Annotated in this window: 841 protein-coding genes, 17 tRNA genes, 1 other RNA gene, 4 pseudogenes and 3 riboswitches (2 of these 866 only partly in view); of the genes and pseudogenes, 454 read left to right on the forward strand and 409 right to left on the reverse strand. The window is 61.5% G+C overall.

Annotated elements, in window-relative coordinates:
- The 6 genes from AC1DU8_RS03205 to AC1DU8_RS03230 form a co-directional block, all read right to left on the reverse strand.
- Positions 1-130, reverse strand: the 5' end (the start) of a protein-coding gene (locus AC1DU8_RS03205; protein ID WP_457281066.1) for a ribonucleoside-diphosphate reductase subunit alpha. It extends 2,780 nt beyond the left edge of the window; 130 of the gene's 2,910 nt are visible here — the first part of the coding sequence; the start codon lies at positions 128-130; its stop codon lies beyond the left edge, outside the window.
- A 443-nt stretch (positions 131-573) separates the two neighbouring features.
- Positions 574-1,191 carry a 1,6-anhydro-N-acetylmuramyl-L-alanine amidase AmpD gene (gene ampD, locus AC1DU8_RS03210; protein ID WP_457281065.1) on the reverse strand — a complete coding sequence of 206 codons (618 nt, stop codon included), beginning with the start codon at positions 1,189-1,191 and terminating at the stop codon, positions 574-576.
- Complete coding sequence (locus AC1DU8_RS03215; protein WP_457281064.1) at positions 1,160-2,608, reverse strand: sigma-54-dependent transcriptional regulator; 1,449 nt, start codon at positions 2,606-2,608, stop codon at positions 1,160-1,162. Before AC1DU8_RS03215 ends, ampD begins: the two co-directional genes overlap by 32 nt.
- Positions 2,609-2,613: 5 nt before the next feature.
- On the reverse strand, positions 2,614-4,329 hold the full coding sequence (locus AC1DU8_RS03220; RefSeq protein WP_457281063.1) for a two-component system sensor histidine kinase NtrB: 1,716 nt from the start codon (positions 4,327-4,329) through the stop codon (positions 2,614-2,616).
- A gap of 265 nt (positions 4,330-4,594) precedes the next feature.
- Positions 4,595-4,837 carry a PP0621 family protein gene (locus AC1DU8_RS03225; RefSeq protein ID WP_477702075.1) on the reverse strand — a complete coding sequence of 81 codons (243 nt, stop codon included), beginning with the start codon at positions 4,835-4,837 and terminating at the stop codon, positions 4,595-4,597.
- Positions 4,834-5,634 carry a cytochrome C assembly family protein gene (locus AC1DU8_RS03230; RefSeq protein WP_457281061.1) on the reverse strand — a complete coding sequence of 267 codons (801 nt, stop codon included), beginning with the start codon at positions 5,632-5,634 and terminating at the stop codon, positions 4,834-4,836. Before AC1DU8_RS03230 ends, AC1DU8_RS03225 begins: the two co-directional genes overlap by 4 nt.
- A gap of 102 nt (positions 5,635-5,736) precedes the next feature.
- On the opposite strand from AC1DU8_RS03230, the gene ffh reads away from it, so the two are divergent.
- Positions 5,737-7,095 (forward strand): signal recognition particle protein, encoded by a 1,359-nt coding sequence (gene ffh, locus AC1DU8_RS03235; RefSeq protein WP_457281060.1) that lies wholly within the window; start codon positions 5,737-5,739, stop codon positions 7,093-7,095.
- Between the two features lie 142 nt (positions 7,096-7,237).
- On the opposite strand, the gene mdoH is transcribed toward ffh, so the two are convergent.
- The 9 genes from mdoH to AC1DU8_RS03280 form a co-directional block, all read right to left on the reverse strand.
- Entirely contained in the window at positions 7,238-9,238 is a 2,001-nt protein-coding gene (gene mdoH, locus AC1DU8_RS03240) for a glucans biosynthesis glucosyltransferase MdoH (protein ID WP_457281059.1), read from the reverse strand.
- The gene (locus AC1DU8_RS03245) at positions 9,214-10,824 is read right to left on the reverse strand and encodes a glucan biosynthesis protein G (protein ID WP_477666636.1); all 1,611 of its coding nucleotides are present in this window, start codon (positions 10,822-10,824) and stop codon (positions 9,214-9,216) included. The genes mdoH and AC1DU8_RS03245 overlap by 25 nt, the downstream gene beginning before the upstream one ends.
- A gap of 266 nt (positions 10,825-11,090) precedes the next feature.
- Positions 11,091-12,452, reverse strand: coding sequence for a sigma 54-interacting transcriptional regulator (locus AC1DU8_RS03250; RefSeq protein WP_457281057.1), 1,362 nt, complete (start codon positions 12,450-12,452; stop codon positions 11,091-11,093).
- Positions 12,449-13,138 (reverse strand): hypothetical protein, encoded by a 690-nt coding sequence (locus AC1DU8_RS03255; RefSeq protein ID WP_457281056.1) that lies wholly within the window; start codon positions 13,136-13,138, stop codon positions 12,449-12,451. Before AC1DU8_RS03255 ends, AC1DU8_RS03250 begins: the two co-directional genes overlap by 4 nt.
- Positions 13,122-14,543 (reverse strand): sensor histidine kinase, encoded by a 1,422-nt coding sequence (locus tag AC1DU8_RS03260; protein ID WP_477666637.1) that lies wholly within the window; start codon positions 14,541-14,543, stop codon positions 13,122-13,124. The genes AC1DU8_RS03255 and AC1DU8_RS03260 overlap by 17 nt, the downstream gene beginning before the upstream one ends.
- Positions 14,544-14,575: 32 nt before the next feature.
- Positions 14,576-15,919 carry a tRNA (N6-isopentenyl adenosine(37)-C2)-methylthiotransferase MiaB gene (miaB, locus tag AC1DU8_RS03265; protein WP_477666638.1) on the reverse strand — a complete coding sequence of 448 codons (1,344 nt, stop codon included), beginning with the start codon at positions 15,917-15,919 and terminating at the stop codon, positions 14,576-14,578.
- Positions 15,920-16,034: 115 nt separating this feature from the next.
- Complete coding sequence (locus tag AC1DU8_RS03270) at positions 16,035-16,499, reverse strand: hypothetical protein (protein ID WP_457281053.1); 465 nt, start codon at positions 16,497-16,499, stop codon at positions 16,035-16,037.
- An 89-nt stretch (positions 16,500-16,588) separates the two neighbouring features.
- A tRNA-Met gene (locus AC1DU8_RS03275) sits at positions 16,589-16,665 on the reverse strand.
- Positions 16,666-16,790: 125 nt separating this feature from the next.
- Positions 16,791-17,588 carry an enoyl-CoA hydratase gene (locus AC1DU8_RS03280; protein WP_477690271.1) on the reverse strand — a complete coding sequence of 266 codons (798 nt, stop codon included), beginning with the start codon at positions 17,586-17,588 and terminating at the stop codon, positions 16,791-16,793.
- 104 nt (positions 17,589-17,692) lie between these two features.
- Here AC1DU8_RS03280 and AC1DU8_RS03285 point away from each other — a divergent pair, with 104 nt between their 5' ends.
- On the forward strand, positions 17,693-18,511 hold the full coding sequence (locus AC1DU8_RS03285; protein ID WP_457281051.1) for an enoyl-CoA hydratase-related protein: 819 nt from the start codon (positions 17,693-17,695) through the stop codon (positions 18,509-18,511).
- Between the two features lie 32 nt (positions 18,512-18,543).
- Here AC1DU8_RS03285 and AC1DU8_RS03290 read toward each other — a convergent pair whose 3' ends face one another.
- The 3 genes from AC1DU8_RS03290 to AC1DU8_RS03300 all read right to left on the reverse strand — a co-directional run bounded on the left by AC1DU8_RS03290 (position 18,544) and on the right by AC1DU8_RS03300 (position 22,373).
- Positions 18,544-20,346 (reverse strand): M61 family metallopeptidase, encoded by a 1,803-nt coding sequence (locus AC1DU8_RS03290; RefSeq protein WP_477666768.1) that lies wholly within the window; start codon positions 20,344-20,346, stop codon positions 18,544-18,546.
- A 161-nt stretch (positions 20,347-20,507) separates the two neighbouring features.
- Positions 20,508-21,224: a DsbC family protein gene (locus AC1DU8_RS03295; protein ID WP_457281050.1), complete on the reverse strand. Its 717-nt coding sequence runs from the start codon at positions 21,222-21,224 to the stop codon at positions 20,508-20,510.
- Between the two features lie 27 nt (positions 21,225-21,251).
- A complete protein-coding gene (locus AC1DU8_RS03300) occupies positions 21,252-22,373 on the reverse strand; it encodes an FAD-dependent monooxygenase (RefSeq protein WP_457281049.1) in 1,122 nt (373 codons plus the stop codon).
- Between the two features lie 105 nt (positions 22,374-22,478).
- Between AC1DU8_RS03300 and AC1DU8_RS03305 the strand changes: the two genes are divergently transcribed.
- A complete protein-coding gene (locus tag AC1DU8_RS03305) occupies positions 22,479-23,378 on the forward strand; it encodes an MOSC domain-containing protein (RefSeq protein ID WP_457306712.1) in 900 nt (299 codons plus the stop codon).
- Here the strand turns inward: AC1DU8_RS03305 and AC1DU8_RS03310 are convergent.
- A complete protein-coding gene (locus AC1DU8_RS03310; RefSeq protein WP_477666639.1) occupies positions 23,366-25,213 on the reverse strand; it encodes a sensor domain-containing diguanylate cyclase in 1,848 nt (615 codons plus the stop codon). The two genes, AC1DU8_RS03305 and AC1DU8_RS03310, sit on opposite strands and share 13 nt — an antisense overlap.
- A 64-nt stretch (positions 25,214-25,277) precedes the next feature.
- Here AC1DU8_RS03310 and ychF point away from each other — a divergent pair, with 64 nt between their 5' ends.
- From ychF to AC1DU8_RS03325, 3 genes are all read left to right on the forward strand, one after another.
- Positions 25,278-26,369, forward strand: a complete 1,092-nt coding sequence (gene ychF, locus AC1DU8_RS03315) for a redox-regulated ATPase YchF (RefSeq protein WP_457281046.1) — start codon at positions 25,278-25,280, stop codon at positions 26,367-26,369.
- A gap of 192 nt (positions 26,370-26,561) precedes the next feature.
- Complete coding sequence (locus AC1DU8_RS03320; protein WP_457281045.1) at positions 26,562-26,918, forward strand: RidA family protein; 357 nt, start codon at positions 26,562-26,564, stop codon at positions 26,916-26,918.
- 41 nt (positions 26,919-26,959) lie between these two features.
- On the forward strand, positions 26,960-27,697 hold the full coding sequence (locus AC1DU8_RS03325; protein ID WP_457281044.1) for an rRNA pseudouridine synthase: 738 nt from the start codon (positions 26,960-26,962) through the stop codon (positions 27,695-27,697).
- A 15-nt stretch (positions 27,698-27,712) separates the two neighbouring features.
- On the opposite strand, the gene AC1DU8_RS03330 is transcribed toward AC1DU8_RS03325, so the two are convergent.
- The gene (locus AC1DU8_RS03330) at positions 27,713-28,195 is read right to left on the reverse strand and encodes a YqaA family protein (protein WP_457281043.1); all 483 of its coding nucleotides are present in this window, start codon (positions 28,193-28,195) and stop codon (positions 27,713-27,715) included.
- Positions 28,196-28,338: 143 nt separating this feature from the next.
- Here AC1DU8_RS03330 and dusB point away from each other — a divergent pair, with 143 nt between their 5' ends.
- The 3 genes from dusB to purH are packed head-to-tail and all read left to right on the forward strand — an operon-like array spanning position 28,339 to position 31,302.
- Positions 28,339-29,427 carry a tRNA dihydrouridine synthase DusB gene (gene dusB, locus AC1DU8_RS03335; protein WP_457281639.1) on the forward strand — a complete coding sequence of 363 codons (1,089 nt, stop codon included), beginning with the start codon at positions 28,339-28,341 and terminating at the stop codon, positions 29,425-29,427.
- Positions 29,424-29,660: a Fis family transcriptional regulator gene (locus AC1DU8_RS03340; protein WP_348047983.1), complete on the forward strand. Its 237-nt coding sequence runs from the start codon at positions 29,424-29,426 to the stop codon at positions 29,658-29,660. The genes dusB and AC1DU8_RS03340 overlap by 4 nt, the downstream gene beginning before the upstream one ends.
- Positions 29,661-29,718: 58 nt before the next feature.
- On the forward strand, positions 29,719-31,302 hold the full coding sequence (gene purH, locus AC1DU8_RS03345) for a bifunctional phosphoribosylaminoimidazolecarboxamide formyltransferase/IMP cyclohydrolase (protein WP_457281042.1): 1,584 nt from the start codon (positions 29,719-29,721) through the stop codon (positions 31,300-31,302).
- A 242-nt stretch (positions 31,303-31,544) separates the two neighbouring features.
- Here purH and hemL read toward each other — a convergent pair whose 3' ends face one another.
- Both hemL and thiD read right to left on the reverse strand, forming a co-directional pair.
- A complete protein-coding gene (gene hemL, locus AC1DU8_RS03350) occupies positions 31,545-32,885 on the reverse strand; it encodes a glutamate-1-semialdehyde 2,1-aminomutase (protein WP_457281041.1) in 1,341 nt (446 codons plus the stop codon).
- Entirely contained in the window at positions 32,866-33,831 is a 966-nt protein-coding gene (gene thiD, locus AC1DU8_RS03355; RefSeq protein WP_457281040.1) for a bifunctional hydroxymethylpyrimidine kinase/phosphomethylpyrimidine kinase, read from the reverse strand. Before thiD ends, hemL begins: the two co-directional genes overlap by 20 nt.
- Before the next feature lie 82 nt (positions 33,832-33,913).
- On the opposite strand from thiD, the gene AC1DU8_RS03360 reads away from it, so the two are divergent.
- The 6 genes from AC1DU8_RS03360 to AC1DU8_RS03385 all read left to right on the forward strand — a co-directional run bounded on the left by AC1DU8_RS03360 (position 33,914) and on the right by AC1DU8_RS03385 (position 44,050).
- A complete protein-coding gene (locus AC1DU8_RS03360) occupies positions 33,914-34,087 on the forward strand; it encodes a rubredoxin (protein WP_092131853.1) in 174 nt (57 codons plus the stop codon).
- A 73-nt stretch (positions 34,088-34,160) separates the two neighbouring features.
- The gene (locus AC1DU8_RS03365; protein WP_457281039.1) at positions 34,161-34,559 is read left to right on the forward strand and encodes a response regulator; all 399 of its coding nucleotides are present in this window, start codon (positions 34,161-34,163) and stop codon (positions 34,557-34,559) included.
- Positions 34,559-34,924: a response regulator transcription factor gene (locus AC1DU8_RS03370; protein ID WP_007864987.1), complete on the forward strand. Its 366-nt coding sequence runs from the start codon at positions 34,559-34,561 to the stop codon at positions 34,922-34,924. The genes AC1DU8_RS03365 and AC1DU8_RS03370 overlap by 1 nt, the downstream gene beginning before the upstream one ends.
- 21 nt (positions 34,925-34,945) lie before the next feature.
- On the forward strand, positions 34,946-35,476 hold the full coding sequence (locus AC1DU8_RS03375) for a chemotaxis protein CheW (protein ID WP_092131850.1): 531 nt from the start codon (positions 34,946-34,948) through the stop codon (positions 35,474-35,476).
- Positions 35,477-35,507: 31 nt separating this feature from the next.
- Complete coding sequence (locus AC1DU8_RS03380) at positions 35,508-37,799, forward strand: methyl-accepting chemotaxis protein (protein WP_457281038.1); 2,292 nt, start codon at positions 35,508-35,510, stop codon at positions 37,797-37,799.
- A gap of 68 nt (positions 37,800-37,867) precedes the next feature.
- Positions 37,868-44,050: a hybrid sensor histidine kinase/response regulator gene (locus tag AC1DU8_RS03385; RefSeq protein ID WP_457281037.1), complete on the forward strand. Its 6,183-nt coding sequence runs from the start codon at positions 37,868-37,870 to the stop codon at positions 44,048-44,050.
- 83 nt (positions 44,051-44,133) lie between these two features.
- On the opposite strand, the gene AC1DU8_RS03390 is transcribed toward AC1DU8_RS03385, so the two are convergent.
- Positions 44,134-45,606: a cryptochrome/photolyase family protein gene (locus AC1DU8_RS03390; RefSeq protein ID WP_457281036.1), complete on the reverse strand. Its 1,473-nt coding sequence runs from the start codon at positions 45,604-45,606 to the stop codon at positions 44,134-44,136.
- A gap of 109 nt (positions 45,607-45,715) precedes the next feature.
- Between AC1DU8_RS03390 and AC1DU8_RS03395 the strand changes: the two genes are divergently transcribed.
- The 6 genes from AC1DU8_RS03395 (at position 45,716) to AC1DU8_RS03420 (ending at position 50,338) form a co-directional block, all read left to right on the forward strand.
- Positions 45,716-46,303, forward strand: a complete 588-nt coding sequence (locus AC1DU8_RS03395) for a YqgE/AlgH family protein (RefSeq protein WP_457281035.1) — start codon at positions 45,716-45,718, stop codon at positions 46,301-46,303.
- Positions 46,300-46,722: a Holliday junction resolvase RuvX gene (gene ruvX, locus AC1DU8_RS03400; RefSeq protein WP_457281034.1), complete on the forward strand. Its 423-nt coding sequence runs from the start codon at positions 46,300-46,302 to the stop codon at positions 46,720-46,722. Before AC1DU8_RS03395 ends, ruvX begins: the two co-directional genes overlap by 4 nt.
- Positions 46,719-47,222 carry a bifunctional pyr operon transcriptional regulator/uracil phosphoribosyltransferase PyrR gene (gene pyrR / locus AC1DU8_RS03405; RefSeq protein WP_457281033.1) on the forward strand — a complete coding sequence of 168 codons (504 nt, stop codon included), beginning with the start codon at positions 46,719-46,721 and terminating at the stop codon, positions 47,220-47,222. Before ruvX ends, pyrR begins: the two co-directional genes overlap by 4 nt.
- 66 nt (positions 47,223-47,288) lie before the next feature.
- Positions 47,289-48,251 carry an aspartate carbamoyltransferase catalytic subunit gene (locus AC1DU8_RS03410; RefSeq protein WP_457281032.1) on the forward strand — a complete coding sequence of 321 codons (963 nt, stop codon included), beginning with the start codon at positions 47,289-47,291 and terminating at the stop codon, positions 48,249-48,251.
- 17 nt (positions 48,252-48,268) lie between these two features.
- Positions 48,269-49,576, forward strand: a complete 1,308-nt coding sequence (locus tag AC1DU8_RS03415; RefSeq protein ID WP_477726430.1) for a dihydroorotase — start codon at positions 48,269-48,271, stop codon at positions 49,574-49,576.
- A 15-nt stretch (positions 49,577-49,591) separates the two neighbouring features.
- Complete coding sequence (locus tag AC1DU8_RS03420) at positions 49,592-50,338, forward strand: lysophospholipid acyltransferase family protein (RefSeq protein WP_457281030.1); 747 nt, start codon at positions 49,592-49,594, stop codon at positions 50,336-50,338.
- 4 nt (positions 50,339-50,342) lie between these two features.
- On the opposite strand, the gene AC1DU8_RS03425 is transcribed toward AC1DU8_RS03420, so the two are convergent.
- Positions 50,343-51,437 carry an ABC transporter ATP-binding protein gene (locus tag AC1DU8_RS03425; protein WP_457281029.1) on the reverse strand — a complete coding sequence of 365 codons (1,095 nt, stop codon included), beginning with the start codon at positions 51,435-51,437 and terminating at the stop codon, positions 50,343-50,345.
- Positions 51,438-51,561: 124 nt separating this feature from the next.
- Here AC1DU8_RS03425 and AC1DU8_RS03430 point away from each other — a divergent pair, with 124 nt between their 5' ends.
- From AC1DU8_RS03430 to AC1DU8_RS03445, 4 genes are all read left to right on the forward strand, one after another.
- A complete protein-coding gene (locus AC1DU8_RS03430) occupies positions 51,562-53,172 on the forward strand; it encodes an ABC transporter permease (RefSeq protein ID WP_457281028.1) in 1,611 nt (536 codons plus the stop codon).
- A gap of 482 nt (positions 53,173-53,654) precedes the next feature.
- Positions 53,655-53,876 (forward strand): CsbD family protein, encoded by a 222-nt coding sequence (locus tag AC1DU8_RS03435; RefSeq protein ID WP_457281027.1) that lies wholly within the window; start codon positions 53,655-53,657, stop codon positions 53,874-53,876.
- 69 nt (positions 53,877-53,945) lie between these two features.
- Positions 53,946-54,518 carry a hypothetical protein gene (locus AC1DU8_RS03440; RefSeq protein WP_457281026.1) on the forward strand — a complete coding sequence of 191 codons (573 nt, stop codon included), beginning with the start codon at positions 53,946-53,948 and terminating at the stop codon, positions 54,516-54,518.
- Positions 54,519-54,855: 337 nt separating this feature from the next.
- The gene (locus AC1DU8_RS03445) at positions 54,856-56,271 is read left to right on the forward strand and encodes an MFS transporter (RefSeq protein ID WP_457281025.1); all 1,416 of its coding nucleotides are present in this window, start codon (positions 54,856-54,858) and stop codon (positions 56,269-56,271) included.
- Here the strand turns inward: AC1DU8_RS03445 and AC1DU8_RS03450 are convergent.
- The 5 genes from AC1DU8_RS03450 to hutU all read right to left on the reverse strand — a co-directional run bounded on the left by AC1DU8_RS03450 (position 56,268) and on the right by hutU (position 62,213).
- Complete coding sequence (locus tag AC1DU8_RS03450) at positions 56,268-57,077, reverse strand: ABC transporter ATP-binding protein (protein ID WP_477666642.1); 810 nt, start codon at positions 57,075-57,077, stop codon at positions 56,268-56,270. The two genes, AC1DU8_RS03445 and AC1DU8_RS03450, sit on opposite strands and share 4 nt — an antisense overlap.
- Positions 57,074-57,853, reverse strand: coding sequence for an ABC transporter permease (locus tag AC1DU8_RS03455; RefSeq protein WP_457281023.1), 780 nt, complete (start codon positions 57,851-57,853; stop codon positions 57,074-57,076). The genes AC1DU8_RS03450 and AC1DU8_RS03455 overlap by 4 nt, the downstream gene beginning before the upstream one ends.
- Positions 57,854-57,865: 12 nt before the next feature.
- On the reverse strand, positions 57,866-58,822 hold the full coding sequence (locus tag AC1DU8_RS03460) for an ABC transporter substrate-binding protein (protein ID WP_477726431.1): 957 nt from the start codon (positions 58,820-58,822) through the stop codon (positions 57,866-57,868).
- Between the two features lie 53 nt (positions 58,823-58,875).
- On the reverse strand, positions 58,876-60,420 hold the full coding sequence (gene hutH / locus AC1DU8_RS03465; protein ID WP_457281021.1) for a histidine ammonia-lyase: 1,545 nt from the start codon (positions 60,418-60,420) through the stop codon (positions 58,876-58,878).
- 86 nt (positions 60,421-60,506) lie between these two features.
- Positions 60,507-62,213, reverse strand: coding sequence for a urocanate hydratase (gene hutU / locus AC1DU8_RS03470; RefSeq protein ID WP_457281020.1), 1,707 nt, complete (start codon positions 62,211-62,213; stop codon positions 60,507-60,509).
- 234 nt (positions 62,214-62,447) lie between these two features.
- Here hutU and hutC point away from each other — a divergent pair, with 234 nt between their 5' ends.
- From hutC to AC1DU8_RS03495, 5 genes are read left to right on the forward strand one after another with little or no spacing between them, the layout of a single operon-like run.
- Positions 62,448-63,158 carry a histidine utilization repressor gene (gene hutC / locus AC1DU8_RS03475; protein WP_457281019.1) on the forward strand — a complete coding sequence of 237 codons (711 nt, stop codon included), beginning with the start codon at positions 62,448-62,450 and terminating at the stop codon, positions 63,156-63,158.
- Positions 63,155-63,733, forward strand: coding sequence for a HutD/Ves family protein (locus AC1DU8_RS03480; RefSeq protein ID WP_457281018.1), 579 nt, complete (start codon positions 63,155-63,157; stop codon positions 63,731-63,733). The genes hutC and AC1DU8_RS03480 overlap by 4 nt, the downstream gene beginning before the upstream one ends.
- Positions 63,730-64,944 carry an imidazolonepropionase gene (gene hutI / locus AC1DU8_RS03485; protein ID WP_477726432.1) on the forward strand — a complete coding sequence of 405 codons (1,215 nt, stop codon included), beginning with the start codon at positions 63,730-63,732 and terminating at the stop codon, positions 64,942-64,944. Before AC1DU8_RS03480 ends, hutI begins: the two co-directional genes overlap by 4 nt.
- Positions 64,941-65,759 carry an N-formylglutamate deformylase gene (hutG, locus tag AC1DU8_RS03490; protein ID WP_477726433.1) on the forward strand — a complete coding sequence of 273 codons (819 nt, stop codon included), beginning with the start codon at positions 64,941-64,943 and terminating at the stop codon, positions 65,757-65,759. Before hutI ends, hutG begins: the two co-directional genes overlap by 4 nt.
- A complete protein-coding gene (locus AC1DU8_RS03495; protein WP_477726434.1) occupies positions 65,749-67,152 on the forward strand; it encodes a formimidoylglutamate deiminase in 1,404 nt (467 codons plus the stop codon). Before hutG ends, AC1DU8_RS03495 begins: the two co-directional genes overlap by 11 nt.
- 92 nt (positions 67,153-67,244) lie before the next feature.
- On the opposite strand, the gene AC1DU8_RS03500 is transcribed toward AC1DU8_RS03495, so the two are convergent.
- The 8 genes from AC1DU8_RS03500 to AC1DU8_RS03535 all read right to left on the reverse strand — a co-directional run bounded on the left by AC1DU8_RS03500 (position 67,245) and on the right by AC1DU8_RS03535 (position 77,248).
- Positions 67,245-67,319 (reverse strand) — tRNA-Arg (locus AC1DU8_RS03500).
- A gap of 65 nt (positions 67,320-67,384) precedes the next feature.
- Positions 67,385-71,371 (reverse strand): translocation/assembly module TamB domain-containing protein, encoded by a 3,987-nt coding sequence (locus AC1DU8_RS03505; protein ID WP_477726435.1) that lies wholly within the window; start codon positions 71,369-71,371, stop codon positions 67,385-67,387.
- Complete coding sequence (locus tag AC1DU8_RS03510) at positions 71,371-73,377, reverse strand: autotransporter assembly complex protein TamA (RefSeq protein WP_477726436.1); 2,007 nt, start codon at positions 73,375-73,377, stop codon at positions 71,371-71,373. Before AC1DU8_RS03510 ends, AC1DU8_RS03505 begins: the two co-directional genes overlap by 1 nt.
- Before the next feature lie 49 nt (positions 73,378-73,426).
- Entirely contained in the window at positions 73,427-74,641 is a 1,215-nt protein-coding gene (locus AC1DU8_RS03515) for a vWA domain-containing protein (protein WP_457282252.1), read from the reverse strand.
- Between the two features lie 25 nt (positions 74,642-74,666).
- Positions 74,667-75,254, reverse strand: a complete 588-nt coding sequence (locus AC1DU8_RS03520; RefSeq protein ID WP_457282251.1) for a GNAT family N-acetyltransferase — start codon at positions 75,252-75,254, stop codon at positions 74,667-74,669.
- A gap of 28 nt (positions 75,255-75,282) precedes the next feature.
- Positions 75,283-76,062 carry a hypothetical protein gene (locus AC1DU8_RS03525; protein ID WP_457282250.1) on the reverse strand — a complete coding sequence of 260 codons (780 nt, stop codon included), beginning with the start codon at positions 76,060-76,062 and terminating at the stop codon, positions 75,283-75,285.
- Between the two features lie 27 nt (positions 76,063-76,089).
- Positions 76,090-76,308: a hypothetical protein gene (locus AC1DU8_RS03530; protein ID WP_457282249.1), complete on the reverse strand. Its 219-nt coding sequence runs from the start codon at positions 76,306-76,308 to the stop codon at positions 76,090-76,092.
- 85 nt (positions 76,309-76,393) lie between these two features.
- On the reverse strand, positions 76,394-77,248 hold the full coding sequence (locus tag AC1DU8_RS03535) for an AAA family ATPase (RefSeq protein WP_457282248.1): 855 nt from the start codon (positions 77,246-77,248) through the stop codon (positions 76,394-76,396).
- Positions 77,249-77,383: 135 nt separating this feature from the next.
- Between AC1DU8_RS03535 and AC1DU8_RS03540 the strand changes: the two genes are divergently transcribed.
- On the forward strand, positions 77,384-78,052 hold the full coding sequence (locus AC1DU8_RS03540; protein ID WP_457282247.1) for a c-type cytochrome: 669 nt from the start codon (positions 77,384-77,386) through the stop codon (positions 78,050-78,052).
- Positions 78,053-78,136: 84 nt separating this feature from the next.
- Here the strand turns inward: AC1DU8_RS03540 and AC1DU8_RS03545 are convergent, their stop codons facing one another.
- From AC1DU8_RS03545 to AC1DU8_RS03555, 3 genes are all read right to left on the reverse strand, one after another.
- Positions 78,137-79,240, reverse strand: coding sequence for a S8 family serine peptidase (locus tag AC1DU8_RS03545; protein WP_457282246.1), 1,104 nt, complete (start codon positions 79,238-79,240; stop codon positions 78,137-78,139).
- Between the two features lie 320 nt (positions 79,241-79,560).
- Entirely contained in the window at positions 79,561-80,256 is a 696-nt protein-coding gene (locus AC1DU8_RS03550; protein ID WP_457282245.1) for a hypothetical protein, read from the reverse strand.
- Positions 80,249-80,887, reverse strand: a complete 639-nt coding sequence (locus AC1DU8_RS03555; RefSeq protein ID WP_457282244.1) for an RNA polymerase sigma factor — start codon at positions 80,885-80,887, stop codon at positions 80,249-80,251. Before AC1DU8_RS03555 ends, AC1DU8_RS03550 begins: the two co-directional genes overlap by 8 nt.
- A gap of 211 nt (positions 80,888-81,098) precedes the next feature.
- Between AC1DU8_RS03555 and AC1DU8_RS03560 the strand changes: the two genes are divergently transcribed.
- Positions 81,099-81,557 carry an outer membrane lipoprotein gene (locus tag AC1DU8_RS03560; protein WP_457282243.1) on the forward strand — a complete coding sequence of 153 codons (459 nt, stop codon included), beginning with the start codon at positions 81,099-81,101 and terminating at the stop codon, positions 81,555-81,557.
- A 557-nt stretch (positions 81,558-82,114) separates the two neighbouring features.
- Here the strand turns inward: AC1DU8_RS03560 and AC1DU8_RS03565 are convergent.
- The 3 genes from AC1DU8_RS03565 to AC1DU8_RS03575 all read right to left on the reverse strand — a co-directional run bounded on the left by AC1DU8_RS03565 (position 82,115) and on the right by AC1DU8_RS03575 (position 83,569).
- Positions 82,115-82,840 carry a CARDB domain-containing protein gene (locus tag AC1DU8_RS03565; protein WP_457282242.1) on the reverse strand — a complete coding sequence of 242 codons (726 nt, stop codon included), beginning with the start codon at positions 82,838-82,840 and terminating at the stop codon, positions 82,115-82,117.
- A 39-nt stretch (positions 82,841-82,879) separates the two neighbouring features.
- The gene (locus tag AC1DU8_RS03570; RefSeq protein ID WP_457282241.1) at positions 82,880-83,149 is read right to left on the reverse strand and encodes a hypothetical protein; all 270 of its coding nucleotides are present in this window, start codon (positions 83,147-83,149) and stop codon (positions 82,880-82,882) included.
- Between the two features lie 156 nt (positions 83,150-83,305).
- A complete protein-coding gene (locus tag AC1DU8_RS03575) occupies positions 83,306-83,569 on the reverse strand; it encodes a hypothetical protein (protein WP_457282240.1) in 264 nt (87 codons plus the stop codon).
- 228 nt (positions 83,570-83,797) lie between these two features.
- Between AC1DU8_RS03575 and AC1DU8_RS03580 the strand changes: the two genes are divergently transcribed.
- Entirely contained in the window at positions 83,798-85,468 is a 1,671-nt protein-coding gene (locus AC1DU8_RS03580) for a hypothetical protein (RefSeq protein WP_477726437.1), read from the forward strand.
- Between the two features lie 180 nt (positions 85,469-85,648).
- Here the strand turns inward: AC1DU8_RS03580 and AC1DU8_RS03585 are convergent, their stop codons facing one another.
- A complete protein-coding gene (locus tag AC1DU8_RS03585; protein WP_477702232.1) occupies positions 85,649-86,083 on the reverse strand; it encodes a DUF1841 family protein in 435 nt (144 codons plus the stop codon).
- 193 nt (positions 86,084-86,276) lie between these two features.
- On the opposite strand from AC1DU8_RS03585, the gene AC1DU8_RS03590 reads away from it, so the two are divergent.
- Entirely contained in the window at positions 86,277-86,498 is a 222-nt protein-coding gene (locus tag AC1DU8_RS03590) for a hypothetical protein (protein ID WP_457282237.1), read from the forward strand.
- A 115-nt stretch (positions 86,499-86,613) separates the two neighbouring features.
- Here AC1DU8_RS03590 and AC1DU8_RS03595 read toward each other — a convergent pair whose 3' ends face one another.
- Positions 86,614-87,405 carry an IclR family transcriptional regulator domain-containing protein gene (locus tag AC1DU8_RS03595; RefSeq protein ID WP_457282236.1) on the reverse strand — a complete coding sequence of 264 codons (792 nt, stop codon included), beginning with the start codon at positions 87,403-87,405 and terminating at the stop codon, positions 86,614-86,616.
- A gap of 112 nt (positions 87,406-87,517) precedes the next feature.
- Here AC1DU8_RS03595 and AC1DU8_RS03600 point away from each other — a divergent pair, with 112 nt between their 5' ends.
- The 6 genes from AC1DU8_RS03600 (at position 87,518) to AC1DU8_RS03625 (ending at position 94,513) form a co-directional block, all read left to right on the forward strand.
- Positions 87,518-88,234 (forward strand): 3-oxoacid CoA-transferase subunit A, encoded by a 717-nt coding sequence (locus AC1DU8_RS03600; RefSeq protein WP_477666654.1) that lies wholly within the window; start codon positions 87,518-87,520, stop codon positions 88,232-88,234.
- Positions 88,231-88,881 carry a 3-oxoacid CoA-transferase subunit B gene (locus AC1DU8_RS03605; protein WP_477666655.1) on the forward strand — a complete coding sequence of 217 codons (651 nt, stop codon included), beginning with the start codon at positions 88,231-88,233 and terminating at the stop codon, positions 88,879-88,881. The genes AC1DU8_RS03600 and AC1DU8_RS03605 overlap by 4 nt, the downstream gene beginning before the upstream one ends.
- A 32-nt stretch (positions 88,882-88,913) precedes the next feature.
- Positions 88,914-90,116 carry a 3-oxoadipyl-CoA thiolase gene (gene pcaF, locus AC1DU8_RS03610; protein WP_477666656.1) on the forward strand — a complete coding sequence of 401 codons (1,203 nt, stop codon included), beginning with the start codon at positions 88,914-88,916 and terminating at the stop codon, positions 90,114-90,116.
- A 163-nt stretch (positions 90,117-90,279) separates the two neighbouring features.
- On the forward strand, positions 90,280-91,035 hold the full coding sequence (locus AC1DU8_RS03615; protein WP_457282232.1) for a sulfite exporter TauE/SafE family protein: 756 nt from the start codon (positions 90,280-90,282) through the stop codon (positions 91,033-91,035).
- 211 nt (positions 91,036-91,246) lie between these two features.
- Positions 91,247-92,137 carry an adenylate/guanylate cyclase domain-containing protein gene (locus tag AC1DU8_RS03620; RefSeq protein ID WP_457282231.1) on the forward strand — a complete coding sequence of 297 codons (891 nt, stop codon included), beginning with the start codon at positions 91,247-91,249 and terminating at the stop codon, positions 92,135-92,137.
- A gap of 135 nt (positions 92,138-92,272) precedes the next feature.
- A complete protein-coding gene (locus AC1DU8_RS03625; protein WP_477726438.1) occupies positions 92,273-94,513 on the forward strand; it encodes a serine/threonine-protein kinase in 2,241 nt (746 codons plus the stop codon).
- A 77-nt stretch (positions 94,514-94,590) separates the two neighbouring features.
- On the opposite strand, the gene kefC is transcribed toward AC1DU8_RS03625, so the two are convergent.
- Both kefC and kefF read right to left on the reverse strand, forming a co-directional pair.
- Positions 94,591-96,429, reverse strand: a complete 1,839-nt coding sequence (kefC, locus tag AC1DU8_RS03630; protein ID WP_477726439.1) for a glutathione-regulated potassium-efflux system protein KefC — start codon at positions 96,427-96,429, stop codon at positions 94,591-94,593.
- Position 96,430: 1 nt separating this feature from the next.
- On the reverse strand, positions 96,431-97,234 hold the full coding sequence (gene kefF / locus AC1DU8_RS03635) for a glutathione-regulated potassium-efflux system oxidoreductase KefF (protein WP_457282228.1): 804 nt from the start codon (positions 97,232-97,234) through the stop codon (positions 96,431-96,433).
- 71 nt (positions 97,235-97,305) lie between these two features.
- Between kefF and AC1DU8_RS03640 the strand changes: the two genes are divergently transcribed.
- Together AC1DU8_RS03640 and AC1DU8_RS03645 are read left to right on the forward strand one after the other, a co-directional pair.
- Positions 97,306-97,923, forward strand: a complete 618-nt coding sequence (locus AC1DU8_RS03640; RefSeq protein WP_457282227.1) for a nucleotide-binding protein — start codon at positions 97,306-97,308, stop codon at positions 97,921-97,923.
- A gap of 71 nt (positions 97,924-97,994) precedes the next feature.
- Positions 97,995-98,450: a MaoC family dehydratase gene (locus tag AC1DU8_RS03645; RefSeq protein ID WP_457282226.1), complete on the forward strand. Its 456-nt coding sequence runs from the start codon at positions 97,995-97,997 to the stop codon at positions 98,448-98,450.
- A 14-nt stretch (positions 98,451-98,464) separates the two neighbouring features.
- Here the strand turns inward: AC1DU8_RS03645 and AC1DU8_RS03650 are convergent, their stop codons facing one another.
- The 3 genes from AC1DU8_RS03650 to AC1DU8_RS03660 form a co-directional block, all read right to left on the reverse strand.
- The gene (locus AC1DU8_RS03650) at positions 98,465-98,785 is read right to left on the reverse strand and encodes a hypothetical protein (protein ID WP_457282225.1); all 321 of its coding nucleotides are present in this window, start codon (positions 98,783-98,785) and stop codon (positions 98,465-98,467) included.
- 190 nt (positions 98,786-98,975) lie between these two features.
- A complete protein-coding gene (locus AC1DU8_RS03655; RefSeq protein WP_457282279.1) occupies positions 98,976-99,458 on the reverse strand; it encodes a tRNA (cytidine(34)-2'-O)-methyltransferase in 483 nt (160 codons plus the stop codon).
- 191 nt (positions 99,459-99,649) lie between these two features.
- A complete protein-coding gene (locus AC1DU8_RS03660; RefSeq protein ID WP_477726440.1) occupies positions 99,650-100,429 on the reverse strand; it encodes a ComF family protein in 780 nt (259 codons plus the stop codon).
- 76 nt (positions 100,430-100,505) lie between these two features.
- Here AC1DU8_RS03660 and AC1DU8_RS03665 point away from each other — a divergent pair, with 76 nt between their 5' ends.
- The 8 genes from AC1DU8_RS03665 (at position 100,506) to AC1DU8_RS03700 (ending at position 107,113) form a co-directional block, all read left to right on the forward strand.
- Positions 100,506-101,408, forward strand: a complete 903-nt coding sequence (locus AC1DU8_RS03665) for a biotin synthase (RefSeq protein ID WP_477726441.1) — start codon at positions 100,506-100,508, stop codon at positions 101,406-101,408.
- Between the two features lie 169 nt (positions 101,409-101,577).
- The gene (locus AC1DU8_RS03670; RefSeq protein ID WP_477666659.1) at positions 101,578-102,078 is read left to right on the forward strand and encodes a DUF2244 domain-containing protein; all 501 of its coding nucleotides are present in this window, start codon (positions 101,578-101,580) and stop codon (positions 102,076-102,078) included.
- A 136-nt stretch (positions 102,079-102,214) separates the two neighbouring features.
- The gene (coxB, locus tag AC1DU8_RS03675) at positions 102,215-103,390 is read left to right on the forward strand and encodes a cytochrome c oxidase subunit II (protein WP_477727028.1); all 1,176 of its coding nucleotides are present in this window, start codon (positions 102,215-102,217) and stop codon (positions 103,388-103,390) included.
- A gap of 97 nt (positions 103,391-103,487) precedes the next feature.
- Positions 103,488-105,122, forward strand: coding sequence for a cytochrome c oxidase subunit I (gene ctaD / locus AC1DU8_RS03680; RefSeq protein WP_477726442.1), 1,635 nt, complete (start codon positions 103,488-103,490; stop codon positions 105,120-105,122).
- Positions 105,123-105,145: 23 nt separating this feature from the next.
- On the forward strand, positions 105,146-105,259 hold the full coding sequence (locus tag AC1DU8_RS03685; protein ID WP_457282220.1) for a cytochrome oxidase small assembly protein: 114 nt from the start codon (positions 105,146-105,148) through the stop codon (positions 105,257-105,259).
- A 40-nt stretch (positions 105,260-105,299) separates the two neighbouring features.
- Positions 105,300-105,911, forward strand: a complete 612-nt coding sequence (locus AC1DU8_RS03690) for a cytochrome c oxidase assembly protein (RefSeq protein WP_477666770.1) — start codon at positions 105,300-105,302, stop codon at positions 105,909-105,911.
- Positions 105,912-105,913: 2 nt separating this feature from the next.
- Positions 105,914-106,117, forward strand: a complete 204-nt coding sequence (locus AC1DU8_RS03695) for a DUF2970 domain-containing protein (RefSeq protein WP_457282218.1) — start codon at positions 105,914-105,916, stop codon at positions 106,115-106,117.
- Between the two features lie 78 nt (positions 106,118-106,195).
- Positions 106,196-107,113, forward strand: a complete 918-nt coding sequence (locus AC1DU8_RS03700) for a cytochrome c oxidase subunit 3 (RefSeq protein ID WP_457282217.1) — start codon at positions 106,196-106,198, stop codon at positions 107,111-107,113.
- A gap of 84 nt (positions 107,114-107,197) precedes the next feature.
- Here AC1DU8_RS03700 and AC1DU8_RS03705 read toward each other — a convergent pair whose 3' ends face one another.
- Positions 107,198-107,437: a twin transmembrane helix small protein gene (locus AC1DU8_RS03705; RefSeq protein WP_457282216.1), complete on the reverse strand. Its 240-nt coding sequence runs from the start codon at positions 107,435-107,437 to the stop codon at positions 107,198-107,200.
- Positions 107,438-107,455: 18 nt separating this feature from the next.
- Here AC1DU8_RS03705 and AC1DU8_RS03710 point away from each other — a divergent pair, with 18 nt between their 5' ends.
- From AC1DU8_RS03710 to AC1DU8_RS03730, 5 genes are all read left to right on the forward strand, one after another.
- Positions 107,456-108,208, forward strand: a complete 753-nt coding sequence (locus tag AC1DU8_RS03710; protein WP_457282215.1) for an SURF1 family protein — start codon at positions 107,456-107,458, stop codon at positions 108,206-108,208.
- 101 nt (positions 108,209-108,309) lie between these two features.
- Positions 108,310-108,942: a hypothetical protein gene (locus tag AC1DU8_RS03715; RefSeq protein WP_477727029.1), complete on the forward strand. Its 633-nt coding sequence runs from the start codon at positions 108,310-108,312 to the stop codon at positions 108,940-108,942.
- Positions 108,943-109,190: 248 nt separating this feature from the next.
- Positions 109,191-110,315, forward strand: coding sequence for a COX15/CtaA family protein (locus tag AC1DU8_RS03720; protein ID WP_477666663.1), 1,125 nt, complete (start codon positions 109,191-109,193; stop codon positions 110,313-110,315).
- A gap of 17 nt (positions 110,316-110,332) precedes the next feature.
- Positions 110,333-111,250, forward strand: a complete 918-nt coding sequence (gene cyoE / locus AC1DU8_RS03725; protein WP_457282213.1) for a heme o synthase — start codon at positions 110,333-110,335, stop codon at positions 111,248-111,250.
- A gap of 9 nt (positions 111,251-111,259) precedes the next feature.
- The gene (locus AC1DU8_RS03730) at positions 111,260-111,898 is read left to right on the forward strand and encodes an SCO family protein (RefSeq protein WP_477726443.1); all 639 of its coding nucleotides are present in this window, start codon (positions 111,260-111,262) and stop codon (positions 111,896-111,898) included.
- An 89-nt stretch (positions 111,899-111,987) separates the two neighbouring features.
- On the opposite strand, the gene rpoH is transcribed toward AC1DU8_RS03730, so the two are convergent.
- The 8 genes from rpoH to AC1DU8_RS03770 form a co-directional block, all read right to left on the reverse strand.
- Entirely contained in the window at positions 111,988-112,917 is a 930-nt protein-coding gene (rpoH, locus tag AC1DU8_RS03735; protein ID WP_477666772.1) for an RNA polymerase sigma factor RpoH, read from the reverse strand.
- A gap of 455 nt (positions 112,918-113,372) precedes the next feature.
- Positions 113,373-113,666: a hypothetical protein gene (locus AC1DU8_RS03740; RefSeq protein WP_457282211.1), complete on the reverse strand. Its 294-nt coding sequence runs from the start codon at positions 113,664-113,666 to the stop codon at positions 113,373-113,375.
- Between the two features lie 69 nt (positions 113,667-113,735).
- Entirely contained in the window at positions 113,736-114,200 is a 465-nt protein-coding gene (locus AC1DU8_RS03745; RefSeq protein ID WP_477726444.1) for an Mpo1 family 2-hydroxy fatty acid dioxygenase, read from the reverse strand.
- Between the two features lie 135 nt (positions 114,201-114,335).
- Positions 114,336-115,310 (reverse strand): Bug family tripartite tricarboxylate transporter substrate binding protein, encoded by a 975-nt coding sequence (locus AC1DU8_RS03750; protein WP_477694361.1) that lies wholly within the window; start codon positions 115,308-115,310, stop codon positions 114,336-114,338.
- A gap of 26 nt (positions 115,311-115,336) precedes the next feature.
- A complete protein-coding gene (locus tag AC1DU8_RS03755; RefSeq protein WP_477702239.1) occupies positions 115,337-116,347 on the reverse strand; it encodes an Ldh family oxidoreductase in 1,011 nt (336 codons plus the stop codon).
- Positions 116,348-117,280 carry a hydroxyacid dehydrogenase gene (locus AC1DU8_RS03760; protein ID WP_477702240.1) on the reverse strand — a complete coding sequence of 311 codons (933 nt, stop codon included), beginning with the start codon at positions 117,278-117,280 and terminating at the stop codon, positions 116,348-116,350. It lies immediately after the preceding gene.
- A gap of 191 nt (positions 117,281-117,471) precedes the next feature.
- Positions 117,472-118,647, reverse strand: coding sequence for a UxaA family hydrolase (locus tag AC1DU8_RS03765; RefSeq protein ID WP_477666665.1), 1,176 nt, complete (start codon positions 118,645-118,647; stop codon positions 117,472-117,474).
- A 148-nt stretch (positions 118,648-118,795) separates the two neighbouring features.
- Positions 118,796-119,077: a UxaA family hydrolase gene (locus AC1DU8_RS03770; protein WP_007862870.1), complete on the reverse strand. Its 282-nt coding sequence runs from the start codon at positions 119,075-119,077 to the stop codon at positions 118,796-118,798.
- 158 nt (positions 119,078-119,235) lie between these two features.
- Between AC1DU8_RS03770 and AC1DU8_RS03775 the strand changes: the two genes are divergently transcribed.
- The 3 genes from AC1DU8_RS03775 to AC1DU8_RS03785 are packed head-to-tail and all read left to right on the forward strand — an operon-like array spanning position 119,236 to position 121,835.
- Entirely contained in the window at positions 119,236-119,988 is a 753-nt protein-coding gene (locus AC1DU8_RS03775; RefSeq protein ID WP_477726445.1) for a GntR family transcriptional regulator, read from the forward strand.
- Positions 119,985-120,815, forward strand: coding sequence for an inositol monophosphatase family protein (locus tag AC1DU8_RS03780; protein ID WP_477666666.1), 831 nt, complete (start codon positions 119,985-119,987; stop codon positions 120,813-120,815). Before AC1DU8_RS03775 ends, AC1DU8_RS03780 begins: the two co-directional genes overlap by 4 nt.
- A gap of 6 nt (positions 120,816-120,821) precedes the next feature.
- A complete protein-coding gene (locus AC1DU8_RS03785; RefSeq protein ID WP_457282203.1) occupies positions 120,822-121,835 on the forward strand; it encodes a YeiH family protein in 1,014 nt (337 codons plus the stop codon).
- A gap of 24 nt (positions 121,836-121,859) precedes the next feature.
- Here AC1DU8_RS03785 and ftsY read toward each other — a convergent pair whose 3' ends face one another.
- Positions 121,860-123,005: a signal recognition particle-docking protein FtsY gene (gene ftsY / locus AC1DU8_RS03790; protein WP_477702241.1), complete on the reverse strand. Its 1,146-nt coding sequence runs from the start codon at positions 123,003-123,005 to the stop codon at positions 121,860-121,862.
- A gap of 70 nt (positions 123,006-123,075) precedes the next feature.
- Between ftsY and AC1DU8_RS03795 the strand changes: the two genes are divergently transcribed.
- The 5 genes from AC1DU8_RS03795 (at position 123,076) to AC1DU8_RS03815 (ending at position 127,496) form a co-directional block, all read left to right on the forward strand.
- Positions 123,076-124,554 carry a M16 family metallopeptidase gene (locus AC1DU8_RS03795; protein ID WP_477726446.1) on the forward strand — a complete coding sequence of 493 codons (1,479 nt, stop codon included), beginning with the start codon at positions 123,076-123,078 and terminating at the stop codon, positions 124,552-124,554.
- 34 nt (positions 124,555-124,588) lie between these two features.
- A complete protein-coding gene (locus AC1DU8_RS03800) occupies positions 124,589-125,989 on the forward strand; it encodes a M16 family metallopeptidase (RefSeq protein WP_477702242.1) in 1,401 nt (466 codons plus the stop codon).
- Positions 125,986-126,642 (forward strand): 16S rRNA (guanine(966)-N(2))-methyltransferase RsmD, encoded by a 657-nt coding sequence (gene rsmD, locus AC1DU8_RS03805; RefSeq protein WP_457282199.1) that lies wholly within the window; start codon positions 125,986-125,988, stop codon positions 126,640-126,642. Before AC1DU8_RS03800 ends, rsmD begins: the two co-directional genes overlap by 4 nt.
- Before the next feature lie 82 nt (positions 126,643-126,724).
- Positions 126,725-127,225 (forward strand): pantetheine-phosphate adenylyltransferase, encoded by a 501-nt coding sequence (gene coaD / locus AC1DU8_RS03810; protein ID WP_477666670.1) that lies wholly within the window; start codon positions 126,725-126,727, stop codon positions 127,223-127,225.
- Position 127,226: 1 nt separating this feature from the next.
- The gene (locus AC1DU8_RS03815; RefSeq protein ID WP_457282197.1) at positions 127,227-127,496 is read left to right on the forward strand and encodes a YfhL family 4Fe-4S dicluster ferredoxin; all 270 of its coding nucleotides are present in this window, start codon (positions 127,227-127,229) and stop codon (positions 127,494-127,496) included.
- 158 nt (positions 127,497-127,654) lie between these two features.
- On the opposite strand, the gene pth is transcribed toward AC1DU8_RS03815, so the two are convergent.
- The 7 genes from pth to AC1DU8_RS03850 form a co-directional block, all read right to left on the reverse strand.
- A complete protein-coding gene (gene pth / locus AC1DU8_RS03820; RefSeq protein WP_477690314.1) occupies positions 127,655-128,269 on the reverse strand; it encodes an aminoacyl-tRNA hydrolase in 615 nt (204 codons plus the stop codon).
- A 154-nt stretch (positions 128,270-128,423) separates the two neighbouring features.
- Positions 128,424-129,119 (reverse strand): 50S ribosomal protein L25/general stress protein Ctc, encoded by a 696-nt coding sequence (locus tag AC1DU8_RS03825; RefSeq protein ID WP_431098044.1) that lies wholly within the window; start codon positions 129,117-129,119, stop codon positions 128,424-128,426.
- 111 nt (positions 129,120-129,230) lie between these two features.
- Positions 129,231-130,205: a ribose-phosphate pyrophosphokinase gene (locus tag AC1DU8_RS03830; protein ID WP_457282195.1), complete on the reverse strand. Its 975-nt coding sequence runs from the start codon at positions 130,203-130,205 to the stop codon at positions 129,231-129,233.
- A gap of 228 nt (positions 130,206-130,433) precedes the next feature.
- Positions 130,434-130,510 (reverse strand) — tRNA-Gln (locus AC1DU8_RS03835).
- Positions 130,511-130,596: 86 nt separating this feature from the next.
- Entirely contained in the window at positions 130,597-131,532 is a 936-nt protein-coding gene (gene ispE, locus AC1DU8_RS03840) for a 4-(cytidine 5'-diphospho)-2-C-methyl-D-erythritol kinase (protein ID WP_477726447.1), read from the reverse strand.
- An 87-nt stretch (positions 131,533-131,619) separates the two neighbouring features.
- Positions 131,620-132,159, reverse strand: coding sequence for an outer membrane lipoprotein LolB (locus AC1DU8_RS03845; protein WP_477666673.1), 540 nt, complete (start codon positions 132,157-132,159; stop codon positions 131,620-131,622).
- Positions 132,156-133,928: a tetratricopeptide repeat protein gene (locus AC1DU8_RS03850; RefSeq protein WP_477666674.1), complete on the reverse strand. Its 1,773-nt coding sequence runs from the start codon at positions 133,926-133,928 to the stop codon at positions 132,156-132,158. The genes AC1DU8_RS03845 and AC1DU8_RS03850 overlap by 4 nt, the downstream gene beginning before the upstream one ends.
- 118 nt (positions 133,929-134,046) lie before the next feature.
- On the opposite strand from AC1DU8_RS03850, the gene mutM reads away from it, so the two are divergent.
- The 3 genes from mutM to mutY all read left to right on the forward strand — a co-directional run bounded on the left by mutM (position 134,047) and on the right by mutY (position 138,044).
- Positions 134,047-134,862, forward strand: a complete 816-nt coding sequence (mutM, locus tag AC1DU8_RS03855; protein WP_457282192.1) for a bifunctional DNA-formamidopyrimidine glycosylase/DNA-(apurinic or apyrimidinic site) lyase — start codon at positions 134,047-134,049, stop codon at positions 134,860-134,862.
- 71 nt (positions 134,863-134,933) lie between these two features.
- A complete protein-coding gene (locus AC1DU8_RS03860) occupies positions 134,934-136,910 on the forward strand; it encodes a dynamin family protein (protein WP_457282191.1) in 1,977 nt (658 codons plus the stop codon).
- A 54-nt stretch (positions 136,911-136,964) separates the two neighbouring features.
- On the forward strand, positions 136,965-138,044 hold the full coding sequence (gene mutY / locus AC1DU8_RS03865; RefSeq protein WP_477726448.1) for an A/G-specific adenine glycosylase: 1,080 nt from the start codon (positions 136,965-136,967) through the stop codon (positions 138,042-138,044).
- A gap of 49 nt (positions 138,045-138,093) precedes the next feature.
- On the opposite strand, the gene rapZ is transcribed toward mutY, so the two are convergent.
- Genes rapZ through AC1DU8_RS03880 form a run of 3 tightly spaced genes read right to left on the reverse strand, consistent with a single transcriptional unit; the run spans position 138,094 to position 141,497 of the window.
- On the reverse strand, positions 138,094-138,960 hold the full coding sequence (rapZ, locus tag AC1DU8_RS03870; protein WP_477726449.1) for an RNase adapter RapZ: 867 nt from the start codon (positions 138,958-138,960) through the stop codon (positions 138,094-138,096).
- A complete protein-coding gene (gene recN / locus AC1DU8_RS03875; RefSeq protein ID WP_477690315.1) occupies positions 138,960-140,603 on the reverse strand; it encodes a DNA repair protein RecN in 1,644 nt (547 codons plus the stop codon). The genes rapZ and recN overlap by 1 nt, the downstream gene beginning before the upstream one ends.
- Positions 140,604-140,621: 18 nt before the next feature.
- Positions 140,622-141,497, reverse strand: coding sequence for an NAD kinase (locus AC1DU8_RS03880; RefSeq protein WP_477649604.1), 876 nt, complete (start codon positions 141,495-141,497; stop codon positions 140,622-140,624).
- Positions 141,498-141,546: 49 nt separating this feature from the next.
- Here AC1DU8_RS03880 and hrcA point away from each other — a divergent pair, with 49 nt between their 5' ends.
- Together hrcA and AC1DU8_RS03890 are read left to right on the forward strand one after the other, a co-directional pair.
- Complete coding sequence (gene hrcA / locus AC1DU8_RS03885) at positions 141,547-142,566, forward strand: heat-inducible transcriptional repressor HrcA (RefSeq protein WP_457282186.1); 1,020 nt, start codon at positions 141,547-141,549, stop codon at positions 142,564-142,566.
- A 24-nt stretch (positions 142,567-142,590) separates the two neighbouring features.
- A tRNA-Ile gene (locus AC1DU8_RS03890) sits at positions 142,591-142,667 on the forward strand.
- Between the two features lie 484 nt (positions 142,668-143,151).
- On the opposite strand, the gene AC1DU8_RS03895 is transcribed toward AC1DU8_RS03890, so the two are convergent.
- The 5 genes from AC1DU8_RS03895 to AC1DU8_RS03915 form a co-directional block, all read right to left on the reverse strand.
- Positions 143,152-143,511, reverse strand: a complete 360-nt coding sequence (locus AC1DU8_RS03895) for a hypothetical protein (RefSeq protein WP_477702244.1) — start codon at positions 143,509-143,511, stop codon at positions 143,152-143,154.
- 80 nt (positions 143,512-143,591) lie between these two features.
- Positions 143,592-143,954 carry a hypothetical protein gene (locus AC1DU8_RS03900; RefSeq protein WP_477702245.1) on the reverse strand — a complete coding sequence of 121 codons (363 nt, stop codon included), beginning with the start codon at positions 143,952-143,954 and terminating at the stop codon, positions 143,592-143,594.
- The gene (locus tag AC1DU8_RS03905; protein ID WP_477702246.1) at positions 143,951-144,337 is read right to left on the reverse strand and encodes a roadblock/LC7 domain-containing protein; all 387 of its coding nucleotides are present in this window, start codon (positions 144,335-144,337) and stop codon (positions 143,951-143,953) included. The genes AC1DU8_RS03900 and AC1DU8_RS03905 overlap by 4 nt, the downstream gene beginning before the upstream one ends.
- On the reverse strand, positions 144,334-144,879 hold the full coding sequence (locus tag AC1DU8_RS03910; protein ID WP_477702247.1) for a GTP-binding protein: 546 nt from the start codon (positions 144,877-144,879) through the stop codon (positions 144,334-144,336). Before AC1DU8_RS03910 ends, AC1DU8_RS03905 begins: the two co-directional genes overlap by 4 nt.
- Positions 144,876-145,565, reverse strand: coding sequence for a hypothetical protein (locus AC1DU8_RS03915; protein WP_477702248.1), 690 nt, complete (start codon positions 145,563-145,565; stop codon positions 144,876-144,878). Before AC1DU8_RS03915 ends, AC1DU8_RS03910 begins: the two co-directional genes overlap by 4 nt.
- A gap of 780 nt (positions 145,566-146,345) precedes the next feature.
- Here AC1DU8_RS03915 and AC1DU8_RS03920 point away from each other — a divergent pair.
- From AC1DU8_RS03920 to greB, 3 genes are all read left to right on the forward strand, one after another.
- A tRNA-Arg gene (locus AC1DU8_RS03920) sits at positions 146,346-146,422 on the forward strand.
- A 192-nt stretch (positions 146,423-146,614) separates the two neighbouring features.
- A complete protein-coding gene (locus AC1DU8_RS03925; RefSeq protein WP_457282185.1) occupies positions 146,615-146,869 on the forward strand; it encodes a hypothetical protein in 255 nt (84 codons plus the stop codon).
- A gap of 44 nt (positions 146,870-146,913) precedes the next feature.
- Positions 146,914-147,480 carry a transcription elongation factor GreB gene (greB, locus tag AC1DU8_RS03930; protein ID WP_477702249.1) on the forward strand — a complete coding sequence of 189 codons (567 nt, stop codon included), beginning with the start codon at positions 146,914-146,916 and terminating at the stop codon, positions 147,478-147,480.
- Here the strand turns inward: greB and AC1DU8_RS03935 are convergent.
- The 4 genes from AC1DU8_RS03935 to AC1DU8_RS03950 all read right to left on the reverse strand — a co-directional run bounded on the left by AC1DU8_RS03935 (position 147,477) and on the right by AC1DU8_RS03950 (position 151,660).
- Positions 147,477-149,723, reverse strand: coding sequence for a RelA/SpoT family protein (locus AC1DU8_RS03935; protein WP_477667766.1), 2,247 nt, complete (start codon positions 149,721-149,723; stop codon positions 147,477-147,479). The genes greB and AC1DU8_RS03935 overlap by 4 nt on opposite strands.
- Before the next feature lie 109 nt (positions 149,724-149,832).
- The gene (gene rpoZ / locus AC1DU8_RS03940) at positions 149,833-150,036 is read right to left on the reverse strand and encodes a DNA-directed RNA polymerase subunit omega (RefSeq protein WP_011482283.1); all 204 of its coding nucleotides are present in this window, start codon (positions 150,034-150,036) and stop codon (positions 149,833-149,835) included.
- 42 nt (positions 150,037-150,078) lie between these two features.
- The gene (gene gmk / locus AC1DU8_RS03945) at positions 150,079-150,699 is read right to left on the reverse strand and encodes a guanylate kinase (protein WP_457282182.1); all 621 of its coding nucleotides are present in this window, start codon (positions 150,697-150,699) and stop codon (positions 150,079-150,081) included.
- A 43-nt stretch (positions 150,700-150,742) separates the two neighbouring features.
- The gene (locus AC1DU8_RS03950; protein WP_457282181.1) at positions 150,743-151,660 is read right to left on the reverse strand and encodes a YicC/YloC family endoribonuclease; all 918 of its coding nucleotides are present in this window, start codon (positions 151,658-151,660) and stop codon (positions 150,743-150,745) included.
- Between the two features lie 70 nt (positions 151,661-151,730).
- Between AC1DU8_RS03950 and AC1DU8_RS03955 the strand changes: the two genes are divergently transcribed.
- The 6 genes from AC1DU8_RS03955 (at position 151,731) to AC1DU8_RS03980 (ending at position 156,783) form a co-directional block, all read left to right on the forward strand.
- Positions 151,731-152,738, forward strand: coding sequence for a serine/threonine protein kinase (locus AC1DU8_RS03955; RefSeq protein ID WP_457282180.1), 1,008 nt, complete (start codon positions 151,731-151,733; stop codon positions 152,736-152,738).
- A complete protein-coding gene (locus tag AC1DU8_RS03960; protein ID WP_457282179.1) occupies positions 152,735-153,637 on the forward strand; it encodes a PP2C family protein-serine/threonine phosphatase in 903 nt (300 codons plus the stop codon). Before AC1DU8_RS03955 ends, AC1DU8_RS03960 begins: the two co-directional genes overlap by 4 nt.
- 129 nt (positions 153,638-153,766) lie before the next feature.
- Entirely contained in the window at positions 153,767-154,495 is a 729-nt protein-coding gene (gene rph / locus AC1DU8_RS03965; protein WP_477667683.1) for a ribonuclease PH, read from the forward strand.
- Positions 154,496-154,540: 45 nt separating this feature from the next.
- A complete protein-coding gene (gene rdgB, locus AC1DU8_RS03970; protein ID WP_457282177.1) occupies positions 154,541-155,152 on the forward strand; it encodes an RdgB/HAM1 family non-canonical purine NTP pyrophosphatase in 612 nt (203 codons plus the stop codon).
- A gap of 157 nt (positions 155,153-155,309) precedes the next feature.
- Positions 155,310-156,494 carry a radical SAM family heme chaperone HemW gene (gene hemW / locus AC1DU8_RS03975; RefSeq protein ID WP_477726450.1) on the forward strand — a complete coding sequence of 395 codons (1,185 nt, stop codon included), beginning with the start codon at positions 155,310-155,312 and terminating at the stop codon, positions 156,492-156,494.
- 61 nt (positions 156,495-156,555) lie between these two features.
- On the forward strand, positions 156,556-156,783 hold the full coding sequence (locus tag AC1DU8_RS03980) for a hypothetical protein (RefSeq protein ID WP_477690318.1): 228 nt from the start codon (positions 156,556-156,558) through the stop codon (positions 156,781-156,783).
- Positions 156,784-156,852: 69 nt separating this feature from the next.
- On the opposite strand, the gene AC1DU8_RS03985 is transcribed toward AC1DU8_RS03980, so the two are convergent.
- From AC1DU8_RS03985 to AC1DU8_RS03995, 3 genes are all read right to left on the reverse strand, one after another.
- Complete coding sequence (locus tag AC1DU8_RS03985) at positions 156,853-157,935, reverse strand: hypothetical protein (protein WP_457282174.1); 1,083 nt, start codon at positions 157,933-157,935, stop codon at positions 156,853-156,855.
- Positions 157,936-157,946: 11 nt separating this feature from the next.
- On the reverse strand, positions 157,947-159,089 hold the full coding sequence (locus tag AC1DU8_RS03990; protein ID WP_477690319.1) for a DUF4034 domain-containing protein: 1,143 nt from the start codon (positions 159,087-159,089) through the stop codon (positions 157,947-157,949).
- Positions 159,090-159,358: 269 nt separating this feature from the next.
- Positions 159,359-159,667, reverse strand: coding sequence for an I78 family peptidase inhibitor (locus AC1DU8_RS03995; protein ID WP_477726451.1), 309 nt, complete (start codon positions 159,665-159,667; stop codon positions 159,359-159,361).
- A gap of 116 nt (positions 159,668-159,783) precedes the next feature.
- Between AC1DU8_RS03995 and AC1DU8_RS04000 the strand changes: the two genes are divergently transcribed.
- Positions 159,784-161,007 carry a DUF1444 domain-containing protein gene (locus AC1DU8_RS04000; RefSeq protein WP_477726452.1) on the forward strand — a complete coding sequence of 408 codons (1,224 nt, stop codon included), beginning with the start codon at positions 159,784-159,786 and terminating at the stop codon, positions 161,005-161,007.
- Between the two features lie 81 nt (positions 161,008-161,088).
- Here AC1DU8_RS04000 and AC1DU8_RS04005 read toward each other — a convergent pair whose 3' ends face one another.
- The 20 genes from AC1DU8_RS04005 to AC1DU8_RS04100 all read right to left on the reverse strand — a co-directional run bounded on the left by AC1DU8_RS04005 (position 161,089) and on the right by AC1DU8_RS04100 (position 177,831).
- On the reverse strand, positions 161,089-161,652 hold the full coding sequence (locus AC1DU8_RS04005) for a phospholipase D family nuclease (protein WP_477726453.1): 564 nt from the start codon (positions 161,650-161,652) through the stop codon (positions 161,089-161,091).
- A gap of 92 nt (positions 161,653-161,744) precedes the next feature.
- Entirely contained in the window at positions 161,745-162,617 is an 873-nt protein-coding gene (locus AC1DU8_RS04010; RefSeq protein WP_477726454.1) for a DUF2971 domain-containing protein, read from the reverse strand.
- 16 nt (positions 162,618-162,633) lie between these two features.
- Positions 162,634-163,200, reverse strand: a complete 567-nt coding sequence (locus tag AC1DU8_RS04015; protein WP_477726455.1) for a hypothetical protein — start codon at positions 163,198-163,200, stop codon at positions 162,634-162,636.
- A gap of 27 nt (positions 163,201-163,227) precedes the next feature.
- Positions 163,228-164,307, reverse strand: coding sequence for a hypothetical protein (locus AC1DU8_RS04020; RefSeq protein WP_477726456.1), 1,080 nt, complete (start codon positions 164,305-164,307; stop codon positions 163,228-163,230).
- Positions 164,308-164,865: 558 nt separating this feature from the next.
- A complete protein-coding gene (locus tag AC1DU8_RS04025; protein ID WP_477726457.1) occupies positions 164,866-165,246 on the reverse strand; it encodes a hypothetical protein in 381 nt (126 codons plus the stop codon).
- A 346-nt stretch (positions 165,247-165,592) separates the two neighbouring features.
- Positions 165,593-165,880, reverse strand: a complete 288-nt coding sequence (locus AC1DU8_RS04030) for a hypothetical protein (protein WP_477726458.1) — start codon at positions 165,878-165,880, stop codon at positions 165,593-165,595.
- Between the two features lie 529 nt (positions 165,881-166,409).
- The gene (locus AC1DU8_RS04035) at positions 166,410-166,784 is read right to left on the reverse strand and encodes a hypothetical protein (protein WP_457282167.1); all 375 of its coding nucleotides are present in this window, start codon (positions 166,782-166,784) and stop codon (positions 166,410-166,412) included.
- 512 nt (positions 166,785-167,296) lie between these two features.
- Positions 167,297-167,683, reverse strand: coding sequence for a hypothetical protein (locus AC1DU8_RS04040; RefSeq protein WP_457282166.1), 387 nt, complete (start codon positions 167,681-167,683; stop codon positions 167,297-167,299).
- 97 nt (positions 167,684-167,780) lie between these two features.
- Positions 167,781-168,131 (reverse strand): hypothetical protein, encoded by a 351-nt coding sequence (locus AC1DU8_RS04045; protein ID WP_457282165.1) that lies wholly within the window; start codon positions 168,129-168,131, stop codon positions 167,781-167,783.
- Between the two features lie 110 nt (positions 168,132-168,241).
- Positions 168,242-168,610: a hypothetical protein gene (locus tag AC1DU8_RS04050; RefSeq protein WP_477667676.1), complete on the reverse strand. Its 369-nt coding sequence runs from the start codon at positions 168,608-168,610 to the stop codon at positions 168,242-168,244.
- Between the two features lie 81 nt (positions 168,611-168,691).
- Positions 168,692-169,111: an LIC_13387 family protein gene (locus AC1DU8_RS04055; protein ID WP_477690328.1), complete on the reverse strand. Its 420-nt coding sequence runs from the start codon at positions 169,109-169,111 to the stop codon at positions 168,692-168,694.
- Between the two features lie 547 nt (positions 169,112-169,658).
- Complete coding sequence (locus AC1DU8_RS04060; protein WP_477726459.1) at positions 169,659-170,003, reverse strand: hypothetical protein; 345 nt, start codon at positions 170,001-170,003, stop codon at positions 169,659-169,661.
- Positions 170,004-170,358: 355 nt separating this feature from the next.
- A complete protein-coding gene (locus AC1DU8_RS04065; protein WP_477690329.1) occupies positions 170,359-170,682 on the reverse strand; it encodes a hypothetical protein in 324 nt (107 codons plus the stop codon).
- Positions 170,683-171,302: 620 nt separating this feature from the next.
- Positions 171,303-171,521: a hypothetical protein gene (locus AC1DU8_RS04070; protein ID WP_477667673.1), complete on the reverse strand. Its 219-nt coding sequence runs from the start codon at positions 171,519-171,521 to the stop codon at positions 171,303-171,305.
- 211 nt (positions 171,522-171,732) lie between these two features.
- Positions 171,733-172,404, reverse strand: a complete 672-nt coding sequence (locus tag AC1DU8_RS04075; protein ID WP_477690330.1) for a hypothetical protein — start codon at positions 172,402-172,404, stop codon at positions 171,733-171,735.
- Between the two features lie 2,119 nt (positions 172,405-174,523).
- The gene (locus AC1DU8_RS04080) at positions 174,524-174,829 is read right to left on the reverse strand and encodes a hypothetical protein (RefSeq protein ID WP_457282158.1); all 306 of its coding nucleotides are present in this window, start codon (positions 174,827-174,829) and stop codon (positions 174,524-174,526) included.
- A gap of 75 nt (positions 174,830-174,904) precedes the next feature.
- On the reverse strand, positions 174,905-175,435 hold the full coding sequence (locus tag AC1DU8_RS04085; RefSeq protein ID WP_457282157.1) for a hypothetical protein: 531 nt from the start codon (positions 175,433-175,435) through the stop codon (positions 174,905-174,907).
- Entirely contained in the window at positions 175,432-175,839 is a 408-nt protein-coding gene (locus tag AC1DU8_RS04090) for an immunity protein Imm33 domain-containing protein (RefSeq protein ID WP_477702819.1), read from the reverse strand. Before AC1DU8_RS04090 ends, AC1DU8_RS04085 begins: the two co-directional genes overlap by 4 nt.
- 108 nt (positions 175,840-175,947) lie before the next feature.
- The gene (locus tag AC1DU8_RS04095) at positions 175,948-176,652 is read right to left on the reverse strand and encodes a hypothetical protein (protein WP_457282156.1); all 705 of its coding nucleotides are present in this window, start codon (positions 176,650-176,652) and stop codon (positions 175,948-175,950) included.
- A 153-nt stretch (positions 176,653-176,805) separates the two neighbouring features.
- Entirely contained in the window at positions 176,806-177,831 is a 1,026-nt protein-coding gene (locus tag AC1DU8_RS04100; protein WP_457282155.1) for a hypothetical protein, read from the reverse strand.
- 326 nt (positions 177,832-178,157) lie between these two features.
- On the opposite strand from AC1DU8_RS04100, the gene AC1DU8_RS04105 reads away from it, so the two are divergent.
- Both AC1DU8_RS04105 and AC1DU8_RS04110 read left to right on the forward strand, forming a co-directional pair.
- Entirely contained in the window at positions 178,158-178,427 is a 270-nt protein-coding gene (locus AC1DU8_RS04105; RefSeq protein WP_457282154.1) for a hypothetical protein, read from the forward strand.
- A gap of 25 nt (positions 178,428-178,452) precedes the next feature.
- Positions 178,453-178,851, forward strand: a complete 399-nt coding sequence (locus AC1DU8_RS04110) for a hypothetical protein (protein ID WP_457282153.1) — start codon at positions 178,453-178,455, stop codon at positions 178,849-178,851.
- 322 nt (positions 178,852-179,173) lie between these two features.
- On the opposite strand, the gene AC1DU8_RS04115 is transcribed toward AC1DU8_RS04110, so the two are convergent.
- Positions 179,174-179,263, reverse strand: a tRNA-Ser gene (locus AC1DU8_RS04115).
- A 353-nt stretch (positions 179,264-179,616) separates the two neighbouring features.
- On the opposite strand from AC1DU8_RS04115, the gene AC1DU8_RS04120 reads away from it, so the two are divergent.
- Positions 179,617-179,925: a hypothetical protein gene (locus AC1DU8_RS04120; protein ID WP_457282152.1), complete on the forward strand. Its 309-nt coding sequence runs from the start codon at positions 179,617-179,619 to the stop codon at positions 179,923-179,925.
- Positions 179,926-180,159: 234 nt separating this feature from the next.
- On the opposite strand, the gene ureG is transcribed toward AC1DU8_RS04120, so the two are convergent.
- The 7 genes from ureG to AC1DU8_RS04155 are packed head-to-tail and all read right to left on the reverse strand — an operon-like array spanning position 180,160 to position 185,174.
- Positions 180,160-180,828 (reverse strand): urease accessory protein UreG, encoded by a 669-nt coding sequence (gene ureG / locus AC1DU8_RS04125; protein ID WP_457282151.1) that lies wholly within the window; start codon positions 180,826-180,828, stop codon positions 180,160-180,162.
- A gap of 30 nt (positions 180,829-180,858) precedes the next feature.
- Complete coding sequence (locus AC1DU8_RS04130; protein WP_477727030.1) at positions 180,859-181,560, reverse strand: urease accessory protein UreF; 702 nt, start codon at positions 181,558-181,560, stop codon at positions 180,859-180,861.
- 13 nt (positions 181,561-181,573) lie between these two features.
- Positions 181,574-182,194 (reverse strand): urease accessory protein UreE, encoded by a 621-nt coding sequence (gene ureE / locus AC1DU8_RS04135; RefSeq protein ID WP_457282150.1) that lies wholly within the window; start codon positions 182,192-182,194, stop codon positions 181,574-181,576.
- A 6-nt stretch (positions 182,195-182,200) separates the two neighbouring features.
- A complete protein-coding gene (ureC, locus tag AC1DU8_RS04140; RefSeq protein ID WP_457282149.1) occupies positions 182,201-183,919 on the reverse strand; it encodes an urease subunit alpha in 1,719 nt (572 codons plus the stop codon).
- Positions 183,919-184,224 (reverse strand): urease subunit beta, encoded by a 306-nt coding sequence (locus tag AC1DU8_RS04145; RefSeq protein ID WP_477690334.1) that lies wholly within the window; start codon positions 184,222-184,224, stop codon positions 183,919-183,921. The genes ureC and AC1DU8_RS04145 overlap by 1 nt, the downstream gene beginning before the upstream one ends.
- 8 nt (positions 184,225-184,232) lie before the next feature.
- A complete protein-coding gene (locus AC1DU8_RS04150) occupies positions 184,233-184,850 on the reverse strand; it encodes a HupE/UreJ family protein (protein WP_477667668.1) in 618 nt (205 codons plus the stop codon).
- Between the two features lie 21 nt (positions 184,851-184,871).
- Positions 184,872-185,174 (reverse strand): urease subunit gamma, encoded by a 303-nt coding sequence (locus tag AC1DU8_RS04155; protein WP_007874763.1) that lies wholly within the window; start codon positions 185,172-185,174, stop codon positions 184,872-184,874.
- A gap of 166 nt (positions 185,175-185,340) precedes the next feature.
- Between AC1DU8_RS04155 and AC1DU8_RS04160 the strand changes: the two genes are divergently transcribed.
- The 4 genes from AC1DU8_RS04160 to infA all read left to right on the forward strand — a co-directional run bounded on the left by AC1DU8_RS04160 (position 185,341) and on the right by infA (position 190,912).
- Positions 185,341-188,871, forward strand: a complete 3,531-nt coding sequence (locus AC1DU8_RS04160) for a hybrid sensor histidine kinase/response regulator (RefSeq protein ID WP_457282272.1) — start codon at positions 185,341-185,343, stop codon at positions 188,869-188,871.
- Positions 188,855-189,886 (forward strand): response regulator, encoded by a 1,032-nt coding sequence (locus tag AC1DU8_RS04165; RefSeq protein WP_457282146.1) that lies wholly within the window; start codon positions 188,855-188,857, stop codon positions 189,884-189,886. The genes AC1DU8_RS04160 and AC1DU8_RS04165 overlap by 17 nt, the downstream gene beginning before the upstream one ends.
- A 469-nt stretch (positions 189,887-190,355) precedes the next feature.
- On the forward strand, positions 190,356-190,592 hold the full coding sequence (locus AC1DU8_RS04170; RefSeq protein ID WP_457282145.1) for a hypothetical protein: 237 nt from the start codon (positions 190,356-190,358) through the stop codon (positions 190,590-190,592).
- Positions 190,593-190,654: 62 nt separating this feature from the next.
- Complete coding sequence (gene infA / locus AC1DU8_RS04175; RefSeq protein ID WP_092132708.1) at positions 190,655-190,912, forward strand: translation initiation factor IF-1; 258 nt, start codon at positions 190,655-190,657, stop codon at positions 190,910-190,912.
- Between the two features lie 100 nt (positions 190,913-191,012).
- Here the strand turns inward: infA and AC1DU8_RS04180 are convergent, their stop codons facing one another.
- Both AC1DU8_RS04180 and AC1DU8_RS04185 read right to left on the reverse strand, forming a co-directional pair.
- Positions 191,013-192,368, reverse strand: a complete 1,356-nt coding sequence (locus tag AC1DU8_RS04180; RefSeq protein WP_457282144.1) for a dicarboxylate/amino acid:cation symporter — start codon at positions 192,366-192,368, stop codon at positions 191,013-191,015.
- Between the two features lie 120 nt (positions 192,369-192,488).
- Positions 192,489-193,106, reverse strand: coding sequence for a DUF502 domain-containing protein (locus tag AC1DU8_RS04185; protein ID WP_457282143.1), 618 nt, complete (start codon positions 193,104-193,106; stop codon positions 192,489-192,491).
- Between the two features lie 269 nt (positions 193,107-193,375).
- On the opposite strand from AC1DU8_RS04185, the gene AC1DU8_RS04190 reads away from it, so the two are divergent.
- From AC1DU8_RS04190 to AC1DU8_RS04215, 6 genes are all read left to right on the forward strand, one after another.
- Positions 193,376-193,540, forward strand: coding sequence for a hypothetical protein (locus tag AC1DU8_RS04190; RefSeq protein ID WP_457282142.1), 165 nt, complete (start codon positions 193,376-193,378; stop codon positions 193,538-193,540).
- Entirely contained in the window at positions 193,537-193,908 is a 372-nt protein-coding gene (locus AC1DU8_RS04195) for a hypothetical protein (RefSeq protein WP_457282141.1), read from the forward strand. Before AC1DU8_RS04190 ends, AC1DU8_RS04195 begins: the two co-directional genes overlap by 4 nt.
- Complete coding sequence (locus AC1DU8_RS04200; RefSeq protein WP_477667666.1) at positions 193,905-194,078, forward strand: hypothetical protein; 174 nt, start codon at positions 193,905-193,907, stop codon at positions 194,076-194,078. Before AC1DU8_RS04195 ends, AC1DU8_RS04200 begins: the two co-directional genes overlap by 4 nt.
- 281 nt (positions 194,079-194,359) lie before the next feature.
- A complete protein-coding gene (locus AC1DU8_RS04205; RefSeq protein ID WP_457282139.1) occupies positions 194,360-194,599 on the forward strand; it encodes a hypothetical protein in 240 nt (79 codons plus the stop codon).
- 116 nt (positions 194,600-194,715) lie between these two features.
- Complete coding sequence (locus tag AC1DU8_RS04210) at positions 194,716-195,528, forward strand: hypothetical protein (RefSeq protein ID WP_457282138.1); 813 nt, start codon at positions 194,716-194,718, stop codon at positions 195,526-195,528.
- A gap of 354 nt (positions 195,529-195,882) precedes the next feature.
- Complete coding sequence (locus tag AC1DU8_RS04215) at positions 195,883-196,605, forward strand: hypothetical protein (RefSeq protein ID WP_457282137.1); 723 nt, start codon at positions 195,883-195,885, stop codon at positions 196,603-196,605.
- 483 nt (positions 196,606-197,088) lie between these two features.
- Here AC1DU8_RS04215 and AC1DU8_RS04220 read toward each other — a convergent pair whose 3' ends face one another.
- Complete coding sequence (locus AC1DU8_RS04220) at positions 197,089-199,467, reverse strand: ATP-dependent DNA helicase (protein ID WP_457282136.1); 2,379 nt, start codon at positions 199,465-199,467, stop codon at positions 197,089-197,091.
- A 250-nt stretch (positions 199,468-199,717) separates the two neighbouring features.
- On the opposite strand from AC1DU8_RS04220, the gene AC1DU8_RS04225 reads away from it, so the two are divergent.
- Positions 199,718-200,656 (forward strand): DedA family protein/thiosulfate sulfurtransferase GlpE, encoded by a 939-nt coding sequence (locus tag AC1DU8_RS04225; RefSeq protein ID WP_457282135.1) that lies wholly within the window; start codon positions 199,718-199,720, stop codon positions 200,654-200,656.
- A gap of 366 nt (positions 200,657-201,022) precedes the next feature.
- Positions 201,023-206,578, forward strand: a complete 5,556-nt coding sequence (locus AC1DU8_RS04230) for a PAS domain S-box protein (RefSeq protein WP_477726460.1) — start codon at positions 201,023-201,025, stop codon at positions 206,576-206,578.
- 109 nt (positions 206,579-206,687) lie between these two features.
- Here AC1DU8_RS04230 and AC1DU8_RS04235 read toward each other — a convergent pair whose 3' ends face one another.
- Entirely contained in the window at positions 206,688-207,137 is a 450-nt protein-coding gene (locus tag AC1DU8_RS04235) for a VOC family protein (protein ID WP_457282133.1), read from the reverse strand.
- Between the two features lie 287 nt (positions 207,138-207,424).
- On the opposite strand from AC1DU8_RS04235, the gene AC1DU8_RS04240 reads away from it, so the two are divergent.
- On the forward strand, positions 207,425-208,426 hold the full coding sequence (locus tag AC1DU8_RS04240) for a transporter (protein ID WP_477726461.1): 1,002 nt from the start codon (positions 207,425-207,427) through the stop codon (positions 208,424-208,426).
- Positions 208,427-208,476: 50 nt separating this feature from the next.
- Here AC1DU8_RS04240 and AC1DU8_RS04245 read toward each other — a convergent pair whose 3' ends face one another.
- The gene (locus AC1DU8_RS04245) at positions 208,477-208,878 is read right to left on the reverse strand and encodes an EF-hand domain-containing protein (RefSeq protein WP_457282131.1); all 402 of its coding nucleotides are present in this window, start codon (positions 208,876-208,878) and stop codon (positions 208,477-208,479) included.
- Between the two features lie 265 nt (positions 208,879-209,143).
- Here AC1DU8_RS04245 and AC1DU8_RS04250 point away from each other — a divergent pair, with 265 nt between their 5' ends.
- From AC1DU8_RS04250 to AC1DU8_RS04275, 6 genes are all read left to right on the forward strand, one after another.
- The gene (locus AC1DU8_RS04250; RefSeq protein ID WP_457282130.1) at positions 209,144-209,614 is read left to right on the forward strand and encodes an ArsR/SmtB family transcription factor; all 471 of its coding nucleotides are present in this window, start codon (positions 209,144-209,146) and stop codon (positions 209,612-209,614) included.
- Entirely contained in the window at positions 209,497-209,970 is a 474-nt protein-coding gene (locus AC1DU8_RS04255) for an SRPBCC family protein (protein ID WP_477726462.1), read from the forward strand. Before AC1DU8_RS04250 ends, AC1DU8_RS04255 begins: the two co-directional genes overlap by 118 nt.
- A 54-nt stretch (positions 209,971-210,024) precedes the next feature.
- A complete protein-coding gene (locus AC1DU8_RS04260; RefSeq protein ID WP_477726463.1) occupies positions 210,025-210,402 on the forward strand; it encodes a VOC family protein in 378 nt (125 codons plus the stop codon).
- 57 nt (positions 210,403-210,459) lie between these two features.
- A complete protein-coding gene (locus AC1DU8_RS04265; RefSeq protein WP_477726464.1) occupies positions 210,460-211,278 on the forward strand; it encodes a DUF899 domain-containing protein in 819 nt (272 codons plus the stop codon).
- Positions 211,275-212,798, forward strand: a complete 1,524-nt coding sequence (locus AC1DU8_RS04270) for an MFS transporter (protein ID WP_477727031.1) — start codon at positions 211,275-211,277, stop codon at positions 212,796-212,798. Before AC1DU8_RS04265 ends, AC1DU8_RS04270 begins: the two co-directional genes overlap by 4 nt.
- A gap of 227 nt (positions 212,799-213,025) precedes the next feature.
- The gene (locus tag AC1DU8_RS04275; protein WP_477726465.1) at positions 213,026-214,471 is read left to right on the forward strand and encodes a DHA2 family efflux MFS transporter permease subunit; all 1,446 of its coding nucleotides are present in this window, start codon (positions 213,026-213,028) and stop codon (positions 214,469-214,471) included.
- Between the two features lie 121 nt (positions 214,472-214,592).
- Here AC1DU8_RS04275 and AC1DU8_RS04280 read toward each other — a convergent pair whose 3' ends face one another.
- Entirely contained in the window at positions 214,593-214,835 is a 243-nt protein-coding gene (locus AC1DU8_RS04280) for a hypothetical protein (RefSeq protein ID WP_477648985.1), read from the reverse strand.
- 127 nt (positions 214,836-214,962) lie between these two features.
- Here AC1DU8_RS04280 and AC1DU8_RS04285 point away from each other — a divergent pair, with 127 nt between their 5' ends.
- The 5 genes from AC1DU8_RS04285 (at position 214,963) to AC1DU8_RS04305 (ending at position 217,009) form a co-directional block, all read left to right on the forward strand.
- A complete protein-coding gene (locus AC1DU8_RS04285; RefSeq protein WP_477702394.1) occupies positions 214,963-215,139 on the forward strand; it encodes a DUF3606 domain-containing protein in 177 nt (58 codons plus the stop codon).
- Positions 215,140-215,225: 86 nt separating this feature from the next.
- Entirely contained in the window at positions 215,226-215,672 is a 447-nt protein-coding gene (locus AC1DU8_RS04290; RefSeq protein WP_477726466.1) for a hypothetical protein, read from the forward strand.
- Complete coding sequence (locus AC1DU8_RS04295; RefSeq protein WP_477668189.1) at positions 215,669-216,043, forward strand: GFA family protein; 375 nt, start codon at positions 215,669-215,671, stop codon at positions 216,041-216,043. Before AC1DU8_RS04290 ends, AC1DU8_RS04295 begins: the two co-directional genes overlap by 4 nt.
- An 83-nt stretch (positions 216,044-216,126) precedes the next feature.
- Positions 216,127-216,510, forward strand: a complete 384-nt coding sequence (locus AC1DU8_RS04300; protein WP_477668188.1) for an ArsR/SmtB family transcription factor — start codon at positions 216,127-216,129, stop codon at positions 216,508-216,510.
- Positions 216,497-217,009 (forward strand): SRPBCC family protein, encoded by a 513-nt coding sequence (locus tag AC1DU8_RS04305; RefSeq protein WP_477726467.1) that lies wholly within the window; start codon positions 216,497-216,499, stop codon positions 217,007-217,009. The genes AC1DU8_RS04300 and AC1DU8_RS04305 overlap by 14 nt, the downstream gene beginning before the upstream one ends.
- Positions 217,010-217,022: 13 nt before the next feature.
- Here AC1DU8_RS04305 and AC1DU8_RS04310 read toward each other — a convergent pair whose 3' ends face one another.
- The gene (locus AC1DU8_RS04310) at positions 217,023-217,253 is read right to left on the reverse strand and encodes a SlyX family protein (RefSeq protein ID WP_477726468.1); all 231 of its coding nucleotides are present in this window, start codon (positions 217,251-217,253) and stop codon (positions 217,023-217,025) included.
- Between the two features lie 340 nt (positions 217,254-217,593).
- Between AC1DU8_RS04310 and AC1DU8_RS04315 the strand changes: the two genes are divergently transcribed.
- The gene (locus AC1DU8_RS04315; protein ID WP_477726469.1) at positions 217,594-220,341 is read left to right on the forward strand and encodes a hypothetical protein; all 2,748 of its coding nucleotides are present in this window, start codon (positions 217,594-217,596) and stop codon (positions 220,339-220,341) included.
- Positions 220,342-220,489: 148 nt separating this feature from the next.
- Here the strand turns inward: AC1DU8_RS04315 and AC1DU8_RS04320 are convergent, their stop codons facing one another.
- The 6 genes from AC1DU8_RS04320 to AC1DU8_RS04345 all read right to left on the reverse strand — a co-directional run bounded on the left by AC1DU8_RS04320 (position 220,490) and on the right by AC1DU8_RS04345 (position 226,079).
- Entirely contained in the window at positions 220,490-221,470 is a 981-nt protein-coding gene (locus AC1DU8_RS04320; protein ID WP_477726470.1) for a lysylphosphatidylglycerol synthase domain-containing protein, read from the reverse strand.
- Between the two features lie 105 nt (positions 221,471-221,575).
- Positions 221,576-223,015 (reverse strand): amidase, encoded by a 1,440-nt coding sequence (locus AC1DU8_RS04325; RefSeq protein WP_477726471.1) that lies wholly within the window; start codon positions 223,013-223,015, stop codon positions 221,576-221,578.
- Positions 223,012-223,698, reverse strand: coding sequence for an amino acid ABC transporter permease (locus AC1DU8_RS04330; RefSeq protein WP_477726472.1), 687 nt, complete (start codon positions 223,696-223,698; stop codon positions 223,012-223,014). Before AC1DU8_RS04330 ends, AC1DU8_RS04325 begins: the two co-directional genes overlap by 4 nt.
- Entirely contained in the window at positions 223,695-224,351 is a 657-nt protein-coding gene (locus tag AC1DU8_RS04335; RefSeq protein ID WP_457282114.1) for an amino acid ABC transporter permease, read from the reverse strand. Before AC1DU8_RS04335 ends, AC1DU8_RS04330 begins: the two co-directional genes overlap by 4 nt.
- The gene (locus AC1DU8_RS04340; RefSeq protein ID WP_477694295.1) at positions 224,351-225,139 is read right to left on the reverse strand and encodes an amino acid ABC transporter ATP-binding protein; all 789 of its coding nucleotides are present in this window, start codon (positions 225,137-225,139) and stop codon (positions 224,351-224,353) included. Before AC1DU8_RS04340 ends, AC1DU8_RS04335 begins: the two co-directional genes overlap by 1 nt.
- 73 nt (positions 225,140-225,212) lie before the next feature.
- Positions 225,213-226,079 carry a substrate-binding periplasmic protein gene (locus AC1DU8_RS04345; protein ID WP_457282112.1) on the reverse strand — a complete coding sequence of 289 codons (867 nt, stop codon included), beginning with the start codon at positions 226,077-226,079 and terminating at the stop codon, positions 225,213-225,215.
- 102 nt (positions 226,080-226,181) lie between these two features.
- On the opposite strand from AC1DU8_RS04345, the gene AC1DU8_RS04350 reads away from it, so the two are divergent.
- A complete protein-coding gene (locus tag AC1DU8_RS04350; RefSeq protein WP_477726473.1) occupies positions 226,182-227,330 on the forward strand; it encodes a GlxA family transcriptional regulator in 1,149 nt (382 codons plus the stop codon).
- Here AC1DU8_RS04350 and AC1DU8_RS04355 read toward each other — a convergent pair.
- From AC1DU8_RS04355 to AC1DU8_RS04380, 6 genes are all read right to left on the reverse strand, one after another.
- On the reverse strand, positions 227,254-228,702 hold the full coding sequence (locus AC1DU8_RS04355; protein WP_477726474.1) for a sensor histidine kinase: 1,449 nt from the start codon (positions 228,700-228,702) through the stop codon (positions 227,254-227,256). The two genes, AC1DU8_RS04350 and AC1DU8_RS04355, sit on opposite strands and share 77 nt — an antisense overlap.
- Before the next feature lie 739 nt (positions 228,703-229,441).
- Positions 229,442-230,110 (reverse strand): NADAR family protein, encoded by a 669-nt coding sequence (locus AC1DU8_RS04360; RefSeq protein WP_477702405.1) that lies wholly within the window; start codon positions 230,108-230,110, stop codon positions 229,442-229,444.
- Entirely contained in the window at positions 230,088-231,260 is a 1,173-nt protein-coding gene (locus tag AC1DU8_RS04365; RefSeq protein WP_477707201.1) for a phosphoribosyltransferase-like protein, read from the reverse strand. The genes AC1DU8_RS04360 and AC1DU8_RS04365 overlap by 23 nt, the downstream gene beginning before the upstream one ends.
- A gap of 189 nt (positions 231,261-231,449) precedes the next feature.
- Positions 231,450-232,769 (reverse strand): hypothetical protein, encoded by a 1,320-nt coding sequence (locus AC1DU8_RS04370; protein WP_477707200.1) that lies wholly within the window; start codon positions 232,767-232,769, stop codon positions 231,450-231,452.
- A 147-nt stretch (positions 232,770-232,916) separates the two neighbouring features.
- Positions 232,917-233,537 carry a hypothetical protein gene (locus AC1DU8_RS04375; RefSeq protein ID WP_477701807.1) on the reverse strand — a complete coding sequence of 207 codons (621 nt, stop codon included), beginning with the start codon at positions 233,535-233,537 and terminating at the stop codon, positions 232,917-232,919.
- 93 nt (positions 233,538-233,630) lie between these two features.
- Positions 233,631-234,089: a hypothetical protein gene (locus tag AC1DU8_RS04380; protein WP_477707199.1), complete on the reverse strand. Its 459-nt coding sequence runs from the start codon at positions 234,087-234,089 to the stop codon at positions 233,631-233,633.
- 293 nt (positions 234,090-234,382) lie between these two features.
- On the opposite strand from AC1DU8_RS04380, the gene urtA (AC1DU8_RS04385) reads away from it, so the two are divergent.
- From urtA (AC1DU8_RS04385) to AC1DU8_RS04415, 7 genes are all read left to right on the forward strand, one after another.
- Positions 234,383-235,654 carry an urea ABC transporter substrate-binding protein gene (gene urtA / locus AC1DU8_RS04385; protein ID WP_457282107.1) on the forward strand — a complete coding sequence of 424 codons (1,272 nt, stop codon included), beginning with the start codon at positions 234,383-234,385 and terminating at the stop codon, positions 235,652-235,654.
- Between the two features lie 233 nt (positions 235,655-235,887).
- Positions 235,888-237,471: an urea ABC transporter permease subunit UrtB gene (urtB, locus tag AC1DU8_RS04390; RefSeq protein ID WP_477701805.1), complete on the forward strand. Its 1,584-nt coding sequence runs from the start codon at positions 235,888-235,890 to the stop codon at positions 237,469-237,471.
- A 13-nt stretch (positions 237,472-237,484) separates the two neighbouring features.
- A complete protein-coding gene (gene urtC / locus AC1DU8_RS04395; protein ID WP_477694287.1) occupies positions 237,485-238,603 on the forward strand; it encodes an urea ABC transporter permease subunit UrtC in 1,119 nt (372 codons plus the stop codon).
- Entirely contained in the window at positions 238,600-239,484 is an 885-nt protein-coding gene (gene urtD / locus AC1DU8_RS04400) for an urea ABC transporter ATP-binding protein UrtD (protein WP_477688406.1), read from the forward strand. The genes urtC (AC1DU8_RS04395) and urtD (AC1DU8_RS04400) overlap by 4 nt, the downstream gene beginning before the upstream one ends.
- A 696-nt stretch (positions 239,485-240,180) precedes the next feature.
- Entirely contained in the window at positions 240,181-240,873 is a 693-nt protein-coding gene (urtE, locus tag AC1DU8_RS04405) for an urea ABC transporter ATP-binding subunit UrtE (protein ID WP_477726475.1), read from the forward strand.
- A gap of 156 nt (positions 240,874-241,029) precedes the next feature.
- Positions 241,030-241,875: a DUF817 domain-containing protein gene (locus tag AC1DU8_RS04410; protein ID WP_477727032.1), complete on the forward strand. Its 846-nt coding sequence runs from the start codon at positions 241,030-241,032 to the stop codon at positions 241,873-241,875.
- Positions 241,862-242,311, forward strand: a complete 450-nt coding sequence (locus tag AC1DU8_RS04415; protein ID WP_477726476.1) for a ribosomal maturation YjgA family protein — start codon at positions 241,862-241,864, stop codon at positions 242,309-242,311. Before AC1DU8_RS04410 ends, AC1DU8_RS04415 begins: the two co-directional genes overlap by 14 nt.
- Here the strand turns inward: AC1DU8_RS04415 and AC1DU8_RS04420 are convergent.
- Positions 242,292-243,491, reverse strand: coding sequence for a cation:proton antiporter (locus tag AC1DU8_RS04420; RefSeq protein ID WP_477726477.1), 1,200 nt, complete (start codon positions 243,489-243,491; stop codon positions 242,292-242,294). The genes AC1DU8_RS04415 and AC1DU8_RS04420 overlap by 20 nt on opposite strands.
- Before the next feature lie 187 nt (positions 243,492-243,678).
- Between AC1DU8_RS04420 and alaC the strand changes: the two genes are divergently transcribed.
- Complete coding sequence (gene alaC / locus AC1DU8_RS04425) at positions 243,679-244,914, forward strand: alanine transaminase (protein WP_477726478.1); 1,236 nt, start codon at positions 243,679-243,681, stop codon at positions 244,912-244,914.
- A gap of 73 nt (positions 244,915-244,987) precedes the next feature.
- Here alaC and AC1DU8_RS04430 read toward each other — a convergent pair whose 3' ends face one another.
- The 3 genes from AC1DU8_RS04430 to AC1DU8_RS04440 all read right to left on the reverse strand — a co-directional run bounded on the left by AC1DU8_RS04430 (position 244,988) and on the right by AC1DU8_RS04440 (position 247,210).
- Positions 244,988-245,335, reverse strand: a complete 348-nt coding sequence (locus AC1DU8_RS04430) for a hypothetical protein (protein WP_477671965.1) — start codon at positions 245,333-245,335, stop codon at positions 244,988-244,990.
- Between the two features lie 301 nt (positions 245,336-245,636).
- Positions 245,637-246,122 carry a hypothetical protein gene (locus AC1DU8_RS04435; protein ID WP_477726479.1) on the reverse strand — a complete coding sequence of 162 codons (486 nt, stop codon included), beginning with the start codon at positions 246,120-246,122 and terminating at the stop codon, positions 245,637-245,639.
- A 257-nt stretch (positions 246,123-246,379) separates the two neighbouring features.
- Positions 246,380-247,210 (reverse strand): urease accessory protein UreD, encoded by an 831-nt coding sequence (locus AC1DU8_RS04440; RefSeq protein ID WP_477726480.1) that lies wholly within the window; start codon positions 247,208-247,210, stop codon positions 246,380-246,382.
- Positions 247,211-247,246: 36 nt separating this feature from the next.
- Between AC1DU8_RS04440 and AC1DU8_RS04445 the strand changes: the two genes are divergently transcribed.
- From AC1DU8_RS04445 to AC1DU8_RS04455, 3 genes are read left to right on the forward strand one after another with little or no spacing between them, the layout of a single operon-like run.
- On the forward strand, positions 247,247-247,594 hold the full coding sequence (locus tag AC1DU8_RS04445; protein WP_477726481.1) for a hypothetical protein: 348 nt from the start codon (positions 247,247-247,249) through the stop codon (positions 247,592-247,594).
- A 28-nt stretch (positions 247,595-247,622) separates the two neighbouring features.
- The gene (locus AC1DU8_RS04450; RefSeq protein WP_477726482.1) at positions 247,623-247,889 is read left to right on the forward strand and encodes a hypothetical protein; all 267 of its coding nucleotides are present in this window, start codon (positions 247,623-247,625) and stop codon (positions 247,887-247,889) included.
- 51 nt (positions 247,890-247,940) lie between these two features.
- Entirely contained in the window at positions 247,941-248,189 is a 249-nt protein-coding gene (locus AC1DU8_RS04455) for a hypothetical protein (protein ID WP_477726483.1), read from the forward strand.
- A 44-nt stretch (positions 248,190-248,233) separates the two neighbouring features.
- On the opposite strand, the gene cphA is transcribed toward AC1DU8_RS04455, so the two are convergent.
- Both cphA and AC1DU8_RS04465 read right to left on the reverse strand, forming a co-directional pair.
- Positions 248,234-250,849 carry a cyanophycin synthetase gene (cphA, locus tag AC1DU8_RS04460; protein ID WP_477726484.1) on the reverse strand — a complete coding sequence of 872 codons (2,616 nt, stop codon included), beginning with the start codon at positions 250,847-250,849 and terminating at the stop codon, positions 248,234-248,236.
- Positions 250,849-253,056 carry a cyanophycin synthetase gene (locus AC1DU8_RS04465; protein WP_477726485.1) on the reverse strand — a complete coding sequence of 736 codons (2,208 nt, stop codon included), beginning with the start codon at positions 253,054-253,056 and terminating at the stop codon, positions 250,849-250,851. Before AC1DU8_RS04465 ends, cphA begins: the two co-directional genes overlap by 1 nt.
- A gap of 321 nt (positions 253,057-253,377) precedes the next feature.
- Between AC1DU8_RS04465 and AC1DU8_RS04470 the strand changes: the two genes are divergently transcribed.
- Together AC1DU8_RS04470 and AC1DU8_RS04475 are read left to right on the forward strand one after the other, a co-directional pair.
- Positions 253,378-255,720, forward strand: a complete 2,343-nt coding sequence (locus AC1DU8_RS04470; protein WP_457282267.1) for a cyanophycin metabolism-associated ABC transporter — start codon at positions 253,378-253,380, stop codon at positions 255,718-255,720.
- A gap of 14 nt (positions 255,721-255,734) precedes the next feature.
- Positions 255,735-256,223, forward strand: a complete 489-nt coding sequence (locus AC1DU8_RS04475; protein WP_457282094.1) for a cyanophycin metabolism-associated DUF1854 family protein — start codon at positions 255,735-255,737, stop codon at positions 256,221-256,223.
- 646 nt (positions 256,224-256,869) lie between these two features.
- Here the strand turns inward: AC1DU8_RS04475 and AC1DU8_RS04480 are convergent.
- From AC1DU8_RS04480 to AC1DU8_RS04490, 3 genes are all read right to left on the reverse strand, one after another.
- A complete protein-coding gene (locus AC1DU8_RS04480; protein WP_457280952.1) occupies positions 256,870-257,637 on the reverse strand; it encodes an ABC transporter permease in 768 nt (255 codons plus the stop codon).
- Positions 257,638-257,639: 2 nt separating this feature from the next.
- Positions 257,640-258,461, reverse strand: coding sequence for an ABC transporter ATP-binding protein (locus AC1DU8_RS04485; RefSeq protein WP_457279814.1), 822 nt, complete (start codon positions 258,459-258,461; stop codon positions 257,640-257,642).
- A 111-nt stretch (positions 258,462-258,572) separates the two neighbouring features.
- Positions 258,573-259,574, reverse strand: a complete 1,002-nt coding sequence (locus AC1DU8_RS04490) for an ABC transporter substrate-binding protein (RefSeq protein WP_477668908.1) — start codon at positions 259,572-259,574, stop codon at positions 258,573-258,575.
- Positions 259,575-260,343: 769 nt separating this feature from the next.
- Between AC1DU8_RS04490 and AC1DU8_RS04495 the strand changes: the two genes are divergently transcribed.
- From AC1DU8_RS04495 to AC1DU8_RS04505, 3 genes are read left to right on the forward strand one after another with little or no spacing between them, the layout of a single operon-like run.
- Entirely contained in the window at positions 260,344-261,231 is an 888-nt protein-coding gene (locus tag AC1DU8_RS04495; RefSeq protein WP_477726486.1) for a phosphate/phosphite/phosphonate ABC transporter substrate-binding protein, read from the forward strand.
- A gap of 3 nt (positions 261,232-261,234) precedes the next feature.
- Positions 261,235-262,320 carry a hypothetical protein gene (locus AC1DU8_RS04500; protein WP_457279816.1) on the forward strand — a complete coding sequence of 362 codons (1,086 nt, stop codon included), beginning with the start codon at positions 261,235-261,237 and terminating at the stop codon, positions 262,318-262,320.
- Entirely contained in the window at positions 262,317-263,195 is an 879-nt protein-coding gene (locus AC1DU8_RS04505; protein ID WP_477689159.1) for a phosphate/phosphite/phosphonate ABC transporter substrate-binding protein, read from the forward strand. The genes AC1DU8_RS04500 and AC1DU8_RS04505 overlap by 4 nt, the downstream gene beginning before the upstream one ends.
- 115 nt (positions 263,196-263,310) lie before the next feature.
- Here AC1DU8_RS04505 and AC1DU8_RS04510 read toward each other — a convergent pair whose 3' ends face one another.
- The 6 genes from AC1DU8_RS04510 to AC1DU8_RS04535 form a co-directional block, all read right to left on the reverse strand.
- Positions 263,311-264,033, reverse strand: coding sequence for a GntR family transcriptional regulator (locus AC1DU8_RS04510; RefSeq protein ID WP_477689160.1), 723 nt, complete (start codon positions 264,031-264,033; stop codon positions 263,311-263,313).
- A gap of 95 nt (positions 264,034-264,128) precedes the next feature.
- Complete coding sequence (locus tag AC1DU8_RS04515) at positions 264,129-265,448, reverse strand: C4-dicarboxylate transporter DctA (protein WP_477689161.1); 1,320 nt, start codon at positions 265,446-265,448, stop codon at positions 264,129-264,131.
- 222 nt (positions 265,449-265,670) lie between these two features.
- A complete protein-coding gene (locus tag AC1DU8_RS04520; RefSeq protein ID WP_477689162.1) occupies positions 265,671-266,924 on the reverse strand; it encodes a M20 family metallopeptidase in 1,254 nt (417 codons plus the stop codon).
- The gene (gene uraD, locus AC1DU8_RS04525) at positions 266,921-268,696 is read right to left on the reverse strand and encodes a 2-oxo-4-hydroxy-4-carboxy-5-ureidoimidazoline decarboxylase (protein ID WP_477726487.1); all 1,776 of its coding nucleotides are present in this window, start codon (positions 268,694-268,696) and stop codon (positions 266,921-266,923) included. The genes AC1DU8_RS04520 and uraD overlap by 4 nt, the downstream gene beginning before the upstream one ends.
- A 2-nt stretch (positions 268,697-268,698) precedes the next feature.
- Positions 268,699-269,634 carry an allantoinase PuuE gene (gene puuE, locus AC1DU8_RS04530; RefSeq protein ID WP_477689164.1) on the reverse strand — a complete coding sequence of 312 codons (936 nt, stop codon included), beginning with the start codon at positions 269,632-269,634 and terminating at the stop codon, positions 268,699-268,701.
- Between the two features lie 8 nt (positions 269,635-269,642).
- On the reverse strand, positions 269,643-270,308 hold the full coding sequence (locus tag AC1DU8_RS04535) for a GntR family transcriptional regulator (protein WP_457279821.1): 666 nt from the start codon (positions 270,306-270,308) through the stop codon (positions 269,643-269,645).
- A 197-nt stretch (positions 270,309-270,505) separates the two neighbouring features.
- Between AC1DU8_RS04535 and uraH the strand changes: the two genes are divergently transcribed.
- A complete protein-coding gene (gene uraH, locus AC1DU8_RS04540; protein WP_477665493.1) occupies positions 270,506-270,859 on the forward strand; it encodes a hydroxyisourate hydrolase in 354 nt (117 codons plus the stop codon).
- 84 nt (positions 270,860-270,943) lie between these two features.
- On the forward strand, positions 270,944-271,993 hold the full coding sequence (locus tag AC1DU8_RS04545; RefSeq protein ID WP_457279823.1) for a tripartite tricarboxylate transporter substrate binding protein: 1,050 nt from the start codon (positions 270,944-270,946) through the stop codon (positions 271,991-271,993).
- Positions 271,994-272,151: 158 nt separating this feature from the next.
- On the opposite strand, the gene AC1DU8_RS04550 is transcribed toward AC1DU8_RS04545, so the two are convergent.
- Positions 272,152-272,667, reverse strand: coding sequence for a hypothetical protein (locus tag AC1DU8_RS04550; protein ID WP_457279824.1), 516 nt, complete (start codon positions 272,665-272,667; stop codon positions 272,152-272,154).
- Positions 272,668-272,837: 170 nt separating this feature from the next.
- Between AC1DU8_RS04550 and xdhC the strand changes: the two genes are divergently transcribed.
- Both xdhC and AC1DU8_RS04560 read left to right on the forward strand, forming a co-directional pair.
- Positions 272,838-273,674 (forward strand): xanthine dehydrogenase accessory protein XdhC, encoded by an 837-nt coding sequence (gene xdhC / locus AC1DU8_RS04555; RefSeq protein ID WP_477665495.1) that lies wholly within the window; start codon positions 272,838-272,840, stop codon positions 273,672-273,674.
- Positions 273,675-273,876: 202 nt separating this feature from the next.
- Entirely contained in the window at positions 273,877-275,106 is a 1,230-nt protein-coding gene (locus AC1DU8_RS04560) for a urate hydroxylase PuuD (protein ID WP_477726488.1), read from the forward strand.
- A 12-nt stretch (positions 275,107-275,118) separates the two neighbouring features.
- Here AC1DU8_RS04560 and AC1DU8_RS04565 read toward each other — a convergent pair whose 3' ends face one another.
- Entirely contained in the window at positions 275,119-276,054 is a 936-nt protein-coding gene (locus AC1DU8_RS04565) for a LysR family transcriptional regulator (RefSeq protein ID WP_477665497.1), read from the reverse strand.
- A 101-nt stretch (positions 276,055-276,155) separates the two neighbouring features.
- Between AC1DU8_RS04565 and AC1DU8_RS04570 the strand changes: the two genes are divergently transcribed.
- Positions 276,156-277,244, forward strand: a complete 1,089-nt coding sequence (locus tag AC1DU8_RS04570) for a tartrate dehydrogenase (RefSeq protein ID WP_477665498.1) — start codon at positions 276,156-276,158, stop codon at positions 277,242-277,244.
- Positions 277,245-277,323: 79 nt separating this feature from the next.
- Positions 277,324-278,304: a tripartite tricarboxylate transporter substrate binding protein gene (locus AC1DU8_RS04575; protein ID WP_477665499.1), complete on the forward strand. Its 981-nt coding sequence runs from the start codon at positions 277,324-277,326 to the stop codon at positions 278,302-278,304.
- 89 nt (positions 278,305-278,393) lie between these two features.
- Here AC1DU8_RS04575 and AC1DU8_RS04580 read toward each other — a convergent pair whose 3' ends face one another.
- Complete coding sequence (locus tag AC1DU8_RS04580) at positions 278,394-278,729, reverse strand: DMT family transporter (RefSeq protein ID WP_457279830.1); 336 nt, start codon at positions 278,727-278,729, stop codon at positions 278,394-278,396.
- A gap of 133 nt (positions 278,730-278,862) precedes the next feature.
- On the opposite strand from AC1DU8_RS04580, the gene AC1DU8_RS04585 reads away from it, so the two are divergent.
- Entirely contained in the window at positions 278,863-280,221 is a 1,359-nt protein-coding gene (locus AC1DU8_RS04585) for a glycerate kinase type-2 family protein (RefSeq protein WP_477665500.1), read from the forward strand.
- Between the two features lie 65 nt (positions 280,222-280,286).
- On the opposite strand, the gene AC1DU8_RS04590 is transcribed toward AC1DU8_RS04585, so the two are convergent.
- The 3 genes from AC1DU8_RS04590 to AC1DU8_RS04600 form a co-directional block, all read right to left on the reverse strand.
- A complete protein-coding gene (locus AC1DU8_RS04590) occupies positions 280,287-281,804 on the reverse strand; it encodes an amidase (protein WP_477665501.1) in 1,518 nt (505 codons plus the stop codon).
- Between the two features lie 375 nt (positions 281,805-282,179).
- Positions 282,180-283,178, reverse strand: coding sequence for a Bug family tripartite tricarboxylate transporter substrate binding protein (locus AC1DU8_RS04595; protein WP_457279833.1), 999 nt, complete (start codon positions 283,176-283,178; stop codon positions 282,180-282,182).
- Between the two features lie 63 nt (positions 283,179-283,241).
- Positions 283,242-284,375, reverse strand: a complete 1,134-nt coding sequence (locus AC1DU8_RS04600) for an NAD(P)/FAD-dependent oxidoreductase (RefSeq protein WP_477689167.1) — start codon at positions 284,373-284,375, stop codon at positions 283,242-283,244.
- 75 nt (positions 284,376-284,450) lie between these two features.
- Here AC1DU8_RS04600 and AC1DU8_RS04605 point away from each other — a divergent pair, with 75 nt between their 5' ends.
- Positions 284,451-285,062, forward strand: coding sequence for a helix-turn-helix domain-containing protein (locus AC1DU8_RS04605; protein WP_457279835.1), 612 nt, complete (start codon positions 284,451-284,453; stop codon positions 285,060-285,062).
- Positions 285,063-285,165: 103 nt separating this feature from the next.
- On the opposite strand, the pseudogene rtcR reads toward AC1DU8_RS04605, so the two are convergent.
- Positions 285,166-286,695: pseudogene (gene rtcR, locus AC1DU8_RS04610) on the reverse strand (RNA repair transcriptional activator RtcR); the annotation flags it as partial.
- Positions 286,696-286,894: 199 nt separating this feature from the next.
- On the opposite strand from rtcR, the gene AC1DU8_RS04615 reads away from it, so the two are divergent.
- From AC1DU8_RS04615 to AC1DU8_RS04635, 5 genes are all read left to right on the forward strand, one after another.
- Entirely contained in the window at positions 286,895-288,448 is a 1,554-nt protein-coding gene (locus AC1DU8_RS04615) for a vWA domain-containing protein (RefSeq protein ID WP_457279836.1), read from the forward strand.
- Between the two features lie 608 nt (positions 288,449-289,056).
- On the forward strand, positions 289,057-290,289 hold the full coding sequence (locus AC1DU8_RS04620; RefSeq protein ID WP_457279837.1) for an RtcB family protein: 1,233 nt from the start codon (positions 289,057-289,059) through the stop codon (positions 290,287-290,289).
- Positions 290,276-290,917, forward strand: a complete 642-nt coding sequence (locus AC1DU8_RS04625) for a hypothetical protein (RefSeq protein ID WP_457279838.1) — start codon at positions 290,276-290,278, stop codon at positions 290,915-290,917. Before AC1DU8_RS04620 ends, AC1DU8_RS04625 begins: the two co-directional genes overlap by 14 nt.
- A 19-nt stretch (positions 290,918-290,936) precedes the next feature.
- The gene (rtcA, locus tag AC1DU8_RS04630) at positions 290,937-291,995 is read left to right on the forward strand and encodes an RNA 3'-terminal phosphate cyclase (RefSeq protein WP_457279839.1); all 1,059 of its coding nucleotides are present in this window, start codon (positions 290,937-290,939) and stop codon (positions 291,993-291,995) included.
- 119 nt (positions 291,996-292,114) lie between these two features.
- A complete protein-coding gene (locus AC1DU8_RS04635; protein ID WP_457279840.1) occupies positions 292,115-293,083 on the forward strand; it encodes a hypothetical protein in 969 nt (322 codons plus the stop codon).
- Between the two features lie 26 nt (positions 293,084-293,109).
- Here the strand turns inward: AC1DU8_RS04635 and AC1DU8_RS04640 are convergent, their stop codons facing one another.
- The 5 genes from AC1DU8_RS04640 to AC1DU8_RS04660 are packed head-to-tail and all read right to left on the reverse strand — an operon-like array spanning position 293,110 to position 297,275.
- Positions 293,110-293,736 carry a hypothetical protein gene (locus tag AC1DU8_RS04640; RefSeq protein WP_457279841.1) on the reverse strand — a complete coding sequence of 209 codons (627 nt, stop codon included), beginning with the start codon at positions 293,734-293,736 and terminating at the stop codon, positions 293,110-293,112.
- Complete coding sequence (locus AC1DU8_RS04645; RefSeq protein ID WP_457279842.1) at positions 293,733-294,365, reverse strand: SCO family protein; 633 nt, start codon at positions 294,363-294,365, stop codon at positions 293,733-293,735. The genes AC1DU8_RS04640 and AC1DU8_RS04645 overlap by 4 nt, the downstream gene beginning before the upstream one ends.
- A gap of 35 nt (positions 294,366-294,400) precedes the next feature.
- The gene (locus AC1DU8_RS04650) at positions 294,401-295,000 is read right to left on the reverse strand and encodes a c-type cytochrome (protein WP_457279843.1); all 600 of its coding nucleotides are present in this window, start codon (positions 294,998-295,000) and stop codon (positions 294,401-294,403) included.
- An 18-nt stretch (positions 295,001-295,018) separates the two neighbouring features.
- Positions 295,019-295,621, reverse strand: a complete 603-nt coding sequence (locus tag AC1DU8_RS04655) for a cbb3-type cytochrome c oxidase subunit II (RefSeq protein ID WP_457279844.1) — start codon at positions 295,619-295,621, stop codon at positions 295,019-295,021.
- The gene (locus AC1DU8_RS04660; RefSeq protein WP_477665504.1) at positions 295,611-297,275 is read right to left on the reverse strand and encodes a cbb3-type cytochrome c oxidase subunit I; all 1,665 of its coding nucleotides are present in this window, start codon (positions 297,273-297,275) and stop codon (positions 295,611-295,613) included. Before AC1DU8_RS04660 ends, AC1DU8_RS04655 begins: the two co-directional genes overlap by 11 nt.
- Positions 297,276-297,659: 384 nt before the next feature.
- Between AC1DU8_RS04660 and AC1DU8_RS04665 the strand changes: the two genes are divergently transcribed.
- The gene (locus AC1DU8_RS04665; protein ID WP_457279846.1) at positions 297,660-298,922 is read left to right on the forward strand and encodes an Nramp family divalent metal transporter; all 1,263 of its coding nucleotides are present in this window, start codon (positions 297,660-297,662) and stop codon (positions 298,920-298,922) included.
- Here AC1DU8_RS04665 and soxR read toward each other — a convergent pair.
- On the reverse strand, positions 298,919-299,395 hold the full coding sequence (gene soxR / locus AC1DU8_RS04670; protein ID WP_457279847.1) for a redox-sensitive transcriptional activator SoxR: 477 nt from the start codon (positions 299,393-299,395) through the stop codon (positions 298,919-298,921). The two genes, AC1DU8_RS04665 and soxR, sit on opposite strands and share 4 nt — an antisense overlap.
- A gap of 102 nt (positions 299,396-299,497) precedes the next feature.
- On the opposite strand from soxR, the gene AC1DU8_RS04675 reads away from it, so the two are divergent.
- Positions 299,498-299,836 carry an antibiotic biosynthesis monooxygenase gene (locus tag AC1DU8_RS04675; RefSeq protein WP_477665506.1) on the forward strand — a complete coding sequence of 113 codons (339 nt, stop codon included), beginning with the start codon at positions 299,498-299,500 and terminating at the stop codon, positions 299,834-299,836.
- Positions 299,837-299,980: 144 nt separating this feature from the next.
- Here the strand turns inward: AC1DU8_RS04675 and AC1DU8_RS04680 are convergent, their stop codons facing one another.
- The 3 genes from AC1DU8_RS04680 to xdhA form a co-directional block, all read right to left on the reverse strand.
- Positions 299,981-300,400, reverse strand: coding sequence for a hypothetical protein (locus AC1DU8_RS04680; RefSeq protein WP_477726489.1), 420 nt, complete (start codon positions 300,398-300,400; stop codon positions 299,981-299,983).
- Positions 300,401-300,449: 49 nt separating this feature from the next.
- A complete protein-coding gene (xdhB, locus tag AC1DU8_RS04685) occupies positions 300,450-302,801 on the reverse strand; it encodes a xanthine dehydrogenase molybdopterin binding subunit (RefSeq protein WP_477666025.1) in 2,352 nt (783 codons plus the stop codon).
- Between the two features lie 80 nt (positions 302,802-302,881).
- Positions 302,882-304,468 carry a xanthine dehydrogenase small subunit gene (gene xdhA, locus AC1DU8_RS04690; protein ID WP_457279850.1) on the reverse strand — a complete coding sequence of 529 codons (1,587 nt, stop codon included), beginning with the start codon at positions 304,466-304,468 and terminating at the stop codon, positions 302,882-302,884.
- Between the two features lie 70 nt (positions 304,469-304,538).
- Between xdhA and AC1DU8_RS04695 the strand changes: the two genes are divergently transcribed.
- From AC1DU8_RS04695 to AC1DU8_RS04725, 7 genes are all read left to right on the forward strand, one after another.
- On the forward strand, positions 304,539-305,471 hold the full coding sequence (locus AC1DU8_RS04695; protein ID WP_477665507.1) for a LysR family transcriptional regulator: 933 nt from the start codon (positions 304,539-304,541) through the stop codon (positions 305,469-305,471).
- 77 nt (positions 305,472-305,548) lie between these two features.
- Positions 305,549-307,132, forward strand: coding sequence for an ABC transporter ATP-binding protein (locus tag AC1DU8_RS04700; RefSeq protein ID WP_457279852.1), 1,584 nt, complete (start codon positions 305,549-305,551; stop codon positions 307,130-307,132).
- Positions 307,129-308,238, forward strand: a complete 1,110-nt coding sequence (locus tag AC1DU8_RS04705; protein ID WP_457279853.1) for an ABC transporter permease — start codon at positions 307,129-307,131, stop codon at positions 308,236-308,238. Before AC1DU8_RS04700 ends, AC1DU8_RS04705 begins: the two co-directional genes overlap by 4 nt.
- Positions 308,238-309,158 carry an ABC transporter permease gene (locus AC1DU8_RS04710; RefSeq protein WP_457279854.1) on the forward strand — a complete coding sequence of 307 codons (921 nt, stop codon included), beginning with the start codon at positions 308,238-308,240 and terminating at the stop codon, positions 309,156-309,158. Before AC1DU8_RS04705 ends, AC1DU8_RS04710 begins: the two co-directional genes overlap by 1 nt.
- Positions 309,159-309,257: 99 nt before the next feature.
- Positions 309,258-310,406, forward strand: coding sequence for a BMP family ABC transporter substrate-binding protein (locus tag AC1DU8_RS04715; RefSeq protein ID WP_457279855.1), 1,149 nt, complete (start codon positions 309,258-309,260; stop codon positions 310,404-310,406).
- A 108-nt stretch (positions 310,407-310,514) separates the two neighbouring features.
- Positions 310,515-311,567, forward strand: coding sequence for an adenosine deaminase (locus AC1DU8_RS04720; protein ID WP_457279856.1), 1,053 nt, complete (start codon positions 310,515-310,517; stop codon positions 311,565-311,567).
- Between the two features lie 59 nt (positions 311,568-311,626).
- Positions 311,627-312,913 carry a YbfB/YjiJ family MFS transporter gene (locus AC1DU8_RS04725; protein WP_457279857.1) on the forward strand — a complete coding sequence of 429 codons (1,287 nt, stop codon included), beginning with the start codon at positions 311,627-311,629 and terminating at the stop codon, positions 312,911-312,913.
- Positions 312,914-312,925: 12 nt separating this feature from the next.
- Here the strand turns inward: AC1DU8_RS04725 and AC1DU8_RS04730 are convergent, their stop codons facing one another.
- The gene (locus tag AC1DU8_RS04730) at positions 312,926-313,330 is read right to left on the reverse strand and encodes a tautomerase family protein (protein ID WP_457279858.1); all 405 of its coding nucleotides are present in this window, start codon (positions 313,328-313,330) and stop codon (positions 312,926-312,928) included.
- Positions 313,331-313,463: 133 nt separating this feature from the next.
- Here AC1DU8_RS04730 and AC1DU8_RS04735 point away from each other — a divergent pair, with 133 nt between their 5' ends.
- The 4 genes from AC1DU8_RS04735 to guaD all read left to right on the forward strand — a co-directional run bounded on the left by AC1DU8_RS04735 (position 313,464) and on the right by guaD (position 317,011).
- A complete protein-coding gene (locus AC1DU8_RS04735) occupies positions 313,464-314,348 on the forward strand; it encodes a LysR substrate-binding domain-containing protein (RefSeq protein ID WP_477665508.1) in 885 nt (294 codons plus the stop codon).
- Positions 314,349-314,608: 260 nt separating this feature from the next.
- Entirely contained in the window at positions 314,609-315,244 is a 636-nt protein-coding gene (queE, locus tag AC1DU8_RS04740; RefSeq protein WP_477726490.1) for a 7-carboxy-7-deazaguanine synthase, read from the forward strand.
- A gap of 23 nt (positions 315,245-315,267) precedes the next feature.
- Positions 315,268-315,630 carry a 6-pyruvoyl trahydropterin synthase family protein gene (locus AC1DU8_RS04745; RefSeq protein WP_457280955.1) on the forward strand — a complete coding sequence of 121 codons (363 nt, stop codon included), beginning with the start codon at positions 315,268-315,270 and terminating at the stop codon, positions 315,628-315,630.
- Between the two features lie 88 nt (positions 315,631-315,718).
- Positions 315,719-317,011 carry a guanine deaminase gene (guaD, locus tag AC1DU8_RS04750; protein WP_457279861.1) on the forward strand — a complete coding sequence of 431 codons (1,293 nt, stop codon included), beginning with the start codon at positions 315,719-315,721 and terminating at the stop codon, positions 317,009-317,011.
- On the opposite strand, the gene AC1DU8_RS04755 is transcribed toward guaD, so the two are convergent.
- The 8 genes from AC1DU8_RS04755 to urtA (AC1DU8_RS04790) all read right to left on the reverse strand — a co-directional run bounded on the left by AC1DU8_RS04755 (position 317,008) and on the right by urtA (AC1DU8_RS04790) (position 324,614).
- Positions 317,008-317,694 carry a hypothetical protein gene (locus AC1DU8_RS04755; protein ID WP_457279862.1) on the reverse strand — a complete coding sequence of 229 codons (687 nt, stop codon included), beginning with the start codon at positions 317,692-317,694 and terminating at the stop codon, positions 317,008-317,010. The two genes, guaD and AC1DU8_RS04755, sit on opposite strands and share 4 nt — an antisense overlap.
- A 254-nt stretch (positions 317,695-317,948) precedes the next feature.
- Positions 317,949-318,290: a zinc ribbon domain-containing protein gene (locus AC1DU8_RS04760; RefSeq protein ID WP_457279863.1), complete on the reverse strand. Its 342-nt coding sequence runs from the start codon at positions 318,288-318,290 to the stop codon at positions 317,949-317,951.
- A gap of 18 nt (positions 318,291-318,308) precedes the next feature.
- Complete coding sequence (fmdA, locus tag AC1DU8_RS04765; RefSeq protein ID WP_457279864.1) at positions 318,309-319,538, reverse strand: formamidase; 1,230 nt, start codon at positions 319,536-319,538, stop codon at positions 318,309-318,311.
- 43 nt (positions 319,539-319,581) lie between these two features.
- Positions 319,582-320,271, reverse strand: coding sequence for an urea ABC transporter ATP-binding subunit UrtE (gene urtE / locus AC1DU8_RS04770; RefSeq protein ID WP_457279865.1), 690 nt, complete (start codon positions 320,269-320,271; stop codon positions 319,582-319,584).
- Between the two features lie 25 nt (positions 320,272-320,296).
- Positions 320,297-321,040 (reverse strand): urea ABC transporter ATP-binding protein UrtD, encoded by a 744-nt coding sequence (gene urtD, locus AC1DU8_RS04775; RefSeq protein WP_457280956.1) that lies wholly within the window; start codon positions 321,038-321,040, stop codon positions 320,297-320,299.
- A 33-nt stretch (positions 321,041-321,073) separates the two neighbouring features.
- On the reverse strand, positions 321,074-322,261 hold the full coding sequence (urtC, locus tag AC1DU8_RS04780; protein WP_457279866.1) for an urea ABC transporter permease subunit UrtC: 1,188 nt from the start codon (positions 322,259-322,261) through the stop codon (positions 321,074-321,076).
- Positions 322,262-322,306: 45 nt separating this feature from the next.
- Entirely contained in the window at positions 322,307-323,221 is a 915-nt protein-coding gene (gene urtB, locus AC1DU8_RS04785) for an urea ABC transporter permease subunit UrtB (RefSeq protein WP_457279867.1), read from the reverse strand.
- Between the two features lie 130 nt (positions 323,222-323,351).
- Positions 323,352-324,614 (reverse strand): urea ABC transporter substrate-binding protein, encoded by a 1,263-nt coding sequence (urtA, locus tag AC1DU8_RS04790; protein WP_457279868.1) that lies wholly within the window; start codon positions 324,612-324,614, stop codon positions 323,352-323,354.
- A gap of 232 nt (positions 324,615-324,846) precedes the next feature.
- Between urtA (AC1DU8_RS04790) and AC1DU8_RS04795 the strand changes: the two genes are divergently transcribed.
- On the forward strand, positions 324,847-328,221 hold the full coding sequence (locus AC1DU8_RS04795; RefSeq protein WP_457279869.1) for a hybrid sensor histidine kinase/response regulator: 3,375 nt from the start codon (positions 324,847-324,849) through the stop codon (positions 328,219-328,221).
- Positions 328,214-329,107, forward strand: a complete 894-nt coding sequence (locus AC1DU8_RS04800; protein WP_457279870.1) for a response regulator — start codon at positions 328,214-328,216, stop codon at positions 329,105-329,107. Before AC1DU8_RS04795 ends, AC1DU8_RS04800 begins: the two co-directional genes overlap by 8 nt.
- A 47-nt stretch (positions 329,108-329,154) precedes the next feature.
- Here AC1DU8_RS04800 and AC1DU8_RS04805 read toward each other — a convergent pair whose 3' ends face one another.
- Entirely contained in the window at positions 329,155-331,371 is a 2,217-nt protein-coding gene (locus tag AC1DU8_RS04805) for a PAS domain-containing protein (RefSeq protein ID WP_457279871.1), read from the reverse strand.
- Between the two features lie 297 nt (positions 331,372-331,668).
- Between AC1DU8_RS04805 and dcd the strand changes: the two genes are divergently transcribed.
- Positions 331,669-332,241, forward strand: coding sequence for a dCTP deaminase (dcd, locus tag AC1DU8_RS04810; protein WP_457279872.1), 573 nt, complete (start codon positions 331,669-331,671; stop codon positions 332,239-332,241).
- A 72-nt stretch (positions 332,242-332,313) separates the two neighbouring features.
- Here the strand turns inward: dcd and AC1DU8_RS04815 are convergent, their stop codons facing one another.
- From AC1DU8_RS04815 to AC1DU8_RS04825, 3 genes are all read right to left on the reverse strand, one after another.
- Positions 332,314-333,210 carry an alpha/beta hydrolase gene (locus AC1DU8_RS04815; RefSeq protein ID WP_477726491.1) on the reverse strand — a complete coding sequence of 299 codons (897 nt, stop codon included), beginning with the start codon at positions 333,208-333,210 and terminating at the stop codon, positions 332,314-332,316.
- 117 nt (positions 333,211-333,327) lie between these two features.
- Positions 333,328-333,750, reverse strand: coding sequence for a universal stress protein (locus tag AC1DU8_RS04820; RefSeq protein ID WP_457279874.1), 423 nt, complete (start codon positions 333,748-333,750; stop codon positions 333,328-333,330).
- Positions 333,751-333,875: 125 nt separating this feature from the next.
- Positions 333,876-334,781 carry a delta(1)-pyrroline-2-carboxylate reductase family protein gene (locus tag AC1DU8_RS04825; protein WP_457279875.1) on the reverse strand — a complete coding sequence of 302 codons (906 nt, stop codon included), beginning with the start codon at positions 334,779-334,781 and terminating at the stop codon, positions 333,876-333,878.
- A 177-nt stretch (positions 334,782-334,958) separates the two neighbouring features.
- Here AC1DU8_RS04825 and AC1DU8_RS04830 point away from each other — a divergent pair, with 177 nt between their 5' ends.
- Positions 334,959-335,375, forward strand: coding sequence for a hypothetical protein (locus tag AC1DU8_RS04830; RefSeq protein WP_457279876.1), 417 nt, complete (start codon positions 334,959-334,961; stop codon positions 335,373-335,375).
- A 52-nt stretch (positions 335,376-335,427) separates the two neighbouring features.
- The gene (locus AC1DU8_RS04835) at positions 335,428-335,691 is read left to right on the forward strand and encodes a hypothetical protein (RefSeq protein WP_477701809.1); all 264 of its coding nucleotides are present in this window, start codon (positions 335,428-335,430) and stop codon (positions 335,689-335,691) included.
- Here the strand turns inward: AC1DU8_RS04835 and pcp are convergent.
- The gene (pcp, locus tag AC1DU8_RS04840; protein WP_477665516.1) at positions 335,684-336,364 is read right to left on the reverse strand and encodes a pyroglutamyl-peptidase I; all 681 of its coding nucleotides are present in this window, start codon (positions 336,362-336,364) and stop codon (positions 335,684-335,686) included. The two genes, AC1DU8_RS04835 and pcp, sit on opposite strands and share 8 nt — an antisense overlap.
- Before the next feature lie 148 nt (positions 336,365-336,512).
- The gene (locus AC1DU8_RS04845; protein ID WP_457279879.1) at positions 336,513-337,235 is read right to left on the reverse strand and encodes a DUF4136 domain-containing protein; all 723 of its coding nucleotides are present in this window, start codon (positions 337,233-337,235) and stop codon (positions 336,513-336,515) included.
- A gap of 154 nt (positions 337,236-337,389) precedes the next feature.
- Between AC1DU8_RS04845 and ypfJ the strand changes: the two genes are divergently transcribed.
- The 3 genes from ypfJ (at position 337,390) to AC1DU8_RS04860 (ending at position 341,171) form a co-directional block, all read left to right on the forward strand.
- A complete protein-coding gene (gene ypfJ, locus AC1DU8_RS04850; protein ID WP_477665517.1) occupies positions 337,390-338,265 on the forward strand; it encodes a KPN_02809 family neutral zinc metallopeptidase in 876 nt (291 codons plus the stop codon).
- A gap of 345 nt (positions 338,266-338,610) precedes the next feature.
- Positions 338,611-340,056: a DEAD/DEAH box helicase gene (locus AC1DU8_RS04855; protein ID WP_457279881.1), complete on the forward strand. Its 1,446-nt coding sequence runs from the start codon at positions 338,611-338,613 to the stop codon at positions 340,054-340,056.
- Between the two features lie 194 nt (positions 340,057-340,250).
- Complete coding sequence (locus tag AC1DU8_RS04860) at positions 340,251-341,171, forward strand: YihY/virulence factor BrkB family protein (RefSeq protein ID WP_457279882.1); 921 nt, start codon at positions 340,251-340,253, stop codon at positions 341,169-341,171.
- Here AC1DU8_RS04860 and AC1DU8_RS04865 read toward each other — a convergent pair.
- Positions 341,168-342,034, reverse strand: coding sequence for a symmetrical bis(5'-nucleosyl)-tetraphosphatase (locus AC1DU8_RS04865; protein ID WP_477726492.1), 867 nt, complete (start codon positions 342,032-342,034; stop codon positions 341,168-341,170). The genes AC1DU8_RS04860 and AC1DU8_RS04865 overlap by 4 nt on opposite strands.
- Positions 342,035-342,057: 23 nt before the next feature.
- Between AC1DU8_RS04865 and AC1DU8_RS04870 the strand changes: the two genes are divergently transcribed.
- Positions 342,058-343,395: a hemolysin family protein gene (locus AC1DU8_RS04870; RefSeq protein WP_477665519.1), complete on the forward strand. Its 1,338-nt coding sequence runs from the start codon at positions 342,058-342,060 to the stop codon at positions 343,393-343,395.
- A 173-nt stretch (positions 343,396-343,568) separates the two neighbouring features.
- Complete coding sequence (locus AC1DU8_RS04875) at positions 343,569-344,411, forward strand: DUF2726 domain-containing protein (RefSeq protein ID WP_477665520.1); 843 nt, start codon at positions 343,569-343,571, stop codon at positions 344,409-344,411.
- 42 nt (positions 344,412-344,453) lie between these two features.
- Here AC1DU8_RS04875 and AC1DU8_RS04880 read toward each other — a convergent pair whose 3' ends face one another.
- From AC1DU8_RS04880 to AC1DU8_RS04915, 8 genes are all read right to left on the reverse strand, one after another.
- A complete protein-coding gene (locus AC1DU8_RS04880) occupies positions 344,454-345,359 on the reverse strand; it encodes an amino acid ABC transporter substrate-binding protein (RefSeq protein WP_477665521.1) in 906 nt (301 codons plus the stop codon).
- 196 nt (positions 345,360-345,555) lie between these two features.
- On the reverse strand, positions 345,556-347,646 hold the full coding sequence (locus AC1DU8_RS04885) for a tetratricopeptide repeat protein (protein WP_477665522.1): 2,091 nt from the start codon (positions 347,644-347,646) through the stop codon (positions 345,556-345,558).
- 253 nt (positions 347,647-347,899) lie between these two features.
- Positions 347,900-347,975 (reverse strand) — tRNA-Thr (locus AC1DU8_RS04890).
- Positions 347,976-347,998: 23 nt separating this feature from the next.
- Positions 347,999-349,006 carry a class 1 fructose-bisphosphatase gene (locus tag AC1DU8_RS04895; protein ID WP_477689190.1) on the reverse strand — a complete coding sequence of 336 codons (1,008 nt, stop codon included), beginning with the start codon at positions 349,004-349,006 and terminating at the stop codon, positions 347,999-348,001.
- A gap of 58 nt (positions 349,007-349,064) precedes the next feature.
- Entirely contained in the window at positions 349,065-349,922 is an 858-nt protein-coding gene (locus AC1DU8_RS04900) for a tetratricopeptide repeat protein (protein WP_477726493.1), read from the reverse strand.
- 18 nt (positions 349,923-349,940) lie between these two features.
- Entirely contained in the window at positions 349,941-352,664 is a 2,724-nt protein-coding gene (pepN, locus tag AC1DU8_RS04905; protein WP_477726494.1) for an aminopeptidase N, read from the reverse strand.
- A 68-nt stretch (positions 352,665-352,732) separates the two neighbouring features.
- Positions 352,733-353,837, reverse strand: a protein-coding gene (gene prfB / locus AC1DU8_RS04910) for a peptide chain release factor 2 (RefSeq protein ID WP_457279890.1) whose coding sequence is annotated in 2 segments (ribosomal slippage) — positions 352,733-353,755 and positions 353,757-353,837 — 1,104 coding nt in all. Because the reading frame shifts where the segments join, the coding sequence is not laid out codon by codon here.
- Positions 353,838-353,910: 73 nt separating this feature from the next.
- Positions 353,911-354,846: an alpha/beta fold hydrolase gene (locus AC1DU8_RS04915; RefSeq protein WP_477726495.1), complete on the reverse strand. Its 936-nt coding sequence runs from the start codon at positions 354,844-354,846 to the stop codon at positions 353,911-353,913.
- 8 nt (positions 354,847-354,854) lie between these two features.
- Here AC1DU8_RS04915 and AC1DU8_RS04920 point away from each other — a divergent pair, with 8 nt between their 5' ends.
- Positions 354,855-356,660 carry an acetate--CoA ligase gene (locus AC1DU8_RS04920; protein ID WP_477726496.1) on the forward strand — a complete coding sequence of 602 codons (1,806 nt, stop codon included), beginning with the start codon at positions 354,855-354,857 and terminating at the stop codon, positions 356,658-356,660.
- Between the two features lie 147 nt (positions 356,661-356,807).
- Here AC1DU8_RS04920 and AC1DU8_RS04925 read toward each other — a convergent pair whose 3' ends face one another.
- The gene (locus AC1DU8_RS04925; protein WP_457279893.1) at positions 356,808-357,473 is read right to left on the reverse strand and encodes a YiaD family glycine zipper/OmpA-like lipoprotein; all 666 of its coding nucleotides are present in this window, start codon (positions 357,471-357,473) and stop codon (positions 356,808-356,810) included.
- Positions 357,474-357,736: 263 nt separating this feature from the next.
- Between AC1DU8_RS04925 and AC1DU8_RS04930 the strand changes: the two genes are divergently transcribed.
- The 4 genes from AC1DU8_RS04930 to plsY are packed head-to-tail and all read left to right on the forward strand — an operon-like array spanning position 357,737 to position 361,682.
- Positions 357,737-358,798: an aldo/keto reductase gene (locus tag AC1DU8_RS04930; RefSeq protein WP_477726497.1), complete on the forward strand. Its 1,062-nt coding sequence runs from the start codon at positions 357,737-357,739 to the stop codon at positions 358,796-358,798.
- A gap of 8 nt (positions 358,799-358,806) precedes the next feature.
- On the forward strand, positions 358,807-360,498 hold the full coding sequence (locus tag AC1DU8_RS04935) for an OmpA family protein (RefSeq protein ID WP_477726498.1): 1,692 nt from the start codon (positions 358,807-358,809) through the stop codon (positions 360,496-360,498).
- Entirely contained in the window at positions 360,495-361,007 is a 513-nt protein-coding gene (locus tag AC1DU8_RS04940; protein WP_477726499.1) for an aminoacyl-tRNA deacylase, read from the forward strand. Before AC1DU8_RS04935 ends, AC1DU8_RS04940 begins: the two co-directional genes overlap by 4 nt.
- A gap of 36 nt (positions 361,008-361,043) precedes the next feature.
- Positions 361,044-361,682, forward strand: coding sequence for a glycerol-3-phosphate 1-O-acyltransferase PlsY (plsY, locus tag AC1DU8_RS04945; RefSeq protein WP_477665531.1), 639 nt, complete (start codon positions 361,044-361,046; stop codon positions 361,680-361,682).
- Positions 361,683-361,707: 25 nt separating this feature from the next.
- Here the strand turns inward: plsY and AC1DU8_RS04950 are convergent, their stop codons facing one another.
- Positions 361,708-362,385: a retropepsin-like aspartic protease family protein gene (locus AC1DU8_RS04950; RefSeq protein ID WP_477726500.1), complete on the reverse strand. Its 678-nt coding sequence runs from the start codon at positions 362,383-362,385 to the stop codon at positions 361,708-361,710.
- Positions 362,386-362,392: 7 nt separating this feature from the next.
- A complete protein-coding gene (locus AC1DU8_RS04955; RefSeq protein ID WP_348050062.1) occupies positions 362,393-362,878 on the reverse strand; it encodes a YajQ family cyclic di-GMP-binding protein in 486 nt (161 codons plus the stop codon).
- A gap of 45 nt (positions 362,879-362,923) precedes the next feature.
- Here AC1DU8_RS04955 and murB point away from each other — a divergent pair, with 45 nt between their 5' ends.
- From murB to AC1DU8_RS04995, 8 genes are all read left to right on the forward strand, one after another.
- A complete protein-coding gene (murB, locus tag AC1DU8_RS04960; RefSeq protein WP_477726501.1) occupies positions 362,924-363,988 on the forward strand; it encodes a UDP-N-acetylmuramate dehydrogenase in 1,065 nt (354 codons plus the stop codon).
- Positions 363,988-364,845 carry a glycine-rich domain-containing protein gene (locus tag AC1DU8_RS04965; RefSeq protein WP_477726502.1) on the forward strand — a complete coding sequence of 286 codons (858 nt, stop codon included), beginning with the start codon at positions 363,988-363,990 and terminating at the stop codon, positions 364,843-364,845. The genes murB and AC1DU8_RS04965 overlap by 1 nt, the downstream gene beginning before the upstream one ends.
- Before the next feature lie 214 nt (positions 364,846-365,059).
- Complete coding sequence (locus AC1DU8_RS04970; RefSeq protein WP_477726503.1) at positions 365,060-365,656, forward strand: restriction endonuclease subunit S; 597 nt, start codon at positions 365,060-365,062, stop codon at positions 365,654-365,656.
- Between the two features lie 34 nt (positions 365,657-365,690).
- Complete coding sequence (locus tag AC1DU8_RS04975; RefSeq protein ID WP_477726504.1) at positions 365,691-367,295, forward strand: type I restriction-modification system subunit M; 1,605 nt, start codon at positions 365,691-365,693, stop codon at positions 367,293-367,295.
- Entirely contained in the window at positions 367,288-368,334 is a 1,047-nt protein-coding gene (locus tag AC1DU8_RS04980; protein ID WP_477726505.1) for a virulence RhuM family protein, read from the forward strand. Before AC1DU8_RS04975 ends, AC1DU8_RS04980 begins: the two co-directional genes overlap by 8 nt.
- Positions 368,334-369,560, forward strand: coding sequence for a restriction endonuclease subunit S (locus AC1DU8_RS04985; RefSeq protein WP_477726506.1), 1,227 nt, complete (start codon positions 368,334-368,336; stop codon positions 369,558-369,560). The genes AC1DU8_RS04980 and AC1DU8_RS04985 overlap by 1 nt, the downstream gene beginning before the upstream one ends.
- Entirely contained in the window at positions 369,557-372,856 is a 3,300-nt protein-coding gene (locus AC1DU8_RS04990) for a type I restriction endonuclease subunit R (RefSeq protein ID WP_477726507.1), read from the forward strand. The genes AC1DU8_RS04985 and AC1DU8_RS04990 overlap by 4 nt, the downstream gene beginning before the upstream one ends.
- Before the next feature lie 2 nt (positions 372,857-372,858).
- Entirely contained in the window at positions 372,859-373,608 is a 750-nt protein-coding gene (locus tag AC1DU8_RS04995; protein ID WP_477727033.1) for a M48 family metallopeptidase, read from the forward strand.
- Between the two features lie 74 nt (positions 373,609-373,682).
- On the opposite strand, the gene argG is transcribed toward AC1DU8_RS04995, so the two are convergent.
- Both argG and ppnP read right to left on the reverse strand, forming a co-directional pair.
- Positions 373,683-375,014 carry an argininosuccinate synthase gene (gene argG, locus AC1DU8_RS05000; RefSeq protein ID WP_477726508.1) on the reverse strand — a complete coding sequence of 444 codons (1,332 nt, stop codon included), beginning with the start codon at positions 375,012-375,014 and terminating at the stop codon, positions 373,683-373,685.
- 84 nt (positions 375,015-375,098) lie between these two features.
- The gene (ppnP, locus tag AC1DU8_RS05005) at positions 375,099-375,425 is read right to left on the reverse strand and encodes a pyrimidine/purine nucleoside phosphorylase (protein ID WP_477726509.1); all 327 of its coding nucleotides are present in this window, start codon (positions 375,423-375,425) and stop codon (positions 375,099-375,101) included.
- A 219-nt stretch (positions 375,426-375,644) separates the two neighbouring features.
- Between ppnP and AC1DU8_RS05010 the strand changes: the two genes are divergently transcribed.
- Positions 375,645-376,220: an RNA polymerase sigma factor gene (locus AC1DU8_RS05010; RefSeq protein WP_457279905.1), complete on the forward strand. Its 576-nt coding sequence runs from the start codon at positions 375,645-375,647 to the stop codon at positions 376,218-376,220.
- A complete protein-coding gene (locus tag AC1DU8_RS05015; protein ID WP_477702741.1) occupies positions 376,220-376,990 on the forward strand; it encodes an anti-sigma factor in 771 nt (256 codons plus the stop codon). The genes AC1DU8_RS05010 and AC1DU8_RS05015 overlap by 1 nt, the downstream gene beginning before the upstream one ends.
- A 75-nt stretch (positions 376,991-377,065) precedes the next feature.
- Here the strand turns inward: AC1DU8_RS05015 and AC1DU8_RS05020 are convergent, their stop codons facing one another.
- Positions 377,066-377,773, reverse strand: coding sequence for a glycine zipper 2TM domain-containing protein (locus tag AC1DU8_RS05020; protein WP_457279907.1), 708 nt, complete (start codon positions 377,771-377,773; stop codon positions 377,066-377,068).
- A 206-nt stretch (positions 377,774-377,979) separates the two neighbouring features.
- Positions 377,980-378,324 (reverse strand): ArsC family reductase, encoded by a 345-nt coding sequence (locus AC1DU8_RS05025; RefSeq protein ID WP_477668075.1) that lies wholly within the window; start codon positions 378,322-378,324, stop codon positions 377,980-377,982.
- A gap of 190 nt (positions 378,325-378,514) precedes the next feature.
- Between AC1DU8_RS05025 and pip the strand changes: the two genes are divergently transcribed.
- The 10 genes from pip (at position 378,515) to AC1DU8_RS05075 (ending at position 386,985) form a co-directional block, all read left to right on the forward strand.
- Entirely contained in the window at positions 378,515-379,486 is a 972-nt protein-coding gene (pip, locus tag AC1DU8_RS05030) for a prolyl aminopeptidase (RefSeq protein WP_477665545.1), read from the forward strand.
- A 132-nt stretch (positions 379,487-379,618) separates the two neighbouring features.
- Positions 379,619-380,929, forward strand: coding sequence for a bifunctional tetrahydrofolate synthase/dihydrofolate synthase (gene folC / locus AC1DU8_RS05035; protein WP_477726510.1), 1,311 nt, complete (start codon positions 379,619-379,621; stop codon positions 380,927-380,929).
- Between the two features lie 91 nt (positions 380,930-381,020).
- Positions 381,021-381,812, forward strand: coding sequence for an SPOR domain-containing protein (locus AC1DU8_RS05040; protein ID WP_477726511.1), 792 nt, complete (start codon positions 381,021-381,023; stop codon positions 381,810-381,812).
- A gap of 22 nt (positions 381,813-381,834) precedes the next feature.
- Positions 381,835-382,320, forward strand: a complete 486-nt coding sequence (locus AC1DU8_RS05045) for a CvpA family protein (RefSeq protein WP_457279912.1) — start codon at positions 381,835-381,837, stop codon at positions 382,318-382,320.
- A gap of 34 nt (positions 382,321-382,354) precedes the next feature.
- The gene (gene purF, locus AC1DU8_RS05050; RefSeq protein ID WP_457279913.1) at positions 382,355-383,875 is read left to right on the forward strand and encodes an amidophosphoribosyltransferase; all 1,521 of its coding nucleotides are present in this window, start codon (positions 382,355-382,357) and stop codon (positions 383,873-383,875) included.
- Positions 383,876-383,877: 2 nt separating this feature from the next.
- A complete protein-coding gene (locus AC1DU8_RS05055; protein WP_477665549.1) occupies positions 383,878-385,092 on the forward strand; it encodes an O-succinylhomoserine sulfhydrylase in 1,215 nt (404 codons plus the stop codon).
- A gap of 8 nt (positions 385,093-385,100) precedes the next feature.
- Positions 385,101-386,495 carry a glutamate--tRNA ligase gene (gene gltX / locus AC1DU8_RS05060; protein ID WP_477702736.1) on the forward strand — a complete coding sequence of 465 codons (1,395 nt, stop codon included), beginning with the start codon at positions 385,101-385,103 and terminating at the stop codon, positions 386,493-386,495.
- 74 nt (positions 386,496-386,569) lie between these two features.
- Positions 386,570-386,645 (forward strand) — tRNA-Ala (locus AC1DU8_RS05065).
- 83 nt (positions 386,646-386,728) lie between these two features.
- Positions 386,729-386,804: transfer RNA gene (locus tag AC1DU8_RS05070), tRNA-Glu, on the forward strand.
- A 104-nt stretch (positions 386,805-386,908) separates the two neighbouring features.
- Positions 386,909-386,985: transfer RNA gene (locus AC1DU8_RS05075), tRNA-Asp, on the forward strand.
- 122 nt (positions 386,986-387,107) lie between these two features.
- Here AC1DU8_RS05075 and AC1DU8_RS05080 read toward each other — a convergent pair.
- Both AC1DU8_RS05080 and AC1DU8_RS05085 read right to left on the reverse strand, forming a co-directional pair.
- Positions 387,108-388,238: an ABC transporter substrate-binding protein gene (locus tag AC1DU8_RS05080; RefSeq protein ID WP_477689435.1), complete on the reverse strand. Its 1,131-nt coding sequence runs from the start codon at positions 388,236-388,238 to the stop codon at positions 387,108-387,110.
- A gap of 137 nt (positions 388,239-388,375) precedes the next feature.
- On the reverse strand, positions 388,376-389,362 hold the full coding sequence (locus tag AC1DU8_RS05085) for a Bug family tripartite tricarboxylate transporter substrate binding protein (RefSeq protein WP_457280958.1): 987 nt from the start codon (positions 389,360-389,362) through the stop codon (positions 388,376-388,378).
- A gap of 270 nt (positions 389,363-389,632) precedes the next feature.
- On the opposite strand from AC1DU8_RS05085, the gene AC1DU8_RS05090 reads away from it, so the two are divergent.
- From AC1DU8_RS05090 to AC1DU8_RS05140, 11 genes are all read left to right on the forward strand, one after another.
- Positions 389,633-390,127 carry an Lrp/AsnC family transcriptional regulator gene (locus AC1DU8_RS05090; protein WP_457279917.1) on the forward strand — a complete coding sequence of 165 codons (495 nt, stop codon included), beginning with the start codon at positions 389,633-389,635 and terminating at the stop codon, positions 390,125-390,127.
- Between the two features lie 301 nt (positions 390,128-390,428).
- Positions 390,429-391,007, forward strand: coding sequence for a sigma-70 family RNA polymerase sigma factor (locus AC1DU8_RS05095; RefSeq protein ID WP_457279918.1), 579 nt, complete (start codon positions 390,429-390,431; stop codon positions 391,005-391,007).
- 99 nt (positions 391,008-391,106) lie between these two features.
- Positions 391,107-392,174 (forward strand): FecR family protein, encoded by a 1,068-nt coding sequence (locus tag AC1DU8_RS05100; protein ID WP_477665553.1) that lies wholly within the window; start codon positions 391,107-391,109, stop codon positions 392,172-392,174.
- A gap of 175 nt (positions 392,175-392,349) precedes the next feature.
- Positions 392,350-394,743 carry a TonB-dependent siderophore receptor gene (locus AC1DU8_RS05105; RefSeq protein WP_477726512.1) on the forward strand — a complete coding sequence of 798 codons (2,394 nt, stop codon included), beginning with the start codon at positions 392,350-392,352 and terminating at the stop codon, positions 394,741-394,743.
- Between the two features lie 92 nt (positions 394,744-394,835).
- The gene (locus AC1DU8_RS05110; RefSeq protein ID WP_477726513.1) at positions 394,836-396,149 is read left to right on the forward strand and encodes a lysine N(6)-hydroxylase/L-ornithine N(5)-oxygenase family protein; all 1,314 of its coding nucleotides are present in this window, start codon (positions 394,836-394,838) and stop codon (positions 396,147-396,149) included.
- A gap of 21 nt (positions 396,150-396,170) precedes the next feature.
- Complete coding sequence (locus AC1DU8_RS05115; protein ID WP_477689214.1) at positions 396,171-397,409, forward strand: MFS transporter; 1,239 nt, start codon at positions 396,171-396,173, stop codon at positions 397,407-397,409.
- The gene (locus AC1DU8_RS05120) at positions 397,399-398,010 is read left to right on the forward strand and encodes a GNAT family N-acetyltransferase (protein WP_477689215.1); all 612 of its coding nucleotides are present in this window, start codon (positions 397,399-397,401) and stop codon (positions 398,008-398,010) included. The genes AC1DU8_RS05115 and AC1DU8_RS05120 overlap by 11 nt, the downstream gene beginning before the upstream one ends.
- Entirely contained in the window at positions 398,007-399,890 is a 1,884-nt protein-coding gene (locus AC1DU8_RS05125) for an IucA/IucC family protein (protein WP_477726514.1), read from the forward strand. The genes AC1DU8_RS05120 and AC1DU8_RS05125 overlap by 4 nt, the downstream gene beginning before the upstream one ends.
- Positions 399,887-400,711 carry a siderophore ferric iron reductase gene (locus AC1DU8_RS05130; protein WP_477726515.1) on the forward strand — a complete coding sequence of 275 codons (825 nt, stop codon included), beginning with the start codon at positions 399,887-399,889 and terminating at the stop codon, positions 400,709-400,711. The genes AC1DU8_RS05125 and AC1DU8_RS05130 overlap by 4 nt, the downstream gene beginning before the upstream one ends.
- Positions 400,712-400,786: 75 nt before the next feature.
- Positions 400,787-401,941: an aromatic ring-hydroxylating oxygenase subunit alpha gene (locus AC1DU8_RS05135; RefSeq protein WP_477726516.1), complete on the forward strand. Its 1,155-nt coding sequence runs from the start codon at positions 400,787-400,789 to the stop codon at positions 401,939-401,941.
- Positions 401,942-401,973: 32 nt separating this feature from the next.
- The gene (locus AC1DU8_RS05140; protein WP_457279927.1) at positions 401,974-402,633 is read left to right on the forward strand and encodes a DUF1345 domain-containing protein; all 660 of its coding nucleotides are present in this window, start codon (positions 401,974-401,976) and stop codon (positions 402,631-402,633) included.
- A gap of 50 nt (positions 402,634-402,683) precedes the next feature.
- Here AC1DU8_RS05140 and AC1DU8_RS05145 read toward each other — a convergent pair whose 3' ends face one another.
- The 4 genes from AC1DU8_RS05145 to AC1DU8_RS05160 form a co-directional block, all read right to left on the reverse strand.
- Positions 402,684-402,854 (reverse strand): hypothetical protein, encoded by a 171-nt coding sequence (locus AC1DU8_RS05145; RefSeq protein WP_457279928.1) that lies wholly within the window; start codon positions 402,852-402,854, stop codon positions 402,684-402,686.
- Positions 402,851-403,804, reverse strand: coding sequence for a DMT family transporter (locus AC1DU8_RS05150; RefSeq protein WP_477701837.1), 954 nt, complete (start codon positions 403,802-403,804; stop codon positions 402,851-402,853). The genes AC1DU8_RS05145 and AC1DU8_RS05150 overlap by 4 nt, the downstream gene beginning before the upstream one ends.
- Positions 403,801-404,322 carry a methylated-DNA--[protein]-cysteine S-methyltransferase gene (locus tag AC1DU8_RS05155; protein ID WP_457279930.1) on the reverse strand — a complete coding sequence of 174 codons (522 nt, stop codon included), beginning with the start codon at positions 404,320-404,322 and terminating at the stop codon, positions 403,801-403,803. Before AC1DU8_RS05155 ends, AC1DU8_RS05150 begins: the two co-directional genes overlap by 4 nt.
- Positions 404,323-404,537: 215 nt before the next feature.
- Positions 404,538-406,046 carry a DNA-3-methyladenine glycosylase 2 family protein gene (locus AC1DU8_RS05160; protein WP_457279931.1) on the reverse strand — a complete coding sequence of 503 codons (1,509 nt, stop codon included), beginning with the start codon at positions 406,044-406,046 and terminating at the stop codon, positions 404,538-404,540.
- 243 nt (positions 406,047-406,289) lie between these two features.
- Here AC1DU8_RS05160 and AC1DU8_RS05165 point away from each other — a divergent pair, with 243 nt between their 5' ends.
- The 3 genes from AC1DU8_RS05165 (at position 406,290) to AC1DU8_RS05175 (ending at position 410,435) form a co-directional block, all read left to right on the forward strand.
- Entirely contained in the window at positions 406,290-407,675 is a 1,386-nt protein-coding gene (locus AC1DU8_RS05165) for a phosphomannomutase/phosphoglucomutase (protein WP_457279932.1), read from the forward strand.
- A 325-nt stretch (positions 407,676-408,000) separates the two neighbouring features.
- Complete coding sequence (gene waaC / locus AC1DU8_RS05170; protein ID WP_477701836.1) at positions 408,001-409,059, forward strand: lipopolysaccharide heptosyltransferase I; 1,059 nt, start codon at positions 408,001-408,003, stop codon at positions 409,057-409,059.
- Positions 409,056-410,435, forward strand: a complete 1,380-nt coding sequence (locus AC1DU8_RS05175) for a 3-deoxy-D-manno-octulosonic acid transferase (RefSeq protein WP_477701835.1) — start codon at positions 409,056-409,058, stop codon at positions 410,433-410,435. The genes waaC and AC1DU8_RS05175 overlap by 4 nt, the downstream gene beginning before the upstream one ends.
- On the opposite strand, the gene AC1DU8_RS05180 is transcribed toward AC1DU8_RS05175, so the two are convergent.
- The 10 genes from AC1DU8_RS05180 to AC1DU8_RS05225 form a co-directional block, all read right to left on the reverse strand.
- Positions 410,432-410,875, reverse strand: coding sequence for a hypothetical protein (locus tag AC1DU8_RS05180; RefSeq protein ID WP_457279935.1), 444 nt, complete (start codon positions 410,873-410,875; stop codon positions 410,432-410,434). The genes AC1DU8_RS05175 and AC1DU8_RS05180 overlap by 4 nt on opposite strands.
- Positions 410,876-410,952: 77 nt before the next feature.
- The gene (locus tag AC1DU8_RS05185; RefSeq protein WP_477726517.1) at positions 410,953-411,969 is read right to left on the reverse strand and encodes a cupin-like domain-containing protein; all 1,017 of its coding nucleotides are present in this window, start codon (positions 411,967-411,969) and stop codon (positions 410,953-410,955) included.
- A 62-nt stretch (positions 411,970-412,031) separates the two neighbouring features.
- Positions 412,032-413,393: a TolC family outer membrane protein gene (locus AC1DU8_RS05190; RefSeq protein WP_477726518.1), complete on the reverse strand. Its 1,362-nt coding sequence runs from the start codon at positions 413,391-413,393 to the stop codon at positions 412,032-412,034.
- 66 nt (positions 413,394-413,459) lie between these two features.
- On the reverse strand, positions 413,460-413,822 hold the full coding sequence (locus AC1DU8_RS05195; protein WP_477665565.1) for a rhodanese-like domain-containing protein: 363 nt from the start codon (positions 413,820-413,822) through the stop codon (positions 413,460-413,462).
- A 63-nt stretch (positions 413,823-413,885) separates the two neighbouring features.
- The gene (locus tag AC1DU8_RS05200; protein ID WP_457279939.1) at positions 413,886-414,569 is read right to left on the reverse strand and encodes a protein-L-isoaspartate O-methyltransferase family protein; all 684 of its coding nucleotides are present in this window, start codon (positions 414,567-414,569) and stop codon (positions 413,886-413,888) included.
- A 62-nt stretch (positions 414,570-414,631) separates the two neighbouring features.
- Complete coding sequence (locus tag AC1DU8_RS05205) at positions 414,632-417,862, reverse strand: efflux RND transporter permease subunit (RefSeq protein ID WP_477726519.1); 3,231 nt, start codon at positions 417,860-417,862, stop codon at positions 414,632-414,634.
- Between the two features lie 12 nt (positions 417,863-417,874).
- A complete protein-coding gene (locus AC1DU8_RS05210; protein WP_457279941.1) occupies positions 417,875-419,068 on the reverse strand; it encodes an efflux RND transporter periplasmic adaptor subunit in 1,194 nt (397 codons plus the stop codon).
- Positions 419,065-419,766: a TetR/AcrR family transcriptional regulator gene (locus AC1DU8_RS05215; protein WP_457279942.1), complete on the reverse strand. Its 702-nt coding sequence runs from the start codon at positions 419,764-419,766 to the stop codon at positions 419,065-419,067. Before AC1DU8_RS05215 ends, AC1DU8_RS05210 begins: the two co-directional genes overlap by 4 nt.
- A 173-nt stretch (positions 419,767-419,939) precedes the next feature.
- Positions 419,940-420,716 carry a YdcF family protein gene (locus tag AC1DU8_RS05220; protein WP_457279943.1) on the reverse strand — a complete coding sequence of 259 codons (777 nt, stop codon included), beginning with the start codon at positions 420,714-420,716 and terminating at the stop codon, positions 419,940-419,942.
- A gap of 74 nt (positions 420,717-420,790) precedes the next feature.
- The gene (locus AC1DU8_RS05225) at positions 420,791-421,987 is read right to left on the reverse strand and encodes an acyl-CoA dehydrogenase (RefSeq protein ID WP_457279944.1); all 1,197 of its coding nucleotides are present in this window, start codon (positions 421,985-421,987) and stop codon (positions 420,791-420,793) included.
- A 149-nt stretch (positions 421,988-422,136) separates the two neighbouring features.
- Between AC1DU8_RS05225 and AC1DU8_RS05230 the strand changes: the two genes are divergently transcribed.
- The 3 genes from AC1DU8_RS05230 (at position 422,137) to msrA (ending at position 424,103) form a co-directional block, all read left to right on the forward strand.
- Complete coding sequence (locus AC1DU8_RS05230; protein ID WP_457279945.1) at positions 422,137-423,030, forward strand: LysR family transcriptional regulator; 894 nt, start codon at positions 422,137-422,139, stop codon at positions 423,028-423,030.
- A 135-nt stretch (positions 423,031-423,165) separates the two neighbouring features.
- Positions 423,166-423,444 carry a hypothetical protein gene (locus AC1DU8_RS05235; protein WP_457279946.1) on the forward strand — a complete coding sequence of 93 codons (279 nt, stop codon included), beginning with the start codon at positions 423,166-423,168 and terminating at the stop codon, positions 423,442-423,444.
- A 116-nt stretch (positions 423,445-423,560) separates the two neighbouring features.
- The gene (msrA, locus tag AC1DU8_RS05240; protein WP_457279947.1) at positions 423,561-424,103 is read left to right on the forward strand and encodes a peptide-methionine (S)-S-oxide reductase MsrA; all 543 of its coding nucleotides are present in this window, start codon (positions 423,561-423,563) and stop codon (positions 424,101-424,103) included.
- Between the two features lie 300 nt (positions 424,104-424,403).
- Here msrA and AC1DU8_RS05245 read toward each other — a convergent pair whose 3' ends face one another.
- The gene (locus AC1DU8_RS05245) at positions 424,404-425,387 is read right to left on the reverse strand and encodes a M14 family metallopeptidase (protein WP_477726520.1); all 984 of its coding nucleotides are present in this window, start codon (positions 425,385-425,387) and stop codon (positions 424,404-424,406) included.
- 198 nt (positions 425,388-425,585) lie between these two features.
- Here AC1DU8_RS05245 and AC1DU8_RS05250 point away from each other — a divergent pair, with 198 nt between their 5' ends.
- The 5 genes from AC1DU8_RS05250 (at position 425,586) to AC1DU8_RS05270 (ending at position 429,228) form a co-directional block, all read left to right on the forward strand.
- Positions 425,586-426,002: a hypothetical protein gene (locus AC1DU8_RS05250; RefSeq protein WP_477726521.1), complete on the forward strand. Its 417-nt coding sequence runs from the start codon at positions 425,586-425,588 to the stop codon at positions 426,000-426,002.
- A gap of 128 nt (positions 426,003-426,130) precedes the next feature.
- The gene (locus AC1DU8_RS05255; protein ID WP_477726522.1) at positions 426,131-426,640 is read left to right on the forward strand and encodes a carboxymuconolactone decarboxylase family protein; all 510 of its coding nucleotides are present in this window, start codon (positions 426,131-426,133) and stop codon (positions 426,638-426,640) included.
- Positions 426,641-426,701: 61 nt separating this feature from the next.
- The gene (locus AC1DU8_RS05260) at positions 426,702-427,682 is read left to right on the forward strand and encodes a DUF3644 domain-containing protein (protein ID WP_477726523.1); all 981 of its coding nucleotides are present in this window, start codon (positions 426,702-426,704) and stop codon (positions 427,680-427,682) included.
- Between the two features lie 229 nt (positions 427,683-427,911).
- Positions 427,912-428,871 carry a restriction endonuclease gene (locus AC1DU8_RS05265; protein WP_477726524.1) on the forward strand — a complete coding sequence of 320 codons (960 nt, stop codon included), beginning with the start codon at positions 427,912-427,914 and terminating at the stop codon, positions 428,869-428,871.
- An 87-nt stretch (positions 428,872-428,958) separates the two neighbouring features.
- Positions 428,959-429,228, forward strand: a complete 270-nt coding sequence (locus tag AC1DU8_RS05270) for a hypothetical protein (RefSeq protein ID WP_477726525.1) — start codon at positions 428,959-428,961, stop codon at positions 429,226-429,228.
- A 27-nt stretch (positions 429,229-429,255) separates the two neighbouring features.
- Here the strand turns inward: AC1DU8_RS05270 and AC1DU8_RS05275 are convergent, their stop codons facing one another.
- The 4 genes from AC1DU8_RS05275 to AC1DU8_RS05290 form a co-directional block, all read right to left on the reverse strand.
- Positions 429,256-430,170: a metal ABC transporter substrate-binding protein gene (locus AC1DU8_RS05275; RefSeq protein WP_477726526.1), complete on the reverse strand. Its 915-nt coding sequence runs from the start codon at positions 430,168-430,170 to the stop codon at positions 429,256-429,258.
- 36 nt (positions 430,171-430,206) lie between these two features.
- Complete coding sequence (locus AC1DU8_RS05280) at positions 430,207-431,037, reverse strand: metal ABC transporter permease (protein ID WP_477727034.1); 831 nt, start codon at positions 431,035-431,037, stop codon at positions 430,207-430,209.
- 71 nt (positions 431,038-431,108) lie between these two features.
- Positions 431,109-431,903, reverse strand: coding sequence for a metal ABC transporter ATP-binding protein (locus AC1DU8_RS05285; protein ID WP_477727035.1), 795 nt, complete (start codon positions 431,901-431,903; stop codon positions 431,109-431,111).
- Positions 431,900-432,055 carry a hypothetical protein gene (locus AC1DU8_RS05290; RefSeq protein WP_477665569.1) on the reverse strand — a complete coding sequence of 52 codons (156 nt, stop codon included), beginning with the start codon at positions 432,053-432,055 and terminating at the stop codon, positions 431,900-431,902. The genes AC1DU8_RS05285 and AC1DU8_RS05290 overlap by 4 nt, the downstream gene beginning before the upstream one ends.
- 174 nt (positions 432,056-432,229) lie before the next feature.
- On the opposite strand from AC1DU8_RS05290, the gene AC1DU8_RS05295 reads away from it, so the two are divergent.
- The 11 genes from AC1DU8_RS05295 (at position 432,230) to AC1DU8_RS05345 (ending at position 441,780) form a co-directional block, all read left to right on the forward strand.
- Complete coding sequence (locus tag AC1DU8_RS05295; protein WP_477726527.1) at positions 432,230-432,790, forward strand: Fur family transcriptional regulator; 561 nt, start codon at positions 432,230-432,232, stop codon at positions 432,788-432,790.
- A complete protein-coding gene (locus AC1DU8_RS05300; protein WP_477726528.1) occupies positions 432,787-433,443 on the forward strand; it encodes an ATP-binding cassette domain-containing protein in 657 nt (218 codons plus the stop codon). Before AC1DU8_RS05295 ends, AC1DU8_RS05300 begins: the two co-directional genes overlap by 4 nt.
- Positions 433,440-434,657, forward strand: coding sequence for an ABC transporter permease (locus tag AC1DU8_RS05305; RefSeq protein ID WP_477726529.1), 1,218 nt, complete (start codon positions 433,440-433,442; stop codon positions 434,655-434,657). Before AC1DU8_RS05300 ends, AC1DU8_RS05305 begins: the two co-directional genes overlap by 4 nt.
- Before the next feature lie 7 nt (positions 434,658-434,664).
- A complete protein-coding gene (locus AC1DU8_RS05310) occupies positions 434,665-434,949 on the forward strand; it encodes a hypothetical protein (RefSeq protein ID WP_457279955.1) in 285 nt (94 codons plus the stop codon).
- Between the two features lie 79 nt (positions 434,950-435,028).
- Positions 435,029-435,610 (forward strand): DUF3299 domain-containing protein, encoded by a 582-nt coding sequence (locus AC1DU8_RS05315; protein ID WP_457279956.1) that lies wholly within the window; start codon positions 435,029-435,031, stop codon positions 435,608-435,610.
- The gene (locus AC1DU8_RS05320) at positions 435,591-436,022 is read left to right on the forward strand and encodes a hypothetical protein (RefSeq protein WP_457279957.1); all 432 of its coding nucleotides are present in this window, start codon (positions 435,591-435,593) and stop codon (positions 436,020-436,022) included. The genes AC1DU8_RS05315 and AC1DU8_RS05320 overlap by 20 nt, the downstream gene beginning before the upstream one ends.
- A gap of 79 nt (positions 436,023-436,101) precedes the next feature.
- On the forward strand, positions 436,102-438,192 hold the full coding sequence (locus tag AC1DU8_RS05325; RefSeq protein ID WP_457279958.1) for a TonB-dependent receptor: 2,091 nt from the start codon (positions 436,102-436,104) through the stop codon (positions 438,190-438,192).
- Between the two features lie 60 nt (positions 438,193-438,252).
- On the forward strand, positions 438,253-439,215 hold the full coding sequence (locus AC1DU8_RS05330) for an AEC family transporter (protein ID WP_477726530.1): 963 nt from the start codon (positions 438,253-438,255) through the stop codon (positions 439,213-439,215).
- 21 nt (positions 439,216-439,236) lie between these two features.
- Complete coding sequence (locus AC1DU8_RS05335) at positions 439,237-439,599, forward strand: DMT family protein (RefSeq protein ID WP_457279960.1); 363 nt, start codon at positions 439,237-439,239, stop codon at positions 439,597-439,599.
- Between the two features lie 368 nt (positions 439,600-439,967).
- Complete coding sequence (locus AC1DU8_RS05340) at positions 439,968-440,615, forward strand: DUF47 domain-containing protein (protein WP_457279961.1); 648 nt, start codon at positions 439,968-439,970, stop codon at positions 440,613-440,615.
- Between the two features lie 127 nt (positions 440,616-440,742).
- A complete protein-coding gene (locus tag AC1DU8_RS05345; protein ID WP_457279962.1) occupies positions 440,743-441,780 on the forward strand; it encodes an inorganic phosphate transporter in 1,038 nt (345 codons plus the stop codon).
- Positions 441,781-441,920: 140 nt separating this feature from the next.
- Here AC1DU8_RS05345 and AC1DU8_RS05350 read toward each other — a convergent pair whose 3' ends face one another.
- Complete coding sequence (locus AC1DU8_RS05350; RefSeq protein ID WP_457279963.1) at positions 441,921-442,397, reverse strand: hypothetical protein; 477 nt, start codon at positions 442,395-442,397, stop codon at positions 441,921-441,923.
- Positions 442,398-442,404: 7 nt separating this feature from the next.
- A complete protein-coding gene (locus tag AC1DU8_RS05355) occupies positions 442,405-442,941 on the reverse strand; it encodes a GNAT family N-acetyltransferase (protein ID WP_457279964.1) in 537 nt (178 codons plus the stop codon).
- A 210-nt stretch (positions 442,942-443,151) separates the two neighbouring features.
- On the opposite strand from AC1DU8_RS05355, the gene rpsP reads away from it, so the two are divergent.
- From rpsP to hisC, 7 genes are all read left to right on the forward strand, one after another.
- Positions 443,152-443,412 carry a 30S ribosomal protein S16 gene (rpsP, locus tag AC1DU8_RS05360; RefSeq protein ID WP_457279965.1) on the forward strand — a complete coding sequence of 87 codons (261 nt, stop codon included), beginning with the start codon at positions 443,152-443,154 and terminating at the stop codon, positions 443,410-443,412.
- Positions 443,413-443,447: 35 nt separating this feature from the next.
- The gene (gene rimM, locus AC1DU8_RS05365; protein ID WP_457279966.1) at positions 443,448-444,056 is read left to right on the forward strand and encodes a ribosome maturation factor RimM; all 609 of its coding nucleotides are present in this window, start codon (positions 443,448-443,450) and stop codon (positions 444,054-444,056) included.
- Positions 444,057-444,114: 58 nt separating this feature from the next.
- Positions 444,115-444,894 (forward strand): tRNA (guanosine(37)-N1)-methyltransferase TrmD, encoded by a 780-nt coding sequence (gene trmD / locus AC1DU8_RS05370; RefSeq protein WP_457279967.1) that lies wholly within the window; start codon positions 444,115-444,117, stop codon positions 444,892-444,894.
- 142 nt (positions 444,895-445,036) lie between these two features.
- Positions 445,037-445,402, forward strand: coding sequence for a 50S ribosomal protein L19 (gene rplS, locus AC1DU8_RS05375; protein ID WP_077595343.1), 366 nt, complete (start codon positions 445,037-445,039; stop codon positions 445,400-445,402).
- Between the two features lie 66 nt (positions 445,403-445,468).
- On the forward strand, positions 445,469-446,176 hold the full coding sequence (locus AC1DU8_RS05380) for a CoA pyrophosphatase (RefSeq protein WP_457279968.1): 708 nt from the start codon (positions 445,469-445,471) through the stop codon (positions 446,174-446,176).
- 294 nt (positions 446,177-446,470) lie between these two features.
- Positions 446,471-447,499, forward strand: coding sequence for a CobD/CbiB family protein (locus AC1DU8_RS05385; RefSeq protein WP_457279969.1), 1,029 nt, complete (start codon positions 446,471-446,473; stop codon positions 447,497-447,499).
- Positions 447,496-448,590: a histidinol-phosphate transaminase gene (hisC, locus tag AC1DU8_RS05390; protein ID WP_477701823.1), complete on the forward strand. Its 1,095-nt coding sequence runs from the start codon at positions 447,496-447,498 to the stop codon at positions 448,588-448,590. Before AC1DU8_RS05385 ends, hisC begins: the two co-directional genes overlap by 4 nt.
- A 37-nt stretch (positions 448,591-448,627) precedes the next feature.
- On the opposite strand, the gene rsgA is transcribed toward hisC, so the two are convergent.
- The 3 genes from rsgA to AC1DU8_RS05405 are packed head-to-tail and all read right to left on the reverse strand — an operon-like array spanning position 448,628 to position 451,214.
- Positions 448,628-449,611 (reverse strand): ribosome small subunit-dependent GTPase A, encoded by a 984-nt coding sequence (rsgA, locus tag AC1DU8_RS05395; RefSeq protein WP_457279971.1) that lies wholly within the window; start codon positions 449,609-449,611, stop codon positions 448,628-448,630.
- Entirely contained in the window at positions 449,608-449,928 is a 321-nt protein-coding gene (locus tag AC1DU8_RS05400; protein ID WP_457279972.1) for a 4a-hydroxytetrahydrobiopterin dehydratase, read from the reverse strand. The genes rsgA and AC1DU8_RS05400 overlap by 4 nt, the downstream gene beginning before the upstream one ends.
- Complete coding sequence (locus AC1DU8_RS05405; RefSeq protein WP_477726531.1) at positions 449,925-451,214, reverse strand: M48 family metallopeptidase; 1,290 nt, start codon at positions 451,212-451,214, stop codon at positions 449,925-449,927. Before AC1DU8_RS05405 ends, AC1DU8_RS05400 begins: the two co-directional genes overlap by 4 nt.
- 35 nt (positions 451,215-451,249) lie before the next feature.
- Between AC1DU8_RS05405 and orn the strand changes: the two genes are divergently transcribed.
- Together orn and AC1DU8_RS05415 are read left to right on the forward strand one after the other, a co-directional pair.
- Positions 451,250-451,813 (forward strand): oligoribonuclease, encoded by a 564-nt coding sequence (gene orn / locus AC1DU8_RS05410; protein WP_477726532.1) that lies wholly within the window; start codon positions 451,250-451,252, stop codon positions 451,811-451,813.
- 380 nt (positions 451,814-452,193) lie between these two features.
- A complete protein-coding gene (locus AC1DU8_RS05415; RefSeq protein ID WP_457279975.1) occupies positions 452,194-454,137 on the forward strand; it encodes a DEAD/DEAH box helicase in 1,944 nt (647 codons plus the stop codon).
- A gap of 112 nt (positions 454,138-454,249) precedes the next feature.
- Here the strand turns inward: AC1DU8_RS05415 and AC1DU8_RS05420 are convergent.
- Positions 454,250-454,481, reverse strand: a pseudogene (locus AC1DU8_RS05420) (oxidoreductase); the annotation flags it as partial.
- A 20-nt stretch (positions 454,482-454,501) separates the two neighbouring features.
- Between AC1DU8_RS05420 and AC1DU8_RS05425 the strand changes: the two are divergent.
- Together AC1DU8_RS05425 and AC1DU8_RS05430 are read left to right on the forward strand one after the other, a co-directional pair.
- A pseudogene (locus AC1DU8_RS05425) lies at positions 454,502-454,654 on the forward strand (TolC family protein); the annotation flags it as partial.
- A gap of 126 nt (positions 454,655-454,780) precedes the next feature.
- The gene (locus AC1DU8_RS05430; protein WP_431095608.1) at positions 454,781-455,212 is read left to right on the forward strand and encodes a VOC family protein; all 432 of its coding nucleotides are present in this window, start codon (positions 454,781-454,783) and stop codon (positions 455,210-455,212) included.
- Between the two features lie 133 nt (positions 455,213-455,345).
- Here AC1DU8_RS05430 and AC1DU8_RS05435 read toward each other — a convergent pair whose 3' ends face one another.
- From AC1DU8_RS05435 to AC1DU8_RS05455, 5 genes are all read right to left on the reverse strand, one after another.
- Entirely contained in the window at positions 455,346-456,242 is an 897-nt protein-coding gene (locus AC1DU8_RS05435) for an NAD(P)-dependent oxidoreductase (RefSeq protein ID WP_477701819.1), read from the reverse strand.
- Positions 456,243-456,311: 69 nt separating this feature from the next.
- Positions 456,312-457,670: an NAD(P)H-dependent oxidoreductase gene (locus tag AC1DU8_RS05440; protein WP_477665579.1), complete on the reverse strand. Its 1,359-nt coding sequence runs from the start codon at positions 457,668-457,670 to the stop codon at positions 456,312-456,314.
- 19 nt (positions 457,671-457,689) lie between these two features.
- A complete protein-coding gene (locus AC1DU8_RS05445; RefSeq protein ID WP_477707189.1) occupies positions 457,690-458,277 on the reverse strand; it encodes a hypothetical protein in 588 nt (195 codons plus the stop codon).
- Positions 458,278-458,280: 3 nt separating this feature from the next.
- Positions 458,281-459,183, reverse strand: a complete 903-nt coding sequence (locus AC1DU8_RS05450) for a phytanoyl-CoA dioxygenase family protein (RefSeq protein WP_477665580.1) — start codon at positions 459,181-459,183, stop codon at positions 458,281-458,283.
- 30 nt (positions 459,184-459,213) lie between these two features.
- A complete protein-coding gene (locus tag AC1DU8_RS05455; RefSeq protein ID WP_457279980.1) occupies positions 459,214-459,900 on the reverse strand; it encodes a GntR family transcriptional regulator in 687 nt (228 codons plus the stop codon).
- A gap of 136 nt (positions 459,901-460,036) precedes the next feature.
- On the opposite strand from AC1DU8_RS05455, the gene AC1DU8_RS05460 reads away from it, so the two are divergent.
- Positions 460,037-460,927 (forward strand): alpha/beta hydrolase, encoded by an 891-nt coding sequence (locus tag AC1DU8_RS05460; RefSeq protein WP_477701817.1) that lies wholly within the window; start codon positions 460,037-460,039, stop codon positions 460,925-460,927.
- Here the strand turns inward: AC1DU8_RS05460 and AC1DU8_RS05465 are convergent.
- The 4 genes from AC1DU8_RS05465 to AC1DU8_RS05480 form a co-directional block, all read right to left on the reverse strand.
- Positions 460,924-461,313 (reverse strand): tautomerase family protein, encoded by a 390-nt coding sequence (locus tag AC1DU8_RS05465; protein ID WP_477701816.1) that lies wholly within the window; start codon positions 461,311-461,313, stop codon positions 460,924-460,926. The genes AC1DU8_RS05460 and AC1DU8_RS05465 overlap by 4 nt on opposite strands.
- Before the next feature lie 73 nt (positions 461,314-461,386).
- Positions 461,387-462,364, reverse strand: coding sequence for a GMP reductase (locus AC1DU8_RS05470; protein ID WP_457279983.1), 978 nt, complete (start codon positions 462,362-462,364; stop codon positions 461,387-461,389).
- Between the two features lie 216 nt (positions 462,365-462,580).
- Complete coding sequence (locus tag AC1DU8_RS05475) at positions 462,581-465,595, reverse strand: VIT domain-containing protein (RefSeq protein ID WP_477689238.1); 3,015 nt, start codon at positions 465,593-465,595, stop codon at positions 462,581-462,583.
- Between the two features lie 78 nt (positions 465,596-465,673).
- Positions 465,674-466,399 carry a hypothetical protein gene (locus AC1DU8_RS05480; protein WP_477689239.1) on the reverse strand — a complete coding sequence of 242 codons (726 nt, stop codon included), beginning with the start codon at positions 466,397-466,399 and terminating at the stop codon, positions 465,674-465,676.
- Between the two features lie 233 nt (positions 466,400-466,632).
- Here AC1DU8_RS05480 and AC1DU8_RS05485 point away from each other — a divergent pair, with 233 nt between their 5' ends.
- From AC1DU8_RS05485 to AC1DU8_RS05495, 3 genes are all read left to right on the forward strand, one after another.
- Entirely contained in the window at positions 466,633-467,982 is a 1,350-nt protein-coding gene (locus tag AC1DU8_RS05485; RefSeq protein ID WP_477726533.1) for an NAD(P)/FAD-dependent oxidoreductase, read from the forward strand.
- A gap of 154 nt (positions 467,983-468,136) precedes the next feature.
- Entirely contained in the window at positions 468,137-470,581 is a 2,445-nt protein-coding gene (locus AC1DU8_RS05490) for a UvrD-helicase domain-containing protein (protein ID WP_477726534.1), read from the forward strand.
- A 50-nt stretch (positions 470,582-470,631) separates the two neighbouring features.
- Positions 470,632-471,033 (forward strand): hypothetical protein, encoded by a 402-nt coding sequence (locus tag AC1DU8_RS05495; protein ID WP_457279988.1) that lies wholly within the window; start codon positions 470,632-470,634, stop codon positions 471,031-471,033.
- Here the strand turns inward: AC1DU8_RS05495 and AC1DU8_RS05500 are convergent.
- A complete protein-coding gene (locus AC1DU8_RS05500) occupies positions 471,026-472,183 on the reverse strand; it encodes an ABC transporter substrate-binding protein (protein ID WP_477689241.1) in 1,158 nt (385 codons plus the stop codon). The two genes, AC1DU8_RS05495 and AC1DU8_RS05500, sit on opposite strands and share 8 nt — an antisense overlap.
- 185 nt (positions 472,184-472,368) lie before the next feature.
- Here AC1DU8_RS05500 and AC1DU8_RS05505 point away from each other — a divergent pair, with 185 nt between their 5' ends.
- Positions 472,369-473,205, forward strand: coding sequence for an IclR family transcriptional regulator (locus AC1DU8_RS05505; protein WP_477665588.1), 837 nt, complete (start codon positions 472,369-472,371; stop codon positions 473,203-473,205).
- A gap of 21 nt (positions 473,206-473,226) precedes the next feature.
- On the opposite strand, the gene AC1DU8_RS05510 is transcribed toward AC1DU8_RS05505, so the two are convergent.
- The 4 genes from AC1DU8_RS05510 to AC1DU8_RS05525 form a co-directional block, all read right to left on the reverse strand.
- Positions 473,227-473,946 (reverse strand): FecR family protein, encoded by a 720-nt coding sequence (locus AC1DU8_RS05510; protein ID WP_457279991.1) that lies wholly within the window; start codon positions 473,944-473,946, stop codon positions 473,227-473,229.
- Positions 473,943-474,779, reverse strand: a complete 837-nt coding sequence (locus AC1DU8_RS05515; protein ID WP_457279992.1) for a BPSS1780 family membrane protein — start codon at positions 474,777-474,779, stop codon at positions 473,943-473,945. The genes AC1DU8_RS05510 and AC1DU8_RS05515 overlap by 4 nt, the downstream gene beginning before the upstream one ends.
- Before the next feature lie 137 nt (positions 474,780-474,916).
- Positions 474,917-475,867 carry a homoserine kinase gene (locus AC1DU8_RS05520; RefSeq protein WP_457279993.1) on the reverse strand — a complete coding sequence of 317 codons (951 nt, stop codon included), beginning with the start codon at positions 475,865-475,867 and terminating at the stop codon, positions 474,917-474,919.
- A gap of 50 nt (positions 475,868-475,917) precedes the next feature.
- On the reverse strand, positions 475,918-476,265 hold the full coding sequence (locus AC1DU8_RS05525) for a hypothetical protein (RefSeq protein WP_457279994.1): 348 nt from the start codon (positions 476,263-476,265) through the stop codon (positions 475,918-475,920).
- Positions 476,266-476,418: 153 nt separating this feature from the next.
- Between AC1DU8_RS05525 and polA the strand changes: the two genes are divergently transcribed.
- Together polA and AC1DU8_RS05535 are read left to right on the forward strand one after the other, a co-directional pair.
- The gene (gene polA, locus AC1DU8_RS05530; RefSeq protein WP_457279995.1) at positions 476,419-479,250 is read left to right on the forward strand and encodes a DNA polymerase I; all 2,832 of its coding nucleotides are present in this window, start codon (positions 476,419-476,421) and stop codon (positions 479,248-479,250) included.
- A 33-nt stretch (positions 479,251-479,283) separates the two neighbouring features.
- Positions 479,284-480,297, forward strand: coding sequence for a M28 family peptidase (locus AC1DU8_RS05535; protein WP_477689243.1), 1,014 nt, complete (start codon positions 479,284-479,286; stop codon positions 480,295-480,297).
- 55 nt (positions 480,298-480,352) lie between these two features.
- Here the strand turns inward: AC1DU8_RS05535 and AC1DU8_RS05540 are convergent, their stop codons facing one another.
- From AC1DU8_RS05540 to AC1DU8_RS05555, 4 genes are all read right to left on the reverse strand, one after another.
- Positions 480,353-481,291: an SAM-dependent methyltransferase gene (locus tag AC1DU8_RS05540; RefSeq protein ID WP_457279997.1), complete on the reverse strand. Its 939-nt coding sequence runs from the start codon at positions 481,289-481,291 to the stop codon at positions 480,353-480,355.
- A gap of 25 nt (positions 481,292-481,316) precedes the next feature.
- Positions 481,317-481,739 (reverse strand): hypothetical protein, encoded by a 423-nt coding sequence (locus tag AC1DU8_RS05545; protein WP_457279998.1) that lies wholly within the window; start codon positions 481,737-481,739, stop codon positions 481,317-481,319.
- Between the two features lie 52 nt (positions 481,740-481,791).
- Positions 481,792-482,313, reverse strand: a complete 522-nt coding sequence (locus AC1DU8_RS05550; protein WP_477665591.1) for a thiol-disulfide oxidoreductase DCC family protein — start codon at positions 482,311-482,313, stop codon at positions 481,792-481,794.
- A 79-nt stretch (positions 482,314-482,392) separates the two neighbouring features.
- The gene (locus AC1DU8_RS05555; protein ID WP_477689244.1) at positions 482,393-482,965 is read right to left on the reverse strand and encodes a GbsR/MarR family transcriptional regulator; all 573 of its coding nucleotides are present in this window, start codon (positions 482,963-482,965) and stop codon (positions 482,393-482,395) included.
- A gap of 97 nt (positions 482,966-483,062) precedes the next feature.
- Here AC1DU8_RS05555 and AC1DU8_RS05560 point away from each other — a divergent pair, with 97 nt between their 5' ends.
- The 7 genes from AC1DU8_RS05560 (at position 483,063) to AC1DU8_RS05590 (ending at position 489,816) form a co-directional block, all read left to right on the forward strand.
- Positions 483,063-483,971, forward strand: a complete 909-nt coding sequence (locus AC1DU8_RS05560) for a helix-turn-helix transcriptional regulator (RefSeq protein ID WP_477689245.1) — start codon at positions 483,063-483,065, stop codon at positions 483,969-483,971.
- Positions 483,972-484,126: 155 nt separating this feature from the next.
- Positions 484,127-484,927, forward strand: coding sequence for a fumarylacetoacetate hydrolase family protein (locus AC1DU8_RS05565; RefSeq protein ID WP_477689246.1), 801 nt, complete (start codon positions 484,127-484,129; stop codon positions 484,925-484,927).
- A gap of 137 nt (positions 484,928-485,064) precedes the next feature.
- Complete coding sequence (locus AC1DU8_RS05570; RefSeq protein WP_477689247.1) at positions 485,065-485,976, forward strand: dienelactone hydrolase family protein; 912 nt, start codon at positions 485,065-485,067, stop codon at positions 485,974-485,976.
- A gap of 378 nt (positions 485,977-486,354) precedes the next feature.
- Complete coding sequence (locus tag AC1DU8_RS05575) at positions 486,355-487,200, forward strand: ZIP family metal transporter (RefSeq protein ID WP_477665596.1); 846 nt, start codon at positions 486,355-486,357, stop codon at positions 487,198-487,200.
- A 159-nt stretch (positions 487,201-487,359) separates the two neighbouring features.
- The gene (locus AC1DU8_RS05580) at positions 487,360-487,584 is read left to right on the forward strand and encodes a hypothetical protein (protein ID WP_477665597.1); all 225 of its coding nucleotides are present in this window, start codon (positions 487,360-487,362) and stop codon (positions 487,582-487,584) included.
- Positions 487,585-488,000: 416 nt separating this feature from the next.
- Entirely contained in the window at positions 488,001-489,263 is a 1,263-nt protein-coding gene (locus AC1DU8_RS05585; RefSeq protein ID WP_477665598.1) for an FAD-dependent oxidoreductase, read from the forward strand.
- 370 nt (positions 489,264-489,633) lie between these two features.
- A complete protein-coding gene (locus tag AC1DU8_RS05590; protein WP_477665599.1) occupies positions 489,634-489,816 on the forward strand; it encodes a hypothetical protein in 183 nt (60 codons plus the stop codon).
- Between the two features lie 130 nt (positions 489,817-489,946).
- Here AC1DU8_RS05590 and AC1DU8_RS05595 read toward each other — a convergent pair whose 3' ends face one another.
- From AC1DU8_RS05595 to AC1DU8_RS05610, 4 genes are all read right to left on the reverse strand, one after another.
- A complete protein-coding gene (locus tag AC1DU8_RS05595; RefSeq protein WP_477665600.1) occupies positions 489,947-490,354 on the reverse strand; it encodes a hypothetical protein in 408 nt (135 codons plus the stop codon).
- A gap of 55 nt (positions 490,355-490,409) precedes the next feature.
- Positions 490,410-491,309: a sulfurtransferase gene (locus AC1DU8_RS05600; protein WP_477665601.1), complete on the reverse strand. Its 900-nt coding sequence runs from the start codon at positions 491,307-491,309 to the stop codon at positions 490,410-490,412.
- Between the two features lie 10 nt (positions 491,310-491,319).
- Positions 491,320-492,315: a DMT family transporter gene (locus AC1DU8_RS05605; protein WP_477665602.1), complete on the reverse strand. Its 996-nt coding sequence runs from the start codon at positions 492,313-492,315 to the stop codon at positions 491,320-491,322.
- A gap of 96 nt (positions 492,316-492,411) precedes the next feature.
- Positions 492,412-493,530: an aromatic ring-hydroxylating oxygenase subunit alpha gene (locus tag AC1DU8_RS05610; protein ID WP_477665603.1), complete on the reverse strand. Its 1,119-nt coding sequence runs from the start codon at positions 493,528-493,530 to the stop codon at positions 492,412-492,414.
- 278 nt (positions 493,531-493,808) lie between these two features.
- On the opposite strand from AC1DU8_RS05610, the gene AC1DU8_RS05615 reads away from it, so the two are divergent.
- From AC1DU8_RS05615 to AC1DU8_RS05640, 6 genes are all read left to right on the forward strand, one after another.
- Positions 493,809-494,069 (forward strand): exodeoxyribonuclease VII small subunit, encoded by a 261-nt coding sequence (locus AC1DU8_RS05615; protein WP_477665604.1) that lies wholly within the window; start codon positions 493,809-493,811, stop codon positions 494,067-494,069.
- A 70-nt stretch (positions 494,070-494,139) separates the two neighbouring features.
- The gene (locus AC1DU8_RS05620) at positions 494,140-495,060 is read left to right on the forward strand and encodes a polyprenyl synthetase family protein (protein ID WP_477665605.1); all 921 of its coding nucleotides are present in this window, start codon (positions 494,140-494,142) and stop codon (positions 495,058-495,060) included.
- 65 nt (positions 495,061-495,125) lie between these two features.
- Complete coding sequence (dxs, locus tag AC1DU8_RS05625) at positions 495,126-497,027, forward strand: 1-deoxy-D-xylulose-5-phosphate synthase (protein ID WP_477665606.1); 1,902 nt, start codon at positions 495,126-495,128, stop codon at positions 497,025-497,027.
- A 259-nt stretch (positions 497,028-497,286) separates the two neighbouring features.
- The gene (locus AC1DU8_RS05630) at positions 497,287-498,366 is read left to right on the forward strand and encodes a TRAP transporter substrate-binding protein (RefSeq protein WP_457280015.1); all 1,080 of its coding nucleotides are present in this window, start codon (positions 497,287-497,289) and stop codon (positions 498,364-498,366) included.
- Positions 498,367-498,627: 261 nt separating this feature from the next.
- Positions 498,628-499,707 carry a TRAP transporter substrate-binding protein gene (locus AC1DU8_RS05635; protein WP_457280016.1) on the forward strand — a complete coding sequence of 360 codons (1,080 nt, stop codon included), beginning with the start codon at positions 498,628-498,630 and terminating at the stop codon, positions 499,705-499,707.
- A gap of 224 nt (positions 499,708-499,931) precedes the next feature.
- Positions 499,932-501,011, forward strand: a complete 1,080-nt coding sequence (locus AC1DU8_RS05640) for a TRAP transporter substrate-binding protein (protein WP_457280017.1) — start codon at positions 499,932-499,934, stop codon at positions 501,009-501,011.
- A 205-nt stretch (positions 501,012-501,216) separates the two neighbouring features.
- On the opposite strand, the gene AC1DU8_RS05645 is transcribed toward AC1DU8_RS05640, so the two are convergent.
- The 5 genes from AC1DU8_RS05645 to AC1DU8_RS05665 all read right to left on the reverse strand — a co-directional run bounded on the left by AC1DU8_RS05645 (position 501,217) and on the right by AC1DU8_RS05665 (position 507,067).
- Positions 501,217-501,714 (reverse strand): hypothetical protein, encoded by a 498-nt coding sequence (locus tag AC1DU8_RS05645; RefSeq protein WP_457280018.1) that lies wholly within the window; start codon positions 501,712-501,714, stop codon positions 501,217-501,219.
- Positions 501,715-501,818: 104 nt separating this feature from the next.
- Positions 501,819-503,360, reverse strand: coding sequence for a TRAP transporter large permease (locus tag AC1DU8_RS05650; protein ID WP_457280019.1), 1,542 nt, complete (start codon positions 503,358-503,360; stop codon positions 501,819-501,821).
- Positions 503,361-503,407: 47 nt separating this feature from the next.
- Positions 503,408-503,947: a TRAP transporter small permease subunit gene (locus tag AC1DU8_RS05655; RefSeq protein WP_457280020.1), complete on the reverse strand. Its 540-nt coding sequence runs from the start codon at positions 503,945-503,947 to the stop codon at positions 503,408-503,410.
- 165 nt (positions 503,948-504,112) lie between these two features.
- Positions 504,113-505,174, reverse strand: a complete 1,062-nt coding sequence (gene selD / locus AC1DU8_RS05660; protein WP_457280021.1) for a selenide, water dikinase SelD — start codon at positions 505,172-505,174, stop codon at positions 504,113-504,115.
- 126 nt (positions 505,175-505,300) lie between these two features.
- A complete protein-coding gene (locus AC1DU8_RS05665; RefSeq protein ID WP_457280022.1) occupies positions 505,301-507,067 on the reverse strand; it encodes a FimL-related protein in 1,767 nt (588 codons plus the stop codon).
- A 392-nt stretch (positions 507,068-507,459) separates the two neighbouring features.
- Here AC1DU8_RS05665 and senA point away from each other — a divergent pair, with 392 nt between their 5' ends.
- Positions 507,460-508,716, forward strand: coding sequence for a selenoneine synthase SenA (senA, locus tag AC1DU8_RS05670; RefSeq protein WP_457280023.1), 1,257 nt, complete (start codon positions 507,460-507,462; stop codon positions 508,714-508,716).
- Positions 508,717-508,751: 35 nt separating this feature from the next.
- Here the strand turns inward: senA and AC1DU8_RS05675 are convergent, their stop codons facing one another.
- Positions 508,752-509,864, reverse strand: a complete 1,113-nt coding sequence (locus AC1DU8_RS05675) for a substrate-binding domain-containing protein (RefSeq protein ID WP_477665609.1) — start codon at positions 509,862-509,864, stop codon at positions 508,752-508,754.
- A 333-nt stretch (positions 509,865-510,197) separates the two neighbouring features.
- Here AC1DU8_RS05675 and AC1DU8_RS05680 point away from each other — a divergent pair, with 333 nt between their 5' ends.
- The 7 genes from AC1DU8_RS05680 (at position 510,198) to AC1DU8_RS05710 (ending at position 515,313) form a co-directional block, all read left to right on the forward strand.
- On the forward strand, positions 510,198-510,944 hold the full coding sequence (locus tag AC1DU8_RS05680; RefSeq protein WP_457280025.1) for an ABC transporter permease: 747 nt from the start codon (positions 510,198-510,200) through the stop codon (positions 510,942-510,944).
- Positions 510,941-511,630: an ABC transporter ATP-binding protein gene (locus tag AC1DU8_RS05685; protein WP_457306875.1), complete on the forward strand. Its 690-nt coding sequence runs from the start codon at positions 510,941-510,943 to the stop codon at positions 511,628-511,630. The genes AC1DU8_RS05680 and AC1DU8_RS05685 overlap by 4 nt, the downstream gene beginning before the upstream one ends.
- Complete coding sequence (locus tag AC1DU8_RS05690) at positions 511,627-512,472, forward strand: ABC transporter substrate-binding protein (RefSeq protein ID WP_457280027.1); 846 nt, start codon at positions 511,627-511,629, stop codon at positions 512,470-512,472. The genes AC1DU8_RS05685 and AC1DU8_RS05690 overlap by 4 nt, the downstream gene beginning before the upstream one ends.
- A gap of 137 nt (positions 512,473-512,609) precedes the next feature.
- On the forward strand, positions 512,610-513,383 hold the full coding sequence (locus AC1DU8_RS05695) for a molybdate ABC transporter substrate-binding protein (RefSeq protein ID WP_457280028.1): 774 nt from the start codon (positions 512,610-512,612) through the stop codon (positions 513,381-513,383).
- 224 nt (positions 513,384-513,607) lie between these two features.
- Entirely contained in the window at positions 513,608-513,988 is a 381-nt protein-coding gene (locus AC1DU8_RS05700; RefSeq protein WP_457280029.1) for a DUF2946 family protein, read from the forward strand.
- A 209-nt stretch (positions 513,989-514,197) separates the two neighbouring features.
- Complete coding sequence (locus tag AC1DU8_RS05705; protein WP_457280030.1) at positions 514,198-514,770, forward strand: YcnI family copper-binding membrane protein; 573 nt, start codon at positions 514,198-514,200, stop codon at positions 514,768-514,770.
- Positions 514,771-514,827: 57 nt separating this feature from the next.
- On the forward strand, positions 514,828-515,313 hold the full coding sequence (locus AC1DU8_RS05710; protein ID WP_477726535.1) for a copper chaperone PCu(A)C: 486 nt from the start codon (positions 514,828-514,830) through the stop codon (positions 515,311-515,313).
- 15 nt (positions 515,314-515,328) lie between these two features.
- Here the strand turns inward: AC1DU8_RS05710 and AC1DU8_RS05715 are convergent, their stop codons facing one another.
- Both AC1DU8_RS05715 and crcB read right to left on the reverse strand, forming a co-directional pair.
- The gene (locus AC1DU8_RS05715) at positions 515,329-516,492 is read right to left on the reverse strand and encodes a helix-turn-helix domain-containing protein (RefSeq protein WP_477689255.1); all 1,164 of its coding nucleotides are present in this window, start codon (positions 516,490-516,492) and stop codon (positions 515,329-515,331) included.
- 127 nt (positions 516,493-516,619) lie between these two features.
- Positions 516,620-517,006 carry a fluoride efflux transporter CrcB gene (gene crcB, locus AC1DU8_RS05720; protein WP_477689256.1) on the reverse strand — a complete coding sequence of 129 codons (387 nt, stop codon included), beginning with the start codon at positions 517,004-517,006 and terminating at the stop codon, positions 516,620-516,622.
- 48 nt (positions 517,007-517,054) lie between these two features.
- Between crcB and AC1DU8_RS05725 the strand changes: the two genes are divergently transcribed.
- Positions 517,055-517,771: an aspartate/glutamate racemase family protein gene (locus AC1DU8_RS05725; protein ID WP_457280034.1), complete on the forward strand. Its 717-nt coding sequence runs from the start codon at positions 517,055-517,057 to the stop codon at positions 517,769-517,771.
- Between the two features lie 12 nt (positions 517,772-517,783).
- Here AC1DU8_RS05725 and AC1DU8_RS05730 read toward each other — a convergent pair whose 3' ends face one another.
- From AC1DU8_RS05730 to AC1DU8_RS05740, 3 genes are read right to left on the reverse strand one after another with little or no spacing between them, the layout of a single operon-like run.
- The gene (locus tag AC1DU8_RS05730) at positions 517,784-519,079 is read right to left on the reverse strand and encodes a TRAP transporter large permease (protein ID WP_457280035.1); all 1,296 of its coding nucleotides are present in this window, start codon (positions 519,077-519,079) and stop codon (positions 517,784-517,786) included.
- A 20-nt stretch (positions 519,080-519,099) separates the two neighbouring features.
- Positions 519,100-519,609, reverse strand: coding sequence for a TRAP transporter small permease (locus AC1DU8_RS05735; RefSeq protein ID WP_477689258.1), 510 nt, complete (start codon positions 519,607-519,609; stop codon positions 519,100-519,102).
- Positions 519,610-519,611: 2 nt separating this feature from the next.
- On the reverse strand, positions 519,612-520,595 hold the full coding sequence (locus tag AC1DU8_RS05740) for a TRAP transporter substrate-binding protein (protein ID WP_457280037.1): 984 nt from the start codon (positions 520,593-520,595) through the stop codon (positions 519,612-519,614).
- Positions 520,596-520,716: 121 nt separating this feature from the next.
- Here AC1DU8_RS05740 and AC1DU8_RS05745 point away from each other — a divergent pair, with 121 nt between their 5' ends.
- The 11 genes from AC1DU8_RS05745 to AC1DU8_RS05795 all read left to right on the forward strand — a co-directional run bounded on the left by AC1DU8_RS05745 (position 520,717) and on the right by AC1DU8_RS05795 (position 533,501).
- Positions 520,717-521,670 (forward strand): LysR family transcriptional regulator, encoded by a 954-nt coding sequence (locus tag AC1DU8_RS05745; RefSeq protein ID WP_477726536.1) that lies wholly within the window; start codon positions 520,717-520,719, stop codon positions 521,668-521,670.
- Positions 521,671-521,791: 121 nt separating this feature from the next.
- Positions 521,792-523,057, forward strand: coding sequence for an ABC transporter substrate-binding protein (locus AC1DU8_RS05750; RefSeq protein ID WP_457280039.1), 1,266 nt, complete (start codon positions 521,792-521,794; stop codon positions 523,055-523,057).
- A 35-nt stretch (positions 523,058-523,092) separates the two neighbouring features.
- Complete coding sequence (locus AC1DU8_RS05755; protein ID WP_457280040.1) at positions 523,093-523,959, forward strand: branched-chain amino acid ABC transporter permease; 867 nt, start codon at positions 523,093-523,095, stop codon at positions 523,957-523,959.
- A 2-nt stretch (positions 523,960-523,961) separates the two neighbouring features.
- The gene (locus AC1DU8_RS05760; RefSeq protein ID WP_477665613.1) at positions 523,962-524,978 is read left to right on the forward strand and encodes a branched-chain amino acid ABC transporter permease; all 1,017 of its coding nucleotides are present in this window, start codon (positions 523,962-523,964) and stop codon (positions 524,976-524,978) included.
- Positions 524,975-525,685, forward strand: coding sequence for an ABC transporter ATP-binding protein (locus AC1DU8_RS05765; protein ID WP_457280042.1), 711 nt, complete (start codon positions 524,975-524,977; stop codon positions 525,683-525,685). Before AC1DU8_RS05760 ends, AC1DU8_RS05765 begins: the two co-directional genes overlap by 4 nt.
- 2 nt (positions 525,686-525,687) lie before the next feature.
- A complete protein-coding gene (locus AC1DU8_RS05770; RefSeq protein ID WP_477665614.1) occupies positions 525,688-526,392 on the forward strand; it encodes an ABC transporter ATP-binding protein in 705 nt (234 codons plus the stop codon).
- Positions 526,393-526,443: 51 nt separating this feature from the next.
- Positions 526,444-527,211, forward strand: a complete 768-nt coding sequence (locus AC1DU8_RS05775; protein WP_457280044.1) for a putative hydro-lyase — start codon at positions 526,444-526,446, stop codon at positions 527,209-527,211.
- Positions 527,212-527,260: 49 nt separating this feature from the next.
- Positions 527,261-528,223, forward strand: a complete 963-nt coding sequence (locus tag AC1DU8_RS05780) for a TRAP transporter substrate-binding protein (RefSeq protein ID WP_477689260.1) — start codon at positions 527,261-527,263, stop codon at positions 528,221-528,223.
- Between the two features lie 18 nt (positions 528,224-528,241).
- Positions 528,242-528,844, forward strand: coding sequence for a nuclear transport factor 2 family protein (locus AC1DU8_RS05785; protein ID WP_477726537.1), 603 nt, complete (start codon positions 528,242-528,244; stop codon positions 528,842-528,844).
- Between the two features lie 68 nt (positions 528,845-528,912).
- Entirely contained in the window at positions 528,913-532,545 is a 3,633-nt protein-coding gene (locus AC1DU8_RS05790) for a hydantoinase B/oxoprolinase family protein (RefSeq protein WP_477665615.1), read from the forward strand.
- A gap of 410 nt (positions 532,546-532,955) precedes the next feature.
- A complete protein-coding gene (locus AC1DU8_RS05795) occupies positions 532,956-533,501 on the forward strand; it encodes a DinB family protein (protein ID WP_477665616.1) in 546 nt (181 codons plus the stop codon).
- A gap of 117 nt (positions 533,502-533,618) precedes the next feature.
- Here AC1DU8_RS05795 and AC1DU8_RS05800 read toward each other — a convergent pair whose 3' ends face one another.
- From AC1DU8_RS05800 to gyrA, 13 genes are all read right to left on the reverse strand, one after another.
- Entirely contained in the window at positions 533,619-534,179 is a 561-nt protein-coding gene (locus AC1DU8_RS05800) for a ComEA family DNA-binding protein (RefSeq protein WP_477726538.1), read from the reverse strand.
- A gap of 129 nt (positions 534,180-534,308) precedes the next feature.
- Positions 534,309-535,313, reverse strand: a complete 1,005-nt coding sequence (rfaD, locus tag AC1DU8_RS05805; RefSeq protein WP_477702419.1) for an ADP-glyceromanno-heptose 6-epimerase — start codon at positions 535,311-535,313, stop codon at positions 534,309-534,311.
- A 27-nt stretch (positions 535,314-535,340) separates the two neighbouring features.
- A complete protein-coding gene (rfaE1, locus tag AC1DU8_RS05810; protein ID WP_477665618.1) occupies positions 535,341-536,288 on the reverse strand; it encodes a D-glycero-beta-D-manno-heptose-7-phosphate kinase in 948 nt (315 codons plus the stop codon).
- Between the two features lie 101 nt (positions 536,289-536,389).
- Positions 536,390-537,535 (reverse strand): lipopolysaccharide assembly protein LapB, encoded by a 1,146-nt coding sequence (gene lapB, locus AC1DU8_RS05815; protein WP_477665619.1) that lies wholly within the window; start codon positions 537,533-537,535, stop codon positions 536,390-536,392.
- On the reverse strand, positions 537,525-537,809 hold the full coding sequence (locus tag AC1DU8_RS05820) for a LapA family protein (protein WP_457280053.1): 285 nt from the start codon (positions 537,807-537,809) through the stop codon (positions 537,525-537,527). Before AC1DU8_RS05820 ends, lapB begins: the two co-directional genes overlap by 11 nt.
- A gap of 63 nt (positions 537,810-537,872) precedes the next feature.
- The gene (locus AC1DU8_RS05825) at positions 537,873-538,187 is read right to left on the reverse strand and encodes an integration host factor subunit beta (RefSeq protein ID WP_348043247.1); all 315 of its coding nucleotides are present in this window, start codon (positions 538,185-538,187) and stop codon (positions 537,873-537,875) included.
- A 63-nt stretch (positions 538,188-538,250) separates the two neighbouring features.
- Positions 538,251-539,936 carry a 30S ribosomal protein S1 gene (rpsA, locus tag AC1DU8_RS05830; protein WP_457280054.1) on the reverse strand — a complete coding sequence of 562 codons (1,686 nt, stop codon included), beginning with the start codon at positions 539,934-539,936 and terminating at the stop codon, positions 538,251-538,253.
- A gap of 150 nt (positions 539,937-540,086) precedes the next feature.
- Positions 540,087-542,075, reverse strand: coding sequence for a bifunctional 3-phosphoshikimate 1-carboxyvinyltransferase/cytidylate kinase (locus AC1DU8_RS05835; protein WP_457280055.1), 1,989 nt, complete (start codon positions 542,073-542,075; stop codon positions 540,087-540,089).
- An 11-nt stretch (positions 542,076-542,086) separates the two neighbouring features.
- Positions 542,087-542,965, reverse strand: a complete 879-nt coding sequence (locus AC1DU8_RS05840; RefSeq protein WP_457280056.1) for a prephenate dehydrogenase — start codon at positions 542,963-542,965, stop codon at positions 542,087-542,089.
- A 33-nt stretch (positions 542,966-542,998) separates the two neighbouring features.
- The gene (gene pheA, locus AC1DU8_RS05845; protein ID WP_457280057.1) at positions 542,999-544,081 is read right to left on the reverse strand and encodes a prephenate dehydratase; all 1,083 of its coding nucleotides are present in this window, start codon (positions 544,079-544,081) and stop codon (positions 542,999-543,001) included.
- 83 nt (positions 544,082-544,164) lie between these two features.
- Positions 544,165-545,271 (reverse strand): 3-phosphoserine/phosphohydroxythreonine transaminase, encoded by a 1,107-nt coding sequence (serC, locus tag AC1DU8_RS05850; protein ID WP_457280058.1) that lies wholly within the window; start codon positions 545,269-545,271, stop codon positions 544,165-544,167.
- The gene (locus tag AC1DU8_RS05855; protein ID WP_457280059.1) at positions 545,268-545,843 is read right to left on the reverse strand and encodes a DUF2059 domain-containing protein; all 576 of its coding nucleotides are present in this window, start codon (positions 545,841-545,843) and stop codon (positions 545,268-545,270) included. The genes serC and AC1DU8_RS05855 overlap by 4 nt, the downstream gene beginning before the upstream one ends.
- Entirely contained in the window at positions 545,843-548,491 is a 2,649-nt protein-coding gene (gyrA, locus tag AC1DU8_RS05860) for a DNA gyrase subunit A (protein ID WP_477726539.1), read from the reverse strand. Before gyrA ends, AC1DU8_RS05855 begins: the two co-directional genes overlap by 1 nt.
- A gap of 251 nt (positions 548,492-548,742) precedes the next feature.
- Here gyrA and ompA point away from each other — a divergent pair, with 251 nt between their 5' ends.
- The 6 genes from ompA to AC1DU8_RS05890 all read left to right on the forward strand — a co-directional run bounded on the left by ompA (position 548,743) and on the right by AC1DU8_RS05890 (position 552,792).
- Positions 548,743-549,381 carry an outer membrane protein OmpA gene (gene ompA, locus AC1DU8_RS05865; RefSeq protein ID WP_477665622.1) on the forward strand — a complete coding sequence of 213 codons (639 nt, stop codon included), beginning with the start codon at positions 548,743-548,745 and terminating at the stop codon, positions 549,379-549,381.
- A 66-nt stretch (positions 549,382-549,447) separates the two neighbouring features.
- Entirely contained in the window at positions 549,448-550,155 is a 708-nt protein-coding gene (gene ubiG / locus AC1DU8_RS05870) for a bifunctional 2-polyprenyl-6-hydroxyphenol methylase/3-demethylubiquinol 3-O-methyltransferase UbiG (protein WP_477726540.1), read from the forward strand.
- A gap of 28 nt (positions 550,156-550,183) precedes the next feature.
- Positions 550,184-550,849 carry an HAD family hydrolase gene (locus AC1DU8_RS05875; RefSeq protein WP_477665624.1) on the forward strand — a complete coding sequence of 222 codons (666 nt, stop codon included), beginning with the start codon at positions 550,184-550,186 and terminating at the stop codon, positions 550,847-550,849.
- Positions 550,850-550,861: 12 nt separating this feature from the next.
- Positions 550,862-551,248, forward strand: a transfer-messenger RNA (tmRNA) gene (ssrA, locus tag AC1DU8_RS05880).
- 124 nt (positions 551,249-551,372) lie between these two features.
- Positions 551,373-552,119 (forward strand): pseudouridine synthase, encoded by a 747-nt coding sequence (locus AC1DU8_RS05885; protein WP_477665625.1) that lies wholly within the window; start codon positions 551,373-551,375, stop codon positions 552,117-552,119.
- Positions 552,120-552,198: 79 nt separating this feature from the next.
- Positions 552,199-552,792 (forward strand): putative pterin-binding protein, encoded by a 594-nt coding sequence (locus tag AC1DU8_RS05890; RefSeq protein ID WP_477665626.1) that lies wholly within the window; start codon positions 552,199-552,201, stop codon positions 552,790-552,792.
- Between the two features lie 119 nt (positions 552,793-552,911).
- On the opposite strand, the gene AC1DU8_RS05895 is transcribed toward AC1DU8_RS05890, so the two are convergent.
- Positions 552,912-553,718: an alpha/beta fold hydrolase gene (locus AC1DU8_RS05895; protein WP_477665627.1), complete on the reverse strand. Its 807-nt coding sequence runs from the start codon at positions 553,716-553,718 to the stop codon at positions 552,912-552,914.
- Between the two features lie 141 nt (positions 553,719-553,859).
- Between AC1DU8_RS05895 and AC1DU8_RS05900 the strand changes: the two genes are divergently transcribed.
- The 9 genes from AC1DU8_RS05900 to ntrC all read left to right on the forward strand — a co-directional run bounded on the left by AC1DU8_RS05900 (position 553,860) and on the right by ntrC (position 563,857).
- Entirely contained in the window at positions 553,860-554,876 is a 1,017-nt protein-coding gene (locus tag AC1DU8_RS05900; RefSeq protein WP_477665628.1) for a YVTN family beta-propeller repeat protein, read from the forward strand.
- Between the two features lie 151 nt (positions 554,877-555,027).
- Complete coding sequence (locus AC1DU8_RS05905) at positions 555,028-555,876, forward strand: polysaccharide deacetylase family protein (protein ID WP_477727036.1); 849 nt, start codon at positions 555,028-555,030, stop codon at positions 555,874-555,876.
- Positions 555,877-555,881: 5 nt separating this feature from the next.
- Positions 555,882-556,838 carry a sterol desaturase family protein gene (locus tag AC1DU8_RS05910; RefSeq protein ID WP_477665629.1) on the forward strand — a complete coding sequence of 319 codons (957 nt, stop codon included), beginning with the start codon at positions 555,882-555,884 and terminating at the stop codon, positions 556,836-556,838.
- A gap of 122 nt (positions 556,839-556,960) precedes the next feature.
- On the forward strand, positions 556,961-557,887 hold the full coding sequence (locus AC1DU8_RS05915) for an EI24 domain-containing protein (protein ID WP_477665630.1): 927 nt from the start codon (positions 556,961-556,963) through the stop codon (positions 557,885-557,887).
- A gap of 24 nt (positions 557,888-557,911) precedes the next feature.
- Positions 557,912-558,736, forward strand: coding sequence for a competence/damage-inducible protein A (locus AC1DU8_RS05920; RefSeq protein WP_477665631.1), 825 nt, complete (start codon positions 557,912-557,914; stop codon positions 558,734-558,736).
- 227 nt (positions 558,737-558,963) lie between these two features.
- Positions 558,964-560,379, forward strand: a complete 1,416-nt coding sequence (gene glnA, locus AC1DU8_RS05925; RefSeq protein WP_431097519.1) for a type I glutamate--ammonia ligase — start codon at positions 558,964-558,966, stop codon at positions 560,377-560,379.
- Positions 560,380-560,560: 181 nt separating this feature from the next.
- Entirely contained in the window at positions 560,561-561,091 is a 531-nt protein-coding gene (locus AC1DU8_RS05930; protein WP_477665632.1) for a hypothetical protein, read from the forward strand.
- A gap of 41 nt (positions 561,092-561,132) precedes the next feature.
- Positions 561,133-562,242, forward strand: a complete 1,110-nt coding sequence (glnL, locus tag AC1DU8_RS05935) for a nitrogen regulation protein NR(II) (RefSeq protein ID WP_477689267.1) — start codon at positions 561,133-561,135, stop codon at positions 562,240-562,242.
- 94 nt (positions 562,243-562,336) lie between these two features.
- A complete protein-coding gene (gene ntrC / locus AC1DU8_RS05940; RefSeq protein WP_477665634.1) occupies positions 562,337-563,857 on the forward strand; it encodes a nitrogen regulation protein NR(I) in 1,521 nt (506 codons plus the stop codon).
- A 229-nt stretch (positions 563,858-564,086) separates the two neighbouring features.
- On the opposite strand, the gene xth is transcribed toward ntrC, so the two are convergent.
- From xth to AC1DU8_RS05975, 7 genes are all read right to left on the reverse strand, one after another.
- Positions 564,087-564,863: an exodeoxyribonuclease III gene (gene xth, locus AC1DU8_RS05945; protein ID WP_477702184.1), complete on the reverse strand. Its 777-nt coding sequence runs from the start codon at positions 564,861-564,863 to the stop codon at positions 564,087-564,089.
- Between the two features lie 42 nt (positions 564,864-564,905).
- On the reverse strand, positions 564,906-565,496 hold the full coding sequence (locus AC1DU8_RS05950) for a DUF4337 domain-containing protein (protein ID WP_477665636.1): 591 nt from the start codon (positions 565,494-565,496) through the stop codon (positions 564,906-564,908).
- Positions 565,497-565,552: 56 nt separating this feature from the next.
- A complete protein-coding gene (locus AC1DU8_RS05955; protein WP_477702185.1) occupies positions 565,553-566,035 on the reverse strand; it encodes a dihydrofolate reductase in 483 nt (160 codons plus the stop codon).
- A gap of 5 nt (positions 566,036-566,040) precedes the next feature.
- Positions 566,041-567,930: a M48 family metallopeptidase gene (locus tag AC1DU8_RS05960; RefSeq protein WP_477726541.1), complete on the reverse strand. Its 1,890-nt coding sequence runs from the start codon at positions 567,928-567,930 to the stop codon at positions 566,041-566,043.
- Positions 567,927-568,757, reverse strand: a complete 831-nt coding sequence (locus AC1DU8_RS05965) for a thymidylate synthase (protein ID WP_477685196.1) — start codon at positions 568,755-568,757, stop codon at positions 567,927-567,929. The genes AC1DU8_RS05960 and AC1DU8_RS05965 overlap by 4 nt, the downstream gene beginning before the upstream one ends.
- 70 nt (positions 568,758-568,827) lie before the next feature.
- Positions 568,828-570,249, reverse strand: coding sequence for an FAD-binding oxidoreductase (locus AC1DU8_RS05970; RefSeq protein ID WP_457280086.1), 1,422 nt, complete (start codon positions 570,247-570,249; stop codon positions 568,828-568,830).
- A gap of 16 nt (positions 570,250-570,265) precedes the next feature.
- Entirely contained in the window at positions 570,266-570,658 is a 393-nt protein-coding gene (locus AC1DU8_RS05975) for a DUF2069 domain-containing protein (protein ID WP_457280087.1), read from the reverse strand.
- Between the two features lie 58 nt (positions 570,659-570,716).
- Here AC1DU8_RS05975 and AC1DU8_RS05980 point away from each other — a divergent pair, with 58 nt between their 5' ends.
- The 4 genes from AC1DU8_RS05980 to AC1DU8_RS05995 all read left to right on the forward strand — a co-directional run bounded on the left by AC1DU8_RS05980 (position 570,717) and on the right by AC1DU8_RS05995 (position 573,067).
- A complete protein-coding gene (locus AC1DU8_RS05980) occupies positions 570,717-571,931 on the forward strand; it encodes a YihY family inner membrane protein (RefSeq protein ID WP_457280088.1) in 1,215 nt (404 codons plus the stop codon).
- A 145-nt stretch (positions 571,932-572,076) separates the two neighbouring features.
- On the forward strand, positions 572,077-572,313 hold the full coding sequence (locus tag AC1DU8_RS05985) for a hypothetical protein (RefSeq protein ID WP_457280089.1): 237 nt from the start codon (positions 572,077-572,079) through the stop codon (positions 572,311-572,313).
- Positions 572,314-572,651: 338 nt separating this feature from the next.
- Positions 572,652-572,840 (forward strand): DUF3606 domain-containing protein, encoded by a 189-nt coding sequence (locus tag AC1DU8_RS05990; protein ID WP_457280090.1) that lies wholly within the window; start codon positions 572,652-572,654, stop codon positions 572,838-572,840.
- Positions 572,837-573,067: a hypothetical protein gene (locus tag AC1DU8_RS05995; RefSeq protein WP_457280091.1), complete on the forward strand. Its 231-nt coding sequence runs from the start codon at positions 572,837-572,839 to the stop codon at positions 573,065-573,067. The genes AC1DU8_RS05990 and AC1DU8_RS05995 overlap by 4 nt, the downstream gene beginning before the upstream one ends.
- A gap of 63 nt (positions 573,068-573,130) precedes the next feature.
- Here AC1DU8_RS05995 and AC1DU8_RS06000 read toward each other — a convergent pair whose 3' ends face one another.
- The gene (locus tag AC1DU8_RS06000) at positions 573,131-573,499 is read right to left on the reverse strand and encodes an Mpo1-like protein (RefSeq protein ID WP_457280092.1); all 369 of its coding nucleotides are present in this window, start codon (positions 573,497-573,499) and stop codon (positions 573,131-573,133) included.
- Positions 573,500-573,658: 159 nt separating this feature from the next.
- Here AC1DU8_RS06000 and AC1DU8_RS06005 point away from each other — a divergent pair, with 159 nt between their 5' ends.
- Positions 573,659-574,036 carry a thioredoxin family protein gene (locus AC1DU8_RS06005; protein WP_457280093.1) on the forward strand — a complete coding sequence of 126 codons (378 nt, stop codon included), beginning with the start codon at positions 573,659-573,661 and terminating at the stop codon, positions 574,034-574,036.
- On the opposite strand, the gene AC1DU8_RS06010 is transcribed toward AC1DU8_RS06005, so the two are convergent.
- Genes AC1DU8_RS06010 through AC1DU8_RS06020 form a run of 3 tightly spaced genes read right to left on the reverse strand, consistent with a single transcriptional unit; the run spans position 574,029 to position 577,441 of the window.
- The gene (locus AC1DU8_RS06010; protein WP_477689270.1) at positions 574,029-575,321 is read right to left on the reverse strand and encodes a cytochrome P450; all 1,293 of its coding nucleotides are present in this window, start codon (positions 575,319-575,321) and stop codon (positions 574,029-574,031) included. The two genes, AC1DU8_RS06005 and AC1DU8_RS06010, sit on opposite strands and share 8 nt — an antisense overlap.
- The gene (locus tag AC1DU8_RS06015) at positions 575,318-576,124 is read right to left on the reverse strand and encodes an alpha/beta fold hydrolase (RefSeq protein ID WP_477726542.1); all 807 of its coding nucleotides are present in this window, start codon (positions 576,122-576,124) and stop codon (positions 575,318-575,320) included. Before AC1DU8_RS06015 ends, AC1DU8_RS06010 begins: the two co-directional genes overlap by 4 nt.
- A 3-nt stretch (positions 576,125-576,127) precedes the next feature.
- Entirely contained in the window at positions 576,128-577,441 is a 1,314-nt protein-coding gene (locus tag AC1DU8_RS06020) for an O-acetylhomoserine aminocarboxypropyltransferase (RefSeq protein WP_477726543.1), read from the reverse strand.
- A gap of 171 nt (positions 577,442-577,612) precedes the next feature.
- Here AC1DU8_RS06020 and AC1DU8_RS06025 point away from each other — a divergent pair, with 171 nt between their 5' ends.
- The 5 genes from AC1DU8_RS06025 to AC1DU8_RS06045 all read left to right on the forward strand — a co-directional run bounded on the left by AC1DU8_RS06025 (position 577,613) and on the right by AC1DU8_RS06045 (position 581,141).
- On the forward strand, positions 577,613-578,068 hold the full coding sequence (locus AC1DU8_RS06025) for a CBS domain-containing protein (protein ID WP_457280097.1): 456 nt from the start codon (positions 577,613-577,615) through the stop codon (positions 578,066-578,068).
- 161 nt (positions 578,069-578,229) lie between these two features.
- Positions 578,230-579,420: an MFS transporter gene (locus tag AC1DU8_RS06030; RefSeq protein WP_477726544.1), complete on the forward strand. Its 1,191-nt coding sequence runs from the start codon at positions 578,230-578,232 to the stop codon at positions 579,418-579,420.
- A 66-nt stretch (positions 579,421-579,486) separates the two neighbouring features.
- The gene (locus AC1DU8_RS06035; RefSeq protein WP_477726545.1) at positions 579,487-580,254 is read left to right on the forward strand and encodes a hypothetical protein; all 768 of its coding nucleotides are present in this window, start codon (positions 579,487-579,489) and stop codon (positions 580,252-580,254) included.
- Positions 580,255-580,329: 75 nt separating this feature from the next.
- Positions 580,330-580,725 (forward strand): hypothetical protein, encoded by a 396-nt coding sequence (locus AC1DU8_RS06040; protein WP_457280100.1) that lies wholly within the window; start codon positions 580,330-580,332, stop codon positions 580,723-580,725.
- Positions 580,722-581,141 carry a hypothetical protein gene (locus tag AC1DU8_RS06045; protein WP_477726546.1) on the forward strand — a complete coding sequence of 140 codons (420 nt, stop codon included), beginning with the start codon at positions 580,722-580,724 and terminating at the stop codon, positions 581,139-581,141. Before AC1DU8_RS06040 ends, AC1DU8_RS06045 begins: the two co-directional genes overlap by 4 nt.
- A gap of 114 nt (positions 581,142-581,255) precedes the next feature.
- Here AC1DU8_RS06045 and AC1DU8_RS06050 read toward each other — a convergent pair whose 3' ends face one another.
- The gene (locus AC1DU8_RS06050; protein ID WP_477726547.1) at positions 581,256-582,476 is read right to left on the reverse strand and encodes a polyhydroxyalkanoate depolymerase; all 1,221 of its coding nucleotides are present in this window, start codon (positions 582,474-582,476) and stop codon (positions 581,256-581,258) included.
- Positions 582,477-582,645: 169 nt separating this feature from the next.
- Here AC1DU8_RS06050 and AC1DU8_RS06055 point away from each other — a divergent pair, with 169 nt between their 5' ends.
- Positions 582,646-583,302 carry a glutathione S-transferase gene (locus AC1DU8_RS06055; RefSeq protein WP_457280103.1) on the forward strand — a complete coding sequence of 219 codons (657 nt, stop codon included), beginning with the start codon at positions 582,646-582,648 and terminating at the stop codon, positions 583,300-583,302.
- Between the two features lie 226 nt (positions 583,303-583,528).
- On the opposite strand, the gene AC1DU8_RS06060 is transcribed toward AC1DU8_RS06055, so the two are convergent.
- On the reverse strand, positions 583,529-583,951 hold the full coding sequence (locus AC1DU8_RS06060; RefSeq protein ID WP_092130677.1) for a cupin domain-containing protein: 423 nt from the start codon (positions 583,949-583,951) through the stop codon (positions 583,529-583,531).
- A 309-nt stretch (positions 583,952-584,260) separates the two neighbouring features.
- Here AC1DU8_RS06060 and AC1DU8_RS06065 point away from each other — a divergent pair, with 309 nt between their 5' ends.
- The 3 genes from AC1DU8_RS06065 (at position 584,261) to aroC (ending at position 586,555) form a co-directional block, all read left to right on the forward strand.
- Positions 584,261-584,707 carry a hypothetical protein gene (locus AC1DU8_RS06065; protein WP_477726548.1) on the forward strand — a complete coding sequence of 149 codons (447 nt, stop codon included), beginning with the start codon at positions 584,261-584,263 and terminating at the stop codon, positions 584,705-584,707.
- Between the two features lie 34 nt (positions 584,708-584,741).
- Positions 584,742-585,344 carry a hypothetical protein gene (locus tag AC1DU8_RS06070; protein WP_477726549.1) on the forward strand — a complete coding sequence of 201 codons (603 nt, stop codon included), beginning with the start codon at positions 584,742-584,744 and terminating at the stop codon, positions 585,342-585,344.
- Positions 585,345-585,457: 113 nt separating this feature from the next.
- The gene (aroC, locus tag AC1DU8_RS06075; protein ID WP_457280106.1) at positions 585,458-586,555 is read left to right on the forward strand and encodes a chorismate synthase; all 1,098 of its coding nucleotides are present in this window, start codon (positions 585,458-585,460) and stop codon (positions 586,553-586,555) included.
- A 130-nt stretch (positions 586,556-586,685) separates the two neighbouring features.
- Here aroC and AC1DU8_RS06080 read toward each other — a convergent pair whose 3' ends face one another.
- Positions 586,686-587,570: a DMT family transporter gene (locus AC1DU8_RS06080; RefSeq protein WP_457280107.1), complete on the reverse strand. Its 885-nt coding sequence runs from the start codon at positions 587,568-587,570 to the stop codon at positions 586,686-586,688.
- 144 nt (positions 587,571-587,714) lie between these two features.
- Between AC1DU8_RS06080 and AC1DU8_RS06085 the strand changes: the two are divergent.
- Positions 587,715-587,873, forward strand: a pseudogene (locus AC1DU8_RS06085) (short-chain dehydrogenase); the annotation flags it as partial.
- 271 nt (positions 587,874-588,144) lie between these two features.
- Here the strand turns inward: AC1DU8_RS06085 and AC1DU8_RS06090 are convergent.
- Positions 588,145-588,957, reverse strand: coding sequence for an IclR family transcriptional regulator domain-containing protein (locus AC1DU8_RS06090; RefSeq protein WP_457280108.1), 813 nt, complete (start codon positions 588,955-588,957; stop codon positions 588,145-588,147).
- Positions 588,958-589,150: 193 nt separating this feature from the next.
- Here AC1DU8_RS06090 and AC1DU8_RS06095 point away from each other — a divergent pair, with 193 nt between their 5' ends.
- The 13 genes from AC1DU8_RS06095 to arfB all read left to right on the forward strand — a co-directional run bounded on the left by AC1DU8_RS06095 (position 589,151) and on the right by arfB (position 600,448).
- Complete coding sequence (locus tag AC1DU8_RS06095; RefSeq protein WP_457280109.1) at positions 589,151-590,119, forward strand: shikimate dehydrogenase family protein; 969 nt, start codon at positions 589,151-589,153, stop codon at positions 590,117-590,119.
- A 27-nt stretch (positions 590,120-590,146) separates the two neighbouring features.
- Positions 590,147-591,358 (forward strand): ABC transporter substrate-binding protein, encoded by a 1,212-nt coding sequence (locus tag AC1DU8_RS06100; protein ID WP_457280110.1) that lies wholly within the window; start codon positions 590,147-590,149, stop codon positions 591,356-591,358.
- 117 nt (positions 591,359-591,475) lie between these two features.
- Entirely contained in the window at positions 591,476-592,351 is an 876-nt protein-coding gene (locus AC1DU8_RS06105; protein ID WP_457280111.1) for a branched-chain amino acid ABC transporter permease, read from the forward strand.
- On the forward strand, positions 592,348-593,355 hold the full coding sequence (locus AC1DU8_RS06110; RefSeq protein ID WP_457280112.1) for a branched-chain amino acid ABC transporter permease: 1,008 nt from the start codon (positions 592,348-592,350) through the stop codon (positions 593,353-593,355). The genes AC1DU8_RS06105 and AC1DU8_RS06110 overlap by 4 nt, the downstream gene beginning before the upstream one ends.
- Positions 593,352-594,110, forward strand: a complete 759-nt coding sequence (locus tag AC1DU8_RS06115) for an ABC transporter ATP-binding protein (protein WP_457280113.1) — start codon at positions 593,352-593,354, stop codon at positions 594,108-594,110. The genes AC1DU8_RS06110 and AC1DU8_RS06115 overlap by 4 nt, the downstream gene beginning before the upstream one ends.
- A gap of 127 nt (positions 594,111-594,237) precedes the next feature.
- Positions 594,238-594,999 (forward strand): ABC transporter ATP-binding protein, encoded by a 762-nt coding sequence (locus AC1DU8_RS06120; protein WP_457280114.1) that lies wholly within the window; start codon positions 594,238-594,240, stop codon positions 594,997-594,999.
- A 31-nt stretch (positions 595,000-595,030) separates the two neighbouring features.
- Positions 595,031-595,933, forward strand: a complete 903-nt coding sequence (locus AC1DU8_RS06125; protein WP_457280115.1) for a VOC family protein — start codon at positions 595,031-595,033, stop codon at positions 595,931-595,933.
- Positions 595,934-595,946: 13 nt separating this feature from the next.
- The gene (locus tag AC1DU8_RS06130) at positions 595,947-596,840 is read left to right on the forward strand and encodes a sugar phosphate isomerase/epimerase family protein (protein ID WP_457280960.1); all 894 of its coding nucleotides are present in this window, start codon (positions 595,947-595,949) and stop codon (positions 596,838-596,840) included.
- A 124-nt stretch (positions 596,841-596,964) separates the two neighbouring features.
- A complete protein-coding gene (gene pcaB, locus AC1DU8_RS06135) occupies positions 596,965-598,203 on the forward strand; it encodes a 3-carboxy-cis,cis-muconate cycloisomerase (protein ID WP_457280116.1) in 1,239 nt (412 codons plus the stop codon).
- A gap of 3 nt (positions 598,204-598,206) precedes the next feature.
- Complete coding sequence (locus AC1DU8_RS06140; protein ID WP_477726550.1) at positions 598,207-598,599, forward strand: carboxymuconolactone decarboxylase family protein; 393 nt, start codon at positions 598,207-598,209, stop codon at positions 598,597-598,599.
- Positions 598,600-598,646: 47 nt separating this feature from the next.
- A complete protein-coding gene (locus tag AC1DU8_RS06145; RefSeq protein ID WP_457280118.1) occupies positions 598,647-599,429 on the forward strand; it encodes an alpha/beta fold hydrolase in 783 nt (260 codons plus the stop codon).
- Positions 599,430-599,566: 137 nt separating this feature from the next.
- Positions 599,567-600,016: a type II 3-dehydroquinate dehydratase gene (gene aroQ / locus AC1DU8_RS06150; protein ID WP_477726551.1), complete on the forward strand. Its 450-nt coding sequence runs from the start codon at positions 599,567-599,569 to the stop codon at positions 600,014-600,016.
- An 18-nt stretch (positions 600,017-600,034) separates the two neighbouring features.
- Complete coding sequence (gene arfB, locus AC1DU8_RS06155; RefSeq protein WP_457280120.1) at positions 600,035-600,448, forward strand: alternative ribosome rescue aminoacyl-tRNA hydrolase ArfB; 414 nt, start codon at positions 600,035-600,037, stop codon at positions 600,446-600,448.
- A gap of 28 nt (positions 600,449-600,476) precedes the next feature.
- Here arfB and AC1DU8_RS06160 read toward each other — a convergent pair whose 3' ends face one another.
- Together AC1DU8_RS06160 and AC1DU8_RS06165 are read right to left on the reverse strand one after the other, a co-directional pair.
- Positions 600,477-601,088 carry a DUF6198 family protein gene (locus AC1DU8_RS06160; RefSeq protein WP_477726552.1) on the reverse strand — a complete coding sequence of 204 codons (612 nt, stop codon included), beginning with the start codon at positions 601,086-601,088 and terminating at the stop codon, positions 600,477-600,479.
- Between the two features lie 204 nt (positions 601,089-601,292).
- Positions 601,293-602,306 (reverse strand): LLM class flavin-dependent oxidoreductase, encoded by a 1,014-nt coding sequence (locus AC1DU8_RS06165; protein ID WP_477665652.1) that lies wholly within the window; start codon positions 602,304-602,306, stop codon positions 601,293-601,295.
- Positions 602,307-602,777: 471 nt separating this feature from the next.
- Between AC1DU8_RS06165 and AC1DU8_RS06170 the strand changes: the two genes are divergently transcribed.
- Positions 602,778-603,653, forward strand: coding sequence for an alpha/beta fold hydrolase (locus AC1DU8_RS06170; protein ID WP_457280123.1), 876 nt, complete (start codon positions 602,778-602,780; stop codon positions 603,651-603,653).
- Positions 603,654-603,656: 3 nt separating this feature from the next.
- Here the strand turns inward: AC1DU8_RS06170 and AC1DU8_RS06175 are convergent, their stop codons facing one another.
- The gene (locus tag AC1DU8_RS06175; RefSeq protein WP_457280124.1) at positions 603,657-604,067 is read right to left on the reverse strand and encodes an FKBP-type peptidyl-prolyl cis-trans isomerase; all 411 of its coding nucleotides are present in this window, start codon (positions 604,065-604,067) and stop codon (positions 603,657-603,659) included.
- A 283-nt stretch (positions 604,068-604,350) separates the two neighbouring features.
- Here AC1DU8_RS06175 and AC1DU8_RS06180 point away from each other — a divergent pair, with 283 nt between their 5' ends.
- The 9 genes from AC1DU8_RS06180 to AC1DU8_RS06220 all read left to right on the forward strand — a co-directional run bounded on the left by AC1DU8_RS06180 (position 604,351) and on the right by AC1DU8_RS06220 (position 613,551).
- Positions 604,351-605,058 (forward strand): FadR/GntR family transcriptional regulator, encoded by a 708-nt coding sequence (locus AC1DU8_RS06180; protein WP_477665654.1) that lies wholly within the window; start codon positions 604,351-604,353, stop codon positions 605,056-605,058.
- A gap of 235 nt (positions 605,059-605,293) precedes the next feature.
- The gene (locus AC1DU8_RS06185) at positions 605,294-606,868 is read left to right on the forward strand and encodes a sugar ABC transporter ATP-binding protein (protein ID WP_477727037.1); all 1,575 of its coding nucleotides are present in this window, start codon (positions 605,294-605,296) and stop codon (positions 606,866-606,868) included.
- 31 nt (positions 606,869-606,899) lie between these two features.
- Entirely contained in the window at positions 606,900-607,883 is a 984-nt protein-coding gene (locus tag AC1DU8_RS06190; RefSeq protein WP_457280126.1) for an ABC transporter permease, read from the forward strand.
- 68 nt (positions 607,884-607,951) lie between these two features.
- Positions 607,952-608,896, forward strand: coding sequence for an ABC transporter substrate-binding protein (locus AC1DU8_RS06195; RefSeq protein ID WP_457280127.1), 945 nt, complete (start codon positions 607,952-607,954; stop codon positions 608,894-608,896).
- 50 nt (positions 608,897-608,946) lie between these two features.
- On the forward strand, positions 608,947-609,954 hold the full coding sequence (locus tag AC1DU8_RS06200) for an aldo/keto reductase (protein WP_457280128.1): 1,008 nt from the start codon (positions 608,947-608,949) through the stop codon (positions 609,952-609,954).
- 132 nt (positions 609,955-610,086) lie between these two features.
- Entirely contained in the window at positions 610,087-610,416 is a 330-nt protein-coding gene (locus AC1DU8_RS06205) for an L-rhamnose mutarotase (protein ID WP_457280129.1), read from the forward strand.
- Between the two features lie 22 nt (positions 610,417-610,438).
- Positions 610,439-611,449 carry a zinc-binding alcohol dehydrogenase family protein gene (locus AC1DU8_RS06210; RefSeq protein ID WP_457280130.1) on the forward strand — a complete coding sequence of 337 codons (1,011 nt, stop codon included), beginning with the start codon at positions 610,439-610,441 and terminating at the stop codon, positions 611,447-611,449.
- 13 nt (positions 611,450-611,462) lie between these two features.
- Positions 611,463-612,611, forward strand: a complete 1,149-nt coding sequence (locus AC1DU8_RS06215; protein WP_457280131.1) for a mannitol dehydrogenase family protein — start codon at positions 611,463-611,465, stop codon at positions 612,609-612,611.
- Between the two features lie 172 nt (positions 612,612-612,783).
- Entirely contained in the window at positions 612,784-613,551 is a 768-nt protein-coding gene (locus tag AC1DU8_RS06220; protein WP_457280132.1) for a transglutaminase-like domain-containing protein, read from the forward strand.
- An 11-nt stretch (positions 613,552-613,562) separates the two neighbouring features.
- Here the strand turns inward: AC1DU8_RS06220 and AC1DU8_RS06225 are convergent, their stop codons facing one another.
- The 10 genes from AC1DU8_RS06225 to AC1DU8_RS06270 all read right to left on the reverse strand — a co-directional run bounded on the left by AC1DU8_RS06225 (position 613,563) and on the right by AC1DU8_RS06270 (position 625,315).
- Positions 613,563-614,318: a sulfite exporter TauE/SafE family protein gene (locus AC1DU8_RS06225; protein ID WP_457280133.1), complete on the reverse strand. Its 756-nt coding sequence runs from the start codon at positions 614,316-614,318 to the stop codon at positions 613,563-613,565.
- Position 614,319: 1 nt separating this feature from the next.
- Entirely contained in the window at positions 614,320-617,214 is a 2,895-nt protein-coding gene (gcvP, locus tag AC1DU8_RS06230; RefSeq protein WP_457280134.1) for an aminomethyl-transferring glycine dehydrogenase, read from the reverse strand.
- 58 nt (positions 617,215-617,272) lie between these two features.
- Positions 617,273-617,638, reverse strand: coding sequence for a glycine cleavage system protein GcvH (gene gcvH, locus AC1DU8_RS06235; protein ID WP_457280135.1), 366 nt, complete (start codon positions 617,636-617,638; stop codon positions 617,273-617,275).
- A 54-nt stretch (positions 617,639-617,692) separates the two neighbouring features.
- Positions 617,693-618,853, reverse strand: coding sequence for a glycine cleavage system aminomethyltransferase GcvT (gene gcvT, locus AC1DU8_RS06240; RefSeq protein WP_457280136.1), 1,161 nt, complete (start codon positions 618,851-618,853; stop codon positions 617,693-617,695).
- Between the two features lie 55 nt (positions 618,854-618,908).
- Positions 618,909-619,012, reverse strand: a riboswitch (glycine riboswitch).
- Between the two features lie 21 nt (positions 619,013-619,033).
- A riboswitch (glycine riboswitch) is annotated at positions 619,034-619,149 on the reverse strand.
- Positions 619,150-619,176: 27 nt separating this feature from the next.
- The gene (locus AC1DU8_RS06245; RefSeq protein WP_477665657.1) at positions 619,177-619,746 is read right to left on the reverse strand and encodes a hypothetical protein; all 570 of its coding nucleotides are present in this window, start codon (positions 619,744-619,746) and stop codon (positions 619,177-619,179) included.
- Between the two features lie 72 nt (positions 619,747-619,818).
- A complete protein-coding gene (locus AC1DU8_RS06250; RefSeq protein ID WP_477665658.1) occupies positions 619,819-621,096 on the reverse strand; it encodes a TRAP transporter large permease in 1,278 nt (425 codons plus the stop codon).
- 202 nt (positions 621,097-621,298) lie between these two features.
- Positions 621,299-621,793 (reverse strand): TRAP transporter small permease, encoded by a 495-nt coding sequence (locus tag AC1DU8_RS06255; protein WP_477665659.1) that lies wholly within the window; start codon positions 621,791-621,793, stop codon positions 621,299-621,301.
- A gap of 111 nt (positions 621,794-621,904) precedes the next feature.
- Positions 621,905-622,876, reverse strand: a complete 972-nt coding sequence (locus AC1DU8_RS06260) for a TRAP transporter substrate-binding protein (protein WP_457280140.1) — start codon at positions 622,874-622,876, stop codon at positions 621,905-621,907.
- Positions 622,877-622,968: 92 nt separating this feature from the next.
- Positions 622,969-623,994, reverse strand: a complete 1,026-nt coding sequence (denD, locus tag AC1DU8_RS06265; protein ID WP_477726553.1) for a D-erythronate dehydrogenase — start codon at positions 623,992-623,994, stop codon at positions 622,969-622,971.
- A gap of 307 nt (positions 623,995-624,301) precedes the next feature.
- Positions 624,302-625,315: an acyltransferase family protein gene (locus AC1DU8_RS06270; RefSeq protein ID WP_477726554.1), complete on the reverse strand. Its 1,014-nt coding sequence runs from the start codon at positions 625,313-625,315 to the stop codon at positions 624,302-624,304.
- A 375-nt stretch (positions 625,316-625,690) separates the two neighbouring features.
- On the opposite strand from AC1DU8_RS06270, the gene epsA reads away from it, so the two are divergent.
- From epsA to epsG, 6 genes are all read left to right on the forward strand, one after another.
- Positions 625,691-626,479, forward strand: a complete 789-nt coding sequence (epsA, locus tag AC1DU8_RS06275; RefSeq protein ID WP_477665661.1) for an XrtB/PEP-CTERM-associated transcriptional regulator EpsA — start codon at positions 625,691-625,693, stop codon at positions 626,477-626,479.
- The gene (locus tag AC1DU8_RS06280) at positions 626,472-627,899 is read left to right on the forward strand and encodes an undecaprenyl-phosphate glucose phosphotransferase (protein ID WP_457280144.1); all 1,428 of its coding nucleotides are present in this window, start codon (positions 626,472-626,474) and stop codon (positions 627,897-627,899) included. Before epsA ends, AC1DU8_RS06280 begins: the two co-directional genes overlap by 8 nt.
- A 20-nt stretch (positions 627,900-627,919) precedes the next feature.
- Positions 627,920-629,119, forward strand: a complete 1,200-nt coding sequence (epsL, locus tag AC1DU8_RS06285) for an XrtB/PEP-CTERM-associated polysaccharide biosynthesis outer membrane protein EpsL (RefSeq protein ID WP_477726555.1) — start codon at positions 627,920-627,922, stop codon at positions 629,117-629,119.
- 106 nt (positions 629,120-629,225) lie between these two features.
- Complete coding sequence (gene epsE / locus AC1DU8_RS06290) at positions 629,226-630,110, forward strand: polysaccharide export protein EpsE (protein ID WP_457280962.1); 885 nt, start codon at positions 629,226-629,228, stop codon at positions 630,108-630,110.
- A 3-nt stretch (positions 630,111-630,113) separates the two neighbouring features.
- Positions 630,114-631,511, forward strand: a complete 1,398-nt coding sequence (epsF, locus tag AC1DU8_RS06295) for a chain length determinant protein EpsF (protein ID WP_477689283.1) — start codon at positions 630,114-630,116, stop codon at positions 631,509-631,511.
- Positions 631,508-632,407: a chain length determinant protein tyrosine kinase EpsG gene (gene epsG / locus AC1DU8_RS06300; protein WP_457280147.1), complete on the forward strand. Its 900-nt coding sequence runs from the start codon at positions 631,508-631,510 to the stop codon at positions 632,405-632,407. The genes epsF and epsG overlap by 4 nt, the downstream gene beginning before the upstream one ends.
- Here epsG and AC1DU8_RS06305 read toward each other — a convergent pair.
- Positions 632,394-632,798, reverse strand: a complete 405-nt coding sequence (locus AC1DU8_RS06305; protein ID WP_477689284.1) for a VanZ family protein — start codon at positions 632,796-632,798, stop codon at positions 632,394-632,396. The two genes, epsG and AC1DU8_RS06305, sit on opposite strands and share 14 nt — an antisense overlap.
- Positions 632,799-632,839: 41 nt before the next feature.
- On the opposite strand from AC1DU8_RS06305, the gene AC1DU8_RS06310 reads away from it, so the two are divergent.
- Entirely contained in the window at positions 632,840-633,607 is a 768-nt protein-coding gene (locus AC1DU8_RS06310) for a WecB/TagA/CpsF family glycosyltransferase (RefSeq protein WP_457280149.1), read from the forward strand.
- Here AC1DU8_RS06310 and AC1DU8_RS06315 read toward each other — a convergent pair.
- The 12 genes from AC1DU8_RS06315 to AC1DU8_RS06370 form a co-directional block, all read right to left on the reverse strand.
- Positions 633,566-634,246, reverse strand: a complete 681-nt coding sequence (locus AC1DU8_RS06315; protein WP_457280150.1) for a serine acetyltransferase — start codon at positions 634,244-634,246, stop codon at positions 633,566-633,568. The two genes, AC1DU8_RS06310 and AC1DU8_RS06315, sit on opposite strands and share 42 nt — an antisense overlap.
- Positions 634,234-635,262 (reverse strand): NAD-dependent epimerase/dehydratase family protein, encoded by a 1,029-nt coding sequence (locus AC1DU8_RS06320; protein ID WP_477689285.1) that lies wholly within the window; start codon positions 635,260-635,262, stop codon positions 634,234-634,236. The genes AC1DU8_RS06315 and AC1DU8_RS06320 overlap by 13 nt, the downstream gene beginning before the upstream one ends.
- Positions 635,259-636,950, reverse strand: a complete 1,692-nt coding sequence (locus AC1DU8_RS06325) for an FAD-dependent oxidoreductase (RefSeq protein ID WP_477689286.1) — start codon at positions 636,948-636,950, stop codon at positions 635,259-635,261. The genes AC1DU8_RS06320 and AC1DU8_RS06325 overlap by 4 nt, the downstream gene beginning before the upstream one ends.
- Positions 636,947-638,125 carry a glycosyltransferase family 4 protein gene (locus AC1DU8_RS06330; RefSeq protein WP_457280153.1) on the reverse strand — a complete coding sequence of 393 codons (1,179 nt, stop codon included), beginning with the start codon at positions 638,123-638,125 and terminating at the stop codon, positions 636,947-636,949. Before AC1DU8_RS06330 ends, AC1DU8_RS06325 begins: the two co-directional genes overlap by 4 nt.
- Positions 638,126-638,127: 2 nt before the next feature.
- Complete coding sequence (locus tag AC1DU8_RS06335) at positions 638,128-639,147, reverse strand: acyltransferase family protein (RefSeq protein ID WP_477689287.1); 1,020 nt, start codon at positions 639,145-639,147, stop codon at positions 638,128-638,130.
- 80 nt (positions 639,148-639,227) lie between these two features.
- Positions 639,228-640,307, reverse strand: a complete 1,080-nt coding sequence (locus AC1DU8_RS06340) for a glycosyltransferase family 2 protein (RefSeq protein WP_477689288.1) — start codon at positions 640,305-640,307, stop codon at positions 639,228-639,230.
- A gap of 3 nt (positions 640,308-640,310) precedes the next feature.
- Positions 640,311-641,279, reverse strand: a complete 969-nt coding sequence (locus AC1DU8_RS06345) for a glycosyltransferase family 2 protein (RefSeq protein WP_457280156.1) — start codon at positions 641,277-641,279, stop codon at positions 640,311-640,313.
- Entirely contained in the window at positions 641,276-642,643 is a 1,368-nt protein-coding gene (locus AC1DU8_RS06350) for an O-antigen ligase family protein (RefSeq protein ID WP_457280157.1), read from the reverse strand. Before AC1DU8_RS06350 ends, AC1DU8_RS06345 begins: the two co-directional genes overlap by 4 nt.
- A 126-nt stretch (positions 642,644-642,769) precedes the next feature.
- A complete protein-coding gene (locus tag AC1DU8_RS06355) occupies positions 642,770-644,293 on the reverse strand; it encodes a lipopolysaccharide biosynthesis protein (protein WP_457280158.1) in 1,524 nt (507 codons plus the stop codon).
- Between the two features lie 2 nt (positions 644,294-644,295).
- Positions 644,296-644,628, reverse strand: a complete 333-nt coding sequence (locus AC1DU8_RS06360) for a hypothetical protein (RefSeq protein ID WP_457280159.1) — start codon at positions 644,626-644,628, stop codon at positions 644,296-644,298.
- A gap of 144 nt (positions 644,629-644,772) precedes the next feature.
- Complete coding sequence (gene galE / locus AC1DU8_RS06365; protein ID WP_477665663.1) at positions 644,773-645,885, reverse strand: UDP-glucose 4-epimerase GalE; 1,113 nt, start codon at positions 645,883-645,885, stop codon at positions 644,773-644,775.
- A gap of 460 nt (positions 645,886-646,345) precedes the next feature.
- Positions 646,346-648,031 (reverse strand): electron transfer flavoprotein-ubiquinone oxidoreductase, encoded by a 1,686-nt coding sequence (locus AC1DU8_RS06370; RefSeq protein WP_477726556.1) that lies wholly within the window; start codon positions 648,029-648,031, stop codon positions 646,346-646,348.
- A 125-nt stretch (positions 648,032-648,156) separates the two neighbouring features.
- Here AC1DU8_RS06370 and AC1DU8_RS06375 point away from each other — a divergent pair, with 125 nt between their 5' ends.
- From AC1DU8_RS06375 to AC1DU8_RS06390, 4 genes are read left to right on the forward strand one after another with little or no spacing between them, the layout of a single operon-like run.
- Positions 648,157-648,939 carry an SDR family oxidoreductase gene (locus AC1DU8_RS06375; protein ID WP_457280162.1) on the forward strand — a complete coding sequence of 261 codons (783 nt, stop codon included), beginning with the start codon at positions 648,157-648,159 and terminating at the stop codon, positions 648,937-648,939.
- A gap of 38 nt (positions 648,940-648,977) precedes the next feature.
- Positions 648,978-649,628, forward strand: coding sequence for a LysE family translocator (locus AC1DU8_RS06380; RefSeq protein ID WP_477726557.1), 651 nt, complete (start codon positions 648,978-648,980; stop codon positions 649,626-649,628).
- Between the two features lie 3 nt (positions 649,629-649,631).
- The gene (locus AC1DU8_RS06385; RefSeq protein ID WP_477726558.1) at positions 649,632-650,534 is read left to right on the forward strand and encodes a DMT family transporter; all 903 of its coding nucleotides are present in this window, start codon (positions 649,632-649,634) and stop codon (positions 650,532-650,534) included.
- Positions 650,535-650,548: 14 nt separating this feature from the next.
- The gene (locus AC1DU8_RS06390; RefSeq protein WP_457280165.1) at positions 650,549-650,971 is read left to right on the forward strand and encodes an acyl-CoA thioesterase; all 423 of its coding nucleotides are present in this window, start codon (positions 650,549-650,551) and stop codon (positions 650,969-650,971) included.
- Between the two features lie 105 nt (positions 650,972-651,076).
- On the opposite strand, the gene AC1DU8_RS06395 is transcribed toward AC1DU8_RS06390, so the two are convergent.
- On the reverse strand, positions 651,077-651,979 hold the full coding sequence (locus AC1DU8_RS06395; protein ID WP_457280166.1) for a metal-dependent hydrolase: 903 nt from the start codon (positions 651,977-651,979) through the stop codon (positions 651,077-651,079).
- 81 nt (positions 651,980-652,060) lie between these two features.
- A complete protein-coding gene (locus AC1DU8_RS06400; RefSeq protein ID WP_477665666.1) occupies positions 652,061-652,684 on the reverse strand; it encodes a peroxidase-related enzyme in 624 nt (207 codons plus the stop codon).
- 315 nt (positions 652,685-652,999) lie between these two features.
- Here AC1DU8_RS06400 and katG point away from each other — a divergent pair, with 315 nt between their 5' ends.
- From katG to AC1DU8_RS06415, 3 genes are all read left to right on the forward strand, one after another.
- Positions 653,000-655,210, forward strand: a complete 2,211-nt coding sequence (gene katG, locus AC1DU8_RS06405) for a catalase/peroxidase HPI (protein ID WP_477726559.1) — start codon at positions 653,000-653,002, stop codon at positions 655,208-655,210.
- A gap of 103 nt (positions 655,211-655,313) precedes the next feature.
- Positions 655,314-655,703 (forward strand): carboxymuconolactone decarboxylase family protein, encoded by a 390-nt coding sequence (locus tag AC1DU8_RS06410; RefSeq protein ID WP_457280169.1) that lies wholly within the window; start codon positions 655,314-655,316, stop codon positions 655,701-655,703.
- A 90-nt stretch (positions 655,704-655,793) separates the two neighbouring features.
- On the forward strand, positions 655,794-656,309 hold the full coding sequence (locus tag AC1DU8_RS06415) for a GNAT family N-acetyltransferase (protein WP_457280170.1): 516 nt from the start codon (positions 655,794-655,796) through the stop codon (positions 656,307-656,309).
- Between the two features lie 34 nt (positions 656,310-656,343).
- On the opposite strand, the gene AC1DU8_RS06420 is transcribed toward AC1DU8_RS06415, so the two are convergent.
- On the reverse strand, positions 656,344-657,369 hold the full coding sequence (locus AC1DU8_RS06420; protein WP_457280171.1) for a zinc-binding alcohol dehydrogenase family protein: 1,026 nt from the start codon (positions 657,367-657,369) through the stop codon (positions 656,344-656,346).
- A 135-nt stretch (positions 657,370-657,504) separates the two neighbouring features.
- On the opposite strand from AC1DU8_RS06420, the gene AC1DU8_RS06425 reads away from it, so the two are divergent.
- Together AC1DU8_RS06425 and AC1DU8_RS06430 are read left to right on the forward strand one after the other, a co-directional pair.
- Positions 657,505-658,410 (forward strand): LysR family transcriptional regulator, encoded by a 906-nt coding sequence (locus AC1DU8_RS06425; protein ID WP_477726560.1) that lies wholly within the window; start codon positions 657,505-657,507, stop codon positions 658,408-658,410.
- A gap of 198 nt (positions 658,411-658,608) precedes the next feature.
- Entirely contained in the window at positions 658,609-658,965 is a 357-nt protein-coding gene (locus tag AC1DU8_RS06430; RefSeq protein ID WP_457280173.1) for an HPF/RaiA family ribosome-associated protein, read from the forward strand.
- Between the two features lie 8 nt (positions 658,966-658,973).
- Here AC1DU8_RS06430 and AC1DU8_RS06435 read toward each other — a convergent pair whose 3' ends face one another.
- Positions 658,974-659,459, reverse strand: a complete 486-nt coding sequence (locus AC1DU8_RS06435; RefSeq protein WP_457280174.1) for a GNAT family N-acetyltransferase — start codon at positions 659,457-659,459, stop codon at positions 658,974-658,976.
- 262 nt (positions 659,460-659,721) lie between these two features.
- On the opposite strand from AC1DU8_RS06435, the gene AC1DU8_RS06440 reads away from it, so the two are divergent.
- Positions 659,722-660,474 (forward strand): metallophosphoesterase family protein, encoded by a 753-nt coding sequence (locus AC1DU8_RS06440; RefSeq protein ID WP_477726561.1) that lies wholly within the window; start codon positions 659,722-659,724, stop codon positions 660,472-660,474.
- Complete coding sequence (locus tag AC1DU8_RS06445) at positions 660,471-661,943, forward strand: protein kinase domain-containing protein (RefSeq protein WP_457280176.1); 1,473 nt, start codon at positions 660,471-660,473, stop codon at positions 661,941-661,943. Before AC1DU8_RS06440 ends, AC1DU8_RS06445 begins: the two co-directional genes overlap by 4 nt.
- 83 nt (positions 661,944-662,026) lie before the next feature.
- Here the strand turns inward: AC1DU8_RS06445 and AC1DU8_RS06450 are convergent, their stop codons facing one another.
- Complete coding sequence (locus AC1DU8_RS06450; RefSeq protein WP_457280177.1) at positions 662,027-662,584, reverse strand: helix-turn-helix transcriptional regulator; 558 nt, start codon at positions 662,582-662,584, stop codon at positions 662,027-662,029.
- Between the two features lie 97 nt (positions 662,585-662,681).
- On the opposite strand from AC1DU8_RS06450, the gene AC1DU8_RS06455 reads away from it, so the two are divergent.
- Both AC1DU8_RS06455 and AC1DU8_RS06460 read left to right on the forward strand, forming a co-directional pair.
- Positions 662,682-663,389: a CoA transferase subunit A gene (locus tag AC1DU8_RS06455; RefSeq protein ID WP_457280178.1), complete on the forward strand. Its 708-nt coding sequence runs from the start codon at positions 662,682-662,684 to the stop codon at positions 663,387-663,389.
- A gap of 1 nt (position 663,390) precedes the next feature.
- A complete protein-coding gene (locus AC1DU8_RS06460) occupies positions 663,391-664,026 on the forward strand; it encodes a 3-oxoacid CoA-transferase subunit B (protein ID WP_457280179.1) in 636 nt (211 codons plus the stop codon).
- Positions 664,027-664,068: 42 nt separating this feature from the next.
- Here AC1DU8_RS06460 and AC1DU8_RS06465 read toward each other — a convergent pair whose 3' ends face one another.
- From AC1DU8_RS06465 to AC1DU8_RS06485, 5 genes are all read right to left on the reverse strand, one after another.
- The gene (locus tag AC1DU8_RS06465; protein ID WP_457280180.1) at positions 664,069-664,947 is read right to left on the reverse strand and encodes a DMT family transporter; all 879 of its coding nucleotides are present in this window, start codon (positions 664,945-664,947) and stop codon (positions 664,069-664,071) included.
- 102 nt (positions 664,948-665,049) lie between these two features.
- On the reverse strand, positions 665,050-665,205 hold the full coding sequence (locus tag AC1DU8_RS06470; RefSeq protein ID WP_477689298.1) for a hypothetical protein: 156 nt from the start codon (positions 665,203-665,205) through the stop codon (positions 665,050-665,052).
- A 66-nt stretch (positions 665,206-665,271) separates the two neighbouring features.
- Positions 665,272-665,853 carry a MarR family winged helix-turn-helix transcriptional regulator gene (locus AC1DU8_RS06475; RefSeq protein WP_457280182.1) on the reverse strand — a complete coding sequence of 194 codons (582 nt, stop codon included), beginning with the start codon at positions 665,851-665,853 and terminating at the stop codon, positions 665,272-665,274.
- Positions 665,850-667,049, reverse strand: a complete 1,200-nt coding sequence (locus AC1DU8_RS06480; protein ID WP_477689299.1) for a Gfo/Idh/MocA family protein — start codon at positions 667,047-667,049, stop codon at positions 665,850-665,852. The genes AC1DU8_RS06475 and AC1DU8_RS06480 overlap by 4 nt, the downstream gene beginning before the upstream one ends.
- The gene (locus tag AC1DU8_RS06485) at positions 667,046-668,041 is read right to left on the reverse strand and encodes a PDR/VanB family oxidoreductase (protein WP_477689300.1); all 996 of its coding nucleotides are present in this window, start codon (positions 668,039-668,041) and stop codon (positions 667,046-667,048) included. Before AC1DU8_RS06485 ends, AC1DU8_RS06480 begins: the two co-directional genes overlap by 4 nt.
- Positions 668,042-668,186: 145 nt before the next feature.
- Here AC1DU8_RS06485 and AC1DU8_RS06490 point away from each other — a divergent pair, with 145 nt between their 5' ends.
- The 4 genes from AC1DU8_RS06490 to AC1DU8_RS06505 all read left to right on the forward strand — a co-directional run bounded on the left by AC1DU8_RS06490 (position 668,187) and on the right by AC1DU8_RS06505 (position 672,758).
- Positions 668,187-669,494, forward strand: a complete 1,308-nt coding sequence (locus tag AC1DU8_RS06490; protein ID WP_477689301.1) for a Rieske 2Fe-2S domain-containing protein — start codon at positions 668,187-668,189, stop codon at positions 669,492-669,494.
- 79 nt (positions 669,495-669,573) lie between these two features.
- On the forward strand, positions 669,574-670,563 hold the full coding sequence (locus AC1DU8_RS06495; protein WP_477665672.1) for a Bug family tripartite tricarboxylate transporter substrate binding protein: 990 nt from the start codon (positions 669,574-669,576) through the stop codon (positions 670,561-670,563).
- Positions 670,564-670,718: 155 nt separating this feature from the next.
- Positions 670,719-671,711 carry a substrate-binding domain-containing protein gene (locus AC1DU8_RS06500; protein ID WP_477665673.1) on the forward strand — a complete coding sequence of 331 codons (993 nt, stop codon included), beginning with the start codon at positions 670,719-670,721 and terminating at the stop codon, positions 671,709-671,711.
- 81 nt (positions 671,712-671,792) lie between these two features.
- Positions 671,793-672,758: an EamA family transporter gene (locus tag AC1DU8_RS06505; protein WP_477665674.1), complete on the forward strand. Its 966-nt coding sequence runs from the start codon at positions 671,793-671,795 to the stop codon at positions 672,756-672,758.
- Between the two features lie 171 nt (positions 672,759-672,929).
- Here the strand turns inward: AC1DU8_RS06505 and AC1DU8_RS06510 are convergent, their stop codons facing one another.
- Complete coding sequence (locus tag AC1DU8_RS06510; protein WP_477665675.1) at positions 672,930-673,547, reverse strand: TetR/AcrR family transcriptional regulator; 618 nt, start codon at positions 673,545-673,547, stop codon at positions 672,930-672,932.
- A gap of 122 nt (positions 673,548-673,669) precedes the next feature.
- Between AC1DU8_RS06510 and AC1DU8_RS06515 the strand changes: the two genes are divergently transcribed.
- The 9 genes from AC1DU8_RS06515 (at position 673,670) to AC1DU8_RS06555 (ending at position 681,720) form a co-directional block, all read left to right on the forward strand.
- The gene (locus AC1DU8_RS06515; protein ID WP_477727038.1) at positions 673,670-674,968 is read left to right on the forward strand and encodes an NAD(P)/FAD-dependent oxidoreductase; all 1,299 of its coding nucleotides are present in this window, start codon (positions 673,670-673,672) and stop codon (positions 674,966-674,968) included.
- Entirely contained in the window at positions 674,965-675,774 is an 810-nt protein-coding gene (locus AC1DU8_RS06520; RefSeq protein ID WP_457280190.1) for a DUF1365 domain-containing protein, read from the forward strand. The genes AC1DU8_RS06515 and AC1DU8_RS06520 overlap by 4 nt, the downstream gene beginning before the upstream one ends.
- Positions 675,775-675,816: 42 nt before the next feature.
- Entirely contained in the window at positions 675,817-677,094 is a 1,278-nt protein-coding gene (locus AC1DU8_RS06525) for a class I SAM-dependent methyltransferase (RefSeq protein WP_457280191.1), read from the forward strand.
- A 50-nt stretch (positions 677,095-677,144) separates the two neighbouring features.
- Positions 677,145-677,672 carry a chalcone isomerase family protein gene (locus tag AC1DU8_RS06530; protein WP_457280192.1) on the forward strand — a complete coding sequence of 176 codons (528 nt, stop codon included), beginning with the start codon at positions 677,145-677,147 and terminating at the stop codon, positions 677,670-677,672.
- Entirely contained in the window at positions 677,669-678,982 is a 1,314-nt protein-coding gene (locus AC1DU8_RS06535) for an MFS transporter (protein WP_457280193.1), read from the forward strand. Before AC1DU8_RS06530 ends, AC1DU8_RS06535 begins: the two co-directional genes overlap by 4 nt.
- A complete protein-coding gene (locus AC1DU8_RS06540) occupies positions 678,979-679,527 on the forward strand; it encodes a DUF3833 domain-containing protein (protein WP_457280194.1) in 549 nt (182 codons plus the stop codon). The genes AC1DU8_RS06535 and AC1DU8_RS06540 overlap by 4 nt, the downstream gene beginning before the upstream one ends.
- Positions 679,528-679,533: 6 nt before the next feature.
- Complete coding sequence (locus AC1DU8_RS06545; RefSeq protein ID WP_457280195.1) at positions 679,534-680,325, forward strand: SDR family NAD(P)-dependent oxidoreductase; 792 nt, start codon at positions 679,534-679,536, stop codon at positions 680,323-680,325.
- A gap of 6 nt (positions 680,326-680,331) precedes the next feature.
- Positions 680,332-680,769 (forward strand): nuclear transport factor 2 family protein, encoded by a 438-nt coding sequence (locus AC1DU8_RS06550; RefSeq protein ID WP_457280196.1) that lies wholly within the window; start codon positions 680,332-680,334, stop codon positions 680,767-680,769.
- A gap of 120 nt (positions 680,770-680,889) precedes the next feature.
- Complete coding sequence (locus AC1DU8_RS06555) at positions 680,890-681,720, forward strand: alpha/beta fold hydrolase (RefSeq protein WP_477726562.1); 831 nt, start codon at positions 680,890-680,892, stop codon at positions 681,718-681,720.
- Positions 681,721-681,822: 102 nt separating this feature from the next.
- Here the strand turns inward: AC1DU8_RS06555 and AC1DU8_RS06560 are convergent.
- Positions 681,823-681,896 (reverse strand) — tRNA-Gly (locus tag AC1DU8_RS06560).
- Between the two features lie 214 nt (positions 681,897-682,110).
- Between AC1DU8_RS06560 and AC1DU8_RS06565 the strand changes: the two genes are divergently transcribed.
- Genes AC1DU8_RS06565 through AC1DU8_RS06575 form a run of 3 tightly spaced genes read left to right on the forward strand, consistent with a single transcriptional unit; the run spans position 682,111 to position 685,113 of the window.
- Positions 682,111-682,791: a methyltransferase gene (locus tag AC1DU8_RS06565; protein WP_457280198.1), complete on the forward strand. Its 681-nt coding sequence runs from the start codon at positions 682,111-682,113 to the stop codon at positions 682,789-682,791.
- Positions 682,791-684,464 carry a transporter substrate-binding domain-containing protein gene (locus AC1DU8_RS06570; RefSeq protein ID WP_457280199.1) on the forward strand — a complete coding sequence of 558 codons (1,674 nt, stop codon included), beginning with the start codon at positions 682,791-682,793 and terminating at the stop codon, positions 684,462-684,464. The genes AC1DU8_RS06565 and AC1DU8_RS06570 overlap by 1 nt, the downstream gene beginning before the upstream one ends.
- On the forward strand, positions 684,457-685,113 hold the full coding sequence (locus AC1DU8_RS06575) for an ABC transporter permease (RefSeq protein ID WP_477689308.1): 657 nt from the start codon (positions 684,457-684,459) through the stop codon (positions 685,111-685,113). Before AC1DU8_RS06570 ends, AC1DU8_RS06575 begins: the two co-directional genes overlap by 8 nt.
- A gap of 21 nt (positions 685,114-685,134) precedes the next feature.
- On the opposite strand, the gene AC1DU8_RS06580 is transcribed toward AC1DU8_RS06575, so the two are convergent.
- From AC1DU8_RS06580 to gabT, 12 genes are all read right to left on the reverse strand, one after another.
- Positions 685,135-685,584 carry a DsrE family protein gene (locus tag AC1DU8_RS06580; RefSeq protein ID WP_477689309.1) on the reverse strand — a complete coding sequence of 150 codons (450 nt, stop codon included), beginning with the start codon at positions 685,582-685,584 and terminating at the stop codon, positions 685,135-685,137.
- Between the two features lie 139 nt (positions 685,585-685,723).
- The gene (locus AC1DU8_RS06585; protein WP_477665683.1) at positions 685,724-687,271 is read right to left on the reverse strand and encodes a tripartite tricarboxylate transporter permease; all 1,548 of its coding nucleotides are present in this window, start codon (positions 687,269-687,271) and stop codon (positions 685,724-685,726) included.
- On the reverse strand, positions 687,271-687,693 hold the full coding sequence (locus AC1DU8_RS06590; protein ID WP_457280964.1) for a tripartite tricarboxylate transporter TctB family protein: 423 nt from the start codon (positions 687,691-687,693) through the stop codon (positions 687,271-687,273). The genes AC1DU8_RS06585 and AC1DU8_RS06590 overlap by 1 nt, the downstream gene beginning before the upstream one ends.
- A gap of 265 nt (positions 687,694-687,958) precedes the next feature.
- Positions 687,959-689,461, reverse strand: a complete 1,503-nt coding sequence (locus tag AC1DU8_RS06595; RefSeq protein ID WP_477665684.1) for a sensor histidine kinase — start codon at positions 689,459-689,461, stop codon at positions 687,959-687,961.
- The gene (locus AC1DU8_RS06600; protein WP_477665685.1) at positions 689,442-690,137 is read right to left on the reverse strand and encodes a response regulator; all 696 of its coding nucleotides are present in this window, start codon (positions 690,135-690,137) and stop codon (positions 689,442-689,444) included. Before AC1DU8_RS06600 ends, AC1DU8_RS06595 begins: the two co-directional genes overlap by 20 nt.
- A 37-nt stretch (positions 690,138-690,174) precedes the next feature.
- On the reverse strand, positions 690,175-691,653 hold the full coding sequence (locus tag AC1DU8_RS06605) for an NAD-dependent succinate-semialdehyde dehydrogenase (protein WP_477665686.1): 1,479 nt from the start codon (positions 691,651-691,653) through the stop codon (positions 690,175-690,177).
- 149 nt (positions 691,654-691,802) lie between these two features.
- Entirely contained in the window at positions 691,803-692,906 is a 1,104-nt protein-coding gene (locus AC1DU8_RS06610) for an ABC transporter substrate-binding protein (RefSeq protein WP_477726563.1), read from the reverse strand.
- Between the two features lie 62 nt (positions 692,907-692,968).
- Positions 692,969-693,793 (reverse strand): ABC transporter permease, encoded by an 825-nt coding sequence (locus tag AC1DU8_RS06615; RefSeq protein WP_457280207.1) that lies wholly within the window; start codon positions 693,791-693,793, stop codon positions 692,969-692,971.
- Between the two features lie 39 nt (positions 693,794-693,832).
- Positions 693,833-695,086 (reverse strand): ABC transporter permease, encoded by a 1,254-nt coding sequence (locus AC1DU8_RS06620; protein WP_457280208.1) that lies wholly within the window; start codon positions 695,084-695,086, stop codon positions 693,833-693,835.
- 20 nt (positions 695,087-695,106) lie between these two features.
- A complete protein-coding gene (locus AC1DU8_RS06625) occupies positions 695,107-696,135 on the reverse strand; it encodes an ABC transporter substrate-binding protein (RefSeq protein WP_457280209.1) in 1,029 nt (342 codons plus the stop codon).
- Positions 696,136-696,202: 67 nt separating this feature from the next.
- Complete coding sequence (locus AC1DU8_RS06630) at positions 696,203-697,288, reverse strand: ABC transporter ATP-binding protein (RefSeq protein WP_457280210.1); 1,086 nt, start codon at positions 697,286-697,288, stop codon at positions 696,203-696,205.
- 27 nt (positions 697,289-697,315) lie between these two features.
- Positions 697,316-698,608 carry a 4-aminobutyrate--2-oxoglutarate transaminase gene (gabT, locus tag AC1DU8_RS06635; protein ID WP_457280211.1) on the reverse strand — a complete coding sequence of 431 codons (1,293 nt, stop codon included), beginning with the start codon at positions 698,606-698,608 and terminating at the stop codon, positions 697,316-697,318.
- A gap of 200 nt (positions 698,609-698,808) precedes the next feature.
- Between gabT and AC1DU8_RS06640 the strand changes: the two genes are divergently transcribed.
- Together AC1DU8_RS06640 and alaS are read left to right on the forward strand one after the other, a co-directional pair.
- Positions 698,809-700,224 carry an aminotransferase-like domain-containing protein gene (locus tag AC1DU8_RS06640; protein WP_457280212.1) on the forward strand — a complete coding sequence of 472 codons (1,416 nt, stop codon included), beginning with the start codon at positions 698,809-698,811 and terminating at the stop codon, positions 700,222-700,224.
- A 92-nt stretch (positions 700,225-700,316) separates the two neighbouring features.
- A complete protein-coding gene (gene alaS / locus AC1DU8_RS06645) occupies positions 700,317-702,977 on the forward strand; it encodes an alanine--tRNA ligase (RefSeq protein ID WP_477726564.1) in 2,661 nt (886 codons plus the stop codon).
- Positions 702,978-703,080: 103 nt separating this feature from the next.
- Here the strand turns inward: alaS and egtD are convergent, their stop codons facing one another.
- The gene (gene egtD / locus AC1DU8_RS06650) at positions 703,081-704,109 is read right to left on the reverse strand and encodes an L-histidine N(alpha)-methyltransferase (protein ID WP_477701769.1); all 1,029 of its coding nucleotides are present in this window, start codon (positions 704,107-704,109) and stop codon (positions 703,081-703,083) included.
- A gap of 245 nt (positions 704,110-704,354) precedes the next feature.
- A complete protein-coding gene (locus AC1DU8_RS06655) occupies positions 704,355-704,861 on the reverse strand; it encodes an N-acetyltransferase family protein (protein WP_477701768.1) in 507 nt (168 codons plus the stop codon).
- A 147-nt stretch (positions 704,862-705,008) separates the two neighbouring features.
- Here AC1DU8_RS06655 and AC1DU8_RS06660 point away from each other — a divergent pair, with 147 nt between their 5' ends.
- Positions 705,009-705,554 carry a TlpA disulfide reductase family protein gene (locus AC1DU8_RS06660; protein WP_477726565.1) on the forward strand — a complete coding sequence of 182 codons (546 nt, stop codon included), beginning with the start codon at positions 705,009-705,011 and terminating at the stop codon, positions 705,552-705,554.
- A gap of 143 nt (positions 705,555-705,697) precedes the next feature.
- Positions 705,698-706,819 (forward strand): transglutaminase-like domain-containing protein, encoded by a 1,122-nt coding sequence (locus AC1DU8_RS06665; protein WP_457280217.1) that lies wholly within the window; start codon positions 705,698-705,700, stop codon positions 706,817-706,819.
- Positions 706,820-707,242: 423 nt separating this feature from the next.
- On the opposite strand, the gene AC1DU8_RS06670 is transcribed toward AC1DU8_RS06665, so the two are convergent.
- A complete protein-coding gene (locus AC1DU8_RS06670) occupies positions 707,243-707,500 on the reverse strand; it encodes a hypothetical protein (RefSeq protein WP_457280218.1) in 258 nt (85 codons plus the stop codon).
- 117 nt (positions 707,501-707,617) lie between these two features.
- Between AC1DU8_RS06670 and AC1DU8_RS06675 the strand changes: the two genes are divergently transcribed.
- From AC1DU8_RS06675 to AC1DU8_RS06695, 5 genes are all read left to right on the forward strand, one after another.
- Positions 707,618-708,016: a GFA family protein gene (locus AC1DU8_RS06675; RefSeq protein WP_477727039.1), complete on the forward strand. Its 399-nt coding sequence runs from the start codon at positions 707,618-707,620 to the stop codon at positions 708,014-708,016.
- An 82-nt stretch (positions 708,017-708,098) separates the two neighbouring features.
- Complete coding sequence (locus tag AC1DU8_RS06680; RefSeq protein WP_457280219.1) at positions 708,099-708,566, forward strand: hypothetical protein; 468 nt, start codon at positions 708,099-708,101, stop codon at positions 708,564-708,566.
- Positions 708,567-710,032: 1,466 nt separating this feature from the next.
- Entirely contained in the window at positions 710,033-710,758 is a 726-nt protein-coding gene (locus AC1DU8_RS06685) for a hypothetical protein (RefSeq protein ID WP_477726566.1), read from the forward strand.
- A gap of 147 nt (positions 710,759-710,905) precedes the next feature.
- Positions 710,906-711,388 (forward strand): hypothetical protein, encoded by a 483-nt coding sequence (locus AC1DU8_RS06690; RefSeq protein ID WP_457280221.1) that lies wholly within the window; start codon positions 710,906-710,908, stop codon positions 711,386-711,388.
- Between the two features lie 496 nt (positions 711,389-711,884).
- Positions 711,885-712,463, forward strand: coding sequence for a class I SAM-dependent methyltransferase (locus AC1DU8_RS06695; RefSeq protein ID WP_477726567.1), 579 nt, complete (start codon positions 711,885-711,887; stop codon positions 712,461-712,463).
- A 61-nt stretch (positions 712,464-712,524) separates the two neighbouring features.
- Here AC1DU8_RS06695 and AC1DU8_RS06700 read toward each other — a convergent pair whose 3' ends face one another.
- The 5 genes from AC1DU8_RS06700 to AC1DU8_RS06720 all read right to left on the reverse strand — a co-directional run bounded on the left by AC1DU8_RS06700 (position 712,525) and on the right by AC1DU8_RS06720 (position 717,495).
- Positions 712,525-713,445, reverse strand: a complete 921-nt coding sequence (locus AC1DU8_RS06700) for an RluA family pseudouridine synthase (RefSeq protein ID WP_477726568.1) — start codon at positions 713,443-713,445, stop codon at positions 712,525-712,527.
- Positions 713,446-713,463: 18 nt separating this feature from the next.
- On the reverse strand, positions 713,464-714,204 hold the full coding sequence (gene trmB / locus AC1DU8_RS06705; protein ID WP_477701761.1) for a tRNA (guanosine(46)-N7)-methyltransferase TrmB: 741 nt from the start codon (positions 714,202-714,204) through the stop codon (positions 713,464-713,466).
- A complete protein-coding gene (gene gluQRS, locus AC1DU8_RS06710) occupies positions 714,201-715,181 on the reverse strand; it encodes a tRNA glutamyl-Q(34) synthetase GluQRS (protein WP_477726569.1) in 981 nt (326 codons plus the stop codon). The genes trmB and gluQRS overlap by 4 nt, the downstream gene beginning before the upstream one ends.
- 112 nt (positions 715,182-715,293) lie before the next feature.
- A complete protein-coding gene (locus tag AC1DU8_RS06715) occupies positions 715,294-716,367 on the reverse strand; it encodes an NAD(P)/FAD-dependent oxidoreductase (protein ID WP_457280226.1) in 1,074 nt (357 codons plus the stop codon).
- Positions 716,368-716,547: 180 nt separating this feature from the next.
- Positions 716,548-717,495 carry a LysR family transcriptional regulator gene (locus AC1DU8_RS06720; RefSeq protein WP_477685307.1) on the reverse strand — a complete coding sequence of 316 codons (948 nt, stop codon included), beginning with the start codon at positions 717,493-717,495 and terminating at the stop codon, positions 716,548-716,550.
- Positions 717,496-717,619: 124 nt separating this feature from the next.
- Here AC1DU8_RS06720 and AC1DU8_RS06725 point away from each other — a divergent pair, with 124 nt between their 5' ends.
- From AC1DU8_RS06725 to AC1DU8_RS06750, 6 genes are all read left to right on the forward strand, one after another.
- Positions 717,620-718,321: a pirin family protein gene (locus AC1DU8_RS06725; protein WP_477665702.1), complete on the forward strand. Its 702-nt coding sequence runs from the start codon at positions 717,620-717,622 to the stop codon at positions 718,319-718,321.
- A 126-nt stretch (positions 718,322-718,447) separates the two neighbouring features.
- Positions 718,448-718,843, forward strand: coding sequence for a DoxX family protein (locus AC1DU8_RS06730; RefSeq protein WP_457280229.1), 396 nt, complete (start codon positions 718,448-718,450; stop codon positions 718,841-718,843).
- Positions 718,844-718,939: 96 nt separating this feature from the next.
- Entirely contained in the window at positions 718,940-719,494 is a 555-nt protein-coding gene (locus tag AC1DU8_RS06735; protein ID WP_477665703.1) for a flavodoxin family protein, read from the forward strand.
- 40 nt (positions 719,495-719,534) lie between these two features.
- Entirely contained in the window at positions 719,535-719,942 is a 408-nt protein-coding gene (locus AC1DU8_RS06740; RefSeq protein ID WP_477665704.1) for an OsmC family protein, read from the forward strand.
- A complete protein-coding gene (locus AC1DU8_RS06745) occupies positions 719,939-720,823 on the forward strand; it encodes a pirin family protein (RefSeq protein ID WP_457280232.1) in 885 nt (294 codons plus the stop codon). The genes AC1DU8_RS06740 and AC1DU8_RS06745 overlap by 4 nt, the downstream gene beginning before the upstream one ends.
- 49 nt (positions 720,824-720,872) lie before the next feature.
- Positions 720,873-721,568: a DUF599 domain-containing protein gene (locus AC1DU8_RS06750; RefSeq protein WP_457280233.1), complete on the forward strand. Its 696-nt coding sequence runs from the start codon at positions 720,873-720,875 to the stop codon at positions 721,566-721,568.
- A 14-nt stretch (positions 721,569-721,582) separates the two neighbouring features.
- Here the strand turns inward: AC1DU8_RS06750 and egtB are convergent, their stop codons facing one another.
- Together egtB and AC1DU8_RS06760 are read right to left on the reverse strand one after the other, a co-directional pair.
- Positions 721,583-722,926, reverse strand: coding sequence for an ergothioneine biosynthesis protein EgtB (gene egtB / locus AC1DU8_RS06755; protein ID WP_477689324.1), 1,344 nt, complete (start codon positions 722,924-722,926; stop codon positions 721,583-721,585).
- Positions 722,927-723,039: 113 nt separating this feature from the next.
- Positions 723,040-723,846, reverse strand: coding sequence for a sulfurtransferase (locus AC1DU8_RS06760; protein WP_477689325.1), 807 nt, complete (start codon positions 723,844-723,846; stop codon positions 723,040-723,042).
- Positions 723,847-723,932: 86 nt separating this feature from the next.
- Between AC1DU8_RS06760 and dnaE the strand changes: the two genes are divergently transcribed.
- Positions 723,933-727,415 carry a DNA polymerase III subunit alpha gene (gene dnaE, locus AC1DU8_RS06765; RefSeq protein ID WP_477689326.1) on the forward strand — a complete coding sequence of 1,161 codons (3,483 nt, stop codon included), beginning with the start codon at positions 723,933-723,935 and terminating at the stop codon, positions 727,413-727,415.
- A 70-nt stretch (positions 727,416-727,485) separates the two neighbouring features.
- On the opposite strand, the gene tolA is transcribed toward dnaE, so the two are convergent.
- The 20 genes from tolA to AC1DU8_RS06865 form a co-directional block, all read right to left on the reverse strand.
- The gene (tolA, locus tag AC1DU8_RS06770) at positions 727,486-728,364 is read right to left on the reverse strand and encodes a cell envelope integrity protein TolA (RefSeq protein WP_477665707.1); all 879 of its coding nucleotides are present in this window, start codon (positions 728,362-728,364) and stop codon (positions 727,486-727,488) included.
- Between the two features lie 16 nt (positions 728,365-728,380).
- Positions 728,381-728,821 carry a biopolymer transporter ExbD gene (locus AC1DU8_RS06775; RefSeq protein ID WP_457280237.1) on the reverse strand — a complete coding sequence of 147 codons (441 nt, stop codon included), beginning with the start codon at positions 728,819-728,821 and terminating at the stop codon, positions 728,381-728,383.
- Positions 728,822-728,839: 18 nt separating this feature from the next.
- On the reverse strand, positions 728,840-729,532 hold the full coding sequence (gene tolQ / locus AC1DU8_RS06780; protein WP_457280238.1) for a protein TolQ: 693 nt from the start codon (positions 729,530-729,532) through the stop codon (positions 728,840-728,842).
- A gap of 13 nt (positions 729,533-729,545) precedes the next feature.
- Positions 729,546-729,992: a tol-pal system-associated acyl-CoA thioesterase gene (gene ybgC / locus AC1DU8_RS06785; RefSeq protein WP_477689327.1), complete on the reverse strand. Its 447-nt coding sequence runs from the start codon at positions 729,990-729,992 to the stop codon at positions 729,546-729,548.
- A complete protein-coding gene (locus AC1DU8_RS06790; RefSeq protein WP_477726570.1) occupies positions 729,989-731,185 on the reverse strand; it encodes a pyridoxal phosphate-dependent aminotransferase in 1,197 nt (398 codons plus the stop codon). The genes ybgC and AC1DU8_RS06790 overlap by 4 nt, the downstream gene beginning before the upstream one ends.
- 25 nt (positions 731,186-731,210) lie before the next feature.
- Positions 731,211-731,726, reverse strand: coding sequence for a transcription antitermination factor NusB (nusB, locus tag AC1DU8_RS06795; protein ID WP_457280241.1), 516 nt, complete (start codon positions 731,724-731,726; stop codon positions 731,211-731,213).
- A 38-nt stretch (positions 731,727-731,764) separates the two neighbouring features.
- Complete coding sequence (ribH, locus tag AC1DU8_RS06800; protein ID WP_457280242.1) at positions 731,765-732,229, reverse strand: 6,7-dimethyl-8-ribityllumazine synthase; 465 nt, start codon at positions 732,227-732,229, stop codon at positions 731,765-731,767.
- A 38-nt stretch (positions 732,230-732,267) separates the two neighbouring features.
- Positions 732,268-733,374 carry a bifunctional 3,4-dihydroxy-2-butanone-4-phosphate synthase/GTP cyclohydrolase II gene (gene ribBA, locus AC1DU8_RS06805; RefSeq protein ID WP_457280243.1) on the reverse strand — a complete coding sequence of 369 codons (1,107 nt, stop codon included), beginning with the start codon at positions 733,372-733,374 and terminating at the stop codon, positions 732,268-732,270.
- 3 nt (positions 733,375-733,377) lie between these two features.
- The gene (locus AC1DU8_RS06810) at positions 733,378-734,028 is read right to left on the reverse strand and encodes a riboflavin synthase (protein WP_477726571.1); all 651 of its coding nucleotides are present in this window, start codon (positions 734,026-734,028) and stop codon (positions 733,378-733,380) included.
- Between the two features lie 240 nt (positions 734,029-734,268).
- Positions 734,269-735,369, reverse strand: a complete 1,101-nt coding sequence (gene ribD, locus AC1DU8_RS06815; RefSeq protein ID WP_477665713.1) for a bifunctional diaminohydroxyphosphoribosylaminopyrimidine deaminase/5-amino-6-(5-phosphoribosylamino)uracil reductase RibD — start codon at positions 735,367-735,369, stop codon at positions 734,269-734,271.
- Positions 735,370-735,411: 42 nt separating this feature from the next.
- A complete protein-coding gene (locus tag AC1DU8_RS06820; RefSeq protein WP_477689330.1) occupies positions 735,412-735,960 on the reverse strand; it encodes a hypothetical protein in 549 nt (182 codons plus the stop codon).
- A gap of 105 nt (positions 735,961-736,065) precedes the next feature.
- Positions 736,066-736,572 carry a type IV pilin protein gene (locus AC1DU8_RS06825; RefSeq protein WP_457280247.1) on the reverse strand — a complete coding sequence of 169 codons (507 nt, stop codon included), beginning with the start codon at positions 736,570-736,572 and terminating at the stop codon, positions 736,066-736,068.
- 5 nt (positions 736,573-736,577) lie between these two features.
- On the reverse strand, positions 736,578-741,653 hold the full coding sequence (locus tag AC1DU8_RS06830; protein WP_477689331.1) for a pilus assembly protein: 5,076 nt from the start codon (positions 741,651-741,653) through the stop codon (positions 736,578-736,580).
- Between the two features lie 8 nt (positions 741,654-741,661).
- Positions 741,662-742,345: a pilus assembly PilX family protein gene (locus tag AC1DU8_RS06835; RefSeq protein WP_477665716.1), complete on the reverse strand. Its 684-nt coding sequence runs from the start codon at positions 742,343-742,345 to the stop codon at positions 741,662-741,664.
- On the reverse strand, positions 742,345-743,346 hold the full coding sequence (locus AC1DU8_RS06840; protein ID WP_457280250.1) for a PilW family protein: 1,002 nt from the start codon (positions 743,344-743,346) through the stop codon (positions 742,345-742,347). Before AC1DU8_RS06840 ends, AC1DU8_RS06835 begins: the two co-directional genes overlap by 1 nt.
- Complete coding sequence (gene pilV / locus AC1DU8_RS06845; protein WP_457280251.1) at positions 743,343-743,942, reverse strand: type IV pilus modification protein PilV; 600 nt, start codon at positions 743,940-743,942, stop codon at positions 743,343-743,345. Before pilV ends, AC1DU8_RS06840 begins: the two co-directional genes overlap by 4 nt.
- Positions 743,933-744,559 carry a GspH/FimT family pseudopilin gene (locus AC1DU8_RS06850; RefSeq protein WP_457280252.1) on the reverse strand — a complete coding sequence of 209 codons (627 nt, stop codon included), beginning with the start codon at positions 744,557-744,559 and terminating at the stop codon, positions 743,933-743,935. The genes pilV and AC1DU8_RS06850 overlap by 10 nt, the downstream gene beginning before the upstream one ends.
- Before the next feature lie 107 nt (positions 744,560-744,666).
- Positions 744,667-745,116: a transcriptional regulator NrdR gene (gene nrdR / locus AC1DU8_RS06855; RefSeq protein ID WP_457280253.1), complete on the reverse strand. Its 450-nt coding sequence runs from the start codon at positions 745,114-745,116 to the stop codon at positions 744,667-744,669.
- A gap of 100 nt (positions 745,117-745,216) precedes the next feature.
- Positions 745,217-746,461, reverse strand: coding sequence for a serine hydroxymethyltransferase (gene glyA, locus AC1DU8_RS06860; protein ID WP_477665717.1), 1,245 nt, complete (start codon positions 746,459-746,461; stop codon positions 745,217-745,219).
- A gap of 44 nt (positions 746,462-746,505) precedes the next feature.
- Positions 746,506-746,635, reverse strand: a riboswitch (ZMP/ZTP riboswitch).
- Between the two features lie 139 nt (positions 746,636-746,774).
- The gene (locus AC1DU8_RS06865) at positions 746,775-747,659 is read right to left on the reverse strand and encodes a lytic transglycosylase domain-containing protein (RefSeq protein WP_477701956.1); all 885 of its coding nucleotides are present in this window, start codon (positions 747,657-747,659) and stop codon (positions 746,775-746,777) included.
- A 786-nt stretch (positions 747,660-748,445) separates the two neighbouring features.
- Between AC1DU8_RS06865 and AC1DU8_RS06870 the strand changes: the two genes are divergently transcribed.
- From AC1DU8_RS06870 to trhA, 3 genes are all read left to right on the forward strand, one after another.
- Positions 748,446-752,642 carry a DUF748 domain-containing protein gene (locus AC1DU8_RS06870; protein ID WP_477726572.1) on the forward strand — a complete coding sequence of 1,399 codons (4,197 nt, stop codon included), beginning with the start codon at positions 748,446-748,448 and terminating at the stop codon, positions 752,640-752,642.
- A gap of 455 nt (positions 752,643-753,097) precedes the next feature.
- On the forward strand, positions 753,098-755,935 hold the full coding sequence (locus AC1DU8_RS06875) for a DUF349 domain-containing protein (RefSeq protein ID WP_477726573.1): 2,838 nt from the start codon (positions 753,098-753,100) through the stop codon (positions 755,933-755,935).
- The gene (gene trhA / locus AC1DU8_RS06880) at positions 755,932-756,702 is read left to right on the forward strand and encodes a PAQR family membrane homeostasis protein TrhA (RefSeq protein WP_477726574.1); all 771 of its coding nucleotides are present in this window, start codon (positions 755,932-755,934) and stop codon (positions 756,700-756,702) included. The genes AC1DU8_RS06875 and trhA overlap by 4 nt, the downstream gene beginning before the upstream one ends.
- Positions 756,703-756,809: 107 nt before the next feature.
- Here the strand turns inward: trhA and AC1DU8_RS06885 are convergent, their stop codons facing one another.
- From AC1DU8_RS06885 to AC1DU8_RS06925, 9 genes are all read right to left on the reverse strand, one after another.
- Positions 756,810-757,988: an ankyrin repeat domain-containing protein gene (locus AC1DU8_RS06885; protein WP_477726575.1), complete on the reverse strand. Its 1,179-nt coding sequence runs from the start codon at positions 757,986-757,988 to the stop codon at positions 756,810-756,812.
- Positions 757,985-758,584, reverse strand: a complete 600-nt coding sequence (locus AC1DU8_RS06890) for a sigma-70 family RNA polymerase sigma factor (protein WP_457280260.1) — start codon at positions 758,582-758,584, stop codon at positions 757,985-757,987. Before AC1DU8_RS06890 ends, AC1DU8_RS06885 begins: the two co-directional genes overlap by 4 nt.
- 164 nt (positions 758,585-758,748) lie before the next feature.
- Positions 758,749-759,660 carry a hypothetical protein gene (locus AC1DU8_RS06895; RefSeq protein ID WP_477726576.1) on the reverse strand — a complete coding sequence of 304 codons (912 nt, stop codon included), beginning with the start codon at positions 759,658-759,660 and terminating at the stop codon, positions 758,749-758,751.
- A gap of 194 nt (positions 759,661-759,854) precedes the next feature.
- The gene (locus AC1DU8_RS06900; protein ID WP_457280262.1) at positions 759,855-760,622 is read right to left on the reverse strand and encodes a M90 family metallopeptidase; all 768 of its coding nucleotides are present in this window, start codon (positions 760,620-760,622) and stop codon (positions 759,855-759,857) included.
- 37 nt (positions 760,623-760,659) lie between these two features.
- Positions 760,660-761,436, reverse strand: coding sequence for a UDP-2,3-diacylglucosamine diphosphatase (locus tag AC1DU8_RS06905; protein ID WP_477701959.1), 777 nt, complete (start codon positions 761,434-761,436; stop codon positions 760,660-760,662).
- Between the two features lie 63 nt (positions 761,437-761,499).
- Complete coding sequence (locus AC1DU8_RS06910; protein ID WP_457280264.1) at positions 761,500-762,009, reverse strand: peptidylprolyl isomerase; 510 nt, start codon at positions 762,007-762,009, stop codon at positions 761,500-761,502.
- A gap of 26 nt (positions 762,010-762,035) precedes the next feature.
- Positions 762,036-762,752 (reverse strand): peptidylprolyl isomerase, encoded by a 717-nt coding sequence (locus AC1DU8_RS06915; RefSeq protein WP_457280265.1) that lies wholly within the window; start codon positions 762,750-762,752, stop codon positions 762,036-762,038.
- A complete protein-coding gene (locus AC1DU8_RS06920; protein ID WP_457280266.1) occupies positions 762,752-763,996 on the reverse strand; it encodes a L,D-transpeptidase family protein in 1,245 nt (414 codons plus the stop codon). Before AC1DU8_RS06920 ends, AC1DU8_RS06915 begins: the two co-directional genes overlap by 1 nt.
- 86 nt (positions 763,997-764,082) lie before the next feature.
- Positions 764,083-765,126 carry a L,D-transpeptidase Cds6 family protein gene (locus tag AC1DU8_RS06925; RefSeq protein ID WP_457280267.1) on the reverse strand — a complete coding sequence of 348 codons (1,044 nt, stop codon included), beginning with the start codon at positions 765,124-765,126 and terminating at the stop codon, positions 764,083-764,085.
- 322 nt (positions 765,127-765,448) lie between these two features.
- On the opposite strand from AC1DU8_RS06925, the gene cysS reads away from it, so the two are divergent.
- The 6 genes from cysS (at position 765,449) to AC1DU8_RS06955 (ending at position 771,190) form a co-directional block, all read left to right on the forward strand.
- Positions 765,449-766,825 (forward strand): cysteine--tRNA ligase, encoded by a 1,377-nt coding sequence (gene cysS, locus AC1DU8_RS06930; protein ID WP_457280268.1) that lies wholly within the window; start codon positions 765,449-765,451, stop codon positions 766,823-766,825.
- A 76-nt stretch (positions 766,826-766,901) separates the two neighbouring features.
- The gene (locus AC1DU8_RS06935) at positions 766,902-767,609 is read left to right on the forward strand and encodes a DNA-3-methyladenine glycosylase family protein (protein ID WP_457280269.1); all 708 of its coding nucleotides are present in this window, start codon (positions 766,902-766,904) and stop codon (positions 767,607-767,609) included.
- 27 nt (positions 767,610-767,636) lie between these two features.
- Positions 767,637-768,617: an acetyl-CoA carboxylase carboxyltransferase subunit alpha gene (locus AC1DU8_RS06940; RefSeq protein ID WP_092131429.1), complete on the forward strand. Its 981-nt coding sequence runs from the start codon at positions 767,637-767,639 to the stop codon at positions 768,615-768,617.
- Positions 768,618-768,649: 32 nt separating this feature from the next.
- On the forward strand, positions 768,650-769,663 hold the full coding sequence (tilS, locus tag AC1DU8_RS06945) for a tRNA lysidine(34) synthetase TilS (RefSeq protein ID WP_477726577.1): 1,014 nt from the start codon (positions 768,650-768,652) through the stop codon (positions 769,661-769,663).
- 130 nt (positions 769,664-769,793) lie between these two features.
- Positions 769,794-771,062, forward strand: a complete 1,269-nt coding sequence (locus tag AC1DU8_RS06950; RefSeq protein WP_457280272.1) for an aspartate kinase — start codon at positions 769,794-769,796, stop codon at positions 771,060-771,062.
- 35 nt (positions 771,063-771,097) lie between these two features.
- Positions 771,098-771,190, forward strand: a tRNA-Ser gene (locus tag AC1DU8_RS06955).
- 216 nt (positions 771,191-771,406) lie between these two features.
- Here the strand turns inward: AC1DU8_RS06955 and AC1DU8_RS06960 are convergent.
- Positions 771,407-771,733, reverse strand: a complete 327-nt coding sequence (locus AC1DU8_RS06960) for a hypothetical protein (RefSeq protein ID WP_457280273.1) — start codon at positions 771,731-771,733, stop codon at positions 771,407-771,409.
- Between the two features lie 296 nt (positions 771,734-772,029).
- The gene (gene bla, locus AC1DU8_RS06965; protein WP_477726578.1) at positions 772,030-772,938 is read right to left on the reverse strand and encodes a class A beta-lactamase; all 909 of its coding nucleotides are present in this window, start codon (positions 772,936-772,938) and stop codon (positions 772,030-772,032) included.
- Between the two features lie 109 nt (positions 772,939-773,047).
- On the opposite strand from bla, the gene AC1DU8_RS06970 reads away from it, so the two are divergent.
- Both AC1DU8_RS06970 and AC1DU8_RS06975 read left to right on the forward strand, forming a co-directional pair.
- Positions 773,048-773,911: a LysR substrate-binding domain-containing protein gene (locus tag AC1DU8_RS06970; RefSeq protein WP_457280275.1), complete on the forward strand. Its 864-nt coding sequence runs from the start codon at positions 773,048-773,050 to the stop codon at positions 773,909-773,911.
- A 53-nt stretch (positions 773,912-773,964) separates the two neighbouring features.
- Positions 773,965-774,888: a LysR family transcriptional regulator gene (locus AC1DU8_RS06975; RefSeq protein WP_477726579.1), complete on the forward strand. Its 924-nt coding sequence runs from the start codon at positions 773,965-773,967 to the stop codon at positions 774,886-774,888.
- A 3-nt stretch (positions 774,889-774,891) separates the two neighbouring features.
- Here the strand turns inward: AC1DU8_RS06975 and AC1DU8_RS06980 are convergent, their stop codons facing one another.
- Positions 774,892-776,103: a D-amino acid dehydrogenase gene (locus tag AC1DU8_RS06980; protein ID WP_477665726.1), complete on the reverse strand. Its 1,212-nt coding sequence runs from the start codon at positions 776,101-776,103 to the stop codon at positions 774,892-774,894.
- Positions 776,104-776,357: 254 nt separating this feature from the next.
- On the opposite strand from AC1DU8_RS06980, the gene AC1DU8_RS06985 reads away from it, so the two are divergent.
- A complete protein-coding gene (locus AC1DU8_RS06985; protein ID WP_457280278.1) occupies positions 776,358-777,251 on the forward strand; it encodes a transporter substrate-binding domain-containing protein in 894 nt (297 codons plus the stop codon).
- A gap of 161 nt (positions 777,252-777,412) precedes the next feature.
- Entirely contained in the window at positions 777,413-778,171 is a 759-nt protein-coding gene (locus AC1DU8_RS06990) for an aspartate/glutamate racemase family protein (RefSeq protein ID WP_457280279.1), read from the forward strand.
- Between the two features lie 126 nt (positions 778,172-778,297).
- Here AC1DU8_RS06990 and AC1DU8_RS06995 read toward each other — a convergent pair whose 3' ends face one another.
- The 3 genes from AC1DU8_RS06995 to AC1DU8_RS07005 all read right to left on the reverse strand — a co-directional run bounded on the left by AC1DU8_RS06995 (position 778,298) and on the right by AC1DU8_RS07005 (position 780,929).
- Positions 778,298-778,699: an RNA-binding S4 domain-containing protein gene (locus AC1DU8_RS06995; RefSeq protein ID WP_477726580.1), complete on the reverse strand. Its 402-nt coding sequence runs from the start codon at positions 778,697-778,699 to the stop codon at positions 778,298-778,300.
- A 71-nt stretch (positions 778,700-778,770) separates the two neighbouring features.
- On the reverse strand, positions 778,771-780,234 hold the full coding sequence (locus tag AC1DU8_RS07000) for a sensor histidine kinase (RefSeq protein WP_477701949.1): 1,464 nt from the start codon (positions 780,232-780,234) through the stop codon (positions 778,771-778,773).
- Positions 780,231-780,929, reverse strand: coding sequence for a response regulator (locus AC1DU8_RS07005; protein WP_477689345.1), 699 nt, complete (start codon positions 780,927-780,929; stop codon positions 780,231-780,233). Before AC1DU8_RS07005 ends, AC1DU8_RS07000 begins: the two co-directional genes overlap by 4 nt.
- Before the next feature lie 408 nt (positions 780,930-781,337).
- Between AC1DU8_RS07005 and AC1DU8_RS07010 the strand changes: the two genes are divergently transcribed.
- The 5 genes from AC1DU8_RS07010 to AC1DU8_RS07030 all read left to right on the forward strand — a co-directional run bounded on the left by AC1DU8_RS07010 (position 781,338) and on the right by AC1DU8_RS07030 (position 786,673).
- Positions 781,338-782,297: a Bug family tripartite tricarboxylate transporter substrate binding protein gene (locus tag AC1DU8_RS07010; RefSeq protein ID WP_457280283.1), complete on the forward strand. Its 960-nt coding sequence runs from the start codon at positions 781,338-781,340 to the stop codon at positions 782,295-782,297.
- Between the two features lie 145 nt (positions 782,298-782,442).
- Positions 782,443-782,961, forward strand: a complete 519-nt coding sequence (locus tag AC1DU8_RS07015; RefSeq protein WP_457280284.1) for a tripartite tricarboxylate transporter TctB family protein — start codon at positions 782,443-782,445, stop codon at positions 782,959-782,961.
- Entirely contained in the window at positions 782,961-784,466 is a 1,506-nt protein-coding gene (locus AC1DU8_RS07020; RefSeq protein ID WP_457280285.1) for a tripartite tricarboxylate transporter permease, read from the forward strand. The genes AC1DU8_RS07015 and AC1DU8_RS07020 overlap by 1 nt, the downstream gene beginning before the upstream one ends.
- A gap of 24 nt (positions 784,467-784,490) precedes the next feature.
- Positions 784,491-785,516 (forward strand): Bug family tripartite tricarboxylate transporter substrate binding protein, encoded by a 1,026-nt coding sequence (locus tag AC1DU8_RS07025; RefSeq protein WP_477726581.1) that lies wholly within the window; start codon positions 784,491-784,493, stop codon positions 785,514-785,516.
- A gap of 161 nt (positions 785,517-785,677) precedes the next feature.
- Entirely contained in the window at positions 785,678-786,673 is a 996-nt protein-coding gene (locus AC1DU8_RS07030; RefSeq protein WP_477726582.1) for a tripartite tricarboxylate transporter substrate-binding protein, read from the forward strand.
- A 22-nt stretch (positions 786,674-786,695) separates the two neighbouring features.
- Here AC1DU8_RS07030 and hemH read toward each other — a convergent pair whose 3' ends face one another.
- Positions 786,696-787,826 carry a ferrochelatase gene (gene hemH, locus AC1DU8_RS07035; protein WP_477726583.1) on the reverse strand — a complete coding sequence of 377 codons (1,131 nt, stop codon included), beginning with the start codon at positions 787,824-787,826 and terminating at the stop codon, positions 786,696-786,698.
- Positions 787,827-787,859: 33 nt separating this feature from the next.
- Between hemH and AC1DU8_RS07040 the strand changes: the two genes are divergently transcribed.
- Both AC1DU8_RS07040 and AC1DU8_RS07045 read left to right on the forward strand, forming a co-directional pair.
- Positions 787,860-788,555, forward strand: coding sequence for an HAD family hydrolase (locus AC1DU8_RS07040; RefSeq protein ID WP_457280289.1), 696 nt, complete (start codon positions 787,860-787,862; stop codon positions 788,553-788,555).
- Positions 788,556-788,583: 28 nt separating this feature from the next.
- Entirely contained in the window at positions 788,584-789,216 is a 633-nt protein-coding gene (locus AC1DU8_RS07045) for a glutathione S-transferase family protein (RefSeq protein ID WP_477701947.1), read from the forward strand.
- 95 nt (positions 789,217-789,311) lie between these two features.
- Here AC1DU8_RS07045 and hpnE read toward each other — a convergent pair whose 3' ends face one another.
- The 4 genes from hpnE to hpnC form a co-directional block, all read right to left on the reverse strand.
- Complete coding sequence (hpnE, locus tag AC1DU8_RS07050; RefSeq protein WP_477726584.1) at positions 789,312-790,583, reverse strand: hydroxysqualene dehydroxylase HpnE; 1,272 nt, start codon at positions 790,581-790,583, stop codon at positions 789,312-789,314.
- 151 nt (positions 790,584-790,734) lie between these two features.
- On the reverse strand, positions 790,735-791,577 hold the full coding sequence (gene hpnD / locus AC1DU8_RS07055) for a presqualene diphosphate synthase HpnD (protein ID WP_477665732.1): 843 nt from the start codon (positions 791,575-791,577) through the stop codon (positions 790,735-790,737).
- 39 nt (positions 791,578-791,616) lie between these two features.
- Positions 791,617-792,351: a hypothetical protein gene (locus tag AC1DU8_RS07060; protein ID WP_477726585.1), complete on the reverse strand. Its 735-nt coding sequence runs from the start codon at positions 792,349-792,351 to the stop codon at positions 791,617-791,619.
- A 60-nt stretch (positions 792,352-792,411) separates the two neighbouring features.
- On the reverse strand, positions 792,412-793,275 hold the full coding sequence (gene hpnC, locus AC1DU8_RS07065) for a squalene synthase HpnC (RefSeq protein WP_477689350.1): 864 nt from the start codon (positions 793,273-793,275) through the stop codon (positions 792,412-792,414).
- A 134-nt stretch (positions 793,276-793,409) separates the two neighbouring features.
- Here hpnC and AC1DU8_RS07070 point away from each other — a divergent pair, with 134 nt between their 5' ends.
- From AC1DU8_RS07070 to AC1DU8_RS07120, 11 genes are all read left to right on the forward strand, one after another.
- Positions 793,410-794,597 (forward strand): efflux RND transporter periplasmic adaptor subunit, encoded by a 1,188-nt coding sequence (locus AC1DU8_RS07070; protein ID WP_477689351.1) that lies wholly within the window; start codon positions 793,410-793,412, stop codon positions 794,595-794,597.
- A gap of 7 nt (positions 794,598-794,604) precedes the next feature.
- The gene (locus AC1DU8_RS07075) at positions 794,605-797,850 is read left to right on the forward strand and encodes an efflux RND transporter permease subunit (protein WP_457280296.1); all 3,246 of its coding nucleotides are present in this window, start codon (positions 794,605-794,607) and stop codon (positions 797,848-797,850) included.
- A gap of 118 nt (positions 797,851-797,968) precedes the next feature.
- Positions 797,969-798,055: transfer RNA gene (locus tag AC1DU8_RS07080), tRNA-Leu, on the forward strand.
- Between the two features lie 108 nt (positions 798,056-798,163).
- Positions 798,164-799,474, forward strand: coding sequence for a trigger factor (tig, locus tag AC1DU8_RS07085; RefSeq protein WP_477726586.1), 1,311 nt, complete (start codon positions 798,164-798,166; stop codon positions 799,472-799,474).
- A gap of 157 nt (positions 799,475-799,631) precedes the next feature.
- A complete protein-coding gene (gene clpP / locus AC1DU8_RS07090; protein ID WP_477689352.1) occupies positions 799,632-800,288 on the forward strand; it encodes an ATP-dependent Clp endopeptidase proteolytic subunit ClpP in 657 nt (218 codons plus the stop codon).
- A gap of 121 nt (positions 800,289-800,409) precedes the next feature.
- Positions 800,410-801,675, forward strand: coding sequence for an ATP-dependent Clp protease ATP-binding subunit ClpX (gene clpX, locus AC1DU8_RS07095; protein WP_457280299.1), 1,266 nt, complete (start codon positions 800,410-800,412; stop codon positions 801,673-801,675).
- 116 nt (positions 801,676-801,791) lie between these two features.
- Positions 801,792-804,221 carry an endopeptidase La gene (lon, locus tag AC1DU8_RS07100; RefSeq protein WP_477726587.1) on the forward strand — a complete coding sequence of 810 codons (2,430 nt, stop codon included), beginning with the start codon at positions 801,792-801,794 and terminating at the stop codon, positions 804,219-804,221.
- Positions 804,222-804,295: 74 nt separating this feature from the next.
- Positions 804,296-804,371, forward strand: a tRNA-Gly gene (locus AC1DU8_RS07105).
- Between the two features lie 99 nt (positions 804,372-804,470).
- A tRNA-Cys gene (locus tag AC1DU8_RS07110) sits at positions 804,471-804,544 on the forward strand.
- An 82-nt stretch (positions 804,545-804,626) separates the two neighbouring features.
- Positions 804,627-804,719: transfer RNA gene (locus AC1DU8_RS07115), tRNA-Leu, on the forward strand.
- Between the two features lie 63 nt (positions 804,720-804,782).
- Complete coding sequence (locus AC1DU8_RS07120) at positions 804,783-805,418, forward strand: DUF6806 family protein (RefSeq protein ID WP_457280301.1); 636 nt, start codon at positions 804,783-804,785, stop codon at positions 805,416-805,418.
- Here AC1DU8_RS07120 and AC1DU8_RS07125 read toward each other — a convergent pair.
- Entirely contained in the window at positions 805,415-806,086 is a 672-nt protein-coding gene (locus AC1DU8_RS07125; RefSeq protein ID WP_457280302.1) for a TetR family transcriptional regulator, read from the reverse strand. The two genes, AC1DU8_RS07120 and AC1DU8_RS07125, sit on opposite strands and share 4 nt — an antisense overlap.
- Before the next feature lie 174 nt (positions 806,087-806,260).
- Here AC1DU8_RS07125 and AC1DU8_RS07130 point away from each other — a divergent pair, with 174 nt between their 5' ends.
- From AC1DU8_RS07130 to oppF, 8 genes are all read left to right on the forward strand, one after another.
- Complete coding sequence (locus AC1DU8_RS07130; RefSeq protein WP_457280303.1) at positions 806,261-807,538, forward strand: efflux RND transporter periplasmic adaptor subunit; 1,278 nt, start codon at positions 806,261-806,263, stop codon at positions 807,536-807,538.
- Positions 807,539-807,550: 12 nt separating this feature from the next.
- The gene (locus AC1DU8_RS07135) at positions 807,551-810,730 is read left to right on the forward strand and encodes an efflux RND transporter permease subunit (RefSeq protein ID WP_457280304.1); all 3,180 of its coding nucleotides are present in this window, start codon (positions 807,551-807,553) and stop codon (positions 810,728-810,730) included.
- Positions 810,723-812,228 (forward strand): efflux transporter outer membrane subunit, encoded by a 1,506-nt coding sequence (locus tag AC1DU8_RS07140; protein WP_457280305.1) that lies wholly within the window; start codon positions 810,723-810,725, stop codon positions 812,226-812,228. The genes AC1DU8_RS07135 and AC1DU8_RS07140 overlap by 8 nt, the downstream gene beginning before the upstream one ends.
- Before the next feature lie 611 nt (positions 812,229-812,839).
- Positions 812,840-814,462, forward strand: a complete 1,623-nt coding sequence (locus AC1DU8_RS07145; protein WP_477726588.1) for a peptide ABC transporter substrate-binding protein — start codon at positions 812,840-812,842, stop codon at positions 814,460-814,462.
- 165 nt (positions 814,463-814,627) lie between these two features.
- Complete coding sequence (oppB, locus tag AC1DU8_RS07150; RefSeq protein WP_477701940.1) at positions 814,628-815,548, forward strand: oligopeptide ABC transporter permease OppB; 921 nt, start codon at positions 814,628-814,630, stop codon at positions 815,546-815,548.
- 12 nt (positions 815,549-815,560) lie between these two features.
- The gene (locus tag AC1DU8_RS07155; protein ID WP_457280308.1) at positions 815,561-816,484 is read left to right on the forward strand and encodes an ABC transporter permease subunit; all 924 of its coding nucleotides are present in this window, start codon (positions 815,561-815,563) and stop codon (positions 816,482-816,484) included.
- Positions 816,485-816,492: 8 nt separating this feature from the next.
- Positions 816,493-817,497 (forward strand): oligopeptide/dipeptide ABC transporter ATP-binding protein, encoded by a 1,005-nt coding sequence (locus AC1DU8_RS07160; protein ID WP_477665741.1) that lies wholly within the window; start codon positions 816,493-816,495, stop codon positions 817,495-817,497.
- A complete protein-coding gene (gene oppF / locus AC1DU8_RS07165; RefSeq protein ID WP_457280310.1) occupies positions 817,490-818,476 on the forward strand; it encodes a murein tripeptide/oligopeptide ABC transporter ATP binding protein OppF in 987 nt (328 codons plus the stop codon). The genes AC1DU8_RS07160 and oppF overlap by 8 nt, the downstream gene beginning before the upstream one ends.
- Before the next feature lie 66 nt (positions 818,477-818,542).
- Here oppF and AC1DU8_RS07170 read toward each other — a convergent pair whose 3' ends face one another.
- From AC1DU8_RS07170 to AC1DU8_RS07190, 5 genes are all read right to left on the reverse strand, one after another.
- A complete protein-coding gene (locus AC1DU8_RS07170; RefSeq protein WP_477726589.1) occupies positions 818,543-819,559 on the reverse strand; it encodes a YeiH family protein in 1,017 nt (338 codons plus the stop codon).
- Positions 819,560-819,681: 122 nt separating this feature from the next.
- Positions 819,682-820,887: a cystathionine beta-lyase gene (gene metC, locus AC1DU8_RS07175; RefSeq protein WP_477726590.1), complete on the reverse strand. Its 1,206-nt coding sequence runs from the start codon at positions 820,885-820,887 to the stop codon at positions 819,682-819,684.
- A gap of 26 nt (positions 820,888-820,913) precedes the next feature.
- Positions 820,914-821,909 carry a Bug family tripartite tricarboxylate transporter substrate binding protein gene (locus AC1DU8_RS07180; RefSeq protein WP_477689357.1) on the reverse strand — a complete coding sequence of 332 codons (996 nt, stop codon included), beginning with the start codon at positions 821,907-821,909 and terminating at the stop codon, positions 820,914-820,916.
- Between the two features lie 67 nt (positions 821,910-821,976).
- The gene (locus tag AC1DU8_RS07185; protein WP_477689358.1) at positions 821,977-823,569 is read right to left on the reverse strand and encodes a rhodanese-like domain-containing protein; all 1,593 of its coding nucleotides are present in this window, start codon (positions 823,567-823,569) and stop codon (positions 821,977-821,979) included.
- 58 nt (positions 823,570-823,627) lie between these two features.
- Positions 823,628-824,215, reverse strand: coding sequence for a cysteine dioxygenase family protein (locus AC1DU8_RS07190; RefSeq protein WP_457280315.1), 588 nt, complete (start codon positions 824,213-824,215; stop codon positions 823,628-823,630).
- 131 nt (positions 824,216-824,346) lie between these two features.
- Here AC1DU8_RS07190 and AC1DU8_RS07195 point away from each other — a divergent pair, with 131 nt between their 5' ends.
- Both AC1DU8_RS07195 and AC1DU8_RS07200 read left to right on the forward strand, forming a co-directional pair.
- Entirely contained in the window at positions 824,347-825,252 is a 906-nt protein-coding gene (locus AC1DU8_RS07195) for a LysR substrate-binding domain-containing protein (protein ID WP_457280316.1), read from the forward strand.
- 287 nt (positions 825,253-825,539) lie between these two features.
- Complete coding sequence (locus tag AC1DU8_RS07200) at positions 825,540-826,535, forward strand: Bug family tripartite tricarboxylate transporter substrate binding protein (RefSeq protein ID WP_477689359.1); 996 nt, start codon at positions 825,540-825,542, stop codon at positions 826,533-826,535.
- A gap of 79 nt (positions 826,536-826,614) precedes the next feature.
- On the opposite strand, the gene murI is transcribed toward AC1DU8_RS07200, so the two are convergent.
- Complete coding sequence (gene murI, locus AC1DU8_RS07205) at positions 826,615-827,418, reverse strand: glutamate racemase (RefSeq protein ID WP_477689360.1); 804 nt, start codon at positions 827,416-827,418, stop codon at positions 826,615-826,617.
- Positions 827,415-828,965: a fumarate hydratase gene (locus tag AC1DU8_RS07210; protein ID WP_477665742.1), complete on the reverse strand. Its 1,551-nt coding sequence runs from the start codon at positions 828,963-828,965 to the stop codon at positions 827,415-827,417. The genes murI and AC1DU8_RS07210 overlap by 4 nt, the downstream gene beginning before the upstream one ends.
- Before the next feature lie 182 nt (positions 828,966-829,147).
- Here AC1DU8_RS07210 and fumC point away from each other — a divergent pair, with 182 nt between their 5' ends.
- The 3 genes from fumC (at position 829,148) to nhaA (ending at position 833,821) form a co-directional block, all read left to right on the forward strand.
- The gene (gene fumC / locus AC1DU8_RS07215) at positions 829,148-830,539 is read left to right on the forward strand and encodes a class II fumarate hydratase (protein WP_457280320.1); all 1,392 of its coding nucleotides are present in this window, start codon (positions 829,148-829,150) and stop codon (positions 830,537-830,539) included.
- Between the two features lie 609 nt (positions 830,540-831,148).
- On the forward strand, positions 831,149-832,483 hold the full coding sequence (oxlT, locus tag AC1DU8_RS07220; RefSeq protein ID WP_477726591.1) for an oxalate/formate MFS antiporter: 1,335 nt from the start codon (positions 831,149-831,151) through the stop codon (positions 832,481-832,483).
- A 144-nt stretch (positions 832,484-832,627) separates the two neighbouring features.
- Positions 832,628-833,821 (forward strand): Na+/H+ antiporter NhaA, encoded by a 1,194-nt coding sequence (gene nhaA, locus AC1DU8_RS07225; protein WP_457280323.1) that lies wholly within the window; start codon positions 832,628-832,630, stop codon positions 833,819-833,821.
- 18 nt (positions 833,822-833,839) lie between these two features.
- On the opposite strand, the gene AC1DU8_RS07230 is transcribed toward nhaA, so the two are convergent.
- Positions 833,840-834,454, reverse strand: coding sequence for a YqhA family protein (locus AC1DU8_RS07230; protein WP_457280324.1), 615 nt, complete (start codon positions 834,452-834,454; stop codon positions 833,840-833,842).
- Between the two features lie 149 nt (positions 834,455-834,603).
- Between AC1DU8_RS07230 and acs the strand changes: the two genes are divergently transcribed.
- Positions 834,604-836,601: an acetate--CoA ligase gene (gene acs / locus AC1DU8_RS07235; protein ID WP_457280325.1), complete on the forward strand. Its 1,998-nt coding sequence runs from the start codon at positions 834,604-834,606 to the stop codon at positions 836,599-836,601.
- Positions 836,602-836,786: 185 nt separating this feature from the next.
- Here the strand turns inward: acs and AC1DU8_RS07240 are convergent, their stop codons facing one another.
- Positions 836,787-837,101, reverse strand: coding sequence for a c-type cytochrome (locus AC1DU8_RS07240; protein WP_457280326.1), 315 nt, complete (start codon positions 837,099-837,101; stop codon positions 836,787-836,789).
- A gap of 124 nt (positions 837,102-837,225) precedes the next feature.
- Here AC1DU8_RS07240 and AC1DU8_RS07245 point away from each other — a divergent pair, with 124 nt between their 5' ends.
- Positions 837,226-837,471 (forward strand): TIGR04438 family Trp-rich protein, encoded by a 246-nt coding sequence (locus AC1DU8_RS07245; RefSeq protein WP_457280327.1) that lies wholly within the window; start codon positions 837,226-837,228, stop codon positions 837,469-837,471.
- Between the two features lie 127 nt (positions 837,472-837,598).
- Here the strand turns inward: AC1DU8_RS07245 and ilvD are convergent, their stop codons facing one another.
- A complete protein-coding gene (gene ilvD, locus AC1DU8_RS07250; protein ID WP_457280328.1) occupies positions 837,599-839,299 on the reverse strand; it encodes a dihydroxy-acid dehydratase in 1,701 nt (566 codons plus the stop codon).
- 133 nt (positions 839,300-839,432) lie between these two features.
- On the opposite strand from ilvD, the gene AC1DU8_RS07255 reads away from it, so the two are divergent.
- Positions 839,433-840,404 (forward strand): LysR family transcriptional regulator, encoded by a 972-nt coding sequence (locus AC1DU8_RS07255; RefSeq protein WP_457280329.1) that lies wholly within the window; start codon positions 839,433-839,435, stop codon positions 840,402-840,404.
- Here AC1DU8_RS07255 and AC1DU8_RS07260 read toward each other — a convergent pair.
- The gene (locus AC1DU8_RS07260) at positions 840,391-840,984 is read right to left on the reverse strand and encodes a DUF4124 domain-containing protein (protein WP_477669055.1); all 594 of its coding nucleotides are present in this window, start codon (positions 840,982-840,984) and stop codon (positions 840,391-840,393) included. The genes AC1DU8_RS07255 and AC1DU8_RS07260 overlap by 14 nt on opposite strands.
- Positions 840,985-841,075: 91 nt before the next feature.
- Here AC1DU8_RS07260 and lgt point away from each other — a divergent pair, with 91 nt between their 5' ends.
- The 7 genes from lgt (at position 841,076) to AC1DU8_RS07295 (ending at position 849,943) form a co-directional block, all read left to right on the forward strand.
- Complete coding sequence (gene lgt, locus AC1DU8_RS07265; RefSeq protein WP_457280331.1) at positions 841,076-841,912, forward strand: prolipoprotein diacylglyceryl transferase; 837 nt, start codon at positions 841,076-841,078, stop codon at positions 841,910-841,912.
- A 303-nt stretch (positions 841,913-842,215) separates the two neighbouring features.
- A complete protein-coding gene (locus tag AC1DU8_RS07270; RefSeq protein WP_457280332.1) occupies positions 842,216-842,884 on the forward strand; it encodes a GntR family transcriptional regulator in 669 nt (222 codons plus the stop codon).
- Positions 842,881-844,359, forward strand: a complete 1,479-nt coding sequence (locus AC1DU8_RS07275; RefSeq protein ID WP_457280333.1) for a malonyl-CoA decarboxylase domain-containing protein — start codon at positions 842,881-842,883, stop codon at positions 844,357-844,359. Before AC1DU8_RS07270 ends, AC1DU8_RS07275 begins: the two co-directional genes overlap by 4 nt.
- 61 nt (positions 844,360-844,420) lie before the next feature.
- Positions 844,421-846,547 (forward strand): alpha/beta hydrolase domain-containing protein, encoded by a 2,127-nt coding sequence (locus AC1DU8_RS07280; RefSeq protein WP_457280334.1) that lies wholly within the window; start codon positions 844,421-844,423, stop codon positions 846,545-846,547.
- Positions 846,548-846,602: 55 nt separating this feature from the next.
- A complete protein-coding gene (locus AC1DU8_RS07285; protein ID WP_457280335.1) occupies positions 846,603-847,586 on the forward strand; it encodes a Bug family tripartite tricarboxylate transporter substrate binding protein in 984 nt (327 codons plus the stop codon).
- Positions 847,587-847,593: 7 nt separating this feature from the next.
- Positions 847,594-848,424 (forward strand): enoyl-CoA hydratase/isomerase family protein, encoded by an 831-nt coding sequence (locus tag AC1DU8_RS07290; RefSeq protein ID WP_457280336.1) that lies wholly within the window; start codon positions 847,594-847,596, stop codon positions 848,422-848,424.
- Positions 848,411-849,943 (forward strand): malonate--CoA ligase, encoded by a 1,533-nt coding sequence (locus tag AC1DU8_RS07295; RefSeq protein ID WP_477726592.1) that lies wholly within the window; start codon positions 848,411-848,413, stop codon positions 849,941-849,943. Before AC1DU8_RS07290 ends, AC1DU8_RS07295 begins: the two co-directional genes overlap by 14 nt.
- Positions 849,944-849,952: 9 nt before the next feature.
- Here the strand turns inward: AC1DU8_RS07295 and AC1DU8_RS07300 are convergent, their stop codons facing one another.
- Positions 849,953-852,088 carry an acyl-CoA dehydrogenase gene (locus tag AC1DU8_RS07300; protein ID WP_477726593.1) on the reverse strand — a complete coding sequence of 712 codons (2,136 nt, stop codon included), beginning with the start codon at positions 852,086-852,088 and terminating at the stop codon, positions 849,953-849,955.
- 512 nt (positions 852,089-852,600) lie between these two features.
- Here AC1DU8_RS07300 and AC1DU8_RS07305 point away from each other — a divergent pair.
- The 4 genes from AC1DU8_RS07305 (at position 852,601) to AC1DU8_RS07320 (ending at position 856,838) form a co-directional block, all read left to right on the forward strand.
- The gene (locus AC1DU8_RS07305) at positions 852,601-853,764 is read left to right on the forward strand and encodes an extracellular solute-binding protein (RefSeq protein ID WP_457280339.1); all 1,164 of its coding nucleotides are present in this window, start codon (positions 852,601-852,603) and stop codon (positions 853,762-853,764) included.
- Positions 853,765-853,864: 100 nt separating this feature from the next.
- Positions 853,865-854,968: an ABC transporter ATP-binding protein gene (locus AC1DU8_RS07310; RefSeq protein ID WP_457280340.1), complete on the forward strand. Its 1,104-nt coding sequence runs from the start codon at positions 853,865-853,867 to the stop codon at positions 854,966-854,968.
- A 36-nt stretch (positions 854,969-855,004) separates the two neighbouring features.
- Positions 855,005-855,946 (forward strand): ABC transporter permease, encoded by a 942-nt coding sequence (locus AC1DU8_RS07315; protein ID WP_457280341.1) that lies wholly within the window; start codon positions 855,005-855,007, stop codon positions 855,944-855,946.
- Positions 855,947-856,007: 61 nt separating this feature from the next.
- Positions 856,008-856,838 carry an ABC transporter permease gene (locus tag AC1DU8_RS07320; protein ID WP_457280967.1) on the forward strand — a complete coding sequence of 277 codons (831 nt, stop codon included), beginning with the start codon at positions 856,008-856,010 and terminating at the stop codon, positions 856,836-856,838.
- Here AC1DU8_RS07320 and AC1DU8_RS07325 read toward each other — a convergent pair.
- Positions 856,783-857,730: a DMT family transporter gene (locus AC1DU8_RS07325; RefSeq protein ID WP_477726594.1), complete on the reverse strand. Its 948-nt coding sequence runs from the start codon at positions 857,728-857,730 to the stop codon at positions 856,783-856,785. The genes AC1DU8_RS07320 and AC1DU8_RS07325 overlap by 56 nt on opposite strands.
- 172 nt (positions 857,731-857,902) lie before the next feature.
- On the opposite strand from AC1DU8_RS07325, the gene AC1DU8_RS07330 reads away from it, so the two are divergent.
- The 12 genes from AC1DU8_RS07330 to AC1DU8_RS07385 all read left to right on the forward strand — a co-directional run bounded on the left by AC1DU8_RS07330 (position 857,903) and on the right by AC1DU8_RS07385 (position 868,857).
- Positions 857,903-858,337 (forward strand): gamma-glutamylcyclotransferase family protein, encoded by a 435-nt coding sequence (locus tag AC1DU8_RS07330; RefSeq protein WP_457280343.1) that lies wholly within the window; start codon positions 857,903-857,905, stop codon positions 858,335-858,337.
- Between the two features lie 321 nt (positions 858,338-858,658).
- Positions 858,659-859,978, forward strand: a complete 1,320-nt coding sequence (gene aceA, locus AC1DU8_RS07335) for an isocitrate lyase (RefSeq protein ID WP_457280344.1) — start codon at positions 858,659-858,661, stop codon at positions 859,976-859,978.
- A 167-nt stretch (positions 859,979-860,145) separates the two neighbouring features.
- Positions 860,146-860,325 carry a hypothetical protein gene (locus AC1DU8_RS07340; RefSeq protein WP_431095808.1) on the forward strand — a complete coding sequence of 60 codons (180 nt, stop codon included), beginning with the start codon at positions 860,146-860,148 and terminating at the stop codon, positions 860,323-860,325.
- Positions 860,326-860,613: 288 nt separating this feature from the next.
- On the forward strand, positions 860,614-862,521 hold the full coding sequence (gene thrS / locus AC1DU8_RS07345) for a threonine--tRNA ligase (RefSeq protein WP_457280345.1): 1,908 nt from the start codon (positions 860,614-860,616) through the stop codon (positions 862,519-862,521).
- 95 nt (positions 862,522-862,616) lie between these two features.
- The gene (infC, locus tag AC1DU8_RS07350) at positions 862,617-863,216 is read left to right on the forward strand and encodes a translation initiation factor IF-3 (protein ID WP_457280968.1); all 600 of its coding nucleotides are present in this window, start codon (positions 862,617-862,619) and stop codon (positions 863,214-863,216) included.
- Between the two features lie 207 nt (positions 863,217-863,423).
- The gene (rpmI, locus tag AC1DU8_RS07355; RefSeq protein ID WP_007870723.1) at positions 863,424-863,627 is read left to right on the forward strand and encodes a 50S ribosomal protein L35; all 204 of its coding nucleotides are present in this window, start codon (positions 863,424-863,426) and stop codon (positions 863,625-863,627) included.
- 25 nt (positions 863,628-863,652) lie between these two features.
- Positions 863,653-864,012 carry a 50S ribosomal protein L20 gene (gene rplT, locus AC1DU8_RS07360; RefSeq protein ID WP_348046678.1) on the forward strand — a complete coding sequence of 120 codons (360 nt, stop codon included), beginning with the start codon at positions 863,653-863,655 and terminating at the stop codon, positions 864,010-864,012.
- Positions 864,013-864,187: 175 nt separating this feature from the next.
- A complete protein-coding gene (gene pheS / locus AC1DU8_RS07365) occupies positions 864,188-865,252 on the forward strand; it encodes a phenylalanine--tRNA ligase subunit alpha (RefSeq protein ID WP_457280346.1) in 1,065 nt (354 codons plus the stop codon).
- A gap of 31 nt (positions 865,253-865,283) precedes the next feature.
- The gene (gene pheT, locus AC1DU8_RS07370) at positions 865,284-867,710 is read left to right on the forward strand and encodes a phenylalanine--tRNA ligase subunit beta (protein ID WP_477726595.1); all 2,427 of its coding nucleotides are present in this window, start codon (positions 865,284-865,286) and stop codon (positions 867,708-867,710) included.
- A gap of 48 nt (positions 867,711-867,758) precedes the next feature.
- On the forward strand, positions 867,759-868,085 hold the full coding sequence (locus AC1DU8_RS07375; RefSeq protein WP_457280348.1) for an integration host factor subunit alpha: 327 nt from the start codon (positions 867,759-867,761) through the stop codon (positions 868,083-868,085).
- A 171-nt stretch (positions 868,086-868,256) separates the two neighbouring features.
- Positions 868,257-868,745 (forward strand): MerR family transcriptional regulator, encoded by a 489-nt coding sequence (locus AC1DU8_RS07380; RefSeq protein ID WP_457280349.1) that lies wholly within the window; start codon positions 868,257-868,259, stop codon positions 868,743-868,745.
- Positions 868,746-868,780: 35 nt separating this feature from the next.
- Positions 868,781-868,857, forward strand: a tRNA-Pro gene (locus AC1DU8_RS07385).
- A 176-nt stretch (positions 868,858-869,033) separates the two neighbouring features.
- Here the strand turns inward: AC1DU8_RS07385 and AC1DU8_RS07390 are convergent.
- The 3 genes from AC1DU8_RS07390 to AC1DU8_RS07400 form a co-directional block, all read right to left on the reverse strand.
- Entirely contained in the window at positions 869,034-870,227 is a 1,194-nt protein-coding gene (locus AC1DU8_RS07390) for an amidohydrolase family protein (protein ID WP_457280350.1), read from the reverse strand.
- A gap of 30 nt (positions 870,228-870,257) precedes the next feature.
- Complete coding sequence (locus AC1DU8_RS07395) at positions 870,258-870,956, reverse strand: TetR family transcriptional regulator (RefSeq protein ID WP_457280351.1); 699 nt, start codon at positions 870,954-870,956, stop codon at positions 870,258-870,260.
- A gap of 102 nt (positions 870,957-871,058) precedes the next feature.
- Entirely contained in the window at positions 871,059-871,832 is a 774-nt protein-coding gene (locus AC1DU8_RS07400) for a ferredoxin--NADP reductase (protein ID WP_457280352.1), read from the reverse strand.
- Between the two features lie 363 nt (positions 871,833-872,195).
- On the opposite strand from AC1DU8_RS07400, the gene AC1DU8_RS07405 reads away from it, so the two are divergent.
- The 10 genes from AC1DU8_RS07405 (at position 872,196) to AC1DU8_RS07450 (ending at position 885,082) form a co-directional block, all read left to right on the forward strand.
- Complete coding sequence (locus tag AC1DU8_RS07405) at positions 872,196-873,833, forward strand: 6-hydroxynicotinate reductase (protein ID WP_457280353.1); 1,638 nt, start codon at positions 872,196-872,198, stop codon at positions 873,831-873,833.
- 11 nt (positions 873,834-873,844) lie between these two features.
- Positions 873,845-874,753: a UPF0280 family protein gene (locus AC1DU8_RS07410; protein WP_457280354.1), complete on the forward strand. Its 909-nt coding sequence runs from the start codon at positions 873,845-873,847 to the stop codon at positions 874,751-874,753.
- 22 nt (positions 874,754-874,775) lie between these two features.
- On the forward strand, positions 874,776-875,417 hold the full coding sequence (locus AC1DU8_RS07415) for an amino acid synthesis family protein (protein ID WP_457280355.1): 642 nt from the start codon (positions 874,776-874,778) through the stop codon (positions 875,415-875,417).
- A 46-nt stretch (positions 875,418-875,463) separates the two neighbouring features.
- On the forward strand, positions 875,464-876,048 hold the full coding sequence (locus AC1DU8_RS07420; RefSeq protein ID WP_457280356.1) for an amino acid synthesis family protein: 585 nt from the start codon (positions 875,464-875,466) through the stop codon (positions 876,046-876,048).
- Positions 876,049-876,141: 93 nt separating this feature from the next.
- Positions 876,142-877,329 carry an ABC transporter substrate-binding protein gene (locus tag AC1DU8_RS07425; RefSeq protein WP_457280969.1) on the forward strand — a complete coding sequence of 396 codons (1,188 nt, stop codon included), beginning with the start codon at positions 876,142-876,144 and terminating at the stop codon, positions 877,327-877,329.
- A gap of 151 nt (positions 877,330-877,480) precedes the next feature.
- Positions 877,481-879,376 (forward strand): ABC transporter permease, encoded by a 1,896-nt coding sequence (locus tag AC1DU8_RS07430; protein WP_477665750.1) that lies wholly within the window; start codon positions 877,481-877,483, stop codon positions 879,374-879,376.
- A complete protein-coding gene (locus AC1DU8_RS07435) occupies positions 879,373-880,152 on the forward strand; it encodes an ABC transporter ATP-binding protein (protein WP_457280358.1) in 780 nt (259 codons plus the stop codon). Before AC1DU8_RS07430 ends, AC1DU8_RS07435 begins: the two co-directional genes overlap by 4 nt.
- Positions 880,152-880,889 (forward strand): ABC transporter ATP-binding protein, encoded by a 738-nt coding sequence (locus AC1DU8_RS07440; protein ID WP_457280359.1) that lies wholly within the window; start codon positions 880,152-880,154, stop codon positions 880,887-880,889. The genes AC1DU8_RS07435 and AC1DU8_RS07440 overlap by 1 nt, the downstream gene beginning before the upstream one ends.
- A gap of 57 nt (positions 880,890-880,946) precedes the next feature.
- Positions 880,947-881,441: a (2Fe-2S)-binding protein gene (locus tag AC1DU8_RS07445; protein ID WP_457280360.1), complete on the forward strand. Its 495-nt coding sequence runs from the start codon at positions 880,947-880,949 to the stop codon at positions 881,439-881,441.
- Positions 881,438-885,082 (forward strand): molybdopterin cofactor-binding domain-containing protein, encoded by a 3,645-nt coding sequence (locus AC1DU8_RS07450; protein ID WP_457280361.1) that lies wholly within the window; start codon positions 881,438-881,440, stop codon positions 885,080-885,082. The genes AC1DU8_RS07445 and AC1DU8_RS07450 overlap by 4 nt, the downstream gene beginning before the upstream one ends.
- Before the next feature lie 6 nt (positions 885,083-885,088).
- Here AC1DU8_RS07450 and AC1DU8_RS07455 read toward each other — a convergent pair whose 3' ends face one another.
- The 12 genes from AC1DU8_RS07455 to AC1DU8_RS07510 form a co-directional block, all read right to left on the reverse strand.
- Positions 885,089-885,799: an aspartate/glutamate racemase family protein gene (locus AC1DU8_RS07455; protein WP_457280362.1), complete on the reverse strand. Its 711-nt coding sequence runs from the start codon at positions 885,797-885,799 to the stop codon at positions 885,089-885,091.
- 19 nt (positions 885,800-885,818) lie between these two features.
- Positions 885,819-886,805, reverse strand: a complete 987-nt coding sequence (locus AC1DU8_RS07460; protein ID WP_457280363.1) for a recombination-associated protein RdgC — start codon at positions 886,803-886,805, stop codon at positions 885,819-885,821.
- A gap of 147 nt (positions 886,806-886,952) precedes the next feature.
- The gene (locus AC1DU8_RS07465) at positions 886,953-887,507 is read right to left on the reverse strand and encodes an NUDIX hydrolase (RefSeq protein WP_457280364.1); all 555 of its coding nucleotides are present in this window, start codon (positions 887,505-887,507) and stop codon (positions 886,953-886,955) included.
- Between the two features lie 130 nt (positions 887,508-887,637).
- Positions 887,638-888,606: an MBL fold metallo-hydrolase gene (locus AC1DU8_RS07470; protein ID WP_457280365.1), complete on the reverse strand. Its 969-nt coding sequence runs from the start codon at positions 888,604-888,606 to the stop codon at positions 887,638-887,640.
- A 279-nt stretch (positions 888,607-888,885) separates the two neighbouring features.
- Complete coding sequence (locus tag AC1DU8_RS07475; RefSeq protein WP_457280366.1) at positions 888,886-889,938, reverse strand: TRAP transporter substrate-binding protein; 1,053 nt, start codon at positions 889,936-889,938, stop codon at positions 888,886-888,888.
- Positions 889,939-890,020: 82 nt separating this feature from the next.
- Entirely contained in the window at positions 890,021-891,340 is a 1,320-nt protein-coding gene (locus AC1DU8_RS07480; protein WP_457280367.1) for a TRAP transporter large permease, read from the reverse strand.
- Positions 891,337-891,846 (reverse strand): TRAP transporter small permease, encoded by a 510-nt coding sequence (locus tag AC1DU8_RS07485; RefSeq protein ID WP_457280368.1) that lies wholly within the window; start codon positions 891,844-891,846, stop codon positions 891,337-891,339. The genes AC1DU8_RS07480 and AC1DU8_RS07485 overlap by 4 nt, the downstream gene beginning before the upstream one ends.
- A gap of 192 nt (positions 891,847-892,038) precedes the next feature.
- Positions 892,039-892,734 (reverse strand): fumarylacetoacetate hydrolase family protein, encoded by a 696-nt coding sequence (locus tag AC1DU8_RS07490; RefSeq protein WP_457280369.1) that lies wholly within the window; start codon positions 892,732-892,734, stop codon positions 892,039-892,041.
- Entirely contained in the window at positions 892,731-893,825 is a 1,095-nt protein-coding gene (gene gtdA / locus AC1DU8_RS07495; RefSeq protein ID WP_457280370.1) for a gentisate 1,2-dioxygenase, read from the reverse strand. Before gtdA ends, AC1DU8_RS07490 begins: the two co-directional genes overlap by 4 nt.
- Before the next feature lie 36 nt (positions 893,826-893,861).
- Positions 893,862-895,226 carry an FAD-dependent oxidoreductase gene (locus tag AC1DU8_RS07500; RefSeq protein WP_477689367.1) on the reverse strand — a complete coding sequence of 455 codons (1,365 nt, stop codon included), beginning with the start codon at positions 895,224-895,226 and terminating at the stop codon, positions 893,862-893,864.
- Between the two features lie 16 nt (positions 895,227-895,242).
- Positions 895,243-896,241, reverse strand: coding sequence for a Bug family tripartite tricarboxylate transporter substrate binding protein (locus tag AC1DU8_RS07505; RefSeq protein WP_457280372.1), 999 nt, complete (start codon positions 896,239-896,241; stop codon positions 895,243-895,245).
- A 26-nt stretch (positions 896,242-896,267) separates the two neighbouring features.
- On the reverse strand, positions 896,268-897,461 hold the full coding sequence (locus AC1DU8_RS07510) for a 3-hydroxybenzoate 6-monooxygenase (protein WP_477726596.1): 1,194 nt from the start codon (positions 897,459-897,461) through the stop codon (positions 896,268-896,270).
- Between the two features lie 102 nt (positions 897,462-897,563).
- On the opposite strand from AC1DU8_RS07510, the gene AC1DU8_RS07515 reads away from it, so the two are divergent.
- On the forward strand, positions 897,564-897,566 hold the beginning of the coding sequence (locus AC1DU8_RS07515) for a MarR family winged helix-turn-helix transcriptional regulator (RefSeq protein WP_457280374.1). Its footprint extends 441 nt past the window's final position; 3 of the gene's 444 nt are visible here — the first part of the coding sequence; the start codon lies at positions 897,564-897,566; its stop codon lies off the right edge, out of view.

The raw sequence follows: 897,566 nt of genomic DNA on the forward strand, positions 1-897,566 counted from the left end.
CCACGCCGCCATTGCGGCGAATGATCTGGTAATGGGCGAGCGGGTTGCTTTGCGCGTTGGTATCGCCGGTTGCTGGGTTGCTTGCCAGAACGCTCGACGTGACGGGCACCGCGTGTTGTGCAGTTTGCATGACTTCCTCTTTGCTTTGTTTTATGGGTGGTTTGATGTGCTGTTCGGGGGTCTCTGGATATATTGAGGTATTGCACAGGCCTATCAACCTGCTCCTTCATTTCCTGACCCAAATTACATCAAACTGAATTAGGGCTTAGACACTATACCTAGGGTATGGAGGGAATACAAGCCACTACAGGTAGTGTATCGCTGACTGAATGCACCGTTACGTTTTGTGGCTTTTTAGGCCCCATTCCAGACGCCTCGATCAGGGCTTGATGGTGGCTCGTTCAACTTCGCTGAAAGCCTGATGCCATCAGGCTTGTGAAGCTGATGCGGCGTTGTGGCGCGGCTTTTCGCGGGCTTGGGTTGAGAGCGCCGGCCACTGCTGGCGCGGTAAAAATAACCGGAAATTTCAACAGCAAGACGCACCGCAATGGTGAGTGCGTGCAGGTGCACCAGTCACATGATTTCGGGAAAACACCTAGCCGGTGACGACAGCGAGTTTTGCAGCAGAGGCCAGTTGAAGCCAGGGCCCGGGTCCTGCTTGCGGCCGGGTGCAATGTGCTCGTGCCCGGCGATGTGCTCAATGGGGTAGCGCTGCAGAAGCGAGGCGCATAGCCCGGTCAGGGTTTCATACTGGGATGCTTCAAAGGTATCTCCCTCAAGGCCTTCCAGTTCGATGCCGATGGAATCGTCGTTGCAGTTGGTGCGTCCGCGGTAGCTGGATTCCCCGGCATGCCAGGCGCGGTCGTCACAGCTCACAAACTGCCACAGAGCGCCGGTTCGGGCGATGAAAAAGTGCGATGAAACCTGCAGGCCGCGAATGCCCTGAAAGTAAGCGTGTGCCTCCCAGTCGAGCTGGTTGGTGAAAAGGCGTTCGACGTTGCCATTGCCGAACTCACCTGGCGGCAGGCTGATGGAGTGGATGACGATCAGGTCGATTTGCGCGCCGGGAGGGCGTGGACCAAAGTTGGGCGAAGCCAGTGCGCGTGCACAGCGGTACCAGCCGTTTTGCCACAAAGGCCGGGGAAGGGCATTGGGGCTCTCAGGCGGGGTCATCAGCAGGGTCAAGTCCATCGGCCAGGTCGTCATTGCCCGGCGTGGCGATATTCAGGCGTGCAATGCGGTAGCGGATCTGCCGCAGGCTCAAACCCAGCCTCGCGGCGGCGGCGGTACGATTGAAGCCGGTCTCCAGCAAAACCTTGGTCAGGATGTTTCGCTCCTGCCCGTCCAGATAATCCTGCAGGTTTTCCGGGACGGCGACGTGCTCTTCGACCGGCGCATCAAAATGCAGCACGCTTCCTTCGCCGAGCGCCACGGCCCGGTGCAGGATGTTTTCCAGCTCCCTGACATTGCCGTTAAAGGGCCTGGACTGCAGCTGCTCCATCACGGCATCCGTCAACTCGGGCATCTTGAAGCCGGACTCCTGGCAGATTCTTGACAGCAGGGCATTGCAGAGTGCCGGCAAATCCTCCCGGCGTTCGCGCAAGGCCGGCACGGCAATTTCAATCACATTGAGCCGGTAATAAAGATCCTGGCGGAATGTTCCTTCCTGGGCTTCCGCCGCCAGGTTTTTGTGCGTTGCGCTGACGATGCGCACGTCAACGGTGTCCTCCTGCGGCGAACCCAGCGGCCTGACGGTGCGCTCCTGGATGGCGCGCAGAAGTTTGGATTGCATGGCCAGCGGCAGGTCGCCGATTTCATCGAGAAACAAGGTGCCGCCCTTGGCTGCCTGGAAGTAGCCTTGCCGGTCCTGCGCTGATCCGGTGTAAGCGCCCTTTCGTGCACCGAAGAACTCCGCTTCGAGGAGGTTTTCGGGTATGGCGCTGCAATTGACGGCTACAAAAGGCCCTGTCGCGCGGTGGCTGCAGCCGTGTACGGCGCGTGCAACCAGTTCCTTGCCGGTGCCCGATTCCCCCTGAATGAGGACCGGCGCCATGCTTCCCGCCACTTTGACGATGCGCGACTTGACGGCGCGCATGACGGCAGATTCACCCACCAGTTTTTGCAGAATCTGGGTGCCGTCCCCGCTTTTTTTCTGGGCGGAGGGGGCGGTGCCGTGTTCCGGTGCGCTTCGATCGCTTTTGGCCTGTAGTGCAGGATGCTTGGCACCCTGCACGGCGGATGCCACGACACTGCGGAATTGTTTGAGGTCGACCGGTTTCGTGAGGTAGTCAAACGCGCCGGCCTTGAGTGCTTCCACCGCATTTTCGGCCGAGCCGTGGGCCGTAATCACCACGCATCGTTCGGGCCTTTGCTGGTCTATCATGTCTCGCAGTAATTCGAGGCCAAGGCCATCTGGCAGGCGCATATCGGTGATCACAGCATCGAAGTGATGCGCCTTGAGCTGCTCCCGGGCCTGCAGCAGGTCACCGGCTGCCTCCACCCGATACCCTTCCCTGAGCAGCGTCAGTTCATACAGGGTGCGCAAATCCGGTTCATCGTCAATGACGAGGATACGTGCCTGCTGGGGAACGGGAATGGGGGTGCTCATGGTTTTCAGGTTGGCATTGTGGCAAAAGAAGCCGCAGGCAAGGTCATAGACGGACTGGAGGGTGCGAATATGACAAAAAATTCGTTTCCCTCAATGCCGCTGCGCTGCACGCGCTGGTAGCCGATCAGGGCGCCATAGCGTTCGCACAATTCACGGCAAATGTACAGGCCCAGCCCGCTTGAGCGGCTTTCAGAGGAGAAAAATGGTTCGAACAGGTGTGTTTGCACGGTTTGCTCCATGGGTTGGCCATCGCTCCATACGGACAGACGGGCCTGCCCGGGCGTAACGAGCTGGGTGGAGACTTCAATGGCGTGAGAAGATGTGCTGGCATAACGCAGGGCGTTGTCCAGCAGATTGACCATCAGGCGGCGCAAATGCTCGGGCTCAAAGCACACAACGGCATTACCCGAATCTGCCGTGATCTTCATGCGTCGGGACGCTTCAGTCTGCCCTGCCCAGTCCGCGGTAATCTTGTGAGCGGTTTCGTCCAGTGCCAGGGTGGTGGTTTGTGGCGAGGGCAGGTGCGCCTGGGCACGTGAAATGTTCAATACCTCATCGACGATTCTGGCGAGACGTTGCGCATTTTGCCGGATCATGCCTGTGAGCTGGCGGTGCGGCTCGTCTTGCAGGTCTTCTTCCAGCAAGGCATTGGCTTGAGAGATCGCCGCCAGCGGATTCCTGATTTCGTGTGCCACTGCGGCCGACATGCGTCCCATGGCTGCCATCTTCTCGGTCCTCACGCGGGCCTCCATTTCACGCAGGTCCTCCAGGAACATTACACAAAGGCTTTCGTGGGTGCCATTTTTCGAGGCGGCAAGACGAGTGCGTACATGAAGCCGCCGGGTATTGCTGCCCGGGTATTCAAGGCTGATGTCCGCTTCCTGGGGGGTTTGCGTGCTGAACGTGCTGTGCATCAGTTCCGCCAGGGGCAACCAGGCCGCCTCCATGACGAGGATGAAAGGCGCGCTGCGAACTGAATCCCGGGCTCCCAGCAGGCGCCTGGATGCCGGATTGGCCGACCGGACGATGCCGTTGATATCGACCACCAGCACGCCGTCGGCCAAGGTTTCAATGACCAGTTCGTTCACCTGCGTCTGCATGCGCGCGGCGGACTGGCTGCGTTTTGCCAACTGCTCTTCACGGGCCAGCCGCAAGGCGAGGTGGTTCGCAAGCAGCGCGACCAGGAAAAAACCGGAACCGCTCAAGCCCGACTGGAGGAATCGGGCATTGAAGTCGCCCAATACCTGAAGTGAGCTCCACCAGGCGTCGGCCAGAAGCAGCAAGGTCACGCTGGCTGCGGTTCCGAAGGCCAGCAAAATCGGTCCAAGGATGGAGGCAAGGAGCACCGGCAGGGCAAACAGCGGCGTGTAGTTGATGCCGCTCGATTGCAGGAAATTGAGTGTGGAGAACGTGATGACGTCCACGCCGATGGTCAGTAACCACTGTGCGTCAAAGGTGCTTCGTGGTGGCCGCGGTTTGGCCCACAGGCGCACGGCCAGTGTGGCGCACAGGTAGGCGATGCATACCCCAATCGACCAGCGGTTGGTGATGTTGCCCAGCGCGTAGATAACCGCCTGAAGGATGACGAGTACCGTGGCGATGGCAACGCGTGCCGTCATGAAGACACGCCACAAACGGCCGAAGGAGCCCAGTTCGGGCACGGTCTCCCACGCGCCTGATGCCTTGCCTCCCGTTTCAAACCAGTGGGATGGCGTGCTCATTGGGGCCTGCTAACACTATGTTTGCAAGATGCGCTGCGCTCAAAAAGGCCTTGAGCAAGGCGCAAAACGCAGGCGGGGTAGACCCCGTCAAGGCTTTGCAACGCCGCGCAAGGCCTTTTTGATCGCAACCCGGAGGGAATGGGGTGAAAACGGCGCCACTCGGCGTTGCGCTCCTCACCCAGACTCCCGGTCTGGGATTCGTCGCGCGCCTTGATTGGCGCCGTTTTCACCCCATTCGCATTTGTAAACATAGTGTTAGCAGGCCCTAGTCTCCTGCCTGGTGGCGATGCGCGTCACTGCAATAAATCCCCTTGCCGCCTGTCAGGGCGTCGGACTTCGGCAAATGCACGTGGCAGACATCGCATGCGATCATCTCCGCAACGGCCGTTTCGCGGCCCGGTGCCTGGCGGGGACGGGCAGCCGCCGCATCGTTTCTTTCCGCATCGCGGTTGTGACGCCAGAGCCAGAAAACCACCAGCACGAATCCCAGGACCAGAAGGTATTTCATGCCCGCCTCAGAATGACTTCAAGTACAAAGCGCGAACCGGCGTAGCCCAGCAGCAGCAGGCCGGAGCCCAGGTACAGCACACGGACGGCCTTGCGGCCACGCCATCCGAGGCGCGCCCGGCCGATCAGCAGGCCGGCAAACGTCAGCCAGGCCAGGACCGAAAACACGGTTTTATGGTTCCATTTCCAGGCCAGGCCGGGCCCGTAGAGTGTTTCGGCGAACAGCCAGCCTACAAACAGCGTGGCCGACAGCAATACAAAGCCGGCCTCCACGAAGCGGAAGGTGAGCCGCTCCAGCGTCAACAGCGGCACACCCGCATCGGTTTGTGCGGCCAGCCGGATGGAGCGCTCGGAGCGCGTCATCAGCCAGCCGTGCACCACTGCGGCGGCAAACAGCCCATAAGACGCGATGCCCAGGGCCCAGTGCAACGGCAGCCAGGGGGACGCGATGGCGTGATAGGTGGTACCGGGGAAAATGACCGTCAGGATGACAGCTGCGCTGCCCAGCCCTGCCAACGCCCAGTGGGCCTGGAGTTGTGGAAACAGGCGGCTTTCGATGGCGTAAACGGTCAGCACCAGCCAGACCGTCATGGACAGCGCCGGTGCAAAGCCGAAACGCGGGGGCTCGCCCAGCAGGCCATCGGCCAGCGCCAGCGCGTGCAGCAGCCAGGCCGCCAGCAGCAGGCCGCGGATGGCGGCGGGGCCGAGGCGCGGGGAGCCCAGTGCCAATGCAGCGTAGGCGACGGCAGCACCGGCTGCCGCTGCAAGACCCCACCAGTCGCTCAAAGCTAAAATCATGGCTAGAGTTTAGCCTTTACTGCCTCTTTCCCCCCTTTCTGGCAGCCTTCCGCTGCAGCCTTTCTTTTCCACCTAACTGCGCCGCGTTTGTGGCGCCTTCCCATGGCCTCAGCTCTTACCGACAAGTTATCCCGTCTCGTCAAGGAAATGCGAGGCCAGGCCCGCATCACCGAATCCAACGTGCAGGACATGCTGCGCGAGGTACGCATGGCCTTGCTCGAGGCCGACGTTGCGCTGCCGGTGGTGCGCGACTTCATTGCCCGGGTCAAAGAAAAAGCGCTGGGCCAGGAAGTGATGGGTTCTCTCTCGCCGGGCCAGGCGCTGGTGGGCATCGTTAACAAGGAGCTCGCCGCTACCATGGGCGAGGGGGTGAGCGATATCAACCTGGCAGCCCAGCCGCCGGCGGTCATCCTGATGGCCGGCCTGCAGGGCGCGGGTAAAACCACCACTACCGCCAAGCTGGCCAAGCACCTGATCGAAAAGCGCAAGAAAAAGGTGCTGACCGTTTCAGGCGACGTCTATCGCCCGGCCGCCATTGAACAGCTCAAGACGGTCACCAAACAGGCCGGCGCCGAATGGTTTCCCAGCACGCCTGACCAGAAGCCGGCCGACATCGCGCGAGCCGCCATTGACTACGCCCGCAAGCATTTCTTTGACGTGCTGCTGGTCGATACGGCTGGCCGGCTGGCCATCGACGAGGCCCTGATGGCGGAAATCAAGGAGCTGCATGCGATCCTGAACCCGGTTGAAACGCTGTTTGTGGTCGATGCGATGCAGGGCCAGGATGCGGTCAACACCGCCAAGGCCTTCAAGGAAGCCTTGCCGCTCACCGGCATCATCCTGACCAAGACCGACGGCGATTCGCGCGGCGGTGCGGCGCTCAGCGTGCGCCAGATCACCGGCGCCCCCATCAAATTCTCCGGTACCAGCGAGAAAATCGACGGCCTGGAGGTGTTCGACGCCGAGCGCCACGCCGGCCGCATCCTCGGCATGGGCGATATTCTGGCGCTGGTCGAGCAGGTGGCCGCCGGGGTGGACATGGCCTCTGCCCAGAAGCTCGCCGCCAAGATCAAGTCCGGCGACGGCTTTGACCTCAACGACTTCCTGAGCCAGTTGCAGCAAATGAAGAACATGGGCGGGCTCTCCAGCCTTCTGGAAAAGCTGCCCGCGCAAATGGCGGCCAAGGCTGGCCAGGTCGACATGGACAAGGCCGAGAAAGACATTAAGCGCAAGGAGGGCATCATCCAGAGCATGACGCCGCTGGAGCGCCGCAAGCCCGAACTCATCAAGGCCACCCGCAAGCGCCGCATTGCTGCCGGTTCCGGCGTGCATGTTCAGGAAGTCAACCGCCTGCTCAATGAATTCGAGCAGATGCAGGGCATGATGAAGAAGATGAAAGGCAGCGGGATGATGAAAATGATGAAACGCATGGGCGGCATGAAAGGCATGCCCAAGTTTTGATTGATTCGATCTTTAAGTGAAAAATGGCTGCAGCCCAATAAAGACGGGCGCAACCAGCTCCTGAATTAATAGCGTTTGCCTGTCATGAAAAAAGCCGCTTCAAGCGGCTTTTTTCATGGGTTGCCCTGAAGTCAGGCCATTCTCAGGCCGCCTTCAGCCGTGGCTTGGCCAGCCGGCTTGCATGCAGCCAGGCGCGTCGCAGCACCGCCGGCGAACGGGTTTCTTCCGGGATCAGCAGGTAGTTCTGCGCACGCAGGGCCGTGCCCACGCCTACCTTGCTGGTGAGCACCGTCATCGGGATCGCCAGCAGCAGCGGCAGGCCGACCGGGATCAGCCAGATCAAAGCCCGTGCATCGATCACGGCAATGCCGACAGCCAGCAGCGCGATCACGCCGGACATGGGCGCCAACTGCGCCAGCGCATGGCGCCAGGGCACAGCGGCCGCTTCGCGCGGGGGCGATTTCCATTCCAGCTTCAGGCCGGTGAGGGCCACCACCACAAACAGCGAATGCGCGAGCATGCGGATGGGTGCCTGCAACAGCGCGATCAGGGTTTCAAGCAAAGCGCTGCGCAGCAGGGCGACGGTGCCGCCATAGGATTGCTGCTGGCGGTTGACCAGCACGGCCACGATGCCCAGGATGCGCGGCAGGAACAGCATGCACAGCGTCCAGGCCCAAAGCGACATCAGCTCGCCGGGAAGCAGCGTCCAGTCGGCAATCATCGGCGAGCCGGACAGCCACAGCGCCGTACCCAGCGTGAGAAAGCACAGCCACAGCGGCGCCGACAGATACGCCATCGCGCCCGTGCCGAACATGGAGCGGTGTACCGGGTGAATGCCCGGCTCGGCGATCAGGCGCGAGTTTTGCAGGTTGCCCTGGCACCAGCGGCGATCGCGCTGCAGCTCGGCCAGCAAATCGGGCGGCTGCTGCTCGTAGCTGCCCACCAGGTCACCCACCAGCCAGACGTGGTAGCCGGCGCGGCGCATCAGCGCGGCCTCGACAAAATCGTGCGACATGATGCTGCCCGCCATGCCGCCCGTGCCCTTGATATGCGCCAGCGCGCAATGCTTCATGAAGGGCTCAATACGGATGATGGCGTTGTGGCCCCAGTAGTGGGACTCGCCCATCTGCCAGAACTGCATCCCCAGCGTGAAGAGGCGCCCGGTCACGCGTGAGGCGAATTGCTGCGCCCGTGCGTGCAGCGTGACGTGGCCGATGGCCTGGGTTGCGGTCTGGATGATGCCGGCCCTGGGATTGGCTTCCATCAGCTTGACCATGGAAACCAGGCAGTCGCCGCTCATCACGCTGTCGGCGTCCAGCACCACCATATAGCGGTAATCCTTGCCCCAGCGGCGGCAGAAGTCGGCCACATTGCCGGCCTTGCGGTCGGTGCGGCGTTTGCGCAGGCGGTAATAGACCTCGATCTGCGGCTGGTCGGGGTGTCCGGCCAGCTGGGTGCGCAGGTCTTCCCAGGCGGCGCGCTCGGCCTGGATGATGGCCGGGTTGCTGCTGTCCGACAGTACGAAGACATCAAAGCTCTGTACATGGCCGGTCATCGCGACCGACTCGCAGGTGGCGCGCAGGCCGGCGAACACGGTGCGTACGTCTTCATTGCAGATCGGCATGATGATCGCGGTGCGTGTGGACGCATCCAGCGGGTAGTGCTGAACCTTTTTCGCGGACAGCGCGTGTTTGTCACCAAAGATCGTGACGTAAAAGCCCATCATCGCCGTCATGAAGCCGGTCACTACCCAGGCTGACAGAAGGGCAAACAGGCTGATCTGGCCGTACTGCAGCCAGGCGTTGTCATAGTCGGGCTGCATGTCCGCAAAGATGCTGGTTGCCAGCACGGTGCTGATGACGGTCAGCAGCAGGAACACCGTGCGCCGGCGCCGGGCAGCCTGCTGCCAGCGCTCAAGCCGGGGGGCAGGCAGGCGATGGGATGGTGCCGGCGCGGAAACCCGGAATATCGACAGCATGGGCAGCAGCAGCGCGGTGGCCATGCTGTTCCAGAAGCCACGCCAGGGCCGGGGCACCATGGAGCCGCGATTCAGCGGTGGCGCCGTCACCGAATTGGGGTGGCGTTCCTCGCGCAGGGCGCTGCGTGCAGCGGATGGAATCAGAGTGTGATCAGGTTGGTCCATGTTTCGCTCACAGTGTGGTTGTCATGTTTGAGGAAGGCGCGCAGCTCAACAGGCTGGGCCGGGTTCAGCCGCAGCACGCGCAGCGTCATGCGCCATGCGCCGGTGGCGGGATTCTTGTAGGCCATGCTTTCGAGCACACGGCCATTGGCGTTGGCGCTGGAGATGGCTTCGACCTTGGCATCCTCGGGCAGCGCGTCCAGCGCCGGGCCGGCAAAGTCGATGACGTACTGGACCTGGCCCGTGAGATCGGTTCCGGCCTTCGAGTACCCGGTGCCGCGGCGTGATTGCGTGACCCAGCTGTTGGGCGGCAGTTGCTGGTTCTTGCCCTGCCAGCTGATTTGCCAGGCGATGTCCAGCGACTGGCCAGGTGCTGGCATTTTTTCGGGTACCCAATAGGCCACCACGTTGTCATGGGTCTCATCCGGCGTGGCAAATTGAAACAGCTCGACCCGGCCGGCGCCCCAGTCGCCCACGGGCGTGACCCAGGCGCTGGGCCGCGTCTCATAGCGAGCTTCGGTGTCTTCGTAGTTGGCAAAGGCGCGGTCGCGTTGCATCAGGCCAAAGCCCTTGAGCGACTTCATGGCGAAAGACGTCACCAGCGGGGCGGACGGATTTTGCAGGGGCCGCCAGAGCCATTCACCGTCACCCGTAGCCATCATCAGGCCGTCGGAGTCGTGCACTTCGGGCCGGAAATCGCCGGGGCGGGGCTGGTTTTCGCCAAAGAAAAACATGCTGGTCAGGGGCGCGATGCCCAGCGAGGTCACGGGCGCGCTGTTGCCGGAGGTTGTGGCCGGGCGCATGAAGATGCGCGCCTGTACATTCGTGGTGGTTTGCTCGCCGGCCTGGATGTCGAACCGGTAGGCGCCTGTCATGCGCTCCGAATCCATCACGGCAAAGACGGTCAGCTGCTTGCTGTCGACTGCAGGTTTTTGAAGCCAGAAATCCGTGAAACGGGGAAACTCTTCCTTGGCTCCGCCCGCACCGCCTGCGGTGTCCACCGCCAGGCCGCGTGCCGAAAGGCCGTAGCGCTGACCCGATCCCAGCGCCCGGAAGTAGGTGGCACCGGTGAATACCACCAGTTCATCCTTGTAGGTGGGTGAGTTGAGGTTGCTGAAAAAGCGCGCGCCGCCGTGGCCCAGGTCACCCCAGGTCTCGGGTGACAGTTTGTTTTTTCCGAAATTGAATGTGGCGGGGTCGTAGGACAGGCGCTTCACGCCCGCTGTCGTGATTTCGTGAATGCGAACCGAATCACCGTGCCGGCCGACATGGAAAAAATTCGCTTCAAAGGGAAGTTTGTCGGTACGCCACAGCGTGCTGGCGGCGTTGAACCGGATGTCGCGGTAGTCGTCGTACGCCATCCTGGCGAGCTCGGTGGGCACCGCGTGGGACGCTTCGCGCCAGGGCGCTTGCGAGCGCTGGCGCGCGATAGCGGCCACATCGTCCAGATCGAAGGCATGCGCCTGGCCCGCCGCGAGCGTCAGTGCTGCAAGGCTCGCGCAGGCCGCGATACGGGCCCGCAGGAGAAAATTGAAGCGGCGCTTGGGGCCGCCGGAGGATGCCAAAAAAGGCAGGAAAAAAGCTGGCATGCCATGACTAGGGCAAACCCTGTGCCAGCTTCGAAAAATTGTTTTAAATCAACAAGTTGGGCGTGATACTTGATTTAACCAAATGTAATCCGGCTCAAAAGCGCCCAGAATCGCGGGTTTTGTCGCCGGTGAGCGACAACTTCCGCAGATGGCTCGATTAAATCCTTTTAAATCAAAGGCTTAAACCTGTCGCCAACGAGCGACGGCCCACGGCGGCACAGCGACAAACCCAGGTCGAACCGGAGCTCCTGGGACCTTTTTACGGTCTAAACCTTGAAGTGTCCCGGCGTGAGCCCGTGCTTTTGCATCAGGCGGTAAAACTCCGTGCGGTTCCGGTCGGCCAGCCGGGCCGCATCGGCCACGTTGCCGTCCGTCAATTTGAGCAGCCCGACCAGGTAATCCCGCTCGAAGTGTTGCCTGGCTTCCGCATAGGTGAGCACTTGCACGCTGGGTGAGCGCAAGGCCCGCTGCACCAACGCCAGCGGCACCAGCGGGGTGGTGGACAGGGCACAAACCTGCTCCACCACGTTGTAAAGCTGGCGCACGTTGCCTGGCCAGGCGGCCGTGGTCAGGGCCTTGAGGGCCTCGGGTGCGAAACCGCTCAGGCGCTTGTCGTACTTGGCCGCCAGTTTGAGGAGAAAGTGGTTGGCCAGCAACGGGATGTCTTCGCGGCGCTCCGACAGCGGGGGCAAGGTCAGCGTGACGACGTTGAGCCGGTAATAAAGGTCGGCGCGGAACTGGCCCTCAGCCATGGCAGCGTCAAGGTCGCGATGTGTGGCCGAGATGATGCGCACATCCACCGGAATCGACTGGCTGGAGCCCAGCGGCCGCACTACGCGTTCCTGCAACACGCGCAGCAGCTTGACCTGGAGCGCGGGCGGCATGTCACCGATTTCATCGAGCAGCAAAGTGCCGCCGTCTGCGGCCTGGAAAAGGCCTTTGTGATTGGCCACTGCGTCGGTGAAGGCGCCCTTGACGTGGCCAAACAGCTCGGATTCCAGCAAAGCCTCGGGGATGGCGCCACAGTTCACGGCAATAAAGGGCTTGCTGGCCCGTGCGCCTGCCTGGTGGATGGCCTGGGCCAGCAGCTCCTTGCCGGTGCCGCTTTCACCGCGCAGCAGCACGCTGGCGTCCGACTGCGCCACCATGCGCGCTTCAGCCAGGGCTTCGGCCATGCGGCTTGAGCGGCTGATGATCTGGTTTTGCCAGGCTTCGGGGCTGCCCTGTTTGGCCGGGTTCGCGGGGGCACTCAGCGCCAGCGCCTGGGCAATCTTGTCGAGCAGGCTTTTGCCGTCAAAGGGCTTGGTGAGATAGGTGAACACGCCGCGTTCGGTGGCTTCCACGGCATCAGGAATGGTGCCATGCGCAGTCAGCAAAATCACCGGCAGCGAAGGATGCTGCTGGCGTATGTCGTCGAACAGCGCCAGGCCGTCCCGGCCGGGAAGCCGCACATCGCTGAGTACCAGCTGCGGCCGTTCAATATGAAGCTGCGTCAGCGCCGCTTCGGCCGACGTGACCGCAGTGACGCGATAGCCCGCTGCAGTGAGCCGCATGGTGAGCAGGCGCAGCATGTCGGCGTCATCATCAACGACGAGCAGGTGGGGCGCTGTCAGGGCGGAGTCGCTCATGGCGCGGTGGGGCGGGCCCGGCTGGCAGGGGGGATGGGCGCCGAGGCTGTTGCCGCCGGCTGCCGGCTGGTGAGGCTGCGCTCAATGGCCTTTAGCGCCTCCAGCCGCTCGTTGGTCTGGTCCAGCCTGCGCTGCGCATCGCGCAGTTGCTGGCCTTGTTTGTCAAGCTGCTCTTCCAGGCGGCGCTGTTCGGCATAGCGTGACGCCAGCAGCCTTGCCAGCGGATGCAGCGGCTGGGCATCGGCATTGCCCAATACGCGGGCCAGCAGCTCCTGCGCACGTATCAGTTCGGGCAGCTGCCGCAGTTGGGCCAGCACCAGTGAGAGCTGGAGTTGGGCCTCGGGGCTGGCGGCGTCTCCGAGCCGCCCGGTTTCCTGGGTGAGTTCCGGCGGCTGCATGAGGCGTACGCGCTCGGCGTAAGCCAGCATGCGCAAGGTCATGCCGCTGGCAAAAACGACCGATTCCGGGAGCGGCGCAGGTTGGCTGGCGCTGGCCCGCGCGGCTTCGGCAGCAGAGGCCGCAGCCCGGGCTGCCAGGACGGCTGCGGTGTTGGTGCCACGCTCGGGGGCGGGGCCACCGCTGCTGCACGCGGCCAGCAATGCCGACGTCACCAGGGCCGGCAGCAGGCCGCGCCCGGAGAGGCGGGTCGCAGGCGGAGGGGGAAGAAAATCAGTACTTGGAAACATGAGGAAGCTCTATTCTGAAGTGTGCGCCAGGTTGATCGGGCATCAGGACGATGTTTCCGCCATGTGCGGCAATGTATTCGTGAACGATGGACAGGCCGATACCGCTGCCCCGAACCACGTCGACCGGCTGGCGTTCACCGCGGTAAAAGGGCTCGAAAATCCGTTCGCGGTCGGCCTGCGCCACACCGACGCCCTGATCGTGGATGTCGATGCGAACGAAACCCCGCAGCGGACTCAGTTCCAGCCGGATCTGCCCTTTGGGTGGTGAATAGCGGATGGCGTTGGACAGCAGGTTGGCCAGCGCAGTGCCGATTTTTTCGGGATCGATTTCCATCACAACGGGTTCACCGACGACGCTGACCGTCAGTTCCCGTGCGCGCCACTGCAGGCGCTGCGCGTACACCTGCTCCTCGAGGAGTTGCAACAGGTCGACATTCTGGCGATTCAACTGGCGCGCCTCGAACGCGGCCGTATTAAAGCGCAGCAGGTCTTCAATCTGGCTTTGCAGTACGCCGGTGTTGTGCCTGAGGATTTGCGCTATTTCGCGCTGGTCATTGCTCAGCGTGCCGGCTACGCCGTCTTCCAGCAGCGACACCCCTTCGCGCAGCGATGCCAGCGGTGTTTTGAGTTCGTGCGAAATATGGCGCAGGAAACGCGATTTGTCGGCGTCCAGCTCCACCAGCCGCAGGCGCAGCCAATTCAGCCGCTGCCCCACCAGGGCCAGGTCGGCCGGTCCCTGGATGGTGATGACCTGGTCGAGCCGGTTTTCCCCCAGGCCCACGATGGCGTTCTCCAGGCGCCTGAGCGGCAGCGTGAACCACACGCCGAATGCCAGCGCCATGGCGATAGCCAGCACGATGGCCCAGGTTACCTGCTGGGTCAGCCGCTGGCGGCTGGCCTCAAGTTTGCCTTCCAGCGACCTGTTGCGTTGCTGAATCGCCTGTTGCACCTGCACGGCGATGGCGGCATTGACACTTTCCAGTTCACGGAATTCCTGCGCCAGCTGGCGCTCCCGGTCCAGCGCGGTACCCGCCGGGCCGGTCAGCAGATCGCCGATGCTCTGCATGTGCGCGCGCCATTGCCGGGCTTTGGCAACCGGTACGTCTTCTCGCGCCAGACTGGTCAGGATGCTCGCGGCTTCACGGGCCTCGTCACCGAAGCGCTCACGCAATACCCGGTCATCGAGGACGACCGACTGGCGGGATGTGCGCTCCATCGATACGCTGCGCTCAGCCAGGGACTGCGCCGCGCTGCTGAGTTCGAGGGCACGTGCGGCATTGCTGCGGCTTTGCAGCGAAAGGTCTTCCAGGGTAAACAGCGCCCGCAGCGAGGCGGCGCCCAGCAGGGCAGCAATCAGCAGGAAAGCGATCACCAGAAGTTGCCGGAACGAAAATCGTTGCAGCATGCGTGTCGAGTGCTTGAGCAACGCGGGCGGTCTCAGGCCGCCACGGCGACGTCCTGCGTCAGGACTTCGCCGCGCAGCGAACGCTGCGTGGCCTGGGTGATGGTGATGTCCAGCATCTGGCCGATGAGGCGCGGTTGGCCCTTGAAGTTGACCACGCGGTTGCACTCCGTGCGGCCCATGAGTTCGGTCGGGTCCTTGCGCGAAGCGCCTTCAACCAGGATGCGCTGCACCGTGCCCTGCCGGCTGGCGCTGATGGCGCGCACGCTGTCGTCAATCGTGGCCTGCAGGTGTTGCAGACGCTTGAGCTTGACCTCGTGCGGTGTGTCGTCATGCAACGCGGCGGCGGGGGTGCCGGGGCGCGGGCTGTAAATGAAGCTGAACGAGGTGTCGTAGCCGATCTCGTCGATCAGCTTCATCATCTTGCCGAAGTCGTCTTCGGTCTCGCCGGGGAAACCCACGATGAAATCGCTGCTCATGGCCAGATTCGGGCGGATGGCGCGCAGCTTGCGGATGGTGCTCTTGTATTCCATGGCGGTGTAGCCGCGCTTCATCGCCATGAGGATGCGGTCGGAGCCATGTTGCACCGGCAGATGCAGGTGGTTTACCAGTTTGGGCAGCTTGGCGTAGGCGTCAATCAGGCGCTGCGTGAACTCGTTGGGGTGGCTGGTGACATAGCGGATGCGTTCGATGCCGGGGATGTCGGACACGTATTCGAGCAGCGTGGCGAAGTCGGCGATCTCGGCCGTGCCACCCATGGGGCCGCGGTAAGCGTTGACGTTTTGCCCGAGCAGCGTGACTTCCTTGACGCCCTGGTCGGCCAGACCGGCGACTTCGACCAGCACGTCCTCAAAGGGCCGGGAGACCTCTTCGCCACGGGTGTAGGGCACCACGCAGTAGCTGCAGTACTTGGAGCAGCCTTCCATGATGCTCACGAAGGCGCTGGCGCCCTCGACGCGCGCCGGCGGCAGGTGGTCGAATTTTTCGATCTCGGGAAAGCTGATGTCGACCTGCGGCTTGCCCAGCCGGGTCCGGTTGGCCAGCAGCTGCGGCAGGCGGTGCAGGGTTTGCGGGCCGAAGACCACGTCGACATAAGGTGCGCGCTGGATGATGGCCGCGCCTTCCTGGCTGGCTACACAGCCGCCGACGCCGATCAGTACGCCTTTTTCTTTCAGGTGCTTGACGCGACCCAGGTCGCTGAAAACCTTCTCCTGGGCTTTTTCGCGCACGGAGCAGGTATTGAACAGGATCAGGTCGGCCTGTTCCATGTCCTGGGTAGGCTCGTAGCCTTCGGCGGCATGGAGCACGTCGGACATCTTGTCCGAGTCGTACTCGTTCATCTGGCAACCGAAGGTTTTAATGAAGACTTTTTTGCTCATGATACTGGCCGATTTGCGGTTTGTCCGCGGGCTGATGGCGATTGCTATTAAATTAATAGCTGCTTGCGCCCATGTTTAAAGGGCATCAGACTGATTTTGCTTAAGGCTGTGAGCGTTACTGCTTGTAGGCAGGTAACTGGTCGTACGGCGTCTTGCCGTTGTCCACTGCCTTGGCAGGGGTGCCGCTGCTGAAATTGAACACCGTGCCGGTGCCGCCCGCCCGCTTTTCCTTGGCCTCTTCCGCGTTGAGGATCCAGACCTCATGCACCTCGCCGGTGTTGCTGCGCAGGTAGTTCACCACCAGCTTCTGGTTCAGGAGTGCGCCGGACAACACGAAATTGTTGTTGATGTCGCGTATGCGTGAGCCTACGGAGAGCCTGTCCTGCTTGCCGTCCATGGAGATCACCGGCGGCGCCACCACCACCATTTCGCCGCGGACGGCCTTGGGAGGGAATTTCCGGATGTTGGGTTTGACAGCCTCGGCGGGATCGGTCTGGGCCAGGGCTGGCAGGCTCATCAGGCCGGCAAAAGCAGCCAGCATCATCAGGAGTGCGGCCAGGCGGGAAGTGCAGCGGTTCATGGTATGTGTCCAGAGGCTGTTAATAAATAGGAGAATAACAAAGAACAAAGCCTCAGGGGGAAGGACCCTCTGAGGCTTTGACGCATTCTTGGTGGTCGTAGGTGGACTTGAACCACCGACATCAGCATTATGAATGCTGCGCTCTAACCAACTGAGCTATACGACCGAAACCCAAGATTATAACTATAAAAGCACCCCCGTCCAGGCTCACTGCGTGTAGCCTGTTCCCCCCTCAAGGGGCGGCGCCTGCGGTCTGGCAAAGCCAGTCCCGCGGCCCCTACTGGTTGGGGCTCACTTGTGTTTAAACAACGGTTTGCGCTTGTTCACGAAGGCGTCCATGCCTTCTTTCTGGTCTTCGGTGGAGAACAGCGAATGAAACAGGCGCCGCTCGAACATCACGCCGTCGCTGAGGCCGCTTTCAAATGCCCGGTTGAGGGCTTCCTTGGCGGCCATGACGCTGGTCTGGCCGTAGCTGCAGATCATCAGCGCGGCGCCCAGGGCCTCGTCCATGAGCTTTTCCAGCGGCACCACACGGCTGACCAGGCCTGAACGCTCTGCCTCCTGGGCATCCATCATGCGGCCCGTCAGGGTCATGTCCATGGCTTTGGCCTTGCCCACGGCACGGGGCAGGCGCTGTGTGCCGCCAGCACCGGGGATGATGCCCAGCTTGATTTCAGGCTGGCCGAACTTTGCGTTGTCGGCAGCAATGATGAAGTCGCACATCATGGCGAGCTCGCAGCCGCCGCCCAGCGCAAAGCCGCTGACGGCGGCAATCACTGGCTTGCGGATGCTGCGGATTTGCTCCCAGTTGCGGGTGATGTAGTCGTTGTTGTAAACATCGGCAAAACTGTAGGTGGCCATGGCGCCGATGTCGGCGCCTGCGGCAAAGGCCTTTTCGCTGCCGGTCAGGATGATGCAGCCGACGGTCTCATCGGCATCAAACGCCTTGAGGGCCCGGCCCAGCTCATCCATGAGCTGGTCGTTCAATGCATTGAGTTGCTTGGGCCGGTTCAGCGTGACAATGCCCACCTTGCGGGAGTCCGGGCCTTCGGTGCGGGTCTCAATGGTTTCGTAGGTCGTGGAAGACATGAAATAGGTCCTTTGGCTGGAAATGCGTCCGGCAATGATGCCACGGGCTCGTGGCCGCCCATGGCTTGCCGCAATGCTAGATTCGGGAACAGGAGACCGCCGCCATGACTGCTTCCCATCCCGGCCCCGCTGCCGATCCCACCGTGCTGTATGCCATCGATGGTGCCGTGGGCATCCTTACGTTGAACCGCCCTCAGGCGCTGAACAGCTTTACGCGGCAGATGCACCGGGACTTGTGGGTCGCCCTGGACAAGGCGCACTCTGATCCACAGATTCGCGCCCTGGTCATCACTGGCGCCGGCCGCGGGTTTTGTGCCGGTGCCGACCTGTCCGAATTCGATTTCGCGCCCGGCCCCAACCTGGTTGAGCGGGCCAACCCAGGTCCCGTCATTGACCAGGCCTTCAACCCCACGGCCCGCAAACTGCTGGGGCTGCGCATGCCGACGGTGGCAGCCGTCAACGGCGTGGCCGCAGGTGCCGGCGCATCGTTGGCCATGACGTGCGACATGGCCGTGGCCGCCCCGGGCGCCAGTTTCATTCAGGCATTCAGCAAGATCGGATTGGCGCCCGATGCGGGCAGCAGCTGGCTGCTGGTGCAAAAGCTGGGGCTGGCGCGCGCCATGGGGCTGGCGTTGACAGGGGACAAATTGCCGGCGGCGCAGGCGCTGGAGTGGGGCTTGATCTGGCAGGTAGCGGACGACCCCGTGGCGGCGGCTGTTGCCTTGGCGCAGCGGCTGGCCAGCCTGCCGACTCTGGCGCTGGTGGCCACCCGTCAGCTGATGCGTGAAGGCGCCACACGCACGCTGCATCAGCAACTCGATGCGGAACGCGACATGCAGGCCGCCCTGGGGCGCAGCCACGATTACATGGAAGGCGTGACGGCCTTTCTTGAAAAGCGTCCCGCGGTATTCAAGGGCGAATAACCTTCTGAAGAAGTGAGTCGCGCCAGGCCGGGTCAGGTCTTCTGGCCGAGCCAGTGGTCCATCAGCGCGGCATCCCGTACCGCCAGGCGCCAGGTGGTCAGTGCGGGCGGCATGGACAGCTCCAGCCGCAGCAGTCGTTTGTCGCGTGCGACCAGGGCAATGACTTTTTTGGCCGTGCCTGCGTAGTGCAGCAGGTCATCGAGCCGGTTCATGCGCCAACCGCCCTCCGGCTGCCGTGCGCCTGCGGCAATGGGTTCCACCGCCAGCCATTCATCTCCCGCCGCAAACCCGGCACGCTCGGCAACGCCGCCGCGCAGCACGGTCTTGACCTGCACCACGCCCTGGTTTTCGCTGGCGCGCAAGCCCAGCCGCTGGGCCAGTTGCGCAGGTTCTTCGGCGACTGTCACGCCATGCTGTTCCAGCAAGGCCTTGAGCGGGAGTTCTTCGCGTCCGTGCACCCATTGGGCCAGCTCGGCGGCAAACGGGCGGTGTCCTGCGGCTGCAAGCTCCTCTGCAAAATCTGCCTCGCGCAGGGGGCCGGCTTTACAGCGCTGCCAGAGTGCGCGCATCACGTGGTCCAGTGTCGCGCCCCCGGCAGCTCCGCCTTCTGCCCGAAGCGTCAGATCAAAACACAGCGCCACCAGCGCTCCCTTGGTGTAGTAGCTCACGGTGGCGTTGGGCGTATTTTCATCCTGCCGGTAATACTTCACCCAGGCATCGAAGCTCGCCTGGGCGACGGATTGAACCAGCCGGCCCGGGGTCTGCATGACCTGGTTGATGGTCTTGTTGAGCAGCTTGAGGTAGCCGGCGTTGTCCAGCAGGCCGGCGCGACGCAGCAGCAGGTCGTCGTAGTAACTGGTGAAGCCCTCAAAAAACCACAACAACCCGGTGTAATTCTCGGCGCCGTAGTCGTAGTGTTCAAACTCCGCGGGACGCAGCCGCTTGACGTTCCATGTGTGGAAATATTCGTGGCTGATGAGGCCGCGCAGCGTGGTGTAGCCTTCTGCCGTGCGGGATTCACCCAGGCGCGGCAAGTCCTTCCGGTTGCAGATGAGTGCCGTCGAGTTGCGGTGCTCGAGCCCGCCATAGCCGTCGTCCACCGCGTTCAGCATGAAGAGGTAACTCTTGAAGGGAGGCTTTTTCGCGCCATGCCAGAAACGGATCTCCGTTTCGCAAATCTTCTGGGTGTCCGCCAGCAGCCTGGCGCCGTCGAAGCTCGGGGCCGCGCCCGCTACCACCATGCGGTGCGGCACGCCGCGCGCCGTGAAAGTACCGCTCCAGAAAGCGCCCATTTCCACGGGGCAGTCCACCAGTTCGTCGTAATCGGCCGCCAGGTAGGTACCAAACCCATGCTTGTTGACTGCCTGCGGCGTGAGCCCTGTGGCCAGTGACCAGCCCTTGGCGGCTTTCGGCGCAGGGATCTCCAGTACATGCACGGCTTTTTCCTGGCCCTGCACTTTCAGGCACAGGCTGGTGCCGTTGAAAAAGCCGCGATGGGCGTCCAGCCAGGCGCTGCGCACGGAGTTATCGCAGGCGTACACCTCATAGCGCAGTACCAGCGGTCTGGCAGGCGAGCACTGAATCTCCCAGGTGCATTTATCGAGCTGCTCTGCCCTAAGCGGCGTGCGGCCTGTCTGGCGGGCTTCCAGATTCTGCAGATTTTTGGAGAATTCCCGCACCAGGTAGCTGCCGGGGATCCACACAGGCAGCGAGACCCTTTGCAAGGCGTCAGGCTGTGCGATCGTGAGGGTCACGCGAAAGAGGTGGGCGTGTAGATCGCCTGTTTCGACGCGGTAGTGAAGGGGAGGGGGAGTGTTTTTGGGGGTGCCTGGCATCTTGCGCAAAGAATACTCCACGTCTGCCGCCAGCTGCATGGCGGCGCCCGACGGATCGAGTCGATCGGGCTGTAAGTGCTATGAAAAAAGGAGCTGCTCGCGCAAATGGTGTGCGGGCTGGAGGTCGATTTTGTGTCTAAACAGGGCCTTCTGGCCCGTTTTCAGGGAGTTTTTGCACTGAGCAGCATTTTTTCGACTTCCTGGGCGCTGACCGCGCCTGGCGCGCGGGATCCGTCAGCAAAAATCAGGGTGGGCGTGCCGGTGATATTGTATTTTTGGCCAAACTCGCGGTTTCGCTTGATGGCCGAGATGTCGCATTCGGCAGCCGCAGGCACGGTGTTGCGCAGCATCCAGTCGTTCCATGACTTTGCCTTGTCCTTGGCACACCAGATGTGGCGCGACTTGGCGACGGAGTCCGGTCCGAGCACGGGGTACAGGAAGAGATAAACGGTGACATTGTCGACGTTGGTCAGGTCCCGTTCGAAGTGTTTGCAGTAGCCGCAATTTGGGTCTTCAAACACCGCCAGCTTGCGTTTCCCGTCACCGCGGACAATCTTGAAAGCGTCCTTCAAAGGGAGTTTGTCGAAATCGACTGCGCTGAGTTTCCCGATGCGTTCCTCGGTCAGGTTTTTTTTGTTTTTTACATCGAGAAGTTGACCCTGCAACAGGTAGTTACCTTGCTCGTCGGTATAGAAAATTTCGAAGCCAATACGTACCTCATAGAGGCCGTTCATCGGTGTTTTGGTGACTTCATCGATTTTTGCAAAAGCCGGAAATTTCTCGGACAGGTTTTTGCGGATGACGGCTTCCTGCGCAAAAACAGGAACCAGGCTGAACGCCGCCAGACTGAGCAGGCCGATCAATTTCACTATTTTCATTTCAGTTCCAGTCTGTTTCTCAGTCGTTCATAAACCCGCTGCTTGCCGCGTCAGCCAGGCCTTGAGCAAACCGCTGCGCTCGAACCCCTTCATGCCCCAATTGCGCAGGGCCTGCCAGCGCCCATCGGTTTGCGCAAAAATGCCGTGCAAACCGTCGGTGACCGCGCCCATTGCCGCTACGTCGGCCTTGCGGGCCCTTTCGTAGCGCCGCAGCAGTTTTTCATCACCCAATCCGCGCCAATACTCACGTTGCGAAATCACCTCGGCCAGGCAAGCCGCATCGGCCAGGCCCAGGTTCAAACCTTGACCGGCCAGCGGGTGCACCGTATGCGCTGCATCGCCCGCCAAAGCCCAGCCGGGGCCGACCCAGTGCCCGGCGCTTGACAGGGAAAGCTGCCAGCTTGCCCGCTCGCTCGTCAGGCGCAGGTTGCCTGTCTCTTCGCCGCACACGGCCTTGAGGGTGTTACAAAATTCTTCCGCGGGCATTTTTTCGAGCATGGCGGCCCGCTGTACAGGGACAGACCACACCAGCGCCGCCAAGTTCCCGTTGGCACCCGATAAAGGCAAAAGAGCCAGTATGTCGCCGTGGGTAAACCACTGGCGGGCAATGCCGCCATGGGGCTTGTCCAGCTCAAGCCGTGCTGCGACGGCCTTTTGCGGATAGGGCTTGATGGTCCAGTTGACCGGCCGGATCTGGGCGAACTCATCACGGCTGGCGCTTTTCTGGCCTTCGCAGATTACGTTGAGCGCGGCCTTGGCAGGCGCGTCCACCGTCTCGATTTGCGGCTGGTAGCGAACCGCCTGGCTCAATTGCTGCTCCAGCGCCGGGACCTCCACAATCCAGGCCAGCGCTTCCTGGCCGACACTGCGCGCCGTGAAATCCAGCTTGCCGCCGTTGTCTCCCCAAACCTGCATTTCGACCACCGGCGTGGCAAAGGCCGCGTCGGGCCAGGCGCGCAGGGTTTCCAGCACGCTGCGAGACGCGCTGTTGAGGGCGTAAGCACGCACGTCGGGCATGGTGTGCATCCCCGGCGGCCTTTCAGGCCTGGTGACCAAAGCTACGCGCAGGCGCTCGCGCGCCAGCAGCAGGGCCAGCGTGCGGCCTACCACACCATCGCCGCGAATACAGACATCAAAGGTCTTGGACATGGCCCATTTTAGGAGGCAGGGCAAAATTGACGTCTTGGGCAAACAATTACTGCGCGGTTTCTGGCCGTGCATCTGAACCTAAAGGCTTGAAAAGTGAGCGATCCATTGAACGAAACATTACCGGCCGACGCACCTTCTGACCTCAGGGCCGTGATTTCGCGCCTTTATGTGTATCCGGTGAAATCCTGTGCCGGCGTGCAGGTGCAGGAAGCCCTGCTGACTGAAACCGGGCTGGAATTTGACCGTGCCTGGATGGTGGTGGACAGCAAGGGCGAATTTCTGACCCAGCGTGAATTGCCGCGCATGGCATTGATCAGGCCCCAGCTGAGGTACCACGACATGGTGCTGCGTGCGCCCGGCATGCTGGCCCTTCACATTGCGCTGGACCAGGTGGAAGAGCCCGTTCGCGTGCAGGTCTGGAAAGACGAAGTCCAGGCGTATGACATGGGTGCCATCGCGGCGCAATGGTTCACCGACTTCCTGGGCCAGACTGCACGCCTGGTGCGGTTTGACCCCGAACACAAGCGGGTTTGCAGTCCGCAGTGGACCGGCGATGTGGAAGCGCTTAACCAGTTCAGCGACGGTTACCCGTTGCTGGTACTCAGCGAAGCCTCATTGGTGCATTTCAACGAAAAGCTGGTGGCCGCCGGCACTTCCGCGGTGGGCATGGAGCGCTTTCGTCCAAACATCGTCCTGGGCGATGCCGCTGGTGCCGACAGTCTGGCGCCGCACGATGAGGACCGTATTGAGGTACTGCAGGTTGCCACGGCGCAAGGCGTGGTCCAGCTCAAGCCGGTCAAGCCCTGTCCGCGTTGCCCGATTCCGAATATCGATCCCGCGACGGCTGTCAGCAGCCCGGAAGTGGGCGACATGCTGCAAACCTATCGCCAGGATGCGCGGGTGAACGGTGCGCTGACGTTCGGCATGAATGCCATTGTGCTGACGGGCATTGACCACCAGCTCAAGGTGGGCCAGCCGGTGGGTGCGAGTTATCAGTTTGAATGACTTTTGACCGCCCGCAGGGGCGGCGTGGCGTGGGCGGCCGTGGACGCAGGGAGCGCCTCCGGCGCCTGCGGACCGCTTGAGAGGCTGTCCAGCGTTGATTCGGCGTCCAGCGGCATGGGGTGTGTCAACTCCGGTTCGAGAAAGCGGATGGGGCGGCGGGTGCGAGCCGCCATGCTGTGCAGCAGGTCGGCCAGGGCCGTGGAAATTTCCTCGTGGCTGCCAAGGCGCTCGCTCAACAGCACGCCCGCGACATGAAATTGCAGAACGACCTCCGGTTTCAGACCCTTGAGCGGCATGAGGCCGGCCGCGATCAGGCGTGCCGCCAGGTCGGTGACTGGTGGGCGTGATGCGACGCCTTCAAGAATGAGGCCGAAGCGCGCCTCGTCGATGCGCCCCACGGTGTTGACATCGCGCAGAAGCCGGCGCAACTTGATCACGCTTCGCAGCAGGCTTTGCTCGGCCACCGCTGTGCCCCAGGTTTTCTTGATATACCGGTAATTGACCAGCTCGATGTACACCACGGCCGCCGGCTCCTTGTGGCGCTGTGCCCGGCCCACCACCTGTTTGAAGCGGTCGTGGAAAAGATGTGCGGCAAGCAGGCCGGTGAGGGCGTCCTGGCTGGACATGGCCTGCTCGCGCGCTTCCACTGCGTGGCGCTCATGTGAACGCGTGTTCAGCGCCACCAGCAGCAGGGGCACCTCAATGGTCAGCGCTGCCATCAGGCCGTAATGAGACAGCCACGACAGGGAAAACAGGCCCAGGATGCTGATGACGGTGAGGAGCGTTACCAGCCCCAGCGGGGAAAAAGCCGCCAGTACCCAGAAACCCACGACATCGTGGCGCCGCCACGTCATGTAGGCCCGGCTTGTTCCCAGTGCGACAACGGCAACCAGGTAAGTCGCGAGGAGGCCTATGCCCAGGCCGCGCTCCAGCACGAGATAGGCCAGCGCCAGCGGCGCTCCGGCCATGCCTGTCCAGTAGGCCAGCCGCTCAAACCACTTGTGGCGTGAACCGGTGCCGCACAGGTGATGCACGACCAGCAGCGCCGAGCCGCCGCCCAGGATGGCGAGGAAGCCCTGCGCCATGTTGTTCCAGGTGCTGAAGTTGCCCCAGAGGAAATGGCCTGCCACTCCCGTCCACGCCGCTACGACGAGGGCCATGATGACGGCGTACACGGAATACCACCCATAGGCCCGGTCGCTGTAAACCCAGCTCTGGACAACGCAGGCAATGATCAACAGCACCAGTGCGCCGAATACCACGCCAATCGCGAGGTATTCCAGCTGAAGTCGCTGCGTCAGGTTGCCTCGCGTGCTGACCCGAACCGGAATGCTGACCTCCGTCTGGTGCTGTATACGCACATACACGTCATGCACGCCGTTGTCCGGCAGGTTCAGGCGGAAATGCCCGTAACGGCCGGGTTCCGGCCAGCTGGAGACAGGCACGGTGTCCCCGGCAGTTTCGGCAATCCACCCTCCCGACGGTGCACGCTGGTACACCGTCGCCAGGTCCAGCAGGGGCAGGGGAAACTCAAGCAACCAGTCCTGGCGCGAGCCGGATGACCTGGCAAAACGGTAATGCAGCCAGAGCGCCGCGTGCGGGCCGAGCGAATGCACCGTATCGGCAACCGAGGGGACGAACAAGGCCCCTGGATGGCCGCCGGCCAATTGGTCGATGCCGGCCTGGCCGTCGCTGTCAATCCATGTCAAACTCGCTGCAGCCACGTCCAGGGTCGGCTTGGCGTCGTTTAAAGCCACGATGGGCTGGGCCTGCGCAGGATGCGCCAGAACACCCAAAAAACCGGCCAGCACAAAGATGGCGAATGCCTGCCACAAAGCGCTCCAACCCCGGCCGGGCGCGCATCGAATACACTTCTCAGCCTGTTTTTGAAGGTTTCTCATGAGTTTGAAGTGCGGCATTGTAGGCTTGCCTAACGTCGGTAAATCCACCCTTTTCAATGCGTTGACCAAAGCGGGGATCGCGGCTGAAAACTACCCCTTTTGCACCATTGAGCCCAATGTTGGCATCGTGGAAGTGCCCGACCCGAGGTTGGCGCAATTGGCTGAAATCGTCAAGCCTGAACGCATTGTTCCGGCGATCGTCGAGTTTGTGGACATTGCAGGCCTGGTGGCGGGCGCCAGTACGGGCGAGGGACTGGGAAACAAGTTCCTGGCCCATATCCGCGAAACCGACGCCACAGTCAATGTGGTGCGTTGCTTTGAAGATGACAACGTGATCCACGTTGCCGGCAAGGTGGACCCGATTTCCGACATCGAAGTCATCCAGACGGAGCTTTGTCTGGCCGACCTGGCAGCAGTTGAAAAAGCCCTGCACCGCGTGACCAAGACGGCTCGCTCGGGCGACAAGGAGTCTGTCAAGCTGGTTGCCATCCTGGAGAAATGCCAGGCCGCGCTCAATGAAGGCAAGCCGGTGCGCACTGTGGACTTCAGCAAGGAAGAACTGCCGCTGCTCGGCCAGTTTTTCCTGATCACCGCCAAGCCGGCCATGTTTGTGGCCAACGTGGCCGAGGACGGGTTTGAGAACAACCCCTTCCTGGACCGCCTCAAGGCTTACGCGGCAGAGCAAAAGGCGCCGGTCGTGGCGATCTGCGCCAAGATGGAAGCCGAGATGGCCGACATGGAGGAAGAGGACAAAAAGATGTTCCTCGCGGAGATCGGCCAGGATGAGCCGGGGCTCAACCGCCTCATCCTGGCGGCATACAAGCTGCTAGGCCTGCAGACCTATTTCACCGCGGGCGTGAAGGAAGTGCGCGCCTGGACCATCCACGTGGGCGACACCGGCCCGCAAGCCGCGGGCGTCATTCACACCGATTTTGAAAAGGGCTACATCCGCGCCCAGACGATTGCGTTTGCCGATTTCATCGCCTACAAAGGCGAGCAGGGCGCCAAAGATGCCGGCAAGATGCGCAGTGAAGGCAAGGAATACGTTGTGAAGGATGGCGACGTGATGAACTTCCTGTTCAGCAGCTGAGTTGCCAGGGCCCCCGGGTAACCTGGGGCCGATTTACTGCGAGGCCTGGACATCACGGTGGCGGCATCATGGAAGAAGTCGCGCCACAATACCTCACGACGACCCGCACCATCGGGTGGCGGCCCCGTTACCGGCTTGCCAGAGCAGGCCATCCCCCCCGAAACCCTCGCTTTGAGAAAGAAAGAGAACACCATGTCCATCCAGCGCATCGAAACCGGCCCACGCATGTCCCAAGCCGTTATCCATAACAAAACCGTTTACCTGGCAGGCCAGGTGGCCGGCAACGATGCCGGCTCCGGCGTGTACGAGCAGACTCTCAGCATCCTGGCCAATATCGACCGCCTGTTGGCAGCAGCCGGCAGCGACAAGTCGCTTCTGCTCAGTGCCACCATCTGGTTGACCGATATGGACAGCTTCGGTGAAATGAACCGTGCCTGGGAAACCTGGGTGGTGCCCGGCGCCACGCCCGCACGTGCCACGGTCATGAGCCCGCGCCTGGCTGCGCCGCAGTACCACGTGGAAATCGGTGTGGTGGCGGCCCAAGGCTGATCTCTCATCCACGCTTGACCCGCCATGAAGGCCACGCCGCGATGACAGAACCCGTTCGCCTTGCCAAACGCCTGGCTGAAATGCTGTCCTGTTCACGCCGCGAAGCCGAGCAGTACATCGAAGGCGGGTGGGTTACTGTTGACGGGGTGACTGTCGAAGAGCCCCAGTTCCGGGTGTCGGACCAGGCCATCGTGCTGGACAAGGATGCGAGCCTGCTGGCGATGACGCCGGTGACTTTGCTGCTGCACAAGCCGGCCGGTCAGGACGCGAGTTCCGATGGCGGCGCGGCGCAGGTGGCCCGGTTGCTGTCGGCCGCCACGCAATCGCCCGACGACCGCTCCGGCATCCGGCCGCTCAGGAAGCATTTCTCCACGGCGGAACTGGTGACGCCGCTGGCAACACCTGCCAGCGGATTGGTCGTGCTGACGCAGGACTGGCGCGTGGTGCGCAAGCTGCGCGAAGATACGCGCGTGATGGAGCATGAAGTGATCGTCGATGTCAGCGGTGACATCAAACCCGGCGGGCTGGACCGGCTGAACCGGGTTGACCACGGGTTTACCTTCAAGGGTGTTTTGTTGCCGCCGGCCAAGGTGAGCTGGCAAAGTGAAAAGCGCTTGCGCTTTGCCCTCAAGGGTGAAGTCCCGGGGCAGATTGCCTACATGTGCGAGAGCGTTGGCCTTCAGGTGCAAGGCATGAAACGGCTGCGTATCGGCCGTGTGGCGATGAGCCAGCTGCAACCCGGTCAGTGGCGCTACCTGCTGCCACATGAGCGCTTCTGATCCTTCTTCTGGTGCCTAGCCGGTCACCACGCCTGGGAAGGCCCAGATCAGGCTGCCGGTCATCAAAAAGTAGCGCAAAAATTTGCCGACCGCCATGTAAGCCAGGCAGGGCCAGAACGGAAACTTGAGCCAACCCGCGACCGCGCACAGCGGATCTCCGACCACCGGCAACCAGGCCAGCAGGCAGGCTTTCGGGCCGAGTTTCTCCAGCCATCGCACTGCACGGCCGTGATGCGATGAATGCTGGTATTTGTCCACCACCTTGTGGGCGCCGTAACCCATCCACCAGTCCAGCGCGCCGCCCAGCGTGTTGCCTGCAGTTGCTACCAGCACCGCGGGCCAGAACATGGCGGGGTTGAGCTTGACCAGGCCGAAGACCACCGGCTCCGAGCCCAGCGGCAACAGCGTGGCCGAGATGAAGGAAACCACAAATACCGTGCTCAAACCGTATTCGGGCAGGGCCAAAAGTTCTATCAGGCGGTGAATCCAGGCTTCCATATATCTATTTGAGTATAGGCAAGACGGGCCAGCCACCGTGTCGGGAAGACGCTTACAACTCCGTGTGCAAATTTCAATTGCTGAAATTTTGAGCAGGTACAATCGTGCCTCCTTTTTCAGCAACCTCGCAGCGCTCACTTCCCATGAACATCGGCCCCTACGCTTTGGCAAACAATTTGTTTGTCGCGCCCATGGCCGGTGTCACGGACAGGCCGTTCCGCCAGCTCAGCAAGAAGCTCGGTGCGGGCTATGCGGTCAGCGAGATGGTGACCTCTCGCCGCGACCTGTGGAACACACTGAAGACCTCTCGTCGAGCCAACCACGAGGGTGAGGCCGCGCCGATCGCTGTGCAGATCGCCGGCACCGACGCGCAGATGATGGCCGAGGCCGCCGCCTACAACATCGACCGCGGCGCGCAGATCATCGACATCAACATGGGCTGCCCGGCCAAGAAGGTTTGCAACAAGTGGGCGGGCTCGGCGCTGATGCAGGACGAGCCCCTGGCGCTGCAGATCGTGGAGGCCGTGGTCGCCGCCTGCGTGCCGCACGGCGTGCCGGTCACGCTCAAGATGCGCACCGGCTGGTGCCAGGCTGAAAAGAACGCCCTGGCGATTGCCCGCGCCGCCGAAAGCGCCGGCGTGCAGATGATCACCGTGCATGGCCGCACGCGCGAGCAGGGCTACAAAGGGTATGCCGAGTACGACACGATTGCCGCCGTGAAAACCGCGCTGCGTATTCCGGTGGTGGCCAACGGTGACATCACCAGCCCTGAAAAGGCCCGCGATGTGCTGGCTTACACCGGCGCTGACGCCGTGATGATCGGCCGTGCAGCGCAGGGGCGTCCGTGGATTTTTCGCGAGATTTCGCATTTCCTTTCAAGCGGCACGCATCTTGCGCCGCCGCTGGTGGCAGAAGTCGAACGCCTGCTGCTGGACCATTTGCGCGACCACTACGATTTGTACGGTGAATACACCGGCGTGCGCACGGCGCGCAAACACATCGGCTGGTATGTGAAGACCTTGCCCGGCGGTGAGGGGTTTCGCGCGCAGATGAACCTGCTGGAAGACTGCGAAGCGCAACTGAAGGCGGTGAGTGCTTTTTTTGAGGAGCTGGGCGCGCAGATGGACCGGATTCCGGCCGCTGCCGCCGAGGTGGATGACGAGGGTGCGCCTATGCAGGCACGGGCGGACAAAGATAAAAATCAGGAAAATCAGGAAGAAGCTGCTGCATGAGCAAAAAACATATCGAAGAGTGCGTACGCACCAGCCTGGAAGGCTATTTCAAGGACCTGCGTGGCACCGAGCCCGACGGCATGTACGAGATGATGGTCAAGGTGGTGGAAAAACCGCTGCTGGAAGTTGTCATGCAACATGCCGAGCAAAACCAGTCGCGCGCCGCCGAATGGCTGGGCCTGAACCGCAACACCCTGCGCAAGAAGCTGGTTGAGCACAAGCTCATCAAATAAAAAACACGCTCCCATGGTCCGGCCCTTTCGCCGGCCATCCTCTTTAGAGAAGACAAAAATGAACGCACTGATTTCCGTTTCGGACAAAACCGGCATCCTCGAATTCGCGCAGGCGCTGCATGCCCTGGGCATCAAGCTGCTGTCCACGGGCGGCACGGCCAAGCTGCTGGCTGACGCCGGCCTGCCTGTGACCGAAGTCGCCGACCACACCGGGTTTCCGGAAATGCTCGACGGCCGTGTCAAGACGCTGCACCCGAAGATCCACGGAGGCCTGCTGGCCCGGCGCGATGTGCCGGAGCACATGGCCGCGCTGAAAACCCACGGCATTGACACCATCGACTTGCTGGTGGTCAATCTTTATCCGTTTGAGTCGACGGTCGCCAAGCCTGGCTGCACGCTGGAAGATGCGATTGAAAACATCGACATCGGCGGCCCCGCGATGGTGCGGTCGGCGGCCAAGAACTGGAAGGATGTCGGCGTGCTGACCGATGCCTCGCAGTATGAAGGTGTGCTGGCCGAATTGAAAACCGGTGGAAAACTGACCGACAAGACCAAGTTCGCCTTGTCGGTAGCGGCATTCAACCGCATCAGCCAGTACGACGGCGCGATCAGCGACTATCTCTCGGGCATCCAGGCCGACGGCAGCCACGGCATGTTCCCCGGCCAGGCCAACGGGCGTTTCGTGAAAGTGCAGGACCTGCGCTACGGCGAAAACTCGCACCAGCAAGCTGCGCTGTACCGCGATCTGTATCCCGCACCCGGCTCGCTGGTGACGGCCAAACAACTGCAGGGCAAAGAGCTCTCTTACAACAACATCGCCGACGCCGACGCCGCCTGGGAATGCGTCAAGAGTTTTGACCTGCTCAAGGACGGTGCGGCCTGCGTGATCGTCAAGCATGCCAACCCCTGTGGCGTGGCCGTGGGCAAAGACGGCCTGGAGGCCTACAGCAAGGCCTTCAAGACCGATCCGACTTCGGCCTTCGGCGGCATCATTGCCCTCAATTGCCCGCTCGACGAGCGCGCCGCGCAGCAGATTTCCAAGCAGTTTGTTGAAGTATTGATGGCGCCCGCCTTCACACCCGAAGCGCTGGAAGTATTCAAGACCAAGGTCAACGTGCGGATTTTGCAGATTGACCTGCCGCCCGGCGGCGACACGGCCTGGAAGCAGGGCCGCAACCTGATGGACGTCAAGCGCGTTGGCTCGGGCCTGTTGATGCAGACCGCAGACAACCACGAACTGGCCATCGGCGACCTGAAAGTCGTCAGCAAGCTGCAGCCGACGCAGGAGCAGCTGCATGACATGCTGTTTGCCTGGAAGGTCGCGAAGTACGTCAAGTCCAACGCCATCATCTTTTGCAAGGACGGCATGACACTGGGCGTCGGCGCCGGCCAGATGAGCCGCATCGATTCGGCGCGCATCGCCTCCATCAAGGCCGCCAACGGCGGGCTGACGCTGCAGGGCTCAGCAGTGGCGAGCGACGCTTTTTTCCCTTTCCGCGACGGCCTCGACGTGGTGGTGGACGCCGGCGCGACCTGCGTGATCCAGCCCGGTGGCAGCATGCGGGACGACGAGGTTATCGCGGCAGCCGACGAGCGCGAAGTGGTGATGGTGCTGACAGGGGTCCGGCACTTCCGGCATTAAGTCACGTTTTAAGGGTTTTTGATCGATAGCTCAATGGGAATGGGCGCGAGCAGCTATCAAATTGATAGCAATTGGTGCTTCTTTCCCGTTCTTGTGAGCGGACCAAAGGCGGGGCAAGAACCTGCCACGCGCCATCAACCCTCATGTCAATGAATACTTGCTATTGATTTAATAGCTGCTTGCGCACGTCCCCATTGGCCTAGAGCCCGAGTAGGCAAGAAATGGCCGGCGTGAAGCCGGCTTCAGCCAGCAGCAAAGAACTTCGCTGCTGCGGCCACGGTGGCCTCTATATCCGCGTCCGTATGCGCCGAACTCACAAAGCCCGCTTCATACAGCGCCGGCGCGTAATACACCCCGCTGTCCAGCATCGCATGAAAGAAGCGATTGAACGCAGGGCTGTCGGTCGTCATGACCGTGGCGTAGTTCTGCGGCAATTGGCCGAGCAGGAAAAAGCCGAACATACCGCCTTCGCTGTCACCGCAAAACGGCACACCGGCCTTGCCGGCAGCCTGCGTGAGGCCGGTGACCAGGCTGCGGGTTCGGGCGCCCAGGGCTTCGTAAAAGCCGGGTTTGGCGATCTCGCGCAAGGTTGCCAGGCCGCAGGCGGTGGCCACGGGGTTGCCTGACAACGTGCCCGCCTGGTAGACCGGCCCCAGCGGTGCCAGTTGCTCCATCACGGCACGCGTGCCGCCAAAGGCGGCCAGCGGCATGCCGCCGCCTATCACCTTGCCCATGACCGTCATGTCGGGCTTGAAGCCGGGAATGCTGCGGGCGTAAACGCTTTGGGCGCCACCCAGCGCCACGCGAAAGCCGGTCATGACCTCGTCGAACACGAGCAGGGCACCGTGCTGCGTACACAGTTCGCGGCAGCGTTTCATGAAGGGCACGCTGGCTCGCACAAAGTTCATGTTGCCGGCAATCGGCTCGATCATCAGGCAGGCGATGTCCTTGCCGTGCAGGGCGAAGGCTTCTTCGAGCTGGGTGAGGTGGTTGTACTCGAGCACCAGGGTGTGTTGCACCACTTCGGGCGGCACGCCGGCGCTGGTCGGATTGCCGAAAGTGGCCAGGCCCGAACCGGCCTTGACCAGCAACGCATCGGCATGGCCGTGGTAGCAGCCTTCAAATTTGATGATCTTGCTGCGGCCCGTGGCGCCGCGCGCCAGGCGGATCGCGCTCATGGCCGCCTCGGTGCCAGAGCTCACCAGGCGCACCATTTCGAGCGAAGGCACAAGGCGCACAATTTCTTCGGCGAGCTCGACTTCGCGTTCGGTCGGTGCGCCGTAGGAAAAGCCTTCCAGCACGGCTTTTTGCACGGCTTCTACCACCGCCGGATGGCCGTGGCCCAGGATCATGGGACCCCAGGAACCGATGTAGTCGATATAACGCTGGCCGTCCGCATCCCAGAAGTAGGCGCCCTGTGCGCGCTGGATAAAACGGGGTGTGCCGCCTACCGCCTTGAAGGCCCGAACCGGGGAGTTGACGCCGCCGGGGATCAGTTTTTTGGCGCGCTCAAACAGCGCGTTGTTGCGGGAAAGTTCGGCGGAAAGGGGTTTGGCAGGGGGCTTAGTGTTTGGTTGTTCCATTGGGGGGCAGGTCAATTTCAGTCTTCAAAACCAGGGCGGCGTCATCGCCAGTCTCGGCATCGGCCGCTTCGTCTTCGGATTCATCGACATCAGCCTGTGCCCAGAACAGGCGGTCCGGCACGATATTGCCCATGCCGGGATGAAAGCCGGCATCCAGGCTGTGGTCCAGGTAAGTCAGTGCCTCGGAGGTGGCCGCCTGCAGGTCATGGCCGTTGGCCAGCAGTGCGCAAAGGGCCGCAGACAGCGTATCGCCTGCACCGGCAAAGACCGCCTCGAAACGTTCGAATTTCTCGCTGTAAAGCACGGCTTGCGGCGTGGCCAGCACGTTGTCGATGAACTGGTCGGGCATGGGGATTCCGGTGACCAGCGTGTAGGGAACACCCAGGTCGGCGGCGGCCTTGGCAATGTCCCGAGCCGAGGGATTGCGCTCCCCGGACCAGTCCGGCAGCAGCCAGCGCCACAGGCTGCTGTGGTTGCCGACCAACACTGTGGTTTGCGGCAGCATCAGCTCGCGAAAGGCGTCCAGATAGCTGTCGATTTCGCTTTCTTCCCACCACGACAGGTTGGGCATATAGGCGATCAGCGGCACATCGGCATAGTCCGAGGCGATCTCGGCAATGGTGCTGATGTTCTCGGGGCTGCCGACAAATCCGACCTTGATGGCGGATACCGCCATGTCTTCCAGCGCCGAGCGGGCCTGGTCGGTTACAGCCTCTTCGTCGAATGAAAAATGGTCGAAAATTTCGGCCGTGTCGCGCACATAAGCACCTGTTACAACTGCCAGCGCGTGGGCTCCGGCAGAGGTGATCGATGCAATATCCGCAGTCAGTCCGCCCGCTCCGCTGGGGTCGTTGGCGTTGAATGTCATGACGCAAGCCGGCGATGCGTCGGTATCCTCGATTTGGAGTTGTCGGCTGTCCAGTTGAGGATTTTTGGGGTTTGCCATAGGCTGCGATTTTGCCTTGTACGCGAATAAGCAACGCCGCCTCGATACAATTGTTGCATTCTATTCGAAGGCAACTTAAGCTGTGACTCAATCAATGACGTGGATGTGTTTAATTTGTGGGTGGATTTACGACGAAGCTGCCGGTGCGCCCGAACACGGGATTGCCGCCGGGACGCCATGGGCGCAAGTGCCCATGAACTGGACCTGTCCCGAATGCGGAGCCCGCAAGGAAGACTTTGAAATGGTTCAGATTTAAGCGTCTTAGGCACTTGCCTGGACAATCGCAGGCCGGCAGTTGCCGAGGGCCTGCAACATGAGGAGCATAGGCAGTGAGTATTCCCAGTTCCGGACTGAAGGTTTTGGTCATCGATGACAGCAATACCATTCGGCGCAGCGCCGAGATATTCCTGAAGCAGGGGGGGCATGAAGTATTGCTGGCCGAAGACGGGTTTGATGCCCTGTCCAAGGTCAACGACTACGAACCCAACCTGATTTTCTGCGACATTTTGATGCCCCGCCTGGATGGCTATCAAACCTGTGCGATTATCAAGCGCAACGCAAAGTTTGCTGGTGTCCCGATCGTCATGCTGTCCTCAAAAGACGGCGTTTTCGACAAGGCGCGGGGTCGTATGGTGGGTTCGCAAGACTACCTGACCAAGCCTTTTACAAAAGATCAGCTGCTGCAGACCGTACAGGATCTCGGCAGCGCTAAACAAGGAGTAGTGTGATGGCAATCAAGAAAATACTGGTAGTTGACGACTCCAAAACCGAATTGATGTTCTTGACCGATCTGCTGGTCAAAAATGGTTTCACCGTCAAAACTGCTGAAAATGCAGAAGACGCATTTCGCCGCCTGGCGGAAGACAAGCCCGAACTGATCCTGATGGATGTGGTGATGCCGGGGCAAAACGGGTTCCAGCTGACGCGCGCCATCACGCGCGACCCGTTGTACTCGGATATCCCCATCATGATGTGCACCAGCAAGAACCAGGAAACTGACCGTGTCTGGGGTATGCGGCAGGGCGCCCGCGACTACATCACCAAGCCGGTGGATGCTGATGAGCTGATGGCCAAAATCAAGGCCCTTGGCTGATTTACGGCGTAAAACCAAAGCATGGCGAACAGACAAGCACTTAGAGAGCTACAAACCCGGCTGGCCGACAGGTTGCAGATTGCGCGGACGCAAGGCGTTGCCGCGTCCTGGCTGGCCGTGGAGGCCGGCGGGAAGAAATACCTGTTTCCCCTGAGCCAATCCGGTGAGATTTTCCCTTGGGTCAGTACGCAGCCTGTTCCGTATACGCAAGCCTGGTTCGCCGGTGTTGCCAATTTGCGCGGTGGCCTGTTTGGCGTCGTGGATCTGGCGAGTTACGTCAGCGGCAAAGCACCCCCTCCCAAAAACGAACTTGCACGCACGGATTCCAGGCTTGTTGCACTCAACAGCGCCCTGGAAGTTAACTGCGCATTGCTGATCGACAAGCTGTCCGGGCTGCGCAATCAGGAGGCGTTCAGTGATTTTTCCGAAAAAGCGCCCGACGCGCCCGATTTCTTTGGCAACCAGTACGTTGACCTCAATGGTGCAACCTGGCAGGAAATCAACCTTCAGTTGCTTGCCCAGCAAGCGCATTTTTTGACGATAGGCGCATAGCGCACACTGTTTCTCTCCCGGAAGGCTCACCATGTCTGTTATTGAAAATATCCAGAAGCTATTTAAAACCAAGCCCGATCAGCCTGAGGACAGCATGGACATGGCTTCCGTCGGTACGCCAGATCCTCTTGCGACCGGAGCCATGGATCAGGCTTCGCTTCAGACCGCGGCGGTTCGGCAGCCGGGCGGTAGTGACGATGCTTTCGCGCCCAGCCGCATGGCGACCGCCGAGGACGGCGCACCTGCGGTAAATCAAGAGCTGCTGCGTCTGCCTTTATTGGGCCGCAGGACCATCGGTCAGCATCAGCGGGTGCTGGTGTTTTTCCTTGCCGTCGCGGTGGCTGTCCTGGGTACGGTGACTTTTCTGGCGCTGAGCCAGGCGGACAAAGTAGCCCAACAGGTGGCGGCTACCGGACAGTCATTGATGCAGTCGCAGCGTCTGGCGAAATCGGTGTCTCAGGCGCTGGTGGGCAGTGCCCAGGCCTTCCCTGACGTGCGTGAGAGTTCTGATGTACTGGCCAAAACCGTGCGTGGCCTGAAATCCGGTGAAGAAACTCTGCGTCTGGCGCCTGTGAGCGATGATCTGCAATCTGACGTGGAAAAGGTCACGCCTTTCATGGAGCGCGCTGAAAAGAACGCGAAAACCGTGATGGGCCAGCAAAATATTCTGACCCAGGTGGGCAACGCCCTGCGCACCATTAACCGCCAGTCTTCGGATTTGCTGGAAATTGCAGAAACTGTGTCATCACTCAAACTCCAGCAGAATGCGGCGCCGGCTGAAATTTCGGCATCCGGTCAGCTGGTGATGTTGACCCAGCGGATTGGTAAGTCTGCCAATGAGTTCCTGACCATGGAGGGCGTGAGCCCTGAAGCCGTGTTCCTGCTGGGCAAGGATTTGAACTCGTTCAAGGAAATTGCTCAGGGTTTGCAAGAAGGCAGCCCCGAGTTGCGCCTGGCCGGCTCCAAAGATCCGCAAACGCGCGAGCGGCTGGAAGCCCTGATGGCGCTCTATGAGCAAACCCGTGTGCAAGCCGGTGCCATTTTGGGTAACTTGCAGGGTCTGGTGTCTGCTCGTGAAGCGCAATCTTCGATTATTGCGGACAGCGAGCCCCTTCGTCGAGGCCTTGAGGATTTGCAGGGCAAGTTGTCGTTGCAGACCGGCCTGAGCGTTTTGTCGCTGGCCATCCTTGCGGGTGCTGCTACCTTTGCGCTATTGTGCGCAGCCGGCCTGGCCAAGCTGCAGGTGGAGGACAGCAAGCAGCGCCAGGCGGTTGCTGAAACCCAGCGACAGGAAGCTAAAGGACAGGAGCAGGACGCCAAGCGCGTCAACGACGCCAACCAGGCCGCCATTTTGCGTTTGATGAATGAGTTGCAGACAGTGGCTGAAGGTGACTTGACGCAGGAAGCGACCGTGACCGAAGACATTACCGGCGCTATCGCCGACTCGGTGAACTACACGGTTGAAGAGTTGCGGCAGCTGGTGGGTAACGTACAGAACACGGCGACCCGCGTTGCGCAAACGACGGCCCAGGTGGAAAGTACCTCGACCGAACTGCTGGCAGCGTCCACTGAGCAGCTGCGCGAGATTCGTGAAACCGGCCAGTCGGTGCTTGACATGGCATCCCGAATTAACGAGGTGTCCACGCAGGCGCAGGAATCTTCCCAGGTGGCGCGCCAATCGCTGACAGCCGCCGAATCCGGCCTGCAGGCTGTGCAGAACGCCATCGGCGGTATGAACTCCATCCGCGACCAGATTCAGGAAACCTCCAAGCGGATCAAGCGACTCGGTGAGTCCTCGCAGGAGATTGGTGAAATTACCGAACTGATTTCAGACATTACCGAACAGACCAACGTGCTGGCACTGAACGCCGCCATTCAAGCCGCGTCGGCCGGTGAAGCCGGGCGAGGCTTCTCCGTGGTTGCGGAAGAGGTGCAGCGACTGGCTGAACGTTCCGCAGATGCTACGCGCCAGATTTCGGCCCTGGTGAAAGCCATTCAGACCGACACGCAGGATGCCGTGGCCGCTATGGAACGCTCCACGCAGGGTGTGGTTGAAGGGGCCAAGCTGTCCGATAACGCGGGTACCGCGCTGACCGAGATTGACCAGGTGTCACGCCGGCTTGCTGACCTGATTGAGCAGATTTCAAACTCCGCCTCCCGCGAAGCCGCATCGGCGAACGTGGTGGCCGGCAACATTCAGCACATTTTCGCAGTGACGGAGCAAACGGGAGAAGGTACCCGTTCCACGGCACAGCAGGTGCGAGACCTTTCCCGCATGGCTGAAGAGCTGCGCCAGTCGGTGTCCCGATTCAAGATCGCCTGATGCCAGCTTGTCGTGCGCTGAACGCAGCTTTCGCCCCTGACACCGATTCCTGAACCGGCCCGTTATCTATGCAATCCAACGTCCCGAACTCAACAGCTGCCGAGCTCGACCTCGCTGTCAATGACCTGGGCCCCCTGGCCTGGGTACTTGACGAACTTCGCAAGTCACTGGACGGTGCTGCCAAAGCGCTGAAGCGTTTTGTGCGGGACGCGGAAGCCGCGCGTGGGTCCGATCTTGCGGCGCTTGATGCCAGCCAGTTGCGCATCGCACGGCAGCAACTGCATCAGGCCGTGGGCGCGCTTGAAATGGTGGGCCTTGCCGGGCCAGCGTTGGTGTTGCGGGCGATGGAAGCTGCGGTGCAGAAATTTGTGCAGCAACCTGAGCAATGCAGCCAGGACGCTGCCGGCAAAATCGAACGCGCCAGTTTTGCGCTGACCGAGTATCTGGAAGGTGTGCTGGCCGACAAGCCCGTGTCGCCCGTTTCGCTTTTCCCCCAATACCGTGATGTGCAGGAATTGGTGCGGGCCGACCGCATTCATCCGGCTGACTTGTGGCCGCTTGAGTGGCGCTGGCTGGAGCCGGAACTGGCGACGACAGCGGAGCCCCGCAATTACGATGATGGTGCTCGCGCTGTCATGGATCAATCGGTGCTTCAAATCATGAAGGGTAAGGCACCGCAGGCAGCCAAAAAAATGAAGGAGCTCAGCCTCGGATTTGCGGCCAGACAGGCGGACCGCCAACCCAGGATATTCTGGAAGATCGCGGCGGCTTATTTCGAAGCGGTCGCGCATGAGTTGCTCGGGTCGGACATCTATGTACGGCGAGCTGCATCACGAATCCTGATGCAGTATGCCTCGCTTGCCAAGGGTGATACGGGGGTATCTGATCGGCTGGCGCAGGATTTGCTCTTCTTCTGTTCACAGGCTGTTTCTCCCCGTGCCAGCGACACGCCTGCGCTTTCGGCAGTCCGGTCAGCCTATGGTCTCAACCGCTTCAAACCGGTGGACTATGAGCTCGTTCAGTTCGGACGTTTTGATCCGGCTCTGCTCGCCCAGGCCCGCAAGCGCATCACGTCTGCGAAAGAAACCTGGTCGTCGCTTTCCGCCGGGGACGCCAATAAATTCAAGTCCGTGACGGACCAGTTCAGCCTCGTCACGGATTCTCTGCTCAAGCTTCATCCGCCCAGCGAACCACTTGCGCAGGCATTGACTCGCGCCGTGGATACGACGGTCCGGTCTGGTCAGGCCCCTGGAATAGAACTGGCCATGGAAGTGGCCACCTCCGTGCTTTACCTTGAAGCCGCTTTTGATGACCTGGATCCCAACGATCCCCAGCTGGCTGTGAGAACAGCCAATCTTGCTGAGCGGCTGGAAGGCGTCCGTGCAGGCGGTGAGCCACAGCCCCTGGAAGGCTGGATGGAAGAGCTGTATCGCCGGGTCAGCGACAAGCAGACCATGGGCAGCGTAGTCGGTGAGTTGCGTGTGTCGCTGGGTGAGCTTGAAAAATCACTTGATGTGTTTTTTCGCAACCCGCAGGACAAAGTCGCGCTTCAATCCGTGCCCGGCCAGCTTTCACAAATGCGTGGCGTGCTGTCGGTACTGGGGCTTGACCAGGCCTCGCACGCCGTGCTGCGCATGCGAGACAGCGTCGAGCAGATGCTGGTCACTGAAATTGATGAACAGCTCGCGCGTGCGGCTGGAACATTCGAGCACCTCGGAAACAACCTTGGCGCCTTGAGTTTCCTTATCGACATGTTGAATTACCAGCCGGCGCTGGCGAAAAAACTGTTTGTTTATGACGCGGAAAAAGGCGAGCTCAAACCTTTGATGGGCCGTACCCAGAACGCCGCCAGTGCGGCGACCTCTGTCACGGTCAACAATGATGTGCTGTCACAGGAAGTGATTTCTGTTGTGCAGGATGCGGGTCTTGGCGAAACTGACCACAACCTCACGCTCAAACTTGACACGCTGGCCACGCATGCGGCGCTGGCCGAACAGCCTGCGCTTGCCCAAAGTGCGCGCGAAGCCGCCGTCGCTGTTTCCGGAAGCAACGCGAGTGTTGCCGCGGAGGCGCTGACGACCTTGGCATTTGCCGTAACGCCGGTGCAGGCGGCGCCTGAGAGCCCGGCCGCGTCGGATGATTTTGAAGAAGACGATCTCCGTGACATCTTTCTTGAAGAGGCACGCGAAGTTGTCGGCAACGGCCAGCAAGCTTTGGCTGCACTGGTCAATGATCCGGCCGATGTATCTCAACTCACGGTTTTGCGGCGTGCTTTTCATACGCTCAAGGGCAGTTCCCGCATGGTGGGGCTCAACGAGTTCGGCGAGGCGGCGTGGTCGCTTGAGCAGATGCTCAATAGCTGGCTGGCGGACCAGAAGGTTGCCACGGATGAATTCCGGGCTTTGTCGCTGGAAGCCATGGGCGGTTTTGCAAAGTGGATTGAAGACATTGCAGGAAATCGCGATGGCTCGTGGTCGGCGTCTACTTTCCGTGCCAGCGCCGATGCAATGCGCACCGAGGGCCGTTACAGCCCCCTGGTGACTGCCGTAGTCGATATTGCCGAGGTTCCTGTGGTCGCCGTGGCGGCAGCAATGCCAACAGCGCTGGCACCTGAGCTGGAGCTGGATTCAGGTGTTCCCGAGACTGCTGGTGCTGAACCTGTTGCCGACCCGGCCGTCGTGACGGATTTGGATTTTGACCTCATGTTTGAGTCGGAAGGTACAGCTGCGATCGCGAGCCCTGTGGAGCCTGCAGGTCCGTCTGTGGCAGAAATTGAAGGCATTGATTTCGGCAGTCTGTCCGCGGTTTCTGCGACGGCTGGTACAACACCTGCGTCAACGCAGCCCGCTGCGGCGGAGCCGTTCGCGTCCCCGGAGATGGATGCAACAGAAGCGATCGAACTGTCGGACGCGGATTTCGACAAGCACTTTCAGGCAGAGCCTGTGGCGGCCGAACAGTCGGCGCCTGTGGTTTTTGACTTCACCCCTGAGGGGCAGCAACAATTGTCGACAGCGGCCGAAGGCGCCGATCTGGCCGGGCAACCGCAACACCTGCAGGCTGCCGAAGTTCTGAAGACGGATGATGTCGATGCAACTGACAGTGTGCTGCCATTGGATGGCAATGGTGACGAACAGGTCAAGGTCATCGGTGCCTTGCGCATTGGAATTCCGCTTTACAACGTCTATCTGAATGAAGCTGATGAATGGTCACGCCGGCTTGTGACTGAAGTGGCCGAATGGGCGCTCGAGCTGAACCAGCCGGTCAGCGACTCTACCGTCGCCCTGGCCCATTCCCTCGCGGGAAGTTCCGCGACTGTCGGGTTCCATGCCCTGTCCGGAATGGCTCGGGCGCTTGAACAGGCTTTGCAGCAGTCCAGCGTTCATCACAGCAATGGCGCTGCCAGGTATGGCCAGGTATTTGTTGATGCAGCGGAAGACATCCGCCGGCTTCTGCACCAATTTGCCGCCGGGTTTCTCAAGGAGGCGGATGCAACCATCCTTGACAGGCTAAAGCAACTCGATTTCTCTGATTCGGTTTTGCCCCCGGGTAACGATTTTTCCGACTTTGACTTCTCCCCCGAATCGGTGGAGGTTGAAACGGTCTCTGTAGAGCCAGTGCGCTCACCGGAGCCAGAACCAGAAGTGATCCTGGCTCAGGCAATTGAAATGCCGGTCCCCGCTCAGGTCACGCCGGTGCCTCCCCCTGCGGCTGTCGTCTCCCCGCCTGCCCGGCTGGTAGCGACCATGGCTGCACCAGTGAACTCGAACTTCGAGGAAGACGAGGACGACGAAATCGATGCGGTCGATGCGATTGATCCCGACCTGTTCCCGATTTTTGAAGAAGAGGCTGCAGAACTCATGCCCCAGCTGGGGGGCGCACTGCGGCAGTGGTCTTCACGTCCTGATAATCAGGGCGCACGCATGGAAGTCCTGCGCGCACTTCACACGCTCAAAGGCAGCGCCCGGCTGGCAGGTGCATTGCGGCTAGGCGAAATGGCTCACCGGATTGAGTCCGAAATCGAACATCTCGGCTCTGATGCGGCTTCAACCCAGGAATTCGAACCCCTGATGACGCGTTTTGACGCCATGGAAGCGACATTTGAGGCCTTGCGCCGAGCTGATGCGGCTGCTGCGGCTGCCCCCGTCACGCTTACGCCTATTACGCCTGTTGCGCCTATTGCGGCCGTTGAGCCCGTACTGAAGTCGACCACGCAGGACAAGCCCGCCCCAATTGTGGATGCACAGGAAACTCCAGCCGAGAGCGCCGCTCCGGTTGCCGTGGGTGCGGGCCGCAAGCTCACGGTGCCTGCGCCGCAGACCATGGCCATGCAGCCGCTGCGACAGGCGGCCAACGCCTCGATCCGCGTGCGCTCCCAGTTGCTTGACCGCATGGTGAATCAGGCTGGTGAGGTCATGATCACGCGCTCCCGGCTGGAAGCCGAACTCAGCCAGCTCCGGGGCTCGCTGAACGACATGAGCGGTAACTTGAACCGCTTGCGCCAGCAGCTGCGGGACATTGAGTTGCAGGCTGAAACCCAGATGCAGTCGCGATTGGCTCAGGCCAAGGAAGCCCAGGCAGGGTTCGACCCGCTGGAGTTCGACCGCTTTACCCGCGTGCAGGAACTGACGCGAATGATGGCCGAGTCGGTGAATGACGTGGCAACCGTGCAGCGCACCTTGCAGCGCACGGTGGAAGCCACCGAAGACGACTTGATCGCTCAGGCTCGCCAGACCCGAGAGCTGCAGCGCGACTTGCTCCGTACCCGCATGGTGGAGTTCGAAGGCATCTCCGAGCGTCTGTACCGCGTGGTGCGCCAGGCTTCCAAGGAAACCGGCAAGCAGGTCCGCCTGGACTTGCTGGGCGGCACCATGGAAATGGACCGCGGCATGCTGGACCGTATGACGCCGGCCTTTGAGCACTTGCTGCGTAACTGCGTGGCCCACGGTATTGAAAGTACGCAGGTTCGCACCGATGCGGGCAAGGACCCGGTCGGCCTGATCACCGTTCACTTGCGCCAGGAAGGTAACGACGTTTCGGTTGACTTCAGCGATGACGGCGCCGGCTTGAACCTGGCACGTATTCGCGAAAAGGCCGTCAGCCTCGGGATGATCACGGCTGATCAACCGCTGGAAGACGGCGACGCCGCGAACCTGATTTTCATGCCCGGCTTCTCTACGGCCGCGCAAGTGACCGAGCTGGCAGGACGCGGCATCGGTATGGATGTGGTCCGCTCTGAAGTCAACGCGCTCGGTGGCCGGATCGAAACCTCCACCGTCGCCGGTCAGGGAACGCACTTCAAGCTGGTACTCCCGCTGACTACTGCTGTGACGCAGGTGGTGATGATCCGCTCGGGCAATCTCTCAATCGGCGTACCTGCCAACGTTGTGGAAACCGTCAGGCGCGCTTCGGCCAAAGAACTGCAGCAAGCCTATAACACCGGCACACTGGAGATTGCCGGTGAGTCGATGCCCTTCTTCTGGTCCGGCGCATTGCTGCAGGCCTCGCACCACAGCGCCGAAGCCCAGGGCAAAACCACACCGGTCGTGATCTTCCGAAGCGCCGCACAGCGCATTGCCCTGCACGTCGATGAAGTGTTGGGCAACCAGGAGGTTGTGGTCAAGAACCTGGGCCCCCAGTTGTCCCGTTTGCCTGGCCTGGCCGGTATGTCAGTGCTGGCTTCCGGTGCGGTCGTGCTGATTTACAACCCGGTTGCGCTGGCTTCCGTGTATGGCCAGCAGGCGCGCGCATGGAGTTCAGACCGGGCCGAGCCGCACATGCTTGAAGGCTCTGGCGCTACCGCGGCAACCACCGACGGCGGCAGCGGCAGCGTCGCGAAAACGACGATGTCGGCACCTGTCGCCCCGCAGATCCCGTTGATTCTTGTGGTCGATGACTCCATTACGGTTCGCCGGGTTACGCAACGCCTGCTTCAGCGTGAAGGCTACCGTGTCTCCATGGCGGCCGACGGTCTGCAAGCGCTTGAACGCCTGCAGGAAGAGCGGCCAGCCGTGGTGCTGTCAGATATCGAAATGCCGCGTATGGATGGTTTTGACCTGGCGCGCAACATCAGGGCTGACGTGCGCCTCAATAACCTGCCCATCATCATGATCACGTCCCGCATCGCCGAGAAGCACCGTGAACATGCCAAGGAGCTGGGCGTCGACCACTATCTGGGCAAACCGTTCTCTGAAGAAGAGTTGATGAGTCTGGTGCGCCACTACTGCGCCGCCGAAACCGCCGCTTCTGCCTGAGAAAAACAGCCAAATCAGGCTGTAGTCCAGGCAGAACGTGCGCAAGCAGCTCCTAAAATAATAGCAAGGCCTGAGAGTTCCTCTCAGGCCTTTTTTACGACCGCATAGCGCTGCAGCGTAAGCGCCCGCGCTTCGTCGTGCTGCACGATGGGCGTCGGGTAGTTTTGGCCCAACACCACGCCCGCGGCGGCCAGCTCCAGCGGGTTCGCTAGCCAAGGGCTGTGCAAAGCCTTGTCTGGCAGCTGTGCCAGCACCGGCAGGTATTTGCGAATAAATTTACCCGCGGCGTCGAACTTCTCGCTCTGGCTGACCGGGTTGAAGATGCGAAAATAAGGCTGCGCGTCACAACCCGTGCTTGCCGCCCACTGCCAGCCGCCGTTGTTGGCCGACAGGTCAAAGTCGTTGAGCTTTTCGGCAAAGTAACGTTCGCCCCAACGCCAGTCGATGCCAAGGTCTTTCACCAGAAAACTGGCAGTCACCATGCGCAGGCGGTTGTGCATATAGCCCGTCTGGTTGATCTGGGCCATTGCCGCGTCCACCAGCGGGTAGCCCGTCCGGCCTTCGCACCAGGCCTGGAAAAGCACTTGGGCTTTATCGCCGCTCTCCCACTGTATCGCGTCATAGTCCGGCTTGAACGCGTTGCCGACGGCGTGCGGAAAATTGGCAAGGATCTGCGCGTAAAAATCACGCCAGATCAATTCGCTGAGCCAGGTGGCGGCACCTTCATTCCCTCGCTTTGCAGCGTTTAAAGCGAACGCAGCCATGTGCCGTATCGACACTGTGCCGAACCGAAGGTGCACGCCCAGGTAGCTCGGGCCCTTGACGGCAGGGAAGTCGCGTACCTCCTTGTACTGCGCCATGCGGCCAACGAAATCCCCCAAAAGCTGGGCACCGCCTTCGCTGCCCGTGGGAATTTTCAGCGCCGTCAGGTTGTTGACCTCAAACCCCAGGTCACCCAGTGATGGGACCGGACGTCGGCTTGTCGATACGGACGCCAGGGCCGCAGCATACTTTTCGACGGGATAAGGCTTGAGATAAAAGTCGTCCACCTTCTTCAGCCAGGCATTTTTGTAAGGCGTGAACACGGTGTAAGGCTTGCCCGCCTGGGTCAGCACCTCCTGGCGTTCAAAAATAACGTGGTCCTTGAAGCTGTAAAAGCCCTTGCCCCCGGCCTCGAGCGCCGCTTGTACTGCGGCGTCGCGCGCCAGCGACCGCGGCTCGTCATCGTGATTGGCAAAGACGGCATCGGCGCCCAGCTCTGCCGCCAGCCGCACCACCGCGTCCACGGCATCGTGATGGGCCGTCAACAGGCCGACGCCTAGGCTGCCAGCCGCTGCGCCCAGCTTCTCCAGTTGACCATCCAGGCTCAGTGCCGATTCCCGTATGAATTCCACGCGGCGGTCAGTTCGAGGCAAAGCCTCCAGAATGGCTTTGTCAAAAACAAGTGCGCAATACACCTGCTTACATGACTTCAGCGCGTGGTACAGAGCGGCGTTGTCCTGAACCCGCAGGTCGCGCCTGAACCACATTAACCCCGTTTCATACTTCTTGTGCATCCGGCCATCGTAGCGAAAAGCGGCTATCCGGCCTTAGATCCCCCGCGGATTGGCGGGCGGCTGGCAGGGTGGGCTCCCCGCGCCGTCCCGTCCGGCGTAAAATCCCGCCATGGCCACGGATTCTGCATCGATCAACCTCACGCACCACTTCCTCATTGCCATGCCGGGGATGGATGATGAAGCTTTTGCCAAGAGCGTGGTGTACATGTGCGAACATAGCGACCGGGGTGCGCTGGGGCTGGTCATCAACAAGCCCAGCGATATCAATCTCAAGAACCTGTTCGACAAGGTCGAGTTGCCTCTGCGGCGCGACGACCTGACCCAGTCCCCGGTATTCCAGGGCGGCCCGGTCCAGACCGAACGGGGCTTTGTTCTCCACGAATCCATGATGCCGGGCAACGAATCGGTCTATGCCTCGACGATGACGATCCCCGGCGGCCTCGAAATGACCACCTCCAAAGACGTGCTGGAAGCGCTCTCCACGGGCGCCGGCCCGCGCAGGGTGTTTGTCTCCCTCGGATATTCGGCCTGGGGTGAAGGCCAGCTGGAATCGGAAATCTCGGACAACAGCTGGCTCACGGTCGCTGCCGACGTCGGTGTGATTTTCGACACACCGGTAGAGCAACGCTACGACAAGGCGCTCATGCTGCTGGGCCTGCAAAGCTGGATGCTCTCTCCCGAGGCCGGTCACGCATGAGCCTTGCGGCCATGCCTTCCCCTCGGGCCACTGGCCTCCAAACCTTTCTGGCTTTCGACTTCGGTCTCAAGCGCACCGGCGTTGCCACCGGCAACGTGCTGACCCGTACCGCCACCCCCCAGCCCACCATCAACGCTGAAGGTGGCGACGCCCGCCTCAAGGCCGTCGAGACGCGCATCAAGGAGTGGCAGCCCGACGCCCTCGTCGTCGGCGTGCCCTTTCACCCCGACGGTGCCAGCCACGACAATACCGCGCGGGCGCAGAAGTTCGCCCGCCAGCTTCGCGGGCGCTTCGGTCTGCAGGTCTTTGAGGTGGATGAGCGCTACAGCACCACCGAGGCACTCGCCGGCGGCGCAGTCGATGCCGACGCGGCCTCGGCCTGCATCATTCTCGAGCAGTTTTTAAGGAGTTTCCCATGAGCAGCCTGACCCTTGACGCCGAGGCGCTATACAACGACCTGCTGCGCGGCATGCGCCAGCAACTGGCGTCCTATCCCTTGCCGCCCAAGCTGGTCGGCGTGGCCTCCGGCGGCGCCTGGCTGGCACAGCGCCTGCAAAAAGACCTGGGTCTGGAGGGCGAAGCCGGCGTGCTGTCTTCCTCCATGCACCGCGACGATTTCTCGCAGCGGGGCTTGGCCTCCAGCGGCCAGACCCTGCTGCCCTTTGACGTGAACGGCGCCCACCTGGTGGTAGTCGACGACGTGCTCTACACCGGCCGCACCATCCGCGCGGTGCTCAATGAGTTGTTTGACTACGGCCGGCCCGCCAGTGTCAAGCTGGTCGTACTGGTGGACCGCGGCGGGCGCGAGCTGCCGGTGCAGCCCGACCTGGCGGTGGCGCGCGTGGCCTTGCCCGCCTCGCAGTCGCTTGAGCTGGCCCGCGCAGAGGACGGCAAGTTCAGCTTCCAGGTTCAGGGCTGATCGTCACCATCACTATTACTGCCAGGCCACCCCCAAAAAACCAAGAGACCCCAAGGAGTCCATCACATGCTGTATCGACGAAATCCGCAACTCAACAAAAACGGCGAGCTGATCCACCTGCTGTCGATTGAAGGCCTGCCCAAGGCCACCTTGACGCAGATACTCGACACCGCCGCCAACTTCGTCAGCGTCAACAACCGCGAAGTCAAAAAAGTCCCGCTGCTGCGCGGCAAGAGTGTCTTCAATCTTTTCTTTGAAAACTCCACCCGCACCCGCACCACCTTCGAAATCGCCGCCACGCGGCTGTCGGCCGATGTCATCAACCTGGACATCGCGCGCTCATCGGCCTCCAAGGGCGAGTCGCTGCTCGACACCATCGCCAACCTGAGCGCCATGGCCGCCGATCTTTTTGTGGTGCGTCACAGCGAATCGGGCGCACCCTACCTGATTGCCCAGCACGTCGCACCGCATGTGCACGTCATCAATGCCGGCGACGGTCGCCACGCGCACCCCACGCAGGGCCTGCTCGACATGTACACCATCCGGCACTACAAGAAAGATTTCAGCAAGCTCACGGTCGCCATCGTCGGTGACGTGCTGCACTCGCGCGTGGCGCGTTCCGACATCCATGCACTCACCACGCTGGGCTGCCCCGAAGTGCGCGTGGTCGGCCCCAAGACCCTCGTGCCCGCCGACATGGCGCAGATGGGCGTGCGCGTCTGCAATACGCTCGAAGAAGGTATCAAGGACGCCGACGTAATCATCATGCTCAGGCTGCAGAACGAACGCATGTCCGGCGCGCTATTGCCCAGCAGCCAGGAGTTCTTCAAGAGCTTCGGCCTCACCACCGAAAAATTGAAACTGGCCAAGTCAGACGCCATTGTCATGCACCCGGGCCCCATCAACCGCGGTGTTGAAATTGATTCCGCCGTGGTCGACGGAACGCAAAGTGTGATCCTGCCGCAAGTGACTTTTGGTATCGCGGTCCGAATGGCGGTGATGAGCATCGTCGCTGGGAATGAAGCCTGAACGCGGAGAAAAAAAGAATGAAGATACTCATCAAGAACGGCCGCGTTATCGACCCGGCTTCCAAGTTCGACGAGATCTGCGACGTGGCAATTGCCGCGGGCCGTATCGTCTCGCTCAAAGGCACGCCTGCTGATTTCGCGGCCAACAAGACGATTGATGCCACGGGCTGCATCGTCGCCCCCGGTCTGATCGACTTGTCCGCCCGCTTGCGAGAACCTGGGCACGAGCACGAAGGCATGCTCGAAAGCGAACTGGCCGCGGCCGTCGCTGGCGGCGTGACCAGCCTTGTCTGCCCGCCTGATACCGATCCGGTGCTCGACGAGCCCGGCCTCGTTGAAATGCTCAAGTTCCGCGCTGAAAAGCTGCACCAGTCGCGCGTGTTCCCGCTGGGCGCGCTGACGCGTGCTCTCAAGGGTGAGACGCTGACCGAGATGGTCGAATTGACGGAATCGGGTTGCGTGGGCTTCAGCCAGGCAGAGGTGCCGCTGGCCAACACGCAAGTCATGATGCGCGCCCTGCAATACGCCTCGACCTTCGGCTACACCGTCTGGCTGCGCCCGCAGGAGATGTACCTGGGCAGCGGCGTCGCCGCCAGCGGCCCACTGGCCACACGCCTGGGCCTGAGCGGCGTATCGGTTGCCGCTGAGACCATTGCGCTGCACACCATCTTCGAACTGGTGCGGGCCACCGGCGCGCGCGTGCACCTGTGCCGCATCAGCAGCGCCGCGGGTGTGGCTCTGGTGGCCAAGGCCAAGGCAGAAGGCCTGGCCGTGACCTGCGATGTCAGCATCAACAGCCTGCACTTGACCGACGTGGACATCGGCTACTTCGACAGCCGGATGCGGCTGGACCCGCCGCTGCGCCAGCAGCGCGACCGCGACGCCATCCGCCAGGGACTGGCCGACGGTACTATCGACGCACTGGTGTCAGACCACACGCCCGTCGACGAAGACGCCAAAACCCTGCCCTTTGCCGAGGCTGAGCCCGGCGCCACGGGGCTTGAATTGCTGCTGGGCCTGGCCTGCAAATGGGGTACTGACAGCGATGCTGGTCTGCAGCGCGCGCTGGCAGTGCTCACGAGTGAACCCGCGCGAGTGCTGGGCAACGCGCTTGGCACGCTGCAGGCCAGCGCGGGGCAGCTCGTTAAAGGCGGCGTGGCCGATATCTGCGTGTTTGACCCCACCGGTGAATGGACAGTCGAGCCCGCCGCCTTGCGCAGCCAGGGCAAGCACACACCGTTCTCGGGTCACCAGATGCCTGCGCGTGTGCGCTGGACCATCGTAGGCGGGCAGCTGGCCTATGAAGCCCCCGAAGCCTCGCACTGAGGTGCCTGCTCATTTATGAAATGGCTTCACTTTTGCGGAACCTTGCTGCGCGCCGCCGTGCACGCCGTAACGGGGTTCTGGACCATCAAGACTGTTTTCCCCAAGCTGCCCCAGGCTGAGCAGGAGGCCCGCGTGCAGGCATGGGCCGGGGCCATGCTGCGCATTGTGGGCATTGAGCTGGTGGTCAACGGTACGCCCCCGGCAGGTGGCCCGGTGCTGCTGGTGGCCAACCATATTTCGTGGCTGGACATCCTGGTGATGCATGCCTCGCGGCACTGCCGTTTTGTCTCCAAAGCGGACGTGCGGGACTGGCCCTTTGTCCGTACGCTGTCCGACGGCGCAGGTTCGCTGTATATCGAGCGCGAGTCCCGGCGCGACGCCCATCGCGTCGTCACGCAAATGGCGGACCGCCTTCGCGCGGGCGACATCCTGGCGGTGTTTCCTGAAGGCACCACCGGCGACGGCATCACCCTCAAGCACTTTCACGCCAACCTCATCCAGGCGGCCATTGAAGCGTCTGTGCCGGTGCAGCCGGTGGCTCTGAAGTTCGTTGACGCCGCCAGCGGCGCGACCAGCTTTGCGCCCAGTTATGTGGATGACGAAACCTTGGTCGGATCAATCTGGCGGACCCTGACAGCGCCGCCGCTCAAGGCGGTCGTCACCTTTGGCCAGGCGCAGGCCCCGCAAGGCCAGACCCGGCGGGTGTGGGCACAGACGCTGCGCGAGGACATTGAGCGTCTGAGGCAGACGCAAGGACGCTGAAACGTCAGGCTGGTGTTATAGCCGGCGCCGCGCCAACTTCGCGCGGAAAGGTCACCACATGGTCGACCTCGGCACGTATGCCTATCCACTCGCCCAGCGCGTGGTTGTGGTGCGACGGCACATGCGCCATCACCGTCTCGCCAGTCTGCAGCTTGAGCGTATACAAAAACTCCGAGCCGCGAAACGCCTTGCGCACGATCTGCGCCTTCACCGGGGCGTTGTCATCATGCACGATGTCGTCGGCACGCAGCAGCACATCGCACAAGCCGCCGGCGTACGCCCCGGGCAGCGGGCACTCCAGCATGTCCGTCAGGTCACCGAGCGCGGTATGCACCACCACGTCGTCACCGTGTTGCTCGATATGGGCTTGTGCGAAGACCCCATGGCCGATGAAGTCAGCCACAAATCGGGTGGCAGGGCGGTGGTACAGCGCATAAGCCTCATCCCACTGGTGCAGTTTGCCCTGGTGCATTACGCCGATGCGGTCGCCGATGGCAAAAGCCTCCAGCTGGTCATGTGTGACGAACAGCGCTGTGGCGCCAGCCGCCTTCAGGATGCCGCGCACCTCGTGCGCCAGGCGCTCGCGCAGGTCCACGTCCAGGTTGGAAAAAGGCTCATCCAGCAGCAGCAGGCGTGGCTGCGGCGCCAGCGCGCGCGCCAGTGCCACGCGTTGCTGCTGGCCGCCTGAAAGCTCATGCGGAAAGCGCTTGTGCACATTGCCCAAGCCGACCAGCTCCAGCACGTCTCCGACGCGCTGCTTGCGCTGAGCGGGTGTTAGATGAGTGAGCCCGAAGGCCACGTTGTGCGCGGCATCCAGATGCGGAAACAGCGCGTAGTCCTGAAACACCATGCCAATGCGGCGGGATTCGGCCGGCACATGCAAGGCGGCGGTGCTCACCACATCCTTTGCCAGCGTAATGCTGCCGGCATTGGCCCGTTCAAGGCCAGCCACTGCGCGCAGCAAGGTGGTTTTGCCGCAACCTGAAGGCCCGATCAGAACGCCGATTTCCCCTGCCTGGAGGCTGAACGACACGCCGTCCACGGCGGGTTTTGAGCGGCCGGCGTAGTGCACGCCCAACTGGGAGATATCCAGAAACATGCAGACAATTGTAGATGCTTACAATTCTCATTTGCAGTGACTGACTGCAAAAGCGTGGCGAACGCAGGCGGGGGCAGGGCTCCTTCCCGCGAGAGGCCTTTTTGCTGAGGCTTTCCGGGGCTCCATGTTTCGCCGATATTTCCCTTCTGTTGTGCTGTTTTTGCTGGTTGGGCTGCTGACGCTGCCGGTGCTGGCCGTCGCCTTGTCCTGGCTGCAGTTCAACAGCGATGCGCAATCCATCCTGCTGCAGATGCTGCAGACCGTGTTGCCCGATTACACGCGCACATCACTGCTGCTGTGCCTGTGCGTGGCCTTTGGCGTGGCGGTGGTGGGAATGGCCACCGCCAGCATGGTCACGCTGTTTGATTTCCCCGGGCGCCGGGTGTTTGAGTGGGCCTTGCTGCTGCCGCTGGCCATGCCGGCCTATGTGCTGGCCTATGCGTATACCGACTTTCTCCAATACGCCGGCCCGCTGCAGACCTGGCTGCGTGCCAGCTTCGGCCTGCAGGGCCGGCTGCTGCCCGAGGTGCGCAGCCTGGGGGGTGCCGTACTGGTCTTCACCGTCGCGCTCTACCCCTATGTGTACCTGCTTGCGCGCACGGCCCTGTCTGAGCGCGCCGTGCACCTGATGGAAGCGGCGCGCCTGCTGGGCGCACCGCTGTCGCGCCGCATCCGCGGTGTAGCGCTGCCGCTGGCGCGGCCTGCCGTGGCCGCTGGTGTGGCGCTGGCGCTCATGGAAACACTGGCCGACTTCGGCGTCTCCAGCTATTTCGGCATCCAGACCTTCACCGCCGGCATCTACAAGGCGTGGCTCTCGATGGACAACCGCATCGCTGCGGCGCAGCTGGCGACCGTGCTGCTTTTCTTTGTCGCGCTGCTGCTGTGGATAGAGCACAGCGCGCAAAAGCGCATGCGCTTTGCCACCGGCCGCGGTGCACGCGCGGGCGCGCAAGACGCGGCCCCCGCGCAGTTGCGCGGCCTGCGCGCCGTTTCGGCCTGGCTCGTGTGCGCCGTGCCCATCGCGCTGGGCTTTGTGCTGCCGGTGCTCTTTATGCTGCGCCCGCTGGCGCTGGGCTGGGACAACCTGCTTTGGGACAAATTCATTGGCTGGACGCTCAGCAGCATTGGCCTCGCAGGCTTGAGCGCGCTGTTGGCCACCGCGCTTGCCTTGGGCTTGGCCTTTGCGGTGCGCCGGCAACCGGGCCTGCTCACCCGCGCTGCCGTGCACCTGGCGGGTCTGGGTTATGCCGTGCCCGGCGCGGTGATTGTGGTGGGCCTCTTGCTGCCTGTGAGCTGGCTGCAATCCGCCGCGCCGCAGACAAGCGCGGGCTACTGGGTCACCGCCACCATCCTCGGCGTGGTCTGGGCTTACCTGGTGCGCTTCAGCGCCGTGGCACTGCAAAGCCTGCAAAGCGGCTACTCGCGCATCCCGGCCAGCTTTGACGACAGCGCGCGCATGCTGGGCACCAGCGGTATGGGCATCCTCAGCCGCGTGCACTGGCCGCTGCTCAAGCGCTCGGTCGCGGCGGCCGGCTTGCTGGTGTTTGTCGATGTGATGAAAGAGCTGCCCGCCACGCTGGTGCTGCGGCCCTTCAACAGCGACACCCTGGCCGTGATCACCTACCAGCTCGCGCGCGACGAGCGGCTCGGTGAGGCCGCCTTGCCCGCGCTGGCGCTGGTGCTGGTGGGTTTGCTGCCCGTCGCGCTGCTCAGCCGCACACTGCGGTCTAAGTAAACGCAACCAGCCTGTCCCCGTCACCCGCACTCAGGCCTTGGCCTTGATGTAGCGGTATTCCTGTGTCGGGCCACCAAGCCGCAGGCTTCGGCGCGCACATCGTGCACATTGCCCAGCAGCTTGCAGAAGGAGGAAAAGGCTTCGCGACGTACTGCGCTTTTTCATCTTTGGTGTTGGCACCTCGCACCCCCTTGATGTCGAAAGAAAAACCGTTCTTGCCTTGGCTGGCCAGCGTGCTATGCAACTATGTTCCGGCCAGGAAGCCGTTGCGAATTTTGTTGCTTTCCTTCGCGCAATGGCGCGCTCTCGCAGCGCGGCACACAGCCCTGTAAGCATGAACCTACGCTCATCAAATACGGGGACCTACGGTGGGAGAAAAAGAACGAACTTATGGTGTGAATATGCCGCCCGGGAAGTAGCACGCAGCGAATAGGACATCAGTGCCACGGGCGAATTTATCAATTGACGTTCAGGAGGACACCATGAACAAAGACCGCGTGGAAGGCAACTGGCTTCAATTCAAAGGCAAGGTCAAAGAACAGTGGGGCAAGCTCACTGACGACGACCTTGATGTGATCGCCGGCAAACGCGACCAGTTGCTGGGCCGCATCCAGGAGCGCCACGGCCTCAGCAAGGATGAGGCTGAGAAGCAGGTCGCCGCCTGGAAGGACCGCAACCCGACCGATTTTTTTGAGCGTTATTGATCCGCCGTTGAGCGCTCCAGGGTCCATCCCCAACCAATCCATAACTCCAACTCATCCAAAGGAAAATCCATGAAAACCAAATTGCTGATGCTGACAGCCGTGATGTCTTGCGCTTTTGCCGGCCAGGCCCTGGCTATGACCAAAGAGGAACATAAAGCCCAGAGCGACCGCATCTCGGCCGACTACAAAGCCGGTCGCGACAAGTGCGCCACCTTGAAAGACAATGCCAAAGACATCTGCGTGGCCGAAGCCAAAGGCGCTGAAAAAGTCGCCAAGGCCGAACTGGAAGCCCAGTACAAGCCCAGCCCGCGCAACACCGAAAAGGTGGCTCTGGCCAAAGGCGATGCCGCCTACGACGCCGCCAAGGAAAAGTGCGACGACCTGAAAGGCAATGACAAGGACGTCTGCGTGAAAGATGCCAAAGCGGCCCACGTCAAAGCCAAGGAAGACGCCAAGGTCGCCAAGACCTCAGCCGACACCAGCAAGAACAAGACTGAAAAAGTGACCGAAGCCAGGAAGGACGCCAACGCCGAAAAGCGCGAGGCCGATTACAAGGCCGCCAAAGAGCGCTGCGATGCCCTCACCGGAACCGCCAAGGACAGCTGCCAGAACGATGCCAAGGCGAAGTACGGCATGAAGTAAGCTGCCCACCGGTTGGCCTCGGCAAGGCCTGTCGGAATGGCAACCCCAATCCCGGTCCTGCATTTGCAGCCCGGGATTTTTTATTCCTTGCTATCAAATGAATAGCTGCTTGCGCACGATGCGAATGATCTGTCGGCAATTTGTGCAAAAAATGGCACGAAGACCGCGAAAAGCCACCGACCGCAGGCCATGCGCCTGAGCCCGCGCGCGGCATTTTCCCTCAGCGGCCCCCGCGCTGCGCATCCCATCCTGCGCCCGTAAAATCGGGGCCTTTGGGATTCAGCGGCTGCCTTCATGGCGACTGCCCTGATCCCCATCAGTTCCAGCAAAGGTACGCATGATTGTTCAGGATGGTTTGCCCGCTCGCGAACGCTTGCGTGCGTTGCTGGTCATCGTTCTCGGTATTGTCATGGCGGTGCTCGACGGGACCATCGTCAACCTGGCGCTGCCGGACATCGCCCGAGAACTGAACGCCGCGCCCGCCCAGTCCATCTGGGTCGTCAACGCCTACCAGGTCGCCACGCTGGCGCTCTTGCTGCCGCTGGCCACATTAGGCGACATCATCGGTTACCGTCGCGTTTACCTGGCGGGCATGGCCGTGTTCACGCTGGCCTCGCTGCTCTGTGCGCTGGCTGATTCATTGACCACACTGGCGCTGGCCCGCGTGCTGCAGGGCTTGGGCGCGGCTGGCCTCATGAGCGTCAACACCGCGCTGGTTCGGCTCATCTACCCCAAACACCTGCTCGGCCGCGGCATCGCCATTAACTCGCTGGTGGTGGCCACCGCCTCGGTGGCCGGCCCGTCGATTGCGGCCGGCATTCTTTCCGTCGGTTCGTGGCCGTGGCTGTTTGCGCTCAATGTGCCATTCGGCCTGATGTCGTTGTGGTGGGGTCGAAAGGCCCTGCCCGAGAACACCGCCAAGGCAGAGAGCCTCAAGCTCTCACTGGTCGATGTGGTGCTCAACGCCCTGATGTTCGGCCTGGTGTTCCTGGGCGTAGACGGCCTGGGTGTACGTGTGGAAGCTGTACCGGGTGCTGCATCATCCTTGTGGCTGCCGCTGGCCGAGCTGGCCGCCGGAATCGTCATCGGCGTGATCTACGTGCGCCGCCAGCTGGCCATGCCCGTGCCGCTATTCCCGCTTGATTTGCTGCGCATTCCCGTGTTCGCGCTGTCCATGGGCACGTCGATAGGCGCCTTCTGCGCGCAGACGCTGGCCTATATCTGCCTGCCCTTTTTGCTGCTGGGCAGCTACGGCTTCAGCCACCTCGAGGCGGGCTTGCTGCTCACCGCCTGGCCGCTGGCGATTGTGGTGACTTCGCCGCTGGTGGGCCGGCTCATAGGGCGCTATCCAGGCGGCCTGCTGGGCGGCGTTGGCATGGCCATGCTCTGCCTGGGGTTGGTGTTGCTGGCCGTGTTGCCCGTGCATCCGGCGCAGGCCGACATCGTCTGGCGCATGGCGCTGTGCGGCATCGGCTACGGCCTCTTTCAGTCACCCAACAACCACACCATCATCACCTCGGCGCCCGCACACCGCAGCGGCGGCGCCAGCGGCATGCTGGGCACGGCGCGTTTGACGGGACAGACATTGGGCGCGGTTTTGCTGGCGATGATTTTTGCCGTGTCCAGTCCCGGCGAAGGTGGTCAGGGTCCCTTGATTGCCCTTTGGCTGGCCGCTGCCTTTGCCGCCACGGCCGGTGTTTGCAGCGCCTTGCGCATGACGCAGGCAGCACGAACCAAAACTCAGACGGATTAAACGACGGGCGCCTGCAGGCCCGCCGCCCGGTGCACCTCGACGCGGATTTCTTCGGTAAGTTTCGCCTTGAGATCCGTGAAAACCGGCGTCGTCTTCACCGAGTAATGCCGTGGATGCTCCAGGGGCACCGCAATGTCGCACTTGATGCGGCCCGGTCTTGCGCTCATGACGACCACGCGGCTGCCCATAAAGATGGCCTCATCGATGTCATGCGTCACGAACAGCACGGTTTTCTGCTCGGCCTCCCAGATGCCTTGCAGCAGCTCCTGCATCAGCTCGCGCGTCTGATGGTCGAGTGCGCCGAAGGGCTCGTCCATCAGCAGGATGCGCGGGTTGTTGGCAAGGGCACGAGCGAGTGCTGTGCGTTGTTGCATGCCGCCCGAGAGCTGCTTGGGGAAATGGTTCTCAAATCCCTGCAGTCCGACCTTCTTGATGAATTGGTGCGCGATATCGTGCTGCTTTTCCAGTGGCATGCCTTTTTCCCGCAGGCCAAAGCAGACGTTTTGCAAAATCGTGAGCCACGGAAAGAGCGTGTAGCTCTGGAACACCATGCCGCGGTCCGCGCCAGGGCCCGCTATGGGTTTGCCGTCCAGCACGATGGTGCCGCTTGTGGGGATGTCCAGCCCGGCGACCATGCGCAGCAGGGTGGACTTGCCGCAGCCTGAAGGGCCGAGGATGGTGATGAAGTCGTTCTCGGCAACCGCCAGATCAGTTGCTTGCAGCGCGACGGTGCCGGGGCCCTTGTTGGCGGCAAAGGTTTTCGACAGCTGGTTGACGGTCAGGATCGGTGTGGAGGAAGAAGTCATCGGCCTAACTGAGCCCACGGGAAAAGTTTTCTATTGAGCGCTTTAAATACCAGGTCGGTGACCAGGCCGAATACACCAATGACGATAATGCCGAAGATGATCTGGTCTGTCGCCAGCAGTGCCTGGCTGTCAGTGATCATGTGGCCGATGCCGCTGGACGCGCCTATCAGCTCCGCGACGATCACATAGGTCCAGGCCCAGCCCAGTACCATGCGCAAGGTCTCGGCAATCTCGGGCGCTGCACTGGGCAGCAGCACGCGCACCACGATGCCGCGGTCGGCCGCGCCCAACGTGTAGGCCGCCTCGACCAGGTCGCGCCGGGTATTGCCGACGCTCACGGCAATCATCAACACCAGTTGAAAGAAGGAGCCGATAAAAATCACGGCGAGCTTCTGTGCCTCTCCGATACCTGCCCAGAGGATGAGCAGCGGAATAAACGCAGAGGCGGGCAGGTAACGCGCAAAGCTCACAAAGGGTTCAAAGAACGCTTCAACCGGTTTGTAGGCGCCCATCATCACCCCCAGCGGAACGGCCAGCAAGGCGGCAATCGCAAAGCCGCCCAGTACCCGCCAGACTGTCATGCCAATGTCCTTGGCGAAACCCTGGTTGGCCAGCAGGTCGTAACCTGACTTAACCATGGTGATGGGGTCGGCCAGAAATGTCTTGGAGACATAGCCGCCCAGCGTGAAGATGGCCCACACCACGAAGAAGAGAACGAAGAAACTCACACCCAGCGCGATGCGCGCGCCGGGCGAGACGGGTTGTAGTGGCCGCATGCTTTCGCGTGCTTACTTGAGAAAACGCGTGTCGGCGAGCTTGCTCATATCAGGCAGCGCCTTGATGATGCCGGCTTCCAGCAGCAGGTCAGCCGCTTCCTTGCTGAAGGCGGCATGTTCGCCGGCAAAGAATTTCTGGTTGGCCGCGCGGTCTTGCCAGCGCAGGTATTTGGACGAGGCCTCAAAGGCTTCGCCGGTCTGCTTCACGTCGGCGCCCATGATTTCGAAGCTCTTTTTCGGTTCTTTCTGGATCATCTCGACGGCCTCAAAGTAGCTGTCGGCCAGGGCCTTGGCAGCCTTGGGGTTTTCAGACAGGAACTTGGGCGTGCAGCCGAAGGTGTCCATCACCATGGGGTAGTCAAGTGTGGTGGCGAGGATCTTGCCGGCCTCTGGCTTGGCGCGCACTGCGCCCAGGTAGGGCTCGTAAGTCATCGCGGCATCCACGCCGTCGGTGCCGGCAATCATGGCGTTTGCCGCGGCCTGCGGCTCAAGGTTGACTACCTTCACGTCCTTGGTGCTCATGCCGTTTTTCTTCAGCATCCACGCCAGGGCGAAATAGGGCGAGGTGCCGGGCGCGCTGGCGGCCACGGTTTTGCCTTTGAGGTCAGTGATTTTGGTGATGGCGGGCTTGACCACCATGCCGTCTGCGCCGTAGCTCTTGTCGAGCTGGAAGATCTGCGTGGTGGCCACACCGTTGGCGTTCCACACCACCCAGGTCTCGACTGTGGTGGCGGCGCACTGCACGTCACCTGAAGCAATCGCCAGGTGGCGGTCTTTTTGTGGAATCTTTTTGATCGACACATCAAGCCCGTTCTTCTTGAAGATGCCGGCTTCTTTGGCCAGGGTCAGCGGGGCAAAACCTGTCCAGCCGGAGATACCGACGGCGACTTTGGTTTCTTGCGCGTGGGCGTTGCCCATGGCGAGAGCTGCGACGCCGGCCAGCATCGAAAGGGCGAGTTGTTTCTTCATGAAGTTGCTCCTGTTGGGGGTATCGACTGAGGTATTGCTAATGTATGCAGGCTTCATGCCAGCCGCAAGGCGGTCAACTCGGTGATTTGGGCTTCTCCGGCCAGGCCAATACGTCCACCCGCTACCAATTGGTGCACCTTCTCCATGTCGGGTGCAAGGCTGCGGTCATGCATCATGGCCGGAGAGGCCTGGCGCACCAGTTGCAGCACGCCTTCCAGCACAGCGGAGCTCTTGAGCGGGCGCAAGAATTCAATGCCCTGCGCGGCGGCCAACAGTTCGATGGCGACGATGTATTCGGTATTGCGCAACATGGGCTGAAGCCGGCGCGCCGCGAAGGTGGCCATGCTCACATGGTCTTCCTGGTTGGCCGAGGTCGGCAGGCTGTCGACGCTGGCGGGGTGGGCCAGTGATTTGTTTTCAGAGGCCAGCGCGGCGGCTGTGACATGCACGATCATGAAGCCAGAGTTGAGGCCCGGCTCGGGTGTGAGGAAGGCCGGCAAGCGCGAGGCCACGGTATCGACCAGCATGGCGATGCGGCGCTCGGTAATCGCGCCGATTTCGGCAATGGCAACGGCCAGTGCGTCGCAAGCCAGCGCAACCGGTTCTGCGTGGAAGTTTCCCCCTGAGAGCAGCGTTGCGTCATCGGCAAACACCAGCGGGTTGTCGGTCACGGCGTTGGCTTCGCGCATCAGCACCTGCGTGGCATAACGCATCTGGTCCAGGCAGGCGCCCATCACCTGCGGCTGGCAGCGCAGGCAGTAAGGGTCTTGCACGCGGTCGTCGCCCTCAAGGTGCGAGCGGCGGATCTCGCTGCCCACCATGATGGCGCGGTAGGCGGCGGCGCAGTCGATCTGGCCCGGCTGGCCGCGCACCGCGTGAATGCGCGGATCAAACGGTCCGTCGCTGCCGCGGGCGGCGTCCAGTGTGACAGCGCCCGAGATCACGGCGGCTTCAAACAGTCGGTCGGTGGCGAGCAGCGCATCCAGCGCCAGCGCGGTCGAGACCTGCGTGCCGTTGATCAGTGCCAGGCCTTCCTTGGCCGACAGCTTGACCGGCGTGATGGCGGCTTGCTTGAGTGCCTCAGCTGCGGCGATGCGCTGGCCCTGATAGAAGACTTCGCCTTCGCCAATCAGCGGCAGGCACAGGTGAGCCAGTGGCGCGAGGTCGCCCGAAGCGCCGACCGAGCCCTGGCAAGGGATCACGGGTGTGAGGCCCTTGTTGTAGAGCGCCATCAGGGTGTCGATGACGACCTCACGCACACCTGAGAAGCCGCGCGCCAGGCTCGCGGCCTTGAGCAGCAGCACCAGGCGCACCACGCGTTCGGGCATGGGCTCGCCCACACCCACGGCATGTGAGCGCAGCAGGTTGAGCTGCAGTGTTTCAAGATCAGCCTGAGCGATGCGCTGGTTGGCCAGCTTGCCGAAGCCGGTGTTGACGCCGTAGACAGCGTCGCCGCCCTGCGCGGCCTTTTGCACCAGCGCGGCGCTGGCGCGAATGCCTGTCGTGGCGGCTGGATCAATGGCAAGCAGCGGGCGGCTGGTATGGATATCCCGCAGCTGTGCCAGCGTCAGCAGGCCGGGTTGGATGGTGATCTTCATGGTGTTGTATCTGGAAAAGGAGGAGGTTGCGGTGTCATAGGTGCCTGGCGGCGCTATGGATATGACTACCGCTATCGCGCATCTGTTCAGTCGCCCAGCATGGGCAGGTTCAGCCCGTTGTCTTTGGCGCATTGTTTGGCGATGTCATAGCCTGCATCGGCATGACGCATCACACCGGTGGCCGGGTCATTGAACAGCACGCGGCTTAATTTTTCGAAGGCCTCGGCAGTGCCGTCGCACACGATGACCACGCCCGAGTGCTGCGAATAGCCCATGCCGACACCGCCGCCATGGTGCAGGCTGACCCAGGTCGCTCCGCTGGCGGTGTTGAGGAGCGCGTTTAGCAACGGCCAGTCGCTCACGGCATCGCTGCCGTCTTTCATGGCCTCGGTCTCGCGGTTGGGCGAGGCGACGGAGCCGCTGTCCAGGTGGTCGCGGCCGATCACGATGGGGCCTTTGAGCTCACCGTTTTTCACCATCTCGTTAAAGGCCAGGCCCGCCAGGTGGCGCTCGCCCAGTCCTATCCAGCAGATGCGCGCCGGCAGGCCCTGAAAAGCGATGCGCTCTTCGGCCATGTCCAGCCAGCGGTGCAGGTGTTTGTTGTTGGGGAAGAGCTCTTTCATCTTCGCGTCGGTTTTCTGGATGTCCTCCGGGTCGCCTGAGAGTGCCACCCAACGGAAGGGGCCGACCCCACGGCAGAACAGCGGGCGAATGTAGGCGGGCACAAAGCCGGGGTAGTCAAAGGCGTTGTCGACGCCGAAATCCTTGGCAACCTGGCGCAGGTTGTTGCCGTAGTCCACCGTGGGAATGCCCATTTCGTGGAAGGCCAGCATGGCTTTGACGTGCGCCACGCAGGATTCGCCGGCGGCTTTTGTCAGTGCGGCATGCTGCGCAGGGTCTTTTTGCGCGGCGCGCCATTGCGCCACCGTCCAGCCGGCGGGCAAGTAACCATTGATGATGTCGTGGGCCGAGGTCTGGTCGGTGACGATGTCGGGGCGAATGCCGCCCGCCTTGGCGCGCTTGACCAGCTCGGGAACAATTTCGGCCGCATTACCGCACAGGGCGATGGAAACGGCCTCCTTGCGTGAGGTGTGGTACCTGATCATCTCCAGCGCTTCGTCAAGGTCTTTGGCCTGCTTGTCGACATAACGTGTGCGCAGCCGGAAGTCGATGCTGGACTGCTGGCACTCGATGTTGAGCGAGCAGGCGCCGGCAAAGGTAGCAGCCAGCGGCTGCGCGCCACCCATGCCGCCCAGGCCGGCAGTCAGCACCCAACGGCCGGCCAGGTCGCCGTTGAAATGCTGGCGGCCCGCTTCCACAAAGGTTTCATACGTGCCTTGCACGATGCCCTGGGTGCCGATGTAGATCCAGCTGCCGGCCGTCATCTGGCCGTACATCATCAGGCCCGCGCGGTCCAGTTCGTTGAAATGCTCCCAGGTCGCCCACTTGGGTACCAGGTTGGAATTGGCGATCAGCACGCGCGGCGCGCCCGTGTGGGTGCGGAACACGCCAACCGGCTTGCCCGACTGCACCAGCAGGGTTTCGTCGGCTTTGAGTTTGCGCAGGGAATCAAGGATGGCGTCAAAGGCCGGCCAGTTGCGGGCCGCCTTGCCGATGCCGCCGTATACCACCAGCTCGTCGGGGTTTTCGGCGACTTCCGGGTCCAGGTTGTTCTGGATCATGCGGTAGGCCGCCTCGATTTGCCAGTTGGCGCAGGTAAGGGTGCTGCCGCGGGGCGCACGCACGGGGCGGGCCTTGCTATCCAGAAAAGGGGTTTGGGAAAGATCGGACATGAGATTGCTCCGGAGAAGACGGGATAACAGGGGAATTTCACAGCGCCAGAAAAAGGAATCAACCAGGAATCAACCGGCGATGGGATAAATCGTAGTTGTCTATACAACTTGTGTCAACTGCGGTAATCTATGGTTTGTGCGCAAAAGCCGGCCCGGCAACCCTGACTGGCCGATGAAGGGTCGGACTTTTGCGGTGACAATGTTTTTTTACACACGCGAGCATTCCGCTGAACCATGGCCACCACACCACTGCCTGCCTACGGTCAGGTCAAGGCATTCATCAAAAAACGCATCAGCACCGGCACCTGGAAGCCCGGCGACCCGGTGCCCAGCGAAGCTGTACTGATGGAGCAGTTCGGCGTGAGCCGCATGACGGTCAACCGGGCGCTGCGCGAGTTGATGGGCGAGGGCATGGTTACGCGCATCCAGGGCTCCGGCACTTTTGTGGCGGAGCTGCACCGCATTTCTTCCACCCTGACCATTCGTGACATTCACGAGGAGGTTGTCGAACGCGGGCATGTGCATACCTCGCGCGTGCTGCTCGCTGAATCTGAAAAAGCCAGCGCCGACCTGGCGCGCACCCTGGGCCTGCGGGCGGGCGGGCGGGTGTTTCACACCATATTGATTCACCTGGAGAATGGCGTGCCGATTCAGTATGAAGACCGCTATGTGAACCCGGCAGCGGCACCCGACTATTTAAAGACCGACTTCACCCAGACCACACCCACCCATCATTTGCTGGAACAGGCGCCGCTCACCGAGGCCAGCTATTCCATTGAGGCCTGCCTGCCCTCGGCGTTGGAGGCCAAACACCTGGACATCAAGCCGGCAGAGGCGTGCCTCGCCATGATGCGGCGGACCGTGAGCGGCAGCAACATCGCCAGTGTGGCGCGCCTGGTGTACCCGGGATCGCGCTACAGCTTTGCGGGAAAGTTTCAGGCGTGACATCTTCGAATGGTTCCGGCTGGAACGTCGTGCGGCTGGCCGACATTGCGGCGACGCCGTGGCGCAATGGCGGCGGTGTGACGCGCGAGCTGGCCATGTGGCCCAATGCGGGTGACTGGGTCTGGCGCATGTCGGTGGCCGATGTGGACAAGAGCGGGCCTTTTTCGAAGTTCGATGGCATCGAGCGATGGTTTGCGGTGCTCGAAGGCGCGGGCGTGCAGCTGGATGTGGCGGGTGTTCCGCACCGTGTGACGGCCGAGGATGCTCCGCTCTTCTTTGATGGGGCTGCTATAACGAATTGCGAGTTGATAGACGGCAAGACGCGGGATTTCAACCTGATGGTGCGCCGTGGGAGCGAGCTATCCCGCATGGTTCGAGTGGCCGGGCGTTTCTCGGAAACGTTACGTGCTATGAAAATGATAGCTGTCTACGCTCATCAATTGGGCGCTACCGTGCTATTTGATGAAGAAGTTTTGCAGCTGGAGCCCGCCAGCCTGGCCTGGCGCACGGTGACGGGCAGTGCGGCGGTGCGAATTTCCGCACAGCACGCCCTCTGGATGGAGATCCCCGCATGAGCCTGAAACTCTGGACAAACTGCCGCGTGGCCACGCTGCAAGCCGGTGCTGCGCAGGCTTATGGTTTGATAGAAGACGCTGCATTGGTGGTGGACGGCGAATCCCTTGCGTGGGTTGGCCCGCGTGCCGATGTGCCCCCAGATCTTCTGGCTCGCTGCACCACGCAGCACGATGCCGACGGTACATTGATCACGCCCGGCCTTATCGATTGCCACACCCACCTCGTTTATGGCGGCGACCGCGCCCATGAATTTGAGTTGCGGCTCAACGGCGCGACCTATGAAGAGATAGCCCGCGCCGGCGGCGGCATCGCCTCTACCGTGAAAGCGACCCGGGCTGCCACTGCGCAGCAGCTGCAAGCGCAGAGCGCAGCCAGGCTGCAGCGCCTGATCGCCGAAGGCGTGACCACACTCGAGATCAAGTCCGGCTACGGCCTGGCGTTGGAGCACGAACGCAAGACGCTGTCAGTGGCGCGCGCGCTGGGCCGGACCCATGCGGTGGATGTTCGCACCACTTTCCTGGGTGCACATGCGGTGCCGGCTGAATTTGCCGGCCGCACAGACGCCTATGTCGACGCCGTACTGGAAATGCTGCCAGTGCTGCATGCCGAAGGACTGGTTGATGCGGTCGACGCGTTTTGCGAGCGCATTGCTTTCAGCCCCGCGCAGACCGAGCGGGTCTTTGCCGCGGCCAAGGCCCTGGGCGTTCCTGTCAAGCTGCATGCCGAGCAGCTCAGCGACAGTGGTGGCGCGCAGCTGGCGGCGCACTATGGCGCGCTCAGCTGCGATCACCTGGAATGGTTGTCGGCCGAGGGCGCGCAGGCGATGGCAGCGGCTGGTTCGGTGGCAGTGCTGCTGCCCGGCGCGTTTTACTTTCTACGTGAAACCAAGCTGCCGCCCGTGCCTTTGCTGCGTGAGCACGGCATACCGATGGCGATCTCTACCGACTGCAACCCGGGCAGCTCGCCTTGCACCTCTTTGCTGCTGATGCTCAACATGGCGTGCACGCTGTTCCGCCTGACGCCTGAAGAAGCATTGGCCGGCGTCACACGCCATGCGGCTACTGCACTGGGCCTGCGTGACCGCGGCGTGCTGGCCGCCGGCATGCGGGCTGATTTTGTACTGTGGGGCGTTGAGCGGCCGGCGGAGCTGAGCTACGCCTTTGGTGCGAACCCGCGCCTTCAAACAGTTTTCAAGGGACAGGTCTTATGAACGAACGCTCGAGCGAAGTTTTTACATTGCACCAGGGTATGGTTCCCCTGCTGGTCAGCATGCCGCACATCGGCACCGAGATACCGGCCGAACTCAAGGGCGCCTACACCGATGAAGCCCTCCGGGTCGAGGACACCGACTGGCATCTGCATCTGCTTTACAACTTTCTGCCGGCGCTGGGCGCCAGCGTGTTGCGGCCGCGTTATTCGCGTTATGTGATTGATCTGAACCGCCCGCCCGACGATGCGCCCATGTACCCCGGTGCATCCAACACCGAGCTGTGCCCCACGCGGTTTTTCAACGGTGCGTCGCTCTACAAACCTGGCTATGAGCCAGCGCCCGCTGAACGCGCGCGCCGTCGCGAGGCCTACTGGCAGCCCTACCATTCGGCGCTGGCCGGTGAGCTGGCGCGGCTGAAAGCCCAGCACGGCTTTGCCTTGTTGTGGGATGCGCACAGCATCCGTTCGCAAATTCCCTGGCTGTTTGAAGGCAAGCTGCCTGACCTCAACATCGGCACGGCGAGCGGCGCGAGTGCGAACGCAGCCATCACCGATGCGGTGGTGAAAGCCTGCGCCACGGCGCCCCGCATCACCACCGCCGTTAACGGCCGCTTCAAGGGTGGCTACATCACGCGCCACTATGGCCAGCCGGCCAGCGATGTGCATGCCGTGCAGCTTGAGATGTGCCAGAGCCTCTATATGCAGGAAGTGCCTCCCTACGCGTACGACGAAATTCTGGCATCAAAAGTTCAGCCCTTGTTAGAGAAAATGGTCTCCAGCGCGCTGCTGGCATGCGTGAGCAGCTATGAAAAGTAAAGCAAGGCGTTTTTTCGCCGAAGCAGCCTGGGTGAAAGGTGCGTGGTCCAAAGACGTTTTACTGACGGTCGCCGGCAACGGCACCTGGCAAAGCGTGGAGCCCGGGGCTACGGCGCAGCAGCAGGAAGGCGCCACGCGTCTGTCTGGCCCGGTCCTGCCTGGTCTGGTCAACGCGCACAGCCATGCCTTTCAGCGCGCGATGGCGGGCCTGACGGAGCGCCGCAGCGCGGGCGCCCATGCATCCGACGATTTCTGGAGCTGGCGCGACCGCATGTATACCGCAGCCAACCGCATCACGCCCGAACAGCTCGAAGCGATTGCAAGCCAGCTCTATGCCGAGCTGCTGGCCGGCGGCTATACCCAGGTCTGTGACTTCCATTACCTGCATAACGACGTCAGCGGAACGCCCTATGCCAACCCAATTGAGATGTCGCTGGCGCTGGTGCGCGCCGCGCAACGCACGGGTATTGGCCTCACTTTGCTGCCCACGCTCTACATGCGTTCGGGCTTCAAGGCTAGCGGCCTGCGTGAAGACCAGCGCCGGTTTTCATCCACGCCCGAGAGCGTGATGCGCATGGTCGAAGACATCCAGCGCCAGACAAAGGGCGATGCGCGCATCAATGCGGGTGTGGCTGTTCACTCATTGCGTGCCGCCAGCCCGGCCGCGCTGCACGAGCTCACAGGCGCGGTCAAAGCAGCGGGTCTTCCGGTGCACATCCATATCGCCGAGCAGACGCAGGAAGTTGAAGACTGCATGGAGCACACCGGCCAGCGCCCGATTGAATGGCTACTCAACAACGCCGATGTCGATGCCCGCTGGAACCTGGTGCACGCCACCCATGCCACGCCGGCCGAGCTGCAAGGCGTGCAAGGCAAGGGCGCATCCATCGTGATCTGCCCGGCGACTGAAGCAAATCTGGGCGACGGCGTGTTTGATTTGCCGGCCTACGCAGCCGCAGGCGGCAAGTGGTCCATAGGCTCCGACAGCCACGTCACCCGCAGCTGGCCCGAAGAGCTGCGCCTGCTCGAATATTCGCAACGCCTCACGCTGCGCCAGCGCAACATTGCCGCCCGCATCCTGGGCCACGAGAGCAGCGCGGCCGGCTTGTTCGAAGCCGCACTGGCGGGCGGTTTCCCCGCAACTGGCCTGATGCAGGGTGGTTTCGCGCCCGGGCATCGGGCGGACTTCATGACGCTGGATTCCGGTTCGCCCGCGTTGCTGGGTGTGCCGGTTCACCATCTGCTGGATGCGCTGGTGTTTTCGAGCCCAGGCGGAGTGGTTGGCGAGGTATTTGTAGCCGGGGAGCGTGTACTGGCCAGCGGGCCAGGTGCAGAGAAAAGGCGGCAGCTCGCAGAAAACTTCAGCCAGACCATGCGCGAACTATGGCGTTGAAAGGCCAAAGGTCGCCAAGTGCACCGTTATGTGCGAAATAGCGTTCCGGGCCAATAGTGACGGGCGCAAGCAGCTATTAAAACAGGAGCATGTGGTACCACCAACAGGAATCGAACCTGTATCTAGCGCTTAGGAGGCACTCGTTCTATCCATTGAACTATGGCGGCACTTCTCTTGGAGAAGCTGCAATTGTATTCGGTGGCGAACGCCGGCCTCGCCCTCAGGAATCACCTCAGTCGTAAGGCACGGTGAAGATCAGGTCCACCGCGCTTTGCTGGCCGGCCTGGGCGCGCACGGTGAAGCGTTGCGAGAGGTCGTAGAACACGTAGAGCGTGCCCAGTGCGCCGGTCACGGTGCGCTCATAGGCGGCGTAGAAATTGCGCGAAAAGCGCTTGCCCAAGGTGACGGCGCCTTCTGTCGTGGTGCCGTCCGTGTTGCTGGAGGCGCCGCGGTAGGACAGCTCGTCCAGTCCCAGCGAGGCAGCCAGGCCGCCCGACATGCCGCCGCCTTTGCTACCCAGCAGGGCCAGGGCAGCCTGCTGCAGCAGCGCGGCTTCGGCGCCGCCCGAAGCCGACGAGCGGCCCACCACCAGCCACGAGAGTTTTTCGGCATCGGGCAGCTCGGGTTGCGCATACAGGCGCACACGCGGCAGCAGGGCGGTTCCGGTAATTTGCACGCCGACGCGCTGCGTGAGGTTGGGGCGAATCGCCAGGATGTCGAGCGAAGGGTTGTCGATGGCGCCGGTAAAGCGCAGCATGCCTTGCTCCACATCCAGACGCTGGCCGTAGGCGCGGTACTGGCCGCCTGCCGTGTTGATGGTGCCGTTGAGCCGGGGCTCGCGCAGCGTTTCACCGCTCAGGGCCAGCGTGCCGCGCACACGCGTGTCTATGCCCTTGCCCTGGATGCGGAAGTCGCGGCCCAGGTCGAGCTCCACCGCCAGTTTGACGGGGCGCGCGTCGCGGTCGGCGATTTCGTCGCTGGTCTGCGCGGGCGCCTTTTGGCCCGCCGCCGCGCCGCGGGTGGTGCGCACCACCACGTCGTCGCCAAGTTGCGGCGTACCTTCGTCGGGCAGGATGATGCGGGCCTGGTCGATCACCAGCTTGCCGGTGAGTTCAGTCTGTTGTCCCTTGAGGCCGGCCTGCACCTCGCCCGATACCGTCAATTGCCGGTCGGTACGGATGCTGGCCCGCAAGCGTTCGAGCCTGGCCGTGAGCTGCACCTGCGGCTTGCCCTCTACCCAGCCGGCTTCGCCCTGGGCCGTGAGAACGCCGCCCGTGCCTTTGTCGCCTGCGCCCTGCAGCGTGAACTCGTTGATGCGCATGCGCGTGCCGTCGAGTTTGGCGCGCAGGCGGCCGTTGCCGAATTCGATGCCGTCTACCACCGAACGCAGCGCCAGGTCGTCGGCCTGCAGGTCGCCGGCCAGTTGCGGCGCGGCGCGGGTGCCGCTGATGGCGACGTCAGCACCCAGCGAGCCGCGCAGCCGCCAGCCCGGCGGCGCCAGCACTGACCACACGCCGATGCGCGGCAGCTGGGCGCGCAGCTGGCCGGCCAGCGGTGCATCGGCCGGCCAGAGCCAGCCACCGCCGGCGGTGGCTGGCGCGCGGGCCAAACGGGTCCTGAGCTGGCCGTCGGCAGTGCCCGCGCGTTCGCTGTCCCAGCGCAGCGCCAGCGTGACGGCCTCGCCTTCGCTTTGCAGCGAGAGGCGAGCTTCCTTCACGCCGGCCGCCACGCGCGCCGCCATGCCTTGCACGGTTTCGGCTTGCACGGTGATGTCGCCGCTGCTGCGTGCGAGGCTGACTTTCAGGCGCAGCGTGTCACCCAGCGTGGCGTCCCAGTCGCCATCCAGCAGCAGGGTGCCGCCCAGGCCTGCGCCGGCCATCTGCGGGCCGGCCAGCAGTTCTATCCAGGCCAGCGGCAGGCCACTGAGCTTGCCTGCGGTGATGAGCTCACGGCCTGGCCGCCAGCGAACCGGTTGCCAGGCCAGCGTGGCCTGCGAAGGTGCACTGGTGGATGCGCCCGAAGGCGGCGCGACCAGAAGGGCTTCTCCCGCGCCGCTTTCAAACAGGTCGCCATTGCGCGCGGGCGTCCACTTGAGCGGCACGGTGCTGCGGGTCTTGAGCTGCCAGGTCCCCTTGCCCAGCGTGGGGTCTTCCACACTCACACTGAGCTGCTTGACCAGGCCTTGCCACGCGGATTCAGCGAGCGGGGCGTTGCGCGCGGCGCCGTTGTTGAGTCGCCCGCCTTCTGCCGCCAGCTGCAGGGTGTAGCGGCGCTGGCCTGCTTCCATGCGGCCTTGCGTGGCCAGCTGTGCCTGGCTCAGGCGGCCGGAAAGCGTGGCCTGGAAGGCGCGGATTTTCAGGGCCTCTGCGGTAGCGACTGGTGCTGTTCCTGCTGTGCTGGAAGTCGTCGCAGCGGCAGGCGCAGGCGTCCCCATACGCCAGTCAAGCGACGGCAGGTCCAGCCGTGCCTGCAAGGCCGGGTCTTGCCAGCCACCTTGCCAGCTGGCTAGCAGCTCAGCGTTGCCGCTCGCCGATGCGCTCTTCAATGATGTGGGCAGTCCCGGGAGTCTTTGCAGCCAGCGCAGGGCTTGCGCCATGTCGCGGCCGCGCAGGCTCACGTCGCCTTTGCCGCTGGTTTGCCGCAGTTCCCCTTGCAGTTGAGCGTCCAGTCCGGGGGCTGTCAGTGTGAGTTTTCCCTTGCCGCCTTTTGCACTGGGTTGGGCCTCAAGCTGACCTGCCAGCTCGGCGTCGTCGGTGCGTACGCGCAGAGCCGACAGCACCAGCGTGCCGCCGGCCTGTTCGGCATTCCAGCTGCCGGTGGCACTGGCATCGCGCAGGCGCAGCTGGCCCAGCGGATTGTTCCTGGCGCTGGCGTCATTGCGTGCTGCCTGCACGTTTGCGTCAAAGCTTATGGCCGGGCCCTGGCTGCGGATGTCGGCTTTGCCGTCCAGCGGCAGGGGCGCCAGTTGGCTGTGCAAGAGGGCCGGGTTGACGTGTTGGAGCGTCGCCTGCAGCTTCCACGCGGGTGCTGCAAGGGATGTGGCGGGCGCATCAGCCCACTCGCCGCTGGCCAGCAGCTCGCCGCCGCCCAACTGAGCCTTGAGCGTGCGCACCATGGCTATGCCGCTACGCCACTCGCCTTGGATTTCCAGCCGATCCAGGGGCAGCTTCTGCTGGTCCCAGGGGCCAGGCAGGGAATTGGCCAGTTGCAGTTGCAACTGCCAGGCGGATGTCGATGAAGCGCTTGCCGGTGAACTTGCAGAGGGTGCAGGCCGTACGTTGGCGCTGCCCGTCAGCAAGGTTTGTGGGCCTTCGGGCCAGAAGGCCGCTACATCCAGGTCGCGAAAACTCGCATCCGCTTGCGGCAGGGGTTGGGCGGCCCAGGGCATCACACGGGCAGTGGCAGTTGCCTGTGGTTGCCGCTGGTTTTTGGGGGGTGATGTGGCGGAAGGCTGAGCGCTCATTTGCAGCTCGGCCTTCACCAGCAGTTCGGTGAGGGGGCCGTGGGCCGTGGCTTTGAAAGCCAGCGGCAAGGGCGCTTTTGTGCCGGGAATCTGCGTATCCAGCGCACCTGCCAGGCTGGCATCAAGCTTCAGGGGGCTGTGTGACGATAAGGTCGCGCGCCCGTTGTAGCGGCCGTGCGCTACCTGCGCGCTGAGCAATTCCAGCTGGTGGTCTATGCCCTTGAACGAATAATTGCCCGTGATGGCGGAGGCAAAAAATGCCGCGCCGCCCGTCCATTGAAACTGCCCGATGGAAAACCCGTCAAGCACCACCGGCAGCGGCAAGCCCAGCGCTGAGGGCGGCACTGACGGTGTTGTTGAAGGCGCGCGTTGGTCGGTGACCTGCACGCTGGCCGCGGCCAGCCGGTTGACCTCCAGCGTGCCGTGCAGCAGCGACCACGGTTGCCAGGCGAGGGTGACATCCCTCACATCCACACGCAGGCCATCTTGCTGCCACACCAGTTGGTCAACATGCCCGCCCGCGCGTAACGAACCTGTCACGCGTTCGGCGCTCAGCGGCTGGGTTCGGGCGATCCAGTTCAACGCGGTGGCCAGTGAACCGTCGGTGCCGGCCCACCACCAGGCGCCTGTCGTGGCGGCTACGGCCAGCACCACCATGCTGCCGGCGGCCCATGCAATGGCGCGCAGCCAACGACGTGACGGGCGCGCCGGTTTGGGCACGGCAACGGGCGTGACAGGGGTATCAGGCGCGTCCATCAGAAAACAAATCCCACGCTGACGTGCAGACGCAGCTGTTTGACTTTCTCGCCATAGGCCAGGTCAATCTGCAGTGGCCCGATGGGGCTTCTCCAGCGCACGCCGGTGCCGATGCCGACGGAAGGTTTCATGTCTTTGGGGTTGTCTGCCACGGCGCCTGCATCGATGAAGAAAGTGTTCTCCCATTCGCTGGGCCGGCCGTCGCGCAGCATCGGGCGCTGATATTCCACGCTGCCCACCGCCATGTAGCGGCCCGGCCCAGTCACGCCGTTGTCCAGTTTGATGCCGATGTCGCGATAGCCGTAGCCGCGTACGGTGGTGTCGCCACCGGTGCGGAACAGCAGGGTGCCGGGAATGCGCGCCGAGTCTTTGGCCAGCACGGCGCCGCCCTCGGCGCGCATGGCGATGCGGCCCCGCTCCAGCGCCACAATGCCGAGCCAGCGGCCCACGGCGCGGGTGAGGGGCAGGTGCTGCGACCCCATGGTGCTGCCGGCGCCGAGTTCAAAGCCCAGGCCGTAGCCCTTGTTTGGGAAAGGCAGACTGTCGAAGTAACGCCCGGTCCAGACGTAGTTGGCCGTCAGGGCCGAGCCGTCGCCGATGTCGGCGGCGGAGCTGTTGATCTGGCCGCTGCCACTCACGCTCGCCCTGTCGTATTGCAAATAGATGTTGCGGTCTATGCGTTCGCCGGCCTGCGTGCGGCCAAAGCGCAGGCGCCCGGAGCGGGTGACGAGCTCGTTGTCGTCGACACGTTCGGTGCGCGCCAGGGCCACCCAGCGCCAACTGGCCTCATCGGGAATCGATGTCCATTCGGTCTGGGCGAAAGGTGATTTCTTTTCGAGCTGCAGTTTGGTGACGGCGCGCCAATTGGTGCCCGGCACGCGCAGGTGTGTGTGCTCAATCGAGGCGCGCGGCCCGCTGTCGGTGGTAACGCCCACGCCCAGGATGATTTTTTGCAGTTTGGCTTCGCGCACCTGTACCTGGACGGGCGCTGCCTGCGGATCGCTTTCGGGATCGACAAAGATGTAAGCCGAATCGAAATAACCGCTGGAAGCCAGCCGCTGCTGTGCTTCGGTCAGCTGCTTCTGGTCGTACACGGCACCGGCACTGAGGCGTGCCAGGCGCGGCACCAGCACCGGGTCGTAGCGCTCGACACCTGTGACCTGCATGGGGCCCAGGCGGTAGAGGGGGCCGGAGTCGAGCTTGAGGCTCAGGGCTGCGCTGTGCTCCGGTGCGTCCACATCGGCCAGGCTGCCTGCCAACTTGCCGGCCGGGTAGCGGCGGGCAACCAGGTCGCGCAAGGCCTGTGTCTTGGCGCTGTCCCAGGCGTCCTGCGTAAAGCGTTGGCCCGTGGGCAGACGCCAGTCGCGCTGGATTTCCGCGCGCTGGGCCTGCGCATCCGGGTCGGGGGATTCGGCAATATCGCCTGCAAAGTCGATTGCCACCGGCCCGACCGTTGTAGCCTGGCCCGGCTCCACCGCGACCACAATGGTCGGCCGCTGGCCTGACCCCGCGGCAGTGCCGCCTTCTCGCGTAATGGCGATGGTCGGGCTGAAATAACCCAGCGTGCCTACCAGATTGCGCACATTGCGCTCAGCCAGAACGATCAGGCGCGTCAGCTCGGCTTCGTCCAGATCGGTCACGGCGCGGTAGCGCTGCAGCTCAAGGTGTCTTTCGAGCAGCTCCTTGATGGGCTGCGGCGCGCGCACCGCGATGTCAAAGGCCGTAACTTCAGGCTGAGCGCCGGTTGGGCCGGTGGAGCCCTGCGGTGTGGGCTCCGGCGTGACTTTCTGAGGGGGCGGAGGTGGGGCTGGCGCGGTTTGTATGACGCCGGAAGGCGGTGTCGCTGTGTTGCCGGACTGTGCAGGCGCAGCTGTTTGCGCGGCGGCGAAAGGCGCCAGAAATATCGCAAAGAGGGCGAAAGCAGGGATGAAGCCGGCGCTGGTCGGCAATCCTGCCGGGGTGGCCGTCCGTGCGCAGTGGGTACTGTGGGTACTTGGATGGGTCACGAGGGCAGTTTACTTGAGCGCCCCAGCGCTCAGGCGTAGGAGGCGAACGCTACTTCGAGAGCATTCGCATGGCCTCTTCCAGACCCTTGATGGTCAGCGGGTACATGCGCTGGTTCACCAGTTGCTGGATCACGCTGATGCTCTGGCGGTATTGCCAGACGCCCTGCGGCTCGGGGTTGATCCAGGCGAACTTGGGGAAGGCGTTGGTCAGGCGCTGCATCCATTCGGCGCCGGCTTCTTCGTTGTTGTATTCCACACTGCCGCCCGGCTGCAGGATTTCGTAGGGGCTCATGGTCGCGTCGCCGACGAAGATGAGTTTGTAATCCTTGTTGTACTTGCGGATGATGTCCCAGGTCGGGAATTTCTCGCTGAAGCGGCGGCGGTTGTTCTTCCACATGAAGTCATAGACGCAGTTGTGGAAGTAATAAAACTCCAGATGCTTGAACTCGGCTTTGACGGCAGAGAACATTTCCTCGACGCGGTGGATGTGCTCGTCCATGGTGCCGCCCACGTCCATCAGCAGCAGCACCTTCACATTGTTGTGACGCTCGGGCACCATCTTGATGTCCAGCCAGCCGGCATTGGCCGCCGTGGAACGTATGGTGTCGTCCAGGTCCAGTTCTTCGACATTGCCCTGGCGCGCGAACTTGCGCAAGCGGCGCAGCGCGACCTTGATGTTGCGCGTGCCGAGCTCCTGGGTGTCGTCGTAGTCCTTGTAGGCGCGCTGGTCCCAGACTTTCACGGCGCTTTTGTTGCGGCTTTTCTCCTGGCCAATGCGTATGCCTTGCGGGTTGAAGCCGTTGGCGCCAAAGGGCGAGGTGCCGCCTGTGCCTATCCATTTGCTGCCGCCTTCGTGGCGTTCTTTCTGTTCTTCAAAGCGCTTTTTGAGCGTTTCCATGAGTTCGTCCCAGCCCATCTTCTCAATCTTGGCTTTTTCTTCGGGGCTGAGTTCCAGCTCGAGGTTTTTGCGCAGCCATTCGAGCGGGATGTCTTTCGTGAAGTCAGCCAGCATCTCCACGCCCTTGAAGTAGGCAGAAAAGGCGCGGTCGAACTTGTCATAGTTTTTCTCGTCTTTCACCAGCACCGTGCGGCTGAGGTAATAGAAGTCGTCGATCTTCCAGGCGCCTTCGCCCTCATGGGCGTCGAGTTTGTCGCTGTTCGGGCCGACAACGCCGGCCTGCAGCGCCTCGAGCAGCATCAGGTATTCCTTGACGGAGACCGGCAACTTGGCCGAACGCAGGGTGTAGAAGAAATCGATCAGCATGAAAAACTCCTTGGCGACGCACGCCTCAGGCTCTTGGCTTGTCGAGCAGGTACAGCAGCTGTGCTTTCACCTCGGGCCATTCGCCGGCAGCCAGGCTGTACATCACCGTGTCGCGTATGGTGCCGTCGCGACGCAAGGCATGGCCGCGCAGTACGCCGTCTTTGCGGGCGCCCAGTCGCTCGATGGCGCGCTGGGAGGCGTGGTTGAAGTTGTCGGTGCGCCAGCCCACGATGTTGCAGCCCAGGGTTTCAAACGCATGCGTGAGCATCAGCAACTTGCAGGTGGTGTTGACATGGGTGCGCTGGCAGCGTGCGGCGTACCAGGTGTAGCCAATCTCGACGCGCTTGAGGTTGGGCACGATGTCGTGGTAACTGGTGGAGCCGAGCACCTCGCCGGTGCCATCGTCGGTGACGGCAAAGGCCAGGCGGTTGTTGGTGGCCAGCGCAGTTTCGATGTAGCCGCGGGTTTCGTGAGGCTCGGGCACCGAGGTGATGCGCAGCTTCCAGAGCTCGCCGTCGGCGGCTGCGGCCTTCAGGCCTGCTTCATGGTCGAGCGTGAACGGAACTAGCTTGACGCCGCGCGTCGTGAGGGTGACGGGTTCTACGAAGGCCATCCGGCAATCCTTTTCATATTTAGCGTGTTCACGTGGACCGCAGCGTGGCGCAGGCTGTGGCGGCCTGGCCGCGCGGATTGTCCCGGCACAGCTTGTTCAGTTCATTTCTGGCGCCGGCGTGGCCGGCATGGGCCGCGCGCACCAGCAGCTCTACGGCATGCCAGGGAACGTCTGCAACAGGGCGGTGCGGCGGCACCGGCCGCGCGGCGGCAGCCTTCTCGGATTCGATCGAGGCCTTGGCGCGCAGACGCGGCGGCCCGGCGGCGGGCCGGCCTTCCAGCAGCTTCACGTAGTCATGGACCATCAGGTCGGCATCCGTCGCCGTCAGCTGCTTGCGCGGGAGCGACAGCCAGGAGCGTGTGCCGGCGTCAGGCACATCGCTGAGTTTTCGGCCCGGCGCCGTCAGCATAGCGGCGACGTCGTCGGGCACGGCCTTGCCCAGGCCTGATGCGCGCGACAGTTCGTCGGCACTCATCGCGCCGGTCGCCGCGTTGCGTTCAGCGGCACCGGCTGCGGCAGCGACGTCGCCCGCGCCGAGCTCCGCCGCGCCGGCGGCTTTGGCTGCCTTCGCCGCCGCATTGGCGCCCTGCGTTACCTCGACTGCGCCAGCCACGCCCGCTGCGCCAGCGGCGCCTTTACCCGCAGCACCTGCCGCACCGGCAGCGCCTTTGCCTGCAGTGGAGCCCACCTTGCCGAGGAGGCCCCAGAAGGCATATGACGGGGCGGGGAGCAGTGTCAGGGCCAGCAATGCGGCCAGGCAACTGCTGTGCAGGGCTGCACGGTGGAAGGGGGCGGTTGAGCGTTGCATGGGCGTATCCCAGTCAGGTGTTTGCGGTCAATCGGCTTTCTTACGGCGGCGCCAGGCCCGCGCAAGTTGCAAGCCGCCGCCGCCGCCCAAGCCCACCAGCACGATGCCGGCGATGGCGCTGTTGCCGTAGCCGGCTTCAAAAATATCGAAGCCGAGCAGATGGCCGGCCCAAAAACCAAGGAGCGCACCGCCGACAAAGCCCACCGCGTCTGAAATACCCTCGATCAACAGTGATTTTTGGTTCATATGAGTTAGCTCTAACTGACAACAATAATTTTGCGGATTGGCTGCAGAGTCTTTGGATCTAGCAGTTCTGTGATGTACATGTTGTTCAACGATTGTTGCGCTGCATGAAAACCAGCTTCTCGAACAGGGTCACGTCCTGCTCGTTCTTGAGCAGCGCGCCCACGAGCGGCGGCACGGCGACCTTGTCGTCCTTGCTTTGCAGGGCGTCCAGCGGGATGTCTTCGGCGACCAGCAGTTTGAGCCAGTCCAGCAATTCGGAGGTCGACGGTTTCTTCTTCAGGCCAGGCAGGTTGCGCACGTCGTAGAAGGTCTTCATGGCTGCGGTCAGCAACTCTTTCTTCAGGTCGGGGAAGTGCACGTCCACGATCTGCTTCATGGTGTCGGCGTCGGGGAATTTGATGTAGTGGAAGAAGCAGCGGCGCAAAAACGCGTCGGGCAGCTCTTTTTCGTTGTTGGAGGTGATGAACACCAGCGGCCGGTGCTTGGCCTTGATGAGCTCACGCGTTTCATACACGTAGAACTCCATGCGGTCAATTTCACGCAGCAGGTCGTTCGGGAACTCGATGTCGGCCTTGTCGATCTCGTCGATCAGCAGCGCGACCGGCGTTTCCGAGGTAAAGGCCTGCCACAGCACGCCCTTGACGATGTAGTTGTGGATGTCCTTGACCTTTTCGCCACCGTCCACGGTCGACAATTGCGAGTCGCGCAGGCGCGACACCGCGTCGTATTCGTACAGGCCCTGCTGCGCCTTGGTGGTGGATTTGATGTGCCATTGCAACAGCGGCAAGTTGAGCGCTTCGGCCACTTCCTCGGCCAGCATGGTCTTGCCGGTACCCGGCTCGCCCTTCACGAGCAGCGGCTTTTTCAGGGCGGCAGCGGCATTCACGGCCAGCATCAGGTCCTGGGTGGCGACGTAGTTCTTGGAACCTAGAAATTTCATGTTCTTGGGGAGAGGAGGTGAAAATTGAAAGGGCGTTTGCGCGGGTTGCCGGCAAGGGGTGCCCGGTCTCGGCAGGCCCAGATATAATCCAAGGTTGTTTTATACGATGAATTCCCACCTGATTGTGCGCGCAAAATGAATAAGCTGTTCACCACGATATTCGCCGTAACTGTCTCTTGCGTGACGGTTGCAAGCCTTGCCCAGGAGATCAAGGGCGATGCCAAAGCCGGCGAAACCAAGAATGCCATGTGCATCGGTTGCCACGGCATCAAGGGCTACCAGGCCTCTTTCCCCGAGGTTTATAAGGTCCCGATGATTTCAGGCCAGGGCGCCAAATACATCATCGCCGCGCTCAACGAATACAAAAAAGGCGACCGCAAACATCCCACCATGCGCGCCATTGCCGATTCGCTGACCGACCAGGACATGGCTGACCTCGCCGCGCACTACAGTGCTGACGGTGTGGTTGCCGGCGCCGCAGAGCTGCCGGCCAAGCCGGCCAAAGAACCAAGCGCGGAAGTCCAGGCCCTGTTGAACAAGGCCAACTGCGCGTCTTGCCATGGCGCCAACTTCAGCAAACCGATTGATCCGGCCTATCCCAAGATTGGTGGTCAGCATGCTGACTACCTGTTCGTGGCGCTCAAGGCCTACAAGACAGAAAACAACCCCAAGGTTGGCCGCGGCAATGCCATCATGTCCGGCATGGCCAAGCAGTACACCAATGTTGAGCTGAAGCAATTGGCCAACTACCTGTCGTCGGTAGACGGTGACCTGAAAACCGTTCCGCAGAGAAAATTCCGTTAGACCGGGTCGCTCCTGCAAAAAGGCCACTGGGAGCAGCGACTTTTTTGTTGGCTTTGGGGGGGGGCAGTACCGTTGGCGGTTTGGCTACGTGCCGGGTCGCCGGAGCGCCGCGTTAACTTGAAGCAGCCCGCAACCGAATGCATCGTCGCGCCCCGTGGGGCCCAGGTCTTTTGCGGTTTCGCAGAAATGGTAAGGCGCGGTCACGCTCACTTTTCTCTTGCTCAACCAGTACGCAACGGCGCCTGCGGCATGGGCACTGGCGTAGGAGGTACCGCTGACATAGCGTGCAGCAACACCCGAGGGCAGGTGTGGCGCGGGCGGCGCAAGGGGTACCCAAATATTGACACCGGGGGCCGCCACTGAAATGTAAGCGCCGTGATTGGCCTGGCTATAAAGCTGTCCTTCAACATCGATCGCAGTAACCGCCAGCATGCCCGTGTAGCTGTTTGCATAGGCCGCGGGGTAAGCGGGTGGTGCACTGCTGCCGTGGTTGCCTGCGGCGGCTGTCAGCAAAACATCCCGCTGCATAAGTTCGGCGATTGTCATTGCGACGTTTTTATCGTACCGGCCAGACAGGCTCATATTGATGATTTGCACACGCTGTTCCAGCAGCCAGTCGACCCCTTGAATCAACCGGTAGCTGGTGGTAACAGTTTGTTCCCCTTTTGCCGACATGACGACAGCATTAAAAAGACGTATTGACGGCGCAACACGTGCAATAAGGCTTGCGATAGCGGTGCCGTGGGCGGGATGAGCTGGCAGATCCAGGGCGGCGGTTGGACTTTCTGCTGCGAAGGGCTTGTTGGCGAGCGTGACGTCACGCAGCCACGCGGTGGGCATTACCTCGGTGTCGAGCATGCCAACGCGGACGGACCGGAGGGCTTGATAGCTGGCTTTGGATGCTGCACCGGTTTTTGCGGGCTGAGGCGGCAAATCCAGCATGCCCACCGCATATTCCCTGCCGGTGGCACCCGCCTGTGTACGGTACAGATAGTTGAAGTCCACACTAAGCTGCGAAAACCGTTGTTGCCATTGGGTTACCCGCTGTGCAGCCGCGGCATGGTCGGCAAACTGAAACAGCGCAAGGCTCCATCCCAGTGTGTTCAACCTGGTGGAGGCAATTGGCTGCGTATTTTCGTTAGCCAGAGCGTTCAGTACATTCTGCATGGCCGCCAGGTCTTTCGACACAAGCAATACCTGGCCCGTCTCAACGTCGCTGGGTGATATCGGAGCGACGCTGGGCGTGGCTCGCGGGGACGGTAGTGCCGGGTATCCTGGAATATTGATTTCACGCCCAGGTGGCGTGACGGTGCCTGGGGGGTTCCCGGGCGCCGTAGTTATTGGCGGTGAGCTTGGAGGTGGAGTTATGGAGCCCCGGTTCACCAAACCGGGGTTGGGTATTGCTGGAGCTGCCCTGAATGAGCCGGGGTCAGGGGTGCGTTGAGCCAAAGACCCGGATACCCAGGCTGTTTGCAGCAGCACGATGAATATCGCAATGCGGAGCATGGTCAACGGTCTCCAGCGGGCGTGACAGTCTCAAAAACGGTGGCTGCCTCGCGTTGTAAACGTTGTGCCAAAACCGCCGCATTGCGCGATTCGGGCTCGCCATCGCCAGCGGGTTTGATTTGCAGGGTGTAGATGCCCAGCGCTGTGGGGCCTTGCACGATAGTTGCCTTGTGGCGGTGCAGTGTCTCGGTCAATTGTGCTTGTGTCACCGTTGGAGCAATGGTGGCGTGCAGCAAAACGCCCGATGAAGTGCTCAATACCGGCTCAGGCGCGCCTGCCGCGACATAGCCTGGATCTTGCTGCACCAGTGTTGCAATTACCACTGCCTGCGCCACCAGCACGGCACAGGCGGTTGCCATGATAGGAATGAGGTTGCGTTGCAGCCATGTCCGCAGCATTTCAGGCCAGGCGGTGTCGGCTGAGCCAGGGCGGGCCAACTTGGGTTGGCGTTGCGCCTCGATGCGCGCAGCAAGCGTTGACCACCCAAGATCGCCGGCGGGCAGAGGGTCCAGTGGCAGGTCTTGAACAGTCCTTCGCATGCCTTGCAGCCAGGCCAGCTCAGCCGCCAATTCGGGATACCGTTGCAATCCGGCACGTACTTGCTCTGCTTGCGCTTCATCCAGCGTCTGGTTCGCATGAAACGGCAACAGTTCGCGCAACTGTTGCTTGTTAACTGCATCAGTGTCGTGTTCAGTCATGGCGGACTCCGGTCATTGGACCTTCGACATCTTTGAACAAACGCTGCAAACACTCTTTCATTTTGCGGCGCGCATGAAACAGGCGGGTCTTCACCGTGTTCTGCGGGCAAGCTTGTACGTGGGCGATATCGGCCAAAAGCATGTCCTCGTACAAGGCCAGGTGAAGTGCTTCTCTTTGGTCCGGCGGTAACTTGCTCGCACAGTGCGCAATCATGTCGTGGTGTTCGCGCTGTACCACGCGCTCGAACCCCGTGGGGGCATCGGACTCTGGTTCCACATGGTTGTCAGACTGCGAATCCAGTTGCTCATCAAATGAGACATGCTGATGGCGATAGCGTTCACGCAATTTGTCGAGCAGCTTGTAACGGGCAATGCCCAACACCCATGTACGAATGCTTGACTGCCCCGCAAAACTGGCGGCATGGCACCACACTTCATACAGCGCCTCCACAACCACTTCCTGGGCTTGCACCGGGTCACTCAAGCGGCGCATGGAGAACTGGTAGACCGACGGTGCCAGGGCTTGGTAAAAGCGCTTCATGGCTTGCTCGTCGCGCCGAACAATGGCGGCAAGGTCGGCTTGCAGGGCCTGCGCTTCCGGGTCGGTCGATGGATCAGAACGATCTCCCACAATACCTCCCGAATTGATGTCCGTATGGCGAGCAAATCAATGGCGCCGAAATTTTGGGAAGTATAAACCTGCATGGCGTATTTTGTGTATGGAGAAGTCAACGTGTGATGAGTCGGCAGTTGGCGGTGAAAGGTTCAATGAATTTTGTGTTTGAACCGACCGCGCAACAACTCCGACTCATTGGTGACCCATCACCTGAAAGGAAAACACCATGAAACGCCACCTTCTGGTTACTGCCGTGCTGGCCAGTGTGCTGTCTACCCAGGGCTGCGCCTGGCGCAGCTACTCCAATGATGTCTACACCGACGCTGATACCCAAAAGGCCCACAGCATTGTCATGGCCACGGTGACCGATGTACGCGTTGTAACCATTGAACGTGGGGTCAGTGGCGCTGGTGCTGCAGCCGGGGGCAGTGTTGGTGCAGCACTGGGGAGCACCAATACCAATAGAAATGGACAGCTTGCGGCGTCAGTCCTGGGTGGCGTTGCTGGCGGCTTTGCCGGGCAGGCCGTAGAGGCCCATATGTCGAAAGCCAAAGGACTCGAGATAAGCCTGCGACTCGACGATGGCCAGCGAATTTCCGTCGTGCAGGCTGGCGACGAAGTTTTCCAAAAAGGTGATCGTGTGCAGGTACGCACCGCAGAAGGCAAGAGCCGCGTCACGCGCTGAGTGCAAATACTTTGAACCATTGTGCGGCGGTGTCTGACTCACTGGAGTCACCGGGCAATGTGCCCGGTGGCGCTTAACCCAACCATTGGAAGACATATGAAACCAATCACCTCGCAAGTTACTGCGTCAATAGCTATCTCCATACTGCTTACCTTGGGGAGCGTAAATCTTCAGGCTAGGGCCGCCTCGTCGATCGACGACTTTGAGCATTGCACCTGGGGGGATTTTGGCTGCACCAATCCGCCCCCGGAGGCAGCGTCGCCTGGTGTGAAGTCCGATGCGAAGACGCCTCGCGCGCTTTCCTCAGGTTCGTCTGGCCGAGGTTCCTGACCTACTGCCAGGGCAGGCGCACTCAGCGCCTCGCTTGACCGCTGTCAGCGCGCATCACCCTGAATGTGGCTGGTGATGGGGAAACTGGTAGATGCCTCGATGCAAAAATTAAACTGCGGCCCGATTGGCATTGACAATCGGGCCGTCGCTTTCCTGTTCTTCTCAGCGTCCTGGCTCGCCGCCTCCAGCCGGTGCCAGTGTCCGTACGCTGTCTTGATGTCCGCGCCTCAATTCGTCGGGCCAACGCAAAATGCACTTTGCACATTGTTATTTTCAAAGCGCTCTGCTATTTGTGTGTCGGGATCTGCGGTGATGGTGAAATTGCATTGCGCATTCGAGCCTGCTGAATAACATCCTTTGGGAATGGTCACCTTCTTTGCCACATGCGAGTGGGCCGTCAGAGCCTGAACCGACACATTCACCGTCTGCGCCTGTTGCGTGTTTGGATTCACAAACCGCACGCGGACCTTGCTACTCGGAGAGGGCACGGTGCCGCGGTTATGCACTTCAAAATAGACGCGCCTGGAAGGCCCGCCCTGGCCGTCGTTGGAGCCGCAAAACTCGACGAACGGAAAACCTGCCGGCAGACCTGCCTCTTGTGGGGCCTTGTAAAAACGGTAAATGAAAAGATCCGGCAAACCATTTGCCTGCAGTGATTCAACTGCATTCGGATCAACCGGCGCAGCATTATTTCCGCCGGCTGGGTGCACTGTTGGAGGAGGCGGTAACCCCGGTGTCTTGAGTGGCAGATTGGTCGCCGGAGATGTGACAGCCCTTGCTGGTTCTCCGGGTGAGGCATAGCGGCGGTCGCAATCGCCAATTGTGCCCGGTGGGCATGGCTTCAGGTGCTGGGTGCCGGCCGGATTGGCAGCATAGGCTGCAGGCAGGCAGCCCGCACCGAACAGGAATGCCAGCGCCACGGGCGCGGTATGGAATACAGCGGATTTTTTCATGATGGTCATCCTTGATGAGGGGATTGAAACTTGCTTCAGTCAGTTGATGGTGCACGTGATGGTGCCGTCAGGATTGGTGCTTATGACGCCCTTGGAGTGCCCGCAATGAATGATGAAGTCGCCCCAGCACCACTGTGGCGATGCCGCTGTATTGCAGACGATTGCACGGCGTTGCGGATCAGGTCCGATTTGGGCTTTGTCTGCGATTGGCATAAGAGGACTGGGATTTTTTGCTGCTGCGCAGCTGATGGATCCTCCCCAAAAGGCGAACAGTAATCCGGCGAGTAAGACAGAGAACGGCTTCTTCATGATGGATCTCCTTGAGGAAATTGTCTCGCCGCGTCACCGTGAGCGAGAGGGCTGGGAAAATCCCGCGCCCTCTCTGAGTCGATCTTGACGGCAGGGGAGTTCAAAGTTCTTTGACGCGCACCTTGCCAGGCGTTGTGATTGCAGTCTGTGTGGTGTTTATTTGCCACCGCTGCTCGTGAGCGTTCCGTAGCAGTCTGGCGGAAAGAACTCGTCCAGGTCATCGACGCCGTTGTGATTGCAGTCAGACATCTCAAGCGATGGTGCTGATTTTTGAGTTGCTGATTTCCGAGGCATGTCAGATCTTGGTGGTACCTCAACGGCGTTCGATGTTTCGCCCATCGCGTAACAGGAGCCCGAAGTGGCAGCGCCTGCGATGGTCAGCGCCAGACCTGCAAATAGAGCTGTGGCTTGTTTTTTCATGATGCGTCTCCTTTAGAGAAGCTTTCAACCAACCCGGTTGAATGGGGTATCCGGCGTCCGCCCGATGCAGGTGAGTCGGAATACGTCGGTATGGGGTTCAAAAGAACTTTTTGAACCCTTTTGGTACACATCCCGACTCATGTTTCAGAAGGCAGTCAAGCCTGCTTTCGAAACAAGCCACTTCGCGTTGGTGCGAAGAATTCGAGCGAAGACCTTAAGGAGTTCATCATGCAAACCCTCATTTCGAGCCAAGCCGGAATTCGCAACGCGCCTGCCTGGCACCCTGCATTCATGTTGTTGCTGGTTGCGGCAATTTTGTTCACCGTGTGTACACCGCTGCGGGCCAAAGATGTGGATGTCTGGGTCAGATATACCTCGGCCCCAACAATCTACGTTGAGTCCAATGGTGCGAGTTACACCCGGTTATCCCCTGCGAAACACGGGAGCCAGCCGATTCAGTTCGATGCGCATTTGCAAATGGCGGCCGGACAGGATCGCATCAGAAACTGGAATGTTGCGCCGCGCTTCAGCGCCCTTGGCAAAACCCTGGGCTGGGAGTTCGGCCCCGGCCGTCCACCCGGGGCGGAGTGGGGCGTTGTGAGCAAGAGCTATGGATACGGTGACCGGCCCACCAACGTCGACAAGTTCATTACCATGAACGTCGGCCGGTATCTCATTGAACTCTTCGCTGTTGAGGTCTGTAACGCGCGTGCCGGTACCCTGCGTAACCAGGGAAAAGGCAATACCGCAATCTTCGACAAGCCTTACACGCTGAACATCAAAACCACCAGCAAATACAAAATCACCTATACCAGTATTGCCGACACCGACACCTCACAAATTTTTGAATCACCACCAGATGCGGAAGCGTTTGCCAAAGTCGTCTGCATGCAGTGGGCGGGTGCGCAGGTGCCCCAAGGCATCAGCGACTTGCAAGCGGGCGTTGGTGTCACACAATCGTCGCTCACCATTATTGAAACAGCGACTGCCAACGGTGCATGCAAGGTGAATCTGTCTGGTGTGATTGAAACCAACGTCACGAACGCGCAGGTGAAATTCCGCTACGAACATACCAACGGGAATAAAAGCGACATCAAAACGGTGACGACCGACCATTCGAAAACCGCTTTCTTCTCGTACAAATACGATGTTCCTAACAACCCGAATGGCGGCGAAGCAGGCAGCATCCGCATCGTCGGCGTGTCGCCCAAGTTCGAGTCGGCCTGGAAGACCTATGACATGGAGTGCAGCAAACCCGCCCCACAGGGCTTGCAGGCCGCCACGGTTCCCAAGGTCAACATGAATATCGAACCCGCCTCCACTGTTATGGTCGATGGACAAATCTGCCCAAGTGCTGTGCTGCTGCACACCACGATCAATGCGGGCAGTGCGTTTCACGGCAAGGGCTTGTTTCTTGGCGATCTTTTTTTGACGGCCTTGCAGGATATTGAAGTGCCTGCTAATCAGGTCAAGCATGTGTTCGGCAAGCGCGAGCTCGACTGGAAACCGACGGGAGGCGGATTTGCCGATACGCTGGCGGGACCGCCTGCGGGAGGCAAGCCACCCATGAAGACGCAGAAAGTGCGCATCGGTTTCAACCTCACCAACCTGGAAGGCAAAGTCGTCGCCCAGGCAGAGCAGAAGTTTTACACCATTACCTGCAAAGAGCCCGTTCTGAATCCGGGCATTCCGCATTCGGATAAGCCCTTGAGCCCCGCACCGAGAAATGATTCCAGCAACAACCTGCCGTTGCCGATTCTGCAAAACCCCGGCGTTCTCAAGCAAGCGCCGGTACGCAGCGCGCCCACCCATTCCAGGCCAGTGCCGCAGAACAACAGCGGAGCGCAGCGTGCGCCCGTATCGTCCGCGCCACGGGCGCAGCCTTTGAGGGCACTCTGAAACAGAAGGCCGCTGACCAAGCGGCGTTTTTTTGTGGTCAATTACCAGACGCGAAATCGGGAGGGGGGAAGGGGATCCTTTTCTTTTCAAGCAGAGGCCGCGGATCCTGCTTTGCCAGCCCGCAGGCGCAGCGACCCCCTCGGGGCAGGGCGCTACACGCGCAATGAGGAACTGTGGGGGCTAATCCCTAGTGGCGTGGCGCTGCACGCAGTCGATGTAGGCCGCGCCGTCGGGCGGGCGTCCGGCGCGTTGGCTCTCCCAGACCATCTGCCCCAGGCAGTCCATGGTTTCGTGGTGCGCATCGTGCAGTGAGTTGCGTTTGGCCGTCAGCAGCTCGACGGCCTGGCGAATGCCGCGAGGCTGGTCGATGGAGCATTGCTCGCTGATCGACAAGTGCATGGACAGGTGCAAAAAGGGGTTGGTCTTGCCCGCTTCCACGTCGTACATTTTTTCGAGCGCACTGTCGGCGTCGGCAAAGTCCGCATGGTATTCGGGATGCTCTTCAATCCATTGACTTGCTATGGTTTCGATAGCCTCCATCGGTTGACCGGCGCGGGCCTTGGCATAAACAGAGCAGAAAAAACGGCGTACGTCGGCTTGCGAGGGGGTGAACATGGTGAAAGGTTATCACGCAGGCGTTTTCCGTTGCCGGCGTGATGGTTTGCTTATCAGCGCTTGGGCCACAGCGCTCGCTGGTTGCGTCCTACAGACAGTTTTCCTGTTGCTGCCTACATTACGAGGCACGGTGGCGCAGTTCCGGGGTAAGGCCATTCCACAACCATCCACAAGCCCGGCGAGGAGATTTCACATGAACGCAGCACGCATCACAGGCATTATCCTGATCGTTTTGGGCCTGGCCGGCTTTTTCACCGGCGGCTTCAGCTTCACCAAGGACACAACGGCCGCCAAGCTCGGCCCCATCCAGCTGACCGTGAAAGAAAAAGAGTCCGTCAACATTCCCCAATGGCTCAGCCTGGGCGCCATCGTGCTGGGCGCCGTCGTACTCGTCGTCGGCTTCAAAAAGTCGTAACCGACGGCCCCGTCTCACACCAGCAGGGGCCGCGGAACCGGCTTTGCCGGGCCGCAGGCGCCGCCCCCTCGAGGGGGGAACAAGCTACACGAAGTGAGCCCGGACGGGGGTGTGTCTAGATCAACATGCGCGATATTGCCTGCGCTGCCGCCAGCAGTTGCGGCAGCATTGTTTCCTGCATGGCTTTGGCGCTGGTGCGGTTGGCCTGGCCGCTGATGTTGAGCGCTGCCACTGTCTGGCCGGCGCGGTTGGTGATCGGTGCGGCCATCGACACCAGTCCTTCCTCCAGCTCCTGATTCACCAGCGACCACCCCTGCTTGCGGGCTTGCGCGACCTTGACCATCAGCTCCTTGATGTCGGTCACGGTGTACTTGGTGCGTGCCGTCAGCTCTGAGGCCTGCAGGCATTTCATGATTTCGGCCTCAGGCAGGGCCGACAGCAGCATCCGCCCCATCGACGTGCAGTAAGCCGGCAGGCGCGAGCCCACGCCCAGGCTGATGCTCATGATCTTGTGCGTCGGCACACGCAGCACGTAGACGATGTCCGTTCCGTCCAGAGCCGCGGCTGAACACGACTCCTTGACCTCCGCGACCAGCGCTTCCATCACCGGCTCAGCCAGGTTCCAGATCGGCATGGAGGACAGATAGGCAAAGCCCAGGTCCAGGATGCGTGGCGTGAGGCTGAACAGCTTGCCGTCGTTGTGCACGTAGCCCAGCGTCTCCAGCGTCAGCAAAATGCGGCGCGCGCCCGCACGGCTCAAGCCACTGCGACCGGCCACTTCAGTCAGTGTTTGCCGCGGTGCTTCGGTGCTGAACGAGCGTATAACCTCCAGCCCGCGCGCAAACGACTGGACGTAAGCGTCTCCGGGCCTGGGGCCGGTAATGGGCGTGGATGCGGCGTTTGCCATGGTGATCAAAATCTCCTAGAATTCATTATACGAACTCTTGTTCTTATGTCGAACAATATTTAAGTGGTGGCTGGATGATTTCTGCAAGCCGCCCGCAGCTGGAGACTTTGGAATGATCAACAAAATTGCCGCCTCCGTCGCCGACGCGCTGGCGGATGTGAAAGACGGCTCAACCGTGCTGATTGGCGGCTTCGGCACCGCCGGCATCCCCAATGAGTTGATCGACGGCCTGATAGAGCAGGGCGCCAAAGACCTGACGGTCGTCAACAACAATGCAGGCAATGCCGAAATGGGCTTGGCGGCGCTGCTCAAGGCCGGGCGCGTGCGCAAGATCATCTGCAGCTTTCCGCGTCAGGCCGATAGCCAGGTGTTTGACGGCCTGTACCGTAGCGGCAAGCTGGAACTGGAACTGGTGCCCCAAGGCAATCTCGCGGAACGGATTCGCGCTGCGGGCGCAGGCATAGGCGCCTTCTTCTGCCCCACGGGCTACGGCACCGAACTGGCGCGCAACGCCGACGGCACTGCCAAGGAAACCCGTGAGATCAACGGCAAGCACTACGTGCTGGAAATGCCGATTCATGGCGATGTGGCCCTCATCAAGGCCGAGCGAGGCGACCGCTGGGGCAATCTCACCTACCGCATGGCTGCGCGCAATTTCGGTCCTGTGATGGCGACCGCCTCGAAGAAGACGATTGCCACCGTGCATGACATCGTTGAGCTCGGCAACCTGGACCCTGAAGCCGTCGTCACGCCCGGCATCTTTGTCCATCACATCGTCAAAATCCCTCGCACCGCCACGCAAGCCGGCGGTTTTAAAAAGGCGGCATGACCATGACCTACCAACGCCGTACCAAAGACCAGCTCGCAGCCCGCGTCGCGCAAGACATTTTTGACGGGGCCGTCGTCAACCTCGGCATCGGCCAGCCCACGCTGGTAGCCAACCATTTGCCGGCCGGACGCGAGGTCATCCTGCAAAGCGAAAACGGCATTCTCGGCATGGGCCCCGCACCTGCCGAGGGCGAGGAAGACTACGACCTGATCAATGCAGGCAAACAGCCGGTGACGCTGCTCAGGGGCGGCTCCTTCTTTCACCACGCTGACAGTTTCGCGATGATGCGCGGGGGGCACCTCGATATCTGCGTGCTGGGTGCCTTCCAGGTCTCGGCCACGGGCGACCTGGCCAACTGGAGCACCGGCGAGCCGGGCGCGATTCCCGCAGTAGGTGGCGCCATGGACCTGGCCATAGGCGCGCGGCAAACCTGGGTGATGATGGATTTGCTGACCAAGCAGGGCGCCAGCAAGCTGGTGCAGCAATGCACTTATCCGCTGACCGGCATCGCCTGCGTCAAGCGCGTGTACTCCGACATCGCCACGCTGGAATGCACACCGCAGGGCCTGAAGCTGATCGACACCGTCGAAGGCCTCACGCACGCCGAACTTGAAAAACTGGTGGGCCTGCCGATTGCGGCCGCCTGATCGTTGATCTCACTTCTTTCAAAGCACACACCATGACCCAAGCTTTTATCTGCGACGCCATCCGCACCCCTTTCGGCCGCTACGGCGGCGCCCTCAGCAGTGTGCGCACCGACGACCTGGGTGCGATCCCGATCAAGGCGCTGATGGCGCGCAACCCGAACGTGGATTGGCAGGCAGTCACGGATGTGCTCTACGGCTGCGCCAACCAGGCCGGGGAAGACAATCGCAACGTGGCACGCATGGCGGCGCTGCTGGCCGGCCTGCCCATGGACGTGCCGGGCTCCACCATCAACCGCCTGTGCGGCTCGGGCCTGGATGCCTTGGGCAGTGCCGCACGTGCCATCAAGTCGGGCGAGGCCACCTTGATGATCGCAGGCGGCGTCGAGAGCATGAGCCGCGCACCCTTTGTGATGCCCAAGGCCGAGAGCGCCTTCAGCCGCGCTAATGCGGTGTATGACACCACCATCGGCTGGCGTTTCATCAACAAGCTGATGAAAGAAAAATACGGCGTTGATGCCATGCCCGAGACGGCCGAGAACGTCGCTACCGACTACAAGATCAGCCGCGAAGACCAGGACAAAATGGCGCTGGCCAGCCAGCTCAAAGCCGTGGCCGCACAAAAGGCCGGCTACTTCGACGCTGAAATCACGCCGGTGACGATTGCCCAGAAAAAGGGCGACCCCATCGTGGTGAGCAAAGACGAACATCCGCGCGAAACCTCGCTCGAAGCGCTGGCCAGGCTCAAGGGCGTGGTGCGGCCCGACGGCACGGTGACCGCCGGCAATGCCAGTGGCGTGAACGACGGCGCTTGTGCGTTGCTGCTGGCCGACGAAGCCACCGCCGCAAAAAACGGCCTTACGCCCAAGGCGCGCGTGGTCGGTATGGCCACGGCCGGTGTGGCGCCGCGCATCATGGGCATCGGCCCTGCCCCGGCCACACAAAAAGTGCTGGCGCTCACCGGTCTCACGATAGCGCAGATGGATGTGATCGAACTCAACGAAGCCTTCGCCGCACAAGGCCTGGCTGTGCTGCGCATGCTGGGTGTGCGGGACGACGATCCGCGCGTCAACCCCAACGGCGGCGCGATCGCGCTGGGCCATCCGCTGGGGGCTTCGGGAGCGCGGCTGGCCACCACGGCCGTCAACCAGTTGCACAAGGGCGGTGGCCGTTACGCGCTGGCCACCATGTGCATCGGCGTAGGCCAAGGCATCGCGGTGATTCTGGAGCGTGTCTAGCCCAGACCGGTGACTGGGCATCCCCTCGCGCGGGGGCGCCTGAGGCAATCGCCATTGCATGGACGGCCTGTGGTGAAATACATCCCTGGTTCCGGTTTGCTATTGTTTTAATAGCTGCTTGCGCCCGTCCCTTTTGGGTAACCGATGTTTTTTACATAAATCCATGGATTTCCCGCTGATCACCGACGCCTTCTTCTATGCCGTGGCAATTCCCGCCGTGCTGATGTTGGGCATCAGCAAAAGTGGTTTTGGGGCCGGCTTCGGGTCTCTTGCGGTTCCCGTCATGGCGCTGACGGTCACCGTGCCGCAGGCCGCCGCCATCCTGATGCCGGTGCTGCTGCTGATGGACTTGCTGGGGCTGGCGGCTTTTCGCCGGGACTTCGATGTGAAGTTTCTGAAATTCCTGATCCCTTTTGGTTTGGTGGGAACCGTGGTGGGGGCGCTGTTGTTCAAGGTGCTGGACGCCCGAGTCGTGGCAGGGGTGGTGGGAATATTCACCTTGTTGTTTTTGGCGCAGCGCCTGTTGTTCCCGCCCCGGCCCGACAGCCCGCCGCCGCCCAAGTGGCTGGGCGCCATTCTGACGGTGACCTCGGGCTTCACGAGCTTTGTATCTCACGCAGGTGGCCCGCCGCTGAGCGCCTATGTGATCCCCATGCGCCTGAGCCCGGTGAAGTTCACGGCTACCATGGCCGCTTTCTTTTTTGTCATCAACCTTTCCAAATGGATTCCATACGCCTGGCTGGGTCTGCTGGACCTGCGCAATATGGCGACGTCGCTGGTTTTGCTGCCGCTGGCGCCACTGGGCGTGTGGATAGGCGTGCGCATGGCCCGGAGCATCAGCCCGGTGCTTTTCTATCGTCTGCTGTATGTCGGCATGTTGCTGACCGGGTGCAAGCTGCTCTGGGACGCTTTCCGCTAGAAGCGTGAAGTGGCCGGCACGGATTGCCATGCGAACCTCTGCAATTGCTTTACCGGTATTTCCCTTTCCCGTCTACTGCGGCTTGTGAAACCCGGCGCATCCGCTGGTCTCTTGCGGGGAGCCCGGGAATTTCACCGGCCTCTTCACTGCAAATTTCTGTGAGAATCGCTGGCATGAGAACAAGAAGCGCGCACCGCGGCTAACGCCCTTCATGACCACAGTCGTTTTTGCGGATCTTGTGGGCAGCACCAGCATGTTCGAACGGCTGGGCGATGAAACAGCATCGCACTTCGTGACCCAGCTCATCGGCGTCCTGAGCCAGGTCTTCCAGCAACACCAGGGGCGTGTGGTCAAGTTGCTGGGTGACGGCCTCTTTGTGGTGTTTCCCAACGAGGGCGACGCGCTTTCCGCCTGCATCAGCATCCAGAAGCGCCTTCAGGAAAAACCGATCAAGCCGGGCGGCAGCGGCACCCCGGTACAGATGCAGATGGGTATCGAGTCGGGTGAAGTGGTTGAAATCGACGGCGACTGTTTCGGTGACACCGTCAATTCCGCCGCCCGGCTCGCAGACCTTGCGGGTGCCGCCCAGATCCTCACGACCGAAAACGTCTGGACCGCCCTGTTGCCCGCCCAGAGGGCATCCCTGCGCAGCATGGGCCCCATGTACCTTCGCGGCAGGGCTGAAGCCAGCCATGTCTACCGGGTCGAATGGCAGGCTGGCCGCGACGAGGATGCCACGATGGCCGGGCGTTCGATGTTCTCTTCACCCAGCCAGGCCTTCCTCGAACTCAGCTTTGCGGAGCAAACTGTCAGGCTGGATTCGAAAAGCAGCAAGCTGGCGCTGGGCCGGGCCGCCGATGCGGCGCTGACATTAAACGACCCCCGTGTTTCGCGCATGCATGCCACCCTCGAATGGCGTGGCGGGCATTTTGTGTTGACGGACGCTTCCAGCTACGGCACCTGGGTGTACCTTGGCAACCAGAGTGAGGCGGTGGTGCTGCGGCGCACCGAGTGCTACCTGGTTGGCAGCGGCCAGATCGTGCCGGGCTGCGAGCGTACCGACGAAAATGCCCCGCTTGTCACGTTTTCCATCAGGACCTGATCCGCGGAAGAGGGCGGATTCCGGACCTTTTTCGCTGCATGATGCAGGCTAGAATCGTTTTTTGTTTCAAGACGTAGGCGTCCCCCTCAGGCCCGCAGCACGGTTTCCGCCAGTTACGTCCATTTCCATTCCCTCATGAGTCTCAAGAAACTTGGCCGTTACGATCTCATCCGCGTCCTCGGCAAGGGGGCGATGGGGCTGGTGTATGAGGGGCGGGATCCCAACCTTGACCGTCGCGTGGCGATCAAGACCATCAAGGTCGAAAATCTTTCGGAAGAAGCCGCCGCAGAGTACGAAGTGCGTTTTCGCACCGAGGCCCGGTCTGCGGCGCGCCTGCAGCATCCGCATATTGTCAGCGTCTATGACTCCGACCGTGACGGCGACATTGCCTTCCTGGTCATGGAATTCGTCGACGGCGACGACCTCAAGCACCACCTGGACAAGGGCAACCTCTACACCCTGGAGCAAACCCTGGGCATCATGGGTGACCTGCTTTCGGCGCTGGATTACGCGCACAGGCAAAGCATCGTCCACCGCGACATCAAACCGGCCAACCTGCTGATCGAGACGAGCGGGCGTGTCAAGCTCACCGACTTTGGTGTGGCGCGCATCCAGGATTCCGGCGAAGCCACCCGTACGCAGGGTTCCATGGTTGGAACGCTGAAATACATGTCGCCCGAGCAGGTACAGGGTCGGCCGATTGATGCCCGTGCCGACCTGTTTGCCGCCGGCATCGTGCTGTATCAACTGCTCACCGGGAAGCGGCCGTTTGACGGTGACACCGACTTCGCCACCATCCAGCAGATCGTCGGGCATACCCCGGTCATGCCGGGTGCGTTCAATGCCCGATTGCCCGCTGCGCTGGATGCCGTGGTGGCCAAGGCCCTGGCCAAATCGCGCGACCAGCGTTATGCCAGTGCGCAGGAGTTCCTTGCTGCGCTGCAGGCCGCGGCACGCGAGGCGCCCGATATCTCGGTGGTTCCGACCGCCGTGCCGCCCGGGCCCGGCAGCAGTTCAACCTGGACTTCCACGATGCTGTCCGGCGAAGCGCTGGTTGACCAGCCGTCGGGCACAAGCGCCAACATCTCGGTCGTGACGCAGGAGCTCGAGCTCGTCTACTGGAAAGACATCAAGGAGTCCATGGATGTGGAAGACATCCAGGGCTTTCTGGCCAAGTTCCCGTCGGGTATCTATGCCGACCTGGCGCGCCGCCGCCTCAAAAAACTCGGCGTGCCTGGCGCAGACGACTCGGACATCGGCCGGCGCCTGGGTACCGGAACGCTGATTGTTCCGCGTCCCGATACACAACCAGCCCCGCCAGCCCCTCCAGCCCCTCCAGCCCCGCCAGCCCCTCCAGCGCCGGCCAGCGCATCCGCCTCCGCGGCCGACACCGACATGGCCTGGAAGGCCCTTGAAGAGGCGGCAGCCAAGGCGCCTTTGCCGCCTCATGTGCCGGCGAAACCCGCCGCCGATGACCCGGATGCCACGCGCTTGGGGACACCGGTGGTGGTTGCGGCGGCTCAACCGGACCAGGAAGCGCATGACGCATCCACCGACTGGCCGGAGACCGTGTTCAGCGAGGCAGCCGTGAGCCCGGCAGCACCTGAGCCTGCCAGCGGCCGGCCAACGCAAGGTGCAGCTGCAATTCCCGCCAGGAGCCCAGCCGCGAATACCAACGACGCCGCACTGCCGCCGATAAAGTCAAAATCGGCACGGCGGCGCAGTCCCCTGGCGTCGCCCGGGGTCGCAACGGCACCCGCAAAGGCAGCTTCACCTGCACCCTACCGCTACCTGGTGTGGGGTCTGGCGGGCCTGGTGGCGGTGACCGTGATCGGCCTTGGATGGAAATCCCTTTCCGGCCGCGCTGCCCCTGCCGCCCCGTCTGCCATACCGGCCAATATAGCGGCCAAGGCAGCGCCCGGCGCGGCGAGGGTGGCACCAGCAGCTTCCACTTCGCCCGTGGTGTCTGCGGCGCCTGCTGCAGCTGCACCCGCAGTGCCAGCTGCGCAGGCCCAGCCTGCGGCCTCGGCTGCTTCCTCTTCTGTGGCGAAGGCACCCCTGTCTGCAGCCTCCAGGGCGGCGCTTGCGGCTGCGGCCGCCACCCGAAAGGCTGCATTGGAAAAAGAGCGGCAGGCCAAACAGGCTCAGCCCAAATCCGCCGCTACCCCTTCCCCTTCGGCGACCGACCACGCTGCCACACCGGCGCCGCAGGCAGCGGCCGGCAATCCGCGGCAGGCCTGTGAAGGGCGCATCCTCCTCGGTTTCCAGATCTGCATGTCTGAGCAGTGTGCCAAGCCGGGCTTCGCCCAGCACCCGGTGTGTGTGGAACGGCGGGTCATGGAGCAGCGGCGGCGCGAGGATCAGTCGAACCGGTAGGCCGCCGACTGCCTCATTTTTTTTGCTATAAAAACGATAGCTGCTGGCGCCCGTTGCTAAAGGGCTGGAGCGACATTTTATTCAGATTCCTGGCCCTGCCAGGCAACTGGCCGGCGCTGCGCCTGTTGCTGGCGTTCCTGGGCCAGCTGTTCTTCCAGCTGCAGGCGTCCCTGGGTGGCTACGGCGATGACCTTGGTGCGGTCCTTGCGATGCGGGTACATGCGTTCGAACAGCTCCAGGTTGTGCCGGCGAAAGCGCATCGCCGCCTGGCGCGCTTCGTGCGGCGGCTGGCCCAGCAGCTCCAGCACCGTACGCGCGCTGCGCAGGCTGGACTCGAACACCTCACGTTCCACCTGCATCACGCCGCGGTCACGCAGCGCGTTCCAGTGTGTCACGTCGCGTGCGCGGGCAACGATCTGCATTTGCGGAAAATGCTCGCGCGCCAGGTCAACGATCTTGAGCGACTGCTCCATGTCGTCGACCGACAGCACCAGGATTTTGGCCGTGGCCGCGCCGGCAGTGCGCAGCAGGTCCAGCCGCGTCGCATCGCCGTAAAAAACCCGGTAGCCGAACGCCCTCACGGTTTCGACCATTTCCGCGTCGTGGTCCAGCACGGTGGCCGGAATGCCCTGGGCCAGCAGCATGCGGCCGATGATCTGGCCGTAGCGGCCGAAACCGGCAATGATGATCGGGGCCTCTTGCTGCTCGGAAATTTCTTCGAGTTGCGGCGTGTCGCAGCCGGCCCAGCGCGGCAGCAGCAGCTTGTCGACGGCCACCAGCAGCAGCGGGCTCAGCAGCATGGACAGCGCCACCGCACCTATCAGCAGTGAGGCGATCTCAGCGGAAAACACATGCGCCCCGGCCGCCGCCTGGAACACCACGAAGGCGAACTCGCCGCCCTGAGCCAGCAGCACCGCGAACACCGGGCGTTCCTGGAAAGGCAGCTTCATGAGGCGCGCCAGGCCGTAGATCACGACCAGTTTCAGGCCGAGGAAGCCCACCAGGATGGCGGCCATCAGTCCGGGCGATTTCCAGAGCACGCCGAAGTCGATGCTCATGCCGACGGCAATGAAGAACAGGCCCAGCAGCAGGCCCTTGAACGGCTCGATATCGGTTTCGAGTTCGCGGCGGTATTCACTTTCCGCCAGCAGCACACCTGCCAGAAAAGCGCCCAGGGCCATCGACAGGCCGACGAACTGCATCAGCGCCGCAATGCCCACCACCAGCAGCAACGAGGCTGCGGTGAAAATTTCGGGTGTACCGCTGTTGGCGATCCAGCGCAGCAGGGGCCGCAGCAGCAGGCGGCCGCCCAGGATAATGCCGACGATGGCCGCTACGATTTTGATAGCTTCCAGCGCACGACTGGTATGCGCTACAGCCTCATTTTCTCCACCGATTGCGCCCAACAGGGGCAACAGCGCGAGAATCGGGATGGCCGCCACGTCCTGGAACAGCAGGATGGAAAACCCGGCCTGGCCGCTCGACGTCGGCATCAGGTGGCGCTCGCCGATGGCCTGCAGCGCGATGGCGGTAGACGACAGCGCCAGCCCGAGGCCGGCCACCAGCGCAATCTGCCAGCTCACGCCAAATGCCATCGCGACGCCCATGAGCAGGGCGGCGCAGCCCAGCACCTGGGCACTGCCCCAGCCGAAGATGGGCCGGCGTAAATTCCACAGGCGCTTGGGCTCCAGCTCCAGCCCCACCAGGAACAGCATCAACACCACGCCAAACTCGGCGAAGTGGAGGATGTCCTGCACATTGGTAACCAGCCCCAGGCCCCAGGGGCCTATGGCGATGCCGGCGGCCAGGTAGCCGATGATGGAGCCGAGGCCGAGTTTTTTGGCCAGCGGCACGGCAATGACGGCGGCGGCCAGGTAGATAAAGCTGTTGGTCAGCCAGGCGGGTGCGTGCTCCATGTTATCTAGCCCCCACGCTTTTCACTCCGTGTGCCTTCGGCGTTACGCTGCCCCTTTCACTTTCAATAGGGGCTGCCTGGCCTTGGGGCGGCCCGACGGCCAGCCGCGCAGCGTGTCCGTTCGGCAAGTCGGCCGCAGCTTCTGGCGCAGGCCGATCCTTCATCGGAACCACGCAGGCGGCGCATTGCTCCAGGTCTTCCAGCTCGGGCCAGTCGGGGTAGCTTTGCAGGCGCTGGCGGAAGGTTGCGATGTGATCGGCAACGGTTTGCCTGTCAACGCTGTGGGCGCCGTGCAACACCAGAGGCGGCAAAAATCGCATGCCGCACAGCGCGGCGCTTTGCTCGTACGGCGGCAGGAAGGCATCAAAAAAGTAGCGGTTGTAGCCTTGTGGGTGATAGGACGTTTCGGGGCCGCCTGTGGTGGCGACCAGCCACAGGTCCTTACCCTGCAGTGCCCGGCCTTTTGCGCCTTCCTCCTCACCTTCGCCGTAGGCCCAGCCGTAGGTGAGTACATCGTCCAGCCAGAGCTTTTGCAGCGCGGGCATCGAGTACCAATGCATGGGGTGGAGCAGTACCACCAGTTGCGCGCGTTCCAGGGCGGCCTGCTCTTTGGGCACGTCGATGGCGTAGTCGGGATAGCTCGAGTACAGATCCTGCACCTGGACACGCGGCAGGGCCTTCGCGGCCTCCATCAGCGGGCGGTTGACCCGTGATTCTCGCCAGGCAGGATGGGCCGCAATGACATAAATATCTGGATTTGCCGTGCTGCCCGCCGATTTATCAGTGGTTGTGAGAACTGTGTCCATGCCGTTACCATAGCGGAAAAGCAAGACCAAGAGTTCCCAGGAACGACAAGTTCCAAACCGAGGAGATTCGCATGCCCGTGGTTGTGATCGCCAATCCGAAGGGGGGCGTCGGCAAAACGACGCTGGCCACCAACGTTGCCGGATACTTTGCCAGCCAGGGCCATGCGGTCATGCTGGGAGACGCCGACCGGCAGCAGTCTTCACGGTTGTGGCTGGGGCTGCGGCCGCCCGCCGCCCGGCCGATTGCCACCTGGGATGTGAATGCAGACCTGATCGTCAAACCCCCCAAGGGCACGACGCATGTGGTGCTCGACACGCCCGGCGGGTTGCATGGCTCGCGCTTTAACGATGTCTTGAAGCTGGCCGACAAGGTCATCGTGCCGCTGCAGCCCAGCGTCTTCGACATCTTTGCCACGCGCACCTTCCTGGACCAGCTGGCCGAACACAAGCACGCCGGCAAGATGCAGGTGGGCATTGTCGGCATGCGCGTGGATTCACGCACGATTGCCGCCGACAAGCTGCGCAGTTTCGTTGAGGGGCTGGGTTTGCCGGTGCTGGGCTACCTGCGCGACACGCAGAACTACATTCACCTGGCCGCGCGGGGGCTCACGGTGTTTGACGTGGCACCCAGCCGTGTTGAAAAAGACATGGAACAGTGGCAGGGCATCTGCCGGTGGCTTGACCGCTGAACCTCTGAGCATCGCGCCGGTTTGTCGCTGAGCCGACATGCCGTGCCCCTATGTGTCGCTACAGTGGCGGCATGAAAACCTTTGAAACCCTGGCCGACCTGGCCGCCTGCACCGGCCAGGAAGTCGCCGTCAGCGACTGGATCACCATCACGCAGCAACAGGTCAACCTGTTTGCCGAAGCGACGGGCGACCACCAGTGGATTCATGTGGACCCTGAAAAGGCGGCGGCCGGCCCGTTCGGCGGGCCGATCGCCCATGGGTTCCTGACCTTGTCACTGCTGCCGCGTTTTTTCGAGTCGTCGTTTGAGATTACCGGCTCGCGCATGGGCGTGAATTACGGGCTCAACAAGGTGCGATTTACCGCGCCGGTGCCCGTCGGCAGCCGTCTGCGGGCACGCATGAAGCTGCTGGCTGCCGAGGCGATTGACAACGCCGGCATGCAAATGACCTGGGAAGTGACCGTGGAACGCGAAGGCTCGCCCAAGCCGGTGTGCGTGGCGGAATCGCTGGTGCGGCGATACCCCTGAATGTGCCGCTGGCGCTAGATGCGCGTCAGCTGGCTGGCCGGCAGCCAGCCCTCAAAAACACCGATCAGGCCATTGATGCGTTCGGCGGCTTCCGTCTGGGAGTGCGCATGTGCGATGCATTGGTGCAGGTCGCTGCGCAGCAGCCACAGGTCGGAGGGCGTTTTGGCCAGGTTGATCTTGTAGATCACCCGCGGGGTGCGCGGATCTTCGCAATCATGCAAAAGGGTGCGCAGGCTTTCCTGGATCTGTTCGACCGAGAGCCGGTTGGCTGCTTTGGCGGTGCTGGAAAGGCGGGACGTGCTGTTGCCGAAAATACGCTGGATGACCATATTCACTGTGTTTTTCCTTCCAGTCTTGTGGACTGGGCGGTGGGAAGGGATAACGCAGGAAGGGCCGGGTAGTGGCAATCCGCACGTTCGGGCCTGCAGCGAGAACTTTAGGCTTGAAGGATTGGAGTTTAGGGTTTTTACTTAGATCCTGGCAAGGGGGGGCCAGTCCAAAGGTTGGCAAAAGCGGACATATGTCTCATCCAGGCATGCCGGGCGACCCTGAAAACCCGTTTTGCCGCCAGGCCTCAAACACGGTAACGGCCACGGTGTTGGAGAGGTTCAGGCTGCGCTGGCCCGGCAGCATGGGCACTTTGAGGCGCTGCGGTGGCGCAAAGGATTCACGTAACTCTGGCGCCAGGCCGCGGGTTTCGGCGCCGAAAACCAGCCAGTCGCCGGGCAGGAAGCGCGCGTCGTAGACGCTGGCGGAGCCGTGTGTGGTCATGGCGAAGAGCCTGTCGGAGGGTGGTTGCTCACTTTCGAGGAAGGCTTGCCAGCTGAGATGCCGCAGGACCTGGGCGTACTCGTGGTAATCGAGCCCCGCCCGGCGCATGTGTTTGTCGTCCATCGAAAACCCCAGCGGTTCCACCAGGTGCAGCCGGCAGCCGGTATTGGCTGCCAGGCGGATGACATTGCCGGTGTTGGGAGGGATTTCAGGCTCGACCAGAACAATATTGAACATGGCTGGATTGTCGTGCGGCGGGCGCAGGTTTTCTGTCGGACCGCCAGCTTCTCTCCTACCGATACCGCCGGGCGACCGAAAGCTGCTTGGAGTTTTACCAGCCGGGGCCGCGGAACCGGCTTTGCCGGGCCGCAGGCGCAGCGCCCCCTCGGGGGGCAGCGTATTACACGAAGTGAAAAGCGTGGGGGCTTTTATTCGGTTCGCGCAAGGACAACGGCGCTAACGTGTGCGGCGCCCGCATCCCGCAAGGCCTGTGCGGCCGTATACAGCGAGGCACCGCTGGTCATTACGTCATCCACCAGCACCACGCGCCGTCCCTGCAATTCCCCCGTGCGCAGCGGATCCACCTGGAAAGCGCCCTTGACGTTGGCCAGCCGGTCCTTGCGTTTGAGCTGGCTTTGCGGGCGCGTGTGCTTTACCCGCAGCAGCAGCCTGGCATCGGTCTGGCCTTGCGTGCGTGTTCGTCGGGCCAGTGCCACACACAACTCCCAGGCCTGGTTGAAGCCGCGCACCTGCAGGCGCTCCGCCGACAGCGGCACCGGAACGATCCAGTCGCCGGGGGTCAGTTCTGCCATGAGCCCGGCTACGCCCGGCGACTGGGCCAGCAGGTTGGCAAAAAAAGCGGCCCAGCCGTGCTGCTCGCCGAATTTGTAGCCCGCAATCAGGGCGGACCAAGGGTAGGCATAGTGCACCGCGGCAAAGGCGCCGTCCAGAGGCGGCGGGTGGCTGACGCAGGCGCCGCAGGGCTGCGGCCCAACCCGAAGACCCATGGAAAGGTCGCCGGGCAGGGCGAGAGCGCAGCGGGGGCAGCGTGGGACGGCAAAGGCAAACCGGGCCACGCAGGCGCCGCACACCTGGCGCGCCGGCCAGCTGCGGCACACAGCGCACTGGCTGGCCAAGCCGGGGAAGGCGCCAAAGCGGCCGGTCGGCCGGGACAGGAATGTGGCGGGAGCAAGCAGGCGTGTGAACACCGTGTCAATATACTCGCGTACCTTCCTCGCTTGCCTCGGCGGGCCCCGCGCTTCCTTTGCCCTTTTTGCTCTTTCCATGACCTCTACACAGCGCCCACCCACGCTCGACCCGATTGCCGTCAGCCGCTGGGACCGCACCGCTCCACTGGCCTCGCCGTGGCTTCATGAAGAAGTGGCGCGGCGCATGATGGACCGGTTGCAATGGATCAAGCTGCAGCCGCGTGCGTGGGTGCACTGGGGAGCATTGCGCGGAGGGATCCAGGCGCAGGAAAAACTGGCCGGGGCCTACCCAAAATCAAGGTGTTTTGTGGTTGAAAGCAGCTCTGGACGTGCGCAAGAAGCTATCAAAAATATAGCAAAACCGTGGTGGAATCCGCGCCGTTGGCTGGCGGCTCCCATACGCTTTGAGGCGCCACCGGCAGGAACTGCCGACATGCTCTGGGCCAACATGGCGCTGCACGAATCGGCCGACCCGCAGGCCCTGCTGGCGCACTGGCACCAAACGCTGAAGGTAGACGGTTTCCTGATGTTTTCCTGCCTGGGCCCGGATACCGCGAAGGAATTGCGCGAGGTTTATGCGCAACTGGGCTGGCCGCCGGCCGGGCATGAACTGACAGACATGCATGACTGGGGCGATATGCTGGTGCAGACGGGGTTTGCCGAACCCGTGATGGACATGGAGCGCATCACCCTCACCTATGCGACCTCGGCGCGGCTGCTGGAAGACATCAGGGAGCTGGGCCGCAACTTTCACCCGGCGCGGTTTTCTTCCCTGAGGGGCCGGGCCTGGAAGGCGCAGCTTGAAAGCGCGCTGTCCCGCCATCTCGTCAGGGGCGAAGACGGGCGGCTCTGCCTCACCTTTGAAATCATTTATGGCCACGCGCTCAAGGCGCCGCCGCGGATCAAGGTCAGTCCGCTCAGCGCGGTGTCGGTCGCCGATATGCGCAGCATGCTGCAGGGCCAGCGCTCCGGCGGCTAGGTGCCCGGCAGGTGTTGCGCAGGCGCTCCCAATCCCTGGTGTTGACGGGTTTTCAGAAGGGGCGGCAAGGTAAACCCGGCTACAATTCAAAGCTGAATTTTTGGGTATGTTCCCAAGCCTCATGCGGTCAATGCCCAGCGTTAACCGCAGTTTTTTTGAGGGTTGCCACATGCTGCAGCCAACACCAGCGTTTCGTTTTGCCACCTTGCCCGCACAGGGCGCCCACAGCCACGATGCTGTGCTGTGGCTTCTCAAGCGTCACTGTTCACTCACACCGGCCCAACTGGGCTGGCTGTATGTGTCTTTGTGCGGTGTTTCACTGGGTATTGCCGGATTTTTCTGGCTGCAGGGTGCCACCATGGTGATGCCTTTTGCCTGGATCGAGCTGATAGCGGTGGGGGCTGCTTTTGTGGCGTATGCCAGGCATGCGGGCGACGGTGAAAAAATCGTCCTGCAGGGCGAGCGGCTGGTGGTGGAGCTGGAAACGGCAGGGCGCACGGAGCGGGCTGAATTCAACCGCGAATGGGTCCGGATCGAGCCCAAGGATGGGGATGGGTCGCTGATTGAGGTGTCCGGGCAGGGGCGGTCTGTCCAGGTCGGGCGGCATGTGCGGCCAGAGCTGCGGCCCGCGCTGGCCCGAGAGATTCGCATGGCGTTGCGGAGTGTTTGACAGTTCCTGAAAGACTTGTGTCAGTTCAGGTGCGGCAGGAGGGCTTGCCGCTAACTTTATAATCAGCCGGTTAATTTGGTCGGTAATTGAAGCAGAAAAAGTGATCACGATGAACGTAAGCAACACCATGAGCAAAATGACACGGCTTGGCATGCAGCATGCAGGCGCAATTCTGGCATCTGCGGCCGCCTGGGTCAGCACCGCCGCTTACGCCGTCAACGACCTGAAGGGCGGCCCGGCCGTCAATCAGCTGAATTTGCACCCGGCCGTGACCAAAATTGCCGAAGAGCAGCAGTGGCTGCATTGGTTCATGATGGCCATCTGCCTCGTGATTTTTGTGGCTGTTTTCGGGGTGATGTTCTATTCCATCCTGAAACACCGCAAGTCGGTCGGCCACAAATCGGCCAATTTCCACGAATCTACCGCTGTTGAAATTGCCTGGACCATCGTCCCCTTCATCATCGTGATCGCCATGGCCCTGCCGGCCACCAAGGTGCTGGTCGCCCAGAAGGACACCACCGCCGCCGACCTCACCATCAAGGCCACCGGCATCCAGTGGAAATGGGGCTACGACTACATCAAGGGCGAAGGCGAAGGCATCGGCTTTGTCTCCACACTCGACAACACGCACCGCGAAATGTCCGACAACGGCGGCCCCAAGGCCGGCGAAGCTCCCGACAACTACCTGCTCAAGGTCGACAACCCGCTGGTTGTTCCCGTCAACAAGAAAATCCGCATCATCACTACCGCCAGCGACGTGATCCACGCCTTCGCGGTGCCGGCATTCGGCATCAAGCAGGATGCGATTCCCGGCTTCGTGCGCGACACCTGGTTCCGCGCCGAGAAAGAGGGCGACTACTACGGACAATGCCAGGAACTCTGCGGCAAGGAGCATGCGTACATGCCCATCCATGTGAAGGTTGTGTCCGCAGCCGATTACAGCGCATGGGTGGCTGTCAAGGCCAAGGAAGCCGCAGCCAAGGCGGATGATCCTTCCAAGGTCTGGACGCTGGTTGACCTGAAGGCGCGCGGCGAAAAAGTGTACGCTGCCAATTGCGCTGCCTGCCACCAGGCCAACGGCAAGGGCGCTGGCCCGATCAAGCCGCTGGACGGCTCGCCGATTGTTCTCGACGCAGACCACAAGAAGCAGATTCAGACCGTGCTCAATGGGGCCGCCGGTGGCGCCATGCCTTCCTGGAAGGCGCTGAGCGACACCGATCTCGCCGCCGTGATCAGCTACTCCAAGAACAACTGGTCCAACCAGACCGGCCAGATCGTCCAGCCCGCTGAAATACAGGCGGCTCGCAAGTAAGCCTCAGGCGTTACCCGCAGATTCCATCATTTCGCCGGCGTGACCTTGCCGGCCGCAAAAGACAAGCTACAGGCACAAGCCACCAAAGGAAGCCAAGATGAGTGCAGTTCTAGACCATCACGATCACGCACATGATGACCACGATCACCATGCCCCGACGGGCTGGCGTCGCTGGGTCTTTGCGACCAACCACAAGGATATTGGCACGCTGTACCTGTTGTTCAGTTTCTTCATGCTGATGTTCGGTGGCGTGCTGGCCCTGCTGATCCGCGCCGAGCTGTTCCAGCCCGGCCTGCAACTGGTCAACCCCGAACTGTTCAACCAGCTCACCACCATGCACGGCCTGATCATGGTGTTCGGCGCCATCATGCCGGCCTTCGTGGGTTTTGCGAACTGGATGATCCCGCTGCAGATCGGCGCGGCCGACATGGCTTTTGCCCGCATGAACAACTTCAGCTTCTGGCTGTTGATCCCGGCCGGCATCATGCTGGTGGGGTCGTTCTTCATGCCTGGTGGCGCACCCGCCGCGGGCTGGACGCTCTACGCGCCGCTCACGTTGCAAATGGGCCCGTCCATGGACGCCGGTATTTTTGCGATGCACATCCTGGGTGCTTCGTCCATCATGGGTTCGATCAATATCATCGTCACCATCCTCAACATGCGCGCTCCCGGCATGACGCTGATGAAGATGCCGATGTTCTGCTGGACCTGGCTGATCACCGCCTACCTGCTGATCGCCGTGATGCCGGTGCTCGCAGGCGCCATCACCATGACGCTGACTGACCGCCACTTCGGCACCAGCTTCTTCAACCCCGCCGGCGGCGGCGACCCGGTGATGTACCAGCACATCTTCTGGTTCTTCGGCCACCCCGAGGTTTACATCATGATCTTGCCGGCCTTCGGCATCATCAGCCAGATCATCCCGGCTTTCTCGCGCAAGCGCCTGTTTGGCTACGCCTCCATGGTGTACGCCACCGGCTCCATCGCCATCCTGAGCTTCGTTGTGTGGGCGCACCACATGTTCACCACCGGCATGCCGGTTACGGGCCAGCTGTTCTTCATGTACTCCACCATGCTGATCGCCGTGCCCACGGGCGTGAAGGTGTTCAACTGGATCGCCACGATGTGGCGCGGCTCCATGACCTTTGAAACCCCCATGCTGTTTGCAGTGGGCTTCATCTTCGTGTTCACCATCGGCGGCCTGACGGGCGTGATCCTTTCGGTCGCACCGATCGACACGCAGCTGCAGGACACCTACTACGTGGTGGCCCACTTCCACTACGTGCTGGTGGCCGGTTCGCTTTACGCCCTGTTTGCCGGCTATTACTACTGGTCGCCTAAATGGACCGGCGTCATGTACAACGAAACCCGCGGCAAGATCCACTTCTGGTGGTCGCTGATTTCCTTCAACGTGACCTTCTTCCCGATGCATTTCCTGGGCCTGGCCGGTATGCCGCGCCGCTATGCCGACTACCCCATGCAGTTCGCGGACTTCAATGCCGTGGCCAGCGTGGGTGCCTTTTTCTTCGGTTTTGCCCAGCTGTACTTCTTCCTGTTCATCGTGGTGCCCACGATGCGCGGCCAAGGTGCACCTGCCAGGCAGAATCCCTGGGTGGACGAAGGCGGCAAGGGCGCCGAAGGTCTCGAGTGGGAAGTTCCTTCTCCCGCGCCTTTCCACACCTTCGAAACGCCGCCCAAGCTGGATGCCTCGGCAACCCGCGTGATCGGCTGATTGAACTCAACGGTAATTGCGCCATGACGACACCCGAACAAAAGAAGAGCAACCTGAGGCTGGCCCTGATACTGGCTTCGGTCGCTCTGGTCTTTTTTGCCGGCTTCATGGCCAAGATGATTTTCCTGAGCCATTGAGCCGCCAGGTCGACCTCAATCTCAAACCAGTACCGATGTGATGCGGCTCAAGCGCGAAAACTTCAACATGATGGGCAAGCTGGCCGTGATCGTGCTCGGCATGTTCGGCTTCGGTTATGCGCTGGTGCCCATCTACAAGGCGATTTGCGAGATGACCGGCATCAACGTGCTGGCCCTGTCCGACCGCCAGATCCCTGGTGCGACGCCCAATTTGCCGGCCAATACGCAGGTAGACCGCACGCGCACCATCACGGTTGAGTTTGATGCGAACACGCGCGGCCCCTGGCATTTCAAGCCCGCGCAGAACACGCTGCAGGTTCACCCGGGCGAGCTGACCACTGTGATGTACGAATTCCAGAATGTGCAGGACCGAACCATGTCCGCCCAGGCCATCCCCAGCTACGCTCCCGCGCAGGCCGGTGCGCATTTCAACAAGCTTGAGTGCTTCTGCTTCAGCCAGTACACCCTGGCGCCCGGTGAGAAAAAGCAGTGGCCCGTGGCCTTCGTGATCGACCCGAAACTGTCGAAAGACGTGAGCACGATCACGCTGTCCTACACCTTCTTTGAAGTGGGCGGCAAGACGCCGGCTGCGCCCGTCACGCCCAAGGCAACGACTGCCGCCGTGCCACCTGAAAAACAGGCAGGCGCATGAGCATGGCCGCAACCCCCCGCAAACCCTCTTTTTGGCGCACAGTCAAGGCTGTGGCCTGGTCCTTTGTAGGCCTGCGTGCACGCGGCGACTACGAAGAAGACGTGAAGAATTTGAGCCCTCTCCACATCATTGTGGTGGGGCTGATTGCCGTGGTCGTGTTTGTCGCAGTCCTGGTGCTGCTGGCGAAGTGGATGGTCGCGCGCTAAAGCGCGGCATCCTCACAATGCCCCACGGTACAAGTTAAAAGATTATTGGAAATTCGAGAGAAAAACAGGAGTCGAGCGATGTCATCAGCAACCCACGGGTCAACCCCCCACTACTTCGTCCCCAGCCCATCGAGCCATCCGGTGATGGCATCTATTGGCCTGTTTTTTGTCATCTTGGGCGCCGGCCAGTGGATCAATGGCGCCGACTGGGGCAAATGGTCGTTGGCCTTCGGTATGGTGTGGTGGTTGGTCACGTTGTTTCGCTGGTTCAGCCAGTCCATCGCCGAAAGCGAAGGCGGCATGTACGGCCGCAAGATCGACATGTCCTTCCGCTGGAGCATGAGCTGGTTCATTTTTTCGGAAGTGATGTTCTTCGGCGCTTTCTTCACTGCATTGTGGTGGGCCCGCTCGCACTCCTTGCCCGCACTGGGCAGCCTGGAAAACGCGCTGCTCTGGCCTGATTTCAAGGCGGCCTGGCCCTCTATCGTGCCCGGCGCCACGACATCGCCCGCCGACATCGTCGAAGCGTTTACCGCCATGAAGCCGCTGGCGATAGGCGGCGGCATCTGGGCCAGCATCATGGGCTCCCTGCCAACGGTCAATACGGCACTGCTGCTGAGCTCCGGTGTCACCATCACCATCGCCCACCACGCGCTGATTGAAGGCAAGCGTGCCCGCACCATCGCTTTCATGTGGGCGACGGTTGCGCTCGGCGTGGTCTTCCTGTTCGTGCAGGGCTATGAGTACTTCCATGCCTATCACGAGATGAACCTGAAGCTGTCGTCCGGCGTCTACGGCTCGACCTTCTTCCTGCTCACGGGCTTTCATGGCTTCCACGTGTTTGTCGGCATGCTGATGCTGCTGTTCATCACGCTGCGCCTGCACAAAGGCCATTTCACCCCTGAAAAGCATTTCGGCTTTGAAGGCGCTGCCTGGTACTGGCACTTTGTGGATGTGGTGTGGCTGGGCCTCTACATCCTGGTGTACTGGTTGTAAGGGAACCAACAGCGGCTCAGGCCGCTCAACCAAAGGCCGCTTGATGCGGCCTTTGTTCTTTATTCCGCCACCCGCAGTGGTTTTTTATTTACCAGCGGGGATGCCGGTAGGCTGGATATAACCGAGCTTCCACGCAATCAGAATGCAGACAAACAGCAAAACCGAAAACCCGATACGGAACGCCAGTGCGCGCGCCATGTTGCTGTTTTTGCGTTTGCTGCTTTCGGCGCCTTCACTGCCCTTGCCGCCCCTGAGCATGAAAAACAATGCGGAGGCCAGGCTGGCAAAAATGGCGATAAACGCCAGTGCGATCAGGTAAGTCATGAACAGGATTATCGGCTCATGACACGTGCTTTGCACTCCCCGCGCTTCTGGATTCTCACGGTGGCCGCACTGGTGGTTGCCGGCACGACTTTTTCGCTGGGGCAATGGCAGCTGCGCCGCGCCGCGCAAAAAGAAGCGCTGCAGGCCGCCGTCGATTCCAAAGGACGGCTTCCCGCGCTGGATGTGCGTTCACTGCTTGCCAGCCAAAACCTCGCTGATGACATTCACCGGCCCGCCATGCTCAAGGGAAGCTGGCGCGCCGAGCACACCGTGTATCTCGACAACAGGCCCATGAGCGGCAAGACGGGTTTTTTGGTGGTAACACCGTTGCTGCTGGAAGGCAGCCAGCAGGCCATTCTGGTGCAGCGTGGCTGGGTGCCGCGCAACTTTGCCGACCGCACACGCCTGCCGGATGTTTCAACGCCGCCAGGCATCGTGACGGTTGAGGGCCGTATGGCCCCGCCGCCTTCCAGGCTCTATGAGTTCCAGGGTACCGAGAGTGGGCGCATACGGCAAAATCTCGACTTGCCTGCTTTCCGGGCGCAAACCGGCCTGCCGCTGCTGGATGTCTCATTGCTGCAGACCGGTGCGCCCAGTGAAGGCCTGCTGCGCGAGTGGGCTGCGCCCAACCTGGGCGTGGACAAGCACTACGGTTATGCCTTCCAGTGGTTCGGCCTTTGCGGCCTGGTGGTTCTTTTGTATGGCTGGTTTCAGCTGGTCCTTCCTTTTCGTACCCACATGCGCGGCAAACGCCGCGATCAATTGCCGTGACAAACGATACGCCTGCTACCCCTCATAGCCCTGATACTCCTCCCGTCCACGCTGCTGCAGCCGGACTGCAAGACCAGCCCCTGGGCCTGACCGTGCATGCCATGCCCGTGTTGGACCAGTCCAGTACGCGCGCACCCAGCACCGTGGCAGGCCGCTGGAAAATGCTGGCCGTGCTGCTGGTGTGCGCGGCACCGGTCATCGCGTCTTACGTCACCTACTACCTGATCCGGCCCGAAGGCCGCCGCAACTTTGGTGAGTTGATTGACCCGCAGCGTCCGCTTCCGCCGCTGGCCACGCGCTCGCTCGACGGCCGAACCGGCACGCTGACGGCGCTGAAGGACCAGTGGCTGCTCATCAGTGTGGCCGGCGGCGCCTGCGGTGCGCGGTGCGAGCAGAACCTGTATTTCCAGCGCCAGCTGCGCGAGTCCCTCGGCAAGGAAAAAGAGCGCCTGGACCGTGTCTGGCTGGTGGTGGACGAAGCGCCGGTGCGTGATGCCTTGCTCCCCGCGCTGGCTTCGTCGGCGGTGCTGCGTGTGGCGCCAACTGAACTCGCGAAGTGGCTGGAGCCCGCTGCGGGTCAGCGCCTGGGGGATCACTTGTACCTGGTCGACCCCATCGGCAACTGGATGATGCGTTTCCCGGCCGACATGGACGTCGCCGCCGCTGCCAAGGCCAAGCGCGACCTGGAGCGCCTGTTGCGCGCCTCCAGCAGCTGGGACAAAGAGGGAAGGTGAATATGGCCCCCACGCTTTTCACTTCGTGTAATGCGCTGCCCCCCGAGGGGGCCGCTGCGCCTGCGGTCCGGCAAAGCCGGTTCCGCGGCCCCTGCTTGTGTGAAGAGCCCCCACGGTCGCTCACTGCGTGTAGCTCCCTGCCCCCCGAGGGGGCCGCTGCGCCTGCGGTCTGGCAAAGCCAGTCCCGCGGCCCCTGCTTGGTTGGATACCTCCAGGGCGTTGCGGGCTCCAGTTTTCATTAATCAATCATGGCCGCGCAAAATCTTTACGACTTGAGTCCTGCCCTGCGCCTGATGATCATGGGGCTGGTGGTGGCGCTCGGGCCGCTGGCCTGGGTGTGGGTACACAACAAGAATGCCCCGGTGGCGCAACGCTTGCGGGTGCTGACGCTGGTGACGCTGTTCCTCACGTTTGATCTGGTGATCTTCGGCGCGTTCACGCGGCTCACTGACTCCGGTTTGGGATGCCCCGACTGGCCTGGTTGCTACGGCAGCGCGAGTCCGGTTGGCGCCCAGATGCACATCGAAGCTGCGCAGACTGCGATGCCGACCGGCCCCGTGACGCATTCCAAGGCGTGGATCGAGATGATCCACCGCTATCTGGCGACTGGCGTTGGCGTGCTTATTCTTACGCTCGCGGTGACAAGCTGGCTGGAGCGCAAGCGCACACCGGTCTCATTCTGGTGGCCTGCTGTCACGCTGATCTGGGTGTGCCTGCAGGGCGCGTTCGGCGCGCTCACTGTGACCATGAAGTTGTTTCCGGCCATCGTCACGTTGCATCTGTTGGGCGGCCTGGTTCTGCTGGCCTTGTTGCGCGCGCAGGCGGTGCGTTATGCGCAAGCGCAGGGCGTCAGCGCCACGGATATTTCTGCCGGCCTGCGGCGTGCTGTGATCGCAGCCTTCGTGCTGCTCTGGGTGCAGATTGCTCTCGGCGGCTGGGTCAGCACCAACTACGCCGTATTGGCCTGCACGGACTTTCCGGGTTGCCAGGGATCGCTGTGGCCGGCCATGGACTTCCGCCAGGGCTTCACGCTGTGGCGCGAACTCGGTGCGGGCCATGACGGCGCCAATATCAGCTTTGAGGCGCTCACCGCCATTCACTATGTGCACCGCCTGGTGGCCTATCTCGTGTTTGCCGTGTTTCTGGCGCTTGCCTTGTGCCTGCACCGCGTGCCCGCATTTCGCACATCGGCGCGCTGGCTGGCCGGGCTCATACTGCTGCAGGCCGTCACTGGCATCAGCAACGCCGTGCTGGGCTGGCCTTTGCTCGCCGCGGTCATGCATACCGGCGGTGCCGCGGCCCTTGTCATTGTGCTCAGCGGCGTGGTCTTTTCCAGCCGCAGCGGCCCCCTACGCCATATGCGTCAAAATTGAATGCCTAGCGACTTTCCATGAACCCCAGTACTCCCTCCGCCGCACCGGCTCCGGCCTTGCCCCGCGCGCCCTCCCGTTTCGCGCAGTTTTATGCGCTGACCAAGCCGCGCGTGGTGCAACTCATCGTGTTTTGCGCGTTGATCGGCATGGTGCTGGCCGTTCCCGGTGTTCCGTCGTGGCCGGATGTCCGGCTCGCGCTGATCGCCTGCGCCGGCATCTGGCTGGTGGCTGGGGCTGCCGCCGCCTTCAACTGCCTGGTCGAGCAGCAGATTGACTCGCGCATGCGGCGCACCGCCTGGCGGCCCACCGCCAAGGGCGAGCTCAGCAATCCGCTCACGCTGTCTTTTTCGGCCGCACTGTGCGCCCTCGGTTCGTGGATTCTTTATGTGTGGGTGAACCCGCTCACCATGTGGCTGACTTTTGCCACCTTCATCGGTTATGCGGTGGTCTACACCGTGATCTTGAAGCCGTTGACGCCGCAGAACATCGTGATCGGCGGCGCTTCAGGCGCCATGCCGCCGGTGCTGGGCTGGGCTGCCATGACGGGTTCGGTCGGCCCGGAGGCGTTGATCCTCTTTTTGATCATCTTCCTCTGGACGCCGCCGCACTTCTGGGCGCTGGCCCTCTACCGCGTGGAAGACTACCGCAAGTCAGGCCTGCCCATGCTGCCCGTGACGCACGGCAATGAGTTCACGCGCCTGCAGGTGTTCCTCTACACGCTGGTATTGTTCCCCGCCTGCCTGATGCCGTTTATCTTCAAGATGAGCGGCTGGCCTTACCTCGTTGCCGCTGTCGCGCTCAGCATCGGCTTCAGCTGGTATGGCTTTCGCCTGTGGCGCAACTACTCCGACGCGCTGGCACGCAAGACCTTCCGGTTTTCACTGATTCATCTTTCGGTGCTGTTCGCAGCGCTGCTGCTTGACCACTATCTCTAGGCTCCCACCATGAAGTCCCACAGCACGCCCCGGGCTGCCTCACCCGTTCGCCGATCTGCTATTAAAACAATAGCTGCCTGCGCTTTTGCAGTGGGTGCTGCAGGCATTTTTACTGCATGCGCACCGGACAAACCTCAGTTCAAGAGCATTGACCTCACCGGCGCCGACTACGCGCAGGGCTTCACGCTGGCCGACCACAATGGCCAGGTGCGCACGCTGAAAGACTTTGCCGGCAAGGTGGTGGTGGTGTTCTTCGGCTTCACGCAGTGCCCCGACGTCTGCCCGACCTCCATGGCCGAGCTGGCGCAGGTCAAGAAACTGCTGGGCACCGATGGCGACAAGCTGCAGGCAATCTTCATCACGGTCGACCCGGAACGCGATACGCCCGAACTGCTCAAGGCCTACATGGGCAATTTCGACCCGACCTTTGTGGCGCTGCGGCCCACGCTCGACCAATTGCCCCAGGTCGCCAAGGACTTCAAGGTGTATTACAAAAAAGTCGACGGCAAAACGCCGGGCAGCTACACCATGGACCATTCCGCCGGCAGCTATATCTTCGACGGCCAGGGGCGCATCCGTCTTTACAACCGCTACGGCAGCGGCGCTGAGGCGCTGGCGTCCGACATCCGCCTGTTGCTCAAGTCCTGAGCGAATCCGTTCCGCACGGCTGGAACCGGAAAAGGAAAAAGCCCGCACATTGCTGCGCGGGCTTTTGAAAGAGCGTAAGCCTGCGGGTTTTACGCGTAGGCGGCCAGCACCTTCTTCATCTTCTTCATGGCCGCCACCTCAATCTGGCGGATCCGCTCGGCGCTGACCTTGTACTCGTCGGCCAGGTCGTGCAGCGTCATGCCGCCTGAACCGTCGTCGTTCACCTTGAGCCAGCGCTCTTCCACAATGCGGCGTGAACGCGGGTCGAGATCTTCCAGCGCAGCAGTGATGCCGTCTGACGCCAGGTTGTCGCGCTGGCGCGACTCCATCAGTGCCGTCGGCTCTTGCGTGGCGTCGGCCAGGTAAGCGATCGGGCCAAAGGCGTCTTCGCCGTCGTCACTCGGGCTTGGGTCCAGCAGCACGTCGCCGCCCGACATGCGCTGCTCCATCTCGATGACTTCCTCGCGCTTGACGTTCAACGTCTTGGCCATTGAGTCGATCTGGCCTTCGGTCAGCGTGTCGCGGTGCGTCGCCACGTCGGCGTCGTCCTTGAAACCCTGCTTCATCGAGCGCAGGTTGAAAAACAGCTTGCGCTGGGCCTTGGTGGTCGCGACCTTGACCATGCGCCAGTTTTTCAGGATGTACTCATGGATCTCAGCCTTGATCCAGTGCATGGCGTAGCTCACCAGGCGCACGTTCTGGTCCGGGTCGAAGCGCTTGACCGCCTTCATCAGGCCGATGTTGCCTTCCTGGATCAGGTCGCCGTGCGGCAGGCCATAACCCAGGTATTTGCGCGAAATCGAAACCACCAGACGCAAGTGAGAGAGCACTAACTTACCTGCGGAATCTAGATCGTTGTTTTCCTTGAGATTTTTGGCAAATTCCTGCTCCTGCTCCAGGGTGAGCATGGGGAGACGGTTCACGGCGGAAATATAAGCGTCCAGGTTGCCCAGCGGGGGCACCAGCGACCAGGGGTTGACGGCTGTGGACGCGCCCGATTTCGGCACGACAGCGGTCAGGGAAGCGGGGGAAAGAGCATAAGACACAGCAAGACTCCTTTCGTCTGGTGCTAAATATTAGCACTCTGTTGGAGAGAGTGCTAAGCAATAGGTTCAATGACTCGGATAGCGCAAGGCTAATAAGTGAAAACCCTTGGTATGAGCCGCATTGTGGGCCATTGGTTCAGGGGGATTGGTTTCTGCCTTGTAAATGCGCGGTATCGATTTGTACGGGGCTGCAGCCCTTCCAAAGGCGGGTTTGCTATCTATTTGATAGCTACCTGCGCAAGTTCTTGTTGGGTTGAAGCCATATTTGACGCCAAATCCAGGTGGGCTGTGCATCAGCTTTATGGCCAATTTTATGGAATGAAATTGGCCTTTTATCCAGGTAGGACGGGCGCAAGCAGCTACGAATTTAATAGCGGTTCCGTACTTTTCGTTCCCAGCCACCTGAACCGGCGCTTGCAGGTATGGATTTACGGCAGGCGCTTGTCGTCACGCACTTCGCGGACTTCGACGTCCACCACGTCGCCGGCACGGGGGCTGGCCGGGTTGCCTTGGGCGGCCCCACCCGGCCACATGCCCTGGGGCGAATAGCGCTGGAAGCGGCCAAACACCATCGCAGGCGCCGGCTTGCGGCCGGTGACGAGCGACTTCAGGAGGCTCAGCGCCACGACGATCAGGGCTGCGACCAGCAGGCTGACGGCAAACACAGCCGCGAAGATGCCAAAGAGGAGCTTGAGGAAAAAACGCAGAATTTTGCTGATCAAGCGAGGTACCTGTGAAAAGGTTTAAACCTCCAAGATGGAGGCCGCCCGGGTGTTTTCAAGCTGGATGGATCACCAGCGTATACCCAGCTTGCCAAACAGCTTGCTGAGCACAAACAGCGGCCCGACCCAGAGGTACTGGATATCTTCAAAGAAAGAAGGCTTTTTGCCCTCGATCTTGTGGCCGATGAATTGCAGGATCCAGGCGCCCACAAAAATGCCGATACAAATCGGCAATACCAGCGGCCCCATGGCGAACACCAGACCCAGAAACAGCACCGACCAGACCGCCATGGTCATAAAGAACATCGCCGACAGGCGCGCGTAGTAGACCATGCTGGCCGCGACGAACACATACGCGATATAGGGGTGAAGCGCAAACAGCATGCCGACCAGGCTCAGCATGATGAGCGGGATGGCGATGAAATGGATCAGTTCGTTGCGCGGGTTCTGGTGGCTTTCGCCGTAGTGCGCCAGCAGCTGGTCAACCTTGCGCGGCCCGGTAACGGTATCGGGAATATCCGCTATGTCGTTCATGTATGTCTCCAGTGGCGGGGATCGCCTCTGGACGGATTTTCCGCCAGGCCACCAGAACCGGAGCGGTGTTTTACAAAACGTAACGCAGACCGCGAACGGCCTGCGGACTTTGTGCTTACCGGGTGTGCTTGCCGATCAGGTCGGCGTGATTTTCGCGGTCTTGATAATCCGGCTCCAGCGGTCTATTTCGCTTTTCAGGAAGCGGCCGAACTCTTCTGAACCCTTTTGTGAGACACGAAAGCCTTGTTGCTTGGCGCGCTCTTCCACGTCAGCGCTGTACATGATCTTGATGATCTCGCGCGAGTATCTGTCGACAATGTCATCCGGCGTCTTGGCCGGGAGCATGGCCCCTGTCCAGTTCTCGACAAAGAGGCCAGTCATACCGGCCTCGAAAGCAGTCGGGACATCAGGCACCCCCGGGTGCCGGCCCAGGCTGCAGATCGCGATCGCGCGCAGTTTTCCACCTTTGACGTGAGCGATCGATTCCGGATAGTTGGAAAAAATCACGTCCAGCTGGCCACCGATCAGGTCGACCATCGAGGGCGCGCCGCCGCGGTAGGGCACGTGGATCATCTTCGTTTTGTTCAACTCGCAGAACAAAGCCATGGTCAGGTGTGCTGGGGTGCCGTTGCCGCTCGAGCCCGCGCTCAGCTGCTTGGTTTTGGACACGGCCATCAGGTCCTTGAAGTCCTTGATGGGACTGGCGGCGGGAACCACGACCAGCATCGGCGAATTGGCCATCAGGGCGACCGGGCGCAGGTCTTTGGTGAAGCTGTAAGCCGCATTCGGATACAGGGATACGTTCGCGGCATGTGTCAACGTGATGGCCAGCAGCGTATTGCCGTCGGGCGTTGATTTGGCGACCTGCTCGGCGCCGATCTGCGCGTTTCCGCCAGCCTTGTTTTCGACAATCACGGGAGTCTTCCACGCCTCGGACAGCTTTTGGGCGACCGTGCGGGCCATCATGTCGGTCAGGCCGCCGGGCGTGAACGGGACCACATACTTGATGGTGCTGCCTGGTTTGGGAAAGGTCTGCTGGGCCAGCCCCAGACCCGGAATGCCCGTCAGGGCTGCACCTGTTGATGCCAATACGATGTCACGACGTTTCATGCCTACTCCTCTTGATTGAATAACTGTTAACCCACTAACTGATCCAACTGCGATTTGAGTGCGTCGGGAATGTTGATTCCCGTCTGTAGTGCTTTCGTTTCAAGTGCGATGCGCCGCGTACCGGCCAGACGTACACCTTCGTCCAGCAGCATTTCGGCGATCACGGTTTCCATGCGTTCAAAGTAAGTGTCTGTGCCTGCAAGCGCGCCCGGGTCGATCAGGATGAAAGCCTGGCCGATTCGCGGCTGATTGCCCTCATCCACAAAAAACGATGATGCCTCAAAAGCAAACTGCGCGCCAATCACGGCTGTCACCAGCAGCTCAACCATCAATGCCAACATGGAACCTTTGGGGCTGCTCACGGCGCCCAGCGGCAGCATGGAGCCTTCCAGAGCCGCCTGTGCGTCCGTTGTGGGCCGGCCTTGCGTGTCCAGCGCCCAGCCCAGCGGAATGGATTTGCCTTCCTTGGCCGCAACCATCACCTTGCCGCGCGCAACTTCGCTCAGAGACAGGTCAATCAGCAGTGGATCGGCGTTTCTGCGGGGAAACGCGGCAGCAATCGGGTTGGTTCCAAAGATCGGGTGCTTGCCGCCTGCCGCTGGCATGGCCGCCGGTGCGTTGGCAAAACCAAGGCCTACCAGGCCCGCATCGGTTGCGGCGCGCAGATGATCCACCAATACCCCGCAATGGTGGCTGTTGGTCACGCCGACAAAACACACGCCCAGTTCCCGGGCGGTTGCAATCGCTGTGGAGATCGCCAGGTCGCAAGCGGGAAAAGCCAGGCCCTGCTTTGCATCCACCAGCACCGCCGCACCTTTTTTGTGCGCCACGACGGCGACGGCATGGCCATCGGCCCGGCCATTGCGAAGATGGGTGGCATATTGGGGCACGCGGCTCAGGCCATGCGAAGCGAGTCCTTGCGCTTCGGCGCGAACCAGTGCTCTCGCGGTGGTGGCCGCCATGGCTTCTGCCGCGCCCGCCTTGCGCAGCGCCTGCGTGGCAAGACGTGTTGCTTCTTCAATAGACAGTTGGACCATTTACTTCAGGCTCTCCAGCACCTTGTCGGCAATCATGAACGATACACGTTCATTTGACTGCATGCTGAGACCTGAAATGTGTGGCGTAAGCAACAGGTTGGGGCATCCTTGCAACGCCGCGCTCGCGGGCAGGGGCTCGGCATCGAATACATCAATGGCCGCACCGCCCAGTTGCCCCGACCGCAGTGCCGCACTGACTGCCGCGATGTCCACGATGTGGCCCCGCGAGGTATTGATCAGGACTGCGCCTTTTTTCATCTGGCCAATGCGTGCCGCGCTGAGCAGCCCGCGCGTCGCATCCACCAGGGGCACATGCAATGTGACGGCATCTGCGCCGCTGATGAGGTCGTCAAGGCCGGCGTACTGCACACCGGTCTGCGCGAAAACCGGGGCATCGGGTGCAAGCGCGGGGTCATAGGCAATCACGTGCATGCCCAGGCCACGTGCCAGGCGCGCGGTGGTCTGGCCTATGGAGCCAAAACCGATGATGCCTAATGTTTGTCCGGCAGCTTCACGGCCGTTGCTCAACGCAGCGCGCGGCCACTGGCCGGCTGCCACGGCTTCGGTCGAAGCAAACGCACCGCGCAACAGCAGCAGGGTGCTGGCAACGACGTATTCGGCGACGCTGAGCGCATTGGCGCCCGAGGCGGGAATGACCTTGATGCCGCGGGCTTCGCAGGCCGGCACGTCGATGTTGTCCAGCCCCACGCCGAGCCGGCCCACCACCTTGCAGCGGGCCATTGCGGCGAGCAGTTCGCCGCGCACCTGCGTCAGGTTGCGCACGATCAACACATCGGCTTGGCCCGCCTCGGCCCGCAGGCGGGTGGCGTCGCCCACCAGCTGCGGGTCATAGAGCACGTCATGTGCCGCTTCAAGCTGCGCCACTGCGCGCTCGTCCATGAATTCACAGATGACAATGCGCGCCCGCGTCATGACAGTGCCACCAGCATGTGAGCACAATTTTCCGCCGGGCCGCCCCAAGGAAAATTAGCCCCCTCGGGGGGCAGCGTATTACACGAAGTGAAAAGCGTGGGGGCCAAATTTTCCGCCGGGCCGCCCCAAGGAAAATTAGCCCCCTCGGGGGGCAGCGTATTACACGAAGTGAAAAGCGTGGGGGCCATGTTCTAGGCTGATTCAAAGAGGCGCGTCAGCACGAACTCGCGGTGGCCCAGCGCTTCTGCAGCGGTCAGGCGGCCGTTGGCGGTGCGCAGCATGTTCTCCAGCAGCTTGTCGCCGGCCTGGTCGAGCGTGATATCGCGCTGCAGCAGCCCGGAGGTGTCCACGTCGATGTGTTCGCTCATCAGGCGCACGGTGCGCGGGTTCGAGCAAATCTTGATCACGGGAACAATCGCATTGCCGATCACGTTGCCCTGGCCGGTGGGGAAGAAGTGCACGGCGTAACCGGAGGCGGCGCACAGGGTCACCATTTCGGCGGCGGCACTGGACGAGTCCATGAACCACAGGCCCGGGTGCGTGGGCATCTCGGCCTTGTCGATGACGCCGTCGACCGTGCAGACCTTGCCGATTTTCTGGATATTGCCCAGCGCTTTTTCCTCGATGGTCGTGAGGCCGCCGGCGATGTTGCCTTTGGTGGGCTGCGAGTCCGACAGGTCGCTGGTCTTGTGGCGGTTGATCATGTCCTGGTAGCGGTTGAACATGAACATGAACTGGTCGCGCACGGCATCTGTGGCACAACGGTCGGCGACGATCTTTTCACCACCGGTGATCTCGGAGGTTTCACCGAAGCACAGGTAGTTGCCGAGCGGGTGCAGCTTGTCGAAGGCGTTGCCGACGGTGGGATTGGCGCCGCAGCCGGACGTGGTGTCCGATTCGCCGCACTTGGTGGACACCCACAGTTCGGAGATGCCGCAGACCTCGCGCTGCTTTTCGCTGGCCCACTGCACATACTCACGTGCGGCTTTGGAGGCCTTCATGATGGTCTCATGGTCGCCGTGGCCTTCAATGCCGAAGCCCACGACCGGTTTGCCAGTTTTGGCGATGCCGTCCACCACTTTTTTGGTCCAGCTGTCTTCAATGCCGATCACCACGACGGCGGCGACATTGGGGTTGCAGCCGGCACCGATCAGGGTGCGAAAGTGCAGCTCCAGGTCGGCACCGAATTGCAGCCGCCCATAGGGGTGCGGAATCGCCATGCAGCCCTTGATGTTGTGGGCCACCGCCTCGGCGGCTGCATTGGAAAGGTCGTCCAGCGGCAGGATGATGACGTGGTTGCGCACGCCGACGCGGCCGTTTTCACGGCGGTAGCCCAGAAATGTGGTGTTTTTATCGATGACTGACATGGGGGATCCTTTTAAAGTTTTTTGAGTTGATGGTTTGGATGGCGTAGCGAACGGGCGGCAGGCAAGGCGCAAACCGCAGGCGGGCTCCTGCCCGGCGAGGATTTGCAACGCTGCATCCCGCCCGCGCAGTAGCCAGGCAAGCCATCAACTACCAGCGCTTGGTTTTGATGTTATGGACATGGGCGTGCTGGCCGGCCTTGATGTTGGCAACAACCTTGCCCATGTCGATGCCGTACTTCAGCACGGTGTCGCCGACAGCCATGTCCTTGAGGGCCACCTTGTGGCCGATCGGGATGTCCTGTTGGGCCTGCACATTGATCATGCGGTCCTCGTCCATGATCCAGCCGGTCATGGCGGTTCCTGCCTTCACACCTTCCACCACCACAACGGCCACGGTGTCTTTGGCGTCATGCAATACAAAATGAATCATGGGGTCTCCGAATGGCGTGAGTTGAATTGAGTTGCCAGTTTTATGGGCCGGCAACCGCTTGTCAATTCACTCATATATATGACTTGTACGACTCGCCCGTTGGTGTTTCAATGGCGGCCGTGAATGTCAAAAACACATCGGCTCCATTGCGTCCGTTGATGAGCGAAGAGGCCATGCCGCTCTACCGCCAGGTCAAGCGCGAGCTGCAAAAACTCATCGAGGCCGGGCATTGCGGCCCGGGTAAACCCTTGCCCAGCGAGGCGAATATTGCCGCGAGCCTGCAGGTGAGCATTGGCACCCTGCGCCATGCCGTTGACGAGCTGGTACACGAGCATGTGCTGGTGCGGCGGCAGGGCAAGGGAACTTTTGTGGCGCCGCACAACAATGCCCGCTTCATGTTCCAGTTTTTTCACGTGGAGCCGCACTGGAACTTCGGTGACGACGATGCGGCGCGGGACCGCGACTACCCGGAAATTGACTGCATCGCTTTTGGGCGCGAGCGGGCCACGGAGCAAGAAGCCGCCGCGTTGCGTATCAAGGCGGGGGAGTCCGTGTTCAGGGCGGAAAACCGCCTCGCCCTGCAGGGCAGGGTGGTCATGCATGACCGGCTGACCATTGCGGCGGCTCTGTTCCGCAACCTCACCGAAAAGCGTTTTGTGGAAAGGCCCGGCACGATCTATGCCTTGTACCAGACGGACTTCGGCATCACCGTGCTGCGGGCACAGGAACGTGCACGCGCCGCGGCGGCCGACCGGACCCAGGCGCGCCTGCTGGGGCTGGCGGTGGGCTCCCCGGTGCTGGAAGTGCATCGGCTGGCCCTGACGTTCGGCGACAAGCCCGTGGAATACCGGGTCTCTACCATCAATACCCAGGCGCACGACTATGTCAGCGTGCTGTCCAAGAAGGCATGAACATGGACCTTGTTGTGGTGCTGGAGAAAACCCGGCTCGCGGGCATGGAGGCTGCCGCCCGCATCAGGAAAGCGCAGGCTGAACTGCAGCCGGCGGATGTCCGTCAGAAAGCGCCGGGTGACTGGGTCACGCGCTTTGACCGCGAAGTGGAAGAGGGCTTGCGCGGCGCATTGCTGCAAGTCTTGCCGCAGAGCGGTTTTGTCGGCGAAGAAAGCGGCGGCGAATTGACGGAGCAGCCCACCTGGCTGGTCGACCCGATTGATGGCACGGCAAACTTTGCGCGCGGCTACCCTCAGTATGCGGTATCGATTGCACTGTGTGTGGACCGGCAGCCGGTGCTGGGCGTGATCGTGGATCCGTCCCGCCACGAAATTTTTACTGCGGCATCGGGCCTTGGTGCATACCTGAATGGGGAGCGCCTGGCCTGTGCTGCCGCGCGCCCTGCTGCGCAATGCCTGGTTTCGACGGTGTTTCCCAAGCCGGGTGCGCCTTTCATGGACGACTACCTGCGTGAATTTGGTGATGTACTGAGAACGTTTGGGCAGGTTCGGCGAAGCGGGTCCATGGCGCTGGAACTGGCTTATGTGGCGGCCGGGCGGGCTGATGCCTTCTGGGAACGCGGCATGGGCGCGTGGGACGCTGCGGCCGGGTTGGTGCTGCTGCGCGAGGCCGGCGCCACGATGCGGTCCCTGGACGGCTTGCCCCTGCTGCAAAGCCGGATGCTGGTGGCGGGAAGCCCTACCGGTGCGGCGCTGCTGGAAAAAGTTCTCACGCATTACCCCGGTGGTCCAAACCCTCCGTCCCATTCATCCAACAAGTCTGTCTGATATCCCATGATTTTTAAATGGCGCATGGCGCTGGCGTCCCACTTTCCAGGTGTGCTGGTGTGCATGGTGATTGCACTGGCCGCGACTTTCATCTCCGAGCACTATGGCGGTCCCCAACTGCTCTATGCCTTGCTGATCGGCCTGGCGTTCCACTTTCTCAATAGCCACCCCAAGGCGGCCAAGGGCATTGGTTTTTGCGGCCGCGTGGTGCTGCGCGTGGGGGTCGCGCTGCTTGGTGCCCGCATTACGTTTGCGCAAGTGGCCCAACTGGGCGCCGGAACCGCCGTGGTTATCGTGCTGGCGGTGGTACTGACGATTTTGCTGGGCGTGCTGCTGGCGCGCTGGCTGAAGTGTTCGCGTGATGAAGGCCTGCTGTCGGGCAGCGCGGTGGCCATCTGCGGTGCATCGGCGGCGCTAGCCGTGTCTTCCGTGCTGCCCCAGACGAAAGAAAACGAACGCTTCACACTGCTGGCCGTGGTGGGCGTCACGGTGCTGTCGACGCTGGCGATGGTGGTTTACCCATTCAGCCTGCAGGCCATCGGGCTCTTGCCGGGGCAGGCCGGTATTGTGCTGGGCGGCTCGATTCACGACGTGGCGCAGGTGGTAGCGGCCGGCATGATGCTCGGCCCGCAGGCGGGTGACACGGCCACCGTGGTCAAGCTGTTTCGCGTCATGATGCTGATGCCCATCGTACTGTTCATTGCGGTGCTGTACCGCAACCATCCGGCCGTCAAGGTGCCGGAAACAGAAGTGCCGCTGGTACCGGGCTTCCTGATCGCTTTTGTCGTGCTGGTCATGCTGGCCAGCGCCGGCCTGATCGCGGCGCCGGTGGTTCAACTGGCCAGCGATGCATCGCGCTGGATGCTGGTAACGGCCATTGCCGCTGCGGGTGTGAAGACCAGTTTTGAAGACTTGCTCAAGCTGGGCTGGAAGCCTGTGGCGCTGTTGCTGGCCGAGACATTCTTTATCGTGGCCTTCGTGGTGATCTCGGTACTGCTGCTAAAGCTTGGGGTGCCTTGAGCGGCAAGCGGCGAATCTGCCGGTTCAGCCCAGAAGAGCCTGCGCGAATTCACGCGCGTTGAAGGTTTCCAGGTCTTCCAGCTGCTCACCCACACCGATGAAGTACACCGACACCGGACGCAGTGTGGGTGAGGCAATGGCACGTTCACGGGCCCACAGCGCAATGGCCGCCAAAACGCCGCCCTTGGCTGTGCCGTCCAGCTTGGTCACGATGAGGCCGGTCAGCTGCAGCGTGTCATCAAAGGCCTTGACCTGGGCCAATGCGTTTTGCCCGGTGTTGCCGTCAATAACCAGAAGTACCTCGTGGGGTGCTGTGGCGTCTGCTTTCTGCACTACACGTTTGATCTTGCGCAGCTCTTCCATCAGGTGCAACTGCGTCGGCAGGCGGCCGGCCGTGTCGACCAGCACCACATCTTTGCCGCGCGCCTTGCCTGCGCTCACGGCGTCAAAGCTCACGGCGGCCGGGTCGCCGCCTTCCTGGCTGACGATCTCGACGGTGTTGCGGTCGGCCCAGACGCTGAGCTGCTCGCGCGCCGCGGCGCGAAAGGTGTCAGCTGCTGCCAGCAGCACCGAGGCGCCTTCGGTGGCCAAGTGCCGTGTGAGCTTGCCGATGGATGTGGTCTTTCCGGCACCGTTGACCCCGGTCACCATGATCACGGTGGGCTGGTACTGGCCGATCACGAGGGGCTGCTCCAGCGGCTTGAGCAGTTGTGCGATGGAGTCCACCAAGGCATTCTTGACGGCGACGGGGTGCGTCATGCCGCCTTCCTTGACGCGGCGTTTGACATCGGCCAGCAGGTGTTCGGTGGCCTTGCTGCCGGCGTCGGCCATCAATAACGCGGTCTCCAGGTCTTCGTAGAGTGCATCGTCGATGCGGCTGCCGGTGAACACGGTCGAGATGCTGGAGCCGGTCTTGCGCAGCCCGGCCTGCAGCTTGCCGAGCCAGCGTTCCCGCTCGGGGGCCACAGCGCCGGGAACCGGAATGGCAATGGGGGTTACAAGCGCGCTGCCAATCAAGCTGCCACCCGCAGGAGCTGGCGCGGGCACGGGTGCAGCGGGCACAGGTACTGCCGGGTCCGGGGTGGATCCGCCGGCCGGGGAGGGCGTATCGGGCGCAGAAGACGCCGGTGGGGCAGGGGGAGGGGATTTTTTCTTGAAAAAACTGAACATTGGGTATGCTTGTGGAGTCCTAGTGGGCAATTGCACTCTGCAGTGCCGTGCGGCGCCACCCAGCTATTCTATGAAACACCCCAGGCCAGCCCTTTTGACACCCCCAGTACCCCTATCTTCCATACTTCGCCCGTCGGCCGCCTGGCGCCTGCCCGCCTTGGTGCTGACTCTGTGCCTGGGCACGGCGGCCCTTGCGCAGGCGCCCGCGCCCGCACCGGCAGTGGAGCAGTTCACGCTGGCCAACGGCCTCACGGTCATCGTCAAGCCCGACCACCGCGCGCCCACCGTGGCCCACATGCTGTGGGTGCGCGTGGGCTCCATGGACGAGGTCGACGGCACATCGGGCGTGGCCCATGTGCTGGAACACATGATGTTCAAGGGAACGGCGAAGGTCAAACCGGGTGAGTTTTCAAAGCGCGTAGCCGCCCTGGGCGGACGCGACAACGCTTTCACCAGCCGCGACAACACGGCCTACCACCAGCAGATTCCGGCCGGCAAGCTGGAGGACGTCATGCGCCTGGAGGCTGACCGTTTCACCGGAAACCAGTGGGCCGACGACGAGTTCAAGCGCGAGATCGAGGTCGTCAAGGAAGAGCGGCGCCTGCGCACCGAAGATTCGCCGCGCGCCATGCTGTATGAGCAGATGACCGCGATGACGTTTACTGCCTCGCCTTACCGGCGCCCGGTGGTCGGCTGGATGAGCGACATCGAGGCCATGACACCCGACGATGCGCGCGACTTTTACCGCCGCTGGTATGTGCCTGCCAATGCCGCCGTGGTCATTGCCGGTGATGTAGATGTCGCGCAGGTCAAAAAGCTGACCGAAAAATACTACGGCGGGATTCCGGCGCGTGCCGTGCCGGTGCGCAAGCCGCGTACCGAGCCCGTGCAGGCCGGTGTGCGCCGCATGGACTTCAAGGCACCGGCCAGCCAGGCCTATGTCAGCATGGTTTTCAAGGTGCCCAAGCTGGAGCCGGCAGACCTGGCCGCGCCGGTCGCCGGCGCCGGCCGCGACGCGCTGGCGCTGACGGTGCTGGCCGCCGTGCTGGACGGTTACAGCGGCGCCCGGCTTGACCGCGCGCTGGTGCAGCAGTCCCGTGTGGCCGACAGCGCCGGTGCGTCCAATGGCCTGATGGGCCGGGGGCCGCAGCTCTTTTCGCTTGACGGCGTGCCCGCTGCCGGTAAAACCGCCCAGCAGGTGGCCGACGCGCTGCGCGAGCAGGTGGCCAAGGTGGCGCGCGAAGGCGTGAGCGAGGCCGAATTGAACCGCGTCAAGACGCAGTGGGTGGCCAGCGAGACCTACAAGCTCGACTCGGTCTTCAACCAGGCGCGCGAGCTCGGCTCCCACTGGGTGCAAGGCCTGCCGCTGGATGCCAGCGAACGCATCATTGCCGCCCTGCGCAGCATCACGGGCGCCGAGGTGCAGGCAGTGGCCGCGAAATATTTTGGTGACGACCAGATGACGATGGCAACGCTGTTGCCGCAGCCGCTGGATCCGAACCGCAAGCCGCGCCAGGGCACTGCGCCTGCCGGCGACCTGCAGCGTTGAGCTGCCCTACTCATCCAGAATTGTTGACAACATCATGATTGCTATAAAAACAATAGCGGCTCGCGCAAGGTGTGTAGGGGTCGCAGGCCTTTTTGGTTTGTTTTTTCACTCGCTGGCGCTGGCTGCCCTGCCGATCCAGCACTGGACGCAGCCCAATGGCGCCAAGGTTTACCTGGTCGAAAGCCCGGCGATTGCCATGCTGGACGTGCAGATCGACCTGGACGCCGGCAACCGGCGTGACCCTGCTGACAAAGCCGGCCTGGCCAGCATGATGGCCGGCCTGCTGGAAAAAGGTGTGCGTGCCAGCAATGGCTTGGGGCCAGACGGAATTTGTGGAGGGCTGTGTGTTCCCGAGCCGGCGCTCGATGAAAACGCACTCAGCGAAGCCTGGGCGGATCTGGGCGCGCAGTTCGGTGCCGGCACCACGTCCGACCGCCTGAGCTTTTCACTGCGCACCCTGACCGACCCGGCGCTGCTGGACAAAGCCGCAGCGCTGGCCGCACGTGAGATCGCCGAGCCGGCTTTTCCCGAAGCTGTGTGGCAACGCGAGCGCGCACGCCTGCAGGCCTCGATCCGCGAGTCCTATACCCGCCCGGCCAGTGTTGCCGGCCGCGCCTACACACCGGCGGTATACGGCACGCATCCCTATGGTTATGAAGTCACGGAAGAAAGCCTGACGCGCATCAGCGTGGGCGACATGCGCGCCGCGCACGCCACTGGCGTGACGGCTTGCCGCGCGCGCATCAGCATGGTGGGCGCCGTGACGCGCGCGCAGGCTGATGCCATCGCTGCAAAATTGCTGTCACGCCTGCCGAAAACGGCTTGCGCCAGCCTGCCGCCATTGCCGGCCGTGGCCGAGGTCGCGCCGCTGGCCGCACCGGTTGAAAAACGCATCCCCTTTGCTTCAGCGCAGGCGCAGGTACTGATCGGCCAGCCGGGCTACAAACGCTCGGACCCGGACTACTTCGCCCTGACGGTGGGCAATTACATCCTGGGCGGCGGCGGTTTTGTCTCGCGGCTGGCCAGTGAAGTGCGTGAAAAGCGCGGCCTGACGTATGGCGTGTCGAGTTATTTCTCACCCGCCTTGCATGCGGGCGCCTTCACCATCAGCATGCAGACCCGGCCTGACCAGGCTGCGCAGGCCGTGGACCTGGTGCGCAAAGTGGTGGCTGACTTTGTCGCCAATGGCCCGCTGGAGACAGAGCTCAAGGCCGCGAAGGACAACCTGGTCGGCGGCTTTGCCTTGCGCATTGACAGCAACCGCAAGCTCCTTGACAACGTGTCGAGCATTGCCTGGAACGACCTGCCGCTGAACTACCTCGATACCTGGACGCAGCAGGTCGACAAGGTCACGGTGGCCGATGTCAAGGCGGCTTTTGCACGCAAGCTGCAGCCCGAAAAAATGGTCACTGTTATCCTTGGCGCCGCACCATGAAGTACACGCCCGCTCCCACCCCAGCTCCCGCCACCCCCAAGAACCCGCGCGCCAAAAGCGGCAAGGTGGTGGGCCGAAAAACCGTGCCGCCGGGTGAGATCCGCATCATCGGCGGCTTGTACAAACGCACAAAATTGCCGGTTCCCAGCAAGCCGGGCCTGCGTCCCACGCCCGATCGCGTGCGTGAAACCCTTTTCAACTGGCTGGGCCAGGACCTGACGGGCTGGCGCTGTATCGACGTGTTTGCCGGCACCGGCGCGCTGGGCTTTGAGGCCGCGTCGCGCGGCGCGGCCGACGTGCTGCTGTGCGAGCAGGACCCGGCGCTGGCGCAACAGCTCAAGACGGTGCAGGCCAGGCTCAAGGCCGACATGTGCCGTATCGAGCGTGGCGACGGACTGAGCGCCTTGAAACGCGTTGCGCCGGGCAGCCTGCAACTGGTGCTGCTCGACCCGCCTTTTGAGTCCACCCTGTACGAATCCACGCTCAAAGCCGCAGCGCAGGCCATCGGTCCGACCGGCGTGGTTTATCTGGAGGCGCCCAAACCCTGGACGGATGAGGAACTGCTGCCGCTGGGTTTACAGGTGCACCGCAGCGGCAAGGCAGGCGCCGTGCATTTCCACTTGCTGGCCGCTCTGGGTACGCCAGCGGGCTGAACCGCCGGCCAGGCCTTGCCTGCCTCGTGGTTACAGGGCGGCAATTGGCGGCAAAAAGGGTGGGGCGGGCATAATTCCTCCTATGGCCACCTCCCGCACCGCTGTTTATTCCGGCACGTTTGACCCGTTCACCTTGGGCCATGACGACGTCGTGCGCCGTGCTGCCGGGTTGTTTGACCGGCTTGTCATTGCCGTGGCCACTGCCCACCACAAGAAAACCCTGTTTTCACTGGAAGCGCGTGTGGCGCAGGTACAGGCGGCAACCCAGGGCATCGCTGGCGTCACGGTGCTGCCGTTTGACGGCCTGATCATGGATTTTTGCACGGCGCAAAAGGCCTCAGCCGTGGTGCGCGGAATCCGCAACATCACCGACTTTGACTACGAAGCGCAGATGGCGGCCATGAACCGCAAACTGCGCCCCGAGGTGGAAACCGTGTTTCTGTTGCCCGACGCACCGCTGCAATGCATCAGCAGCACGCTGGTGCGCGAGATCAGCAAGCTGGGCGGCGACATCAGCCAGATGGTGAGCCCGGCGGTGGCGTCGGCACTGGCGGCGGCGCACGAAGCCGCAAAGGGGCGCTGACATGGCCCTGATGATCACCGACGAGTGCATCAACTGCGACGTCTGCGAACCCGAATGCCCCAACCAGGCGATTTACCTGGGCAAGGAAATTTACGAGATCGATCCGCACAAATGCACGGAATGCGTGGGCCATTTCGATGAGCCCCAGTGCGTGCAGGTTTGCCCTGTGGCCTGCATTCCCATCAACCCGCAGCACATTGAAACGCGGGAAACCCTGTTTGAAAAATACCAGCGGCTGCAAACCATTATTCCGGTGGTCACGGCCCGGTGACCTGATTCCGTCGGGGACATGGGTTTTCGAGCCTGGTACCTTCCCGGCAGCACAAATTTATAGCCAAACAGGCCTCTGGACTAACAGGGGTGAGCGCAAGCAGCTATAAAAATAGTAGCACTCCACCTTTTGCGTGGTGTGCCCGGCTCGGCTGAATTTCAGTCTTCGATATCCACTTTGCGCGGCGGTTTCGGCCGCGGTGGCGTGCTGGTGTGGATCATCATCGTGGCTTTTTCCATCTCGCCCTTGAGCAGTTCCGGCACGGCCTTGATGCAGCGGGCAATGCAGTCTTCAATCGCCACGCGGTGCTCTTGCGAAGGTTTTTTCAGCACCCAGTTGACCACCTCGGCCTTCACGCCCGGGTGGCCCACGCCGATGCGCAGGCGCCAGTAGTCGGCCGTGCCCAGCTGCGCATGGATGTCGCGCAGGCCATTGTGGCCGGCATGGCTGCCGCTGAACTTGAGCTTGACCTGGCCGGGCACGATGTCCATCTCGTCGTGCGCCACCAGCACTTCCTCGGGTGCGACCTTGAAGAACCGCGCCAGCGCCGCCACCGACTTGCCGGACACGTTCATGAAGGTGAGTGGTTTGAGCAGCCAGACGTTCTGGCCGTTCACCGTGATGCGGGCCACCTGGCCGTGGTAACTCTTGTCCAGGCTCAGCGGGGCTTTCAGCTCCTGCGAGAGGGCGTCGATAAACCAGAAACCGGCGTTGTGGCGGGTGGCTTCGTATTCAGGGCCAGGGTTGCCTAACCCGACAAACAATTTGATCATTTGGAGATTTCCATCCGCCCAATTCTAGGGGCGTGTCTGTCGTGCTTCGCATCCCTGGGGTTGAAGGGATAAGGCTGGTCAAGAAAAACGGCCCTTGTCCTGCGGGAGGACAAGGGCCGCGAGCCTTTTCAGGCCTGAGCGTGAAGTGGGTTAATTACTTCTTGGCGGCAGGCTTGGCAGCGTCGGCCTTGGCGCCGGCTTTGGCTTCCTTGGCGGCCGCAGCTTTAGCGGCTTTCGGATCCACCGGTGCGGCTGCTGCAGCGGCTGCTGCGGCATCGGCCTCGGCTTCTTCGGAAACGGCAGACACCGACACCAGAACCGGGTTGTCCTGGCCCTTGGCCACGAACTTCACGCCCTTTGGCAGGGTGATGTCCTTGATGTGCAGCGGCGAGCCCTTCTTCAGGCCCTTCAGGTCGACGGCGATGAATTCGGGGATGTCTGCAGGGAAGCAGGACACGGTCAGCTCGGTGATCACGTGGTTGACCAGGCAGTTCTCCGTCTTGACGGCTGGAGACTCTTCTTCACCGCTGTAGTGCACAGGCACTTTCACGGTCATCTTGGTCTTGGCTTCCACGCGCTGGAAGTCGATGTGCAGGATCTGCTGTTTGTACGGGTGCATTTGCAAGTCGCGCAGCAGAACCTTGTGTTCTTTGCCTGCCAGTTCCATCTGGAGGATGGAAGCATGGAACGCTTCTTTCTTGATGGCGTGGAACAACGCGTTGTGATCGATTTCGATCAGCGTGGGTTCACCGGTGCCACCGTAAACAATACCGGGCGTACGGCCGGTGATGCGGAGACGGCGGCTCGCACCCGTGCCCTGCTTTGCGCGCTCAAAAGCGACGAATTTCATAATCAACTCCAATAAAGAACGGACCGCGACCAGTCTCGTTCTGGTTTAAAAAGCTGCTTTTTCCTGACGATGAACATCGTGAGGCGAGGGCAGCTACCTTTTTGTTTCAGATCAGAACAGGTTGTCCTGGTCCGAAAACAAACTCATGACCGACTCTCCCTTGGCGATGCGCTGAATGGTTTCAGCGATCAGCGGCGCCACGGAGAGCTGGCGAATCTTCTTGCAGCTTGCTGCATGGGCGCTCAGCGGAATGGTGTTGGTGATCACCACTTCATCGAGTGCGTCGCCCTGGGCGATGCGGTCAATGGCCGGGCCCGAAAAAATCGGGTGCGTGCAATATGCGTAAACCTTCTTGGCGCCGCGCTCTTTCAGCACTTCAGCCGCCTTCACCAGCGTGCCGGCCGTGTCGATCATGTCGTCCATGATGACGCAGTTGCGGCCTTCAATGTCGCCGATCACGTGCATCACTTCAGACACGTTCGCCTTGGGGCGGCGCTTGTCGATGATCGCCATGTCGCAGCCCAGCTGCTTGGCCAGCGCCCGGGCGCGCACCACGCCGCCCACATCGGGCGACACGACCATCAGGTCGGCGTAATTCTTCTGGCGCAAGTCGCCCAGCAACACCGGCGACGCATAAATGTTGTCGACCGGAATATCAAAAAAGCCCTGGATCTGGTCGGCATGCAGATCCATCGTCAAAACACGCGACACGCCCACGGCCTGCAGCATGTTGGCGACCACCTTGGCTGTAATCGGCACCCGCGCCGAACGTGGGCGGCGGTCTTGCCGGGCATAACCGAAATACGGGATCACCGCGGCGATGCGCTCGGCCGAAGCCCGTTTCAACGCATCAACCATGATCAGCAGTTCCATCAGGTTGTCGTTGGTCGGCGCGCAGGTCGACTGCACCACAAACACATCACGGGCCCGGACGTTCTGCTGGATCTCGACGGTAACCTCACCATCCGAAAAACGGCCGACATGGGCTGCACCCAGTGAAATGCCCAGGTGCTGGGCGATGTCGGAGGCCATGCTCGGATTGGCATTGCCGGTGAAAACCATGAAGTCGGGATGGTGCGTTTGCATGTGGGGCCCAGCTGCTACAAGGACTTGAACGTGGCTGAAATTTTTATCGAAGCAAAATACGCACGGGACAACACGTTGCAACGGGCTTGGCAGTGAGCGCCGCTTGCCTGGCGTGTTTCCAAAAACACACAGACCCGCTGATACACATCACGCGGGTCTGTCAGGAGTCACACGGGCCCGCTCCGGGCGGGACCGCAACACCGGGGCTACGGCCCACGGCGAGTAATTTGGCAGGGGTGGAAGGATTCGAACCTGCGAATGCCGGAATCAAAATCCGGTGCCTTAACCAGCTTGGCGACACCCCTACACAGGACAGTTGTTGTTGCCAACAACAGACCTATAAACTTTTCCATTTAGGTCGCTTGAAAGCGCATTTCAAAGAGCGGTTATTTTACCAACCAGCCAGAGGATGCGCCTCCAAATTGCTGCATGTCCGGACTATCCAGTCATCAGGCAAACCTGAAAGATCCGTCAAATCCGTGCCATGCGGCAGTTGCGCAAATACAGCACTTCCGGAGCCGGTCATGCGCCCTTGAAGATGTTTCGTTTTCAGCCAGTTGATCGACTGGCCAATCTGCGGGCACATCTCCTGCGCTACCGGCTGCAAGTCGTTGCGGCCGAATCCGAAATCAACCGATCTCAAAGGGCCTTCAGCATTTGCAGCAAAGCCTTGGATTGTAGCAGTTTCTGTGTCGCGTTTGAGCCCCGGCGCACCGAAAATTCCTGGTGTGGAGACACCGGCAGGGGGCTTAACCACCACAAAACGGGCTGGCGGCAAGGCCAGCGGCGTGATTTTTTCACCAATGCCTTCCACCCAGGCGTGGCCACCGGACAGGAAAAAGGGGACATCGGCGCCCAGCGACAGGGCGATGGCTTGCAGTGTTGGGGTCGGCAGGCGCGCACCCCAAAGCCGCTGCAGCGCCAGCAGGCAGCTGGCTGCGTCGGATGAACCCCCACCCATGCCGGCTTCTGAAGGGACGCTTTTTTGCAGGCCGATGTGAACGCCCAAAGACGTGCCGCAAGCCGCTTGCAGCGCCCTGGCTGCCTGTACACACAAGTCCTCGGCGGGCAAGGCCTGGGACTCGCCGGGGTTGCCCTCGTTGAGTTGGCGAAGGTCTTCCCGGGTGATCTGGCCATCGGCGCGCAGTTCAAAGTGCAGGGTGTCGCACCAGTCGATCAGCATGAATGCGGATTGCAACAGGTGGTAGCCGTCGGGCCTGCGTCCGGTGATGTGCAGGAAAAGGTTCAATTTGGCGGGCGCCGGCACGTCATACAGGGCTTTGAGCGGCTGCGCGGCGTGTGGGACGGGGGCGGTATGAGTCGTCATGAACTGGTGTCGCCAAAGCAATAACAGGAACCGGGAGCGTGAAAGTACGGGAGGCCTTGCGGCGAAGCCGGGGCATTCACCCCGGAATTATTGGTCAAGGACAACACGCAGGTCGGCTGGGGGCGCTGGCTGCACCCGCCTGGCCGTGATGCGGCCTTCGGCGTAACGGGAAAGGTCTGCAGACCAGCCGCTGACGCTGGCATTGTCGCCCTGCAGCCAGGCAAAGAGCGCGGTCACCGGGACGGCCGCACCTGTCGCCTGGGCCATCAGCTCATCCACCGAAGAAAATCGCTGGATCTTGCCATTGCCTGAGTCGAGTACGGCTTCACCGGGCGACCAGCGGAGCACACCCAGCACGCTGCCCAAAGGACTGATCAGCGAGAGTTCGCCGCGCTCGGGTTGGCCCTTGAGCTCGAAGCTCGCCGAAAAAGACTGCACAGGTTCGCTTTGGACCTGCAGGCTGATACGGCCTGTCCGAAGCTCATTTTTTGAGTCATTTGTGCCCGCAAGCCTTTGTGGTTGAGCGCAACCAGCTATCAAAAAAGGAGCAATAGCGCAGGCGCACACCAGACCCAGACGGGTCAGGTGGATACGCAGTACAGGCGGCAGGACGCGAATTCCCGTCACAGCTTCACGCGCAGGCGCTTGAGCGTCTCGAGCAGGGTCTCGTTTTCGGGACTCAGCAGCCGGCCTTCTTTCCAGATGGCCACGGCGCGGTCACGCTGGCCTGTTGTCCAGAGCACTTCACCGAAGTGGGCCGCGATTTCGGCGTCCGGTTTGGCTTTGTAAGCGGCTTCAAAGATCTTGATGGCTTCCGAGGTGTTGCCCATTCGGAATTCGACCCAGCCCAGGCTGTCCTTGATGAATGGATCGGCGGGCGCATATTCGAGCGCTTTGCGAATCAGATCACGCGCTTCCGGCAGGCGCACGCTGCGATCCGCAAATGAATAGCCCAGGGCGTTGTAGGCGTGGTGGTAGTCGGGCTTGAGCTGGATGACGCGCCGCAGCAGACGTTCCATTTCATCCATCGAACCCAGCTTTTCAGCCATCATGGCCTGGTCGTACAGCAGTTCGGTTTCGTCGGGGTTCCTGGCCAGGGCTTGCGCCAGCACATCATGGGCCAGCTGGTACTGCTTGAATTCGCGGAGCAGGCCTACTTCCGCGTTCAATTTCAGTCTTGCGTCTGCAGCGTTGCGTTCGGGGAGCTTGCGGATCAGCTGGCGTCCTTCTTCCAGTTTGCCCTGGCTGGCCAGGATAGAGGCGCGCCGGGTTTGGGCCTGGGTCAGGTCAGCGGAATTTTCAATCCTGGCCAGCCAGCTTTCTGCCGCCGCATAGTCCTTGCGTTTTTCGGCCAGTTGGGACAGCGAGAGGTAGGCCTGGGCCAGGCCGCGGTTGCGCTCGCCTTCGGCTGTCTGCTGCTGGGCCAGGGTGACGTAGCGCTCCAGCGAGGTTTGTGCCTGTGCCAGCTGGTTGTCCTGCAATTGCAGGGAGCCCAGTACCAGCCAGCCTTCGGGAAGCTCGGGTTTTTCGCGGGTCACCACTTGCAGCTGGGCGGCGGCTTCGGCGTAGCGCTGGGCATCCAGCAGCGCGCGCGCATAGGCCATCCGCACTTCGGGCAGGGCTTTGGCGTTGCCTTCAAAGTATTTGCGGACCAGATTTTCTGCTTCAGGCTGTTTCGGGTCCATCAGTTCCAGCCCGACCAGGGCCGGGCCTTCGGAGAGCGGGCCTGCAGCCTGTGCGCGCCTGGCTGCCGCAAGCGCGCCGTTGCTGTCGCCGGCGGCCAGCCGCATACGCCCCACCGTGGTCCAGGCGGCGCTGGCGGTGGCGGGACTGTTCAGGTAGGTGGCCAACGCTTCTTCGGCCACCGTGCTGGCCAGCTTTTTGTCGGGAACACGCGCGTAAATCCGGGGTACCGCAGTCAATGCCGCAGCGCGTTCCATTTCCGGAGCAAGCCGGATTTCGGTTTGCAGCGGTTCGGTCGTGTCGGCAATCCGGTTCAATGCCACCAGGATCTGCAGGACATAACGGTTTGCCTCGCGCGAGGCGGGCTGCTCTGCCTTCCAGGCCTGGGCTGCCTGCAGTGCGGCATCGCCAGAGCGCGACTGCAGTGCGATGTCCGTAGCGCGCTGGTAGAGCTGCGCATCGCCGGTTTTGCGGGCGGCGTCCAGCATGAGCGCAAATCCTGCGGCGGGCTCGCCTTCCTGCAGGGTCATTTCACCCACCAGCAGCTGGTAAAAAAGGGCCCCATCCAGCTGCGATGATGGAGTCGCTTCCTGTGCGGCTTTGGCCTCGACAAGCGTTGAGGGCGCAGCCAGGAGCGGTTCTTCGGTCTGCGCCAGGACCAGGGGAACAGCCAGCCACAGGCCGCTGATGGCAAGGCCAATTTTTTTCTTCATCGAACCATGATAATTGAAGCTTCCCGGCTGCGCTGCCGCTTTACGCCGCGGCCCTGATCTTCGGCTGGCCCACCGCTGCCTTCTTGCGCCATGCAGCAGCGCCCTTATTTACAAAACCATGCCTGAGCTGCCAGAAGTTGAAGTCACCCGGTTGAGCTTTGCGGACCGTATCGCCGGCGCCGTCATTGAGCGCGTCCAGATGGGCAAGCCCCTGCGCTGGCCGCTGGGCTGCGCGCCGCACAAGCTTGCCGGCCAGAAGGTGCTGGCAGTTCGCCGTCGCGGCAAGTATCTTTTGGTGGACCTGAGCAACGGGCTGCTGCTGATCCACCTCGGAATGTCCGGCAGTGTGGCTTTTGGCGACGGTTTCCCCGCCTTGGGCAAGCACGACCACTTTGAAATGGCCACCAGCCAGGGGACTTTGCGTTTGAACGACCCGCGCCGGTTCGGGGCTGTGGTGTATGCCAGCGATGAAGGCGCGGCTGCCGCCCAAAAGCTGCTTGGCCGGCTCGGCGTCGAGCCGCTGACTGACGCTTTTGACGCGGAAAGCTTTCACCAGGCGCTGAAACTGCGGCAAACGGCGATCAAGCAGGTGCTGTTGGGCGGGGAGGCCGTGGTTGGTGTCGGCAATATTTATGCGTCGGAAGCCCTTTTCCTGGCTGGAATCCGGCCGACCACCCGGGCAAACCGGATCAGCAAGCCCCGCGCGGCCTTGCTTCACGGGGCGATCCGCCAGGTACTGGCCCAAGCTGTTACAAAGGGGGGGAGCACCCTGAGAGACTTTTCGAATGCACAGGGTGAATCGGGCTATTTCCAGCTGGAAGCCATGGTTTATGACCGCGCCGGCCTGCCCTGCCGGGTGTGCGCAGCACCCGTGAAGACCCTCCGGCAGGGGCAAAGGTCCACTTTTTACTGTGCGAATTGCCAGAAACCTTGAGTCCGTAGACGCGCCAATGGTTCTTTCGGGTTTGCGATGCTATATTGACCGACACACTTTACGGTAGACCGATGTCTTTTAACGAACAATTTGACCAGCACGGCACGTGGCGGCGCGAATTCGCATTGCGCCTGAAACTGCTTGCAGAGTGGATGAAGGACCATGACCTGCTGGATGCAGCGGTTGAGGAGCGCCTGCAGCGGCTCGAGTCACAGGTACGTTCCGACAAGGTCATGGTCGCCTTTGTGGCCGAATTCTCGCGCGGCAAGTCCGAGCTCATCAATGCGATATTTTTCGCCGGTTATGGCCGCCGCATCATGCCGGCGAGCGCTGGCCGCACCACCATGTGCCCGACCGAGCTGGGCTACGACGCGGATGTGCCCCCCTGCCTGCGCCTGTTGCCCATCGAAACGCGCCTGCAGAAGCAGGCCCTCATGGAGTGGCGCGCGGTACCCGAAAAATGGACGCGGATCGACCTCGACGTGAATGACCCGGCGCAACTGGCGCAGGCGCTCGAAAAAGTGGCCGAAGTCCGCCATGTCACCCAGGACGAAGCCCGCTCTCTTGGTTTCTGGCATGACAGCAGCCCGGAGGACAACCCGCGCGTAGGCGCTGACGGCCTGATAGAGGTGCCCAAGTGGCGCCACGCGCTGATCAATATTGCGCACCCGCTTCTCAAACAGGGCCTGGTCATCCTGGATACGCCGGGTCTCAATGCCATTGGCGCAGAACCCGAACTGACGGTGAGCCTGATCCCCCAGGCCCATGCCGTGGTGTTCATACTGGCCGCCGATACCGGTGTCACCAAGTCCGACCTGGCCATCTGGCGCGAGCATTTGATCACCGACGGTGATGGCACCGATGCACGCCTGGTGGTGCTCAACAAGATCGACACCCTTTGGGACGCGTTAAGCACGCCCGAACAAGTACAGGCGCAGATCGACAAGCAGCGTGCAACATCTGCCGAAATCCTGGGCCTGCCTGAATCCCAGGTCATTCCCGTATCGGCCCAAAAAGGGCTGGTGGCCAAGGTCACGCGAGACAAAGCCTTGCTGGAGGCCAGCCACCTGCCTGCCCTCGAGCTGGCGCTGGGGCAGGGCGTGATGGGACAGCGCCAAAAAATCCTGCGTACAGCGGTGTCGGGCGGTATCAGCGAACTCCGGACCGAAGCGGGGCGGGCCATGCACATCCGCCGGCGCGATCTGGCCGAACAGATGATTGAGTTGCGTGGCCTGAGAGGAAAGAACGTCTCGGTCATCAAGCACATGCGCAGCCGCATCGAGCAGGAGCAGGCTGAGTTCGACACCAGCGGCTCGAAAATTCACGCGGTACGTTCTGTCCACCTCAAATTGCTCCGTGACGTATTCAATCTGCTCAGCACGCCGACGCTCAAGGCAGAACTGGCCGAGCTGACGCATGCCCTGAAGCAGCCGGGCATCAAGCTGGGCGTCAAGAAGGCTTATGGCCAGACTTTTTCCCGCCTTCGCGAGGGACTGCAGAAGTCGCAGATCATGAGCAGTGAAATCCAGTCCATGTTGACTGCCTCCTTTCGCCAGCTCAATGCCGAGTTCAGTTTTTCGCTGCAGGCGCCAAAAGAGCCGGAGCTGATCCGCTATGAACACGACCTTGAGCAAATTGAGCGCAGCCATTTGCAATATCTTGGTGTGGGCAATGTTCTGAAACTTTCCCAGCCGGAATTTTCCGAGAGGCTGGTACGTGCCCTCGCCACGCGCCTGCGGGTGGTCTACGAATCCGCCCTTGGCGAAGTGGAGCTCTGGAACAAGTCAGCGGCATCGCAGCTTGATGCGCAGTTGCGCGAGCGGCGGCGCAATTTCGGCCGCAGGCTTGAAGCTATCGAGCGCATCCAGCAAGCGGCGTCTGGTCTGGATGAACGGATCGCTGAAATCGATATCCAGGAGCGCGTACTCGATGAGCTGGACAACAAGCTCACGGAGCTGACTTCCCATCTGATGGGCTCTTCAACGCAGTCCAAGACGCCGGATGGTGCCGCTACTGCAGAAAATGCCGCGGTGCCCGAGGCTGCCTGAGCGTTGACGCGGTCGCGACCCACCAAGACCCCTTCGGGGCGGAAATCGGTTGCTGTGAAGCAAACGGCCTCATGCCAGTTGCCCGGATTTTCCGGGAAAATTGTGCGCTGGCAGGCTTCGCACGGACGCAATAGCCTTCCCTGGCAAAACACACGCGATCCCTACCGCGTGTGGCTGTCTGAAATCATGTTGCAGCAGACTCAGGTCGCAACGGTTCTGGATTATTACGCGCGATTCCTTTCACGCTTCCCGACGGTGAAGGAGTTGGCTGCGGCTTCCGAAGACGATGTGCTGGGGCTATGGAGCGGGCTGGGTTATTACAGCCGTGCGCGCAATCTGCACCGCTGCGCTCAGGATGTCGTGGCATTGCATGCTGGGCAATTTCCGGAGACGGCCGAGCAGCTCCAGACCCTGCCAGGCATAGGCCGTTCAACCGCCGCGGCCATCGCCTCGTTTTGTTTTGGTGAACGTGTTGCGATTCTGGATGGCAACGTCAAACGGGTGCTAACGCGGGTGCTGGGTTTTTCCGCTGATCTGGCTCAAAGTGCCAATGAGCGGGCGCTTTGGGACACCGCCGCAGAGCTGCTGCCTGAGCAGGACCTGCCCGAAACCATGCCGCGCTATACGCAGGGACTGATGGATCTGGGTGCCACGATTTGCGTGGGCCGCCAGCCCCAGTGCCTGTTATGCCCCGTACAAAACCTGTGCCGCGGTTTTGCCGCCGGCGATCCCGGCAAGTATCCCGTGAAGACACGAAAGCTCAAGCGCAGTGCGCAGGCGCTGAGTCTGTTGTGGGCGCAGAAGCCGGATGGTTCGGTCTGGCTTGAAAAGCGCCCCGGCCGGGGAATCTGGGGTGGGCTTTATTGCCTGCCGGTTTTTGAGAGTGATGAGGCACTGACTGCAGATTTGCCGGCTTCCTTGCGGGAAAGGCTCGATCCACTGCCAGGTTTTGTCCACGTGCTGACACACAAGGACTTGCACCTGTCGCCGTGGATCGCAGGTTTTCGGGCCGGGCAAACCATGCCCAGGTCTCTGGTTTCGGATGAACGGCCCGGTGCGTGGTTCGGCCCCGCCGAATGGCCTGCACTGGGGCTGCCCGCGCCCATACGCAAACTGTTGGAACGGGACGCCTAGGCCTGCCCGCTGTACTGGAAGATGAGGCCGTGCCCAGCCTTATCTGGACTCAAACGGCGTCGAGCTCGCGATGCCGCTTCAGCGTTCGCCATTGTTGGCCGAAAGCTGCGGCCAATTCCTCGACAAGGTAGACGGAACGGTGTTGGCCACCGGTGCAGCCGATGGCCACGGTCACATAACTCCGGTGGTCACGTACCAGTGCATGCAGCCAATGGCTGAGAAACTGCTCGATATGGCGGAACATGTCGTCCACTTCCGTGTGGGCCTTGAGATAGCTTGCCACGGCCTCATCAAGCCCGGTCAGGTGGCGCAGACCCGACTCATAGTGCGGGTTGGGCAGCATGCGAACGTCAAACACGTAATCCGCGTCCAGCGGCACGCCCCGCTTGAAGGCAAAGGATTCGAACACCAGCGTGAGCTGAGTGCTGGGAGCGGAGATCAGCGACTTTACATAGCCCTGTAGCTGTGATGAGCGGATCATGCTGGTGTCAAGCACGTGGGCCTGCTCGCGCATTTCGCCCAACAACTCCCGCTCCAGCTCTATGGCGTCTACCAATGCCCGGTGCTGGTCGGAAGCGTCAATGCGCGACAGAGGGTGAAGCCTGCGCGTTTCGGAAAAGCGGCGCACGAGAGTTTCCGTGTTTGCATCCAGGAAGAGGGATTGCATCGTCACGCCGGAGGCGCGCAACTGCCGCAGCTGCTGGGGTACCAGGGGAAGCGAGACTGCGCTTCGCACGTCCATGGCAATGGCAACTTTCTGGGCGCCGTGCTGCTGCTCCAGTGCGACGAAGGGCGTCAGCAATTCCGGTGGAAGGTTGTCGACGCAGTAATAACCGGCGTCTTCCAGTGCATGCAGGGCAACCGATTTTCCGGAACCCGACATGCCGGTGATAAGAACCATTTCCAGTGCTGCCATCACTGTCCCAGCATTTCCTTGGCGTGGGCCAGCGTAGTGCCGGAAAGCCGCTCACCGCCGAGCATGCGGGCGATTTCAGCCACGCGCTGTTCCCCGTTGACATGGTCTACGGTGCTGAGGGTGGTGCCGTTTTCGGCCCGCTTGGCAACGACAAGGTGCTGGTCGGCACAGGCGGCTACCTGGGGCAGATGGGTGACTGCCATGACCTGCCGGTCTTTACCCAGTTGTTTCATCAGCCGTCCGACGGTTTCGGCCACGGCACCCCCCACGCCCGAATCAACCTCATCAAATATGAGCGTTTGCGCCTGCCCCAGCTGGCTGGTGGTGACGGCGATGGCCAGCGCGATGCGCGACAACTCGCCGCCGGAGGCGACCTTGCCCACGGGGCGAGGTGTGCTGCCGGCATGGCCTGCTACCAGGAATTCGGCTTGCTCCAGCCCGTGCTGGGCTGGTTGTTCAAGTTTGCTGAGAGCAACGTCAAATTTGCCGCCCTGCATGCCTAGGCCCTGCATGGCCTGGGTAATGGCCTTGGCGAGTTTGGGTGCAGCTTTGCTGCGCGCCTTCGACACCTGCCCGGCTTCGTCCAGGTAGGCTGACTTTGCCTGGCTTTCGTTTTTTTCCAGTTGAGCCAGATCGGCGGCTTCGTCGAGCTTGTGCAACTCGGCCCGCCAGGAGGCCAGCAATTCAGGCAGTTCGGCTGGGGTGCGCTTGTAACGTCGCGCCAGGCTGACCCACAGCGAAAGACGTTCGTCGAGTTCGGCCAGCCTTTGGGGTTCCAGCTCGGCGTGCCGCGCATAGCCATTGAGCGAATGCACTGCATCTTCCATCTGGGCCAGAGCGCCATTTAACACCTCGAGGATGCCCTTGAACTCGGGTTCGATGTGTTCCTGGCCTTGCAACGATGCAATGGCTCGCCCCAGCAGTGCGGTGGCGTTCTCGTCGGACTCCTGCAATGCGTCGACGGCGGCCTGTACGGCATCGCGCAGAGCTTGCGCGTTGGACAATCGCCCATGCTGGGCATTCAGCTCGTCCCATTCGGCGGTCCCGGGTGCCAGCTTGTCGAGTTCGCCGATTTGCCACGCCAGCCGCTCGCGTTCGCGCTGCAGGCTGTCTTGCGCTTCGCGTGCGTCATTCAATGTTTTCTGGGCGAGCCGCCATTGTTGCCACAGGCGTGACAACTCGCCGGTAGAGACTTCTGCATAGGAGTCGAGCAAGCCGCGTACTGCGTCGGGGCGGGTCAGACTTTGCCACGCATGCTGGCCGTGGATGTCCACCAGCTGGTCGGCGATGTCCTTGAGCTGGGTGGCCGTTGCCGCGCTGCCATTGATCCAGGCGCGGCTTTTACCCTGCGCGTCTATCGTGCGCCTGAGCAGCAGGGTTTCGCTGCTGTCGAAGCCGGCTTGTTCCAGCCAGGGGGCCAGGCCTGCGGGGCTGTCAAACTCTGCGCTGATTTCGCAGCGTGCGGCGCCTTCGCGAACCACGCCGGCATCGGCTCGAGCGCCCAGCGCCAGTTGTAGTGCATCAATCAGGATCGATTTACCCGCACCGGTTTCACCGGTGAGCACCGAGAAGCCGCCGGACAAATCCAGCTCAAGCTTGTGGACGATGACAAAGTCGCGAAGCGATATGGTTTTGAGGCTCATAACTTGAATCCTGGCCGGTCAGGCCACGCCTTCGTTCCAGTGCAGCTTTCTCCGGAGCGTGTCGAAATAGCTCCAGCCTTTGGGGTGCAGGAAACGCATTTGGTGTTCGGAACGCCTGACGGTGATGCGGTCGCCATGCAGCAGGCTGGCCAGCGACTGCATGTCGAAGTTGGCGCTGGCGTCGCGGCCAGAGACGATTTCAATGGTAATTTCGCCCGAGTCCGACAGCACAATGGGCCTGTTGGACAAGGTATGCGGCGCAATCGGCGCCAAGACCCAGCCGGCAATCGATGGGTGCAGCAAGGGCCCGCCCGCTGAAAGGGCATAGGCCGTGGAGCCGGTCGGCGAGGCGATGATCAGGCCATCTGCGCGCTGGTTCGCCACAAAGCGGCCATCCACCTCCACACGGAGTTCCACCATACCGGCGGTCGCTCCGCGGTTCACGACAACGTCGTTCATGGCGGTGGCGCTGAAGACGCACCTGCCGTCACGCACGACCTCGGCCTGCATCATCCAGCGTCGATCTTCTTCATACTCGCCACGCAACATGGGAATGAGTGTGTTCTGGTAGTCCTCAAAGGCGATGTCAGTGATAAACCCCAGCCTGCCCTGGTTGATGCCCACCAGGGGGATGCCGAATTGGGCCAGTAGCCGGCCTATGCCCAGCATGGTGCCGTCTCCCCCCACGACGAGGGCGAGGTCGCACTGGGCCCCTATGCCGGCTGCATCAAGGGTCGGGAACCGGGTCAGGCCGGTGTTGCTGGCGGTGTCCTGCTCGATCGCCACATCGCAACCCTGGGTGCCCAGGAAGTGTGCGATCTCCTCCAGTGCTGACCGGGAACCTTGTGCGTGGTACTTGCCGATCAATGCGACATGGCGAAATTGCGACTTCATCGGCAAATTACATCACAACATGGCAACCGAAGCTTCGTAGAATGGCACCATGCTTGATGATCGTGCCCGATTGCTGCTGAAAGCACTCGTTGAACGCTACATTGCCGATGGACAGCCGGTAGGTTCGCGTACGCTCTCCAAAGCTTCCGGCCTTGAACTGTCTCCGGCCACCATACGCAATGTGATGAGCGACCTGGAGGAGCTTGGCCTGATTGTCAGCCCGCACACCTCGGCAGGGCGTATTCCCACAGCGCGGGGTTACCGGCTCTTTGTCGACACGATGTTGACTACCCAGCGCGACTCCTTGTCGTCGTCGGGCCATATCGGTGCGCCGCGGCTGGCACCTGATCAACCCCAAAAAGTACTCAGCAATGCGGCACACATGCTGTCAAGCCTGTCGCAATTCGTGGGTGTCGTCATGGCGCCACGCCGGACGTCGGTATTTCGCCATATCGAGTTTCTGCGCCTGTCCGAAAAACGCTTTCTTGTGATCATCGTCTCGCCCGACGGCGATGTGCAAAACCGGGTTATCTTCACCGAGGCGGACTACACGCAGTCCCAATTGGTTGAAGCGGCCAATTTCCTCAATTCACATTACGCCGGCATGGCGATCGAAGAGGTGCGGGAGCGCCTGAAGAACGAGGTGGAAGCCCTTCGCGGTGAAATCGCTACGTTGATGCAGGCGGCGGTGAAGGTCAGCTCGGAGGCCATCGAATCGCGCGACGAGGTGGTTATTTCCGGCGAACGCAATTTGCTGGCCGTCAGCGACTTCTCCAGCGATATGGGTAACCTGCGCAAGCTCTTTGATCTCTTCGAGCAAAAGGCGCAGCTGATGCGGCTCCTTGATGTTTCGAGCCGCGCCGAGGGAGTCCGGATTTACATCGGCGGCGAAAGCCAGGTCATTCCGTATCAGGAGCTGTCTGTGGTGACGGCCCCTTATGAAGTCGACGGACAGGTAGTGGGAACCCTAGGCGTGATAGGGCCCATGCGTATGCCCTACGAAAAAATGATCCAGATTGTCGACATCACCTCCAAGCTGGTGAGCACCGCGCTCAGCCATAGCAAGTAGGCCCTTACAATCGATCCCTTGAGTGGGGCGTTAGCTCAGTTGGTTAGAGCAGAGGACTCATAATCCTTTGGTCGAGTGTTCAAGTCACTCACGCCCTACCATTTATCTTCATGTGCACCTCGGCGTCCGGTTTCGGGCTCTGGGGTGTTCCCCCATCTGAGATCCTAAAGAACTGGAATCCAGGAGGGCCGGGGGAATATCTGCCGGTGCCGACTTACATCGGCTTCAAAAGACTCGAAAAATAGTTGCGTTCACCCCAGCTTACGGCGCATGTGCCTGAAATCACGTACCAACGCCCCGCAGGATGGCCCGTGCCTTGGTTTTCACCCATACAAGAGCATTTGCAGGTCACTCCTTGGGCACTCTAGCAGTGCCGGCGCGCACTTTTGCTGCACTCTCAGCGCTGAATTACGTAGATTGTGTTGAATTGCGCTGAAGTCTGACTCGAGTTTGGAGTGAACCCCTCGAGCTGGATCGGAGGGGTTCACTCCAAGTATGGCTTCAATAATTATCCGACAGAGCTAAAAAAGCATTGCTCGTGGCCCAAAGGCCGCCGCGTGGGTGCTTGCCCTTTAAACGGCAGCCTTAAAAGCTCAAGTCTTTCTCTATGTCCTGCATCTTGCGCCGGGCGATGGCCAGGTTGGATTTGGCCTTGTCCAGCACGAAGTAGATAAAAACGCCTTCCTTTCGCGAGAGCGGGCGAATCAGGTGGTATTGCTTGCCCAGTGTGATCAGGATGTCTTCGATCACGTCGTTCAGGCCCAGCGAGCGCATGGTCTTGAGCTTTGCGCGCATGACTTCCGTGTTGCCGGCGGCGGCCACTTCCAGGTCCACCCCCGTGCCGGCGGAGCCCAGCATCATGCCGCTGGAGGAGTCGACGACGGCGGCGCACAGCGCTCCGTCCAGGGTGAGAAGTTCATCGAGAGATTGTTTGATGGTTGTCATGTTGGGTAAGTCCTAGCGCGCATGCTTTGAGAAGGGATACGGGAAAGGCATGCGCGCCATCATTCCCGTTTCCCATGAATTCATCCCTGCCCTATCAGTCTGCCCAGGCGGCCGACCTTCTGGAACCAGGCGCCCATGTCCAGCGCCATGCGCCCGGACAGGGTGGCCATCACAATGCCCTCGCCGCACGGCATCAGGCTGAGCACTCCGTCACTGTGGATCATCGAGATGGCCTGGAGCGGCCCCAGATCGGCGAACGGAATGCCGCTGCGTGCGTGCAGCCGCCAGTAGTCGCTGGCCGCCTCGGCGATTGCATCGATCCGGGGATGGTTTCCCGCCGACAGGTACACCATGCCCGTGGCCGAATCCACCAGCGCGCAGGCGCTCACGCCCGGCGTCAGGGCCATGCATGCCAGTTCGGCGGAGACGTGCTGCGTGTTCACGCGGCTTCCAGTGCCCGGACGCACTCGCCCGAGCGGTAGGCCACCTGCCCGAGGATGGCGTGTTCGTTGGCGATGACGTTCACCACGAGGTCGACGTCCTTGCGGTGGATCGCGCTCAGGAAGGCAAAGCCCGCGTCCGTGTTGATGGTGACGCTGCGGCTGCGGCCTAGCCGGGCCTCCTGCGACACCACGGCTCCTATGGCCGAGATCGAACTCGCCAGTGCCGCCACGCGCACCGGGTCGATGTCACGCGTCACCGCGCTGGCAATGTCGAAGCCATCGGTCGTGGCGACCACCACGGCCACCACACCGTTCACCTCTTCAAGCATCCTGCGTGCCTGGTCCTGGGCCGCGCTGCGGACCGTCTCGCTCACCATCGTCATGTTGTTTCATTCCCTGTCATGAAGGATTCCACCTGCGACAGCAAGGTGTCGATCAGCAGCACCACGTCTTCGCGCCGGCGCACGTCCACGGCCAGAACCGGCAGCACCAGCCCGTGCTGTTCAAGCCGGGCCGAAAAGGCGTCCAGGTCGGGCTGCGTGTGCGAGTCCATTCTTCCGACGCCCACGGTGCAGGGGGTGTGCGCCAGCACGTCTGCAAAGCCCTGCAAATAAGCATCCAGGTCGGCCAGGGGATCGGGTCGGGAGTTATCGATCAGGATGATGATGCCTAGCGCGTTCTGCGCCAGGATGCGCCACATGAAATCAAAGCGCGCCTGGCCTGGCGTTCCGAACAGACGCAGCCTGTCGCCGGTGTCCAGCGTGAGCTGCCCGAAATCCAGCCCGACCGTCGTCTTCGCTTTGCCGAGCGACGCGTCGTTATTGGCCACGTCAGTGACTACCGGCGGTGTCTCGCTGATGGCTGCGATCGCGGTGGTCTTACCCGCACCCATGGTGCCGGTGAAAACGATTTTGTGTTCTCTCATCCGGCGCTCCGGCTGTTCCAGCTCAAGCCCAGGCGGCGCCGTATGCTGCCCAGGAAGCCCGGCACGCCGTCGATCTGGCCCGCGGCTGCGGGGATGGGCAGGGGGGCTGCTGCTGGCTGGAGGGGGGCGGATTGGCCGGGTAGTTCCCAGCTCAGCAGGCCATGCTCTTCAAGCTCCAGCATGAAAGCACCGCACGCCGATTCGGGATAGCCGGCGACCGCGCTCAACTCACACGCCGACCGGGAGCGCCGCGACAACAGCGTCGCCAGCTGGATGCGTTCGCGGCTGGAGCCGATCAGATAGGAAGGCGGCCAGCGCTTCAGGCGGCCTCGCCTGTTGGTGGGAGCCGCGGCTGCCGGGGAAGTTTCAAGCCGGTGCGCCGGCAGGGTGTCGATCTTCAACGCTGGTGCGAGCCGTCCCAGCAAGGCCACAAAATCTTCCGCCCTGAAAGGCCGCTCAAGACACTCGCCGCCTGTGCTTTCCCCACGCCGCACGATGGGCACCATGATCCGGGCTGCGGGGCCGGCATGAACGCGCTCGGGCGGGACGGGAAGCGCCGTCAACAGCACGTCGCAGTGGCCTTGCTCACTCAGGGTCCAGTCGATCACCAACTGCGTGCTGAGCTTCAGAATGGTCCGCAGCAGACTGACTTCCGCTGCTGACAAACCCTCGACGCCGATAATCATGATTGGTTCTTTGTGATTAGTTTTAGTAGGATCCTGCTTGTTTTATAGTAGTTATGTTTCAAAATGTAAATGACTTTGGGCGCCGCGCGCAGGAATTATTAAGTGTGCTAATAATTTTGTGACATTAATCACGCAACGTGGCGCAGGGCGTCTCGCTTGGCAACACTGCTGCCCCGGCGGTCCCACAGTGCGGGCCATGATTCAGCGCAATTCAAGGCCTCAATGCGCACAATTGACCCGGTTACCTGACTATGAATTCGAGTCCCAGGCCGCCGCGCCTTGACGAGTGGGTAGCCTATGAGCGATGGAACTGGAACTCTCTCTCTCAGGGCAACCGATATAGCCGAACGCATCACTGACGTCGCCCCTATGCTCTTCTTCTTGTCTTTTGGCTCGCCGTGTCTGACATGCGACGCCGGAAGGTGATTTCCATGTCGATTAATACGTGGTCGTCTGCAAGTAGACCCTGTACGGCCCGAATCGGAGACGGCGCGGGATGCCCCAAGGCTAGGTAAAGAAAAACTGTCGCTTGAACTTTCGGTGTCGATCCGGTCGGGCTCAACATAACTTGTTGGACGTGTTTAAAAGAAAGCAGTAAGCCCTAAGCAGCGGTTCGATAGTCTCGGTTTGTAGAGCAGCAGGGCCGGACCTAACAAAAAGTACTTTAAGTTTCTTCAGCTAAAAAAAGTGACGCCGAATCTACCTGTCCTAATAGTCCTTTGGTCGAGTGTTCAAGTCACTCGCGCCCTATCATTTAAATAAGCTATAATTTGAGGCTTAGCGGCTGTAGCTCAGTTGGATAGAGTACTTGGCTACGAACCAAGGGGTCGTGGGTTCAATTCCTGCCAGCCGCACCACTTTCTTAAGTGATTTCAATAGCTTAGAGGCTCATCCCTCTAGGCTATTTTTCTTTCCGGGGGCCGCTTCTGAGGTCCTTTTTATACCGTTGCCATCGCGATAGTGGTTTTCCTGGGACTCGGCAGCGCCGGACGGGCTGTACGTCCAACAAGAGCTCCGCTATTCTGGAAGCCTAATTCCGGAGGAGAAACATGGGATCACTGAATGTCGAGGACCACGGCGAGTGGCTCAGTTTTGGCTTGTCGTACGCGGGCAGCACCATTCCCGTCAGGATTTCGCGCGAGGCGATGGAGGAGTTCTTCGGCGCCGTGCCTGGGCCGGATTCCCTGAAAAAAGCGTATGAACAGGATGCTGAAATGATTCACGCCCGGGCCGCTGATCTGGTCGTGGCGGGTGTGAGCTACACGCCTGAAAATCCCCTCGTGCTGAAAATGGAAGATTTTTAGGCGCATTCACGGCCGGCAGCCATGAATGCTATGGTGGCCGGAGCATGAACAAAGCGTTTACCAAAGAAACCGAGCCGGAGGATGACGAGCCGACGCTCGTGCCCCTGCCTGCAGGCGGCAAAAATTACATCACACCGCAGGGCTATGAGCATCTGCGCAGCGAACTTTTGGACCTGATCGACAGCGAACGACCCAAAATGGTGGAAATCGTTCATTGGGCTGCCAGCAATGGGGACCGCTCCGAAAATGGCGACTACCACTACGGTAAAAAGCGGCTGCGGGAAATCGACCGGCGAATCCGGTTTTTGACGCAGAGACTGGAAATTGCGGAAATCAGCAACCCGTCGGTGCATCATGGCAGCGGCCAGGTTTTTTTCGGCGCGACAGTTGCCTATGCCGATGGCGACGGAGTTGAGCGAGTCGTGACCATTCTGGGCATTGACGAAGCCAACAGCGCCCAAGGACAAATCAGCTGGATATCACCTGTCGCCAGAGCGCTGCTCAAATCGCGTGTTGGCGATGAAGTCAGTCTCGTGACTCCGCAGGGTGTACAGGCGCTCGAGGTACTGAAAGTGGACTATCCCGCACCGGACAAATCGACAGCTGATTAGCCGGACGATTTGGCGCGTTGCACCCGCAGTACGGAAGGTGTGCGTTTCACGCTGCGCAAGGCGGAAGCCAGGTGGATGCGGTCGCGCACGGCCACGCCGAAGCGCAGGTCCGTGGCGTCATGCGAAGGCTCTTGGCCCATGTCGACATGGGTAATGTCCGCCTCGGCACTGGCCAATGCAGCCGCCACTCGCGCCAGGACCCCTTTCCCATTGGAGACGGTGACCAGGAGGTTTGTTTCAAACGTCCGCACAGGCTCGTCGGACCAGTCCACGGCGATAAAACGCTCGCTGTCACGGTGCTGCAGTCGCTTGGCGACAGCGCAGTCATCAGTATGTATCACCAGACCTTCACCGCGGCCCAGGTAGCCCACGATGCCGTCGCCAGGAATCGGGCGGCAACAGGGGGCAAACTGTACGGAGGCGCCTTCACTCCCATCGATCACCAGCGCGCCTTGCGACACAGACTCATGGGCGGTGTAGCGCTCACGGCTCATGAGCAGGGCATTGGGTTTTTCACCGGTTTCGGCAAGCAGGGTGACGATGCGCTTGGCCACCATGCTGGCGATCCGTTTGCCCAGCCCGATGTCGGTCAGCAGATCGGCACGTGACCGGTTGCCGGTAAAACGCAGAATCTTTTCCCAGGTGGCGTGGTGGGCTTCATCGTCGTCGGGGAGGCGTTCGCGTTCGATGCCCTCGGCACGCAGCGCCTGCGCGAGCATTTTTTCGCCCAGGTCTTGCGACTCGGACAGCGCCATGGTTTTCAGATGGTGGCGTATTTTGGAGCGGGCTTTCCCCGTGCGTACAAATCCCAGCCAGCCGGGGTTGGGGCTGGAGACCGAAGCCGTGATGATTTCGATCACGTCGCCGTTATGCAGCTCGGACCGAAGCGGCACCTGTTCGCCGTTGACTTTGGCCGCTACGGCGCGGTGCCCCACGTCACTGTGAATGGCGTAAGCAAAATCCACGATGGTCGCGCCACGCGGCATGGCCATGATCTGGCTTTTCGGCGTGAACACATAGACCGCCTCGGGAAACAGGTCAATCTTGACGTGGTCCCAGAACTCGGCCGCATCGCGTGTTTCCTGCTGGATGTCGAGCAGCGATTGCAGCCACTGTGTCCCCAGCCGCTGCGAAGCGTCGCCATCCGGGTCGGTGGCCTTGTAAAGCCAGTGCGCCGCGACCCCGGATTCCGCCACCACATGCATGGCTTCGGTGCGCATCTGGAACTCGATATTGGTACCGAAGGGGCCAACCAGCGTGGTGTGCAGGGACTGGTAACCGTTGATCTTCGGGATTGCGATGTAGTCCTTGAACTTTCCGGGCAGGGGTTTGTAGAGCTGGTGCAACACCCCCATGGCCGTGTAGCAGGCCGTCAGGTCTTTCACGATCACCCGAAACCCATAGAGATCGGTCACCTGGGCAAACGAAAGGTGCTTTTCATCCATCTTGCGGTAGATGGAATACAGCGTCTTTTCTCGTCCCGAGATCATCACCGGCACATGGGCACCGGTAAAGGCCGATTCGACCTCTCCCTGCACCCGCTTGATCACGTCGCGTCGGCGGCCGCGGGCCTTCTGCAACGCCTTGGTCAAGGTGGCGTAGCGCCAGGGGTGCAGGTGCTGGAAGGAAAGGTCCTGCAATTCCCGGTAAGTCGTGTTCAGGCCCAGGCGGTGGGCGATGGGCGCGTAAATGTCCAGGGTTTCGCGCGAGATTCGGGTCCATTTGGCGCGCGGGACATCGCCCAACGTGCGCATGTTATGCGTCCGGTCAGCCAGCTTGATCAGGATGACCCGCACGTCGCGTGCCATGGCCAGCAGCATCTTGCGGAAAGACTCAGCCTGGTTTTCTTCCCGGGTATTGAATTCCAGCTTTTCGAGTTTGGTCAGCCCGTCCACCAGTTCAGCCACCGGCGCGCCGAAACGCTCGATCAGCTCGGGCTTGGTGACGCCGCAGTCTTCAATGGCGTCATGCAGCAGGGCGGCCATGAGCGCCTGTGCATCCAGCTTCCACTCGGCGCATTGTTGCGCGACGGCGATAGGGTGGGTGATATAGGGTTCGCCGCTGTTGCGCAGCTGGCCCAAGTGGGCCTCATCTGCAAAGCGATAGGCGCGGCGGACATTGTCAATGTCGGCAGCGCTCATGTAGTCGAGTTTCGCCGTGAGCGCAGCAAAGCTTGCCGCTGCTGCGTTGGCGGCGGCGGGGGTCGACTTGCTGGAAACAACAGGCGAAAGCATGGCGCTCATGCCTTAAATGTATCGCGGCATGAATAAATCATGAAAAAAATGGACTTTATGAGGCCATAAATGAAAAAAGCACCGCATTGCGGTGCTTTTTTGCGGTGCCAGATTTGACTCAGGATGGCACTTTTTTCAGCATTTCGAGGCCAATCTTGCCTTCTGCGATCTCGCGCAGAGCGGTAACGCCAGGCTTGTTCTTGCTTTCAATCTTGGCGGCGTGCCCCTGGCTGAGCATGCGTGCACGATAGGTGGCAGCCAACACCAGCTGGAAGCGGTTCGGGATTTTTTCGAGGCAGTCTTCAACGGTAATGCGGGCCATGGTGATCTCCGGTGTGATCGATAACGGGGAAAGCGGGTGAAATCAGGGAATTTGAAGGGCCTGGAAGGTTTCGGCGCGGGCTCGCCGCTGGGCCGAAAACTTGAGCCTTTGGGCATGCACAATGGTTTTCAGGTCGAAAACTGCCCGCTCAAATAACTCGTTAATTATAACGAAGTCGAATTCCCGGGCCTGGGCCATCTCGGTGGCCGCGTTTTTGAGCCGCAATTCGATGACTTCGGCACTGTCTTCGCCACGCCGCTGCAGGCGCGAGCGCAGCTCTTCCCAGCTTGGCGGGAGTATGAAAATCAGCACCGCATTGGAAAAAATCCGTTTGATGTTGATCGCCCCCTGAAAGTCTATTTCCAGAATCACGTCGGCGCCGGTGGCTATTCGCTCTTCAATGGTCTGCCGCGAGGTGCCGTAGCGATGGCCGTGCACATGTGCCCATTCCAGGAAGGAGTCGCGCAGCACCATGCCGTCAAAGTCCTCGGGCGAGAGAAAAAAGTACTCCCTGCCGTGCTTTTCCTGGCCGCGTGGAGGGCGCGTGGTGTGCGACACCGCGGGCTGGATGCGTGAATCCAGTTCCAGAAGGGCCTTGACCAGGCTGGATTTGCCGGCCCCGCTGGGGGCGGCTACAACAAAGAGGTTTCCGGGGTAGTCCATGCGTTCTGGGCGGTGATTTCGGTGTTTTAGGCTAGGGGCGGGGCTATTCGACGTTCTGGACCTGCTCACGGATCTGCTCTATCAGCACTTTCATGTCGACGGAAATGCGTGTCAGTTCGAGGGATGCCGATTTGGAGCCCAGTGTATTGGCTTCGCGGTGCAGCTCCTGGATCAGGAAATCCAGGCGCTTGCCCAGTTCCCCGCCGTTTGCCAGAAGGCGGTCAATTTCATCCAGGTGCGAGGAGAGGCGGGTGATTTCTTCCGCGACGTCAATGCGGATGGCAAAGGCTGTGGCCTCTGTCAGCGCCCGGTCCTGTGCAACTTCCGGCAGCGTGGCGCCGTCCGACAGCGCCATGGCTTCTTTCCAGCGTTCCAGGAAGCGGGTTTTCTGCTGCTCAACCAGTTTGGGCACCATGGGCACCGCCAGCGCTGCCAGCGCACGCAGCTGTCCCGTGCGGTCAAGCAGCATGTCGGCCAGCCGGGCGCCTTCGCGTTCGCGGGCCGCCATCAGCTCTTTCAAGGCTTTTTTGGCCAGCTTGAGCAGCTCATCGCTGTAGTCGTGTGGTTTTTTGTCCTCATTGGTGGCGATCCGCAGAATATCTGCCACGCTGAGTGCGGGTGCCTGCGGCAGCCAGGATTTGATACTGTCTTCCAGCGACCCGAGCCGTTGCAAGGTTGCCGAAGATGGCGCGCGCAGGGTGCTGGCCGAGGTACTTTCCAGCGAAACCCGCACTTCCACCTTGCCGCGCTTGAGCTTGCCGGTGAGCAATTCGCGCAATGCGGGCTCGGCCTGCCTCAATTCGTCGGGCAGGCGAAACGCCAAATCAAGAAACCGGCTGTTGACAGAGCGTATTTCGACGCCCAGACGGGAGCTGGCATCCGCGCCCGATTCAGTTTCCGGGGCGGATTGCGCCATGCTCGATTGCACGGCTGCATAACCCGTCATGCTGTAAACTGACATTTAAAAATACGCTTTACTAGAGAGAGAACAAGACCCAGACTGACCAAGTCATTCTGGCTCATCCCAAATTATGTCAAAGGTCAAGCCCGCACCATTGCCGCCCGACACCGTGATTGGTGGCTATCGTGTTGTGCGAAAGCTTTCAGCCGGTGGCTTTGGCGTAGTTTACTTGGCCGTCGACAACGAGGGCCAGCAGGTCGCCATCAAGGAGTACCTGCCGTCGTCCCTGGCTGGCCGGGCCCCGGGGGAATTGCTTCCGCAGGTCCAGGCTGAAAAACTCTCGCTGTACCGCCTGGGACTCAAAAGTTTCTTCGAAGAAGGCCGTTCACTGGCCCAGATTTCACACGGCTCCGTGGTCAGTGTGCTGAATTTCTTCCGTGAAAACGAGACCGTTTACATGGTCATGAACTACCTGGAGGGCGGAACCCTGCAGGATTTCATCATCACGGCCCGTGAGCTGAAAAAGCAGAAGGTCTTCCGCGAGTCGACCATCCGTTCGCTTTTCGACGAAATCCTTCGGGGATTACGCATCGTGCACCAGCACAAGATGCTCCACCTGGACATCAAGCCCGCCAACATCTTCATTACCGACGACAACCGCGCCGTCATGATCGACTTCGGCGCAGCCCGAGAGGTGCTGAGCAAGGAAGGCAACTTCATCCGCCCCATGTACACCCCGGGCTTTGCTGCCCCCGAGATGTACCGCAGGGACTCCTCCATGGGTCCGTGGACCGATATCTATGCGATCGGCGCCTGCATTTACGCCACCATGCAGGGCTATCCCCCCAATGATGCGCCGCAGCGCCTTGAAAAAGACCGTTTGTCGCTAGCCCTGTCCCGCTTGCGTGGCGTGTATTCCGACAACCTGATTGAGGTCGTAGAGTGGTGCATGTCCCTTGACCCCTTGTCACGGCCGCAGTCGGTATTTGCATTACAAAAAGAATTGAGCAGGGAAGGTGAGCGTCGTTACACCAAACTCACCGTCAGCGAAAAGGTTCGCCTTCAGTTTGACAACATGGTGTCTGACACGAAAAAAACAGCGCGCAAAGCCACTGGCTACGCGACTAAATTCAAATGAAATTCTCAGTCTTTCAGGTAAGCCGAAAAGGCGGGCGCGAGAAGAACGAAGACCGCATGGGCTATTGCTACACGCGAGAGTCGGGCCTGTTTGTGCTGGCAGACGGCATGGGCGGCCATCCTGAAGGCGAAGTGGCGGCGCAGCTTGCGCTGCAGACCATTTCCGCGCTGTACCAGAAAGAAGCGCGCCCTGTCATTGAAGACACCACCGAATTTCTTTCAACCGCGCTGATGGCGGCGCACCACCAGATCATTCGCTACGCCAGCGAAAAAGGCATGCTGGACACGCCCCGCACCACGCTGGTCGCGGCGATTTTGCAGGGCACCGGAGCCACTTGGGTCCATTGCGGCGATTCACGCCTGTATGTGGTGCGAGACGGCGAACTGCTGACACGCACCCGCGACCACTCCTACCTGGAGCAGCAGAGCGCCGGCGTCATCAAGCTCGAACGCATCAACCGCAACATCCTGTTCACCTGCCTCGGTTCTCCGACAAAACCTGTTTTTGACGTTGCCGGGCCCGTGACCCTGCAGCAGGGCGACAAACTGCTGCTCTGCTCCGACGGTCTCTGGGGCAGCCTGAGCGACGAGGAAATTGTCCGCCAGCTGGCCGGCAAAGGGGTTTCGGATGCCGTCCCCGACCTGGTCGAAAATGCCTTGCGTACCGGCGGCGAACACAGCGACAACGTCACCGTGCTGGCCATGGAGTGGGAAACGCCCGACGCCTTCGAATCCACCCGGGGGGTGTCTACCGACAGCATCATGGACGGCGTTTTCGCCTCGACCATCCAGGCCGGCGTGCTGGATACCGTGGTGGACGACCTTGACGAAGCGACCATTGAACGCTCCATCGCTGAAATCAACGAAGCCATTCGCCGCTCAGCCGCAAGAAAAGCCTGATACCCCGGCTTAGCCGTTTCGGTGGCTGCGCCTTCGGCGCCGCTTGCCTCTCCCGTTCCCGCTCCATTCCAGTTCCATCCCCCTCAATTCCGCCATTCAATCCGGCGCCTTGCCAGAAAGCCATCCACCATGAGTCAGTTTGAACGAAGCGGCGCGCGTGCGGCCGACGCCCTGCGCCCCGTACGCATCACCCGCCACTACACGGCCTACGCCGAAGGCTCGGTGCTCATCGAGTTCGGCGGCACCAAGGTGCTGTGCACCGCCTCCGTTGAAGAAAAAGTGCCCGGCCACAAAAAGGGCAGCGGCGAAGGCTGGGTCACAGCTGAATACGGCATGCTGCCCCGCGCCACGCACACCCGCGGAGACCGCGAAGCCGCCCGCGGCAAGCAAAGCGGCCGCACGCAAGAGATCCAGCGCCTCATCGGCCGGTCGATGCGGTCGGTGTTTGACTTGAAGAAACTCGGCGAGCGCACCATCCATCTTGATTGCGACGTGATTCAGGCTGACGGCGGCACCCGCACCGCCAGCATCACCGGCGCTTTTGTGGCCGCGCAGGACGCCGTCAATACCCTGCTGGCCAGCGGCAAGCTCCAGCAAACCCCCATCATCGACCACGTCGCCGCGATCTCGGTCGGCATCGTGCAAGGTACGCCCCTGCTGGACCTGGAATACACCGAAGACTCCGCCTGCGACACCGACATGAACGTCGTCATGACCGGCGCCGGCAATTATGTGGAAGTGCAGGGCACTGCCGAAGGTGCGGCGTTCTCACGCAAGGAAATGGACGCGCTGCTGGTTCTGGCCGAAAAAGGCATCGTCGAACTGGTCGGCATGCAGAAACGGTCGCTATCAAATTAATAGCTGCTCGCGCAGACCCCTATTGGCTTGGAGCATTTTTTCGTTATGAAGATCGTACTTGCGTCGAACAACCAGGGCAAACTCGCCGAGCTCAAGGCCATGCTTCTTCCCCTGGGCCTGACGCTGGTCAGCCAGGCCGAGCTGGGCCTGCCGGAGGCTGACGAGCCCTTTCGCACCTTTGTGGAAAACGCACTCGCCAAAGCCCGCCAGGCGTCGCGCCTCAGCGGCCTGCCCGCGCTGGCCGACGACGCCGGTTTGTGCGTGGACGCTTTCGGCGGCCTGCCCGGCGTGGACACCGCGTTTTACGCCACGCAGTTTGGTTACGCCAAGGGCGACGACAACAACGTCAAAGCCTTGCTCGAGCAGATGGCCGGCCTGACCCAGCCCGCCCAGCGTCGCGCCGCGCTGGTCAGCACCCTGGTGGCGGTCCGGTCTGCAGAAGACCCGGAGCCACTGATCGCCTCAGGCCGCGTGGCCGGAGAAATCGCACCCGCGCCCGTCGGCAGCAACGGCTTCGGCTTTGATCCGGTGATGTACATCCCCGAGTTCGGCAAAACCTTTGCACAGTTGCCCGTTGAAGTCAAAAACGCCAACAGCCACCGCGGCAAAGCCGCACAGCAAATGATCGAACTCCTGCGCGAGCGCTGGAGAATATGAAACACCCCGTGGCTTCGCGCACTTCGTGTCGCGGCCTCCCCCTCAAGGGGCGGCACCTGCGGTCCGGCGAAGCCGGTCCCGCGGTGTCCACTGGCCTGAGCATCAACGGATGTGAGGCTTCGTCCCTACCATATTCGTTCAGCGATCAGAACCCATCATGAAAGACATCCAGCACTACATGCGCAGCGGCACGCTGCAGCTGGCCGCGTTGCCGCCGCTGTCGCTGTACGTGCACCTGCCCTGGTGCCTCGAGAAATGCCCTTATTGCGACTTCAATTCGCACGAGGTCGCCGGTGAAATGCCAGAGCAGCGCTACATCGACGCCGTGGTGGCCGACCTGGAGGCCGCGCTGCCCCTGATCTGGGGCCGCATGGTGCACAGCATCTTCATTGGCGGCGGCACACCCAGCCTGTTTTCACCACAGGCCATAGATCGCCTGCTCGCCGACATCCGGGCACGCCTCAGGCTGGAAGCCGACTGCGAAATCACGCTCGAAGCCAACCCCGGCACCTTTGAGAAAGACCGCTTCAAGGCCTTTCGCAGCGCCGGCGTCACGCGCCTGTCCGTCGGCGTGCAAAGCTTTGACGACAAGCACCTCAAGGCCCTGGGCCGCGTGCACGACCGCGCCCAGGCCATCGCCGCGGTAGAAGAAGCCGCACAGGCCTTCGACACCTTCAACCTCGACATCATGTACGCGCTGCCCGGCCAGAGCATGCAAAGCCTGGAGCAGGACATGCGGCAGGCGCTGGCGCTGCAGCCGCCCCACATCTCGATTTACCACCTCACCATCGAGCCCAACACCTACTTCGCCAAATTTCCGCCCGTAGTGCCTGAAGAAGACACTGCCTACGCCATGCTCGACAAAATCACCGAGATCACGCAGGCCGCCGGGTTGCAGCGCTATGAAGTGTCGGCCTACGCCAAGCCCGGCCACCGCTGCTTTCACAACCTCAACTACTGGCAGTTTGGCGACTACCTCGGCATAGGCGCCGGCGCCCACAGCAAGCTCAGTTTTGCCCACCGTGTCGTCCGCCAGGTGCGTTACCGTGAGCCCAAGCTCTATATGGAAAAGGCCCTGGCCGGCGAAGCCGTCACGCAAGAAACTGAAGTCAGCCGCGCCGACCTGCCGTTCGAATTCATGCTCAACGCCCTGCGCCTGCGCGACGGCTTCAAGCTGCAAGACTTCACCGAAAAGACCGGCCTGCCAGTCACCGCCATCCATCGCGGCCTCGAAGAAGCCGAACGCAAAGGCCTGATCGAACGCGACTTCGTACGCGTCAAGCCCACCGAGCGCGGCTTTGATTTTTTGAACGACCTGCAGACATTGTTTTTGGCCGACTAGCACCCACGTCAACGCCCAACGCCAGCGCCAACGTCAACGCAACACCTCGTCTACAAGATCTATGGAAACATCCGCCGTTGTTTTTCTGGTTATCAGTTGCGCCGTCAGCTTCGGGCTGGGCCGGCTGTTTGTGCACTTCCGCGACAAAAAGCGCAAAGAAAAATCACAGGCCCGCGAAGCCGAAGCATTGCGCAATCGCCCCCCAGAGCCCGAGTCCCTCAACAAGGCCAAGCGCAAGCGGCAGCTTCAGCAACAGAGCAAGCTCAGCAAGGGTCGTGATAGCCGTTAAGCCGGGTGCGCAAGCCGTATCTTCCGGCGCGATTGCGTCAGAAGATCCAGGGTCGTATAAGTGTTCGGCTTATCTGGCCACCCATTTCGCGCAAGCTTCATACGATTTTCCGGCCAGCCAATAGCTGCTGTTCAATTCTTCCTTCGGCAATTGCTTCATGGCTTTCAGAAACGTGGGCTTGTCTTGTTTGGCGCATGCATAGCTCGGATAGAGGTTTTTAAAATACGGATCTGGGTAGCGCGCAATCAGGTCTTCAAAACTTGCTTTCATTCGCGGCCAGTTCATTTTTGATCCGGGCAGCAAAGCTCGAGTCCGGTGAATATAAAGTCGTGCATACATTGAGCTTCCTTCGGTAGCCCGTTGCTGCTCACTCCAGTAATTGATAAAAGCATCAATGGCTTCCCAGTTCCCGTCCTCCGCTTGAGCCATGCTGTCCAGCGTATTTCTATAAAGATAAAAATCCCTCGGCCAACGCTTGACGGCATTCTTTAAGGTCGCTGCAATATTGGCATTGGCAGATCTTGAGTCAAGAGCAATGGCGAGCGTCAGCATGTCCCACATCGGCGTAGCTTTCAACTCGGTGGGCGCGTCATCAAGTATTTTTTGTGCGGCAGCAAGCCTGCTGTCATAGAGCTCCCAAGCCTCGGGAGATATCGAGTTCGGTCCTCCCGAGCCGCGCGCGTTCCACGCATTGGCGTATTGGTAGCGGGCTTCAGCAAAAACTGCAAAGTAAGAATTCGGAACAGCAGATTTCCAGCGTTTGATTCGGTCTTCTTCCAGAGGCAACGTTCCAGGTGCGGGCATTGCCAAGCGGAACCCCATATACGGCGCGGTGGCCATGGGCTCACCTGCGGGGAAATTCTTGCCCGATGCAATCAACTCCTTAAGCGACCGTTCCAGTGCTTTAAAGCTTTCCAGTGTGTATAGCAGCTTCAGGTTTGACGCGGCAGTCTGAAAATTGGGCCAATAGTCGTTGTTGCATGGCGGGCTTCCAGGTGGGCTATGGCAACGCCAGGGAATTTCATCGTCGGATGCAGCAGATGCCGTAGCAGCCAAGCCAACCCCCAGCACGGCAAGAATGCATCCCTTCTTCAGATGGCTGCGCCAGTTTTGGAAAACCGGGGTCATTTTCAAATCGATGAGTTTCAGCATGCGGTGGTGCCCTATTTTGAAGCCCATAACGTACAGACATCGTAGGAGTTGCCCGGCAGCCATAAATTGACACGAAGCTGCTCTTTGGGCAGCTGGCTAATGGCCTTGGCATATGCCGGCTTGTCCCTGGCGAAACAGGTATACGCGGCATAAAAGTTTTTAAACTGGGGATCGGGATAGCGCGCAACCAGATCCTCAAGACTCGCACGCATCCTCTGCCAACTCATCTTTGTGTCGCTCGGAAGTGCGTATTCTCTCAAGTCAATATACAGGCGTGCATACATCGACAATCCTTCGGTAGCCTGTTGTTGCTTGCTCCAGTGATCGATAAAGGCCTCAACGACCTCCCAGCTGCCACCCCACTTTGGGGTCAATCGCGAGGCTGCAGTTGAGTAGAAGTCGAATTGCCGCGGCCACTGCGTCACTGCCGCCTTGAAGACAGGCGCTACTTTTGCCTTGTTCGATCTTGAGTCAAGCGCAACATCAAAGGCCACGCTATGCCAAAGGGGCGTCTTTTTTGCTTCTGCTGGCGCGCTGTCGAGAAGTTTCTGCGCAGCCCGAAGTCTGCTGTCGAACAGCTTCCAGGATTCGGGTGAAACGGTGTTGGCATAGCCGCCGCCTCGTGCATTCCACGCATCCGCATGCTGGTAGGCCGCCTCAGCGAGGACGACAAAATGCGAATTCGGAAACGCGGTTTTCCAGTGCGCCAGTTGCAGACGCTCAGGTTCCCCCGCCCCTGGCGTCAAAAAAATTTGGCGAAACGCAAAACCGGGCGCACTTGATAACGGCTCACCCGTAGGAAAGTTTTTGTCAGAGCCTGATAGCTCTTTGAGCGCCCGCTCAAGCATGGCGAAATTTTTCAGCTGATGGTTCAAGTAATAGAGCAGCTTCAGGCGATCTTTGGTGGTTGCAAGGTCTGGCCAATCTTCACCTTTGCAGACGTCACCCTGGAAGCCCCAGCAACTCCACGGGTACATGCCCAGTTTCTTGAATTCCCGTGGCCTGGGGCCACTGGCTGATACCGCTTCAGAAGCAGCCAATGCAGCGGCTGGTGCCGTTTCAGAAGCAGCTACTGCAACGGTCAGAAACCCGCCAAATAGCAAGACGAACGCGCAAACTTTCTTCAGGAAGGCGTTCCAGTTGTTGATAGACATTCGCAGCCTTTGATAAGTGGAGCAGATGGCCAGCAGAGGCTGCCGAACGAAGGAAGAATATCAGCAACGGGTCGCTTTGCGTCCTTCAAATTAAGGGCTTGCGTGGGGAGGCAACAACAACATTCAGGTTGATATGTCGGCCTGCCAAACCTGGCAATCCATCGAACGTAGTCTGCTCAGCAAGGCCGGGCGCAAGCAGCCGCAGCAACTTGAAAACAAAAGAAGTCAAAAACCACAAACGCTAGCCGGCTTCCGTGCCGGCCTTTTTTTTAACCGCAGCTGACGTGCGTCACGCGCCCGGCAGCATCCACCGTCAGGCTCAGCCGATCAGCATTGAACTCCATCGTCACGACCTGCCCAGGCTTGAGAACCCGGACGGTTTTGGTGCCGGCGCGTGTGCGGGCTTCTTCTTGAAGCGCTGCGCTCACATTGCGGCCCACGGCAAATTGGGCTGGTGCGGCGTTGCAAGGTCCGCTTGGCGGCGCAGATGCTGGCGTTGATGCACCAGGGCCTCCTGCGCAGGCGGAGAGGGCTATCAGCAGGGCTAGTGCAAGAGCGTTAGAGAAAAACGTGCGCATGGCAAGGTCCTTTCGTTGAAATTTTTTAGCTTATCTCACGACACTCTGCTGCATGTGGGATGAATTGATTAAATATCGCTCTGATAGAGTTGCACAAACTTATTGGGAGAGACTCTTTGTTCGGTCTAGAAAAAATATTCAACAAGCCACCTACCAAAAACAAGTTCGCCGATCTGGCAACTGAACGGCTCAGGCAAGACCTCCCTCATCGAAGTTTCACTTATGACGAGGGACAGTTCTGCCTCCGCGGTGATAACGGCCAGACGCTGTACCTCACCAATTTCTACGAAGACTTCTTGAAGAGCGACAAAGCAGCCCGCGCTGATCTGATGTCTCGATTGAGCAAGGTTGCTGAGGTGCCTGCGATACCTAGCGATTTTGCCGAGGCGCGAGACAAGCTGCTGCCTGTCTTGCGGTATATACCGGGCCTGGAATTAACCGTACTGGACGCGATGGACTGTGCGCTTGCGGAAGCGGATAGCTGGAACATGCGCCCATTCGGATCAATTTTGGGGATTGGCGTTGCCTTCGATACAGAAACGGTGGTTCAACAAGTCGGAGCTACGGCCTTCTCCGATTGGGGTGTGTCTGCCGATGAGGCACTTGCTATCGCCACAGATAATCTCCGGCACAAGGCGCCGCCATCTTTCATGCAGGCCACTCCAGGAACTTATGTCTCCCAATATGGCGATCTTTACGATGCCGCACGCATACTGCTGCCAGAACTCGCGTGGCAGCTGGAGCTGAATGGCAATCCAGTGGCGATGGTCCCCACCAGGGAATGTCTGTTGATCACAGGCGACAAGGACGAGGCTGGTCTGGCCTTGTTGATGGCGCTGGCCAAGGACCGGATGGAGGCGACTTCTCGCCATCTTTCACCGGAGATGTTCCGGCTGGACGGGTCGGAATGGACTTCCTGGCAGCCTGAGGGCTCCAACCTCAACGAACTCCGTACCATGATCCTATCGCACCGCTCGGGTGACTACGATGCGCAGAAAGAGGCACTCTGCCGGTTGTTTGAGAAGAAGGGCAATGACGCATTCGTCGCGAGCTTCCAGGCCATGAAAAGCGCAAGCGGCGAGGTACTGACCTATTCAACCGTGAGTTTTCGCCTGCCAACTGTCTTGCCCCAGTCCGAACTGGTTGCACTTGTCGATCCAGGAGCGATTGGCGACGATCCAGACCACCAGCCGTTTGTTGTTAAATGGGAAACATTGGCGGAAGAGCTTGGCGCAGATTTGGTGAAGCTCCCCTATGTCTTGCCGCGCTATAGCGTTCTATTTGACCCCGCGCCTGACCAGATCGCCAGGCTACGGTTGAAAGCGGTAAGTTTTTCCTGATGAGTCAACAAGCTTCAGCGCGCCATCGGCCGCCAGTCAGATCGATGCCTTCTGATGCGCGATCAGTTTTGACTGGCAACGCTAGTAAGCTTTATCAATCTCAATGCCTTGCCGCCATCTGCTTTCCCAGTGCGCCAGATAGCGGTTAGCCACGCCGGGGTTGTCCCACACAACGAGTACGTTTTCTGAGTTCGATTTTGCGGCCGCCTGGCTGAAGTTAAACGATCCAGTCTCCGTATGCCGGCCATCGACCACGATGTACTTGTCGTGATGGATCGCATAGGTTGATATCACCCGGATAGGGATGTCTGCGCCAGCGATCAAATTCATCGCGGCTAGGCTCGCCTGTCCGCGGTTTCCTTTGTCGTCCACCAGAATCTTGACGTCGACACCACGGCGCTTGGCTTCCATCAAGCTCTTAACAATGGCCGGCGACGTGAAAGAGTACCCGGCCAATCGAACGGATTGATGGGCACTGGCAATGACTTTTAGAACCAGCGCTTCCGAGCCGGCCTCTGGCGAAAATGCAATTTCTATCTGCTGGGTGAGATTACCAGGAGCCTGCTGGACTGCACACCCCATTGGGAGTGCGAGCAGGAGGCAAACGAGAAAACGGCATAGCTTTGGATGCACGGTGTATTCCATTAGAGATCTTTAATGCTCATCCTTCGAGTATTAAGCGTTCCATATACAGAGTGATCAAACCCGGCCATTCAAGCCTGAGATAGATTCCGAATCTACCATTCTCGATAAGGTATCGCGCTATTTGAGGTGCTATTGCAAAGCCTCTTATTGCTAAGAAACATCGATAACGTAGAGTTCGATAGATTTTCATGTGGAGTAGGTCCCAGCACTACTTCATCGAAACATGGGCGGCCCGTACCAAGCGAAAGTTCGATATACGGAACTAGTAGTGAGGCTCCTTCTCGAAACTGGATATCAGGAACAACATAGCTTGGGTAGTAGCGTGAAATCAATCGCCATTCCTGCTCTTCTTGAAATGCTTGATGCTTAATGATTGCCAGAACCTGCAATACATTCCCACGGAATTTCTCAAAAAAAGGATGAAATCCGATGCCTCCCGAAAGAGATTCGTCCGGCATCAAATTTGTCTGCCTAAAAGTAACTAGTAGCTTGTCAAAAAGGCTATAGAGCAGTTGCTGCTGCTCGTTGTAGTCATAGACGCAGCGCGCAATCTTCAAATCATTTATTTGGATTACCTCCTGAAGAAACGAGGGGCCGCAACCGATGCTGACGCCTTTGCCGTGAGGTGTGTAACTTCGCCACTGGCTTAGCAGCGATTTTTCCTCTGATAAAGAGAAAACGAATAGGCAATACTGATTTGAATAGAACGTTTTTGCCCACGTTAAGAATTGCTTTCCGAATTCCCGTTCTACATCAGTGAGCTGATTGTCAAAAGTTAGCCTCGGCTCTAGGGCTTCTTGCAGGACATCACAGGCATGAAGAATTTCCTTGGAGTCATTGAGGTAGTAGATATGGCTCGCCCAAATGGTGTTGGATTTCGCAATACCTACCAGTGATCCAATACCGGTGTAGTGGAAGAGAGGGTTATCAATGTGGAGAGAGAAATACTCATCGACTTGGCGCATATGGAGGGCTAGCCGGTTACTTAAACTGTGATTTGAGAAACCATACAAATAGCCCTAGGATCACTGCTAATGGGATGATTTGTGCGGAACTGAGAATAAGCACCGAATAAAAAGTCGAGCCATTTTCGAATGGCACTGTTTTTAGAAATCCCACTATCAGTGCGAATACTCCTATGAAAGCACCAAACAAAGTAACGACGTTGGCCCAATACGACTTCAACTTTTCATCGAGCTTTTGTTCCGCGTCGCTCTCAATCTGCAACATACGCAGCGCAAGCACTTCAAAGAAAATATTAAGGTCTTCGGGGCGGGCTGTGTCATTCGCAAGAAGGCGTGGAACCTTTATGCCACTAATGCTGACGTACTCACGGATTGGCAATCCTTTATAAGAAGGAAGCATGTAGTCGGGAGTCCTCGTATGAGCTCGGACAACGATCAGACCTTCCGTTGACATGCTTTGGAGCTCTCTCTGCAATGCATGCACGTCTGTCTGCTTCAGAACGGTGAGTAAGTTTGCCGTCGTTAGTGAGTTAGGCGCACGCTCAACAAGACAGGTGAGAATGCTATTACGAAGGCTTTCCATGCTGCTCTCCAAGATACTGCAAGTCGGTTAGCGCTTTTTTCGCGGAGCACTTCCCAATGATGGCGGTTGTGCGCTTGGGTGGCCGAGCCTTGCTTTTCCAAGTAATCGAGTCAGTTCCGCGATATCTTCTTCCGACAGAGCATCAGAATTTCCGTCACGCCTGGAGGTGCTATGGACGCTGCCGTCATTTGTTGGCGTGGTGGGAGCGGGGGCTGCCAAAAGCTTTGGTTCGGGCCGCATAAGCTGTCGAGGTGACTGGCCCTGGGAAACCATATCTTGGATGTATATACCCGATTCAAGAAATTGCGTTGCGCCAAGCAAAGTTTTACGCTTTAAAAGTTCGGCCTGCTCAGGTTCAAGGGCACGAGATTGTTTGAGAGTTTCAATTTGCGCTATAACGGGCAGCGATTCTGCAATAAGAGCAATGCATTGGCTGGCGTGCATATGGCGATAGAAAACCCGTCTATCCCAGATTGCTACGACGAGCTTTCGAACCTCCTCCATAAGCTTGGCGACGCCGAGAAAGTCGAACGATTTGTCGCTTCCAGAATCACACGCCAATACGATGAGGTCGCCTTCAGACTGGTTCTCCAACGTGCAGAACACACCGTACAGGTTTGTGATGGCCTCCAGCGCCGCGATAAGACGGGCGGGAGAAGAGTATTCGTGCTCTTCCTCTGGAAGAATAAATGTGATCCCAGTCTTTCCTCGAAGTTCTACTGGCAGGTTTTCCCCTGTTTTTGCTGCCGCAACATGTTCCTGTTCGAGTAATTTCACGATCTTAGGAAGATCATTTCTTGCAAAGAAAACGTTTCGACGCAGCTCGAAGATCACCGCAGGGTCTGAATTCACCGAGAGTCTTTGCCAAGTCTCTGCTGAAAATAGTGGGCTAATCCCCATAATCGCCGCGATGGCATGTTCCGCTTCACCATAGCTAGATGTCGCGATTGAATACTTCTGAAAGACCTCGAAAGAGACAAAGTCTCGGTCTTCTTTGCTGGCTTGCCGAGCACGATTTGAGGCCTCTTCAAACATGGTTTCGACACCACTCGATACTAGGTCATCGATGATCCTCTGTGTTGCGCGAGTTATGACTTCTCTTCTCATTGCCTCTCCTCAGGTTATATTTAATATAGACGGCTTTAGCGATTCCGCCCCGCGTAGGATTCTAGGCAGCAAGCTCTCGCAGCGCATCCTCAGTATGAACTAGTGGAGTCACTGGTTCCTTTGCGTTCTACAGGGGTTAACGCTAGCCCGGCCCGGTTGCACCCTTGGATGCCATTCGCTGCGCTTGGTGTCACGTCGACTGCGGGCGCCAGGCCTGCCCCTGTGAAAAAACCGCGCTGCCCCGGTCGCCGCTGAATCCCCCACAAGACCCCGACCCGGTGTGAGGGGCACTTGTGGGGGGATTTTCAATACAGCGACAACCGGGTCATCCCGGTTTTTTCTTGTTGATCGACCAGCATCCTTCCGCCGCCTACTCTGAGGAACGAGGAAGCCCGAGCGAGAGGATGTTTTAACCTCCCTCGTCTGTCAACTTCCTTTTGGAGGTTCACATGAGTGCGGCTGTTATCGAGACCGTTTCTGTTGCTGCGGATGCAGGTGTTTCGCATGCGAAACCGGTGCTGGAGAAATGAAGACTGACCCAACCTGGGCTCTTCACCATCAGGAAGGACTTCTTTTCCTCAATGCATTGATTACATACAACCAAGGCAGCAGCCACATTGCAGAAAAAACCACGAATGCCCATGGGATTGGGTCAGACGAAGGAAGACTGGGTCCAAGGTAAGCCGTATAGAAATCGACACTCCAAAGTACGTTCAGCACACCGAGGAGCGGAGCCAACGCCACCACCCATGCCCCGGACGCCTTTGCCCCTTTCACAAACAGGAGTAAAGCGATTGGTACTGCTGCGCCAACGATGGGAGTCCAGAATAAAAGTGAATCAAGAGCGCGCAGGGGAGAACCCCATCCACCCAGTGCTAATGCTGCCGGCCAACTCACGAGTCCAATACCAATCGCCAATACGATTCCGACAATTTGCATAACGCTCATCCCCATAACTTAGGGCATGGTATCGCACGCGATATCCTGGTCGGGATGACAATTCGAAGCGGTCGGCTTCCGGTCACGGCGGTTTATTGCAACGCATCGTGATCTGTGGGGTGTCACATGTCAGGGCTCTGCGCTCTTTCTTTCCACTGGATGGAAGCCGCGTAGTCCGGCAGTGCTGTCCACTTTTAGCCCGCCGTCGTTACCGGCATCAGTACGCGGCTGGTGCTGGGAAATGCGCAGGCTGGCGTCCAAACAGCGGATCAAGCGTGAAGAACGCGATTCATAAATGTTGGCCCATTACAGGCTACAGAAGACTGCAATGAGTCCAAAACTGTCATCAAGAATTCTTGGATTGCGCTCGATTTTCCCGGATGGCACGAATGTCTTTGCGTATTGATCTGGGAGTCACCGCAACAACGAAAACCGCCAGGGCAAATTGAAACCAGAAGGCCAGCCAAAACACAGTTGGCTCGCTTTCCAACCGAATCCATCGATTAGCTTTGCTGAACTTGATTTCGCCCGCGAGCATCGCATTGAGGCAAACCCATCCCAGAATAAGCCCGAGGCAAAGACCGGCAACGTTGCCAATCAGGGAAAAATAAGGGCCGTGCCACCAACGCTTCACGATGCTGATTCCATGTCCGTTTTTAGCCGATAACGAAGTAACCTACCAAAGCGTTATGGCCAGCGTCACGATAGCACCGACAACGATAAGGGCCGCGAAGATCAGCCCGCAGATCCAGGGTTTCATATATGTCTAGACAAAAAAATGAAAACGACGCCGCGAGAGTTGCAGCATACCGTGTCGGGCACGAACTGGTGACGCTATTGAATTCCGCGCTAACGGAATCAGATTTCGACGGAATTCAAAAGGCTAGAGCAAGGATGCTCCCGAAGCCTGGTTTTTCGTTAGCCATGGAGCAATATTCGTTTGAATTCAGCCGACCGGCCAGCGCAGCTGGCTAGGGTCGGCTGCAATGAAGGGTGAGCGTCTTAGTGACGACGAATTTTCGTAAAGAAGTTCTCCCTATACGTCGAGGGGCGGCTGTCTTGAAAAGTTCGAACAACATCTGAGGGGCTGACGTTTGACATGAGCGGTGACTGGAAGCGTGCGAAGCGCTGGAAGGTGTCCGCTCGTTGGAAGGGTTGGCGCCTCAGCCCTCATGGAACCACCTTAAGCGCTTGTGTAGCAGGCGCTCGAATGTGGCACGGCCTTCTGCTACGCCGCACGAGCGTGACCATGGGTCGGTTTCATCGGGGCGCTGTGAGTAGGTGAACGAAAATGTTTGGGCCGCGGCGTTGAACGCGACTTGGAGTTCATTGTCGTGGCGCACAAAGTTGGCGACCCGACCAATTAGCAACACTTCATGCGACGTGGCAGGGAACAAGCCGTTCGCGTAAGTCGAAGACGCAATGAAGCGCACGAGTTCAAGCATTGGCACAAACGGCCACGCACTGTCGCTCACGAGACGCTCATAGAAGCGCTCCACTTCAGTCCAGGTGCAGGTGCCAACGCGGCTCGAAAGCATGGGTGCCTAACGCCTGAGTTAAGGCCGCCCGCGAAGCGGCGTCGACTTGAATGAATTGTTAGAGTGCATGTCGAAAGAACTTGTATGCAATTGGTATGACTATTAGTGGCTGAGCAGCAAGAAACACCAGCAAGTACTTAAAGACTCTCGCTTGGGTAGATCTCCCGCGAAGAATCCTAGGGGGTGTCATGCAGCAAACAACGATGGAAGCTGTCGCGACCAAAATGGCCACTTTGGATATTTCGATGGCAAGGCGCGGCGCGTAGATGCTGCTGCCTGTAAGCCCAATGATTACAAGCAAAAGTAGACCAATAAAAACTCCGATTGCTGCAATCACGACTCGGAGCAGCACAGATAAAGAGGTTAGCTTGGTGGAGTTGTGATCAGTCATCATATGCGCTCTAACGTTTGAGATGAGAGGCGTGACCCGGCTTGCCCGGATACGTCCTCTCGATTGAAAGGTTAGGCGCTTCCATGCAGACCAGCCTTCCTTTCTCACAGCAAAGCCTTCTTTATGCGCGCTGCCAGGTTTTTAGGGTCCCGACCAGCTTGTAGTCCGTGAATCCATAGAGCTTTTTTAGCAACGCATCAATGGTTTTTGACAGCGTGACAGCATCTGCCGCCTTGTATTGAACAGTCGCCAGTCTTCCAGGGCACCAATCGATAATCTGAGCGGATTGCAGCGACGCAAGAACTTCGGCCAAGAGCGTTTCCGGCGGGGCCTGCTCAGCGTAGGAAAAGTCCATGTAGTCGCCATAGATCTGTACCCATGCCTCGGGATGGTAGAGGACATCCAGTGTTGCGTAGTGCTCGCTTGGGGGAAGCTCTCCGTGGAGAGCCAGTGTGCCGAAAGCTGCTTGCAGAATTCGACGAACTTCTTCCTCAGATTCTTGTTGCACGAAGACCTTTCTTGAGGCGCCTAAGGTAGAGGTGACCGGCGACCGACAGAAGCGCGAAGCACACGTACGGAGTTGGGTTTCCGTGTCGACCGCCAAGTTAGACATCACCAGCTTTGGGCCATTTTAAGTTCGCGAGAAGATAGACACCGATCAGGGTGCCAATGGGGACACCAAGCAGCAACAAGCAGGCAACCACGATGGAGGACGTGCGCGCCCAAGGTCTGGATCGCGCAGCTCCAAATGCGATCACACCGTGAACGGTGCCAAAGGCCAGGACCAATAAGCCCGGGCCAATAATTGACTCGCCGTCTACGCCGTCCCAGAGCAGCACGAACAGGGCCACACCAAAGAGCCCATAAAAAACACAGAGACCACGATGAACACTCATGCTTCGAATGTTGTCCGTTATCGGCGCCTTCTTGGGCTGATCCTTTCCTCCTGTTCCCATGTACTCCTCCAGTGCTGATTTGTGATGTCTAACGGTTGAGATAAGCGGCATGACTTGGTTTGCCGAGGCATGTCTGGTTGAGGGACGGGTTAGGCCTCGCGCGCACAGGTCTATGCAACATATGCGCCCACGACAACGCAGAACGCGGAGGTGAAGATGATGCGGATGAGAAAGGTGATTTGTGACTTCTTGAAGACTCGAACATCAATGAGATATCCAACCACTCCTGCCAGCCCGTATGCTCCAGCGGCAACCAAATAAGGCGTCTCGAACTGCTGACGGAACAGATGAACTGTGATGACGATCCAGACAAGAACTTCGACGGCTCCTTCTGAGAACTCGAGGACGAGCCGAGACCGCCGACTTAGCGGTTGCTTCCTGACCTCCAGGAAGCCGTTAATAAAGCCCAGGGGGAATGAGACGACATTTGAGGCAACAAAGATTGCCGCGGCATATGCGATCGAGAAGGCTAGCTCCATAGTGGCGGGGCCTAACGTTTGAGATGAGGGGCGGCCGACGGACGGCGAAGCCGGCTGCTGGCTGCCCCCTCGATGGAAGGGTTAGGCCCAGTGTGCGAGTACACCAGAGACATAGAGCGCCGTGGACAAGACGATGCCTCGAAACGGGGTGCTGAACCAGTAGCGCCAGCCGAGAAAGAGACAGCCAGCGAGTAAGGCAAGGCCGACAGCTAGCAGGAACCACGATGAAAACAGGACTGAAGGCTGCGCCAGAGCAAGATAGCCATAGACAAGGCCGAACAGCATTGCGCCGAAGCTATGACTCGCATTGAACCCGACCCAGGCCTTCCACATTGACATCTTGCCCGAAATGACAGGTGAGACTTCCTGCATTCGAGCCATTAGCGCGGGGTCGCGAGGATAAAACTTGTTCCCGCGAAAGGTGAATAGAAGATGAGCACAACCGAGGCCGAGGATCACAAACGCGCTCGCGGCGAGAAGCAGGGAAGCGATACTTGGCATACGTTGTTCCTTCTGGGCCTAACGTTGAAGGTAACCGGCCCACAACACTTGCGGCGAAGCCGCCTTTTGCAGTTGCGGGTCCGTGTCGAGCAACATGTTAGGCAGCATCTTCATGCGACAGAGTCGCTGGATCGAGCACGAACAAAGACCGTCCTCCAACCGATTCGACACCCCATGGGCGTTCCGTGGTCACACGTACCAGGGCTCTCCCATTCGGCTCCATCCAAGATGCCTCAACCTCGCAAGCGATCACGCCCGCTGCCGGGTACACACTGTGCTCGGTCAAGTGCTCCAAGGTCACAACAGGCACCTTCTCCATGAATAGATGCCGTGTCCCCTCAGCATCGACCAACTCGCACTCAACGAAGCCGGGGAAATCCGGGTTGACGAAGCGAAATATCTCAACTGGGATGAGCAGCATTGGTGATGCCTAACGTCAAAGCTGCCCGGCAGGCAGCAAGCGCCGCGCAGCGGCATTCTGTTGCCGCGTGTCCGCGCCGAGCGAAATGTTAGACAGCATACTTGGCATTCTTGTTTTGTCGCCCCGTCAAACGGTGCGGTCTGCGATAAGGTTAATCCGAGGCCACTTTGACAAAAAGCGAACAACCACTATGTCTTTGGGCCGAAAACCGTAACTCATCAATTGCCTACCGCGGTACATCAAGGCATTTCCGCCGGAGCTCGTGGCCGAAAATTCATACGACACGACGAACATCTTGCCGCCGTGACTGTTGCCCAACTCCACGGCACTAACCACCCTGCCTCGGGTAATTGTGCCGCGACGCATTAGCATGAGCTCAGCTAAATAGCGGTAGACAAGCCATCCCACCAAAGCGAAACCCGCAATGGCGGCAGCAGATGCAACGAAGGGCAGGAGTTCCATACGGGCCATTGAGATGCTGTCTAACGTAATGTATACCGCAAGGTCTGCGGTATAACATCGCCCCTGCCGTATATCCTGGCCACTGAAAACCCGGCCAAGTGCTTGTTATTCAAAGACTTATTGCCCATTTTGAGTTTCACTCAGGTCGATAAAAAAGGGACCAAACCCCGCAAACCATTTCTAGGCGGGCAGTGTGGGTACCGCCTCCCCAATATGGACGAGCACCTCGGTTGTGACTTTGGCGGCGTGCCATAGGCACGTCCGCTTGAAGGAAGGGCTGGCCGTCATCGTGTGAATGTCCCGATGTGACGCCTGAGAAATGACGACTCGCCGCAAGGTAAGTCTCATTGACGGTGGCACGCGTTCACTCGGGCACCACCTTCCTGAAGTAGAAGACCTCGTTCTTGAGACCTGACAGGAGGGAGAGGTCAAAAAAATCCAATAGAGTCCAGTTGTTCGCGCCGCATTCAAGGTGTAAATCGGAAGACAGACGAGATATCTCGATTGTTGGGCTGCCAACCATTTGCTGCATTCGTAGTTCCAACTTCGCTGGTATGTCAGCTTGCTCAAGTTGAACGTGCACGGTTTCTTTCTCTCGAATGTACGCGAGGCGCCGGCCGTTGCAAAGGATATCCATCGATACAAACTTGCCATACCAGCCGGGGTTCCGCGTGACTACGACCTTCATGACGGCTAACGTAAAGATGCGCGGGAAGCGCGCTGACGCCCTTGGGCGTTCGTGTTAATCGACAAGTTAGGCCGCTGTCCCGTTACAGGCATCATCTGAATACTCCAGGAGATCGGAACGCCTTGCGTAGCCTCACGGAACGTGCGTCCAGCGGGCCTCCAGACCCTGATAGTACTTCGCAACGATCGACGCAACCTCCGAAGGGGAGGACGGTGCATCCGTACCCACCATATTCCATCCCTGGATCCCAAGCACATTCCAGGACTCGTCGCAATGGAGGACTACCAGCTCCGACGCTTCGCCAAAGGCACAGATGGCAAGGCACGGCACACGACCCAACCAGTCGCCGCCGACGTTCAACCGCAGGAGCCCGGTAAACACGGCATCATCGGTTCGGACGTACGCCAGCACACGACAGCCATTTAGGTTTTTAGGAGGTCGGTCCATGATATTGCGAAGCGGTCTAACGTTGGACATGAGGGGCGGGCCAATAGGCGCGAAGCGGCCATTGAAACGTCCCCTCGGTGGAAAGGTTAGGCGGCATTCTCTCCGGGCAACCAGTTCTAGCCAACAAGCAGCGGGCAACATTGGCGATGGTGACTCGGTCCGATGTAAATATCTCAGCTCGCAAAAGGAAAGCGTAGAGCGAAGATGATGTAAAGGCCTATAGCGATCTCGCCCAGACCGATGAGGATTGCCGGAATCCCTTCAACGACACGCTTCTCATCGCTATCTCCATTCCATGTGAATTTGGCTTCTCGTCGCAGAACACTCTTTACGCCCGCTGCGATCGATGCGAGGCCAAACAGTACGGTGATGATTTTTAAAAGTAGTGCCATGAGACGCCTAATGTTAGAGATGACCGAACCACGATAGTAGCGGTGGAGCGGCCTTTTTGCTGTTGTGAGTCTGTGTTGATTGACGGGTTAAGAATTTCTATCGACCCTCAAACCTGACGGTGCCGACGATGCGTCTGGCGGTGGGTACATGCTTGTTGTTCTCGGTCACGGCTACGGCCGCCAGAATTAGGCCCCTTTTCTGTGCGCACAGTTATTGTTCCGTACCTTGAACGAAAGCACTCAGCGTGGGCATAGTGGTATTCGTACGTTTAGCGGAAAGCATACGATCGCCGGGAAGGAGGTAATACCAATTGAGAACCGGGGCCTCGGCTGGAAATGGTGGGGGAACAAAATCGAACGACCCGTCGATGGTCGTAGCAGCGTCACCAAGCAGGCGAAGTGAAAATGTCACAACGGAAGCAGAGGTACGGGCCACCGTTCCCTCAACCATCAGCCTACGCATACCAGGAGGCGAGTAATCGCCCAGGTCGATGGAACCATGAAAGTGTTGCTCGCCGGAAATCCCACACAATCCGGCAAACCCAAATTTTTCCAAAATCATGGTTGGCAAAAAAAATGACTGCCTGGGGTCAAAGCCAACAGGGTGATTGAACGTTTTTTCATCAAGGCCGTGAAACAGGTGTCGCCCGCCAGAAAGCCGGTAAGACTCGGCGACCGCAACACCCTGGATGACGCGCGAAAACATTTGCGCGTTACCCAAGTGGCGTACCTCTACCTCAAAAGATTCTTTCGGGTTTTGTCCATTGGATGAGATTAGGCGCAATGACTTTGCCGCCATCCAACTTTCTTTGTCAGAGCACGCGGCATGACTGGATGTGACCTGAAATAGTGCAATGGCAATTGAGATATAAAAAAGACGCATGGTCAAGATACTCAACGTTGAAAGTGAGCCGCACATAGAGGCTTGGCGCTATCAGTCGCGCCGAAAATCATGCGCTTCGCGGAGCCGCGGCGTTGTGTGCCGGTTTCGATCGGCCTGTTAGGCAACATGGCCAGGCCGTTCCTTGTTCCGGTGCGCAATCCAATAGGCCAACACCGCGAGCGCAATGACCAGTGCCTGAGCTGGAAAAAGAAGCACCCATGCGATTTCGGTGTCCCTGTAGCCTCTCGCCAAGAGACTGGCCATCCAAAAACAGAATGCAATAAGAGCTGCATTCCCCGCGGCGAGAGTAGCAAGCCATAGCGTAACGCTCGCGCGGGCTCCCATCAAAATCAACGCGGAGCAATACAAGACTGCAGAACACCAAGCGTAGTTCGCTAGAAGGTGTTTCCACTCAAAGCCCGTGTTGCCAATGAATTGTGAGTAGGCCAGGAATATCGGACCAGGCAGAACGAGAAGCGAAACAATTGCAATGACTCGCATGGTGCGGCCTAACGTTGGAGTTGATCGGCGAGCGGGAGGCGTGTGCACGGAGCGCATTGAAGCACTCGGGCGTCAGTGTCGAACGGCTTGTTTGATGCCATTGCCACTAGTGGTTCCTCAGATAGTTCCGGGCAGTATAGATACCAGCCGTCGCGCACAGCCCGCCAACTAACCACGCTAGCGTCAGTCCGAACCACGCAAGCCCTAAGGCCACTCCGATGCAACTGCCGGGGGGACAAAGCTTTTCGTTCGCAAGGTGCAGCAGTGCACCGCAGAGGATGGTCCATCCAATCCACCCGGACCACAGAAACCTACGAAGTCGGTGCGGCGGGAGTTCGTCTGGATGATTCAAGAATGCACCAACCGCGAAGCCAACCGCAAAAAGCGCGAGCACCAGAACGAGCAGTGTTTCCATGGTATCTAACGTAGAAGTCACCGGCGCTGCGCGGCTTTGCCGCACGGCGTCAGTGTGGACTGCCGTGTTAGGAACTCTAGGGCGAACATACGTCTTCCTTTTCTTGCCGACTGACACAGACTTTCACGGTACCTAGGTAATTTGCTGCCGCTGAAAGCCAGCTAACCGGGTCCTCTTCCTCTGCAGAGAACACAAACGCCCCGGGTGCACGGATGTCAAAGGGCCTTACCCTCTTGATCATTGATATGACATATGTGCGCTGAGCAGAAGAAATGGCTTTGACGAAGGTAAGTTCCCCCACGTTCTTGTCCTGGAATCTAGAGCAGTAGAACTGTGCATAAGCAACAGTAAAGATGCCTTCACTACGCGGCTTAGGTGGCACAACATTGGAGTTGGGACAGGCCTTGGCCGTCACACCAAGAGTGAGGCGGATGGCGTTCGTTACAGCATCTTCCGGGGGAGATGGCTCCAGAATGGCTAGAGTGATTGATTCTTTCCATGCAGACCCCTGCTGGTCCAGAGGGACCCACGCCGTAAATTCGAGTCCGTCTTTCTTTTCTTCCGCTGCCTTCTTCCATCCCGCCCAAGCGGGTGGGGCATGAATTCGTAGGCCTTCTCGTTCCTGCCCAAATGCATTGCATAGAGGAAGAGCTGCGACTAGCAGTAGTACTAGGCGAACACGCATTTGGAGTTCTTAACGCAATGTATACCGCAAGGTCCGCGGTATAACATCGCGCTTGCGGTATAACCTGGCCACCAAAAAATCAGCCAAGTGCTTGTTATTAAAAGACTTATTGCTCATTTTGAGTTTCGTTCAGATCGATAAAAAGAACACCAAACCCCGCAAACCGATTCTAGGCGGGCAGTGTGGCTACCGCCTCCTCAATATGGACGAGCTAAGCCTAAACAGCCGATTCCGTTGTGTTTGATCATCCTCGCCCATAAACCGGTGAAAAAACCGCGCTGCCCCGGTCGCCGCTGAATCCCCCCACAAGACCCCATCCCGGTGTTGGAGTGAATCCCCTGGTCCAGCCCGAGGGGTTCACTCCATAACTAGATCAGATTTCGACGGAGTTCAGCACGCTAGAGCAAGGGTGCGACTGAAACCTGGTTTTTTGTTGGCCACGGAGCAACCTGCGTTTGAATTCAGCCGACCGGCCAGCGCAGCTGGCCAGGGTCGGCTGCGATGAAGGGTTGGGCGTCTTAGTGACGACGAGTTTCCGCAAAGAACTTATCCCTATACGCCGAGGCAGACTCTGGCAATTCCATGACCTCTGCGGCCGCTTCGAGCCGCTTCCAGAATGCCGCCTTGCATGTGAAATCTTCCGCAATGCTGGCAATCTCTTGCAGTGCCAAGCCAAGTTCATTATGGGCAAGGTATTCATCGAACTGAACCAATGAATACTTCTCTGAGTCCGCATCGGTGGCCGCCTCGACAAGGTAGCGACGAGCATCTTTCAGGTTTGCTTCAGCAATACCCCAGGTCTTCCATAAACGCGGATTGGTCATGACGCCCAACGTTTGAGCTCAGCGGATCGCGGCGGGAGCCGAAGCCCCTCAGAATTAGTCCGCTGGAGAGACAGGTTAGATGTGCCCATGCTCTATAGCTGCCCCACATTCGGGACAGAACTTATCGAGTGGTGCGACCTCATGGCCTCGAATGCATTTTCGGCCTTTCAGCAACCTGGAGTTGTTGATCGCGGAGTAGAGCGTTGCAAACGCCGCGCCGTAGAAAACCATCCAATGCCCAGAGAAGAGACGCACTTCGGCGCCGGAATTGGCAGCATTGCTCCCGTCTCTATGGCTGGGTACGTCGCTCATACCCAGAATGAAATTGAGCATCGCGTATCCGAAGAGCCCGTAGATCGCATAGCGTGCCCAAGTTGGGCAGCCCGATAGGGCCAGCTTCCAAAAATCAGCGCGTCTTCCGTGGCGCGACATACGATTGGCGACCAAGACCGTCGGAAGCCACACTACGAAGATGCCGGCGTGCAAACCCCAAACCAGATGTCCACCTGGAATTGGCAGGCCAATCAGGGCTGCCAGGTGACTTCCTACGCTGAGAAGCAGACCAACTGCCGATAGCAGCATGAAGGGATACAAGAGGACGTTCATGGTGTCAAAAGAGGTCTAACGGTGGAGGTAAGGGGCGGCTTGTGCGATGCGCAAGACGTCTCATTGACTGAGGGGTTGGGCCACAAGCAGCGTTTATCGAACCACACATCTTCATGGTTGGAGCCATCTATCAGCAAGCGATACCCTGGCGGCAACTCAAGATACTCGACAACCCATGGTAGGGTCTCTGCCAGATTCTCCACATGCAGGAGGGCAAAGAAGTCGCTGGCTTCTGACGGTTCACCTCCGGACCAGAAGTACCAACCGTTAGTACTTGTCGTGGGCTTGTGGCGAAGGCCGTGGATTGGTTCAGTTCCGATCGTCGACAACGCGATGCCTACTTTTGAACCGGCTACAGGTGGCAACGGCGATGCGCCCACCCATTCACAAAGCGGACTTCTCACGGAGCACTCGCATTGTGTTTCCTCGGGGTCTATCGTTTGAGACCACCGGCACGTAGCAAGCGCCGCGCAGCAGGAATCTGCTGCTGTGTGTCCGAGTGGGCCGACCAGTTAGCTTTTAATTGCTGCAACACTTAGCTTTTTCCTGAGTATCAAAAAAGTAATTGCGCCGATCGGAAGAGCAATCGCAACGGTCCATTGCCCGTACAAGGGGGCAAACGCTCCCGCACTAAATAGCTGTAAGGACAAGGGCGCGAAACTCCATTCGCCAGTTGTCCAGTTCACTGCAAACTTTCCAAACCCAAGCATAACGAACAGTACCCACGGCCACTTTCGGCCTTTGAGTTTAGACCTGCCGCAAACAACAAGCGCCCAGAGGGTAAGCAACGGAAAGACTATGGCCAACGCAAAAACAAGGTATTGAATTGGCGTTTTTTTTGCTAACGTGAACCGATTCTGTTGTTCAAGTGAAGCTGGCTGGGGAGCGACACTCAGGCCAACTATGGTGGCCTTACCACCATGATTCCTTACGGCGACGCTCGTCAAAATCCATTTGCCTGAAAAGCCATATTCAAACGTGAGATTGACGGTCGAAGAGTCATCCCTGTTCATCCGATGAGCGCCAACCAGCATAATTGTTGAGGGCTCTCCAGCGGGGATCAATGCCGCCATTTGAACAAGCGCGTCATGAAGTGCCGGCCCAGCTATGCTTGGGTCAGCCGCCTTCTCAATATCCTCAAAGCGCTGCTGTCGCAGAAGATCAATGTAACTTTTGGCCAGCGTCTGATCGGCAGGCGAAGCAAATTTTTGAATCATGTCCGCTTGATTGCACCCCACAAGTGCGAGCAAGAGCAAAGACATAAAGAATTGGCGAAGAGATGAAGTAGTCATTGGAAGCTGGGGGCGAGTACTCTGTCGAGATACATGCTGGCTGATGCGACTTAATGTGCCGGAAACGCTGGGAAAGACTCAAAGTAGGCTATTTGGTCGCAGCTTTCCGGCGTATTCTTTGCATTTCTGGAAGTAGTCGCCGGGCCATGCGTCTTTCATGGGCGTGCCATTAAAGCTGCGGGTCATGGCTATAAACGTATCCACATCACCGGCTTGGCATGCGAATTTCGCGTACGCATTCCTATTCCAATCGGCTGGGTATTTTTTGAGCACGTCTTCAAAGCCGGCTTTCATCTGCGACCAAACTGCGCTCCGATGCGACTCTGCAAAGAAAGCTTCCCCTCCCATGCGCCCTGCTGCGACCCAATAGATACGTGCATACATTCCCTGGCCTTCTGTTGAGGTCGTTCGTCTCACGGCATCCGCAGCAAAATCCTGGATTTGCCGCATGCTCCCTCCCCACATTGGGAGAAAACGCTCTGCCGCCACAAAATATGTCTGGTAATGAAGAGGCTCTTTCGACACTGCTTCTTCGTACAACGCCCAATGTTGGTCTCTTGTCCAGTTCTGCGCAAGCGCCACATCCAGCATCACGATATACCACTGCGGATCATCACTGCTGATTTTTTTGTTCACATCGAGGGTGTTGCGAGCAATCGCCATGTAGCTCGCGAAGCCTTTCCAGCCTTCAGGGGTGACGGTACTTGCATAGCCAGAACCGCGAAGAGCCCAGGCATGCTGCTTCTGTGCGGTAGCCAGTGCTATTGGCGCCATAGCCGATTGAGGAAAAGCTGCGACCCAACGATTCAGTTTGCTTTCTATGGCCGCCCATTGCGCCTCCGAGTTCTTTTCCTTTTCCCCAACAATAGCGTAGCCTAGGTTGCCATAGAAAACGGTGAGATTCCAAACTCCACTGGGGGTTCGACTTCTTTCTGTACGAAGCTTGGTAGCCAACTTATCAAGCGCAACAAAATCATCTGCCTTATAAGCCTTGGTAACGATTTCGTTTAACTCGTTGGGCCCGTAAAAATTTTCCGCATTGGTGTATGTGTTCGTGAAAATTGCCAACAGAATCACACCAAGAGTTCGAATCCAGGTTCTCATAAATTCCTCCCGTTTTGTTGGATGGAGTTTAAGGTCATTGGTTTCGCATGCGAAACGAAAACAAACCCCAGGGGATACTTTTTACAGTGCTCGCGGCTGGTTCGACGTTGCAGTGTTCTGCAATGCCATCGTGATCTGCAGGCTGTCACACGTCAGCGCTCTAACTTTCTCTTTCCATTGCACTGACGCCGCGCAATCCTTGAGAGCTTTTCACTTATAGCCAACCTCCTACAGCTCCAGACTGGCGACAGTCTTCACCGGCATCCTGGTCTGACTCACCGTGATCACATACACGGTTCTGCCTGCATCGTCATCCGCCCAACCACATGCAGACCTTTGAGCCTTTAAGGCTCCGAGCAGAGGGCCGCCTCGCAAGCGAAACAAGGAGAGGTCCTGAGGGGGCTTTTTATTGCTACGATGCCGCGATGACAAAGCTATACCTGCTCATCGTCGCGCTCGTGCTCTGCATTTTGCAAATGTACTGGCCGATCTCCGCCTGGCGCAAAGACGGCTTCATCGCGGCACTCAGGCTATTCGCTTTTGGCGCCTTAACCGTCAGCATGGTCGCGATGAGCGAACTGATCGAGCAGTTTTAATGGCAGCTCTGGCCTAGGGGATTAGATGAATATCAGTAATCTTTTTAACATTAGGTGGATTAGCTGGGGACTCTGCCTCGTTATGTTTCGCATGTACCGAGAAGATTCATATCCCCTGTCACTGTATTTGGCCTTGAGCTTGCCGGTTCTCTTGACCGCAGCCCATCTTGTATTTTCAGTATTCGAATCGACAAAAGACGAATTTGTGAAAACGTCGATTGAGTTCTTGTGGATGATGGGCTTCGCTACTTTACTTGGTGCGGCTGCAATTTATTTCGACGCAGATTTTGTGAACAGAGGCGTGCGTTATGACGCCAATGGTTTTTGGCCACTTGTTCAAGCTAGCGTGCTGCAGGGGGCGGTAACGTTGGTCTGCTTGGTGATTCGCAGGTTTCTTCCGCCGTACCAAGCCACGCGCAGTTAAATTTACCTCAATGAAAGGACTATCTTTCCTCCCGAACTTGCAGGTCAGCGCGAGGAAATGTATGGGCTTGAAGACAGCAATCACCTGCGAGAATCGCTGGATTGAAACTTCCCAAACCCTTTTTGTGCCGGAATCGGTGTCTTGCAAGAGCTGCGTGGTCTTTCACACGTCAAGGCTGATCGCTATCAGTTCAGTTTCACGGTGCAGCGGCCGTTTTCTGTAGCGCCATCGTGATCTGCGGACTGTCACAGGTCAGCTGCGACTCTTGAGGCAGAGTCGGATCGTACGGCTTTTGGAGCAGCTAAAAGCCAGTGCCAACAAGTGGCGGAAGCGGTGAGATTCGAACTCACGGAGGACTTGCATCCTCGGCAGTTTTCAAGACTGCTGCATTCAACCGCTCTGCCACGCTTCCGAGCCGCATAGTTTAACCGCTAGTCGGCGGTCATCTGGCGCGTTGGCGGGTCGCTGTCGATAAATGCGGTCTCGCAGCCTGGACAACAGGCGCGCCGGGCGCATCGGCTGCCTTCCATATGTTGAATTACTCACGAGGGCAGGGCACTGCCAAAAATAGAGGGCTGAAGTCCCCCTCTTTTGGTTCGTCATTGGTCACTTTGTGACTGTCAAGCAAATAGAGCCAAAAAAACGGACTTATTTCCTGGAACTATTTCCTCTCCGCTTCCCAAACGTTTTTTGGAACGGTGACTAAAGGCGCTGGCGCAGCCATGATTGAAACATTCAGTTACAGCACTTTTAGAGGACACAAATATGACTGCTCCAGCATTCCCCCCCGAGGCGGCAGAAAAGGTTACTACGGCATTTGTGCATGCCACCGGCGCCCGCTGGTCGTTTCCGCGGGTCGAAGTCCAGGACCGCGGAACCTTCATGTTGATCAGCGTGGACTCACTTTCCCCGGAAATCCGGGAAATTGAGTTACCCGTCAAGAAATCCATTGCACATGCCTTGAACCAGGTCATTCCGGCGCACCCTACGCAACGGTTTGGTAACTGGATGGTTGTTTTCTTCCGGGACGGAAGGATGTTCGAAACTGTTCACCCCAGCGAGTTTGAGCTGTAAGGGCGTCAGAGTGGTCTGCTATGTGCCTGCTATATATATGAGTCAGCAGCCCGTCGTGGCCAGGGCTTGTCGCCGGAACGCTGTCCGCAGGCGGCATTCACGACCTTGTCCTACACACCGCCAGCCAGCCGCTGGCTAAACTTTCCTTGCGGCCCGTCCCGGGTCGCACCTCCCTCCACTGGCGAAGCCAGTTTTACTGCCCGGTCTTCCGGGCTTTTTTTTGCCTGCTCGCCGCTATGCGGCTTCAGGTTGGGCCAGCAGCATTCCTTTTGTCTCGATAAACGCAATGACTTCCGCAAGGCCGGCATTGGTCTTGAGATTGGTCATGACAAAAGGCTTCAGGCCCTTGGCCGTGGTGCGCATGCGTATGGTGTCCGCCTTCATCACGCCCAGGTCGGCGCCGACGTGGGGAGCCAGGTCGGTTTTGTTGATGACGAACAGATCGCTTTTGGTGATGCCGGGCCCGCCTTTGCGCGGAATCTTCTCGCCGGCAGCCACGTCGATCACGTAGATGGTGAGGTCGCTCAGCTCGGGGCTGAAAGTGGCGGCCAGGTTGTCGCCACCAGATTCGACGAACACGATGTCGGCATTGGGGAAATCCACCAGCATGCGGTCTATGGCTTCGAGGTTGATCGAGGCGTCTTCGCGTATGGCGGTGTGCGGGCAGCCGCCGGTTTCCACGCCCATGATGCGTTCGGCGTCCAGCGCGCCGCTGACGGTCAGGATGCGCTGGTCTTCCTTGGTGTAAATGTCGTTGGTGATGGCGACCAGGTCGTATTTGGCCTTCATGCCTTTGCACAGCATTTCAAGCAATGTGGTTTTGCCGGAACCGACGGGGCCCCCAATGCCGACGCGCAAGGGGGGAAGTTTTTTGGTACGGTTGGCGATGTGATGCAGGCTCATGGGGGGCTTTGTTGAATTTGCGGTGAGAAGTCAGGAGCGGAACAGCCGCGAATACTGGGTTTCATGCTGTGACGAAAGAATGGCCAGCATGGGGGAAAAGGCCTGGCGTTCCTCATCCGGCAACTGCATGGCGGCCTCGACCGCTGCAGGTATGCCGCCGGCAAGGCGCGCCAGCATGCGCTGGCCGGCGCTTTGCCCGAAAGGCACGGATTTGATGGCGGCTTGTGTCATGTTTTCGGCCCAGCCGAAAGCATAGGCCAGCAGGCAGTCGCGCACGCCCGCCTCGGTTTGTGAAACGGCCAACGCAAAGGCAACGGGGAAGGTCGGCTGCATCTGCGCACAGGCCTCAATGTGCACTGCGTTGGCATCGTCATGGTTGCGCAGCCAGTCCAGCAGGGATCTGCCCATTTGCTCGGCCTGGGCGCGCAGCTCGCTGGTTTCCCGGGTTTGCAGCACCCAGGCATTGAGTTGCTGCACGCGCTGCAGGTCGCCCGAGCGCCAGGCGGGAATAGCCTGGGCAATCACCGCCAGGTCACCGCGCGCCAGGCTCAGCTGAAGCTGGTCGGTCAACCAGTTGCTTGCTATCATTTCTGTAGCCGGTTGCGCCCGTTCCATGGCTGTTTCAAGCCCTTCCGAGTATGAAAATCCGCCTACAGGCAAGGCCGGGGAGGCCAGCCAGATGAGCTGGAGCAGGCTGGCGGCCGGTAGCTGCCCTGCAGGCGCGGCGGACATGTCCATCAACGCCCTAGTGCGGCTTGTGCCTGTGGATCTGGATGGCGACCGGCTGGGCTTCGTGGGTGTGGTCGTCATGCCCATGGTTGCAGTCCGGGCCATGCACGTGTGGCGCGGGGGCGGGCTGCGCATGGCCATGAGAATGGTCAGAGGAATGGTCATGCCCATGGCTGTGTCCGCCAGCGCTGTAGGCCCCGCCTTCGGGCTCGAAAGCTTCTTCAACTTCGTTCACGATCAGGTGCATGGCACGCAGCATGTCGGCCAGCACATGGTCGGGTTCAATTTTCAGGTGGTCGGGCTTGAGTTCAATCGGCACATGCCGGTTGCCCAGGTGGTAGGCGGCGCGCGTCAGGTCGAAAGGGGAGCCGTGCGACGGGCACGCGGTGATGCGGAGCACGGCCTGCGGGGCGGCGATCACTTTGACCATGGAGCCGTCTTCCGCCACCAGCACGTCGCCGCCACGCACCAGCGTGCCGCGCGGCAAAAAAATACCGAGCTGCCGGCCCAGCGAATCGGTACCGTCAAACCGGCTTTTCTGGCGAACATCCCAGTCAAGCTCGATGCTGGAGGCGCGCTTGACGAGAACAGGCGCAAGGCCGGCGCCCTGCGAAATGACTTTGGAAACCTGGAGCATGGAACCTTAAAACAGGAAATAGCGTTGCGTCATCGGCAGGCTGGTGGCTGGCTCGCAGGTCAGCAGCTGGCCGTCTGCGCGCACCAGGTAGGTCTGGGCGTCAACCTCCATCCTGGGCAGATAGGCATTGTGGACCATGTGCTGCTTGCGCACGCCGCGCACGTTCTTCACCGCACTCAGGTTTTTGGCCAGGCCAAAGCGCTCCTTGACGCCGGCGTTCAGCCCGGCTTGCGAGACAAAGGTCAGCGAACCTTTGGCAATCGCGCCGCCGAAGCCGCCGAACATGGGGCGGTAGTGCACTGGCTGCGGCGTGGGGATGGAGGCGTTCGGGTCGCCCATGGCCGCCATGGCGATAAATCCACCCTTGAGGATCACCGAGGGTTTGATGCCGAAGAAGGCCGGCTTCCACACCACGAGGTCGGCCCATTTGCCTAACTCGACTGAGCCGACTTCGTGCGAGATGCCATGGGCAATCGCCGGGTTGATGGTGTATTTGCTGATGTAGCGCTTGGCGCGGAAGTTGTCGTGGCGGTCCGTGTCGCCGGGCAGCTTGCCGCGCTGCTGTTTCATCTTGTGCGCGGTCTGCCAGGTGCGGATGATCACTTCGCCGACGCGGCCCATGGCCTGGCTGTCACTGCTCATCATGCTGATGGCGCCCAGGTCGTGCAGCACGTCTTCGGCTGCGATGGTTTCCTTGCGGATGCGGCTTTCGGCGAAGGCCAGGTCTTCGGCGATGCCGGCGTCCAGGTGGTGGCACACCATCAGCATGTCGACGTGCTCGTCAAGCGTGTTGACGGTGTAGGGCATGGTCGGGTTGGTGGAGGAGGGCAGGAAGTTCTCTTCGCCCACCACACGCAGGATGTCGGGTGCATGGCCGCCGCCAGCGCCTTCGGTGTGGAAGGCGCAGAGGCTGCGGCCTTTGGTGGCGGCAATCGTGTTCTCGACAAAACCCGACTCGTTGAGTGTGTCGCTGTGGATGGCGACCTGTGTGTCGGTTTCTTCCGCCACATCCAGGCAGTTGCTGATGGCCGCGGGCGTGGTGCCCCAGTCCTCGTGCAGCTTCAGGCCGATGACACCGGCGTTGATCTGCTCGTGCAGCGCGGCGGGCAGGCTGGCATTGCCCTTGCCGAGGAAGCCGAGGTTCATGGGGAAGGCGTCGGCTGCCTGCAGCATGCGCTCAATGTTCCAGGGGCCGGGCGTGCAGGTGGTGGCAAAGGTGCCGGTGGCCGGGCCGGTGCCGCCGCCCAGCATGGTGGTGATACCGGCCGTCAGCGCTTCCTCGATCTGCTGCGGGCAGATGAAGTGGATGTGCGAGTCGATGCCGCCGGCCGTGACGATCATGCCTTCGCAGCTGATGATCTCGGTGCCGGGGCCGATGATCATGTCGACGCCGGGCTGGGTGTCGGGGTTGCCGGCCTTGCCGATGGCGGCGATGCGCCCGCCCTTCAGGCCGATGTCGGCCTTCACGATACCCCAGTGGTCGATGATGAGCGCATTCGTCATCACGCAATCCATCGCGCCTTCGGCCCGGGTTTTTTGCGACTGGGCCATGCCGTCGCGTATGGTCTTGCCGCCGCCGAATTTGACTTCCTCACCGTAGCTGCCGGCGCGCAGGGTGTAATCGGCTTCGACTTCGACCACCAAATCCGTATCGGCCAGCCGCAGCCGGTCACCGACGGTGGGGCCGAACATTTCCGCATAGGCGCGGCGTCCAATTGTTGCCATCAAAGTGCTCCCTGCACGAGTCCGCGAAAGCCGAACACTTTTCGGTCGCCGGAAAATTCCACCAATTCCACCGTGCGCTGCTGCCCCGGCTCGAAGCGCACGGCCGTGCCCGACGCGATGTTCAGGCGCATGCCGCGCGCGGCCTCGCGGTCAAAGCCAAGCGCGCCGTTGGTTTCGGCGAAGTGGTAATGCGAGCCGACCTGTATGGGCCGGTCGGCCGTGTTCTGCACAACGACGGTCAGCGTGCGGCGGCCTGCGTTGAGTACGTGGTCGGGGCCGTCGGTGATGAGTTCGCCGGGAATCATGGTGCGCCTCAGGCCAGTTGGGCGAGCAGGGTCACGCCGAAGAGGGCGACGGCGGCGCCAGCTATGCGAGGCAGCCAGACGCTGGCGCTGCGCAGCGCCCAACCCGCACCCAGGCCCGCCAGGTGCAGCAGCAGCGTAGCGGCCAGCATGCCCGACAGGGTGGCCCAGGCGCCGGGCGCTCCGGCCAGTTCATAGCCGTGGGCCAGGCCATGGAAAACGGCGAACACACCGGCGATGAGCGCCGCCGCAATGCCGGGTACATGCCAGCGCGTCACGACCAGCAGGCCGGTGACCAGCAGCGAAGCCGCGATCATGGGCTCGACGGCGGGAATCTGCAGACCCTGCAGGCCCAGCAGGGCGCCTGCCAGCAGCATGCCGGCAAAGCCCAGCGGGCCCCACAACAGTTCAGGCCCGGCGCGCCGCGCGGCCAGCGCGCTCCACAGGCCCACGGCCACCATGGCCGCCAGGTGGTCCATACCCGTCAGCGGGTGGAAAAAGCCGCTGAGGAAGGCGCTGGCGTGGTCGTGCACCGCAGCGCCGGATTGATGGTCAATATGGGCGCTAGCACCCGTCGATACTGCGCAAGCAGCTATCAAAAAGAGAGCGTTTTTGGTTTTGATTTGCATGGTGGCGATCTCGGGTAATGCTTAAACAATCGGCTGGTGCACGGTGACCAGCTTGGTACCGTCGGGAAAAGTCGCTTCGACCTGGATGTCGGGGATCAGCTCGGGGATGCCGTCCATCACGTCGGCGCGGGTCAGCACCGTGCGGCCCTCGCTCATCAGCTGGGCGACGGATTTGCCGTCGCGCGCACCTTCCATGACGGCGGCGCTGATGAGGGCGACGGACTCGGGGTAGTTGAGCTTGAGGCCGCGGGCGCGGCGCCTTTCGGCGAGCAGGGCAGCGGTAAAAATAAGGAGCTTGTCTTTTTCTCTGGGCGTCAATTCCATGGGGCTCTCTCAGGGCAGGCTGCCGGCTTGGGGATGCTTGCCGGGGTGCAAGAATGGTGCCATAAGAAACGTGAGCCACCAAGGCCGCCCCGGGGTAGAACGCATGGCACAGAACATGCACCTGGAGACGGTCAATCACTCCGCGCCCGGCGCATCTGCCCACTCCATGGACGCCCCGCTCACGCCCCAGCTGCCGCCACTGCCGCCCGAAGCGGCCGGGGCCGCGCCTTTGGCGGCCGAAGCGCCGCCGCTGCAGCGCATCATCAAGGTCAGGCGCGACTACAACAGCTGGGTGGCAAGCGAAACCATGGAAGACTATGCGCTGCGTTTCACGCCGCAGCGCTTTCGCAAGTGGTCTGAATGGCGGGTGGCCAACACCGCGTTCGGCGCGGCTTCTTTCCTGATTCTGGAAGCTGTGGGTGCCACGCTGCTGGTGAAGTACGGGTTTACCAACGCCTTCTGGGCGATCATGGCCACCGGGCTCATCATTTTCATGGCGGGCCTGCCCATCAGCATTTACGCAGCGCGTTATGGCGTCGACATGGACTTGCTGACGCGCGGCGCTGGTTTTGGCTATATCGGCTCCACGCTGACCTCGCTCATCTACGCCTCGTTTACCTTTATCTTTTTCGCGCTGGAAGCGGCGGTCATGGCTTACGCCCTGGACCTCGCCCTGGGTATCCCGCCCAGCTGGGGTTACCTGATCTGCGCGCTGGTGGTCATTCCGCTGGTAACCCATGGCGTCTCCGCGATCTCCCGCCTGCAGGTCTGGACACAGCCTTTATGGCTGGTCATGCTGGTGGTGCCTTTTGTTTATGTCTTCCTGCGCGATCCCGGTGCGTTTTCGGGCGTTTTGCACTACGGAGGGGAGACTGGAACGAACGGTGAATTTAATTTGCACCTGTTTGGTGCCGCTTTAACAGTCGGAATCGCGCTGATCACCCAGATGGGTGAGCAGGCCGACTATTTGCGCTTCATGCCGGTGCAGACTGACGCCAACCGCTGGCGGTGGTGGGCCGGTGTGCTGGCGGGCGGGCCCGGCTGGGTGCTACTCGGCGTGGTGAAGATGCTGGGCGGCGCTTTCCTGGCCTATCTGGCCATCTCCAACATGGTGCCGCTGGACCGGGCGGTAGACCCCAACCAGATGTATCTTGCGGCCTACGAGTATGTCTTTCCGAATTACGGCATGGCGGTGGCGGCCACGGCGCTGTTCGTGGTGGTGTCGCAACTGAAGATCAATGTGACCAACGCGTACGCCGGTTCCCTCGCGTGGTCGAATTTTTTCTCGCGCATCACGCACAGCCACCCCGGGCGGGTGGTGTGGGTGGTGTTCAACACGCTCATTGCCTTCATGCTGATGGAGATGAATGTGTTCCAGGCGCTGGGCGACGTGTTGGGGCTGTATTCGAACATCGCCATCGCATGGGTGATGGCTGTCGTCGCCGACCTGGTCGTCAACAAACCGCTGGGCCTTTCTCCCAAAGGCATTGAATTCAAACGGGCCCACCTGTACGACATCAACCCGGTCGGCGTGGGCGCCATGGCGCTGGCTTCGCTCTTGTCGGTCACAGCGCATCTGGGGCTTTACGGCGAAACGGCGCGGGCTTTTTCCGCGGTGATCGCCATGGGCACCGCATTTGTGACCGCGCCCCTGATCGCGTGGGCGACCCAGGGCCGTTACTACATTGCGCGCAGCTCCGGAGCGACTGCTTCCGACGGTTCTTACAAGCGCTATGCGACGCAGCAGTGTGTCATTTGCGAACGCGCCTACGAAGGCCCGGACATGGCGCACTGTCCCGCCTACCAGGGGCCCATCTGCTCGCTGTGCTGCACGCTGGACGCGCGCTGCGGCGACCTGTGCAAGCCGCACGCCAGCCTGTCGGCGCAGTGGTCGGGTGCGCTGCGCTGGCTGCTGCCGCGCCGCACCTGGCCTTACCTTGATACGGGCCTGGGCCATTTCCTGCTGCTCATGCTCATCATCGTGCCGCTGCTGGCCAGCGTGTTCGGCCTGCTGTACCACCAGGAAATCAGCGCGCTGGCGGACATCGAGCCTTCCGAGCCGGCTTTGCGTTCAGGTTTCATGAAGGCGTACATGGCCTTGCTGGTCATTGCCGGCCTTGTGGCCTGGTGGCTGGTGCTGGCGCATAAAAGCCGCCAGGTGGCCCAGGAAGAATCGAACCGCCAGACCCATTTGTTGATGCGCGAGATCGAGTCGCACCGGCAAACAGACGAGGCGCTGCAACAGGCCAAGCTGGTGGCAGAAGAGGCCCGCCGCCATGCCGACCAGGCCAACCAGGCGAAAAGCCGCTATATCAGCGCCATCAGCCACGAATTGCGCACGCCGCTCAACAGCATCCTGGGTTACGCGCAGCTGATGGGTGAAGACAACGCCATACCGCCGCACCGCAAACAGGCTGTCAGCGTCATCAAGCGCGGGGGCGAACACCTGCTTTCGCTGATCGAGGGAACGCTCGATATTGCCCGCATCGAGGCGGGCAAGCTCACGTTGAATGTCAAGCCCATGCATTTCGCCGACTGTGTGCACGAGATGGCCGGCATGTTCGAGCTGCAGGCCGCCGCCAAGGGTCTCGGGTTCCGCTTTGAGACCAGCGGTCATCTGCCGGAGCTGGTGCGAGCCGATGAGAAACGCGTTCGGCAGATTCTCATCAATTTGCTGGGCAACGCCATCAAGTTCACGGCGCAGGGCCAGGTGATTTTCAGGTTGCGCCATGCGCGCGAGATGGCCTACATCGACATTGAAGATACCGGCCCGGGCATGGGTGAGGCGGAGCTGTCCCGGATTTTTGAGCCTTTTGCGCGAGGGGCTACAGCCGGCCAAAGCGCGGAAGGCACACCGGGCGCCGGTTTGGGCTTGACGATTGCCAAGATGCTGACCGACCTGATGGGTGGCGAGATGACGGTGGTCAGCACCCCGGGCGAAGGCTCGATTTTCCGTATCCGGCTGTTTTTGCCCGAAGTGCACATGGCCGCAGGAGCCGTCAAGGATGCCGCCACCAAACCAGCCAGGCGCCAGCCGCGCGGCTATGAAGGGGTTCGCCGCAAGCTGCTGGTGGTCGACAACGAAGAGCCCGACCGTGAACTGCTGGTGCAACTGCTTGAGCCCATGGGATTTGAATTGCGTACCGCCGCCAGCGGTCACGATTGCATGGATCTGCTGGCCAGCGGGTACCGGCCCGACGTGATCTTCATGGACCTGGCCATGCCGGGGATCGATGGCTGGGAAACCCTGCGCCGTGTGCGTGCGTCAGGGCACGAGGACATTCATCTCGCCATTGTTTCCGCCAACGCATTCGACAAGGGCGCCGAGAACGATGCCGGCATCCTTCCCGAGGATTTCATCCTCAAACCGGTGCGCCATACCGAACTGATCGACTGGCTTGAACGGCGGCTGGCCCTCAAGTGGCGCTATGACCTTGCTGCGGATGACGGCGACCCTGTGGTCCAGGCCGTGCCACCGCGTGTACTGCCCGATGCGTCTCAACTCGCGGCCCTGCTCGAGGTCGTCAATCTCGGGTTTTACCGGGGCATCATGAACAACCTGGCAGAAATTGAACGGCAGCGGCCGGAGGCCGCGGCCTTTGTGGACGAAATGCGCGTGCTGGCGCGGCAATTTCAGTTTGAAGCCATGGGCCGCCAGCTAGCCAACAAGGAGACGGGCCATGAGCAGCGTGCTTGACGACGGACCAACGCTGGATCGAAAGCTGGACCGCACACTGGACCGGGCCAACAGCGATATCGTGCTGATTGTGGACGACGTGCCCGACAACCTGTCGGTCCTGCACGATGCGCTCGATGAATCGGGCTATACCGTCCTTGTGGCCACCAGTGGCGAGGCAGCGCTGCAGCGTGCGCTGCAGGCTTTGCCCGACATCGTTTTGTTAGACGCCATGATGCCCGGGATGGACGGCTTCGAAGTTGCCAAGCGCCTGAAGGCCATGGCTGAAACGGCGCACATTCCCATTATTTTCATGACCGGTCTCACGGAAACCGAGTACCTCGTGGCGGCCCTGGAAGCCGGTGGAGTGGACTACGTTACCAAACCGATCAAGCCCAAGGAAGTGATGGCACGCATGGGCGTGCATTTGCAAGGCGCCCGCCGTGCCAGGCAGGAAGCGCGGCAGGCAGGGCAAGCACGCAATGCGCTGGACGCTTTCGGCTACGCCAGCATCACGGTGCGCATGGGAGGTGAGGCAGACGGGAAATTGATCTGGCAAACGCCGCTGGCGCGCGACCTGCTCATGCGCTATTACGGTACGTCCGCGCCGCAAACACCCGAACCTGTACTCAACTGGCTGCGCCGCCACATGGCGGAGGCCGAGCGCCAGGTTGAGCCGCCGCGCCTGGCGGTGGAGCTTGGTCCGCGGCGCCTGACCTTCCGGCTGCACCAGCAGACCGGCGACGGCGACGGCGGCGGTGACTGGTTGATCGTCATGCGCGAAATTTCCGACGACGCAGTGGTGGAAGCCATGAGCCTGAGCTTCAAGCTCACCGCCCGAGAAGCTGAAGTGCTGTATTGGGTGGTCAAGGGCAAGACCAATCGCGACATTGGAGACATCCTGGGCTCTAGCCCAGCCACGGTCAAAAAGCATCTGGAACGGGTGTATGCCAAGCTGGGTGTGGAAACCCGCACCGCTGCCGCAGGTATGGCCATGAACCGCATACGGCAGCTGCATCCCCAGTTTGAGGGCTAGAGATAGAGCCCCCACGCTTGTCGCTTCGCGTACTGCGTTGCCCCCCGAGGGGGCCGCTGCGCCTGCGGCCCGGCAAAGCCGGCTCCGCGGCCCCTGGTTGCTAAGAATGAGCGGTTTGCGATGGCCGTATCAGGTAAAAAGCGTGATTTCCGCTGGGCGGTTACAATAAGAGCTTCGGTAAAGCATCAGCTTTTTTCATCGAGGCCTTTTCCCAACAGGCTTCCTTCTCAATTGCGGCGCTTCCCAGAGCCCGAATCCACAGTGTTTTCAGTGCCCATACAGCCCTGAACCCTCTCAACACTGTTCCGTTTTTCCGGCGAGCACTATTCCCGACAGTGCCACGCATGGCTCAACCAGCCCAGCCCCTGACAAGGGCCAGGTGGGTGGACACCGAACACCCGCCGGCTTGCTCGCAAGCCGATTACTCCTTATTTATCAAGCCGGGACACATACCCGGCACGGACTTTTTATGAACGTAGATCACACCAAAATCGCGGTGGGCAAGTACCTTGTCTCACCACTGGCCAAGCAGCAAGGCGAACGCTACGCTGCATCGGTCTCCATCCGCTCAGGCAGCGGCAGCGCCACGCACGACCGCGTGATGCGCTTCAGCGGCCTTTTCGACAGTGCGGCCGCGGCCGTGCATTACGCGACGGAACATGCCCTCGGCTGGATCCACGAGCGTTCGGCGCCGGCCTGCGCATAAGCCTTGCCAGCCCTTACAACAGACATCACTGACAATTTTTCCAATTCCCTAGGAGTTACATCATGGCCAAAGAAGAACTGATTGAAATGCATGGGCTGGTAGACGAAGTGTTGCCTGATTCGCGCTTTCGCGTCACGCTCGACAACGGCCACAAGCTCGTGGCCTATACCTCCGGCAAGATGCGGAAAAACCATATTCGTATCCTTGCCGGCGACCAGGTGTCGCTGGAACTCTCGCCCTATGACTTGAGCAAGGGCCGCATCACCTTCCGCCATATCGCTGGCCGTGGCCCAGGCCCGGCGCCGCGCCAGGCTCGCTAAACCGGCGGCTCGTCGCGCCCCAAAAAAGCACAAAGCCCGGCAGGCGGAGAATCCTCCGTTTGCCGGGCTTTGTTGTTTTCCCCTGAACTGTGAACAGGCCCTAGCGCCGGCCGGTCGCCATGTGCTCGGTCTTCTTGTTGATCAGCACTTCGGGCTCCTGGGCCTCGACCCAGGTTTCATGGTTGAGCCCGGCCTGGAGCCGCTCAGTGTCCAGATCATTCGTCCATTTGGCGACCACTATCGTGGCCACGCCATTGCCGATCAGGTTGGTCAGCGCCCGCGCTTCCGACATAAAGCGGTCAATCCCCAGAATCAGCGCCAGCCCGGCCACAGGCACGGTACCCACCGCCGACAACGTGGCGGCCAGCACAATGAATCCGCTGCCGGTGATGCCTGCCGCGCCTTTCGAAGTCAGCAACAGCACCGCCAGCAGCGTGAGTTCCTGCGTGAGGGTCATGGGCGTATTGGTGGCCTGCGCGATGAACACCGCCGCCATCGTGAGATAGATCGAGGTGCCGTCCAGGTTGAACGAATAACCGGTCGGGATCACCAGGCCGACGGTGGTTTTCTTTGCGCCCAGGTTCTCCATCTTTTCCATCATGCGCGGCAGCACGGACTCGGAGGACGAGGTGCCCAGCACGATCAGCAGCTCTTCCTTGATGTATTTGATGAACTTCCAGATACTGAACCCGTGCAGGCGCGCAATGGTGCCCAACACTACGAAGATGAAGATCAGGCAGGTCGCATAAAAAGCGGCCATCAGCTTGCCGAGCGACACCAGGCTGTCCACGCCATAAGCGCCTATGGTGAAGGCCATTGCGCCGAAAGCGCCTATGGGCGCCACCTTCATGATGAAGCCGACAATGGTGAACAGCACATGCGAGGCTTTTTCGACGAAGTCGAACACCAGCGTACCGCGCCCGCCGAAACGGTGCAACGCGAAGCCGAACATCACCGCGATCAGCAGCACCTGCAGAATTTCACCCTTGGCGAAGGCATCCACCACGGTGGACGGAATGATGTTCATGATGAAGTCGGTCGTGCCGACCATTTTCCCGGGGCCGGTATAGGCCGCGATGGCCTTGGTGTCCAGCGTGGACACGTCGACATTCATGCCTTCGCCCGGCTTGAACACGTTGACCAGGACCAGCCCGATGATCAGCGCGAAGGTGCTGACGACTTCAAAGTACAGCAGCGCCAGGCCGCCGGTCTTGCCGACCTTCTTCATGTCCTCCATGCCGGCGATGCCGATCACGACGGTGCAGAAGATGATGGGTGCGATCATCATCTTGATGAGCTTGATGAAGCCGTCGCCCAGCGGCTTCATGAGCTTTCCGGCCTCAGGGTAAAAATGCCCCAGCAGCACACCGGCGATCACGGCGCAGATCACCTGGAAGTAGAGCGATTTGTAAAGGGGTGGCTTGCGGCTTGTCTTCGTTGTCGTTGTGCTTGTCATGGCCGGGTCGCATCAGCGAATGCGCGGGTTGTGGGGGACGGATTCAATATAGCCCCGCCACGCGATTTGTCCATGTGGGAAACCACAGATAACAAATCTTTACGCCGCCCCGGCGCAAGCTCAGCCGGCCGGGCTGCCGCTGCCACTACCCGCGGCCGGCGGGCGGGCCATCCACGCAATCAGTGACGAGCGCATGGCTTCTTCCACCGACATGTCGATAGGCTGCACCCACTCCGTCGGCACAAACACCGTGTAGCCACCGATCATGTAGCCCATGGGTAAATAAACCGCGACACGCTCACCCGGAAGGAATCCGGAGGGCAGGTCGGCAAAGCTGCGGCGGGTGATCAGGCCCACGATTTCCATCGCGTGCCCAGGCATGCGCAGTATCACCACGCTTTGCTCGCCCTGCTTGCCCGAAGGTGAAAAGTAGTCGGCAAAACTCTTGAGCGACGAGTAGATGCTTTTGACCACCGGCAAATTGGTAAACGGCAATTCCGCAAAAGACAGCACTTTGCGCACACTTTGCTGGGATACCAGGAAGCCAATCGCCAGGATGGTCAGGATGCCGAACGCCAAGCCCATGCCGGGCAGGTAAAAACTGCCGATAAGAGGGCGCAGGATCCACAGGGCGGCAGTTTCCATCCATGCCAGGAAGATATAGAGGAGGTATACCGTCAGTGCCACCGGCAGGATGGTGATGAGGCCACGAAAGAAATATTTATAGAGGCTTTTCATGGGCTTTTCGTTGGCTTTTCGTTAAGGCGCGCTGCGCATGGTGCATTTTTCTGGCTAGCCTGCAATATAACCATTTCGCATGACACACCTCGCCAGGGAGGGTGTCGGCTTTCTCCTACATTTTCACGGTACTAATCACTGCCGGGTGTCACAGTCTCTTGCTTAAACTGTCGCAGTGCAGCCAATGCCCAACATTCGCCAAATTACCCGCAGCTGCTTTGACGCGATAACAAAATCAATCAACCCACGGCCCCAAGCCCAGCGCTGACATGAACCCGGACCCAGGTCTTCTTCCCGCTCACATCGTGCTTGCACCTGAGCAAGCGCCGATGCTGAAAGTTACCTTTCATTCCCTTGATATTTTTCGGCTGCGCTATCAACTGCGCAACAACGTCATGCCCGGCCATCACGGCCTTTTTCTAGGATATTTATGAGCCAATCCACGCTGGTCAATGCGCAACTCAATGTCCCCTTGCGTTCCCTTGCCCTGACAGTCGAAGAACCCGCGCCAGGCGAATTTTGCTGGCGCATCCTGGAGAGCCACGCGGATCCTCGGGTGTTTGAATCGGTGTCCTGCTCCGATATCAGTTTTGCCGCATATGACACTGCATTGGCCACCGGTTACGGCGAGTTGCAGCGCCTGATCGGTCCCGACCTGCAATACGGCCCGCGCAGCGATGAGCCTCAGCAGGTCGATCTTTTCGGTGCTGCCAGTTCTGCGAAGAAAAATACGGCGGCGGGCAGCCCGGAAATCCGTGCGGCGAGAGACACCGGCATCAAACCGGGTGCGGTACCTGCGTGAAACCCGATCTGCAAGCGGAGTACGTGCGGCTCCGCGCACAGCTTGAGGCCCTGGAGGCGGCGCCGGTAAAAGATTTTCCACGCATGGATCAGCTCATCGATGAGCTTGAGAAAATTCAGCTGGCCATCAAGGCCGAACACGGCCTCAAGGGCAACAATCCCAACGAATAGTCCGCCGGATAGATATGCAGGAACGGCAGCACCGCAGCATGGCAAGTGCGGCCCCACTCAGCGCAGAACGCGCAGGGAGCATGGGCGATTCTGAATCAGGCCCAGGTGTTTATATTGGTTCGGTGCGTAGCATTTTGTGACCTCGCTTGTCCTACACGACAGGCCGTACCGGACCGACGCCGTGTCCCAGTCTCCCCTCGTAAATTGGAATTAGCTGGCAATACGGCCAGCCATTTACCAACCCTGATTGCCTGTGATGGGCATGACTTAAGGAGCAAGACATGAAGTTTTCCAAATCCCTGGCCTCTGCCGTAGCCGCCGCCGCTGTTGTGAGCACCATTGGCCTGGCATACGCCCAGACCGAAACCCCAACGGCACCAGCTGCGCCTGCAGAGTCGTCCGGCCAGACCATGCAAAACCAGGACACCACCACCCCTAGCAGTGCGGCACCTGCCACCACGACTGAAAGCAACACGGCTGGCTTCCAGACCGAGCGCCCAGCACAAGCTGACCGCAACTAAACCCAGACCGTCATGCACCTTGGTGTGACACCGCTCCGGTTTGCCATGTCTTTTAAGGCGCGGCTTCCGGAGCGTTTTCACATGGCTGCCGGATCGTCATTGTTTTAGCGCAGGCCATGCGTCGTATTTTCATGAACATGTTTGCGTCGCCCACGCCCTCGGCCGGCGATGGGCCCGGCACCAGCCGCGCAGACGTTCTTGACGGCATCAAGCAAGGCATCTTGCTGGGCTCGGCACTGCTTGTCCTGACATTGCCGCTTTTTCATGCCCGTCCGGTTTCTTCTCCGGCCCTGAACCCCATCCCTTCCAGCGCCTTGCAGCTGGCGCCGTCTTTGCGCTTTGCCGATTTTGGTGAAGAGCCTGCGTCGGATGAGGCGCGGCAGGTTGCCAATTGGGTGGTTGCCTCGGGGGACAACCGCAGGCTTTTCTTTGTCATCCTCGACAAGATAAATACCAAGGTTTTTGTTTTCGAACCCTCCGGCAAGTTGCGCAGCGCCACGCCCGTGCTGATCGGTGCGGCGGTCGGCGATGATTCCGTGACCGGTATCGGCGGGCGGCCCATTGCGCAGGTGCAGCCCCACGAACGCACCACACCGGCGGGCCGGTTTATGGGGGAGCCTGGCCGCAACACCTTGGGCGAAGATGTTGTCTGGGTGGATTACGAAGCAGCTGTTTCCATGCACCGCGTGCGAACACTGGAGCCCAAAGAGCGCCGGCTGGAAAGGCTTGCGTCTCCCGGTACCGAGGACAACCGTATTTCCTACGGGTGCATCAACATGCCGGTGGCATTTTTCGAAGATGTACTCAAGCCCGCGTTCAATGCGAGCTATGGCGTGATTTACGTTTTGCCGGAAATCAAACCACTGGCTGAGGTTTTTCCTGCCGCCCATGCGCTTGCCGCAAAACAGGGGCTTCGCCCCGCCGCCTGACACCCGCCTGTTCGCTCCTTCGATCACCTCTCGCGAAGAGTGAGTTGTAACAACCCCCTGCGTACTGTTGCGCGCTCGCATCTTCAATGCGAAAAATGCCCGCATGTGGCCGCTGTTACCAAATTCCTGAGTAGCTAAATCTGGATGCAAAAAAAGCATGAATGACAATACGGCAAACGATTTATTGCTATTAAAAGCATAGCAAAAATCCAGAGGATTTCAGGGTTTTTCCGTTGTGAACATTTGCTTGCATCGCTAACATGGTGCAACCACAGCCGGGCTCCTACCCCAAAGGTTCGAGGCCGGCTTTTTCATGTGCTCCGCACATGGCAATGAATTCAACCCAGGATCAGGATGTTGTTCAAAGGAAAGGCACTGCGCGCAAAAACCGTCTGCACGGCGGCCCTTGCCTTTCTCGCTGCGATCCCTCTGTGGGCATCTGCCATTCCCGTAGATCCGCCCTTGGTACGCGGCCCGGAACCCGTGATGGCGGTGCCGGGCGCCGGCAGTTCCGCCGACATGACACTGGTCGCGGCATCGGCCGATGCACGCTACGCCCTGCGCTGGATCATGAACGCGCGCGATAACCAGGGCCTGCCATTTGTGGTGGTCGATAAAAAGGGTGGGCGCATTTTTGTGTTTGACGCCACGGGGCAATTGCGCGGTGCATCGCCGGCATTGACCGGCCTGACAGCCGGCGACCACACGGTGCCGGGCATGGAGCAGCGCAACGTTGCCAGCCTGCGCGCAGACGAACGCACCACGCCGGCAGGCCGGTTTGTTTCCGAACCCGGCCACAACCTTCACGGCGAGGCTATTGTGTGGATCGACTACACGGCCAAGCTGGCAATCCACCGTCTTCGCCCTGCGGCTCCGGCAGAACGCCGCGCCGAGCGGCTGGCTTCTGAAACACCTGACGACAACCGCATTTCGCTGGGATGTGTCGTAGTGCCCGTCAATTTCTACGAAACCGTCGTGAATCCCGTGCTGGGAAAAAGCCATGGCGTGGTGTATGTCCTGCCTGAAACCCAGCCCGTGCAGCGCATGCTGGGCGCGCTGCAATTCAGCCAGCGCTAAATCCTTATAAACAGCTTCGCTGACGCCTCTGCGCGCGTGGATGCTGCTGGCACCTGGCCTGTGAGTTGTGGCAACCGCCAAAATGGCGGACCGTATTCCTTGCTGATTGAGGTGGTAGGGTTGCTATCATTTTCGGAGCTTCTTGCGCCCGTCCCGATTGACCTGCAGGCCGATTTTCCTTGAGTTCCGGGTGTTTCCCTGCTGGACTTCAGGCGGCCGAGCCGCACAACTACACGCGCGTCAGCGATTCCTTACTTGCAGCAAGCCTTCAGGCTGGCATGGCCGCCCCCGGACGCAATCTACATTGAAGTTGTCTTCAATTTGACAACTTTCAGGAGAATCAAATGCCTCTCATTGCCTGGTTACTGGGTGTCCCCCTTAGTGTGGTTCTTATCCTCATGCTGCTGGGCGTGTTTTAGGCCCCGCATGGTGAGCGGCCTTCATGGCCGTGCAGGCAAAAGCCCGCGGACGCGGGCTTTTGCTTTAGTGATTCAGTGGGTGGGGCTCCGACAACGCCGCGGCCGGTTCCCGCCGCCTGGCGCGTAGCCGCGCCACCTTCCACCAGCCCGGCAGCAGGCTTTGTACTTCGGGCCGGGTGAAGCGGTCGTCCATGAGATAGACCACGCCGCGGTCCGAGGTGGTGCGTATGACCCGTCCGGCCGCCTGCACGACTTTCTGCAGGCCGGGATAGAGATAGGTGTAGTCGTAGCTCTGGGCCGCGCCGAAGTTGATGCCCATGCGTTCGCGGATCTGCTCGTTCACTGCATTGACCTGCGGCAAACCCAGTGTGGCGATGAACGCGCCTATCAGCCGGTCGCCCGGCAGGTCTATGCCTTCGGCGAACGAGCCGCCCAGCACCGCAAAGCCGATGCCTTGCGAGGCTGGCGTGAAGCGTGCCAAAAAGGCGTCGCGCGCGGCTTCTTCCATGCCGCGCGTCTGTTCCCACACGGGAATATGCGGGTAGCGCCGCCGGAACAGCGTGACCAGCTTTTGCAGGTAGTCATAGCTGCTAAGGAACGTCAGGTAATTGCCGGGCCGGCCCTCATACTGCCGAGCCATCAGGTCGACGATGGGCGAAAGCGAATCGTCACGGTGTTGAAAGCGTGTGGAGACGTCGCTTACCACCGAGACCTGCAATTGCTCGGCCAGGAAGGGCGACTCCACCTCTGTCCAGACCGTGCCGGCCGGCAGGCCCAGCGTGTCGGCGTAGTAGTTTTGCGGGCTCAGCGTGGCGGAGAAGAGTGCCGTCGACTGCGCGGCGGCAAAACGCGGCGCCAGGAAGGGCGCAGGCACCACGTTGCGGATGTTGAGCACCGCGAGCTGCTGGCCGAGTACCTGGCCCAGCGCGTCGCGGCCGGCTTCCTGCTGCAGCGTCACGTCAAACAGCGAGTGTTCGCCAAAGTCTTCAGCCATACGCGAAAAGTGCAGTGCCTCGAAATAAAAATCCTGCAGTTCGCCGTCCATGCGGGTCGGGTTGGCCAGCAGGAAGTCGGTGATCTGGGTCAGCGCCTGCGCCAGGGTTTTCAGAAAAGGTACGGGTAGCTCGGGATGGACCTGGTAGGCCTCGCCCCGCGCCTGCTGCGCCTCCTGCAATTCCAGCAGGCTGCGGTTGAGCCGCTCCAGTGCGCCGCGAACGGCGCGGGGCGCGGTAGCGTGCACCTGTTGCAGCTGCGCCTGACTCAGCGTGGCTGAGTACATCTTGCGCGCGCGCTCCACCAGGTTGTGCGCTTCGTCCACCAGCACGCCTACGCGCCACTGGTTGCCCACGGCCTGGCCGTGCAGCAGCGCGCTGGTGTCGAAGTAATAGTTGTAGTCGCCCACCACCACGTCTGCCCAGGTGACCAGTTCCTGGCTCAGGTAGTAAGGGCACACATGATGGGCCAGCGCCAGTTCACGCAGTGCTGCTTTATCGAGCGGGCCTTGTGCGGCGGCATGCTGCACCGCAGCGCTGCGCGCCTGGGGTAGCCGGTCGTAAAAGCCCTTGGCCAGCGGACAGGCGTCGCCGTGGCAGGCCTTGTCCGGGTGTTCACACGCCTTGTCACGCGCCACCAGCTCCAGCACGCGTAGCGGCAGGGCCGCCGTGCTGCCTTTGATGCGGTCCAGCGCATCGAGCGCCAGCCTGCGGCCCGGCGTTTTGGCCGCCAGGAAAAACAGCTTGTCGAGTTGCTTTTTCGGCACAGCCTTGAGCAGCGGAAACACCGTGCCAATGGTTTTGCCGATGCCCGTGGGCGCCTGTGCCATCAGGCAGGTGCCGGCCTGGGCTGTCTTGTAAACCGCTTCGGCCAGTTCACGCTGACCCGGCCTGAATGCAGGGTGCGGAAATGCCAGCGTGGCCAGCGCAGCATCACGCGCCTGGCGGTGTGCCAGTTCCTGGTTGGCCCAGGCCAGAAAGCGCTCGCACTGCGTTTCAAAGTATTCCTTGAGCGACGCGGCGGAAAAATGTTCGGTCAGCGGTGTTTCCTGCGTGCTGGCCACGTCAAGGTACACCAGTGTCAGGTTGACGTCCTGCAGCTTTTTGGCTTCGCAAAGCAGCCAGCCGTAAATCTTCAGCTGTGCCCAGTGCAGGTGCCGGCGGTTGTCGGCCATGGCGTGCAGGTCGCCCCGGAAAGTCTTGACCTCTTCAAGCTGGTTGCGTTCAGGGTCGTAGCCATCGGCACGGCCGCGCACCTTCAGGGTCTTGTACTCGCCCTCCAGGCTGACTTCGGCCTGATAGGACTCTGAAGACTCTGCACGGCGCGACGCCACCATGGCGTGCCCGGCCATGCCTTCCTGTGCGGAAGGTGATGGCGTAAAGCGCAGGTCCAGGTCGCCATGCTTGGCGGTGAACTCGCACAGGGCCCGGACAGCCACAAGGTATTTCAATCGGTAGTCGCTCTCTGAGTCACATGAACAGGGGAAGGGTTCATGGTAGCGCAGGCGCCGGGCGCCGCCTCCCAAAATCAGCCCAAATAACCCGAATTGCCCGAATTGTTCTCCCCATGGAAAAAGAACATTCACCGGGCCACCATTTACTGCTGCGCTGTAGCCGTCTACATTGCATCAATGGGCAACAAAAGCGGAGCTGAACGGCTTTGCAGCCCGCAACGACCCCCGCAGAAAGTAACGCGACTCCATGGAACAGATCATTGTGTGGCTCGAGCACTACGGGCTCGCCGCCGTTTTCCTGAATGTCGGGCTGGAACAGCTCGGCTTGCCGATTCCGGCCTATCCGGTGCTGATCCTCACCGGCGCGTTGAGCTTTAACGGCCAATACTCCGCAGCAGGCCTTATCTTCACCGCCGTGCTGGCTTGCCTGGCCGCGGACAGCGTCTGGTACTGGGCCGGCCACCGCTACGGCAGCCGTGTGCTGAAAACGCTGTGCCGCATTTCGCTGTCGCCCGACTCCTGCGTGCGGCAAACCGAATCCATCTTCACGCGCTGGGGTGTCAAGTCGCTCATCCTGGCAAAGTTCATTCCCGGGTTTGCTTCGCTCGCCACAGCGCTGGCCGGACGCACCGGCATTCCCTTCGGCCGCTTTCTGGTTTTTGATGCGCTGGGCGCAACGCTTTACGCCGGTGCCGGTGTGGGGATCGGCATGATTTTTCATGACGCGGTGGCCGACGTGCTGGCCATTTTCGAGCAGATGGGACGCATCGGGCTGATGGTGCTGCTGGCTGCGTTTGCGCTCTTCCTGGCGCACAAATGGTGGCAGCGGCAGCGCTTTTACCGGCAGCTGCGCATGGCCCGCATTTCACCGCAGGAGCTGCTGCAGCTCACACAGCAGAACAAGCCTGCCGTCATCCTGGACGTGCGCACGGAACTGGCGCGCGCCGGCGGCGGCATCATTCCCGGCGCGCTGGTCTGGTCGGACCTGGACCGAACCCGGGCATCGCTTGACATCCCGCACGATGTCGCCGTGGTCGTTTATTGCGCTTGTCCCAACGATGCTTCTGCAGCCCTGGTGGCCAAGCGCCTGATGGCGGCCGGGTTCAGCAATGTCAGGCCGTTGCACGGCGGGATTGATGCCTGGCAGGCGGCGGGGCTGGCGCTGGAATACCCCCAGACTGCCTGAGTGGAGTGGTGGTAATAATTGCCAAATACCGAACCGGCAATTCATGTAATTCCGAGGACCTATTAACTGCCGTCATAGGAGGTCTTAAGTATGCAAAAACCAGGCCAATCTAATCGAAGGCACGGCCAAAAGAAATCAGGGTGTTGTCCTATAGTGCAATTAAATGCAGCATTACACACTTGCAGGGCGGCAGCTACGGAAAGCGGGTCTTGATGGAGCCGCTCACCTTTGCAAAGAAAGTCACCACCGGCGGATGAACCCCAGTTTGCCAAGCGCATTCACCGCAGTCCACCGTGAGCCTGGCCTGATGGGGGCGCCCGTGCCCCTGCCGCGTCGGCCCGGCACGGTTACAGGTCAGGTGCCGCGATGAAACGCGACGAGACGGCAGAGCAGTCCCAGCAGCGCATACAGGCCGAAGCGCTTGCGCTGGCGGCCGCCAATGATGCGCTGAAGCTTGAAATCGTGGAACAGCAGCGCCTGGTCCAGGCGCTGAAGGACGACATCAGCGGGCTGCGCAGCCTGGCCACCATCTCGGCGGACTGGTACTGGGAGCAGGACGCGGAGTATCGTTTTACCGACTTCACTGCCGAGTACAGCAACAAGTCACAAGATGAGGATCTCGACAGTTCCGTCGGCAAATGCCGCTGGGAACTGCCTGGCGCCCTGCCGGTCACCATGTCATGGGAAGACCACCGCGCCGTGCTGGCTGCACGCAAGCCCTTCCGCGATTTCGAATACATCCGCGTTCTGGACGACGGCGTCGCGCATTATTTTTCCATCAGCGGTGTGCCGGTGTTCAACAAACATCAGGAGTTCGTGGGGTACCGGGGCATCACACGCGATGTCACGGCGAGCAGGCGTGCTGAAGAAAAAGAACGCAAGGTCGCCCGCCTGCTCGATGACATCGTTGAGAACCTCCCGGTCGCTCTTCACCTGAAATCCGCCACGGACCACCGCTTCCTGGCCTGGAACCGGGCCGCAGAAGAGCTGTACGGTGTCACCAGCGCAGAAGCGCTGGGCCGCACGGTTCATGATCTCTGGCCAAAGGCCCATGCTCACAATATGTACGCGGCGGATCTGAGCCTGATTGCTTCAGGCGAGAAGCAGGAGTTCCCTGACCGGCTTACCTACACAAGACACAGGGGCGCTATTCATGTCCACATGCGCAAGGTCCCGCTGAAGGATTCCAGCGGTGCGGTGACGCATGTCCTGGTCATCGCTGAAGACATCACCCAGCAGCTGGCCGACGAAGCGCGCCTGCGCAGCAGCGAGCGCCAATTCCGCAGCCTGACCAGCCTTTCGTCCGACTGGTATTGGGAGACGGATGAAAAATTCCGGTTCACCAAGTTGTCCGGTGGCAACACGGACGAAGCGAAGCGCGCGATCAATGAGCATCTTGGCAAGACACGCTGGGAGATCGACCACAGCCCGGTCAACAAGGAGCTCTGGGCCAACCACCGGGCCCTGCTGGAACGCCACGAAGTCTTCCGCAACTTTGAATACGAACGCGAAGAAAAAGACGGCAGGCGTGTGACCTTGTGTATCAGCGGGGAGCCCATGGTGGATGCCAACGGCCGCTTCACCGGCTATCACGGCGTGGGCACCGACATTACCGCGCGGCTTGAGGCCGAGGCCAAACTGCGTCGCAGCGAAGAGCGCTTTCGCAGCCTCACCGGTCTTTCGTCCGACTGGTACTGGGAACAGGATACAAATTTCCGCAACGTCTTTGTCTCCAATGATCCGCAACGCTTCTCCCTGGGAACCCAGGTCATTGGAGAGGGGCAATGCCGATGGGACCTCCCCAATGCTGCGCCGCTTGTCGGTACATGGGACGAGCACAAGGCGGTGTTACAGGCGCATTTGCCGTTCCGCAATTTTGAATACCGGCTGACCAAGGAAGATGGCAGCGTCGTTTACCGCAGCGTCAGCGGGGAACCGGTGTTTGGCGACGAAGGAACCTTTGCGGGTTATCGGGGTGTGGGCGCCGACATCACGTCGCGCAAGGAAGTGGAGATGGCGCTGCGGGTCGGCGAGGCCCGCTTCCGGGCGGTTGTGGGTGCGCTGGCCGAAGGTGTGATCCTGCGGGACGCCCAAGGGCATATCGTTGATTGCAATGCCAGTGCAGAGCGCATCCTCGGCCTGGCCCTGGCCCAGCTCAAAGGCCAGACTTCGGTCGAGCCGGAATGGCAAAGATTCCGCGAAGACGGCACGCCAATGCCCAGGGAAGAGTGGCCCAGTGTTGTCGCCGTGCGTACCGGCCAGCCACAACTGAACCGTGTGGTGTGCCATCGCAGGCCCGACGGCAGCGAGTTCTGGGCACTGATCAACGTGCAGCCCCTGGTGGACGGGAACGGCGCTCCGTCGGGGTATGTCAGCACCATTACCGACATCAGCAAACGCCGGCAGGCGGAGCAGGAAATCGTCCGGCTCAACGTCAACCTGGAAAAGCGCGTGCTGCGCAGGACCGCCCAGCTGGAAGTCGCCACCCGGGAGATCGAGGCCTTCTCATACTCCGTGGCGCACGACTTGCGGACACCGTTGAGCACCATCGACGGATTTTGTGCGCTGCTTGAAAAAGCGGTTCCACCTGAATCGGGGGAGCGCGCGCATCACTTCATGGGCCGCATACGCAGCAGTGTGCGCCGCATGGGTGAGCTGACCGACGGTTTGCTGTCCCTGGCCCAGTTGTCGCGGACCAGCCTGAACTGGGAGTCTGTCGATATCAGCACCGAGGCGGCCAAGATCATCAAGCAATGGACGGAAAACGATCCAGACCGGCGGGTGCGGATCACCGTCGAGCCCAACCTGTGGGGCCGGGCGGACGTTGCCTTGCTGCGTCAGGTGCTGGAGAACCTGATCGCCAATGCATGGAAGTTCACCTCGAAAAAACCGCACACCGAAATCCTGGTCGGAAAAGAAGCAGGGGCCGAGGACCAGGTGGTCTACTTTGTGCGGGACAACGGTGCCGGCTTCGACATGGCCTATGCCGACAAGCTTTTCGGCACCTTTGAGCGGCTGCATTCACCGGAAGAGTTTGCCGGCAGCGGCATCGGGCTGGCCACGGTCAAACGCATCATTACCCGTCACGGCGGAAAAATCTGGGCCAGGTCGGCGGTGGGTGAGGGCAGTACCTTTTATTTCACGCTCGGAGGCGAGCAGGCCGGGGCCATGCCGGCTGAGGGGGACGTGTTTGACGACTCAGGCGTTGCGCTGACGGACGGCGGCGCCAGTGCGTTCGAGGACGCCGGAGAAGTAAGTCCCAAGGGGGCCGGCCCCATCAGCACGGACAACGATGTCTTCACGGTCAGTGACCAGCAATTCAGCAATGCGTTTGAACATGCGGCCATCGGGATGACGCTGATCGGCATCGACTCGCGCCGGCTGAAGGTCAATACCGCTTTTTGCCAGATGCTGGGGTATTCAGAAGCGGAAATGCTGTCGCGCACCATCCATGACCTGACCCATCCCGACGACATTGCCTGGGACCTGGAGCAGCGCCGCAGGGCATTGGCCGGTGAAATCGAATCGTTCCACGTCGAAAAGCGCTACATCCACAAGTCCGGCCGCACTGTCTGGGGCTACATGAGCTGCTCCCTCGTGCGCGATGCGGACAGAAAGCCGCTTCAATTCATCGCGCAGATCCAGGACATCACCGAGCGCAAGCAGACCGAGCAGGTTCTGCGTGAAAGCGAGGAGCGCTTTCGCGCGCTCACCTCGCTGGCCTCCGACTGGTTCTGGGAGCAGGACGAAAACTTCCGCTTCGTCGAAGTTCCCGGCGAAGCCCCAAGCACCTCGGGCATCCCGAAAGCGGCCCATGGCAAGACTGCCTGGGAGCTCGACTACATCAACATCGAAGCCGGTGCGTTGGCCGAGTACAAGGCCACGATAGCCCGGCACGAGGTTTTCCGCGACCTTGAAAGTACCCGGCGCGACTCCAAGGGTCGGCTGCACTACTTCAGCATCAGCGGCGTGCCCAAATTCGACGCCAACGGAAAATTCACCGGTTACCGCGGCACGGGACGCGAAACCACCGAAATCCGCCGTGTCACCGAGGCCCTGCGCACCAGCGAAGCGCAGCTGCGCGAAATCACCGACACCGTGCCGGCCTGGATCACTTACGCCGACGCCGATCAGCGCTTGCGCTTCCATAACCGGGCCTACGAGGAAGTCTTCGGCATGACGCAAGCGCAGCTCGAAGGCAAGACCATCCGGGACATCGTGGGCGATGAGATGTACGCCCTGATCAAGCCCCGGGTGGAAGAGGTGCTGCAGGGCTACCCGGTGGTCTACGAGCGATCGCAGAAAACCGCCCGCGGCGGCACGCGCGACTACGTGATCAATTATTTCCCGCGCTACGGCGACGGCGACGACGAAGGCAAGGTGATCGGTTTCTACACGCTGGCCAATGACGTCACTGAACTCAAGCGCATTGACCGCATGAAGAGTGAATTTGTCTCGACGGTCAGTCATGAGCTGCGCACGCCGCTTACCTCGATCCGGGGCTCGCTGGGCCTGATCTCCGGTGGTGTTGCCGGCCAGCTGCCCGACGCCGTCAAGACGCTGGTGGGCATCGCGAAGACCAACTGTGAGCGCCTGATCCGGCTGATCAATGACATCCTGGACATCGAGAAGATCGAGTCCGGCAAGATGACCCTGGATTTCCAGGCCATCGAACTCAGGCCTTTGCTGGAGCAGGCGCTGGCCGCCAACGAAGGCTACGGCGCGGCGAAGAATGTGCATCTGCAGCTCGAATTTCCCGATGAAGACCTGCAGGTCAGGGTCGACAGCGACCGGCTGACGCAGGTGGTGACCAACCTGCTGTCCAACGCGATGAAGTTCTCCCCCGAAGGCGGCACGGTGGACATTCACGTGGCACGCAGCGAGACGGGCATACGCGTCGAGGTACGGGATCACGGGCCCGGTATTCCGGAGGAATTCCGCAACCGTATCTTCCAGAAATTCTCCCAGGCCGACTCCTCCGATACACGGCAAAAGGGCGGCACGGGCCTGGGCCTCAATATTTCACGGGCCATCATCGAGCGCCTGGGCGGCAGCATCGGTTTTAATACCGACGCCGGCGTCGGCACCACCTTCTTCTTTGAACTGCCCGAATGGGTGGATTCGCCGGAGCGTACTTCCGGTTTCTCGGCACTGGTCGAACAGCGGCCGCGTGTCCTGATTTGCGAGGACGACCCGGACATCTCCCGCCTGATCAGCATGATGCTCGACAAGGGCGGTTTTGACACCGAAATGGTGTACACAGCCAGGCAGGCCGTCGCGGAGCTGGCAAAAAGGCGGTATGCCGCCGTCACGATAGACCTGAAGCTGCCCGACCAGGACGGCATTGCGCTGATCAGGGCGCTGCGCGCCCAGCTGCATACACGCGACGTGCCGATCGTGGTGGTGTCGGCCTCGGCGGCCGAGGGGCGGATCCAGTTCAACGAGCAGTCCCTGACCGTATCGGACTGGCTGGAAAAACCCATCGACGAGAACATGCTCGTGCTGGGCGTGCGGCGCGCCATTGCCGGTTCGGTCGAAGCCCGCGCCGTCATCCTGCATGTTGAAGACGATCCGGACATCCAGCGCATCGCAGCGACCATTGCCCAGGGGTTTGCGACCTTCGTCTTTGCCGACACGGTGCAGGAAGCACGCGACAGGCTGAAGGAACAGCGCTTCGACCTGATCCTGCTGGACCTCAGCCTGCCGGGCGGCTCCGGCTGGGATTTGCTCAAGGACGTCGAGGCCATGGACGGTCCGCCGCCGGTGGTGATTTTCTCGGCGCTGGAGGTGGACAGGCTTCAGGCCACACGGGCAGCCGCCGTGCTGGTCAAGGCCAAAACCTCCAACACCGAGCTCCTCGAAACCTTGCGGCGCGTGCTCGGGCAAAGCAATTCTGCGGGATCGCCGACGGACGAAGCCTGAACCTGTACCGGGCCCGCGGCAGGCTACGGGGTTCCTGGCGCGCTAGTGAATAAATCCGGGATCTAGCCTTTACTGGCGGGCGCAAGCAGCTATATTTTTCATAGCAAATTCACGCAGAAGGCGTGGTCATCAACGCGGTATAGCGGCGCTGCATTTCCTCTGGCGACACGGTTTCAATGCTGTGCCCCACACTCCAGCGGTAGCCTGCCGGATCGCGAAAGCTGCCCGAGCGCTCACCATAAAACTGGTCTTGCGCCGCCATTTCCAGCGTGGCGCCGGCTTTCAGCGCACGCGCAATCACCTCATCGCAGTTGTCCACATGCAGATGCAGCGTGACGGTGGCCGGCGCGCCGGCATCCGGCGCCCGGGTGCCGTACTCCGGGAATTCTTCCGACACCATCAGCGTGGCGCCGTCAAAGTCCAGTTCGGCATGGCCGATGCGGCCATCGGGTTCTGTGAGCCGGAATTTTTCCGTGGCACCAAAAACCGAGATGTAAAACGCCATGGCCTTTGCAGCATTTTTGACATGAAGGTAGGCAAACAATTCGTGGGTGGCCATATCGTCTCCGTCGGTGATGTGAAGGAACCAGGCGAGGCCTGAGGTGCTGCCAGCCGGTCCTGAAATTATGAGGCGCATTGGAGCTCAGTGACAACCCGGCGTGCTGCGGGCATGCACCGCCCGGCCAGGCGCCTGAAGAACGCGGTCACGCCGCTGTCACCGAACCGTCATGCAAAGGCAACACACTGTATGACCGCCACTGCCCGGGGCAGGTCGCCGGATACCGGCTGCCGGTGCCTGTCGTGTCCGATTCACCCCATTTCTCGCCTACTTCACGCCACTTCTGAATGGACATCACTTACGGCGCCGACAGAACCGGCCTGCTCTGCGGTTACAGGTTTGAAAACGGCGCGCCCGGCATCCCGGTAGATCTTCTGGAGGCGGCCGCCTGGCTGCAGGACGAAAGCCCCAAGGGAAAATCAGATTTCGTCTGGCTGCACTTCAACCTGAGTGACGCCGCGGCGGAGGCGAGCATCCGCAAGCATCTGCACGCGGTACCCGAGTTTTTCGAGGCTCTGCATGCGGGTTCAAGATCCACCCGCATAGAAGATGCGCACGACACACTGATTGCTGTCGTCAACGACGTGGCGTATGAATTCGCGTTTGACCCGGCTGAGATGTCCAGCCTGTGGCTGAACGTGGCGCCCCATATGGCGCTGAGCGCGCGCTCCCATCCCCTGCGTTCCATCGACCGCATGCGTGACGCCATCAAGAACGGCAAGCCGCTGGCGTCATCGGTGTCATTTCTGAACCAGCTGCTGCGCGAGCAGGGCGATGTGCTGGTGCGCATCGTGCGTGACGCCACTGTCCAGGTGGATGTGGTGGAAGACAAATTCCTGATCGGCCGGCTGCACAACCGCCGGGCTGACCTGGGCAAGCTGCGGCGTGTGCTGGTGCGGCTGCAAAGGCTGCTCGCGCCGGAGCCCGGTGCGCTTTTCCGCCTGCAGCGGCTGCCGCCGCCATGGGTCAGCGAGCACGACCTCGAGGAGCTTCGGCAGGCCACGGAAGAATTCTCATTGACCATCCGGGACATGTCCGAGCTGAAGGAGCGCATCAAGCTCCTGCAAGAGGAAATTGCCGCGCAGGTCAGCGAGGAGACCAACCGCAGCGTCTTCATCCTGACGATGGTCACGGTACTGGCGCTGCCCATCAACATTGTTGCCGGCCTGCTGGGGATGAATGTGGGCGGCATCCCCCTGGCCGAGCATCCCCACGGCTTCATGGTGATCGTGGGGATCATTGGCGTTTTCACCGCCTTCGCGGCCTGGTATGTTTACCGGAAAAAATAGCTTTCACAAGCCATTTCCCGCATCACCATTTGCGCAAGCCGGCGCGTCGTTTACTGGGGTTTCGGCCCGTTCATGGCACGTTCAAATTCTTCGCGCGACAGCATGTTGTCCTTGTTGGTGTCGGCTTCGTCAAAGTGTTTGGAGACACCGCGAAAGTTGGACGCCTCATCGCGGCTGACTTTGCCGTTGTTGTCCTTGTCCATGAAACTGAACGCGCGCTCAAGGTCTCTGGCCGCGTATTTGGGAGTGGGGGAAGCCGCGGCAGCGGAGGGTTGCGATGCACCGGCCGCAGGCGCCGACGCAGCGGCGGCCGGGTCTGTAGCCTGCGCATGCCCACGTGGGGTGTAAAGCATGGCTGCTGCGGCCAGGGCCAGCGCCACTGCACCCACGTAGCGGACTGCCACACGGCGGCCGGGCGTAGGGAAGGTTTGTTGCGGGCTGGACAAAATCATCGGGGTCGTGAACGGGGTCGTGAAAGGTGAATGAGGTGAATGGTTCATACCCTGATTGGATGTCAATTCAGGTTTCAGTGCCAGCCAACTTGCAGGGTGTTTCGCCGCTTTACAGGGTAGGTGCAAGCCGACACATTTATTTGCACGCTCAAAAAAAAAGCGCTTCACTCCGGCGGCCCGTCCACAAATCGTGCGTACATAAAGAAACAGATTTCCCGGGCCAACCGGGTTGACAAGCCCCATTACTTATCAAATACTAAGCTAAATGGTTAAGTATAAAAATGATGCGCAAGAAGAGACCCTGAGCGCCGTATTTGCCGCACTGGCAGACCCGACGCGGCGCAAGGTGTTGCAGGCCCTGGAACAGGGCAACCTGTCCGTCGGCGAGCTGGCCCAGCCGCACGGCATGTCCCTGCCCGGTTTCATGAAGCACCTGCGGGTGCTGGAAGACGCCGGCCTGGTCAGCCGCGCCAAGGATGGCCGCGTCGTCAACCTGGCGATTTCACCCGAGCCCATGCAGGAGGCCGCCATGTGGCTATCCCGTTACGAGAAATTCTGGTCCGAGCGCCTTGACGCGCTGGGCCGCTACCTTTACCAGCAAGAGGAGTTGAACCCGCCATGGAAAGAAGCACAGCGCAAGGCAAACCGTCCGCCGGCCCGTCCGTCGACATCACCCGCCACTACCCCGTCGCTCCCGAAAAAGTCTGGCGCGCGTGGACCGACCCGCAAGCACTAGCGCAGTGGTTCGGCCCCGACCCGGCCGGCGTGGTGACCATTGCCGACATGGATGTGCGTGTGGGCGGCCGCTACCACATCCAGTTCGGCGTGCCGGGCGGGGAAACACACGACGTGAGCGGCACTTACCTCGAAGTCGAACCACACCGCAAGCTGGTGTTTGACTGGGGCTGGAAGAGCACACCGGAACGCGTGTCGCGGGTCACGGTCTCGCTCAAACCTTCCGGGGCCGGCACCGAGCTGGTGTTCAAGCATGAGCGCTTCTACGACCTGGCCGCACGCGACAGCCACAACGAGGGCTGGGCCGGCGCTTTCCTCAAGCTCGACAAACTGTTTGTTTCATCGGCTGTGACCTGAAAGTCACCCCAAACCACCACCGCTGTTCAGCCCCAACCCCAGGAGAGACGCACCATGCTTGCCAACCGAAACGCCATGGCCACCATCGCCGTCAAGGACCTTGCGGCGGCGAAGAAATTTTATGGAGGCACACTCGGCCTCACCCCGCTTGAGACCGCCGAGGAGGGCGTGCTCACCTACCAGAGCGGCACCGCCACTTTGGTGGTGTATGTCTCCTCATTCGCCGGAACCAACAAGGCCACATCCGCCACCTGGGGTGTGGGCGACGAGTTCGACAACATCCTGAAAGCGCTGAAGGCCAAAGGCGTTGTGTTTGAGCACTACGACATGCTCGGCATGACGCGGCAGGGCGATGCGCACATAGCGGGCGACTTCAAAGGCGCCTGGTTCAAGGACCCGGACGGCAACATCCTTCACATCCTGAACCAATAGGCCACCGTTCCAGCAACTCGACCCTTCACTGAACTGACCGTATCCAGGGAGCCCGCCGTGACTTCAACCCCCGCAAACGCTGCCAACGCCGTTTTCCACTCCGTGGTATCCAAAGACGAATGGCTTGCCGCCCGCCAGCTGTTGCTGGCCCGTGAAAAAGAACTCACCGCCCACCGGGATCTGGTGAGCGCCGAGCGGCGCCGCTTGCCCTGGCTCAAGGTCGACAAGCCCTATGTGTTCGACGGCCCCGCGGGCAAGGAAACCCTTGCTGGTTTGTTCGAGGGGCGCAGCCAGCTCGTGGTCTATCACTTCATGTTCGGTCCCGGCTGGAAGGAAGGCTGCCCCAGTTGCTCCTTCCTTTCGGACCACATCGACGGCGCCTTGCCGCACCTGGCAGAGCGCGACATCACGCTGGCTGTGGTGTCGCACGCGCCGCAACCCGACCTGGCTGCGTTCCGCCGGCGCATGGGCTGGCGCTTCAAGTGGGTGTCGTCCTTCGGCAATGACTTCAACCACGACTATCACGTCTCCTTCACGCCCGAAGAGCTGGCCAGCGGAAAGTTTGACTACAACTACCGCATGAACGATGTCGAGGGCGCCGGCATGCAAGAGCTGCACGGGATCAGTGTGTTTTACCAGGATGGCCAGGGCAACATCTTTCACACCTATTCCAGCTACGCCCGCGGGGCGGACACGCTGGTGGGCGCCTACAGCTATATGGACCTCACCCCCAAAGGGCGCGATGAAGGCGGCTTGCCTTTCCCCATGGCCTGGGTGCGTCACCATGACAAATACGGCACTGGTCACGCGGGCCACGGCGCACCGGCCAGCCAGCCCGCGGCCGCGTGCTGTCACGCCGAGGCCGGCGCCGCATGACGGTGTCGCCCAAAGCCACGCGGCGCGACTGGATCGGGCTGGCCGTCATCGCGTTGCCGTGCCTCCTGTATTCGATGGATCTCACCGTGATGAACCTGGCGGTGCCGCACCTGAGCGCCGACCTCAAACCCACGGGCGCGCAACTGCTGTGGATGGTCGACATTTACGGCTTCATGATTGCCGGCTCGCTCATCACCATGGGCACGCTGGGCGACCGCATTGGCCGGCGCAGGCTGCTGCTCATGGGGGCTGCCGCGTTTGGCGCTGCGTCGGTGCTGGCGGCGTTTTCCACCACGGCTGAAATGCTGATCGCTACGCGCGCGCTACTGGGCATTGCCGGGGCGACGCTGGCACCTTCCACACTTTCGCTGATACGCAATATGTTCCTCGACGCCGGCGAGCGCACCGTGGCCATTGGCGTCTGGATCACCAGCTACTCGGTAGGCGGCGCGATTGGCCCGCTGGTGGGCGGTGTCCTGCTTGAGCATTTCTGGTGGGGCTCAGTGTTCCTGGTCAGCGTGCCCGTGATGGTCCTGCTGCTGGTGCTGGGCCCGGTGCTACTGCCCGAATACCGCGACCCCGATGCCGGCCGGCTGGATCTGCTGAGTGCGGCGCAGTCACTGGCGGCCGTGCTGGCCGTCATCTACGGCCTCAAGCGCATCGCGGAAGGCGGCCCGGGCTGGCTGGCCGCGGGCTGCATCCTCGCGGGGCTGGCGATTGGCGCGGCATTTCTGCGCAGGCAGCGCACACTGGCCAGCCCGCTGATTGACCTGGCCTTGTTTCGTGTGCCGGCATTCAGCGCGGCCCTGGCCATCAACACCTTCTGCTTTTTCGGCGCGTTTGGCGCTTTTCTTTTCATCGCGCAGTATTTGCAGCTGGTGATTGGCCTGTCGCCGCTGGAAGCCGGCCTGTGGTCCGTGCCGTCGGCCTTGGGTTTTGTGGTGGGCTCCATGCTGGCACCTGTTATTGCGCGGCGCATCCGCGCCGGGCTGGCCGTCACGGGCGGGCTGGCGCTGGCGTTTCTGGGCTTTGGCGTGCTCACGCAGGTGAGTGGCGCCTCGGGCCTGGCCACGCTGGTCACCGGCAGCGTGATTTTTTCGCTGGGCCTGGCCCCGGTCGTGACCTTGGGTACCGACCTCATCGTCGGCTCCGCACCGCCTGAGCGCGCCGGTGCGGCTGCGGCGATTTCAGAAACCAGCTCGGAGTTTGGCGGCGCACTCGGCATTGCTGTGCTGGGCAGCGTGGTGACGGGGGTCTACCGCCATGCAATGGAGGACACTGTGCTCAGCGGTGTGCCGGCCGTAGCCGCAGAGGCCGCCCGCAGCACACTGGGCGGCGCGGTGGCAGTGGCGGCTGAATTGCCCGGCGCCAGCGGTGCGGCCTTGCTCAGCACTTCACGCGATGCGTACGCCCAGGCCTTTCAGGTTACCGCCGGCATCAGCGCCGCACTGGTGCTGGGCACGGCCATCCTGGCCGCTGTCATGCTGCGGCAGGCGCGTGGCAGCGCCGCGCCCGTGTAGGCCGGAGAGTCCGGGATGGACGCCTTGCCCGCTTCAAAGAGGCTGTCAGCAGGCCCCAGCGCCATTTTCAGGCCTGTTTTGATCATGAAAGAAGCCTGAAGTCCAATGACATCGGGCGCAAGTAGCTACTGATTTGATAGCATGCGGGAAGGCAGGGGGAAGCCCATGCAGTGCAAAGATGGACTGGCGAATTCATCATATTCAGTGAAACCGAGGAGAAACTGCAGATGACACACAACATGGAAACCCAAAAGCGCTGGTGGGCACTGGTGGTGCTCTGCCTGGGTGTGCTGATGATCGTGCTCGACACCACCATCGTGAATGTGGCACTGCCTTCCATCCGCACCGACCTCGGTTTCACCGAAACCTCGCTCGTCTGGGTGGTGAATGCCTACATGCTGACCTTCGGTGGTTTTTTGCTGCTGGGCGGCCGGCTGGGCGATCTGTACGGTCAGCGCCGGCTGTTCCTGGCGGGGCTCACGCTGTTCACCGTGGCCTCGCTGGCCTGCGGCCTGGCCAATTCGCAGGTGCTGCTCGTGGTGGCCCGCGCGGTGCAGGGCCTGGGCGGCGCGGTGGTGTCGGCGATTTCGCTGTCGCTCATCATGAACCTCTTCACTGAACCGGCCGAGCGCGCCAAGGCCATGGGGGTCTACGGCTTTGTCTGTGCCGGCGGCGGCAGCATTGGTGTGCTGCTGGGCGGCGTGCTGACCGATTCGCTCAACTGGCACTGGATCTTTTTGGTCAACCTGCCCATAGGCGGCGCCGTGTTTGCGCTGTGCCTGTTCCTGCTGCCCGGCGGCAAGGGGCAGGCCACCGGCGCGCGGCTTGACGTGTGGGGCGCCGTCACCGTCACCACCGCGCTGATGCTGGCGGTCTACGGCATCGTCAACGGCAACGAAGCCGGGTGGCTGTCAGGCCAGACGCTCGGTTTGCTGGGCGTTGCCGCGGTGCTGATGGCGATCTTCCTGGCCATCGAGGCCAGGGTCACGACACCGCTGGTGCCGCTGGGCCTTTTCCGCCTGCGCAACGTCGCCACCGCCAACGTGGTCGGCGTACTGTGGGCCGCGGCCATGTTTGCCTGGTTCTTTATTTCGGCGTTGTATATGCAACTGGTGCTGGACTACAGCGCCATGCAGGTCGGCCTGGGTTTTTTGCCCGCCAACCTGATCATGGCCGCGTTCTCGCTGGGCCTGTCGGCCAAAATCGTCATGCGCTTCGGCATACGCGCACCGCTGTCTGCCGGCCTGCTGCTGGCCGCCCTGGGCCTGGCCCTGTTCGCGCGTGCGCCGGTGGGCGGCGGCTTTGTGCTCGACGTGTTGCCCGGCATGCTGCTGCTGGGGCTGGGGGCCGGCATGGCCTTCAACCCGGTGTTGCTGGCCGCCATGAGCGACGTGGACCCGGCCGAGTCGGGCATTGCCTCGGGCGTGGTCAATACGTCCTTCATGATGGGCGGCGCGCTGGGGCTGGCGGTGCTGGCCAGCCTGGCGGCGGCGCGTACCGGTTCGCTGGCCGGTGCAGGTGCCGATGCCGTGGTGGCGCTCAACGGCGGCTACCAGCTGGCGTTTGTCATCGGTGCGGTGTTTGCGGCCTGCGCCGCCTTGCTGGCTGCCGTGCTGCTTCGCACGGGCGCCGCAGTGCCGGGCGCGCACCCGGCGACGGAAGCCGGCGGCTAGCCACGGCTGATTTATGCGTCAAATTGGCTCTCAGGCCAATAGGAGTAAGCGCAAGAAGCTATCAATTTAGTAGCATATTAAGTTAAGTGGCAGCCGGCCAGGGCAGGCGCCCGCAGGGCGATCAGTAAACCCCGAACAGGGCGCGAATCTCGTCGCCGGCTGTGCGACCGTGTTTCTGGCTTTTGTACTTGTCGCCGATGTCTGCGCACTTTTCCATGATCAGCAGGGTGAACTCCTGCAGCTCCGGCGTCAGCGCGTCGCCTTCCGTCATGGCACCGGCCAGTTTGGCCAGGTTCACGAGCTGGCGGTCGCTGATGGAGCCGATGGAAAAGTCTGAAGGCTTGAAATCCGGTGGAAGTGACATGGCGTGCACCTGGAGCTGGAGATGTCAGCCGGTGTCAGAAAGTGGACTGCCTGCGTGACGGGTTTTGTCCTACAGGGTACCCCAGACATTTTGTCCTAGCATTCGTTTTTTCCCTAGGAGATGCATCATGGCTGATGACACAACCAAAACCGGTGTGGACCGCAGGTTCATCGCCTTGGGGCAGGACTATGAGGTTCGCGACTGGACCAAAACCCTGGGTTGCACCGAGCAGCAACTGCGCGACGCCGTCAAGGCTGTCGGCAATTCAGCCTCCGCCGTGCGCCAGTACCTGGGTAAAAAATAGCGCCATCTCAAGGGGCGGCGGTTGGCGCCTTTCCCATCGTCATTGCGCGTGGTTCGCGCCGGTACAAGCATGAAAGAAGGCACAGCATGGCAAAAAGCAGCATTGCGGGTGGCAGCATTCCGCCCGAACAGTGGATGCGCGGAAAAGACACACAGTCGCTCGGCCCGGGCGACAGTTCAGACACCGGCAGCGACACGCTAGGTGCCTACAGCGACGAAGAGCTGGCCAGCGACAGCGACGCTGTCGGCACCGGCGAGCGTGCCGGTGTCATCGGCGATGAGCGGCCTGATGCCGACATCCTGCCTGACCGGACAATGGACGAGGCCGACTTCCTGGAAGAAGGGGAAGTCGTCGGCGATGAAGACCCGGAAGCAGAAGATGAAGAGGGCGAAGGCATCTTGGCCGCAGGCGGAGCAGAGGAAATTGCCGGCGTCGTGGCCGATGAAGATGAAGAAGATGAAACGGATGAAGAAGACGACGAATACGGGGAAGGTGAAGACGGCGATGCAACAGTCCGAGGAGGTGGCGCATGACGATCACAGGAAGCTGCCATTGCGGCAAAAACGCCTTTCGCATTGACGGCGAAATCCCCGCGCAGCTGACGCGCTGCACCTGCTCGTTTTGCGCCAGGCGCGGTGCGCTGCTGGCGTACTACACACCCGGGCAGTTCCATGTCACCACGCCCACGGATGGCGACGCCATCTACCGCTGGCAGACCAAGCTGGTAGACCACCACTTCTGCGCCGAATGCGGCGTGTCCACCTATTCAGACAGCCCCGCATTCGAGATGGACGGCAGCTGGGACGGCACCACCCGCCGCATCGGCGTCAATGCCCGCCTCTTTGACGGGTTTGACGCGGCCGAAGCACCTGTGACGGTGATCGACGGCAAGAACCTCTGGTAGTTGAGCCCAAGCCGCAAGCCGTTGACATCCTCTTTTGATCGCCTTAATATAGCCAAACAGCTATATAAACGATTGGCCATGTAATGACCCCAGACACCCTCAACAAGGCGTTCGCCGCCCTCGCGGACCCGACCCGCCGCGCCATCGTCGCCCGGCTGGCTTCCGGCGAAGCCACGGTCAATGAACTTGCGGCACCCTTCGACATGACGCAGCCTTCCATTTCGAAACACCTGAAGGTGCTGGAGCGGGCAGGCTTGATCTCTCGCGGACGAGCGGCGCAAACCAGGCCGTGCCGCCTGGAGGCCGCACCCCTGAAAGAAGTCGCCAGCTGGATGGCGCTGTACCGCAATGTCTGGGAAGACAGCTTCGACAGGCTCGATGCGTTTTTGCAGCCGGACACATCCACGTCATCAGCCCAGTCAACTCAGTCAACCCCCAAAAAAGGAAAGAAACATGCCCGCAAATGACGTCAAGGCAGCCATGGCTTCCCCGTTCCTGATCGACCGCGTGTTCAAGGCCCCGCGTGAGCGCGTATGGAAAGCGTGGAGCGAGGCCGGCAGCATCCAGCAATGGTGGGGGCCCAAGGGCTGCTCCATCGACCTGCTGCGTTTCGAGTTCAGGCCCGGCGGGTTTTTTCACTACGCCATGAAGTTTCCGGGCGCACCCACGATGTGGGGCCGGTTCAATTACCGTGAAATCGCCGCGGGTGAACGCATCGTGTGGCTGAACTCGTTTGCCAACGAACACTGCGGCATTGCGCGCGCGCCATTCAGCGAAGCCTGCCCCCTGGAAATTGAGAACACCGTGACCTTCGCCGAGAAAAACGGAAGCACCGTCGTGTCATTGCGCGCGCGACCCTTTGGTGAGCTTGCGGCTGAACGCCAGTATTTCGAAGAGCTCAAGCCGTCGCTCACGCAAGGCTACGGCGGCACCCTCGACCAGCTCGCCGCGCATCTCGGTGTCTGAGCTGCGGGCAGGCCTAGAAGTGCGGCGGCAGCTCGTCGCGCAGGCTGCGGCCCACTGTCACATCGCCGTCGCGCACCGGGCCGGCTTTCAGTTCTGCCACCTCGCGCACCAACGCATCAATTTGCTGCTGCTGCCGCACGATGACCTTGTCGAGCTGGTCCAGCAGGTCTTCGGTAAAGCTGGCCTTGATCTCCAGCGCCGTCAGGCGCTGGTCGGTTTGGGATGTGTCGTTCGTCGGTTCCATGCCTGTATTGGACATGAAGCTGCGCGGGGCAGGGGCGCCCACGCATTCCAGCGGCCTCCACAGCAATTATTTACGCATCATTTTGGCCTGCAGCCCTTTATGTTTGGGCGCGATCAGCTATGTTATTGATAGCAGTTCGGGTGATGAAGCTGTCAGGTTTCGCTGGCGCCGCCGCCTGCGCGTTGCTTCGATACGATTTGTGGGAATAAGAGCCTTGTCTTTCCCGCACCGCCTGCCTAAGCTGGCCTGAGTCTTTGCAGGGCGTCGCGTTTCATGGCAACGCAGCAGCCGTCTTCAAAGCCCATGCGGTAGCTGTGTTGTTTGCCCAAGGAGGCGAGATATGACCGAGCCAGGCACTGGAAACCCCGTCACACCGGAACAGGCGCAGGTACAGGCGCAGGAGGGGGCGCAAGAAGAAGAGCGCAAGGCCATCGATTTCCGGCGGAGTTTTATTTATGCCAGCGGCACGGCGCCCCAGGAGCTGTGGGGCCTGGCCCTGTCCGGCGGCGGCATCCGCAGCGCCACCTTTTGCCTTGGCGTGTTGCAGGCATTGGCAAAAGCCGGGTTCAACCTCCCGGGAGAAAGCGGGCCCGAAAGCAGCCCCAAAGACCGGCAAAAGCCCTGGCCACTGCTTGCCCGTTTTGACTTTCTCTCCACCGTCAGCGGGGGCGGGTACACCGGCAGTTTTTTCTCGGCCCTGTTTCGCCCCCGCGATCCCCTCACGCCTGCGGCGCCCCATACACCTCCTGCGCCGCCCACGCCCGAAGTGCTGGCCACCGAAGCCTACGAAGCACTCGCGACCGACCCGCCCGGCAGGTTGAGCAAGGTCCAGACCGCGCTCACCCAGATGCCCGACCGCCCCTTGCGCTGGCTGCGTGAAAACGGGCGTTACCTGGCACCGAACAACACCGGTGACTTTCTCTACGACATCGCCATTGCCATCCGCAACCTGTGTGCGGTGCATTACGTGATCGGCGTGACCCTGCTGACCATCTTCCTTTTGATGTTTGCCCTGCGTTACGGCAGCCTGCAGATTCCATGGGAGGGATTTCATGCGCTGGGGCTTACGCTGGAATCCATGATGCAGCCCAGGCCTCCGCTGAAGGGCGGAGACATCTGGTTCAGCCCGTGGTTCGGTGTGCTGGGCATCTGGCTCGTGCTTGCGGTCATACCGTGCGGCGCGGCCTACTGGCTCGACCAGGACACCTCGCCTTCCGGCACCCACACAAAAAAAGCGCAGCTGCCGGCCATCCCCACCCCGGCGCTGGCGGCCGCCGGCTTGCTGGCCGCGGGTGTGCTGGCTGCCTGTGTCATCTGGAGCCGGGTAGCGCCGCCGGCCGCCGGCGCCGGGTCACTGCTTGAGGCTGTTCCGGTGCCTGTTTTGCTGCTGGTGCTGATAGACGTCATCCTGGCGTTTTCCCTGGGCGTATTTTTTGTGGCGAAGTACCTTCCGCAGCAATCACCCGGGCTGTTTCGCAACCGCATCACACGGTGGCTTTCGCGGGTATTGACATACTCATTCATCATTGCCGTGCTGGCGCTGATTGAAACCGCGGGGCAGACGCTGTATCTCTGGCTGGCGACAAGCCAGTCAACACCGCTCACTGTTTTCAGCGTGGCCGGTGTGGTCGCGGCCCTGGTGGCGGCCGTGAAGCAGTTTGCGCCGGTGCTGGCCCAGCCCGGAAAAGACGGTTTGCTCAGCAGGCTGCCGCTCAACACCCTGCTTGGCGCGGTCGGGCTGGCGCTGGCCCTGCTGCTGGCCGTGGCCTGGAACTGCGCGGCCGCGGCCCTGCTGTTTGGCATGCAGCCGCCGCTGCCGGGGCTCGGGCAGCTGATGATCGAATCCATGTTCACCACGGTCCGTTTTGGCGTGGACTCATCATGGGTATGGCAATACTTCTACCCGGTCATTTCCATTGTTTTTTGCCTCCTGGCTGTGGCGGTGGCTGGCTACTTTCTGGGGTTCATCAATTTGTCGAGCCTGCAGGTGATGTACGGTGCGCGCCTCACGCGTGCCTACCTGGGGGCGTCAAACAAGGCACGGTTTGAATCGGAACGCCCCAAGATGGACGTGACCGAGGCCGATGCAAGCGACGACTTCACGCGCGAGGCCTACTACCGCAACGACCACCTGGGCCCGGCCCACCTCATCAACGTGACCATCAATGCCACCACGGGCACCGGCGACCAGCTGACACAGCGGGACAGGCAGGGCCTGCCGCTGGCAGTCACACCCGCGGGCATCACCGTGGACGGCAGGCTCTGGAATGCAAAGACCGGCAATTTCGCAGGCATTGAGGCCAAAGCCGCCAGGCGGGCGCCACCCGAGCTGTCCATCGGCCAATGGGTGGGCGTGTCGGGCGCGGCATTTTCGACAGGGCTGGGCCGCGGCACCTCGCTGGGGCAGGCCATGCTTTTCACCATCACCAACATACGCCTGGGCTGGTGGTGGGACTCCGGCAAAAAGGACACCAAAACACCTTTTTTTCTATGGCGCAACCAGAGCTATCTGCAGTGCGAATTGCGGGCCCGCTTCCTGGGCACGGACGGTTCGCACTGGTACCTGAGCGACGGCGGGCACTTTGAGAACACAGGCGTCTTCGAGCTGTTGCGCAGGCGGGTGGAATTCATCGTCTGCTGCGATTGCGGCGCAGACCCGAACTACAGCTTTGAAGACCTTGCCAATCTGATGCGCCTGGCACGCATCGATTTCGGTGCCGAGTTTGAATGTGTCGGGCCGAGCGCGGTTCCCCGGCTTGCACCCAATGCCGCCACACTGGCGCCTTATTTCGCCCGCGACGAATCTGAACTGCGCCCGGCAACCGATCCGCTGGCGCCGCTCGACGAAAAGTGCGCGCTGCTCTACCGCGTGCGCTATGCCAGCAGCCAGCCGGGCAAGCCCTCTGAAAGTATCTTGCTGGTGCTCAAGCCGCGTTTGATCAAGGGCGCGCCCCTTGACCTGTTTGAATACCAGACCAAAAAGCCGTCGTTCCCGCAGCAAACCACGTTTGACCAGTTCTTTGACGAAGCGCAGTGGGAAAGCTACCGAAAGCTGGGCGTGCTGATCGGCTCCCGCATATTCAGGTAGTGCGTGCGGTGCCTGGCCTGGCCGATTTGGCATCATTTTGGCCTGCAGCCCTTTATGACCGGGCGCAAGCAGCTACGTTATTGATAGCAATCCAGGGGAAGGCAACAACCGTCATGCTCGCCATGTCGATCACCAAGCGGTACCTCGGCTAATGGGCTTCAGCGTGGGTTGACGCATACCGCTCCAGCAGCGCATACAGCACCAGCCCGCCCGCCAGCGGCAACAGGTAGTAAAGCGCGCGGTAGGCCAGCACCGCACCCATCAATGCCCCCTGGCGCACGCTGCCCGACAGCAGCGCCAGGTAGACCGCCTCCAGCACACCCAGCCCGCCGGGGATCGGCATGATCACCCCCACGATGGACGCCGCCATCAGCACGCCCAGCACCGTGGTGTAGGGCACTTGCTGGCCCAGCAGCAAATACATGGCCGCGCCCATCAGTGCCCAGTTGCTGGCCGAAATTCCGAGCTGCACCAGGGCCAGCTGCGCCGAAGGCAGATTCAGCCGCCGCCCGCGCACCCGCCACGCGTGCCCGCGCGCCAACGCGCACGCCACCACGTAGCCCAGTGCAATCAGCACCATCACCACGCCCAGCAGGCGCAGCGCCGCGGCGCCAATGTGCGCCTGGCTGGGCGGCGCAATGGCGCCGGCGGCAAAGAGGCTCCCCGCCACCAACCCATAGCCCAGCCAGTTGGTCGCTAGGCTCAAGCCCACGATCTGCGCAATGGCGGCTTCGTCCAGCCCGGCTCGCGCATACAGCCGCGCCCGCAGCGCCACCCCGCCGACCAGCGAGCCCAGGTTCAGGTTAAAGGCATAGCTGGTGACCGCAATGGCCCAGGTCTGCAGGCGCGGCAGCTTGTGGCGCGTGTGCTGCCGGCCTATCAGGTCAAAGCACCCATACAGCGCATGGCTGGCCGTGGCCAGGCCCAGCACCGCAAGCAGCAAAAGAGGCGAGTAGCGCCGCAGCGTTTGCCAGGCGCCTTCCCAGTCCACCTTGTGGGCATGGGAAACCAGCAAACCCAGGACGACGATGCCCAGCGCAGGAAACACCCAGCGGCGGATGCGCGGCCACAGCGACGTTGCGGCTGCCGGGGACGTACTGTCGGGAAGGTGAGCCGCAGTGCTGGGCATGATCAATGCATTTTCAGCAAGGCACAAAGCGAACTCCAGCGAGGCTGGCGCTGATTTTTGTAGGCGAAAACCGACGGTGGCCCACCACGCTGCAGCGCCGCCCCTTCAGCGCTCCAGCTCAAGGCCTGCGGGATGCAGGCGGTTCCATGGCGTTGCCTTCTCAAACGCAAACGCCGCGCGCAATATCGTGGGCTCGGCAAAGGGCCGCCCGATCACTTGAATCGAAACCGGAAGCCCGCCGTCAGAAAGCCCCGCAGGAACGGCAACCGAACACAAATCAAGCAGGTTCACAAAGCGCCCGAACCTTGACAGCGGCGTGGCCAGTTCGTCGACCTCGCTGACGGGAATGGCGGTAATGGCATTGGTCGGAAATACACAAACGTCGACGCCGTCCATGGCGTCCAGCATCGCGGCTTTCGCAGACTCACGGTCGCGCAGCAGGGTGATGTACTGGGCGGCCCCGATGTCCCGGCCCAGCATGATCCGCCGCTTGATGTTCGGGTCAAACTCCAGCTCATTGCGCTCGAAAAGCGTGCCGAGATTGGCATAGCCTTCGGCGCTCATCAGGCTGCCTGCAATGCGCATGGATTGCGCCAGGCTTTGCGGAAGCGGCTTGTCCACCAGGGTCATGCCAAGCCCGGTGAACACGGAAAGAGACCTGTCATAAGCCTTCAGCACTTCCGGGTCCACGTCTTCGCGTTCAGCTCTGGGCAGGGTCCAGACCCGCATTCCTCTGACATCTTTTTCAATCTCTTTTGAAACCGAACGCGAGGGCGAAAAGCGGGATGCCGCGTCCTGCGGGTCGGGCCCCGCCAGCACGTCCAGCAGCGTCGCGCAATCCTTCACCGTTCGTGTGATGGGCCCCACCGTGTCATGCGTGGGGCACAGGTCAATCAGGCCGTAGCGGCTGATCAGCCCGTGCGTCGTTTTCAGCCCCACCAGCCCGCAGAGCCCGGCCGGAATGCGAACGGAGCCGCCGGTGTCCGTGCCCAGCGCTGCGCTGGCCATGCCCGCCGAAACCGCCACGGCCGAGCCGCTGCTGGAGCCGCCGGGCACACGGTGGGTTTCAAGGTCCCAAGGGTTCCAGGGTGTGCCCATGGAAGTATTGGTTCCCCAGCCGCCAAAGGCAAATTCCACCGTGTGTGTTTTCCCCAGCACGATGGCGCCGGCTGCCCTCAATCGGTCGACCACCGTCGCCGTGATGGTGGAGGTCCGCGGCGGGAGCGATCTGGAACCCGCGGTGATGGCATGGCCTTTAATTTCAAACAGGTCTTTGACGGCAATGGTCACACCATGCAGCGGGCCGACCGTGAAGCCGGCCTGCCTGAGCTTGTCCAGGCCGCGGGCGGCCTGCAAGGCTTCATCTGCATAGAGGTCTACATAGGCGTGCAGCTTGGCGTCAAAGGCGTCTATGCGTGAGAGCTGGGTTTCGACCAGTGTTTCGCTGGTGGTCTCTCCGCTGGCCAGAGCCTCGAGCGTCTGCTCCATGGAAGCGTAGGCAAGCGGGGTGTTGGAGATATGGGAGGTATGGGCGGTGTCGGTCATGAAGCACCCATGACCCGCCGGCCGCGCGACAGGCGCTTTTCCAGCGCCCGCGAAAGCATTGACAAGGGGAAAGCAATGGCAAAGTAGAAGGCGCCCACCAGCAGGAAGATGTGCAGGGGCAGGAAGAACTCGCTGGACATGGCCCGCGCCGTCAGCATCAGCTCGTCCGTGGCGATCAATGCGCAAAGTGAGCTGTCTTTTAACAGCGCCACATAGGTGTTCAGCAAGGGTGGCAGCATGACGCGCAGCGCCTGGGGAAACACCACATGCATAAACACCTGGTGCGGCGCCAGGCCAACGGCCAGCGCTGCTTCGCGCTGCCCGCGATGAATTGACTGCAGGCCTCCGCGCAGGATCTCGGCAACATACGCCGCGCCGTGCAGGCCCAGCCCGATCACCCCGGCCCAGAAGCCCGGCAGCGTAAGCCCGAGCGGCGGCAGCGCAAAGTAGAGTGCCAGCAGCAGCGCGAGCAAGGGCACGGTGCGCACAAACTGGATGAAGAAGTTCGCGGCAAAGCGCAGGGCTGGCCGACCGCTGCGGATCATGGCCGCCAGGGCCGCGCCCAAAAGAAGGGCCATCACAAAGCCCGCAGATGACAGCTTTGCCGTTACTTTGGCCGCCTCTGCAAGGCGGGGAGCCCACTCGGGCCAGTATTGCAGGAAGACTGCAAAAAAGCTGTTCATCGCTTGTTCTCCATGCGGCTTTCGGCCTTGGCAAATCCCCAACTGACCGGCAGCACCATGGCCGCATACAACAGCATGGCGGCAAGATAGATCAAAGTGGTTTCAAAGGTAGAGGTCACCAGGTTCCTGGCAAAAAACATGATTTCCGGCGCGGCAATCGCAGAAGCGATGGATGTGTCTTTGAGCAGCTGGCTGGTGTAGTTGCCGAGGGATGGCCACGTCACCCGCAGCATTTGTGGAAGAAGAATGTGAATCAGCGCCTGCCGCGGTGTCATTCCGACGGAAAGGGCGGCCTCGCGCTGGCCGGCGTGCAGGCACTTGAGCCCGGCGACAAATACATCGCACAACACCGCTGCGCCAACCAGCCCCAGGCCCAAAATTGCCGCCACCAGCGGCGAGAGCCGTATGCCGACGGCCGCCAGCCCGAAATAGATCACGAAGAGGTGTGCCAATGCCGGAACGTTGCGCATCCATTCGATGTAGGCGGCAATCGCCAGCTTCAGCAAACGAAAGCGCGCGAAAGTGACTGTCACCGCCAGCAGCATTCCGCCCGCCAGCGCAATGACGAAAGCACCCAGGGCTACCACCGCGGCGGTAACCGCGCCACCCATCAGCACGGCGAGGATGCCCCCGAAAATTCCCAGCTGTTCCATCACCTGGCCAGCCCCGGGTTGTCCGCCACCTGGCCCAGAAAGCTGCGGGTGCGTTCCAGCTGCGGGTTGTTGATGACATCGACAGCGGGGCCCTGCTCAACAATGTGGCCGCCGTCCATGAAGATCACGCGGTCGGCCACGTCCCTGGCAAAGCGGATTTCGTGTGTGACCAGAATCATCGAGCGGCCCTCTTCGGCCAGCTCACGAATCACGGTGAGCACCTCGCCGACCAGCTCCGGGTCAAGCGCAGAGGTTGGCTCGTCAAACAGAATGAGCTTGGGCTGCTGGGCCAGGGCCCTGGCAATGGCCACGCGCTGCTGTTGCCCTCCGGACAAACGCTCCGGGTATTCATTCGCCTTGCTGGAAAGGTGAACCTTCTCCAGCATGGCGTCGGCCAGCTCATAGGCTTCGGGTTTCGACATGCCGCCTGCCTTGATGGAGCCCAGGGCCACGTTGTCGCGAACGTTCAGGTGCGGCCACAAGTAAAACAACTGGAACACCATGCCGATCTCGCGGCGCTGCGGTGCAAGTTCACGGTCATTCATGAAGCGGAACCCGCCGTGCCGGGTTGGCACCTGGCCGATTCGCTCGCCGTCAAGCACGATGGCGCCTTCGCCCGGCTGTTCCAGAAAATTCAGGCAGCGCAGGCAGGTCGACTTTCCGGAGCCGCTGGGCCCGATCAGCGAAAGGGTTTCGCCTTTACGCAGGTCAAAGGAAATCCCCTTGAGCACTTCGAGCGGGCCGTAGCTTTTTTTCAGCCCGTCGACTTTTAACAGGGTGTTGTTCATTGGATTCAGTTTTTTGACGCAGACGAACGCATGAGAAAAACACGCGTTCGCCTGTATCCATGCTTCGAAGGGCTTACTTGCAGGACGGCAGTTTCCAGTCGGCGGGGCGGTCTACACCGGCGCGGAAGTTCTGGCCCACGGGCACATACCAGACGTCTTGCACCAGGCCGTATTTGCCGCCGATCTTTTTGAGCTCACAGCTCTGCCAGAGCTTGGCGATTTCCGCGTTCACGGCCTTGGCGAGTTCCGGGTTGTCCTTGTTCAGGCCAAACACCACCTGGCCCAGCCCGGTGAGCAGGGGGTAGTCCGGGTTGTTGTCAACAAAGGCGTTGAACTTGAGCTTCCACTGCGGGTTACGCGAAATGGCGTACTGCATCACGGGCGGGTCGCCGATGACTGCGTCAATACGGCCGGCCAGCAGGTCGCGCACTGCCGCGTCGGATGTGTCATACATCGTCAATTGCAGGCCGGTGATTTTGCGCAGCTCCGGAATGAACGAAAAACCGGTGATCGTGCCGACCTTCTTACCTTCCAGGTCCTTCAGGTGCGACCAGTTGGTCTTGCTCGACTGGGTGATGCCGTTCTTGAAATAATGGATCGGGTCGCTCAGGGTCATGATCTTCGAGCGCTGCTCGGTCCAGCCCATGGTGCCGGCCATCACGTCGACACGTTTGGCCTGCACCGAAGCAATGGTGCCCGACCATTCCATGAGGGCGGGCTTGACCTTGAGCTTCACGGCCTCAGCCACGCGCTGAAGGATCTCGCCGTCGTAGCCAATCATGGCGCCGTCCTGGTAGCCGGTGCCCGGCATGTCGCCGGTGAAGGCGATCGTCAACGCGTCTTTTTCAACGGTTTGCAAGGCCTGGGCGTTGGCAGCCGGCAGTACCGCCCCCGCGGCGAGAAGCATGCACAAGAGGCGTGCGGCGAATGTTTTTTTCATGAAAACTCCTGATGGTGGTTTAAAGAAACTCTCACTGACGGGGTGGATGGTATGAAGCACCGTCAACTTGTCATAGGAAGCTTTGGCGTGTAAATTGAACGTATGCGACATTCAGGAAAATTACCGACAAAGGCCGCTTCTGCGCCCAAAGCTGCGGCGGCAAAGCGGGCAAAGCGTGCGCCCGCGAAGGCCAACAAGGCGGCCGGCGCACAGGATGAGGGCAACCAGCTGGTGGACCGGCTTGACGCGGCCAAGGCCAAAACGCCTCCCAAAACCGGTGTGGAACTGCGGGTCGGTATTTTTCTGTGCCCGCGTTTTCCCCTGTTGTCGCTGGCGGGGCTGTGCGATGCGCTGCGCCACGCCGCAGACCTGGGCGACCAGAGCCGGCAGCTTCGCTGCACGTGGGCGGTGCTCAGCGCCGCCGGCGAGACCGTGGCCTCCAGCTGTGGCGTCGAAGTGGCCACGCTGCCCGCGGCTTCGTCGGACTGCAACTTTGATTACGTGGCGGTGATCGGAGGCTTGCTGCCCTTCATGAAAACGGCCGACCCTCGAGGTGTGAAGTTTCTGAACCACGCCGCAAAAGCCGGTGTGCCGTTGATCGGCATTTGCACCGGCAGCTTTGCACTCGCGCGGCATGGGTTCATGCAAGGCCGCATGGCCTGTGTTCATCCCTTCCATGTCAATGACTGGAAGGAAGCCTTTCCCGATCTACCCTTCACCACCAACTGCGACTACATCTTTGATGGTGACCGGATCACCTGCGCGGGCGGTATCTCCATCATCGAGCTGGCCACTGAGCTGATTCGCCTGCATTGCGGGCCGGACCGCGCCGCCAAGGTTGTGCACCAGATGACGGTAACCCGCAAATCCGCCATCTCGCACGTCGCGCGCCGGCGCGCGCTGGGTTATGCCTGTGCCGACAACGACAAGCTCCGCCAGGCCATTGTGCTGATGGAAAAGAACATCACCACGCCGCTTGAAATTTCCGTCATCGCCAGGATTGTGGATTCCAGCAGTCGGCAACTTGAAAGGGTTTTTCTGGCAGAAACGGGCGCTTCCCCTTCAGGGTTTTACCGCAACTCGCGGCTCAAGTACGGCCGGTGGCTGCTGACCTCAACCGATTCACCGGTGAGCACCATCGCCTATGAATGCGGCTTTGCCGATGCCTCGCACTTCATCCGGCACTTTCAACAGCTGTATGGTGTTTCACCCGGGCGGTTGCGGAAGGCGTTGCCTGCGGTGGAGGTGTAGGCCCAATTACTGGCCCAGATAGAGGCCCCCGGGGAGCATTTGCGCTTTTCTCAACCTCCTCATACCGGGGCAACTCCACCCAGAAGACGCTGCCGCGTCCCTGGCGTTCCGTCATGCCCACCGGGTGCCCCAGCAGCTGGCTCAGGCGGTAGACGACCGCCAGCTCCAGCCCGAAGCCCTCGGCCATGCCCTGCTGCGGGATGCCTTCAGAGAAAGTCTGCTGGCGTTCACGCGCAATGCCGGTGCCTGTGTCCCACAGCTCTATGCGCCACTTTCCCCGGCGCGGCCGCGCGGCTAGCAACACACCGCCGCCATGCGTGTTGCGCAAGGCATTGGACAACAGGCAACCCACCAACCGCGTGAGCAGCACCGGGTCTGACACCGCCCGTCCCGCGGCGGTTCGGGTGCGCAGTCGCAGGCCTTTTTCGCGCGCCTGCGGCGTGTGCTCTTCGGCCAGCGTGTGGACCAGCGCGCCAAGGTCTACCGGCTGCAGGTGCACGCTCAGCGAAGCCGGTTCCAGCCCCGCCAGGCTGAACAGCGATTCAAACAGCTCGTCAATCTTGCGTGTCGAATCGCCAATCTTGCGTGCAATCTGCGCCGCGAACTCCGGCTCTTTGGTCAGCCAGTCGGCATACGGGCCCAGCGCCTGCACGGGGTGGCGCAGCTCATGCGCGGCGCTGGCAATAAAGCTGCTCCGCACGGCTTCCGCCTCCGCCAGGGCCTGTTTTCGCTCCTCCAGAGCCTTGATCAGTTCCTGGCGGTCGAACTGCCGCTCCAGGCTCATGTGCTGGGCCCGGTACATGCGCCGGCCCGTCACATGGGCCACCCACAGGAAGACCAGCACCACCCCCATTTCGGCGCCGGTGTCGAGCACCGAAGGAACACCCCCCGTCAGGTCTATTCGCCAGGCCAGGGCCGCCAGCACCGAGGCGCTCAAGCCGTTGCAGTACGCTGAGACGGTACGCAAGCTCGGCGGGCCCGAAGCCACCGCGACCACCGCGATGCCCCCCAGGATCATGATGCACACCAGTTGGTCTTCAATGGGGGCCTGGCGGTACACCACAAACATCAGCGAGCCCCAGACCACCGCGCTCAAGGGCCAGGCCCATCCAAGGAGCGACATGAACTCCCGCAGCGCCACCCCGTCGGCCTCCGCCAGGCGGTGGCGGTAAGCATGCAGGATGGCATAACGCAGCAGCGTCATGGAGCCGGTGGCCAGGGTCCATACCCACAAGTCCCATGGCGCCACACGCCCATGCAGCATTGCCACCACCACCAGAATGATCAGCACGGCCGCATGCAGCGTAGGCCGCGCATTTTGCATAAACGTGCGGGCCAGCTGCACGCTGATCCAGGTCTCGCGTGGGGTCATCGAACGGCGCCTTCGGGGGCTGCTGGCGTGGTGGGCGTCATTGAGAGCGGATTCTTCTGTAAGCGGGGCGGGGTGCGGGCAACAACAATATCAGTGATTTTCCCTTGAGTACCGGGTGGGAAGAAGAGGGCGGGAGTGGGGCTTCTACCTATCATTTGGCTTACGGAATCTGCCCCGCCTTCGCTTGGGGAGATCTTCATGAAGACCTTCTTTGCGAGGTATCGGGATTGCGGCGCGGCCGTTTGGCGTTGCGCCGTGTTCCATTGGCTTCACGGCAGCCGGGGCATGAAAGTCTGGTTTTTGTTGTCCCGCCAGCCTTGTGCTGATCTTGCCAGTGTTGGCGGCGTTGGGCGAGCCGTCTTTGGTTGTCTTTGTGCGGTGGTTACACGGGTGGAACGTGTACCTTTTTATTCATGCGTGCGTGCGGGCTCAGCGTGGGACGACTGAGGCGCTCGCCGCAGCAGCACCATCATGCCGGCAGAGCCGTTCGCCAACGACAAGATAGAAGACAACCTTACCCCGGTAGGGCCGCTGTACTAAATAGGCTCATGTTTGATCTGCTGCCCGCATGTGGTTTCAGAAGGCGGCAAGCTGGTGCTGGGTGTGTAGAGGCGGGGCAGTCGCATTGATCCCAAGCGTAGCGCCTGAGTACAACGATAAGATGCCATCCGTTTGATCTGCCTGGTGCTTGTTGTTGTGCTTCACTCAATCCAGCAGCAGTCAATGGAAACTGACACTATCAGAATAGTGACCGATTACTGTCAGGCGGAGGCTCGGGGTCAAGTTTGCGCATTTGCGGCATGACAGTGGAGATAGGTCTGTCAAAAAGCGTGAAGTCTGGAATAGGCAGTGCCTCTACCGACTGCAAGGACTCGGGTGTGTCGTCATTCAGGCGCTGACGCAAAGCCATTAGTAATCGGCCCAGGACGTTTTCTCCAACCAACTCCTCACCGTCTTCAGTAACTTTGGCACCCCAGTAGTCATCCTTCCTGGATTGCTCCACGATGTCTCGTTGTCGTGTAGCTAACAGAAGGCGTGAGAACTCTTGATAGTTCTGCGCAAGCTTTACCCTAAGACACCATCGCATGATTTTGAACTTAACCTCTTCCCAATCAGGTCGAGTCTCGCTCTGATAAGGCTTTCCCTTCATCTTTGCGGTCATGGGACTCGTTTGCTGAATGATCATTCTTTGCACGTCAGGAAGATGGGGGTAGCGGCAAGCCTGGTACAGCGCCTCACTGGTAAGAATCCGCACATCATTGACAAGGAGAGGGAATCCTCCCGCCATGTTGGAAAGTCCGCCCCAGTCTTCCTTTGTTTTATAGACGACAACGCAATCGGCTCGTCGGTACCGCCGAAGATCTCTTATGCTGGGTTCAATTTGGTTAGAAGAATTTACTAAAGACATTTCTTGCCGATGAATTTCCGTCGCGGCTTAGGAGCGGATACCACGCCAACGGCCCGGTGTGCTGCGCTGGATCACCCCACCACATAGCCAGAGGACAATTATTAGGGCAATTCCGGTAAGTGACCACCAGTCCCCCAAAACCCGCCCCAAAATAGCCAAAACCTAAGGGGCGAATTATCGGCTTCGTATTACCTTTTGCGCGAATTTTGGCCCCAGCAATCAGGAATTCAGACTCGAGGATAGTTCGTGCCGCCTCTGACGGAAAAATTCCCAGGTTGCCACCAACCGTTCTCAATTTAATCGGATAGCGAGTCGGTTCAGCGAAATAGTCCTGTACCTCTTTATAAATCGGAATCACTGAAGGGGCCAACACTTGGGAGTGCTCACTCCTGTAGACAGTATTCTCGAACCTGTAGCTTGGTATTGACCAGTAGTTAATGTCGATGGTTTTTTTTGCGGTGAACTTTGCCGCGTTCAACTTCTGCTCCAATTTAAATCGCGCAAAAGTATGCCAGCCCGCAACCACGATCTGGAGTTTCCCCGTCACGGGAGCTGCATTCAGAATCCACTCCTCCACATCATTTCCAACTCGCGTCCCTGTAAAAATGATGTCGTCGAGATAGATGAAATCTCCACCCTTGCTTGAATCGTGATTTGACTTAAATCCGAATCGTTTCAACAGGACTTCATCCAACAGTTCAATCATTGACTTTTGGCTAAAACCAACCTTCTGCAAACTGAGGACCGTGGCCTTGGACCAATAGTCCGCCGGGTTAGCCCCTGTCAGTGCGGCGTTGGTCGTGAGACGATCTATGAAAGCGACGACATGCGCCTTCGTTATAAAGGTCTGTTTAATGACGTGGTCAAATGCGCGAAGAAATTCAACTCGATTTTCCGGAGTAAATTGTGAGGCCCACCTCTCAACATGCGCGGCGTCAGGGGCTGGCAGTTCACCTGCACGATAGGTCGAGATCACATTTGCGATTGACTGAACAAGTTGCGCCTGAGTCATGCCGCGTCCCCCATTTGAATAGTTTTTAAATGTCACTATCTGATGTTCACTTGTCCATTTACCTATACGGTAATTTTCACCCCCGCTGAGGAGAACCCCGGCGAACGTGAACGCCCCAATTGATACGGGGCGTCTCATTTGAGTCATGCAACCCTATTGATTTCCCTGAAAAAGACTGTTGAATTCTGTGGTCCAGTCCGAGGGGCTCACTCCACAATCCAATCATTTCTTCTCATATTGACTTTCGCCGACGCGGTGCGAACATCGCTCGTACACGCAGTCCGGAATTGGCACGGTGGATGGACTTTACGAAACGAGCTCAGCGACCTAGCTTGTTCGACTTTGCGAGATGACAAGGGGTCGCCGTGGAATTTTGCCGAATAAGCCGGAAAACGCAGGATTCCATAAAGGACTAATCGGCTTTGGAATCCAGTAGGTTACGCCTCCCTTCGACCCATCCGCGGTGTTAAAGTCCGGCTCGCTCAGGAAACCGACGCCCACTACATGTGGGTAATCTGAACGCTCCAAAAACGAGCTGGCTTCCCAGGCTAGCGAGGAGTAAATGCTACCGTCACCTTCGTTGGTAGCGATGTTCAGAAGTGCATCACTTCCCAATCCTTCGAATGTTGCCATCAGCGCGCCGGCACGGCTGCCTGTTAATTGGCGGCCTGCCGATTCGGCAAAGGTAGTGAACATCTCGTGCAGCATGGAGTCAGGCTGAGCGCTGTCAACGATCACCAAAAGAACGCCGCCGAAGTTACCTTCGGCACGATGAATAGAGAAATGGGAGTTCTTGGCACCCGTAATTCTCTCAACGGCGTCTCTCGTAAATTGCGAGACCGGATGTTCGAGGCTTCCCAGTTCGGTCAATTCGAATTGAATCAGATTGACATGCGTGCCGTCTTCTAAAGCCGCACTCTTGGCGGTCAGAATTAGCTGCTCAATGGTGGAACTCAATTTCTCCCATTTTTCCGCTGATGGCATGCGCTCGCGCACGGTAATGCGCACGGCGAGTCCGTGCTTCAGGCTCTCGGCAACTGATTGCATAAATGGCGAGCTTTGCAAGCGACCGAGAAAGTGACGTGCTTCGGCTCGGTGAATTTTTCGCCCTTTGTCGTGCGTCACCACCTTACATTCGATCTCCAGACCCGTCGGACCAAGGTCCTCGATGAGAACGTCAAAATTTTCAGTATTGCTCCCCAGCTCTGGGAAAACGACGCGACGACCTGCGATGACGAAGTGAGTCGCCACACGCGCTTCAAGCTGCATCGCTTGTAGCATTCTCGGGCTGCGCAGCGCCTCCCGTACGCGCGAGACTAGCACGCGAGTCCGCTTGGGCGATATCTTCCGCGCGGCTTCAATGAGTTGTAGCACTTGGAACGCGAAAATGAATGTCTCTACAAACACCGAGCCCTTAGTGACTTCCCACGGCAGGATCCCTCCGTTGTTCTCCGTCGCGATGGAACACTCGCTCAAAGCCATCACCACCCGATACTGGTCCAAGTAGTGGTCTCGCATGTAGGGCCACTGAACAATCTGAGACCTCACGTCTTGGGCAGGATCGAGCCATGCTCTTTCTCCGATCAACTCACAAAGTTTTGTGAAAACTGTGGGTATTTGGTCTTGGTGCAATTCAGTGGTGAGCATCGCTTGCTCCGGCGTTACAGACCATTCTCACGCTGCGCACGAAGTCTGAGAATAGAAGTGACTGGGATAGCACCGCCTGTGAATGTACCAAGGCACTCAGCGCAGAATGACATTTGCCGAAAATCTCCCTGCTTCAGGTTCGACGTTTTATCGAGATGCATCGCGCTGAGCGGAATCAAGGACGATTTTTAACTGAGGAAGTTGCGAATCCTGCACAGCATGAGTAAAGCCTTTTCGCCTGTCGCCATGGCTGCAGCGAACAAATGTTTCGAGGTAGTCCGGTAATGTCTGTGCAGGATAAAGCATGATTGAGTTTGATGGCTTCGACCTGATTACTGAGACCGTTTCTCCCTGACCCACAGGTGTAGAGGTAACTATGTAATGGTCCGTGGACATCGACATTCTGATAATCTGATTTTCTAGGCGAGCGGTCTCGGAAGCGCTTAGTGCGTCAATAGGTCCCCTTTTAGCTTGACCCAGAACAGACTTCGTTACTTCATTTCCACCAATCCTAACTACAGCAATAAGTGCGAAATCGGCGCCACACCACTTTTCGGCGGAGCCTCTACCGATGCCATTCACGGACGTACTCTTAAGTTCAAGATAGCCATGCGGCCCGTTGTATACGACCGCATCCAGTTTTCCGAGAAGTGCCGCTATGTAGTTTGGCTCCTGTTGGTATCGAGACGGTTCAAGTCGTTGGAGCGCAGTGCTCACATGCTGCGTTAACGCCACTTTTATATCGGGGTGCAGATTGAGGAGGGCCATGCCGCAGTATCGTTAAACGGCTAAGTTAGTGCAACGCTTCTGCGTGACCGGAGTTTGGTTTGCCAGACCTCGAGGCTCAAGAATGCGGCCTCACTACCGAGCCGTAAACCCAACCGGCAACAACGGCGGCCCCGTCCGGTACATATCCACGTAAATCGTGATCGTCTTGCTGCCTCCGTCAACCTGAATGTCGTACACATCCAGCAGCCCACCACCTCTGGGGAGCGACTTGTCTTCGTACTCGCAGCAGGCGCCCCGGCGCTCGTAGGTGATGGGTTCGCCTTTTGGTCCTCGCAATGAGTTGAGGTACAGAAGATGAAGCCGGGTGTCGTAGGGGCCTGTTCTGATGGCGTTTGCGGCGGAGTAACCGTAGCCAGGGTCGGTGGCGGTTTGCAACTTGATGACGCGTAAATAGGGCGCCGTTGAATCTGATCGGCCGTTGGGGATGCCTTTTCCTCCTACGCGGGTGACGGAAAGAATCCTGGGCTCGGGGTTGCTTGCGCCTGGGCCGGGTTGGGTGGTCTGGCACCCTGCGAGGATTGTGGCGGTCAAGGCAAGGATGACCAGGTGTGAAGAGCGGGAAACCAGCGCGTTCATATAAGAGAGTCCTCTTTTTTTAGTTTGATATTGGAGAGAGGTCGGTGGATGCAGTGGCCTCCCTGTAATGCCGGCCCTCACCGGCACCCCACAGCATACCGGCCACCCCGCATACGCCACCCGGCGTATTCCCCAATCCCCCTCCGATCCCCAGAATCGGTTCATCGCTGTGTAAAAGCCTTGGTTTCCCCTGGTTTTGGCGCAGCGAAACGCGATTCACACACCTATCTACCGGAGCGAGGATTCACATGCAACAACGTCGATTTACCCTCAAGGCGATGACCGCCGCAGTCGCACTGGCAGGCCTTGGCGCCATGCCTGCCGCTTTTGCCCAGGCGGGCGGCACCATCAAGGTTGGCATCTTGCACAGCCTGTCGGGCACCATGGCAATTTCTGAAACGACCCTGAAAGACACCGTGCTGATGGCGATCGAAGAGATCAATGCCAAGGGCGGCGTGATGGGCAAGAAGCTTGAGCCCGTGGTGGTTGACCCGGCTTCCAACTGGCCCCTGTTTGCTGAAAAAACCAAGCAGCTGCTCGGCCAGGACAAAGTTTCCGTCATCTTCGGTTGCTGGACGTCTGTGTCCCGCAAGTCGGTGCTGCCAGTGGTTGAAGAAATGAACGGCCTGCTGTTCTACCCTGTGCAGTACGAAGGTGAAGAACTCTCCAAGAACGTGTTCTACACGGGTGCGGCACCTAACCAGCAGGCTATTCCTGCGGTCGATTATTTGATGAGCAAGGCCGGCGGCGGCGCCAAGCGTTGGGTTCTGCTGGGCACTGACTATGTGTACCCACGCACCACCAACAAGATTCTGCGCGCCTACCTCAAGAGCAAGGGTGTCAAAGACACCGACATCGACGAGAAATACACCCCCTTCGGCCACAGCGATTACCAAACCATCGTGGCTGACGTGAAGAAATTCTCGCAAGGCGGCAAGACGGCTGTGGTGTCCACCATCAACGGTGACTCCAACGTGCCTTTCTACAAAGAGCTGGGCAATGCCGGCCTGAAGGCCAAAGACGTGCCAGTGGTTGCCTTCTCTGTGGGTGAAGAAGAACTGCGCGGTGTGGACACGAAACCCCTGGTTGGCCACCTGGCTGCCTGGAACTACTTCCAGTCGATCAAGAGCCCGGCCAACACCGAGTTCATCAAGAAGTGGTCTGCCTATGCCAAAGCCAAGAAGCTCCCTGGCTCTGACAAGCCTTTGACGAATGACCCGATGGAAGCCACCTACATCGGTATCAACATGTGGAAGCAGGCTGTTGAAAAAGCCAAGTCCACCGACACCGACAAGGTCATCGCCGCCATGGCCGGCCAGACCTTCAACGCGCCTTCCGGCATCGTGAGCAAGATGGATGAGAAGAACCATCACCTGCACAAGTCGGTCTTCATCGGCGAAATCAAGGCCGACGGCCAGTTCAATGTAGTGTGGAAGACGCCTGGCCCTGTGAAGGCCAAGCCATGGAGCCCATACATTGAAGGGAACGACAAGAAACCCGACGAGCCTGTCAAGAAGTAAGAAGCTACTGCGCGAACCGATCTGGGGCTCTGTGGTGCTCACCGTACTGGTGTACGGTTCCGCTCCTCGAACCCCACCTCGGTCCGCTCGCTACGCTTCTTCCAGTCTTGACACCTTTGGGTGTCTTAGGTCCGGTTCTTGCTCTTAGGAGCGGAGCCGGTGCCCCTTCAGGAAGTTGCAGTCTGGGCGCAACACGGTTGCGTGCTGTGCCCAACCTACAGGTTCTTTTCCCTATGCTCCGTTACCCACTTCTCCGCTTACTCCTTCTTGCTACGCTTTTGATAGCTGCTCGCGCCCATGCCTTAAGCCCTGAGGAGGTAAAAGGCATGTCAATTGGCGAAACGGAGGCACGTGTGGAGGCCCTGGGTAAAGCCGCTGCCAAGGCTGACGAGAAGACGGCCGCATTCATACAGGCGCTGTCTGACGATGCGGTGAAAACCAAGGGTGACAAGGTGTTTGTCGTGAAAGACGACAAAGCCTTTGACCCGATCACCGGCGCCGAGGTGCCGCTGCCGGCTGATGCTGAAGACGTGATCAACCCCAACCTGATGCGCAGCGAGATCGACAACGCGCTGGCCGCGTTGAAGCTGTTTTCCAAAGACGAGAAGCAGCGGCGCGATGCGATCAAGACGCTGGGCGGTGACAACGACGAAGCGCGGCTGCCGCTGATTGAAAAAGCCTACGCGGCCGAAACCGTGCCCGAGCTGAAGAACCAGCTCGAGCTGATGCGCGCCGCCATCATGCTGGGCAGCACCGACAAGGCCAAGCGCCTGGAGGCCGCCGCGCAGCTGGCCGGCAGCAAGAACCCCAATACCAAAACGGTGCTGATAGAACGCCTGGGCACCGAGGCCGATGCCGACGTGAAGGTGGCCCTTCAAGCCGCGCTGGCCAAGGTTGAGGCCTCACTGGAGTGGGGCAACAAGCTGGGCGCGATTTTCAGCGGCATCAGCCTGGGCAGCATCTTGCTGCTGGTGGCGCTGGGGTTGGCCATCACTTACGGGTTGATGGGCGTCATCAATATGGCGCACGGCGAGCTGATGATGATTGGCGCCTATGCCACCTACGTGGTGCAGGGCGTGTTCCAGAAATACTTTCCCGGCGCGTTTGACTGGTATCTGCTGGCCGCGGTGCCGGTGGCTTTCATGGCCTCGGCGCTGATGGGTGCGGCGCTGGAACGCAGCGTGATTCGCTTCCTCTATGGCCGTCCTCTGGAGACATTGCTGGCCACCTGGGGTATCAGCCTGATGCTGCAGCAGCTGGTGCGTTCGATTTTTGGCGCGCAAAACGTGGGTGTTGAAAACCCGGTGTGGATGAGCGGTGGCGTGCAGGTGCTGGGCAATCTTTCGCTGCCTTACAACCGGCTGGTCATCATTGTGTTTGCCGTGGCGGTGCTGCTGGGCGTGGCCTGGCTGATCAGCCGCACACGGCTGGGCCTGTTTGTGCGCGGCGTCACGCAGAACCGGCCGATTGCCTCTTGCATGGGTGTGAACACGGCCCGCGTTGATACTTACGCCTTCGCGCTGGGCTCGGGCATTGCCGGCCTGGCGGGCTGCGCGCTGAGCCAGGTGGGCAACGTGGGGCCTGACCTGGGCCAAGGCTACATCGTGGATTCGTTCATGGTGGTGGTGCTGGGCGGCGTGGGCCAGCTGGCGGGCACGGTGTATGCCGCGATGGGCCTGGGCATCCTCAATAAATTCCTGGAAGGCTGGACGGGCGCCGTGCTGGCCAAGATTGCCGTGCTGGTGTTCATCATCATCTTCATCCAGAAGCGGCCGCAGGGCATCTTCGCGATGAAGGGCCGCAGTGCGGAGGCCTGAGATGACGACCACCATGACCCCGATGCCAACTATCGTGCACCTTCCGGCCAAGGGCCCACTGCTTACGCGCGGCGGCTGGAGCGCCTTCATGATGGCACTGATCGCCGTCTGCGCCATTGCGCCCATCCTCAACCTGTGGGTGCCCGAGGGCAGCGTGTTCCACATGAGCACCTACGCCGTGGCGCTGCTCGGCAAGATCATGTGCTACGCCATCTGCGCGTTGGCCATGGACTTGATCTGGGGCTACACCGGCATCCTCTCGCTGGGGCATGGCGTGTTCTTTGCACTGGGCGGCTACGCCATGGGCATGTACCTCATGCGCCAGATTGGCCGCGACGGCAATTACAAAAGCGACCTGCCCGACTTCATGGTGTTCCTTGACTGGAAGACCTTGCCCTGGCACTGGACTTTCAGCGACAGCTTTGCCGCCACCCTGTTTTTGATTGTGGCGGTGCCGGGCCTCATTGCCTTTGTGTTTGGCTTCTTCGCGTTCCGCTCGCGCATCAAGGGCGTTTACTTTTCCATCATCACCCAGGCCATGACGTTTGCGGCCATGCTGCTGTTCTTTCGCAATGAAACCGGTTTTGGCGGCAACAACGGCTTTACCGATTTCAAGCGCATTCTCAACATCCCGATTGCCACGCCGTCGATGCGCATGACGCTATTCATCATGACCGGCCTGACGCTGCTGGGTTTCTTTTTGTTTGCCAAATGGCTGGTGGGCAGCAAGTTTGGCCGTGTGCTGCAGGCCATTCGTGACGCTGAAACGCGCGTGATGTTCTCGGGCTACAGCCCGCTGGGCTACAAGCTCACGATCTGGGTGATTTCGGCCATCATGTGCGGTGTGGCCGGTGCGCTGTATGTGCCGCAGGTCGGCATCATCAACCCGAGCGAAATGAGCCCGGCCAATTCGATTGAAATTGCCATCTGGGCCGCAGTGGGCGGGCGCGCCAGCCTGATCGGGCCGATTGTGGGGGCCTTCATCGTCAACGGCGCCAAGAGCTGGCTGACGGTGGCGTATCCCGAATTCTGGCTGTACTTTCTGGGGGCACTTTTCATCAGCGTCACGCTGTTCCTGCCCGATGGGGTGGTGGGCCTGGTCAAGAAGCTTCGCAAAGGGGGTGGCAAATGACTCCCGACCTTCTTGAGCAGGGCGCACGCCGCATTGAAGAGCGCCTGGCCGCGCTGGAAGCCGGCAAGGCCAATACGGCATCGGGTGGCCGTAGCGCCAGTGGCCGCCGTATTGCTCATGCCACCGGCGAGGTAGACGTTACCCACGGCCGTATCCTGTACCTGGAAGATGTGAGCGTCAGCTTCGACGGCTTCAAGGCCATCAACAAGCTGAGCCTGGACATTGCGCCCGGAGAGCTGCGCTGCATCATCGGCCCCAATGGCGCCGGCAAGACGACCATGATGGACATCATCACCGGCAAGACCCGGCCCGATGAAGGCACGGTGTTTTTCGGCAGCACGATTGACCTGCTGCGCCACAAGGAAGCCGAGATTGCCCAGTTGGGCATTGGCCGCAAATTCCAGAAGCCCACGGTGTTTGAGCAGCTCACCGTGTTTGAAAACCTGGAACTCGCGCTCAAGACCAACAAGGGCGTGAAGCATTCGATGTTCTTCAAGCTCGATTCAACACAAAGCGACAGGCTGGCCGAGATCTTGGTGACGATTCACCTGGCAGACAGTGTGGGCCGCATGGCCGGCAACCTGAGCCATGGGCAAAAGCAGTGGCTGGAGATCGGCATGCTGTTGATGCAGGACCCGAAGCTGCTGCTGCTCGACGAGCCGGTGGCTGGCATGACCGATGAGGAAACGGCGCGCACGGCGGAACTGTTCTTGACGCTCAAGGGCAAGCATTCGCTGATGGTGGTGGAGCATGACATGAGCTTCATCAAGACGATCTCGGAGATCGTTACCGTGCTGTGTGATGGGTCTGTGTTGGCTCAAGGCACTCTTGATCAAGTGCAGGCGGATGAGCGGGTGATTGAGGTGTATCTTGGCCGTTGAGGTTTTATCTTCGCCTGTTCTTGCTCCGGCGGTGTGCTCTTTGCGGAGGGCGGCTGGCCGGGGGTTGCCCGGCGGCAACTCACTTTTCTTTTGCTTCGCCAAAAGAAAAGTAAGCAAAAGAAAAGGCGACCCTGCTGTCTGCGACCCTTCGCTGCGCTACGGGCAACCTGCGGTGCTCGGTCCAGGCGGGGTCTCGCTCGAACTCGCTTCGCTCAGACAATCGCGATCCCTGATCCGCCTGAATCTGCGCTCCTCGGCGCAGACAGAAGGGGGTGGGGAGAGGAATACCAAAACCGAATACCCAAACTGCCAAAGACAGAACCCCGAAGACCACAAGAAACAAGGACTCGCCGTGGCGAGTCCTTGTTGGTATTTGTCTTTTGTTTTCGGCCTTCAGTCCCCGCTCCCGATTGGCCCTTGTGGATGCGCCGAGGAGCGCAGGGCCAGACGGATCAGGGCAAAAACTTGTTTGAGCCGCAGGCGAGTTGTTTTTGACCCCGGCTGGACCGAGCACCGCAGGTTGCCCGAAGCGAAGCGTAGGGACGCAGGAACCAGGGTCGCCTTTTCTTTGGTGACTTTCTTTTGGCGAAGCAAAAGAAAGTTACTTGCATGCCGGGCAACCCCCGGCCAGCAATCCTCAGCAAAGAGCACTCCCGCCGGAGCAAGAACCGGCACATTTCCCGACGGAGGCCGTTCATGCTCCAAGTAAAAAACATCAACCAATACTACGGCGGCTCCCACATCCTGCGGGACGTGAGCCTGGACGCTCACCTGGGCAAGGTTACGGTGCTGCTGGGCCGCAACGGCGTGGGCAAGACCACGTTGCTCAAATCACTGATGGGCCTGATCCCCATCAAGACCGGCACGATTGAATTCGACGGCAAACCTGTCCAGGGCAACACGCCGTATGAGCGCGCCCGCGCAGGCATCGGCTTTGTGCCGCAAGGCCGTGAAATCTTCGCACGCCTCACGGTGGAAGAAAACCTGCGCATGGGTCTGGCCTACAAAAGCGCGAGCACGCCGATTCCTGCCGAGCTGTATGAGCTGTTTCCGGTGCTCAAGCAAATGCTGAACCGGCGCGGTGGTGACTTGTCGGGTGGGCAGCAGCAACAGCTGGCCATTGCGCGTGCACTCGCGGCCAAGCCCAAGCTGTTGATTCTTGACGAGCCAACCGAGGGCATTCAGCCCAGCATCATCAAGGACATCGGCCGCGTGATCCGCATGCTGGCCGATCGCGGTGACATGGCCATCTTGCTGGTGGAGCAGTACTACGACTTCGCGCAGGAACTGGCCGACGACTACCTGGTGATGGAGCGCGGCGAATTCATTGCGCGCGGCCAGGGCAAGGACATGGAAACCAACGGCGTGCGGCAGCTGGTGGCGATTTAAGCAGGGTGCCTGTCGTCGCCTTGCGTCAAAGCCCGGTTTGTCCGGGCTTTTTTGTGCCTGCAGGCATGCCGATATTCGTATCAGTTCCGCGAACGTAGAATCGCAGCGGTCGCCGAAACAAACCGGCAAAAAACAATCAAAAAAAGGTAGATGCCGATGGCGTTGCTTGCGTTGGACAACTGGCTGATCCAGACGAAATCTCATGCGGGTCTCTCGGGCTTTCGCCGCTTTTTGGTGGAGTTTGGCTGCTTCGGCCTCAAGGAAGCCAGGGCCTGCCTCTTTGCCGGGCTGTTCTTTGCAGCGGTATTCCTTGTGCCGCGGGCAGGCGTGGCCGGTGTTCCACGCTACGACCTGCTGCTTTTGATAGCGCTGCTGATTCAAGGCTGGATGGTGCTGGCCAAGCTGGAAACCCTGGATGAGCTGAAAGCCATCTGCCTCTTCCATCTGGTGGGGTTTGCGCTGGAGGTCTTCAAGACTTCCGGGTCCATCCAGTCCTGGAGCTACCCGGACTTTGCCTATACCAAGGTGTTTGGCGTGCCGCTGTTTTCCGGCTTCATGTATGCGGCGGTGGGCAGCTACATCATCCAGGCGTGGCGATTGTTTGACCTGCGCATCCGGCATCACCCGCCTTACTGGATGGGCGTGGTGATTGCATTGCTGATCTATGGCAACTTTTTCGCGCACCACTTTTGGGGCGACTACCGCTGGTACATCGCCGCCTGCCTGGGCGGTCTGTATGCCAGGTCCACGGTGATCTTCCGGCCCTATGACCGGGACCGGAGTATGCCCTTGCTGCTGGCTTTTTTGCTGATCGGCTTCTTTATCTGGGTGGCTGAAAACATCAGCACGTTCTTCAGCCTGTGGCACTACCCCAACCAGCTGGGCGCCTGGTCCCTTGTTCATGTGGGCAAATGGAGTTCCTGGTCACTGCTGGTGGTCATGACCTTCACCATCGTGGCCAACCTGAAGCATGTGAAGGCGCGCATCCATGTCCCCGACTGAGACAGGCGTTTCCCGCGTGAAGCTGCGCTTTGACCGCGAGGCTGCACTCTGGGCGGTTTTTATTTTCATCATTGAAGTGCTGATCGCGACTGTGTGGTCACACCACCGCTGGCTGCGGGGTTTTGTCGGCGACGTGCTGGCTGTGGTGTGGGTGTACCTTTTGCTCAAGACCGTGATCAAGGCCAACACCCGCAACCTGGCGCTGGTGGCGTTTGCGGTGGGTTGCCTGGTGGAGCTGGCCCAGTATGTGGCCAGCGTCAACGGCTGGCACGTGCAGAACCGGGTGCTGAAGATTCTGCTGGGTTCGGTGGCTGACTGGATGGACGTGCTGGCCTATGCCTGCGGATTTCTGCTGGTTTTGGCGCTGGAGTTTCTGCTGGCCCGCTGGAAGGCTGCCAGAAGGCCGATTACGCCGGTTACTTCGAGCGAGAGATGATCTCTTTCATGCGCTGAAGCCGGGGTGCCGTCATCGGCACCGTCAGCATGGTGCTGGCAATGGCCATCAGCAGCAGGGCGGTGAAGGTCTCGTTGGTGATGATTTTCTTGCCCAGCAGGATGTTGACAAAGATGATCATGATCAGGCCCTTGGTCTGCAGCAGCCAGCCGATGATGGAGCCTTCACCGGGCGCCCATTTCAGCACTTTGCCTGCGATGTAAGTGCCCATCAACTTGCCGCCGACCGAGGCCACCAGCAGCACCGCCGCGGCGATAAAAACGGCTTCTCCGCCGACGGACCAGTTGGTGCGCAGCCCCGCACTGAGGAAAAACACCGGCATCATCACCAGCAGCACGTGATGGCGCAGCAGGTCCATGTGTTCCTGGTCGAACCACTCACCGTCGATGACGGCGCCGGCCAGGAAAGCCCCGATCATGTAGTCCAGCCCGGCCCATTCCGCGCCGAAGGCGCAGATGATCAGCCAGATCAAGCCGACGTACCAGCGGTCACGCTCGGGCAGCCACACCATGAGCTTGCGGAAGGCGTAGCTCACGACGCCGAACGCCACGAGGAAACCGACCTGGGTGCCCACGCGTTTCCAGTCCATCAGGATGAGCGCCAGCACGCCCCAGATCGCGATGTCGTCCAGGCTGGCGTAACGTATCAGGCGCTGGCCAACCGGTTGGCGCAGGATGGCGAGCTTGTCCATCAGCAGGATCAGCACGGGAAGCGCCGTCACGGCGCAGGCCATGCCGACACCCACCACAAACTGCCAGGGCATGCCTTGCGTGCCCAGCCACCCTGGGTACATCAGCATGCCTGCGGCCACGACGCAGCCCAACACCAGCGGTGTGCTTAGCGCCAGGCCGGCGGTGATGCCGCTTTCGCGCCGGTGTTCCCAGGTCTTTTTGAGGTCCAGCTCGATGCCGGCGATCCAGACAAACACCATGACGGCCCACCAGGCAATGCCGTTGAGCGACTGCACCACCGGCGCGCTGAAGACAAAGGCGTAGTAGTCAGGGTAGACCTTGCCCAGGATGCCCGGGCCCAGCAAAATGCCGGCGATCATCTGCACCACCACCAGTGGCGCGTAGTAGTCGGTTCCGAGAACCCGCCAGATCAGGTAGGGCACCGCGAAGATGAGCGCCATGGCGATCAAATAGGTTTCGGTGGTGGTCATTGCGGAGTCCATGGTTCCCCTTGTTTTTATGCCTTCCGGCTCCGTGCCGGCGGCCAAGCCCCGCATGGTAGACCATGGCGGTGGCGCCGGTTGTAAGCGGCCTGCCTGTCGGTTACCATGGCGTCGGCTGGCCCCATTGCCAGCCACGTCGCTCGGACGGTTCCGGGCGCTTACGTGAAAGTTTCTTATGTCCGCCTCTTCTTCAGGCAAGCGCCGCTTTGCGCGCATTGACCGGCTTCCCCCCTACGTCTTCAACATCACGGCCGAGCTGAGAATCGCGGCGCGCCGGCGTGGCGAGGACATCATCGACATGAGCATGGGCAACCCCGATGGCGCCACGCCCGCGCACATCGTGGCCAAGCTCACCGAGGTCGCGCAGCGGCCCGACACGCACGGTTATTCGGCCAGCAAGGGCATTCCGCGGCTGCGGCGCGCCATTGCGCACTGGTACCAGAGCCGTTACCAGGTGACGATTGACCCCGACACCGAGGCCATCGTCACCATCGGCTCCAAAGAGGGTTTGGCCCACCTGATGCTGGCCACACTGGACCGCGGCGACACCGTGCTGGTGCCGGACCCGAGCTATCCCATCCACATCTACGGCGCGGTGATCGCGGGGGCCGACATTCGCTCGGTGCCGCTGATACCGGACACGGATTTTTTTGCCGAGCTGGAAAAAGCCATTCGCGGCAGCTACCCCAAGCCCAAGATGATGGTGCTGGGTTTTCCGTCCAACCCCACCGCGCAGTGCGTGGAGCTGGAGTTTTTCGAGAAGGTGATTGCACTGGCGCGCAAGCACGACATTTTTGTGGTGCACGACCTGGCCTATGCCGACATCGTGTTCGATGGCTGGAAGGCGCCTTCCATCATGCAGGTGCCGGGTGCCAAAGACATCGCGGTGGAGTTTTTCACACTCTCCAAAAGCTACAACATGGCGGGCTGGCGCGTCGGCTTCATGGTGGGCAACCCCGACCTGGTGGCCGCACTGGCGCGCATCAAGAGTTACCACGACTACGGCACCTTCACCCCGCTGCAGGTGGCAGCGATTGCCGCGCTGGAAGGCGACCAGCAATGCGTGAAGGACATTACCGCGCAATACCAGGCGCGGCGCGACGTGCTCTACAAGGGCCTGACCGAAGCGGGCTGGCCGGTGGAATGCCCCAAGGCCTCGATGTATATCTGGGCGCGCATTCCGGAGGCTTACCGCAAGCTGGGCTCGCTGGAATTTGCCAAACAGCTGCTGGAGAAGGCCAAGGTGTGTGTGTCACCGGGCATCGGCTTTGGCGACCACGGTGACGACCATGTGCGCTTTGCCTTGATCGAGAACGAAGCCCGCATCCGCCAGGCGGTGCGCGGCATCAAGGCCATGTTCAAGGCGGATGGGGTGCTGAAATCCGCACAAACCGATAAGCAGGAAGGCTAAAAAAAAGTGGGCCGCAAGCGGTCCACTTTGACATGACTCAAGACCGGCACCAAAGGTGTCGGCGCTGTTTTTTTCAACTACCGGTGGCGTTGGGCGTGTCTTTTTCTGCGATAGCGGCTGTGGCTGCCAGCAGTTTTTTCTCCAGTTCGGCACGCTCCGCAATCTCCCGTTCCAGCAGGTCGTTGACGTGTGCCAGCTCTTCCGCGGAGCTCTGGATTTTGTCTTCCAGTTCTGCGGTTTTTACCAGCGCCATCGCAACGTCGCCTGTTTTGACCGCGGGTGGAATTTCTTTTTCGAGGACCTTGTTGATCAGCAGCAGTTCTTGTGCCGATCTTTCCACCGTGTCCTGCACGGCATCGTTTTTTTCGAGCGCTCGCGCCAGTTGTGGCTTCTCGGGCGAGGTGTTCTGGGATTTTTGCATGGATGCTTTCGTGGCGGGTGACGTGGCGGGTAATGGCCGGGAGAACATGTAGACGGCGTCCCGCAGTGGACGCGCGATAGTCTCCCTCATCATGCACGCGAAATCCGTTGACCGGGTGGACTTTACGGGGGGATTACCTGCGTGGGCGGCGCATGAAATATGAGTTGCCTGGAGAAACCGGTGATATGGAAAACCTGCCCATACAACGCACACAAAAAAGAAGTGGGCCGCAAGCGGCCCACCTTTGCTTCTGCTCCATCCGGTGAATTCATCAAACCCCGGCGGAGCGAGTGGCAACTGGTTATTGCGGAGGCGAGGCGACGGGCGCCGGGATCACCACAATGTCTGTTGAGGTCTGCGGCTGCACGCGCACGTTGGTGGCGCCTGGGGGCACCACAACGGTTTCAACTTCGCGAACCACACCGCCGCCGGCGACGCTGCCTTCAGCCTTGCCGTAGCCCACGATACGGGCCTGGCAGGCCACCTGGTCTTCGCCCTTGAAGACATCACAGCGTTTCAATGCATTGGCGGCAAACTGTCCATTGGCGTTGTCGACCTTGCCGGCGCGTTTGGCGGCGTTGGCGTTCTTGACTTCAGTGATACAGGTTGCCCGGTCTTGCTGGGTCTTGCCGTTGTTACAGGCGGCCATTTCGCTCCTGGCGTCACCCGTGGCGTCGATCCCGGTGGTGCCGGAAGCAATCTGGGCCGCGGCACCCAGGGAAAGCAGGGCGGCAGCGCCGAAACAGGCAGCAGTGCGCGCAAGGCGGAAATTCAGGGATGAGGTCATGGTCAAACTCCTTGTTCGAAACTCGATGGATATCGATAAAGGGAGTCTGGGCCGCTACCTGAAACGGCCATGAAAGGAAAAGGTCCGGGTAAGCCGTGCCCTAAGCCCATTCGCCTGTAGGACAGGTCTTTCAGCGGCTGTTGAGGCCGGGGCTCGCGCGGCTAACTAAAGACTACAAAACCCGTTGAGCTGCGGGGCCGGCGTAACGAATTTTCTGAAGATGTTTTTTTGTACAGCCTGCGTGAGCAGCTGCAGAACTACATCGACCAGATGCGCGGGGTGGAGGGCGCCAGCTGCCAGAGCTGTGTGCGCCAGGCTTGCCAGACCTGCTTGAGCAAGGCCATGGCAGGTTCAACCACTGGCGACAGCACACGGACGACGACGACCTGCCCGTCGGGGCTGGTCGCACCGGCGCTGGCACTCAGCGCGTGGGCCTGCATCACCTCACGTGCGCAGTCCAGCGCCAGCTGGCGGCGATGGCGCTCGAGCTTGCTGCCGGCCACAAAAAAAAGTGAGGCGAGGCAGCGGTTGGCGGCCATGCCGAGCGGGCTGTTCATCAGCAAGGTGTCTTCGGCATCCATGCGCGCGCGCTCGAGCCAGACGCCGGGCATTTCGATGTGCTGGCGAAAGCTGCCGCTCTCGAACGGCAGGCTGGCGGCGGGCAGGCCCAGGGCGGTGACGTCCCAGCCGATCAGTTCGGCGCCGGGCGCCAACGTCATGGTCAGGTGGTTTTCGGCAAGGCAGCCGTTGTAGCAAATGGCCTCCAGCGGCAGCCATTCCATGCGGGCGCCGGCCTGCAGGTCAAGGCGGGTGCGCTGCAGGGCGGGCTCGCCGGCGGAGCGGTAAAAGCGCGTGGCGCCGGGCGTGGTGATGAGGCCGTGTGTGCCGGGTGCTGCGCTGAAGGCCAGGTCCAGCGTGTCGCCGCCGACCAGGCCGCCGGGCGGGTGCACGATGACGTTGTGGCAAATCGCGTCGCCTTCGGGGTAAAGACTTTGCAGGATGCGCAAGGGGCCGCTATGGCGAAAGTGGGCAAGGGTCTTGCCGGCCTGGTGGGTGTAGTCGAGTGCGAGGGTCGCGTTCCAGGTCATGGGGCAAGTTTAACGTCGGGTGGCACAATCTTTACGATGAATGAAACGACCACGCTATTTCGCCCGACCGGTCCGGAGGAACTTGAACTTTTGAAGCAAAGCGGCTACAAAAAGTGGCCGCCGCGATTGCCGGAGCAACCCATCTTCTATCCCGTGACGAACGAACAGTATGCGATCGAGATCGCCAGGGACTGGAATGTTCCAGCCAGCGGCTACGGTTGCGTGACCCGGTTCGAGGTGCGAAGCGAATTCATGGCGCGCTACAAGATCGAGAAAGTGGGTGGCGCGCACCACACGGAATGGTGGATTCCGGCGGAGGAGCTTGAAGAACTCAATGACAACATCGTGGGTCTCATTGAGGTTGTCCGAGAGTTCAAAGCGTGATCGCGGCCAGCGCCAGGTATCTCACTGCATGACATTCAAAACCATAGAAGGTGAACGGCTGCATGCTGCCTCCGGCAGGGTGCTCCGCTATAGCGGTCGCTACGAAGTCCGGCTCGGCGGCATTGTTTATCAAGCCGACGTTCTACTGAACGGCAAGCGAACACAGCTTGTTGCGGGATTCATTGGATGGACACTGCGGGCATTCCCGCCTCGGCGGCGCGTCGAGGAAAGTGTTTGGGAGACTATTGATTTCACCGATATGGAAAAACTCCTGGCGCGACTGGATGAGACCTAGGCATTTGCACCCGGTTAGGTCCGTTTCATACCTCATGACCATTGATAGCCCATGACAAACCGCTTGCCTTTCTGGATTTACCTGGTTGGGATGTTTCCCTTGGCCTACTGGCAAGCACCGGTGCGTGCAATGCTCGGAGATTGGCTGTCTTTTGCCGTTGCGGTTGGTTATTTGCTCGTCCTCCGGCTGCTGGGTTTCTGGGCGGTTCGATGGCTGGAACTCAGACAGAAAAAGGAGATCGCGGAGCACAACCTTTCGGTCGAAAGCAGAAAACAGCGGAAGAGCGAAAGAAAAGCATAGCTGGGCGGCCCACACGAGGGGCCCACCCAGCCATGCTTGCCTGCTCAGTGCGCTACTTTCTCTTTGGCTTCCTTCACCCGCGCGGCCAGGTGGTCCAGCGCCTCTTGCACCTGGTCGACCAGGATCAGGCAGAGGTCACCAGGTGACAGGCGTGAAAGCGCGGTGTCGATGGCCAGGAACTCACCACGGATCTCGTCGATTTTCTTGGTACGTTGCGCCTTGTGGGCGCCTTCCAGGCCCTGGCGCAGCAGACCCATGACCTCACCGTCGGCGCGGCCGCGCTGGGCGGCGTCCTGGTACAGAATGACGTCGTCGAACGCGCTGCCCAGGATGATGGTCTGGTCGCGGATGTCGCTGTCGCGGCGGTCGCCGGCGCCGCTGATCACCACGCTGCGGCGCTGCCCTGGCGTGGCCGGCATGGCGTCAACAGCCGCCACCAGGGCGCGCATGGCGTCAGGGTTGTGGCCGTAGTCGGCGATCACCGTGGCGCCTTTGTAGTCCATGACGTTGAAACGGCCGGGCGCGTTGTGCGCGTCGTTCACAAAGCTGGAAAGCCCGCGCTTGATGGTGTCCCAGTTGATGCCGGCACCCCAGGCGGCCGCGACGGCGGCCATGACGTTCTCGACCTGGAAACTGATGGTGCCGCCGCGTGTGACGGGCACGCCCTGCAGCGCGATGCGTTCGACCCAGGCGCCTTCGGCGGCGACCAGCATGGCGCCGTCGACGTACACGGTGCGCTTGCCTTGTGCGCGGTGCGTGGCCATCAGCGGGTGGTGCCGGTCGGCAGCGAAAAAGATCACCTTGCCGGGGCAGGTGGCGGCCATGTCGGCGACGATGGGGTCGGCGGCACTGAGCACTGCGTAGCCGGTGGTCGAGACGTTCTGCACGATCACGCGCTTGAGCACGGCCAAATCTTCCACCGTGGTGATGTAGTTCAGGCCCAGGTGGTCGCCGCTGCCGATGTTGGTGACAACGGCGACTTCGCAACGGTCAAAGCCCAGGCCTTCGCGCAGCACGCCGCCGCGGGCGATCTCGAACACGGCTGCATCGACGTCGGGGTGCATGAGCACGTTGCGCGCACTCTTGGGGCCGCTGCAGTCGCCGCTGTCGGTTTGCCGCCCGTTGATGTAAACGCCGTCGGTGTTGGTCATGCCGGTGCGCAGGCCGTCGGCGGCCAGCAGGTGGGCAATCAGGCGTGTGGTGGTGGTCTTGCCGTTGGTGCCGGTGACGGCAATCACCGGCACGCGGCCGTTATTACCGTCATTTCCGCCGGGACCGAACAACTCGTCGATCATGGCGATGCCGACGGCGCGGCCCTTGCCGTAGGAGGGCGACAGGTGCATGCGCAGGCCTGGCGCGGCATTGACTTCCACGACGCCGCCGTTTTGTGTCTCCAGCGGGCGCAGCATGCTTTCGCACACCACGTCGACGCCGCAGATGTGCAGGCCGACCATTTGCGCCGCAGCCACGGCGCGCGCGGCCACAGCCGGGTGTACGTCATCGGTTACGTCGGTCGCCGTGCCGCCGGTGCTCAGGTTGGCGTTGTTGCGCAGGATGACGCGCCGGCCCTTGGCGGGAATGGATTCGGGCGTGAGCTCCTGTGCTTCCAGGCGGGCCACGGCGATGTCGTCGAAGCGGATTTTGGTGAGCGAGGTGGAATGGCCTTCGCCGCGTTTGGGGTCCTGGTTGACGATGTCGACCAGCTCACGCACGGTGTGCAGGCCGTCGCCCACGACCTGTGGCGGCTCACGCCGCGAGGCGGCCACCAGCTTGTTGCCCACCACCAGCAGGCGGAAGTCGCTGCCGGGCAGGAATTTTTCGACCATCACTTCGCCATATTCGGCGGCTGCCTTCCAGGCGGTGTCCAGGTGTTCGCGCGTGGTGATGTTGACGGTGACGCCCTTGCCCTGGTTGCCGTCCAGCGGTTTCACGACTGCCGGCAAACCCACTTCCAGGGCCGCGGCCCAGGCATCGTCCGTATCGGTGACCGGGCGGCCCAGCGGCACGGGAACGCCGGCCGCGCGCAGCAGTTTTTTTGTGAGGTCTTTGTCTTGCGCGATGGATTCGGCCACGGCGCTGGTGGCGTCGATTTCCGCGGCCTGGATGCGCCGCTGTTTGGAGCCCCAGCCGAACTGCACCATGCTGCCTTTGGTCAGGCGCCGGTAGGGAATGCCGCGTGCCACGGCGGCGTCGACAATCGCGCCGGTGCTGGGGCCGAGGCGCTCGTCTTCGTCGAGTTCGCGCAGTTGGGCAATCGCGACGTCCAGGTCGAAGGCGGTGTCGCGCAGGGCGGCGTGGATCAATGCTTGCGCCAGCTCGAAGGCCAGCCGGCCGACGGTTTCTTCGCTGTACTCGACCACGACCTGGTAGGTGCCCGCTTCAACAGTAGAGGCGGTATGGCTGAAAGTGAGGGGGCAACCGGCAGCCGTCTGCAGCGCCAGCGCGGCGGCTTCAAGCACATGGGCCAGTGAGACGGGGCCTGCGTGGCCGGTCTGCCGGAAGGCTCCCATCTCGGGGAACAGCGAGCGCACGCGCGGCTCAAAGCCTGGCAGACCAGTGATATTGCACTCCACCGCAGTGCAGGCAACGATGGCTTCGAGCGCCGTGTGGCGGCTCCAGAGGTTGGGCCCGCGCAGGGCCCGGATACGGGACACTTCCATTACTCGGCACTCCCGGCGGTTTTAGGGGTGGTTTCAAAGGCTTCCATGCCGGCGCCTATCAAATTGAGGGGGATGCCCAGCGCCCAGGCGGCGCCCACGGCGGCCAGCAGTCCACCCTCGGACAGTCCGCGGCGTTCGCGCCAGGCGGCAAGCTTGCCGAGGCCCGGCAAAAAAGCCTCGCTGGCACCGGTGGCCAGCACGACCTGGTCCTGGCGCAGGTAGAGCGCACGGCCGCCTTTGGTGCAATGCGCCGCAATGGCCTCGGCCTTGGGGTCGGTGCTGTAGAAAATGACTTCGCCGTCGCAGAGCTCCTGCATTTCGGCGATGCGGGGATCTGCGGCATTGAGCACGGCGGCACCGCCGGGCAGCACCACATCGACCTGCGAGCGCATGACCTTGTACATCTGGTCGGCTTCGGTGATGTCGAATTCGGCCAGGCCTTCGGCGCCGCCCAGGTCGGTAACAACACCCACCTGGCATTTGTCATAGGGCAGGCCGGTGCGCAAGATGGTGTCGGCGCCGTTTTCAAACACCGCCGCCTGCACGGCGCGGTTGATCAGCAGGCGTTGGCCGGCTTCCCAGTTGGCGCAGTTGGATGCGTCCACACAGCGTTGGTCCAGGAACAACCCACCCTGGCAGGCCAGGCCGGTGTGCCGGCCCGACAGGTGCAGCAGCCAGGCCACCAGACGCGCCACGCGCTGGTTGTCGCTGGAGCCGGCAATGCCGACGATGGGAATGCGGCCGTCAGGGCTGTCGGAGTCGGTGGCAGGGAAAAGGTGGTCGCAGATGGCACGGCCCACCGGGCGCGGCGCGCCTTCGGCCGGCTTGAGGTGCATGAGGAGGCCTGGGCCGGCGTTCACTTCAACGATGGCGCCGCCTTGCTCGTGCAGCGGGCGCGAGATGTCTTGCGCCACCACATCGACCCCGGCGATGTCCAGGCCCACCACGCGGGCGGCCAGCGACACGATGTGGTCAACGTCAGGGTGAACCTGGTCGGTGCAGTCGATGGCCACATTGCCGTTGCGCTGGATCAGCACCTCGCGGCCAACGGCGGGTATGGCTTCGGGGCTCAGGCCCTGGCGCTGCAGATCAAGAATGATGGCGCCGTCGCTGGCCGTGTTGATGCGGCCCAGCGGGAAGTCTTCACCGATGCCGCGGCGCGGGTCGGTGTTGAGCTGTGCGTCCACCAACTGTGAGACGGTCGAGGTGCCGTCGCCGGTCACCCAGGCCGCTTCGCCGCGCGCCGCGGCGACCACACGGCCGCCCACCACCAGAAGGCGGTGTTCGTTGCCGCGCACAAAACGCTCGACCATGACTTCGCTGCCATGGCGCGCCGCAACCTCGAACGCACCTTCCACTTCGGCCCGCGTTTTGAGGTCCAGCGATACGCCCCGGCCGTGGTTGCCGTCGGAAGGCTTGACGACCACCGGCAGGCCGATGTCTTCGGCCGCTTCCCAGGCTTCTTCGGCTGTGCCGACGATCTGGCCTTCAGGCACCGGCACGCCGCAGGTAGCCAGCAGGCTTTTGGTCAGGTCCTTGTCGTGGGCGATGCCTTCGGCGATCGCGCTGGTGAGGTCGGTTTCGGCCGTCCAGATGCGGCGCTGGCTGGCGCCGTAACCCAGTTGCACCAGGTTGCCGTCGTTCAGCCGGATATGGGGAATGCGGCGGTCGGTGGCCGCGGCCACGATGGAGGCCGTGCTGGGGCCGAGGTAGCAGTCGTCCACCTTGGTCCGGATTTTCTCGACGGCGGACTGCACGCCGGCCTGGCCGTAGTCTGTGCCGTTGATGGCGGCCATCAGCAGGCGATGGCCTTCGGCCAGCGCGGTGCGGGCCACCTGCTCGTCGCGGGCACGGAACACCATGCGGTAAACGCCGCGCTGGGAGGTGCTGCGCGTCTGGCCGAAGCCGGTCGGCATGTCGGAAAGGTTCAGCAGCTCGATGACCACATGCTCCAGCACATGGCCGGACCAGGTGCCTTCCAGCAGGCGCTGGATGAAGCCGCCGCGCTCGCCCACGCCGCAGTGGTGTTCGACGAGCGCCGGCAATAGGGCGACCAGGCGGTCATTGAAGCCCGGCAACAGGTTGGAGGGAAAGTCTTCGAGGCTGCCGAGGTCCAGCCAGACTTCCAGCACGGGCCGATAGGTCCAGATGTTGGGGCCGCGCAGGTAATTGATGCGCAGCAGCTTGATGTCGTCCTGTGGGCTCATTTTTCGCAAAATTGTCGGCAGGGTTAGGCCTTGGTACCCCCGGGGGCAAGCCTCGGCCCTGGCCGATGGATTTCAGTGTGAGGCCTGTCAAGGTCTCGGTGGGTCCCTGTGTCTCGTTATGTTGTTGTTTTTGTCGCGGCGATGGCCGCCAGGGGTCGATTTTGATGGTTCCGTCATTTTCAGGGGGTTGATATGGTCAAACCGGTCGCTTCAGGCCGCATTCGGCGAAAATCCCTGTTTCGGGCCTATTCGCACAACTACGAAGAACCTGCGAATACCCTGCCGCGCCAGATGCGGGACGCCAAGATTTTCCACAACACAATGCAACACAACCACCCGGCAGACGACTCCAGCCCTACCGACCCTGTTCTGGCAGGGCTTCGCTCACAACTTGCAACCCAAGAGAACGTTTTGTGCACGCTGGTGGTTGACCTGGATAACCAACTTCATTTCGCCCGGGGCCTGCTGGCCCTGACGGACCGCCGGCTGCTGGCCTGCAACCCCGAAGGCGTATGGGCCAGCTGGCCCACGGCGGACGCCGCCGGCACCGTATTGCAAGGGCTTTCACTGCGCCATTTCGACCATGCCGGCGTGGGTACGCTGGAGCTGCATGAAGCGGGCCGGCGGCTGGCCAGCTGGCGGTTTACCCTGGGTGCCAATGTGCAGGCCCTGCGCCTGGTGCGCCTGTTTGCCCAGCAGCAGGCCCCGGCGGCGGGCGATGCCACGGCACTGGCCGAGGACACAGCCCTGTGCCCCGAGTGCGACCTGCCGCTGCCGCCTGACAGCGAAGAGTGCCCGGCCTGCGCACGCGAGTTGCACACGCCGCCTTCCACCTGGGTGCTGCTGCGCCTGTGGCGGTTTGCCGATCCGTACCGCTACCAGCTACTGGCCGGTTTTTTGCTGACTTTGGCCTCCACCGCCGCCACGCTGGTGCCGCCTTACCTCACGATTCCGTTGATGGACGACATCCTGATACCGTTCCAGAACGGCCAGAAGATTGAGCCCTGGAAGGTGGGATTGCTGCTGGGTGGCCTGCTGGGCGCGGCCGTGCTGGGCTGGGCGCTGAACTGGGCGCGTACCTATTTGCTGGCACTGGTGTCCGAGCGCATAGGCGCTGACCTGCGCACCGCCACCTTCGACCACTTGCTGGAGCTCTCGCTGGACTACTTTGGCGGCAAGCGCACCGGCGACCTGATGTCCCGCATCGGCTCGGAAACCGACCGCATCTGCGTATTTTTGTCGCTGCATGCGCTGGATTTCGCGACCGATGTGCTCATGATCGTGATGACCGCGGTGATCCTCATTTCCATCAACCCCTGGCTGGCCGTGGTGACCCTGCTGCCGCTGCCGTTTATCGGCTGGATGATCCATGTGGTGCGCGACAAGCTGCGCACCGGTTTTGAAAAAATCGACCGCGTCTGGTCGGACGTGACCAACGTGCTGGCCGATACGATTCCGGGCATCCGCGTGGTCAAGGCCTTTGCCCAGGAAAAGCGTGAGGCCCAGCGTTTTCGTGAGGTCAACCAGCACAACCTGGCGGTCAACGACAAGCTCAACAAGACCTGGTCGCTGTTCACGCCCACCGTCTCATTGCTCACAGAAGTCGGCCTGCTGGTGGTCTGGGCTTTTGGCATCTGGCTGGTGTCGCGCCAGCAGATCACGGTCGGCGTGCTGACGGCTTTTATCGCCTACATCGGCCGCTTTTACGGCCGGCTCGATTCGATGAGCCGCATCGTTTCCGTCACGCAAAAGGCCGCCGCCGGCGCCAAGCGCATTTTCGACATCCTCGATCATGTCTCCAACGTGCCCGAAACGGCCAGCCCGGTGAAGATTGGCGCGCTCGAAGGCCGCATCGACATGAAGAACCTCGGGTTCCGTTACGGCAACCGCTCGGTCATTCGCGGGCTCGATCTGCAGATCCGTCCCGGCGAAATGATCGGCCTGGTGGGCCACAGCGGTTCGGGCAAAAGCACGCTGGTCAACCTGATCTGCCGGTTTTACGACGTGAGCGACGGCTCCATCAGCGTGGACGGCACCGACATCCGCCGCTTCGGTGTGGCCGACTACCGCCGCAACATCGGCCTGGTGCTGCAGGAACCGTTTCTTTTCTTCGGCACGATTGCCGAAAACATTGCCTACGGCAAGCCGGGCGCCACGCGCGCTGAAATCGTCGCGGCCGCGCGTGCCGCCCATGCGCATGAATTCATTTTGCGGCTGGCCCAGGGCTACGACTCGCTGGTGGGTGAGCGCGGCCAGGGGCTGTCGGGCGGTGAGCGCCAGCGCATCTCGATTGCGCGTGCCTTGCTGATCAACCCACGCATTCTGATCCTCGACGAAGCGACCTCGTCGGTAGACACCGAAACGGAAAAAGAAATCCAGCGTGCCCTCGACAACCTGGTGCAGGGCCGCACCACGATTGCCATTGCCCACCGCCTTTCAACGCTGCGCAAGGCCGACCGCCTGGTGGTGATGGACCGCGGCCAGGTGGTGGAAGTGGGGCCGCACGACGAATTGATGGCGAAGCAGGGTGCTTACTGGCGGCTGTACGAAGCCCAGGCGCGGCAGGTCGACAGCGAAGAGGGCGGCGAGGAAGTCGAGCAAAGCCGCATCGCACTGGCCACCTCGCAACTGGCCCACACCGCGCAGCACACCGGCAACCGGTGAGCCAAGGATTGCACATGACAACTTCTTCTCATTTCTCTTCCACTTCATTTTCCCTGGAACGCACGGCGTCGGGCCGGCTGGTGTTCGTCGATGCCGGTGGCCAGCAGCATGCTGGCGTCGTGCCGGTGCGGGCCTTTCCCCTGGCCGCGCCCGATGAAGGCATTTCACTGGTCAACACCGAAGGGCACGAGGTTGCCTGGGTGGAAAACCTGCAGGCATTGCCGGCGGATGCACGCACCTTGCTGGAAGAAGAGCTGGCGCTGCGCGACTTTGTGCCCGAGGTGACGCGGCTGAAAAGCGTTTCGACCTTTGCCACCCCCAGTGTGTGGACGGTGGAGACCGACCGGGGTGAGACGTCTTTTGTGCTCAAGGGCGAAGAAGATATTCGCCGTTTGGGGCGCACGGGGCTGCTGATTGCAGGCAGCCAGGGGGTGCAGTACAGCGTGCGGGATATGACGGCGCTGGACCGGGGGTCGCGGCGGTTGTTGGAGCGGTTTCTTTAGGCCGGGTCTTGCTCCGGCCTTTGTGCGTTTTGCTGAGGGCTGTTGGCCGGGGGTAGCCCGGCAGCTACTCACTTTTCTTTTGCTTCGCCAAAAGAAAAGTAAGCAAAAGAAAAGGCGACCCTGCTGTCTGCGTCCCTGCGCTTCGCTACGGGCAACCTGTGGTGCTCGGTCCAGGCGGGGTCTCGCTCGAACTCGCCTTCGGCTCAGACAATCGCGATCCCTGATCCGCCTGAACCTGCGCTCCTCGGCGCAGACAGAAGGGGGTGGAGGCAGGAATACCAAACAACCGAAGACAAAACCCGGAATACCAGAAGAAACCAGGACTCGCCCTGGCGAGTCCTGGTTGGTATTTGTCTTTGGTATTCGGTCCCCGTTCCCGATTGGCCCTTGTGGATGCGCCGAGGAGCGGAGGTCCAGACGGATCGGGGCAAAAACTCGTTTGAGCGAAGCGAGTTGTTTTTGACCCCGGCTGGACCGAGCACCAGGCTGCCCGCAGCGAAGCGAAGGAACGCAGGAACCAGGGTCGCCTTTTCTTTGGTGACTTTCTTTTGGCGAAGCAAAAGAAAGTTACTTGCATGCCGGGCAACCCCCGGCCAACAGCCCTCAGCAAAGAGCGCAAAGGCCGGAGCAAGACCCGACCAATACCTTAGCCGTTCTGCGACCCCCGATGCGCCCACGCCGTAGTGTGCTTCTCGACATAGCTAAACAACTCATACATCGCCATAGCCATCGCCCCAATCACCACCAACCCGGCAAAAGCCAACGCCAGCCGTTGCTGCGACCCGGCACTTTGCATGAGGTAGCCAATGCCTGAATCACCCGCAGTCATTTCAGCCAGTACCGTGCCGACAAAAGCCAGCGTGATGGCGACCTTGAGCGAGGCAAAGAAGAAGGGCATGGAGCGCGGCAGGCCGACCTTGACCAGCACGTCCCAGCGTTTGGCGCCCAGCACGCGCAGCACGTCTTCCAGCTCTGGCTCCAGCGTGGCCAGGCCCGTGGCCATGTTCACGGTGATGGGGAAAAACGAGATCAGGAAAGCCGTGAGGATGCCGGGGCCCACGCCGATGCCGAACCAGACGATGAGGATGGGAACAATCGCGGCCTTGGGCACCGCGTTGAAAGCCACCAGCAGCGGATAGACCGCGGCATAGGCCAGCCGCGACGAGCCCACCAGAAAGCCCAGCAATACGCCGACCACGATGGACAGGCCGAAACCCACCATCGTGACCCAGAAGGTTTTCCAGGCGGCTTCGGCAATCGGGCCCGCGAATTCGTGCATGGCCTGGGCAATGGCCAGCGGCGCGGGAAAGATGAACTCCGGCACCGAGAAACCGGCGCACACCGCCTGCCACAGCGCCACCACGGCTGCCAGTAACACCCATGGCGCCCAGCGTTCGAGCTGTTTGTTGTTCATGTTCATACGGCGGCTCCGCCGCGCACCGCGCCGATGTGGCCGCGCAGCTCATGCACGATGTCGCTGAACTCGCGGGTGTAAGTGACTTCCAGGTCGCGCGGACGCGGCAGTTCAATCTCGCGCCGCACGACAAAGCGTCCCGGGCTTTTGCTCATCACATAGACGGTGTCGGCCAGGAACACCGACTCGCGCAAATCATGCGTGACCAGGATCACGTTGAAGCGCTGCTCGGTCCAGAGGTCGCGCAGGATGCACCAGAGCTCTTCACGCGTGAAGGCATCGAGCGCGCCGAAGGGCTCGTCGAGCAGCAGCATTTTGGGCTCGTGGATCAGCGCGCGGCAGATGCTGGCGCGCTGCTGCATGCCCCCAGACAGCTGCCAGGGGAATTTGTCTTCATAGCCTGCCAGGCCCACCTTCTGCAGCAGCTTGCGCGCCCGCTCTTCAAACTCCTTGCGCCTGGCCTTGAACTGGCTGCGATAAGGCTCGACAATCTCAAGCGGCAGCAACACGTTGTCGACGGTGGTGCGCCAGGGCAGCAGCGATGGCGCCTGGAAGGCCATACCGGAAATCTTCAGGGGCCCTGTCACTGGCCGTCCGTCAATCAGGATGCTCCCGGCCGACGGCATCTTCAGCCCGGTGGCCAGCTTCATGAAAGTGGACTTGCCGCAGCCCGAGGGCCCGACGATGGCAATGAACTCGCCCTGGCGCACCTGCAGATCGATGGCTTCAACGGAAAACTGTTTGCGCGCCAACAGCTCGTCGTTGTAGGCAAGCCAGACGTCCCGGAAGTCAACAAAAGGGCTGTCAGCGGTGGCGAGGGGCATGTTTTAGGTAGGAAAACGGCTGCTGGCCCAATCGGGATGTGCGCAAGCAGCTATTAAAAGTGTAGCAATCCGGGCAGGCATGGCGCCAGGCACAGAGCCTGAGGCCAGGACTTATTTCTTCGGCAGCACATTGAGCTCGGCTGCCGTGGGCAGGAAGGAGCCGTTCCACACTGCGTCGGGGTTGACACGGGTCTTGGTCCCGAAAGCGTCCGACACCTGCGAGGCCATCAGCGAGAGGCGCGGCGCTTTGACCTGGCCGAAGCCTTCGGCACGTGCGTCGGGGCTGTTGACGACGGTGTCGATGGCCAGGCGCAGGCGGCGCACTTCCAGCGGCACATTGATGATGCCGTCGCGCGCTTTCACGAATTCGATGGCGGCGGCCGGGTCGGCCACCACGTCTTTCACGCCCTTGGTAAAGGCCTGCAAAAACGCCTTGATGGCGGCCGGGTTTTCCTTGATGAGTTTGGGCGAGACGATCACCACGTTGCCGTAGTGCTTCACGCCGAAGTCGGCATAGGGCAGCACCACCACGTCTTCAGCCTTCACGCCGCGCGCCTCCAGGTTGAGCAGCGAGGTGAAGGTAAAGCCGGTGATGGCGTCCACGTCGCCGCGGGCCAGCATGGTTTCGCGCAGCGGCGGGTCCATGGCTGTCCACTGGAAGCCGGTGATGTTGTTGGCCTTGGCAAAAATCGGAAAGGCGCGGCGGCCGGCATCAAACACCGGCGCGCCCATTTTTTTACCGTTCAGGTCGGCAGGCGTCTTGATGCCCGACTTCTTGAGGGCCATGACGGAGGCCGGGGTGTTGTTGTAGACCATCATCACGCCTACCGGCTTGTTGGGTGCGTCCGGGTTGTTGGCGTGAAATTCCATCACGGAGGCCATGTCGGCAAAACCCATGTCGTAGGTGCCCGAGGCCACACGGGTCACCGCCCCGCCTGAGCCGTTGCCGGCGTCCACCGTCACGTCGAGCTTGTTGGCCTTGAAGTACCCCTTGGCCACCGGCGTGAGGAAGAGGGCGGACGGGCCTTCGAAGCGCCAGTCGAGCTGGAACTTGATCGGCGTGTTTTGCGCATGGGCGTTCAGGGCTGCCAGGGCGATCACCGCCCCGGTCATCCTGGCTACAAGGCTGGGAAGGGCAGATGCGGCAGGTGCACGATTTTTCATGGCGGGATTTTCTTGAAGGGGTTGCAAAAGGGGAGACTGGCAGGCCAGCAATCAGCATAAGAACGCGGTGGCCGTGAAATCGAAGCGAACCTCAAAACGATACAGCAAAAACAATGCCTGCCGCGCTGCGAAGTAGAACTTTGGCATTGCCCCGGCAGTTCAGGCGCCTGGTGGGTCTTGCCGCCGGACGATGCGGATTGGCCTAAGAGCAACACCTGCCGCGTTCAGGTGCTGTCAGTTTTCGCACACTGGGATTACTCACAGGATGCATTTTGTGATGTATCGGCATCCGTATTTTTGGGTGTACGGCTGGCCTGCTTTCCGCGCATTGAGCGGCCCTGGCCGGGAGGATGCCCAAAGGCAGCTATTAAAAAGGTGGCCGCTGGCACCTCCTGTTCCTGGCCGCCAGGAAGTTCTGGAGGAAGGCTGAGGCTGTTACAGCTGTTTACGTTTGAGCGGAGCAGCTGCCGGTGATTTGGGCCGGGCGCCGCCGCGCGCATGCCCATGGCAGGTTTCACCTGTCAGTCCTGACAGGGCGGACGCCATGAACAGGCTTTGACTATTTTTGCGGCCCGTCCATAGAGTGTATTTGCGTAGGTGACAAGGATTAAGCCGCAAGGCCATGCAGTTCCGAAGCCTTGACAAAGCCTTGGGGCAGTAGCCGAAGTCATCCAGCAACGATGTACTGGGTTAGCGGGCTTTCCAAAACAAGGCTTTCATGAAAACACCTTCCTCGCAGCTTCGCCGTCAGATGTTGTCAATCCTGGGCCTGGGTGCCCTCGCAGGGGGTATGGGTGGGCCGGGTAGCGCCTGGGCCCAGGTTTCGGCTGCAGCCGCTGCTTCTGCTGCTAAAAAACCCGCAGGTGGCGCGAACTGGCGGTTGTTGGTCAATGAAGCGGTGGGGGGTGACACCAACTCGTTTTTGCTGACCAACCGTTATCGCCCTGCCGCCGATTTCATCAGTACCCAGCTCAAGGGGCGGCCTATCGTCGTGGAGCCCATGGTGGATATCAAGCGCTTCATGGCGGTGGCGCAAGGCGCCAGCAAGCCGGAGTTTGTCTTCGGGAAGTCCGTCAACCAGCTGGCCAAGCTGGTGCGCGACAACGGCTACCAGCCGGTGGTGCGGCGCGCCGACCCTTATAAGGCGGCCTTCATCGTGGCCAAGGATTCGCCTATCAAAACCCTGGCGGATGCGGCTGATGCAAAAGTCATCATGCCCGACGAGTCTGCCGCCACCAGTGCGGTGGCCCTGGCGGAACTGCGGCGCCAAAAGCTTGGGCAGGTCCGCGTGACACACGTTCGCTACCAGGAGGAAGTCGCGCAGTTTGTGAAGTCCGGAATGGGCCAGATCGGCGTGGTCAATCCCACCATTGCCAAAAAGTGGGTGGAAGAGGGCGGGCGCGTGGTGGCTGAAACCCAGCCGGTGGTGAACTGGTCGGTGCTTGCCAGTCCCAGCCTGGCGGCGGACATGGTGCAGCAGCTGCGCGACGCGCTGCTGGCCACCAATTCGGAAAGCGCCGCAGTGATGGCTTCGATGGGCGTGAAGGCCTGGGCTAAAGCGGAACGGAAGGACTACCTGGATTTGTTGGACTACACGAGGGAGTAAAAAATGGGTACGTTGATTCAAGCACGTCTGTTTTCACTTTCACTTTCGCCATGGCGGGCCGGACTGCTGGCAGCCATATTGGCATTTTCCTGCGGCGTACAAGCCCAGGAAAAAAGGGCGATACCGCCCAACATCGCACAGGCAGCGGCTGAAATTGCCGCGGAGCTCGCCAGCAGTTGCCCGCTGGCGCCGGCCGGTGACGTCAATGCCTACACGCAGTGCCGGCAAACCCTGTTCGGCCCGAGCCAGCTGCGTGCACATGTGGCGCCCATCATGCTGTGGGGTCGGCAAAACAAAAAGGACAACGCCACCCTGCGCCAGACCAACCTGACCCAGTTCGCCCCTGACGCCTGGACCGGCATGTATGCGCCGCTCTTCATGTTCAACGGCCGGCATACCGTGGAGTGGGTGGCCGACGAGAAGATGTTCCTGGTGCGGCTTGAGGCGGCCTTTCGCAACCGCCTGCCGCCGGGCCAGTTTCCTTATCCGTTCTGGCACGACGAGGCCAAGTGGTCGATGTACGAAAACGCCCGCAGCATGATGCTCTGGATCAGCCCCGAAACGGGAACCATCAAGGTAGCGCAGTTCACCGACGTGGCGCCCACGCCGCTGTTGCAACCGGTGCAGACGGTGCAGCATGAAAAATACCAGGGCCCATGGCTCTGGACTGACGACAAGGGCCACACCCAACCGGCGGTGACGCTGTTCGACGGCTTGTACCGGCCGGAAAACCCGCATCTGGGCAACGTAGACAAACGCTACCGTGACCTGGCGCTGCAGATGCGCGAGTCGCAATGTGTGAACTGCCATGTACCCAACAACCCCGACAAGATGAGCCGCCTGGTGCTGCTGTCTACACCCGCGCATGCCGCGGCAGAGGTAGACCGGTTGATCAAGGCCGTGCGGGAAGACCGCATGCCGATGGACGAGTTCAGGTTGAGCTACGCGCTCTCGGAAGACAACAAGAAATGGCTGCTTGAGAGTGCGCTGGCATTCAAGGCAACCTTGACAGCTGCCAGGCAATGGGAAGACGAGGCAGCGAAGAAGACCGTGCAATCTGCAATTAACCCTTTGAAGGTGATCAAATGAATACTCCGTTGCTGTCACAAGTTACCGGTCGCCGCGCGGTTCTTCGCGGTGTGGTGGGCACCGCGGTTGCCGTGGCCTGGCAGGGCTTTCCCATGGTCAGCTGGAGCCAGCAGGCGGCGGGCCAGCTGGCGGGTGTTGATCGCTGGAGGCTGCTGATCAATGAGGCGGTTACGGCAGACCTCAGCATTTCGATGCTGGCCCTGCGTTACCGGGGGCTGGCCGACTACCTGGGAGGGCAGATCCGCAACAAGCAGGTGGTGGTTGACCCCGTCATCGACATCCAGAACTTCGTGCGGCAGGCATCGTCAGAGCAAAAGCCCCTCATGGTGTTCGGAAAATCCGTCAACCAGCTGTCCAAGCTGGTTCGCGATGGAGGTTACCAACCCCTGGTGCGCAGGCCCGAGCCCTACCAGGCCGCCTTTATCGTGAAGAACAACTCACCCATCAACAACATCGGGCAACTGAGCGGCAAGAAGATCCTGATGCCCGACGAATCGTCCGCCACGGTGGCGGTCGCGCGTGCCGAAATGCGCCGCCTGAACGTGCGCGAACCCTATATTTCCTACACACGCTATCAGGATTCCGTGTCGGCACAGGTGGCGGCAGGCCTTGCCGAGGTGGGTGCGGTGAATCCGACCATCGCCAGGAAATGGCAGGAGGGCGGGGGCCGTGTCATTGGTGAAACCCAGCCCGTGGTGAACTGGTCGGTGCTGGCCGCCCCCGGCGTGCCGGCGGACATGATCAGCCGCCTGCAGGATTCCCTGCTGGCCATGAACAGCCAGTCGGCCAGCATCATGTCCGAGATCGGCGTCAAGCAGTGGGTCAAGGCCGAACGCAAGGAATATCTCGCGCTGCTGGACTACACCCACGAGTGAAGGGAGGCGGCAGGTCTGGGCGCTCCTTGCGGAGGCTGCCCAGGCTTGGTGTCCGGAGGCCTGATTTTTTGTGGTTATCTGGCTGTAGCCATTGAAGGACGGGCGCAGCCAGCTATCAAATCGGGAGCGTTTTGTGCCGGACAGCTTTACGCAGGGGCGGCTGTACCAGCTGCGACAGCGCGATACGCAGCCGTTCGTTACCGGGTGAGATGCCCGGCGCCGATGAGCCCAGGGCGGCTTCGACGCTGCCGATGTGCGCGAGCATGCGTTCGCGGGCCAGGTCCAGCTGGCCTTTTTCGAGCGCGGCCACAATGCCGGCATGCTCCGCGCAGGATTGGCCGGCGTCGTGCTTGGACTGGTAGAGAGATGCCGCCAGCGTAGTGCGCGCGGTCAGGTCGCGCAGCACATCGCACAGCAGCTTCTGGCCCAGGCATTCGGCCAGGCAAACATGGAAGTCGGCCAGTAAAAAGGCCCGGGTGGCGGCGTCGGCTTCTTCGATGGCTTGCTCCTCCTGGGCGATGTGCTGGCGCAGTTTGCGCAGGACCGACTGCAGCGGACGCCCGGCTTCGCGCAGGATGCCGGTTTCGATGATGCGCCGGGCTGAAAAAGCGTCCCGCGCTTCTTCGACGGAAGGCTCCACCACATACCAGCCCTTGCGGGTGCGCACCTCGACAAAGCCGCGTGCCTGCAACTGCATCAGTGCTTCGCGCACCAGGGTGCGGCTGACACCGAAGAGCTCTGCCAGCTCCTGCTCGCCGAGGCGTTCACCGGGCGCGAGTTTTTGCGCGAGGATGGATTCGACGACTTGCTGGGCGATCTGGACCTGGCTGATGCTCATATGTGCTGGGAAGTGTAGCGACCCCGGGGTGATTCAGCAGGCGGAGCGTTTGAAGAAAATCGACGGCAAGATGATGCGTTTTCCGGAGCGAGACCTCAGGCTTTGACCGGAACGGCGTTCACTTCGATGTCCATGTCGTCTTCGGCCGGCGGCACATAGCGGCCGTCGAGTACCGCAAGAGCCCGCTCGCGGTCGATGTCGCCCTCCCAGGCCGCCACCGCCACGGTGGCCACGCAGTTGCCGATCAGGTTGCCCAGGGCACGGGCGATGCCCATGAACCAGTCGACCGACAGCACCAGCACCAGGCCGATTGCCGGGATCGCAGGGATCGCCTGCAGCGTGGCGGCCAGCACCACGATGGCCGAGCCGGGCACGCCGTGTGCGCCTTTGGAGGTGACCAGCGAGATCGCCAGGATGGTCAGCAGGTCGCTCATCGAGACCGGCGTGTTGGTCGCCTGAGCGATGAAGACGGCGGCCAGCGTGATGTAGATGGAGAACGCGTCGAGGTTGAAGGAGTAGCCGGTCGGGATGACCAGGCCGACGGTCGAATCGCGGATGCCCATGCGCTTGAGCTTGGCCATGATTTGCGGCAGCACGCTGTCGGACGAGGTGGTGGCAAACACCACCATGAGTTCTTCGCGCAGGTACTTGAGCAGCTTGAAGAGGCTGAAGCCCGAAAAACGCATGATGCCGCCCAGCACGACCGTCACGAAAATGATCACTGCAGCGTAGAACAGCACGACAAGCATGCCCAGTTGCTTGAGCGAGCCGATGCCGTATTTGCCGACGGTGAAGGCGATGGCGCCCAGCACGCCCAGCGGTGCCAGTTTGATGATGATGCCCATGGTCTTGAAGAGTACGTGCGCCAGGTCGTCGATGAGGCCGACGACCTTCTGCCCCTTGTTGCCCAGCATGGCCAGCGCGCAGCCGAACAGCACCGAGAACAGCAGCACCTGCAGCACGTCGCCGTTGACGAAGGCGCTGATGGCCGTATTGGGAATCAGCTTCATCAGGAACTCCACCGTACCGCCGCCGGTGAGCTTGCCGGCGTTTTCGGCATAGGCGGCCATAGCCTTGGCGTCCAGCAGTTTTGGGTCGACGTTCATGCCCGCGCCGGGCTGAAACACAAAAGCCAGCACCAGGCCGATCACCAGGGCGATGGTGGTGACCACTTCGAAGTAGATCAGCGCCTTGACGCCAACGCGCCCGACCCGCTTCAAGTCACCGGCGCCTGCGATGCCGTGCACGACCACGCAAAAGACGATCAGGGGAATCAGCATCTTGATCAGCTTGATGAAGCCGTCGCCCAGGGGCTTGAGCTTGACGGCCGTTTCGGGCCAAAGAAAGCCGACGATCACGCCGACAAGGAGGGCCAGGAGCACCTGGCCGAACAGGGAGCGGAAAAACTTGGGCATGTCAGTCTCCGAAAGAGTAGTTATAGGCAGCAGGACGTCGCTGTTCTTTGCACGCAAATCTTGAATACAAGCAATGTAGGCAAGTTTTTTGCCTGCTGTCACAGGGTTATCCCGGGGCTATTGATGCTGATCCGGTTAAAGCTGAAGCACCCTTAAAAGAGGTGCCACAAAGCAAAACTCCCGCTGAAGCGGGAGTTTTCGGCAGGATGTGCAGAGGGCCCGTCAGGCCAGCAGGTCCCGCAAGGTGCGCGCAATCACCTTGGTGGCGCGACGCAGGTCCTCGAGTTCCAGCCGCTCATCGGCCCGTTTGGCGTGGGACTCCAGCACGGTGCGCGGCCCGGCGCCGTAGATCACGCCGGGAATGCCGGCCTCAGCGTACAGCCGTACGTCGGTGTACAGCGGCGTGCCCATAGCCGGGATGGCCTGGCCGAAGAGCGCCTCACCGTGCTTCTGGATGGCGTCGACCAGGGGTTTGTTGCCGGGCAGCGGCCGCATGGAGTTGGCCAGCAGCAGGCGTTTGATGTCGACTGTGATGCCCTTGCAGCCAGCCGCCGCGTCGGCAATCACTTTGCGGATGTTGGCTTCGACCTCGGCAGGGTTCTCTTCGGGGATCATGCGGCGGTCCAGCTTGAACATCACCTTGCCGGGCACGACGTTGGTGTTGGTGCCGCCTTCGATGCGGCCCACGTTGAGGTAAGGGTGCTGGATGCCTTCAACCTTGGACGTGACCTGCTGGTACTGCGCGTTCTGCGCATAGAGCGCATTGAGGATGTGCACCGCGCCCTGCAAGGCGTCGATGCCGGTGTCGGGAATGGCGGCATGCGCCATCTTGCCGTGCACCGTGACTTCCATCTGCAGACAGCCGTTGTGCGCGGTGACGACCTCGTAAGAAAAGCCTGCCGCGATCAACAGGTCAGGCTTGGTAAGGCCTTTCTTGAGCAACCAGCCCGGGCCCATCTCGCCGCCGAATTCCTCGTCGTAGGTGAAATGCAGCTCAACGCTGCCTTTGAGTGGTGCGTCCAGTGATTCGAGCGCGCGCACCGCAAAGGTGAAGCTTGCGAAATCGCATTTGCTGACAGCTGAGGCGCGGCCGTAAATTTTGCCGCCTTCAATCTCGCCGCCATAGGGATCTTTGGTCCAGCCTTCGCCGGGCGGCACCACGTCGCCGTGGGCGTTGAGGGCAATGGTCCTTCCTTTTTCCATTTCTTCGCCCTTGCCGCCATAGTGGCGGCGCACGATCAGGTTGGTGATGGACTCCATGCCGTAGCCACGCACTTCGGCTTCGGGCACGGGGTATTTCTCAGCGTCAAAACCGAAGGCCTTGATGAGCTCTGCCGTGCGCTCGGCATGTGGCGCGTTGTTGCCCGGTGGCGTGTCGGTGGGCACGCGGATGAGCTGCTGCAGGAATACCGTTTCTTCGTCGAAATGGGCATCGATCCAGCTGTCAAGCCGGGCGTAATCTGTGGTGAGGGTCATTGTTGTTCAGGAGAGAGATTAGTGAGCAGATGCGCCAGGGCCTGGATCGCAAGTTCGATGTCGTCGCTGGTGGTGCTTTCCAGCGGGTTGTGGCTGATGCCGGAGTTCTGGCCCCGCACAAAAAGCATGGCCTGCGGCATCACCTTGTGCAGTTTCATCGCGTCGTGGCCGGCGCCGCTGGGCATGCGATAGAGGGGTACGCCCAGGCTTTGCACAGCGGCTTCCCAGCGCTGTTGCCAGGCAGGTGCGCTGGGGGCAGCGGCGGCGCGCTCGGTCAATTCGGTCGTGAAGTGCACACCGCGGCGCTCGCAAATGCTTTTGAGCTCGGCCAGCACGTCGGCTACCAGCGTGTCGCGCTGCGCATCGATGGGCGCGCGCAGGTCGAGCGAAAAGAGGCAGCGCCCGGGCACTACGTTGATGGAGCCGTTGGGTACCTGCAGCATGCCGACCGTGCCGACGGAATTACCGTCTTGCGCCGCGCGCCGTTCCACATACAGCAGCAGTTCGGCCGCGGCCGCTGCGGCGTCACGGCGGCGGGTCATGGGCGTGGTGCCGGCGTGGCTGGCCATGCCGGTGATCTCGCACAGGTAGCGGACATTGCCGTTGATGGAGGTCACGATGCCCAGCGGCAGGTCGAGCTCGTTGAGGACCGGGCCCTGCTCGATGTGCACCTCGATAAAGCCGAGGTAGTTGTCCGCGTCACGTTTGATCTTCGTGATGTCTTCGGGCTTGAGGCCGGCGTTGTGCATGGCCTCGCGCATGGTGATGCCGTCAGCGTCTTTCTGCTCCAGCCATTCGGGCTTGAAGTCGCCAATCAGCGCGCCCGAGCCCAAAAAGGTGGCCTTGTAGCGCTGGCCTTCTTCTTCGGCAAACCCGACCACCTCAAAGTTGAAGGGCAGGCGCTTGCCCTGGCGGCTCAGCTCACGCACGCAGGCCATGGGCACAAAGATGCCAAGCCGGCCGTCGTACTTGCCGCCGTTGCGCACGGTGTCGTAATGGCTGCCGGTGAGCAGGGTCTTGGCGTTAGCGGCGGCGGCCTTGTAGATTCCCACCACGTTGCCGACCGCGTCGATCTTCACCTCGTCAAAGCCGCAGTCACGCATGGTGTTGCTGATGTAGGCTGCGCACGCGCGATGCGCGTCGGTGAGGTAGGTCACCGTGAGCTGGCCTTTTTCAAGGTAGCCCGGGTCGCTGTACTGCGACATAGTTTCCTGCCAGTCCCACACGTCGTTGCCCAGCGCGGGCGTGGCGGCGAACTTGTCGTTGAGCCGTAGCTCCACCACGCGGTGGATATTGCGCAAGTTTTCCTGCAGCTCGAAGTCAGGGTGGTTTTGCAGGCGCCGGGCGAAGGTCTCGATGATCTGCTGCTTGTTCAAACCGTCACCGCGCGGGCCGCGCACCGCCAGGATGAAAGGAAAGCCGAACTTCGTGTTGTAGTCGGCATTGAGCTTTTGCAAGGTGGCGAATTCTTCGGGCGTGCAGTCCGTGAGGCCGGCCTTGCCTTGCTCGTGTGTAGATTCAGCCGTGAGGGTTTTGCTGACCATGGCTTTGCCAGCCAGTTCGGGGTGGGCCTGGATGAGCTTGACCTGCGCGTCCTTGCCGGCCTCGCGCAGTACTTGCGCCATGGTGTGCTTCAGGTGGGCGAGGGACTGGAAAGGGCGGGCGTCCAGCGCCTTTTCGGCAATCCAGGGGGAATGCTCATAGAGGCCGTCGAGCAGTTGCAGCGCTTCTGCGCGCGGTACGGCATTGACTTGTTCCAGCGTGATGGCCATGTTCAGCTTTCCTGCCGGGGCATGTAAGGATGGTTGGCCTGCCAGTGGCGCGCAATATCGATGCGGCGGCAGACCCAGACGCGCTCATGCTTTTGCACGTGGTCAAGAAAACGCTGCAGCGCCACGATGCGGCCCGGCCGACCCAGCAGGCGGCAGTGCATGCCGATGCTCAGCATCTTGGGCGACGCACTGCCTTCGGCATAGAGCGCGTCAAAGCTGTCGCGCAGGTAGATGAAAAAATCATCGGCCTGCGAGAAGCCCTGCGGGAGGGCAAAGCGCATGTCGTTGGTGTCCAGCGTGTAGGGCACCACCAGGCGCGGCACGACCTGACCGTCGGTGCGTTTCACCTCGGTCCAGAAGGGCAGGTCGTCGCCGTAGTAGTCGCTGTCGTATTCGAGCCGGCCATCATCGGCCACCAGCCGGCGCGTGTTGGGGCTGTCGCGTCCGGTGTACCAGCCCAGCGGGCGTGTGCCGGTGAGTTTTTCAATGGCGTCCAGGCCCAGGCGCATGTGTTCGCGCTCGGTGGCCTCGTCGATCTGCTGGTAGTTGATCCAGCGCCAGCCGTGGCAGGCGATTTCGTGGCCGAGTTCGGTGAAAGCCGCGGCGACTTCGGGGTGGCGCTGCAGCGCCATGCCCACGCCGAACACCGTGAGCGGCAGCTTGCGCTTTTCAAACTCGCGCAGGATGCGCCACACGCCCACGCGTGAGCCGTATTCGTAGATGCCTTCCATGCTGAGGTGCCGGTCGGCAAAGCTGGGTGGATTGGCCATCTCGGACAAAAACTGTTCGGAGCCGGCGTCGCCGTGCAGCACCGAGTTTTCGCCGCCTTCTTCATAGTTGAGGACGAACTGCACGGCGATGCGTGCCCGCCCCGGCCAGTTGGCTTGCGGCGGGTTGCGGCCGTAGCCGACCAAATTTCTAGGGTAGCCAGTGTTCATATCAGTACTCATGACAGCGCCATGGAAATATCGTTCGTCGGTACCTTGCGGTCAAAGGCGAGGCTCTTCTCGACGTGCAGCAGGTGGTCATTCATGAGGCGTACGGCCAGCGCTTCGTTCCTGGCGGCCAGCGCCTTGACGATTTCGGCGTGCTCGTCATTGGAGTGTTCAGCAGCACTGGCTGTCTGATACATCAGGGTAATGAGGGCGCAGCGCGAGGTCAGCTCGCCCAGCATCTGGGCCAGCACTTCATTGCCCATGAGCTCGGCCATGCGCACATGAAAGTCGCCCAGCAACTCCGTCCGGCCCGAAACGTCGCCGAGGTCCACCGCGGATTTTTCGCGTGCGACGTGTTCCTTCAGTGCCTTGATTTTGGCGGGGGTGACTTCGCGCACAAAGGCCCGTGTCATTTCGGCTTCGAGCATGCGGCGCACGGCAAACACCTGCCGCGCTTCCATCACGGACGGCGCGGCCACGAAAGCGCCGCGGGCCGGTTCCAGGCGGATCAGGCGGTTTTGCGAAAGCTGGAACAGTGCCTGCCGCACCAGTGTGCGCGAGACGCCGAAATGGTCGGCCAGTTTTTGCTCGGCCAGCTTGGTGCCCGGATGCAGCCTGTGCTCCACAATAGCCTTGGTCAGGGCTTCGACGATGGTGTGGGTGGTTGACGATTCCATCGGTCGATAATAGCCGGAATGCTGAAAAGTGTATACACTTTTGGTAAACCGGATCAAAACAAGAGCTGCTCAAAAACCCAGCGAAGCGGTCCTGGCCAGGCGCGTCGCCGCAGACAGTGCTATCAGCACGGCAAGGTGGCGCAACAACGCCAGGAGGGTTTTTTGAGCAGCTCCCTCAACTACTACCAAGGAATACCATGGGCTTGAGCACACATGTACTGGACACCATGCACGGCACGCCGGCAGGCGGCATGAAGGCGTCGCTCTACACCACGCATGCGGGTCAGGCGACGCTGGTGAAGCACTTCATCCTCAATGAAGATGGGCGCAATCCCGATGGACTGCTATACGACAGCGCTAATCTGAAAGCCGGCACCTACCGGCTCGTGTTCGAGGTGGCGGCCTACTTCAAGGCGCGCGGCGTGAAACTGCCCGAGCCGGCTTTCCTGGACCAGGTGACGCTGGACTTCGGTGTGGCCGATCCGCACCTTCATTACCACGTGCCCCTGCTGGTCAGCCCCTGGAGTTATTCCACCTATCGCGGCAGCTGAGCGGGTGCCAGGCCAGACCCGTGTCATGGCGCCGTCATCCGGGGCGGCGACAATCAGCGGTTTGTGCAACTTTCTTCCTCCTCCATGAATGTCAAGCCAATGACCCTGAGCCGCCGCCAGGCCCTGCTGCTGTCCGCAGGCACCGCCGCCAGCCTCGTGGCTCCAGCCGTATTGGCCCAAGGCCCTTCAGCGGGTTCTGCCGGCTCACCGGCCTCGGCCGCATCCGTTCCCGCCGGCATCTATCCTGAGCGCGCCGTCAAGATCGTCGTGCCTTTTGCCCCCGGCGCCGGCACCGACGCCATGGCACGACTGATTGCGCAAAAACTCGGCGAAACCATGAATGCCACCTTTGTGGTGGACAACCGTGCGGGCGCTTCCGGCGCTATAGGCACGCAGTATGTGGCGCAGTCCCCGGCCGACGGCTACACGCTGCTGCTGGTGGCCTCACCCTTCACCACCGTGGCGGCCTCCCTGCCCAGCGCCAATTACGACCCGCTGCGCCAGTTCACGCCGGTGGGCATGATCGCCAGCGGACCGCTGGTTTGGGCGGCCAACACCAAGCTGCCGGCCAACACCATGAAAGAGCTGGTCACGCTGGCCCGGCAAAAGCCCGGCGCGCTGAACTACGGCTCGGCCGGGGCGGGCGGTGTCAACCACCTCGTGCTTGAGTTGCTGAAAGCCCGTACGGGTACCTTCATCACGCACATTCCTTACCGCGGTGTGGCGCCCGCCACCATGGACATGATCGGCGGGCAGATCCAGCTGATCACAGGCACCATCCCGGCCCTGCTGCCTTTCATCAAAAACGGCAGCATCAAGCCACTGGCGGTAACAAGCGCCAAACGTTCAAGTGCCTTGCCCGACGTGCCCAGCATGACGGAAGCCGGCCTGGCGGGCATTGACGTTGTCAATTACTTCGCATTGATGGCACCCACCGGTACACCGCCAACCATCGTCAATGCACTGAACGCGGCCATCAACAAGGTCGTGGCTTTGCCCGAGGTGGTGGCGCGGTTCAAGGCCGACGCCGTGGAGGCCGCACCCGGCTCGCCCGCATTGCTCGGCCACTTCATCGAAGCCGACTACCGCGCCTGGCGCAACGTCGTTAAAACGCAGAATCTGAAGATTGAATAGGCCCCCACGGTCGCTCACTTCGTGTAGCTTCCTGCCCCCCGAGGGGGCCGCTCGCCTGCGGCCCGGCAAAGCCGGTTCCGCGGCTCATGCTGGCATGGCCGGCTCGCTTCGCATCGCATCGCCTTCTTCTCGTGCTTCTGCCCTTTGTCGGCGGAGTTCTAGTCCTGTCCCTCAGTAAGGGTGTCGAGCTGGAATTTGCCGCTCTTGTGCCAAAGCCAGGTGTCGGTGTAGACCACCTTGCCCATGCGCGTAGGCGCCGGGAAGGGGGACGCCTGCTGGATGGTGCGTTCGATCTCCGCTATCACTTCGGGTGCATGGCGCGGTGCGCGCATCCAGTCCAGGCGGGTGACGCGGCCGACCCTGTCGATTTCCACATTCAGCACACCCACGGCATACAGCAGCGGTGGCATGCGGCCTTTGTAGATACGGTCGGAATTGAGGCCGTAGATGTGCGTGGCGCCGTCTTCCCGGTAGGCGCGCGGTGTAGACGCCCCCGAACTTCTGGCGGAACCTTGCGGCCCCGCGATCGGCCCGATCACCGGGGAAGAGGGTTCCGGGGCCTTCGATGTCGGTGCTGCGGGTTCCGGCGCGGTCTTGCAGGCGCTCACCACTGCTGCACCGGCTGCAGAAAGCAGGGCCACCAGCCAGAAGCGGCGCGGTGTGGAGTCGGACATGTCTTGTCTCATCGTGCTTGCCTTTGCCGGCTTTTTGAGCGGCCGGCTCATTGAATTCTGTATATACCTGCTATCACGCCCCGTAGCTGCCAGGGGCCAAGGTGGTGCTAAGGTGGCGTTCAAGGCATTTTGCCCAATATTTTGTCCACCCACCTGTCAAGTCGTCACCAATGGTTTCCAGTGTCTCCAGTCTGCAACTTGAAGACTTCCTGGCCCGCCTGGCCTCGGCGCCGGCGGTGCTGGTGGAGGTGGCAGAGGCGCAGGGCTCGGTGCCTCGCGAGGCGGGAACCTGGATGGCCGTCTTTCCCGATGCGCTGGTGGGCACCATAGGCGGCGGCCACCTGGAATACGACGCCATCGCCAGAGCTCGTGCGCTGCTCGCGGATGGCGCCGAGGGGCGTCAGGCGACAACCGTGCGCGTGGCGCTGGGTCCTTCGCTGGGCCAATGCTGCGGCGGCGTGGTGGAGCTTCGCTTTGAGTGCGTCAGCGTGGGTGACATACAGGCGCTCGCCTTGCGGCTGGGCCAGGCCGCGCTGACGCCGGTGGCGCTGTTCGGCGGCGGCCACGTCGGCCACGCGCTGGTGCGGGTGCTCGCGCCCTTGCCGTTTTCACTCACCTGGATAGACAGCCGCGATGGCGTGTTTCCCGCCAGCGTGCCGCCGCGCGTGATGGCCGAACATTCCGATCCCGTACAAGCCGCCGTGCCTGGCCTGGCGCCGCAGTCCCGTGTGCTCATCATGAGCTTCAGCCACGCGGAAGACCTGGACATCGTGGCCGCCTGCCTGCTGCGCCAGCGAGAGAAATCCGATTTACCCTACATCGGCTTGATCGGGAGCAAGACCAAATGGGCGGTATTCCGCCACCGCCTGGAAGCTCGAGGCTTCGCCGCGGGCGAGCTGGCGCAAGTGACGTGCCCCATCGGCGTGCCCGGCATTACCGGCAAGGAGCCAGAAGTCATCGCCGTGGCGGTAGCGGCCCAGCTGTTGCAAACCATCAACGCGGGTTGAGCGCGGCGCAGAAATTTTTCGGAGCTGAAGCCAAACTCTATAAACTTGGCGCGTCAGGCCGCAGCGGAGCCGGGAAGCCGGAGCTAACTTCAAGTTGGCGCCAGCTTCTTTTGTTCGCGGCCACGTTTTCTGCTTACAGCGCCCGCAGTGGTGAGCAGGTTGCACAAGGCAGCGCCCTCGCGTGCTGCATAGGTTGAGAGATATGGAAAACTACCTTCTCGACTGGGCCAACCTGCTGCTGCGCTGGGTCCATGTCATCACCGCCATCGCCTGGGTGGGTTCCTCGTTTTATTTTGTCTTTCTCGACAGCAGCCTCACGCCGCCCGAGGATGAAGACCTCAAAAAGCAGGGCGTGAGCGGCGAGCTCTGGGCGGTGCACGGCGGCGGTTTTTACCACCCCGTCAAATTTGCCGTCAAGCCGCCGCAGCTGCCGGCCCACCTGCACTGGTTTTACTGGGAAAGCTACAGCACCTGGCTGTCGGGCTTTGCGCTGTTCACGATTTCCTATCTGTGGAACGCCGGCACCTACCTCGTCGACAAATCGCTGATGAACTGGTCGCCCGGTGCGGCCGGTGCGGTGGCGCTGTCCTTCTTTGTAATTTTCTGGATGCTGTACGACGGCATCTGCCAGCTGTTCGGGCGCAAGAAAAACGGAGACGCCATCGTCGGCGCGTTGGTCGCGGTGCTGGTGTGCGCAGCCTCGTGGCTGGCCTGCCACTGGTTCGCCGGGCGCGCGGCCTTCCTGCTGGTAGGCGCCATGATGGCCACCGCCATGAGCGCCAATGTGTTCTTCTGGATCATCCCCGGCCAGCGCAAGGTCGTGGCCGCCATCAAGGCCGGCGAGCCGGTCGATGCGGTGCACGGCCAGCGCGGCAAACAGCGCAGCGTGCACAACACCTACTTCACGCTGCCGGTGCTGTTCGCCATGCTCAGCAACCACTACAGCTTCACCTGGAGCCACCCGCAGAACTGGCTGGTGCTGATTTTGATGATGCTGGCCGGTGCGGCCATCCGCCAGTTCTTTGTGCTGCGCCACGGCTACAAGCTGGGCCGCAACCGACACCCGTTGCCGTATGCGCTGGTGGGCGTGGCTGTCATCGCCGCCGTGATCGTCTGGATGAAACCTCCTGCCGCTGTGGGCGCTATCAATTCAGTAGCTGGTGGCGCACAACCAGTGGGCGCTGCAAGCCAAAACAGCTTTCAACAAGTGCAGGCCATCATGGCCCAGCGCTGCTACCTGTGCCACGGTGCGCAGGTGCAGATGAAAAACGTGCGGCTTGATTCGCCCGAGGCATTGGCGCGCCACGCGACGCAGGTCTACCAGCAGGCGGTGGTCACGCGGCTGATGCCCATGAACAATGCCACGGGCATCACCGAGGCCGAGCGGCAGGCGATCAGGCAGTGGTTCGATGCGGGCGCCAAAACACAGTAAGCCGGGCAAGCCTTACCAGTTGCCCGCCAGCCCCGCAGCGCGTGTGGACGGCTTGCCGAAGTGCTGGGCCAGGAAATCCACAAAAGCCCTGACCCGCACCGAATGCTGGTGGCGGGCCGGGTACACCGCATGGATGTCGGCTGCCGGTGTGCGGTAGTTCTCGAGCACCTGCACCAGCCTGCCGCTGCGCAGGTATTTGGCGATGTCCCATTCGGCGCGCATCAAAATACCGTGGCCATCGAGCGCCCAGTTCACCGCAATCTCGCCGTCGCTGGTGCTGAGGTTGCCGTGCACCTTGATGGCCTGCGTGTGCTTGCCGGACGCCAGGCGCCACATGCCGTAGGCCTCGTCGCCCTGGCGTATGCCGATGCAGTTGTGCTGCGCCAGGTCGTGCGGCACCCTGGGCGTGCCGTGGCGGGCCAGATAGGCCGGTGAAGCGCAGAGCAGGCGGCGATTTGGCGCGATCAGCCGCGCAATCACGCGGGCGTCCGGCGGTTCACCGAAACGGACACAAACATCGAAGGCGTCTTCAGTCAGCGGCGGCGGATTGACCGTGAGCTGCAACTGCACTTCCACCTCAGGATGGGCTTTCACGAAACGCGAGATCAGCGGCGCCACATGGCTGCGGCCGAAGCCTATGGTGGCGTTCACGCGCAGCAGGCCCTTGGGCGCCGCCACGGCACTGGACACCTGCTGCTCCATGTCGTCAATGTCGGCGAGGATGCGGCGCGCGTGCGTGAGGTAAATCTCGCCTTCCTGCGTGAGGTTGGCGCGCCGCGTGGTGCGGCTCAGCAACTGCACCCCCAGCCTGGCCTCCATCTGCGCGAGCCGCTTGCTGACGGCTGCCGTGCTGACGCCGAGCTCGCGCGCCGTAGCCGACAGGCTGCCGTAGCGCGCCAGCAGGCTGAAAAAAGCCATCTCCGAGGGGGCTGTATTGACCGGATTCATTCATAACCTGTAGTTAACAGTGATCTTACTTTAAGAGGTTTTATTGCCTGTGCCAATCGCTACAGTGAGCAGATCACAACCGAGAAAACAGAGGAACCAACATGAAGACCTACAAGATCGCCTGCATCCCCGGCGACGGCATTGGCAAGGAAGTCATACCGGCCGGCCAGCAGGTGCTGCAGGCCCTGGCCGCGGCACAAAAGAGTTTCGCCTTCAGCTTCAGTGCTTTCGATTGGGGCGGCGACTACTATCGCCGGCACGGCATGATGATGCCGGAGGATGGCCTGGACGCGCTGCGCGACAAAGACGCCATCCTGTTTGGCTCGGCCGGCGACCCGCACATCCCCGATCACATCACGCTCTGGGGCTTGCGCCTCAAAATCTGCCAGGGCTTTGACCAGTACGCCAATGTGCGGCCCACGCGCATCCTGCCCGGCATCGACGCGCCGCTCAAGCGCTGCACACCGGAGCAGCTCAATTGGGTGATCGTGCGCGAGAACTCCGAAGGCGAGTACTCAGGCGTAGGCGGGCGCGCCCACCAGGGCCACCCGATCGAAGTGGCCACCGATGTGTCGATGATGACCCGCGCCGGTGTTGAACGCATCATGCGCTTTGCCTTCAGGCTCGCCCAGTCCCGCCCGCGCAAGCTGCTGACCGTGGTCACCAAGTCCAACGCCCAGCGCCATGCCATGGTGATGTGGGACGAGATCGCGCTGCAGATCAGCCGGGAGTTTCCGGACGTGACCTGGGACAAGGAACTGGTCGACGCCTGCACTGCCCGCATGGTCAATCGCCCCGCATCGCTCGACACCGTGGTCGCCACCAACCTGCACGCCGATATCCTGAGCGACCTGGCCGCTGCACTGGCTGGCAGCCTGGGCATTGCACCGACCGGCAACATCGACCCCGAGCGCCGCTTTCCGAGCATGTTCGAGCCGATTCACGGCTCGGCCTTCGACATCATGGGAAAAGGCCTGGCGAACCCTATTGGCACTTTCTGGAGTTGTGTCATGCTGCTGGAGCACCTGGGCGAAACCGGTGCGGCCGCGGTGTTGATGGCGGCGATTGAAAAGGCGACCGCGAACGTCGCCCTGCATACGCGCGACCTGGGCGGAAGCGCTACCACGGCGCAGGTCACCGAGGCCGTCTGTGCAGAGGTCGGCAGGCAGCGACTACTGCAGGCCGCTTGAGCCTTTCAGTGAAAGCCGGTGCAACCAGGCTACGCATGACGGCGAGTTTTCCGCTTCAGAAACATTCAGGAGACACACCATGAAAGTTGAAGTGAAAAAGTGGATAGGCATTTTCTGCATGGTCGCAGTGCCCGCCGCGATGGCGCAGACTGCCGCGCCCGCAGCGGGTGTGGTGTGCCCCGACAGGAACGTGCTGTACTGGCAGGCCTTTCCACCGGGTGGTGAGTCGGACCTGTCGGCGCGCCACCAGCAGGTCGTGCTCAAGAAAAAATGCCCGGCCGTCGACACCATCATCCAGTACAAGGCGGGCGCCGGCGGCGGCCTGATGTGGGGCCAGATGAACAGCCTGCCGGGCGACGGCCTCAATGTAGTGGGCATCAACCTGCCGCACATCGTGTTCCAGCCCATCGAGGGCGAGGTGCAGTACAAGACTGCCGACATCGTGCCGGTGTTCTGGTTTCACTACACCCCCGACGTGCTGGTGGTGCCCGAGAAAAGCCCGATCAAAACGTTTGCAGACTTCATCGCCGCAGCCAAAAAAGACCCCGGCAAGCTGAACCTGGGCGGCTCGGGGCTGAACTCCGCCAACCATGCGGCGCATGAGCGGCTCAACGCTGCCTTCGGCGTCAAGAGCACCTACGTGCCCTACAAGGGTACGGGCGACATGTCGATGGCCGTGATCGGCTCGCAGGTCGACGGTGCGATGACCTACACGCCGTTTGCCATCGGCAACAAGGGCAGGGTGCGCCCGCTGGCAGTCGCCATGGAAAAACGCCACCCGATGATGCCCGACGTGCCCACCTTCAGGGAGCTCGGTGTGGACTGGGTGGACGGCGCCTACCGCGGCATTGGCGTGCCCAAATCCACCCCGCTGGAGGCGCGCAGGCGCTTGTCCGACATGTGGGCCGTGCTGAACAACGACCCCGAGATGAAGGAACTCGCCGCCAAAAATGGCTTTGAACTCGTCAGCGTGGGCCTGGACCAGATGGACGGCTTCATGAAGGAGCGCATCCGTATCTACACCGAAGGTGCGAAGCGCCTGGGCCTGGGGAAAAAGTAGCTCCCGGCGCCGGTCGGTTATGGCTTCAACTTCAATGTCGGATCTTTGCCGTGAGATGAAAGTCCTGTCAGGGCCGCAAGACCGGGGCGTCAGTGGAGGCTGGTGGTGTTGGAAAGAAGGTTCAACACCACCACGCCGGCAATGATGAGCGCCATCCCCACCATGCCCCAGAGGTCAATCTTCTGCTGGTGAACGAAGAAACTGGTGATGCTGATCAGCACAATGCCCAGGCCCGACCAGATTGCGTAGGTCACGCCGGTGGGGATGGACTTCATCGTCACCGTGAGGAGATACAGCGCGGTGCCATAACCCGCGATGCTGATCAACGAGGGCACCAGGCGCGTGAAACTGTCGCTGGACTTGAGTGCCGTGGTGGCAATGACTTCGGCAACGATGGCAATGCCCAGGGCCAGGTAAGCGTTCATGAGGCTCTTCTTTCTGCTTCGGTGGATGATGGCTCATTCTAGGAAGCTGCCTTTCCGGCGAAATCCCAAACCCTCCCGCGTTGCCGGGTTACTGCCCGGTTACCACGGCACAATCCGGGGTGGAGACATTTCAATGACTGCAGCCAAGACACCTACCCCCGGCACGCCCATCCCGGACGCCGCCACCCAGCCGCGCCAGTTCCTCGAGCACCTGTACGCCGCCGCCGTTGCGCGCGCGCTGCCGCTTGAGAACACCGCACGCTACCTGCCCAAACCGCCCACCCCCGAAAGCGGCGGACGCACCATCGTGATCGGTGCGGGCAAGGCCGGCGGTTCCATGGCGCAGGCGGTGGAGGCACTTTGGCCCGCCGACGCACCGCTTGAAGGCCTGGTCGTGACCCGCTACCACCACATCCCGCCGCGCCCCGAGGGACTGAAACAGCGCATCGCGATTGTCGAAGCCGCGCACCCGGTGCCGGATGCGGCAGGGCTGGAAGCTGCACAGCGCATCCTGGCCATGGTGCAGGGGCTGGGTAAAAACGACCTGGTGCTGTGCCTGATCTCGGGGGGCGGCTCGGCGTTGCTGACCTTGCCGGCTGAAGGCCTGACGCTGGAAGACAAGCAGCGCATTAACAAGGCGCTGCTCAACAGTGGCGCCAATATTTCCGAGATGAACTGCGTGCGCAAACATCTCTCGCGCATCAAGGGCGGCCGCCTGGCCGCAGCCTGCGCGCCGGCGCGTGTGGTGACGCTGACCATCAGCGATGTGCCGGGAGACGATCCGTCCATCATCGCCAGCGGCCCGACGGTGCCCGACGCCACCAGTTGCGCCGAGGCGGTGGCCATCCTGCAGCGCTACGGCATTGAAGTGCCGGGCGCCATCATGAGCCTGCTGGAGCAGGGCGCACTCGAAACCCCCAAGCCGGGCGACGCGGTCTTCAAAGGCCATGAGGTGCACATGATCGCCACGCCGCAGCAAAGCCTGGAGGCTGCCGCCGCAGTGGCGCGCGCAGCCGGCTTGCAGGCGCACATCCTGAGCGACGAGATGGAAGGTGAATCCCGCGAGGTCGGCAAGGTGCATGCGGCGCTGGCCCGTGCCGTGGCGCTCAAGGGGCAGCCCTTCAGCAAGCCCTGCGTGATCCTGAGCGGCGGGGAAACCACAGTGACCGTTCGCAAGCAAGCAGAAGGCACGCCGCGCGGCCGCGGAGGCCGTGCCGGCGAATTCTGCATGGGCCTGGCCCTGGCCCTGCAAGGCCAGCCGGGCGTGTATGCGCTGGCAGCAGACACCGACGGCATCGACGGTGTGGAAGACAACGCGGGTGCCTATGTAGCGCCCGACACACTGCAGTGCGCACTGGCCAAAGGCATGAAGCTGGACCAGTACCTGGACCGCAACGACGCCTACGGCTACTTCGAGCCGCTGGGTGGCCTGGTCATTCCGGGGCCCACACATACCAACGTCAATGACTTCCGGGTGCTATTGATTTTGTAGCTGCTCGCGCAGGTTCTACCTGCGCTGCGGGCCTGTTTGATACATAAAACAGGCGAAAAAAAGCCTCACACGGCTGTCAAACCACCTGTGCCGGGCGCCGCGCTGATTTCGGGCGGATGCGTGACGATGGATTTGAGTTCCGGCCGTGCCGTCTGCAAAGTTTGCAAATCGGGTTGCGGCCTGCGCAGCGTGTCGCTGGCCTCAAAGACCTGTTCCAGCGCCTGGCATGCAGCCAGCAGTTGCGCATCGGCGTGCAGCCGTCCAATCACCTGCAGTCCGAAGGGCATGCCGTGTTCGTCTTTGCCGCAGGGCAGCGCGAGCGCCGGGTTGGTGGCCAGGGTCACCACATAGGTCAGGCCCAGCCAGTGGTAGTAGTTGCGCATGGCCTGGCCGTCGATGTTGCCGGCATACAGCTCCGTCCAGGGAAAGGGTGTGACCGGCGTGACGGGCGCCAGGATGATGTCGTATTGCTCGAAAGCCTTGGCAAAGCGGCGTGAAATGCGTGTTTGTTCCAGGTGCGCCCAGGCGCGGTCCGCCAGCGTGATGGCAGCCGCGATTTCCATGTTGGCGCGTACATTCGGGCCCAGGGTCTCGGGGGCGTTGCGATAGGTATCGGCGAATGCCGCTACAAAACTTTCTGCGCGCAGCGTGTCAAAGGCGCGGTCGGCATCGCCCAATTCAAGGTCTATCGGCTCGCAGCTCGCTACCAGCGGCCGGACGGCTTCCACGCGCTGGCGGAACACGCGCCGGATTTCCGGGTCCACGATGCACATGCCAAAGTCTTCCGTGGTGCCCACACGCAAGGTGGAAAGGTCCACCTGCTTCAAGGGCCAGAACGTGGAGGCATCCACCGGGTAGGAAAGCGGGTCGCGTGCGTTCGCGCCCACGCTGGCGGCAAAGAGCAGCGCCGTATCGGCCACGTTGCGCCCCATCGGCCCCAGCACGGAGATGACAGACCAGCCCAGGGGCCGGGCGTCGTTGGCCACCAGCCCGGGCGAAGGCCGCAGGCCGACCACGCCACAGAGCGAAGCCGGAATACGCAGCGAGCCGCCGGTGTCGGAGCCGGTGCAGATCGGCAGCATGCCGGCTGCCAGCGCCGCCGCCGAGCCGCCGGAAGAACCGCCCGCGTTGAGCGTGGGGTTGAACGGGTTGCCCGTCGCGCCCCACACCGGGTTGCGCGAGTTGGCGCCGGCGCCCATGTCGGGCACATTGGTCTTGGCCGTGACGATGGCGCCGGCCGCGCGCAGTTTGGCCACCAGTGCGTTGTCTTTGGCCGGCACGTTGCCGCGAAGTCCTATGTTGCCGTAGGTGGTGAGCAGGCCCGCGGTGTCCTGCAGATCCTTCACCCCCAGCGGCAGTCCGTGCAAAGGGCCCAGCGCCCCCCCGCGCATCACTTGCGCTTCGGCTTCGCGTGCACCCTCGCGCGCACGCGTGAAGTCGGTCGCGCAGATCGCGTTGATGGCGGGGTTGAGGCGTTCGATGCGGTCTATGCAGGCGTCCATCAGCTCCACCGGCGATACCTCGCGGCTGGCGATCAGGCTGCGGAGTTCGACGGCGGAGATGTCTGGAAGGGTGGAGTGCATATCAATGTCTTGTGTCGAAGGAAATGGTCATGTTCCGCCGCCGGGCCGCCCCAAGGCGGAACGCGCCCCCTCGGGGGGGCAGCGAAGCACACGAAGTGGCGAGCGTGGGGGCCAGGTCTCGCCGCCGGGCCGCCCCAAGGCGGAACGCGCCCCCTCGGGGGGGCAGCGAAGCACACGAAGTGGCGAGCGTGGGGGCCAGGTCTCGCCGCCGGGCCGCCCCAAGGCGGAACGCGCCCCCTCGGGGGGGGGCAGCGAAGCACACGAAGTGGCGAGCGTGGGGGCCAGGTCTCGCCGCCGGGCCGCCCCAAGGCGGAACGCGCCCCCTCGGGGGGGGCAGCGAAGCACACGAAGTGGCGAGCGTGGGGGCCGTCATGACTAATCTGTTTTGATCTGGGAGCGTTCGGCCAGCGCCTTCATGCGCGCGATCTCGGCCGTCACCAAGCCGGACCAGTCGGGAACCGCGGTATAGCCGGGTTCGAAGCCGGCGGCCTTGAGCTTGTCCAGTGTTTCGGTGCTGGCCATCACCGTGGCCAGGGCCTTTTCCAGCCGTGCCTTGACGGGCGCCGGCAGGCCCTTGGGCGCCACCACGGCCAGCCAGGCGTTCATGTCGACGGCTGGGTAGCCGGCCTCGGCCATGGTCGGCACATTCGGCAGCAGGGCCGAGCGCTTGTTCATGGCCACGGCCAGCACGCGGATCTTTCCGGACTTGAGTTGCTGCGATGCGGCGACCACGGTGTCGAAAGACACCGGGATTTGGCCGCCGATCAGATCGGTCATCAGGGGGCCGGAGCCTTTGTAGGGCACATGCGTCATCTTCAGGCCCGTGGCCGTATTGAACATCGCGCCGGCGAAGTTGGAGCTGGTGCCGTTTCCGAAACTGCCGTACAGGTATTTGTCCGGATTGGCCTTGGCCGCCGCCACGAACTGGTGCACGTCGGCGGCCGTGACCGACGGGTTCACCAGCATGGCCAGCGCCACTGAGCCCACCATGCCTATCGCCTCAAAGCCCTTGGCCGGGTCATAAGACAGCTTGGGTTGCAGCGCCGGGTTCAGTGTGAAGGTGGAGTTGGAGCTCACGAGCAGGGTATAGCCGTCGGGCTTGGCGTTGGCCACTGCGGCGGCGCCTATGGCGGTGCCGGCGCCCGGCTTGTTTTCGACCACCACGGGCTGGCCCAGCTGGTCACCCAGGGCTTTGCCAAGGATGCGCGCCAGCACGTCAGCCGCACCGCCAGCTGGGAAGGGTGCGACCAGTGTGACGGGCCGCTCAGGAAACTCGGCCGCATGGGCGGGCCCGCCCACGGCGGCAAGTCCACAAAAAAAGACAGCGCTGGCGGCCAGCGTGCGGCGCATTGCTTTGAAAGACATGTGTTGCATGGTAGGCCTCGTTGAAAATTTGATCAATCGGAAGGGGGTGATTCGAAGGGGCGGGCTCAAGAGTTAACGCAAACGGGCCGGTGCGAGCCTGGAGGCTTCAACGCCTTGCTGGCGCAGCTCTTCAGGCAGCGCCGCCTGGCGGATCAGCGCATCGGCCAGCGCACTTGCACCGGCCGCGCTCTGGATGCCGTAGCCGCCCTGCGCCGCGAGCCAGAAAAAACCGGGGCAGGCGTTGTCGTGGCCAATCACCATTTCCCCGTCGGGTACAAAAGAGCGCAGGCCGGCCCAGGTGCTGGAAGGGCGGCGGATCGTCAGTGTCGACACGCTTTCGATCTGGTGGATACCCATGGCAATGTCCAGCTCTTCAGGAGCCACGTCGTGCGGAACCGTCGGGTCCGCATTGGCGGGTGAGCCCAGCAGCTGCCCGGCATCGGGCTTGAAGTAATAGCTTTCGTCCACACCCACCACGGCGGGCCAGTGTGAGGCGTCCATGCCCTCGGGCGCCTTGAAGGTAAAGGCGCTGCGCCGGTGCGGCACCAGGCCGATGGGCTGCGCGCCAAACATGGCGGCCAGCTCGTCAGCCCAGGCGCCTGCGGCATTCACCACGGTTTTGGCGCGCAGCGTCTCGCCGTCGCTGAATTGCAGGGCCCAGCGCTGTCCGTCATGCGTGGCCTGTGTCAGTGTGGCGGCGGTGCGCAGCTCTCCGTCGGCGCCTGCCTTCTGGCGAAAGCCGCGCAGAAAGCCCTGATGCAGTTCATGCACATCCATGTCCTGCGCGCCTGCGTCGTACAGCGCGCCGTGCACCACATCGGGCCGCAGGCAGGGCACATGGGCCAGCGTGGTGTCGGCGTCCAGCGTCACCAGGCCGGGGCAGCTTGCGGACAGTTCCTGGCGGGTGTGCGCCAGTTCTTTTTCCTGGCCGTGCGTGGCAAGGTAAAGCACGCCCCGGGGCTGTATCAGCGCCGGGTGAAACCCTTCCGGCGGCCGTTCGTAAAACCCGCGGCTGGCACGCGTCAGTGCCCGCACCATGGGCGGGCCATAGGTTTCCATGAACATGGCCGCCGACCGGCCGGTGGAGTGAAACCCCGGCTGGGATTCACGTTCGACGAGCGCAACGCTGCGTTGCCCGGCCAGGCGCCAGGCCAAAGATGCGCCCGCAATGCCGGCGCCGAAGATCAGGATGTCAAATTCTCTCATTTGAGAATTCTCACATGCGAGAATCGTGCCTGTCCAGCCCATTTACCGGGATTTTTCGAAAAAAGGGAAAACACCATGCCTGCACGCCCCGCCCGCAACCCTGCCGCCGCCCCCGAGGCGGACCGGGTGCGGCTCGGTCTGAGCCTGCGCGGGCACCGCAAGGTGCGGCGGCTGACGCTCAAGGACCTGTCCGGCCGTTCCGGCGTCGCGCTGTCCACGCTGTCCAAGATGGAGTTGGGCCAGATTTCGGTCAGCTATGAAAAGCTGGCCGCCGTGGCGCGGGCGCTGTCGCTGGACGTGGGGCAACTGCTGGACGCGCGGGCCGCGGCGCCGGCCCCCGGCGCTGCAAAGCCGGTGGTGGTCTGGTCCGAGGCGGGCGGTGCGCCAGCCTACAGCTCTGGCAACTATGACTACGGCGCGCTGGCCGCCGGCTTTCCGGGCAAGCGCATGACGCCGATGCACGGCCGCATCGTGGCGCGCAGCCGCAGCCAGTTCCCCGACTTCATTCGCCACGCAGGGCAGGAGTTCGTAATCGTGCTGTCGGGCCGTGTGCGCATCGAGTTCGAGACCGGCGAAATCATCGAAGTGGGGCGCCATGAGTCGGCCTATTTCGACAGTGGCGTGGGCCACATCTACCTTTCGCTGGGCCGCAGCGATGCGCAGGTGCTGGTGGTGATGAGCGAATAGGGCTGCCTGGCCTTGTGTCTCGGGTTTGTACCCAGGTTCAGGTCGACAGCTTCTCCCAGGTCAGGTCAAATTTCAGCAGATATTTGCGCAACCGGTCCGCATCGTTCACCACGCTGCGCTGGGTACGTGAGACATTGAAGAGCACCCGCCCGGCGTCGCTGAGGGAAGCGCTTCTGCGGCAAACCTCAATCACGGCTTGAAGCTGTAGCTGTTCAAAATAATCGAGTGTGTCCGCGGTACCTCCCACTAATTCGGCGAGTGAGGCAGCGCCGCCGCTGGCTTCCTGTTCTGTGGCCTGCCATTGCCAGCGTAGCCGCGCGATCTCGGCCTCCACCAGGCTCGCGCCGATGCGGCCGTTGTCGCCCAGCGTGGCAAGGCGGGTGATGGATGCGCTCAAGTCCCGAAAATTGCCAGCCCAGATGGCCTCGCCCGATTGTGTAAATCGCAGGTAGGCTGCGCGGGCTTCGGCGGTCATGCGGGTTTTTCTGCCCAGATCTTCGGATGCGAGCATGAGCTGGTGGTCCATGTTGGGCTCGATATCCTCCCGGCGCTGGCTGAGGCCGGGCAGGGTGTACGTCCACAGATTGATACGTGCAAAAAGGTCCTCGCGGAAGCGCCCGCGGGCGACTTCCAGACGCAAGTCCTTGTTGGTGCCGGCGATCAGCTGGAAGCTGCTTTCGACTTCTTTGTCGGCGCCTACGGGCAGGAAGCGCTTTTCTTCCACGGCCTTGAGCAGCATGGCCTGCTCGTCCAGGCCCAGCTCGCCAATCTCGTCGAGAAACAGCACGCCCTTGTCGGCGGTGCGCAGCAGGCCGGGACGGTCATTGGCCGCCCCGGTGAACGCTCCCTTCTTGTGGCCGAACAGCGTGGAGCCTGCACCGTCGCCGTGCAGCGTCGCGCAGTTCACGTCGACAAAGCTGCCGCTGACCTGGTGGCGTGACTTTTTGAGCTCGAAGATGCGCCGCGCCAGCATCGACTTGCCCGCGCCGGTCGGTCCGGTCAGCAGGATGGGCGCCTTGCTCTGGACGGCGATGTGTTCGATTTCCTCGATCAACTTGTTGAAGCGGGGGTTGCGTGTGGCGATGCCGCTTTTGAGGAAGGACACTGCATCTTGCTGCGCCACCGCAAGCCGCGTGTTGATCGCGTCATACCGCGAGAGGTCCAGGTCAATCAGTTCATAGCTGCCCACCCCATGGCCTTGCCGGCCCCTGGGCGGCGCCGTCTGCAACAGAACGCCGGGAATGAAGCGCGCCTCGACCAGCAGGAACAGGCAGATCTGCGCTACATGGGTGCCGGTGGTGATGTGCGCCCAGTACTCTTCGCGCTCGGTGTCGAAGGCGTAGGCACGCATCCAGTCATACAGCGCGCCATAGACCTCGCCGAAATCCCAGGGGTTGGCCAGGTTCATCTCGACCAGGCGAACCTCGGTGCCGGGCGAGAGCTGAACCACGTCTTCGCGCACCCTTTCGGCCAGCGCCTTGTTGCGCACGTCGTGCATCAGCTCCAGCCGGTCGACGATCAGGTCCTCATGCTGTGCGATCGACACCGTCGGCCGCCATTTCTCCCAACGGGAAGCACTCAGGCCCGAATCCAGTTGGGTACCCAGGAAACCCATCACCACTTTCTTCTTCATATTTCTAATGTACTAGCTTTAAAGCTAAAAAAATAGGAGAGATGAGTGAAGATGAACCGGTTATTTTTTGATTTTTATGAAAAATACTCAATTAAATCAATGATCTACGGTGATGGAGAAAAAGTTTTGAAGAGTTGGCACGCTGCCTGCAATACATAGTTCGTCACCACAACGGTGAATGCAAACAAGGAACAAGAACATGGCAAACACTCAACTATTTCAAAACAGCAAAGGCGCTTTCCCGTCTGCTTCCACCACTGTCAACGAGGCGGGTGGTGTGGCTTATGCTCTGGCACCTCGGCATGCGCTGGTGCAGTTGGCCGTCACCGGTTGCCTGAACAATGTTTACTACGCCGGTGCTGCCGAGCAACTGGACAAAGTGCTGGAGCTGGCTGCGCAGGTGGATGCGGGCTTCGTGGCCAAAACCGCCATCTATGCCCGTGAGCGCGGCCATATGAAAGACATGCCGGCGCTGCTGTTGGCCTCGCTGGCGACCCGCGATGTGGCACTGTTTGCCAAGGCGTTTCCTCGCGTCGTGGACAACGGCAAGATGCTGCGTAACGTGGTGCAAATTCTGCGTAGCGGCCGTGTGGGCCGTAAGTCAATGGGTTCGCGTCCCAAGAAGTTGGTGCAGGCCTGGTTGTGCAATGCAAGCGAGAAGCAGCTGCTGAACGCCAGCGTGGGTAACAGCCCGTCATTGGCCGACGTCGTGAAGATGGTTCACCCAAAACCGGCTGAGGCCTGGCGCGCCGCGTGGTTTGCCTGGTTGATTGGCCGTGACTTTGACGTGAGCCAGTTGCCCGAGGCGACGCGTGCTTTTGAAGCCTACAAAAAGGACCGCTGCGGTGCGGCACCCGATGTGCCTTTTCAGATGCTGACCGCGTTGAACCTGACCACCAACCAGTGGACCCAGATTGCCAAGAACGGCTCGTGGCAGATGGTTCGACAGAACCTCAACACCTTTGCGCGCCACGGTGTGTTTGGTACGACCAAGGCTGAAAAGGCCATTGCCGCCAAACTGCGTGATGTGCAGAGCATTGAGAAGGCCCGCGTGTTGCCCTACCAGTTGATGGCTGCCTACAAAGCGACGGATGAAACCGTTCCTCTGCAGGTACGTGAAGCATTGCAAGACGCGATGGAAATCGCGTTGAAGAACGTGCCCGCTCTGGTGGGTAAGGTGGTGGTGTGTCCTGATGTGTCGGGCTCCATGAGCTCGGCGGTGTCTGGACACCGTGGTTCTGCAACCAGTGCGGTGCGTTGTATTGACGTGGCGGCCCTGGTGGCTGCGGCTCTGCTGCGCAAGAACCCGGCAACCATGGTGCTGCCGTTTGAGCAGAAAGTCGTCAACTTGTCGTTGAACCCGCGTGACTCGGTGATGACCAATGCGGAGAAACTGGCTGCCGTGGGCGGTGGCGGAACCAACTGCTCGGCGCCGTTGGCCCTGTTGAACGCCGGTAAGGCCAAGGCAGACCTGGTGGTGCTGGTGTCGGACAACGAGTCATGGGTGGATAGCAAGCGTGCCGGTGCGACGCAAACCTTGCGTGAATGGGAAGTGTTCAAGCAGCGCAACCCGCAAGCCAGGTTGGTGTGTATCGACATCCAGCCTTACGCCCATACGCAGGCGCTTGAACGGCCTGACATCCTGAACATCGGCGGTTTTACCGATGAAGTGTTCAAGGTACTGGCTTTGTTTGCCGCGGGGGCGTTGGGAGCCGACCACTGGGTCGGATTGATAGACGAGCTGGCTTTGTAAGCCATGACTCGATGTGTTGAGCGTCGTCGCCTGAGGAATGCCGGTGTGATTACATCCAAACTGTTTCTATCACACAACTGTTAGTCCTCAGGCGGGGGCCTTTTTTAAAGATTGGCAAGAGGGTTTTCAAAAGCACGAATGCTGGCGGGATTACATTGGATATAGCCGGTTCGACTCTGGCCATGTGCATCACAGGAAACTGAATGCACATGAAAATCTCACCGATCCTTGTCGTGTTTTTGAAAGTTCTTGAAGAGAGAGCAAAAAGTTTTGATTGCCGGCGGCAAATGCGGTTGGAATTACAGCACTGTTAATGCCGAGGTCGCGGGTTCGAATCCCGCCGGTGCTGCAATGGGCTTGTGCCCGAGCCCATTGCAGCACCGTAGCTCAGTCTGGTAGAGCACGTATCCATTTCAACAATTTTGTTGCTGCTGGTGATCAAAAGGTTTTGGATGAATGCCCGTGAAATTACAGGTAGACGCGGCGTGCAAACGCTCTCGCGCTGAAAGGCGCGGGGTCTGGGTTCAAGCCCCAGCTTGGCAACAAGTGGCGGAATTTCATTTCACAAGCTCTAGTCATCCGTTTTTATTGAAAAAGGAAGAAAAACAATGAACTACCAACAACATGAAGTCACCGGCGGTGTGCCGGTCAAGATGTGGACCAACGGCGTACCGGTGGAAGCCCAGGCCCTGAAGCAGTTGGAAAACTCCGCCCGCCTGCCCATTGTGTTCAAGCACGTGGCCGTGATGCCCGACGTGCATTACGGCCTGGGCGCGACCATCGGCAGCGTGATCCCGACCTTCAAGGCGATCATTCCAGCTGCGGTGGGCGTGGATATCGGCTGCGGCATGATGGCCTGCAAAACCACGCTGCGCGCCGAAGACCTGCCTGACAACCTGGGTCCGCTGCGCTCGGAGATCGAAAAAGCCGTGCCGCACGGCTCGGCGCCCAAGACCTATCGCAGGAATGGTTCAGTGCGAGAAGTCGGCGCCTGGACGAATCCGCCCAGCGCGGCAGATGCGGCCTGGGGCCAGCTGGTCGAAGAGTTCGAGGCAATCTGCCTGGACTACCCACGCCTGAAGAACACCAACAACCACCGCCACATGGGAACGCTGGGTGGCGGCAACCACTTTGTCGAGGTGTGCCTCGACGAAGGCGGCGGGGTGTGGATCATGCTGCACAGTGGTTCGCGCGGGGTGGGTAACGCCATCGGTACGCACTTCATCGAGCTCGCGAAGAAAGACGCCGAGCTGCACCAGCGCAACCTGCCCGACAAGGACCTGGCCTACCTCGAAGAAGGTTCGCAGTACTTTGGCGACTATGTGCGCGGTGTGGGCTGGGCGCAAAAATTTGCGCGCCTGAACCGCGAGGTGATGATGCAGGCCGCCATTGGCGCGCTGCGCAAAGTGATCAGCAAGCCCTTCGAGACGCACCTGGAGGCGGTGAACTGCCACCACAACTATGTGCAGAAGGAAACGCACTTTGGGCAAGAGGTGTTTGTGACCCGCAAGGGTGCCGTGAGCGCCAAGGCGGGAGAGCTCGGGATCATTCCAGGCAGCATGGGCGCCAAGAGTTTCATCGTGCGCGGCAAGGGTAACCCGGACAGCTTCATGAGCTGCAGCCACGGAGCAGGTCGCACCATGAGCCGTACGCAGGCCAAAAAGCTGTTTACGGTGGACGACCAGATCAAGGCTACCGAAGGCGTGGAATGCCGCAAGGACGCGGAGGTGATCGACGAGATCCCGATGGCCTACAAGGACATTGACGCCGTGATGCTGGCCCAGAGTGATCTGGTGGAAGTGGTTTACACGCTCAAGCAGGTGGTGTGTGTCAAAGGTTGAGGGAGGGGGGCAAAAGGACAACGCTCTGCAGGCATTGTCCGGTCCTGCCCTGACGGCTCTTCGGGCAAAACTTGCCGAAGCAGGCTGCGTATTTGATTTTGCTGTTTACACGCTGGAGAAAGGCATTGATCCTTCTGCGGCGCTGCATCGGTGCGCGCTGGAGCTGCTGTTCGCGGACGTACGGGAGCGATGGTTGGTAAACCACCAGGAGGCCATCAAAAAATTTCCGCAATTTAGTGCGTCGAATTTTCATCAGCTCGACTACGACTGTGCCGCTGCGAGTCCGGAAATTTTGCCGGTGGAAAAAGTACAGGACCTCTTTTCCTGCGCGGCGCATCCAGCCGGTGCGCCTTGTTTGTTTTTGAGTTTTAGTGACCCACCTTACGGTTTCATGAAAGATGCTGACGCGAAGGCGCTGTTTGATCGGTGGTGTCAAATTTTAGGTTTGATCCCGGGCCATCTTCCTGAGGTGATCGACTGGGTTGGTGATCCTGATCTTGAACCATCGCGCAGCCAATGGAGTAACTATTTTGAAGCGGGAAAAGAGTGGTGGGGCATTTGGTGCCTGACGGTGTGGAACCCTGTTAACCGGACCTTGAGCGTGCTTGCCGCCAGCGCAACTGACTGATGATGAAAGAAGAAAAACAATGATTGAACTCGATGGCTCGCAAGGCGAAGGCGGCGGGCAGATTCTGCGCACGGCTCTGGCGCTCAGCTTGGTCACGGGCAAGCCGTTTCGCATGAACAACATCCGTGCGAAGCGGCCCAAGCCCGGCCTGATGCGCCAGCACCTGGCCTGCGTGAACGCGGCTGTGGCTGTGGGCGGCGGCGGCGATGAGACTTCTGCCGTCAATGCCACCGGTCAGGCCGTGCAGATTGGCGAAACCACGTTGCTGTTCACGCCAGGTGAGGTGCGCGCGGGCGACTACGAATTTGCGGTCGGCTCGGCAGGCAGCTGCATGCTGGTGCTGCAGACCGTGCTGTGGCCGCTACTGCAGGCCGAGGCGGCTTCGACGCTGCTGCTCAGCGGCGGCACGCACAACCCGATGGCGCCGTCGTGTTCCTTTCTGACCGCGCTGGCGCCTTATTTCGCCGGCAGCGGCGAGGCACTGTTTGACATTGAACTGCGCCGCCACGGTTTCTACCCGGCGGGAGGCGGGGAGGCGCGCGTGCGCCTGAACCCGCCCGCGCACGGCTTTTCGGCCATTCACCTCATGGAACGTGGCGCGTTGGTAGAGGCATACGCCGAATGTCTGCACGCCGGCCTGCCGAGAGGTGTGGCCGAGCGTGAGCTGGACGTGTTGCGCAAGGGGCTTGGCTGGCAGGAAGACTGCCTGCGCGACCGCGGGCTGCGCAGCAACGAAGGGCCGGGCAATGCGCTGCTGGCTGTCCTGCGCTATGAAAACATCACCGAGGTCTTTGCTGCCTATGGCGAAAAGAGCGTGAGTGCCGAGCAGGTTGCCCGCCGTGTGCTGCAGGAAGTGAAGGATTACCAGGCACACGAGGCGCCGGTAGGCCCGCACCTGGCAGACCAGCTGATGATTCCCATGGCACTGGCGGGCCTGCAGGGTCGGATGGGTCGCTATTGGGCGACGGAGCTGACCGAGCACACCCGCACCAATGCGCGGACCATCGAAGCCTTCCTGCCTGTGAAGTTCTCATGCGAGCCATGCGGTGGCGGAACGGTGATTTCGCTGCAGATGTGATGAATGGCTGGGTCATTCCTGGCCGATGCATGCCAATATGAAAACTGCGGGACGTTGCTGGTGTTGAGTCCGGAACCAGAGAAGCCTTACAGTATGGGCTGGTCGCATGAGGAACCTGCATGTCCAACGGCAAAAATACACTACCATCCGGCGCCCCCGATAAAGCCCAGATCGAGAACGCGATCGAAAAGGTCAATCGGCAGATCAAGATTCTGCGGGCCTTCAAAATATCGGTGACGCAAACCGGCTGGGATTCGAGCGTGGAGTCCCTGCAAAAGAAAGTCAACACCACCCTGGCCGACAGCTTTGGCGTGGGCACGCCCGAATACCGGCAGTTTGCCGTCGCGATACAGGATTTTCTGCTGGACAAGACTTTCGGCGACCGCTTCACGGACGACGAACGCCAGCAAAAAGTCAGGCAAGGGATCGATCTGGCCATCATGCGCGTGAATGCGGCCAAGAAGCTGCTGAGCGACTACCTCGATGGCACTGCAGCGCCGATAGTGGAGCCGGTTGCGGAGGCGAAACCGGTGCCACCGCCCCCACCACCGCCCCCACCAGCACCAGCACCAGCACCGGAACCAGCACCGGAACCGGAACCGGAGCCGGAACCGGAGCAGATCTCCACACCTTCACCTTCCATTCCAACGAGGATGCCCATGTCCAAGACCGATCTCTCTTCCGCCACCGCGCCGCAAGCCGTGTCCGGTTCTCGCGTGGCCATCCTGGGCCTGGGCGGAGATGCCGTGGGCGACGCGTGCCAGTTCATGGAGCAGCTGGGGCTGGAGGCGGCGATACTCGACGCCGTCACCATCGACCAGCTGGAGGGGCTGCGCAATGTGGCGTTTTTGCTGCTCCTGCCGGGCAACAAATCCGATGCGCCAGCGGCCATGCTGGCCATCGGGTTCATGCTGGCCGCGCTCGGCCGTAACCGCATTGCCTGCCTGCTGTCCGAAGACGACGCCTTGCCGGATGTCCTGAAAGGCGCTACAAGCATTTCGGTCGACGAGGCCGGATTGTGGCGGCTGCTGCTGGCACGTGAAATGAAGCGGGCAGGCCTGGAAGTGGATCTGAACCTTGCCATGTGAGTGGCGCCCCGGCGGCATGAGTGGTGTCAGCGTGCCGTGGGTTTCGTTACTGCATCGTCAGGCAGCATGGCAGTGTCTCTTTGCATCAAGGCACGGACCAGCCAGGTAAACCACGCAGCGGCAATCGCTGCTGCAATCCAAACCAGCATCTGCCCCAGGCGCGCCTGATCGTCCAGCAGGTAGGCGTTGCAGACGCGTACCGGCGAAGTTTCATACAGGTTGCCCACGACTGCCATCATCGGCAGCACATTGCCCAGAAAGAAACCCTGCACCAGCAGGCCCGCCGCTTGCCAGGACAGGCGCACGGCGGCGCCGCAGGCCAGCAGGGCCAGGCATTTCAGGATTTCGATGCGGCCGTCCACCAGCGCAAGGTCTAGTACGCGGGGGATCATCAGGATCGCGAGCACCACCGCGGCAGCGAACAAACCGCTGATGCCGTGGGCATTCCAGAGCCCCAGGCGAGCCAGCCAGCGCCCCGGCAGTGCAGTGGCGAGCAGATAGCCGGCCAGCGCCAGCAGGGGATACTGCACCAGCATATGAAGTGTCATGCTGGCTTCCAGTCCATGCCGCAGGCCGGGCAAGGCCAGCAGGCAAAGCAGGGCGACGGCCATAACCGCCAGGGTGCCGCGCGAGGGAGGCGCCAGCCTCTTCATGGCGGGGCAGCCTGCGCAAGGTGCTGCGCATAGTCGAGCGCGAGCTGCTGTTCCGCGTAGTCAAAAATGCGAACCAGCCGGCCTTTCTGGTCGATGACCAGCAGCGCCGCGTTGTGTTCAAAATCGCCGCGGCCATCAGGAACCACCACGACCTGGAAACCCGCCAGCAGGCGCTGGGTGTCCCGCGGGTCCTGCACACGCACAAAGCGCCACAGCGCCGGGTCAGCGCTCAATCGTGCTGCATAGGCCTGCAGCACGGCGGGGCTGTCGTGACGCCCATCGAAGCTGATCGACAGCAGCTTGACCCTGCCGCCGCGCTCCTGCCTCGCCTGCAATATCTGCTGCATTTGCTGGAAGCTGCTGCCCATCGCCAGGCAGACGGTCTGGCAACGTGTGTAGATGAAATCCACCAGCGTGACGGACTGCCCGTCGGCGAGATGCTGCGACAGTGCCTGAGAGGCGATGCCGGGCCCGTCGACGCTGACTGCGGGGGTTGCGACAGGTCGCAGTGCAACTTCGAGCCGACGGGCGCCCTCGGCGGTCCAGACCTGAAAGTCGTGCGTCAGCCACGCGGCGGCGGCGTAACCCGCCAGGGCCAGCATGACGCTGAGCAAGGCGGTGCGAAGCATCAGGGCTGGCCCACCACGCTTGCTGCCCCTTCAGCTCAGGAGCTTTTGGCCGCCAGCGCCTTGAGCTCGGCAGCGCCGTTGAACGGTGTGGTGCGCGTGCCGGCCTTGCGTTCGGCTTCAAACAGCTCGGGCTTGACGGCCCCCGCCTTGTTGGACCATTCGGCGCGGACGTAGCTCGCCACCGCGGCCAGTTCGGCATCGCTGAGCTGCGCGAAGGCCGGCATGGCGCCCTTGAAGGTGTTGCCCATGACGGTGATCTCGCCCGTGACGCCGTGCAGCAGGATGTTGGCCACGGTGCGCTCGTCGCCGGTGACCCATTCGGAGCCGTCCAGCGGTGGAAACACCCCGGGCAGCCCTTTGCCGGTGGCCTGGTGGCAGGCCACGCAGTTGGCGGTGAACAGCTGTTTGCCGTTGGCCGCAGCGCCCGGCGCGGGGCCCGAGAGGTCCGCCAGGGTGCGCTTGTCCCCCAGGTCGGCGCGGCCGAAAGAGCCGGACAGCACGATGTAGCCCGCGCCCCACAGCACCAGGGCCAATGCCCCGACCAGGAAGATCAGCGGGATGGGCTGGCTTTTTTCGGAAGGCTCGGCCTGTTCCCGCTCCTGGGCCCGGCTTTCAGATGTCTTGTCGTTCAGCATGGGATGACCTTGTGTGGCTCAGGGCTTGGGGGCGGGTGGCAGCACCGGGTAGGTGTGGTTCAGGCCCTGCAGGTACTTGACCAGGTCCAGCGCCTGCGGCGAAGGCACGACCACCTGGCCGATGTTCGGCCCGTAGGCGGGTGGCAGGGCCAGCGGCTGCTCGCCCTCGCTTTCGGCGTCTTTGGCGTCCTTCACCGTGAAAAGATAGGGGTAGGACGGCATGATGGAGCCGGGCACATAGGCGCGCGGCTGGTACAGGTGGCCCAGGTGCCAGTCCTTGCTCGGCTGGCGCGCCCCGATGTTGAAGAGGTCCGGCCCGGTGCGCATGCTGCCCAGCAAATGCGGCCTGTCATAGAAGTAATCGCCCGGCACCGAGGCCCGGCCCCAGCCGCGCTCCGCGTCGGGGCCGAAGTTCCGGTCACGCGGCTGCTGGCTGTGGCAATAAACGCAGCCATTGGCAATGTAGACCTCGCGCCCGCGGAGTTGGGCGCTGGTGTAGTTTTTCAGCTCCGGCGGCGGTTTGATGTCGCGTACCTGCATGTAGGGCATCACCACCAGGGCCGCCGTGGCGATGCCCAGGGCCACCATGGCGCCCGATGCCAGCTTGACTTCATTTTCCATGAGCGGCTCCCATTTCAGCGCTGCGTGCGTCGTTGGGCCAGAAGAGGGCGGCGCCCGCGCGGCCCGGCCCGAAGCGAAGCGCCATGGCCAGGAAATGGCCGACGAACACCAGATGGCTGAGTACCATCAGGCCGCCGCCCACGGATCGCCATTTCAGGTAGGGCAGGGTCAGCTCGACGGAAGCCATGAAGGGCTGGGCGGCATCCAGCATCGCCACACCTTGAAGCCAGCCGCCGATGGTGAGCCCGACAAAATATATCGTCACCCCGACAGCCGCCAGCCAGAAATGCAGGGTGATCAGTTTCGGGTACGGCCACTCCCAGTTCAGCACCCGGGGCATCATGAAATAGATGGCGCCGAACAGCACCATGGTGACGAAGGCATAGGCGCCCAGGTGCGCATGGGCCACCGTGAAATGGGTGAAGTGGGTGATCTGGTTGACGCTGCGCAGCGCCTCCAGCGAGCCCTGCAGCGATGAGGCAAGGTACATCAGCCCGCCGAACATCATGAAGCGCAGCGTCGGCGAATAACGCGCCAGGTGCATGCGCCCCTGCAGCGTGGCGCCCATGTTGATGCTGAAGGCGATCACCGGAATCACCATCATGACGCTCTGCACGATCGACAGCGTGATGAGCCAGCCGGGCACCGGGCCGCCGATGAGGTGGTGGCCGCCGACCTGGCCGTAGAAAAACGCCAGCGTCCAGAAGCCCAGCAGCGAGAGGTTGTAGGAGCGTATCGGCCGGCCGATGATTTTGGGCAGGAAGTAATAGATGGCGCCCACGCTCACGGGCGTGAACCACAGGCCCAGCACGTTATGCCCATACCACCAGTTGGTGGTGGCCTGCTGCACGCCGGTGTGCACGCCGGGCATCTTGCCGACCAGGAAGAGCAGGGCAATCCACAGCAGCGCCGCCGTCATGTACCAGACGCTGACGTACAGGTGCGAGACCTTGCGGTTGACCAGCGTGAACAGCACCGGCAGGATGACGAGGGCAAAGCCGGCGAACATGAAGATCGCGATCTGCCATGGAATTTCCAGGTATTCCATGCCGTCGTTCCAGCCGGTCGCGATGGCGCCTATGCCGCCGGCGATGCCCATGTTGATGAGCGCCCCGCCCAGCATGACCCAGATGGCGCCGTAGAGCCGGGTGCGCAGCAGTCGCGGCAGCAGCCACACGATCATTCCCAGCGCCGCATTGGTGATCCAGCCGTAGAGCACGCCGGTCAGGTGCACGGTGCGTATCCGGCCGAAGGTCAGCCAGGCATAGTCGGTGAGCCAGTCGGGCTCATGCAGCTTGATGGACGACACCAGCCCCGCCATCGAGCCCACGATGAGCCACAGGCAGGCAAAGGTGATGAACATGAACACCGGAAACGCGGTGGAGCGGTCGGACGTGATGCGGTCCAGCAGTTCGGCGGCGTCGGCCGCGTGCGTCTTGATGCCGCCTTCCTTCACTACCTTCTGCATTGACGCCTGTGCCGCGTCCTGTAGCGCGGGGTCGTCGACCTGGCCGATCTCGCCGTGCGCGAAGATGACGGAAGCCGCGACAGGGTTTTCTTGCAGCAGACCTTTGCGCAGCGACCAGATGAAGACAAAGAGTCCGATGATGGACAACAGGAAAGCACCCAGAAGGCTGAGGGCGGCGCTGTCCATCATGCAGCTCCCGCAGGCAACGCGCGCGGCATCGTCGGGTTCTCATTGCCCGCGCTCCGGGTTTCCAGAAAAAGCGGTGTCAGCCATCTGAACGACTGAGCCGGTCCGCCGCTTGTGCATGGTGCAACTGTCATGATTTCTCCGGTGTGAAAACCCGCAGACGCCATCTGCTGCCTGGCGCCGGTCGGGTGGGGCCGCGAGAACTTGCCGCAGGTGTTCCATACTACGCCTTTGATGGCTGCCAGCCTGGACGCCAGGCTGTATTCCAGTCATCTGCTACTGTTTTTATAGCTGCTGGCGCTCGCCTGCATTGGTCTGTAGCCTGAATCGATATGTTGATCTGGCTTAAGCCAGGCCTCATCAAGCCGTGTTAGCCTCGCGGCCATGTTGAACCGCATCCCCTCTTTCCTGCGCCATGTCGGCCCAGGTGTAGTCACCGGCGCTGCCGATGACGACCCTTCCGGTATCGCCACCTACACGCAGGCGGGGGCGCAGTTCGGCACCGGGCTGCTGTGGACGGTGTTTTTGTCACTGCCCTTCATGATCGCCATCCAGCTGGTCAGCGCCCGCATAGGTCGCGTCACCGGCAAGGGTGTGGCGGCCAACCTGCGCGAGCACACGCCGCGCGCCTTCCTGATGAGCATGGTGTTTTTGCTGGTCATTGCCAACACCATCAACATCGCCGCCGACATTGCCGCCATGGGCGAGGCGCTGCAGCTGGCTGTGGGCGGCGGCGACCACTTTCATGCGGTGGCCTTCGGCATCATCACCGTGCTGCTGCAGGTGTTTGTGCCTTACCGCAAGCTCGCACCCATTTTGAAATGGCTCACGCTCTTTCTCTTTGCCTATGTGATCGCCGTGTTCCTGGTGCAGGTGCAGTGGGCCCAGGTGCTGCATGACCTGGTCGTTCCCAAACTGCAATGGACCTCGGGCTACTGGATGATGATCGTCGCGCTGCTGGGCACCACGATTTCGCCTTACCTGTTTTTCTGGCAGGCCTCGCAGGAGGTCGAAGAGCTGCGCTTGAAGGGCGGCGTGCTGGGCGCTGAAAAGAAGATCCGCCGCGACCTTCGCCGCGTCAAGCGCGACACCTACATCGGCATGTTTTTCTCTAATGCCATCGCCTTTTTCATCATGGTGTTGGGTGGTGCGGTGTTGTATGCGGCCGGTATCCATGATGTGACATCAGCCGCGCAGGCGGCGCAGGCTTTGCGGCCACTGGCCGGCGATTTTGCCTTTGCGCTGTTCGCCGGCGGCATCATCGCCACCGGCCTGCTTGCCGTGCCGGTGCTGGCCTCGTCAGCTGCCTACGCCGTGGCCGAGGCCTTCGGCTGGCCCGAAGGCCTGGAGCGCCACTGGTACGAAGCCAAGCGCTTTTACGCCATCATCGTCATTGCTACCGTGGTAGGCACGGGCATGGACTTCACCAGCATAGACCCGATGAAAGCGCTTTACTGGAGTGCCGTGATCAATGGCGTGGTGGCCGTGCCCATCATGGCCGGCCTGATGCTGCTGGCCGGCCGGAAATCGGTGATGGGCAATTTCACCTCGGGCCTGAAGACCACGTGGTTCGGCTGGGGCGGTGTGGTGGTGATGGGCTTTGCGGTGGCGATGATGTTGCTGGATCTGATCCGCCCCTTGTTCTAGGCTTCCCGGCGACGAACCCACAAACGCTGCGGCCCCGCGCCCTGCCCGGCGAGCTGGTCATACGGGTTGCGCAGCCGGCATTTGTCAATCGACAGGCAGCCGCAGCCTATGCAGTCGTCCAGGGTGTCGCGCAGTTTTTTGAGCTGGGCCATGCGCTCGTCCAGGTCGGCGCGCCAGGCTGCCGACAGTCGGGCCCAGTCCGCGCGGCTGGGGGCCGCCTTCGCGGGCAGGGTGGCCAGGGCTGCCTCGATGTCGGCCAGCGCAATGCCCACCCGCTGCGCCACACGCACAAAAGCCACGCGACGCAGCATCTCACGTGCGTAGCGACGCTGGTTGCCTTCGGTGCGGGTGCTGCTGATCAGCCCTTTTTTCTCATAAAAGTGCAGGGTGGACACCGCCACGCCGCTGCGGCGTGCCATGTCGCCGACCGAGAGTGTGGGAAAGATGCCGGCCTGTTCCAGTTCCGTGCCCATGGATTTCCTTGAAAAAAATGCTTGACCTAAACTTTACTTGAGGTTTCAGACTCCTCATTTTTCAGGCCAATCCGGCCCGCTTATTTCAAAGGAGTTGTTTTCATGTCCAGCGATTTATCAAGCCCCGCTTCCGCCTCCGTGTTCCGCGTCGACAAATTCGTCGTGCCCTCGCAATCGATCTCCGCTTTTGTCGAGCGCATTCACCAGGTCCAGCGCATGCTGGGCGAGCAGCCCGGCTGCCTGCAAAAACATGTGCTGACCCAGACGGGCGACAGCAGCGAGTTCGATGTGGTGACCGTGGTCGAGTGGGCCAATGCCGATGCGGTGGCCGCCGCCCAGACCGTCATGCAAAAGCAGCTCGCCAGCGAGGGCTTTGATATTCAGGCTTTCCGGAAAAAGCTGGGCGTACGGGGCGACTCGGGGATGTACCGCGAGGCTTGATTTTCCGTCTCGGATCAGGCGCTCAAACGCTGCCGTAGCTGCGGGGTCGCAGGCTACCGCTGTGTTTGACCACGCCTGGGCGAAGCGTGGACCCGCCTGTTGTCGTGAAGTATTGGCAACGGCGCGCGAGGAATCCAGGCACAGTCATTTTTTCGAGAAAGGAACAAATGCATGCGCAGTCGCTGGTGCGGCTCCTGGCGGGACGTAGGAACTGGTCGCACTGATGCGTATGCCTGAGCTGCCGCCTTCCTGGGCCCATCGAAACTCACAGCCTTCATGGCCTTGGCGCAACCAGGCCTCCTTGTTTTTTGGGATACGCACCGTAGAGTCGATCCCGTTCTCGTTGCTGCTTTCGGGTACCAGGGAGAAGGTCGTATCCGGCTGTTGGGCGCCGGGAGACGTGATGCCCATAAACCCACGGGCAGCAGGATCGAATTTCACAATTGCTTCGCCTGTGTCGGACAGCGAGGTGCTACGAACCCAGCAGAGAGAAGGGGAGCCTTGCGCCTCTGCGCCTGAAATGGTGAATCCCAGAACGAATATTAATAAAGCGGATTGCCACATGCGTTGCTCCCTTGCACGGCTTGATGTTGATCTGTCCAGGGGCATGAGCCTACGTCAATAATTTTGGCGAATCACCATAGCCGACGGCCCTCAGCACATTCTCCGCCGTAGCCGGCGCATCCATCACCACAAGTTGATCCCCTGGCTTTCCAGCCCCCACCGCATCCCGTAGTGCCTCGTACACACTGATCGCCAGCATCAGCGGCGGTTCGCCCACGGCCTTGCTGCCGAAGACGTTGTCTTCGCGGTTGGGCTCGGGCCATAGATCGACCTTGAAGTGTTCGGGTACGTCGCCGGTCGCGGGAATCTTGTAGGTGCTGGGGGCGTGCGTGGTCAGCAGGCCCTTGTCGTTCCACACCAGCTGCTCGGTGGTGAGCCAGCCCATGCCTTGTATAAAGCCGCCTTCGATCTGGCCGATGTCGATGGCCGGGTTGATGCTGGTGCCTACGTCATGCAGGATGTCGACTTTCAGTACACGGCTTTCGCCCGTCAGGGTGTCGATGGCCACTTCCGTGCAGGCTGCGCCGTAAGCGAAGTAGTAGAACGGCCGGCCGGTGAGGGTGGTCTTGTCGTAATGGATTTTGGGTGTGCGGTAAAAGCCGTCGCTCCACAGCTGGATGCGGTTGGCGTAGGCCAGCTTCACGACTTCTGTGAAAGGCCGCGCGCCTTCGGGCGTGATGACTTCGCCCCCCTCAAAACGAACAGCGCCCGCGCCGCAGCGGTCCAGCCCCGCGACAAACTGCGCCAGGTTGTCGCGCACATTGCGCGCGGCGTATTGCGCGGCGCGGCCGTTCAGGTCGGTGCCGGCCGATGCAGCGGTGGCCGACGCATTCGGCACTTTGCTGGTGTCGCTGGCGGTGGCCAGCACCTGTGCAAAGGGCACGCCCAGTTCGTCGGCCACGATTTGCGCGACCTTGGTGTTCAGGCCCTGGCCCATTTCGGTGCCGCCGTGGTTCACTTGTACGCTGCCGTCGGTGTACACATGCACCAGTGCCCCGGCCTGGTTGAAGAGGGTGGCGGTAAACGAAATGCCGAACTTGACGGGTGTGATGGCGATGCCGCGCTTGATGACCGGGCTTTGGGTGTTCCAGGCAGAAATTTTCTGACGGCGTTGTGAATAAAGCGCAGACAGCGCCAGCTTTGATAGCAGCGGGTCGAGGATGTTGTCCTCGACCTTCATCTGGTAGTGGGTGACGTCGCGCTCACCGATGCCGTAGAGGTTGCGTTTGCGAACCTCCAGCGGGTCCAGCCCGAGCGTGCGTGCGATGTCGCCCATGATGGCTTCAATCACGATCATGCCCTGCGGCCCGCCGAAGCCGCGGAAGGCGGTGTTGCTTTGCGTGTTGGTCTTGCAGCGGTAGGACGCTATCTCCACGTCCTCCAGAAAGTAAGCGTTGTCGGCGTGGAAGACCGCGCGGTCGGCCACCGGGCCCGACAGGTCGGCGCTGAAGCCGCAATTCACCGCCATCATGAGCTTGAGGCCGCTGAGCCGGCCGGTCTCGTCAAAACCCACGTCGTATTCATATGCAAACGGGTGGCGTTTTCCGGTGACCATGAAGTCGTCGTCGCGGTCCAGCCGCAGCTTGACGGGGCAATGCAGTTTGTGGGCAGCGATGGCGGCCCAGACGGCCATCTGGCCTGACTGCGTTTCCTTGCCGCCAAAGCCGCCGCCCATGCGCCGGCATTCAACGCGCACTGCGTGGTTGGCAATGCCCAGTGCGTGCGACACCCAATGCTGGATTTCGCCGGGGTGCTGGGTGCTCGAATACACCAGCCATTGCTGCTGCTCCTGCGGCACAACGTAGGCAACCTGGCCTTCGAGGTAAAAGTGCTCCTGGCCGCCGACTTCGAGTGTGCCGTGCAGCGTGTGCGGAGCTTTTTTGTGTGCAGCTGCCGCATCGCCGCGTTTGACGAAGACTGGCGGCAATACATAACTCTCAGCTTTGAGTGCATCACGCACGGTCAACAATGCAGGCAGGGGTTCGATGTTGCACACCACCTTGCGTGCGGCGCGGCGGGCCTGCATGACGGTGTCGGCCACCACCACGCCGATCACCTGGCCGATGTGCTGCACCGTGCCCTGCGCAAATACCGGTTCGTCGTGCGAGAAATTGCCCAGCACCGGGTCGCCCGGAATGTCGCGCGCCAGGATCACATCGCGCACGCCCGGCATGGCCAGCGCCGCAGTGGTGTCGACGCCCAGCAGCTTTCCGTGTGCCACGGTCGACAAAATGGGCGCGGCATGCAGCGTGCCGCGCACCTCGGGAATGTCATCGACATAGGTGGCGGCGCCGGCGACTTGCGCGCGAGCGCTTTCATGGGGCGTCGAGCGGCCCGCCGCCTGCGTGCCTGCAGGTTTTTTGGCCAGCGACGTTTTTTCCGCCAGGTCCGCAGCGGGCATATCACCAGCGCGGGCGTTGGCTGCGCGTACGTCCGGGTCGGCCACCGCATCGCGGCTGACGGAGATGTCTTTCGCGGCGTTCATGCGGCTTCCTCCAGCCGGAAGCTCGCCAGGTTGATCTGCTGCAGTCCCTGGCTTTCAAGCCAGTAACGCTGGAGCAGGTTGCCCAGCACCTGACTGCGGTAGGCCGCAGAGGCGCGCATGTCCGAGATGGGCGAGAACTCGGCGCGTAACGTAGCGATGGCGTGCTGCACAGTGGTCTGCGTCCAGGGTTTCTCCGTCAGCGCCGCCTCGGTCTGGATGGCACGCACCGGCGTGGCGGCGACGCCGCCCGCACCGATGGACGCAGTGACCACGGTGTTGTTTTCAATCTGCAGATTGATCGCCAGACAGACGGCGGAAATATCGTCGTCGTAGCGCTTGGAGATTTTGTAAGCCTTCATCGCCTCCCGGGGCTGCGCCTTGGGCACCTTGATCCAGGCCAGCACTTCGTCGGGCGCCATCAGGTTCTTGCGGTAGCCGGTGTAAAGCGCTTCCAGCGGCATTTCGCGGTGGCCGCGCACGCTCATCAGGACGATGTTGGCCCCCAGCGCAATCAGCAAGGGCATGGAGTCGCCAATCGGCGAGCCGTTGGCAATGTTGCCGCCCAGCGTGCCGGAATTGCGCACCGGCAGCCCGGCAAAGCGGGCCGCGAAGTTGTGCAACTGCGGCCGGTCTTTGACCAGCGCCGCATAGGCGTCGGCCAGTGTCACTGCGGCGCCAATGGCGATGTGCCGCGGGTAGTCTTCAATGCGGCGCAGCTCCCGCACCCGGGTGACGTCAAGCACTTCGCCAAACTGCATATGCTGCTTGGTCACCCACAAGCCCACGTCGGTGCAGCCGGCCACCAGCTGGGCGCCAGGGTGGGCGGCGCGGGCCTGCAGCAGGGCTGCCAGTGTTTTCGGCGATTTGTAAGCCAAATCGGCCTGCAGCCCAATAGGGACGGGCGCAAGCAGCTCCAGTTTTTGTAGCAAACCGGCTTCGTCGATCCGAACGGGACGCAGGCTGCCCATCGTTTGCGCGGCCTCCAGGATGGGCCGGTAGCCGGTGCAGCGGCAGAGGTTGCCCGAAAGTTCTTCCTGCGCGAGCTCCCGCGTGACAGGCTCGCCCTTGCAGATGTGGTTTTGGTACATGCCGAACAGGCTCATCACGAAGCCGGGGGTGCAGAAGCCGCATTGGGAGCCGTGCTTGTCGACCATGGCTTGCTGGGCAGGATGTAGCGCTGGTTCAACCCCTTCTCCCTCGCCAGCAGGGGCCGCGGAACCGGCTTTGCCGGGCCGCAGGCGCAGCGCCCCCTCGGGGGGCAGCGCATTACACGAAGCCGAAGGCGAAGTGAAAAGCGTGGGGGCAATATCTTCCACGGTCCAGACGGCCAATCCGTCAATGGAATGCGCCAGGCGAATGCAGCTGTTAATGGCGCGGTATTCGAGCTTGCCGCCGGCCGCCTCGCCCAGCACCACGGTGCAGGCGCCGCAGTCGCCTTCGCCGCAGCCCTCCTTGGTGCCGGTGCAGGCCAGGTCCTCGCGCAGCAGCTCCAGCAGGGTGCGGCTGGGTGGTACATTGCTGACGGAAACAACTTCACCCCGCCTGACGAAGCGGATGGGTCTGGAAAAAGATGGGACAGCCATGCTTCAGGTTAAAACAGTCGCGCCGCGGCCAGCATACAAAAGTGCATATCAACCGCATGGGTGAAAAGGTATGAAAGACCAGGCGCTTTTCGACAAGATAGACCTCCATCTCATCAGGGTCTTGAATACCGTGCTTACTGAACGCAGCGTATCACGCGCCGCCCTCCGCCTGGGTATGTACCAGCCCGCCGTCAGCGCGGCGCTCAAGCGCCTGCGCACGCTGGCGGGTGACCCTATCCTGGTGCGGTCCGGCTCCGGCATGGTGCCTACGGATGCGGGCCTGCGCATGATCGAGCCCTCGGCCAGCATTTTGCGCGCGGCCGGCATGCTGTTCAGTGACGCGCGGGGGTTTGACCCTGCCACGGCAGAAACCACCTTTCGCCTGGCGGCGAGCGACTACCTGGACCCGTCTTTCCTGCCGCAACTGGTGGCACAGATCAAATCCCAGGCGCCGCTCTGCCATATTGAAATCCACCCGCTGTCCGCTGAATCCGACTACCGCATGCACCTGGCGCAAGGCCAGGCCGACATTGTCATAGGCAACTGGGCCGCACCGCCCGACGACCTGCACATGGCGCGGCTTTTCGGCGACGAAGTGGTGTGCCTGGTCGCCAAAGACCACCCGGCGGTGCGCCGCGGCTGGGATGCCGCGACCTGGCTGGAAGCCGAACACATCGCCCCTACCGCCACGCACCCCGGCGCCAAGGGTGTGATCGACGAGCATCTCGACACCCTGGGCATGGTGCGCAACATCACGGTGCGCTGCCCGCACTTCAGCCTTATGCCGTCCATGGTGGCATCAAGCTTGCTGGTGATGACCACCGGGCGCCAGTACTGCGAACGCTTTGCCAGCCTGCTGCCGGTGAAAATACTGCCCACCCCGATCGCCTTTCCCCGCATGATGTATTACCAGCTCTGGCACGAACGCACGCACGCCTCCAACTCGGCCCGCTGGCTGCGCGAACGTGTCAAGTCCGTGGCCTCAACGCTACGAAAAGAATAGCTGCTTGCGCCCGTCTTGTATGGGCTGCAGCCGGAATTACCTATAAACCGACGACAAAACCGGATACCCCAGAGACAATGACCGCAGCCCCGCCCCAGACTGACAGCCCGCCCGGCCAGCCGCCGCGGCTGCAGCTTTCCGGCATCACCAAAAGCTACCCCGGCGTGGTGGCCAACAGCGGCATTTCGCTGACGGTTCAGCCCGGTGAGATCCACGCCGTGCTCGGTGAAAACGGCGCGGGCAAATCCACCCTGATGAAGATCATCTACGGTTCGGTCAAGCCCGACGCCGGCAGCGTGGCGATGGACGGCAAACCGGTCGTGGTGCGCAACCCGCACGAAGCGCGGGCGCTGGGCATCAGCATGGTCTTCCAGCACTTCAGCCTGTTCGACACGCTGACGGTGGCCGAAAACGTCTGGCTGGGGCTGGACAAACACCTCACGCTGGCCGAGGTCTCGCAGCGCATCATGCAGACGACGCAAGCCTATGGCCTGCAGCTGGACCCGACACGTCCCGTGCATACCCTGAGCGTCGGCGAGCGCCAGCGGGTGGAGATTGTCAGGGCGCTGCTCACGCATCCGCGGCTGCTGATCCTGGACGAACCCACGTCGGTGCTGACGCCCCAGGCGGTCGAGAACCTCTTTGTCACGCTGAGGACACTGGCCGCGCAGGGCTGCAGTATTTTGTACATCAGCCACAAGCTGCATGAAATCCGCGCGCTGTGCACCGCCTGTACGGTGTTGCGCGGCGGCAAGGTTTCCGGTTTCTGCGATCCACGGCAGGAGTCCAACGCCTCGCTGAGCCGTTTGATGATTGGCGCCGAGCCGCCCGCGCTGGAACACCGGGCGGTGCGCACCGGCGCCGTGGTGTTAGAGGTGAAACAGCTCGACTTGTCCAAAGAAGAACAGTTCGGCGTCGACCTGCACCAGGTCGCGTTGCAGGTGCGCGCCGGCGAGGTCGTCGGTATCGCCGGAGTGTCGGGCAACGGCCAGAAGGAACTGCTCTATGCGCTGTCGGGCGAAGATACCCGCGCTGCGGCCGATGCGGTTGCGGTGAAAGGCCAGCCGGTGGGCAAGCTCGGGCCGGGTGGCCGGCGCGCACTGGGCCTGCACTTTGTGCCTGAAGAACGCCTGGGCCGCGGCGCCGTACCGTCGCTTTCGCTGGCGCGCAACCTGTTGCTCACGCGCAAGGAGGCCGTCGGCAAAAGCGGCTGGCTCGACCGCGGCGCGTTGCAGGCGCAGGCCGACCGCATCATTGCCGAGTACAAGGTGAAGTCGGGCGGGCCGCAGGCAGTGGCCAAATCCCTTTCGGGCGGCAACCTGCAGAAGTTCATCATGGGCCGCGAGATTGATGCCCGGCCTGAACTCCTGATCGTCTCGCAGCCGACCTGGGGTGTTGACGTGGGCGCGGCCACGCAGATCCGCGGCGAGCTGCTCAAGTTGCGCGATGCCGGCTGCGCGGTGCTGGTGGTGAGCGAGGAACTCGAAGAACTGTTCGACATCTGCGACCGGCTGTACGTGATGGCCAAGGGTCAGCTCTCGCCTTCGCTGCCTCGCGTCGACGCCACGGTGGAACTGGTGGGGCAGTGGATGAGCGGGCTCTGGGCGCCCGGCACGCACCCAACAGAAACAACACAAACCACGGCGGAGGCCTCGGCATGAAGCTCGAAATCCGTCCCCAGCCGTCTTCCTTCTGGAGCTATGCCTCCCCGGTGCTGGCCCTGCTGATTACCGTGCTGATCGGCGTGGCGCTCTTCGTGGCACTGGGCAAAGACCCCGTCAAGGGGTTGCAGGTGTTTTTCTGGGAACCCATCAAGTCGCCGTATGCCATCGGCGAACTGCTGGTCAAGGCCACGCCGCTGCTCATCATCGCGCTGGGGCTGGCCGTGTGTTTTCGCTCCAATGTCTGGAACATCGGCGCCGAAGGCCAGTTCGTCATGGGTGCGATCGCCGCAGGCGGCGTGGCGCTGCTGGCTGAAAAAACCACCGGCCCCTGGATCGTTCCGGCCATCCTGCTGGCAGGCCTTGCGGGCGGCATGGTGTGGGCCGGCATCACCGCCTTGCTGCGAGACCGTTTCAACGCCAATGAAATCCTGGTCAGCCTGATGCTGGTCTATGTGGCGGAGATGGTGCTGAACTACCTCGTCTTCGGCCCCTGGAAAGACCCCAACGGCTACAACTTCCCGCAAACCAAAACTTTCGAGGCCGTGACACAGATTCCGCGGCTCATGCAGGGCTCGCGCGTGAACATCGGCATCATCCTCGCGCTGCTGGGTGTGGCCGGGCTGTGGCTGTTCATGTTCCGCACACACGCGGGTTTCCGGCATGAAGTCAGCGGCCTGGCGCCTGCTGCTGCGCGCTATGCCGGCTTCTCGTCGCGCCGGGCGTTGTGGCTGGCGCTGCTGACATCGGGTGCCGCGGCGGGCCTGGCAGGCGCGCTGGAGGTGGCCGGCCCCATCGGCCAGCTCACGCCTTATGTGCCGGCGGGGTATGGTTTTGCCGCGATCATCGTCGCCTTCGTCGGGCGCCTGCACCCGGTCGGCGTGGTGTTCTCGGCCATCCTGATGAGCATGTTCTACATTGGCGGCGAGCTCGCGCAGTCGCGCCTGGGGCTGCCCAAGTCGATCACCGGCGTGTTCCAGGGCTTGCTACTCTTCAGCCTGCTGGCTTGCGATACCTTGATCGCCTACAGGCTCAGGCTGTCCAGGCCCATCCCCGTGCAGGTGGCCACGCTTCCTTCCACCGACCTTGTGAAAGGAGCCGGTTGATGGACTCCACCGCATTGCTCATCGCGGCCACACTCAGTGCGGGCACCGTGCTGGCCATTGCCGCGCTCGGCCTGCTGATCAACGAGAAGGCCGGCATCGTCAATCTGGGCGCCGAAGGCATGATGCTGTGCGCCGCCATTGCCGGCTTTGCCACCGTGGTGCACACCGGCAACAGCTGGCTGGGCTTTGTGGCCGGTATGGCGGCGGGCGCGTTCCTGGCCGCGGTTTTCGGTGTGCTGGTGATCTGGCTCAACACCAACCAGTACGCCACAGGCCTGGCGCTCAGCCTGTTCGGCGCGGGTTTTTCGGCCTTTGCCGGCATCAAATACGTGCAAGAGAAGCTGCCCGAACAGTCGCAGTACCCGATTCCCTTCCTGGCTGATATTCCGCTCGTGGGCCCGGCGCTGTTCCGCCAGCACCCCATGGTTTACATCGCGATGGCGCTGACGGCCGGGTTGATCTGGTTTTTGTACCGCACGCGCGCTGGCCTGGTGTTGCGCTCGGTGGGTGAAAGCCCCGAGTCGGCGCATGCGCTGGGCTACCCGGTGCGGCGCATCCGGCTGGCGGCCGTGGTGGCCGGCGGTGCGCTGTGCGGGCTGGCGGGCGCCTATGTGTCGGTGGTCTATACGCCGCTGTGGGTGGAGGGCATGATCGCCGGCAAAGGCTGGATCGCGCTGGCGCTCACCACCTTTGCCACCTGGCGCCCGGCACGGGTTTTGCTGGGTGCTTACCTGTTCGGTGGCGTGACCATGCTGCAGTTTCACCTGCAAAGCCTGGGCGTCAACATGCCCACGCAATTCCTGAGCATGCTGCCCTACCTGTCCACCATCGTGGTGCTGGTCCTGATCTCGCGCAACCCGCTATGGATTCGCGTCAACATGCCCAGCTCCATCGGCAAGCCTTTTTACCCGGGGGCCTGATGGTGTATTGACGGCCGATCCGCCGCATAATTGCTTTTTTTCGCCTTCCCGTTCCACTTTTCATTTCAATGTCATTTCCTACAACGAAAGCGAGTTCACATGACTGACCTGCAAAAACGTTCCCTGCTCAAGCTGGCGGCCCTGTCGGCCGTGGCGGGGGCAGCCCTGATGGGCTGCGGCAAGAAGGAAGAGCCGGCAGCGGCGCCTGCCGCACCAGCGGCGGCAGCGCCTGCCAAGGTCGAGCCTCTGAAAATTGCCTTTGCCTATGTGGGCCCTGTGGGCGACGGCGGCTGGACCTTCGCGCACGACAACGGCCGCAAGGCCGTGGAGAAAGCCTATGGCGACAAGGTTGTCACCAGCTTCGTCGAAAAAGTACCCGAGTCAGCCGACGCCGAGCGTGTGATCCGCGACATGGCAGCCCAGGGCAACAAGCTGATCTTCGGCACCACCTTCGGCTACATGGAGCCCATGCTCAAGGTAGCAGGCGACACCAAAGACGTGAAGTTCGAGCACGCCACCGGCTACAAGCAGGCCGCCAACATGCGCACCTATGACAGCCGCACTTACGAAGGCGCCTACATGGCCGGCGTGATCGCGGGCAAGATGAGCAAGACCGGCACGCTGGGCGTGGTTGGCTCGGTGCCGATTCCTGAAGTAGTGCGCAACATCAACAGCTTCACGCTGGGCGCGCAGTCGGTCAATCCCAAGGTCAAGACCAAGGTGGTGTGGGTCAATGAATGGTTCAACCCACCCAAGGAAACCGAGGCTGCCACCGCTCTCATCAATGGTGGGGCCGACGTGCTGTTCCAGAACACTGATTCGTCCGCCGTGCTGCAGACCGCCGAAAAAATGGGCAAACGCGCCTTCGGCTGGGATTCGGACATGACCGCTTACGGCCCCAAGGCCCACCTGGCATCGGCCATCATCAACTGGGGCCCGTACTACGTGAAATCCGTGGGTGAGGCCCTTGAAGGCAAATGGACGGGCAACACCGCTGCCTGGTGGGGCGTCAAGGAAGGCGCGATTGACATCGTGTCAATTGCCGCCGATGTGCCGGACGACACCAAAAAGCGCATCGACGAAGTCAAGGCGGGCCTGAAGGACGGCAGCTTCTCGATCTGGAAAGGCCCCATCACCGACAACACCGGCAAGGAGCTGCTGGCCAAGGATGTGGTGGCGGACGACAAATTTCTCGGCGGCCTGAAGACGTATGTCAAGGGTGTCGAAGGCAAGGTTCCCGGCAACTGAGGATAATGGACGCAGCGCCGTGCCTGGGGCAACAGTTCCCGGGCCGGAGCGCTCGCAACGTAGTTTCAAAGCTGCCTTCGGGCAGCTTTTTTTGTTTCTGGAGTTGAAATGACGCCCGCACCATTCAATGTAAAACCCGTGTCCGCGGACCGCCTGCCTGAGCTGCTCAAAAGCATGCCCAAAGCCGAGCTGCATATGCACATCGAGGGCTCGCTTGAGCCCGAACTGATCTTTGCACTGGCCCGCCGCAACGGCGTGAGCATTCCCTACGCCAGCGTTGAAGAATTGCGCAGCGCGTATGCCTTCACCAACCTGCAGAGCTTTCTCGACATCTACTACGCAGGTGCCAGCGTGCTCATCACCGAGCAGGATTTTTACGATATGGCCTATGCCTACTTGCGCAAAGCTGCCGCTGACAACGTGGTGCACACCGAAATGTTCTTCGACCCGCAAACGCATACGGCGCGCGGCGTCAGCATGGAAACGGTCGTCAACGGCCTGCACCGCGCCTGCGTGGATGCACAGGCCGGGCTGGGCGTCAGCGCCTCGCTGATCCTGTGCTTTTTGCGCCACCTCAGCGAGGAGGACGCGTTTAAAACGCTGGAGCAGGCCTTGCCGTTCCGCGACAAATTCATCGGTATTGGGCTTGATTCGGGCGAGGTGGGCAACCCGCCTGAAAAATTCGCCCGTGTGTTTGCGCGCTGCCGCGAGCTGGGCTTTCACCTGGTGGCCCACGCCGGGGAGGAAGGCCCGCCCGAATACGTCTGGACGGCGCTTGACGTGCTCAAGGTCGAGCGCGTGGACCACGGTGTGCGCTCCAGCCGCGATGCGTCGCTAATGCAACGTCTGGCGAAAGACCGCATTCCGCTGACCGTGTGCCCACTCTCCAACCTCAAACTCTGCGTATTCCCGGACCTTGCCAGCCACAACCTGCGCGAGCTGCTCGATGCCGGGCTGGTGGCCACCGTCAATTCAGACGACCCAGCCTATTTCGGCGGCTACATGAATGAGAACTTCACGCAGACTTTTGCTGCGACGGGGCTGAATGCGCAGCATGCCTATGTGCTGGCGCGCAACAGCTTTGAGGCAAGTTTCATCGAAGCCTCGGCAAAGTCCCGCTATGTCGACCGCCTCCATCAGGCCTTCGAAACATTTCAATAAGCCTATCAGCGCGTTGCCCCCAAGGCACGGCCTGAATTCAACATGACGGAGAACTGTGTATGGCGTTGACGCCAAAAGAAGGGCAAACCCCTGTCGCCCAAAACCCCTGGCCCATCGCGCTGGCGGGGCTGGTAGCGTTGGCGGTGGCCATGGGTCTAGGGCGCTTTGCCTTCACGCCGCTGCTGCCGATGATGCTCAACGACGGCGTGGTCGATTTGCCGACGGCCAGCTGGCTGGCCAGCGCCAACTACTTTGGCTACATGCTGGGTGCGATTCTCTGCACGCTGCAGCCCTGGCTGTGGGCGCGCTTCAAGTGGCTGCCGCACCTGGCGTACTCGTCCCTGGTGCGCGCCGGTCTGGTTGCCACAGGCGTGCTGACGTTGGCCATGGGCTGGCATTTTCCGGCTGCATGGCCGCTGCTGCGCTTTGCCGCGGGCGTGACCAGCGCGGTGGTGTTTGTGTTTACTTCGGGCTGGTGCCTCTCGCAGCTGGCCAAGCGTGGCGTTCCCGCGATGGGCGGCATCATCTACGTCGGGCCGGGCGCCGGCATTTTGGTGAGTGGCCTGTTTGCCACTGGCATGGTCGCCTGGCACTGGACGGCCGCCACGGGCTGGATGATTTTCGGCGTGCTGGCGTTTGCGCTGACAGCCTCGGTGTGGCATGTCTTGCGCGGCGGCGATGAACGCCTGATTGCACTGGCGCCGCGCGCTGCTGCCCGGCCGGGTGATGCGCCGCAGCACCACGGCAATGCCGAGATGACCCTGCTCACGCTGGCCTATGGCCTGGCCGGTTTTGGCTACATCATTACCGCCACTTTTTTGCCGGTGATCGCGCGTGCGGCCTTGCCGGGATCGGCCTGGCTGGACATGTTCTGGCCCATCTTCGGCCTGGGCGTCATGGTGGGTGCGCTGCTGGCCACACGCCTGCCGCCGGGCAAAGATTTCCGCCTGCTGCTGGCCGGCTGCTACTTTTTGCAGGCGCTGGGTATTGCCGCCAGCCTCTGGAGCCCCAGCCTCGCGGGCTTTGCCATCGGTAGCCTGATGCTGGGCATACCGTTTACCGCCATCACTTTTTTTGCGATGCAGGAAGTGCGCCGCCTGAAGCCCGCCACAGCCGCCAGTTTCATGGGCCTTCTGACAGCCACCTACGGTGTCGGCCAGATCCTCGGCCCGCCGCTGGTGGCCGTGCTGCTGCGGCGCACACCCAACGCGGGTGTGGGTTTCACGATGTCGCTGGAAATTGCGGCGGCCTCGCTGCTGGTGGGCGCTGTGGTGTATGGGTGGATGGCGAAGGCTTATCCGGTACTGCCGGCTTTACCGTCTGGCGGCGTAGCGGCGCAGAAGTAAGCGCTTCGCTCATCAGTCAGGACCGGGCTGTTGCACCAGCGCCATGGCAAACTTGCCGCCGCCCACCGACCAGTCCGAATAGTCGTTTTCATGCATGAAGATGAAAACGTCATCGGCGGCAACACCGGCGTTGGTCTTTAAATTGCGCGCGATGGCCGCATAGAGTGCTCGCTTCATCGCGTCGCTGCGGCCGCGCCGCATCGTGATCTCGACGACCACCGGCTGCTCTGAACGTGCCATGCCGTTGAAGCTTCGGTTGAAGAAGAACTGCTGCGCATCGTAGCTGCTGACCGAATTAAAAAGCTCGTCTTCAGGCATGCCAATGCTGTCGACCAGCGCCTGGTGAATCCCGTCGACGATGCCTTGCCGTTGTTCGGGGCTGGTGCTGTGGTGGACGCTGGTGCGGACAAAAGGCATGTGATTTTTCCTCAATTTAAATAGATGGTGGTGAATTGAAGCTTTCACCGAGGTTGCTCGAATTCTGACAATCAATGACCGTCAGGAAAAGCGATTTGTTCGCAAGTCATATGTGCCATAAACTCACATAATGATGAAGCGCCATCTCCCACCTTTGAATGCCCTGCGTGCCTTTGAAGCCGCTGCCCGGCTGGGTCGCATGACAGCTGCGGCCGAGGAGCTGTCGGTGACCCCCGGCGCCATCAGCCGGCAGGTGCGCCAGCTGGAGCAGTCCCTGGGCGTGCCGCTCTTCGAAGGTGCCAAAAACAAGCCACAACTGACCGCTGCCGGCGCCGCGCTGTGGCCGGCCCTTGCCGCTGGGCTGGACCAGATGGAAGCCGCCGTGCGTGAAGTGCGCAGCAGCGAGGCCGGAACGCTGGACGTTTCCTGCTTCAGCACCTTCACCGTCAAATGGCTGATTCCGCGTCTCTATGACTTTAATGCGCGCCATCCCGATATCGACGTCCGGCTCAGCGCCGCCGAGCGTGTGGTCGATGTGGACCGTGACGGTTACGACCTCGTCATCACGGTAGACGGGCGGGGCAGCGAAAAATCGGGCACGCTGCTGCCGCTGTTTGTGGAGCGCCTGGGACCTGTCATGGCGCCTGCGCTCGCCAATCAGGCGAATGTGCGTGAAGCGATCGACCTGGCCCGCTTGCCGCTGCTGCACACCCGAACGCGGCGGGATGCCTGGCAGATGTGGTGTGAGTCGCGCGGCCTTGCCCTTCCTATTCAGGACGGTCCTGAGTTTGAGCACTATTACTTCACGCTGGAGGCGGCAGTGGCTGGCCTGGGCGTTTGCATTGCGCCCTGGCACCTGGTGATGGACGATATCCGCGCGGGACGGCTGGTGGCGCCGCTGGGCTTTGAGGAAAGCAGCTACCAGTACGTGGCCAGGCGCCGGGCCCGGGCGAATGTGCGGCTGGACAAATTCTGCGATTGGCTGGAAAAACAGGCACACGAAGCTCCCGCGCCCTGAAGCCGCTATTGGCCGGTAAATCCCCCGAAATCCCGCTATTGGCCGCTGGCCGTTAAAATCAGGGCTTGCGTGCTGCCTCGGCGCGCCGGCATTTGCTTTGTTTCCGGGGCCATGTAGAGGACTACCATGTATAAAAACCTCGCGACCCCCGGTCTTTCGGCCTCAGTGGGCGCCTGTTTTATTTCTCCCGCTCAATGTCTCCCTTCGCCCCGGCAACTGCCTGTGGCGCGCCGCGGCTATGGCGCTGCGAAAGCCGCGCCATGAGCTACCAGGTCAAGGAAATTTTCTACACGCTGCAGGGCGAGGGCGGCAATGCCGGGCGGCCGGCGGTGTTCTGCCGTTTTGCCGGCTGCAACCTGTGGACAGGCCGCGAGCAGGACCGTGCCACGGCCGTCTGCCAGTTTTGCGACACTGACTTTGTAGGTACCAACGGCACATTGGGCGGCAAGTTTGCCGATGCCGATGCGCTGGCCCAAAAAATTGAAGCGCAGTGGCCGGCGGGCGACAGTGCCCACCGCTTTGTGGTGATGACGGGCGGCGAGCCCTTGCTGCAGGTCGATGCCGAACTGATCGCCGCGTTGCATGCGCGCGGCTTCCAGATTGCGGTGGAAACCAACGGCACCATTGCCGCGCCCCAGGGCATTGACTGGATCTGCGTGAGTCCCAAGGCCGGCGCACCCTGGGTGCAACGCGCGGGTCAGGAGCTCAAGGTCGTCTGGCCACAGCCAAGTTTCGACCTGGCCGAACTTGAGGCTGCCGACTTCACCCACCGCTACCTGCAGCCCATGGACAACCCCCAGCGCCAGCAGAACACCGAAACCTGCATCCAGCTGTGCATGGCACGCCCGGCCTGGCGCCTGAGCCTGCAGACCCACAAAATCACGGGCATCCGATGAAAAAGCTCCCCACGCCAGAACCCATGCGCTGCGAGATCAGCCAGACTTTCTACTTTGACGCGGCGCACACCCTGAAGCGTGTCATCGAGGCCGACAGCAGCAAGCGCGTGCATGGCCATACCTACAACGCCGAGGTTTTTGTCGCTGGCGAGCCCGATGCGGCCACCGGCATGGTGATGGACCTGGGCCTGGTGCGGCGCGAGATCGAGGTGCTGCGCGAGGAACTGGACCACCACCTGCTCGACGACGTGAAAGATCTGGGCCCGCCCACGCTGGAAAACCTGTGCCAGTTCATCTTCCGCAAGCTGGACGCACGCCTGCCGGGCTTGACTTCGGTACGGGTCTGGCGCGCCTCGCTGGGCGACGGCTGCCGTGTGAGCCGCTGAACCAGACTGTCCGGCTGGCAACAAGCCCAATAGGCCTTATCGGGTTTTGAATATTCAGCCCGCCGGTGACTGGGTTAATCTTGCAGCCATGAAAGCCTATCGCGCCGCCCTCCTGTACTTTGCCGCGCCTGCGCAGGCCGTTTATGAGGCTGATGGCCTGCTGGTGACCGGACCCGATGCCGAAGGCCGCCAGGTGGTGCAAGCCGTCGGCAGCTACCACGCGCTGGTTTCCGGGTTTGCCGAGGTGCCCACCGAACACCTGCCGGGCCGCCTCATCGCGCCGGGTTTTGTCGACATGCACGTTCACTATCCGCAGCTGGACGTGATCGGCTCGCCTGCCGAAGGGCTGCTGCCCTGGCTTGAAAACTATACTTTTCCAGAAGAAAAACGCTTCGCAAGCAAGGACCACTGTGCGCAAGCAGCTACGTTTTTCATAGCAGAACTGCTTCGCAACGGGGTCACCACGGCACTGGCCTTCGCGACCTCGCATGTGGAATCCGTCAACGCGCTGTTCGCCGAGGCACAGAAAAACCAGTTGCGCCTCATGACCGGAAAATGCCTGATGGACCAGAATGCCCCGGACGGCGTGCGCGACGAAGCGGTGCAAAGCTTGCAGGACACCGAAGCGCTGATCCAGCGCTGGCATGGCGTAGACCGGCTGGGCTACGCCATCACGCCGCGTTTTGTGCCCAGCTGCAGCGAAGCACAGCTGCGCGGTGCCGGCGAGCTGGCCGCGAAATACCCGGACGTGTGGATCCAGTCGCACGTGGCCGAGAACAAGGACGAGATCGCCTGGGTGCGGCAACTCTATCCGGAGGCGCGCAGCTACCTCAGCGTCTATGAACAGTTCGGACTGCTGCGCCCGCGCGCCGTATATGCGCATTGCATCCACATCGACGACGAAGACCGCGCCCTGATGCGCGGCACCGGCACGGCGGCAGCCGTGAGCCCGACCAGCAACCTGTTTCTGGGCAGCGGTTTTTTTGACTACGAGGGTGCAGACCGCATCGGTTTCCCCTATGGCCTGGCCAGCGACGTGGGTGGCGGCACCTCGTTCAGCCCTTTCCACACCATGCTGGCGGCCTACTACGTGGGAAGAGAGGGGCAGACCAAAACCGGCCTGTCGCTCAAGCCGCAGCACCTGTGGTGGCAGCACACGGCGGGTGCGGCGCGTGCACTGGGCCTGGAAGGCGTTGTCGGTAACCTGCAGCCCGGTTGCGAAGCAGATTTTGTCGTGCTCAACCTCCAGGCCACGCCGCTGCTGGCGCGCAAGACGGCGCAAGCCGCCAGCCTGGACGAGCTGCTGTTCGCACTGATTGTGCTGGGTGACGACCGGGTGATTGAAAAGGCCGTGATTTCCCAGGCGGGCGGCGCAGCCTAGCAGCCGGCCCGGTCGCGTTCGGCTTCCGCGTCGCGCCGGCGCTGGTTCAGGCTTTCCATGGCAGCCACACTGCCGCCGCTGCGCTGGCTCTTCTGGATGCCCTCAATTTTGGTGTTGATGCTGCTGCAACGCCTCTTTTGCGATTCGGCGGATCGCAGCGCGGAGGCATCGCCGCCCTGCGCAGCCTCGACGGCCCTGGATTCCATGGCCTGAGGCCGCGCAGGCGCGACGCCTGGCGCCGGACTGCCGGGCAGTTTTCCCACGGCGGCCAGCGCCGCCGCAACCTCCTGGGCATGTTTCTTGGCCGCGATGCAGTCGGCTTCGATGCTGGCACGAACTTCCGGTGCGGTGCCGCGTTTGCCGTAGACCTCGGTGATCAGGGTTTTCTCTTCTTCCGAATAGGCGGCGGCCCTGAGTTTTTCCGCCTGCGCTCCCGCTTCGCGAGACCAGACAATTTTCTGGGAGTCGATGCCGCGTTGCCGGCACTGTGTGTCCGTGCCCGCGCTGGCGACGGGTCGGGGGGCATTGTCGAAATTGCGCACTTCAGTGCCCGGTTGCACCGTGTCGCAGGGGCGGTCCTGGTAGACGTTGCCGCAGCGATGCATCTTCTGCGCCTGTGCCCCGGCGCCAAGCAGCATCAGCACGGTCCCTGCGGCGATCCCCATCCAAGTTTTGCAGTTCATTGCCGCTCCCCCTGTTGTGTAGTGATGTGCCATTTAAGCACACCGCCAGAGGGTGTCCACGGCCCGCTTTGGCCAGGATTTCGGGTTTTCGGGACTGTGGGCAGGCAGACTTCTATAAGAGGAGCATCACACAGGGTTATGGGAAAAGAACGCAATCAGCATCAAAAGCGACAAATGGATACGCCGCGCCGACGGTGACCTTGCCGCTTGAAATATCGCCGTGAATCATGTCGTGCTCCTTGTGAAGGGTGTCCTCAGTGGCTGATCATCCAGGGGCGTTTGCTCGGAAAAGCTTTATTGCCATTGGGTGCGGTCATCGTGGCTCCGCGCTTGCCGCTGGAGCAGCAGCCGCATCCGGCCGGATGCTTGAGCCGCGCGTAGTCGCCCGAGCGCTTGGGCTCATGGCGGGCCCGCTCGTTGGTGTCCATCGCGCGCCGCGCGTCGTCTTCCATCAGCGCCAGCGAGGGCGCGACGGACAAAATGCGCGCGGCTGGGCCGCCGCACACCGGGCAGGCCGCCGCCTGGTTGCGCATGGAAACCGAGCGCAGCGCGTCGAAGCTGCCGCACTGCGGGCAGTCGTAGTCGTAGGTGGGCATGGTGCTTCCCCTGGGGTTTTAACGCAGGTCGGGCGACAGCGGCATGCTGATCTTGCCGTCGATGTGCTTGACCGGTCCCGATGCGTTCGGGTTGATGTCGAAGTCGAAGATGCCGGTCGGCAGCCACAGCGTGGCGCAGGAATTCGGCACGTCGACCACGCCGCTGATGTGGCCTTGTACCGGCGCCGTGCCCAGGATGGAATACGCCTGCGCGCCCGAGTAGCCGAATTTCTTCAGGTATTCGATGGCGTTAAGGCAGGCCTGGCGGTAGGCGACGTTGACGTCCAGGTAGTACTGCTTGCCGGCCTCGTCGACCGAGATGCCTTCAAAGATCAAATAGTCGTCGTAGCGCGGCGTGATCACGCTGGGCTTGAAGATAGGGTTCTTGATGCCGTACTTGGCCATTCCGCCCTTGATCAGAGTGACCTTCATGTGCACCCAGCCGGCCATCTCGATGGCGCCGCAGAAGGTGATCTCGCCGTCGCCCTGGCTGAAGTGCAGGTCGCCCACAGACAGGCCCGCGCCGTCGACGTAGACCGGGAAGTAGACCTTGGAACCGCGCGACAAATCCTTGATGTCGCAGTTGCCGCCGTGCTCGCGCGGCGGCACGGTGCGCGCGCCCTCGGCCGCGGCCTTGTCGCGCGCCGCGCCCGTCATCTTGCCCATGTGGGCGGTGCCAGCCGAAGGCGGGTTGGCGAGACCCGTGCGCGTCGGCTCGCTGTCGATCAGCGCCTGTTCGCGCGTGTTCCACATCTCCAGCATGGCTTTGTCGGGCAGGCAGCCTATCAGGCCGGGGTGGATCAGCCCGGCAAAGTTCACGCCCGGCACGTGGCGCGAACTCGTGAACATGCCCTTGAAGTCCCAGATCGATTTCTGCGCTTCGGGGAAATGGTCGGTCAGGAAGCCGCCGCCGTTCTTCTTGCTGAAGAAACCATTAAAACCCCAGAGGCTGTCCTGCTTGGCGCCTATGTCCAGCAGGTCGACCACCAGCAGGTCACCGGGTTCCGCGCCCTTGACCCCGACCGGGCCTGACAGGTAATGCACCGTGGAAAGGTCGATGTCGCGCACATCGTCGGCGCTGTCGTTGTTCTTGATGAAGCCGCCGGTCCAGTCGAAGGTCTCCAGGATGAAATCATCGCCCGGGTTGACCCAGCAGGCCATGGGGATGTCCGGGTGCCAGCGGTTGTGGATGTTCTCGTTGAGGGTGGGCGACTTCGTCAGGTCAACCTTGATCAGCGTGTCGGTCATGCCATATCTCCTGGTGGTGATGAATAAAGGAAGGAAAGGAAAATCAGACGGAAAGAAACTGCTTGATGCGCGCCGTGTCGGTGCCGGCGCGTGTGCTCTCGTGCACCAGCTGTCCGCCCTCGATGACGAAGAGCCGGTCGGCCACGTCCATCGCGAAGCTCAGCACCTGCTCCGACACCACAATCGTGATTTCGCGCATCTTGCGGATCTCGTTGAGCGCACGCGCGATGTCCTTGATGATGGAAGGCTGTATGCCCTCGGTCGGCTCATCGAGTAGCAGCACCTTGGGGTTGGTCACCAGCGCGCGGGCAATCGCCAGCTGCTGCTGCTGGCCGCCCGAGAGGTTGCCGCCCTTGCGGCCGCGCATGTCGAAGAGCACCGGGAACAGCGCGTAGATCTCGTCCGGGATCTGCTTGTGTTTGGCGTTCTCCAGGCCCGTCAGAATGTTTTCCTGCACCGTCAGCGTCGGGAAGATCATGCGGCCTTGCGGCACGTAGGCCACGCCCTTTGCGACGCGCTGATAGCTTTCGTCTTTCGAGATGTCCAGGCCGTCGACTTCAATCGTTCCGGACTTGAGCGGCAGGATGCCGATCAGCGACTTGAACAGCGTGGTCTTGCCCATGCCGTTGCGGCCCATGATGGCCACGGTTTCGTTTTTCTTAGCGGAGAAGGTGATGCCGTGCAGCGCCTCGCTCTGGCCGTAGCTGACGTGAAGGTTGTTGACGTTGAGCATGGTGGTTCCCTTGATGCTTTGGTGCTTAGTGGCCCAGGTACACGTCGATCACGCGGGGATCAGCCTGTACTTTTTCCATCGACCCTTCGGCCAGAATCTTTCCCTGGTGCATGACGGTCACCTTGTCGGCGATGCGCTTGACGAACTCCATGTCGTGCTCGATGACGATCATGGCGCGGCCCTTGCAGATGCGCTTGAGCAGCTCGGCCGTGAGCTCGCGCTCACGCACGCTCATGCCGGCGATCGGCTCGTCCAGCATCAACAGCTCAGGGTCCTGCATCAGCAGCATGCCGATCTCCAGCCACTGCTTTTGCCCGTGCGAGAGCAGGCCGGCTTCGGTATCCACCTGTCCGTCCAGTCCGATCTCGGCCGCCACGGCCTGCACGCGGGCCTTGACTTCCTCGCTGCGTTTGAAGAACAGCGCACCGAACACACCGCGCCCGCGCGGGAAAGACACTTCCAGGTTCTGGAACACGCTCAGGTTTTCGTAGATGGACGGTGTCTGGAACTTGCGGCCTATGCCGGAGCGCACGATCTGGTATTCGGGCAGTTTCGTCATCTCGGCGTTCTTGAACTTGATGCGACCGTGGCTGGCGCGGGTCTTGCCGCAGATCAGGTCCAGCAGCGTGGTCTTGCCTGCGCCGTTGGGGCCGATGATCACGCGCAGCTCGTTCTGGTCGACGTAGAGGTTCAGGCTGTCGATGGCCTTGAAGCCGTCGAAAGACACGGTCAGGTCTTCGACCGACAGCACGAAGTCGTTGGGGGTCATGGCAGGAGCGATCATGGTGGCTTCCTTGGGTGTTCAGGTCTGCTGGCCGGTCAAGCCAGCGGGCAGCGGGGGCGTTGCTTGGGCCGCAACCGGCGGGGGCGCCATGGGCGGGGCGGCAGGCGGGGCGACTTTCTCGCGGCGCGTGAAGCGCTTGGTCAGCCAGGGTTTGACGCGCTGCGTGTAGACGCCGGCCAGGCCGTCGGGGAAGGCCAGCACCACGCCCAGGAACATGGCGGCCATCAGGAACAGCCAGAGGTCGGGAAAACTCTCGGAGAAATAGGTTTTGCCGAAGTTCACCAGCAGCGCGCCGTAAACCGCGCCCACCAGCGACATGCGCCCGCCCACGGCGGCGAAGATCACCATCTCGATCGACGGCACGATGCCGACCAGAGAGGGCGACATAAAGCCCACCTGCAGGGTGAACATGGCACCGCCCACCGCCGACAGCATGGCCGCAAAGCAGAAGGCGAAAACCCGGAACATGGCCACGTCGTAGCCCGAAAAGCGCACGCGGTCTTCCTTGTCACGCATGGCCAGCAGCAGTGTGCCCAGTTTGCTCTTCTGGATCCAGGTACACAGCACGATGGCGCCCAGCAGCAGGCCGGCGGTGAGGAAGTAGAGGATGTACTTGGCGCTGTCGGTACGTGTGTCCCAGCCCAGGATGGTCTTGAGGTCGGTCATGCCGTTGACGCCGCCGGTGTAGCCCTGCTGGCCGATGATGAGCACCGTGAGGATCAGCGCCACGGCTTGCGTAATGATGGCGAAGTAGACGCCGCCGACACGCCGCTTGAACATGGCGTAGCCGATGATGAAGGCCAGCAGCGTGGGCACGACCAGGATCAGCAGCAGCGTCAGTGGGAATGACTGGAAAGGCTTCCACCAGATCGGCAGCGCGGTGATCTGGTTCCAGTCCATGAAGTCGGGAATGCCGGGTGTGGACTGGATCTTGGTGGTGATGGGGTCGCTGGCTTCAAGCTTCAAAAACATCGCCATGCCGTAGCCGCCCAGGCCGAAGAACACACCCTGGCCCAGGCTCAGCACGCCGCCGTAGCCCCACAGCATCACCAGGCCCAGCGCGACGAAGGAATAACTGAGGTATTTACCCACGAGGTTGAGGCGGAACAGATCCAGCGCCAGCGGAAAGGCCACCAGCAGCACCAGGGCCAGCAGGGCGACGTTGCCCAGGCCGTTGCGCACTATCCATTGCTTGAGGCTGTTCATGAAAAACTCCGGTTGTCTAGGTTGCCGTGGGAATGGAATGAAAACTCAGCGCCGCACCTTGGAGGCGAACAAGCCCTGCGGGCGCAGCATCAAAATCGTCACGATGGTCATCAGCGTCAGCACCTTGGCCATGGAGCCGGTCATGAAGAACTCGGCGATGGACTGGGTCTGCGCGATGCCGAAGGCCGAGACCACGGTGCCCAGCAGGCTGGCCGCGCCGCCGAAGGTGACGACCAGGAAGGCGTCGACGATGTAAAGCGAGCCGCTGGTCGGGCCGGTGGAGCCAATCGTGGTGAAGGCCGCGCCGGCCACGCCGGCGATGCCGCAGCCGATGGCAAAGGTCAGGCGGTCGGTCTTCTTGGTGTTGATGCCGGTGGCGTTGGCCATCACGCGGTTGGCGACGGTGGCGCGCACACGCAGGCCCCAGCGCGACTTGTGCAGCGCGATCAGCACCCCGCAGGTCACCACCAGCGTGAGCGCCATCACGAACAGGCCGTTGATTGGGATGTCCAGGCCGGGCGCCGGCGCCCAGGAGCCCATGAGCCAGTCGGGCAGGGTGGGGCTGACTTCCTTGGCACCGAAGGTAGTGCGGAAGATCTGCTGCATGCCCAGCGACAGGCCCCAGGTGGCTAGCAGGGTATCGAGCGGGCGTTTGTAGAGGTGGCGTATGAAAGCCCATTCGGCCAGCCAGCCGACGGCGAAGGCGAAGATGAAGGCCGCCGCGATGGCGAAGGGAAAGTAGGCCTGCACGAAACCCGGTGCGTAGGTTTCGGACAGGTGTGAAAACAGGTAGATGGTGTAAGCGCCTATGGTCATGAACTCGCCATGCGCCATGTTGATGACGCCCATCTGGCCGAAGATGATGGCCAGTCCCAGGCCCATGAGCAGCAGCACGGAAAACAGGCTGAGCCCGGCAAAGCCTTGCATCAGGCCGATGTTGAGCATTTCGGAAAGATTCATGGCGGGGCTCCGGTGCGGCGGGTGGGTCGAATGCCAAAAAGGCAGGTGTCTGTGAGGAAGAAAAGAAGAAGCCCCTGCCGGCTCACCCAGCCATAGGGCGGAGTGAACCGGTAGGAGCCAGCGTCAACGCTTACTGGTAGCCCTTGGGGAAGGGATTGGGTTCGATCAGTGCCGTTGATTCGGCCACCACCTTGAACTGGCCGTCCGGTTGCGCCTGGCCGATGCGGGCCTTGCTCCACAGGTGATGGTTTTCGTGCAACTTCACGTAACCTTCGGGTGCGGTCTTGAGCTCGATGCCGGTGGAGGCCGCGGCGATCTTGTCCACGTCGAAGCTGCCGGCTTTTTCAACCGTCGCTTTCCACAGCCAGGGGCCGAGGTAGCCGGCCTGTGTCACGTCGCCGATCACCGCATCCTTGCCGTACTTGGCTTTGAAGGCCGTCACAAAAGCCTTGTTGTTGGGGTTGTCCAGCGACTGGAAGTACTTCATCGAAGCGTAGAAGCCCTTCATGTTCTCGCCGCCTATGCCCAGCACCTCGTCTTCGGTGACCGAGATGGTGAGCAGGAACTGCTTGTCTGCCGTCACGCCCGCGGCCTTGAGCTGCTTGTAGAAAGCCACGTTGGAGCCTCCCACCACCGCGATGAAGATGCAGTCGGGCTTGGCGACCTTGATCTTGTTGATCAGCGAGTTGAAGTTGGTGTGGCCCAGCGGGTAGTATTCTTCGCCGACGACCTTGCTGCCGGTGAGGTGGCTTTCAATGTGCTTGCGGCCTATCTTCATCGAGGTGCGCGGCCAGATGTAATCGGATCCGACCAGGAAGAAGGTCTTGGCCTTCTTTTCTTTGGAAGCCCAGTCCAGGCCGTAGAGAATTTGCTGCGTGGCTTCCTGTCCGGTGTAGATCACGTTCTTGCTCTGCTCCAGGCCTTCGTAAAAGGTCGGGTAGTAGAGCATGCCGTTTTCTTTTTCGAAGATGGGCAGCACGGCCTTGCGTGAGGCCGAGGTCCAGCAGCCGAACACGGCGGCGACCTTGTCGTTGACCAGCAGTTTCTTGGATTTTTCGGCGAAGGTCGGCCAGTCGGAGGCGCCGTCTTCCTTGATGACCTTGATCTTGCGGCCCAGCACGCCGCCCATGGCGTTGATCTGGTCGATGGCGAGCTGCTCGGCCTGGATGGAGCCCGTTTCGGAAATCGCCATGGTGCCGGTGGCCGAGTGCAACTGGCCCACGGTCACTTCGGTGTCGGTGACGGCCAGCTTTGTGGTGTTGACCTTGGCTGTGGGAAATTGCTGGGCTTGCGCCCAGCCTGGCAAGCCGGCCAGCGGCAGGGCCGCGGCGACGCCCTGCATGAGGCGGCGGCGGTTGATGAAGGAAGATGGATCGCGATCGTCGTTGGACATGCTGGGCTCCTGCGGTTGGTGAAAAGTGAAAACGTGAAAAGTTGAAGGGGAGAAAACTGACGCAATAAAAAGAGGAAGGCTTACGTTCTGGTCAGGTGAATCATGTTCACAAGGGCTGCGCATCCCTATACGTCAATCAACGTAGCCACCTGTCTTGGTGCGTTGCACCAGATGCGGGCACACTTCTTGCGGAACCTGTTGCAGCCAACCGGCCGTTCGACGGAGATCTCTCTTGACTATCGCCACCCAGAAAATTTTTCGTATTCGACGCGAGTACAACGCGTGGGTGGCCGACGAATCCATCGAGGACTACGCGCTGCGCTACACGCCGCGCGGCTTTCGCAAGTGGTCGGAATGGCGCGTGGGCAACACGGCTTTTGGTGCGGTGTCGTTTCTGGCACTGGAGGCCATAGGCGCGGCCATTGCGCTGAACTACGGCTTTACCAATGCGTTGTGGGCCATCCTGGTGGTGGGGCTGATCACCTTTTTCACCGGCCTGCCCATCAGCTACTACGCGGCGCGTTACGGCGTGGACATGGACCTGCTCACGCGCGGCGCGGGCTTCGGTTACCTGGGCTCCACCATCACATCGCTGATCTACGCGAGCTTCACTTTCATCTTCTTCGCGCTGGAGGCGGCCATCATGGCGCTGGCGCTGCAGATGTACCTCGATATTCCCATTGCCTGGTGTTACGTCATCAGCGCGGTGGTCATCGTGCCCCTGGTGGTGCGCGGCATCACGCTCATCTCGCGCCTACAGATGTGGACACAGCCGCTGTGGGGCGTGCTGCTGCTGTTGCCTTACCTGGCCGTGCTGTGGAAGAACCCGCAGGCTTTTTTCGACTTCACCGGCTTGGCCGGGCGCACGTCGGGCAGCAGCGAGTTCGATCCGCTCATGTTTGGTGCTGCCGCCACGGTGGCGTTCTCGCTTGTGGTGCAGATCGGCGAGCAGGTGGACTTTTTGCGTTTCCTGCCCGAAAAGACCCACGTCAACCGCGTGCGCTGGTGGGGCGCGGTGCTGATGGCGGGGCCGGGCTGGATCGTGCTGGGCATGCTGAAAATGCTGGGCGGCGCCTTTTTGGCTTTTCTGGTGCTGCAGCATGAGTTGCCGGCGGCCAGGGCCATGGAGCCGACGCAGATGTACCTGGCAGGTTTTGCGTATGTCTTCAGCAACCCGGCCTGGGTGCTGGCGGCCACCGTGTTGTTTGTGGTGGTGTCGCAGCTCAAGATCAACCTGACCAACGCCTATGCGGGCTCGCTCGCATGGTCCAACTTTTTTGCGCGCCTCACGCACAGCCATCCGGGCCGCGTCGTGTGGCTGGTCTTTAACGTGACTATCGCCTTGCTGCTGATGACGCTGGATGTGTTCTCGGCGCTGGAAAAGGTGCTGGGGCTTTACGGCAACGTGGCCATCGCCTGGGTCGGCGCGCTGGTGGCCGACCTGATGATCAACAAACCGCTGGGCCTGAGTCCCAAGGGCATCGAGTTCAAGCGCGCGCACCTCTACGACATCAACCCGGTAGGCCTGGGCTCCATGCTGCTGGCCGCCACGGCCGGTGTGTTTGCCTACACCGGCGCCATGGGCCCGCAGGCCGAGGCCTTCTCGCCCTTTATCGCGCTGGGCCTGGCGCTGGTGCTGTCGCCGCTGCTGGCCTGGCTCACCGGCGGGCGTTATTACATCGCGCGCAAGCCGCAGGCCATGGGCGCGCCGGGCCAGATGGTGCATTGCCATGTGTGCGAGAACGCCTTTGAGGCCGAGGACATGGCCAGCTGCCCCGCCTACGGTGCGCCCATCTGCTCGCTGTGCTGCACGCTGGAGTCGCGCTGCCACGATCGCTGCAAGACGCGCTCACGCGCGGCCGAGCAGGCCGAACAGTTTTTAAGCACGCTGCTGCCCGGCGCGCTGTCGGGCCGGGTCAACTTTCGCGTCGGCCACTACATGGTGGTGATGCTGTCGCTGTGCGCGCTGCTGGCCACCGTAATGGGCATGGTGTACACGCAGGAAACGGCTTTCCCGCTGTCGGGCGATCTCTCCGGCCTGCTGCGCTCGGCCTTCGTGAAGGTGTTCGCCATGTTGCTGTTGATCGTCGCTGTCTGCAGCTGGTGGGTGGTGCTCGGCAGCGAAAGCCGGCGCATGGCGCAGGACGAGTCGAACCGGCAGAACCAGCTGCTGTCGCGCGAGATCGAGGCGCACCAGCGCACCGACGCGGCGCTGCAGACCGCCAAGGAAGTGGCCGAGTCGGCCAACCAGGCCAAGACGCGCTATGTGGCCGGCATGACGCACGAGCTGCGCACACCGCTCAACAGCATCCTGGGTTATTCGCAGATTTTGCTCAAAAGCGAGGCGCTGGCCAGCACGCCGCGCGAAGCCGTGCAGACCATACAGCGCAGTGGCGAGCACCTGCTGCAACTGGTCGACGGTTTGCTCGACCTGGCGCGCATCGAGGCCGGCCGGTTGCGGCTGGAGCCGATCCCCGTGCCACTGCCCGACTTCCTCGAAGGCCTGGTCAGCATGGTGCGGCCGCAGGCCGAAGCCAAGGGCGTGGATTTTTTCTATACCCACAGCGGCCGTATGCCGGCCTGGGTGCAAGCCGACGCCAAGCGGCTGCGCCAGATCATCATCAACCTGCTGAGCAATGCGGTGATGTTCACCGACACGGGGAGCGTGAAGCTGCATGTGGACTGTCGGCGCGAGGTGATCCGATTCGACGTGGTGGACACCGGTATAGGCATCGCGCCGCAGGACCAGCAGCGCATCTTCCTGCCTTTTGAACGCGGCGCCGCGGGCCGCCGCCGCGGCGAGCCGGGCACAGGCCTGGGCTTGACCATCACCGGGCTGCTGACCGCGCTGATGGGTGGCGACCTGAGCCTGAAGAGCGAGCCTGACAAGGGCAGCACCTTCAGCGTGCGCCTGTACCTGCGCGAGATCGACGATCCCGGCCCACTGGCCGACCCGCCGCACCAGATCGCCGGCTTCTTCGGCAAGCGCAGGACGCTACTGGTGGTGGACGACCAGCCAGTGCAGCGTCAGATGCTGGCCGGCATGCTCACGCCGCTGGGCTTTGATGTGAAAGAGGCGGCCAGCGGGCTGGAATGCATAGACAGCCTCAAGGACGGCGTGCCCGACGCCATCCTGCTGGACATCAGTATGGACGACCTGGATGGCTGGGAAACCGCGCTGCAGATACGCGGCCGGGGTTATGCCGGGGTGCCCATCATCGTGGTGTCGGCCAATGTGTTCGAGAACCAGGCCTCGCGCCTGAAGGCATCGGGTTGCCAGGCCTTTGTCGGCAAGCCGGTGCTCGAATCCGAGTTGATGGACGCGCTGCAGCGCCACCTGGGGCTGGAGTGGGTGACCTCCGTGGTCTCCCCGGCGCCGCTGGCGAGCCCGGCTGGGGAGAGTTCGCTGGGCCTGCCCGAGGAGGCCCGCGCGGGGTTAATACGGCTGGTGAAGCTGGGCCACGTGCACGGCCTGCACCGCCTGCTGGACCGCGTCGCGACCGAAGACCCCACGCTGGCCGCCAGTTGCGCGCGGCTGCGCGGCTTTGTGAGCCGCTGCGAGCTTGAGTTGCTGCTCGATCATTTGACGGAGGGCGTCGATGCTTGAAGCCGCTGAAGAACAACGCCCTGTCGTGCTGGTGGTGGACGACGCTCCCAGCAGCCTGGGCATGCTCTGCGACACGCTGGAAGGCGAGGGCTACACCGTGCTGGTGGCGCGCGACGGCGATTCGGCGCTGCAGCGCCTGGAGCTGGTCGCGCCTGACGCCATCCTGCTGGACGCCGTCATGCCCGGCCTCTCGGGCTTTGACACCTGCCGGCAGATCAAGGCCAACCCCGCCATGGCGCACATCCCGGTGATCTTCATGACAGGCTTGTCGGAGACGCCGCACGTGCTGGAAGGTTTTGCCTGCGGCGGTGTCGACTACGTCGTCAAGCCGCTGCGCGCGCAGGAAGTGGTGGCGCGCCTGCACACCCATACGCGCAATGCGCGCATTACGCGGCTGGCGCGTGAGGCCGTGGACGTGGCCGGCTTCGGCGTGGTGCTGGTCGATGCGCGCGGGCGCATCGCTTGGCGATCGCCCCAGGCGGCCCTGTGGCTGCAAGGCGCCGGAGGCGGTGTGCAGCCGGGGCGGTTGCCCGATGCGGTCCATGCGGCGCTGGAAGGCGACACCGATGAGGTGCTGCTGGCCCTGGCCGGCGTGCAGCTGTCGGTGCGCAACATGGGCCGGGTCGGCATAGGCGAAACCATGCTGTTGCTGGAGCAGCGCGGTGCGAATGTCGCCTCGCCCTCGCGCCTGGCCAATGCCGCGTTGACGCCGCGGGAAACCGAGGTCCTCTCATGGCTGGCCAAGGGCAAGACCAACCGCGACATCGGCGACATCCTGGGCATGAGCCATCGCACGGTGAACAAGCACCTGGAGCACATTTTTGAAAAGCTGGGCGTGGAAACACGGGCAGCAGCCGCGGCACTGGCGACCGGGCATGTCTTTTAAGCCGGCCCAAGCCCTGCCTGGGCGAAAAAAACTTTTTTTTGGCGCGTTCAATGAACCTGCGCGGTTGCGACGGGAATCTCCAGGATGAACGATGCGCCCTGCCCGGGGCCGTCGCTGTGGACTTGCAAGCTACCGCCCATTTCCTGCGCGGCCAGAACGCAGCTGTGCAGACCAAAGCCATGCCCGTTTTTGCGAGTGGTAAAGCCGTGGGAGAAAACGCGCGTCAGGTTCTCCGGTGCAATGCCTTCCCCGTTGTCCGTCACCGTGATGCGCAGAACGGGCCCTTCCAGCAAAACAGCATTGAGCGTAATGAACGGGCGCCTGTCTGTAATCGTGCCAAAAGCCTGCTTGGCGTTGCTGATCAGGTTCACCAGAACCTGCAAAACGCGTTGCCGATCCAGCAAAAGGGTGGGCAACGTTGCGTATTTTTTTTCAACATCCACTTTGTGGCGCGTCAGTGCATCCGCATTCATGCGCAGCGCGTCGTCCAGCAACTCATCCACCTTGGCGGATTCGACGACACGCGGGGTGCCTGCGTATGATTGCTGGGTCGCGATGACCTGTTTGATGTGGTCCACACTGCTGCAAAGTGCGTCGAGTTCTTTCGCGATGGATTCATGCTCTGCCTCCAGTGTCCGCGCCAACTCGCGCAGATAGGCGGGTAACAGCTTGCCCTTGCTGTCCCGCGTCAAAAACTCCCCCAAATCCCCGATGTGGGCGTCCATCAAACCCACAGAGCGGGCGAGCCCCTTGAGCTTGGACGTCCGCAACTGGCTGCCAATCAATTCGGCCGACACGTTGACGCTGTTGAGAACGTTCCCCACGTTGTGCAACACGTTGGTTGCGATCTCTGCCATGCCCGCCAGGCGCGCCGTGGTGAGCAGCTGGGCTTGAACCTCTTCAATTTTTCGTTCCGCTTCCTTCAATTCGGATATGTTTTTCGAAGTCCCGAAGGTCCCGATCAGTGTGCCGTTCCTGTCTCTCCAGGGGCCTTTGGTGGTGAGGTACCAGACGACACGCCCATCAGGATGAACGGTTTTTTCGCTCTTTTCGAGGATGGGCTTCCCCGTCCGGATAATCTCTTCCTCGTCGTGGCTAAATTCACTCGCCCTGTCCTGGCCGTAAATGTCTGCATCGGTTTTACCAATCACATACTTTTCAAACTCCTCCACACTGGCCAAATGCGGTGGAAGTGTCTCCTCACCCATGTCCGGATGTGCTGCGCGATAGCGGCTGATCGATAGCCGCAGGAGGTTGTGAACCTCCGAGCGGCTGACTTTTACCAAACGTGATTTCAGATCTTTGAAGAAGATGGAATCTGGTGAGCTCTCCATCAGCGTAGCCAGCAAATCACGGTGATGCGCCAGCGCTGCTTCAGTCTGCTTCAGGGCAGTAATGTCCTTGGAAATACCGAAGGTACCAATGATGGCTCCGGCTTTGTTGCGCAGCGGCATCTTTGTACTCAGCTTCCAGGATTCATCGCGTCCGTCTTTCCAGGTTTCCTTCTCCACTTTGCCGATGATCGGCTGACCTGTGCGCAGGATTTCCTGTTCATCCTCGTAGGCGGGGCGCGCATGCTCTTCGGAAAAAAAATCGTGATCCGTCTTGCCCACCAGCTCCTCCGGTGATGCCCCAAACTGCAGCGCCTGTGCCTTGCTGCATTTGAGAAAGCGGGACTGCGCATCCTTGAAATAAATGTGATCGGGAGCGTTGTCCAGAAGCGTGCGCAACAAATCCTGCTCGTTGATCTGGGAGGCAGCCGCCGCGCTCCCCTTCTCCGTGGCATCCGCCTCTGGGTGCCCGCCTGGATGAGACCCGGCGAGTTGTTGCAAATGCCACTTCTCTGCCAGGGAGTATGCCGATTGGATGACTTCTACGGGATCATGCGGCGTCTTGAGCACCAGCCACCTGCTATTCATGGCTCCCATGGCTGCGAACAGTGCATCAGAAGAAAAATCCAGTCGCTCCGCGCAAAGCACTATCTGGACTCCCGGATCAAGCGCCCATATTTGAGGTGCTATTTCGAGCGCATTTCCTCCAGCCGTACCAGAAACACCGATAAATGCCACGGTGTAGGGGCGCGAAGCCAGAAGCGACTGTTGTACCAGGGCCAGCGCCTCGCGCGCGTCGCGGGCACCATCCAGTTCGAATTTCCCTTGCACATTCTCATCTTCAACAAGCATGTTGTGGAAGGCATCGTGAATGCCGGGGCTGCTGTCCACGACAAGAATGCGGTCCTTGTTGTGGGTAGATCTTGTTTTCATAGTGGGGCGCCTCGCCTGAACCGGCTTTAGATATGGGACAACGGCACTTCCGCTTGAGCTTGTGCCTGTTATAGGGGCAACGTTACGCGGAATGCGGTGTCTTGACCAGCGGCACTTTCCCCGTCCATGCGTCCGCGGCGCTTTTATCGGATTGTGGGGCAGCGATAGTCCTCAGCCCGTGCCTTTTGCCAACTGGCCCCTTGGTGAGGAAGGGCTGACTGCTTCCGGACTGGCGGTCAATGGGGATGGCACTCCAACCCCAACTTACAATCACAGCCACAACAGGAGCCCCATCCCATGAGCATCAAGAGCGATAAATGGATACGCCGCATGTCCGAACAGCACGGCATGATCGAGCCTTTTGAACCCGGCCAGATCCGCCAGCGGGACGGCCAGAAGATCATCAGCTACGGCACCAGCAGCTACGGCTATGACATCCGCTGCGCGCCTGAATTCAAGGTTTTCACCAACATCCATAGCACGGTGGTGGATCCGAAAAACTTCGACGAAAAAAGTTTTGTCGACTTCCACGGTGACAGCTGCATCATCCCGCCCAACAGCTTTGCGTTGGCCCGCACCATGGAGTACTTCCGCATCCCGCGCAATGTGCTGACCATCTGCCTGGGAAAAAGCACCTATGCGCGCTGCGGCATCATTGTCAACGTCACGCCGTTTGAGCCCGAATGGGAAGGTTATGTAACGCTGGAGTTCTCCAACACCACGCCGCTGCCCGCCAAGATTTACGCGGGTGAGGGCTGCGCGCAGGTGCTGTTCTTCGAGAGCGACAAGGACGACGTCTGCGAGGTCAGCTACAAGGACCGCGGCGGCAAGTACCAGGGGCAGGTTGGGGTGACCTTGCCGAAGGCGTAACGGACATCTACACGACTGATTTGGACGGACGCCTGCAAAGGGCGTCCGTTTTCGTTTCTGCCCTCTACAGCCTCAGGGTTTGGCGACCTGGGGGCGGCTGGCAAAGCCGCTCATGTATTTGATGGCGTCGCCAATGGTGTCGCGCCACACCGGCCATTCATGGTCGCCGTCGACGACGCGGTACTCCACCAGCTTGGGCTGGTATTCAAACAATTTCTGGAACAGGCCGGCCGAGTGGTAGGCAATGGAAAAGGTGTCGTGGTCGCCGCTGTTGATGTACAGGGGTACCACGATTTTTTTGCTTTTGTAGGCTTCCCAGCTGGCGGTGTAGTTCAGGCGGTCCCACGAGGCCTGGTCAAATTTGCCGCCTGCCTGGAACGGCGCCACCTGCATGGCCGAAGAGTGGCCCGGGGGTGTCGGTGAATAGATCGCCGGGCTCAACGCCGCGGCGGAAACAAACAGCTCGGGGTACTTGAAAACGGCGTTCACCGTGCCGAAACCGCCGGCGGACAGCCCTGCGATCATGCGGCCTTCACGCGCGGTGATGGTCCTGAAGTTGGTGTCGATGTGCGGGATGAGCTCCTTGATGAGCGCGGTCTCGGCCTTGTCCTTGTTGCCGTCCACCCACCAGGTGGAGCCGCCGCCCGGCATCACGATGATGGCCGGCTGGACGCGGCCTTCCCTGACCAGCGTGTCCATGGTCGCCTGCACCTGGCCTTTGACCGGCCAGTCATTGTGGTCGCCGCCGTTGCCGTGCAGCAGAAACAGCACCGGGTAGCGCAGCCGGCCGCTCTCATAGCCGTCCGGCAGGTAAATGGTGTAGCGGTAGTCTGCGCTCAAGGCCTTTGAGTTGAAGGACCTGACGGTGACCTCGCTGGCAAACGACAGCGGTGCGCCAGCCGCAACAAGCGCCAGTAAAAACCAGCCCAGCAGTTTGCGAATCGACTTGAACCCCATGCCTGTCTCCATCTTGAGCTCCTTGTTGTGTGAGGGCAAGTATCCGGTAAATCCCGGACGCATGAAAGCGCTCTCACGCAGCGGCTCAACGGATGCCCCGGGGGCGGGACTGGGCCTCGGTGAACCTTGCTACTTGACCAGCAACACCGGAATCTCGCACTCGGCGACCACGCGCTGGGCCACGCTGCCGATCAGCGCGCGGCTGAGCAGGCCCTGGCCGTGTGTGCCCATCACGATAAGGTGCACTTTTTCGCGCTTGGCGGCACGCAGTATTTCAGCGGTGGGCGAGCCAACCACGGCGAGAGTTCTAAACGCCATCTTGTGGCGCTGGAGGAAACGCTCGATCGGCGCCAGCACCTTTTGCGATTCTTCGGCGTGGTAGGCGGTGACGTTGGCCGAACCCAGCATGGTCTTGACGCGCCCCGGCACGGGAGCCTGCACATTGATCACCACCACTTCGCCTTCGGTACCGGCGAGTTCATCGTGGTTGACCAGAAAGGCCAGGGCCTTTTTGGTGTATTTGCTGCCATCGGCGGCGAACAGAATCTTCATGGTTTTTCTCCGGTGTGATCGGATCAGCGTAACACCAGCGCCCTCGTACTGCTGTAGGTGAGCGCCTGTTTTCGTCTTGCAGTCCGGGGAAAATGGCTTGGCTCCAGGTGCCGACTTGGCGCCGTTCAAGCCAGCGCTGTCCGTGCCGCGGCCAAGTCCCAGCCTGCCCAGCCGCAGCTTTTAAACAGCACCGGCCCGGCGGGCTTTTTGGTGTCCTGGCGTATCACATCGCCTAGGCTGGCGAAGCGGGCCACGTCCAGTCCGGCCTGCAGCAGGTCCCCTGCCTCGTGGATGGCATCAGCCGTGTCGACAAACACCGAACCCTTCGCCGCGAAGTATTGGCATAACGCGGCGCTCAGTTCCATCATGGCAGGGGTGAAAGCCCCAACGGCGCTGATGAAGCCGTCAGGCCGGGGTAGCGCGCTGAGGACTACGGCGGCAGCCGGCGTGCAGGTAACGGCCAGCGGGCAGTCGGCCAGCGCAGCATCGGCGTCGTGCACCACGCGGGCGTTCACGCCCAGCGCCTCTGCATGCTGCACCAGGGCCTGGGCGCTGGCGTAGCTGCGCGAAGCGATGCGAAATTCGTGCACGCCCAGGCCTTCGGCATAAGCCTCCAGATGCGCAAGTCCCTGGACACCGGCACCGACGATGAGCATGGGGCCGTGCGTGTTGGGCGCCAGCCGCTGCGCGGCCAGCAGTGAGACGGCTGCCGTGCGCCGGGCGGTGACGGTGGGCCCGTCGAGCATCAGCCGGCGACTGCCGGTGGCCACGTCAAACACCACAACGTCGCCCTGGATAGTGGGTCGGCCGGTGCCGGCATTGCCAGGCGTGAAGGTGATCAGTTTGGTGATCGCGGTGCGGTCGTCCAGCGCCGGCATCACAAACAGGCTGCCGCCCCCGGGCAGGGGTTGCACCACGCGCGGCGGCACCTGGACGGAACTGTCCTTGAGCAGGTGCGTCAGCTCGCTGACCAGCAATGGGTAAGGCAGGCGGGCGGCGGTCTGGGCGGGGTTAAGCAGGGTGGGCGTCATGGGGCGATGGTAAAGCGAGCAGGGAAGTGGAAGGGCGGGACGAGAGGGTGTCAGTGCCCCGCGTTACGTCGCGTAAAAAAATGAAAGGTTTTTATCCTACATATTCCCGGGAAAAGTGCTGGATGGAAACCGCAAACGCTTCCCTAGGATGAAAACAGGTTCACAGGGAGGCCTGCCATGTTTTCTGACCACTTGCAAAAATTCGACAAAATGCCTTACAAGACGCTGCTCTGGGTAGCGGCTGGGCTGGTGTTTGTTTGCCAGCTGGCAGCCTTCGCGTTTGTGGCGGACGGGCAAGTCACCAAAGCCAGGATCCGCGACTATCAGCGCCAGGCTGAAGTGCAGGCGATTGCGCAGTGCATCGAAAACACCGCCGGTGCCGCCCGCCAGGGCTGTATCCAGCAGGCCCGCGTCGCGGCCGCCTCAGCCTTGCCGCCCGTCATCACCAGCGCGCAAAAGGGTCAGGCTGTGGCCGATTCATCGGGGGAATCCAGCGGTGTGATGGCCAGCAACGCAGCAGGCGCCACTGTCAGCAGCATGCTGCCAATGCAGCCTGCACAGGGCTTTATGCCGGCGTCCTTCGCCATCCGCTGATTCAGCAATCATCGGAAGGTTTTCCGGCCGGTGCGGTTAGCATGTGGCCACGATGGATCTGTCACGCCTGTTGCGTCTTTACCAGCCGCGAAACCCCCTGTTCTGGCTGATGCTCACGCTCAATGCCCTGTCGCCCGCGCTGGCCTGGGTGGTGCATACCCGTCCCTTGAATGCCTGGGCCACGGTGCTGGTCACCTGTTTTGCGTTGGGTAACGCCGTGATTGGCACGTTCCTGCTGTGGCGCCTGCTGCGCGATGAGCCTGCCGTGCCCACGCAGAATGCCGGCGCGCAAGACGCTAACCCTGACGTTAATTGACGGCCCCGGCGCCTTTGACGATGTCGTGCGGTGTGGCCAGCGCCGCCGCTATGGCCAGCCGCAATCCGCGCACGATCTCACCGAGCGGCAAGCTGGGCGCGCCCTGTTCGGGCACATAGGGCACATGGATAAAGCCGCCGCGCGTGCGCCTGAAACCGCGCTTTGTGGCCAGGGCATGCATGAGTGCATAAAACACGTGGTTGCAGACAAAGGTGCCCGCGGTTTGCGATACCTCGGCAGCCACGCCCGCCTCTTGCAGCGCCTGCAGCATGGCCTTGATGGGCAGGCTGCTGAAATAGGCCGCAGGCCCGCCCGCCACTACCGGCGTGTCGACGGGCTGGCCGCCGATATTGTCGGGAATACGGGCATCGTTGACGTTGATGGCAATGCGCTCCAGCGAAATCGCGCTGCGCCCGCCCGCCTGGCCGACGCAGATCACCAGTACCGGCTTATGCAGCGCGAGCAGCCGGATGAGTTCTGCGATGGAGCCCTGAAACACGGTGGGCAATTGCGCCGCCACCAGGAGGTGGCCGCCTATGCGCTTGCCACCCAGTGCCTGCACCGCCAGCCAGCTGGGGTTGAGGGGCAGGCTGCTGTGCCCGGTGTCGCCGAAGGGGTCGAAGCCGGTGAGCAGGACACGGGGGAGCGAAGAAGCAGAAAGGGCTGTGCGCATGCCGCCATTGTGAAGGACGGCAGTGTTTTGGCTACCCCAACCATCCGGACATTTCCGCGCTGGTTGCCGCCCCCCGGAAAAGGTACCAGCCTTCCGGGGTGGGGTGAAACGGGAGACCGGGCCCCACTCGATTGCTCGGCGGTTGAGCTTACTTTTTGATCACCGCGCCGGTTTCGCTGTCGAACTTCACGACGCGCACCTGGCCGTTCTGACCGGGGAAGTTGTCAAACACCGCGCGAACCAGGTAAGGCACGACCAGCGGAAGGTCGCCGCTGCCGCCTTCGTACACGGCGCGCGATTCAAACACCGTGCGCGGCGGCTTGCCGGGGGGCGTGCCCTGGGTGTCAAGTAACCGCACGCGCAGGCTGTTGGTGTAAATCGTCATGTTGAGCGGCCTGTCGCCGACATAGCGCGGCCCGAAAGGGTCGGGCACCCAGCCTCCCGCGTATACGCGGCCCGCGGCGTCGCGGTAAGGCGGCAGGAAGACAAAGTTGTCCTGGTAAATCGGCTGCAGAAAGGTTTTCTCCTCGCTGCGGCTGCTGGCCGCCACGTCGACGTGCAGGCGCCCGGTCTGTCCTTCAGGTGCGCGTTTGAGGCCGCGCTTTTCCAGTTCGGCCTGCACATAGCCCTCATAGGTGGCTTGTTCCAGCTGCCGTGTCGAGTCCACCGGCGTGATGTAGCTGAAGGTCGCGCCTGCCGTATCGGCCGGCCACTGGTTGAAGCTGGTCACGCGGGTGGTGATGGGGCTGGCGCAGGCCGTCAGCAGCGCAGCCAGCAGCACCGCAAGCGCCAGGCGTAGCGGGAAAAACACGGAAATGGCGCTGCGTGGCATGCCGGCGCCTTCAGGCGCGGGATGGGCAAAAGTATTCATGAGGAATGGATACATGAGGGTGCAATTTTGTTCCACGGCAGGGGTGCTGCTCAAGTAAAGTCGGCGCATGCGCTGACAGCGGACCGGGCTTTGGGGCAGGTGCCGCAGCGGGCCGGAAAGGCCAGTATGCACGGATGACAGACAGGGAGACACCATGAAGTGGGAAGGCAATCGCGAATCCGACAACGTTGAAGACCGGCGCGACGGCGGTGGCGGGGGAGGCGGCTTCGGCTTTGGGGGCCGCAGCGTCGGCATCGGCACCATCGTGGTGGCGCTGGTCGGCGGCTGGATCTTCGGCATCAACCCGATGACCATTCTGAGCCTGCTCAGCGGCGGCGGACCGCCGGCACAGGTACAACAGGGCCCGGCTCCCAAGCCGCCGGCCGATGACCGCATGGCGAAATTCGTCTCCACCGTGCTGGCGGACACCGAAGATGTCTGGACCGATGTGTTTGCCAAGGGCGGCGGCACTTACCAGAAACCGCGGCTGGTGCTCTTTCGTGGCGCCACGCAAACGGCCTGCGGGCAGGGCCAGGCCGCCATGGGGCCGTTTTACTGTCCGGGCGACCAGAAGGTCTACATCGACCTGGGTTTTTACGAAACCCTCCGTAGCCGGTTGGGAGCACCCGGCGACTTCGCCCAGGCTTATGTGATCGCGCATGAGGTGGGCCACCATGTGCAGAACCTGCTCGGCATCAGCGGCAAGATGGACCAGATGCGCGGGCGGGTCAGCAAGGCCGAATACAACGCCCTGAGCGTTCGCCTTGAGCTCCAGGCCGACTGTTTTGCCGGCGTCTGGGCGCACAACGCACAGAACGCGCGCCAGATACTGGAGCAGGGCGACGTGGAGGAGGCCATGAACGCCGCCGCCAAAATCGGCGACGATGCCCTGCAGCGGGCCGGTGGCGGCGCGGTGGTGCCTGAAAGCTTCACCCACGGCACCAGCGCCCAGCGCCAGCGCTGGTTCGACACCGGCCTGAAAACCGGCAGCATGAAGGCCTGCGACACCTTTAGTGCCCGCAGTATTTAGCCGGCAGTCAACAATTTAGAGTGAAATCGGGCCGTAGCCCTTTACTGACGTGCGCAAGTAGCTATAAAATAGATAGCAATAAAGGGGCATTGCCCCAGTGGCTGCCCTGGCCCAAATGGCCCTGAAGGCGCAGTGGGCCGGCAAAACCGGCATCGGGGCCTAAAGTGCGACAATAGAAGGCTGAGGAAGCGCTGCAACAGCCCCATCATGGTCGCTGACCGTGCCACGCCGGGCGGCCCGCCGCGCTCCCTTTCTTGCCAATGGTGCAGCGGTGCCGTTGGCTGCCAGCGCGCCGGTCCGCGCGCCCTTCGCAAGACAACCCGCAGAGTACCGCCAAGCCTTTTTATGACATCCTCTTTTTCCAATCTTTCGCTGGCAGAACCGCTGGCCCGCGCCGTGGCCGAAATGGGCTACGAAACCATGACGCCCATCCAGGAACAGGCCATCCCGGTCGTCCTGCAGGGTAAAGACGTCATGGGCGCCGCGCAAACCGGCACCGGCAAGACCGCGGCTTTCGCGCTGCCCCTGCTGCAGCGCATGATGAAGCACGAGAACGCCTCGACGTCGCCAGCCCGCCACCCGGTGCGCGCGCTGGTGCTGCTACCCACGCGCGAACTCGCCGTGCAGGTGGCCCAGCAGGTCGAGCTGTACGCCAAATACACCAATCTGCGCAGCACCGTGGTGTTTGGCGGCATGGACATGAAGCCGCAGACGGCCGAGCTCAAAAAAGGCGTTGAAGTGCTGGTGGCTACGCCGGGTCGTCTGCTTGACCACATTGAAGCCAAGAACGCCGTACTCAACCAGGTCGAATACGTGGTGCTCGACGAAGCCGACCGCATGCTGGACATCGGTTTCTTGCCCGACCTGCAGCGCATCCTGAGCTACCTGCCCAAGCAGCGCATCACCTTGCTGTTCTCGGCGACTTTTTCGCCTGAAATCAAGCGCCTGGCTTCCAGTTACCTGCAGGATCCGGTCACGATTGAAGTGGCGCGCTCCAACGCGACGGCTTCTACCGTCGAGCAGCATTTCTACAGCGTGGGCGCTGACGACAAGCGCCGTGCCCTGCACCAGATACTGAAACAGCGCGGCATGAAGCAGGCTTTTGTGTTCGTCAACAGCAAGCTCGGTTGCGCGCGGCTGGCGCGTTCCCTGGAACGTGAAGGCCTCAAGACCACGGCGCTGCACGGCGACAAGAGCCAGGACGAACGCCTCAAGGCGCTGGAAGCCTTCAAGAAGGGCGAAGTCGACCTGCTGGTGTGCACCGACGTGGCGGCGCGCGGCCTGGACATCAAGGATGTGCCCGCGGTGTTCAACTTCGATGTGCCCTTCAATGCCGAAGATTACGTGCACCGCATCGGCCGTACCGGCCGGGCCGGCGCATCGGGCCTGGCTGTGAGTTTTGTTGCCAGCAGCGACCAGCGCCTTGTGGCTGATATTGAGAAGCTGATCAAGACCAAGATCGAGCTGGAGCCCATCGAGTTCGAGGAAGACCAGCCCCGGATCAGCGAGCAGGGCCGTATCAATGACGGCCGCCGCATGTACCGTGAAGGTGAAGAGGGCGGCCATGCGCGTGAAGCGCGCCAGCCGCGGGAGCGGCGCGAGTACACGCCGCATCGCCAGCCGGCGGCGCCGCGTGACCCGTTCTTCGACCAGCCCTACGAAGCAACCGCTGCGCCCGATGCCACGCCCGCCTGGGAGGCTGCCGCCAAGGCCGCCCCCGCGCGCAGCAGTGTGTCGGCCAATATCAAGCCGAAGAAAAAAGTCGCAGCGCTGTTCAAGACAGCCGGTTAAGACAACCGGTTAAGACAACCGGTTAAGACAACCGGTTAGGGCGCGCCCGTCCAGCACCGGTTCATTGCGGGGCGCTGAGCAGCGCCTCTACCCGATTTCCTCCACCAGTTTCCATACTCCCGTCGGTTCACGCCTACGGTGCAGGGAGCTGCTGTCCGGTTGGGTCTTTGCTGCGGGTTTCCTAAGCTTTCGGGATGATGGAGAAACCCGATCCGCATGTTCAGGCCCCGCCGGCCTTCGCGCTTTCTTCCCTTCAGAAGATTTTCAGGCCTCTTTACCGGCCCCTGTGGCAGGCCATCGACCACTGGATTGATGCAGGCGGCATGCGCATGAGCGCGGCCATGTCGTTCTACGGCATCCTCAGCCTGGCGCCGCTGCTGGTGCTGCTGGTGGCAGTGCTCGGCTGGTGGCTGGACCGCCGGTATATCGAAACCAGCCTGGTGGATCAGATCCGCAGCGTCATCGGCGCGCAGGGCGCACAGGTGGTACAGCAGGCACTTTCAAGTGCCCAGGCTCCTTCAGAGGGCATCACGGCTTCGCTGTTTGCTTTTGCGCTGCTGTTGTCGGGTGCGACCGGCGTCTTTGCCGAACTGCAGGATGCGTTTGAGCGCCTGTGGCGGCAAGGCAGTGGTGAGCTGCCGCAGCAGAAATGGTGGCACAGCGCTTCTTTGCGGCTGCGAGGTGTGGCCTACATCCTGGCCTTCGGTTTTCTCTTGCTGGTTTCGCTGGCGATCTCGACTTTTCTGAGCCTTCTCTCAGGCTGGGCAGGCGGCTATTTGCCGATTGAGAAGATCGCCTGGGTCCTCAATGAGGTTGTGTCTTTCTGCTTTTGCGTGGTGCTCTTTGTGGCGCTCATGAAAATGAGCGTAGGCCCCAAGCCCGCTTTACGCTATCTGGTGATGGGTTCCGCGGCGGGGGCCATCCTGTTTGCGGTCGGCAAGCACCTGATGGCTTTTTATCTTTCGACCGCTGCGATTGTGTCGGCCTATGGCGCGGCGGGCTCACTGGTGGTGATCCTGATGTGGATTTACTTTTCGTCGGCTGTGCTGTTGCTGGCTGCAAGCATGGCCCGGGCCTGGGCGGATGAGGCAAGTGCCGCGCGGCAACCGGTTTAAGCCGGCTTGCCGGCCTTGCCAGGTTTTTGCGCTTCTTCGCATTGCACACTGACCAGTTCAAACTCGCCGGGCGCCGTCCCCAATCTGGCCGCCGTCAGGCAGCCGCCCCACACGCAGCCGGTGTCGAGTGGCAAGGTGTTGTTGCGCAGGGCGGGTGTGCTGTTCTTGCCGCTGGCCAGCGTAGACCAATGGCCAAACGCCACCGGCGTATCTGCTGTGGCCCGGCCGGGAACATCAAACCAGGGCAGGTGGCCTTCTGGCGCGCTGCCGGGGCCGTCGGTACTGCTGAAGTCCATCACGCCTTCGGGTGTGCAAAACCGCAGGCGCGTGAGTGCGTTCACGATGACCCGCAGCCTGTCGGCGCCCTTGAGGCTGTCGCTCCAGTGATCAGGCGTGTTGCCGTACATGGCCTGCAGGAAGTCCTTGAGATGGCCGCCGCGCAGCACCTGCTCCACCTCTGAGCCCAGCGCCACGGTTTGCGCCGCATTCCATTGCGGCAGCACGCCCGCATGCACCATCAGCCAGCCGTGGCGATGGATGGCCATGGCGCGGTGGCGCAGCCAGTCGAGCAGTTCCTCGCTGTCCTTGGCCTCCAGAATGTCCTGTACGGTGTCGCTGCGGCCCGGCTTGCGCACGCCTTGCCACACAGCCAGCAGGTGCAGGTCGTGGTTACCGAGCAGGCATTGCGCAGCGTCGCCCAATGCCGAGAGGCTGCGCAGCACCTTCAGGGAGCCGGGGCCGCGGTTGACCAGGTCGCCAAGGATGTAGAGAGTGTCGCGGCTTGGCGAGAAATCGAGCTTGTCCAGCAAGCGCTGAAAAGGTGCGTGGCAACCCTGCAGGTCGCCGATACAGTAAAGTGACATGTGTTTATTTTGCGCCAGGCCCCATGGACTTTTTCCTGATTGCTTTTCTGACCTTGCTCAACGGTGTGTTTGCCATGTCGGAGATGGCACTGGCTTCGAGCCGCAAAGCCCGGCTCTCGGCCATGGGCGAATCCGGCGACAAGGGCGCGCAGGCGGCGCTGGGGCTGCTGGACAACCCTACGCAGTTTCTTTCGTCGGTGCAGGTCGGCATCACCTCTATCGGCATGCTCAACGGCATTATTGGCGAGGCGGCTTTCAGCAGCGGCCTGGCAGCGTGGATCCAGACCTTCGGCGTGCGGCCGCGCGTCTCCGAGATCACCGCCACCGCGCTGGTGGTGACAGTCATCACCTTCATCACCATCGTCTTTGGCGAGCTGGTGCCCAAACGCATCGGGCAGCTGTACCCGGAAACCGTCGCACGTCTGGTTTCAAGGCCCATGATGTGGGTGGCGACGGGCTTCAAACCCTTTGTCAGGCTGCTGTCCATCAGCACGCAGGCGGTACTCAAGCTGCTGCGTATCGACAACAGCGCCGGCCGGGCCGTCACCGAAGAAGAGATCGCGGCCAGCCTGGAGGAGGGCGTGGACGCCGGCCTGATTGAGGAGCATGAGCATCAGATGGTGCAGAACGTGTTTCTGCTGGATGACCGCCTGCTCACTTCACTGATGCTGCCGCGTTCCGACATTGAGTGGCTCGACGCTTCCGACACCATTGCCCAGGCCATCGACAAGGCCGGCGCCACCGGCCACTCGTGGTATCCCGTCTGCCGCGGCAGCCTTGATGACGTGGTGGGCGTGGTCAATGTGGCCAAGCTGCTCGCGCTGCGCGGCCAGATCCAGCCCGCCGCTTCCGGCCAAAGCTCGGGCGCGGTACCCTCGGTGACCGACCGCATCGGTGCTTATGCCGTGCCGGCGGTCTTCGTGCCGGAAACGCTCACGGGCATGGAGTTGCTGGAGCAGTTCCGGGCCCGTTCCACCCGCATTGTGTTTGTGGTCGATGAATACGGGGTAGTGCAGGGTCTCATGACGCCCATGGACATGCTGGAAGCCATCACCGGTGAGTTGCAGCCCGGCGCGCAGATGGACGCGTGGGCGACCGAAAGAGAGGACGGCAGCTGGCTCATTGACGGTGTCATGCCTGTCTCTGAACTCAAAGCCCGTCTGGATATCAGGGAACTGCCCGAGGAAGGCCGGGGCCGCTACAACACGGTGGCCGGCCTGCTTCAAAGCGTTTCGGGGCGGCTGCTGAAAACGGCCGAGCGGGTGGAATGCGCGGGCTGGCGCTTCGAAGTCCTTGACCTTGATGGCAAGCGGATCGACAAAATCCTGGCCAGCCCCATTCCGGTCGATCTCAATATGTAAATATTTGTTTCTACCAGTAGACCACTTGGGTTGTATTGGCGGAACATATATGTGAAAAAAGGCCACTTTTAGGTAGATTGGATTCAATATGAGTCGCGTTCACAACACCTTCATACGTAAATAGTTGTAACTTAACGGGGCTGTGTTTAAACTGAAAAAAAGTTAAGGCACTCATGTTTGATGTTTTTGTGTTGGCGCTCACTGCGACGGCGGTGTCTGCAATGGCGACGGGAGCAGCCTGCCATCATGGCTGGCTGGCGCGTTCCGCGCGCAAAAAAAGGCGCCTTCCCACGCATTGGCACCTGCAGCCAAGGCCGCTGCTACTGGAGGCCGAACAGGACGTGTGGCATTGGCTTCAGCGGGCCTTTTTTGACCACCATGTCCTGATCAAAGTCCCTGTCATCCGCTTTGTCTCGCCGCGGACCGAAGCCGAAGGGCAGCGTTCCTTTGAATTGCTGAAAACCGTCTACTGCACTTTCACTGTATGCGCCGCGGATGGAACCGTCATTGGTTGCCTGGATGTTCCCGGCCCTCGTGGGCTCAAGGCCAGCAACCGTGACCTCAAGCGCAAGCTGTTTGAAGAATGCGGGATTGCCTACGCCGTCGTGCGTGCGAGCAACCTTCCCTCCCTGGAAGATGTTCGCGCGGCATTCCTCGGAGAAATCGACCTGTCCGACGACGAACCCGATGTGCTCGGCGAGCCCCCCTTGGCCTTGCCGGTTGAGGTGGATGCCGACGCCGATGCCATGGCCACCGTGCCCGATACCATGCGCGCTGCCAACGGAACCCTCCTGGAGGAGGCGCCAAAAGTCGCCAGCATGGACATTGCGGCAGCCCGAAGCAGCCTGCAAGCCAAGCTGGAACGCAACCGCAGGATACGGTTCACCAATTTCGACCCGCTCAGCACAGGGTCCGGCATTGTTCATGACAACGCCGACCACAATTTTGCTGTGCAGTGGGAAGACTCTTTCATCACACCGGAAGAGCCGGATACGCCGAACGGCACCAACGCCTGAGCGTTTAAAGCCGCAGCGGTGTTGCGGGTCTGCGGGCTTTATTCAATTTGCTTTCGCGGTGTCAAACAATGCCTTCGTTTCCGCCGGCATCACGGTTGTCAGCGGTTTGCCGCCCGGTTTCATGGGTTTTAAAAACCATTGTTCATACCAGCCCTGCGCTGCGCCGCTGCGCATGGATTCCTTGATAGAGGCGTTGACCAGGTCACCCATGGCGGCGTCCCCCTTGCGGTAGGCAATGGCAATAGGTTCTACCGACAGGCGTTCCGGCAGGATCAGGTAGTCGCCTGCATTGGGCAGGCTCGCCAATTGCGCGGCGAGCGCCACACCGTCGCGGGCGTACCCTGCCGCCCAGCCCAGTTGCAACTGTCCGAGGGCGGCATCCGCGTTGACTGCCTTGGCGTGTTGCCACTTCAATGAATGCTGCTGCGCGTAGAGATCCAGCGCGGGAACCACGGTGGTGCCGGCAATGCCCACAATGCTTTTGCCTTGCAGTTGGTCGAGCGCGCTGAGTTTGTCCTTGGTGCGCACCGCCACCTGGACGGCTTCGATAAAAATCGGTGTCGAGAAATCCATTCGCGCCCGGCGCTCCGGTGTGTCGGTTACGTTCTCGCACAGCAAATCGACACTGCCTTCAGACAGCAAGCGTGTGCGGGCGTCCACGTACGTTTCGATATACCGTACCGGCAGGTTCGGCTTGCCGGCAGCCTGGCGGAGCCGCTCGATGATGGGCTTGCAGAATTCGATGCTATAGCCCAGAGGCTTTTCCGCCGTCTGGTGAAACGAGAAAGGCGCGGAGTTTGCGCGGTAGCCCACATTGATCTGCCCGCGGCTCTTGATTTTCTCCAGTGTGGCCTGCGCTTGAGCCCACTGCGGTACGGCAATCGCTGCTATAGCCAGGACGGCCGGAAACAGCCGTTGTCGAAAAGGACGAAGCGGAAATATCCCCATACGAATCCCCCTGTTGCTGGGTTAGATTCTTATGGAAAAGGGCCAGGTTCGCAAACAATGCGGGGTGATGGCTTTCCCGATACAGCCAAGGTACTCATCGCGCTGCAATCATCGGCAGCTATGAATGAAAAAGGCCCAGGATCGTACCCACTGTTGATTCCAAGATGCCTTCAGTTCGGCAATGACCGCTGTAGAACTATTGTTGAACGTAAATGCATGCAGGCGGCAGGTCGCTTTGATAGCGCTCATACATTGCCGTGTAAGCCGCCTCGATGTGACTGACGAACAAAGGCGTGTCAAACAGCGGTGTTGTCAGCCTGTTTCGGGCCAGTTTCTCCCTGATCTGTGCGAGGCGCCGGGGGACGGTCGCCAGCTCAATCGCAGAGGCCTCATAGTCCGTCATGTTCAAGGTAATCAGCTCGGTCAAGCCAACCGTATGAAGCAGGCTTGCGGCCACCCGGCTGGCGAAAGATTCGCTCATGCATGTCAATACAGGTAGTCCGGCCCACAAGGCATCACTGGCTGTTGTGTGGGCGTTATAAGGCAGCGTATCCAGAAACAGGTCGGCCAAGCGGTGCCTTGCAAGATGGTCGGCCGAAGGTAGCCGCTTTGCAAAAATCAGCCGCTTCGGGTCAACGCCTCTTTGCAGTGCTTCCTTATGCAGATTGATCGCTGCTTTTGGGTTGTCCTCAAGGAGCCAAAGCACGCTTCCTTCCACCGCCTTCAATATTCGCATCCAGCAATCAAAAACCTCGGGTGTAATTTTGAAACTGTTGTTGAAGCAGCAGAAAACAAAACCGATTGCGGGTAAACCAGCTTCTTCGCGGCTCGGTACCTTGTCTGCAATAAGACGCTTGCTGTCGTTTGGCTGATAGCTATTGGGAAGATAGACGATGTTTTCGCTGTATTGCCGCCGGCTTTCTTCGGGAATAACTGTTTTGTCTGCGATCAGATAGTCCATGAAATCGGCGCCCATGGTCGCCGGATAGACGAGATAGTTCACCTGAACAGGTGCAGCTCTCAGGCTAAAAATATCTGGCCGGCTTCCAAGTGTGAAACCACTCAGGTCGATGGCAATGTCTATTTCCAGGTCTCTTGACAGTTGTACGACTGCTTTGTCGGATTGGAGTCGAACATCAAGAAACTTGTCGAAAGTTGCCAAAGCCCTGTCCCTCATTGCGTCCTTCCTGTCGGGTCCAAATGAGAAAGCGTACAGCTCAAACCTGGATCGATTGTGTTTCTCAAACAACTCGGCCATCAGACGCATGGTTGCATGATCGTGAAAGTCCGCGGAAAAGTATCCCACCCGAATCTTGTCGCGCCGCTGGTGTTTGGGGATGCTGCTGGCGGTTGCTGAATCCAGGCCTTTGTCTTTGACCCATAAGGTGGCCGCTTTGCACTGCAATGACAAATCCGCTGTAAATCCCAACATGCCAAACGGTATGGCGACTTTCCTTCCGGCCTCAATGTCCTGAAAAAACTTTGGCAAATCATTTGCAAGCGAACGCCAGTCGCAAATTTTCATTTTTGCGTGCAACAGCGAACCAAATACGAACTCGGCATTGGCATTCAGTTCAATACCTCGCTTGTAACAATCGGCGGCCGCTTCATAGCGCTTCATCTCATCGAGAGCGATCCCTAAATTGACCCACACATCCGATAGATTTGGCGCAAGCGCCAACGCTTTCGCGTAAGAAGATTCGGCTGCCTCATGCTGCTTCAGTCCGTTCAACGCGACCCCCAGGTTGAGCCAGGCCTCGGCTGAATCTGGCGCCAGTTCGGTTGCCTTGCGGCAGGCGGCTTCGGCGGCCCCGTAATTTTTCTGGTCACTCAATACGCCGCCTAGATTGACATAGGCGGGAGCCAGATCCGGATTCAATGCAATTGCCTTCCTGAAGGCTGTTTCGGCATCGTCCAGTCGTCTCTGGTTGCTCCGGAGTTTGCCCAGGTTGGAGTGGGCAAAAGCATAGTCCGGCGCCAATGCCAGCGCTTGATTCAGACATTGCTCCGCCTTAAGGTATGCGCCCAATTCGGTCAGCTGCAGGCCGATGCTGTTTTGCGCGTCCGCCGAATTGAGCGTTCGAACCCGGGCTTTTTCAAGGGCGTCTACCGCCTCTGGTTTTCTGCCCATCCCACCGAATGCGTTTCCCAGGTGATACCAGGCTTCAGGCAGGTCAGGGGCGAGTTGAAGGCTTCGTTGGCACCACTCGGCGGCGGCGGCGTATTCACCGCGAGCGTTGGCGGCGCCGGCATTGCCGATGTAGTTGGAAAGAAGCTGCTCCAGCATTTTGATTTTTTTGGTTCCGGGAGGTCTATATCTTCGCATGCCCTTCGTGCGTAAACAGATGCCGCTGAGACCAGGGCTTCAGGCCTCCGAGCCCCTCGGACATTCACGCAATTACTGGGTGAGTACACGCACACTTTGCAGTCGGACAAGACGAGTGCGCAACTCGTAGGCCGCTTTAGTTGAGTCGGACTTTTTCAAGTGCATTCTCGCCATATGAAAAAGCCCCTGTTCCTTGCGAAACAGGGGCTTCAATTGGTGCCGGAGAGATGAATCGAACACCCGACCTTCTCATTACGAATGAGCTGCTCTACCGACTGAGCTACACCGGCTTTGTATCAAATACAGCCTTCAATTATAGCCCGGAGTGGTAAGAGGTCACCCGTTCGACCTCATTTTTGGAGCCGAGGATCACGCTGACCCGCTCGTGCAGCTTGGTGGGCTGCAAATCCAGGATGCGTTGTTTGCCGTTGGTGGCGGCGCCGCCGGCCTGTTCGATGAGCCAGCTCATGGGGTTGGCTTCGTACATCAGGCGCAGTTTTCCGGCCTTTTCGGGCTCGCGTTTGTCCCAGGGGTAGAGGAAGATGCCGCCGCGGCACAGAATGCGGTGCACGTCGGCCACCATGGCGGCGATCCAGCGCATGTTGAAGTCCTTGCCGCGCGGACCGTCCTTGCCGGCCAGCAGCTCGTCCACGTAGCGCTTGACCGGGGCGTCCCAGTGGCGCATGTTGCTCATGTTGATGGCGAACTCTTTGGTGTCTTCAGGGATCTGCACGTTTTCCTCGATCAGCACGAAGGAGCCCTGTTCACGGTCCAGCGTGAACATGGCGACGCCGTCGCCAACCGTCAGGACCAGCGTGGTCTGCGGGCCGTAGATGCAGTAACCCGCCGCTACCTGCTTGTGGCCGGCCTGCAGGAAGTCGCCTTCATCCACACCGCGGTCGCCCTCGGGCATTTTCAGCACGCTGAAAATGGTGCCAATGCTGACGTTGATGTCGATATTGCTGGAGCCGTCGAGCGGGTCGAACAGCAGCAGGTATTCACCCTGGGGGTAGCGATTCGGCACCACGTAAATGCCTTCCATTTCCTCGCTGGCCATGCCAGCCAGGTGGCCGCCCCATTCATTGGCCTCAATCAGCACTTCGTTGGCAATGATGTCCAGCTTCTTCTGGATCTCACCCTGCACGTTCTCACTTTCGGCGCTGCCCATGCCGCTGCCGAGCGCACCCTTGTTGACGGCCTGGCTGATGCTCTTGCAGGCGCGGGCGACCACTTCTAGCAACAAGCGAAGCTGCGAGGGAATGTGACCGTCGATGCGCTGCTGCTCGATCAGGTAGCGGGTCAGGGAGATTTTTTGGGACATGAGGGCTCCATTCGGTTGAGGGATAGTTCGTTTGGGCGGCGTATGGCTGGGCGGGCGCTTAGCCAGGCTCGCCTTGCTGTTCGCGTTCTTCAAATTCGGCAAGCGTGGCCAGGGTGTCGTCCAGCAGGTCCTCGTCGTCCTTCGCACGGGCAATGTCCACGCGTTGCTGGAAGAGGGCGCGCGCTTCGCTGGGCTGGTCCGTTTCGTGCGCGAGAACGCCAAGCTGGAACAAGGTGTCCAGCACGATGTCCGTGTCCTGCAAGGCCTGGCCCAGCGCCAGGCGCTGTTGCAGCCAGGCCTGAGCCTGCGCATGCTCGCCCAGCTCGTAGGTATTTTGCGCCAGGTTGTTGATGAGGCCGCAGAGGCGCTTGTCCGTGCCGGAGCCGAAGGCGCTTTGTGCATCTGCCAGCAGTTGCCGGTTGTGCGCCACAGCCTCGGCGAAGCGGCCGGCCTCGTGCAGGGCATAGCCGATCTCTTCGCGAATGCCCAGCTTCTCGTCGACGCCTAGCGTGGCGCCTTCGTGCGCAGCCCAATGGGCCGACTGCTGAAGGTGCTCGACGGCGGTGTCGTACTCCTCGGCTTCCAGGGCCGACTCGCCGATGGCGTAATGCTGTTCGTAGCGCTCGGTGGGCGTGAGGCTGCCCTTGGCAGCGCGGATGGCCAGGGCGCGCAGGCCCAGGGGCAGGCCCTCGGCATCCAGCTGGCGTTTGCGGAACACCACGAACTGCAACCACAGCAAGTCAGCCAGCTCGGCGGAGTCGGCGCCCAGGGCCTCGGCCAGGGGCTCCAGCGCGGCCAGGTCGGCTGACATGCGCGAACCGCTGAACATGCCGCTGGCGTCGTACACCGTGTCGCGCAGCGGGTTGAACTTCTTCGCAAACCGCTGTGCGGGGGTGGTGAATGTGAAGAATGCCATGGCGGGTGTCGTCCGCGTTCAGTCGGCCAGTGCGCGAGAGACGACTTCGTGTGTGTCTTTGCTCAAATCAGTCTTGGCCGCGACGCGCGCAATCGCCTCGCGCGCCGCGCTGCGGTAGGGCTCGGCCAGCTTGCTCCAGCGGTCCAGCGCGCGCGCCAGGCGGGCCGCCACTTGCGGGTTGATGGCGTCGAGCTCCATCACGCGGTCGCTCCAGAACACGTAGCCGGCGGCATCGGCGCGATGGAACGCGGCCGGGTTGCCCTGGCAGTAGGTGCTGACCACGCTGCGGGCGCGGTTGGGGTTGCGCAGGCTGAAGTCGGTGTGCTTCATGAGCTGCTTGACCGCGGGCAGGATGTTGCCGCCGCGGTCAGGCGCGCCGGCCTGCAGGCCGAACCATTTGTCGATGACAAGGGCTTCGTCCTTGAACATGGCGTGGAACAGTGGCAGCGCCTCGGCGGCCAGCGCGTGGCCGCTGGAGACCAGGGCGGCCAGCGCGTTGAAGCGGTCTGTCATGTTGCCGGCGTCCTTGAAGCGCTGCAGGGTCTTGCCCGGCCAGACGGTATCGCCGGAAGCCTGCGCCGCCAGGCACAGGTGCGTAAGCGCCATTCCCGCGAGCGCGCGGCGGCCCGAGGAGGCCGGGTCAGGCGTGTAAGCGCCGGTGTCGTGGTTGGCCTCGTACACGGCTTGCCAGTCGGCTGCCAGGGCTGTGGCCAGCTGCTGCCGCATGGCTTCGCGCACCGCATGAATACGCTGCGGGTCCACCACGTCCAGCTGTTCGGCCAGGTAGGTTTCGGATGGCAGGGTCAGCACCAGCTCCTTGAAGGCCGAGTCCAGCGCGGGGTGGCGCAGCACCTGGCGCATCGCGTCAAGATAGGCATCATCGAGCACTGCAGCCGTTACGGGGCCTGCGCCACTAGCTATTGATTTGATAGCGCGGTTGACGGCCAGGCGTTGCCCGGCTTCCCAGCGGTTGAAAGGGTCGCTGTCATGCGCCAGCAAATGCAGCAGCTGGGCGTCGGTGTAGTCAAACTCCAGCACCACCGGGGCGGTGAAGCCGCGCAGGATGGAGGGAACCGGCTCGGCATCGATGTTGACGAAGGTCAGCGTTTCGCTGGCCTGCGTCAGCACCACGGTGCGGGTGCGGGCAGGTGCCTGGCTCTCACCGGCCAGCTGCAGCGGCAAGTCCTGGCCGTCTGCGCCCAGCAGGCCCAGGCCGACCGGTATGACAAACGGCTCCTTCACGGCTTGCCCTGCCGTGGGCATGCAGCTTTGCGACAAGGTCAGGGTGTAGGTGCGCGCCGCCGCGTCATAAGCACCCTGCGCGTGCACACGCGGCGTGCCGGCCTGGCTGTACCAGCGCTTGAACTGCGGCAAGAGGCGCGCCAGGTCCGACATCGGGTTGGCGTCGGCAATCGCCTGCGCGAAGTCGTCGCAGGTCACGGCGTGGCCGTCGTGGCGCTCAAAGTAAAGCGTCATGCCGCGGGCAAAGCCCTCACGGCCCACCAGGGTCTGCATCATGCGGACGACTTCAGCGCCCTTTTCATAAATGGTGACGGTGTAGAAGTTGCTGATCTCGACGTAGCTGTCGGGCCGCACCGGGTGGGCCATGGGGCCGGCGTCTTCGGGGAACTGGGCGGTGCGCAGCACGCGCACGTCTTCAATGCGCTTGACGGCGCGGGCCGAGGCCTCGCCGCACAGATCCTGGCTGAACTCCTGGTCGCGGAACACCGTCAGGCCTTCCTTCAGGCTGAGCTGGAACCAGTCGCGGCAGGTCACGCGGTTGCCCGTCCAGTTGTGGAAGTACTCGTGGCCGACCACGCTTTCAATGTTGGAGAAATCAACGTCGGTGGCGGTGGCCTGGTTGGCCAGCACGTACTTGGTGTTGAAGATGTTCAGGCCCTTGTTTTCCATGGCGCCCATGTTGAAGTCGCTGGTGGCGACGATCATGAAACGCTCCAGGTCCAGCGGCAGGCCGAAGCGGGCTTCGTCCCAGGCCACGGAATGCATCAGCGAGGTCATGGCGTGCTCGGTCTTGTCCAAGTCACCGGGGCGCACATAAACCTGCAGCACGTGCTCCTTGCCTGCGCGGGAGGTGATGCGCTGCTCGCGGGCCACCAGCTGGCCGGCCACCAAGGCAAAGAGGTAGCTCGGTTTCTTGTGCGGGTCTACCCACTTGGCGAAATGCCGCGCGCCGTTGGGGCCGGGCTCCAGCGGGCCCTGGCTGACCAGGTTGCCGTTGGACAGCAGCACCGGGTACTGCATCTTGTCGGCGCGCAGGGTCACGGTATAGCTGGCCATCACATCCGGGCGGTCCAGGAAGTAGGTGATGCGCCTGAAACCTTCGGCCTCGCACTGCGTGAAGAACGAGTTGTTGCTGACGTACAGGCCCATCAGCTTGGTGTTTTTGGCGGGGCAGGTCGTGGTGAAGATTTCCAGCTCAAAGGGCTCGGTGCCTTCTGGCAGGTTTTCCAGCACCAGCTGGTTGCCTTCCATCTTGAAGGAGGTGCCCTGGCCGTTCACCAGCACGCGCGAAAGATTGAGCTCTTCGCCGTCCAGCTTCAGGGCTTGTGCCGGCACGTCCGGGTTGCGGCGCAGGCTCATCTTGTTGAGCACGCGTGTTTTCTGCGGGTCCAGGTCAAAGCACAGGTCGACCGTATCGATCCAGTAGGCGGGCGCGACGTAGTCGGCGCGGTTGATGACCACCGCGGCGCCGGGGCTCGCTCCGTCAAGCATATGCAGCATGGTTAATTCCTGAAAATCAAAATTTCACAACTTCCCGAGCGCGTCGAAAGGCACGCGCTCACACGCCCTCACACACCCTGTTTGAGTGAGGCTTCAATAAACACGTCCAGGTCGCCGTCCAGCACTTTCTGCGTGGCCGAGACTTCTACATTGGTGCGCAGGTCCTTGATGCGGCTGTTGTCCAGCACATAGCTGCGGATCTGGTGGCCCCAACCCACGTCGGTCTTGGTGTCTTCGAGTTTTTGCTGCGCTTCCTGCTGCTTGCGCAATTCGAAGTCATACAGACGCGAACGCAGGCGCTTCCAGGCCACGTCACGGTTGCTGTGCTGGCTGCGGCCGTCCTGGCACTGCACCACGATGCCGGTCGGAATGTGCGTCAGGCGCACGGCCGAGTCGGTCTTGTTGATGTGCTGGCCGCCGGCGCCGCTGGCGCGGAAGGTGTCGGTGCGCACGTCTGAAGGGTTGATCTCGATTTCAATCGAGTCATCGATCTCGGGGTAGACAAACACCGAGGCGAACGAGGTGTGGCGCCCGCCTGAGGAGTCGAACGGCGACTTGCGCACCAGGCGGTGCACGCCGGTTTCGGTGCGCAGCAGGCCAAAGGCGTACTCGCCCTCGATTTTGATGGTCGCACCCTTGATACCGGCCGTGTCGCCGGGCGATTCGTCTTCGACAGTGGTCTTGAAACCCTTGCGCTCCGCGTATTTGAGGTACTGGCGCAGCAGCATGCTGGCCCAGTCGCAGGCTTCGGTGCCGCCGGCGCCGGCCTGGATGTCCAGAAAGCAGGGCAGGGGGTCAGCCGGGTTGTTGAACATCCGGCGGAATTCCATCTTTTCGACTTCCGTAGCCACCTTGGCGGCTTCGCCTTCAATCGTCTGCATGCCGGCGTCGTCGCCTTCGGCCTTGGACATCTCGAAGAGTTCGGTGTTGTCGGCCAGCTCGGCGCTCAGGCGGTCGATCACATGGACCACGTCTTCCAGCGATTTCTTTTCCCTGCCGAGCTCCTGCGCGCGCTTGGGGTTGTCCCAGACCTTCGGGTCTTCCAGTGCGGCGTTGACTTCGTTCAGCTTACGTTCTTTGGCAGGGTAGTCAAAGATACCCCCGAAGTTCATTGACCCGGTTGCTGAGGTCCACGAGCTGGTTGCTGATGAGGTTGATGCGTTCTGCGTCCATGATTTTTCTGTCCTAAATGGTGGGAGCCGCATTGGGCGGCGTAACCCGACATTTTCTCATGATGCAGGGCCTTTCAGGCCAAGAACCCCTCAATCAGTGTTGCCAGCTGTTCCGGCTGGTCGTGGTGCAGCATGTGGCCGGCATCCTGGATCACCGCGACCTGCGCCTGGCGGACCTGTTTGAGCCGTTCGTGGTACTCGGCCAGGGTGTATTTTTCCTTCCACCACAGGGCCAGGGAGTCGTCGGATGCTTCGACGGCCAGCACCGGAGCGCTGATGCAGCGATAGACCTCGAGGGCTTCATCGACGCGGTAGAGCTGCGCGCTGGTGATCTTGTGGGCAGCTTCCCCCAGAATCTCCCATTTCCCTTCGGCATTTTGCCGGGACCAATGGCTGGCCAGCCAGCCGGCCTTGTCCGCGGACAGGCGCGGGTTGGTTCTCATCAGGCGGCGCGCCACACCGGCCACGTCGGCATAGGCTTTGAGTTCCAGCTCGCCCCGATGCAGGCTTTTGAGCTCGTCTATCCATTTGGCATAACGGCCGGGCGCCTGCTGGGGTTGGGTGGAGGGCAGGCCAAAACCTTCGAGATTGACCAGCCTGCGGATGCGCTCGGGCCGCACGCCGGCATACAGCATGGCGACATTGCCGCCCATGCTGTGGCCTACCAGGTCAACGGGTTTATCCCCCGCGTAATGGTCAAGCAGAAAGTCCAGGTCCGCCAGGTAATCGGGAAACCAGTAATTGTCAGCAGGGGCGCCTGCGGGGCCGGAGGCGGTCAAACCGAAACCGCGCCAGTCGGGCGCGATGATGGCGCGGCCTTGCACGAAGGCGTCCGACAGCGCGTCCACCATGAACTGGTAGGAGGCTGCCACGTCCATCCATCCATGAACCAGAACCAGCGGCGGCAATGCCGGGTTCGCGCCTGCTGCGCTTTCCCAGAGCCACACGTGGTAACTCAAGCCACGTATAGGGACAAACTCGCTGCGTGATGATCGTTTTTCTTTGTACATTGGTTCCCATGATAAAGAGACACGAGTTGACGCGCAGTCAAAACAGGGACAAACCGGACGGTCCCAAATCCCCCGCCGTCGGGCAAGCCGACCAGTACGCGGCGCTTCATTCCGGCTTCCGCTGGCAGGTCGACGAGCACTTCAACATCGCCGAAGTATGTTGCAGCCGCTGGGCCAGGGGTGAAGGTGCAACGGCGGGTGCTACTAAAAGAATAGCTGTTCGCGCTCACCAGCCGGGCGCTGCAGCCGTTTCTTATACCTATTCGGAACTGCAGGGCGCTGCCGATGCGTTGAGCCATGTGCTGGCCGGCCTGGGCGTTCAGCGCGGCGACCGCGTCGCCATCGTGATGCCGCAACGTTTTGAGACCGCCGTGGCTTACATGGCGGTGTTCCAGATGGGGGCTGTCGCCATGCCGCTGTCCATGTTGTTCGGCCCTGACGCGCTCGAATACCGCCTGCAGGACAGCGATGCAGTGCTGGCCATTTGCGACGAAAGTTCGATTGACAGCCTGAATGCCATCCGCGGCAACTGCCCGGCGTTGCGCACGGTGGTGGCAGCAGGTACGGCGCAGGGCAAGGGTGACGTGGACTACGAAACTGCGTTGGCGACACACAGGAGCGCCTTCACCGCCGTCAAGACCAAGGCCGACGAAGGCGCGATCCTGATCTACACCAGCGGCACCACCGGCCCGCCCAAGGGTGCGCTGCTGCCGCATCGCGCCCTGGTCGGTAACCTGCCTGGCTTCATCTGCAGCCAGAACTGGTTTGGCTTTGATGCCCGGACGAATAAAAAATCCGACGCGGTTTTCTGGTCACCCGCAGACTGGGCGTGGACAGGCGGCCTGATGGATGCCTTGCTGCCCAGCCTCTACTTCGGCCGGCCCATCGTTGCCTTCAATGGCCGCTTTAGCCCCGAGCTGGCCTTCAGCCTGATGGCAGAGCAGGGGGTCACGCACACCTTTCTGTTCCCGACGGCCCTCAAGGCCATGATGAAGGCCTACCCCCGGCCCAGGCAGCATTTCAAGCTGAAACTGCAGGCCATGATGAGCGCCGGTGAAGCCGTGGGCGATGCGGTGTTTGCGTACTGCAAGGATCAGCTCGGCGTCACCGTCAATGAAATGTTCGGGCAGACCGAAATCAACTACGTCGTTGGCAACTGCAGCCGCTTCTGGCCCGCCCGGCCGGGCAGCATGGGCAAGGGTTACCCGGGCCACCGCGTGGCGGTGATTGATGACGAAGGCAAGGAATGCGCGGTGGGCGTGCCGGGCGATGTGTCGGTCAACCGCTACGACATTCACGGTGACCCCGACCCGATTTTCTTTCTGGGTTACTGGAAGAAAGACGAGTCCACCCGCGGAAAGTTCACCGGCGACTGGTGCCGAACCGGCGATCTGGCAAGGCGCGATGCCGATGGCTACCTCTGGTACGAAGGCCGCGCAGACGACGTCTTCAAGGCCGCCGGCTACCGCATCGGCCCCGGCGAAATCGAGAACTGCCTGGTCAAGCACGCAGCCGTCGCCAACGCCGCCGTGGTGCCCAAGCCAGACCGCGAGCGCGGTGCAGTCGTCAAGGCGTATGTCGTACTTGCTCCTGATTTGATAGCTGCTCGCGCAAGCCACCAGGGCGGTACAGCCCGATTTGATGATGAATTGACGCTGCAGCTGCAAGCCCACGTCAAGACCATGCTCGCGCCTTACGAATATCCGAAGGAGATTGAGTTCATTGATGCGCTGCCCATGACTACGACTGGCAAGGTGCAAAGGCGCGTGCTGCGCCTGCAGGAAGAAGAGCGTTTCAAAGCATCAAAAACGTAGTAGCGAACCGCCATAAAAAAAGCACCCCGCAGGGTGCTTTTTTCCTTCCAGTAGGGGCCGGGATCTGGCTCTGCCAGTCCCAAGGCGCCTGTCCCCTGCAAGGGGAGAGGAGGCTACACGAAGTGAGCCTCAACAGGGGTGTGCCAATCAGCGGGCTGCGACTTGTTCAGCCACGTAGATTTCCACGCGGCGGTTCTTGTCGCGGCCTTGCTGCGAGTTGTTGTCAGCCACCGGTTCGCGCGAACCGCGGCCGTCCGTCACGATGCGGGTACGTGCCACGCCGCGGCTGACCAGGTAATCGCGGGCCGAATCGGCACGGTCAATGGACAGCGGGTTGTTGATGGCGTCAGAGCCGGTGTTGTCGGTGTGACCGATGATGGTCACTGTCGTCACCGGGTTCTGGTTCAGGCTGGTGGCGAACTGGTTCAGGATAGGTGCGAAGTTCGGCTTGATGGCGGAACGGCCCACGTCAAAAGAAACGTCGCTCGGGATGTCGAGCTTCAGGCGATTGTCGGTGGTCTGGCTGACGGCCACACCGGTACCGACGGTCGCTTTTTCCATGGCGGCCTTCTGGTCCTGCATTTTCTTGGACCAGATATAACCACCGCCGGCACCCACAGCGCCGCCCAGAACCGCACCGGTGGCGGCGCCTTTGGATCCACCGGTCGCTGCACCCAGCACCGCGCCTGCTACGGCGCCAATACCGGCGCCCTTGGCGGTGCCCTGCTGTGTTTCGCTCATGTTGGCGCAGCCGGAGAGGGTCAACGCAGCCAGCGCCGCACAGGTAATGGATGTGATGGTCAGTTTGTTCATGAAATGCTCCTCGGAAAGTTAATGTAGGTGTCGGAATGAAAGAGAGCCGTTGTCGGTCTCACTTCAATCAGCAGCGCATTAAAGCGCGGGTGTGTGAATACTAGGCATGCAAAAAGTGAGCAGTTGTAAGACAAGGGCGCGAGATAGGCGCGCCTGCACGCCGTTTACGGAGACCTTAAACTAGCCGTTTTGTCAATTCCGTGAATTCCGTCACAGCGTTTTTGCTGTCGTACGGCCTCTTCAATCTCACATGTGACTCCTCCATGAATAAAGTTCAACTCGGCTCCAGCGACCTTCACGTGACCCCCATTTGCCTGGGTACCATGACATTCGGCGAGCAGGTGGATGAGCCCACGTCTCATGCCATCCTGGACCGCTCACTGGAGCGCGGCGTCAACTTTCTCGACACCGCCGAAATGTATTCGGTGCCGGCGCGCGCCGAGACCTGCGGTTCGACCGAAACCATCATCGGCAACTGGTTCGCCAAAAATCCTTCGGCACGCAACAAGCTGGTGCTTGCCACCAAGGTAGCCGGACCTTCGCGCGGCATGCCCTGGGTGCGTGAAGGCAGCGGCATGACGGCTCAAGACATTCTGGCTTCGTGCGATGCCAGCCTGAAGCGGCTGAAGACCGATGTCATCGACCTCTACCAGATTCACTGGCCTGAACGCCACGTGCCGGCGTTTGGCGCGCTGTATTACAACCCTGCGCAAGAGCGCTCTGCCACGTCGATCCATGAGCAGCTCGAGGCACTCGGTGCTTTGGTGAAAGCCGGGAAGGTGCGTTTTATCGGGCTTTCCAACGAAACCCCGTATGGCGTGCACGAGTTTGTGCGCCTCGCCGAGCAGCACGGTTTGCCGCGTGTGGCCTCCGTGCAGAACCCATACTGCCTCGTCAACCGCACGGTGGAAAACGGCCTGGACGAAACCATGCACCGCCTGGGTGTCTCGTTGCTGGCTTATTCGCCCCTGGGCTTCGGCTTGCTCACAGGCAAATACGACCAGTCCGGCACTGAAGGCCCGGCCGCGCCCAAAGATGCACGCATCGCAAAATTCGAGTCGGTGCGCAAACAACGCTGGGGCCGCCCCGAGGCACTGGCCGCCGCCCGGCGCTACAACGCGCTGGCGCGTGACAACAAGCTGACCCCGACCCAGCTGGCGCTGGCGTTCTGCTACACCAAGTGGCAAGTCGCCAGCACCATCATCGGCGTGACGACGGTCGCGCAACTGGACGAAGACCTGGATGCCTGGGGCACCAAGCTCACGCCGGAAGTGCTGGCCGAGATCGACAAGATTCGCTGGGAAATGCGCGACCCGGCGCTTTGAGGTCTCCAGTGACACTTCGGCTGTGGTTTGCTTGCGTGGCATTGCTGGTGTCGGCGCCGGCGAGCTGGGCGTTGTCCCCCGAAAAAGACAGCTACGGTGGAACGCTCGCCTGGGATGCGGGCTCTGCTACGCTTTCGGAACTTCATCGCAAACAACTGGATCGGATGCGCTGCCTCTCGCAAAACATCAACTTTGAAGTGATGATTGTGGTTGGCCATGCGAGTGCGAAGGAGCGATTGCCTCAAGAGCTGTCCAATAGAAGGGCGGCTGCGATCAAGACTGAATTGATTGCAATGGGCGTGGACCCCAAGCGCATCTATATTGAGGCTAAGGGGTTCAGCCAGCCTGTGTCCCGCGACCCCGTAGAAAACCAGCGCGCGGAATGGGAGCTTGTGGGTACGCGCATGGTCGACGGCAAGCCCCAGAACTGCAGCCCGCAATGGCAGCGGGACGTGCTGGATTTACCGTTGGCACAGGCACTGACAATAGCGCGCGCGCAAATTCGTGAAGGATGGATCAGGCCACACGAGCCGCTGTTGCTGGCGATAGACAAGCGGCGCGTGAATCTCCTTGATGCACTGCTGTTGCCTGCCAATGGCTTCCATCTGAGCGCCAACGATCGACGGCTGGTGTTTCACAGGGCGGCTGTGTCGGCGTATGTGGATGGATTGCGGAGATTGATCGATTTCGGCATCCAGCCCGGCGAGACCGGCTCATCGGGAGAAACTCTGGTGTTGGCGCTATGCCATTGGAGCCCGTCTCCACCGGCCAATGCCGAAGAACTTCTGGAAACCACACGGCTGCTGATCACCTGGGGCGCGCGCCCTCTGACCGCATCGCGGAATGCGTATACAGAGGCACCCCTGACATGCGCGGCACGCAACGGATTACTCCAGGTTGTCAATGTGCTGCTTGCTGCGGGTGCGAAGCCCAACGTCGCTGGCGCGGAGCCTGCGGTGGTGGAAGGCGGGCCTCATAGAGCGGTGGTTGCGCGTCTGCTTGAAGCCGGCGCTGACCCCAGGGCGTCTGGCAGTTCTGGCAAAACCTTGTTCCATACCTACCGGATGCAAAGCGTGGAAGATGTGCGCTGGTTGGTGTCCCTTGGGCTGGACGTCAATCAACTTTATGGCACGAACGTAACCCCCCTCTGGATGGCCGCCGAATATGCAGGGCCGGAAGTTCTTGATGCGATGAAAGCGGCCGGCGCGCGGTTCGTCGACGTGCCGGGCGGCGGCCACTACGAAAAAGCACGGCGCAATCCCGCTGGACGTGCCTGGCTGATCGACCAGGGCGTGGCGATTGACAACGTACCCAGGCGGGTGATTGAAGAGGTCGCATTGGGAGACACCCGCATTGCCGTGCTCGAGGCTTTTGTCCGGCGCGGCATTTCTCTCCATCAATGGGCGCCGGAAGGAAGAAGTGCGTTGGCCGTTGCCATTGAGAGTCTTGCGCCAGCAGTGGTCGAGTTACTGTTGCGTGAGGGGGCTGATATCCGCGAGGCAACGCGGCGTGGTGAAAGCGCTGTGGTTCTGGCCCGCAGACGTCCATTGCAGGAGATTCCGTCGTGTTACGTGTATTGCGATGTGGGCTGGCTGGAAAAGGAGACCAGGAAGGTCAATGCGCCTGACCTTGTCGCTGACCGTGCCGCTCGCCGGGCCAGGATCATCCAGATGCTCGAAGCGAAGGAAGCGATGCCATGAGCCGCAAAGATCACGTTAGCGAAACCCAGGCTACCGCATTGCTTAAGGCCAACAAGGTCGACTTCACCGAGCACCCCTACGAATATCTCGAACACGGCGGCGCACAGCATAGCGCCGAAGTACTTGGCTTCGATCCTTTTACTGTCGTCAAGACACTGGTCATGCAGGACCAGGACGCCAAACCTTTGCTGGTGTTGATGCATGGCAACCGCAAGGTTTCCACCAAAAACCTGGCGCGGCAGATCGGCGCCAAATCAGTCGAACCGTGCAAGCCCGAAGTCGCCAACCGCCACAGCGGCTATCTGGTCGGCGGCACATCGCCTTTCGGCACCCGCAGGGCGATGCCGGTGTATATCGAGGAAAGCATCCTGGCCTTGCCCAAAATCGCCATCAACGGCGGGCGGCGGGGCTACCTGATTGGTATTGACCCGCAGGTTTGTGTCATCTTGCTGGGTGCAAAATCAGTCCGTTGTGCATTGAGCCTGGACAACGCAACGGGCCACGGCTGAAATGCCGGTGGCCACCACATAACAAGGGAGATAAATTTGGACTACGTGTATTCAGCCGGCGCGACTTTGCTGGCTTACCTGATCGGCTCGCTGTCGTTTGCTGTCATCGTCAGCCGGGTGATGGGTTTGAGTGACCCCCGCAGCTACGGCAGCAAGAACCCCGGCGCCACCAACGTGCTGCGTTCCGGCAGCAAGGCCGCGGCGGCAATCACGTTACTGCTGGACGGCCTCAAGGGTTGGGTGCCGGTGGTGCTTGTCAAATGGTTTGGCGGTGACTATGGCCTCGGCGAAGGCACGATGGCCGCCGTCGGGCTGGCGGCTTTCCTGGGGCACCTCTATCCGGTGTTTTTCCAGTTCAAGGGTGGCAAGGGTGTCGCGACGGCGGCGGGCGTGTTGCTGGGCGTCAGCTGGGTGTTGGGTGTTGCCACGCTGGCAACCTGGGTGATCGTCGCCTTCTTTTCGCGCTATTCCTCGTTGGCATCACTGGTGGCGGCCGTTTTTTCGCCGCTGTATTACCTCTTTGGCGACCGGGCCGCCTGGTATGTCGACAAGAGCCTGCTGGCCATGATGGTCGTTGTCAGTGCGCTCCTGATCTATCGCCACCGCGAGAACATCAACAAGCTGATCAAGGGAACGGAGTCGAAGCTGGGTGGTTCAAAACAAGCCACCAAATAGCCCGGCCGGCAACGCACCGCGAGGGCTAATAACGCTTGTCCAGCGTCATGAGGTTGTTGTCGCGTTTCATCTGAAAGCGTGATAAAAAACTGTTGCCCAGCAGCAGAAAAGGCATCGGTTGCGGTATGACGACTGCATCCACGTCAAAGACCTCCACGTCACCCACACGTACCGAGTTGAGCTTGACCCGGTAGCCTTGCGTGGTGCCGTTGGCTGTGGACATGCGCACAGGCTGCCCGTCTTTGTAGTTAATGCCAGAGCGCTCCGCATCCGACGCGCTCATGGCAATGCTGGTCGCACCGGTGTCAACCATGAACTGCACGGCCTTTCCGTTGATCTGCCCGGCCGTCATGAAGTGGCCGCCGCCGCTCTCGGTAATGGTGATACGGGTGCCTCGTCCTGCTGAGGCGGTGCTGCCGCCGGAGTTCACCGGCGCATCGCCCACCCGCAGCGTGTGCCGCTTGCCGGACTGCTCGATGACAGCCTGATCGCTGGTGGTGGAAATAATCTTTACGCCCTGGTGTGTTTCACCGGGCGCGACACTCTTGGGTGAACCGCCGTTGACCACCAGCAGGGCCTTGGTGCCCATCATGCCGGCCAGCGCCACGGATTGGCCTTCGCTCTGTGCCCGGGCGGCGCCGTGCAGCAGCAAAGTCGCGGACAGCAAAAATGCTGCTTGGGTGAGGGCAGGCAGAAGATTCATGGCAATCCTAATCGCGACGGTTGTCAAAACTCAGCGGAAAGTCCTTCATCTCCGACAGGATCAGCGCCATGGCGGCCTGCAGGTCGTCGCGCTTGGCGCCCGTGACGCGGACTTTTTCTTCCTGGATGGCGGCCTGCACCTTGAGTTTGCTGGCCTTGATGGCGGCCTGGATCTTCTTGGCGGTTTCGGTGTCGATGCCATTGCGGACCTTGTTGGTCTGCTTGACCTTGTCGCCGCCGATTTTCTCAATCTTGCCGGTGTCCAGAAAGCGTACGTCAACGCCTGCCTTGGCGAGCTTGGAGCGCAGGATGTCATTGATCTGGTCGATCTGGAAGTCGCCGTCGCCGACGAGGATGATGTCCTTGTCCTTCAGTTCGATGGAGGCCGAGGTGCCCTTGAAGTCAAAGCGATTGCCGACTTCCTTGGAGGTGTTTTCCACGGCGTTTTTGACCTTGACCAGATCGGCTTCAAGAACGGTGTCGAAAGAGGGCATGGTGCAAGTCTTTTTTACGGGGGTTGGGGTGAGACAATCACCCGGATGTTAGTCGAGAAAAACGTTCCACTCCAGCATTCCAACACCTTTGGCATCGTCGCCAAGGCGCTCAGCCTGGTGCGGGTGGCCAGGGAGGCCGATATTGCCGCGGCTTTGCAGGACCCGGCCCTGAAGGCTGCCCCCAAGTTTGTGCTGGGCGGCGGAAGCAATATCGTGCTGACCGGCGACGTCAAGCCGCTGGTGCTCAAGGTCGAAATCATGGGTAAACGGCTGCTCCGGGAAGACGCCAAAGCCTGGATCATCGAGGCCGGCGCCGGTGAAAACTGGCACGACCTTGTCACCTGGACGCTGCAAAACGGCTACCCGGGCCTGGAAAACCTGGCATTAATTCCCGGAACGGTCGGTGCCTCACCGGTGCAGAACATCGGCGCCTATGGCGTGGAGCTGCAAGACCGCTTTGAGTCGCTCGACGCCATCGATTTGACGACAGGCCAGCCATTTACCCTGAATGCCGCGCAATGCGCGTTCGGCTACCGTGACTCGGTGTTCAAGCACAGCAGTTCGGCGCCGGAGTCGGCCACCCATGGTTTTGGGCTGGAGGGCAAGGCGTTCATCACGCGGGTACGGTTTGCCCTTCCCAAGGTATGGAAGCCGGTGCTGGGTTATGCCGACATCGACAAAAAAATGGCGCAGACCGGCATCCAGGCGCCCGACGCACAGCAAATTTACGACTGGATCTGCGAAATCCGCAAAGCCAAGCTGCCTGACCCTCAGGTGATTGGCAACGCCGGCAGCTTTTTCAAGAACCCGACCGTCTCGCCCGAGCAGTGCGCCGACATCATCCAGAGGGAGCCCAAAATCGTTCACTACCACCTCGCCGACGGCACGGTCAAACTGGCCGCCGGATGGCTCATTGACGCCTGCGGCTGGAAGGGCAAGACCATCGGCAATGCCGGTGTCTATGAAAAACAGGCGCTCGTGCTGGTCAACCGCGGCGGTACGGCCGACCCGGTCACGGGCGGTGAGGTCATGACGCTGGCCAAGGCCATCCAGACCAGTGTGTACGAACGCTTTGGCATCCTGCTGGAGCCTGAACCGGTGGTGGTCTGATGGCGACCGCCGCAAAGGTCTACACCGGGCCCGACATCGCGCTCTGGCGCCGCCTGGTGCTGCGCCATGCGCGGCAGCTTGCGATCGTGCTGGTCATCCTCTGGGTGGTGCTGATGATGGCCGGCGAGGCCGGCTGGCGCAAGCCGACGGGGCTGGCAACCGGAATATTCGGGCTGGTCGCCGCCATGGTGGTGCTGGCTGTGTGGGCAACGCGTGAACGCGAACGCCTGGTGCGCGAGGCGCCGCTGCCGCAGTTCCTCAAGCGCAAGCTGCGCGATACCTATCCGCACTTAAGTGCAAAAGACACCGAGCTGGTCGAGCGCGGGCTTCGGCAGTTTTTCCTGGCCTGCGTGCGCAGCAAGGGCAAGTTTGTGGCCATGCCGTCGCGCGTGGTCGACAGCATGTGGCACGAATTCATTCTGCACACGCGCGCCTACCGTGAGTGGTGTGACTTGGTGCTGGGCCGCTTCATGGACCATGTGCCGGCTGAAGTGCTGGGCAGCCGCGCTTCCAGCAACGACGGCCTGCGGCGCGCCTGGTACTGGGCCTGCCGCGACGAGGCCATCAAGCCGCGCTCCCCCAGCCGCCTGCCGCTGCTCTTTGCCCTGGACGCGAAGCTGGCGATCCCCAACGGCTTTCATTACCTGCCCGACTGCAGCCAGCCCCAGCGCGACGACGGAACAGGCGGTTCAGCGGGCGCTTATTGCGGCGAAAGCTTTTCCGACGGCAGCTACAGCGGCGACGCGGATGGGTTCGGCGGCTCCGACAGCAGTAGCAGTAACTCCAGTGACGCAGGCAGTGATGGCGGTAGCGACGGTGGTGGATGCGGCGGAGGTTGTGGCGGGGGTGGCGACTAGCGCGTGGCCGAGGGACGAAAAGCCATCAAAAACCGCCCGAAGGCGGTTTTTTACGTTTGCTATGTTTTTCATAGCTGCTGGCGCACGTCAGATGGGCGTCCTGGCCACTATTGAAGGCTTTATCGCTTAACGACACCGCGCAATAAGAATGAGCATCAATGACAATGACGCAAAAATAATCGCAAATTACAGAAAACTACTGTAATATTGCGTCATGTCAATTGATGCAAATTTTTTAACTGTCTCTGAATTGGCTGATTTGCGAGGTGGTTATCCCTTTCGGGGCTCCATCGAGGAGTCGGCGGACGGAGATGCTCTGGCTGTGCAGATGAAAGATGTTGATCCCGAGCATGGGGTCGCTTGGTCCGGCGTCGCGCGCACCACACTGGCGGGACGCAAACAGCCCGATTGGCTCAAAGCCGGGGATGTCCTGTTTGTTTCCAAGGGCGCTCGCTTCTACGCCGCTTGCATTGACGAGCCTCCCAGCCCCGCCGTATGCAGTCCTCACTTCTTTCACCTGAAAGTGAAGCCGCGAGCGGGGCTTATGCCAGCCTTTCTGGCGTGGCAAATCAACCAACCCCCTTTTCAGCGGCAACTTCAGCAGGCCGCGGAAGGTAGCAGTCAACTCAGCATTCGTAGGCCGGTGCTGGAATCTTTGACGCTTTGCATTCCATCAATGGCAGATCAACTCCGCATAGTCGCTATCGCTGAACTTGCGCGCCAGGAGCGCAGAACACTCGCCCAACTCATTCGCAACCGTGAGCAGCAACTGAATGTGCTCGCCGACAGCCTGTTCCAGGCTTCGACCTAAATATTTGCAGAGAAACCTACAAACATAAACCGCTATGAACGACACCACTACAACCAAAACTTCCTCGGCATCTTCAGTCAGTCAAGACGAGATCAACGCCGCCGTATGGGCCGCGTGCGACACCTTCCGCGGCACCGTGGACCCCAGCATCTATAAGGACTTTGTCCTGACCATGCTTTTCCTCAAATATGTGTCGGATGTCTGGCAAGACCATTACGACACCTACAAAAAGCAATACGGCGACCATCCGAAGTTGATTGAGGAAATGCTCAAAAACGAGCGATTTGTGCTACCCCCTAAAGCCAGCTTCTACGCCTTGCATAGCTTGAGGCACAGCCCAGGCAATGGCGAACGCATTGATAAGGCCTTGCACGCTATTGAAGAAGCCAACATCACCAAGCTGCGCGATGTGTTTCAGGACATCAGCTTCAACCAGAACAAACTGGGTGATGAACAGCAGAAGAACGACATCCTGCGCCACCTGCTGGAAGACTTTGCCAAGCCTGCGCTGGACTTGCGTCCCAGCCGCGTTGGCCAGTTGGATGTGATTGGCAACGCCTACGAATACCTCATCAAGAACTTTGCCTCCACCAGCGGCAAAAAAGCCGGTGAGTTCTACACGCCACCCGAGGTGTCATCACTGATGGCGCGGCTGATGAACCCGCAAGAGGGTGATGAGATTTGCGATCCCACCTGCGGCTCAGGCTCCCTGCTTATGAAATGCGGCCGCTTGATTCGCGACAACACGGGGTCCCGCAAATACGCGCTGTATGGGCAAGAAGCCATTGGCAGCACCTGGGCGCTGGCCAAGATGAACATGTTTTTGCATGGCGAGGACAACCACCGCATCGAGTGGGGCGACACCATTCGCAACCCCAAGTTGCTTGACGGAGAAACTCAGAAGGAGTCATTCTTTTCTGTTGCTGGAAAACCTAAGCAGGCATTGCAAAAGTTGAAGCCAGTTAGCCTGAAGCACTTCGACATCGTGGTTGCCAATCCACCCTTCAGCCTGGAGAAGTGGGGTCACGAAGGGGCAGAAGCTGACCAGTACAGCCGCTTCCGCCGTGGCGTGCCTCCGCGCACCAAGGGTGACTATGCCTTCATCCTCCACATGATTGAAGTCATGAAACCTAGCACCGGGCGCATGGCGGTGGTGGTGCCGCATGGCGTGTTGTTCCGTGGCGCAGCCGAGGGGCGTATCCGCCAAAAGCTGATTGAAGAAAACCTGCTCGACGTGGTGATCGGCCTGCCCGAAAAACTGTTCTACGGCACCGGTATTCCCGCCGCCATCCTGGTGTTCCGCAAGAACAAGACGGATGACAAGGTGCTGTTCATTGATGCCAGCCGCGACTTCGAAGCAGGTAAAAACCAGAACTACCTGCGCGAGTCCGACTTGCAACGCATCCTGAGCACTGCATTCACACGGCAGGGGTCAGATAAATACGCCCACCTGGCTACTCCTGCCGAGATTGCCGAGAACGATTTCAACCTCAACATTCCGCGCTATGTGGACACTTTTGAGGAAGAGGCAGAGATTGACCTCATGGCTGTGCGCAAGGAGCGCGAGCAACTCAAGGCCGAGTTAGCGACTCTTGAGGCACAGATGGCTGTGTATTTGAAGGAGTTGGGTTATGAGTGATACCACCGAGCCCACTGATCAAGCCACCGGCCAGGGTGAGTTGGTTTTGTATGCGTCTGAAGACGGCACCACCACTTTCTTCCTTCGGGCGCAGGGCGGCACGGTATGGCTGACCCAGATGGAGCTTGCCGAGCTGTTTCAAACCTCGGTACCCAACGTCAATATCCACATCAAAAACGTGCTGGAAGAGGGCGAATTGCAGCCCGAAGCAACTATTAAAGAAGACTTAATAGTTCGATTGGAGGGAAAACGGCAGGTCAAACGTGCCGTCAAGCTCTACAACCTGGACATGATCCTGGCTGTGGGCTACCGGGTCAAATCACCGCGCGGCACCCAGTTCCGTCAGTGGGCAACCACTCACTTGCGTGAATACATGGTCAAAGGCTTCGTCCTGGACGACGAACGCATGAAAGACCCGGTTGGCTGGGATTACTTTGATGAACTGCTCCAGCGCATCCGTGAGATACGCGCTTCTGAGAAGCGCTTTTACCAAAAGGTGCGCGACCTGTTTGCCTTGTCAGTGGACTACAAAGACAACGCCGAAACGGTGGGCCACTTCTTTGCCGAAGTGCAAAACAAGATGCTGTACGCCGTCACCCAACACACTGCCGCAGAAATCATTGTCAAACGCGCAGACCCAGCGCAGCCCAACATGGCACTCACCGCATGGAAGGCAGGCCGTGTGCGCAAGACGGATGTCATCGTCGCCAAGAATTACCTCAATGCTGAAGAGATCAACCACCTGAACCGAATCGTCACGTTATTTCTGGAATTTGCTGAGTTGCGCACCAGCCAGCGCAAACAACTGACGATGGCCGACTGGCGGCAATACGTGGACAACTTCATTCAGTTCAACGAAAGCCCCTTGCTCAAAGGAGTGGGCAACATGAGCCACGACGCCATGTTGAAGATCGTGCACGGGCGTTATGAAGAGTTTGATGAGCAACGGCGCAAAGTTGAATCCATCGAAGCAGATAGCGTGGACATGAAAGAGCTTGAGCAGGCTGAAAAGCAATTGACCAAGAAGGGAGGGGCGTAATGCTTCCTAAAGGTTGGCACCGATCTACGCTGGGCGACATTGCACGTATCAGTTCAGGAGGCACGCCTGATCGAGCCAAGCCGGAATATTGGCGTGGCGACGTGCCGTGGGTGACAACAGGAGAAATCCAGTTCAACACCATAACCGATACGATTGAAAAGATCACGGAGACGGGGCTCAAGAACTCTTCAGCCAAGTTGTTTCCACCTGGCACTTTGCTAATGGCCATGTACGGGCAAGGCAAGACGCGGGGGCAAATGGCCAAGCTGGCGATTGAGGCAGCCACGAATCAGGCTTGTGCCGCAATCCTGCTCACCGAGGACAGCGACCCCGATTTCTACTTTCAATACTTATCATCCCAGTACGACGAGCTGCGTGAGCTTGGCAACGCGGGTACCCAGAAGAACCTGAGCGGCGGGATCCTAAAAGGTGTGGCGGTTCCGGTGCCTCCCTACAAGGAGCAACGCCGCATTGCCAACATCCTCACTACTTGGGATCAAGCCATAGCAGCGACCCAGCGATTGAAAGCAAATACCCTCCAGGAAAAAGCGGTATTGATAGCTGCTCTCTTGTCTGGAAGTCGTAGATTGGTTGGGTGCAATATTGCCTGGAAAAATGTAATGTTGAAAGATCTATGCGCCTTTCACAAAGGCGGCGGATTGGCAAAAATAGACCTGATCAATGATGGGGCACGGTCGTGCATTCTTTATGGGGAACTTTTCACAACCTATGGAGAAGTAATTCGGCAAGTTGTAAGCACGACAAACTCGACACAAGGCTTTCAGGGGATTTGTGGGGATGTGTTGATCCCAACGGCAACAACCACGGTCGCTGAAGACTTGGCAAAAGCCTCTGCTTTGCTTGTTAACGACGTGTCGATTGGTGGTGATGCAATAGTTTTGCGGCCAAATATAGAGCGCGTTACCTCGGAGTTCTTGGCTTACACGCTCTCGTATTCCAAGAGGAAGGAAATTGCAGCGCGTGCGCAGGGGGCAACCATAGTCCATCTCTCAGTCGGTGACTTGTCTCATTTGCGTATAGCCCTTCCGCCCAAGCAGGAACAAATTGCGATCTGCCAAATTTTTGAAGACCTGAATCGACAACTCGAATTGCTTCAGTTAGACGTGCAAAAGCTGAAACAAGAAAAAGCGGCATTGATGGCGCAGCTTCTTACGGGCAAACGCCGCGTCCATTTGCCAGAAGCTGAAATGGAGGTGATGGCATGAACACCACGCCCAACTCCAAAGAACAGTACAGCGCTCACGTCCCCGCACTGCACCTGTTGTGCAACTTGGGCTGGAACTTCATCACCACATCCCAAGCCCTTGCCCAGCGCAGCAGCACGCGGGAGGTGCTGCTCAAGGCCCGTTTGATCGAGGTGCTGCAGACCCGACGCTATGAGTACAAGGGCGAGTGGTATCCGCTGTCCCCCAGTGGCATTGACCAGATCGTGCGAGAACTGTCGGCGCTGAGTCTTGCAGAAGGTCTATTGCCCGCCAACGAGCGGCTGTATGGGAAGCTGGCTTTGGGTATCACGGTGACCGAGTTCATGCCCGATGGCAAAAGGCACCAACCGACGATTCATGTGATCGACTGGGTGGACACAGCGGCAAACCGCTGGGAGGTGACGGAAGAGCTGGAGGTCTTGGCTGCGCAAGGCACGCACACGCGGCTGCCGGATGTAGTTTGTTATGTGAACGGCATACCGCTCGTGGTGATAGAGGCCAAGCGCCCCGAATCGTCAGGTGGCAGCAACCCGGCCAAGGCGATGGTGGAAGAGGGCATCAGCCAACACCTGCGCAACCAGCGGCCAGACGAAATTCCCAACCTGTTTGCCTATGCGCAGTTGCTGCTGTCCATCAGCCAGACCGAAGGGCGCTATGGCACCACGCACACTGCGGCCAAGTTCTGGGCTAAGTGGCGTGAAGAAGAATTTGATGAAGCGCAGATTGGCGTTTGGAAAAACACCGCCTTGGAACCGGGCACGCGTGCTGCGTTGTTCGAGGGAAAGCCCGCAACTTTGGTGGCTTACTTTGATGCCCTGTGGGCGCAAACCATGCAGCCCACCGACCAGGACCGCCTGCTGGTCAGCCTGTTGACACCGGCGCGGCTGCTGGAGTTCTTGCGCGGGTTTGTGCTGTTTGACCGCAAGGTGGGCAAGATCGTCGCGCGCTACCAGCAGTTCTTTGGCATTCGCGCGCTGTTGGACCGTATTCGCCAGTTGCGGCCGGACGGTGGGCGGCAGGGCGGTGTGGTGTGGCACACCACGGGCTCTGGCAAGAGTTTCACCATGGTGTTTTTGACCAAGGCGTTGTTGCTGGTAGATGCTCTCAAGGAATGCCGTGTGGTCGTGGTGACGGATCGGATTGACCTGGAAGGTCAACTCTCACGCAACTTCATATCGAGCGGTGCATTTGGCTCCGCCATTGCCATCAAGAAAGATGGCGAAAAGAGCCGGGCTTTGTCGGGCCGCGATCTGGCCAAGCGTATCGGCAGCGGCACGGAGCGCATTTCTTTTACGCTGGTGCACAAGTTCAACACGGCATCCAAGTTGCCGGAGTGCCGCAACGACTCACCCAACCTGATTGTGCTGGTGGACGAGGGGCATCGCAGCCATGGCGGCGAGACGCATGAGCGCATGAAGAAGGCTTTGCCCAAGGCGGCCTACATCGCCTTCACCGGTACGCCTCTGCTGAAAAATGAAAAGACCGCCAACAAGTTTGGTCCTATCGTCCATGCGTACACCATGCAGCGCGCCGTGGAAGATGAAACCGTGGCTCCGTTGTTGTACGAAGAGCGAGTGCCTGAGCTGGACATCAATGAGGAGGCAGTCAACCGTTGGTTTGAAAAGATCACGGCCAACCTGAGCGATGCGCAGCGCACCGACCTGAAACGCAAGTTTGCAAAGAAAGGTGCTATCTACGGTGCTGCCAACCGTATCGAACTGATTGCGTGGGACATTGCCACCCACTTCAGCGAAAACATCAAGGGTTTGGGCATGGGCTTGAAAGGGCAGGTAGCTACCGACAGCAAGCTCGACGCGATTCGCTACAAGAAGGCCTTGGATGACACGGGGCTGGTCAGTAGTGTCGTCATCATCTCGCCACCGGACACGCGTGAGGGCAATTCGGACGTCGACGAGGACAAGCTACCGGAAGTGCAAAAGTGGTGGAAGCAGAACATGGCTTCTTATGCGGACCTGGAAGCGTATGAGAAACAGGTCGTCAGCGATTTTGGCACAGACGGTGAGCCGGACTTGCTGATCGTGGTGGACAAGTTGTTGACCGGGTTTGATGAACCCCGCAATGCGGTGCTGTACATCGACAAACCACTCAAAGGCCACAACCTGATTCAGGCCGTAGCGCGTGTGAACCGCCTGCATGATGCCAAGCGATATGGCGTGCTGGTGGACTACCGGGGCATCTTGAAAGAGCTGGATACGGCTATTCGCGCTTACCAGGATCTGGAGACTCGTACCCAGGGTGGTTTTGATATGGCGGATATCGAGGGGCTGTACCAGCAGTTCAGTACCGAATACAAACGCTTGCCAGCCTTGCACGACAGACTGTGGTCGTTTTTCAAGAGTGTAGAAAACCGCCTGGACCGCGAGCAGTATCGGCAGGCGTTGACGCCCAAGTTTGTCAAAGGCGTTGATGGCGAAGACTATGACGAACGTCAAAAGCTGCGCGACGACTTTTATGAGGCGCTGACCGCGTTTGGCCTTTGCTTGCAGACGGCCCTGTCTTCTCGCAGCTTCTTTGAAGACAAGAGTTTTTCCGAAAGCCTGATTGCCAGGTACAAATCGGATCTGGGTTTCTTTTCAGAACTACGGCAGACGGCGCGGCGCGATGCCATGGAGACCGTGGACTACAGCACGTACGAAGAGCAAATCCGCAAGCTGGTGGACAAGCAGGTGATTGGCACCGAAGTGCGTGAGCCCGAGGGTGTGTATCTGGTCCACCAGTTGGGCAAGGCGGAAGACCCGAAAAATTGGTCCGAAGAAAAGACGCGTAACGAGACGGACATGATCCGCACCCGCCTCCGAAAAACCATTGAGCAGGAACTGGCGGGCGACCCCTACGCACAAAAGGTGTTTGGCGAGTTACTGAAGCAAGCCATTGCCGAGGCCGAAGCCATGTTCGACCATCCGCTCAAGCAGTACGCCTTGTTTAAGGAGTTTGCGCAGAAGCTGGAAGCGCGCGCAATACCTGGCATCCCCGACGCACTGGCAGACAAGCCGCATGCCAAAGCCTATTTCGGTGCGACGCGCCTGGTCTTGGGCGACGAGGCCTTTGCCGGCCTCGACAAAGACGCGCACGACACATTGGTTCAACAGGCCGTCGCCATGGACGTCGTGGTGCGCGATGCGGTTGCCGAGAACTCGCTGAATCCGCAGAACATCGAAACCGCAATTCGCAAGGGCTTATTGCCCTTGTTGTTTGGCACGCTGGGCTTAGACAATGCCAAGCTGGTGGTGGAACAGGTCATTCAGATCGCTCGCGTTGGTTTGAGTAAATCGTGAACATGCTGGTATCTGAGCGTTTGTCCCAGCATCACCTTAGCTACGGTGATGAGGTGATCGCCTTCAGTTTGCGTCGCCAGCCATCGCGGACGGTGACGCGCGTGGCAATTCATGTGGAACCGGACGGCCGCGTACTGGTGGATGCACCAGACGCCGCGCCTTTGGACGCAGTATTGACCGCTGTGAAAAAGCGGTCTCGCTGGATTAGTCAGCACGTTGGCGCGGCGATGCAACGCTTGGCACATGTACTTCCACGCGAATATGTGAGCGGTGAGTCGTTGCACTACCTGGGGCGGCGTTATCGGCTGAAGGTAGTCGTACAGGCCAAGTCAGCGCCCCAGGCTCGCATGCGCGGAGCTTTTGTTGTCGTGACAGTGCCAGAGCGCTCGCCGGCTATGGTTCGGGCAGCCCTGGAGGAATGGTACCGCTTGCGTGCTCGTGAACTGTTTGCTGATCGCCTCGCCGCTGTAGCTGCACCACTGCGCTGGGTGAAGCAGCTTCCTCCTACGCGCCTTCAGTTCATGACAGTGCAGTGGGGAAGTTGTTCGCCGACGGGCCGCATTACGTTGAATCCCCTTCTGGTTAAAACACCGCGCGAATGTATTGACTATGTGTTGTTGCATGAGCTGTGCCACTTGCTGCACCATAACCATAGCCCCAAGTTCTATCAAACACTGGATAGGCATATGCCACGCTGGCGTGAAATCAAGATGAAGTTGGACAATATGGCGGAAGACGTTTTCCGAATGTGAGGTTGAAAGAACTAGGCCACCAAAGACAAAGCCCGCTTTCGCGGGCTTTGTCTTTATGGGAGGGCTGAACCGGCTTACTTCCCAAGCTTCAAAAAGTCATCCCCCTTGCCCAACTCCAACATCCCAGCATTGGAATAAATCCCCAGCTTGGCGCGGGTGTCGGTGATATCCAGATTGCGCATCGTGAGTTGCCCAATACGGTCCAGCGGCGAGAACGGCGCGTCCTCCACCTTCTCCATGCTCAGACGCTCAGGCGCATAGGTCAGGTTCGGCGATTCGGTGTTCAGCAGCGAATAGTCGTTACCCCGGCGCAGTTCCATCGTCACGGTGCCGGTAATGGCGCTGGCGATCCAGCGTTGGGCGGTTTCGCGCAGCATGATGGCCTGGCTGTCGAACCAGCGGCCCTGGTACAGCAGGCGGCCCAGCTTGCGGCCGTTGTCGCGGTACTGCTCGATGGTGTCTTCGTTGTGGATGCCGGTGACCAGGCGCTCGTAGGCGATGAACAGCAGCGCGAGGCCGGGGGCTTCGTAGATGCCGCGGCTCTTTGCTTCGATGATGCGGTTTTCGATCTGGTCGCTCATGCCCAGGCCGTGGCGGCCGCCGATTTCGTTGGCCTTGAGGATCAGGCTCACCAGGTCGGGGTATGCGACGCCGTTCAGCGCGACGGGGCGGCCTTCTTCAAAGGTCACGCTCACTTCTTCGGCCTTGACGATGCAGTCGTCCTTCCAGAAGGGCACGCCCATGATGGGGTTGACGATTTTGATGCCGCTGTTGAGGTTTTCCAGGTCTTTGGCTTCGTGCGTGGCGCCCAGCATGTTGCTGTCGGTGCTGTAGGCCTTCTCGGCACTCATCTTGTAGCCAAAGCCGTTGGCCGTCATGAACGCACTCATCTCGGCGCGGCCACCCAGTTCGTCGATGAATTGCTGGTCCAGCCAGGGTTTGTAAATCTTCAGCGCGGGGTTGGTCAGCAGGCCGTAGCGGTAGAAGCGCTCGATGTCGTTGCCTTTGAAGGTAGAGCCGTCGCCCCAGATGTTCACGTCGTCCTGCTTCATGGCAGACACCAGCATGGTGCCAGTGACGGCGCGGCCCAGTGGCGTGGTGTTGAAGTAGGTGACGCCGGCGGTGGTGATGTGGAAGGCGCCACTTTGCAGCGCGGCAATGCCTTCAGCGGCGAGCTGTGGGCGGCAGTCGACCAGGCGCGCCTTGATGGCGCCGTATTCCATGGCCTTGCGCGGGATCTCGTCGTAGTCGGCTTCGTCGGGCTGGCCCAGGTTGGCGGTATAGGCATAGGGCAGGGCGCCCTTCTGCTTCATCCACAACAGCGCGGCGCTGGTGTCCAGGCCGCCAGAGAACGCGATGCCGACTTTTTGGCCGGCGGGGATGTTTTGCAGAATGGTATTGGACATGTTTTAGGCCTGAATATCGCTGTAGCCCTTGCAGAACCTGCGCGAGCAGCTATGAAAAAAGGAGCAGTTTGGGATCTTGACGCTTTAACCGAAGTGGCAGATGTAGTGGTAGGCGGCTTCACCGTCGGCCACGCGAATCTCGAATTTGGCATTGCCGGGCACGCTGAATTTTTCGCCTGCCGAAGACTTCACCCAGCTGTCGCTGCCGGCCAGCTTGTATTCGCAGGCTCCGGCCACGCATTCCATGATTTCGGGCGCGCCGGTGTTGAAGGTCAGGGTGGCCGGCAGGATCACGCCGACCGATTTTTTGGTGCCGTCGGCCAGCGTGATGCCGTGGCTCACGCATTTGCCGTCAAAGTAGACGTTGGCCTTGGTGGTCACGCTGATGTTGTCGATTTTTTCGGTAGGCATGGGAAGGTGCTGAAAAGAGGCGGGAGGAGACGAAAAGGGCGAAAGGGGCTGTTCCGGGTTGCGGGAAAGCACCGCGTGGCGCCCAAACCGTTGATTTTAGGTCACCCGGAGCCCTTCGCCGGGCCCGCAGTGAATCCGGTTGGCCCTTTGTGGCGTATCCCCAATGCCAGCCGCCTGCCGGTGTTTCCCGATAGCCACCAATACCTGACAATGTTCTTCATGAAGCCAGAAAGCCCGGACAGACAATTGATCGCGCTGATTGACCGCGTGGCCCAGGCCGATGAGTCGGCCCTGCGGGAGCTGTATGAGCTGACTTCGTCCAAGCTCTACGGTGTCGCGATTCGTGTGGTGACCAACCGTGAATGGGCTGAGGACGTGTTGCAGGAGGCCTTCTTCAACATCTGGCGCATTGCTGGCGACTACAAGGCGACCCTGTCACCGCCCATGGCCTGGATGGCGCTGGTGGTGCGCAGCCGCGGCCTGGATTTTTTGCGGCGCCGGGCTTCGGACCGCGCCGACCTGATGCAGGAACTCGACGACGTGATTTCCGACACGGTGGCGGGCGACTCGCCCAACCCGATGGACACGACCCAGGCCAGCGAACAGGCCTGGGCTTTGCATCAGTGCCTTGGCAAGCTGGAGCACAAGCAGCGCGAAGTGGTGAGCCTGGCGTATTTGCGGGATTTGAGCCATGGTGAGCTGGCCGAGCAGCTCAAACTGCCTTTGGGTACTGTCAAAACATGGATCCGGCGCGGGCTGGAGCAGCTTCGCGGTTGCATGGCGAGGTTTGCCTGATGAATTTACAAAGTAATCCCGCCCTGATGGAGCAACTGGCGGCCAGCTACGCGCTGGGCACCTTGCGCGGCGGCGCGCGTCGCCGGTTTGAGACGTTGGCACGCGACAACGCCACTTTGCGCGCGGCGGCGCTGGTCTGGCAAAGCCGGCTGTCGTCCGTCGCCGAATTGCAGCCGCAAGAGGCGCCCAGCCCGGTGGTTTGGAAACGCATTGAAAACCTGGTGCGGGCCGACAAGGAGGCGCGGGCCATGCAGGCGGCGCGGGCCGCTCCGAGTGCCATGGGTTGGTGGTCCAGCCTGGGCCTGTGGCGTGGCGGGGCTGTGGCGGGCGCACTCGCGACTGCCGCGGCGGTTGTTGTGGGGCTGAACGTGAACGGCCGGCTGAGCGGGCAGGTCAGCGAGCTGACCGCCAAACTGACAGCCACGCCCGAGATCGAATACGTGGCAGTACTGACCGATGACAAGGCTTCGGCGTCGCTGCTGGTGACGTTTGACCCGAAGAACAAAACACTGTCGCTCAAGCGTGTGGGCAGCTTCAGGGAGCAGCCCGACAAGTCCCTGGAACTCTGGGCTTTGCCGCCCGGCGCGGCGCCCAAATCACTGGGTGTGATGAGTGCGGACCCCGTGGTTCGCCTGACGGCCGCAGGCACCGACATGCGTCAGGTGCCGACGCTGGCGATCACGCTGGAGCCCAAGGGTGGCGTGCCGCCGGGCAGCGGGCCGACCGGGCCGGTGCTGTTCAAGGGCGCGCTGATTGAAACGCCCAAATAGCAACAGTCGAATATTCGCGGACAGCAAAAAGGGGCGTTGCAAACGCCCCTTTTTTTGGTTCTGCCGGACCGCGATTTAACGCCAGTGACGGTGGCCACCGTAGCCCCGGCTGTAACCGAAGTTCAGCGACAGGCCGATAGGTGCGTAGTACGGCTGGTAGTAGGGGCGGGGGTAATAAGCCGGGTAAACCACCGGCTGCTCCACGTAAGTCACGGCAGGCTGGACATACACCGGCTGGGGTGCCGGTTGCACATAGGTCTGGGGCTGCTGGGGCGCAGACTGGAAGGTCTGCGGCGCGGGGGCCATGGCGCCGACCGGCGTGACCTGCAGGCGCACATACTGGCCCGGGTCGGTGGCCATTTGCGTGCTGTACTGCGTGCCCTGGTATTCGTACACCACGTTGTAGTGGCTGGGGCGGTTTTCGTAATAGGTTTGCGTTGTGCACTGCTGCACGTTTTGAACCTGGTTGTTTGAGCCTTCGATGCGGTCGCCAACGATGGCGCCGCCCACCAGCCCGATCATGGTGGCAACCGCACGGCCGCCGCCATTGCCGATGGCGTTACCGGCTGCACCGCCCGCGAGGGCACCCATCAGCGCACCTGCGCCCGAGTTCGGTTGCTGGACAACGACGGGTTGGTTGCTGCAGACCTGGCGCGGTACGGCCACTTGCTGCACCACCGGCGTGCTTGAAATCACCCGGGCCAGGATGTCCATGGCGGAGGCGGGTACAGCTGCCAACCCGGAGGCGGCAGCAAGAGCAGAGAGAACAAGCGCTTTTTTCATGATTCAACCCTTTTCAGCACGTGGCTGAAGTTGCACCGCCAAAGGGCTCACCCTGGTCGGATGATGGCTCGGGTGGCAAACGTAATTTTAGTAAGTCAGAGTCATTTTGGGGCGCTGAGTTCGGTAAATCGACGGTAAAGCTGCCCTTTAAAGCCCTCTGAAGGCAAAACAGGCTGCAAAACGTAACCGGTCGGCCCGCCGTGCGTTCAAACCCTCGCAGCCCAGCCCGGGGCGTCAAAACCCACCGTGATGTCTTTGCCCCAGTCCACCACCGGCCGCTTGATGACGCTGGGGTTGGCCAGCATCAGCGTTTGCGCGCTGGCGCTGTCATGCACGCCTGCCTGCAACGCCGGGTCCAGCTTTCGCCAGGTGGTGCCCTGGCGGTTCAGCAGCTTTTCCCAGCCTGCCGCCTGGGCCCATCGCGCCAGCTGGTCGGGCGGCACGCCCTGCTTCTTGAAATCGTGGAACTGGTAGTCAACACCTTGTTCGACTAGCCATGCGCGGGCCTTTTTGACGGTGTCGCAGTTGGGGATGCCGTAAAGAATGATCATGGCCTGATTTTCGCAGATTTAAGGGAAATAGGCCTTCCGGCCAAGCGGTACTTGCGCAAGCAGCTATCAAATTGGTAGCGTTTCTGCGAAGGCGGGCAAGGGCCCGGGCGCGTAAGCGGGCCTTTGGCAAGGCTGGAATAATGAAGAACGCCGACCGGCGCAACCTTTTTTTGTATGGATGCCTTGCCCCATGACCGCTGCTTCAGCCACGCGCACTGCCCCCGCCGTTCTTTACCCGCCTCTCGAACCCTTTCGCACGGGCATTCTTGAAACGGGTGACGGCCATTCGGTGTACTGGGAGCTGTGCGGCAACCCCAAAGGAAAGCCGGCAGTGTTTTTGCATGGCGGCCCTGGCGCCGGCTGCTCGCCCGAGCATCGCCGCCTGTTTGATCCCGAACGCTATTGCGTGCTGCTGTTCGACCAGCGCGGCTGCGGCCGTTCCCGCCCCAGCGCCTCGCTGGAAAACAACACCACCTGGCACCTGGTGGCCGATATCGAGCGCTTGCGCACCCTGCTGGGTGTGGAGCGCTGGCTGGTGTTCGGCGGCTCCTGGGGCAGCGCACTGGCGCTGGCTTATGCGCAGGCGCATCCGGCCCGCGTGTCGGCGCTCGTCGTCAGGGGTATTTTTGCGCTGCGGCGTGCCGAACTGCTCTGGTACTACCAGGAAGGGGCGTCCTGGTTGTTCCCTGATTTGTGGGAAGAGTTCATCAAACCCATTCCCCAGGCAGAGCGCGGCGACCTGATTGCCGCCTACCGAAAACGGCTGGTGGGCGCCGACCGTGCTGCGCAACTGGCGGCTGCCCGCGCCTGGAGCCTGTGGGAAGGCCAGACGATTACGCTATTGCCTGACCCGTCTTTTACCGCCCAGCACGGCGACGACGCTTTTGCGCTGGCGTTCGCCCGCATCGAAAACCATTATTTTGTGCACGCCGGCTGGCTCGAAGAGGGTCAGCTGATCCGCGATGCGCACAAGCTGGCCGGGATTCCCGGTGTCATCGTCCAAGGCCGCTACGACGTGGCCACACCGGCCAAAACCGCCTGGGATCTGCACCGCGCCTGGCCGGAGGCTGAATTCCACATGGTCGACAACGCTGGCCACGCCTTCAACGAGCCCGGCATCCTGCGCCAGCTGATCGCAGCCACCGACCGGTTTGCCAAATAGCTCGAACACCCCCGTTGACGCTCACTGCGTGTAGCGTCCTCCCCCTTGCAGGGGGCGGCGCCTGCGACCGGCAGAGCCGGACCGCGGCCCCCGCTTGGAGGAAAGGCCGGCTTTGCGACAATAGGGGGCTGTATGCAAAATTTGAAAACTCTCGACGACTGGCTCGCCTATTGCGAGCATCTGCACCCCGTCGGCATCGACATGGGCCTGACGCGCATCAGCGCTGTGGCCAGGCGCATGGGCCTGGCCTTTGACTGCCCCATCATCACGGTGGCCGGCACCAACGGCAAAGGCTCGACCTGCGCGATGCTTGAAGCCATCTTGCTGCAGGCCGGCTACCGCACCGGCGTCTTCACTTCGCCGCACCTGGTGCATTTTGAAGAGCGCTGCCGGGTGCGCGGCGACATCGTGAAGGCTGACGAGCTGGTTGCGCAATTCGCGCGCGTCGAGGCGGCGCGCACGCAGGGCGGGGATGCGATTTCGCTGACCTACTTTGAATTCACCACCCTGGCCATCCTGCAGCTGCTGGCCGACGCAAAGCTCGACGTGGTCATCCTCGAAGTCGGCCTGGGCGGGCGTCTGGACGCCGTGAACATGCTGGACGCGGACTGCGCGGTGATCACCAGCATCGACCTGGACCACATGGAATACCTGGGCCCCGACCGCGAAAGCATTGGCCGCGAAAAGGCCGGCATCATGCGCGCCGGCAAGCCGGTCATCGTGAGTGACCCGGTGCCGCCGCAAAGCATCATTGATTACGCGGCCGGAGTAGGCGCTGACTTGTGGCGCTTTGGTACGGACTTCAATTTCTCGGGCGACAAGCAGCAGTGGGGCTGGGCAGGGCGCGGGCGCCGGTACGCTGGCCTGGCGTATCCGGCCTTGCGCGGCGCCAACCAGCTTGTCAATGCCTCGGGTGTGCTGGCAGCGCTGACGGCCTTGCGTGAGCGCCTGCCGGTCACCGCCCAGGCGGTACGCAACGGCTTGTCGATGGTCGAGCTGCCGGGCCGCTTCCAGATCGTGCCCGGCCAGCCCACGCTGGTGCTGGACGTGGCGCACAACCCCCATTCGGTGGCTGCGCTGGCTGAAAACCTGGATGCCATGGGCTTTTACCCCTGTACACACGCGGTGTTTGGCGCCATGGCCGACAAGGACCTCGCCCCCATGCTGGCGCGCGTCGCACCGCTCATCGACAAGTGGTATTTCACCGATTTGCCGACGCCGCGGGCCGCTTCTGCCGAGGATTTGCAGGCCAGGTGGACGGCGGCCAATACCCGGCCTGATGCAAGCGCCGGCACTTACAAATCCCCCGAAGCGGCGCTGCAGGCGGCGGTCAGGGCCGCAACCCCCGCTGATAGAATTGTCGTGTTCGGCTCCTTCTACACGGTGGGCGGCATTTTGAAAGACGGTGTGCCGCGTCTTTCGGCCCCGCACCTGGCCGCCTGAGACCTGACAAGCGGCCCGCAACGCGTTCAAAAAAGGGCCGTCAGCCCGCGTTCACCGTTAACGTCACCCCTTATCGGATCCAAGCCACACCATGCCGTTTTTCAACTTCCGCCGGGGCGGCTCCAACGCTGCCTCCAATGCCGGGTCAGCCGCTCAAACGGAAAGCGTGGAAGTGATTCGCAAGCGCGCCAAACACCGGTTGATCGGTTCTGCCGTGCTGGTGCTGATCGGCGTGTTGGGTTTCCCGCTGTTGTTTGACACCCAGCCCAGGCCCATTCCGGTCGACATCCCGATTGAAATTCCCGGCAAAGGCACGGTCAAGCCCCTGGTGATTCCCGGGCCCGGTGCCCCGGCAGCCACTTCCGCGTCCGCCCCCAAGGTGGCCGACAAGCCCGCCGAAAAAGTAACCGCTGACGCCAGCCTGGCGCCCAGGGAAGAAATTCTTTCATCAAAACCGGCCCCAGCCCTTGCTGCATCTGCGCCAGCAGCTATCAAAAATGAAGCAAAACCGGAAGCCAAACCTGAGGTGAAGCCTGCGGTCAAACCGGAACCCAAGCCGGCCAAGCCCGCTGCGAACGACGACGCCACACGTGCCGCCGCACTGCTGAACGGCACCGCCGCGCCGGCCGCCAAACCGTCTGCCAGCGAGGCTGAAGGCCGCTTTGTGGTTCAGGTCGGCGCGTTTGCCGATGTGGCCAAGGCCCGCGAAGCGCGCCTGAAGGTGGAAAAGGCGGGCCTCAAAACCTATACACAAGTGGCGGAAACCAAAGACGGCAAGCGCATCCGGGTCCGCGTGGGCCCGTTTGCCACCAAGGCCGAGGCCGACAAGGCGGCGACCAAGATCAAGGCCCTTGATTTACCCGCTGCCATCCTGACCTTGTAATGGGTACTGCCCCGGTGGTGTCGTGACGGCTGTTGACTGGATTTTGCTGGGAGTGCTGGGTTTTTCCATGCTGTTGGGCGCATGGCGTGGGCTGGTGTATGAGGTGTTGTCAGTGCTGGGCTGGGTGGTGTCGTTTTTTGTGGCGCAATGGTTTGCGCCCGACCTGGCCACCCGCTTGCCGGTGCAGTCTGCTTCTGACCCGGTGCGTTATGCGGCGGCGTTTGTGCTGATCTTTATCGCCGCCGTGTTCGCGGCAGGGCTGCTGGCCTTTGTGGTGAAGAAGCTGGTAGCTGCCGTCGGCCTGGCGCCTGTGGACAGAGTATTCGGAGCCGCTTTTGGTGTGTTGCGCGGAATTGTTTTGCTGCTGGCGGCGACCGTTGTGATCGACATGACGGCGCTGAAGTCCAGCAGTTGGTGGCGGGAATCAAAGGGCGCGCCGGTGTTGACGGCCACGCTCAAGGCCCTGAAGCCGGTATTGCCCGAACAGTTTGCCAAGTATTTAATTTAACTTTGAAGAGTCAACTCATCATGATCGGAACACCATGTGCGGGATAGTCGGCGTCGTCAGCAAAGCCCCGGTCAATCAGCTGATTTATGACGGACTGCTGCTTTTGCAGCATCGCGGCCAGGATGCCGCGGGCATCGTCACGCAGCAGGGGCGCAAGTTCTACATGCACAAGGCCAAGGGCATGGTGCGCGACGTGTTCCGCACCCGCAACATGCGCGCGCTGCCGGGCACGGTGGGCCTGGGCCAGGTGCGCTACCCTACAGCAGGCAACGCCTACAGCGAAGACGAGGCCCAGCCGTTTTATGTCAACGCGCCGTTCGGCCTTGTGCTGTCGCACAACGGCAACCTGACCAATGCGGCCGAGCTGAAGGCCGAGCTCTTCAACACTGACCACCGTCACATCAACACCGACAGCGATTCTGAAGTGCTGCTCAACGTGCTGGCGCATGAGCTAGAAAAAACCACACGCGGCCTGCCGCTCAAGCCGGTTGATGTGTTCGCCGCAGTGCGCGGTGTGCACAAGCGCGTGAAGGGCTCTTATGCCGTCGTCGCGCTGATCGCCGGCCACGGCCTGCTGGCGTTTCGCGACCCCTTCGGCATCCGCCCGCTGTGCATCGGCCGCGGCGAGAATGAAAACGGCACGACCGTCATGGTGGCCAGCGAATCGGTGGCGCTCGAAGGCACTTCGCACCAGTTCGAGCGCGACATCGCCCCGGGCGAAGCCGTGTATGTAGACATGGAAGGCGTGGTGCACGCCGAGCAGTGCGCACCCAACGCCAAACTCAACCCCTGCATCTTCGAATTTGTGTACCTGGCGCGTCCTGACTCCGTGCTGGACGGTATTTCGGTCTATCAGGCCCGCCTGAACCTGGGCGAGACGCTGGCCAAACGCGTGGTCTCTACCGTGCCACCCAGCGAGATCGATGTGATCATCCCGATCCCCGAATCCAGCCGACCGAGTGCCACGCAGCTCGCACACTTGCTGGGCATTCCTTACCGCGAAGGTTTCGTCAAGAACCGTTACGTGGGCCGCACCTTCATCATGCCGGGGCAGGGCGTGCGCAAGAAGTCCGTGCGCCAGAAGCTCAACGTGATTGCCAGCGAGTTCAAGGGCCGTAACGTGCTGCTGGTCGACGATTCCATCGTGCGCGGCACCACCAGCCGCGAGATCGTGCAAATGGCGCGTGACGCCGGTGCGCGCAAGGTCTACCTTGCCAGCGCTGCGCCGCCGGTGCGCTTTCCCAACGTGTACGGCATTGACATGCCCACACCTGATGAGCTGGTGGCCCACGGCCGCACGATTGAAGAAATCCGCGAAGTGATCGGCTGCGACGCGCTGATTTACCAGGACGTGGAAGGCATGAAGCGCGCCATTGGCTCACTCAACGGCAAGCTCGACGGCTTTGACGCCTCGTGCTTTGACGGCGTTTACATCACGGGCGACGTGACTGCAGAGACCATCGCCGCGATGAATTCCCAGCGCGCCGACACCGCCGGCGAAGAAGGCGACGTGGACGTGTCCCGCCTGGCATTGCCCAATCCGCAAGAAGCCTGAGCATGACGAAAAGAAAACTGCCTGACAACCTGCACCGCGATACGCTGGCCGTGCGCGTGGCGTTGGAGCCCAGCCAGCACGGCGAAAACTCCGAAGCGCTGTACCTGACCAGCGGCTTTGTGCAGCCTGATGCCGAGACCTCAGCGCGGCGTTTTGCCGACCCGACAGAAGGCTACACCTACGGCCGCACGTCTAACCCGACGGTCACCAGTTTTGAACGCCGCCTGGCCGCGATGGAGGGCACCGAAGCCGCCATCGGTGCCTCGACCGGCATGGGCGCGATCCTGATGATGTGCATGGGGCTGTTGAAGTCCGGCGACCACGTCATTTGCTCGCGTTCGATGTTTGGCTCGACGATCGCCCTGATAGGCCGCGAGTTCGGGAAGTTCGGCGTTGAAACCACGTTTGTGTCGCAGACCGACGTGAGCGAGTGGAAGGCTGCATTGCGACCCGGCACCAAGCTGCTGTTTGCTGAAACCCCGACCAATCCGCTGACCGAAGTCTGCGACATCCGGGCGCTGGCTGATCTGGCGCACAGCGTGGGCGCCTTGCTCGCGGTGGACAACTGCTTTTGCTCACCGGCCCTGCAACGCCCGGTGGAATTCGGCGCTGACCTCATCATGCATTCGGGCACCAAATACCTGGACGGCCAGGGCCGTGTGATGGCGGGTGCGCTCTGCGGCTCGTCCAAACTCATCGTTGATGTGTTTGGCCCGATCGTGCGCACCGCCGGCATGACGCTCGCGCCCTTCAACGCCTGGGTCGTGCTCAAGGGCCTGGAGACATTGAACATCCGCATGCAGGCACAGAGCGCCAACGCCTTGGCCGTTGCCAGGTGGCTTGAAACGCAGCCTGCGGTTGCGCGCGTTTATTACCCTGGTCTCGAATCGCATCCCCAGCATGAGCTGGCCATGCGCCAGCAATCTGGACTGGGTGGCGCGGTGCTGTCGTTTGACGTACGCGGCGACACGCCGGAAGCGGCACGTGCCAACGCTTTCAAGGTGATCAACAGCACGCAGGTGCTGAGCATCGCGACCAACCTCGGTGACACCAAGACCATCATCAGCCATTCCGCCACCACCTCGCACGGGCGCCTCAGCGAAGAGCAGCGTCAGGCCGCCGGCATTGGTCAGAGCCTGGTCCGCCTGGCCGTCGGGCTGGACCACGTGGACGACATCAAGGCCGATCTTTCGCGCGGCCTGAGCCTCATCGCATGACTGAAGTAATGACCCAAAAAACCAGAACCCGTTTCGCCCCTTCACCGACTGGCTTTATCCATCTCGGCAATATCCGCTCGGCGCTTTACCCCTGGGCGTTTGCCCGCGCTACCGGCGGCGATTTCATCCTGCGCATCGAAGACACTGACGTCGAGCGCTCCAGCCAGGAAGCCGTCGATGTGATCATCGAAGGCATGCGCTGGCTGGGCCTGAACCACGATGAAGGCCCCTTCTTCCAGATGCAGCGCATGGACCGCTACAAGGCTGTGCTTGCCCAGATGCAGGTTGATGGCCTGGTCTACCCCTGCTACATGAGCGTGGCGGAGCTCGACGCCCTGCGCGAAAAGCAGATGGCCGCCAAAGAGAAACCACGCTACGACGGCACCTGGCGCCCGGCCCCCGGCAAGACCCTGCCGCCCGTGCCCGAAGGCGTGCAGCCCGTGCTGCGCTTCAAGAACCCGCAGGGCGGCAGCGTGGTCTGGGACGACAAGGTCAAGGGCCGCATCGAGATCAGCAACGACGAACTCGACGACCTGGTGATCGCCCGGCCTGACGGCACGCCGACCTACAACTTCTGCGTGGTGGTCGACGACATCGACATGGCCATGACCCACGTGATTCGCGGCGACGACCACGTGAACAACACGCCGCGGCAGATCAACATCTTCAAGGCCCTGGGTAAAGAGCCTCCGGTGTACGCCCACCTGCCGACCGTGCTCAACGAGCAGGGCGAAAAGCTCAGCAAACGCAATGGCGCCAAGCCAGTGACGCAGTACGCCGCCGAAGGCTATTTGCCGGACGCCATGGTCAATTACCTGGCGCGCCTGGGCTGGAGCCACGGCGACGACGAAATCTTCAGCCGCGAGCAGTTCATTGAATGGTTCAACCTTGATCACCTGGGCAAGAGCGCCGCGCAGTTCGACGAAACCAAGCTGCGCTGGGTCAATGCCCAGCACCTGAAGGCTACTGCAGATGACACGCTGGCAACGCTGGTGCAGCCTTTCCTGGCTGCCCAGGGCATTACCGGCGTGGACCCGGTATGGGTGGCGCGCGGCTGCGGGCTTTTTAAAGACCGCTGCAGCACACTCGTAGAGCTGGCCGGCTGGCTGCAACTGCTGGTGACCGGGGGCAAGCCCAGCGCTGAAGACATCAGCACGCACGTCACGGAGGCGGTGCGCCCGGCCATTGCAAAACTGAGCAGTTCGCTGGTGGCCTGCGAGTGGAGCAAGGCCGCGATCTCGGCCGCCATCAAACAGGTGCTGGCCGACACGGGCCTGAAGATGCCGCAGTTGGCAATGCCCGTGCGCGTGTTGGTCATGGGCACGCCGCAAACCCCGTCGCTCGACGCGATTCTGGAGCTCATGAAACGCGAAGATGTGGTCTCCCGGTTGAAGCTTGTTTGAGGATTTGAAATAGGCCAATTTTTCGGGCTATAATTCAAGGCTCGACAATTGCAGGGAAACCTCAATAACTTGACGGGGGTATAGCTCAGCTGGGAGAGCGCTTGCATGGCATGCAAGAGGTCAGCGGTTCGATCCCGCTTACCTCCACCAAAAGTTAAAAGTTAGTCGGGAAGAATTTGAAGTTTTGTGGGTCCGTGTGAAAGCAGGGGCTCATCCGGAAGTTCCAAGGTTTTGACCCTATCGTCTAGAGGCCTAGGACACCACCCTTTCACGGTGGCTACAGGGGTTCGAATCCCCTTAGGGTCGCCAGAATTCATCACACCTTGCGTGTGATGCCCAAGGCGCAAGTTGACAACCGCCGGCCTGCAAGGGCCAAGCGACTTGGCTCGAAAGAGCGAATGTTGTCACTACCAGGAGTGGTAGTTCAGTTGGTTAGAATACCGGCCTGTCACGCCGGGGGTCGCGGGTTCGAGTCCCGTCCACTCCGCCAATATTGATAAGGGTTAGCAGGTAAGTATCTGCTAACCCTTTTCTCTTTTCCGGCCCTTGTTTCCTGACTGCGTCCTCAAGATTTGGTGCGTGGCGCAAAGCAGCGGTATCGACCCTGCTTTTCTATTGCCGGATTCTTCCGTTTCCACTGACGATCGTCATCTCCACGAAGCGCGAACCATTGCGCATCCCCGGGCGAAATCCGATGACATATCCTCCCAGGTCAAAGCTGTCCAGTCCATCCAGAGCGGAAGCAAAACCTTCACGGGTCACACGCAAGCCTTGCCGCCGGGCCGCTTCAACAATCACCTTGGCCGCGATGAAGCCTTCCATCATTGCGTAGCTGATCGGAACATCCTGCGCTCCGGCTGTTGCCGCGATGTCGTTGAACTCCTTGGAAAGCCGATTTGTCAGTTTGTAGGGGCTGGGCGTAACCTGAGCGATCGCGATGCCTTGCATCTGCTCGTCAGAAAGCCGTTTCGCCATCTGCTCAATGTCCGCGCCCGAGTGTGCAAACAGCTGGGCCGTTCCTCCGGCCGAGCGGTATTTTTCAATAAAACCGGAAGCTGCACCTCCACTTGCAATCATGATGATCGCCTGCGGCGAGGCTTGCAGCATGGCGTCAGCGGCGGCAGTCACGCGGCTGGTCCCGGCGTCATAACCCGCCGTTTGCACGATCCTGGCCTTGGCATTCGCCGCTGCTTCCTGTGCGGCGGCGACGAGTGGCGCAGCACCGGGGCCGTTTTCGTAAAACAAGCCAAGCCTGGTGATTCCGACTGTCGCCAGGTGCGCCGTGATTCTCGCAAGTTCGTCTCGCAATGTGGCGCGCACGCCATAAAGTTGCGGAACGTCCAGATTCAGTTCGGTCGCGCGGAAGCCGACCAGCACGATGTGCTCGCGCTCAAATATGCCCGCGCTGACCAGCTGGGCGATATTGCGGCTTCCAAAATAGCCGGCAAGCACCACTGGCTTGTCCTCGGCCAGAAGCGCGCGCGTTTGGGTGAGTGTTTCATCGGGGCGTCCAGCGTCGTCGCGGCGCGCCAGGATGAAGGTGTTTCCGTTGACCCCGCCCGCCTTGTTCACGGCGTTGAAATGCAACTGCATTCCAGCTGCATAGGCGCGGCCCTGGCTCGCGTCAATGCCGGTCAACGGCGCCACCTGACCGACTACAAGCTGCGCGGCCAGCACGGACGACGCTATACCGCTTGCGATAACCAGGCCCGCCAGGCGGGAAATCAACTGACCAGTTCTCATTTCCAGTTTCCTTAACGCGGTCCAACTCGCACGTGCAACGCTTTCACCTGTCAAGCCTGAGGCTGTAGATAGTGAGTCCAGCCCCATGGGTAACAATCAATCGGAGAAGGCCACGAGGTCCTTGCCGGCCGCCACTTTCAATCGATCCGGATGTTGGAACGCAGGGCGATCACGCGCATGCGGGGCAGCTCGTTTTCGATGCGCGCAGCAACCGTGGCAGCGGGCTCCCAGGCGTATTCGAGTCCGTTCGCGACGAGTTTTTCGCGAAGCTCGGGATCCTTCATCGTCTCGGCCAGCGCCTTCTGCAGCTTGGCTTTTACATCCGCCGGCACCCCCTTGGGCGTGGCAATGGCCAGCCAGGAATCGGCCGAGAAACCTTTGAAACCGCTCTCCGCCACAGTCGCCACCGTGGGCATTTGCGTCGCGCGGCTTTCGCCGGTGACGGCGATGGCTTTGATCCTCGGCTTCGCCGCCTTCAGTTGCGGCAGCGCCGCCGCGACGGTGTCAATCGAGAAGGGGATTTGGCCGGCCATCAGGTCGGTCATCGCTGGTGCGCTGCCTTTGTAAGCGATGTGCTGCAGCTTGATGCCAGCGGCGCTCCAGAGCATTTCACCGGCGAAGTGCCCTGTGGTGCCGTTGCCGAACGAGCCGTACACGTACTTGTCCGGTGCGCGTTGCACCGCTGCGATCAGCTGCTTCAGGTCGTTGACCGGGACATCGGAGTTGGCCAGAAGAACAAGGGGAACGCGCGCCACCATCCCGACAGGCTCGAAACTCTTGATCGGGTCGTAAGGCAGCTTGGGCATGAGTGCCGGGTTGACCGTGAAAGTGGATCCCGAGCTGATAAGCAGCGTGTAGCCGTCCGGCGCCGCCTTGGCGACGAATGCGGCACCGACGATGGTGCCGGCGCCCGGCCGGTTGTCGATGACCACAGGTTGCCCCAGGCGCTCACCCAGCTTCTTGGCGACCAGCCGTCCGGCGATGTCGGTGGCGCCGCCCGGCGGAAAAGGAATGACCAGTTGGACCGGCTTGGACGGATAGCCCTGCGCGTGAACGCTGGCCCACGGGGCCAGCAAGACCAGCGCCATGGCCAGGAAGAAGCGCTTCTCATACCTTGGGTTCATCATCGTATTGCTCCTCTTTGATACGGCATGGGCCGCGTTGATCAACCGTTGCGAAACAGGAAACTGCAGGCATTGCGTTTCGACGTATCCAGAATCCCAAGCGGCAAAGTTGGAGGGCATGTCGGAAATCCGCTTGAGGAGTCAAGGAAAGTCTATCGCCGAGGCCGCGCAACAGGGTTGCAACATAATTGACTTTTAAGATCAGTTATTCGAATAATTAGATTTGAAAACTTGGAGAAGTGTGTGATTAAAGAAAAAAGAGAAATAAAAGTGCGTTTACAGAATGAAACAACTGCCCCACGACCTGACCTGGACCGGGTTGATCGCGTGATCCTGCGCCTGCTCCAGCGCGATGCATCGATCTCCAATGTGGCACTGGCGGCCAAGGTGCACCTGAGCCCCGCAGCCTGCCTGCGTCGGGTGGAGCGCCTGAAATCGATGGGCCTGGTACAGCGCATCGTCGCGCTGCTCAATCCTGCGTCGCTGAACCTTGGCATGCTGGTCGTGATCGGCGTGGTGTTGGACCGGTCCACACCGCAGTCCTTCGCCGACTTCGAAAAAGCGGTGCAGAAGGTGCCGGGCTGCCTGGAATGCGTGGTGGTGACGGGCGAGTTCGACTACTTCGTCACCGTCCGCACGCAGGACAACGAATCGTTTAACCGCCTGCATGCCGCGGAGCTGCTCTACCTCCCGGGGGTGCGGCAGATCCGCACCTTCGTCGTGCTGAAGCAGGTGCTCTCAACGACGGAACTGCCTGTTATGTAGTTTTCAGGGTGTTGACAATCCCGATGAAGGTTGAAGCACACCCGACCATAGACAACGCGCATTTCCTCGCTTCCTTCTTGCGATGTCTCGGGTCCTTGAGACTCGCATGTGAATTCAGGAGCGACCGCTCAACAGGGCAGTGGTGGTATCAAAGGTAACGATGGTCCCCGCAGCAGAGTCCGATAGCGTGTTTCGTTCATAATGAGAATAATTCCCATCTACGACGCGCGCCTGGTCAGCCACCGCCACATCTCGTCTGCCGCTTGAAGGGATCCGTCACCTCCATGGCAATGACCGACCTGTGCTTGAGCGCTATTACCAAGAACTGCTGAACTTCTGTTCCCGCACGGTGCGAAACCGCGATGCTGCGGCTGATGTCGTGCAGGAGAGCTATGCGCGCGTCCTGGCGGTGCAGCATTCCGGCCAGGCGGTGCCTGAGCCGCGCGCACTGCTCTACCGCACAGCACGCAACCTGCAGATCGACCAGCACCGCCGCAGTGAAGTGCGCGGCGATGCGCTGCATCCCGATGCCGAGGCCTCGGCCGCCGAGCTCGAGAATCTCGCGGCGCCGCTGGCCTGCGAGCCCGATGCTGCGGCGTCTTCCGCGCAAGGGGTGAACGCCCTGCTGGCCACGATTGATGCCCTGCCTTTGCGCTGCCGCGAGGCTTTTATCCTGCACAAGTTTGACGGCCTGCCGCATGCGGAGGTGGCCGAGCAGATGGGCATCTCGCGCAAGATGGTCGAGCAGCACATCAAGCTGGCCATGGACGCCTGCAGGCGTTGCAAAGACGCGCTCGACGGGGCACCCGCCACCGCCGGCCCAACTTCTACCCCCATCTCTACCCCGGTGCTCCGACGAAGAAAACCCGCCCGCGAATGACTTTCGGCTTTCGAATGAATTTTTATTTGTATTCTTATTTTCCCGGCATAGGGTTTCGGCTTGTTCGTGCGTCTACATCCAAGAGCCGATAAGCACACCATGAACATCCCGCCGCCAGCCCACCCGCCAGCCGCACCGTCCACAGAGCCCGACGAAGCGGCGCTGGACTGGTTCGTGCGGCATACCGGTGGGCAGCTTGGCGCGGCGGACGAGGCTGCGTTCCTGGCCTGGCTGGCGGCGGACAGCGCCCACGGCGCGGCCTTTGCGCGCCACCAGCGTGACTGGCGTTTGCTCGACGCGCTGCCGGCAGATGGCTTGCGCACGCTGAGACAGAACCTCGCCGACGACAAAGCCGCTGCCGCCGTCCGTACCGCGCCGCGCCGGCGCGCCTGGTGGCAGGGGCTGTCTGCCTGGTTGCCGCAGGGCGCACTGGCCGCCGTGGCGTTGATGGTTTCCTGCGGGGGCTATATGGCCTGGAGCCTCTGGCGGCAGCAACCGGTGTTCGAGCAGAGTTTTGCCACCACGCGAGGCCAGCAGCTGGAGGTGGTCTTGCCGGAAGGCAGCCGCCTGAGGCTGGACACCCTGACCACCGCCGACGTCACGCTTTACCGTGAGCGCCGTGAAGTGCGCCTGCCGCAGGGAGAGGCAATGTTCCAGGTCAAGGGTGACCCGGCGCGTCCTTTCGATGTGCTGGCCGGGCCTTTGCGCATCACGGTGGTCGGCACGCGGTTTTCTGTGCGCTACACGCCCGGTGTGCCGGGCCGTGCGGGTGTGCAGGTTGCGGTGGAAGAAGGGCGTGTGCGCGTGGCGCGCGCCGAACGGTCCGCTACCGATGCGGCGGTTGAGCTGGTCGCCGGCCAGCAGATCGCGAGCGACATGTCGGGATTGCTGGGCGCGGTGTCTGCCTTGCCCGCAGCCGGGATTGCGCCCTGGCGTGAAAGCCGCGTCAGTTTTGACAACACGCCTCTGAACCAGGCTCTGGCCGAGTTCGAGCGTTACGGCCCGGTGCATCTGACGGTGCGGGAGCCGGCCGTGGCCGCGCTGCGCGTGACGGGCACGTTCGACCCGCGGCGGCCGGGCAACTTCGCCCGCATCCTGCAGCAGGTCTTGCCCGTGAAGCTGCGCGAGCAGGGCGGCGAGGCCGAGATCGTCTCTGCCGGTCATTAGTCATTCGCCGTTAGCCACTAACTATTAGTTATCGGTTTGAGCTGCCTGGCCTGCTGGCCGAAGCAGGTGACATCAGGACACAAAAAAACTTTTGTGCGCGACCTAGGGTTTCCCAGAGCCCACGCGTCTACATGAGAAGGATTCTTATTTAAACCTTCTCCCGGAGATTGCACGCATGCCTCGTTCCCGCTTCCATCTACCCCCGTTGGCCCTGGCTTTGGCCCTCGGAAGTACGGTGGCTTTTTCCCAAAACACCGGCAGCACGCGTGCCGCCATACCGGTACAGGTCAGCATTGCGGTGCAGCCCCTGGCCCAGGCGCTGAACGACCTGGCGCAGCAGGCCCGGCTTGAGTTGATGGTGCAGCCCGCATTGGTGGCGGGCAAGACGGCGCCGGCTGTGTCTGGCCGTTTGACGCCGCAACAGGCGCTGGACAGGCTGTTGGCCGGCAGCGGCCTGGCGGCGACCATCGACGGCAATGTGTTTGTGGTCAAGCCTGTTTCAACGTCATCGGGCGCGGCAACCTTGCCGCTGGTGACCGTGACGGCCGGCGCGGAGCAGGAAACGGCCACCAGCGGCGGCAATGGCTACGTCGCCAAGCGCAGTGCCTCGGGTTCCAAGACCGACACGCCCATCATCGAGACGCCGCAGTCGATCTCGGTGGTGACCAAGCAGCAGCTGGAAGACCAGAAACCGCGCAGCGTTTCCGAGGCCTTGAATTACTCGCCGGGCGCCTTCACAGGGCTGGTGGGCGCGTCCAATCGCTACGACTACGTGGCGCTGCGCGGCTTCAAGGACAGCAGCGTAGACAGCACCCTGCTTGACGGGCTGCGTATGTTGAGTGACCAGGGCAGCTATACCTCGATGCAGGTGGATCCTTATTTCCTGGAGCGCATTGACGTGGTGCGGGGCCCTGCGTCTGTGCTGTACGGACGCGCGTCGCCGGGCGGCCTGGTGGCGCTGACCAGCATGACACCGCAGTACCAGCCTTACCGGGAAGTACAAGTCACCACCGGCAACCGCAACCGCCGGGAAGCGGCTGTCGATCTTTCGGGGCCCATCGACAAAGACGGCGTGATGGCCTTTCGCCTGTCGGCACTGACGCGCTCGCTCGACTCGCAGTTCAGCACAGTCAAGGAAGAGCGCCAGGCGATTGCTGCATCCCTGGCGATCCACCCGTCAAACGACACGCGCCTGTTGCTGCAGGCTTATCTCCAGGATGACCCGGAGGGCAGCTATCACAGCGGGGTTCCGGCGGACGCCAGTCTCAATGCCAATCACAACGGCCGCCTGATTTCGCGTTATTTCTTCGATGGAGATTCCAGTGTCGAGAAATACCAGCGCAAGCAACGCTTCCTCGGCTACCAGTTCGAGCATGCCTTTAACGATGCGTGGAAGTTCCGGCAGAACTTCCGCCACGTGACGGCGAATACCACGCTGCGCCAGATCTACGGTTATGGCTGGGCCAGCGCCAACGAGTTGACGCGCTACTATTCCGGCGCCACGGAGTCGACACGCGGCAACACCATCGACAACCAGCTTGAAGGCCACTTCCAGACGGGCGCGCTCAAGCACACCCTGCTGACCGGGCTGGACTACCAGAAGCGCCGCGTCAGCGGGAGCTGGGAGTCGGGCAGCGCGCTGCCGATCAACGTGTTCAATCCAGGCTACGGCGCACCGGGCCTGACCGGCGTGACCAGCGACCCTATCGATCGCCAGCTCGAGCAAACCGGCCTCTACCTGCAAAACCAGACGGAGCTGGACCGCTGGCGCTTCACGCTGGGCGGCCGCATGGACTGGGCCAAGGCCTCCAACCAGTATGGTTCGGGAAATCCGGCGCAGTGGAGCGGCTCCAAATTCACCAAGCGGGCCGGCATTGTCTATCTGTTTGACAACGGCGTTGCGCCCTACGTGGGTTATTCGGACGGCTTTAATCCCAGCCTGCGCAATGACCGGCAAGGCAACAACCTGCCGCCCGCGGAGACCAAACAGCTGGAAGTCGGCATACGCTACCAGCCCAAGGACTCCAACACCTTGCTGTCGGCGGCGGTGTACGACCTGTCGCAGAAAAATGTCGCCACACGCCCGGTAGGCGCCACCTACTTTGAACCTACCGGGAAGGTGCGCTCGCGCGGCCTGGAGCTGGAAGCCCGTTCGCAGCTGAGCCGCAAGGTCTCGGTGATGGCGAGCTACACCTATACCGACATGAAGTTCACCGAATCGTCGGATGGCTTCACCGGCAACACGCCGTACCAGGCGCCGCGCCATATGGCCTCGGTCTGGGGCGACTGGAACTTCTCGCAGGGCTACACCATGGGTGCGGGCGTGCGCCATGTGGGCTCGAGCTGGGTCGACAACGCCAACAGCATGAAGGTGCCGCCCTACACGCTGGTGGACCTGATGCTGCGCGTCGATCTGGCCCAGCTGAATCCGTCGCTCAAGGGCGCCAACCTTCGCCTGAGCGTCAATAACCTCCTCGACAAGACCTATGTGGCGTCGTGCCTGAGCCAGCAGTACTGCTACTGGGGCGACGCGCGCAGCGTCAACGCGACCGTGACGTATCAGTGGTAGGAACGCGGCCCGGTGCGGTAGTCAGCGGCGGGCATTCTTTTGATCACCATGCGCCACCGGATGGCGCACCAGAAATCAGGGAGTTCAGTGCAATGAAAAATGATGTCTATGACTTTATTGCGATCGGGCTTGGACCCTTCAATCTGAGTCTGGCCTGTCTGGCGGAGCCGATCACCGGGGTGAACGCGGTTTTTCTGGAGCGCAATGCGGAGTTCAACTGGCACCCCGGGATGCTGATTGACAACACCACACTGCAAAACCCCTTCCTGGCCGACCTGGTGAGCCTGGCGGACCCCACCAGCTGCTTCAGCTTTCTCAACTACTGCAAGGAAGAAGGGAAAATCTATTCGTACTACTTCCGCGAGAGCTTCTACCTGACGCGGGCTGAGTACAACGCCTACTGCCGCTGGGCGGCGGCGCGCCTGTCCAACGCGCGCTTCGAATATGACGTGCAGGAGATCGTCCACGACATCGAGAACGGCTGCTATGTCGTGACCGGTGTGCAAGGCCCGCAGCGCGAGCCTTTTGTCATGCGCTGCCGCAAGCTGGTGCTGGGCGTTGGCTCCAAGCCCCGTTTCCCACAATGTTGCGCGCCGGGCGGGCATCGCTACCTGCATACCGCCGACTACATCACCCGCAAGGCCGAGCTGCAGAAGAAGCGCTCCATCACCATCGTCGGCAGCGGCCAGAGCGCGGCCGAGGTCTACCACGACCTGCTCAAGGACGCCGACGGGCACGACTACAGCCTGACCTGGATCACCCGCTCTTCGCGCTTCTTCCAGATGGAGACCACCAAGCTCACGCTGGAGATGTTCTCCCCGGACTACATCGATTACTTCTACAACCTGGCCGATGGGAAGAAGGAGCGCATCGTGCGCGCGCAGGACAGCCTGTACAAGGGCGTCAATGCCAGCCTGATCAACCAGATCTATGACCTGCTGGACGACAGGCGAAAGCAGGGGCCGCTGCGCACGCACCTCATTACCAATTGCGAGTTGCAGGGGTGCCGCTACGACGCCGGAAGCGACAGCTACGAGATCGAATTCCGTCAGCTTGACTGCGACGCACGTTATGCGCACCGCAGCGAGGGGCTGGTCTTTGCCACGGGTTACCGCGAAAACATCCCGCCTTTCGTTGACGGCATCCGCCACCGCCTGCGCTGGGACGAACAAGGCCGCTATCGCCTCGCGCGCAATTACGCTGCCGATTTCAACGGCAACGAGATATTCGTGCAAAACGCCGGCCAGCACACCCATGGCATGACCAACCAGGACCTGGGCATGAGCTGCTACCGCAACTCCTACATCCTGCGCGAACTCACGGGCGTGGAGCACTACAAGATAGAGCGACGCGTCGCGATCCAGGATTTCACCATTCCAGCCACTGCGGACTTTGTCCTGCTCTGAGGCCTGAGGCGCACAACCAACATGAACCTCAGATTCCACATCATCACGATGACGGTGCTGGCCGTCATCAGCGACGCCATCCTGATTCCCTTCTATCCGCAGTTTTTCAGCGCCCGCTACGGCATCGACAGCCCCATGCATGTGGGCGCCTACGTGGCGGCTATTTCCATCGCCGTGATGTGCACGCTGCCGCTGTGGGCGCGCGTGGCGCGCCGCGTCGAACCGCTGCACCTGCTGGTCTACACGCAGTTTGCCGCCGGCACCTTCAGCCTGCTGAGCGACTGGGCGCCTACCGTGGAGATCTACTGGGTACTGTCGATGATGATGTTCATGTGCAAGAGCAGCTATCTGCTGATGTACCCGTACATGATGCGCCTGACCCCCAAGGAGCAGCATGCGGCCACCATTGGCATCCTGTCGGTGGTGGTGCACTTCGGCGCCATCTTCGGCGCGGTGGTGGGCGGCTTTGTGCTGCAGACCTGGGGGCCGCGCGCCAGCATTTTGGCCATGGCGGCCGGCGACTATTTCCAGATGGCCGTCTGCTTTTACCTGATCCGCAGCGGAAAGATCATTCGCGTCAACACCGGTGAGCAGGCAATGGCCGAAGCCACCGAAGCGCGCCGCGTCGGGCTGCTGGCCCGCCTGCCGATCCTGAAGCTGGCGCTCGTGATGCTGATGTTCGACTTCAGTGCCTACCTGATCCGCCCCTTCTTCGCGCTGTACTGGCAGAAGATCACTGGCAACGACAGCGAGCTGCTGTCCGGCATGGCCTTCGCCATACCGGGCGTGGTGGCCATCATCGCGTTGCGCCTGCATGCCTGGATACGGGCACGCGGCGGGGACCTGCCCGACCACACGGTGGGCAACCTGATGCTGGGCGCGGTCGGCCTGTTGCTGCATGCCGCACCTGATCCTTTCCTGGTCGTGCTGGGGCGCGTGCTGTACGGCTGGGCCTTCTTCCAGATCATCGTCAAGCTGGAGGTCAACCTGTTCCGCTTATCCACGCCGCAACGCTATGCACAGGACTACAGCATCACCAATTTCTTCCAGAACATGGGCGTGCTGCTGTCCTCGTTTGCGGCGGGTGCGATTGTCAATCGCTACGGGCTGCATGTGCCATTCCTGCTGGCGGCCGGCGGCTTTGTCCTTACAGCGCTGCTGGACCGCCTGATCCTCAAAGTGCCCAGCGCCGGGCATCTGGAGGAAGGCGACAAGTCAGCCCATCCCGCCTCTCTAAAGGAGCCCGCCCATGCCAATTGATACTGACACGATCCATCGCCGCGCCGATGCCGTGCAAAGGCCTTACCGCGACGAGGCCGGTTTTGTGTTCCGTCCGCTGCGGATACCGGAGGATATCCCCACTTTGCACCGCTGGTTTACGCAAGAGCGTGCGGCCTTCTGGCTGATGCAGGACAAGACCGAGGACGAAGTTCGTGAGGCCTACCAGCGCATGATGGATTCCGGCGGCGCCACGCCCTACATCGGCTGGTACGAAGGCCAGCCAGCCTTCCTGGCGGAGTGCTACGACCCCGCGCAGGACCGCATTCGGGCCTTCTACAAAGTGCAGCCCGGCGACCTGGGCATGCATATTTTTATCGGCCCGCCCCAGCAGCGCATCGCCGGGTACTCGCGCACTGTGTTTTACGCGCTGATGCGCTTCATGTTCGAGCACCTGGGTGCGCAGCGCATCGTCGTGGAGCCCGACGCCACCAATCACAAGGTCCATGCCTTGAACCGGTCCGCGGGCTTTGCCTACGACCGTGATGTGGTCTTCCCCGAGAAGATCGCCAGCCTCGCCTTTTGCACACGGCGGGATTTTGAACAGGCTACGGCCGCCACCCTAGAGGAAGTCCATTCATGAACGTCACCATCGCCCACCAGATCGCGCACGACCCGGCCCAATTCGCCGCCCACCTGACGCCGGAGGTCTGGGCTCAGGCCAACCGCCTGCTGTTGCGCAAAGCCATTGCCGAATATGCCCATGAGATCATCATCGAACCGGAGCAACTGCGTGCAGGGAAGGGTGGCTTCGCGTTGTACCAGGTGTGCTCGGATGATGGCGCCGTGTCCTACCAGTTCGAAGCACAACGCCTGGCGCTGCGTCATTGGTACATCAAACCGGAATCCATCTGCAAGCTGGTGAACGGCACAGACCAGCCGCTGGACGCGCTGCAGTTCATCATCGAATGCCGCCAGCGTCTGGGCATACGTGATGAGCTGCTGCCCATCTACCTCGACGAGATCAGCAGCACGCTCTTCGGCAGCGCCTACAAGCGCATGAAGGCAGACGCACCCAGCAGCGCCCAGCTGGCTGACGCCACCGACTTCCAGACCATCGAAGTCGCCATGACCGAAGGCCATCCGGGGTTTGTCGCCAACAACGGACGGCTGGGTTTCACCGCGGCCGATTACCAGGCCTACGCGCCTGAGGCCGGCTCGGAGATTCGCGTCATCTGGCTGGCCGTGCACAAAGACCACGCGGCTTTCTCCAGCATCTCCACGCTCAGCTACGAGCAGTTGCTGGCTGAAGAGCTGGGGCAAGAAACCGTGGACGGCTTTAACCGCGAAGTGGCGGCACTTGGCGTGAGTCCGGCCGACTACAACTTCATGCCGGCTCACCCGTGGCAGTGGTTCAACAAGCTGTCGATCGCCTTCGCTGGTTATGTGGCCCAGCGCAAGATCATCTGCCTGGCCTACGGCCGCGACACCTACATCGCCCAGCAGTCAATCCGCACCTTCTTCAACACCAGCGACCGCAGCAAGCGCTATGTGAAGACCTCCCTGTCCATCCTGAACATGGGCTTCATGCGCGGCCTGTCGCCTTATTACATGTCGGGCACACCGGCTATCAATGAGTTCATCAAGGACCTGGTGTCGGGCGATGTCTTCCTGCGCGCGAACGGCTTCACCATCCTGCGAGAGGTCGCGTCAATCGGCTTTCGCAACCACTATTACGAAGCCGCGATACCGGTCGACACCCCTTACAAGAAGATGTTCTCGGCGCTGTGGCGCGAGAGCCCGCTGCCCTTGCTCAAACCGGGCGAACGCTTGATGACCATGGCCGCGCTGCTGCATGTCGACAAGGACGGCCACGCGCTGCTGCCTGAACTGATCCGCCGTTCCGGCCTGAGCACAAAGGCCTGGCTGAAAAGCTATCTGGCGTCTTACCTCACGCCGCTGCTGCATTGCTTCTACAAGCACGACCTGACCTTCATGCCGCATGGCGAGAACCTGATCCTGGTGCTCGACAAGCATGTGCCGGTGCGCGCCATCATGAAAGACATCGCCGAGGAATGCGCCATCCTCAATATCGAAGCGAAGGCGCTGCTACCGGAGCGCGTCAATCGCCTGGCGGTCGATGTGCCCGACCATTTCAAACTGCTGGGCATCTTTATCGACGTGTTCGACGGCGTGCTGCGCCACATCAACCAGGTGCTGGTGGAAAACGCCTGCTGCAGCGAGGGAGACTTCTGGCAATCGGTGGCCGACTGCGTATCCGATTACCAGGATGCCCACCCCGAGATGGCCGCAAAGTTCGCGCACTATGACATGTTCGTGCCCGGGTTCCTGCATTCCTGTCTGAACCGCCTGCAACTCGGCAACAACGTGCAGATGGTCAACCTGGCCGACCCCGCTTCCAGCCTGAAGATGGCCGGCAATCTCGTGAACCCGATTGCCGGGCTCCGCCGCCGCGCCGCGCACCGGGCCGAGGCAGAACCGGTTGTGGAAAGCGTTGCATGAGCTTTGACATGCGGGCGGAGGACACCGTGCGCGACGGCGCTCCGTTGCAGGCGTGGGCGTCCGCGCCCAACGCTGACCTCGCCCGCGTGTTGCAACTGGCCGGGCGCATCGCACCCTCGCTGCGCGGCGAGCAGGGCGATGCACCTCTGCCCAGCGCACTGCGTCATGGCGACGACGCAGCGGCCAGACCGGGCCCGTTGCGGGCGTTGTGCCGGCACTGGGCAGAGGCCTACCCCGAAGCCGGCGCGCACTATGTGGCGCTGCGTTGTTGGGGCCTGGCGATCTGGCAGCCGGTCTACTTGAGCGTGATCGCCGCGCATCTTGATACGCATGTCCCGCGGCTGGCTGGCCTGGCACAACCCGTGGTGGACGGGTTTCCCAGCGGCTTTCAATTGCCGGTGCACGCGCCCATGAAGGCCGCGACGCTGCCTTCACGCATCCACCTGGCATCAGGCGAGCTGCGCGAACTGTGCCAATCCACGCGCGCGGCACTGATGCCGTTGGTGACCCTGCATGCCCGCGCCGCTGACCGGTTGCAGGCCGAGTGTGTGTTGGGCGCGCTGCTGCTGGTCCATCGCAGCACCCCCGCCTTGGGGGATGCCGAAGTTGCGGCGCTCGGAGAGGAATGGCTGGTGCAGCTGGGTATTGCCGGCGGCTGCGGCTTCTTTGCCTACCGGGCGCGCGATGGGACGCCCGCGCTCGCCCTGGATCGCAAGGTGTGCTGCCACTACTTTCGCCGCCATGACGGCGAGAAATGCAGCACCTGCCCCAAGCTCCCGTTCGACAAGCGTATCGCCCGATTGCTGGCCGATCCTTCGTAGTCCGGGCCATTGATTCCGCGATGCGGCTGTGCCCTTCTCAAGGCCGGTGTGCTTCGCCACGCCCTGGAGAGTTCCATGAACGATATCGCACGCCTGGTGCATGTCATGCCGGCCGATCCGCAGCTGCCCGTAGGCGCGTATTTCGACGAAGCCCTGTTCGCGCGAGAACAGGCCTTGATCTTCAACCAGTCCGCCCGCTACCTCGGCCATGAAAAAGCCGTGCCGCAGGTCGGCGACTGGCACCGGCTCGCGCAGGAAGGCGGAGGCCGCGTGCTGGTGCGTAATCCGCAGGGCGTGGAGCTGTTGTCCAACGTCTGCCGGCACCGGCAGGCGCTGATCCTGGGCGGTGAAACCGGCAACGTCAGCGGGCCGGCCAACCCCAAAGGCAACCTGTCGGCTGCCGGCGGGAACATCGTCTGCCCGCTGCATCGCTGGACTTACAACAGCAGCGGCGAGTTGCTGGGCGCGCCGCAGTTCGAGCAAAAACCCTGCAAGAGCCTGCAGCGTTTTCCCTTGCGGAACTGTCACGGCCAGCTGTTCGAAGGCCCGCGCGACCCGGCTCAGGATATGGCGCCGCTGTTCGAGCGGCCCGAGTTCGATTTTTCGGATTACGTGCTCGACCACGTGGAAATTCACCAATGCAACTACAACTGGAAGACCTTTATCGAGGTCTATCTGGAGGACTACCACGTCGCGCCTTTCCATCCCGGCCTGGGCAGCTTCGTCAGTTGCGACGACCTGAGCTGGGACTTTGCCGACTGGTACAGCATGCAGCGTGTCGGTGTGCATGAGTCGCTTGGTGCGCCGGGCTCTGATATTTACAGTACCTGGCACGACCGTCTGCTGAATTACCGCACCGGCACCCCGCCCGACTTCGGCGCGGTTTGGGTGACTTACTTCCCCACTCACATGATCGAGCTGTACCCGCATGTATTAGTCCTCTCCACGCTTTATCCCAAAGGGCCGCAGGACACGGTCAATGTGGTGGAGTTTTACTATCCCGAAGAGATCGCCGCCTTCGAACGGGAGTTCATCGAAGCGCACCGCGCCGCCTACATGGAAACCGCCCGGGAAGACGACGAGATCGGCGAGCGCATGGATGCGGGCCGGCGCGCGCTGCTGGCGCGCGGCGTCTCGGACACCGGGCCCTACCAGTCGCCGCTGGAAGAGGGCATGCAGCATTTCCACGAGTGGTACCGGCGGACCATGGGTGCCTCATCTCCCCCTTGAAGCCGGGATGCCGCTAGCCTCACAATGCAGCCATGCGCAAACATTTCTCCGAAACCACGGGCCCGCAGCGGCTCACCCTGGGCCTGGTGGCCGGGCTGATTGTGGCGGCGCTGCCGCTGCCCCTGGGCTGGCAGTTTTGCGGCTTGCTGGGCTGGTGTGCCGGCGTCGGCGTTTATCTGTGGCTGGCCTGGTGGCTGTGCGTGCGCTTTGACGCCAAACGAACGCGCGAACGTGCACAGGCTCAGGACGAACCCAGCGTGGTGCTGTTTTTACTGATGCTGCTGGCCACCATGGCCTGCGTCGCCGCCATTACGTTGATGATGCAACAGGCAAAAAACCTGTCGGGTATGGAGCGCACGCTGCACATCGTGCTCTCCGTTGCGGCGCTGGCTGCCTCCTGGCTGTTCATGCAGACGATTTACGCGTTTCGCTATGCCCATCGCTATTACCACGAAGAAAAACTCGGGGAGCCCGATGGGCCCGGTCTGTGTTTTCCCGGCGGGCTGGACCCGGATTATTTCGATTTTTTGTACTACGCCCATGTGGTCGGCATGACCTCACAGGTCTCCGACGTGCAGGTCACCTCGCGCGAGATGCGCCGGCTGACGCTGGTGCACAGCGTGCTGTCGTTCGGCTTCAACATGCTGATCCTGGCGCTCAGCATCAATGTGGTGGCGGGCGCGCTGCAATAAGCGGCCGCAACGCCCATGTACTCAGGCCCGGCGCACAGGTTCCTGGCTTCCTATATTCGAAGCAACTGCTTCTTCAGCGCCATCTTTTCCTTCTTGCGAAGGCTCGCTTCAGACTTGCGGTGTGAGCCGGCCTTACGCTGCGCCGCCGGGGCAACCAGCGGGTTGCGCGGCTTGGGCGCGGTCAGCTTGATCTTCAGCTTGGTCTTGCGGGCCGACGTCATGCCTTCTGCTGTTCAGGTTTGCGGCCCAGCTTGAGCAAGCCGGTTGACAGCGCGGTGCCGATCACAATCACCACGGCGCAGATCACCATCCACGCCGTCACATGCTCACCGAGGAAGATCACGCCGTAGATCACCGCAAACACCGGCACCAGGAAGGTGACCGACAGCGCGCGCGGCGGGCCGGCGTTTTCGATCAGGCGAAAAAACAGGATGTAGGCCAGCCCGGTGCAGACCACGCCTACGGCCAGCAGCGCCAGCCAGGCATGCGCGCCCGGCATCTGCGCCGGCCACAGCCAGGCGGCGGGCAGGGCCAGGCCGAGGGTTGCGCCAATCTGGCTGCCCGCCGCGGTGACCAGCGGCGGCATGCCTGACAGATAACGCTTGGTGTAGCTGGCGGATATGCCGTAGCAAATGCAGGCAAAGAGGCAGGCCAGCACGGCCCACCCTGGCGCTACGCCTGAAGCATCGGGCTTGAAGGTGGCTTTGTCCCAGGCCAGCATGGCTACGCCGGCAAAACCCACGAAGAGGCCCAGCACGCGTGAGGCATTGGGTTTGTCTTTCAGCCAGAGCCAGGCCACCAGGGCGCCGAACATCGGCACCGTGGCATTGAGGATGGCCGACAAGCCGGTGGTGATGGACAGCAGGGCAAACGAAAAGCACGCAAACGGGATGCCCGAATTCAGTATGCCGATGAAGAAAATCCGTTTCCAGTTTTTCTTCAGGTCAGGCAACAGGCCGCGCAACCATACGATGGGCAGCAGGAACAGCGCCGCAATGCCCACGCGCACTGCGGCGGTGGGCAGGGGACCGAACTCCACCGTGCTGATGCGCATGAAGAGAAAGGAAGAGCCCCAGATGGCCGCCAGCATCACAAAATCGGCAGCCCAGTTTTTGGGCTTGGTGAGGGCCGCACCCACCGGCGCGGCGATAACGGAGGGACTGGAACTCACAGCGTGCTCTCCTGAAGTGCGCCTTCGAGTTTAAGCAAGGCGGTTTTGCGGTGCAGGCCGCCTGCGTAGCCTGTGAGTGAGCCATCGGAGCCCAGCACCCGGTGGCAGGGCACGATCACGCTGACCGGGTTGCGCCCGACTGCTGCGCCCACGGCGCGCACGGCTTCCGGCTTGCCGATACGCTGGCTCACCTGGCCGTAGCTGAGGGTGCCGCCCTGCGGGATGGCCAGCAGCGCTTGCCACACCGACTGCTGGAAGGCCGTTCCGTGCCCCAGGTCCAACGGCAGGTCAAATTCGGTGCGTGTGCCGGCATAGTATTCCGTGAGTTGCTTGATGGTCTGCTTGAGCACCGGGTGGTCCGGGTCTTCGCGCCACACATAAGGTTTCACGAGTTGCGGCGGCAGGTGACGCTGGCCGGCAAACCAGGTGCCGGCCAGGCCTTTGTCAGTCGCGGCAATGATCATTTCCCCCAAGGGGCTGTGGAAGGTCGTCTGGACGATGGAGTTGTCGAATTTCATCTTGTTCACCTTTGAATGGTTTCGAGTTTCTGCCTTATGAGGTCCTTTTTGGGCCTGAATAGGCGGCTTAAGCTGACTTGTCTCTTTTGCGGGCAAAGACTGGCTCGATCATTCACCGGCGATGTTCGCGCCAAGGCGCTGGACCGTCCAATGAAATCGAGGCGCTGCATTCATTCCCCGAACGCATGAATCGCCATGTCGTCGCTGTTGCGCCGTCAGCCGGGACGCTCCAGCGTGCCGCTCCAGGCGCGGATCACCGCGTAGCTGCGCCAGGGTTTCCATGCATCCGAGGCCAGTTCAGCCTCCCGTGCCGGGTTCTTTTTTTCCTGCACACCCAGTGCCTTGTGCAGCGCCACATCGCCTGAAGGAAACGCATCGGGCCAGCGCAATGCCCGCATGGCAATGTATTGCGCCGTCCAGTCACCGATGCCGGGCAACCCTTTCAGCGTAGTCACCGTCGTGTTGATGTCGGCGCCACTGTGCAATTGAAGGCGTTTTTCTGCCACTGCTTGCGCGATTCCCACGATGGCGGCCTGGCGCTGCCTGACGATGCCCAGTTGCCCGAGCGCGTCGCCGCTGACCGCGGCCAGCACGGCCGGTGCGGGGAAAAGGCGCGTTAGCTGCGGCCACGGTGTTTCCACCCGTTCGCCAAAACGGTCCACCATGCGCTGCGCCAGCGTGCGTGCGGCGGCCACGGTGATCTGCTGGCCCAGCACGGCGCGCACCGCCAGCTCGTAGCCATCCAGCGCGCCTGGCACTCGCAGGCCGTCGCCTTCGGGGAAACTATCGTGCAGTACGCTGTTGATGGTGGCCGGATCAGCGTCCAGGTCAAAGGTGGTGCGCACGCGGCGTATCACCAGCGGCAACACTTCGCGCAGCGAATCGCTGACGCGCAGCACCAGCTGCGAACGGCTTTCGTCAAAGCTTGCGAGCAGCCAGCCGGCATGCAGCTTGCCGCCCGACTCGATGCTGAAAGTCCGGCGCAGAGCGGGCTGCGCAGCGTCCGCGTCAATGAATTCAATGGCGCTGATGCAGCGCTTGCTGAAGAAGGCCAGCATGGCCTGCACGTCATAGGGCGGGCGGTAGCCCAGCCGCACGATGACGCCTTCACCCACCTCGCCGACCCGGGCCGGGCCCTGGCGTCGCAACTGCGTGGGGTTGAGTTTGTAGTGCTCCACAAAGGCAGCATTAAAGCGCCGCACGCTGGCAAAACCGCTGATCAGCGCAATCTGCGTGATGGGCAGATTGGTGTCGGCCAGCAATTGTTTGGCGGTGTGCAGCCGGTGCGTCTGCAGGTATTGCATGGGCGAGACCCCGAACTGTGCCTCGAAAATCCGCCGTACGTGACGGTCGCTCACGCCCAGCTTGGCAGCCAGCTTTTCTACAGAAGGTGCTTCCTCGGTCCACACCTCGGGCTCATCCAGCAGGCGCGCCGCCTGGTGCGCCAGGATGTATGACGCATCCTGTATTGACCACACCACGGAATGCGGCGCCAGCTCGGGCCGGCAGCGCAGGCAGGGACGAAAGCCCGCGCTCTCGGCCTGGGCCGCGTGGTGAAAGAAGCGGCAGTTTTCGCGTTTGGGGGTTTTCACGCTGCAGACCGGACGGCAATAGATGCCGGTGGAGGTCACACCGGTGAAAAAACTGCCGTCAAACCGGGCGTCCCGCGCCTTGAGGGCGAGGTAGCAGTCGTTGTCGGCAAGAGGGGTGGTTTCGCGGTTCATGAGGGAAATGATACGCCGCAGCAGGCTGTTGACTAGCCGTTTCCGGACATGTCTCTTTGGCCGAAAAAGCCTTCAAAATTCCTGTCCAGGCTAGCCGTTTTTCGCCTCGTTGGAGACCGGTTAGATACCACTTTGCCGAAGCTTTCCATAGTCTGAACGGGCCCCCTGGAAACGGTGGCGGCCTACAGTTCGCGAAAGGACCGCCCCCTACAATCAAACCCATCAAATTGAAGGATCTCGCCGATGCAAATCAACCCGTCCATCTTCAAGGCCTACGACATCCGCGGTGTCGTGCCCTCCACCATCCATGAGGAAATGGCCGAGGCGCTGGGCAAGGCTTTTGGCATGGCGGCGCTGGCCGAAGGTGAGAAATCCGTGGCGGTAGGCCGTGACGGGCGCCTCAGCGGGCCATCGCTCAGTGCGGCGCTGATGCGCGGCCTGGCCGCGGTGGGGCTGGAAGTGATCGACGTCGGCATGGTGACCACCCCCATGCTGTACTTTGCGGCCAGCACCCTCACGGCTTCCGGTATCCAGGTCACAGGCAGCCACAACCCCAAGGACTACAACGGCTTCAAGATGGTGCTGGCAGGCCGCGCCATTTATGGCGAAGAAATCCAGGCGCTGCGCCGCGCGATGGAAGGCGAGACATGGGTGTTGCCGTCCCAGGCCGGTGCCATTCGCCAGGTCGATGTCGAAACGGCCTACCGCGACCGCATCGTGTCCGGCATCAAGCTCGAGCGTCCGCTCAAAATCGTTATCGACTCTGGCAACGGCATAGCCGGCGCTTCGGCGCCTGCGATCTTTCGTGCGCTCGGCTGCGAGGTGACCGAACTCTTCAGCGAGGTGGACGGCAATTTCCCCAACCACCACCCCGACCCCAGCAAGCCCGAAAACCTGCAGGATTTGATCAAGGCCCTGCAAAGCGGCAAGGCCGAACTGGGCCTGGCCTTTGACGGTGACGGCGACCGCCTCGGCATCGTGACCAAAGACGGCCAGAACATTTACCCCGACCGGCAGATGATGCTGTTTGCCCGCGACGTGCTCTCGCGCGTGCCGGGCGGCACCATCTTGTTCGACGTGAAATGCTCGCAGCGCCTGGCGCCCGAGATCGAGGCAGCCGGCGGTGTGCCGCTGATGTACAAGACCGGCCATTCGCTGATCAAGGCGAAGATGAAAGAAGTCGATTCGCCGCTGGGCGGCGAAATGAGCGGCCATATCTTCTTCAAGGAACGCTGGTACGGCTTTGACGACGGCACTTACGCCGGCGCGCGCCTGCTGGAAATTTTGAGCCGCGTGCCCGACGCCGGCATTGTGCTCAATGCCCTGCCTACCAGCTTCAGCACGCCCGAACTTAACGTGGCCTGCAAGGAAGGCGAGCCGCACACGGTGGTGGAGGCCTTGATCAAATCCGCGAAATTCGCGGCGCCCGCAAAAATCTCGACCATCGATGGCGTACGCGTTGACTGGCCCGACGGCTTTGGATTGATCCGTGCGTCCAACACCACGCCGGTGCTGGTGCTGCGCTTTGAGGGCCACACCCAGCAGGCACTGGAGCGCATCGAGGCCGACATGCTGACCTTGTTACGGAGCGTGAAGCCCGGCGCCAGCTTCGCTGCCGCCGCTCACTAGGCCCACCCCCGTCCAAGCTCACTACGTGTAGCTTGTTCCCCCCTCAAGGGGGCGGCGCCTGGGGCCGGCAAAGCCGGACCCTCGGCCCCCACTGGTGAAATACCCCCCGTTAGTTACGCCCATCGGACTCTTCAAGCCAGCGGGTGCCGCGGAACCGGCTTTGCCGGGCCGCAGGCGCAGTCCCCTGCAAGGGGAAAAGGGCTACACGCAGTGAGCCCGATAGGGGTGTGCCAATTTTTCGGCTTTGCCGGGCCACAGGCGGGCGGCCCCCTCGGGGGGCAGCGACCCACACGAAGTGGGGGAGCGTGGGGGTCTAAAATGCTTCATGAAAATTTTGCTGGTCAAGCTGTCCTCCCTCGGCGATGTGGTGCACACCCTGCCGGTGGTGCGGGACATCCATGCCGCGCTCCCGGACGCGCAGATTGACTGGGTAGTGGAAAAGGCCTTTTCCCCCTTGCTGGCGCGCCACAAAGGTCTGCACCGGGTGATTCCCTGTGAGATCCGGCGCTGGCGCAAATCATTCTGGACACTGGCCACGCGAAACGAATGGCGTGCCTTCCAGCGCGACCTTCAACGTGAAGCCTATGACGCCGTCATCGACCTGCAGGGCTTGACCAAGTCGGCGCTGGTGGCGCGGCTTGCCACGGTGGCGCCCGGCGGCAAGCGCTATGCCCTGGCCAACCAGACCGAGGGCTCGGGCTATGAGGCGCCTACCCGCTGGATGGCCGACGTGGCCATCACCCTCCCACCGCATATTCACGCGGTGCAGCGCTCGCGCGAGCTGGCGGCGCGTGCGCTGGGCTACACCCTGAAAGGCGCACCGGATTTTGGATTAAAAATGCCTGCAGCCCATGAGGGACGGGCGCAAGCAGCTCCTGAAAAGATAGCACCTGCAGCGTCGAAAGGCCGGGTGGTGCTGGTCCACGGCACCTCGCGCGCCGACAAGGAGTGGCCGCTGGATCACTGGATCACTCTGGGGCGGCGCCTCCATGCGGCCGGCTACCCGGTGGCACTGGCGCACGGCAACGCACACGAGCTGGCCACCAGCCAGGCCATTGCGCAGGCGCTGGCCAAAACCGCCGCGGACATCGCCCTGGTGCTGCCGCTGCTGCCGCTTGACGCGCTCACTGAAGCGCTGGCGCAGTGCGCCGGTGTCATTGGTGTCGATAGCGGTGTCAGCCACATTGCCGTGGCACTGGATTTGCCGCATGTGCAGATCTACAACTTCGACACGGCGTGGCGCACCGGCCCCGGCACCCTCGGCCACGGGGGGCGGCAGGTCAGCGTGTTTGCGCGCCCGGTACCCACGGTGGAAACCGTCTGGCAGGCCTGGCTGGCTTGCTGGGCGGTGAGCAGCCCCGCAAGCGCCGGCGGGGCGAAATGAGCGCGCTGGCCCTGAAACTTTATTCGCTGCTGATGTGGCTGGGCCAGCCGCTGCTGCGCCGCAAGCTGGCGCGCCGCGGCAGGCAGGAGCCCGGCTACCTTCAGGCGGTGCAGGAACGGTTTGGCCACTACACCCAGCCGGTGGAAACCGCCTCTGAGCTGGTCTGGCTGCATGCCGTTTCGCTCGGCGAAACACGCACTGCGGCCATGCTGCTCAAGGCGCTGCGCGCGCAACACCCCGGCTTGCGTATTTTGCTGACGCACGGTACGGCCACGGGGCGCGCCGAGGGCGTGGCCCTGCTGCAGCCCGGCGACGTGCAGGTGTGGCAGCCCTGGGACAGCCCAGGCGCAGTGGCGCGGTTTTTTGATCACTTCAAACCACGCCTGGGCTTGCTGATGGAAACCGAGATCTGGCCCAACATGGTGGCCGCAGCCCAGACGCGTGCCATGCCGCTGGTGCTGGTCAATGGCAGGCTGTCTGAAAAGTCCCTGCAGCAGGCGTTGAAAATGTCGCCGCTGTCGTTTCCGGCTTACGCGGCGTTGTCTGCGGTGTATGCCCAGACCGATGACGACGCGCGGCGCTTTCGCCAGGCCGGCGCTGCGGTGAGTGGCGTGTTTGGCAACCTGAAGTTTGATGCCTCTCCTGACGACGCCCAGCTGGAAAAAGGCAAGGTCTGGCGCCGGGCGCTCGGGCTGCCGGTGCTCATGTTTGCCAGCTCGCGTGAAGGCGAAGAGCAGGAGTTTTTAAAGCAATTAAGTGCTACAGCCCAATCTGAACAAGCGCAGACAGCTATCAATTCTGTAGCGAATGAATCGCGGGAAGAAGCGCACAAGGAGGGGCCGGGAAGCCAGTTCAGGGTGTTGCTGGTGCCGCGCCACCCGCAACGGGTCAACGAGGTGGAGGCGCTGGTGCAGCAACACGGCCTGCGTGTCTCGCGCCGCTCGCACTGGCCCGAGGCGGCAAGCGGCCCGGCCGTGAACGACGATGCCTTGCAGGCGGATGTATGGCTGGGCGACTCACTGGGTGAAATGGCGCTGTATTACGCGATGAGCGATGTCGCGCTGCTGGGCGGCAGCTTCGCGCCGCTGGGCGGGCAAAACCTGATCGAGGCGGCTGCCTGCGGCTGCCCGGTCGTGATGGGCCCCCATACCTTCAACTTCACCGAAGCCGCCGAGCTGGCCATCGAGGCCGGTGCAGCCCGGCGCGTGGTGGACATGGAGCAAGGCGTGCGCGCCGCGAGAAAGCTCATCGATAAACCCGAAGCACGCGCTGCCGCGGTGGCCGCCGGGCTGGCTTTCGCCGACAGCAACCGCGGTGCGACGGTGAAGACGGTGGATGCGCTCCAGACCTATTTAAGTGGCTTTAACGGCACCTAGGCCGCCTGGTCGTCAATGAGCTCCAACAGCTCAATTGCACTTTTGGCGCGCGCATCCGTGCCGTTAGCGAGTGGTGCAATGCGGTGGCGCATTGAGTGGATGAACGCATTGAGTGTTGCTTTGACCGAGGCTCCAAGATATGTGTCGTAACCTTTTTCAGGGACGAATGAGCCACCAAGATCTATTAATGACTCCATAACTGCTCGCTGCGCCCACTCTTTCCCCTTCATGAGAATCTGTTCAATCTCCGGAAGGACACCCAAGACGACCGGATAGTACGTACCCCTGTGGTTGTTTCCAGTTGCCCAGAGAAGCGCATCGTAGGCGTCATTTGCGGTCGATTCGTCGTATGCATTCCAGAGCGCGTCGAGCGCGGCTTCCACGCTACCGGCAGCGTTGGAGTCCGGCTGGGGAAAGTGATCGAGATCGAGCGGCTTCATGGCTGTTTTGGTGGTCCAGCGATTGACATCAACACGGGGGCAAGTGACGTTTTGCTGAAAGGCGTTCGTTCGATGGCCTAGCGCTTGCCCAGCACCTGATGACAAGTGCAATTTCCCCACGCATAAAGGCGCAGGTGATGCGCCCAGTCGCGCAGCGTGGCCCAGGCGCCGCCGGTCGCCACTTCATACGGCGTCAGGCCAAACATGCCCAGGCTGATGGAGGGCTCCACTGACACCACCGAGTGCCAGGTTCGCTTGGGGATGAACAGGGCATCGCCGGCTTCAACGCGGGCGTGGTAGCCATGGGCTTTTTCGAAGGAGGCGAGTTCGCGGACTTGCTCAGGCAGGCGCGAGACGTTGACGTCGCTCAGCGTGGCACCCCAGTCGTATTTGGCGGCCGGGCACATGTGCTGGCGCTGGTCGGGTGAGAAAAGGATGAACTCCTTGACGCCCTGGAGCTGCACAAACCAGTTGTGCGGGAAGTCGTTGTGCAGTCCGGTCACGGTATTGGCCGGGCCCATGAACACATATTCCCAGGTCATGCGGCCGGGCCACAGGCTCTTGATGAGCAGGTCGCGCCGCAGTTCGGGGTATTTTTCGAGAATGTCCCACTGCGCCAGGTACAAGGTCGTCGGCTTGAACGACTGCATGTGGGCCCAGTTCAGGTGAAAGCGCTCGCCGGGTTTGTAGCTGTCCCGCACCGGCTTGGGCAGCAGGCCGGCCATGGGGTCCGGCGTGCGTTGCGCCGACTTGCCGAGTTCCCGCAGGTAGGGCGCGACCGGAAGGAAGGGGCGGCCCTTGGTCACGCCCTGTTCGACCAGGCCATCGGTGAACTTGACCGGCACCTCGGCGCCCTTGCCGGCACAGACGTCGGCGAGGAATTCAAACGACCATTTTTTCCAGGCCGGCCAGTGATGGATGCCGCCCTTGACCAGCACGGGTTTGTCAAACGGTTGCTGGCGGCCCGCGCGCTTGAGTTCTTCCCAGGTGGTTTCCTCGATCAGCTCGAAGCTGGGGCCTTTGGGGATGTGTACCGGCGCATCGGTCACGCGTTCAGCCTCTATCGGCAAGGGCAGGGGATTGTGTGCGGGCATCAACATGGAAATTCTGGCCCCGGGCCGGGCCTTTGTTGGAGTGTTGTGAAGCGTACCGCGATTTACCTGGCCAGCAGTGCGTTGATTTTTTGCAGGTCTTCCGGTGTCAGCGTGCCATTGGCCTGGCGCAGTTTCAGGTCGCCCAGCAGCACGTCGTAGCGCGCCTTGGCCAGGTCGCGTTTGGTCTGGAACAGCTGGCTCTGCGAGTTGAGCACGTCGATGTTGATGCGAACGCCGACCTGGTAACCCAGCTTGTTGGCATCCAGTGCGCTCTGGCTTGACAGCTCGGCGGCTTCCAGCGCTTTCACCTGGCCCTGGCCCGACTGCACGCCGAAAAACGCGGTGCGCGTGGCCTGGGCCACGGTGCGGCGCGCACCTTCAAGGTCGCTTTGCGCCTTGTCTTTCAGCGAGAGTGTTTCGCGCACGCGGTTTTGCGTCGCAAAACCGGCGAACAGCGGCACGTTCAGCACCACACCGATGGTGGTTGTGTTGGTGCGAAAGGCAAACGGCGGGATGGTGGTGGCCGTGCCCGACGGGTTGCGCGTCACGTTATAGCTGGCCGTCGCGTCCAGCGTCGGCTTGTGGCCGGCTTCGGCTTTTTGGACTTCCAGATCGGCGATCTCCAGCCCGCTTTGGGCCAGGCGGATATTCGGGTGCACTGCTTCGGATTGCTGCACCCAGGTATTCACATCGGCGGGTTCTACGGCCGGCAAATTGACGGGCGCGAGCAAGGGCTTGGGTTGCGTTTCGGGTTTCCCGACCAGCGTGTCCAGCGCGATCTTCTTGACGCGCAAATCGTTTTCGGCGGCGATCTCCTGGGCGATGACCAGGTCGTAGCGTGCCTGCGCCTCGCGGGTGTCGGTAATGGTGGAGGTACCCACTTCAAAGTTGCGCTTGGCCGACGCCAGTTGCTCGGCCACTGCGGCTTTTTGCGCCCGGACAAACGTCAGCGTGTCCTGCGCGGCCAGCACGTCGAAGTACGCCTGGCTGGTGCGCACGATCAGGTCCTGGTTGGCGGTTTCGAGTTGCGCCTGGGACTGCTCGACCTGCCGGGATGCCTGCTGGTAGGTGGCCCAGTTGGCCGGGCGGTACAGCGGCTGCGAAAGGTTGAGCGTGGCGTTTTGCGTATTGAAGCTGCGGTCTATCACCGGTGCGGTGTTTTCAAAACTGGTACGCGACGCGCCCGCCGAGATGCCGGCTGTCGGCAAGATGCCGGCCTTGGCCTGGGCGGCCCTGGCGAGGTTGGCGTCGTACTGGAGTTTGGCGGACTGGTAGGCAGCGTCGAAGGCGCGGGCCGACTCATACAGCTCCACCAGGCTCTGGGCCTGCGCGGCCGGGGCCGCCATCATCAGCGCCGCAGTGACGGCGATCGACAGGGGCAACATCGACAGGCGTAGCGCCGGCGGTTTCTTGGGCGTGGTCATAAAGGTCCTGAGGAATGAGTGAATCGGCGATGTGGAGATGAGTACGGTGTGCAGCGGCGGCAAAGGTCAGTACACAGGGACCGACGGGTCCACCTGCTGCGACCAGGCGTCAATGCCGCCCTGCAGATTGACGACCTCGGTGAAGCCGCTTTGCGTCAAAAAGTTGGCCACCTGCAGGCTGCGCATGCCGTGGTGGCAGAGGCAGGCGATCGGCTGGCCGGTGCCGGCTCCGATTTCCTGCAGCTCAGCCAGGCGCGTGGGTATTTCCCGCATCGGGATGTGCACCAGCCTGAAGCCGTCCTCCTTGACCGAGGCCGTCTGCAGTTCCCAGGGCTCGCGCACGTCCAGCACCACAGGCAGGGCGGGCGCGCCTTCCCCGGCGTTGTTGCGCCACTCGGCGAAGTTGGCGGGGCTCAGTTGGGGAATCATGGTCGGCTGTCCTGCGTTGGAATGCGTGCTTGGCGTTGGTGAAGTCGTGTACGGCGCCCAGGCTCAGAAGCTGAATTTCGAAGGTTCAGGGAAATTCAGCAGGCGTGGCGCCACGGTGTCCCAGGCCTGGGTGGTGCGCCAGGCGTCTTCGGCCACGCGTGTGACCAGGGTGGCGCGCATCATCGGCTCAAAGCCCACGATGGCGCTCAGGCGGCCGCCCACCTTGAGCAGGGACAGCAGCGAAGCCGGTACTTCGGCGACCGAGCCGCTGAGCACGATCACGTCAAACGGTCCACGAAGCGGGTCGTTGCTGGAAACGGCCTGGGCGATTTTTGCGGCGCCGTCGCCGGTGCGCACTTCGGCGTTGTAAAGGCCCGCCCTTTGCAGGTTGTCGCGTGCGGTCTGCGCCAGCTTGGGGTCGATCTCCAGCGTGATCACCTGCTGCGCGCGGTGGGCCAGCAGTGCGGCCATGTAGCCGGAGCCGGCGCCGATTTCCAGAACCTTTTCATGTTTTTGCACGGCCAGTTCCTGCAGGATGCGGGCTTCCACCTTGGGCGCCAGCATGCACTGGCCGAGCCCGCTGCCCAGCGGGATTTCCATGTCGACAAAGGCCAGTGCCTTTTGGGCGGCCGGCACAAAGTCTTCGCGCTTGACCACGGCCAGCAGGGAAAGGACCTGGTTGTCCAGCACTTCCCAGGGGCGGATTTGCTGCTCAATCATGTTGAATCGGGCTTGTTCGTAGTTCATGGCGGACCTGTAAGTTGGCGAAATGGGGGAGGGTGAGCTGTACACGAGATAAACCTTTGATTTTAACGGTCGCCCATGACGGCGGCCGGCGTTGCAGCAGGCATGTCCGCGGGGTCTTGCGGCGGTGTTTTGGGGCCGAATTTGCGCTTGAACCACTGGCCCAGGTCGTCCAGGTAGCAATACGTCACCGGCACCACCACCAGGGTCAGCAGCGAAGAGGTGATGACACCGCCGATCACGGCCTGGCCCATGGGCGCACGCTGCTCCGAGCCCTCGGTCAGGGCAAAAGCCAGCGGCACCATGCCGAAAATCATCGCCAGCGTGGTCATCAGGATGGGGCGCAGCCGCACCTTGGCGGCGTGCAGCAGCGCATCGCTGCGGTTCATGCCCGGAACGCGGTGGCCATCCACGTCGACCTGGTCGGCACGCATGCGAATGGCAAAGTCCACCAGCAAAATGGCGTTCTTGGTGACCAGGCCCATCAGCATCACCACACCGATGATGGAAAACATCGAGAGCGTGGAGCGGAACAGCAGCAGGGCCAGCACCACACCGATCAAGGTCAGCGGCAGCGAGGTCATCAGCGCCATCGGCTGCAAAAAACTCTTGAACTGGCTGGCCAGGATCATGTAGATGAACAAAATGGCCATCACCAGTGCCGACACCGCGTAGCCAAAGGATTCGGCCATGTTCTTGGTGGAGCCGCTGAACTGGTAGCGATAGCCGGGCGGAAAGCTGAAGTTTTCCAGCGCGGCCTTGATGTCGTTCGACACCTCGCCGGCCGAGCGGTTGTAGACGTTGGCGTTGATCGCGACTTCACGCGCCATGTCGCGCCGGTTGATCTGGTTGGGCCCGGTGGATTCCTTCACGGTGGCCACCTGGTTGAGCCGTACCATGTGCGCGGCGCCGTCGGCGCTGCTGCCGGGCGTGCTCATGAAAGGCAGGCGCTCCAGGTCTTGCGGCGCGTTGCGTGCATCGGGCGCCAGGCGCACGTTCACGTCGTAGGTCTGGTCGTCGGGCGCGCGCCAGTTGCCTACCGTCTGCCCGGCCACCAGGGTGCGCAATGAGGCAGCGATCTGCGACACCGACAGGCCCAGGTCGGAGGCTGCGTCGCGCCGCACATCAATTTCAATCACCGGCTTGTCGGCCTTGACGCTGGAGTCCAGGTCCACCAGGCCGGGGATGCCGCGGATCTTGTCGTTGATGGCGCGCGTGAGGCGTTCCAGCTCTTTCAAATCCGTCCCCTGCAGCGAGAACTCCACCTGCTTGTTGCCGCCCACCGCGTCGAGCAGCCCGACGTGCGTCACGGTGATGCCTGGCACCTGCTTGAGGCGTTCGCGCAACACGCCCGACATTTCGTCGACGCTGCGGGTGCGTGCCTTGCGGTCCACCAGGCGCACGTAAATGCTGGCGTACATCTTGCCCTGGGCGTTGCCGGTGTTCAGGGTGGCCAGCGTGTACTTCACTTCGGGGAATTCGCGGATGATGGCTTCCACCTGTCGCGCCTTGGCTTCGGTGGTTTCCAGCGACGAACCCACCGGCGTGTAGAAATTGAGTGAGGTTTCCGAGAAGTCGGCCTTGGGTACGAACTCGGTGCCGAGCAGCGGCACCATGAAAATGCTGGTGATAAAAATCACCACAGCCAGGGCCAGGGTGGCCAGCTTGTGGCCCAGCGACCAGCGCAGGATTCCCTGGTAGCTGTTGCTCAGCGAGTCGGTGGCGTGGTCGAACCAGCCGGTGACGCGGCCTATGGTCTTGTCGTAGAAAGTGACGGGCGCATGGCGTTTGCCGTGCGCTTCGATGGAAGGGTCGTGCCAGATGCTGGAGAGCATCGGGTCCAGCGTGAAACTCACGAACATCGAGATCAGTACCGCCGCCACGATGGTCACGCCGAACTCGTGGAAGAACTTGCCGATGATGCCGCCCATGAAGCCAATCGGCAGGAACACCGCCACGATGGAAAAGGTGGTGGCCAGCACGGCCAGGCCGATCTCCTGCGTGCCGTCCAGCGAGGCCTGGTAGGGGCCCTTGCCCATCTGCACATGCCTCACGATGTTCTCGCGCACCACAATCGCGTCGTCGATCAGCAGGCCCACACACAGCGACAACGCCATCAGCGTGATCATGTTGATGGTGAAGCCGAACAGGTTCATGAACAAAAAGGTGCCGATGATGGAGATCGGCAGCGTGAGCCCGGTGATCACCGTGGAGCGCCACGAGTTCAGGAAGAGGAAAACAATCAGCACCGTCAGCAGCGCGCCTTCAATCAGCGTGCGGCGCACGTTTTCCACCGCCACGCGAATCGGCCGCGAGCCGTCGGTGATCAGCTCCAGCCGGGCGCCGGGCGGCAGTTGCGGCTGGATGTCCTTGATGGCCTGATTCAGGCCATCCACCACGGCAATGGTGTTTTCGTCCTGCGCTTTTTGCACCGACAGCAGCAGCGTGCGCTGGCCGTTGTACAGCGCCAGGCTGTCGATCTCCTGCGCGCCGTCGGCAATGCGCGCCACCTGGTCCACCGTGACCGGCGCGGCGCCCTTGCGCGCCACGATGATCTTGCCGAAGTCTTCGGGGCGCTTCATGCGTGCATCGATCTTGACGACCCGCTCCTGCTGCAGCGAGCGGATGGCGCCCACCGGCAAATCCTGGTTTTCGTTGCGCACGGCATTGACCACCTGGTCGGCCGTGATGCCCAGCGACTCCATGGCCTGCGGATTCAGGTAGACGTTGATTTCGCGCTTGGTGCCGCCCACCAACGTAACGGAGCCTGCACCGCGTACGTTCTCCAGGCGCTTTTTCAAGACCTGGTCGGCCCAGTTGGTCAGCTCCACGGCCGACATGGCATTGCCGCTTTGGGCATTGGGCAACACCGCAACGGACCAGATCGCCCGGCTTGCCGGGTCGAAGCGCAGCACGCGCGGCTCTTTCACTTCGTCCCGAAAGTTGGGGCGTATGGCGGCGATTTTTTCGCGCACATCTTCGGCGGCGCGGCGCCCGTCGACGTAGAGCTGGAACTCCATGATGACGACCGACTGGCCTTCGTAGCTGCGCGAGGTCAGCGCGTTGATGCCGGCGATCGAGTTGACGCCTTCTTCAATTTTTTTGGTGACTTCGCTTTCAACGATCTCGGGCGAAGCGCCCGGGTATTCGGCGGTGATGACGACCACCGGAAAGTCGATGTTGGGGAACTGGTCGACGCGCATGCGCTGGTACGAAAACAGCCCCAGCACCACGATGGCCAGCATGACCATGGTGGCGAACACCGGGTTCTTGAGGCTGACCTGCGTGAACCACATGCGCGCGAGTCCTCAGGGCGCCGGCTTGGCCGGTGCACTGGCTGCTTGCGCCGCAGCCGGAAGTTGTGTGAAGCGCACCTTGGTGCCCTCACGCAATGCGCCGATCTCGCCGCGAATCACCACCGCGCCGTCGGCCAGGCCCTTGACGGCGACCACGCTGTCTTTGCCGGCGGTGCCGCGAGCGCCCAACTCGACGCTCTTGTGCACCACCAGGTCGTTTTCCACCGCTTGCACATAAGGCGTGGGTTTGTCGGTGCGCACGGCGCTGACCGGCACCGACAGCAGCGAAGCACTGGCCGTGCCCAGCGTGCCCTGCGCAAACAGCCCCTGGCGCAAGGGTGGCGCGCCGGCGTCGCCTGCTGCGCCCGGGTTGTCGATGCTGAGGTAAGCCATCACGCTGCGGCTGCCGGCCTGCGCCGTGGGATTGATGCGCACCACTTTGGCCGTGACGGGCTGGCGGCTGCCTTCAATCTGCAGCTGTGCGGTCTGGCCCACACGCACGTCCATGGAGTCGGTGGCGCTCAAGGTGGCTTCCAGCTCGAGCCGGCTCAGGTCCACCACCTCGACGATTTTGGTGTCGATGCCCACGCGCTCACCGGGTTGGGCAAGGCGCTGCGACACCTGGCCGGAGATGGGGGCTTTCAGGATTGTGTCGTCCACCGATTTGGCCGCGACCTCGGTGGCAGCCATCGCCGCCTTGTAGGTGGATTGCGCGGCGTTGAGGTTGGCCAGCGAGGTATCGAGCGCGGTCTTCGAGATGAAACCCTGGTCAACCAGCGCCTTGTTGTTGTCGTACTGGCGCTGCACCACATCCACCTGTGCCTTGGCCGACTCGGCCTGCTCGCGGGCCTGGCGCACGCGTGACTGGTATTCGGTGGCGTCGATGCGCGCAATCACCTGGCCGGCCTTGACCACGTCGCCTTCGCGAACCGTGAGGCCCTGCAGCTCGCCGGCCACGCGCGCCTTGATGACGGCGGAGTTGACGGCCTTGAGCGAGCCCGACACCGGCAGCCCCTGAACCACGTCGCGCGTTTGCGCCTTGACCACATCGGTGGCGGCCAGTTCGACCTGCCCCATGTCCTTGACGGCGGTGCTTGCGGCAAGCGCCTGTTGCTGGGCCTTGCGTGCGGACAGCGCACGCAGCACGCCGCCCGCGATGAGCAGCACGATGAGTCCGGCGACCCCCCACTTGACCCATCGCTTCATGCTGCGGCTTTCCTGTTGGACTGTGCGGCGGCGCCGGCCGGTGCGGAGATGCCGTTCAGGATGGTTTCCACCTGGAAGGCGATGTATTTTTGCGGATCCAGGTCTGCGTCGCTGCTGATGCAGATGCCGGCGGTGTGCCTGGACAGGATCAGGAAAATCATCGGAGCGACCACCAGGTAAACCGCATAGTCCAGGTCCATGGGCCGGAACTCGCCGCGGTCCATGCCGCGTTGCAGGATGCTGCGGATCAGCCCGTGGCCCGGCATGATGACTTCTTGCTGGTAGAAGGCCGCGATGTCGGGGAAGTTCTTGGCCTCGCTCATCATCAGCTTGGTCAGGCCCGAGGCGCGCGTCAGGCCCACGCGCTCCCACCAGCTGTTCATGCAGTAAGCCAGCAATTCAGGGGTGGTGCCTTCAAAGGTGTCCAGCTCGGCGCGCCATTCCGTGAAGCGGCCCGAGATGTTTTCGCGCACCACGGCCTTGAACAGTTCTTCCTTGCTCTGGAAGTAAAGGAACAATGTGCCTTTCGATACCCCTGCGCGGGCGGCCACTTCTTCGGCGCGGGTGGCGGCAAAGCCTTTTTCCACGAACAGGTCAAGCGCGGCGTCCAGCAGTTCGCCGGGGCGTGCTTCCTTGCGGCGCTCGCGTTTGGCTGCGACCGCGGAGGTTTTGTCGCAAAATAATTTGGAAAGTGACATAGTTACTGACTGACTGGTTAGTAATATATCTGCTTACTTTCCGACCGTCAACCAAAACCGCCTAGGCTACACCGAGGCGGGGGAGCCGGTAGTGCCCTGAAAGGTAAACCCGCGGTAAAGCAGCCGGGTCTGCCGCGGGCCCAGGCGAAAGGGGCCCGCGAGAGGCCGGCTGTCTAAACAGGCGTGAACCGACCGACCATCAGCGCCAGCCATTCGCGCAGTACCTGCTGCGACACCATAAGGCCCGATGCGGAAGGTACCCATTCCATCAGGTCGTGCTGTGCCGGCTGCACCTGACCCATGGGGGCGGGCGTCACCGTCAGGCCGGCACGCTCAAAAGCCCGGACAGCGCGCGGCATGTGCCAGGCGTCGGTGACCAGCGCGATGCGCTGCACACCGCTTTGCTGCAGCAGCGGCGCCAGCAGGCGGGCATTGCCCCAGGTGTCGCGCGACTGGGCTTCGTTCCAGCGCAGCGTCATGCCGTAGTCCTGCTGCACCATGCGTGCGGCCACCACGGCTTCGGAATCGGTCTGTGCGCTGCTGGCCGCCCAACCCATGCCGCCGGTAAAGGCCAGCGGCAAGCCCGACTGCCGCGCCAGCCACACACCGTAGCGCAACCGCGCCGCTGTGTGCGCGCCTGGCTGGCTGCTGCCGTATTCAGCTGCTTCAGGCAGCACGCCGCCGCCCAGCACCACGATGGCCTGCACCTTGTGGGCCTTGAGGTTGGCCACCGGCATGGCGGCAAACTGCGGCAGCACGGTGCGCGCCAGCCATACGGCCGTGCCGTGGCAGCTGAGCAGCGCCAGCAGCAGCACCGAAAAGGTTGCCAGCGCCAGCCCGGCTTTTTTATTACGCCAGGCCAGCACCAGGCCCAGCAAGGCCAGCAACAGCAGCAAGGCTGGCGGGAGCGCCAGGCTGGTGAGCAAAGGCTTGAGCGCGCCGAATTCCATGCGTTGTATTTATTTGCTATGAAAAATATAGCTGCTTGCGCACGTCCTGATTGGGTTGGAGCCCTGAAAGGTCATCAATAAAAGGCTTGCAGGCCGGTCTGGGCACGGCCCAGGATCAGCGCATGCACGTCGTGCGTGCCTTCGTAGGTGTTCACCGTTTCGAGGTTGATCATGTGGCGGATCACATGGTATTCGTCATGGATGCCGTTGCCGCCGTGCATGTCGCGCGCCAGGCGGGCGATGTCCAGCGCCTTGCCGCAGCTGTTGCGTTTGATCAGCGAAATCATTTCCGGCACGGACTTGTCTTCGTCCATCAGCCGGCCCACGCGCAGGCAGCCCTGCAGGCCCAGCGTGATCTCGGTCTGCATGTCGGCGAGCTTCTTTTGAATCAGCTGGTTCTGCGCCAGCGGACGGCCGAACTGCTGGCGGTCCATGGTGTACTGGCGGGCGCGGAACCAGCAGTCTTCCGCCGCGCCCAGAGCGCCCCAGGCGATGCCATAGCGCGCCTTGTTCAGGCAGCCGAAGGGGCCCTTCAGGCCGCTCACGTTGGGCAGCAGGTTGGCCTCGGGCACAAACACGTCGTCCATCACGATCTCGCCGGTGATCGAGGCGCGCAAGCTCATCTTGCCTTCGATCTTGGGGGCGGAAAGGCCCTTCATGCCCTTCTCAAGCACGAAGCCGCGGATGCTTTCCTGGCCGCCGACCTTGCCGTCGGGGTCTTCAAGCTTGGCCCAGACGATGAACACGTCGGCGATCGGGCTGTTGGTGATCCACATCTTGGCGCCCTTGACGATGAAGCCGCCGTCGACAGGCTTGGCGCGCGTCAGCATGCTGGCGGGGTCGGATCCGTGATTGGGCTCGGTCAGGCCAAAGCAGCCGACCCATTCACCAGTGGCCAGCTTGGGCAGGTATTTTTGTTTTTGCGCTTCGCTGCCATAGGCGTTGATCGGGTGCATGACGAGCGAGCTCTGCACGCTGATGGCGCTGCGGTAGCCGCTGTCGACGCGTTCCACCTCACGCGCGACCAGGCCGTAGCTCACGTAATTGAGGCCGGCGCAGCCATAGCCTTCAATGGTGGAGCCCAGGAAACCCATGGCGCCGGCTTCGTTCATGATTTCGCGGTCGAACTTCTCGTGGCGTGCGGCCATCAGCACGCGGGGCTGCAGTTTTTCCTGGCAGAAAGCGTGGGCGGCGTCGGCAATGGCGCGCTCGTCTTCGCTCAGCTGCTCCATAAAGAAAAACGGGTCTTGCCAGTTGAATTGGGTTTTCATGGGTTGTCTCCGAAAAAGGTGGCTTGGTTTGCAGTGTAGGGCGCGTGGCTGGGATGCCCGCGGGCAGCTCGATTGTTTGACAAGCATGAATAGTTGTCTAATATCAAATATCGATCCAACGATATAAAAAACATATTCATGGATGGCTCATGGAATTTCGTCACCTCCGCTATTTCCTTGTCCTGGCCGAAGAGCTGCATTTCGGCCGGGCGGCCCGGCGCCTGTCGATTTCCCAGCCGCCGCTGTCGCTGAACATCCAGCAGCTTGAAGCCTCGGTCGGCGCCAAACTGCTCACGCGCAACAGCAAATCGGTGCAACTCACCGCCGCCGGGCAGGCCTTTGTGCCGGCGGCGCGCGCCTTGCTGGATCAGGCCGCGCAGGCGGCTGGCCATGCACGCGACGTGGGGCAGGGCATGGCCGGCAGCCTGGCCATCGGCTTTTCAGGAACCATGTTGTACAGCGGCCTACCCAAGATCCTGGAGCGCTTCCAGGCCGAACACCCGCTGCTGCGCCTCACGCTGAAGGAACTCAACTCCAGCGAGCAGTTGATCGAGCTGGCGCATGACCGGCTGGACCTCGGCTTTGTGCACACCACACGCGTGCCGCCCGAGTTGTCGCAGGTGCTGGTGTCCAGCCAGGCCTTTGTCGGTTGCCTGCCCGCGGGGCACGCGCTGGCGCGAAAGCGTTCGATATCGCTGCAGCAGTTACAGGGCGAACCCTTTGCCGTGGTGTCGCGCACCGTCTCGCCCGACTACCACGAACGCATCCTGGCAATCTGTACTGAAGCCGGTTTTTACCCGGAGATCCGCTACGAACTGCGGCATTGGCTCAGTGTGGTGTCGCTGGTGTCGCAGGGTATGGGCGTGGCGCTGGTGCCGGCTGCGCTCAGGCAGTCGGCCATGGCGGGGGCGGCCTTTGTGCCGCTGGATGCCGCCACCACACCTTATGAAACGCATTGCCTCTGGAAAACCGCACGCGACCACCAGGCGCTGGCCGCGTTTGTGAAGGCGGTGCGCGCAATCGCCCCGGCGGCGAAGGCATGAAGATTCCATCCCGCCCAGGTGCCCTGGCGAATGACCTTGGTAAAAGTATGTCCACCGCTGGGGACGTAAAGCTGTCACCATGGGGCAGTTCATAGTCTTCAGGAGAACGGCATCAACCCGTATATCTGGTGTGCGGTGGGTGCCCTTCTCGGCGGAGCTGCCTGCCTGCTCGCGGGCACCCGCGAAAAAATCCTCATCCTCGAAAGTATCGGCGTCGGCATGTTCGGCGCTTTCATCGGCGGCGACTTCGTGGCTGCCCTGCTCAGCAAGGGCGCCACCAACGACAAGGTCTTCAGCATGGGTTCGCTCGGCCTGGCTGTGGCCGGCGGGCTTGTGGCGCTGGCCCTGCTGCGGCTGATGCGCCGTGCAATCGGCCCCCAGCACGTCACCAAAGGCCCGCGCCGGCGCGACTGAACCGGACGCTTTCCAGTTCGCTTCAGGGGCAATGTGTGGGCCTCTCCGCGGGCCTGCAGGCCGCGGCGTAAGATTGCCGCTCCCCGTACGACCAACGGATTTCAGCGGAGATTTCCATGCCTTCTTCCCCCCAAACCATCACGCTCGGCGGCGGCTGCTTCTGGTGCACCGAGGCGGTGTACGTCAAGGTGCGCGGTGTTACCGACGTGGAGTCGGGCTACAGCAACGGCCAGGCCGCACGGCCCAGCTACGAAGAGGTCTGCACGGGCCGCACCGGCAGCAACGAGGTCGTCAAGCTCACCTACGACCCGGCCGACATCACGCTGCGCGAGATCCTCGAAATTTTCTTCGTCATCCACGACCCGACGAGCCTGAACCGCCAGGGCAACGACGCCGGCACGCAATACCGCAGCGGCATCTATTACTCGACGCCGGAGCAGAAGGCGGAGATCGACGACTTCATCCGCCAGGTCAGCCAGGATAAAACCTTTGGCAAACCCATCGTCACCGAAGTGCTGCCGCTCGAAAACTACTGGCCCGCCGAGTCCTACCACCAGGACTATTTCGAAAACAACCCCAACCAGGGTTACTGCGCGTTTGTGGTCGGCCCCAAAGTCGACAAATTCCGCAAGACCTTTGCGTCACGTGTGAAGGATTGAATGGATGGTTGCGGTCGCTATCAAATAAATAGCTGCTGGCGCAGTTCAGTATTGGGCTGCGGCCACTTTTGATACTGAGAAATCGTGTTTTTGGCGGCTTTGGCCGTCTGAAACCAACCTTTTCGGGTTTTCAAACGGGTTTTAGCCCGTTTTGACGCAAAAAAGCCCTTCGTTTAACCATAAAATTGGCCTGCAAGCCAATAGGGGTAGGCGCAAGCAGCTATTAAATAGATAGCAATGTCGGCACCTTGCGGCAAGCCGTAGCCACCCCGCAACGGCGCTGGCCCGGCCCATCCGCGCTCAAACCCGCCGCTGCGCGAAATAGAACCACTCCTGGCCCACTTCGCCTCGTGGATTCGGAAACACCACAAAGCCGTCCGCCGGTGCGGCAACAGGTGCGCCGCCATTTCGCGTGCCAATCGCCTCGCCGGCTTTCACGGCGTCGAAGCTGCGCCACTCGCGCGTGAAGGTGTCGCCCGCATGCTCGCGGTCCACCACGTCAACGAGCCGCAGGATCTCGCGCGTCATCGGCACCGGTGCGGGCTTCTGCGTAATCAGCCCCAGCAGGCCCAGCGTCTGCTGAATTGCATGCCGCGCCACCTGCACCGCCTGCGGGTCGTCATGCTGGCCGCATTCCAGCGTCACGCCGTAGCCGCCGCGTGAACGCATGTATTCGGTCGTGCCCACGCCGTAGTTCGGGTCGGTCACCAATGTCTGCGCGCGGGCGCCTCCCGCAGCGCCCGCAGCCGTTGCCGCGCGCCGCTGCACGCCCCGGGCGTACGTCTCCAGCCAGCCTTCCACGATCCGGTGCGGCCCGGTGTGCAGCGCCAGCTGCATTTCTTCCGCGGCATGGTCAAAGGGCTCCAGCGCCCCCGTGTTGTTTTGCGGGCCAATCATCACAAACGGCGCGCCGCCCGTGTGAAAAGAGTGCAGGTCCAGCAGCACATCATGCGCATCCAGCAGCGGGCACAGCACGTTCGCGATGCGGTCCTCAAAGTCCTGGGGAATCGCACTCGGCGCCATGTTGCGGTTGAGGTTGCGCTCACCCATGCGCTGCTTGAGCCGGTAGGCCAACGGGTTGGTCACGGGCACAAAAGTCACGGTGCCGCGCTCTATGCCGAGCTGGCCGCTGTCGATTTCTTCCTGCAGCTGCGTGATGGCACGCGTGCCGCAGGTCTCATTGCCGTGCACGGCGCCGGTGACCAGCAGGTGCGGGCCGGGTGCGAGGCCGTGATAGGTGTGGCTGCGCAGGTGGGTGGGGTGTGGGGTAGGGGTGGAAGTCATGGGGTGTGCACCGCTGGGGTGATGGACGTGGATGGCGTTGATGGCTTGGTTATACAGCGGTTTGTGGGGAGACTGAAGCGCTTTGCGGGCTGGCCCTCATGTGTTTGGGGGATGGCACGGAGGGGCTTGAGGCCTATCATCGTGCGGTGCCTTCATTCATAACTTATCCTGCCGCACAAGCACTCACAGAAAGCCACTATGAAGAAAGCTGTCGTTGTCGTTGGCCCGCATTTCAGCGGCAAAAGCAAAACGATCAAGAAGTACTTCAAGCCGCTAATCGGTTTGTCCGGTAATCAACGGACCTTCACTCTGCATAACCAAACTGGAGTCGTGCTGGCGCAGAGCATAGAAGAAAAGCGTCTTGGTCGCGTTCTCTCTCAGTCCATTGAAGAAAAGCGGATCACCAATGTTGGGGAGTTCCTTTCGAAATATCTATCTTGCCAATGGCTTGTACTGGCCGCACGACCAGAAATCGAGCGAGGTTCGCACTACAAGGAAATCGTGGCAATCCTGAAGCGCAATCGATTTGATGTGCTTACCGTTGAAGTTAGTGCCGACAAGCCGGAATCCTTCTATAAGCAGCAAGCCCGAAAGATGTTTTCCCACCTCTCCTAGTACTGGATTTGATGTCGGTACTCAGCACCTCCGAATTGGAAGCTCTTACCATGTTTTTGCAAGCTCCTACTGACAATGACGCCACTGCCCGCCTCTACAAAAGCGATGTAGAACAACAAGGCTTTGTGATGAACCTCAGTCGCTTGTGGGCATGGCGGCCTGAAGTGTACGAAGCCTTTGGCGCGCTGCGCACACAGCTCACGGGCAATTCGACTTTGTCTAACCGTGAGTTGGCGGTGATCGTTTGCGCCACCGCCGCCAGCCTGGGTGATTCTTACTGTGCCTTGGCCTGGGGCAAGAAGCTGGCCGGGGCGGCTGATCCGTCGGCCGCGGCGGCTGTCTTACAGGGTGTTGAAAACGCAGGCCTTACGGCGCGCGACCTGGCCCTGTCGGTATGGGCGCGCAAGGTGTCGCGTAACCCGAATGGCACCACGCCACAGGATGTTGAAGCGTTGCGCGCGGCGGGGTTTTCAGAGCGGGAGATTTTTGAGGCCACGGCCTTTGTGGCCTTCCGGGTGGCGTTCTCGACCATCAACGACGCACTGGGCGTGAAGCCGGATTGGCAGCTGGCCGCGGCAGCACCGGCGGAAGTCAATAACGCAGTGACGTACGGGCGCCCTGTGGCAGAGCGCGGCTAGGGTCTGATGTGGCGCCCTTTGCACCTATGGAATTCGCTTACTTTTAACCTTAGGTCTCAATATGCCACTAAGTGCTGAACTCGCCGAAAAGTCGGTTCAAGCGGCGATTGCTGCCATTGAGGTTTACAACAAACCGAATTTCTCATACAGAGAGGAGGCCTTTGCGTTGCTGATGTCAAACGCATGGGAGCTGTTGTTAAAAGCCAAGTGGTTGCTAGATCACAATGATTCAATCGAATCGTTGTATGAGTACATTGACGATGGAGTGGGTGGGAAGACGCCCAAAACGAACCGCAGTGGTAATCCTCTTTCTCGCGGGGCTGGATATCTTGCCGCTAAGCTTAAAGACGATAAGGATTCTGGATTGGAGCAACCATGCCATGACAACTTTATCGCTCTTGTTGAAATTCGAGACAACGCTGCGCATTTCATTAACAAAGATTTGTACCTCGGTCGGCGGATTCTAGAAATTGGTACGGCGTCGTTGCGAAACTACCTGTGTTTAGCCACAGAGTGGTTTCAGCTTGACCTGACTAAATACAACTTTTTTTTAATGCCGATTTCGTTTTATCACGGCTTTGAGGCGGCTGAACCGGTAACCCGTGCACACTATCCCGAGCAGGTACAACGTCTTTTGGCCTACCTCGATGCACTTGAAGAGAGTCCGGCAGAAGAAACTGCTAAGCAACATGTCGCTCTTCGAATGGAAACCAAACTTGTTCGAGGTAAGGATACGGCAGCAATTGCGTTTCGATGGACAGATGATCCCCATGCACCGGCAATTACCGTGCGCGAGGAAGATATTTTCAAGAACTATCCCATGACATATCGTGATCTGGCCAATACGATGAAACGACGTTATGAAGACTTTCTGGAGAACAAGGCGTTTCATAAGATTCGCCAAGTTCTTGAGAAAGATAATAAATATGTAATCGTGCGACTTCTACATCCCGCAAACCCTACTAGCTCGCGTCAGCGTTTCTACAATCCGAATATCCTGCAGGAGTTCGATAACCACTATGAGCGACGCAAAAAATCTTAGTCCTTTTGTGTGATTGTCCTCGTCACTTTGAGTCTGTCGATTTTGACAAGCAACTGAGTGATCGCCTATGTGCGCTGGTTTAGCTGCCATGCCTGGCGCTGGTAACGAGCAGGAACGGGCCGGTCGCTAGGCCGTAGTCGGTGTCGCTGCGCAGATTGGTGGCGTGCTCCAGCGCGGCGGATGCGCTGCCGCGGCGTGTGGCGCGACGTTAAGCGTTAATCTTAGGAATATGGCAAAAGAAAAACCGACGCTTAGGGCCGACTCGCTCGCGCTAGACGACTGGCTTGAGCATGTATTAACACCAGAACATAAGCGCAAAGTTCTTCTTGCTACTTACCAGTTCCCGACAGTAAAACACCGCGACGAGTTCTTAAACTCAATTCACACTCGCTCAGATCAAACGATCAAGGCGTTGCTTCGCTCATTTCTCATTTCCGGAGGTACTCTTGGAATTGACGACTCCACTCGGCGCTGGGTGTGGTCAATGAGTGACGAAGAACTAACAAAACTCCTTGACGAGTATGAATTCATTCGAAGACTCGTCGAACCACCGTTTCTTCCGTGGGATGGAACGATGTGGATTTTGGACCTACTTCCACACTACCCGGCAAAAGCGCTTGATGTTTTGGGGGCATATTTCACAGCTCATTGCCAATTTCTTCCGGATGGTCGTGCTAATGGTCTCTCGGACGCAGAGGCCATCATTCGAAAACGGTATCTTCATTGTGAAAATCCACGCGAAGCATTACTGGTCCTGCGTCCTGATGAGTTTGAGTGCTTGATTGGCGCGTTGTATGAAAAGCTGGGGTACAAAGTTACTGTCACGCAAACTTCCCGTGACGGCGGCGTTGATATTGAGGCACGTCGAACAGATGCTGGTGGTCAGGCGCTTGTCCTTATTCAGTGCAAACGCTACGAAGACGTTGTGCGAGTTCAAGCCGTTCGAGAGTTAATGGGGGTTGTCTCACGACGCCAAGCTAATAAGGGTGTTCTTGTCGCAACCTGCGGGTTCACTCCGCCAGCATGGCAAGAAGCTAGCTCTACACCGATGATTGAGCTAATTGACTTTCAAGCACTCAATAAGCTTCTTAACCAAAACTTTGGAGCCAAGTGGCCCGATTACATGACGTATGACATTCGGCGTGTACAGATGGCCCACGCGAAATCGCGGACTTCGAAAGCTACCTAACTTGCGCATTGATCTGACTGATCTTCTGTGCCTATGATGGTGGCGTTCGCAGACCGCTAAACACCGCATGTTCAATACGGAGGCACCATGGACGCAGACCTTGAAAGCCTGTCACGTGAGCAGCTCGTCGATGAAGTCAAAAAACTACGCCAGGGCATTCGCGCGCATCGCGACAGCACGGGCCACGAGCTGTGCTGGCACCACCCGGCACTGTGGACGCTGCTGCCGGAAAAATCCGACCCGTTGCCTACCGTGCCCGACTGGCCGCAATTTTTTCGCGGCTGCATTCGTTACCGGCAGTCGCTGGACGAGCAGTTGCCGGACGCGCCGCGAAGCCATGAGCCCTACCGCGACTGAGTGCTGCGAAACCGTTTCATTCCTCGCTCAGTTCTGCCTGATCCCCGCCACCAGTTGTGTCACGTTGTGCCGCATCAGCGTGAGGTAGCTGTCAGCTGGGCCACCAGCTTTTGACAGGGCATCGACATACAGCGCGGGGCCGGGTGTCACACCCGCGTCCTTGCTCAGTTGGGCGAGCAGCTTGGGGTTGCTCATGTTTTCAAAAAACACGGCCTTGATTTTTTCGCGCTGGATCTGCCGGATCAGTTGGGCAACTTCCTTTGCGCTGGGTTCGGCTTCGGTGGAGATTCCTTGTGGCGCCAGGAAGCTGACCTGGTAGTGCGCGCCGAAATAACCGAAGGCGTCGTGTGAGGTGATGACCTTGCGTTTGGCGGCTGGGACGGCGCTGAGCTGTTCTTTGGCCCAGGCGTCCAGCGCCTGCAACTCCTTCACGTAGGTTTCGCTGTTGTCTTTGTAGGTGGCTGCACCTGCGGGGTCGAGCCGGGCGAGGGCTGCGGCGATGTTGCGCACGTAGATCACGACGTTGGTTGGATCCTGCCAGGCGTGCGGGTCGGTTTCTTTTCCGCCTTTTTCACCGGGCATGGTGCGGGCCTTCACGCCTTGCGAAGCCACCGCCACCGGGCCCTTGTAGCCGGCGGACTTGACGAGTTTTTGCGCCCACGGTTCAAAGCCCAGGCCGTTGCTGACCAGCAGTTTGCTTTGCAACAGGTTTTTGGCGTCAGCGGGTTTGGGTTCGAACACATGCGCGTCTTCATCGGGGCCGACCAGGGTGGTGACAGCCACGCGTTCACCGCCGACCACACGGACGAGGTCGCCGAGGATGCTGAAGCTGGCGACCACAGGGATCTTGTCGGCGGCCATGCCGGCGGTGGCGGCGGACAGCAGCGCGGCCCCGACCAGGGGTGTCAGCAGTTTGCGCAGCATGTGTTGGATGGATGTCATGGAAGGCTCCGGATTGGTAAAACAAAAAAAGTGGACTCAGGCAACACGATGCGCACGTGCGAATGTGCGCGGCAGCCAGCCGCTGGGCGCCAGCAAGAGTGATGCAAAGTACAGCGCGCCGGCGCAGCCGATGATGGTCGGGCCCGAAGGTGTATCGAAGTGGTAAGACAGCAGCAGCCCGGTGTAGCCGGCCGCCATGGCCTGTGCCCCTGCGTTGGCAAGCTGTGCGGGCAGGGTGTCATGCCAGAGGCGCGCCGACACCGCGGGCAGCATCATCAGGCCGACGGCCATCAGCGTGCCCAGCGTCTGGAAGCCGGCCACGAGGTTGATGACGACCAGCATCAAAAAGCCCTGCTGCCACGCCCACTTGAAAGAGGCGCTGCGGCCCGTTGCAGCCAGGAACACCGGGTCAAAACTTTCGAGCACCAGGCCGCGGTAGGCTGCCGCCAGCGCGACCAGGCTGATGCTGGCCACGCCGGCCACCAGCAGCAGGCCCGGCGTGTCGACGCCCAGCGCGCTGCCGAACAGGATGTGCAGCAGGTCAAGCTGCGTGCCGTGGCCGGAAATGAGCGTCACGCCCAGCGCCAGCGCCACCAGGTAAACGGCAGCCAGGCTGGCGTCTTCTTTCAGCGTGGTGGCGCGGCTGATGAAGCCGGCCAGCGCGGCCACCAGCATGCCGGCCAGTACGCCGCCCGCGGCCATGGCCGTGAGCGACAGGCCGCACAGCATGAACCCGATGGCGACACCCGGCAATATGGCGTGGCTGAGCGCATCACCCAGCAGGCTCATGCGCCGCAAGGTCAGGAAAACGCCCAGTGGTGCGGCGCTGAGCGACAACGCCATCGTGGCCACCAGCGCGCGGCGCATAAAGGCGTATTCGGCGAACGGCGCAAACAGAATGGCCCAGGCACCGTGAAGGGCGTGCTGCGCGGCTTCTATCACGCCGCAGCCTTGTGCAGCAGGGGCTCGTGCAATGCCACTGGTGTGGCTACTGCCTTGTCGTCGATGCGGCAGGCTTCGGCGCTTTCGTCCCATGCTTCTGCCATCGCGCGGGCGCGCGCCAGGTTGCCTTCGGTCATGACCTGTGCGGTGGGCCCCCAGGCGACGGCTTCGCGCGCCAGCAGGAGTGTTTGCGGAAAATGCGCCCGCACCTGGGCATCGTCGTGCAGCACGGCAATCACGGTGCGCCCCTGGGCATGCCACTGACGAATCAACGCCAGCAAGGCGGCGGTGGTCTTGCTGTCTATTGCGTTAAAGGGCTCGTCCAGCAGGATCAGGCGGGCGTCCTGCACCAGCAGGCGGGCAAACAGCACGCGCTGGAACTGCCCGCTGGAAAGCGTGCCAATGGGCCGCGCTTCAAAACCTTCCAGGCCAACGGTGCGCAAGGCCGTGCCGACGGCGGCCCACTGCGCCTCACTGACACATCCCCATGCGCCCTGTGAAGGCCAGCAGCCGAGCAGCACGGCGTCGCACACGTCCATCGGAAAGCTCCGGTCCAGCTCAGCCTGTTGCGGCAGGTAGGCGATGCGCGCGCGCGGCGTTGCCGTGGTGACCTGTCCGCCCGAACGGGGCAGCAAACCCATGATGCTTTTGCACAGCGTGCTTTTGCCGGCGCCGTTGGGGCCAACAACCGCAGTCAGCGAACCCGCCGCGAAGTGACCGCTGACGTGGTGCAGCGCCGGATGCTGCCGGTAGCTGACGGTGAGGTTGTCCAGCGCGACCATGGCGCTCACCATGGCGCTATTTCCGCCGAAGCCCAGGCGACCGCCATCCAGAGCAGCGCCACGGCCGGCAATACCGCGAGCACCCGGCGCCAGGCCGGCCAGGCGAGGATGCTGCGGCGGCGCAGAGGTGGTGGAGGGAAGGGAGGAGGTGAAGCTGGCAAGGGAGTCGTCTTTACAAACAAGCGGGCCGGGAAGTCATCAAAAGCCACTCGGTTGCGGTAATAATGCAACTGAATTGCTGTATAGTCTAATGCAACATTGTTGCGTTATGTGCGCGCATTGCGAAAATACACCGCGCGCTCTTTTGCCAAACTCTTTCCGAACGGCTTCATCCCATGGCATCCGTCCACCCTGTCAGGCGTTCCAAAACCGAGCCCGGCATCACCGCCGACGCGGACCCGATTGATGTGCTGTTGTCAGCCCACGGCCTGCGCCGCACCAGCGCTGCGCGTCTGGTGCTGGGCTGGCTGCTGGCCCACCCGAACACCAGCTACACGCACGCGCAACTGCAGGCCGCGTTGGGCGGCGACGATGATGCCGGCGAAGGCGTGACACTGGATCGCGTCACGCTGTACCGGCTGATCGACCGGCTCACGCAGGTGGGTTTGCTGCTGTGCCGCGTGGACGCCAACCGCGTGCGGCGTTACCAGGCCATGCCGAGCAGCGTGCACGCCATTCCCCACTTTGAATGCCAGAGCTGCCACCGCGACAGCCCCTTGTCGGGTGCGTTGTCGGGCAAGCGTTCGGGTGCGCTCAAGGCCAGCACCAAAGACCTGGAACGCGCCGCGCAAACCGCGCTGGAAGCATTGAAGGCGCTGGGTTACCAGGGCATGAGCATGGACTTTGCCGTGCGGGGCGTGTGCGCCGACTGCGCCAACGGCACGGCTTCTTCATGATCAGCACCCGCCAGCTGGCTTACCGCTACACCAATGGTCCCGAGCTGCGCTTTGCGGACTTGGACGTCGCGCAGGGCGGCACCTTGCTGCTGCGCGGTGCGTCGGGCTCGGGCAAATCAACCTGGCTGGCGCTGGCGGCAGGTTTGCTGGCGCCCAGTGAGGGCGACATCACAGTGGCCGGCCAGTCCATCAAAGCATTGGGCGGACGTGCCGGCGACGCGTGGCGGGCAAAAGCCATTGGCTTTTTGCCGCAGAAGCTTCACCTGAGCGCAGCGCTGACGGTGCAGGGCAACCTGGCCATGGCGCAGTGGGCCGCCGGCCAGCCGGATGACGAAGGCCGCATTGCCGAAGCGTTGGACGCGCTGGACGTGCGCGCGTTGGCTGGTCGCAAGCCGCCCCAACTATCTGGCGGGCAGGCGCAGCGTGTGGCACTGGCACGTGCGGTGCTGCTGAAGCCGCGCGTGATCCTGGCCGATGAACCCACGGCCAGCCTGGACGACGACGCGGCCGCGGCGTCGCTGGCCTTGCTGCAAAGCGCGGCGCAACAGCAGGGCGCCACGCTGGTGATTGCCACGCACGATGCGCGTGTCCAGGCCTTTTTTAAAGATGAAAAAGGCCTGCAGTCCTTATTGGTCGAGCGCAAGCAGCTATGAAAATGATAGCGTTCAAAACCGTGGTGTTTTCATGGCGCTACCTGTGGTCGCGGCCGCTGGCTGCAGCGCTGAATTTGCTGCTGCTCACCCTGGGGCTGGCCTCCATCACTTTTCTCCTGCTGGTCAGCCACCAGATCAGCCAGGCGTTTGACCGCGACGTGGCCGGCATCGACGTGGTGGTGGGCGCCAAGGGCAGCCCGATGCAGCTGATCCTGTCAGGTGTGTTTCACCTTGACGTGCCGACGGGTAATGTGCCGCTGGCGGCGGTGAAGGAACTGGAAAAGCATCCGCAGGTGGCCAAGGTCATTCCCATCAGCCTGGGTGACAGCTTTCGCGGCTTTCGCATTGTGGGCACCACGCCCGACTACATCCACCATTACGACGCGCAACTGGCGCAGGGCGCGCTGTGGGTTAAGCCCATGCAGGCCGTCATTGGCGCGCAGGTGGCGCAGCAAACCGGCCTGAAAGTGGGCGACAGCTTTACCGGCACGCACGGCCTGGGGGGAGGCGGTGAAGAGCACAAGCTGAGTCCTTATGTGGTGTCGGGCGTCCTGGCCGGCAGCCACACGGTGCTGGACCGCCTGGTGCTGACGGCCACCGAGTCCGTCTGGCAGGTGCATGAAACCGACACGGCACTGGACGACGACGACCGCAAGGTGCTGGAAGAAGAGCGCGAAATCACGCTGGCGCTGATCCAGTACAAAACGCCGCTGGCGGCCGTGACCTTTCCGCGCTACATCAACAGCAGCACCGAGATGCAGGCTGCCGCGCCGGCGCTGGAAATCACGCGCCTGCTGAGCATGGTGGGTGTGGGCACCGACGTGCTGCGGGCGCTGGCCGGCGTGCTGCTGCTGACGGCGGGCCTGAGCGTCTTCATTGCGCTGTGGGGTGCCGTGCGTGAGCGCCGGGCCGACCTGGCGCTGCTGCGCATGCTGGGCGCGCCGCCGGCCCGCGTGGCCGGCCTGCTGCTGTGCGAAGCGCTGTGGCTGGCGTTGCTGGCAACCATGCTGGGGGTGCTTGCGGGGCAGGGGCTGACGGCACTGCTGGCCTGGGCGTTGCAACTTGAAAAATCTGTCCTGATCGGTGCGCTGTCATGGCCGGTCGAGCTGGTCAGTGTGCCGGTACTGGCTTTGGGGGTGGCGCTGGCGTCTGCGTTGCTGCCGGCCTGGGAAGCCTACCGGGTCAGTGTGTTTGAACTTCTCCAATCAAGGTAACCTTCTTATGACAAACCTCTCTTCCATCAAAAAATTCCTCACCCTGTCTCCTGTTGCGGCCACGTTTGCGGCGGTGGCCCTGAGCGCCACGTTTTCGCTGGCCCATGCGCAGCACAACGACAAGGAAACCAAGGAAGACATCCAGCGCCACCGCGCCATGGCCGCCGCCCACGAAAACGCCGCCAAATGCCTGGAATCGGGCAAGAAAGACGAAGTTTGTGAAAAAGAGCTGCAGGCCGCTTGCAAAGGCCTGGCTGTCGGCAAATACTGCGGGATGAAACACGTTCATTGACGTTCATTGACGTCCACTGACGTCACCGCGACGCCCCTGAAGTGGCCTCACCTTTTTTCTGGATTTTCTGGAGTACTGCATGACAGCCTCTTTTCGCCCTCGCACTCCAAGCCTTTACGGACTGAGGTGGGCATTGGCCTGCAGCACGCTGCTGGCCGCTACAGGCCTTTCGGCGCAAACGCTGTCTTCACCGCTGGCGAATGGCGGCAAGCCTGCCGCGGCAGGGCCGGCGTTTGACATACCGGTCGGACAGGGCGCGGGCGTGCATGGCGCCAACAGTCCGTTTCCGCCGCTGGCAGCCCGTACGGATGTGGTGCCCTGGTCGGTGCTGACGGCGGTGAAAACCAAAAACGAGAAAAACCGCATCCTTCCGGTCTTCACCCTCGACCAGATGGCGCTGAACCAGAAAACCCAGCGCATCCAGGGTTTCATGATGCCGCTGGACCCGGGCGAAAAGCAAAAGCATTTTTTGCTGTCGTCAGTGCCGCTGACCTGCGCCTTCTGCCTGCCCGGCGGGCCCGAGAGCATGGTCGAAGTCAAAACCAAAACGCCGGTGAAATACAGCATGGAGCCGGTGGTGGTGGAGGGGCGCTTCCTCGTCCTCAATGACGACTCTTACGGCCTTTACTACCGCATCACGGATGCCACCAGCGTCAAGTGAGCGTCGGGGTCTGAGTCGCGCCCGGGCCCTGGCCTGGCTGCTGGCCGCCACGCTATTGCTTGCGCAACTGCTGGGGCTGATGCACGGCGTGGTGCACAGCCCGCAGGCGCACATCCATTCACATTCGAATATGCATCATGACGGCCACCATCAGGGACACGCCGCTCTTGCGCATGTGGAAGAAGAGGGAGAGAGTGAAGGCGGCTGGCTGGCTTCTCTGTTTTCCTCGCATGACGGCGATCCGGATTGCCGCCTGTTTGACCAGGCCAGCCACGGCCAGGCGGCGCCCACGCTTCCCCTGCTGAGTTTGCCGCTGGTGCTCTCCAGCGTGGCATTTGACATCTCCCGCGGCGAAGCACTCGCCCGCTGGGCGGCGCTGTTCGACGCGCGCGGCCCGCCTTCCACTCGCTGAATCTCCCCGTTTTTCTGTGCGCCGGCCACCTGGCCAGGGCGCAGCTTTGCCCTCTTGTTTTTCGATTCAGCGAGTCATCATGAACCCACCTTTTATCAGCCGCGCGCTCTGCGTCGCGGCGACGCTCTCCTGCGGCCTGGCGACTGCCCAGACCGCCTCGCCAGCATCTGCCCCCAGCCTGAAAGAAGTCACCGTCACCGGTAACCCGCTGGGCGCTACTGATTTGATAGCGCCTGCCGCACAGTACTCGGGCGCCGGACTGCTATTGCGATCCAAAACCACACTCGGCGAAACGCTGGACGGCGTGCCCGGTGTGAGCAGCACCTACTTCGGCCCGAACGCCAGCCGCCCCATCATCCGCGGCCTGGACGGCGACCGCATCCGCATCCTGGGCAACGGCGGCGCGACGCTGGACGCCTCCAGCCTGAGCTATGACCACGCGGTGACGTCCGACCCGATCAGCATCGAACGCGTGGAGGTGCTGCGCGGCCCCGGCGCATTGCTGTATGGCGGCAGTGCGGTGGGCGGCGTGGTCAACGTGATCGACAACCGCATTCCGCGCGAGCCGCTGTTTGACGAGAAAGGCGGTGTCGGCGGCAAGGTCGACCTGGGCCTGGCCACCGGCAACCGCGAGAAAAGCAGCGGCGTGTTGCTCGAAGGCGGCAACAATCGCTACGCCCTGCATGTTGACGTGTTCAGCCGCGAAACCGGCGACGTGAAGGTGCCCACCGACCTGGCTTGCAGCAAGGGCGGCGTGAACACCATCACCCACCGCATCTGCAATTCGGACAGCAAAGTGCGCGGTGGTGCGGCGGGCGGCTCGGTGTTTTTTGACCACGGCTACCTGGGCGCGTCCGTCAGCACCTACCGCAGCAACTACGGCACGGTGGCCGAGGACGACGTGACGATCGACATGAAGTCCAACCGTGCGGCGCTGGAAGGCGAGGTGCGTAACCTGGGCGGTTTCATCCAGAGCGTAAAGGGCCAGCTGAGCCACACCGACTACGAACACACCGAATTTGAAGGGCCCAACCCCGGCACGGTGTTCAAGAACAAGGGCAGTGATTTCCGGCTGGAGGCCCGCCATGCGCGCATCGGCAACCTGGACGGCGTGATCGGCTTTCAGGCCGAGAACAACAAGTTTTCGGCCGACGGCGCCGAGGCTTTCGCGCCTTACAGCAAGACGTCGCAGAACGCCATGTTCGCTTACGAGGAATACACCACCGGCTGGGGCAAGCTGAGCTTTGGCGGGCGTCTGGAGTCGGTCAAGGTGGAGTCGCTGGGCAACCCGCTGGTGGCGCGCTTTGCACCATTGACGCGCGACTTCACGCCGCATAGCTATGCGCTGGGTGCCTTGTGGAACGCGGCGCCGGGCTGGCAGCTCACCAGCAACCTGGCCTATACCGAACGCGCGCCCAAAGACTACGAGCTCTTCGCCCAGGGCCCGCACGTAGCGACCAAAGCCTGGGAAAGCGGCGACGCCACATTGGGCAAGGAGAAGTCGACCAGCCTGGATGTTGGCGCGGCCTGGAAGTCCGGCGCCAACAGCTTTGCGGCCAATGCCTATGTGCACCGTTTCAAAAGCTACATCGGGTTGCTGGCCACGGGCAACAACTATGGGCAGGAAGACGGCGCGCTGAACCCGGCCGACCTGGACGGTGACGGCGTGGACGACAACGACCCGGACAACAAGCTGCTGCCGGAGTTTGCCTACACCGGCGTGCGCGCCCGCTTTGTGGGCCTGGAGGCCAGCGGCAACATCCGCCTGATCGAAGGAGCCTCCAGTCTGGACCTGGCCTTGCGCGGCGATGTGGTGCGTGCCACCAACCTCAGCAACGGCCTGCCGTTGCCGCGCATTGCGCCGGCACGCATGGGGGCAAGCCTGGTGTGGGCCCACGGGCCGTGGGGCAGCAGCATCGGCTTTGACCATTCGATGGCGCAAAACCGTGTGGCCGCCGGCCAGCGTGCCACGTCGGCCTACACGCTGTGGAACCTGGCGGCCACCTATCGCATGAAGGCAGGCGTGAGCAACATCCTCTGGTATGCGAAGGTGGACAACCTGACCAACCAGCTGGCCTACAGCGCGGCCTCGGTACTGACGACCACGGCGTTTCCCAAGGCGCCGCTGCCGGGGCGCAGCCTGAAGGTGGGCATGCAGCTCGCTTTTTAAGCGGGGCCACTACGTAAAACACGCAGACTCGCTGACCGCCCGCGCGCTAAGATTGTGCGGATGAACCAGCTTGTCTTCGTGTCCCTGCTTCCCGTCGTGTTGTTGATTGCTACAGGTTTCATAGCTGGTCGCGCACAGTGGATAAGGCCCGAAGCGATAAAAGACCTTTCAAACCTGATCTTCCTGCTGCTTACGCCGGCTTTGTTGTTTCGCACCATGAGCCGGGTGCATGTGGAGGAACTGGACTTCAAGCCGGTGCTGGCTTACTTTCTGGCGGTCGTGGTGCTATTTGGCGGCACCTTGCTGCTGCAGGGCTTTAACCGCCGCGCAGCGGTGCTGGCGCTGGCCAATACTTTTTCGAACACCGTGATGATCGGCATTGCGCTGATCGGGCTGATGTATGGACCGCAAGGTCTGATTACGCTGTTCACGTTGGTCTCGGTGCATTCGCTGTTGCTGCTGACCAGCGCCACGGTGGTGCTGGAGCTGGCGGTGGCGCATGAACAGAAGCTGGGCACGTCTGATGAAGTCACCACTGCGCCGCGCCACCCGGTGGCCACGGTGTTGATGGCCGTGAAAAACGCGTTGCTGCACCCGGTGCCGTTGCCCATCATTGCCGGCCTGCTGTTTGCGCAAACCGGCCTTGCGATTCCCGTGGTGATCGACAAGCCGCTGGAACTGCTGGCCAATGCCTTCGGTCCGCTGGCGCTGGTGCTGGTGGGCGTGACACTGGCCAATACGCGTGTGGGTGAGCACTGGCGGCCGGCGCTGGCACTGGCGGGCGTGAAAAACCTGCTGCACCCCTTGCTGGTGTTTGGCCTGTGCCGCCTGCTGGGTGTGGGCGGCGTGCCGATGGCCGTCATGGTGGTGGCTTCGGCCCTCCCCATTGGCGCCAATGTGTTTTTGTTTTCCCAGCGCTACAAGGTGGCGGAAGACCTGATTACTGCCAGTGTCGTGGTGTCTACCGCGCTGGCCCTGGTGACGCTGACCATTGTGCTGCTGCTGGTCGGGCGGTTTGTCTAAATCTCATTCACGGAGCCATTGATGCAGTTCCTCCAGTCCCTGCCGGTATCGGCGCAAACCATCGGCCTGCTCCTGCTTTCCAACGTGTTCATGACCTTTGCCTGGTACGGACACCTGAAAAACCTGGCCACCTCGCCCTGGTATATCGCAGCGCTGATCAGCTGGGGCATCGCACTGTTTGAATACCTGCTCCAGGTGCCCGGCAACCGCATCGGCTTTACCCAGTTCAGCGTCGGGCAGCTCAAGATCATGCAGGAGGTCATCACGCTGAGCGTGTTCGTGCCTTTTGCAGTGTTCTATTTGAACGAGCCGTTGAAGCTTGACTACCTGTGGGCGGCGCTGTGCATGGTGGGCGCGGTGTATTTCATCTTCCGTTCCGCCTGAGTACTCGGTATTTGTCCCTGCCCCTGATTGGCCCTTGTGGATGCGCCGAGGAGCGGAGGATCAGACGGATCAGGGCAAAAACTTGTTTGAGCCGCAGGCGAGTTGTTTTTGACCCCGGCTGGACCGAGCACCGCAGGTTGCCCGTAGTGAAGCGAAGGGACGCAGGAACCAGGGTCGCCTTTTCTTTGCTTACTTTCTTTTGGCGAAGCAAAAGAAAGTGAGTTGCATGCCGGGCAACCCCCGGCCAGCGAGCCTCTGCGGAGAAACCACCGTTAGACATACCCCAAACCGGCCCGAAACCACGGGCGGTTAAACTTCCGGCAGTCACAAAAACGTCATACTTTTGACATATTTCCTGAGGAACTGACATGCTGTTTGGCAAATTGCTGCCGCGCGAAGGCAATTTTTTCGAGATGTTCAACCAGCATGCCGAACGCATCGTCGAGGCCGCCCATGCGTTTTCGAACCTGGTTGCGAACTACGCGGACGTGCAAAAGCGCGAAGCTTTCAACCGCGAAGTCGACCACGCCGAGCGTGCCGCCGACCGCATCACGCATGAAGTCAACCGGGCGCTGCACAAGACTTTCATCACGCCCATCGACCGCGAGCAGATCCACAAGCTGATCAACACCATGGACGACGTGGCCGACCTGATCCAGGATTCGGCCGAAACCATGGCGCTTTACGACGTGCGCCACATGACCGACGACATCGTGCGGCTGACCGACCTGAGCGTCAAATGCTGCGAACGCCTGCAGGACGCCGTGGCGCTGATCGAAAAAGTCAGCGATGCCGCGACGGCTGAAGCCGCCCTGAAAACCTGCGAGGAAATCGACAAGCTCGAGTCCGACGCCGACCGCGTCATGCGCTCGGCCATGAGCCGGCTGTTCCGCGAAGAGCCCGATGTACGGGAAGTGATCAAGCTCAAGGCGGTGTACGAACTACTGGAAACCATCACCGACAAGTGTGAGGATGTGGCCAACCTGATCGAGGGCATCGTCCTCGAGAACTCCTGAAGATGGCAGCCCCCACGCTCCTCGCTTCGCGTAGTTCGCTGCCCCCCGAGGGGGCTGGCCTTGCTTGGGGCGGCCCTGCGCTGCGTCCCGGCGCGTTCGTTTCCCTAGCTACCTCATTGGGATAAATATGCAAACCGTACAGGCCGCCCTGTGGGTGGTGTTCCTGCTGGTCTTCCTGGCCATTGCGTTCGACTTCATGAACGGCTTTCATGACGCGGCCAACTCGATCGCCACGGTGGTGTCGACGGGCGTGCTCAAGCCGGGGCAGGCGGTGCTGTTCGCCGCTTTCTTCAACTTCCTGGCGTATTTCATCTTCCACCTGAGCGTGGCGGCGACCATCGGCAAGGGCATCGTGATGCCGGGCGTGGTGGACACGCATGTGGTGTTTGGCGCGCTGATGGGCGCCATCACCTGGAACATCCTCACCTGGTTCTACGGCATTCCCAGCAGCTCTTCGCATGCGCTGATAGGCGGCATCGTGGGGGCCGTCATCGCCAAGGCCGGCGCCAGCGCGCTGATCGCCTCGGGCGTGTTCAAGGTGGTGGCCTTCATTTTCGTGTCGCCGTTGCTCGGCTTTTTGCTGGGCTCGCTGATGATGGTGGCGGTGGCCTGGGTGTGTCGCAGGACGACCCCGTCGAAGGCCGACCGATGGTTTCGCCGGCTTCAGCTGGTCTCCGCCGGCGCTTACAGCCTGGGGCACGGCGGCAACGACGCGCAAAAGACCGCCGGCATCATCTGGCTGCTGTTGATCGCCGCGACGACCAGCAACGTGCAGGGTTTGCCGGTCTGGATGATGGCGACCACGGAACACCTGCCGATCTGGGTGGTCATCGTCTGCTACATCGCCATCGGCTTTGGCACCATGTTCGGCGGCTGGCGTATCGTGAAAACCATGGGCCAGAAGATCACCAAGCTCAAGCCCGTGGGCGGCTTCTGCGCCGAGACTGGCGGCGCACTGACGCTGTTCCTGGCGACCGGGCTGGGTATTCCTGTTTCCACCACGCACACCATCACCGGCGCCATCGTGGGCGTAGGCTCCACGCAGCGCGCTTCAGCCGTGCGCTGGGGCGTGGCCGGCAATATCGTCTGGGCCTGGATTTTCACGATCCCGGCTTCAGCATTCGTGGCAGCAATCGCGTACTGGGTCAGTCTTCAGGTTTTCTGATCGCGCCACGCACTGAGCATGCGTCGTGGCCTCTCTTTAATCAAGCCGGGGCCGCGGAACTGGCTTTGCCAGGCCGCAGGCGCAGCGGCCCCCTCGGGGGGCAGAGAGCTACACGAAGTGAGCGACCGTGGGGGCCATATTCACTGCGATATCTTCTTGGCCTCTTCGACTTGGTATTCAAAGTAGCGCTGGAAGCTGAACACGATGCTGGACATCAGTGAGATGGTGCCGAACAGCAGGGCAAACACCACCGCGCCTATGGTCAGCCAGTTGGTGTTGCCCGCCTGGGTATCGGGCGTAGCCGTGTTGTGCAGCGCGTTCCATTTGTCGGTCGACATCAGGCCGTAGTAAATCGCGGTGAGCGCCGTACCGGCCAGCGTAAAGCCCAGCAGCGGAATCAGCACCCAGGCGAGGTGATCGTCCTGCCCATAAAGCCGCACACGTTCCACGCCCCACCAGCCCAGCGCGGCGGCGATGGGGTGCAGCCAGGCCCAGATGTCGCCCAGGCCGAACAGGTAGAGGCGGTGCACGCCGAGCTGGCCGGCTGCGAAGGCGAGCCAGGCGGCGAGGGTTTTGTTTTTGGGCGCTTTAGGGGCTGTGGAGGCGGTTGCTTGCATGCGGCGATTATGCGGCGGGTGCATCCACCGGCGGCTGCGTGTCACCTGCGCCCAGGGTCTTTTCCATGATCACGATGTCGCGCCAGGCGCCGAACTTCCAGCCGCAGGAGGCAATGGTGCCGACCTCTTTGAAGCCAAGCGAGCGGTGTACGCCCACCGAGCCGGCGTTGGCCGAATCACCGATCACGGCCATGGCCTTGCGTACGCCCACCGCTTCAAGCCGTGCCAGCAACTCGGCCAGCAACGCACGGCCCAGGCCCTTGCGGTGCAGGTCAGGCGCGAGGTAGATCGAGTCTTCCACTGAAAATCGGTAGGCCGGGCGGGGCTTGAACCAGTTGCCGTAGGCAAAGCCGGCGATTTTTCCATCCTCTTCGGCGACCAGGTAAGGCAGGCCCTTGGACAGCACGTCGGCCCGGCGGGCGGTCATGTCGGCCACGCTGGGAGGCTCGGTTTCGAAGGTGCCTGTGCTGTGCAATACGTGGTGGCTGTATATGGCCGTGATGGCGGAAATGTCTTCTTCGCGGCTGGGGCGGATGAGGGGCATGTCGGTGGTGGTTTCGGAGACAGGAGAATGGGTGTGCGGGGGGCTTCAGGAGCGGGGTAGGGGTGAATTTGGGCAAAAACCGTTCGGCAGGCTATAATCTCAGGCTTTGCAGCAATTCGCTGGCCGGGTGGCCATGTCGTGTGTCTCAAGCGCTGCAGAACATTGGGGTATCTACCTTACCGGTAAGCCCCACCACCCGAAGGATAAATCATGGTCGTCATTCGACTTGCACGCGGCGGTTCCAAGCACCGTCCTTTTTTCAATATTGTTGTGGCTGACAAACGCGTTCGCCGCGACGGCCGTTTCATCGAGCGCATCGGGTTTTACAACCCGATTGCCAAAGGTGGCGAAGAAGGCCTGCGCATTGCGCAAGACCGCCTGACCCACTGGATCGGTGTGGGCGCCCAGCCGTCTCCTACCGTTCTGCGCCTGGTCAAGCAAGGTGCTACGGCTGCTGTCAAAACGGCCTGAAGAACTCGGTCTGATTTAGACTGATTTAGAGATTGATGCAGCCCGGCCTTCAGTCGTCGGCAGGCTTGACACCCTCAAGCCTTCCGCACGACGCCATCGAAGTCGGGCGCATCCTGGATGCATGGGGCGTCAAGGGCTGGGTGAAAATCCTGCCGCACAGCACCGATCCAGAAGCGCTTTTCGCGGCCAAATCCTGGTTTTTGCAGGCGCCTGACGCCAAATTCCGCCCGGGGTTTACCGTGTTCTCCGGCACAGTCACGCTCAGCGTCGACGAAGCCAAAGTCCACTCCGATTCCGTCGTCGCCAAGTTCATGGGCCTTGATGACCGCAATGCGGCCGAGGCCTTGCGTGGCGCGCGTATCTTCCTGCCACGCAGCAGCTTTCCCGCCGCCTCCAAGGATGAGTACTACTGGGTCGACCTGATCGGCCTGAACGTGGTCAACCGCGAAGGCGTGCCATTGGGCCTGGTGCGTGACCTGATGGCCACCGGCCCGCACTCTGTCCTGTGTGTGGAGTACACCGTCCAGCAGGAAGACGGCACGAGCGTGACCGCCGAACGCATGATTCCGTTTGTTTCCGTGTATGTCGACGCGGTGGATATCGCCGGCAAATGCATCACGGTTGACTGGCAGCCGGACTACTGATTTTTGTAGCCCAAAGGGGCTGTTGCCCCGAAGCGCCGGGCTCGCACACAATAGCCCCATGCGCTTCGACATCATCACACTTTTTCCCGAGCTTTTTGCGCCCTTCCTGGTCAGCGGCGTGACCCGCCGCGCCTACGAATCTGGCCTCGTCGAGGTGAAGCTCTGGAACCTGCGGGACTTTGCCGACGGCAACTACCGCCGCGTGGACGACCGGCCTTTCGGCGGCGGCCCCGGCATGGTGATGATGGCTGAGCCGCTGGCGCTGTGCCTTGAAAAAATACAGGCTGACCGTGCTGCGAGCGGTGCGCCCAAGGTTCCCACAGTGCTTTTTTCTCCCGTGGGCAAGGCTTTGGACCATGCCGGCGTTGAAGGCTGGTCGGCCGGCGCCGGTGCGGTGTTGATCTGCGGCCGCTACGAAGGGCTGGACCAGCGCTTCATCCAGGCCCATGTTGACTTGCAGATCAGCCTGGGCGATTTTGTGCTGTCGGGCGGGGAAATTGCCGCCATGGCCTTGCTCGATGCGGTGTCCCGGCTGCAGCCCGGGGTGCTTAATGACGAGGGCAGCCATCAGCTGGACAGCTTTAATCCTGCACTCGACGGCTTGCTGGATTGCCCCCATTACACGCGGCCCGAAAGCTGGCGCGGCCAGCCTGTTCCGACCACCCTGATGTCTGGAAACCACGCCCACATTGAGCGGTGGCGGCGCGAACAGCGCCTGGCGCTGACGCAGCGCCAGCGCCCAGAATTGGTGCAAATGGCACGGCAGAGTGGGAATTTGAGCGAAAGTGACGAGGCTTTTCTGGCCGATTTGGTCGAAAACCCGGACAAAGACGCTTGAAAAAGCACTGACTTGCTATAATCAAAGGCTTTTCGATCCTCTGGCGGCCACTGCAACCATCTGAATCATCTTCGGGTGAATCCATGGATTTGCGGTCTTTAGCGTAGCGCGTGTATGAGCGAAGAAGTTAGATGGAAAAATCATGAATCTGATCCAGACCCTTGAGCAGGAAGAAATCGCCCGCTTGAACAAGACCATTCCCGTTTACGCTCCCGGCGACACCGTGATCGTCAGCGTCAATGTGGTGGAAGGTACGCGTAAACGTGTGCAGGCTTTTGAAGGTGTGGTGATTGCCAAGCGCAATCGCGGCCTCAATTCCAGCTTTATCGTTCGCAAGATCTCCAACGGCGAAGGCGTGGAACGTACGTTCCAGGTTTACAGCCCGCTGATCGCGAAGATTGAAGTCAAGCGCCGTGGTGATGTGCGCCGTGCCAAGCTGTACTACCTGCGTAGCCGCAGCGGCAAATCCGCACGTATCAAGGAAAAGCTGGGCGCCAAGGCTGCCTAAAAGCACCTCCGCCCTGAAAAGCCGCTCTGTCGAGCGGCTTTTTTTTGCCTGCTAACCTCTCACCCCATGAACAACACCCGGCCCCTGCCGAAGTTTGACCCGCGCAGCATCCCGGTGCTGGGTATTGATGACCATCTGGCGGGCGTCCCTTCGGCGCACCTTTCACCGGAGGCCCTGCGCCAGCGTTTTCGGCATCCGCCTGTGTGGACTCCCGAACACAGCGTCGAAAAGAAATTTACCGACCGCACGCCCGCACTGGCTGCGGTGCTGATTCCGCTGGTCATGCGGGACGAGCTGACGCTGCTGCTGACGGAGCGGACCACCAACCTGTCCACGCACTCGGGCCAGGTCGCCTTGCCGGGCGGCCGCACGGACGAGACCGACCGCGATGCGGTGGACACCGCGCTGCGGGAAGCGCACGAGGAGGTTGGTCTGCCGCGCGACCATGTGGAGGTGCTGGGCACCTTGCCGACCTACGTCACCGGCACCGCTTTCATCATCACACCGGTCGTGGCGCTGGTGAGGCCCGGCTTCGTGCTGCAGCCCAACCCCGGTGAAGTCGCAGATGTCTTCGAGGTGCCGTTGGGCTACCTGATGAACCCGGCCAACCATCGCCGCCACGAGATGGAATTCGACGGCGCCCTACGCCAATGGCTTTCCATGCCGTACTCAGACCCCTCCATGGAAGGTGATGGCAACGAGGCCAGGGAGCGCTATATCTGGGGCGCGACGGCTGGCATGCTGCGTAATCTCTATCGTTTTCTAGTTGCGTAACACCCCCGTCCGGGCTCACTTCGTGTAGCCCGTTCCCCCAAAAATTGGTACACCCCTGTCCAAGCTCACTACGTGTAGCTTGTTCCCCCCTCGAGGGGGCGGCGCCTGCGGTCTGGCAAAGCCAGTCCCGCGGCCCCACTGGTGAAATACCTCCACCACTGGTCGCACCCATCGAATTCTTCAAACCAGCATGAGCCGTGGAACCGGCTTTGCCGGGCCACAGGCGGGCGGCCCCCTCGGGGGGCAGGGAGCTACACGAAGTGAGCGACCGTGGGGGCCAAGTTATGATTCCTCATGAGCTTTTTTGCCGTTTTGTTTGCACTCATCATCGAACAGGCCCGTCCGCTGGCCCGCGGCAACTGGATTCATGCGGGATTTCGGGGCTGGGCCCGCTGGACCAACCGCAGCCTGGATGCCGGCAAACCGCACCATGGCTGGATCGCATGGACGGTCGCCGTGCTGGTGCCGGCGCTGGTCACCTTCCTGATTCACTGGCTGCTGTGGACCATCAATCCCGTGCTGGCTTTTGCGTGGAACGTGGCAATCCTCTATGTCACGCTGGGCTTCCGGCAGTTCAGCCACTACTTCACGGACATACGCGATGCGCTGGATGACGGCGACGAAACGACAGCGCGCGAATTGCTGGCGCAGTGGCGCCAGGTCGATGCGAGCGAGCTTCCACGCAGCGAAATCGTCCGCCACGTGATTGAATATTCGGTGCTGGCCGCGCACCGCCATGTGTTCGGCGTGCTGGGCTGGTTTTCGGTGCTCGCTGCGCTGGGGCTGGGGCCCGCAGGCGCCGTGCTCTACCGCATGAGCGAGTTCGTTTCACGCTACTGGGCCTATAAAAGAAGGACCGCCGCCGCGGCAGGCGAGGGCGCCAGCACGGCGTTGCAGCTCGCCGCAAGCCGAGCCTGGGGCGTGATTGATTTTGTGCCCGCCCGTGTCACCTCGCTGGGCTTCGCGGTGGTCGGCAGTTTTGAAGACGCCATTGATGCCTGGCGCAACTACACGCATCGGTTTCCGGTTGGCACACCTTCGGCCTCTGAAAACCGCAACGACGGGATCATCCTGGCTGCTACGTCCGGTGCCGTGAACGTGCGCCTGGGCGGCGAAGCGCTCAAGACCACGTTTTCGGCGGACACCTCGCAAAGTTTCCAGGCGGGTGGCCTGGACGCGGAAGACGGCATCGCCACAGAAGCCACGCCTGGCCGGGAGCCCGAAGTGGCGCACCTGCGAAGCATCGTGGGGCTGGTGTGGCGTTCCGTGGTGCTGTGGATGGTCTTGCTGGCGCTGCTGACCCTGGCACGCCTGCTCGGATGAGCGGTAGCACGCCTTCCGCTTTGCCCTTCGGGCAATCCTTCTGGAGCCCTGCGGTGCGCGGTCTTGTGCCGTATGTGCCGGGAGAGCAGCCCGGCGTTGCGGACCTGGTCAAGCTCAACACCAACGAGAACCCTTACCCGCCGTCGCCCCGTGTCGTTGCCGCCATCACGGCAGCGGCTCAAAACGGCCTGCAGCTTTATCCCGACCCGCAGGCCAACGCACTCAGGCGGGCGATTGCCGGCTGCCACGGCATAGACGCGGGCCAGGTGTTTGCCGGCAATGGTTCGGATGAAGTGCTCGCGCACGCTTTCTGCGCATTTTTCCGCCACGGCCAGCCGCTGCTGATGCCGGATGTCAGCTACAGCTTTTACAAGGTGTACTGCGGGCTCTATGGCATTGAGGTTGGGCTCGTGCCGCTGGATGCGTCCCTGCGCATCAATGTGGCGGATTACACCGCGCCATGCGCAGGCGTGGTGATTGCCAACCCGAACGCACCCACCGGCACCGGCCTGCCGCTGGCGCACATCGAGCAGCTGTTGCTGCGGCACCCCGAGCGGGTGGTATTGGTGGACGAGGCCTATGTCGATTTCGGCGGTGAGACCGCCATCAGTCTGATTGCGCGCTATCCCAATTTGCTGGTGGTGCACACGCTGTCCAAGTCGCGCTCGCTGGCCGGATTGCGTGTTGGTTTTGCGGCCGGCCAGCGCCACCTGATCGAAGCCCTTGAGCGGGTGAAAGACAGCTTCAATTCCTATCCGCTGGATCGTCTGGCCATCGCCGGCGCCGTGGCCGCTTACGAGGACCGTGCTTATTTTGAAGCGACCTGCACGGCCGTGATCCAGAGCCGCGATCTGTTAAGCCGGCAGCTGCAAGGACTGGGCTTTGAGGTCCTGCCTTCGCAAGCCAACTTCGTGCTGGCTCGCCATCCTGACCACGACGCAGCGGCCCTCGCGATCGGCTTGCGCGAAAAAAACATCCTGGTGCGCCATTTCAGGCAGCCGCGCATCGACCAGCATTTGCGCATCAGCGTGGGCACGCCGGCGCAATGTGAGGCGCTGGTGCAGGCCTGCCGCGAGCTGCTCAAGGCCTGACGTTGTTGCCCGGCCGGGCGCTGCCCGTCAATTCCCGTCAATAGCGGGGTTGCGACAGCTCGGCAAAAAGTTCGCTATACAAACGATAGCGACTCGCGCTGATTCCATCTGGGCTGGGCCCCGATTTGACCACTGAAATAACGCCACAACCCGGCTCATGCAGGTGGGTGCAGTTGTAGAACTTGCAGTCCTGGGCGTGTGCCTTGAGGTCGGGCATGTAGTTGGCCAGCTGCATTGGGTCAATGTGGTGCAGCCCGAACTCCTGAAAGCCCGGCGAGTCGATCAGCGCGGTACTCCTCTGGCCGCCCGTGCCGGTATTTACCCAGTACAGGGTGGTACTGGTGGTGGTGTGTTTGCCTGAATTGAGGGCCTGCGATATTTCCGCCGTCAGCACCCGTGCATCGGGCACCAGCAGGTTGGTCAGGCTGCTTTTACCGGCGCCTGAAGGTCCCAGTACCAGCGTTTTTTTGTCCCGCAGCAAGTCTGTCAGTTCCTGCAGTTCCGGGTGCGGGGCATCGGCCGGCCCGCTTGTCGCTGTTTTGGGTTTGATGGCCAGCGAGAGCATTCTGTAGCCCATGGCCCGGTAGGGCGCCAGCTTGGCCCAGGCGCGCCCGAAAGGCTCGGTGAGGTCGCTTTTGTTCAAGGCGATGATGGGGGTGATGCCCTCGGCCTCAGCGGCAATCAACGCGCGGGTCAGCTGGCTTTCCGAAAACTCGGGCTCGGCTGCGATGAGGATCAGCACCTGGTCGAGGTTGGCGGCGAAGGATTTGGTGCGCATCTCGTCCTGCCGGTAAAACAGGTTGCGGCGCTCTTCAATTTTCTCGATGGTGCCTTCGTCTTCGGAAGGCAGCCAGCGAATGCGGTCACCCACCACGGCCTGGCTTTTCTTGCCGCGCGGGTGGCAGATCACACGCTCGCCGGTATCGGTCTCCACCAGCACGTGCCGGCCAAAGCCCGCCACCACCAGCCCGGGCCGCGTGCCCGCGACGGGAGCGGCGGCTGGGCGTGCCGGTTTGCTCAAGCCAGCAAGGCGTCAACCTTCGACGCGCAGAAAAAATCACTGACAGAGACACCCTCGACATCGTGCGTGTTGAAGCGCACGGTGCATTTGCCGTAGCTCACGGCCAGGTCGGGGTGATGGTCTTCGGCATTGGCAATGAAAGCCAGCGCGTTCACGAAGGCGATGGTCTCGTAGTAGTTCTTGAAGGCGTAGGTTTTTTCCAGTGAGCCGTCGATCAGGCGCCAGCCCAGGGCCTGCTCGCCATTGAGCTTGCTCAGCTGGGTGACGATTTCCGTGGCGCTCAGGGCACGGCGGTTTTGGTGGATCGGGTTGCTCATGTCGCGGTGCTTTCAACAGAAGGAATCATGCGGCCCAGCCGTTCGGAGGCGGGCGGATGCGAATAGTAAAACTTCACAAATACCGGGTCGGGCGTGAGGGTGCTGGCATTGTCCTGGTAGAGCTTGAGCAAAGCGCTTTGCAAATCCTTGCCATCCGTTTGCGCCACGGCGTAGGCGTCGGCCTCGAACTCATGCTTGCGCGAGAACTGGGCGAACACCGGGGAGACAAAGAAGCTGAAGAGCGGCACTACCAGCAAAAAGAGCAGCAGTGCCAGCGCGTCGTTGGCGCCGGTGAGGTTGGGCCGCACGCCCAGGCCCGTGTAGAACCACACCTGCGACGACAACCAGCCCAGCAAGGTAAACCCGGCCAGGCTCATGGCAAACATCGAAACGATGCGTTTGATGATGTGCTTGTGCTTGAAATGGCCCAGCTCGTGCGCGAGCACGGCGTCAACTTCACCGGGGTTGAGCTGCTTGAGCAGGGTGTCGTAAAACACCACGCGCTTGGCCGCGCCGAAGCCAGTGAAATAGGCATTGGCGTGGGCCGAGCGTTTGCTGCCGTCCATCACGAAGAGGCCTTTCGCCGCAAAGCCGCAGCGCTGCATCAGGGCCGTCACGCGCGCCTTCAGCGTTTCGTCTTCGAGCGGTTTGAACTTGTTGAACATCGGCGCGACGACGGTGGGGTAGAGCACCAGCACCAGCAGGTTAAAGCCCATCCAGGCGCCCCAGGCCCACAGCCACCACAGGCTTCCCGCGCTGCCCATCAGCCACAGGATGAGCGCCACGATGGGCAGGCCGATGACGATGCCGACCAGCGTCGATTTCACCAGGTCGGCCAGCCAGAGCTTCAAGGTCATCTTGTTGAAGCCGAAACGCTCTTCAATGCGGAAGGTGCTGTAAAGGGTGAAGGGCAGGTCGAGCAAACCGCTGATGAGGCCAAAAGCGGCCAGCAGGATCAGCTGCGGCACCAGCGCGCCCCAGGCGGTCAGGCCGGAACCGGCGATGGCCTGGTTCAGCGCATCGATGCCGCCCAGCAGCGTCCAGCCCAGCAGCACGGCGGCGGCGAAGGCCATCTCCAGCATGCCGAAGCGCGCCTTGGCAATGGTGTAGTCGGCTGCCTTCTGGTGCGCCTGCAGCGAAATCGTGGCCGCAAAAGCGGCGGGCACTGCATCGCGGTTTCGGGCCACATGGCGGATCTGCCGCGAAGCCAGGTAGAACTTCGTGAGCAGCCCCAGCACCAGAAAGGCAGAAAACACCCCGGTGAAAACAAGCGAATAGTCGGTCATGGCTGGCAGTTTAGGCGATCAGCGAGAATCGCAAGATGCCTGAAACTGAACCCCTACTCAAAAAATCAGACCAGAACCTCGTCTGGCTGGACTGCGAAATGACCGGCCTCGACCCGGAAAAAGAGCGCCTGATCGAAATCGCCGTCATCGTCACGGGTCCGCAACTCACGCCGCGCATCGAAGGCCCGGTTCTGGCGATCCACCAGACCGACGAGTTGCTGGACCAGATGGACAACTGGAACAAGGGCACCCACGGGCGCAGCGGCCTGATCGACAAGGTCAAGGTCAGCACTGTGGACGAGGCAGATGCCGAAGCGCAGATTCTGGCTTTTTTGGCCCGATACGTTCCCAAGGGTGTTTCGCCGCTGTGCGGCAACACCATCAGCCAGGACAGGCGCTTCCTGGTCAAGTACATGCCCAAACTCGAAGCCTTCCTGCACTACCGCAACGTTGACGTCAGCACCTTCAAGGAACTGGCCAAGCGCTGGAGTCCCGAGGTTTACAGCGCCTTCAAAAAGCGCCAGAGCCATACCGCCCTGGCCGATGTGCATGAGTCGATTGACGAGCTTGAGCACTACCGGCAACACTTTCTGAAGTGAACGTGGCTTAAGCCTTTTTTGGGATTTGGCGAGGCAGGACGGGCGCAAGAAGCTATTGAAATGATAGCAAATCAGCGTGCATGCGGCTGCGGCAGGAAGCCGCAATGGACTCGTTTGGTCAGGGGGACTGGTAGAAACCCGCAAAGCACGCTATAATCGTGGGCTTGCAGTGCACTGGGTGCCCTGCATTTGTACATCTACCTCACACTTTTGACTCCAATAACGGAGTCACCGCTTCGGGCACATTTCTGCTGCCTGGACCGCATATTCGTTTGATGGTTGATGTTTTATTAACCATGAACGAATCCTCCGCATCGCGGGGGTGAAGTTTCCTGTTCCCTCGCCAAAAGCGTTGCGCACAGGTGATTAGTGAGAAAAACATGACTGACTCTTTTGAGGCTCGTGGCGACGTTTTGCCCGACACAAATATTGATACCGCCGCTGAAGCCGTGATCCACGTGATTCCGGATTTTTCTTCGGACGAGCCTTCGATGGCTCCCACCTCCCTGGAAGCCGTAGTAGCCGAACCCAATGGTTTCGTGAAGCTGGGCCTGGCCAAGGAACTCCTGCAAGCTGTCGCCGACATGGGTTTTACCCAGCCGACGTCCGTGCAGATGGCCACCATCCCCAAGGCCATGCAGGCCCTGGACCACGACGCCAAAAGCGACCCTAAAGCCAAGTTCACCGACCTGCTGGTTTCCAGCCAGACCGGTAGCGGCAAGACCGCCGCCTTCCTGCTGCCTGTGCTGCACACCCTGCTGAAACAGCAGGAAGAAGCCGAGCGTTTTGAGCGCTCCGAATTTGAACGCCTGAGCGCCGAAGCCGTCGCCCGCGGCGAAGCACCGCTGAAAAAACCCAAGCGCAAAGACCCGACCAGCCCGCGCAACTTCAAGGCTGCCACGCCCGGCGCGCTGATTTTGTGCCCAACGCGCGAATTGGCTCAACAGGTTTGCGCCGACGCGATCGACCTGGTTCGCCATTGCCGCGGCCTGCGCATTGCCAACGTGGTCGGCGGCATTCCTTACCAGCTGCAAATTGCCAAGCTGCAAAATGCCGACCTCGTGGTGGCCACCCCCGGCCGCCTGCTCGACCTGCAGCGCAGCATGCAGATCAAGCTGGACCAGGTGCAGTTCCTGGTCGTCGACGAAGCCGACCGCATGCTGGACCTCGGCTTTGCCGATGACCTGACCGAAGTCAACCAGCTCACGATCGAGCGCAAGCAGACCATGATGTTCAGCGCCACGTTTGCGCCGCGCATCATGCAACTGGCCACGCGCGTCATGCGCCAGCCGCAGCGTGTTGAGATCGACTCGCCGCATGAAAAACATGCGTCGATCACCCAGTCGCTGCTGTGGGCCGACAACATGACCCACAAGCGCAAGCTGCTGGATCATTCGCTGCGCGACACCACCATGAACCAGTCGATCGTGTTTGCCTGCACCCAGGTTGAATGCGACGGCCTGGCCAACGACCTGGTACAGGAAGGTTTCAGCGCTGTGGCGCTGCACGGCGCGCTGGGCCAGGGCCTGCGCAACCGCCGCCTGATGGCTTTCCGCGATGGCCGCGTCCAGATCCTGGTCGCGACCGACGTGGCTGCCCGCGGCCTGGACGTTCCGTCGATCACCCACGTGATCAACTACGGCCTGCCGATGAAAGCCGAAGACTATGTGCACCGCATTGGCCGCACCGGCCGTGCCGGCCGCGAAGGCCAGGCGATCACGATTGCCGAATTCCGCGATCGCCGCAAGATCCAGGACATCGAGCACTACATGCAGCAGAACCTCAAGCCCAGTGTGATCGCCGGTCTGGAGCCGCAGCAGCGCTTTGCCCCGACCTCCGACCGCCCCCGCGGCAACTTCGGTGGTGATCGCGGCGACCGCGGTGGCCGCAGCTTCGGCGGCGGCGGTGGTGATCGTGGCGGCTATGCCGGCCGCAAGCCCGCAGGTGGCTTTGGTGGTGGCGCTGGCGGTGGCGGCTTCGGCGCTCCTCGCCACAACGACCGTGACGACCGCGCTCCCTTCCAGGGCCGCGCTCCTGGACCACAGGGTGGCTATGGCGACCGTTCCGGTTTCAATGACCGCGGCCCGCGCCGCCAGGATGACCGCGGCTTCGGCGGCGGCAACAACACCGGTTTCGCCCCGCGTGAAGACCGCAACTTCGCTCCGCGCAACGAAGGCTTTGCTTCCCGCAACGAAGGCTTTGCACCGCGCCCTGACTTTGCCAACCGCAAGCCCGGCGGCTTTGCCAAGCCAGCTGGCAAGGTATTTGTGCCCCGTGATGCGGCCAAGAAGTCCGGCAAGTTTTCCAAGCCAGCGCGTGACTAATCTTTAGCGCCCTCGCTGCGGCAAACAAAGGCCGCTGCAGACACTGTCTGCAGCGGCCTTTTTCATGCCCGCATGGCCCAGAACAGGCGCACCTGCTTTCGCAGCGAGATGTTCAGGCCAGGCCGAACGTTTTCCTCAGGCCTGCTTCGACAGGGCCAGCTGGCATGAAACGGCGCAACCTGGCCAGAAGAGAGGCCTCGCCTTTGGGCGTACGCCGCATTTTCCATGTACCCAAAGCGGCATCGACAATCGTGGTGGCCACCCCGTCGGGCTCCGGCGCTTGATGGACTTTTTCTTTGAATGGCCTGGGCAACGACGCTGCGCTCCTGGTCGTAGGCCGGGATTCTGGAAGCCGTTTGATCGAGTCTTGCAGGCCGATGAAAACCTGCTGCGTGCCTCCGATACGCGGGCACATGCGCAAACGGAATCAGCACGCGCAGCGGTGGCTGCTTTCAAGGCGCTAGGCGGCGGCTGGCAACCCGGCAAACCGGAATCTGTGGCGAGCGGCGCATTTTGAGGCAGATCCACACAGTCAACCAGTTGCGAGTATCGAACAGAGGGGCTTGGCATGTGCTTAGAACACTTATTTGAATATTCTGACATGCCCAGCTATGCTCCAACTTTCAACTGCTTTGGAACACCGATGTTCAGTCACATCACCGTCGGCTGCAGCGATCTTGACATATCCAGTCGCTTCTACGACGCGATTTTGCTGCCGTTGGGCCTCGTCAGGCGTCTGGTCCCGCCCCGTCCTGGGCGACTCTGGTCGTGCTGGATTATGCCCGGGGCGGAGCTACCGCGCTTCTATATATATCTTCCCTACGACGGTAGGCCTTGTACCTCCGGCAACGGAAGCATGGTCGCATTCGTCGCTCCGAATCCCGAATCTGTCGATGCCGCCTACGAGAACGGGATCAAGGAAGGCGGGACTGACGATGGCAAGCCAGGCCCTAGAGACAGGTACGGCGCAGGCTACTACGGTGCGTACATACGCGACCCAGACGGGAACAAGATTCATCTCGTTTATCGAGGAGACCTTCTGCCCCGCGCACCCGATGCGGTCGCCATCAAGTAAACCTCGGGCAGCCATCAGGCAGGCATCAAGGAGCCGCCGTACGTATCGATGGCGCCCAGGGAGAAACATGAAACTTCGCCAGCTCTGTTGCCGCACGTCAATCTGCTGAGCTTCCGAGCAGGCCCGGCCGCTGTCAGTTCATTCCGTTGCGGCTGGCCAGCTCGACAAACAAGCCCGAATGGTCCAGATCGCTCAGGCCATGCTCCATGCCCTCCGCGTAAAGTTGCTCGAACAGGGCGGTGACCGGCGCTTCAAAGCCGATTTCCTGTGCGGTGGCCAACACATTGCGCAGGTCTTTCAGCTGTATCGACAGCCGGGCGCGTGCCGAAAAATCCCGCTCTACCATGCGCTGGCCGTGCACCTGCAAAATGCGGCTGTCGGCAAAGCCGCCGGTAATCGCTTCCTTGACTTTCGCCATGTCGGCCCCGCCGCGCGCGGTGAACAGCAGCGCCTCGGCCACCGCGCCTATGGTGATGCCCACAATCATCTGGTTGGCCAGCTTGGTGAGCTGGCCGCTGCCGTGCGGGCCCACATGCACGGCGTGGCCGAGGTGCTTGAGTACAGGCAGGGCCCGCGCAAAATCTTCCGCCTTGCCTCCGGCCATGATGGCCAGCGTGCCGCTTTGTGCGCCGCCGGGGCCGCCCGACACCGGTGCGTCCACATGGGCAATGCCCAATGCGCCCAGGCGCGCCGCATGGTCGCGCGCTTCGCGCGGCTGGATGGACGCCATGTCTAAAAAGAGCGCGCCCGGTTTCATCGCGGCGGCCACGCCCTGCGTGAACAGCACGTCTTCCACGACCGGGCCGCTTTCGAGCATGCTGATGACGATGTCGGCTGCGGCCACCGCGGCACTGGTTTGTGTATGTGGCGTGGCGCCTAGCGCCGCCAGCGAGTCGGCCTTGCCCGGCGTGCGGTTCCATGCCTGCAGTGTGTAGCCCGCTTCGCACAGGCGCCTGGCCATGGGCAGGCCCATGATGCCCATGCCCAAAAATGCGATACGGGGCAGGGGCGTGTCACTTGTGATGGTCAATTCATGTCCTCGGAATGGCGTTGAACCATCATGAAGGAACCGGCGGGGAGAAGGCTGTCAGGCAGCTTTCTAGGCGGCTTTTTTCAGCGCCGGCGCAAACATGCTTTCCATCTCCTGGCGCACTTTCCAGGCGTGGGTCGATGTGTCCATCGCCACATCGGCCCAGCTCAGACTCTGGCCTTTCTTGACCGCACGCACGACCTTGACGTTATGCGCCAGGCCCAGCGGCAGCCCGCCCATCTTCATGGAAGTATCGGCCGGCAGCAGCTTGCCCCACACGGTGTAGCCGCCTTCGCCGTCCAGCATGTCACCGGGCTTCAGGTCGCGTTTGGCGGTGGCCACCACGTCGGCGTTCCAGCAGGTCGCCACGCCGGTGGGCTCGCCGCGCAGCGCGACGCTGGCGACCGACACGCCGACTTCCAGCCCGATCAGGTGCCAGCGTTTGTACAAGGTGAAGTAGCGCCCGCTCGGGTCGGTGTGCGCGTTGTATTCCTCAAAGCAGTTCTTGATGTAGTCCGTTTCGGCCTCTACCGTGACCCAGACGCCCATGCGGATGTCATAGGGAATTTTTCGGCCATTGGCTTCGAGTGACGAGATCACTTCGACCATACCCTTGCGCTCGAGCACGCCACCTTCGCTGATGGGGCGTGTCACGTAGGGAATGTCTTCCACGCTGGCCGGCGGGTAAAGCAGGCCATTGCTGGGCACGGTCAGGCCCGTGGCGTTGGCCACAGCAGTCGATTCGATGGAGGGCTTGGAGCCGTCGAGAAAACTGTTGAACATCTTTGGGTTGAGCCCTCCGCGCGCGGCCTGTTCGGGCGTGAGGCCGTAGTTGCCCCACACGGTTTCGGGTGTTGATTCGCAAAAATGCGGCAGCCATTTGTGGCCGCGTCCTGCCGCCACCACCGGAAAGCCGCAGGTGCGCGCCCAGTCCACCAGGTCGCAGATCAGCGCCGGCTGGTCACCGAAAGCCAGCGAATACACCACGCCGGATTCTGCGGCCTTGCGCGCCAGCAGCGGGCCGCAAAAGGCATCGGCTTCTACCGTGACGTTGACCACATGCTTGCCGTGTGCAAAGGCTTTCAGGCAATGCTCTACCGCCGCGATCGGATTGCCGGTGCATTCCACAATGATGTCGATCTGCGGATGCGTCACCACTGCCTGCCAGTCGTCGGTGATCCAGGTTGCTCCTGTTTTGATAGCTGCTTGCGCAGATTTTGCCTGGGCTAGAGCCGGATTCCAACCCACACGGGCGAGGTTGGTGCGCGCCGCGTCAGGCGACAGGTCGGCAATCGCCACCAGGTGTACGCCAGGCGTCCGTGGAACTTGCGCCAGGTACATGGAGCCGAATTTGCCGGCGCCTATAAGGCCGATGCGCACCGGTTTGCCTTCGGCCGCGCGCTGCTGGAGTTTGGAGTAAAGGTTCATGGATGAGCGGTCTTGCTGATTAATTTCGATAAATCTTGTTTGCTTTTGGACCGAAGACGACGGGGGTTGTCATCTCAGGTAATTCCAACTTGCGCAGTTCGTTAAGGTCTCTGTAATGACTCGTGCTGGATTCCGTGCATTCGATGTATATGGGTTTTTTTTCTCCCACGCGTACTACGACGCCTGCTTCTTTTTCAGGGAATCGCGCAGAGGAAAATTGGTACACGGTGTACGACGCTTGGCCGATTTTGAAATGAAGGTTATCTGCACCTGTCCAACCATTCGGGCTACGTACGGAAAACTGAAACGCTTCCCTGGCGTGCATTTGGGTCGTAGCTGGATATGTCAGCTCGGGAGTCTGACCTAGTTTGCCAAAACGGTATTGCATGTAGGCATTCGCGGATGTCTGGGCAGATGTGCGGCAGATCGACATGTGTTTATCGCTTTTCCCCGCGATTGGGCACGACAACACGACCAGTTCATGCGTTTCGCAATGAGTGCCTGGACCACCGAGTTCCTCCTCGGCAGTTGCGGGTGACGCAATAAATTGGCCAATTCCGAAAGCGATACAAGCCAAGCGATTCATATTCATCATCAGTTCTGCCAATGGTTACGCAGCCAATTTCAGTTCTTCCATCGAGGTTTGCAGCGCGCTCGCCGGCACGCCGTCCTTCCACGGCAGATCCACCGGGTAGTCTTTGAGCAGGCAGTCGTCGGGCAGGCATTCGATCGGCGTGAAGTCGCGGTGCGCGATGTATTCGGGGCGCTTGTGGCGGCGGATGTGGTTGCTGATGGCGCACAGGCTCAGGTAAACGCTTACCCGGTTGAAGGGCGAAAGGTTGCTGCCTGAGGCGTGCACCAGGCAGGAGTGAAAGAGGATCATCGAGCCGGCCGGGCCCTTGGGGCTGACGATGCCGCCCCCGACGTGGCGGCCCGCCGCGTCGTAAGTGCCTTTGCCGCCGGCGCGCTGCACCAGCTGGCGGATCAAATCGTTGTCCACCGTCCAGAGCGGGTAGCTGGTGGTGGTCAGGTCGTGTTTCGCATCGACCACGCCTTTCTTGTGGCTACCGGGGATGAACATCAGCGGGCCGTTGTGCTCGGTCACGTCGTCCATGAAGATGGCCACATTCATCGCGCGCTCGGTCGGCATCATGTCGTCGTTGAGCCAGGTGCCGTAGTCCTGGTGCCACTGCCACACGTCGCCTTCAAACGCCATCTTGCCGTTGATCTTGAACTGGTGCATGTAGAGCTTCTCGCCCAGCAGGTCTTCCACCGGCTCGATCATGCGCGGGTGCCGCGCCAGCCGCGCGAAAGGTTCGCTGTACATGTGCGCGGCGAAGTTGGTGCGCACCGCGTCCTTGCCCTTTTCGCGCACGTTGTAGTCTTCGCGCCGGCTGTAGAGCTCGGGCACGGCATCGTTGAGCGCCCGGGTTTCTTCGGGTGTGAAGAGACCGGGGAAAAACAGGTAGCCGTCGCGGTCGAATTGCGCAAGTTGCTCCGGGGTCAGTTTCATCGCATGTCTCCTGGTGTGTGTTGTCGGGTGTCAGGGCGCTGCGCGAGCGCCGGTTTGGCTGAGTGCGCTGGACAGCAGGTTTGCCAGGTTGTGGCCCGCTTCCTCGCCATGCTCGCGGATCAGCGCTTCGGCCTGGGTTTCATCACCGGCCGCGATGGCCTCGGCAATGGCTTCGTGCTCATCCCAGATCGATTCGCGCATGGTTGATACCTGCAGCACAGCACCCATGGCGCGGCGGATGTGGTGCCAGTGCAGCTGCGCGCTCTGGGCGATCAACGGGTTGCCCGAGGCGGCGTAAATGGCCGCGTGAAATTGCGCGTCGGCCGCCATCATGGCCTTGACGTCGCCGCCCCGCGCGGCCTTGCGGCCCTGGCTGATCAGTTGCGGGTCGAGCCGGCAGCGGCCTTGCGCGGCCAGCCGGGCGGCCAGCGCATCGAGTGCACTGCGCACCTGGTAGATCTGTACCAGCCAGGCCACGTCCAGTGGCGCCACCAGCACGCCGCGCCCCGGGGCGTCCAGTACAAAGCCGTCCTTCTTCAAAAGGCGCAAAGCCTGCAGTACCGGTTGTCGCGACACCGCGAGTTGCTCGGCAATGTCTTCCTGCATGATGCGCGCACCCGGTGCCAGCGAGCCTTCGCTGATGGCGTCCAGCAGGCTGCGGTAGACCTGGTCGACGAGGTCGGGCGTGGATTCGATTTTGATCAGTTGTTGCGTCATATTCGTACTCTGTATACAGAATACACTGTGATCGAAGACCTGAAATTTCGGGTTTACCCGTAAATGGCTGCGGGCGGCCGGGCTGTGCCAAGATGGCACCCATTGAAGCCGTTTTGACACTTTGAGGAGAAGAACAATGACCCAGCCCGATCCCGCCTGGCTTGACCGCATGTACAACAACCGGGCTCTCGTGTCGGACCACGGGGTGTATTTCACGCGCTGGGCTGACAGCTCGCAAGCCATTCGCAAGCGCGTGCCCTGCCAGATCGATATTCCCTATGGCAACCATGCGGGTGAAATGCTCGACGTGTTTCCGGCGGGTGATTTCGCCACCCATGGCGGCACCCAGGGCCAGGCCGGTGCGCCGGTGCTGGTGTTCATTCACGGCGGGTACTGGCGGTCTCTCGACAAGGCCGACCATTCCTTTGTGGCGCCGGCCTTTACGCAGGCCGGCACCTGCGTCGTGGTGCCGAACTATGCGCTGTGCCCCGCGGTGACCATTCCCCAGATCACGATGCAGATGGTGGCGGCGCTGGCCTGGACCTGGCGCCACATTGCCCGCTACGGCGGGGATCCGTCCCGCATCACGGTGGTAGGCCATTCAGCCGGCGGACACCTGGCTGCCATGTTGATGGCGTGCGACTGGCAGGCCTATGCCCGCGACCTGCCGGCAGACCTTTTGAAAAATGCCCTGTCGATTTCAGGCCTGTACGACCTTGAACCCATGCGCCACACGCCTTTCCTGAAGGATTCGCTGAAACTCACGCCTGAACAGGTGCTCAAGGCCAGCCCGGCCCTGCTGCCGGCGCCGGGCCGCGGTACCTTGTACAGCGTGGCGGGTGCCGACGAAAGCGCGGAGTTTCTGCGCCAGAACGTGTCGATCCAGCAAGCCTGGGGCGCCGGGGTGGTGCCGGTTTGCGAGTCCCATCTGGGGCGAAACCATTTCAGCATCCTGGAGGCGCTGACGGAGCCGTCTCACCGCCTGCACCAGCTTGCATTGCAACTGCTGGCGGGTAGCCGGTCCTAGATATCGACGTCGTACTCCAGCACCACGTCGGACGCCGGCAGGCCGCCCCGGATCGCCCAGTTTTCGCGTGACGCCTCACGCAGCAGCACTTTCACGTGGTCTGCGGGAATGCCGCACAGCCCGAGTTTTTGCACGATGGCCTGGTACAGGGCGCGTTTTGTTTCCAGGGATCGCCCGACGAAACAGTCGATCGTCACCAGCGTGTAGCGGTCGCCTTTGTCGGGCGGCGCACGAAAGCGCTGCGGCTCATGGACAACCAGCCGGATGGAGGTCGTCCAGAGCGGCACCTTCAGCGCAGAGGTCAACGCCTCCTGGACGGCGTCCATGAGGGCTGCTTCTTCTTCGCCGGAACAGGGCCGGCGTACTTCAATGGCTGCGGTGGGCAAGGGGAGTGGGTCTCTTCAGGAACAAGGCTTATTGTCGCCGGAGCCGGCCTCGCTACTATTTGTTACCGCCGGCCTACATCAGCAGGTGTTCACCCGCGTTGTCGCCGCCCAGGGTCACATAGTTGACCTTGCGGATGTCCAGCAGCTTCGTGCCGCCGGCGTAACTGATGGAGCTCTGGATGTCTTCTTCCATCTCGCGCAAGGTATCGGCCAGCGTGCCCTTGACCGGCTCCAGGATGCGCTTGCCTTCGACGTGCTTGTACTCGCCCTTGTTGAAGTCCGAGGCGCTGCCGTAGTATTCCTTGAAGAGCTTGCCGTCCACTTCGACGGTCTTGCCCGGGCTTTCTTCCAGGCCCGCCAGCATGGAGCCGATCATCACCATGGTCGCGCCAAAGCGCACCGACTTGGCGATGTCGCCGTGCTCGCGAATGCCACCGTCGGCAATGATGGGTTTGGTCGCCACGCGAGCACACCACTTGAGCGCCGACAGTTGCCAGCCGCCGGTGCCGAAACCGGTTTTCATCTTGGTGATGCAGACCTTGCCGGGGCCGATGCCGACCTTGGTCGCGTCGGCGCCCCAGTTTTCCAGATCGATCACCGCTTCGGGCGTGCCCACGTTGCCGGCGATCACGAAGGATGCCGGCAGCTTCTGCTTGAGGTAGGCGATCATCTTCTGCACCGTGTCGGCATGGCCGTGCGCGATGTCGATGGTGATGTAGTCGGGCACCAGGCCCTCGGCGGCCAGGCGGTCCACCGTGTCGTAGTCTGGTTTTTTCACGCCCAGGGATATCGAGGCGTAGGCGTCGCGGGCTTTCATGTCTTTCACGAACTGCACGTTGTCCAGGTCGAAGCGGTGCATCACGTAGAAGTAGCCATTCTTTGCCATCCAGGCGCAGATCTCCTCATTGATGACCGTCTTCATGTTGGCCGGCACCACCGGGATGCGAAAGCTGCGGCCGCCCAGCGTCGCGCTGGCGTCGCACTCAGAACGGCTTTCCACGCGGCATTTGCGCGGCAGCAGCAGAATGTTGTCGTAGTCGAAGATTTCCATGATTCCCAAGCCTTTGAAAAAACTGTTGAAGAACAGAAGGCGCTTGGACTGGACCGGCTTGCTGGCAGGCGCTTGCGTGGGCAAGGCTGAAACAAAAAACCGGGCGCAATTGCTTGGGCCCGGTGATTGATTTTATGCGCCTCTCAAGCGGGCGTTACCCTGCAAAGCGGTATAGCCTTTATATGCATAGTGGCATCTTGTGTTTGAAGCGAGGCGTCAGCGCACTTCGACCTCGGCCACGCGCACGGTTTCCTGGCCGCGCGCCAGGCGCAAGGTCGTCCACTCATCACGTGCCTGCGGCGTGCCGAACCCGGTGGTAACGCGCACCATCACCGTGGTGCCAGCCGACAGCACCTGCTGGCGGTGACCGTAGAACTGCGCCTCCACGCTGTACTTGCCGGCTTTGGCGGTCTTTAGCGAAAACTCCTCCGGCCCGTAGCCACCCCTGGCGTCGGGGCTCATCGCGCCGCCCTGATGGGTCAGCCGATTCGCATAGCTGGCCCTTTCACCGTTCGGGTCGCTCACCCACATGTCGATGTCCGTGTCGTCGGTATCCCAGGCCATGACCACACGCAAGGCCAGCGGCAGGTTGCGGCGAAGGCGCGTGTCCACAAGGCTCATGTCCAGCGCCGGCTGGCCGCTGGCGACGGGCTGGGCGGCAATCGCGTTGAGTTCAGCCAGCGCAATCATGTTGATGCCGGCGAAGCGGCCGTTCCAGGGCTGCGACACCACTTCCCACAAGGCGTTGACGGCGCGCTGCGGCTGGCCGCTCTCGGCCAGCGCCAGGCCCAGGTCGCGCCAGGACTGCGGCTCATTGGGCGCCAGTTCGCTGATGCGTTCGAACACCGGCACGGCCAGGTCGTTGCGGCGCGCCTGCACCAGGCGGTAGGCGTAAAGGCGTAGCAGCTGGCGGTTCTCCAGGTTCATCTCCGCGAGGTTGGAGAGCACGCGCAGCCCCAGCTCGGGCAGGCCGCGGTCAAAGAACACGCCCGCTGCATCCATGTAGAAAGAGCTGCTGCTGAGGTAGGCGGCGCGTTCGTCGAGATAGACGCGGTAGAGCTCGTCCTTGCCGGCATTCTGCAGGCGCTTCATGTAGGGCGCGTCGGGCACCCAGGCCTGCAGCGCGATGGTGGCTACGGGCGCGGCGGCAACCGCCTTGGCACTGCGTTTGTCCATGACGTCGGAGCGTGCTTCGGCCATTACGGCCGGTGCGGCTGCGGGGGCTGCAGCGGCAGGGGCAGCAGGGGCGAAGGAAAGTGGTGCTGCGGGTGCGCCCTGGGCTTGCTCGCGCGACCGTGCTGTGCCGGCCAGACTGCCGAGGCCGCCCTGGCTGATGTGCTTCTCGGCCTTGGGCTCCGCATGTTTGGGTGCTTCCTTGGGAAAGTCCCTGCCCCACCAGCGCTGCTTCTCGTCAAACTGCCTCACCATGGCCTCAATGTGTGACTGCCGCGTCTGCGCGGCCTGTGCGAGTTGTTGCTGGCCCAGCCGCGCCACTTCATCCGCCAGCTCGGGCGGGGCCGGGAGGTTGTAGCGTGCATAGTCGGTGGCCAGCTCCAGCACGATCAGCGAGCTGTTGGGGCCCACGACGCCGTGCGCCGCCGCGATGCGCTGAAGTTCTGCGCTGTGCAGGCCGGCATTTTCAGCCAGCTCGGCGCTGCGCCATTGGGCCCACTGCTGGCCGGGCCAGTGGCCGCTGACCGGCTTGGCGCTGACCTGCAGCGCCAGTGTGCGCTTGCGGCCGTCCGGGTGCGCCAGCGTGATGTCGATGCGGGCGGTGCTGTCCAGCAGCTCGCCTGCCACCGAGACGCGGCCCTGGCTGATCCGCGTTGTCGGCGTCACGAGTTGCCGCGCGGACAGGCTGTCCAGCTTCTCAATGCGCCAGCCGTGCATCAGCATGGCTTGCGCGCCCTCTTCGGGCGATTGCAGCGCAGCATCGACCAGCGCACCGCCGGTGCGGTCGGCCAGCCTGGCCAGGCGCGCCATGTCGGCGGAGGCTGCGCCGTTGATCACCATCACCGGTGCCGTGTGGGTGTAGCGAATGAGTTTTTTACCGTCCGTCATCAGGCCGTCGGTCACCATCAGGGTGGTGTCCACGTCGGCGGGAATGGGCAGGTCGTCAAAATTGCTGGAGCCGTCGAAGGGCTCTGCGCGCAATGCATCGGCCAGTTCACCGAAGCGGCCCGGCGTGACGGTGAAGCTGCGCACAGCCTCGGCCTTGTTACGCACCACGAGCAGGCTGAGCTTGACGGGCTTGCCCAGCTTGCGGAAGTAAGCCTCCAGCACCGGCAGCACCCGGGCCTGCGCGGCGGCCGAAGCCGATGCGTCCCACACCAGCGCGATGTGTGCAGGGGCGGGCCGTCTCACCAGCTCATCGCGCACGTCGAGTTGCCCGGCAAAGAACGGCTTGCCGGCAGATTCACCGACCATGACCTGCGGCTTGCCGGTGCGGCGCAGCGCCACCTGAAGCCAGCCCGCAGGGCCCTGGGGCGCCTGCCAGTGCGTTTTTTGCAGGGCCAGTTCTGTGCCGGTGGCGCTGGCGTTCAGCTCGGTGCCGGCGGGCGCCTGCAGCAGTTCCACGTCCCGGTGGGCTGCGCCATGGGCGCGCACCTTCACCTGCAATTGGCCCACGCTTGACGCGAACACCAGCGGCACCCTCAGTACACCCGCATCGCGCTGGCGCGGCAGGGTCTCGTTGAATGTGATGAGCACGCGGCGCTCTCCCTGGGCCGGGATGGGATAAACGCGCAGCTTGTACTGGTTGCCGGCGGCGGCTTCCAGCAGGCCCGGGTCTACGCGCCGGCGGCGTATGTCTTCAAAGATCTCCTGTCCTTTGGCCTTGGGTACAGGTACTGCGTCGCGCAATTGGCCGTTGATATCCAGCGCGAAGCCGGTCACGACCTGGCCCTCCTGCAGTGGGAACTGCAGCTCGCCTTCGAGCACGCGGGGGTTGGGGTTGAAAAGGCGCAGCTCGACGCTGGTACGGGCCTGGTCGCCGAAGAGGTCGACTTCGATGGAAACGGCCCGCAGCTGGATGGGCTGGCCCGCATGGTTCACGGCGATGACCGGCGGCCGCCAGTCGGGCGGCGGCGCGAACTTTCCGTTGGGGAAAGGCTGCGGCATCGGGCTGAGCGCCAGCGCCTGCAGGCTGAAGCAGGCTGCGGCGGTGGCCTGAAGGAGGCGGGCGGCAGTCAGCCGGGTGAATCCCGTGAAGCCGTGAAAACCGTTTGGCATGAAAACCCCTTTTGTTGTTGGCGATGCACCGTGAAACGGCGCACGCAACACAAAGGGGTTAAATGGCGCGAAATATTTTTAAGGCACGCAGCGCGACTGCGCCGCGGCCACCACCAGGCCTTTTTCGTTTTCCACCCAGCCCACCACGTGCATCCGGTCCGGGTTGGCGCCCTCCGCAATGCTCATGGAGCGTGCATCAAAGAACCGGTTTTGCTCTGTTTTTGATAGCTGCTTGCGCCCGTTCCAATTGGTCTGGAGCACGTTTCGAATCAAATTCCGCTCGACCGGGGAACCTTCGGTGCCGGCCGGCAAGGTTTCGACCAGGGCAAGCCAGGCTGTCCATTGGCGGCCCTTTGCGGCGGCCGGGATGGGCTTGAGCTCGATGGAAGTGCCCAGGTAGCCGCTGAGCGGCAGACCATGCGCGACACGCAGGGTGGCGCCCTTGATGGCTTTGATGGGCGAGGTGGTGGCCAGGCTCTGTGCGGGCACGGCCTGGCGCAGCGCCTCCAGCCGTTGCAATCCTTCGCTTGCGGCGACGGCGGACAGCGGGGCGTCGCTGCCCTTGTCGCCCGGAACTACCCAATCCAGCGCAACCTGGCCGGCCGTGGCTTGCGGAGTGGCCGGGTCGGCCCAGCAGGTGTCGCAGTTGGCATTGATAAAACGCTCAAGCAGCATCACCGGCCGGCCCTGGCCGTCGCTGGAGCAGGACGACTGCGCACGCGCCATGCCGGCAAAACCGAGGCCCACCGCCAAAAGGCTGGCGGCCAGCCAAGCAGGCCCTGATGGGCCCAAACCTGTAGTCATGAAAACCCCAAATATGGCTATGTTCGCAGAAGCTGCGGCCGGGCGGGGATTTACGGGTTTCCCGGTCGCAGTCCGGCGTATACCCGGCGGGTGCAGAAGAAACTGAACCATACAATTTCAAAAGAGGCAAAGTTGAACGCGCGGCGCGAGCGGTGTTACCCTGCGCGCAGTCTTTCACAATTGCAGCGGCGTGCCTGACATGCCGTTGCGCGAACCCATAGCCAATGCCTGCCATGAACGAAATCCCCGCTTCTGCATCTACTTCCACCTGTGACGTACTGATTGTGGGCGGCGGCCCGGCCGGCTCCACCATTGCAGCCTTGCTGGCCGCCCAGGGGCGCGACGTGGTGCTGCTCGAAAAAGCGCACCACCCGCGGTTCCACATCGGTGAATCGCTGCTTCCGGCCAATGTGGAGCTTTTCGAACGCCTGGGGGTGCGCGACCAGGTTGACCGCATCGGCATGCCCAAATGGGGCATCGAGTTTGTTTCACCCGAACACGCGCACTGCAGTTACATCGAATTCGCCGACGCCTGGGACAAATCGATGCCTTCGGCCTGGCAGGTGCGGCGCTCTGATCTCGACGAACTGTTGTTTCGCAACGCGGCGACGCGTGGGGCAAAAACGCTCGAAGGCTGCACCGTGCGCGATGTGGTGTTTGACGCGGAAGGCGCCACCGTTCAGGCGGAGCTGGAGGGCGGCGCGAAGCGCAGCTGGCGGGCCCGCTTCGTGGTGGACGCTTCCGGGCGCGACACGCTGCTGGCGAACAAGCTGCGCTCCAAAGCCAAGAGCAAGGAACACAACAGTACGGCGCTGTTTGGCCATTTCACGAATGTCGAGCGGCTGCAGGGAAAGCGCGAAGGCAATATCAGCATCTGCTGGTTTCCGCACGGCTGGTTCTGGTTTATTCCGTTGGCCGACGGCACCACCAGTGTCGGCGCGGTGTGCTGGCCGTATTACCTGAAGTCGCGCGAAAAGCCGCTGCGCAAGTTCTTCATGGACACCATTGCCCTGGCGCCGGAGCTGAAACGGCGTCTTGCCAATGCCACGCTGGTCGATGACGCCGTGCATGCCACCGGTAATTTTTCGTACAGCAGCACCCACGCTACCGGCGACCGCTACCTGATGCTGGGCGATGCATTCACGTTCATCGACCCGATGTTCTCGTCAGGTGTTTACCTTGCGATGCACAGCGCTTTTGACGGTGCCGAGCTGGTGGCAACGGCGCTTGACCAGCCGGCCGACCTGCCCGCTGTGCGCAAAAGCTTCGAAGCCATGATGCGCAAGGGCCCGAGCGAGTATTCGTGGTTCATCTACCGCGTGACCAACCCGACCATCCGGCACATGTTCATGCACCCGGCCAACCCGCTGCGCGTCAAGGAAGCCCTGCTGTCACTTCTGGCGGGAGATATTTTCGGCAAGACGCCGTTCTGGGGACGGCTGCGCATGTTCAAGGCGATCTATTACGGTATTTCGCTGGCGAATTTCCGCCGTACCTGGGACGGCTGGAAGCGCCACCGCATGGCCATCCGCGACGTAGGAGCGCTCAAGGGCGAGACCATCCTGAAGACGGACGGGAGCTAGAGCCCCCACGGTCGCTCACAACGCGCAAGCTCCCTGCCCCCGAGGGCTGGCAAAGCCAGACCCGCGGCCCCGGCTGGTGAAGAAAAATCTGCCTCGGGCGGACGGGGAGCATCCCGGCACAGTGCCGGAGCCGGTGTTCTTTCTACAATGGGGGATGTTCCCAGAAGTCCCCACAGAAGTCTCCAGTTCCCCTCTGCTGCAAAACCTTAACCCGGAGCAACTCGCAGCGGTCACGCTGCCCAATACGCATGCGCTGATCCTGGCCGGTGCCGGGTCCGGCAAGACCCGTGTGCTGACCACACGCATCGCCTGGCTGCTGCAAACCGGCCAGGTGTCGCCCGGCGGCATTCTGGCTGTCACCTTCACCAATAAAGCCGCCAAGGAAATGATGGCGCGGCTGTCGGCCATGCTGCCGGTGAATGTGCGCGGCATGTGGATAGGCACCTTCCACGGCCTGTGCAACCGCTTTTTGCGCGCGCACTACAAGCTGGCCAACCTGCCGCAGAGTTTCCAGATCCTCGATACACAGGACCAGCTCTCAGCCATCAAGCGCCTGTGCAAGCAGTTCAATGTGGACGACGAACGTTTTCCGCCCAAGCAGCTGATGTGGTTTATTGCCGGCAACAAGGAAGACGGCCTGCGCGCCAAAGACGTGCAGGTGCGCGATGAGGAAGGCCGCAAGAAGGTCGAAATTTATGCCCTGTATGAAGAGCAGTGCCAGCGCGAAGGCGTGGTGGATTTCGGCGAACTCATGCTGCGCAGCTACGAACTGCTGCGTGACAACGCGCCGGTGCGCGAGCACTACCAGCGGCGCTTTCGCCACATCCTGATCGACGAGTTTCAGGATACCAACAAGCTGCAATACGCGTGGATCAAGATGCTGGCAGGGCAAGGGCCCGATGCGATCCAGGGCACCGGCGCGATGCCGGGCGGCTCAGTGGTGGCGGTGGGTGATGACGACCAGAGCATCTATGCCTTTCGCGGCGCGCGTGTGGGCAACATGGCTGACTTTGTGCGCGAGTTCGAGGTGACACATCAGATCAAACTCGAGCGCAACTACCGCAGCTTCGGCAATATTCTTGATTCAGCAAACGAGCTGATCAGCCACAACAGCAAACGCCTGGGCAAAAACCTGCGCACCGAAGCGGGTCCGGGTGAACCGGTGCGGGTGTACGAATCAAGCAGCGATTTTGCCGAGGCCCAGTGGTTTGTGGATGAGGTCAAGCAACTGGTGCGTGACGGCACCGAACGCAAGGAGATCGCGCTGCTTTACCGCAGCAATGCGCAAAGCCGGGTGATGGAAACCGCGCTCTTCAACGCCGGTGTGCCTTACCGCGTCTACGGCGGCCTGCGCTTTTTCGAGCGCGCTGAAATCAAGCATGCGCTGGCTTACTTGCGCCTGCTGGAGAATCCACACGACGACACCAGCTTCATGCGTATCGTCAATTTTCCGCCGCGCGGGATTGGCGCGCGCAGCATTGAGCAGTTGCAGGACATCTCGCGTGCGGCCGGCTGTTCGCTGTACGACGGCGTGAGCGCTGTGCCGGGCAAGGCGGGTGCGAACCTCGGCGCCTTTGCCGCCAAAATCCAGGTGCTGAGCGAGCAGACCACGGGGCTGACGCTGCGGGAGATCATTGAACTGGTGCTGCAGCACAGCGGCCTCGAAGAGCACTACAAGACCGAAAAGGAAGGCCAGGACCGGCTGGAGAATTTGGCCGAACTGGTCAATGCTGCCGAGTCTTTCGTCAGCCAGGAAGGTTTTGGCCGTGACGCAGTGGCGCTGCCGGTCGACGAACTGGGCGCGCGGCTCACGCAGTCACCGGCCAGCCAGGGGCTGGACCCATCCGCGCCGCTTGTCAGCGAGCCTTTGCCCGAGGCCCTGGCGCCTGACACCGAGACCGGCGAGACGTTGTCGCCCCTGGCGGCCTTTCTTACGCACGCCGCGTTGGAGTCGGGCGACAACCAGGCCCAGGCCGGGCAGGATGCGGTGCAGCTCATGACCGTGCATTCGTCCAAAGGGCTGGAGTTTGACTGCGTCTTCATCACCGGCCTGGAAGACGGCATCTTTCCGCACGAGAACTCGATGAGCGACCGCGATGGCCTGGAAGAAGAACGCCGCCTGATGTATGTCGCGATCACGCGCGCGCGCAAGCGCCTGTATCTCAGTCATTCGCAAACCCGCATGCTGCACGGCCAGACGCGCTACAACCTCAAGAGCCGGTTTTTTGACGAGTTGCCCGAAGCCGCACTCAAGTGGATCACGCCGAAGAACCCCGGTTTTGCGTCGGGCATGGGCTCCGGCGGATGGGCTGGTGCTAGCAATTCAGGAGCTGGTAACGCACGTGGAGATTGGGCTAGCGGCGTTTTTTCTTCAAAAGCCGGCAGCGCAGAGCGTTTTGCCAACCCGCCGGTGCCGCCTCAGAAGAATGCGCCTTCGCATGGGCTCAAAAGCGGCATGGAAGTGTTCCATGCCAAGTTCGGCGAAGGAAAAGTGCTGATGCTGGAGGGCAGCGGCGACGATGCGCGCGCACAGATCAACTTCACGCGGCACGGTGTGAAGTGGCTGGCCCTGAGCGTGGCCAAACTGACGGTGGTGTAGTTGCCGGGCCGGCTGAGGCATTTTGATGAATTCAAACTGACGGGAAAAAAATGACAGAGACAAATTCCGAAACCGGAATCGAGACCGGAAAAAATGAAGGCACTGAAAATCCTGAAGGCTCGTCAGCGATTTACGTTCCGCACCAGGAATTCCGCACCGGCCTGCCGCACGGCCGGTTCCGCGTGATCGTGAATCCGGAGCGTGCACAAAAATACGTCAAGCACCGGCTCTTTGTGGTCGGCATTTCCTTGCCCCTCCTGGGCATCGGTGTGGTGCTTTCCATGTACGGCTACCTCTGGGTGGGCCTGCCGATGGTCGTCGTCGGCGTGTTGATGCACAGGGTTATCAAGGCCCATGCGCCCAAGATATTGCTGCACCTGGCGCTCAGTGACGCCAAGACCTACGAAGAAGCGATGGAGTACGAAATACTCGAAGTGCGCCGCGCTACTTGAGCAACCTGCCGTCGCGGCCGATCACGGTCACTTCAACAAACTTCGAGCCGACACGGTTCTCCGGCGAAAAGCTGACCTTGAAACCTCCTGCGTCGTAGCTGTTCATCTTCTCCAGCTGGGTGATGATTTTCTGGCGCGTTGGATCGGCGCCGCTGCGGCGCATGGCTTCAACAAGAATTTTGGCTGCAATGAAGGACTCCATGCTGGCATAAGAAACCACCTTGTCCGGCTGGTATTTGGCCATCAGGGTCTGGAACTCGCGGGCCACCGGCGCCAGGGTGGAATAAGGGTAGGGCATGACCTGGGAAATACCGATGCCGCGGGCGTTGTCCTCTCCGGCATTTTTGAGCAGTTCCTTGAAATTCACCACCGAGATACTGAACAGGCGAGCCTTGCTGCCTTGCGCCCGCATCTTCTTGATGAAAGCGGCGGAGGCACGGTTGACTGAAACCATGATGATGGCGTCCGGATTGGCAGGGGTGATGGCCGAGACCGCTGCATCAACTTCCTCGGGCTTGGTGCGGTCATAGTTGCCCGTGGCCACGGCCGTCATACCCAGTTTTTTCAGCGCGCTTTCCGCACCTGCCAGGCCGCTTTTACCGAAGGGGTCGTCCTGGTACATCACCGCGAAGCGGCGCAGGCCAATGGTGTGCAGGTGTTCCACCATGCGGGCAGTTTCGTCGGCGTAGCTGGCCCGGATGTGAAAAATCAGGGGGTTCACCGGGTCGCGCAACTCTTGAGCACCCGTGTAGGGCGCCAGCAGGGCAATGCCCGCTTCCTCAAGCACCTTGTTCTTGTTCAGGGCCAGCACGTTGCCGGTTCCGACAAAACCGAACAGGGCCAAAGGCTTTTCCTCTGCCAGAAGTTGACGCGTCAGGGCCAGGGTCTGGTCCGGTTTGTAGCTGTCATCCTTCAGTGCGACGCGTATCTTGCGGCCATAAATGCCGCCGTTGTCGTTGACATAGGCGAAATATGCAGCGCCGCCGGCCACGTATTCGTTACCGGTTCCGGCGATGGTGCCCGTCAGCGGTGCCACCTGCCCGATCACCAGATCTTCGCGTGCCGGCGCCGCCTGCCCGGACAGGACAACCGACAGCAGGGCGGCCAAGCTCATGGCTTTGGCCATGAGATGTATTTTTTTGTTTTCCATCAGTCTTCCTGGTTAATTAAGATTACTTACTTGTTCTGCATTGCAGAACTATTTTCCCGATCATTCGTTCAAATTGTGAAACATTAAGATACATTTTTGATAGTGGATTTCCCTCGGGTGATGAGTGCAATGCTGTCTGGGTGCCACAATCGCTGGACTTTTTATTCTGCAATGCAGAACTAGCAATGTCTCAATCTCCTTTTCCCGGCAGGCCGGCTCCCGGAGCGGTCAGCCCTGTTCATGCCAAAGAAGATCGGCACTTTGTGACGGCGTTGGCACGCGGCCTGGATGTGCTCAGTGCTTTTCGCTCGCGAGACCGGTCCTTGGGCAACACGGAACTGGCACGCCGCTGCGGCCTGCCCAAGTCAACGATTTCGCGTTTGACCTATACGCTGACCAAGCACGGTTACCTGGAGCATGCGCAGGACGCCAGCGGCCGCGCGGGTTATCGGCTGGGTAGTGCGGTACTGGCGCTGGGAAGCGCCATGCTGGCGCGCATGGACATGCGGCAGCTCGCCAGGCCGTTGATGCAGGATCTCGCCGACAGTTCGCAGGCCATGGTGTCGTTGGGGATACGCGATCGCCTGAGCATGATTTATGTGGAAAACTGCCGCAGCGAATCTGCGCTCACGCTCAGCCTGGACGTGGGTTCGCGCATTCCACTGGCCAGCACTGCGATGGGGCGAGCCTACCTGTGCGGCTGTTCGGATAAGGAGCGTGAGACCCTGCTTGAGCGTATTCGGGTCCAGGACGAGGAAGCGTGGCCTAAAACCCGCGAGGTGATGGCGCTGGCGCTGGCGCATTACCGCGATCACGGCTGCTGCGCCTCTTTTGGTGATTGGCAGAAGGACGTTAACGCTATTGCTGCTGCATTCCGGCCTGCGGGCAGACGCTCCGTCATGGTGGTGAGCTGCGGTGGCCCGGGGTTCAATCTTTCGCCGCATTTCCTGATGACGCAGGTGCAGCCGCAACTGGTGGCATTGGTCAGGCGGCTGCAAGACGCATCCGGCGATGCCTTGTAGGCAGCGCTGGCGCGGCCGGAATCAGTAGGTCATTTTTCCGCTACCGTCCTTGATGCCTTTCCTGCCTGCAATTTGCCAGGAGGTCCGCTGATCGATCAGGCCGGCGAGGAATTCCAGTTCCTCGTCACTGTGATTGATCGCGTTGGCGGGGGTGAGGCGGCGGCCGTTTTTGGGCTCCACTTCGCCCCAGAATGACTGGTGGTAACTTGACTGTGACACGGTCTTTTCCCCGTTCGACTCCATGTCAACCGTACCATAGCAGTTGCAGAAATAGCTGCGGTTGCCCTGGTCGGCGAAGACCTCGGCATAGACGCCCGTGCCGCGTATGCCGGCCGTCAGCGTGGGCAGGACAATGGCGCGGCTGCTGCCCTTGCCCCAGACGCTGACCACGGCGCCCGTGAGCAGGCGCAGCAGGCTCACGGTACTGAGCGAGCTGCCGCGTTCCACCTTCATCATGGAGTTCTCACGCACCTGGAATGCCGAGTTGCCGATGACAAACATCAGGTTGGAACCCGGGCCCGTCTGTATCTGGTCGCCGGTGAGGATGGTTTGGCCGGTCTGCAGCCGGTTGCCGTTGAGCAGGGCATCGCCCCGGAGCTCGACGATGTTGCTTCGCTGCTGGGCCATAGCGGCCGGCAATCCCCCCATTGCCACCCAGGCGGCTGCCGCCTTGAGCGTGTCACGCCGTTGAAACCACAAAATTTCCTGTTCGGTACGGCCTTGCAGCTGGTGCTGGGTCATGAAGAATCTCCTGGGGTAGCGGGGTCGTTGTTGGTGTTTTCCGGGTTATTGGCGCCGTCCGGCGAGTCACCGGGTAGCGTGGCCACGAAGCTATCACGAAACGTGAAGTAAATCGAGGTGGAAAACATGGCTGCAATGAGCAAGCCCAGGGGCATCATTGCCGCGGCCATGAACTCGGCGCTGCCTGTCAGGCCGGCAAGCACGCTCAGCACGATGGCCATGCCCATGGATACGCCGAGCCAGCCCAGCCCGAACATGAGGAAGGCTCCCGCGTTGCGAACGCAGGCGACAACGCTGAAAAAGAGGCTTTTGACCGGAGAAATGCCGTGCCAGTGAACCAGGGCGGGTGCGTGCCAGAACAGCAGCAGCACCGGCAGGTACAGCAGCAGGGACACCGACATGTTCTTGGCCATGGCCAGCTGGAACTGCGGCGTCATCATCGCCTCGCGGCTCGCGTCGGCGGCAACCGGGGGATCCACCAGCATCGGTACGATCCAGTTGATCAGCACGCAGAACGCCGCATAGATCGCGCCAAGGACAAGCATCGCGCCCAAGCGCTCGCGTCCCGCGCGAAAAGCGCTGAGGAGCACCGTGGGCATGGGAAATTTTCCCTTCACGGCTTCCTGTGTGGCGGCCATCAGGCCCAGCATGGCAGCGGGAACAATCATCAGCGCCAGGATCAGTCCGAAAAACGGCAGCAAGGAAAGCACCGTGACTGCGGCCAGGTACAGGAAAAACAGGCCCGACATGGCCAGCGGCTGCTGCATGAAAGTCTTGATGCCCAACCTGACCCAGGTCATGCCGGTGCTTGCGGGAACAATATTAAGTTTCATGGTCTTCAGCGAGAAAAGAGAGCCGGACGAAACCGGGCGATTGCAGAAGGGCAGTTTGCCTGAAAGCAGCGATGCTTGGCGCTGGCCCTCACACAGGCCTTGGCCGAAGGGCAATCAGGCCCGCGGGGTGGCTTGGGCTAGAGGACGTATGGGTGCGTGAGCCGCTCGCGCAGGACACGCTCGAAATGGCTGGGGTCGTGCGGCTTGAGCACTGCGGCTTCACGGGGCAAATGCCAGTCCCACAGCCGCGATAGCCAAAAGCGCAGGGCTCCGGCGCGCTGCATGGCTGGCAGGAGCCTGCGCTCCTGCGGCGTCAGGTGACGCACGCTTTCGTAAGCCTTCATGAAGGCCGCCGAACGGGTTTCGTCCTGCGCACCGGTTTCCAGGTCTATGCACCAATCGTTGAGGCATACACCAATGTCGAACAGGAAGGTGTCGCAGCCGGCGAAGTAAAAATCAAAAAAACCGGTGAGCCTGCCGTCTTCGAACATCACGTTGTCGCGAAAGAGGTCGGCGTGTATGGCGCCGCGCGGCAGGCTGCCAAAGGCGGATGAAGCCGCTACATGGTTCTGGTAGGCCAGCTCGCCCAAAATAAGGCTGCGCTGCTCGGGTGTTATGTAGGGCAGCACGACCGGAACGGTCTCGTTCCACCAGGCCAGGCCCCGCAGGTTGGGCTGGCGCCGCGGGTATTCGAGGCCTGCGAGGTGCATGCGTGCCAGTGTTTCCCCGACGCCTGCGCAGTGGCCGGCAGTAGGTGCCAGCTCACTGTGGCCGCGCAGCTTGTTGACGACGGAGGCCGGTTTGTCCTTCAGGCGGTGAAGAATGTTCCCTTTGGGGTCGGCTGCCGGATCTGGCACCGGAATACCGTGCGCCGCCAGGTGCTTCATCAAGTGCAGGTAAAACGGCAACTGCTCGAATGTCAGGCGCTCAAACAGGGTCAGTACATACTGGCCCTGGTCGGTGTCGACAAAGTAGTTGGTGTTTTCGATGCCGCCTGCGGCACCTTTGATATTTTGCAGCTGCCCCAGATTCAGGGCGTTCAAGAACGCTGCAGCCTCGTCAAACGAGACTTCGGTATATACGGCCATGCCTGAAACTGGATCCTGGAGTTCTTGGAGTACGTGGGGGCTGCGAAAAATCAGAACTTCAGCACGTTCCAGACGCGTGAGCCGTTGGTGTCGTTGTTGGTCGACGCGGGGGCGGTGCCCCGGGCGCCTTCTGCGGGCTTGATTTCGTAAGCCGCACCGCCGACTTTGGGCTGGACCAGGATTTGCTGCGTTTCGCCGCCCACACGGAGTTCGTCGATCCGGCTGCCCGCGTCTTCAGTGCGAATGCGCTGGATCGCCTTGTCCGGCCGGCCGGCAGGCGCCGGGGCCTCCGCGGTCACGGGCGGCACTGCGTTTTGTGCAGGCGCTTGAGCCATGGCCGCAGCCAGCGGCAGCACCGCAAACGCGGCGGCAAGAAGAGGGCGGAAAGCGTGGTTCATGCCTGCATTGTAGGCCGCAGGGCCCGGCCGACAAGCCCGGCATGTCGTAATAAGGGGGCTGCGGCTGTAGGCGGAAAGCTTCCCCACAGGCCAGCGCGGGGCGCTATCGGCGCCGCGGGCAGCGGCGGGCCGATATCCCCGACAATCGGCTTCATGAGTACCGACAAAAAAACACTGCTGCTGGTGGACGGCTCCAGCTACCTGTACCGCGCCTTTCATGCCATGCCCGACCTGCGCGCCAACCCGGGCGACCCGGCCAGCCCGGCCACGGGCGCCATACGCGGCATGGTCAACATGATGCAAAAGCTGCGCAAGGACGTGCGCGCTGACTTCGCTGCCTGCGTGTTCGATGCCAAAGGGCCGACATTTCGCGATGCGCTGTACCCTGAATACAAGGCCCAGCGCTCACCCATGCCCGACGACCTGCGTAGCCAGGTCGAACCCATCCACGAAGTAGTGCGCCTGCTGGGCTGGAAAGTGCTGGACGTGCCCGGAGTGGAGGCCGACGACGTGATCGGAACGCTCGCCTGCATGGCTTCAACTCAGGGGATCGAAGTCATCATCTCCAGCGGCGACAAGGACTTGAGCCAGCTGGTCGACGAAAACATCACCGTCATCGACACCATGAACGACCGCCGGCGCGACCTGGCCGGGGTGGAGGCTGAATTCGGCGTACCGCCGCGGCTCATGGTGGATTACCAGGCCCTGGTCGGCGACGCGGTCGACAACGTGCCCGGCGTGCCCAAGGTCGGCCCCAAGACGGCCGTGAAGTGGCTGCTCGAATACGGCTCGCTTGATGCGCTGGTGGCACGCGCCGGCGAGATCAAGGGCGTGGTGGGTGAGAACCTGCGCCAGTCACTCGATTGGCTGCCCAAAGGCCGTGAGCTGCTGACCATCAAGAAGGACTGCGAACTGGACGGCTACATCCCCGGCCTGCCCGCCCTGGATGCCATCACCATCGGCGGCCAGCAGACGGAACCCCTGAAAGCCTTTTATGAAAAGTATGGCTTCAAAGGCCTGGTCAAGCAGATCGAAATCGAAAGCACGCCGCCGGAATTGATTGGCGGACCTGAAGGCAGGCACAAGCCCGTGCCCGCCGGCGGTCCAGGCGGCCGTTCGGATTCGCCGGGCCTGTTTGACGAAGCGCCCCTGACCGATACGCCACCGGCCGAACGCGCCAGCAACCTGAACTACGACACGGTGCTGACCTGGGAAGCGTTTGATCGCTGGCTGGCAAAGATCGAAGCGGCAGAATTGGTGGCGCTGGACACCGAAACCACCTCGCTCGACGAAATGCTGGCGGAAATCGTCGGCCTGAGTTTCAGTGTCACGCCCGGCGAGGCGGCCTACATCCCGCTCACACACGATTACCCTGATGCACCCGCCCAGCTGCCGCGCGACGATGTGCTGGCGCGCCTGAAACCCTGGCTGGAAAACCCGAGCAAAGCCAAGCTGGGCCAGCACGTCAAATATGACCGCCATGTGTTTGCCAACCACGGCGTGGAAGTGCAGGGCTATGCGCACGACACCATGCTGCAAAGCTATGTGCTGGAAGTGACCAAGCCGCACGGCCTGGCCAGCCTGGCCGAGCGGCATGTGGGCCGCAGCGGCATCAACTATGAAGACCTGTGCGGCAAGGGCGCGCACCAGATCAAGTTCAACCAGGTCGACATCGCCAAGGCCGCCGAATACTCCTGTGAAGACTCCGACCAGACGCTGGACGTGCACCGTGTGCTGTGGCCGCGGCTGGAGGCCGACGAGAAACTGCGTTTTATCTATGAACTGGAAATGCAGAGCAGCGAAACGCTGTACCGCATTGAGCGCAACGGCGTGATGATCGATGCGCCCACGCTGGCCGCGCAGAGCCACGAGCTGGGCCAGCGCATCATTCAGCTGGAAGCCGAGGCCTATGAGATCGCCGGTCAGCCCTTCAACCTGGGCAGTCCCAAGCAGCTCGGCGAGATTTTTTTCGACAAGCTCGGCATGCCGGTCATCAAGAAAACCCCCAGTGGCGCACGCAGCACCGACGAGGAGGTGCTGGAAAAGCTGGCCGAAGACTACCCGCTACCTGCCAAGCTGCTGGAGCACCGCTCGCTGAGCAAACTCAAGGGTACCTACACCGACAAGCTCGCGCAGCTGGCGTTGCCCCGTACCGGCCGCGTGCACACGCATTACGCGCAGGCCGTCGCGGTCACGGGGCGGCTTTCCAGCAACGACCCCAACCTGCAGAATATTCCCATTCGCACGGCAGAAGGCCGGCGCGTACGTGAGGCCTTTATCGCGCCTGCAGGCAGCGTGATCGCCAGCGCTGACTATTCGCAGATCGAGCTGCGCATCATGGCGCATCTGAGCGGCGATGAAGCACTGCTGCGCGCCTTCACCGACGGCCTGGACGTGCACCGTGCCACGGCCGCCGAGGTGTTCGGGGTGGCGGTCGACCAGGTCAGCAGCGAGCAGCGCCGCTACGCCAAGGTCATTAACTTCGGCCTGATTTACGGCATGAGCAGTTTCGGGCTGGCGCGCAACCTTGGCATCGAAACCAAGGCCGCGGCGGCCTACATCGACAAGTATTTTCAGCGCTATCCCGGCGTCAAGAACTACATGGACCAGACCGTGGCGTTTGCCCAGGAACACCACTACGTCGAAACCGTATTTGGCCGGCAGCTGTACCTGGCGGAAATCACCGGCGGCAACGGGCCACGCAAGAAGGCCGCGGAAAGGCAGGCCATCAACGCGCCCATGCAGGGCACGGCGGCCGACCTGATCAAGCTCAGCATGAACAAGGTGCAGCAGGTGCTTGACGAAGAAAAGCGCGCCACCAAAATGATCATGCAGGTGCACGACGAACTGGTGTTTGAAGTGCCGGAGGCAGAGGTCGAGTGGCTGCGTACCGAGATCCCGCGCCTGATGGCCAGCGTCGCTGAGCTGAAAGTGCCGTTGCTGGCGGAGATTGGCGTTGGGCCCAACTGGGACAAGGCACATTAAGCCGGCTCCATTTTCCCTGCGATGGGGCTGTGTGTGAGGCGGGGCTGGAAAATCCTCGTCGCTGGTGTTGTCCTGCCCTTGCTGATGGCTGGCGCCGCGGCAGGCTATGCCTGGTACCGGTTGACCCAGCCGCTTGTGCCGGCTGGCGAGACGCCAGCACCTGCTTCGCAAACGGCATCCGCCGCGAGACTGAAGCAACTGGTCTACAAACTCTCCACCGATTTTCCGAACCGCACGTTTGATAACGGAACCCGGCTTGAAGGTGCTGCCGTCTATCTGGAGTCACAGCTTTCCGGACTGGGTCTTCAGGTGGAGAGCCAACGCTTCACGGCCAAAGGCAGGCCATACCGCAACCTGGTCGTGAAGCTGGGTCCTGATACACCTGAGGTGATGGTGGTGGGTGCGCACTATGACGTGGCTGGTGAGCAGCCCGGCGCGGACGACAATGCCAGCGGCGTGGCGGGCCTCGTTGAGCTGGCACGCTTGCTCAAGGGCCAATCTTTCCGCCAGCGGGTAGAACTGGTGATCTACACGAATGAAGAGCCTCCTTTTTTCCGCACACCTTACATGGGCAGCGCCATTCACGCCCGGTCTCTCGCAGAGTCCGGCAAGCGCGCATACCTCATGTTGTCGCTCGAGTGCATCGGCTACTTCAGTGATGAGCCGGGAAGCCAGGACCATCCCGTGCGGCTTCTCAATGCGATCTACCCCACTACCGGAAATTTCATTTCACTGGTGGGTTTCTACCAGGACGGCGACATCGCACGCCAGGTCAAGGCGGCGATGAAGTCGGCCTCCGACCTGCCGGTGTATTCCATCAACGCGCCGGGTTTCGTGGTGGGTGTCGATTTTTCAGACCACCTCAATTACTGGAACGAAGGCTATGTGGGAATGATGGTCACCGACACGGCTTTCTACCGGAACAAGGCCTATCACACGCCGCAGGACACCGCAGACAGGCTGGATTACCGGCGCATGGCGAAAGTCGTCGATGGAGTGCGCGCGGTGGTCATGCAGCACGCTGCAGTCGCGGGGTCGGCACGTTAGGTTTATTGTCCCCTGCACCTTGTTTTGTTACGCAATGATGGGTGTTGTGACAGGTTTAGTGCGATGCTTGGTCATCGGCAGTTTTGCGCGCGGTAACCATGTAGTAGCCGAACCCCGGCAACCACACGCCCAGCAGGAAGGCTGCATACGATGCGACGATGTGACCGCGGCGCAGCGGCGACAGGCGAAAGCGGGCGCGCCAGAGTTCACGCAAGGCAAAGCGCGTGGCGAACAGCGGAATCTGCAATGCACTCGGCGCCAGGCGCAGGCTGATGTCCTGAAACCGGATGTCGGTGAAACCCTGGCTTGCAAGCGCAGTGTGCAGCGCGTCTTTCTCGGCCAGCTCGTTCACAGCCCAGTGATGGCACCACAGCCTGTAGATTCGTTCCATGAATCCGGGCAGGGGTTTGTTGTTGCGCCGTAAGGCGTCGGCAATCACCAATGTGCCGCCGGGACGCAACAAGCGAGCCGCCTCACGCACCAACGCGCGCTTGTCGGCGCCGGGCGCGTGGCAGGCGCTTTCCAGTGCGTAGACCCCGTCGTAGGCACCCGTGCGCAAGCCGGTGTCCACATAGTCGGCCAGGTGAAAGCGGACCTGGTTGGGCAAGGCCGCGGCCTGGTTGAGTTCGGCTCCCTGCACGATTTGCCGCGCCACCAGCGTGACGGCGTCTACCGTGCTGTGCTTACGGGCTTTGACGATGGACCTCGCCGTGGCACCGGCGCCGCAGCCCAGGTCGGCCAGCCGGACGGCGCCATTGGCTGGCAGGGCCAGCCGGTGCAGTACTTCCAGGTTCATGCGCTCCAGCATGGCTTCGCGGCCCAAGGGGTTGACCTTCCAGGACCAGTAGCCGAAGTGCATGTTCATGCCGGGGCTCCAGGCGCGGTAGTCGTCGGCCACGGCGTTGTAGTAAGACCTGATGTCCGCCAGCCGTGCTTCGCCTTCTTTGGCCGGCTGGGTGATGACGCGACTGGTGGCAGGCGTTGCGGTGATCATTTTGATTCTCCGTTCATGAGCCTCTTCAGGCGGGCCAGCCGGCCGTGGAGGATTCATCGGATACAGCGGATTCGGCGGGCTTGGCGATCCGGGCGCCCTGCACATGGGTGGCCAGCTCTTTCGCAGCCAGCCATTGCCGCACCTGCATCCACACATTGCGCGAAATGATCGCCACGGTGACAAACACGCCCGCCAGCACCAGCCACAGCGAACGCCGCACGGTGTCGATGACGCTGCTGCGGTCATTGAATTCGCCGAAGGTCAGCATCAGCAGCAAGGTGCCGGACACCGCCAGCAGGTAGGCGCAGCGTATCCAGAACTCGGCCCCGCCGTCGGCGTCGCACAGCATGCGCAGCACCTTGTAGAGGATGGGCTTGAGGTAAGTGATCGCAACGACCGGGCCGACCAGCGCGATCAGCAGGGAGACAAAAAACAGGTTGGCACTCATGATGATTTCCTTTCGTTTGCTCGGATGGTTGGGTGAGTGGTGATGGAACGGCTTAGCGTGAGCAGCTTCCGGCGTCGCAGCGCGCCAGGACCGAGCGCTCGGCCGCGCGCCGCACAGCGCCTTCAAACAGCAGGCGAACGAAGCCGCGCGGGATGCGGTGGCGGTTGCGTGCCAGCACCGGGTAGCCCCATTCGGCCAGCGGGCGCAGCAAGGGCATGCGCATGGCCGAGCTGACCCAGCCCAGGCCGACGGCTTCGTAAGCCAGCCGGAACACCTCGACGCCCTTGAGCACGCGGCCGTCCGCAGTGCGTGCATGGATGAGGTCCAGCAGGTCTTGCATCGTGGCGCCGGCAGGCACATCGGCGAAGTCCGGCGCCGAGACATCGGCAAAGCGCAGATGGCCTTCGGTGTCGCGCAGCATGAGGTTGCTCATTTCTGCATTGCAGAGCGGGCAGGCGGATTCGTAGAACAGGGTCAGCGGATAAATCGTGGGATCCAGCCCGGCCTTGAAGCTGTCGTAACGGGTGTTGCCCAGGTCGGGAACGCTGCGGGTGGTTATGCGGGCGCTTGTCATATTTCTCTCCTTTAGAAATTTCAGTACAAACAGAAATCAATAGTCAAAAAAAGGGCCAAAGCTGGCCAGGTCCTCTAAATCAAAAAGTGGGCGGTAAAAGTTCGGAGGGGTCCATGAGTTTCGCGTCGCTGTCGCCTCGCACGAACTTCTGCACGCTGGCGCCCATGCGCAGCACTTTCTCCAGCGTGGTGGGTGACAGCCGCAGCATCTCGTCGGCCCACGAGCCCAGGGATTCCATCAGGCGCAGCGTTTCCCGTACCCGGTCCTGGGCATCGGCGGACTCGGCCTCAAAGCCGTCTTCCTTCACCAACTCGCGCAGCATGCGCACGGTCGGGTCAAACTCGCGCTCCTTGCGTTCGCGCACCACGGTGCGAAAGAGTTCCCAGACGTCGAGCGAGGTTTCGTAATAGTCGCGCCTGTCGCCCAACACATGGGTCGCACGGATCAGGTTCCAGTTCAGCAGCTCCTTGAGGCTGGTGCTGACGTTGGAGCGCGCCACTTCCAGCGTATCGGCGATGTCTTCGGCATGCAGCGGGCGGCCGTGGAAGAAAAGCAGGGCGTGGATTTGTGAAACGGTGCGGTTCACGCCCCAGGCGGTGCCCATTTCTCCCCAGTGGACGACGAATTTGCGGGCGACGGGGCTGAGTTCCATGGCTTTGAATATACGCCGTCTGAAATTTCTGTCAATACAGAAATAAAGGATTCTGAAAAGAAACAACAACGTAGGCCCAAGCCCGAGAATACGGCGCATGACAGACATCAAGACCTACGGCATGTCCGAGCGGGCCGACCACCTCGACTTCGACATCCGGTCCCAGCTGGTGCGGCCGCCGCTGGTACGCCCGCACCGGCACGAGTATTTCCAGATCCAGATCAGTCTGCAGGGCGACACCGAACAGAATGTGGCCGGCACGGTGCGGCCTTTCCGGCGCGGCTATTTGAGTTTTATCCTGCCTTACCGCGTGCATGTGATCCCGCATCCCGAGGGTTCGCGCTACGTCATCATCAACATGTCGCAGCAGTTCCTGCGCCCCGGCCTCGATGTGGATCCGCTGGATCTGGAAGACGTGCCCTTGAGCCGCGCGCCCGAACTCGCGCCCTTCCTGTTCCAGGAGTACGCTGACTTCTATTTTTCCGAGGAAGAGTTTCCCGAGATCGAAGCGCTGCTGGAAAAACTCGCGTTGGAGAACGCGCATCGCCGCTTCGGCTCCATCGAGATGATTCGCGGCCTGATGCTGCAGCTGATAGGCATGGTCTGCCGCAAGTACGAAGCCGACCTGCTGCGTTTTTCGGCCAGCCAGGCGCAGCAGGGCAGCCGGCGCGCCAGCCTGCAGCGCGCGGTGCGCTACATCCGTGAGCACCTGGCCGGCGAGGTCACGCTGGCCGACGCGGCAGCGGCCGCTTTCCTCTCGCCCAACTACCTTGCGCACCTTCTGAAGAAAGAAACCGGCAAGACTTTCACCGACCTGGTGACAGAGCGGCGCCTGGAGTTTGCGCAGGAACAGCTGGCGCACAGCAGCCAGCGCATCGCCAGCATCGCCCATGCCTCGGGCTTTGCTGACGAGGCCTACTTCGCGCGGCGCTTCAGGCAGCGCTTCGGCCAGACGCCCAAGGCTTTTCGCGACTCGGTACGCGCCAAAATTTCCGGTTCAACCTGAAGCCGCTGCCGCTGCAGCGCAGCAGCGTTGCATTGAATCGTCCGGTTAATGCGTAATTGCGTCCGCCTGCGCGCGGCCTGCGCACCCTAAGCTCGATAGCTGGAGAAAAACACCCGACAACAAGCTCCAGCTTTCATCAATCCCAGGAGACACACATGACACACCCAGACATGAGCAAACGCGGAATTCTGCAAACAGGCGCCCTGATGGCGACAGGCGCCGTCGTCGGCTGCGCCACGCCGGGCACGGCGGCCAATGCGCCGGCCACGCCTTTCACGGTGGCTGAGACCTACATTCCCATCGCGGGTAGCGCCGAAATGTTTCCGGTGCGCCGCATTTACTGCATAGGCCGCAACTACGCAGCACATGCGATCGAGATGGGTTCGGATCCGAGCCGTGAACCGCCGTTCTTCTTTCAGAAGCCGACGGACGCCATTCAGGTGGTGCCGCCCGGCAAGATCGCAGACCACCCGTACCCCACACTGACCAAAAACTACCACTACGAAGTCGAACTCGTGGCGGCGCTGGCCAAAGGTGGGCGCAACATCCCGATGAGCGAGGCGCTGGATCGTGTCTATGGTTACGCTCTCGGCCTGGACATGACACGCCGCGACCTGCAGCGCGGTATGGGCGACCAGAAAAAGCCCTGGGAAATCGGCAAGAGCTTTGACATGTCGGCTCCCATCGGTCCCATCCACAAAGTTGCGCAGACTGGCCACTACACCAAAGGCGCGATCTGGCTCAAGGTCAACGGCCAGGTCAAGCAGCAGGCCACGCTGAACCACATGATCTGGTCGGTGGCCGAGCAGATCTCCAAACTGTCCGAAGCGTTTGAGCTCTTTCCCGGCGACATCATTTACTCGGGCACGCCTGAAAACGTCGGCCCGGTGGTCAAGGGCGATGTCATCGAATGCCATATCGACGGCCTGCCGGAGCTCAGTGTCAAGATAGTTTGAGTTTGAGTGTGGGGCAGGGCGGTGGGCAAGGGAAAACACCAGCGTCATTGCCTCGCGGTGGCAAGAACTTCCGGGGCCGCATAGACTCCGACTGTTTGCCTTTTGACAACCTCCCACAATCTACCGAGGAAACCGCCATGCTTGAACACGACCAGAAGAAAGACTTCGACGCCCTGCTGCCCGGGCGGTCCACCGAAGCCGGCGCCAGCCGCCGCACCGCGCTCAAAACGGCCCTGGGGGTCGGGTATGCCGCCACCGCCATGCCCATCATGGCGCAGACAGCCATCAAAACTTCCTCAGAAGGCCTGAAGACCGGCGAAACCACCTATGAAGTCAATGGCTTCAAGGTGCCCGCGTTTTTCGCGGCGCCGGCCGGCAAGACCAACCTGCCGGTGGTGCTGGTGATCCAGGAAATTTTTGGCGTGCACGAATACATCGCCGACACGGCCCGGCGCTTTGCCAAAGCCGGCTACCTGGCGATTGCCCCCGAGCTCTATGCGCGCCAGGGCGACCCCAGCAAGTACAACGAAATGGCCAAGCTCCTGGCCGAAGTGGTGTCCAAAGTGCCTGACGAACAGGTCATGGCCGACCTGGACGGCGCCGTGAAGTGGGCAGCCGCTAACGGCGGAAATGCCAAAAAGGTGGGCATCACCGGTTTTTGCTGGGGCGGCCGCATCACCTGGCTGTATGCCGAGCAAAGCAAGAACGTCAAGGCCGGCGTGGCCTGGTACGGCCGCCTGGTCGGCCAGCCGTCGGCGTTGACGCCCAAGCATCCGCTGGACCTGGCCGCCAACCTCAAGGCGCCGGTGCTGGGTCTGTATGGCGGGCAGGACGGCGGCATCCCGCTGACCACCGTCAACCAGATGAAGGACGCGCTGGCCGAGGCCGGCGCCAAGGGCAACAAGGCCGCAGCAGCTTCCGAGTTTGTGGTCTATCCGCAAGCTCCCCACGCCTTCCATGCTGATTACCGCCCGAGCTACCGCAAGGATGCGGCAGATGACGGATTCAAGCGCGCTGTTGAGTGGTTCAAAACCCACGGCGTGAATTAAAAAGCACCCCCGTCCAGGCTCACTTCGTGTAGCCTGTTCCCCCCTCGAGGGGGCGGCGCCAGCGGCCCGGCAAAGCCGGTTCCGCGGCCCCTGCTGGTGAAATACCCCACACTGATTGCGCCCTGAACTCTTCAAGCCAGCATGAGCCGCGGGACTGGCTTTGCCAGACCGCAGGCGGGCGGCCCCCTCGGGGGGCAGGGAGCTACACGCAGTGAGCGACCGTGGGGGCTAACCACTTGACAGGCTTGATAAGATTGAAGCAACCCCGGCCGCAGGCATTGGATGCCCGCCCGGGGTTTTGTCGTCTGTGGTGTAACCTCTGCGGATAATTTTGAGTGATTTCGGGCCTTAGCCCAATAAATACGAGCGCAAGCAGCTATGACTTTGATAGCAATCCTGGTGGGAACCCTGGCTGCAGGCATTGGCAGCGTGTGGCTGGCGGCGCTGCTCAGCTTTGGCGTACTGGCCCGGTACACCCAGCACATGCTCAGCCTGGCGGCCGGCGCGCTACTGGCCACGGCCTTCATGCATTTGCTGCCCGAGGCTTTTGAAAGCCAGGCCGGGGCCAAGGAACTGTTTGCCACCTTGCTGGTCGGGCTGGTCTTCTTTTTTCTGCTGGACAAGGCCGAGCTGTGGCATCACGGCCATGAGCACCATGGCGGCGAACACCATGGCCCCGAGGTGGCGGCGCATGCGCAGCATGACCATACAGAGCATGTCCATGCCGCGCACAGCCACCACGGCCACCACGGCCATACGCATGGCGAAGCCAAAAGCGGCAGCTGGGCTGTGCTGGCCGGCGACAGCGTGCACGCTTTCGGCGACGGCATCCTCATCGCCTCGGCCTTCATGGCCGATTTGCGGCTGGGCGTGGTCGCCGCGCTGGCGGTGCTGGTGCATGAAGTGCCTCACCACATGGGTGACCTGGTGGTGCTGCGCCAGACATCCAACAACCGCCGCGCCGCCTTCATCAAGGTGTCGCTGGCCGGTGCCGTCACCGCGCTGGGCGGCGTGGTCGGCTATGCGCTGGTCGACCAGCTGTACGACTACCTGCCGTTTTTCCTGATCATGGCGTCCAGCAGCTTTATCTATGTCGCGTTGGCCGACCTGATTCCCCAGTTGCAAAAACGCGTCACTGCCCGGGAAACCATGGCGCAAATCGCCTGGCTGGGCATCGGCATCGGCCTGGTCACGCTGATCAGCGGCCTTGCGCACCACCATTGAGCGGCAAGGCGCAACTGCGGTTGCTGTCAGACGGCGCCTGACAAGTACAAGGCCTGGCGACCTATAGGCGGGTTTCGGGCGGAGCGGGAAGATAAGGCCAAGCATCTTCCTGATGCCCCGTTGCGTTGTGCAAAACACTGTGCAAAAGGCAGGCCCGCCATGAACTTCCATTCAGACTCCACCACGGTTTCCAGCGCTTTCCGCCCCTCGGCCTACGATGTCAGCGGCGAGTTGGCTCAAGAAGCGCCACAGCGCAAGCCGCGTAGTTTTCATCGCCCGCGCGCAGCCGCGTACATCGCTTTTTTCATTACCGTTTTCGCCAGCATGGCAGCCGCTGCTGCGCTGGCAATCCATGACATGCCTTTGATGGTGGTGGGCCTGTGATGAGCGGCACGCGCAAGCGGCCGGGCAATGAAGAGCCCGAACCGACATCGGAGGCGGACCTGCCGTCCGACGGCCGGGACGAGAAAGGTGAAGCGATGATCCGCGACTTGCCCAGACGGGTGGAGCCGCCGCAGTCTCTGCAGTCGCCTGGCAAGTTGCACAACGACGCCGGAAAGGGAGGCAGGAAGTAGCCATGGCCACCAACCCGAACGTTCCGCCACCCGAGCCGCTGCCGCCCCTGGACACCCCGCCGGACCCGGGCGAAGTGCAGACCACCCCCATGCCAATGACGCTGAAATAGGCGAAAACAGCTCCGCAAGAAATGTTGACGGGTCTGGGCGGTGGCTGCCCGCCTGGAGCTTGCAAGGGCCATCAAGTCTGGATATGGTCGGGGGATTTCATTCCCGGGAGACACGATGGCCGACGTTCTGAATGTGCGCTGCTGCATCGCAGGAGGCGGCCCGGCCGGCATGATGCTAGGCCTGTTGCTGGCACGCGCCGGGGTGCAGGTGCTTGTGCTGGAAAAGCACGCCGATTTCCTGCGTGACTTTCGCGGCGACACCGTGCATCCCTCCACCCTCGAAGTGATTCACGAGCTGGGCCTGCTGGAGAAATTTCTGGCGCGCCCGCACGATGAAGTGAGCGAGTTGCGCGCCGTGGTCGGCAACACCGAACTCGTGCTGGCCAGCTTCAGGCATTTGCGCCTGCGCTGCAAATTCATCGCGATGATCCCCCAGTGGGAGTTCCTGGATTTTGTGCGCGATGAAGCGGAGCTGTATCCCGGTTTTCGCCTTATCCAGAACGCCGAAGTGACCGGCGTGATCCAGCAGGGCGGCGTGGTGACGGGCGTGGAGGTCGCCACGCCCGGGGGCGCCTTGCAGGTGATGGCGGACCTCCTGATCGGCGCCGATGGCAGGCGGTCCACGGTGCGCAGTTCGGCGGGGCTGGTCGTGCGCGATCTGGGTGCGCCTATTGATGTGCTGTGGATGCGCCTGCCCAAGATGCCGGGCGATCCTTCCACGACGGGCGGGCGCATTACCAACGGCATCTTCCTGGCCATGATTGACCGCCGTACCTACTGGCAGTGCGCCTATGTGATTCCCAAGGGCGGCATCGAGGCCGTTCGCTCGCAGGGGCTGGAGGCTTTCAGGGCTGATGTGGTGAAGGTAGCACCGCTCTTTGCCGACCGTATCGCCACCCTGGCCAGTTGGGACGACATCAAGCTGCTGAGTGTGACGGTGGACCGGCTGGAGCACTGGTACAAGCCCGGCCTGCTGTGCATCGGCGACGCTGCACATGCGATGTCGCCTGTGGGCGGCGTGGGCATCAACCTGGCGGTACAGGATGCCGTGGCGGCGGCCAATATTCTGGCTGCGCCGCTGGCGAACCCGCAGGTGGACCGGGCCGCCCTGACGCCCTTTCTGGCGCAGGTGCAAAGACGGCGGTTGTTTCCCACACGCGTCACGCAGGCGGTGCAGGTCGCCATCCAGAACCGCCTGCTCAGCCCGGTACTGGCGGCGCGGGGGCGCGACGGCCCGCCCATGGCACTGCCCTGGCCACTGAAGTTGATGCGGCGCTGGCCCCTGCTGCAGGCGCTGCCGGCCTATGCGGTCGGCGTGGGCGTGCGGCCGGAGCATGTGCGCTCACCAGCGCAGCCGGTGACTTCCGATACCGGCTGAATGGTCGTGAATGCTATTGATTTGATAGCTGATTGCGCTTTTCCCATAATGGCAAACGACCGTTTTTTGTTTCGATTTTTGAATATTTTTGGTGGCCGGTACTGACCTGCGTGGCTTTCTTTTCCAGTGGGATTTGAACGCTGGCGTCCGAAGGAAAAAGACGAAAGAAGAGGGTTTGTAGGCTTGTTCCTACGCAATCCACAGGCATTGCCTACATTCCTCGGCCGCAACGATGCCTACAGTGAATAAGGCAGGCACAGGTGCGTAGCAGGTGTGCAAGCGCCGCAACCCACCCCCCAATCCCACTCAACAGTCTGCACCTCGCTGCGGCTTTCTGCCGCAAGCAGAGGTGACCTTCAAGGAGACCGTCATGAAAACCGCCGCAGAGACAATTCACTCCCACAGGCCCGAACCCAGCCCTTCGAAAGGACGCCTGGGTGACCGGCCGGACAACGGCTCGCGGAGCAGTCGTGGTGCCGGCCCTTCGTCGGGGTCACGCCTTGACAACCCGCACAAGCGCATCCGGCTGTCCGGCCACGCACGCGCGCATTGATGCGGGTGCTTTTTCATCAAACGTTCGCGTGCGCATCAGGCGAAAAACGCTTACAGCCCTGTGGGACACCGTCTCATGGGGTAAGCCCGATGTAGCGGGCTAAATTGAATTCCGGCTGACGTTCAGCCACTCACCGTTCAGCCATTTCATCTTCAAAAAAGGAAACCGACATGCACGCATCCAAATTCAAACCTGCTGCCCTTACCGCCGTTGCCCTGGCCGCTTTGCTGGCACTGGGAGCCTGTGGCAAAAAGGTGGAAGACACCGGCGCGTCGCCTTCGACACCTGCCGCTTCACCCTCGACCACACCTTCGCCGTCGACCACGCCATCCCCAACAGGCAGCAGCTCTTCGATGGGTACGTCCACAACCGGTAGCACCCCAATGGGAACCAGCACGTCTCCGATGACAGGTGACGCAGCGACGCCTGGTACGGCAGCCAGCGCTCCGGCCAAGTAATCGGATATGAAAATCCGGCATTGACCGGTACTTTTTGAGCGGGTCCTGCGCGGCCGCTTCAACATGAAAAAAACCTGCACGCTTTCCAGCGTGCAGGTTTTTGTGTTTCTGGCGGCGCCGCGAAGCGGGGCGGCCTCAGCCCTGTGCGACCGGATGCGCCGGGTCGCTGCACCAGTCGCTCCAGCTGCCGGCGTAGAGCCCGCTTCTTCCGAGGCCGGCCAACTCCATGGCAATGATGTTGGGAACGGCGCTGACGCCGCTGCCGCAATGGTGTACCACGGTGGCCGGGTCGCGGCCGGCCAGCAGGGCTTCAAACTCGGCCTTGAGCTGGACTGCCGGCTTGAACTTTCCGTCGGGCCCCAGGTTCTGGCCGAAGGGGCGGTTCAATGCGCCGGGGATGTGGCCGGCCACCGGATCCAGCGGCTCCACCTCGCCCTTGAAGCGTGGCGTGGCGCGCGCGTCAACCAGTGTTTGTGCCGGGCGGCCCAACTGGCTCGCCACGGTCTGGGCCGATACCAATGTGGCTTTTTCCGGCGCCAGGAGGAAGCTGGCCTGGAAATGCGCAGGTTCTTCGCCGCTGTTGACGGCGCCGCCGGCGGCCTGCCATGCTTGCAGCCCACCGTCGAGCACCGCCACGTTTTCATGACCGGCCCACTTGAGCATCCACCACAGGCGCCCGCAGTAGTTGGCGCCGTTGCGGTCATACACCACCGCCTGCATGTTGTTGGCAAAACCGACGCTGGAAAGCCAGGTGGCGAACTTCTCGCGGTTTGGCAGCGGGTGGCGTCCACCTGATGCCGGTGCATCAGCGCCGCTGGCCGTGATCACGCCATGGGCGCCCGCCACGCCGTGCTTGGCGCTCAATGCGGTGTCCAGGTTGGCATACACGGCGCCGGGAATGTGCGAGGCCAGGTACTGCTCCTGGCCGGCGTGCGGCTTCATCAGGTCGAAGGTGCAGTCGAAGATACGCAGGGGCTTGGCCGATGCCATCAGGGCTTGCAGTTGTTCGGCGGAAATCAGGGTGGTGTAGCTCATGGAAAACTCCTTAATGCTCTTCAGCCGGGGCATTGGGCGCAGCGCGGGCGCGCAAAACAGTTGCGGCAATCGCGCTGACGATGATGAGGCCCATGCCGGCCCAGCCGATCAGGGGGATATTGTCGCCAAACAGGATCAGGCTGTAGATAGCCGCGAACACAATGCCCGAGTACTGCAGGTTGGCCACCATCAGCGTGCCGCCATGGTTTTCTGACATGGAATAAGCCTTGGTCATGGACAGCTGGCCCAGCGAAGCCAGGATGCCGATGGGCGGCAGCCACAGCGCGTGTTCCCAATTCCAGGGTGTGATGCCCATGACGCACATGCCGAGCGCGCCGGCAACCGCCGTGCCCACGGCAAAATAAAACACGGTGCGCGTTTCGGGCTCACCCATGCGCGAAATCGCCATCACCTGCATGTAGGCAAAGGCGGCGCCCAGGCCGGACATCAGGCCCACCAGCCCGGCGAAGGTCTGGTTCTGGTCGATGGCAGGGCGCAGCAACATGACGACGCCGGCAAAGCTGGCGAGGATGGCCATGACGAGAGGCCCCTGGCTGGAAAATAGAGCCCCCACGCTTGCCGCTTCGCGTGCTGCGCTGCCCCCCGAGGGGGCGCTCGCGCCTTGGGGCGGCCCGGCGGCGCTCAGCGTGTCATTTGCCTTCGGCGGCGCCCAGGCCATCAAAGCGCCGCCGACCAGGAAGGCCGCAATCCACACGCTGCTCATGTAGTTGAGCGTCATGGCGGTCGCCAGCGGCAGATGGGCAATGGCGTAAAACCAGGCCGACAGCGACATCACGCCAATCACGCTGCGCCAGGCATGCATGGACGGGTAGCGGGTGGCCAGGGTGATGCCGCGCGCGCGGGCGTAGGCGGCCATGAAGACGATGCCCAGGGTGCCGCGATAGAACACCAGTTCGGCGCTGTTGAAGTGTTCCGACGCGTACTTGACGCAGACCCCCATCGTGGCAAACAGGAAGGAGGAAAGAATCATCCAGACGGCTTGCATCGATTTCAGGGTAAGGAGTTATGAGTGGTAAAAGTGGCTGGGATCCGCAATGGTATTGCGCAAGCAGCTATCAAATAAATAGCAGTTCCGGTGCCGTCAGATCATCTGCGTGGTTTTGCTGGCGCCCATTTCGCGGCGGTACCACTCGTGAAAGTGCTGCATGCCGTCTTCCATGGGGCTTTGGTAAGGCCCGAACTCGTTGTCGCCGCGAACCATCAAGGCCTTGCGGCCGGCGTCCATGCGCAGGGCGATTTCGTCGTCTTCCACGCAGGTTTCCATGTAGGCGGCTTGTTGCGCTTCGATGAATTCGCGCTCGAAAGCGCAGATTTCTTCGGGGTAAAAAAACTCGACCACATTGAGCGTCTTGTCGGGGCCCTGTGGATGCAGCGTGCTGACCACCAGCACATGCGGGTACCACTCAACCATCACGTGCGGGTAGTAGGTGAGCCAGATGGCGCCGTATTTGGGCGGTACGCCCTTGCGGTACTGCAGCACCACGTCATGCCATTTCTTGTAGGTGTCGGTGCCGGGCTTGCCCAGCTTGTCTGACACGCCCACGGTCTGCACTGAATAGTTTGGTTCAAGTTGCCAGCGCAGGTCGTCGGTGGTCACAAAGCCGCCCAGCCCGGGGTGGAAGGGGCCGACGTGGTAGTCCTCCAGGTAGACCTCGATGAAGGTCTTCCAGTTGTAGTTGCACTCGTGCAGGTGCACCTTGTCGAGCTGGTAGCCGGAAAAGTCGAGGTCGGCGTAGGTGGCCAGCTGCGACATCTCGGCCGCCACGTCGCGGCCGGTGTCCTCGAACACCAGGCCATTCCAGGTCGTGGTCTTGTAGCGGTTCAGGTTCAGGCAGGGGTCGATCTCGAAGTGCGGTGCGCCTATGAGCTCACCGGAGGTGTTGTAGGTCCAGCGGTGCAGCGGGCAGACGATGTTGCTGCCGGTATTGCCGCGGCCCTGCAGCATGGTGGATTGGCGATGCCGGCAGACGTTGGAGATCAGTTCGATGCCCGAAGCGTTGCGCACCAGCGCCCGGCCTTCGCCCTCATGCGGCAGGGCGTAATAGTCGCCCAGGTGGGGCACGGCCAGTTCATGGCCCAGGTAGCGCGGCCCGCGGGCAAACAGCTTTTGCTGCTCCCGCTGGTACAGGCCCGCATCAAAATAGCTGGAAATGGGGAGCTGGCTGGTGGCCTGCAGGAGACGGAGGCTGAGATCAGACATGCAAATTTCGGTGAACATGCCTCCGCGCCAAGGCGGTGGAGGCTGTTGACAAGCGGGTAGGCAGGCTGAGCGACAGCCCACGGAGAAAACAAGGCCGGATATCCCGCAGCAGGGGTACTGCCGTTATCGAGAACTGTTATCAATTGTACCCGCGCGGGCTTTTTTGCGGGTCTTCGCGCGCCGCCACCGGATAATAGAGATGTATGGATTCGTAGCCTCGGGCGCCGGGGCCGCAACCTGCCTGCAACGGCCTAAAATCAGCCTTCATCCAAATCACCATGGCCAAAAGTCCTTCGTCCACCGCTGCTGCTTCCGCTACCGCTGTTCCGGCATTGCCCGCCAGCTATGAGGCCGCATTGCAGGAACTCGAAGGGTTGGTTGACAGCCTGGAATCCGGGCAGCTGCCGCTGGACCAGTTGCTCACCGGTTACCAGCGCGGTGCGCAGCTGCTGAAGTTCTGCAGGGACAAGCTCGAGGCCGTGGAAACCCAGATCAAGGTGCTGGAAGGCACGGAACTCAAACCGTGGGTGCAGGAATAACCGGCGCAGCCGGCGCCACGGCGCATTGCAGGCAGAACATTCCTTCACCCCCTAAAAAAGAGACCCACGATTGAACGCCCCTGAAAAACTGCCCCTGTTTACCTTGAGCGCCTGGAGTGCCGGGCAGCTTGCCAATGTCGAGAGCGCCTTGTCGCGCTGGGTTGCCTGTCCCAGCGATGCGCCTGCGCCTGCGGGCCTTGGCGACGCCATGCGTTATGCCGTGCTCGACGGTGGAAAACGCCTGCGGCCGCTGCTGGTCATGGCGGCCTGCGAGGCCGTGCAGGGCAATGCGCAAGCCGCCCTGCGGGCCGCCTGCGCGGTAGAGCTGATCCACGCCTATTCGCTGGTACACGACGACATGCCTTGCATGGACAACGATGTGCTGCGCCGCGGCAAGCCCACGGTGCATGTCAAGTTCGGCCAGGCCCAGGCACTACTGGCCGGCGACGCCCTGCAGGCGCTGGCATTTGAATTCCTCACGCCTCCCGATGACTCAGTCGATGCGGCCACACAGGCGCGCCTGTGCCGCATGCTGGCCCAGGCGGCCGGTTTTCAGGGCATGGCCGGCGGCCAGGCCATTGACCTTGCCAGCGTGGGCCTGCCGCTGACGTCCGTCCAGCTGCATGAAATGCACCGGCTGAAGACCGGTGCGCTGCTGCAGGCCAGCGTGATGATGGGCGCGGCCTGTGGTGCTGCGACACCGGCCGCTCAAGACGCCTTGCACGATTACGGCGCCGCCGTCGGCCTGGCTTTCCAGGTCGTTGACGACATCCTCGACGTCACCGCTGATTCCGCCACACTGGGCAAGACGGCCGGCAAGGACGCCGCCCAGGACAAACCCACCTTTGTATCGCTGATGGGGCTGGAAGACTCCAAAGCCTATGCGCAGCAACTGCTGGGCAAGGCACTGCGCAGCCTGGACGCCAGCGGGCTGGGTCACACCGATGCTCTGCGCGCACTGGCGGACATGCTTGTGAACCGTCATCATTGAAGCCGTCATCAGGATTGAATACCGCGGACCGGGAAACCGGCCTTGCCATAAACAGCGACACCACGATGTACCCATTGCTTGAAACCATCAACAGCCCCGCCGACCTGCGGAGCCTGCCCCGCGTTGACCTGAAACCCCTGGCCGACGAACTGCGTGCCTACGTGCTTGACAGCGTTTCAAAAACCGGCGGCCATCTGAGCTCGAACCTGGGCACCGTGGAGCTGACGGTGGCTCTGCATTACGTCTTTAACACCCCCGAAGACCGCCTGGTGTGGGACGTGGGTCACCAGACCTATCCGCACAAAATCCTCACGGGCCGGCGCGAGCGCATGGACAGCCTGCGGCAGTTTGGCGGCCTGTCGGGTTTTCCGCGCCGCGACGAAAGCCCCTACGACACCTTTGGCACGGCCCACTCATCGACCTCGATTTCCGCCGCACTGGGCATGGCGCTGGCCGCTCAGCAAAAAGGCGAAGACCGCCATGCGGTGGCCATCATTGGAGACGGTGCCATGAGCGCCGGCATGGCCTTCGAGGCCCTGAACAATGCGGGTGTGCATGACCATTGCAAGCTGCTGGTGGTGCTCAACGACAACGACATGAGCATCAGCCCGCCGGTGGGCGCGCTGAACCGTTACCTGGCCCAGCTGATGAGCGGGCGTTTTTATGCATCCGCCAGGCACATGGGCAAGCAGGTGCTGCGCGTGGCGCCGCCGCTGCTGGAACTGGCCAAACGCCTGGAGTCGCACGCCAAGGGCATGGTCGTGCCTGCCACGCTATTTGAAAACTTCGGCTTTAATTACATCGGCCCCATCGACGGTCATGACCTGGAGTCGCTGGTCCCCACGCTGGAGAACATCAAGCACCTGATGGACACCAAGGGCGGCCCGCAGTTCCTGCATGTGGTCACCAAAAAAGGCCAGGGCTACAAGCTCGCCGAAGCCGACCCCATCGCCTACCACGGCCCCGGCAAGTTCGATCCGGCCATGGGGCTGCAAAAATCCACCGCACCGGCCAAGCAGACCTTCACCCAGGTGTTCGGCCAGTGGCTGTGCGATATGGCCGAGCACGACAGCCGGCTCGTCGGCATCACGCCGGCCATGCGAGAAGGCTCGGGCATGGTTGAGTTCCACAGGCGCTTTCCTGAACGCTACCATGACGTCGGTATTGCGGAACAGCATGCGGTGACCTTTGCCGCGGGCATGGCCTGCGAAGGGCTCAAGCCCGTGGTCGCGATTTACTCCACCTTTCTGCAGCGCGGCTACGACCAGCTGATCCACGATGTGGCCCTGCAAAACCTGCCTGTCGTGTTCGCGCTGGACCGCGCCGGCCTGGTTGGCGCCGATGGCGCCACGCATGCGGGCGCCTATGACATTCCTTACCTGCGCTGCATTCCCAACATGAGTGTGGCATGCCCCGCCGATGAAAATGAATGCCGCATGCTGCTGAGCTCGGCTTTCGAGCAAAACCATCCGGTGGCTGTACGCTACCCGCGCGGCGCCGGCGCCGGCATCAAGCCGGGAACCGGCCTTGAGGCGCTGCCCTTCGGCAAAGGCGAAGTCCGCCGCGAAGGCTCGGGTGTTGCCATCCTGGCTTTCGGCACCTTGCTATACCCGGCCCTGCAAGCCGCAGAAAAACTAGGCGCCACAGTGGTCAACATGCGCTGGGCCAAACCGCTGGATGTCGAGTTGCTGCTCAAGGTCGCAGCCACCCACCAAGCCCTGGTGACAGTGGAAGAGGGTGCCATCATGGGTGGCGCCGGCAGCGCAGTCAGCGAAGCCCTGCAAGCCGCAGGTGTCAACAAACAGGTGCTGCATTTGGGCCTGAAAGACGAGTTCATCGAACACGGCGATCCCGCAAAACTGCTCGCCCTCCAAGGCCTCGATGCCGCAGGCATCGAAGCGTCCGTGAGGGCGCGGTTTTCTGCTCTGCTGGGAACCGGCAAGCCCACCCTAAAGTCGGTAGCTTAGGCAAGACTCTTAAAGCCAGCATGAGCCGTGGAACCGGCTTTGCCGGGCCACAGGCGGGCGGCCCCCTCGGGGGGCAGGGAGTTACGCGAAGCGAACGACCGTGGGGGCCACATCTGTTCAGCTTCCCGTCAGCTCTTCAAGGGTAAACCCGGCCGGGTCGAGACCCCCTCATTTTTAGAATTCCCAAAGACCTGCAAAACGGTCTGACTGGTGCCTGAGCCCAGTGGAATTTTCATTTTTACCTTTCGGAGTCAACCTGATGGATCGTCGTTCACTCATCAAACACGCCGGCGTTGCCGGTGTTTTGGCAGCAGGCGTTGCGCCGGCTGTTCACGCACAGGCCGCTGTTCGCTGGCGCCTGGCATCCAGCTTCCCCAAATCGCTGGACACGATCTATGGAGGTGCTGAAACGTTTGCCAAGCATGTCAAGGCGATTTCAGGCGGCAAGTTTGAAATCTCCGTCCATGCTGCAGGCGAACTGATGCCCGCGTTTGGTGTGGTCGACGGCGTGCAGCAAGGCTCCATCGAGGCAGCCCATACGGCGCCTTACTATTTCTTCGGCAAGGACGAAACCTTTGCCATCGGCGGCGCCATTCCTTTTGGCCTGAACAGCCGCCAGATGAGCGCCTGGACCTTTGAGGGCAACGGCTTGAAACTGATGCGCGAGTTCTACGCCAAATACAACATGATCAGCTTTCCGTGCGGCAATACCGGCGCGCAAATGGGTGGCTGGTTCCGCAAGGAAATCAAGTCCATTGCCGACATGAAGGGCCTCAAATTCCGCGTCGGCGGTTTTGCCGGCAAGGTCATCGAGCGCCTGGGCGGCGTGCCGCAGAACATTCCCGGCGGCGAGATTTACCAGGCGCTGGAAAAAGGCACCATCGACGCTGCCGAATGGATCGGTCCCTACGATGACCAGAAGCTGGGCTTCAACAAGGTGGCACCCAACTACTACTACCCCGGCTGGTGGGAAGGCGGCCTGCAGCTGGACCTGTACATCAACCAGAAAGCCTACGACGCGTTGTCGCCCGAATACAAGGCGATTGTGGAAGCGGCCAGCGCCGCCGCACACGTCGACATGCAGGCCAAATACGACACCAAGAATCCGACGGCCCTGAAGCAGCTGGTGGGTGCTGGCGCCAAGCTCCGGCCGTTCCCCGCCGATGTCATGAACGCCGCTTTCAAGGAGTCGATGAAGCTGTATGAAGAGCTGTCGGCCAAAAATGAAAACTGGCGCAAGGTCTATGCGGACTATTCGAAATTCCGCGGCGACCAGAACCTGTGGTTCCGTTTTACCGAGGCGACCTTCGACCGTTTCATGCAGAGCCAGAAGCTGTAAAGCCATCAACTTGATCAGATAGGGGGCGAGCGGCTTGCAACTGGCAAGCCGCTCGCTGAAACGTTTTCGTCAAAAAGCCGCCTGCCCAGGCGGCTTTTTTGTGCGCGATCTACGGGTAAAAACGGGGTGTTTTTATGCAAAAGAGTGACAAAGTATCCATGCTCCGCCGATTCAATCAAGGCAATGCAATTCAACAGTTGTAGCAGGCCGAACCGATCTGGCAGATCAACGCAAAATTCGATAACTTCAGGAGAGAGTTTTATGGATCGTCGCTCACTTATCAAAAACGCCGGTATTGCCGGTGTGCTGGCGGCAGGTGTAGCACCTGCTGTTCATGCGCAGGCTGCCGTTCGTTGGCGCCTGGCCTCCAGCTTCCCCAAGTCCCTTGACACCATTTTTGGTGCCGCCGAAGTATTTGCCAAAGCCGTCAAGGCCATGTCGGGCGGCAAGTTCGAAGTGTCGGTTCATGCCGCTGGGGAATTGATGCCCGCTTTTGGCGTGGTCGACGGCGTACAGCAAGGCTCTGTCGAGGCGTGCCACACGGCCCCCTACTATTTCTTCGGCAAGGATGAGACCTTTGCCCTTGGCTGTGCCATTCCCTTCGGTCTGAACAGCCGTCAGATGAGCGCATGGATGTACGAAGGCAACGGCCTGAAGCTGATGCGCGAGTTCTATGGAAAATACAACATCGTCAATTTCCCCGGCGGTAACACCGGCGCGCAGATGGGTGGCTGGTACCGCAAGGAAATCAAGTCGCTGAAAGACATCAAGGGCCTGAAAATGCGCATCGGCGGATTCGGCGGCAAGGTCCTGGAGCGCATCGGCGGTGTGCCGCAGAACATTCCCGGTGGCGAGATTTACCAGGCCCTCGAAAAAGGCACGATTGACGCCGCCGAATGGGTGGGACCTTACGACGACCTGAAACTGGGCTTCAACAAAGTCGCTCCGTTTTACTACTACCCCGGCTGGTGGGAAGGCGGCCCCGAGCTGGACTTCTTCATCAACAACAAGGCTTTTGACGCCCTCACCCCTGAGAACAAGGCCATTGTGGAAGCAGCTGCAGCCCAGGCCCATGGCGATATGCAGGCCAAATACGACGCAAAAAACCCGGGTGCGCTCAAGCAGCTCGTGGGTGCGGGTACCAAGCTCCGTCCATTCCCGACCGACGTGATGAACGCTGCTTTCAAGGAGTCCATGGCGCTTTACGAAGAGATCAGCGCGAGGAACGAAAACTGGAAGAAGATCTACGCCGACTACTCCAAGTTCCGCGCCGAGCAGAACCTGTGGTTCCGCTTCACGGAAGCCACGTTTGACCGCTTCATGCAAGCCCAGAAACTCTGAACCCGGCCCATCGGTCATCCCGAAAGCCGCCTCTTGCAGGCGGTTTTTTTTAGTCTGTCCCGATACTGTAAAACCGGGTTGGGCAAGTGGTGTGAAATGCTGACAAAATAGATCTCCGCCCTCTTGCTCAAAAGCGCGGCTTGCATAGCCGTCGATTGCCAGCTGGGCGCCCCGCACGTCCATTCGGACCGCAAACCCGACCACCCTTCAGGAGATAGCATTTAATGGATCGTCGTTCACTTATCAAAAACGCCGGCATTGCCGGTGTACTGGCCGCCGGTGTGGCACCTGCTGTTCACGCGCAAGCGGCCATCCGCTGGCGCCTGGCTTCCAGTTTCCCCAAGCCGCTTGACACCATTTACGGCGGTGCCGAAGTGTTCGCCAAGAAGGTCAGCGAAATGACTGGCGGCAAATTCCAGATCAGCGTCCACGCCGCCGGCGAATTGATGCCTGCTTTTGGTGTGGTCGATGGTGTCGGCCAGGGTTCCGTGGAAATGTGCCACACCGTGCCTTACTACTACTTCGGCAAGAACGAAGCGTTTGCCATCGGCGCAGCGATTCCATTCGGCATGAACTCGCGCCAGATGTCGGCCTGGATGTACGAAGGCAATGGCCGCAAGCTCATGAATGAGTTCTACGCCAAATACAACCTGGTGAGCTTTCCTGGCGGCAACACGGGCACCCAGATGGGTGGCTGGTTCCGCAAGGAAATCAAGACCGTGGCTGACCTGAAAGGCCTGAAGTTCCGTATTGGCGGCTTTGCCGGCAAGGTGGTGGAGCGTCTCGGCGTGGTTCCGCAGAACCTGCCTGGCGGTGAAATCTACCAGGCACTCGAAAAAGGCACGCTAGATGCCGCAGAGTGGGTGGGCCCTTACGACGACCAGAAACTGGGCTTCAACAAGGTGGCTCCGTTTTACTACTACCCCGGCTGGTGGGAAGGTGGCCCTGAGATTGATTTTTTCGTCAACAACAAGGCGCTGGAAGCCCTGCCCGCAGAGTACCGCGCGATCATCGATGCCGCCGCTTCACATGCGCACATCGACATGCAGGCCAAGTACGATGCACGCAACCCGACCGCACTGAAACAGCTGGTGGGCGCCAAGACCAAGGTCTTGCCCTTTCCCAAGCCCGTGCTCGATGCCTCGTTCAAGGCGTCGATGGAGTTGTATGCCGAGCTGGCCGAGAAGAACCCTGACTGGAAAAAGATATACACCGACTACCGTGCTTTCCAGAAGGACCAGATCCTCTGGTTCCGCTTCGCCGAGTCGCGCTTCGACACGTACATGCAGGGTGTCACCTTATAAGCCCCCACGCTTTTCACTGCGTCTTCGACTTCGTGTAATGCGCTGCCCCCCGAGGGGGCCGCTGCGCCTGCGGCCCGGCGAAGCCGGTTCCGCGGCCCCTGCTTGAAAGGGAAATCAGTGGTTCCCCGTTTTCCCGGGAAATAAAAAACCGCGACATGTCGCGGTTTTTTTTCGCCTGCCTTTCCGGCGGCAGTGAGCCGTGCCCTCAGCGTTGGCTGCGAAAGGTCTTCAACTCGCTTACCAGCCGTTCAAATTCCGCGACCATCTCGGGCGATGCGGCGTAGAACACCGCGAACTTCCCCATCAAGGTACGCACATACAGACGTGGTGCGATCAGCCATTCGAGTCCGCGCACGCGGATCAGCTTGCCGTAGGCGAGTTCGCGCAGCTCCATGTGCTTGTCCCAGACCCAGCTCTGGTAGAGGCCTTGTTCGTCGAGGCGCGTGACGCTGCGCAGGATGTGCCACCACGTGTAGCCCACCATCAGCAGCCCGGCGATGAACCACCCCCCGCCGGCAGCCGCGCCTGAGGCCCTCCCAGCCAGCCAGGCCTGGACAAAAGCCGCGGCCAGGGCCAGCACGATGGCGGTGGCCAACACCTTGAAGGGCACGGAAAACGCCTGCCCCGAGATGCTCCCACCTGTCGGGGTGAACTTGAAGGGCGGTGGGCCGAAATAGGTGCTGGGGGCGGGTACGGGGTCCATGGAGTGCTCGCGGTATGGAAAGGAAAAACTGACAGTATGGGCTGCCAATAAAAACGCCCCTCGCGAAAGGGGCGTTGGACGCTGGCCTGGAAGGCTGCGATCGGTTATTTGGTCTTGAACAGTTCGTCGAGTTTTTTCTGTTCGTCATCGGCATTCGGCTCCGCCGGCGGGGCCAGCGGGTCTGTGCCTGCTGCACCGCTGGCCCCGCCCGCGGGCGGGGTCGCGCTCTCGTCGACGGGGATCTCGATCTTGACCTTGTCCAGGTCGACCACCTCGGGTTTGTCGAGGAAGATCGTCACCGTTTGCGGCACGAAGATGACGATCGCCACCAGAATCAGCTGCATCGCCACCCAGGGAATAGCGCCCAGGTAAATGTCATTGGACTTGATCGGCTTGGGAATGCGTCCTTCCTTGAACAGGGTGTCGGCGATCCCTCGCAGGTAGAACAGCGCAAAGCCGAAGGGCGGGTGCATGAAGCTGGTCTGCATGTTCACGCACAGCAGCACGCCGAACCAGATCAGGTCGATGCCCAGCTTGTCGGCGACGGGGCCCAGCATGGGCAGGATGATGAAAGCAATCTCGAAGAAGTCGAGGAAAAAAGCCAGGAAGAAGATGAACAGGTTGACGGCGATCAGGAAGCCGGTCTGGCCGCCAGGCAGGCCGCTGAGCATGTGCTCGACCCACTTGGCGCCGTCCACGCCCTGGAACACCATCGAGAAGACGCGTGCACCTATCAGGATGAAGACCACCATGGCTGTCAGGCGCATCGTGCCGCTCATGGCTTCCCAGATCAACGCCGGGGTCAGGCGTTTGTGCATGGCCGCCAGGATCAGCGCACCCACCACACCCATGGCGCCGGCTTCGGTTGGCGTGGCAATGGCGGTGTTGATGCCGGGCAGGCCACCCATGGAGCCGAGCACGGCAAAAATCAGGATGGCCGACGGGATGATGCCGCGCAGGCATTTACCCCACAGCGCCCAGCCGTTGAGCGTGCGCGCGGTTTTCGGAACGCCGGGAACATGGTGCGGCTTGAACACGCCAAGCATGAAGGTGTAGCCCGCGAAGATCAGCACCTGCAGGATGGAGGGGCCCCAGGCGCCCTTGTACATGTCACCGACGGAGCGGCCCAGCTGGTCGGCCATGACGATCAGCACGAGTGACGGCGGCACCAGCTGGGTGATGGTGCCGGAGGCCGCCAGCACGCCGGTGGCGTAGCGCATGTTGTAGCCATAGCGGATCATCACGGGCAGCGAGATCAGCGCCATGGCGATCACCTGGCCAGCCACAGTGCCGGTGATCGCGCCCAGGATGAAGCCGACGATGATCACCGAGTAGCCGAGGCCGCCCTTGGCGGGGCCGAACAGCTGGCCCATGGAGTCCAGCATGTCTTCGGCCAGGCCGCACTTTTCAAGGATGGCACCCATGAAGGTGAAGAAGGGAATGGCCAGCAGCAGCTCGTTCGACAAAATGCCGAACATGTTGAGCGGCAGGTTGGACATGAAGCTGGCCGGAAACCAGCCCATCTCGATGGCCAGGAAGCCCGAGGCCAGCCCGAGGGCGGCCAGCGAGAAGGCGACGGGAAAGCCGATCAGCATGATCAGCACGAGGCCCGCGAACATGATCGGGGCAAAATTTTCCATCTGCATGGGGTAGTCCTGAAAGTATTTTTATGGGAACGAGCGATGCAAACGGATCACTGAACCGGTTTTTCGTAGTGCGTATCCATCTCGAATTTGCCCTGGAGATAGCAGATGCGCTTGATGATTTCCGAGAGGCCCTGTACGAACATCAGACCGAAGCCCAGCGGCAGCAGCAGCATCGCGGGCCAGCGGATCAGGCCGCCGGCGTTGCCTGAGACTTCACCTGAGCGCAGCATGCTCACGAACAGCGGCCAGCTCAGGTAGGCCAGCAGGCCCATCACGGGAAGCAGGAAGATGGCCAGGCCGAAGATGTCTACATACACCGGCCCGTTGCCCTTGAGCTTGCCGTAAATGATGTCGACCCGCACGTGCTCGTTGAGTTTGAGGACCACAGGTGCGCCCAGCATCACGGTGGCGGCGAACAGGTACCACTGGATTTCAAGCCAGCCGTTGGAGCTGATGTCCAGGCCGTAGCGCACAAAGGCGTTGCCGGCGGAAATCATCGCGGCAAGCAATACCGTCCAGGCGGCGATCTTGCCCAGTCGCGTGGTCAGCCAGTCGTAGGCCAGTGCGAGTTTGAGGAGTGCGGACACGGGATGTCTCCGATAAGTTCTTTTGAATGAGAAAGTACCCACCCGGGTACGTCGAGGCATGAATGGTACGACGGATGCCACCCGCAGCACTGAATAAAGACTGACAAAAAATTTCCGGGTTTACCCTAGGGTTTTACGGCTTGTGCCAGACTCTCGCGCATTTTTTCAGCGTACGGCCAGCCCGTGGCCGGCGGTGACGTCCCCGATGACCGCTGCCTCGGCAAAGCCTTGGGCGTGGAAAATTGCCAGAACCTCGGCGGCGCTGTCTGCATTGCAGGACACCAGCAGGCCTCCGGAGGTTTGCGGGTCACTGAGCAGGGCTTTGTCAGCTTCGGCAAAGGTTGCGGGCAAACTCACTTCATTTCCATAACTGGCCCAGTTGCGCCCCGAGGCGCCCGTCACACAACCTTGTGCTGCGAGTTCGCGCGTGCCACTGACCAGCGGCACGCGCTGCCAGTCGATGCGCAACTGGACGCCGGCCCCGCGGGCCAGTTCCAGGCCGTGGCCTGCCAGGCCAAAGCCGGTGATGTCGGTGAGCGCATGTACGCCTTCCATGCGTGCCAGCTCGATACCCGGCTTGTTGAGCTGTGTGGTGAGCGCGATCATGCGGGCATAGCCTGCGGCGTCGAGCTGTTCCTTCTTCAGTGCCGCAGAAAGAATGCCGATGCCCAGCGGTTTTCCCAGCACCAGCACGTCCCCGGCCTTGGCACCGGAATTCTTCTTGACCCGCGAAGGGTGCACCAGGCCCAGCACCACCAGGCCATAAATCGGCTCGACCGAGTCGATGGTGTGCCCCCCCGCGATCGGGATGCCCGCATCGCGGCAGACGTCCTGCCCGCCGCGCAGGATCGCGCCTATGGTCTCCAGCGGCAGCACATTGATGGGCATGCCCACCAGCCCGAGCGCCATGATGGGCGTGCCGCCCATGGCATAGACGTCGCTGATTGCATTGGTGGCGGCGATGCGGCCGAAGTCGTAGGGATCATCGACGATGGGCATGAAGAAATCGGTCGTCGCGATCAGCGCCTGCTCGTCATTGAGCAGGTAAACAGCCGCGTCGTCGGCGGTTTCAATGCCTACCAGCAGCTGCGGCGGAATCGGGAGGTTGCTGGAGTTTTTGAGAATTTCACTCAGCACGCCAGGCGCAATCTTGCAGCCGCAACCGCCGCCATGCGACAGGCTGGTGAGCCGGGGTGGGGTGCCCGGAAGTGTTTCAGGGGCGTTCATGGCGTGCTTTCAATGGCGTTCCCGCGGTACCGGCGGTGCGCGGGGCAGCCAGTTTAAAACAAGGGGGTTTTCTCGAGCATTTCACCTGCTGCCCTCAGGCGCAACCCCGGCCGCGCTCCTGGCGCTTCAGTTGTCCTTGTCGGCCTTCAGTTCGCCTTTCACCGCGTCATACACAAACAGCTTTTTGGCCAGACCGGGCTGGTAATTGAGCATGTCAATCAGGAAGCTCAAGGCTCCGAGGTTATTGCCGAGGCGATCGACCGATCCCGCCATGTGGGCCTGCTGCTCATTGGCACCAGGTTTGAGCATCTGTTCCACGAGTTCGCGCATATGCATTACCGCCAGGGCTGCCTGGTCTACCCCCAGCATGGACAGCACGCCCTGCATCTGCGCGAGCTGCCCTGGTACCACGGCCAGGGGTTTTTTGTCCTCCGGCGTGCGGAAAAAGCTGTCGAGGGATTTTTCCAGCACACCCAGGGCCACGCGCAGTTCACCCACCACGCTTCCCATGGTCTGTTTGTCGTTGACGCGTTGGTACAGCTCCTCCATCCACGATTCCGGTGGTTGTGGCTGTCCGCCCGTCCTGGCGCTTTCAAGCCGCTCCGCAAGCCGGGCTGTCCGGGCCCACAGGCGCGGGTCGTTGGGGTCGAAATCGTCAAACACGGCTTCCAGGTACAGCACCGCGGTTGCCACCTCCAGCGCCAGTTCGGGGCTGGGGGCCTGACCCGAACTGACCGTCGAGGCGATCACGCGCGTCAGCGACCGCGCCATCGGCTCGCTCGGCGGATGCAGTTTGACCAGTGAATCCGTCACCAGGCTGAACTGGTCGTTCAGGGATTTGAACTTGCTCAGGTCTCCGGCGGTGGCTGCAGACCATGTTTCCTTTGCCGAGCTGATGCGCTTGCGGGCCTGCGCGATCAGGGCCGGGGCGAAGCGGCCGAACTGGACCGACTCATAGTCCACCGGCTTGAACCGTGTCAAGCCATAACTTGAACGAACCGCCGACAGCACCGGCGCGTCGCTGGAGCGTGGGACTTTCGCCTGGGAACACAGGAAAAGCAGATCTTCCGCAAGCCGGGCCGACGCCTCCGTACCCTTGGCCAGCCAGACATACTGCAGCAGGATGCGCAGGGTTGCACGCTTTACATAGAGATCGATCTTCAGCAGGCCTTTTGCCAGTGCTTCGAAATACGCCGCTGCAATTTTCCAGAAGGTCCTGGGCTCAATGCCGGTCTGGCCCTGGGCGAACCCCAGGCAGACATCGCTGAGGCTTTGCGCGGCTTCCGCGTCACCGGTCCGGATGAGGGTCAGCATCAACCGGTCCAGCAGCTGCCTGGATTCCCCGCCGTACGCCCTGGCATCGACAGTGATATTGAGGACCGGCTCTATCCAGCGCCACTGGAACACCCAGAGATCCGCCGGATGGACGCGGTCGGCGCCAACCAGGCCCTGGATGTCGCGGTACTGGGGGAAAAGTGACACCGCAGACACCGGTTTGCCGGCCAGCACGTCTTCGAGGTAATGCGTCAGGGAAAAACCGGCCAGTTCGATTTTGGTCGCAGCGTCCTGTGTGCATTGCCCCGGTGTCTGGATGAATTTTTGCACCGCCGTTTCCATGGCCCGCAGCACCAGCGCAGGCGCGCTCATGCCGACCATCTCCAGCGCGCCGACCGCCTGGTGCAACTGCTGGCGGGCAGTACGTAACTGGCCGGCATCCAGTGCGGCGAGATCGGAGTTGCTGACGCCTTCAGCCTCCCGCAAAAAGCGTTTCAGGGCTTTGTTGGAACCTTCCAGCGACTTGCGCAGTTCTTCCAGCACCCACGCCAGGGGCCCGAGGTCCAGGAGCGTCATGTCGAGCTCGGCGGGCGATGAGTTCAGATCGTGTGGTTGCATAAGTGGCGTGCTGGTGAGTGAGTCAAGGGGCGGGGTCAAGGGGCAGTCGATGCGTCCTCCAGACGCCCGCAGGCATTCTCAAGATACGGGGCGACTGGCCGGAGTCTATCCGTGTACTTGTTGTTACAAAAGGGGGTAAGTCGCCGTGGCGCGACACCTTGCCATCAATATTTCGTCGGGTTGGCAGGCCCCTTGTTTGTCCTCGAGCCCAGTATGCAACCTAAACACTTATGCGCGCTAGCCGGTCGTCCGTCTGCTATTCTGGTCTCAATCGGCGCGCGGCTTTGATGGTGTCTTGTTTGTGTCCATTCGTGTCAGTGCTTGCCAGACTTTGTGCGGGTTCAAGACGCTACACCTTTTCATTACTCCCGCCAGCAATCATTTTTTTCGCGATGGACCGCCAGATCGATTCGCCCCTCATGCGCAGCGCCGGCCGTGACGTCCTGTCGCTGGCGCTGATGGATGCCCGCAATCACACCTTGCGGATTTTTGGCCAGTACCAGCAGGCGCTGGAATCCGTTGGTTTTGCCGTGCCGGCCTCCCCGCTGCTGAGCCCTCCGCTGTGGATGCTCGGCCACGTCGGCTGGTTCCAGGAATGGTGGATCGGCCGCAATGTGCAGCGTGCACAGGGAATACGCTGCGCACCGGGGCACACCCGCCTCGCTTCGATGGAACCCAATGCCGACCGCTGGTGGGACCCTGCGAGTGTTCCGCACAGCCAGCGCTGGTCGCTTGACCTGCCCGATGTGGAAGTTTGCCGTGCCTATCTGCTCGACACGCTGGAAAGCACGCTGGAATTACTGGGCAAAGCCGGGGAGGACGGCGACGCGCTCTACTTCTACCGCCTGTGCCTCTTTTATGAGGACATGCAGGCCGAAGCCTTGACCCACGCCGCGCAGATGCTGGGTGTGCCTATTGAGAAGGATTTGTTGCAAGCCTTCACACCCCCGCCCATGGCACTGCGGGGCGCGCTGTTGATCCCGGCTACCACCTGGAAAATGGGCTCTGCCGCACCATCGGGCACTGCAGGTTTTGTTTTTGACAACGAGCTGGCACAGCACGACATCAGCGTGCCCGAGTTCGAGATCGACGCGCAGCCGGTGAGCTGGGCGCAGTTCGTGGAGTTTGTCGATGACGGCGGCTATGACCGGCCCGAGTTCTGGCAGCCCGAGGGATGGGAGTGGTTGCAGGCCATCGTCAAAAGCGAAGGCAGGCGCGGTCCGCGTTACGTTGAACAGATTGGTGTGGCCAGCGGCGCCGTAATGCTGACCCGCTTTGGCAAGGCCATGCGCATGCTCGGCAACCAGCCGGCCATGCACATGAGCTGGTGGGAAGCTGACGCCTGGTGCCGCTGGGCCGGGCGCCGCCTGCCCGCAGAAGTGGAATGGGAAACCGCTGCGTGCACGGCCGCCCGCAGGGGCTTTCGCTGGGGCGACGTGTGGGAGTGGACGGGCACGACCTTTCGTGCTTACCCGGGTTTTGTGCCCGGTCCTTTCGCCGCCTATTCCGAACCCTGGTTCGGCAGCCACAAGGTGCTGCGCGGCGGTTCGTTCGCCACGCGTGCGCGCCTGAAGCATCCCCGCTACCGCAACTTCTGCCTGCCCGGGCGGGACGATATTTTCTGTGGATTCAGGTCCTGCGCGCTATAAAAAGAATAGCTGGTAGCGCTAGTCCTGAAAGGGTTTCAGGCACTTTTCGCCAATTTTTCCTTGCGGTATGTCCACCAGGGCAAGGTGGCGCGCAGGGACAGCACCTTGCCGCTCTGGGCCGTTTCGCCGCTGTAGCCGGGCAACTCTTCCAGCGTGGCCTGCCAGTCGCGGCTCTGGAGCTCCTTGAGCAGTGCCTGCACCTGCGGCGTGGGCAGTTCGGACTTCAGGCACACCAGGTGGTAGCGCTCCTGCGCCAGCGGGATGAAGCCCAGGCCTTTCTCGCGCGCTGCCGTTTCAATGCCAAGGCCGGCATCGGCGACATTGCTGGCAATCGCCTGGGCCACGGCCGTATGGGATGGCTCCTGGCTCTGGTAGCCCTGGATATCTGAAGTCGCCACACCGGCTTTGCCCAGCAGTTCGTCCAGCAACACGCGTGTGCCGGTGCCTTCCGCCCGGTTCACGTAACGCACGCCCGGCCTTGCCAGGTCGGTGATGCCGGCAATCTGCAGCGGGTTGTTTTTGGCCACGATCAGGCCCTGCATGCGATGGGCGAAACCGATCAGCTTGTGCAGTCCGGGCTTGAGCAGGTTGCGGTAGGTCAGGGCCGTCACGGACTGACTGCCAGGCTGGTCCAGCGTGTGAAATCCGGCCATCATGCAGCGCCCCGCGTTCAGGGCGGCAATGGCGTCCACGCTGCCCATGAAGCGGATGTCCAGGTGCAGCCCGCGCGGGCTCGCCTGTTCGCGCAACGCAGAAAGCGCTGCGTCGTGGCTGGCATAGAGCGTGAGCACATGGGCGTTGTCGTCAAAGGCGGTGGAAAAAGCCCGTTCGATGTCGCCCCGCAATGCTTCGATCTGGGGCGCCAGCCGAGCCTGTGCCTGCCGCTCGGCCCAGAGCAGTTTCTCTCCGAATTCCGTGAGCCGTGCCCGCTGGCCCTTGTCCCAGACGATCAGTGTTCGTCCCAGGGTCTGCTCCCAGTCTTTGAGTGCACCCCACACGTGGCGGTACGACAGGTCGAGCGCCTTGGCGGCTTTGGAGATGGAGCCTTGTTCACGCACCGCATGGAGCATGTCCATCAGCGGATTGCGTATCAGGGCGTTTTTGCCCCGCTGTGGCGTGAGCAGGTAAGAGAGTTCGACTTTATGCATGGCGAGGCGGTAAGTGCACTGATTATGAGTGCACAGGTCAGCAGCGACGGGCGAAGGGCGGGCCGCGCTGCGAAGCGGGGATCAGCCTATGCAAATCAATTCATAGCGATGATTCCCGATATAAATCAAGGACTTGGGCGCTACGATTGGTACTGCGATCCGGAAGTATCGAAACATGAAAGCGCGTATTCGTAACCCATGGCAGCGTTGCAATCCTTGCGAAGGCGTATAGCCTTCGCTGCGGCTTGCGCCTCGCCCTGGGCACGAATCCATCACTTTCATTGTGTTTCGCTACTTCCGGATTGCAGTACCAGTGCCCCGCAGATCTCCCACATGAACACCTTCTCAGACAGCGCCGCCACGGCATTCACGCTCATCACCTCGCTCGATCCCATGCTGGCCAGCATCGTGGCCCGTTCATTGGCCGTGAGTGCCTGCGCCTGTCTCATTGCCTGCAGCGCTGGCCTGCTGCTCGGTGCGTGGCTGGGTGTGTCGCGTTTTCGCGGCCGCGGTGCGGTTCTGGCTGTGCTCAACACCGCGCTGGCCCTGCCCTCGGTGGTGGTCGGGCTGGTGGTGTACCTGTTGCTCTCCCGAACCGGCCCCCTCGGCTTCCTGGGCTGGCTGTTTTCCTTCAAGGCCATGGTGCTGGCGCAGGCTGTGCTGGTGCTGCCGGTCGTCACCGCGCTGGTTCGCCAGACGATTGAAGATGCCGACCGTTCTCATGGCGAGCAATTCCAGTCGCTGGGTGCGGGCCGCTTCGTGCGAGGCCTCATCCTTCTGTGGGACGAGCGTTATGCGTTGCTGACGGTGCTGATCGCCGCGTTCGGCCGGGCGATCTCGGAGGTCGGCGCGGTGATGGTGGTGGGCGGCAACATCGACGGCTTCACGCGCGTGATGACCACCTCGATCGCGCTGGAAACCAGCAAGGGCGATTTGCCGCTGGCGCTTGCGCTGGGCATCGTGCTGCTGGGTGTGGTGCTGCTGCTCAACATCCTGATAGCCTTGGTGCGGCGCTGGCGCGAGCAGTTCGACGACCGCCTGCCGGATGTGGCCCTGGCCACCGGGGGCGCACAGCCATGACGCAGGTTTTCAACCTGCACGCCATCGGTGTGCAGTTCGGCCAGGTCCATGCGCTCAGCGGCTGCAGCCTGCGTATCAAGGCCGGCGAAAGGCTGGCACTGGTGGGCGCCAACGGCAGCGGAAAGAGCACGCTGCTTCGGACCCTCAACGGCCTGGTACGGCCTTCTGCCGGCAGCTTTCAACACGACGTGCAATTGCGGCAGGCCATGCTGTTCCAGCGGCCTTACATGCTGCGCGCCAGCGTGCTGAACAACGTGGCACTCGGACTGTGGCTGGGTGGTGTGCGCTGGAAAGAGGCCAAAGTCCAGGCATTGGCTGCCCTGGAGCGCGTGGGGCTGGAAGACCTGGCTACACGCAATGCCAAGGCGCTGTCGGGCGGGCAGCAGCAGCGTGTGGCGCTGGCGCGTGCCTGGGCGCTCAAGCCGCAGGTCCTGTTGCTCGACGAGCCCACGGCCAGCCTGGACCCCACGGCCAAGCGCGAGGTCGAGCGCCTGATGGCGGAATTTGCCGATGCCGGCATGACACTCATTTTCAGCAGCCACAACCTGGGGCAGGTCAAGCGGCTGGCCAGCCGGGTGATTTACCTTGAGCACGGCCGGCTGGTAGCCGACTTGCCGACTGCGGCCTTTTTCACCGGTCCTGTCCCCGCAGCGGCAGAAGCATTTTTAAAAGGAGAACTTGCATGAACAGCTTGAGCATGGTGTCGGGAATTTTCGGGTCGATCAGGGCTTTGGCGCTTGTCCCGCTTGCGCTGGCAGCTACTGTTTCGATAGCACAAACCAGCACTATCGTGATGGCGTCAACCACCTCGACCGAGCAGTCAGGCCTGTTTCCCTACCTGCTGCCCGAGTTCAAAAAAGCCACGGGCATTGACGTGAAAGTAGTCGCTGTCGGCACCGGCCAGGCTATCGATATGGGCCGCCGGGGTGATGCTGACGTGCTCTTTGTGCACGACCAGGTGGCGGAAGAAAAAGTCGTGGCTGAGGGCTTTGCCATCAAGCGTTTTCCCGTGATGTACAACGACTTCGTGCTGATCGGCCCCGCAGCTGATCCAGCCAAAACCAGGGGCAGGGACATTGTCGAAGCGCTGAAAAAACTCAGCGCCGCCAATGCCGGTTTTATCTCTCGCGGTGACAAGAGCGGCACGCACGCCGCCGAACTTCGCTACTGGAAAGCCGCGGGCGTCGAGACGCCGGGCGACAAGCCTGCGTTTGCCAACTACAAGGCTTGCGGCTGCGGCATGGGCCCGGCGCTCAACATCGCGGCCAGCAGCGGCGGCTATGTGTTGGCCGACCGCGGCACCTGGCTGTCCTTCAAAAACCGCGGCGACCTGGTCGTGCTGGTCGAAGGCGATACCAAGCTGTTTAACCAGTACGGCGTGATGGTGGTGAACCCCGCCAAGCATCCGCAGACCAAAGTGGTGGAAGCGCAGAAGTTTGTGGACTGGGTGATTTCACCAGCTGGCCAGAACGTGATTGCCGGCTACAAGATCAATGGCGAGCAGCTGTTCTTTCCAAACGCAAAATGAGTTCCCCCCTGTCCAGGCTCACTGCGTGTAGCCTGTCCTCCCCTCCAGGGGGCGGCGCCTGCGGCCCGGCGAAGCCGGTTCCGCGGCGCCTGCTGGTATGGATTGCTGCTGCGGTTGTTTTTTCAGGAGGCTTGACTATGGCGCATGCCCAATCGCCCGCAGCATCTGCTGAAGGCGCCGCGCCGCTGCGCGTGTATGCGGCGGGCAGCCTGCGCGAAGCGCTCACTGAAGCCGCGCGCGCGTATGAAACCCGCACGGGCGTGAAAACCCAGCTGACCTTTGGCGCCTCTGGCCTGCTGCGCGAACGCATCGAGAAGGGTGAGCCGGCGCAGGTGTTTGCCTCGGCCGACACGCAGCATCCCCAGCGCCTGTATGCCGCAGCGGGAAGTTCATGGGCGCAACCCACGCTCTTCGTGCGCAACCAGCTGTGCGCGTTGGCCGTGCCGCAGCTCAATGCCGATTCGGGAAAGTTGCTCGACCTGATGCTGGATCCCGCCGTCAAGCTCGGCACCTCCACGCCCAGGGCGGACCCGTCGGGCGACTATGCATGGGAAGCGTTCCGCAAGGCGGAAGCACTCAAGCCCGGTGCTTACACGGCACTGGACGCCAAGGCACTCAAGCTCACCGGTTCGCCCGAAGCGCCCCAGCCTCCAGCAGGCCGGGGGGTTTATGAGTGGCTGGTTTCGGAAGGGCGTGCTGATCTGTTCCTGACTTATTGCACCAATGCTGTGGCGGTTCGCAAGGACCTGCCGCGGATGAATGTGGTGCAGATGCCGGCGGCTCTACAGGTGAGTGCGGCCTACGGTTTGACTGCGCGAAGCGGGGATGCTGCTGCTGGGCAGTTTGCTGCCTACTTGTTGACGCCGGAAGCGCAGGAGGTGTTTCGGCGGTTTGGTTTTGGGGCGCCCTAGCAAGACACCCACCCCCGTCCAGTCTCACTGCGTGTAGCCTGTTCCCTCCTCGAGGGGGCGGCGCCTGCGGTCTGGCAAAGCCAGTCCCGCGGCTGCCCGCTTGCACTCATTAATCCAGCATGAGCCGCGGAACCGGCTTTGCCGGGTCGCAGGGCGGGCGGCCCCCTCGGGGGGCAGCGACCCACACGAAGTGGGGGAGCGTGGGGGCTACATATAATCACCCCGTGCCCCACCACCCCGTATCCCGCTCGACCCTTCCCGTATGGGAACGCCTTGCCGCCTGGCTGGCTTTCCTGGCCGTGGCGGCGGCGTTGTGGGCACCGGTGTCCATGCTCGCCCAGGACGTGCGCAGCGGCAAGCTGAGCGGCATTTGCAGCGTCAACACCGCTTCGTCTGATGCCGGCATGGACTCCACCGATGGCAATGCAGCCTCCCCAGGCCAGCGCTGCGACCTGTGCGGCTCAGCAGGGCTGGTGCTGCCACCTCTACCGGTAGCAAGCGTTTCCTGTGTCACCGGTACCACGGTTGCGGTGGCGGATATTCCGGCAACCACCGGCACTGCCATCTCCGGGCTGCCTTTCAGCCGCGCACCTCCCGCACTTTGAACTGAACCGCCTCTCGCTGGAGGCCTCAGGCATCCCGCGCACGGGCCTTGCGGCCGGCGCCGTGCCATCGTTCATTTCAGCGTGCACTTTCACGAGCCATTTCTGCGCACCCGTGCGCTCCGTTCGGCATGGCGCTCGCTGCGCTGGCTGGCCCTAATTTCAGCCGCAAATCCTGGTGCCTTTAATTTTCAATCCTGTAAGAATCAATCATGAAATACCCAAATGCTATTAAAACCATAGCTGCTTGCGCTCGTCCCTATTGGGCTGGAGCTATCTTTATTGCTGTATCCCTGCCTGCCACCGCACACGTCACCCTGGAATACCAGGTCGCCAATGCAGGCAGCTACTACAAGGGCACATTCAAGGTCGGGCATGGCTGCGGGAATTCACCCGTCAAACAGATCGTGGTCACCATCCCCGCGGGTGTGCAGGGTGCCAAGCCCATGCCCAAAGCAGGCTGGACGCTGGAGGTTACACGCGAGAAGCTGGCGCAGCCGCTGCTGGACCACGGCAAAACCGTCACCGAAGACGTGTCGCGAATCAGCTGGACGGCTAAAACCCCCGCTGACTATCTGCAGAACGACTGGTACGACGAATTTGTGCTGCAGGCCAAACTGCCTGCACAAGCGGGCATGTTGTATTGGCCGGTAAGCCAGGTTTGCGAGACCGGCAAGGTTGACTGGGCCGAAGTGCCTCAGCCGGGAAAAAAATTGTCCGATCTCAAAAACCCTGCTGCCGCGCTGGAGCTGATGTCGGCGGGTGGTGGTGAGCACAATCACTGAGCGAGCCCTGTAGTCTTGGTTTCAGATTCAATTCACTGCTTCAAGGAGCATTTACACATGACATCCGCAAAACTCTCAAAAGCCGTGTTGGCATTTTCGATGGCACTGGCCAGCATGCTCGCCCTGGCCCAGACGGCCGCCGTCAAGGTCGATGGGGCGTGGGCGCGCGCTACTGTGCAAGGGCAAAAAGGCACGGGGGCTTTTATGAGCCTCACCGCCAAAGATGGGGCCCAGCTGATCGGCGTGTCGTCGCCGGTGGCGGGCGTGGCTGAAGTGCATGAAATGAAAATGGACGGCGACGTCATGAAAATGCGGGCCGTGCCATCGCTTGATTTGCCTGCCGGCAAAAAGGTCGAGCTCAAGCCAGGGGGTTACCACGTCATGCTGATGGACCTCAAGGCACCGTTGGCCAAAGACAGCACAATCCCCGTGACCCTGCTGTTCAAGGACGCCAAAGGTGTGGAAAGCAAGCTCGAGCTGAAGCTGCCGGTTGCCACCGCCGCACCGGGAGCAGCCGGTGCCGCGGCCGAGCACAAGCACTGATTTGTGTTTGCCGGGTTAGCTGCGTTTGCCCGAGCCCAGGCGGCGGTAAACCGTGGCCCGGCTGACGCCGAGCGCTTTTGCGGCCTGCAGCACATTGCCGCGTGAATCGGTCACTGCCTTGCGGATCAAGGCGGTTTCGAGTTCCTTCAGCGTTCGCGACGCGGCGCCTGAAGGCGGCAGGCTGGTTGCAGGGGGCGGCGAGTCTCGGCCGGGCAACTGCGGCCGCGCATGCAGGCGCAGGCCCGTCCAGAGCGGCACCTCCAGGATGCCGCCATTCACCGGCGCCTGGCGCTGCGCCGCGTCAAACAGCATTTCGAAGGGCATGGCAAAGAGATCGTTGCAATGCGGCGCCATGCCTGCGGTGAAGCCCAGCTGCGAAATCATCTGCCGCGCCGCCTGGTTGGCGCCAGTGACGCAACCATCGGTATCCACGCACACCAGCCCATCGGTTTCATCTCCCAGCGTGCGGCCCGGCCAATTCAGCCGGATCAGCAATGCATGGGGCTTGCCCAAAGTGAGCGCGTTCTCTATGCTGCGCGCGGATTGCGCGACGAGGTGTTTGAGCTCGGGCCTCTCGACCACTTCGATGCCCGTCAGGTCCAGCATGCCGGCGCAGCGGCCGTCGGGGCCGAACAAGGGCGCGCCGGCACAGCTGTAGACCGAGGTGGCATCAAAAAAATGCTCACCCCGATGCAGCCACACCGGTTGCAGTTCGGTCAGCGCTGCGCCGATGGCGGTAGTGCCCACTTGTTGTTCCGAAAGGTCCGTGCCGATGCGTGTGATCATGTCGGCGCGGCGGTCGCGCCGGTCGATGGGGCCATTCACATTGATGACCACGCCGGCCTGGTTGGTCAGGATGGCGAAGTAGCGCGTGTCGGCAATGGCCTGGCCCAGCTTTTCCAGCACAGGCGCCGCAGCCTGCACCAGCCGGTGGTTGGCTTCCAGGGTGCGCCGCAGTGCGGTGGCAGAAACCATGTCGAAGGAGGGAGCCTGCTCCGGCCGATGGCCCTGGGCCAGGCAGCGCATCCAGGACCGTTCTATCCAGTTCTCAACCAGCGGCGCGGTGCCTGCTGGCAGTGGATCGCCGTGAAGAACTGCCTGGCGAGCGTGTCCGATGCGCGCCAGCCTGTCTTGCCCGCCCGTCGCCGGGGCGGAGTGAAAAGGGGTCATGGATGCCATGGTGCATTGTGGCCAATTCCTGCGGCACGTGCAGCGTGCGATGCGGATGGCCGTGCTCCTGCAATATAGGACAGGCAAACCGGAGTGATTACTTTTTTTCTGGGTGGAAAGTGGCCGGAATCGACTCTTAGCGTGCGCTAGTAGCTATAAAAAACATAGCGGTTTTGAGGCCGGCCACGGTCATCAGCAGGGATCCCAGCACGTGTACGGTGGCCGTAAGCGCGGCCAGCCCATAGCGCGCTTCCATCAGGAAGATCACCACTTCGGCCGAAAACGAGGAAAACGTGGTGAGGCCGCCCAGGAATCCGGTCACCAGCGCCAGCCGCCACACTGGGTCCAGCTGCGGCATGGACTGGAAACCGGCGATGCAGATACCAATCAGGTAGCCACCAATAAGATTGGCCGCAAGGGTGCCCCAGGGAATGAGGCCGCCCGGCGTCAGCCACAGGCCAAGGCCCCAGCGCGCCAGCGCACCGATTGAAGCTCCAATGGAAATCGCGATGACGTTCAGCATGACGGTAGTGGCGGCGGTGAGTTGGTTGTTTGGCGGGAGAATAGAGCCATGACTTTAACCTCAGCACCCGCTTTCAGCGAGCCTTCGGGCTTCCTGGGGGTGGTAATGCTCGACACGCGCTTTCCGCGGCTACCGGGTGACATCGGCCACCCCGACGCTTTTGGCGTGCCCGTCCGCCAGCGGGTGGTGCCGGGAGCCGGGCCCGGCAAGATTGTGCAGACCGCCGCCGGCCTGCGTGCTGCGGGTGTGCTGCCGGCTTTTGTGCAGGCGGTGCAGGCCCTGGCGAGCGAGGGCGCGCTGGCCATCACCACCAGCTGCGGTTTCCTCGTGCTGCTGCAGGACGAGCTGCAGGCGGCCGTGCCGGTTCCTGTTGTCACGTCCAGCCTGCTTCAATTGCCGACGCTGCTTGCACGCCACGCCAGGGTGGGCGTACTGACCATCAGTTCAGCGGCGTTGGGCGCAGAGCATTTGCGTGCAGCGGGTGTGACTCATGAACGCTTGGCGGATGTGGTGGTGCAGGGGGTCAATCCTGACGGTGAATTCGCCACCGCTATTTTGGGGAATCGCCAAATCATGGTCATGGAGAAGGCGTGCGGTGACGTGGTGGCAGCGGCAATCGCTCTCCGTCAGCGTGAGCCTACCCTCCAGGCGGTAGTGCTTGAATGCACCAACTTGCCGCCGTATCGCCAAGCGATTGAAGAGGCCACCGGCTTTAAGACCTGGGCGCTGACCGACGATGAACGGCTGCTGCGCCCGTGGAGATGAGCGCCGCTGGCCTCACATCTTGCCCGGCAGCCAGGTGGCGATCTGCGGGAAGAACCAGAGCAGCAATACCATGCCGCACATGAGGAAGAAAAACGGCAAGGTCACTCGCGCGATGTAGGTGATTTCCTTTTTGGTCATGCCCTGGAGCACAAACAGGTTGAATCCCACGGGCGGCGTGATCTGCGCCATCTCGACCACGATGACGATGAAGATACCGAACCAGATCAGATCCAGTCCGGCTGCCTGTACCGTGGGCAGGATGACGCCCATGGTCAGCACCACCATCGAAATGCCGTCCAGGAAGCAGCCCAGGACGACGTAGAAGATGCTCAGCACGATGATGAGCATGAAGGGGCTAAGACCGAGGCTGGAGACGAATTCGGCCAGGTGGCGCGGCAGCCCGATGTAACCCATGCTCAGCGTCAGGAACGCGGCGCCGGCCAGGATCAGCGCGATCATGCAGTACAACCGCGTCGCACCCAGCAAGGATTCCTTGAAGGTGTTCCAGCTCATGGATCTCTGCACGACGGCCAGCACGAGCGAGCCGACGACGCCGATGGCTGCGGCTTCGGTCGCGGTGGCCACACCGGTATAGATGGAACCCAACACGGCGCCGATCAGGAGTACGACCGGAATCAGGTGGCGTGACTCGTAGATTTTTTCGCCAAAACTCATCGCGGCATCGGGCGGCGGGATCTTGCCTTTGTTGAGCAAGGCCCAGACGACCAGGTAGCCTGAGAAAAGAGAAGCCAGCAACAGGCCGGGAAAAACACCCGCTATGAACAGGCGGGCAATCGACACGTCGGCGCTGACGCCATAGACGATCATGATGATGGATGGCGGGATCAGAAGGCCCAGCGTGCCGGCGCCCGCGAGGGAGCCTATCGTGATGTCTTCCGGGTAACCGCGTTTGGCCAGCTCCGGCAGAGTCATCTTGCCAATGGTGGCGCAGGTTGCCGCTGAGGAGCCAGAGACCGCGGCAAAAATGGTGCAGCCGATGACGTTGGTGTGCAGCAGTCCACCCGGTAGCCGGCTGACCCAGGGGGCGAGGCCCTTGAACATGCTTTCGCTGAGCTTGGTACGAAACAGGATTTCTCCCATCCATACAAAAAGGGGCAGGGCCGTCAGTGTCCAGCTTGAGGAAGACCCCCAGATGGTCACCGCCATGGCGTCGCCCGCGGCTCGCGAAGAGAAAAGCTGCATGCCTATCCAGGCCACACCCGACAGCGTGAGGCCTATCCAGACACCGGAGCCCAGAATCAGGAAAAGCGAAAGTATCAGCAGCGAGGTGATGGCGAGATCGGACATTGAAGCTCTTTTGTTCTTGCTTATTCGTGATGCAGCGCTTCGTCGCTGCTGGCCTGGGTGCGCCGGCCTCTGATTTCCAGCACCAGTTCATCGATGAATGCGATCATCAGGATGACGGCACCTACGCCCATGGTGATCTGGGGAATCCATAGCGGCGTAGCGTCATTTCCGGTGGAAATGTCGTGGTAGGCATAGGAGTTGACCGACAGCATGACGCTGTACCAAGCGAACAGCATCGAAAGGGCGCTAGCCGCGGCCAGGGCCCAGATTTCCAGCGCGCGCCGGGCGCTGCCACGAAGGCCGTTGAGGATCAGCGTGACGCGGATGTGCTCACCCTTCTTGAGGGTGTGGGCCAGCGCCAGAAAACCGCTGGCAGCCATGCAGTAACCGGCATACATGTCGGTCCCGCGCAGCGACCAGGCGAACTGGCGGTCGAGGACGCCGGCCAGTACCGACACCAGCGTACCGATCATGAACAGGGCGCCCAGCCATGCCGCACCGTCATACAGCGCATCGAGCATGCGGCGCATGGCTATTTCTTCGCTGCGTTGGATTTTTCGAATGCAGACAGCAGGGCTTCACCCTCGGGGCCGGCGCGTTTGATCCAGTCTGCCTTCATGATGCTGCCCACCTGGCGCAGGTCGGCCACCAGCTTGGGCGAGGGCGTCATGATCTTCATGCCTTTTTCGGCCAGGGCTTTTTTGTAGAAGTCGTTCTTCTCCTCGCTGACTTTCCAGCCACGGGTCTCGGCATCCGCGGCGGCCTTCAAAACGGCAGCCTGGGTAGGTGCGTCCAGCGCCTCAAAGGATTTTTTGTTCACGATGACGGCGTTCTTGGGCAGCCAGGCCTGCACGTCATACCAGTACTTGATGCTTTCGTAGGTCTTGGTGTCGTAGCCGGTGGAGCCCGAACTCATGTAGCTGTTGACGACGCCGGTTGCCATCGCCTGGCTCAGCTCCGCGGCCTGAACGGTCACGGGTTGCGCGCCGACCAGCTCGGCAATCTTGCTGGTGGCCGGGCTGTAAGCGCGCCACTTGAGGCCTTTCATGTCGGCGACGGCGGTGATTTCCTTGTTGACGTAGATGCCCTGGGGAGGCCAGGCCACGGTGTAGAGCAGCTTCATGCCTTGCGCGCCCAGCAGTTTTTCAAGCGCCGGCTTTTGCGCTTCGGCCAGCTTGTGTGCCGAGGCGTAGCTGGAGGCCACAAAGGGCAGGCCGTCTGCACCAAATATTGCGTTCTCGTTCTCGAAGTTGACTAACAGGATCTCACCGATCTGGGCCTGTCCGCCTTGCACCGCACGCTTGATTTCGTTGGCCTTGAAGAGTGAGGCGTTGGCGTGCACCGTGATCTTGAGTTTGCCGCCGCTGGCCTTGTCGACGTCTGCCGCGAACTGCGTCAGCGTTTCCGTGTGGAAGTTGCTGGCCGGGTAGGCCGCGGGCAAATCCCACTTGGTCTGGGCGAAGGCGTTGGCGCCGAAGGCGAGAGCGGCGGCCACCAGGGTGACTTTGAATTTCATGAAAAGCTCCAGGACAAGGAATTAGTAAGTAGTAATAGGATAGACGCAAATCCCGCGCCAGTTCACCGGGCATACCCCGAAAAGCCGGCGCCTACCTGTTTTGCGACCTTGAGGCCCCGCCATGAACCTGCGTTTTGTTGAAGCTTTCTATTGGGTTGCCTCGCTCAAAAGTATCTCGCGCGCCGCGGAGAAGCTCTACCTGACGCAGTCTGCCATGTCCAGCCGGATCGCCACACTGGAAGAAGAGCTGGGCATCCTGCTGCTGGACCGGCGCGACAAGCAGTTCAAGCTCACCGTCGCGGGCGCGCGTTTCCTGGTCTATGCGCAAAAGCTGCTGGAGCTGCAGCGCGAGGTCAAACACGAGATGGGTTCGGGTGCGGCCATGGCGGTATCGATGCGCATAGGCGCCATCGAATCGGTGTTGCACTCCTGGCTGATTCCCTGGCTCGAAAAGCTCCGCGTAGACCACCCCGGGCTGGAGCTGGAGCTGACGGTGGAAACCACGCCCATCCTGATGGACCAGGTGCAGCGCGGCACGCTGGACCTGGTCTTCGCCGCGTTGCCCGCTTCGGCGGACGGTGTGCGCAACCAGGCTTTGCCGCCCATGGATATGGCTTTTGTGGGAAATCCGGCGCTGCATAAAAAAAGAAATTACCGGCTGGATGAACTCGCGGAAATGGAATTGCTGACGTTCCAGAAAGGCTCGCAGCCGCACGTCACGCTGGTCGACCTGTTCAAGCAGAACCGCATGGAGCCCAAAAAGGTGCATGCCATTTCATCCATTTCCGCGATGGTCCAGCTGGTGCAGGGCGGCTTTGGCGTGGCCCTTCTGCCGCGCATCGCAGTGCAGCGCCTGACGGGGTTCGCCAGCCTGAAATTGCTCACCTGCGACACCCGTGTGAAGTCGTTGCCGATCCACGCGAGCTACCGCACCGACCCGACTTCATCGGTGGTCGAGACGGTGGTCAGGTCGGCCGTGCAGTTTGCCGCGGAGAGCACGGGAGCCGGCACCAAAACGGGTCGCAAGCCGGCGGCCAGGGTTGCAAAAACAGGCAAAAAAAGTGCGTCAGGGTAAATACCAATCATCGAAAAAATCGATGACGTAAGCAAAAAATTACTTGTTTGATTTCGTCATTTGCTAATCGCACACTTCGTCACATGTCATCCAACCGTCATGTTTTTACGAGGAGTGCGTCATGAAGAAATCTTGGTGGGCCAAAGTGGCCGCAGTGTTGTTGTCAACCGGCATGGCCTTTGGCGTGCATGCACAGCAAGAGATAAAAATCGGTGTGCTTTATCCGCTCACCGGGCCGGCCGCCTCCGTGGGTGCCGAGCTGCGCAGTGCGCTGGAACTCGCCGCCGACATCATCAATAACGGTGCGCCCGGTGTTTCCGAGCTGCCGCTGTCTGCCGGCAAGGGCTTGCCCAACCTCAAGGGCGCAAAAATCAAGCTGGTGTTTGCCGACCACCAGGCCAACCCGCAGACTGGCGCTACGGAAGCCGAGCGCCTGATCACGCAGGAAAAAGTCGTGGCACTCGTGGGCGCCTATAACAGCGCCGTCACCGCCACGGCCAGCCAGATCGCCGAGCGCGCCGGCATCCCTTTCCTGAACCCTGAATCGTCGTCGGCATCGCTCACGCAGCGCAACTTCAAGTGGTTCTTTCGCACCACGCCGCATGACGACCTGTTTGTGCACAACGCCTTTGATTTCCTGAAAGAACTCGAAGCCAAAAAAGGCATCAAGGCGGGCGTGGTCGCCAGCCTCAACGAAAACGGCTTGTGGGGTACGGAAACCACCAAGCTGCAGACCAAACTCGCGCCCGAGTTCAAGCAGAACCTGGTCAAGCAGGTGATGTACCCGGCCAAGACCACGCAGCTGACTTCGGAAGTGCAGACGCTCAAGGCCGCCAATCCCAACCTGGTGCTGCAGTCGTCCTACACGGCCGATGCCATCCTGTCGATCAAGACCTACAAGGAACTCGGCTTTTCGCCGGACATGATCCTGGCGAACAACGCGGGCTTCACCGATACCGATTTCATCAGGACACTCGGCAAGGACGCCGACTACATCATCACGCGTGAAGTCTGGGCGCTGGACCTGGCCAACCGCAATCCTCTGATCAAGCAGGTCAACGACCTGTTCAACAGCCGCTACAAGATCAACTTCACCGGCAATTCCTCGCGCACTTTCACCGGCCTGATGGTGATGGCGGACGCCATCAACCGCGCCGGTTCCACCGAACCCGAAGCCATCCGCAAGGCGCTGGCCGCCACCGACATGCCCGGCAGCAAGCTGATCATGCCGTGGAAGGGTGTGAAGTTCGATGCGACCGGCCAGAACACCCTGGGCCAGGGCATCCTGGTGCAGATCATCGGCGGCAAATACAACACGGTCTGGCCGTTCGACATGGCCTCGCGTGAAGTGACCTGGCCCATGCCCAAGTGGGACCAGCGCAAATAAGCCGCGAGTTTTGATCTAAAAGCCAAGAGACAACCATGACTACGGAAATATTGCTTCAGACGCTGGCCTCCGGCGTGCTGATCGGGCTGATTTACGCGCTGGTGGCTATCGGCCTGACCATGATTTTCGGCGTCATGGACATCGTGAACTTCGCGCACGGGGAATTCCTCATGCTGGGCATGTACTCGGCCTTCTGGCTGTTTTCCCTGTATGCGCTGGACCCCATGCTCACCTTGCCGCTGACAGTGATCATGCTGTTCGGCTTCGGCGTGCTGCTGTACAAACTGGTGATCGTGCGCATCATCAACGCGCCCATGCTGTCGCAGATCTTCACGACCTTCGGCATCATGATCCTGCTGCGCGGCGTGGCCCAGTTCCTCTGGAAACCGGATTTCCGCTCCATCGAGAATTCGGCGGTCAGCGGAACGGTCAAGCTGTTGGGCGTGCAACTGGGCAAGCCGCAGCTGGTCGCCGGTGTAGGGGCCGTCGTGGTCACCGGCCTGATTTACTTCTTCCTGAACAAGACCCGGCTCGGTGCGGCGCTGGAAGCCACCGCCTCTGACAAGGAAGCGGCCCGTCTCATGGGCATTGATTCGCACAAGATGTTCTCGCTAGCCTGGGGCATAGGCGCGGCCTGCGCCGGCGCAGCCGGGGTGCTGCTGTCAACCTTCTTCCCGATTTTTCCGGACGTTGGCGCTAGCTTCATCCTGCTGGCTTTTGTGGTGGTCAACCTGGGCGGCTTCGGCAGCGTCTCGGGCGCCTTCTGGGCCGGCATCCTGGTCGGCGTGATCGAGGTCATGGGCGGCCTGCTGCTCGGACCGCAGTACAAGACGGCCATCGTGCTCGTGCTGTTCCTCGGCGTGCTGATGTTCCGCCCGCAGGGTTTGATGGGCAAGGCATGATCATGAAGCAACTCTTTTTTGTTATCGCCGCTCTGGCGCTTGCCTTGGCCGTCCCCGCGGTCACGGATGCCTCGCACCTGAACATGGCGATCCTCATCCTCATGGCGGCCCAGGTGGGTGTAGCCTGGAACATCGTGGGTGGCTATGCGGGACAGGTGTCCCTCGGCCATGCGGCTTTCTACGGACTTGGCGCCTATGTCTCGACACTGCTGCTGATCAAGTTCGGCATCAATCCCTGGATAGGCGTGCTCGCCGGCGGTTTGGTGGCAGCCTTGCTCAGCCTGGGGTTTGGCTGGTCCTGCTTCCGGCTCAAGGGCCACTACTTTGCGATGGCCACCATCGCGGTGGCCGAACTGGTGCAGATTTTCTTCACTGAGTGGGATTACGGCGGTGCGGCGGTCGGGCTTTACGTGCCGATGGACAAACAAGGCTGGCTCTGGCTGAACTTCGCTACCAAATTGCCGTACTACTGGCTGGCACTGGGACTGCTGATCATCACCTTGGGCGCGAACTGGTGGATAGAGCGCAGCTACCTCGGCTACTACTTCAGGGCCATCAAGGATGAACCCGACGCGGCCCGCAGCATCGGCGTGAACATCGCCCGCTACAAGCAGGTGGCACTGTCGGTCAGTGCTTTCCTCACGGCAGTCGGCGGCAGCTTGTACGCACAGAAAGAGCTTTATATCGATCCGAATTCGGTGCTCTCGACGGCGCTCTCCATCAAGATGGCGCTGGTATCCATTCTTGGAGGTGTGGGCACCTTGTTCGGTCCGGTTGTGGGTGCCGTGGTGCTGACCAGCATCGAGGAATTCACGCGCATTGCCTTCGGCGGTACGGGCCGCGGCACTGACGTCATCATTTATGCGAGCCTCATCATCGTGATCGCGGTCTTTTATCCCACGGGCCTCATTGGCTGGCTGCGCAGCTTCCGGGAGCGCCGCGAGGCACGCGCCGATGCATCGCGGCAGATGGCGGTGCCCACCGCCACCGTGCAGAACGCCGGCGAGGAGGCCGTATGAAGTTGCTGGAAGTCAAACAGGTCAGCAAGCGTTTCGGCGGGCTGGTCGCCAACCAGGATGTGTCCTTTAGCGTGGACACCGGACAGGTGGTGGGCCTGATCGGCCCCAACGGCGCCGGCAAGACCACCATGTTCAATTGCGTGGCGGGGTTTTTCGCTCCCACATCGGGCAGCATCATGCTGGGCGGCCGCGACATCGCAGGACTGCCGCCTGAAACATGCGCCCGTGCCGGTGTGGCACGGACTTTTCAGATTGCGCGCACCTTCACCAGCATGACGGCCTGCGAGAACGTGATGACCGCGGCCATGCTGCTGCAGCACAACGTTGCGAAGGCACGCCAGGCTGCCATGGACTGGCTGGCTTTTGCCGGGCTTGAACGCTTTGCCGACCGGCCTGCCGCCAGCATGACCATCAGCGAGCAGCGGCGCCTGGCCGTGGCGCGTGCGCTGGCCATACAGCCGCGCATCCTGCTGATGGATGAAGTGATGGCGGGTCTCAACCCGTCGGAAGTTCGCGAAGCGGTCGACGTCGTTCTCAAGATCCGGGACAAGGGCATTGCGTGCCTGATCGTCGAGCATGTGCTGGAAGGCATCATGCCGATCGCCGACAAGATCGTCGTGCTGGACCGCGGCGTGAAGATCGCCGAAGGCACGCCGCAGCAGGTGTCGAACGACGCTGCCGTGATTACCGCCTACCTCGGGGACTGAAGATGCTTGAAATCAAAAACCTCAAGGTCTGCTACGACGACGTGCTGGCCATCTCCGACGTCAGCCTCCAGGTCGAGCCCGGCAAGATCGTCGCGCTGGTAGGCGGCAACGGCAACGGCAAGTCCACCACCTTGCGCGCCGTGGCAGGCCTCAATGCCGCCGCAGCGGGCAGTATTACCTTCAACGGTGAGCCGGTTCACCGCATGCCGGCGCACAAACGCGTCCCGTTAGGTCTGTCGCTGGTGCCGGAAGGCCGGCGCCTGTTTCCCCGGCTGACAGTGCTTCGCAACCTGGAGCTCGGTGCCTTTACGCGCACGGACAAGCACGAGGTGGCGCGGGGCATTGAAGAGATGCTGCAGCTGTTCCCCATCCTCAAGGAGCGCGCCACACAACTGGCCGGTACCATGAGTGGGGGCGAGCAGCAAATGCTGGCCATCGCCCGCGGGCTGATGGCCCGGCCCAAGCTTCTGATGCTGGATGAGCCTTCGTGGGGCATCGCGCCCAAGTTTGTGACCAAGGTGCTGGAGGTTATCCAGCAGGTCAATGCCACAGGTGTCTCGATATTGCTGGTGGAACAGAACCTGCAAAAGGCCCTGGGCATCGCGCATTACGGCTATGTCATCCAGACTGGCCGTATCGTGATGCAGGGCAAGGGTCATGAGCTCCTCAATGATGACCGGATCAAAAAGGCCTACCTGGGCCTTTGACGGAAAAGCCGCTGTATCACCCTATTTTTTCCAATCAAGCTTTACCCTGCCATGAACAAGATTTTTGATCGTCCCGCCGACCTCCGGATGGCCAGCCGTTGCGGCGAGTTTGCCCTGCCCACCGCGGGACACGCGAACGGCCATATCCAGGCCAACCTCATGATCGTCCCCCAGGCCCAGGCCTTTGACTTTCTGTTGTTCTGCCAGCGCAATCCCAAGCCCTGCCCATTGGTGGAGGTTCTGAAGCCGGGCGCCACGGAGCCTTTGTGTGCACCGGGGGCGGACATCACGACCGACATTCCGGGCTATCGCGTTTACCGTGACGGCGAGTTTGTCGAGGAGCGGGACGAGATCCGTTCGATCTGGAAGGACGACTATGTGGCCTTCCTGATCGGCTGCAGTTTTTCTTTCGAGGCCGCGGTCACCCAGGCCGGCATTCCCCTGAGGCATGTCGAGCAGGGCCGCAATGTCTCGATGTTCCGTACCAGTCTCCAGTGCCAGCCCGCTGGTGTGTTCAGCGGTGAAATGGTCGTCACCATGCGGCCCATCAAGAGCCGCGATGTGGCAAAGGTGGTGGAGATTTCTGGCCGGTTTGACGTTGCGCATGGTGCGCCCGTTCACATCGGCAATCCGGAGGCGATCGGCATCACCGACCTGTCGCGACCGGATTACGGCGATGCAGTCGACATCAAGGATGATGAAATCCCGGTGTTTTGGGGTTGCGGCGTCACGCCGCAATGGGTTGCCCAGAAGAGCCGACTGTCGATGTGCATCACCCATGCGCCGGGCAAGATGTTTGTGACGGACCTGAAAGGGTGAGTTCCATGCACCCGCCGCCGGGCTAATTCTCAACTCCCAAGGAGTTCCCATGAAAGCAATTTTAATAGCCGTGCTCGTCACGGCGGGGGCAGCGCACGCCCAGACAACCTGGAAGCTGGCCACGGGCTACCGGGCAGAGTCCTTCCATACGCAGAACCTCCTGCAATTTGGGCGCGATGTGGATCTGGCCACGCGCGGACAGCTGGTCATACAGGTGTACCCCAACAACACCCTGGCCAAGCTGGCGGACATCAGCGCGGCCGTGCAGCAGGGAAAGGCCGAAGCGGGCGAGACCATCCTGGCGAGCATGGTCAAGGAAATTCCGCTGGCTGGCGCGGACTCCATTCCCTTCGTCGTGGCCTCCTACAAGGACGCACAACGCCTCTGGAAACTACAGCGGCCAGGCCTTGAAAAGCATTTCACCGAGCATGGCATGAAGCTCCTGTACGCAGTGCCGTGGCCGCCGCAAGGCCTGCATTCGAACAAGCCGGTGCGGGGCCCGACGGATTTTCGGGGCACCCAGATGCGCACCTACAACCAGACCACCATGCGCATCGCCGAAATGCTGGGTGCCAAGCCGGTGGATGTGGCCATGGTCGATGTGGGCAAGGCATTGGCCGAAGGCCGGATGGACAACATGATCACGTCGGCGCTGACCGGCGTGGAGAACAAGGTTTGGGGCCCGATCAAGTATTACTACGAGATCAATGCCTGGTTCCCCAAAAACGCGGTGTTTGTGAACAGCAAGGTCTTTGATGCACTGAAGCCCGAGGCGCGCGCTGCCGTGCTCAAGGCGGCAGGCGAGGCGGAAGTCCGCGGCTGGCAGGCCAGCCAGGCGCTGGCGACCAGCGCGACCGAGGAATTGCGCGCCAACGGCGTGAAGATAGAACGCATTCCCCCCGAACTGGACACTGAGATCAAGCGCATGGGCGAGAAGTTCTCGCGCGAGTGGATACGATCGGTGGGCAATGAAGCCAATGATATTTTCGTGCCGTACTACATGCCGCAATAAGCACAGGCTTCGAATCGCATGAAAACTCCTTCTGCATCCATCGCCGCCTACCTTCATGCCAAGGATGGCAACCGGCCTCACCTGCTGGCGCAAGCCTTTACGGACGATGCCCTGCTGCAGGTCACCGTCCACACCGGTGCGATCTCGTTTCCCCCGGTGTCACGGGGAAGGGACGCCATCGGCGAGGTGCTGGTGCGCCGTTTTGGCCAGTCCTACGAGAATGTCTACACCTTCTGCCTGAGCTCGCCGCCGGAGGCCGACGCGCAGGTGTTTTGCTGTGACTGGCTGGTTGCCATGACGGAAAAGGACAGCCGCGCCGTGCGGGTCGGGTGTGGTCGCTACGATTGGTGTTTTTCGCCGCCTTCATGTCTGGCGGAAAGCCTTTCAATCACCATCGCGAGCATGCAGACCCTGCCGGCCTCGCACACTGACGAGGTCATGGATTGGGTCGCCGGTCTTCCCTATCTCTGGTGCCCGGCTTCAACGGCCCTGCGGGGCGCGCCGGACATCCAGCACCTGGCGCCGGTACTTGGGTACATTGGCAGGGCGCAGATGGCCAATTTTCCGGACAAGAGATCCCGGCCGGCAACGCCTCACAGCGTCGTGCCAAGCCAGGTCTGACAGCAGCAAGATCAATAAGATCCATAGAGATCAGCAAAGAACACGTTAACTCTGAAATCAAAAAAATTATGCAAGACACCACTTCAAAACCGGGCGGCGACCGTTGGCAATTCTGGATAGACCGCGGCGGCACCTTCACGGACATCGTGGCCAAGAAGCCCAATGGTTCGCTGGTCACGCACAAGCTGCTGTCGGAAAATCCGGAGCAGTACCGCGATGCGGCGGTCGCCGGCATCCGCCACCTGCTGGGCCTGAAAGCGGGCGAGCCGATACGCGCCGACGTGGTGGACTGCGTGAAGATGGGAACGACCGTGGCGACCAATGCGTTGCTGGAGCGCAAGGGTGAGCCGACCTTGCTGGTGACCACGCGCGGCTTTCGGGATGCCCTGCGCATTGCCTACCAGAACCGCCCCCGTCTGTTTGACCGCCACATCGTGCTGCCCGAGTTGCTTTACAGCGCGGTGGTGGAGGCCCAGGAGCGTGTGGGCGCGCAAGGCGAGGTGCTTCAGGCGCTCGACGAAGTGCTATTAAAAAAGGAGCTGCTTGCGCAGTACCAGAAAGGGCTGCGAAGCCTTGCAATTGTTTTTATGCATGGTTACCGGTTCACGGAGCATGAAAAGGCCGCCAAGCGCATCGCGACCGAGGTGGGTTTTACCCAGATCAGCACCTCGCATGAAACCAGCCCGATGATGAAGTTTGTGAGCCGCGGCGACACCACGGTGGTGGACGCCTACCTCTCCCCCATCCTGCGCCGTTATGTGGAACAGGTCGCCAGTGAGATGCCGGGGGTACGGCTCTTTTTCATGCAGTCTTCCGGTGGGTTGACCGATGCGCATGTATTTCAGGGCAAGGACGCCATCCTGAGCGGCCCGGCGGGCGGCATTGTGGGCATGGCCCGCACGGCCGCAATCGCCGGCCATGCCAAGGTCATAGGCTTTGACATGGGCGGCACCTCGACGGACGTGTCGCATTACGCCGGGGAGTTCGAGCGCGAATTCGAAACCCAGGTCGCCGGTGTGCGCATGCGGGCACCCATGATGAGTATCCACACCGTGGCGGCGGGCGGCGGCTCCATCCTCAAATTTGACGGCGAGCGCTTCCGGGTTGGTCCACAGAGCGCAGGCGCCAACCCAGGCCCCGCCAGTTACCGGCGCGGTGGCCGCCTGGCGGTGACCGATGCCAACGTGATGGTCGGCAAGGTGCAGCCGCGCTACTTTCCGAAGGTATTTGGTCCCAATGCCGATGAGCCGTTGAGTTACGAGGCGGTAGAGGCCCAGTTCAACGAACTGGCCGGGCAGACCGGGCGCAGTGCCGAGGTGGTGGCTGAAGGCTTCATCAACATCGCGGTCCAGCAGATGGCCAACGCCATCAAGAAAATTTCAGTGGCACGCGGCTATGACGTGACACGCTACACGCTGCAATGCTTTGGCGGTGCGGGCGGGCAGCACGCCTGCCTGGTGGCCGATGCGCTGGGCATGACCAAGGTGTTTGTGCACCCGCTGGCGGGGGTGCTGAGCGCTTATGGCATGGGCCTGGCCGACCAGAATGTGATTCGTGAGCAGGCGGTGGAGCTCAAGCTCTCGGCCGCCGTGCTTCCGGAAATTGCCGACAAGCTCAACGCGCTCGCTGCGACGGCAGAGGCCGAGCTGCAGCGCCAGCAGGTCAGCACCGGCAGCATCACCACGCATCACCGCGTGCATGTGCGTTATGAAGGCAGTGACTCCGCGCTCATCGTGCCCTTCGGTACGCTGGACGAGATCGAGTCCGGGTTCGAAGCCGCTTACCGCCAGCGCTTTGCCTTCCTGATGCAGGGCAAGGGCCTGGTGGTTGAGGCCGTGTCGGTAGAGTCCGTGGTGGCAGGCGACGCGCCTGCCGAGCCGCGCCACACCACGCATGAGCCGCGTGAAGTACCTCGCCGCGAAACCGTGCGCATGTACTCCGGCGGCCAGTGGCATGACGCCGCGCTGGTGGTGCGTGAAGATCTGCGGCCGGGCGACATCATCTCGGGGCCGGCCATCATTGCCGAGAAGAACGCCACCACGGTCGTGGAACCGGGTTGGGAAGCCGCGCTGACGGCGCTGGACCACCTGGTGCTGGACCGCCGGGCCGAACGCGCCGTGAAGTTTGCGGCGGGCACCACGGTAGACCCTGTGCTGCTGGAGGTCTTCAACAACCTCTTCATGAACATTGCCGAGCAGATGGGCCTGCAGCTGCAGAACACCGCTTACTCGGTCAACATCAAGGAGCGCCTGGACTTCAGCTGTGCACTGTTTGACACCGAAGGCAACCTGATCGCCAATGCGCCGCATATGCCGGTGCACCTGGGTTCCATGGGCGAAAGCATCAAGACGGTGATTCGCGAGAACGCCGGAAAGATGCAGCCTGGTGATGTGTATGTGCTGAACGACCCCTACCATGGCGGCACGCACCTGCCCGACATCACCGTCATTACGCCGGTCTACCTTGGTGCGGCGACACAGCCGACGTTTTATGTCGGTTCGCGCGGACACCATGCCGACATCGGCGGCACCACGCCGGGCTCCATGCCGCCGTTCTCGACATTGATTGAAGAAGAGGGCGTGCAGATCAACAACGTCAAGCTGGTAGAGCGCGGTGTGCTGCGCGAGGCAGAAATGATTGCGCTGCTCAAAAGCGGCAAATACCCCAGCCGTAACCCGCAGCAGAACATGGCCGACCTGAAAGCGCAGATCGCCGCCAATGAAAAGGGCGTGCAGGAGCTGCGCAAGATGGTGGACACCTTCAGCCTGGAGGTGGTGCTGGCTTATATGCGCCACGTGCAGGACAACGCCGAGGAGTCGGTGCGCCGCGTGATCACGCGCCTCAAAAATGGCGAGTTCACCTTGCCGCTGGACAACGGCGCCCAAATCAAGGTGTCCATCCGTGTTGACGTCAAAGGACGCAGCGCCGAGATCGACTTCACCGGCACATCGCCGCAGCAGACCAATAACTTCAACGCGCCGACGGCGGTGTGCATGGCCGCAGTGTTGTATGTGTTCCGCACCCTGGTTGACGACGACATCCCGCTGAACGCGGGCTGCCTGAAGCCGCTCAAGGTCATCATCCCGCCGGGCTCCATGCTTAACCCGAACCCGCCGGCTTCGGTGGTGGCGGGTAATGTGGAAACCTCCACCTGCATCACCAATGCGCTTTATGGCGCGCTGGGTGTAATGGCCGCCGGCCAGTGCACGATGAACAACTTCACGTTCGGCAATGCACGCCACCAGTACTACGAAACCATTTCGGGTGGTTCGGGTGCCGGCGGAAAGCTGGATGATGCGGGCAAGCTGGTGTCGGGTTTTGACGGCACCTCTGTAGTGCAGGCACATATGACCAATTCGCGGCTGACCGACCCGGAGGTGCTGGAATTCCGCTTCCCGGTGCGGCTGGAAAGTTATGAGATTCGCCAGGGCTCTGGTGGTGCGGGCCGATGGCAGGGCGGCAATGGCGGGGTGCGCCGTGTGCGCTTCCTGGAAGCCATGACGGCCAGCATCCTGTCAAACGGGCGCAAACACGGCGCCTTCGGCATGGCCGGGGGCCAGGCCGGGCAGGTCGGGCAAAACGTTGTGGTCCGGGCGCAAGGCCAGATCGAAACACTGGGCCATATCGGCCAGGCCGAGATGCAGCCCGGTGATATTTTTGAAATCCATACGCCGGGCGGCGGTGGCTTCGGGAAAGCTTGATGCCAATCACGGGCCGGTGTATGCCGGCCTGCTTCCCAAGCGGAGCGACCGCGCAGCTGTGACGGGTGGGTAAAGCGCCTGCCCGTTCACGCGTGCGCCTGATCGTCATTCGCAAAGTCATCTGCTCAGCCGCCCGTAACACTTGGGGCTGGCTTTAGTACCTGCAAACGGCTCGACGCTGTGCATCGCGGACGCGCCGTAAACCGGACCTCCCTCCCGTATAGCACTATCTTTTTTTGCACGGCAACGATCGGCCATCGCCAGGACAGTGGAAAATCTGCAGTGGAGCCAGCGCACCTTGTGACGGGGGCAGGCAGGCTTTTAGGGGTGCGGAATGCCGTAATTTCATATGAAATCCGGCCCTGGGCCAATCAGCACGAGCGCGAGAAGCTATCAATTCAGGAGCATGTATGACCGGTGCATTTTCCGACAACTACCGACTTCTGGCCCAGTACAACCGCTGGATCAATGAACGGCTGTATGGCGCGTGTGAAACCCTGTCAGATGAGGAGCGCAAGCGTGACCGTGGTGCCTTTTTCGGCTCGATCCATCACACGCTGGGCCATCTTGTCCTGGCCGACCAGGTCTGGCTCAGGCGCTTTGCGCAGTGCGGTAATGAGAACGGAATCCATTTCACGTCGCTGGGCGCTGAAGTGCTGGACATGCCGCAGGCCTACACGCTGGACATGGTGCTCTACGAAGACTGGGCCGGACTGAAAGCCAAACGGCAGCAGCTCGATGGCGCCATCGAGCAGTGGGCTGCCGACATGCCTGAGGCTTACCCGGCCATGACCATGCGGTACGCCAACTCGAAAGGGGTGCAGCGCGAGCACGTGGTCTGGAAGGCCCTCACGCATTTTTTCAATCACCAGACACACCATAGAGGGCAAGTGACGACACTGGTCACGCAGGCTGGGGCAGCGGTGGGCGTGACGGACCTGATTGCGCTGGTGTAGAGGTCTTTAAGGTGCTATGAAATAGATAGCTGCTTGCGCTCGCCCCTAAAGGACTGGAGGCAAAAATTGGCAATAAAAAACCCGCTCCAGGCGGGTTTTTTATTGGATGCGGGCCAATTACTTCTTGGCAGCGCTTGCAGCAGGCTTGGCCGCTTCAACCTTGACTTCGGTTTTGGTTTCTTTTTTGGTGTCCTTCTTGGCGTCTTTTTTGGACGTTACCGCCTCTTTGGCATCTTTGGCCGATTCCACCACGGCGTCTTTGGTCGCGATAGCCGCGCCCTTGACTGCATCCTTGGTGGCGATGGCTGCGTCTTTGGCCTTTTCGGTGACCGGCTTGTCGGCCTTCTTGCTGGTTTTGGCGTCCGCTTTGGCTTCGGTCTTGGTTTTTGCCTTCGCATCTGCGGCGGCCGGGCCGGTATAGGCGGCACCGCCAACGGTCAGCCCTGCGGCGGAGAACTCGGCTGCGCGTTTTTCTCCCACGCCTTTGACGCGGGTGATGAAGTCATCCCAGTTTTTGAACTCGCTTTTCTTGCGCTCGGAGATGATCAGCTTGGAGGTGACGGGGCCGATGTGTTTGATGCCGTCGAGTTCGGCCTCTGTGGCTTTGTTGACGTCGACCGCAGCAAAGGCTGCAACGAGAGACATGGCGGCGAAAAACGCCAGTACTTTCTTGAACATGGAAATCTCCTCAGTGGTGAGTGGCGAAGCGCGTTATGCATCCTGTGAATAAGAATGCTGTGTTTATAACGGCCCGGTTTCACACGGGGTTGACCTGCCTGGTGCGATTGGGTTGGGGAACCCCAAGCCTCAGCGATTCTTGCCCAGCCACTGCATGTAAGCAGTTACACCCGCTTTCACATCAGCAAACACATGGTCACACCCAGCGGCACGCAGGGCGCCGAGGTCGGCCTGCGTGTAGCTTTGATATTTACCCACCAAGGCTGGCGGGAAGGTGATGTAGTCGATGAGCCCGCCGCGCACGGCATCTTCCAGGCTCAGCGCCGCAGCATCCTGCCCTTTGCGCAAGGTGTTCACGACGGCGAGCGCGACATCGTTGAAGGGCTGGGCCTTTCCGGTGCCAAGATTGAAAATGCCGGATTGTTCTGGATGGTCAAAAAACCAGAGGTTCACGGCCACCACATCGTCGATGAAGACGAAGTCGCGCATCTGGCCGCCGGCGCCGTAGCCGCCGTATTCGCCAAACAGCTTGACCTTGCCTTCGGCCTGGAACTGGTTGAACTGGTGAAAGGCCACGCTGGCCATACGGCCCTTGTGCTGTTCGTGGGGGCCGTAGACATTGAAGTAGCGAAAGCCCGCAACCTGGGTGGCTGCGCCTTCAAACCGGTTGCCGAGTTCACGCCGCAGGCGCTGGTCAAAGAGCAGCTTGGAGTAGCCGTAGACGTTGAGTGGTCGTTCGAATTCGGGCGATTCCCTGAACGTGTCGGATCCGCCGTAGGTGGCGGCCGACGAGGCATACAGCAGGCGTGTTCCCTGGTCCTGGCAGGCATGAAACAACTCGCACGAAAGCGTGTAGTTGTTGTCCATCATGTACTTGCCATCGGGCTCCATCGTGTCGCTGCAGGCGCCTTCGTGGAACACTGCCTCGACCTGACCATAAGCGCCTTCGGCAAAGAGGTCGTAGAAGTCGTCGGCATCCACGTAGTCGGCGATCTGCAGGCCGGCCAGGTTGCGAAATTTGTCGCCTTCGGTCAGGTCGTCGACCGCGATGATGTCGTCGATGCCGCGGGCATTGAGGCCCTTGATGATATTGCTGCCGATAAAACCCGCAGCACCCGTGACTACTACTTTCATGATGATTCCTTTAACCTGAGGCGCAATTTAATGCGCGGCAAACAGTTCGTCGTAACTGACCGTTGCGGTACCGAACTTGCCGACCACAATGCCGCCGGCACGGTTGGCGATGGGCACCGCATCACGAAGGCTCATGCCCGTGGCCGCCATGGCAGCCAGTGTGGCGATCACCGTATCGCCGGCGCCGGTGACGTCGAACACCTCACGTGCCACGGCCGGTACATTCAGCTCACCCTGGGCGTCAAACAGGGTCATGCCTTCTTCGCTACGTGTCAGCAGCAGGGCATCAAGATTGAGTGCGGTGCGCAGGTTGTGGGCTTTGGTGCGCAGCTCGGCTTCGTCGCTCCAGGTGCCGATCACGTGCTCGAGCTCGGCGCGATTCGGCGTAATGATGCTGGCGTTTTTGTAGCGTGCGTAGTCCGCCCCCTTGGGGTCGACCAGCACCACCTTGCCGGCAGCGCGCGCCTGGGCGATCATCAGCACGATATGCGCGAGGCCACCCTTGCCGTAGTCGGAAAAAAGCACGGCGTCGTGCTGCGTGTGCAGTTTTTCAAAGGTGGCGGACTGGGAGGCGAGCACCTCGTTTTCCGGCGTGTTCTCGAAGTCGAGCCGGATCAGCTGCTGCTGGCGGCCAATGACGCGCAGCTTGACCGTTGTTTTGAGCCGTGCATCGCGGCCGAAGTAAGGGGCGATGCCGGTTTTTTCGACCAGCGCCTCCAATTGGTGGCTGGCCTCATCATCGCCCACCACGGTCAGCAGCGAGGCTTGCGCGCCCAGCGTGACGATGTTGTAGGCCACGTTGGCCGCGGCGCCTATGCGTTCCTCGGTGCGCGTGACACGTACCACGGGCACCGGGGCCTCAGGCGAGATGCGGTCTACCGCGCCGTACCAGTACCGGTCGAGCATGGCATCGCCCACCACGAGGACACGGGCTTTGGCGATTCGTTCAGCGGATAGTGTGAGAGTAGTGGTCATGTCTGTCTGTATTCAAACCAGAACAGCGTGGAACCGGCTTCGCCGGGCCACAGCTGTTGCCCCCTGCAAGGGGGGAGGAGGCGAAGCCTCCACGGGGGTGTTCATAATTCTTCTATTCGGCGGGTCGGGTAGCTGTCCCAGGCCTGGCAGCCAGGGCAGTGCCAGAAGTGCTGCGTGGCTTCAAAGCCGCACGCGGCACAACGATAGCGCATCAACGGCTTGGTTGCCTGACCCAGCGAGCGCTGCACCAGTGCGTGATGATGCGCATCCTGGAGTTGTTCCCCTTCTATCCACTTGCCGGCGGCCACCAGGGACGCCTGGCGTTCCATATGCCTGGCATACCACTGGCGTGCCGACGCAGGGTCTTTTTCCAGTTTGACGATGGCTTCAACCACGTCAATGGACGGCGTGTTGGCGTAACTGGTCTTCAGCAACTCCAGTGCGGCGGCTTCCTGGCCGCTTGCCTGGGCGATATTGGCAAGCAGGCCGGCGGCAAGTGGCAGGCCTTGCGGTGCCAGGTCTTCCAGCTTCTGCAATGTGCGCAAGGCATCCTGGGACTTGCCGAGCTGGTGCTGCAGTTTGGCCAGGTCAATCAGTGGGCGGGCCGACACCGGGGCCATGGCGACAGCCTGCTGCAATGTCTCCAGGGCCTGGCTTGTGTCGCCTGCCGCTGCGGACGCAATGGCCTGCTCGCAAAGGTAATGCGCCTGCCGGGCACTGAAGCTGCCATGGCTGGAGGTACCCAGCCTGGCGGCGATTTCGGTTGCGTTAGGCCAATCCCGCGAGCGTTCATAAATGGACAGCAACGCAAGCCGGGCCTCTTCCTCGAACGGCGTTCCCTCCAGTTTGCGCAGCGCGATTTCGGCACGGTCGAGCAGGCCGGCTTTGAGGAAATCCAGGGCCAGTGCATGCTGGGCGCGGTCGCGCTCCGGTTGCGTCAGGTCGCCGCGCGACATCAGGTGTTCGTGCACCCGCACGGCGCGCTCGTATTCGCCGCGGCGGCGGAACAGGTTACCCAGGGCGAAGTGAAGCTCGGACGTGTCGGGGTCGTTCTGTACGGCTTCGATAAAGGCGTCAATGGCCTGGTCCTGCTGCTCATTGAGCAGAAAATTCAGGCCTTTGAAGTAGGCTTTGGGCGCCTGGCGGTTTTCGATGCGCAGTTGCCGCAAATCCAGTCGCGAAGCCAGCCAGCCCAAGGTAAAGGCGATCGGAAACCCGAGCAGGACCCAGGTGAAATCAAATTCCATGGTGGAGGGTGGAGGGGTCTTCGGTCACGGTATGGGGGCCCATGGTGGAGGAGGCATATTTCGCCGATCTGCGCTTTTTCCACCAGCGCGGCATCATGACAAGAATACCGAGCGCCAGCCCGCAGGCGAAGACACTCAGGACAACCAGCACCAGAGGTGCTCGCCACATCGTGCCAAAGAAAAAATTCACCGAAACCGTTTGCTGGTTATTCAGTGCAAAAGCAAACAGCGTAAAAAAAATGGCTGCCTTGAGCAGCCACATGAGGTATTTCACTTGGTCGTCCCCCGTGGTGGTCTCGCGATTGTAGCCAGACCACCGGGGGAAAACAGCAAGACCTTACTTCGGATCCGTGACCGCCAGGAGCTCCTGGGTACGGGCATCCACTGCTTCCCGCAACGCCTTGCCCGGCTTGAAATGGGGCACCCGTTTTTCAGGGATGGCCACGCTTTCACCGGAACGCGGATTGCGGCCCATGCGAGGCGGGCGGCGGTTGATGGAAAAACTGCCAAATCCCCTGATTTCAATGCGGTGGCCGCGCACCAGGGCGTCGCTCATGGCATCAAGAATCGTCTTGACGGCATATTCGGCGTCGCGGTGCGTCAGCTGGCTGAATCGGGCTGCCAGTTCTTCGACAAGATCGCTTCGGGTCATGGATAAAGTAGCTGTACAGCGATGCAATCCGCCAGGGGCGCATCACACCGCTGCACGGTCGCCTTACTTTTCGTTGTTGTCCAGCTTGGCGCGCAACAGGGCGCCAAGGTTGGTCAGGCCAGCGCTTTCACGCGAAGACTGCTGGCTCAGGGTTGCCATGGCTTCCTGCTGGTCGGCGTTGTCCTTGGCTTTGACCGACAGCTGGATGTTGCGGGTCTTGCGATCCACGTTCACCACGACTGCGGACACTTCGTCGCCTTCTTTCAGCACGTTGCGCGCGTCTTCGACGCGGTCACGGCTGATTTCGCTGGCGCGCAGGTAGCCGATGATGTCTTCGCCGAGATCGATTTCAGCGCCCTTGGCATCAACAGTCTTGACCTTGCCGGTCACAATCGCGCCCTTGTCGTTGATCGACACGAACGTGGTGAACGGATCGGAATCCAGCTGCTTGATACCCAGGGAGATGCGCTCGCGGTCGACGTCGACTGCCAGAACGATCGCTTCGACTTCCTGGCCCTTTTTGTAGTTGCGAACGGCGGCTTCGCCGGGTTCGTTCCACGAGAGGTCGGACAGGTGCACGAGGCCGTCGATGCCGGCAGCCAGGCCCACAAAGACGCCGAAGTCGGTGATCGACTTGATGGGGCCCTTGACGCGGTCGCCGCGCTTGGTTTCCTGTGCGAACTCTTGCCATGGGTTGGCCTTGCACTGCTTCATGCCCAGGCTGATCCGGCGCTTGTCTTCGTCGATCTCGAGGACCATGACTTCGACTTCGTCGCCCAGCGCCACGAGCTTGCTCGGTGCCACATTCTTGTTGGTCCAGTCCATTTCGGACACGTGGACCAGGCCTTCGATACCTGGCTCGAGTTCAACAAATGCACCGTAGTCGGCGATGTTGGTGATCTTGCCGAACAGGCGCGTGCCTTGTGGATAGCGGCGGTTCACGCCCATCCATGGGTCGTCGCCCATCTGTTTCAGACCCAGCGAGACACGGTTCTTTTCGGTGTCGAACTTCAGGATCTTGGCCACGATTTCCTGGCCAGCCGTCACCACTTCGCTTGGGTGACGCACGCGGCGCCATGCCATGTCGGTGATGTGCAGCAGGCCGTCAATGCCGCCCAGGTCAACGAACGCGCCGTATTCGGTGATGTTCTTGACGACGCCCTTGACGGAGGAGCCTTCCTTCAGGGTTTCCATCAGCTTGGCGCGTTCTTCGCCCATGCTGGCTTCGACCACGGCACGGCGTGACAACACGACGTTGTTGCGCTTGCGGTCCAGCTTGATGACCTTGAATTCCATGGTCTTGTTCTCGTACGGAGACAAGTCCTTGATGGGGCGGGTGTCGATGAGCGAGCCGGGCAGGAAGGCGCGGATGCCGTTGACGAGGACGGTGAGACCGCCCTTGACCTTGCCGCTGGTCTGGCCGGTGACGAATTCGCCGGACTCCAGGGCTTTTTCCAGGCTCATCCACGAGGCCAGGCGCTTGGCCTTGTCGCGGGACAGCAGGGTGTCGCCATAGCCGTTTTCGACGGAGTCGATGGCCACGGAGACAAAGTCGCCGACCTGGACTTCGAGTTCGCCCTGGTCGTTTTTGAATTCTTCGAGCGGCACATAGGCCTCGGACTTCAGTCCGGCGTTGACGACGACGTGGTTGTGGTCGATGCGAACGACTTCAGCGGTGATGACTTCACCGGTGCGCATTTCAGAGCGCTGGAGCGATTCGTTAAATAGATCGGCAAAAGATTCAGACATGATTTTCCTCATCCACACAACAGGGTTCCAATAGCGGAATTGCTATTGTTTTTATAGCTGCTTGCGGCGGTTGCTTGCGGCCAGACGTTGAATAAGGCTGCGGGTTACGTTAATGAACCTGCTGACCAAGCGCAGGTTGCGCGTCGGGGGTCAGAAGGGCCGGGTGCCTTGCCACCAGTCAATCACCTGATCCACCGACTTTTCAATCGACAGATAGGAATTGTCCAGGGGCCGGGCGTCATCAGCAGGCTTCAAAGGGGCGGCTTTTCGCGATGAATCGCGGGCGTCACGTGCCTCTAAATCTTGCTGAATCTCGCTGATTATAGCTGAATTTCCCTTTGAAATCAACTGCTTATGCCGTCGTTCAGCGCGGTGCCGGGCGCTGGCCGTCAGGTAGATTTTGAGCGGTGCATCGGGAAAAATGACGGTTCCCATGTCCCGCCCGTCTGCTACCAGCCCGGGCAACTGCCGGAAACTGTGTTGCAGGGTCAGCAGCGCAGCGCGAACCTGGGGATGGGCCGAGACCCGGGAAGCGGCCATTCCGGCAGCTTCGGAGCGGATGGCTTCTGACACATCTTCCGCCCCGAGGAAAATCCGGTCGCCCTGAAAGCGAACCGGCATGGTGCGGGCGATTTGCGCAACAGCCGCCCCGTCGTCGAGCGAAACGTCGGCACGCAAGGCGGCAAATGCGCTCAAGCGATACAGGGCGCCGGAGTCAAGATAGTGGTAGCCGAGCCGTTGGGCCGTCAAAGCTGCCAGGGTACCCTTGCCCGAGGCAGTGGGGCCATCGACGCAAATCACCGGAATATGGTTGACATCTGCTCTGGCCACCGTGAACAGGGCCTCGAAGTAGTCCGGAAATGTTTTGCCGACACATTTGGGGTCAAGAATCCGGATGGGCAACCGGGCCGGATTGAAAGCGGCCAGCGAAAAACACATGGCTACGCGGTGATCGTCATAGGTGTGAATGGGCGCGGTTTTCCATTCGCCGGGCCGGGGCGGCGTAATTTTGAGATAGTCCGCCCCTTCCTCCACCGTGGCGCCGAGCTTTTGCAACTCGCAGGCCATCGCGGCGATGCGGTCGGTTTCCTTGACGCGCCAGCTGGCGATGTTGCGCAAGGTGGTGCATCCCTCGGCATACAGCGCCATCACGGCCAGCGTCATCGCGGCATCGGGAATATGGTTGCAGTCCAGATCAATCGCCTTGAGCGGCCAAGCACCGCGCGAGATGCGCAATGAATTGGGCGTGCTGTCGATTTGCGCGCCCATCATTCGTGCGGCCTCCACGAAACGAATGTCGCCCTGGATGGAGTCGGCCCCGACCCCCAAAACTTCTATGCCATTTTGGCCTGCAGAGCCCGATGCTATTGCGCCAAGCGCTATGAAATAGCTAGCAGAGGAAGCGTCGCCTTCCACATGGATTTCTCCGGGCGACTGGTAGCGGCTGCCGGCGGGGATGATGAACTGCTCCCAGCCTTTACGCTGCACGTCAATGCCGAAACGTTCGAGCAGCTTGAGCGTGATTTCAATGTAAGGCCGTGAAATCAGCTCCCCCACGACCTCAATGCAGATGTCGTCGACAGCCACAATGGGCAGAGCCATCAGCAGGGCGGTCAGGAACTGACTGGAAACATCTCCGCGCACCCGGATGGGCTCTTTCAGGTTCAATTGGCCGGAACGCAGGCGCAGGGGCGGAAAACCTTCATTTCCCAGGTAGTCGATGGAGCAGCCCAGCTGCCGGAGGGCATCAACCAGGTCGCCGATAGGCCTTTCGTGCATACGGGCCACGCCCGACAGCTCAAATTCTCCGCCCAGCAAGGCCAGAGCGGCCGTCAATGGACGCATGGCAGTACCGGCATTGCCCAGAAACAGCTTGACCGGTGTGTGAACGTTGCGGCCGCCAAGGCCGGTGATCATCGCGGTGCTGCCCTCTTGTTTTACTTCGCAGCCAAGCAGCCTGAGCGCCGTCAGCATCACGGCGGTGTCGTCAGACGCCAGGAGATCGTGAACTGTGGTTTCCCCGTGACTCAGGGCGGCCAGCAACAAGACGCGATTGGAAATGCTTTTGGATCCGGGCAGGCGGACAGTGCCTCCCGCTCCACTGAGGGGCGGAATGTCCAGGAACTCGATGTCGAACATGAATCGCAGGTTTATTTATGCGATTTTTGAGAAGAGATGCGCCAGTTGGCGCGCGTCTCGCTGGCTTGCTCAATGAGCGCTTCCAGGCCGTCGCCGTTGCTGCTCGAAATGAGTACTTCGAGGGACTGCAGGGTCTGCTGAAAGATCTTGGACTGCGCCAGCAACTCTTCGCGGTTGGCAATCAGGATGTCGCGCCACATTTTCGGATCGCTGGCAGCGATGCGTGTGAAGTCGCGAAAGCCGGGCCCGGCCAGGGACATGTAGTCCTTCCCGTGCTCCTGTCCGGTAATGCCGTTGATCAGTGCAAAGGCGATCAGGTGGGGCAGATGGCTGACTGCGGCGTACGCAGCGTCATGTGCCTGCGGCGACATCTTGAGGACATGGCAGCCCATGGCGGTCCATACGTCGGTGGCTTTTTGCAGCTGGACCGTGAAAGTCCGCTCTATGGGGGTCAGGATGACCTGCTTTCCGTTGTAGAGGTCGACATCAGCGTGTTCGACACCCGACACCTCTTTGCCGGTAATGGGATGGCAGGGAACGAAAGAGCCGACGTTACCCTGCAGGACCCGCCGTGCGGCATCGACCACGTCGCGCTTGGTGGAGCCGACATCCATGATCAGGGTGTTTGGGCCAACAAGATGCCGGATCGCCTTGAAGGTGGCTTCGGTTGCAGAAACCGGCACCGCCAGCAGGACAATGTCAGCTCCGGAGACCGCCAGCAGGGCGGAAGGTGCCTCTACGTCAATGACACCCATCTGGCGTGCGCGCTCGGTCGTCGAAGGCGACTTGCTGTAGCCCACCACGCGTTTGACCAGACCGGCGCGCTTGAGAGCCAGCGCAAAAGAACCGCCCATCAGGCCGCATCCAATGAGACCTAATTGTTCAAACATGTCGTGGTACCAGGAGTTTTGTGAGTTCGTGCATTAATCGCTGACAGGATAGGTTCCGAGAACCTTGTAAAAGGCGCACATTTGTTGCAGGTCAGCCAGTGCCGCCTTGACGTGGTCCTGCGACGGATGGCCTTGCAAATCGATATAAAAATAATATTCCCACTGGCCGGAGCGTGCCGGGCGCGATTCAAAGCGGGTCATGGAGACGCCGTGAGCTTTCAACGGCATCAGGATGTCATGGACGGCGCCGGGGCGGTTGGGTACGGAGACCACCAGGCTGACACAGTCTTTGCCGGAGAGGGGCGGGGAGGGTAGTGTTTGCGGCAGGCACACTACGGCAAAGCGCGTGCGGTTAAACGCGTCGTCCTGAATGGCGTGGGCGGCCGTATACAGGCCAAACTGGGTGGCGGCCCGATCACTGGCAATGCCGGCCCATGCAGGGTTGGTGGAGGCAAGGCGTGCACCTTCCGCATTGCTGGAGGCTGCCCGGCGCTCCACATTGGGCAGGTGCGTGGTCAACCAGCCCTGGCATTGGGCCAGGGCCTGGGGGTGTGCATACACGGCTTCGATACCTTCCAGGGACTCGGAAAGCCGCAGGAGGTTGTGGCGCACCATCAGGCTGATCTCGCCAACGATGTGCAGGGGAGAGTTCAGGAACAGGTCGAGAGATCGGGACACGACGCCCTCGGTCGAGTTTTCGACCGGCACAACCCCGTAGCTGGCGCTGCCGGCAGCCGTTGCACGAAAAACCTCGTCGATGCTGACACAGGGAACATGCTCGATGCTGGCGCCAAAAAACTGCAGCGCTGCCTGCTCGCTGAAAGTGCCGGCGGGACCGAGGTATGCCACACGCACCGGAGATTCCAGTGCCAGGCAAGCCGACATGATTTCACGCCATACGGCAGCAACATGTTCGTTTTTGAGCGGCCCTTGATTGGCTTGCTGGATCTGCTCAATAACCTGGGCGACGCGGTCCGGGCGGAAGAAGGGCGTACCCTCGCGCTTCTTGACTTCGCCGACCTGCTCCGCGACTTGGGCGCGGCGATTCAGCAGGGCGAGCAGTTCTCGGTCCAGTGCATCAATCTGTACGCGTAAATCTGCAAGATGGGTGGTCATGTCAGAGACCACCCGGCCATGCGGCGGGCGCTGCAGACCTGCCGGAAAGGCGAACCATAATGAGGGCGAAAAAACATTTCATCCTAGGCGTGTTTTTGTTCGAATTCTCGCATGTACTCCACCAGTGCCTGGACACCGGCCAGTGGCATGGCGTTGTAAATGCTGGCGCGCAGCCCTCCCACTGACTTGTGACCCTTGAGCTGAAGCAAGCCCCGTGCCTTGGCACCTGAGAGAAACGCGTCGTTCCGTGACTCGTCCCGCAAGAAAAATGGAACGTTCATCCGGGACCGGCAGTTTTTGTCGACCTTGTTGAGATAAAACTGCGAGCCGTCAATGGCGTCATACAGAAACTGCGCCTTGGTTTTGTTGCGCGCTTCCATTGCGGCAATGCCGGTAGCGCCGCCTTCTTGCTGGCGCTTGAGCCACGCGAAGGTAAGGCCTGCAATGTAGATTGCGTACGTGGGGGGCGTGTTGTACATGGACTGGTTGTCCGCTACGGTCTTGTAGTCAAAGGCGCTGGGGCAAATCGCCAGCGCACGGCCAAGCAGGTCTTCCCGGATGACCACCAGCGTGACACCTGCAGGCCCCAGGTTTTTTTGTGCACCACCAAATGCCAGGCCAACGAGAGACCAGTCAACCGGCCGCGATGCTACATGAGAGGAAAAATCGATGACCAGTGGCGCATCGCTTCCCAAGGCCTTAAGGTCTGGAAGGCTTTGAAACTCCACACCGTGGATGGTTTCATTGGTGCACAGGTGGACGTAGCTTGCGTCCGGCCGCAGCTTCCAGCCGGACGGAGGTGGTAGCAGCGTGTGCCCGTTGTCTGCATTGCTCGCAGCGACCTGGACATCGCAATACTTGCGTGCCTCTTTTTGCGATTTTTCACTCCAGCTGCCTGTTACCACGAAATCGGCCGAACGACCCTGCGAGACATTGAGGGGAACAATGGCATTTTCGGCAAGTCCGCCGCCCTGCATGAACAGGATCTTGAAGTGGGCCGGAATGGCCATCAGCTCGCGGAAATCGGCCTCCGCGTTTTCATAAATGGAAATGAACTCCTTTCCACGGTGACTCATCTCCATCACGCTCATGCCGCTGCCGTGCCAGTCCAGCATTTCGCCCGCCGCCTGCCGCAAGACCTCTTCGGGCAGGTTCGCCGGGCCAGCGGAAAAATTGAAAGGACGGGTCATTTCTTGGCGGGCGGCTTGCCTGCTCCCGGCGCGGGGCCGGTGCCAATGATCTTCAGCGCCACGTCGTCGAACTGCTTGGCACGTGCGAGGACGTCGGCACGCGAGGCTTCTACCAGCTTTTGTACAAAGACATTGCCCAGCTCGGGCGCCGTAGCCTGGTATTTCTTGACGGCAGGTGATTCAAAAAAAGCAGCAAGCTGCTGGAGTTCTTCCTGTGTGAACCGTTCTGCATACGCAGGTACCAGCGATTCGGCGCTGACTTTGCTAACCTGCTTGCTGATCAGCTGGCTCGCATCATCGGCATATTTCTTGAGTTCGGCGTTAAGTTCTTCAGACGCTTTTGGCTGCTTGGCTTTGGGAACATTTGCCTCCATTTTTGGAGCCCATTTAACAATGAGTTCCTGCGCCGTGGTGCCCGCAAGCTGGTTCACCAGCCGGTCAAGCTCCGGCCCTTGCTGCAGCGCGACCACTTTTTTGGCCAGCTCTGTTTTCGGATCTGCTGCTTGCGCGTGAACAGCCGTGGCGCCGCAGGCCATGGCAGCGATCGTGATAGCGGTAAGGAAGTTTTTCATCAGGTACTTTCGATGTTGGGGGTGTCTGTGCCGGTACCGGTTTCAGTATCGGGTTCATCCAGCGTGGCATCGTTTTCAACGATGCGCTGAAGGCCGCTTAATTGTGAACCTTCATCAAGGCCGATGAGCGTAACACCCTGTGTAGCCCTTCCCATTTCGCGGATTTCGCTGACGCGCGTGCGGACCAGCACGCCCTTGTCGGTGATCAGCATGATCTCGTCGTCCACGTGAACCAGTGTGGCCGCAACCACCTTGCCGTTGCGCTCGCTCTGCTGAATGGCGATCATGCCCTTGGTGCCGCGGCCGTGACGTGTGTATTCGGTGATGGACGTGCGTTTGCCATATCCGTTCTGGGTGGCTGTCAGCACACTTTGCTGCTCGTCTTCGGCGACCAGCATGGCGATCACGCCCTGGCCGTCTTCGAGCATCATGCCGCGCACGCCGCGTGCATTGCGGCCCATGGGGCGCACGTCGTTCTCATCGAAGCGCACGGCCTTGCCACCGTCACTGAACAGCATCACGTCGTGCTTGCCGTCGGTCAGCGACGCACCAATCAGGTAGTCGCCTGCGTCAAGATCGACCGCGATGATGCCGGCCTTACGCGGATTGTTAAATTCGTCGAGAGCGGTTTTCTTCACGGTGCCCATGGAGGTGGCCATGAAGACGTATTGATCAGCCGGGAAGCTGCGCTTTTCGCCCGTGAGAGGAAGGACGACGGTGATTTTTTCACCTTCCTGCAGGGGGAACATGTTGACGATGGGCCGACCGCGAGAACCGCGAGAACCGGCGGGTACTTCCCAGACCTTGAGCCAGTAGAGCCGGCCGCGATTGGAAAAGCACAGGATGAAATCGTGCGTGTTGGCGATGAAGAGCTGGTCGACCCAGTCGTCTTCCTTGGTGGCGGTGGCCAGCTTGCCGCGGCCACCGCGTTTTTGTGCCCGGTATTCCGACAGCGGCTGGCTCTTGATATAGCCGGTGTGTGAAAGCGTCACCACCATGTCAGTGGGGGTGATCAGGTCTTCGGTGCTGAGATCGAACGAGCTGTGCTCGATCTGGCTGCGGCGAGCGCCGAGCTTTGTCTGGCCGAATTCCAGCTTGATGGCTGTCAGTTCTTCGCCAATGATGATGGACACTCGCTCAGGCTTGGCCAGGATGTCGAGCAGGTCGTCGATCTCGGCCATGACTTCCTTGTACTCCGCCACGATCTTGTCCTGCTCCAGGCCGGTCAGGCGTTGCAGGCGCATCTGCAGGATTTCCTGTGCCTGTGTTTCCGAGAGGCGGTACAACCCGTCGTTGCCCATGCCAAACATCTTCTCGAGACCGTCGGGGCGGTAGTCATCGGCGTTCACCACGCCGCCATCGGCACGCGTGCGGGTCAGCATTTCGCGCACCAGGCTGCTGTCCCAGGGGCGCAGCATCAGCTCGGCCTTGGCGACGGGAGGCGTGGGGGCATTTCGGATGATGGCGATGAAGTCGTCAATATTGGCCAGGGCCACTGCGAGGCCTTCCAGCACGTGTCCCCGCTCCCGTGCCTTGCGCAGCGTGAACACGGTACGGCGCGTCACGACTTCACGGCGGTGCGACAGGAAGACCTGGATCAGGTCCTTCAGGTTGCAAAGCTTGGGCTGGCCATTGACCAGTGCCACCATATTGATGCCGAAGGTGTCCTGCAGCTGGGTCTGCTTGTACAGATTGTTCAGCACTACTTCGGGCACTTCGCCACGCTTGAGTTCGATCACCAGGCGCATGCCCGACTTGTCGCTCTCATCCTGAATATGGCTGATGCCTTCGATTTTCTTCTCGTGCACCAGCTCGGCCATGCGCTCCTGAAGCGTCTTTTTGTTGACCTGGTAGGGGAGCTCGTCGACGATGATGGACTGGCGCTGGCCCTTGTCGATGTCCTCGAAATGGCACTTGGCACGCATGACCACCTTGCCGCGGCCGGTGCGATAGCCGTCCTTGACGCCATTGATGCCGTAAATAATGCCGCCCGTGGGGAAGTCCGGTGCGGGCACGATCTCCATCAATTCGTCAATGGAGGCCCCCGGGTTTTTCAGCATGTGAAGGCATGCATCGACCACTTCGTTGAGGTTGTGGGGCGGAATGTTGGTCGCCATGCCCACCGCAATACCGCCCGATCCGTTGACCAGCAGGTTCGGCAAGCGGGTCGGCATGACCAGCGGCTCCTGCTCGCTGCCGTCGTAGTTGGGGCCGAAATCGACAGTTTCCTTGTCAAGGTCGGCGAGCAGCTCATGGGCAATTTTTGACAGGCGGATTTCGGTGTAGCGCATGGCCGCGGCGTTGTCGCCATCGACAGAGCCGAAATTCCCCTGACCGTCAACCAGCAGGTGGCGCAGGGAAAAATCCTGGGCCATCCGCACAATGGTGTCGTAGACTGACTGGTCGCCGTGCGGATGGTACTTGCCGATCACGTCGCCGACGATACGCGCTGACTTTTTGTAAGGACGGTTCCAGTCGTTGTTCAGTTCGTGCATGGCAAAAAGCACGCGCCGGTGTACCGGCTTGAGGCCGTCCCTTGCATCGGGCAGAGCCCGCCCCACGATCACGCTCATCGCGTAATCGAGGTAGCTTCGCCGCATTTCCTCTTCAAGACTGATGGGCAGGGTTTCTTTAGCGAACTGGGTCATGAGCGGCCTGGTTGGGATTTCGAGATCTTGAAGGAAACCGCTGATTTTAAGGCCGGAGTTTAAAGCGATGGCCTGTGGCGGGACAGCAACAAATGCTGAAGAATCTTAAGTCTGTGTCAGACGAAGCCGATAGCGTGCTTGAAGGTTCAGGCAGGTGTGGCACAATCGATGTAACGCTTTGAGTGATGGTCACTCACGGCGTGTAAATTACTAATCGCAGCCAGTCTGCGGCTTTTCTCTAGAGGAGAACCATGAAGAAACTCAACAAAGTGGCAATGTTGTTTGCTTCCGCAGCGCTTGTTACCGCCGCTGGTGCACAAACTATCGACAACTGGAAAAACGGTTCCAACGAACTGGTCTGGAAAAACGGTACCAACGAACTGTGCTGGCGTGACGCTTATTGGACGCCTGCTACTGCAGCGCCTGGTTGCGATGGCGCAATTGCCCCTGCAATGGCTCCTGTTGCTCCTCCGGTTGCTGGTCAAGCTGCGAAGCCTGCCCCTACTCCTGCCACTCCTCCTCCTCCTGCCGCAACGAAAGTTACGTACGCTGCTGACGCTTTCTTTGACTTCAACAAGTCAGTGATCAAGCCAGAAGGCAAAGCCAAGCTGGATGACCTGGTCGGCAAGATCAAGGACATCAACCTGGAAGTCATCATTGCCGTGGGTCACACTGACTCCGTGGGTAGCGATGCTTACAACCAGAAGCTGTCGGTTCGCCGTTCGGAAGCCGTCAAGGCATATCTCGTGTCCAAGGGCATCGAGAAAAACCGCGTCTACACTGAAGGCAAGGGCGAGAAACAGCCAGTTGCTGACAACAAGACCGCCGAAGGCCGCGCGAAGAATCGCCGCGTGGAAATCGAAGTGGTTGGCACCCGCGCCAACAAGTAATCCTTTCGGATCGCTTAAAAAACCGCGCTACGGCGCGGTTTTTTTATGCCTCAACGATAATGCGTCATGTCTATCAGCGATAACTTCGACCCCGCCGAACTGGCGAAATTCTCAGACCTGGCCCACCGCTGGTGGGACACCGAAAGTGAATTCCGCCCCTTGCACCAGATCAATCCGCTCCGCCTGGGCTGGATCGAGAGTTTGGTCCCACTTAAAGGGCTGCGTGTACTCGACGTCGGCTGCGGCGGCGGCATCCTGGCCGACTCGATGGCGCGCCGGGGCGCCGATGTCCTGGGCATCGATTTGGCGACCAAAGCGCTGAAAGTCGCCCAGCTTCACGCGCTGGAGGCACAGACCGAGGGTGTCCAATACCGTGAAATCAGCGCCGAAGCGCTGGCAGCCGAGCAGCCTGGCCGTTTTGACGTTGTCACCTGCATGGAAATGCTGGAGCACGTGCCCGACCCGTCTTCCATCGTCAAAGCCTGCGCCGCGCTGATCAAGCCTGGGGGGTATGTGTTTTTTTCGACCATCAATCGCAATGCCAAGGCCTTTCTGTTTGCCATCGTTGGGGCGGAATACGTACTTAATATGTTGCCACGCGGCACCCACGAGTACGCCAAACTGATCAAACCCAGTGAACTGGCCGGATACTGCCGCGCCTCCGGTCTCTCGCTTGAGCAAACCCGGGGCATGGAATACAACCCCCTGACACGTCACTATTGGCTCAGTGCGGACACCAGCGTGAATTACCTGCTGGCCACGCAAAAGAGCTGAGTCTCGTTTTTACCCACATTCGCGCTACATGTTCAAAGACACCGATGCCGTGCTGTTCGACCTCGACGGCACCCTGATTGACAGTGCCCCTGATCTGGGCGCAGCGGCCGACAAAATGCGCACGGACCGTGGCCTGGAATCGCTGCCCCTTGCGCTTTACCGTCCCATGGCCGGCGCGGGTGCGCGCGGCATGATTGCCGTGGCTTTTGGGTTGACGCCCGAAGACACCGGCTTTGGCGTGCTCCGGGAAGAGTTTTTCAGCAATTACGAATCGCGCATGACCGAAAACACCTCAGTGTTTGAGGGGGTGGCGGATCTGATCGCGCGCATCGACCAGATGGGGCTGAAGTGGGGCGTGGTGACCAACAAGTCCGCCCGCTTCACCATTCCGCTGACCAAGGCCATGCCTTTGTTCAATACAGCGAAAACCATCATCAGTGGCGACACCACGCCGCATGCCAAACCCCATCCGGCTCCCTTGCTGGAAGCGGCACGCCAGCTCGAGCTTGCCCCCGGGCGCTGCATTTATGTCGGCGATGACGAGCGCGACATCCTCGCAGGCCGGGCCGCGGGCATGCCCACGGTGGCCGCAGCCTACGGCTACCTCGGCAAAGCCGCCGATACCGAGGGCTGGAAGGCCGATGCCACTATCGCGGCGCCCGGCGCGCTCTTGAATTTGCTGCGAATGGCGTAAACTAGGCTTCCTGGGGCTGCATTGGTTTCGACGTGGGTTCGGACGCGGTGTGGTGCATGTCGAGCTGAGTGTGCTCGTAAAACTGATTCAAACAAACTAACTGCAAACGACGAACGTTTCGCACTCGCTGCTTAATTGCCAGTGAGCTTTACAACAGCAGGCCGATGGGCTGGGCAAGGGGTGTTTAGCGCAAGTTAAATGCTCCCGGCTGTAAAGATAATTTCATCGGCTGGCTCCGGGCTGGGTACCTTAACCCGGGGCAAGATAATAGGGTGCTGGCGTCCTGTGTAGCGTGCGACTGCGCGACACAGGTGGCGAGACTCAAATCAGACCGCTAAACATGTAGATCTGCCCGAACAAGGCTTGCGGACGGGGGTTCAAATCCCCCCAGCTCCACCACTTCACGAAAGCCCAGCCTTTACCGGTTGGGCTTTTTCATTGGGCGCGTATTTTCGGGGTGCCTGTCTGCTCCCTGCTCATGCCCGCCGCCCTGGTACCGGGCGACAATAGCCCCATGGCAAGCATGCAACTTCAAGAAATTCTTTTCTCTCAGGGCTTTGGCACGCGGCGCGTGTGCGCGGGGCTTATTCAACAGGGTTTTGTGGCTGTAGCGGGCGTCCTTTGTGCGGAACCAGCTATGGAATTCATAGCAGAAGGCCTGCACTTCACGGTGCAGGGCGTGGCCTGGGAGTACCACGAGAAAGCCTACCTGATGCTGCACAAACCGGCCGGCTACGAATGCTCGCAAAAGCCCAGCACCTATCCCAGTATTTACACCCTGCTGCCGGCGCCGATTCGCCAGCGCGGCGGTGGCGCGGCTGCCGGCGTGCAGGCGGTAGGGCGGCTGGATCAGGACACGACGGGTCTTTTGCTGCTGTCGGATGACGGCAAGTTCATCCACCGCATGAGTTCGCCCAAGCACCATGTGCCCAAGGTGTACGAGGTGCGGGCCAAGCACCCGGTCGACGACAAGCAAATCCAGAAACTGCTGGCTGGCGTGGTGCTGGACGACGACCCGAAACCCGTGCGAGCCGCCGCGTGTGAAAAAACTGGTGAAAACCAGCTCAGCCTGACCCTCACCGAAGGCAAATACCACCAGGTCAAGCGCATGATTGCCGCGGTGGGCAACCGGGTCGAGGAAGTGGGCGGCTTGCACCGTTCACGCATCGGTTCGCTGGATTTGCCGCCTGACCTGAAACCCGGCGAATGGCGCTGGCTGACGCCGCAAGACATGGCGAGCATTTCAGTGCCTTCGGCCAAAACCCCCTGAAACCGGTAAAAAACCTGACCCAGACGCGGCGGCAAGCGGTTACGCTGCCAGCTTCGCAAAAAGCAAACCTGGAGGAAACATGAATCCACGCCGTCAATTCCTGAATGCCGCCGCAATCGGTGCCGTGGCCGCGCCGTCGCTGGCCCTGGCGCAGCACGCGCCAAAAGCGTCGCGAGGCCCAGTCCTGTTAACCGTCAGCGGGCGGATCGGCGCGGGCAACCGCGGCGCCTTCGATCCGGCGTTCGACCAGATGATGGGCAAGCAGAAAATCCAGTTCGACAAGGCCCATGCCTTTGACTTTGCCGCGCTCACCGCGCTGCCGGCTGTCACTATCAAGCCGACGCTGGAATACGACAGCAAGCCGCACACCCTGAAAGGCCCTTTGCTGGCCGATGTTATGAAAGCTGCCGGTGTGAAGTTGACGGACAAGACGACGCTTTTCCTGCGCGCCGTGGACGGCTATGCAGCCCAGGTCACCGCCGCCGAAGCCAGCAAATACCGCTTCATCGTTGCCACCCACCTGGACGGCCAGCCCATGACGCTGGGTGGGTTGGGTCCGCTTTGGGCGGTGTACGATGCCGACCGTTTTTCCGACATGGCTGCCAAGCCGCTGCCGGCGCGCTTTGCATCCTGCCCGTGGGCGATGTACCACATCGAAGTCAAAGAGGCTTGAGCGGCGCCTGCTCCCGTTGAAATGACGGTCCAGGCCTTCTTTTTCCAGATGAAATCGGTCTTTTAGCCAATAGGGACGGGCGCAAGAAGCTATAAAAAACGTAGCACCCGTCAAGCGGTTCAATCGATGTCTTTGAGAAAGTCAGTGATCGCTTCAACCATTTTTTCAGGCTGGTCGCGCTGGGGTGAGTGTCCGCAGGCGGCCAGCCTCAGTTGACGGGCATGGGGTACGGCCAGCGCAATCTCGTCCAGTTGCCGCATCGTGCCGTACTCGTCATCAAACCCCTGGATGAGCAGCAGCGGCGCCGCAATGCGCGTGCAGTCCGGCCGGATGTCAAAGTTGCGAAAGTCCGGCGACAGCCAGACATCGTTCCATTGCCAGAAAGCGACGTCCACATCAGCGTGGTAACGAGCCAGGCGTTCGCGCAGGCCGCCAGACTCGAATGCAGTGGTCGCCTGGGCAATTGCCTGAACTGCGATGTCTTCGACCAGCACGTGCGGTGCCATCGCGATGCAGGCCGAAACCGGGTGCCGGCTGGCGTGGAGCAGGGCGATGCTGGCGCCGTCGGAATGGCCGAGCAACACGGGGTTTTCAACCCGCAGCGTATCCAGCAGCGCGGGCAACACCTCCCAGGCCTCGCGGTGCATGTAGTCGGGTAGCAGGCGGCCGGTGCGCTGGCCGTTCTGCTTTGCCGGTTCACCGCGTACGTTTGGTACGGGCTCTGACTGCCCATAGCCGCGTCGCGAATACACCATACCCGCCCGTCCGGTTGCCGTGCATACCGCCTGGGGCCAGTCCAGGCCGCGTTGCGTCCAGAGGCTGACCGAGCCCAGGCCTTCATGCAGGAAAACCACCGGAGCGAGGTCGGCGCGCCCGGCGATGTGCCTGACCTCCAGGCGCGCGCCGTTGATCTCCATCAAATTCATCGCTGCATCGTAAAGGATGTAAACGATTGGGCGAATCTGGCGTTGGAAAAAGGGGCCGCAGAGGACTTTTGGGCACCTTCAGGCATTTGCCATGGCTGACGCCCGGTACACTAGCCGGTTGCACGTAGAAAGACCGTTTTTGTGAATGTTTTCGTCCGTTTTGCCGCCGCCTGGCTGCTTGCCCTTGCCGGTTTGGCATGCTCCACCGCCTTTGCCCAGACGGCCGCCGCTGGTGCCGCACTTTCGGGAATCACAACGCCTGTTTTTGTGCTGAACTCGCTCGAAGACAGTGTCAGCGTGATCAACCCGGCCACCTGGACGGAAACCAGACGCATTGCCACCGGCAAGCAGCCGCATCACCTGTACCTCACGCCCGATGAAAAGTCGGTGATTGTTGCCAACGCGCTGTCGGACTCGCTCACCTTCATCGACCCGAAAACCGCTGAAGTGCAGCGCACGGTGCGCGGCATCATCGACCCGTACCAGCTGCGCTTTTCTCCCGACATGAAATGGTTTGTGACGGCCGCCAACCGCCTCAACCACATCGACATCTACAAGTGGGACGGCAAGGACATCACGCTGGCCAGGCGGGTGGCCACCGGCCGGACACCGAGCCATTTGTGGATCGACACCAAAAGCACCACGATTTATTCGACCATGCAGGACAGCGACGAGCTGATCGCCATCGACCTGCCCAGCCAGTCCATCAAGTGGCGTGTCAAGACCGGTTCCATCCCGGCTGACGTGTACGGCACTGCCGACGACAAGCACCTGCTGGTGGGCCTGACCGGCGGCGACGCCGTCGAGGTGTATGACGTGAGCGGCGCGCAGCCGCAGCGCACCAAGGTCATCAAGACCGGCGCCGGCGCGCACGCGTTCCGCGCCTTCGGCGATAAACGGCATGTGCTGGTCAGCAACCGCGTGGCCAACAGCATCAGCAAGATCGACCTGCAGACCCTGGAAGTGGTGGACAACTACCCCGCGCCGGGCGGCCCTGACTGTATCGACGTGAGCCGTGACGGCAAGCAGATACTGGTCACATCGCGCTGGGCGCGCAAGCTCACGGTGATCGACGTGGCAAGCCACAAGATCGTCCGGCAGGTCAATGTTGGAAAGAGCCCCCATGGCGTCTGGACGCTTGACCACGCACCTAGATAGGCCCCCACGCTCCCCCACTTTGTGTGGGTCGCTGCCCCCCGGGGGGGCCGCTGCGCCTGCGGCCCGGCAAAGCCGGTTCCGCGGCCCCTGCTTGCTTGAAGAGTCCCAGTGGACCGCCGCTGCACCGGGTCCGCTGCGGGCGTTACTTGCTATCATTTTTGCAGCTGCTTGCGCTCATCCTGCTTGGGCTGCAGGCAAAAACAATGCACAAAAAGCCGCACAAAATGCACCGCAGCCGGCCGAAGCGGCCTGCAAACCCGTCTACCTGACGCTGGACACCGGCCACATGGCTGTTGCGCCGCTGATGGCTGAGGTGTTGAACAGACACAAGGTCAAGGTCACCTTTTTTGCCGCCAATGAGCGCACGCAAACCGGCGATGGCAGCCTGGGCACACAGTGGGCTGGCTGGTGGAAGGCGCGGGCGGGCGAAGGCCACGAATTTGCCTCGCACACCTGGGACCACGTTTATTGGCGGGGCGATGTACCCGGCGCACCCGGTGCACCGGTGCAGTTCAAGATGCGGCCTTCTGCGGGCCCGCTGGAAGGCAAGGACTTCACCTGGACGGCGAAGCAGTACTGCGAGGAAATCGGCAAGTCCAGCAAACGCCTCGAAGAAATCACCGGAAAAAAAACACTGCCGCTCTTTCGTGCGCCGGGCGGTAAAACCTCGCCCGCGTTGCTGGCGGCGGCCAAGTCCTGCGGCTTTGAGCATGTGGGCTGGTCGCCCGCTGGTTTTCTGGGCGACGAGCTGTCCAGCGAAAAATTCGGCAATGATTTCCTGCTGAAGAAGGCGCTGCGCGACATCCGCTCCGGCGACATCCTGCTGGCCCACCTGGGCATCTGGTCGCGCAAGGACCCCTGGGCGCCTGCCGTGCTGGAGCCGCTCATCACCGGCCTGCAGTCGCGGGGCTTTTGCTTCAAGACCCTGGCTGAACATCCCCAGTACAAAGACTGGATTGCGTCGCAGGCCGCCCCGGTGCCTGCCAGGCCTTCAAAATAAGCCACATGGACTGGTTCAGCGATCTCTTTTCAATGGCGCAGCAGTGGCTGTTTGAGTCGGCCGTACAGCCGGCCATGTTTGCGCTGGGCATGGGCAATCTGCTGGAAGACGGCTACGACGCCACTGCCTGGTTCATGGTGGGCGTGATCCAGGTGCTGATATTGCTGGCCATCGTCGGCCCGCTGCAGCGCTGGCGGCCGGTAGAACCCGTGCTGGACCGGGCCACCATACGCACCGATGTGCTCTACACCCTGATCCACCGGTTGGGCCTGTTTCGCATCGCGCTGTTTTTCACGCTGGACCCGTGGTTTGACGAGGCTTTTGGCGCGCTGCGCACGGCCGGCTATGGCACTTTCCACCTGGACCAGCTCTGGCCAGGTGTGACGGACAACGCCCTCGTCAGCTTCGCGATTTACCTCGTGGTGTTTGACTTTGTGGCGTACTGGACGCATCGCGGCCAGCACCAGATCGAGTGGTGGTGGCGCCTGCATTCGCTGCACCATGCGCAGCGGCAGATGACGATGTGGAGCGACAACCGCAACCACCTGCTGGACGACATCCTGGTTGATTCCATCGTCGTGCTGGTGGCCCAGCTCATCGGCGTGGCGCCGGGGCAGTTCATTGCCATCGTGGCCTTTACCCAGCTCAGCGAGAGCTTTCAGCATGCCAATGTGCGGATGTGGTTCGGGCATGTGGGCGAGCGCCTGTGGATCAGCCCGCGCTTTCACCGCTTGCACCACAGCATTGGCATTGGCCACGAAAGCCACGGACCCAAAACACTGGGGGGCCACAACTTCGGCGTGCTGCTCCCCTGGTGGGACATGCTGTTCCGCACTGTCAATTTTGAGCAGCGTTATGACCCGACGGGCATTCGCGACCAGGTCGAAGCCAACCGCGACTACGGCAAAGGTTTCTGGTCGCAGCAGTGGCTGGGCCTGAAACGCCTCGTTGGCAAAGCCTGAACTTGCTGAGTTCTTAACCCAGCATGAGCCGCGGGACTGGCTTTGCCAGACCGCAGGCGGGCGGCCCCCTCGGGGGCAAGGAGTTACACGCAGTGAACGACTGTGGGGGCTACACTTTCAGCATGAGCAAACTCCTTGACGCCTTCTGGCGCGCCGCGATGTATTGCCTGCACCCGCGGGTCATTGTGCTGTCGATCCTGCCGCTGGTGATCATGGGGGGGGTTTCGCTGACCCTGGGCTACTTCTTCTGGGACAGTGCTGCGGAAGCCATCCGCGTGCAACTTGGGAGCTTCGAGCTGGTTGATGCCATGGTTCGCTGGCTGGAGGGATTGGGCCTGGGCCAGCTGCAGTCTGTACTGCCCAAGGTGCTGCTCCTGCTTTTGATCATCCCCGTGATCATCATCGTCTCACTGCTCTTCGTGGCATTGCTCATGACGCCGGCCATGGTGGCCTTGGTGGCTGAACGGCGCTTTCCCCAGATGGAGCGCAAGCGTGGAGGCTCCCTGTTTACCAGCCTGTTCTGGTCGCTGGGCTCCACTTTGCTGGCCGTGGTGGCGCTGGTCGTTTCGATTCCGCTTTGGCTGATTCCACCGCTGATCCTGGTGCTGCCGCCGCTGATCTGGGGCTGGCTGACTTACCGTGTCATGTCTTATGACGCCATGGTGGACCACGCCAGCAGTGAAGAGCGGCGCCAGATATTCAAGGAGCATCGCCTGCCGCTGCTGGCGATCGGTGTGTTCAGCGGTTACCTGGGTGCGGCCCCCAGCCTGCTGTGGGCCTCGGGCGCGATGTTTGTGGCAATGGCGCCCATCCTGGTGCCGGTGGCCATCTGGATCTACACCCTGGTGTTTGCGTTTTCCTCGCTCTGGTTTGCGCACTATACGCTGTCGGCCCTGGAACAACTTCGCAAGAAGAATAATGCCCTGGCGCCCGACCCGCTTGCGCAAGCAGCTATTGAATCGATAGCAAATGAGCTGGCCCCCGATGCCCTCCCCGGGCCGGCGCCCAGCTTCGGCTCACTGGGCGGCAAGCCCGAATCACAACCCTGAACCCGTTACCTGACAAGCCTGAACATGACCCCACAATTCGGCCTCATCATCGTCGGCGACGAAATCCTTTCCGGCAAACGTGCCGACAAGCACCTGCCCAAAGCCATCGAACTGCTGGGCGCGCGCGGCTTGCAGCTGGCCTATGCCGACTACGTGGGCGACGACCCCGCCCGCATCACGGCCACGCTGGCGCGGGCGTTTGCCGCCGCGCGTGAACACGGCGACGTGGTCTTTTCCTGCGGCGGTATAGGGGCCACACCGGACGACCATACGCGGCAGTGCGCGGCCAAGGCGCTGGGCCTTGAGCTCGCGCTGCACCCCACGGCCAAAACCCTGATCCTTGAGCGCATGGCGGATGTGGCGAAAGAGCAGGGGACACCCTACGAGCCTGACCGCGACGACAACATCCACCGGTTGAACATGGGCGTGTTTCCGGTCGGCGCGGAGATTATTCCGAACCCCTATAACAAGATACCGGGCTTTACCTGCCGGGCGGGGCAGGGGGCGGTTCACTTCGTTCCCGGCTTCCCGGTGATGGCTTGGCCGATGATTGAATGGGTGCTCGACAACCAGTACGCCCACCTGCACCAAAAATCGCCTTACACCGAGAAGTCGGTGATCATTTTTGGGTCCATGGAGGCCATGCTCACGCCCCTGATGCTCGATATTGAAGCGGCCCATGCGGGAGTGAAAGTGTTTAGCCTGCCCAGCGTGGACCACCCGGAATATGGCCGCCATATTGAACTGGGCGTCAAAGGCGCGCCCGAGGCGGTCAATTTGGCCTATCCAGCCATGCTGGCCGGGCTGCACAAATTTGACCTGAAGTTAGGCCCCGAGTTGGTGCGTTAATTTTTTGCACCAAGCTTGGGCGTGTATGTTGATGCACGATCATGGTGCATTCGGTGCTGGCCGGTGTTTTTTGCATTTTCAGCCTGCCAAAGGCTGGAACTGAAGCCAGATCACGGCACAATCCGGGGCTTGGCGGGAAACTCAACCGCCAATGTCTGTGGCACAAAAAGTGCATTCGACAGCCCGAATAGATTTTTCAACCACCCATCCAGCAACAGGAGATTTTGATGGCAAAGACCGTCGCAGACGTCATGAAAATGGTCAAGGAAAACGAAGTCAAGTTTGTTGACTTCCGTTTTACCGATACCCGGGGCAAAGAACAGCACGTGACCGTGCCCGTGTCCCACTTTGACGAAGACAAATTCACGTCGGGCCATGCATTCGACGGCTCCTCAATTGCCGGCTGGAAGGGCATTGAAGCCTCCGACATGCAACTGATGCCTGACCCAAAGACGGCCAACATCGATCCGTTCTTTGAAGAAACCACGCTGTTCATGAGCTGCGACGTGCTTGAGCCCGCCGACGGCAAGGCCTATGACCGCGACCCGCGCTCCATCGCGCAGCGCGCAGAGGCTTACCTCAAGGCTTCCGGCCTGGGCGACACTGCTTACTTCGGCCCCGAGCCAGAATTCTTCATCTTTGACGACGTGCGCTGGAACACCGACATGTCGGGCACCTTCTTCAAGATCGAAGAATACGAAGCGCCCTGGAATTCCGGTGCCAAGCTCGAAGGCGGCAATCGCGGCCACCGTCCTACCGTCAAGGGCGGCTACTTTCCCGTGCCTCCTGTCGACAGCACGCAAGACATGCGCGCCGAAATGGCCCTGATCCTCGAGTCGCTGGGCATCCCCGTCGAAGTGTTCCACCACGAAGTGGCCGGTGCCGGCCAGAACGAAATCGGTACCCGTTTCAGCACGCTGGTTCAGCGCGCCGACTGGACCCAGGTCCTGAAATACGTCGTGCAGAACGTGGCCAACGCCTACGGCAAAACCGCCACCTTCATGCCCAAGCCTGTTGTCGGCGACAACGGCTCCGGCATGCACGTTCACCAGTCCATCTGGAAAGACGGCAAAAACCTGTTTGCCGGTGACGGCTATGCAGGCCTGTCTGATTTCGCCCTGTACTACATCGGCGGCATCATCAAGCATGCACGCGCCCTGAACGCCATCACCAACCCAGGCACCAACAGCTACAAGCGTCTGGTTCCTGGCTATGAGGCGCCGGTCAAGCTGGCTTACTCGGCCAAAAACCGTTCGGCATCGATCCGCATTCCTTACGTTGCCAATCCAAAGGGCCGCCGTATCGAAGCGCGTTTCCCCGATCCACTGATGAACCCTTACCTGGGCTTCTCGGCCCTGATGATGGCGGGTCTGGACGGCGTGGAAAACAAGATCCATCCCGGCGAAGCCGCCACCAAGGATCTGTACCATCTGCCACCCGAGGAAGATGCAAAAGTACCAACCGTGTGCCACAGCCTGGACCAGGCGCTGGACGCACTCGACGTGGGCCGCAGCTTCCTGACCAAGGGCGGTGTGTTCACCGACAGCATGATCGACGCCTACATTGAACTGAAGATGGGTGAAGTGACCCGCCTGCGCCAGGCGACCCACCCTATCGAATTCGAGATGTACTACTCCCTGTAATCAGGGGGGCGAAAGCCCAACCGCCTACTGTTTATTTACACAGTTTGTGGTCAAAAAAGGACGGCATATGCCGTCCTTTTTTATTGCCCAAGCCGGTTGTGGGTTTGCTGGCTTTGTATTTCGGCGCCTTTGCCGCATACTGATAGACCGTCCTCGCCCTTATTGGGCATCGGGAGTACCTATGAAACACACCTTATTGCTTTCTACCTTGTCGTTGCTGCTGGCTGGCGCGGGGAATGCTGCATGGGCGCAGCAGGTATACCGCTGCGCAGGAGTCGGGGGTGCGGCCCCTGAATACATCAACAACACAAAAGACGCCCAAACCCGGAGCTGCAAACTGCTGTCCGGCGGCAATGTGACGGTGATGCAGAGCACGCCGGTGCCCAAAGCCGCGGTTCGCGTGGCTGCGGCCGCAGGCTCCAGTGGCCCGCGCACCGATGGCAGCCCCGAACAGCGGACCCGCGACAACGATTCGCGCGCCATCCTTGAGGCCGAGTTGAAAAAGGCCGAAGCCAAGCTGGCCGAGCAGCAAAAAGAATTCAACAACGGTGAACCTGAAAAACAGGGCATTGAGAGCCGTAATTACCAGCGCTACCTGGACCGCGTGGCCGAGCTCAAGGACAGCATCACCCGTAACCAGAGTGACATTGCCGGCCTGAAGCGCGAAATTTCCCGCCTGCCTGCCCCGGCCTCAGCCGCCGTCGTCAATTAAACCAAGGCGATAAGCCGCGGCGAGCCGGCTTCTGGAGGAAAATGGATGGCTTGAACAAGCCCTCCATCCGTGCCGCTTTATCGTCCGTCCCGGTCACCGGACTTCCCCCCCGCTTTCAGGCGTTTGACCTGCTGGCCACGCTGGTGGCTGTGGTGCGTACCGACGGCACTGTGGTGTTTGCCAATGCCGCGCTGGAAGACGCGCTGGGCACCTCGCGGCGGACCATTGAAGGCTCGCAGCTCCCCGATTGCTTTACCGAGCCGCTCATTTTGCAAAATGCGCTGGAGGGCGCGGGCAGCAATGAATTTGCCGCCCTGCGTTACGACGCGTGGCTCAGGCGCCTGAACCACGAACCGCTGCCCGTGCATGTGGTGGTGGCGCAAACCGACACCCCGGGTGAGGCGATTGTGGAGCTGCTGCCGCTGGAGCAGCAGGCCAAGCAGGAGCGCGAAGAGCGCCTGATCGACCAGGCGCAGGCCAACAAGGAGTTGATCCGCAACCTGGCCCACGAGATCAAAAACCCCTTGGGCGGTATTCGCGGCGCTGCGCAGTTGCTGCAGATGGAAATCGGCAAGGACCTGACCGAGTACACCCAGGTCATCATCCATGAGGCAGACCGCCTGCAGACGCTGGTAGATCGCCTGCTGGCCCCGCACCGCCGCCCGCACTTGGTGGGCGATGTCAATATTCACGAAGTGTGTGAGCGCGTGCGCTCCCTGATCCTGGCGGAGTTCCCAAAAGGTTTGAGGGTTACACGCGACTACGACATCTCGATTCCTGATTTCCGCGGAGACCGCGAACAGCTCATTCAGGCGGTGTTGAACATCGCACACAACGCCGCGCAGGCTTTGGCGGAACGGGTGGCGGCAGGCAATGCGCACATCACTTTCAGGACAAGAATCGCCAGGCAGGTAACTTTTGGCAAGCAGCGCTATCGCTTGGCATTGGAATTGCATGTTATCGACAATGGACCGGGTGTGCCGGACTCCATCAAAGACCGCATCTTCTATCCGCTGGTATCCGGGCGGGAAGGTGGTTCGGGGCTGGGGCTGACATTGGCGCAAACCTTTGTCCAGCAACACCACGGTTTGATTGAGTGCGACAGTGTGCCGGGCCGTACAGATTTCAAGCTGCTTATACCGCTGCCTTGAAATGTGTTCTCAGCCATGATTGATACATAACGCGATCGTGCAGAGGGTTCCAGAAAGCCCTGCATTGAAAGCACGAAAAAAGGGACTGCACTACATGAAACCGATCTGGATCGTTGATGATGACCAGTCCATCCGGTTTGTTCTGGAAAAGGCCCTGCTCCGCGAGGACCTTCCTACGCGCAGTTTCACCAATCCCCGCGAAGTTCTTGCCGCACTGGAAAGCGCGACGGAGGATGAAGGGCCGCAAATTCTTGTGAGCGACATACGCATGCCGGGCGGCTCTGGCCTCGACCTGCTCGAAAAGGTCAAGGAAAAACTCCCCGGCCTGCCGGTCATCATCATGACCGCGTTCTCCGACCTCGACAGCGCGGTGTCCGCCTTCCAGGGCGGCGCTTTCGAATACCTGCCCAAGCCGTTTGACTTGCCAAAGGCGGTAGAACTCATTCGCCGCGCAGTGGAAGAAAGCCAGCGCGAAGAGGTGGCTGAAGAGCGCATGGCCTCCGCGCCCGAAATGCTTGGCCAGGCGCCGGCCATGCAGGACGTTTTCCGCGCCATCGGACGGCTGAGCCAGAGCATGGTGACCGTGATGATCACCGGTGAGTCCGGTTCAGGCAAGGAACTGGTGGCGCGTGCGCTGCACAAGCATTCGCCGCGCGCCAACGGGCCCTTTGTGGCCATCAATACCGCGGCCATCCCCAAGGATTTGTTGGAAAGCGAACTGTTCGGTCATGAGCGCGGCGCGTTCACCGGCGCGCAGACCATGCGGCGCGGCCGCTTTGAACAAGCTGAGGGCGGTACGCTCTTTCTCGATGAAATCGGCGACATGCCGTTTGACTTGCAGACGCGCCTTTTGCGTGTGCTGAGTGACGGCCATTTCTACCGCGTCGGCGGGCACAACGCCGTCAAGGCCAATGTGCGCGTGATCGCTGCCACCCACCAGGACCTGGAGCAACGCGTCAAGGAGGGCGGCTTCCGCGAAGATCTGTTCCACCGACTCAATGTGATCCGCCTGCGCCTGCCCGCACTGCGCGAGCGGCGCGAGGATGTCTTCATGCTGACACGCCACTTCCTGCAACAAAGCGCCAAGCAGCTCGGTGTGGAGCCCAAGCGGATTTCCGATACAGCGCTGCAGCAGCTCAGCAACTTTGGTTTTCCCGGCAATGTGCGCCAGCTCGAAAACATTTGCCACTGGCTCACCGTCATGGCGCCGGCGCAGGTGATTGAGCCCAAGGATCTTCCGCCCGAAGTGCTGGGCATTGTTCCCGAATCGGGCAGAAACCCCGTTTTCGCAGAGAAGGTTGGGGCGGCCAAAGCGGAGTGGTCGGCAGGCGCCGCGGAGAAAACTCCTGCCAGCCATGGGGCTGAAGCGGCCGTACCGGTTCCGCCGGTCTCTGGCCCTGAACAAAGCTGGGAAAGTGGTCTTGAAGCAGAAGCCCTGGCGTTGCTGGCGACCGGTCGCAGCGATGTGTGGGATGTGCTGACCCGGCGTTTTGAATCCAAGCTGATTCAGACCGCACTGGTCAATACACGCGGGCGCCGCATTGAGGCCGCTCAAAAGTTAGGCATAGGCCGCAATACCATCACGCGCAAGATTCAGGAACTCAATCTGGAGTGAATGTGGCCCCCACGGTCGCTCACTTCGTGTAGCTCCCTGCCCCCCGAGGGGGCCGCCCGCCCTCCGGCCCGGCAAAGCCGGTTCCGGGGCTCATGCTGGCTTGAAGAATTCAGTGGCGTAACCAGCGGGGGTTTTCACCAGCAGAGGCCGCGGGACTGGCTTTGCCAGACCGCTGGCCTCGCCCCCTGGAAGGGGGGAACGGGCTACACGAAGTGAGCCTGGACGGGGGTCAACCAATCTCCACGGTCACCGGCGCATGGTCGCTGGGCTTTTCCCATTTGCGGGGCACGCGGTCTATGGTGCAGCCTTTGACTTGCGGCTTCAGGGCGTCGCTGACCAGGATGTGGTCGATGCGCAGGCCGCGGTTCTTCTGGTAGCCCAGCATGCGGTAGTCCCACCACGAAAAGCTTTTGGGCGGCTGCTCGAACATGCGGAAACTGTCGGTCAGGCCCAGCGCCACCAGCTGGCGGAAATGCTCACGCTCTTCCTTCGTGTGGTGAATGGTGTCGCGCAAGCCCTCCGGGTCGAACGAATCCTGATCTTCCGGTGTGATGTTGAAGTCGCCCAGCAACACCAGTTGTGGGTGGGCTGCCATCTCCGCGCGTACATAAGCCTGCAGACCTCCCAGCCAGCGCATCTTGTAGGCGAACTTTTCGCTGCCGGGCTCCTGCCCATTGACGAAATAGCCGTTCAGCACCCGGACGGGTCCCGCAGGGCCATCCACCGTGGCGGCAATGACGCGTGAATGCTCGTCTTCAAAACCGACAATGTTTTTCACGACATCACGCAGCGGCGTGCGCGACAGGATGGCCACGCCGTTGTAAGTTTTCTGGCCGAAAGCGGCGGCTTCATAGCCGGCGGCCTTGAGCGCTTCCAGCGGGAACTTGTCGTCCGTCATCTTGAGCTCTTGCAGGCACAACACATCGACCGGATTGGCCGCAAGCCAGTTCAGCACATGCGCGAGCCGCGCAGTGAGGGAGTTGACGTTCCAGGTGGAAATTTTCATGATTTAGTGCTCCAGCCCAATAAGGACCTGCGCCAGCAGCTATCAAATATGTAGCAAGGCAAATACGCCGATGACCAGCCCCACACCGGCCACGACGAACATGCCGTATTCAAGCCACTTCTTGCGGGTCAGCAGCGCAATGGCCGCAAGGGCAATGGCCACCTGCAGCACCGTGGTGGCCTGCGCCCAGCGGTGGTGCTGGTGCATCTGCTCATCGGACGACTTGTCCCAGGTGGTGGCTTCGGCTTCTAGCTTCTCGGCGCCGGCCTTGATCTCATTCTTTTCCTTTTCGTAGCGGTCTACCTTGCCCTGGTAGCCGGCTTTTTTGTCCTCAGGCGCCAGGTCGCGGGCGAGTTCGGCCAGCGACTGCTTGGTGCTTTTCGACTGGAAGTAATTCCACTGGTTGGAAGCTTCCGTCTTCTTGATGGCCGCGTTGTTTTTATACAAGCCCGCATTGGCCTGCGTGGCACCGCCCATGTAGGCAAAGATGGCGCCTATGGTGGCAATGATGGCCGTGATGACCGCGATTTGCGCGATCATGCCGCCGTTGTCGTGGCCGCCGTGGCCGCCTTGAGCCGCATGCTCGAGCTCATGGTCGTGGGGCCCGTGTACGTGAAATCCGCCTCCTGACATATCTTTTCCTTGTGTGTTGTTATGCGTTGTGGTGTGTGTTGCGATGGGAGCAGGGCCTATTTTCGGTAGGTGATGAAGCTGAACTTCATCCCGTTCGCCGACACGTGGTCTTCACGCGCGGCCTCCCGCCATTCGGGCCCCAGTGTCGGCGCATAGGCGTCGCCTTCAATCGTTTCGGCAATCTCGGTGACTTCAATGCGCTCTGCCAGCGGCATCGCCTGCGCGTAAATCTGCGCGCCGCCCAAGATCCACACCTCGGCTGAAGATGCGCACAGCGCCAGCGCGTCGGCCAGGCTCGCGGCCGTTTCGGCGCCGGTGTCTTTCCAGTCAGGCTGCCGCGTGATGACGATGTTGGTGCGGCCGGGCAGCGGGCGGAATTTCACCGGCAATGAATCCCAGGTCTTGCGGCCCATGATGACCGGCCAGCCGGTCGTCAGGCGCTTTAAGCGCGCCATGTCTTCCGGCAGGCGCCAGGGGATGGTGTTGTCGCGGCCAATCACGCCGTTGGCGGCGCGGGCGAAGATCATGTGGATTTTCATGGTGTTCAGAGGGAATCGATCCGGATGATATCCAGATTCAGGGGCCTGGCCGGCGCGATGATCGCGCTGCCGGGAACTGCTTGCAGTTGCTTGAGCAGGCGTGGATTGAGCGCCTCGGAGGTATAGACAGTGTGCACCATCGCCAGTTGGTCGGGCGGTGTGACGGCCTGAAGGTAGTCCTGGTAACGCGAGCGAAGCGCGTCTTCGCCAAGGCCGGTTGTGTGGGCTTGCTCATGGTCAATCCGCACCACGAGGATATTCACGGTATGAGACAGGCCTGCCGCGTCGGGCAGGTCCAGCTGCACGGCCCAGCAGCCGTCGGTCAGTGATTCACCCGCCAGCACCTCCGCCAGAAGCGGCGCCGCACCGGGTGCGATGGCGCGTACAGGGCGGCACAGGAGGGCCTCCCACAACTGCTCGTACAGCGGCGTCAGCCTCCTGTGCGTGTAGCGGCGGCGTATGACGGCTTCACGTGCGGCCTTCGGGTCGCCATGCGATGCGAGATAGCCGCAAATAACGTTCTGCGCCCCGAGGGCGATGCGTTTGTCCAGCCGGATCGATTGCCGCAATTCCTCGACGCCGGCGTTGTCGCCTCTTTCGAGCAACGCCAGGCCGAAGTAGAACCGGGCCATGGCCATTTCGGGATGGCGGGCGGCCGCTGCAGACAGCAGGGCCAGGCTTGAGTCGTCGCTCTGCAACTGCTCTTGCACAATCGCCGTCGCCAGTTCGGTCTGGGCGGGCGTTTGTTCGGAGAAGAGCACATGCACCCCACCGGCAACCAGCCACCGCATCCGCAGGTAGTCGAATCGCCAGTCGGCCTGCGTGTTTTTCTGCCAATCCTCATTGCAGGCCGACAAAACCCGGGCCCATTCCTTGCCGAGAAGCATGTCTCCGGCGCAGGGCGAGCTTTCAACCGGCGGCGGCTCGACCTGCAGGCCGAGCGCCGCCGCACGTTCATGCAGCGGCGGGTGGGTGTCTTGCGCACGCCGTGGGCGGCTGGCTCCCTCCGCGAGCGCCTGCGGCATGAAGCTGCCATGGGCCTCGACAAGATCGGATGTCAGCCCCCAGAAGTTGCCGGGCGCTTGCGCCGATTGCATGCGCAGGTTGCTCAATTGCGTGGGCAGTTTCCGGGCCAGAAGAAAAGAAATAAATTCCAGCCTGGCAAGAGCGTCGGTGAGGTGGCGCGCTGAGGAAGTCCGCGCTGCGACGGCGTCGGCCTCGAATTCACACTGACGGGACCAGCTGGATGATCGCGAGACAAAGTAGGGAACAAACCAGGACGCGATGGCCTTCAGCCCCCCATCCACGAAGCTGTCGTTGCCTTGCATGTGAAGGTAGTGGTCCCATTTGGCCCGCACCCTGTAGATCCAGTGACCCAGACGCCCGTGGTTGCGGGAAAAGTGCCCCAGCTCGTGCGCGATGACGGCTTTCACTTCGTCCTTGTTCAGCATCTTCAGCAAGGGGACACCCAGTATGAGAGTGCGGCGGCTGCCAAACAACGACAGGAAGCCGCCGGTTTGATAAGCCGCCGCGTTCAGTTCGTTGTCCAGCACGATGCGGTGGATGCGCGGCGCCGCGGCGCTGGTACACAAGCCGTCCACCATCTCAAAGAGCGCGGGTGCTTCTTCACGGCGAATGGTGTGCCGGCCAACCGTGCCGGGCGAGGGCTGGACCAGCCACCACAGGAAGAGAAAGGCCGCGAGGCCAAACACCGCGGCAAAACCGGGTCCCCAAATGGCGGCCTGAAGCATCACGAAGGGCGCGATCGGCAAGATGACCACCGTCACAAAGATCAGCTCCGAGGCCAGAGCCAGCAGTGTGAGTGAAAACCGTTGCCGCGAATTGAACGTGGAAGCCGGCGCTGCGGAGGGAGCGCCTGCCTGCACGGATGTCACACCGCTACCGGCGCCTTGATGGCGTCGTGATGCTGATACTCGAGAAACTCAAAATCTTCAAACTGATAGTCAAAGATCGATTCGGGTTTGCGCTTGATCTGCAGCGTGGGGTAGGCAAAAGGCTTGCGGCTCAGCTGCAAGGCCACCTGCTCATGGTGGTTGCTGTAGATGTGGCAGTCGCCACCGGTCCAGATGAAATCACCCACACCCAGGCCGCATTGCTGCGCCACCATGTGGGTGAGGAGAGCGTAGCTGGCAATGTTGAATGGCACGCCCAGGAAAATGTCAGCGCTGCGCTGGTAGAGCTGGCAACTCAGGTTGCCGGGCTGACCCTGGACTTCAGATGGCGCCACATAGAACTGGAAAAACGCGTGGCAGGGCATGAGCGCCATCTTGGAGAGGTCGGCCACGTTCCAGGCGCTCACGATGATGCGGCGCGAATCAGGGTTGGTCTTCAGCGTCTTGATGACTTCGCTGATCTGGTCGATGTGGCCGCCATCCGGCGTTGGCCAGCTGCGCCATTGCACGCCATAAACCGGGCCCAGGTCACCGTCTTCGCGCGCCCATTCGTCCCAGATCGTGACGCCGCGTTCCTTGAGCCAGTTGTTGTCGCTCGATCCCTGCAGAAACCACAGCAGCTCATGCACGATGGATTTGAGGTGAACCTTTTTGGTGGTCACCAGCGGAAAGCCCTCATTCAGGTCAAAGCGCATCTGGTAGCCGAACACGCTTTTCGTGCCGGTGCCGGTGCGGTCGGCCTTGAAGGCGCCGTGGGTGTCCACATGGCGCATGAAATCTTCATATTGAGAGCGGATGGGGCGGGTCATTTACAACCAGTCGGCTTGGGGTCAGGAGGGGGGCGGGGGCCGGCGGGGCGGCGTGCGGCCAAAGGTTTAATTATGCCTTTAGCACCCGTCCCGGGTTCATCAGGTTATGAGGGTCCAGGCCCTGTTTGATGGCGCGCATCATGTCCAGAGCCACAGGTGATTTGTGCTTGGGCAGCGTGTTGACCTTGAGGCTCCCCACACCGTGTTCGGCCGAGATCGAGCCCCGGTAGCGGTCCACCGCTTCGTAGACCAGGGCATTCATGGGCGTCTCCTGCTCGTTCAGGAAACGTGCCTGGTCTTCATTCTCCGGCGCCTGCACGTTGTAGTGCAGGTTGCCGTCGCCCAGGTGGCCGTAGACGACCATGCGCGCGCCGGGAAAACGCGCGAGCAGCAGGGCATTGGTTTCAGTCACGAATTCGGGGATGCGCGACACGTTGATCGAGATGTCGTGCTTGATGTTCAGGCCTTCTTCGGCCTGCGCCATCGGGATGCTTTCACGGATGTGCCACAGTGCGTGCGCCTGCGCCATGCTCTCGGCGACCACGGCGTCGGCAACGCAACCGGCTTCCATGGCGGCTTCCAGCAAGCGTTCGAAGCATTCACGCGCATGGGCTTCGGATTCGTTGTCCGAGTTCTCCAGAACCACGCACCAGGCGTGCTCTTGCCAGAAAGGCACGCGTTGTTGCGGGAAGTGCCTGGCCACCAGGCCCAGTGCGAACTGGCCCATGACTTCGAAACCGGTCAGGCCGGAGCCCAGGTGCTCATGCGCCAGGCCCAGCAGCTGTACGGCGGCCTCAAGCGACGGCACGGCCGCAAAGGCGGTGAGCTGGGATTTGGGCATGGGATACAGCTTCATGATGGCGCCGGTGATCACGCCCAGCGTGCCTTCGCTGCCGATGAACAGGTGGCGCAGGTCGTAGCCGGTGTTGTCTTTTCGCAGGCCAGAGAGGCCGTCCCAGATTTCGCCCTGCGCGTTGACGACTTCCAGGCCCAAGCAGAGGTCGCGCGTATTGCCGTAGCGCACGACCTGGGTGCCGCCGGCGTTGGTGCCGAGGTTGCCGCCAATGGTGCAGCTTCCTTCCGAGGCCAGACTCAGGGGAAACAGGAAACCGGCTTTTTCGCAGGCTTCCTGCAGGTTTTGCAGCACGCAGCCGGCATCGACCGTGATGGTCAGGTTGCCGGCGTCCAGCGTGCGCACCTTGTTCATGCGTGTCAGGCTGAGCACGACCTGCGTGCCGGTGTCGTCGGGTGTCGACCCTACCACCATGCCGGTATTGCCGCCTTGCGGCACGATGCTCACGCGTGCTGCGGCGCAGGCTTTCACCACGGCCGCGACTTCAGGCGTGGAGCCAGGACGCACCACGGCCAGGGCCTTGCCGGTTTCGCGCCTGCGCCAGTCCTGTACCCAGGGCGTCAGGTCGCCATCAATCAGGACATTGGGTGCGCCGACGATCTGGCGCAGGGACTCAATCAGTTGGGTGTGTGTGCTCACGATGTTCGGCTTCAGGTTAAGGGGTTGATGGATTTGAGGCGCTGGAAGCGGTGGAGGCGTTTTTCAGCCGCACCCGCACATGCATCGCGCAGGCGACAAACAGCGTGAGGCACAGCAGTACCTCGATGAAGGCCAGGTAGTTGCCGGGGGCGCGGTCGCTCCAGGCCCGCACCACGCCTTCGGTGAAATAAAGCCACACCAGCAGGCTGACCCAGCGGTAGGTGTACATGCGGTTTTTCATGATGCCGGCCAGCGGGATGCACAGCGGCAGCACTTTGAGCGCCAGTAATGAGCCGCCCGGGCGTATGGGCGCCAGCCACATTTCCCAGGCCAGGCCCAGCACGATAAGGCCCAGCAGGCTGGCCAGCGCGAGCCGGCGGGTGATGTCAATTTGCGTTGTTTTGTTCATGGTCATGGGAACCCGCTGGACCGTCAACAGGTTCAAGGTCAGTGGCATGATACCGGGGATGAAATTTCAGCAATATCTCGAGGACCTCTTGAGCGACCTGTCGCGCTTTCCATGGCGTGGCACAGCGCTCACGCTGCGTGACCGTTTCCGGGAAGACCACATGGGCCTGACCGCCAGCAGCCTGACCTTCACCACCTCGATCGCGCTGGTGCCGTTTTTTACGGTGGCGCTGGCCATCTTTACGGCCTTCCCGATGTTCTCGAAGTTGCAGGGCGCCCTGCAGGCCTGGCTGATTCAGAGCCTGATCCCCGACAACATCGCCCGCCAGGTGCTGGGTTACCTGACGCAATTCAGCCGCCAGGCCAATAAGCTGGGCATCGCGGGCCTGGCCGTGCTTCTGGTCACGGCCATCGCGCTCATCCTGACCATTGACCGAACGCTCAACGGTATCTGGCGCGTCAAAAAGGCGCGGCCACTGACGCAGCGTGTGCTCATTTATTGGGCTGCCATTACCTTGGGGCCGCTGCTGCTGGCGGCCAGCCTGGCGGTCACTTCTTATGTGCTGTCGGCCTCGGGCGGCCTGGTGGGCGCTTTGCCCGTCAGCCTGCGTTTTCTGCTCAGCGTTCTGCAGTTTTTCCTGGTGGCGGGGGGCATGGCGGCGATGTACCGCTATGTGCCCAATACCTACGTGAAGTGGTCGCATGCCTGGGTAGGGGGCCTGTTTGTGGCTGCGGGCATTGAGGTGGCCAAACGCGTGCTGAGCCTGTATCTGGGCGCCGTGCCGACCTATTCGCTGGTGTATGGCGCGTTCGCTACCTTGCCCATCCTCCTTGTATGGATTTATGTGTCCTGGGTCATCGTGCTGATGGGCGCTGTGATTGCCGCGTACCTGCCCAGTCTCCTGGCCGGAGTGGCCCGTCGCGGCAGCGCGCATGGCTGGCATTTCCAGCTGGCCATTGAAGTGCTCCAGCAGTTGCACCGGGCACTGGCTACCCCGCGCAAGGGCGTCAGCGCTTCGCAGCTGGCCGAGCTGCTTCAGGTGGACGGGCTGCAGCTGGAGCCGGTACTGGAAACACTGGTTGCCCTGGACTGGGTAGGCCAGCTCAATGAAGCCGAGGGCGAGGTAGAAGCCCGTTACCTGCTGCTGGCCGATCCCGACGCCACGCCGCTGGAGCCGCTGATACAGCAACTTCTGCTGGACAAAGCCGAAGCGGTCCAGGGCCTCTGGGAAAAGGCCCGGTGGCCGGCCATACGGCTGCGCGACGCGCTGTAAACCGCCAACTCCGACCCGCCAATCCCCGCACAGCAGGTTTCGGGGCTAGTCCATCCGGACTAAAAACCAGTCGCTGTTTGGGGATATTTGTGCCTGCCGGCGTGTTGTAACAAAATCTGATTTTTGATTTTTTCACGCACTGACAATGCCATCAAAAACACCAGCCAGGGAAAAATTGGACGGCGCCATTGCCCATGAACGGCAGGCGCACCAGGAAGCCCGACAGATCTACGAAGAGCTGACGGCGAAAATGTGGGCCTACCAGACCGGCAAGGGCCCGGCGCCCACCAATAAAGACTTCGAAATGTGGAGTCAGGCCGTGGAGCAGCGCGTCAAGGTCAAGCAGTTGGGCATCCGGGTAGACGGCGAGTCCGGCCTTTAATTTTTTTGCGTCGCGCCTTCGCGGCGGGTCAAGCGCATACCCGCGTCGTTTTGCCCTCCTGACGTGGCCTCCTTGCGATTTGGCAAGACTCCGCTTCAGCCCAAATGCGTGCCAGGAGGCAGGTTTGAGCCCGTTTTCAAGCCTGATTGCCTCATCCTGCAAAAGCCGTTCGGGGGACGTAAGCCTTGTAAGAATTTTTATGCTGCACCGCACAAATTTTCGCCCGTTAGGCCTTCAGGCGCGCGGGAGGAATTCTTACAAGACCATCTTTATGCTTACGCCACGATTCTCTCCATCTGCTGCAATCCCCTCAATTGACAACCAAGCTGGAGAGAACCGTGACATCACCATCGAACCTGATCGCCGACCCGGCCCTGACAAACGAGCCCATCAACATCAACGAGGAAGCCTCCCTGAAATACTGGGTCAGCGCACTCGATTGCAGCGAGCTTGAACTGCGTGTTGCCGTGGCGGAAGTAGGCCCTGCCGCCAAAGACGTGAGCACTGAGCTCGGGCGGTCTTTATGAGTGCCGCCATTCCCGATGCGCCCGGGCCGCTCGCGGTGCGGGTGAAGGAGCCGTCAGCAGGTCTTTTTTACTGGGTGGTCACGCAGCTGTCAGCCCAAGAGCACATGGCGGACCTGCGCATTGAAGGCTCCGACCACCCGTACCCCACGCATGAGGCGGCGTTGCAGGCAGGTGCGGCATGCCTCAAGGCGTTAAAAACCGGCCCTTTGCAGTCACTGGACTCCTGATAAAGCCCGATAAGGTCCGTTAGAGCCCGTTGTGGGAGGCTAAGGCCACGCCTGGAAACGGGCTCAGTTGCCTTTGATGCGCCGCAAGGCCTGAACCCACATGTCGCGGTACATGACCCAGTCTCCCATGAAGCTGTAGAGTGGCCGCTTGAACGAGGCGGGCCGGTTCTTTTCGAACCCAAAATGCCCGATCCAGGCGAAGCCGTAGCCGCACAGCAGGCCGGCCAGCAGCCACCACGGGTTGCGGGTCATCAGCAGCGCCGCCAGGCAGAGCAGCGTGAGGCTTGAGCCTGCAAAGTGCAGGCGGCGGCAGGTCGGGTTGCGATGCTCGCCCAGGTAGAAGGGGTAAAAATCCGCGAAAGACGCAAAGCTGCGGGGATCAACGGGTGTCGTGGCGCCGGTTTCCGCCGAATCGGGGCTGATGGCATTCATGGGTTTGTCTCCTGCGCCGGATATCCGGTGGTGCGCCTCATTTTGCGACGCTGGCCATAATAGTCAATCCATGGCCGCCAGCCCTCGTCACACCCTTTCCGCGCTCCTGCCTGCATGCCAACCGATCTGCTTCCAGAAACTCCCCATGGTGAACCGCCTGTGACGACGCCCCCCGCGCGATGGGTAATTTGCCTCTGCGCGGACTGGTGCGGCCTTTGCCGCGACTACGGTGTCGTCTTCTCGGAAATGGCCTTGCGCTATCCGGAAAGCCGGTTTGTCTGGCTGGACATTGAAGACGAAGCCGAGCTGGTCGGAGACCTGGAAGTGGAAACCTTTCCCACGCTGCTGATTGCCGATGCGGGCGGCACGCACTTTCTGGGCCCCTTGACGCCGCATGCGCAAACCCTTGCACGCCTGCTGGACTCGCTGGAGCAGACCAACATCAGGGCAGTGCCTCATTTGCCATCCACGCAGGCACTGTTGCGGGCGCTGGAAACGGCGCCGCACCGCGTGGGCACGCAACGCCAGGTCAGGTAGCCGTCGTTGAAAACGGCGCCTTCAGAAAACCCCTGAAGCGCGCACGGCCGCCGCGAGTGGGGCTGGTGGTCAGGCGGTAGTGCGGAAAGCGCTGCAGAAAGCGGCCGATGGCAACGCGGCCTTCAAGCCGGGCCAGGCTGAGTCCGGCACACTGGTGAATGCCGAAGCCGAAGGCCAGGTGGCGGTTGTCCTGGCGTGCCAGGTCCAGGTGTTCGGGCTGGGCAAACTGCGCCGGGTCGCGGTTTGCGGCTCCAATGCACAGCGTCAGCAACGCGCCTTCGGGCAAGTCCACACCGCCCACCTGGCAGGCCTTGAGCGCACGCCGATTGCCCAGCTGGTTGGATGACTCAAAACGCAGGAATTCATCGATTTCAATTGCCAAATCGGCCTCTAGCCCTTTATTTACTTGCGCAAGCAGCTCCAAATTTGATAGCAACATCTGCTTCGCGTGCGGCCATTCCTGCAGCAAAACCAGCGCGTTGCCGATGAGGTTGGTCGTGGTTTCGTGGCCGGCGTTGAGGATGAACACGCAGTTTTGCAGCAGTTCCGTTTCGCTGAGTCTTTCCCCCGACACTTCTTCGCCGATCAGCCGTGTCAGCACATCGTGTTCCGGGTCGCCAGGGTGTTTGCGCCGGTCGGCCACCAGGTCCTTGAGGTAGCCGGTGAAGTCCCGCACGCTGCTATTGCCCAGGGCTTCCTGTTCGGGCGTCGGTTTGGGTTCCAGCGCGCCGAGTATGGCCAGCGACCAGCCGCGCAGCGGCGACCGGTCGGCATGCGGCACGCCCAGCAGGTTGCCGATGATCTCCACCGGGATCGCCGAAGCGAAATCCTCAATCAAATCACCGCCGCCCCGGCTTTCGATCGCATCCAACAGGCTATCGACCAGCGTGATGAGCCCGGGCTCCATATCGGCAATGGCGCGCCGCGTAAGGGCGCCCATGATCAGTTTGCGAACGCGCGTGTGAAGCGGCGGGTCGTTGAACACCAGGCTGGTGGTGTGGTGTTCAAACAGGGCCGAGCCCGCTCCGTACTTGGGCTCGAACTCCACCTTCTTGTCCGAGCTGAAGGTTTGCGCATCGCGGTACACCGCCACCAGGTCGGCGTAACGCGTGAGAAACCAGGAGCCATCCGGCATGCGCTTGACCGGCTCGGTTTCGCGCAGCACTGCATAAACCGGATAGGGGTTGGCGTAAAAATCCGGCGGCAAGGCGCGCAGGTCGAAGCTGGCGGCGATTTCCTGCGCACGCTGCTGCGTCATCGCCGGCGTGGCCGTCAGCACGCTCATGGCTTGATGAAATCCTTCAGTGCAAACAAAACCCCTTCGGGTGCTTCGGTCATCATCTGGTGGCCGGCCTGCAGCATCACCGTCCTGGCATTTTTTGCTTTGGCCTGCAGCGGCGCCGCCATTTTGGGCAAGGTCATGGAATCGTTCTTGCCCAGGATGAACAGCACCGGGCACTGTACTTTTTCGATGGCCGCTTCACCGCCGGTGTAGTCGTCGCAGGCCTTGAAGCCGCGGTGGAACAGGTTGATTTTGGTATTGCTGGCCAGCACCCGTTTCATGAGCGCCTTCGACACTCCGTACAGCCAGGTGCCCGGGCCCAGCGATGAGGGTGGCGGCGCCAGCATGGAGTGCGAGAAGGTGTTGACCATATCAATCGCCTTCATGGGCTGGTTCAGTGCGTTGTCCAGCAGCGCGGGGGAAACCGTCATCGGTGCGGCGGTTCCCAGTAGCGCCAGGTGCGTCACCCTTTGCGGTGCAGTGGACGCCGCATGCAGCGCCGTGAGGGAGCCGAAGCTGTGGCCCACCAGTGCGGCGGTCTTGATGCCGGCCGCATCGAGGAGCGCGATGATGAAGGCCGCCGCTTCTTCGACTGATTGCGGCGGCTCACCTTCGCTTTTGCAATGGCCGGGCAAGTCGGGTGCCAGCACGTTGAAGCCGTGGTGCGCGAAGTAGCGGGTCTGCAGTATCCAGATGCTGTGGTCGTTCAGAACGCCGTGGATAAACACAGCCGTGGGTTTGGCCGCATCAAAAGGTTTGCCGCCGGTGTAGCAATACGTTTTATGGCCGTTGACGTCGAGGTACATGCTTCAGGTCCCCGCTTTCACGGCGGCTTTTTCTGCCGCCTTGAGGGCGCGCTTGAGGTCGTCCAGCAGGTCGTCCGGGTCTTCCAGGCCAATCGACAGGCGAATCGTTCCCTGCGTGATGCCGCCGGCCGCCAGCGCTTCGTCGCTCATGCGGAAATGCGTGGTGCTGGCAGGGTGGATCACCAGGCTGCGGCAGTCGCCTACGTTGGCCAGGTGGCTGAAGACTTTCAGCGCTTCGATGAAGGCCTTGCCCTGTTCACGGTTGCCCTTGATGTCGAAGCTGAACACTGAGCCGGCGCCGCGCGGCAGCAGCTTTTTGGCCAGTGCGTGGCTGGGGTGCGATTCGAGCATCGGATGGCCCACGCGCGAGACCAGCGGGTGGGCGGCGAGAAACTGCACCACTTTTTCGGTATTGCCCATGTGCCGCGCCATGCGAAGCGGCAGGGTTTCAATGCCTTGCAGAATCAGCCATGCCGTGTGCGGGCTCATGCAGGCGCCGAAGTCGCGCAAGCCCTCACGCCGCGCGCGCAGCAGGAAGGCGCCCACGGTGCTTTCCTCGCTGAACACCATGTTGTGAAAGCCTTCGTAGGCCTCGGTCAGCTCGGAAAATTTGCCGGGCTTTTCCCAGTCGAAACTGCCGCCATCCACCACCACGCCGCCGATCACCGTGCCGTGGCCACTCAGGAACTTGGTCGCCGAGTGGTAGACCAGGTCGGCGCCGTGGTCAAAGGGCTTGATCAGCCAGGGCGAGGTGAGGGTGGAGTCCACCAGCAGCGGCACGCCGGTGTCATGGGCAATGCCGGATACCGCTTCGATGTCCAGGACGTCGAGGCCCGGGTTGCCCACGGTTTCACCGAAGAAAAGTTTGGTGTTGGGCTGCACGGCGGCGCGCCAGCCATCCAGGTCGCCGGGCTTGACGAAGGTGGTGGCTATGCCGAAACGGCGCAAGGTGTAGTGCAGCAGGTTCTGGCTGCCGCCGTAAAGCGCGGTGCTGGCGACGATGTGCGAGCCGGCGCCCATCAAGGTGGCAATTGCCAGGTGCAGCGCAGCCTGCCCGCTCGACGTAGCAATCGCGCCTATGCCGCCTTCCAGGGCCGACACGCGCTGCTCCAGCACCGCATTGGTCGGGTTGCTGATGCGTGAATAGACATGGCCCGCGCGTTCGAGGTTAAAGAGGCTGGCCGCGTGGTCGCTCGATTCGAAGACGAAAGAAGTCGTCAGGTGAATCGGCACGGCACGCGCGCCGGTGGATGGGTCGGGCGCGGCGCCGGCGTGCAACGCCAGGGTGTCGAAGCCGGGGTCTGAGTAACCGGGCATGGGTTTGTCTCCAGTCAGAAAAAAGTGGCGGTGCGCCGGGCAATCGCAGGAGCCCGAACAGATTCTTGCAACCTGCCGTTTGATTGTGGGCTATATTTAAACTGAATTCCCTGTTGCCGCGCTGTGGTGGGACAATGAGGGCCGGCAAGCAGCACAACCGAGGAGATGGCCATGAAGGTTCTAGACATACTGCGCGTGAAGGGCAACACGCTTTACACCGTCCAGCCTGACGAACCCCTTGCCAAGGCGGCCCAGATCATGGCCGAAAAAGACATCGGCTCACTGGTCGTCATGGAGCATGGTGACCTGGTCGGCATGCTGACATTTCGCGAAGTGATTGTCTGCATCGTCAAAAACGGCGGCGAGATCGGCAGCACGCTGGTGCGCACCGCCATGGACGACCACCCGCTCACCTGCACGTCGGAGACCGAACTCGACGAAGTCCGCCGCATGATGCTGGAACGCCACGCGCGCTACATGCCCGTGATGAACCAGAAAGTCATGATGGGCGTGATCAGCCTCTACGACGTGGCCAAGGCCGTGGTGGACAGCCAGAACTTCGAAAACAAGATGCTCAAGGCCTACATCCGCGACTGGCCGGAAGAAGACGGCGCCGACCGCAGCTGACACGAGTGGTACGGGCCTGATGGCGTTCTTTGCATAAAAGATGCCGCCAGCCCAATCAGCCCAATCAGCCCAATCAGGAAGAGCGCAAGGCGCTATCAAAATAATAGCCAGATGCGCTAGGTATCTGGCCTGCTTTGCGGGGCAAGGCGATGGGAGCAGGGGTGCGCGACAACGCCAACAACGCCAACGGCCAGCTGTTTTATAGCTCCCTGTTCCTTTCCAGGCTTGCCGACCAGATACTGCTGTTCCTGGTTCCTCTGGTGGTTTTCGAAATCACGGGAAGTGTGGCCTGGTCAGGTATCGCCTTCACGGTAGAGACGCTCCCCCGCTTCCTGGCTTTTCCCGTGTGCGGCGCGCTGTGCGACCGGGTTTCGCCTCTCAAGCTTTTGCGCATCAGCCAGCTCTACCGCGCGCTCGTGTGCATCGGCGGGGCGGCCGCTTTTCAGTGGTTGGGCGGCATTGGCTGGTTGATTGCCCTGTCGGCGGTCTGCGGTGTGCTGACCACGCAGGGCCTGATGGCCCGCGAGGTCATGCTGCCGCAGATATTCAGGCAGCACCGCTTTGAAAAAGTGCTGGCCCATGCGCAGATTGCCGACCAGCTCGGCATGGTCCTGGGCCCCGTGCTGGCGTCACTGCTGCTGCGCTGGATGCCGTGGCCCGCGGTGGTGGCGGCCACCGCGGCGCTCTTTTTGCTGGCCGATGGCGCCGTGACCTTGTGGCGCCGGAAGAACCCGGTTGAGCTGGCCGCGCCCGAGACCGCCCCGGACCATTGGCTGCTGCCCATCCGCACCGCGTTTTCGCAGGTGCTGCACCTGCCGGGCCTGAAAAAAGTGATTGCGCTGGCGGCCGGCATCAACCTGGTGATCGGCGTGACGCTCGCCACCTCGGCCGCGATGGTGACCGGGCTGCTGCAGCGCTCTGCGGGCGATTATGCGTTGCTGCAAACGGCCGGCGCCATTGCCACCGTCATCATCCTGCTGTTCATCGCCCGCACTGTGCTGCCCTTGCGCACCCTGGGCCTGGTGTCATACAGCGTGATGTTGGCCGGCGGCTTGCTGACGGGGCTGGCCGGCAGCTTCTGGGTGTACACCGCCGGTTTCTTGCTGGTGATCGGCTTTGACAAGATGTTCAACGTCTATATCCGCAGCCTGCGCCAGAAACTGATTCCACCGCGCGACCTGGGCAAGACTACTGGCGTGATCGTGATGCTCAACAATTTGTCGCAGCCGCTGGCGGGGATGCTGGTGGGGGTGTTTGCAGGGGTGATGGAGGGGCGCGGGGTGATTTTGGGATTGGTGGGGGTGATGGGCTTGATTGGGATTTTGGTTGCCTGGATAAGGCGAGGCGATTAAATTGCAATCCATGCGCAAATTCTGGTCCTGCACCGCAGTCAAACCTTAACGACCGGAAGCAGCGCCATGCGTCTCTTTGTCACCATCATCGCCTTTGCGGGCATTGCCCTGTTTGGGACCGCCTTTGTCGCGTCCTATGTCAATCCAGGCCTTGTCGAGACCTTGGCGCGTGATGCGATCCGAATGGAAGTGGAGCGCAGAGTGAGCGAACGAATCGAAGCACTGGACGGCGGCAAGCTCGCGGAAATGGCAAAAGGCCTTTCTGGCAGGAATTCATCGGAGATCGCCGAACTCAAACGCAAGCTGGCTGAAGGTCTTCCTCAAAAGGTTGCCGCTGTCGCTGCGCAAATGAGAAATATCGATTGCGAGTGCCGCAAGGCGATCGAAAAATCCATGACCGGGATTCTTGAGCGCAGAACCGCCGATCTGTCGCGCATCAACGAGCGGCTCGAACTTCTGATTCGCACCCAGTACATGGGTGTGGCGGAATCACTGACGCGAGAGTTCCGCATCTTTACCGGCGCAAACGCGCTCGTCTTCTCGCTGCTCGCCATTGCCGCAGCTCTTCGCAAGCGCGCCGGGCTGCAACTTGTGCTGCCGACGGTGGTGCTGCTTGGGGCCGCAGGATTGGTTGGGTATCTGTACCTCTTCCATCAGAACTGGCTGCACACTGTTCTCTTCTCGGACTATGTTGGCTTGGGGTACTTCATCTATTTGGGGCTTGCAATCGCCTTGCTCACGGACATTGTGTTCAACAGGGCGCGCCTTACGACGCGGCTAATCAACGCCATATTCAGTGCTGTTGGGTCCAGCTTGCAGGCAGTGCCATGTTGAGAAATGACCTGACTACAGTATCGAACAAACGTGTGCCGCAAAGCCGCATCTAGCATTTCACCTCAAACAGCAGTCATGGACCGTACAGAATTCTTCTTCGCGCTATCCGGCATGGTTGTCGGCGTGTTTGTGGCCGCGACGGGATGGCCGGAGACATTCGACAAGATATTCCTGGGCGGCGCTGTTGCGCTTGGGGTTGCCGGTTCTGTGTCTGTCTCATTCATCCTTCATCGCCTAAGTGCCGGTCATCGCGATATCTACAACGAGATCGGCGCTAACCATGAAGACTTGTCGTGGGGCATTGGTGACGCTTTTGGCCGATTCAAAAAATTCTTGCGCAGTTCACGCCACCGGGAGCTTGATGACGGTTTTCTCAGTACCGCCGTGGTGGTGGGCCGCACGAGCTGGCGTTTAAGTTTTGTGCTGGCGGGAATTGCCTTGTTCTTTGCGCTCAGGAGCCTGGTCGGATGACTCCGACGCTAGGTGTCGCCGACATGGGTGAGAAATACTATGTCTGGGAAATCATCTCGTACGCATGGACCGAGATCGGAATCGAGGACACCGAATGCCGGCAACTTGTGCTGAAAGGCAATATCTCGGCGGATGACCTCAAGCTCGTCGATCGAATCATCTTCAGGGATGTCTGCGCCTCGTTTGCCTTTGACACATTCCTGATTTTTCCGCTCATGCTGTGGATGATCATGCCGGACTGGGGATACGAAGAAAGTTACCTCAAGAAGCGTATGGAGCGCTGGTACGCCCGGCCATATTGGATTCACTTTCTGAACCCGATGCGATGTCTGGGCTATCCGCTTGCCGTGCTCATGGCGCTCAAGTACCGATCGATGCTGCGCAGAGTTGTGTTGAATGGGCACGATGACGTCTAGGCAGGGCATCGGACTCTGCCGGCAAGCGCTCGCTCACGGTTCGACTTGGCGCTATTAATTCAGGAGCTGGTTGCGCCCGTATCCATTGGCCTGGAGGCCGATTTTGTATGAATTTCAGCCCATGCTCGAGTGAATCATCTCCCGAACCCGCGGATAAATCTGCTGGTTCCACTTGCGCCCGCTGAACACCCCATAGTGCCCCACGCCGGTCTGCACATGGTGAGTTTTCATGTAGGGCCGGATGCCGGTGCACAGATCCTGCGCCGCTACCGTTTGCCCTACGGCGCAGATGTCGTCGCGTTCCCCCTCAACCGTCATGAGCGCCGTACGGCGAATGGCGGCAGGTTTGACGAGGCGGCCGCGATAGCTGAGCTTGCCGAGCGGCAGGTCGTAGGTCTGGAAGACTTTTTCGACCGTTTCGAGATAGAACTCGGCTGGTAAATCGTTCACGGCCAGGTACTCGTCATAAAACACACGGATGATGTTGGCCTTTTCCACATCACCGTCCACGAGGTGCTGGTACATGTCCTGGAAGGATTTTTTGTGCCGGTCCAGGTTCATGCTCAGAAAAGCGCTGAGCTGCACAAAACCCGGATACACGCGGCGCATGTAGCCGGCGTGCGGAAGCGGCACATGGCTGATCAGGTTTTTTTCGAACCACTCAATCGGCTGGCTGGTGGCCAGGGTGTTGACGCCGGTGGGGTTCACGCGGCAGTCCACCGGGCCGGCCATCAGGGTCAGGCTGCGTGGCTGGGCCGGGTCGTCGTCTTCGGCCATGATGGCGGTGGCCGCCAGCGCCGCCACGCAAGGCTGGCATACCGCCACCACATGGGTGCCCGGGCCAATCGCCTGGGTGAAGCGGATCATGTGGTCGACGTAGTCGTCCAGCGCAAACGGGCCGTGGCTCAGGGACACATCGCGCGCGTTGTGCCAGTCGGTGATGTACACGTCGTGGTCTTGCAGCAGGGTGCGCACGGTTTCGCGCAGCAGCGTGGCAAAGTGGCCCGACAGCGGCGCCACCAGCAGCACCGGCGGCTGGAAGGGCAGGCCCGCGGGTGTTTCCTTGCGAAAGCGCAGCAGGGTGCCAAAGGGCATGGACAGAACGGTTTCTTCCGTCACGGCAAGTTCGCGCTCGCCCACCTCCACTGAACTGATGCCGTAGGCCGGCCGTGTATGCGTCAGCCGCAGGCGTGAAAACACCTCCATCGACGCCGAAATCTTGCGGAGCAGGCTGCCTTCGGTTTTACCCAGCCAGAATGCCGCGCTACCGCTTTGGGCGAACAGGCGAAACGGCGACAGCAGGTCGGACTGGGTTTGGTAGGCCTGGTAAAGCATGGTTGTCCTGACATGAATCGGAATTCGTTGTCTCTTTGTCTCTGCCAGTCCATGCAGGCAAGTTACGGGCCAGTCGGAGCCGAAAAGCGCAGGCTGGCATAAGCCTTGCGGGAGTTCATGCATCCATCCTGCTAGCCAGCAGGGCCTTTCCGGTTCAAGGAGCATGTGCATGGCCAAAGCCATCCTGACGATCAGCAGCAAGAACTACGGAGCGTGGGCCCTGCGCGGCTGGCTGCTGGCGAAGTTCGCGGGTCTGGAATTCACCGAAAAAGTGATTTCACCGGACGACCCGGCGATGAAGGCCGAAATGCTGCTGCTCTCGTCCAGCATGCTGGTGCCTTCGCTGCAGCACGGCAACGTCAAGGTGTGGGACACCCTGGCGATTGCCGAATACCTCAATGAAATCAAGCCTAAAGCCCAGTTGCTGCCCGCGGACATCAAGGTACGGGCGCATTGCCGTGCGGTGTGCGGCGAAATGCATTCAGGCTTTGCCTCCATGCGCGCGGCGCTGCCGATGAACATCAAGGCGCATTTTTCGGGCTTCAAGGTCTGGTCCCGCGCGCAGGCCGATATTGACCGCGTGCTGGAAATCTGGAAGGAATGTCTGGCCACCTATGGCGGCCCCTACCTGTTTGGCAAGCAGCTGTCGGTGGCCGACGCCATGTATGCGCCGGTGGTGACCCGATTTCTCACTTACGACGTGCCGCTGGACAAGGCTTGTACCGCGTATTGCAAGCGCATCATGGAGTTGCCGGCGATGAAGGAGTGGGTGGCTGAGGCGCGGAAGGAGCCGGATGACATTGATGAGTTGGATGCGGAATTTTGAACACCCCCGTCCAGGCTCACTGCGTGTAGCCTGTTCCCCCCTTGCAGGGGGCGGCGCCTGGGGCCGGCGAAGCCGGACCCGCGGCCCCCACTGATGAAATACCCCCGCTATATACGCCCTGAAATCTTCAAGCCAGCATGAGCCGCGGGACTGGCTTTGCCAGACCGCAGGCGGGCGGCCCCCTCGGGGGGCAGGGAGCTACACGAAGTGAGCGACCGTGGGGGCGCTATTTCCAGGGGGTGGGTGGTGGAATTTCGCAGACCGGGTCTACGTCTATAGATTTGAAGTCCGCTGGCCCGACGATTTCCAGGTATTCCATGTCGGGGGAGTAGTCGAACAGGAAATGCTTGATGCCTGGTCGCTGGTGCACCACGTCGCCGGCCTCGACCAGGGTCTCCTTGTCTTCGTACATAAAGCGGGCCCAGCCCTTGGTCATGATGACGATCTGGAAATCTGCCTCATGACGGTGCCATCCCGTGCCTGTTTCTGGTGCCATATTCGCCTTCACAAGGTGCGCGATGACTTTGCCGTTGGTCGCGTCGGCAATGCCAAGGTCACGGTACAGGAAAAAATCGCGCAAACCACCGGAGACAAACTGCGTGTCGCCAGGCTTGACATGGGAAAACTTGGTCGCGGTGCGGTCCAGCATGGGGTGCTCCTGTTCAATCAAGACATCCAATTCAGGATTGGTGCGGTGCAGCAAGCATGAAGTGTTCCAGAGTGTGTACGGCAGGCGCTACACCGCTGGCTGCACAGCCAGGGCGACAGGGAGAGCGGCCGGTTGCAAAGCTATAGTTCAGGAGCGTCTAAATCCACCACCCATCCGACTCCAAGGCGTTTGACATGTGGCTCAAGCTCATTCGTTTCCTCAAGGGGGAGCAGAGGCCTGACCCTTTCTTCAAGCGAGGGCCGGGCTTGATCGGTTTTGTTGACACTTTCACCTTAGAAGACACTGTCCATGCGTCCATCGTTGAAGACCCGAAAGCCCATTGACCAACTCAAGCCGGAAGACCTCATCGCTTTTCCCATCTGGGAGTTCGCAAGCGACGAGGAAGGGGATGAAGAGCAGGACGAAACCTGGGTTCGTCCCCATCCGGCGAAGATGATGGGTCCAGACCTTTACGCCCTGTCCGTTGCAGCTGATTTCCTTGCTTCCTCAGGCCAGACGTTCACCGGCTTTGTTGGCGTGACCATGGCTGGCGATCTCGAGTTTGGGCATGGGGTGCTGCTGCACGAAAACGACCACATCTTCGTTCCCTCGGCCGAGTACCCGCAAGCAAAAAAAGAACGCAAGGCGGTTGCGGCCGCGCTGCGCATGAAAGAGTCTCAGGTCTTCCCGCTCAAGTTCACATTACGTGTTCTTCTGCAGGGCGAAGTTGCACCGCGCCACGGAGAGTTCGCGTAGTCGCAGTGCCGGCAAGCAACCAAACGCTCGCATCATGTCTGTTCTGGATCGACCATTCTTCAATCTGTCTGTGATCAGGGCACCGGTCGCCGAGGTTGCCCAGGCGTTTGATCGCTATCCGCCAATGCGGGTTCATAGCAGCCCAACCCCGTTTGTCTTGCCAGAACAGCCGTACACGGAAGACAAAGACGCGTCGCCGCTCATTCTGTGGTCACCGGCTAACGCCCCTGGGCTAACGGTTTTTATGCCTCACCTGTCTGCGGGAGATGGTTACGTGCCAGCCTATGCGCAGTCGACGTTTCGCTTTGATGTAATTTCCGTTCGAAGTACGGCTGATGATTGCAAGAAGGACGCGCTCAATGAGTTCTCGGCTTATTCCCAAGGCGCTTTGTTGCGCTTTGTACGCGTTATGAGTGACAACCCGGGTTGGGACTTCTATCAAAAGGGAGATCCTTTGTCCTTCGAAAACCTGGAAAAGTATCAGCAGCGATTAAAGCGGAAACGATTGCAGCGAGGCGATGTGCTTGCCTACATTGAATCCTGGGGAGCTCCAATAACATCGGCAATGTTCTGGCGCAGCGACTTTTCCGCTGTTACCTTCTTGCCGAAAGGGCCGGCCCCTTCGGCATTGGTCTGACATGACCACGAGAAACCAGCGCTACCCACACTCCGGGTTTGTCCGGGCGTGTCAACGGCGGGCCTGAATCAGGCTGTCCGCGCCCCCTCAGCCCCCTCTGGGATAATCCCCCCATGAGCGGAAATACCTTCGGAACCCTATTCGCAGTCACCAACTTCGGTGAATCCCACGGCCCGGCCATTGGCTGCGTGATTGACGGCTGCCCGCCCGGCATGGACTTGAGTGAGGCCGACATTCAGGGCGACCTGGACCGCCGCCGGCCAGGCACCAGCCGGCATGTGACCCAGCGCAATGAGCCCGATGCTGTCGAGATCCTCTCCGGCGTGTATGAGGGCAAGACCACGGGGACCCCCATCTGCCTCCTGATCAGGAACACCGACCAGCGCAGCAAGGACTACGGCAACATCCTGGAAACCTTCCGCCCAGGCCATGCCGACTACACCTACCTGCACAAATACGGCCGGCGCGACCCGCGTGGCGGCGGCCGTGCCTCCGCCCGCCTGACGGCCCCCATGGTGGCTGCCGGCGCGGTGGCCAAGAAGTGGCTGGCTGAAAAATACGGCACCACCTTTCGCGGCTGCATGACGCAGATTGGCGACATCGCGATTCCGTTTGAATCGTGGGAACACGTGCCGGGCAATCCGTTCTTCGCGCCGGTGGCTGACGTTTCGAAACTGGAAGACTACATGGATGCGCTGCGCAAGGCCGGCGACTCCTGCGGCGCGCGCATTCGTGTCACGGCGTCCAGGGTGCCGGTGGGCCTGGGTGATCCGCTCTTTGACAAGCTGGACGCCGACATTGCTTTTGCCATGATGGGCATCAACGCCGTCAAGGGCGTTGAAATCGGCGCCGGCTTTGCCAGCGTCACGCAGCGCGGCACCACGCACGGCGACGGTCTGTCGCCAGAGGGCTTTCAGTCGAACAACGCCGGCGGTGTGCTGGGCGGCATCAGCACGGGGCAAGACCTGGAGGTGTCCATCGCCATCAAGCCGACGAGCTCGATCATCACACCGCGCCAGTCGATCGACACCGCGGGCAACCCCTCCGAAGTGGTGACGAAGGGCCGGCATGACCCTTGTGTCGGCATTCGCGCCACGCCGATTGCCGAGGCCATGCTGGCCCTGGTGGTGATGGAGCATGCGCTGCGTCAGCGTGCGCAGAATGCGGATGTGGTGGTCGCCACGCCCAACATCATGCGAAGCCGCAAATAAATCTGCTGCGCGGCCCGATCTCGCATCTGCGGTCCTCACCGTACGGTGTGTACGGCCCCGGTCTTCGACGCGACCTCGGGCCGCTCGCCACGATTTCTTTACGACTTCGCGCCGGTGCGTGCCTTAAGCTTTATGGCTCAGGTGGCGCAGCCCGAAACGGGTTAAAGCCCGTGATCAGCGCGGTGGCCGACAGCACCAGCACGCAACCGGGCAGCATGCTGATCGTCACCGGCTCCCCCAGAAACAGCCCGCCCCAGGTCACGCCGAACAGCGGAATCATGAAGGCCGCCGACGTGGTGGCGCTGGCCGGAATCTCGCGCATCAGCCGCATGCTGATCCAGTACATAAACCCGGAGGTAAACGTGCCCAGCACCGTAACGGCAGCCACGGCGCCCGGCGTCAGGACAGCCGAGGGTGCGGCGATCCCGCCCGGTATGAGCAGGATCAGGGCCGCGGCCACATGCACCACCGCTGACGAGGGCAGCGGCGAATAGGCCATGGTGGCGCGTTTCATGAGGATGGCACCGAAGCCGTAGCTGGCCGACGCGGCCACACAGGCCAACGCCGCCAGCACGACCCGGGGCGTGACGGCGACGGGCCCCAGTTGCACCAGCAGCGCGACGCCGGCAAAGCCGACCGCGCAGCCGAGCAGGCGGATGCGGGTGAGTTTTTCCTCACCTGCCAGCGCGGCGGCCATCACGCCGAAGAGCGGCACCGTGGCATTGAGCACCGCCGAATAGCCCGACGGGATGACCAGCGCGGCCCAGTTGTACAGCACAAAGGGAACCACCACCGACAGCATGCTCAGCAGCGCCAGCCGGGGCCACGCCTCGCGCGGCGGCCATTGGCCGCGCAGCCTGCTCATCAGCAGGCCCAGCACGATCGAGGCCAGGACGCAGCGGGTGGCCGCTACCACCCACGGCCCCAGGGCGGGGCTGGCGATACGCAGCAGGGGAAATGATGCGCCCCAGAGGGCGGACATCGCGATGAGCTGGAGGAAGTGTCGGGTTTGCATCAAACGCCGCTCGGGCGGCAACAAAAGCGGCAATGGAAAAGATGGCTGCCTTGATTGTGCAAGATTCGGCCCGACGCTGCAGCGGCCCGCAAGGCATGGCCGGGGTGAAGGCGCGGATTTTTCCTACACCGCGCCAGGTGCGGGCCGCTCGTCATCAAGGACTTCGGCAAGAAGACCGACATGAGGCGGCCGGCGCAACCTGAGGAGTTGTCACCTGCTTATGTATTTCTGGCTTCTCCTGTTTGTTCCAGTTATGTCACGGGGATTGTTTTACCGGTGACGGGGAGTGTTGGGGCGGTTTGATTTTTTCGTAAAAAAAGGCTTTTGACTAATGGGAGTGGGCGCGAGCAGCTATTGAATTGATAGCGCCTCTTTGAGGCCGGATGTTGCTCCGGCTATGCGCCTTCTTCTGAGATCTGCTGGCCGGGGGTAGCCCGGCGGCTACTCACTTTTCTTTTGCTTCGCCAAAAGAAAAGTAAGCAAAAGAAAGTTACTTGCATGCCGGGCAACCCCCGGCCAGCCACCCTCAGCAAAGCGCGCATCGCCAGAGCAAGAACCGCCCTGGCAGATGCACTCAAATCAGGTTTCTCATCGCCTGCGCCGTCTCCCGCAACACCGATAAAACCCGTCCCCCCGCATCCTCACTCGACTCATGCCCCATGGGCATGGTCACGCTGAGCGCGCCTGCCACTTCCCCGTGCCGGTCCCGCAGCGGTACGGCAATACCGCGGTAATTGAGTTCCAGCTGCTGCTCGGAAATTGCCCATCCTTGCGCCCGCACGCGCGCCAGTTCTATCCGCAGGCGGTCCTTGCTGGCGATCGTGTACGAGGTATAGGCCTTGAGTTCGTGACTGGCCAGCCAGGTTTCCAGCCAGGCGGGGTCGCGCATCGACAGCATTAAAAGGCCTGCAGCCGTGACCTGGGCCTGCACGCGCGAGCCCAGCACGTAGCCGGTGTTCATGGCGCGGCTGGAGCCGTTGCGGGCGATGTAGACGATGTCGTCGCCGTCCATCACGCTGACGTACGCGCTCTCCTGCGTTCCGGCGGTCACGCGCTGCAAAAAGGGCTGCACGATGCGCGGCAGGCGTGCCGACTCCAGGTAGGACTGGCCCAGCCTGAGCACACGCGGTGTCAGCCAGAAGAGCTTGCCGTCGCCGGCGACATACCCCAGGTGTTCCAGCGTCAGCAAATAGCGGCGGGCGGCCGTCCGTGTCATGCCGCAGCGCGCCCCGGCCTGGCTGGCGGTCAGGCGTGGGTTGGCGTCGTCAAAACATTCGATGACGGACAGGCCTTTTTCCAGCCCGGCAATCCAGTCCCGCTTGTCCAGCGTGGAAGGGCTGGGGCCCTGCAATGTAGAGGGTGAAATGGGGAGTTTGGCCGCGGTCATTTGCTGAAGTATTCACAACACGGTGTCAACGTAGGCGTAGGTCAAACCCTTGTTTCGTTCGATCATCGATCTTAAATGAGCGATAAACGATCAATCGAGTAATAAACCTGTTGGGGTTCCTGGGGCTAGCTACTAAAGTTCACACCGAATCTGGCAATTTCAATCGATTATCGAACGTTTCAGGCAATCCAGCATGTTTTCCACCATTCAGGGCAATACCGATGTGTATCTGATCCCCGGCGATCCGGTCGGGCAGGTGCGTGCGCCGGAGGTGTTCAACCTGATCTTCAAGACGCTGGGTATTGATGCTGTCCTTGTCCCGGTGCATGTGGCTGCCGGGGACATCCAGGCTTTTGTGAAGGCCGCTTTCCTGGCCAGGAACGTCAAAGGCATGCTGCTGACCATTCCGCACAAGGCCGAAGTGATGAGCCTGCTCTCGCATTGCAATGACGCGGGCCGGGTAGCCGGCGCGGTGAATGGCATTCGCCGTAACGCAGCCGGTGAACTGGAAGGCGCCTTGTTTGACGGCAAAGGTTTTGTCCTGTCGCTGGACTATTTCGGTGTGGCCTACGCCGGCAAGCGCGTGTTGATACTGGGCGCAGGCGGCGCGGCTGCCGCGATTACCGCTTCACTCGCAATGGCGGGCAGCCAGGCGCCAGCCGCCATTTCGCTCTATGACCCGGCGCCCGGCAAGGCGCAGGTGCTGGCCGACCAGATTGCCGCCGCTATGCCGCTGTCAAACGCAAGCATCGCGGCTGTGAGCAGCGGCGACCCGTCGGGCCATGACGTGGTGGTGAATGCCTCACCGCTGGGGCTCAGGGCCGATGATCCCCTGCCGTGCGATGTGTCCCGTATGGCGCCGCACGCGGCCGTCATGGACATCCTCATGAAGAACCAGCCGACGCCGCTGGTTCGGGCTGCCCGCGAGCGCGGTCTGGCCGCGCAGCCCGGATTTGAGATGCTGATCCAGCAGGTGCCGGACTACCTGGATTTTTTTGGGCATGCCGCAGCGGCGCAGGCCGTTCGCCGCGATGCCACCTTTATCCGCGGGCATTTGTACCCCGCCACGATGGCCGGTGAAATCAGGCGCCCCTTCCAAACCACACCATCTGACAGTGTTCCCATCCCAGGAGTCGGGGAAGCACGACTCGCATCACCTTGATTTTTTAACCCCCCAGAGGAGACAACCATGAAAAAACGATTCGCTCTCAAATTGATAGCTGCTTGCGCGCTCACAGTAAGCGCTAGCGCCGGTTTTGCGCAAGACGTCATCAAAATCGCCAACATTGTCGAGCTGTCCGGCGGCGGCGCCACGGCAGGCACCAACTTCAAGAACGGCGTTGAGCTGGCCGTCAGGGAAATCAATGCCAACGGCGGCATCCTGGGGAAGAAAATCCAGACAACCACCGCTGATACGCAAAGCAATGCGGGCGTGGCCAAGGGGCTGACGCAAAAGGCCATCGATGATGACGCGTTTGCCATCTTCGGCCCGGTGTTCTCCGGCTCCATCATGGTCAGCATGGCCGAATCACGACGCGCCGAGGTGCCCAACTTCACCGGGGGCGAGGCAGCCAGCATCACCGAGCAGGGCAACCCTTACGTGTTTCGCACCAGTTTCACGCAAGCCACTGCCATGCCCAAGGTGGCACGCTACATCAGTGACCAGGCCAAGCTCAAAAGCATTGCCGTCATTTATGTGAACAACGATTTCGGCAAGGGTGGCATGGACTCGATCAGGAAGGCCCTCGCCAATTCGCCGACCAAAATCCTGAGCGAGATCTCCACCGAACCCGGCCAGGTCGACTTCTCCGCCGCGGTGCTGCGTGCCAAGCAAAGCAATGCAGACGGCGTGTTCGCCTATTCGAACGAAGAAGAGTCGGCACGCTTGCTGCGCGAGCTGCGCAAGCAGGGCTGGAACAAACCCATCATCGGTGAAACCACCCTGACGGGCCAGAAGGTCATTGAGCTGGCCGGTGAGGCTGCCAACGGCGCGATTGCCCACGTAGGCTTGACGGTGGATGCGCCGGTGCCCGCCATCCGCGCCTTCAAGGCCAAGTTCGAAAAAGACTACAAGTACATCTCCGACCACAACGGCATGAAGGGCTACTCCGGTGTCTACGTGCTCAAGGCCGCCATCGAAAAAGCCGGCAAGCTGGATCGCAAGGCCGTGGCTGCGGCCATGAAGGGCTTGAAGGTCAACACCGACAAATACCCCGGCGCGCTGATGTACACCGAGTTCGACAACAAGGGCGACCTCGACCGCATGAGCTTCATGGTGGAAGTCAAAAACGGCAAGCAGGAAGTCATTGACATGGTTCCCCCGCTTGGCCTGGCCACCCGGGACGTGAGCAAGACCCTTCCTTTGGCACCTGCTGCGGCCAAGCCGGCCGCGAAGAAGTAACTGAGTAACTGCAACCTCGGCCGGCCATGCGGGGCCGGCCGCTCATGGGGCAGGGCGCAAGCCCTTCCCATTGAGAACTCCGCTGAATGCAACCGACTTTCTCCATCGGACCTTCCCATGACAGACTTTCTCCAACTCTTTTTCTCGGGCCTGGCCACCGGCAGCATTTATGCGCTGGCAGCCCTGGGCTTTACCTTGCTGTGGCAGGCCTCGGGAACGATCAACTTTGCGCAGGGTGAATTTGTCATGCTGCCGGCCTTCATGATGCTGGCCTTCATTTCGCTGGGCGCACCCATGCTGGTGAGCTTTGTGCTGGCGGTGCTGCTGGCCGTGCTGCTGCTGGGCTGGGTCTTCAAGCGGGGGGTGGTGGATCCGCTCTTCAAGTACGGCATGATGCCCATCGTCGTGGCGACCATCGGGCTTTCCATTGCCCTGCGCAATGGCGTGCGCGCCGGCTACAGCGCCGAAGCCCATCCTTTTCCGAGCCTGTTTGCCGACAAGTTGTTCAACATCGCCGGCGTCACGATAACGCTGCAGGACATCGGCACTTTTGCGCTGGCCCTGATCATCGTGATGGCGACACAGGCTTTCCTGGCCAAAACCGTCACGGGCCGTGCCATGCAGGCCGTGGCACAAAACACCGAAAGTGCTTCGGTACTGGGCATCAATGTGCCGCGCATGATTTTCTACACCTTCGCCATCAATGCCGTGCTGGCGGTGGCGGCGGCCCTGCTGGTCACGCCCACTTACCTTGCCAAGTTCGACATGGGCGAAGGCCTGGGTACGAAGGCTTTTTTCGCCGCCATCATCGGCGGCTTCAACAACTCGCGCGGCGCCTTGCTGGGCGGGCTGATCGTAGGGGTATGCGAGAACCTGGCTGCCGCCTATATTTCACCGGCCTACAAGGACGCCGTGGCGCTGGTTATTTTTATGGTGGTGATTCTCTTCAAGCCACAAGGCCTGCTGGGTAAAAAAGAGGAGCGCAAGGTATGAAGCTCGCCAACAACAAATTTGCCCTGGTATTGACGGTTCTGGCCGCTTTGCTGGTACTGGCAGTGCCGCAGTTCCTGAAGAGCTACGGCATCTACCTGCTGACCTACTGGCTGGTTTTTATCATTGCCACCATGGGACTGAACCTGACCATTGGCTACGCGGGCCAGAAATCGCTGGGCCACGCGGCCTTCTTCGGTATTGGCGCCTACACCGTCGCCATCCTGATGAAGGCGGGTGTCAGCTTCTGGCTTGGTTTGCCGGCTGCCGCACTGATCTGTTTTGCCGTCGGGCTGATCCTGGGCTTCCCGGCGCTGCGCGTGCAAGCCATTTACCTGGCATTCGCAACGCTGGGTTTTAACACCGCCATCTGGCTGGTCATGCGCAATGAAGAGTGGCTCACCGGAGGCACCTTCGGCATCAACAACATTGCACGGCCGTCCCTCTTCGGTTATTCGCTCGAAGGCAACCTGCCTTACTACTACTTTGTACTGGCCGTGACGGTCATCCTTTCGGGCCTGCTGTGGGGGTTGCTGCGCTCACCCTGGGGCAAAGCTTTCACGGCCTTGCGCGACAACCCGATACGGGCCGAGAGCCTGGGGGTGGATATCCGCAATTACACGCTGCTGAGTTTTGCCATTGGCGCGGCTTACGCCGGCATCGCCGGTGCGCTGTTTGCATCGCTGGTGCAGTTTATTGAGCCGGGGCCCTTCACCGTGGCCGCGTCCATCATGATGTATCTGATGGTGGTGGTCGGCGGTGCGGGCTATTTCCTGGGCCCCATCGTGGGCGCCGCGGTGGGGGTGGTGCTGCCGGAATGGCTGCGCGATGTGCCGCTGGTGTCCAACTGGTATTTGCCGATGTTCGGCGCTGCGGTGGTGCTGTTGATGGTGTGGCTGCCCGATGGGTTGCTCAGCATTCCTGACCGTATCCGTGCCAAGCGCGCAGCGCGTGAGGCGTCCCAGGCACGTGCGGCTGCAGCCAGCCGGATCGGAGCGGCATCATGACAAACGCATTGTTAAAAGTTGCCGGGCTCAAGAAGGCCTATGGCGCCATTCAGGCTGTGGGCGGGGTCTCCTTTGAAGTCATGCCGGGGGAAATCTTTGGTGTCATCGGACCCAATGGCTCGGGTAAAACCACCATGTTCAACAGCGTGTTGGGCCAGATCAGCCCCGATGCCGGCACGATCGAACTCAACGGCAAAACCATTACCGGCCTGTCACCGCTGGAGCTCAGCCGGCGCGGCGTGGGCCGCACCTTCCAGACGCTGCAGGTGTTTGGAAAGATGACGGTGCGCGACAACCTGATCGTGGCAGCCCAGGAGCACAAGGGCAGCCTGCTCGGCCGCATGTTTGCGCCCGGCGACTCGGGGCTGGGCGACAAGGCCGATGCGCTCATCGACCAGTTCCGCATCCGCCATGTGGCTGACAAGCTCGCCGGCACCTTGAGCTACGGCCAGCAAAAGCTGGTGGACATCGCCATGGCTTTCATGGCCGAACCGGATCTGGTGCTGCTTGATGAGCCGTGTGCCGGCGTCAATCCCAGCCTGGTGGGCGGCATTTCGTCGCTGCTCCGGGATCTGAACCAAAACCCCAAATTTGGCCGCAAGGCGTCGTTTGTGGTGATCGAGCACAACATGGATTTTGTGATGGGCCTGTGCCACCGCATCATGGTGATGGTCGAAGGCAAGGTGCTGGCCATTGGAACGCCGGCGGAAATTCGGGCCAATAAAGAGGTATTGGACGCATATCTTGGTAATTAGAGCCCCCTGTCTCGGCTCACTTTGTGTAGCCGGAATCCCCCTCAGGGGGACAACCGCTGCGGCCCGGCGGAGCCGGTTCCGCGCCGTTGCTTGGAAAGAGGTCAACTGAGGCTTCATGGAGATTGATATGACAAGTGACATCTGTATTGAATTTGACGATGTGGTGGCGGGTTACAAGGACTTCATGATCCTGAACAACCTGTCATTCAAGGTGCGTACGGGTTCCATCACGCTGCTGTTGGGCCCCAATGGTGCGGGCAAGTCCACGGTTTTGAAAGCGCTGTTTGGCCTGCTCAAACCGCGCCAGGGCCGCATCCTGTTGAACGGCGAGGACATTTCGGGCGTCAGCCAGAAAGAATTGCTGGCCAAAGGAATCGTGTTTGTGCCCCAGGGGCGCAACCTGTTTGGCCAGCTCACCGTGTGGCAGAACCTGGAGCTGGGCGGCATCACGTTGGGTACGAAAACCACACACGAGCGTATTCCCGAGGTGCTGGAGTTTTTCCCGCGCGTCAAGGAACGCCTGCATTCCCAGGCGTCAGCGCTTTCGGGTGGTGAACAGAAGCAACTTGAAATCGGCCGGGCTTTGCTGCTGCGCCCCAAGGTTATCCTGATTGACGAACCCTCGATCGGGCTATCACCCATGGTGGTGCAGGACGTGTTCAAGCTGTTGCAGAAGCTGGCGGCGCAGGGCACCACGGTATTGATGGTTGAGCAAAACGTCAAAAGTGCGCTGAAAATTTCCGATGACGCCATCGCGCTTGAGTCGGGGCAACTGGTGCTGCACAAGCCGGCGGCCGAGCTGCTGGCAGACCCCAACATCGAACGCCTTTTCCTCGGCGGCGGCCATGTGCCGGGCGCAACCGTGGCGCCCGCCATGGCAACTTCCTGAATCTGCTGCAACCTCTCACCGGAGACACACCATGAGCACCTTTGCACAGGCACCAACCGCAGACCGGGAAGCCATTCCCGAAGTTGCCAACCCCCTGGGGCTGGACGGCATTGAGTTCATTGAATACACCACTGCCAAGCCGCAGGCGTTGGGACAGGTGCTGGAAACGATGGGTTTCCGTCCGGTTGCCCGCCACCGCTCGCGCGAGGTATTGCTGTACCGGCAAGGCAGCATGAACGTGATTGTCAATGCCCACATTCCCGCCATGCCGGATGGCGCCGCGCCGACCGACAAGCCGGTGATTGCCGCTGTGGCCTTGCGCGTGCGGGACGCGGCAGACGCTTACCACCGTGCGCTGGAGCGGGGCGCCTGGGCCGTGCCGTCGCGCGTCGAGGTGATGGAGCTGAACATCCCGGCCATCCATGGCGTGGGAAAGAGCCGCATTTATTTTGTAGACCGTTACGACAAGTTTTCGATCTATGACGTTGACTTTGTCCCCATTCCCACGGTGGAGCAGCATCCGCCGGCGGTGGCGGGACTGCATTTCTTTGGTGTCGTGCAATACATCGGCAATGACCGTACTGAAGATTGGGCCGAGTTTTACCGCGAGCTGTTTGGCTTTACCGACCTGCCCGACGAACAGCGCTTCGGCATTCTGCCCAAGGGACGCATCCTTCGCAGCCCGTGCCCGCCTTCGTCGCGCTTTTACCTTCAGCTGATCGAACCTGAAGCCAGCGTGCTCGACGTGGAAGGGGACGAAAGCCTGCAGCGCATTGGCCTGGGCAGCGCAGACGTGCTGGTCACCGTTGCCGAGCTGCGCAAGCGCGGCGTGGAATTCCTCGAGTCACCCGGGGTCCATACCGAGGACCGCGGCGCGCTGACCAAGAGCTGGATGGGCAGCGTGAGTTTTGAGCTGGTCCATGACGTACGCTAAACAGGCGCCAGGCATGAGCCACTACAGCGGCAACATCGACGATTTCGGGATGGACACCATCTCGCTGGCAGGTCCGCTGGAAGCCAAGCTCAAAGCCGTGCGCGAGGCTGGCTTTACGCAGATCATGCTCGCGGCCAAAGACCTGGTAGGCCACCCAGACGGCATGGAAGCCGCCGTCGCTGCGGTGCGTGCAAGCGGTTTGCGCGTCACCGGGTTCCAGGTGTTGCGTGATTTTGAGGGGCTGTCCGGGCACCTGCACGACTACAAGATGGACATCGCCAAATCGATGCTGGAAATGTGCCATGCGCTGGGCTGCCGCCTGCTGCTGATCTGTTCGTCAACCTCGGTGCACGCCACGGGTGAAACCCAGGCGCTGGTCAGGGACTTGCGCAAGCTGGCCATGCTGGCGATTCCGATGAATATCAAGATCGCCTACGAAGCCTTGTCGTGGGGCCGCACCGTCAATGAGTTCCCGCAGGCCTGGGACATTATTTGTGAAGCCGACATGCCCAACCTGGGTTTGGGCTTTGACTCCTTTCATATGTTTGCGACAAAGACCTCGCTGGATGAGCTGGACATACTGGATCCGGACAAAATTTTTCTGGTGCAGCTGGCCGACTTCATGTGGACGGAAATCAAGTCGGTCGAGGAACGTATTGCCACCGCCCGGCATTTCCGCGTGTTTCCAGGTGAGGGTGTGCACAGCGAAGCGCTGGCCACACTGGTCACCAAGCTGCATGGCCTGGGCTACCGTGGCGATTACAGCTTTGAAGTGTTCAACGACGACTACCAGCAAATGCCTTTGCCCACAGTAGCCCAGCGCGCATGGCGCTCTGCACTGTGGCTGGGGGAGGATGTGCTGCGTCGTTCCGTGCCGCTGCCTAACCAGATCCGCTTGAGAAAATGAAGCTCCCACGCTCGTCACTTCGTGCCTGCGGTGCGCTGCCCCATTCTTCCGCGTATGGGGCGCATTTCCCCTTGGCGCGGCCCGGTGGAAAAACATCAGCCATTGTTTTTTGAGAGTTCACGGCATGAGCAGTATTTTTGAAGGTTTTTTGTCCACGCCGGAAATTCTGGAGGCCTTCAGCGAGCGTAACTTCCTGGATGCCATGTTGCGCTTTGAGGCTTCGCTGGCACAGGCGCAGGCCGAGGCCGGTCTGATTCCCGAGGCGGCGGCCCGTTCCATCGCCGGCACCTGCAAGGTCGAGCTGTTTGATGTGGCCAAGATCGTTCGCGAAAGCGGGCGCGCCGGCAGCATCGCCATTCCACTGGTCAAAGCCCTCAAGGAAACCGTAGGACTCTTCAACAAGGAGGCTGCCGGTTTTGTCCATTTCGGCTCGACCTCCCAGGACGTGATCGACACCGCGCTGGCGCTGGTGACCCGCAATGCGTTGGACCTGATTGAGGCCGACATCCGCAAGGCAGTGGCGGCGTTGCTGGTGCTGGCCCGCCGCCATGCCGCAGCCCCTGTGCTGGCCCGCACGCTGATGCAGCCGGCATCGGTCACCAGCTTTGGTTTCAAATGCGCGGGTTGGGCCGCGCCGCTGGCGCGCAGCCTGCAGCGCCTGCAGGTGGCCCGCCACAATGCGCTGGCCGTGCAGCTGGGCGGGGCCGTGGGAACACTGGCGCAGATGAACGGCAAGGGCCCGCAAATCATGGCGCATATGGCGGCCGACCTGAAGCTCAAGCCCGCTGCATTTGCCTGGCACACCCAGCGCGATGAGTGGGTGGCGCTGGGCTGCGAGCTGGGCCTGCTGGTAGGCAGCCTCGGGAAGATCGCCAAAGATATCTCGCTGATGGGCCAGTACGAAGTGGGCGAACTGGCGGAGCCGACCGAGCCGGGCCGCGGCGGTTCATCCGCCATGCCGCACAAGCGCAATCCGGTCGCCTGCATGGTGGGACTGGCTGCAGCGCAGCGCGCGCCGCAGCGCGTGGCCGCCCTGTTGGCGGCCATGGCGCAGGAGCATGAGCGCGCCCTGGGGAACTGGCAGGCCGAATTGGCCGAATGGCCGGGGCTTCTGATGTCGGCGCACGGATCCGTCCGCGCCATGGCCCAGGCCCTGCCGGGCCTGCAGGTGGACACCCAGCGCATGAGTGCCAACCTGGAGGCGCTGCGTTCCGTGCTGCCCGCTGATGCCGCCGACGAGTGGTTTAACCCGGCGCTGGTGCGGCATGCGTCAACACTCGCGCATGCCCAAGCCGACGCTGTTGAAGCACTGGTGGGGCAAACGCACACTGACAGCCATCGCACCAAGACCGCAAAAAGGTAAAACATGAACGACCATGACAAGGGAATGATCAACCGCCGGCGCGTGCTCGGTGATGCCTGGGTGGACCGTTCCATCGCCAAAAGCAATGCCTTCAACGGCGAGTTCCAGGACCTGATCACGCGTTATGCGTGGAATGAAGTCTGGGGCCGGCCGGCGTTGGGGGACAAGACGCGCCGCCTGATGGTGCTGTCGACCATGATTGCGCTCAAGGCGTACGAAGAATTTGCCATGCATGTACGCGCCGCACTCGACGGCCCGCCGGAGTCGCGGCTCACGCCGGACGATATCAAGGAAGTGATTCTGCAGGCCGCCATTTACTGCGGTGTTCCCGCCGCCAACCATGCGTTCTCTGTGGCGGGTGACATCCTTCGCGAAAAAGGCCTGCTCGCCGACTGACAGGGCACGCATCTGCGGCTCCCAAGCAATACATCATTGAAAGACGCATGAAAGAACCTCATCTGCACTGGATCAGTGAAGGCCAGGGGCCTGTCGTCGTGCTCAGCCATGCATTGGGCTGTGACCTCACGATGTGGGACGGCGTGACGGCCATCCTGAAGAATCGTTACACCGTGCTGCGCTATGACCACCGCGGCCACGGCCAATCGGAAGCGGTACCAGGCCCTTACACACTCGACCTGCTGGCCGATGATGTGGTGGGCCTTATTAATGGGCAGGGCGGTGGCCCGGTGCATTTTGTCGGGCTCAGCATGGGCGGCATGACGGCGCAGGCGCTGGCAGCGCGGCATCCGCAGCTGCTCAAAAGCATCGTCATTGCCAACGCCGCCATGTTTTACGACGACGCGGCGCGTGCCATGTGGCAGGCGCGCGTTCACACCGTACAGGCCCAGGGCGTGGCGGCGATATCAGACGGTGCGATGCAGCGCTGGTTTACGCCGGAATTCAGGGCGGACGAGGCGGGCGGCGGTGCGCGCAAGGTAGCCGCGCTACGCAAGGTGCTTGAAACCACCGATGCCACCGCTTATGCGGCCAGCTGCGAGGCGGTTTCCCGCATCGACTTCCGAATCAGTAACGGCGCGATCCAGTGCCCGGCCCTGGTGATTGCCGGCACGCGCGACGAGGCAACGCCCGTGGCCATGTCTGAAGCGATTTGCGCCAGCATCAAGGGCGCGCAATTGCGCACCTTGCCAGCGGCTCATTTGAGCGCGGTGGAGCAACCAGATGCATTTGCCGACTTGCTGGAACGCTTTTTCGAAAGCCTGCGCTAGGGCGCTGCCGGCGGCCTGATCGGGCAGGTGCGGGAGCGGGGGGGCAGGGTGCTTCGGTGATGGGGCGGCGGCGTCGATAATCGGCCCAGGCTAATAGCCAAGCCCCACCCACCCGAACATCCGGAAAGCCCCGCTTCATGAAAACAATCCTTGTCCTGAATGGCCCCAACCTCAACTTGCTGGGAACGCGTGAGCCGGCCGTGTACGGCTCGCAGACCCTGGCCGATGTGGAAGCGCTGTGCACCAAGGCCTGCGCAACCCACGGTTTCAGGCTCGACTTTCGCCAAAGCAACCACGAAGGCGTGATGATTGACGCGATCCATGAAGCCGGGCGCGCCCAGGCGGCTGGCACGCTGGCAGGCATCGTGCTGAATGCCGGTGCTTACACCCACACCAGCGTGGCCCTGCACGATGCCATCAAGGGCGCGGGCGTCACGGTGATCGAGCTGCACATCAGCAATGTGCATGCACGCGAAGCCTTCCGGCATCACTCTTATATTTCACCGGCTGCCAAGGCGGTGATGGCCGGCTTCGGCATCAAGGGCTACGCCCTGGCCATCGCGGGCCTGGCCGAGCTGGCGGCCTGATCCGGTTGCGGCTGACCCATGGCTGCGCCACCGAAATTTCCCGTTGACGAACGCGAGGTGGAGTTCAGTGCCATCCGCGCTCAGGGTGCGGGCGGGCAAAACGTCAACAAGGTCTCCAGCGCGATTCACCTGCGCTTTGACATTGCGGCCTCGTCACTGCCTGATGCCGTCAAGGAGCGGCTGCTGGCAACCAGTGACAATCGCATCACGCAGGAGGGTGTGCTGGTGCTCAAGGCCCAGCAGCACCGCACCCAGGAAATGAACCGCAGCGATGCCATGGCGCGCCTGCAGGAGATTGTTGACAGCGTCTCCACACCGCCCCGGGCGCGGCGCGCGACGAAACCCACCTACGGCTCGAAGCAGCGCCGGCTGGCCGGCAAAAGCCAGCGCTCGGAAATCAAGTCTTCGCGGGGCAAGGTGGGCGGCGACTGAGTCCTGCCGGCAGTCCACCAGGTGCCGTTCAGGTCACCATATAGGGCCCGGGTTTGTGGTTGACCCAGAGGAAAAGGCTCATCAGTACGGCGGCCATGACGGAATACGCCACGCGCTCAGGGGGCACGACTGCCAGCGCCATCAACACCACGGCCGAATCAATGGCCATCTGTATCTTGCCGGCGCGCCAGCCGTGCTTTTCCTGAAGATAGAGGGTCACGATGGTGGCGCCGCCCAGGCTGGCCCGGTGCCGGGCCAGGAAGAGGCAGCCGGTCCCCAGCAGCAGGCCGCCCACCAGCGCGGCGTACAGCGGGTGGATGTCTGCGATGTCGAGCACTCGGGGCGACCAGTCCGCCAGCAGCGACAGCAATGCAATGGACAGGAAGGTCTTGATGGTGAACTCGCGGCCCATGCGGCTCCAGGAGAACCAGTAAAAGGGCAGATTGACCAGAAAGAACAGCTTGCCGAAACTCATGCCCGTGGCGTAGTGCAGCACAAAGGCCACGCCGGCCGTACCGCCCGTCAACAGGCCTGCCTGGTTGAAGATCACCATCGCCAGCGACACAAACAGCGTGCCCGTGAAGATGCCTTGCGCATCGTCAAAAAGGGTGTGGCGCTCGGGGGGAGGAAATGGGGCCATGGGGACGCTGGGATATTTGGCTGCGGGCAGGTTGCAGCAGCTGTGCATGATTTGTGCCAATGCTGGCGGCACGCTCGTCCGCGCAAAAGGCGATGCGCCCGTGTTCCCCGCAAGCCAGGATTGCGCTTTCCAGGCGCTAAATATGCATGATTTAGGGCTCCAGGCCAATAGGAGTATGCGCGAGCAGCTATCAAAACAGTAGCGCTATGCGCGGCGCTGGTTTCCTTGCTGCAGTCTGTCCCGCACTTGTGCAGTGATTTCCAGGGAGCGCCGGGCGATGGCGGGGTCGTAAATGTGAGTGGTCACCATCAGTTCATCGGCCCGGGTGTCCTCGATGAAGCGCTGAAGCTGGTTTTCAACCGTTGCCGCCGAACCTGCGACGGCATAGCGCAGCATACGCTGCGCGCCGGCTTTCTCGGCCGGTGACCAGTAGCTTTCGATGTTGTCGATAGGCGGCGGCATCGGCCCCGGCGTGCCGCGCAACAGGTTGGTCATGGCCTGCTGCACGGAGGTGAGCTGGTAGCGTGCCGCTTCGTCCGTTTCGGCCGCGACGACATTGGCCACCACCATGGCATAAGGTTTGGCGAGCTGCGCGGAAGGCCTGAAGCCGCTGCGGTACAGGTCCAGCGCCTGCATCAGCATGTCGGGTGCGAAATGCGATGCGAAGGCAAAGGGCAGACCCAGCATGGCAGCGAGCTGGGCACCGAAGAGGCTGGAGCCCAGCAGCCACAGTGGTACCTTGAGGCCCGCGCCCGGCACGGCGCGGATTTTCTGGCCGGGCTCTAGCGGTTCAAAATAGGCCTGCAGTTCCTCGACGTCCTGCGGAAAGGTGTCGGCGTTGTTCTGGTTGTCACGCCGCAGCGCGCGTGCGGTGAGCTGGTCGGTGCCCGGTGCGCGTCCCAGCCCGAGGTCGATACGGCCAGGGTACAGCGAAGCCAGCGTGCCGAACTGCTCGGCGATCACCAGCGGCGAGTGGTTGGGCAGCATCACCCCGCCGGAGCCTACGCGTATGGTTTGCGTGCCGCCCGCCACATGGCCGATGACCACCGCGGTGGCGGCGCTGGCGATGCCGGGGTTGTTGTGATGCTCGGCCAGCCAGAAGCGCTTGAAACCCAGTTGTTCGGCATGCCGGGCCAGGGCCAGGGTGCTGCGAAAGGCATCGGCGGCAGTGGCGCCCGTGACGATGGGGGACAGGTCGAGGACTGAAAAGGGGATCATGTTTTTGCGCCCTCTCCCCGAAGGAGTGGGAGTGAAGAGGAAGCGAGCCGGCCTGAATTCATGGATGTTGTTGTAAGGGTGCCGGGCCAGTTTAGGAGCTTGGCGATGGCCGCATGAGGGGCAGGGTATAAGAACCTGTTTACGGTCTAAACGAGGCCGCGCAAGCCCCTTCTCGGGATGGGATGCAAGGCGCGGTGCGACGCCCATAGCACAGCTATGGGTTAGCATCGCAACGCCGCAGAGCGCCCGAGAAGGGGCTTGCCCTTCGGGTTGGGGTGACGCAAACGCGGTCGCGTTTGCATCCCCATTGGGGCAGCTGCACGACGCCCAGCCGGCCGGCTGGGCGGTCGGGCGATTGAGCCACCCAGGCCCCTGCATGGGCATTAGCCCATGCAAGGGCCCGGTCGGCCCACTCATCCCGATTGCACCCCAACGCGGCTCCGTTTAGACCGTAAACAGGTTCTATCTCCCATGACAGATTCGGCAAACATTGAGCTGCCCTCCGAAGCGCTTGCGATGCTGCGCACGGCCAGCCGTTTTGAAACCCCTTGCGGCGACGGCACCATGGTCTGGCACACGTGGGGCCAGGCCACGCGCCGGCCCGGGCTCGCGCCCCTGGTGCTGCTGCACGGCGGCAGCGGCAGCTGGATGCACTGGCTGCGCAACATCCCCGCGCTGGCCGCGTCGGGCCGCTGGGTGCTGGTGCCCGACCTTCCCGGTTTTGGCGATTCGGCCGCGCCTTTACGGGGCACCGATGCCGACGTGCTGCCCGAACCGGTCGAGCAAGGGCTGGCCCTGCTGGCGGGCGAGGCGGCCTGCGACCTCGTGGGATTTTCCTTTGGCGGCATGGTGGCCGGCTTTGTGGCGGAGCGCTTCCCCGCCCGGGCGGCGCGTGTGGTGCTGGTGGGTGCGCCCGGCCTGGGTGTCGCGCCCGAAAAAGCCATACGCCTGCGCGCATGGCGGCATATCACCGATGCGGGCCAGCGCGACGAGATCCATCGCCACAACCTCGCGGCGCTGATGCTGTACCGCGCGGACGCGATCAACGAACTGGCCTTGCGCCTGCACATCGCCAACGTGCTGCGCGACCGCATGAAGGGCCGCAGCCTGGCGCGCACCGGCGCGCTGGCTCAGTCACTGGCGCGGCTGCGCTGCCCGGTGTGGGCGATTTACGGGGAAGAGGATGCGCTGTACCGCGGCAAGCTTGATGGGCTGCGGGCAGCCCTGGAGCGAGCTGCGGACTTCAGGGGCCTGGCCCTGGTCGAAGGCGCCGGCCACTGGCTGCAGTTCGAGCGCGCGGAGGCCTTCGACAAAGCCCTCCTCACGACGCTCGAAGCGCCTCTTTAGCTTTTACTTTTCAATCGCGAGCAGTTCGATGTCGAAGGTCAGCGTGGCATTGGGTGGCACCACGCCGCCGGCGCCGCGGTCGCCATAGGCCGTGGCGGGTGGACAGGTCAGTGTGGCCTTGCCGCCGACCTTGATCTTCTGCACGCCTTCGGTCCAGCATGGCACCACGCGGTTCAGCGGGAAGGTGGCGGGCGCGCCGCGCTTGTAAGAGCTGTCAAATTCCTTGCCGTCGGCCAGCGTGCCGCGGTAGTGCACCTTGACGGTGTCCGTCGCTTTGGGCTGCGCGCCGGTGCCGTCGGTGCTGTGCACGATCTTCACGCCGCTGGGCAGGGTCTCGGCCGGGGCGGCGGCAAGGGCGGTGCTGGACAGGGCAATGGAGGCCAGGGCGATGAGCGCGGCGGTCAATGTCTTCATGGAGGTCATGCTTTCGTGGCTATGGGGTAATCGGAGAGGGTGACCTGGATTATCGTCCTGGCTCTCGCCTTGCCTCAGTGGTGCCGGCTCGCCTATCTCAGGTTGTCAGGTCGCTGAGCTGGATCCTGAGGGGGCGGAAGGTATGAGTGGTACTCCAGCCAATCAAAATTGGCTCAAATTGGTAACGTCAGCGTGAAAAATTTTGCATTGGCCTTACCAGTTCGAACCATAACCTCATAGCAAAAACCGCCGTCGCATAAACTGCACTTCACGCGGAGGATTCATGCTGGACCAACTCAAACAGGTCGACAACCGTCGGCTCTACCAACAAATTGCCGAGCAGATTCGCGCCTTCATTGACAAGGGCAACTACACCGCGGGTGCGCGGTTGCCGCCGGAGCGCGATCTGGCCCTGCAGCTGGGCGTCTCTCGCCCCTCGGTGCGCGAGGCACTGATTGCACTGGAAATTGAGGGCAGCGTGGAAGTGCGCATGGGCGCCGGCGTGTATGTCTGCAGCGCGGCCCAGCGCAAGCCGCAGTCCCTGGCTGCCATGGGCGAAAGCCCGATCGAACTGATGCAGGCACGCGCCGCCCTTGAGGGCACCATCGTGCTGCAGGCCTGCGCCAGGGCCACGCCCGAAGCACTGTTGGCACTGCGCCAGATTCTGGATAACATGCTGTCCGCCATGGCGCAAAACCGCTCGCCCCTGGCCTTTGACCGGCAGTTTCACCAAACGATTGCAGCCATGACAGGCAACTCCGTGCTGGAGCGGCTGGTGGGCGAGCTGTTTGACGAGCGCCACAGCCCGATTGCCGCGCGCCTGAGCGCGCATTCCGAATCGGGCCAAAGCTGGGCGATTGCGCTGCAGGAGCATGAAGCCATCTTGCGCGCCCTGGAGAACCGGGACGTACTGGCCGCACAGAACGCCATGCGCATGCATCTGCAAGCCTCCGAACAGCGCTGGGTCGAGAACCGCCGTGAATGGTCATGAGCTAGGGCCTGTTAACCTTTACCCCCTGTATCCGTGGTCAGGCCTGTGCAATTGCGCAGGCTTTTTCCCGTTTTTTTCACCCCGATTTTGATCCCGGATCACGGGTAAGCACCAATACACACGCACTTCCCGGTAAGGCCAAATACGCCACATCGTGTCAGGTGGCCTTACCAATTTGCAGGGCGGCAGATTCATCCCTCCCGGTCCCCTGACCTACCAAGAGGAGTTCGCATTGCTGTCTTCCGTGTCCGATCCGGTTCGTCCCGACGCGCCCAGCCCCGCCGAGGTCGGCGTACTGTTGCGCCTGGAAGGGATTACCAAACGCTTCCCGGGGGTGCTGGCGCTGGATGGTGTGGGCTTTGAGGTGCGAAGCGGCGAGGTACACGCGGTATGCGGCGAAAACGGCGCAGGCAAATCGACGCTGATGAAGGTGATCAGCGGCCAGTACCAGCCCGATGCGGGGGCCCTGTACTACCGCGGCGAGGTCTGTCAGTTCCAATCCACCGCCGAATCCCAGGCTGTCGGCATTGCCATCATTCACCAGGAGCTGAACCTGGCTCCGCACCTCACGGTGGCCGAAAACATTTACCTGGCCCGCGAGCCACGCAAAGGCTGGCTGATCGACCGGGCGGCACTGCGCCGCCAGGCAAAGCAATGCCTGGACCGCTTGGGGCAGGACATCTCACCGGACGCCCTGGTCAAAACCCTCTCGGTCGCCCAACAGCAGATGGTGGAAATTGCCAAGGCGCTGTCGCTCAACGCCCAGGTGCTCATCATGGACGAGCCGACCTCGTCCCTCACGGAGTCGGAGACCGAGAAGCTGTTTGCCATCATCCACGAGCTCAAGCGTACGGGGGTGGGCATTGTCTACATCTCCCACCGCCTCGACGAACTGGCGCTCATCGTGGACCGGGTCACCGTCTTGCGCGACGGACGCTACGTGTCCACCGAACGCCTGGCCGACACCAGCGTGGAAGAGATCGTGGCAAGGATGGTGGGGCGCTCGCTGGACGATGTATTCCCCAAAAGAACGTCCGTGCCCACGACCGACGTGTTGTTGCGCGTGCAAGGCCTGACACGCCAGGGTGTGTTTCACGACGTGAACTTTGAACTGCGCCGTGGCGAAATCCTGGGTTTTGCGGGGCTCATGGGGGCTGGCCGCACCGAGGTCGCTCGCGCCATTTTTGGTGCCGACCCCATCGACGCCGGCGAGGTGTTTCTGGCCGGGCAGCGTCTCACCATTCACTCGCCACGGGATGCCGTGCGCCAGGGACTGGCCTATCTGTCAGAGGACCGCAAGCACGACGGGCTGGCACTGAAGATGAATGTGGCGCAAAACATCACACTGGCCCACATGGAAGCCGTGTCCAACCGTGCGGGCATGATCCAGTTTGCGAAGGAGCAGGATGCCGCACGCCATTACATCGGCGCTCTCGACATTCGCACGCCCAGCAGCAGCCAGATCGTGCGCCTGCTCTCGGGGGGCAACCAGCAGAAGCTCGTGATCAGCAAATGGCTGTTCCGTCAATCACGCGTGCTGTTCTTTGACGAGCCCACACGCGGCATTGATGTGGGCGCCAAGTACGCGATCTACCAGTTGCTGGACCAGCTCGCAGGCCAGGGCATTGGCGTCGTGATGATCAGCTCCGAGCTGCCCGAAATCATGGGGATGACCGACCGTGTCGCGATCTTCCATGAAGGCCGCCTGGTCACCATCCTCCCCACCCGCGAGACCGATCAGGAGGAGGTCATGCACTACGCCTCCGGCCGCAGCGTGCCGCCCCTGCAAGCCGACCAGCTGACCCACTGAACCCTCCAGGACTTCTTTCCCGAACCACACCATGACCGAACAACAACAAGACCTGTTTCAGAAATTTGCCGCGCTGGCCAGCCTGCTGGGACTCATCGCCATCTTCTCGTTCACCAGCAACGCCTTCTTCAGCGTGGGCAATGGCATGACCGTGGCGCTGCAGGTGACATCCATTGCCTACCTCGGCATCGCAGCAACCTGCGTGATCATCACGGGGGGTATTGATCTCTCGGTAGGTGCCATCCTGGCACTGTCCGGCGTCGTGGCCGCCATGCTGGTCAAGGCGGGCGCGCCCGTGCCGCTGGGCATGTTTGCCGGCCTGCTGGTCGGTGCCCTGTGCGGGCTGATCAACGGCCTGTGTGTGACGGTGCTCAAACTGCCGCCCTTTATTGCCACCCTGGGAATGATGCTGGTGGCACGCGGCGTGGCCTTGCAGCTGACCGATGCCCGCGCCATCAGCGGCCTGGGCGACAGCTTCGCAGAACTGGGCAACGGAGCCTTGTTCCGCATCGTCAATATCGGTGCGGACGGCTTCCCCGATGTGGTGTTCGTCGGCATTCCCTATCCCGTGGTGCTCATGATCGTGCTGGCGCTGGCCGTCTCCGTCCTGCTTAACCGTGCCACGCTGGGCCGCCATCTGTACGCCATCGGCTCCAACCTGGAAGCCGCCCGGCTCTCGGGCGTGAACGTCAACGGCGTGACGCTGTTTGCCTATGTGCTTTCCGGTTTGCTGGCCGGGCTGACCGGTTGCGTGCTGATGTCACGCCTGGTCACGGCCCAGCCCAGCGAGGGCCTGATGTACGAACTTGATGCCATTGCCGCCGCGGTGATAGGCGGGACCTCGCTCACGGGTGGTGTGGGCACGGTGTCGGGCACCGTCATTGGCGCGTTCGTGATTGGCATCCTGCGCAACGGTTTGAACATGAGCGGCGTGTCCGCTTTCACTCAACAAATTCTGATTGGCGTCGTCATCCTGCTGGCCGTATGGATCGACCAGATGCGCCATCGCAAGTGATCCCTACCGGCAGGGCTTACCGGGACTTCGAGAGACAACCTCCACAACCACTACCCATGAGGAAAGAAATGAAAAAATTTGTCCACACACTGATCGCAGCCGCCCTGGTGGCTGCGTCGTCGATGGCTATGGCCGCCGACAAGGAAATTGCCGTCATCGTGAAGACCGCCAACTCGGACTTCTGGCAAAACGTGAAGAAGGGTGCCAACGCTGCCGTGGGAAATCTCAAGGGCTACACCGCCACCTTCCAGGGCGCAGCATCCGACACCGACCTGGCCGGGCAGGTGGCCCTGGTGGAAAACGCCGTGAACCGCAAGGTCGCCGGCATCGTGCTGGCCCCGTCGGATCCGGATGCCTTGATCCCCGCCATGAAAAAAGCCTGGGAAGCCAAGATTCCTGTGGTGTTGATTGACTCCGCCGCATCGGATTCCGGCAAGGCTTACTACCAGTCCTTCCTGGCCACCGACAACAAGACTGCCGGAGAAATGTCCGCCAAGACGCTGATCGAGAAAGTCGGTACCACCGGCAAAATTGCCGTCATGTCCTACACCGCGGGCTCGGGCTCCGAAATCGGCCGCGTGGGAGGTTTCACCGACTACATCAAGAAGCATTCCAAGCTGCAGATCGTGGGCCCCTTCTACTCCAACTCGCAGATGGGTACCGCACTGAACCAGACCACCGACGTGCTGGCCGCCAACCCCGACCTCAAGGGCATCTTCGGCGCCAACGAACCCACCGCTATCGGCATGGGCCGCGCACTGGTTCAGTCGGGCAAAGCCGGCAAGGTGGTCGCCATTGGCTTTGACGGAAACTCCGACCTGCAAGGCTTTGTGAAAGACGGCACCATCGAGGCGATTGCCGTGCAAAGCGCCTTTGAGATGGGCAACCTCGGCGTAAAGACGGTGGCGGAAATCGTGGCAGGCAAGAAAGTGCCCGCCTTCCGCGATACCGGTGTGTTGATGGTGACCAAGAAAAACATCGACACGCCCGCAGCCAAGAACGTTCTCTACTAAACCGTTCCAACCCAAGGACCCTCCGGCACCGGCTGCCGGAGGATGGGCATATGCACACCACGGATCTGAAACTCCTTCCCCGCGTGGACCTGCGGCTGACAGCCCTGGGCCTCGGCTGTTCGCAAATGGGGGGCCTGTACCGTGCCACCAGCGCCCGCGAGGTAGAGGAGGTCTTTGCGAACGCCTGGGCGGCCGGCGTGCGCTATTTCGACACGGCACCCTACTACGGCTACACCCGCTCCGAGCACCGCCTGGGCGCCCAGCTGGCCGACTGCCCCCGGCACGAATATGTAGTCAGCACCAAAGTGGGCCGCCTGCTGCGTCCTGATGCCAGTGTGACTGCTGGCGATGGCGGATGGGCCAACCCCTACCCGTTTCGCCCGCAGTATGACTACAGCTACAGCGGCGTGATGCGCTCATTCGAGGACAGCCAGCAACGGTTGGGTCTGGCCCACATCGACATCCTGTACGTACACGACATCGGCCGCGACACCCACGGCGAACAGCATGCGCATTACTGGCAACAATTGACCACGGGGGGCGGCTTCCGCGCGCTGGACGAATTGCGCGCAAGCGGTGCCACCAAGGCAGTGGGCCTGGGCGTGAACGAATGGCAGGTGGTGATGGACAGCATGCAGGAGTTCGACCTGGACTGCACCATGCTGGCCGGGCGCTACACCCTGCTGGAGCAGGACTGCATCACCCCCTTTCTGGGCGACTGCATGCGCCGCGGCAACGCCATCGTGGTGGCCGCGCCGTTCAACTCCGGCGTCCTGGCGGGCAACACCAAATTCAATTATGCGGAAGCCCCGCCCGCCGTGGTGGCGCGCGTGCAAGCCTTGGCGCTGGCTTGCGAGGAATTCGGCGTGCCCCTGCAGGCCGCCGCACTGCAGTTTCCACTGGCGCACCCTGCGGTGGTGAGCTGCGTCACCGGCACCCGCACCGCAACCCAGCTGCAACAGAACGTCGCCTGGCTGGAGACGCCCATTCCCGCCACGCTGTGGCAGGCCCTGCGCAGCCGCGGCCTGCTGCATCCCGATGCGCCGGTACCAGTCTGAGGAAGCCCCATGCTGATCGACGCGCACCCGCATTTCTGGAATCTGGCAAACCGCACTGGCCACTGGCCGTCATCTTTGGCGGCAATGCGCGCCGCCTTTACCACCTTGGCCAACATATAGACGGAAATTGACATGCAACGAATGGGATGGGTCATTGGTATCGACCCCCGGCACATCGCCGAGTACAAGCGGCTGCACGCGGCCGTCTGGCCCGCTGTGCTGCAGCGCATTCACCAATCGCAGGTGCGCAACTACAGCATTTTTCTGCGAGAGCCGGAAAACCTGCTGTTCGGCTACTGGGAATACCACGGCCGGGACTTTGACGCGGACATGGCCGCTATCGCCGCTGATGCTGAGACGCAGCGTTGGTGGACCCTCTGCGGCCCCTGCCAACGCCCCCTTCAAACCCGCGGCCCAGGCGAGCACTGGGCCGCCATGGAATCCGTATTCCACATTGACTAACCACTTCCACCCAAGGACATCTATGCTGACAGTCATTTGCGAAACTCCCGGCGTGCTGCGCACGGTCGAAGGGGCCATGCCCATCCGCAATGAAGGCGATGTGCTGCTGCGCATCCGCCGCGTGGGGGTGTGCGGCACAGATCTGCACATCTTCACCGGCAAGCAACCCTTCCTGGCCTATCCACGCGTCATGGGCCACGAGATCGCGGGTACCGTAGAGGAAGCTCCAGCGGACGGCCCCCTTCAGGCCGGCGACAGCGTCTTCGTCATGCCTTACCTGTCGTGCGGCCGGTGTGTAGCCTGCCGCCAGGGCAAGACCAACTGCTGCGTCCACATCCAGGTGCTGGGCGTGCACCGCGACGGCGCCTTCACAGAGTATCTCAACGTACCCGCGCAGTTTGTGCGCAAGGCAGAGGGTGTCTCACTGGACCAGGCCGCCATGCTGGAATTTCTGGCTATTGGTGCCCACGCTGTACGTCGCGCCGACGTGCAGCCCGGCCAGCGTGTACTGGTGGTAGGGACGGGCCCCATCGGCATGGCTGCCTTGCTATTCGCCGGCCTGCGTGGTGGTCAGGTCACAGCGCTGGACACGCGAAAGGAGCGGGTGGAATTCTGCAAACAACACCTGGGGGCGCATGCGGGTGTTGTGATAGGTGACAACGACCTGGACGAGCTGCGCGCACTGACCGATGGAGATTTTTACGATGTCGTTTTTGACGCCACGGGCAACGCAAGGGCCATGGAGCGCGGCTTCCAGTTCATTGCCCATGGCGGCAAGTATGTGTTGGTGTCGATAGTGCTGGACAATATTACGTTCGCCGATCCGGAGTTTCATAAACGCGAAGCGACGCTGCTGGGCAGCCGCAATGCCACCATGGAAGACTTCGAAACGGTGCTTGAGGCGATGCGGGGCGGCAAAATCCCCACCGCAGCACTCAACACTCATCGCATGGCCCTGGCCGATGTACCCGCCCAGTTCGCCACCCTGCTGGACCCCACGCAGGGCGTCGTCAAGGCGCTGATCGAATGCTGACCGGAGTCTCCACGTGAGCACGCCCATCCTCCAGTTTGGCACCGGGCGCTTTCTGCAGGCGCATGCGGACCTGTTTGTGTCCGAGGCCCTGGCCCAGGGCCAGGCGCTGGGCGGCATAACCGTGGTGCAGAGCACAGACAGCCCGCAGAGCAGCGCGCGCGCCGCGGCACTGGCACATGGCTACCGCGTCGAATTGCGCGGCATGCAACATGGCCGGCGTATCGAGGAAACCGTGCAAGTGAACGCAGTACAGGCCGTCTGGCATGCCCGCCGCGACTGGACACTGTTGCGCGATGCCATGGCTACCACCGTGCAGGTCATCATCTCCAACACCGCGGACATGGGCTATGCACTGGACGACTCCGACACCGCGGCGCTGCTGCGTAGCCCGACGACGACGCCGCCGCCGCGCAGCTACCCGGCCAAGCTGGTGGCGCTTCTGCACCACCGCTGGCAGCAGCAGCCGGAGGCTCCCCTGACGCTGTACCCCTGCGAACTGGTCAACCGCAACGGGGACACGCTGCGCAACCTGGTATCCACGCTGGCACAGAGCTGGGGCGTTACGCCCGCCTTCCTTCGCTATGTGCGGGAGCACTGCGTGTGGGTCAATTCACTGGTGGACCGCATCGTGTCGTCTCCGCTGGAACCCGCCGGTGCAGTGGCCGAGCCCTATGCGCTGTGGGCCATCGAACGCCAGCCGCGCATGGTGCTTCCTTGCAGCCACCCGGCCATGGTGGTGACGGATGCACTGGCCCCCTTCGAGCAACGCAAGCTCTGGCTGCTGAACCTGGGCCACACGATATTGGCCGAACGCTGGCAGCTGCTGGGCGGTGCTGCTGACATGACCGTGATGCAGGCCATGCACACCCCGGCGCTGCGCACCCCGCTGGAGGCCGTGTGGGCCGACGAGGTGCTGCCGGTATTTGACGCCGAGGGCACAGGCCCCGAGGCCCACGCCTACCTGGTGGAATTGCGCGACCGCCTGCTCAACCCGTTTCTGGAACACCGTCTGGCCGACATTGCCAAGGACCACGCGCAGAAGAAGCTGCGCCGCCTGGCACCCGTGCTAGAGCGCGCCGTGGCGCTGCAACTGCCCATCGCACAGACCCAGCTGCGCAATGCGTTAGCTGAAACCGGAAGCACCCTGGGCACTGGTGCCTGAACCACCGGCTGGTCACCTGCGTTTGATGACATGCTGCGGCGCAACATCCGACGCCGCGAGCCCTCATGCCAGGGGCCAGTCCCTCAGCGCCCGGGCGTGGAACGGAAATTCGCCGCAATTGCGCCTCCGGGGTTACGATGCGTAAACCATTCACTCCGTCGGTGGTTCCATGGTGGCACTTGCCGCACAATTCGATTCGCCCCGCCGGCTGCATCAAAGAGCCAGCGACCGGCCGCAGGACTGGCTTGGCACAACGCCCCTGCTGGACCTGGACGACACCAAGCTGCGCCTGAAGGCTCGCTCGATTGTCCAGCTGTGCCGCACCGACCGGGACAAGGCACTGGCTATCTATCGCTTCGTCAAGCGCCTGCCTTATACCAAGCGGATCAAGCTGCAGTACCCGACCGCCCGCGACGTACTTGAGGCGCGCGGAGGCGACGGTGACGACAAGGTGACGCTGCTGATCGCGCTGATGCGCTCCGCCGGCATCCCGGCCCGTGTGCGCTACATGGAGATGCGCGGCGAGATGCTTCGCGGCCTGATCCCGCGGGCCACGCCGGCGGCGCGGCCGCTGGCGGAGTTCTGGCTGGGCCGTTGGGTGCGCACCGACACCTACATCTTCGATGCCGAATACGTGGCTGCGGCGCTCGAACGCCTGAAAGCGAACGGCTGGGAGTGCGGCTGGGGTATCCACATCAATGCCCAGCTTCTGTGGGACGGAAAGAACGACGCCTTCCTCGGCGGTGTGCCTACCGAGCAGGACCCCATGCTCACGCGGCTTCTGTGCGTGGTGAGCGATCCTCTGGAACTGGTGTCGGCATCCCTCGGGGGCAGCGGGCTGCGTTACCGTCGATCACTGCGGGCCTTGCAATGGAATGCGCTGGCTCCGACCATGATTCGGGCCATTCGTGAGCTGCGGGCCGGCTCGCGTTTTTATTGAAATGACAGGCCCTAGCCCATCCGCCGCAGCAACTCCGGCACGGATGACACCAGCATCGCCACGCCGGAGCAGGTCAGCAGGCTCAGCACCAGTCTGCGAAAGGCCAGGTCGCTGATGCCCGTGTAAACACGCCCGCCCAGCCAGGCGCAAATGAGCGCAGCAGGCGCCACGATGGCCAGCATGGGCAGCGTTTCGCGCGTGACCAGGCCGGCGGCAACATAGCTGGCCATGGTGACGGTCAGCACGGCCAGATTGAAGTTCTGGATGACGGCGCGCTGGGCACTCTTTTCGTAGCCGCGCAGGGTGCACCACAGTGTCGGAATCACACCGCTGAAACCACCCAAGGCCCCCATGAAACCACCGGCAACGCCAATCGTGCCGTCGGCGACGCGGCCCCCATGGTGAATGCGCGGGAGCTTGCCCGAAAAAAGCATGGCCGGGCACCATAGCGCCAGCAGCATGCCGAGAAACAGCTTGAAGAGCTGGACGTCAAGTTGCGGCAACAACAGCAAACCCAGCGGGAGCCCCAGCAGGCCGCCGGCCAGAAACGGCAGCAGGCGCTTCCAGTCAGTTGTGCGGCTGACCGTAAAGGCCGCCATGACCTGGCCCGTCAGGCCGCCGAACACCGCCATGACAGCCGCCAGCTTCGGGTCTATAGCCCAGGCCCAGAAAGACATGGCGACAAGGCTGAAGCCAAAACCCGACAGGCCCTGGACAAACCCCGCTGCCGCCGCCCCCGCGACGATCAGGATGATGTGAGCGTCCAACTCAGGCGTAATCACTCACGGGCACGCAGCTGCAAAAAAGGTTGCGGTCGCCGTAAACGTTGTCGACGCGGCCCACCGGCGGCCAGTATTTGACCTGCTTGAGCGAGGCCAATGGGAAGGCGCCGGTTTCGCGGGAGTAAGGGCGGTCCCAGTCAGCGCCCATCAGGCTGGCCGCGGTGTGCGGCGCATGCTTGAGCGGGTTGTTGTCTTGCGGCCATTGGCCAGCTTCGATTTTTCGGATCTCTTCGCGGATGGCGATCATCGCGTCGATGAAACGGTCCAGCTCGGCCAGGGTTTCGCTTTCGGTCGGCTCGACCATCAGGGTGCCGGGCACAGGGAAGCTCAATGTGGGCGCGTGAAAGCCGTAGTCCATCAGGCGCTTGGCCACGTCTTCGGCGGTGACGCCGCTGGTTTCCTTGAGCGGGCGCAGATCGAGAATGCATTCATGCGCGACATGGCCATTCTCGCTGGCGTATAGCGTGGGGTAGTGGTCCTTGAGGCGCGAGCTGATGTAGTTGGCGCTCAGGATGGCGACTTCAGTCGCCTGCGTCAACCCTTCTGGTCCCATCATGCGGCAGTACATCCAGCTGATGGGCAACACCGCTGCGTTACCCAGGGGGGCCGCAGAAACCGCCCCCACGCCGTTGACGGGAATGCCGGCCGTGGCATGGCCGGGCAGGTAAGGCACCAGGTCAGCCACCACGCACACCGGGCCAACGCCCGGGCCGCCGCCGCCGTGCGGGATGCAAAAGGTTTTGTGCAGGTTCAGGTGGCTCACGTCGCCGCCGAACTCGCCCGGCGCGGCCACGCCCACCAGTGCGTTCATGTTGGCGCCGTCCACGTAAACGCGTCCGCCGTGGCTGTGCACCATGGCGCAGAGCTCTTTTACCTGGGTTTCGAACACGCCATGCGTGCTGGGGTAGGTGATCATCACGCAGGCGAGGTTGGCGCTGTGCTGTTCGCACTTGGCCTTGAGGTCGGCCATGTCGACATTGCCCAGCGCGTCGCAGGCGGTCACGACGACGGTCATGCCCACCATCTGGGCGCTGGCCGGGTTGGTGCCGTGAGCCGACGAAGGGATCAGGCAGATGTTGCGATGACCCTGGCCTTTGGCTTCATGAAAGGCCTTGATGACCAGCAGGCCCGCGTACTCGCCTTGCGAGCCGGCGTTAGGCTGCAGGCTGATGCCTGCATAACCCGTGGCTTGGCACAGCCAGTCGCGCAACTGCTTGTCGAGTTCCGCATAGCCCTGCAGCTGGTCTGCGGGTGCGAAGGGGTGAATGTTGGCGAACTCCGGCCAGGTGATGGGAATCATCTCGCTGGTGGCATTGAGCTTCATGGTGCAGCTGCCCAGCGGAATCATGCTGCGGTCCAGTGCGAGATCTTTGTCGCTCAGCATGCGGATGTAGCGCAGCATGCCGGTTTCGGAGTGGTGGGTGTTGAACACCGGGTGCGACAGGAAGGCGCTGGTGCGGCGCAGGCCGGCGGGGATCAGCGACTCGATGCCCTTTTCGAAAGCGCTGACCACGGGTACGGTCTGGCCGGGCCTGGCGAAGAAGGACCAGAGCAGTTCGATGTCCTTGCGGCTGGTGGTCTCGTCCAGCGACACGCCCAGGTGATTATTCAAGCGAAAACGCAGGTTGGCGCCCGCCGAACGTGCGCGGTCAGCTATCAAATTGGTAGCGTCACCCGTCTTCACCGTGACGGAATCGAAGGCGCCTGTGTTGGTGATTTCATAGCCCAGCTCTTTGAGACCCTGCACGAAGATGGCCGTATAGGCCGCCACACGCTCGGCGATGCGCTTGAGGCCTTGCGGGCCGTGGTAGACCGCGTACATGCTGGCGATGACGGCTGGCAGCACCTGCGCGGTGCAGATGTTGGAGGTGGCTTTCTCGCGGCGGATGTGTTGCTCACGGGTTTGCAGCGCCAGGCGGTAGGTCGGGTTGCCGTGGCTGTCGATGGTCACGCCGACCAGGCGGCCGGGCAGCGAGCGCTTGAATTCGTCGCGGCAGGCAAGGTAAGCCGCGTGCGGCCCCCCGTTGCCCATGGGCATGCCGAAGCGCTGGGTGTTGCCGAGCACGATGTCGGCATCCCATTCACCGGGCGGGGCCAGCAGCGTGAGCGCCAGCAGGTCGGCCGCAACGCAGAGGGCTGCGCCATCGACATGCGCCTGGCCGGCCAGCGGGCGCAGGTCATGGATGCTGCCTGTGGTGGCGGGGTATTGCGCCAGCACGCCGAAGTAATTGCCTTCGGCCATCAGTTGCGGCACCGTGACGGCTGCCGTGCTGACCTTCACCTCGATGCCCAAGGGCTTTGCGCGGGTCTGGATCACCTCAATTGTTTGCGGGTGGCAGTCGCCTGCGACGATGAAGACATTGCTTTTGCTTTTCACGCTGCGCTTGGCCAGGGTCATGGCTTCGGCGGCGGCGGTGGCTTCGTCGAGCATGGAGGCGTTGGCGATCGGCATGCCGGTCAGGTCGCAGACCATGGTCTGGAAGTTGATCAGCGCTTCCATGCGGCCCTGCGAAATCTCAGCCTGGTAGGGCGTGTAGGCCGTGTACCAGGCGGGGTTCTCGAGGATGTTGCGCAGGATCACGCCCGGCGTGTAGGTGCCGTAGTAGCCTTGGCCAATGAAGTTCTTGAACACCTGGTTCTTGGCCGCGATGGCTTTGAGCTGCTTGAGCGCGGCCGCCTCCGTGACGGGGGCCGGGATGGCCATGGCGGTGCTGCGTGCAATCGAGCGTGGAACAATGCCTTCCACCAGCGCGCGGCGCGAGGCCGAGCCCACGATGCTGAGCATGTGGACTTCGTCGGCGTCATCGATGCCGATGTGGCGGGCGATGAATTCGGCAGGGTTTTCAAGATCGCCCAAGGGCTTGGCGGATTGCATCAACATGTCGGGTCCCGTGTCAGGCTTGGCAGCCAGGAGTCAGAAAAAAGAATCGGTCAGAAAATCAGGCAGCGAAGGCGGTGTAGCGGGTTTCGTCCATCAGCGCGTCAAGCTGCGTTGGGTCGGACAGCTTGACTTTGAAAAACCAGCCGGCGCCCATCGGGTCGCTGTTAGCGAGAGATGGGTCGTCTCTTAGGGCTTCGTTGATTTCGGTGACTTCGCCACTCAAGGGCATATACACGTCGGCCGCGGCCTTGACGGATTCGACAACACCGGCGGTTTCTTTCTGGGCGAAGGTGGTGCCGACAGCCGGCAGGTCCACAAACACCACATCGCCCAGCGCATCCTGCGCATGCACGGTGATGCCGACGGTGGCGACGTTGCCTTCAATCTTGACCCATTCGTGGTCTTCGGTGTATTTGACGGTCATGAGGTTCTCCAGGGGTTGAGTGGGGTGAATAAAACGGGGAGCTTGATCTGGTGCTTAACCGCGGTAGTAGCGGGCGGGAACGAAAGGCATGGCGGCCACTTCCATGGGCACCGGCTTGCCGCGCACGATGGCGTTCACGCGTGTGCCCAGCGCAGCGAACTCAGGTTTGATGTAACCCATGGCGACGGGCTGGTTGATGGTGGGGCCCAACAAACCGCTGGTGACTTCGCCGATAGCCATGCCGTCGGTGCTTTGCAGTTCGGTGTGGTCGCGTACAGGGACGCGCTCCAGCGCCACCAGGCCGATACGCTTGCGGGTGAGTAGGGCGGGGTCTGCCAGTTGGGCCAGGATTTTGTCCGCACCCGGAAAGCCGCCGGCACGTGCGCCGCCGGTGCGGCGGATCTTTTGCATGGCCCAGTTGAGGTTGGCCTCCACCGGCGTGGTGGTGGTGTCAATGTCGTTGCCATAGAGGCACAGGCCCGCTTCCAGCCGCAGCGAATTGCGCGCGCCCAGGCCGATGGGTTTGACTTCAGGTTGCGCGAGCAGCGCGCGTGCGAGTGCGTCAGCTTGCGAAGCAGGCACCGAGACTTCAAAGCCATCTTCACCGGTGTAGCCGCTGCGGGTGATGAAGCAGTCGCAGCCGGCCACGCTGAAGCGGCCGCCGGTCATGAATACGAGTTTTTCGACACCGGGCGCCAGGCGCTGCAAGGCAGTGACGGCCTGTGGGCCCTGCAGCGCCATCAGCGCCATTTCCGGCATGGGGATGACTTCGCAGCGCGAGCCGATCTTTGCCTGGATGTGTGCAATGTCGCCGACCTTGCAGGCGCCGTTGACGATGACAAAGAGGTCGCCGCCGTTGGCGTAGTCGCGGTTGAAGAACATCAGGTCGTCGATGATGCCGCCGTCGTCGTTCAACAGCAGGCCGTAGCGCTGCTTGCCGGCGGGCAGGTCGATCACATCAACGGGTATCAGGGATTCCAGCGCGACTGCGGCATCAGCACCCACCAGGCGTAGCTGGCCCATGTGGGACACGTCAAAAAGGCCGGCAGCCTGGCGTGTGTGGTGGTGTTCCGCCATCAGGCCCGCGGGGTACTGCACCGGCATCGAATAGCCCGCAAAAGGCACCATGCGCGCGCCAAGCTCCACATGCAGGTCATGCAGGGGCGTTTTCAACAAGGTTTCGGGGGCGGCGGAAGAGGTGGACGAATCGGACAAGGCATTCTCCAGGGGGCAAACACGGTCATGGCAAGAACTTGTTCTCAATCCATGGGCTGCCCCTGCTGTCCACTTTACCTGAGAGATTCACCCGGCGATGCAGGCTTGCTCCTTCGGTGGGCTGCCCGTGAAAGGCGGCCTCTCTCCAGTAGGGAACGCCTTGCCGCGTGGTGCGCCGCAGGGCGGTTGCCAGTCCTTTTGCCTGAGCGTTCAGTGCTACTCAAGGGGGGTGCCCCCAGGGTGCTCGTGCGCCTTCGGCGGTTTTCGCGAGGAAAACTCTCTCCTGACACCGCTGAGTGTAACGGAAGCCGCTGTCGGCTCGATCAGGCGGCCTGGTGCTGCGGCAGCAGCATGGCGATGCGCTCGCTGATGGAGTCGGCGCGCTCGTGGCCCGCGATTTTTTCGATTTCCTCGATCATTTCGCGCGAGGCGCTGAGCATGGTCTCGCGGTCTTTGGCATTGCGCAGCGCTTCGCGAAAGCGCTCGGCCATCTCCGGGTTGCGCCGGGCGAACATGCGTTCGCAGATGTCGAACAGGAACATCCGGGTTGTGGCAAGCGAGCGCTTGCCTTCAAATTGATCGGCAGAGACCTGAATGGCCTGGGTGGTTTCGGGGCTGGGAAAGTTCTGTAACTGCGCCGGCGTGAGTGTTTGGGCGGGTGCAGGCGCAGGGTTTTTTGCCGGCGCGGACGTCTTGCCGGGATGGGCTTCCAGAAAGCCGTCGCGCAAAAGGCGCAGGGCAATGGCTTCGCCGTCGCCCTCAAACAGCGGGCGGAAGTCCTGGGCCGACTTGCTGCCGTCGGCCATCAGCAGCAGGGTGCGCTCGCGCTGGCCTAGCGTTCTCACGCCGGGCTTGAGCTCGGCACGGGCGCGGTCGGTTTTGTGGAGCTGCATGGATTTCATCCTGAAATGAAACCCCGAGCATGGCTGCTGAAAATGACAGCCTCGTGAATCCCGTCCGAAAAGCTATTTTGCGTAGACGAGATCCCGCAGAGCCAGCGACAGCTGCGGGACGTAAGTGACCACCATCAGGCAAGCCAGGATGACGAGCACAAAGGGGATCAGGTGGGTCACGATGCGGTCCAGCGATATCCTGGCGACGGTGCAGGCCGCGAACAGGTTCACGCCGAAAGGCGGTGTGATCATGCCCAGGGCAAGATTGACCACCATCACCAGCCCGAAGTGCACCGGATCGATGCCGAAATGCACAGCCACTGGCGCCAGGATGGGTGCCAGAACAATGATGGCGGCGCTGGTTTCAATGAACATGCCGATGATGAACAGCGCCGCGTTAACGCCGAGCAGGAAGAGGGCGGGCGATTGCAGCACTGCTTCCAGCCAATGGCCTATGGCGTCCGGCACGCCGGCCCGGGTGATCAGAAAGGCGAACAACCCGGCATTGGCGATGATGAACATGATCACGGCGCTGGAGAGCACCGATTTGCGCAGGATGACGTACAGGTCGGCCGGCTTGATTTCGCGGTAGATCACGGTGCCGACGACCAGCGCATAAAACACCGCCACCGCCGACGCCTCGGTCGGCGTGAAAATCCCGCCGTAAATGCCGCCCAGAATAATCACCGGCATCAGCAGCGCCCAGCTGGCCTGCCAGGTCGCCTTGCCAAAGCTCAGGCGGCCGTCGCCGTCGTGCTTGCCCCAGCCCTTCCAGCGGCAGTACAGGTGCACGAACAGCATCAGCGCGCAGCCGATCAAAAGCCCCGGGCCGAAGCCGGCGATGAAGAGTTCTCCGATCGAGACCTCGGCGCTCACGCCGTAAAGAATCATGGGGATGGATGGCGGAATGATCACGCCCAGTTCTGCGCTGGTGGCCTGCAGGGCTGCGGCGTAGGCGGTGGGGTAGCCGTGCTTGATGAGCGCCGGGATCAGGATGGCGCCTATGGCGAAAGTAGTGGCCACAGAAGAGCCCGACACGGCCGCAAAAATCATGCAGGTCAGCACGCAGGTCATGGGCAGGCCGCCCTGGACGCCGCCCACAATGCTTTTGGCGAACTCGACCAGGCGGCGCGAGATGCCGCCGGTTTCCATCAGGTTGCCGGCCAGGATGAAGAAGGGGATCGCGGCCAGCGGAAACTTGTTGATCGAGGAGAACATCTCCTTGACTGAAATCAGCATGTTGGCGTTGGACGCCTGGATACCGAAGATGGACGCCAGGCCGATGGAAACGGCCACGGAAACGGTGAGTGCAAAGCACAGCACCATGGTGGAAATCATTACCGCGGTCATACTTGGCCCCCACGCTTTTCACTTCGTGTAATGCGCGAGGCCTTGCAGGCCGCGGCTCGCGAGACGCTTCGCCTCTGTCGCCCGTCCAAGCCTGCGCAGGCAGGCTTGGAGCCGCGGGCTCCAGCCCCTCTGGGGCCGCGCCTGCGGCCCGGCAAAGCCGGTTCCGCGGCCCCTGCTTGAAGGTGAAATCCAGTTTTTGTTCTCATTGTGCGGTTTCCAATTCATTCCGCTGTGGGTCGATCAGGTTGCCGATGATGCCGATCACGCAGAACATGCCGCCGACAGGCATGGCCACATAGCCCCAAAACATGGAAATGGATTCAAGGCCGGCCATGGACTGCACACGCCCGCGAAGGGAATAGTCCCAGCCCCACCAGACGATGACTGCGACGAGGAACAGGGCGGCGAGGCAGACCAGCCAGTCCAGCACCCGCCGGATGCGAGGTGGGCTCCAGCGATAGAGCACATCCACGCTGACCATGGCGCCCTGGCGGAAAGCCGTGGGAATTCCCATAAAGACCATCCAGATCAGGCTGAGGCGGATCAGAATTTCACTCCACTCTGCAGGCTGCTCGAAGACAAAACGCGTCAGGATCTGGAACACGCCGAGCCCCGATGCGATGACCAGCATCACGCAGGCCACCAGCATGGAGAAGCCGGTGGTCCACCGTTCAAGTTGGAGAAATACTTGTTTCATGGATGCGCCGATACATGAGGAGAATTGAAAATTTCAATGAAAACGCCCGCAGACCAATGGTGGCGGGCGCAAGTAGCTACAAAAAAAGTAGCAAAATAGCTGCGGTACGGTTTACTTGTAGTTCCTGATCGCGTCGATGTTGGCTTTGCCGAACTGCTTTTCAAATTCGGCGTTGACTGGCGCCAGCGTTGCCACGAACTTCGCCTTGTCGACGTTTTCGATCACGGTCATGCCTTTGCTGCGCAGCTCGGCTACACCGTTGGCATCGTCCTGGTCCACGCGGGCCCGGTTCGCCTTGGTCGCTTCCTTGGCAGCGTCAATGAATGCCGTCTTGTCGCCAGCACTGAGCTTGTCGAAAGCTGCCTTGTTCATGACAAAAATACAGGGTGAATAAACGTGACCGGTCAGTGAAAGGTGCTTTTGCACCTGGTCGAACTTGGCGGACATGATCACAGACAGGGGATTTTCCTGGCCGTCGACCGTGCCTTGCTGCAGCGCCGTGAACACTTCGGGAAAGGCCATGGGCGTGGTGATGATGCCAAGGCCTTTGTAGGCGGCGATGTGCACCGGATTTTCCATGGTGCGCATCTTCAGTCCCTTCAGGTCCTCCGGAACTTTCACATCCCGCTTGCTGTTGGTCATGTGGCGAAAGCCGTTCTCGGCCCAGGCCAGCGCCTTAAAGCCCTTGGCATCGAATTTGGTCAGGAGATTCTGGCCGATGGGGCCGTCCAGCACGGCGCGTGCGTGCGCCTTGTCCCGGAACAGGAAGGGAACGTCGAGGATCTTGGTCTCGGGGACAAAGTTGGGTACGGGGCCGGTGGAGGAGAGGGCCAGCTCCTGGGTGCCCAGCTGCACGGCCTCGATGGATTCGCGTTCGCCGCCCAGGGCTCCGTTGTAGAAGGTCTGGACCCTGTAGCGGCCTGCTGTGCGTTTCTCGACTTCTTTGGCAAAGGTGTCGATGGCAATGCCCTGATGCGAATTCTGGGCCGTGGAAATGCTGATCTTCATGGTGGTCTGTGCATTTGCAGACGCCATGAATCCCGCTGCGAGCGTCATACCGATAATCAGTTTTGAAAGCTTCATGTTGTTTGTCTCCGTTGGGTGATCGGGCCGGGAATCCTGTGGACGACTGGGGCCGGTCCCGCATCAGGATTTTCCGACCATAAGCACACGCATTATTGCCGCGATGCACCAGCGGTTGTGCGCGGGTTTTCGCTTAAGTACGCCGCGATGATGCTTTCAAAATCACTGTCAGGCAGCAGGCCCAGCGACCGCGCGCGTGCTGCGTCGATATTGGCCGGCCAGTTGCCCACGATTCCTGCGATGACAGGGTCGTACACCCAGTCGATCAAATCCGCCGCATCTTTGCCGGCCACCCGGGCCAACGCCAGCGCCATTTCGCCGACCGTGGTCTTGAGGGCCGGCAGGTTGACGGCTGTGCGGGCACCCCATTCGGTGTCGCTGGCTTGCGCAGCGCGAATCAATCCCTCAACCGTACGGCCAGGTGACGCAAGAGCCACGGCCGTTTCGGGCGGCACAGGGCACTGCGCCCTGATCCCCGCCAGGGGTTCCCGGATCATGCCGCTGAGAAAGCTCGATGCCGCACCGTTGGGTTTTCCGGGCCGTACGCTCACGGTCATCAGGCGTACGTTGCGCCCGCGTATGAAACCCTTGCGCGCGTAATCAGCCACCAGTTGCTCGCCGATAAATTTCTGGATGCCGTAGCTGTTCTGTGGTGTGGGAAGCGTTCTGTCATCGATGACGGCCGGGAGTGGTTGCTCGGGTGAATTGCCAAACACTGCAAGCGAACTGGCGAATACGACGGTGGGCGATGTATTCAGGGCACGGCACGCCTGCAGCAGCGCACGCGTGGCGTCGACATTGCTGCGCATCCCAAGGTCGAAATCCGCTTCGCATTCACCGCTGACCGCCGCCGCCAGATGGAATATCAGCGTGTCTTTTTCTGTCACCACGAGTGCTTGCGGATGACCGTCTTCCAGCAGCCGGTTCAGATCGCCGGTGATGGTTCGAATGCGGTTGTCCGCGGCCAGCGCGGCCGGGGGCGCCACCCTGTCAACCAGTGTCACTGTCCGGATGGTTTGCGGTGCGCTGCCCGCAAGAGCCAATTGCCCCGCGTCCAGAAGTTGCCGGGCCAGCCTGGCCCCGAGAAATCCGGCGCCACCGGTGATGACGATATTCATGGGTATGTTGTCTCCATTTTTTGTAGGTTACTCGCCTGCATGCCCGCACCGATCCGGTTGCCTGCGGTATGTCAGGCAGTTTAGTTCGAAGGAGGAGTCGTTCCGTGCAGCCGCCAGATGGTGCTGACTTGGAAGATGCTCGGAGAAAAGTATCGTGCAACTCCGGCGGCACGGCTTCTGCTCCGACGTTCGAGCCGTTCAGGATTCGCCGCGGCGGCAGAGTCACTGATCGGGGCGCCAGGACGCCGCCAGTGATGAGCGGCTTGGCGCCAGAATAAAATGGGCCGCTGGTCCGAGCCCCGATCCTTCAGGCTGCTACCACGGGCTTCGGATTGGGTTTCGGCTTGCCCGGCACAGTTCCCAGCAGCCACAGATTCAGGCCTGCGTGCCGGCTGATGAGCAGCGCGGATACGACAGGACCAGCAATCCCGGCGACGAGTCCCAGCGTCATCAGGACATAGGTGTCCGTGATACCCAGTTTCCTGAAGGCGATACGGCTCGCAGCCGTAAAAAAAACATGCAGCAGGTAAATCGCAAATGAGAAGGATCCAATGTAGGCCAGGGGCGCGAAACTCCAGCCACTCCGCAAAAGAAGAAAGGCACTTGAGACACCGAGCGCCAGTGCGGCGACAGAACTTCCCTGCTCGGAAAATTGCGGAAAAAGCATGGCCCCGGTAGCGGCGCAAATAAATACGGCCGCTGCCACAAGCCGGGCCTTTGGCGTTCCGATGTCAAATCGTTTGCAGGCAAGCCCGGCCAGGAAAAAAGGCAGAAGGTAAACAGCGCCGCGGGCGGCGAAATAGTTGGGGGGGCTGAAGTAGTCAAACAGCACCGCGCTGAGCGCCCAGGCGACCGCAAATCCGGCCGCAGTAGAAAGTGCGTTGAGGTGTTCCAGCAGCAGAACGACCAGGAAGACAATAAAAAGCGCTTCAAGAAACCAGAAGTGCCCCACGGGCTCAATGTGCAACAGCCACCACTCGTTGACCGATGAGTTGGCGCCTGGCGTGAAGGCCTGCACGACGGCAAAAATAGTTCCCACCGTAATCAGGGGGAGCAGCAGCCGCCGGACCTTGCCTTTAATGAATTCAGCAGCATTGCCTTCATAGGGGCGAAATGCATACACATAGCCTGAGATGAAAGAGAAGAGCGGCATGCGGATATAGGCCAGCCCTTCATTGAACATCTGCAACCAGTGCCCCTCCGGAACCTTCAGGCCCACTGAGGGCGTATCCCCTACTACATGAAACAGAACCAGCAAGATGCAGGCGATGCCTCTTACCGTATCCACTTCCATGCTGCGCTTCATTTTCTTGCCGGTCATCAGCCTTGCGTTCCTCTTCTTGTTTCTTTGCTGTCTTGCTCACTGCAACTGCGTGCACAAATTATGTGCGCAGCGTAGCCAATAGCAGCCACGGCTGTGCGCCAAAAGAAAGCAAACTGTTGCAAGCCGTATCGTTTTGCGAAGCAACTGCCATCAAGCGCACAGCTGTTACGTAGTTGCAACCAATACGCGCGGGGTCTGACACCTCAATTGCATGCCTGCCACCCTACACTGAGTCGTCTTGTTCCTACATCAACTGTGCCGTCTTTGGTATTGCGACTTATACCAAGCTAGACGATTCTCAGTGGGCCCCTTCTGCCACGCCTGCACACGCAGGCAGGGGGCAGAACAAAACACAGGAAGTGATATCAAGGCATGAAATCTCACGCTCCGCTTTTTAGCGAAGATCCTGCGCACTATACGGCGCTGATAACGCAGGCTACGGCCATCACCCGGCATGCCGACCTGCTCGAATGGTTGCGCGGTGACGTCCAGTATTCCCTTCCACATGACATCCTGATGGTGGGCTGGGGCGACTTTCAGGAAGGTGCTATCCAGCACGACATTCTTTCTGAATTGCCTGGCGTACGTTCTTATGCAGACGGTACAGACGGCGTGCCCTTTTTGCTTGGCCGGCTTCATGACCACTGGGTGGCGGCCGGTGGGCAGCCCTGCCTCCTCAATTTCAGCCAGTTCGAATATTTGCTCGGCAATGCGAGCTTGCCGGGCTCCTTCACCCGTACCCTGGCGGGGATGCGCTCGGTGCTCGTTCACGCGATGCATGACGAAAGGGCGCACCAGGACTGTCTGTATGCGTTTTTCCGTGCAGATGAGATTCCCAGGGAGTCTGGGCTGAAGGCCATGAGGATGCTGATGCCTGCCATTGATAACGCGCTGCGGCAGATGGCGCTGTTGCCACAGCAGCACCCGCAAGCTGTCGTTACGGTGCGCAACGGAGCCGACGACGCGTCCGGCCTGAGCGAACGTGAAACGCAAATCATGGCCTGGGTCGCCATGGGAAAAACCAATGCCGAGATTGGAACCATCCTCAACATCAGTGGCTATACGGTGAAGAATCACATGCAGCGCATATTCCAGAAGCTCAACGTATTTAACCGGGCCCAGGCTGTCTCCAGGATTACGCGGGTGAGCTTGCATGGATGATGTCAACCCGCTCAATTCAGCCTCGGCATGGCTTAACCGGCGCGAACCCCGCTCCATGGGGTTGGGTCGAAGTCATCTTTTCACCGCAGTGGAGGCCGCGCTGGACCCTCTGGTTCTGGTGTTCTCGCTCTGGGGACTGGCTTTGTTCTTTGAAGGGTCGGTGCGTCCTGCCTATCTAATTTTGTCGGTCATCGTGTTTTCGCTGACGTTTCCCGGTACCTCCCAATTGCGTTTGCCCGTGTGGAAGGTGTTCTCGAAGATTGCATTTCACTGGATATGGATTGCCGGCTTGTTGTTGCTGACGGGTTTTGCCACCGAATATTTCTATAAATTTTCCATGACGGTATTGGTTAACTGGCTATGGGTCGCGCCGGTTGCCCAGGCGGGTGCGCATGTGGCTCTGCGTGCTGCCGCTCCGCAGTTGCTGAAATTGCAGGGGGCGGTTCGGGGTGCTGTCATCGTCGGTATGAACGAGCAAGGCGTTTCTCTGGCCCGGCACATCACAGGCTCGGCGTATTCGGGCATTGATTTGAAGGGTTTTTTCGACGACCGCGGGGAGGACCGCAGGGAGTCACAGGATGACTACCAACTGGTGGGAAAAATTGACGACCTTCCGGCTTACGTCAAGCAGCACCGTATCCAGTTTATTTATCTGTCCTTGCCCATGGCATCGCGGCCGCGCATCCTGCAGGTGCTTGATGGCCTGAAGGACACCACAGCGTCGATTTATTTTGTCCCCGACATGTTCATTACCGACCTGATACAGGGCCGCAGCGATTCGGTCTGCGGGGTCACGGTGATATCTGTCTGTGATACGCCGTTCCGGGGTGTCAGCGGCGTACTGAAGCGGGCCAGCGACGTCGCGCTGTCACTGCTGATCCTGTTCCTGATTTTTCCGGTCATGCTGGTGATCGGGATCATGGTCAAGCTTGACTCTCCCGGGCCGGTTATTTTCAAGCAGCGGCGCTATGGCCTGGACGGTGAGCAGATTCTGGTCTACAAGTTCCGGTCCATGGCTGTTACCGAAGACGGTGGCACGATTCAACAGGCTCGCAAGAATGACATGCGGATCACCCGCCTGGGCGCTTTCCTGCGCAAAACCTCACTCGACGAATTACCGCAATTCATCAACGTATTGCAAGGGCGCATGAGCATCGTCGGGCCGCGCCCGCACGCCGTGGCACACAACGAAATGTATCGCTCTCTCATCAAGGGCTACATGGTTCGCCACAAGGTCAGGCCCGGCATTACCGGCTGGGCTCAGGTGAATGGGCAGCGCGGCGAAACCGACACGCTCGACAAGATGCAGTCGCGTATCGATTGCGACCTGGATTACCTGCGCAACTGGTCGCTGCAGCTCGATTTTTTCATCATTCTGAAAACGATCCGCCTGGTCTTCAAGGACAGTGCGGCTTACTAAAAGCAAAAAAAGGACAGCTGATGCCTCACCGCGACCTCCTTCCCATTCCGCTCTTGTTGCTGAGCCTGTTTCCCTTGGCGGTGCATGCCGATGAGCTTGACACCCTTCAGTTCAAGGCTGGGCAGTCCGTCACGCACGACAGCAATGTCTTCCGGTTGTCCGATACAGCGAATGCCCAGGCATTGATAGGAACCACGGACCGCGCGGACACAGTTTCGGTGACGACAGCAGGTTTTAAGATAAACAAGCCTTTCGGGCTTCAGAGATTTGAGCTCGACGCTGGGGTCGAAGACCATCATTACAGCCGCTTTTCCAATCTTGATTTCACCGCGGTGAACTATGCGGCCGCCTGGCGCTGGAGTTTTACGCCGGCCTTGCATGGCAACCTGACCTCCGATCGGCGGGAATTTGTCGACAACACGGCCGACGTCCAGAATTCAGGTCAACTCAATCGCCGGACCAACCGCTCGACCGTGTTTGATGCGGAATACGAGCTCGATGGTGCGTGGCGGCTGGTTGGCGGACTTTTCGAACGCACCAGCACCAGCAGCCAGCCCTTCACCTTTGAAGGCGACTCACGAATTCGGGGAGCCGAGGGCGGCGTACGCTATGTCTTCCCCTCGAACACTTCCATGGCTTATCGCTATAAGCGGGGCAACGGCGACTATCCGGGCCGGGTGCCGTCGCCAACGTTTGCGGGGAGCTTTACGGATACTGAGCACGAGGTTCGGCTGGACTGGGCGCCGACCGGAAAAACCACCCTGCGGGCACGCTTGTCCCACCTCGACCGCGAGCACGACGGATTGGCTGCGCGGGATTTTTCGGGTTTTACCGGCCAGCTTGATGCGACCTGGAACATCACGGCAAAGACAAGTCTTGCCGGAGGCCTGGTGCGGGAACTGGGCAGCTATCAGACTTCTACAGCCAGCTATTACGAAGGCTATCGCTTCTTTATCGCGCCGACCTGGAAGCCCAGCGAGAAGACGGCAGTTCGCCTGCGCTACGACCACGGCGCACGCGACTTCCGGGGGCCTTTGCCGGGCTTTGCCGCAACGGATCGCCACGACACCAGCAATCTGGTTTCCCTGGCACTTGAGTGGCAGGCGCTGCGTGCCCTCAAGTTGATAGCTTCAGTGCAGCGCGACAGGCGCAAATCCACTGAGCCGGGTTTTGACTACACCAGCAATGCCTTTGGTCTTTCAGCACAAGCGAGCTTTTGATGGAATCCTTCAACCAACCCCGCTTTCAGGCGCCGGCGTGGCCCCAGCCTGCGGCGTCCTTTACAGACATTTTGCTTTCCGAAAAGGCGACAACAAGATGAAATTCATGATTCGTAACTTTCCTCCGGTCTTATTGGCCTTGCTTCTGGCGATGACGGTTCCCGCGTTCGCCCAGCCGGCCGCACCAAGTCAGTCTGCTGCAGTGACGGCTCCGGTTGCGCCTGTTGCACCGGCTGCTGCCGGTGCTGCGGCTGTGCCGACCAACCAGGACTATCGCCTGGGCGCCGGCGATTCCATTGGCGTGCAGGTGTACCAGAGTCCGGATCTCTCGGTCGACGCACGGGTATCTGAAAGCGGCGTGATCAGCTATCCCCTGATTGGCAGCGTTCAGCTGGGTGGCCTGACGATTGGAGAGGCCGAGAAGAAAATTGCAGATGCCTTGCGCACCGGCGGTTTCGTCAAGGTACCGCAGGTCAACATCGTCCTGCGGCAGGTACGGGGCAATCAGGTCGCCGTGCTGGGGCAGGTAAGCCGCCCAGGCCGTTTCCCCCTGGAAACATTCAACACCCGTGTCAGCGACATGCTGGCTGCTGCCGGCGGTGTGACCCCTACGGGTGACGATGTACTGATCCTGACCGGCCAGCGTGAAGGCAAGCCGTTTCGGAAAGTGATTGATATCCCGGCACTCTTTCTGAACGAGAAATCAGATGAAGATATTGTGCTGGCGGGCGGAGACACGCTGTATGTCAACAAGGCGCCGATGTTTTATATCTACGGCGAGGCACAGCGCCCCGGACCGTATCGCATTGAGCGGGGCATGACCGTGATGCAAGCGCTTGCCCAGGGCGGCGGACCCACGGTGCGCGGCAGCGAAAACCGGCTGCGCCTGCATCGCCGCGACGCGGCGGGGAAGGTCGTGGAAACAACCCCCCGGCTCACCGACCCCGTTCGCGCCGAGGATGTGATCTATGTTCGTGAAAGCCTCTTTTAAATCATGACACTCCATCAATTCCTGCTGATCCTGCGGGCCCGTTATCGGGTTGTTGTGCTCGTCATGCTGGTGGCCATATTGGCCGCGCTGGCCGTCAGCCTCGCGCTTCCCCGCAAGTACACCGCCCAGGCCGCCGTACTGGTTGACGTGCGCTCACCTGATCCGGTTGCCGGCGGCGCGGCCTTGCCCGGCCTGGTCGCACCCAGCTATATGGCGACCCAGGTGGACATCATCGGTGGTGACCGTGTGGCCCAGCGCGTGGTGAAAATGCTCAAGCTGGATGAAGATCCGCGCACCAAAGCCCGTTGGCTTGAAGCCACCGACGGACGCGGGTCGCTTGAGAGCTGGCTGGCCGAGTCCCTGCAGAAGGGGCTGGATGTACGGCCCGCGCGCGAAAGCAACGTGATCAACATCACCTACAAGGGCAGCGATCCAGATGTCGCCGCCACGACGGCCAACACCTTTGCACAGGCCTATCTCGATACCAATCTGTCGCTAAAGACGGAACCTGCCAAGATCTATGCCGAATGGTTTGATGACCAGACCAAGGCATCTCGCGCGAAGCTCGAAGAGGCCCAGGCGCGCCTGTCGGAGTACCAGCAGAAGGCCGGTATTGTCAGCAGCGACGAGCGTGTGGACTACGAGACCGCGAAGCTTGGGGAAATTTCCTCCCAGCTGACGACTGTGCAGGGCGAGACTACCGACAGCCAGAGCAAACGCAGCTCTCGCGGCGATACGGTCGCTGAAGTCATGCAGAGCTCCCTGATCAATGGCCTGAAGGCCGACCTTTCGCGGCTGGAGGCCAAGGTGCAGGAAATCAGCGTGCGCCTGGGTGCCAACCATCCGGAACGGCAACGCGCCGAAGCCGAACTCGCTGCGGTGAAAAGCCGGCTGGCAACCGAGACAGCGCGCATCACGGCGTCTATCGAAACAACCTACCGCGTGGGCAAAGACCGGGAGCGTGAACTCCAGGCTGCAGTGGGCGCGCAGAAAGCGCGTGTCCTCGAGCTGAACAAGCAGCGGGATGAGCTTAATGTGTATCGCCGTGATGTGGAGTCAGCGCAACGTGCTTTTGAGGCCGTCAGCCAAAGTGCATCGCAGACACGCCTCCAGAGCCTGAGCAATCAGACCAATGTTGTGCGGCTGAACATGGCAACGCCTCCCGTCAATCCTTCGAGCCCGAAACTGTTGGTGAATCTGCTGGTCGCTGCTTTTGGCGGGACTTTGTTCGGCATTGCATGCGGATTGCTGCTGGAACTGGCCAACCGCCGGGTACGCTCTGCCGAAGACCTGGTGCAGATATTGGGCCTGCCTGTGCTGGCAAGCATTTCTTCGGATGGAGGAAGCGGCAGGCTTCCCGGTTCGCGCCGCCTGATGCTGGGCAATGGAGGGACAGCATGAATAGAAACAACGCTCCGACGATACGATCGGTTCCCCTGACAGTTCCCAGCAAACCGGCCACGGGTGCCGGCCGCTCCATGGGGACAATCCTGGTGGACGCAGGTCGGCTGTCGCCGCCGGATGCCGAACGTATTCTCCATTTTCAGCGGGACCGTGGCTTGCGCTTTGGCGATTCCGGCAAAGCCTTGGGCCTGTTGAATGACGACGATGTGCGTTTTGCCCTCTCGGTCCAGTTTGATTACCCCTACCTTGCCAATGAAACCAAGCTCAGCCGGGAGCTTGTGGCGGCTTACCAGCCGGGTAGCCAGCCGGTTGAACAGTTGCGTGCGCTGCGCAGCCAGTTGATGCTGCGCTGGTTTGACACCGGGGCCGAGCGCCGGGGATTGGCGATTGTCAGCGCCGGAGCGAAAGAAGGACGCAGCTATATCGCGGCTAACCTGGCTATCGTGTTTTCACAGCTGGGGGAACGTACTTTGCTGGTCGACGCGGACATGCGGACGCCACGGCAGCACCAGCTTTTTAACCTTGGGGCGACTGCGGGCCTGTCTGACATGCTCGCTGGCCGCGCCGGGCCGGAAGCGGTCATCAGCATACCGGCCCTGCAGGATCTGTCGGTGCTGCCTGCGGGGGTCATTCCGCCTAATCCACAGGAGCTGCTCGGGCGGCAGGAGTTTTCCAAACTGTTGCAATCATTGGGCGAAGACTTTGACGTCATCATCATCGATACACCGCCGGCCAGCGAATGCGCCGATGCGCATACGGTGGCCGTACGCGCAGGAGCTGCTCTGGTTGTGGCGAGGCAGAACATGAGTTCCATGCCGCAAATGACCCGCTTCACCCACAGCCTGCGGGAGTTCGGGGTGGCTTTGGTGGGCTCCGTGCTTAACGATGCTTGAAGAATCGGCCAGCCCCCAGCCTGTAGGCGGCCTCATGTGCGGCGGCTCCCAGAAGCCCGCCTGCGGCGTCTGCTGCCAGGTCAGGCCAGCTGGCTGTCCGGCCCGGCAGGAAAGCCTGATGCAACTCATCCATGGCACCTACCATGACGGCGCTGGCTACGCAGCAAAGCGCCATGCGCCAGCCGCGCGTGCCGCTTGCAATACCGGCAGCCACGCCCACCATGCCAAAGACAAGCAGATGCGCCAGTTTGTCCCAAGGCGAAGGGAACAGCCCAACGGCAACGGGCTGTGCGCCAAGAATGTAAAGCGCTGTGGCCGTCAGGACGACGGTAATGCCCGCCAGGATGCGAAGGGTACGCAGGGTATTGCCGGGGGTTACGGTGTTCAACATGACCACGATTTTGTCATGCCGCAGGCTGAATGGGTGAGGCCGTGCTGAGTTCTTCCTTTGACGGCCCCGCTGACTGGCGCCAGCGCTGGTCGCTGCTGGTGGAAAAGATTGAGCGGGTGCAAAGCCCTGTCGACAGCCAGGTGCTGCTGGCATCCCTTAGCCATCCTGCCAGGCCGCTGGTACTGGCTTTTGCCAATGCTCATGCGATGAATTCCATGGTGGCATCGGTTCCTTTTTTTGAGGCAATGCGGTCGGCCGACCTGGTGCTCAGGGACGGCTCCGGCATGGCAACGCTGTTTAAATTGCTACGGATGCAGCCCGGTCTCAATCTCAATGGGACGGACTTCATTCCGCAATTGATCCGGGCGTTTGACGGCCGCCGCATTGCGTTGTTCGGGACACGTGATCCCTATCTGGCCAAGGGCCGGCTGCGTGTGCAGCAAGAACTGGCTCCCCACAGCCAGCTCATTGCCGCCGATGGTTTCCTGGATGTAGAGGCATACGCGCTGCTGGCAGTTCAGCATCAACCGGCGCTGATCGTGCTCGGCATGGGTATGCCCCGGCAGGAGGAAGTGGCGGCCAGGCTGCGCGCTTTGCTGGATTTCCCCTGCCTGATCGTTTGCGGCGGAGCCATCATTGACTTTCTGGGTGGAAAAACACCGCGCGCACCGATGTGGATGCAAAGGGCCGGTCTGGAGTGGTTGTTTCGCCTGGCGCTGGAGCCGCGCCGGTTGTTTCAGCGCTACGTGATAGGCAATCCGCTATTCTTAACGCGGGCCTTGCGCCTGGCCTCGCTGAACCGACGCTGATGCGGCATTCACTGCGAGCGATTGACGTTGCGGCCGCAAGTGCTGGCTTTCTTCGTCTACGGCTACCGGTGCGTAACGGTTGTCTACATCCGGTGTGCAGTTGGCTTTAACAATCTGACCGGGGTTGCCCATCACTACGCTGTAGGGGGGAACGTTCTCAAAGACATACGCTCCGCCGGCAATCCTGCTGCCTTTCCCCACGGTCACACCGCCCACCACAATCGCGTGCGGACCGATCCACACATCGTCTTCAATGACCGGGTAAACGGTGTTCCGCCGGCCCTCACTGTCAATGTAATCCCGCTGCCCGATCGTTACGCCATGAAACAGCGTGACGTTGCTGCCGATACGTGCGTTCGCATTGACGACGATGCCGCGGCCATGGGTGAGTGCAAGCCCGGGCGCAATGGCGGTTCGCCAGGGTATTTCGATTCCTGCCAGCTGGCTCGTCAGGCGGTACAGCAGTTTTGCGGGAATCATCGCGAGCCAGCGCCATGCAGGCGGAAGTTGCTGGGCTGTCTGGCAAAGACGCAAGGTGACCACCACACGAAATGCCGGATCCAGAAGGGCGCCTTTCAATGCCAGATGCCTGTCGGATCGTCCAAATTTCCGGTGAATATCGGCTTTCAGGGAAGGCATGCTATTTTTTCCATGGTTTGGCTGCTGGTTGATGCCCCGGTACAGAACCACCGGGCCGAGTCATGCACGCCGGTGCGATAAGGTGTCCACGCCAATCCCAATTGTTCCGTTGCTGCCTGCGAGTCGAGTTGAATGTGCTGTGACCACAAACGGAGCAATCCCGGTGGCAACGCATCGGGTAGCCGCCAGCCGGTGATGCCAAGCAATTTCAAAGCCCGCTCAGCTGCCTTGAGTGGCGGGCCACCTACCCAGGAGTCCACGCTCAGCTGGCGCCCGCCGATGCGTTTCACCGGCGTTGCCCTGATTTCGATAGCCAGGTCGACAAAGTAGTCGTTCCAGCGAGGACTGTCCGGCGCAGCCAGATTGAAAGCCGGCAACTCGCCTGGAGCCACCGGCAGCTGCAGTGCAACCAGCAGAGCCTGGCAAACGTCGTCCACGTGGACAAGATTGGACCAACCATCGCCTGCGATGCCAAGGTCGCCAAGACGCCCGGACTGAAGCCATCGGCCGATGCGTCCGACCCAGAGTTCACTGCCAGGACCAAAAACACAGCCTGGCCGCAGCATCACGGCTGTACCGCCGCGACGGGCAAATTCCTCCAGACTGGTTTCCGCTTCGCACTTGGCACGGCCGTACCAACCCAGGCTGGGATCACGTGGCGCACCCTCACGGATAAGGCCTTCTGCAGGGCCATAAACCGACATGGTGCTCAAATGAACAATGCGCGGACAGTTTGCCTTGAGCGCGGCGTCGACCAGGACGTGCATGCCTTCAGAAATCGACGCTGCATCGCCCGCCACGCAGTTAACAACCGCATCGAAGTTTTTTAGTGCCACCGCAAGTTGCCCGGCGTCTCGGGTATCTAGTTCCAGCCATTCGGCCCGCAACTTTTCCGTGCCGTTCGAAAGATTCTTCTGTCTGGACGCGCCCGTGGGGATCGCCCACGAAGTGCTGTGCAGCATTTCCAGCAGGCGCCTGCCGATGTGGCCTGACCCTCCCAATACCAGTACCTTCATGCGGCCTCCTTCAACTGGATCGGTGCCCGCTCTGCACGCAAGCGATGCGACAGCGTGTCGCCCAGCCGGAGCGACATGGCAATCAGGGTCAAAGTCGGATTGGCCTGGCTTGACGTAGGGAAAACGGCGCTTCCGGCTACAAACAGGTTGTGCACCGAGTGAACCTGGCAGTCGGCATTGACCACGCTGGTGCGCACGTCATTGCCCATTCGTGCGGTGCCGATGTGGTGTCCCCCGTAGGCACCGAAGCGCACGAGGTCGTCCTCAAGGGTCTGGCGGTTGTAGTCGAAGTGGGCCTTTCCGCTGCGCGCGAATTCTTCAGCCATCACGTCCAGGGTTTTGCGGACGGAGTCGATATCAGCCTGGCTGTAGCGCCAATCCACCTTCAGGCGAGGCATGCCCAGCGCATCGACAGCGCCGGCAAGTGTGACGCGGCTGTGGGCCTGGGGTATTTGCTCACCATGAACTTCAAGGCTGAAGCGGTTGGTGCGGTTGCGCAGAATCACTGACGGGAATTTGCGTTCAGCGAAGGAGCGCCTGGCCAACCAATGGGCCAGGAAAGCCGTGGTGTCCAGAGGGTCGGCCACCACATTGAGGAGATGGCGGGCGTAAGTCCCTGCCGTGGGGGCATGGCCATCGTTGAGCCGCTTTCCGTATTCGTAGCTGATCAGCTTGCGGGCCAGGAACAGCCCCGACAACACCCCGTTGCGATGCACGGGATCGGTGATGCGCGGGAAATGCAGGCGGGCGACTGCGTTGGCAAGGCCCAGGCGCCTTTGCTCGTGGGCGGCCACAGACAGCCTGCGCCTGCAATAGATGCCTTCCGGGGAAATTTCATAGCCGTGCCGCACATTGCTGACGGGCCCATGAACGGTCAGGGTGCCGACATTCCCGGCGATGTGGCACATGTAGTAGCGTCCCACCACATCATGCTGGTTGCCGACGCCTTGCGGAACGACATCCCGCGACGCCAGTAACAAACGCGCCGTTTCGAGCCCGCCCATGGCCAGTACCGTGGTATTCGGAGTCACCCAAAAGTGTGTTCCTGCCAGGGTGCGTACCTCGAGTTCCCGGACGGCCCTTCCGTCGGCGTGCAGCCGCACTGCGGTGCAGTTGGCTCCCAGCAGCACCTGGATATTGGGCGCCAGCTCAAGCCGCCGTGCATAGCGATTGCCGAAATGCGTGGGACAGGAAAACCGCTCCAGCCCATTGGTCAGCACGCGCGAACTGTCGAACCCTGCAATCATCGGACCGATTTCCGGCTCCAGGGCTTCACCCGCGTCATAAATGAACCGCCCGGCTTCCGCGAGGGCATTGGCACGCGGGTAGTAGGGCAGCAGGTCTTCGTAAGACAGTGGCCAACCGCTGTGCGGAATGTAGCTGCGGGTCTCGAAGTCAATGGGATCGAAGGGCATGCAGCGTCCGCCCCAGATCGCGGTGGATCCCCCCAGGCGCCGCTGGCGATATTTGCCGGGTGGGCTGTGCAGCCGCTCATCCGCGACTTCTCCCTCGCAGAGCGACTGGGTGGGAGCGTGCGCCTGCAGCTGCCCCGACTCCAGCAGAAGCACGGAATGCCCTTGCTCCGACAAGGTGAGCGCCAATGCAATGCCCGCAGGGCCGCCACCCACTACGCAGACGTCCGCCTGAAGGCGGCTGCCGGCCTGAATGTCATTGGCCTGCGTGATCATAGGTGGGTGTCCGGGACAGATTTGGCGGTGGTGCGCAGCGGTTGGGCTGCTACGCCGAAATTGCGCTGGTGGATGCGCGCAACGCTGGCAAAGAAACGGGCAAGGGAAAAGTTCTGTTCGTAAAGTGCCCGGCCGTTGCGCTCCAGTGAAGTCCTCAGCGCAGGCTCGTTCAGCACCCGCTGCAGGCCCCTGGCAATACCGGCTGCGTCGCCAGCCTGCACAAAGCACGCATTGACCCCATCGGTCAACACGGAAGGTATTTCGCCTACCGGGCTGCAGACCACCGCAACGCCGTTGGCCATGGCCTCCAGGATGACCAGTGGCAGGCCCTCGTCGTAAGAAGGCAATACCAGGACATCGGCGCGAGCCATCAGGCGTGCGACCTGCTGCTGGTCGGACCAGCCGGCAAAATCAAGCAGTGCTTCGATGCCCAGTTGCTTTGCCTTTATCCGGTAGGCTTCGATATCGCCGCCGCCGGCCAGAATCACTTCGGTTCGTGAGGCATCAAATCCCGGGAGCGCCAGCGCCTGCAAAAGATCCGATACCCCCTTGCGCTCCGACAGGTTTCCCAAAAAGAGCACGCGCTGCACGATTTGTTCCGAGGCTATGCGCCGTGCATGGGTAGGTTCGGGAACACCGTTGATAACGATCTCCACGCGATTGGCCGGCACGCCGAGTTCTTCGACCACAAAACGCCGTGCGGATGATCCCAGCACCACACAACTGGCCGGCAGCGAAAATACCCAGCGCGTCAGCATCTGCAGCGGACGGGGCAACGACCGGTAGAAATGATGCAGCTGCGCAGCGTGCAAATGAAGCACCACCGGAATACCGAGGGCGCGGCAGACAATGATGATCACGCTCTTGCGAAAGAGGCTCAACCGCTCGGCCATGTTCACATGGACACCCGCCAGCCGGCCGTTGAGTTTTCCGCGCACTATTCTGGCCATGGCAGTTGCCAGCACCCAAAGTGAATACAGCGCGTTGGCGCCGCCGCGGGTGTCAAGCGGACGGAGTTCCGCCGCATCGGCAGGGGCGGAAAACGCCTGGGCCTGAATCAGGTAGTCCGCGACCTTGAACATGCCGCCGCCTTTGGGCGTCCAGGGACACGCAAGGTAGATATAGCGCCCCTCGCGTTCTCGTGCGGCCGAATGCGGCAGCGATTCACTTCTCATAATTACTTTCCTGTACCTTGATAAGAAAGACCGGGCTTTCTAAAGAGTGCGCGCTTGAAGAAGGTGGTCATGGGACGCTCCAGCCACACGTACGAGATGCAGCCTGCAACCACCACGGCCGTGCCCACAGCAAGCACGATGGCCAGGCTGTCCTGCACTCCCAGTTTTTTCAGCGCCAGCACACCGGCCGGTACCACGAAGGTGTGCGAGAGATAGATGGAATAGGAAGCGTCACCCAGGAAAGACAGGCGGGAAGCCAGTGGCGCACGCAAGGTCCATGGCTCGAGCCAGATTGACCCGAGGACGACCAGCGCAGCACCGCAGCCCCATGTGGCGAAACGGTCGGCCGAGTGCCCCCAGTCAGGGATAAACATGAACATCACGCCAGCGGCGATGACGATTAGGCCGACTCCTGGCGATGCATGCCGGAAATGCAAAAAGGCATAGGCAATGCAGACCCCAAGAATGAACTCAAAAACAATGCTCTGGGCGTAGAAACCCAGCACCACCGAGTCCGGTACATACCGCCCAGCCGTGAAAATCAGCAGAAAAACCAGCAAACAAAACCGGATGCGTGGTGCGCCCAGCGCAATGGCTGCCGCAAAAACCGCATAAAAAAGCATTTCAAAATTCAATGTCCAGCCGACGGGCAGCGCGGGCAATACGAGGCCCCACGGGCTCACGGCAGGGATGAACAAAAGGGAGGCGGCCAGATGCCCGGGCTCGACGGACGCGCGGGACGCGAGGGTCGGCAAAGCCAGCAAGAGGACGACCTTCAACAAGGTATAGAACCAGTAGAGCGGCGCGATCCTCAGCAAGCGCCTTCGCATGAACACCCAGGCGGCATTGACCCGGGACGCAGCGTCGGAAGGCAATGCCGACGTTGACATGGCCATGACAAAACCGCTGATGACGAAGAAGATGTCCACTCCTGCGGAGCCGTCTGCCCAATAGTGGGTTGGCCCGGTTCCGCCGATGTGGATGGAGATCGCCTGGGTAATGTGCATGACCACGACAAGCATGGCCGCGGCAAATCTCAGAATCTGTATGCCCGTGAATTGCTGCGTCGCCCGTTGCTTCTGCAGGCTTCCATCTGGGCCGCTCAATGCGCGCTCCCCTGAATTACCTGGCGAGGCGCCATTGAGAAGTCCTTGAGTACCCGGCTCGCGATGGCCTCGCCAGCCGGGCGTTGCCGGCGAAGCAGGCCGCGTATGAGGCCTGCGGCATTGAAGCACCATGAGATCACCGAATACAGCGCCTTGGTGACAGACCGTTTTCGCCAGGTCATCAGCAACACCGGCGCCGTGACGATGATGCAAAAGAATGCCATGCGCAGAGGAGCCGACACCGGCCAGAATACCAGGCTGGCCATGATCGCCCACCAGCCCAGGACGGCCAGGTACAGGCGCAGTTCCCGCAGGCCCTGCAGCGCCAGATGCAGTCGGGGCTGGCCGGCGGCAGCGCGGACCAGTTCGCCCAGCCCGCAGATATAGCGGGTGCTCCAGCGCCGCATCAACAAGCGATAGGGTGGTGCATCGTGGCCAAAGTGATTGGCGGCATCCACCGGCAGGCGCCACAGGTGCCAGCCGAGAGCGCGCAGCCTGATGGCCAGGTCAAATTCTTCATAGCTGTGCAGGTTACGGTCGGAAAGATAGCCCGCGGCCTCAATGGCTGTGCGACGGTAAAGGCCTCCGCCGTCGAGCCGGTCGACCTTGCCAGGCAGAAGGTGCGGCGAGGCGCGTTCTCCACGCGACAGGTATTCCAGGCTCTCGGTGTTTTGCTCCACCACGCGTCCGCCGACGCCTGCGACGTTCTCATGGGCATCCAGAAAATCGAGTGCTTTCTCAAGAAAGCCTTCCTGCATCTGCATGTCGCCATCGAGGATATAAATAAAGTCGCCATGCGAATGCTGGTAGCCCAGTTGCGGGCCCACGCCGCAGCAGCGCTCGTTGGGATTGGCCAGCTGGACGATACGGATGGGGTAAGTACATGCCAGTTCCACTGTGCTGTCGGTCGAGCAGGAGTCCGCAAGAATGACCTCTCCGCCCACGGCGGAAACAGCGCGCAGCGCACTCTCGATGGTCGCCCGGATGCGTTTTTCCTCATTCAGTGCCTTGATGACCACGGAGACCCGGCAGGAATGCCAGAGAGGGATGATTTTGCGGGGTGATTTGGGGTTCATTTTTTATCCTGCTTCGGCCGGACTGCCGGTGTGAACCGTCCGGCGCGTGCGCCAAAGCTGCCAGTTTTTTACCACCTGGCCCGGCATGAAAAGCATGGCCGCCGTCAGCCACCACCGTCTTCCGGTAGCCGCGCGGTGGGCGCGCACCAGCCAGTCGAAGCCCTCACGGCGGCTTCCGGATGCCAGTGCCTGCCGTGCCAGCGTCAACTCGTGTTGCGCCACAAGCCACAGTGCAGACCGGCGTTGCATGATGGTCATGGTCCCTGAAAGTGCACGTTCCCGCATGCGTTCCAGAAACGGTGGCATGGCCAGGTCGGGGTGATATGTTGTCAGGCCGCCTTCCACCGCCAGCCGATACGCCATCAAGGGCGACCGGACTAGCGCAACGGGGGTCTTCTCAGCCAGACGGAACCATAGATCCAGGTCTTCGCCGTGCGACTCTCCCGAAGGAAAGCATGGCTGCATTTGCCGCAAGCGCGTGCTTCGCACGGACACCGCGCTGGTGCACAGCGACGGCGCGCTCATCCAGCGCCGCGGCAGATCGGTGATGAGTTCCACTTCCGGTTGATCTGCCAGCACTGGCCAGTTCGGCGGCCACATGGTGTGGGTATCGGGAACCGGCAGGAAGTCGGTGGCCACCGTGTCGACCTGCGGGTAACGCGCCTGCGTCCACAGAAGGGTTTCCAGGTACTGGGGATGGTGCCAGTCATCGGCGTCGAGAAAGGAAACCCATTCGCCTTTTGCCAGAGAAATTCCCAGGTTCCGGGCGGCGGAAACACCGGCATTGGCCTGGCGCACCAGGCGCAACCGCGGGTCAGGTATGAACGTTACCAGTTCCGCACCGCCGTCGGTGGAACCGTCGTCCACCACAATGACCTCAAAATCCGAGAAGGTTTGTGCCAGCACCGACGCGATGGTGTCGTTGATGTACGGTGCCTTGTTGTAAAGCGGAATGACAATCGAAAATTTCATGGTCGGGCTCGAGAGGTAGCCGGGGACGGATGGAAGTTCCCGGCGAAGCGGGGCATGGCGCCTTCCGGCAAGCTTGCCGGCTGCGCTCTGCGGGCATGGGCTTCGCGCGCTGCAGCGGCCAGTGTCATCAGCAAAAGCACGTGGGTAGTGAGCTCGGGGCCGTAACCGAAGAGCAGCAGCGGCACTTCACTGATGGCGCGCAGTGCCAGCGCCACGAACAACGCCAGTGAAAGGCCGCCGCTGGCACGTGCATAGCGGATGGACAGGACCAGCAGCACCAGTGCGTACAACACCAATGCAGCGGCACCCACCGTGCCGGAGCGCGATAACGTGTCCATAAACTGGTTGTGCGCGTGGGTCGCATTGGGCATACCGATGCTTTCACGGAAACTGACATCCCACAGGGTGGGTCCGTAGCCGAACGCAGGGTTGCGCTGCCATTCGTCGTAGGCAATTGCCCAGATCTGATCACGGCCGGTCATGGACGCGAGTTGCGCGCCCTGGGCGCTGTCAAAGAAGCTGGACAGACGCGCATCGATATCGCCAAACATCAGCACCAACGTGACGCCGGCCACCGCAACCATGAACCCCACCAACGAGACGATGCCGAATTCCGGCCGCACCGGGTCAGTGGCGCGGCGCAGAAACGCGGGCCCCTGGCGTACAGCAAGAATGCAGGCGGAGCACAGGGTAAAAGAAATCCAGGCTGTTTTGGATTGAGCGAGAAAAAGGACAAGGAGCCCCATTCCCCACGCCAGGCGATTCAGCCAGACGCTCTGCAGAGGACGCGCGAGAAGACACAGCAAGCCCAGCTGAGCCAGCATGCCGAGTGACACGGCATGTGCAGCCAGCCCTGCCAGCCGCGGTACACCAGGCAGCAAGCCCTGTGTATAGGAGAGGTCCAGCACCAGCGTTGGCTTGAAAGGGATCAGCAGCAAGCCCGCTGCCATAAAGAGCAGCAGGGCGTTGCGAGCCGCCTTGAATGCGAGGTCTCTTTCCATGCTGGTGGCAAGCACTGCCGCGATGCCGATGAGCAGCGGGTACACGTAATCGTGTGACACATGCGGATGCAGGCCCAGAAGAGCCGGTGAGGCCACCGTGCCTGCCCAGAAAAGAACAAAGGTGATCAACATCACCGGGGGGGCCTGCACCGTCTTGTCGCGTTGAAGCCAGTGCGTGATGATGCGTTCCCCCGCCAGCGTGAGCAGCAAGAGGGAAACCAGCGGCTGCGCCAAAGCCACCAACGGGTGGCGCACCACCACCGCAACTTCGTCCAATTTAAATGCACTGCTGGAGAGGTCGCGCCCCGAGAGGAAATTGTTCAGGGCCACCATTGCCAGGATGGCGTAGAAAATGACATGCATGTACCCGTGCGCACGGCGTGACGTGACATGAACTGCACCCGCCATGCCCAGCGTCGCCAAAAGCGCCGCCAAAATGGCACCGGCAACCAGAACCGAAATAACGATGGGTTGATCCAGGATAGCTCCTTAGAGTGGCTGCTCAAGGGAATTGGAAAGATCGGTACGTGGTGCCGAAACACCGCGGCGCAAAAACTTCGCCAGTCCGGGGACAAACCGGATGACCATTTCGGATGTTTCCCGCCCCAGCATTTGCGGCCTCAGGGCAAGCAGCAATGCCGGCAGGACTACTGCGGACAGGCTTCCGGCAAGCAGCGAGAGCAGGGGAATATCAAACCGTGCAACCGCGTGCTGACCTGCCATCACACCTAAAACGCAAGCGGCACAAAGAAGAAACCCGCGCAGGGCATCCGGTAGCAGGGACATCCAGCCAAGCTCCAGTGCACGGAATGCAGCCGTAGCCGTAACGGCTGCGCGCAGTACCAGCAACAGACCCGCCACGACTGCAGCCATGTGGATTCCCTGGCCTGCAAACAGGTAAAAACCGAGGATGCCCAAAACGATCAGCGGGAGCTGCAGCGCAAATTCGTAGTACTTGCGTCCGGTGTTCCACAGCACGGGTGTCGACAGTCCCCAGATGACGTACGCCGGCATGCAGAGGAACAAAATTCCCAGCACCCAGGCTGCCCCACTCCATGCGGGCCCATAAAGCACACGCACGATGTCGGGCGACAGAAAGGCAAGCGTCGCAAAGGCGGGGAGTCCCAACACCACAATGGTGGCCAGCATCTGCAGATAAGCGCGGCCCAGTCGTGGCCGGTCGTTTTGCAGGCGTGCGCCCGCCGCCAGGAACGCGGGCTGAAGTGCGCCCAGCAGCAAGGTGTTGGGCATCGTGGCCAGGTTGTAAGCCACGTTATAGAGACCCAGCGATTGCGCGTTGAGCAACCGGCCTATCAATACCCGATCAAGGTTGTTGAGCACCCAGTTGACGATATTGGTCAAAAAGACCGTGTGCCCCGTGCCGACAGCGGACTTTGCATCGGCATACCAGAACAGCGGGCGAAGCGCATGCGGCTTGAGGGCATAACTTGCAACAAACACGACAGCCGCCTGAACCAGCCAGGCCGCTACCAGCGAAGCCTCACCCTGGCCAAGCAGTGCCATCGGCACCCCAACAGCCACATACCCAGCGGCATAGCTGCCGACCTGAATCAGTCCCACTGCCCGGAAATTCAAGTCACGCTGCAGCAGGTAGGTAGCCGGTGCTGCCGCAGCACCCAGCAGGCACGCCACCGATAACCATTCAATGACGAATTGCGAGCGCGGCTCCCGAAAATAAGCCGACAGCAGCGGCGCCAGAAAATACAGGGCAAGCATGGTGGCAATACCCACGATCAGTTGCCATGTCCAGGCAAACCGGACATCTTCGTCACTCAGTGTGGTGCGTTGCAACAGGCTCCAGCTGAAGCCAAAACCGGAGACAAATGTGGCGAATGTCAGTACCACCATGCCGATGGCAAAAACGCCAAAAATCTCCGGCCCCAGGGTGCGGGCCAGAATCACCTGGGCCACCAGCTGCAGCCCAAAGCGTGCCGCTGTGGAAACGGCGCTCCATTTGACCGCTGCAACACCCGGACGGCCGAGGCCACTCATCCTCAAGACCTCTCTGCTTTATGGCGGCGAACGGCAATCACGCCCATCAACGCCAATGTGGCCAGCAGCGTGCCGTAAGGGTGCCATCCGGATTCGTCCGTATCTGCCTCGCCCGCCGCCGTGACACCCAGGCCGGATTGGCCACTGCGCACCGCGTCCACACTGTGGACTGTGTTGACCTTGACCGGCTCAGTGCCGGGCTGCAGTTTCATACGTGTCGCTTTGGCGGTAGCTCCCGTTGGCGTCACCGCTGCGGGCGCTGCAGGCGGGTTGGTAGACGCCGTTGCTGAAGCAATCCAGGTGGCCAAAATGGCGGTAAACAGGGTTCGAAACATAGGGTTTTCCTTCTGTCAAAGCAGGAAAAGAGTTTGTTGTGCAGTGCAGCAATTGACAATAGTCCGAATGGCTCATGGCGCGCTTTATGCTATTTATTGAGTTCAAAAAAGCGTGGCGCATTCTTGGGGCAAGACTTGAATTGCTCACATGCTGACTGCCGGCTGGATGAGTCCGTTCGGGCTATTGCGCATGGGCTCAGATGCAGATATGTCCATATCGGTTTCAGAGGTGTTCCTGTAGCCTTCGGGATTGCGCTGCTGCCAGTGCCAGGAGTCGCGGCACATGTCATCGATCGTGCATGTGGCACGCCAGCCCAGCAGGCTGCCGGCCAGGGAAACATCTGCAAAGTACTGTGCGACATCCCCGGCTCGTCGAGGTGCAAATTCATAAGGAATCGGCCGTCCGCTTGCCCGCTCAAACGCCTGGACCACACCGAGAACACTGGTGCCCTCGCCGGTGCCCAGATTGACCGTAAAGCTCTTGCCGCTTGCCAGCAAAGCATCGACTGCGGCGACATGGCCTGCTGCAAGGTCGGTGACGTGCAGGTAGTCGCGCACCCCGGTGCCGTCGGGTGTGGGGTAGTCATTGCCGAACACATTGAGCGTGGCCCGTTTGCCCACGGCCACCTGGGTGACGTAGGGCATCAGGTTGTTGGGGATTCCGTTGGGGTCTTCGCCGATCAGTCCACTGGGGTGCGCGCCCACCGGGTTGAAGTAGCGCAGCACCCCGACCCGCCACGCCGCATCTGAAATACGCAGCGATGCCAGGATGTTTTCACACATCAGTTTGGTGTGGGCATACGGGCTCTCCGGCATGCATGGAAACTGCTCGTTGATGGGCACGGTGGCGGGGTCCCCATAGACCGTGGCGCTTGAAGAGAAGACTACGGCCCGGCAGTCCGTCGTTTCCATCGCCCGCAACAAACTCAGGAGGCCGCCAACATTGTTCTGGTAGTACATGAGAGGGCGTTGCACGCTTTCCCCTACGGCCTTGAACCCGGCAAAGTGGACGGCCGCAACGCAGTGGTAGCGTTGCAGGACTCCGGCCACAAAATCGGTGTCCAGTACGTTGCCGCGTTCGCAGGGTACGGGCTGACCCGTCAGCTGCTGCAGCCGGTGCAGCACGGCAGGATGGCTGTTGGAAAAGTCGTCGAGGATGACAGGCTGGTAGCCGGCATTCACCAGCGCCACAAAAGTATGGCTTCCGATGTATCCGGCCCCACCGGTTAATAGCACACTGGGTTTGTTCAGGGTCATTGCAAAAGGCTGCATGGCAGCGGGTTGATTTGATACGGGTCACGGCGCCGGCGTAACACTGCTGAAACATGTTCGCGTGAGGGATTGCATGGACAGGCAGCATCCAGACATCACCAGACCATTCCCTTTCAGGGGCTAGGTACGAGTGTCTTTGACGCGTGGAGAAAGGATGTCAGCGTAAGCCGCATATGTGCGTGGGAAGCTGTCACGCTGGCCTCAAAGCGTTTCGAATCGTTCGGTAAGCACTTGTGAATGACGGTTGCAAATCGCCAGCTGGCGGGCAGCTGAACTGTTCGTGAGCAGTTGGCATCCCAACGGCAAACGACAAAAAGTCACAAAGATCAGGGGCTGCTGCGACTGCTCGCACAGTGCGCTGAATTCCCGGGAATTAACCCGGCGTAGCAAATCGCATGAAAAAAGCCCGGGGGAGGCCGGGCTTTTGTTGATGGAGATGCTTTGCTTACATGCCGCTGTAGTTGGGTCCGCCACCGCCTTCGGGCGTGACCCACACGATGTTTTGTGTTGGGTCTTTGATGTCACAGGTTTTGCAGTGCACGCAGTTCTGCGCGTTGATCTGCAGGCGGTCGGTATTGTCGGGGTTCTTTACGAACTCGTAGACACCGGCCGGGCAGTAGCGGCTTTCGGGGCCGGCGTACTTGGCCAGGTTGATGCTCACCGGCACGCTCGCGTCCTTGAGCGTCAGGTGCGCGGGCTGGTGCTCTTCGTGGTTGGTGTTGGAGACGAAAACCGAACTAAGGCGGTCGAAGGTGATCTTGTTGTCGGGCTTGGGATACACGATGGGCGTGCACTCGGCCGCCGGCTTGAGCTTGGCGTAGTCCGGAATGCTGTTGTGGATGGTCCAGGGCGGCGACTTGAAGCCCAGCTTGGGCAGCAGCCAGTGCTCGATGCCGGTCATGAAGGCGCCGACGTAGAGGCCCTTCTTGAACCAGGACTTGAAATTGCGCGACTGGTTGAGCTCCTGCGCGAGCCAGCTCTTGGCATAGGCTTCAGGGTAAGCGGCCAGTTCATCGTGCTGGCGGCCGGCGGTGACCGCTCCATAGGCGGCCTCAGCGGCCAGCATACCGCTCTTGATGGCCGCGTGGCTGCCCTTGATGCGGGCGGCATTGAGGTAGCCGGCTTCGCAGCCGATCAGCGCGCCACCGGGGAACACGGTTTTGGGCAGGCTCAATGCGCCGCCTGCGGTGATGGCACGCGCGCCGTAGCTGATGCGCTTAGCGCCTTCGAGATACTGCTTGATGCTGGGATGGGTCTTCCAGCGCTGCATCTCTTCAAACGGGCTGAGGTAAGGGTTGGTGTAGTCCAGGCCGGTGACCATGCCCAGCGTGACCTTGTTGTCTTCCAGGTGGTACATGAAGCCGCCGCCGTAGGTCTGGCTGTCCATGGGCCAGCCGGCGGTGTGAATCACGAGGCCCGGCTTGTGTTTGGCCGGGTCGATTTCCCAGAGCTCTTTCACACCCAGTGCGTAGCCTTGCGGGTCGCGGCCTTCGTCGAGTTTGAAGCGGTTGATCAGCTGGCGGCCCAGGTGGCCGCGCGCGCCTTCCGCAAATACGGTGTACTTGCCGTGCAGTTCCATGCCGAGCTGGAAGTTGTCGGTCGGCTGGCCATCCTTGCCGATTCCGAGGTTGCCGGTGGCCACGCCCTTGACGGAGCCGTCGTCGTTGTAGAGCACTTCGGCCGCCGCGAAGCCCGGGAAGATTTCAACGCCCAGGCCTTCGGCCTGCTGCGCCAGCCAGCGCACCACATTGCCCAGGCTGATGACGTAGTTGCCTTCGTTGTGAAAGCAGTCGGGCACAAAAAAGGCGGGCGTCCTGATCGCGCTTTTCTCGCTGAGAAAAAGAACCTCGTCGGCGGTGACAGGCTGGTTCAATGGCGCGCCTCGCGCTTTCCAGTCCGGAATCAGTTCGGTCAATGCCTTGGGGTCCATCACCGCACCCGAAAGAATGTGGGCACCGGGTTCGGAACCCTTTTCGAGAACCACCACGGAGATGTCCGTGCCTTTTTCTGCGGCCAGTTGTTTCAGGCGAATGGCGGTAGCAAGCCCGCCGGGTCCGCCGCCCACCACGACCACGTCATATTCCATTGCTTCGCGCGGGCCGAACTGGGCCAGAATTTCTTGGGTATTCATCGGGGACTCGCTGATAATGATTTTCAGGAAGGATTGTCGGTCTCGTGTTGGATTTTATGTCGCGAATGCGGCGATGCGAACGGTCGTTCTCTTTTGTACGGTTTAAATTGAGAGAGGAGCCTCTAATGGCTTACAGCATTGATCTGTCGGGGCGTGTCGCTCTCGTGACCGGTGCATCCGGCGGGCTGGGTGCGCAGTTCGCCAAAACACTGAGCCGTGCCGGCGCGGCCGTGGTGCTGGCCAGCCGCAGGCTCGACAAGCTCAAGGACCTGCGCGCGCAGATTGAGGCTGCGGGTGGCGATGCGCATGTGGTTGAGCTCGACGTGACCGACCACGCCAGCATCAAGGCTGGCGTGGCCCATGCTGAAACGGAAGTCGGGCCCATCGACATTCTGGTCAACAACTCCGGCGTGAGCACCACACAGCGCATCCAGGACGTCGGCGAGGAAGACTACGACTTCATCTTCAACACCAATGTGAAGGGCGCCTTCTTCGTGGCGCAGGAAGTCGGCAAGCGCATGCTGGCCCGTTCGCGCGGTGCCGGGCCCGGCAACTATGCCGGCGGCCGCATCATCAACATCGCCTCCATGGCCGGCTTGCGCGTACTGCCGCAGATCGGCGTGTACTGCATGAGCAAGGCCGCCGTGGTGCAGATGACCAAAGCCATGGCGCTGGAGTGGGGCAAGTTCGGCATCAACGTCAACGCCATCTGCCCCGGCTATATTGACACCGAGATCAACCACCACCATTGGGAAACCGAGCAGGGCAAGAGGCTGGTGCAGATGTTGCCGCGCAAGCGCATCGGCAAACCGCAAGACCTGGATGCACTGCTGGTGATGCTGGCCAGTGGCGAGAGCCATTTCGTCAATGGTGCAGTGATTGCAGCCGACGACGGGTTTGGCGTTTGATCGATCGGCATAACAAAGATTAATTTTCGGAGAAGAACATGATGGATTCCGTAGTGCCCTACCTCGGCCCGATAGGCCTGATCTTCCTGGCCTTGCTGGCGGGTGTGGTCAGTCCCGGCCCCAGTTTTGTGCAGGTTGCGCGCATCGCGGTTTCGCGTTCGCGCGCTGACGGCCTGGCTGCCGCGGTGGGTATGGGTCTGGGGGCGCTGGTGTTTGCCGCGTTGGCTCTGGCCGGGCTGCAGGCCCTGCTGGTCGCCTTGCCCGGTGTCTACATGGCGCTCAAGGTCGTGGGCGGCCTGTACCTGATGTGGATCGCCTTCAATATCTGGCGCGGCGCACGCCAGCCGCTGGAAATGAGCGGCGATGACACGGGCGCTTCGCGCCGCACGGTGCTGCAATCGTTTCGCCAGGGGCTGGTGACGCAGCTGAGCAATCCGAAGATCGTGGTGGTTTACAGCAGCGTGTTCGCGGCCCTGTTGCCCGCGCAGTTTCCCTTGCCCGCAGCCTTGCTGGTGCTTGTGGGCGTGCTCGTGATGGAAACCGGCTGGTATGCCGTGGTGGCGGTGGTTTTGTCTTCCGCTGTACCGCGCGCAGCCTACCTGCGCAGCAAGGCTGCGGTAGACCGCACCGCCGCCGGTGCGATGGGGCTGCTAGGTTTGCGCCTGGTAGCCACTGCGCACACTGCCTGACGGATGCTGACGGGCATTCTGGCCGGGCTCGCGGCGGGCGCGCTGTGGGGCCTGGTGTTTGTGGCGCCGCGCATGCTCGACATGGGTGCGGGTGGCTATTCGTCCGTTGACCTGACGGCCGGGCGCTTTGCGGTATACGGCGTGGTGGCTGTGCTGGTGATGCTGGCGGGATGGCGCACCCGCCGCCTGCCCACGGTGCGGCAGGCGTGGGCCGCTCTGGTCATGAGCATTCTCGGGTTCAGCGGCTACTACCTGCTGTTGGTGCTGGCCATACGCGACGCCGGCACCGAAGTGCCTTCGCTGGTAATCGGCACCATTCCCATTTGGGTCATGTTGCTGGGCAAGCCGCAAGGCCTGCGTTGGGCTTCCCTGCTGCCCGGCCTGGCGCTCACCCTGGCGGGGCTGGCGCTCATGATGGGTTCCACCCACGAGGCCGGTCAGGGAACAGCCACGAATTTCTGGCGTGGCATGCTGTTTGTGTCGGCCTCACTGGTGTGCTGGACGGCGTTTGCGATCCTGAATTCTGCCTGGCTCAAGCGGCATCCTGAAGTCAATGCCACCGACTGGGCCAACTGGCTGGGTGTGGCGACTGGCCTCGGGGCATTGCTGATGTGGCTGCTTGCGGGTTCGGACGCAAGCGTGCTGGCCGGCCGCGAAGACCGCGGTGTGTTCGTGTTGCTCTGCGTGCTGGCCGGTCTGGGCTCCACCTGGCTGGCGACGATTTTGTGGAACATGGCCAGCCAGCGGCTCAGTGCCAGCCTGTGCGGGCAGCTCATCGTGAGTGAGACCATTTTTGCGCTGCTGTATTCGTTTGCCTGGGATGGCCACTGGCCCACACTGGTACAACTGTCTGCGTGCGTGTTGTTCACGCTGGGAATTCTGGCCTCCATCAGGGCCCATCGATAGAGGCAATTGGCATCATGAAAATTGAAATTCCCGAAAAGAAAAAGCTGGTCCACGAGATGCATATCCCCATCCGCTGGGGTGACATGGACGCGATGGGCCACCTCAACAACGGCACTTACTTCCGTTATCTCGAAACCATCCGCATCGACTGGATGTATGGCATTGGCTGCAAGCCCGATCCGTCGGGCGAAGGCCCGGTCATCGTCAACGCTTTTTGCAATTTCTACAAGCAGCTGGAATACCCGGGCGACGTGCTGATGAAGATGTACGTGAGCGACCCGGGGCGCACCACGTTTGAAAGCTGGGCCACGATGGAGCGCGCGGATACGCCGGGCGTGATCTGCGCCGCGGGCGGCGCCACCACCATCTGGGTGGACTTCCCGGCGCAAAAGGCCAAAGCCCTGCCCGAGTGGATGCGCAAGCTGGTTGAAGCGTAATTCTGAAAGAAAAAGCCCGTAGGCCTAATCAGGCCGTGCGAAAGCAGCTATCAATAAAATAGCAATACTGGTGGCATATGGGTGCTGCGGTATCGCAGAAAAGCTTCAGCGAACTGTGCGAAAGCTGTCCGCGTGTTCTTTCAACCAGCGCTGGGCAATGGCGCGGGTTTGCTGGCCGGGTTCGGCAACAGTTTCCTGGTCGGGGTGGAAGTCCCGCCTGAAGTAGGCCAGCAACGGGGCCGTGCAGCGCCACACAACGCCATTTTTTCCCCAGAAAAATTTCATCGCACTCCACCATGTGCCTGGTTTGAACAGCGTGCCGTCATGCCAGAGGTTCAGCACCGTTTGACGGCCCGAGTCCCACGAAAACAGCAGCAGCGCGTAGACATACCAGCGCACGCGCCATGCGTGGTTTCCGCCAAGCGCTTGGTACAGGTCATAGGCTACCGCGCGATGCTCGGTCTCTTCGGCTGCGTGCCAGCGCCAGAGGGTCTGCATCTTCGGGTCTGCCTGATCCAGCGCGTCGCCGTGGCGAAGCATGTAGTCGGCCAGCACGGCCGTGAGGTGTTCGTAGGCTGCCGTGACCGCAAGGAAGTGGTGGGGCGCCACACCGCGTTTTTTGGCAAAATCAATGCGGGCCGTGGCCCAGTGTTGCCAGCGGTTCACCAGGCCCTGCCTCTCCAACTGTGCGTTGTACAGACCATGGATGTGGCGGTGGGTAGCCTCCTGGCCGATGAACTGCGCAGTGGCTTCATGCAGTAGCGCGTGCTCTGGCGTGCGAGGCAGCAATTTGGCGCAGTCGCGCACGGCCTCGATGAACGACTGCTCTCCGACCGGAAAACTCATCGACAAGGCGTTGTGGTACTGGCTCAGGAAGGCATCGCCGCCAAACCAGTGGCGGTCAAAGCCATCGCTCAGGTCGATCTCCAGCTTGCGCACGGTCAGGCCGTAAGCGCCGGCTGATGGGGTAGAAGATGTCGAGGCGGTGGATGTGGCGTCTGGTGCCATGGTTTTAAGTCTTGTGAGAAGGCTGATTCATGAGCATAGCGGGTGCGCAGGGTCCTGGGCGTGATTCGCGCCTGAGCGGTTTCAGGCGGCCTTGGACGGCTTGGGCACACGGCCCATCAGGTAAAACTCGGGGTTGGGCTGCATGTTGCTGAAGCTCGCCATGCGGTTGGAGAGGCCAAAAAAAGCCGTGATGGCCGCGATATCCCAGGCGTCTTCATCGTCAAAGCCGTGGCCGTACAGCGCTTCAAAGTCGCTGTCTTCAATCTGGTCCGCCTGCAGGCATACCTTCATCGCGAAGTCGAGCATGGCGCGCTGGCGTGGTGTGATGTCAGCCTTGCGGTGGTTCACCGCCACCTGGTCGGCCACCAGGGGTTTCTTTTCATAAATGCGCAGGATGGCGCCGTGCGCCACCACGCAATACAGGCATTTGTTGGCGGCGCTCGTCGTGGTGACGATCATCTCGCGCTCGCCCTTGGTCAGGCTGCCGTTGGGGTTGGAGCCCTCTTCCTTGAGCATCAGCGCATCGTGATAAGCGAAGAAGGCACGCCATTCGGCAGGGCGGCGCGCGAGGGCCAGGAATACGTTGGGCACGAAGCCGGCTTTTTCCTGCACCTCCAGGACTTTGGCTTTGATGTCTTCCGGCAGGTCCTTCAGTTCGGGAGCAGGGTACCGGGGTGCTGTGCCGGCGGTTTTGGGGCTGGTCATGAGGGTTCCTTCAAAGGCTTTATAAGTGACTCGGACCCAAGCGTAACTGCAAGATTACCCGTCAGGTCGCGCTGGGGAATTGAAGCCAAAACAGATGCAATTGATAAAAACTATTAGGTAAATATCTTTAATTGCCTTTGATTATTTTGCAGTGAAACCTAGACTGTGCTTCACAGGCCATCACCTGGCAAGCCCGTCAAAGGAGACCCCATTAGCAGCCCCACCCACACGGCCTTGACCAAAGCGTCCCGGCTGTCCCGCAGTGCAATTCCATGCCGTCATTCGGCACCACTTAATCATCAAAGGTAACTCATCATGGCTGATCACAACACGCAAAGCGAAGGCGGCTGCCCATTCTCGGGTGGCGCCCGCAAACATGCTCTGGCTGGTGCCGCAACGAACGCCGATTGGTGGCCCAACCAGCTGAACCTCAAGATCCTTCACCAGAACTCGTCGCTGTCCGATCCCATGGGCGAGGCGTTCAACTATGCCGAGGAATTCAAGACCCTGGACCTGCATGCCGTGGTGAAAGACCTCCATGAGCTCATGACGGATTCGCAGGACTGGTGGCCTGCGGACTACGGCCACTATGGCCCATTCTTCGTTCGCATGGCGTGGCACAGCGCAGGCACCTACCGGATCGCCGACGGGCGCGGCGGCGCCGGCTCCGGCACACAGCGATTCGCACCGCTCAACAGCTGGCCGGACAACGGAAACCTCGACAAGGCACGCCGCCTGTTGTGGCCGATCAAGCAGAAATACGGCCGAAAAATCTCCTGGGCCGACCTGATGGTTCTGGCCGGCACCGTGGCCATGGACTCCATGGGATTCAAGACCTTCGGCTTTGCCGGCGGGCGCCCGGACGTCTGGGAGCCGGAAGAGATTTACTGGGGCCCTGAAGCCGAGTGGATGGGCGACAAGCGCTACACCGGCGACCGCGAACTCGAAAACCCGCTCGGTGCTGTGCAGATGGGGCTGATCTATGTGAACCCCGAGGGCCCGAACGGCAAACCGGACCCGCTGGGTTCGGCGCGGGACATCCGCGAGACCTTCGCCCGCATGGCGATGAACGACGAAGAAACTGTTGCGCTCACCGCCGGCGGGCACACCTTCGGCAAGGCCCACGGCGCAGCCGATCCGGGCCAGTACGTGGGGCCCGAGCCTGAGGGCGGCACCATTGAAGACCAGGGGTTTGGCTGGATCAACAAGTTCGGCGGCGGGAACGGCGTGCACACCGTCACCAGCGGCATTGAGGGTGCCTGGACCAAGAACCCCACCAAGTGGGACAACGGCTACTTCGAAAACCTGTTCGGCTACGAGTGGGAATTGACCAAGAGCCCCGCCGGTGCTCACCAGTGGAAGCCCAAAGACCCTGCCGCGTCGACCACCGTGCCGGATGCCCATGACTCCGCGCTGCGCCATGCCCCGATGATGACGACCGCCGACATGGCCATGCGCATGGATCCGGCTTACGAAAAAATCTCGCGGCGCTTCATGGCGAACCCGCAGGAGTTTGCCGACGCCTTCGCCCGGGCCTGGTACAAGCTGACGCACCGTGACATGGGCCCGGCTGCGCGCTACCTCGGCCCGCTGGTGCCGAAGGAGGCACTGATCTGGCAGGACCCGGTTCCCGCCGTCGATCATCCGCTGGTCAATGAGCAGGATACTGAGGGCCTCAAGGCCAAGGTCCTCGCGTCCGGGCTCTCCATCTCCCAGCTCGTCACAACGGCCTGGGCGTCTGCTTCCACCTTCCGTGGTAGCGACAAGCGCGGCGGCGCAAACGGTGCGCGCATACGCCTGGCACCGCAAAAGGATTGGGAAGTCAATCAACCGGCCGAGCTGGCGAAAGTCCTGAAAGTGCTGGAGGCCATCCAGGGCGAGTTCAATGGCGCGCAGTCTGGCCGCAAGAAGATTTCGCTGGCTGACCTGATCGTTCTCGGTGGCTGCGCGGCCGTCGAGGCAGCTGCCAGGAAGGCTGGCCACGACGTGAAGGTGCCTTTTTCACCGGGCCGTACGGACGCTTCGCAAGCGCAAACCGATGTGGCGTCGTTTGCCGTGCTGGAACCGGCCGCAGACGGTTTCCGAAACTACACCCGCAAGGGGCAGGCGCAGCGGGCAGCCGAGCAGCTGGTGGATCGCGCGAACCTGATGACGCTGAGCGCTCCCGAGATGACGGTTCTGGTCGGCGGCATGCGCGCCCTGAATGCCAATGTCGGGCAGGCACAGCATGGCGTTTTCACCAAGCGGCCCGGAACCTTGAGCAACGACTTCTTTGTGAACCTGCTCGAGATGCGCACGAAGTGGCAGAAATCTGCCGACGCTGAAGGTGTGCTGGAGGGCCGCGACCGCACGACGGGCGAACTCAAGTGGACGGGTACGGTGATCGACCTCGTCTTCGGTTCGAACTCGCAGCTGCGGGCCATTGCGGAGGTCTATGCGTGCAGCGATTCGCAGCAGGTCTTCGTGCGTGACTTTGTGGCAGCCTGGAACAAGGTGATGAACCTGGACCGCTACGACCTTGCCTGATTGAGCAGACCATCATAGGCGCTGATTGAGGCCAAGCCCGCCCTGGTGAAGACCGGAGCGGGCTTTTTTGCTTTCCATTACGCTTCGTCTTTTAGGAGCCTTCATGACGCAGCCCGCAGACAAGGATTTCGACAAAGGCCTCGCCACCCGCAAGCAGGTGATGGGCGAGGATTTTGTGGCCAATGCTTTCGACAAGGCCACCGATTTTTCCCTGCCGATCCAGCATTTCATTACCCGCAACGCCTGGGGCGATGTATGGCAGCGGCCGGGGCTGGATCTCAAGACGCGTAGCCTGATCACGGTGGCCATGCTGACGGCCCTCGGCAAACAGCATGAACTCAAGGGTCATGTGCGTGCCGCACTCAACAACGGCGTGACGCCGGAGCAGCTTCAGGAAGTGCTGCTGCACGCGAGCATTTATTGCGGCCTGCCCGCCGCGGTCGAGGCATTTCGCACGGCGGCCGAGGTTGTTGATGCGCCTCCAAAGGCTTGAGGTCTGTAAGCGATTTGAGGTTGTAGCCATTCCAATATATGGATGTATAGCTACTAAAAAGATAGCAAATAACTTTTATCCTTATCCGCCATGAATGAACCCAAGCCCTTGATCCGCCGCTGCACCGAGGCCGACTGGCCCGCCGTTTGGCCGCTGCTGCGCGCCACCTTTGAAGCAGGCGACACCTATGCCTTTTCGCCCCACAGCACAGAAGCTGAAATACACGCGGTGTGGATGGACGCGCCCCGGGCGACGTATGTAGTGCGTGAGGGGAACAGCGACGACGGCCGAGTGCTAGGCACCTACTTCATCAAACCCAACCAGCCGGGGCTGGGTGCGCATGTCTGCAACTGCGGCTATGTGGTCGCGCCCGAAGCGCAGGGCAAAGGCCTGGCGTCGGCGATGTGCGAGCACTCCCAGCAGGAAGCGCTGGCCATGGGTTTTCTGGCGATGCAGTTCAACCTGGTGGTGTCGACGAATGAGCGTGCTGTTCGGTTATGGCAAAGATTGGGGTTTGAGATTGTGGGGACCTTGCCGGGGGCTTTTCGGCATGTGAGGTTGGGGTTGGTGGATGCGTTTGTGATGTTCAAGACTTTGCGGCGTTGAGGCCGGGACAAGCCCCGGCCTCAACAAGAAAAACTCAAACCCATCCTTCAAGCACAACCTTCCCCCGCGCCTTCCCAGACTCCACCAACTCATGCGCCCGCCGCAAATTGGCGGCATTGATCGAACCAAACGTTTCCGTCAGCGTCGTGCGGATCAAGCCGGAATCGACAAGTTGGGCGACCTCATTGAGCAGGCGGTGCTGCGCCACCATGTCGGGTGTGCCGAAGAGGGGGCGTGTGAACATCAGTTCCCAGTGGATGGATGCGCTCTTGCGTTTGAACAGCGTGATGTCGAACTTCACCGGGTCGTCAATCAGGCCGAACTTGCCTTGTGGTGCGATGGCTTCGGCGATTTGTGCCAGGTGGCTGTCGGTTTGCGTGAGGCCCACGATGTAGTCCACCGCGGGGATGCCGATACGCTTGAGCTCTTCGGCAATCGGCCGGCTGTGGTCGATGACATGATGGGCGCCGAGTTCCTTCACCCAGGCTTGGGTTTCGGGCCGTGACGCGGTGCCTATCACGGTGAGCGAGGTCAGGCGCGTGGCCAGCTGCGTCATGATCGAGCCCACGCCGCCCGAGGCGCCGATGATGAGCAGTGTTTTGTTGTTGGGTGTTTTGCCCGGCACGATGCCGAGACGGTCGAACAGCATTTCCCAGGCGGTGATGCTGGTCAGCGGCAGGGCGGCCGCTTCGGCAAACCCCAGCGTTTGCGGCATGCGGCCGACGATGCGTTCATCGACCAGGTGCAGTTCGCTGTTGGTCCCGGGCCGGGCGATGGACCCCGCATACCAGACCTTGTCACCGGCCTTGAACAGTGTGACCTCGGGGCCGACGGCGCGCACGATGCCGCTGGCGTCATAGCCCAACACCTTGTAATCCGAGCCAGCGCTGCGCGCCGCGCTGGCGCGTACTTTGGTGTCCACCGGGTTCACTGAAACGGCTTTCACCTCGACCAGCAGGTCGTGGCCGGTGGGCGTCGGGTCGGGCAGGGTGATGTCGGTCAACCCGGTTTGGCCGGTCTGGTTGAGTGCGTGGGCTTGTGTGTAGCCGATGGCTTTCATGGTGATTTCCTTTGCGTGTGATGTTGCGTGGCGTTGTGTTCAGCAGTGCTCAAAACTGATTCTTGAACTGTATTGGATTTGAAAATGAAGATAAACAAGCTTTCAATTGAAGCTATTTACAAATAAAATTTGTAAATGAAAGCCCTGCAAGACCTGGAAATCTTTATTCGCACTGTCGACACCGGCAGCCTGTCGGCCACGGCCCGCAGCCTGGACCTGACGCCGGCGGCCGCCAGCGCGGCACTCAAACGGCTGGAGGCAGAATTGCAGGCGCCGCTTTTTGTACGTTCCACCCGCAGCCTGCGGTTGACGCGCGAAGGTGAGGTTTTCCTCGCACACTGCCGGCCCGCGCTGGCCGCCCTGCGCGATGCGCAGCTGGAACTTGCCAGCGGCCGGCAGCAGGTGCGCGGTGTGCTGCAGCTGGCCGCGCCATCAGATTTTGGCCGCAATGTGCTGCTGCCCTGGCTGGAAGCGTTTCAGCTGTTGCATCCCGGCATTCAATACCGGCTGCACCTGTCGGATCGCGTGACCAATGTCTACAGCGACCTGGTGGATGCGGCTTTTCGGCAAGGCGAGCCGCCCGATTCCAGCATGCTGGCGTTGCCGGTGGATTTGACGAATCGGCGCGTGCTGTGTGCGTCACCTGCCTACCTCGCGTCGCACGGCACGCCTGACACGCCGCAGGCACTGGCAAAGCATATTTGCCTGTGCTTCATGCTGGGTGAAGACGTGTATGACCGTTGGAAGTTCTGGAGAAATGGCGAAGAGCTCACGGTGCGTGCCACTGGCGGCAATGTTGCCAACGATGGCGACGCGGTTCGCCGATGGGCCCTGGCCGGCCGCGGCATCACTTACAAGTCGCGGCTGGATGTGGCGGGCGACCTGGCTGCGGGGCGGCTGGTCGCTCTGTGCACAGAATGGCAAACCGAGGCTGTGCCGCTGTACATGGTGTTACCGGGGCGGCGGCAACTGACGCCCGGCCTGCGCCTGCTCAGGGAATTTATCGGCGCACGCTGCCTGGCGCTTTCCGAAGCCCGGTGAAGCACTCGCCACATGAGGAAACCGTAGGTCCGTGTGCGGTGTGGAAAACCACCCTTACTTCAGGGTGGGGATCAGGACTACACGCTCGCGGTCGTGCGGGGCGCACAATGAATTTTCCAGTTGCCTCCCTGGTAGCTGCGAGACAGCCCGGCCGGCAGGCCTCTTCGCTGCAACCGTCCTGAAAGGAAAACAATACCCATGCAAGTCCAAGTCAATTCCAATCACACCATGCACACCGGCGAATCGTTCGAGCGCTGGGCCAGCACCGAACTCAACACCTCACTGAGCCGCTTCAAGGGTGACATCACGCGCATTGAGGTTCATATGAGCGATGAAAACAGCGACAAGATCAGCCCCGACCAGAAACGCTGCGTGATGGAGGCGCGGCTGGCGCATCATGAGCCACTGGCCGTCAACCACCACGCGCCCAGCCAGGACGAAGCCTTTCGCGGCGCAAGCGACAAGCTCAAACGGGTGCTTGACCACACGCTGGGGAAATTGCGCGACCACCACCGCACGCGTGAGACCATCCGGCACGAGCCGGACGCCATCTGAACCGTTGACTAACCCTGGTCGCCCAGGGGGACGGTCTTGGCCATCGCAAAGCGGCGGAGCATGGCCCCGCGCCGTTCAACGCATTGCTCTTCCCTCACCGCGAATCCCTGGCGCTCGAAAAATGGCCGGCTCACCAGGCTGGCCTCGGTAAAAAGCTCCACGATGCCGAGACCGCGCAGCGCAGTTTCGGCATGGCCATAAAGCTTCGAAGCCACACCGCGGCGCGCGGCAGCGGGCGACGTAAACAGGAGGTCAATATGGCCATTTTTTTCGTAGGCAATAAAGCCCAGCAGACCGCCGCCTTCCGCGTCTTGCGCCAGCAAAATTTGTAATGGCCTGAGCCGCGCTTTCCATGGGCCCAGATCGGGTGGGCGGGGCGCCCAGGCCTCGCGCTGCGCGGCGTTGTAGTGGCTTCCCGCCAGGCCATGAACCGCATCGGTGAACAGCTGGGCGACTGCGGCGAGGTCTGAATCCTGGTAAGGGCGGATATGCATGATGGGATCAACAGCGATAAAGCAGGCGATGATAAAGGTGATTTTGGCCTGCAGCCCAGTCAGGGCGGGCGCAAGCAGCTATTAATTCAGTAGCATGCCAATGGCCGCCATCTTGGTCATTGGCGCATGGCAGTTGCGCTGACGCGGATAAAAACAGCCACGGCCTCTTCCTTTTACGGCAAACTGTAATGTCCTGCTCCCGAATGACAGGACATCAGCTGCCTGGGATTGGCTGCTGTGAAATAAAACTGCGCCTCACCTTATGAAAATAGCCCTGCTGTCCGATGTGCATGCCAACCTGCGTGCGCTGGAGGCCTGCCTTGCCCACGCTGCAGAGCAGGGCGCCGGCCGACTGGCCATACTGGGAGACCTGGTGGGCTATGGCGCGCAGCCGGCCGAGGTGGTGCAACGGATTCGCGACCTGGCTGAGGAGGGCGCCGTCGTGCTCAGGGGCAACCATGATCAGCACACGGTGACGCCGCCCGTACAGGCCCGTTCGGTCGACCAGAGCGGCGCAGCCTGGACGCACGAACGGCTGGACAAGGAGGCGCTGGATTTCCTGGAGAGACTGCCACTGACGGCCACCATTGGCACCGCGCTGCTGGTACACGCCAGTGCCGATTCGCCGGGGCGCTGGCACTATGTGGACAATGAACGCCGCGCCGAAGCCAGCCTTGACGCTGCGTCGCTCGATCCGGACGTGCGCTATGTGTTTTGCGGCCACGTACACCAGCAGACGCTGTATTTCCACGGTGCGGGGCAGGGGCTGATGCGCTTTCAGCCTACCCCGGGCGTGCTCATTCCGGTGCCGGCGCACCGTTACTGGCTCGCCACCGTGGGTTCGGTGGGCCAGCCGCGCGACGGCAATACCAAATCCATGTATGCACTGTTTGACCCGGAGCTGGCCGAGCTGACTTTCCACCGCGTGGCTTATGACCACCTGGCTGCCGCAGCCGATGTGCGCGCTGCCGGCCTGCCCGCATACTTTGCGCAGCGGCTGGAGGCGGGCCTGTGAGGTTGATGGCACCCGGCACCGTGGTAGATGGATTTGTGGTTGGCGAATGCCTGCATGCCGGCGGCATGGCGCACATCTACCAGGTGGGGTATGCCGACGCAACGCACGCCGTACCTTTTCCGTTGGTGATGAAGGTGCCGCGCATGACGCCCGGCGACGGCGCGGAAAACATTGTGGGTTTTGAGGTCGAGCTGCAGCTGCTTTCCGTGCTGACCGGGCCGCATGTGCCGCGGCTGGTGGCTGCGGGAGACCTCGAAAAACTGCCCTACCTGGTGATGGAATACATCCCCGGCCGCACCCTGCAACAACTGCTGGACGAGGCCGCAGCGCCGCTGCCCGCGGAAGAAATTGCCCGGCTGGGTGTGGCAGTGGCCCAGGCGGTGCACAGCCTGCATCTGCAGGATGCCTGCCACCTGGACCTGAAACCGGCGAACGTGCTGATACGCCCCGGTGGCAATGCCGTGCTGCTCGACTTCGGTTTATCCTGCCATGCGCATTACCCGGACCTGCTGGCCGAAGAGCTGCGCCCCGCCGTTGGTTCCCCCACCTGGATGGCGCCCGAACAGGTGGTGGGCGTGCGTGGCGATCCGCGCAGCGACATCTTTGCCATCGGCGTGATGTTGTACGAACTGGCCACACGGGCGCTGCCTTTTGGCGGCCCGCAGACCCGCGGCGGCCTGCGGCAGCGCCTGTGGATGGACCCGGTGCCGCCGCGCACGCTGCGGCCCGACCTGCCCGAATGGCTGCAGGAAGTGATCCTGCACTGCCTGCAGAACGAAGCTGACCGACGTTATGCGTCGGCTGCACACCTGGCGCTGGATCTCTCTGACCCAGCGCAGATCGCCGTGACGAGGCTGGGCCAGCGCCTGCAACCCACGGGCTTCTGGATGCATTTCAAGCGGTGGTTGCGCGCAGCGGGCAAAGATTACCAACCCAGCCCGCTGCCTTCCCGGCAAATTGATGCGGCGCCCATCATCCTGGTGGCCGTGCCTTGCCTGGACGTGAGCGACGCCACGCTGTATTCATTGCGGCGCGCCGTGATGCGGGTGCTGGGCACGACACCACGCGCACGGCTGGCCTGCGTGACGGTGATTGATCCTGCGGCAACCCCGGGCCACGACACTCAGACGAGTGAAACCACCGTGCACCGGCGCTACCTGGGCATGCTTCGCCAGTGGGCTCAGCCTTTGCACCTGAGCAGCCAGACGGTGTCTTTCCACGTCATCGAATCGGGCGATGTTGCGCAGGCACTGCTGCACTATGCCCAGGGCAATCATGTCAGCATGATCGTGATGGGCGCTGCGACGCATGGCCTGCAGATGCAGCGCCTGCTGGCGACGGTGCCGATCAAGGTCGCCATGGCGGCGCCCTGTACGGTGATTCTGGTGAAGCAGGAATTGCCGTTTGACCAGCTGGGGAATGAGGCGGATCCACCGACGCTCGCCGGCATCAACACGCCAATGGTTTAAGCGGAAAGCCACCCCATCCCTTTGTGGACGAGCGCAAGGCGCTATATAAAACGTAGCAAATTAAAAAATTGAAAATGGTCCGTTCACGAGCCGGCCATGAGCCGGTGTACCAGGTCGGCCGTGGTGGACGCCTTGTACTTTCGCATCAGGCGGGCGCGGTAAATTTCGACGGTGCGGTGGCTGATCACCAGCGCGCGGCCGATTTCCTTGGAGGTCATGCCGTCCATCAGGTGCGCGGCCACTTCACGTTCACGCGCGGTGAGCTCGGCCGTGACGGGGCGGCGCGAACTCAGGTCCTCGAAAGTCCAGATGCCGGCTTCGTGCGGTGCGCTGCGGTTGAGTGCCCGCCCCGTGACGTGGCACCAGAAGGTTTCACCTTTGTTGCGGCCGTCCACGCGCTTCATGATGCGGTCGTCGGAATACAGGCCCTTGGCGTTCAGGATGGGAATCATGCGTGCGCCTATGCGCTCGTACTCGTCCGCACTGGGATAAAGAATCATGAATGACTGGCCGGCGAGCTGTTCGCGCGTGGCGCCAAACATCTCGCACAAATGCTGGTTGCAGTCCACAATGGAGCGGTTGCGGGACAGCACCAGTCCCACCGGTGCCAGATCGAATGCGAGTTGGTAATCGACTTCCACAGTACTTACCTTTACGGAAAACTACCTAACTTGATAAGTAGTATCGTAATGGATTGCTGATGGCACCTGCCAGCGTCACGACACAAGGAGATTATTTGTGAAAAAACTTTTCCCTTCCGCCGCAGAAGCCCTCAAGGGCGTCGTCAAGGACGGCCAGCTGATGGCCGTTGGCGGTTTCGGCCTGTGCGGTATCCCCGAGGCGCTGATCGAAGCCCTGCGCGACAGCCAGGTGAAGAACCTCACCGTGATTTCCAACAACGCCGGTGTTGACGGCTTCGGCCTGGGCAAGCTGCTGGAAACGCGGCAGATCAAAAAAATGATTTCGAGCTACGTCGGCGAGAACAAGGAGTTTGAGCGCCAGTACCTGGCGGGCGAGCTGGAGCTGGACTTCACGCCGCAAGGCACGCTGGCAGAAAAGCTGCGCGCAGGCGGTGCCGGCATTCCGGCCTTCTTCACCAAGACCGGCGTGGGCACGCAAGTGGCAGACGGCAAGGAGCTGCGCGAGTTTGACGGCGAGACCTATGTGATGGAACGTTCACTGGTGCCTGATGTGTCGCTGGTCAAGGCGCACACGGCCGACAAGTCCGGCAACCTGCGCTTTAACCTCACGGCCCGCAATTTCAACCCGGCCGCCGCAATGGCCGGCAAGATTTGCATTGTCGAGGTGGAGAAGATCGTTGAGGTCGGCGAGCTGGCGCCGGACGACATCCATCTGCCCGGTATTTATGTGCATCGCATTGTGCTCAATGCGAACCCCGAAAAGCGCATCGAAAAGCGAACCATCACCGAGAAAGCGGGAGTTTGATATGCCCTGGACCCAAGACCAAATGGCGGCACGCGCCGCCCAGGAACTCGAAGACGGTTTCTATGTGAACCTCGGCATCGGCATCCCGACGCTGGTGGCCAACTTCACGGGTGACAAGGAAGTGTGGCTGCAGTCGGAAAACGGCATGCTGGGCATTGGCCCGTTTCCGACCGAAGACCAGGTGGACGCCGACCTGATCAACGCCGGCAAACAGACCGTGACGACGATCAAGGGCTCATCCATCTTTGGCAGCCATGAAAGCTTCGCGATGATTCGCGGCGGCAAGATCAATTTGTCGATTCTGGGCGCCATGCAGGTCAGCGAAAAAGGCGACCTTGCCAACTGGATGATCCCGGGCAAGATGGTCAAGGGCATGGGCGGCGCGATGGACCTTGTTGCCGGCGTCAAGCGCGTGATCGTCCTGATGGAGCACGTTGCCAAAAAGAAAGACGGCACCGAAGACATGAAGATACTGCCGAAATGCACGCTGCCGTTGACGGGCGTGGGCGTGGTGGACCGCATCATCACAGACCTCGCCGTGATGGACGTGGTGCCCGAAGGCCTCAAGCTGGTGGAGCTTGCACCCGGCGTCACCCGCGAGGTCTTGCAGGCCAAGACGGGTGTCCAGCTGATTTGATCTGCAGCCGGGCGGTGGTTTTGCACTGCCGCCCGGCAACTTTCAGCGTGCGGCTAACGGCTGCACAGGGTTGCGGAAGACCTGCACCAGGCCCAGCAGGATCGCCAGCATGCCCGCCAGGCTCCAGGGCGCCAGGCGGTTGCCCAGCACCAGGTAGTCGAGGGCAGCCGTGCCTGCAGGCACCAGGTAGAACAGGCTGGTGACGTTGACCAGATTGCTCGCGTGAATCAGGCGGTACAGCAGCAGTGTGGCTACCACCGACATGACAACCCCCATCCACACCAGTGCCACCCAGAAGCCGGTGCCCAGATCAACAGACATCGGCTGAAACGGCGCAAAGAGCAGGCACAGCAACAGGCTGCAGGCCAGCTGCAGCGGCAGCACTTCGCGCGGCGCTTGCCTGACTGACTTTTGCAGGATGGCGCCCACTGTCATGCAAGCCAAAGCGCCAAAAGCAAACAGCATCCCGGTGGTGGTGAAGTGCGCACGCGCAATGCTTTCATACACCACCAGCACCAGTCCGCCCAGGGCCAGGCCAAGGCCTGCCAGCCGCCGCCGCGAAAAGGCCTGGCGCTCTGTCAATGCCAGCGTCAGGATGGGCTGCACGCCCAGCACGGTGGCCAGCACGCCGGGCGTGAGGCCGTGGTCCAGCGCCAGCAAATGGCAGATGGAATAGCTGCCGATCATCAAAAGCCCCGTCAGCGCGACGCGCAGGCGCGTGCCGGGCGCCGGCAGCCAACGCCGTCTGGCCAACCCGAGTGCCAGCAGAATGCTGAGCGCAAGGGCAAACCGTAAACCCAGAAAGGCGAAAGGGCTGGCGTGCTGCAGCCCGAGTTTGGAGAAAAGCGCGCCGCTGCTCCAGATCAGGACGAAAAGGGAAGTCGGGCCGAAGGTGGCCCAGGCCGTGTTTTTTGAAATCATGAAATTACCTGCCGAAAGAAGGACAAGCTCCAGCGAGCGCACGTGGCGCGGCTGCGCCAGTGGCTGAATCAAACGAGGCTGGAGAGCTGGACCGGCTGGGACTCAGCCGGGAGCGCGCGCGGCCGGCGGGTAAGCGCCGGAAGCGACCACGTTGCGCGGAGGTGCGGCAGGTGGGGGAGCGGTAAAGCCGCCTGTCAGGCGCATGTCATCGGCCAGCAGGGCTGGCGCAGTGGCATGGCTTGAAAAAGGCGTGTACATGGGCAGACTATACCCGGTGAAACGGCGGCGGGAGCGATGGGCTCATGAAGAGACGCTGCGCGGGGTTCAGGACGCGGCTTTTTTGCCACGCTTGCTGCGCGTGGCCGAGGGTGACTGGGTGGCCTGGGCGGCCGGTTTTGCGGCAGCCTTGCGCTTCGTTGCGGGTGGTGTTTGCAGCAGCTCGTCTTTTGCGAGGTTTTCAATCATCGCCAGCAGCACCGCGCGCGTGGTTTTGATGTCTTCGGGTGCAATGCCTTCGATGCTGACGTTGTTGGTTTCTTCGGCCAAAGGCACCAGCAGCTTCTTGAGCGCCCGGCCTTTGTCGCTCAGGTGCACGTACATATTTTTCTTGTTGGTGGGCAGCTGCTTGCGCACGATGTAGCCCAGCGACTCCATGGCCTTCATCGCAATGAACGTGGTGGGTTCCATCACGCCTGCGCGCGCGCTGAGCTCCTTTTGCGTCAGCCCGTCCGACTCCCAGAGAATGCGCAGGAAGGTCCAGTGACCAAAGGGAACACCATGCTCTGCCAGCCGCACCTGCAGCGCGCGGTGAAAGGCCCGTGAGGCATCACGGATCAGGTGCGCGAGGCGGTCATTGGGAACGGCTTCACGCCAGTGCCGGATGATGTTTTGGGTGTCGTTGGTCATGAACCGGCATTGTGACGCACTTGATACCCCGGCCGGCAATCCCGCCCGGTGCGGGCAGACTCCAGCAGCGCCAGGCACACCGCCGTGGTGGCCCGGGCCCATTCACCGCTGTGAACCGGTGAGTCGCCGTTCACCACTGCGGCAAAGAGCTCATCGATCACTTCCTGGCGCGGAACCGGCGGGGCTGGAAGGGGGTCGAAGGTTTTTTCGCCGTCAGCGTAGATGGCGATGCCTGCCGGACCGGGGCGAAGATCCGCTTTTTCGCAGCTGACGATGAACTGGCCGAAGTGCTGGTGCTGCAGGCCTTGCGGCAGGGCGGTGCCGGCCATGTACAGGCTACCGCCGTAGTTGCGCGCCGCTTTCAGCGCGGCTTCTTCAGCCGGGGTGGACGCAACCTGCAGCCGTTTGCGGGCGGCGCCATAGTCATTCGGGTTTTTGGCCTGGCCCATTTCGCCGATGTTGCCCAGCAGCTCATCCGAGTCATAGTGACCATAGCCACTGTAGGTGGCAGAGGCGAACGCACCGCCTTCAAATTCGATCAATGCGCTGTAGGCGCCTTCAGTGGGGCGAGCGGTATCCCAGGCGCCGCTGTGGGCCCGCACGCTGCGCACCAGCCCGCCGCCCAGCAACCGGACGATGTCCATCTGGTGCGTGGCCTGGCTGTGGATCACGCCACCACCGGCTGCCGTGTCGAGTTCCTCCGGCCTGCGCGGCCGGTAGAGGAAGTCGGTGTAGTTCATGGCGTGAATCATCTTCACCGCGCCGTAGCGGCCGCTGTCGATGAGTTCGCGCGTGCGCCGTATCGGCGTGTTGAAGCTATGACTGTGGCCGACGATGAGGTGAACGCCTGCGCTGCGGGCCGCTTCAATCATGCTGGTGCATTCGTCAACCGTCAGGGCCATCGGCTTTTCCACCAGCACATGTTTACCGAAGGAGGCGGCGAGGCGCACGTGCTCCGCATGGAACTGGTGGGGCGATGCGATGTAGAGCACTTCCACGGCCGGATTGGCGCACAGCGCTTCGATGGATTCGTAGCTGGGCGCGCCGAAATCTTTTTCAAACTGCGCCCGGGCCTGGGCAATCGGGTCGGTCGCGCCCACCAGCGTGACGCGGCTGTCATGCACAAAGGTGGGCAGCATGAGCGTGAACGCCCGTCCCAGGCCCACCACGCCCATCTTCAGTGTGCGGTTTGTCATAAGTCCAGTACCAGTTCTGTCGATTTTGCGCGTGAGACGCAGACCATGATGTGGTCGGCCTTTTCCTCGTCGGTCAGCACCATGTCGCGGTGCTCGGCCTGGCCTGCCAGCAGGCGGGTCTTGCAGGTGCCGCAGGTGCCGCTCTCGCAAGAGCTGGCCACGCGCAGGCCCGTGGCGCGCAAGGCCTCCAGAATGGTTTGTTCTGCACTAACCTCGACGCTCTTCCCGCTCTTTTGAAGCCGCACGGTAAAGGGCGTGTTATCGGCATACACCGTGGCGTCGACGCCGAAGCTTTCAAAATGCACCGAACCCGAAGGCCAGTGGCCCGACATGTCGGCCACGCTGTCCATCAGGCCTTTGGGGCCGCAGCAGTAAATGTGCGCGGCGGTGGGCTTTTCAAACACCGGCCACAGGTCCAGCGCCTGGTCGATGTCGCCGTTGTCGTGGTGAATCTGCACCTGGCCAGCAAACTCGGATTGCAGCTCGTGGATGAACGCCGTGCTGCCCGCATCGCGCGTGCAGTAGTAGAGCTTGAAGCTGGTGTTCGTGCGCTTGAGGTGGCGCATCATCGATAGCACCGGCGTGATGCCGATACCGCCCGCCACGAAGATCGACTCAGCGGCGTGGCTTGCCAGTTCGAAGTTATTGCGCGGCGCGCTGACTGGCAGCAACTGCCCCGCTTGCACGTCGTCCGCCATGCTGATGGATCCGCCACGGCCGCGCTCATCACGCTTGACAGCGATCTGCCAGGAGCCGTTGTCAGCCGGGTCGCTGCACAGGGAATAGTTGCGCCGCACGCCGCTCGGCACTTCAACCGTCAGGTGCGAGCCGGGCGTGAAGGCGGGCAGGGGCGCGCCGTCCGGATGACGCAACTCGAACAGGTAAATGCCTTGTGCAACCGCTTCCTTCCTGACCACCCGCAGGTTAAAAAAATCCGGCTCAATGGCGGCCGCGGCAGGGCTGCCTGCTGCGACGCTAGGGTTAACGCTCATCGTTGTCTCCGCACGGTTGTTGACAAATATCAAAAGTCCGATATTCTTAGTGTGCTAAGAATAATCTGCTTGCCCCGGATTTGCAAGCTGCTTTTTGATTGCATGCGAGCCCATGAATTAGCAACCGATGTGAAGGATATTTGCGATGTTGACCGCTGAAGAAAATGACCTGTTGTGCCGCGTGGAGGGTCAGGCTCCCATGGGCCAGTTGATGCGCCGTCACTGGACACCGGTCTGCCTGATCGAAGAAGTCAGTGAGCCTGACGGCACGCCGGTCAAGGCACGGGTGTTTGGGGAAGACCTGGTGGTGTTTCGCGACACCAAAGGCCGGGTCGGCGTGATGGACGAATATTGCCCGCACCGGCGCGTGTCGCTGGTGTTTGGCCGGAATGAAGACTGCGGCCTGCGTTGCCTCTATCACGGCTGGAAGATGGACGTGGAGGGTAATGTGCTGGAGATGGTTTCAGAACCCGCCGCCAGCGGCATGGCGCAAAAGGTCAAGCACCTGGCTTATCCGGTGAAGGAGTGGGGCGGTTTTGTCTGGGCTTACATGGGGCCGAAAGAGACGCAACCTGATTTTGTGCCACCGGCTTGGGCCCCCACCGCCGACACGAAGGTGACGATTGCCAAAGCATTGATTCCCTGCAACTGGGCACAAATCCTGGAGGGTGCGGTCGACTCGGCCCATAGCTCCAGCCTGCACTCTTCAGACATGGTACCGGCGCGCGTGGAAGGCGCCGAGGCCACGGATACCAACTGGCTGCGGCCCTCTACCGACAAGGCGCCGCGCATGCAGGTGGAGCGCGGTGCTTACGGTTTCCGTTATGCGGCCATACGCCGCCCCATCAAGAACGCGGCAACCAACGACTACATTCGCTCGACGGTGTTTGTGGCGCCCGCCACCGCACTGATCCCGCCCAACAACCTGTACAACGTCGCCAACATCAACGTGCCGATGGACGACACCAACACCGCGTTCTATTTCATTGCGTGGGGCCATCCGTCGCAGACGCCCGACACCGGCACCTGGCGCAAATTCCTTGGCCAGCAGCTGGGCGCCGACCTGGACGACAAATACCAGCCACTGCGCAATCGTGCCAACCACTTCTGGCAGGACCGCGAAGCCATGAAAGCCGGTAACTTCACCGGTATCACCGGTTTCCCCAATCAGGACATCGCCATGTGGGTGACCATGGGCCCGATTGCCGACAGAACGCATGAACGTCTGGGCGCCAGCGACATGGCGGTGGTGGAGTTTCGCAGGCAGATGCTGGAGGCGGTGAGCGCGTTCCAGGCGGGGGAAGCCGCCATCGGCACAGGCGAGCTCCGTATTCCGCCCAGTGTGGTCGCTTTTCAGGCTATTGTTCCGAAAACGACGGACTGGCGTGCCTACCAGGCGTCCTATGTGTGGGATTCCCGCGAGCCAGCGCTGGAACCGTCCTATTCCACCTAGGGCGCCACATAGGGCATTTTTTCTGCCTCTGTGCTTCTTTTCCGCCATGACACTTTAAAAAATCATCAGGAGACATTTCATGAAACAGCGCCGTCATCTTCTTCATCTTCTAGGGGCCAGCGCCATCCTGGCAGCCGGCACTCTGCTGCCGATGTTTGCCGCCGCCCAGGGTGCCTACCCCAATCGCCCCATCAAGTTCGTGGTGCCCTACGCGGCCGGCGGCCTGCCCGACACCGTGGCCCGCATTTTTGCGCAGCGGCTGGGCGACAAGCTCGGCCAGTCAGTGGTGGTTGACAACCGTCCGGGTGCCAATGGCGTCGTGGCCGCGCAGGCGCTGGCCACCGCCCCGAAAGACGGCTACACCTTCCTGGTAACGGACGGCTCGATGTTCTCCATCAATCCCGCCATCTACAAAAGCCTGGGTTACGACTTCAAACGCGATTTCATGCCCGTGTCGCTCGCGGCTCGCGCGCCGCTGTACCTGGCGGTTCATCCCAAAGTACAGGTCAATACATTTCAGGAGTTCATCGCGCTCGCCAAGGCCAAACCGGGAACCTTGAACTACGGCTCTTCGGGCATTGGCAGCACGCACCACCTGACCATGGAGGCGCTGAAGGCATCGCTCGGCCTGCAAATCACGCATGTGCCGTTCAAGGGCACGGGCCAGTCGGTTCCGGCGCTGATCGGTGGACAGGTCGACGTGTTGTTCTCGGCGCTGCCGTCCCTGGCCGGTTTTGTGAAAGGCGGGCAGGTCAAGCTGCTGGCCAACAATGCGGCCCAGCGCTCCAGCCAGGAGCCCAATGTGCCGGCGATTGCGGAAACCATTCCTGGGTTTGACTTCGCGCCCATCGTGGGCGTGCTGGCCGCTACGGGCACGCCGGCGAGTGCGATAGAGCGCATCAGCGCCGAGATGGCCCAGATCGCCAGGATGCCGGAAGTCATCACCACGCTGAACAACGCCGGCATCGAGCCCATCGGTAGCAGCCCTGCCGACTACAACAAGGCCATCCTCGGTGAAAACGAACGCCTGGCCAAGGCCATCGTGGCCTCCGGCATCAAGCCGGAATAAGGAGCCGCCCACAAAACCCTCCTGGCGTTGTTGCGCCGCCTTGCCGTGCTGTAGCACTGTCTGCGGCGACGCGCCTAGCCAGGACCGCTCCGCTGGGTTTTGTGAACGTCTCTAAACCTTCAATCCATCAAATCTCTCAAGGAACACACTGCGACATGTCAAAACTGAAACTGACTTTCGGCTGCTGGAACTATGACCGCACCCGCGCCTTGATGGACGGGAGCGTGCAGCCCGATGGCATCGACCTGAACTACCTCAACATGCCGGTGGAGGAAACCTTCTTTCGCATGCTCAGGCACAAGGAATTTGATGCGGCTGAAATGTCGCTCTCGTCGTACACCGTGTCCCTGTTCAACGAGTCGCGGCCGTTTGTGGCGATTCCGGTGTTTCCCTCGCGATTTTTCCGCCATTCCTGCATCTACGTGAATGCCAGGTCCGGCATTCGCGAGGCGAAGGACTTGATAGGCAAGCGCGTCGGCAACCCCGAGTACCAGATGACGGCGCCGGTGTGGATACGCGGTATCCTGTCCGACCACTACGGCGTGCCTGTTGACAGCGTGACCTACTTCACCGGCGGCGAAGAAGAACCCGGCCGATCCGAAAAGATCAAGCTGGATTTGCCGCCCAACATCAAGGTCGAGCGCATTGGGCCCGGGCAGACATTGGCGCAGATGCTGCTCGACGGCGAGATCGACGCGCTTTACACCGCGCGCATGCCTTCGAGCTTTTTGAAGGGGGGCGGCAAGGTCAAGCGCCTTTTTGAAGACTACGAACAGGTCGAACGCAATTACTTCAAGGAAACGAAAATATTCCCCATCATGCATACGGTGGCGATTCGCCGCGACGTGTATGAAGCCAACCGCTGGGTGGCACGCTCGCTGATGAAAGCGCTGGAGGAGTCCCAGCGGCGCACTTACGAAGACCTGTACGAAACAGCGGCGCTTAAGGTCATGCTGCCCTGGCTGACTTCGCACGTCGAGCAGGTCAAGCGTGAGATGGGCGAAGACTTCTGGCCTTACGGGTTTGAGAAGAATGAAGCCACGCTGCAGACCTTTTTACGGTACTCGTTTGAGCAGGGCCTTTCAAAGCGGTTGCTCACGCCGCAGGAGCTCTTTGCCCCCGAGTCACTGGAAGCTTTCAAGATCTGACATGGTGATGAATGCTCCTGTTTTGATAGCTGCTTGCGCCCGTCTTATAAGGGCTGAATGCCGATTTGATGCTTGATCTGGATGTCTGATACCTTTTTCGGTTACCTGCTGGCCAGCGCTGCGCTGTTGCTTTTCACGGTCTCCATCCTCGTTACCAAGGTGGCGTCCAGCCGCCTGGAGCTTGGCCTGGGCTTCCTCATCGCGGCTTCCTCCAACGTGGTGTTTTCCGCATTGGCCACGCTGGTGCAGATGGGCCTGCGCACGGATGGCTTGCGGTGGAACGCGCAGGCGTTCTGGCTTTTTGCCGCTGCTGGCGCGTTTGCCACTTACCTGGGGCGCTGGTTTTTTTACGAATCCGTGGTGCGTTTTGGACCGGCCAAGGCCAGTGTTTTCCAGATCAGCAGCCCGCTGTTCACCGCACTGATGGCCTGGCTGCTGCTGGGTGAGCGCCTGAGCTTGCTGGTGGCGCTGGGCATGGTCATGACGATTGGCGGCCTGATGCTGGTCAGCTACAAGCCCGGATTTTTTTCACGCCGCGGTTCCACGCCAGCGCTGGCGCCCGACGGAGGCCCCGCACCCGCAGCCACGCGGCCCACGGCGCTTCAGCGGGCGTTGCAGTCCGCCTTTTTGTTGGGCATGGGTAGCTCGCTGGCGTATGCGATCGGCAATGTGCTCAGGGGGTCAGCTGTGCGCAGCTGGAATGAACCCGTCGTGGGCGCGCTGATAGGCGCCGCCAGCGGCCTGGCGCTGCTCCTGGTTTTCAGCGCCGACAAGGGTGCGATGGCGGCCCGCCTGCGCTCAGCCAGCCGCAGTGGCATGGCGCTCTACGCCCTGATCGGCGTGACCACCATTTCAGCGCAGATGTGCGTGATCGGCGCCATGCGCTACATCCCGCTGTCCGTTGCCACGCTGGTGACGTTGTGCACGCCGGTCCTGGTGTTTCCGCTCAGCCATCTGCTGTTCAAGGACCAGGACGCCATCAAGGCCACCACGCTGGCGGGCAGTGGCTTGACTTTGCTCGGTATCGTGATCATCGTGATGCGTTAACGCACCGACCCTGACCCGGAAACTCAATACCGCAGTGCCAAAAAGGCACCCAGCCGGCACAGCCCCGATGATTGGGGTACGCGGTTACGAAGGAACTCAAGGCACAGATATCCTGGAAGGCTCCGAAGCAGTTATGCCGGTCCCTAAGGTCGGCCCCCTGTGCGCCGGCAATCAGCGGGCTTCAAGGCCTTCAAAGCACGTGCTCAGCACCAGGGCGACAATTTCATCGTCGGTGTACAGCTCTCCCATTTTCAAAAATTCCAGCACGGGATCGCAGGCGCGGGCATACAGGGTATACAGCACCGCAATGGGCGGGAGCTTGGGGTTGAGGGCGCCTTTTGCCTGCGCCGCCTCAATCCAGGCTCCCAGCCGGTCACTCACGTCCATGAGCCCGTCCATGTAGTCCTTGTTGGCGATCAGCGCGGTGCGCAGGCTGGAGTTCTGGCTGGGTAGCGAGGGCATTTCACCCGCCAGCTTCAGGCCCATGGTCCAAGCCACCACTTTGCGCAGCTTGTCCACGGCGGACAACTCGGGCTGCAAGTCGTCCAGAAAGGCCTGCGCCCGGCGCATGACGGACACCATGGCCGCCGCGGCGAGGTCTTCCTTGCTGGGGAAGTGCTTGTAAAGGCTGGCTTTGGCAATGCCCACGTCGGCCGCCACTTCGTCCACCGTCATGGCTTCAAACCCTTTTTCAGCCAGCAAACGGTTCACCGACTGGATGATGGCGTCTTCACGCGCCAGCAGCATTTGTGCCTTGAAGGAGGCCTTGGGGGGGAGGGGGCTCGTCATGCTGTGATTTTAGCCAGTTTAGTTTGAAAAAAGAATTATGAGGAAATATTAATACTGAATAGTTTTAATAAATACTGAGTAGTATAGAATTGACCTGAGCAATTCAAGGAGTGCGGGTGTCAATCAAAGTAGCCATCGTCGGTTCGGGTATTTCAGGCTTGGCGGCCGCCCACGCCCTCAGGGGCAAGGCAGACATCACGCTGCTGGAGGCGGGCGCCTGGTTTGGCGGGCATACCCACACCGTCGACGTGACGCTTCCCACACCGCGCGGTGAGGTCACCCATGGGGTGGATACAGGATTTCTGGTCCTTAACGAGCGCACTTACCCGCAACTGATCAAGCTCCTGGCGGAGCTGGACGTGGCAAGCGTCAAGTCAGAGATGTCGTTTTCGGTGCAGACCGACGATTTTGCCAACGGCCGCGCCATGGAATGGAGCGGCTCCAGCCTGAACACCGTGTTTGCGCAACGCGGCAATCTGGCCAACCCGCGCTTTTGGGGCATGCTACGCGACCTGCTGCGCTTTAACGCCCTGACCAGTCGCATGGCCCAAAGCGGAACCGATGCGCAACTGGGCCAACCCCTCGGAAAGTTCCTGGACGAGCACGGCTTCGGTGCCGCGTTTTGCGACTGGTACTTCCTGCCCATGATGGCCTGCATCTGGAGCTGCCCCACCGCGCAGATGCTGCAGTTCCCGGTGTCGACCATGGTGCGCTTTTGCCACAACCACGGCTTGCTGCAAATCACCAACCGCCCCCAGTGGTGGACCGTGCAGGGCGGTGCCAGGCGCTATGTCGAAAAAATCATCGAGGGCATTGCGGACAAGCGGCTGAACACCCCGGTGCGCCGTATCGAACACGTTGGCAACACGCCGGACGGCAAAGCCAGCGTGCGCATTCACACCGACGCGGGCGCCGAGCTGTTTGACAAGGTCATCATCGCCACTCATTCCGACCAGGCCCTGCGCATGCTGACCGCGCCGACGGCGCAGGAGCGTGAAACCCTGGGAGCCATTCACTACCAGTCCAACAAGGCCGTGCTGCACACGGATGCCTCCGCCCTGCCGACGCGCAGGGCCGCATGGGCGGCCTGGAACTACGAGCGCGCGGGCGGAGCCGGGCAGGAGGGCGCGCGGGTGTGCCTGCACTACCTGATCAACCGCCTGCAGCCTCTGCCCTGGGAGCAGCCGGTGGTCGTATCCCTGAACCCGGTACGCCCCATCGCACAGGAAAAAATCATCGGCGAGTACGACTACACCCACCCGGTTTTCGATCTGGCCGCCGTGGCGGCGCAAACCCGCATGCCGGCGCTGCAGGGCAAAAACCATCGCTACTTTGCGGGCGCGTGGATGGGCTACGGCTTTCATGAAGACGGCCTCAAGGCCGGGCTGGCTGCCGCCGCGCAGCTGTTGGCGGACGCATGAGCCAGCCCGTGCCGCTCATCGGTTTCGGCCAGGTGCGCCACACCCGCCTGCGCCCGCGGCGCCACGCGTTTGTTTACCCCACGTACTTCCTGATGCTGCCGCTGCGCAGCCTGCAAAAGCAGGCGCCGCAACCGGGCCAGTGGCGCATCAATCGCGGGGGCGCGCTGAGCTTTTTCGAGGCCGACCACGGCGACGGGCGCGCGCCGGAGCAGGGCGGCGCCATCGCCTGGCTGGACGAAGTGTTGCGGCGCGAGGGCATCCATGACGCGACCGGCGAGGCCTGGCTGCACACCTATCCGCGCGTGCTGGGCTACACCTTCAAGCCGGTGAGCTTCTGGTATTGCCACCGCGCGGCGGGCGACCACGAGGGCGGTCTGCGCGCCATCGTGGTGGAAGTCAACAACACCTTCGGCGAGCGTCACTGCTATGTGCTGGACGCCCCGCGCTATGGCGTGGAGCAGCGCGCGGACAAGGTGTTTCACGTCTCCCCCTTCAACCCGGTGCAGGGCCACTACCGCTTTCGCTTCATGCGCAGCGAACACGGCGAACAGGACGGACAGGCGCGTACGGTGGCCCGCGTGGATTTCTACGACGAAGTCGTCGCCGACGCCGCCGTGCTGCAGACCAGCGTGAGCGGCACGCTGCAGGCCATCACGCCCGCCGTCCTGCGCGGCGCCTTGTGGCGCTATCCCGCGATGACGCTGGGCGTGGTGCTGCACATCCACGTCCAGGCGTTGCGCCTGTGGCTGAAAAAAGTGCCTTTCTTTCGCAAACCCTCGCCGCCGCAAAGCCTTGTCTCGCGCTAGAGGCGCACGCGCAATGCATAAGCCCCATTCCAGGAGTCCGACATGAACGCCGTTACCCGCACCGTCCAAGGCCTTGCGTTTCCAAATGATGCGCCGGCCGCCGCCCGAAGCGCGCTGCGCCTGCTGCAAAACCTGCGCCACGGCGCGCTGACCCTGCACCTGCCCGACGGCTCGCAGCGCCGCTTTGGCGAGCACCCGCAGCAGCACGACATGCATATGCCCGGACACCCCAGCGCCAGCATCACCTTGCACAACTGGAAGGTGTTCGGCGCCGCGCTCAAGTCCGGCGACATTGGCTTTGCCGAGAGCTACATCGCCGGGGACTGGAGTACGCCCGACCTGACCCAACTGCTCAAGCTGTTCTCCGCCAACCGCCGGGAGGTCGACGCCATGATCTTCGGCACATGGTTCGGGCTGCTGCTGTACCGCGTCAAGCACCTGCTGCACCACAACAGCCGCGCCAACAGCCGCAAGAACATCCATGCCCACTACGATCTGGGCAACCCGTTTTACCGCCTGTGGCTGGACGAGACCATGAACTACTCCGGCGCCTGGTTTGACGGCGACCTGTCCCGCTCCTTGCCCGAGGCGCAGAACGCCAAGGTGCGCCGCGCGCTGGAAATGGCCAATGTGAAGTCCGGCGACCGCGTGCTGGAAATCGGCTGCGGCTGGGGCGCGCTTGCCGAGCAGGCCGCCGTCGAACGCGGCGCGGCCGTGGTGGGCGTGACGCTGAGCACCGAGCAACTGGCCTATGCCAATGCCCGCATGCAGCGCCTGGACGTCGGCACCGGCGCGGGCGGGCGGGCCGACCTGCGCCTGCAGGACTACCGCGACATCCAGGATGCGCCGTTCGACGCGATCTGCTCCATCGAGATGGTGGAAGCCGTGGGCCAGGCCTATTGGCCCACCTACTTCGCCACCGTGAGCCGCCTGCTCAAACCCGGCGGGCGGGCCTGCGTGCAAAGCATCGTCATCAACGACGCACTGTTCGACCGCTATGTCGGTTCGACCGACTTCATCCAGCAGTACATCTTTCCCGGCGGCTGCCTGCCTTGCCCGCGGGAGTTCCGCTGCCAGGCCCAGGCCGCGGGGCTGGAGGTGGTGGACGAATTCGCCTTCGGCGCGGACTACGCCGAGACGCTGCGCCGCTGGCGCGACGCCTTCATCGCCCGCAAGGCCGAGGTGGCGGCGCTCGGCTTTGACGAACGGTTTATGCGCATCTGGGAGTTTTACCTGGGCTACTGCGAGGCTGCCTTTGACACGGGTGATATCAACCTGATGCAGTACACCTTGCGCAAACCTGAAGCGCTTTCGATATGAAAAACGCATCTGCTTGCGCGATATTGGCGGTCATTGGGTGCTTGTCTTGCTTGCAAGTTCAGGCTCTGCCCCTGCCGCAAGAGCTGCGCTCCGCCTTGCCCGCGGCCAGCCTGTCGGGTCAGGCTAATTTGAAATTCTGGGGCCTTGAGGTTTACCGGGCGACCCTCTGGGTCGCACCAGGATTCGACGGGCCAGCCTATGAAAAAAGCCCGTTTGCGCTGGAGCTGGCTTACCTGCGTGACTTCAAAGGGGCCGACATTGCCCGGCGATCCATTGCGGAGATGCGCCGCCAGGCGCCCGTCACCCCCATGACCCCGGCGCAGGAAGTTGCCTGGGAAAACCAGATGCGCGCGCTGTTCCCGGATGTCAAAACCGGCGATCGCATCACCGGGGTGCACCAGCCCGCCACGGGCGCGGTATTCTGGAGCAACGGCCGCCTGCTCGGTGAAGTGCGCGACCCGCTGTTTGCCAAACTCTTCTTCGGTATCTGGCTGTCACCGCAAACCTCCGAGCCGCAAATGCGCCGCGCGCTGCTGGCGCAGGAGAAATCCCCGGCCCCGGTGGGTGCCGCACCATGAATTCCTCTATGGCCGCGCGCATCGAAGCGGAGCCCCGGGTTCTGGGTCTGAGCGGCGGGGCGCGCTACGGCCTGCTGGGGTTGCCCCTGGCGTTTTGCGCCTTGCCGCTGTATGTATTAATGCCCAATCTGTACACGCGCCATTGGGGCGTCTCGCTCGCGGCGTTGGGCGCCGTGCTCCTGGGGGCGCGCCTGCTTGATGCGGTCATTGATCCGTTGTTGGGCCGCTTGTGCGATCGACTCTATGTCGTCTCGCTTCGCGCCGTGCTGGTGATGGGCGCATTGGCGGGAGCCGTTCTCGCCGTGGGATTTTCTTTTTTGTTTGTGCCGTTGGTGAGTGATCCCACCGCACTGCTCTGGTGGGCGGGGTTCTGGCTGGTCGTGACCTATGCAGCCTATAGCGCTTTGTCTATTGCGCACCAGTCCTGGGGCGCCATGCTGGGCGGCGACGCGCTGTATCGCAGCCGCGTCGTGGCCTGGCGCGAGGGGCTGGGCCTGGTGGGCGTGCTGCTCGCGTCGGTCACGCCCGCGCTGCTGGGCGTGACCGTCATGCTGGCCCTGCTGGTCGCCGGCCTGGCAGGCGGCTGGTGGACCTGGCGCGCGGCGCCCCGGCCCGAGCGCGGCCATGCGGCGGCAAGCGCCGCGGACAGCACCGCCGGCGCGCTCCGGCACCCGTGGCGCAACCCCGACTTTCGCCGCCTCCTGGGCGTCTACCTGCTCAACGGCATCGCCAGCGCCATCCCTGCCACGCTGGTGCTGTTTTTCCTGCAAGACCGTTTGTTGGCCAGCGAGGCCATGCAGTCCGCCGCGCTGGCCGTGTACTTTGTGTGCGGCGCGCTGTCCATGCCGCTGTGGCTGCGCGGGGTCAAGCGCTGGGGGCTGGCGCACAGCTGGCGCTTTGGCATGCTGCTGTCCATCGCGGTTTTTCTGGGCGCGAGCCGGCTGGGCGCGGGCGACGCGCCCTGGTTTTTGCTGGTGTGCGCCTTGTCCGGCGCGGCCCTGGGCAGCGACCTGGTCCTGCCCGGCGCGCTGCTGGCCGGCGTCATTGCCAGGGCCGGTGACCGCGGTCGCGCCGAAGGGGCTTACTTCGGCTGGTGGAACTTCGCCACCAAGCTCAACCTCGCGCTGGCCGCCGGCCTGGCCCTGCCTTTGCTCGGCTGGCTCGGTTATGTGCCCGGCGTGCGGGACGCCAACGCCTCCGCCCTGCTCACCGCCGCTTACTGCCTCCTGCCCTGCGCGCTCAAAGCCCTGGCGGCCGGCGCGCTCCATTTTTTCATCCTCCCAACCACGGCCCAGCCGCACACCCCATGACACAACGCACTTTTTTCCACCGCTCACGCCTTCTCGCCGTCGTCGTGTGCGCTGCCTTGCTGGGCGCATGCAGCACGCCGCAAGTGCAGGACTACGCCAGGGAAACCCCGGTGCTGGAACTGCGCGACTACTTCAACGGCACGCTCGACGCCTACGGCATCTTCACCGACCGCTCCGGCAAGGTCGTCAAGCGCTTTAGCGTGGTGATGACCTGCACCTGGAAGGGAGACGCCGGCGTGCTCGACGAAGCCTTCAGCTATTCCGACGGCACGACCCAGCGGCGCATCTGGCGCCTGACGCGCCATGCCGACGGCCACTACACCGGCCAGGCCGACGACGTGGTGGGCACCGCCGAGGGCCGGCAAAGCGGCAACGCCTTCAACTGGGCCTACACCCTGGCCTTGCCGGTGGACGGCCGGGTCATCAACGTGCAGTTTGACGACTGGATGTACCTCATGAACGACAAAGTCATGCTCAACAAGGCCGCCATGCGCAAGTGGGGTGTGGGCCTGGGCGAAGTGACGCTGTCCTTCACCAAGCGATAGACAGCCATGGCACTGAACTCTCGCATCGCGGACTGGCGCGGCCGCACGGTCTGGCTGGTGGGCTCCTCCACCGGCATAGGCCGAGCCACCGCATCAGCGCTGCACGCCCGGGGCGCGAAGGTGGTGGTGTCGGCCCGCGGCGCGGATGCGCTCAACGCCTTCGTCGACGCACACCCCGGCGCCCTTGCCCTGCCGCTGGACGTGACCGACGCGTGCGCGGTCAAGGCCGCGGCATCGGCCCTGGCCGCCCAGGATGCGTTGGACTGCGTCGTGTACTGCGCGGGCCACTATCACGCCATGGACGCCGCCCACATGGACCTGGCCGACCTGCTGCGCCACAACGAAGTCAATTACCTCGGCGCGCTCTACATGCTGGACGCCGTGGTGCCGCAGCTGCTGGCGCGACAGCCGGATACGCGCACCGGCCAGCGCGGCCACATCAGCCTCATGGGCAGCGTGGCCGGCTACCGGGGCCTGCCCAACAGCCTGGCCTACGGCCCCACCAAGGCCGCGCTCATCAACCTCGCCGAGACCCTGTACCTGGACCTGCACGCCCAGGGTGTCGGTGTCTCGCTGATCAACCCCGGCTTTGTCAACACACCGCTGACGCAACAGAACCAGTTCAAAATGCCCGCCTTGATCAGCCCCGAACAGGCGGCGAGCGAAATACTGCGGGGCTGGGCACGCGGAGAATTTGAAATCCACTTCCCCAAACGCTTTACCCTCTGGATGAAAGCCTTGCGGCTTTTGCCTTACCCCTTGTTTTTCGCGGCGACCCGCCGCCTCAGGCAGGCCTAGAAATTCATGAACTTCGCCAACTACGCTGTCGACCGCATTGCAGACACCTTCCAGACCCTCACCCCCGCGGGCGTGGAAACGCTGGGCGCCATCTACGCTCCCGATGCACGTTTTAAAGATCCGTTCAACGATGTGCATGGCTTGCCCGCGATCCAGCAGATCTACAGCCACATGTATGAGACCCTGGAGAACCCGCGCTTCGTCATCACCGGGCGCATCGTGCAAGGCACGCAATGCTTTCTGACCTGGGAGTTCCACTTTGCCTTCAAACGTTTTCAGCGGGGAAGGGCGCAGTGCATCCTGGGCGGCTCGCACCTGGTGCTGGACGGCGAAGGCCGCATCACGCTGCACCGCGACTACTGGGACGCGGCTGAAGAACTCTATGAAAAGCTGCCCGTGGTCGGCAGCCTGATGAGGTGGTTGAAGCGGCGCGGGAATCCGTAAGACGGGCTGGCCCGCAGCGGCCTGACCTTGCCGGGCATATTCATCATCGTGATGCGCTGGCCGCTGCCAACGGCAATCACGGCTTGACATCCAAGGTCTGCGATCAGTATCGTCATAGCCATGAAAACAATGAAGCTGGTTGAAGTTCCTGGCGCTTTGCTGGCTGTGGAATACGAGGCAAACCACGGCGCAACTGGCACGCCGGTTGTCTTGCTGCACGCCAACGTCGCAGACCGGCGAATGTGGCAAGGCCAATGGAACTGGCTGGCAACAGCTCACCCTGTAATCAGCTACGACCGCCGCGGCTTTGGAGCGTCGCGCACAGTGAGGCCAACGCCGTATTCAAATGTGGCCGACCTTTGGGATGTGATGGATTCTTTGGGATATGACCGTGCGGTGTTGGTAGGCTGTTCCATGGGAGGCCGCGTCGCCATCGACGCCGCATTGGCGCGGCCAGACCGGGTGAGCGGTTTGGTGGTTGTTGCGCCCGGGGTGAGCGGTGCACCGGCGCCGCAATACGGGGATCCGGTCAAAGCACTGATGGATGCGATCAGCGCCGCTGCGGCGCAGGGCGACCTGGATGCAAAGAATGAGCTTCAGGCTCGTCTCTGGCTGGACGGCCCCTTGAGTCCGCCGGAGCGAGTAGGAGGTGAGATTCGCCAGCTCTTCCTCTCGATGAATGGTAGCGCTTTACGGGCCGCCAACCCTGGCCCGGCATCCGAAGAACCTTCAGCATGGGAACAGCTGGAAGCGATCAAAGCGCCTACGCTCGTGATGTGGGGCGATCTTGACCTCCCGCACTTGCAGGAAAGATGCGCGCTTGTTGCGCGGCGCATACCCGGGGCCCAAAGCTTGGTACTTCAGGGCGCGGCGCATCTGCCGGCACTGGAAGCCCCCCAGGAATTCAACCTGGCTCTCGGGCGATATTTTGAAAGTTTGCTGCGGCGATAGAGATAGCCAGCCTTTGCCATGAACATCCTTTGCAGGACCTTGGCGCAACAGTTGAGGTCGGATGCTAAATCTTCAAAGAACTTAAAGACCTTGTTCGAAATCTGGAGCGGGTGAAGGGAATCGAACCCTCGTATGAAGCTTGGGAAGCTGCCGTTCTGCCATTGAACTACACCCGCGTTTGGGTGGCTGCTGATGAACCACTTGGCGCTGAGCCGCGCCGGTAGCGGGCTTGCGGCGAATTTTACACTGCGGTGCCAGCTTCAAAGGCATGGGCAAGCGGCGCCTGCCTGTAATCACAAAGGTGTATCCATAGGTTACTATCGCTCGACCGTGCTTCAAGCCGGCCGCCCCAGTGTCAAAGCCGCCTTTCGGGATGCAAGAAGAATTGTTTTGAACGAAACCAATTTATTCAGTCCGAGCGAATACACCGCCGCTTTGCTGCTTTACCTGCGCAAGCACCCGGGGCGTGTGCATGCGGCCCGGGCGCTGGAGATGGGGCCGGGCAGCGGCGTGATCATGGCGATGCTGCTGGCACTGGGCGCGCAAAGCGCGCTGGGCGTCGAGCTCGAGGCGCTGGCCGTGCAGGCCACGCAAAAACTGCTGGACCAGGAAGGGCTGCAGGCCAATGCCAGCCTGCTGCAGGGCGACATGTGGAGCGTGTGCGGCGACGCGCGCTTTGACCTGGTGGTGACCAACCTGCCGCAGTTCGCGGCCGAGCACATCGAGGGCGATGGACGGCTGCCGAGTTGGAGCGCCGGCGGTATCGACGGCCGCCGCAGTGTCGACCCCTTCCTGCAGGGCCTGGCCCGCCACCTGGCGCCCGGCGGCCTGGCCGTCATGACCCACAACGTGTTCCTCGATTTCAGCAAGACACAGGCGATGGTCGAGGCCCTGGGCCTGCAGGCGCGCATCGCCTACTGTGCTTCGGTGCCTTTGCCCGCGCACAAGCAGGTCAGCCTGAGCCCGCAGGTGCTGTCGCGTTTCTTGGGGGAGGGCATCCACAGGATGGGCTCCTACTGGTTTGTCGACTTCGACCTGGTTGAAATCAGCTGGAAGCACGAGGAAGCTTGATGCGAATCCGCGGCGTGGTTGAAAGCCGCTTTGCCATGCGCCGCGTGCTGGCCCTCAGCCTGGCACTGCTGTGTTTCACCGCGGCCGCCCAGGACGGCCGGCCGCCGCAACAGCCGCCGCCCGCGGCCCAGGCCGGCGCGCCGCAAGGCCGGAATTGCGACCAGGCGGTGGATGTGTTGTCGCGCGTGCTGTGCACCAAGACCCTGAGGGTGGGCGTGCGCACCGGCTATCCGCCGTTTGCCTTCGAGGACGCGGCGGGCGCGCTGCAGGGCTTTGAAATCGACCTGGCGCACCAGCTGGCGGGCTCGCTCGGCGTTGAGCCGGCGTTTGTGGTGGTCACGCCCGCCAACCGCCTGGCGCTGCTCGGCGAAGGGCGGGTCGACATGGTCATCGCCACCATGGGCCACACCTTGCAGCGGGACCGTGAAGCCCTGTTCGTGAGGCCGCACTACTACCAGTCGCAGACCATTGTGCTGGGGCGCAAAGAGCTGGAGATCGGGGGGCTGGTCAAGTTGCGCGGCAACACGGTCTGCGTGACGGTGGGCAACAGTACCAATGCCGAGCTGTCGGTCAATGGCGCGCGCCTGAAGTTGTTTGACAAGGCCTCCAGCCTGGTCGATGAGCTTCGCCTGGGCGGTTGCTCGCTGGTCGCGCAGGACGACAGCTTTTTTGCGTCTTACCTGCAGCAGCCCGCGTTTGCCGCGGCCTACGACACCAAGTTCGGCTTCGCCCCGCTGCCCTGGGGCGCGGCCGTGTCACGCAACGGCGGCGCGCGCCTGGCGGACGTGCTGGCGCTGTCGATGCAGCAGCTGCACATCTCGGGCGCCCTGCAGGCGCTGGCCAAAAAGCACGGGGCGGACTCGCCCTTCCTGGCGCAGCAGCGCCGGCTCTGGTCCGGCAGCAACTGCGCGCAGATCAGCGCCCTGAACGATCCGGCCTGCGTGATGGCGCCGCTGGACAACCAGCTGCAGCCCACCTCCTTCGCGCCCCTGGTCGACCGGCTTGAGAACTTCATCTACCACACCACCGGCACGCGGGTCACGCTGGCCATGTTCAAGATCTGGGTGGCGCTGGACCTTCTGCTGGAAGGGGTCTGGTTCTCCGTGCTGCTGGTGGTGGGCGCCGTGCTGGCGACCTGGGCTTTCGCGCTGGCCTTTGGCGCGGGCCTCACGTCCCGCATGCGCTGGCTGCGCTGGTCCATGCGCTGCGTGCTGTGGCCCATGCAATCGACGCCGCTGATTTTGCTGATGATCCTGGCCGGCGTGGTGGTCGGTGCCATGGGCGCCACCTCGCCGCTGGTCGCGCTGGCCGCTGCGGTTCTGGTGCTGGGCCTGTTCAACGGCAGCAACGCCGGGCAGGCCGTCGCGGAGGCCATGCTCACGCTGCGCGAGGAGCGCGCACAGGCCCGGCCCGCCCTGAGCGCGGCGGTCTACCGGGCCCGCGCGCAAATGGTGGCTTTCATGGTGAACGCCACCCGGGGCAGCCCGGCCGCGTCGGTGATGGGCGTGCCCGAGCTGCTGGCCGCGCTGACCGACGTGGCGTCGTTTTCCAGCGAACGCATCAACACCTACACTTTCCTGCTGATCTTCTACATGCTGCTGGTCGCGGTGGTGCACAAGCTGGCCGACGTTTGGCAGTCGCGGCTGGCCTTGAGCAGGGCTTCCTATGCTTGAGCTGCTGCCGCGCTTTATCCCGGAATTCCTGGCCGCCCTGGTCGTCAATTTCCAGATCGCCATTTGCGCGCTGCTGGGCGGCATGCTGCTGGGCGCGCCGCTGGCTTTTGCGCGCTTTCGCAACGGCCTGGCTGCCACGCCGGCTGCCTGGCTGGTCGCGCTGATGCGCACCGTGCCGACCTTTGTGGTGATGTTTTTCCTAGTCAACGTGGTGCCGGCGGGCTTTCACATCGGCTCGCGGCAGTTCGCCATGACACCCTGGCTGGCGGTGGTGCTGTCGCTGAGCCTGTATTCCACGGCCTATGTGTCGGACCACGCGGTCGAGGCCATGCGCCAGTTGAGGAGCGGTTCGCCCGTGGCGGCCATGCTGTTTGTGATGGGCCTGGTGCGCGCGTTTTTTGTGATGGTGCTGTCCTCAGGCTTCGGCGCCGCGGTGGGCGTGGTCGAGGCCACCACCATCACGCTGCGTACCATCGAAACCCTGCCCAAGGCCGGCGACAGGCTGCTGCTGATCGGCCTGGTCATTGTGATCTTCACCGTGTGCTTCCAGCTGATCTACCACCTGATCAACCACTGGCGTGGCAAGCTCAACCAGCGCTTTCACCGGCCGGTGCAGGCGGCGCGGCTGGAAGGGGCGGAGCAGCCTTGAGGGTTCGTCCCCCCCCCGGGCTCACGGCCGCAGGTAAGCCCAGCCTTCGTGCTGCTTCTTCATGATCTCGGTGACGCCGGCGGGCACATAGCTGATGCCGGCCAGCATGTCGTCCTTGCTGAGCTTCTGGCCGCGCATGGTGTTTTCGCAGGCGGTGACTTTGATGCCGGTTTTGGCGGCGTCGGCGACGCGTGAGCCGGTGGGGGACTCCAGCTTGAGCATGCCGATGCCGGGGCCGTAGGCGACGATCTCAATGTCGACGTTGGCGGCGCCCACGTCGTCCTGCAGGTTCTTGGCGTTGTTCAGCGCCAGGTTCCACTTGGCCGGGTCGTTGTCGCTGACCTGGATCACGATTCCATGACGTTTTGTGCCTGCAGCGCCCGCTGGTTGAGCGCGAGCAGCTATCAAAAAAGGAGCAAAAAGGGCCAGCGAGCCGACGGCGCCGGCCTGGATGAAGAGTCTACGGTTCATGTTGGCGTGTCTCCTGAGGGGGAGGGCTCATTTCAACACAACGGCCGTATGAAACAAGCCCCCAAGCTTGTGAGAGGCTTGGGGGCTTTCAGGGGCGGGGAGAACCGGCGGGCTCTACTGCTTTTGCCTCACGTTGACCTCATTTACCACCGGTTGCGGGTAGCGGCACGGCGGGCGCATTGCCGTCCGAGTGGATGTGATGGTCGGGCGCCTTGATCAGCTTCCGGACAAACACCACGACCTGCCACACGACCAGAGTTCCGATCATGGCCAGCAAGGTCCCGCTGATGGGTCGGTTGACGAACACGCTGAAGCTGCCCCGGCTGAGAAGCATGGCGCGGCGGAAATTTTCCTCCAGCATGGGGCCCAGAATGAAACCCAGCAGGAGTGGCGCGGCCTCCATCTCCAGGCGCAAAAACAAATAGCCCACCAGGCCGAACACGGCTGTGATGTAGATGTCGTCCAGGCTGTTGTTGATGCTGAAGGTGCCGATGCAGCAGAAAAACAGGATGGCCGGAAACAGCACTGTGTAGGGAATCTTGAAGACCGACAGCCAGTAGCGCACCAGGGGTACGTTGAGGATGACCAGGAAGCAGTTGCCCACCCACATACTGGCTACCAGACCCCAGAACAAATCGGGGTGGCTGGCGATCATGTTGGGGCCGGGCTGGATCCCCTTGATGACGAAGGCGGCCATCATCAGCGCCATGACGGCATTTTCGGGAATGCCGATGGCCATCAGCGGGATAAAGCTGGTGCGTGCGGCGGCCTCGTCGGCGGCGGCCTGCCCGGCCACGCCTTCGATGCATCCGGTGCCGATCTCATGCTTGTACTTGCTGAACTTCTTGTCGGCGGCGTAGGCGGCGAACTGGGCAATCGTGGGGCCGCCGCCGGGCAGTATGCCCAGGACTGAGCCGATGATGCTGCCGCGCAGGGCGCTGGGGATGATGCGCTTGAACTCGGGCCAGGTCGGCATGAGCTTGATCTCGCCGTTGAACGGGGTGAGGACGTTTTTGTTGTCGAGATTTTTCACCACCTCGGCAATGCCGAAGCAGCCCAGGGCGATGCTGATCAGGCCAATCCCGTCCATCAGGAACGGCAGGTCCATGGTGTAGCGCGCAGTGCCGCTGTTCACATCGGTACCGACCATCCCGAGCAGGACGCCGACCATGGCCATGGCCAGGCCGTTGAGCAGGCTGCCGCTGCTGACAAAGCTCACGCAGAAAAAACCCAGCAGCATGAGGGCGCAGTAGTCAGCCGGCCCAAACAGGAAGCCCACTTCACCCAGTGGTTGAGCCAGGGTCGAAAGCACCAGAATGGCCACGGTGCCGCCAATGAAGCTGGAAATGCCCGCGGTGAACAGGGCCAGGCCGGTCTTCCCCTTGAGCGTCATCTGGTAGCCGTCTATACAGGCGACGATGCTGCTGGCATGCGGGATCTTCATGGTGATGGCGCTCACGCTGTCGCCATATTGGGCCCCGTAGTAAATGCCGGCCAGCATGATGAGCGCGCCGCCGGTGGGAATGGAATAGGTCAGGGGCAGCAGCAGGCTGATGGTCGACAAAGGGCCCAGTCCCGGCAGCAGTCCGATGAGTGTTCCCACCGTACAGCCAAGAGCGCAATAAAGGAGGTTTTGCCAGGTCAGCGCATGCTCGAAACCCAGCGAGAGGTTATGCAGGATGTCCATCAGTAGAGGGGCAGGCTAAGGCCGAGAAAGTTTTTGAAGGCAAAGGCAACCAGGATCAGACCCACCGAGATCTTGATGTTGCGCACCACGGAATACGACGTACCTGCAAGCGTGGAACAAAACACCAGAAATATGATGGCCAGAATCATGTTGATGTAGTGGGAGATCACTGCAAACCCGACGAGGCTCAGCAGAATGAGGGCGATATTTTTGACGCCGTAGTCCAGGGGGACGGGGTCATAGAAGTGCGAGCGCACCACCGTGAGCACGCCAATCACAAACAGCAGGGAGCTCACGATCAAGGGGAACATGCCGGGTCCGGACCGGCTTAATTCGCCTACTGTGTAATTCAGCGACACCCCGCCAAAGAGCAGGGCGATCGCCATGAGGCAGAGGCCCCGCACGAAGTTACGGTTCTTCATGTTCATAGCGGTTTTCTCCATGGCTGCGCCGCTGCGGGCGTTGTCACAAACGGGGGGTGATTCATCCGTGTCTCCTTGGTGGTGGCCCCGCCTTTGGCCGGTGCACAAGTTGCAACCGACTGGGGGCGTTTGGGATGGAGCGGATGTTAGGAAGCGAGGCTTCCAATCGGCTTTCGTTTTACGCAGCCGAACTCAAAATACGTGTTATCACTAACGGGTAGAGGCGCGCCTGTGAAGCCGCTGGCTGCGGCTCAACCGGGTGCGCTCAGCCCTGTGGGCCGGATGCCAGCGGCAGCCGCAGGGTGGCACGCAAGCCGGTGCCTGAGGGCGCATCGGCCAGTTCGATATCGCCGCCGTTGCGCCTGGCATAAGCGCGCGCAATGGCCATACCTAGCCCGGCGCCGCGCGCACCTTTCTCGGTCGGGCCGGCCGAATGAAATCGTTCAAACACTTCAGCACGCCGCGTCTTGACAATACCCGGGCCGTCGTCGCGTACTTCGGCCATCGCCATCTCATCAACGATGTTCACCATCACGGTGATGTGTCCGCCTGCCGGCGTGTAGACGATGGCGTTGTGCACCAGGTTGGAAAGCGCCTCGTGCAGTTCGGCGCCTCGAGCCAGCACCGGGACCGCGGGGCTTTCGTGCGATGCGCCGGACACCGGTGCATCTTCAGCCGCGTCTACCCAGCCCAGGTCCTGGTTTTTTTCATGGGCCAATGTCAGGTGCTGCAGCACCACGTCCCGCGCGATGCCGTTGAGGTCGACGACGGCGGGTGCGTCTTCGGGTAGTGCGCTGTCGTTTGCATGCGCCAGCGACAGCAGTTGCTCGCACAGGCGCCGGCTGCGCGAGATCTGCACGACCATGGCGCGCAGTGTGGTGTGAAGCTGTTCAGGGTCTTTTTCGCGCAGCGCGACACCGGCCTGGGTCAGCATGATGGCCAGCGGTGTGCGCAGCTGGTGCGATGCGTCGGCCAGAAACTGCGACTGCTGCTCAAGCAAATCACGGTAGCTGGCCAGGTGCTGGTTGACGGCATCGACCAGCGGCGCCACTTCATGCGGCACGCCGCTGGTGTCCAGCGGCTTGAGGTCACGGCCCTTGTTTTCCAACACGGTTTTGCGCAGGCGCTCCAGCGGCCGCAAGGACCAGGTCACGCCCAGCCAGACCAGCAGAACCATCACCAGCACCATGCGGGTGTCGCGTATCAATTCCTGCCGCAGCGTGGCCGCCTGCGCCCGGTCGCGCGGCTCGGTACTTTCGGCCACCTGGATCAGCAGGTCAAAGGCCTGGCCACGCTCGTCAAGCACTTTGCTTTGAAGCGCCACCACACGCACTGCATGGTCCCGGTAGTCGCTGTCGTACCAGACCACGGGGGAGGCGATGGAAGAGGGCGAGGGGGCCTGCTGCGCAGGCGGTGCAGGCAAGTCGGTTGCGCCTAGCAAGGTCACCTCACTTGCAGAGTCCACCCCTAGCGGAGTCAATCCGATATGCAGGTACTTTTGCAGCGGGCCGGCGGCATCGACCACCGCCTGTACCGCCAATGGCGCATTCAGGTGCAGCAAACCGTCCGGACCTACCGACAGACTGCCGCGCAGTACATGGACGGATTCGAGCATGGCCTGGTCGTAGGCGTCCTGCACCTGGTTCCGCAAGGCTCGATAGTCGTTCCAGCTGTCCAGGGCCAGCAGGCCCAGGATGGCCGGGAGCAGAAGCGTCAGCAGTCGCGCGCGTATGCCGAAGCGGTCGAGGTCAGTCCGCAGTATCTTCATGCGCTTCACGTGCGGTGGCCTCCAGCATGTAGCCCAGGCCGCGCACGGTGACGATGCGCACGTCGCCGCCGTCGAGCTTGCGGCGCAGCCGGTGGAGCACCAGTTCGATGGCGTCAGGGCCGGCATTGCTGTCGGCCGGAAAGACCTTGGCCGAGAGTTGCGACTTTTCTACCGGCGAGCCGCTGCGCGCCAGCAGCACCGACAACGCGGCGCTTTCGCGCGGTGTAAGTTGCAACAGCGTGCCGGCCAACGTGAAGGCGCGGCTGTCGTGGGCACACGAGAGCGAACCGCACTGCAGCGGCGCGTGCGAGCGCCCCCGGCTGCGTCGCACCAGCGCGGCGATGCGGGCCTCGAGTTCTTCAATCGCAAAGGGTTTGGTCAGGAAGTCGTCGGCTCCGACGTTCAGGCCTTTGACCCGGTCTTGAAGCGAGCCCTGCGCAGTCAGCACCAGCACGGGCGTGCGGTTGCCGGCCTTGCGAATATCGGCCAGCAGGTTCAGCCCGTGTTTGTCGGGCAGCCGCAGGTCGAGCACGATCGCGTCGTAGTCATTGCCGGCCAGCAGTGACTCGGCGGTGCCGGCGTCCTGCGCATGGTCGGGCACAAAGCCACTTTGCTTGAATGCGCGCACCAGCCACGAGGCCATCTCGGCTTCGTCTTCCACAAGCAGCAGGCGCATGTTGGTTCGATTCGCTGTTTGCTGTGAGTGAATCGATTCAGCGCTGGATGTCCCCAAGGCACAGGTACTTCATCTCCAGGTATTCCTCCATGCCATGGCGGGAACCCTCGCGGCCCAGGCCGGACTGCTTGACGCCGCCGAAGGGCACATGTTCAGTGGCGATCACGCCGGCATTGATGCCGACCATGCCGTATTCGAGCGCCTCGGCCACGCGGTAAATGCGCCCGATGTCGCGGCTGTAAAAATAGCTGGCCAGGCCAAATTCGGTGTTGTTGGCGGCGTCAATCGCCTCTTGCTCTTTCTGGAAGCGGAAGACCGGCGCGAAAGGGCCGAAGGTTTCTTCGCGGGCGCAGAGCATGTCTGCGGTGGCTTCGGAGATGACGGTCGGCTCAAAGAACTGGCCCTTGATCTTGTGACCACCCGCAAGTAGTTTTCCGCCTTTAGCCATCGCGTCATCCACATGGCGCTGCACCTTGTCGACAGCGGCGTCCTCGATCAGCGGGCCCTGCACCACGCCGTCCTCAAAGCCGTTGCCGACTTTCAGCAGCTTGACCTTGGCGGCGAATTTCTCGACAAACTGGTCGTACACGCCGTCCTGCACATAAATGCGGTTGGCGCAGACGCAGGTCTGTCCCGCATTGCGGTATTTGCTGGCCATGGCCCCATCAACGGCCGAGTCCACATCGGCGTCGTCGAACACGATGAAGGGGGCATTGCCGCCCAGTTCCAGCGCCAGTTTCTTGATGGAGGGCGCGCTTTGCGCCATCAGGATGCGGCCAACTTCGGTGGAGCCGGTGAAGCTGATGTGGCGCACCACGTCGCTGGCGCAGAACACCTTGCCCACGGCAATGCTATTGGCGCTGTCGGCTGTCAGCACGTTGAGCACGCCGGCCGGGATGCCGGCGCGGATGGCCAGCTCGGCGGCGGCCAGGGCCGTCAGCGGTGTGAGCTCGGCCGGTTTGATGACCACCGGGCAGCCGGCTGCCAGGGCAGGGGCGACCTTGCGCGTGATCATGGCCAGCGGGAAGTTCCAGGGCGTGATGGCCGCGCACACGCCGATCGGCTGCTTGATGACCATCAGGCGGCGGTTGTTGTCGAACTGGGGCAGGGTCTCGCCGTTGACGCGCTTGGCTTCTTCGGCAAACCACTCGACAAAACTCGCGCCGTAGGCGATTTCGCCCTTGGCCTCGGCAAAGGGTTTGCCCTGCTCGGCCGTCATGATGCGGCCCAGGTCTTCCTGGTTGGCCATCAGCAGCTGGTACCACTTGAGCAGGATGGCGTGGCGCTCCTTGCCGGTCTTGCTGCGCCATGCGGGCCAGGCCGCGTTGGCCGCGGCAATGGCGGCTTCGGCATCCTGGGCGCCCAGGTTGGCCACATCGGCCAGCTTCAGGTCGGTGGCCGGGTCATTGACATCAAAGCGGGATGAACCGGTGACCCACTGGCCATTGATCAGTGCGTTGGTCTTGAAAATGCTGGGGTCTTTGAGAAGGGAGATGGGGGAAGTTTTCATGTCCATGTGCTGGTGTCCTAAAAACGGGGGGCGTGATGGAAAGCCCGGAACTGCTTTTATTCTGACAGTTTTCGGGCTTCCGGATGAAAGGAGGGAAATGCAGGTGTGGGCGCCGGTCAGCCAGTGCGGCTCGGCGGCTGTTGCCGGCCGGCAGGCTATTTCATGCGCTGGGCGAACTGCTTTTCCAGCTCGGCCCCGCTACCGCGTGTCCAGAAAGCGGGGTCAAAGGCGAGCGACCGGCGCATGTTGCCGGGCGCCGATGGCAAGTCGCTATTCGCCATGGACAGGTCCGTGACCGGTGCGCTGGCGGCAGGGCGGCTGTGTCCGGTGTCGTAGCGCAGGATGGCGTTGAAGTGGGTGGGGCCATAGGGTATTTCACGCGAAAAGGCCAGCTGCGCTTCTTCAGAGGTAGCGAAACTGACGAAGGCGCGTGCCAGCTCGCGCCTCGGCGAGCCCTTGATGATGACCCAATAGTCCAGTTCATACACGGCGTCCTGCCACGAGATGGCCAGCGGGGTGAGCCGTTCGCGGTTGGCCGCAGCGATGCGGCCATTGAAGGCGGTGGAGAGCGTGGTTTCGCCGGAGGCCAGGCGCTGGGGCGGCTGGGAGCCCGATTCCCACCAGACGATATGGGGCTTGAGTTGCTCGAGCTTGGCGAGAGCGCGCTTGACGCCCGCCTCGGTAGCGAGTGTGGTGTACACGTCGCGGCGATGGACCCCGTCGGCCATCAGTGCGATTTCCATGTTGTAGCGCGCACCCTTGCGCAGGCCCCGCTTGCCGGGAAAGCGCTGCACATTCCAGAAATCCTGCCAGTTGCGCGGTGTCTCCTTGAACCGGCCTGGGTCGTAGGCCATCACGGTGGACCAGACAAAAGCGCCGACGCCGCAATCCTGCACGGTACCAGGCAGCAACATGCCGGCATGGGGAATGCTGGCGCGGTCGATGCGCTCGAACAGGCCGGCATCACATCCCGCCTTCAGGTCCGCGGACTCCACTTCAACCACGTCCCATTCGCTCTTGCGTTCGGTCACCATGGTCCGGACGGCCGAGAGCTCTCCTGAGTACTCGACCCCTCGTGCATCGGTTTTGTAGGCTGCCTTGAAAGGCTGGATGAAAGCCACATCCTGGGCTTTGCCGTTGGCTCCGCCGAAGTTGGCGACGGTCAATCCCTGCATCGGCGCTTGAACAGGCGTCTGGGCTTGTACGGAGAGCGCCAGGCCGAGTGTTATCACGAGTGTCAGTGTGTGGGGTGTTTTCATTGAGGCAGCGCTCCGGGTGCTTGAGGGCAAGGGTGTAAGTTTGTAGAGTCCACCCGGGCTTGTCAGGCCCTGCGGCCGCGTAGCCATTCGAGCAGCAGTAAAAGGGTGGTGGTGAACAGGATGAGCAAGGTGGCCACTGCCGCGATGGTGGGCGAGATGTTTTCCCGGATGCCGGTAAACATTTGCCTCGGCAGGGTGGCCTGGTCCGCGCCCGCCAGAAACAGCGTGACCACCACTTCGTCAAACGAGGTGGCAAATGCAAACAGCGCGCCCGAGATGACACCCGGCGCTATGACCGGCAGGGTGATCCTGAAAAACGTCCGCAACGGGGTCTCGCCAAGGCTGAGCGACGCGCGCACCAGGTTGTGGTTAAAGCCGGCAAGCGTTGCGAGCACGGTGGTCAGCACAAAAGGCGCACCCAGCGCGGCATGCACCACGATCAGCCCGAAGTAGCTGTCGGCAAGACCCAGCGGAGCGAAATACAGGTAGGTGGCCACCCCGACGACAACGATGGGGACCACCATGGGCGCGATGAGGATGCCCATGAGCAGGCTCTTGAACCGGAAGTTGGTTCTGGACAGGCCGACAGCCGCCAAAGTGCCCAGTGCGGTGGCGATCAGTGTTGCGGCGGGGGCCACGATGAAACTGTTTTTGGCGGCCCTGGCCCATTCAGGTGAATCCAGCAGGTTGCGGTACCACTTCAGCGACCAGCCCGGGATTGGGTAGCTCAGAAAAGAGCTGTCGGAGAAAGACAGCGGCACCATGACCAGGATGGGCGCCAGCAAAAAAACCAGAATGGCAACGCAGGCGGCGCGCACCAGCCACCAGCCGGCCTTGTCTGCCAGGGTGGCATAGCGGGGAAAGGCGGGCCCTTTGATTTTGAGCATGATGAATTGGCGTCTGCGTCTGTAAAAGAAAAAGGGATGTCAACCGATGCTGAGTTCGGCCTTGCCGATGCGCCGGTAAACGCTGTAAAGAACCATGGTGGCCGTCAGCAAAACTGCACCCAGCGCACAGGCCATGCCCCAATTGACTTCGACGTTGGTATAGCGGGCGATGTAGTAGCTCAGCATCTGGTCATCCGCACCACCGAGCAGGGCGGGGGTGACGTAATAGCCGATCGACAGGATGAACACCAGCAGCGCGCCTGCGCTGATGCCGGGATAGGTCTGCGGCACATACACCCGAAAGAAGGCAGACAGGGGTGCGCTGCCAAGCGACACGGCGGCCCGCACGTAGGTTGCCGGCACATTCTTCATCACGCTGTAAAGCGGCAGGATCATGAAGGGCAGCAGGATGTGCACCATGGCAATTACCACGCCTGCGCGGTTGAACAGCAGCGCCAGGGGGCTGTCTATGAGGCCGATACCCATCAGCCCCCGGTTGACCAGGCCTTCTGATTGCAGCAGGACGATCCAGGCCGCCACGCGCACCAGAATGGATGTCCAGAAGGGCACCAGCACCAGAATCATCAAAAGGTTCGCCTTGCGCGCCGGCAATGAGGCCAGCCACCAGGCCAGGGGGTAGCCCAGCGCAAGGCAAAAGACGGTGACCAGAAAACTGATCTGAAAAGTTCGCAGCAAAATGGCGCCAAACGCGCGCTGGTCCGGCGGCATGCGTTCCACCTCGCCCTTGCTGTCTCGCCGCAAGTCCACCGATGCCAGCAGATAGTCGGGCGTCCAGCGGGAACTGTTTTTGGCAATCGCTTGCCAGAAGAGGGGTTCCGCCCAGCGTGGGTCGAGCTGGAGCAGCCTGGCCTGTATTTCTTCAGGCGAGCCTGTGACAGGCAGCGCGCGATAGGTCCCCATGACAAGGGAGCGCGCACCCGGCACTTCGGAGTTGAGGCGACGTGCCAGTGCACCGGCATCTGAACTGTCAGAAAGATGGCCCAGGTCTTCCACCAGTGCTGCGTAACTTGCAGGGCCGGGTGGCGTCTGGGCGTTCCAGTCCTTGAGGCTTTTCGCCGTCCGGGGCAGCGCCCTCGCCACCTCCGGATTTTCAACGGCGCGTTGCAACAGGGCCGCAATCGGCACCAGCAAGGTCAGCAGCAAAAACACCAGCAAGGGCACTGTGAGTGCAAAGGCGCGCCATTTTCGACGAGCGTCTGCGCGCGACAGCGCCTGACGCAATGTGACGGCGTCATTGCCCTGAGGGGCGCCCTGGCTGGTGATGCTGCTCATGGGGTGGTTGCTCCGCCGGCTTATTGCGTAGCCCAGGCAGCAAAGCGTTTTTCAAGCGCCTCGCCCTGGTCGGCCCAGAAACCAACATTCATCTGGATCGCCTCTTTGGCATTGGCCGGCGACGTTGGCAGATCGTCCAGCACCTTCTTGTCGAGCTTGGCCAAAGCCTGGTTGTTGACGGGGCCGTAGGCAATGTTCTGCGCATAGACGGCCTGGGTGGCGGGCTGGCTGGCAAAGGCGATGAATTTCATCGACGCATCCTTGTTGGGCGCGCCTTTGGGAATGACCCAATAGTCCAGGTCATAAATGCCGCCGGGCCAGTAGATCTTCAGGTTGCGGCCTTCGCGGTTGGCGGCGTCGATGCGGCCGTTGTAAACGGTGCTGAGGGCGACGTCGCCTGCCACGAGGAACTGGGCGGGCTGGGCGCCGGCTTCCCACCACTGGATGCTGGGCTTGAGTTCTGTCAGCTTGCGAAATGCGCGGTCGGCTCCGTCCTTGGTGGCCAGGACCTTGTAGACGTCGGCGGGTTTGACGCCGTCAGCCATCAGTGCGAACTCGAGGTTGTAGCGGGCGCCCTTGCGCATGCCGCGCTTGCCCGGGATCTTCTTGACATCCCAGAAGTCAGCCCAGCTGGTGGGCGCAGTCTTGACTTTGTCGGCATTCCAGGCCATCACGGTGGACCACACAAAAACGCCTACACCGCATTCCTTGACCGCTGCGGGCAAGAAGTCTGCCTTAGGGCCGATTTTGCTGAAGTCGATTTTCTCGAACAAACCTTCATCGCAACCGCGCTGCACATCAGGTGCTTCGACTTCCACCACATCCCAGGTGACTTTTTTCGTCTCGACCATGGCTTTGATCTTGGCTTGCTCGCCGTTGTATTCCACGGCAACGACTTTGGTGCCTGCTTTCTCGAAGGGCTCGTAGTAGGCCTTTTTCTGCGCATTGGCATTGGCGCCGCCGAAGTTCACGACAGTGATCTGCTGCTGCGCGAACGCGGGTACGGCCAGGCACGAAGCCATGGCAAGGGCAATGATGTTTTTCTTCATGGTGCTATTTCCTCGGTGGTTGATAAAGGCAGAAGGGAACGTTGAAAATGGTGAAAAGAGAAAGCGGTTACACCGCATAAATCCGCGTAAATGCGGGCGGAAATTCGAGGTGCACCGCTTCGCCCGGTTGCGGCGGCGGCTGGCCGTTCAACAGGGTGAGCGGCAGCTTGACTGTCGCTTCCGCCTGGCCGGCACCGACCTCACACAGCAGCCGCAGGTGGTCGCCGAAATAGATGATGCGGGCCACGTGCGCGGGCAAAGCACTGGCAGGCGATGCAGGCACCTGGCGATGCAACACAATGCGCTCCGGCCGGATGTAGGCTTCGACCTGCGCGTCAGCAACTGCCTGATTCACGTTGGTGCCGCCCAGAACGCGGCCATCCGGCAATTCGATGCCTGTGGCATTTCCCTTGCCTTTGAGCACCGTGCTGTCTCCGACGAAACCGGCAACAAAACGGTTGGAGGGCGTTTCATACAGCGCCTCTACCGGCGCCAGCTGCTGGATCGCGCCGTCGTTGAAAACCGCCACCCGGTCGCTCATCGTCAAGGCTTCCCCCTGGTCATGCGTGACATAGACAAACGTGACGCCCAGCTGCTTGTGCAGTTCCTTCAGTTCGATCTGCATGTGCTCGCGCAGCTGCTTGTCGAGTGCGCCCAGCGGTTCGTCCATCAGCACCAGTTGGGGCTCGAACACCAGGGCCCGCGCCAGGGCAACGCGCTGCTGCTGGCCACCCGACAGCTGCCCGGGCAGGCGGTCCGACATGCCCGACAGGCGAACCATGTCGAGCGCACGCTTGACGCGGCTGGTCTGGTCGCTTTTTGATACCTTGCGCACCGTGAGCGGATAGGCCACGTTCTGGCCCACCGTGAGATGCGGAAACAGCGCATAGTTCTGAAACACCATGCCGAAGTTGCGTTTGTGCGGCGGTGTGCCGGTGATCTGCGAACCGTTGAGGAAAATTTCCCCGGCAGTCGGCGATTCAAAACCGGCCAGCATCATCAGCGTGGTGGTCTTCCCCGAGCCGGACGGCCCCAGCAGGCTCAGGAATTCCCCGCGATGAATGTCGAGGTCGAGCTGTTGCACGACCAGCTGCTCGCCGTCATAGGTTTTCTGCACGCCAGAAAAGCGCACAAGCACATCGTTATCAGTCATCGTTTTTCCTGAACGGGGCCACGTAGGTCAACGTGATGCGGTGAAGCTGTCTGCCAGGATTTGCAGGCCTTCGTCCAGCAAGGCGTCTTCGGCCGTGAGGGGAACCAGAATCCTGATCACGTTACCGTAGGTGCCGCATGAGAGCAATATCAATCCACGCCGGGCGGCTTCGGTCACCACGCGTTTGGTCAGTGCTGCATCAGGGCGGGCAGGGTCGCCGTTTTCAAAAAGCTCTATGGCCACCATGGCACCCAGGCCTCGCACGTCGCCGATAGAGGTTTCTTTTTTCGCAATCGCGTGCAGGCCTTTGACCAGATGGGCGCCCAGCGTCTTGCTGCGCTCCAGGAGTTTTTCTTTCTCAAAGGCCTTGAGCACTGCCAGCGCTGCCGCGCACCCAATCGGGCTGCCGGCGTAGGTGCCGCCCAGGCCGCCGGGGCCGGGTGCATCCATGACCTCGGCGCGGCCGACCAGGCCCGAGATCGGGAAGCCACCCGCCATGGACTTGGCGATGGCAATCAGGTCGGGCGCCACCGGCCACTGTTCGCTGGCATACCAGGTGCCCGTGCGCCCGGCGCCGGTCTGGACTTCGTCGGCGATGAGCAGGATGCCGTGCCGGTCGGCCAGCGCCTTCAGGCGGCTGATGAACTCCGGCGGAGCAATGTAGAAGCCTCCTTCACCTTGCACCGGTTCAATGATGAACGCCGCCACGCGCTCGGGTTCCACATCGTTTTTGAGAATCTGTTCAACCGAGTGCAACGCCTGGTCGATGCTCACGCCGTGCAGCGCGTTGGGGTATTCGGCATGGAACACTTCGCCGGGAAAGGGGCCGAACCCCAGCTTGTAGGGTGCCACCTTGCCAGTCATGCCCAGTGTCATGTTGGTCCGGCCGTGGTAGCCGCCGGTAAAGGCGATGATGCCGGGGCGCTTGGTGTAAGACCGGGCCACCTTGACCGCGTTCTCGACCGCTTCGGCGCCGGTGGTCAGCAGCAGGGTCTTTTTGGCGAAGTTGCCGGGCGCCAGGGCATTGAGCTTTTCTGCCAGTTCAACGTAGGGCTCATAGGCGACCACCTGGAAGCAGGTGTGCGTGTAGAGGTCGAGCTGGGCCTTGACTGCGGCAATGACTTCGGTATGCAGGTGGCCGGTGTTGAGCACGGCGATGCCGCCGGCGAAGTCGATATAGCGGCGGCCTTCAACGTCCCACAGTTCGGCGTTTTTGGCCCGGCTGACAAAAATCTCGTGGGCCTGGCCTACGCCGCGTGTCACGGCGGCTTGGCGGCGCGCCATCAGGGCGGCGTTGCTGGAAGTCTGGTTTGGCTGCATGGTGAAGGTGATTTCCGGAAGTTCTGGGTTGACTGGGTGGAGGAAGGAGATGAGCGGACTTTAGAAGCCGGCGCCAGCCCCGTCCATGTACACCGCCGCGCTGTTTTCGACATACTGTGCGGGTCTAGAATCCTGTACATGGATTCCCCAACCCGGTGCATGGGCATTGCGATGCACAATCTGCCCTTTTTGGTTTTTTGATGCTCACACTTCGCCCGGAACTGCAGACCCCCCTTGTGAGCCAGATCGTCGACGGCCTGCGGGGCATGATTGCCGGGCAGGCGCTGAAACCGGGCGTCAAGCTGCCGTCCATCCGCGGTTTTGCCGCCATGCACGGCGTCAGCGTCTTTACGGTGGTGGAGGCGTACGACCGCCTTGTGGCCCAAGGATGGCTTGTTTCCCGGGCCAATGCCGGGTTTTTCGTCAAGCGCAGGGGCGATGATGGTGCATCGGGTGTGCCGTACGCGCAGCCCCCGCAACCTAAATTTGACGCCCGCTGGTACCTCAAGCAGATTTTTGAAAACCGCAACCTGCCGATGAAGCCCGGTTGTGGCTGGTTGCCGCACGATTTCCTGTTCGGGGACGCGCTCCGCCGCAGCATGCGGCACCTGTCGGTGGACGGTTCCTCTCTTGAGGGTTACGGCCTGCCTTATGGGCATATGGCCCTGCGTATGGTCATTGCGGAGGCGCTGGCTGAAAACCAGATATCGGTCGAGGTGGACCAGGTGCTGCTGACGCAAGGCTCCAGCCAGGCGCTGGACCTGGTGGCCCGGCAACTGGTCAAACCGGGAGACACCGTGCTGGTCGATAGCCCCGGTTATCCCAACCTGATGTTCATGCTGCGTTTTCTGGGCGCCAACCTTGTGGGGGTGCCGCGCACCCCTACCGGGTACGACCTGGCCGCGCTGGAGGCGCTGCTGGCCGAGCACAAGCCCAAGGCCTTCTTCACCCAACCCCGTTTGCAAAGCCCGACGTGTTCGATTGCGTCCGCGGCCCATCTGCACCGCTTGCTGCAACTGGCCGAGGCGCACGGCTTCACGCTGGTGGAAAACGATATTTACGCCGACATGGACCCGGTCTCGCGGTCCACGCTGGCAAGCCTGGACCAGCTGCAGCGCGTGGTCTATATCGGCAGCTATTCCAAAACAATTTCTCCCAATCTGCGCGTGGGCTACCTGCTGGCGCGAGGCGAGCTGATCGAGGACCTGGCCCAGCTCAAGATGATTTCGGGCCTTACCTCGTCCGATATCGCCGAACGGCTGACTTTCGGGGTGGTCACAGACGGCCGCTGGCGCAAGCACCTCAAGTCGCTTCGCGAGAAGCTGGCTGCAGCGCATCGCAAGACCGAAAAGAACCTGACCAGCCTGGGTTTTGAGCTTTTCCATGAGCCAGGGGCCGGCATGTACCTGTGGGCCCGGCACCCGGACCTTCCCGATGGCGCCGTCCTGTCCAAAGAGGCTACGCCCGAGGGCATCATGCTCGGCCCGGGACAATTGTTTCTGCTGGAGCCCCATCCGACGGGTTGGCTCCGCTTTAACGTGGCTTTCAGCGACGATGAGCGCATATGGCGCTTTTTGTCCCACCGCATTGATCTGGGCCGGCAAGCTGCCCAATAAGCGGGGGCATCCCCCTCAAACCTATAATCAAAGGCTTAGCCCAAGCGGGTGAGCCCGAGGGCGCCGCCTTGCCAAAACCACTATTGCAGACCATGAGCCATCCCACTTCCATGTCAGCCCCCACGTCAGCTTCAACGCCCGTATTCACCGTCTCGGACATTCGCAAGACATTTCTCGATTTCTTTGCGTCCAAGGGCCACACCGTGGTGCCATCCAGCTCGTTGGTGCCGGGCAACGACCCGACGCTGATGTTTACCAACTCCGGCATGGTGCAGTTCAAGGACGTTTTCCTCGGCACCGACAAGCGCCCCTACGTGCGCGCGGCCTCGGTACAGGCCTGCCTGCGCGCCGGCGGCAAACACAACGACCTGGAGAACGTGGGCTACACCGCGCGCCACCACACATTCTTTGAAATGCTGGGCAACTGGAGCTTCGGCGACTACTTCAAGCGCGAATCGCTCAAGTGGGCCTGGGAATTGTTGACCGAGGTCTACAAGCTGCCGCCCGAGCGCCTGCTGGCCACCGTCTATGAAGAGGACGACGAGGCCTACGACATCTGGACCAAGGAAATCGGCCTGCCGCCCGAGCGCGTGATCCGCATCGGCGACAACAAGGGCGGCCGCTACAAGTCCGACAACTTCTGGATGATGGCCGACACCGGCCCCTGCGGCCCGTGCAGCGAAATCTTTTACGACCACGGCGACCACATCCCCGGCGGCCCACCCGGCAGCCCCGATGAAGACGGCGACCGCTTCATCGAAATCTGGAACAACGTGTTCATGCAGTTCGACATGGCCGCTGATGGCAGCGTCACCAAATTGCCAGCGCCTTGCGTCGACACCGGCATGGGCCTGGAGCGCCTGGCCGCCATCTTGCAGCACGTGCACAGCAATTATGAAATCGACATCTTTGCCGAGCTGATCAAGGCGGCGTCGCGCGAGACTGGCGAAAAAGACCTGGGCAACAAGAGCCTGTTTGTCATTGCCGACCACATCCGTGCCACCGCTTTTTTGGTGAGCGACGGCGTCAATCCGTCCAACGAAGGCCGGGGTTATGTGCAGCGCCGCATCATCCGCCGCGCGATCCGCCACGGCTACAAGCTGGGCAAGAAGACACCGTTCTTCCACAAGCTGGTGGCTGACCTGGCCCGCCTGATGGGCGATGCCTATCCCAAGCTGAAGGCCGACGAAGCTCGCATCACATCTGTGCTGAAAGCCGAAGAAGAGCGCTTCTTCGAAACGCTGGAAATCGGCATGACCATCCTGGACACCGCCCTGGCGGGTGGCGCCAAGGTGCTGCCGGGCGACGTGGCCTTCAAGCTGCACGACACCTACGGCTTCCCGCTGGACTTGTCGGCCGACGTGTGCCGTGAGCGCGGTGTGGAAGTGGATGAAGCCGGCTTCAAGGCCGCGATGGACAAGCAGAAGAACCAGGCGCGCGCCGCCGGCAAGTTCAAGATGGATCGTGCGCTGGAGTACAGCGGCGAAGGCCATGCGTTCACCGGCTACGAATTGCTGGAAGAGCCCGCCAAAGTCGTCGCGCTGTATGCCGACGGTGTGGCCGTGCAGGCACTCAATGCAGGCCAAAGCGGCGTGGTGGTGCTGAGCACGACACCGTTCTACGCCGAAAGCGGCGGCCAGGTTGGTGACCAGGGCCGGCTCACGGCCGCCGGTTCCACCTTCACGGTGGACGATACGCTCAAGATCAAGGCTGATGTGTTCGGCCACCACGGCACTCAGGAAGAGGGCGCGCTGAAAGTCGGCGACACCGTGACCGCGCAGGTCAACACCGCGCTGCGCGCCGCCACCGTGCGCAACCACAGCGCCACCCACCTGATGCACAAGGCCTTGCGTGAAGTGCTGGGCGACCACGTGCAGCAAAAGGGTTCACTCGTGAACGCTGAACGCACACGCTTTGACTTTGCGCACAACGCGCCCGTCACCGACGCGCAGATCCGCGAGATCGAAGCACGCGTCAATGCCGAAATTTTGTCCAACGTGGCGACCGATGCCAGCGTGATGGCCATGGAAGATGCGCAGAAGTCCGGCGCGATGATGCTCTTCGGCGAAAAGTACGGTGAGACCGTGCGCGTGCTGACGATCGGCTCCAGCAAGGAGCTCTGCGGTGGCGTTCACGTCAAACGTACCGGTGATATTGGCCTGTTCAAGATCGTGGCTGAAAGCGGTGTGGCCGCAGGTGTGCGGCGCGTGGAAGCCGTCACTGGCGAAAACGCGCTGGCCTATCTGCAGTCGCTTGAATCCACGGTGGAAGCCGCGGCAGGTTCGCTCAAGGCCAGCCCATCCGAGCTGCAGGGCCGCATCAGCCAGGTGCTGGACCAAGTTAAATCGCTGGAGAAAGAAATCGCCGCGCTCAAGGGCAAGCTGGCTTCTTCACAAGGCGACGAGCTGGTCACGCAGGCTGTTGACGTCAAGGGCCTCAAGGTGCTGGCCGCGAAGCTCGAAGGCGCCGACGCCAAGACGTTGCGTGACACCATGGACAAGCTGAAGGACAAACTCAAAACCGCCGTCATCGTGCTGGCTGCCGTCGATGGCGACAAGGTGCAGATCGCCGCGGGTGTGACCGCCGACAGCGTGGGCAAGGTCAAGGCCGGTGAACTGGTGAATTTTGTGGCCCAGCAGGTGGGCGGCAAAGGCGGCGGCAAGGCCGACATGGCCATGGCCGGCGGCACCGATGCGTCCAAGCTCGGTGATGCGCTGAAGTCGGTGCAGGCCTGGGTGACCGAGCGCGCCTGAGGCGGTCCGTTAAATCGCTATTAATTTGATAGCTGCTCGCGCAAGCTAGTAAAGGGCTGGAGGCCAATTTCGTTCAAGAAATTGGCCTTTTTTCATTGTTTTTTCACTCAACGGCGGCCCAGAACACCGCAAACCAGCTTTGTGGGTCGGTCCAGTAGCGAACCTGCCCGAATCCGGCCTGCCGCAACAGCGCCGTCATGCTTTCCACGGTGTACTTGTAAGAGCACTCGGTGTGGATGCGTTCGCCGGCGCCAAAGCGCCGCGCATGCCCAGGCCAGCGCACCGTAAGGTCCGACAAGGCTTCCAGGTGCATTTCAATGCGCGACTCCGCGGTATTGAAGAGCGCCACGTGGCGCCACTGGCGAACATCAAAATCCGCCTGCAGGAGCTCGTTGACGTTGAGCAGCACGTTTTTGTTGAAAGCAGCCGTCACGCCCAGCGCATCGTCGTAAGCTGCCTCCAGCCGTGCGGTGTCCTTCACCAGGTCAATGCCCAGCAGCAGGCCGCGCGCCTTGCCTTGTGCCGGGTCGGCGATGTGCTGCAAGAACCGCAGGGCCTCTGCCGGATGAAAGTTGCCCAGGCTGGAGCCGGGGTAGAAAAACACCCGCTCCTGGCTTTGCACTTCGCGTGGCAACACCAGGCCGGACGAAAAATCCATGCCCAGGCCGACGATGTCGAGCGCGGGGAAGCTGTTTTGCACCTGCGCGGCGGCATCGCGCAAAAATTCCACCGAGATGTCGACCGGTACATATTGCCGCGGCTGAAGATGCGGAATGAGCGCTGCAGCCTTGGCGCAGTTGCCGGCACCCAGGTCGATCAGGCAGGCGTTGTGAACGCCACTCGCGCTCAGCGTGGCGGCGATCTGCGGGTAGGACGCCGCAAAAATGGCGGCCTCGGTGCGGGTTGGGTAGTACTCCTCAAGGCCTGTAATGGCCTCGAAAAGTTTCGAGCCCAGCTCGTTGTAAAAGAATTTGGGGCTGATGGTGGCCGTGGGCTCAAGCAAACCCTCTTCCAGCTCCTGCGCCACATTTTGGGTCTGGCCCGATTGCGACTCGTTGTAGAGGTTGATGAACTGCGGCGATGCCGTTGGCAGAGCCTCAGCGAGGCCGGGAAATTTGAGGGGCAGGTTCACGTTGGATCAGCCAGTTAAGTGATATCGACAGATTTAAAAGCAGATAGCGAAACGCCTTTGTAGGACTGAACCGCTTTGGGCGCAAGCGGTGCCGGCCAAATGCTGTCCTATATAGGGTTCTTTTGGACCGCCCGCTGGGCTGAGCGCGGTCAATCACCGCCATCCGTACTTCCTGTGTCACTTGGTCGCTGAATGCTGCCATTTCTTACAAAAAGCCGGGTCCGCCCCGGTATTGCGCGAGCGGCTCAGGGCGTTGGCCGAATCTGGCTTGTGTCCCCCTGCGCGAAGTGCTGCAGGGTTTCGCCGGCCATGCGGTACCGCACCCATTCAGCTTGCGGCTTGGCGCCCAGCGACTGGTAAAACTGGATGGCCGGCTCGTTCCAGTCCAGCACGCTCCATTCGAACCGCCCGCAGCCGCTGTCAAAAGCCAGCCGGGCCAGGTGACGCAACAGCCCCTTGCCGGCGCCGCTACCCCGGTGCTGGGGCGATACGTACAAATCCTCCAGGTACATGCCCTTGCGACCTAGCCAGGTGGAGTAGCTGAGGAAGTACACCGCAAAGCCCACTGGCTGGCCGTCTATCTCGCAGATGAGGGCCCGGGCAGGCGTCTCTACCTCAAACAGGCTGTGCTCAATGTCGGCGACGCTCGCAATGACCTCGTGCTCTGCTTTTTCATAGATGGCCAGTTCAACGATAAAGGCGTGAATCGCTGCGGCGTCGCCGGCTTGCGCATTCCGGATATGGATGTTCATGAAGGTTCCTGTGATTTGTGTGAAGGCGCCGGCTGGCGCATGCAGCGGATGCTATACGGTCCCTAAAATGCAGGCAGTGCATGTTCTTGCAGCGATAGAAGTTGTCCACCCCATTTACCCCTCAACCTGCGTACCAACACCAGGCCCATGCCGACCCCGTTTATTTCCCGCCGCCATTTCCTGCTGCAGACAGTCACCGCCGGCTCAGGGGCGGCCGTGCTTCCAGCGATGTCGCAGGGGGTGACCGGCCCGGCCTACGAGGTGGCTCCCTGGGCCGGTCCATTGACAGCGTTCTCGCTGGTGGACACAACCGGCAAGACCTGGCGCCCGGCCGATTTGCGCGGCCGTGCCGTGCTGCTGAATTTCTGGGCCAGCTGGTGCGAGCCCTGCCGCGCTGAAATGCCGACGCTGCAGCAGATTGCCGACCTCTACGGCGACGACAAACTGCTGGTGCTGGCCGTCAACTTCAAGGAGCCGGCAGCCCGTGCGCTGCAGTTTGCCAAAACCACCGGGGTGACACTGCCGGTGCTGCTGGACCTGGATGGAAAAGTCGGCCGGGGCTGGGGCGTGCAGGTTTTCCCGACCACCTTGATGATCGACCGCACCGGCCGGCCGCGCCAACGCGTCACCGGCGAGGTCGACTGGACCAGCCCGGCAGCAGAAAAGCTGATTGCCGGCTTGCTCAAGCCCTGAATCTGTCTCGGCACGGCACCGGCGATAATCCGGGGCCAGCCCTTGCGCTGCCTTTGCGGGCGGTGTGGGCTGCCAGACATCCCGGAGCATCTTCACCTGCCCCGGTGCACGTCGCACTCACACCCACCCGGAGATACTTTTTCATGTCGACCGTACGCCGCACTTTCCTGAAGAACACCGCAGCAGCCGCCGTGGCCGCTGCATTGCCCACCATCAACTTTGCCCAGACGCCCGCTGCCGCGCCCAGCCGCAGCAATTTCGCGCCCCAAAGCGGCGCCTGGCGCACCTTTGATGTGACCACGCGCGTTGACATCCTCAAACCGCAAGGCGTGACCAAGGTGTGGCTGCCGATTCCCTCGGTCAACAGCGACTACCAGCACTCGCTGGAAAATGGTTTCTCCAGCAACGGCACCGCCAAGCTGATGCAGGACGGCCAGGACGGCGCGAAGATGCTGTATGTGGAATTTGCGGCCGCTGAAGCAAAGCCCTATGTGGAGCTGACCAGCCGTGTGCAGACACAAGGCCGCGCGATGGACTGGTCGCAGAAAACCGCCCCCGCCGAAAGCGCCGACACGCTGCGGTACTTCACGCGTCCCACGGCGCTGATCCCGACCGACGGCATTGTGCGCAAGACCGCGCTCGCCGCCACCCAGGGCGCAAAAACCGATGTCGAAAAGGCGCAAAAACTCTACGACTGGATTGTGGCCAACACCTACCGCGAACCCAAGGTGCGCGGCTGCGGCGAAGGCGACATCAAGACCATGCTGGAAACCAGCAACCTGGGTGGCAAGTGCGCCGACCTGAATGCGCTGTTCGTGGGCCTGTGCCGCTCAGTGGGCCTGCCGGCACGTGACGTGTACGGCATTCGCCTGGTGCCTTCAGCATTCGGCTACAAGGAACTCTCGGGCAACCCCGCCAGCCTGAAGGGCGCGCAGCATTGCCGCTCGGAGGTTTACCTCAAGGGCTACGGCTGGGTGGCGATGGACCCGGCCGATGTGGCCAAGGTCATGCGCCTCGAAACGGCGGAATGGATCAAGACCACGGCCAACCCGGTGGTGGCGCCTGTGAACAAGGCACTGTTTGGTGGCTGGGAAGGCAACTGGATGGCCTACAACACAGCGCATGATGTCGCGCTGCCCAAGGCCAGCGGCGAGAAGCTCGGCTTCTTCATGTACCCCGTGGCTGAAAACGCGGCCGGCCGTTTTGATTCCTACGCACCGGACGATTTCAAGTATCAAATCACGGCAAAAGAGGTCAAGGCTTAAGCATGCTTGCGGGCGTGCAGCCTAAAAGGGCTGGTGATGCAGGAAGCAGCGGCGCAGCGATTGGAGCCGGAATTTTTAAAGACGGCTTGCTGCGGGGCGCTTCATCGTTTTGGCTTGCGTCATCAACTTGCTCAATGCAAAAAGCTGTGTGAAACTGGGCTGGAAATTTGCGGGGTTTCACGGAATTTTTATAACTGTATAAATTCACCATGTATGGGCTTGAAACCCAGCATGCAAGCGGCTTACAGGGGTTTTAGATGTCCAGATTAGATTGCAAGCGCCAGGTTATACCGCAGGCTTTGCGGCATACATTACGTTAGACCTCATGGCCCGATCTCAATCAAACGCTAGCGGGCCCGTCCCTGCGCGAGAGTTTCCCACCACGCAATTTCTTTGGGCATCAATAAGATGACTGTTCGACGACTAGAAGGCGAGTGCAACCACCCATACGATGCCACTGAGCGCATTCATTATGTTTGTACCTACCAGTTCAAAGCCATCGGCATCGTTTATGAAGTAAATGACTTGTTCGAAGGCAAGCTCACGCGCCTTGAGACCGGAGTCCTGACATGGGGAATCCATTCCTTTCCGCCACGTAGGCGACTTCATAAAATCATCCAGGAATGCATGGAAATTGTCAGCATGGAAAAGCTCTGGCTTGCCCGTCGTGAGGTCTAACATGCCAATCGACGCGGACACACAACATCACGTGGCGGCTTCGCCGCGAAGTGTTGTGCGCCGGTCATCTTCACGTTAGGCCGCACACACGCGGCATGGAGATTCATCATCGTTACCAAGATTCACTGTTCCTGTGGCTCAGTTCACGTGCAGTTGCAGGGCGCTCCGCTGGCGCAGTTCGTTTGCCACTGCGACGATTGCCAAGCGGTTCATGGCAATGCCTACTTGAGTGCCCTTTATCCAAGTGCAGCAGTGTCGGTGACTCGAGGTGAAACTGATGTGCTTTCTCTTCGAACCACACCTCGAACCAAATGCGCCTCCTGCGGCACATTCCTCTTTGCGGAAGTGCCTGGCCTTGGCGTGCGCGGAGTCAACGGTAGCCTGTTCCAGGCAGGCACGTTTCGTCCGCAGTTTCATGTCCAGTGCACCTATGCCCTGGCACCTATCGAAGACGAGCTACCTCACTTCGCGGGCCTGCCAGCCCGGTTTGGGGGCTCTGACGAACTTGTTCAGTGGTAGGGCAGAAAGTGCGGCCTAACCATTCCTTCAAGCGGACCCGCCTACGGCGGTCCGCTTAAGTCAAACGTTAGAAGGCGAATTCATGCTCCGCTCCACCACCGTACTGTTCATCGCAGAACTCGCGACTGCGATTGCGCCGGTACATGCGGCCACGCGATTTCCAGTAGGCACCTATGTCCGCTTCACTCAATCGCCATCCTTTCCTTTGGACGGCCGAGAGACCGGAACTCTACGCATTGTCGAAGCGTCGAGAAACGTTGTGAGATTTCAGCTTGAGGCGGCTGTGAATCCTCGATCCGACAACGACGAATCACTTTCGCGCAATGGCGTCATCGAGAATGGCGAGTTCCACATCAAGGGTAGGTCTGCCACCTACCGCTCTACGAATCCCGAAGACAAGGAACTCGGCACATGCGTCCTAAATCTGCAACGCTCGGGCCAAGTCATCGTGGTGGCACAGTCTGGCAAGTGCTGGTGGTTTGGAGAAGGGGTCAACGCTAGCGGTGAGTATCGACCCGCTAGAGAAGGCGAAGTACATGTCGTTCGCTAGATCGCCTTCTAACCCTTCCTTCAAGCGGACTGGCCTACGGCCAGCCGCTTAAGTCAAACGTTAAAACTCTACAAAGACAATGGTGCGGCGAAGATCTCTGAAGGGAGTTGCGTGTGGTCTCGCGACATCTTTTGCAAGCAGAAATAACGATGCTGATGGCTATTGGGCCATGGGGAAGCTCCTTAGGCACGCAAATGTGTCAGGTGCGACGCAGCTCCTAATTGATTTACTGGCGCCAAGCGATCAACCTCTCCCCGAAAATACAGTTGGACTCGTAGCGGATCGATACAGAAAGCAATTGGGTAAGCAATTGGCAACGCAACAACTTTCGCCGTCGTGGGTTGTTGCAGCAAGGGTTCATATTGACTTCTCAGTATCGGAGGACGACTTGAAGCGGCATATGATCTTTGGAAGAGGGCAACCTTTCGGTTGTGTCGTTGAGATCGTCGATGACAATGCTCGTATGTATTCCGCCAAAGCGTATGGACGGGTCACAGAACATGATCCAAGAAAAGAGTCTCGCAGTGTCAGGTGCGACGAGTTTTAACAGGTTGTTCGTCACGGACATGCAACAGCAAAATTCCGCTGCGCGGCGTATTGCCCGCCGTGCAACGTCGACGTTAGGCGTCATGAACCCACGCACTGCACTTCTTCTCGTTGGAATAGCCCTTACTGCCGTTGCAACGCATGCCGCACCCGAAAGCGCTTTGCCGCCCGACGTCGTCCAAGTTCGAACTGCGGGGTACTGGAAGAACGGATCGCGTGAAGGGGCGTACCGTGCCGTGGTTGTTCAGGAAGGATGGGAACATGTTTGGTCAAGGCTTCGAGTTGAATGGGTCGCAGCGCCGTCCTCGCGCGGAGGCAACTTTGAGATTGTTTCCACCGCAACGCCCTTGTTACCCGTAGCGGAAGGAACCACCTTGCTCGACGTAACGCTCAAGCCGAAGCCGGGCAAAGGAGTCGTTCTCACGGTTGTGGCTACGGAGAACATGCCGCCTTTTCGGAAGTCGTCGTATCAGTTTCTTGCTACGACGCCTGGAAGAGTCGAGCGAGTTGGCCGCCAGAAATGACGACTAACCCTTTCATCGAATGGGCAGTCACAAGCTGGTTTGGTCCGCTTGTGGCTGCAGCTTATGTCGAACGTCAGGTCGCATAAGAACAGCCGCCCATGTCCAAAGCCATTCATTTCATTGGCGCACTCTTCGCGATGGGGCTCGTCTGGTTTTTTGCCCCCGTGGGCTTGGTCGAGTGGCTAGCGCCGGGCATCGTGTCGGGTTATGGCTTTGTCGCAATACTCGCCACTTGCCTGTTACTTGCCGTATACCCCGCATGGAGGCTCTTTGTCCAGCGACGTCCTTAGCAGGGTTTCACGGTCTAACAGGTCGCTCGATACGGAAACGCCGCGGCCCGTTGCCACTGCGTGACAGCCAATTCCAATGTCCGGTTTAATTAAATTTTTAAACGCTATGCCCCACGACATGATCCACTTAACTCGAACAACTATCGCGCTATTCCTTATCTCGATTCTTCCATTGCAACTATGTGCAGCTGAGACGAGTTTGACTCCCGGTGAAAAAGTTATCGCCGTAGCCTCCATTCAGCCGGTAGAGAAGTTTTCAATTGAAAATGCGCCAAACGGCCTGGATATTATCTTTCCCGGCCCGGCCTTCTTCGTGAAGAAGGGGGTTGAAAAGAATCGAATCAACGAACTTAAGGCGGCGCTGGAAAAGCAGGCCTTCAACGTACAAGAGGAACTTGCATCTGCCACCTTGAGTGCTTTGAAGGAGGCCAACCAAAGTGCCATACCGGGAGATGGGATCAAATATGAAAAGGACGACCCGACGTCGATTGACTACAAAAATAGCGTAATCGCCGCGGACAGCATACTGACGGTGACCATATCGAATATGGGACTTTATTCCAGTCGGCTAAAGACGACGTTCGCGCCCAGGTTGAATGTCTCGTTTGAACTCGTAGACATAAAGACAGAGAATTCGATCTATTCGCAGTCCATCAGTTATGGCGCAGACGCCAACAAAAATTCGGATGACGAGATCACCGCCAACGCGAATTACACCTTCGCATCGTTCGAGGATGCCCTCAGTAGAGCGGCGGAGCTGGTTGAGGCGTATCGAGATGGAATCAAGAGGACGGCGCAACTCGCTGCTCAACAAATAAAAAAGGCGCATTAGGCGGTACGACCGGCGGATGTAAGTCAATTGCGCTTTTCGCACGCCCATGAAAAACCTACCCCATCATTCCAGCGGACTGCCTGCGGTGGCCGCTGAATTCAAACATCAGGCGTCGCCAAGCCAATGAGAAGCGAGTACGGTAGGGTCTTGAGACTTTCAATCGAGCGGGGCCTTGAACGCTCCCCCTTTGGATGGCAGGCACAGAAAATCAAGTCACCTTATGTCTTCCCTGGTGAGCGCGTTTTTAGCAAGCCCGGAACTGATCGCCTCGTCTGGTGCGCCCTCGTCGTACACGAGCGCTTTGAGAAATTCACTTTTGAGGTTGGGTGGTCGCTGCATGGCCGCTTCCCCGAGCTGCGCATCCGGCCTTCTCTCCAATCTCCTGTCGAGTCCCATCACCTGCCGGAGTACATGGTCCGCCTGGGGCAACTGATAGACGGCACAGATAAATGGTGGGAAATCGAAACGTTTGTGGGCGCGTCAACCTTGCAAGACCTCATGAAGTCAACTCAGGCAATAACGCCGGAGGTTGCCCGAGCCAAGGTAGAGCCAATTGCAGCGAGTGCGTTGGCAGCCCTGGAAGCGCATGCAATGCCTTTCCTGGAGGCAGTATGCAAGGTGCACCGATAATGCCCCATCCTTCAATCGAGAGGGCGTTTTCCGGCAAGCCGCGTCACGTCTCTCATCTCAAACGTTAAGGTTGCAATTGGCACGCCTTCGATTTTCCGTCAGTGACGTTCTCTCGGCGGCACTCGCGTCCGTAATTCTCGGCGCGCTCTTGGGGGGCGCGGTGTGCCTTGCAATCATGGGGTTCGGCTGGTGGGCCGGTGTTCCTTTGCAGGGCCGGTGGCAGTGGGCCTTTCTGCCTTCGCTGATTGCTGGAGGTTGCATGTCCCTCTACATGATTTGGCTCTTCATCTCAGGCAAGCTTTTACCAGTGGAAATATGGCAACGAATCGGGGGGTTCTTTGAGGGAATCAACGATGGGCCGGTCTAAGGTGCGCGCCGATCACGCGGGACTTCAACCTAACTTGCCAGTCAATACGGACGGCCACTGGCGTGTAATTCCTTCGGTCGCACCATTTCGTGGTCGCCGGTTACGTTCACGTTAGGAGCCGAGAAACACATGCTCCACGACCCGTGGCTTAGCCGATGGCTTCCGATGCTCCAGGAGTCAGCCGACTCACTGCCGGTGCTTGAGATCGGCTGTGGAACAGGCGCAGACACGTCTACCTTGGTTGGTGCCGGCCTTTCCGTTCTCGCCTTCGATCTTTCCGCCACTTCTGTCGCCGCTGCGAGGCTCCGGGCACCTCAGGCACGCATCTCATGCCAGGACATCAGAGATCCGTTTCCCCTCCGCCCTGGCGAAGCTGGTGCCGTTGTGGCAAGCCTCACCCTGCACTACTTTCCATGGCATGAAACCCTGGAACTTGTGAGCCGGATCAGGCAGACGCTCAAGCCGGGTGGGCTGCTCTTGTGCCGGCTGAACTCGGTTGAGGACAAGAACTTTGGAGCCACTGGGCATCCTGCCATCGAGCCAAACTACTACCTTGTTGACGGCCAGGCCAAGAGGTTCTTCGATGAGCAGGGCGTCGACGAACTGTTCGCAATCGGGTGGAAGGTCTTGTCCAGGGAACACCAGACGACCAACAAGTACGTTCGCAAGAAAGCGTTGTGGGAGGTCGTGGTCCAACGCGGCGCCTGACCCATCGTTCCAGCGGACCGCCTTCGGCTTGGCGCCAGGGGCGACATATAACAAGGCCTCATCAAGGCCGCAGGTCCAGCAGTGCCAGCCGACTTTCAAAGCGTCGTTGCTCGCCCGTTACCGGGTCCATGAACGCAATGGACTTGGCCAGCAGCTGCAGCGGGTAACGGTAATCGTCGTCGGGTGTTACTTCCACCGGCGGGTACATGCGGTCATTCAGCAGCGGCAGGCCAAGCGCATTCATGTGCACGCGCAGCTGGTGCTTCTTGCCCGTTACGGGGCTGAGGGCATACAGCGCTTTGTCGTCCTTCACGTCGAGCACATCGATCAGCGTTTCGCTGTTGGGCTGGCCCTCTATTTCACGCTGCCGGAAAAAAGGCTCGTCTTCGACGATGCGGCTTTTGCGCGTGAGAGGAAAGCCGATGTCGGCGCGCCATGGCGCCACGGCTTCGTAGTGCTTGGTGACCTCATGCCGGCGAAACAATGACTGGTAGGCATCGCGCTCGGCCGGGTTGACCGAGAACAGCACCAGGCCCGCGGTTTCGCGGTCAATGCGGTGGATGGGCACCAGGCCGTCGATGCCGAGCCGGTTCTTCAGGCGCACCAGCAGCGTCTCCTGCAGGTAGTGGCCTGAGGGTGTGACGGGCAAAAAATGCGGCTTGTCGGCCACCACCAGGTGGTCGTCCTGGAACAGCACGGTCTCTTCAAACGGAATGCGGGGTTCTTCGTCCAGTGCGCGGTAGTAGTAGACGCGGATGTGGCCACGGTAGGGACGTTCGGCGGTGACGGCTTCGCCGAATTCATCGACCACCAGTCCGTCTTGCATGCGTTGCAGCCATACTTCGCGCGATATCGCCGGAAAGCGTTCCACCAGGAAATCAGTGATGCTCGGCCAGTTGCCGGCCGGCAGGCCGACGCAGCTGGGGCTGATACCTGCCCGCGTGGTCAAGCCATGCAGCCCGAGCTTGGGTGTTTTACTCACACCCGCGCAGCCGCAAGATCAGGCACGCACAAACACGACGTCCCAGACGCCGTGCCCCAGCTTGATACCGCGGTTTTCAAATTTGGTCAGTGGGCGGTAGGCTGGCTTGGGCGCATAGCCGCCGGCGCTGCTGTCCGCGGTGTTTTTCAGCAGCGGTTCAGCGCTCAGTACTTCCAGGATTTGCTCGGCATAAGGCTGCCAGTCGGTGGCGCAATGCAGGTAACCACCGGGTTTGAGGCGGGCCGCCAGTTTGGTGATCAGCGGTGGCTGGATCAGCCGGCGCTTGTTGTGTTTTTTCTTGTGCCAGGGGTCCGGGAAAAAGATGTGCGCGCCGTCGAGGCTGGCGCGGGGGAGCATGTCGTCAATCACTTCGACCGCGTCATGCTGCAGGATGCGGATGTTGGACAGCTTCTGTTCGTCGATACGCTTGAGCAGGGCGCCCACGCCGGGCGTGTGCACTTCGCAGCAAATGAAGTTCTTCTCGGGCATCAGCGCGGCAATGTGCGCCGTGGCCTCGCCCATGCCAAACCCTATTTCGAGGATGGTGGGGGCGCTACGCCCAAAGGCTTTTTCAAAATCCAGCGCTGCATCGGCATATGGCAGCAAAAACTTCGGGCCCACATCGGCAAAGGCCTTGGCCTGGCCTGCCGTGGTGCGGCCGGTGCGGCGCACAAAGCTGCGGATGTTGTGGGGCGGGTGGGTGTCGGCGGGCGCGCCTTCGGGCGAGGCAGGCGGCACGGGGGGAAGGGTTTCAATCACTTGCCGATTTTAGTCGCCCAGAGTGGCGCGGCCAGTTGCAGCCAGGCGGCGGGTGTCGCGGCGTTGGCTATTCGCTCGACTTCCAGCCCCAGCGTTTGGCCCGCCTGGGCCAGCAGCGTCAGCGGTTGGGAGGTGTCCAGCGGCTGGGCACCGTTCTGCTTGGACAGCTTTTCGCCATTGGCGCCCAGCACCAGCGGCGTGTGCAGGTAGCGCGGCAGCGGCAAGCCGAGTGCGCGCTGCAGCAGGATTTGCCGCGCGGTATTGTCGGCAAGGTCTTCACCGCGGACGATGTCGGTGATGCCCTGGGCTGCATCGTCCACCACCACGGCCAGCTGGTAGGCCCAGAGGCCGTCCGCCCGTTTCAGGACAAAGTCGCCGACATCGCGGCCGACGTCTTGCATCTGTGTACCCAGGCGGCGGTCGTCCCAACGGACTTCGGCTTGTGCGGTAGCCAGCGGCGTGGCATCAGTTGCTATTAAATTAATAGCTGCTCGCGCAATACCTGATTGGGCCAGGGCGCTATTTGGCACATAATTTGGCGTCAAAAACCGCCATGCACGTGCAGCACGGCCATGCAGCCCGTTGCGGCAGGTGCCGGGGTACACCAGTTCGCCATGGCGTTCGCGTGGCTGCCCGGACGCGGCCAGCGCCCGCGCAATGTCCTGCCGTGTGCAGGCACAGGGGTAGGCCAGGCCGCGGGTGACCAGTGAATCCAGGGCATTCTGGTACCGGGCGCCGCGTTGTGACTGGTAAACCGGTGCTTCATCGGGTACCAGGGCACAACAGGCGAGCTGTTCAAGAATGACGCGGTCTGCGCCCGGCACACAGCGCGGGGTATCGACATCTTCGATGCGTACCAGCCAGCGGCCGTGGTGCGCCCGGGCATCCAGCCAGCTGGCCAGGGCCGCCACCAGCGAGCCCGCGTGGAGCGGGCCTGTGGGAGAAGGCGCAAACCTACCTTTGTAGCCCGAGGCCATAAGCAGAAGAAACTATGAGAAAGCTAACCTGGCGGCCGCCGCGCCGGGCCGCCCCAAGCAAGGCCAGCCCCCTCGGGGGGCAGCGCAGTACGCGAAGCGACAAGCGTGGGGGCTAACAAACTTCGAGGGCCATTTCAAGGCCCGAGACAAAGCCGTCTTCCACGCGGTGGCCGAGGCACCAGTCGCCGCAGGCGCCAATGCGCGATTTGGCATCCCAGGCGTGGGTTTTGCCAAGCGGCTGCTGCGTTTGGGCATGGCGCCAGCGGTGCACCGCCGCGTGTGGTGGCTGGGCGCGGATGCCGGTCACTTCTGTGAAGGCCTTCAGCAGCTTGGCCTTGACACGCTCGGCATCGTCTTCCAGGTGGCGTTCCGACCATTCCGGGCTGGCCTGCACGGTCCAGCGTTCGATCGGGCTGCGCCCAGGCTTGGACGATTCCCGCGCCAGCCAGGCAATGCGGTGGTGCGTGCTGCGCGCTGCATTCCAATGGGGCCCCAGGTGCGCCATGGTGGGCTGCATCGCTTGCGGAAAAGCCAGCATCAGTGTCCAGCAGGGCGCAACGCTAACTTCCGACAGCTCGGCCACCAGGGGCTTGGCCTGCTGTGAGCTGAGCAACAGGGCCTGCGCCTGCGAAGACGGCACCGCCAGAATGACGGTGTCAAAGCCCGAATGGACGCGGCTGTCTGCCCCGGGCCCTTCGGTTTGCAATTGCCACTGGCTGGCGTGCAGCTTGTCGGGTTCGATCCGCATGACTTCGGTTTCCAGCGCGAGCTGGCCGGCGGCATCGAGGGGCTGGGCCCACAGCCGCACCAGTGCGTTCATGCCGGGTGAGGCGACCCAGTGGGCTTCCTTGGGCGGCAGCGCCGAGGCCACCACACGGCCCAGTTCATCGAGGATGCGCACGGTGTTGGCGCTCCAGGGCCGGACCAGCCCTGTGGCGGTGGCCAGGGCTTTTTCAAAGCGCGCGTCCCGCACGGTGAAATATTGCGTGCCGTGGTCAAACCCGCCGAATTCGCTTTCGCGTGTGGCCATCCGGCCGCCGGCGCCCCGGCTTTTTTCAAACACGGTGACGCGGTGCCCGGCCTGCACCAGGGTACGGGCGCAGGCAATGCCCGCAATGCCTGCGCCTATGACGGCAATGCGGCGCGGAGCCGCGGATTCAGGGGATCGGATGGATTTTTTTGTCATGTCTTTGTACTTTGTGCGGTTTGACGAATGGGGTGCTGCGGATCGTTCAAGTGATTTGCGGCGTCCCGGCGTATGTCATCACATCTCAACCATAAACGAAAACTTCAGGAAGCTGTTCTACGCACACACTCTACACGCAGCCGCAGCGCATGCGCAGTTATTGCGTGCCACTACGGGTTTTCATGCAGACTGGTCGCGCTCCAGCAGCGCTTTTCGCGTGGCGGGATTTTCCAGTTGCTTGAGCCACCATTGCAGCGCCCGCCCGCCATGACCGTCCACTGCGCGCAGCCACGCATAACTCATGGGCACGAGGCGCGGGGCTCGCTGCATTTTTTTCTCGACCAGCCTGCCGGTGGCGACATGCGGACGCGCAAGGTATTCAGGCAGGAAGCCGCCGCCCAGGCCGCGCAGCTGGGCTTGCAGTTTTTCCTGCATGCCGGGCACCGTAAAAATGTCCTGGCCGCCGAGCAGGCCCACAGTGATGCCGCTGCCACGCTGCACGGAATCTGCCACGGCCACGGCCCGGTGGGGCATCAGCATCGCATCCGTTATCGGTTCAGCAGCTTTTGCCAGTGGGTGATGGGGCGCCACTGCGTAGATGAAATGAATGCTGCCCAGCGTCTTGTGCTGCACCGATGTATTGACGGACGGTTCCATGGCCACCCCGATGGCCAGGTCTGCCTGGCCTGAGGTAAGCGCTTCCAGCGTGCCTGAGAGCGCTTCTTCGCGGATCCGCAGGCGTGTGGGTGGGTTCAGGGCAAAAAAAGCCTCGCACAGCTCCATCACGGTGGTGCGCGAGATCACGCTGTCCACGGCCAGCGTAAGCTGCGGCTCCCAGCCGGTGGCGACGCGTTTGACGCGATTGGCCACGGCGTCGAGTTCGGCCAGCAATCGGTTGCCTTCACGCAGCAGTTCCTTGCCGGCCTCGGTCAGCTTGGCCTGGCGCGAAGAGCGGTCAAACAGCAGCACGTCCAGGGCGTCTTCCACCTGGCGGATGCGGTAGGTGAGGGCACTGGGAACGAGGCCCAGCTCGCGTGCCGCAGCTGCCATGCTGCCGGCCCGGTGCACGGCGCCAATCAGGCTGATGCTCTCGGGGGTCAGGGCATCGCGAATCCGGTTATTGCTCATTGGGAGAAATATCATTCAAATAATTTGAATGATGCCATCAAAACGCAGCAATGAAAAGCGGGCTGCCGGCGCCTACATTGGAGTCATTGCAACGCAGTTCAACGCACCTTGAAAGGAGCACCTCATGATGGCTTTAAGAACCTCCGGCGAACGCGGTTATGCCGACCACGGCTGGCTCAAATCTTTTCATTCCTTTTCGTTCGCCGGCTATTACGACCCGGCCCACATGGGTTTTGGCAACCTGCGCGTCATCAACGAAGACCGCATTGCCGCCGGCCGCGGCTTCGGCACCCATGGCCACAAGGACATGGAAATCATCAGCTATGTGCTGAGCGGTGAGCTGGCGCACAAAGACAGCATCGGCAACATCAAGGGCATCCCGCCCGGTGATGTGCAGCGCATGAGCGCGGGCACCGGCGTGCAGCACAGCGAGTTCAACCACGCAGACGGCCAGACCACGCATTTCCTGCAAATCTGGATTGAACCCAACGTGACCGGCATTCCCCCCAGCTACGAACAAAAAACGTTTGCCGATGCCGAAAAGCGCGGCACGTTGCGGCTGGTGGCTTCGCCCGACGGCAGCCAGGGCTCGGTGCTGATCCATGCCGATGCCAGGCTCTATGCAGGCCTCTTCAACGGCGCGGAAACCGCCACGCTGTCGCTCGACGCGAAACGCAAGACCTATGTGTTCCTGGTTCGCGGACAGCTTGAAGTCAACGGCCAGGTGCTGAAGGCCGGCGATGCCGCTGCGCTGCAGGCAGAAGGCACACTGCAACTGGGCCACGGCCAGGACGCCGAGGTGCTGGTGTTTGACCTGACGCCGTAACGCCCGGTCACATGCTGTAACCCATCACCCAGGTCAAGCGCCGAATGCTGGCAGCAGTATGGCGCTTGCCCAGAGTGTTTTTTTCCTCCATCATTTCCCCGTTTACTTTATTTATAAGGACTCGTCATGCTCAATTCCCTGCAAAACCCTCTCTCCCTGATCGGCCGCTTGCTGCTGGCCCTGCTGTTTGTGCCTGCCGGCTTCAGCAAGATCGCCGGCTTTGCCGGAACGGTTGGCTACATCGCCTCCAAAGGCGTGCCGCTGCCTGAAGTCGCTGCCGCCATTGCCATCGTGGTAGAGCTCGGCCTGGGCATCCTTTTGGCCGTGGGCTTCCAGACGCGCTGGGCCGCGCTGGCCATTGGCGTCTTCACCGTCGTCATCACCTGCGTCTTTCACGCGTTCTGGGTTGATCCTGCGCAACAGATGGCGTTCTTCAAGAACATGGCCATCGTCGGCGGCCTGTTCACCGTCGCAGCTTTTGGCGGCGGCGCCTGGAGCGTAGACGGCAAGACCAAAGGCTGATCCATCAACGGGGCTGCAGCTTTGGGCATGAAGCCCTGCTGCAGCCTTTTTGTTTGCCTGCTTTAGATTTCAACTCTCTGCCGCGAAAGACACCGAATGTCCAAAGTTGTCGTGATTTACCACTCCGGCTATGGCCACACCCAACGCATGGCGCAGTCAATCGCCGAAGGCGCAGGCGCTGAACTGGTGGCCATCAATGCCGACGGCGACCTGCCCGAAGGCGGCTGGGAAACCCTCGATGCCGCCACGGCCATCATCATGGGGTCACCCACCTACATGGGCAGTGTCAGCTGGCAGTTCAAGAAATTTGCCGATGCTTCGTCCAAACCCTGGTACACCCAGGCCTGGAAGGACAAGCTGTTTGCCGGTTTCACCAACAGCGCAGCCATGGGCGGTGACAAGATGTCGACGCTGAATTACCTCTTTACTTTGGCCATGCAGCATGGCGGCATCTGGGTCAGCCAGGGCGTACTGCCCAGCAACAGCAAGGCGGCGGTGCGCAGCGACACCAACTACCTTGGCTCTTACAGTGGCGCTGTCGCACAATCGCCATCGGATGCAGGTGCCGGCGAAATGAATGCAGGCGACCTGGAAAACGCCCGCAACTTCGGGCAGCGCGTGGCCGGTATCGCCGCGAGATTCGCTCCCTGAATCAGCTTTCTAAACCAGCTTTCTTTTTACAGGAATTGTCATGACCGTTGAACTCAGGCGCAACCCTCCGGCGGAGCTGGCCCAGCATCTGCAAATCCGCAGCCACGAGCTGATTACCGACGCTACGCTGGCAGAAGGCGGTGACGATGCCGGCCCCTCACCCCACGACCTGTATGACGCGGCGCTCGGTGCCTGCAAGGCCGTGACGGTGATGTGGTACGCCCGCAAGAAGGGCATTCCCGTCGACGAGATAAAAACGCGGGTTGAGCGGGACGACTCCCAGGAGCGCGCCGGTGTCTACAGGCTTGCCACCAAACTCCAGATCAAGGGCGCCCTGACGGATGCCCAGTTGCAGGAATTGCACACCGTGGCCCAGAAATGCCCGGTGCACAAGCTCATGAGCACGGTCACGACGGAAATCACGACGGATGTGGAGCGGCTGGCATGAGCGTTGCGCTGAAACTGACAGGACATCACAAAGACCTGGGCGGCGGCTTCATGGTGCGCCGCCTGCTGCCTTCCGCGCAGCAGCAGTCGGTTGGTCCTTTCATTTTCTTTGACCACTTTGGCCCGGTGACCGAACAACCCGGTACCAACCATGACGTACGGCCGCATCCGCACATCGGCCTGGCCACTGTGACCTATCTGTTCGAAGGCGCCATGATGCACCGCGACAGCATCGGCTCTGCCCAGCGCATAGAACCCGGTGCCATCAACTGGATGACGGCAGGGCGGGGCATTGTGCATTCAGAGCGCGCGCCCGACGACCTGCGTGACATCCCATATGTGAACCATGGCTTGCAGCTGTGGGCTGCCTTGCCCGCAGAGTTTGAAGAAACAGCGCCGGGTTTTTCACACACGCCGGCGGACAGCATCCCAGAGGTATCCGTGGACGGTGCGGTGGTGCGTGTGCTGGTCGGTGAGGCATTCGGAAAAGTCTCGCCCGTCAAGACCTTCTCCAAAACTCTTTACCTGGATGTGGCGCTGGCGGCAGGCACGCCTTTCACGTTGCCGCCGCTGGCAGCGCAGATGGCGCTGTATGCGGTGGACGCCGACCTGCTGCTGGACGGCGAGCCGCTGGCAATGCACACGCTGGCGACCCTCTCGCCCGGCACAGCAGTACAGCTCAGCGCAAACACCCCGACGCGGCTGGTGGTGATTGGCGGCGATGCACTGGATGCACATCGCTTCATGTGGTGGAACTTTGTTTCCAGCCGCAAGGAACGTATCGTGCAGGCCGGCGAGGACTGGGCCGCCCAGGCCATGGGGCAGGTGCCCGGGGAGACTGAATTCATCCCGTTGCCTGAACGGAAATTCACTGCGGGCTGAGGCGCGATCAAAGCCTTTTCAGGGAAAGCGCAGCGTTTAAGATCACGCGATGCAAATTTTCAGCCTGCTTCCCTGGTCCGACTGGATGGCCATTGTCTGGTTCTTTGGCGGCTGGATGGGCTATGCATGGTTCGCCCGGCACTATGGGGTCAAACGGCCTTCGCTGCTGCGTACCACCAACCGTTACCGGCACCATTGGCTGATACAGGCCACGTCGCGCGACCCGCGCGTGATCGACGGCATCATCACGCAGAATCTTTCCAGCACACCGGCATTTTTCTCTTCAACCACGATCATCATCATCGGTGGGCTGTTCGCGCTGCTGGGCACCACCGACAAGGCGGCCGAGCTGGTGCGCGAAATCCCGTTTGCCGTGCGCACCTCGGTACTGATTTTCGACCTCAAGGTGCTGCTGATGGTGGCCGTGTTTGTTTATGCGTTTTTCCGCTTCAGCTGGTCCATGCGCCAATACACCTTTGTCGCCCTGCTGATTGGCTCCATGCCGTCGCCGCAGGAGTTTGAGGTGGGGAAGTTCGACCGTGAAGCGTTTGCCACGCGCGCCAGCCGCATGGTGAGCCTGGCGGCCGAAACCTTTAACGACGGGCTCCGGGCCTACTACTTCAGCTTCGGCATCATGGCCTGGTTTTTTTCCACCTTTGCGTTTGCGCTGGCCACCGCCGTGGTGGTGCTGATTTTGTACAACCGCGAATTCAACTCGGATGTGCTGGACGTGTTGCGCGAATAGCCTGACAGTGCTTCTCAGGGCCGGCCGTCGGGCAGGTCACGCGCCAGGCGCAGGCCGCTGAATTGCCAGCGGGCATCGGGCGGAAAAAAGTTGCGGTAGCTGGCACGTATGTGGCTTTGCGGCGTGGCGCAGGAGCCTCCGCGCAGCACAAACTGGTTGCACATGAACTTGCCGTTGTACTCACCCACCAGGCCTTCCCAGGGCCTGTAACCGGGGTAGGGGTTGTAGTTCGACTGTGTCCATTCCCAGACGTCGCCGTACATTTGGGCCGGCAGGCCGTGGCTTTCCTCCTGCTGCGGCAGGGGGTGGTATGCCGATTTTTCTACAAAATTGCCTTGCGGCACAGGGCTGGCCGCCACACTGCGTGCTGCCAGTTCCCATTCAAACTCGGTCGGCAGGCGTGCACCGGCCCAGCGTGCAAAGGCGTCAGCTTCGAAGTAGCTGAGGTGGCAGGCCGGCGTGTTCGGATCCACGTCGATCAGCCCCTGCAGTGTGAAGTGCCGGTAACTCCCTTCGCTGCCCTGCCAGTAAAAGGGCAGGCTGAGACTGTTCTCAGTCACCCAGTCCCAGCCCATGGAAAGCCACAACTCCGGGCGCTGATAGCCCTTGTCGGCGATGAAGGCGATGAACTCGCCGTTGGTCACCGGCCGACTGGCGAGTTCGAAGGCCGCCACGTACGCCTTGTGGCGCGGCGTTTCATTGTCGAAGGCGAATTCGCCGTCGCGCGCCGCGTCAAAACCGTGTTCCACCAGACCGGCCTCATGGCGCAGCCAGTCCACCGGTTGCGGATGTATGCCGGCAAGCGGCCAGCGGCTGGCATAGGCGGGACGTGCCGGATTGAAAGACAGCGCGTGCTTGATGTCGGTCAGCAGCAGTTCCTGGTGCTGTTGCTCGTGGTGCAGACCGAGGGTGACCAGTTCCGCTAATTCTCTGCGCTGCGCGGTGTCGGTGCCGGCCTCCACCTGTGCGATCACTTCCAGCATGCGCTGGTCGACCTGTGCGCGATAGGCCAGCACCTCATCGAGGGAGGGGCGGCTGATCAGTCCGCGTTTGGGCCGCGGGTACTTGTCGCCTACGCCGTTGTAGTAGCTGTTGAACAGCACCCTGAAGCCTGGATCAAACGGCTTGAAGTCCGGTTCAAACCGCTCGAGGATGAAAGTCTCGAAGAACCAGGTCAGGTGAGCCAGATGCCATTTGGCAGGGCTGGCGTCCGGCATTGACTGGAGTTGGCAGTCTTCGGGGCTCAGGGGTTTGATCAGGGCTTCGGTTTGCTGGCGTACCGCGCTGAACCGAGTGGCCAATGCGGACGACCGGGCCTTGGCGCCGGGGATGCGTGAATGGGATGACTCGAGGGGCATGATGGCTACCGTGTATTTGGGGGCGGGCTCCGCCTCATTGGCATGCACAAAATAAGGCAGGGTGCGGATGTGACGGTGGTGAGCAACTAAAAGCTTCGCACGGCACTCATTCCTCAGCTGTCAGACAAGACCCCGAATGCTGGAGGTACAGCCAGGGGAACAGGCCTTGACAGTGGTTTGGCCACGGGATTGACCTGGGGTTTCAGTTCAGGGTCCAGGGCGCGCCGCTCGTCAAACACAAAACATTCGCCGTCAAAATGCGCGCGCCCGCTTTCCTCAAAATACTTGAGGATGCCGCCATCGAGCTGCCAGACGTTTTCGATACCGGCTTCGCGCATGAGGATGGCTGCCTTTTCGCAGCGAATGCCGCCGGTGCAAAAACTCACGACAGTTTTGCCCGCAAGCTCTTGCCGGTGTGCCAGCAGGGCCTGGGGAAATTCGGTGAACTTGCTGATGCGCCAGTCGATGGCGTTTTTGAAAGTGCCGACATCGGCCTCAAAGTCATTGCGGGTGTCCAGCGTCACCACCGGGCGGCCGGTATCATCGCAGCCCGCGTCAAGCCATCGCTTGAGCGTGGCGGCGTCCACCGCCGGAGCGCGCCCAGCGGCCGGCTGGATAGCGGGGTGGTTCATGCGGATGATTTCCGGCTTGACTTTGACCAGCAGCTTGCGAAACGGCTGGGCACTTGACCAGCTTTCCTTGGCTTGCAGGTCGCTGAAGCGGGCATCCTGTTTCAGCCATGCCAAAAAATCATGAATATCTGCCGCCGGGCCCGCCAGGAAGAGGTTGATTCCTTCTTCTGCCAGCAGTACCGTGCCTTTGATCGCGCGTTGTTGGAGCGCCTGTTCGATGCTGCCCTGCAGCATCGCAGGGTGCGCCAGCGTGACGAATTTATAGGCCGCAATGTTCAGGATTTGCATGATCCGGTCGATTGTAGGCAGGCATGCGGGGCCTTGCACTGCGTCACGGCGCCTCAGCGGACAGCCTCGGCCCTAAAATGACCTTTATGTTTGTTCATTTGCGCCTTCACACCGAGTTTTCAGTCGTCGACGGCACCAACCGCATCGATGAAGTTGTGGCCGCTGCGGCTGCCGACCACCAGCCGGCCCTGGCCATCACCGACCTCAGCAATCTGTTCGGGACGGTCAAGTTTTACAAGGAAACCCGGGGTGCTGGTGTCAAACCCCTGATTGGGGCCGATGTGTGGGTGCAGGTGCCGGGCAAGGACGCCGGGGCGCCCGCCGCGCGCCTGCTGCTGCTGGTGCAAAACCGTCAGGGCTACCTGAATCTGTCCGAGATCCTGACGCGGGCCTGGACAAAAAACGTGGTGCGCGACCAGGCGGTGGTCAAGCTCGAATGGCTGCAGGAACTCAATGAAGGCCTGATTGCGCTGTCGGGGGCGCAGGGCGGGGCTGTGGGCCAGGCGCTGCTGCAGGGCGACAGCGCACGCGCCGTCGAATGTGCGCTGTACTTTGCGGGCCTCTTCCCGCACCGTTTTTACCTCGAACTGCAACGCGCCCAGCGTCCCGATGACGAACGTCATGTGGCGGCCGCCGTTCAGCTGGCCGCGCGGCTCAAGCTGCCGGTGGTGGCGACCCACCCAGTGCAGTTCCTGACTTACGACGATTACGAGGCACATGAGGCCCGGGTGTGTATTTCGGAAGGCGAAATCCTGGGCAACACGCGCCGCGTGCGCAAGTTCACGCGGGAGCAGTACTTCAAGTCGGCCGCGCAGATGGCGGCGCTTTTTGCCGATGTGCCCACCGCGCTGGCCAACACCGTGGAAATTGCCCGGCGCTGCAACCTCACGCTGGAGCTGGGAAAACCCATGCTGCCCGACTATCCCACGCCGGAAGTCAATGGCGTGCGCATGCCGATCAATGAATACTTCCGCCACGCGTCGTTTGAAGGGCTGGAAGAGCGCCTGACTCACCTGTACCGCGACGTGGCCGTGCGCGACCAGAAGCGGCCCGAGTATGTGAAGCGCCTGGAGTTCGAGATCAACACCATCCTCAAGATGGGTTTCCCGGGCTACTTCCTGATCGTGGGTGACTTCATCAACTGGGCCAAGAACAACGGCTGCCCGGTGGGGCCGGGCCGGGGCTCGGGCGCGGGCTCGCTGGTGGCGTATTCACTCAAGATCACCGACCTGGACCCGCTGCAGTACAACCTGCTGTTCGAGCGCTTCCTGAATCCGGAACGGGTATCCATGCCCGACTTCGACATCGACTTTTGCCAGAGCAACCGCGACCGCGTGATCGATTACGTGAAAGACAAATACGGCAAGGAAGCCGTGAGCCAGATCGTGACCTTCGGCACCATGGCCGCGCGCGCCGCCATCCGCGACGTGGGCCGCGTGCTCGACTTTCCGTATGGCTTTTGCGACGGCATTTCCAAGCTGATTCCGAACAAACCGGGCCAGCACATCACGATTGAACAGGCAAAGGAGCAGGAGCCCATCCTGGCCGAGCGCGAGCGCAAGGAAGAGGACGTACAAACCCTGCTGGCGCTCGCGCAAAAGCTCGAGGGCCTGACCCGCAACGTCGGCATGCATGCCGGGGGCGTGCTGATCGCCCCCAGCAAGCTGACCGATTTTTGCCCGCTCTATGCCCAGCCTGGCAGCGATTCCGCCGTGAGCCAGTTCGACAAGGACGACGTGGAAGCGATCGGCCTGGTCAAGTTCGACTTTTTGGGCCTGGCCACGCTGACCATCCTGGAAATCGCCCGGGAGTTCATCATCGCGCGCCACCCGGCGCAAAAAGACTTCAAGTTTGAAGACCTGCCACTCAACGACCGAAAGGTTTACGAGTTGTTCGGCCGGGGCCAGACCGAAGCCGTGTTCCAGTTTGAAAGTATCGGCATGCAGCGCATGCTGAAAGACGCGAAGCCGGACCGCCTGGAAGACCTGATCGCCATGAATGCGCTCTACCGGCCAGGGCCGATGGAGCTGATCCCGACCTACATCGCGCGCAAGCAGGGCAAGGAAGTGCCCGAATACCCGGACCCGCGCGTCAAGACCATTCTCGAAGAGACCTACGGCATCATGGTCTACCAGGAGCAGGTGATGCAGACCGCGCAGATCCTGGGCGGCTATTCGCTAGGCGGCGCCGACTTGCTGCGCCGCGCCATGGGCAAGAAGAAAAAAGAAGAGATGGACGCCCAGCGCGAGATCTTCCGCAAGGGTGCGGGCGAGGGCGGCCTGAGCGAGGAGAAAGCCGACGAGGTTTTCGACCTGATGGAAAAATTCGCGGGCTACGGCTTCAACAAGTCGCACTCCGCCGCCTATGCGCTGCTGGCCTACCACACAGCCTGGCTGAAGGTGCACTACACCGCTGAATTCTTCGCCGCCAACATGACGGTGGAAATGGACGACACCGACAAGCTCAAGATCCTGTTCGGTGACGCGCAGAAGATGGGCATCCAGTTCGAGTCGCCCGACATCAACCGCGGCGACTACCGCTTCGAGCCGATCAGCGCCACATCGGTGCGTTACGGCCTGGGCGCCGTCAAGGGCACGGGCCAGCAGGCGATTGCCGCCATCGTGGCGGCGCGCAAGGAAGGCGGCCCGTTCACCTCGCTCTACGATTTTTGCGTACGTGTGGACCGCAGCCGGCTCAACAAGCGCACGGTCGAGGCCCTCATCAAGGGCGGAGCTTTTGACAACCTGCAGCTCAACCGTGCGTCGCTGCTGGCGTCGGTGGACCGCGCCTTTGAGTTTGCCGCTGCGACCGAAGCCAATGCCAACCAGGGCGGGCTGTTCGACATGTCCGACTCGCACGCGGCCAGCACCCAGGAGCCGGCGCTGGTCGAGGCTATGCCTTTCGGTGTGAAGGCGCGGCTGGTACTGGAAAAAACGGCGATCGGGTTTTACCTCTCGGGCCACCTCTTTGACGAGGTGGAGACCGAAGTGCGCCAGTTTGCCAAGCGCAAGATTGAGGACCTGATCGATTCGCGCGAACCTCAGCTTCTGGCTGCCATTCTGAGCGACCTGCGCGTCATCAACGGCAACCGCGGCAAGCTGATCATTTTCAAGCTCGACGACAAGACCGACGTGCTTGAAGCCTCGGTGGACGAAACGACCTTCAACGCCAACCGTAACCTGCTCAAGGACGACGAACTGGTGATCGTGCAGGGCACGCTGCAGGGTGCGTCGGAGCGCTTCGGCCGCCGCTTCAAGGTCACGCAGGTCTGGGACCTGGAAACTGCCCGCTGCAAATTCGGCAAGTACCTGCGCGTTGCGGTCAACGGCACGGCGCCGGATATTTCCAGGCTGGTCAGGGACTTCCCGCCACGCCGCGAGATGTCAGACCAGGGAGAGTTGAGCCGCGGTTTGCCGGTACGGTTGAGCCTCAGGCGCCAAGGCGAGGCCGGCGGCGTGACAGCGGAGCTTCATCTGGGGGAAGCGGCCAAATTCTTCCCCACCGATGCCGCGCTGGCCAGCTGGATGGCGCAGGCCGACAAAGGGCTGGTGCAGATTGTTTATGAATGAAATTGGCCTCTGGGCCAATAAGGATGTGCGCGAGCAGCTATTGAATTGATAGCGGACTGTTGCGCGGGGCCTAGTCCTTGGGCCTGAATTCCAGAATCATGGGCGTTGGAACCCGCCCATCCACGTCGCGCGGCATGGTGCCAGTGCGGATGATGGCCTTGATCACCGCATCGTCCCAGGCTTTGTTACCGCTGGATTTGACCAGGCGCTGGCTGATGACGGTGCCGTCCAGTGTGGTGCGCACTTCCACCTCGGCGGTCGGGTTGCCCGCAATGTCTTCGGTGAACACGATATTGGGCACGACCTTGGCCCTGACCTTGCCACCATAACTTGCTGAGGGCCCACCGGCTTTTTGCGCTGTGCCTTTGGCCTCGGCGCCGCCGGTGGCACCGGCCTGGCCCATCATTCGCTTGAGGTTTTCGTCGCGCAGCTTCTTCGCAGCAGCATCGGCCAGTTTTTGCTTCTCGTCGTCTTTCGCGTCCTGCTTCTTCGCTTCGGCCTTTTTGGCGTCTTCGGCAGCCTTGCGTTTGGCCTGCTCTTCTTTGGCCTTCAGTTCTTTTTCTTTTTTCGCGAGCTGTTCGGCCTTGAGCTTTTCCTGCTTCTGGTTCTCGGCCTCTTTCTGCTGCTGCAACAGCTTGCGCTTTTTCTCCTGCTCCAGGGCGATATCGACATTGGATGCCGGCGGCGGCGTCTTCACTTCCGGCGTGGGGCGCGCGGGTGGGGGCGGCGGTGGGGTAGGGGCTTCCACCAGTTTGGGCGCTGCCGCCTGCGGCACACTGGACCAGATTTCTGCATCAAACGACACGGCCTTGTCGCTGTGTTTCCAGTTGATGCCCCAGGTCAGCGCGGCCATCAGCAGGATGTGGGCGAACAAGGCCAGCCCGAACGCGCGCAACGACCCGCTGTCGCGGGGCGGTCCGAATTCGAGGCGATCTGCGGCGCTGGGCATGGCGGGTTACGGGCGGCTACTTGTTGCCGGTTTGTACCGAAAGGCCCACGCGTGACACCCCGGCTTTTTGCAGGTTGTCCATGACCTGGACCACGGTTTCGTACTTGATCGATTTGTCGGCGCTGATGACCACGGGCACAGCTTCGGCGCCAGCGGCTTTCACGGCCGGCTCCAGCCGTGCGATGTCGCCTGCGACGTTGCGCACGTTGCTGGGCACGCTGTCGGTCTTGATCTTGATCTGCACGGTTTCATCCTTGCTGATCAGGATCTGCACCGGGTTCTGCGGCTGGCTGGGTGCCTTGCCGACCTTGGGCAGCGCGATCATGCTGGGCGTGATGAGCGGCGCCGTCACCATGAAGATGATGAGCAGCACCAGCATGACGTCGATGAACGGCACCATGTTGATTTCGCTGATGGTGCGTCGGTTGCGGCCGCGGCGGGAATTGACTGCTGGCATGGCGGTCTCCTTACAGCTCTAGTGTCCCGAAGGAGATTGGGCGCCCAGGTTGCGCTGCAGGATGTTGGAAAACTCTTCGATGAAGGTTTCGAGCCGGTTGGCAACGCGGTCAATGTCGTGCGAGAAACGGTTGTAGGCCACCACAGCCGGAATGGCGGCGAACAGGCCGATGGCGGTGGCGACCAGCGCCTCGGCAATGCCCGGTGCCACTGTGGCCAGCGTGACCTGCTCCAGGGCCGCCAGGCCGGTGAAGGCGTGCATGATGCCCCAGACCGTGCCGAAGAGGCCGACGTAAGGCGAGACGGAGCCAACGGTGGCAAGGAAGGAGAGATTGGCTTCGATCGCGTCCACCTCACGCTGGTAGCTTGCGCGCATGGCGCGGCGCGCGCCGTCCAGCAGGGTACCGGCGTCGGTGATGCGGCGCTCGCGCAGCTTCTGGTATTCACGCATGCCGCTGGCAAAAATGCGTTCCATGGGGCCGGAGTGCTTGGCGTTTTGCGCAGCACCGGCGAAAAGGTCGTTGAGGCTCGTACCCGACCAGAACTCGCGGTCGAATTCGTCATTGAGCTTTTGCACTTTTTTCAGGGCAATGATCTTCCTGAAGATGGCGGCCCAGCTGGCGATGGACACGCCCACCAGCAACGCCACCACGGCCTGAACGACCCAGCTGGCATTGAGGATGAGGCTGACGATGGAGAGGTCTTGATTCATGTTGAAGCTTTGCTCAAGTTTTTAGGCTGTCAAGAATGGCAGCAGGAATCCGCCTGGGCTGCAGGCTGGCGGCGTCGACCCAGCCGATCCTGATACTTCCTTCACAGAGCAAGATGGGTGGTTGTCCCTCTTCTTGCCCTGTTTTTTGCTCTGTTTTTAATAGCACCTGCTGCCCGATTATCATGGACGCGCGGCCTGCTTCGACCAGGCTTGCCGTAACAATGAGTTCATCGTCCAGGCGGGCAGGGCGATGGTAGCGGATGCTGGTTTCTGCCACCACAAATATGCCACCGGTACTTTCCCTCAGGCGCTGTTGTTCAACACCGAGTGATCTGAGCCACTCGGTGCGCGAACGTTCAAAAAATTTCAGGTAGTTCGCGTAAAAAACAATGCCGCCGGCGTCGGTGTCTTCCCAATACACCCTTACCGGCCAACTAAAAACGCGCGCAGCCGGCTTCATGCCAGCACCGCCTTGAGCCGGGCCACAGCTTCCTTCAATTGATCCATGGAGTTGGCCGTGGAAAACCGTACGAATTGTTCAGGTGCCGCATGTCCGAAGTCACGGCCCGGCGTGACGGCCAGGTGGGCACGCTTCATGAGCTCGAAGGCGAAGTCCCAGCTGCCGCTGACACCCAGGCGGGCGGCCGCGGCAGTGCAATCGGCGTAGGCATAAAACGCGCCGTCCGGCATCACCGGAACCGTGAGCCCCAGGCGGTTGAGCTCGGGAATGAAGTAGTCGCGGCGCGCCTTGAATTCGGCGCGGCGGCGTTCGTACTCTTGCAGGCTCTCCGGCTCGAAGCAGGCCAGGGCGGCATGCTGGGCCACGGTGCTGGCGCAGATAAAGAGGTTTTGCGCGATGCGCTCGATCACCGGCGCCAGCGCTTCGGGCACCACCAGCCAGCCCAGGCGCCAGCCGGTCATGTTGAAGTATTTGCTGAAGCTGTTGATGCTGATCACGCTGTGGCCCAGCTCGCCGGGCATGGCCAGCGCCGAATGGCCGAAGTGCTCTTCGTAGCTCAGGCCCAGGTAGATTTCATCGATCAGCGTGATGCCGCCGCGGCTGTGCACAAATTCGTGGATGCGCTGCAGCTCTTCCGGTGCGATGGACGTGCCCGTCGGATTGGACGGGGATGCCAGCAGCACGCCGCGTGTTTTGGAGTTCCATGCCGCTTCCACCTTTTCGCGGGTCAGCTGAAAGCGTTCTTCGGCGGTGGTGGGGACCAGCACCGCATTGCCTTCTGCCGCACTGACGAAATGCCGGTTGCAGGGGTAGCTCGGGTCGGGCATCAGGATTTCGTCCCCCGCCTCAATCAGGGCCAGGCAGGCCAGTTGCAAGGCAGCGGAGGCGCCCGCGGTGATGATGATGCGGTTGGGCGCCACCTGCGCCCCGAAGCGGGAGGAGTACCAGCCGCTGATGCGTTCTCGCAGGGCCGGCAAGCCGGTGGCCTGGGTGTATTGCGTGGTGCCGCGCTCGATGGCGCGGGCTGCGGCCTGTTGCACCAGAGGCGGCGCCGTGAAGTCGGGCTCGCCGATGTTCAGGAAGATCATGGGCGATGCGCTGTGCGCAAATTCCTGCGCCAGCGCAGAGGCCGCTTTGGCAACCTCCATGACATAGAAGGGCTCAATCCGCTGAGCCCGCTGGGCGATTTTCAAGGCTGGCCTTTCACGGGGCGAGCCCCTATCGGGATTTGTCGGCAGCGACTTCAGCGGCGCGCAGCGAGGGCGCCATTTTGTTCAGGACCCCGTTGACGTACTTGTGGCCGTCGGTGCCGCCAAAGGCTTTGGCAAGCTCGATGCACTCGTTGATCACGACACGCCAGGGTACATCGAGGCAGTGGGTGAACTCATAGGCGCCTATCCACAGCACAGCATGCTCCACCGGCGATATTTCGGCCATGGGCCGGTCCAGCAGGGGCGTGATGTTTGCATCGAGCGTTGCCGCGCCTTCGATGCAGCCATGCAAAAGCGCATCGTAGTGGGCGGAGTCGGCTTTGTGAAAACCCACGAGGTCTCGGGTAAACGCGTCAATCGAATCCGCTTCGTTTCGGCCTACCAGGTGCTGGTAGAGCGCCTGCAGTGCGAACTCGCGTGCGCGCGTGCGGGCGGATTTGTCCGCCGCCTTTTTGACGCCGGTGTCGGTCAGGCCGGTGCGGGTTTGGGGCGGGCGTTTGGGTTTGGTGATGGGGTCTGCCATGAAGTGCCAGTCAGGTTAAGGGATGCAGGAGCAGGCGCTCAGGCAATTTCATTGATCAGGTTGGCCATTTCGACGGCAACGCGGGCGGCGTCGCGCCCTTTGTCGACCTGCCGGGCTTCAGCCTGTGCGACGTTTTCCGTCGTGAGTATGGCATTGGCAATAGGCAACTGGTAGTCAAGCGCCAGGCGCGTGACGGCGGCGCCGCTCTCATTGGCCACCAGTTCGAAATGGTAGGTCTCACCGCGAATGATGCAACCGAGGGCGATCAACGCGTCGTATTTGTTGCTTTCGGCCAAGGCCTGCAATGCAACAGGGACTTCCAGTGCGCCGGGCACCTTGACGTGTTTGATGTTGTCCTCTTGCACACCCAGCGCGGACAGCTCGTGTTTGCAGGCTTCTGCGAGCGCATTGGTAATGCTTTCATTGAAGCGCGCCTGCACGATGCCAATGGAAAGTTTTTTGCCGTCAAGCTTGTCGCCTGAACCTTTTTCTGCTCCAAACACGGTGTATCCCTTTGATTGATTTTTGTTGAACGAAGTGACTAGTCTTTGGTGGTGTAGCCCACGATCTCAAGGCCGTAACCCGTCATGCTCGGCATGCGGCGCGGGTTGCCCATGAGGTTCATCCGGTGCACACCGCATTCACGCAAAATCTGTGCGCCCACACCGTAGGTTCGCAAGTCCATGCGGCCGCGTTCGGGTGCCTGGCTGGCGCGCGCGGTGCCTTCAAACTGGGCGAGCAATTGCGCCGCGCTTTCACCGCAATTGAGCAGCACGGCAACGCCCCTGCCTTGTTCTGCGATGTGTTTGAGGCTCTGGTCGAGACTCCACGAATGCATGGAGCGGCCCGTTTCAAGAACGTCCAGCACCGACAGAGGCTCATGTACCCGCGCGGACACGACATCGTCAGCAGACCACGCACCCTTGACCAGGGCCAGGTGCAGGCTTTGGCTGGGTTTGTCCCGGAAGGCATGGGCGGTGAATTCGCCAAAGGCGGTCTGCAGTGTGCGGCTGCCGATTTTTTCCACCAGCGAATCGTTGCGGCTGCGGTGTTCGATCAGGTCGGCGATGGTGCCGATTTTCAGGCCATGCTGCGCCGCAAACAGCAACAGATCCGGCAGCCGGGCCATGGTGCCGTCGTCTTTCATGATTTCGCAAATGACGGCGGCCGGTGAGCAGCCGGCCATGCCAGCCAGATCGCAACCGGCTTCGGTATGGCCGGCGCGCATCAGCACACCGCCGTCGACAGCCTGCAACGGAAAGATGTGGCCGGGCTGGACCAGGTCGGTGACCCTGGCGTCTTTGGCCACGGCGGCCTGCACGGTGCGGGCGCGGTCGGCGGCTGAAATGCCGGTGGTCACGCCTTCGGCGGCCTCAATGGACACGGTGAAGGCGGTGGAATGCTTGGTGCCGTTGCGTGTGGCCATGGGCGGCAGCTGCAGCAGCTCGCAGCGCTCGCGGGTCAGGGTCAGGCAGATCAGACCGCGGCCGAAGCGCGCCATGAAGTTGATGGCTTCAGCAGTGACGTGGTCCGCCGCCAGCACCAGGTCACCTTCGTTTTCACGGTCTTCCTCGTCGATCAGGATGACCATGCGGCCGGCACGCATGTCGGCAACGATGTCTTCAACAGGGGAAATGGCAGTGGTCATGGTTCAGGGATTTTTTGGGATGTTGTTATGGGTGTCGCCCAGCATGCGCTCGACGTAGCGTGCGATCAGGTCGATCTCGAGGTTGACGTCGGAGCCTGCAGCCAACCGGCCCAGCGCGGTGTTCTGCACGGTGTGGGGAATGAGGTTGATGCTGATTTCCGTGCCGCCCGCATCGTCGGCCAGGTCGGTGACGCGGTTGACGGTCAGGCTCACGCCGTTGACGGTGATGGAGCCCTTGTAGGCCAGGTACTTGCCCAGCTCGCGCGGGGTGCGAATGCGCAGCTCCCAGCTTTCGCCCACCTGGGCGAAATGCGTCACGCTGCCGATGCCGTCTACATGGCCGGAAACGATGTGGCCGCCGAGGCGGTCATGCGCACGGAGGGCTTTTTCGAGGTTGATGGGGCCGGTTTCCGCCAGCCCGGTGGTTTTGGCCAGGGATTCGGCGGAAATGTCGATGGTGAAGCGGTTGAGGGGAAGGTCCAGCGTTGTGGCCGTCATGCAGGCGCCGTTGAGGGCGATGCTGTCGCCCAGGCCCACGTCATCAAGGTAACCCGCAGGCGTCTCGATGGTGAGGCGCTTGCCGTGGTCTGAAGAGCTGCCCAGGCTTTGGATGGCGACGATGCGCCCCAAGCCGGTAATGATTCCGGTAAACATGGTGCCATTTTCGCAGGGATTCCGGGTGCGGCGGCGCGGACGGCGCCAAAGGCCCGGAAAAGAGGGCGTTCAGCCGTGATTCACAGGGCTTGCGCGGGATTCGCGGGCCGGTTTAGCCGTCTTTATTCAAAGGAAAATGGCTGTAGCCCAATATTGACGAGCGCAAGCAGCTATTATTTTTATAGCGACCGGGCGATGTTTCGTCTGCGTTCACCGGGCAGGCCGGTGCCCACCATCGCGCTAAAAAGCGTCCCGACCCGCCACACGGGCGACGATACGCAGGTCGGGCCCAATCCTTTCGGCAGACACAAACTGCAGTTCGAGCCCGTTGGCGAGTGTTTGCAAGGGTTCCAGGGCAGCCATGCCCTGGCCCGGCCCCAGCAGCCTGGGCGCCAGGTAAACCAGAAATTCATCCACCAGCCCGCTGCGGATCAGGGATGCATTGAGCTTGCTGCCGGCTTCGACGTGCAGTTCGTTGATTTCGCGCTGCGCCAGGTCTTTCATCATGGCCGCCAGGTCCACTTTTCCCCGGGCGTCGGGCAGGCAGGTGACCGTCGCGCCCTTGGCGACCAGCGCGGCTTCTTGGGGTGAGCTCCGGGTGGCGGTATAAATCCACACCGGGCCGCCCGACCGGAATATTTTGGCGCCAGGCGGTGTTTGCAGCAGGCTGTCGACAATCACGCGGCAGGGTTGCACCGGCGTTTCCACCAGCCGGACGTCCAGCTGCGGGTCGTCTTCAAGCAGGGTCCCGATGCCCGTCAGCACTGCGGAGGCCCGGGCCCGCCACGCATGGCCATCGGTCCGCGCCTCAGGCGAGGTGATCCACTGGCTCTGGCCGTTGGCCAGCGCTGTGGTGCCGTCCAGTGAGGCGGCAACTTTCAGGCGGACCCAGGGGGTTTTGCGGACCATCCGGCTAAAAAAGCCGATATTCAGTTCCCTGGACTCCCCGGCGCCCGGCCCGACCTCCACTTCGACGCCAGCGGCCCGCAGGCGCTCAAATCCCTGGCCGGCCACCAGAGGATTGGGGTCCGCTATCGATGCAACCACCTTTTTGATACCAGCAGCGACCAGCGCATCGCAGCAGGGGCCTGTTCGCCCGTGGTGAGAGCAGGGCTCGAGGGTGACATAGGCGGTGGCGCCTTTGACCGAGTGGCCTTTATTCGCTGCATCGCGCAGGGCCATGATTTCGGCGTGGGGGCCGCCTGCCTGCTGGGTATGTCCCGTTCCCAGAATATTGTTCCCACTTGAATCTGCCAAGATGCAACCAACGCGAGGGTTTGGAGCGCTGAGGTACAGGGCTTCTTTGGACACCCGCAAGGTCTGCAGCATCAAAAGGTTCATGGATTTTCTAACGGCTCAGATTTTGGGAGGGGAACTGGAGGATCAGGGGTTTGACTCGGAGGCAAAGCCCATCTCGAGAACCCTTCGACTGGCGACTATATTCCCTTGTCTTGTCGCGGGGTTCATTTTCGTTTGCATAAGGGACTCTATGATCTGGGCCTGCTGGCTCCGGCTGATTTCCGGTCTCGAAGAAATGATGTTCATATCCAGCAAACGGCCATCTTCTGCAATCCATATTTCTATGACCAGACGACGCAGTTTCAGGCTTGCTGCAATTTTCTCAGGGAAATTCCAGTCGAGCATCGGAAGGGCAGGTTGATCTACCTCTTCAATGTCAAAAAAGCGAAGGTCAGACATACCCGGTTTTCTCGGGCTCGTGGAGGAAAGCACCTGGCTGGGCGTGACCACACCTTCAACAGGCGATGGCTTGCTTGTTGCGGCGGAGTTCTCGGGTGTGGGTTCGGTCGGCTCCGCCTGAGCAGCGTTGCTGGGTCCGGATATCACCCGGGCGACCATGTTGCGCTTAACCGGGCTTATCGCTGCCGAGGTTTTTCTGGGCTTTTCGATAGATTGCGATACCAATAACAGCAAGCCACCGTGCATAAGTAGCGAAACGGTTGCCGCAAGAACCCAGCACGTCCGTTGAGATAGGCCTCTTCCCGTCTTATGTTTCACCGGTTGGCATGGCTGGGCGCATCATTTCCAGCAAGAAGTGGCGGCATCCAGAGCAGATGAATACCCTGAATAATTAACGTTGCTTTTCACCCCCGTATTCGTAATCTGGAAGTCGCCGCATTTATCGGCAGACATCGGACCGGGTGAGCTGCGTGTCGCGGTGACGGTATAAGTTCTTGCCGCCGCGGCAGATACAGCGATGGTGTAGGCACCGCCGCCATCACGAGGTGATTGCTTCAAATTTCCCGGAAACAAATCGGCCACGAGGGTACCTGCGGTATTGCTGTCGTATTTCATGTTTTCCGTGTAGTGGCGCTCCATCCATTGCGATGCTTCAAGGAGCACAGTCCGGACTTCAGCCCTGCGTCCTCTTGCCACGTATTCCTTGTAGCTCGGAAGTGCGACAGCGCTCAAGAGGCCAATGATGGCGACCACGATCATCAGCTCAATCAGCGTGAAGCCTCTGCTTCGATGGGCAATGCCGAACAATCGATTTTCCCTTGTAGTTTCGTGAGAAAGAATTTTCATAGGATTTACCTGGTCTTGAAGGAGGGGATCTCGCGCCAGTAAATTCGCGCATTTGTATTGTTTGAGCTACCGCCTTCATCGGTGGTGTCACCAATAATACGTGTGCAATTGAGCTGGCCCGACGCGCACTGGGAAGTGGTTGCATCCCCGGATACAGTGACTCGCTGATCGGTGATTTTGATGGATGCGGTGTTATAGGTGACTCCACCAATCGTGATGGTGCCAAAGAGTCCCGTGTTCAACAGGCCGGTGATGGGGTCTACAAAGGTAATGTAGGCAGCCGGTCCACTAAAGCAGATGTTGCTGCTCGTGGCCGCCGGTGCGATAGACACAGTAGCCAGCAGGCCCTGGCTCATGGTCGGGTTACTCACCACCATTTCCGAGGTGTCCGGCAAATTGATGTACCAGCCCTTGTTGTTTGTCCAGTCCATGGCTGCGCCAGTCACATAACCTTGGCCCAGAATGCCATTGGTGGGGTCCGCGTCATCCACAGTAATGCGTACGAATGTGCGGGCTGCCAGCTGCGTCCGCAGGCGGGGAAGGCCGGTCGTCGTGTTGTCGAGCAATGTAGGGTCGGCAATGTAGGCAGCGCTGGAATAGAGGGGTTTGTCCCAGATGCCAAAAATCCCGTGAACGCGACCGCTACCGTCGGGGAAGTCGGAGCTGACGACGGATTTGCCGGTGGCGAAGTTCACCACCACACCACCCAATGGATGGAACCGATACTCTGGGGCAGACGTGATGGGCAGGCGGTCAACCGATGCGTCCGTGGGTTTGGCGATGAACAGCGGCCGTTTGTTGGTGCCATCCGTATTGGCATAAGCAACCTTCCAGAGCGCTGGATTAGGGCTCGAAACGTCGAACTTCCACAGGTTGCCCTTGAGGTCGCCCGCATAGATGACGTCCGCGACTCCGTCATTGTTTGTGTCCACCCAGGTGGCTTGCGACAATCCATTGCTGGGCCCCGCGGCAGCCACCAGCTTGACGTAATTCACGCCGGGCGTCCAGACACCGCTATATGGGCCATTTGCAAACAGGATATAGAGCGCCGCCGATCCGTTCGTGCTGTTGATGCCGTTCGGAACAATCGTGGCAAATTTGCCATTGTTCATTTTGGCAACAGCGCCGGCTTGTTCACTTGAACGATTCGTGGTGCCCATTTGCGCCAGGTTGTACCCGAGGTCGCCGCTGCTGTCGTCTGCTTCAGAGAACTGCCATTTGAAGACGTTCGCTGCATTCGTTTCCGTCAATGTAGTGGGATCCGTGACATCAAGCGCAAAGATGCCTTTCGCGCCGCGCCCCAAAGATGCAAACAGATAGGTCTTCCATGCAGCCGCAGGGGCCAGTGCGTCATAGCCCGGCGCTGTCGCATTGGTGATCGTGGATCCCAGCAATACATCTGCGGAGTAGGGCGTTCCATCCATAAATGACTGGACTTTTTCGCCGGCAGGGTCCACCCAATCTTGCAGGCGGGAATGAATAAGTTGTGGCACGTACGAAATGATGGGTGTACCGCCTACTGATGCAACAGTGGAAGCGTCGAAACCGTGCAACATGCCGTCACCTGCGCCAAGCCAGACAATGTTTTTGCGGTCTTTTTGCGCCGTGACAAACGTACCGTAGCCCGGAAAGACAGTGCCGAAGTAGTCTGCATTGGGCTTGGACGTCACCACGGGGTTGGAGTTGACGACGGGGCCCATGATGGAATTGGCGTTGCGTTTGCGGAACCTGAGGCCTGTCGGGGCTTCGTCAACCCGGCTGCCCCGCAGCCAGTTGAGCTTGGCTTGGGCCGTTGCATCGGTACCGCCCACTGCGGTGGTTTTGACGGCATTCGACAGTGCAGCCCAGGTAAACGGCGTGCCGGTTGAGTTCCCGACATTGGTAATGACCTGGCGAGTGGTGGATGCCGTCAATTTGGTATGGCCGTCCCAGTAATAGTACGTCCGGTCCAGTGTGCCGTCACTCTTGAGGCGAATATCAAAGTCACCGTCCGGCTTGACGATGAATGTCAGCAATTCTCCATGACCATCATCGCCGTCAAAGCTGGCCAGGTATTTCAGGCTGCCGGTCTGGATCTGTGCAGAAGCGACAGCGGGCGCAGTATTGGACGCTCCCACGATGGCACTGAAGGCGGCGCGCAATGCTTTTTCCAGCTCGCTTGGGCGAATCGCCAGGAAATAGTTGTCGGGGAAGCCATCTGCGCCAGACGTGCCATCCAGCTTCTTCACATCCCAGTTGGCCTTGTCGGTGGTGGGTTTTTCGAAGTAAATTTTCGGGACTGATGGCGGTACGGTAACGTTTTCATTTTTACTGAATCCGCCCCATTTCGCGGCAAGCCAGAGCGGATCTTGCAACTGTGCTGCCGTCGCTGTTCCAAAATCGTATTCAGCCCGGCTTTCTTCCTGGTTCACTTCGCAGTTGTTGCAGCCGCCCGATGTATTGATGTTGGGGTGCACGGTACCATCCGCCTTCTTCACTGTCAGCGTGGTGCTGTCTGTGAAGTTGTAGGTATAGATGCCGGAATGGAAGTGCGCGCCGTCTTTGGTGCTGCCCGATATGGTGTATCCAAACCCCTGGGGGTTCAGTGACGCAGCATTAAAAACCCGGGTGTAGACGTAGACCTTGTTGCCCACGACTTCGTAGCGCAGGATGCCGGACGCATCGCTGTCGTAGTCACCACCCTGCTCGGAGTCTTCCCAGATGATCAGGAACTTTCCGGATGTAGCTGTGGGGGTACCGACCACCCGGAAGTCCACCAGGGTGCCACCGCCAACAGCGCCACCCACAAGCAATTGATAGGACGGTTGGATGATGATTTTGCGACCCGCAATGGTGGGGTGCGGAATTTCAATGCGGGGTTTTCCGGGCGACAGCGCGACCGAGAAGCTTTTGACCTTGAATGCATCCGGATTGGCAACCAGCTGCGCGGCAGTCGGTGTTCGCACGGCGTTGGTTCTGGCCCAATAGGCCGCACCAGACAGCGCATACGAGCCGGCATACGTTGGGGCGTCAGGACACAGACCGTCTACTGCTGCCAGCGTGGAAATTGTCTTGCCGGTACAGGTTCCATCGTTTGTGGTGCCATTGTTCCCGATGAAAAACTTGTTGCCATGAATCCCTTCATCCGTACCAATCACATTGATCATGTTGACCAGGCTTGGGCTGCCCGGCAATGTGGCGAAAGGACTCCACTGGGTGCTCGTGTTGTTGTCATAAGACGTCACGCTGGCATTGAAGTTGATGGCATTGATGGCGCGGCACTGGCCCTGGCCGAAAATGGCATCGGCAGCTGTCTTGGCGGCGGCGTTGGCCCGGTTCACCGGGTCAATCCAGGCAGGCTTTGGCAGCCCCATGGCGGCATCTTTTGAGCCTGTTTGTGTGTAGTCATAAGTACCGCTTGCCGACAATCCACCAAGATAGCGAAGCGCTTCGGTGAACATCTCACCCATGGGATTGCCCCAGCTGGTGCACTGGTTGTCCGTCAGTGATGTCAGCTGGAAAGTACAGTTGCCGTCCCCGATATAGGTACCGTCGCTATAGCGATACCCATAAACGCGCAACTTGTTGATGGTGTAAACAATGCCCTGCGTGGCGGTGTACGTGCCATCGGTGGTGTAGTTCACTTCATTGCGAAATGTCTGCAAATTACTTCGAAGGACACCGCCGCTGATATTTTTGGCAAAGGAGCCGGTCATCAGTCCGAATTCGGCAAGGTTGCCTTCACCGTACTCATGCAGCAAGCCGATTGGCTTGAAATTGGCGGACGGATATTGCCTGCAATTTTCGGTACCCAGCAGCGCCGATGCGCAAACCTCGACCCGCACGATAAAGTCAGGGCCAGTGGTGCCAATGATGACTCCCGCCGTGCTCTTTGTGGGATTGCTGGAGCCGGATCCCAATCCGGTGACGCCTACGTTGTTACCGTTGGAGGCACTTTTTTCTCCACTCCAATGGCACTGCCACCGCTCATTGGCATTCCAGAGCTGGTAGTCGCCCTTGGCGATCCGCATCAAGGGCGGGTTGGCATTGGTGTGGGAATCGCCGTTGCCTGCCGTGTTGGTATTGAACGGCGAGTTGGCGGTCAGGTTGTCACCCAGCGTGGTATTGCAGATGGTGGCAGAAGTCTGGGTCAGGTTCTGGATGGTCCATTGCTTGATGGTCAGCGTAGGTGTTCCAGCGGTCGCACCGACATAACCCGTTGGCGTGATCACCATGGTGATCCAGGCAGGGTCTACGGCCACCGCGACACCTTCCATGTATTGGGCTGGCGTGGTCGTGTACACCGCCCTGATCTGGTCGCCGACCTCGACATTGAATGTGGTGGCCTGGGCGACGGAATGCGTCACACAGTTGTACTGAGGGGGGGCATTGGTTGCACCGCCATAGTAAGTTTCAACAAGAGTTTGGCAAGTGGTGGCAATGGCTGCCGCTGGCGCGGTGCCGGGACCGTTCTTGTGAGCCTTATTGGAATTGAACGCAAACTCGATAAGGCGCCGCGCGTTATTGGTGTTGTCGTTGCTGATGACGCTCGAAGCCGCAAGCTGGCTGGCCGTAAAAGGCGTAAGCTGATCCAGGTCGTCGCCCTTGTAATACTTGGCGAATGAATGGGCATCTGTCGGCAGGCTGGTACGCTCCAGAATGGTCAGTGCATTGGTGTCGGTGGAACGCAAGCCGCCGTACAGCACCTTGCGCACCACGTCCATGCGGGTCATGGTGGCCCAGTTCAGGAAGTTGCCGCTCCAGTTGCCCGTGCAATATTTGTCCGTGTTGGTGCTGACGGGCGCAAAGCGGTTTGTCGTGCCGCTGTAGCTATAGCATTTATAGGAGTCGAAATACCCGTAGTAATTGAAGCTGTGCTTGTAGGTGGTTTCGGGGATTCCGTCGCCGTCAAGATCCGAGAACTCGTCATACGCCCGGTAAAAAAGCTGATGGTCTTTCGACATGTTCAGCATGATCATGGGCCTCGGGGTCGAGGTCACGATGTTTGGCGGGATGGCCGGAGTCAGTGCCTGCGCGAATGCCACGCCTTGCGAAGTGAGCGCTGCAAGTAAAAATCCGGCAATAGTAATGATTTTTTTCATGGATTTTCTCACTTCATGTAGGGGCGAAAATAAGTCTGCATCACAACTTCAGTATTGAGATCTGCACCGAAACCACGGGCCGTAATGCGCATGACTTTGTCGTTGCCTGCGGCGAGGTACTCAATCAGGTATTCAGGCTGCCGTGCGACGCCGGCGAATCTCGGGACCCCGGTAAAGGTGCCCAGAGGTACTGCGCCGGTAAAGGTGCAATTGGTGCCGACACCTAACGCATCGCTCGGTTTGGCACTGGGCGAAGCAGGTGGCCCCTCCCAGAGTCCTTTTTTCCCGTTGATGGTCGGCCACCAGGGTTCAGGGTTGGTGACGGTGGTGTAGTTGCTCGTGTCGTAATACGTCCGTTCGAACCGGCATTGCCCTCTGGGGCAGGTATTGTCGAAGTTCGGCGCCCTGGTTGCTCCTCCTACGGGCCTGTCGTCGTTGCGCGCGCACAGGGCATTGGGGAGTACCGTGGGTACAAGCGAACGCAAGTCCCGTTCTGCGTCGCGCAGTGCGGCTTCTGTTGCCTGGCGGGCGACTTCATAGTCGAGTTGATTTCTCGAGAGCGTTTCACCGGTGGTTGCGCGCCGCATGCCGATGGTGCTGAGAATCGTGATGACCAGCAGGAACATCAAGACCACAGGCAGGGACACTCCTCTTTCGAGGCGTGGGGCGGTGATTGGTATGCCGGCTCGCATTAGTAGATACCTGTCAAGTTGTTGCGAATGGCAAACACGCGCTCGTACTTTTTGTAGATAGTGCGGTCCGAGGCCGTATAGGTGACGTTGGCACCCCGGCAATTGGCATAGCTGCGCAAGGAGCCGGCCTTGTCCTGGGTGCGTGAATTTTCCTGCGTGCGGGTCAGCAAACACACCCTGACCGCAGTGACGCGTTGCCACGAGGTCAAATCTCCGACCTTGGGCAATGCGGTCACTTCGGCAGCGGTATGGTAGGTCTCAGGAGACAGGCTGGTTACCCCGGCAGCCACGCCATACCGGATCACCATGTCTTCAATGCCTTCAAAAATCGGTTGATAAACAGTGTCTTCCGGGTTTTTCCCATTGCCGTTGCATCCCAGGCTTTTGGTGTTCACTGTTCGGGTGGTACTGCCGACCCCTTGGGCCGTATAGCTGGTGGCGACCAGGCCAAAGCGGTTGGACACGTAGCGCGGCAGTCCTGCGGTGATCTGGCCTGCATTGTTCGGGTCAAGTGAAACTGCTTGCCTGAGGCAGTCAAACCCATTTCCAAAAGTGCTCGCGTCCAGCTCGGGCATGGCGAAATAGTTGATAACGACCGAGTCTGGTGCGTTGGCTACGGTGGTACCGCAAGTCCTGGTGGTCGGGTTGAATACCGCGCCATCGCATCCAAACAACCCTTGCTCGTAGGCTGGAGCCGTTGAGTTTTTGGTGTTGCTGAACTTGCCCAACAAGTTGGGCGCCGCGGAGGTGGTGGCCATGATCGCGGGATAGAAGCCCGCCATCTGAAGGTCCCGGCCAACCATGTCCAGCGCAAGCTTGCCGGTCTCGTTCAGCATCGCCATATTGGCGGAAGCAGTGGCGGTTGCGCGAGTCCCCAGGTAGGCCGCCGCTGCCGCGAGGGCGAGCACCAGGCTGATGACCAGACTGACCAGCAGTTCGATCAGTGTCAAACCGCGCTGGCGGTAGCGCGCTTGCGCCCTTCCGGTGTGAAGTGTTTTCATGGAATCATCTCTAGATTGGCGCATTGCACGCCGGCCAGGGCGGTAGAGGTGCCCAGCGCTGCGGGGCAGCAGTTTCGCGACGCGATGCCTGTTGTAGTGGCTGTGCACGAATCGGGGGAACGCAGAGTCGTGCCATCCAGGTTGTCCTTGCTATACCAGGCCACTGTCACCAGAAAGCGCAGGTTGGTGCCCTTGGTTCCGGTCGACGTCACGATGCCCACCGCGCCCGGCAGCTGGCTGTTCAGGTCAAGACGCCAGACAGCGAGGTCATAGGCCGCCAGCTCGGTCGGGGTACAGGTTGCAGTGTTGCAATCTTTGGCCGGGTTCAGGTAGGTTGGGGTTCCATCAATGGATGCACGTTCGGCGGCATAGGTCCGGGAGAAGCTGTAATCAGTCTCGACCGCACTGGCATTTGCCCTGATGCGGTCCGCAAAGCCGCTGATGCTGGACGACAGTGCTGACCGCACCCATCCGGTTTGTTCAAATTTGAGAGAGGCTGTCTGCATGCCAACCATGCCCAGCACACCGATGGAAAGGATAAGCATGGCGATCAAGGCCTCGATCAGGCCTGCACCTCGCTGGCGACTTATGGACATGCACTGACTCCCGCATATTGTTTAACGCTCACTCGACCTGCAGAACTGATACAAATAGACCGGTAGTGCGGACTGCTGGTGTTTTCCAGGATATAGGCAAGCGTGAAGTTGGATTGAATACCCGCAGCGAGCCCTCGCGAGTCAAAGGTCATGCGCCGATCCGATCCGCTAGAGGCCAGCTCAAAGCTTTCGTTGCCGGTCTGGCGCACGGAAATCAGGCTTGAACCGACTGTTGTCGGGTTGTTTTGGGTAGCACTACAGCTGGGGTTGGAAAAAACTATCCAGCCAGTCTGCCAGTTGCTCCCTGCGGTTGCACACGTGGGGGTACCGCCGGTCAATGCGTTTGACGTATTGGTTGACATGCAGATGGTGACGCAGTTATTTCTGCTGATCGCCTCAACCCGCGCACGCGATATGTCATTGGTAAATTCGGCTGCGATGGCGCCAGCCTGGTTTCGCACCACAAACTGCCTCAAATTAGGCAGCCCTATGGCCAAAATCATGGCTAAAACAGCAACTGTCACCATGATTTCGATGATGGTGAAGCCTGCGTTGCAAGCGCGCGGGGCCGCTTTGGCTGGGCGGCGTAAGGATGTTGAGCACACGGTCATTCGCATGTCGTGAGTATAGGAACCGGGTTTGTCGCGCGAGGCTCCGGCTGTCGGACTCTGGCTACCACTAATCTGGTAGCGGACAGGACGCTTTTCTGCGCCGCGAGCGATTTCTACCGCCGGACCTCGTCCACCAGCGTCTTGAACTCGTCAATATCCTCAAAGCTGCGGTAGACGCTCGCAAAGCGGACATAGGCGACCTTGTCGAGCTTGCGGAGTTCACGCATGACGAGCTCGCCGATACGGTTGGACGGCACTTCCCGCAGCCCCAGGCTCAGGAGCTTTTCCTCGATACGTTCAACCGCCGAGTCGACCTGCTCGGTGCTGACGGGCCGCTTGCGCAGCGCCAGGTTCAGGGACGCCAGGACTTTGCTGCGCTTGTACTCGATGCGCCTGCCGTCCTTCTTGACGATGGACGGGAAGGTGACATCGGGCCGCTCATAGGTTGTGAAGCGCTTTTCACACGCGCCGCACTGGCGGCGGCGGCGTATGAACTCGGCGTCTTCACCCACCCGCGTCTCTACGACCTGGGTTTCAAGGTGGCCGCAAAAAGGGCATTTCATCAGGGTTGGTCCGGGTTTGAAGGCATAAATCGGCCTCCAGCCCAATCAGGACATGCGCGGGTAGCTATCAAAATCATAGTGTCCGCGCTGCCCGTCATGATTAGCGGTAGACCGGGAAACGGCTGGTCAGGGCGTGGACCTTGGCACGGACCGCTTCAATGTTGGCCGCGTCGCGCGGGTTGTCCAGCACGTCGGCGATCAGGTTGGCCGTGATGCGGGCTTCTTCGTCCTTGAAGCCGCGGGTCGTCATGGCCGGGGTGCCGATGCGCACGCCGCTGGTGACCATCGGCTTTTCCGGGTCGTTCGGGATGGCGTTCTTGTTGATCGTCATGTGGGCGCTGCCCAGCACGGCTTCGGCTTCCTTGCCGGTGATGCCCTTGGCGCGCAGGTCGACCAGCATGACGTGGCTTTCAGTACGGCCGCTGACGATACGCAGGCCGCGCTGCGTCAGGGTGTCGGCCACGATCTGCGCGTTTTTCACGACCTGCTGCTGGTAAGCCTTGAACTCGGGCGCCATGGCTTCCTTGAAGGCCACGGCCTTGGCTGCGATCACGTGCATCAGCGGGCCGCCCTGCAGGCCTGGGAAGATGGCGCTGTTGATGGCTTTTTCGTGCTCGGCCTTCATCAGGATGATGCCGCCGCGCGGGCCGCGCAGGCTCTTGTGTGTGGTCGACGTCACGATGTCGGCGTGCGGCACCGGGTTGGGATACACGCCTGCGGCCACCAGGCCGGCGTAGTGGGCGATGTCGACCATGAAGATCGCGCCGACGGCCTTGGCCACCTTGGCGAAGCGCTCGAAGTCGATGCGCAGGCTGTAAGCCGACGCGCCCGCGATGATCAGTTTGGGCTTGGTCTCGTGAGCCTTGCGCTCCATTGCGTCGTAGTCGATCTCTTCCTTGTCGTTGAGGCCGTAAGAGACGACGTTGAACCACTTGCCGCTCATATTCAGGGCCATGCCGTGCGTCAGGTGGCCGCCTTCGGCCAGGCTCATGCCCATGATGGTGTCGCCGGGCTTGAGGAAAGCCAGGAACACGGCCTCATTGGCTGAAGCACCGCAATGCGGCTGCACGTTGGCGGCCTCGGCGCCGAAGATGGTTTTGATGCGGTCGATGGCCAGCTGCTCGGCCACGTCCACGTGCTCGCAGCCGCCGTAGTAGCGGCGGCCGGGGTAGCCTTCGGCGTATTTGTTGGTGAGCTGCGAGCCCTGCGCGGCCATGACGGCGGGCGAGGCGTAGTTTTCGCTGGCAATCAGCTCGATGTGGTGCTCTTGCCGGGCATTTTCAGCCTGGATGGCGGCGAAGATTTCGGGATCGGTTTGTTCGACCAGGATGTTGCGGTGGTACATGGCAGTCCTTAAAGACGTGGTCCCTGCTATTCAATGAATGAAACAAGGGCTGCCCAGGCGAACGGCTGAACGCTTCGGCCCAACGGCTTTCAGCGGTGCGCTTCCCAGTGGTGTCCCACGTCAGCTCCAATGGTTGCGAAAACCTTGAGCCTATCGCCAGTCGCGCACCTCGCTAGTGTAACTGAGCGCGCCTAAAACCTGCCGCCTCCGGGGTTCTTCACCTGCAGCCCGAAAAGCAAAAAGCCGGGGCGCTGGCAGCGGCCCGGCTTTTTGGCAGTGCATGGGGTGAAAAGGCCCCCACAAAGCGGCCGAATCAGGACTGGTTCAGCAGCGCCACCTTGTCAGGCGTCTTGCCATCAGCTTCGGGTGTGGCCGGCAGGGAGGCCGGTACCGGGCGCGACGTGCCACCGGGTGTGGTGAAGAAAGGCGAGGGCGCACCGCGCTTGGAGGCAGACGCCACCACGGCCAGCAGGCGGGCATGTTCGCCCATCACCTTGCCGGCGTACCCGCCGTCGTCGTCCATGTTGGCTGCGCCCACATAGTATTTGAGGCCGCCCTCGACAGAGCCGGCGCGGGCGATGCATTCCTGCAGCACCTTGACGCCTACGCGCAGGTTGGTCACCGGGTCAAACGCCGCCAGCTTGCCGCCGAAGTTGTCGTACTTGTCGTGGTGCACCTTGGTCATGACCTGCATCAGGCCCTGGGCGCCGACCGGGCTTTGCGCAAACGGGTTGAAACCGGACTCGATCGCCATGATGGCCAGGATCAGGGTGGGGTCGAGCTTGGCTTTCTGGCCGATCTCGAAGGCCTCGGCCACCAGCACACTCAGCGGCTCGGGCGCGACGCCGTACTTCTTGCTCAGCCAATAGGCCACTGCCGCCTGTTGGGCGGGCAGGTCTTTCGGGTTGGACGCCGTGGCGCGCTCAATAGCGGCCGGCTCGGTAAAACCGATGGCAGCCTCCTGGCGCTGCTGCAGCCAGGTCATGAGCTTGAATTCACCGGCCTGACGCAAGTCGGGCCGGGCTGTCAGGGTGATCACCGCAAACACGACCGCCAGGCCCAGAAGGGCGAAGCTGTTGTGGGTAATCTCGAAAAAGCCTTGGGAGATGTCATCAACAATGTTTGAAACACTGCTTCGCACATTCTTGATGTGTGCGTTGACATTCAGGTTAAGGCCGAATTGTCCTAGCGCTGTCATAGCACTCCTTTCTACGCTTGCAGGCCCTTTGGGGGCCAGGCAGGCTTTGATTGGGTCGCCATCAAACCAAGGCAAGCCTTGTGGGTGTTGACCCTTGTTTGACGTTGCCGGCTTCTTTGAGGAATAGGGCAGCGGGTTCGGGTTGTCCCTAGGATTCGTGGGACTGGCGGGATTCTATGGGGTTGGTTAATAACCTGTCAATAATAACAAATCAATTCTTTATATCAAAAAGTCAAATAAAAACCTTGATTTCCGGCAAAACCGGCCTGAATCAAGGTGTTTACGGGCTTTATTTGAGATGGAGCTCTAAGTTAAGTTTTGCCTCTAAAAAGCGCGATCAGCCTTTCGCGGCTGCGGTTGTAGGCCGTTTTCCATGTTGCATGTAGTCGCCGGATCGGCGCCTGCGGCCGGCCTGGGTTGCCTGGGAGCACACAAAAAGGCATCGGCAATCACATCCTGCGCTGTGATTGAAAAGATGGTCTTGCTTGCGGGACGGCAGGGGTTTAACCTGCAATTGCGTGTTCACTCACGCATCAACCGGGTAACCAACCCCGGAAAATCTGGAAGCAATCACTTGCTTTCATCGCACTGGAGACGATAACTCTCTTCTTTGCGGAACCCCGACGGCATGAGCATAAACGCCCGCCGTCAACCCCGGTCGGTCTAACTGCCCGGGGTTTTTTCTTTTGAGGCGCCGCTTTTCACAGGCTTCAATGCCCTTCGATTGACCGTCTTTTTCAAATAAATCATTGACCTGGCGGCCCCGGCGCTAAAAACTCGACGGCTATGGCAATCAAAGATTTGAAGAAAAAATGGCAGGAATTCAACTGGCGCGAGACCAATTGGCGGGAAATCGGCAAAACCCTGCCGGCACGGGCGGCCGCTGTGGGCCGGTCGCCGCTCTGGCAGCGTCGCGCGGCCTGGGCGGTGGGCAGCTTGGTGGTGTTGTGGGTGGTGGCCTATGCGGCCGTGCCGCCCATCCTGAAATCGCAACTGGAGAAGATCGCCTCTGAAAAGCTGGGCCGGCAGGTCACTGTGGGCGAGGTCGACTTCAAGCCCTGGTCGCTCGAACTGACTCTTCGCGACCTGGCCATCGCCCGTGCCGGCCCTGTGGGTGGCGCTTCGGCAGCTTCTCCCCAGGCAACGCCCCAGTTTTCCGTCAAGCGCCTATATATAGATGCAGAGCTGGAGTCCCTGCTTCGCCTCGCCCCAGTGGCCGACGCTGTTCAGGTGGACGAACCCATCGCGTTTCTTACCCATCAAGGTGAGGGCCGTTACGACACCGACGACATCCTGGAGCGCTTCAAAACACCCGCAGATGCCCCTGCCGGCGACCCGCCGAAGTTCGCGGTCTACAACATCGTCGTCAGCGGCGGGCGCATGGACTTCACCGACCAGTCCGTCGGCAAGACCCATGAACTGCGGGAGCTGGGCCTGTCGGTGCCTTTCCTGAGCAACCTCAAATCCCAGCGAGAGGTCAAAACCTCGCCGCACCTGGCCTTCAAGCTCAATGGCAGCAGCTTTGACACCGCTGCCGAAGGCACGCCCTTTGCCCAGACCCACAAAACCGACGCCACCTTCACGCTGCGCGGTTTTGACCTGAACCCTTACCTGGCGTACTGGCCGGCGAGCCTGCCCGTCAGGCTGCAAAGCGCGGTGCTGCATGCCGACGCCAAAGTCGCGTTTGAGCAGACACCCGCCACGGTGGTGCGAATTTCCGGAACCGTGACGGCGGAAAAGGTTCGTGTGCTGGCCGCGCAAACGGTCGGGCAGTCGCCGGCTGTGGCGCCGGCGCGGGCTGCAAAACCCGGTGCATCCGGCAAGCGCGCTGCAGACGGCGAAGCCCAGCCACCGGCCCGCGCCGACTTGCTGGCCTTTGAGCGCCTGCAGATCACGATGGACGACGTGCGCCCGCTGGAGCAGTTCGTCAAACTGTCTGCGGTGGAGCTCACGGCCCCCACGTTGTCCCTCGCCCGGGACCGGGCAGGGCGGCTGAATCTGCTGTCGCCTGCGCCGGATGCTATTAAAAAAGGAGCTGGTGGCGCACAGCCAGAAAGGGCTACAGGCCAAAACTCTTCCGATATTCAAGCCCAGGCACCTGCCGGTGCGGCTTCGGCTGGCGCCCCGGCGTCTGCACCTTCAACTAAAACCACGCCTTCGTCCGCCCCCTGGAAAGTGCAGATCGCCCGCGTGGCGGTGCGTGCCGGCCGTGTGAACTGGCTGGACGAATCACTGGCCTCACCCGCTGACATCCGCCTGGCTGGGCTGACGCTCGATGCCTCCGGCATCGCCATGCCTTTTGCGGCTAACGCGCCCCTGCGGTTCAATGGTTCGCTGGGACTGGAGCCAGCAGCCATAGCGCCGGCACCCGCGCCGGCAAAAACCGGCGCCAAACAACCGGCCAAAACATCGGCCTCATCTGCGGCATCCACTGCGCAAGCGATTGCAACACCGGCGCTGCTCACCTTTAGCGGCACAGCCACCGACCAGGCCGCCCAGGCTACGGCCACCGTGGCCGCCTGGCCCCTGGGCATGGCCGCCAAATACGTCGGCCAGTTCCTGCTGCCGGCGCTGAACGGGCAACTGGACGCCCAGCTCGGCGTGAACTGGCAGGCGCCCAGCGGTGACAAGCCGCAGCAGTTGCAGGTCACCGCCCCGCAACTGGCTGTCAGCGACATCCTGCTGGCGCAGGGCAAGGTGTCGCTGGTGTCCGTCAAGCGTGTCGAACTCGCGCAGGTTGACATCGACGTGACAGGCCAGTCCTTCAAGGCCGCCAAAATGCAGCTGGACCAGCCCAAGGCCAAGGTTGACCGCGACACCGACAAGCGCTGGATGTACCAGCGCTGGATGGCGAGCCCGGGCACCGCAACGCCGGCGCCGCCCCCTACCGACGCGGCAACACGCGCGGCGGCGCCTTCATGGGCCGTGGCCATTGCCGATGTGCAGCTGGACGGCGGCGCCATGTCGTTTTCCGACCAGTCGGGTAGCAAGCCGGTGGCGTTTGAAGTGACCGCCGCCAAAGCCCAGCTGGGCGGACTGGTGCTGGACGACAGGCCGGACGCCAAAGCGCAAGCCGCCAAACCCATGCCGCTGACCGCCTCCCTGCGCCTGGCCACCGGCCGGTTTGAACCCGGCAAGGTCGACTTCAACGGCAATCTCGGCTTGAGTCCGGTGCAGGCGCAGGGCCGGCTGGTGGTCGACAGGCTGCCGGTGCAGGCCTTCGAGCCCTACCTTGCCGATGTACTCAACATCGAACTGCTGCGCGCAGATGCCAGCTTCAAGGGGCGCGTGTCTTACCGGCAGACACCGGCCGGCCCGCAGGCGCAGGTGGCCGGTGATGTGTCGCTGGAAGAGTTCCGCGCCAACACGCTGGCGCCCAGCGAAGACCTGCTCGCCTGGAAGGCCCTGAACCTGCGCGGCCTGAATGTGGCGCTGGACCCGGCCAAGGCCACCCGGGTGGACGTGCGGGAAACCGTGCTCACCGACTTCTTTGCACGCGTGATCATCCTGCCCGATGGCCGCATCAATCTGCAGAACCTGGTGAAGCCCGGCAAAGACGCCGTGGCCGCCAGTGCGGAAGGCGGAACGGCCACCCTGGCCCTTTCGCCATCATCGGCGTCATCTTCACCGCAAGCTTCATCTGCTACTGAAACGATAGCTTCCGGCGCACAACCATTGCGGTCCAGTGGCCCAAAAGGCTCAAAATTCGTGTCCGCGGCACCGGTCAGCCCGACGGCCCCCGCCGCGGCGGCTGGCGGCTCCCCGCCGCCCATCGTCAACTTCGGCCCGATCAGCCTGATCAACGGCAAGGTGTTGTTCTCCGACCGTTTCGTCAAGCCCAACTACTCGGCCGACCTGAGCGACCTGACCGGCAAGCTCAGTGCTTTTTCATCGGTGGCGCCCACCGTGCCGGGTACCACGGCCACCGTGCCCAACATGGCCGACCTCGAGCTGCGCGGGCGCGCCGAAGGCACGGCTTCGCTGGAAATCCTCGGCAAGCTCAACCCGCTGGCCAAGCCGCTGGCGCTCGACATCAAGGGCAAGGTGCGCGACCTTGAGCTGCCGCCGCTGTCGCCGTACTCGGTCAAGTACTCGGGTTACGGCATCAACCGCGGCAAGCTCAGCGTGGACGTGGGCTATGTGGTGCAACCCGACGGGCGGCTTACCGCTACCAACAAGGTCATCCTGAACCAGCTCAGCTTTGGCGACAAGGTGGAGGGCTCCACGGCCAGCCTGCCGGTCAAGCTGGCGGTGGCGCTGCTGGCCGACCGCAACGGCGTGATCGACATCGACCTGCCCATCAGCGGTTCGCTCAATGACCCGCAGTTCAGCCTCGGGCCCATCATCGTCAAGGTCATCCTCAACGTGATCGTGAAAGCCATCACCGCGCCTTTCAGCCTGCTGGCGAATGCGCTGGGCGGCGGCGGGGAAGAACTCAGCACCGTGGGCTTTGCCGCCGGCAGCGCCGAGCTGGGCCCGGAGGCTAAAGCCGGCCTCGACAAGGTGGCCAAGGCGCTGGTTGACCGGCCATCGCTGCGGCTCACCGTGGTGGGCACCAGCAGTGTCGACGCCGAGCGCGACGGTTTCAAACGCGAGCGGCTCGACGCCCTGGTGCGCGCTGAAAAGCGCCGCGCCACGGCCAAAGAGGGCGGCACCGCGACGGCGGCAGTCAGCATCAGCCCGGCCGAATATCCGGCCTTGCTCAAGGAAGTCTATAAACGCGCCGACATGCCCAAGCCGCGCAACCTGGTCGGCCTGGCCAAAGACCTGCCCGTGCCCGAGATGGAAAAGCTGCTGCTGGCCGACATTAAAGTGAATGACGACGCCATGCGCGAGCTCGCCGTGCAGCGCGGCGTGGCGGTGAAAGACTACCTGGCTTCGCGCGATTTACCGCCTGAAAGGCTCTTTCTGGGGGCCGCCAAAGCCGTGCCGCCGGAGGCCAAATGGACACCGCGCGCGGAGCTGAATTTGGCGATGCCTTAGAGCCTGTTCATGATCTATTTGAGGCCACGTTGGGGTGCAATCGGGATGAGTTGGTGGCCCGGATCCCGCCGCATGGGCTACTGCCCATGCAAGGGAACGGGGCGCCAAATCGCCCGATTTCACCCCAACCCGAAGGGCAGGCATTTTTTCGGGCGGTCTGCGGCGTTGCGCTGCTCGCCAATAGCGGGGCTATTGGCAGCGCACCGCGCCTTGCATCCCATCCCGAAAAAATGCCTGCGTGGCCCCAAATAGATCATGAACAGGCTCTTAAAACAGCGAAAATAGCGTCAGTGCTTTATTGATAAAGCTTTTATGGGGCCTTTGGGCCTGGGCGCGCAACACGGGTTGCGGCGCCGGCCCCCCATCCAATCCAACACCCGCTGCCGCCCGCAAAGTCCTCCATTCCCCGGGGAGCCTTGCGGCTGGTGGCACTTATTTTTTGACCTTGCGTTCCCATGTTTAAATCTTCCAAACCTGAAACCCCCGCCGTGAAAACGCCCACCACCAAGCAGGCTGAAGCCCATCCGCTGGACGGCCTGACCGGCGGCGCTTTCTCTGCGCCCACATCCGGTGAACGCACGGCGCGCATCCGCACCTGGCTGGCGACTGAGCCGTCGGCAGAGCAGATGGCCGAGGTCTATAAAGACCTGGCCAACCGCGACAAGGGCGCCGCGAAGCCGCTGAAAGAAAAGCTCGACGAGCTCAAGCGCAGCAAGGGCCAGGAGGCCGTGGCCGCCGAGTGGGCCGACAAAGCCCAGGCGCTGCTGGCCGTGCCCAAGCTCAACTTGGCCGACGCCCTGGCCTGGCAGCGCGACGCCGCCAAGGCCGGCGCGCCGCTGTCCAAAGAGCCATTGGCCGGTTTGAAAGTGCAGCTGGCCGACCGTGTCAAGACCATTGAAGACCTGCAGCACCGCACCCAGGTGCAGCGCGAAGCCGCCGTGCTGCTGGCCCAGCGCACCGAAGTGCTGTCGCTCAAGCCCTGGCGTGATGCCGAAGCGGCTCTCGAATCCCTGCGCGGTGACGTCACGCACTGGCAGTCGCAGGCCGATGACATCACGCACGACGCCAATTGGGCCAGTGTGGACGCCAAGTTCCCTCCGCTGCTCGACGCATCGCGCGCGCAGCTGCTCGCCGTGTGGGAAGCCTTTCAAGGCGCGCTCGCGCAGGCCCAGAAGGCTGCTGAAGATACGGCGGCGCCGCTGCCCGCAGTGCCGGTGTGGGCCGACGAGCTGCGCGCCGCGCGTGGCCTGCCCCCTGCAGCGGGTGAGCAGCCTGCACGTGCGCCCAAGGCCAAGATCGACCCGGCCGTGCTCAAAGACATGCGCGAAAAATCGTCGGCCATCGTGCAGGAAGCGCTGGCACGGCTTGAGCACGAAGTCACCGAAGGCCATGGCAAGTCCACCCCCAAGGTAGCGGCCGACCTGCGCCATGCGCTCAAGGAACATATCCGCAACATCGACAGCAAGCTCGAAGCCGCCGCGCACGCCGCATTGACGGCTGCCGGCGAACTCGAAGGCTGGCAGCGCTGGCGCGCCGACCAGATCCGCGAAGAGTTGGTCGTGAAAGCCGAGGCCCTGGTGGCCAAGCCGCTGGGCGGACGCAAGCAACAGGAAGCCCTGCGCGCCATGCGCGAGCAGTGGAAGACCAGCGACCAGGGCGGCACGCCCAACCACGCGCTGTGGAAGCGTTTTGACGATGCCTGCAACGAAGCGCACAAGGTTGTTGAGGCCTGGCTGGAGAAGGTCAAAGAACAAAGCGAAACCGTCAAGGCCGAGCGCAAGCTGCTGATCGACGAAGTGCTGGCTTGGGCCGAAGCCAACAAGGGCAACACCGACTGGAAGCACCACATCCGCAGCCTCAATGGCTTTGTCGAAAAATGGCGTGAAGCCGGTCATCTGGGTGAAAAGGCGTTTGCCGAAATCCAGCCGCAATGGAAAGCCGCGATGGACGCCGCAGACGCTCCGCTGACCGCTGCGCGCCACGACAGCATTGCACGCCGCAAGGCCATGATTGAAGAAGCCAATGTGCTGGGCGCCGAGCCGATGTTGCGCATCGACGCCGTCAAGTCGCTGCAACAGCGTTGGCAGCATGAAGCGCAGGCCGTCCCGGTCGAGCGCAAACAAGAGCAAAAGATGTGGGATGCCTTCCGCAAACCCATCGACGATGCCTTCCAGCGCAAGACTGCCGAACGCGAAAAAGCCGCTGCGGCGCTGGGCGAATACGACCGCATGGTGCTGGACGCCTCCAAGGCCGTTGAAGCTGCCACCGCCAGCGGTGATGTGCAGAAAATCCACGCGGCTGCCAAGGCACTGGAAGCGATTGTGCGCGGGCAAGTGCCTGTGCCTGCACCGGTTGCTGCTCCGGCGGCAGCGTCTGTTGAGGCTGCACTGGCCGATGCGAATGCCGCGCCGGTTTCTACGCAAAATGAAGCTGTAGCGCCCGCGGAGCCTGCGCAAGCAGCTACTGAAAACGTAGCAGATGCACCTGCTGCCACGGAAGCCGCCAGCGAAGCGGCGGCCACCGAATTTGCCGAATCCAGCGAGCCGGCGAGTGCGCCTGCCGAACCGGCACCCGCGCCCAAGCCCGCACCCAAACCCGTGGTAGCACGGCGCGGCGACGACCGCCCGGGCATGAAGAAACCTGAGCCCGCAGCGGCCGGACGCGGCGGCAAGTTTGGCGACCGCAAGGATTCGCGCCCGGGCAGCAAGCCCGGCGGCCCGCGCCAAAGCACAGACAACAAGTTTGAGCCTTATCGTGAAGGCCGCGATGACCGCGGCCCGCGCGGCGCTGACCGTGGCGACCGCAATGCACGCCCTGCATTCGAAGAGCGCGGCCCACGCCTGGGCGATGCGGCCTTCCGCGCCCAGCGCGAAGCCTTTGAAGCCGCCAACCAGGCGCTCAAGAAACTCGCGATGCAGGCGCATGGCGAAGTGCTGACGCACTTGCTGACCGCCTGGGAAAAGCGCGACCCGGCACAGCTGCCGAGCGCGCAGGACCTGGGCAAAGCCGTGGCGCCGGCCGTGCGCAACCGCTGGGTGCAGGCCGTCAGCACGCCCTCGGGCAAGGACGCTTCCGAAGCGCTGCTGCGCCTGGAAATTGCCGCCGAGTTGCCCACGCCCGCCGAGCACATCAGCGCGCGCCGCATGCTGCAACTGCAGCTGCTGACCAAACGCAATGCGCCCGCACCAGCCGAGACCTGGGGCGAAGACACCGCCCAGGTGCTGGCCGCCGACTTCGACGCCGGCAATGCCAGGCGTGTGCAGAACGTGCTGAAGGCATTGCTCAAGCGATGACCGATTCGGCAGGCCCTGACGTAGCTGACGCAGTATTGCGGACGCAGCGCAGGGCCGCCCCAAGCAAGTCCAGCCCCCTCGGGGGGCAGCGCATTACACGAAGTGAAAAGCGTGGGGGCCAGGAAGACCGGCAACAGACGCTGGGCGAGGAAATCGCCAACAGCGTGAGCCACGGTGTTGCGCTGCTCGCTGCGCTGGTGTCGGCGCCTTTCCTGGTCATCGCCAGCGCGCGCGACGGTGACGCGCTTGATGTGGCGGCAGTCTGCGTTTTTGCCGCCACCATGGTGGTGCTGTATTTCACCTCGATGCTGTACCACGCCTTGCCTGCCATCCGGGCGATGCGTGCCAAGCGGGTGTTCCAGGTGTTGGACCACGGCGCCATTTACCTGCTGATTGCCGGCACCTACACGCCCTTCACGCTGGGCGTGCTGCGCGGGCCCTGGGGCTGGACGCTGTTCGGCCTGGTCTGGGCCATGGCGCTGGCCGGTGTGGCCGTCAAAGCCTTCGCGGGCGTGCGCTGGCCACGGCTGTCCACCATCCTCTATCTCGCCATGGGATGGATCGCCGTGATCGCCATCAAGCCGATGCTGGAGCTGATTCCAGGCTGGGGGCTTTTCTGGCTGGTGGCCGGCGGGCTTTTTTACACGCTCGGTGTCGGCTTCTTTGCCACCGATTCACGGCTGCGCTACGGCCACTTCGTGTGGCACCTGTTTGTCGCGGCCGGTACCGCTTGCCATTTTGTGGCGGTGTTGTATTACGCCGGTTGAAACTCCCGGCCTGCGGCTGCTATTAAAAATATAGCTGCTTGCGCTTACCTCTATTGGTTTAGAGGCCGATTTTCATATAAACCGCGAGCGCAATGCGGCTCTTGCGCTCAGGAAGCCGCTTCAATCAGGTGGGCAATCCCGTCAAAGCCAAGCCGCCGTGCGTGCTGCAGGGCGTTGAGTCCTTCCTGATCCACCAGCGCCGGGTTGGCCCCGGCTGCCAGCAGGCGTTGAACCACGGCGGTGTGGCCTTGCATGACGGCCAGGATCAGCGGCGTGCGGCCAGCTGTATCGGCTGCGTTGACGGGTGCGCCTTGCTGGAGCAGGCGTTCCAGCAGCTCCAGGCGTCCTGCGCGTGCTGCCTCCTGCAAGGCACCTGCCAGGCGGTTGGGCCCGGCACCTGCTTCTGCACGCGGCGCACGGTATTGCAGGGTGCTTTCCTGCTTTTGTAGAGGCGCTACGGCGCGTGCTGCAGGCGCGGCGGGCGCTGCTGCGGCAGGTGCCGCAGGTGCGGGGCGTACAGCCGGCGCTGCTGCGGCCATATCAGCCTGCGCTGGTGGCGCCGACAGCGATCCGGCCGCGGCGCCGGCCGCGCGTGGTGCTATCGAGGGCTGCGCATTTTCCTGGACGGCGGCGGCAGGCGCGGGCGCGGCAACGGGCGCTGGTGCGGGAGGCGGCGCGGCTGGAGGGGCTGCGGCAGCCAGTGCTGGCGCGGCTTCAGCTTCTCTTTGCCGGACAACAGGTTCAGTCACCGGGGGCGAGGCCACTGCTTTGTCCTGCGCCGCAGGAGCCGGTGATTTCGAAACCGGCTTCGCAATGTCGGCAGATCGCTTTTTGGCGTCGGCCTCGGTGGCGGCTGTTTGCGGTGCCACCGGAGCGGGAACTGGAGCCTTCGATGGCGAAGCTGCCGGCGGTGAAGCTGGCGACGATGACGATGACGATGACGATGAAGGTGTTGTGGCGCTGGGCTGGCCAAACGCCAGTTCTTTTTCCTCGTCGGTGCCGCGGTCAAATTGCAGCACCAGCAGCCCGGTCAGGCCGGCGAGCGCAAAGCCCGCCAGCGCGGAGATTTTCCAGCGCGACTGGTTGGCTGCCGGGCGTTGCGCTGCATCGATGGTGGCGCCGGCTTGTGGTGCGTCTTCCTGCTTGCCGGCTTCGATCACCATCTGCGCGTGGGCGCGCACGGCGTCACGCACATGCGCGCCGGGGCGGCGTGTGTCGTCTGCGCTGGCCTCACGGTAGCGCTGCAACAGCTCGTCGCTGTGCGGGCTGTGATCAGGCTCTGTCATGCAAACTCCTGTAGCTGCTGGCGCAGGCTGTTCCGGGCATAGCGCAGGCGGCTCTTGGCGGTTTCAAAGCTGACGCCGGTCGCGGTGGCGATGTCTTCCACGCTCATGCCGGCTTCGGCCTGCAGCAGGAAGGCTTCGCGCTGTTCCCGGGGCAAGCGTTCGACCGCGGCAATCAGCGCGGCCGCCTGCTCGCTGGACTCCAAACGGCGCACCGGGCCGAAGCCCGAGTCGGCTGCCAGCGTATCGCCAAGGCCCAGGCCTTCTTCATCGTCGCCGCGTCCATCGATGCTGACGTGCTGCTTTGCCGTGCGGAAGTAATCAACCATCCGGTTGTGCGCCATGGTGAACAGCCACGTTTTGAACTTCGCTGTCACCGTATAGGTGGCGGCACTGCGGGCCACGGCAAACCAGACATCCTGCAGCAGGTCGTCGGCCACCGCCTGCACCCGCACACTGCGAAACACATAGCGCCACACGCCCAGTTCATGCCGCGCATACAGCGCATCAAAAGCCGCCATGTCCCCGGCCGCATAACGCAGCATCAGCGATTCGTCGCTGTCTTCGGCTGCATCGTTGGTCGGCGTGGCGCTGGGCATGTACCAGATTATCACGGCGCAACGCGCGATCTTTCTCACGACAACAGACCACCGCGCAGGGGCTCTCCAGACCAGCAGGGGCCGCGGAACCGGCTTTGCCGGGCCGCAGGCGCAGCGCCCCCTCGGGGGGCAGAGAGTTACACGAAGTGAACGAACGTGGGGGCTCAATACCGTGGAGGGTCAGGCACATAAGACGGGTTTCCTGACTGCGGGAACGGATCAGGGATGGGGTTGCGCGCGACGGGTTCGCGGATCACACCGCTGGCGATGAGGTTCTCGCGGCTGTCGTAGCGGATGCGGATGACCTCGTTGGGCTGTGTTTGCAGGCGCGCGAAGGTGGTCTGCGATACCAGTGAGTTTTCCCGTGCGCCGTGGCCCGTGCCCAGTTTGGGGGCTGGCAGGGGGGCGGAAGGCAGCCTTCTGACCCGGCCTTCGGACAGGGCAGAAGCTTCCGCGCTGCCGCTGGCGCGGTCGGCCAGCGCGGATTTTCCGGCGGTGGATGATTCCGCCAAAGGTGCCGGTGGAGCTGATGAAGGCGAGGGGGCGTTTCGCAGGCCCAGTGATGCGTCGGCCTCGCGCTCGTTGCGGCCGGAATAGGCGGGCGCCTGGGCGACCGGCTCGGGAGCTTGCTCCCTGAAGAGCGCCACACCGATCACGCCGACGTTGCCGGGCCTGCCGGTGCGGCCGGCGTAAGAATCCCCAAGCGCAGAAAATTCAAATGCCGCGACCTCGCTGCTGCTTTTGCGCCAGCCGGTGACCTGGTACTGCTGCCAGGGTGAAAACACATAACCGGTCTGGTCCCAGGCTGCGGTTTCGCCGCTCAGCACGTTCACGCCGTCGACGGCGGTCACGGCCAGTACCCGTTCACCGAGCTTGTTGCGCACGGCGATGGCGTATTTGGCGCCGTACTGGCCGGCCACCCAGTATTCGCCGCGGTGGTGGTACAGCGGCAGTGTGGCGCCGGTGTTGCGGTCAATCACGGTCACATCGGCCAGCCGGCCGACGGCCTGCGCGGGTAGGGCGGCCATGGTGAGGATGGCCAGCAGGATCGAAGAGGCAAGAAGGGGGGTTTTCACGTGAGCTCCAGAAAGTGGTGGAGCCCATTGAAACGAAGGGGCGAGGGAAATGGGGTTAAGCCGGCCTGAAAAGGGCCAGACCGGGTCGGCCGGTTGCTATGTATTTGATAGCTGCTTGCGCCCGTTCAGATTGGGTTAAGGGGCGATTTGTCTCTCCGAAATTGTCAGCGTGGCGCCGGAAAGCCGCCGGGCGCTTATTTCGGCATAAAAAACTTGTCGAACAGCACGGTCAGGGGCGCGAAGTCCTGCGTGAAGCGTGTGCGGTTCACGAAATAGGCTTCGCAGGCCACGGCAAAAAATTCGGCCGGTGACCTGGCGCCATAGCTGTCCAGCCATGGCGGCTCGGCGCCGAAACGTGTGGCCATGGCGACTTTTTCGCAGAACCCGTCGTAAGCCGGCTGCATGACCGCATGCCACGAGGTGAGGGCACTGCGCGTGGGCAAGGGCGGGCAGCCGTCGGCGGCGCCATCGCGCATGTCGATCTTGTGGATGAATTCGTGAATTACCACGTTGTGGCCGTGCTCGGCCGAGTCGCCCGCGCCCGCCACGTCCTGCCAGCTCAGTGTGACGGGGCCGCCCTGCATGGCTTCGCCCAGCAGCTCTTCGCTGTAGTGGTGCACCACGCCGGCCTGGTCGGTGACCTGGCGGCGCGCCAGCATGGCGCCGGGGTGAACCACGATGCCCTTGAAGTCGTCGTACCAGCGCAGGCCCAGGTGCAACACCGGCAGGCAGGCTTGTGCGGCAATCGCGACCGCCATTTCATCGGTGACCTTCAGGCCGTGTGCGCCGGTGAATTCCTTTTGCTTCAGGAATTTGTCGGTCAGTGCGTTCAGCTCTTGCAGCTCGGTGACCGGCCGCCGGGCCAGAAAAGGGAACTGCAGCAGGGTGTCCATCCACAGGGTTTCCGGGATGGTTTTGGCAGGGGCTTTGGAGCCGCCAAGTGTTCGTAACCAGTTCAGCATGGGATGAAGGTTGTGGTTAAGCGAAATGAAACAAGGGTCAGCACAGCGCAATCCTTTGCAGCCCGCCTGCGGACAGGCGCAGCACTTCCGCGCGCGGCGCCGGGGCGCCCAGGTCCCAGTCGCTGAGCACCACGCGCGACAGGCCGCCACCCAGGTCATGCACGGCAGGCTTGTGCGTGTGGCCGTGAATCAGCGTGCGGGAATTGGCCGCCTGCAGCCACTGGCGCGCAGCCCGGGTGTCGACGTCGGCATATTGTGCGCCGGACTTCTTGCGCGCTTCGCTTTGCTCGCGCAGCCCGCGCGCAATCGCCTGGCGTTCGGCCAGCGGCCTGGCCAGGAAGGTGCGTTGCCATTCGGGGCTGCGGACCTGGCTGCGAAAGTTCATGTAGTCGACATCGTCCAGGCACAAGGCGTCACCATGCGACAGCAGCCAGCGCCGCCCGGTGCCGGCGGGAAAAACCAGCACGGTCGGGTCTGCCAGCAGAGTGGCGTTGCACAGGTCCATCAGGGCCTGGCCCACCAGGAAGTCACGGTTGCCGTGCATGAAAAACAGGGCCAGCCGGCCTGCAGCATTGCCCATGGCCTGCACGCAGCGCGCGTCAAAGCCGGCGGCAGGGTCCAGCAGGTCGCCTTCCACGGCGTCATCGCCGACCCAGACTTCAAAGAGGTCGCCCAGGATGAAGACCGCATCGGCCGGCGTGGTTTCAAGATAGTGCTGCCAGGCCGCAAAAGTAGCCGGCTCCGAGGCTTGCAAATGCAGGTCGGAAATGAAATCGACCGTGCGCCACACGGGCGGAGCCGGCAGCTCCGCCATGGGGGGCACGGCCTGGGGGGTGTTCACCGGCTGGATTTCGGCAAGCGCGGCCCGAAAGGGCACTCAGGCCACTGCAACGGCTTTTTGGATGATCACGTCTTCCATCGGAACGTCGTCGTGGAAGCCCTTGCGGCCGGTCTTGACGGCCTTGATCTTGTCGACGACGTCGGTGCCGGCCACTACCTTGCCGAACACGGCATAACCCCAGCCCGATGCGTTCGGTGCGGTGTGGTTCAGGAAGCCGTTGTCGGCCACGTTGATGAAGAATTGCGAGCTGGCCGAGTGCGGTGCGTTGGTACGCGCCATGGCTACGGTGTAGTTGTTGTTCTTCAGGCCGTTGTTGGCTTCGTTCTCGATTTCGCCGTCGGTAGGCTTTTGTTTCATGCCCGGCTCAAAGCCGCCGCCCTGCACCATGAAGCCCGGGATGACGCGGTGAAACACCGTGTTGGCGTAATGGCCCTTGTTGACGTAGTTCAGGAAGTTGGCAACGGTCTTGGGTGCCTTGGCGGCGTCGAGCTCCAGCGTGATGACGCCGTATTCGGCGATGTGTAGGTCTACTTTGGGATTGCTCATGATGGTGTCCTGTAGGGCTGTGTCAATTAATTGACGAGGGTTGCTGATTTGATGAGAACGGGCGTCTTGGGAACGTCCGTCGGGAAGGGGCCGCCGGCGCCGGTGGGCACGGCCTTGATCCTGTTCACGACGTCCATGCCGCTGACGACCTTGCCGAAAACGGTGTAGCCAAAGAGCTGGGGTGCGTTGACGAGCTGGGCGCGCGGGGTGTTTTCATAGACGCGGCCCTGGTATTCAAACTTCGGAACCGGGTCTCCGGGGGGAATCACCGTGGGGTTCAGGAAATCGTTGTCCTTCACGTTGATGAAGAACTGCGACGAGGCGGAGTTGGGGTCGTTGGTGCGCGCCATGGCCAGGGTGCCGACCACGTTTTTGGGGCCGCCCTTGGCGAGCGCCTCACGGCCTTCATGCGGCACCGGCGGGCGGGTTTTCTTCTCGGCGTAGGTGGCGTCGTAGCCGCCGCCCTGCACCATGAAGTTGCTGATCACGCGGTGGAAAATCGTGCCGTCGTAGTGTTTGTCCTTGACGTACTGCAGGAAATTTTCAACGGTCTTGGGCGCCTTGTCGGGATAGACCTCGACCACGAAGTCGCCTTCGCTGGTGACGAACTTGACCTTGGGTGCGCTTTGCGCGAGCGCCGGACCGGCCAGGAGGGCCACGCCCGCCGCCGCTACTGCTGCGAGTGTGGCGCGGCGCAAGGGAGAAAACACCGCGAGCGCGGCAAACGTCCTGTGAACTGCCATCAAATGGTTCCTTCGAAAAAAATCTTCCACTGGTTTCCCTGGCGGATCCAGTACTGGCGTTTGGTGCGGCCGGTTTTGGCGCCCTTGATCAGTTCGCCAAAGGTTACCACCATCGTATCGGTGCTGTCGGTCCAGCGCAGGTAAGAAACGTCCTTGAGCAGGATGTCGCGCCCACCGAGTTGCTTGAGCTCGCTTTGCAGCAGCGGCGTCCATTCGGCCAGCGTCTTGCCGTAGCTTGTGAAGTCGGGTGTGTACCAGGTTGTAAGTTTGGCCATGTCGCCGCTGGACTTGGCATGGTGCCAGCTTTGCAGCGCGGTTTCGAACGACCGGGTGTCGGCCGCCAGTGATTGCGGCGCCACCCATTTGAGGCTGTGGGCAATCACGACGGGCGTGCTGCGCACCTCGACGGTGCGGATGATGCGCTCCAGGTCGGGGTTGGCCAGCACGACGCATCCGTCGGTGGACAGCGGTGCCCGGGAAAACTGCGCCGGTGGTGTCCCGTGCAGCCAGATGCCGCCGCCGGTCTTGCCGCGCTTGACATCGAGCTGGTTGGGGTAGTTGATGGGCAGCGCGCCCGAGCCGTAAAAGTCGCGCAGCGATTTGGGGTTCAGGTTGCTGGTGATGTAGTAGACGCCGACCGGCGTGCGCAGGTCGCCTTCGACGGATTTTTCAATACCGGATTTTCCAACCGAGATGTAATAGTCCGCCACGAGTTTGAGGCCCGCGCTGGTGTTTTCAAACAGGTAAAGGCGTGACCTGGACGCATCGACGGCAATGGCGTGTTTGTTACGCGATGAAAGCACCAGGAATTGCGACGGCACCAGGCCGGGGGCGGGCCTCTCGCGCAGCGCGCGCAGGCGCAGCAGCGACTCCTGCCGCAACTCGGCCAGCAGGGCTGCCGCGGCCTTGGCAGCAGCGTCTGGAACATCGCCGGGCGTGCGCACAGGGCGTGTAAAGCCGGCCAGCAAGTCGCCGTAAACCAGTTGGGCCAGCTGGAAGTTGGGGTGGTCCTTCACGAGGCCTTCGGCCTTGCGCAGGGCTTCGCGTGAATTTGCCTGGCCGATCAGTTTGTAGATTTCAATCAACCGGGCTTCCGCTTCGCCGCCGCGCGCCTCATGCGGGGCGGAGGCTTTTGCCGGGGCGGGCCGCTTGGTTGTGTGCGCGCGGGTTTCGGCCCGCGCAGGCGAAAAGGCCAGCACCAGGGACGGTGCGATGAAGAGAAGCATTGCGGCCGCTTTTTTCATGCGGGCTTCCACGAAAGTTTGCCGGCCAACACAGACGGACAGGAACAGGCTGAACAATGCACTTGGGTCAGGCCGGCCGCCAGCGATCAGCCGCCTGTGGATTCCTTGACGATGACCCAGCGATCACCGGCCTTGGCCATCTCCAGCGTCTTGCGGCTGGAAATATTGATGGAGTCGGCGCTGTAGTCCTGCTTGAACCTGGCCGTGGCCTTGGCGCCCTGTACGGCGATGGCCAGGTCGGAGAGCTTGACGCTGATGCGCGACTTGCCGACGATGCGCGCGCGGCGGTCTTCTTCCCAGGCCTTGCGTGCCTGCTTGCCGGGAGGTGCAAAGTTCTGGCCGTAGCTGCTGAGGTAGCCGTTCATGTCCTTGTCGGACCAGGCCTGAGCCCAGCTGCGCACGGCTGCTTCGACTTCTTTTTCGGTGCCTGCGGCGGCAGCCGGTGCTACGGGTGTTGCCGGTGGCGCGGCAGGAGCAGGCGCTGCGGCCACCGGGGCTGCCGGCGCTGGCTTGGCAGCCGCTGCGGGAGCCGCAGGGGCCGTTGTGGCCGGGCCAGACGTCGGTGCGCCGGCAGCCGGCTTGGTCGGGCTTTTTGATTCGGCGGAGAACAGGGTGCGGATCAGTGCCAGCTTGGGCGGAACGGCAGCGTTGCCGCCGTCGAGTTGCAGGGCCTTGCTGTAGGCCTGGCTGGCGAGCCTGGCGTAGACGTCGCCCAGGTTTTCATGTGCGGTGGCGTAGCTGGGGTTGGTCCGGATCGCCATTTCAAGCGCCGCCCGGGCCTTGTCGAACTGGCTCTGGCCGGCATACAGCACGGCCATGTTGTTGTAGGGCTCAGGCAGCTCGGGGTAGTCTTCGGTGATTTTGGTGAAGGTCGCGATCGCGTCGCTGGTCTTGCCGGTTTCGGTCTGGATCACGCCCTTGAAGAAACGCATTTGCGGGTCGCGCGGCTTGCTGGCGAGGTACTGGTCAACCTTGGCCTGCGCCTCGGCATACTGGCCGGCACGCATCAGGCGGCTGACGTCGGCGTAGTCGTCGGCATGGGCAACGGACACCGACAGGGTGACCGCCACGGCCAGCATGCGCAGGGCGGCGGACAGCGGATTGCGTGTAAGGAAGTTTGGCGTGGGCATGGCACTCTCGCGATTTGTTTTAAAGCCCCCGGTGCTGTTTTGGCAGCCGTTGGGCGGAAAGTCAACATAAACAGCCAGGCTTTTCAGGGCGCTCCGGGAGCCGCTGAACGTTGTCCGACGGGCTGGATATACTGGGCGATTGTAACTGAGGGGGGTATAGTTCATGGCCCCCAGAATCCCGTACTTTCCGTTTTTATCGCACGTTTTCGCGTGTACGCCGAATGGCCCTTGCCCGCCCGCGGCGTCCGTGAGATAAAGCTTCTTTCCTTTGCCTGACCACCGGCTGCTTCCGGCCGATGCCAGGCTTCGCAGCATAATTTTCATGAGCCTTCGCATTTACAACACGCTGTCGCGTGCCGTGGAAGAATTTTCCCCGCTTGATCCCGGCCATGTGCGCATGTATGTGTGCGGAATGACGATTTACGATCTCTGTCACATCGGCCATGCGCGCATGATGATGGCGTTCGACGTGGTGCAACGCTGGCTCAAGGCAAGCGGCCTGAAGGTTACGTATGTGCGCAACATCACCGACATCGACGACAAGATCATCAAGCGGGCGGTTGAGCGCGGCATCACCATCCGCCAGCTGACCGACGAGATGATCGCGGCCATGCACCAGGACATCGGCGCGCTGGGCATAGAGCCTCCATCGCTGGAACCCCGTGCGACTGAGTACGTGCCGCAGATGCTGGGCATGATCGCCACGCTGGAGGAAAAAGGCCTGGCCTACAAGGGCTCCACCGGTGACATGAATTACGCGGTGCGCAAGTTTCCCGGCTACGGCAAGCTCTCGGGCAAGTCACTCGACGAGCTGCGCGCCGGCGAGCGCGTCGCTGTGCTCGACGGCAAGGAAGACCCGCTGGACTTTGTGCTCTGGAAAAGCGCCAAACCCACCGAGCCCGACGACGCCAGGTGGGACAGCGCCTATGGCCCCGGCCGTCCAGGCTGGCACATCGAGTGCTCGGCCATGTGCCGCGGCACGCTGGGCGAGACCTTCGACATTCACGGCGGCGGCGCGGACCTGCAGTTTCCGCACCACGAAAACGAGATCGCCCAGAGCGAGGCGGCCAACGGTAAGCCGCTGGCCCGCTTCTGGGTGCACAACGGTTTTGTGCGCGTCGACAACGAAAAAATGTCCAAGTCGCTGGGCAACTTCTTCACCATCCGCGAAGTACTGGCCAAATACGATGCCGAAACCGTGCGGTTCTTCATCGTTCGCGCCCACTATCGCAGCGCCCTGAATTACAGCGACGCCCACCTGGACGATGCGCGCAACTCGCTCAAGCGGCTTTATACGTCGCTGGATCTCGTCAAGCCGGCAGCGCTGCCGACCGACTGGGCGCACCCGTTTGCGCAGCGCTTTAAGGCGGCCATGGACGAAGACTTCGGAACGCCGGAGGCCGTGGCAGTGTTGTTTGAGCTGGCGGGTGAAGTCAACCGGACGGGCTCTGCCGAACTCGCAGGGCTGTTGAAAAACCTGGGCGGCTGCCTGGGCCTGCTGCAGGGCGCGCCTGGGGCCTACCTTCAGGCAGGCGCCGGCCTTGACGACGCCAGCGTCCAGCAGCTGATCGCGCAGCGGGCAGCTGCGAAGCTGGCAAAAGATTTCGCCGAAGCCGACCGTATCCGCAAGGACCTGCTGGCCAAAGGCATTGTGTTGAAGGATTCGCCCGCCGGCACCACCTGGGAGGTGCAATCGTGAGGTTCCGGGTTGTTTTTTCACCCTGTTTTTCAAGCCATTTCGGCCTCCAGACCAATAAGGACCGGCGCAAGCAGCTATGAAAAAGATAGTGAAAAGCGGCCCGGGCAGCGCCGAGCTGGCCGACGTTCCCGAGCCGGCCACCACGGTGCCCGAGTATTGGGCCGATGCCTGCAAACACCTGGTGAAAAAAGACCGCGTGATGAAGCGGCTGATTCCCTTGTTCGGCGACGCCTGCCTGCAAACCCGCGGCGATGCCTTTGGCACCCTGGCGCGCAGCATCGTGGGCCAGCAAATTTCGGTCAAGGCGGCGCAAAGTGTCTGGGCCAAATTTTCGGCGTTGCCGAAAAAAGTGACGCCTGCCAATGTGCTGCGCCTTAAAGTTGACGACATGCGCGCGGCCGGGCTGAGCGCCCGCAAGGTCGAATACCTGGTGGACCTGGCGATCCACTTTGATGCCGGCACCGTCCACGTCAAGGACTGGGCGGCGATGGACGATGAGGCCATCATCGAAGAATTGGTGGCCATTCGCGGCATCGGCCGCTGGACGGCCGAGATGTTTTTGATTTTTTACCTGATGCGACCGAATGTCCTGCCGCTGGACGATGTGGGGCTGATCACCGGCATCAGCCAGAATTACTTTTCGGGTGAATCCGTCAGCCGAAGCGACGCGCGAGAGGTGGCCGCCGCCTGGTCGCCTTACTGCAGCGTGGCAACTTGGTATATTTGGCGCTCTCTGGACCCATTACCGGTTCTGGGTACCCCCACGGGTACCGAGCAAATTTAAGTTTCATGAAGCCCTGAGGAGCAGCACATGGCGAAGAAGACCTTCCTCGATTTCGAGCAACCGATTGCGGAGCTTGAAGGAAAAATTGAAGAACTGCGCTACGTACAGACCGAGTCGGCTGTCGATATCTCTGAAGAAATCGACCAGCTGGCCAAAAAGAGCCAACAGCTCACCAAAGACATCTACAGCGACCTCACGCCCTGGCAGATCACCAAGATCGCCCGCCACGCGGAACGTCCCTACACCCTGGATTACGTCAACGAAATCTTCACGGATTTTGTTGAGTTGCACGGCGACCGGCATTTTGCCGACGACCTGTCCATCGTGGGCGGCCTGGCGCGCTTCAACGGCACCGCCTGCATGGTGCTGGGCCACCAGAAGGGCCGCGACACCAAGGAACGCGGCCTGCGCAACTTCGGCATGAGCAAGCCCGAGGGCTACCGCAAGGCCCTGCGCCTGATGAAAACTGCCGAGAAGTTCAAGCTGCCGGTGTTCACCTTTGTCGACACGCCCGGCGCTTACCCCGGCATTGACGCCGAAGAGCGCGGCCAGTCCGAGGCCATCGGCCGCAACATCTTTGAGATGGCGCAGCTCGAAGTGCCCATCATCACCACCATCATCGGCGAAGGCGGCTCCGGCGGCGCGCTGGCCATCTCGGTGGCCGACCAGGTGGTCATGCTGCAGTATTCAATCTACTCTGTCATCAGCCCTGAAGGCTGCGCGTCCATCCTCTGGAAAACCTCCGACAAGGCGCAGGAAGCCGCCGAGGCGCTGGGCATCACGGCGCACCGGCTCAAGGCCCTGGGCGTGATCGACAAGATCGTGAACGAACCCGTGGGCGGCGCCCACCGCGACCACAAGCAAATGGCCGCTTTCCTGAAACGTGCGCTCAACGACGCCTTCCGCCAGGTCAGTGACCTGAAGGTCAAGGAGCTGCTCGACCGCCGCTACGAGCGCCTGCAAAGCTACGGCCGCTTCACCGACACCAAGGCCGACGCCGGCAAGTAAGGCGCCCCGGCACAAGCTGGAGCGACAAGACGATGGCCCGCCACCATGCGCAACCCCATGGTGTTGAGGCCGAGAGTGACAGCGCCGCGATCGCCGTGGCCGCTGCGATTTCCCAATTTCAACCTGCTTTGCCGCTGGCCGTTGCGCTCAGCGGCGGCGCCGATTCTGTCGCCTTGCTGGTAGCCTGCGCCGAGAAATGGCCGGGGCAGGTTCACGCCATTCATATTCATCACGGCTTGCAGGCGGCGGCCGACGACTTTGAGCAGCACTGCGTTGCCCTCTGCGCGCAGCTCAATGTGCCGCTAATCGTCCAGCGGGTGGACGCCCGTCATGCTTCTGGCGAGAGTCCGGAAGACGCGGCGCGCAAGGCACGTTATGCGGCGTTTAAGGCTGCAGCCCAGGAAGGATATGCGCAAGCGGCTATTAAAAACATAGCAATTTCCCAGCACGCCGATGACCAGGTGGAGACCATGCTGTTGGCGTTATCACGCGGCGCGGGGCTGCCCGGGCTGGCCGCCATGCCGGCGAGATGGGAGCGTGACGGCATGACCTATTACCGTCCGCTGCTGACGGTGCCCGGGGCATTGCTGCGCGATTGGCTGGTGACGCGCGGCATCACCTGGGTGGAAGACCCGACCAACACCGACGAGCAGTTCACACGCAACCGCATCCGGGCCCGCCTGCTGCCCGCGTTGGCGCAAACCTTTCCGCAGTTTCGCGAAACCTTTGCACGCAGCGCGCGTCACGCGGCCCAGGCGCACGGGTTATTGGTCGAGGTGGCACAGCAAGACCTGGTTGTCGTGGGAACCCCCCCGGTGATCAAATCCCTGCAATCCCTGTCACAGCCGCGGCAGGCCAATGTGCTGCGTTATTGGCTGACGCTGCAACAAGCCACTCCCAGCGCAGCACAGCTCGACCAACTGCTCCTGCAAATCGCCGCCTGCACCACGCGCGGGCACCAGATCCACCTCAAGGTGGCGACCGGGCATGTCACGCGCACTGGCCAGGTGCTGAACTATGCGGCTGCAGGGGATAAGGCGAGCTAACCAGGTAGTAGTCCCTAGGTATAATTGAAGGCTTTGCTGGCGCGAAATCGCCGTTAAAAGCCCTCAAACGGGCGCTTTTACACAGGTTCCCGGCAAAAAATCCGCAACAACTCCTGATTGACATCCTGCAATGGCATTGATCGTTCATAAATACGGCGGCACGTCGATGGGCTCCACCGAGCGCATCCGCAATGTCGCCAAGCGCGTGGCCAAGTGGGCGCGGGCCGGCCACCAGATGGTGGTCGTTCCCAGTGCCATGAGCGGCGAAACCAACCGTTTGCTCGGCCTGGCCAAAGAACTGGCACCCGCCAGGACAAGCGATGCTTATGGCCGCGAGCTTGATGCGCTGGCCGCTACCGGCGAGCAGGCTTCCAGCGCATTGCTGGCCATTGCGCTGCAGGCCGAAGGCATGCAGGCCGTGAGCTACGCCGGCTGGCAGGTCACCATCAAGACCAACAATGCCTACACCAAGGCCCGCATCGAGTCCATCGACGGTGAGCGCGTACGCGCCGACCTGGACGCCGGCAAGGTCGTCATCATCACCGGCTTCCAGGGCGTGGACGAGGCCGGCAACGTCACCACACTCGGCCGCGGCGGCTCCGACACTTCGGCCGTGGCCATTGCCGCGGCTCTCAAGGCGCACGAATGCCTGATTTACACCGACGTCGACGGCGTTTACACCACCGACCCGCGCGTGGTGCCTGAGGCGCGCCGCCTGCACACCGTGAGCTTTGAAGAGATGCTGGAGATGGCCTCCATGGGCTCCAAGGTGCTGCAGATCCGCTCGGTGGAATTTGCCGGCAAATACAAGGTGCCGCTGCGTGTGCTGTCCAGCTTCACCGAATGGGACATCGACATCAACGAAGAAGCCAAGTCAGGCACTTTGATCAGCTTTGAGGAAGACGAAAACATGGAACAAGCCATCGTATCGGGCATCGCTTTCAACCGCGATGAAGCCAAAATTTCCGTGCTCGGCGTACCCGACACCCCGGGTATCGCGTACCAGATCCTGGGCGCCGTGGCCGATGCCAACATCGAAGTCGACGTGATCATCCAGAACGTCAGCAAGGACGGCAAGACCGACTTCAGCTTTACGGTTCACCGCAACGATTACTCCAAAGCCATCGACCTGCTGAAAACCCAGGTGGTGCCCAAGCTGGGCGCGCAGGAAGTCACCGGCGACGCCAAGATCTGCAAGGTCAGCATCGTCGGCATCGGCATGCGCAGCCACGTGGGCATCGCCAGCAAGATGTTCCGCGTGCTGAGCGAAGAGGGCATCAACATCCAGATGATCTCCACCAGCGAAATCAAGACCTCGGTCGTCATCGACGAGAAATACATGGAGCTCGCCGTGCGGGCCCTGCACAAGGCTTTTGACCTGGACCAGCCCGCCACCTGAAAATGGCTGAGAAGTCGTGAGATAATCGATTTATTGGAAACGTGACCGAGTGGCCGAAGGTGCTCCCCTGCTAAGGGAGTATGGGGTGTAGAGCCTCATCGAGGGTTCGAATCCCTCCGTTTCCGCCAAGACTACCGACTCTCTCCCGCATGGGGCAGAGTCGGTTTTTTTGCGCCGGATTTCTGCGATTGTTTCAAGAATGGGTAACCTTGCTTTCAACGCGAAGCGTCCGTCGCGCTGTTACCTTGCCACGCTCTTGGACTCAAGCTTTTCCAGGTCAGATACCGGCACGGGCATGAAAATCAATCAACGACCACGCAAATATGGCCGTCCATTTTTCTTTGCTACGGCACGGGAGGACTGCTGTCCGCCAGCTCGACTTCCACGTCATAGATTTCAGTGATTTTCCAGTGCGAACCGTCATGGCTTGCCTGGCCGAGTACTTTTACAAGGAATGAACTGCGCTGCTTCTCCGTCTGCAGTGTGATTTCGCAGATGAAGTCGAGCTTTTCGGGACCGTCGGGAAGCGCCCCAAGGAGTTGATAACCAGCCCGGCTGAACCTGCCCTCTTTTCTTCGCTGCCGTAATTTTTCAATCTCAGGCGTGTGAAGAACGAGGGCAGTGAGGTGGTCGATAAGTTCATCGATCACTACCTGCGGGTTTATTTTCATGTTGTATGTGAGCTCTTCTAGGAATCTCCTGATTATCGATCTTTAGTATTACATTTTTCTATCTCTGTTGTAACCAATCTCTAGTTAATACGGCATTTCGTTTTCAATAATTTCATCAATTGCAATAGAAAATTCGTCGGAACCAACGTTTTTGTTAAGCGCCAAACCCCGGCAATAGACTGCAGGCTCTCATGCCCGACCTCTTTACCTTGGTGACAGCGTTGCCGTTTGAGAATGTGTTTCCCCGCAACGCAAAAAAGTCGCCCGGAGGCGGCCAACTATGTTGTCTCGTGTTCTCAAGCTGGCGTGGCCAAAGAAGCCGCCAATTGACCGGCCTTTGCCACGATGGCTTCGCGTTCCTCCAGGGGCTTTGGGCTCCCGGTCAAATACACCGTGATCACCACAGGCGCGCATCCCGCAGGCCACAAAACGCCGATGTCGTTGGTGGTGCCATGGGCGCCTGTACCCGTCTTGTCGCCAACCAGGCAGTCCCGCGGCAGCAGGGCGCGCAATCGCCGGTCGGATGTCTTGCTGGCGATCAGCCACTGGCGCATCTGCTGGCGCGAGGTGTCTGACAGCGCATTGCCCAGCACGATTTTTTGCACGGTGCCCAGCATGGCGGCAGGCGTAGTGGTGTCGCGTGGATCGCCGGGCGTGGCTTCATTCAGCGCGGTTTCAATGCGATCCAGTCGTGTCATGCGGTCACCGAGCGAGCGCGCGTAGTCGGTCAGGCCCTTGGGCCCGCCGAAGCTGGCCAGCATCAGGTTGGCGGCCGTGTTGTCGCTGACGGTGATAGTGGCTTCGCACAACTCCGCGAGCGACATGCTGCCACCGGCTCTTGGCCCGGTGACCGGTGAATGGGAAACCAGTGCCGCGCCGTCAACAGGCAGCAGGCGGTCCAGCCGTTCCTTTCCGGTGTCTACCCGGTGCAGCACCAGCGCAGAGGCCAGCAGCTTGAAGGTGCTGCACAGGGGGAAGCGTTCCGCCGCGCGGTGTCCATGCTGCACGCCGGTACCGGTGTTGAGGATGGCAACACCGAGCCGGCCGCCGCTTTCCCGTTCAAGGGCTTTGAGCCGCCCGATGACCGAACTTGAATCAGCGGCTTGCGGTGCGCCGCTCATACCCCATAAATTCTGGGCATGAGCTGAAACCATGCCCGCCGCTATGAAGCTTCCCAGTGCGCCGGTAAATTGTCGTCTCTGCATCATTTTTACTCTCGGGTTGGTATGAAAACGGTAACGATATTGAAGGGCTGCAATTCCGGCAAACGGGAATAATCGAGGCAACTCATAAGTAAATCTTGGGCTTGAACAGATGCATCTTCCTTTGAACGCCTTGCGCGCCTTTGAGGTGTCCGCGCGCCACCTGAGCTTTACACGGGCCGCAGACGAGCTGAACGTCACGCAAACCGCGATCAGCCAGCACGTTAAAAACCTGGAGGAACGCATGGGCGTTCCCCTGTTTCGGCGGCTTCCGCGCGGCCTTGCCCTGACCGACGAGGGCCAGGCACTGTTGCCCGCGCTGTCGGAATCGTTCGGCCGCATCGGCGCGTTGCTGGAGCAATTCCGCGATGGCCGCTTTAGGGAGGTACTGAGCGTCGGGGCTGTCGGGACTTTTGCCGTGGGCTGGCTGATCCCCCGTCTGGCGGCGTTCCAGCAGGTCCACCCTTTTGTTGATTTCAGGTTGTTCACCAACAACAACCGCGTGGACCTGGCCGGCGAGGGCCTGGACTACGCCATACGCTTTGGCGACGGCGCATGGCACGGCACCGAAGCCGACCTGCTTTTTCCCTCGCCGCTGTCACCCGTTTGCTCTCCTGTAACGGCTTCCCGTCTGCGAGAACCTGCTGATCTGGCCGGTGAGGTGCTGTTGCGCTCTTACCGGTCCGATGAATGGGTGAGCTGGTTTGCCCTGGCCGGTGTGGACTGCCCGGTGGTCAGGGGGGCGGTGTTTGATTCGTCCCTGACCATGGCGGAAGCTGCCGCGCAGGGCGCCGGCGTTGCCTTGCTCCCGGTGAATCTGTTTACGCGAGAGCTGCACGAAGGGCGCCTGGCAAGGCCGTTTCCACTGGAAATTGAAAACGGCAGTTACTGGCTGACCCGGCTCAAATCCCGGCGCGTGACGGGGGCCATGGGCGTTTTTCGTGACTGGATCACCCGCACATGCTGCGCACGATAATTGCTGTGCCGAGCCTGCACCATCCCGCCTGAACACGCACCACGGAATCACCCATGCGCCTGCGCCACATCGAAGTCTTCAACGCGGTCATGCTCACCGGCAGCGTCAGCGGGGCGGCCCGCCTGATCAATGTCACCCAGCCCGCCGTCAGCCGCATCCTGCAGCATGCCGAGCTGCAGCTGGGTTTTGCCCTCTTCCAGCGCAGCAAGGGCCGGCTGACGCCGACCTCCGAAGCTTTGACGCTGTACCCGCACATCGAGCGGCTGTTTGCCCAGCTCGATGAAGTGCAGCGCCTGGCGGCCAACCTCAAGACGGGTGAAAGCGCCAGGGAGCTCCGCATCCTGACGGTGCTGGCGCTCAGCTACGAAATCCTGCCCCACGCGATCAAGCTCTTTCGGATCAAGCATGCTGACGTGGCGATTACCGTGCGGGCGTTGCATTCGCCGCAAATTATCTCGGCGCTGGCGCTACAGGAGGGGGATGTCGGTTTCCTTTTCAGCCCGGCAGCGCATTCGGCGCTGGCACAGGAACACCTGGCCGACGGCCGCATGGTGTGCGTGGCGCCCAAGGGCATGCTGCCTGGGCGCCTGGTCAAGCGTGGCAGTGTCACGCTTGAGGACCTCACCAAGGTACCGGTCGTCGGGCTTGACGTGATGGACCCGGTGGGCCGCAGCCTCAACCAGGCCTGCCGCGAGGCAGGGGTGGGCCTCGAATTCCATATCACCGTGCAGACCTACCATTCGGCGCTGGCGCTGGCCCACCACGGGCTGGGCATTGCGGTGATTGACACGTGCACAGCGGCGTCCGCCGATCTGACGCGTGTGGACCTGCTGGAACTGGAACCCTTGATCCCGGTGCCGATCAATGCGCTGTTGCCCGCAGGCAAACCCGGCTCGGTCATCGTGCGGTCATTTGTGAAGTGTTTTCAGCAAGCCCTGACGCAGCGCGCTTCAACTCCCGCGTTGCGCAAAGCCTGAAGGTCAGCGCTCCAGCATGCGGCTGATGCGCTGCGCAGAGCCGAACGCCAGGGTGAAACCCAGGGCGCCATGCCCGGTGTTGAACAACAGGTTGGCCGGGCCTTTGGCATGCGTGCCAATGACCGGCAGCCCGGTGGGAGTAGCAGGGCGCATGCCGGCCCAGGGGTTCAGGGTTTCAAAGTGGCTGCAATCCGGAAACACTGTCTGCGTCGACGCTTTCAGCGAAGCAATCTGTGCCGGGTCGACGGCGGTGTCGTAGCCCGAAAGCTCGGCCATGCCTGCCACGCGCAGGCGCGAACCGATGCGGGCAAATACCACCTTGCGGGCGCTGTCGGTCACGCTCACCTGCGGTGCTGCGCCATCGCCAGGTGCGACGTCCACCGTGATGCTGTAACCCTTCAGCGGGTAGACCGGAAGGTGCACACCCAGCGTGCGTGCCATGCGCGCAGACCCGGCGCCCATCGCCATCACATAGCGGTCGGCTTCGAGATGGCCTTGCGGCGTCGCGACAGCTGCAACCAGGTTGCCGCGCACAACCAGTTGCTCGACGGGTGTGTCCAGCAGGAAGCGCACGCCTTCCCGGCGCAGCACCGCGAACAAGCCATCGCAGGTCTTCTGGCAGTCGGCCGCACACTCGCCTGGTGTGTAGATGGCGCCGGCGATTTGTCCGTGGCGGTTTTTGAGCGCGGGCTCGATCTCCACGCAGCGGTCGGCGCTGACCGCCTCCTGGGTACTGCCCAGTTCACGTTGCAGCAACATCTGCCGGCGCGCTGCAGCGAACGCGGCATCGCTGGCGTACAGCACCAGCTTGCCCGTGGCCGAGAAATCGCAATCCAGTTTTTCTTCGGCCATCATCGCGTCAAAAGACTGGCGGCTGAGCGCCGCCAGCGACAGCAAATGGCTGGTGGTGTTGCGTGAGGTCTTGCTGTTGCAGGCCGCCAGAAACTGCGCGCCCCACAACCACTGGCGCACATCCAGGCGAGGCCGCAGCTTCAACGGGGAAGAGGGCGACAGCAGCAGCTTGGGAAGCTGCCGCCAGATGGCGGGATCTGCCAGCGGCTGCACGTAGGAGTAGCTCAGTTGTGCGCCGTTGCCGCCGCTGGCGCCGCTGCCGGGGCTGGCGCGGTCCACCACTGTCACCTCGTGGCCGGCCCGCCGCAAGCTGTAGGCGGTTGCCAGTCCCACGATTCCTGCACCGAGCACACACACATGCATAGAAGCCTCTTTGTTCCCTGAAAGAGCGCCACTTTACGCAGTGGGTACAGGTTTGAACAATGCTGAATGCGCGAGGGTCATGACGTGTGGTTATGCCCTCCTGCGAAGGGTGGCCGAAGGGATTCTGGGTAAACCATGAGTTTTGGTCATGGGTTTGCCGCGAAAATGAATGACACGCCAGACGCTGCTGTTCCTACACTAGCGATGCCAGCTTCCCGAAACTACCAACCCACCGCCCCCCCGAAAGGACAAGCATGAAATTCACTATCCTCATGACCGCCGTGCTGCTGACAGCCGGCCTGGCCACCACTGCCGGCGCGCAAACGGTGCCGACCCTGAAAAAGATCGCCGACAGCAACAAGATCACCGTGTCCTATCGCGAAGCTTCGGTGCCTTTCAGCTACCTGATCGGGTCCAAAACCTCGGTGGGTTTTTCGGCAGAACTGACAGAAGCCATCATTGACGACATTCGCAAGAAGGTGAAAAAACCCAATCTCGAAGTCGCCTACATGCCCGTGACCTCGCAAAACCGCATCCCCTTGCTGGTCAACGGCACCTACGACCTCGAGTGCGGCTCGACCACCAACAACAGCGCGCGTGGCAAGGACGTGGCATTTGCCATCAACCACTTCTATACCGGCACCCGCCTGCTGGTCAAAAAATCATCCGGCATCAAGAACTACGCCGACCTGGCCAAAAAGACGGTGGCCAGCACGACCGGCACCACCAACGCGCAAGTGATCCGCAAGTACAGCGCCGACAAAAAACTCGACATGCAGCTCATCCTGGGCAAAGACCACGACGATTCGCTGCTGCTGGTCGAGAGCGATCGCGCCCTGGCTTTTGCCATGGACGACATCCTGTTGTTCGGCCTGATGGCCAACTCCAAGAATCCGGCGTCGCTGGAAGTGGTGGGTGATTCGCTGCAGGTGGAGCCCTATGCCTGCATGCTGCGCAAGGACGACCCTGAGTTCAAGAAGCTGGTGGACGGCACGATCATCCGCCTGATCAAGTCCGGCGACTTTGCCAAGATGTACGCCAAGTGGTTCACCTCACCCATCCCGCCAAAGGGCGTGAACCTGAACCTGCCGATGAGCGAAGAGCTGAAGGCCAACCTCAAGGCGCTGAGCGACAAGCCGGCCATGTAAGCACCAGACGGGGAGCGCCTGCGCGCCGCTCCCCGTCCTGCTTTCACAGCTGCCGCGCCCGATCGGGTCCGCAGCTTCTCCTCCCCCAGAAATCCCCAACCCGGAGCCTTTGGCGCCAGTGGGTGGGTGCGCGCCTTGAATTTTGTTTTGGAGTTTGAGCCATGAGCAGCACTGAAAGACAGGCCCTGCACAGAGCCCATGTGGTCGGCATCCTGGGCGGCATGGGCCCGGCGGCCGGCGCGGACTTTGCGCGGCTGTTTGTCCAGGCGTGCGCGGATCACATGCGGTCGCTGCAGATTCCCGTGTCTGACCAGGCATTTCCCGAGCACTGGCTGGCCCAGGTGCCGGTGCCGGACCGCAGCAACGCGCTGGGTTCACCGGGGCCGGGCGGCCATCAGCCCCTGGATCCCATGTTGCAAGCAATGGGGAAACTCGCCGCGTTAGGTGCCACCACTGTCGCGGTGGCGTGCAACACGGCCCATGCGTGGCACGCCGAATTGCAGGAGCGCTTTCCCCAGCTTGAAGTGCTGCACGTGGCGCGTGAGGTCGCGCAAAACCTGGCCGGCCGCGGGGTAGGGCAAGTAGGTTTGCTGGCGACCGAGGGTACGTACCGGGCGGGCCTCTACGACCAGGCCTTGCGCCAGGCGGGGCTGCAATGCCACATTCCTTCCGTTGAAGAGCGTGAACGCCTGATGCGCGGCATCTATGAGGGCGTGAAAGCCGGCAACATGGCTTTGGCGCGTGAATGTTTTGCAGGCGTGGCCAGCGCGCTTGCAGGGCGGCACGGTCTTTCAGTGCTGGTTCTGGGCTGCACCGAGATTCCGCTGGCACTCAGCGCGGTGCCTGGCATGGATTCACTTGAACTGGTGGATCCGGCGGCCCTGCTGGCGCGGGCGCTGGCGCAGCGAGCGTATGCCTGAGCGTTCATCACCATCCTGCATGGCTCAGAACAGCCAATTTTTGAATCAAATAGGCCTCTAGTCCAATGGGAATGTGCGCGAGTAGCTATAAAAATGATAGCGAAAACGGGGCAGTTTCCCAGTCTCTCAATCGGCTGATGCGCTCCAGCGGTTGTCCCAGGCCTTGTCGAGCGTGCGCCGGTCGCGTTTGGTGGGGCGTCCATGTTCCTGGCTGCCGGCCGGATCGGCTGCCACCCGGCGCTGCTCGGCGGCCTCGGCTTTGAGGTGCAGGCTTTCTTCGGTTTCTTCGTAGAGCTGCTGGGCCACCGGCGCTGCGCCTCGCAGCTTGCTGATGCCGCGCACCATCAGGGTACGGGTGTAGGGGCCCTGCCGCAGTGTCACGGTGTCGCCGGATTTGACTTCACGCGCGGGCTTGGCTTCGATGCCGTTGATGCGTACGCGGCCCTTGTCAATTTCTTCCACTGCCAGGGCGCGGGTCTTGTAGAAGCGGGCGGCCCACAGCCACTTGTCGATTCGCAATTTGTCCATTGGGGCCTATTCTGTACCAAGGCATGGGGCGCTGTGTAGGATCGCGCCGCGTTTGGATCGTGAACAGGTTCTCACGTCGTGGGCAGGCGTACCGTGGCGTCCAGGCCCGTTACACGGCCGTGTACGACGCGGTTTTCCAGCGTAATGCTGCCATGCATGGTTTCGGTGATCTCGCGGCAAATGGCCAGGCCCAGCCCGGAGCCGTGGCGCACGTTGCCTGCGGAAAAAGGCTGGTAGAGCCGCGCCGACAACTCTGCCGACACCCCCGGCCCGCTGTCGCTGATGGTCATGGCGACAACGCTTGCATCGCGCACAATGCGCACCGTCAGCGTGCCGCCGGCCGGCGTATGCTTGATGGCGTTGTGCAGCAGGTTGCGCGTGAGTTCGCCCAGCATCCATTCATGCGATGTGACGCGCGCCGGCACGGTTTCTATCTCGAAATCGATGTCCTTCTCGGCAATCAGGGGCGAGAGGTCCAGCGCCACAGAGCGCACCACCTGCGCCAGGTCGATGGCCTGCAGGTCAGCCTGCTGGCGCAATTGCTCCACCTTGGCCAGCGCCAGCATCTGGTTGGCCAGGACGGTGGCGCGGTCCACCGTCTGGTTGATTTCCGCCAGCGCGTCACGGGCATCCATGTCGCCGCGCAGTGCGGATTGCACCTGTACCTTGAGCACCGCCAGCGGTGTGCGCAGCTGGTGGGCCGCATCCCGGACAAAGCGCTTCTGGTTGTCCAGCAGGTGCTGCAGCCGGCCCATGACCTCGTTGGTGGCATCCACCAGCGGCAGAAGTTCGCGGGGCGCATCGGGCGCGGTAATTGCCGTCAGGTCGCCTTCGGGACGGGCCTGCAGCTCGGCGCTGAGGCGCCGTACGGGCCGGGTGGCGCGCTGCACCACGACGATCGCCACCAGGGCGATCACCGCCAGCAGCAGGGCCTGGCGCCACAACGTGTCGAACAGGATTTTGCGGGCCAGTGTTTTGCGCAGTTCCAGGGTTTCGGCCACCTGGATTACCGCCATGGCGCGGCCTTTTGCACTGGACACGGGCTGGAGCAGAACCGCGACCCGCACATCGTCGCCCATGAAGACGTCGTCATAAAAATCCACCAGCGCCGAATAGGGGGGCCGTGCCGGGATGCGCCCGTGCCAGAACGGCAACTCCGAAAAACCGGACACCATGCTGCCGCCGAGGCTGGAGACCCGGTAAAAAAGCCGGCTCTGGTTGTCAGCTTCAAAAGCTTCCAGCGCCGCGTAGGGCACTGTGACGCGCAGCTCGGACTGCTCGTCGTAGCCCGTAACATCGAGCTGCTCGCCGATGGATTTGGCAGAAGCCAGCAGCGTACGGTCATAAGCCGTGTTCACCGCGCCCAATGCCTGCCGGTACAGGCTGAAGGTGTTGGCCACTACCAGCAGGCCCACCGGCAAAAGAATGCCGATGAGCAGGTATCTGCGCAGGGAGATGGCGCTTGCGCCGGGTTTTGTTTCGGGTGCTGCGGGGGGAACTGCCTGAACGTCCTGTCGCGGCTGCGGGGAGCTCATGCATCCACTTTCAACAAATAGCCCAGGCCGCGCAGCGTGACCAGCGTGACGCCGGTTTGCGCCAGTTTCTTGCGCAGGCGGTACACCACCACTTCCACCGCCTCGTATTGCACGTCCGCCTCGCCGGGAAACACCAGCTCGAACAAGCGCTCTTTTGACACTGCATGGCCGGGTTTGGCGATCAGTGCCTGCAACAGCGCCAGTTCACGGGGCGTCAGCTCCAGCACCTGGTCGCGGTGGTAGATGGCCCCGCTGTCTTTTTCATAGCGCAACTCGCCCACGATCTGTGCGCCGGCGTCGTTTTCCATGGGAAGGGCGGTTGCCGCACGCCGGCGGCTCAGGGCACGCAGGCGTGCTTCCAGCTCATCGAGGTCGAAGGGTTTGGGCAGGTAGTCGTCGGCCCCGGTGTTCAGGCCCATGATGCGGTCACCTACCGTGCCGCGTGCGGTCAAAATCAGCACCGGTGTGGCCAGCCCCTTGAGGCGCGCCTGCTCCAGCACCTGCAAGCCGTCCATCCCGGGAAGGCTGAGGTCCAGCACCACCACATCGGGCTGGGTGTCCGTCCATTGCGCCAGCGCCTGGCGGCCGTCGGTGCAGCTGAAAACCTCCATGCCGCGGCGGCCCAGTGCTCGCTGCAGCGCGGCCTGCATCGAGGCATCGTCTTCGATCAGTAACAATTTCATGGGGGGCAACATGTTAGGGCCTGTTAACACTATGTTTGCAAGATGCGTTGCGAGTCAAAAAGGCCTTGAGCAAGGCGCAAAACGCAGGCGGGGTGGACCCCGTCAAGGCTTTGCAACGCCGCGCAAGGCTTTTTTGATCGCAACCCGGAGGGAATGGGGTGAGAAAGCCGCCACTCGGCGTTGCGCTCCTAGCCCAGACGAAGGTCTGGGCGTCGTCACGCGCCTTGATTGGCGGCTTTCTCACCCCATTCGCATTTGCAAACATAGTGTTAACAGGCCCTAGACATTAGCACTTTCCCCAATGCTTCCGGACAGCCGTTTGACAGAAACGAAGCGCATGATAAGCCCGTGATCGGCTGGATGCCTTCGCCAGCCCGGCAAGCTCAACAATTTCACAATCCTATTTTCAAGGAGACATTCATGCGTCGCGATACCTTTCTCAAATCCCTGGCAGCCATGGCGGCTGCGGGCGCCTTGCCCCTGCCGGCTTTTGCCGCGGCCAACGTCAAGATGATGATTCCCGCCAATCCCGGCGGCGGATGGGACACCACGGGCCGTGCCCTGGGCAAGGCCCTGACGGACTCCAAGGCCGCCGATACCGTGACCTATGACAACAAGGGCGGCGCCGCCGGCGCACTGGGCCTGGCCCAGTTCGTCAACGGCTCCAAGGGCGACCCCAACGCACTGATGGTGATGGGCGCCGTCATGCTGGGTGGCCTGATCACCGGCAAACCGCCGGTCAGCCTGTCGCAAGCCACCCCGATTGCACGCCTGTCCAGCGAATACAACGTGTTTGTGCTGCCTGCCAACTCGCCATTCAAGTCCATGAAGGACGTGGTCGAGCAGCTCAAGAAAGACCCCGGCAGTGTGAAGTGGGGCGGCGGTTCGCGCGGCTCCACCGAGCACATCGCAGCGGCCATGATCGCGCAGAAGGTCGGTGCCGATCCCTCGAAGATCAACTATGTGGCTTTCCGCGGCGGCGGCGAAGCCACGGCTGCCATCCTGGGCGGCAACGTCACTGTGGGCGGCAGCGGCTACAGCGAATTTGCCGAGTACATCAAGGCCGGCAAGATGAAGGCCATTGCCGTGACCTCGGGCAAGCGCCTCCCCGGTGTGGATGTGCCGACGCTCAAGGAGCAGGGCATTGACGTCGAAATCGGCAACTGGCGCGGGGTCTACGGTGCGCCTGGCATCACGGACGCACAGCGCAAGGCCCTGACCGACATGGTGCTGGCCGCGCTCAAGTCGCCGGCCTGGGCCGAAGCCGTCAAGAAGAACGACTGGACTCCCGCAGTCCTGACGGGCGAGGCATTTGCCAAGTTCGTGGATGACGACTTTGCGGCGCTGCGCGCCACGATGGTCAAGTCCGGCATGGTCTGATCTTCGGCGTTTTTACGCCCCCCACGCTTTCGCGTATCAGCGGCACGCGGCGCCGTCAAATTTGATGAAAATTTGACGAAAGGCCCGCGTGCCCCCAGACTGCTCATGTCTGGCCAACCTTCCCCGCCTTTCGGGAACTATAACGATGACAACTTCAGATCCCTCGGCCGTCTGGCCGCAAACTCTGGTCGGTGCCGGTGTGCTGCTGACCGGCCTGGCGCTGGCCTTTGGTGCGATCAGCATTTCTTCCGAGGCAGGTTATGGCGGTGTAGGCCCCAATTTCCTGCCCTGGGTGGTGTCGGTGGGCCTCGCCATTTGTGGCGCCTTCATCATCTGGGAGGCGCGCAGTGGCGGCTTTCGGGACCTGGACCTGCCTTCGGGTGCGGCGCAGGCCTACTGGCCGGGTTTTGTATGGGTCTCGGCGGGCTTGTTGCTTAATGCCGCCCTCATCACCACCATCGGTTTTATTCTGAGCTGCACGCTGTGTTATTTGCTGGCTGTGCAAGGCCTGCGCCGTGCGGGTGGCCAGGCAAGCGTCAATGCGCCGCTTACCTGGGTCACCGATTTTGGGGTGGGTTTCGCGATTTCCGCGCCGGTGTTCTGGATGTTCACGAAATTCCTGGCGATTAATCTGCCGGGCCTGACCAGCACGGGGTGGATCTGATGGATATTTTCAATGCCCTGATGGCGGGTTTCGCGACAGCGATCACGCCGGTTAATTTGCTCTGGTGTCTGGTGGGTTGTGCTCTCGGCACAGCGGTGGGTGTGCTGCCCGGCATCGGCCCGGCGGTGGCGGTGGCGATGCTGCTGCCCATTACCGGCAAGGTCGATATCACGGCCTCGATGATCTTCTTCTCAGGCATTTACTACGGCGCGATGTATGGCGGATCGACCACGTCCATCCTGCTGAACACGCCTGGCGAAACCGCCAGCATGGTGACGGCCATGGAGGGTAACAAGATGGCCAAGAGCGGGCGCGCGGGCGCGGCACTGGCCACGGCTGCTATCGGCTCGTTTGTGGCAGGCACCATTGCCACCGTCATCGTCACGCTGTTTGCGCCTTTTGTGGCCGAGTTCGCAGTCAAGCTGGGTCCACCGGAATACTTCCTCTTGATGCTGCTGGCCTTCACCACGGTGAGTGCGGTGTTGGGCAAAAGCACCTTGCGCGGAATGACGGCGCTGCTGGTCGGCCTGGCCGCAGGCTGCGTGGGACTCGACCAGATCTCCGGCCAGGGGCGCTATACCGGCGGCATCCCGGAACTGCTGGACGGCATTGAAATCGTGTTGGTGGCGGTGGGCCTCTTTGCGGTTGCCGAAGTGCTCTATGGGGTGCTGTATGAAGGCCGCATGGTGGAAGAGCAGAACAAGCTCAGCCGCGTGCACATGACCAAGGCGGACTGGAAGCGGTCGATCCCCGCCTGGTTGCGTGGCACGGCCATCGGCACGCCCTTCGGGTGCATCCCGGCGGGCGGCACCGAGATCCCGACCTTCCTGAGCTATGCAACGGAAAAGAAGCTGGCCCAAAACCAGCCGCACAGTGCGGAGTTCGGCACCAAAGGCGCCATCGAAGGCGTGGCCGGCCCCGAGGCTGCCAACAATGCGACCGTGACGGCTGCGCTGATCCCGCTGCTCACGTTGGGCATACCGACCTCCAACACCACGGCGATCTTGCTGGGCGCGTTCCAGAACTACGGCATCCAGCCCGGTCCGCAACTGTTCACCACGTCAGCCGCCCTGGTGTGGGCGCTGATTGCTTCGCTTTACATCGGCAACGTGATGCTGCTGGTGCTGAACCTGCCCATGGTGGGCCTGTGGGTCAAACTGCTGAAAATTCCCAAACCGCAGCTGTACGCGGGCATCCTGATTTTTGCGACGGTGGGCGCATACGGCATGCGGCAAAGTGCATTCGACCTCTTTTTGCTGTACGCCATCGGCCTGCTCGGTGTGCTGATGCGACGCTTTGACTTTCCGACCGCCCCTGTGGTGGTGGGCATGATCCTTGGCCCGCTGGCTGAGGCTCAATTGCGCAATGCCATGTCGATTGGCGAAGGCAGCCCCGCCGTGTTTTTCCAGCGCCCCATGTCGATCACGCTGGTCGTGATTGTGGTTGCGGTGCTGGTGCTTCCGCGTATGGCTAAATACTGGAAGGCGAAAAAACCTGCAAGTTGAGTTTTATTACTAAAAGGAGATGACATGCTGAACATCAAACGACGCACCGCATTGGGTGGGCTCGCCGGGTTGGGCCTGACCACATTGGGCAGTACATTCCCCGCCTTGGCGCAATCCGCCAAGGCGCCGGCAGCTGTCGCTTCTCCAAAAGGCAAAGCCGCCAAACTTGCTTCGAAACTGCGCATCGTGATACCGGCCAACGCCGGCGGGGGCTGGGACCAGACCGGCCGTGCGTTGGGTACGGCCTTGCTGGGTGTCGGTGCCGCTGACGAGATCGAATACGAAAACAAGGGCGGCAAGGGCGGCACCATCGGCCTGGCCTATTACGCCGAAAAGTACGGCAACGATCCCAACACCCTGTTGATGGGCGGTATGGTCATGGTGGGCGCGGTTGCCTTGCAAAAACCCGCGGTCGACATGACTCGCATCCAGCCGATAGCCCGCCTGACCAGTGACTACCTCGTGGTGGTGGTGGCTGCCAGCTCGCCGATCCGTACCGTTGCCGATCTTGCCAGCCGGCTGCGCACCAACCCCAAAGACGTGCCGATCGCCGGGGGGTCGGCCGGTGGTGTGGATCACGTGTTTGCGGGGGTGCTGACCCGAGCCTCCCAAAGCAAACCGGAAGAACTGGTGTATTTGCCTTTCGCCGGCGGTGCCGAGGTGGTGCAGGCCGTGCTGGGTGGCAAGGCAGTGGCCGGCATATCGGGCTACAGCGAGTTCAGCGATGAACTCGCCAGCGGGAAATTGCGTGCCATTGGCGTGTCGTCCAAGCGCACGGTTTTTGGCATTCCCTCGATTCGCGAGCAGGGGCTCGATGTGGACATGGCCAACTGGCGTGGCGTGTTTACCGGCCAAAACGTGGCACCCGCCCGCCAGGCCGAAATGGTCGAAGCGGTGAAAGCAGCCGCAGGGTATGAGTCCTGGCAAAAAACACTGAAGCAGAACCACTGGGATTCTTCGCTGCTCTCGGGACCCGGTTTTACCAGCTTCATTGACTTTGACCTGACGACCTCGCGAGTCATGGTGCACCTGCTCAAGCTCAAAGCCTGACGCTCTGCGGCAGGGTTTTCGGAAGGGGCGGCCGCGTGGGTCACCCCTTTTCTTTCTCCGGCGTCCATCTGATGGATGGCATGGAAAGTGCTGTACCTGTTGGGGAAACCGGCGCATGCCGGCCTGCTGCCTGATACATGCCACCACCGCTGGAGAATCTCATGCCGACTGTTCGACGACGTATTTTTCTCGGTGGGCTCTCCTGCCTGGGCGCAGCTGCCGCCGGCGTTGTCCCTGCACCCTTGTGGGCACAGGCTGCCGTGAAGGGCAAGCTTGCGCCCAGGTTGCGCATCGTCATACCAGCCGCCTCGCGCAGCACGCTGGACGAAGCGGGCCGTGCCCTCGGCGATGCCCTGGTTGGCCTGGGCCTGAGCGACGAGATCGAATACGAAAACAAGGAGGGGCACGGCGGCACCACAGGGCTGGCCTGGTATGCGGGCAAGTACGGATCCGATCCCAATGCGCTTTTCATGGGCGACAGCAACCTGGTCGGCGCAGTGGCTTTGCAAAAACCAGCCGTGGACCTGACCCGGCTCCGCCCGGTGGCCCGCCTGACCAGCGACTACCTGGTGGTGGTGGTCGCCGGCAACTCGCCCATCAAGACCGTCAACGAACTGGCCGAGCGCCTGCGCACCAGCCCCAGGCTGACGCCCATGGCGATTGGTTCTGTTGGGGGTGTGGACCACGTGTTTGCCGGCCTGCTGGCCAAGTCGGCCGGTAGCCGCCCTGAAGACCCGGTGTACCTGCCCTTTGCCCGCAATTTTGAGCTGGTGGATGCGGTATTGACCGGCAAGGCGGTGGCCGGCGTTTCCGGATACGGAACTTTCAGCGCAGAACTGGCGAGCGGCAAGCTGCGCGCGGTGGGTGTGTCATCCAAGAAGACAAGCTACGGTGTGCGGTCCGTGCGGGAGCAGGGGCTGGACCTGGACATGGCGAACTGGCGGGCCGTCTTCACCGGCCAGGGCGTCACGCCCGCGCGCCAGTCGGAGATGGTTGAAGGCATCAAGGCGTCGCTGGCCTACGAGCTGTGGAAAAAAACGCTCAAGGAAAGTTATTGGGAACAGTCCTGGCTGTCCGGGGCCGACCTCACCAACTTTATCGACTTTGATACCAAGACTACACAGCTAGTGATGCAGCTGCTCAAGCTCAAGGCTTGATAGCCACCGCAAGGAATACGGCTTATTGGGTGGCGCCCAAGGCCCGCGCGCGCTGGCGTGTGCTGGTCAATTCCGCAGCTTCTGCACCGGCTGCCGGCCAGCCTGAAAGATGCTGCTGCGCCAGCTCGGCAAGCCCCGCAAGCCATTCATGGCTGTCGTTCAGGCAGGGGATGTAGCTGAACTCCTTGCCGCCGGCATGCAGGAAAGCTTCGCGGGCTTCCATGTTGATTTCTTCCAGCGTTTCGAGGCAGTCGCCGGTAAAGCCGGGGCAAATTACATCGACCCGCCCGACACCTGTCTTGGCCAGGGCCACCAGTGTGGGCTCGGTATACGGCTCAAGCCATTTGGCCTTGCCAAAGCGCGACTGGAAGGTCACCTTGTACTGTGTGGGCTGCAGCCCCAGCTGGGTGGCCAGCAGCCGGGCGGTTTTATGGCATTCGCAGTGATACGGGTCCCCCAGCTTCAACGTGCGTTCGGGCACCCCGTGAAAGCTCATGACCAGCTGCTCGCCGCGCCCGGCAGTGCGCCAGTGTTCGCGCACGCGGGCCGCCAGCGCGCTGATATAGCCGGGATGATCGTGGTAGTGGTTGACAAAGCGGAACTCGGGGATGCGGCGTATGCGCGCCGCCCAGGCGTAGACCGCATCAAAAACGCTGGCCGTGGTGGTGCCGCTGTATTGTGGATAGGCCGGCAGTATGAGAACGCGCGTGACGCCGTCGGCCTTGAGCTGATCAAGCTGCGAGGCAATGGATGGATGGCCGTAACGCATGGCGTAACGCACCTCGACGGGCAGTCCGCGCACTGCCAGGTAACCGCGCAGCATGACGGCCTGTTTTTGTGTCCACACCCGCAGCGGCGAGCCTTCCTTCATCCAGATGCTGGCGTATTTCGCCGCAGACTTTTTGGGCCGCACGCGCAGGATGACGCCGTGCAGGATCAGCCACCAGAGCGCTCTGGGGATCTCCACCACGCGCGGGTCGCTTAAAAACTCCGCAAGGTAACGGCGCAATGCCGGTGCCGTCGCCTCATCGGGCGTACCCAGGTTGCAGAGCAGGACCGCCGTGCCGCAGGCCGTGGGTGTGGCCGGCGCTGCACCGTGCGTGAAGGGGGGCTCGGGGTTGAAAGGTGTGAGGATGCGCGAGCGAAAAGACATGGGTTATTCTCGCCTATCCCATTGACGCTGCCTATGCTTGACCTGTCCACCATAAAAGCCATCACACTTGACCTCGATGACACCCTGTGGCCCATCTGGCCTGCCATTGAAAGGGCCGAGAAAGCACTGGACGACTGGCTCAGCCAGCATGCACCGATGACCGCGGCGCTGTTTTCCAATCCGGCGGCGCGCCATGAGATCCGGGAGCACGTCACACGCTCGCGCCCGGAGCTCAAGTACAACCTGAGCGCGATACGCCGTGAGGCGATACGGGTGGCGCTGTACCGCTCCGGCGAAGACCCGTTGCTGGCGGAAGCCGCGTTCAACGTCTTCTTTGAAGAACGCAACAGGGTCACCTTGTTTGAAGACGCGGTGCTGGCGCTGGAATTCCTGTCCGGGCGTTACCCGCTGGTGGCGGTTTCCAACGGCAACGCGGACGTCGAACGAATCGGCATCGGCCGGTATTTCAGGGCGGCCATCAGCGCCCAGCAGTTCGGTGTGGGCAAGCCCGACCCGCGCATTTTTCATGCGGCAGCTGGGGCCGTGGAGGTGCAGCCCCAAGAAGTATTGCATGTGGGTGACGACGCCACGCTGGACGTGCTGGGCGCGCTTAATTGCGGCATGCAGACGGTGTGGGTGAATCGCTCCGACCAGATGTGGGCACACCCCGCGGTGCCGCACGAAACAGTGACCACGCTGACCGAGCTGTGCGATTTGTTCCCGCGCTGAACGGGTTGACTTTCAGGAGGCGCTTTCCATGACACTCAAAATCTACGGCACAGCTGCCTCACGCGCAGCGCGCCCCCTGTGGGCGGCGCAGGAAATGGGCCTGGCCTATGAGCACGTTGCGTTGCCGTATGTGGGTGGCGCCACGCGCACGCCGGAATTTCTCGCCATCAACCCGAACGGCCGCATCCCGGTAGTGGACGACGATGGGGTTCTGGTCTGGGAGTCCATGGCCTGCGTGCTTTACCTGGCCGAGCGATTCAAAAAAAACGATGCGCCAGGCCTTGCCGCACAGAACCCTGCGGAGCAGGCAGACATCCTGCGCTGGAGCTTCTGGGTGGTGACCGAGTGCGAAAAAGACGCCCTGGCGTTCCTGATGCATCGCATCATGATGCCGGCAGAGCGCCGCAAGCCCCAGTTGGCCGAGGACGCCGAGCGGCATCTGCTGGGCCCACTGCGGGTGCTTGAGCAGCATTTGCAGTCGCGCAGCTACCTGGCGGGTGAACGCTTTACGGCGGCCGATATCTGCGTGGCTTCCGTGCTGGCGTGGATTCAGGGTGCTGCCGGTCTGATGGCGCAATGCCCGGCAGTGGACGAGTGGCTCAAGCGCTGTCTTGCGCGTCCGGCGTACCGTGCAGTGAGATTGATGGCGAAAAGTGCCTGAAACCCTTTGTGGCTTTGCGCAAACAGCTATTTAATTGATAGCAATACGGGTGACGTGGCCGCAATGACCGCGGAGCGCGGATGTGCCGGGGCAGATCAATGCAGGCGCTGCGCCGCTTCCAGCCCCGAGCGCACGGCGCCTTCCAGCGTGGCCGGATAAGGCCCGGCGATGTAGTCGCCACAGGCATAAAGACCTGGTGCTACGTCGATTGCCGGGCGCAGCAGGCCCGGCGTGCAGGCAAAAGTCGCGCGCTTTTCCACGATGGTTTGCACCTCCTGCAAGGTGCCCAGGCCCAGCTGCTGTGCCGCCTGCGCCAGTACCTGTGCCGCCAGCGTCGCGCCGTCGCCGGTGCTGGCGCTGATCACAAAAGCCAGCAGACCGGTGGAACCGCCCAGTTGCCCGCGGTCGAACACAAATTGCGCGGGTGCGGTCGCATCGGCGCGTAAGGACAGCATGGGCTGCTCAAGGCGCACGCCTGCCGCCCAGGCGTAGACCGTGGTCAGCGCTTCGTGTTGAAGGCCTTTCACCTGTGCCAGCCAGTCGCCTGGTTGCAGGCCGCTGCTTTCCACAAGCCGCGCCGCTTCATGGGGCGGGCAGGCCAGCACCACGCAGTCGAAGGCTGCGCTGATGTCGGTGTTGACCACCCAGCTGGAACCGAGGGGCGCAATGGATTGCACGCGGGCGCCCAGCCGCACGGTGCTGCCCTGGGCCGCCAGCCAGCGCAGGGCGGCGTCGGGCAGCAGCGCGCTGAGGTCGGTGCGGGGCAGCAAGAGGTTGGAACCGCCGCTTTCCGAAAACAGCGAGTCGTGCATAACGCGCAGGAAAACCTGGCCGCTGGCCCGCTCTGCAGGGGTGTTCAGCGCCGAGACGCAGAGGGGCTCGATCAATGAGGCCATGGCACCGGGTGACAGGCTGCGGCACAGGTCTGCCACCGACACGCCGGGGTCGCACTTGAATTTCGCGAGCTGCCAGCCAACGGCGACCTTGAGCATCGAAAGTTTGTCGGCCCAGGACCAGCCGCGCGCCAGGAGGATGCCGGCCAGCGCATCGAGGGGGGCCGGCAGTTGCGGAAGCTTCAGGCCGCTCCCGTCCGGAAACCGCAATGTCAGCGGCAGCCGTAGCAAGGAAGTTTCTGCGTCGACACCCAGGTCCTTCATCAGGCGCAGCGTTTCGGTATAAGCGCCGATCAGGATATGCTGGCCGTTGTCGAGCACGACCGGCTTGCCTGCCACAGTGCCGCCAACGCGGCGTGCACGTCCGCCGGCGACACGGGTGGTTTCAAACAACGTGACCTGATAGCCCAGCCGCGTGGCCTCCACGGCAGCAGCGCAGCCGGCCCAGCCGGCGCCGATCACGGCGACTCTCATGGCCTGCACGCTGGCAGCAACGGAGAACAGGCGCGGTGAGCGAGCACAGGAGCTATGTGCAAGCCGGGGCCGCGGAACTGGCTTTGCCAGGCCGCAGGCGCAGCGCCCCCGCGGGGGGCAGCGAACCACACGAAGTGGGGAGCGTGGGGGCTCATTGGATTTTGCCGAAGGCCTGGGTCTTCCACGCTAACCAGAATTTGCGCAGCGGTGTGAGGCTGACGCGCTGGTGCAGCACCTGGTAGCCGTCGGCGGCGATTTCGCGCAGCAGGGTGCGGTAGATGCTGGCCATCATGAGGCCGGGTTTCTGGGCGCGGCGGTCGGCTTCGGGCAGCATGGCCAGCGCTTCGTCGTAAAGTGCCAGCGCGCGGTCGGTCTGGAATTTCATCAGCGCGCTGAAGCGGTCGGAGTACTGGCGCTTGAGGACCTCATGCGCCTTCACGTCAAATTGCTGCAGCTCGTTGACGGGCAGGTAGATGCGGCCGCGCATCGCGTCTTCGCCGACGTCCCGGATGATATTGGTGAGCTGGAACGCCAGGCCGAGCTTGTGCGCGTAGGCGGTGGTGGCTTCGTCGGTCTGGCCGAAGATGCGCGCCGCCACTTCGCCCACGATGCCGGCCACCAGGTGGCAATACTGCCGCAGGCCGGGAAAATCCAGGTAGCGGTTCTGCTCCAGGTCCATCTGGCAGCCGTCGATGACAGCCTGCAGGTGGCGCGCTTCGATGCGGTAAGTTGGGGCGTGCGGCATCAGCGCTTTCATCACCGGATGCGTCGGGGTGCCGGCATAGGCGTTTAGCACTTCGCCTTGCCACCAGGCGAGCTTGGTGCGCGCTACACCGGGGTCGGTGATTTCGTCGACGACGTCGTCGATTTCGCGGCAAAAGGCGTAGAACGCGGTGATGGCGGCGCGCCGTTCCTTGGGTAAAAACAGGAAGGCGTAATAGAAACTGCTGCCGGATGCGGCGGCTTTTTGCTGGACATATTGCTCAGGCGTCATACGGTAATTGTCACATGGGACTTGTTGGCCGGATGGGTATCAGGATGCTTTGGGGGCAGTGCGTTCGGCGACGTAAAGCTTCAGCGCAAGCACCAAGGCAATCAGGACGACCCAGACGATCAATACATCGCCGAATTGCCAGAAGAGCCAGAGCGGAGAGCCTAATTGACCCAGCAAGGGCAGCAGGAACGGCTGCAGCCGCGGTGTCCAGAAACCAGGCCTGGACATGCAGGCCGATACCAGGGGATCGAAGCTGCCCGGATTGCATCCGAGGGCCTGCAGTATTTCGCGCGATACATACGTGCTCAGGAAGGGCGTGCCGAAGGCGATGCAAAACGCAATCAACCCCAGCAGCAGAATCCAGAAGCTGGATTGCAGAAAACGGTGCAAGGCCCGCCGGAAGGAAATTGCTGCCGGGACAGGCGCACGCGAAGTGGTCACGGGCTTGCGGGGGTTCTGGGCGGCATGGCGGCTCCAGCCGATGGCAACCAGCCAGGCCAGGATGAGCCCCCAGAAACTGCGCAGCAGCATGAAGGGGTAGTCCAGCGGCGTCTCTGCAGACAAAAAGGGTGTGAGCCTTGAGGCCAACGCGTTCTGGAGGAAGGAACACGTTCCGGCTCGCGGGTCTGCATGGAATTGGCAATTGAGGGCGGCCAGGGCCTGCTCTGCAATGACGCCGCCGATCAGCGCGAAGCTGATGCAAAAGAGAAAGAGGCCCCACACCAGCGCGCGATAGAGGCCCGAGGGCGGCAGTTTTACCGGTGGCGTTGCCATGTGGCTTTCTGTGGGTTTGTTGATGGATCTGTCCGTCCCCGGTGAGATCCGGTTGTTTGCCTACATGAACAGCGCACGCCAGCCCATCACCAGCACATCCCGGGGGCCCAGCTTGGGGCGCCGCTGCAGGGTATTGAATCCCTGGGACTCGATCTTCTCAAGGATGCGCAAGCCGCCTTGCACCACCAGGCGCAACTCCCAGCCGCCGCGGCCCGGTATTCTTTTCGTGAGTGGCAAGCCTTTTAGCATCGTGGCCCTTGCAGAGCGTGCGCAAGCAGCTATCAAATTGATAGTAGAGGGGTTGACATCCAGCGCCAGCAGCTGCGCTTCGTCAACGCCGTGGCGGGCCCAGGCATCGGCCGGCAGGTAAATACGGCCGCGCGGAATGTCCACGCTGAGGTCTTGCCAGAAGTTGATGAGCTGCAGGGCGGTGCAAATGCAGTCGCTCATGTGCAGCGAGGCGGCGTCATGGATGCCGTACAGGTGCAGCAGCAGCCGGCCCACGGGATTGGCCGAGCGGTTGCAGTAATGGGCCAGTTCGGCCTCATCGGCATAACGCTGCTTGACGACGTCCTGCTCAAAAGCGCTGAGTAAGTCAGCCAGCAGGTTTACCGGCAGCTGGAATTCCGCCATCATGGGCGCCAGCTGTGCAAACACCGGCGCCCAGCGAGACGAGGGCGCCAGGCCTGTGGAGGCGGCCACCAGGTCGGCGCGGTAGGCCGCCAGGTCATCCAGGCGTGCTTGCGGCGGGGCATCGCCTTCATCGGCCATGTCATCCGCCGTGCGGGCAAACCAGTAAATCGCCGCGATGGGCGGGCGCAGGCGCGGTGGGCACAGCAGCGAAGCCACCGGGAAGTTTTCATAGTGCGCCACACCCTGCAGAGACGGCGTCAGGGTGGCTGGCGATTGGGAGCCTTGGGTCATGCGGGCGATTGTCGCTTGACAAGCCCTGGCAATTACCCTAGATTACTAACCGGTCAGTCAGTAGCAGCTTCCTGACTCTTTTCCAGGCTCATTTTTTACCCTGCCATCCAAGCGGGTTTCATCCCGATCAGATCATGAACAAAACCGTTTTCTCCCTGGTGGGCGCCGCCGTCCTGCTGGCAGCCTGTTCCAAACCCGCCCCGCCAGAAGAGCCGGTTCGCGCCGTCAAGGTGGTCACTGTCGGGACCAACGCCTTTTCATCGAGCCACGAATATGCCGGCGAGGTCCGCGCCCAGGTGGAATCGAGGCTCGGCTTTCGGGTTGCGGGGAAGATCATCAAGCGGCAGGCTGAACTGGGCCAGCGCGTCAAGGCCGGGCAAGTGCTTGCCAACCTCGATCCCCAGGATTACAAGCTCGCGGCCGATGCAGCCCGTGCGCAGGTGGCAGCTGCGGCCACCAACCGCGACCTTGCTGCTGCCGATTTCAAGCGCTACAGGGAGCTGAAAGAGCAGAACTTCATCAGCGGTGCCGAGCTTGAGCGCCGTGAAACCACGCTGAAGGCGGCCCAGGCGCAACTGGAGCAAGCCCAGTCCCAGCTGGCAGTGCAGGGCAACCAGGCAAACTACGCGGCGCTGGTCGCCGACGTGTCAGGTGTCGTCACCGCCATCGAGGCCGAGCCGGGCCAGGTCGTGACGGCCGGCGCGCCGGTGGTGCGGATTGCAGCGGATGGTGTGCGTGATGTGGTGTTCTCTGTGCCCGAAGACAAGGTGGCGGCGATCAAGGTCGGCTCGCCGGTCAGTATCCGCGTGTGGTCCCAGACCGCCGAATTGACCGGAAAAGTGCGCGAAGTGGCGGCCAGCAACGACCCCGTCACGCGGACCTACACCGTCAAGGTTTCTGTTGACGCGAAAGAACCGCCGCCGCTGGGCGCCACGGTGTATGTGGTGCCGCAGGCCGGCAGCGTGGTCGGCGCGCCGGTCATCAAGCTGCCGACAACGGCGCTGCGCCAGGAAGGCAAGGCCACGGCGGTATGGGTGGTTGACAAGGCCACCATGACCGTCAAGCCGCAACTCATTCAGGTTGCCACGGCAGACGGCAACGACGTGGTGGTGGCTTCCGGGCTGCAGCCCGGGATGATGGTGGTCAGCGCCGGCGTGCATGTGCTCTCACCGGGCCAGAAAGTCAGTATTTACCAGCCGAGTGTGGCTGTAGCCGGTGCCAGTCCTGCGCAAACAGCTATTAATTCCGTAGCAACACCTGTGGTGCCCGCGGCCCCTGTCACGGTGCCGGCTGCCGTTTCCGCAGCTTCTGCTGCGAAGTGAGGGCGGCATGACGCAACCCCACCCAGACAGCAGCAGCGCTGCCGGCGAACTGGCTTCGCCCTCGACCCGGTTCAACCTTTCCAAATGGGCGCTGGACCATCCGGCGCTCACCCGTTACCTCCTGCTGGTGCTGATGATTCTGGGCTTTGCCGCCTACTTTCAGCTCGGACAGGACGAAGACCCACCGTTTACCTTTCGCGCCATGGTGGTGCGCACCTACTGGCCGGGGGCCACGGCGCAGCAGGTGGCCGAGCAGGTGACCGACAAGCTGGAGCGCACGCTGCAGGAAGCGCCCTTCGCCGACAAGATACGCAGCTACTCCAAGCCGGGCGAGTCGCAGATCATTTTCCAGATCAAGGATTCGTCCAAGCCCGCGGACGTGCCCAACGTCTGGTATTCGGTACGCAAGAAGGTCGCAGACATGCGCGGCACCCTGCCCGGCGGTATCCAGGGGCCGTTCTTCAACGACGATTTCGGCGACGTTTATGGCGTGATCTACGCGCTGGAGGCCGACGGTTTTAATTACGCCGAACTCAAGACCTTTGCCGACGATGTGCGCCAGCAACTGCTGCGCGTACCCGACGTGAGCAAGGTTGAACTTTTCGGCGTGCAAGATGAAAAAGTTTTCATCGAAATCTCGCAAAAGCGCCTGGCGCAACTGGGGCTGGACCTGAACCAAGTGCTGGCGCAGCTGGGCCAGCAAAACGCGATTGAGTCGGCCGGGGCGGTTCAGACGCCGCTGGATGTCGTGCAGGTGCGCGTGGCGGGCCAGTTCGAAGTGATTGAGCAGCTGCGGGTGATGCCGATCCGGGGCAGTTCGGGCAACCAGCTACAACTGGGTGACATTGCCGAGATCAAGCGCGGCTATGTGGATCCGCCTTCCGTGAAGGTGCACCACCAGGGCAAGGAAGTGATTGCATTGGGCGTGTCCATGGGTAAGGGCGGGGACATCATCGCTTTGGGCAAGTCGCTCACCGCGCTCTCAGCCCGCATCGAGAAAACCCTGCCCGCCGGTATCAAACTGGTGAACGTGCAGAACCAGCCCAAGGCGGTGGCGACCTCGGTGAATGAATTTGTGCGCGTGCTGATCGAGGCCGTGGTGATCGTGCTGGCGGTCAGTTTCATCGCCCTGGGCTTTCACAAGCGGCCACACAACGGCCCCGGCCAGTTGCCGTTGTGGAAGCGCTATTACATCGACATGCGGCCCGGCCTGGTGGTGGGCATCACCATTCCCCTGGTGCTGAGCCTGACCTTTCTGGCCATGTGGTACTACGGTATCGGGCTGCACAAGATTTCGCTGGGCTCGCTGATCATCGCGCTGGGCCTGCTGGTGGACGATGCCATCATCGCTGTCGAAATGATGGTGCGCAAGATGGAGGAGGGGTACGACAAGGTGCGCGCCGCCACCTTCGCCTATGAGATCACCGCCATGCCCATGCTGACGGGTACCTTGATTACCGCCGCGGGCTTTTTGCCTATCGGCCTGGCCAAGTCCACCACCGGTGAATACACCTTCGCGATTTTTGCGGTGACCGTGATCGCGCTGGTGCTCAGCTGGATCGTTTCCGTGTATTTCGTGCCTTACCTGGGCACGCTGCTGCTCAAGGTGCCGCCGCATGTGCAGGAAGTGGCCGCGGGCCAGGACAGCCCGCACGAAATGTTCGACAGCCCGTTCTACAGCAATTTCCGCAAAACGGTGAACTGGTGCGTGCAGCACCGCTGGATCACGATCGGATCCACCGTGCTGATCTTCGCGTTGGGCATCGTGGGGATGGGCAAGGTGCAGCAGCAGTTCTTCCCCGACTCCAGCCGCCCTGAAATCATGGTCGACATCTGGTTCCCGGAAGGGACTTCCTTCGCCGCCAACGAGGCTACGGCCAAACGGGTTGAGGCGCGCCTGATGAAGGAAGAGGGCGTGAGCACGGTGAGCACCTGGATAGGCTCGGGCGTGCCGCGCTTTTATTTGCCGCTGGACCAGGTCTTTCCGCAGACCAACGTGTCGCAGATGATTGTGGTGCCTCAGGATTTGAAGGTGCGCGAATCATTGCGCATCAAGCTGCCGGCGCTGCTGGCCACCGAATTTCCCGAGGTGCGGGGCCGCGTCAAGCTGCTGCCCAACGGCCCGCCGGTGCCTTACCCGGTTCAGTTCCGTGTCGTGGGCATTGACCCGCTGGTGCTGCGCGAGCGCGCCGATGAAGTCAAGGCGGTGATGCGCGAAAGCGGCAACACGCGCGGCGTCAACGACAACTGGAATGAATCGGTGAAAGTGCTGCGGCTGGAAGTGGATCAGGCCAAGGCGCGCACGCTGGGCGTGACCAGCCAGTCGATTGCACAGGCTTCGCGCACCATCCTGGCAGGCACGCAGGTGGGCCAATTCCGTGAGGGCGACAAGCTGATTGACATCGTGCTGCGCCAGCCGCTGGACGAGCGCAACGCCATCACCGACATCGGCAACGCCTATCTGCCCACGGCGTCGGGCAAAGCGATTCCGCTGACGCAGATTGCCAAGCCGGTATTTACCTGGGAGCCGGGTGTGATGTGGCGCGAGAACCGCGACTACGCCATCACGGTGCAGAGCGACATCGTTGAAGGTCTGCAAGGCGCCACGGTGACGCAGGAGTTGATGCCCAAGCTCAAGGCGCTGGAAGCCAAATGGCAGGGCAATGGCATGACGGGCTACCGCATCCAGGTGGCTGGCGCGGTGGAAGAAAGCAGCAAGGGTTCGGTTTCCATTGTTGCTGGATTGCCGGTGGCGCTGTTTATCATCCTCACGCTGTTGATGCTGCAACTGCACAGTTTCAGCCGTTCGATCCTCGCCTTTCTGACGGGCTTCATGGGCATCGCAGGCGTGGCCGGAGCACTGCTACTGCTGAACCGGCCGTTTGGTTTCGTCGCGCTGCTGGGCGTGATTGCACTGTTCGGCATGATCATCCGCAACTCCGTCATCCTGATCGACCAGATCGAGCAGGACCGTGCCCGAGGCGTGCCCACCTGGGACGCCATCGTCGAATCCGCCGTGCGCCGGTTGAGGCCTATCGTGCTGACGGCTGCCGCCGCGGTGCTGGCGATGATCCCGCTGTCGCGCAGCGTGTTCTGGGGGCCTATGGCGGTCGCCATTATGGGCGGCCTGGTGGTGGCGACGGTGCTGACCTTGCTGGCTCTGCCTGCCATGTATGCAGCGTGGTTCCGTGTCAAACGGGAAGACGGGCAGGACATCAAGCCACAAGACAGCGCCAAGCCACTGCCGGCGTGATTCTCTCTGGCCGCCGGTTGCGGACGGAAAACCGGGCCCGATAACGGCTAAAATAGAGAGTTGACCGATTTCAAGCGGGGATTCGGAGGTTTTTCGGATTCCCGTTTTTGTTTCCGGCGCGCGGGTGGCGAAATTGGTAGACGCACCAGGTTTAGGTCCTGACGCCAGCAATGGTGTGGGGGTTCGAGTCCCCCCCCGCGCACCACCCTGAGACCTGTGGGCACCTGTTGCCCCGTGCGCTCAGCCGTTGCGGAAATCCCGCAACATGCCAGGTGAAAACCTGTTTTGACTATTTTTGATCTTAGGAACCATCATGGCCGTGACTGTTGAAACCCTTGAAAAGCTCGAGCGCAAAATGACGCTCACGCTGCCCGTCAACACCATCCAGTCGGAAGTTGACACCCGTCTGAAGAAGCTGGCCCGCACGGTCAAGATGGACGGTTTCCGTCCGGGCAAAGTCCCCATGAACGTGGTGGCCCAGCGTTATGGCTATTCGGTGCATTACGAAGTCATGAACGACAAGGTCGGCGAGGCTTTTGCCGTGGCCGCCAACGAAGCCAAGCTGCGCGTTGCCGGCCAGCCGCGCATCAGCGAAAAAGAAGGTGCGCCTGAGGGCGAACTGGTGTTTGACGCGGTGTTTGAGGTTTACCCTGAAGTCAAGATCGCCGACCTGTCGGGCGCCGAAGTCGAAAAGGTCAGCGCTGAAGTCAGCGACGCCGCCATCGACAAGACGCTGGATATCCTGCGCAAGCAGCGCCGTACCTTTGCCCAGCGCGCAGCCGATGCGCCGGCGCAAGACGGTGACCGCGCCACCATCGACTTCGAAGGCAAGATCGACGGCGAGCCTTTCGCAGGCGGCAAGGCCGAGGACTACCAGTTCCTGATCGGCGACGGGCAGATGCTCAAGGAATTCGAAGACGCCGTGCGCGGCATGAAAAGCGGCGAAAGCAAGACTTTCCCCCTGAACTTCCCCGCCGACTACCACGGTAAAGATGTGGCCGGAAAACAGGCCGATTTCCTCGTGACGGTCAAAAAGATCGAAGCAGCTCACCTGCCCGAAGTCAATGAAGCACTGGCCAAGTCCCTGGGCATCGCTGACTCCACGGTCGAAGGCTTGCGCGCCGACATCAAGAAAAACCTCGAGCGCGAAGTCAAGTTCCGCCTGTTGGCCCGTAACAAGAACGCAGTGATGGACGCGCTGGTGGCCAACGCCGAACTCGACCTGCCCAAGTACAGCGTCCAGGCCGAACTGGACCGCATGATCGAAGGCGCCCGCGCCGACTTGAAGCAGCGCGGCATCAAGGACGCCGACAAGGCGCCGATTCCCGAAGAAATCTTCCGTCCCCAAGCCGAAAAGCGCGTGCGCCTGGGCCTGGTGGTGGCCGAGTTGGTGCGCAGCAATGACCTGCAGGCCAAGCCTGAGCAGCTCAAGGCGCACATCGAAGAGCTGGCCGCCAGCTACGAGAAGCCGCAAGACGTGGTGCGCTGGTACCTGAGCGACAACCGCCGCATGGCCGAAGTCGAGGCTGTTGTGATTGAAAACAACGTGACCGACTTCGTGCTGGGCAAGGCCAAAGTCAGCGAAAAAACCATCTCCTTCGACGAGCTGATGGGCCAGAACTGATTCTTCAGCGCTATTGCTGACATTGGGGCTTGTGCTTTGCGGCACAGGCCCCAATTTCTTTGAGCTACGGCACAACGGCTCGCGAGTCTGTTGTCAGCCATCGCCGAAACTCCCTGGGGGAGTTTTTGGGTACAGTACAAACATCTCTGGAGAAAACATGATGGTCCGAAACAGTATTTACGGCGGCAGCTATACCGGCCCGCAAGCAGGCGCTCAGGGTGCGCAAGGCCTGGGCATGGTGCCCATGGTCATCGAGCAGTCCGGCCGCGGCGAGCGCTCTTACGACATTTACTCGCGCCTGCTCAAGGAGCGCGTGATTTTCCTGGTGGGTCCGGTGAATGACCAGACGGCCAACCTGGTGGTGGCCCAGCTCCTCTTCCTGGAAAGCGAAAACCCGGACAAGGACATTTCCTTCTACATCAACTCCCCCGGCGGTTCCGTGACGGCCGGCATGGCGATTTACGACACCATGCAATTCATCAAGCCCGACGTTTCCACCCTGTGCGTGGGCATGGCGGCCAGCATGGGTGCTTTCCTGCTGTCGGCCGGCACCAAAGGCAAGCGCTTTTCGCTGCCCAACTCGCGCGTCATGATTCACCAACCATCCGGTGGTGCGCAAGGCCAGGCGTCGGACATTGAAATCCATGCCCGAGACATTCTCAAGACGCGGGATCAGCTCAATCGCATCCTGGCGGCCAATACCGGCCAGCCTATCGAAAAGATCGAGCGCGACACCGAACGTGACTATTTCATGTTTGCGGAAGACGCCAAAGAGTACGGGCTGGTCGACCAGGTCATTTCCAAGCGGCCCTGAGCGTCGAAAGTTCTTCAGTTGCACCGCAACAACGGCGTTTTCTGTAACAGAAACGCCGTTTTTTTATTGGTTATCATTAGGTAACAGTTCCCCCTTCAGGCTCCTTAAAGGCATCCCCCCAATGGCCGAGAAAAAAGGCTCCTCCAGCGAAAAGACTTTGCACTGCTCCTTCTGCGGTAAAAGTCAGCACGAAGTCAAAAAACTGATCGCTGGCCCTTCGGTTTTTATCTGTGACGAGTGCATCGATCTTTGCAACGAGATCATTCGCGACGAACTTCCCGCTGGTGACGACGTTCGCGAGACGCGCACCGACCTGCCCACGCCCTCAGAGATCAAGGGAACACTGGACGGCTATGTTATTGGCCAGGAACCGGCCAAGCGCACCCTTGCAGTGGCGGTGTACAACCATTACAAACGCCTGCGCCATAAGGAAAAAGCCAAAAAAGACGATGTGGAGCTGACCAAAAGCAATATTTTGCTGATCGGCCCCACCGGTTCCGGCAAGACCCTGCTGGCCCAAACGCTCGCGCGTACGCTCAACGTTCCCTTTGTGATGGCCGACGCTACTACGCTGACCGAAGCCGGTTATGTCGGTGAGGACGTCGAAAACATCATCCAAAAGCTGCTGCAGAGCTGCAATTACGAAGTTGAACGTGCCCAGCAGGGAATCGTCTACATTGACGAAATTGACAAGATTTCGCGCAAGTCCGATAACCCGTCCATCACGCGTGACGTGTCAGGCGAGGGTGTGCAGCAGGCGCTGCTCAAGCTGATTGAAGGAACGATGGCGTCGGTGCCGCCACAGGGCGGCCGCAAGCACCCCAACCAGGACTTCTTGCAGGTGGACACCACGAATATCCTGTTTATCTGCGGCGGTGCATTCTCAGGTCTGGAAAAGGTCATCGAGAACCGGACCGAAGCTTCCGGGATCGGTTTTGGCGCCGCCGTCAAGAGCAAGAAGGCCCGCAGCCTGACCGAAGCCTTCAAGGATGTCGAGCCTGAAGACCTGATCAAGTTCGGGCTGATTCCTGAGCTGGTCGGCCGGATGCCGGTCGTGGCGACGCTGGCCGAGCTCACAGAAGACGCACTCGTGCAAATCCTGACAGAACCCAAAAATGCCGTGGTCAAACAATTCAGCAAGTTGCTGGCCATGGAAGGGGTTGATCTGGAAATCCGGCCCTCCGCACTCAAAGCCATTGCCCGCAGGGCGCTGGCCCGTAAAACCGGTGCGCGCGGCTTGCGTTCCATCCTGGAGCAGTCGCTGATCGACACCATGTTCGACCTGCCGAATGCCAGCAATGTGGATAAAGTGGTGGTGGACGAGTCCACAATCGAAGAAAACAAAGCTCCCTTGCTTGTGTACCGTGAAGCGGCCAAGAAAGCCTGAACACCCCAAAAGGCTGGCCGGAATGCTTGAAAAGCGCCTCCTGCGCCCCATGTCTGGGTTGATTGTGTTTCGCCGGGCCATGCAACTGGCTGCCACGGCCAACGTTTAAGGTTTATATGTCCGGACAAACTTCATTGCCTTCCACCCCCATTGACCTTCCTCTCCTGCCTCTGCGGGATGTGGTGGTCTTTCCGCACATGGTGATCCCGCTGTTCGTGGGTCGCCCCAAGAGCATCAAGGCGCTGGAGTCGGCCATGGAAGCCGAGCGCCGCATCATGCTGGTGGCACAAAAAGCCGCTGCCAAGGATGAGCCTTCGGTGGAAGATATGTTCCAGGTGGGCTGTGTTGCCACGATCCTGCAACTGCTCAAATTGCCTGACGGTACCGTCAAGGTTTTGGTGGAAGGACAGCAGCGCGCCAGCGTGAACAAGATCGAAGAGGGCGAGCAGCATTTCACGGCCAATGTCACACCTGTTGAGCCGGTGGTGGTGATCGCCGGTGACAAGACCAGTGAGATTGAAGCTCTGCGCCGTGCCGTGATGCAGCAGTTTGACCACTACGTCAAACTGAACAAGAAAATTCCGCCCGAGATACTGACCTCGATTTCCAGCATCGACGATGCGGGACGCCTGGCCGACACGATCGCCGCGCACCTTCCCCTCAAGCTGGATGCGAAGCAGGTGATCCTGGATCTTGACAAGGTCAAGGCCCGGCTAGAGAACCTGTACGAACAGCTTGAGCGTGAGGTCGACATCCTCAACGTCGACAAAAAAATCCGTGGGCGTGTGAAGCGTCAGATGGAAAAGAACCAGCGCGATTTCTACCTCAACGAGCAGGTCAAGGCCATCCAGAAGGAACTAGGCGAAGGCGAAGAGGGGGCGGACATCGAAGAGATCGAGAAAAAGATCAAGACCGCCAAGATGCCGCAGGAAGCCCGTAAAAAGGCCGAGAGCGAGCTCAAAAAACTCAAGCTCATGTCGCCCATGTCCGCCGAGGCGACCGTGGTGCGCACCTATATCGATGTGTTGACCGGCCTGCCGTGGAGTAAAAAGACCAAGATCAAGCACGACCTGGGCAACGCCGAGAACGTTCTTAACGAAGACCACTACGGTCTTGAAAAAGTCAAAGACCGTATTGTTGAGTATCTTGCGGTGCAGCAGCGCGTGGACAAGCTCAAGGCTCCGATCCTGTGTCTGGTTGGGCCTCCGGGGGTTGGTAAAACCTCCCTGGGCCAGTCGATCGCCAAAGCTACGGGCCGCAAGTACGTGCGTATGGCTTTGGGCGGCATGCGCGATGAGGCTGAAATTCGCGGCCATCGCCGCACCTATATCGGCGCCTTGCCGGGCAAGGTTCTGCAGAGCCTGACCAAGGCCGGCACGCGCAATCCGCTGTTCCTGCTGGATGAGATTGACAAGCTGGGCACCGACTTCCGTGGTGACCCCTCCAGCGCGCTGCTGGAGGTGCTCGACCCTGAGCAGAATCACACCTTCGGTGACCACTATGTCGAGGTGGACTTCGACCTGAGCGATGTGATGTTCGTGGCAACCTCGAACTCGATGAATATTCCGCCGGCCTTGCTGGACCGCATGGAGGTTATTCGCCTGTCCGGTTACACCGAAGACGAAAAGACCAGCATCGCGATGCGCTATCTGTTGCCCAAGCAGGTCAAGAACAACGGCGTGAAGGAAGAAGAGCTTGAAGTGCAGGAGCAGGCCGTGCGCGACATCGTGCGTTACTACACACGTGAAGCCGGCGTGCGCTCGCTTGAACGCGAACTCTCCAAGATCTGCCGCAAGGTGGTCAAGGGAATCCAGCTCAAAAAGATGGCACCCAAGGTCGTCGTGACACCCGATAATCTCAACGATTTTCTGGGGGTGCGCAAGTTCAACTATGGCCGTGCCGAACAACAAAACCAGGTCGGCCAGGTGGTGGGGCTGGCCTGGACGGAAGTCGGCGGCGACTTGCTGACGATTGAGGCTGCCATGATGCCCGGCAAGGGCGTGATCACACGTACGGGATCGCTGGGCGATGTCATGAAGGAATCCGTCGAAGCCGCACGCACGGTGGTGCGCAGCCGCTCCAAGGTTCTCGGCATCAAGGACGAGATGTTCGAAAAGCGCGATATCCACATCCACGTACCGGACGGTGCGACGCCCAAGGACGGTCCAAGCGCGGGCGCCGCGATGACCACTGCTTTTGTTTCCGCGATGACGGGTATCCCTGTGCGTGGTGATGTGGCCATGACGGGTGAGATCACCCTGCGCGGCGAGGTCACGGCCATCGGCGGGCTCAAGGAAAAGCTGCTCGCCGCCTTGAGGGGTGGCATCAAGACCGTGCTGATCCCCGAGGAAAATGCCAAGGACCTGCAGGAGATTCCAGACAACGTCAAGAGCGGCCTGGAGATCGTGCCGGTGAAATGGATCGACCAGGTGTTGCAGGTTGCGCTCGAGCGCCAGCCTGTTCCGCTGACCGACGAGGAAGCCGCTGTTGTTGCGCCGGCTGCTGTGGTTCCGCCTGCGGAAGCAGCCGGTACGGTGAAGCATTAATGAGGCCTTTCGCAAAGTTTTTTGCGGCTTTTGGAAAAGCTCAAAAAACTACGCTATAATTTGAGGCTGTAATCGCGGGAGTAGCTCAGTTGGTAGAGCGCAACCTTGCCAAGGTTGAGGTCGAGAGTTCGAGACTCTTCTCCCGCTCCAATTCAAAGGGCAGCACTTTAAAAATGCTGTCCTTTTTCATTGGGGGTTTCGTTGGATTATTGGGTAAAGCCGTCGGGCTTTATCAAGCAGACAGAATACGGCGCGGTAACAAAGCGGTTATGTACCGGATTGCAAATCCGAGTAGGTCGGTTCGACTCCGGCCCGCGCCTCCATCACAGCTTCCTGCAACCAGCCCCAGTTATGGGGCTTTTTTGTTTGACAATACGCTGCCGGCCGTTTGAAAACGGCGTTTGAGCCTGAGTGGTGAAATAGGTAGACACAGCGGACTTAAAATCCGCCGCTTCGTGAATAACGGGCGTACCGGTTCGATTCCGGTCTCAGGCACCACGATTGGGCGGCTCACCCACGCGCCGGGCGCGCTTTCGAAAACTGGGTAAGATAAATTCCATCATGTCCCGCTACAACACACCTTTTGAGATCCACGTCCACGGCGAAGTGCCATTGCGCGCGGACGTTAATTTTGAACAGCTGCAGGAGGCTCTCAAGCCACTGTGGAAATACACCGGCTCCAAGTCCCTGGCGGCCGGTGCTGCCAGCGCTTATGAGGAAGAGCCGGGCATCCGGTTCGACGCGCAAAAACATTTGCTTCAAATGTGCTGGACAGTCCCTGGCGACGAAGACTTTCGCCAGGCGCTCGACGAAATGTGCATGGGCCTGAACGACCTCGCTGAAGCGGGCGCTCCCATCGAAGTGACCTTCTACGACTCCGACTTTGACGAAGATGAAGGCGCAGACGAAGAGGAAGCCCGTGATGATTTCGCGATGTATTTTGTAGGTCCCACGCCGGCAGCGATCATGCAGGTGCAGCGCGATCTCCTGGTCCAGGACATGATCGGCCTGATGGAGCGCCACTTTGACGGATCAGAGCTCGGTGAGGTCGTTGCGGCCGTCGACAAGCTGTTCGAGCAGCGCTTTGATGCACTGGTGAACTCCATGCAACTCGGTAAACCGCCGCGCGGCCTGGGCGGACCCCAAGGTGGCTCCGGCCATGGCGGCGGTGGCCGCAAGCCCCGGCATTTGCACTAAGCCGGCTTGGGTGAGTCTGAGGCTGCGGGCGAGCCAGGAAAGCCGAGTCCCCGCAGGTAAACGTCTATCGCATGCTGGCCGACTTCCAGCAGGTCAAAAGCCCCCGGATCCAGCAGCCAGTTCTGTATCAGGCCATCGATCAGCGCATGCAGCCCCTGCGCCGCCGCTGAAGCCGGTGCAGGCAACTGGAGGCGCATTTGTGCAGCTGCCGCCTCTATGCTTTGCTGGATGCCGGATAAAAAACCACCGCGCACTGCCAGGTGACGCAGGCGAACCGCCTGGAGTTCTTCCACATATTCGACCTTCTGGGTCGCGACTTCAAAGACGCGCCGCGTTTGCGCGTCGGTCACAATTTGTCGCAGCGCGTTGGCAGTGGAGCGTCGTATCCTGTCCATCGGATTGAGGAAGTCCTCGCCCGGATGTTGCTGCGGGTCTATTTCCTGGTTGAACGAGTTCTCCATGGGCAGGGTAACCCGCTCCATCATGGCGTTGAACAGGTCTGCCTTGTCCTTGAAATGCCAGTAGACCGCACCGCGTGTGGCGCCTGCGCGGCGTGCAATGTCCTGCAAGCTCGTGCGTGAGACACCTTGAGCCTGAAATAGATGTTCAGCCGCATCCAGCAGCTTGTGCCGGGTCGCCATGGCTTCTTCTTTTGTCCGACGGGCCAATCCATGTCTCCTGCAAGTCAATTTAGCGGGTTGTCGTATACATTCACAAATGTATGTAAACTATATCACTCGTAAAAACCCTTATTCTTTTTGTTTTCGGCAAAACGATGACTTGCATCAAACGCCGCTCACATATTCCGCTTTCCGCTTTTTTCCCAAATTTTGAGGATCAGCATGCCCAAGTCTCGCATTGTCCATTCGCCTTTATTCTCCTCTTTTGCGCCATACCAGCCTCTCGTCCTGGTTGCTGCACTCACATTGTTCCTGGCCGGATGCGGCAAGGGTGCCGGTGCTCCCGGCGGGGCACCGCCTCCTGCGGAAGTGGGTGTGGTGACAGTTACCCAGGGTGACGTCGGTCTGGTGACCGAGTTGCCGGGCCGCCTGGAGGCTTCACGCGTGGCACAGGTCAGGGCCCGCGCGGCCGGTATCCTGCAAAAACGGCTGTTCCGTGAAGGCAGCGACGTAAAAGAAGGGCAGGCGCTGTTCACGATTGATCCCGCACCATATGCCGCCGCCGCCGCCAGCGCGAAAGCGGGCCAGGCGCGCGCTGAGGCCAACCTGGCGCAGGCCGCCGCATTGGCCGAGCGTTACAAGCCGCTGGTAGAGGCCAACGCCATCAGCAAGCAGGAATATGCCAACGCCGTTGCAGCGCAAAAGCAGGCGGAGGCCGACGTTGCTGTGGGCAAGGCGAATGTGCAGACAGCCAGCATCAACCTGAGCTACGCCGCAGTGACAGCCCCAATCTCGGGCCGCATTGGCCGTGCGCTGGTCACCGAAGGCGCTTTGGTCGGCCAAGGCGAGGCCACCCAGCTGGCTGTCGTCCAGCAGATCAACCCGATGTATGTGAACTTCACGCAATCCGCCCCTGAAATCATGAAGCTGCGTGCTGCCATGGAAAGTGGTCAGTTCAAACGTGCCACGGGCGCCGAAGCGGCCAGCGTGCGCATCGTGCTCGAAGATGGCACCGAATACGCCCGTCCCGGCCGCCTGCTGTTTTCCGACCTGACGGTCGACTCCACGACGGGGCAGGTGACCCTGAGGGCTGAAGTGCCCAATCCCGGGGGCCAGCTGCTTCCCGGCCTTTATGTGCGCGTACGCCTGGAGCAGGCGCAGGCCAGCAACGCCATCACCTTGCCCCAGCAAGCTGTCACGCGCACCGCGCAGGGCGACACTGTCATGGTGGTGGGCGACGATGGAAAAGTCAGCCCGCGTCCCATCAAGATCGGCTCCGCCAAGGGCAACCAGTGGGTGGTGCTCGACGGCTTAAAGACCGGCGAAAAAGTCATGGTGGACGGGTTCCAGAAACTGCAGCCGGGCGCACCGGTGAAGCCCGTGCCGTGGCAACCGGCCGGTGCGAAGCCGGCCGATGCGGCTTCCGCCCCCGCATCCGCCGCCTCCGGTGCGCAAGCTGCTGCGCCTGCTGCCTCCGCTGCTTCTGCAGCAGCGAAGTAAGGAGCCAACTACATGGCCAAGTTTTTTATTGATCGGCCGATCTTTGCCTGGGTGATCGCACTGTTCATCCTGGTGGTTGGCGGCGTGGCGATCACGCAGCTGCCGATAGCCCAGTACCCGCCGGTCGCGCCGCCTTCGATTGTCGTCAACACCGCCTATCCCGGCGCTTCTGCCCAGACGCTCGAAGACAGCGTGCTGTCGGTGATCGAGCGAGAGATGAACGGTTCACCCGGCCTGATCTACATGGAGTCGGTGGCGCAGGCCGACGGCTCCGGCAGCATCACGCTGAGCTTCGAGCCCGGCACCAATCCCGATCTCGCGCAGGTGGATGTGCAGAACCGCCTGTCGCGCGCCTCACCGCGGCTGCCCGCCGCGGTCACGCAGCAAGGCGTTCGCGTCGACAAATCACGCTCCAACTTCCTGCTGTTCATCATGCTGTCGTCCGACAATCCCGCGCACGACCCCGTCGCGCTCGGTGATTACGCTTCGCGCAACATCGTGCCCGAGATCCAGCGTGTCAAAGGAATCGGCCAGGCCCAGCTCTTCGGCAGTGAGCGCGCCATGCGCATCTGGCTGGATCCGGCCAAGCTCACGGGCTTCAGCCTGTCGGCAAATGACGTTAACAACGCCATCCGCGCGCAAAACGCCCAGGTGTCGGCCGGCAGTATCGGCGACCGCCCCAATGTGGCGGGACAAGGCATTGCTGCCACCGTGGTAGTCACCGGCCAGCTTGCCAATGTCGAGCAGTTCGGCAACATTGTCCTTCGCGCCAATACCGACGGGTCGTCGGTGCGCCTTAAAGACGTGGCCCGCATCGAACTGGGTGGCCAGACGTATGCCACGTCGGCTCGCCTGAACGGCAAGACGGCGATCGGTATCGGTGTTCAGCTGGCACCCAGCGGCAACGCGCTTGCCGCTGCCAAGGCCGTTCGAACCAAGATGACCGAGCTCGAGCGCTATTTTCCGCAAGGCATGAAGTGGAGCATCCCCTACGACAGCTCGCGCTTCGTCAAGATTTCGATCTCCCAGGTTGCTGAAACATTGTTCGAGGCCGTAGCCCTGGTGTTCCTGGTCATGTTCCTGTTCCTGCAGAACTGGCGCTACACCATCATCCCGACCATCGTGGTGCCGATTGCACTGCTGGGTACTTTTGCCACCTTGCTGGCGCTCGGTTTCTCCATCAACGTGCTGACCATGTTCGGCATGGTGCTGGTGATCGGTATCGTCGTTGACGATGCGATCGTGGTCGTCGAAAACGTCGAACGCATCATGACCGAAGAGGGCTTGCCGCCGCTGGAGGCCACCCGCAAGGCGATGGGCCAGATTTCGGGCGCCATCATTGGCGTCACCGTGGTGCTGATTTCCGTGTTTGTGCCTTTGGCATTTTTCGCGGGCTCGACCGGCAACATCTACCGCCAGTTCTCCGCCGTGATGGTTTCGTCCATCGGCTTTTCCGCCTTCCTGGCCCTGTCCCTCACGCCGGCACTTTGCGCCACGCTGCTCAAGCCGGTTGAGGCTGGGCACCATCACGAGAAAAAGGGTTTTTTCGGCTGGTTCAACCGGGGGTTCTCGCGCACCGCAAAAAGCTATGAAAGCATGGTCGCGCGTATTCTCAAACGCGCCGCACGTTACCTGGTGATCTATGTGGCCATCATTGCCGCTGTGGCGGTGGTATACCTGCGTTTGCCCACATCCTTCCTGCCCAATGAAGACCAGGGCAACCTGCTGGTGAACGTGCAGTTGCCGCCGGGCGCAACTTACGAGCGCACGCTTTCGGTGATGGAAAAAGTCGAGGGTTTCATGCTCAAGCAGCCGGAAGTCGAAAGCATGGTCGGCGTGCTTGGCTTCAGCTTTTCCGGCCAGGGCCAGAATGCCGCGCTGGCGTTCGTGACGCTCAAGGACTGGAACGAGCGCGACGGCGAAGCGCATTCGGCCTCAGCGATAGCAGGACGGGCTTTCGGCGCCCTCATGGGTGTGCGTGATGCCTTCATCTTTCCGCTCAGCCCCCCACCCATTCCCGAACTGGGCACGGCCTCGGGCTTCAGCTTCCGCCTGCAGGACCGCGGCGGTGCGGGACATGATGCGCTTATCAACGCACGCAACCAGCTTTTGGGCATGGTTGCCAAGAGTCCGGTGCTCACACAAGTACGGCCCGATGGCCTGGAAGATGCGCCGCAGCTGCAGCTCGACATTGACCGCGACAAAGCCAATGCGCTGGGCGTGCCGTTTGACGCGATCAACGCGGTCCTGTCCACCTCGCTGGGTTCCAGCTATGTGAACGACTTCCCCAACCAGGGACGCCTGCAGCGCGTGGTGGTCCAGGCCGACGCGCCTTCGCGCATGCAGCCCGACGACCTGCTCCGGCTCAACGCCATCAACAGCCGCGGCCTGCCGGTTCCGTTGTCGTCGTTTGCCAGCACGCGGTGGATCAAGGGTGCCATGCAAACGGTGCGTTACAACGGCTACCCGGCCGTGCGTATCAGCGGCAGCGCTGCGCCAGGCTACAGCTCGGGCGCAGCGATGGCCGAGATGGAAAAACTCGCAGCGCAACTGCCGCAGGGCTTCGGTTTCGAATGGACGGGCCAGTCGCGCGAGGAAAAACTCGCAGGCGCGCAGGCCATGCTGCTCTACGGCTTTGCCATCCTCGCGGTGTTCCTGTGCCTTGCCGCCCTGTACGAAAGCTGGAGCATTCCGCTCGCGGTGATCCTGGTGGTGCCGCTAGGCGTGATCGGTGTGTTGCTGGCAACGCTGCTGCGCAGTTATTCGAATGACGTGTACTTCCAGGTGGGGCTGATCACCATCATCGGCCTGTCGGCGAAGAACGCGATTCTGATCATCGAGTTCGCCAAGGACCTGCAGGCGCAGGGTAAAGGTGTCATCGAGTCGGCGCTGGCCGCCGCGCATCTACGGTTCCGTCCCATCGTCATGACGTCGCTGGCCTTCGGCCTGGGCGTGCTGCCGCTGGTACTGGCTTCCGGCGCCGGCTCCGCGAGCCAGCGCGCCATCGGCACCGGCGTGATCGGCGGCATGATCACCGGCACGATCCTGGCGGTGATTTTCGTTCCGGTGTTCTTTGTGGTCGTGCGCGGCCTCTTCAAGGGCAGCGAGCGGCAAAACAGGATGTATTCGGAGCATGCCAAAGCAGCAGGCATCACCGGAGAAGAAGGAAGTGAGGGTAAAGCCCATGAATAAATCCAGCATGAAACCCAGGTTTCCGCAGCTTTTGGCGGTTGGTGCTGCGGCACTGCTGGCCGGCTGCTCGATGATCCCGAAGTATGAGCGCCCGGCTGCGCCTGTTGCAGACCAGTGGCCGGCTGTTTCCGGTTTCACCACCGGTTCCGCGAAGGCGCAGCCTGCTGCTACCGCACCGGCTCCGACTGTCGCTGCGGCCGACATCGAGTGGCAGGCTTTTTTCAGCGACCCCAAACTGCGGCAGCTGATCGAGGCCTCGCTGCGCAACAACCGCGACCTGCGCATTGCCGTGCTCAATATTGAGCAAGCCAGGGCCCAGTACCGGATCCAGCGTGCCGACCAGTTCCCCACGATCAATGCCGGCATCACCGGTTCGCGCCAGCCCAATGCCAACGGTAACGGCAGCATCACGAGCTCCTACACCGGCGGTTTGTTGATGCCGTCCTATGAGCTCGACTTTTTCGGCCGGGTCTCCAGCCTGAAGGAAGCGGCATTGGCGCAGTACCTGGCTACGGAAGAAGGTCGCAAGACGGCACAGATCAGCCTGATTGCGTCGGTGGCCAACACCTACCTCAGCCTGCTGGCCGACGAAGAACTGCTGGCCATCACGCAGCAGACGCTGGCTACACGGGAAGAGTCCTTCAAGCTCAGCAAGCTGCGCTTTGACAACGGCGTTGCTTCCGAGCTGGATTTCCGCCAGGCCGAGTCATTGACCGAAGCCGCCCGTGCATCGCTGGCCCAACTGGTGCGCCAGCGTGCGCTGGACCAGAACGCCCTGACCCTGCTGATCGGCCAGCCGCTCAGCGGTGACCTGGCGGTGGCCTTGCCTGCCGGCAAAGGTCTGGCCGACGCACCCATGATGGTGGACGTGCCGGCGGGGTTGCCGTCTGATTTGCTGGAACGCCGCCCTGACATCCGCCAGGCTGAGCAACAGCTGCTGTCTGCCAACGCCGACATCGGCGCTGCCCGTGCGGCTTTTTTCCCGCGCATCTCGCTCACGGCTTCTGCCGGCAGCGCCAGCTCGCACCTGTCGGGCCTGTTCAAGAGCGGATCCTACGGCTGGACGCTGGCGCCGCAGCTGATCCTTCCGCTTTTTGATGCAGGCCGTAACCGTGCCGGGCTGGATTCGGCCAACGCCGGGCGTGACATTGCCATCGCCCAGTACGAAAAGTCCATCCAGACAGCTTTCCGTGAAGTCGCCGATGCGCTGGCGGGCCGCGACACCCTGGGCGAGCAACTGCGTGCCCAGCAGGCGCAGGCCAATGCCGAGGCGACGCGTTTCAAGCTGGCTGATCTGCGCTACCAGAACGGTGTGGCCAGCTACCTGGACCAGCTCGATGCGCAGCGTTCGCTGTTCGCCGCACGTCAGGCGGTGGTGCAAACCCGGCTGGCCCAGCTGCAAAGCCAGGTCACGCTGTACAAGACCCTGGGTGGCGGCTGGAAAGAGCCGCCTGAGGAAGCCTTGAGCCTGAAGGCGTCCACCCAGCTCAGCCGCTGAGCGGGTGCGCGGCGCCTGAGGGTGTCCGCAGGGACCGGACACCCGTGTTACAAAATTGATAGCTGCTTGCGCCCATGGTTATTGGGCTGGCAGCTATTTTTGTATGAATTCTCACAAAAAGCAGGACAGCCGATTTTCTTCCGGTACCCAAAATTCAGGTGACTTGTGCCTGCAAGCCAATCATCATGGGCGCAAGCAGCTATCAAAACAATAGCAACCCTGCGGACACTCGCCATGGCGTCAGAAGGCGCCGCCGCTTCGCCGCCGGAATTGCGTGAAGGCTTGAGCCAGGCAGTGGCTCCAGCCGTGCCGCGATGCACGGCTTGAATCGCGGTACCTGCCCGTGCCCGGTGGCTGCCGCATCCTGTCGCCTCGCTCGTTCAATTGTGAGCAAGTGTTCCCTATGTATCCCCCTGACTTCCGCGCCACCCATGGCTTCGTGAAGGCACGTTAATTGCTGAAGGGTTACTCCCTACGGGGCCGCGTCTGGCGCGGCGGTATATTCGCGCCGACTGACAGGCAAACGGGGGCTCCTCTCACGAGAGGGCCCCGTTCCATCAACCATGGCGGGCCACAAGCCCGCCAATTTTCTATTCGGGAGTGCAACAGGCATGAACTCAAACTGGACGATGAAGGCGCTGACAAGCGCCGTGCTGCTGGCCTTGGCCGGCCTGGCTGGCCTGGCGGTTGCGGCCACGGTGCCCGCGGGCGTGAAGCTGCACGAGACGCAGGAGCTGGTCCGCAACAATGGCTCCGAGCCTGAAACCCTGGATGCGGCACTGGCGACGGGCGTTCCGGCCAACAACGTGATCCGCGACATGTTCGAAGGGCTGGCTGCTGCCGACCAAAACGGCAAGATCGTCCCTGCCGTAGCGGAGAGCTGGAAGCAGGTCGACCCTCTGACCTGGGTCTTCAAGCTGCGCAAGAACGCCAAATGGTCCAACGGCGACCCGGTGACGGCTGAAGATTTCATCTACAGCATGCGCCGCTTCGTCGATCCGGCGACCGCCTCCAAATACGCTTCCACCTACGGCGTCTTCCTGCTCAATGCCAAAGAAATCATTGAAGGCAAGAAGCCCGTCACCGAACTCGGCGTCAAGGCCATCGATCCCTATACCCTGGAGATCAAGACGCCTTTCCCGGTCGGTTTTCTGCCCGAGGTCGTCTCCAATCCCCAGCTCGCGCCCTTGCATAAAGCCACGATCGAGAAATTCGGCAAAGACTGGACCCGGCCCGCCAACATGGTGAACAACGGCGCCTTCTCGCTGAAAGACTGGCAGGTCAACAGCAAGATCATCCTGGTCAAGAACCCGTCGTACTGGGACGCGAAGAATGTCCAGCTCACCAAACTCACCTATCTCTCTGTCGAAGACGGCAATGCCGATGTGAAGCTCTATGAGTCGGGCGAGAACGACTGGGTCTACCAGCTCCCGCCCGGCACCTTCGACAAGTACAAGGCGCAATACCCCAAGGAAATCCGCAACACCGACATGCTGGGCCTGCGCTATTACTCGCTCAACAATGCAGACCCGGCACTCAAGGACATCCGTGTGCGCAAGGCGCTGTCGATGGCGCTGGACCGCGACATCCTCGCGCAGCGCGTGACGGCCGACGGCCAGACCCCTGCTTACGGCGTGATCGTCAAAGGCACCTCGGGCGCCGACGTCACCTCTTACGATTGGGCCAAATGGCCCGCCGACAAGCGCATCGCCGAAGCCAAAAAGCTGCTGAAGGAGGCCAACCTTCCGGCCGGCACCAAGCTGAAGTTCTCCTACAACACCAGCGACTATCACAAGAAAATGGCCATCTTCGCGGCCTCGGAGTGGAAAACCAAGCTGGGCCTGGACGTTGAACTCGAAGCGATGGAGTTCAAGGTGCTCATCAAAAAGCGCACCGACAAGGATTACCAGATCGCCCGCAACGGCTGGATCGCCGACTACAACGACGCCACCACCTGGCTCACGCTGGTGCAGTGCGATTCTGACCAGAACTACCACAACAGCTGCAACCGCAAGGCCTCCGCGCTGATCGACGAAGGCAACCAGTCGATGGACCCGGCCAAGCGCAAGGTGCTGCTGACGCAAGCCGCAAAGATGATCATGGAAGACTATCCCATCATCCCTTTGCTGCAATACACCGTACCGCGGCTGGTCAAGCCTTATGTGGGTGGCTACTCGACCACCAACGCGCTGGACCGCTACCGCGGCAAGGACCTGTACATCGTCAAGCATTGATGTCCGTCCGGGCAGGTGCCCTGTGTGCCTGCCTGTCCTTGATCTGCTTTTCACCGCCTTTCAATGTTTTTTCTGATGCCTCGCAGGTCTTTCAGGGCTAAGCTGTGCCTGGCCGACGCGCTCAGGCGCTCACACTGACATAGACCTAGCCCGGAGATATTCCCCATGTGGTCCTACACCTTCAGGCGCATCCTGGCGACGATTCCCACCTTGCTGGCCGTCGTCACCGTCTGCTATCTCCTGCTGCACGGCACGCCCGGCGGGCCTTTCGACGACGAACGCAAGGTGTCCGCTGCGGTGCTGGCCAACCTGCAGGCCAAGTACCACCTCGATCTGCCACTGTGGCAACAATACCTGTATTACCTCAACAGCCTGCTGCACGGCGACCTGGGCGCTTCGTTCCGTTATGCCGACTGGTCTGTCAATGAACTGGTGGCCAACGCGCTGCCGGTGTCCGCGGCGATAGGTGGGGGTGCCATCGTCATCTCCTTCTTTCTGGGTGTGTTCCTGGGCACGGTGGCCGCCGTGCGCCAGAACAGCGCGGTCGACTACCTCGTGATGCTGCTCGGCAACGCCGGGCATGTGTTTCCCTCGTTTGTGATCGGCCCAGTCCTGATTCTGGTGTTCGCCGTCTGGCTGAAGTGGGCGCCGGCCGGGGGCTGGAATGATTTCGCCCCGCGTTTCATGATCCTGCCCATGCTGCTGCTGATTTTCATCAACGTGGCCACCATCGCGCGCGTCATGCGCGGCAGCCTGATTGAGGTGTTGCACAGCAACTTCATCCGCACCGCGCGCGCCAAGGGCCTGCCCATGCGCGTCGTCATCCTGCGCCACGCCCTTAAGCCCGCGCTGCTGCCGGTGGTGTCTGTCATGGGCCCCCTGGCGATCTCATCGATCACGTCGGCTATCGTGACCGAGTCGGTGTTCTCCCTGCCGGGCATCGGCAAGCTGATCGTCAATGGCGCCGCCAACCGCGACTACACCCTGGTACTGGGCCTCGTTGTACTGGTGACCGTGATTGCCGTCACGCTGAACCTGCTGGTGGACCTGGCCTACGCCTTGCTCGACCCGAAGATCCGGTACTGAGCAGAGGCCTGCATGTTGTTCGAACAAAAAACCAGACAAGACCAGCTCGCTGCGGCTGTCGGCCAGACGCTGGCCGACGCCGAGATCCACGGCCGCAGCCCCTGGGCAGATGCGCGCGTGCGCTTCATGCGCAACAAGGCCGCGGTGTTCAGCCTGTACCTGCTGGCATTCATCACGCTTTGCTGCATCGTCGGGCCCTGGTTGCTGCCGCATGCCTTCGATGCGGCCGACTGGGACGCGATGAGCCTGCCGCCCACGCTCAAGAATGCGCATTTTTTCGGTACCGACGAGTCGGGCCGCGACCTGCTGGTGCGCAGCCTGGTGGGCGGCCGCGTCTCGCTGCTGGTGGGTTTCCTGGCGACGCTGTCGGCCGTGACGCTGGGCATTGTGTGGGGTGCGACGGCGGGCTTCATAGGCGGCAGGGTAGATGCCTTCATGATGCGCGTCGTCGACATGATGTATGCCGTGCCTTACCTGTTGATCGCCATCCTGATGGTGACCATATTGGGGCGGGCTTTTTACCTGGTGGTGATCACCATCACGGTGTTCTCCTGGATGAACATGGCACGCGTGGTGCGCGGCCAGACGCTGTCGCTGCGCTCCAAGGAGTTCATTGAAGCGGCCCGTGCGCTGGGCGTGCCCACGCGGCGCATCATCTTCCAGCACATTGTTCCCAATCTTCTGGGCATCGTCGCGATCTACACCACGGTCACCGTGCCGGCCGTGATCCTGGTCGAGTCCGTGCTGTCATTCCTGGGGCTGGGCATCCAGGAGCCCATGACAAGCTGGGGCGTGCTGATCCACGACGGTGCATCCGTCATGGAGGTCTCGCCCTGGATGCTGCTGTTTCCGGCGGGGATGCTCTCGCTGACGCTGTACTGCTTCAATTACATCGGGGACGGCCTGCGTGATGCGCTCGACCCCAAAGACCGCTGAGCCGCACCATGAGCCTGATTGAAGTCAATAACCTCGGGGTTCAGTTCCAGACCCAGGACGGGCTGATCTACGCCGTCAACGGCATCAACTTTTCGCTGGAGCGCGGCCAGACCCTGGGCATCGTCGGCGAGAGCGGTTCCGGCAAAAGCCAGAGCGTGCTGGCCATGATGGGGTTGCTCGCGGGCAATGGCAAAGCCACCGGCCAGGCCTTGTACAAGGGCCAGGATCTGCTGGCCATGAAGCCGGCCGAGCTCAACAAGATACGCGGCAACCGCGTCGCGATGATCTTCCAGGACCCGATGACTTCGCTGAACCCTTACCTGACGGTAGAGCGGCAGATGACTGAAGTGCTGCAGTTCCACAAGGGCCTGGACCGGAAGTCCGCCCGCGCCAGGTCGGTGCAACTGCTCGATGCGGTCAAGATCCCGGAAGCTGCCCGCCGTATCACCATGTACCCGCACGAATTTTCGGGCGGCATGCGCCAGCGCGTGATGATCGCCATGGCCTTGCTCTGTGAGCCCGAAGTGCTGATCGCCGACGAGCCCACCACGGCGCTGGACGTGACGGTGCAGGCGCAGATCATCGCCTTGCTGCGCGACCTGCAGCGCGACTTTGGCACCGCAATTGTCATGATCACGCACGACCTGGGCGTGGTGGCCGGTCTGTGCGATGAAGTCATGGTGCTGTACGGTGGGCGGGTGATGGAGCAGGGCAGTGCCGACAGCATTTTTTATGGTGCCTCCCATCCGTATACCGTGGGCCTTCTGGGCGCCATACCGCGCCTGGACGCGGATGAGGAAGCGCTTGTGGCCATCCCCGGTGCACCGCCCAACATGGCGCGGCTTCCCAAGGGCTGCCCGTTCAGCGAACGCTGTACGCTGGCCAGTGACCAATGCCGTGACGTGATGCCCGCGTTGCTGCCGGCCACGCACAACCCGGCGGTGCTGAGGGCTTGCCACAAATCCAGCGAGGCTGTGTCTGAACTTGCGGCCAAGGGAGCCGTCCATGCGTGATGCATCTCAACCCATTTTGTCGGTGCGCGACCTGAAAGTGCACTTCAGGATCAAAAGCGGCGCCTGGCCCTGGTCGCCCGCCCGCACCCTGAAGGCCGTGGACGGCATTTCCTTCGACATCCATGCGGGCGAAACGCTGGGCGTGGTGGGTGAGTCGGGCTGCGGAAAATCCACCTTGGCGCGTGCCGTGCTGAACCTGATTCCTGCCACCGCCGGCAACATTGTGTGGATGGGGCAGGAAATGACCGGCGCCTCCCCCCGGGCCTGGCTGGGCGTCAGGTCAGACATCCAGATGATCTTCCAGGACCCGCTGGCTTCGCTGGACCCGCGCATGACCATCGCGCAAATCATTGCCGAACCTTTGCGCACGCATCGGCCGCGCATGCCCGAGGCCGAAGTGATGCAGCGCGTTAAAACCATGATGAGCCGCGTCGGCCTGATGCCGCAGCAGATCAACCGCTACCCGCATGAATTTTCAGGCGGCCAGTGCCAGCGCATCGGCATCGCCCGGGCGCTGATCCTGGAGCCCAAGCTCATCATCTGCGACGAGCCGGTGTCGGCGCTGGATGTCTCGATCCAGGCGCAGATCATCAACCTGCTCAAGGCCCTGCAAAAGTCCATGGGCCTGGCGCTGATCTTCATCGCGCATGACCTGGCGGTTGTCAAACACATCAGCGACCGCATCCTGGTGATGTACCTGGGGCATGAAATGGAAGTGGCGAAAAAGAAAGCGTTGTATGCCGCGCCGCGCCATCCCTACACGCAGGCGTTGCTCTCGGCGATCCCGATTCCCGATCCGGCGCTGGAGCGAAAGAAGGTGATTCAGTTGCTGCAAGGCGACCTGCCGTCGCCCATGTCGCCGCCCTCGGGATGCGTGTTTCGAACGCGCTGCCCGCAGGCCATCGCGCGTTGCGCCGAAGAGGTGCCCGAGCTTCGCCGCCTGGACGACCAGACTGAAGCGGCTTGCCTGCTGGCTTGAGGGATTTTATGGCTGCGGCTTAATCAGGGCGGGCGCGAGCAGCTATCAAAACTATAGCGATCTGGTTCAGGCCCGAAGAACGCAGAGGTAGGCGGCGAACACCGCGGCGAGCCACACGGTTTCTACCAGCATCAACGCCATGGGCCGCCAGCCCAGCCGCACCAGTTCCTCGAACGAGGTTTTAATGCCCAGCGCCGAAATGGCGATCACCAGGCAGATCCGGGAGACATGGCCCAGCGCGTTTGTGAGCTGCTGTGTGACCACGCCCGCGCTATTCAGCAGTACCAGCGCCATGAACCCCACCAGAAAAAAAGGCAGCAAAGGTGCACGCCGGCCGGCATTGCCTGGTGTGCTGATCTGGCGCCGCCAGTAATAGGCAAGCACCGCTACCACCGGCACCAGCAGCGTGACACGGAACAGCTTGACGATCACCGCCACATCGCCGGCATCATGGGAAATCATCAGGCCTGCACCTACCACTTGTGCCACGTCGTGGATCGTGCCGCCCAGAAAGATGCCGGCGCTGGTTTCGTCCAGGCCCAGCACCTTGACCAGCAAGGGGTAGACCACCATTGCCAGCGTTGACAAGCCTGTTACGCCGACCACGGTGAGCAGCGTGTGGCGCTCGTTCTCCTCGGTTTTCGGCATGACGGCCGCAACCGCCAGTGCCGCCGACGCGCCGCAGATGGACACGGCTGCACCGCAGAGCAGGCCGAAGTCGGTGGCAAGGCCCAGGCGCCGCGCCAGCCAGGCGCCCAGTGCAATGGTGCTGGCAACGCCCAGCAGGGCAGTGGCCAGCGGACCGATGCCGAGCTGGCCGATTTGCGCCAGCGTGATGCGCGCCCCCAGCAGGGCCACACCGATGCGCAGCAGGGTTTTGGCGCAGAACTCAATGCCGGGTCGGCAGCGTTCGTCCTGGTGCAGGAAGTGAAAGGCCAGACCGAACAGCAGGGCGTACAGCAGTTGTGGGCCGCCGTAATGTTCAGAGACAAAGGTAGCGGCCAGCATGATGAGCAGCGGCGAGGCGATGCCCGGCCAGAGGCTGCGGGTGCGTTGGAGCCAAAGGTATGCGTTGCTGGGCATGGTGATGCAAACCGGAAGGAAAAAGGCAGGCAAGGGCCGCCGCAGAGGGCGGATGAAATCGAATGGGGGAGAGGAAAGGGGCTGGGGGTGATGCGAAGGGCAAGGGCGCAGAGGTAAAACCCTCAGGCCGCCAATGCGGCAAACCCCTGCTGCAAGTCGCTCACCAGGTCGACCGGGTCTTCCAGCCCGATGTGCAAGCGCACGATCTGGCCGTGGCCCGACCAGTCGGTCACGCTGCGGGCACCGCGCATGTTGGTCAGCGTGACCAGGCTTTCATAGCCGCCCCACGAAGCGCCCAGGCCGAACAGCCGAAGGCCGTCGATCAGCCGCTCGGCGGCGGTCTGGTCGAAGGCGGGCTGAAGCTCGAAGGACAACAGGCCGTTGGTGCCCTTGCAGTCGCGTTGCCAGATGGCGTGGCCTGGATGGCCGGGCAGGGCCGGGCAGAACACGGTCGCCACTTCACTGCGTGTTTGCAGCCAGGCAGCCACCTTCAGGGCACCGCGTTCATGCAGGGCCAGGCGCGCGGCCATGCTGCGTGTGCCGCGCAGCACCAGGTAGGCATCGTCGGGGCTTACCGTCATGCCGAAGGCATCGCTGCGTTCGTTCAGCGCCTGCCAGGCGGCTTGCGTGGTGGCTACGGTGCCCATCATCACGTCGGAGTGGCCCGACAGGTATTTGGTGGCCGCCATGATGGACACGTCGGCGCCCAGCGCCAGCGGCCGGTACTGGTAGCCGGAGCCCCAGGTGTTGTCGGCCACCAGCAGCAGGCCGCGTGCACGGGCGATGCCGGCCAGGCGCGGCAGGTCGCACATTTCATACACCAGCGAACCCGGGCATTCGGCATAAATCATGCGCGTGCCGGCCTCGATTTTTTCTTCCACGTCGCTGCCATCAGCCGCGAAGAAAGTGCAGCGGATGTTGTAGGGCGTGAGGAAGGACTCCACCAGCTTGCGCGCCGGTTCGTAGACGCTGTCCGACATCAGCAGGTGGTCACCGGGCTTGAGGTAGGACAACAGCGTCATCGCGATGGCGGCCAGGCCTGTGGGAAAGAGCCGGGTGCGCCAGGCGCCTTCCAGCTCGCTGACCATGTCTTCCAGTGCGTAGTTGGTCGGGTTGCCGCGCGCCCCGTAGGTGAACACGCGCTCATCGCCGCGGCGCAGGCGCATCTCGCGCTGGTGCGCTGTGTTGTCAAACAGCACGGTGCTGGCGCGCACCACGGCCGGGTTGACCGGCCGGCCTCCGTCATAGGCCGGCTGCTTGCCGGCGTGGACCAGGCGGGTCAGGGGTGACGCACTGGGTGCGGTGGCCGGTGGTGTTTTTTTGCTCATGTCGGGGCGGTTTGATGAATCCGGGGTCAGTCTAGCTTGGCGCCCGAGAGCTTGACGACGCGCGACCAGCGGGCAATGTCCGCCTTGAGCTGCGCGGCAAAAGCCGCCGACGTGTTGCCCACCACTTCGCTGCCGCCGTCGGTGATCAGCTTGCTGACTTCCGGCGACTTGAGCGAGCGCACGATGCTGTCGTGCAGGTAAGCCACGCGTTCGGGTGGCGTGCCCGCCGGTGCGAAAAAACCGTACCAGTCTTCAAAGGTCGTGTTCTTGTAGCCCAGCTCTTCCAGCGTCGGTACCTTGGTGAACACGCCGATGCGGCGCGGGCTGGTGACGGCCAGGGCGCGCATCTTGCCGTTCTGGATGAAACTGGACACCGAGGCGGTGGAAGTGATGAGCACGTCCACCTGGCCGCCCAGCAGGTCGGTGATGGCCGGCGCCGCGCCCTTGTAGGGCACGTGGGTCATGCTGATGGCGCTGTCTTTTTCCAGAACCACGCCGACGAGGTGCGAGAGTGTGCCATTGCCGGGCGTGGCATAGGTAACTCGACCGCCTGGGACTTTGGTCTGCGCGGCGAGGTCGGCAAAACTTTTCAGGGGCGAGTTGCTGGCCACTACCAGCACCAGCGGTGCGGCATTGATCTGGGTGATGGGCAGGAAGTTTTTCAGCGGGTCAAAACCCGGCGAGGCATACAGCGAGGGATTGACGGCCATCAACGAGACCTGGCCCGTGAGCACGGTGTAGCCGTCTGGCTTGGCGTCGGCCACGGCCTTGGCGCCTATGTTGCCGCCGGCGCCGCCGCGGTTGTCGACGATGGCGCTCTGTCCGGTGATGTCGGACAGTCGGCTCGTCACGAAGCGCGTCGTGGCGTCATTGCCGCCGCCGGCCGGGAACGGCGACACAAACTTGATGGCCTGGTTCGGGAAGCCGCCGACCTGCGGCATGGGTTGGGCTGAGGCGCCGCCGTGCACGGCGAGCAGGGCGCAGCACAGTGAGGCTGCGGTGAATTTCAGTTTGGCAAGCATGGGGGTTCCTGAATGAATTGGGGCAAAAGATGAAAAAAAAATGAGGCGGCGCGGGGCCAAATCGGTATTACGCGGGGTGGGTGGCCCCGGCATCAGGCAACTGGAATGCCTTCAGTTCCAGCGCGTCGAGCTGCCCGATCAGGTTCACTTCCCAGGCCAGGTACTGGCGGGCAGCTTCCTTGTTGCCGTCGTGCCGGTCATGCACGAAGAACAGGTAGTCGATGCAGTCGCTGTCGGCCGGAATGTTGTCAGTGGCCTGCAGCGCAAAGCCGGCGGCGCGCCAGGCGTCGAGGCCGCCTTCGAGCAGGCTGGCTTTCAGGCCCAACGCCTGGAGGTCAACGGCCGCGCAGGCGGCCGCAGCGGGCTCGTCGGCAACCAGCACCACCGGGCGGTGTTCACCGGCCAGCGCCTGTGCCAGGCGTGGGCGGATGGACCAGCGTGTACCCGCGATATGGTTTTGGCGAAACTGCATGCTGGGACGCAGGTCGATGGCGACCACGGTGCCATCGGCCAGCCCGGCCGACAGGGCCTGCGCGGTGGTGGCGGGCAGCGCGGGCAGGGCCACGGGCGCCGTGGCGGGCAGCGCCAGGCCACTGGCCAGGCCCTGGTCCAGCACGCTGGCGTCGTGGCCCAGCTGGCGCAGCCAGCTGGCGACCGTCAGCGCGCGTATGCCGTCCGTATCAAACAGCACCAGCCGCGCCTGGCGCACGCCCACATACTGGTCGGTGGCCTGGATCAGCTGGCCGCCCGGCGTGTGCTGCGCGCCGGGCAGGCTGCCGCGTGCAAATTCTTCGGGGCTGCGGACATCGCACAAAAAGAGCGTGCGCTGCGCGTCGCCGGCCCAGCCGCGTACAGTCTGTGCGTTGACGACAGGGACATCGAAACGCTTTGCCAGCGCCTGGGCTGCCGCGCGCATGCCCGCGGGCTCTGTGGGCTGGGCCGAGTCCTTGTAGCGGCGCGTGCCGCCGTGCTCGAGTTTGAAGTCTGCCAGGTACCAGCCCTGGGTACCGTTTTCCAGCGCCGATACGGGGTTGCGCAAGCCGAGGTTGATCAGCGTTTGCGCGCCGATGATACTGCGCGTGCGGCCTGCGCAGTTGATCACGATGTGCGTGCTTTCGCTGGGGACCAGGTCGCGGATGCGCAGGGCCAGCTCGCCGTTCGGGCAACTGATCGCCGTCGGGATGTTCATCTTGCGGAACTCCGAAAACGGCCGACCGTCGAGCACCACCACGTCGTCTTGCCGCTCCAGCATGGCTGCAAGTTCAGTCGCACTGACGCGGGGCGTGTGATAGACCTGCTCGGCCAGTTCGCCGAAAGTTTTGGACGGCACGTTGACGCCGGCAAACAACGGGAAGCCAGCGACTTGCCAGCCGGCTGTGCCGCCCTGCAGCACCTGCACATCGCTGTAGCCGAGTGCACTGAAGCGGCGCGCGGCCAAAGGCGCTGCGCCGCTGCCGTCGTCGTCATACACCACCAGCCGCACACTGCGGCGCGGCGCCAGGCGCGGTGCGTCCAGCTCAAGCCGGCTGTAGGGCAGAGGGATGCCGTAAAACAAATGCGACTGGCCGTACTGGCCGTGCTCGCGCACATCAAACAGGGCGATTTCCGCGCCGTCGTGCAGCCAGGCTTTCAGCGTGGCCGCGTCTACAAAACGTGTCATGGGATAGGGGGCGTGTAGGTTCGGAAATTCAGGGAAGGGGGTAAGGGCGCGCGGGTGTTCAGCGGCGCGTCTGCACGCCGATGCCCATGGTTTCGTACGTACCTTTTTCCAGGTCGTAGCCGGTGCGCGTGTTCAGCGTTTCAAGCGCGCGGCCATACATGTGCAAGTGGCGTATCACCTGGCCGGCCGGAATCTCCACCGAATGGATGTCTTCGGGCATCAGGGCGATGCCCGTGCCGGGCTCGACCACGACGGAGTTGACCTCTTTGAGCTGCGCCTTGCCCGGCACTGAGCCATCGTCCTGGCGTTCGTACACGCGGTTGATCTCGGAGCCTTCCACGGCACTGATGCAGGCCCAGGTCGTATGGTTGTGCGGCACGATGCGTTTGCCGGGACGCATCACGTTGAGGTAAAGCGCGAAGCTCTGGTCGGCGTCTTCAGCGATCAGGTAGCGCGCCTGCAGTTCGGGGCTTTCGGGCGCAGCGAAATCCGTAGCGTTCCACAGCTCCTTCTGGCCGGCCAGCTGGTTCAGGACCGCGAGCACTTTGGCCAGCGACTGGCGATTTGCTTCGCCGCTCCCAACAATAATCTTAATGTTTTGAATGGCGGCGCCAACTACCTGGTTGCGCTCGGCTGCTGCGGTCATGGGCATCTTCCTGAGTGAGGTTTTGGGTTTACTTGGCCTAATATAGTCAACTCGTATTTCTGAAACAACTCAGAAATAGAGATAAATACATTAGCATTTGTAATAAGTAGATATTTGCAAAACGCCTGGAAATGAAAACCCTTGATCTGGAATTGCTGCGAGCGCTGGTGGCCATCGACGAGCAGGACAGCTTTGCCAGCGCCGCCGTGCAGCTGGGCAAAACACAGTCGGCGGTGACGCAGCAAATGCAGCGGCTGGAAGACCAGATCGGCCACCCGCTGTTTGAAAAGCATGGGCGCCAGAAGCGCCTGACGCCGCATGGGTTAAAGCTGCTCGGTTATGCGCGCCACCTGCTGGCCATCAATGACGATGCCTTGCGCAGCCTGCAGCAAGGCAACCTGGAGGGTGTACTGCGCATAGGCGCGCCGCACGACGTGGCCGACACCATGCTGCCGACGCTGCTGGCACAGGTGGCGCGTGCTTCGCCGCTGTTGCAGCTAGACATCCATGTGGGGCGCAGCCCTTTCCTGATGGAATCTCTCAAGCGCGGCGAGATCGACATGACTATCTCCAACCGCAACGACCCGGCACTCGACGGCGTGGTGCTGCGTACCTCACCCACGGTATGGTTGTGCTCAGCCAGCTACGTACATGACCGCGCCAAGCCGGTGCCGCTGATCCTGGTGGAGGGCCCCAGCGTATTTCACAGGCTGGCACGCGAGGCGCTGGACGCTGCCGGAATTCCCTGGTCGCCGAGCTATACCGCTTCCAGCCTGATCGGCATCAAGGCTGCACTGCGTGCGGGTTTGGGCGTGACTGCGCGCGGCATCGAGATGGCGGGCAGCGACCTGCGCGTGCTGGGCGAAAACGATGGACTGCCGCGCTTGCCTGAGCTTGATTACTACCTGTTCGTTCGAAAGAATGTCATTAACCCGGTGACACGCAAGGTGTTCGAGATGCTGAAATCCAACCTCGGTTTGATTCGCAGCGCGGCGGACCCGGCTATCCCTGCCGCGCGTGCTGATCGGGAAATTTAAGCAGCGTCGGGAAAAATAAACGGCCAGAATTCCGGCGGAAAACGTATCCACGATGCACTGCAGACTTTTTAATTACTTTGCTAAAAATAATCGCGTGTGAATTTTCGGTGTCGCGAGATCACAAAAAATAAACGCGCGAAAAACGTTGGACGCGAGCCACATGTAGCGGTTGTATCTGCGTGGTAACACGGTGCATGCGTCATCCGCGGTGTACGCTCGCCGGACGCTGACGATGCCCACGAGGAGGTGGGGTTGTCTCGCGTATCCGATCAATGCAAGGAGAGCTCATGTCAGTTTCAACATTCCCCATCAAGCGGCGCACGCTGCTTGCTGGTTCCGCAGCCACCCTGGCGCTTGGCGCTGCGCCCGCATGGGCTGCCTACCCCGACAAGCCCATCAAGATCATCGTTCCCTGGGCAACGGGCGGTAGCACCGATGCCATTACCCGCGTGCTGGCACAGCGGCTGAGCGAAGGGCTGAAGCAACCCGTGATCGTCGACAACAAGCCGGGTGGCGCGGGCCACGTCGGAATTGACCAGGCTGCCAAGTCGGCACCCGATGGCTATACGCTGGCGATCGTGGAGTTGTCGCACGTGTACGCGCCCGCAGTTGTTGCCAACCTGCCTTACGACATGCTGCGCGACTTCACGCCGATCACGCTGGTGGGTACATCGCCCATGGTGCTGTTTACCGGCATGGGTCCCGAAAACAGCGACTTCAAGACTTTCCTGAAAACTTCTTCGACCGCCAAGGGCGGGCCTCCTGCCATGGCGAACAGCGGCACAGGGTCTATCAGCCACCTGGTGGGCGAGCTGTTTTCCCAAGAGACCAAAATCAAGTTCAACATGGTGCCTTACCGCGGCGGCGCGCCGGCGATGGTTGACCTGGCTGCCGGCCAGGTGTCCTCTTACTTCGCCACGCTGGCGACCGGCTCCAGTCTCATGGCCGCCGGAAAGGTCAAGGCGCTGGCGGTGACGGGCCGCAAGCGTTCGGACGTCCCCATCCTGCGCTCCTTGCCGACGATGACTGAGCTCGGCTTGAAGAACATGGATGTGGCGCAGTGGTGGGCGCTTGTTGCGCCAGCGACCACGCCGCTTGAAGTCACCGAGCGGCTTCGCCTCGAACTCCTGAGTGCGATGTCGGATTTCAAGGTGGTGGAACGTATGTCTGCTTTGGGCGTGGAAATGAAAGGTACTTCACGCGACCAGTTGCGTGGATTCCTTCGGGCGGAGTCGGAGCGCTGGCGCACCCTGGCGCGTAACGTGGGACTGAAGCCGCAATAACTTCAGTTGCTTCAACGGATTCGGCTCATCACTGAGTCGATGAGTACCAGCGCCGGCGAGTCCAGCCGGCGCTGTGGTGCTATAGCTGCAGGCCCAGCCAGCGTCGTGCGGCTGCGTTCAGCGACTCCTGCAGACCCGTTGTCAGCAAAGTGATGTGGCCGGGTGCGTCGCCTTGCCGCAACTGCCCGGCGGCTTCGAGCAAACGGCGGGTCTGCCGCGCGACCGGCTCGCCGGTCTCGATCAGGCGGACGTCGGTGCCCACCATTTTCTGCAGTGTGTCCCACGCGAAGGCGTAATGCGTGCAGCCCAGCACCAGAGTATCGACCTGCCCGGCTTGGCCGCCGAAGGGGCCGATCGCTTGCGTGTATCCACGGCATAAAGCACTGATCTGCGCAACATCATGGTTCTGGATCGCATCGGCCAGCCCGTCGCACGGCTGCAGGATGAACTCGGCCTGGCCTTTCAGCGAATCGTGCAGGGCGCGCAGCTTGGCGCTTGCCACCGTGCCGCGCGTCGCCATGACGCCGATGCGGCCTGTCCTGCTCAACGCGACGGCCGGTTTGAGTGCCGGCTCGACGCCGACCAGCGGCAAGTCCGGGTGCTCGGTTCGTACGAGGTGAACGGCGGCCGCCGTCGCGGTATTGCACGCGATTACCAGTGCCTTAATCGCATGCTCTTCGCGCAATTTGCGCACGACGGCGCGCGTGCGCTCAATGACAAAAGCGTCGCCGCGCTCGCCATAAGGCGCGAAGCCCGCGTCGGCCAGGTAGACGAAGGACTCTGCGGGCAATTGGGCCCGCAACGCCTTGAAGACGCTAAGGCCGCCCACGCCGCTGTCGAACACGCCGACCGGCCGGTCGGCGCCGGCATGGCCTTCGCTCACGCGGCTGCGACGGGAATGTTTTTGAACTCGCCGGTGGCGATTTTCTTTTGCCACTCGGCTGGGCCGGTGATGTGCGCGCTGGTGCCGCCCGCATCCACCGCCACGGTCACCGGCATGTCAACCACGTCGAACTCATAGATCGCTTCCATGCCCAGGTCGGCAAAGCCCACGACCTTGGCTGTCTTGATGGCCTTGCTGACCAGGTAGGCGGCGCCGCCGACGGCCATCAGGTAAGCGCTCTTGTGCTTCTTGATGGCTTCGATGGCAACCGGGCCGCGCTCGGACTTGCCGATCATCGAGATCAGGCCGGTCTCAGCCAGCATCATTTCAGTGAAACCGTCCATGCGGGTGGCGGTGGTCGGGCCGGCAGGTCCTACGGCTTCATCACGCACCGGATCAACCGGGCCGACGTAATAGATGACGCGGTTGGTGAAATCAACCGGCAGCTTTTCGCCCTTGCCCAGCATGTCCTGGATACGCTTGTGCGCTGCGTCACGGCCGGTTAGCATCTTGCCGTTGAGCAGCAGGGTCTGGCCGGGCTTCCAGCTGGCAACTTCTTCTTTGGTCAGCGTATTGAGATCGACCTTCTTGCTCTTCTTGTAGTCGGGCGTCCAGTTCACGTTGGGCCAGAGGTCCAGTGAAGGCGGGTCCAGATAGACCGGGCCGCTGCCGTCCATCACGAAGTGCGCGTGGCGTGTGGCAGCGCAGTTGGGAATCATCGCGACGGGCTTGCTGGCGGCGTGCGTCGGGTACATCTTGATCTTGATGTCCAGCACGGTGGTCAGGCCGCCCAGGCCCTGCGCGCCTATGCCCAGCGCGTTGACCTTCTCAAACAGTTCAAGGCGCAGCTCTTCGGTCTTGGTCATCTTGGCGCCCGAAGACGATTTGGCTTGCAGCTCATACATGTCCAGGTCGTCCATCAGGCTTTCCTTGGCCATCAGCACGGCTTTTTCGGCGGTGCCGCCAATGCCGATGCCCAGCATGCCGGGCGGGCACCAGCCGGCGCCCATGGTGGGCACGGTTTTGAGCACCCAGTCGACCACCGAATCGCCGGGGTTGAGCATGACCATCTTGCTTTTGTTTTCGCTGCCGCCGCCTTTGGCCGCCACGGTCACGTCGATCTTGTTGCCGGGCACCAGCTCGGTGAAGATCACGGCCGGTGTGTTGTCCTTGGTGTTCTTGCGGTCGAACTGCGGGTCGGCCACCACCGAGGCGCGCAGGGTGTTGTCAGGGTGGTTGTAGCCGCGCCGCACGCCTTCGTTGATGGCGTCGTCCAGGCTGCCGGTAAAGCCTTCCCAGCGAACGTCCATGCCGACTTTAAGGAACACGTTGACGATGCCGGTGTCCTGGCAGATCGGGCGCTGGCCGGTCGCGCTCATCTTGCTGTTGGTGAGGATCTGTGCAATCGCATCCCTGGCGGCCGGGCTTTGCTCGCGCTCATAGGCTCGCGCCAGGTGGGCGATGTAGTCGGTGGGGTGGTAGTAGCTGATGTACTGCAGGGCAGCGGCTACGGATTCGATGAGGTCGGCTTGCTTGATCGTGGTCATGGTGGGTCGTCGTTATGAGGGCGTTTCGGGGAAATTTCGGGCAAACCCCGCAATTATCCGCCCTTGGCGGGCAACTCGGGCATGTCGGGCGAGAGGATCCAAAACCCTTCAGATGAGAATCTTTCTCGTCTGCAGTCATACTAGGACTCTTAACCATCTTTTTTGACGCGCAGGATATTTCCATGACGACAAGCAGCACGCGCACGGAGCGCGATACCTTTGGCCCTATCGAGGTGCCGGCCAACAAACTCTGGGGTGCGCAGACGCAGCGCTCGTTGCAGAATTTCGACATCTCGGGCGAGCAGCAGCCACGTGAAATCATCAAGGCGCTGGCGCAGGTCAAGCGCTCATCGGCCAGGGTCAACCATGCGTTGGGCCTTCAGGACGAGAAAAAAACCAAAGCCATCGTGGCCGCAGCCGACGAGGTGATCGCGGGCGGGCATGCGGACGAATTCCCCCTGGTGGTATGGCAGACGGGCTCCGGCACGCAGACCAACATGAATGTCAATGAAGTGCTGGCCAACCGCGCCAGCGAAATTCTGGGCGGCGAGCGCGGCGAGGGCCGCCTGGTGCACCCCAATGACGATGTCAACCGCAGCCAGTCGTCCAACGATGTGTTTCCTACCGCCATGCATGTTGCCGCTGTAGAGGCCATGACCCACAAGCTCCTGCCAGCGATTGCGAAGTTGCGCGCGACGCTGGCGCAAAAAGCCAAAGACTTCGACAGCATCGTGAAGATTGGACGTACCCATCTGCAGGATGCGACACCACTCACCCTGGGCCAGGAGTTCTCGGGTTATGTCGCGCAGCTTGACCACGGCGAAAAGCATGTGCGTGCCGCCTTGCCGCACCTGTATGAACTGGCGCTCGGCGGTACTGCCGTTGGTACGGGGCTGAATGCACCGAAGGGGTATGCGGAGCAAGTGGCGGCCGAACTGGCCACGCTGACAGGCCTGCCTTTTGTGACCGCACCCAACAAGTTCGAAGCGCTGGCCTCGGTCGACGGCCTGGTGCATGCGCACGGCGCCCTCAAAACACTGGCAGCCAGCATGATGAAGATTGCCAACGACGTGCGCTGGCTGGCCAGCGGCCCGCGCAGCGGCATCGGCGAGCTCAGCATTCCCGAGAACGAACCTGGCTCGTCCATCATGCCGGGCAAGGTCAACCCGACGCAGAGCGAAGCCGTGACCATGTTGGCGGCGCAGGTGTTCGGCAACGACGTGGCCATCAACTTCGGCGGTGCCTCGGGCAACTTCGAGCTCAATGTGTTCCGGCCCATGGTGGCGCACAACTTTTTGCAAAGCGTGCGCCTGCTGGCCGATGGCATGGTGAGCTTTAACGACCACTGCGCCGTCGGCATTGAGCCGAATCGCGAACGCATCGCCGAGCTGGTTGACCGCTCGCTGATGCTGGTGACGGCACTGAACACGCACATCGGCTATGACAAGGCCGCCTTCATCGCCAAAAAGGCGCACAAGGAAGGCAGCAGCCTGCGCGATGCGGCGCTGGCCTCGGGCCATGTCACGGGCGAGCAGTTTGATGCCTGGGTGCGGCCTCAAAACATGGTGGGCTGACGCCGGCCGCAACCCGGTTCGGCGGTGGTTGGCTGAGGGTTTGAAGAGGCAAAGGGTTTACCCTATGATTGCTTCTGTAGATGCTCACGCAACAAAGGAAACTCATGACCGCTTTCGCCCTGTATCTGAAAATTGCCCAACCCGCCGTCAGGGCGCGCGCACGCCTTATGCTGCGTGAGTTGCTTGCTGCTACGCCTCTGCATATTTTTATCAGCGCGCTGCGGCCCCGCTAATTGTTGCCGGGCGGTTTGCGCCGCCATCGATAGACCGCGTGACGCGGTTGCTTTTCTCTCTCTCGTTTTTTTTCAGTGCCTCCCAGGCCCGGTGCAACGCCGGGCGTTTGCTGACCCTCGAATTGCGTGTTCAGGCTCAGCTCGGCCATTACCCGCACACCCTCATCTTGTGAATTGAATCCGTCGCAGAAACCGGGGGGTAACGCTGCATGATTCTTTCAATCAGCTTTCGTTTTTTTCGCGTTGCGTAAAGTTTTTTCCAAACTTGATCGCGATCAAGCGGGCTTCGAAATGCGCGCTCTCACAATCCGCCCACAACAACAGCATCAGCGATTGCAAACGCAATTTCCACGGCATACAACGACAGGAGACTTTCATGACACACGCCAATACGGCCACCCCCGCGCCATCGAACGCTCATCGCTGGATACAGCTTCTCTTGGGCATCGTCTGCATGGCGATGATTGCCAACCTGCAATATGGCTGGACCCTTTTTGTCAATCCGATTGCCGACAAGTACGGCTGGAGCAAGGCCGCCATCCAGGTTGCTTTCACGATTTTTGTGTTGACTGAAACCTGGCTCGTGCCGATTGAAGGCTATCTCGTCGACCGTTTCGGGCCACGTCCGGTGGTCATGGTCGGCGGCATTCTTTGCGGCGTGGGCTGGGTTATTAATTCCTTTGCCGATTCACTGATGCTGCTCTACATCGCTGCTGCGATCAGTGGCGTTGGCGCGGGTGCGGTGTACGGTACCTGTGTCGGCAATGCCTTGAAGTGGTTTCCGGATCGCCGAGGCCTGGCTGCGGGTCTCACGGCTGCAGGTTTTGGCGCGGGCTCCGCGCTCACTATTCTTCCGATCTCGGCCATGATCAAGGGCAGCGGCTACCAGTCTGCCTTCCTGTACTTCGGGATCATTCAGGGCGTGATCGTATTTGTCGTGTCGTTCCTGTTGACGCGGGCACCGGCGAACCTGGCCAAGAGCGGCTCGATCTCCACGATCAATGTGCAGCAGAGCCGGCGCGACTACACACCGTCCGAAGTCCTGCGTTCACCGGTGTTCTGGGTGATGTACGTCATGTTCGTGATGGTGGCGGCCGGCGGGCTGATGGCTACGGCCCAGCTCGGACCTATCGCCAAGGATTTCAACGTCGGCGACGTGCCCGTCAGCATCATGGGTCTGGCGCTGCCGGCGCTCACATTTGCCATGGCCATTGACCGCGTGCTTAACGGGCTCACCCGTCCGTTCTTTGGTTGGGTGTCGGACCAGATCGGCCGTGAAAAAACGATGCTGATCGCCTTTGGCATCGAGTCGGTGGGCATCCTGGCTCTCTACCAGTTTGGCCACAACCCGGTTGCCTTCGTGGTACTGACGGGCATGGTGTTCTTCGCCTGGGGCGAGATCTACAGTCTCTTTCCATCAACCTGCGCCGATACCTTTGGCTCCAAGTACGCCGCATCCAACGCCGGCCTGCTGTACACCGCCAAGGGCACGGCGTCGCTGCTGGTTCCGCTGTCCAGCGTGCTCACGGCGATGACGGGCAACTGGCACGCCGTGTTCATTGTCGGCAGCGTCATGAACGCGATTGCTGCCCTGATGGCGTGGTATGTGCTGCGCCCGATGCGGCGCGCCGAGATGGAAAAGGCTGTGCTGCCGGCGGCCGCCTCCGGCAAGGCTGCCAGCTTCGGTCATCTTCCGCAGTCCGCGCAATAAATAGAGTAGAGGTCAGGGCTTGCGGTCCGATGCCTTCAGTGGCGCTTGGCCGCAATGGCTGACATCACGGCTGAGCCATGAGCTGCGGCCTCCGCTGTGTGGGAGTACCTGCCTGCCAGGCTGCGTCTCTGGGACAATGGCGGGATGCTCAAGTTTGTCTACCGCACACTGAACCAGTTCATCAATTCGCAGTCGCTTTCGGGCGTGGTGCTGGCGCTGGCCGCTGTGGCGGCGCTGGTACTGAGCAACTCGCCATGGAGTGAGACTTACAACCGGTTTGTGCAACTGCCAGGCGAACTGCGGGTGGGCGGTGATCTGCTGGTGCTTTCCAAGTCGCTACTGCATTGGGTCAATGACCTGTGGATGGCGGTGTTTTTCTTTCTGGTGGGCCTGGAGATCAAGCGCGAATTGATCGAGGGCGAGCTGGCCTCGCGTGCACAGGCGCTGTTGCCGGCGGGCGCTGCGTTGGGCGGCATGGTGGCGCCGGCGCTCATCTACATGGCGATCAATGCCGGCGACCCGGTCGCGATGCGCGGCTGGGCGATTCCGGCCGCCACCGACATTGCCTTTGCGCTGGGCATCCTGGTGCTGCTGGGCAGCCGCGTGCCGGCATCGCTCAAGGTGTTTTTGACGGCTGTCGCCATCATTGATGACCTGGGCGCCATCCTGATCATTGCGTTTTTCTACACCGAGGGTTTGTCGGTGATGGCGTTGGTGGCCGCCGCGATCGGTGGGTTGCTCTTGCTGGCCTTTAACCGGGCGAAGGTGATGGTTGTAGGGCCCTACGTGGCAGTGGGCCTGGTGATCTGGCTTTTCGTCTACAAGTCGGGCATTCATGCAACGCTGGCGGGCGTCATTACCGCGCTGGCGATTCCCCTTTCAGACGGCAAAGGCGGCTCGCCGTTGAAAACCGCTGAGCACGCGCTGCACCCCTGGGTGGCTTTTGCGGTGTTACCGATGTTTGCGTTTGCCAATGCGGGAGTGTCGCTTCAGGGGGTGACCGTCGGAACGCTTCTTCAGAGCGTGCCCTTGGGTATCACGGCAGGCCTGCTGGTGGGCAAGGCGGTCGGCGTGTTTGGGGCTTCCTGGCTGCTGATTCGCTTTGTCGGTGCACGCCTGCCCGCCGGCGCTGGCTGGAGCCAGTTTTTTGGTGTCTGCCTGCTGTGCGGCGTGGGCTTTACCATGAGCCTTTTCATCGGTGCGCTCGCATTTGCCGGCCAGGATGCGGCATACGAGACGCAACTAAAGCTGGGTGTGCTGTGCGGTTCGTTGTTGTCAGGGGTGCTGGGTGCGGTGATGCTGATGCGCGCCAGCACCCCAAAAAAGGCGCCGGACTAGCTGTCCGGCGTGGCTCGCTTAGTGCTTTTGCGCGGCGATGGCGGACATGATCTTGTCGGTGTAGGCGATCGCAATCGCCGACAACAGGAAGGTGATGTGGATCACCGTTTGCGCAATCAGGACCCTGTCGGTGTAATTGTCGGCGTTAATGAAGGTCTTCAGCAAGTGGATGGAGCTGATGCCGATGATGGCCGTTGCGAGCTTCACTTTCAATACCGAGGCGTTCACGTGGCTCAACCATTCGGGCTGGTCCCGATGGCCTTCGAGGTTCATGCGGCTCACAAAGGTTTCGTAGCCGCCCACGATCACCATGATCAGCAGGTTCGAGATCATGACCACGTCGATCAGCGCCAGCACTACCAGCATGATGACCGTCTCGTTGAGCGACACGATGGGCGTGGAGGTCTTGTAGCCGATGCTGGTGATCAGCGACTGCAGTGCGGTCTGGCTGCCGAAGGCGGCTTCAATCAGGTGCCACAACTCCACCAGAAAGTGCAGCACGTACACGGCCTGAGCGGCGATCAACCCGAGGTACAGCGGCAATTGCAGCCAGCGGCTGGCAAAAATCAGGTTGGGCAAGGGGCGCAGGGGCGAAATTTTGGCGGGGGTGGGGGATTGGGTGGATTCAGTCATGATGGCGTAAGCTGGGGGTTTGCGGCATTGTAGGGGGAGCGCAGGTACCCCCTGAATTGCAGAAGTTGTAAGGTTCAAGCCAGTCAGTGGCTTGTAAGTGCGGCAGAAGACAGTACCACGCATTCAGTGACAAACAGGAGACAAAACCAATGAGCGCCCCTTCATCCGCGATCGAATCCACCCTGGTTGAAAATCGCATCTTTCCGCCGACACCAGCCACCGTAAAGGCCGCGCGTATTTCGGGTATGCCGGCTTACCAGGCGCTGTGCACCGAAGCCGAGAAGGACTTTGAAGGGTTTTGGGCTCGCCTGGCGCGCGAAAACCTGAGCTGGAAGAAGCCATTCACCCAGACACTGGATGAGTCCAATGCTCCGTTCTACAAGTGGTTTGCCGATGGTGAACTCAACGCTTCCTACAACTGTCTGGACCGCCATCTGGGCACACCGGTCGAAAACAAAAAAGCCATCATCTTTGAAAGCGACGACGGCAAGGTCACCAACGTCACTTACAAAGAATTGCATGCCAGGGTCAGTCAGTTTGCGAGCGCGCTGAAAGGCGCCGGCATCAAAAAGGGCGACCGCGTCATCATCTACATGCCAATGACGGTCGAAGGCGTGGTGGCCATGCAGGCTTGCGCGCGCATAGGCGCCACGCATTCGGTGGTTTTCGGCGGCTTCTCGGCCAAGAGCCTTCAGGAGCGTATTCAGGACGCCGGCGCCGTGGCCGTTATTACCGCCAATTACCAGTTGCGTGGCGGCAAAGAGCTGCCGCTCAAAGCCATCGTCGATGAAGGCATCGCCATGGGCGGCTGCGAGTCGATCAAGAACGTGATCGTCTACCAGCGCACCGCCACTGCCTGCAACATGGTGGCCGGCCGCGACAGCCTGATGCACGAGATCACCGCCAAGGCGGCACCGGTGTGTGAGCCCGAGTTCGTCGGCGCAGAGCACCCGCTTTTTATCCTTTACACCTCGGGCTCGACCGGCAAGCCCAAGGGCGTGCAGCACAGTACCGGCGGCTACCTGCTGTGGGCCAAACTCACCATGGACTGGACCTTCGACATCCAGCCCGCCGACGTGTTCTGGTGCACCGCCGACATCGGCTGGATCACCGGCCACACCTACGTGGCCTACGGCCCGCTGGCTGCCGGCGCAACGCAGATCATCTTTGAAGGCATACCGACCTTCCCGAATGCGGGCCGCTTCTGGCAGATGATCGAAAAACACAAGGTCACGATTTTCTACACGGCGCCTACGGCCATCCGTTCATTGATCAAGGCCGCCGAGGCTGACGAGAAGGTGCATCCGGCCCGCTCGGACTTGAGCAGCCTGCGCATCCTGGGCTCTGTTGGCGAGCCGATCAATCCCGAAGCCTGGATGTGGTACTACAAGAACGTGGGTGGCGAGCGTTGCCCCATCGTCGATACCTTCTGGCAAACCGAAACCGGTGGCCACATGATCACGCCGCTGCCCGGCGCTACGCCGCTGGTGCCCGGCAGCTGCACGCTGCCATTGCCCGGCATCATGACCGCCATCGTCGACGAAACCGGCAAGGATCTCCCTAATGGCGCAGGCGGCATGCTGGTCGTCAAGCGGCCCTGGCCCTCCATGATCCGCACGATCTGGAACGATCCGGACCGTTTCAAGAAAAGCTATTTCCCCGAAGAAATGGGCGGCACGATTTACCTGGCCGGCGACGGGGCAGTGCGCAATGTCGACAACGGCTACTTCCGCATCACTGGCCGCATCGATGACGTGCTGAATGTGTCGGGCCATCGCATGGGCACCATGGAAATCGAATCGGCACTGGTAGCGCACTCTACGCTGGTGGCCGAGGCCGCCGTGGTGGGGCGGCCCGATGACTTGACGGGCGAAGCCATTGTGGCCTTTGTAGTGCTCAAGCGTTCACGCCCGACGGGTGAGGAAGCCAAGGCGATTGCCAAGGAGCTGCGCGACTGGGTGGGCAAAGAAATCGGCCCGATCGCCAAGCCCAAGGACATCCGCTTTGGCGACAACCTGCCCAAGACCCGAAGCGGCAAGATCATGCGCCGCCTGCTGCGCGGCATCGCCAAGGGCGAGACCATCACCCAGGACACCTCGACGCTTGAAAACCCTGCCATTCTCGATCAGCTGTCTGAAAAGCAGTGATCGAGAACGTGGCGTAGCCGCGTCAGCGAAGCTGGGGCAGGGTTGGGGGACACTCATATCGCGAAGCGATGTGACGTGGCCACAAAACCCTGCCATTCTCGATCAGCTGTCTGAAAAGCAGTGATTTGAAGCGGCATAAAAAAAGCCCGTCAATGACGGGCTTTTTTTGGGCCAGAAGCCCTCGGTTATTTCTGGGTCAGGATCCAGGCAACCAGCTTTTTGGCTTCGTCTGGGCTTACCTGGGCGTTGGCTGGCATGGGCACCGGGCCCCAGACGCCTGAACCACCCTTGATGACTTTGGCGGCCAGCTTGTCTGCTGCGTCTTTTTGCCCTGCATATTTGGCTGCGACATCCTTGTAGGAGGGTCCAACCAGTTTTTTGTCAACGGCGTGGCAAGCCATGCAGTTTTTTGCGGTTGCCAGTTGCAGATCCGCCAGTGCAGGGGTTGATACTGCAAAAACTGCAGCCATGGAAGCGATGACCGAAAGAATGCGTTTCATGGATTGTCCTCGTGGGGAGTTGTGGATTCGGTTACAGTCAATTAACGTCATTGTAGTGGTGCCGGTTGACCCGGGTTTCAAGGGTTGACCCGGCCAAACCACCACACATTCAGAGGAGTTACAGATGTTTTTTCTATTGGTTGGAATTGCTGCATTGGCACTGAAGTATCTCGAAATCGGTCCCGTTGCTACATTGAGCTGGTGGATTGTGCTTTCTCCATTCGCGCTTGCAGCCCTCTGGTGGTGGTGGGCGGATGCATCGGGCTATACCAAGCGTAAGGAAGTGGACAAGATGGACAAACGCAGGCAAGACCGCATCGACAAGCAGCGTGAAGCCATGGGCATGCTTTCGGCGAAGAAAAAGAAATAGCTGATACAGCGCAACTAGCTAAGACGCCAGTCAAGTTACCCGGTTTTCGCAACTGGCAGCTGGCCCCAAAGCAAAGAGCCCGTGAAGTCTGTAACTTCACGGGCTCTTTGCGTTTCAGCGGATCAAATCAATAGTCGTCCAGCACCGCACCCTTGCTGGCACTTGATGCATTGAAAGCGAACTTGGCCTGGACGCCCCGGGTATAGCGTGGCGCAGGGGCTTTCCAGCCGACCTTGCGTTTAGCCAATTCGGCGTCACTGATATTCAGTTGCAACAGGAGTTGCTTCGAATCAATGGTGATCGAATCGCCTTCATTAATGAAGGCGATATTGCCGCCAGCCGCAGCTTCAGGCGCCACGTGGCCGACCACCATGCCCCAGGTGCCGCCCGAGAAGCGGCCGTCTGTGATCAGGCCCACGCTTTCGCCGAGGCCGGCACCGATCAGCGCGCCGGTGGGGGCCAGCATTTCAGGCATGCCGGGGCCTCCTTTGGGCCCGAGGTAACGCAGCACCATGACATCGCCGGCCTTGATCTTGCCGGCCAGGATGGCTGCCAGCGCGGACTGTTCGTCATCAAACACCCGGGCCGGGCCGGTCATGACGGGGTTCTTCAGGCCGGTGATTTTGGCTACGCAGCCTTCGGGCGAGAGATTGCCCTTCAGGATGGCCAGGTGGCCCTGCGCATACATCGGATTGTTGATGGGGCGGATCACGTCCTGGTCGGCGCGCGGCACCTCGGGTACATCCTTGAGCGTCTCTGCGATGGTCTGGCCGGAGATCGTCAGGCAGTCGCCATGCAGCAGGCCGGCGGCCAGCAGCGTTTTCATCACTTGTGGAATGCCGCCGGCGCGATGCAGGTCCACGGCAAGGTATTTGCCCGACGGCTTCAGGTCGCACAGCACTGGCGTACGCTGGCGTACGCGTTCGAAGTCATCAATGGTCCATTCGACGCCGGCTGTGTGGGCGATGGCCAGGAAATGCAGCACGGCATTGGTGGAGCCACCGGTGGCCATGATCACGGCTACGGCATTTTCAATCGCCTTTTTTGTGACGATGTCGCGCGGCTTGATGTCCTTCTTGATGGCTTCGACGAGCACTTTGGCCGACTCTTTGGCCGAATTCATTTTTTCGTCATGCGGGTTGGCCATGGTGCTGGAGTAGGGCAGTGAGATGCCCAGGGCCTCGAAAGCGCTGGACATGGTGTTGGCCGTGTACATGCCGCCGCAGCTGCCGGTGCCCGGAATGGCGCGGCGCTCGATTTGCAGCAGGTCTTCGTCGCTCATGCGCCCGGCGGCGTTTTCGCCCACGGCTTCAAAGACGCTGACGATGTTGAGGTCTTTGCCCTTGTAGGTGCCCGGCAGGATGGTGCCGCCATAGACGTAGATCGCCGGCACGTTGGCGCGCAGCATGCCCATCAGGCCGCCCGGCATGTTCTTGTCGCAGCCACCAACCACCAGCACGCCGTCCATCCACTGGCCCTGCACGCAGGTCTCGATGCAGTCGGAGATCACTTCGCGGCTCACGAGGGAGTACTTCATGCCCTCGGTGCCCATGGCCATGCCGTCGGAAATCGTGGGTGTGCCGAATACCTGCGCGTTGCCGCCAGCTTCCTCGATACCGGCAATTGCCGCGTCGGCCAGTTTTTGCAGGCCGCTGTTGCAGGGCGTGATCGTGCTGTGCCCATTGGCCACGCCGATCATGGGTTTTTTGAAATCGTCGGCCTCGTAGCCCATGGCGTAGTACATGGAGCGGTTCGGCGCGCGCGATTTACCCTCGGTGATGTTCCTGCTGCGTGGGTTGGCAACGATGTTGACGGTTTTGGTTTCCATGGGTGTCTCGTGGTGTTGGCTACTGTGGCTTGCCCGCGTTTGACCTTGGGCATTCATCGGGAGAAACAGAGTATGCGTGCTTTGATTGATTCTTTCCAATCCATTATTAATCATCTATTAATATGTATGGCATATGAAAGATATTCTCGGCACCACGGGCATGGCTTCCCGTAAACCGCCCTTGATCGAGCTTCGCCTGTGGCGTCAGTTTCTGGCAGTGGCCGAGGAACTTCATTTCGGCCGCGCTGCCAAAAGCCTCAACATGACCCAGCCGCCGCTCACGCAGGCCATTGCGCAGCTGGAGGCGCATTTGGGCCTCAGATTGTTCGACCGCACCAAGCGTAGCGTGCAGCTCACGACGGCAGGTGCTGCCTTGGTGCCCGAAGCGCGTGACCTGCTGACACGTGCCTTGGCTCTTCCGGCATATGCGCGCGCCAGCGCGGACGGCGAGGCCGGGCGCTTGCGGCTGGCTTTTGTGTCTACGGTCGGTTTTGAGTTGTTGCCGCGTTGGGTGCAGGCCTTTCGCGAGCAATACCCCAAGGTGCAGCTGGAATTGATAGAGGCGACCGGCGACGTGCAGCTGCAGGCTTTTGAGCGCGGAGAGATCGACGCGGGCTTCATGTTGCATTCCCCTGGTTTCGCGCCGCCAGGCCTGGCCTGCCGGCACATCAGCCAGGACCCGTTGGTGGTGGCGCTACCCGGGCAGCACTCGCTGGCAAGCAAGGCGACGCTAGCGCTCCCTGATCTGCTGGGCGAGCCTTTAGTGATCTTTCCGCGGCGAATCGTTCCGTCACTTTACGACGCGATTTTTGCGATGTATCACGCCGCAGGGCAATTGCCGCAGGTTGCCCAGGAAGCCATCCAGATGCAGACCATCGTGAACCTGGTATCCGCCGGGCTCGGCGTGGCCTGGGTTCCCGAGAGCGTGCGGCAGTTTCAGCGCCCTGGCGTGGTGTATCGCAGCCTGCCTGGTGGCAGGCCTTCCATGCGTAGTGGTGCACGGGGTGCTTCGGCCGTGGTGCCTGGCTGTGAGACCAGTCTGGTCTGGCCGCGGGCCAGCGCCAACCCGGCGCTTGCCCGCTTTATCACCTTTATCGGCGCATAGACCGCTCGAAGGCTTCTTCCCGTTCGCGTTGCCGGCGCGCCGCCACCGCACTTTGCTGCTGCTGCTTTTCCGCTGGGGTGAGTTCGCGCTGCTCCATTCTTCGTTGGGCTATTTCGCCGGCACTGCTGCAGCGGGCGCCGTGGTTGGCTTCGCAGTTGGCAATGATCTGTTTGTCGGAAGCCTGCGCCTGGGTTTGGGCACCGCCTTTGCGCAGGCCACCCAGTGCCGAGGGCATGGCCTGGCGCGATCCGCCGCTGGATCGGTCAGCAGCAGCTGCCCGCGCATTCGCCGCAGCGTTTTCCGCTGCCCAATCCTTGGGTGCTGCGGCGGCTCCGCCATTGCCATAAAGCACGCCGGGCACGCCTGTTACAGGTGTGCCGTCAGTTGATGCTGGTGCCGCGGCAGGGGCGGGTGCGCGGACAATGAGCTTTTCATTGCCACCGCCGCTGGTCGCACAGGGCGTTTGTGAAAACACCTTTTTGCCGGCTGAATCAAGGCATTGGTAGACCTGTGCCGCAGCGGGTTGGATGCACAACAAACCCAAGCCTGAAACAACGGTAAAACAGAATAAATGACGCATGGTGTGATCCTGTACGGCGTTGCTCCCAGTTTAAGCGAGCGGGCTCACTGTAAGCCCTTTCCTACGAGCCTCGCATGCAAAAATACGGCCCATGCTTATTCATCCGCAAATCAATCCGGTTGCCCTGCAGTTGGGTCCCCTGGCCATCCATTGGTATGGCCTGACATATCTGGCGGCTTTTGGCCTCTTCTTCTTCCTGGCTACGCGGCGCCTTCGCCACGAGCCCTATGCGTCCATCACCGGCCCCGGCGCCTGGTCGCGCAGGGACATTGAGGACATCCTGTTCCTGGGTGTCATGGGTGTGGTGGTCGGTGGGCGGCTCGGCTACTGCCTTTTTTACAAGCCCGGTTACTACCTGTCGCACCCGCTTGAAATCTTTTTTGTGTGGCAGGGCGGCATGAGCTTTCACGGCGGGATGCTGGGTGTGCTGGCCTCGCAATGGTGGTTTGCCCGTTCGCGCCAGCGGCCTTGGCTGCAGGTCATGGACTTCGTCGCGCCTTGCGTACCGACCGGGTTGGCGGCGGGGCGCGTTGGCAACTTCATTAACGGTGAGCTCTGGGGACGTTTCAGCGACCCTGCTTTGCCCTGGGGCATGGTATTTCCGGGCAGCGGCGCCATGCAGCCGCGTCACCCCTCACAAATCTATCAATTCCTGATGGAGGGCTTGTTGCTGTTCGTGCTGCTCTGGTTGTACGCGCGCAAGCCGCGTAAGGTGGGGCAGGTCTCCGGGGCCTTCCTGGTCGGCTACGGCGTGTTTCGTTTCATCGCCGAGTTTTTCCGTGAGCCAGACGACTTCCTCGGCATCCTCGCCCTGGGCATGAGCATGGGCCAATGGCTTTGCGTGCCCATGATCGCAGCGGGTGCCTGGCTCTGGGTGTGGGCTTCCCGGCAGGGTCAACCCCAAAAATCCATCGCAGGCAGCTATTGATTTGTGGCGATAGCTCCGGGCGTCAGGACTATCTGGTGCCCTGAGCCTCTCGCTTCGGGGTGCTAGGGTTTCTCCCTGTCGTTTTCAGGCACAACTCACTTGTCTGACTGCTTTTTAACTCTCATAATTATGTGTAATTACTTGAAATTACCGCTGGAATTCTGAAAACTCCAGACGCTGCCGGGGCAGTTGTATGGAAGCAGGTGGATTTTTCGGGACGTGCCGGGCCACCGCAGTTGCCGGGTTCGGTGGATGTGTCGTGTATTTGGGTTCATTGCGTCAGCCGGTCAAAAGGGGTCTGTCATGCGTCTGGTCCAGAGTTCATTGCATCAGGAGGTCGCCAATACCCTGCGCGAGCAGATTTTTGCCGGCCAGCTGGCGCCCGGGAGTTTTCTGGACGAGGTGGCGCTATGCGAACGGCTGGAAATCTCCCGCACGCCACTGCGCGAGGCGCTCAAGGTACTGACCTCGGAAGGGCTTCTGCGCCACGAACCCCGGCGTGGTTGCTTTGTCAATGAGGTGACCGAGCAAGACCTGGACGACATTTTCCCGGTCATCGCCTTGCTGGAGGGGCGCTGCGCCTATGAGGCGGCACGCAATGCCACCGACGCCGATCTGGCTGCGCTCACTACTTTGCATGAGCGGCTTAACAGTCACGCCAAAGCCGGCCGGATCAATGACTATTACGCGACCAATTTCGCCATTCACGAGGCCATCATTCTGTTGGCCAACAACCGCTGGCTCGCGCAGGCGATTGCGGACCTGCGAAAAATATTGAAGCTTGCCCGGCTCCAGCAGTTGCACGCGCCGGGCCGGCTGGCGCAAAGTCTTTCAGAGCACATGACGGTGTTTGCGGCCCTCAAAAGCCGTGACAGCGAAGGTGCCGATGCCGCCATGCGCACGCACCTGACGCGCCAGCGCGAAGCGCTGCGTGACCTTTCCCGCAGCCAGCGCTCCAGGGTGGCCTCATGAGCGCCGCAGACTGGCTCAGCCGCAATGTTTCGCGGCTCACGGCAGGCGAAAAAGGCCTTACAGAAAAAACGGCCGCAGGGCAAACAGACCGTGCGCAAGCAGCTACAAAAAAGATAGCAGCTAGCGTCGAATTGCCCGCACGAAGCACGCATGAACGGCTTCTGGCAACTTTGAGCCATAAGGACGAAGCGCTGTCGCCGCGTGTACTTCGCCGCACCTTGCAGGAGTTGCAGGCCATCATTGATCCCCGCGTCAGTGAGGTGGAAGGCGGCCGGCGCGCCATGGCCATCGCGGCCTGGTACCAGGGCGCCACCCCGGCTCGCCGGCGCGACCTGTGGATGCTGATGAGTGAGCAGTTCGTCGCCAATCCGCAGAAGGTCAAGGCCGCGCAGGCGCAGTTTGCGGCTGCCGTGGGTACACCCGAAGAGGCCGTGGCCGAGGTGCGTTACCGCCGTGCCACAGTTTCGCCGCGCCGGCGTCTGCTGCAGCGCTTCAGCGTCTATCCGGGCGGCATCCAGTTCCTGGTCGAGATGCGTGCCGACATGCAGCCCAGCCTCAAGGCCGACAAGCGCTTGCTGGCCCTGGATGTCGAAATGGAATACATGTTCTCGACATGGTTCGATGTCGGTTTCCTTGACCTGCGCCGCATCACCTGGGATTCACCGGCGTCACTGATTGAAAAGCTGATCAAGTACGAAGCGGTCCATGACATCAAGGGATGGGCCGACGTCAAAAACCGGCTTGACAGTGACCGTCGCTGCTATGGCTTCTTCCACCCGCGTCTTCCAGAAGTGCCGCTGATTTTTGTCGAGGTCGCGATGGTCGAGACGATTGCGGGCGACATCATGCCTTTGCTTGATGAGCTGGCAGCGCCCTCGGACCTGAGCCGTGCGACCACTGCGATTTTTTACTCCATCAGCAATACGCAGGCCGGCCTGCGCGGCGTGAGCTTTGGCGATTCACTGATCAAGCGCGTGGTGGAGACCCTGAAAGAGGAGTTTCCCAAGCTCAAGACCTTTGCCACCCTTTCACCGATTCCGGGGTTTCGCAGCTGGCTGGGCAAGAACGCGGCGGCCATGCTGGAAACGCTGGGAGACAAGGAGCTTGCCGCCCTGGGCCGGGCGGTGGGGTTTGAGCCGCCCACTGCGGGGCACCTGCTGACCGCCGCAGAGAATCCGCTGGCCCTCAACGAAAAGTCGCCGGTGCGAAAGATGCTGCTGCACTGCGCCGCCCATTACCTGGGCCGGGCCCTGGAAGAGGGCAAGCCGCTGGATCCGGTGGCACGCTTTCATCTGGGCAACGGGGCGCGCGTAGAGCGCATCAACTGGGCAGGCGACCCGACGCCCAAAGGGCTCAGGCAATCGTACGGCCTGATGGTGAATTACCTCTATGACCTCAAGCGCCTGGACAAGCACCGCGCCTTGCTGGCCCAAGGAAAGGTGGCTGTGTCCGGCGCTATTGAATCGCTTTTGTAGTTTTTGCAGTTGCAGACGAGCAGTAGACAGATGTAGACAGATAAAAACGAAGGAGACAGACATGAGACCCGTTCACCTGATGGGAAGGTTGGCGCTTGCGTCGCTGGCCGCCGTGTTTTTGCTGGGACATTCCGCCCAGGCCCGCGTCACGCGGATCGTGATTGACGAAACCGTTCCCCTGGCGGCAGACCTGTCAGGTGGTGTTGCCTTTGAACAGGTTGCCGGCCGCGCGTTCGGCGAGCTGGACCCCAAGGCGCCTGGCAATGCCATCATCCAGGACATTGAACTGGGCAAAGAGGCCGATGGCAAGGTGCGTTACGTGGCCACCTTTGTGTTGACCAAGCCGGTTGATTCGTCCAGGGCCAGCGGCCTGATGTGGCATGAGGTGCCCAACCGTGGTTTGCGCCGGCCCAATGTGGTGCAGGAGCGTGCGCTGGGTGACATCGACCTCACCAGCGCCTGGCAGGGCGACAACGCCGGCGCCACCATGGTGCGGGCCACTGCTGCGGTCGAGCTTCCCCACTGGCTCAAGGTGCCGGTGGCAAGGAATGCCGATGGCTCACCCGTCACCGGTGAGGTGTTTGGCCGCATCGTCAATCGCACCGGCCCGGGTTCGCAGCCGCTGATCGTGCAAACAAATCCTGTTCCGTACAAGCCAGTGAGCCTGGACACGCGCCAGTCGCGCCTGGTGTCGCGCACGGCTGAATCCACCCGTGGCGATGTGACCGGCGAGACAGTGATTCCTTCCACCGACTGGGCCTGGGCCAAATGCGATGCGGCCAATCCTTTTCCCGGCATACCTGATGCCACGCAGATTTGCCTGAAGAACGGCTTCGATGCCAGCAAGCTTTACCAGGTGGTGTTCAAGGCCGCCGACCCCTACCTGCTGGGCGTGGGCTTTGCCGCCTGGCGCGATATGGGGGTGTTCTTCAAGACGGCCAGGGCCGATGACGCCGGCACACCGAACCCGGTGGCTGGGGTGGTGACCCACAGCATTGGCCGGGGCGTCTCGCAGTCCGGTAACTTTCTGCGCGGCTGGCTGCACCTGGGCTTTAACCGGGACGAAGCCGGGCGCCAGGTGCATGACGGCCTCTGGCCCATCATTGCGGGCCGGCGCATCGCGCTGAACTTCCGCTGGGCCCAGCCCGATGGCGTGCTGGAGCTGTACCAGGCCGGCAGTGAAGGGCCGCAGTGGTGGGCACGCGCGGCCGACCCGGTGCGCGGTGGGCCGCCTGCCGGTATTCTTGATCGTTGCGAAGCCAGCAAGACCTGCCCGAAAATCGTTGAGCACTTTGGCTCGGCCGAGGTTTGGGCCCTGAAACTTACGCCGGAATGGGTGGGTACCGATGCCAGGGCCGACCTGCCTCTGCCTGCCAACGTGCGGCGCTATTACATTGCCAGCTCCAGCCACGGCGGCGGGGCAGGGGGCTTTGACACCAGCCTGCCGGGCGTGGGCCTTCCAACGGCAGGCGCCAGTTGTCCGGGCAACAATTTCGGCATGGGTGTGTTACCCGCCAACCCGGTGCCGCATACCGAAACCGTGAACGCGCTGCGCGCGCACTTTCGCAACTGGGTGATGCGTGGCGCCGAGCCACCGCCCAGCCGCTGGCCTACCCTGGCGCCGCGTGCCGGCGAGCCGCGCGGCTCGCTGGCGCTGGCCACCAAGGAAGGCATCGGCTTTCCCACGCTGCCGCAGTTGCGCCCCACCGTGCCCGAGCCGGACTTCATCATGCCGGTGCTTGACTATGACTGGGGCCCCGCGTTCAACCCTGCCGATGGCTCGGGCGTGGCATCCAATGCGCCGCCGCCCATCCGCCGGGTGCTGCCCATGCTGGCGCCGCGTGTGGACGCCGACGGCAATGAGCTGGGCGGCGTGCCGGTAGTGCTGCTCGAAGCGCCGCTGGGCACCTACCTGGGCTGGAACATCACGACGGGCGGCGCCCGGCCGTTCCATCAGGGACAAATCTGCAATTACGTGGGCGGCATGGTGCCCTTTGCCCGCACGGCGCAGGAGCGCAGTGCCAACGGCGACCCGCGCCTGTCGCTGCAGGAGCGCTACGGTTCGCACGAGGGCTATGTGGTCGCCGTGCGCAAGGCCGCCGACAAAGCCCAGGCCCAGGGTTTCCTGCTGGCCGAAGACGCGGTGCGCTTAATCAAGGCTGCCGAAGCCAGCGCGGTGCTGCGTTGAAGGCGATTTTTAACGAATATCATCCCGTAGTAAAACTTATCAAAGGAGACAAACCATGATTTCATTTAACCGGCGCGACGTCCTGCGCATCGCTGCGGCCAGCGCTGCAACCGCATCACCCCTGCTGCATGCGCAGTCAGCCTGGCCCACCAAGCCGGTGACGATGATCGTGCCGTTTCCAGCCGGCGGCGGTACCGATGCGTTCGCACGGCCGCTGTCGGCGCAGTTCGCCAAACTCACAGGCAAGCAGCTCATCATCGACAACCGCGGCGGAGCCGGCGGCACCTTGGGCGCGAGCATCGCCGCCAAGGCGCAGCCCGACGGCTATACGCTGTTCATGGGTGCCGTGCATCACACGATTGCGCCGTCGATGTATCCCAAGCTGGACTACGACATCGAGAAAGATTTTGTGCCGCTGGCCCTGATGGCCAATGTGCCGCAGGTGCTGGTGGTCAATCCCCGCAACATGCCGTTCGCAGACTTCAAGGCTTACATCGCGGCCGTGCGCAAGGCACCCGGCAGATACAACTACGGCTCCGCCGGTGCGGGTACTTCGCACCATCTGGCCGGGGAGCTCTTCAAGCAGCAAACCAAGACCTTCATCACGCACATCCCTTATCGCGGCGCGGGCCCTGCGCTGCAGGACTTGATTGGCGGCAACGTCGACATGATGTTTGACGGCCTGGGCTCTTCCGCCAACCACATCAAGGGCGGCCGCATCAAGGCGCTGATGGTGTCGGGCACGAAACGCAACCCGGCTTTCCCGGACGTGCCCTGCGCCGGCGAACTCGGCCTGCCCGACTACACCGTGACCACCTGGTACGGCATCTGGTCGCCCAAGGGCACACCAGCCGACGTGCAGGCACGCATCGTGGAAGACCTGCGCAAGGCCGCCACCAGCGACGAGCTCAAAGCCATCTGGGCCAACAACGGCGCGGACTTCGGCAACCTCACGCCCCAGCAGTTCGGCACGTTTGTGAGCAACGAGGTCAAACGCTGGTCGGCGGTGGTGAAAGCCTCCGGCGCCAAACTCGACTGACCCCTTGATGACCGGTGTCGTTTTACTGGAAGTGAAAGGCCCCGTTGCCTTTGTGACGCTGTCCCATCCCGGCAAGCTCAACGCCATGTCTCGCGCCATGTGGCGCGAGTTGCGCGCGGCGTTTGAGCGCATCCAGCAAAGCGCAGCGTTGTGTTGCGTGCTGGTGCGGGGAGAGGGCGGGCAGTTTTGCGCGGGCGGCGACATCTCCGAATACGCCGGCTTTCGCTTTGAAGAAGCGGGCCTGCGCGCGTTTCATGAAGACGATGTATGGGGCGGCTTGCAGGCCATGCTGGACTGCGACGTCCCCATCGTCGCGCAGATCGAAGGCAACTGCATGGGCGCCGGCGTTGAGATCGCCAGCTGCTGCGATATCCGCATTGCCGGCGATACGGCAAAGTTCGGTGCGCCCATCGCGAAGCTCGGCTTCCCGATGGCGCCGCGCGAGGCTGCGCTGGTGATGCGTGCCGCCGGAGAGCTGACCGCTCGGGAGATGTTGCTTTCGGCTGCCGTTCTGGGGGCCGCCGAGATGAAGCAGCGCGGCTTTCTCAACCAGGTTGCGCCAGGCCAGGACGTCGAGGCCCTGGTCATGGCGTGCGTGGATCGCACCTGTGCCCTTGCGCCTGGCGCCGCGCGCCTGAATAAACAGGCATTCAGGGCTCTGGCGCCCACTGGATCAGCGCAACCAGCTACTGATTTGATAGCAACAGCCTACCGTTATGCCCCTTCTGCCGAGCACCGCGAAGGTATTGCCGCTTTCACTGAAAAACGCCTGCCCCGGTTTGATCGCCGGGCGGCCGACATTCCAACCATAGCCAGCCTGACCCATGAAAAACCATAACCTGTTTGCAGCGCTTCGAGCCGCATTTCCTTCTTCGCTCAATGAAGTCGCCGTCGAAACTGACAACGGCCTCTGCTATTCGTGGCGCGACCTCGAACGCGGCACTGCGATGATGGCCAACCTGCTGGCCTCGCTGGGGTTACCTGAAGGGGCCAGGGTGGCGGTGCAGGTCGAGAAGTCGGTGGAAGCCATGATGCTTTACCTGGCGACGCTGCGCGCCGGCTATGTGTTTTTGCCGCTCAACACTGCCTACCAAAGCGCCGAGATCGAATACTTCATCGACAACGCGGAGCCGTCCGTGATGGTCTGCAGCAGCAAGAATTTTGGCTGGGTCAGCAAGATCGCCTTCAAGGCCGGCACGCAGAACGTGTTCACACTGGACGATGACCGCACAGGCTCGCTGCTGGACCGTGCGGCGCATTGCAGCGACCAGCATGAAGTGGTGACACGGCGGGCGGACGACCTGGCCGCCATCCTCTACACCAGTGGTACCACCGGCCGCAGCAAGGGCGCCATGCTTTCGCACGGAAACATGTTGAGCAATGCGCTGGTGCTCAAAGATGCCTGGGGCTGGAAAAAAGGCGATGTGCTGATCCATGCCCTGCCGATTTTTCATGTGCACGGACTCTTTGTTGCCATTCACGGTGCGCTCATCAACGGCAGCAAGATGATCTGGCTGGCCAAATTCGACCCCAAGCTGGTGGTGAAAAAGCTGCCCCAAGCCACGGTGTTCATGGGCGTTCCCACGCTGTATGTGCGCCTGCTGGCCGAGCCGGGGCTGACCCGCGAAGCCTGCCGCAACATGCGGCTCTTTGTGGCGGGGTCGGCGCCTTTGCTGATCGAGACCTTCAACGAGTGGAAAGAGCGCACCGGCCACACCATTCTGGAACGCTACGGCATGTCGGAAACCGTGATGCTCACGTCCAACCCTTACAAGGGTGCCGAGCGGCGCGGCGGTACGGTGGGCTTTGCGTTACCCGGTGTCAGCCTGCGAGTGCAGGACGAAGGCGGCGAGTCATTGCCGGCCGGTGAGATCGGCGGCATCCAGGTCAAGGGCCCGAATATTTTCAAGGGCTATTGGCGCATGCCGGAGAAGACAAAAGAAGAGTTCACCGCAGACGGCTACTTCAAGACCGGCGACGTGGGCAAGATCGACGAGCGCGGCTACATCGTCATCGTGGGCCGCAGCAAAGACCTCATCATCAGCGGCGGTTACAACGTCTATCCCGCCGAAATTGAAGGCTACATCAACGACATGCCCGGCGTGGCCGAAAGCGCGCTGGTCGGTGTGCCGCACCCGGATTTCGGCGAGGTCGGCGTGGCCGTCGTGATCGCCAAGCCGGGCGTCGTGCTTGAGGGAAGCAGGATTGTGAGCGAACTGAAATCGAAGCTGGCCAACTTCAAGATTCCCAAGCACTGCTTTGTGGTCAACGAGTTGCCGCGCAACACCATGGGCAAGGTACAGAAGAATTTGCTGCGTGAGCAGTACAAGGGATTGTTTACCCGGGCCGCGGCTTAAGAACAGGTTCTAAGGCGCAAAGTCGTCGACCTGGATCACCTTGTCGGCGGCGCGCAAATAAGCCAACGCCAGGTTCGGGCGGCTTGAGGCTTGCGCGGCGTGCTCCATGGACTGATTGCTGCGCACGGCCTTGTTCAGCGCCACGGTTTCTTCGCCGAGCTGCGTTGCCAGATCGAGCGCGTCCATCAGGTCGCGCAGCCCGCCGCTTGTTGGCGTAGCCAAATCGGGGCACAGACGCCTTACGACAGCGGACTTGGTCCGCAGAAGTTTGGCAAGTTCCAGCAGCTGAACGTCCCGAAGCGGTGCCAGGCGCGTGCTGCGGTTCAGCACCAGTGCACCCACTACACGCCTTAGCGGCGAAGGAAAGTTGGCGTAGAGGGCCTCCAGCGTGTTGCCGGCTTCATCGAGCTGCACGCGAATGGCCGCCTGTGCGACCGGCAGCATGGTCGTATCCTTGTCGAAGGCATGGCGCCAAAGGCAGGCGCTGGCCATGTAGAGATGGGCCAGCACATCGCCCAGCCTTGCCGACAGCAACTCCATGCGCTTGAGCTTGCCGCCCAGCAAGCCCATGGCCAGGTCGCAGGTCAATGCGTACTGGCTGCTCAGGCGGGCGATCAGCCGGGCTTCTTTTTCGAGGCCCAGGGGTGGCGTGCCTTGCATGGGCGCACCGGCGATGCTGTGCCAGAAGTTACGCAGCACGTGTCCGCCATGGCCGATCAGCGCTTCCCCCAGCGCCTGCGCATCGTTGCCCTGCACGGCTTGCATTTCCTTCATCACGTAGGGGTGGCAGCGCACCGCGCCTTGTCCAAAAATGATCAGGGAACGGGTGAGGATGTTGGCGCCCTCGACGGTGATGGCGATGGGCGCACCGCGGTAGGCCACCGACAGCAGGTTGGACGGGCCCTGGATGATGCCTTTCCCGCCCAGAATGTCCATGCCGTGGCTGACGGCGCGCCGCCCAGCTTCGGTCAGGTGCACTTTCAGGATGGCGCTGGCCACGCTGGGCTGCTCTCCTTTGTCGAGCACGGCAGCGGTGTAGCGGCGTGCGGCGTCCGTCGCATAGAGCTCGCAGGCCATCTCCGCAATCACGCCGGCAATGGCGTCGAAGCGGCCGATGGGAAGCCCGAACTGCTCCCGCACCTGGCCGTAACCGTTGGCGACGAAAAGAGCCGTTTGCTGCATGGCCGAGCCCAGCGCAGGCAATGAGATGGCGCGTCCTGCGGCCAGGCATTCCATCAGCATGCGCCAGCCCTGGCCGACCTGCTGCTCGCCGCCGATGATCCAGTCCATGGGGATGAAGACTTCACGGCCTTCGATGGGGCCATTCATGAAGGCGGCGTCCATCGGCCGGTGCCGCCTGCCGATCTGCATGCCCGGTTGCGGCACGGGAATCAGCGCGCAGGTGATGCCCAGGTTGCGCTGGCCTTCGGGCAGGGTTTCGTCCACCGCGTTGAAGGCCAGGCCGACCACGGTGGCGATGGGCGCCAGCGTGATGTAGCGCTTGGAGAAATCCACACTGAAGCCGCGCACCATGACGCCGTCGATCTCGCGCTCGGTGACAACGCCGCGGTCAGGGATGGACGCGGCATCGGAGCCCGCATAAGGCGAGGTCAGTCCGAAGCAGGGCAGGTCGCGGCCATCGGCCAGGCGTGGCAGGTAGTGCTCTTTTTGTGCCGCTGTGCCATAGCGCAGCAGCAGTTCGGCCGGGCCCAGCGAATTGGGCACCATGACGGTCACGGCGGCAGAAATATTGAGTGTGGCGATACGCGTCACTACCGTGGCATGGGCGTAGTGGCTGAACCCGAGGCCACCCCATTCCTCGGGAATGATCATTCCGAAGAAGCGCCTGCCGCGCATGAAAGCCCAGACCTCGGCTGGCAGGTCGCCGGCCTGGTCGATGGCGAAATCGTCCAGCAGTGCGCACAATGCCGTGACCTCGTTGTCCAGGAAGGCCTGCTCTTTGGCGCTCAGTACATTGGGTCCAGCGGCCAGCAGGGCATCAAAATGGGGTGTTCCCGAGAACAGCCGGCCTTCGAACCCGACCGTGCCCGCCTCCAGCGCTGCCCGCTCGGTGTCGCCCATGGCGGGCAGCGCGCGGGCAAAGGGCTTCATGGCGGCCTGGCCTAACCATTGGGTAAGTCCCATGGGTTTCTCCTGAGCTGAAAGTAAGGGAATTGCCCTTAGCGTATGCAGCGCGAGCCATTTGGGCAGCCGTCCTTGGGCGTATCTGGCTGTAGGCGAATTGGCCCAGATGCCGGGCTGCCGTGGAGGCAGGCCCCGGGGAGAAAAAGTTCCCGCGGCTTTAGGGCCTGTCATCATATAAATCGCCCCTGTGTGGCACCCGGAAAAGGTCGCAATCTAGGCGCGAAATGAAGCCGGGGTAGGCCCCCGGTGAGGCTTCGCAACGACGAGTGCGGCCTTTTCCGGGTGCCACCCGTAGGGCTGGGGCTGCAAGGGGCGCCTCGCGTTGTTGCAGCCCTTGACCGGGGGATACCCCGGTCGGCGGCCTGCGCCTAGCGCTGCGCCCCTTGCAGCCCCAGCGCGGGGGCGATTTATATGATGACAGGCTCTAGCCCTCTTATACAATTGCTCCGGTCTGATTTTTGCTTGAGTTTCCTGGTTTTTACTTCCAAGTTTTAAGAGGAGTTACGGACATTATGAAAAAGCATCTTGGCTATCTGGCGATTTCAACCATCCTGGCAGCTATGCTGGCCGGTTGCGGTAAAAAAGAGGAGGCGCCTGTCGCGGCCACTCCGGCTCCCGCAGCCAGCGCACCCGCCGCTGCCCCCGCCGAAGAAAAGGTGCTCAATGTCTACAACTGGCCTGACTATGTCGCCAAGGACATGATCGCCAACTTCGAAAAAGAAACCGGCATCAAGGTCAACTACCAGACCTTCGAGAACAACGAAGCCCTGCATGCCAAGCTGGTGGCAGGCAACACCGGCTACGACATCGTGGTGCCCGGCGCTGTATTCGCCAAGCCGCAAATCGACGGCGGCCTGCTCTCCAAGCTCGACAAGTCCAAGGTCGCCAACTACGGCAACCTCGACCCCGCCATCATGGAAAAGCTGGGCACCATCGACCCGGGTAACGCCTACCTCGTCCCCTGGGCCTGGAGCTTCACCACGGTCGGCATCAACAAGGCCAAGGTGACCAAGGCGCTGGGCTCCACCCCCATGCCTGAAAACGCATGGGACCTGGTGTTCAACCCGGTCTACACCGCCAAGCTCAAATCCTGCGGTATTGCCTACCTCGACTCGCCAACCGAAGTGCTGCCGCCCGCCATGCATTACCTGGGAAAAAACGCCTATTCGAACGACCCGGCCGACCACAAGGCTGCGGCCGAAATGCTGGCCAAGGTGCGTCCGCACATCCGCATGTTCTCCAGCACCATGATTGACGACCTGGCCGGCGGCAAGGCCTGCGTGGCACTGGCCTGGGCCGGCGACATCAACATCGCCCGTGCCCGAGCCCTTGAAAACAAGAGCGGCAATGACGTCGAGGCCCTGTTGCCCAGCACCGGCGGCCTGATCTTCTTTGACACGCTGGCCATTCCGAAGGATGCCAAGCACCCGAACAACGCGCTGGCCTTCATCAACTACTCGCTGCGTCCCGAGGTATCTGCATCTCTGACCAACGAGCTGGGTTACGCCACCGCCAACAAGGCCAGCCTGGCCAACGTCAAGCCAGAGATCGCCAAGGACAAGGCGGTATTTCCCGATGCGGACAATCTGAAGAAAATGGTGTCTCCGGCCAGCTTCAGCAACGAAGCGCGTGAATCCATGAGCAATGTGTTCACGGCCTTCAAAAAAGGCAAGTGACGTTTTACTGATCTCTGGCAAGCGCTGATTTCAGTGTGAATCCGGCTGTGCATGCAATGCTTTGTGTGCGCAGCTTTTTTCTTGGTGAGAACCCCTGTTCATGAATCTACCCCTCCCGGCCGGTGACGGATTTTTGCGGACTGAGCAGCTGGTCAAGCGCTTTGATGGCGTGGCGGCGGTGGACGATGTGTCCCTGTCGATTCACAAGGGCGAAATCTTCGCGCTGCTCGGGAGCTCGGGTTGCGGCAAGTCGACCTTGCTGCGCATGCTGGCGGGTTTTGAAAAACCGACCGAAGGCTCGGTGATCCTGGACGGTGTGGACATCGCCTCTTTTCCGCCTTACGAACGGCCCATCAACATGATGTTCCAGTCGTACGCGCTCTTTCCCCATCTGACGGTGTGGGACAACATTGCCTTCGGACTCAAGCGCGAAGGCATGCCCAAGGGTGAGATCGAGGCGCGTGTGCAGGAGATGCTCAAGCTGGTCCAGCTGGAGACCTTTGCCAAACGCAAGCCGCACCAGCTCTCAGGCGGCCAGCAGCAACGTGTGGCCCTGGCGCGCAGCCTGGCCAAGCGGCCCCAGTTGCTGCTGCTCGATGAGCCGCTGGGCGCGCTCGACAAGAAGCTGCGCGAACGCACCCAGTTCGAACTGGTCAACATTCTTGAATCCGTGGGCGTCACCTGCGTGATGGTGACCCACGACCAGGAAGAGGCCATGGCCATGGCTTCCCGCATTGCCGTCATGAGCCACGGCCGCGTCCTGCAGGTCGGCACGCCAAAGGAAATTTACGAGCACCCCAATTGCCGGTTTGTGGCCGACTTCATCGGCAACGTCAACATGTTTGAAGGCGAGCTCACGCTGGACGAGGCGGACCGCTGTGAAGTCACGACGGAGCAGGGCGTGGTGAACGTGGGCCACGGCATCAGCGGCACGCTGGGGATGTCGGTGGCCATCGCGGTGCGGCCGGAGAAGATTCACATTGCCAAGACCCGTCCTGAGGTGAACGTCAACCTGTTCACCGGCAAGGTGCGGGAGATCGCTTACTTCGGCAGCTACAACACCTTCATTGTGGAAATGCCGGGCGGTCGCAGGGTGAAAATCACCGAGACCAACACCACGCGCCACGAGAGCTCCCTGATCACCTGGGAAGACGCGGTGTTCTTCTGGTGGGACGATTCGGCGCCCGTGGTGCTGACTCAATAAGCTGCTGCTGCGACGCCAAGCTATCTCACTACCGCGATGAAAATTCATTCCTGGCTTCAACTCAACCTGGGGCGGCGCTTCGTGATCGGCGTGCCTTATGTCTGGTTGCTGCTGTTCTTTGTGTTGCCTTTCCTGATCCTGTTGCGGATCAGTGTCACGGACATGGGCAATGGCGTGGATCCCTTCGCGCCGCTGATCGAGACGGTGCAGGGGTCCTGGCACGTCATGCTGCGCTACAACAACTATGCGTCCATCTTCATCGACAAGGCGGCCGATACGGCAGGCGGTTTTGGCAACACCATCTACATGGAGGCTTACAAGACCTCGCTGAAGTACGCCTTGCTCACCACGCTGTCTTGCCTGGTGATCGGCTATCCGTTTGCCTACTTCATCGCGCGCTCGCGGCCGGCGATTCGCCCGGCCTTGCTGATGATGGTCATGTTGCCGTTCTGGACGTCTTTCCTGCTGCGGGTCTATGCGTGGAAGGGCATCCTGGCCGATCAGGGCGTGCTCAATAACCTGCTGCTATCGCTGGGCATCATCCAGGAGCCGATGGTGATGCTCTACACCGACGTTTCCATGCTGGTCGGTATGACCTATGTGTACTGCCCCTTCATGATCCTGCCGCTTTACGCCAACCTGGTGAAGATGGATTTTCGTCTGCTGGAGGCTGCCCATGATCTGGGCGCCAGCGCCTGGAAGGCTTTCTGGCTGATCACTGTTCCACTCAGCAAGTCCGGGATCATCGCCGGTTCGATGCTGGTTTTCATCCCCAGCGTCGGCGAGTTCGTGATTCCGTCGCTGCTTGGGGGCGCTGAAAATATCATGATCGGCCGCGTGGTGTGGGACGAGATGTTCAGCAGCAACAACTGGCCGCGCGCATCCGCGCTGGCTGTCGTGATGATCCTCCTGATCCTGGTGCCGCTGGCGTTTTACTACCGCTCCAGCAGCGACCGCGATGCGCAAGGACGGCATTGACATGAAAAACGTGTTGAGACCAATCCTCCGGTTTTTTGAGAACAACGTCGGCCGGATCTGGATGGGCCTGGTATACCTGTTCCTGTACATTCCGCTCATCTTTCTCATCGTCTTTTCTTTCAACAGTACCCGGCAAGACGGTGTTTTCACCGGCTTTTCAACGCGCTGGTATGAGGCGCTGCTGTCGGACTCCCGGTTGGTGGAAGGATTTTTTCTGTCGCTCAAGGTGGCGCTGATCACCGGCACGCTGTCGGTGGTGCTCGGCAGCTTCGCTGCCTTTGTACTGGTTCGCTATTTGCGCTTTACCGGGCGTACGCTGTTCTACGGGTTGGTCAATGCGCCCCTGGTCATGCCCGAGGTCATCATCGGTCTGGCCCTGCTGCTGCTGATGGTGGCGGTGCAGCGCGCCATCGGCTGGCCGGACCGGGGTTTCATCACCATCGTGACGGGGCACACCTTGCTCGGCATGGCCTACGCCACGGTGGTCATCCAGTCGCGGCTCAGCGAAATGGACCGCACCCTGGAAGAAGCCGCCATGGACCTGGGTTGCCGGCCTGTGCAGGTGTTCTTTCTGGTGACTTTGCCCAGCATTGCGCCGGCGTTGGTATCGGCCTGGCTGCTCACCTTCACACTGTCGTTTGACGACGTCGTGATCTCCGAATTCTTGTCGGGGCCCGGCGTGACGACCTTGCCGCAGGTGATCTTCAGCTACGCCCGCCGCGGTGTGAACCCGTCGATTTACGCAGCGGCCACGATTTTGATCACGGTGGTGTCGTTGGGCATCATTGCCTACAGCATCTCCGTGATGCGCCGGCAAAAACGGCTGGACCGCGAAATCAGTGCGGCGGCTCGACCGGAACAGGCTTTCCCGGACCCCGCCCGGGCAAAGTAGCCAGCACGACGCCGGTCAGCGCGATGGCAAAAGCACCGATCTGGGTGCCATTGAGCTTTTCTCCCAGAACAATGACGCCGACCGCTGCGGCGCTGACCGGCAGCAATACGGTGAAAACGCCGGCCTGGTTCGCCGGAATCCTCCTGAGCCCGGTCATCCAGAGCCAGACCGTCCATACGCTGGCCGCGAGCGAATAAAACAGCAGCAACAGCCAGGCGGAGGGCGCCACCTTGCCAAAGTCAAATCCCCAGGCCATCCAGAGGCCGAAAGGGGTGACGAGGGCAAAGCCCCAGAGGTTGATCAGTGCGGTGATGCGTTTGGGGCTGAGTACGCCGGTCAGCTTCTTGCCGATCACGGCGTAGGCCGCCTCGCATAAAACCGCACCCACCAGCAGCAAATTGCCCAGCCAGGCATTTCTGTGTGCCAAATCGGCCTCCGGGCCAATGCTGACGGGCGCAACCAGCTCATTTTTTGATAGCGAAACAAGGCCAATGCCGACCACTGCGCAGGCTATAGCGCCCCATACGCGCGCACCGATGCGTTCCCGCAGGAAGAGCCAGCTCATCAGCGCAACGGCTGCCGGAATGGACGCCATGATCACACCGGCCGCAACCGCGCTGGTCATGCTCACGCCAAACAGCATGAAGATGGAAAACAGGAAATTGCCCAGAAAGGATTCGAGGAACAGCAGTCGGCCGGTTTGCCGGCTCATGGGGACTTCGCCTGCCGGTTTTTTCAGCCAGTGCAGCATGGCGCTGCCACCGATGCCAAAGCGCAGCCAGGCCAGCAAAAAGACGGGGAAGGCGATGACGAGGGGTTTGGAAAGCGCCACGTAGCTGCCAACGAGCGACATGCTGAGCGCCAGGCAGGCGTAAGCCACGATTCGGTTCATTAAACTGGAGACTCCTGTGGTGCGGGCCAGTGCGGGGCCTGCGTTTATACCGGCCGGGAACGGCCTGGCAGAGGTTGAAATCATGCCTTAATTTCAGTGGGGCATTGCCGGTTACACGCAGCCTGGACAGCCCACAATCCGATGACGACTCTCTGGCGACGACACTCAAACAATGCCTCAATCTCCTGTCCGTTATGTTTTTGTTTACGGCACCCTGCGCAAGGGTGAGCAGCGCGACATCAACCATTTGCAGCCGCCACCCCGCTGGATAGGGCGCGCCAGCGTGGCAGGCGTGATGCACCATCTGGGTAGCTATCCGGGCCTGACGCTGACCGGACCGGGAACCGTGCAGGGAGAGGTGTATGCGGTGGCGCCCGAGCTGGAGCGTGTGCTGGATGAAATCGAGGAGGTCTGGCCGCAGCAGACCGGTGAATACACCAAGCGCGAAGTGGCGGTGCAACTTGAGCCGGTATCCGGGTCTGGTCAACCGGAGCGCGCGCGGGAACTGGTGTGTTTCCTCTATGAGATCGCCCCCGAACGGATTCACGGCAAACCGGTGATTACGCTGGGCGACTGGGTGTTGCATCGAACCGGCGGCGCCAGCTGAGTCGTTCGCAAAGGGCTTCAGGACCCTGAGAGGAGGCAGGGGCTGATGTGCGCGCTGACCACCGATGCAAGCCGCCCTTCACATTTCATCATTCAATAAATTGATTCCGTAATGTGGAATCAACAAATGCTGCAGTGCAAAATTATTTCTCAATATGAGAGATAGAATTTTATATTACGATAAGTTAAATAAATATCGTTGATTTTATTGAATTTTATTTTTGTCTTATATAAGACATAAGAGCTTCACAAGGTCTTGTAGAAGACTTAAAGTTGATCCATCGAATTCGCCATTTCTTTTTTTCAACCTACGGAGCCCACCATGCCGCAAACCCTGACCGAACAATTGAGCCGCGACCAGCAAATTTCCGCCCTGGAAAAAGACTGGGCCACCAACCCGCGCTGGAAAGGCATCAAGCGCGGCTACAGCGCCGCCGACGTGGTGCGCCTGCGCGGATCCTTCCCGATCGAGCACACGCTGGCCCGCCGCGGCGCCGAAAAACTGTGGGATCTGCTGCACAACGAGCCCTACGTCAACTGCCTCGGTGCCCTGACAGGCGGCCAGGCCATGCAGCAGGTCAAGGCCGGCGTCAAAGCCATCTATCTGTCGGGCTGGCAAGTTGCTGCCGACAACAACAGCTACTCCGCCATGTACCCGGACCAGTCCCTGTACCCGGTGGACTCGGTGCCCAAGGTCGTTGAAACCATCAACAACACCTTCCGCCGTGCGGACGAAATCCAGCACTCCAAAGGCATTGATGCCGGCGACAAAGACTACATCGACTACTTCGCACCCATCGTGGCGGATGCCGAAGCCGGTTTCGGCGGTGTTCTGAATGCCTTCGAACTGATGAAGGCCATGATCAAGTCCGGCGCCGGCGGCGTGCACTGGGAAGACCAATTGGCTTCCGTCAAGAAGTGCGGCCACATGGGCGGCAAGGTCTTGCTGCCCACCCGCGAGTCCTGCCAGAAGCTGATTGCCGCGCGTATGGCGGCCGACGTCTGCGGCGTGCCCACGCTGGTGATTGCCCGTACCGATGCCGAAGCCGCCGATTTGCTGACTTCCGACTACGACGAGATCGACAAACCTTTCCTGACGGGTGAGCGTACCGCCGAAGGCTTCTACAAGACGCGCAAGGGTCTGGAGCAGGCTGTCGCCCGCGCTAACGCCTATGCCCACTACGCCGACCTGGTGTGGTGCGAAACCGGCACGCCTGACCTCGACTTCGCAAAGAAATTCGCCGATGCCGTGCACAAGGTTCACCCAGGCAAGATGCTGGCCTACAACTGCTCACCGTCTTTCAATTGGAAGAAAAACCTCGACGATGCCACCATCGCCAAGTTCCAGCGTGAGCTCGGCGCCATGGGATACAAGTACCAGTTCATCACGTTGGCTGGCATTCACTCCATGTGGTACAACATGTACGACCTGTCGCAAGACTACGTCAAGCGCGGCATGACGGCTTACATCGAGAAGGTGCAGGAGCCCGAATTCGCAGCACGTGACCGCGGCTACACCTTTGTGTCGCACCAGCAGGAAGTTGGCACTGGGTACTTCGATGAAGTGACCACCGCCATTCAGGGCGGCAAATCCAGCGTGACCGCACTGACCGGCTCTACCGAAGAAGAGCAGTTCCACTGATCTCACCTGACCGACGATTACCCAGACGCTTGCGCCCTTGAAGCGCAGCTTTTCAGCCTGGACAGGACCTAGGGCCTGTCCGGGCTTTTTTACGGGCGTTTTTTAGCGTAGAGTGCAGTTTGTTACATAAAACACAAGATGTGCATCATTAACCGGAGGAGGTTGCCGTGTCGGAATTAACCGTGGGTTTCAAGCGTGTTCCCTGTCCCGATTGCAATGGCACCGGCGAACTGCGCATTGAAAGCGAAAACATCAATGAGCATTTTGAAGTCGAAAAACAAACGGTGATTACCGAATGTCCGCGTTGCCTTGGTCTGGGATTTTTGCCGCCGGCTTCGCCTCAATAGGACTTTGTGGCGCGAGGCGAACAGGTGGCCGGCGAGCCATCTGCAAGCTGCCGTAAAATAGCCGCATGCAATCAATCAAGCTGGAAACAGGAAGGATCGTTCGGGTTATGACACCGCGAACTACGCCCTCGTCCGTTTTCTGGAGTCATCCAGGGCGCTAGTCCGCACCCCTTGGTGATTGTTAGCTACTGATTTCATAGCTTAAATCCATATCCCCCTATCAAAGCGCGGCAGGTTCCGCGCTTTTTTGTTTTTTCTGATTTCAGCCTGCTTATAGAAGTTATTCCCATGATTCAAATCACGCTCCCCGATGCTTCCAAGCGCGAATACCCCCAGGCCATTACGGTGGCCGAAGTCGCTGCCTCAATCGGCACCGGCCTGGCCAAAGCGGCCCTAGGCGGCAAAGTTGACGGCAAAGTGGTCGACACCAGCTATCTGATTGATAAGGACAGCTCGGTTTCCATCATCACAGCCAAGGACGCCGATGGACTGGACATGATCCGTCACTCGACAGCCCACTTGCTGGCCTACGCCGTCAAGGAACTGTTCCCGGATGCGCAGGTCACCATAGGCCCGGTGATTGAAAACGGGTTTTTCTACGATTTCTCCTACAAGCGCCCCTTCACGCCGGAAGACCTGGTGGCGATCGAAAAGCGCATGACCGAGCTTGCCGCCAGGGACGAGCCGGTGACCCGCCGTGTGCTGCCACGCGATGAAGCCGTGGCGCATTTCAAGAGCATAGGCGAGCATTACAAGGCGGAAATCATTGCGAGCATTCCCGCCAATGAGGATGTGTCGCTCTACCGCGAAGGTGCTTTTGAAGACCTGTGCCGCGGCCCCCACGTGCCCAGCACGGGCAAGCTGAAGTTCTTCAAGCTCATGAAGGTGGCCGGTGCCTACTGGCGCGGCGATCACCGCAATGAAATGCTGCAGCGCGTTTACGGCACGGCCTGGGCCACGAAGGACGAACTCCAGCAGTACCTCACGATGCTGGAGGAGGCTGAAAAGCGCGACCACCGCAAGCTCGGCAAGGAACTGGACCTGTTTCACATCGACGACCATGCGCCCGGCCTGGTGTTCTGGCACCCCAAAGGCTGGACGGTCTGGCAGGGCGTCGAGCAGTACATGCGCAAGGTCTACCAGGACAACGGCTACCAGGAGGTCAAGGGCCCCCAGATCATCGACAAGACGCTGTGGGAAAAAACCGGCCATTGGGACAAGTACCGTGACAACATGTTCACGACCGAGAGCGAAAAGCGCGAATATGCGCTCAAGCCCATGAACTGCCCCGGCCATATCCTGATCTTCAAGCAGGGCATTAAAAGCTACCGCGACCTGCCGCTGCGCTACGGCGAGTTCGGCCAGTGCCACCGCAACGAGCCTTCGGGCGGGTTGCACGGCATCATGCGCGTGCGCGGCTTCACGCAGGACGACGGCCATATCTTCTGCACCGAAGATCAGATCCTGAAGGAATGCGTGGACTACACGACCTTGCTGCAGAAGGTGTACACAGATTTCGGCTTCAAGAACATCATCTACAAGGTCGCCACGCGCCCCGAGGCTCGCATCGGCTCGGACGAAAGCTGGGACAAGGCTGAGCATGCGCTGATGGAAAGCCTGCGCGCGTCCGGCTGCGAATTTGAAATCGCCCCCGGCGACGGCGCTTTTTACGGCCCGAAGATCGAATACACGCTCAAAGACGCCATCGGCCGCCAGTGGCAATGCGGCACCATGCAGGTCGATTTCTCCATGCCGGAGCGGCTGGATGCCGAATATGTGGGCGAAGACGGTAACCGTCACCGGCCTGTAATGCTGCACCGCGCGATTGTGGGCAGCCTGGAGCGTTTTATCGGGATTTTGATCGAGGAACACGCCGGCGCGCTACCAGTCTGGCTGGCCCCCGAGCAGGTTTCGGTCCTCAATATCACCGATTCCCAGGCTGAATATGCCCGGGAAGTTGCCAAAACACTGCAAAATCAAGGGCTTAGGGTCAATCTGGACCTGCGCAACGAGAAAATTACGTATAAAATACGGGAGCACTCGATGAAAAAGCTGCCGTATATCCTTGTCGTAGGCGACAAGGAGAAAGCGGCAGGTGCCGTTGCAGTGCGCGCCCGGGGTAACAAAGACCTTGGAGTGATGCCTCTCGAAGCCTTCGCTGAAACGATCGCTTCCGACATCGCGAAAAAAGCCTGATTTTTAACAAAATTGTTGATGAATTTGGCCTGTCGTCCTTACAGGACGGGCGCAAGCAGCTATAGCTTTTATAGCAAGAGTTAAAGGATAGAACCATCGCTACTGAATTTCGTGACCGCCGTCACCGTGAAGAACGCAAGCATCGCTTGAACCGTGAAATCATGGCCCCTGAAGTACGTCTGAGCGGGCCAGACAATGAGCCGCTGGGCATTGTCAGCATCACCGAGGCTTTGCGCCTTGCGGGTGAGGCCGATGTGGACCTCGTCGAAATCTCCCCCACAGCGGTTCCACCGGTGTGCCGGTTGATGGATTACGGCAAGTTCAAGTACGCCGAGCAGAAGAAGGCGGCGGAAGCGAAGTCCAAGCAAAAAGTGATCGAGATCAAGGAAATCAAATTCCGGCCCGGCACTGACGATGGGGACTACAACATCAAACTGCGCAATATCAAGCGCTTTTTGGAAGAAGGCGACAAATGCAAGATTACCTTGCGTTTTCGCGGTCGCGAAATCACGCACCAGGAACTGGGCTTGGCCCTGCTGGCGCGTATTCGTGATGAGTTGGCCGATTTGATTGTGGTGGAGCAGTTCCCCAAGCTTGAAGGCAGGCAGATGGTCATGATGATCGCGCCGGGCCGTAAAAAGCCGGGTGCTGCCAAACCGGCAGCCGAGACGGCCCCGGCACCGTCCGCAGCCTGAGGCTGGCGAGCAGAGGGTAAAGATAAGGGGCGCTTTGCGGCGTTCCGGTGAAAGCAGGTGCAAGCCGGCTTTCCAAAAGCAGAAGGGTCAAACCTTTTGCGAGCAGTGAGAAGTCGCAAGATTTCCCGCTTAACAAGTGTCTCGGGGCCATCAAGTCTGCGGAAGGTTCGCAGCGCCTCACGAGCACAAATGAAAAGGAGCATTTACATGCCCAAAATGAAGACCAAGAGCGGCGCTAAAAAGCGTTTCCGCGTTCGTCCGGGTGGTACCGTCAAGCGCGGCCAAGCCTTCAAACGTCACATCCTGACCAAGAAGACCACCAAAAACAAACGCCATCTGCGTGGTGCGGTGACTGTTCATGAGACCAATATGGGTCACATGGCACAGATGCTCCCAGGCCAGGGCATTTAATTAACGACGAACAAGGAGTACACACATGCCTCGCGTCAAACGTGGTGTAACGGCTCGCGCCCGCCACAAAAAAGTTTTAGCCCTTGCAAAAGGTTTCCGCGGCCGCCGCGGCAATGTCTTCCGTATCGCCAAAGAAGCGGTAATGAAGGCTGGGCAATATGCCTACCGTGACCGCCGTACCAAGAAACGCGTGTTCCGCCAGTTGTGGATCGCCCGTATCAACGCTGCAAGCCGTTCCTTCGGCTTGACCTACAGCCAGTTTGCTAACGGCCTGAAGAAAGCCGGTATCGAGATCGACCGCAAGGTTCTGTCCGACATGGCCATTCATGACAGCGCTGCTTTCGGCGCCATCGTTGAACAGGTGAAAGCCAAGCTGGCTGCCTGATTTTCAAGCCGGGCAGTGTTGGTGCTATTAAATCAATAGCTGCTTGCGCACGAAAATAAAGGGCTGGGGCTTGAAAAGGCTCTGGCCCTTTTTCATGGCCCTTACTGCAGTACTCACGGAACAGAAGTGCTGCTGAAAGCGCCTTCGCTGTTTTGTATTTCGAACAAGAGAACGTATGACTCAACCCGATGCCCTCCAAGAACTGGTTAGCAGCGCCCAGGCCAGTTTTACGCAGGCGAACACGCCCGCCGACCTGGAAAACGCCAAGGCGCAGTTCCTGGGAAAAACCGGCCGCGTCACGGAGTTGATGAAAGGCATGGCAGCGCTCAGCGTCGAAGAGAAGAAGTCCCGTGGCGCCGCTATCAACCTCGCCAAACAGGCGATTGAAACCGCGTTGACCGAGCGCCGGCAGGCGCTGGCCGACGCCGAACTGCAAAAGCAGCTCAAGGCGGAAGCGCTCGACGTGAGCCTGCCCGGCCGTCAGCGCACGCAGGGCGGCTTGCATCCGGTGTCACTGACGCTGGAGCGCATTGAAGGTATTTTTGGCTCGATGGGTTTCGATGTGGCCCAAGGCCCTGAAATCGAGACGGACTGGTTCAATTTCACTGCGCTCAATACGCCCGAAGACCATCCAGCGCGTTCGATGCATGACACGTTTTATGTCGAGGGCGGCACCGAGGCCGCGCCCAATCTCCTGCGCACCCACACCAGCCCCATGCAGATCCGCTATGCGGTCCAGCATGTCAAGAAGCACCGCGCGCTCATCGACGCAGGCGGCCGTATGCCCGAGATACGCGTCATCGCACCGGGTCGCACCTACCGTGTCGACAGCGATGCCACGCACTCGCCCATGTTTCACCAGTGCGAAGGCCTGTGGATAGGCGAGAACGTAAGCTTCAAGGATCTCAAATTCGTCTTCACTGATTTCTGCCGTACTTTCTTCGAAAGCGATGACCTGGTGCTGCGCTTTCGCCCCAGCTTTTTCCCGTTCACGGAACCCAGCGCCGAGATCGACATCCAGTTCCAGACCGGCCCGCTCGCCGGCCGCTGGCTGGAAGTGGCCGGCTCTGGCCAGGTGCACCCGAATGTGGTGCGCAACATGGGGCTGGACCCCGAGAAATACATCGGCTTTGCCTTCGGCATGGGCCCTGACCGCCTGACCATGCTGCGCTACGGCGTCAACGACCTGCGTCTCTTCTTCGACGGCGACATCCGCTTCCTCTCCCAGTTTCAGTCCTGAAATAACAAGAACAAGAAAACAAGGTTAGACCATGCAATTCCCAGAATCCTGGTTGCGCGAATTCTGCAACCCGCCTTTGACGACCCAGCAGCTCGCCGACACACTCACCATGGCCGGCCTGGAGGTCGAAGAACTCAAGCCGGTGGCACCTCCGTTCACCAGGATTGTTGTTGGTGAAATCAAGGAAGCCGTCCAACACCCGGATGCCGATCGCCTGCGCGTCTGCCAGGTCGACGTGGGGCAGGGCAGCCTGCTCAACATCGTTTGCGGTGCGCCCAACGCCCGCGTCGGCATCAAGGTGCCATGTGCCCTGGTCGGCGCCGAGTTGCCTCCCGGTGAAGACGGCAAGCCCTTCCTGATCAAGGTCGGCAAACTGCGCGGCGTGGAAAGCCAGGGCATGCTGTGCTCGGCGCGCGAACTCAAGCTCTCTGAAGACCACGGCGGCCTGCTCGAACTGGTGGCCGATGCGCCGCTGGGCCAGGACATCCGCGAGCATTTGAAGCTCGACGACACCCTGTTCACCCTCAAGCTCACGCCCAACCTGGCGCATTGCCTGAGCGTCTACGGTGTTGCGCGCGAAGTCGCTGCGCTCACGGGTGCACCGCTGAAGACGCCGGCCATTCCCGCCGTGGCTGCCGCCGACACCGCGAAACTGCCGGTGAAGATCAGCGCGCCCGATTTGTGCGGCCGCTTTTCCGGCCGCGTGGTGCGCAACGTCAATACGAAAGCTGCCACACCACAATGGATGGTCGATCGCCTGGTGCGCTGCGGCCAGCGCAGCGTGACGGCGCTGGTGGACATCTCCAACTACGTGATGTTCGAGCTGGGCCGTCCCTCGCACATCTTTGACCTCGAAAAAATCCATGGCGGGCTCGATGTCCGCTGGGGCAAGTCCGGCGAGACGCTCAAGCTGCTTAACGGCAATACCGTGACGGTTGACGAAAAGGTCGGCGTGATTGCCGACAACGCGCAGGTGGAGTCGCTGGCCGGCATCATGGGCGGCGATGCGACCGCCGTCTCGGACGACACGAAACATGTCTACGTCGAAGCCGCCTTCTGGTGGCCCAAGGCCATCGCTGGTCGCTCGCGCCGTTATAACTTCTCGACCGACGCAGGCCACCGTTTTGAGCGAGGCGTTGATCCCGGGCAGACCGTCGAGCACATCGAGCGCATCACCCAACTGATCATCGATATCTGCGGCACACCGGAAACGGTGTGCGGCCCCATGGATGACCAGCAGGTTAACGTTCCCAAAGCGGTGCCAGTCACTTTGCGGGTGGCGCGTGCAGCCAAGGTGATCGGCATGCCGCTCACACAGGCTCAATGCCTCGATGCGCTCCAGCGCCTCGGCCTGCCGGTGACGCAGGGCGAGGGCACGTTGACCGTGACACCACCCAGCTACCGCTTTGATCTGCAGATTGAAGAAGATCTCATTGAAGAAGTGGTGCGCATGGTGGGCTACAACCAGCTTCCCGAGACGCCGCCGCTGGCCCCCATCACCGCCAGGTTGCGCGCTGAAGCCGAACGCAGCCCCTTTGGCGTGCGTCGCGCCCTGGCGTCACTGGGTTACCAGGAAACCATTAACTTCAGCTTCGTGGAAGAGCGCTGGGAGCATGAGCTTGCCGATAATCCCAACCCCATCAAGCTGCTCAATCCCATCGCCAGCCAGATGAGCGTGATGCGTTCCTCGTTGCTGGGCTCGCTCCTGCAGGTGCTCAAGTTCAACCTGGATCGCAAGGCGCCCCGCGTGAACGTGTTTGAACTGGGCCGCGTTTTCCTGCGTGACGCAGATGTCCAGAATACCGATACCACCGTGGCCGGCTTCAACCAGCCCATGCGTGTGGCTGGCTTGGCCTATGGCCCGCGGGCGGCACTGAACTGGAGCCAGCCTGACAAGGGGGTGGATTTTTTCGACATCAAGGGCGACGTGGAGGCTTTGCTCGCGCCGCTTCAGGCTGTCTTTTCGCCTGCGGCGCACCCCGCCATGCACCCCGGCCGCTGCGCGAGCGTGTCTGTAGGCGGCAAGTCGATCGGCTTTGTGGGCGAGCTGCACCCGCAGTGGCGCCAGGGCTACGACCTGGCCCAGGCGCCACTCCTGTTTGAGCTGGAACTGGATGCCGTGCTGCAACGGCCGGTGCCCGAGTTCAAGCCGGTCAGCAAGCTACAGCCGGTAGAGCGTGATATCGCCGTCATCGTGGCGGAGGGTGTCAGCCATGCCGCGCTGATGTCGGCCATCCATGGCGCCAATACGAAAGGCCTGCTCAAGGGGGCAACGCTGTTTGACGTCTATCGGCCGCAGCAGGCAAGCGCGAGCATGCAGCTCGGCGAAAAAAGCCTGGCCGTGCGCTTGGTGCTTTCGAGCGGCGCCGCTACACTGACAGACGAGGAGATTGAGGCGGCCGTTCAGTCGGTGCTCGACAATCTGCAAGGTCAGTTGGGTGCCCGCTTGCGGGCCTGACCTTTCACGAATACCGCTCACAATAAAAGTCGCCAGGAGTACCGTTGCATGGATTTTTCTGTAGAAAGCCTGGAAACCCCGGCGCTGACAAAGGCGCATCTGGCCGAGTTGCTGTTTGAACAGATCGGGCTCAACAAACGCGAATCAAAGGACATGATTGACGCGTTTTTCGACTTGATCTCGGACAGCCTGGTGGACGGAAATGACGTGAAAATTTCCGGATTTGGCAATTTCCAGATTCGCACCAAAGCACCTCGCCCCGGCCGCAACCCCCGCACCGGAGAAGCCATTCCCATCGAGGCTCGCAGGGTGGTGACATTTCATGCCAGCCACAAGCTCAAAGACCAGATCCAGGGCGAAACTGTTGCCGAATAAGTACTAAACCCGGTGGCTTCGTCCGCCGGGTTTACGTATCCGGGTAGGTGTTTGTAATTAAATGTCACCTGTGTGACGGAACAACACATCCCAAAAAACCGGCGCAACTCTTTGCGCTAAGTTTCGACTTAGAGTAGATTTGGAGGTTTCCTCCTTAGCGCATTGATTTAATTGGAGAAAACGCTCCCACCCATTCCCGCGAAACGCTATTTCACCATCGGTGAAGTCAGTGATTTGTGCGGCGTCAAACCTCACGTGCTCCGTTATTGGGAGCAAGAGTTCACGCAACTACGCCCGATGAAAAGGCGTGGCAACCGCCGCTACTACCAGCACCATGAGGTGCTGATGATCCGCCGGATCCGTGATTTGCTCTATGACCAGGGCTTCACCATCAGCGGCGCACGCAACAAGCTTCAGGAAATCGTTCAGACCGAACGCGACAAGCGCCGTAATGGTGAAGTCATGCTTGACGGCGTAGAAGTGCTGGAAGGCGGTGAGTCCCTGCTGGAGGATTTTGAGGATTCCAGTGACCACTCGGACTTCGAAGACAGCGAGCCGGAGGGCGCGGATTTGCCCAGCGGCAGCGCGGCTCAGCAACGACTGCAATTGGTACGGCGCGAGTTGTTTGAAATTCGTGATCTCCTCAGCGCCGGGCACTGAGAAGCATTTTCGGCACGCTATAATAAAAGGCTTGTCGGTGTGTGGCGCAGCCTGGTAGCGCACTTGCATGGGGTGCAAGGGGTCGAAGGTTCGAATCCTTTCACACCGACCATAAAACCAACAGATAGCCGGTTAGCTAACGCTAACCGGCTTTTTTGTTTGGATCGAATATTTGTTGAAGTATCCGGTCGGCTGTCTTTGAGATCGACGTCAGAGGATTGCCCGTCGATTAGCTCGACGCAATTGTGTCTGGGGAAAACGCGATGGCAAGTCGCAAGCGCCTGCGTATCAGGCCGGAACAATGCTGGGGATCTGCGTGGCCGGCGGGGTGTTACGGCTGCGGCCGCAGCGAACCAGGCCGTCAATCATCACCATGCCAACGCCGGGAATATCCCCGCGTTGCACACTGTCCAGCAGGTTGAGCCCCGCTGAGTGCTGGGCTTTGTCCATGAAGACCAGATCAGCATCACGGCCTGTTTCTATCAAACCGCAATTGAGTTTGCGAATGCGCGCGGTGTTACCCGTGGCAAAGCAAAAAACCAGCTCCGCCGGGATATTGCCCAGGCTGGAAAGGAGGGCGATAAGGCGCAGCACACCCAGCGGCTGGACACCGGACCCGGCCGGCCCGTCGGTACCCAGGATGACGCGATGCGGGCACTTGAGCTGCAGCGCCGCCTGCGCGGCTGCAATTGCGACTTTTTCATTGCCGTTATGGACAATTTCAATGGCGCGCGATGATTTCTCACAGAGTTCGCAAACATGTGCTTCCGACAGTGCCGTATGACCGCCATTGATATGGCCGATGACATCGGCGTCTGCTTCCAGTACCACGTCCTTGTCAATCAGGCCTGAGCCGGGAATGGAAGGGCCACCGGTGTGAATGGTGCTCTGGATGCCGTATTTCCTCGCCCAACCCACCATCTCTTTGGCTTCGTAGCCCGCCTTGACTGAACCCAGGCCCACCTCGCCGAGCAAGGTTACGCCGGCGTCGGCAAGGTCCTTGAAATCTTGTTCGGTCATCCCTTTTTCGATGATGGGTGCACCGGCAAGTACCTTGACGCCGCCTGGGCGGAAGTTGTCGAATGCCCGTTGTGCGGTTATGGCCAGCGCCTTGAGGCCCACGATATCCTTGGGGCGCCCTGGCAGGTGAACCTCGCCGGCAGAAATCATGGTGGTGACGCCGCCGTGCATGGTGGAGTCAATCCAGCCGATCTGGTTCTGGCGCGGCGTCCAGTCGCCGAAAACCGGATGCACATGGCTGTCGATCAAACCGGGTGCCACGCAAGTCTGGTGCGCGTCAATCACGGTCTGCGCATGCGCCGTGTCACAGTCCTTGGCCTTTCCGATAGCTACGATGAGACCGTCGTTCACAACGATGGTGTCCGCGTCCAGGATAGGCTGGTCGATGTCTCCGGAGAGCAGCAGGCCAATGTTCCTGATGACGACCTTTCCTGATTTTCCGCTTGATGCCGCTTCTGCCATGGGTGGCCTTTCAAATGCGTGGGGTTGAGCTCAAGGATTCAGCATGACAGTGCGCAGCACGGTGCTGATGATGAAGGCCTGCCATTGCGCCAGCGCCTCAGGTGTTTGCAGGTCTTCGCCGAGGAAGGCTGACAGCGTGTGGCGGTTAGAGATATAGAAGTAGCCGGTGGCGGCAATCAGCAGGTAGACATTGCGGGCGGAGATGTCTGCCCGGAAAATTTTCTTGCGCACACCGCTTTCCAGCAGTTGCCGGATGATGGCGATGGCGGGAGACGAGTAATCCCGGGCGCGTTGCGATTTGGCAATGTGCTTGCCGCGGTGCAGGTTTTCCGTATTGAGCAGCGTGATGAACTCCGGATTTTTGCTGTAGTAGGACACCACGAAGCAAATCACGTCGGTCAGGGATTCCACGGGATGCTCGATGTCCAGCGACAACTCGAGCTCGGCGTCATTCATGCGGCGGTACATGTCTTCCAACACTTCGATGAACAAGCCTTCCTTGCTGCCGAAGTAGTAGTAAATCATGCGGTCGAATGACTTGGCCGACCTGGATATTTTCTCTACGCTCCCGCCGTCATACCCATAGCGCGCGAAGACGCGGGTGGCTGCCCGCAGGATGTTGTCGCGCGTGGTCTGCGCGGCTTGCTCCCGTACGCCGGGCCGCTTGGCAATCGTGCGTTTGGTTGTGGCAGTGCGCGGCTTGATGGTTTTGGCCGTCTTCGCTGTCATGTAGAGGTGTCCAGTCGCGGTTTATGCGTGATCAAGCGAAAAGGTGTGATGGATGGCTTCCCGGGGAAATGCAATGATTTGAAAGCAAGCGCTGGGCCATCTTCATTGTTCGGCAAAGGCGCGTTCGATCACGAAATCTCCCGGCTTGGACGTATTGCCTTCGATGAAGCCTTTGCCTTCGAGCATGTGTTTGAGGTCCTTGAGCATGGCGGGGCTGCCGCAGATCATCACACGGTCATGCGCCGGATCCAGTGCCGGCAACTGCAGGTCGGCCAACATCTTCCCGCTTTCGATCAGGTCGGTGACGCGACCCATGTTGCGGTAAGCCTCCCGCGTAACGGTAGGGTAGTACAGCAACTGCCTGGAGATCAGCTCACCGAGAAACTCATGTTGGGGCAAGTGATCCACAACCAGGTCGTGATAGGCCAGCTCGTCTGCCTGCCGCACGCCATGGACGAGCACTATCTGCTCAAACCGTTCGTAAGTCTCCGGGTCCCGGATGATGCTCATGAATGGCGCCAGGCCCGTGCCGGTCGAGAGCAGGTAAAGCCTTTTGCCCGGCAGCAGGTAATCAATTACCAGTGTGCCGGTTGGCTTGCGTCCAACGATGATTTTGTCGCCGACCTTGATGTGCTGCAGCCGTGACGTCAGGGGACCTTCCGCGACCTTGATGCTGAGGAATTCGAGATGCTCTTCATGATTGGGGCTCACGATGCTGTAGGCGCGCAGCAAAGGCTTGTCGTTGACCCTTAACCCGATCATGGTGAAGTGGCCGTTGCTAAAGCGCAGTGATGTGTCGCGTGTGGTGGTAAAGGTAAACAGGCGGTCAGTCCAGTGATGGACGGACAGCACAGTTTCTTCATTGAAAGCGCTCATGGTGTTATTCGGGAGTGATGGTTATGAATTGGAGAGGCTGCGTTGATGTCTCATGGTTTCATGATCTGCCGGCTTGTGAGCCGATCTTTCCATTGCGCGGTCTCGATAGGTATTTGCATGCCCTGGCCAAACGATGCCGCCACGGAGGCAATGTGCCACATTAATGTAGTGAACGCAACATTTAAATTCAGTGTGTACAACATTTTAAAATAAGTTTAAGACAGCCATGTAAATACTATTGCATGAGAAATCCGCATGCGCTACATTGAATCTCGTATGTAGTGAATGCAACATGTAAATTAAGTGAGCACTACATTGGTGAATTCGCCCCAAGATGGTGAGAGTGGCAGAAGGACGAGCACGATGACTGAACATACAAAGACGGACGGCTTGCCTGGCATGGATGCCTTGACGTTTCCGCTGGTTTTGGAAAAGGCCCGGCCGCGAAACGAGCGAATGAATAGCGAGAAAATCGAGTGCAATGCCTGCCCGGTTCTATGTCAGATATCCGAAGGGCGCAGCGGGGCCTGCGATCGCTATGCCAACCACGGCGGAACGCTTGTTCGGGTCGACCCGGTGTTGTTGTTGCGCCGTACGCTGTCCGTCGGAGGGACGCATATTGTGCCGTTTGCGGGGCGTACAGATGCAAGACTTCCCGCGCCAGAAGATCTGTCCGGTGGCACGGATGGCGCATCAGCGGTTCCATGGAGCGGTGATCTTCTACTGGCTGATGAAGTGTTTGTCACGGGTGTGGGTTCATCAACAACTTATCCCGACTACAAGCCGGCACCATTCATCGTTTCATCGAAAGCGGCCGGTGTTGATCTGGTCACTGTGGTCACGGAAGGAATTTTCAGCTATTGCAGCTTCAAGGTAAAAATTGACACTGACCGCTTCCTGGGTGCCGAGCAGGCCAATGTGCGCTGCAAGGGAGAGGTAATCGGGCATGTGACGACGGCCGAGTATGGCTCGCAGATGCTGTCCCTGGGTGGTGTGCATCACCTGACGGGAGGTAGCAAGAAAGAGGGCCGTGTCACGGTCGAAATGATGAAGGCGCTCGGCAACAAGCAGGCCGTGGAGTTTACGATTGACGGCGGTTCCCAGATACTGATTCAGGCTGGCCGTGCGCCTGTCGTGAATGGCGTTGAGGAAGAACGCATGCGCGTGGGTTGCGGGTCGGCTACGGTCGGAATTTTTGCGAAGCAGTTATTCGGCAAGCTTGACGAGGTGGTGGTGGTCGACGACCACATTACCGGTGTGCTGACCGAGCATCAGGCGGGGCGTTGTCTCGATATGCGCCCGTCAGGTATCCGGATGCGCGGACGAAAGTCCACGCCGGGGCGCTATTTCCAGGTGGCAAATCCTGGAACGGGCTGGGGTGGGACGGATATCGCCGATCCCCTGTCCATCATCGAGGCGTGGGACGGTAATGTCGCCTGGCCGGGCCTGCGCTTGTTGATGACGTCCACCACCGGTGAGCATGCAAGCTGGTATGTGCTCAATGAAGAGCTCGTTCCCGTGGAGCAAGAGATGCCGGCGGAAGTGCGCCATGTCGTTGAGCGTATCGGTGAAAACTGCGAGCCCTCGCTGGCGACGGTGCTCTTTCTTGCGGGAGCCGGTGGCAGCCTGCGGGCCGGTGTCACTGAAAATCCGGTTTTGCTGACGCGCGCCATCAAGAGTTCCCTGGTGAATGTGACCTGTGGCGGGGCTCCTGCCTACGTCTGGCCCGGTGGAGGGATCACCGTGATGGCCGATGTCATGCGCATGCCGGACAACAGTTTCGGAACCGTTCCCACGCCGGCCATCGTGGCTCCCATTGAATTCAGCATGAAGCTTGACGACTATCGCGCGCTGGGCGGGCACATGGACTATGTGCGCACGCTGGAGGATGTGTTGTGTCGCGGTGCCTGGCACAACGAGGGTGCACCTGTAGCTCTGGAATGGGCCAAGCTACCTTCCGCCAACCCCTGGCCTCTGGCGCGTTCTCCGTTATTGGGCTGAGGCACTTGCACATGAACTCTCAACGCTTGCAACTTCCCGACGGGCGCTGGCATTTCCAGCATGGTCCGATGGATATCATCATTGGCGCCCATGGAAGGCCGGCTGCGGTAGAGGACGCTCATGCCAAAGCGTGGGAGCGTTTCAGCGATATCCTCGGCGAGCTGGTCGGGGAACTTCCTCTCCTGCGGCAGCCTGTACGGGATGAGTGCCATCTGGAAGGGGTCATAGCCCGGCGCATGTGGAATGCGTGCCACCCTTACCGGCATGGCTTCATCACCCCGATGGCGGCCGTTGCCGGTGCAGTCGCGCAGGAGCTGGTCGCCTGTTATGCCAATGGCGGGATAGACCGCGCCTGGGTCAACAACGGCGGTGACATTGCCCTGCACTTGGCGCCAGCGCAATCTGTGCGGATCGGCCTGTATGCAGATCTGGCGCGCCTCGATGTGAACGAGGTATTGGCCGGCGTTCATACCGACGGGCAATTCGAGGTTTCCAGCGCGCTTCCTGTTCGCGGCGTCGCTACCAGCGGTTGGCGAGGGCGAAGCTTTTCTCTGGGTATTGCCGACAGCGTGACGGTCCTTGCGCGTACTGCCGCGCAAGCGGATGCTGCAGCCACCATGATTGCGAATGCGGTCGATGTTGCCGACGTGCGAATCAAACGCAGCAGAGCTTGTGACGTGAAGGACGACACCGACCTTGGCGAAATGCTGGTGACAATTGAGGTGCCGTTGCTGGAGGCGGAAACGGTTCGGCGCGCACTGCGCACCGGGCTTGAACGCGCACAGGCTCTGCAGGCGGCGGGATTGATCTGGTCGGCTGCGCTGGTTTGCCAAAACCAGCTGATGACCACCTCTGATAAAACGTCGCAACGATTGCAAAATCACAGTGCTGAAGTGCCGGCTGGTTCGGTATTTGCTTAATGAAATGAATGGACCTCACACCATGATTGAAATTCGGCGTATTTTTACGCACGTGGAGCAGATACGGCATGAATTCGGTCCGATAGCGCCGGTGCCTCTGCTTCGCGGGGCAGTTGGCGCGGTGCTGACCAACCCGTTTGCGGGGCGGTATGAGCCCGACCTCCTGCCGATGATGGACCAGCTTCAGCCCGTGGGTATCCAGATGGCTGAGCGTCTGCGCGCCGCAATGGCGGTGCCGGCCGAACATATTGAGGGTTACGGAAAAGGAGCGATTGTGGGCGCGGCAGGGGAACTGGAGCATGGTGCGCTCTGGCATGTGCCCGGCGGGTACGCGATGCGTGAGCTGCTTGGCTGGAAAGGTGATCGCAACGCTTATGCCCGTGGGCAGGCTGAGGAAAAAACCGGCCAACCCGGTAATGCCTTGTCCATCGTTCCTTCGACAAAAAAAGTGGGTGCGCCGGGTACGGCGCTGGATGTTCCTTTAACGCACGTCAATGCGAGTTATGTCCGTAGCCATTTCGACGCCATTGAGGTGCGTGTGCCAGGGGCTCCCTTGCCAGACGAAATCGTTTTCATCCTGGCCATGAGCACGGGCCCGCGCATTCACGCCCGGGTGGGTGGGCTGGCCGCCAGTGCCATCGCCAAATGGGATGGCTTGCGTTAAACCCGATGCGCCAGATATTTAGCAGTCACCGAGACAAGGAAAAACCATGACAGCCAGGATTCGAAAAATTGTTGTGCAAATCGACGAAACATACATCGAGATGGGAAAGGTCGTCGCTCCTCCGACGCGAAAGGCATTGGCGATGGCCGTGATCGAGAATCCTTTTTCCGGGGTGTACGCGGAAAAACTCGATGCGCTGATTGACATCGGCGAAGAGCTTGGCGGGCTGCTGGGGCAAAAGTGCGTGCAGGCCCTTGGCATTGCGCCGGGCCAGGCCCATAGTTACGGCAAGGCCGCCATCGTGGGTGAGGCAGGCGAGCTCGAGCATGCGGCAGCGATCCTGCATCCCAGACTGGGCGCCCCACTGCGCCTGGCGGTGGAAAAGGGTGCTGCTCTGGTGCCGTCAAGTAAAAAGCGCGGTGGCCTGGGTACTGCCATTGACGTGCCGCTGGGACACAAGGATGCCGCATTCGTGCGCAGCCACTTTGATGCCATGGAGGCGCGCATTGCCGATGCCCCCCGGGCCAACGAAATCGTGGTGGCTGTCGTCGTCACGGACAGCGGCCGCCCCCTGCCGCGCGTGGGGGGGCTTCAAATCCACGAAATCAAGGGGGAGGATGGGTTAAGGTAGCCCCGGCTGCCAACCTACTTATCACCAATGACTCACCATCGCCGTCTATCTGATCCACGACAACCAGGAGTATTTATGAAGCTGCACAACAAAATGCTGAGCACCGTCGCTTTCCTCGGACTGATGACCTCATTCGTGAACGCGCATGCGCAGGGCGTCATCAAGATAGGGGAAATAAACAGCTACAAGGCCCAGCCAGCTTTCCTGGAACCGTACAAGAAAGGCATGGAGCTGGCCGTTGAAGAAATCAATGCTGGTGGCGGCATCAACGGCAAGAAAGTCCAGCTGGTTATCCGCGACGACAACGCAAATCCGGGTGATGCGGTTCGTGCGGCCGAAGAGCTTGTCTCGCGCGAAAAAGTTGACGTGCTGACGGGCTCCTTCCTTTCCAATATCGGTCTGGCGCTGACCGATTTTGCCAAGCAGAAAAAGTTCTTCTTTCTGGCGGCTGAGCCTTTGACAGACAAAATCGTCTGGCAAAACGGCAATCGCTACACATTCCGCTTGCGGACCTCCACCTATATGCAGGTTGCCATGCTGGTCCCTGAAGCCGCCGCGATGAAGAAAAAGCGCTGGGCAGTGGTGTACCCCAATTATGAGTATGGGCAGTCCGCAGCCGCGACGTTCAAGACCTTGCTGAAGGCCGTACAGCCCGATGTGGAGTTCGTGGCCGAGCAGGCGCCTCCGTTGGGCAAAGTCGACTCTGGCAGTGTTGTGCAGGCCATGGCGGACGCCAAGCCGGATGCCATCTTCAATGTTCTTTTTGGTGCCGACCTCTCAAAGTTTGTTCGTGAAGGCAATACCCGCGGCCTGTTTCAGGGGCGTGAAGTCGTCAGCTTGTTGACGGGCGAACCCGAATATCTCGATCCGCTCAAGGAAGAAACGCCTAACGGCTGGGTGGTTACCGGCTATCCGTGGTACGGCATCCAGACTCCCGAACACAAGGCTTTCTTCCTTGCTTATCACAGTAAGTACAAAGACTATCCGCGCCTGGGTTCCGTGGTCGGCTATAGCGCCATCAAATCCCTGGCCGAAGGCATGAAAAAGGCGAAATCAACCGATACGGAAAAGCTGATTACCGCTTTCCGCGGCCTGAATGTGACGACACCTTTCGGCCCCGTGGTTTTTCGACCGGAAGACCACCAGTCCACCATGGGGGCCTATGTGGGCCGCACAAAAAATGAAGGCGGCAAGGGCGTGATGGTCGACTATCGATATATCGACGGTTCAAAAGTCCAGCCCAGCAACGCTGAAGTGAAAAAAATGCGCGCTGCCGACTAGACCGAGGCAAGTGCTGACGGCGGCAGGTGCCGCGCCTCGTGCATGCACCCATCGCGGTTTGCCGGCAGTTCCGGTGCCGCCGTCATGTTAATGGTGTGTCCGCTGTGCGCTGCTTGCCGGCCACGCTATCCCGCAGAAAAAAGGTTTGTTCATGAGCTTCTCAGGCTTTATCGTGCAGTTGCTTAATGGCCTGGCCGGCGCATCGTCGCTGTTTCTCGTGGCAGCTGGTTTGTCGTTGATCTTTGGTGTTACGCGGATTGTCAATTTTGCCCATGGATCTTTTTTCATGGTGGGTATCTACGTTGCCTATTCATTGGTCAGTGCTCTCGGCAATACCTTGGGTTTCTGGCCTGCTCTGTTGATGGCTGCTTTGGCTGTAGGTGTTCTCGGTGGCTTGGTCGAGGTCTTGTTGCTTCGCCGTATATATCGTGCACCGGAGCTATTCCAGCTGCTGGCAACGTTTGCCCTGGGCCTGGTGATCAAGGACGGCGTGCTCTGGTTTTGGGGTGCCGAAGAACTGCTTGGTCCCCGGGCGCCCGGTCTGACGGGCTCCGTGGCGATTCTCGGACGCCAGTTTCCTTCCTATGACATTTTTCTGATCGTCGCGGGACCTGTTGTCCTGGGCCTGCTCTGGCTTTTGCTCACTAAAACCCGATGGGGTACCCTGGTCCGGGCTGCTACCCAGGACCGCGAAATGGTCAGCGCGCTGGGTGTGAACCAGGCGTGGCTGTTCACAGCCGTTTTTGCATTGGGCGCACTTCTGGCGGGCCTTGGGGGCGCGCTTCAGCTACCGCGCGAGCCCGCCAACCTGGAAATGGACCTCAACATCATCGGCGCCGCGTTTGTGGTGGTGGTGGTCGGGGGCATGGGCTCCATCCCGGGTGCCTACGTAGCGGCACTGCTGATTGCCGAACTCAAGGCCATTTGCATCTGGCTGGGGCTGGTCGAAATTGCGGGCATTAGCATCTCTTTTTCCAAGCTGACCCTGGTGGTGGAGTTCGTCGTAATGGCGGTTGTCCTGGTGGCCCGTCCCTGGGGATTGTTCGGCAGGCCCCAGGCGCCCAGCCGGCATACAGGCATGGCTGAAGAACCGCTGCGCAGGCCGCACCGCTTGTATGCCTGGGGTTGTGCGGGCCTGCTGGCGGTACTGGCTTTGATGCCTGTGCTGGCGGCGCAGTCGCCTTACGTGACAGTGCTGCTGATTGATCTGCTGGTTGCCGTCCTGTTCGCTGTCAGCCTGCATTTCATCATGGGACCCGCGGGGATGCACTCGTTCGGGCATGCCGCCTACTTCGGCCTTGGGGCCTATGGTGCCGCGCTGCTGGTGCGCAGCCTGAACATGCCCATGGAGCTGGCGCTGGTCGTTGCACCCCTCGTGGCGGCCCTGGGCGCTTTTGTCTATGGCTGGTTCTGCGTCAGGTTGTCCGGTGTTTACCTCGCCATGCTGACGCTGGCCTTTGCGCAAATTACCTGGGCTATTTGTTATCAATGGGACGTGTTCACCGGCGGCAGCAACGGATTGACCGGCGTATGGCCCTCTGAGTGGCTGGCGGACAAACGTATTTATTACTACCTCACCCTTGTCTTGGTGGCCGGGGGCGTCTTGCTGATGCACCGGATGCTGTATTCGCCGTTTGGCTATGGCATGCGTGCGGCACGCGACTCGGTGCTGCGCTCTGATGCCATCGGCATGAATGTCAAACGTCTGCAATGGGCCGCGTTTGTGATTGCGGGTTCTTTTGCGGGGCTGGCTGGCGCGCTTTATGCCTTTTCAAAAGGCAGCATCTCGCCTGAAAGCCTGCACGTCAGCAAGTCGATCGACGGTCTGGTGATGGTTTTGCTGGGGGGTATCCAGACGCTTTTGGGACCTGTCGTGGGGGCCGTCACGTTCACATGGCTGCACGATACCGTGGCGCGCAATACCGACTATTGGCGCGCCATGCTGGGCGCCATCATCCTGGTTCTTGTGCTGCTGTTTCCCCAGGGGATTGCAGGCTTTGCCAAACAGCTGCTGGCCAGTCGCCGCAGTGCGGGAGAGAAGTCATGAGCTTGCTGAAGGTGTCAGGACTGGGTAAATCGTTCGGTGGTGTCAGGGCTGTCGATGGTGTGAACTTTGAGCTGGCGGCGGGTGAACTGCTGGCTTTGATCGGACCCAATGGTGCCGGGAAGTCAACCACGTTCAATATGGTCAACGGTCAGCTGCGCGCAGATACAGGCTCCATCCAGCTGGACTCGCAGGAGCTGATCGGCCTGGCTCCCCGTGAAATCTGGCGGCGCGGTGTCAGTCGGACATTCCAGATCGCCGAAACCTTTTCTTCACTCACGGTCGTGGAGAACGTCCAGATGACCTTGCTGTCCGCAGACCATCGGCTTTTTTCCATGTGGCGCCGTGCCGCAGATTACAAGCGCGACGAGGCCATGGCGCTGCTTGAGCAGGTCAACATGAAGCCGCAGGCTGACCGCCCTTGCAGCGTGCTGGCATATGGAGATGTCAAGCGTGTGGAATTGGCCATGGCCATGGCCAACAACCCCAAGTTGCTGCTCATGGATGAGCCGACAGCCGGTATGGCTCCCAGGGAGCGAAACGACTTGATGGCGCTGACCAAACAACTGGTCATTGACCGGGGCATGGCGGTGCTTTTTACCGAGCACAGCATGGACGTGGTGTTTGCCTATGCTGACCGCATGATCGTGCTGGCGCGTGGCCGGTTGATTGCGGAAGGCAAGCCGCAGGATATCCGCGACCACCCCAAAGTCCAGGAAGTCTATTTCGGCAGTGGCAAGACCTTCGAGAAAAAAGCCATTGAAAAGGAAACTGCGTGATGGGCAACGGCAACGAGATACTGCTGGAGGCGAAAGACCTGTCGGCCTGGTATGGCGCGGCGCAAATACTGTTTGGCGTCAACCTGGCTGTCAGGCGCGGCGAAGTCGTTGCCCTGATGGGGCGCAATGGCGCCGGCAAATCGACCACCCTGAAGACGCTGATCGGGATGCTCGACAAGCGCCGCGGCAGCGTGGCTTTTCTTGGCAAGGATATCTCCAGCAGTGAACCACACCATGCGGCTCGCATGGGCCTGGGCTTTGTGCCGGAAGACCGGCGAATCTTCACCGACCTGACAGTGACCGAGAACCTGGAAGTAGGGCGGCAGGCGCCGCGCCGCTGGCCCGACGGCAGTGAGGCGCCCTTGTGGACGCCGGAACGCCTCTTCAAGCTGTTTCCCAACCTGGGTGAGATGCCCACGCGTCCCGGCGGCCGCATGAGTGGTGGCGAGCAGCAAATGCTGACAGTGGCCAGGACCTTGATGGGCAATCCCTATCTGGTTCTGCTTGACGAACCCTCCGAAGGCGTAGCGCCCGTCATTGTGGAGCAAATGGCCAACATGATCCTGGAGCTGAAGGCCCACGGTGTCAGCATTCTGCTGTCCGAGCAAAACATGCATTTCGCCGAATTGGTTTCCGACAGGGCGTATGTATTGGAGAAAGGGCAAATCCGCTTTGAAGGATCCATGGCGGATCTGGCTGCCAATGAAGAAGTGCGCCGTGCCTATCTCAGTGTGTAGGCCGTATCTCATCGATGTTGAGAAATCACCACGCGAGCCCGCACCGGTTCGGTAAATATGGGTTTCATCGTCACACTGTCCGTTAACCAGCTGGAGCGTACGCTGCCTGTTGCGGAGCAGGCCAGCCTGCTGACCGTGCTGCGTAACGATTTCGCGCTGAATGGCCCGAAATATGGCTGCGGTTTGGGCGAGTGTGGCGCATGCACCGTGCTGGTCGATGGCGTGGCGGCACGCGCTTGCGTTATTCCGGCATGTGGCGTGGCAGGCCGCGAAATCACCACCCTTGAGGGTTTGGGTACGCCGGCGGCCCTTCACCCGGTCCAACAGGCGTTTATCGAAGAGCAGGCCGCCCAGTGCGGCTACTGCCTGAACGGCATGATCCTGATGACTGTCGCATTGCTGGCGCGAAACCCCGCACCGGGCGAGGACGACATACGTCGCGAGCTGTCCGGCAATCTCTGCCGCTGCGGCACGCACCTGGAGATCGTGAGGGCTGTATTGCGTGCGGCAGAGCTGACGCGCCAAAGCCTTGCCCGGGGTAACTCGCCATGACGCGTCGCGCCGATGCGCCCCTGACACGCGCCGATTTTCATGCGGCCAGCGGCGTCTTGCTGGTGAGCCGCGAGCCGCCGCCGGCGCCTCCACCCGCCCGTGGCCAACCTGCATTGGTCAGCGCCAATCCGCAAGAGGGCGTTGAAATACTGGTTGCCGTGTGGGATGACGGCAGCGTGACGGCCCTGAACGGCCATGTCGATCTAGGCACCGGTATCCGGACGGCCCTGGCGCAGATCGTGGCTGAAGAGCTCGACGTTGCGCTCGGGCAGGTCAACATGGTTCTTGGGGACACGACGCGTGCGCCCAATCAGGGGGCCACGATTGCCAGCGCGTCCATCCAGGTTCATGCCGTCCCTTTGCGGGCCGCGGCGGCGCAGGCACGCGCGTGGCTGGTGATGCGCGCAGCGGGCGTACTGCAGGTGGATCCTTCCCTCCTCGCCGTGCGAGATGGCGTTGTTTCGGTGGCAGGGCAGGAAGATAAATCGGTGACGTATGGCGCGTTGCTGGCCAATGAGCATGTACATCTCTCGCTGGTGCAGGGCACCCCTGTCAAGGATGCTGCCGACTACCGCCTGGTGGGGACCAGCGCGGCACGCCTGGATATCCCGGCCAAGGCCACCGGGGCACTGACATTTGTGCACGACATGCGCGTACCCGGCATGCTGCACGGCCGCGTCGTGCGCCCGCCCTATGCCGGGGCTGACCACGGCGACTTCATCGGCAATACGCTGGAATCGGTGGACGAATCATCGATTTCCCACATTCCGGGCATTCGCGCGGTGGTGGTGATCCGCGACTTTGTCGGCATCGTTGCAGAGCGGGAAGAGCAGGCCGAACAGGCGCTGCGTGAATTGCGTGTCAGCTGGAAGCCGTGGCCCGGTCTCGCCAGTCTGGGCGACCTTGAGCAGGCGATCCGCAACAACCCGGCCACGCAGCGCAGGCTTGTCGACGACGGCAACGTGGACACCGCGATGGCAAGCGCGGCACAAGCCCTGGCGCGCAACTACGTCTGGCCCTATCAAATGCACGGCTCCCTCGGGCCTTCGTGTGCCGTGGCCGATTGGCAGCAGGAGCGCCTGACGGTATGGGCAGGAACCCAAAACCCCCACGTGCTGCGGGCTGACCTGTCGCGCCTGACCGGCCTTGCCGACGTCGCCATCGACGTGATCCGCATGGAGGCGGCGGGCTGCTACGGGCGAAACTGCGCTGACGATGTGGCGGCAGATGCCGCGCTGCTTTCGCGTGCTGTGGGCAGCCCTGTCCGTGTGCAGCTGACGCGTGAGCAGGAACATGCCTGGGAACCCAAAGGCGCAGCCCAGCTCATGCAGGTGAACGGTGGGCTCAATGCCGACGGGTCGGTCGCGGCATATGACTTTCAAACGTCTTATCCTTCGAATGGCGCGCCCACGCTGGCATTGTTGCTCACCCGCACCATCGAACCGGTCGCGCAGTCCTATGAAATGGGCGATCGAACCGCCCGGCCACCCTACGAATACGCCAACATGCGCATCGCCGTCAATGACATGGCGCCGCTATTGCGTGCGTCATGGCTGCGCGGTGTCTCGGCGCTGCCCAATTCATTCGCGCATGAGTCCTACATCGACGAACTGGCAACAGCAGCGGGTGTCGATCCGGTGGAGTTTCGGCTGCGGTACCTGAAGGAGCCGCGCGCCGCCGAGCTGGTGCGTGCCACGGCCGAGCGCGCCGGCTGGATGGCGCATACGACGCCGCAGCAGCAGCCTACAGCGCCTGGTGATCCACAGGACGTCGTGCGCGGCCAGGGCTTTGCGTATGCCCGCTACATGCACAGCAAATGGCCGGGGTTCGGGGCGGCGTGGGCGGCCTGGGTGGCTGACGTCGAAGTGAATCGCAAGACGGGCGAGGTGCATGTCCGGCGCGTCGTGGTAGGGCATGACGCCGGCACGCTGATCAACCCCGCCGGGGTTCAGCACCAGATCCATGGCAACGTGGTGCAGACGACCAGCCGTGCACTCACGGAACAGGTCACGGTGTCACCCCAAACAAATCAGGTGACCAGCCTGGAGTGGGGAAGCTACCCCATCCTCAACTTCAGGGACGTGCCGGTGATTGAGGTCGTGACCATGGCGCGCCCCGGTGAGCCACCGCTTGGCGCCGGAGAGTCGTCTTCGGTGCCGGGTACGGCAGCCATCGCCAACGCCATTTTTGATGCCACCGGCGTGCGCTTTCGCCAGCCGCCTTTTACGCCGGAAGTGGTGCGTGCCGCGCTCAATCCCGGGCTGGCACCCGAGCCGGACATCCCAACAGCTCCAGCTCGGTTGCCCAATCCCGTACCTGAGGGCGCGGCATGGCCGAAAGGCGTGGCCTGGTGGTCACGCGCAGGCGCCTTGCTCGCGGGGGTTGTGGGCATCGTGTGGGCGCTGGCAGGTGGCCGGTCGGTCATCGCTCCGGTGGTGCAAAGCGGCACATCCGTTTACACCGCCGCAACGCTGGAACGCGGCCGGCAGCTCGCGGCCTCGGGCGATTGTGTGGTGTGCCATACAGCACCCGGCGGTATACCCAATGCCGGCGGCAGGGCCATGGATACGCCTTTCGGAAAGATTGTCACCACCAACCTCACACCCGATGCGGACACCGGCATAGGCTTGTGGTCCTTCAGCGCCTTCCAGCGCGCCATGCGTGAAGGAATTTCCCGCGATGGCCGCTATTTGTATCCCGCGTTTCCCTATACCGCGTTCGCCAAAACCAGCGATGAAGACCTGACCGCGCTGTATGCCTACCTGATGGCCCAGCCCCCCGTGCGATCGGAACCACCGGCCACGCGGCTGACCTTCCCGTTCAGCGTGCGGCCGTTGATGGCCGGGTGGAACGCGCTGTTTCATGAGCCGGCGCCTTACCGTGCCGACCCGGCGCAGACTGCCGAATGGAATCGTGGCGCCTACCTGGTCAACGGTCTGGGCCATTGCGGCGCCTGCCATACGCCGCGCAACGCCGCAGGCGCCGAGCGCAGCGGAAAGGCCTTTTTAAGCGGAGCCGTGGTGGATGGCTGGGACGCTCCAGCGCTGACTGCACTCTCGCGTGCGCCCGTACCCTGGAATGCTGCGGAGCTGTACCGCTACCTGCGTAGCGGCTACTCACCGCAGCACGGCATTGCCGCGGGTCCGATGGCACCAGTGATCAAGGAGTTGGCCGCCTTGCCTGAAGAAGATATTCGTGCGATGGCGACTTATCTCGTGTCTTTTAATGAGCCAACTACGGAAGCTGAAAGCGTCCAGCGCACCGGGCAGATCGTCTTGTCCACCCGGCAATCGGCTGTCAGCTTGCCGGGCCCTGGCCAGCGCCTGTTCAGTGGCGCTTGCGCATCGTGCCATCACGACGGCGACGGCCCGCGACTGCTGGGGGTGAACGTGCCGCTGGCCCTTAACAGCAAGCTGCACAGCGAGCGGCCCGACAATCTGGTGCAGGTGATCCTTGAGGGAATTCAGTCACCGGCGAGCAAAGACATCGGGTTCATGCCGGCTTTTCGTCACAGCCTGGATGATGCCCAGGTTGCCGCGCTGGTGGCTTATATGCGCGGACGCTATGCACCCTCGGAACCGGCCTGGCAGGATTTGCCGGCAACCGTTTCACGCCTCCGCGCTACGCCGGGCCAGCACTGAATCTTTTCAATCAGGCGAAGGCCGCACGGCCTGCGTCGCCCTGACAAGCGCCGCGCGCGCCAGCAGGCGTGTGGAGTCCAGAGTCGGCAGGGGCGAGTTTGAATCGCTCATGATCAGGGGGATTTCCGTGCAGCCCAGGACGACTGCGTCGCAGCCGTCGCTTTTCATCCGCTCGATGACTTTCTGGAAATATGCGATCGCTTCGGGCTTGAAGACACCGTACACCAGCTCGTCCATGATGATGCGGTTGATTTCGTCGCGCTCCGCGCTGTCTGGACGCAAGTATTGCAGCCCGCGGGCCGCGAGCTTGTCGGGGTAGACCTCACTGTCGACGAGCCATCGCGTGCCGGTGATGCCGATGCACCGGAACCCGCGCCTGACCGCTTCTTCGGCAACGACTTCCGCAATATGAAGCCAGGGCAAGGGGGATCGCTCCTGCACGTAAGCAAAAGCCTGATGGATGGTGTTGTCCGGGCAGATAAGAAAGTCAGCTCCGGTTTTTGCGAGCTTGTGCGCGGAAGCGAGCATGATGTCGCCCACGCCATTCCAGTCATTGCGGTAAATGCACGCCATGTAATCTGAAAGCGACGGCGTATGCATCGACACTTCAGGATGGGCATGCGGCCCCATGGCCTTGGCGCCTTCCACACAGATGGTTTGATAACAAAGCGCAGCGCCTTCGGCAGAGCAGCCGACGATACCGATGTGTTGGGGCATGACCTGTCTTCCTTATTTGCTACGCGGGCTCTGGTACCGGGTCGGCAGCAGGCGAGGTGGCCGGGTGCGGTGTGACTTCTCCCTCGGCGAGTTCCCCGCCCAACGCCTCCAGCATGTCCGGAATCAGCGAAGACAGCTCGCCGGTGATGATGGCTGCATCGCTGTCAAAGCCGTCGTCGTCCTTTCCGCTTTCCTGAACGCCGTCCAGCACCACATCGAGCAGCTTGAGTTTTTTCAGCTGCGCGGTTTCCGTCAGCACAAAAGACACGCGCTCGTTCCACGTCATCGCCAGCTGCGTCGGCAACTTGCCGGCGGCAATGTGCTGGGCCACTTCCTCGATCTCCAGCGTGTGGCGCGAGTAGCGCACCGTGGATTTCTGGTCGTCCGGCGTCTTGAGCTCGCAGTCGCGGTCTACCGTGAAGTTATATGGCGCTTCGCGCGTCGACAGCCAGTGCGACATGGCGGCAGCGGCCGACATCTGCGTCTGGATGGGGCTGGCCTTCAGGCCGGGCAGGGCGCCCGGCACCTCGCTCAACGCTTCCACGAGATAACTCACGATCTTGTCGGCGCCCGTGAGGTTGCCGGAGTCAACCACCAGGAATTTGTTGACGACGTCGATCCAGAGCGTGGTGGTCGAGCGCTTGGTGAAGGCGCGCGGCAACAGGTCCAGCATGACTTCCTGCTTGAACTCCTTCTTGATCTTGGCGCCCACGCGTTCGCGGCCGGTTTCTTCCTTGTATTTTTCGATGCGTTCTTCCACCGCGGCCTTGATGGCGGACGATGGCACAGGGCGGCGCTCGGTGCAGAGCCGGGCGATCAGCTGGCGGCCCACGCTTTCGAGCAGGACGGTGCTTTTGTTGCCGCGCGGTGGCACCCAGCCACTGGATTCAGGCTCTGTTGCGCCGCAGGGAACGAAACGGTGGGACTGGAAAATTTCTTCAAGCGCTTCCAGCGGAGGAAGCACAAAATCGTCGGCAATGCGGAAAAAGATTGCGGTGTTGAACATGAAATCCGGGGAAGAGGTTAAAAAAAGAGACTGCCGGAAGGCCGATGAGGGGGCGGAAAATCCGCGGTGAGAACCAGCCGGATACAGAGAAATTCTACCGGGCGTCCTGCCTGCAGAATGTAACGGCCGGCACGGGCTTGAAGGCCTTCATTCAATATCAAACGAATGGATGCCGTAGGCACCCTTGCGGCGGTCTTCGAAGTACTGCTCCAGCGTCTGCTTGACCGTCTTGAAGGCAATTTCGTCCCAGGGAATTTCGGCCTCAGTGAACAGTTTGGCCTCCATGGTCTCATGGCCTGGATTGAATTCGGTGCTCAAAAGCCGAGCCCGGTAATACATGTGCACCTGCCCGACGCGCACCACGTTCATGACCGTAAAAAGGCCCAGCATCTCATATTGGGCGCCGGCTTCTTCATCCGTTTCACGGGCTGCGCCCTGCGAGGTGGTTTCGCCCAACTCCATGAAGCCGGCAGGCAATGTCCACTTGCCCCGACGCGGCTCGATATTGCGTTTGCAGAGCAGCACTTGCGCGCCGTCCTCGCCCCAGCTGGGCACGGTGCCAACGACATTGAGCGGGTTTTCGTAATGGACCGTATTGCAGGCCGGGCAGACGGCCCGCTCTTTTGTGTCGCCGTCGTCCGGCAAGCGATAAGCCACGGCGGTGCCGCAGACGCGGCAGTGGTTCAGGGGCGGTCGTTGCATCAGATGAGTGTAGCGGCTTTGCGCCGGCCGAGGCCTGCCGAGGCGCACGGCAGGCTTGCTGCCGTGCTATCAAAAAAGTAGCTACTCGCGCCCGTTTTTATTGGGCTTAACGCGTATTTCGTTTGTTTTCTTATTTCAGCGACGAGTAATTCACCGGTACCCAGGTGTAAGCCTTGCCCGCGCCCTTGCGCACATGGCCAAGGCCGGGGAAGGCAATATGCGCCGCGCCGACCAGGTAACCATTTTTGGCGGCATCGGCGTAGGCCTTGGCGCGTTCCTTGGCGGCCGGTGGGGACTCGGAGTCAAACTTGATGGTGACCTCCGGGTTGTCGAACTGGACTGCCGCCACATGCATCAGGTCGCCCCACAGCATCAGCTTCTCCCCTTTGCTTTCCACCACATACACGCTGTGGCCGGCCGTGTGGCCGTGGGTGGGCTGCGCCTTCACGCCGGGCACGAGCTCGGTGGCGCCTTCAAAGGTCTTGAGCTTGCCGGCCGTTGCGTAGGGCTTGATGGACGCCATGGCACCCTGGAAAAAGCCCTGGGATTCTTTGGGCGCTGCGTTCATTTTGGCTTCATCCAGCCAGAAATCGGCGTCCGCCTTGTCCACACGCACCACGGCATTCGGAAACGCCATGGCGCCGTTCACCACGAGGCCGCCCACGTGGTCGGGGTGCATGTGGGTGATATAGATCTCGTCGATCTGCTCGGGCTGGTAGCCGGCGGCTTTGAGGTTGGCCTGCAGGCTGCCCAGCGTCGGGCCGAAGAGGCCGGACGCACCCGTGTCGATCAGCACCAGCTTGCTGCCGGTGTTGATGAGGTAGGCATTGACTGAAGTCTCGACTGCGTCAGGTAAAAATGAACGCTTCAGTGCCGCGCCGACTTTCGCCGGCGTTGTGTTGGTGAGCAGGTCTTTCACGGGCAGCTTGACAGTGCCGTCCGACAGGGCTGTGACTTCAAAATCGCCCAGTGTGACGCGGTAGTAGCCGGGCGCCTGGGTCTTGACCATGGGGCCGGCCGCAAAAGCGGGCAGGGTGAAAGAAGCGCTCAGGCTTGAGGCCAGGATGGTGGCAGCCAGGGTTTTCAAAATGCGTGACATGAAAGAACTTCCTTGGGGTAAAGGGAATGATGAACCGGGCTCACCCGTCATACGGGGGCCGGGTGGATTCTTATGCAGACGCGCCATGAATGAAGCCGCAGTTGCAGTAACCCGGCTGTCGTGCAGGTTTTGCCTGAGGTGGCGCGCTATCAAATCAGGAGCTGGTTGCGCCCGTATTCATTGGGCTGAAGGCCGAAAAGGCACAAGAACATAGGTGAAGCATAAAAAAACCGGGCATAAGCCCGGTTTCGTGAATGCGCACCTAGCGCGGCCTGTTGATCAAGCCTTGGTCGTCTTGGTGTGCTTTTCAATCAGGGCGCGTGCCGTGTCCAGCAGTTTCTTGCCGTCAAAACCCTTCTTGTTCATGTCTTCCACCCACTCGACTTCCACCGTGCGTGATTTGCGGCGGAATTCCTGGGCTTCGGCCGCACTCACGGTGTAGATCGTGTTGCCGCGGTCACTGGCGGTCTTGCGGCCGGGAACGTCGTTGCCCTGCTGCACCTTGCCCAGCCAGGCCGAGGTGGCCATGCCGGAGTTGTTGTCGATGACCTTCTTGAGGTCGGGCGCGAGCGAGTTGTATTTCGCCTTGTTCATGGCCATCACAAAGGTGGTGGTGTAAAGGCTGCCGCCGGCGGGGTCGAACTCGGCATGGAACTTGGTGAGCTCGTTGACCTTGACCGAAGGCACCACTTCCCACGGAATCACGCAGCCGGTGATGGTGCCTTTGCTCAGCGCATCGGGGATTTGCGGTAGCGGCATGCCGACGGGCGTGGCGCCCAGCACGCCCATGAGCTTGGTGACCTGGCGGGTCGGCGCGCGCAGCTTGAGGCCGCGCATGTCGGCAATCGACTTGACGGGCTTGTCGACCGTGTGGATCACACCGGGGCCGTGCACCTGCAGTGCCAGCACCTGCGTATCCTTGAATTCATCGGGTGCAACGGTTTGCACGTATTCCCAAAACGCCTTGGAAGTCGCTTCGGCGTTGGACATCATGAAGGGCAGCTCAAACACCTCGATTCGCGGGAAGCGGCCGGCCGTGTTGCCAGGCAATGTCCACACCACGTCAACCACGCCGTCCTTGGCCTGGTCGTAGAGCTGCACCGGCGTGCCGCCCAGCTGCATGGCCGGATAGCCTTCAAACTTGATGCGGCCGCCGGATTCTTTTTCGACTTTTTCCATCCAGGGCTTGTGCATGGCCAGCCAGACATTGGACGAGGGCGACATGAAGGTATGGAACTTCAGTGTCACGGCCTGCTGGGCCAGGCCCGACAGCGCCGGTGCGCCCAAGGCTGCGGCGGCGCTGGTTTTGAGAAGGGTTCGTCGTTGAATCATGCATGTCTCCTGTAAACAATATGCCTAACTTAAGGCATGGGAGCGGGTTTGAGAAGCGGTGAAAGCCCTAGCCGCAGGCTTGCTAGCTGATGTATTTCACCAGCCACAGCGATATGCCGGGGAAAAGCAGCAGCAGGGTGGTGCGCAGGGTGTCGCTGATCAGGAAGGGCATGACGCCCTTGTAGCTTTCGCTGATAGGCACGTCTTTGGCCAGGCCATTGACCACATAGACGTTCAGGCCCACCGGCGGCGCCAGCATGCCAAAGCCGACGGTCATCAACACCATGATGCCGAACCAGATCGCGGTGGATTCCTTGGTCATGCCGAAGTCCAGGCCCATCACCATCGGGAAAAAGATAGGAATCGTCAGCAGCAGCATCGACAACTCGTCCATCACTGCCCCCAGCACCACGTAAAACAGCAGGATGGCCGTGACAACCATCAGTGGTGACAGTCCCCAGCCGCCGACCACGCCGGCGAGCTGGTTGGGTACCTGTGTCAGGGCCAGGGCGGAGTTCATCAGGTCGGCGCCTATAAAGATCAGGAAGATCATGGCCGAGCTTTCCGCCGTGGCATAAAAGCACAGCTTGAATTTGGCCCAGGTGATCTCGCGCTTGAGCAAGGCGGCTACGAAAGTGGCGGCGGCACCCACCGCGGCGCCTTCAGTCGGCGTGAACAGGCCGCCGTAAATGCCGCCGAAGACGATGATGAAGATGATGGCGATGGGCAGTATCCCCAGCGCGGAAGCCAGCGTCATCGGCGGCCTGTCGTTGTCTACTTCGGGCGCCTGTCCGGGCACCAGCCGTACATAGATGGCAATGGCCACCATGTAGCCGAACATCGCGATGATGCCCGGCACCATGGCTGCGGCAAACAGCTTGGCGATGTTCTGCTCCGTGAGGATGGCGTAAATCACCAGTGGCACCGAGGGCGGGATCAAAATGCCCAGCGTGCCGCCGGCTGCCAGCGTACCCGTGGCAAGGCGGCCCGAATAGCCGTGGCGCTTCATCTCGGGCAGCGCCACGCCGGTGATGGTGGCGGCCGTGGCCACCGAGGAGCCGCAGATGGCGCCGAAAGCCGCACAAGCCAGGATGGACGCCATGGCCAGACCGCCCTTGAACCGGCCCATCACACCTGCTGCGAACCCGAAGAGGGCGCGGCTGATGCCGCCCTGCGTTGCGAAATGTCCCATCAGGATGAAGAGCGGGATCACCGACAGGTCGTAGCTGGCAAAGCGCGCGAAGGCCTGAGTGTTGAGGAAGCTGGAAAACGGCCCCCAGCCGGTCTGCATCACGTAACCAATGGCGCCCGCGGTAAACATGGCGACCGCGATAGGCACACGCACGGCCATGAAGACCAGCATGATGCCGAAAATGACGAGAGCCAGGGTGATGGAGCTCATACGTGTGCCTCCAGCTCGTCCAGCGGATTGTGCGGCGCATGGGCGTCGCCGAAGCCGAACGCGGATTGGCACACACCGATCACGCAGGTCAGCACAAAAGGCGGGACCATGGCGGCATACACCGTCCATTCGGGAAAGCCCAGGATCTGGGTTTCAGAGTGCGTGTTGTACGAATTGAGGCCGCCCAGCACCGTGCGCCAGGCCAACAGGGCAAACACCAGGCCCAACAGCAACGCACCGAAACGGTCCAGCCTGTCGTTAGAGGTTTCGCCCAGTTTGGCGGTGAAGAAGTCGACGATGATGTTGCCGCGTTTGATCTGACAAAGGGGCATGAACAGCGCGATCGCGGCCCCCGTGACCACGCCGGTGAGTTCGAAGTCGCCGACGAGGGTAGCGCCCAGCAGGTTGCGGCCGATCAGGCTGGCGCAGGTCATGAGCGTGATCACCGTGAGCAGAACGCCCGCCAGCACAGCGCAGAATTTTGCAAGGGACTGCAGGATTTTCAAGAAGGCTCTCCAAAAAGCAGGTCTTGGCATTTGGGAGCTCCCAAAAACCGGGTAAGCCGATTATCAGAATTGAGGAGGCAAGCAGTCAGGCGGGTTACCCCGGGTAAAGCGGGGTATTTGCGCGGTGATTAAAGCAGCTGCGCGGTTATCGCGCAGCTGCCCCGCCGTGACATGCGCTTGCTAACCCCGTGTTCAGATGACTTTGACGGTGAGTGTTTCCAGCCCCGCCACACCGCCGACCATGGTGTCGCCCGAAACCACAGCCGCGACGCCTTCAGGCGTGCCGGTATAAATCAGGTCGCCCGGTTGCAGCTCCCATGCTGCCGACAGGTGTTCAATGGTTTCCGCGATGTTCCAGATCAGCTTGGAGACATGGCTGCGCTGGCGGTCCTTGCCGTTCACCTGGATGTAGAGCTCGGCATTGGCCACGTCGCCGGCTCGGGCCGCGGGTGTGATGGGGCCGATGGGCGCGGAGTGGTCATAGGCTTTGCCAATGCACCAGGGGCGGCCCTGCTTTTTCATCTCGCCCTGCAGGTCGCGACGCGTCATGTCCAGGCCCACGGCATAACCGTAGATGTGCTTTTGCGCATCGGCCGCCTTGATGTTTTTACCGCCGGTGCCAATGGCCACGACCAGCTCGATTTCGTGGTGCAGGTTCTTGGTCAGCGATGGGTAGGGAATGGTGCCCGTGACGCCGGCGTCCACCACGACAGCGGCGTCAGCGGGCTTGAGGAAGAAGAAGGGCGGCTCACGGCCTGTAAAACCCATTTCCTTGGCGTGTTCTTCGTAGTTGCGGCCCACGCAGTAGATGCGGTGCACGGGAAAACGGTCTTTGGTGCCCACAACAGGGACGGACACTGCGGCCGGTGGGGTGATGACAAAACTCATGACAACCTTTCTTCTCTGTGTATGCCCAGGGCCTGATGCACCGGGCGGTCTGAAAAACTGAACAGCACACAACCTTGCGCCGAACGCAATTGCGCAGTGTGCCACGACGGAATCACAAAATGGTCGCAAGGGCCAAACTCAAAAGTCGAGGTTTTGCCATCGCGCTCAATGCTGACGGAACCGGTGCCCTCGACCACGCTGAACACGGCCCCGTCGGTCTGGCGCCATGACTTGCCCTCAAAGCCGGCCGGCAGGCGTTGCATGAAGGTGGCCATGGTCGGCATGGGCGAGCCGCCGGTGGCCGGGTTCACATAGCGCAGCTTGACGCCGTCCCAGGCATCGATGTCGGCATGGGTTTCCAGCTGGTGCAGGGTTTCGCGCGTGCGGTCGTAGGGGTAGCTGAAGATGGGTGAGGTTTCACCGAACGGGGCGTCATACCGCATCGGCAGCATGTTGGCGCCGTAGCGGTGGCTGCTGATGCCTTGGGGCTTGGTGACTTCCTGTTGCTTGGCCGTGCCGTTTTCGGCAAAGCCTGCATCAAAGAAGCGCAGCATCGGGATGTCCAGGCCGTCCAGCCAGACCACCGGTGTATCGGACTCCACGCGGCCTTCGTGGCCGTGGTCATGCCAGGTCCAGCTGGGGGTGATGATGAAGTCGCCGGGTTTCATCTGCGTGCGCTCGCCATCCACGGCGGTGAAGGCGCCATGGCCTTCCACCACGAAGCGCAATGCGCTTTGTGTGTGGCGGTGGCTGGGCGCTATTTCACCCGGCATGATGACCTGCAGACCTGCGTACAGCGACTGCGTGATGCACGACTGCCCACGCAGGCCGGGGTTCTCCAGGATCAGCACGCGGCGTACCGCTTCTTCAGCGGTGATCAGCTCGCCCGACTTCATCAGGAAGGGATGCACGTCGGCGTACTTCCACAGCGCCGGCTGGCAGGGGGTGCTTGGCGATTGCGGCACCAGCGCGTGCAGCACTTCCCACAGCGGCGTCATGCTGTGCGCCGAGATGGCTTCATAAAAGGCCTTGCGTGCAGCGCCGTGGGGTGCTGAGGGCTGGCCTGGGGCGGTAGGGGGCGTCATGTCCATGATGGATGTCCAGTCTCTGGGGTGAAAGATCGCCGCTTAAAGGTCGTTATCGAAATACACGCCGTCCCGCATGAGCAACTGCTGCAGCTGTTTCACGTCGGTATCGGAAAAAGCCTGCCCGGCGCCGGGCATGGCCGCCGCCGTACCCGCTGCCTGGCCCATCACAAAGCAGCCGCCGCTGGCTCGCGCGGCCGATTGGCCTTCGTGCGTCATCGAGGCGCAGCGGCCGGCCACCAGCAGGTTGGCGACGCCCTGAGGCACCAGCATGCGCCAGGGGAGATCGTTGTAGACGCGGCCCTGCGCCTCATCGGTGTTGCGCGGAAATTGCCAGTCGATCCGGCCGTCCGCATGCAGCTCCATTGGCCAGGCATTGACGCCGATGGTGTCGTCAAAGCGGGCCGATGAAAGGATGTCTTCGCCGCTCAAGGCATAGAGGCCCTGAATGCGGCGTGTTTCGCGGATGCCGACCTGCGGCGCGATGTCGACGATGGCGGACTCCGCAAAGCCCGGCACTTCGTGGCGCAGGAAGCGGAAGTATTCGGTGATCTGGCGGCGGCCTTCAAGCTCACCTTCGCTGAGCTGCCGCGCGTCGGTGGCATCCATGGCCGTGCCTTGCGCGTTGCGGATCTGCGTGACGTTGGCGCGCCACTCGGTCGGGTTCTTCTGGGGGCGGAGGATGGCACCTTCACGGGGAAACTTGTAGCGGCCTGGCTCGCGCGCCTGGCTCTCGGCCATCAGGGTGTTGATGGCTTTGAATTCGCCCACAGCCGCCAGCGCGCGGGGTGCATCCACGTGGCCGACGCGAAACATGGTGGAGGGAAACAGTGCGCTGCCATGCCCGTCGCCCAGCTCAAACGGCACGCCGGCGAAGTTCGCCACATCGGCGTCGCCCGAGCAGTCGATGAAACGCGCGGCACGGATTGCCTGGCGGCCGGATTTGGTCTCGACCACCAGGGCGCTGACGCGATTGCCTTCCATCACCACCGCAGCAGCCCAGGCATGGAAAAGGATTTGCACACCGGCCGCCACCAGCAACTGGTCGGCTGCGCACTTGTAGGCCGACACGTCATAAGAGCGCACGCGGATGCGGCCCTGCATGCCGTCTTGCGGCGCGTTGAGGCCACCCAGCGCGTCAATGCGCTGCAGCAGGTCGTCGGCCACGCCGCGCACTACCTGCTGCATCTGGCCGTTTTTGCGGCCGTAGAGGCCCGCGAAATTGGTGACGCCGCCGGCTGTGCCCATGCCGCCGAGGAAACCATAGCGCTCCACCAGCAAGGTGCGCGCGCCGTGCCGAGCTGCGCTGACGCTGGCAGCAAGCCCTGCTGGCCCGCCGCCGATTACGACAACGTCAAATTCGCCGTAGACGGGCAGGGAGCGTGCGGGTTCGGTGACGGTGGGCATGGCTGTCTTCAGTTGCCTATTCAAGCTTGATACCGCGCGACTGGATGATGCCGCCCAAAATGGCGGCTTCGTCTTTGACGCGGCTCCTCAGGCCGTCGGGCGAAGTGCCCACAGCCTGCCATCCCTGGTTAAACAACTTTTGCCGCGTGTCGGCGTCGCGAATGATGCGCGGCACTTCTTGCGCCAGCCGCGCCTGGGCCGCTTTGGAAAGGCTGGCCGGGCCGATCAGGGCCGTCCAGACTTCCAGGTTGACATTCGTCACGCCGGCGTCGGCCAGCGACGGCACTTCCGGCACCAGGGAAGAGCGTCCGCCGGCCAGGCCAATCGCCCGGAGCTTGCCCGACCGCACATGCGGCATGGCCACGCCGGGCGGGATCAGCGCCATCTGGATCTGGCCGCCCAGCATGGCGGTCACCACCTGCGGGTTGCCGGCGAAGGGCACGTGAACCGGTGAGACGCCGGGCATGCGGCTTTTCAGCAGCTCCATGCCCAGGTGCGCCACCGAGCCGTTGCCGACCGAGCCGTAGTTCCACTGGCTGCCGCCCTGACGCGCGGCAGCGAAGAATTCGGCGCCGCCAGGCTGGCCCGCAGGCGCTACCAGCACCAGGGGCGCCGTGGTCAGTAGTGAAATGGGCGCAAAGTCTTTGGCCGGGTCATAGGGCAGCCTGGAGTACAGCAGCTTGGCCGAGGTCAGGTTGCCGTTGATGACGACGCCCAGCGTATGGTCGTCAGTGGCTTTGGCGACCTGGTCGGCCGCGATGTTGCCTGACGCGCCGGGTCTGTTTTCCACAATCACGGGTTGGCCGAGGGCGTGGCCCAAGGGTTCGGCCAGGCTGCGCGCCGCCATGTCGGGCGTAGAGCCGCCCGGAAACCCCACAAGGATGCGCACCGGCCTGGTCGGCCAGGCCGCATCTTTTAAGTCTTTTGGAGCTGCAGCCCAAGAGGGATAAGCGCAAGCAGCTATCAAAAGCGTAGCAATTACCCGGAGAGCAGCGGTGTTGGGAAGAAGAGTCATGACAATCCCTGGGACTTTTGAAACCGTCATTGGAACAGTTTTGACGGCTCGATTCCGTCGTACATCCACTTCAGGCCGGCGAAACCCGCGCTCTCGGTGCCGCTCTGGAACATCTGGTTGCGCAATTCGCGTTGAACACCGGCCGCATGGTAAATATCACCGTAAAAACGGGCAGTCAATTGCACGCGGCCGGTACGCAGGTAGCGCTTTTGCTGGTATTTCTGAAAAGCCTTTGGCACATCGCCGCGGGTAAAGCGCAGCGCTTCACGCAGCACGACAGCGTCTTCAATGGCCTGGCCGGCGCCCTGGGCGAGGTACTGCAGCATCGGGTGGGCGGCGTCGCCCAGCAGGGTCACGCGCCGGTCGGTCCAGTTTTTCACGGGTTCACGGTCGCACAGTACCCACATCTTCCAGGTCTCGATTTTTCCCAGCAGTTCCTTGACTTGCGGGCAGGCATCGGCGAAACGTTCGTTCAACTCGGCCGTATCGCCAAAGGTGTTCCAGCCCTCGTCGTATTTGTTGCTGTGAAAAACAGCCACCAGGTTGAAGAGTTCGCCGCGGCGCAGGGGGTAGTGAACCAGATGGGTTTTCTCGCCACCCCAAAGCAGCACATCGTCGCTCCACAGATGGGCCGGTACATCCTCGCGCTTGAGCACGGCGCGGTAGGCGATATGGCCCGACACGCGAGGTTTGCCGTCGCCCACCACGGCTTCACGGATGCGGCTCCAGATGCCGTCTGCGCCTATCAGCGCGCTGCCTTCCACGGTTTCGCCGTCTGCAAGGTGCACGGTCACGCCGCTTTCCGACTGGTCAAACGACTCCACCCTGGCGCTGGTGCGCAAGGTGACGTTGGGCTGCGCCCGGCAGGCATTGAGGAACACCTGGTGCAGGTCGGCGCGGTAAATCACGCCATAAGGAAACCCATAGGTGGCGCGGGCCAGGTCGCCAAGCGGGACACGGACAACTTTCTCGCCCGTGCGCACATCGTTCATGCCAAGACCGGTGGGAAAGAACGCCACACGGTTGACGGCTTCAGTGAGGCCCAGGTAGTCAAACATGCGGAAAATATTGGGACCGAGCTGGATGCCGGCGCCGATCTCGCCAAAACTCGCCGCCTGCTCCATGAGCGTCACGGCGCGCCCGTCCTGCGCGAGCACCAGGGCCGCGGCCAGCCCGCCAATGCCGCCGCCCGAGATGAGGATGGGGGATGTGTGTGACATGTATGAGAGGGTATCAGGGGGCTTCGACAATGATAAGTATGCTTATCATGTATGTACGCTAGTACATACCCTGAGCGCAAAGCTGAACGGTAAACTCGGTAAATG

This window comes from Polaromonas sp. P3_A5 (assembly GCF_056403055.1).

What these genes read in the sequence shown, in the direction of transcription:
- ampD (WP_457281065.1), bottom strand. Translation starts at nt 1,191, where the DNA reads ATGGACTTGACCCTGCTGATGACCCCGCCTGAGAGCCCCAATGCCCTT.
- AC1DU8_RS03215 (WP_457281064.1), bottom strand. Translation starts at nt 2,608, where the DNA reads ATGAGCACCCCCATTCCCGTTCCCCAGCAGGCACGTATCCTCGTCATT.
- AC1DU8_RS03220 (WP_457281063.1), bottom strand. Translation starts at nt 4,329, where the DNA reads ATGAGCACGCCATCCCACTGGTTTGAAACGGGAGGCAAGGCATCAGGC.
- AC1DU8_RS03225 (WP_477702075.1), bottom strand. Translation starts at nt 4,837, where the DNA reads ATGAAATACCTTCTGGTCCTGGGATTCGTGCTGGTGGTTTTCTGGCTC.
- AC1DU8_RS03230 (WP_457281061.1), bottom strand. Translation starts at nt 5,634, where the DNA reads ATGATTTTAGCTTTGAGCGACTGGTGGGGTCTTGCAGCGGCAGCCGGT.
- ffh (WP_457281060.1), top strand. Translation starts at nt 5,737, where the DNA reads ATGGCCTCAGCTCTTACCGACAAGTTATCCCGTCTCGTCAAGGAAATG.
- mdoH (WP_457281059.1), bottom strand. Translation starts at nt 9,238, where the DNA reads ATGGACCAACCTGATCACACTCTGATTCCATCCGCTGCACGCAGCGCC.
- AC1DU8_RS03245 (WP_477666636.1), bottom strand. Translation starts at nt 10,824, where the DNA reads ATGCCAGCTTTTTTCCTGCCTTTTTTGGCATCCTCCGGCGGCCCCAAG.
- AC1DU8_RS03250 (WP_457281057.1), bottom strand. Translation starts at nt 12,452, where the DNA reads ATGAGCGACTCCGCCCTGACAGCGCCCCACCTGCTCGTCGTTGATGAT.
- AC1DU8_RS03255 (WP_457281056.1), bottom strand. Translation starts at nt 13,138, where the DNA reads ATGTTTCCAAGTACTGATTTTCTTCCCCCTCCGCCTGCGACCCGCCTC.
- AC1DU8_RS03260 (WP_477666637.1), bottom strand. Translation starts at nt 14,543, where the DNA reads ATGCTGCAACGATTTTCGTTCCGGCAACTTCTGGTGATCGCTTTCCTG.
- miaB (WP_477666638.1), bottom strand. Translation starts at nt 15,919, where the DNA reads ATGAGCAAAAAAGTCTTCATTAAAACCTTCGGTTGCCAGATGAACGAG.
- AC1DU8_RS03270 (WP_457281053.1), bottom strand. Translation starts at nt 16,499, where the DNA reads ATGAACCGCTGCACTTCCCGCCTGGCCGCACTCCTGATGATGCTGGCT.
- AC1DU8_RS03280 (WP_477690271.1), bottom strand. Translation starts at nt 17,588, where the DNA reads ATGTCTTCCACGACCTACGAAACCATTGAGACCCGCACCGAAGGCCCG.
- AC1DU8_RS03285 (WP_457281051.1), top strand. Translation starts at nt 17,693, where the DNA reads ATGACTGCTTCCCATCCCGGCCCCGCTGCCGATCCCACCGTGCTGTAT.
- AC1DU8_RS03290 (WP_477666768.1), bottom strand. Translation starts at nt 20,346, where the DNA reads ATGCCAGGCACCCCCAAAAACACTCCCCCTCCCCTTCACTACCGCGTC.
- AC1DU8_RS03295 (WP_457281050.1), bottom strand. Translation starts at nt 21,224, where the DNA reads ATGAAAATAGTGAAATTGATCGGCCTGCTCAGTCTGGCGGCGTTCAGC.
- AC1DU8_RS03300 (WP_457281049.1), bottom strand. Translation starts at nt 22,373, where the DNA reads ATGTCCAAGACCTTTGATGTCTGTATTCGCGGCGATGGTGTGGTAGGC.
- ychF (WP_457281046.1), top strand. Translation starts at nt 25,278, where the DNA reads ATGAGTTTGAAGTGCGGCATTGTAGGCTTGCCTAACGTCGGTAAATCC.
- AC1DU8_RS03320 (WP_457281045.1), top strand. Translation starts at nt 26,562, where the DNA reads ATGTCCATCCAGCGCATCGAAACCGGCCCACGCATGTCCCAAGCCGTT.
- AC1DU8_RS03325 (WP_457281044.1), top strand. Translation starts at nt 26,960, where the DNA reads ATGACAGAACCCGTTCGCCTTGCCAAACGCCTGGCTGAAATGCTGTCC.
- AC1DU8_RS03330 (WP_457281043.1), bottom strand. Translation starts at nt 28,195, where the DNA reads ATGGAAGCCTGGATTCACCGCCTGATAGAACTTTTGGCCCTGCCCGAA.
- dusB (WP_457281639.1), top strand. Translation starts at nt 28,339, where the DNA reads ATGAACATCGGCCCCTACGCTTTGGCAAACAATTTGTTTGTCGCGCCC.
- AC1DU8_RS03340 (WP_348047983.1), top strand. Translation starts at nt 29,424, where the DNA reads ATGAGCAAAAAACATATCGAAGAGTGCGTACGCACCAGCCTGGAAGGC.
- purH (WP_457281042.1), top strand. Translation starts at nt 29,719, where the DNA reads ATGAACGCACTGATTTCCGTTTCGGACAAAACCGGCATCCTCGAATTC.
- hemL (WP_457281041.1), bottom strand. Translation starts at nt 32,885, where the DNA reads ATGGAACAACCAAACACTAAGCCCCCTGCCAAACCCCTTTCCGCCGAA.
- thiD (WP_457281040.1), bottom strand. Translation starts at nt 33,831, where the DNA reads ATGGCAAACCCCAAAAATCCTCAACTGGACAGCCGACAACTCCAAATC.
- AC1DU8_RS03370 (WP_007864987.1), top strand. Translation starts at nt 34,559, where the DNA reads ATGGCAATCAAGAAAATACTGGTAGTTGACGACTCCAAAACCGAATTG.
- AC1DU8_RS03375 (WP_092131850.1), top strand. Translation starts at nt 34,946, where the DNA reads ATGGCGAACAGACAAGCACTTAGAGAGCTACAAACCCGGCTGGCCGAC.
- AC1DU8_RS03380 (WP_457281038.1), top strand. Translation starts at nt 35,508, where the DNA reads ATGTCTGTTATTGAAAATATCCAGAAGCTATTTAAAACCAAGCCCGAT.
- AC1DU8_RS03385 (WP_457281037.1), top strand. Translation starts at nt 37,868, where the DNA reads ATGCAATCCAACGTCCCGAACTCAACAGCTGCCGAGCTCGACCTCGCT.
- AC1DU8_RS03390 (WP_457281036.1), bottom strand. Translation starts at nt 45,606, where the DNA reads ATGCACAAGAAGTATGAAACGGGGTTAATGTGGTTCAGGCGCGACCTG.
- AC1DU8_RS03395 (WP_457281035.1), top strand. Translation starts at nt 45,716, where the DNA reads ATGGCCACGGATTCTGCATCGATCAACCTCACGCACCACTTCCTCATT.
- ruvX (WP_457281034.1), top strand. Translation starts at nt 46,300, where the DNA reads ATGAGCCTTGCGGCCATGCCTTCCCCTCGGGCCACTGGCCTCCAAACC.
- pyrR (WP_457281033.1), top strand. Translation starts at nt 46,719, where the DNA reads ATGAGCAGCCTGACCCTTGACGCCGAGGCGCTATACAACGACCTGCTG.
- AC1DU8_RS03410 (WP_457281032.1), top strand. Translation starts at nt 47,289, where the DNA reads ATGCTGTATCGACGAAATCCGCAACTCAACAAAAACGGCGAGCTGATC.
- AC1DU8_RS03415 (WP_477726430.1), top strand. Translation starts at nt 48,269, where the DNA reads ATGAAGATACTCATCAAGAACGGCCGCGTTATCGACCCGGCTTCCAAG.
- AC1DU8_RS03420 (WP_457281030.1), top strand. Translation starts at nt 49,592, where the DNA reads ATGAAATGGCTTCACTTTTGCGGAACCTTGCTGCGCGCCGCCGTGCAC.
- AC1DU8_RS03425 (WP_457281029.1), bottom strand. Translation starts at nt 51,437, where the DNA reads ATGTTTCTGGATATCTCCCAGTTGGGCGTGCACTACGCCGGCCGCTCA.
- AC1DU8_RS03430 (WP_457281028.1), top strand. Translation starts at nt 51,562, where the DNA reads ATGTTTCGCCGATATTTCCCTTCTGTTGTGCTGTTTTTGCTGGTTGGG.
- AC1DU8_RS03435 (WP_457281027.1), top strand. Translation starts at nt 53,655, where the DNA reads ATGAACAAAGACCGCGTGGAAGGCAACTGGCTTCAATTCAAAGGCAAG.
- AC1DU8_RS03440 (WP_457281026.1), top strand. Translation starts at nt 53,946, where the DNA reads ATGAAAACCAAATTGCTGATGCTGACAGCCGTGATGTCTTGCGCTTTT.
- AC1DU8_RS03445 (WP_457281025.1), top strand. Translation starts at nt 54,856, where the DNA reads ATGATTGTTCAGGATGGTTTGCCCGCTCGCGAACGCTTGCGTGCGTTG.
- AC1DU8_RS03450 (WP_477666642.1), bottom strand. Translation starts at nt 57,077, where the DNA reads ATGACTTCTTCCTCCACACCGATCCTGACCGTCAACCAGCTGTCGAAA.
- AC1DU8_RS03455 (WP_457281023.1), bottom strand. Translation starts at nt 57,853, where the DNA reads ATGCGGCCACTACAACCCGTCTCGCCCGGCGCGCGCATCGCGCTGGGT.
- AC1DU8_RS03460 (WP_477726431.1), bottom strand. Translation starts at nt 58,822, where the DNA reads ATGAAGAAACAACTCGCCCTTTCGATGCTGGCCGGCGTCGCAGCTCTC.
- hutH (WP_457281021.1), bottom strand. Translation starts at nt 60,420, where the DNA reads ATGAAGATCACCATCCAACCCGGCCTGCTGACGCTGGCACAGCTGCGG.
- hutU (WP_457281020.1), bottom strand. Translation starts at nt 62,213, where the DNA reads ATGTCCGATCTTTCCCAAACCCCTTTTCTGGATAGCAAGGCCCGCCCC.
- hutC (WP_457281019.1), top strand. Translation starts at nt 62,448, where the DNA reads ATGGCCACCACACCACTGCCTGCCTACGGTCAGGTCAAGGCATTCATC.
- hutI (WP_477726432.1), top strand. Translation starts at nt 63,730, where the DNA reads ATGAGCCTGAAACTCTGGACAAACTGCCGCGTGGCCACGCTGCAAGCC.
- hutG (WP_477726433.1), top strand. Translation starts at nt 64,941, where the DNA reads ATGAACGAACGCTCGAGCGAAGTTTTTACATTGCACCAGGGTATGGTT.
- AC1DU8_RS03495 (WP_477726434.1), top strand. Translation starts at nt 65,749, where the DNA reads ATGAAAAGTAAAGCAAGGCGTTTTTTCGCCGAAGCAGCCTGGGTGAAA.
- AC1DU8_RS03505 (WP_477726435.1), bottom strand. Translation starts at nt 71,371, where the DNA reads ATGGACGCGCCTGATACCCCTGTCACGCCCGTTGCCGTGCCCAAACCG.
- AC1DU8_RS03515 (WP_457282252.1), bottom strand. Translation starts at nt 74,641, where the DNA reads ATGCTGATCGATTTCTTCTACACCCTGCGTTCGGCCAAGTTGCCGGTC.
- AC1DU8_RS03520 (WP_457282251.1), bottom strand. Translation starts at nt 75,254, where the DNA reads ATGGCCTTCGTAGAACCCGTCACCCTCACGACGCGCGGCGTCAAGCTA.
- AC1DU8_RS03525 (WP_457282250.1), bottom strand. Translation starts at nt 76,062, where the DNA reads ATGCAACGCTCAACCGCCCCCTTCCACCGTGCAGCCCTGCACAGCAGT.
- AC1DU8_RS03530 (WP_457282249.1), bottom strand. Translation starts at nt 76,308, where the DNA reads ATGAACCAAAAATCACTGTTGATCGAGGGTATTTCAGACGCGGTGGGC.
- AC1DU8_RS03535 (WP_457282248.1), bottom strand. Translation starts at nt 77,248, where the DNA reads ATGAAATTTCTAGGTTCCAAGAACTACGTCGCCACCCAGGACCTGATG.
- AC1DU8_RS03540 (WP_457282247.1), top strand. Translation starts at nt 77,384, where the DNA reads ATGAATAAGCTGTTCACCACGATATTCGCCGTAACTGTCTCTTGCGTG.
- AC1DU8_RS03550 (WP_457282245.1), bottom strand. Translation starts at nt 80,256, where the DNA reads ATGACTGAACACGACACTGATGCAGTTAACAAGCAACAGTTGCGCGAA.
- AC1DU8_RS03560 (WP_457282243.1), top strand. Translation starts at nt 81,099, where the DNA reads ATGAAACGCCACCTTCTGGTTACTGCCGTGCTGGCCAGTGTGCTGTCT.
- AC1DU8_RS03565 (WP_457282242.1), bottom strand. Translation starts at nt 82,840, where the DNA reads ATGAAAAAATCCGCTGTATTCCATACCGCGCCCGTGGCGCTGGCATTC.
- AC1DU8_RS03570 (WP_457282241.1), bottom strand. Translation starts at nt 83,149, where the DNA reads ATGAAGAAGCCGTTCTCTGTCTTACTCGCCGGATTACTGTTCGCCTTT.
- AC1DU8_RS03575 (WP_457282240.1), bottom strand. Translation starts at nt 83,569, where the DNA reads ATGAAAAAACAAGCCACAGCTCTATTTGCAGGTCTGGCGCTGACCATC.
- AC1DU8_RS03580 (WP_477726437.1), top strand. Translation starts at nt 83,798, where the DNA reads ATGCAAACCCTCATTTCGAGCCAAGCCGGAATTCGCAACGCGCCTGCC.
- AC1DU8_RS03585 (WP_477702232.1), bottom strand. Translation starts at nt 86,083, where the DNA reads ATGTTCACCCCCTCGCAAGCCGACGTACGCCGTTTTTTCTGCTCTGTT.
- AC1DU8_RS03590 (WP_457282237.1), top strand. Translation starts at nt 86,277, where the DNA reads ATGAACGCAGCACGCATCACAGGCATTATCCTGATCGTTTTGGGCCTG.
- AC1DU8_RS03595 (WP_457282236.1), bottom strand. Translation starts at nt 87,405, where the DNA reads ATGGCAAACGCCGCATCCACGCCCATTACCGGCCCCAGGCCCGGAGAC.
- AC1DU8_RS03600 (WP_477666654.1), top strand. Translation starts at nt 87,518, where the DNA reads ATGATCAACAAAATTGCCGCCTCCGTCGCCGACGCGCTGGCGGATGTG.
- AC1DU8_RS03605 (WP_477666655.1), top strand. Translation starts at nt 88,231, where the DNA reads ATGACCATGACCTACCAACGCCGTACCAAAGACCAGCTCGCAGCCCGC.
- pcaF (WP_477666656.1), top strand. Translation starts at nt 88,914, where the DNA reads ATGACCCAAGCTTTTATCTGCGACGCCATCCGCACCCCTTTCGGCCGC.
- AC1DU8_RS03615 (WP_457282232.1), top strand. Translation starts at nt 90,280, where the DNA reads ATGGATTTCCCGCTGATCACCGACGCCTTCTTCTATGCCGTGGCAATT.
- AC1DU8_RS03620 (WP_457282231.1), top strand. Translation starts at nt 91,247, where the DNA reads ATGACCACAGTCGTTTTTGCGGATCTTGTGGGCAGCACCAGCATGTTC.
- AC1DU8_RS03625 (WP_477726438.1), top strand. Translation starts at nt 92,273, where the DNA reads ATGAGTCTCAAGAAACTTGGCCGTTACGATCTCATCCGCGTCCTCGGC.
- kefC (WP_477726439.1), bottom strand. Translation starts at nt 96,429, where the DNA reads ATGGAGCACGCACCCGCCTGGCTGACCAACAGCTTTATCTACCTGGCC.
- kefF (WP_457282228.1), bottom strand. Translation starts at nt 97,234, where the DNA reads ATGGACACAGTTCTCACAACCACTGATAAATCGGCGGGCAGCACGGCA.
- AC1DU8_RS03640 (WP_457282227.1), top strand. Translation starts at nt 97,306, where the DNA reads ATGCCCGTGGTTGTGATCGCCAATCCGAAGGGGGGCGTCGGCAAAACG.
- AC1DU8_RS03645 (WP_457282226.1), top strand. Translation starts at nt 97,995, where the DNA reads ATGAAAACCTTTGAAACCCTGGCCGACCTGGCCGCCTGCACCGGCCAG.
- AC1DU8_RS03655 (WP_457282279.1), bottom strand. Translation starts at nt 99,458, where the DNA reads ATGTTCAATATTGTTCTGGTCGAGCCTGAAATCCCTCCCAACACCGGC.
- AC1DU8_RS03665 (WP_477726441.1), top strand. Translation starts at nt 100,506, where the DNA reads ATGACCTCTACACAGCGCCCACCCACGCTCGACCCGATTGCCGTCAGC.
- AC1DU8_RS03670 (WP_477666659.1), top strand. Translation starts at nt 101,578, where the DNA reads ATGCTGCAGCCAACACCAGCGTTTCGTTTTGCCACCTTGCCCGCACAG.
- coxB (WP_477727028.1), top strand. Translation starts at nt 102,215, where the DNA reads ATGACACGGCTTGGCATGCAGCATGCAGGCGCAATTCTGGCATCTGCG.
- ctaD (WP_477726442.1), top strand. Translation starts at nt 103,488, where the DNA reads ATGAGTGCAGTTCTAGACCATCACGATCACGCACATGATGACCACGAT.
- AC1DU8_RS03685 (WP_457282220.1), top strand. Translation starts at nt 105,146, where the DNA reads ATGACGACACCCGAACAAAAGAAGAGCAACCTGAGGCTGGCCCTGATA.
- AC1DU8_RS03690 (WP_477666770.1), top strand. Translation starts at nt 105,300, where the DNA reads ATGCGGCTCAAGCGCGAAAACTTCAACATGATGGGCAAGCTGGCCGTG.
- AC1DU8_RS03695 (WP_457282218.1), top strand. Translation starts at nt 105,914, where the DNA reads ATGGCCGCAACCCCCCGCAAACCCTCTTTTTGGCGCACAGTCAAGGCT.
- AC1DU8_RS03700 (WP_457282217.1), top strand. Translation starts at nt 106,196, where the DNA reads ATGTCATCAGCAACCCACGGGTCAACCCCCCACTACTTCGTCCCCAGC.
- AC1DU8_RS03705 (WP_457282216.1), bottom strand. Translation starts at nt 107,437, where the DNA reads ATGACTTACCTGATCGCACTGGCGTTTATCGCCATTTTTGCCAGCCTG.
- AC1DU8_RS03710 (WP_457282215.1), top strand. Translation starts at nt 107,456, where the DNA reads ATGACACGTGCTTTGCACTCCCCGCGCTTCTGGATTCTCACGGTGGCC.
- AC1DU8_RS03715 (WP_477727029.1), top strand. Translation starts at nt 108,310, where the DNA reads ATGCCCGTGTTGGACCAGTCCAGTACGCGCGCACCCAGCACCGTGGCA.
- AC1DU8_RS03720 (WP_477666663.1), top strand. Translation starts at nt 109,191, where the DNA reads ATGGCCGCGCAAAATCTTTACGACTTGAGTCCTGCCCTGCGCCTGATG.
- cyoE (WP_457282213.1), top strand. Translation starts at nt 110,333, where the DNA reads ATGAACCCCAGTACTCCCTCCGCCGCACCGGCTCCGGCCTTGCCCCGC.
- AC1DU8_RS03730 (WP_477726443.1), top strand. Translation starts at nt 111,260, where the DNA reads ATGAAGTCCCACAGCACGCCCCGGGCTGCCTCACCCGTTCGCCGATCT.
- AC1DU8_RS03745 (WP_477726444.1), bottom strand. Translation starts at nt 114,200, where the DNA reads ATGAACGACATAGCGGATATTCCCGATACCGTTACCGGGCCGCGCAAG.
- AC1DU8_RS03750 (WP_477694361.1), bottom strand. Translation starts at nt 115,310, where the DNA reads ATGAAACGTCGTGACATCGTATTGGCATCAACAGGTGCAGCCCTGACG.
- AC1DU8_RS03755 (WP_477702239.1), bottom strand. Translation starts at nt 116,347, where the DNA reads ATGGTCCAACTGTCTATTGAAGAAGCAACACGTCTTGCCACGCAGGCG.
- AC1DU8_RS03760 (WP_477702240.1), bottom strand. Translation starts at nt 117,280, where the DNA reads ATGACGCGGGCGCGCATTGTCATCTGTGAATTCATGGACGAGCGCGCA.
- AC1DU8_RS03765 (WP_477666665.1), bottom strand. Translation starts at nt 118,647, where the DNA reads ATGTCAGTCATCGATAAAAACACCACATTTCTGGGCTACCGCCGTGAA.
- AC1DU8_RS03770 (WP_007862870.1), bottom strand. Translation starts at nt 119,077, where the DNA reads ATGATTCATTTTGTATTGCATGACGCCAAAGACACCGTGGCCGTTGTG.
- AC1DU8_RS03775 (WP_477726445.1), top strand. Translation starts at nt 119,236, where the DNA reads ATGAGCGAAGAGGCCATGCCGCTCTACCGCCAGGTCAAGCGCGAGCTG.
- AC1DU8_RS03780 (WP_477666666.1), top strand. Translation starts at nt 119,985, where the DNA reads ATGAACATGGACCTTGTTGTGGTGCTGGAGAAAACCCGGCTCGCGGGC.
- AC1DU8_RS03785 (WP_457282203.1), top strand. Translation starts at nt 120,822, where the DNA reads ATGATTTTTAAATGGCGCATGGCGCTGGCGTCCCACTTTCCAGGTGTG.
- ftsY (WP_477702241.1), bottom strand. Translation starts at nt 123,005, where the DNA reads ATGTTCAGTTTTTTCAAGAAAAAATCCCCTCCCCCTGCCCCACCGGCG.
- AC1DU8_RS03795 (WP_477726446.1), top strand. Translation starts at nt 123,076, where the DNA reads ATGAAACACCCCAGGCCAGCCCTTTTGACACCCCCAGTACCCCTATCT.
- AC1DU8_RS03800 (WP_477702242.1), top strand. Translation starts at nt 124,589, where the DNA reads ATGATTGCTATAAAAACAATAGCGGCTCGCGCAAGGTGTGTAGGGGTC.
- rsmD (WP_457282199.1), top strand. Translation starts at nt 125,986, where the DNA reads ATGAAGTACACGCCCGCTCCCACCCCAGCTCCCGCCACCCCCAAGAAC.
- coaD (WP_477666670.1), top strand. Translation starts at nt 126,725, where the DNA reads ATGGCCACCTCCCGCACCGCTGTTTATTCCGGCACGTTTGACCCGTTC.
- AC1DU8_RS03815 (WP_457282197.1), top strand. Translation starts at nt 127,227, where the DNA reads ATGGCCCTGATGATCACCGACGAGTGCATCAACTGCGACGTCTGCGAA.
- pth (WP_477690314.1), bottom strand. Translation starts at nt 128,269, where the DNA reads ATGATCAAATTGTTTGTCGGGTTAGGCAACCCTGGCCCTGAATACGAA.
- AC1DU8_RS03825 (WP_431098044.1), bottom strand. Translation starts at nt 129,119, where the DNA reads ATGAAATTCGTCGCTTTTGAGCGCGCAAAGCAGGGCACGGGTGCGAGC.
- AC1DU8_RS03830 (WP_457282195.1), bottom strand. Translation starts at nt 130,205, where the DNA reads ATGCAAACGCACCATCCCGACTTCATGGTTTTCACCGGCAATGCCAAT.
- ispE (WP_477726447.1), bottom strand. Translation starts at nt 131,532, where the DNA reads ATGACGACTCATACCGCCCCCGTCCCACACGCCGCGCAGCCGCTCAAA.
- AC1DU8_RS03850 (WP_477666674.1), bottom strand. Translation starts at nt 133,928, where the DNA reads ATGAAGAAAAAAATTGGCCTTGCCATCAGCGGCCTGTGGCTGGCTGTT.
- mutM (WP_457282192.1), top strand. Translation starts at nt 134,047, where the DNA reads ATGCCTGAGCTGCCAGAAGTTGAAGTCACCCGGTTGAGCTTTGCGGAC.
- AC1DU8_RS03860 (WP_457282191.1), top strand. Translation starts at nt 134,934, where the DNA reads ATGTCTTTTAACGAACAATTTGACCAGCACGGCACGTGGCGGCGCGAA.
- rapZ (WP_477726449.1), bottom strand. Translation starts at nt 138,960, where the DNA reads ATGGCAGCACTGGAAATGGTTCTTATCACCGGCATGTCGGGTTCCGGA.
- recN (WP_477690315.1), bottom strand. Translation starts at nt 140,603, where the DNA reads ATGAGCCTCAAAACCATATCGCTTCGCGACTTTGTCATCGTCCACAAG.
- AC1DU8_RS03880 (WP_477649604.1), bottom strand. Translation starts at nt 141,497, where the DNA reads ATGAAGTCGCAATTTCGCCATGTCGCATTGATCGGCAAGTACCACGCA.
- hrcA (WP_457282186.1), top strand. Translation starts at nt 141,547, where the DNA reads ATGCTTGATGATCGTGCCCGATTGCTGCTGAAAGCACTCGTTGAACGC.
- AC1DU8_RS03895 (WP_477702244.1), bottom strand. Translation starts at nt 143,511, where the DNA reads ATGACAACCATCAAACAATCTCTCGATGAACTTCTCACCCTGGACGGA.
- AC1DU8_RS03905 (WP_477702246.1), bottom strand. Translation starts at nt 144,337, where the DNA reads ATGACGATGGTGAGCGAGACGGTCCGCAGCGCGGCCCAGGACCAGGCA.
- AC1DU8_RS03910 (WP_477702247.1), bottom strand. Translation starts at nt 144,879, where the DNA reads ATGAGAGAACACAAAATCGTTTTCACCGGCACCATGGGTGCGGGTAAG.
- AC1DU8_RS03915 (WP_477702248.1), bottom strand. Translation starts at nt 145,565, where the DNA reads ATGATTATCGGCGTCGAGGGTTTGTCAGCAGCGGAAGTCAGTCTGCTG.
- AC1DU8_RS03925 (WP_457282185.1), top strand. Translation starts at nt 146,615, where the DNA reads ATGGGATCACTGAATGTCGAGGACCACGGCGAGTGGCTCAGTTTTGGC.
- greB (WP_477702249.1), top strand. Translation starts at nt 146,914, where the DNA reads ATGAACAAAGCGTTTACCAAAGAAACCGAGCCGGAGGATGACGAGCCG.
- AC1DU8_RS03935 (WP_477667766.1), bottom strand. Translation starts at nt 149,723, where the DNA reads ATGAGCGCCATGCTTTCGCCTGTTGTTTCCAGCAAGTCGACCCCCGCC.
- rpoZ (WP_011482283.1), bottom strand. Translation starts at nt 150,036, where the DNA reads ATGGCCCGCATTACCGTTGAAGACTGCCTCGAAAAAATCCCGAACCGC.
- gmk (WP_457282182.1), bottom strand. Translation starts at nt 150,699, where the DNA reads ATGGACTACCCCGGAAACCTCTTTGTTGTAGCCGCCCCCAGCGGGGCC.
- AC1DU8_RS03950 (WP_457282181.1), bottom strand. Translation starts at nt 151,660, where the DNA reads ATGTCAGTTTACAGCATGACGGGTTATGCAGCCGTGCAATCGAGCATG.
- AC1DU8_RS03955 (WP_457282180.1), top strand. Translation starts at nt 151,731, where the DNA reads ATGTCAAAGGTCAAGCCCGCACCATTGCCGCCCGACACCGTGATTGGT.
- AC1DU8_RS03960 (WP_457282179.1), top strand. Translation starts at nt 152,735, where the DNA reads ATGAAATTCTCAGTCTTTCAGGTAAGCCGAAAAGGCGGGCGCGAGAAG.
- rph (WP_477667683.1), top strand. Translation starts at nt 153,767, where the DNA reads ATGAGTCAGTTTGAACGAAGCGGCGCGCGTGCGGCCGACGCCCTGCGC.
- rdgB (WP_457282177.1), top strand. Translation starts at nt 154,541, where the DNA reads ATGAAGATCGTACTTGCGTCGAACAACCAGGGCAAACTCGCCGAGCTC.
- hemW (WP_477726450.1), top strand. Translation starts at nt 155,310, where the DNA reads ATGAAAGACATCCAGCACTACATGCGCAGCGGCACGCTGCAGCTGGCC.
- AC1DU8_RS03980 (WP_477690318.1), top strand. Translation starts at nt 156,556, where the DNA reads ATGGAAACATCCGCCGTTGTTTTTCTGGTTATCAGTTGCGCCGTCAGC.
- AC1DU8_RS03985 (WP_457282174.1), bottom strand. Translation starts at nt 157,935, where the DNA reads ATGCTGAAACTCATCGATTTGAAAATGACCCCGGTTTTCCAAAACTGG.
- AC1DU8_RS03990 (WP_477690319.1), bottom strand. Translation starts at nt 159,089, where the DNA reads ATGTCTATCAACAACTGGAACGCCTTCCTGAAGAAAGTTTGCGCGTTC.
- AC1DU8_RS03995 (WP_477726451.1), bottom strand. Translation starts at nt 159,667, where the DNA reads ATGCGCACGTTTTTCTCTAACGCTCTTGCACTAGCCCTGCTGATAGCC.
- AC1DU8_RS04005 (WP_477726453.1), bottom strand. Translation starts at nt 161,652, where the DNA reads ATGGAATACACCGTGCATCCAAAGCTATGCCGTTTTCTCGTTTGCCTC.
- AC1DU8_RS04010 (WP_477726454.1), bottom strand. Translation starts at nt 162,617, where the DNA reads ATGCGCCAAGTCGATGAGTATTTCTCTCTCCACATTGATAACCCTCTC.
- AC1DU8_RS04015 (WP_477726455.1), bottom strand. Translation starts at nt 163,200, where the DNA reads ATGGAAAGCCTTCGTAATAGCATTCTCACCTGTCTTGTTGAGCGTGCG.
- AC1DU8_RS04020 (WP_477726456.1), bottom strand. Translation starts at nt 164,307, where the DNA reads ATGAGAAGAGAAGTCATAACTCGCGCAACACAGAGGATCATCGATGAC.
- AC1DU8_RS04025 (WP_477726457.1), bottom strand. Translation starts at nt 165,246, where the DNA reads ATGCAAATTGTCGGAATCGTATTGGCGATTGGTATTGGACTCGTGAGT.
- AC1DU8_RS04035 (WP_457282167.1), bottom strand. Translation starts at nt 166,784, where the DNA reads ATGCTTTCGAGCCGCGTTGGCACCTGCACCTGGACTGAAGTGGAGCGC.
- AC1DU8_RS04045 (WP_457282165.1), bottom strand. Translation starts at nt 168,131, where the DNA reads ATGGGAACAGGAGGAAAGGATCAGCCCAAGAAGGCGCCGATAACGGAC.
- AC1DU8_RS04050 (WP_477667676.1), bottom strand. Translation starts at nt 168,610, where the DNA reads ATGGAGCTAGCCTTCTCGATCGCATATGCCGCGGCAATCTTTGTTGCC.
- AC1DU8_RS04055 (WP_477690328.1), bottom strand. Translation starts at nt 169,111, where the DNA reads ATGCCAAGTATCGCTTCCCTGCTTCTCGCCGCGAGCGCGTTTGTGATC.
- AC1DU8_RS04060 (WP_477726459.1), bottom strand. Translation starts at nt 170,003, where the DNA reads ATGGCCCGTATGGAACTCCTGCCCTTCGTTGCATCTGCTGCCGCCATT.
- AC1DU8_RS04065 (WP_477690329.1), bottom strand. Translation starts at nt 170,682, where the DNA reads ATGAAGGTCGTAGTCACGCGGAACCCCGGCTGGTATGGCAAGTTTGTA.
- AC1DU8_RS04070 (WP_477667673.1), bottom strand. Translation starts at nt 171,521, where the DNA reads ATGGCACTACTTTTAAAAATCATCACCGTACTGTTTGGCCTCGCATCG.
- AC1DU8_RS04075 (WP_477690330.1), bottom strand. Translation starts at nt 172,404, where the DNA reads ATGCGTCTTTTTTATATCTCAATTGCCATTGCACTATTTCAGGTCACA.
- AC1DU8_RS04080 (WP_457282158.1), bottom strand. Translation starts at nt 174,829, where the DNA reads ATGACCAATCCGCGTTTATGGAAGACCTGGGGTATTGCTGAAGCAAAC.
- AC1DU8_RS04085 (WP_457282157.1), bottom strand. Translation starts at nt 175,435, where the DNA reads ATGAACGTCCTCTTGTATCCCTTCATGCTGCTATCGGCAGTTGGTCTG.
- AC1DU8_RS04095 (WP_457282156.1), bottom strand. Translation starts at nt 176,652, where the DNA reads ATGATTCAAAAATTTGCTTCGCCTGCCGATCAGACGCTGGCCAAAAGT.
- AC1DU8_RS04100 (WP_457282155.1), bottom strand. Translation starts at nt 177,831, where the DNA reads ATGAGAACCTGGATTCGAACTCTTGGTGTGATTCTGTTGGCAATTTTC.
- AC1DU8_RS04105 (WP_457282154.1), top strand. Translation starts at nt 178,158, where the DNA reads ATGCAGACCTTTGAGCCTTTAAGGCTCCGAGCAGAGGGCCGCCTCGCA.
- AC1DU8_RS04110 (WP_457282153.1), top strand. Translation starts at nt 178,453, where the DNA reads ATGAATATCAGTAATCTTTTTAACATTAGGTGGATTAGCTGGGGACTC.
- AC1DU8_RS04120 (WP_457282152.1), top strand. Translation starts at nt 179,617, where the DNA reads ATGACTGCTCCAGCATTCCCCCCCGAGGCGGCAGAAAAGGTTACTACG.
- ureG (WP_457282151.1), bottom strand. Translation starts at nt 180,828, where the DNA reads ATGAGCCTGCATCACATCGCCAACCGTACCAAAAAACTTCCCCCCTTG.
- AC1DU8_RS04130 (WP_477727030.1), bottom strand. Translation starts at nt 181,560, where the DNA reads ATGTCCGCCGCGCCTGCAGGGCAGCTACCGGCCGCCAGCCTGCTCCAG.
- ureE (WP_457282150.1), bottom strand. Translation starts at nt 182,194, where the DNA reads ATGCTCCAGGTTTCCAAAGTCATTTCGCAGGGCGCCGGCCTTGCGCCT.
- ureC (WP_457282149.1), bottom strand. Translation starts at nt 183,919, where the DNA reads ATGGCAACAATTGGACGCCGCGCCTATGCGGAAATGTTCGGCCCCACC.
- AC1DU8_RS04145 (WP_477690334.1), bottom strand. Translation starts at nt 184,224, where the DNA reads ATGATTCCCGGCGAACTCATCACCGACGGCCCCGACCACGTACTCAAC.
- AC1DU8_RS04150 (WP_477667668.1), bottom strand. Translation starts at nt 184,850, where the DNA reads ATGCAAATCAAAACCAAAAACGCTCTCTTTTTGATAGCTGCTTGCGCA.
- AC1DU8_RS04155 (WP_007874763.1), bottom strand. Translation starts at nt 185,174, where the DNA reads ATGGAATTGACGCCCAGAGAAAAAGACAAGCTCCTTATTTTTACCGCT.
- AC1DU8_RS04160 (WP_457282272.1), top strand. Translation starts at nt 185,341, where the DNA reads ATGGACGCCCCGCTCACGCCCCAGCTGCCGCCACTGCCGCCCGAAGCG.
- AC1DU8_RS04165 (WP_457282146.1), top strand. Translation starts at nt 188,855, where the DNA reads ATGAGCAGCGTGCTTGACGACGGACCAACGCTGGATCGAAAGCTGGAC.
- AC1DU8_RS04170 (WP_457282145.1), top strand. Translation starts at nt 190,356, where the DNA reads ATGAACGTAGATCACACCAAAATCGCGGTGGGCAAGTACCTTGTCTCA.
- infA (WP_092132708.1), top strand. Translation starts at nt 190,655, where the DNA reads ATGGCCAAAGAAGAACTGATTGAAATGCATGGGCTGGTAGACGAAGTG.
- AC1DU8_RS04180 (WP_457282144.1), bottom strand. Translation starts at nt 192,368, where the DNA reads ATGACAAGCACAACGACAACGAAGACAAGCCGCAAGCCACCCCTTTAC.
- AC1DU8_RS04185 (WP_457282143.1), bottom strand. Translation starts at nt 193,106, where the DNA reads ATGAAAAGCCTCTATAAATATTTCTTTCGTGGCCTCATCACCATCCTG.
- AC1DU8_RS04190 (WP_457282142.1), top strand. Translation starts at nt 193,376, where the DNA reads ATGAACCCGGACCCAGGTCTTCTTCCCGCTCACATCGTGCTTGCACCT.
- AC1DU8_RS04195 (WP_457282141.1), top strand. Translation starts at nt 193,537, where the DNA reads ATGAGCCAATCCACGCTGGTCAATGCGCAACTCAATGTCCCCTTGCGT.
- AC1DU8_RS04205 (WP_457282139.1), top strand. Translation starts at nt 194,360, where the DNA reads ATGAAGTTTTCCAAATCCCTGGCCTCTGCCGTAGCCGCCGCCGCTGTT.
- AC1DU8_RS04210 (WP_457282138.1), top strand. Translation starts at nt 194,716, where the DNA reads ATGCGTCGTATTTTCATGAACATGTTTGCGTCGCCCACGCCCTCGGCC.
- AC1DU8_RS04215 (WP_457282137.1), top strand. Translation starts at nt 195,883, where the DNA reads ATGTTGTTCAAAGGAAAGGCACTGCGCGCAAAAACCGTCTGCACGGCG.
- AC1DU8_RS04225 (WP_457282135.1), top strand. Translation starts at nt 199,718, where the DNA reads ATGGAACAGATCATTGTGTGGCTCGAGCACTACGGGCTCGCCGCCGTT.
- AC1DU8_RS04230 (WP_477726460.1), top strand. Translation starts at nt 201,023, where the DNA reads ATGAAACGCGACGAGACGGCAGAGCAGTCCCAGCAGCGCATACAGGCC.
- AC1DU8_RS04235 (WP_457282133.1), bottom strand. Translation starts at nt 207,137, where the DNA reads ATGGCCACCCACGAATTGTTTGCCTACCTTCATGTCAAAAATGCTGCA.
- AC1DU8_RS04240 (WP_477726461.1), top strand. Translation starts at nt 207,425, where the DNA reads ATGGACATCACTTACGGCGCCGACAGAACCGGCCTGCTCTGCGGTTAC.
- AC1DU8_RS04245 (WP_457282131.1), bottom strand. Translation starts at nt 208,878, where the DNA reads ATGATTTTGTCCAGCCCGCAACAAACCTTCCCTACGCCCGGCCGCCGT.
- AC1DU8_RS04250 (WP_457282130.1), top strand. Translation starts at nt 209,144, where the DNA reads ATGGTTAAGTATAAAAATGATGCGCAAGAAGAGACCCTGAGCGCCGTA.
- AC1DU8_RS04255 (WP_477726462.1), top strand. Translation starts at nt 209,497, where the DNA reads ATGGAAAGAAGCACAGCGCAAGGCAAACCGTCCGCCGGCCCGTCCGTC.
- AC1DU8_RS04260 (WP_477726463.1), top strand. Translation starts at nt 210,025, where the DNA reads ATGCTTGCCAACCGAAACGCCATGGCCACCATCGCCGTCAAGGACCTT.
- AC1DU8_RS04270 (WP_477727031.1), top strand. Translation starts at nt 211,275, where the DNA reads ATGACGGTGTCGCCCAAAGCCACGCGGCGCGACTGGATCGGGCTGGCC.
- AC1DU8_RS04275 (WP_477726465.1), top strand. Translation starts at nt 213,026, where the DNA reads ATGACACACAACATGGAAACCCAAAAGCGCTGGTGGGCACTGGTGGTG.
- AC1DU8_RS04280 (WP_477648985.1), bottom strand. Translation starts at nt 214,835, where the DNA reads ATGTCACTTCCACCGGATTTCAAGCCTTCAGACTTTTCCATCGGCTCC.
- AC1DU8_RS04285 (WP_477702394.1), top strand. Translation starts at nt 214,963, where the DNA reads ATGGCTGATGACACAACCAAAACCGGTGTGGACCGCAGGTTCATCGCC.
- AC1DU8_RS04290 (WP_477726466.1), top strand. Translation starts at nt 215,226, where the DNA reads ATGGCAAAAAGCAGCATTGCGGGTGGCAGCATTCCGCCCGAACAGTGG.
- AC1DU8_RS04295 (WP_477668189.1), top strand. Translation starts at nt 215,669, where the DNA reads ATGACGATCACAGGAAGCTGCCATTGCGGCAAAAACGCCTTTCGCATT.
- AC1DU8_RS04300 (WP_477668188.1), top strand. Translation starts at nt 216,127, where the DNA reads ATGACCCCAGACACCCTCAACAAGGCGTTCGCCGCCCTCGCGGACCCG.
- AC1DU8_RS04305 (WP_477726467.1), top strand. Translation starts at nt 216,497, where the DNA reads ATGCCCGCAAATGACGTCAAGGCAGCCATGGCTTCCCCGTTCCTGATC.
- AC1DU8_RS04310 (WP_477726468.1), bottom strand. Translation starts at nt 217,253, where the DNA reads ATGGAACCGACGAACGACACATCCCAAACCGACCAGCGCCTGACGGCG.
- AC1DU8_RS04315 (WP_477726469.1), top strand. Translation starts at nt 217,594, where the DNA reads ATGACCGAGCCAGGCACTGGAAACCCCGTCACACCGGAACAGGCGCAG.
- AC1DU8_RS04320 (WP_477726470.1), bottom strand. Translation starts at nt 221,470, where the DNA reads ATGCCCAGCACTGCGGCTCACCTTCCCGACAGTACGTCCCCGGCAGCC.
- AC1DU8_RS04325 (WP_477726471.1), bottom strand. Translation starts at nt 223,015, where the DNA reads ATGACCGACACCGCCCATACCTCCCATATCTCCAACACCCCGCTTGCC.
- AC1DU8_RS04330 (WP_477726472.1), bottom strand. Translation starts at nt 223,698, where the DNA reads ATGAACAGCTTTTTTGCAGTCTTCCTGCAATACTGGCCCGAGTGGGCT.
- AC1DU8_RS04335 (WP_457282114.1), bottom strand. Translation starts at nt 224,351, where the DNA reads ATGGAACAGCTGGGAATTTTCGGGGGCATCCTCGCCGTGCTGATGGGT.
- AC1DU8_RS04340 (WP_477694295.1), bottom strand. Translation starts at nt 225,139, where the DNA reads ATGAACAACACCCTGTTAAAAGTCGACGGGCTGAAAAAAAGCTACGGC.
- AC1DU8_RS04345 (WP_457282112.1), bottom strand. Translation starts at nt 226,079, where the DNA reads ATGAAAAAAACATTCGCCGCACGCCTCTTGTGCATGCTTCTCGCCGCG.
- AC1DU8_RS04350 (WP_477726473.1), top strand. Translation starts at nt 226,182, where the DNA reads ATGCGACATTCAGGAAAATTACCGACAAAGGCCGCTTCTGCGCCCAAA.
- AC1DU8_RS04355 (WP_477726474.1), bottom strand. Translation starts at nt 228,702, where the DNA reads ATGACCCCACGCGAGACCTGGATCAGCGTGCAGCTGGCCCGCACGTTT.
- AC1DU8_RS04360 (WP_477702405.1), bottom strand. Translation starts at nt 230,110, where the DNA reads ATGTCTTTAGTAAATTCTTCTAACCAAATTGAACCCAGCATAAGAGAT.
- AC1DU8_RS04365 (WP_477707201.1), bottom strand. Translation starts at nt 231,260, where the DNA reads ATGAGACGCCCCGTATCAATTGGGGCGTTCACGTTCGCCGGGGTTCTC.
- AC1DU8_RS04370 (WP_477707200.1), bottom strand. Translation starts at nt 232,769, where the DNA reads ATGCTCACCACTGAATTGCACCAAGACCAAATACCCACAGTTTTCACA.
- AC1DU8_RS04375 (WP_477701807.1), bottom strand. Translation starts at nt 233,537, where the DNA reads ATGGCCCTCCTCAATCTGCACCCCGATATAAAAGTGGCGTTAACGCAG.
- urtA (WP_457282107.1), top strand. Translation starts at nt 234,383, where the DNA reads ATGCAACAACGTCGATTTACCCTCAAGGCGATGACCGCCGCAGTCGCA.
- urtB (WP_477701805.1), top strand. Translation starts at nt 235,888, where the DNA reads ATGCTCCGTTACCCACTTCTCCGCTTACTCCTTCTTGCTACGCTTTTG.
- urtC (WP_477694287.1), top strand. Translation starts at nt 237,485, where the DNA reads ATGACCCCGATGCCAACTATCGTGCACCTTCCGGCCAAGGGCCCACTG.
- urtD (WP_477688406.1), top strand. Translation starts at nt 238,600, where the DNA reads ATGACTCCCGACCTTCTTGAGCAGGGCGCACGCCGCATTGAAGAGCGC.
- urtE (WP_477726475.1), top strand. Translation starts at nt 240,181, where the DNA reads ATGCTCCAAGTAAAAAACATCAACCAATACTACGGCGGCTCCCACATC.
- AC1DU8_RS04410 (WP_477727032.1), top strand. Translation starts at nt 241,030, where the DNA reads ATGGCGTTGCTTGCGTTGGACAACTGGCTGATCCAGACGAAATCTCAT.
- AC1DU8_RS04415 (WP_477726476.1), top strand. Translation starts at nt 241,862, where the DNA reads ATGTCCCCGACTGAGACAGGCGTTTCCCGCGTGAAGCTGCGCTTTGAC.
- AC1DU8_RS04420 (WP_477726477.1), bottom strand. Translation starts at nt 243,491, where the DNA reads ATGACCACCACCGAAACCTATTTGATCGCCATGGCGCTCATCTTCGCG.
- alaC (WP_477726478.1), top strand. Translation starts at nt 243,679, where the DNA reads ATGTCCGCCTCTTCTTCAGGCAAGCGCCGCTTTGCGCGCATTGACCGG.
- AC1DU8_RS04430 (WP_477671965.1), bottom strand. Translation starts at nt 245,335, where the DNA reads ATGCAAAAATCCCAGAACACCTCGCCCGAGAAGCCACAACTGGCGCGA.
- AC1DU8_RS04435 (WP_477726479.1), bottom strand. Translation starts at nt 246,122, where the DNA reads ATGACCTCATCCCTGAATTTCCGCCTTGCGCGCACTGCTGCCTGTTTC.
- AC1DU8_RS04440 (WP_477726480.1), bottom strand. Translation starts at nt 247,210, where the DNA reads ATGACCTGGAACGCGACCCTCGCACTCGACTACACCCACCAGGCCGGC.
- AC1DU8_RS04445 (WP_477726481.1), top strand. Translation starts at nt 247,247, where the DNA reads ATGAATGAAACGACCACGCTATTTCGCCCGACCGGTCCGGAGGAACTT.
- AC1DU8_RS04450 (WP_477726482.1), top strand. Translation starts at nt 247,623, where the DNA reads ATGACATTCAAAACCATAGAAGGTGAACGGCTGCATGCTGCCTCCGGC.
- AC1DU8_RS04455 (WP_477726483.1), top strand. Translation starts at nt 247,941, where the DNA reads ATGACAAACCGCTTGCCTTTCTGGATTTACCTGGTTGGGATGTTTCCC.
- cphA (WP_477726484.1), bottom strand. Translation starts at nt 250,849, where the DNA reads ATGGAAGTGTCCCGTATCCGGGCCCTGCGCGGGCCCAACCTCTGGAGC.
- AC1DU8_RS04465 (WP_477726485.1), bottom strand. Translation starts at nt 253,056, where the DNA reads ATGAGCCCACAGGACGACATCAAGCTGCTGCGCATCAATTACCTGCGC.
- AC1DU8_RS04470 (WP_457282267.1), top strand. Translation starts at nt 253,378, where the DNA reads ATGCAACACAACCACCCGGCAGACGACTCCAGCCCTACCGACCCTGTT.
- AC1DU8_RS04475 (WP_457282094.1), top strand. Translation starts at nt 255,735, where the DNA reads ATGACAACTTCTTCTCATTTCTCTTCCACTTCATTTTCCCTGGAACGC.
- AC1DU8_RS04480 (WP_457280952.1), bottom strand. Translation starts at nt 257,637, where the DNA reads ATGAACAACAAACAGCTCGAACGCTGGGCGCCATGGGTGTTACTGGCA.
- AC1DU8_RS04485 (WP_457279814.1), bottom strand. Translation starts at nt 258,461, where the DNA reads ATGCCCCTCGCCACCGCTGACAGCCCTTTTGTTGACTTCCGGGACGTC.
- AC1DU8_RS04490 (WP_477668908.1), bottom strand. Translation starts at nt 259,574, where the DNA reads ATGACCGGGGCGGTGATCGCCCTGGCAGCCCTGAACGCCCATGCGCAA.
- AC1DU8_RS04495 (WP_477726486.1), top strand. Translation starts at nt 260,344, where the DNA reads ATGAAAACACCTTCCTCGCAGCTTCGCCGTCAGATGTTGTCAATCCTG.
- AC1DU8_RS04500 (WP_457279816.1), top strand. Translation starts at nt 261,235, where the DNA reads ATGGGTACGTTGATTCAAGCACGTCTGTTTTCACTTTCACTTTCGCCA.
- AC1DU8_RS04505 (WP_477689159.1), top strand. Translation starts at nt 262,317, where the DNA reads ATGAATACTCCGTTGCTGTCACAAGTTACCGGTCGCCGCGCGGTTCTT.
- AC1DU8_RS04510 (WP_477689160.1), bottom strand. Translation starts at nt 264,033, where the DNA reads ATGAGCATCAGCCAGGTCCAGATCGCCCAGCAAGTCGTCGAATCCATC.
- AC1DU8_RS04515 (WP_477689161.1), bottom strand. Translation starts at nt 265,448, where the DNA reads ATGCCCAAGTTTTTCCGCTCCCTGTTCGGCCAGGTGCTCCTGGCCCTC.
- AC1DU8_RS04520 (WP_477689162.1), bottom strand. Translation starts at nt 266,924, where the DNA reads ATGACCCTCACCACAGATTACGCCCGGCTTGACAGCTGGATCGATGCC.
- uraD (WP_477726487.1), bottom strand. Translation starts at nt 268,696, where the DNA reads ATGGCCATCACGCTGGAACAAGTCAATGCCGTACCGCGCGCAGAAGCG.
- puuE (WP_477689164.1), bottom strand. Translation starts at nt 269,634, where the DNA reads ATGAACACTGGCTACCCTAGAAATTTGGTCGGCTACGGCCGCAACCCG.
- AC1DU8_RS04535 (WP_457279821.1), bottom strand. Translation starts at nt 270,308, where the DNA reads ATGGAATCGTCAACCACCCACACCATCGTCGAAGCCCTGACCAAGGCT.
- uraH (WP_477665493.1), top strand. Translation starts at nt 270,506, where the DNA reads ATGGGCTTGAGCACACATGTACTGGACACCATGCACGGCACGCCGGCA.
- AC1DU8_RS04545 (WP_457279823.1), top strand. Translation starts at nt 270,944, where the DNA reads ATGAATGTCAAGCCAATGACCCTGAGCCGCCGCCAGGCCCTGCTGCTG.
- AC1DU8_RS04550 (WP_457279824.1), bottom strand. Translation starts at nt 272,667, where the DNA reads ATGTCCGACTCCACACCGCGCCGCTTCTGGCTGGTGGCCCTGCTTTCT.
- xdhC (WP_477665495.1), top strand. Translation starts at nt 272,838, where the DNA reads ATGGTTTCCAGTGTCTCCAGTCTGCAACTTGAAGACTTCCTGGCCCGC.
- AC1DU8_RS04560 (WP_477726488.1), top strand. Translation starts at nt 273,877, where the DNA reads ATGGAAAACTACCTTCTCGACTGGGCCAACCTGCTGCTGCGCTGGGTC.
- AC1DU8_RS04565 (WP_477665497.1), bottom strand. Translation starts at nt 276,054, where the DNA reads ATGAATCCGGTCAATACAGCCCCCTCGGAGATGGCTTTTTTCAGCCTG.
- AC1DU8_RS04570 (WP_477665498.1), top strand. Translation starts at nt 276,156, where the DNA reads ATGAAGACCTACAAGATCGCCTGCATCCCCGGCGACGGCATTGGCAAG.
- AC1DU8_RS04575 (WP_477665499.1), top strand. Translation starts at nt 277,324, where the DNA reads ATGAAAGTTGAAGTGAAAAAGTGGATAGGCATTTTCTGCATGGTCGCA.
- AC1DU8_RS04580 (WP_457279830.1), bottom strand. Translation starts at nt 278,729, where the DNA reads ATGAACGCTTACCTGGCCCTGGGCATTGCCATCGTTGCCGAAGTCATT.
- AC1DU8_RS04585 (WP_477665500.1), top strand. Translation starts at nt 278,863, where the DNA reads ATGACTGCAGCCAAGACACCTACCCCCGGCACGCCCATCCCGGACGCC.
- AC1DU8_RS04590 (WP_477665501.1), bottom strand. Translation starts at nt 281,804, where the DNA reads ATGCACTCCACCCTTCCAGACATCTCCGCCGTCGAACTCCGCAGCCTG.
- AC1DU8_RS04595 (WP_457279833.1), bottom strand. Translation starts at nt 283,178, where the DNA reads ATGCAACACATGTCTTTCAAAGCAATGCGCCGCACGCTGGCCGCCAGC.
- AC1DU8_RS04600 (WP_477689167.1), bottom strand. Translation starts at nt 284,375, where the DNA reads ATGAGAGAATTTGACATCCTGATCTTCGGCGCCGGCATTGCGGGCGCA.
- AC1DU8_RS04605 (WP_457279835.1), top strand. Translation starts at nt 284,451, where the DNA reads ATGCCTGCACGCCCCGCCCGCAACCCTGCCGCCGCCCCCGAGGCGGAC.
- AC1DU8_RS04615 (WP_457279836.1), top strand. Translation starts at nt 286,895, where the DNA reads ATGGCAAACACTCAACTATTTCAAAACAGCAAAGGCGCTTTCCCGTCT.
- AC1DU8_RS04620 (WP_457279837.1), top strand. Translation starts at nt 289,057, where the DNA reads ATGAACTACCAACAACATGAAGTCACCGGCGGTGTGCCGGTCAAGATG.
- rtcA (WP_457279839.1), top strand. Translation starts at nt 290,937, where the DNA reads ATGATTGAACTCGATGGCTCGCAAGGCGAAGGCGGCGGGCAGATTCTG.
- AC1DU8_RS04635 (WP_457279840.1), top strand. Translation starts at nt 292,115, where the DNA reads ATGTCCAACGGCAAAAATACACTACCATCCGGCGCCCCCGATAAAGCC.
- AC1DU8_RS04640 (WP_457279841.1), bottom strand. Translation starts at nt 293,736, where the DNA reads ATGAAGAGGCTGGCGCCTCCCTCGCGCGGCACCCTGGCGGTTATGGCC.
- AC1DU8_RS04645 (WP_457279842.1), bottom strand. Translation starts at nt 294,365, where the DNA reads ATGCTTCGCACCGCCTTGCTCAGCGTCATGCTGGCCCTGGCGGGTTAC.
- AC1DU8_RS04650 (WP_457279843.1), bottom strand. Translation starts at nt 295,000, where the DNA reads ATGCTGAACGACAAGACATCTGAAAGCCGGGCCCAGGAGCGGGAACAG.
- AC1DU8_RS04655 (WP_457279844.1), bottom strand. Translation starts at nt 295,621, where the DNA reads ATGGAAAATGAAGTCAAGCTGGCATCGGGCGCCATGGTGGCCCTGGGC.
- AC1DU8_RS04660 (WP_477665504.1), bottom strand. Translation starts at nt 297,275, where the DNA reads ATGGACAGCGCCGCCCTCAGCCTTCTGGGTGCTTTCCTGTTGTCCATC.
- AC1DU8_RS04665 (WP_457279846.1), top strand. Translation starts at nt 297,660, where the DNA reads ATGTTGAACCGCATCCCCTCTTTCCTGCGCCATGTCGGCCCAGGTGTA.
- soxR (WP_457279847.1), bottom strand. Translation starts at nt 299,395, where the DNA reads ATGGGCACGGAACTGGAACAGGCCGGCATCTTTCCCACACTCTCGGTC.
- AC1DU8_RS04675 (WP_477665506.1), top strand. Translation starts at nt 299,498, where the DNA reads ATGTCCAGCGATTTATCAAGCCCCGCTTCCGCCTCCGTGTTCCGCGTC.
- AC1DU8_RS04680 (WP_477726489.1), bottom strand. Translation starts at nt 300,400, where the DNA reads ATGTGGCAATCCGCTTTATTAATATTCGTTCTGGGATTCACCATTTCA.
- xdhB (WP_477666025.1), bottom strand. Translation starts at nt 302,801, where the DNA reads ATGCCCGCTGCGGACCTGGCGGAAAAAACGTCGCTGGCCAAAAAACCT.
- xdhA (WP_457279850.1), bottom strand. Translation starts at nt 304,468, where the DNA reads ATGGCTGTCCCATCTTTTTCCAGACCCATCCGCTTCGTCAGGCGGGGT.
- AC1DU8_RS04695 (WP_477665507.1), top strand. Translation starts at nt 304,539, where the DNA reads ATGAAAGACCAGGCGCTTTTCGACAAGATAGACCTCCATCTCATCAGG.
- AC1DU8_RS04700 (WP_457279852.1), top strand. Translation starts at nt 305,549, where the DNA reads ATGACCGCAGCCCCGCCCCAGACTGACAGCCCGCCCGGCCAGCCGCCG.
- AC1DU8_RS04705 (WP_457279853.1), top strand. Translation starts at nt 307,129, where the DNA reads ATGAAGCTCGAAATCCGTCCCCAGCCGTCTTCCTTCTGGAGCTATGCC.
- AC1DU8_RS04710 (WP_457279854.1), top strand. Translation starts at nt 308,238, where the DNA reads ATGGACTCCACCGCATTGCTCATCGCGGCCACACTCAGTGCGGGCACC.
- AC1DU8_RS04715 (WP_457279855.1), top strand. Translation starts at nt 309,258, where the DNA reads ATGACTGACCTGCAAAAACGTTCCCTGCTCAAGCTGGCGGCCCTGTCG.
- AC1DU8_RS04720 (WP_457279856.1), top strand. Translation starts at nt 310,515, where the DNA reads ATGACGCCCGCACCATTCAATGTAAAACCCGTGTCCGCGGACCGCCTG.
- AC1DU8_RS04725 (WP_457279857.1), top strand. Translation starts at nt 311,627, where the DNA reads ATGGCGTTGACGCCAAAAGAAGGGCAAACCCCTGTCGCCCAAAACCCC.
- AC1DU8_RS04730 (WP_457279858.1), bottom strand. Translation starts at nt 313,330, where the DNA reads ATGCCTTTTGTCCGCACCAGCGTCCACCACAGCACCAGCCCCGAACAA.
- AC1DU8_RS04735 (WP_477665508.1), top strand. Translation starts at nt 313,464, where the DNA reads ATGAAGCGCCATCTCCCACCTTTGAATGCCCTGCGTGCCTTTGAAGCC.
- queE (WP_477726490.1), top strand. Translation starts at nt 314,609, where the DNA reads ATGAGCTACCAGGTCAAGGAAATTTTCTACACGCTGCAGGGCGAGGGC.
- AC1DU8_RS04745 (WP_457280955.1), top strand. Translation starts at nt 315,268, where the DNA reads ATGCGCTGCGAGATCAGCCAGACTTTCTACTTTGACGCGGCGCACACC.
- guaD (WP_457279861.1), top strand. Translation starts at nt 315,719, where the DNA reads ATGAAAGCCTATCGCGCCGCCCTCCTGTACTTTGCCGCGCCTGCGCAG.
- AC1DU8_RS04755 (WP_457279862.1), bottom strand. Translation starts at nt 317,694, where the DNA reads ATGAACTGCAAAACTTGGATGGGGATCGCCGCAGGGACCGTGCTGATG.
- AC1DU8_RS04760 (WP_457279863.1), bottom strand. Translation starts at nt 318,290, where the DNA reads ATGCCCACCTACGACTACGACTGCCCGCAGTGCGGCAGCTTCGACGCG.
- fmdA (WP_457279864.1), bottom strand. Translation starts at nt 319,538, where the DNA reads ATGACCGACACGCTGATCAAGGTTGACCTGACGAAGTCGCCCACCCTC.
- urtE (WP_457279865.1), bottom strand. Translation starts at nt 320,271, where the DNA reads ATGCTCAACGTCAACAACCTTCACGTCAGCTACGGCCAGAGCGAGGCG.
- urtD (WP_457280956.1), bottom strand. Translation starts at nt 321,040, where the DNA reads ATGACCCCCAACGACTTCGTGCTGTCGGTCGAAGACCTGACCGTGTCT.
- urtC (WP_457279866.1), bottom strand. Translation starts at nt 322,261, where the DNA reads ATGAACAGCCTCAAGCAATGGATAGTGCGCAACGGCCTGGGCAACGTC.
- urtB (WP_457279867.1), bottom strand. Translation starts at nt 323,221, where the DNA reads ATGAATCTTTCCGAAATGCTCAACATCGGCCTGATGCAAGGCTTTGCC.
- urtA (WP_457279868.1), bottom strand. Translation starts at nt 324,614, where the DNA reads ATGTCCAACGACGATCGCGATCCATCTTCCTTCATCAACCGCCGCCGC.
- AC1DU8_RS04800 (WP_457279870.1), top strand. Translation starts at nt 328,214, where the DNA reads ATGCTTGAAGCCGCTGAAGAACAACGCCCTGTCGTGCTGGTGGTGGAC.
- AC1DU8_RS04805 (WP_457279871.1), bottom strand. Translation starts at nt 331,371, where the DNA reads ATGAAAACAAGATCTACCCACAACAAGGACCGCATTCTTGTCGTGGAC.
- dcd (WP_457279872.1), top strand. Translation starts at nt 331,669, where the DNA reads ATGAGCATCAAGAGCGATAAATGGATACGCCGCATGTCCGAACAGCAC.
- AC1DU8_RS04815 (WP_477726491.1), bottom strand. Translation starts at nt 333,210, where the DNA reads ATGGAGACAGGCATGGGGTTCAAGTCGATTCGCAAACTGCTGGGCTGG.
- AC1DU8_RS04820 (WP_457279874.1), bottom strand. Translation starts at nt 333,750, where the DNA reads ATGAAGATTCTGTTCGCCGCCGATGGCAGCAAATACACCAAAAAGGCC.
- AC1DU8_RS04825 (WP_457279875.1), bottom strand. Translation starts at nt 334,781, where the DNA reads ATGACGCCCACCCTGCTTAACCCCGCCCAGACCGCCGCCCGCCTGCCT.
- AC1DU8_RS04830 (WP_457279876.1), top strand. Translation starts at nt 334,959, where the DNA reads ATGTTTTCTGACCACTTGCAAAAATTCGACAAAATGCCTTACAAGACG.
- AC1DU8_RS04835 (WP_477701809.1), top strand. Translation starts at nt 335,428, where the DNA reads ATGGATCTGTCACGCCTGTTGCGTCTTTACCAGCCGCGAAACCCCCTG.
- pcp (WP_477665516.1), bottom strand. Translation starts at nt 336,364, where the DNA reads ATGCGCACAGCCCTTTCTGCTTCTTCGCTCCCCCGTGTCCTGCTCACC.
- AC1DU8_RS04845 (WP_457279879.1), bottom strand. Translation starts at nt 337,235, where the DNA reads ATGAATACTTTTGCCCATCCCGCGCCTGAAGGCGCCGGCATGCCACGC.
- ypfJ (WP_477665517.1), top strand. Translation starts at nt 337,390, where the DNA reads ATGAAGTGGGAAGGCAATCGCGAATCCGACAACGTTGAAGACCGGCGC.
- AC1DU8_RS04855 (WP_457279881.1), top strand. Translation starts at nt 338,611, where the DNA reads ATGACATCCTCTTTTTCCAATCTTTCGCTGGCAGAACCGCTGGCCCGC.
- AC1DU8_RS04860 (WP_457279882.1), top strand. Translation starts at nt 340,251, where the DNA reads ATGATGGAGAAACCCGATCCGCATGTTCAGGCCCCGCCGGCCTTCGCG.
- AC1DU8_RS04865 (WP_477726492.1), bottom strand. Translation starts at nt 342,034, where the DNA reads ATGTCACTTTACTGTATCGGCGACCTGCAGGGTTGCCACGCACCTTTT.
- AC1DU8_RS04870 (WP_477665519.1), top strand. Translation starts at nt 342,058, where the DNA reads ATGGACTTTTTCCTGATTGCTTTTCTGACCTTGCTCAACGGTGTGTTT.
- AC1DU8_RS04875 (WP_477665520.1), top strand. Translation starts at nt 343,569, where the DNA reads ATGTTTGATGTTTTTGTGTTGGCGCTCACTGCGACGGCGGTGTCTGCA.
- AC1DU8_RS04880 (WP_477665521.1), bottom strand. Translation starts at nt 345,359, where the DNA reads ATGGGGATATTTCCGCTTCGTCCTTTTCGACAACGGCTGTTTCCGGCC.
- AC1DU8_RS04885 (WP_477665522.1), bottom strand. Translation starts at nt 347,646, where the DNA reads ATGCTGGAGCAGCTTCTTTCCAACTACATCGGCAATGCCGGCGCCGCC.
- AC1DU8_RS04895 (WP_477689190.1), bottom strand. Translation starts at nt 349,006, where the DNA reads ATGTCCCAAAAAATCTCCCTGACCCGCTACCTGATCGAGCAGCAGCGC.
- AC1DU8_RS04900 (WP_477726493.1), bottom strand. Translation starts at nt 349,922, where the DNA reads ATGGCATTCTTCACATTCACCACCCCCGCACAGCGGTTTGCGAAGAAG.
- pepN (WP_477726494.1), bottom strand. Translation starts at nt 352,664, where the DNA reads ATGCTGCATATGCTTGACGGAGCGAGCCCCGGCGCCGCGGTGGTCATC.
- AC1DU8_RS04915 (WP_477726495.1), bottom strand. Translation starts at nt 354,846, where the DNA reads ATGTACAAAGAAAAACGATCATCACGCAGCGAGTTTGTCCCTATACGT.
- AC1DU8_RS04920 (WP_477726496.1), top strand. Translation starts at nt 354,855, where the DNA reads ATGATAAAGAGACACGAGTTGACGCGCAGTCAAAACAGGGACAAACCG.
- AC1DU8_RS04925 (WP_457279893.1), bottom strand. Translation starts at nt 357,473, where the DNA reads ATGAACAAACTGACCATCACATCCATTACCTGTGCGGCGCTGGCTGCG.
- AC1DU8_RS04930 (WP_477726497.1), top strand. Translation starts at nt 357,737, where the DNA reads ATGAATAAAGTTCAACTCGGCTCCAGCGACCTTCACGTGACCCCCATT.
- AC1DU8_RS04940 (WP_477726499.1), top strand. Translation starts at nt 360,495, where the DNA reads ATGAGCCGCAAAGATCACGTTAGCGAAACCCAGGCTACCGCATTGCTT.
- AC1DU8_RS04950 (WP_477726500.1), bottom strand. Translation starts at nt 362,385, where the DNA reads ATGAATCTTCTGCCTGCCCTCACCCAAGCAGCATTTTTGCTGTCCGCG.
- AC1DU8_RS04955 (WP_348050062.1), bottom strand. Translation starts at nt 362,878, where the DNA reads ATGCCCTCTTTCGACACCGTTCTTGAAGCCGATCTGGTCAAGGTCAAA.
- murB (WP_477726501.1), top strand. Translation starts at nt 362,924, where the DNA reads ATGTTAGTCGAGAAAAACGTTCCACTCCAGCATTCCAACACCTTTGGC.
- AC1DU8_RS04965 (WP_477726502.1), top strand. Translation starts at nt 363,988, where the DNA reads ATGGCGACCGCCGCAAAGGTCTACACCGGGCCCGACATCGCGCTCTGG.
- AC1DU8_RS04970 (WP_477726503.1), top strand. Translation starts at nt 365,060, where the DNA reads ATGTCAATTGATGCAAATTTTTTAACTGTCTCTGAATTGGCTGATTTG.
- AC1DU8_RS04975 (WP_477726504.1), top strand. Translation starts at nt 365,691, where the DNA reads ATGAACGACACCACTACAACCAAAACTTCCTCGGCATCTTCAGTCAGT.
- AC1DU8_RS04980 (WP_477726505.1), top strand. Translation starts at nt 367,288, where the DNA reads ATGAGTGATACCACCGAGCCCACTGATCAAGCCACCGGCCAGGGTGAG.
- AC1DU8_RS04985 (WP_477726506.1), top strand. Translation starts at nt 368,334, where the DNA reads ATGCTTCCTAAAGGTTGGCACCGATCTACGCTGGGCGACATTGCACGT.
- AC1DU8_RS04990 (WP_477726507.1), top strand. Translation starts at nt 369,557, where the DNA reads ATGAACACCACGCCCAACTCCAAAGAACAGTACAGCGCTCACGTCCCC.
- AC1DU8_RS04995 (WP_477727033.1), top strand. Translation starts at nt 372,859, where the DNA reads ATGCTGGTATCTGAGCGTTTGTCCCAGCATCACCTTAGCTACGGTGAT.
- argG (WP_477726508.1), bottom strand. Translation starts at nt 375,014, where the DNA reads ATGTCCAATACCATTCTGCAAAACATCCCCGCCGGCCAAAAAGTCGGC.
- ppnP (WP_477726509.1), bottom strand. Translation starts at nt 375,425, where the DNA reads ATGCCTACCGAAAAAATCGACAACATCAGCGTGACCACCAAGGCCAAC.
- AC1DU8_RS05010 (WP_457279905.1), top strand. Translation starts at nt 375,645, where the DNA reads ATGAAGCCAGAAAGCCCGGACAGACAATTGATCGCGCTGATTGACCGC.
- AC1DU8_RS05015 (WP_477702741.1), top strand. Translation starts at nt 376,220, where the DNA reads ATGAATTTACAAAGTAATCCCGCCCTGATGGAGCAACTGGCGGCCAGC.
- AC1DU8_RS05020 (WP_457279907.1), bottom strand. Translation starts at nt 377,773, where the DNA reads ATGAAAAAAGCGCTTGTTCTCTCTGCTCTTGCTGCCGCCTCCGGGTTG.
- AC1DU8_RS05025 (WP_477668075.1), bottom strand. Translation starts at nt 378,324, where the DNA reads ATGATCATTCTTTACGGCATCCCCAACTGCGACACCGTCAAAAAGGCC.
- pip (WP_477665545.1), top strand. Translation starts at nt 378,515, where the DNA reads ATGACCGCTGCTTCAGCCACGCGCACTGCCCCCGCCGTTCTTTACCCG.
- folC (WP_477726510.1), top strand. Translation starts at nt 379,619, where the DNA reads ATGCAAAATTTGAAAACTCTCGACGACTGGCTCGCCTATTGCGAGCAT.
- AC1DU8_RS05040 (WP_477726511.1), top strand. Translation starts at nt 381,021, where the DNA reads ATGCCGTTTTTCAACTTCCGCCGGGGCGGCTCCAACGCTGCCTCCAAT.
- purF (WP_457279913.1), top strand. Translation starts at nt 382,355, where the DNA reads ATGTGCGGGATAGTCGGCGTCGTCAGCAAAGCCCCGGTCAATCAGCTG.
- AC1DU8_RS05055 (WP_477665549.1), top strand. Translation starts at nt 383,878, where the DNA reads ATGACGAAAAGAAAACTGCCTGACAACCTGCACCGCGATACGCTGGCC.
- gltX (WP_477702736.1), top strand. Translation starts at nt 385,101, where the DNA reads ATGACCCAAAAAACCAGAACCCGTTTCGCCCCTTCACCGACTGGCTTT.
- AC1DU8_RS05080 (WP_477689435.1), bottom strand. Translation starts at nt 388,238, where the DNA reads ATGAGAACTGGTCAGTTGATTTCCCGCCTGGCGGGCCTGGTTATCGCA.
- AC1DU8_RS05085 (WP_457280958.1), bottom strand. Translation starts at nt 389,362, where the DNA reads ATGAACCCAAGGTATGAGAAGCGCTTCTTCCTGGCCATGGCGCTGGTC.
- AC1DU8_RS05100 (WP_477665553.1), top strand. Translation starts at nt 391,107, where the DNA reads ATGAACATCCCGCCGCCAGCCCACCCGCCAGCCGCACCGTCCACAGAG.
- AC1DU8_RS05105 (WP_477726512.1), top strand. Translation starts at nt 392,350, where the DNA reads ATGCCTCGTTCCCGCTTCCATCTACCCCCGTTGGCCCTGGCTTTGGCC.
- AC1DU8_RS05110 (WP_477726513.1), top strand. Translation starts at nt 394,836, where the DNA reads ATGAAAAATGATGTCTATGACTTTATTGCGATCGGGCTTGGACCCTTC.
- AC1DU8_RS05115 (WP_477689214.1), top strand. Translation starts at nt 396,171, where the DNA reads ATGAACCTCAGATTCCACATCATCACGATGACGGTGCTGGCCGTCATC.
- AC1DU8_RS05120 (WP_477689215.1), top strand. Translation starts at nt 397,399, where the DNA reads ATGCCAATTGATACTGACACGATCCATCGCCGCGCCGATGCCGTGCAA.
- AC1DU8_RS05125 (WP_477726514.1), top strand. Translation starts at nt 398,007, where the DNA reads ATGAACGTCACCATCGCCCACCAGATCGCGCACGACCCGGCCCAATTC.
- AC1DU8_RS05130 (WP_477726515.1), top strand. Translation starts at nt 399,887, where the DNA reads ATGAGCTTTGACATGCGGGCGGAGGACACCGTGCGCGACGGCGCTCCG.
- AC1DU8_RS05135 (WP_477726516.1), top strand. Translation starts at nt 400,787, where the DNA reads ATGAACGATATCGCACGCCTGGTGCATGTCATGCCGGCCGATCCGCAG.
- AC1DU8_RS05140 (WP_457279927.1), top strand. Translation starts at nt 401,974, where the DNA reads ATGCGCAAACATTTCTCCGAAACCACGGGCCCGCAGCGGCTCACCCTG.
- AC1DU8_RS05145 (WP_457279928.1), bottom strand. Translation starts at nt 402,854, where the DNA reads ATGACGTCGGCCCGCAAGACCAAGCTGAAGATCAAGCTGACCGCGCCC.
- AC1DU8_RS05155 (WP_457279930.1), bottom strand. Translation starts at nt 404,322, where the DNA reads ATGAAATTCGACAACTCCATCGTCCAGACGACCTTCCACAGCCCCTTG.
- AC1DU8_RS05160 (WP_457279931.1), bottom strand. Translation starts at nt 406,046, where the DNA reads ATGAACCGCGAAACCACCCCTCTTGCCGACAACGACTGCTACCTCGCC.
- AC1DU8_RS05165 (WP_457279932.1), top strand. Translation starts at nt 406,290, where the DNA reads ATGCAAATCAACCCGTCCATCTTCAAGGCCTACGACATCCGCGGTGTC.
- waaC (WP_477701836.1), top strand. Translation starts at nt 408,001, where the DNA reads ATGAAAATTTTGCTGGTCAAGCTGTCCTCCCTCGGCGATGTGGTGCAC.
- AC1DU8_RS05175 (WP_477701835.1), top strand. Translation starts at nt 409,056, where the DNA reads ATGAGCGCGCTGGCCCTGAAACTTTATTCGCTGCTGATGTGGCTGGGC.
- AC1DU8_RS05180 (WP_457279935.1), bottom strand. Translation starts at nt 410,875, where the DNA reads ATGAAGCCGCTCGATCTCGATCACTTTCCCCAGCCGGACTCCAACGCT.
- AC1DU8_RS05185 (WP_477726517.1), bottom strand. Translation starts at nt 411,969, where the DNA reads ATGCCCGCACACAATCCCCTGCCCTTGCCGATAGAGGCTGAACGCGTG.
- AC1DU8_RS05190 (WP_477726518.1), bottom strand. Translation starts at nt 413,393, where the DNA reads ATGACCACGCCCAAGAAACCGCCGGCGCTACGCCTGTCGATGTTGCCC.
- AC1DU8_RS05195 (WP_477665565.1), bottom strand. Translation starts at nt 413,822, where the DNA reads ATGATTCCCCAACTGAGCCCCGCCAACTTCGCCGAGTGGCGCAACAAC.
- AC1DU8_RS05200 (WP_457279939.1), bottom strand. Translation starts at nt 414,569, where the DNA reads ATGAACTACGAACAAGCCCGATTCAACATGATTGAGCAGCAAATCCGC.
- AC1DU8_RS05205 (WP_477726519.1), bottom strand. Translation starts at nt 417,862, where the DNA reads ATGTGGTTCACGCAGGTCAGCCTCAAGAACCCGGTGTTCGCCACCATG.
- AC1DU8_RS05210 (WP_457279941.1), bottom strand. Translation starts at nt 419,068, where the DNA reads ATGAAGCGATGGGTCAAGTGGGGGGTCGCCGGACTCATCGTGCTGCTC.
- AC1DU8_RS05215 (WP_457279942.1), bottom strand. Translation starts at nt 419,766, where the DNA reads ATGTCACTTTCCAAATTATTTTGCGACAAAACCTCCGCGGTCGCAGCC.
- AC1DU8_RS05220 (WP_457279943.1), bottom strand. Translation starts at nt 420,716, where the DNA reads ATGGAATTCGGCGCGCTCAAGCCTTTGCTCACCAGCCTGGCGCTCCCG.
- AC1DU8_RS05225 (WP_457279944.1), bottom strand. Translation starts at nt 421,987, where the DNA reads ATGAAAACCCAATTCAACTGGCAAGACCCGTTTTTCTTTATGGAGCAG.
- AC1DU8_RS05230 (WP_457279945.1), top strand. Translation starts at nt 422,137, where the DNA reads ATGGAATTTCGTCACCTCCGCTATTTCCTTGTCCTGGCCGAAGAGCTG.
- msrA (WP_457279947.1), top strand. Translation starts at nt 423,561, where the DNA reads ATGCCTTCTTCCCCCCAAACCATCACGCTCGGCGGCGGCTGCTTCTGG.
- AC1DU8_RS05245 (WP_477726520.1), bottom strand. Translation starts at nt 425,387, where the DNA reads ATGACTTCCACCCCTACCCCACACCCCACCCACCTGCGCAGCCACACC.
- AC1DU8_RS05250 (WP_477726521.1), top strand. Translation starts at nt 425,586, where the DNA reads ATGAAGAAAGCTGTCGTTGTCGTTGGCCCGCATTTCAGCGGCAAAAGC.
- AC1DU8_RS05255 (WP_477726522.1), top strand. Translation starts at nt 426,131, where the DNA reads ATGAACCTCAGTCGCTTGTGGGCATGGCGGCCTGAAGTGTACGAAGCC.
- AC1DU8_RS05260 (WP_477726523.1), top strand. Translation starts at nt 426,702, where the DNA reads ATGCCACTAAGTGCTGAACTCGCCGAAAAGTCGGTTCAAGCGGCGATT.
- AC1DU8_RS05265 (WP_477726524.1), top strand. Translation starts at nt 427,912, where the DNA reads ATGGCAAAAGAAAAACCGACGCTTAGGGCCGACTCGCTCGCGCTAGAC.
- AC1DU8_RS05270 (WP_477726525.1), top strand. Translation starts at nt 428,959, where the DNA reads ATGGACGCAGACCTTGAAAGCCTGTCACGTGAGCAGCTCGTCGATGAA.
- AC1DU8_RS05275 (WP_477726526.1), bottom strand. Translation starts at nt 430,170, where the DNA reads ATGACATCCATCCAACACATGCTGCGCAAACTGCTGACACCCCTGGTC.
- AC1DU8_RS05280 (WP_477727034.1), bottom strand. Translation starts at nt 431,037, where the DNA reads ATGCGCCGCGCGCTGGTGGCCACGATGGCGTTGTCGCTCAGCGCCGCA.
- AC1DU8_RS05295 (WP_477726527.1), top strand. Translation starts at nt 432,230, where the DNA reads ATGGCATCCGTCCACCCTGTCAGGCGTTCCAAAACCGAGCCCGGCATC.
- AC1DU8_RS05300 (WP_477726528.1), top strand. Translation starts at nt 432,787, where the DNA reads ATGATCAGCACCCGCCAGCTGGCTTACCGCTACACCAATGGTCCCGAG.
- AC1DU8_RS05305 (WP_477726529.1), top strand. Translation starts at nt 433,440, where the DNA reads ATGAAAATGATAGCGTTCAAAACCGTGGTGTTTTCATGGCGCTACCTG.
- AC1DU8_RS05310 (WP_457279955.1), top strand. Translation starts at nt 434,665, where the DNA reads ATGACAAACCTCTCTTCCATCAAAAAATTCCTCACCCTGTCTCCTGTT.
- AC1DU8_RS05315 (WP_457279956.1), top strand. Translation starts at nt 435,029, where the DNA reads ATGACAGCCTCTTTTCGCCCTCGCACTCCAAGCCTTTACGGACTGAGG.
- AC1DU8_RS05320 (WP_457279957.1), top strand. Translation starts at nt 435,591, where the DNA reads ATGCCACCAGCGTCAAGTGAGCGTCGGGGTCTGAGTCGCGCCCGGGCC.
- AC1DU8_RS05325 (WP_457279958.1), top strand. Translation starts at nt 436,102, where the DNA reads ATGAACCCACCTTTTATCAGCCGCGCGCTCTGCGTCGCGGCGACGCTC.
- AC1DU8_RS05330 (WP_477726530.1), top strand. Translation starts at nt 438,253, where the DNA reads ATGAACCAGCTTGTCTTCGTGTCCCTGCTTCCCGTCGTGTTGTTGATT.
- AC1DU8_RS05335 (WP_457279960.1), top strand. Translation starts at nt 439,237, where the DNA reads ATGCAGTTCCTCCAGTCCCTGCCGGTATCGGCGCAAACCATCGGCCTG.
- AC1DU8_RS05340 (WP_457279961.1), top strand. Translation starts at nt 439,968, where the DNA reads ATGCTGTTTGGCAAATTGCTGCCGCGCGAAGGCAATTTTTTCGAGATG.
- AC1DU8_RS05345 (WP_457279962.1), top strand. Translation starts at nt 440,743, where the DNA reads ATGCAAACCGTACAGGCCGCCCTGTGGGTGGTGTTCCTGCTGGTCTTC.
- AC1DU8_RS05350 (WP_457279963.1), bottom strand. Translation starts at nt 442,397, where the DNA reads ATGCAAGCAACCGCCTCCACAGCCCCTAAAGCGCCCAAAAACAAAACC.
- AC1DU8_RS05355 (WP_457279964.1), bottom strand. Translation starts at nt 442,941, where the DNA reads ATGCCCCTCATCCGCCCCAGCCGCGAAGAAGACATTTCCGCCATCACG.
- rpsP (WP_457279965.1), top strand. Translation starts at nt 443,152, where the DNA reads ATGGTCGTCATTCGACTTGCACGCGGCGGTTCCAAGCACCGTCCTTTT.
- rimM (WP_457279966.1), top strand. Translation starts at nt 443,448, where the DNA reads ATGCAGCCCGGCCTTCAGTCGTCGGCAGGCTTGACACCCTCAAGCCTT.
- trmD (WP_457279967.1), top strand. Translation starts at nt 444,115, where the DNA reads ATGCGCTTCGACATCATCACACTTTTTCCCGAGCTTTTTGCGCCCTTC.
- rplS (WP_077595343.1), top strand. Translation starts at nt 445,037, where the DNA reads ATGAATCTGATCCAGACCCTTGAGCAGGAAGAAATCGCCCGCTTGAAC.
- AC1DU8_RS05380 (WP_457279968.1), top strand. Translation starts at nt 445,469, where the DNA reads ATGAACAACACCCGGCCCCTGCCGAAGTTTGACCCGCGCAGCATCCCG.
- AC1DU8_RS05385 (WP_457279969.1), top strand. Translation starts at nt 446,471, where the DNA reads ATGAGCTTTTTTGCCGTTTTGTTTGCACTCATCATCGAACAGGCCCGT.
- hisC (WP_477701823.1), top strand. Translation starts at nt 447,496, where the DNA reads ATGAGCGGTAGCACGCCTTCCGCTTTGCCCTTCGGGCAATCCTTCTGG.
- AC1DU8_RS05400 (WP_457279972.1), bottom strand. Translation starts at nt 449,928, where the DNA reads ATGAGCAACCCGATCCACCAAAACCGCCGTGCCCTGAGCGCCACGGAA.
- AC1DU8_RS05405 (WP_477726531.1), bottom strand. Translation starts at nt 451,214, where the DNA reads ATGACCGACTATTCGCTTGTTTTCACCGGGGTGTTTTCTGCCTTTCTG.
- orn (WP_477726532.1), top strand. Translation starts at nt 451,250, where the DNA reads ATGCCTGAAACTGAACCCCTACTCAAAAAATCAGACCAGAACCTCGTC.
- AC1DU8_RS05415 (WP_457279975.1), top strand. Translation starts at nt 452,194, where the DNA reads ATGACTGACTCTTTTGAGGCTCGTGGCGACGTTTTGCCCGACACAAAT.
- AC1DU8_RS05430 (WP_431095608.1), top strand. Translation starts at nt 454,781, where the DNA reads ATGTTCAGTCACATCACCGTCGGCTGCAGCGATCTTGACATATCCAGT.
- AC1DU8_RS05440 (WP_477665579.1), bottom strand. Translation starts at nt 457,670, where the DNA reads ATGAACCTTTACTCCAAACTCCAGCAGCGCGCGGCCGAAGGCAAACCG.
- AC1DU8_RS05450 (WP_477665580.1), bottom strand. Translation starts at nt 459,183, where the DNA reads ATGAAACTGACCCCGGAGCAACTTGCGCAATTCGACCGCGACGGCTAC.
- AC1DU8_RS05455 (WP_457279980.1), bottom strand. Translation starts at nt 459,900, where the DNA reads ATGACGCAACAACTGATCAAAATCGAATCCACGCCCGACCTCGTCGAC.
- AC1DU8_RS05460 (WP_477701817.1), top strand. Translation starts at nt 460,037, where the DNA reads ATGACCCAGCCCGATCCCGCCTGGCTTGACCGCATGTACAACAACCGG.
- AC1DU8_RS05470 (WP_457279983.1), bottom strand. Translation starts at nt 462,364, where the DNA reads ATGGAAATCTTCGACTACGACAACATTCTGCTGCTGCCGCGCAAATGC.
- AC1DU8_RS05475 (WP_477689238.1), bottom strand. Translation starts at nt 465,595, where the DNA reads ATGCCAAACGGTTTTCACGGCTTCACGGGATTCACCCGGCTGACTGCC.
- AC1DU8_RS05480 (WP_477689239.1), bottom strand. Translation starts at nt 466,399, where the DNA reads ATGACTACAGGTTTGGGCCCATCAGGGCCTGCTTGGCTGGCCGCCAGC.
- AC1DU8_RS05485 (WP_477726533.1), top strand. Translation starts at nt 466,633, where the DNA reads ATGAACGAAATCCCCGCTTCTGCATCTACTTCCACCTGTGACGTACTG.
- AC1DU8_RS05490 (WP_477726534.1), top strand. Translation starts at nt 468,137, where the DNA reads ATGTTCCCAGAAGTCCCCACAGAAGTCTCCAGTTCCCCTCTGCTGCAA.
- AC1DU8_RS05495 (WP_457279988.1), top strand. Translation starts at nt 470,632, where the DNA reads ATGACAGAGACAAATTCCGAAACCGGAATCGAGACCGGAAAAAATGAA.
- AC1DU8_RS05500 (WP_477689241.1), bottom strand. Translation starts at nt 472,183, where the DNA reads ATGGAAAACAAAAAAATACATCTCATGGCCAAAGCCATGAGCTTGGCC.
- AC1DU8_RS05505 (WP_477665588.1), top strand. Translation starts at nt 472,369, where the DNA reads ATGTCTCAATCTCCTTTTCCCGGCAGGCCGGCTCCCGGAGCGGTCAGC.
- AC1DU8_RS05510 (WP_457279991.1), bottom strand. Translation starts at nt 473,946, where the DNA reads ATGACCCAGCACCAGCTGCAAGGCCGTACCGAACAGGAAATTTTGTGG.
- AC1DU8_RS05515 (WP_457279992.1), bottom strand. Translation starts at nt 474,779, where the DNA reads ATGAAACTTAATATTGTTCCCGCAAGCACCGGCATGACCTGGGTCAGG.
- AC1DU8_RS05520 (WP_457279993.1), bottom strand. Translation starts at nt 475,867, where the DNA reads ATGGCCGTATATACCGAAGTCTCGTTTGACGAGGCTGCAGCGTTCTTG.
- AC1DU8_RS05525 (WP_457279994.1), bottom strand. Translation starts at nt 476,265, where the DNA reads ATGAACCACGCTTTCCGCCCTCTTCTTGCCGCCGCGTTTGCGGTGCTG.
- polA (WP_457279995.1), top strand. Translation starts at nt 476,419, where the DNA reads ATGAGTACCGACAAAAAAACACTGCTGCTGGTGGACGGCTCCAGCTAC.
- AC1DU8_RS05540 (WP_457279997.1), bottom strand. Translation starts at nt 481,291, where the DNA reads ATGATCACCGCAACGCCTGCCACCAGTCGCGTCATCACCCAGCCGGCC.
- AC1DU8_RS05545 (WP_457279998.1), bottom strand. Translation starts at nt 481,739, where the DNA reads ATGAGTGCCAACCTGTTTTTTGTCTCCCTGCTGATCGCGCTGGTCGGC.
- AC1DU8_RS05550 (WP_477665591.1), bottom strand. Translation starts at nt 482,313, where the DNA reads ATGACAAGCGCCCGCATAACCACCCGCAGCGTTCCCGACCTGGGCAAC.
- AC1DU8_RS05555 (WP_477689244.1), bottom strand. Translation starts at nt 482,965, where the DNA reads ATGGAACTCAGCCCCGTCGCCCGCAAATTCGTCGTCCACTGGGGAGAA.
- AC1DU8_RS05560 (WP_477689245.1), top strand. Translation starts at nt 483,063, where the DNA reads ATGACAGACATCAAGACCTACGGCATGTCCGAGCGGGCCGACCACCTC.
- AC1DU8_RS05565 (WP_477689246.1), top strand. Translation starts at nt 484,127, where the DNA reads ATGACACACCCAGACATGAGCAAACGCGGAATTCTGCAAACAGGCGCC.
- AC1DU8_RS05570 (WP_477689247.1), top strand. Translation starts at nt 485,065, where the DNA reads ATGCTTGAACACGACCAGAAGAAAGACTTCGACGCCCTGCTGCCCGGG.
- AC1DU8_RS05575 (WP_477665596.1), top strand. Translation starts at nt 486,355, where the DNA reads ATGACTTTGATAGCAATCCTGGTGGGAACCCTGGCTGCAGGCATTGGC.
- AC1DU8_RS05580 (WP_477665597.1), top strand. Translation starts at nt 487,360, where the DNA reads ATGAACTTCCATTCAGACTCCACCACGGTTTCCAGCGCTTTCCGCCCC.
- AC1DU8_RS05585 (WP_477665598.1), top strand. Translation starts at nt 488,001, where the DNA reads ATGGCCGACGTTCTGAATGTGCGCTGCTGCATCGCAGGAGGCGGCCCG.
- AC1DU8_RS05590 (WP_477665599.1), top strand. Translation starts at nt 489,634, where the DNA reads ATGAAAACCGCCGCAGAGACAATTCACTCCCACAGGCCCGAACCCAGC.
- AC1DU8_RS05600 (WP_477665601.1), bottom strand. Translation starts at nt 491,309, where the DNA reads ATGAGCTACACCACCCTGATTTCCGCCGAACAACTGCAAGCCCTGATG.
- AC1DU8_RS05605 (WP_477665602.1), bottom strand. Translation starts at nt 492,315, where the DNA reads ATGCAAGCCGTCTGGATGATTCTTTCCTCCTTCCTGTTTGCCACGATG.
- AC1DU8_RS05610 (WP_477665603.1), bottom strand. Translation starts at nt 493,530, where the DNA reads ATGTCTGATCTCAGCCTCCGTCTCCTGCAGGCCACCAGCCAGCTCCCC.
- AC1DU8_RS05615 (WP_477665604.1), top strand. Translation starts at nt 493,809, where the DNA reads ATGGCCAAAAGTCCTTCGTCCACCGCTGCTGCTTCCGCTACCGCTGTT.
- dxs (WP_477665606.1), top strand. Translation starts at nt 495,126, where the DNA reads ATGTACCCATTGCTTGAAACCATCAACAGCCCCGCCGACCTGCGGAGC.
- AC1DU8_RS05630 (WP_457280015.1), top strand. Translation starts at nt 497,287, where the DNA reads ATGGATCGTCGTTCACTCATCAAACACGCCGGCGTTGCCGGTGTTTTG.
- AC1DU8_RS05635 (WP_457280016.1), top strand. Translation starts at nt 498,628, where the DNA reads ATGGATCGTCGCTCACTTATCAAAAACGCCGGTATTGCCGGTGTGCTG.
- AC1DU8_RS05640 (WP_457280017.1), top strand. Translation starts at nt 499,932, where the DNA reads ATGGATCGTCGTTCACTTATCAAAAACGCCGGCATTGCCGGTGTACTG.
- AC1DU8_RS05645 (WP_457280018.1), bottom strand. Translation starts at nt 501,714, where the DNA reads ATGGACCCCGTACCCGCCCCCAGCACCTATTTCGGCCCACCGCCCTTC.
- AC1DU8_RS05650 (WP_457280019.1), bottom strand. Translation starts at nt 503,360, where the DNA reads ATGCAGATGGAAAATTTTGCCCCGATCATGTTCGCGGGCCTCGTGCTG.
- selD (WP_457280021.1), bottom strand. Translation starts at nt 505,174, where the DNA reads ATGAACGCCCCTGAAACACTTCCGGGCACCCCACCCCGGCTCACCAGC.
- AC1DU8_RS05665 (WP_457280022.1), bottom strand. Translation starts at nt 507,067, where the DNA reads ATGCAACCACACGATCTGAACTCATCGCCCGCCGAGCTCGACATGACG.
- senA (WP_457280023.1), top strand. Translation starts at nt 507,460, where the DNA reads ATGGACCGCCAGATCGATTCGCCCCTCATGCGCAGCGCCGGCCGTGAC.
- AC1DU8_RS05675 (WP_477665609.1), bottom strand. Translation starts at nt 509,864, where the DNA reads ATGCATAAAGTCGAACTCTCTTACCTGCTCACGCCACAGCGGGGCAAA.
- AC1DU8_RS05680 (WP_457280025.1), top strand. Translation starts at nt 510,198, where the DNA reads ATGAACACCTTCTCAGACAGCGCCGCCACGGCATTCACGCTCATCACC.
- AC1DU8_RS05685 (WP_457306875.1), top strand. Translation starts at nt 510,941, where the DNA reads ATGACGCAGGTTTTCAACCTGCACGCCATCGGTGTGCAGTTCGGCCAG.
- AC1DU8_RS05690 (WP_457280027.1), top strand. Translation starts at nt 511,627, where the DNA reads ATGAACAGCTTGAGCATGGTGTCGGGAATTTTCGGGTCGATCAGGGCT.
- AC1DU8_RS05695 (WP_457280028.1), top strand. Translation starts at nt 512,610, where the DNA reads ATGGCGCATGCCCAATCGCCCGCAGCATCTGCTGAAGGCGCCGCGCCG.
- AC1DU8_RS05705 (WP_457280030.1), top strand. Translation starts at nt 514,198, where the DNA reads ATGAAATACCCAAATGCTATTAAAACCATAGCTGCTTGCGCTCGTCCC.
- AC1DU8_RS05710 (WP_477726535.1), top strand. Translation starts at nt 514,828, where the DNA reads ATGACATCCGCAAAACTCTCAAAAGCCGTGTTGGCATTTTCGATGGCA.
- AC1DU8_RS05715 (WP_477689255.1), bottom strand. Translation starts at nt 516,492, where the DNA reads ATGGCATCCATGACCCCTTTTCACTCCGCCCCGGCGACGGGCGGGCAA.
- crcB (WP_477689256.1), bottom strand. Translation starts at nt 517,006, where the DNA reads ATGCTGAACGTCATCGCGATTTCCATTGGAGCTTCAATCGGTGCGCTG.
- AC1DU8_RS05725 (WP_457280034.1), top strand. Translation starts at nt 517,055, where the DNA reads ATGACTTTAACCTCAGCACCCGCTTTCAGCGAGCCTTCGGGCTTCCTG.
- AC1DU8_RS05730 (WP_457280035.1), bottom strand. Translation starts at nt 519,079, where the DNA reads ATGTCCGATCTCGCCATCACCTCGCTGCTGATACTTTCGCTTTTCCTG.
- AC1DU8_RS05735 (WP_477689258.1), bottom strand. Translation starts at nt 519,609, where the DNA reads ATGCGCCGCATGCTCGATGCGCTGTATGACGGTGCGGCATGGCTGGGC.
- AC1DU8_RS05740 (WP_457280037.1), bottom strand. Translation starts at nt 520,595, where the DNA reads ATGAAATTCAAAGTCACCCTGGTGGCCGCCGCTCTCGCCTTCGGCGCC.
- AC1DU8_RS05745 (WP_477726536.1), top strand. Translation starts at nt 520,717, where the DNA reads ATGAACCTGCGTTTTGTTGAAGCTTTCTATTGGGTTGCCTCGCTCAAA.
- AC1DU8_RS05750 (WP_457280039.1), top strand. Translation starts at nt 521,792, where the DNA reads ATGAAGAAATCTTGGTGGGCCAAAGTGGCCGCAGTGTTGTTGTCAACC.
- AC1DU8_RS05755 (WP_457280040.1), top strand. Translation starts at nt 523,093, where the DNA reads ATGACTACGGAAATATTGCTTCAGACGCTGGCCTCCGGCGTGCTGATC.
- AC1DU8_RS05760 (WP_477665613.1), top strand. Translation starts at nt 523,962, where the DNA reads ATGAAGCAACTCTTTTTTGTTATCGCCGCTCTGGCGCTTGCCTTGGCC.
- AC1DU8_RS05765 (WP_457280042.1), top strand. Translation starts at nt 524,975, where the DNA reads ATGAAGTTGCTGGAAGTCAAACAGGTCAGCAAGCGTTTCGGCGGGCTG.
- AC1DU8_RS05770 (WP_477665614.1), top strand. Translation starts at nt 525,688, where the DNA reads ATGCTTGAAATCAAAAACCTCAAGGTCTGCTACGACGACGTGCTGGCC.
- AC1DU8_RS05775 (WP_457280044.1), top strand. Translation starts at nt 526,444, where the DNA reads ATGAACAAGATTTTTGATCGTCCCGCCGACCTCCGGATGGCCAGCCGT.
- AC1DU8_RS05780 (WP_477689260.1), top strand. Translation starts at nt 527,261, where the DNA reads ATGAAAGCAATTTTAATAGCCGTGCTCGTCACGGCGGGGGCAGCGCAC.
- AC1DU8_RS05785 (WP_477726537.1), top strand. Translation starts at nt 528,242, where the DNA reads ATGAAAACTCCTTCTGCATCCATCGCCGCCTACCTTCATGCCAAGGAT.
- AC1DU8_RS05790 (WP_477665615.1), top strand. Translation starts at nt 528,913, where the DNA reads ATGCAAGACACCACTTCAAAACCGGGCGGCGACCGTTGGCAATTCTGG.
- AC1DU8_RS05795 (WP_477665616.1), top strand. Translation starts at nt 532,956, where the DNA reads ATGACCGGTGCATTTTCCGACAACTACCGACTTCTGGCCCAGTACAAC.
- AC1DU8_RS05800 (WP_477726538.1), bottom strand. Translation starts at nt 534,179, where the DNA reads ATGTTCAAGAAAGTACTGGCGTTTTTCGCCGCCATGTCTCTCGTTGCA.
- rfaD (WP_477702419.1), bottom strand. Translation starts at nt 535,313, where the DNA reads ATGAAAGTAGTAGTCACGGGTGCTGCGGGTTTTATCGGCAGCAATATC.
- rfaE1 (WP_477665618.1), bottom strand. Translation starts at nt 536,288, where the DNA reads ATGACCACTACTCTCACACTATCCGCTGAACGAATCGCCAAAGCCCGT.
- lapB (WP_477665619.1), bottom strand. Translation starts at nt 537,535, where the DNA reads ATGGAATTTGATTTCACCTGGGTCCTGCTCGGGTTTCCGATCGCCTTT.
- AC1DU8_RS05825 (WP_348043247.1), bottom strand. Translation starts at nt 538,187, where the DNA reads ATGACCCGAAGCGATCTTGTCGAAGAACTGGCAGCCCGATTCAGCCAG.
- rpsA (WP_457280054.1), bottom strand. Translation starts at nt 539,936, where the DNA reads ATGTCTGAATCTTTTGCCGATCTATTTAACGAATCGCTCCAGCGCTCT.
- AC1DU8_RS05835 (WP_457280055.1), bottom strand. Translation starts at nt 542,075, where the DNA reads ATGTTCGACATCGAGTTCCTGGACATTCCGCCCCTCAGTGGAGCGGGA.
- AC1DU8_RS05840 (WP_457280056.1), bottom strand. Translation starts at nt 542,965, where the DNA reads ATGTTTGAACAATTAGGTCTCATTGGATGCGGCCTGATGGGCGGTTCT.
- pheA (WP_457280057.1), bottom strand. Translation starts at nt 544,081, where the DNA reads ATGACCACCCATCTTGCAGATTTACGCGTACAGATTGATGCACTGGAC.
- serC (WP_457280058.1), bottom strand. Translation starts at nt 545,271, where the DNA reads ATGACCCGTCCTTTCAATTTTTCCGCTGGCCCGGCGAACCTGCCCGAA.
- AC1DU8_RS05855 (WP_457280059.1), bottom strand. Translation starts at nt 545,843, where the DNA reads ATGAAAAACTTCCTTACCGCTATCACGATCGCTGCCATGGCCTGCGGC.
- gyrA (WP_477726539.1), bottom strand. Translation starts at nt 548,491, where the DNA reads ATGACCCAGTTCGCTAAAGAAACCCTGCCCATCAGTCTTGAAGAGGAA.
- ompA (WP_477665622.1), top strand. Translation starts at nt 548,743, where the DNA reads ATGAAGAAACTCAACAAAGTGGCAATGTTGTTTGCTTCCGCAGCGCTT.
- ubiG (WP_477726540.1), top strand. Translation starts at nt 549,448, where the DNA reads ATGTCTATCAGCGATAACTTCGACCCCGCCGAACTGGCGAAATTCTCA.
- AC1DU8_RS05875 (WP_477665624.1), top strand. Translation starts at nt 550,184, where the DNA reads ATGTTCAAAGACACCGATGCCGTGCTGTTCGACCTCGACGGCACCCTG.
- AC1DU8_RS05885 (WP_477665625.1), top strand. Translation starts at nt 551,373, where the DNA reads ATGCAACTTCAAGAAATTCTTTTCTCTCAGGGCTTTGGCACGCGGCGC.
- AC1DU8_RS05890 (WP_477665626.1), top strand. Translation starts at nt 552,199, where the DNA reads ATGAATCCACGCCGTCAATTCCTGAATGCCGCCGCAATCGGTGCCGTG.
- AC1DU8_RS05895 (WP_477665627.1), bottom strand. Translation starts at nt 553,718, where the DNA reads ATGAATTTGATGGAGATCAACGGCGCGCGCCTGGAGGTCAGGCACATC.
- AC1DU8_RS05910 (WP_477665629.1), top strand. Translation starts at nt 555,882, where the DNA reads ATGGACTGGTTCAGCGATCTCTTTTCAATGGCGCAGCAGTGGCTGTTT.
- AC1DU8_RS05915 (WP_477665630.1), top strand. Translation starts at nt 556,961, where the DNA reads ATGAGCAAACTCCTTGACGCCTTCTGGCGCGCCGCGATGTATTGCCTG.
- AC1DU8_RS05920 (WP_477665631.1), top strand. Translation starts at nt 557,912, where the DNA reads ATGACCCCACAATTCGGCCTCATCATCGTCGGCGACGAAATCCTTTCC.
- glnA (WP_431097519.1), top strand. Translation starts at nt 558,964, where the DNA reads ATGGCAAAGACCGTCGCAGACGTCATGAAAATGGTCAAGGAAAACGAA.
- AC1DU8_RS05930 (WP_477665632.1), top strand. Translation starts at nt 560,561, where the DNA reads ATGAAACACACCTTATTGCTTTCTACCTTGTCGTTGCTGCTGGCTGGC.
- glnL (WP_477689267.1), top strand. Translation starts at nt 561,133, where the DNA reads ATGGATGGCTTGAACAAGCCCTCCATCCGTGCCGCTTTATCGTCCGTC.
- ntrC (WP_477665634.1), top strand. Translation starts at nt 562,337, where the DNA reads ATGAAACCGATCTGGATCGTTGATGATGACCAGTCCATCCGGTTTGTT.
- xth (WP_477702184.1), bottom strand. Translation starts at nt 564,863, where the DNA reads ATGAAAATTTCCACCTGGAACGTCAACTCCCTCACTGCGCGGCTCGCG.
- AC1DU8_RS05950 (WP_477665636.1), bottom strand. Translation starts at nt 565,496, where the DNA reads ATGTCAGGAGGCGGATTTCACGTACACGGGCCCCACGACCATGAGCTC.
- AC1DU8_RS05955 (WP_477702185.1), bottom strand. Translation starts at nt 566,035, where the DNA reads ATGAAAATCCACATGATCTTCGCCCGCGCCGCCAACGGCGTGATTGGC.
- AC1DU8_RS05965 (WP_477685196.1), bottom strand. Translation starts at nt 568,757, where the DNA reads ATGACCCGCCCCATCCGCTCTCAATATGAAGATTTCATGCGCCATGTG.
- AC1DU8_RS05975 (WP_457280087.1), bottom strand. Translation starts at nt 570,658, where the DNA reads ATGAACAAAACAACGCAAATTGACATCACCCGCCGGCTCGCGCTGGCC.
- AC1DU8_RS05980 (WP_457280088.1), top strand. Translation starts at nt 570,717, where the DNA reads ATGAAATTTCAGCAATATCTCGAGGACCTCTTGAGCGACCTGTCGCGC.
- AC1DU8_RS05985 (WP_457280089.1), top strand. Translation starts at nt 572,077, where the DNA reads ATGCCATCAAAAACACCAGCCAGGGAAAAATTGGACGGCGCCATTGCC.
- AC1DU8_RS05995 (WP_457280091.1), top strand. Translation starts at nt 572,837, where the DNA reads ATGAGTGCCGCCATTCCCGATGCGCCCGGGCCGCTCGCGGTGCGGGTG.
- AC1DU8_RS06000 (WP_457280092.1), bottom strand. Translation starts at nt 573,499, where the DNA reads ATGAATGCCATCAGCCCCGATTCGGCGGAAACCGGCGCCACGACACCC.
- AC1DU8_RS06010 (WP_477689270.1), bottom strand. Translation starts at nt 575,321, where the DNA reads ATGAGCGTGCTGACGGCCACGCCGGCGATGACGCAGCAGCGTGCGCAG.
- AC1DU8_RS06015 (WP_477726542.1), bottom strand. Translation starts at nt 576,124, where the DNA reads ATGTACCTCGACGTCAACGGCCATAAAACGTATTGCTACACCGGCGGC.
- AC1DU8_RS06020 (WP_477726543.1), bottom strand. Translation starts at nt 577,441, where the DNA reads ATGCCCGGTTACTCAGACCCCGGCTTCGACACCCTGGCGTTGCACGCC.
- AC1DU8_RS06025 (WP_457280097.1), top strand. Translation starts at nt 577,613, where the DNA reads ATGAAGGTTCTAGACATACTGCGCGTGAAGGGCAACACGCTTTACACC.
- AC1DU8_RS06035 (WP_477726545.1), top strand. Translation starts at nt 579,487, where the DNA reads ATGCGTCTCTTTGTCACCATCATCGCCTTTGCGGGCATTGCCCTGTTT.
- AC1DU8_RS06040 (WP_457280100.1), top strand. Translation starts at nt 580,330, where the DNA reads ATGGACCGTACAGAATTCTTCTTCGCGCTATCCGGCATGGTTGTCGGC.
- AC1DU8_RS06045 (WP_477726546.1), top strand. Translation starts at nt 580,722, where the DNA reads ATGACTCCGACGCTAGGTGTCGCCGACATGGGTGAGAAATACTATGTC.
- AC1DU8_RS06050 (WP_477726547.1), bottom strand. Translation starts at nt 582,476, where the DNA reads ATGCTTTACCAGGCCTACCAAACCCAGTCCGACCTGCTGTCGCCGTTT.
- AC1DU8_RS06055 (WP_457280103.1), top strand. Translation starts at nt 582,646, where the DNA reads ATGGCCAAAGCCATCCTGACGATCAGCAGCAAGAACTACGGAGCGTGG.
- AC1DU8_RS06060 (WP_092130677.1), bottom strand. Translation starts at nt 583,951, where the DNA reads ATGCTGGACCGCACCGCGACCAAGTTTTCCCATGTCAAGCCTGGCGAC.
- AC1DU8_RS06065 (WP_477726548.1), top strand. Translation starts at nt 584,261, where the DNA reads ATGCGTCCATCGTTGAAGACCCGAAAGCCCATTGACCAACTCAAGCCG.
- AC1DU8_RS06070 (WP_477726549.1), top strand. Translation starts at nt 584,742, where the DNA reads ATGTCTGTTCTGGATCGACCATTCTTCAATCTGTCTGTGATCAGGGCA.
- aroC (WP_457280106.1), top strand. Translation starts at nt 585,458, where the DNA reads ATGAGCGGAAATACCTTCGGAACCCTATTCGCAGTCACCAACTTCGGT.
- AC1DU8_RS06080 (WP_457280107.1), bottom strand. Translation starts at nt 587,570, where the DNA reads ATGCAAACCCGACACTTCCTCCAGCTCATCGCGATGTCCGCCCTCTGG.
- AC1DU8_RS06090 (WP_457280108.1), bottom strand. Translation starts at nt 588,957, where the DNA reads ATGACCGCGGCCAAACTCCCCATTTCACCCTCTACATTGCAGGGCCCC.
- AC1DU8_RS06095 (WP_457280109.1), top strand. Translation starts at nt 589,151, where the DNA reads ATGTTTTCCACCATTCAGGGCAATACCGATGTGTATCTGATCCCCGGC.
- AC1DU8_RS06100 (WP_457280110.1), top strand. Translation starts at nt 590,147, where the DNA reads ATGAAAAAACGATTCGCTCTCAAATTGATAGCTGCTTGCGCGCTCACA.
- AC1DU8_RS06105 (WP_457280111.1), top strand. Translation starts at nt 591,476, where the DNA reads ATGACAGACTTTCTCCAACTCTTTTTCTCGGGCCTGGCCACCGGCAGC.
- AC1DU8_RS06110 (WP_457280112.1), top strand. Translation starts at nt 592,348, where the DNA reads ATGAAGCTCGCCAACAACAAATTTGCCCTGGTATTGACGGTTCTGGCC.
- AC1DU8_RS06115 (WP_457280113.1), top strand. Translation starts at nt 593,352, where the DNA reads ATGACAAACGCATTGTTAAAAGTTGCCGGGCTCAAGAAGGCCTATGGC.
- AC1DU8_RS06120 (WP_457280114.1), top strand. Translation starts at nt 594,238, where the DNA reads ATGACAAGTGACATCTGTATTGAATTTGACGATGTGGTGGCGGGTTAC.
- AC1DU8_RS06125 (WP_457280115.1), top strand. Translation starts at nt 595,031, where the DNA reads ATGAGCACCTTTGCACAGGCACCAACCGCAGACCGGGAAGCCATTCCC.
- AC1DU8_RS06130 (WP_457280960.1), top strand. Translation starts at nt 595,947, where the DNA reads ATGAGCCACTACAGCGGCAACATCGACGATTTCGGGATGGACACCATC.
- pcaB (WP_457280116.1), top strand. Translation starts at nt 596,965, where the DNA reads ATGAGCAGTATTTTTGAAGGTTTTTTGTCCACGCCGGAAATTCTGGAG.
- AC1DU8_RS06140 (WP_477726550.1), top strand. Translation starts at nt 598,207, where the DNA reads ATGAACGACCATGACAAGGGAATGATCAACCGCCGGCGCGTGCTCGGT.
- AC1DU8_RS06145 (WP_457280118.1), top strand. Translation starts at nt 598,647, where the DNA reads ATGAAAGAACCTCATCTGCACTGGATCAGTGAAGGCCAGGGGCCTGTC.
- aroQ (WP_477726551.1), top strand. Translation starts at nt 599,567, where the DNA reads ATGAAAACAATCCTTGTCCTGAATGGCCCCAACCTCAACTTGCTGGGA.
- arfB (WP_457280120.1), top strand. Translation starts at nt 600,035, where the DNA reads ATGGCTGCGCCACCGAAATTTCCCGTTGACGAACGCGAGGTGGAGTTC.
- AC1DU8_RS06160 (WP_477726552.1), bottom strand. Translation starts at nt 601,088, where the DNA reads ATGGCCCCATTTCCTCCCCCCGAGCGCCACACCCTTTTTGACGATGCG.
- AC1DU8_RS06165 (WP_477665652.1), bottom strand. Translation starts at nt 602,306, where the DNA reads ATGATCCCCTTTTCAGTCCTCGACCTGTCCCCCATCGTCACGGGCGCC.
- AC1DU8_RS06170 (WP_457280123.1), top strand. Translation starts at nt 602,778, where the DNA reads ATGACAGATTCGGCAAACATTGAGCTGCCCTCCGAAGCGCTTGCGATG.
- AC1DU8_RS06175 (WP_457280124.1), bottom strand. Translation starts at nt 604,067, where the DNA reads ATGAAGACATTGACCGCCGCGCTCATCGCCCTGGCCTCCATTGCCCTG.
- AC1DU8_RS06180 (WP_477665654.1), top strand. Translation starts at nt 604,351, where the DNA reads ATGCTGGACCAACTCAAACAGGTCGACAACCGTCGGCTCTACCAACAA.
- AC1DU8_RS06190 (WP_457280126.1), top strand. Translation starts at nt 606,900, where the DNA reads ATGACCGAACAACAACAAGACCTGTTTCAGAAATTTGCCGCGCTGGCC.
- AC1DU8_RS06195 (WP_457280127.1), top strand. Translation starts at nt 607,952, where the DNA reads ATGAAAAAATTTGTCCACACACTGATCGCAGCCGCCCTGGTGGCTGCG.
- AC1DU8_RS06200 (WP_457280128.1), top strand. Translation starts at nt 608,947, where the DNA reads ATGCACACCACGGATCTGAAACTCCTTCCCCGCGTGGACCTGCGGCTG.
- AC1DU8_RS06205 (WP_457280129.1), top strand. Translation starts at nt 610,087, where the DNA reads ATGCAACGAATGGGATGGGTCATTGGTATCGACCCCCGGCACATCGCC.
- AC1DU8_RS06210 (WP_457280130.1), top strand. Translation starts at nt 610,439, where the DNA reads ATGCTGACAGTCATTTGCGAAACTCCCGGCGTGCTGCGCACGGTCGAA.
- gcvP (WP_457280134.1), bottom strand. Translation starts at nt 617,214, where the DNA reads ATGTTGATGCAATCCGCCAAGCCCTTGGGCGATCTTGAAAACCCTGCC.
- gcvH (WP_457280135.1), bottom strand. Translation starts at nt 617,638, where the DNA reads ATGACCGTCAAATACACCGAAGACCACGAATGGGTCAAGATTGAAGGC.
- AC1DU8_RS06245 (WP_477665657.1), bottom strand. Translation starts at nt 619,746, where the DNA reads ATGCAGCTCCACAAAACCGACCGCGCCCGTGCCGAGCTCAAGCCCGGC.
- AC1DU8_RS06250 (WP_477665658.1), bottom strand. Translation starts at nt 621,096, where the DNA reads ATGACCGCGGTAATGATTTCCACCATGGTGCTGTGCTTTGCACTCACC.
- AC1DU8_RS06255 (WP_477665659.1), bottom strand. Translation starts at nt 621,793, where the DNA reads ATGAAACAAGTATTTCTCCAACTTGAACGGTGGACCACCGGCTTCTCC.
- AC1DU8_RS06260 (WP_457280140.1), bottom strand. Translation starts at nt 622,876, where the DNA reads ATGAAGCTTTCAAAACTGATTATCGGTATGACGCTCGCAGCGGGATTC.
- denD (WP_477726553.1), bottom strand. Translation starts at nt 623,994, where the DNA reads ATGAATATCGTCATCACCGGTGGCGCCGGATTTCTCGGGGCCAGGCTG.
- AC1DU8_RS06270 (WP_477726554.1), bottom strand. Translation starts at nt 625,315, where the DNA reads ATGACCGGCAAGAAAATGAAGCGCAGCATGGAAGTGGATACGGTAAGA.
- epsA (WP_477665661.1), top strand. Translation starts at nt 625,691, where the DNA reads ATGAAATCTCACGCTCCGCTTTTTAGCGAAGATCCTGCGCACTATACG.
- AC1DU8_RS06280 (WP_457280144.1), top strand. Translation starts at nt 626,472, where the DNA reads ATGGATGATGTCAACCCGCTCAATTCAGCCTCGGCATGGCTTAACCGG.
- epsL (WP_477726555.1), top strand. Translation starts at nt 627,920, where the DNA reads ATGCCTCACCGCGACCTCCTTCCCATTCCGCTCTTGTTGCTGAGCCTG.
- epsE (WP_457280962.1), top strand. Translation starts at nt 629,226, where the DNA reads ATGATTCGTAACTTTCCTCCGGTCTTATTGGCCTTGCTTCTGGCGATG.
- epsF (WP_477689283.1), top strand. Translation starts at nt 630,114, where the DNA reads ATGACACTCCATCAATTCCTGCTGATCCTGCGGGCCCGTTATCGGGTT.
- epsG (WP_457280147.1), top strand. Translation starts at nt 631,508, where the DNA reads ATGAATAGAAACAACGCTCCGACGATACGATCGGTTCCCCTGACAGTT.
- AC1DU8_RS06305 (WP_477689284.1), bottom strand. Translation starts at nt 632,798, where the DNA reads ATGTTGAACACCGTAACCCCCGGCAATACCCTGCGTACCCTTCGCATC.
- AC1DU8_RS06315 (WP_457280150.1), bottom strand. Translation starts at nt 634,246, where the DNA reads ATGCCTTCCCTGAAAGCCGATATTCACCGGAAATTTGGACGATCCGAC.
- AC1DU8_RS06320 (WP_477689285.1), bottom strand. Translation starts at nt 635,262, where the DNA reads ATGAAGGTACTGGTATTGGGAGGGTCAGGCCACATCGGCAGGCGCCTG.
- AC1DU8_RS06325 (WP_477689286.1), bottom strand. Translation starts at nt 636,950, where the DNA reads ATGATCACGCAGGCCAATGACATTCAGGCCGGCAGCCGCCTTCAGGCG.
- AC1DU8_RS06330 (WP_457280153.1), bottom strand. Translation starts at nt 638,125, where the DNA reads ATGAGAAGTGAATCGCTGCCGCATTCGGCCGCACGAGAACGCGAGGGG.
- AC1DU8_RS06335 (WP_477689287.1), bottom strand. Translation starts at nt 639,147, where the DNA reads ATGCTTGTCGTGGTCATGCACATTACCCAGGCGATCTCCATCCACATC.
- AC1DU8_RS06340 (WP_477689288.1), bottom strand. Translation starts at nt 640,307, where the DNA reads ATGAACCCCAAATCACCCCGCAAAATCATCCCTCTCTGGCATTCCTGC.
- AC1DU8_RS06345 (WP_457280156.1), bottom strand. Translation starts at nt 641,279, where the DNA reads ATGAAATTTTCGATTGTCATTCCGCTTTACAACAAGGCACCGTACATC.
- AC1DU8_RS06350 (WP_457280157.1), bottom strand. Translation starts at nt 642,643, where the DNA reads ATGCATGTCATTTTCTACGCCATCCTGGCAATGGTGGCCCTGAACAAT.
- AC1DU8_RS06355 (WP_457280158.1), bottom strand. Translation starts at nt 644,293, where the DNA reads ATGAGTGGCCTCGGCCGTCCGGGTGTTGCAGCGGTCAAATGGAGCGCC.
- AC1DU8_RS06360 (WP_457280159.1), bottom strand. Translation starts at nt 644,628, where the DNA reads ATGTTTCGAACCCTGTTTACCGCCATTTTGGCCACCTGGATTGCTTCA.
- galE (WP_477665663.1), bottom strand. Translation starts at nt 645,885, where the DNA reads ATGACCCTGAACAAACCCAGTGTGCTATTAACCGGTGGGGCCGGATAC.
- AC1DU8_RS06370 (WP_477726556.1), bottom strand. Translation starts at nt 648,031, where the DNA reads ATGAATACCCAAGAAATTCTGGCCCAGTTCGGCCCGCGCGAAGCAATG.
- AC1DU8_RS06375 (WP_457280162.1), top strand. Translation starts at nt 648,157, where the DNA reads ATGGCTTACAGCATTGATCTGTCGGGGCGTGTCGCTCTCGTGACCGGT.
- AC1DU8_RS06380 (WP_477726557.1), top strand. Translation starts at nt 648,978, where the DNA reads ATGATGGATTCCGTAGTGCCCTACCTCGGCCCGATAGGCCTGATCTTC.
- AC1DU8_RS06385 (WP_477726558.1), top strand. Translation starts at nt 649,632, where the DNA reads ATGCTGACGGGCATTCTGGCCGGGCTCGCGGCGGGCGCGCTGTGGGGC.
- AC1DU8_RS06390 (WP_457280165.1), top strand. Translation starts at nt 650,549, where the DNA reads ATGAAAATTGAAATTCCCGAAAAGAAAAAGCTGGTCCACGAGATGCAT.
- AC1DU8_RS06395 (WP_457280166.1), bottom strand. Translation starts at nt 651,979, where the DNA reads ATGGCACCAGACGCCACATCCACCGCCTCGACATCTTCTACCCCATCA.
- AC1DU8_RS06400 (WP_477665666.1), bottom strand. Translation starts at nt 652,684, where the DNA reads ATGACCAGCCCCAAAACCGCCGGCACAGCACCCCGGTACCCTGCTCCC.
- katG (WP_477726559.1), top strand. Translation starts at nt 653,000, where the DNA reads ATGGCTGATCACAACACGCAAAGCGAAGGCGGCTGCCCATTCTCGGGT.
- AC1DU8_RS06410 (WP_457280169.1), top strand. Translation starts at nt 655,314, where the DNA reads ATGACGCAGCCCGCAGACAAGGATTTCGACAAAGGCCTCGCCACCCGC.
- AC1DU8_RS06415 (WP_457280170.1), top strand. Translation starts at nt 655,794, where the DNA reads ATGAATGAACCCAAGCCCTTGATCCGCCGCTGCACCGAGGCCGACTGG.
- AC1DU8_RS06420 (WP_457280171.1), bottom strand. Translation starts at nt 657,369, where the DNA reads ATGAAAGCCATCGGCTACACACAAGCCCACGCACTCAACCAGACCGGC.
- AC1DU8_RS06425 (WP_477726560.1), top strand. Translation starts at nt 657,505, where the DNA reads ATGAAAGCCCTGCAAGACCTGGAAATCTTTATTCGCACTGTCGACACC.
- AC1DU8_RS06430 (WP_457280173.1), top strand. Translation starts at nt 658,609, where the DNA reads ATGCAAGTCCAAGTCAATTCCAATCACACCATGCACACCGGCGAATCG.
- AC1DU8_RS06435 (WP_457280174.1), bottom strand. Translation starts at nt 659,459, where the DNA reads ATGCATATCCGCCCTTACCAGGATTCAGACCTCGCCGCAGTCGCCCAG.
- AC1DU8_RS06440 (WP_477726561.1), top strand. Translation starts at nt 659,722, where the DNA reads ATGAAAATAGCCCTGCTGTCCGATGTGCATGCCAACCTGCGTGCGCTG.
- AC1DU8_RS06460 (WP_457280179.1), top strand. Translation starts at nt 663,391, where the DNA reads ATGCCCTGGACCCAAGACCAAATGGCGGCACGCGCCGCCCAGGAACTC.
- AC1DU8_RS06465 (WP_457280180.1), bottom strand. Translation starts at nt 664,947, where the DNA reads ATGATTTCAAAAAACACGGCCTGGGCCACCTTCGGCCCGACTTCCCTT.
- AC1DU8_RS06470 (WP_477689298.1), bottom strand. Translation starts at nt 665,205, where the DNA reads ATGTACACGCCTTTTTCAAGCCATGCCACTGCGCCAGCCCTGCTGGCC.
- AC1DU8_RS06475 (WP_457280182.1), bottom strand. Translation starts at nt 665,853, where the DNA reads ATGACCAACGACACCCAAAACATCATCCGGCACTGGCGTGAAGCCGTT.
- AC1DU8_RS06480 (WP_477689299.1), bottom strand. Translation starts at nt 667,049, where the DNA reads ATGACAAACCGCACACTGAAGATGGGCGTGGTGGGCCTGGGACGGGCG.
- AC1DU8_RS06485 (WP_477689300.1), bottom strand. Translation starts at nt 668,041, where the DNA reads ATGAGCGTTAACCCTAGCGTCGCAGCAGGCAGCCCTGCCGCGGCCGCC.
- AC1DU8_RS06490 (WP_477689301.1), top strand. Translation starts at nt 668,187, where the DNA reads ATGTTGACCGCTGAAGAAAATGACCTGTTGTGCCGCGTGGAGGGTCAG.
- AC1DU8_RS06495 (WP_477665672.1), top strand. Translation starts at nt 669,574, where the DNA reads ATGAAACAGCGCCGTCATCTTCTTCATCTTCTAGGGGCCAGCGCCATC.
- AC1DU8_RS06500 (WP_477665673.1), top strand. Translation starts at nt 670,719, where the DNA reads ATGTCAAAACTGAAACTGACTTTCGGCTGCTGGAACTATGACCGCACC.
- AC1DU8_RS06505 (WP_477665674.1), top strand. Translation starts at nt 671,793, where the DNA reads ATGTCTGATACCTTTTTCGGTTACCTGCTGGCCAGCGCTGCGCTGTTG.
- AC1DU8_RS06510 (WP_477665675.1), bottom strand. Translation starts at nt 673,547, where the DNA reads ATGACGAGCCCCCTCCCCCCCAAGGCCTCCTTCAAGGCACAAATGCTG.
- AC1DU8_RS06520 (WP_457280190.1), top strand. Translation starts at nt 674,965, where the DNA reads ATGAGCCAGCCCGTGCCGCTCATCGGTTTCGGCCAGGTGCGCCACACC.
- AC1DU8_RS06525 (WP_457280191.1), top strand. Translation starts at nt 675,817, where the DNA reads ATGAACGCCGTTACCCGCACCGTCCAAGGCCTTGCGTTTCCAAATGAT.
- AC1DU8_RS06535 (WP_457280193.1), top strand. Translation starts at nt 677,669, where the DNA reads ATGAATTCCTCTATGGCCGCGCGCATCGAAGCGGAGCCCCGGGTTCTG.
- AC1DU8_RS06540 (WP_457280194.1), top strand. Translation starts at nt 678,979, where the DNA reads ATGACACAACGCACTTTTTTCCACCGCTCACGCCTTCTCGCCGTCGTC.
- AC1DU8_RS06545 (WP_457280195.1), top strand. Translation starts at nt 679,534, where the DNA reads ATGGCACTGAACTCTCGCATCGCGGACTGGCGCGGCCGCACGGTCTGG.
- AC1DU8_RS06550 (WP_457280196.1), top strand. Translation starts at nt 680,332, where the DNA reads ATGAACTTCGCCAACTACGCTGTCGACCGCATTGCAGACACCTTCCAG.
- AC1DU8_RS06555 (WP_477726562.1), top strand. Translation starts at nt 680,890, where the DNA reads ATGAAAACAATGAAGCTGGTTGAAGTTCCTGGCGCTTTGCTGGCTGTG.
- AC1DU8_RS06570 (WP_457280199.1), top strand. Translation starts at nt 682,791, where the DNA reads ATGCGAATCCGCGGCGTGGTTGAAAGCCGCTTTGCCATGCGCCGCGTG.
- AC1DU8_RS06575 (WP_477689308.1), top strand. Translation starts at nt 684,457, where the DNA reads ATGCTTGAGCTGCTGCCGCGCTTTATCCCGGAATTCCTGGCCGCCCTG.
- AC1DU8_RS06580 (WP_477689309.1), bottom strand. Translation starts at nt 685,584, where the DNA reads ATGAACCGTAGACTCTTCATCCAGGCCGGCGCCGTCGGCTCGCTGGCC.
- AC1DU8_RS06585 (WP_477665683.1), bottom strand. Translation starts at nt 687,271, where the DNA reads ATGGACATCCTGCATAACCTCTCGCTGGGTTTCGAGCATGCGCTGACC.
- AC1DU8_RS06590 (WP_457280964.1), bottom strand. Translation starts at nt 687,693, where the DNA reads ATGAAGAACCGTAACTTCGTGCGGGGCCTCTGCCTCATGGCGATCGCC.
- AC1DU8_RS06595 (WP_477665684.1), bottom strand. Translation starts at nt 689,461, where the DNA reads ATGAAGATACTGCGGACTGACCTCGACCGCTTCGGCATACGCGCGCGA.
- AC1DU8_RS06600 (WP_477665685.1), bottom strand. Translation starts at nt 690,137, where the DNA reads ATGCGCCTGCTGCTTGTGGAAGACGAAGCCGAGATGGCCTCGTGGCTG.
- AC1DU8_RS06605 (WP_477665686.1), bottom strand. Translation starts at nt 691,653, where the DNA reads ATGGACATGAAAACTTCCCCCATCTCCCTTCTCAAAGACCCCAGCATT.
- AC1DU8_RS06610 (WP_477726563.1), bottom strand. Translation starts at nt 692,906, where the DNA reads ATGAAAACACCCCACACACTGACACTCGTGATAACACTCGGCCTGGCG.
- AC1DU8_RS06615 (WP_457280207.1), bottom strand. Translation starts at nt 693,793, where the DNA reads ATGCTCAAAATCAAAGGGCCCGCCTTTCCCCGCTATGCCACCCTGGCA.
- AC1DU8_RS06620 (WP_457280208.1), bottom strand. Translation starts at nt 695,086, where the DNA reads ATGAGCAGCATCACCAGCCAGGGCGCCCCTCAGGGCAATGACGCCGTC.
- AC1DU8_RS06625 (WP_457280209.1), bottom strand. Translation starts at nt 696,135, where the DNA reads ATGAAGAAAAACATCATTGCCCTTGCCATGGCTTCGTGCCTGGCCGTA.
- AC1DU8_RS06630 (WP_457280210.1), bottom strand. Translation starts at nt 697,288, where the DNA reads ATGACTGATAACGATGTGCTTGTGCGCTTTTCTGGCGTGCAGAAAACC.
- gabT (WP_457280211.1), bottom strand. Translation starts at nt 698,608, where the DNA reads ATGCAGCCAAACCAGACTTCCAGCAACGCCGCCCTGATGGCGCGCCGC.
- AC1DU8_RS06640 (WP_457280212.1), top strand. Translation starts at nt 698,809, where the DNA reads ATGCTCACACTTCGCCCGGAACTGCAGACCCCCCTTGTGAGCCAGATC.
- alaS (WP_477726564.1), top strand. Translation starts at nt 700,317, where the DNA reads ATGAGCCATCCCACTTCCATGTCAGCCCCCACGTCAGCTTCAACGCCC.
- AC1DU8_RS06655 (WP_477701768.1), bottom strand. Translation starts at nt 704,861, where the DNA reads ATGAACATCCATATCCGGAATGCGCAAGCCGGCGACGCCGCAGCGATT.
- AC1DU8_RS06660 (WP_477726565.1), top strand. Translation starts at nt 705,009, where the DNA reads ATGCCGACCCCGTTTATTTCCCGCCGCCATTTCCTGCTGCAGACAGTC.
- AC1DU8_RS06665 (WP_457280217.1), top strand. Translation starts at nt 705,698, where the DNA reads ATGTCGACCGTACGCCGCACTTTCCTGAAGAACACCGCAGCAGCCGCC.
- AC1DU8_RS06670 (WP_457280218.1), bottom strand. Translation starts at nt 707,500, where the DNA reads ATGTTAGACCTCACGACGGGCAAGCCAGAGCTTTTCCATGCTGACAAT.
- AC1DU8_RS06680 (WP_457280219.1), top strand. Translation starts at nt 708,099, where the DNA reads ATGCTCCGCTCCACCACCGTACTGTTCATCGCAGAACTCGCGACTGCG.
- AC1DU8_RS06685 (WP_477726566.1), top strand. Translation starts at nt 710,033, where the DNA reads ATGCCCCACGACATGATCCACTTAACTCGAACAACTATCGCGCTATTC.
- AC1DU8_RS06695 (WP_477726567.1), top strand. Translation starts at nt 711,885, where the DNA reads ATGCTCCACGACCCGTGGCTTAGCCGATGGCTTCCGATGCTCCAGGAG.
- gluQRS (WP_477726569.1), bottom strand. Translation starts at nt 715,181, where the DNA reads ATGGCCTCGGGCTACAAAGGTAGGTTTGCGCCTTCTCCCACAGGCCCG.
- AC1DU8_RS06715 (WP_457280226.1), bottom strand. Translation starts at nt 716,367, where the DNA reads ATGACAAAAAAATCCATCCGATCCCCTGAATCCGCGGCTCCGCGCCGC.
- AC1DU8_RS06720 (WP_477685307.1), bottom strand. Translation starts at nt 717,495, where the DNA reads ATGAGCAATAACCGGATTCGCGATGCCCTGACCCCCGAGAGCATCAGC.
- AC1DU8_RS06725 (WP_477665702.1), top strand. Translation starts at nt 717,620, where the DNA reads ATGATGGCTTTAAGAACCTCCGGCGAACGCGGTTATGCCGACCACGGC.
- AC1DU8_RS06730 (WP_457280229.1), top strand. Translation starts at nt 718,448, where the DNA reads ATGCTCAATTCCCTGCAAAACCCTCTCTCCCTGATCGGCCGCTTGCTG.
- AC1DU8_RS06735 (WP_477665703.1), top strand. Translation starts at nt 718,940, where the DNA reads ATGTCCAAAGTTGTCGTGATTTACCACTCCGGCTATGGCCACACCCAA.
- AC1DU8_RS06740 (WP_477665704.1), top strand. Translation starts at nt 719,535, where the DNA reads ATGACCGTTGAACTCAGGCGCAACCCTCCGGCGGAGCTGGCCCAGCAT.
- AC1DU8_RS06745 (WP_457280232.1), top strand. Translation starts at nt 719,939, where the DNA reads ATGAGCGTTGCGCTGAAACTGACAGGACATCACAAAGACCTGGGCGGC.
- AC1DU8_RS06750 (WP_457280233.1), top strand. Translation starts at nt 720,873, where the DNA reads ATGCAAATTTTCAGCCTGCTTCCCTGGTCCGACTGGATGGCCATTGTC.
- egtB (WP_477689324.1), bottom strand. Translation starts at nt 722,926, where the DNA reads ATGCCCCTCGAGTCATCCCATTCACGCATCCCCGGCGCCAAGGCCCGG.
- AC1DU8_RS06760 (WP_477689325.1), bottom strand. Translation starts at nt 723,846, where the DNA reads ATGCAAATCCTGAACATTGCGGCCTATAAATTCGTCACGCTGGCGCAC.
- dnaE (WP_477689326.1), top strand. Translation starts at nt 723,933, where the DNA reads ATGTTTGTTCATTTGCGCCTTCACACCGAGTTTTCAGTCGTCGACGGC.
- tolA (WP_477665707.1), bottom strand. Translation starts at nt 728,364, where the DNA reads ATGCCCAGCGCCGCAGATCGCCTCGAATTCGGACCGCCCCGCGACAGC.
- AC1DU8_RS06775 (WP_457280237.1), bottom strand. Translation starts at nt 728,821, where the DNA reads ATGCCAGCAGTCAATTCCCGCCGCGGCCGCAACCGACGCACCATCAGC.
- tolQ (WP_457280238.1), bottom strand. Translation starts at nt 729,532, where the DNA reads ATGAATCAAGACCTCTCCATCGTCAGCCTCATCCTCAATGCCAGCTGG.
- ybgC (WP_477689327.1), bottom strand. Translation starts at nt 729,992, where the DNA reads ATGAAGCCGGCTGCGCGCGTTTTTAGTTGGCCGGTAAGGGTGTATTGG.
- nusB (WP_457280241.1), bottom strand. Translation starts at nt 731,726, where the DNA reads ATGGCAGACCCCATCACCAAACCCAAACGCCCGCCCCAAACCCGCACC.
- ribBA (WP_457280243.1), bottom strand. Translation starts at nt 733,374, where the DNA reads ATGACCACTGCCATTTCCCCTGTTGAAGACATCGTTGCCGACATGCGT.
- AC1DU8_RS06810 (WP_477726571.1), bottom strand. Translation starts at nt 734,028, where the DNA reads ATGTTTACCGGAATCATTACCGGCTTGGGGCGCATCGTCGCCATCCAA.
- ribD (WP_477665713.1), bottom strand. Translation starts at nt 735,369, where the DNA reads ATGAACCTTTTGATGCTGCAGACCTTGCGGGTGTCCAAAGAAGCCCTG.
- AC1DU8_RS06825 (WP_457280247.1), bottom strand. Translation starts at nt 736,572, where the DNA reads ATGAAAATTCTTTCTCACGAAACTACAAGGGAAAATCGATTGTTCGGC.
- AC1DU8_RS06830 (WP_477689331.1), bottom strand. Translation starts at nt 741,653, where the DNA reads ATGAAAAAAATCATTACTATTGCCGGATTTTTACTTGCAGCGCTCACT.
- AC1DU8_RS06835 (WP_477665716.1), bottom strand. Translation starts at nt 742,345, where the DNA reads ATGCGAGCCGGCATACCAATCACCGCCCCACGCCTCGAAAGAGGAGTG.
- AC1DU8_RS06840 (WP_457280250.1), bottom strand. Translation starts at nt 743,346, where the DNA reads ATGAAAACACTTCACACCGGAAGGGCGCAAGCGCGCTACCGCCAGCGC.
- pilV (WP_457280251.1), bottom strand. Translation starts at nt 743,942, where the DNA reads ATGTCCATAAGTCGCCAGCGAGGTGCAGGCCTGATCGAGGCCTTGATC.
- AC1DU8_RS06850 (WP_457280252.1), bottom strand. Translation starts at nt 744,559, where the DNA reads ATGCGAATGACCGTGTGCTCAACATCCTTACGCCGCCCAGCCAAAGCG.
- nrdR (WP_457280253.1), bottom strand. Translation starts at nt 745,116, where the DNA reads ATGAAATGCCCTTTTTGCGGCCACCTTGAAACCCAGGTCGTAGAGACG.
- glyA (WP_477665717.1), bottom strand. Translation starts at nt 746,461, where the DNA reads ATGTACCACCGCAACATCCTGGTCGAACAAACCGATCCCGAAATCTTC.
- AC1DU8_RS06865 (WP_477701956.1), bottom strand. Translation starts at nt 747,659, where the DNA reads ATGACAGCGCTAGGACAATTCGGCCTTAACCTGAATGTCAACGCACAC.
- AC1DU8_RS06870 (WP_477726572.1), top strand. Translation starts at nt 748,446, where the DNA reads ATGGCAATCAAAGATTTGAAGAAAAAATGGCAGGAATTCAACTGGCGC.
- AC1DU8_RS06875 (WP_477726573.1), top strand. Translation starts at nt 753,098, where the DNA reads ATGTTTAAATCTTCCAAACCTGAAACCCCCGCCGTGAAAACGCCCACC.
- trhA (WP_477726574.1), top strand. Translation starts at nt 755,932, where the DNA reads ATGACCGATTCGGCAGGCCCTGACGTAGCTGACGCAGTATTGCGGACG.
- AC1DU8_RS06885 (WP_477726575.1), bottom strand. Translation starts at nt 757,988, where the DNA reads ATGACAGAGCCTGATCACAGCCCGCACAGCGACGAGCTGTTGCAGCGC.
- AC1DU8_RS06890 (WP_457280260.1), bottom strand. Translation starts at nt 758,584, where the DNA reads ATGCCCAGCGCCACGCCGACCAACGATGCAGCCGAAGACAGCGACGAA.
- AC1DU8_RS06900 (WP_457280262.1), bottom strand. Translation starts at nt 760,622, where the DNA reads ATGCTGAACTGGTTACGAACACTTGGCGGCTCCAAAGCCCCTGCCAAA.
- AC1DU8_RS06905 (WP_477701959.1), bottom strand. Translation starts at nt 761,436, where the DNA reads ATGGCGGAGCTGCCGGCTCCGCCCGTGTGGCGCACGGTCGATTTCATT.
- AC1DU8_RS06910 (WP_457280264.1), bottom strand. Translation starts at nt 762,009, where the DNA reads ATGAGCAATCCCAAAGTAGACCTACACATCGCCGAATACGGCGTCATC.
- AC1DU8_RS06915 (WP_457280265.1), bottom strand. Translation starts at nt 762,752, where the DNA reads ATGGCAGTTCACAGGACGTTTGCCGCGCTCGCGGTGTTTTCTCCCTTG.
- AC1DU8_RS06920 (WP_457280266.1), bottom strand. Translation starts at nt 763,996, where the DNA reads ATGAAAAAAGCGGCCGCAATGCTTCTCTTCATCGCACCGTCCCTGGTG.
- AC1DU8_RS06925 (WP_457280267.1), bottom strand. Translation starts at nt 765,126, where the DNA reads ATGCCCACGCCAAACTTCCTTACACGCAATCCGCTGTCCGCCGCCCTG.
- cysS (WP_457280268.1), top strand. Translation starts at nt 765,449, where the DNA reads ATGAGCCTTCGCATTTACAACACGCTGTCGCGTGCCGTGGAAGAATTT.
- AC1DU8_RS06935 (WP_457280269.1), top strand. Translation starts at nt 766,902, where the DNA reads ATGAAAAAGATAGTGAAAAGCGGCCCGGGCAGCGCCGAGCTGGCCGAC.
- AC1DU8_RS06940 (WP_092131429.1), top strand. Translation starts at nt 767,637, where the DNA reads ATGGCGAAGAAGACCTTCCTCGATTTCGAGCAACCGATTGCGGAGCTT.
- tilS (WP_477726577.1), top strand. Translation starts at nt 768,650, where the DNA reads ATGGCCCGCCACCATGCGCAACCCCATGGTGTTGAGGCCGAGAGTGAC.
- AC1DU8_RS06950 (WP_457280272.1), top strand. Translation starts at nt 769,794, where the DNA reads ATGGCATTGATCGTTCATAAATACGGCGGCACGTCGATGGGCTCCACC.
- AC1DU8_RS06960 (WP_457280273.1), bottom strand. Translation starts at nt 771,733, where the DNA reads ATGAAAATAAACCCGCAGGTAGTGATCGATGAACTTATCGACCACCTC.
- bla (WP_477726578.1), bottom strand. Translation starts at nt 772,938, where the DNA reads ATGCAGAGACGACAATTTACCGGCGCACTGGGAAGCTTCATAGCGGCG.
- AC1DU8_RS06970 (WP_457280275.1), top strand. Translation starts at nt 773,048, where the DNA reads ATGCATCTTCCTTTGAACGCCTTGCGCGCCTTTGAGGTGTCCGCGCGC.
- AC1DU8_RS06975 (WP_477726579.1), top strand. Translation starts at nt 773,965, where the DNA reads ATGCGCCTGCGCCACATCGAAGTCTTCAACGCGGTCATGCTCACCGGC.
- AC1DU8_RS06980 (WP_477665726.1), bottom strand. Translation starts at nt 776,103, where the DNA reads ATGCATGTGTGTGTGCTCGGTGCAGGAATCGTGGGACTGGCAACCGCC.
- AC1DU8_RS06985 (WP_457280278.1), top strand. Translation starts at nt 776,358, where the DNA reads ATGAAATTCACTATCCTCATGACCGCCGTGCTGCTGACAGCCGGCCTG.
- AC1DU8_RS06990 (WP_457280279.1), top strand. Translation starts at nt 777,413, where the DNA reads ATGAGCAGCACTGAAAGACAGGCCCTGCACAGAGCCCATGTGGTCGGC.
- AC1DU8_RS06995 (WP_477726580.1), bottom strand. Translation starts at nt 778,699, where the DNA reads ATGGACAAATTGCGAATCGACAAGTGGCTGTGGGCCGCCCGCTTCTAC.
- AC1DU8_RS07000 (WP_477701949.1), bottom strand. Translation starts at nt 780,234, where the DNA reads ATGAGCTCCCCGCAGCCGCGACAGGACGTTCAGGCAGTTCCCCCCGCA.
- AC1DU8_RS07005 (WP_477689345.1), bottom strand. Translation starts at nt 780,929, where the DNA reads ATGTTGCCCCCCATGAAATTGTTACTGATCGAAGACGATGCCTCGATG.
- AC1DU8_RS07010 (WP_457280283.1), top strand. Translation starts at nt 781,338, where the DNA reads ATGCGTCGCGATACCTTTCTCAAATCCCTGGCAGCCATGGCGGCTGCG.
- AC1DU8_RS07015 (WP_457280284.1), top strand. Translation starts at nt 782,443, where the DNA reads ATGACAACTTCAGATCCCTCGGCCGTCTGGCCGCAAACTCTGGTCGGT.
- AC1DU8_RS07020 (WP_457280285.1), top strand. Translation starts at nt 782,961, where the DNA reads ATGGATATTTTCAATGCCCTGATGGCGGGTTTCGCGACAGCGATCACG.
- AC1DU8_RS07025 (WP_477726581.1), top strand. Translation starts at nt 784,491, where the DNA reads ATGCTGAACATCAAACGACGCACCGCATTGGGTGGGCTCGCCGGGTTG.
- AC1DU8_RS07030 (WP_477726582.1), top strand. Translation starts at nt 785,678, where the DNA reads ATGCCGACTGTTCGACGACGTATTTTTCTCGGTGGGCTCTCCTGCCTG.
- hemH (WP_477726583.1), bottom strand. Translation starts at nt 787,826, where the DNA reads ATGTCTTTTCGCTCGCGCATCCTCACACCTTTCAACCCCGAGCCCCCC.
- AC1DU8_RS07040 (WP_457280289.1), top strand. Translation starts at nt 787,860, where the DNA reads ATGCTTGACCTGTCCACCATAAAAGCCATCACACTTGACCTCGATGAC.
- AC1DU8_RS07045 (WP_477701947.1), top strand. Translation starts at nt 788,584, where the DNA reads ATGACACTCAAAATCTACGGCACAGCTGCCTCACGCGCAGCGCGCCCC.
- hpnE (WP_477726584.1), bottom strand. Translation starts at nt 790,583, where the DNA reads ATGAGAGTCGCCGTGATCGGCGCCGGCTGGGCCGGCTGCGCTGCTGCC.
- hpnD (WP_477665732.1), bottom strand. Translation starts at nt 791,577, where the DNA reads ATGACGCCTGAGCAATATGTCCAGCAAAAAGCCGCCGCATCCGGCAGC.
- AC1DU8_RS07060 (WP_477726585.1), bottom strand. Translation starts at nt 792,351, where the DNA reads ATGGCAACGCCACCGGTAAAACTGCCGCCCTCGGGCCTCTATCGCGCG.
- hpnC (WP_477689350.1), bottom strand. Translation starts at nt 793,275, where the DNA reads ATGACCCAAGGCTCCCAATCGCCAGCCACCCTGACGCCGTCTCTGCAG.
- AC1DU8_RS07070 (WP_477689351.1), top strand. Translation starts at nt 793,410, where the DNA reads ATGAACAAAACCGTTTTCTCCCTGGTGGGCGCCGCCGTCCTGCTGGCA.
- AC1DU8_RS07075 (WP_457280296.1), top strand. Translation starts at nt 794,605, where the DNA reads ATGACGCAACCCCACCCAGACAGCAGCAGCGCTGCCGGCGAACTGGCT.
- tig (WP_477726586.1), top strand. Translation starts at nt 798,164, where the DNA reads ATGGCCGTGACTGTTGAAACCCTTGAAAAGCTCGAGCGCAAAATGACG.
- clpP (WP_477689352.1), top strand. Translation starts at nt 799,632, where the DNA reads ATGATGGTCCGAAACAGTATTTACGGCGGCAGCTATACCGGCCCGCAA.
- clpX (WP_457280299.1), top strand. Translation starts at nt 800,410, where the DNA reads ATGGCCGAGAAAAAAGGCTCCTCCAGCGAAAAGACTTTGCACTGCTCC.
- lon (WP_477726587.1), top strand. Translation starts at nt 801,792, where the DNA reads ATGTCCGGACAAACTTCATTGCCTTCCACCCCCATTGACCTTCCTCTC.
- AC1DU8_RS07120 (WP_457280301.1), top strand. Translation starts at nt 804,783, where the DNA reads ATGTCCCGCTACAACACACCTTTTGAGATCCACGTCCACGGCGAAGTG.
- AC1DU8_RS07130 (WP_457280303.1), top strand. Translation starts at nt 806,261, where the DNA reads ATGCCCAAGTCTCGCATTGTCCATTCGCCTTTATTCTCCTCTTTTGCG.
- AC1DU8_RS07135 (WP_457280304.1), top strand. Translation starts at nt 807,551, where the DNA reads ATGGCCAAGTTTTTTATTGATCGGCCGATCTTTGCCTGGGTGATCGCA.
- AC1DU8_RS07140 (WP_457280305.1), top strand. Translation starts at nt 810,723, where the DNA reads ATGAATAAATCCAGCATGAAACCCAGGTTTCCGCAGCTTTTGGCGGTT.
- AC1DU8_RS07145 (WP_477726588.1), top strand. Translation starts at nt 812,840, where the DNA reads ATGAACTCAAACTGGACGATGAAGGCGCTGACAAGCGCCGTGCTGCTG.
- oppB (WP_477701940.1), top strand. Translation starts at nt 814,628, where the DNA reads ATGTGGTCCTACACCTTCAGGCGCATCCTGGCGACGATTCCCACCTTG.
- AC1DU8_RS07155 (WP_457280308.1), top strand. Translation starts at nt 815,561, where the DNA reads ATGTTGTTCGAACAAAAAACCAGACAAGACCAGCTCGCTGCGGCTGTC.
- AC1DU8_RS07160 (WP_477665741.1), top strand. Translation starts at nt 816,493, where the DNA reads ATGAGCCTGATTGAAGTCAATAACCTCGGGGTTCAGTTCCAGACCCAG.
- oppF (WP_457280310.1), top strand. Translation starts at nt 817,490, where the DNA reads ATGCGTGATGCATCTCAACCCATTTTGTCGGTGCGCGACCTGAAAGTG.
- AC1DU8_RS07170 (WP_477726589.1), bottom strand. Translation starts at nt 819,559, where the DNA reads ATGCCCAGCAACGCATACCTTTGGCTCCAACGCACCCGCAGCCTCTGG.
- metC (WP_477726590.1), bottom strand. Translation starts at nt 820,887, where the DNA reads ATGAGCAAAAAAACACCACCGGCCACCGCACCCAGTGCGTCACCCCTG.
- AC1DU8_RS07180 (WP_477689357.1), bottom strand. Translation starts at nt 821,909, where the DNA reads ATGCTTGCCAAACTGAAATTCACCGCAGCCTCACTGTGCTGCGCCCTG.
- AC1DU8_RS07185 (WP_477689358.1), bottom strand. Translation starts at nt 823,569, where the DNA reads ATGACACGTTTTGTAGACGCGGCCACGCTGAAAGCCTGGCTGCACGAC.
- AC1DU8_RS07190 (WP_457280315.1), bottom strand. Translation starts at nt 824,215, where the DNA reads ATGACCGCAGCAGCCGAGCGCAACCAGGTAGTTGGCGCCGCCATTCAA.
- AC1DU8_RS07195 (WP_457280316.1), top strand. Translation starts at nt 824,347, where the DNA reads ATGAAAACCCTTGATCTGGAATTGCTGCGAGCGCTGGTGGCCATCGAC.
- AC1DU8_RS07200 (WP_477689359.1), top strand. Translation starts at nt 825,540, where the DNA reads ATGTCAGTTTCAACATTCCCCATCAAGCGGCGCACGCTGCTTGCTGGT.
- AC1DU8_RS07210 (WP_477665742.1), bottom strand. Translation starts at nt 828,965, where the DNA reads ATGACCACGATCAAGCAAGCCGACCTCATCGAATCCGTAGCCGCTGCC.
- fumC (WP_457280320.1), top strand. Translation starts at nt 829,148, where the DNA reads ATGACGACAAGCAGCACGCGCACGGAGCGCGATACCTTTGGCCCTATC.
- oxlT (WP_477726591.1), top strand. Translation starts at nt 831,149, where the DNA reads ATGACACACGCCAATACGGCCACCCCCGCGCCATCGAACGCTCATCGC.
- nhaA (WP_457280323.1), top strand. Translation starts at nt 832,628, where the DNA reads ATGCTCAAGTTTGTCTACCGCACACTGAACCAGTTCATCAATTCGCAG.
- AC1DU8_RS07230 (WP_457280324.1), bottom strand. Translation starts at nt 834,454, where the DNA reads ATGACTGAATCCACCCAATCCCCCACCCCCGCCAAAATTTCGCCCCTG.
- acs (WP_457280325.1), top strand. Translation starts at nt 834,604, where the DNA reads ATGAGCGCCCCTTCATCCGCGATCGAATCCACCCTGGTTGAAAATCGC.
- AC1DU8_RS07240 (WP_457280326.1), bottom strand. Translation starts at nt 837,101, where the DNA reads ATGAAACGCATTCTTTCGGTCATCGCTTCCATGGCTGCAGTTTTTGCA.
- AC1DU8_RS07245 (WP_457280327.1), top strand. Translation starts at nt 837,226, where the DNA reads ATGTTTTTTCTATTGGTTGGAATTGCTGCATTGGCACTGAAGTATCTC.
- ilvD (WP_457280328.1), bottom strand. Translation starts at nt 839,299, where the DNA reads ATGGAAACCAAAACCGTCAACATCGTTGCCAACCCACGCAGCAGGAAC.
- AC1DU8_RS07255 (WP_457280329.1), top strand. Translation starts at nt 839,433, where the DNA reads ATGAAAGATATTCTCGGCACCACGGGCATGGCTTCCCGTAAACCGCCC.
- AC1DU8_RS07260 (WP_477669055.1), bottom strand. Translation starts at nt 840,984, where the DNA reads ATGCGTCATTTATTCTGTTTTACCGTTGTTTCAGGCTTGGGTTTGTTG.
- lgt (WP_457280331.1), top strand. Translation starts at nt 841,076, where the DNA reads ATGCTTATTCATCCGCAAATCAATCCGGTTGCCCTGCAGTTGGGTCCC.
- AC1DU8_RS07270 (WP_457280332.1), top strand. Translation starts at nt 842,216, where the DNA reads ATGCGTCTGGTCCAGAGTTCATTGCATCAGGAGGTCGCCAATACCCTG.
- AC1DU8_RS07275 (WP_457280333.1), top strand. Translation starts at nt 842,881, where the DNA reads ATGAGCGCCGCAGACTGGCTCAGCCGCAATGTTTCGCGGCTCACGGCA.
- AC1DU8_RS07280 (WP_457280334.1), top strand. Translation starts at nt 844,421, where the DNA reads ATGAGACCCGTTCACCTGATGGGAAGGTTGGCGCTTGCGTCGCTGGCC.
- AC1DU8_RS07285 (WP_457280335.1), top strand. Translation starts at nt 846,603, where the DNA reads ATGATTTCATTTAACCGGCGCGACGTCCTGCGCATCGCTGCGGCCAGC.
- AC1DU8_RS07290 (WP_457280336.1), top strand. Translation starts at nt 847,594, where the DNA reads ATGACCGGTGTCGTTTTACTGGAAGTGAAAGGCCCCGTTGCCTTTGTG.
- AC1DU8_RS07295 (WP_477726592.1), top strand. Translation starts at nt 848,411, where the DNA reads ATGAAAAACCATAACCTGTTTGCAGCGCTTCGAGCCGCATTTCCTTCT.
- AC1DU8_RS07300 (WP_477726593.1), bottom strand. Translation starts at nt 852,088, where the DNA reads ATGGGACTTACCCAATGGTTAGGCCAGGCCGCCATGAAGCCCTTTGCC.
- AC1DU8_RS07305 (WP_457280339.1), top strand. Translation starts at nt 852,601, where the DNA reads ATGAAAAAGCATCTTGGCTATCTGGCGATTTCAACCATCCTGGCAGCT.
- AC1DU8_RS07310 (WP_457280340.1), top strand. Translation starts at nt 853,865, where the DNA reads ATGAATCTACCCCTCCCGGCCGGTGACGGATTTTTGCGGACTGAGCAG.
- AC1DU8_RS07315 (WP_457280341.1), top strand. Translation starts at nt 855,005, where the DNA reads ATGAAAATTCATTCCTGGCTTCAACTCAACCTGGGGCGGCGCTTCGTG.
- AC1DU8_RS07320 (WP_457280967.1), top strand. Translation starts at nt 856,008, where the DNA reads ATGGGCCTGGTATACCTGTTCCTGTACATTCCGCTCATCTTTCTCATC.
- AC1DU8_RS07325 (WP_477726594.1), bottom strand. Translation starts at nt 857,730, where the DNA reads ATGAACCGAATCGTGGCTTACGCCTGCCTGGCGCTCAGCATGTCGCTC.
- AC1DU8_RS07330 (WP_457280343.1), top strand. Translation starts at nt 857,903, where the DNA reads ATGCCTCAATCTCCTGTCCGTTATGTTTTTGTTTACGGCACCCTGCGC.
- aceA (WP_457280344.1), top strand. Translation starts at nt 858,659, where the DNA reads ATGCCGCAAACCCTGACCGAACAATTGAGCCGCGACCAGCAAATTTCC.
- thrS (WP_457280345.1), top strand. Translation starts at nt 860,614, where the DNA reads ATGATTCAAATCACGCTCCCCGATGCTTCCAAGCGCGAATACCCCCAG.
- rpmI (WP_007870723.1), top strand. Translation starts at nt 863,424, where the DNA reads ATGCCCAAAATGAAGACCAAGAGCGGCGCTAAAAAGCGTTTCCGCGTT.
- rplT (WP_348046678.1), top strand. Translation starts at nt 863,653, where the DNA reads ATGCCTCGCGTCAAACGTGGTGTAACGGCTCGCGCCCGCCACAAAAAA.
- pheS (WP_457280346.1), top strand. Translation starts at nt 864,188, where the DNA reads ATGACTCAACCCGATGCCCTCCAAGAACTGGTTAGCAGCGCCCAGGCC.
- pheT (WP_477726595.1), top strand. Translation starts at nt 865,284, where the DNA reads ATGCAATTCCCAGAATCCTGGTTGCGCGAATTCTGCAACCCGCCTTTG.
- AC1DU8_RS07375 (WP_457280348.1), top strand. Translation starts at nt 867,759, where the DNA reads ATGGATTTTTCTGTAGAAAGCCTGGAAACCCCGGCGCTGACAAAGGCG.
- AC1DU8_RS07390 (WP_457280350.1), bottom strand. Translation starts at nt 870,227, where the DNA reads ATGGCAGAAGCGGCATCAAGCGGAAAATCAGGAAAGGTCGTCATCAGG.
- AC1DU8_RS07395 (WP_457280351.1), bottom strand. Translation starts at nt 870,956, where the DNA reads ATGACAGCGAAGACGGCCAAAACCATCAAGCCGCGCACTGCCACAACC.
- AC1DU8_RS07400 (WP_457280352.1), bottom strand. Translation starts at nt 871,832, where the DNA reads ATGAGCGCTTTCAATGAAGAAACTGTGCTGTCCGTCCATCACTGGACT.
- AC1DU8_RS07405 (WP_457280353.1), top strand. Translation starts at nt 872,196, where the DNA reads ATGACTGAACATACAAAGACGGACGGCTTGCCTGGCATGGATGCCTTG.
- AC1DU8_RS07410 (WP_457280354.1), top strand. Translation starts at nt 873,845, where the DNA reads ATGAACTCTCAACGCTTGCAACTTCCCGACGGGCGCTGGCATTTCCAG.
- AC1DU8_RS07415 (WP_457280355.1), top strand. Translation starts at nt 874,776, where the DNA reads ATGATTGAAATTCGGCGTATTTTTACGCACGTGGAGCAGATACGGCAT.
- AC1DU8_RS07420 (WP_457280356.1), top strand. Translation starts at nt 875,464, where the DNA reads ATGACAGCCAGGATTCGAAAAATTGTTGTGCAAATCGACGAAACATAC.
- AC1DU8_RS07425 (WP_457280969.1), top strand. Translation starts at nt 876,142, where the DNA reads ATGCTGAGCACCGTCGCTTTCCTCGGACTGATGACCTCATTCGTGAAC.
- AC1DU8_RS07430 (WP_477665750.1), top strand. Translation starts at nt 877,481, where the DNA reads ATGAGCTTCTCAGGCTTTATCGTGCAGTTGCTTAATGGCCTGGCCGGC.
- AC1DU8_RS07435 (WP_457280358.1), top strand. Translation starts at nt 879,373, where the DNA reads ATGAGCTTGCTGAAGGTGTCAGGACTGGGTAAATCGTTCGGTGGTGTC.
- AC1DU8_RS07440 (WP_457280359.1), top strand. Translation starts at nt 880,152, where the DNA reads ATGGGCAACGGCAACGAGATACTGCTGGAGGCGAAAGACCTGTCGGCC.
- AC1DU8_RS07445 (WP_457280360.1), top strand. Translation starts at nt 880,947, where the DNA reads ATGGGTTTCATCGTCACACTGTCCGTTAACCAGCTGGAGCGTACGCTG.
- AC1DU8_RS07450 (WP_457280361.1), top strand. Translation starts at nt 881,438, where the DNA reads ATGACGCGTCGCGCCGATGCGCCCCTGACACGCGCCGATTTTCATGCG.
- AC1DU8_RS07455 (WP_457280362.1), bottom strand. Translation starts at nt 885,799, where the DNA reads ATGCCCCAACACATCGGTATCGTCGGCTGCTCTGCCGAAGGCGCTGCG.
- AC1DU8_RS07460 (WP_457280363.1), bottom strand. Translation starts at nt 886,805, where the DNA reads ATGTTCAACACCGCAATCTTTTTCCGCATTGCCGACGATTTTGTGCTT.
- AC1DU8_RS07465 (WP_457280364.1), bottom strand. Translation starts at nt 887,507, where the DNA reads ATGCAACGACCGCCCCTGAACCACTGCCGCGTCTGCGGCACCGCCGTG.
- AC1DU8_RS07470 (WP_457280365.1), bottom strand. Translation starts at nt 888,606, where the DNA reads ATGTCACGCATTTTGAAAACCCTGGCTGCCACCATCCTGGCCTCAAGC.
- AC1DU8_RS07475 (WP_457280366.1), bottom strand. Translation starts at nt 889,938, where the DNA reads ATGATTCAACGACGAACCCTTCTCAAAACCAGCGCCGCCGCAGCCTTG.
- AC1DU8_RS07480 (WP_457280367.1), bottom strand. Translation starts at nt 891,340, where the DNA reads ATGAGCTCCATCACCCTGGCTCTCGTCATTTTCGGCATCATGCTGGTC.
- AC1DU8_RS07490 (WP_457280369.1), bottom strand. Translation starts at nt 892,734, where the DNA reads ATGAGTTTTGTCATCACCCCACCGGCCGCAGTGTCCGTCCCTGTTGTG.
- gtdA (WP_457280370.1), bottom strand. Translation starts at nt 893,825, where the DNA reads ATGGACATGACGCCCCCTACCGCCCCAGGCCAGCCCTCAGCACCCCAC.
- AC1DU8_RS07500 (WP_477689367.1), bottom strand. Translation starts at nt 895,226, where the DNA reads ATGCCCACCGTCACCGAACCCGCACGCTCCCTGCCCGTCTACGGCGAA.
- AC1DU8_RS07505 (WP_457280372.1), bottom strand. Translation starts at nt 896,241, where the DNA reads ATGACTCTTCTTCCCAACACCGCTGCTCTCCGGGTAATTGCTACGCTT.
- AC1DU8_RS07510 (WP_477726596.1), bottom strand. Translation starts at nt 897,461, where the DNA reads ATGTCACACACATCCCCCATCCTCATCTCGGGCGGCGGCATTGGCGGG.